808 protein-coding genes, 30 tRNA genes, 9 rRNA genes, 2 other RNA genes, 6 pseudogenes, 2 CRISPR repeat arrays, 2 riboswitches and 2 other annotated features (1 of these 861 only partly in view) are annotated in these 917,789 nt (G+C 59.4%); of the genes and pseudogenes, 301 read left to right on the forward strand and 554 right to left on the reverse strand.

Features of this window, described 5'->3' with window-relative positions; genetic code table 11:
• Positions 1-1,118 carry the 3' portion of a murein transglycosylase D gene (gene mltD, locus ACMGF7_RS03645; protein WP_004930188.1) on the forward strand. It extends 265 nt beyond the left edge of the window, so the window shows 1,118 of its 1,383 coding nt (coding positions 266-1,383); its start codon lies beyond the left edge, outside the window; its stop codon occupies positions 1,116-1,118.
• 52 nt (positions 1,119-1,170) lie between these two features.
• On the opposite strand, the gene ACMGF7_RS03650 is transcribed toward mltD, so the two are convergent.
• Both ACMGF7_RS03650 and ACMGF7_RS03655 read right to left on the reverse strand, forming a co-directional pair.
• Complete coding sequence (locus ACMGF7_RS03650; protein WP_025160092.1) at positions 1,171-1,965, reverse strand: endonuclease/exonuclease/phosphatase family protein; 795 nt, start codon at positions 1,963-1,965, stop codon at positions 1,171-1,173.
• 241 nt (positions 1,966-2,206) lie between these two features.
• A complete protein-coding gene (locus ACMGF7_RS03655) occupies positions 2,207-3,382 on the reverse strand; it encodes an MFS transporter (RefSeq protein WP_049241338.1) in 1,176 nt (391 codons plus the stop codon).
• Between the two features lie 105 nt (positions 3,383-3,487).
• Between ACMGF7_RS03655 and yafC the strand changes: the two genes are divergently transcribed.
• On the forward strand, positions 3,488-4,375 hold the full coding sequence (yafC, locus tag ACMGF7_RS03660; RefSeq protein ID WP_049241337.1) for a DNA-binding transcriptional regulator YafC: 888 nt from the start codon (positions 3,488-3,490) through the stop codon (positions 4,373-4,375).
• 48 nt (positions 4,376-4,423) lie between these two features.
• Here yafC and dkgB read toward each other — a convergent pair whose 3' ends face one another.
• From dkgB to rluD, 9 genes are all read right to left on the reverse strand, one after another.
• Positions 4,424-5,227 carry a 2,5-didehydrogluconate reductase DkgB gene (gene dkgB, locus ACMGF7_RS03665; protein ID WP_420286356.1) on the reverse strand — a complete coding sequence of 268 codons (804 nt, stop codon included), beginning with the start codon at positions 5,225-5,227 and terminating at the stop codon, positions 4,424-4,426.
• Positions 5,228-5,441: 214 nt separating this feature from the next.
• Positions 5,442-5,518 (reverse strand) — tRNA-Asp (locus tag ACMGF7_RS03670).
• Between the two features lie 94 nt (positions 5,519-5,612).
• A 5S ribosomal RNA gene (rrf, locus tag ACMGF7_RS03675) occupies positions 5,613-5,728 on the reverse strand.
• Positions 5,729-5,826: 98 nt separating this feature from the next.
• Positions 5,827-8,733 (reverse strand): 23S ribosomal RNA (locus ACMGF7_RS03680).
• 239 nt (positions 8,734-8,972) lie between these two features.
• Positions 8,973-9,048: transfer RNA gene (locus tag ACMGF7_RS03685), tRNA-Glu, on the reverse strand.
• Positions 9,049-9,135: 87 nt separating this feature from the next.
• Positions 9,136-10,677, reverse strand: a 16S ribosomal RNA gene (locus ACMGF7_RS03690).
• The 16S, 23S and 5S rRNA genes sit together here with 2 tRNA genes alongside, the layout of an rRNA operon.
• A gap of 511 nt (positions 10,678-11,188) precedes the next feature.
• Complete coding sequence (clpB, locus tag ACMGF7_RS03695; RefSeq protein WP_004932446.1) at positions 11,189-13,762, reverse strand: ATP-dependent chaperone ClpB; 2,574 nt, start codon at positions 13,760-13,762, stop codon at positions 11,189-11,191.
• Positions 13,763-13,892: 130 nt separating this feature from the next.
• Positions 13,893-14,624, reverse strand: a complete 732-nt coding sequence (yfiH, locus tag ACMGF7_RS03700; protein WP_103085963.1) for a purine nucleoside phosphorylase YfiH — start codon at positions 14,622-14,624, stop codon at positions 13,893-13,895.
• Complete coding sequence (rluD, locus tag ACMGF7_RS03705) at positions 14,624-15,601, reverse strand: 23S rRNA pseudouridine(1911/1915/1917) synthase RluD (protein WP_420286357.1); 978 nt, start codon at positions 15,599-15,601, stop codon at positions 14,624-14,626. Before rluD ends, yfiH begins: the two co-directional genes overlap by 1 nt.
• Positions 15,602-15,732: 131 nt before the next feature.
• Between rluD and bamD the strand changes: the two genes are divergently transcribed.
• The 4 genes from bamD to pheA all read left to right on the forward strand — a co-directional run bounded on the left by bamD (position 15,733) and on the right by pheA (position 18,567).
• On the forward strand, positions 15,733-16,464 hold the full coding sequence (gene bamD, locus ACMGF7_RS03710) for an outer membrane protein assembly factor BamD (protein ID WP_004932456.1): 732 nt from the start codon (positions 15,733-15,735) through the stop codon (positions 16,462-16,464).
• A 312-nt stretch (positions 16,465-16,776) separates the two neighbouring features.
• Complete coding sequence (raiA, locus tag ACMGF7_RS03715; RefSeq protein ID WP_004932457.1) at positions 16,777-17,118, forward strand: ribosome-associated translation inhibitor RaiA; 342 nt, start codon at positions 16,777-16,779, stop codon at positions 17,116-17,118.
• 122 nt (positions 17,119-17,240) lie between these two features.
• Positions 17,241-17,367: a sequence feature (Phe leader region), on the forward strand.
• Complete coding sequence (locus ACMGF7_RS03720; protein ID WP_101428074.1) at positions 17,242-17,289, forward strand: hypothetical protein; 48 nt, start codon at positions 17,242-17,244, stop codon at positions 17,287-17,289. Its footprint overlaps the feature before it by 48 nt.
• Before the next feature lie 42 nt (positions 17,368-17,409).
• On the forward strand, positions 17,410-18,567 hold the full coding sequence (gene pheA / locus ACMGF7_RS03725; protein ID WP_049187931.1) for a bifunctional chorismate mutase/prephenate dehydratase: 1,158 nt from the start codon (positions 17,410-17,412) through the stop codon (positions 18,565-18,567).
• Between the two features lie 54 nt (positions 18,568-18,621).
• Here pheA and tyrA read toward each other — a convergent pair whose 3' ends face one another.
• Positions 18,622-19,743: a bifunctional chorismate mutase/prephenate dehydrogenase gene (tyrA, locus tag ACMGF7_RS03730; protein ID WP_004932463.1), complete on the reverse strand. Its 1,122-nt coding sequence runs from the start codon at positions 19,741-19,743 to the stop codon at positions 18,622-18,624.
• 3 nt (positions 19,744-19,746) lie between these two features.
• On the reverse strand, positions 19,747-20,823 hold the full coding sequence (locus ACMGF7_RS03735; RefSeq protein ID WP_004932466.1) for a 3-deoxy-7-phosphoheptulonate synthase: 1,077 nt from the start codon (positions 20,821-20,823) through the stop codon (positions 19,747-19,749).
• Positions 20,824-21,318: 495 nt separating this feature from the next.
• Here ACMGF7_RS03735 and ACMGF7_RS03740 point away from each other — a divergent pair, with 495 nt between their 5' ends.
• The 4 genes from ACMGF7_RS03740 to ACMGF7_RS03755 all read left to right on the forward strand — a co-directional run bounded on the left by ACMGF7_RS03740 (position 21,319) and on the right by ACMGF7_RS03755 (position 23,339).
• Complete coding sequence (locus ACMGF7_RS03740) at positions 21,319-22,083, forward strand: DUF481 domain-containing protein (protein ID WP_004932469.1); 765 nt, start codon at positions 21,319-21,321, stop codon at positions 22,081-22,083.
• A gap of 244 nt (positions 22,084-22,327) precedes the next feature.
• Positions 22,328-22,549, forward strand: coding sequence for an HP1 family phage holin (locus ACMGF7_RS03745; RefSeq protein ID WP_004932472.1), 222 nt, complete (start codon positions 22,328-22,330; stop codon positions 22,547-22,549).
• Complete coding sequence (locus tag ACMGF7_RS03750; RefSeq protein ID WP_197800183.1) at positions 22,533-23,045, forward strand: lysozyme; 513 nt, start codon at positions 22,533-22,535, stop codon at positions 23,043-23,045. Before ACMGF7_RS03745 ends, ACMGF7_RS03750 begins: the two co-directional genes overlap by 17 nt.
• Before the next feature lie 66 nt (positions 23,046-23,111).
• Positions 23,112-23,339, forward strand: a complete 228-nt coding sequence (locus ACMGF7_RS03755; protein ID WP_021505301.1) for an ogr/Delta-like zinc finger family protein — start codon at positions 23,112-23,114, stop codon at positions 23,337-23,339.
• Positions 23,340-23,483: 144 nt separating this feature from the next.
• Here ACMGF7_RS03755 and rplS read toward each other — a convergent pair whose 3' ends face one another.
• The 5 genes from rplS to ffh all read right to left on the reverse strand — a co-directional run bounded on the left by rplS (position 23,484) and on the right by ffh (position 27,100).
• Entirely contained in the window at positions 23,484-23,840 is a 357-nt protein-coding gene (gene rplS / locus ACMGF7_RS03760) for a 50S ribosomal protein L19 (RefSeq protein WP_015376707.1), read from the reverse strand.
• 48 nt (positions 23,841-23,888) lie between these two features.
• A complete protein-coding gene (gene trmD / locus ACMGF7_RS03765) occupies positions 23,889-24,656 on the reverse strand; it encodes a tRNA (guanosine(37)-N1)-methyltransferase TrmD (RefSeq protein ID WP_004932485.1) in 768 nt (255 codons plus the stop codon).
• A 52-nt stretch (positions 24,657-24,708) separates the two neighbouring features.
• Positions 24,709-25,257, reverse strand: a complete 549-nt coding sequence (gene rimM / locus ACMGF7_RS03770) for a ribosome maturation factor RimM (protein ID WP_015376706.1) — start codon at positions 25,255-25,257, stop codon at positions 24,709-24,711.
• 18 nt (positions 25,258-25,275) lie between these two features.
• Positions 25,276-25,524 carry a 30S ribosomal protein S16 gene (rpsP, locus tag ACMGF7_RS03775; protein ID WP_004932501.1) on the reverse strand — a complete coding sequence of 83 codons (249 nt, stop codon included), beginning with the start codon at positions 25,522-25,524 and terminating at the stop codon, positions 25,276-25,278.
• A gap of 214 nt (positions 25,525-25,738) precedes the next feature.
• Positions 25,739-27,100: a signal recognition particle protein gene (ffh, locus tag ACMGF7_RS03780; RefSeq protein WP_004932504.1), complete on the reverse strand. Its 1,362-nt coding sequence runs from the start codon at positions 27,098-27,100 to the stop codon at positions 25,739-25,741.
• Positions 27,101-27,269: 169 nt separating this feature from the next.
• Between ffh and ACMGF7_RS03785 the strand changes: the two genes are divergently transcribed.
• Both ACMGF7_RS03785 and ACMGF7_RS03790 read left to right on the forward strand, forming a co-directional pair.
• Positions 27,270-28,061: a cytochrome C assembly family protein gene (locus ACMGF7_RS03785; RefSeq protein WP_004932506.1), complete on the forward strand. Its 792-nt coding sequence runs from the start codon at positions 27,270-27,272 to the stop codon at positions 28,059-28,061.
• Positions 28,062-28,103: 42 nt separating this feature from the next.
• A complete protein-coding gene (locus ACMGF7_RS03790) occupies positions 28,104-29,393 on the forward strand; it encodes an HlyC/CorC family transporter (RefSeq protein ID WP_053091190.1) in 1,290 nt (429 codons plus the stop codon).
• Between the two features lie 66 nt (positions 29,394-29,459).
• Here ACMGF7_RS03790 and luxS read toward each other — a convergent pair whose 3' ends face one another.
• The 11 genes from luxS to alaS form a co-directional block, all read right to left on the reverse strand.
• On the reverse strand, positions 29,460-29,975 hold the full coding sequence (gene luxS / locus ACMGF7_RS03795) for an S-ribosylhomocysteine lyase (protein ID WP_004932513.1): 516 nt from the start codon (positions 29,973-29,975) through the stop codon (positions 29,460-29,462).
• Between the two features lie 166 nt (positions 29,976-30,141).
• Entirely contained in the window at positions 30,142-31,704 is a 1,563-nt protein-coding gene (gshA, locus tag ACMGF7_RS03800) for a glutamate--cysteine ligase (protein WP_049240037.1), read from the reverse strand.
• Between the two features lie 82 nt (positions 31,705-31,786).
• Entirely contained in the window at positions 31,787-32,215 is a 429-nt protein-coding gene (locus tag ACMGF7_RS03805; RefSeq protein ID WP_164095557.1) for a YqaA family protein, read from the reverse strand.
• Complete coding sequence (gene yqaB, locus ACMGF7_RS03810) at positions 32,212-32,778, reverse strand: fructose-1-phosphate/6-phosphogluconate phosphatase (protein WP_164095556.1); 567 nt, start codon at positions 32,776-32,778, stop codon at positions 32,212-32,214. The genes ACMGF7_RS03805 and yqaB overlap by 4 nt, the downstream gene beginning before the upstream one ends.
• A gap of 315 nt (positions 32,779-33,093) precedes the next feature.
• Positions 33,094-33,170: transfer RNA gene (locus tag ACMGF7_RS03815), tRNA-Arg, on the reverse strand.
• 75 nt (positions 33,171-33,245) lie between these two features.
• Positions 33,246-33,322, reverse strand: a tRNA-Arg gene (locus tag ACMGF7_RS03820).
• A 189-nt stretch (positions 33,323-33,511) separates the two neighbouring features.
• Positions 33,512-33,588: transfer RNA gene (locus ACMGF7_RS03825), tRNA-Arg, on the reverse strand.
• A 61-nt stretch (positions 33,589-33,649) separates the two neighbouring features.
• Positions 33,650-33,726: transfer RNA gene (locus ACMGF7_RS03830), tRNA-Arg, on the reverse strand.
• A 3-nt stretch (positions 33,727-33,729) separates the two neighbouring features.
• Positions 33,730-33,822, reverse strand: a tRNA-Ser gene (locus ACMGF7_RS03835).
• Between the two features lie 310 nt (positions 33,823-34,132).
• A complete protein-coding gene (gene csrA / locus ACMGF7_RS03840; RefSeq protein ID WP_004091602.1) occupies positions 34,133-34,318 on the reverse strand; it encodes a carbon storage regulator CsrA in 186 nt (61 codons plus the stop codon).
• Positions 34,319-34,570: 252 nt separating this feature from the next.
• Positions 34,571-37,198: an alanine--tRNA ligase gene (gene alaS / locus ACMGF7_RS03845; RefSeq protein ID WP_049242670.1), complete on the reverse strand. Its 2,628-nt coding sequence runs from the start codon at positions 37,196-37,198 to the stop codon at positions 34,571-34,573.
• Here alaS and ACMGF7_RS03850 point away from each other — a divergent pair.
• Positions 37,148-37,291 (forward strand): hypothetical protein, encoded by a 144-nt coding sequence (locus ACMGF7_RS03850; RefSeq protein WP_162180460.1) that lies wholly within the window; start codon positions 37,148-37,150, stop codon positions 37,289-37,291. The two genes, alaS and ACMGF7_RS03850, sit on opposite strands and share 51 nt — an antisense overlap.
• Positions 37,292-37,331: 40 nt before the next feature.
• On the opposite strand, the gene recX is transcribed toward ACMGF7_RS03850, so the two are convergent.
• The 3 genes from recX to pncC form a co-directional block, all read right to left on the reverse strand.
• Positions 37,332-37,847, reverse strand: coding sequence for a recombination regulator RecX (recX, locus tag ACMGF7_RS03855; protein WP_197763734.1), 516 nt, complete (start codon positions 37,845-37,847; stop codon positions 37,332-37,334).
• 60 nt (positions 37,848-37,907) lie between these two features.
• Positions 37,908-38,972, reverse strand: coding sequence for a recombinase RecA (gene recA, locus ACMGF7_RS03860; RefSeq protein ID WP_004932541.1), 1,065 nt, complete (start codon positions 38,970-38,972; stop codon positions 37,908-37,910).
• 111 nt (positions 38,973-39,083) lie between these two features.
• Positions 39,084-39,572 carry a nicotinamide-nucleotide amidase gene (gene pncC, locus ACMGF7_RS03865; protein WP_015376700.1) on the reverse strand — a complete coding sequence of 163 codons (489 nt, stop codon included), beginning with the start codon at positions 39,570-39,572 and terminating at the stop codon, positions 39,084-39,086.
• 243 nt (positions 39,573-39,815) lie between these two features.
• Between pncC and ACMGF7_RS03870 the strand changes: the two genes are divergently transcribed.
• Positions 39,816-41,195 (forward strand): MFS transporter, encoded by a 1,380-nt coding sequence (locus tag ACMGF7_RS03870; RefSeq protein WP_420286358.1) that lies wholly within the window; start codon positions 39,816-39,818, stop codon positions 41,193-41,195.
• A 9-nt stretch (positions 41,196-41,204) separates the two neighbouring features.
• Here ACMGF7_RS03870 and chbG read toward each other — a convergent pair whose 3' ends face one another.
• The 6 genes from chbG to ACMGF7_RS03900 all read right to left on the reverse strand — a co-directional run bounded on the left by chbG (position 41,205) and on the right by ACMGF7_RS03900 (position 47,410).
• A complete protein-coding gene (gene chbG / locus ACMGF7_RS03875) occupies positions 41,205-41,966 on the reverse strand; it encodes a chitin disaccharide deacetylase (protein WP_004932547.1) in 762 nt (253 codons plus the stop codon).
• A 148-nt stretch (positions 41,967-42,114) separates the two neighbouring features.
• A complete protein-coding gene (gene chbR, locus ACMGF7_RS03880) occupies positions 42,115-42,963 on the reverse strand; it encodes a transcriptional regulator ChbR (protein ID WP_420286359.1) in 849 nt (282 codons plus the stop codon).
• 15 nt (positions 42,964-42,978) lie between these two features.
• A complete protein-coding gene (locus tag ACMGF7_RS03885; RefSeq protein WP_197763732.1) occupies positions 42,979-44,364 on the reverse strand; it encodes a glycoside hydrolase family 1 protein in 1,386 nt (461 codons plus the stop codon).
• A 43-nt stretch (positions 44,365-44,407) separates the two neighbouring features.
• Positions 44,408-45,769: a PTS N,N'-diacetylchitobiose transporter subunit IIC gene (gene chbC, locus ACMGF7_RS03890; protein ID WP_016929034.1), complete on the reverse strand. Its 1,362-nt coding sequence runs from the start codon at positions 45,767-45,769 to the stop codon at positions 44,408-44,410.
• Positions 45,770-45,781: 12 nt separating this feature from the next.
• Complete coding sequence (locus tag ACMGF7_RS03895) at positions 45,782-46,099, reverse strand: PTS sugar transporter subunit IIB (RefSeq protein ID WP_197800193.1); 318 nt, start codon at positions 46,097-46,099, stop codon at positions 45,782-45,784.
• Positions 46,100-46,516: 417 nt separating this feature from the next.
• Positions 46,517-47,410, reverse strand: coding sequence for a LysR family transcriptional regulator (locus ACMGF7_RS03900; protein ID WP_049242665.1), 894 nt, complete (start codon positions 47,408-47,410; stop codon positions 46,517-46,519).
• A 106-nt stretch (positions 47,411-47,516) separates the two neighbouring features.
• On the opposite strand from ACMGF7_RS03900, the gene ACMGF7_RS03905 reads away from it, so the two are divergent.
• The 4 genes from ACMGF7_RS03905 (at position 47,517) to ACMGF7_RS03920 (ending at position 51,135) form a co-directional block, all read left to right on the forward strand.
• Positions 47,517-48,317, forward strand: coding sequence for an SDR family NAD(P)-dependent oxidoreductase (locus tag ACMGF7_RS03905; RefSeq protein WP_049242664.1), 801 nt, complete (start codon positions 47,517-47,519; stop codon positions 48,315-48,317).
• Between the two features lie 12 nt (positions 48,318-48,329).
• Positions 48,330-49,301 carry an aldo/keto reductase gene (locus ACMGF7_RS03910; RefSeq protein ID WP_021505310.1) on the forward strand — a complete coding sequence of 324 codons (972 nt, stop codon included), beginning with the start codon at positions 48,330-48,332 and terminating at the stop codon, positions 49,299-49,301.
• Between the two features lie 30 nt (positions 49,302-49,331).
• Positions 49,332-50,324 (forward strand): hypothetical protein, encoded by a 993-nt coding sequence (locus ACMGF7_RS03915; protein WP_226883042.1) that lies wholly within the window; start codon positions 49,332-49,334, stop codon positions 50,322-50,324.
• Positions 50,325-50,517: 193 nt separating this feature from the next.
• Positions 50,518-51,135 (forward strand): Fic/DOC family protein, encoded by a 618-nt coding sequence (locus tag ACMGF7_RS03920; protein WP_164095553.1) that lies wholly within the window; start codon positions 50,518-50,520, stop codon positions 51,133-51,135.
• Here the strand turns inward: ACMGF7_RS03920 and ACMGF7_RS03925 are convergent.
• Positions 51,132-51,299: a hypothetical protein gene (locus ACMGF7_RS03925; protein WP_162882342.1), complete on the reverse strand. Its 168-nt coding sequence runs from the start codon at positions 51,297-51,299 to the stop codon at positions 51,132-51,134. The two genes, ACMGF7_RS03920 and ACMGF7_RS03925, sit on opposite strands and share 4 nt — an antisense overlap.
• A 396-nt stretch (positions 51,300-51,695) precedes the next feature.
• Here ACMGF7_RS03925 and mutS point away from each other — a divergent pair, with 396 nt between their 5' ends.
• On the forward strand, positions 51,696-54,251 hold the full coding sequence (gene mutS, locus ACMGF7_RS03930; protein ID WP_164095552.1) for a DNA mismatch repair protein MutS: 2,556 nt from the start codon (positions 51,696-51,698) through the stop codon (positions 54,249-54,251).
• A 79-nt stretch (positions 54,252-54,330) separates the two neighbouring features.
• On the opposite strand, the gene rpoS is transcribed toward mutS, so the two are convergent.
• The 8 genes from rpoS to ftsB form a co-directional block, all read right to left on the reverse strand.
• A complete protein-coding gene (gene rpoS / locus ACMGF7_RS03935) occupies positions 54,331-55,329 on the reverse strand; it encodes an RNA polymerase sigma factor RpoS (RefSeq protein WP_004932578.1) in 999 nt (332 codons plus the stop codon).
• 54 nt (positions 55,330-55,383) lie between these two features.
• Positions 55,384-56,382 carry a murein hydrolase activator NlpD gene (nlpD, locus tag ACMGF7_RS03940; protein ID WP_015376692.1) on the reverse strand — a complete coding sequence of 333 codons (999 nt, stop codon included), beginning with the start codon at positions 56,380-56,382 and terminating at the stop codon, positions 55,384-55,386.
• 325 nt (positions 56,383-56,707) lie between these two features.
• Positions 56,708-57,334 carry a protein-L-isoaspartate(D-aspartate) O-methyltransferase gene (locus ACMGF7_RS03945; RefSeq protein ID WP_044029655.1) on the reverse strand — a complete coding sequence of 209 codons (627 nt, stop codon included), beginning with the start codon at positions 57,332-57,334 and terminating at the stop codon, positions 56,708-56,710.
• Complete coding sequence (gene surE, locus ACMGF7_RS03950; protein ID WP_033631815.1) at positions 57,328-58,089, reverse strand: 5'/3'-nucleotidase SurE; 762 nt, start codon at positions 58,087-58,089, stop codon at positions 57,328-57,330. The genes ACMGF7_RS03945 and surE overlap by 7 nt, the downstream gene beginning before the upstream one ends.
• Positions 58,070-59,116: a tRNA pseudouridine(13) synthase TruD gene (gene truD / locus ACMGF7_RS03955; protein WP_049242663.1), complete on the reverse strand. Its 1,047-nt coding sequence runs from the start codon at positions 59,114-59,116 to the stop codon at positions 58,070-58,072. Before truD ends, surE begins: the two co-directional genes overlap by 20 nt.
• 4 nt (positions 59,117-59,120) lie before the next feature.
• Positions 59,121-59,594 (reverse strand): 2-C-methyl-D-erythritol 2,4-cyclodiphosphate synthase, encoded by a 474-nt coding sequence (ispF, locus tag ACMGF7_RS03960; RefSeq protein WP_004932594.1) that lies wholly within the window; start codon positions 59,592-59,594, stop codon positions 59,121-59,123.
• Between the two features lie 10 nt (positions 59,595-59,604).
• A complete protein-coding gene (gene ispD, locus ACMGF7_RS03965; RefSeq protein ID WP_197763731.1) occupies positions 59,605-60,312 on the reverse strand; it encodes a 2-C-methyl-D-erythritol 4-phosphate cytidylyltransferase in 708 nt (235 codons plus the stop codon).
• A 3-nt stretch (positions 60,313-60,315) separates the two neighbouring features.
• Positions 60,316-60,636 (reverse strand): cell division protein FtsB, encoded by a 321-nt coding sequence (gene ftsB / locus ACMGF7_RS03970; RefSeq protein WP_021505314.1) that lies wholly within the window; start codon positions 60,634-60,636, stop codon positions 60,316-60,318.
• Between the two features lie 403 nt (positions 60,637-61,039).
• Here ftsB and ACMGF7_RS03975 point away from each other — a divergent pair, with 403 nt between their 5' ends.
• The 3 genes from ACMGF7_RS03975 (at position 61,040) to ACMGF7_RS03985 (ending at position 63,350) form a co-directional block, all read left to right on the forward strand.
• Complete coding sequence (locus ACMGF7_RS03975) at positions 61,040-61,810, forward strand: basic amino acid ABC transporter substrate-binding protein (protein ID WP_015376687.1); 771 nt, start codon at positions 61,040-61,042, stop codon at positions 61,808-61,810.
• A 114-nt stretch (positions 61,811-61,924) separates the two neighbouring features.
• A complete protein-coding gene (locus ACMGF7_RS03980; protein WP_042706788.1) occupies positions 61,925-62,644 on the forward strand; it encodes an amino acid ABC transporter permease in 720 nt (239 codons plus the stop codon).
• A complete protein-coding gene (locus ACMGF7_RS03985) occupies positions 62,628-63,350 on the forward strand; it encodes an amino acid ABC transporter ATP-binding protein (protein WP_004932608.1) in 723 nt (240 codons plus the stop codon). Before ACMGF7_RS03980 ends, ACMGF7_RS03985 begins: the two co-directional genes overlap by 17 nt.
• A gap of 52 nt (positions 63,351-63,402) precedes the next feature.
• On the opposite strand, the gene ACMGF7_RS03990 is transcribed toward ACMGF7_RS03985, so the two are convergent.
• The 5 genes from ACMGF7_RS03990 to cysG all read right to left on the reverse strand — a co-directional run bounded on the left by ACMGF7_RS03990 (position 63,403) and on the right by cysG (position 68,242).
• Positions 63,403-63,729: a DUF3561 family protein gene (locus ACMGF7_RS03990; RefSeq protein WP_016929047.1), complete on the reverse strand. Its 327-nt coding sequence runs from the start codon at positions 63,727-63,729 to the stop codon at positions 63,403-63,405.
• An 84-nt stretch (positions 63,730-63,813) separates the two neighbouring features.
• The gene (gene cysC / locus ACMGF7_RS03995; protein WP_080356245.1) at positions 63,814-64,503 is read right to left on the reverse strand and encodes an adenylyl-sulfate kinase; all 690 of its coding nucleotides are present in this window, start codon (positions 64,501-64,503) and stop codon (positions 63,814-63,816) included.
• Entirely contained in the window at positions 64,442-65,869 is a 1,428-nt protein-coding gene (gene cysN / locus ACMGF7_RS04000) for a sulfate adenylyltransferase subunit CysN (protein WP_049242652.1), read from the reverse strand. Before cysN ends, cysC begins: the two co-directional genes overlap by 62 nt.
• An 11-nt stretch (positions 65,870-65,880) precedes the next feature.
• On the reverse strand, positions 65,881-66,789 hold the full coding sequence (gene cysD, locus ACMGF7_RS04005; protein WP_004932620.1) for a sulfate adenylyltransferase subunit CysD: 909 nt from the start codon (positions 66,787-66,789) through the stop codon (positions 65,881-65,883).
• 22 nt (positions 66,790-66,811) lie between these two features.
• On the reverse strand, positions 66,812-68,242 hold the full coding sequence (gene cysG / locus ACMGF7_RS04010) for a siroheme synthase CysG (RefSeq protein ID WP_049242649.1): 1,431 nt from the start codon (positions 68,240-68,242) through the stop codon (positions 66,812-66,814).
• A 261-nt stretch (positions 68,243-68,503) separates the two neighbouring features.
• On the opposite strand from cysG, the gene ACMGF7_RS04015 reads away from it, so the two are divergent.
• Complete coding sequence (locus ACMGF7_RS04015) at positions 68,504-69,574, forward strand: aminopeptidase (RefSeq protein WP_273874902.1); 1,071 nt, start codon at positions 68,504-68,506, stop codon at positions 69,572-69,574.
• A 55-nt stretch (positions 69,575-69,629) separates the two neighbouring features.
• Here the strand turns inward: ACMGF7_RS04015 and ACMGF7_RS04020 are convergent, their stop codons facing one another.
• From ACMGF7_RS04020 to cysJ, 3 genes are all read right to left on the reverse strand, one after another.
• On the reverse strand, positions 69,630-70,364 hold the full coding sequence (locus tag ACMGF7_RS04020; protein ID WP_015376681.1) for a phosphoadenylyl-sulfate reductase: 735 nt from the start codon (positions 70,362-70,364) through the stop codon (positions 69,630-69,632).
• A gap of 61 nt (positions 70,365-70,425) precedes the next feature.
• Positions 70,426-72,141, reverse strand: a complete 1,716-nt coding sequence (cysI, locus tag ACMGF7_RS04025; protein WP_049242648.1) for an assimilatory sulfite reductase (NADPH) hemoprotein subunit — start codon at positions 72,139-72,141, stop codon at positions 70,426-70,428.
• On the reverse strand, positions 72,141-73,943 hold the full coding sequence (cysJ, locus tag ACMGF7_RS04030; RefSeq protein ID WP_325994546.1) for an NADPH-dependent assimilatory sulfite reductase flavoprotein subunit: 1,803 nt from the start codon (positions 73,941-73,943) through the stop codon (positions 72,141-72,143). Before cysJ ends, cysI begins: the two co-directional genes overlap by 1 nt.
• A gap of 436 nt (positions 73,944-74,379) precedes the next feature.
• Between cysJ and queD the strand changes: the two genes are divergently transcribed.
• Complete coding sequence (gene queD / locus ACMGF7_RS04035) at positions 74,380-74,739, forward strand: 6-carboxytetrahydropterin synthase QueD (protein WP_004932638.1); 360 nt, start codon at positions 74,380-74,382, stop codon at positions 74,737-74,739.
• 30 nt (positions 74,740-74,769) lie between these two features.
• On the opposite strand, the gene queE is transcribed toward queD, so the two are convergent.
• On the reverse strand, positions 74,770-75,441 hold the full coding sequence (queE, locus tag ACMGF7_RS04040) for a 7-carboxy-7-deazaguanine synthase QueE (RefSeq protein WP_004932641.1): 672 nt from the start codon (positions 75,439-75,441) through the stop codon (positions 74,770-74,772).
• Positions 75,442-75,768: 327 nt separating this feature from the next.
• Here queE and ACMGF7_RS04045 point away from each other — a divergent pair, with 327 nt between their 5' ends.
• The 4 genes from ACMGF7_RS04045 (at position 75,769) to ACMGF7_RS04060 (ending at position 82,205) form a co-directional block, all read left to right on the forward strand.
• Entirely contained in the window at positions 75,769-77,109 is a 1,341-nt protein-coding gene (locus ACMGF7_RS04045) for an MFS transporter (RefSeq protein WP_049242642.1), read from the forward strand.
• A 375-nt stretch (positions 77,110-77,484) separates the two neighbouring features.
• Positions 77,485-79,176: a urocanate hydratase gene (hutU, locus tag ACMGF7_RS04050; RefSeq protein ID WP_015376677.1), complete on the forward strand. Its 1,692-nt coding sequence runs from the start codon at positions 77,485-77,487 to the stop codon at positions 79,174-79,176.
• On the forward strand, positions 79,173-80,708 hold the full coding sequence (gene hutH / locus ACMGF7_RS04055; protein ID WP_015376676.1) for a histidine ammonia-lyase: 1,536 nt from the start codon (positions 79,173-79,175) through the stop codon (positions 80,706-80,708). The genes hutU and hutH overlap by 4 nt, the downstream gene beginning before the upstream one ends.
• A gap of 102 nt (positions 80,709-80,810) precedes the next feature.
• Positions 80,811-82,205, forward strand: a complete 1,395-nt coding sequence (locus ACMGF7_RS04060) for an amino acid permease (RefSeq protein WP_085337443.1) — start codon at positions 80,811-80,813, stop codon at positions 82,203-82,205.
• A gap of 36 nt (positions 82,206-82,241) precedes the next feature.
• Here ACMGF7_RS04060 and ACMGF7_RS04065 read toward each other — a convergent pair whose 3' ends face one another.
• From ACMGF7_RS04065 to rlmD, 9 genes are all read right to left on the reverse strand, one after another.
• Positions 82,242-83,438 (reverse strand): methionine gamma-lyase, encoded by a 1,197-nt coding sequence (locus tag ACMGF7_RS04065; RefSeq protein ID WP_031300382.1) that lies wholly within the window; start codon positions 83,436-83,438, stop codon positions 82,242-82,244.
• A 30-nt stretch (positions 83,439-83,468) separates the two neighbouring features.
• The gene (locus ACMGF7_RS04070; protein ID WP_080286892.1) at positions 83,469-83,873 is read right to left on the reverse strand and encodes a hypothetical protein; all 405 of its coding nucleotides are present in this window, start codon (positions 83,871-83,873) and stop codon (positions 83,469-83,471) included.
• Positions 83,870-85,060: an NAD(P)/FAD-dependent oxidoreductase gene (locus ACMGF7_RS04075; RefSeq protein WP_164095549.1), complete on the reverse strand. Its 1,191-nt coding sequence runs from the start codon at positions 85,058-85,060 to the stop codon at positions 83,870-83,872. Before ACMGF7_RS04075 ends, ACMGF7_RS04070 begins: the two co-directional genes overlap by 4 nt.
• Before the next feature lie 297 nt (positions 85,061-85,357).
• Complete coding sequence (gene eno, locus ACMGF7_RS04080; protein WP_004932670.1) at positions 85,358-86,653, reverse strand: phosphopyruvate hydratase; 1,296 nt, start codon at positions 86,651-86,653, stop codon at positions 85,358-85,360.
• 81 nt (positions 86,654-86,734) lie between these two features.
• Positions 86,735-88,372 carry a glutamine hydrolyzing CTP synthase gene (gene pyrG, locus ACMGF7_RS04085; protein WP_004932674.1) on the reverse strand — a complete coding sequence of 546 codons (1,638 nt, stop codon included), beginning with the start codon at positions 88,370-88,372 and terminating at the stop codon, positions 86,735-86,737.
• Between the two features lie 393 nt (positions 88,373-88,765).
• Entirely contained in the window at positions 88,766-89,629 is an 864-nt protein-coding gene (locus ACMGF7_RS04090) for a hypothetical protein (RefSeq protein ID WP_049242067.1), read from the reverse strand.
• A 71-nt stretch (positions 89,630-89,700) separates the two neighbouring features.
• Positions 89,701-90,495: a nucleoside triphosphate pyrophosphohydrolase gene (gene mazG, locus ACMGF7_RS04095; protein ID WP_015376670.1), complete on the reverse strand. Its 795-nt coding sequence runs from the start codon at positions 90,493-90,495 to the stop codon at positions 89,701-89,703.
• A 102-nt stretch (positions 90,496-90,597) separates the two neighbouring features.
• Positions 90,598-92,829 carry a GTP diphosphokinase gene (gene relA / locus ACMGF7_RS04100; protein WP_197763728.1) on the reverse strand — a complete coding sequence of 744 codons (2,232 nt, stop codon included), beginning with the start codon at positions 92,827-92,829 and terminating at the stop codon, positions 90,598-90,600.
• Positions 92,830-92,838: 9 nt separating this feature from the next.
• Complete coding sequence (rlmD, locus tag ACMGF7_RS04105) at positions 92,839-94,188, reverse strand: 23S rRNA (uracil(1939)-C(5))-methyltransferase RlmD (protein ID WP_044029673.1); 1,350 nt, start codon at positions 94,186-94,188, stop codon at positions 92,839-92,841.
• 66 nt (positions 94,189-94,254) lie between these two features.
• Between rlmD and barA the strand changes: the two genes are divergently transcribed.
• The gene (barA, locus tag ACMGF7_RS04110; protein WP_015376668.1) at positions 94,255-96,981 is read left to right on the forward strand and encodes a two-component sensor histidine kinase BarA; all 2,727 of its coding nucleotides are present in this window, start codon (positions 94,255-94,257) and stop codon (positions 96,979-96,981) included.
• A 68-nt stretch (positions 96,982-97,049) separates the two neighbouring features.
• Here barA and degP read toward each other — a convergent pair whose 3' ends face one another.
• Complete coding sequence (degP, locus tag ACMGF7_RS04115; protein WP_015376667.1) at positions 97,050-98,489, reverse strand: serine endoprotease DegP; 1,440 nt, start codon at positions 98,487-98,489, stop codon at positions 97,050-97,052.
• 181 nt (positions 98,490-98,670) lie between these two features.
• Complete coding sequence (dgt, locus tag ACMGF7_RS04120) at positions 98,671-100,188, reverse strand: dGTPase (protein ID WP_044029676.1); 1,518 nt, start codon at positions 100,186-100,188, stop codon at positions 98,671-98,673.
• A gap of 129 nt (positions 100,189-100,317) precedes the next feature.
• Here dgt and mtnN point away from each other — a divergent pair, with 129 nt between their 5' ends.
• Genes mtnN through ACMGF7_RS04135 form a run of 3 tightly spaced genes read left to right on the forward strand, consistent with a single transcriptional unit; the run spans position 100,318 to position 102,441 of the window.
• Positions 100,318-101,019: a 5'-methylthioadenosine/S-adenosylhomocysteine nucleosidase gene (gene mtnN / locus ACMGF7_RS04125; protein WP_015376665.1), complete on the forward strand. Its 702-nt coding sequence runs from the start codon at positions 100,318-100,320 to the stop codon at positions 101,017-101,019.
• A gap of 22 nt (positions 101,020-101,041) precedes the next feature.
• Positions 101,042-101,827, forward strand: coding sequence for a vitamin B12 ABC transporter substrate-binding protein BtuF (gene btuF / locus ACMGF7_RS04130; protein WP_004932705.1), 786 nt, complete (start codon positions 101,042-101,044; stop codon positions 101,825-101,827).
• Positions 101,827-102,441 (forward strand): TRIC cation channel family protein, encoded by a 615-nt coding sequence (locus ACMGF7_RS04135; protein ID WP_015376663.1) that lies wholly within the window; start codon positions 101,827-101,829, stop codon positions 102,439-102,441. The genes btuF and ACMGF7_RS04135 overlap by 1 nt, the downstream gene beginning before the upstream one ends.
• Before the next feature lie 130 nt (positions 102,442-102,571).
• Here ACMGF7_RS04135 and erpA read toward each other — a convergent pair whose 3' ends face one another.
• A complete protein-coding gene (gene erpA / locus ACMGF7_RS04140) occupies positions 102,572-102,916 on the reverse strand; it encodes an iron-sulfur cluster insertion protein ErpA (protein WP_004932708.1) in 345 nt (114 codons plus the stop codon).
• 89 nt (positions 102,917-103,005) lie between these two features.
• The gene (clcA, locus tag ACMGF7_RS04145; RefSeq protein ID WP_033631797.1) at positions 103,006-104,445 is read right to left on the reverse strand and encodes a H(+)/Cl(-) exchange transporter ClcA; all 1,440 of its coding nucleotides are present in this window, start codon (positions 104,443-104,445) and stop codon (positions 103,006-103,008) included.
• A 174-nt stretch (positions 104,446-104,619) separates the two neighbouring features.
• Between clcA and hemL the strand changes: the two genes are divergently transcribed.
• Complete coding sequence (hemL, locus tag ACMGF7_RS04150) at positions 104,620-105,909, forward strand: glutamate-1-semialdehyde 2,1-aminomutase (RefSeq protein ID WP_049242056.1); 1,290 nt, start codon at positions 104,620-104,622, stop codon at positions 105,907-105,909.
• Between the two features lie 60 nt (positions 105,910-105,969).
• Here hemL and ampE read toward each other — a convergent pair whose 3' ends face one another.
• Positions 105,970-106,824 (reverse strand): beta-lactamase regulator AmpE, encoded by an 855-nt coding sequence (ampE, locus tag ACMGF7_RS04155; RefSeq protein ID WP_004932714.1) that lies wholly within the window; start codon positions 106,822-106,824, stop codon positions 105,970-105,972.
• Complete coding sequence (gene ampD / locus ACMGF7_RS04160) at positions 106,824-107,420, reverse strand: 1,6-anhydro-N-acetylmuramyl-L-alanine amidase AmpD (RefSeq protein WP_049242053.1); 597 nt, start codon at positions 107,418-107,420, stop codon at positions 106,824-106,826. The genes ampE and ampD overlap by 1 nt, the downstream gene beginning before the upstream one ends.
• Positions 107,421-107,504: 84 nt before the next feature.
• Here ampD and nadC point away from each other — a divergent pair, with 84 nt between their 5' ends.
• The 4 genes from nadC (at position 107,505) to hofC (ending at position 111,666) form a co-directional block, all read left to right on the forward strand.
• Positions 107,505-108,395, forward strand: a complete 891-nt coding sequence (gene nadC / locus ACMGF7_RS04165; RefSeq protein ID WP_004932717.1) for a carboxylating nicotinate-nucleotide diphosphorylase — start codon at positions 107,505-107,507, stop codon at positions 108,393-108,395.
• Between the two features lie 189 nt (positions 108,396-108,584).
• Positions 108,585-109,022 (forward strand): prepilin peptidase-dependent pilin, encoded by a 438-nt coding sequence (gene ppdD, locus ACMGF7_RS04170; protein ID WP_049242050.1) that lies wholly within the window; start codon positions 108,585-108,587, stop codon positions 109,020-109,022.
• Positions 109,023-109,027: 5 nt separating this feature from the next.
• A complete protein-coding gene (gspE, locus tag ACMGF7_RS04175) occupies positions 109,028-110,470 on the forward strand; it encodes a type II secretion system protein GspE (RefSeq protein ID WP_273874895.1) in 1,443 nt (480 codons plus the stop codon).
• Positions 110,467-111,666, forward strand: a complete 1,200-nt coding sequence (gene hofC, locus ACMGF7_RS04180; protein WP_420286360.1) for a protein transport protein HofC — start codon at positions 110,467-110,469, stop codon at positions 111,664-111,666. The genes gspE and hofC overlap by 4 nt, the downstream gene beginning before the upstream one ends.
• Before the next feature lie 52 nt (positions 111,667-111,718).
• On the opposite strand, the gene ACMGF7_RS04185 is transcribed toward hofC, so the two are convergent.
• Positions 111,719-112,762, reverse strand: a complete 1,044-nt coding sequence (locus ACMGF7_RS04185) for a GMP reductase (RefSeq protein ID WP_004932727.1) — start codon at positions 112,760-112,762, stop codon at positions 111,719-111,721.
• A 362-nt stretch (positions 112,763-113,124) separates the two neighbouring features.
• Here ACMGF7_RS04185 and coaE point away from each other — a divergent pair, with 362 nt between their 5' ends.
• From coaE to yacG, 3 genes are read left to right on the forward strand one after another with little or no spacing between them, the layout of a single operon-like run.
• Complete coding sequence (coaE, locus tag ACMGF7_RS04190) at positions 113,125-113,739, forward strand: dephospho-CoA kinase (RefSeq protein WP_004932729.1); 615 nt, start codon at positions 113,125-113,127, stop codon at positions 113,737-113,739.
• Between the two features lie 5 nt (positions 113,740-113,744).
• A complete protein-coding gene (gene zapD / locus ACMGF7_RS04195) occupies positions 113,745-114,497 on the forward strand; it encodes a cell division protein ZapD (protein ID WP_420286361.1) in 753 nt (250 codons plus the stop codon).
• Positions 114,498-114,548: 51 nt separating this feature from the next.
• Positions 114,549-114,740, forward strand: coding sequence for a DNA gyrase inhibitor YacG (yacG, locus tag ACMGF7_RS04200; protein ID WP_004932737.1), 192 nt, complete (start codon positions 114,549-114,551; stop codon positions 114,738-114,740).
• A gap of 39 nt (positions 114,741-114,779) precedes the next feature.
• On the opposite strand, the gene mutT is transcribed toward yacG, so the two are convergent.
• From mutT to secM, 3 genes are all read right to left on the reverse strand, one after another.
• Positions 114,780-115,184 (reverse strand): 8-oxo-dGTP diphosphatase MutT, encoded by a 405-nt coding sequence (gene mutT, locus ACMGF7_RS04205; protein ID WP_033631788.1) that lies wholly within the window; start codon positions 115,182-115,184, stop codon positions 114,780-114,782.
• Between the two features lie 80 nt (positions 115,185-115,264).
• Positions 115,265-117,973, reverse strand: coding sequence for a preprotein translocase subunit SecA (gene secA, locus ACMGF7_RS04210; RefSeq protein WP_049242045.1), 2,709 nt, complete (start codon positions 117,971-117,973; stop codon positions 115,265-115,267).
• Positions 117,974-118,055: 82 nt separating this feature from the next.
• On the reverse strand, positions 118,056-118,586 hold the full coding sequence (secM, locus tag ACMGF7_RS04215) for a secA translation cis-regulator SecM (RefSeq protein WP_420286362.1): 531 nt from the start codon (positions 118,584-118,586) through the stop codon (positions 118,056-118,058).
• 26 nt (positions 118,587-118,612) lie between these two features.
• On the opposite strand from secM, the gene ACMGF7_RS04220 reads away from it, so the two are divergent.
• Positions 118,613-119,128 carry a DUF721 domain-containing protein gene (locus ACMGF7_RS04220; protein WP_004932751.1) on the forward strand — a complete coding sequence of 172 codons (516 nt, stop codon included), beginning with the start codon at positions 118,613-118,615 and terminating at the stop codon, positions 119,126-119,128.
• A 104-nt stretch (positions 119,129-119,232) separates the two neighbouring features.
• On the opposite strand, the gene lpxC is transcribed toward ACMGF7_RS04220, so the two are convergent.
• From lpxC to mraZ, 16 genes are all read right to left on the reverse strand, one after another.
• Entirely contained in the window at positions 119,233-120,150 is a 918-nt protein-coding gene (gene lpxC, locus ACMGF7_RS04225; RefSeq protein ID WP_004932754.1) for a UDP-3-O-acyl-N-acetylglucosamine deacetylase, read from the reverse strand.
• Between the two features lie 103 nt (positions 120,151-120,253).
• Positions 120,254-121,408: a cell division protein FtsZ gene (gene ftsZ, locus ACMGF7_RS04230; RefSeq protein ID WP_004932757.1), complete on the reverse strand. Its 1,155-nt coding sequence runs from the start codon at positions 121,406-121,408 to the stop codon at positions 120,254-120,256.
• A 74-nt stretch (positions 121,409-121,482) separates the two neighbouring features.
• Positions 121,483-122,739 (reverse strand): cell division protein FtsA, encoded by a 1,257-nt coding sequence (gene ftsA / locus ACMGF7_RS04235; RefSeq protein WP_004932758.1) that lies wholly within the window; start codon positions 122,737-122,739, stop codon positions 121,483-121,485.
• Complete coding sequence (ftsQ, locus tag ACMGF7_RS04240; RefSeq protein ID WP_420286363.1) at positions 122,736-123,587, reverse strand: cell division protein FtsQ; 852 nt, start codon at positions 123,585-123,587, stop codon at positions 122,736-122,738. Before ftsQ ends, ftsA begins: the two co-directional genes overlap by 4 nt.
• Before the next feature lies 1 nt (position 123,588).
• On the reverse strand, positions 123,589-124,509 hold the full coding sequence (locus ACMGF7_RS04245) for a D-alanine--D-alanine ligase (protein WP_197800203.1): 921 nt from the start codon (positions 124,507-124,509) through the stop codon (positions 123,589-123,591).
• Positions 124,502-125,977, reverse strand: coding sequence for a UDP-N-acetylmuramate--L-alanine ligase (gene murC, locus ACMGF7_RS04250; protein ID WP_028127852.1), 1,476 nt, complete (start codon positions 125,975-125,977; stop codon positions 124,502-124,504). The genes ACMGF7_RS04245 and murC overlap by 8 nt, the downstream gene beginning before the upstream one ends.
• A gap of 83 nt (positions 125,978-126,060) precedes the next feature.
• A complete protein-coding gene (gene murG / locus ACMGF7_RS04255) occupies positions 126,061-127,125 on the reverse strand; it encodes an undecaprenyldiphospho-muramoylpentapeptide beta-N-acetylglucosaminyltransferase (RefSeq protein WP_004932773.1) in 1,065 nt (354 codons plus the stop codon).
• Between the two features lie 3 nt (positions 127,126-127,128).
• A complete protein-coding gene (ftsW, locus tag ACMGF7_RS04260; RefSeq protein WP_004932776.1) occupies positions 127,129-128,331 on the reverse strand; it encodes a cell division protein FtsW in 1,203 nt (400 codons plus the stop codon).
• Entirely contained in the window at positions 128,328-129,647 is a 1,320-nt protein-coding gene (murD, locus tag ACMGF7_RS04265) for a UDP-N-acetylmuramoyl-L-alanine--D-glutamate ligase (RefSeq protein ID WP_033651671.1), read from the reverse strand. Before murD ends, ftsW begins: the two co-directional genes overlap by 4 nt.
• 2 nt (positions 129,648-129,649) lie before the next feature.
• The gene (gene mraY, locus ACMGF7_RS04270) at positions 129,650-130,732 is read right to left on the reverse strand and encodes a phospho-N-acetylmuramoyl-pentapeptide-transferase (protein WP_004932782.1); all 1,083 of its coding nucleotides are present in this window, start codon (positions 130,730-130,732) and stop codon (positions 129,650-129,652) included.
• Positions 130,726-132,087 (reverse strand): UDP-N-acetylmuramoyl-tripeptide--D-alanyl-D-alanine ligase, encoded by a 1,362-nt coding sequence (murF, locus tag ACMGF7_RS04275; protein ID WP_049242038.1) that lies wholly within the window; start codon positions 132,085-132,087, stop codon positions 130,726-130,728. Before murF ends, mraY begins: the two co-directional genes overlap by 7 nt.
• Positions 132,084-133,571, reverse strand: a complete 1,488-nt coding sequence (gene murE / locus ACMGF7_RS04280) for a UDP-N-acetylmuramoyl-L-alanyl-D-glutamate--2,6-diaminopimelate ligase (RefSeq protein WP_015376646.1) — start codon at positions 133,569-133,571, stop codon at positions 132,084-132,086. The genes murF and murE overlap by 4 nt, the downstream gene beginning before the upstream one ends.
• Positions 133,558-135,321, reverse strand: coding sequence for a peptidoglycan glycosyltransferase FtsI (locus ACMGF7_RS04285; protein WP_004932790.1), 1,764 nt, complete (start codon positions 135,319-135,321; stop codon positions 133,558-133,560). The genes murE and ACMGF7_RS04285 overlap by 14 nt, the downstream gene beginning before the upstream one ends.
• 42 nt (positions 135,322-135,363) lie before the next feature.
• Positions 135,364-135,684, reverse strand: coding sequence for a cell division protein FtsL (ftsL, locus tag ACMGF7_RS04290; protein WP_015376645.1), 321 nt, complete (start codon positions 135,682-135,684; stop codon positions 135,364-135,366).
• The gene (gene rsmH, locus ACMGF7_RS04295) at positions 135,681-136,622 is read right to left on the reverse strand and encodes a 16S rRNA (cytosine(1402)-N(4))-methyltransferase RsmH (protein WP_004932794.1); all 942 of its coding nucleotides are present in this window, start codon (positions 136,620-136,622) and stop codon (positions 135,681-135,683) included. Before rsmH ends, ftsL begins: the two co-directional genes overlap by 4 nt.
• Positions 136,623-136,624: 2 nt before the next feature.
• Complete coding sequence (gene mraZ, locus ACMGF7_RS04300; RefSeq protein WP_031300396.1) at positions 136,625-137,083, reverse strand: division/cell wall cluster transcriptional repressor MraZ; 459 nt, start codon at positions 137,081-137,083, stop codon at positions 136,625-136,627.
• Between the two features lie 862 nt (positions 137,084-137,945).
• Here mraZ and ACMGF7_RS04305 point away from each other — a divergent pair.
• On the forward strand, positions 137,946-138,386 hold the full coding sequence (locus ACMGF7_RS04305) for an L-alanine exporter AlaE (RefSeq protein WP_004932798.1): 441 nt from the start codon (positions 137,946-137,948) through the stop codon (positions 138,384-138,386).
• A 37-nt stretch (positions 138,387-138,423) separates the two neighbouring features.
• Here the strand turns inward: ACMGF7_RS04305 and cra are convergent, their stop codons facing one another.
• The 5 genes from cra to leuO all read right to left on the reverse strand — a co-directional run bounded on the left by cra (position 138,424) and on the right by leuO (position 145,396).
• Positions 138,424-139,428, reverse strand: a complete 1,005-nt coding sequence (gene cra / locus ACMGF7_RS04310; RefSeq protein ID WP_004932801.1) for a catabolite repressor/activator — start codon at positions 139,426-139,428, stop codon at positions 138,424-138,426.
• Positions 139,429-139,645: 217 nt separating this feature from the next.
• Positions 139,646-140,137 (reverse strand): acetolactate synthase small subunit, encoded by a 492-nt coding sequence (gene ilvN / locus ACMGF7_RS04315; RefSeq protein ID WP_004932806.1) that lies wholly within the window; start codon positions 140,135-140,137, stop codon positions 139,646-139,648.
• A gap of 2 nt (positions 140,138-140,139) precedes the next feature.
• Entirely contained in the window at positions 140,140-141,858 is a 1,719-nt protein-coding gene (gene ilvI, locus ACMGF7_RS04320; protein ID WP_033641254.1) for an acetolactate synthase 3 large subunit, read from the reverse strand.
• A gap of 316 nt (positions 141,859-142,174) precedes the next feature.
• Positions 142,175-143,983 (reverse strand): AMP-dependent synthetase/ligase, encoded by a 1,809-nt coding sequence (locus tag ACMGF7_RS04325; RefSeq protein ID WP_049242032.1) that lies wholly within the window; start codon positions 143,981-143,983, stop codon positions 142,175-142,177.
• Between the two features lie 465 nt (positions 143,984-144,448).
• Positions 144,449-145,396: a transcriptional regulator LeuO gene (leuO, locus tag ACMGF7_RS04330; protein ID WP_164095546.1), complete on the reverse strand. Its 948-nt coding sequence runs from the start codon at positions 145,394-145,396 to the stop codon at positions 144,449-144,451.
• Positions 145,397-146,270: 874 nt separating this feature from the next.
• Between leuO and leuA the strand changes: the two genes are divergently transcribed.
• From leuA to leuD, 4 genes are read left to right on the forward strand one after another with little or no spacing between them, the layout of a single operon-like run.
• A complete protein-coding gene (leuA, locus tag ACMGF7_RS04335; RefSeq protein WP_004932820.1) occupies positions 146,271-147,845 on the forward strand; it encodes a 2-isopropylmalate synthase in 1,575 nt (524 codons plus the stop codon).
• Positions 147,846-147,847: 2 nt separating this feature from the next.
• Positions 147,848-148,939: a 3-isopropylmalate dehydrogenase gene (leuB, locus tag ACMGF7_RS04340; protein WP_004932823.1), complete on the forward strand. Its 1,092-nt coding sequence runs from the start codon at positions 147,848-147,850 to the stop codon at positions 148,937-148,939.
• Position 148,940: 1 nt separating this feature from the next.
• The gene (leuC, locus tag ACMGF7_RS04345; RefSeq protein WP_015376640.1) at positions 148,941-150,341 is read left to right on the forward strand and encodes a 3-isopropylmalate dehydratase large subunit; all 1,401 of its coding nucleotides are present in this window, start codon (positions 148,941-148,943) and stop codon (positions 150,339-150,341) included.
• 9 nt (positions 150,342-150,350) lie between these two features.
• On the forward strand, positions 150,351-150,953 hold the full coding sequence (gene leuD, locus ACMGF7_RS04350; RefSeq protein WP_004932829.1) for a 3-isopropylmalate dehydratase small subunit: 603 nt from the start codon (positions 150,351-150,353) through the stop codon (positions 150,951-150,953).
• Positions 150,954-150,990: 37 nt separating this feature from the next.
• Here the strand turns inward: leuD and ACMGF7_RS04355 are convergent, their stop codons facing one another.
• The 3 genes from ACMGF7_RS04355 to sgrT all read right to left on the reverse strand — a co-directional run bounded on the left by ACMGF7_RS04355 (position 150,991) and on the right by sgrT (position 154,132).
• Positions 150,991-152,463 carry a DASS family sodium-coupled anion symporter gene (locus ACMGF7_RS04355; protein WP_004932832.1) on the reverse strand — a complete coding sequence of 491 codons (1,473 nt, stop codon included), beginning with the start codon at positions 152,461-152,463 and terminating at the stop codon, positions 150,991-150,993.
• 144 nt (positions 152,464-152,607) lie between these two features.
• Complete coding sequence (locus tag ACMGF7_RS04360; protein WP_306377128.1) at positions 152,608-153,804, reverse strand: sugar efflux transporter; 1,197 nt, start codon at positions 153,802-153,804, stop codon at positions 152,608-152,610.
• Positions 153,805-153,958: 154 nt separating this feature from the next.
• Positions 153,959-154,132 (reverse strand): glucose uptake inhibitor SgrT, encoded by a 174-nt coding sequence (gene sgrT / locus ACMGF7_RS04365; protein WP_004932838.1) that lies wholly within the window; start codon positions 154,130-154,132, stop codon positions 153,959-153,961.
• Between the two features lie 90 nt (positions 154,133-154,222).
• Here sgrT and sgrR point away from each other — a divergent pair, with 90 nt between their 5' ends.
• The 7 genes from sgrR to ilvN (ACMGF7_RS04400) all read left to right on the forward strand — a co-directional run bounded on the left by sgrR (position 154,223) and on the right by ilvN (ACMGF7_RS04400) (position 161,663).
• On the forward strand, positions 154,223-155,884 hold the full coding sequence (gene sgrR, locus ACMGF7_RS04370; RefSeq protein ID WP_049242022.1) for an HTH-type transcriptional regulator SgrR: 1,662 nt from the start codon (positions 154,223-154,225) through the stop codon (positions 155,882-155,884).
• 37 nt (positions 155,885-155,921) lie between these two features.
• Positions 155,922-156,040, forward strand: a riboswitch (TPP riboswitch).
• A gap of 57 nt (positions 156,041-156,097) precedes the next feature.
• Positions 156,098-157,084: a thiamine ABC transporter substrate binding subunit gene (gene thiB / locus ACMGF7_RS04375; protein ID WP_015376636.1), complete on the forward strand. Its 987-nt coding sequence runs from the start codon at positions 156,098-156,100 to the stop codon at positions 157,082-157,084.
• Positions 157,060-158,667: a thiamine/thiamine pyrophosphate ABC transporter permease ThiP gene (thiP, locus tag ACMGF7_RS04380; protein ID WP_325994558.1), complete on the forward strand. Its 1,608-nt coding sequence runs from the start codon at positions 157,060-157,062 to the stop codon at positions 158,665-158,667. Before thiB ends, thiP begins: the two co-directional genes overlap by 25 nt.
• Positions 158,654-159,358: a thiamine ABC transporter ATP-binding protein ThiQ gene (thiQ, locus tag ACMGF7_RS04385; protein ID WP_049242016.1), complete on the forward strand. Its 705-nt coding sequence runs from the start codon at positions 158,654-158,656 to the stop codon at positions 159,356-159,358. Before thiP ends, thiQ begins: the two co-directional genes overlap by 14 nt.
• Positions 159,359-159,446: 88 nt before the next feature.
• Complete coding sequence (ivbL, locus tag ACMGF7_RS04390) at positions 159,447-159,560, forward strand: ilvB operon leader peptide IvbL (protein WP_154747116.1); 114 nt, start codon at positions 159,447-159,449, stop codon at positions 159,558-159,560.
• A gap of 111 nt (positions 159,561-159,671) precedes the next feature.
• Complete coding sequence (gene ilvB, locus ACMGF7_RS04395; protein ID WP_164095544.1) at positions 159,672-161,366, forward strand: acetolactate synthase large subunit; 1,695 nt, start codon at positions 159,672-159,674, stop codon at positions 161,364-161,366.
• A gap of 3 nt (positions 161,367-161,369) precedes the next feature.
• Positions 161,370-161,663, forward strand: coding sequence for an acetolactate synthase small subunit (gene ilvN / locus ACMGF7_RS04400; RefSeq protein ID WP_016929110.1), 294 nt, complete (start codon positions 161,370-161,372; stop codon positions 161,661-161,663).
• A 28-nt stretch (positions 161,664-161,691) separates the two neighbouring features.
• Here the strand turns inward: ilvN (ACMGF7_RS04400) and ACMGF7_RS04405 are convergent, their stop codons facing one another.
• Positions 161,692-162,462 (reverse strand): DedA family protein, encoded by a 771-nt coding sequence (locus tag ACMGF7_RS04405; protein WP_004932860.1) that lies wholly within the window; start codon positions 162,460-162,462, stop codon positions 161,692-161,694.
• 214 nt (positions 162,463-162,676) lie between these two features.
• Here ACMGF7_RS04405 and ACMGF7_RS04410 point away from each other — a divergent pair, with 214 nt between their 5' ends.
• The 3 genes from ACMGF7_RS04410 (at position 162,677) to rluA (ending at position 168,905) form a co-directional block, all read left to right on the forward strand.
• The gene (locus tag ACMGF7_RS04410; protein ID WP_420286364.1) at positions 162,677-165,043 is read left to right on the forward strand and encodes a DNA polymerase II; all 2,367 of its coding nucleotides are present in this window, start codon (positions 162,677-162,679) and stop codon (positions 165,041-165,043) included.
• A 247-nt stretch (positions 165,044-165,290) separates the two neighbouring features.
• On the forward strand, positions 165,291-168,197 hold the full coding sequence (gene rapA, locus ACMGF7_RS04415; protein ID WP_015376629.1) for an RNA polymerase-associated protein RapA: 2,907 nt from the start codon (positions 165,291-165,293) through the stop codon (positions 168,195-168,197).
• 57 nt (positions 168,198-168,254) lie between these two features.
• Positions 168,255-168,905: a bifunctional tRNA pseudouridine(32) synthase/23S rRNA pseudouridine(746) synthase RluA gene (gene rluA / locus ACMGF7_RS04420; protein ID WP_004932866.1), complete on the forward strand. Its 651-nt coding sequence runs from the start codon at positions 168,255-168,257 to the stop codon at positions 168,903-168,905.
• Between the two features lie 143 nt (positions 168,906-169,048).
• Here the strand turns inward: rluA and djlA are convergent, their stop codons facing one another.
• Positions 169,049-169,870 carry a co-chaperone DjlA gene (gene djlA / locus ACMGF7_RS04425; protein WP_015376627.1) on the reverse strand — a complete coding sequence of 274 codons (822 nt, stop codon included), beginning with the start codon at positions 169,868-169,870 and terminating at the stop codon, positions 169,049-169,051.
• A 228-nt stretch (positions 169,871-170,098) separates the two neighbouring features.
• Between djlA and lptD the strand changes: the two genes are divergently transcribed.
• The 6 genes from lptD to apaH all read left to right on the forward strand — a co-directional run bounded on the left by lptD (position 170,099) and on the right by apaH (position 176,860).
• Entirely contained in the window at positions 170,099-172,459 is a 2,361-nt protein-coding gene (gene lptD / locus ACMGF7_RS04430) for an LPS assembly protein LptD (protein ID WP_049242007.1), read from the forward strand.
• A gap of 65 nt (positions 172,460-172,524) precedes the next feature.
• A complete protein-coding gene (gene surA, locus ACMGF7_RS04435; protein ID WP_004932876.1) occupies positions 172,525-173,826 on the forward strand; it encodes a peptidylprolyl isomerase SurA in 1,302 nt (433 codons plus the stop codon).
• The gene (gene pdxA, locus ACMGF7_RS04440) at positions 173,813-174,805 is read left to right on the forward strand and encodes a 4-hydroxythreonine-4-phosphate dehydrogenase PdxA (RefSeq protein ID WP_049242078.1); all 993 of its coding nucleotides are present in this window, start codon (positions 173,813-173,815) and stop codon (positions 174,803-174,805) included. Before surA ends, pdxA begins: the two co-directional genes overlap by 14 nt.
• Positions 174,798-175,616 (forward strand): 16S rRNA (adenine(1518)-N(6)/adenine(1519)-N(6))-dimethyltransferase RsmA, encoded by an 819-nt coding sequence (gene rsmA, locus ACMGF7_RS04445; protein WP_420286365.1) that lies wholly within the window; start codon positions 174,798-174,800, stop codon positions 175,614-175,616. Before pdxA ends, rsmA begins: the two co-directional genes overlap by 8 nt.
• 12 nt (positions 175,617-175,628) lie before the next feature.
• Entirely contained in the window at positions 175,629-176,006 is a 378-nt protein-coding gene (gene apaG, locus ACMGF7_RS04450; RefSeq protein WP_015376624.1) for a Co2+/Mg2+ efflux protein ApaG, read from the forward strand.
• 2 nt (positions 176,007-176,008) lie between these two features.
• On the forward strand, positions 176,009-176,860 hold the full coding sequence (gene apaH, locus ACMGF7_RS04455; RefSeq protein ID WP_420286366.1) for a bis(5'-nucleosyl)-tetraphosphatase (symmetrical) ApaH: 852 nt from the start codon (positions 176,009-176,011) through the stop codon (positions 176,858-176,860).
• A 48-nt stretch (positions 176,861-176,908) separates the two neighbouring features.
• Here the strand turns inward: apaH and ACMGF7_RS04460 are convergent, their stop codons facing one another.
• From ACMGF7_RS04460 to ACMGF7_RS04475, 4 genes are all read right to left on the reverse strand, one after another.
• Complete coding sequence (locus tag ACMGF7_RS04460) at positions 176,909-178,798, reverse strand: PhoX family protein (protein WP_197763723.1); 1,890 nt, start codon at positions 178,796-178,798, stop codon at positions 176,909-176,911.
• A gap of 180 nt (positions 178,799-178,978) precedes the next feature.
• Complete coding sequence (gene folA / locus ACMGF7_RS04465; RefSeq protein ID WP_033631766.1) at positions 178,979-179,461, reverse strand: type 3 dihydrofolate reductase; 483 nt, start codon at positions 179,459-179,461, stop codon at positions 178,979-178,981.
• Positions 179,462-179,604: 143 nt separating this feature from the next.
• Positions 179,605-180,069, reverse strand: a complete 465-nt coding sequence (locus ACMGF7_RS04470; RefSeq protein ID WP_015376621.1) for a threonine/serine exporter — start codon at positions 180,067-180,069, stop codon at positions 179,605-179,607.
• Positions 180,066-180,866 (reverse strand): threonine/serine ThrE exporter family protein, encoded by an 801-nt coding sequence (locus ACMGF7_RS04475; protein WP_015376620.1) that lies wholly within the window; start codon positions 180,864-180,866, stop codon positions 180,066-180,068. Before ACMGF7_RS04475 ends, ACMGF7_RS04470 begins: the two co-directional genes overlap by 4 nt.
• A gap of 128 nt (positions 180,867-180,994) precedes the next feature.
• Here ACMGF7_RS04475 and ACMGF7_RS04480 point away from each other — a divergent pair, with 128 nt between their 5' ends.
• Positions 180,995-181,609: a LysE family translocator gene (locus ACMGF7_RS04480; protein ID WP_015376619.1), complete on the forward strand. Its 615-nt coding sequence runs from the start codon at positions 180,995-180,997 to the stop codon at positions 181,607-181,609.
• A gap of 34 nt (positions 181,610-181,643) precedes the next feature.
• Here the strand turns inward: ACMGF7_RS04480 and kefC are convergent, their stop codons facing one another.
• The 8 genes from kefC to pvcA all read right to left on the reverse strand — a co-directional run bounded on the left by kefC (position 181,644) and on the right by pvcA (position 193,376).
• A complete protein-coding gene (kefC, locus tag ACMGF7_RS04485) occupies positions 181,644-183,497 on the reverse strand; it encodes a glutathione-regulated potassium-efflux system protein KefC (protein WP_021505358.1) in 1,854 nt (617 codons plus the stop codon).
• Entirely contained in the window at positions 183,490-184,047 is a 558-nt protein-coding gene (gene kefF, locus ACMGF7_RS04490; RefSeq protein WP_004932911.1) for a glutathione-regulated potassium-efflux system oxidoreductase KefF, read from the reverse strand. The genes kefC and kefF overlap by 8 nt, the downstream gene beginning before the upstream one ends.
• A 171-nt stretch (positions 184,048-184,218) precedes the next feature.
• Complete coding sequence (carB, locus tag ACMGF7_RS04495; protein WP_049241998.1) at positions 184,219-187,443, reverse strand: carbamoyl-phosphate synthase large subunit; 3,225 nt, start codon at positions 187,441-187,443, stop codon at positions 184,219-184,221.
• Positions 187,444-187,459: 16 nt separating this feature from the next.
• Complete coding sequence (gene carA, locus ACMGF7_RS04500) at positions 187,460-188,608, reverse strand: glutamine-hydrolyzing carbamoyl-phosphate synthase small subunit (protein WP_004932920.1); 1,149 nt, start codon at positions 188,606-188,608, stop codon at positions 187,460-187,462.
• Positions 188,609-189,077: 469 nt separating this feature from the next.
• A complete protein-coding gene (dapB, locus tag ACMGF7_RS04505; RefSeq protein ID WP_406888324.1) occupies positions 189,078-189,899 on the reverse strand; it encodes a 4-hydroxy-tetrahydrodipicolinate reductase in 822 nt (273 codons plus the stop codon).
• A 263-nt stretch (positions 189,900-190,162) separates the two neighbouring features.
• Positions 190,163-191,422 (reverse strand): glycosyltransferase, encoded by a 1,260-nt coding sequence (locus ACMGF7_RS04510; RefSeq protein ID WP_273874931.1) that lies wholly within the window; start codon positions 191,420-191,422, stop codon positions 190,163-190,165.
• Positions 191,423-191,447: 25 nt separating this feature from the next.
• A complete protein-coding gene (locus tag ACMGF7_RS04515; protein WP_164095539.1) occupies positions 191,448-192,311 on the reverse strand; it encodes a TauD/TfdA dioxygenase family protein in 864 nt (287 codons plus the stop codon).
• 96 nt (positions 192,312-192,407) lie between these two features.
• Complete coding sequence (gene pvcA / locus ACMGF7_RS04520) at positions 192,408-193,376, reverse strand: L-tyrosine isonitrile synthase (protein WP_004932937.1); 969 nt, start codon at positions 193,374-193,376, stop codon at positions 192,408-192,410.
• A gap of 212 nt (positions 193,377-193,588) precedes the next feature.
• On the opposite strand from pvcA, the gene ACMGF7_RS04525 reads away from it, so the two are divergent.
• Positions 193,589-194,494 carry a LysR family transcriptional regulator gene (locus ACMGF7_RS04525; protein WP_021505363.1) on the forward strand — a complete coding sequence of 302 codons (906 nt, stop codon included), beginning with the start codon at positions 193,589-193,591 and terminating at the stop codon, positions 194,492-194,494.
• Between the two features lie 273 nt (positions 194,495-194,767).
• Here ACMGF7_RS04525 and ispH read toward each other — a convergent pair whose 3' ends face one another.
• The 5 genes from ispH to ribF form a co-directional block, all read right to left on the reverse strand.
• Positions 194,768-195,721, reverse strand: coding sequence for a 4-hydroxy-3-methylbut-2-enyl diphosphate reductase (ispH, locus tag ACMGF7_RS04530; protein WP_004932946.1), 954 nt, complete (start codon positions 195,719-195,721; stop codon positions 194,768-194,770).
• Positions 195,702-196,172 (reverse strand): FKBP-type peptidyl-prolyl cis-trans isomerase, encoded by a 471-nt coding sequence (gene fkpB, locus ACMGF7_RS04535; protein WP_004932949.1) that lies wholly within the window; start codon positions 196,170-196,172, stop codon positions 195,702-195,704. Before fkpB ends, ispH begins: the two co-directional genes overlap by 20 nt.
• Before the next feature lies 1 nt (position 196,173).
• Positions 196,174-196,683: a signal peptidase II gene (gene lspA, locus ACMGF7_RS04540; protein ID WP_004932951.1), complete on the reverse strand. Its 510-nt coding sequence runs from the start codon at positions 196,681-196,683 to the stop codon at positions 196,174-196,176.
• 13 nt (positions 196,684-196,696) lie between these two features.
• A complete protein-coding gene (ileS, locus tag ACMGF7_RS04545) occupies positions 196,697-199,513 on the reverse strand; it encodes an isoleucine--tRNA ligase (RefSeq protein ID WP_048326107.1) in 2,817 nt (938 codons plus the stop codon).
• A gap of 156 nt (positions 199,514-199,669) precedes the next feature.
• The gene (gene ribF, locus ACMGF7_RS04550) at positions 199,670-200,608 is read right to left on the reverse strand and encodes a bifunctional riboflavin kinase/FAD synthetase (RefSeq protein WP_015376612.1); all 939 of its coding nucleotides are present in this window, start codon (positions 200,606-200,608) and stop codon (positions 199,670-199,672) included.
• Positions 200,609-200,998: 390 nt separating this feature from the next.
• On the opposite strand from ribF, the gene rpsT reads away from it, so the two are divergent.
• Positions 200,999-201,262, forward strand: a complete 264-nt coding sequence (gene rpsT / locus ACMGF7_RS04555; protein WP_004932960.1) for a 30S ribosomal protein S20 — start codon at positions 200,999-201,001, stop codon at positions 201,260-201,262.
• A 71-nt stretch (positions 201,263-201,333) separates the two neighbouring features.
• Here the strand turns inward: rpsT and nhaR are convergent, their stop codons facing one another.
• The 4 genes from nhaR to dnaK all read right to left on the reverse strand — a co-directional run bounded on the left by nhaR (position 201,334) and on the right by dnaK (position 206,973).
• A complete protein-coding gene (gene nhaR, locus ACMGF7_RS04560; protein WP_004932962.1) occupies positions 201,334-202,233 on the reverse strand; it encodes a transcriptional activator NhaR in 900 nt (299 codons plus the stop codon).
• Between the two features lie 192 nt (positions 202,234-202,425).
• A complete protein-coding gene (nhaA, locus tag ACMGF7_RS04565) occupies positions 202,426-203,592 on the reverse strand; it encodes a Na+/H+ antiporter NhaA (protein WP_049241980.1) in 1,167 nt (388 codons plus the stop codon).
• Between the two features lie 236 nt (positions 203,593-203,828).
• A complete protein-coding gene (gene dnaJ / locus ACMGF7_RS04570) occupies positions 203,829-204,953 on the reverse strand; it encodes a molecular chaperone DnaJ (RefSeq protein ID WP_004932969.1) in 1,125 nt (374 codons plus the stop codon).
• A gap of 106 nt (positions 204,954-205,059) precedes the next feature.
• Complete coding sequence (gene dnaK / locus ACMGF7_RS04575; protein WP_004932972.1) at positions 205,060-206,973, reverse strand: molecular chaperone DnaK; 1,914 nt, start codon at positions 206,971-206,973, stop codon at positions 205,060-205,062.
• 324 nt (positions 206,974-207,297) lie between these two features.
• Here dnaK and satP point away from each other — a divergent pair, with 324 nt between their 5' ends.
• Positions 207,298-207,897, forward strand: coding sequence for an acetate uptake transporter (gene satP, locus ACMGF7_RS04580; RefSeq protein ID WP_015376609.1), 600 nt, complete (start codon positions 207,298-207,300; stop codon positions 207,895-207,897).
• Positions 207,898-207,941: 44 nt separating this feature from the next.
• Here the strand turns inward: satP and ACMGF7_RS04585 are convergent, their stop codons facing one another.
• The 3 genes from ACMGF7_RS04585 to tal all read right to left on the reverse strand — a co-directional run bounded on the left by ACMGF7_RS04585 (position 207,942) and on the right by tal (position 211,065).
• Positions 207,942-209,249 (reverse strand): MFS transporter, encoded by a 1,308-nt coding sequence (locus ACMGF7_RS04585; RefSeq protein WP_164095536.1) that lies wholly within the window; start codon positions 209,247-209,249, stop codon positions 207,942-207,944.
• A gap of 124 nt (positions 209,250-209,373) precedes the next feature.
• Positions 209,374-209,961 (reverse strand): molybdopterin adenylyltransferase, encoded by a 588-nt coding sequence (mog, locus tag ACMGF7_RS04590; RefSeq protein WP_015376607.1) that lies wholly within the window; start codon positions 209,959-209,961, stop codon positions 209,374-209,376.
• Between the two features lie 150 nt (positions 209,962-210,111).
• Positions 210,112-211,065 (reverse strand): transaldolase, encoded by a 954-nt coding sequence (gene tal / locus ACMGF7_RS04595; RefSeq protein WP_004932982.1) that lies wholly within the window; start codon positions 211,063-211,065, stop codon positions 210,112-210,114.
• Between the two features lie 383 nt (positions 211,066-211,448).
• On the opposite strand from tal, the gene ACMGF7_RS04600 reads away from it, so the two are divergent.
• Both ACMGF7_RS04600 and yaaA read left to right on the forward strand, forming a co-directional pair.
• On the forward strand, positions 211,449-212,885 hold the full coding sequence (locus tag ACMGF7_RS04600) for an alanine/glycine:cation symporter family protein (protein WP_021505370.1): 1,437 nt from the start codon (positions 211,449-211,451) through the stop codon (positions 212,883-212,885).
• Between the two features lie 105 nt (positions 212,886-212,990).
• Positions 212,991-213,767: a peroxide stress protein YaaA gene (gene yaaA, locus ACMGF7_RS04605; RefSeq protein WP_049187968.1), complete on the forward strand. Its 777-nt coding sequence runs from the start codon at positions 212,991-212,993 to the stop codon at positions 213,765-213,767.
• A gap of 46 nt (positions 213,768-213,813) precedes the next feature.
• Here the strand turns inward: yaaA and thrC are convergent, their stop codons facing one another.
• The 5 genes from thrC to ACMGF7_RS04630 all read right to left on the reverse strand — a co-directional run bounded on the left by thrC (position 213,814) and on the right by ACMGF7_RS04630 (position 219,545).
• Positions 213,814-215,103 (reverse strand): threonine synthase, encoded by a 1,290-nt coding sequence (gene thrC / locus ACMGF7_RS04610; RefSeq protein ID WP_049241975.1) that lies wholly within the window; start codon positions 215,101-215,103, stop codon positions 213,814-213,816.
• A 3-nt stretch (positions 215,104-215,106) separates the two neighbouring features.
• Positions 215,107-216,036, reverse strand: coding sequence for a homoserine kinase (gene thrB, locus ACMGF7_RS04615; RefSeq protein ID WP_004932993.1), 930 nt, complete (start codon positions 216,034-216,036; stop codon positions 215,107-215,109).
• Between the two features lies 1 nt (position 216,037).
• A complete protein-coding gene (gene thrA, locus ACMGF7_RS04620; protein WP_049241972.1) occupies positions 216,038-218,497 on the reverse strand; it encodes a bifunctional aspartate kinase/homoserine dehydrogenase I in 2,460 nt (819 codons plus the stop codon).
• Positions 218,498-218,521: 24 nt separating this feature from the next.
• Positions 218,522-218,639 (reverse strand) — a sequence feature (Thr leader region).
• A complete protein-coding gene (gene thrL / locus ACMGF7_RS04625; protein WP_071525951.1) occupies positions 218,578-218,664 on the reverse strand; it encodes a thr operon leader peptide in 87 nt (28 codons plus the stop codon). It overlaps the preceding feature by 62 nt.
• A gap of 194 nt (positions 218,665-218,858) precedes the next feature.
• Positions 218,859-219,545 (reverse strand): tRNA/rRNA methyltransferase, encoded by a 687-nt coding sequence (locus ACMGF7_RS04630; RefSeq protein ID WP_049241970.1) that lies wholly within the window; start codon positions 219,543-219,545, stop codon positions 218,859-218,861.
• Between the two features lie 629 nt (positions 219,546-220,174).
• Between ACMGF7_RS04630 and arcA the strand changes: the two genes are divergently transcribed.
• Positions 220,175-220,891 carry a two-component system response regulator ArcA gene (gene arcA / locus ACMGF7_RS04635; protein ID WP_004933003.1) on the forward strand — a complete coding sequence of 239 codons (717 nt, stop codon included), beginning with the start codon at positions 220,175-220,177 and terminating at the stop codon, positions 220,889-220,891.
• 51 nt (positions 220,892-220,942) lie between these two features.
• Here arcA and creA read toward each other — a convergent pair whose 3' ends face one another.
• A complete protein-coding gene (creA, locus tag ACMGF7_RS04640) occupies positions 220,943-221,422 on the reverse strand; it encodes a protein CreA (protein WP_004933005.1) in 480 nt (159 codons plus the stop codon).
• 342 nt (positions 221,423-221,764) lie between these two features.
• Here creA and robA point away from each other — a divergent pair, with 342 nt between their 5' ends.
• On the forward strand, positions 221,765-222,634 hold the full coding sequence (robA, locus tag ACMGF7_RS04645) for an MDR efflux pump AcrAB transcriptional activator RobA (protein ID WP_015376605.1): 870 nt from the start codon (positions 221,765-221,767) through the stop codon (positions 222,632-222,634).
• Here the strand turns inward: robA and gpmB are convergent.
• Positions 222,631-223,278 (reverse strand): 2,3-diphosphoglycerate-dependent phosphoglycerate mutase GpmB, encoded by a 648-nt coding sequence (gpmB, locus tag ACMGF7_RS04650; protein ID WP_273874877.1) that lies wholly within the window; start codon positions 223,276-223,278, stop codon positions 222,631-222,633. The genes robA and gpmB overlap by 4 nt on opposite strands.
• A gap of 101 nt (positions 223,279-223,379) precedes the next feature.
• Here gpmB and yjjX point away from each other — a divergent pair, with 101 nt between their 5' ends.
• Entirely contained in the window at positions 223,380-223,898 is a 519-nt protein-coding gene (yjjX, locus tag ACMGF7_RS04655; RefSeq protein ID WP_004933015.1) for an inosine/xanthosine triphosphatase, read from the forward strand.
• Between the two features lie 11 nt (positions 223,899-223,909).
• Here the strand turns inward: yjjX and trpR are convergent, their stop codons facing one another.
• Both trpR and sltY read right to left on the reverse strand, forming a co-directional pair.
• Complete coding sequence (gene trpR, locus ACMGF7_RS04660) at positions 223,910-224,239, reverse strand: trp operon repressor (RefSeq protein WP_016929152.1); 330 nt, start codon at positions 224,237-224,239, stop codon at positions 223,910-223,912.
• Between the two features lie 54 nt (positions 224,240-224,293).
• The gene (gene sltY, locus ACMGF7_RS04665) at positions 224,294-226,222 is read right to left on the reverse strand and encodes a murein transglycosylase (RefSeq protein ID WP_049241965.1); all 1,929 of its coding nucleotides are present in this window, start codon (positions 226,220-226,222) and stop codon (positions 224,294-224,296) included.
• A gap of 633 nt (positions 226,223-226,855) precedes the next feature.
• On the opposite strand from sltY, the gene ACMGF7_RS04670 reads away from it, so the two are divergent.
• The 4 genes from ACMGF7_RS04670 to ettA all read left to right on the forward strand — a co-directional run bounded on the left by ACMGF7_RS04670 (position 226,856) and on the right by ettA (position 231,057).
• Complete coding sequence (locus ACMGF7_RS04670; protein WP_049241963.1) at positions 226,856-227,467, forward strand: YfiR family protein; 612 nt, start codon at positions 226,856-226,858, stop codon at positions 227,465-227,467.
• The gene (locus ACMGF7_RS04675) at positions 227,464-228,711 is read left to right on the forward strand and encodes a diguanylate cyclase domain-containing protein (RefSeq protein WP_049241962.1); all 1,248 of its coding nucleotides are present in this window, start codon (positions 227,464-227,466) and stop codon (positions 228,709-228,711) included. Before ACMGF7_RS04670 ends, ACMGF7_RS04675 begins: the two co-directional genes overlap by 4 nt.
• Positions 228,712-228,749: 38 nt before the next feature.
• Positions 228,750-229,247 carry an OmpA family protein gene (locus tag ACMGF7_RS04680; protein WP_049241960.1) on the forward strand — a complete coding sequence of 166 codons (498 nt, stop codon included), beginning with the start codon at positions 228,750-228,752 and terminating at the stop codon, positions 229,245-229,247.
• 142 nt (positions 229,248-229,389) lie between these two features.
• Positions 229,390-231,057 (forward strand): energy-dependent translational throttle protein EttA, encoded by a 1,668-nt coding sequence (gene ettA / locus ACMGF7_RS04685; RefSeq protein WP_273874875.1) that lies wholly within the window; start codon positions 229,390-229,392, stop codon positions 231,055-231,057.
• 40 nt (positions 231,058-231,097) lie between these two features.
• Here ettA and ACMGF7_RS04690 read toward each other — a convergent pair whose 3' ends face one another.
• Both ACMGF7_RS04690 and ACMGF7_RS04695 read right to left on the reverse strand, forming a co-directional pair.
• Positions 231,098-232,003, reverse strand: a complete 906-nt coding sequence (locus tag ACMGF7_RS04690; protein ID WP_164095532.1) for an AraC family transcriptional regulator — start codon at positions 232,001-232,003, stop codon at positions 231,098-231,100.
• 107 nt (positions 232,004-232,110) lie between these two features.
• On the reverse strand, positions 232,111-233,022 hold the full coding sequence (locus ACMGF7_RS04695; protein WP_015376599.1) for a LysR family transcriptional regulator: 912 nt from the start codon (positions 233,020-233,022) through the stop codon (positions 232,111-232,113).
• Positions 233,023-233,119: 97 nt separating this feature from the next.
• On the opposite strand from ACMGF7_RS04695, the gene ACMGF7_RS04700 reads away from it, so the two are divergent.
• Complete coding sequence (locus ACMGF7_RS04700; protein ID WP_049241954.1) at positions 233,120-234,121, forward strand: zinc-binding alcohol dehydrogenase family protein; 1,002 nt, start codon at positions 233,120-233,122, stop codon at positions 234,119-234,121.
• Positions 234,122-234,152: 31 nt separating this feature from the next.
• On the opposite strand, the gene ACMGF7_RS04705 is transcribed toward ACMGF7_RS04700, so the two are convergent.
• The 4 genes from ACMGF7_RS04705 to serB all read right to left on the reverse strand — a co-directional run bounded on the left by ACMGF7_RS04705 (position 234,153) and on the right by serB (position 239,435).
• On the reverse strand, positions 234,153-235,586 hold the full coding sequence (locus ACMGF7_RS04705; RefSeq protein ID WP_273874874.1) for a glycosyltransferase family 39 protein: 1,434 nt from the start codon (positions 235,584-235,586) through the stop codon (positions 234,153-234,155).
• Positions 235,587-235,719: 133 nt separating this feature from the next.
• Positions 235,720-236,994 carry a multifunctional transcriptional regulator/nicotinamide-nucleotide adenylyltransferase/ribosylnicotinamide kinase NadR gene (nadR, locus tag ACMGF7_RS04710; protein WP_015376596.1) on the reverse strand — a complete coding sequence of 425 codons (1,275 nt, stop codon included), beginning with the start codon at positions 236,992-236,994 and terminating at the stop codon, positions 235,720-235,722.
• Positions 236,995-237,052: 58 nt separating this feature from the next.
• Positions 237,053-238,438, reverse strand: a complete 1,386-nt coding sequence (gene radA, locus ACMGF7_RS04715) for a DNA repair protein RadA (protein ID WP_015376595.1) — start codon at positions 238,436-238,438, stop codon at positions 237,053-237,055.
• Between the two features lie 19 nt (positions 238,439-238,457).
• Entirely contained in the window at positions 238,458-239,435 is a 978-nt protein-coding gene (gene serB / locus ACMGF7_RS04720; protein ID WP_004933052.1) for a phosphoserine phosphatase, read from the reverse strand.
• 110 nt (positions 239,436-239,545) lie between these two features.
• On the opposite strand from serB, the gene ACMGF7_RS04725 reads away from it, so the two are divergent.
• Positions 239,546-240,229, forward strand: a complete 684-nt coding sequence (locus ACMGF7_RS04725) for a YtjB family periplasmic protein (RefSeq protein ID WP_049241950.1) — start codon at positions 239,546-239,548, stop codon at positions 240,227-240,229.
• A gap of 1 nt (position 240,230) precedes the next feature.
• Here ACMGF7_RS04725 and yjjJ read toward each other — a convergent pair whose 3' ends face one another.
• The 16 genes from yjjJ to ACMGF7_RS04805 all read right to left on the reverse strand — a co-directional run bounded on the left by yjjJ (position 240,231) and on the right by ACMGF7_RS04805 (position 255,741).
• A complete protein-coding gene (gene yjjJ / locus ACMGF7_RS04730) occupies positions 240,231-241,574 on the reverse strand; it encodes a type II toxin-antitoxin system HipA family toxin YjjJ (RefSeq protein WP_420286367.1) in 1,344 nt (447 codons plus the stop codon).
• 138 nt (positions 241,575-241,712) lie between these two features.
• A complete protein-coding gene (deoD, locus tag ACMGF7_RS04735; RefSeq protein ID WP_004933059.1) occupies positions 241,713-242,444 on the reverse strand; it encodes a purine-nucleoside phosphorylase in 732 nt (243 codons plus the stop codon).
• A gap of 96 nt (positions 242,445-242,540) precedes the next feature.
• Complete coding sequence (gene deoB / locus ACMGF7_RS04740) at positions 242,541-243,764, reverse strand: phosphopentomutase (RefSeq protein WP_004933063.1); 1,224 nt, start codon at positions 243,762-243,764, stop codon at positions 242,541-242,543.
• A 70-nt stretch (positions 243,765-243,834) separates the two neighbouring features.
• A complete protein-coding gene (deoA, locus tag ACMGF7_RS04745) occupies positions 243,835-245,157 on the reverse strand; it encodes a thymidine phosphorylase (RefSeq protein WP_004933068.1) in 1,323 nt (440 codons plus the stop codon).
• A gap of 66 nt (positions 245,158-245,223) precedes the next feature.
• Positions 245,224-246,003 carry a deoxyribose-phosphate aldolase gene (gene deoC, locus ACMGF7_RS04750; protein WP_004933072.1) on the reverse strand — a complete coding sequence of 260 codons (780 nt, stop codon included), beginning with the start codon at positions 246,001-246,003 and terminating at the stop codon, positions 245,224-245,226.
• A gap of 370 nt (positions 246,004-246,373) precedes the next feature.
• Positions 246,374-247,651, reverse strand: a complete 1,278-nt coding sequence (locus ACMGF7_RS04755; RefSeq protein WP_004933076.1) for a NupC/NupG family nucleoside CNT transporter — start codon at positions 247,649-247,651, stop codon at positions 246,374-246,376.
• A gap of 183 nt (positions 247,652-247,834) precedes the next feature.
• Positions 247,835-248,617 (reverse strand): TatD family hydrolase, encoded by a 783-nt coding sequence (locus tag ACMGF7_RS04760; RefSeq protein ID WP_049241943.1) that lies wholly within the window; start codon positions 248,615-248,617, stop codon positions 247,835-247,837.
• Positions 248,614-249,732, reverse strand: coding sequence for a patatin-like phospholipase family protein (locus tag ACMGF7_RS04765; RefSeq protein WP_033631741.1), 1,119 nt, complete (start codon positions 249,730-249,732; stop codon positions 248,614-248,616). The genes ACMGF7_RS04760 and ACMGF7_RS04765 overlap by 4 nt, the downstream gene beginning before the upstream one ends.
• Positions 249,733-249,742: 10 nt before the next feature.
• Complete coding sequence (locus ACMGF7_RS04770; RefSeq protein WP_004933086.1) at positions 249,743-249,928, reverse strand: CsbD family protein; 186 nt, start codon at positions 249,926-249,928, stop codon at positions 249,743-249,745.
• A gap of 68 nt (positions 249,929-249,996) precedes the next feature.
• Positions 249,997-250,158 carry a DUF1328 domain-containing protein gene (locus tag ACMGF7_RS04775; RefSeq protein ID WP_004933089.1) on the reverse strand — a complete coding sequence of 54 codons (162 nt, stop codon included), beginning with the start codon at positions 250,156-250,158 and terminating at the stop codon, positions 249,997-249,999.
• 161 nt (positions 250,159-250,319) lie between these two features.
• Complete coding sequence (gene osmY / locus ACMGF7_RS04780) at positions 250,320-250,934, reverse strand: molecular chaperone OsmY (RefSeq protein ID WP_004933091.1); 615 nt, start codon at positions 250,932-250,934, stop codon at positions 250,320-250,322.
• Between the two features lie 515 nt (positions 250,935-251,449).
• Positions 251,450-253,039 (reverse strand): peptide chain release factor 3, encoded by a 1,590-nt coding sequence (gene prfC / locus ACMGF7_RS04785; protein ID WP_004933094.1) that lies wholly within the window; start codon positions 253,037-253,039, stop codon positions 251,450-251,452.
• 146 nt (positions 253,040-253,185) lie between these two features.
• Entirely contained in the window at positions 253,186-254,451 is a 1,266-nt protein-coding gene (locus tag ACMGF7_RS04790; protein WP_015376588.1) for a type II toxin-antitoxin system HipA family toxin, read from the reverse strand.
• 3 nt (positions 254,452-254,454) lie between these two features.
• Positions 254,455-254,760: a helix-turn-helix domain-containing protein gene (locus ACMGF7_RS04795; protein WP_019454983.1), complete on the reverse strand. Its 306-nt coding sequence runs from the start codon at positions 254,758-254,760 to the stop codon at positions 254,455-254,457.
• A gap of 155 nt (positions 254,761-254,915) precedes the next feature.
• Positions 254,916-255,359: a ribosomal protein S18-alanine N-acetyltransferase gene (gene rimI, locus ACMGF7_RS04800; protein WP_019454982.1), complete on the reverse strand. Its 444-nt coding sequence runs from the start codon at positions 255,357-255,359 to the stop codon at positions 254,916-254,918.
• Positions 255,304-255,741, reverse strand: coding sequence for a DNA polymerase III subunit psi (locus ACMGF7_RS04805; protein WP_021505387.1), 438 nt, complete (start codon positions 255,739-255,741; stop codon positions 255,304-255,306). Before ACMGF7_RS04805 ends, rimI begins: the two co-directional genes overlap by 56 nt.
• A gap of 146 nt (positions 255,742-255,887) precedes the next feature.
• Here ACMGF7_RS04805 and rsmC point away from each other — a divergent pair, with 146 nt between their 5' ends.
• Positions 255,888-256,928 carry a 16S rRNA (guanine(1207)-N(2))-methyltransferase RsmC gene (gene rsmC, locus ACMGF7_RS04810; protein WP_031300418.1) on the forward strand — a complete coding sequence of 347 codons (1,041 nt, stop codon included), beginning with the start codon at positions 255,888-255,890 and terminating at the stop codon, positions 256,926-256,928.
• A 50-nt stretch (positions 256,929-256,978) separates the two neighbouring features.
• Here the strand turns inward: rsmC and ACMGF7_RS04815 are convergent, their stop codons facing one another.
• The gene (locus ACMGF7_RS04815) at positions 256,979-257,971 is read right to left on the reverse strand and encodes an aldo/keto reductase (RefSeq protein WP_164095527.1); all 993 of its coding nucleotides are present in this window, start codon (positions 257,969-257,971) and stop codon (positions 256,979-256,981) included.
• 118 nt (positions 257,972-258,089) lie between these two features.
• Here ACMGF7_RS04815 and ACMGF7_RS04820 point away from each other — a divergent pair, with 118 nt between their 5' ends.
• The 4 genes from ACMGF7_RS04820 (at position 258,090) to ACMGF7_RS04835 (ending at position 259,445) form a co-directional block, all read left to right on the forward strand.
• Positions 258,090-259,034, forward strand: coding sequence for a LysR family transcriptional regulator (locus tag ACMGF7_RS04820; protein ID WP_273890206.1), 945 nt, complete (start codon positions 258,090-258,092; stop codon positions 259,032-259,034).
• 72 nt (positions 259,035-259,106) lie between these two features.
• Positions 259,107-259,193 (forward strand) — tRNA-Leu (locus ACMGF7_RS04825).
• Positions 259,194-259,229: 36 nt separating this feature from the next.
• A tRNA-Leu gene (locus ACMGF7_RS04830) sits at positions 259,230-259,316 on the forward strand.
• Between the two features lie 42 nt (positions 259,317-259,358).
• Positions 259,359-259,445: transfer RNA gene (locus tag ACMGF7_RS04835), tRNA-Leu, on the forward strand.
• 89 nt (positions 259,446-259,534) lie between these two features.
• Here ACMGF7_RS04835 and ACMGF7_RS04840 read toward each other — a convergent pair.
• Positions 259,535-259,819 carry a DUF1435 domain-containing protein gene (locus ACMGF7_RS04840; RefSeq protein ID WP_004933115.1) on the reverse strand — a complete coding sequence of 95 codons (285 nt, stop codon included), beginning with the start codon at positions 259,817-259,819 and terminating at the stop codon, positions 259,535-259,537.
• Positions 259,820-260,077: 258 nt separating this feature from the next.
• On the opposite strand from ACMGF7_RS04840, the gene ACMGF7_RS04845 reads away from it, so the two are divergent.
• Positions 260,078-261,157: a GGDEF domain-containing protein gene (locus tag ACMGF7_RS04845; RefSeq protein ID WP_033645665.1), complete on the forward strand. Its 1,080-nt coding sequence runs from the start codon at positions 260,078-260,080 to the stop codon at positions 261,155-261,157.
• 37 nt (positions 261,158-261,194) lie between these two features.
• Here the strand turns inward: ACMGF7_RS04845 and ACMGF7_RS04850 are convergent, their stop codons facing one another.
• Entirely contained in the window at positions 261,195-261,791 is a 597-nt protein-coding gene (locus ACMGF7_RS04850) for a TetR/AcrR family transcriptional regulator (protein ID WP_049239767.1), read from the reverse strand.
• Between the two features lie 137 nt (positions 261,792-261,928).
• Here ACMGF7_RS04850 and ACMGF7_RS04855 point away from each other — a divergent pair, with 137 nt between their 5' ends.
• A complete protein-coding gene (locus ACMGF7_RS04855) occupies positions 261,929-263,125 on the forward strand; it encodes an MFS transporter (protein WP_164095925.1) in 1,197 nt (398 codons plus the stop codon).
• Positions 263,126-263,135: 10 nt separating this feature from the next.
• Here the strand turns inward: ACMGF7_RS04855 and ACMGF7_RS04860 are convergent, their stop codons facing one another.
• Entirely contained in the window at positions 263,136-264,047 is a 912-nt protein-coding gene (locus ACMGF7_RS04860) for a LysR family transcriptional regulator (protein ID WP_164095949.1), read from the reverse strand.
• Between the two features lie 108 nt (positions 264,048-264,155).
• On the opposite strand from ACMGF7_RS04860, the gene ACMGF7_RS04865 reads away from it, so the two are divergent.
• Complete coding sequence (locus ACMGF7_RS04865; protein WP_049239764.1) at positions 264,156-265,358, forward strand: MFS transporter; 1,203 nt, start codon at positions 264,156-264,158, stop codon at positions 265,356-265,358.
• A gap of 1 nt (position 265,359) precedes the next feature.
• On the opposite strand, the gene fucP is transcribed toward ACMGF7_RS04865, so the two are convergent.
• From fucP to ACMGF7_RS04900, 7 genes are read right to left on the reverse strand one after another with little or no spacing between them, the layout of a single operon-like run.
• Complete coding sequence (gene fucP / locus ACMGF7_RS04870; RefSeq protein WP_164095926.1) at positions 265,360-266,589, reverse strand: L-fucose:H+ symporter permease; 1,230 nt, start codon at positions 266,587-266,589, stop codon at positions 265,360-265,362.
• Between the two features lie 40 nt (positions 266,590-266,629).
• Positions 266,630-266,989: an L-rhamnose mutarotase gene (locus ACMGF7_RS04875; RefSeq protein WP_075684791.1), complete on the reverse strand. Its 360-nt coding sequence runs from the start codon at positions 266,987-266,989 to the stop codon at positions 266,630-266,632.
• Entirely contained in the window at positions 266,986-267,762 is a 777-nt protein-coding gene (locus ACMGF7_RS04880) for an SDR family oxidoreductase (protein ID WP_075684790.1), read from the reverse strand. The genes ACMGF7_RS04875 and ACMGF7_RS04880 overlap by 4 nt, the downstream gene beginning before the upstream one ends.
• A complete protein-coding gene (locus ACMGF7_RS04885; protein WP_164095928.1) occupies positions 267,740-268,603 on the reverse strand; it encodes an amidohydrolase family protein in 864 nt (287 codons plus the stop codon). The genes ACMGF7_RS04880 and ACMGF7_RS04885 overlap by 23 nt, the downstream gene beginning before the upstream one ends.
• Positions 268,604-268,617: 14 nt before the next feature.
• Complete coding sequence (locus tag ACMGF7_RS04890; protein WP_044029743.1) at positions 268,618-269,895, reverse strand: L-fuconate dehydratase; 1,278 nt, start codon at positions 269,893-269,895, stop codon at positions 268,618-268,620.
• Between the two features lie 14 nt (positions 269,896-269,909).
• Positions 269,910-270,755 (reverse strand): fumarylacetoacetate hydrolase family protein, encoded by an 846-nt coding sequence (locus tag ACMGF7_RS04895; protein WP_049239759.1) that lies wholly within the window; start codon positions 270,753-270,755, stop codon positions 269,910-269,912.
• A gap of 25 nt (positions 270,756-270,780) precedes the next feature.
• On the reverse strand, positions 270,781-271,521 hold the full coding sequence (locus ACMGF7_RS04900) for an SDR family oxidoreductase (RefSeq protein WP_004933147.1): 741 nt from the start codon (positions 271,519-271,521) through the stop codon (positions 270,781-270,783).
• A 235-nt stretch (positions 271,522-271,756) separates the two neighbouring features.
• On the opposite strand from ACMGF7_RS04900, the gene ACMGF7_RS04905 reads away from it, so the two are divergent.
• Positions 271,757-272,515 carry a FadR/GntR family transcriptional regulator gene (locus tag ACMGF7_RS04905; RefSeq protein ID WP_176063704.1) on the forward strand — a complete coding sequence of 253 codons (759 nt, stop codon included), beginning with the start codon at positions 271,757-271,759 and terminating at the stop codon, positions 272,513-272,515.
• A gap of 126 nt (positions 272,516-272,641) precedes the next feature.
• Positions 272,642-273,784: a D-alanyl-D-alanine-carboxypeptidase/endopeptidase AmpH gene (ampH, locus tag ACMGF7_RS04910; RefSeq protein ID WP_306377102.1), complete on the forward strand. Its 1,143-nt coding sequence runs from the start codon at positions 272,642-272,644 to the stop codon at positions 273,782-273,784.
• A gap of 33 nt (positions 273,785-273,817) precedes the next feature.
• Here ampH and hpaC read toward each other — a convergent pair whose 3' ends face one another.
• From hpaC to ACMGF7_RS04965, 11 genes are all read right to left on the reverse strand, one after another.
• Positions 273,818-274,333, reverse strand: coding sequence for a 4-hydroxyphenylacetate 3-monooxygenase, reductase component (hpaC, locus tag ACMGF7_RS04915; RefSeq protein WP_004933156.1), 516 nt, complete (start codon positions 274,331-274,333; stop codon positions 273,818-273,820).
• Between the two features lie 16 nt (positions 274,334-274,349).
• A complete protein-coding gene (gene hpaB / locus ACMGF7_RS04920; RefSeq protein WP_004933158.1) occupies positions 274,350-275,912 on the reverse strand; it encodes a 4-hydroxyphenylacetate 3-monooxygenase, oxygenase component in 1,563 nt (520 codons plus the stop codon).
• 178 nt (positions 275,913-276,090) lie between these two features.
• Positions 276,091-276,987, reverse strand: a complete 897-nt coding sequence (gene hpaA / locus ACMGF7_RS04925) for a 4-hydroxyphenylacetate catabolism regulatory protein HpaA (protein WP_004933161.1) — start codon at positions 276,985-276,987, stop codon at positions 276,091-276,093.
• Positions 276,988-277,021: 34 nt separating this feature from the next.
• On the reverse strand, positions 277,022-278,392 hold the full coding sequence (hpaX, locus tag ACMGF7_RS04930; RefSeq protein WP_197806460.1) for a 4-hydroxyphenylacetate permease: 1,371 nt from the start codon (positions 278,390-278,392) through the stop codon (positions 277,022-277,024).
• 3 nt (positions 278,393-278,395) lie between these two features.
• On the reverse strand, positions 278,396-279,190 hold the full coding sequence (hpaI, locus tag ACMGF7_RS04935; RefSeq protein ID WP_033631724.1) for a 4-hydroxy-2-oxoheptanedioate aldolase: 795 nt from the start codon (positions 279,188-279,190) through the stop codon (positions 278,396-278,398).
• Positions 279,191-279,266: 76 nt separating this feature from the next.
• Complete coding sequence (gene hpaH / locus ACMGF7_RS04940) at positions 279,267-280,070, reverse strand: 2-oxo-hept-4-ene-1,7-dioate hydratase (RefSeq protein ID WP_015376538.1); 804 nt, start codon at positions 280,068-280,070, stop codon at positions 279,267-279,269.
• Positions 280,071-280,084: 14 nt separating this feature from the next.
• Positions 280,085-280,471, reverse strand: a complete 387-nt coding sequence (locus ACMGF7_RS04945; RefSeq protein WP_004933172.1) for a 5-carboxymethyl-2-hydroxymuconate Delta-isomerase — start codon at positions 280,469-280,471, stop codon at positions 280,085-280,087.
• A gap of 50 nt (positions 280,472-280,521) precedes the next feature.
• The gene (hpaD, locus tag ACMGF7_RS04950) at positions 280,522-281,595 is read right to left on the reverse strand and encodes a 3,4-dihydroxyphenylacetate 2,3-dioxygenase (protein ID WP_004933173.1); all 1,074 of its coding nucleotides are present in this window, start codon (positions 281,593-281,595) and stop codon (positions 280,522-280,524) included.
• A gap of 37 nt (positions 281,596-281,632) precedes the next feature.
• Positions 281,633-283,087: a 5-carboxymethyl-2-hydroxymuconate semialdehyde dehydrogenase gene (gene hpaE, locus ACMGF7_RS04955; RefSeq protein WP_033631722.1), complete on the reverse strand. Its 1,455-nt coding sequence runs from the start codon at positions 283,085-283,087 to the stop codon at positions 281,633-281,635.
• Positions 283,084-283,848 (reverse strand): fumarylacetoacetate hydrolase family protein, encoded by a 765-nt coding sequence (locus tag ACMGF7_RS04960; protein WP_004933177.1) that lies wholly within the window; start codon positions 283,846-283,848, stop codon positions 283,084-283,086. Before ACMGF7_RS04960 ends, hpaE begins: the two co-directional genes overlap by 4 nt.
• On the reverse strand, positions 283,845-284,477 hold the full coding sequence (locus ACMGF7_RS04965; RefSeq protein WP_044029749.1) for a fumarylacetoacetate hydrolase family protein: 633 nt from the start codon (positions 284,475-284,477) through the stop codon (positions 283,845-283,847). The genes ACMGF7_RS04960 and ACMGF7_RS04965 overlap by 4 nt, the downstream gene beginning before the upstream one ends.
• A 326-nt stretch (positions 284,478-284,803) precedes the next feature.
• Between ACMGF7_RS04965 and hpaR the strand changes: the two genes are divergently transcribed.
• Positions 284,804-285,256, forward strand: a complete 453-nt coding sequence (hpaR, locus tag ACMGF7_RS04970) for a homoprotocatechuate degradation operon regulator HpaR (protein WP_004933183.1) — start codon at positions 284,804-284,806, stop codon at positions 285,254-285,256.
• Positions 285,257-285,360: 104 nt separating this feature from the next.
• Here hpaR and ACMGF7_RS04975 read toward each other — a convergent pair whose 3' ends face one another.
• From ACMGF7_RS04975 to ACMGF7_RS05005, 7 genes are all read right to left on the reverse strand, one after another.
• Positions 285,361-286,152, reverse strand: coding sequence for an SDR family oxidoreductase (locus ACMGF7_RS04975; protein ID WP_049239756.1), 792 nt, complete (start codon positions 286,150-286,152; stop codon positions 285,361-285,363).
• Between the two features lie 4 nt (positions 286,153-286,156).
• Positions 286,157-286,954, reverse strand: coding sequence for a molybdenum cofactor biosynthesis F family protein (locus ACMGF7_RS04980; protein ID WP_164095930.1), 798 nt, complete (start codon positions 286,952-286,954; stop codon positions 286,157-286,159).
• Positions 286,955-286,965: 11 nt separating this feature from the next.
• On the reverse strand, positions 286,966-287,748 hold the full coding sequence (locus tag ACMGF7_RS04985; RefSeq protein WP_015376525.1) for an SDR family NAD(P)-dependent oxidoreductase: 783 nt from the start codon (positions 287,746-287,748) through the stop codon (positions 286,966-286,968).
• Positions 287,741-288,331: a DUF3156 family protein gene (locus ACMGF7_RS04990; protein WP_019454949.1), complete on the reverse strand. Its 591-nt coding sequence runs from the start codon at positions 288,329-288,331 to the stop codon at positions 287,741-287,743. Before ACMGF7_RS04990 ends, ACMGF7_RS04985 begins: the two co-directional genes overlap by 8 nt.
• Positions 288,306-289,799: an APC family permease gene (locus ACMGF7_RS04995; RefSeq protein ID WP_004933191.1), complete on the reverse strand. Its 1,494-nt coding sequence runs from the start codon at positions 289,797-289,799 to the stop codon at positions 288,306-288,308. Before ACMGF7_RS04995 ends, ACMGF7_RS04990 begins: the two co-directional genes overlap by 26 nt.
• A gap of 129 nt (positions 289,800-289,928) precedes the next feature.
• Positions 289,929-291,113 carry an anaerobic sulfatase maturase gene (locus ACMGF7_RS05000; RefSeq protein WP_049239753.1) on the reverse strand — a complete coding sequence of 395 codons (1,185 nt, stop codon included), beginning with the start codon at positions 291,111-291,113 and terminating at the stop codon, positions 289,929-289,931.
• The gene (locus ACMGF7_RS05005) at positions 291,110-292,822 is read right to left on the reverse strand and encodes an arylsulfatase (RefSeq protein ID WP_406888376.1); all 1,713 of its coding nucleotides are present in this window, start codon (positions 292,820-292,822) and stop codon (positions 291,110-291,112) included. The genes ACMGF7_RS05000 and ACMGF7_RS05005 overlap by 4 nt, the downstream gene beginning before the upstream one ends.
• A 483-nt stretch (positions 292,823-293,305) precedes the next feature.
• On the opposite strand from ACMGF7_RS05005, the gene ACMGF7_RS05010 reads away from it, so the two are divergent.
• The 4 genes from ACMGF7_RS05010 (at position 293,306) to ACMGF7_RS05025 (ending at position 297,290) form a co-directional block, all read left to right on the forward strand.
• Positions 293,306-293,953 carry a helix-turn-helix transcriptional regulator gene (locus ACMGF7_RS05010; protein ID WP_049239751.1) on the forward strand — a complete coding sequence of 216 codons (648 nt, stop codon included), beginning with the start codon at positions 293,306-293,308 and terminating at the stop codon, positions 293,951-293,953.
• A 139-nt stretch (positions 293,954-294,092) separates the two neighbouring features.
• Positions 294,093-295,280: an MFS transporter gene (locus tag ACMGF7_RS05015; RefSeq protein ID WP_015376520.1), complete on the forward strand. Its 1,188-nt coding sequence runs from the start codon at positions 294,093-294,095 to the stop codon at positions 295,278-295,280.
• A complete protein-coding gene (locus tag ACMGF7_RS05020; protein WP_049239750.1) occupies positions 295,277-296,389 on the forward strand; it encodes a class II histone deacetylase in 1,113 nt (370 codons plus the stop codon). Before ACMGF7_RS05015 ends, ACMGF7_RS05020 begins: the two co-directional genes overlap by 4 nt.
• Positions 296,390-296,483: 94 nt before the next feature.
• Positions 296,484-297,290 carry an alpha/beta hydrolase gene (locus tag ACMGF7_RS05025; protein ID WP_049239749.1) on the forward strand — a complete coding sequence of 269 codons (807 nt, stop codon included), beginning with the start codon at positions 296,484-296,486 and terminating at the stop codon, positions 297,288-297,290.
• A 46-nt stretch (positions 297,291-297,336) separates the two neighbouring features.
• On the opposite strand, the gene ACMGF7_RS05030 is transcribed toward ACMGF7_RS05025, so the two are convergent.
• The 3 genes from ACMGF7_RS05030 to ACMGF7_RS05040 form a co-directional block, all read right to left on the reverse strand.
• A complete protein-coding gene (locus tag ACMGF7_RS05030) occupies positions 297,337-297,702 on the reverse strand; it encodes a cupin domain-containing protein (RefSeq protein ID WP_015376517.1) in 366 nt (121 codons plus the stop codon).
• Positions 297,703-297,720: 18 nt separating this feature from the next.
• Positions 297,721-299,022, reverse strand: a complete 1,302-nt coding sequence (locus ACMGF7_RS05035; RefSeq protein ID WP_046898054.1) for an NAD(P)/FAD-dependent oxidoreductase — start codon at positions 299,020-299,022, stop codon at positions 297,721-297,723.
• A 101-nt stretch (positions 299,023-299,123) separates the two neighbouring features.
• Positions 299,124-299,882, reverse strand: coding sequence for a helix-turn-helix transcriptional regulator (locus ACMGF7_RS05040; RefSeq protein ID WP_049239747.1), 759 nt, complete (start codon positions 299,880-299,882; stop codon positions 299,124-299,126).
• Positions 299,883-300,111: 229 nt separating this feature from the next.
• Here ACMGF7_RS05040 and ACMGF7_RS05045 point away from each other — a divergent pair, with 229 nt between their 5' ends.
• Complete coding sequence (locus ACMGF7_RS05045) at positions 300,112-301,239, forward strand: iron-containing alcohol dehydrogenase (RefSeq protein WP_420286368.1); 1,128 nt, start codon at positions 300,112-300,114, stop codon at positions 301,237-301,239.
• Between the two features lie 134 nt (positions 301,240-301,373).
• Here ACMGF7_RS05045 and ACMGF7_RS05050 read toward each other — a convergent pair whose 3' ends face one another.
• Positions 301,374-302,303 (reverse strand): LysR family transcriptional regulator, encoded by a 930-nt coding sequence (locus tag ACMGF7_RS05050; RefSeq protein WP_021505270.1) that lies wholly within the window; start codon positions 302,301-302,303, stop codon positions 301,374-301,376.
• A gap of 135 nt (positions 302,304-302,438) precedes the next feature.
• Between ACMGF7_RS05050 and ACMGF7_RS05055 the strand changes: the two genes are divergently transcribed.
• The 4 genes from ACMGF7_RS05055 (at position 302,439) to ACMGF7_RS05070 (ending at position 307,912) form a co-directional block, all read left to right on the forward strand.
• Complete coding sequence (locus tag ACMGF7_RS05055; protein ID WP_049239745.1) at positions 302,439-303,779, forward strand: aspartate aminotransferase family protein; 1,341 nt, start codon at positions 302,439-302,441, stop codon at positions 303,777-303,779.
• A 10-nt stretch (positions 303,780-303,789) separates the two neighbouring features.
• Positions 303,790-305,298, forward strand: a complete 1,509-nt coding sequence (locus ACMGF7_RS05060; protein ID WP_164095934.1) for a CoA-acylating methylmalonate-semialdehyde dehydrogenase — start codon at positions 303,790-303,792, stop codon at positions 305,296-305,298.
• A 125-nt stretch (positions 305,299-305,423) separates the two neighbouring features.
• Entirely contained in the window at positions 305,424-306,800 is a 1,377-nt protein-coding gene (locus ACMGF7_RS05065) for an APC family permease (protein ID WP_015376511.1), read from the forward strand.
• Between the two features lie 2 nt (positions 306,801-306,802).
• Entirely contained in the window at positions 306,803-307,912 is a 1,110-nt protein-coding gene (locus ACMGF7_RS05070; protein ID WP_197800278.1) for a P1 family peptidase, read from the forward strand.
• Between the two features lie 36 nt (positions 307,913-307,948).
• On the opposite strand, the gene ACMGF7_RS05075 is transcribed toward ACMGF7_RS05070, so the two are convergent.
• Genes ACMGF7_RS05075 through ACMGF7_RS05095 form a run of 5 tightly spaced genes read right to left on the reverse strand, consistent with a single transcriptional unit; the run spans position 307,949 to position 313,333 of the window.
• On the reverse strand, positions 307,949-309,199 hold the full coding sequence (locus ACMGF7_RS05075; protein ID WP_273890202.1) for a phospholipase D-like domain-containing protein: 1,251 nt from the start codon (positions 309,197-309,199) through the stop codon (positions 307,949-307,951).
• A complete protein-coding gene (locus ACMGF7_RS05080; protein ID WP_019454931.1) occupies positions 309,192-309,842 on the reverse strand; it encodes a MotA/TolQ/ExbB proton channel family protein in 651 nt (216 codons plus the stop codon). The genes ACMGF7_RS05075 and ACMGF7_RS05080 overlap by 8 nt, the downstream gene beginning before the upstream one ends.
• 46 nt (positions 309,843-309,888) lie before the next feature.
• Positions 309,889-312,132 (reverse strand): TonB-dependent receptor family protein, encoded by a 2,244-nt coding sequence (locus ACMGF7_RS05085; protein ID WP_273874847.1) that lies wholly within the window; start codon positions 312,130-312,132, stop codon positions 309,889-309,891.
• A gap of 39 nt (positions 312,133-312,171) precedes the next feature.
• Entirely contained in the window at positions 312,172-312,924 is a 753-nt protein-coding gene (locus ACMGF7_RS05090; RefSeq protein ID WP_049239740.1) for an energy transducer TonB family protein, read from the reverse strand.
• Position 312,925: 1 nt separating this feature from the next.
• Positions 312,926-313,333 (reverse strand): ExbD/TolR family protein, encoded by a 408-nt coding sequence (locus tag ACMGF7_RS05095; protein WP_004933244.1) that lies wholly within the window; start codon positions 313,331-313,333, stop codon positions 312,926-312,928.
• A gap of 491 nt (positions 313,334-313,824) precedes the next feature.
• Between ACMGF7_RS05095 and ACMGF7_RS05100 the strand changes: the two genes are divergently transcribed.
• Positions 313,825-314,127, forward strand: a complete 303-nt coding sequence (locus ACMGF7_RS05100) for a hypothetical protein (protein WP_004933246.1) — start codon at positions 313,825-313,827, stop codon at positions 314,125-314,127.
• Between the two features lie 45 nt (positions 314,128-314,172).
• Here the strand turns inward: ACMGF7_RS05100 and idi are convergent, their stop codons facing one another.
• From idi to ACMGF7_RS05120, 4 genes are read right to left on the reverse strand one after another with little or no spacing between them, the layout of a single operon-like run.
• Entirely contained in the window at positions 314,173-314,772 is a 600-nt protein-coding gene (gene idi / locus ACMGF7_RS05105) for an isopentenyl-diphosphate Delta-isomerase (RefSeq protein ID WP_151254762.1), read from the reverse strand.
• 42 nt (positions 314,773-314,814) lie between these two features.
• Positions 314,815-315,042 carry a non-oxidative hydroxyarylic acid decarboxylases subunit D gene (locus ACMGF7_RS05110; protein ID WP_099981760.1) on the reverse strand — a complete coding sequence of 76 codons (228 nt, stop codon included), beginning with the start codon at positions 315,040-315,042 and terminating at the stop codon, positions 314,815-314,817.
• Between the two features lie 9 nt (positions 315,043-315,051).
• Entirely contained in the window at positions 315,052-316,479 is a 1,428-nt protein-coding gene (locus ACMGF7_RS05115; protein WP_015376505.1) for a non-oxidative hydroxyarylic acid decarboxylases subunit C, read from the reverse strand.
• 2 nt (positions 316,480-316,481) lie between these two features.
• Positions 316,482-317,081 (reverse strand): non-oxidative hydroxyarylic acid decarboxylases subunit B, encoded by a 600-nt coding sequence (locus tag ACMGF7_RS05120; RefSeq protein ID WP_004933254.1) that lies wholly within the window; start codon positions 317,079-317,081, stop codon positions 316,482-316,484.
• Between the two features lie 181 nt (positions 317,082-317,262).
• On the opposite strand from ACMGF7_RS05120, the gene ACMGF7_RS05125 reads away from it, so the two are divergent.
• Complete coding sequence (locus ACMGF7_RS05125) at positions 317,263-317,679, forward strand: MarR family winged helix-turn-helix transcriptional regulator (RefSeq protein ID WP_004933256.1); 417 nt, start codon at positions 317,263-317,265, stop codon at positions 317,677-317,679.
• Between the two features lie 91 nt (positions 317,680-317,770).
• Here the strand turns inward: ACMGF7_RS05125 and ACMGF7_RS05130 are convergent.
• The 3 genes and pseudogenes from ACMGF7_RS05130 to ACMGF7_RS05140 all read right to left on the reverse strand — a co-directional run.
• Positions 317,771-318,688: pseudogene (locus tag ACMGF7_RS05130) on the reverse strand (L,D-transpeptidase family protein); the annotation flags it as partial.
• Positions 318,689-318,920: 232 nt separating this feature from the next.
• Positions 318,921-319,796, reverse strand: coding sequence for a helix-turn-helix domain-containing protein (locus tag ACMGF7_RS05135; protein WP_015376503.1), 876 nt, complete (start codon positions 319,794-319,796; stop codon positions 318,921-318,923).
• Between the two features lie 10 nt (positions 319,797-319,806).
• Positions 319,807-320,184: a hypothetical protein gene (locus tag ACMGF7_RS05140; RefSeq protein WP_049239737.1), complete on the reverse strand. Its 378-nt coding sequence runs from the start codon at positions 320,182-320,184 to the stop codon at positions 319,807-319,809.
• A 120-nt stretch (positions 320,185-320,304) separates the two neighbouring features.
• Between ACMGF7_RS05140 and ACMGF7_RS05145 the strand changes: the two genes are divergently transcribed.
• Positions 320,305-321,126, forward strand: a complete 822-nt coding sequence (locus tag ACMGF7_RS05145; protein ID WP_021504183.1) for an AraC family transcriptional regulator — start codon at positions 320,305-320,307, stop codon at positions 321,124-321,126.
• A gap of 38 nt (positions 321,127-321,164) precedes the next feature.
• Here ACMGF7_RS05145 and ACMGF7_RS05150 read toward each other — a convergent pair whose 3' ends face one another.
• The 7 genes from ACMGF7_RS05150 to ACMGF7_RS05180 form a co-directional block, all read right to left on the reverse strand.
• The gene (locus ACMGF7_RS05150; protein ID WP_004933268.1) at positions 321,165-322,301 is read right to left on the reverse strand and encodes a porin; all 1,137 of its coding nucleotides are present in this window, start codon (positions 322,299-322,301) and stop codon (positions 321,165-321,167) included.
• 369 nt (positions 322,302-322,670) lie between these two features.
• On the reverse strand, positions 322,671-323,441 hold the full coding sequence (locus ACMGF7_RS05155) for a 3-hydroxybutyrate dehydrogenase (RefSeq protein ID WP_049239736.1): 771 nt from the start codon (positions 323,439-323,441) through the stop codon (positions 322,671-322,673).
• A 12-nt stretch (positions 323,442-323,453) separates the two neighbouring features.
• On the reverse strand, positions 323,454-324,845 hold the full coding sequence (locus ACMGF7_RS05160; RefSeq protein WP_049239735.1) for a GntP family permease: 1,392 nt from the start codon (positions 324,843-324,845) through the stop codon (positions 323,454-323,456).
• Between the two features lie 45 nt (positions 324,846-324,890).
• Positions 324,891-325,814 carry a 3-hydroxyacyl-CoA dehydrogenase family protein gene (locus ACMGF7_RS05165; protein WP_420286369.1) on the reverse strand — a complete coding sequence of 308 codons (924 nt, stop codon included), beginning with the start codon at positions 325,812-325,814 and terminating at the stop codon, positions 324,891-324,893.
• Positions 325,815-325,832: 18 nt separating this feature from the next.
• Positions 325,833-327,017, reverse strand: coding sequence for an acetyl-CoA C-acetyltransferase (locus tag ACMGF7_RS05170; protein WP_164095941.1), 1,185 nt, complete (start codon positions 327,015-327,017; stop codon positions 325,833-325,835).
• A 14-nt stretch (positions 327,018-327,031) separates the two neighbouring features.
• The gene (locus tag ACMGF7_RS05175; RefSeq protein WP_015376496.1) at positions 327,032-327,685 is read right to left on the reverse strand and encodes a CoA transferase subunit B; all 654 of its coding nucleotides are present in this window, start codon (positions 327,683-327,685) and stop codon (positions 327,032-327,034) included.
• A gap of 11 nt (positions 327,686-327,696) precedes the next feature.
• Positions 327,697-328,395, reverse strand: coding sequence for a CoA transferase subunit A (locus tag ACMGF7_RS05180; protein WP_004933280.1), 699 nt, complete (start codon positions 328,393-328,395; stop codon positions 327,697-327,699).
• Between the two features lie 168 nt (positions 328,396-328,563).
• Between ACMGF7_RS05180 and ACMGF7_RS05185 the strand changes: the two genes are divergently transcribed.
• From ACMGF7_RS05185 to ACMGF7_RS05195, 3 genes are all read left to right on the forward strand, one after another.
• Positions 328,564-329,463 (forward strand): LysR family transcriptional regulator, encoded by a 900-nt coding sequence (locus ACMGF7_RS05185; protein WP_049239731.1) that lies wholly within the window; start codon positions 328,564-328,566, stop codon positions 329,461-329,463.
• Between the two features lie 108 nt (positions 329,464-329,571).
• Positions 329,572-330,576, forward strand: coding sequence for a hypothetical protein (locus ACMGF7_RS05190; protein WP_044029785.1), 1,005 nt, complete (start codon positions 329,572-329,574; stop codon positions 330,574-330,576).
• Positions 330,573-330,971 carry a hypothetical protein gene (locus ACMGF7_RS05195; protein ID WP_420286370.1) on the forward strand — a complete coding sequence of 133 codons (399 nt, stop codon included), beginning with the start codon at positions 330,573-330,575 and terminating at the stop codon, positions 330,969-330,971. Before ACMGF7_RS05190 ends, ACMGF7_RS05195 begins: the two co-directional genes overlap by 4 nt.
• A 424-nt stretch (positions 330,972-331,395) precedes the next feature.
• On the opposite strand, the gene ACMGF7_RS05200 is transcribed toward ACMGF7_RS05195, so the two are convergent.
• The gene (locus ACMGF7_RS05200; protein ID WP_049239729.1) at positions 331,396-331,695 is read right to left on the reverse strand and encodes a hypothetical protein; all 300 of its coding nucleotides are present in this window, start codon (positions 331,693-331,695) and stop codon (positions 331,396-331,398) included.
• A gap of 236 nt (positions 331,696-331,931) precedes the next feature.
• Between ACMGF7_RS05200 and ACMGF7_RS05205 the strand changes: the two genes are divergently transcribed.
• From ACMGF7_RS05205 to ACMGF7_RS05215, 3 genes are read left to right on the forward strand one after another with little or no spacing between them, the layout of a single operon-like run.
• Positions 331,932-333,302 carry a glutamine synthetase family protein gene (locus tag ACMGF7_RS05205; RefSeq protein WP_033641727.1) on the forward strand — a complete coding sequence of 457 codons (1,371 nt, stop codon included), beginning with the start codon at positions 331,932-331,934 and terminating at the stop codon, positions 333,300-333,302.
• 32 nt (positions 333,303-333,334) lie between these two features.
• Entirely contained in the window at positions 333,335-333,745 is a 411-nt protein-coding gene (locus ACMGF7_RS05210; RefSeq protein WP_049239727.1) for a GNAT family N-acetyltransferase, read from the forward strand.
• Between the two features lie 13 nt (positions 333,746-333,758).
• The gene (locus tag ACMGF7_RS05215) at positions 333,759-334,448 is read left to right on the forward strand and encodes a trehalose-6-phosphate synthase (RefSeq protein ID WP_016929237.1); all 690 of its coding nucleotides are present in this window, start codon (positions 333,759-333,761) and stop codon (positions 334,446-334,448) included.
• 2 nt (positions 334,449-334,450) lie between these two features.
• Here the strand turns inward: ACMGF7_RS05215 and sfnG are convergent, their stop codons facing one another.
• On the reverse strand, positions 334,451-335,545 hold the full coding sequence (sfnG, locus tag ACMGF7_RS05220) for a dimethylsulfone monooxygenase SfnG (RefSeq protein WP_049239726.1): 1,095 nt from the start codon (positions 335,543-335,545) through the stop codon (positions 334,451-334,453).
• 436 nt (positions 335,546-335,981) lie between these two features.
• Here sfnG and ACMGF7_RS05225 point away from each other — a divergent pair, with 436 nt between their 5' ends.
• The 4 genes from ACMGF7_RS05225 to ACMGF7_RS05240 all read left to right on the forward strand — a co-directional run bounded on the left by ACMGF7_RS05225 (position 335,982) and on the right by ACMGF7_RS05240 (position 340,047).
• On the forward strand, positions 335,982-338,162 hold the full coding sequence (locus ACMGF7_RS05225; RefSeq protein WP_420286371.1) for a carbon starvation CstA family protein: 2,181 nt from the start codon (positions 335,982-335,984) through the stop codon (positions 338,160-338,162).
• Positions 338,163-338,380: 218 nt separating this feature from the next.
• Positions 338,381-338,584, forward strand: coding sequence for a YbdD/YjiX family protein (locus ACMGF7_RS05230; RefSeq protein ID WP_004953088.1), 204 nt, complete (start codon positions 338,381-338,383; stop codon positions 338,582-338,584).
• 21 nt (positions 338,585-338,605) lie between these two features.
• A complete protein-coding gene (gene yjiA / locus ACMGF7_RS05235; protein WP_420286372.1) occupies positions 338,606-339,568 on the forward strand; it encodes a GTPase in 963 nt (320 codons plus the stop codon).
• Between the two features lie 56 nt (positions 339,569-339,624).
• Positions 339,625-340,047, forward strand: coding sequence for a hypothetical protein (locus tag ACMGF7_RS05240; RefSeq protein ID WP_049243104.1), 423 nt, complete (start codon positions 339,625-339,627; stop codon positions 340,045-340,047).
• A gap of 23 nt (positions 340,048-340,070) precedes the next feature.
• Here the strand turns inward: ACMGF7_RS05240 and ACMGF7_RS05245 are convergent, their stop codons facing one another.
• Entirely contained in the window at positions 340,071-341,093 is a 1,023-nt protein-coding gene (locus ACMGF7_RS05245) for a LacI family DNA-binding transcriptional regulator (protein WP_420286373.1), read from the reverse strand.
• 284 nt (positions 341,094-341,377) lie between these two features.
• Between ACMGF7_RS05245 and ascF the strand changes: the two genes are divergently transcribed.
• Entirely contained in the window at positions 341,378-342,820 is a 1,443-nt protein-coding gene (gene ascF / locus ACMGF7_RS05250; protein WP_420286374.1) for a PTS cellobiose/arbutin/salicin transporter subunit IIBC, read from the forward strand.
• A 16-nt stretch (positions 342,821-342,836) separates the two neighbouring features.
• Entirely contained in the window at positions 342,837-344,267 is a 1,431-nt protein-coding gene (locus ACMGF7_RS05255) for a 6-phospho-beta-glucosidase (protein ID WP_420286375.1), read from the forward strand.
• An 81-nt stretch (positions 344,268-344,348) separates the two neighbouring features.
• On the opposite strand, the gene ACMGF7_RS05260 is transcribed toward ACMGF7_RS05255, so the two are convergent.
• Both ACMGF7_RS05260 and ACMGF7_RS05265 read right to left on the reverse strand, forming a co-directional pair.
• Complete coding sequence (locus ACMGF7_RS05260; protein WP_420286376.1) at positions 344,349-344,708, reverse strand: putative T6SS immunity periplasmic lipoprotein; 360 nt, start codon at positions 344,706-344,708, stop codon at positions 344,349-344,351.
• Positions 344,709-344,720: 12 nt separating this feature from the next.
• Entirely contained in the window at positions 344,721-345,146 is a 426-nt protein-coding gene (locus ACMGF7_RS05265) for a putative T6SS immunity periplasmic lipoprotein (RefSeq protein WP_420286751.1), read from the reverse strand.
• Between the two features lie 406 nt (positions 345,147-345,552).
• On the opposite strand from ACMGF7_RS05265, the gene ACMGF7_RS05270 reads away from it, so the two are divergent.
• The 5 genes from ACMGF7_RS05270 (at position 345,553) to ACMGF7_RS05290 (ending at position 351,441) form a co-directional block, all read left to right on the forward strand.
• Entirely contained in the window at positions 345,553-345,870 is a 318-nt protein-coding gene (locus ACMGF7_RS05270; protein ID WP_075686841.1) for a hypothetical protein, read from the forward strand.
• Positions 345,871-346,178: 308 nt separating this feature from the next.
• A complete protein-coding gene (locus ACMGF7_RS05275) occupies positions 346,179-348,323 on the forward strand; it encodes an ATP-binding protein (RefSeq protein WP_243810813.1) in 2,145 nt (714 codons plus the stop codon).
• Between the two features lie 2 nt (positions 348,324-348,325).
• Positions 348,326-349,657 carry a hypothetical protein gene (locus ACMGF7_RS05280; protein ID WP_273890197.1) on the forward strand — a complete coding sequence of 444 codons (1,332 nt, stop codon included), beginning with the start codon at positions 348,326-348,328 and terminating at the stop codon, positions 349,655-349,657.
• 54 nt (positions 349,658-349,711) lie between these two features.
• Positions 349,712-350,968: a DNA cytosine methyltransferase gene (locus ACMGF7_RS05285; RefSeq protein ID WP_075686784.1), complete on the forward strand. Its 1,257-nt coding sequence runs from the start codon at positions 349,712-349,714 to the stop codon at positions 350,966-350,968.
• Entirely contained in the window at positions 350,968-351,441 is a 474-nt protein-coding gene (locus tag ACMGF7_RS05290) for a very short patch repair endonuclease (RefSeq protein WP_075686786.1), read from the forward strand. Before ACMGF7_RS05285 ends, ACMGF7_RS05290 begins: the two co-directional genes overlap by 1 nt.
• A 694-nt stretch (positions 351,442-352,135) precedes the next feature.
• Here the strand turns inward: ACMGF7_RS05290 and ACMGF7_RS05295 are convergent.
• From ACMGF7_RS05295 to ACMGF7_RS05325, 7 genes are all read right to left on the reverse strand, one after another.
• Positions 352,136-352,606: a lipoprotein gene (locus ACMGF7_RS05295; protein ID WP_420286377.1), complete on the reverse strand. Its 471-nt coding sequence runs from the start codon at positions 352,604-352,606 to the stop codon at positions 352,136-352,138.
• A 95-nt stretch (positions 352,607-352,701) separates the two neighbouring features.
• Entirely contained in the window at positions 352,702-353,082 is a 381-nt protein-coding gene (locus ACMGF7_RS05300; protein ID WP_273890487.1) for a putative T6SS immunity periplasmic lipoprotein, read from the reverse strand.
• Entirely contained in the window at positions 353,079-353,603 is a 525-nt protein-coding gene (locus ACMGF7_RS05305) for a type IV secretion protein Rhs (RefSeq protein ID WP_075686820.1), read from the reverse strand. Before ACMGF7_RS05305 ends, ACMGF7_RS05300 begins: the two co-directional genes overlap by 4 nt.
• A gap of 338 nt (positions 353,604-353,941) precedes the next feature.
• Positions 353,942-355,660, reverse strand: a complete 1,719-nt coding sequence (locus tag ACMGF7_RS05310; RefSeq protein ID WP_420286378.1) for an ATP-binding protein — start codon at positions 355,658-355,660, stop codon at positions 353,942-353,944.
• A gap of 2 nt (positions 355,661-355,662) precedes the next feature.
• Complete coding sequence (locus tag ACMGF7_RS05315) at positions 355,663-356,955, reverse strand: SIR2 family protein (protein WP_420286379.1); 1,293 nt, start codon at positions 356,953-356,955, stop codon at positions 355,663-355,665.
• 554 nt (positions 356,956-357,509) lie between these two features.
• Positions 357,510-357,764: an ogr/Delta-like zinc finger family protein gene (locus ACMGF7_RS05320; RefSeq protein WP_072269777.1), complete on the reverse strand. Its 255-nt coding sequence runs from the start codon at positions 357,762-357,764 to the stop codon at positions 357,510-357,512.
• On the reverse strand, positions 357,761-358,486 hold the full coding sequence (locus ACMGF7_RS05325; RefSeq protein ID WP_420286380.1) for an NAD-dependent aldehyde dehydrogenase: 726 nt from the start codon (positions 358,484-358,486) through the stop codon (positions 357,761-357,763). The genes ACMGF7_RS05320 and ACMGF7_RS05325 overlap by 4 nt, the downstream gene beginning before the upstream one ends.
• Before the next feature lie 545 nt (positions 358,487-359,031).
• Here ACMGF7_RS05325 and ACMGF7_RS05330 point away from each other — a divergent pair.
• From ACMGF7_RS05330 to ACMGF7_RS05355, 6 genes are read left to right on the forward strand one after another with little or no spacing between them, the layout of a single operon-like run.
• Positions 359,032-359,292: a helix-turn-helix transcriptional regulator gene (locus tag ACMGF7_RS05330; protein WP_060428555.1), complete on the forward strand. Its 261-nt coding sequence runs from the start codon at positions 359,032-359,034 to the stop codon at positions 359,290-359,292.
• The gene (locus ACMGF7_RS05335; RefSeq protein ID WP_060428553.1) at positions 359,289-359,534 is read left to right on the forward strand and encodes a hypothetical protein; all 246 of its coding nucleotides are present in this window, start codon (positions 359,289-359,291) and stop codon (positions 359,532-359,534) included. The genes ACMGF7_RS05330 and ACMGF7_RS05335 overlap by 4 nt, the downstream gene beginning before the upstream one ends.
• A 5-nt stretch (positions 359,535-359,539) precedes the next feature.
• Complete coding sequence (locus ACMGF7_RS05340; RefSeq protein ID WP_420286381.1) at positions 359,540-360,085, forward strand: host cell division inhibitor Icd-like protein; 546 nt, start codon at positions 359,540-359,542, stop codon at positions 360,083-360,085.
• Positions 360,082-360,345, forward strand: coding sequence for a hypothetical protein (locus tag ACMGF7_RS05345; RefSeq protein ID WP_037432034.1), 264 nt, complete (start codon positions 360,082-360,084; stop codon positions 360,343-360,345). The genes ACMGF7_RS05340 and ACMGF7_RS05345 overlap by 4 nt, the downstream gene beginning before the upstream one ends.
• Positions 360,342-360,680 carry a DUF5375 family protein gene (locus tag ACMGF7_RS05350; protein WP_207978036.1) on the forward strand — a complete coding sequence of 113 codons (339 nt, stop codon included), beginning with the start codon at positions 360,342-360,344 and terminating at the stop codon, positions 360,678-360,680. Before ACMGF7_RS05345 ends, ACMGF7_RS05350 begins: the two co-directional genes overlap by 4 nt.
• A 12-nt stretch (positions 360,681-360,692) precedes the next feature.
• A complete protein-coding gene (locus ACMGF7_RS05355) occupies positions 360,693-363,026 on the forward strand; it encodes a primase-helicase zinc-binding domain-containing protein (RefSeq protein ID WP_420286382.1) in 2,334 nt (777 codons plus the stop codon).
• A gap of 390 nt (positions 363,027-363,416) precedes the next feature.
• Here the strand turns inward: ACMGF7_RS05355 and ACMGF7_RS05360 are convergent, their stop codons facing one another.
• The 5 genes from ACMGF7_RS05360 to lptF all read right to left on the reverse strand — a co-directional run bounded on the left by ACMGF7_RS05360 (position 363,417) and on the right by lptF (position 369,034).
• Positions 363,417-364,682, reverse strand: a complete 1,266-nt coding sequence (locus tag ACMGF7_RS05360; RefSeq protein ID WP_241168118.1) for a tyrosine-type recombinase/integrase — start codon at positions 364,680-364,682, stop codon at positions 363,417-363,419.
• A 165-nt stretch (positions 364,683-364,847) separates the two neighbouring features.
• Positions 364,848-364,932, reverse strand: a tRNA-Leu gene (locus tag ACMGF7_RS05365).
• Between the two features lie 1,086 nt (positions 364,933-366,018).
• A complete protein-coding gene (locus tag ACMGF7_RS05370; protein WP_273890343.1) occupies positions 366,019-366,735 on the reverse strand; it encodes a LuxR family transcriptional regulator in 717 nt (238 codons plus the stop codon).
• Between the two features lie 134 nt (positions 366,736-366,869).
• On the reverse strand, positions 366,870-367,940 hold the full coding sequence (gene lptG, locus ACMGF7_RS05375; protein WP_004933350.1) for an LPS export ABC transporter permease LptG: 1,071 nt from the start codon (positions 367,938-367,940) through the stop codon (positions 366,870-366,872).
• Complete coding sequence (gene lptF / locus ACMGF7_RS05380) at positions 367,940-369,034, reverse strand: LPS export ABC transporter permease LptF (protein WP_004933351.1); 1,095 nt, start codon at positions 369,032-369,034, stop codon at positions 367,940-367,942. The genes lptG and lptF overlap by 1 nt, the downstream gene beginning before the upstream one ends.
• Before the next feature lie 282 nt (positions 369,035-369,316).
• Between lptF and pepA the strand changes: the two genes are divergently transcribed.
• From pepA to ACMGF7_RS05405, 5 genes are all read left to right on the forward strand, one after another.
• Complete coding sequence (gene pepA / locus ACMGF7_RS05385) at positions 369,317-370,828, forward strand: leucyl aminopeptidase (protein WP_004933352.1); 1,512 nt, start codon at positions 369,317-369,319, stop codon at positions 370,826-370,828.
• 231 nt (positions 370,829-371,059) lie between these two features.
• Entirely contained in the window at positions 371,060-371,509 is a 450-nt protein-coding gene (locus ACMGF7_RS05390; RefSeq protein WP_004933353.1) for a DNA polymerase III subunit chi, read from the forward strand.
• A gap of 12 nt (positions 371,510-371,521) precedes the next feature.
• Complete coding sequence (locus tag ACMGF7_RS05395) at positions 371,522-374,398, forward strand: valine--tRNA ligase (protein WP_049243089.1); 2,877 nt, start codon at positions 371,522-371,524, stop codon at positions 374,396-374,398.
• Between the two features lie 199 nt (positions 374,399-374,597).
• Complete coding sequence (locus ACMGF7_RS05400; protein ID WP_016929277.1) at positions 374,598-375,101, forward strand: GNAT family N-acetyltransferase; 504 nt, start codon at positions 374,598-374,600, stop codon at positions 375,099-375,101.
• A gap of 225 nt (positions 375,102-375,326) precedes the next feature.
• Positions 375,327-376,934: a GMC family oxidoreductase gene (locus tag ACMGF7_RS05405; protein WP_193158604.1), complete on the forward strand. Its 1,608-nt coding sequence runs from the start codon at positions 375,327-375,329 to the stop codon at positions 376,932-376,934.
• A 15-nt stretch (positions 376,935-376,949) separates the two neighbouring features.
• Here ACMGF7_RS05405 and miaE read toward each other — a convergent pair whose 3' ends face one another.
• Positions 376,950-377,714 carry a tRNA isopentenyl-2-thiomethyl-A-37 hydroxylase MiaE gene (miaE, locus tag ACMGF7_RS05410; RefSeq protein ID WP_160125703.1) on the reverse strand — a complete coding sequence of 255 codons (765 nt, stop codon included), beginning with the start codon at positions 377,712-377,714 and terminating at the stop codon, positions 376,950-376,952.
• 177 nt (positions 377,715-377,891) lie between these two features.
• Complete coding sequence (gene rraB, locus ACMGF7_RS05415) at positions 377,892-378,317, reverse strand: ribonuclease E inhibitor RraB (RefSeq protein ID WP_004933365.1); 426 nt, start codon at positions 378,315-378,317, stop codon at positions 377,892-377,894.
• A gap of 162 nt (positions 378,318-378,479) precedes the next feature.
• On the opposite strand from rraB, the gene argF reads away from it, so the two are divergent.
• The 9 genes from argF to ACMGF7_RS05460 all read left to right on the forward strand — a co-directional run bounded on the left by argF (position 378,480) and on the right by ACMGF7_RS05460 (position 387,672).
• The gene (gene argF, locus ACMGF7_RS05420) at positions 378,480-379,499 is read left to right on the forward strand and encodes an ornithine carbamoyltransferase (protein WP_021504215.1); all 1,020 of its coding nucleotides are present in this window, start codon (positions 378,480-378,482) and stop codon (positions 379,497-379,499) included.
• Between the two features lie 196 nt (positions 379,500-379,695).
• Positions 379,696-381,264, forward strand: coding sequence for an ABC transporter substrate-binding protein (locus tag ACMGF7_RS05425; RefSeq protein ID WP_273874815.1), 1,569 nt, complete (start codon positions 379,696-379,698; stop codon positions 381,262-381,264).
• A gap of 298 nt (positions 381,265-381,562) precedes the next feature.
• Positions 381,563-382,498 carry an aspartate carbamoyltransferase gene (gene pyrB / locus ACMGF7_RS05430; protein WP_019453297.1) on the forward strand — a complete coding sequence of 312 codons (936 nt, stop codon included), beginning with the start codon at positions 381,563-381,565 and terminating at the stop codon, positions 382,496-382,498.
• Between the two features lie 12 nt (positions 382,499-382,510).
• A complete protein-coding gene (gene pyrI / locus ACMGF7_RS05435; RefSeq protein WP_004933377.1) occupies positions 382,511-382,975 on the forward strand; it encodes an aspartate carbamoyltransferase regulatory subunit in 465 nt (154 codons plus the stop codon).
• A 98-nt stretch (positions 382,976-383,073) separates the two neighbouring features.
• Complete coding sequence (ridA, locus tag ACMGF7_RS05440; RefSeq protein WP_004933379.1) at positions 383,074-383,460, forward strand: 2-iminobutanoate/2-iminopropanoate deaminase; 387 nt, start codon at positions 383,074-383,076, stop codon at positions 383,458-383,460.
• Positions 383,461-383,720: 260 nt separating this feature from the next.
• On the forward strand, positions 383,721-385,157 hold the full coding sequence (locus tag ACMGF7_RS05445) for a circularly permuted type 2 ATP-grasp protein (protein ID WP_049187800.1): 1,437 nt from the start codon (positions 383,721-383,723) through the stop codon (positions 385,155-385,157).
• Positions 385,151-386,077, forward strand: a complete 927-nt coding sequence (locus tag ACMGF7_RS05450) for an alpha-E domain-containing protein (protein WP_004933382.1) — start codon at positions 385,151-385,153, stop codon at positions 386,075-386,077. The genes ACMGF7_RS05445 and ACMGF7_RS05450 overlap by 7 nt, the downstream gene beginning before the upstream one ends.
• Positions 386,074-386,868 carry a transglutaminase family protein gene (locus tag ACMGF7_RS05455; RefSeq protein WP_004933384.1) on the forward strand — a complete coding sequence of 265 codons (795 nt, stop codon included), beginning with the start codon at positions 386,074-386,076 and terminating at the stop codon, positions 386,866-386,868. The genes ACMGF7_RS05450 and ACMGF7_RS05455 overlap by 4 nt, the downstream gene beginning before the upstream one ends.
• Before the next feature lie 75 nt (positions 386,869-386,943).
• On the forward strand, positions 386,944-387,672 hold the full coding sequence (locus ACMGF7_RS05460; protein WP_015376453.1) for a proteasome-type protease: 729 nt from the start codon (positions 386,944-386,946) through the stop codon (positions 387,670-387,672).
• Between the two features lie 29 nt (positions 387,673-387,701).
• Here the strand turns inward: ACMGF7_RS05460 and ACMGF7_RS05465 are convergent, their stop codons facing one another.
• Positions 387,702-390,092, reverse strand: a complete 2,391-nt coding sequence (locus ACMGF7_RS05465) for a beta-N-acetylhexosaminidase (RefSeq protein ID WP_273874813.1) — start codon at positions 390,090-390,092, stop codon at positions 387,702-387,704.
• Positions 390,093-390,359: 267 nt separating this feature from the next.
• A complete protein-coding gene (gene mgtA / locus ACMGF7_RS05470) occupies positions 390,360-393,068 on the reverse strand; it encodes a magnesium-translocating P-type ATPase (protein ID WP_197763699.1) in 2,709 nt (902 codons plus the stop codon).
• 424 nt (positions 393,069-393,492) lie between these two features.
• Here mgtA and treR point away from each other — a divergent pair, with 424 nt between their 5' ends.
• From treR to treC, 3 genes are all read left to right on the forward strand, one after another.
• A complete protein-coding gene (treR, locus tag ACMGF7_RS05475) occupies positions 393,493-394,440 on the forward strand; it encodes a trehalose operon repressor TreR (RefSeq protein ID WP_015376450.1) in 948 nt (315 codons plus the stop codon).
• 140 nt (positions 394,441-394,580) lie between these two features.
• Positions 394,581-395,996, forward strand: coding sequence for a PTS trehalose transporter subunit IIBC (gene treB / locus ACMGF7_RS05480; RefSeq protein ID WP_019453304.1), 1,416 nt, complete (start codon positions 394,581-394,583; stop codon positions 395,994-395,996).
• Between the two features lie 197 nt (positions 395,997-396,193).
• Entirely contained in the window at positions 396,194-397,858 is a 1,665-nt protein-coding gene (treC, locus tag ACMGF7_RS05485) for an alpha,alpha-phosphotrehalase (RefSeq protein ID WP_197763698.1), read from the forward strand.
• Between the two features lie 28 nt (positions 397,859-397,886).
• On the opposite strand, the gene ACMGF7_RS05490 is transcribed toward treC, so the two are convergent.
• Positions 397,887-398,411 (reverse strand): NAD(P)H-dependent oxidoreductase, encoded by a 525-nt coding sequence (locus tag ACMGF7_RS05490; protein ID WP_164095772.1) that lies wholly within the window; start codon positions 398,409-398,411, stop codon positions 397,887-397,889.
• Between the two features lie 105 nt (positions 398,412-398,516).
• On the opposite strand from ACMGF7_RS05490, the gene ACMGF7_RS05495 reads away from it, so the two are divergent.
• The 3 genes from ACMGF7_RS05495 to nrdG all read left to right on the forward strand — a co-directional run bounded on the left by ACMGF7_RS05495 (position 398,517) and on the right by nrdG (position 402,447).
• Positions 398,517-399,431 carry a LysR family transcriptional regulator gene (locus ACMGF7_RS05495; RefSeq protein ID WP_420286383.1) on the forward strand — a complete coding sequence of 305 codons (915 nt, stop codon included), beginning with the start codon at positions 398,517-398,519 and terminating at the stop codon, positions 399,429-399,431.
• A 244-nt stretch (positions 399,432-399,675) separates the two neighbouring features.
• Positions 399,676-401,814, forward strand: coding sequence for an anaerobic ribonucleoside-triphosphate reductase (nrdD, locus tag ACMGF7_RS05500; RefSeq protein ID WP_075685165.1), 2,139 nt, complete (start codon positions 399,676-399,678; stop codon positions 401,812-401,814).
• Between the two features lie 168 nt (positions 401,815-401,982).
• On the forward strand, positions 401,983-402,447 hold the full coding sequence (gene nrdG / locus ACMGF7_RS05505) for an anaerobic ribonucleoside-triphosphate reductase-activating protein (protein WP_075685167.1): 465 nt from the start codon (positions 401,983-401,985) through the stop codon (positions 402,445-402,447).
• Positions 402,448-402,630: 183 nt separating this feature from the next.
• Here nrdG and ACMGF7_RS05510 read toward each other — a convergent pair whose 3' ends face one another.
• The 4 genes from ACMGF7_RS05510 to ACMGF7_RS05525 all read right to left on the reverse strand — a co-directional run bounded on the left by ACMGF7_RS05510 (position 402,631) and on the right by ACMGF7_RS05525 (position 409,930).
• A complete protein-coding gene (locus ACMGF7_RS05510) occupies positions 402,631-404,241 on the reverse strand; it encodes an LA2681 family HEPN domain-containing protein (RefSeq protein WP_021504225.1) in 1,611 nt (536 codons plus the stop codon).
• A gap of 12 nt (positions 404,242-404,253) precedes the next feature.
• Positions 404,254-406,368, reverse strand: a complete 2,115-nt coding sequence (locus ACMGF7_RS05515; RefSeq protein ID WP_420286385.1) for a hypothetical protein — start codon at positions 406,366-406,368, stop codon at positions 404,254-404,256.
• Between the two features lie 41 nt (positions 406,369-406,409).
• Positions 406,410-408,323 (reverse strand): NACHT domain-containing protein, encoded by a 1,914-nt coding sequence (locus ACMGF7_RS05520; protein WP_420286386.1) that lies wholly within the window; start codon positions 408,321-408,323, stop codon positions 406,410-406,412.
• Between the two features lie 548 nt (positions 408,324-408,871).
• Positions 408,872-409,930 carry a permease gene (locus ACMGF7_RS05525; protein WP_420286387.1) on the reverse strand — a complete coding sequence of 353 codons (1,059 nt, stop codon included), beginning with the start codon at positions 409,928-409,930 and terminating at the stop codon, positions 408,872-408,874.
• Between the two features lie 227 nt (positions 409,931-410,157).
• On the opposite strand from ACMGF7_RS05525, the gene phnF reads away from it, so the two are divergent.
• The 11 genes from phnF to phnP are packed head-to-tail and all read left to right on the forward strand — an operon-like array spanning position 410,158 to position 418,461.
• Entirely contained in the window at positions 410,158-410,886 is a 729-nt protein-coding gene (phnF, locus tag ACMGF7_RS05530; RefSeq protein ID WP_015376439.1) for a phosphonate metabolism transcriptional regulator PhnF, read from the forward strand.
• Complete coding sequence (gene phnG / locus ACMGF7_RS05535; protein WP_406889379.1) at positions 410,887-411,330, forward strand: phosphonate C-P lyase system protein PhnG; 444 nt, start codon at positions 410,887-410,889, stop codon at positions 411,328-411,330.
• A 3-nt stretch (positions 411,331-411,333) separates the two neighbouring features.
• Positions 411,334-411,915, forward strand: coding sequence for a phosphonate C-P lyase system protein PhnH (gene phnH, locus ACMGF7_RS05540; protein ID WP_197798747.1), 582 nt, complete (start codon positions 411,334-411,336; stop codon positions 411,913-411,915).
• Positions 411,915-413,000 carry a carbon-phosphorus lyase complex subunit PhnI gene (locus ACMGF7_RS05545; protein WP_197763692.1) on the forward strand — a complete coding sequence of 362 codons (1,086 nt, stop codon included), beginning with the start codon at positions 411,915-411,917 and terminating at the stop codon, positions 412,998-413,000. Before phnH ends, ACMGF7_RS05545 begins: the two co-directional genes overlap by 1 nt.
• Complete coding sequence (locus tag ACMGF7_RS05550; RefSeq protein ID WP_004933420.1) at positions 412,993-413,853, forward strand: alpha-D-ribose 1-methylphosphonate 5-phosphate C-P-lyase PhnJ; 861 nt, start codon at positions 412,993-412,995, stop codon at positions 413,851-413,853. Before ACMGF7_RS05545 ends, ACMGF7_RS05550 begins: the two co-directional genes overlap by 8 nt.
• Positions 413,853-414,641, forward strand: coding sequence for a phosphonate C-P lyase system protein PhnK (gene phnK / locus ACMGF7_RS05555; RefSeq protein WP_197763691.1), 789 nt, complete (start codon positions 413,853-413,855; stop codon positions 414,639-414,641). Before ACMGF7_RS05550 ends, phnK begins: the two co-directional genes overlap by 1 nt.
• A gap of 16 nt (positions 414,642-414,657) precedes the next feature.
• Positions 414,658-415,362 (forward strand): phosphonate C-P lyase system protein PhnL, encoded by a 705-nt coding sequence (gene phnL / locus ACMGF7_RS05560; protein WP_019453319.1) that lies wholly within the window; start codon positions 414,658-414,660, stop codon positions 415,360-415,362.
• Positions 415,362-416,498, forward strand: coding sequence for an alpha-D-ribose 1-methylphosphonate 5-triphosphate diphosphatase (gene phnM / locus ACMGF7_RS05565; protein ID WP_004933428.1), 1,137 nt, complete (start codon positions 415,362-415,364; stop codon positions 416,496-416,498). The genes phnL and phnM overlap by 1 nt, the downstream gene beginning before the upstream one ends.
• Entirely contained in the window at positions 416,498-417,067 is a 570-nt protein-coding gene (gene phnN, locus ACMGF7_RS05570; protein WP_033631639.1) for a ribose 1,5-bisphosphokinase, read from the forward strand. Before phnM ends, phnN begins: the two co-directional genes overlap by 1 nt.
• Positions 417,064-417,666, forward strand: a complete 603-nt coding sequence (locus ACMGF7_RS05575) for a DapH/DapD/GlmU-related protein (protein WP_015376431.1) — start codon at positions 417,064-417,066, stop codon at positions 417,664-417,666. The genes phnN and ACMGF7_RS05575 overlap by 4 nt, the downstream gene beginning before the upstream one ends.
• Positions 417,667-417,678: 12 nt before the next feature.
• A complete protein-coding gene (gene phnP, locus ACMGF7_RS05580; protein WP_164095761.1) occupies positions 417,679-418,461 on the forward strand; it encodes a phosphonate metabolism protein PhnP in 783 nt (260 codons plus the stop codon).
• Here phnP and ACMGF7_RS05585 read toward each other — a convergent pair.
• Both ACMGF7_RS05585 and ACMGF7_RS05590 read right to left on the reverse strand, forming a co-directional pair.
• A complete protein-coding gene (locus ACMGF7_RS05585; RefSeq protein ID WP_164095760.1) occupies positions 418,418-419,050 on the reverse strand; it encodes an NAD(P)H-binding protein in 633 nt (210 codons plus the stop codon). The genes phnP and ACMGF7_RS05585 overlap by 44 nt on opposite strands.
• 30 nt (positions 419,051-419,080) lie before the next feature.
• Complete coding sequence (locus tag ACMGF7_RS05590; protein ID WP_015376428.1) at positions 419,081-419,521, reverse strand: YhbP family protein; 441 nt, start codon at positions 419,519-419,521, stop codon at positions 419,081-419,083.
• A gap of 435 nt (positions 419,522-419,956) precedes the next feature.
• Here ACMGF7_RS05590 and speFL point away from each other — a divergent pair, with 435 nt between their 5' ends.
• From speFL to ACMGF7_RS05610, 4 genes are all read left to right on the forward strand, one after another.
• Positions 419,957-420,061 carry a leader peptide SpeFL gene (gene speFL, locus ACMGF7_RS05595; RefSeq protein WP_004933443.1) on the forward strand — a complete coding sequence of 35 codons (105 nt, stop codon included), beginning with the start codon at positions 419,957-419,959 and terminating at the stop codon, positions 420,059-420,061.
• Positions 420,062-420,334: 273 nt separating this feature from the next.
• Positions 420,335-422,497, forward strand: coding sequence for an ornithine decarboxylase SpeF (gene speF, locus ACMGF7_RS05600; protein WP_420286389.1), 2,163 nt, complete (start codon positions 420,335-420,337; stop codon positions 422,495-422,497).
• A gap of 62 nt (positions 422,498-422,559) precedes the next feature.
• A complete protein-coding gene (gene potE, locus ACMGF7_RS05605) occupies positions 422,560-423,876 on the forward strand; it encodes a putrescine-ornithine antiporter (RefSeq protein ID WP_325994715.1) in 1,317 nt (438 codons plus the stop codon).
• Positions 423,877-423,962: 86 nt separating this feature from the next.
• The gene (locus ACMGF7_RS05610) at positions 423,963-424,256 is read left to right on the forward strand and encodes a GIY-YIG nuclease family protein (RefSeq protein ID WP_325994716.1); all 294 of its coding nucleotides are present in this window, start codon (positions 423,963-423,965) and stop codon (positions 424,254-424,256) included.
• 87 nt (positions 424,257-424,343) lie between these two features.
• A CRISPR array of direct repeats spans positions 424,344-427,974; the repeat unit is 28 nt; unit sequence TTTCTAAGCTGCCTATACGGCAGTGAAC.
• Positions 427,975-428,104: 130 nt separating this feature from the next.
• Here the strand turns inward: ACMGF7_RS05610 and cas6f are convergent.
• The 8 genes from cas6f to ubiT form a co-directional block, all read right to left on the reverse strand.
• Positions 428,105-428,659 (reverse strand): type I-F CRISPR-associated endoribonuclease Cas6/Csy4, encoded by a 555-nt coding sequence (cas6f, locus tag ACMGF7_RS05615; RefSeq protein ID WP_325994717.1) that lies wholly within the window; start codon positions 428,657-428,659, stop codon positions 428,105-428,107.
• A gap of 9 nt (positions 428,660-428,668) precedes the next feature.
• A complete protein-coding gene (gene csy3 / locus ACMGF7_RS05620; protein WP_277496103.1) occupies positions 428,669-429,661 on the reverse strand; it encodes a type I-F CRISPR-associated protein Csy3 in 993 nt (330 codons plus the stop codon).
• Positions 429,662-429,673: 12 nt separating this feature from the next.
• Positions 429,674-430,639: a type I-F CRISPR-associated protein Csy2 gene (gene csy2 / locus ACMGF7_RS05625; protein WP_277496104.1), complete on the reverse strand. Its 966-nt coding sequence runs from the start codon at positions 430,637-430,639 to the stop codon at positions 429,674-429,676.
• Positions 430,636-431,973 carry a type I-F CRISPR-associated protein Csy1 gene (csy1, locus tag ACMGF7_RS05630; RefSeq protein ID WP_277496106.1) on the reverse strand — a complete coding sequence of 446 codons (1,338 nt, stop codon included), beginning with the start codon at positions 431,971-431,973 and terminating at the stop codon, positions 430,636-430,638. The genes csy2 and csy1 overlap by 4 nt, the downstream gene beginning before the upstream one ends.
• Positions 431,974-432,346: 373 nt before the next feature.
• Positions 432,347-435,622 (reverse strand): type I-F CRISPR-associated helicase Cas3f, encoded by a 3,276-nt coding sequence (cas3f, locus tag ACMGF7_RS05635; RefSeq protein ID WP_325994719.1) that lies wholly within the window; start codon positions 435,620-435,622, stop codon positions 432,347-432,349.
• Positions 435,619-436,599 carry a type I-F CRISPR-associated endonuclease Cas1f gene (cas1f, locus tag ACMGF7_RS05640; protein WP_164123605.1) on the reverse strand — a complete coding sequence of 327 codons (981 nt, stop codon included), beginning with the start codon at positions 436,597-436,599 and terminating at the stop codon, positions 435,619-435,621. The genes cas3f and cas1f overlap by 4 nt, the downstream gene beginning before the upstream one ends.
• Positions 436,600-436,799: 200 nt before the next feature.
• Positions 436,800-437,654: a CRISPR direct-repeat array (repeat unit 28 nt; unit sequence TTTCTAAGCTGCCTGTACGGCAGTGCAC).
• A 344-nt stretch (positions 437,655-437,998) separates the two neighbouring features.
• Positions 437,999-438,502, reverse strand: a complete 504-nt coding sequence (locus tag ACMGF7_RS05645; RefSeq protein ID WP_021504238.1) for a GNAT family N-acetyltransferase — start codon at positions 438,500-438,502, stop codon at positions 437,999-438,001.
• Positions 438,496-439,017 (reverse strand): ubiquinone anaerobic biosynthesis accessory factor UbiT, encoded by a 522-nt coding sequence (gene ubiT / locus ACMGF7_RS05650; RefSeq protein WP_049187007.1) that lies wholly within the window; start codon positions 439,015-439,017, stop codon positions 438,496-438,498. The genes ACMGF7_RS05645 and ubiT overlap by 7 nt, the downstream gene beginning before the upstream one ends.
• Before the next feature lie 258 nt (positions 439,018-439,275).
• On the opposite strand from ubiT, the gene ubiU reads away from it, so the two are divergent.
• Positions 439,276-440,271, forward strand: a complete 996-nt coding sequence (gene ubiU / locus ACMGF7_RS05655; protein WP_015376422.1) for a ubiquinone anaerobic biosynthesis protein UbiU — start codon at positions 439,276-439,278, stop codon at positions 440,269-440,271.
• Between the two features lie 11 nt (positions 440,272-440,282).
• Positions 440,283-441,161: a U32 family peptidase gene (locus ACMGF7_RS05660; protein WP_049243044.1), complete on the forward strand. Its 879-nt coding sequence runs from the start codon at positions 440,283-440,285 to the stop codon at positions 441,159-441,161.
• Positions 441,162-441,468: 307 nt separating this feature from the next.
• Here ACMGF7_RS05660 and ACMGF7_RS05665 read toward each other — a convergent pair whose 3' ends face one another.
• The 4 genes from ACMGF7_RS05665 to ACMGF7_RS05680 form a co-directional block, all read right to left on the reverse strand.
• Complete coding sequence (locus ACMGF7_RS05665) at positions 441,469-441,888, reverse strand: hypothetical protein (protein WP_134954209.1); 420 nt, start codon at positions 441,886-441,888, stop codon at positions 441,469-441,471.
• A gap of 109 nt (positions 441,889-441,997) precedes the next feature.
• Positions 441,998-443,137, reverse strand: coding sequence for an ABC transporter permease (locus ACMGF7_RS05670; protein ID WP_049243041.1), 1,140 nt, complete (start codon positions 443,135-443,137; stop codon positions 441,998-442,000).
• Positions 443,134-444,288 carry an ABC transporter permease gene (locus tag ACMGF7_RS05675; protein WP_015376418.1) on the reverse strand — a complete coding sequence of 385 codons (1,155 nt, stop codon included), beginning with the start codon at positions 444,286-444,288 and terminating at the stop codon, positions 443,134-443,136. Before ACMGF7_RS05675 ends, ACMGF7_RS05670 begins: the two co-directional genes overlap by 4 nt.
• Positions 444,270-445,241, reverse strand: a complete 972-nt coding sequence (locus ACMGF7_RS05680; RefSeq protein WP_004933479.1) for an HlyD family secretion protein — start codon at positions 445,239-445,241, stop codon at positions 444,270-444,272. The genes ACMGF7_RS05675 and ACMGF7_RS05680 overlap by 19 nt, the downstream gene beginning before the upstream one ends.
• Positions 445,242-445,472: 231 nt before the next feature.
• On the opposite strand from ACMGF7_RS05680, the gene ACMGF7_RS05685 reads away from it, so the two are divergent.
• The gene (locus ACMGF7_RS05685; RefSeq protein ID WP_015376417.1) at positions 445,473-446,486 is read left to right on the forward strand and encodes a luciferase-like monooxygenase; all 1,014 of its coding nucleotides are present in this window, start codon (positions 445,473-445,475) and stop codon (positions 446,484-446,486) included.
• 37 nt (positions 446,487-446,523) lie between these two features.
• On the opposite strand, the gene yedF is transcribed toward ACMGF7_RS05685, so the two are convergent.
• From yedF to rlmE, 19 genes are all read right to left on the reverse strand, one after another.
• The gene (yedF, locus tag ACMGF7_RS05690) at positions 446,524-446,763 is read right to left on the reverse strand and encodes a sulfurtransferase-like selenium metabolism protein YedF (protein ID WP_004933486.1); all 240 of its coding nucleotides are present in this window, start codon (positions 446,761-446,763) and stop codon (positions 446,524-446,526) included.
• Complete coding sequence (gene yedE, locus ACMGF7_RS05695) at positions 446,760-447,974, reverse strand: selenium metabolism membrane protein YedE/FdhT (protein ID WP_004933488.1); 1,215 nt, start codon at positions 447,972-447,974, stop codon at positions 446,760-446,762. The genes yedF and yedE overlap by 4 nt, the downstream gene beginning before the upstream one ends.
• A 146-nt stretch (positions 447,975-448,120) precedes the next feature.
• Positions 448,121-450,043, reverse strand: a complete 1,923-nt coding sequence (locus ACMGF7_RS05700; protein WP_004933492.1) for a DEAD/DEAH family ATP-dependent RNA helicase — start codon at positions 450,041-450,043, stop codon at positions 448,121-448,123.
• A complete protein-coding gene (yrbN, locus tag ACMGF7_RS05705) occupies positions 450,033-450,113 on the reverse strand; it encodes a protein YrbN (RefSeq protein WP_099032700.1) in 81 nt (26 codons plus the stop codon). The genes ACMGF7_RS05700 and yrbN overlap by 11 nt, the downstream gene beginning before the upstream one ends.
• A 116-nt stretch (positions 450,114-450,229) precedes the next feature.
• Positions 450,230-451,114, reverse strand: coding sequence for a lipoprotein NlpI (gene nlpI, locus ACMGF7_RS05710; RefSeq protein WP_004933495.1), 885 nt, complete (start codon positions 451,112-451,114; stop codon positions 450,230-450,232).
• Positions 451,115-451,242: 128 nt separating this feature from the next.
• On the reverse strand, positions 451,243-453,360 hold the full coding sequence (gene pnp, locus ACMGF7_RS05715; protein ID WP_197800540.1) for a polyribonucleotide nucleotidyltransferase: 2,118 nt from the start codon (positions 453,358-453,360) through the stop codon (positions 451,243-451,245).
• A 256-nt stretch (positions 453,361-453,616) separates the two neighbouring features.
• Positions 453,617-453,886, reverse strand: coding sequence for a 30S ribosomal protein S15 (gene rpsO / locus ACMGF7_RS05720; protein WP_004933502.1), 270 nt, complete (start codon positions 453,884-453,886; stop codon positions 453,617-453,619).
• Positions 453,887-454,010: 124 nt separating this feature from the next.
• On the reverse strand, positions 454,011-454,955 hold the full coding sequence (truB, locus tag ACMGF7_RS05725) for a tRNA pseudouridine(55) synthase TruB (protein ID WP_197798753.1): 945 nt from the start codon (positions 454,953-454,955) through the stop codon (positions 454,011-454,013).
• Positions 454,955-455,365, reverse strand: coding sequence for a 30S ribosome-binding factor RbfA (rbfA, locus tag ACMGF7_RS05730; protein ID WP_004933508.1), 411 nt, complete (start codon positions 455,363-455,365; stop codon positions 454,955-454,957). The genes truB and rbfA overlap by 1 nt, the downstream gene beginning before the upstream one ends.
• Before the next feature lie 70 nt (positions 455,366-455,435).
• Complete coding sequence (gene infB, locus ACMGF7_RS05735; RefSeq protein ID WP_004933511.1) at positions 455,436-458,123, reverse strand: translation initiation factor IF-2; 2,688 nt, start codon at positions 458,121-458,123, stop codon at positions 455,436-455,438.
• A gap of 23 nt (positions 458,124-458,146) precedes the next feature.
• Positions 458,147-459,655 carry a transcription termination factor NusA gene (gene nusA / locus ACMGF7_RS05740; protein ID WP_004933514.1) on the reverse strand — a complete coding sequence of 503 codons (1,509 nt, stop codon included), beginning with the start codon at positions 459,653-459,655 and terminating at the stop codon, positions 458,147-458,149.
• A gap of 21 nt (positions 459,656-459,676) precedes the next feature.
• Positions 459,677-460,129, reverse strand: a complete 453-nt coding sequence (gene rimP, locus ACMGF7_RS05745; protein ID WP_028127574.1) for a ribosome maturation factor RimP — start codon at positions 460,127-460,129, stop codon at positions 459,677-459,679.
• Between the two features lie 217 nt (positions 460,130-460,346).
• Positions 460,347-460,423 (reverse strand) — tRNA-Met (locus ACMGF7_RS05750).
• 60 nt (positions 460,424-460,483) lie between these two features.
• Positions 460,484-460,570, reverse strand: a tRNA-Leu gene (locus ACMGF7_RS05755).
• Positions 460,571-460,639: 69 nt separating this feature from the next.
• On the reverse strand, positions 460,640-460,975 hold the full coding sequence (gene secG, locus ACMGF7_RS05760; protein ID WP_004933519.1) for a preprotein translocase subunit SecG: 336 nt from the start codon (positions 460,973-460,975) through the stop codon (positions 460,640-460,642).
• A 220-nt stretch (positions 460,976-461,195) separates the two neighbouring features.
• Positions 461,196-462,533 carry a phosphoglucosamine mutase gene (gene glmM / locus ACMGF7_RS05765; RefSeq protein ID WP_021504256.1) on the reverse strand — a complete coding sequence of 446 codons (1,338 nt, stop codon included), beginning with the start codon at positions 462,531-462,533 and terminating at the stop codon, positions 461,196-461,198.
• A gap of 4 nt (positions 462,534-462,537) precedes the next feature.
• Positions 462,538-463,374: a dihydropteroate synthase gene (gene folP, locus ACMGF7_RS05770; RefSeq protein WP_049243033.1), complete on the reverse strand. Its 837-nt coding sequence runs from the start codon at positions 463,372-463,374 to the stop codon at positions 462,538-462,540.
• A 91-nt stretch (positions 463,375-463,465) separates the two neighbouring features.
• Positions 463,466-465,397, reverse strand: coding sequence for an ATP-dependent zinc metalloprotease FtsH (gene ftsH / locus ACMGF7_RS05775; protein ID WP_004933529.1), 1,932 nt, complete (start codon positions 465,395-465,397; stop codon positions 463,466-463,468).
• Positions 465,398-465,453: 56 nt separating this feature from the next.
• On the reverse strand, positions 465,454-466,083 hold the full coding sequence (gene rlmE, locus ACMGF7_RS05780) for a 23S rRNA (uridine(2552)-2'-O)-methyltransferase RlmE (RefSeq protein WP_004933533.1): 630 nt from the start codon (positions 466,081-466,083) through the stop codon (positions 465,454-465,456).
• 143 nt (positions 466,084-466,226) lie between these two features.
• Here rlmE and yhbY point away from each other — a divergent pair, with 143 nt between their 5' ends.
• Entirely contained in the window at positions 466,227-466,520 is a 294-nt protein-coding gene (yhbY, locus tag ACMGF7_RS05785) for a ribosome assembly RNA-binding protein YhbY (protein ID WP_004933536.1), read from the forward strand.
• A gap of 112 nt (positions 466,521-466,632) precedes the next feature.
• Here the strand turns inward: yhbY and greA are convergent, their stop codons facing one another.
• On the reverse strand, positions 466,633-467,109 hold the full coding sequence (gene greA, locus ACMGF7_RS05790) for a transcription elongation factor GreA (protein ID WP_004933539.1): 477 nt from the start codon (positions 467,107-467,109) through the stop codon (positions 466,633-466,635).
• A gap of 256 nt (positions 467,110-467,365) precedes the next feature.
• On the opposite strand from greA, the gene dacB reads away from it, so the two are divergent.
• From dacB to pmrB, 3 genes are read left to right on the forward strand one after another with little or no spacing between them, the layout of a single operon-like run.
• Positions 467,366-468,799: a serine-type D-Ala-D-Ala carboxypeptidase gene (gene dacB, locus ACMGF7_RS05795; protein WP_049243030.1), complete on the forward strand. Its 1,434-nt coding sequence runs from the start codon at positions 467,366-467,368 to the stop codon at positions 468,797-468,799.
• A gap of 8 nt (positions 468,800-468,807) precedes the next feature.
• A complete protein-coding gene (gene pmrA / locus ACMGF7_RS05800) occupies positions 468,808-469,470 on the forward strand; it encodes a two-component system response regulator PmrA (RefSeq protein WP_033631626.1) in 663 nt (220 codons plus the stop codon).
• Positions 469,467-470,528, forward strand: a complete 1,062-nt coding sequence (pmrB, locus tag ACMGF7_RS05805; RefSeq protein WP_021504259.1) for a two-component system sensor histidine kinase PmrB — start codon at positions 469,467-469,469, stop codon at positions 470,526-470,528. The genes pmrA and pmrB overlap by 4 nt, the downstream gene beginning before the upstream one ends.
• 36 nt (positions 470,529-470,564) lie before the next feature.
• On the opposite strand, the gene cgtA is transcribed toward pmrB, so the two are convergent.
• From cgtA to rplU, 4 genes are all read right to left on the reverse strand, one after another.
• Complete coding sequence (gene cgtA / locus ACMGF7_RS05810) at positions 470,565-471,737, reverse strand: Obg family GTPase CgtA (protein WP_004933553.1); 1,173 nt, start codon at positions 471,735-471,737, stop codon at positions 470,565-470,567.
• A 16-nt stretch (positions 471,738-471,753) separates the two neighbouring features.
• Complete coding sequence (locus ACMGF7_RS05815; protein ID WP_021504260.1) at positions 471,754-472,725, reverse strand: DMT family transporter; 972 nt, start codon at positions 472,723-472,725, stop codon at positions 471,754-471,756.
• A 105-nt stretch (positions 472,726-472,830) separates the two neighbouring features.
• The gene (gene rpmA / locus ACMGF7_RS05820; protein ID WP_004933559.1) at positions 472,831-473,088 is read right to left on the reverse strand and encodes a 50S ribosomal protein L27; all 258 of its coding nucleotides are present in this window, start codon (positions 473,086-473,088) and stop codon (positions 472,831-472,833) included.
• Positions 473,089-473,105: 17 nt separating this feature from the next.
• Complete coding sequence (gene rplU, locus ACMGF7_RS05825) at positions 473,106-473,417, reverse strand: 50S ribosomal protein L21 (protein ID WP_004933561.1); 312 nt, start codon at positions 473,415-473,417, stop codon at positions 473,106-473,108.
• A 270-nt stretch (positions 473,418-473,687) separates the two neighbouring features.
• Between rplU and ispB the strand changes: the two genes are divergently transcribed.
• Entirely contained in the window at positions 473,688-474,659 is a 972-nt protein-coding gene (ispB, locus tag ACMGF7_RS05830) for an octaprenyl diphosphate synthase (protein WP_016929331.1), read from the forward strand.
• Between the two features lie 50 nt (positions 474,660-474,709).
• Here the strand turns inward: ispB and ACMGF7_RS05835 are convergent, their stop codons facing one another.
• Positions 474,710-475,066, reverse strand: a complete 357-nt coding sequence (locus ACMGF7_RS05835; RefSeq protein WP_049243026.1) for a DNA-binding protein — start codon at positions 475,064-475,066, stop codon at positions 474,710-474,712.
• 191 nt (positions 475,067-475,257) lie between these two features.
• Between ACMGF7_RS05835 and ACMGF7_RS05840 the strand changes: the two genes are divergently transcribed.
• A complete protein-coding gene (locus ACMGF7_RS05840) occupies positions 475,258-475,518 on the forward strand; it encodes a helix-turn-helix domain-containing protein (protein ID WP_004933567.1) in 261 nt (86 codons plus the stop codon).
• Positions 475,519-475,584: 66 nt separating this feature from the next.
• Here ACMGF7_RS05840 and mdh read toward each other — a convergent pair whose 3' ends face one another.
• Entirely contained in the window at positions 475,585-476,523 is a 939-nt protein-coding gene (mdh, locus tag ACMGF7_RS05845) for a malate dehydrogenase (protein WP_004933569.1), read from the reverse strand.
• Positions 476,524-476,987: 464 nt separating this feature from the next.
• Here mdh and argR point away from each other — a divergent pair, with 464 nt between their 5' ends.
• From argR to yhcN (ACMGF7_RS05860), 3 genes are all read left to right on the forward strand, one after another.
• Entirely contained in the window at positions 476,988-477,458 is a 471-nt protein-coding gene (gene argR, locus ACMGF7_RS05850) for a transcriptional regulator ArgR (protein WP_048796299.1), read from the forward strand.
• A 403-nt stretch (positions 477,459-477,861) separates the two neighbouring features.
• Positions 477,862-478,125, forward strand: a complete 264-nt coding sequence (gene yhcN, locus ACMGF7_RS05855; RefSeq protein WP_004933574.1) for a peroxide/acid stress response protein YhcN — start codon at positions 477,862-477,864, stop codon at positions 478,123-478,125.
• Positions 478,126-478,245: 120 nt separating this feature from the next.
• The gene (yhcN, locus tag ACMGF7_RS05860) at positions 478,246-478,509 is read left to right on the forward strand and encodes a peroxide/acid stress response protein YhcN (protein WP_004933578.1); all 264 of its coding nucleotides are present in this window, start codon (positions 478,246-478,248) and stop codon (positions 478,507-478,509) included.
• A gap of 197 nt (positions 478,510-478,706) precedes the next feature.
• Here the strand turns inward: yhcN (ACMGF7_RS05860) and mpl are convergent, their stop codons facing one another.
• Complete coding sequence (gene mpl, locus ACMGF7_RS05865; protein ID WP_004933582.1) at positions 478,707-480,086, reverse strand: UDP-N-acetylmuramate:L-alanyl-gamma-D-glutamyl-meso-diaminopimelate ligase; 1,380 nt, start codon at positions 480,084-480,086, stop codon at positions 478,707-478,709.
• A gap of 169 nt (positions 480,087-480,255) precedes the next feature.
• Here mpl and fbp point away from each other — a divergent pair, with 169 nt between their 5' ends.
• Complete coding sequence (gene fbp, locus ACMGF7_RS05870) at positions 480,256-481,260, forward strand: class 1 fructose-bisphosphatase (RefSeq protein WP_004933587.1); 1,005 nt, start codon at positions 480,256-480,258, stop codon at positions 481,258-481,260.
• Between the two features lie 45 nt (positions 481,261-481,305).
• On the opposite strand, the gene ACMGF7_RS05875 is transcribed toward fbp, so the two are convergent.
• Positions 481,306-482,859: a methyl-accepting chemotaxis protein gene (locus ACMGF7_RS05875; RefSeq protein ID WP_049243025.1), complete on the reverse strand. Its 1,554-nt coding sequence runs from the start codon at positions 482,857-482,859 to the stop codon at positions 481,306-481,308.
• Between the two features lie 260 nt (positions 482,860-483,119).
• On the opposite strand from ACMGF7_RS05875, the gene ppa reads away from it, so the two are divergent.
• Entirely contained in the window at positions 483,120-483,650 is a 531-nt protein-coding gene (gene ppa / locus ACMGF7_RS05880) for an inorganic diphosphatase (protein WP_004933594.1), read from the forward strand.
• 52 nt (positions 483,651-483,702) lie between these two features.
• On the opposite strand, the gene ACMGF7_RS05885 is transcribed toward ppa, so the two are convergent.
• Genes ACMGF7_RS05885 through tamA form a run of 3 tightly spaced genes read right to left on the reverse strand, consistent with a single transcriptional unit; the run spans position 483,703 to position 489,586 of the window.
• Complete coding sequence (locus ACMGF7_RS05885; RefSeq protein ID WP_004933596.1) at positions 483,703-484,050, reverse strand: gamma-glutamylcyclotransferase family protein; 348 nt, start codon at positions 484,048-484,050, stop codon at positions 483,703-483,705.
• A 2-nt stretch (positions 484,051-484,052) separates the two neighbouring features.
• Complete coding sequence (gene tamB / locus ACMGF7_RS05890) at positions 484,053-487,871, reverse strand: autotransporter assembly complex protein TamB (RefSeq protein WP_420286391.1); 3,819 nt, start codon at positions 487,869-487,871, stop codon at positions 484,053-484,055.
• Positions 487,868-489,586, reverse strand: coding sequence for an autotransporter assembly complex protein TamA (tamA, locus tag ACMGF7_RS05895; protein ID WP_170310347.1), 1,719 nt, complete (start codon positions 489,584-489,586; stop codon positions 487,868-487,870). Before tamA ends, tamB begins: the two co-directional genes overlap by 4 nt.
• Before the next feature lie 304 nt (positions 489,587-489,890).
• Between tamA and msrA the strand changes: the two genes are divergently transcribed.
• On the forward strand, positions 489,891-490,532 hold the full coding sequence (gene msrA, locus ACMGF7_RS05900) for a peptide-methionine (S)-S-oxide reductase MsrA (protein ID WP_048325839.1): 642 nt from the start codon (positions 489,891-489,893) through the stop codon (positions 490,530-490,532).
• 180 nt (positions 490,533-490,712) lie between these two features.
• On the forward strand, positions 490,713-492,044 hold the full coding sequence (locus ACMGF7_RS05905) for a hemolysin family protein (RefSeq protein ID WP_004933603.1): 1,332 nt from the start codon (positions 490,713-490,715) through the stop codon (positions 492,042-492,044).
• Between the two features lie 69 nt (positions 492,045-492,113).
• On the opposite strand, the gene ACMGF7_RS05910 is transcribed toward ACMGF7_RS05905, so the two are convergent.
• Complete coding sequence (locus ACMGF7_RS05910) at positions 492,114-492,320, reverse strand: DUF1107 domain-containing protein (protein WP_004933604.1); 207 nt, start codon at positions 492,318-492,320, stop codon at positions 492,114-492,116.
• 330 nt (positions 492,321-492,650) lie between these two features.
• On the opposite strand from ACMGF7_RS05910, the gene ACMGF7_RS05915 reads away from it, so the two are divergent.
• Positions 492,651-493,208: a YtfJ family protein gene (locus ACMGF7_RS05915; RefSeq protein ID WP_049243018.1), complete on the forward strand. Its 558-nt coding sequence runs from the start codon at positions 492,651-492,653 to the stop codon at positions 493,206-493,208.
• 1 nt (position 493,209) lies between these two features.
• Here the strand turns inward: ACMGF7_RS05915 and cysQ are convergent, their stop codons facing one another.
• The gene (gene cysQ / locus ACMGF7_RS05920; RefSeq protein ID WP_420286752.1) at positions 493,210-493,950 is read right to left on the reverse strand and encodes a 3'(2'),5'-bisphosphate nucleotidase CysQ; all 741 of its coding nucleotides are present in this window, start codon (positions 493,948-493,950) and stop codon (positions 493,210-493,212) included.
• Between the two features lie 255 nt (positions 493,951-494,205).
• On the opposite strand from cysQ, the gene ACMGF7_RS05925 reads away from it, so the two are divergent.
• On the forward strand, positions 494,206-496,158 hold the full coding sequence (locus tag ACMGF7_RS05925; RefSeq protein ID WP_420286392.1) for a bifunctional 2',3'-cyclic-nucleotide 2'-phosphodiesterase/3'-nucleotidase: 1,953 nt from the start codon (positions 494,206-494,208) through the stop codon (positions 496,156-496,158).
• Between the two features lie 98 nt (positions 496,159-496,256).
• On the opposite strand, the gene fklB is transcribed toward ACMGF7_RS05925, so the two are convergent.
• The gene (fklB, locus tag ACMGF7_RS05930; protein WP_004933618.1) at positions 496,257-496,877 is read right to left on the reverse strand and encodes an FKBP-type peptidyl-prolyl cis-trans isomerase; all 621 of its coding nucleotides are present in this window, start codon (positions 496,875-496,877) and stop codon (positions 496,257-496,259) included.
• A 267-nt stretch (positions 496,878-497,144) separates the two neighbouring features.
• Between fklB and ACMGF7_RS05935 the strand changes: the two genes are divergently transcribed.
• Positions 497,145-497,819, forward strand: coding sequence for an OapA family protein (locus ACMGF7_RS05935; protein ID WP_420286393.1), 675 nt, complete (start codon positions 497,145-497,147; stop codon positions 497,817-497,819).
• 3 nt (positions 497,820-497,822) lie between these two features.
• Here the strand turns inward: ACMGF7_RS05935 and ACMGF7_RS05940 are convergent, their stop codons facing one another.
• The 5 genes from ACMGF7_RS05940 to rpsF all read right to left on the reverse strand — a co-directional run bounded on the left by ACMGF7_RS05940 (position 497,823) and on the right by rpsF (position 499,735).
• Positions 497,823-498,176: a DUF488 domain-containing protein gene (locus tag ACMGF7_RS05940; protein ID WP_015376398.1), complete on the reverse strand. Its 354-nt coding sequence runs from the start codon at positions 498,174-498,176 to the stop codon at positions 497,823-497,825.
• Between the two features lie 110 nt (positions 498,177-498,286).
• Positions 498,287-498,739 (reverse strand): 50S ribosomal protein L9, encoded by a 453-nt coding sequence (gene rplI / locus ACMGF7_RS05945; protein ID WP_004933629.1) that lies wholly within the window; start codon positions 498,737-498,739, stop codon positions 498,287-498,289.
• Positions 498,740-498,778: 39 nt separating this feature from the next.
• Complete coding sequence (gene rpsR / locus ACMGF7_RS05950) at positions 498,779-499,006, reverse strand: 30S ribosomal protein S18 (RefSeq protein ID WP_000135199.1); 228 nt, start codon at positions 499,004-499,006, stop codon at positions 498,779-498,781.
• Between the two features lie 4 nt (positions 499,007-499,010).
• Positions 499,011-499,328 (reverse strand): primosomal replication protein N, encoded by a 318-nt coding sequence (gene priB / locus ACMGF7_RS05955; RefSeq protein ID WP_049233092.1) that lies wholly within the window; start codon positions 499,326-499,328, stop codon positions 499,011-499,013.
• A gap of 8 nt (positions 499,329-499,336) precedes the next feature.
• On the reverse strand, positions 499,337-499,735 hold the full coding sequence (gene rpsF / locus ACMGF7_RS05960; RefSeq protein WP_004933634.1) for a 30S ribosomal protein S6: 399 nt from the start codon (positions 499,733-499,735) through the stop codon (positions 499,337-499,339).
• Between the two features lie 453 nt (positions 499,736-500,188).
• On the opposite strand from rpsF, the gene ACMGF7_RS05965 reads away from it, so the two are divergent.
• A complete protein-coding gene (locus tag ACMGF7_RS05965; RefSeq protein WP_004933636.1) occupies positions 500,189-500,455 on the forward strand; it encodes a DUF1471 domain-containing protein in 267 nt (88 codons plus the stop codon).
• Positions 500,456-500,554: 99 nt separating this feature from the next.
• On the opposite strand, the gene ACMGF7_RS05970 is transcribed toward ACMGF7_RS05965, so the two are convergent.
• Both ACMGF7_RS05970 and yjfP read right to left on the reverse strand, forming a co-directional pair.
• The gene (locus ACMGF7_RS05970) at positions 500,555-500,914 is read right to left on the reverse strand and encodes a hypothetical protein (protein WP_033645683.1); all 360 of its coding nucleotides are present in this window, start codon (positions 500,912-500,914) and stop codon (positions 500,555-500,557) included.
• A 122-nt stretch (positions 500,915-501,036) separates the two neighbouring features.
• Positions 501,037-501,789, reverse strand: a complete 753-nt coding sequence (yjfP, locus tag ACMGF7_RS05975; protein ID WP_049243008.1) for an esterase — start codon at positions 501,787-501,789, stop codon at positions 501,037-501,039.
• 127 nt (positions 501,790-501,916) lie between these two features.
• Between yjfP and bsmA the strand changes: the two genes are divergently transcribed.
• A complete protein-coding gene (gene bsmA, locus ACMGF7_RS05980) occupies positions 501,917-502,225 on the forward strand; it encodes a biofilm peroxide resistance protein BsmA (RefSeq protein ID WP_004933642.1) in 309 nt (102 codons plus the stop codon).
• Between the two features lie 122 nt (positions 502,226-502,347).
• Positions 502,348-502,623, forward strand: coding sequence for a DUF1471 domain-containing protein (locus ACMGF7_RS05985; protein WP_033633541.1), 276 nt, complete (start codon positions 502,348-502,350; stop codon positions 502,621-502,623).
• Here the strand turns inward: ACMGF7_RS05985 and ACMGF7_RS05990 are convergent.
• The 16 genes from ACMGF7_RS05990 to nnr all read right to left on the reverse strand — a co-directional run bounded on the left by ACMGF7_RS05990 (position 502,620) and on the right by nnr (position 521,245).
• Positions 502,620-503,018, reverse strand: a complete 399-nt coding sequence (locus tag ACMGF7_RS05990) for a DUF350 domain-containing protein (protein WP_016929354.1) — start codon at positions 503,016-503,018, stop codon at positions 502,620-502,622. The two genes, ACMGF7_RS05985 and ACMGF7_RS05990, sit on opposite strands and share 4 nt — an antisense overlap.
• A gap of 66 nt (positions 503,019-503,084) precedes the next feature.
• Positions 503,085-504,713, reverse strand: coding sequence for an isovaleryl-CoA dehydrogenase (locus ACMGF7_RS05995; RefSeq protein WP_049243007.1), 1,629 nt, complete (start codon positions 504,711-504,713; stop codon positions 503,085-503,087).
• A 116-nt stretch (positions 504,714-504,829) separates the two neighbouring features.
• A complete protein-coding gene (gene rlmB / locus ACMGF7_RS06000) occupies positions 504,830-505,561 on the reverse strand; it encodes a 23S rRNA (guanosine(2251)-2'-O)-methyltransferase RlmB (RefSeq protein ID WP_004933653.1) in 732 nt (243 codons plus the stop codon).
• A 61-nt stretch (positions 505,562-505,622) separates the two neighbouring features.
• The gene (gene rnr, locus ACMGF7_RS06005) at positions 505,623-508,097 is read right to left on the reverse strand and encodes a ribonuclease R (protein WP_015376392.1); all 2,475 of its coding nucleotides are present in this window, start codon (positions 508,095-508,097) and stop codon (positions 505,623-505,625) included.
• A 59-nt stretch (positions 508,098-508,156) separates the two neighbouring features.
• Positions 508,157-508,582 (reverse strand): nitric oxide-sensing transcriptional repressor NsrR, encoded by a 426-nt coding sequence (gene nsrR / locus ACMGF7_RS06010; RefSeq protein ID WP_015376391.1) that lies wholly within the window; start codon positions 508,580-508,582, stop codon positions 508,157-508,159.
• A gap of 233 nt (positions 508,583-508,815) precedes the next feature.
• Positions 508,816-510,114 carry an adenylosuccinate synthase gene (locus ACMGF7_RS06015; protein ID WP_004933663.1) on the reverse strand — a complete coding sequence of 433 codons (1,299 nt, stop codon included), beginning with the start codon at positions 510,112-510,114 and terminating at the stop codon, positions 508,816-508,818.
• 98 nt (positions 510,115-510,212) lie between these two features.
• Positions 510,213-510,413, reverse strand: coding sequence for a DUF2065 domain-containing protein (locus tag ACMGF7_RS06020; protein ID WP_004933666.1), 201 nt, complete (start codon positions 510,411-510,413; stop codon positions 510,213-510,215).
• Positions 510,414-510,476: 63 nt separating this feature from the next.
• On the reverse strand, positions 510,477-511,481 hold the full coding sequence (hflC, locus tag ACMGF7_RS06025; protein WP_004933669.1) for a protease modulator HflC: 1,005 nt from the start codon (positions 511,479-511,481) through the stop codon (positions 510,477-510,479).
• A gap of 3 nt (positions 511,482-511,484) precedes the next feature.
• Positions 511,485-512,735 (reverse strand): FtsH protease activity modulator HflK, encoded by a 1,251-nt coding sequence (gene hflK, locus ACMGF7_RS06030; RefSeq protein ID WP_049243003.1) that lies wholly within the window; start codon positions 512,733-512,735, stop codon positions 511,485-511,487.
• Between the two features lie 68 nt (positions 512,736-512,803).
• On the reverse strand, positions 512,804-514,084 hold the full coding sequence (hflX, locus tag ACMGF7_RS06035; protein ID WP_004933675.1) for a ribosome rescue GTPase HflX: 1,281 nt from the start codon (positions 514,082-514,084) through the stop codon (positions 512,804-512,806).
• A gap of 98 nt (positions 514,085-514,182) precedes the next feature.
• Positions 514,183-514,491 (reverse strand): RNA chaperone Hfq, encoded by a 309-nt coding sequence (hfq, locus tag ACMGF7_RS06040; RefSeq protein ID WP_004933678.1) that lies wholly within the window; start codon positions 514,489-514,491, stop codon positions 514,183-514,185.
• Between the two features lie 114 nt (positions 514,492-514,605).
• Positions 514,606-515,547, reverse strand: coding sequence for a tRNA (adenosine(37)-N6)-dimethylallyltransferase MiaA (gene miaA / locus ACMGF7_RS06045; RefSeq protein ID WP_049243000.1), 942 nt, complete (start codon positions 515,545-515,547; stop codon positions 514,606-514,608).
• Positions 515,540-517,423 (reverse strand): DNA mismatch repair endonuclease MutL, encoded by a 1,884-nt coding sequence (mutL, locus tag ACMGF7_RS06050; RefSeq protein ID WP_420286394.1) that lies wholly within the window; start codon positions 517,421-517,423, stop codon positions 515,540-515,542. The genes miaA and mutL overlap by 8 nt, the downstream gene beginning before the upstream one ends.
• Before the next feature lie 22 nt (positions 517,424-517,445).
• A complete protein-coding gene (amiB, locus tag ACMGF7_RS06055; RefSeq protein WP_172575085.1) occupies positions 517,446-519,242 on the reverse strand; it encodes an N-acetylmuramoyl-L-alanine amidase AmiB in 1,797 nt (598 codons plus the stop codon).
• A 7-nt stretch (positions 519,243-519,249) separates the two neighbouring features.
• On the reverse strand, positions 519,250-519,720 hold the full coding sequence (tsaE, locus tag ACMGF7_RS06060) for a tRNA (adenosine(37)-N6)-threonylcarbamoyltransferase complex ATPase subunit type 1 TsaE (protein WP_273890324.1): 471 nt from the start codon (positions 519,718-519,720) through the stop codon (positions 519,250-519,252).
• A 10-nt stretch (positions 519,721-519,730) separates the two neighbouring features.
• Positions 519,731-521,245, reverse strand: a complete 1,515-nt coding sequence (gene nnr / locus ACMGF7_RS06065) for a bifunctional ADP-dependent NAD(P)H-hydrate dehydratase/NAD(P)H-hydrate epimerase (protein WP_197843166.1) — start codon at positions 521,243-521,245, stop codon at positions 519,731-519,733.
• On the opposite strand from nnr, the gene queG reads away from it, so the two are divergent.
• Positions 521,244-522,383, forward strand: a complete 1,140-nt coding sequence (gene queG / locus ACMGF7_RS06070) for a tRNA epoxyqueuosine(34) reductase QueG (protein WP_049242993.1) — start codon at positions 521,244-521,246, stop codon at positions 522,381-522,383. The genes nnr and queG overlap by 2 nt on opposite strands.
• Before the next feature lie 311 nt (positions 522,384-522,694).
• On the opposite strand, the gene ACMGF7_RS06075 is transcribed toward queG, so the two are convergent.
• From ACMGF7_RS06075 to orn, 4 genes are all read right to left on the reverse strand, one after another.
• Positions 522,695-522,770 (reverse strand) — tRNA-Gly (locus tag ACMGF7_RS06075).
• Between the two features lie 54 nt (positions 522,771-522,824).
• Positions 522,825-522,900, reverse strand: a tRNA-Gly gene (locus tag ACMGF7_RS06080).
• A 66-nt stretch (positions 522,901-522,966) separates the two neighbouring features.
• Positions 522,967-523,042, reverse strand: a tRNA-Gly gene (locus tag ACMGF7_RS06085).
• 192 nt (positions 523,043-523,234) lie between these two features.
• Positions 523,235-523,780, reverse strand: coding sequence for an oligoribonuclease (gene orn / locus ACMGF7_RS06090; RefSeq protein ID WP_004929689.1), 546 nt, complete (start codon positions 523,778-523,780; stop codon positions 523,235-523,237).
• Positions 523,781-524,024: 244 nt separating this feature from the next.
• On the opposite strand from orn, the gene rsgA reads away from it, so the two are divergent.
• The 3 genes from rsgA to mscM all read left to right on the forward strand — a co-directional run bounded on the left by rsgA (position 524,025) and on the right by mscM (position 529,405).
• Positions 524,025-525,074 carry a small ribosomal subunit biogenesis GTPase RsgA gene (gene rsgA, locus ACMGF7_RS06095; protein WP_049242696.1) on the forward strand — a complete coding sequence of 350 codons (1,050 nt, stop codon included), beginning with the start codon at positions 524,025-524,027 and terminating at the stop codon, positions 525,072-525,074.
• Between the two features lie 76 nt (positions 525,075-525,150).
• Positions 525,151-526,044 (forward strand): archaetidylserine decarboxylase, encoded by an 894-nt coding sequence (gene asd / locus ACMGF7_RS06100; protein WP_049188083.1) that lies wholly within the window; start codon positions 525,151-525,153, stop codon positions 526,042-526,044.
• A 13-nt stretch (positions 526,045-526,057) separates the two neighbouring features.
• A complete protein-coding gene (mscM, locus tag ACMGF7_RS06105; RefSeq protein WP_049242695.1) occupies positions 526,058-529,405 on the forward strand; it encodes a miniconductance mechanosensitive channel MscM in 3,348 nt (1,115 codons plus the stop codon).
• 68 nt (positions 529,406-529,473) lie between these two features.
• Here the strand turns inward: mscM and epmA are convergent, their stop codons facing one another.
• Positions 529,474-530,451: an elongation factor P--(R)-beta-lysine ligase gene (epmA, locus tag ACMGF7_RS06110; protein ID WP_004929681.1), complete on the reverse strand. Its 978-nt coding sequence runs from the start codon at positions 530,449-530,451 to the stop codon at positions 529,474-529,476.
• A 385-nt stretch (positions 530,452-530,836) separates the two neighbouring features.
• Between epmA and frdA the strand changes: the two genes are divergently transcribed.
• The 5 genes from frdA (at position 530,837) to blc (ending at position 534,758) form a co-directional block, all read left to right on the forward strand.
• On the forward strand, positions 530,837-532,633 hold the full coding sequence (frdA, locus tag ACMGF7_RS06115) for a fumarate reductase (quinol) flavoprotein subunit (RefSeq protein ID WP_004929679.1): 1,797 nt from the start codon (positions 530,837-530,839) through the stop codon (positions 532,631-532,633).
• Positions 532,626-533,360 (forward strand): succinate dehydrogenase/fumarate reductase iron-sulfur subunit, encoded by a 735-nt coding sequence (locus ACMGF7_RS06120; RefSeq protein WP_004929676.1) that lies wholly within the window; start codon positions 532,626-532,628, stop codon positions 533,358-533,360. The genes frdA and ACMGF7_RS06120 overlap by 8 nt, the downstream gene beginning before the upstream one ends.
• Before the next feature lie 15 nt (positions 533,361-533,375).
• Positions 533,376-533,768 carry a fumarate reductase subunit FrdC gene (gene frdC, locus ACMGF7_RS06125; RefSeq protein ID WP_049242689.1) on the forward strand — a complete coding sequence of 131 codons (393 nt, stop codon included), beginning with the start codon at positions 533,376-533,378 and terminating at the stop codon, positions 533,766-533,768.
• 12 nt (positions 533,769-533,780) lie between these two features.
• Positions 533,781-534,140 (forward strand): fumarate reductase subunit FrdD, encoded by a 360-nt coding sequence (gene frdD / locus ACMGF7_RS06130; protein ID WP_004929672.1) that lies wholly within the window; start codon positions 533,781-533,783, stop codon positions 534,138-534,140.
• Positions 534,141-534,224: 84 nt separating this feature from the next.
• On the forward strand, positions 534,225-534,758 hold the full coding sequence (gene blc / locus ACMGF7_RS06135; RefSeq protein WP_049242684.1) for an outer membrane lipoprotein Blc: 534 nt from the start codon (positions 534,225-534,227) through the stop codon (positions 534,756-534,758).
• Here blc and sugE read toward each other — a convergent pair.
• The 4 genes from sugE to efp all read right to left on the reverse strand — a co-directional run bounded on the left by sugE (position 534,752) and on the right by efp (position 536,282).
• Complete coding sequence (gene sugE, locus ACMGF7_RS06140) at positions 534,752-535,069, reverse strand: quaternary ammonium compound efflux SMR transporter SugE (protein ID WP_004929669.1); 318 nt, start codon at positions 535,067-535,069, stop codon at positions 534,752-534,754. The two genes, blc and sugE, sit on opposite strands and share 7 nt — an antisense overlap.
• Before the next feature lie 192 nt (positions 535,070-535,261).
• Positions 535,262-535,393, reverse strand: a complete 132-nt coding sequence (locus tag ACMGF7_RS06145) for an entericidin A/B family lipoprotein (RefSeq protein WP_004929668.1) — start codon at positions 535,391-535,393, stop codon at positions 535,262-535,264.
• 120 nt (positions 535,394-535,513) lie between these two features.
• Entirely contained in the window at positions 535,514-535,645 is a 132-nt protein-coding gene (locus ACMGF7_RS06150; protein ID WP_004929667.1) for an entericidin A/B family lipoprotein, read from the reverse strand.
• Between the two features lie 70 nt (positions 535,646-535,715).
• On the reverse strand, positions 535,716-536,282 hold the full coding sequence (gene efp / locus ACMGF7_RS06155; protein ID WP_004929666.1) for an elongation factor P: 567 nt from the start codon (positions 536,280-536,282) through the stop codon (positions 535,716-535,718).
• A gap of 42 nt (positions 536,283-536,324) precedes the next feature.
• Between efp and epmB the strand changes: the two genes are divergently transcribed.
• Positions 536,325-537,353 (forward strand): EF-P beta-lysylation protein EpmB, encoded by a 1,029-nt coding sequence (gene epmB, locus ACMGF7_RS06160; RefSeq protein WP_164095951.1) that lies wholly within the window; start codon positions 536,325-536,327, stop codon positions 537,351-537,353.
• Positions 537,354-537,440: 87 nt separating this feature from the next.
• On the opposite strand, the gene ACMGF7_RS06165 is transcribed toward epmB, so the two are convergent.
• The 5 genes from ACMGF7_RS06165 to ACMGF7_RS06185 all read right to left on the reverse strand — a co-directional run bounded on the left by ACMGF7_RS06165 (position 537,441) and on the right by ACMGF7_RS06185 (position 542,596).
• Complete coding sequence (locus ACMGF7_RS06165; RefSeq protein ID WP_025305007.1) at positions 537,441-537,785, reverse strand: DUF4156 domain-containing protein; 345 nt, start codon at positions 537,783-537,785, stop codon at positions 537,441-537,443.
• A gap of 303 nt (positions 537,786-538,088) precedes the next feature.
• Complete coding sequence (locus ACMGF7_RS06170) at positions 538,089-539,708, reverse strand: methyl-accepting chemotaxis protein (protein ID WP_273890323.1); 1,620 nt, start codon at positions 539,706-539,708, stop codon at positions 538,089-538,091.
• A 225-nt stretch (positions 539,709-539,933) separates the two neighbouring features.
• Positions 539,934-541,580, reverse strand: a complete 1,647-nt coding sequence (gene groL / locus ACMGF7_RS06175; protein ID WP_004929662.1) for a chaperonin GroEL — start codon at positions 541,578-541,580, stop codon at positions 539,934-539,936.
• A gap of 44 nt (positions 541,581-541,624) precedes the next feature.
• The gene (locus tag ACMGF7_RS06180; RefSeq protein WP_004929661.1) at positions 541,625-541,918 is read right to left on the reverse strand and encodes a co-chaperone GroES; all 294 of its coding nucleotides are present in this window, start codon (positions 541,916-541,918) and stop codon (positions 541,625-541,627) included.
• A 189-nt stretch (positions 541,919-542,107) separates the two neighbouring features.
• Positions 542,108-542,596 (reverse strand): FxsA family protein, encoded by a 489-nt coding sequence (locus tag ACMGF7_RS06185; RefSeq protein WP_004929660.1) that lies wholly within the window; start codon positions 542,594-542,596, stop codon positions 542,108-542,110.
• A gap of 67 nt (positions 542,597-542,663) precedes the next feature.
• On the opposite strand from ACMGF7_RS06185, the gene ACMGF7_RS06190 reads away from it, so the two are divergent.
• The 8 genes and pseudogenes from ACMGF7_RS06190 to ACMGF7_RS06225 form a co-directional block, all read left to right on the forward strand.
• Positions 542,664-542,912, forward strand: a complete 249-nt coding sequence (locus ACMGF7_RS06190) for a hypothetical protein (RefSeq protein WP_197763682.1) — start codon at positions 542,664-542,666, stop codon at positions 542,910-542,912.
• A 51-nt stretch (positions 542,913-542,963) separates the two neighbouring features.
• Positions 542,964-544,400 (forward strand): aspartate ammonia-lyase, encoded by a 1,437-nt coding sequence (gene aspA / locus ACMGF7_RS06195; protein WP_004929659.1) that lies wholly within the window; start codon positions 542,964-542,966, stop codon positions 544,398-544,400.
• 125 nt (positions 544,401-544,525) lie between these two features.
• The gene (locus tag ACMGF7_RS06200; RefSeq protein WP_076740826.1) at positions 544,526-545,827 is read left to right on the forward strand and encodes an anaerobic C4-dicarboxylate transporter; all 1,302 of its coding nucleotides are present in this window, start codon (positions 544,526-544,528) and stop codon (positions 545,825-545,827) included.
• Between the two features lie 109 nt (positions 545,828-545,936).
• Positions 545,937-546,260 (forward strand): divalent cation tolerance protein CutA, encoded by a 324-nt coding sequence (gene cutA, locus ACMGF7_RS06205; protein ID WP_015376376.1) that lies wholly within the window; start codon positions 545,937-545,939, stop codon positions 546,258-546,260.
• On the forward strand, positions 546,236-547,954 hold the full coding sequence (locus ACMGF7_RS06210) for a protein-disulfide reductase DsbD (protein ID WP_049242679.1): 1,719 nt from the start codon (positions 546,236-546,238) through the stop codon (positions 547,952-547,954). The genes cutA and ACMGF7_RS06210 overlap by 25 nt, the downstream gene beginning before the upstream one ends.
• Positions 547,955-547,993: 39 nt before the next feature.
• Positions 547,994-548,569: a division control transcriptional repressor DicD gene (dicD, locus tag ACMGF7_RS06215; RefSeq protein WP_015376374.1), complete on the forward strand. Its 576-nt coding sequence runs from the start codon at positions 547,994-547,996 to the stop codon at positions 548,567-548,569.
• A 160-nt stretch (positions 548,570-548,729) separates the two neighbouring features.
• Positions 548,730-548,805: transfer RNA gene (locus ACMGF7_RS06220), tRNA-Phe, on the forward strand.
• Between the two features lie 105 nt (positions 548,806-548,910).
• Positions 548,911-549,045: pseudogene (locus tag ACMGF7_RS06225) on the forward strand (IS3 family transposase); the annotation flags it as partial.
• Between the two features lie 164 nt (positions 549,046-549,209).
• Here ACMGF7_RS06225 and ACMGF7_RS06230 read toward each other — a convergent pair.
• Positions 549,210-550,076 carry an alpha/beta hydrolase fold domain-containing protein gene (locus ACMGF7_RS06230; protein WP_420286395.1) on the reverse strand — a complete coding sequence of 289 codons (867 nt, stop codon included), beginning with the start codon at positions 550,074-550,076 and terminating at the stop codon, positions 549,210-549,212.
• Between the two features lie 96 nt (positions 550,077-550,172).
• Positions 550,173-551,642 carry an aldehyde dehydrogenase family protein gene (locus ACMGF7_RS06235; protein ID WP_049240018.1) on the reverse strand — a complete coding sequence of 490 codons (1,470 nt, stop codon included), beginning with the start codon at positions 551,640-551,642 and terminating at the stop codon, positions 550,173-550,175.
• Between the two features lie 137 nt (positions 551,643-551,779).
• On the opposite strand from ACMGF7_RS06235, the gene ACMGF7_RS06240 reads away from it, so the two are divergent.
• A complete protein-coding gene (locus ACMGF7_RS06240; protein WP_075201874.1) occupies positions 551,780-552,805 on the forward strand; it encodes an AraC family transcriptional regulator in 1,026 nt (341 codons plus the stop codon).
• A 614-nt stretch (positions 552,806-553,419) separates the two neighbouring features.
• Here the strand turns inward: ACMGF7_RS06240 and ACMGF7_RS06245 are convergent.
• The 5 genes from ACMGF7_RS06245 to ACMGF7_RS06265 form a co-directional block, all read right to left on the reverse strand.
• A complete protein-coding gene (locus ACMGF7_RS06245; protein ID WP_239504357.1) occupies positions 553,420-553,842 on the reverse strand; it encodes a hypothetical protein in 423 nt (140 codons plus the stop codon).
• A 119-nt stretch (positions 553,843-553,961) separates the two neighbouring features.
• Complete coding sequence (locus ACMGF7_RS06250) at positions 553,962-554,468, reverse strand: YbaK/prolyl-tRNA synthetase associated domain-containing protein (RefSeq protein ID WP_063919671.1); 507 nt, start codon at positions 554,466-554,468, stop codon at positions 553,962-553,964.
• Between the two features lie 26 nt (positions 554,469-554,494).
• Positions 554,495-555,466: a threo-3-hydroxy-L-aspartate ammonia-lyase gene (locus tag ACMGF7_RS06255; protein ID WP_164095954.1), complete on the reverse strand. Its 972-nt coding sequence runs from the start codon at positions 555,464-555,466 to the stop codon at positions 554,495-554,497.
• A 21-nt stretch (positions 555,467-555,487) separates the two neighbouring features.
• Entirely contained in the window at positions 555,488-555,877 is a 390-nt protein-coding gene (locus tag ACMGF7_RS06260) for a RidA family protein (RefSeq protein ID WP_019453413.1), read from the reverse strand.
• Positions 555,878-555,931: 54 nt separating this feature from the next.
• Positions 555,932-557,206 carry a cation:dicarboxylate symporter family transporter gene (locus ACMGF7_RS06265; protein WP_164095955.1) on the reverse strand — a complete coding sequence of 425 codons (1,275 nt, stop codon included), beginning with the start codon at positions 557,204-557,206 and terminating at the stop codon, positions 555,932-555,934.
• Between the two features lie 310 nt (positions 557,207-557,516).
• On the opposite strand from ACMGF7_RS06265, the gene ACMGF7_RS06270 reads away from it, so the two are divergent.
• On the forward strand, positions 557,517-558,143 hold the full coding sequence (locus tag ACMGF7_RS06270; protein ID WP_049240023.1) for a helix-turn-helix transcriptional regulator: 627 nt from the start codon (positions 557,517-557,519) through the stop codon (positions 558,141-558,143).
• Positions 558,144-558,241: 98 nt separating this feature from the next.
• Here the strand turns inward: ACMGF7_RS06270 and ACMGF7_RS06275 are convergent, their stop codons facing one another.
• From ACMGF7_RS06275 to fes, 9 genes are all read right to left on the reverse strand, one after another.
• Complete coding sequence (locus ACMGF7_RS06275; RefSeq protein ID WP_049240024.1) at positions 558,242-558,859, reverse strand: DUF2238 domain-containing protein; 618 nt, start codon at positions 558,857-558,859, stop codon at positions 558,242-558,244.
• Between the two features lie 117 nt (positions 558,860-558,976).
• Entirely contained in the window at positions 558,977-559,996 is a 1,020-nt protein-coding gene (locus tag ACMGF7_RS06280) for a YncE family protein (RefSeq protein ID WP_370531156.1), read from the reverse strand.
• A 106-nt stretch (positions 559,997-560,102) separates the two neighbouring features.
• Complete coding sequence (locus tag ACMGF7_RS06285; protein WP_021505033.1) at positions 560,103-560,963, reverse strand: isochorismatase; 861 nt, start codon at positions 560,961-560,963, stop codon at positions 560,103-560,105.
• A 3-nt stretch (positions 560,964-560,966) separates the two neighbouring features.
• The gene (locus ACMGF7_RS06290) at positions 560,967-562,595 is read right to left on the reverse strand and encodes a (2,3-dihydroxybenzoyl)adenylate synthase (RefSeq protein WP_164095956.1); all 1,629 of its coding nucleotides are present in this window, start codon (positions 562,593-562,595) and stop codon (positions 560,967-560,969) included.
• Between the two features lie 7 nt (positions 562,596-562,602).
• On the reverse strand, positions 562,603-563,808 hold the full coding sequence (locus ACMGF7_RS06295) for an isochorismate synthase (protein WP_164095957.1): 1,206 nt from the start codon (positions 563,806-563,808) through the stop codon (positions 562,603-562,605).
• Positions 563,809-564,020: 212 nt separating this feature from the next.
• A complete protein-coding gene (entS, locus tag ACMGF7_RS06300) occupies positions 564,021-565,277 on the reverse strand; it encodes an enterobactin transporter EntS (protein ID WP_049186372.1) in 1,257 nt (418 codons plus the stop codon).
• Positions 565,278-565,452: 175 nt separating this feature from the next.
• Complete coding sequence (locus ACMGF7_RS06305) at positions 565,453-569,397, reverse strand: enterobactin synthase subunit F (RefSeq protein ID WP_273875558.1); 3,945 nt, start codon at positions 569,395-569,397, stop codon at positions 565,453-565,455.
• A gap of 32 nt (positions 569,398-569,429) precedes the next feature.
• Positions 569,430-569,636, reverse strand: coding sequence for an MbtH family protein (locus ACMGF7_RS06310; protein ID WP_004930023.1), 207 nt, complete (start codon positions 569,634-569,636; stop codon positions 569,430-569,432).
• The gene (fes, locus tag ACMGF7_RS06315; protein WP_074469401.1) at positions 569,611-570,984 is read right to left on the reverse strand and encodes an enterochelin esterase; all 1,374 of its coding nucleotides are present in this window, start codon (positions 570,982-570,984) and stop codon (positions 569,611-569,613) included. The genes ACMGF7_RS06310 and fes overlap by 26 nt, the downstream gene beginning before the upstream one ends.
• 284 nt (positions 570,985-571,268) lie before the next feature.
• On the opposite strand from fes, the gene ACMGF7_RS06320 reads away from it, so the two are divergent.
• On the forward strand, positions 571,269-573,551 hold the full coding sequence (locus ACMGF7_RS06320; RefSeq protein ID WP_164095959.1) for a TonB-dependent siderophore receptor: 2,283 nt from the start codon (positions 571,269-571,271) through the stop codon (positions 573,549-573,551).
• A 221-nt stretch (positions 573,552-573,772) separates the two neighbouring features.
• Here the strand turns inward: ACMGF7_RS06320 and ACMGF7_RS06325 are convergent, their stop codons facing one another.
• From ACMGF7_RS06325 to ACMGF7_RS06335, 3 genes are all read right to left on the reverse strand, one after another.
• Positions 573,773-575,005: a YncE family protein gene (locus ACMGF7_RS06325; RefSeq protein ID WP_048325759.1), complete on the reverse strand. Its 1,233-nt coding sequence runs from the start codon at positions 575,003-575,005 to the stop codon at positions 573,773-573,775.
• 47 nt (positions 575,006-575,052) lie between these two features.
• Positions 575,053-577,962: a condensation domain-containing protein gene (locus ACMGF7_RS06330; RefSeq protein ID WP_420286397.1), complete on the reverse strand. Its 2,910-nt coding sequence runs from the start codon at positions 577,960-577,962 to the stop codon at positions 575,053-575,055.
• 78 nt (positions 577,963-578,040) lie between these two features.
• Complete coding sequence (locus tag ACMGF7_RS06335; RefSeq protein WP_420286398.1) at positions 578,041-580,134, reverse strand: TonB-dependent receptor; 2,094 nt, start codon at positions 580,132-580,134, stop codon at positions 578,041-578,043.
• Positions 580,135-580,668: 534 nt separating this feature from the next.
• On the opposite strand from ACMGF7_RS06335, the gene ACMGF7_RS06340 reads away from it, so the two are divergent.
• Both ACMGF7_RS06340 and ACMGF7_RS06345 read left to right on the forward strand, forming a co-directional pair.
• A complete protein-coding gene (locus tag ACMGF7_RS06340) occupies positions 580,669-582,279 on the forward strand; it encodes a condensation domain-containing protein (protein WP_197763678.1) in 1,611 nt (536 codons plus the stop codon).
• 64 nt (positions 582,280-582,343) lie between these two features.
• Entirely contained in the window at positions 582,344-585,439 is a 3,096-nt protein-coding gene (locus tag ACMGF7_RS06345) for an amino acid adenylation domain-containing protein (RefSeq protein WP_197843171.1), read from the forward strand.
• Positions 585,440-585,482: 43 nt separating this feature from the next.
• Here the strand turns inward: ACMGF7_RS06345 and ACMGF7_RS06350 are convergent, their stop codons facing one another.
• Positions 585,483-586,826: a condensation domain-containing protein gene (locus tag ACMGF7_RS06350; RefSeq protein WP_420286399.1), complete on the reverse strand. Its 1,344-nt coding sequence runs from the start codon at positions 586,824-586,826 to the stop codon at positions 585,483-585,485.
• A 273-nt stretch (positions 586,827-587,099) separates the two neighbouring features.
• On the reverse strand, positions 587,100-588,416 hold the full coding sequence (gltP, locus tag ACMGF7_RS06355; RefSeq protein WP_015376334.1) for a glutamate/aspartate:proton symporter GltP: 1,317 nt from the start codon (positions 588,414-588,416) through the stop codon (positions 587,100-587,102).
• 901 nt (positions 588,417-589,317) lie between these two features.
• On the opposite strand from gltP, the gene acs reads away from it, so the two are divergent.
• From acs to actP, 3 genes are all read left to right on the forward strand, one after another.
• Positions 589,318-591,276, forward strand: a complete 1,959-nt coding sequence (gene acs, locus ACMGF7_RS06360; RefSeq protein ID WP_004930044.1) for an acetate--CoA ligase — start codon at positions 589,318-589,320, stop codon at positions 591,274-591,276.
• Positions 591,277-591,367: 91 nt separating this feature from the next.
• Positions 591,368-591,679: a DUF485 domain-containing protein gene (locus ACMGF7_RS06365; protein ID WP_004930047.1), complete on the forward strand. Its 312-nt coding sequence runs from the start codon at positions 591,368-591,370 to the stop codon at positions 591,677-591,679.
• Complete coding sequence (actP, locus tag ACMGF7_RS06370; protein WP_049240033.1) at positions 591,676-593,328, forward strand: cation/acetate symporter ActP; 1,653 nt, start codon at positions 591,676-591,678, stop codon at positions 593,326-593,328. Before ACMGF7_RS06365 ends, actP begins: the two co-directional genes overlap by 4 nt.
• A 371-nt stretch (positions 593,329-593,699) precedes the next feature.
• Here the strand turns inward: actP and rrf (ACMGF7_RS06375) are convergent.
• From rrf (ACMGF7_RS06375) to ACMGF7_RS06395, 5 genes are all read right to left on the reverse strand, one after another.
• A 5S ribosomal RNA gene (rrf, locus tag ACMGF7_RS06375) occupies positions 593,700-593,815 on the reverse strand.
• A 98-nt stretch (positions 593,816-593,913) separates the two neighbouring features.
• A 23S ribosomal RNA gene (locus ACMGF7_RS06380) occupies positions 593,914-596,820 on the reverse strand.
• Between the two features lie 207 nt (positions 596,821-597,027).
• Positions 597,028-597,103, reverse strand: a tRNA-Ala gene (locus ACMGF7_RS06385).
• 39 nt (positions 597,104-597,142) lie between these two features.
• A tRNA-Ile gene (locus ACMGF7_RS06390) sits at positions 597,143-597,219 on the reverse strand.
• A gap of 74 nt (positions 597,220-597,293) precedes the next feature.
• Positions 597,294-598,835, reverse strand: a 16S ribosomal RNA gene (locus tag ACMGF7_RS06395).
• 636 nt (positions 598,836-599,471) lie between these two features.
• Here ACMGF7_RS06395 and purH point away from each other — a divergent pair.
• Positions 599,472-601,061 carry a bifunctional phosphoribosylaminoimidazolecarboxamide formyltransferase/IMP cyclohydrolase gene (purH, locus tag ACMGF7_RS06400; protein WP_033631541.1) on the forward strand — a complete coding sequence of 530 codons (1,590 nt, stop codon included), beginning with the start codon at positions 599,472-599,474 and terminating at the stop codon, positions 601,059-601,061.
• A gap of 48 nt (positions 601,062-601,109) precedes the next feature.
• Entirely contained in the window at positions 601,110-602,393 is a 1,284-nt protein-coding gene (gene purD, locus ACMGF7_RS06405; RefSeq protein WP_015376331.1) for a phosphoribosylamine--glycine ligase, read from the forward strand.
• 49 nt (positions 602,394-602,442) lie between these two features.
• Here purD and ACMGF7_RS06410 read toward each other — a convergent pair whose 3' ends face one another.
• The 6 genes from ACMGF7_RS06410 to nudC all read right to left on the reverse strand — a co-directional run bounded on the left by ACMGF7_RS06410 (position 602,443) and on the right by nudC (position 606,818).
• Entirely contained in the window at positions 602,443-603,114 is a 672-nt protein-coding gene (locus tag ACMGF7_RS06410; RefSeq protein ID WP_079007583.1) for a DUF1481 domain-containing protein, read from the reverse strand.
• 36 nt (positions 603,115-603,150) lie between these two features.
• A complete protein-coding gene (gene hupA, locus ACMGF7_RS06415; protein ID WP_004929874.1) occupies positions 603,151-603,423 on the reverse strand; it encodes a nucleoid-associated protein HU-alpha in 273 nt (90 codons plus the stop codon).
• A 189-nt stretch (positions 603,424-603,612) separates the two neighbouring features.
• Positions 603,613-604,203: a YjaG family protein gene (locus ACMGF7_RS06420; RefSeq protein ID WP_015376329.1), complete on the reverse strand. Its 591-nt coding sequence runs from the start codon at positions 604,201-604,203 to the stop codon at positions 603,613-603,615.
• Positions 604,204-604,251: 48 nt separating this feature from the next.
• Positions 604,252-604,938, reverse strand: coding sequence for a deoxyribonuclease V (nfi, locus tag ACMGF7_RS06425; protein ID WP_033631538.1), 687 nt, complete (start codon positions 604,936-604,938; stop codon positions 604,252-604,254).
• A 9-nt stretch (positions 604,939-604,947) separates the two neighbouring features.
• On the reverse strand, positions 604,948-606,012 hold the full coding sequence (gene hemE / locus ACMGF7_RS06430; protein ID WP_049241902.1) for a uroporphyrinogen decarboxylase: 1,065 nt from the start codon (positions 606,010-606,012) through the stop codon (positions 604,948-604,950).
• Between the two features lie 38 nt (positions 606,013-606,050).
• Positions 606,051-606,818: an NAD(+) diphosphatase gene (nudC, locus tag ACMGF7_RS06435; RefSeq protein ID WP_197800794.1), complete on the reverse strand. Its 768-nt coding sequence runs from the start codon at positions 606,816-606,818 to the stop codon at positions 606,051-606,053.
• A 101-nt stretch (positions 606,819-606,919) separates the two neighbouring features.
• Here nudC and ACMGF7_RS06440 point away from each other — a divergent pair, with 101 nt between their 5' ends.
• The 9 genes from ACMGF7_RS06440 (at position 606,920) to ACMGF7_RS06480 (ending at position 615,076) form a co-directional block, all read left to right on the forward strand.
• Positions 606,920-607,423, forward strand: coding sequence for an Rsd/AlgQ family anti-sigma factor (locus ACMGF7_RS06440; RefSeq protein ID WP_019456431.1), 504 nt, complete (start codon positions 606,920-606,922; stop codon positions 607,421-607,423).
• A 39-nt stretch (positions 607,424-607,462) separates the two neighbouring features.
• A riboswitch (TPP riboswitch) is annotated at positions 607,463-607,587 on the forward strand.
• A gap of 114 nt (positions 607,588-607,701) precedes the next feature.
• Entirely contained in the window at positions 607,702-609,645 is a 1,944-nt protein-coding gene (thiC, locus tag ACMGF7_RS06445; protein WP_197800795.1) for a phosphomethylpyrimidine synthase ThiC, read from the forward strand.
• Positions 609,638-610,288: a thiamine phosphate synthase gene (gene thiE, locus ACMGF7_RS06450; RefSeq protein WP_049241905.1), complete on the forward strand. Its 651-nt coding sequence runs from the start codon at positions 609,638-609,640 to the stop codon at positions 610,286-610,288. Before thiC ends, thiE begins: the two co-directional genes overlap by 8 nt.
• Positions 610,281-611,030 carry a HesA/MoeB/ThiF family protein gene (locus ACMGF7_RS06455; RefSeq protein WP_197800796.1) on the forward strand — a complete coding sequence of 250 codons (750 nt, stop codon included), beginning with the start codon at positions 610,281-610,283 and terminating at the stop codon, positions 611,028-611,030. Before thiE ends, ACMGF7_RS06455 begins: the two co-directional genes overlap by 8 nt.
• Positions 611,027-611,227: a sulfur carrier protein ThiS gene (gene thiS, locus ACMGF7_RS06460; protein WP_004929884.1), complete on the forward strand. Its 201-nt coding sequence runs from the start codon at positions 611,027-611,029 to the stop codon at positions 611,225-611,227. The genes ACMGF7_RS06455 and thiS overlap by 4 nt, the downstream gene beginning before the upstream one ends.
• A 1-nt stretch (position 611,228) precedes the next feature.
• Positions 611,229-612,008, forward strand: coding sequence for a thiazole synthase (locus ACMGF7_RS06465; RefSeq protein WP_015376322.1), 780 nt, complete (start codon positions 611,229-611,231; stop codon positions 612,006-612,008).
• Positions 612,008-613,141, forward strand: coding sequence for a 2-iminoacetate synthase ThiH (thiH, locus tag ACMGF7_RS06470; RefSeq protein WP_118892549.1), 1,134 nt, complete (start codon positions 612,008-612,010; stop codon positions 613,139-613,141). The genes ACMGF7_RS06465 and thiH overlap by 1 nt, the downstream gene beginning before the upstream one ends.
• 322 nt (positions 613,142-613,463) lie before the next feature.
• Entirely contained in the window at positions 613,464-613,934 is a 471-nt protein-coding gene (locus ACMGF7_RS06475) for a thioesterase family protein (RefSeq protein ID WP_197764067.1), read from the forward strand.
• 362 nt (positions 613,935-614,296) lie between these two features.
• Entirely contained in the window at positions 614,297-615,076 is a 780-nt protein-coding gene (locus tag ACMGF7_RS06480) for a helix-turn-helix domain-containing protein (RefSeq protein WP_197800797.1), read from the forward strand.
• On the opposite strand, the gene ACMGF7_RS06485 is transcribed toward ACMGF7_RS06480, so the two are convergent.
• The 17 genes from ACMGF7_RS06485 to ACMGF7_RS06565 all read right to left on the reverse strand — a co-directional run bounded on the left by ACMGF7_RS06485 (position 615,062) and on the right by ACMGF7_RS06565 (position 631,709).
• On the reverse strand, positions 615,062-616,336 hold the full coding sequence (locus tag ACMGF7_RS06485; protein WP_049241911.1) for a sensor histidine kinase: 1,275 nt from the start codon (positions 616,334-616,336) through the stop codon (positions 615,062-615,064). The two genes, ACMGF7_RS06480 and ACMGF7_RS06485, sit on opposite strands and share 15 nt — an antisense overlap.
• Before the next feature lies 1 nt (position 616,337).
• Entirely contained in the window at positions 616,338-616,802 is a 465-nt protein-coding gene (locus ACMGF7_RS06490) for an oxidoreductase (protein WP_164096021.1), read from the reverse strand.
• Positions 616,802-617,248 (reverse strand): GNAT family N-acetyltransferase, encoded by a 447-nt coding sequence (locus tag ACMGF7_RS06495; RefSeq protein WP_016929429.1) that lies wholly within the window; start codon positions 617,246-617,248, stop codon positions 616,802-616,804. Before ACMGF7_RS06495 ends, ACMGF7_RS06490 begins: the two co-directional genes overlap by 1 nt.
• Positions 617,249-617,414: 166 nt before the next feature.
• On the reverse strand, positions 617,415-621,638 hold the full coding sequence (gene rpoC, locus ACMGF7_RS06500) for a DNA-directed RNA polymerase subunit beta' (protein WP_004929899.1): 4,224 nt from the start codon (positions 621,636-621,638) through the stop codon (positions 617,415-617,417).
• Positions 621,639-621,756: 118 nt separating this feature from the next.
• Positions 621,757-625,785, reverse strand: coding sequence for a DNA-directed RNA polymerase subunit beta (gene rpoB, locus ACMGF7_RS06505; RefSeq protein ID WP_004929900.1), 4,029 nt, complete (start codon positions 625,783-625,785; stop codon positions 621,757-621,759).
• A 332-nt stretch (positions 625,786-626,117) separates the two neighbouring features.
• Positions 626,118-626,483, reverse strand: coding sequence for a 50S ribosomal protein L7/L12 (rplL, locus tag ACMGF7_RS06510; protein ID WP_004929903.1), 366 nt, complete (start codon positions 626,481-626,483; stop codon positions 626,118-626,120).
• A gap of 63 nt (positions 626,484-626,546) precedes the next feature.
• Positions 626,547-627,044, reverse strand: a complete 498-nt coding sequence (gene rplJ / locus ACMGF7_RS06515) for a 50S ribosomal protein L10 (protein ID WP_004929905.1) — start codon at positions 627,042-627,044, stop codon at positions 626,547-626,549.
• A gap of 337 nt (positions 627,045-627,381) precedes the next feature.
• Positions 627,382-628,086, reverse strand: a complete 705-nt coding sequence (gene rplA, locus ACMGF7_RS06520) for a 50S ribosomal protein L1 (protein ID WP_004929908.1) — start codon at positions 628,084-628,086, stop codon at positions 627,382-627,384.
• A 3-nt stretch (positions 628,087-628,089) separates the two neighbouring features.
• Positions 628,090-628,518, reverse strand: coding sequence for a 50S ribosomal protein L11 (gene rplK, locus ACMGF7_RS06525; RefSeq protein WP_004929911.1), 429 nt, complete (start codon positions 628,516-628,518; stop codon positions 628,090-628,092).
• Positions 628,519-628,683: 165 nt separating this feature from the next.
• Entirely contained in the window at positions 628,684-629,229 is a 546-nt protein-coding gene (gene nusG / locus ACMGF7_RS06530) for a transcription termination/antitermination protein NusG (RefSeq protein WP_004929914.1), read from the reverse strand.
• Between the two features lies 1 nt (position 629,230).
• Complete coding sequence (secE, locus tag ACMGF7_RS06535) at positions 629,231-629,614, reverse strand: preprotein translocase subunit SecE (protein WP_004929916.1); 384 nt, start codon at positions 629,612-629,614, stop codon at positions 629,231-629,233.
• A gap of 260 nt (positions 629,615-629,874) precedes the next feature.
• A complete protein-coding gene (gene tuf / locus ACMGF7_RS06540) occupies positions 629,875-631,059 on the reverse strand; it encodes an elongation factor Tu (protein WP_015376315.1) in 1,185 nt (394 codons plus the stop codon).
• 109 nt (positions 631,060-631,168) lie between these two features.
• Positions 631,169-631,244 (reverse strand) — tRNA-Thr (locus tag ACMGF7_RS06545).
• A 6-nt stretch (positions 631,245-631,250) separates the two neighbouring features.
• Positions 631,251-631,325, reverse strand: a tRNA-Gly gene (locus ACMGF7_RS06550).
• Positions 631,326-631,361: 36 nt separating this feature from the next.
• Positions 631,362-631,477: non-coding RNA, RtT sRNA (locus ACMGF7_RS06555), on the reverse strand.
• Positions 631,478-631,523: 46 nt separating this feature from the next.
• Positions 631,524-631,608 (reverse strand) — tRNA-Tyr (locus ACMGF7_RS06560).
• 25 nt (positions 631,609-631,633) lie between these two features.
• A tRNA-Thr gene (locus tag ACMGF7_RS06565) sits at positions 631,634-631,709 on the reverse strand.
• Between the two features lie 396 nt (positions 631,710-632,105).
• Here ACMGF7_RS06565 and ACMGF7_RS06570 point away from each other — a divergent pair.
• Together ACMGF7_RS06570 and coaA are read left to right on the forward strand one after the other, a co-directional pair.
• Positions 632,106-632,654, forward strand: coding sequence for a GNAT family N-acetyltransferase (locus ACMGF7_RS06570; protein ID WP_004929422.1), 549 nt, complete (start codon positions 632,106-632,108; stop codon positions 632,652-632,654).
• Positions 632,655-632,873: 219 nt separating this feature from the next.
• Positions 632,874-633,824, forward strand: coding sequence for a type I pantothenate kinase (gene coaA / locus ACMGF7_RS06575; protein WP_025304936.1), 951 nt, complete (start codon positions 632,874-632,876; stop codon positions 633,822-633,824).
• A gap of 48 nt (positions 633,825-633,872) precedes the next feature.
• Here the strand turns inward: coaA and birA are convergent, their stop codons facing one another.
• The 11 genes from birA to ACMGF7_RS06630 form a co-directional block, all read right to left on the reverse strand.
• The gene (birA, locus tag ACMGF7_RS06580; protein WP_004929427.1) at positions 633,873-634,835 is read right to left on the reverse strand and encodes a bifunctional biotin--[acetyl-CoA-carboxylase] ligase/biotin operon repressor BirA; all 963 of its coding nucleotides are present in this window, start codon (positions 634,833-634,835) and stop codon (positions 633,873-633,875) included.
• Positions 634,832-635,869, reverse strand: coding sequence for a UDP-N-acetylmuramate dehydrogenase (murB, locus tag ACMGF7_RS06585; RefSeq protein ID WP_021505410.1), 1,038 nt, complete (start codon positions 635,867-635,869; stop codon positions 634,832-634,834). Before murB ends, birA begins: the two co-directional genes overlap by 4 nt.
• 378 nt (positions 635,870-636,247) lie before the next feature.
• Positions 636,248-636,363, reverse strand: a 5S ribosomal RNA gene (gene rrf, locus ACMGF7_RS06590).
• Between the two features lie 98 nt (positions 636,364-636,461).
• A 23S ribosomal RNA gene (locus ACMGF7_RS06595) occupies positions 636,462-639,368 on the reverse strand.
• A 239-nt stretch (positions 639,369-639,607) separates the two neighbouring features.
• Positions 639,608-639,683 (reverse strand) — tRNA-Glu (locus ACMGF7_RS06600).
• Between the two features lie 87 nt (positions 639,684-639,770).
• Positions 639,771-641,312 (reverse strand): 16S ribosomal RNA (locus ACMGF7_RS06605).
• 391 nt (positions 641,313-641,703) lie between these two features.
• The gene (gene hemG, locus ACMGF7_RS06610; protein WP_031300082.1) at positions 641,704-642,237 is read right to left on the reverse strand and encodes a menaquinone-dependent protoporphyrinogen IX dehydrogenase; all 534 of its coding nucleotides are present in this window, start codon (positions 642,235-642,237) and stop codon (positions 641,704-641,706) included.
• A gap of 21 nt (positions 642,238-642,258) precedes the next feature.
• Positions 642,259-643,710: a Trk system potassium transporter TrkH gene (gene trkH, locus ACMGF7_RS06615; protein WP_004934492.1), complete on the reverse strand. Its 1,452-nt coding sequence runs from the start codon at positions 643,708-643,710 to the stop codon at positions 642,259-642,261.
• 35 nt (positions 643,711-643,745) lie between these two features.
• Positions 643,746-644,360: an IMPACT family protein gene (locus ACMGF7_RS06620; RefSeq protein WP_004934489.1), complete on the reverse strand. Its 615-nt coding sequence runs from the start codon at positions 644,358-644,360 to the stop codon at positions 643,746-643,748.
• The gene (gene pepQ / locus ACMGF7_RS06625; protein ID WP_004934485.1) at positions 644,360-645,691 is read right to left on the reverse strand and encodes a Xaa-Pro dipeptidase; all 1,332 of its coding nucleotides are present in this window, start codon (positions 645,689-645,691) and stop codon (positions 644,360-644,362) included. Before pepQ ends, ACMGF7_RS06620 begins: the two co-directional genes overlap by 1 nt.
• A 112-nt stretch (positions 645,692-645,803) precedes the next feature.
• The gene (locus ACMGF7_RS06630; protein WP_197763973.1) at positions 645,804-647,000 is read right to left on the reverse strand and encodes an MFS transporter; all 1,197 of its coding nucleotides are present in this window, start codon (positions 646,998-647,000) and stop codon (positions 645,804-645,806) included.
• Between the two features lie 233 nt (positions 647,001-647,233).
• Between ACMGF7_RS06630 and fadB the strand changes: the two genes are divergently transcribed.
• A complete protein-coding gene (gene fadB / locus ACMGF7_RS06635; protein ID WP_033631522.1) occupies positions 647,234-649,423 on the forward strand; it encodes a fatty acid oxidation complex subunit alpha FadB in 2,190 nt (729 codons plus the stop codon).
• 10 nt (positions 649,424-649,433) lie between these two features.
• Positions 649,434-650,597, forward strand: coding sequence for an acetyl-CoA C-acyltransferase FadA (gene fadA / locus ACMGF7_RS06640; protein ID WP_049241621.1), 1,164 nt, complete (start codon positions 649,434-649,436; stop codon positions 650,595-650,597).
• Positions 650,598-650,769: 172 nt separating this feature from the next.
• Here fadA and fre read toward each other — a convergent pair whose 3' ends face one another.
• The 3 genes from fre to pepE form a co-directional block, all read right to left on the reverse strand.
• Positions 650,770-651,471: an NAD(P)H-flavin reductase gene (fre, locus tag ACMGF7_RS06645; RefSeq protein WP_004934474.1), complete on the reverse strand. Its 702-nt coding sequence runs from the start codon at positions 651,469-651,471 to the stop codon at positions 650,770-650,772.
• 50 nt (positions 651,472-651,521) lie between these two features.
• Entirely contained in the window at positions 651,522-653,042 is a 1,521-nt protein-coding gene (gene ubiD / locus ACMGF7_RS06650) for a 4-hydroxy-3-polyprenylbenzoate decarboxylase (protein ID WP_015376309.1), read from the reverse strand.
• Positions 653,043-653,104: 62 nt separating this feature from the next.
• Positions 653,105-653,830, reverse strand: a complete 726-nt coding sequence (gene pepE, locus ACMGF7_RS06655; protein WP_420286400.1) for a dipeptidase PepE — start codon at positions 653,828-653,830, stop codon at positions 653,105-653,107.
• Between the two features lie 244 nt (positions 653,831-654,074).
• Here pepE and rfaH point away from each other — a divergent pair, with 244 nt between their 5' ends.
• A complete protein-coding gene (gene rfaH, locus ACMGF7_RS06660; RefSeq protein WP_004934466.1) occupies positions 654,075-654,563 on the forward strand; it encodes a transcription/translation regulatory transformer protein RfaH in 489 nt (162 codons plus the stop codon).
• Positions 654,564-654,608: 45 nt separating this feature from the next.
• Here the strand turns inward: rfaH and hemB are convergent, their stop codons facing one another.
• The 12 genes from hemB to udp form a co-directional block, all read right to left on the reverse strand.
• Positions 654,609-655,631, reverse strand: a complete 1,023-nt coding sequence (hemB, locus tag ACMGF7_RS06665) for a porphobilinogen synthase (RefSeq protein ID WP_004934463.1) — start codon at positions 655,629-655,631, stop codon at positions 654,609-654,611.
• A gap of 14 nt (positions 655,632-655,645) precedes the next feature.
• Complete coding sequence (tatD, locus tag ACMGF7_RS06670) at positions 655,646-656,428, reverse strand: 3'-5' ssDNA/RNA exonuclease TatD (RefSeq protein WP_197799050.1); 783 nt, start codon at positions 656,426-656,428, stop codon at positions 655,646-655,648.
• Between the two features lie 53 nt (positions 656,429-656,481).
• The gene (gene tatC, locus ACMGF7_RS06675) at positions 656,482-657,252 is read right to left on the reverse strand and encodes a Sec-independent protein translocase subunit TatC (RefSeq protein ID WP_004934456.1); all 771 of its coding nucleotides are present in this window, start codon (positions 657,250-657,252) and stop codon (positions 656,482-656,484) included.
• Between the two features lie 3 nt (positions 657,253-657,255).
• Positions 657,256-657,825 (reverse strand): Sec-independent protein translocase protein TatB, encoded by a 570-nt coding sequence (gene tatB, locus ACMGF7_RS06680; protein WP_049241616.1) that lies wholly within the window; start codon positions 657,823-657,825, stop codon positions 657,256-657,258.
• Positions 657,826-657,828: 3 nt separating this feature from the next.
• Positions 657,829-658,092, reverse strand: a complete 264-nt coding sequence (tatA, locus tag ACMGF7_RS06685; protein ID WP_004934452.1) for a Sec-independent protein translocase subunit TatA — start codon at positions 658,090-658,092, stop codon at positions 657,829-657,831.
• An 80-nt stretch (positions 658,093-658,172) separates the two neighbouring features.
• Positions 658,173-659,804 (reverse strand): ubiquinone biosynthesis regulatory protein kinase UbiB, encoded by a 1,632-nt coding sequence (ubiB, locus tag ACMGF7_RS06690; RefSeq protein ID WP_004934451.1) that lies wholly within the window; start codon positions 659,802-659,804, stop codon positions 658,173-658,175.
• A complete protein-coding gene (gene ubiJ / locus ACMGF7_RS06695) occupies positions 659,801-660,409 on the reverse strand; it encodes a ubiquinone biosynthesis protein UbiJ (protein WP_015376304.1) in 609 nt (202 codons plus the stop codon). Before ubiJ ends, ubiB begins: the two co-directional genes overlap by 4 nt.
• A gap of 13 nt (positions 660,410-660,422) precedes the next feature.
• Complete coding sequence (gene ubiE, locus ACMGF7_RS06700; RefSeq protein WP_004934443.1) at positions 660,423-661,178, reverse strand: bifunctional demethylmenaquinone methyltransferase/2-methoxy-6-polyprenyl-1,4-benzoquinol methylase UbiE; 756 nt, start codon at positions 661,176-661,178, stop codon at positions 660,423-660,425.
• A gap of 78 nt (positions 661,179-661,256) precedes the next feature.
• Positions 661,257-662,804: a DNA recombination protein RmuC gene (gene rmuC / locus ACMGF7_RS06705; RefSeq protein ID WP_049241614.1), complete on the reverse strand. Its 1,548-nt coding sequence runs from the start codon at positions 662,802-662,804 to the stop codon at positions 661,257-661,259.
• A gap of 140 nt (positions 662,805-662,944) precedes the next feature.
• A complete protein-coding gene (locus tag ACMGF7_RS06710; protein WP_004934438.1) occupies positions 662,945-663,475 on the reverse strand; it encodes a DedA family protein in 531 nt (176 codons plus the stop codon).
• A 79-nt stretch (positions 663,476-663,554) separates the two neighbouring features.
• Positions 663,555-664,337 carry a tyrosine-protein phosphatase gene (locus ACMGF7_RS06715; protein ID WP_004934435.1) on the reverse strand — a complete coding sequence of 261 codons (783 nt, stop codon included), beginning with the start codon at positions 664,335-664,337 and terminating at the stop codon, positions 663,555-663,557.
• A gap of 129 nt (positions 664,338-664,466) precedes the next feature.
• Positions 664,467-665,228: a uridine phosphorylase gene (gene udp / locus ACMGF7_RS06720; protein WP_004934432.1), complete on the reverse strand. Its 762-nt coding sequence runs from the start codon at positions 665,226-665,228 to the stop codon at positions 664,467-664,469.
• A 487-nt stretch (positions 665,229-665,715) separates the two neighbouring features.
• On the opposite strand from udp, the gene ACMGF7_RS06725 reads away from it, so the two are divergent.
• Entirely contained in the window at positions 665,716-666,543 is an 828-nt protein-coding gene (locus ACMGF7_RS06725) for a dienelactone hydrolase family protein (RefSeq protein WP_004934429.1), read from the forward strand.
• Between the two features lie 86 nt (positions 666,544-666,629).
• Here the strand turns inward: ACMGF7_RS06725 and metE are convergent, their stop codons facing one another.
• Entirely contained in the window at positions 666,630-668,918 is a 2,289-nt protein-coding gene (gene metE, locus ACMGF7_RS06730) for a 5-methyltetrahydropteroyltriglutamate--homocysteine S-methyltransferase (protein ID WP_164095918.1), read from the reverse strand.
• A gap of 90 nt (positions 668,919-669,008) precedes the next feature.
• Here metE and metR point away from each other — a divergent pair, with 90 nt between their 5' ends.
• Entirely contained in the window at positions 669,009-669,953 is a 945-nt protein-coding gene (metR, locus tag ACMGF7_RS06735; RefSeq protein WP_015376299.1) for an HTH-type transcriptional regulator MetR, read from the forward strand.
• 16 nt (positions 669,954-669,969) lie between these two features.
• Here the strand turns inward: metR and ACMGF7_RS06740 are convergent, their stop codons facing one another.
• Positions 669,970-670,830, reverse strand: coding sequence for a carboxylate/amino acid/amine transporter (locus ACMGF7_RS06740; protein ID WP_004934420.1), 861 nt, complete (start codon positions 670,828-670,830; stop codon positions 669,970-669,972).
• Between the two features lie 151 nt (positions 670,831-670,981).
• Between ACMGF7_RS06740 and ACMGF7_RS06745 the strand changes: the two genes are divergently transcribed.
• Positions 670,982-671,311 carry a hypothetical protein gene (locus ACMGF7_RS06745; protein WP_016929457.1) on the forward strand — a complete coding sequence of 110 codons (330 nt, stop codon included), beginning with the start codon at positions 670,982-670,984 and terminating at the stop codon, positions 671,309-671,311.
• Here the strand turns inward: ACMGF7_RS06745 and ACMGF7_RS06750 are convergent.
• The 12 genes from ACMGF7_RS06750 to ACMGF7_RS06805 all read right to left on the reverse strand — a co-directional run bounded on the left by ACMGF7_RS06750 (position 671,292) and on the right by ACMGF7_RS06805 (position 683,578).
• A complete protein-coding gene (locus ACMGF7_RS06750; RefSeq protein WP_197763968.1) occupies positions 671,292-672,248 on the reverse strand; it encodes an AEC family transporter in 957 nt (318 codons plus the stop codon). The two genes, ACMGF7_RS06745 and ACMGF7_RS06750, sit on opposite strands and share 20 nt — an antisense overlap.
• 60 nt (positions 672,249-672,308) lie before the next feature.
• Entirely contained in the window at positions 672,309-673,046 is a 738-nt protein-coding gene (gene ugpQ, locus ACMGF7_RS06755; protein ID WP_004934408.1) for a glycerophosphodiester phosphodiesterase, read from the reverse strand.
• Positions 673,046-674,116, reverse strand: coding sequence for a sn-glycerol-3-phosphate import ATP-binding protein UgpC (locus tag ACMGF7_RS06760; protein WP_015376294.1), 1,071 nt, complete (start codon positions 674,114-674,116; stop codon positions 673,046-673,048). Before ACMGF7_RS06760 ends, ugpQ begins: the two co-directional genes overlap by 1 nt.
• A gap of 5 nt (positions 674,117-674,121) precedes the next feature.
• Positions 674,122-674,967 carry a sn-glycerol-3-phosphate ABC transporter permease UgpE gene (gene ugpE, locus ACMGF7_RS06765; RefSeq protein ID WP_004934403.1) on the reverse strand — a complete coding sequence of 282 codons (846 nt, stop codon included), beginning with the start codon at positions 674,965-674,967 and terminating at the stop codon, positions 674,122-674,124.
• The gene (ugpA, locus tag ACMGF7_RS06770; protein WP_015376293.1) at positions 674,964-675,851 is read right to left on the reverse strand and encodes a sn-glycerol-3-phosphate ABC transporter permease UgpA; all 888 of its coding nucleotides are present in this window, start codon (positions 675,849-675,851) and stop codon (positions 674,964-674,966) included. The genes ugpE and ugpA overlap by 4 nt, the downstream gene beginning before the upstream one ends.
• A gap of 78 nt (positions 675,852-675,929) precedes the next feature.
• Positions 675,930-677,249 (reverse strand): sn-glycerol-3-phosphate ABC transporter substrate-binding protein UgpB, encoded by a 1,320-nt coding sequence (ugpB, locus tag ACMGF7_RS06775; RefSeq protein WP_004934396.1) that lies wholly within the window; start codon positions 677,247-677,249, stop codon positions 675,930-675,932.
• Positions 677,250-677,436: 187 nt separating this feature from the next.
• The gene (locus ACMGF7_RS06780) at positions 677,437-678,624 is read right to left on the reverse strand and encodes a PLP-dependent aminotransferase family protein (protein WP_004934394.1); all 1,188 of its coding nucleotides are present in this window, start codon (positions 678,622-678,624) and stop codon (positions 677,437-677,439) included.
• Positions 678,625-678,668: 44 nt separating this feature from the next.
• Positions 678,669-679,370: a high-affinity branched-chain amino acid ABC transporter ATP-binding protein LivF gene (livF, locus tag ACMGF7_RS06785; RefSeq protein WP_004934391.1), complete on the reverse strand. Its 702-nt coding sequence runs from the start codon at positions 679,368-679,370 to the stop codon at positions 678,669-678,671.
• A gap of 1 nt (position 679,371) precedes the next feature.
• Positions 679,372-680,142, reverse strand: a complete 771-nt coding sequence (livG, locus tag ACMGF7_RS06790; protein ID WP_015376291.1) for a high-affinity branched-chain amino acid ABC transporter ATP-binding protein LivG — start codon at positions 680,140-680,142, stop codon at positions 679,372-679,374.
• Entirely contained in the window at positions 680,139-681,422 is a 1,284-nt protein-coding gene (locus ACMGF7_RS06795) for a high-affinity branched-chain amino acid ABC transporter permease LivM (protein WP_049241602.1), read from the reverse strand. Before ACMGF7_RS06795 ends, livG begins: the two co-directional genes overlap by 4 nt.
• Positions 681,419-682,345 (reverse strand): high-affinity branched-chain amino acid ABC transporter permease LivH, encoded by a 927-nt coding sequence (gene livH, locus ACMGF7_RS06800; protein WP_015376290.1) that lies wholly within the window; start codon positions 682,343-682,345, stop codon positions 681,419-681,421. The genes ACMGF7_RS06795 and livH overlap by 4 nt, the downstream gene beginning before the upstream one ends.
• A 117-nt stretch (positions 682,346-682,462) precedes the next feature.
• A complete protein-coding gene (locus ACMGF7_RS06805) occupies positions 682,463-683,578 on the reverse strand; it encodes a branched-chain amino acid ABC transporter substrate-binding protein (RefSeq protein WP_004934358.1) in 1,116 nt (371 codons plus the stop codon).
• Positions 683,579-683,983: 405 nt separating this feature from the next.
• Between ACMGF7_RS06805 and panM the strand changes: the two genes are divergently transcribed.
• From panM to ACMGF7_RS06820, 3 genes are read left to right on the forward strand one after another with little or no spacing between them, the layout of a single operon-like run.
• Entirely contained in the window at positions 683,984-684,376 is a 393-nt protein-coding gene (gene panM, locus ACMGF7_RS06810) for an aspartate 1-decarboxylase autocleavage activator PanM (protein ID WP_015376288.1), read from the forward strand.
• Positions 684,373-685,590 carry a DUF3142 domain-containing protein gene (locus tag ACMGF7_RS06815; RefSeq protein ID WP_044030272.1) on the forward strand — a complete coding sequence of 406 codons (1,218 nt, stop codon included), beginning with the start codon at positions 684,373-684,375 and terminating at the stop codon, positions 685,588-685,590. Before panM ends, ACMGF7_RS06815 begins: the two co-directional genes overlap by 4 nt.
• A gap of 43 nt (positions 685,591-685,633) precedes the next feature.
• Positions 685,634-687,652, forward strand: coding sequence for a hypothetical protein (locus tag ACMGF7_RS06820; protein WP_197763975.1), 2,019 nt, complete (start codon positions 685,634-685,636; stop codon positions 687,650-687,652).
• Between the two features lie 64 nt (positions 687,653-687,716).
• On the opposite strand, the gene rpoH is transcribed toward ACMGF7_RS06820, so the two are convergent.
• The 4 genes from rpoH to ftsY all read right to left on the reverse strand — a co-directional run bounded on the left by rpoH (position 687,717) and on the right by ftsY (position 692,179).
• On the reverse strand, positions 687,717-688,574 hold the full coding sequence (rpoH, locus tag ACMGF7_RS06825) for an RNA polymerase sigma factor RpoH (RefSeq protein WP_004934345.1): 858 nt from the start codon (positions 688,572-688,574) through the stop codon (positions 687,717-687,719).
• A gap of 317 nt (positions 688,575-688,891) precedes the next feature.
• Positions 688,892-689,845, reverse strand: a complete 954-nt coding sequence (gene ftsX, locus ACMGF7_RS06830) for a permease-like cell division protein FtsX (protein WP_004934340.1) — start codon at positions 689,843-689,845, stop codon at positions 688,892-688,894.
• Positions 689,835-690,506, reverse strand: coding sequence for a cell division ATP-binding protein FtsE (gene ftsE / locus ACMGF7_RS06835; protein ID WP_004934337.1), 672 nt, complete (start codon positions 690,504-690,506; stop codon positions 689,835-689,837). The genes ftsX and ftsE overlap by 11 nt, the downstream gene beginning before the upstream one ends.
• Positions 690,507-690,511: 5 nt before the next feature.
• Complete coding sequence (gene ftsY, locus ACMGF7_RS06840; protein WP_420286401.1) at positions 690,512-692,179, reverse strand: signal recognition particle-docking protein FtsY; 1,668 nt, start codon at positions 692,177-692,179, stop codon at positions 690,512-690,514.
• A gap of 242 nt (positions 692,180-692,421) precedes the next feature.
• On the opposite strand from ftsY, the gene rsmD reads away from it, so the two are divergent.
• Both rsmD and ACMGF7_RS06850 read left to right on the forward strand, forming a co-directional pair.
• Positions 692,422-693,042, forward strand: coding sequence for a 16S rRNA (guanine(966)-N(2))-methyltransferase (gene rsmD / locus ACMGF7_RS06845; protein ID WP_273890225.1), 621 nt, complete (start codon positions 692,422-692,424; stop codon positions 693,040-693,042).
• Positions 693,032-693,304 carry a DUF1145 family protein gene (locus ACMGF7_RS06850; protein ID WP_004934327.1) on the forward strand — a complete coding sequence of 91 codons (273 nt, stop codon included), beginning with the start codon at positions 693,032-693,034 and terminating at the stop codon, positions 693,302-693,304. The genes rsmD and ACMGF7_RS06850 overlap by 11 nt, the downstream gene beginning before the upstream one ends.
• A gap of 3 nt (positions 693,305-693,307) precedes the next feature.
• On the opposite strand, the gene ACMGF7_RS06855 is transcribed toward ACMGF7_RS06850, so the two are convergent.
• Positions 693,308-693,664: a DUF2500 domain-containing protein gene (locus ACMGF7_RS06855; RefSeq protein WP_015376283.1), complete on the reverse strand. Its 357-nt coding sequence runs from the start codon at positions 693,662-693,664 to the stop codon at positions 693,308-693,310.
• 160 nt (positions 693,665-693,824) lie between these two features.
• Here ACMGF7_RS06855 and ACMGF7_RS06860 point away from each other — a divergent pair, with 160 nt between their 5' ends.
• On the forward strand, positions 693,825-694,451 hold the full coding sequence (locus ACMGF7_RS06860; protein ID WP_015376282.1) for a lysoplasmalogenase: 627 nt from the start codon (positions 693,825-693,827) through the stop codon (positions 694,449-694,451).
• A 40-nt stretch (positions 694,452-694,491) separates the two neighbouring features.
• Here the strand turns inward: ACMGF7_RS06860 and ACMGF7_RS06865 are convergent, their stop codons facing one another.
• Positions 694,492-694,869, reverse strand: coding sequence for an AprI/Inh family metalloprotease inhibitor (locus ACMGF7_RS06865; protein WP_004934320.1), 378 nt, complete (start codon positions 694,867-694,869; stop codon positions 694,492-694,494).
• A gap of 55 nt (positions 694,870-694,924) precedes the next feature.
• A complete protein-coding gene (locus ACMGF7_RS06870) occupies positions 694,925-696,388 on the reverse strand; it encodes a serralysin family metalloprotease (protein ID WP_021504810.1) in 1,464 nt (487 codons plus the stop codon).
• Positions 696,389-697,072: 684 nt separating this feature from the next.
• Between ACMGF7_RS06870 and ACMGF7_RS06875 the strand changes: the two genes are divergently transcribed.
• On the forward strand, positions 697,073-699,391 hold the full coding sequence (locus ACMGF7_RS06875) for a zinc/cadmium/mercury/lead-transporting ATPase (protein ID WP_420286402.1): 2,319 nt from the start codon (positions 697,073-697,075) through the stop codon (positions 699,389-699,391).
• Positions 699,392-699,471: 80 nt separating this feature from the next.
• On the opposite strand, the gene tusA is transcribed toward ACMGF7_RS06875, so the two are convergent.
• Positions 699,472-699,717, reverse strand: coding sequence for a sulfurtransferase TusA (tusA, locus tag ACMGF7_RS06880; RefSeq protein WP_004934314.1), 246 nt, complete (start codon positions 699,715-699,717; stop codon positions 699,472-699,474).
• A 220-nt stretch (positions 699,718-699,937) separates the two neighbouring features.
• On the opposite strand from tusA, the gene ACMGF7_RS06885 reads away from it, so the two are divergent.
• From ACMGF7_RS06885 to ACMGF7_RS06895, 3 genes are all read left to right on the forward strand, one after another.
• Positions 699,938-700,597: a 7-cyano-7-deazaguanine/7-aminomethyl-7-deazaguanine transporter gene (locus tag ACMGF7_RS06885; RefSeq protein WP_197800703.1), complete on the forward strand. Its 660-nt coding sequence runs from the start codon at positions 699,938-699,940 to the stop codon at positions 700,595-700,597.
• Between the two features lie 41 nt (positions 700,598-700,638).
• A complete protein-coding gene (locus ACMGF7_RS06890; RefSeq protein ID WP_420286403.1) occupies positions 700,639-701,073 on the forward strand; it encodes a GNAT family N-acetyltransferase in 435 nt (144 codons plus the stop codon).
• 80 nt (positions 701,074-701,153) lie between these two features.
• Positions 701,154-701,717 carry a DcrB family lipoprotein gene (locus tag ACMGF7_RS06895; protein ID WP_015376277.1) on the forward strand — a complete coding sequence of 188 codons (564 nt, stop codon included), beginning with the start codon at positions 701,154-701,156 and terminating at the stop codon, positions 701,715-701,717.
• Positions 701,718-701,751: 34 nt separating this feature from the next.
• On the opposite strand, the gene glpC is transcribed toward ACMGF7_RS06895, so the two are convergent.
• Genes glpC through glpA form a run of 3 tightly spaced genes read right to left on the reverse strand, consistent with a single transcriptional unit; the run spans position 701,752 to position 705,855 of the window.
• Positions 701,752-702,951 (reverse strand): anaerobic glycerol-3-phosphate dehydrogenase subunit GlpC, encoded by a 1,200-nt coding sequence (glpC, locus tag ACMGF7_RS06900; protein WP_015376276.1) that lies wholly within the window; start codon positions 702,949-702,951, stop codon positions 701,752-701,754.
• Positions 702,948-704,216, reverse strand: a complete 1,269-nt coding sequence (gene glpB, locus ACMGF7_RS06905) for a glycerol-3-phosphate dehydrogenase subunit GlpB (RefSeq protein ID WP_342135057.1) — start codon at positions 704,214-704,216, stop codon at positions 702,948-702,950. The genes glpC and glpB overlap by 4 nt, the downstream gene beginning before the upstream one ends.
• Positions 704,206-705,855 carry an anaerobic glycerol-3-phosphate dehydrogenase subunit A gene (gene glpA, locus ACMGF7_RS06910; protein WP_021504814.1) on the reverse strand — a complete coding sequence of 550 codons (1,650 nt, stop codon included), beginning with the start codon at positions 705,853-705,855 and terminating at the stop codon, positions 704,206-704,208. The genes glpB and glpA overlap by 11 nt, the downstream gene beginning before the upstream one ends.
• Positions 705,856-706,219: 364 nt before the next feature.
• Here glpA and glpT point away from each other — a divergent pair, with 364 nt between their 5' ends.
• Positions 706,220-707,572: a glycerol-3-phosphate transporter gene (gene glpT, locus ACMGF7_RS06915; protein ID WP_049241587.1), complete on the forward strand. Its 1,353-nt coding sequence runs from the start codon at positions 706,220-706,222 to the stop codon at positions 707,570-707,572.
• An 82-nt stretch (positions 707,573-707,654) separates the two neighbouring features.
• A complete protein-coding gene (gene glpQ / locus ACMGF7_RS06920) occupies positions 707,655-708,734 on the forward strand; it encodes a glycerophosphodiester phosphodiesterase (RefSeq protein WP_004934292.1) in 1,080 nt (359 codons plus the stop codon).
• Between the two features lie 43 nt (positions 708,735-708,777).
• Here glpQ and yigL read toward each other — a convergent pair whose 3' ends face one another.
• Together yigL and pldB are read right to left on the reverse strand one after the other, a co-directional pair.
• Positions 708,778-709,575: a sugar/pyridoxal phosphate phosphatase YigL gene (yigL, locus tag ACMGF7_RS06925; RefSeq protein ID WP_004934290.1), complete on the reverse strand. Its 798-nt coding sequence runs from the start codon at positions 709,573-709,575 to the stop codon at positions 708,778-708,780.
• A gap of 4 nt (positions 709,576-709,579) precedes the next feature.
• Positions 709,580-710,623, reverse strand: coding sequence for a lysophospholipase L2 (pldB, locus tag ACMGF7_RS06930; protein ID WP_164095909.1), 1,044 nt, complete (start codon positions 710,621-710,623; stop codon positions 709,580-709,582).
• Between the two features lie 147 nt (positions 710,624-710,770).
• On the opposite strand from pldB, the gene rhtB reads away from it, so the two are divergent.
• Positions 710,771-711,391 carry a homoserine/homoserine lactone efflux protein gene (rhtB, locus tag ACMGF7_RS06935; RefSeq protein ID WP_004934282.1) on the forward strand — a complete coding sequence of 207 codons (621 nt, stop codon included), beginning with the start codon at positions 710,771-710,773 and terminating at the stop codon, positions 711,389-711,391.
• A 48-nt stretch (positions 711,392-711,439) separates the two neighbouring features.
• On the opposite strand, the gene rhtC is transcribed toward rhtB, so the two are convergent.
• The 3 genes from rhtC to pldA are packed head-to-tail and all read right to left on the reverse strand — an operon-like array spanning position 711,440 to position 714,827.
• Positions 711,440-712,060: a threonine export protein RhtC gene (rhtC, locus tag ACMGF7_RS06940; RefSeq protein ID WP_420286404.1), complete on the reverse strand. Its 621-nt coding sequence runs from the start codon at positions 712,058-712,060 to the stop codon at positions 711,440-711,442.
• A gap of 12 nt (positions 712,061-712,072) precedes the next feature.
• Positions 712,073-713,905 (reverse strand): ATP-dependent DNA helicase RecQ, encoded by a 1,833-nt coding sequence (recQ, locus tag ACMGF7_RS06945; RefSeq protein WP_028127631.1) that lies wholly within the window; start codon positions 713,903-713,905, stop codon positions 712,073-712,075.
• A 43-nt stretch (positions 713,906-713,948) separates the two neighbouring features.
• Positions 713,949-714,827, reverse strand: a complete 879-nt coding sequence (pldA, locus tag ACMGF7_RS06950) for a phospholipase A (RefSeq protein WP_004934270.1) — start codon at positions 714,825-714,827, stop codon at positions 713,949-713,951.
• Between the two features lie 203 nt (positions 714,828-715,030).
• Between pldA and ACMGF7_RS06955 the strand changes: the two genes are divergently transcribed.
• Entirely contained in the window at positions 715,031-715,501 is a 471-nt protein-coding gene (locus ACMGF7_RS06955; RefSeq protein ID WP_004934267.1) for a thioesterase family protein, read from the forward strand.
• Positions 715,502-715,567: 66 nt separating this feature from the next.
• A complete protein-coding gene (gene rarD, locus ACMGF7_RS06960; RefSeq protein ID WP_004934265.1) occupies positions 715,568-716,455 on the forward strand; it encodes an EamA family transporter RarD in 888 nt (295 codons plus the stop codon).
• A 16-nt stretch (positions 716,456-716,471) separates the two neighbouring features.
• Here rarD and corA read toward each other — a convergent pair whose 3' ends face one another.
• Positions 716,472-717,422 (reverse strand): magnesium/cobalt transporter CorA, encoded by a 951-nt coding sequence (gene corA, locus ACMGF7_RS06965; protein WP_004934262.1) that lies wholly within the window; start codon positions 717,420-717,422, stop codon positions 716,472-716,474.
• Positions 717,423-717,867: 445 nt separating this feature from the next.
• Here corA and ACMGF7_RS06970 point away from each other — a divergent pair, with 445 nt between their 5' ends.
• Positions 717,868-718,341, forward strand: a complete 474-nt coding sequence (locus ACMGF7_RS06970; RefSeq protein ID WP_085337579.1) for a WbuC family cupin fold metalloprotein — start codon at positions 717,868-717,870, stop codon at positions 718,339-718,341.
• 43 nt (positions 718,342-718,384) lie between these two features.
• On the opposite strand, the gene uvrD is transcribed toward ACMGF7_RS06970, so the two are convergent.
• The 6 genes from uvrD to lptM all read right to left on the reverse strand — a co-directional run bounded on the left by uvrD (position 718,385) and on the right by lptM (position 724,062).
• On the reverse strand, positions 718,385-720,547 hold the full coding sequence (gene uvrD, locus ACMGF7_RS06975; RefSeq protein WP_197800702.1) for a DNA helicase II: 2,163 nt from the start codon (positions 720,545-720,547) through the stop codon (positions 718,385-718,387).
• Between the two features lie 78 nt (positions 720,548-720,625).
• The gene (gene yigB / locus ACMGF7_RS06980; RefSeq protein WP_015376267.1) at positions 720,626-721,342 is read right to left on the reverse strand and encodes a 5-amino-6-(5-phospho-D-ribitylamino)uracil phosphatase YigB; all 717 of its coding nucleotides are present in this window, start codon (positions 721,340-721,342) and stop codon (positions 720,626-720,628) included.
• Positions 721,342-722,253: a tyrosine recombinase XerC gene (gene xerC, locus ACMGF7_RS06985; protein WP_033654013.1), complete on the reverse strand. Its 912-nt coding sequence runs from the start codon at positions 722,251-722,253 to the stop codon at positions 721,342-721,344. Before xerC ends, yigB begins: the two co-directional genes overlap by 1 nt.
• Positions 722,250-722,963 (reverse strand): DUF484 domain-containing protein, encoded by a 714-nt coding sequence (locus tag ACMGF7_RS06990; RefSeq protein ID WP_004934247.1) that lies wholly within the window; start codon positions 722,961-722,963, stop codon positions 722,250-722,252. The genes xerC and ACMGF7_RS06990 overlap by 4 nt, the downstream gene beginning before the upstream one ends.
• Entirely contained in the window at positions 722,960-723,784 is an 825-nt protein-coding gene (gene dapF / locus ACMGF7_RS06995) for a diaminopimelate epimerase (protein WP_004934244.1), read from the reverse strand. The genes ACMGF7_RS06990 and dapF overlap by 4 nt, the downstream gene beginning before the upstream one ends.
• 71 nt (positions 723,785-723,855) lie before the next feature.
• Positions 723,856-724,062: an LPS translocon maturation chaperone LptM gene (gene lptM / locus ACMGF7_RS07000; protein ID WP_004934241.1), complete on the reverse strand. Its 207-nt coding sequence runs from the start codon at positions 724,060-724,062 to the stop codon at positions 723,856-723,858.
• Positions 724,063-724,140: 78 nt separating this feature from the next.
• Between lptM and cyaY the strand changes: the two genes are divergently transcribed.
• A complete protein-coding gene (gene cyaY, locus ACMGF7_RS07005) occupies positions 724,141-724,461 on the forward strand; it encodes an iron donor protein CyaY (protein WP_004934237.1) in 321 nt (106 codons plus the stop codon).
• 36 nt (positions 724,462-724,497) lie between these two features.
• Here cyaY and ACMGF7_RS07010 read toward each other — a convergent pair whose 3' ends face one another.
• The gene (locus ACMGF7_RS07010) at positions 724,498-727,050 is read right to left on the reverse strand and encodes a class I adenylate cyclase (protein WP_004934235.1); all 2,553 of its coding nucleotides are present in this window, start codon (positions 727,048-727,050) and stop codon (positions 724,498-724,500) included.
• 316 nt (positions 727,051-727,366) lie between these two features.
• Between ACMGF7_RS07010 and hemC the strand changes: the two genes are divergently transcribed.
• The 4 genes from hemC to hemY are packed head-to-tail and all read left to right on the forward strand — an operon-like array spanning position 727,367 to position 731,392.
• Positions 727,367-728,308 (forward strand): hydroxymethylbilane synthase, encoded by a 942-nt coding sequence (hemC, locus tag ACMGF7_RS07015; protein ID WP_004934233.1) that lies wholly within the window; start codon positions 727,367-727,369, stop codon positions 728,306-728,308.
• The gene (hemD, locus tag ACMGF7_RS07020; protein WP_049241578.1) at positions 728,305-729,045 is read left to right on the forward strand and encodes a uroporphyrinogen-III synthase; all 741 of its coding nucleotides are present in this window, start codon (positions 728,305-728,307) and stop codon (positions 729,043-729,045) included. Before hemC ends, hemD begins: the two co-directional genes overlap by 4 nt.
• 22 nt (positions 729,046-729,067) lie before the next feature.
• Positions 729,068-730,192, forward strand: a complete 1,125-nt coding sequence (hemX, locus tag ACMGF7_RS07025; protein ID WP_420286405.1) for a uroporphyrinogen-III C-methyltransferase — start codon at positions 729,068-729,070, stop codon at positions 730,190-730,192.
• Positions 730,193-730,195: 3 nt separating this feature from the next.
• On the forward strand, positions 730,196-731,392 hold the full coding sequence (hemY, locus tag ACMGF7_RS07030; RefSeq protein ID WP_004934228.1) for a protoheme IX biogenesis protein HemY: 1,197 nt from the start codon (positions 730,196-730,198) through the stop codon (positions 731,390-731,392).
• Between the two features lie 428 nt (positions 731,393-731,820).
• Here hemY and ACMGF7_RS07035 read toward each other — a convergent pair whose 3' ends face one another.
• The 19 genes and pseudogenes from ACMGF7_RS07035 to trxA form a co-directional block, all read right to left on the reverse strand.
• On the reverse strand, positions 731,821-732,057 hold the full coding sequence (locus ACMGF7_RS07035; RefSeq protein WP_164095907.1) for a hypothetical protein: 237 nt from the start codon (positions 732,055-732,057) through the stop codon (positions 731,821-731,823).
• A gap of 55 nt (positions 732,058-732,112) precedes the next feature.
• Positions 732,113-732,189 (reverse strand) — tRNA-Pro (locus ACMGF7_RS07040).
• Positions 732,190-732,263: 74 nt separating this feature from the next.
• Positions 732,264-732,350: transfer RNA gene (locus ACMGF7_RS07045), tRNA-Leu, on the reverse strand.
• Positions 732,351-732,391: 41 nt separating this feature from the next.
• A tRNA-His gene (locus ACMGF7_RS07050) sits at positions 732,392-732,467 on the reverse strand.
• A 63-nt stretch (positions 732,468-732,530) separates the two neighbouring features.
• Positions 732,531-732,607 (reverse strand) — tRNA-Arg (locus ACMGF7_RS07055).
• 135 nt (positions 732,608-732,742) lie between these two features.
• The gene (gene thrP / locus ACMGF7_RS07060; protein ID WP_004934226.1) at positions 732,743-734,146 is read right to left on the reverse strand and encodes a bifunctional threonine/serine APC transporter ThrP; all 1,404 of its coding nucleotides are present in this window, start codon (positions 734,144-734,146) and stop codon (positions 732,743-732,745) included.
• A 365-nt stretch (positions 734,147-734,511) separates the two neighbouring features.
• Positions 734,512-735,252: a lipopolysaccharide N-acetylmannosaminouronosyltransferase gene (gene wecG, locus ACMGF7_RS07065; RefSeq protein WP_004934224.1), complete on the reverse strand. Its 741-nt coding sequence runs from the start codon at positions 735,250-735,252 to the stop codon at positions 734,512-734,514.
• Between the two features lie 14 nt (positions 735,253-735,266).
• A complete protein-coding gene (gene wzyE, locus ACMGF7_RS07070) occupies positions 735,267-736,634 on the reverse strand; it encodes an ECA oligosaccharide polymerase (RefSeq protein WP_049242620.1) in 1,368 nt (455 codons plus the stop codon).
• Positions 736,631-737,716 (reverse strand): TDP-N-acetylfucosamine:lipid II N-acetylfucosaminyltransferase, encoded by a 1,086-nt coding sequence (locus ACMGF7_RS07075; protein WP_049242618.1) that lies wholly within the window; start codon positions 737,714-737,716, stop codon positions 736,631-736,633. Before ACMGF7_RS07075 ends, wzyE begins: the two co-directional genes overlap by 4 nt.
• Positions 737,713-738,963: a lipid III flippase WzxE gene (gene wzxE / locus ACMGF7_RS07080; RefSeq protein WP_049242614.1), complete on the reverse strand. Its 1,251-nt coding sequence runs from the start codon at positions 738,961-738,963 to the stop codon at positions 737,713-737,715. Before wzxE ends, ACMGF7_RS07075 begins: the two co-directional genes overlap by 4 nt.
• A 1-nt stretch (position 738,964) precedes the next feature.
• Positions 738,965-740,095 carry a dTDP-4-amino-4,6-dideoxygalactose transaminase gene (rffA, locus tag ACMGF7_RS07085; RefSeq protein ID WP_049242612.1) on the reverse strand — a complete coding sequence of 377 codons (1,131 nt, stop codon included), beginning with the start codon at positions 740,093-740,095 and terminating at the stop codon, positions 738,965-738,967.
• The gene (gene rffC / locus ACMGF7_RS07090) at positions 740,082-740,813 is read right to left on the reverse strand and encodes a dTDP-4-amino-4,6-dideoxy-D-galactose acyltransferase (protein ID WP_049242630.1); all 732 of its coding nucleotides are present in this window, start codon (positions 740,811-740,813) and stop codon (positions 740,082-740,084) included. Before rffC ends, rffA begins: the two co-directional genes overlap by 14 nt.
• A pseudogene (locus ACMGF7_RS07095) lies at positions 740,791-740,925 on the reverse strand (glucose-1-phosphate thymidylyltransferase); the annotation flags it as partial. The pseudogene ACMGF7_RS07095 and the gene rffC, both read right to left, overlap by 23 nt.
• Before the next feature lie 14 nt (positions 740,926-740,939).
• On the reverse strand, positions 740,940-742,202 hold the full coding sequence (gene wecC / locus ACMGF7_RS07100; RefSeq protein ID WP_273875206.1) for a UDP-N-acetyl-D-mannosamine dehydrogenase: 1,263 nt from the start codon (positions 742,200-742,202) through the stop codon (positions 740,940-740,942).
• On the reverse strand, positions 742,199-743,329 hold the full coding sequence (gene wecB / locus ACMGF7_RS07105; protein WP_049242607.1) for a non-hydrolyzing UDP-N-acetylglucosamine 2-epimerase: 1,131 nt from the start codon (positions 743,327-743,329) through the stop codon (positions 742,199-742,201). The genes wecC and wecB overlap by 4 nt, the downstream gene beginning before the upstream one ends.
• 86 nt (positions 743,330-743,415) lie before the next feature.
• Complete coding sequence (gene wzzE / locus ACMGF7_RS07110) at positions 743,416-744,471, reverse strand: ECA polysaccharide chain length modulation protein (protein WP_049242605.1); 1,056 nt, start codon at positions 744,469-744,471, stop codon at positions 743,416-743,418.
• A 20-nt stretch (positions 744,472-744,491) separates the two neighbouring features.
• On the reverse strand, positions 744,492-745,589 hold the full coding sequence (gene wecA / locus ACMGF7_RS07115; protein ID WP_049242628.1) for a UDP-N-acetylglucosamine--undecaprenyl-phosphate N-acetylglucosaminephosphotransferase: 1,098 nt from the start codon (positions 745,587-745,589) through the stop codon (positions 744,492-744,494).
• A gap of 303 nt (positions 745,590-745,892) precedes the next feature.
• Entirely contained in the window at positions 745,893-747,152 is a 1,260-nt protein-coding gene (gene rho, locus ACMGF7_RS07120; protein WP_004934188.1) for a transcription termination factor Rho, read from the reverse strand.
• 400 nt (positions 747,153-747,552) lie between these two features.
• The gene (gene trxA, locus ACMGF7_RS07125) at positions 747,553-747,879 is read right to left on the reverse strand and encodes a thioredoxin TrxA (RefSeq protein ID WP_004934187.1); all 327 of its coding nucleotides are present in this window, start codon (positions 747,877-747,879) and stop codon (positions 747,553-747,555) included.
• A 131-nt stretch (positions 747,880-748,010) separates the two neighbouring features.
• On the opposite strand from trxA, the gene rhlB reads away from it, so the two are divergent.
• Positions 748,011-749,297 carry an ATP-dependent RNA helicase RhlB gene (gene rhlB / locus ACMGF7_RS07130; RefSeq protein WP_015376249.1) on the forward strand — a complete coding sequence of 429 codons (1,287 nt, stop codon included), beginning with the start codon at positions 748,011-748,013 and terminating at the stop codon, positions 749,295-749,297.
• Positions 749,298-749,302: 5 nt separating this feature from the next.
• Complete coding sequence (gene ppx / locus ACMGF7_RS07135; protein ID WP_049242602.1) at positions 749,303-750,799, forward strand: exopolyphosphatase; 1,497 nt, start codon at positions 749,303-749,305, stop codon at positions 750,797-750,799.
• Positions 750,800-750,831: 32 nt separating this feature from the next.
• Here ppx and rep read toward each other — a convergent pair whose 3' ends face one another.
• Positions 750,832-752,856, reverse strand: coding sequence for a DNA helicase Rep (gene rep, locus ACMGF7_RS07140; protein ID WP_164096007.1), 2,025 nt, complete (start codon positions 752,854-752,856; stop codon positions 750,832-750,834).
• 109 nt (positions 752,857-752,965) lie between these two features.
• Here rep and ppiC point away from each other — a divergent pair, with 109 nt between their 5' ends.
• Positions 752,966-753,247 (forward strand): peptidylprolyl isomerase PpiC, encoded by a 282-nt coding sequence (gene ppiC, locus ACMGF7_RS07145; protein ID WP_004934175.1) that lies wholly within the window; start codon positions 752,966-752,968, stop codon positions 753,245-753,247.
• A gap of 24 nt (positions 753,248-753,271) precedes the next feature.
• Here the strand turns inward: ppiC and ACMGF7_RS07150 are convergent, their stop codons facing one another.
• The 9 genes from ACMGF7_RS07150 to ACMGF7_RS07190 form a co-directional block, all read right to left on the reverse strand.
• Positions 753,272-754,774 (reverse strand): M16 family metallopeptidase, encoded by a 1,503-nt coding sequence (locus ACMGF7_RS07150; RefSeq protein ID WP_015376247.1) that lies wholly within the window; start codon positions 754,772-754,774, stop codon positions 753,272-753,274.
• A 260-nt stretch (positions 754,775-755,034) separates the two neighbouring features.
• Entirely contained in the window at positions 755,035-756,321 is a 1,287-nt protein-coding gene (locus ACMGF7_RS07155) for a dicarboxylate/amino acid:cation symporter (RefSeq protein ID WP_016929514.1), read from the reverse strand.
• Between the two features lie 273 nt (positions 756,322-756,594).
• The gene (hmsP, locus tag ACMGF7_RS07160; RefSeq protein WP_204348668.1) at positions 756,595-758,601 is read right to left on the reverse strand and encodes a biofilm formation regulator HmsP; all 2,007 of its coding nucleotides are present in this window, start codon (positions 758,599-758,601) and stop codon (positions 756,595-756,597) included.
• A 371-nt stretch (positions 758,602-758,972) separates the two neighbouring features.
• On the reverse strand, positions 758,973-759,962 hold the full coding sequence (gene dppF / locus ACMGF7_RS07165; protein ID WP_015376237.1) for a dipeptide ABC transporter ATP-binding subunit DppF: 990 nt from the start codon (positions 759,960-759,962) through the stop codon (positions 758,973-758,975).
• Positions 759,959-760,939 carry a dipeptide ABC transporter ATP-binding protein gene (dppD, locus tag ACMGF7_RS07170; protein WP_004934132.1) on the reverse strand — a complete coding sequence of 327 codons (981 nt, stop codon included), beginning with the start codon at positions 760,937-760,939 and terminating at the stop codon, positions 759,959-759,961. The genes dppF and dppD overlap by 4 nt, the downstream gene beginning before the upstream one ends.
• Before the next feature lie 15 nt (positions 760,940-760,954).
• The gene (gene dppC, locus ACMGF7_RS07175) at positions 760,955-761,857 is read right to left on the reverse strand and encodes a dipeptide ABC transporter permease DppC (RefSeq protein ID WP_004934130.1); all 903 of its coding nucleotides are present in this window, start codon (positions 761,855-761,857) and stop codon (positions 760,955-760,957) included.
• Between the two features lie 11 nt (positions 761,858-761,868).
• The gene (gene dppB / locus ACMGF7_RS07180; protein WP_004934128.1) at positions 761,869-762,888 is read right to left on the reverse strand and encodes a dipeptide ABC transporter permease DppB; all 1,020 of its coding nucleotides are present in this window, start codon (positions 762,886-762,888) and stop codon (positions 761,869-761,871) included.
• Positions 762,889-763,058: 170 nt separating this feature from the next.
• Positions 763,059-764,666, reverse strand: a complete 1,608-nt coding sequence (gene dppA / locus ACMGF7_RS07185) for a dipeptide ABC transporter periplasmic-binding protein DppA (RefSeq protein ID WP_004934126.1) — start codon at positions 764,664-764,666, stop codon at positions 763,059-763,061.
• Positions 764,667-765,267: 601 nt separating this feature from the next.
• Positions 765,268-766,959 carry a glycosyl hydrolase family 18 protein gene (locus ACMGF7_RS07190; RefSeq protein WP_197800700.1) on the reverse strand — a complete coding sequence of 564 codons (1,692 nt, stop codon included), beginning with the start codon at positions 766,957-766,959 and terminating at the stop codon, positions 765,268-765,270.
• A 397-nt stretch (positions 766,960-767,356) separates the two neighbouring features.
• Here ACMGF7_RS07190 and ACMGF7_RS07195 point away from each other — a divergent pair, with 397 nt between their 5' ends.
• A complete protein-coding gene (locus tag ACMGF7_RS07195) occupies positions 767,357-767,644 on the forward strand; it encodes a toxin-antitoxin system TumE family protein (protein WP_420286406.1) in 288 nt (95 codons plus the stop codon).
• Positions 767,644-767,991 (forward strand): hypothetical protein, encoded by a 348-nt coding sequence (locus tag ACMGF7_RS07200; protein WP_015376233.1) that lies wholly within the window; start codon positions 767,644-767,646, stop codon positions 767,989-767,991. Before ACMGF7_RS07195 ends, ACMGF7_RS07200 begins: the two co-directional genes overlap by 1 nt.
• Positions 767,992-768,039: 48 nt before the next feature.
• On the opposite strand, the gene ACMGF7_RS07205 is transcribed toward ACMGF7_RS07200, so the two are convergent.
• From ACMGF7_RS07205 to ACMGF7_RS07240, 8 genes are all read right to left on the reverse strand, one after another.
• Positions 768,040-768,168, reverse strand: a non-coding RNA gene (locus tag ACMGF7_RS07205) — RtT sRNA.
• Between the two features lie 35 nt (positions 768,169-768,203).
• Positions 768,204-768,280: transfer RNA gene (locus tag ACMGF7_RS07210), tRNA-Pro, on the reverse strand.
• Positions 768,281-768,400: 120 nt separating this feature from the next.
• Positions 768,401-769,732 carry an MFS transporter gene (locus tag ACMGF7_RS07215; RefSeq protein ID WP_004934121.1) on the reverse strand — a complete coding sequence of 444 codons (1,332 nt, stop codon included), beginning with the start codon at positions 769,730-769,732 and terminating at the stop codon, positions 768,401-768,403.
• 96 nt (positions 769,733-769,828) lie between these two features.
• The gene (gene uhpB, locus ACMGF7_RS07220) at positions 769,829-771,373 is read right to left on the reverse strand and encodes a signal transduction histidine-protein kinase/phosphatase UhpB (RefSeq protein WP_021504114.1); all 1,545 of its coding nucleotides are present in this window, start codon (positions 771,371-771,373) and stop codon (positions 769,829-769,831) included.
• A complete protein-coding gene (uhpA, locus tag ACMGF7_RS07225; protein WP_004934117.1) occupies positions 771,370-771,960 on the reverse strand; it encodes a transcriptional regulator UhpA in 591 nt (196 codons plus the stop codon). Before uhpA ends, uhpB begins: the two co-directional genes overlap by 4 nt.
• 123 nt (positions 771,961-772,083) lie before the next feature.
• Positions 772,084-773,778: a kdo(2)-lipid A phosphoethanolamine 7''-transferase gene (gene eptB / locus ACMGF7_RS07230; RefSeq protein WP_033631458.1), complete on the reverse strand. Its 1,695-nt coding sequence runs from the start codon at positions 773,776-773,778 to the stop codon at positions 772,084-772,086.
• Between the two features lie 225 nt (positions 773,779-774,003).
• The gene (locus tag ACMGF7_RS07235; RefSeq protein ID WP_004934114.1) at positions 774,004-774,429 is read right to left on the reverse strand and encodes an organic hydroperoxide resistance protein; all 426 of its coding nucleotides are present in this window, start codon (positions 774,427-774,429) and stop codon (positions 774,004-774,006) included.
• A gap of 160 nt (positions 774,430-774,589) precedes the next feature.
• Positions 774,590-775,054 (reverse strand): MarR family winged helix-turn-helix transcriptional regulator, encoded by a 465-nt coding sequence (locus tag ACMGF7_RS07240; RefSeq protein WP_004934111.1) that lies wholly within the window; start codon positions 775,052-775,054, stop codon positions 774,590-774,592.
• A gap of 97 nt (positions 775,055-775,151) precedes the next feature.
• Here ACMGF7_RS07240 and ACMGF7_RS07245 point away from each other — a divergent pair, with 97 nt between their 5' ends.
• Positions 775,152-775,751 (forward strand): HD domain-containing protein, encoded by a 600-nt coding sequence (locus ACMGF7_RS07245; RefSeq protein ID WP_015376230.1) that lies wholly within the window; start codon positions 775,152-775,154, stop codon positions 775,749-775,751.
• Here ACMGF7_RS07245 and ACMGF7_RS07250 read toward each other — a convergent pair whose 3' ends face one another.
• From ACMGF7_RS07250 to bglF, 3 genes are all read right to left on the reverse strand, one after another.
• The gene (locus ACMGF7_RS07250) at positions 775,752-777,122 is read right to left on the reverse strand and encodes a carbohydrate porin (RefSeq protein WP_369803993.1); all 1,371 of its coding nucleotides are present in this window, start codon (positions 777,120-777,122) and stop codon (positions 775,752-775,754) included.
• A 151-nt stretch (positions 777,123-777,273) separates the two neighbouring features.
• A complete protein-coding gene (locus tag ACMGF7_RS07255) occupies positions 777,274-778,677 on the reverse strand; it encodes a glycoside hydrolase family 1 protein (RefSeq protein ID WP_004934102.1) in 1,404 nt (467 codons plus the stop codon).
• A 14-nt stretch (positions 778,678-778,691) separates the two neighbouring features.
• Positions 778,692-780,557: a PTS beta-glucoside transporter subunit IIABC gene (gene bglF, locus ACMGF7_RS07260; RefSeq protein WP_103086105.1), complete on the reverse strand. Its 1,866-nt coding sequence runs from the start codon at positions 780,555-780,557 to the stop codon at positions 778,692-778,694.
• Between the two features lie 660 nt (positions 780,558-781,217).
• Here bglF and ACMGF7_RS07265 point away from each other — a divergent pair.
• The gene (locus tag ACMGF7_RS07265; protein ID WP_015376227.1) at positions 781,218-781,967 is read left to right on the forward strand and encodes an NAD-dependent epimerase/dehydratase family protein; all 750 of its coding nucleotides are present in this window, start codon (positions 781,218-781,220) and stop codon (positions 781,965-781,967) included.
• A 33-nt stretch (positions 781,968-782,000) separates the two neighbouring features.
• Here the strand turns inward: ACMGF7_RS07265 and ACMGF7_RS07270 are convergent, their stop codons facing one another.
• A complete protein-coding gene (locus ACMGF7_RS07270; RefSeq protein WP_004934092.1) occupies positions 782,001-783,167 on the reverse strand; it encodes an MFS transporter in 1,167 nt (388 codons plus the stop codon).
• A 364-nt stretch (positions 783,168-783,531) separates the two neighbouring features.
• Between ACMGF7_RS07270 and ACMGF7_RS07275 the strand changes: the two genes are divergently transcribed.
• On the forward strand, positions 783,532-784,632 hold the full coding sequence (locus ACMGF7_RS07275; protein WP_004934091.1) for an alkene reductase: 1,101 nt from the start codon (positions 783,532-783,534) through the stop codon (positions 784,630-784,632).
• 20 nt (positions 784,633-784,652) lie between these two features.
• On the opposite strand, the gene ACMGF7_RS07280 is transcribed toward ACMGF7_RS07275, so the two are convergent.
• The 7 genes from ACMGF7_RS07280 to ACMGF7_RS07310 form a co-directional block, all read right to left on the reverse strand.
• Positions 784,653-785,015 (reverse strand): hypothetical protein, encoded by a 363-nt coding sequence (locus ACMGF7_RS07280; RefSeq protein WP_226988573.1) that lies wholly within the window; start codon positions 785,013-785,015, stop codon positions 784,653-784,655.
• Positions 785,016-785,025: 10 nt separating this feature from the next.
• Positions 785,026-785,538 carry a DUF962 domain-containing protein gene (locus ACMGF7_RS07285; RefSeq protein ID WP_164096026.1) on the reverse strand — a complete coding sequence of 171 codons (513 nt, stop codon included), beginning with the start codon at positions 785,536-785,538 and terminating at the stop codon, positions 785,026-785,028.
• Positions 785,539-785,609: 71 nt separating this feature from the next.
• Positions 785,610-786,053: a universal stress protein gene (locus ACMGF7_RS07290; RefSeq protein WP_049242580.1), complete on the reverse strand. Its 444-nt coding sequence runs from the start codon at positions 786,051-786,053 to the stop codon at positions 785,610-785,612.
• Between the two features lie 21 nt (positions 786,054-786,074).
• Positions 786,075-786,848 carry a siderophore-interacting protein gene (locus tag ACMGF7_RS07295; RefSeq protein ID WP_015376223.1) on the reverse strand — a complete coding sequence of 258 codons (774 nt, stop codon included), beginning with the start codon at positions 786,846-786,848 and terminating at the stop codon, positions 786,075-786,077.
• Entirely contained in the window at positions 786,829-788,274 is a 1,446-nt protein-coding gene (locus ACMGF7_RS07300) for an efflux transporter outer membrane subunit (RefSeq protein WP_004934078.1), read from the reverse strand. Before ACMGF7_RS07300 ends, ACMGF7_RS07295 begins: the two co-directional genes overlap by 20 nt.
• Positions 788,271-789,314 carry an HlyD family secretion protein gene (locus ACMGF7_RS07305; protein ID WP_004934076.1) on the reverse strand — a complete coding sequence of 348 codons (1,044 nt, stop codon included), beginning with the start codon at positions 789,312-789,314 and terminating at the stop codon, positions 788,271-788,273. Before ACMGF7_RS07305 ends, ACMGF7_RS07300 begins: the two co-directional genes overlap by 4 nt.
• Positions 789,315-789,355: 41 nt before the next feature.
• Entirely contained in the window at positions 789,356-790,891 is a 1,536-nt protein-coding gene (locus tag ACMGF7_RS07310; protein WP_420286407.1) for an MFS transporter, read from the reverse strand.
• A 140-nt stretch (positions 790,892-791,031) separates the two neighbouring features.
• On the opposite strand from ACMGF7_RS07310, the gene ACMGF7_RS07315 reads away from it, so the two are divergent.
• Positions 791,032-791,934: a LysR family transcriptional regulator gene (locus tag ACMGF7_RS07315; RefSeq protein WP_019452606.1), complete on the forward strand. Its 903-nt coding sequence runs from the start codon at positions 791,032-791,034 to the stop codon at positions 791,932-791,934.
• Between the two features lie 228 nt (positions 791,935-792,162).
• Positions 792,163-792,522, forward strand: a complete 360-nt coding sequence (locus ACMGF7_RS07320; RefSeq protein WP_164096029.1) for a TonB family protein — start codon at positions 792,163-792,165, stop codon at positions 792,520-792,522.
• Between the two features lie 812 nt (positions 792,523-793,334).
• Here ACMGF7_RS07320 and ACMGF7_RS07325 read toward each other — a convergent pair.
• From ACMGF7_RS07325 to ACMGF7_RS07390, 14 genes and pseudogenes are all read right to left on the reverse strand, one after another.
• Positions 793,335-793,607, reverse strand: a complete 273-nt coding sequence (locus ACMGF7_RS07325) for a colicin immunity domain-containing protein (protein ID WP_072270057.1) — start codon at positions 793,605-793,607, stop codon at positions 793,335-793,337.
• Complete coding sequence (locus ACMGF7_RS07330) at positions 793,604-795,319, reverse strand: S-type pyocin domain-containing protein (RefSeq protein ID WP_342121162.1); 1,716 nt, start codon at positions 795,317-795,319, stop codon at positions 793,604-793,606. The genes ACMGF7_RS07325 and ACMGF7_RS07330 overlap by 4 nt, the downstream gene beginning before the upstream one ends.
• A gap of 862 nt (positions 795,320-796,181) precedes the next feature.
• A pseudogene (locus ACMGF7_RS07335) lies at positions 796,182-796,484 on the reverse strand (hydroxyacid dehydrogenase); the annotation flags it as partial.
• A gap of 574 nt (positions 796,485-797,058) precedes the next feature.
• Positions 797,059-798,170, reverse strand: a protein-coding gene (locus ACMGF7_RS07340) for an IS3 family transposase (RefSeq protein ID WP_176326444.1) whose coding sequence is annotated in 2 segments (ribosomal slippage) — positions 797,059-797,909 and positions 797,909-798,170 — 1,113 coding nt in all. Because the reading frame shifts where the segments join, the coding sequence is not laid out codon by codon here.
• Positions 798,171-798,261: 91 nt separating this feature from the next.
• Positions 798,262-799,347: pseudogene (locus ACMGF7_RS07345) on the reverse strand (DDE-type integrase/transposase/recombinase).
• A 1,053-nt stretch (positions 799,348-800,400) separates the two neighbouring features.
• Positions 800,401-801,348, reverse strand: coding sequence for a reverse transcriptase domain-containing protein (locus tag ACMGF7_RS07350; RefSeq protein ID WP_255201735.1), 948 nt, complete (start codon positions 801,346-801,348; stop codon positions 800,401-800,403).
• A gap of 7 nt (positions 801,349-801,355) precedes the next feature.
• Positions 801,356-801,889 (reverse strand): fimbrial protein, encoded by a 534-nt coding sequence (locus ACMGF7_RS07355; protein WP_176326446.1) that lies wholly within the window; start codon positions 801,887-801,889, stop codon positions 801,356-801,358.
• Positions 801,886-802,371 (reverse strand): fimbrial protein, encoded by a 486-nt coding sequence (locus tag ACMGF7_RS07360; RefSeq protein ID WP_176326447.1) that lies wholly within the window; start codon positions 802,369-802,371, stop codon positions 801,886-801,888. The genes ACMGF7_RS07355 and ACMGF7_RS07360 overlap by 4 nt, the downstream gene beginning before the upstream one ends.
• Entirely contained in the window at positions 802,368-802,883 is a 516-nt protein-coding gene (locus ACMGF7_RS07365; RefSeq protein WP_255201736.1) for a fimbrial protein, read from the reverse strand. The genes ACMGF7_RS07360 and ACMGF7_RS07365 overlap by 4 nt, the downstream gene beginning before the upstream one ends.
• A 10-nt stretch (positions 802,884-802,893) precedes the next feature.
• Entirely contained in the window at positions 802,894-803,544 is a 651-nt protein-coding gene (locus ACMGF7_RS07370; protein ID WP_411292231.1) for a fimbrial protein, read from the reverse strand.
• Between the two features lie 27 nt (positions 803,545-803,571).
• The gene (locus ACMGF7_RS07375; protein ID WP_276529439.1) at positions 803,572-804,315 is read right to left on the reverse strand and encodes a fimbria/pilus periplasmic chaperone; all 744 of its coding nucleotides are present in this window, start codon (positions 804,313-804,315) and stop codon (positions 803,572-803,574) included.
• A 106-nt stretch (positions 804,316-804,421) separates the two neighbouring features.
• On the reverse strand, positions 804,422-806,953 hold the full coding sequence (locus tag ACMGF7_RS07380) for an outer membrane usher protein (RefSeq protein ID WP_217904332.1): 2,532 nt from the start codon (positions 806,951-806,953) through the stop codon (positions 804,422-804,424).
• A 137-nt stretch (positions 806,954-807,090) separates the two neighbouring features.
• Positions 807,091-807,624: a fimbrial protein gene (locus ACMGF7_RS07385; protein ID WP_147827628.1), complete on the reverse strand. Its 534-nt coding sequence runs from the start codon at positions 807,622-807,624 to the stop codon at positions 807,091-807,093.
• An 85-nt stretch (positions 807,625-807,709) separates the two neighbouring features.
• The gene (locus tag ACMGF7_RS07390; protein ID WP_164096045.1) at positions 807,710-808,237 is read right to left on the reverse strand and encodes a fimbrial protein; all 528 of its coding nucleotides are present in this window, start codon (positions 808,235-808,237) and stop codon (positions 807,710-807,712) included.
• A gap of 438 nt (positions 808,238-808,675) precedes the next feature.
• Between ACMGF7_RS07390 and ACMGF7_RS07395 the strand changes: the two genes are divergently transcribed.
• From ACMGF7_RS07395 to ACMGF7_RS07440, 10 genes are all read left to right on the forward strand, one after another.
• Positions 808,676-809,473, forward strand: a complete 798-nt coding sequence (locus ACMGF7_RS07395; RefSeq protein ID WP_147827629.1) for a winged helix-turn-helix domain-containing protein — start codon at positions 808,676-808,678, stop codon at positions 809,471-809,473.
• A gap of 6 nt (positions 809,474-809,479) precedes the next feature.
• Complete coding sequence (locus ACMGF7_RS07400) at positions 809,480-809,965, forward strand: hypothetical protein (protein ID WP_147827630.1); 486 nt, start codon at positions 809,480-809,482, stop codon at positions 809,963-809,965.
• A gap of 330 nt (positions 809,966-810,295) precedes the next feature.
• Positions 810,296-810,931 (forward strand): helix-turn-helix transcriptional regulator, encoded by a 636-nt coding sequence (locus ACMGF7_RS07405; protein WP_176326449.1) that lies wholly within the window; start codon positions 810,296-810,298, stop codon positions 810,929-810,931.
• A gap of 2 nt (positions 810,932-810,933) precedes the next feature.
• Entirely contained in the window at positions 810,934-811,326 is a 393-nt protein-coding gene (locus ACMGF7_RS07410) for a hypothetical protein (protein WP_147827632.1), read from the forward strand.
• Positions 811,323-812,705 (forward strand): FKBP-type peptidyl-prolyl cis-trans isomerase N-terminal domain-containing protein, encoded by a 1,383-nt coding sequence (locus tag ACMGF7_RS07415; protein WP_255201737.1) that lies wholly within the window; start codon positions 811,323-811,325, stop codon positions 812,703-812,705. The genes ACMGF7_RS07410 and ACMGF7_RS07415 overlap by 4 nt, the downstream gene beginning before the upstream one ends.
• A gap of 465 nt (positions 812,706-813,170) precedes the next feature.
• Positions 813,171-813,455, forward strand: coding sequence for a DUF3892 domain-containing protein (locus ACMGF7_RS07420; protein ID WP_176326450.1), 285 nt, complete (start codon positions 813,171-813,173; stop codon positions 813,453-813,455).
• Positions 813,456-813,587: 132 nt separating this feature from the next.
• On the forward strand, positions 813,588-814,811 hold the full coding sequence (locus tag ACMGF7_RS07425; protein WP_289528288.1) for a nucleotidyltransferase: 1,224 nt from the start codon (positions 813,588-813,590) through the stop codon (positions 814,809-814,811).
• Position 814,812: 1 nt separating this feature from the next.
• On the forward strand, positions 814,813-815,292 hold the full coding sequence (locus tag ACMGF7_RS07430) for a hypothetical protein (RefSeq protein ID WP_289528286.1): 480 nt from the start codon (positions 814,813-814,815) through the stop codon (positions 815,290-815,292).
• The gene (locus tag ACMGF7_RS07435) at positions 815,282-815,836 is read left to right on the forward strand and encodes a 3'-5' exonuclease (RefSeq protein ID WP_289528284.1); all 555 of its coding nucleotides are present in this window, start codon (positions 815,282-815,284) and stop codon (positions 815,834-815,836) included. The genes ACMGF7_RS07430 and ACMGF7_RS07435 overlap by 11 nt, the downstream gene beginning before the upstream one ends.
• A 1-nt stretch (position 815,837) precedes the next feature.
• On the forward strand, positions 815,838-816,944 hold the full coding sequence (locus tag ACMGF7_RS07440; RefSeq protein ID WP_289528283.1) for an SAVED domain-containing protein: 1,107 nt from the start codon (positions 815,838-815,840) through the stop codon (positions 816,942-816,944).
• Between the two features lie 218 nt (positions 816,945-817,162).
• Here ACMGF7_RS07440 and ACMGF7_RS07445 read toward each other — a convergent pair whose 3' ends face one another.
• The 10 genes from ACMGF7_RS07445 to ACMGF7_RS07490 form a co-directional block, all read right to left on the reverse strand.
• Positions 817,163-819,496 (reverse strand): primase-helicase zinc-binding domain-containing protein, encoded by a 2,334-nt coding sequence (locus ACMGF7_RS07445; RefSeq protein WP_420286408.1) that lies wholly within the window; start codon positions 819,494-819,496, stop codon positions 817,163-817,165.
• Positions 819,497-819,506: 10 nt separating this feature from the next.
• The gene (locus ACMGF7_RS07450; protein WP_289528280.1) at positions 819,507-819,842 is read right to left on the reverse strand and encodes a DUF5375 family protein; all 336 of its coding nucleotides are present in this window, start codon (positions 819,840-819,842) and stop codon (positions 819,507-819,509) included.
• Entirely contained in the window at positions 819,839-820,102 is a 264-nt protein-coding gene (locus ACMGF7_RS07455; protein WP_043146645.1) for a hypothetical protein, read from the reverse strand. The genes ACMGF7_RS07450 and ACMGF7_RS07455 overlap by 4 nt, the downstream gene beginning before the upstream one ends.
• Entirely contained in the window at positions 820,099-820,644 is a 546-nt protein-coding gene (locus ACMGF7_RS07460) for a host cell division inhibitor Icd-like protein (protein WP_289528277.1), read from the reverse strand. The genes ACMGF7_RS07455 and ACMGF7_RS07460 overlap by 4 nt, the downstream gene beginning before the upstream one ends.
• Complete coding sequence (locus ACMGF7_RS07465) at positions 820,631-820,843, reverse strand: hypothetical protein (protein ID WP_289528333.1); 213 nt, start codon at positions 820,841-820,843, stop codon at positions 820,631-820,633. Before ACMGF7_RS07465 ends, ACMGF7_RS07460 begins: the two co-directional genes overlap by 14 nt.
• Positions 820,843-821,106 (reverse strand): helix-turn-helix transcriptional regulator, encoded by a 264-nt coding sequence (locus ACMGF7_RS07470; protein WP_289528275.1) that lies wholly within the window; start codon positions 821,104-821,106, stop codon positions 820,843-820,845. Before ACMGF7_RS07470 ends, ACMGF7_RS07465 begins: the two co-directional genes overlap by 1 nt.
• Before the next feature lie 808 nt (positions 821,107-821,914).
• The gene (locus ACMGF7_RS07475) at positions 821,915-823,090 is read right to left on the reverse strand and encodes a tyrosine-type recombinase/integrase (protein ID WP_176326458.1); all 1,176 of its coding nucleotides are present in this window, start codon (positions 823,088-823,090) and stop codon (positions 821,915-821,917) included.
• A gap of 162 nt (positions 823,091-823,252) precedes the next feature.
• A tRNA-Sec gene (locus ACMGF7_RS07480) sits at positions 823,253-823,347 on the reverse strand.
• A gap of 98 nt (positions 823,348-823,445) precedes the next feature.
• Positions 823,446-824,789, reverse strand: a complete 1,344-nt coding sequence (locus tag ACMGF7_RS07485; protein WP_049299606.1) for an esterase-like activity of phytase family protein — start codon at positions 824,787-824,789, stop codon at positions 823,446-823,448.
• A gap of 75 nt (positions 824,790-824,864) precedes the next feature.
• Positions 824,865-826,064, reverse strand: coding sequence for a cyanate transporter (locus ACMGF7_RS07490; RefSeq protein ID WP_031299770.1), 1,200 nt, complete (start codon positions 826,062-826,064; stop codon positions 824,865-824,867).
• A gap of 126 nt (positions 826,065-826,190) precedes the next feature.
• Here ACMGF7_RS07490 and ACMGF7_RS07495 point away from each other — a divergent pair, with 126 nt between their 5' ends.
• On the forward strand, positions 826,191-827,045 hold the full coding sequence (locus ACMGF7_RS07495) for a LysR family transcriptional regulator (RefSeq protein WP_049240351.1): 855 nt from the start codon (positions 826,191-826,193) through the stop codon (positions 827,043-827,045).
• 6 nt (positions 827,046-827,051) lie between these two features.
• Here ACMGF7_RS07495 and ACMGF7_RS07500 read toward each other — a convergent pair whose 3' ends face one another.
• Together ACMGF7_RS07500 and ACMGF7_RS07505 are read right to left on the reverse strand one after the other, a co-directional pair.
• A complete protein-coding gene (locus ACMGF7_RS07500; protein ID WP_164095877.1) occupies positions 827,052-827,492 on the reverse strand; it encodes a DNA-binding protein in 441 nt (146 codons plus the stop codon).
• Complete coding sequence (locus tag ACMGF7_RS07505) at positions 827,443-828,063, reverse strand: nucleotidyltransferase domain-containing protein (protein WP_164095878.1); 621 nt, start codon at positions 828,061-828,063, stop codon at positions 827,443-827,445. Before ACMGF7_RS07505 ends, ACMGF7_RS07500 begins: the two co-directional genes overlap by 50 nt.
• A 207-nt stretch (positions 828,064-828,270) precedes the next feature.
• Between ACMGF7_RS07505 and ACMGF7_RS07510 the strand changes: the two genes are divergently transcribed.
• From ACMGF7_RS07510 to ACMGF7_RS07520, 3 genes are all read left to right on the forward strand, one after another.
• A complete protein-coding gene (locus ACMGF7_RS07510; RefSeq protein WP_197800714.1) occupies positions 828,271-829,659 on the forward strand; it encodes an amidohydrolase family protein in 1,389 nt (462 codons plus the stop codon).
• Positions 829,660-829,759: 100 nt separating this feature from the next.
• The gene (locus ACMGF7_RS07515) at positions 829,760-830,311 is read left to right on the forward strand and encodes an isochorismatase family protein (protein ID WP_004934049.1); all 552 of its coding nucleotides are present in this window, start codon (positions 829,760-829,762) and stop codon (positions 830,309-830,311) included.
• A 2-nt stretch (positions 830,312-830,313) separates the two neighbouring features.
• On the forward strand, positions 830,314-831,237 hold the full coding sequence (locus ACMGF7_RS07520; protein ID WP_164095880.1) for a GlxA family transcriptional regulator: 924 nt from the start codon (positions 830,314-830,316) through the stop codon (positions 831,235-831,237).
• Here ACMGF7_RS07520 and ACMGF7_RS07525 read toward each other — a convergent pair.
• Positions 831,232-832,224: an acyltransferase gene (locus ACMGF7_RS07525; protein WP_197800715.1), complete on the reverse strand. Its 993-nt coding sequence runs from the start codon at positions 832,222-832,224 to the stop codon at positions 831,232-831,234. The genes ACMGF7_RS07520 and ACMGF7_RS07525 overlap by 6 nt on opposite strands.
• A gap of 217 nt (positions 832,225-832,441) precedes the next feature.
• Here ACMGF7_RS07525 and ACMGF7_RS07530 point away from each other — a divergent pair, with 217 nt between their 5' ends.
• On the forward strand, positions 832,442-833,689 hold the full coding sequence (locus ACMGF7_RS07530; RefSeq protein ID WP_197763951.1) for an MFS transporter: 1,248 nt from the start codon (positions 832,442-832,444) through the stop codon (positions 833,687-833,689).
• 53 nt (positions 833,690-833,742) lie between these two features.
• On the opposite strand, the gene ACMGF7_RS07535 is transcribed toward ACMGF7_RS07530, so the two are convergent.
• A complete protein-coding gene (locus tag ACMGF7_RS07535; protein ID WP_049240358.1) occupies positions 833,743-834,369 on the reverse strand; it encodes a LysE family translocator in 627 nt (208 codons plus the stop codon).
• Positions 834,370-834,490: 121 nt separating this feature from the next.
• Between ACMGF7_RS07535 and ACMGF7_RS07540 the strand changes: the two genes are divergently transcribed.
• A complete protein-coding gene (locus ACMGF7_RS07540; protein ID WP_049240359.1) occupies positions 834,491-835,402 on the forward strand; it encodes a LysR family transcriptional regulator in 912 nt (303 codons plus the stop codon).
• On the opposite strand, the gene selB is transcribed toward ACMGF7_RS07540, so the two are convergent.
• From selB to fdnG, 8 genes are all read right to left on the reverse strand, one after another.
• Positions 835,392-837,248 (reverse strand): selenocysteine-specific translation elongation factor, encoded by a 1,857-nt coding sequence (gene selB / locus ACMGF7_RS07545; RefSeq protein ID WP_420286409.1) that lies wholly within the window; start codon positions 837,246-837,248, stop codon positions 835,392-835,394. The two genes, ACMGF7_RS07540 and selB, sit on opposite strands and share 11 nt — an antisense overlap.
• Entirely contained in the window at positions 837,245-838,639 is a 1,395-nt protein-coding gene (selA, locus tag ACMGF7_RS07550) for an L-seryl-tRNA(Sec) selenium transferase (protein ID WP_164095883.1), read from the reverse strand. The genes selB and selA overlap by 4 nt, the downstream gene beginning before the upstream one ends.
• Positions 838,640-838,708: 69 nt before the next feature.
• Entirely contained in the window at positions 838,709-839,314 is a 606-nt protein-coding gene (locus ACMGF7_RS07555; protein WP_197800716.1) for a glutathione S-transferase, read from the reverse strand.
• A gap of 35 nt (positions 839,315-839,349) precedes the next feature.
• Positions 839,350-840,000, reverse strand: a complete 651-nt coding sequence (locus tag ACMGF7_RS07560; protein WP_033636562.1) for a DcrB-related protein — start codon at positions 839,998-840,000, stop codon at positions 839,350-839,352.
• A 114-nt stretch (positions 840,001-840,114) separates the two neighbouring features.
• Positions 840,115-841,044, reverse strand: a complete 930-nt coding sequence (gene fdhE, locus ACMGF7_RS07565; RefSeq protein ID WP_004934019.1) for a formate dehydrogenase accessory protein FdhE — start codon at positions 841,042-841,044, stop codon at positions 840,115-840,117.
• Positions 841,044-841,679, reverse strand: coding sequence for a formate dehydrogenase cytochrome b556 subunit (gene fdoI, locus ACMGF7_RS07570; RefSeq protein ID WP_004934017.1), 636 nt, complete (start codon positions 841,677-841,679; stop codon positions 841,044-841,046). Before fdoI ends, fdhE begins: the two co-directional genes overlap by 1 nt.
• Entirely contained in the window at positions 841,676-842,578 is a 903-nt protein-coding gene (fdxH, locus tag ACMGF7_RS07575; RefSeq protein ID WP_004934014.1) for a formate dehydrogenase subunit beta, read from the reverse strand. Before fdxH ends, fdoI begins: the two co-directional genes overlap by 4 nt.
• 12 nt (positions 842,579-842,590) lie before the next feature.
• Positions 842,591-845,638, reverse strand: a complete 3,048-nt coding sequence (fdnG, locus tag ACMGF7_RS07580) for a formate dehydrogenase-N subunit alpha (RefSeq protein ID WP_103086119.1) — start codon at positions 845,636-845,638, stop codon at positions 842,591-842,593.
• A 416-nt stretch (positions 845,639-846,054) separates the two neighbouring features.
• On the opposite strand from fdnG, the gene sodA reads away from it, so the two are divergent.
• The gene (gene sodA, locus ACMGF7_RS07585; protein WP_004934003.1) at positions 846,055-846,675 is read left to right on the forward strand and encodes a superoxide dismutase [Mn]; all 621 of its coding nucleotides are present in this window, start codon (positions 846,055-846,057) and stop codon (positions 846,673-846,675) included.
• A gap of 125 nt (positions 846,676-846,800) precedes the next feature.
• Positions 846,801-848,729, forward strand: a complete 1,929-nt coding sequence (locus ACMGF7_RS07590; RefSeq protein WP_164095884.1) for a methyl-accepting chemotaxis protein — start codon at positions 846,801-846,803, stop codon at positions 848,727-848,729.
• Positions 848,730-848,761: 32 nt separating this feature from the next.
• Here ACMGF7_RS07590 and ACMGF7_RS07595 read toward each other — a convergent pair whose 3' ends face one another.
• Positions 848,762-849,376, reverse strand: a complete 615-nt coding sequence (locus ACMGF7_RS07595; protein ID WP_015376170.1) for a histidine phosphatase family protein — start codon at positions 849,374-849,376, stop codon at positions 848,762-848,764.
• Positions 849,377-849,507: 131 nt separating this feature from the next.
• Here ACMGF7_RS07595 and yiiM point away from each other — a divergent pair, with 131 nt between their 5' ends.
• Both yiiM and ACMGF7_RS07605 read left to right on the forward strand, forming a co-directional pair.
• Positions 849,508-850,179, forward strand: a complete 672-nt coding sequence (yiiM, locus tag ACMGF7_RS07600) for a 6-hydroxyaminopurine reductase (protein WP_420286410.1) — start codon at positions 849,508-849,510, stop codon at positions 850,177-850,179.
• A 103-nt stretch (positions 850,180-850,282) separates the two neighbouring features.
• Positions 850,283-851,062, forward strand: coding sequence for a class I SAM-dependent methyltransferase (locus ACMGF7_RS07605; RefSeq protein ID WP_049240367.1), 780 nt, complete (start codon positions 850,283-850,285; stop codon positions 851,060-851,062).
• Positions 851,063-851,072: 10 nt separating this feature from the next.
• Here ACMGF7_RS07605 and ACMGF7_RS07610 read toward each other — a convergent pair whose 3' ends face one another.
• Positions 851,073-851,435: a YibL family ribosome-associated protein gene (locus tag ACMGF7_RS07610; protein WP_004933989.1), complete on the reverse strand. Its 363-nt coding sequence runs from the start codon at positions 851,433-851,435 to the stop codon at positions 851,073-851,075.
• Between the two features lie 73 nt (positions 851,436-851,508).
• Entirely contained in the window at positions 851,509-852,975 is a 1,467-nt protein-coding gene (locus ACMGF7_RS07615; RefSeq protein WP_420286411.1) for a PLP-dependent aminotransferase family protein, read from the reverse strand.
• Between the two features lie 142 nt (positions 852,976-853,117).
• Between ACMGF7_RS07615 and ACMGF7_RS07620 the strand changes: the two genes are divergently transcribed.
• Entirely contained in the window at positions 853,118-853,726 is a 609-nt protein-coding gene (locus tag ACMGF7_RS07620) for a LysE family translocator (protein ID WP_049240368.1), read from the forward strand.
• On the opposite strand, the gene ACMGF7_RS07625 is transcribed toward ACMGF7_RS07620, so the two are convergent.
• The 7 genes from ACMGF7_RS07625 to ACMGF7_RS07655 all read right to left on the reverse strand — a co-directional run bounded on the left by ACMGF7_RS07625 (position 853,723) and on the right by ACMGF7_RS07655 (position 864,818).
• Positions 853,723-854,274: an MltR family transcriptional regulator gene (locus tag ACMGF7_RS07625; RefSeq protein ID WP_016929575.1), complete on the reverse strand. Its 552-nt coding sequence runs from the start codon at positions 854,272-854,274 to the stop codon at positions 853,723-853,725. The genes ACMGF7_RS07620 and ACMGF7_RS07625 overlap by 4 nt on opposite strands.
• A 94-nt stretch (positions 854,275-854,368) precedes the next feature.
• Positions 854,369-855,514 (reverse strand): mannitol-1-phosphate 5-dehydrogenase, encoded by a 1,146-nt coding sequence (locus tag ACMGF7_RS07630; protein WP_197763947.1) that lies wholly within the window; start codon positions 855,512-855,514, stop codon positions 854,369-854,371.
• A 58-nt stretch (positions 855,515-855,572) separates the two neighbouring features.
• Positions 855,573-857,486, reverse strand: coding sequence for a PTS mannitol transporter subunit IICBA (locus tag ACMGF7_RS07635; protein WP_044030181.1), 1,914 nt, complete (start codon positions 857,484-857,486; stop codon positions 855,573-855,575).
• A 541-nt stretch (positions 857,487-858,027) separates the two neighbouring features.
• The gene (locus ACMGF7_RS07640) at positions 858,028-858,747 is read right to left on the reverse strand and encodes a DUF3053 domain-containing protein (protein WP_049240371.1); all 720 of its coding nucleotides are present in this window, start codon (positions 858,745-858,747) and stop codon (positions 858,028-858,030) included.
• A 343-nt stretch (positions 858,748-859,090) separates the two neighbouring features.
• The gene (gene glyS, locus ACMGF7_RS07645; protein ID WP_004933969.1) at positions 859,091-861,160 is read right to left on the reverse strand and encodes a glycine--tRNA ligase subunit beta; all 2,070 of its coding nucleotides are present in this window, start codon (positions 861,158-861,160) and stop codon (positions 859,091-859,093) included.
• A 9-nt stretch (positions 861,161-861,169) separates the two neighbouring features.
• Complete coding sequence (gene glyQ, locus ACMGF7_RS07650; protein ID WP_004933966.1) at positions 861,170-862,087, reverse strand: glycine--tRNA ligase subunit alpha; 918 nt, start codon at positions 862,085-862,087, stop codon at positions 861,170-861,172.
• A 742-nt stretch (positions 862,088-862,829) separates the two neighbouring features.
• Positions 862,830-864,818, reverse strand: coding sequence for an autotransporter outer membrane beta-barrel domain-containing protein (locus tag ACMGF7_RS07655; RefSeq protein WP_420286412.1), 1,989 nt, complete (start codon positions 864,816-864,818; stop codon positions 862,830-862,832).
• Positions 864,819-865,014: 196 nt separating this feature from the next.
• Between ACMGF7_RS07655 and ACMGF7_RS07660 the strand changes: the two genes are divergently transcribed.
• The 8 genes from ACMGF7_RS07660 to ghrB all read left to right on the forward strand — a co-directional run bounded on the left by ACMGF7_RS07660 (position 865,015) and on the right by ghrB (position 872,440).
• On the forward strand, positions 865,015-865,581 hold the full coding sequence (locus ACMGF7_RS07660; RefSeq protein ID WP_004933960.1) for a DNA-3-methyladenine glycosylase I: 567 nt from the start codon (positions 865,015-865,017) through the stop codon (positions 865,579-865,581).
• Positions 865,578-866,030 carry an N-acetyltransferase gene (locus tag ACMGF7_RS07665; RefSeq protein ID WP_015376160.1) on the forward strand — a complete coding sequence of 151 codons (453 nt, stop codon included), beginning with the start codon at positions 865,578-865,580 and terminating at the stop codon, positions 866,028-866,030. The genes ACMGF7_RS07660 and ACMGF7_RS07665 overlap by 4 nt, the downstream gene beginning before the upstream one ends.
• Before the next feature lie 247 nt (positions 866,031-866,277).
• Positions 866,278-866,940: an OmpA family lipoprotein gene (locus ACMGF7_RS07670; RefSeq protein ID WP_033631402.1), complete on the forward strand. Its 663-nt coding sequence runs from the start codon at positions 866,278-866,280 to the stop codon at positions 866,938-866,940.
• Between the two features lie 124 nt (positions 866,941-867,064).
• Positions 867,065-868,099: a LacI family DNA-binding transcriptional regulator gene (locus tag ACMGF7_RS07675; protein WP_004933951.1), complete on the forward strand. Its 1,035-nt coding sequence runs from the start codon at positions 867,065-867,067 to the stop codon at positions 868,097-868,099.
• A 165-nt stretch (positions 868,100-868,264) separates the two neighbouring features.
• Complete coding sequence (locus tag ACMGF7_RS07680) at positions 868,265-869,017, forward strand: sugar phosphate isomerase/epimerase family protein (protein WP_049240377.1); 753 nt, start codon at positions 868,265-868,267, stop codon at positions 869,015-869,017.
• 7 nt (positions 869,018-869,024) lie between these two features.
• Positions 869,025-869,990 (forward strand): sugar kinase, encoded by a 966-nt coding sequence (locus ACMGF7_RS07685; RefSeq protein WP_033645233.1) that lies wholly within the window; start codon positions 869,025-869,027, stop codon positions 869,988-869,990.
• Positions 869,991-870,120: 130 nt separating this feature from the next.
• Positions 870,121-871,389 carry an MFS transporter gene (locus tag ACMGF7_RS07690; RefSeq protein ID WP_049187072.1) on the forward strand — a complete coding sequence of 423 codons (1,269 nt, stop codon included), beginning with the start codon at positions 870,121-870,123 and terminating at the stop codon, positions 871,387-871,389.
• Positions 871,390-871,462: 73 nt separating this feature from the next.
• Entirely contained in the window at positions 871,463-872,440 is a 978-nt protein-coding gene (gene ghrB / locus ACMGF7_RS07695; RefSeq protein ID WP_033631399.1) for a glyoxylate/hydroxypyruvate reductase GhrB, read from the forward strand.
• A 1-nt stretch (position 872,441) separates the two neighbouring features.
• Here ghrB and ACMGF7_RS07700 read toward each other — a convergent pair whose 3' ends face one another.
• Positions 872,442-872,594: a hypothetical protein gene (locus tag ACMGF7_RS07700; protein ID WP_162837994.1), complete on the reverse strand. Its 153-nt coding sequence runs from the start codon at positions 872,592-872,594 to the stop codon at positions 872,442-872,444.
• A gap of 195 nt (positions 872,595-872,789) precedes the next feature.
• On the opposite strand from ACMGF7_RS07700, the gene ACMGF7_RS07705 reads away from it, so the two are divergent.
• Positions 872,790-874,853, forward strand: a complete 2,064-nt coding sequence (locus ACMGF7_RS07705; protein WP_197799079.1) for an alpha-amylase — start codon at positions 872,790-872,792, stop codon at positions 874,851-874,853.
• A gap of 135 nt (positions 874,854-874,988) precedes the next feature.
• Positions 874,989-876,242 carry a valine--pyruvate transaminase gene (locus ACMGF7_RS07710; RefSeq protein WP_015376153.1) on the forward strand — a complete coding sequence of 418 codons (1,254 nt, stop codon included), beginning with the start codon at positions 874,989-874,991 and terminating at the stop codon, positions 876,240-876,242.
• Positions 876,243-876,281: 39 nt separating this feature from the next.
• On the opposite strand, the gene ACMGF7_RS07715 is transcribed toward ACMGF7_RS07710, so the two are convergent.
• The 3 genes from ACMGF7_RS07715 to ibpA all read right to left on the reverse strand — a co-directional run bounded on the left by ACMGF7_RS07715 (position 876,282) and on the right by ibpA (position 879,056).
• Positions 876,282-877,940, reverse strand: a complete 1,659-nt coding sequence (locus ACMGF7_RS07715) for a putative transporter (RefSeq protein ID WP_015376152.1) — start codon at positions 877,938-877,940, stop codon at positions 876,282-876,284.
• Positions 877,941-878,106: 166 nt separating this feature from the next.
• Positions 878,107-878,535: a small heat shock chaperone IbpB gene (ibpB, locus tag ACMGF7_RS07720; RefSeq protein ID WP_004933922.1), complete on the reverse strand. Its 429-nt coding sequence runs from the start codon at positions 878,533-878,535 to the stop codon at positions 878,107-878,109.
• A 107-nt stretch (positions 878,536-878,642) separates the two neighbouring features.
• Positions 878,643-879,056 (reverse strand): small heat shock chaperone IbpA, encoded by a 414-nt coding sequence (gene ibpA / locus ACMGF7_RS07725; RefSeq protein ID WP_004933919.1) that lies wholly within the window; start codon positions 879,054-879,056, stop codon positions 878,643-878,645.
• Positions 879,057-879,365: 309 nt separating this feature from the next.
• On the opposite strand from ibpA, the gene ACMGF7_RS07730 reads away from it, so the two are divergent.
• Positions 879,366-879,713, forward strand: coding sequence for a YceK/YidQ family lipoprotein (locus ACMGF7_RS07730; protein WP_004933911.1), 348 nt, complete (start codon positions 879,366-879,368; stop codon positions 879,711-879,713).
• Between the two features lie 30 nt (positions 879,714-879,743).
• Here ACMGF7_RS07730 and ACMGF7_RS07735 read toward each other — a convergent pair whose 3' ends face one another.
• Positions 879,744-881,024 carry a DUF3748 domain-containing protein gene (locus ACMGF7_RS07735; protein ID WP_197800720.1) on the reverse strand — a complete coding sequence of 427 codons (1,281 nt, stop codon included), beginning with the start codon at positions 881,022-881,024 and terminating at the stop codon, positions 879,744-879,746.
• Positions 881,025-881,062: 38 nt separating this feature from the next.
• The gene (locus tag ACMGF7_RS07740) at positions 881,063-881,476 is read right to left on the reverse strand and encodes a hypothetical protein (protein ID WP_139339710.1); all 414 of its coding nucleotides are present in this window, start codon (positions 881,474-881,476) and stop codon (positions 881,063-881,065) included.
• Between the two features lie 39 nt (positions 881,477-881,515).
• Here ACMGF7_RS07740 and ACMGF7_RS07745 point away from each other — a divergent pair, with 39 nt between their 5' ends.
• Together ACMGF7_RS07745 and ACMGF7_RS07750 are read left to right on the forward strand one after the other, a co-directional pair.
• Entirely contained in the window at positions 881,516-882,484 is a 969-nt protein-coding gene (locus ACMGF7_RS07745) for a threonine/serine dehydratase (RefSeq protein WP_075684588.1), read from the forward strand.
• A pseudogene (locus tag ACMGF7_RS07750) lies at positions 882,471-883,412 on the forward strand (ornithine cyclodeaminase family protein). The gene ACMGF7_RS07745 and the pseudogene ACMGF7_RS07750 overlap by 14 nt, the downstream one beginning before the upstream one ends.
• A gap of 25 nt (positions 883,413-883,437) precedes the next feature.
• Here ACMGF7_RS07750 and yidA read toward each other — a convergent pair.
• The 5 genes from yidA to dnaA form a co-directional block, all read right to left on the reverse strand.
• Entirely contained in the window at positions 883,438-884,253 is an 816-nt protein-coding gene (gene yidA, locus ACMGF7_RS07755; RefSeq protein ID WP_021504165.1) for a sugar-phosphatase, read from the reverse strand.
• Between the two features lie 124 nt (positions 884,254-884,377).
• Positions 884,378-886,792 carry a DNA topoisomerase (ATP-hydrolyzing) subunit B gene (gyrB, locus tag ACMGF7_RS07760; protein ID WP_004933898.1) on the reverse strand — a complete coding sequence of 805 codons (2,415 nt, stop codon included), beginning with the start codon at positions 886,790-886,792 and terminating at the stop codon, positions 884,378-884,380.
• Between the two features lie 18 nt (positions 886,793-886,810).
• A complete protein-coding gene (gene recF / locus ACMGF7_RS07765; protein WP_004933895.1) occupies positions 886,811-887,896 on the reverse strand; it encodes a DNA replication/repair protein RecF in 1,086 nt (361 codons plus the stop codon).
• Between the two features lie 45 nt (positions 887,897-887,941).
• Entirely contained in the window at positions 887,942-889,042 is a 1,101-nt protein-coding gene (gene dnaN, locus ACMGF7_RS07770) for a DNA polymerase III subunit beta (RefSeq protein WP_004933892.1), read from the reverse strand.
• A 4-nt stretch (positions 889,043-889,046) separates the two neighbouring features.
• On the reverse strand, positions 889,047-890,441 hold the full coding sequence (gene dnaA / locus ACMGF7_RS07775; protein ID WP_004933889.1) for a chromosomal replication initiator protein DnaA: 1,395 nt from the start codon (positions 890,439-890,441) through the stop codon (positions 889,047-889,049).
• Positions 890,442-891,123: 682 nt separating this feature from the next.
• Between dnaA and rpmH the strand changes: the two genes are divergently transcribed.
• The 9 genes from rpmH to ACMGF7_RS07820 all read left to right on the forward strand — a co-directional run bounded on the left by rpmH (position 891,124) and on the right by ACMGF7_RS07820 (position 898,626).
• Positions 891,124-891,264, forward strand: coding sequence for a 50S ribosomal protein L34 (gene rpmH, locus ACMGF7_RS07780; protein WP_000831330.1), 141 nt, complete (start codon positions 891,124-891,126; stop codon positions 891,262-891,264).
• Between the two features lie 17 nt (positions 891,265-891,281).
• A complete protein-coding gene (gene rnpA / locus ACMGF7_RS07785) occupies positions 891,282-891,641 on the forward strand; it encodes a ribonuclease P protein component (RefSeq protein ID WP_004933883.1) in 360 nt (119 codons plus the stop codon).
• Positions 891,605-891,862 carry a membrane protein insertion efficiency factor YidD gene (gene yidD, locus ACMGF7_RS07790; protein ID WP_004933881.1) on the forward strand — a complete coding sequence of 86 codons (258 nt, stop codon included), beginning with the start codon at positions 891,605-891,607 and terminating at the stop codon, positions 891,860-891,862. Before rnpA ends, yidD begins: the two co-directional genes overlap by 37 nt.
• A gap of 2 nt (positions 891,863-891,864) precedes the next feature.
• A complete protein-coding gene (gene yidC, locus ACMGF7_RS07795) occupies positions 891,865-893,502 on the forward strand; it encodes a membrane protein insertase YidC (protein ID WP_004933876.1) in 1,638 nt (545 codons plus the stop codon).
• Between the two features lie 96 nt (positions 893,503-893,598).
• Positions 893,599-894,963: a tRNA uridine-5-carboxymethylaminomethyl(34) synthesis GTPase MnmE gene (gene mnmE / locus ACMGF7_RS07800; protein ID WP_033649555.1), complete on the forward strand. Its 1,365-nt coding sequence runs from the start codon at positions 893,599-893,601 to the stop codon at positions 894,961-894,963.
• A 146-nt stretch (positions 894,964-895,109) separates the two neighbouring features.
• Positions 895,110-895,910, forward strand: a complete 801-nt coding sequence (locus tag ACMGF7_RS07805) for an MBL fold metallo-hydrolase (RefSeq protein ID WP_049240390.1) — start codon at positions 895,110-895,112, stop codon at positions 895,908-895,910.
• 133 nt (positions 895,911-896,043) lie between these two features.
• Positions 896,044-896,769, forward strand: a complete 726-nt coding sequence (locus ACMGF7_RS07810) for a 4'-phosphopantetheinyl transferase family protein (RefSeq protein ID WP_004933861.1) — start codon at positions 896,044-896,046, stop codon at positions 896,767-896,769.
• Between the two features lie 161 nt (positions 896,770-896,930).
• Positions 896,931-897,497, forward strand: coding sequence for an NADPH-dependent FMN reductase (locus ACMGF7_RS07815; RefSeq protein WP_004933859.1), 567 nt, complete (start codon positions 896,931-896,933; stop codon positions 897,495-897,497).
• 76 nt (positions 897,498-897,573) lie between these two features.
• Positions 897,574-898,626: a hypothetical protein gene (locus ACMGF7_RS07820; RefSeq protein ID WP_049240391.1), complete on the forward strand. Its 1,053-nt coding sequence runs from the start codon at positions 897,574-897,576 to the stop codon at positions 898,624-898,626.
• 35 nt (positions 898,627-898,661) lie between these two features.
• Here ACMGF7_RS07820 and ACMGF7_RS07825 read toward each other — a convergent pair whose 3' ends face one another.
• Positions 898,662-899,999: an NCS2 family permease gene (locus ACMGF7_RS07825; RefSeq protein WP_004933851.1), complete on the reverse strand. Its 1,338-nt coding sequence runs from the start codon at positions 899,997-899,999 to the stop codon at positions 898,662-898,664.
• Positions 900,000-900,232: 233 nt separating this feature from the next.
• Here ACMGF7_RS07825 and ACMGF7_RS07830 point away from each other — a divergent pair, with 233 nt between their 5' ends.
• Together ACMGF7_RS07830 and yieH are read left to right on the forward strand one after the other, a co-directional pair.
• On the forward strand, positions 900,233-900,637 hold the full coding sequence (locus ACMGF7_RS07830; RefSeq protein ID WP_420286413.1) for an NUDIX hydrolase: 405 nt from the start codon (positions 900,233-900,235) through the stop codon (positions 900,635-900,637).
• A 45-nt stretch (positions 900,638-900,682) separates the two neighbouring features.
• Complete coding sequence (yieH, locus tag ACMGF7_RS07835) at positions 900,683-901,351, forward strand: 6-phosphogluconate phosphatase (protein WP_004933845.1); 669 nt, start codon at positions 900,683-900,685, stop codon at positions 901,349-901,351.
• Here yieH and ACMGF7_RS07840 read toward each other — a convergent pair.
• The 16 genes from ACMGF7_RS07840 to atpF form a co-directional block, all read right to left on the reverse strand.
• A complete protein-coding gene (locus ACMGF7_RS07840) occupies positions 901,348-902,088 on the reverse strand; it encodes an amino acid ABC transporter permease (RefSeq protein WP_015376138.1) in 741 nt (246 codons plus the stop codon). The two genes, yieH and ACMGF7_RS07840, sit on opposite strands and share 4 nt — an antisense overlap.
• A gap of 1 nt (position 902,089) precedes the next feature.
• Entirely contained in the window at positions 902,090-902,803 is a 714-nt protein-coding gene (locus ACMGF7_RS07845) for an amino acid ABC transporter permease (protein WP_015376137.1), read from the reverse strand.
• 81 nt (positions 902,804-902,884) lie between these two features.
• On the reverse strand, positions 902,885-903,724 hold the full coding sequence (locus tag ACMGF7_RS07850; protein WP_019455482.1) for an ABC transporter substrate-binding protein: 840 nt from the start codon (positions 903,722-903,724) through the stop codon (positions 902,885-902,887).
• Between the two features lie 168 nt (positions 903,725-903,892).
• Positions 903,893-904,627 (reverse strand): phosphate signaling complex protein PhoU, encoded by a 735-nt coding sequence (phoU, locus tag ACMGF7_RS07855; protein WP_004933833.1) that lies wholly within the window; start codon positions 904,625-904,627, stop codon positions 903,893-903,895.
• Positions 904,628-904,638: 11 nt separating this feature from the next.
• On the reverse strand, positions 904,639-905,409 hold the full coding sequence (gene pstB / locus ACMGF7_RS07860) for a phosphate ABC transporter ATP-binding protein PstB (RefSeq protein WP_016929614.1): 771 nt from the start codon (positions 905,407-905,409) through the stop codon (positions 904,639-904,641).
• Positions 905,410-905,463: 54 nt separating this feature from the next.
• Positions 905,464-906,354, reverse strand: a complete 891-nt coding sequence (gene pstA / locus ACMGF7_RS07865) for a phosphate ABC transporter permease PstA (RefSeq protein WP_004933824.1) — start codon at positions 906,352-906,354, stop codon at positions 905,464-905,466.
• Between the two features lies 1 nt (position 906,355).
• Positions 906,356-907,312, reverse strand: coding sequence for a phosphate ABC transporter permease PstC (gene pstC / locus ACMGF7_RS07870; protein ID WP_004933822.1), 957 nt, complete (start codon positions 907,310-907,312; stop codon positions 906,356-906,358).
• Positions 907,313-907,403: 91 nt separating this feature from the next.
• Positions 907,404-908,444 carry a phosphate ABC transporter substrate-binding protein PstS gene (gene pstS, locus ACMGF7_RS07875; RefSeq protein WP_004933819.1) on the reverse strand — a complete coding sequence of 347 codons (1,041 nt, stop codon included), beginning with the start codon at positions 908,442-908,444 and terminating at the stop codon, positions 907,404-907,406.
• A 335-nt stretch (positions 908,445-908,779) separates the two neighbouring features.
• Entirely contained in the window at positions 908,780-910,609 is a 1,830-nt protein-coding gene (gene glmS / locus ACMGF7_RS07880) for a glutamine--fructose-6-phosphate transaminase (isomerizing) (RefSeq protein WP_049240395.1), read from the reverse strand.
• Positions 910,610-910,759: 150 nt separating this feature from the next.
• A complete protein-coding gene (glmU, locus tag ACMGF7_RS07885) occupies positions 910,760-912,133 on the reverse strand; it encodes a bifunctional UDP-N-acetylglucosamine diphosphorylase/glucosamine-1-phosphate N-acetyltransferase GlmU (protein WP_033631386.1) in 1,374 nt (457 codons plus the stop codon).
• A gap of 289 nt (positions 912,134-912,422) precedes the next feature.
• Positions 912,423-912,842 carry a F0F1 ATP synthase subunit epsilon gene (locus tag ACMGF7_RS07890; RefSeq protein WP_004933814.1) on the reverse strand — a complete coding sequence of 140 codons (420 nt, stop codon included), beginning with the start codon at positions 912,840-912,842 and terminating at the stop codon, positions 912,423-912,425.
• Between the two features lie 20 nt (positions 912,843-912,862).
• Complete coding sequence (gene atpD / locus ACMGF7_RS07895) at positions 912,863-914,245, reverse strand: F0F1 ATP synthase subunit beta (RefSeq protein WP_033631385.1); 1,383 nt, start codon at positions 914,243-914,245, stop codon at positions 912,863-912,865.
• A 32-nt stretch (positions 914,246-914,277) separates the two neighbouring features.
• Positions 914,278-915,141, reverse strand: coding sequence for a F0F1 ATP synthase subunit gamma (gene atpG, locus ACMGF7_RS07900; RefSeq protein WP_004933811.1), 864 nt, complete (start codon positions 915,139-915,141; stop codon positions 914,278-914,280).
• A gap of 59 nt (positions 915,142-915,200) precedes the next feature.
• Positions 915,201-916,742: a F0F1 ATP synthase subunit alpha gene (atpA, locus tag ACMGF7_RS07905; RefSeq protein ID WP_004933808.1), complete on the reverse strand. Its 1,542-nt coding sequence runs from the start codon at positions 916,740-916,742 to the stop codon at positions 915,201-915,203.
• A 12-nt stretch (positions 916,743-916,754) separates the two neighbouring features.
• Positions 916,755-917,288, reverse strand: a complete 534-nt coding sequence (gene atpH, locus ACMGF7_RS07910) for a F0F1 ATP synthase subunit delta (RefSeq protein ID WP_015376133.1) — start codon at positions 917,286-917,288, stop codon at positions 916,755-916,757.
• 14 nt (positions 917,289-917,302) lie between these two features.
• A complete protein-coding gene (atpF, locus tag ACMGF7_RS07915) occupies positions 917,303-917,773 on the reverse strand; it encodes a F0F1 ATP synthase subunit B (protein WP_004933804.1) in 471 nt (156 codons plus the stop codon).
• Positions 917,774-917,789: the final 16 nt, after the last annotated feature.

Below are 917,789 nucleotides of genomic sequence, written 5' to 3' on the forward strand. Positions count from 1 at the left end.
AGAAAAGAAAGTACTTAAAAAGTAAGAGCTATCTCCACGATGTAACATTACGGGCAGAGCCGTACATGTACTGGATAGTCGGGCAGATTAAGAAACGTAATATGCCGATGGAACTGGTACTGCTACCCATAGTGGAGAGCGCTTTTGACCCACACGCCACGTCAAGTGCCAACGCCGCAGGGCTATGGCAAATCGTGCCGCAAACGGGTCGCAATTATGGTTTGAAAAACAATCAGTGGTATGACGGCCGACGCGATGTCGTCGCCTCGACAACCGCTGCGCTTAACATGATGCAGCGCTTGAACCGCATGTTTAACGGCGACTGGTTACTGACCGTAGCCGCCTATAACAGTGGTGAAGGCCGCGTGATGCAAGCGGTGAAGGCAAACAAACGCCAGGGTAAGCCAACCAATTTCTGGGCATTGTCGCTTCCGCGTGAAACGTCAATCTATGTCCCGAAAATGCTGGCGCTGAGCGACATCATCAAGAACAGCAAGAAGTACGGCGTTAAACTCCCGAAAACGGATGAAACCCGTGCGCTTGCGCGTATCGATGTCGGACAGCAGATCCAGCTGACTCAGGCGGCTGAGATGGCAGGGCTTTCAGTCACCAAGATGAAAGCGTATAACCCAGGCTACAAAAAAGGTGTTACGGCACCCAACGGGCCCCATTACATCATGGTTCCCAAAGGACATGCCGAGCAACTGAAAGACTCGCTGGCCGATGGCCAGATCGCCGTGACTCAGCCAACGACGCAGTTGGCGAAGAACAGCGGTTTGACCGGTGGCAGTTCGTATAAAGTGCGCTCCGGCGACACCTTATCGGGCATTGCCAAGCGGCTGAACGTTAAGACCAGCGATTTGCAGAGTTGGAACAACTTACGCGCCAAGAGCGCCATAAAAGTTGGGCAAACCCTGCAAGTGGCCAGCAATACTGGCAGTAACAGCAGTATCACCTACCAGGTTCGTAAAGGTGATTCGCTCGCCAGTATCGCACGTCGTCACGGCGTCGATATTAACGACGTGATGCGTTGGAATTCAACGCTCGCCAAAGGCAACCTGCAGCCAGGTCTGAAGCTGACCCTGTTTGTCGGCAACAAGTTAACGCCGGATACTTAAATGTTCGGCACAAAAAAAGCACCCTTCGGGGTGCTTTTTTATTAGCTGCGATTCACCATACCGGCGAGTCTTTCTCCGGATGAAACTCCACCAACAGCGGGTTGTGATCCGACGCGCTGGTCACCAGCACCGACGCCTCCACCACCCCCAGATTGCGGTAAAATACGAAATCCAGTGGACGCCCGAAGGCCTTGCGGCGATGGTCGTCGGTGAAACTCACCTCGCGCAGCGCCATCTCTCCGGCAAAGTCATACAGCGCATTGATGCGCTTGCGGCTCCAGGCGTTGAAATCCCCCGCCATAATCACCGGCCCCCGGTGACTGGCGATCTGTTCGCCTATCGGCCCCAACTGCTTGCTGTAGACGTCGACGCCCAGGCTAAAGTTCACCGCATGGATGTTCACCACCATCAACAGCTCGCCGTTGTACAGCGGATAAACGGTGATCAGGGCCGACTTGGACAGCCGCAGCAGCGGCTCTCGCTCGCGCAGCGGGCAACAGTAAACAGGATGAGCGGCCGCCAGCGTCATCACGCCGGAAGGGTGCTGCGGTAGCACAAAGGCCGGCACCTGATCGGCCGCCAGATAGTTGGCGGTAGCGTAGCTCACCAACTCTGGCGTGGTTTGCGCCTCTTGCAACAATACCAGCTGCGCGTCTTTGCCATGGTTTTTCAGCACCGAAAGCCAGTCGGCTCGCTGCTGTTTGAAAATATTCCACACCATAACGCGCAAGGCGCCGGTCGTCGGCAGCGCCGCCCCTGGCGGCAACGGCTGGTTAACGGCGCCAGGAAAGATTCGCTCAACTGGCTGACCTGCAACATACCTCATTGCATAAGTTCGTTTCGGCACGCGATTCGCCTATTACCCATTAACATGAAAACTGGCGATGAACACTCGCCAACGATGAATTGATTATACGCCTACCCTGCATAGAGGGCATGGCTTTTGCGGGCATCACCTTTTCAGTTATAGGGGCCGCCTGCAGCGATTTCAATCTTCTGACGGTATAGCTGTGTAAAGGTGAGGGGTAATAGGTGAAAAATGCGAAAAGGCCCGCAAAACGCGGGCCAGGCAGCAAGGGTTTTACGAATTAAGCCGTTTGCAGCTGAGACTTTTTATCCAGGCGGCCACTGAGGCTAACCAGCAACAATGCAACCACCACGATCAGCGCGCCAATCCAGGGGGTCTGCGCCAGCCCCAGTGAGGCAACAGTCTGGCCGCCTATCACCGAGCCGAGCGCAATGCCGATGTTGAACGCCGCGATGTTGAGACCGGACGCCACATCCACCGCATTTGGCGTGTATTGCGCGGCTTTCTGCACCACATACACCTGCAGCCCCGGCACGTTGCCGAAAGCGAACACACCCATCACAATCACCGTCAGCAAAGCGGCAATACTGTGACTGGCGGTAAACTGGAACAGCAGCAGCAAAACGGCCAGCGCGGCAAAGATAAAGCTCAACGCACGCACGGCCCCATGACGATCGGCCAGCTTGCCTCCCCAGATGTTACCCACCGCCACCGCGACGCCATAAGCCAACAGTATCCAGCTCACGGTCGGAGCAGAGAAGCCGGCCAATTCCTGCATCATCGGCGCAAGGAAGGTGAAAGTCGTGAAGACCCCGCCGTATCCCAATGCGGTAATCGCGTAAATCAGCAGCAGACGAGGATGAGTCAGCACTTTCAGCTGTTCCCGCACGCCGGCGCTGCCCTGGTTCTTGATATTGCTCGGCACCAAAATAATGCTGGCCAGCGTGGCGACAGCGCCAATCAGAGAAACGGCCAGGAAGGTCTCACGCCAGCCAAACTGCTGGCCGATGAACGTCCCCAGCGGTACGCCGGTCACCAGCGCCACCGTCAGGCCACCAAACATGATGGCGATGGCGGAGGCCGCCTTCTCTTTCGCCACCAGGCTAGTGGCGATAGTGGAACCGATAGAGAAGAACACGCCGTGCGCCAGGCCGGTCAACAACCGAGCCACTACCAGCGATTCATAACTGGGTGACTGCCAGGCTAGCAGGTTGCCGAGAGTGAACAGCACCATCAGGCCAACCAGCAGCAGTTTGCGCGGTATACGGCTGGTCAGGGCCGTCAGCACCGGCGCGCCAATGGCTACGCCGAGGGCATAGATAGTCACCAGCAACCCAGCGGACGGTACAGTCACTCCCAACTGCTCCGCGATAGTCGGAATCAACCCGACAATCACGAACTCGGTCGTGCCGATAGCAAAAGCGCTGATGGTTAAGGCAAGTAATGCGAGTGGCATTTTTTACTCCGAAATAGCATTCAAGTTGATGACGGCTATTATCGGCCTATGCTTAAATGATAAAAATGCTCAAAATTTCAAATTAACTTTGCCATTGGAGCAAAAATGAAAGCAAACTCAGACGAGCTGATCACCTTTGTCACCGTCGTGGAAAGCGGCAGTTTCAGCCGGGCGGCTGAACGCCTGGAACAAGCGAATTCCGTGGTTAGCCGAACGGTGAAAAAACTGGAAAGCAAACTGGGCGTTACGCTGCTCAACCGCACCACGCGCCAAATCAGCCTGACTCAGGAAGGAGAGAATTACTTTCGCCAGGTGCAGAAGGTACTGAACGATATGGCCGCGGCAGAAAATGCGCTGATGGAAAGCCGTCAACGCCCGCAAGGCCTGCTGCGCGTCGACGCGGCAACGCCGGTGGTGCTGCACATGCTGACGCCTTTAGTGGCGGAGTTCCGCGAACGTTATCCTGAAATGTCGTTATCGCTGGTGTCTTCGGAAAACTTTATCAATTTGATCGAGCGAAAAGTGGATATTGCGATCCGCGTAGGAGAGCTGACCGATTCCACGCTGAAAGCGCGCAAACTGATGACCAGCTACCGGCATGTGCTCGCCTCCCCCGCCTATCTGGCGCAGCACGGCACGCCGCTAACGGTAGAAGATCTTGCACATCACTGCTGCATCGGCTTCAACGACCTGCCCAGTTTGAACCGCTGGCCACTGGCTTGTTCAGATGGCAGCCAGTTGGAAATCACCCCCGGCTTGACCACTAATAGTGGAGAAACCCAGCGCCATCTCTGTCTGCATGGCAACGGTATCGCCTGCCTGTCGGACTTTATGAGCGACGAAGATATCAAACGTGGAGATTTGGTTCCGATTCTGGTGGATGCGACACTGCCGGTCGCCATGCCGATCAACGCGGTTTATTACAGCGACAGCGCCGTTAGCAACCGTCTGCGCAGCTTTATTGATTTTGTGAGTGAATACCTGAAACGATAAAAAAAGGCGCCCTGATGGACGCCTTATACTGACCACTGCGAGGAAAGATTAATCCCAGTTTGGCGCCAGGCCTTCCGGGCTAACCAGACGGCCGTTGCACTCCAGTGCGGCGATCTGCGCCATATCTTCGTCGGTCAGCGTCAGTTGCTGTGCCAACAGGTTGCTCGCCAGGTTTTCACGTTTGGTCGAGGAAGGAATAACTGCATAACCCAGCTTCAATGCCCAAGCCAGGACAACCTGTGCTGGAGTTGCATTGTGACGAGCGGCGATGCTTTTAATCGTTTCATCCTGCAGCGCTTTGCCATAGGCCAACGTCATGTAAGAGGTGATGGCGATGCCGTGCTGCTGCGCGAATTCTACCACCTTGCGGTTCTGCAAGAACGGTGACAGCTCGATTTGGTTGGTGGCGATTTCATCGGCGCCAGTCGCGTCAATCGCTTGCTGCATCAAGTCGATGGTGAAGTTAGATACGCCAATTTGGCGAGTCAGCCCCAGCTTTTTCGCTTCCAGCAACTCAGCCATAAATTCGGCAACTGGCACTTCGTCGTTGGGTGACGGCCAGTGGATCAGCGTCAGATCAACGTAGGAGGTTTGCAGTTTTTTCAAGCTTTCTTGCAGGCTTGGGATCAGTGTGCCTTTCGCCAGATTCGCGATCCAAATCTTGGTGGTGATGAACAGGTCTTCACGTTTCACGCCGCTGGCAGCGATAGCCTGGCCAACAGCCGCTTCGTTTTCATAGATCTGCGCGGTGTCGATAGTGCGATAGCCCAGCTCAAGTGCAGTGCTGACAGAATCGATAACAACCTGATCCTGAAGGCGGAAAGTACCTAAACCAAATGCAGGGATGCTCATAATGTTTTCTCTCATTAACAGGTAGATGTGGTATGAGGAAGATTATGGCAACTTTTTTATTGATCAAAAACGCCTGGTTCGGCATAAGACTTTTGATCTGAAGGCAATAATATGGAGAAAGGCGAGGCGGTAAAGAGGAACAATTCCAGTCTGAAAAGCGCAAAATGCAGATATGAAAAAGCCCTGAGTCGAAACCCAGGGCTTATCAATTAAGTGGCGGAACGGACGGGGCTCGAACCCGCGACCCCCTGCGTGACAGGCAGGTATTCTAACCAACTGAACTACCGCTCCACCGATTCTTTTACGTTGTATCTTTCGATACCGGCAATATCGCGCTCTGCGACTTGCGCATTACCAGTCGTCACACTGATAACGTTTATTTGATGCCTGGCAGTGTCCTACTCTCGCATGGGGAGACCCCACACTACCATCGGCGCTACGGCGTTTCACTTCTGAGTTCGGCATGGGGTCAGGTGGGACCACCGCGCTATTGCCGCCAGGCAAATTCGTTTCATTCCAACCGCTTCACTCTCGTGTCGCCATCAGAACCAATCTCGGAACTTCGCTGAAAATCTCTCTAAAAACACCTTCGGTGTTGTAAGGTTAAGCCTCACGGATCATTAGTACTGGTTAGCTCAATGCATCGCTGCACTTACACACCCAGCCTATCAACGTCTTAGTCTTAAACGTTCCTTCAGGGGCCTTGAAGGCCCAGGGAAGACTCATCTTGAGGCAAGTTTCGCGCTTAGATGCTTTCAGCGCTTATCTTTTCCGCACTTAGCTACCGGGCAATGCCATTGGCATGACAACCCGAACACCAGTGGTGCGTTCACTCCGGTCCTCTCGTACTAGGAGCAACCCCTCTCAATCTTCCAACGCCCACGGCAGATAGGGACCGAACTGTCTCACGACGTTCTAAACCCAGCTCGCGTACCACTTTAAATGGCGAACAGCCATACCCTTGGGACCTACTTCAGCCCCAGGATGTGATGAGCCGACATCGAGGTGCCAAACACCGCCGTCGATATGAACTCTTGGGCGGTATCAGCCTGTTATCCCCGGAGTACCTTTTATCCGTTGAGCGATGGCCCTTCCATTCAGAACCACCGGATCACTAAGACCTACTTTCGTACCTGCTCGAGCCGTCACTCTCGCAGTCAAGCTAGCTTATGCCTTTGCACTAACCTCACGATGTCCGACCGTGATTAGCTAACCTTCGTGCTCCTCCGTTACTCTTTGGGAGGAGACCGCCCCAGTCAAACTACCCACCAGACACTGTCCTCACCCCGGATCACGGGGCCGAGTTAGAACATCAAACATTAAAGGGTGGTATTTCAAGGATGGCTCCACGCAGACTGGCGTCCACGCTTCAAAGCCTCCCACCTATCCTACACATCAAGGCTCAATGTTCAGTGTCAAGCTATAGTAAAGGTTCACGGGGTCTTTCCGTCTTGCCGCGGGTACACTGCATCTTCACAGCGAGTTCAATTTCACTGAGTCTCGGGTGGAGACAGCCTGGCCATCATTACGCCATTCGTGCAGGTCGGAACTTACCCGACAAGGAATTTCGCTACCTTAGGACCGTTATAGTTACGGCCGCCGTTTACTGGGGCTTCGATCAAGAGCTTCGCCTTGCGGCTGACCCCATCAATTAACCTTCCAGCACCGGGCAGGCGTCACACCGTATACGTCCACTTTCGTGTTTGCACAGTGCTGTGTTTTTATTAAACAGTTGCAGCCAGCTGGTATCTTCGACTGGCTTCAGCTCCATCCGCAAGGGACTTCACCTACATGCCAGCGTGCCTTCTCCCGAAGTTACGGCACCATTTTGCCTAGTTCCTTCACCCGAGTTCTCTCAAGCGCCTTGGTATTCTCTACCTGACCACCTGTGTCGGTTTGGGGTACGATTTAATGTTACCTGGAGCTTAGAGGATTTTCCTGGAAGCAGGGCATCAACTACTTCTGCACCGTAGTGCATCGTCATCACGCCTCAGGGTTGATATGCAACCGGATTTACCAGGTCACACCCCCTACACGCTTAAACCGGGACAACCGTCGCCCGGCCAGCCTAGCCTTCTCCGTCCCCCCTTCGCAGTAACACCAAGTACAGGAATATTAACCTGTTTCCCATCGACTACGCTTTTCAGCCTCGCCTTAGGGGTCGACTCACCCTGCCCCGATTAACGTTGGACAGGAACCCTTGGTCTTCCGGCGAGCGGGCTTTTCACCCGCTTTATCGTTACTTATGTCAGCATTCGCACTTCTGATACCTCCAGCAACCCTCACAGGCCACCTTCAACGGCTTACAGAACGCTCCCCTACCCAACAACGCTAAGCGTCGCTGCCGCAGCTTCGGTGCATGGTTTAGCCCCGTTACATCTTCCGCGCAGGCCGACTCGACCAGTGAGCTATTACGCTTTCTTTAAATGATGGCTGCTTCTAAGCCAACATCCTGGCTGTCTATGCCTTCCCACATCGTTTCCCACTTAACCATGACTTTGGGACCTTAGCTGGCGGTCTGGGTTGTTTCCCTCTTCACGACGGACGTTAGCACCCGCCGTGTGTCTCCCGTGATAACATTCTTCGGTATTCGGAGTTTGCATCGGTTTGGTAAGCCGGGATGGCCCCCTAGCCGAAACAGTGCTCTACCCCCGAAGATGAGTTCACGAGGCGCTACCTAAATAGCTTTCGGGGAGAACCAGCTATCTCCCGGTTTGATTGGCCTTTCACCCCCAGCCACAAGTCATCCGCTAATTTTTCAACATTAGTCGGTTCGGTCCTCCAGTTAGTGTTACCCAACCTTCAACCTGCCCATGGCTAGATCACCGGGTTTCGGGTCTATACCTTGCAACTAATCGCCCAGTTAAGACTCGGTTTCCCTACGGCTCCCCTATACGGTTAACCTTGCTACAAAATATAAGTCGCTGACCCATTATACAAAAGGTACGCAGTCACACCACGAAGGTGCTCCCACTGCTTGTACGTACACGGTTTCAGGTTCTATTTCACTCCCCTCGCCGGGGTTCTTTTCGCCTTTCCCTCACGGTACTGGTTCACTATCGGTCAGTCAGGAGTATTTAGCCTTGGAGGATGGTCCCCCCATATTCAGACAGGATGTCACGTGTCCCGCCCTACTCATCGAACTCACGACCTGTGCATTTTAGTGTACGGGGCTATCACCCTTTACTGCGCGACTTTCCAGACGCTTCCACTAACACACAAGCCGATTCAGGTTCTGGGCTCCTCCCCGTTCGCTCGCCGCTACTGGGGGAATCTCGGTTGATTTCTTTTCCTCGGGGTACTTAGATGTTTCAGTTCCCCCGGTTCGCCTCATGCCACTATGTATTCATGACATGATAGTGTGTCGAAACACACTGGGTTTCCCCATTCGGGTATCGCCGGTTATAACGGTTCATATCACCTTACCGACGCTTTTCGCAGATTAGCACGCCCTTCATCGCCTCTGACTGCCTAGGCATCCACCGTGTACGCTTAGTCACTTAACCTCACAACCCGAAGATGTTTCCATCGTTCGCGCTGCAAACATTTGAGAGACTCTATGACAGGTTACTCTTTATCCCAATACTTCTACGGAGGGATAAATTTCAGCCGTCATGTTTCAATTTTCAGCTTGTTCCAGATTGTTAAAGAGCAATATCTTAAACATGACTCGGAAGTCATCTTTAAGATATGGTGTATCGTCAGATACTGAAGACCGCCGCTTTCACCGGGTGGGTCGGAAGCTTGGCGTCCCCTAGGGGATTCGAACCCCTGTTACCGCCGTGAAAGGGCGGTGTCCTAGGCCTCTAGACGAAGGGGACACGACACCGTACTTTTATGACGCTTTTGCTCGTTACTTTCTATCAGACAATCTGTGTGAGCACGCCACTCGAAGCAATATCTTTAGGTAAGGAGGTGATCCAACCGCAGGTTCCCCTACGGTTACCTTGTTACGACTTCACCCCAGTCATGAATCACAAAGTGGTAAGCGCCCTCCCGAAGGTTAAGCTACCTACTTCTTTTGCAACCCACTCCCATGGTGTGACGGGCGGTGTGTACAAGGCCCGGGAACGTATTCACCGTAGCATTCTGATCTACGATTACTAGCGATTCCGACTTCATGGAGTCGAGTTGCAGACTCCAATCCGGACTACGACGTACTTTATGAGGTCCGCTTGCTCTCGCGAGGTCGCTTCTCTTTGTATACGCCATTGTAGCACGTGTGTAGCCCTACTCGTAAGGGCCATGATGACTTGACGTCATCCCCACCTTCCTCCAGTTTATCACTGGCAGTCTCCTTTGAGTTCCCGGCCGAACCGCTGGCAACAAAGGATAAGGGTTGCGCTCGTTGCGGGACTTAACCCAACATTTCACAACACGAGCTGACGACAGCCATGCAGCACCTGTCTCAGAGTTCCCGAAGGCACCAATCCATCTCTGGAAAGTTCTCTGGATGTCAAGAGTAGGTAAGGTTCTTCGCGTTGCATCGAATTAAACCACATGCTCCACCGCTTGTGCGGGCCCCCGTCAATTCATTTGAGTTTTAACCTTGCGGCCGTACTCCCCAGGCGGTCGATTTAACGCGTTAGCTCCGGAAGCCACGCCTCAAGGGCACAACCTCCAAATCGACATCGTTTACAGCGTGGACTACCAGGGTATCTAATCCTGTTTGCTCCCCACGCTTTCGCACCTGAGCGTCAGTCTTCGTCCAGGGGGCCGCCTTCGCCACCGGTATTCCTCCAGATCTCTACGCATTTCACCGCTACACCTGGAATTCTACCCCCCTCTACGAGACTCTAGCTTGCCAGTTTCAAATGCAGTTCCCAGGTTGAGCCCGGGGATTTCACATCTGACTTAACAAACCGCCTGCGTGCGCTTTACGCCCAGTAATTCCGATTAACGCTTGCACCCTCCGTATTACCGCGGCTGCTGGCACGGAGTTAGCCGGTGCTTCTTCTGCGAGTAACGTCAATTGATGAACGTATTAAGTTCACCACCTTCCTCCTCGCTGAAAGTGCTTTACAACCCGAAGGCCTTCTTCACACACGCGGCATGGCTGCATCAGGCTTGCGCCCATTGTGCAATATTCCCCACTGCTGCCTCCCGTAGGAGTCTGGACCGTGTCTCAGTTCCAGTGTGGCTGGTCATCCTCTCAGACCAGCTAGGGATCGTCGCCTAGGTGAGCCATTACCCCACCTACTAGCTAATCCCATCTGGGCACATCTGATGGCAAGAGGCCCGAAGGTCCCCCTCTTTGGTCTTGCGACGTTATGCGGTATTAGCTACCGTTTCCAGTAGTTATCCCCCTCCATCAGGCAGTTTCCCAGACATTACTCACCCGTCCGCCGCTCGTCACCCGGGGAGCAAGCTCCCCTGTGCTACCGCTCGACTTGCATGTGTTAAGCCTGCCGCCAGCGTTCAATCTGAGCCATGATCAAACTCTTCAATTAAAAGCTTGATTTGCTTCCACTCGAGAAGCGATGCTCAAAGATTTACTGCATGAATTTTACTTCAGTTAGTCACTCTTCAAGACTTGATATTTTTTTGCATCCGAAGATGCTGGATATCGTCTTGTGGAGTGCCCACACAGATTGTCTGATAAATTGTTAAAGAGCAGTGCCGAGAAACTCATCGGCGCGGGCTGCGTATACTACGCTTTTCGCCCGGAGAGTCAAGCGTTTATTTCGCTTTCTTCTCGCTGACCCGGCGGCTTGTCAGTCGTTGTTCCCGGTCAGTGGAGGCGCATTATAGGGAGTTCTCGGCAGGCCGCAACCCCTAATTGCAAAAAACTTTTCAAGCGTTCAAATAATCACCAGAAATGCCTTTTTAGGATGTTTATTAGTCAAAAAACACCGGTTTTAGCGCAGTAATAGCGGCAAACCCTGCAAACAGGAGCAAACGAAGATAAAGAAAAGGGAGCGGTCACCCGCTCCCTTTCATCTTTAATAGGCTTAATTGCCGTTATTGGCGTGCAACGATATGGTCGTTTTCCACATCCAGCGTCACCAGCTTGCCGGGGATCAGCTTGCCGGACAGGATTTGCTGCGCCAACGGGTTCTCGATCTCCTGCTGAATAGCGCGTTTCAACGGACGCGCACCATACACAGGGTCGTAACCGGTTTTGCTCAACAACGCCAGAGCAGGCTCGGTCATGGTTACTTCGTAACCGCGCTCTTCCAAACGCTTGTACAGACGCGACAGCTGAATCTTGGCGATCGCAGCAATGTGTTTCTCGCCCAGCGGATGGAACACCACCACTTCATCGATACGGTTGATGAATTCCGGACGGAAGTGGTGACTCACCATCTCCATCACCGACTCTTTCATCTGCGCGTAGTTCATCTGACCGAAATGCTCCTGGATCAGATCCGAACCCAGGTTGGACGTCATGATCACCACGGTATTGCGGAAATCGACGGTACGGCCCTGGCCATCGGTCAGGCGGCCGTCATCCAACACCTGCAGCAGGATGTTAAACACGTCTGGGTGCGCTTTCTCGACTTCATCCAGCAGGATCACCGAATAAGGCCGGCGACGCACGGCTTCCGTCAGGTAGCCGCCCTCTTCATAACCGACATAGCCCGGAGGCGCGCCGACCAGACGAGAGACGGAGTGTTTCTCCATAAACTCGGACATATCGATACGCACCATGGCGTCGTCGCTGTCGAACAGGAACGAAGCCAGCGCCTTGCAAAGCTCGGTTTTCCCCACCCCGGTCGGGCCAAGGAACAGGAACGAACCGATCGGCCGGTTAGGATCGGACAACCCGGCGCGGCTGCGGCGGATAGCATTAGAGACCGCGCTGACCGCTTCGTCCTGGCCGATCACCCGCGAATGCAGCTCTTGCTCCAGGCGCAGCAGCTTGTCGCGCTCGCCTTCCAGCATTCTGGCCACCGGGATCCCGGTCGCGCGCGCCAGCACTTCGGCAATCTCCGCATCGGTTACCCGGTTGCGCAACAGCTTCATGCTCTTGCCTTCGGCCTGCGTGGCAGCGGCGAGCTGTTTCTCCAGCTCAGGGATCTTGCCGTATTGCAGTTCCGACATCCGCCCCAAATCGCCGACGCGGCGCGCCTGCTCCAGGGTGATTTTGGCCTGCTCAAGTTCCGCCTTGATGTTCTGAGTACCGGAGAGTGACGCTTTTTCCGCTTTCCACTCTTCTTCCAGCTCCGAATATTCGCGTTCTTTCTGCCCCAGCTCATCGCTGAGCATTTCCAGGCGTTTCTTACTGGCGTCGTCCGACTCTTTATTCAGCGCCTGCTGTTCCAGCTTCAACTGAATGATGCGGCGCTCAAGCCTGTCGAGCGATTCAGGCTTGGAGTCCATCTGCATGCGAATGCTGGACGCCGCTTCGTCGATAAGGTCAATAGCCTTGTCCGGCAATTGACGATCGGCGATATAACGGTGCGAAAGCGTTGCCGCCGCCACGATGGCCGGATCGGTGATCTGCACGTGGTGGTGCAGTTCGTAACGCTCTTTCAGGCCGCGCAGAATAGCGATAGTGTCTTCCACACTCGGCTCCGCCACATACACTTTCTGGAAACGACGTTCGAGGGCCGCATCCTTCTCTATATATTGACGATACTCATCCAGCGTGGTGGCACCGACGCAGTGCAGCTCGCCGCGCGCCAGCGCCGGCTTGAGCATGTTGCCCGCATCCATTGCGCCATCCGCCTTACCGGCGCCGACCATGGTGTGCAGTTCGTCGATAAACAGGATCACGCTGCCTTCCTGCTTGGCCAGATCGTTGAGCACGCCTTTCAGACGCTCTTCAAACTCGCCGCGATATTTGGCGCCGGCGATCAAAGCGCCCATATCGAGGGACAATACGCGCTTGTGCTTCAACCCTTCCGGCACTTCGCCGTTGATGATGCGCTGCGCCAGGCCTTCGACGATGGCAGTTTTACCCACGCCAGGTTCGCCGATAAGTACCGGGTTGTTTTTGGTGCGGCGTTGCAGCACCTGAATGGTGCGGCGGATCTCTTCGTCACGGCCAATCACCGGGTCAAGTTTGCCCTGCTCGGCACGTTCGGTCAGATCGATGGTGTATTTCTTCAATGCTTGCCGTTGGTCTTCGGCGCCTTGATCTTCCACGCTGTCACCGCCTCTCATTTGTTCAATGGCTTTGCTGATTTTGTCGGCCGTTGCGCCGGCCGCTTTCAACAAGTCGGTCAACGAGCCGCGGTCTTCCAGCACCGCAAGCACAAACAGCTCGGAAGAAATGAATTTGTCCGCGCGCTTCTGCGCCAGCTTGTCGCACAGGTTCAGGACGCGCACCAGCTCGTGGGACGGTTGAACGTCGCCACCGGTGCCTTCTACCTGCGGTAAACGGGACAGCGCCTGTTCGATTTCGGTGCGCACGCGCCCGGCATCGATACCTGCGGAAGTTAATAGTGGACGAACCGTGCCCCCTTCTTGATTGAGCAGGGCGCTCATCAGATGTAGCGGTTCAATAAACTGGTTGTCGTGCCCAAGGGCTAGTGACTGGGCATCGGCGAGGGCAAGCTGGAATTTGTTGGTAAGACGATCCAGACGCATAACACCTCCAAGATGGGTCGAAATTGCTACTGGAGATTAAATGAGGTCATCCCTCAAATTTTCAAGGTTATCTCGACGCTAAATTTTCGGTACAACGCCATGCGTCGTTGGATCGTCCTAATTCAATAGGTTATATCAGCCAGATTAAACTTGCCAGACGTCCGGTTATTCCGTCGCGCCGATAGGAGAAAAAATGACTCGTTTCGTTAACCGTACAGCGGTCGCCGCCATAGATGGCCTGCACGCCCGCTCGCAACAAACGTTGGCGAGCCAGCAAATAGATATTAGCCAAAAACTTATCGCCGTGCGGGGTAAACGCCGCCGCGGCTTCGGCGTCTTCCGCCATGAAAGCGGCGCGCACCTCCGGCCCGACCTCAAACTGCTGTGGGCCGATCGCCGGCCCCAACCAGGCACTAATTTGGCACGGTGCAGCGCTGAACGCCGCCACGGTTTGCTCCAGCACGCCGTGGCACAATCCGCGCCAGCCAGCGTGGGCGGCAGCTACTTCGTCACCGTGCTGCGAGCAGAACAACACCGGCAGACAATCCGCCGTCATCACGGCACACACCTGCCCCGGCACGTTGCTGTACACCGCATCCGCCCGCAGATCGGCGGGCGCTTTCCCTGTCAACGTCACCACGCGAGTGCCGTGCACCTGCTCGAGCCACACCGGCATCTGCGGCAAACCGGCGGCGGTAACCAAACGTTCCCGATTGCGTGTCACCGCTTGCGCCTCATCACCGACGTGGGTGCCGAGGTTCAGCGAGTCATAAGGCGGCAGGCTAACGCCGCCGCCACGCGTGGTGCTGCAGGCCTTAATGCCGGTAGGCAACGGCCAGTCAGGCAGAATGAGCGAGCTCATTACCAGTCCATCTGATCTTTGAATTCTTCGGTGTCCGCCTTCAGCGCATTGATCAGATCGACCATGTCCTGCGGCAGCGGCGCATGCCACTCCATCTGGATGCCGCTGATCGGATGATACAAACGCAGCATGGTGGCGTGCAGCGCCTGGCGGTCAAAACCGCGCAGCGTGTTGATGAAGGCTTCCGAAGCGCCCTTTGGTGGACGCGGACGGCCGCCGTACAGCGGATCGCCCACCAGCGGATGGCTGATGTAAGCCATGTGCACGCGGATCTGGTGAGTACGGCCGGTTTCCAGGCGCAGGCGCAGGCGGGTGTGTGCGCGGAAGTGTTCCATGATGCGGTAGTGCGTTACCGCCGGTTTACCCATCGGGTGCACCGCCATATGGGTACGCTTGGTGGAATGACGCGCGATAGGCTCTTCTACCGTGCCGCCGGCGGTCATGGTGCCGATCGCCACCGCTTCGTATTCACGGGTGATCTCACGCGCCTGCAGCGCTTCCACCAGCCGGGTTTGCACCGGCACGGTTTTCGCCACCACCATCAGGCCGGTGGTGTCTTTGTCCAGACGGTGCACGATGCCGGCACGCGGCACGTCGGCAATTTCCGGGTAGTGATGCAGCAGCGCATTGAGCACCGTGCCGTCCGGGTTACCGGCGCCAGGGTGCACCACCAAATCGCGCGGTTTGTTGATCACCAGGATGTCGCTGTCTTCATAGACGATATCCAGCGCGATGTCCTGTGGCTCCCAACGCGCCTCTTCTTCAATCTGTGCATCGATGGCGACGGTCTCTCCGCCCAGCACCTTCTCTTTCGGTTTGTTTGACGTTTTGCCATTGACCTTCACCCGATCGCCCAGGATCCACTCTTTTATGCGAGATCGTGAATAATCAGGGAACAATTCGGCCAAAGCCTGATCTAAACGTTGTCCGAGTTGAGATTCGGCCACCGTTGCGGTGAGTTGTACTTGTTGTGCCATATGCAGCTTCTTCGTTAACGTTGGGTTTTCACGGCGATGCCGTTTAATATAATGTGCTATTGTACCTGGTCTTTGTCGGGAGCTTAACGGACAGTCTCCCGGAATAACACCCTGAGGATAATCAAAACGTCATGACGCGTATGAAATATCTGGTGGCGGCAGCCACGTTGAGCCTGGCGCTGGCAGGTTGCTCCACATCCAAGGATGCGGTTCCCGACAACCCACCTTCGGAAATCTATGCTACCGCGCAGCAAAAACTGCAGGACGGTAACTTCAAGGGCGCGATTACGCAACTCGAAGCGTTAGATAACCGCTATCCTTTCGGGCCGTATTCCCAGCAGGTCCAGCTGGATTTGATTTACGCCTACTATAAGGCCGCCGACTTGCCGATGGCTCAGGCATCCATCGATCGCTTCATGCGTCTGAACCCGACGCACCCGAACATCGATTACGTGATGTACATGCGCGGCCTGACCGACATGGCGCTCGATGACAGCGCGCTGCAGGGCTTCTTCGGGGTTGACCGTTCGGACCGCGATCCTCAGCACGCTCGCGCTGCGTTCCGCGACTTCAGCCAGTTGATTCAGCAATACCCGAACAGCCAATACGCGACCGACGCCAACAAGCGTTTGGTGTATCTGAAAGACCGTTTGGCCAAGTATGAGCTTTCGGTGGCGGAATACTACACTAAACGCGGTGCTTACGTCGCGGTCGTTAATCGCGCCGAGCAGATGTTGCGTGAATTCCCGGATACCAAAGCGACGCACGACGTGTTGCCGCTGATGGAAAATGCCTACAAGCAGCTGCAGCTGAACGGCCAGGCTGACAAAGTGGCCAAAGTGATCGCCGCCAACCCGCAATAAGCGCGCGTCGGCAACGGCAGAAAAACCAAACGGCAGCCGAGGCTGCCGTTTTCATTGGCGTCGACCTGGTTTTCACTGGAAAAATACACAAGTAAAAACACGGTGTTAGCTAGTACTCCTCACCGGTCAACTCATCGATAATGCGCCATCCGGCGGCAACTCTCAAGCATTAGATAGCCAATTCAAATGCTGAATCACAGATTGAACTAACTTTGCAAAAAGTGACAAAAAATCGTGATTTACATCACGCATTTAAACAAAAAGCGGGGTATGCTGGATTCACCAAGACGGAAAGACAGAGAGGTAAGTTATATGACATTGAACATTACCAGCAAACAAATGGATATCACTCCCGCAATCCGCAATCACGTCGAAGACCGTCTCACCAAACTGGAAAAATGGCAGACTCAGCTGATTAACCCGCATATCGTCTTATCCAAAGAACCGCAGGGGTTTGTCGCCGATGCTACCATTACCACGCCTAACGGCCCGCTGGTCGCCAGCGCCAAACATGATGACATGTATACCGCCGTTAATGAGCTGATCGCCAAGCTGGAGCGCCAGCTGAACAAAGTGCAGCACAAAGGCGAAGCGCGCCGCTGCAACGCCAGCGTGAAAGACATCGTGCCGGAAGTCACGCAAGAGCAGGAATAACCGTCCGACAGCGATTGCCGCATCAAACGCGCCCGAGGGCGCGTTTTTTGTCGGGTATTTTTGTTGACGGGCTAAAGGCCAGCGGTTACTTTAAAACCTATTCACATTAACCTTAGGTAGCCCATGCCACGCACACCGTTTTTCTTCGCATTCTTTTTTACCTTCCCCTGACTGGGAGGCGTTTCGTCGTGTGAGAAAGAATGCGAAGACGAACAACAAGGCCTCCTGGAGACAGGGGGCTTTTTTTATGGCTGTTTTACAACGAATAAGAACTGAAGGCGGAAGCTGATTATGACTGACAACCCGTTATTGGTGCTGCGCGAGCGCATCAGCGCACTGGACTTGAAACTGTTGGCCCTGCTGGCGGAACGCCGTGAGCTGGCGATCGAAGTCGGCAAGACCAAGCTGCACTCTCACCGCCCGATCCGCGACAAAGAGCGCGAACGCGATCTGCTGGATGCGCTGATCGCCGCCGCCAAACCTTACGACCTGGACGGCTTCTACGTCACCCGTCTGTTTCAACTGATTATCGAAGATTCCGTCCTGACCCAACAGGCGCTGCTGCAGCACCAGCTCAACCCCGTCAGCCAACACTCCGCCCGCATCGCCTTTCTCGGTCCTAAAGGCTCTTATTCGCATCTGGCGGCACGCCAATACGCCGCCCGTCATTTTGATCAGCTGATCGAATGCGGCTGCCAGAAGTTTCAGGATATCTTCGCCCAGGTGGAAACCGGCCAGGCGGACTACGCAATTTTGCCGATCGAGAACACCAGTTCCGGTTCGATTAACGAGGTGTACGATCTGCTGCAACACACCAGCCTGTCGATCGTCGGCGAACTAACCAACCCGATCGATCATTGCGTTCTGGTGGCCGGCGACAGCGACCTGGGCCAGATTGAAACCGTCTACAGCCACCCGCAGCCGTTCCAACAGTGCAGCCAGTTCCTTAACCGCTTCCCGCACTGGAAAATCGAGTACACCGAAAGCACCGCCGCGGCGATGGAGAAAGTCGCCAAGCTGAATTCGCCGAAGGTGGCGGCGCTGGGCAGTGAGGCCGGCGGCGCGTTGTACGGGCTGCAGGTGCTGGAACACAACCTCGCCAACCAGCAGCAGAACATCACTCGCTTCATCGTCCTGGCGCGCAAAGCGATCGACGTATCTGAACAGGTGCCGGCCAAAACCACACTGATCATGGCGACCGGCCAACAATCCGGCGCGCTGGTCGAAGCGCTGCTGGTTCTGCGCGACAACGGCATCATCATGACCAAACTGGAATCACGCCCGATCAACGGCAATCCGTGGGAAGAGATGTTTTATATCGATGTGCAGGCCAACCTGCGCGCCGACGCGATGCAAAAAGCGCTGCGCGATCTGGCGCCAATCACCCGCTCGCTGAAGGTACTGGGCTGCTACCCGAGCGATACCGTGGTGCCGGTCAACCCATCCTGAAACCATAAAAAAAGGTTCGGCCAAGCCGAACCTTTTACGTTTACCGCCCGCGTTTTACTGCCGGCTGTCGTTAGCCTGCCGCAACAGCGTGCGGCTCTCCACCAGGAAGCGTTGGGCGTAATCGCCGAACCAGTGCTCCACCTTGCGGAAACTGTCGATAAACGCCTGTTTGTCGCCATGCTCCAACAGCGTTATCGCCTCGCCGAAGCGCTGGTAGTAACGTTTAATCAGCGCCACGTTTTCCTCCGACGACATGATGATATCGGCGTAAAGCTGCGGATCCTGCGCAAACAGGCGGCCAACCATCGCCAGCTCCAGCCGGTAGATCGGCGAGGAGAGCGCCAGCAACTGCTCCAGTTGCACGTTCTCTTCCGCCAGATGCAACCCGTAGGCGAAGGTGGCGAAGTGCCGCAGCGCCTGAATAAACGCCATGTTCTGATCGTGTTCGACCGCGCTGATGCGATGCAGCCGCGCGCCCCACACCTGCAGCTGTTCAAGCAACCATTGGTAAGCCTCCGGCTGGCGGCCGTCGCAGTAAACCACCACCTGCTTCGCCACGCTGCCCACGTCCGGGCCGAACATCGGGTGCAACCCTACCACTGGGCCGCTGTGCGCCGCCAACATCGCATGCAGCGGGCGGTTCTTCACCGACGCCAAATCCACCAGAATACAGTCGGCAGGCAGCGTCGGCAGGCGGCTTATCACCTGCTCGGTCACGTGGATCGGCACGCTGACGATCACCATGCCGGCGTCTGCCAGCAGCTGTTCCGCCTGCGGCCAATCTTCCTGATCCAGTACCCTGACCTGATAACCCGACAGCGTCAGCAAGCGGTTGAACAGCCTTCCCATCTGGCCGTTGCCGCCGATGATGACGATCGGCCGCAGCTGCGGACACAAAGTTTTAAAGCCTTTATCGTTCTCGCTGACGTAGGATTCGCGCATCACGCGGCGCAAAACGTCCTCGATCAAATCCGGCGGCACGCCGAGGTTTTCCGCCTCCTGGCGACGCGAGGCCAGCATCGCGGCTTCGCGCTCCGGTACGTAAACCGGCAGGCCATGACGGCTTTTGACTTCGCCCACTTCCGCTACCAGATGCAGGCGTTTCGCCAGCAGACCCAGCAGCGCTTTATCCACCTCATCGATTTGATCGCGCAGCGCGGTCAGTTCGGCCACCATAACTTACTTTTCTCCCGTGCGGGCCGCCAGCGCAGCGCCGAGTTCCTGATGCATATGACGCAGCAGGGTTTCCGTGCTCTCCCAGTTGATGCAGGCGTCGGTGACGGACACACCGTAACGCATGTCTGCACGCGGCTGTTCGGAAGACTGATTGCCCTCATGCAGATGGCTCTCCAGCATAATGCCGGTGATTGAGCGGTTACCCGCTTTGATCTGCTCTACCACGGACTCGGCCACCGCCGGCTGACGGCGATAGTCTTTATTCGAGTTGCCATGGCTGCAATCTATCATCAAGGACGGATGGAGTCCCGCCTCGAGCATCTGTTTTTCACAGGCCGCGACGTGCTCAGCGCTGTAGTTCGGGGTTTTGCCGCCGCGCAGGATCACGTGTCCGTCCGGGTTGCCCTGCGTCTGCAGCAGGCAAACCTGGCCTGCCTGGTTGATGCCGACGAAGCGGTGCGGCATAGCCGCGGCGCGCATGGCGTTGATGGCGGTGCCCAGACTGCCATCGGTGCCGTTTTTGAACCCGACCGGCATCGACAGGCCGGAGGCCATTTCGCGGTGGGTCTGAGATTCGGTGGTACGCGCGCCGATCGCCGACCAGCTGAACAAATCCCCCAGGTACTGCGGGCTGTTCGGATCCAACGCTTCGGTAGCCAACGGCAAGCCCATGCCCACCAGATCCAGCAACAGGCGACGCGCGATATGCAAGCCTGCTTCAACGTCAAACGAACCGTCCATGTACGGATCGTTGATCAAACCTTTCCAGCCGACAGTGGTTCTGGGTTTTTCAAAGTAGACGCGCATAACGATATACAGCTGATCGCTCAAGTCAGCCGCCAGGGTTTTCAAACGACGGGCATAGTCCAGCGCCGCGTCCGGATCGTGGATCGAACAAGGCCCGCACACCACCAACAGGCGATGATCGCGCCCCTGCAAAATGTTGGCGATAGTGTTGCGCGCAGTGGCGATCTCATTTTCGTCGTCGGCGCTGAGCGGGAACTGGTTCTTCAGCTCCTCCGGCGTGATGAGAACCTGTTCTGCACTGATGTGTACGTTATTGAGCGCGTCTTTTTGCATGATGCTATTCCTGTCGTTTGGCGTTATGCGTTGAAATGGAACATTGAGCGTTTCAGGGCTCTACCCTATCACGATATGTAAAGTTTTCAATCCATTTCCCGTAAATAAAAAATTACCGTAATCACCCTGATTAAATCACCTTTGAAAAAGGCTTGTAAAAACCATTTAAAATACAACAAATACATAGCATTAACGAATAACAAACCCCGTCATTCCACATTAGCCACCCGGTCTAAGAAAAATGAACATTCGTAAATAAATTTGTACACTTAGTTTTACAGCGAAAATACGCCGCCGATCTCGGCACCGACGCCAGTGCGAAGCAGGATCAGCACGAAATGCCGCCAAAAGCGATGATTTTAAGTAGAAGAAAAGTGAATAAATGAGGGATAAAAATTAAAAACTTAAGCTAATGGCGGCTATTTTTGTCGCCGAAATGAACCGATATAATGTGACCGTCATCAACAATAACTCCCCTTAACAACTGGATCCAAGATGCTCTCTTCTCGCGCTCGTCGCGCTTTTCCGCTGTATATTTGCTGTTTAACGACTTTCACCAGTGTTTCAGCCCTTGCCGACAATACGCTTTTCACCGCGATGGACGATCCGGCCACCGCCAAGAAACCGTTCGAAGGCAACGTGCAGGCGGGCTACAACGCCCAGTCAGGCAACTCGCAGAGCTCCACCCTGTTGGCCAACACCAACATGACCTGGTTCAACAGCGACGCGGCGTACAGCCTGTGGGGGGCGGCCAACAACACCACCTCCTCCAACGTGCGCTCGTCCGAAAAATACCAGGCCGGTGGCCGTACGCGCTATAACCTGACCGATCGCAACTACCTGTTCGGTCAGGCCAGCTGGCTGAGTGACCGTTTCAACGGTTACGATTCACGCTCCACGCTGACCGGCGGCTACGGCCGTCAACTCCTTAACGGGCCGCTCAGTGACCTGCGGGTGGAATTCGGTCCCGGCGTGCGCCATGACGAATACCATGGCGGCGGCCGCTCGACCAAGGGGCTGGCCTATGGTGCGGCCAACTATTCCTATCAGTTGACCGACAACACCAAGTTCATTCAGGGCGTTTCCGCGCTGGCGAACGAAGAAACCACGCTGAACTCGGAAAGCGCGTTGAACGTGGCGATCAACGATCGCTTCTCATTGCGCGTGGCTTACACCGTGACCTACAACAGCAAACCGCCGGCCTCAGCGCCGAAGAACACAGATACCACCACCTCGGTCACGCTGGTCTACGGCCTGTAATCTCCCCCATTATTTCTCGAAGCCCATCATCGATGGGCTTTTTTTATGCCGCCCCCTCCCTCTTTTGCACAATCTGCTAAAAATATTCACCTCACCCATTGACGACTTTAGCAAATAGCTTAATACTGTATGCATATACAGTAATTATCATACAGGCCAGGAGCATGATGGATATCGATAGCAAGCTGTCTCGCATTGATGCCTCCGGCTCCCGAGATTCTGTAAACGAAGCGAGCATAATGCTATGGAGAAAATAACCTCATTCATCACCTACGCCATGGCGCTGTTTCTCGCCTGGCTCGGCAAGCTGTCTCCGCAGGACATTGCCTTTTTAGTCGGTGCGGCGGTAGGCATCGGCACGTTTCTGGTGAACTGGTACTACCGACGTAAAAGCCTGCAGATCTTGAAGGCCATTGAGCGCAATGCGACATCGCGGAGGAAAATTTACGATGAGTGCAACCGTTAAGCGCTGCAGCGTCGCCGCCGTTTTGACCATCGCCGTGCTGTTGCCGTCATTTGGCGAGCTGCAAACCTCAGAAGCCGGCCTCAGGCTGATAGCCGATCTCGAAGGTTGCCGCCTGTCGCCTTACCAGTGCAGCGCCGGGGTGTGGACGCAGGGCATTGGGCACACCGCTGGCGTCATCCCTGGTAAAGCGATCGATGAACACAAAGCCGCGATGGATTTGGTCGACGATGTTCGCCGCACCGAGCGCGGCATGGCCGCCTGCCTGCCGGATACGCTCTCGCAACAAACCTATGATGCGGCGATCGCCTTCGCCTTCAATGTGGGCGTCAGCGCAGCCTGCCACTCTACGCTGGTCGCGCTGCTGCAACAGCGCCAGTGGCGGCAGGCCTGCGATCAGCTGCCACGCTGGGTTTACGTAAACGGAAAGAAAAACAAAGGGCTGGAACAGCGACGCGCCATGGAACGCGCACTGTGCTTGCAGGGCATTGCCTCATGATGACGAGTTCGCTCGCCAAAGGATGATGCCACACCAATTTCACTTAATTTGTTCAAGGGGGTTCTTATGATGCACTGTCCACTATGCGGTCACGTGGCCCACACTCGCTCCAGCCGCTATCTGAGCGAGTCGACCAAAGAGCGTTACCATCAATGCCGCAACATCAATTGCAGCTGCACGTTCGCCACGCACGAATCCGTCGCGCGGGTGATCGTCAAACCTGGCGATGACATTATCCCGGCTCAGCCTCACCCGCCGGAGAGTCAGCAGAAACACAGCGCCGCAGCGCTGTAATGCAAAAAGCCTGCTTATGCAGGCTTTATTATGTTGGCGGTGCGCAGACGAAATCTCGCAAATGCAACATGTCGAGGTTTTAAGATAAAAAAAGGGGTTGGCATAATGCCAACCCCTGATAACTATTAACTTTTGGATGCAGCGTTAGTTAACGCGGTTCAGACGCTCTTTGATACGAGCAGCCTTACCAGTACGCTCACGCAGGTAGTACAGTTTAGCTTTACGAACGGCGCCACGACGTTTAACAGTAATGCTGTCGATTACTGGGGAGTGAGTCTGGAATACGCGCTCAACACCTTCGCCGTTGGAAATCTTACGAACAGTGAATGCAGAGTGCAGACCGCGGTTACGGATAGCGATAACCACGCCCTCGAATGCCTGCAGACGTTTTTTGCTACCTTCAACGACCCATACCTTCACTTCCACGGAATCACCCGGACGGAATGCAGGTACGTCTTGTTTCATCTGCTCTTGTTCAAGTTGCTTAATAATGTTGCTCATAATATGTCTCTTACCCTAGGTAAACTGATATATCGGTCCCGTCTGATGTCAGACGTTTCCTTCATAGTCCTGTTGCCTGGCCTGATGTTCCCGTTGGAACTCAGCCAGCAACACCGCTTGCTCGTCAGTCAGAGCTAGGCTTTCTAGAAGTTCAGGTCTTCTAAGCCAGGTTCGGCCCAGCGACTGCTTTAAGCGCCAGCGACGTATCTCGGCATGGTTGCCCGACAGCAGAACCGGCGGTACTTCCATTCCTTCCAACACCTCGGGGCGGGTATAGTGCGGGCAGTCCAGCAATCCGTCGGCGAAGGAGTCTTCCTCCGCTGAGGCCTGATGGCCCAGCACACCCGGTATGAAACGGGCGACTGAATCAATCAGGGTCATCGCCGGCAGTTCCCCGCCGCTGAGAACGTAATCGCCGATTGACCATTCTTCGTCAATTTCGGTTTGGATTACGCGCTCGTCTATCCCTTCGTAACGGCCGCACACCAGAATCATCTTCTGATTGGCCGCCAGTTCGCACACGCCGGTTTGATCCAGCTTGCGCCCCTGAGGTGACAGATAAATCACCTTTGCTCCCTCGCCTGCCGCTGCTTTCGCCGCATGAATGGCTTCCCGTAAAGGTTGCACCATCATCAGCATTCCCGGGCCGCCGCCGTAAGGGCGATCGTCCACGGTGCGATGCCGGTCGTAGGTGAAGTCGCGAGGACTCCAACACTGCACGCTCAGCAGGCCATTTTTTACTGCCCGGCCAGTCACCCCGTAATCGGTGATAGCGCGGAACATCTCAGGAAACAGGCTTACAATACCGATGAACACAAGCCAATCCCCTTACCGTTATTCCACTTGCTTCGACCGTTTGATCCGGGGGTCAAAAACCAGGATCCCAATCTGCCTCAATCACGCGAGCAGTGAGATCGACTTTCTTGATAACCTGCCCATGAAGAAACGGAATCAACCGCTCCTTCATGCCGAACGCATCTTTCAGGTTCGCTTTCACAACCATCACATCGTTCGAGCCGGTTTCCATCATATCGATGACTTTACCCAGCTCGTAGCCGGCGGAGGTGACTACCTGGCAGCCCATCAGGTCTTTCCAGTAGTAATCATCACCCTCCAACGGAGGAAGTTGATCGGAATCCACCATAATCTCGCGATTAGTCAGCAGATTCGCCGCGTCCCGATCGTCAATGCCTTTGACTTTGATGATCAGATCCTGACTGTGGCGCTTCCAGTCTTCCAACTCGATATGCTGCCACTGACCCGCCTGCTGGATAAACCACGGCTGATAGTCAAAAATGCTTTCGGCGTTCTCGGTGGATGAAAACACTCTGAGCCAACCACGAATGCCGTAAGCGGAACCCATTTTACCGAGTACAATCGGCTGCTTAGGCGCTACCGGTTTGAGTTGCTTGCTCATTGCCACCACCGCGACAGATTAAGCTGCTTTCTTAGCGTCTTTGATCAGCGCGTGAACGCGATCAGAAACGGTTGCACCCAGACCAACCCAGTGCTCGATGCGGTCCAGGTCCAGACGCAGTGCTTCAGCCTGACCGGAAGCGATCGGGTTGAAGAAGCCTACGCGCTCGATGAAACGACCATCACGAGCGTTGCGGCTGTCGGTCACTACTACTTGATAGAACGGACGCTTTTTAGCGCCGCCACGTGCCAAACGAATTGTTACCATAACATCCTCTTTAGTTAATAAAACAGCCGGGCCCCATTGAGGGACGGGGCCCGGTTGCAATATAAAAAGCCCGAAAATTTTACTCATTTTGGCGCAAAAAGCAATCTAAAGCGTCGATCGCAGGGGACAACTTTTGCAGCCTGTCAAATTTCGGACGGTTTTCACCGCGAACGGCGAATGCTGAAAGCGCCCGCACTCGGCGTGCGGAAGCCCGTCAGCGGCCAGGGAAGCCCGGCGGCATCATACCTTTCATGCCGCGCATCATCTTCGCCATACCGCCTTTTTTCATCTTCTTCATCATACGCTGCATTTCGTCGAACTGCTTCAGCAAGCGGTTGACGTCCTGCACCTGCATGCCGGCCCCCATCGCGATGCGGCGCTTGCGCGAGCCCTTGATGATTTCCGGTTTGGCACGCTCTTTCAGCGTCATCGAGTTGATGATCGCCTCCATGCGCACCAGCACTTTGTCGTCCATCTGCGACTTGACGTTGTCCGGCAGCTGGCCGGCGCCCGGCAGCTTGCTCAGCATATTGGCCATGCCGCCCATGTTGCGCATCTGCTTGAGCTGCTCCAGGAAGTCGGTCAGATCGAAACCGTCGCCCTTCTTCAGCTTGTTGGCCAGCTTCTCCGCCTGCTCGCGGTCGACCTTGCTTTCGATATCTTCGATCAGCGACAGCACGTCGCCCATGCCCAGGATGCGCGATGCCACGCGATCCGGGTAAAACGGCTCCAGCGCTTCGGTCTTCTCGCCGACGCCAAGGAACTTGATCGGCTTGCCGGTGATATGGCGGATGGACAACGCGGCACCGCCGCGCGCATCGCCGTCGACCTTGGTCAGCACCACGCCGGTCAGCGGCAGCGCTTCGTTAAACGCCTTGGCGGTATTGGCGGCGTCCTGGCCGGTCATGGCGTCGACCACGAACAGGGTCTCCACCGGCTTGATCGCCGCGTGCACCTGTTTGATCTCGTCCATCATCGCTTCGTCAACGTGCAAGCGGCCGGCGGTATCGACAATAAGGACATCGTAGAACTTCAGCTTGGCCTGTTGCAGCGCGCGATTGACGATGTCGATCGGTTTTTCTTTGACGTCAGACGGGAAGAAGTCGATGCCGACGCCTTCCGCCAAGGTTTCCAGCTGTTTGATCGCCGCCGGGCGATAAACGTCCGCGGAAACCACCAACACTTTCTTCTTCTGTTTTTCTTTCAGGAACTTGCCGAGCTTACCGACGCTGGTGGTTTTACCGGCGCCCTGCAGGCCCGCCATCAGCACCACCGCCGGCGGCTGGGCCGCCAGATTCAGCTCGGTGTTGACTTCGCCCATCGCGGCGATCAGCTCGCCCTTGACGATCTTGACGAACTCCTGCCCCGGCGTCAGGCTTTTGTTGACTTCATGGCCAACCGCGCTCTCTTTGACGCGGTTGATGAAGTCGCGCACCACCGGCAGCGCAACGTCCGCCTCCAGCAATGCCATGCGCACTTCACGCAGGGTTTCCTTGATATTCTCTTCGGTCAGCCGCCCGCGGCCGCTGATATTGCGCAACGTGCGCGACAATCGATCGGTTAAATTTTCAAACATCGTCTCATGCTCAACGTGTAATGACAGGCCGCTCCGGCGACACAATTGCGCCGATGATAACACGAAGCGCGCAGGATCTCTGCCTCAGCGTTGGAGATAGGTTGGAGTGAAACGCGCGCAACGCTATACTGACACTCCAATTAACCACGCCGAAGCAAAATTAAACGTTATGCCAGTTTTCTCCATTGTGGCTTTGATGGCCTACCTGCTCAGCCTTGGACTGATCATTCCCAGCTTGTTGCGGAAGAACAGCGCATACCGTCGGCTCGCCCTCGTCTCGGCGGTGGTGGCGTTGATTTGCCACGCCATCGCGCTGCAGCAGCGCATCTTTGACGTCAGCGCCGGGCAGAATCTCAGCCTGCTGAACATTGGTTCTATCGTCAGCCTGATCATCTGTTCGGTGATGACCTTCGTCGCTTCACGCGATCGCGGCTGGTTCCTGCTGCCAATCGTCTACAGCTTCGCGATGATCAATCTGGCCTTCGCCAGCTTCATGCCCGGCGAGTTCATCACTCACCTGGAAGCCAGCCCGGAATTGATGGTGCATATCGGCCTGGCGCTGTTCTCTTACGCCACCCTTATCATCGCCGCGCTCTACGCCTTACAGCTCGCCTGGCTCGACTACCTGTTGAAAAACAAAAAGCTGACCTTCAGCGCCGACATGCCGCCGCTGATGAGCATCGAGCGCAAGATGTTCCATATCACCCAGATCGGCGTGGTGCTGCTGACGCTCACCCTGTGCACCGGCCTGCTGTACATGGATAATCTGTTCAGCAAAGAGAACGTGCATAAAGCCGTGTTGTCGATCATGGCCTGGTTCGTGTATATCGTGTTGCTGTGGGGCCATTACCATGAAGGCTGGCGCGGCCGCCGCGTCGTCTGGTTCAGCTTCGCCGGCGCCTTCCTGCTGACGCTCGCCTACTTCGGCAGCCGTCTGATTCAACAGGTGATGGTGCGCTGAGCCAGCCCGGTTCAACTTTCCCTCTCTATAAGGAATACTGCATTGGAGCATGTGTCGACGGGGACCCTCATCATTATCCTGGTGATCATGATCGTGGTCTCCGCTTACTTCTCCGCCTCCGAAACCGGCATGATGACGCTCAACCGTTATCGCCTGCGTCACCTGTCCAAACAGGGTAACCGTTCGGCGCGCCGGGTGGAGAAGCTGCTGCAAAAACCGGATCGGCTGATCGGCCTGGTGCTGATCGGCAACAACCTGGTCAACATCCTCGCCTCGGCGCTGGCGACCATCGTCGGCATGCGGCTGTATGGCGATCTCGGCGTGGCGATTGCGACCGGCGTGCTGACCTTCGCCGTGCTGCTGTTCGCTGAAGTGCTGCCGAAAACCTTCGCCGCGCTCTATCCGGAACGCATCGCCTTCCCCAGCAGCGTCCTGCTGGCCCCGTTGCAAAAGGTGATGTTCCCGCTGGTCTGGTTGCTCAACGGCATCACCAGCCTGACCTTGCGCCTGTTCGGCATTCGCACCAACGTGCGCATCAGCGACGCCGTCAGCAAGGATGAGCTGCGCACCATCGTGCGTGAATCCCAGTCGCAGATCTCCCGTCGCAATCAGGACATGCTGATCTCGGTGCTGGACCTGGAAAAGGTGACGGTCAACGACATCATGGTGCCGCGCACCGAGATCGTCGGCATCGACGTCAACGACGACTGGAAGTCGATCATGCGCCAGCTGACCCACTCGCCGCACGGCCGCATCGTGCTGTATCGCAGCTCGCTGGACGACGCGATCGGCATGCTGCGCGTGCGCGAAGCCTATCGCCTGATGACCGAGAAAAAAGAGTTCAACAAAGAGAACCTGCTGCGCGCCGCCGATGAGATCTACTTCGTACCGGAAGGCACGCCGCTCAACGTGCAGCTGGTGAAGTTCCAGCGCAATAAAGAGAAGGTCGGCATCGTGGTCGACGAGTACGGCGACATTCAGGGCCTGGTTACGGTGGAAGACATCCTCGAGGAGATCGTCGGCGACTTCACCACCTCGATGTCGCCGACGCTGGCGGAAGAAGTCACGCCGCAGAGCGACGGCTCGGTCTTGATCGACGGTACCGCCAACGTGCGGGAGCTGAACAAGGCCTTTAACTGGACTTTACCCGCCAATGAAGCTCGCACCGTCAACGGCATGCTGCTGGAAGAACTGGAAGAGATACCCGAAATCGGCACCCGGGTGCGTATCGGCCATTACGATATCGACATTCTCGACGTGCAGGGCAATATGATCAAACAGGTGCGGGTCACGCCGATCACCTCGCTGCAGTCGAGCGTCGGCCATCATTAACCCTCCGCCAGAACGTAAAAAAGACGCGAAATCGCGTCTTTTTTTATCTCTGCGGGCCACGCACGACTAGATATGCAGTTCCTGCAGCTTCTCTTTCGGCAGCGCCAGTTCGTCGTTGTGGTTCACCACCACGCCGTTATCCAGAATGTGCTTGGCGATTTCCTGCGCTTCTTCCAGCGAGTGCATGTGGTAGGTACCACACTGGTACTCGTTCAGCTCAGGGATCTTGCGCTGGTCGGTCACTTTCAGCACGTCTGCCATCGCCGCTTTCCAGGCATCGGCAACGCGCTGCTCTTCCGGCACGCCGATCAGGCTCATGTAGAAACCGGTGCGACAGCCCATTGGGGAGATGTCGATAATCTCCACGCCTTGGCCGTTCAGGTGGTCGCGCATAAAGCCGGCGAACAGGTGTTCCAGCGTGTGAATGCCGCGTTCGGGCATCACTTCCAGGTTCGGGCGGCAAAAGCGCAGATCAAATACCGTGATGGTATCGCCATGAGGCGTTTTCATGGTTTTTGCAACGCGGACAGCCGGAGCTGCCATACGGGTATGATCGACGGTAAAGCTATCCAGCAATGGCATTTCGCTACCTCCTCGTAAAAGAGCATTTATTTCGAAACTTTTTTTCCTAACCGGGAAACCTTTTCCAACCCTGCGAGTCTGAGTATGTGAAAGACGCGCATTTGTTATCATCATCCCTGTCATCAGAGATGCATATTTGGCCACATTGATGTGGCCTTTTTCTTTTTCAGCTTCCGCCGTTTTGCTTCAGGAACGCTTCAAAGCTTAGCGTATCATTGGCTTCTATGTCGCGTTGACGCTGCCAAGAGGCTTCCCGCTCTTTATCCAGCTCGGCTTCGTTCAGGATTTCCAACGGTTCTTCCAGCAATGTCTGGCGATACTGCTCCGCCAGCTGCAGACCAACGCGTCCGGTGCCTTCCGCCTTCATCGCCTTCAGAATGCGCGCGGAGAAGGTCAGTTCCGGATCGTCGAACGCGGCGACCAGCTCATCGCACACCTGCTGGTATTGACGATTACCGGCTTCGCCGTCCAACACTTCCGCGACCCGACGCAGATCGGCGAACAGCGCCTTGCCCACTTTTTCCAACGGTTCATGGCTGGCGCCACAGCCGATGCCGATGGTCTGGCCCGGCTTGCGCCCTTCCAGAATCACCCGGTTCCAGTTCTTGCGCGTGCACAGCAGTTCATCGCTGCTCATCTCCGGCGCATCGGCCAGCGCGCACCACACTAGGAACAGATCCAGGAAACGCGCCTGCACCGCATCCACGCCGATCGGCGAGAACGGGTTGATATCCAACGAACGCACTTCGATGTATTCGATACCGCCGCGCAGCAGCGCGTCTGACGGCGTCTCGCCGCTTTTGGTCACGCGCTTCGGCCGGATCGGCGCATACAGCTCGTTCTCGATTTGCAGCACGTTGCTGTTCAACTGCAGGTAGCGATCACCCTCTTTCACGCCCAGCTTGGCGAACTCTTCGGAAGGCGTAACGATCGCCCGCTTCAAACCGGCCACATAGCTGTGCAGATCGTTGAAGGTAATGCCCAGATTACTCTGCGATTTGTTGGTGTAACCCAGGTCGCTCAAACGCAACGAGGTGGCGTATGGCAGGTAGCACATGCCCTGTTCGGTACGCTCGAACGGCAGATTGGTCTCGCGCCCTTTGAGGAACGAAGAACAGATCGCCGGCGATGCGCCGAACAGATACGGGATCACCCAACCGAAACGGTAGTAGTTGCGGATCAGGCGGAAATAGCCCGCCGAGATCTGCTCTTTACCGCTTTCTGCGTCCTGCACGCCGGCCCAGGCCTGCCAAAACTCCAGCGGCAGCGAGAAGTTGTAGTGCACGCCGGAAATGGTCTGCATCAGCGCGCCATAGCGATTCTTCAGCCCTTCGCGGTACAGCGTCTTCATGCGGCCGATGTTCGACGAACCGAACTGCGCCAGCTCAATATCCTGTTCGGCTTCGATAAAGCACGGCATGCTGAGCGGCCACATGCGTTCATCGCCAATATTGCGCGCCACGTAGCGATGAATATCGCGCAAGAACGTCAGCAGGTGATCGATATTGTCATCAACCGGCGTAATGAACTCTAACAGCGCCTCGGCGAAATCCGTGGTGATCCAGTGATGCGTCAATGCCGCCCCCAGCTTTTCCGGATGCCCGGTAGTCGCCAAGGTGCCGTTCGGCGTGACTCGCAGCGTTTCACGCTCGATGCCGCGACGAATGCCTTTTAATGCCTGAGGATGGGCTTCCAACCAAGAAAGCGCCTGTGATACGTCCGGGATCAAATTGACCTCCCGCTTCTAAAAACAATAACTCGTAAGCATACTGAATCCGCACCCGAGAGAATATTGAGTTATATTCACTTGGTTACTGCCACCAGGCGATGCCCTGTACCGTTATCATAGTCAAAACGATGTAACGCAGCGCCTTTCCGATACACAGAAACAGCGCGACAGAGCCCCAGGGCATGCGCAGCCAACCTGCCAACACGCACAACAAATCGCCCACCACCGGCACCCAACTGAGCAACAGCGCAGCCGGGCCGAAGCGTTGCAGCCACCCGAGCGCCGTTGCCAGCCCCCGCTGTGGTTTCAACGCCGGTAACAGGCGCCCGATAATGACATTGGTCAAGCCGCCCAGCGTGTTGCCCAGGGTCGCAGCCAGCACCAGCAACTCCGGCGAGACGCGACTCTGGGTCAGCAAAGCGACCAGAACGATTTCTGAATTTCCCGGCAGCAGCGTCGCACTGAGGAGGCTGCTGCCAAATAACGATATTACGGCTAGCGTACTACTCACAGCGTGCGAACGTCTACCACGTCCATACCGGCGCTTTTTGCCGCCTGAATGCCGAACTCGGCGTCTTCAAACACCAAGCACTTTTCCGGCGGCACGCCGATAAGTTCGGCGCAACGCAGGAAGGTGTCCGGCTCCGGTTTATGGCGCTGTACGTCGTCCGCACCGACGATCGCGTCGAAGCAGTTGAATAGGCCGAGATGACGCAGCAGCATTTCCGCCATGCGGTGCTCGCTGCCGGTACCGACCGCCATCGGACGGCGACCGTGATAGGATTTTACCACCTCGATCAGCGGCAACGGGCGCACGCTGTCCAACAGCATCGCCTCCACCGCGCGGGTTTTCTCCGCGGCCAAGTGATGGGGATCGAGATCGGCCTGGTGGCTGGCGATAATCGCCTGAGCGATGCGCCAGGTTGGTGAACCGCTCAGCGCCACCATAGCCGCTTCATCAAACGTCATGCCATAACGCGACAGCACTTCACTCCACGCTTTGCGGTGCGTTGGCTCGGTGTCCAGAATCGTGCCGTCCATGTCGAAAATAAGACCCTGATAGCGGTCGTACATCGTTACTCCATGATCGTTGAGGAAAGAAAACTACTTTAGCGTAAAGCCGTTGGGTTGTCGCTGACTGCGTCATAGCGGAATGTGCTGTGATCGATCGGGTACAAAGCAGGAAAGGGGTGAAGAGAGAATGGCTAAATGCTGAAAAGCGAAAAACCCGCCAGGGCGGGTTTCTCTTAGATGGTGCATCCGGGAGGATGATTCGGCGCCAACGCCTCACCCTGCGGGCCGTTGCTAAAGCAACGTTATCCTCCCCAAGGACACTTTCTTTTTACCACCCGCATGACGATTTCTCTTCGCGATACGGGAGGTTAAACATGGTGCATCCGGGAGGATTCGAACCTCCGACCGCTCGGTTCGTAGCCGAGTACTCTATCCAGCTGAGCTACGGATGCATGACTGTTTTTGCCGCTTGTCTGTTTCACGAATAACAGAAAAGCAAAAACCCGCTAAGGCGGGCTTCTCTTAGATGGTGCATCCGGGAGGATTCGAACCTCCGACCGCTCGGTTCGTAGCCGAGTACTCTATCCAGCTGAGCTACGGATGCATTACTATTTTTACCGCGCGCCGGCTTTGCTAATAAAGCCAGGCTTTAAGAATGGTGTATCCGGGAGGATGATTCGGCGCTAGCGCCTTACCCTGCGGGCCGTTGCTGAAGCAACGTTATCCTCCCTGGGAACACTTTTTTCCTCTCACCCGCATGAAAATTTTTCTTCGCGACGAATGAGATTAAGAATGGTGCATCCGGGAGGATTCGAACCTCCGACCGCTCGGTTCGTAGCCGAGTACTCTATCCAGCTGAGCTACGGATGCACAGGAATTCTTTTTTGATACCGTATGGTACGTTGTTACTACCCCACCATACTGCAAAATATGGTGCATCCGGGAGGATTCGAACCTCCGACCGCTCGGTTCGTAGCCGAGTACTCTATCCAGCTGAGCTACGGATGCAAATGGCGGTGAGGCGGGGATTCGAACCCCGGATGCAGCTTTTGACCGCATACTCCCTTAGCAGGGGAGCGCCTTCAGCCTCTCGGCCACCTCACCATACGCTTCTTTCGAATTGTGCCTAACTTGCTTTGGAGAAGCTCATCGGCACTGCGTGGCGCACATATTACTTTCTCCGACTTTTAAGTCAAACAATTTTTCCCAACTCATGCGCGTTTGCACAATTCACACCCAACATGGGCGATTTCACGGCAAAAAGGGCGTTTTATCAACAGGCAACCGCAACGTCTGCAGCAATAAAGCAGGAAACTCACCGGGAAAATAATCACGAAAAAGAGAGGGGAGAACGAAAGAAGTGGGTAAAACGATGCAGTAGCGTCTCGTCTGGCAACGAGACGCTGCTTCGGAATCAGTAAGTCGTCTGCTGAGACTTCTCTGCCTGAATGCGCTGATAGATTTCTTCACGGTGAACTGAAACCTCTTTGGGGGCGTTCACACCAATACGCACCTGGTTGCCTTTTACCCCTAGCACAGTGACCGTAACCTCATCGCCAATCATGAGGGTTTCACCAACTCGACGAGTCAGAATTAACATTCTTTGCTCCTTGAAAGATTAAAAGAGTCGGGTCTCTCAGTTTCCCCGTCATTATCCATCATATGTGGTGAAAACGTAAGCCGCGCAATCCACAATAAGTGTAAGCAGACTTGGTCCCACCTCAGATAATGGTAAGTTTAGCCGACCAGAAAAACTTTGTTCCCGCAATTGTAACTAAATTGTGTTAGCACAGTATGAAAACGCCATAATCAACAAAGTATTATGGCGTTTGTCCGTGCTATTTATTTATGTTCACAGCTTTGAGGCCACCCAGGCTTCTACGCTGTTTAACGCCGCTGGCAGAGCGTTGATATCCGTCCCCCCCGCCATCGCCATATCCGGGCGACCACCGCCCTTGCCGCCGACCTGCTGCGCCACGTTGCCGATCAACTCGCCGGCTTTCACGCGGTCAGTCAGATCCTTGGTCACGCCCGCGACCAGGCTGACTTTGTCATCAGCCGTCGTCGCCAACACGATAATGGCCGAACCCAATTGATTTTTCAGGTCATCCACCATGGTGCGCAGCATCTTGGCTTCGACATTGTCCAACTGGCTGACCAACAGCTTCACGCCGTTAACCACTTTCGCCTGGCTGGACAGCGACGCGCTTTCCTGCGCCGCCTGCTGATCTTTCAGTTGCTGCAGTTCTTTTTCCAGCACGCGCGTGCGATCGAGCACCGAGCGCACTTTATCGGTCAGGTTGTTGCTGTCGCCCTTCACCAACTGCGCAACGTCTTGCAACAAATCGCTTTGCTGATGCAGCGTAGCGATAGCGCCAGCGCCGGTCACCGCTTCAATACGGCGGATGCCCGCCGCGGTGCCCGATTCGCTCAGAATGCGGAACAGGCCGATATCGCCGGTGCGGCTGGCGTGGGTGCCGCCGCACAGCTCGGTGGAGAAGTCGCCCATGGTCAGCACGCGCACGTTGTCGTCGTACTTCTCACCGAACAGCGCCATTGCGCCCTTCTCTTTGGCGTCTTCCAACGCCATCAGCTCGGTCTGCACCGGCAGGTTACGACGCACCTGCTGGTTCACCAGATCTTCCACCGCGCGGATTTGTTCCGGCTTCATCGCTTCGAAGTGCGAGAAGTCGAAACGCAGGTATTTGTCGTTAACCAGCGAGCCTTTCTGCGCAACGTGATCGCCCAGCGTTTGGCGCAGCGCGGCGTGCAGCAGGTGAGTCGCGGAGTGGTTCAGGCGGATGCTGTTGCGGCGCTCGGCGTCGATCTGCGCATCCACGCGATCGTTCAGCTTCAGCGAGCCCTGCGCCAGTTTGCCTTGGTGGCCGATAGCCTGACCGTATTTCTGGGTGTCATTGACCACAAACTCGGCGCCGGCGGCTTTCAGCACGCCTTTATCGCCGACCTGGCCGCCGGATTCACCGTAGAACGGCGTCTCGTCCAGCACCACCACCGCCTCTTCGCCGGCGTTGATCTGCTCGACCGGCTGGCCGTCACGGAACAGCGCGATCACCGTCGCCTGCTGCTCGTCGTGATCGTAGCCACTGAACTGGCTGCTGCCATCCACGCGGATCAGGCTGTTGTAGTCGGCGCCGAAGCCGCTGGACTCACGCGCGCGGCGGCGCTGCGCTTCCATCGCTTCTTCAAAGCCCGCTTCGTCGACTTTCAGACCGCGCTCGCGGCAGACGTCAGCGGTCAGATCGACCGGGAAACCGTAGGTATCGTACAGACGGAAAGCGGTTTCGCCGTCCAGAGTATCGCCCTGCAGCTTGGCCAGCTCTTCGTCCAACAACGCCAGACCACGCTCCAGCGTGCGGGCAAACTGCTCCTCTTCGGTTTTCAGCACCTGCTCCACCAGCGATTGCTGGCGTTTCAGCTCGTCGGCCGCCGGGCCCATCACTTCGATCAGTGGCGCTACCAGCTTGTAGAAGAAGGTATCTTTCGCGCCCAGCATGTTGCCATGACGGATCGCGCGGCGAATGATACGACGCAGCACGTAGCCGCGGTTTTCGTTAGACGGGATCACGCCGTCAGACACCAGGAAGGCGCAGGAACGAATGTGGTCGGCGATAACGCGCAGGGATTTGTTATCCAGATCGGTCGCGCCGGTCACTTTCGCTACGGCGGCGATCAGGGTACGGAACAGGTCGATCTCATAGTTGGAGTTCACATGCTGCAACACCGCCGCGATGCGCTCCAGACCCATGCCGGTATCCACCGAAGGTTTCGGCAGCGGCAGCATGGTGCCGTCGGACTGACGGTTGAACTGCATGAAAACGATGTTCCAGATCTCGATGTAGCGGTCGCCGTCTTCTTCCGGGCTGCCCGGAGGGCCGCCCCAGATGTGATCGCCGTGATCGTAGAAAATCTCGGTGCACGGGCCGCATGGGCCGGTATCACCCATCTGCCAGAAGTTATCTGAAGCGAAAGGCGCGCCCTTGTTATCGCCGATGCGGATAATGCGCTCGGCCGGTACGCCGATTTGCTTCTGCCAGATGTCGAATGCTTCGTCATCGGTTTCATACACGGTGACCCACAGTCTCTCTTTCGGCAGGTTGAACCAGTTTTCACCGGTCAGCAGTTCCCACGCGTAGCTGATCGCGTCGTGCTTGAAGTAATCGCCGAAGCTGAAGTTGCCCAGCATTTCAAAGAAGGTGTGGTGACGAGCGGTATAACCGACGTTTTCCAGGTCGTTATGCTTGCCGCCTGCGCGCACGCAGCGCTGCGAGGTGGTGGCGCGGGAATAGGCGCGTTTGTCGAGCCCCAGGAAAACATCCTTAAATTGGTTCATGCCGGCATTGGTAAACAGCAATGTCGGATCATTGTTAGGCACCAGGGAGCTGCTTGCTACAACCTGATGACCCTTACTATGAAAGAAATCGAGAAACGCTTGACGGATCTCAGCGGTGCTCTTGCTCATAATTTTCCTGGAAAGGCTAGAATAACGACACGTGAGCCGGTGGCGCGTCATCCCGACGATGACAACCAGCTCACGAACAAAAAGTGGGGATAAGATAAATTTTCTTCAGAGGGAAGTAAAACCCCGTGTGCGCTCATTGCGCAAAATCACGGTAAATTGACTGAATTTCTTCCTGGAAGAAGCCGCGATAGAGCAGATAACGCTGCACTTTGGCTTTCTCTTTCCAGTCGGTTGGCAACGCATCGCCAAATTTTCGCTGCGCCACCTGTTTCGCCTGTTCGCACCAGTCGATATCGCATTCCGCCAACGCGTCCTGCACCAGCGCTTTATCCACGCCCTTTTGCATCAGTTCGCTGCGGATGCGCTGTGCGCCATAACCCTTGCGGCTGCGGCTACCGATGTAGCTGTGTGCGAAACGCTTATCATCCAGCCAGTTGTGCTGGTAACAGTAGGCGATAACCTGATCGATCAGCGCAGGATCCACCGGCTCTTCAGCTACCGGCGGCGGCGATGTCGGCACATGCGGCCCCTTACCGCCAAACCGGGCTTTCGCCACAAACGGCTGCGCCGCAAGTTTGCGGCGCAGTTCAGCTTCACTATGATCGCGTTGCGACAGCAGGCGCATGGCGCGGCTTAGCAAGTCATTCATCATTCAAGCCTGAATTCAGAGGATATGCGCCACATAAACGGCGGCGCACATCTTCAGCGATTAGAACTGCTCGCTGGTTTCCGCTTCGTCATCTTCGAAGTCGTCACCGGAGGCAGCCACCAGCTCACCGCCGCTGTGCAGCAGCAGGTCACGCAGCTTCTTGTCCAGCTCGGCGGCGATAGCCGGGTTTTCTTTCAGGAAGTTACAGGCGTTCGCCTTGCCCTGACCGATCTTCTCGCCGTTATAGCTGTACCAGGCGCCGGCTTTTTCGATCATCTTGTGCTTCACGCCCAGATCGACCAGTTCGCCGCGGCTGTTGATGCCTTCGCCGTACATGATTTGGAACTCAGCCTGTTTGAACGGTGCAGCGATTTTGTTCTTCACCACTTTCACGCGGGTTTCGCTGCCCACCACTTCGTCGCCTTCTTTGATGGCGCCGATGCGGCGGATATCCAGACGCACCGAAGCATAGAACTTCAGGGCGTTACCGCCGGTCGTGGTTTCCGGGTTGCCGAACATCACACCAATTTTCATACGGATCTGGTTGATGAAGATCAGCAGGGTATTGGCGTTTTTCAGGTTGCCGGCCAGTTTACGCATCGCCTGGCTCATCATGCGCGCCGCCAGGCCCATGTGCGAATCGCCGATTTCACCTTCGATTTCCGCCTTCGGCGTCAGCGCCGCCACGGAGTCGACGATGATGACATCAACCGCGCCGGAGCGGGTCAGCGCATCACAGATTTCCAGCGCCTGCTCGCCGGTATCCGGCTGGGAGCACAGCAGGTTGTCGATATCGACGCCCAGCTTTTTCGCATAGATAGGATCCAGCGCGTGTTCGGCGTCGATGAACGCACAGGTTTTGCCTTCGCGCTGCGCAGCGGCGATCACCTGCAGCGTCAAAGTGGTTTTACCGGACGATTCCGGGCCGTAGATTTCTACGATGCGGCCCATCGGCAGGCCGCCGGCGCCCAGGGCGATATCGAGTGACAGTGAGCCGGTGGAGATCGTTTCCACGTCCATGGAGCGGTCTTCACCCAGGCGCATGATGGAGCCTTTGCCGAACTGTTTCTCAATCTGGCCCAGTGCCGCAGCTAACGCCTTTTGCTTGTTCTCATCAATAGCCATTTTTGCTCCTTCGTTTCGCAATGCCGGTGTTACCCCACACTGCCACTGAATGTATGTTGTGCAGGAAATGTCACTAATTATACTGTATGGTCATACAGTATCAAGCCTAATTTACAAAAATTCGTCGATGGCGGTTTGCAGCGCGAAAATCGTCGCCTGCAGCCGCACCGCATCGCGATCGCCCTCGAATTGCATCTTGCGCGACAGCCCCCGGCCATCGCTGCTGGCAAAGCCGAACCACACGGTGCCGACCGGCTTTTCCACGCTGCCGCCGTCCGGGCCGGCGATGCCGCTCACCGACAGCGCCAGATCGGCCTGCGCCGCCCGCAGCGCCCCTATCGCCATCTCGCGCACCACCTCTTCGCTGACCGCGCCGTGCGCCATCAACGTCGCTTCGCTCACCCCCAGCAGATCATGTTTCGCCGCATTGCTGTAGGTGACGAAACCGCGATCGAAATAGGCGGAGCTGCCGGCGATATCGGTAATGGCCTTGGCGATGCCGCCGCCGGTGCAGGATTCCGCGCAGGTGATCCAGCGGCCCTGAGCCTTCAGTTTTTCCCCCGCCAGCACGCTGAGCCGGCGCAGTTGGTTTTCACTCATAACCCCTCCCTCGCGAATTCAGGTATATGCGCCCGATAGTAGCATTTATCAAGGCGACACGGCGGCCGGCGCGCAGAAATGCGCAGCGCCTCGCAGGAGGTGCGGTTTTAAGCGCCCGGCCAAGCTGCTAGTATCAAAAGAAGCGCCCCATCGAGCGGCGGCGCACCAGCACAAGGAACATCACGGAGGCGGCGCGCTGCGGCGCCGGCCTCAGGGCGCACCAGAAGAGATTAGGATGATAGCGTGAAAAAAACGTTGGGCGTATTCTTGCCGTTGTACACCACCACCCTGTTGCTGCTGTTGGGCTCGGGCCTGCTCACCACCTATGTCTCGCTGCGGCTGACCTCCATCCACGTCAGCAGCGCGCTGATCGGCGCCATCATCGCCGCCAACTACATCGGGTTGGTGATCGGCGGCAAGGTCGGCCACTTTCTCATCGCCCGCGTCGGGCATATCCGCGCCTACGTGGCCTGCGCCGGCATCATCACCGCTGCGGTGCTGGGGCACGGTCTGACGGCGTTCATTCCCGCCTGGGTCGCGCTGCGTCTGGTGATCGGGTTGTGCATGATGTGCCAGTATATGGTGCTGGAAAGCTGGCTGAACGACCAGGCGGAATCCAACCAGCGCGGCATGGTGTTCGGCTTCTATATGGCGGCGACCTATCTCGGCATGTCGCTGGGCCAGATAGTGCTGATGCTGCAAAGCAACCTGGGCATCACCACGCTGCTGGTGATCGCGCTGTGCTTCGCGCTTTGTCTGGTGCCCATCGCTCTCACCACCCGCACCAATGCGCGCCACATGTCGCCGGCCCCGATGGAGCTGCGTTACTTTGTCGGCGCCATTCCCAAGGTGCTGGCTACCACGCTGGTGATCGGCATGGTGGTGGGCTCGTTTTACGGCCTGGCGCCGGTCTACGCCAGCCTGCAATCCTTAACCACTCAGCAAACCGGCCTGTTCATGGCGCTGGCCATCTTCGCCGGGCTGGTGGCGCAGTTCCCGCTCAGTTGGCTGTCGGATCGCTATAATCGCCCGTTGCTGATGCGCCTCAACGCCATTTTTCTGATCGTGGCGACGCTGCCGCTGGCGCTGCTGCCGCACATCGATTTCCCGCTGCTGCTGGCGGTCGGGTTCGTCGTCAGCATGTTGCAATTTACGCTCTACCCGTTGGCGGTGGCGCTGGCCAACGATCTGATCGAGCCGGAACGCCGCGTCTCGCTGGCCGCCTGTCTGCTGATGGCGTTCGGCGTCGGCGCCAGCATCGGGCCATTGGCGGTCGGCGCGCTGATCGAGCCGCTGGGCGGCAATATCCTGTACGCCTTTTTCGCCCTGTGCGGCGTGCTGCTGGCGGCCCTCAGCCGCACGGCGAAAGCGGAGGAACCGCAGTTGGCGCAGGACGCGCCGGTGCCGCACATTCCGCTGCCGGACAGCCTCACCAGCTCGCCGCTGTCGCCGGCGCTCAATCCGACCTTCGGTGAACAGATCATTCACGACACCATGCCGCCGCCGGAAGCGGCGCCCGAGGTCGACGATCCGCAGCCCGAAGCACAAGAGGCGGAGCCTTTGCCTCAGGGCGCCGATCCGGAAGAGGACACCGGCCTGAAAAAGGCGCACGCCATGCTGTAAACGGCGACGTTACAAATCCTGAAAGGAGCCCAACAGAAAACCGCGTTCGGCGATCGCCGCTTTCAGCGTCGGCGCGGTCAACACATCCAGCTCGACGAGGCGCGGATGGCAGTATTGGCTCTGCAGAATGGTCGCGTCGAGGAACGCCGGGTGGCACATCATTTCCAATGATTCTGCGCCCTGCTCGTCGGCGCGCGCCAACCTTTGCAGGAACAACGTTTCGGAAATCGTCTCACCGTAGAATCCCGCGTCGAAAGCGTCAGTGCTATAGGGGGCATGCAGCGTAATGCCACGCCGTTTCGCCTCTTCGCGATCGAGACGCAGCGGCAGACCCTGCGCTTGCGCGAACGCCTCCACCAGCGGATAAATTTGCGGCTGCATATGCACATGGTGGTGACTGTCGATATGCGTCGGCGGCCGGCCGAACAGCGTCACGAAGCGCGCGAACTGGCGCTGCAGCTCCTCGTGAATTTCGTCCAGCTGCAGCTCGCCGGCCTCGGCGCGGCGCCACAGCCATTTGCCCAGTTCGCCATGTTCGTTGACCAGCGAAGGCATGGCGCCCAGCGGCTTGCCATGGGTCAAAACGAAATGCAGCCCAATCGGCAACCCCGGATATTGCCGGCTGAGCGCCGCCGCGTGCTGCGCGCCGCCGCCGTTCACCATCGCCGTGGTGGAGGAAACGACGCCATGCTGATACGCCTCGATGACGCCATAGTTCTGCCCTTTGCTCAGGCCGAAATCATCGGCATTCACGATCAGTAGTTTTTCCATAGAGGCTCCCGCGGGATGGATTTTTGGCAAGGGAAGGCCGACCGCTCGGCGCGGCATTCCCCCTCGTTAAGGTAAAAATCAAATGATTAACCGACCGGCGCCCTGAAGCTCATCGGCATATCGGCGTTGATACTGATCGGGAGAGGCCCTAAAGAGGGCCGTAACACTTTTTTCGGTAGTTGCCTGGGGTCACGTCGGTGAGCCGCTTGAAGTTTTTAATGAACAAGCTGACGTCGCCATAGCCGGAGTCGAAGGCGATGTCAGAGACCGAATAGTTGGTGACCTCCAGCTGCGTCTTGGCGAAGTTGATGCGGATCTCATTGATCACCTGCATCGGCGTCTTCTGGTAGTAGCGCCGCATCGCCCGGGTCAGGTACTCCTGGGTTTTCCCCGACAGCGCCACCATGTTCGCCAACGCCTTTTCGCCGAACATCGCCTTGTCATGCATGCCGGCCAGGGTGTTCTTCAGCCACTGCGGGATATCATCGCCGCCGTCGTTTTCTTCTTTATGGTGACGAATGCGGCTGATCACATAGAAGGTCAGCGTTTCGAGAAACTCGGCGAAGTCATCCTCGCGAAACTGCGGCGAACTCACCACCGATTCGATATAGGCCAAAAACTCGCTTCTCAGGCTGTAGGCCTGCGAGGCGACGAAACAACGCGGCAGCTGTTGCAAGTAATGTTCTTCAAAGAACACTTTGCTGACCGCCACGTTGAAGATTTTCGTCGCGCCGAACTCGTAAAAGCTCTGGTGGTAGGAACCGATAGGGATAAAGACGAAATCCCCGCGTTCCAGCAGCACCCGCTTGCCGTTGATCTCCTGATAGCATTTGCCGCTCAGCACGATGGTGAACTCGTAATAGTCGTGCTGATGCAGCCCGGTGGCGCTTTCCACCTTGTTGTAGATGAACAGGTGAAAGTCTTTGCAGTTAAAGAAATCCTGCTCGCGAATCAGCTTCACGTCGTTGGCACTCAGCGAAATTCGGTTATCGGACACAGCGCCGGCCTCCCGTTAGTCAAATCCGTTGCGTCTGGCCGCCTCGGCAAACCAGTAACCGCTTTTTTTGATGGTGCGCCGCTGATCCGCCCGATCCAGCCGCACCAGCCCATAACGATTCTTGTAGGCATTCAGCCAGGACCAGCAATCGATAAAGGTCCACAGATGATAACCCTTGCACTGCGAGCCTTCCGCCAGCGCGCGGTGCAGCCACTTCAGGTGCTCGCGAATAAAGTCGATGCGGTAATCGTCCTCCACCCGCCCATCGGCGCCGATAAACACTTCTTCGCCCTCGACGCCCATGCCGTTTTCCGAAATATAACAAGGCAGATTGCCGTAGTTTTCTTTCAGATCCATCAGGATGTCGTACAGCCCCTTCTCGTAGATCTCCCAACCGCGATGCGGATTGATTTTGCGGCCTGGCATTGCATAGTAACTGAACAAATCCTCCGGCGATGCGATCGGCCCCTCGGCGCGCCGTCCCTCTTTCGCCTGCACCCTGCGCGGCTGGTAATAGTTGACGCCAAGGATATCCACCACGCCGCCTTCGATCAGCTGCGCGTCCTGCGGTTCGCAGTAGGGCATCAGCCCATGCCGCTCCAGCAGGTGCAACAATGCGGCCGGGTAACGCCCTTTGGCGACCGGATCGAGGAAACTGCGATTGAGCAGTAGATCGGCGTCGTGTGCCGCCTGCCGATCCTCCGGCGCGTCGGAGCGCGGATAGGTTGGGCTCAGATTCAGAATGATGCCGATGCTCCCCGGCAGCCTCCGCGCTCTGAAACGCTGCACCGCCATGGCGTGCGCCAGTACGCTGTGATACGCCACGGTGACCGCCCGTTTGAAGTCCACTACGCAAGGGTAGTGCAGGTCATTCAGGTAACCGGCTTCCACCGGCACGATCGGCTCGTTGAAGGTGAACCAGTGGGTGACCCGATCGCCAAACAGGCCGAAACAGGTATCGGCGTAACGCGCATAGGCTTCGACCACCGCCCGGCTTTCCCAACCGCCGCGCTGTTGCATGCACAGCGGCATATCGAAGTGATAGAGATTGATAAACGGGGTGATGCCCTGCGCCAGCAGCTCGTCGATCATCGCGTTATAGAACGCCACCGCCTGCGGGTTCACTTCACCGTCGCCGTCCGGGATCAGCCGCGACCACGAGATCGACGTTCTAAAGGTATTGTGGCCCAGCGTTTTGAGCAGCCCGATATCGGTGCGGAAATGGTCGTAAAAGGTCGAGGCTTCGGTCGGGCCCACCCGCTCGTGAAAGCGCTCGGGCGCGATCTCGTACCAATAGTCGAAGATGTTGCGGCTCTTGCCGTCCCGCGCGGCCGCCCCTTCAGACTGTGGCGCGGAGGTGGCGCTGCCCCACCAGAACCCGTCGGCAAATTGATATTCCATACTCGCGTCCCTCGCGGGGCGGCCACACCGCCCCGTTCCACAGTTAGAATTTCAGCGCCTTGGCGATGTCTTCTTCGCTTTCCGTCGCCGCGTCGATCTGGCTCTGCGCCTTGTTGGAGATCGCCACGAACGGCAGATAGATCACGGTGGCGACCGCCAGGTTGAACAGGCTCAGCAACATGGCCATGATGCTGCCGTTGGTGTTGAAGAACGCCCCCAGGCCGACCGGCATGGTCCAGGGCGCGATGTTGGTGATCGGCGGGATCAGTCCGGAGTAGTAGGCCAGGGAGGTGATAATGGTCAGCACCGGCTGCACCAGGATGAACGGAATGAACATCACCGGATTCATGATCACCGGCAGGCCGAACAGTATCGGTTCGTTGATCTGGAAGATGCCGGATGGCGTCGCCAGTTTGGCGACCTGGCGGTAATCTTCGCGGCGCGAGGCGATGAAGATGGCGATGATCAAGCCCAGCGTCGAGCCGGTGCCGCCGAGGTAGATGTAGGAGTCGACGAACGGTTTCGCCCACATGTGGAACTCTTTTCCGGCGGCCACCGCCGCTTCGACCGAACCGTATTTGTTGTACAGCTCCACGTTTTCCAGCGCGAACGGCGTCATGATGCCGCTGTCCAGGGCCGCCAGCGCCATGGAGCCGTGCACCCCAAAGAACCACAGCAGCGAGGAGAACAGCACGTACACCCAGCCCACCACGCTGCCCATCTTGGCCAGCGGCGCCGAAATGCCGTCCATGATGATCTGGTGGAAGTTGGTGCCCCAGTGCGCCAGCGCGAACGCCACCAGCCCCATGATGGAGAGGATGATGAAACCGGGGATCAGCGCCGAGAAGGAACGCGACACCGAAGCCGGCACGCTGTCCGGCAGGCTAATCACCCAGTTGCGCCGCACGATGAAGGCAAACATCTCGGCCACCGCCAGCCCAATCACCATACCGGAAATGATGTTGGCGCCGCCCAACCAGTTGGCTCCCACCGCATAGGCCTCGCCGACATTGAACGGTGTGACGGTCATAAAGGCCGCCACCGCCAGCAGCGCCGAAGCGAGCGGATCGACCTTTCGCTCTTCCGCCAACGCCATGCTGATAAAGAACGGCGTCATCAGGGACATGATCCCCAGCGTGCCGTTGTAAACGCTGCCGCCGATGCTCTTCAGACTATTTAGCGTCTCGATGGTAGAGGCATCCAATCTTACGCCCAGCGAATAGAAGAACGATCCTTCGCCGAAGCTCAGGAACACGTTGTTGATCAACACGAACATCGCCCCGGTCAAGGTCAGCGGCATCAGGCGGATAAAGCCATTCTTGATGGCGTTGACGTGGGGCTGCTTACCGATTTTTACGGCGAAAGGCAGGATAACCTTCTCGAGCGAGGCAATGAGGGTATTCACGGCGGCCTCCTGTTATTGATTGGCTTTCTTGATGGCGGCCACCGCGGCCTTCAGCACGCCCAGCCCATCGACCTTGCCGTACAGCAGCGGATCGATGACTTCCACAGGTTTGTTGGGCAGCTGTTTTTGCACTTCCGGCAAGGTGTAGGCGATCTGCGGCCCCAGCAGGATCAGATCCGCCTCAACGCCTTTCTCCGCAACCAGCGCTTCCGGATAGGCGGCGATGATCACCGGCACTTCATATTTCTCGGCCTGCGCCTTCATTTTTGATACCAACAGGGAAGTGGACATACCGGCAGAACAAAACAGATAGATTTTTTTCTTTTCCATACCAAGCACCTCAGATAATCAAAAAAACCCCGTGTTATTTGTATGCCAGATGCAATCACGATTGCTTCACGCACATTCCTTATGAAAATTTCCGTCACGTTGCCCTGGTTACGGACAGTATACGGAGCATGAAAAACGGATCGGTAAGCCAGGAGGAGACATAACCGTCTCTCATTGACCTGACGGATTGACCCCCTTCACATTTCGCACAAAAAAATAGTGTGACCGGGCTCTCAAATAACCGATATAGACTCGGAATATTCGCAATAAATATTCAAATGACAATTATAAACAGCAAGTTACAAACTCACCGAGAATTTAAGGGTTTATTTGCGCCTGAACAAACGAAAAGGGAATAAAAATAGTTCAAGCTTGATTCACCTACGGCCATCCGAACGCGATAGCCGGTGAAGAGGATTAGGTGGGCAGACGCAGCAACTCGATCACCGTGCTCAGCGCCACGGAATGATTCCTGCGGTTGGGGTAATAGAGGTAAAAACCGGTAAACGGCGCGCACCAGTCGTTCAACACCCGCCGCAGCCGCCCGCTCGCCAGGTGTTCTTCTACCTCTTGTTCGATGGCGAAAGCGATGCCGACATGCGCCAGCGCCGCCTGCACCATCATCCTGCCGTCATCGAGTATCAACGGGCTGTTAACCGCCACGGAAAACCGCTGCTGGCCCTGCTGAAATGCCCATTTGTAGCGCTCGCCCGAAGAGGCCTTGCGCCAACCGATGCAGCGGTGCTGCAGCAAATCCTGCGGATGCATCGGTTCGCCGTGCCGTTGAAAATAGTCCGGCGTGGCGACGATGGCGAAACGCAGATCCGGCGTCAGACGCACCGCGCGCATATCGTTGTGCAGATCCTCGCCGAGCCTAATACCGGCGTCAAAGCCCTGTTCGACAATGTTGGCAAACCCCTCGTCCGCCACCACTTCCAGCGTAATGCCGGGGTACTCGCAGGCCAACCGCTCCAGATGCGGCACGATGGCAAGATCGATGGCCGAACGCGGCGCGTTGATGCGCACCAGGCCGCGCGGCCCTTCGCGAAACACATTCAGGCTCTCCAGCGCGGCGTCGATATCGGTAAAAGCGGGCACCAGCTGTGCCAGCAGATGCTCACCGGCCTCCGTCGGCGAGACGTTGCGGGTGGTGCGGTTTAGCAGACGAATGCCCACCTGCGCTTCCAATTCGCGCAGGGTGTGGGTCAGCGTCGGCGGCGTCACGCCCAATCGGGCGGCGGCGCGGCGGAAGCTGCGTTCACTGGCGATAGCCACGAAGGCCGCCAGGCCGGACAGTTCAGGTTTTTTCATGCTATTGATATAAATTATCTAATAGTGAGATGAATTTTTAGCGGATAGTTATCCGTCATCTAACAACATAGCATTGCGATCGACCCCATTACCAGGTATCGATACGATGATTAATGCTACAGCTCCAACTCATGAAACGCCGCGCCGTCTGGCGGGCAAAGTCGTACTGGTGAGCGGCGGCGGCACCGGCATCGGCCGCGCCGCCGCGCTGGCCTATGCCCGCGAAGGCGCCAAAGTCGCGCTGGCCGGCCGACGCGCGGCGGAAATCGAAGCCACGGCGCGCGACATCGCGCTGGCCGGCGGCGACGCCCTGCCCATCGTGGCCGACGTCTCTCAGGAAAACGATATCCGCCAACTGATCGCCACGGTGACCGCCCATTACGGCCGGCTCGACGTCGCCTTCAACAACGCCGGCATCATCGGCAACTTCGCCCCCATCGCCGAACAGAGCAGCGAGGATTTTGACCGGGTGATCGCCATTAACCTCAGAGGCGTCTGGCTGGCGATGAAATATGAGATTGAAACCTTCCTGGCTCAGCGCTCGGGCGGCGTGATCATCAACACCTCCTCCTGGCTGACCCACGGCGCGCTGGCCGGCTCATCCAGCTACTCCGCCAGCAAGGGCGCGCTCGATGCGATGATCCGCGCGGTGGCGCTCGAGTACAGCGGCCAGGGCATCCGCGTCAACAACATCAACCCCGGCATCATCGACACGCCGATGGCACGCGGCAGCGTGGCTGACAGCGCGGCCTTCGCGCCCTTTATCGCCCATACGCCCGCCGGCCGCCTGGGTGAATCGGAAGACATCGGCGATGTGGCGCTGTGGCTGGCGACGGACGAAGCTCGCTTCATCACCGGCCAAAGCCTGCTGGTGGACGGCGGTTACACCATCGCCGGCATGCGTTGAGGAGACGAGGCCATGAACTACGTTCGGCTTGGCGACAGCGGCCTGAAGGTGTCCCGCCTCTGCCTGGGTTGCATGACCTACGGCGATCCGGCCTGGCGGCCCTGGGTGCTGAAGGAAGATGAAGCGCGCCCCTTTATCCGCGAGGCGCTGGAGGCGGGTATCAATTTTTTCGATACCGCCAACATTTACTCCGGCGGAGAAAGCGAGCGCATTCTCGGCCGCGCGCTGAGGGCGTTCGCCCGCCGTGAAGACGTGGTGATCGCCACCAAGGCCTACTTTCCAATGGACGCGCAGCCGAACAGCCGGGGGCTATCACGCAAGCACCTGCTGCACAGCGTCGACGCCTCCTTGCAGCGGCTGGGAACGGATTACCTCGATCTGTTCGTGCTGCACCGCTTCGACACCGAAACGCCGATCGAAGAAACCGCCGACACCCTCGATGGCCTGGTGCGGGCGGGCAAGATCCGCTATCTCGGCGCCTCCTCGCTGCACGCCTGGCGCCTGATGAAAATGCTGGCCTTTCAACGTCAGCACCGCCTGGCGCCATTTATTTCGCTGCAAAGCCAATACAACCTGGTGACGCGTGAAGATGAGGAGGAGTTGATCCCGCTGTGCCTGGAGGAAGGTCTTGGTCTGACGCCCTGGTCGCCGCTGGCCCGCGGCGTGCTGGCCGGCTCCGGCAGCGGCGGCACGCTGCGCGCCGCCACCGACGAACAGGCGCCCCGTTGGTACGGCGGCAGAAACGAGGTAGAACGCACCGTCGCGGCGGTCGCGGAGGTGGCGGCCGCGCGCGGCATTCCACCAGCGCAAATCGCGCTGGCCTGGCTGTTGGCCAAACCCGGCGTGGCGTCGCCGCTGGTGGGCATGTCCAAGCCGCATCATCTGCAGGATGCGCTGGCAGCGCTCGACCTCAGGCTATCACCGGAAGACGTGGCCGCGCTGGAGGCGCCAATGGCGCATGCTGTCCGCCCTGAGCGCTGGTAGCCCCTTTTCCGTCATTCCAAGAGAGAAGATATGTCATATGCGCTTACCGCGCGAGCGGTGTTGCTCGCCCTCGCTGCCGCATTCACCCTTAGTGCTCCGGTGCAGGCTGCCGTCAGCGCAGACTGCGCCGCAAACAGCATGACGCTGCCGCCTGGCGCGCTTTACCCCAACGGCATCGCCCGTGCGACGGATGGTACGCTGTATGTCGGCTTTGTCACCAGCGGCAACGTGCTGCGCAAGCGGCCGGGTCAAGCGTGGGAAACCTTTTTCCCCGGCGCTGACACGGTGTTCGCCTCAAACGCGCTGCGGCTGGACGAAAAACGCGGGCTGCTGTGGGGCAATTCGCCGGACTTTCTCTCCGGCGGCAAAACGCGCGCCAACCGCATTTACGCGCTGAACGTCGCGGATGGCACGCTCGACCGCAGCCTGGCGTTGCCGACGGGAGAAATGGGTAACGATATCGTACTCGGCGCAGACGGTACGGTGTATGTGACGGAAACCCGCGGCGGCGGCATCCTGCGCCTGCGACCGGGCGAGACGGCATTCCGTACGCTGTTTCAGGATCCGCAGTTAGCGGCCCCCAGCGGGCTGGGCGCCGCCGGCATCGTGCTGCTCGACGATCGGCTGATGGCTGTCGCCAATTTCGGCACCGGTAAGCTCTACACCCTCAGTTATAACGCTCCAAAGCCGCAGCTGACGGAAATGCAGCTGCCGCGCCTCATCGAAAACCCGGACGGAATGGGATTAGCGCCGGACGGCGCGCTGATCGTGCTGGAAAACGGGATCCAGAGCGGCCAAGGGCGGATCCTGCGGATCCCGTCACCCAAGGCGGCAGGCATGCACCAGCTTGAGGTCTTGCGCGAAGGCATGGAATCGCCGGTCAACCTGACTATCGCTCCGCAAGGCTGCGCCTTCGTCAGCGAATCGCGCATCCGCCACCGCCTGCTGCCCGGCCATGAAACCGAAGTGCCCGACAGTTTCCGCCTCTATCAACTGCCCTTGCCTCTCACCGCCGCGCAATAAACTCTGCGCCGCCTCTTCGGGCGGCGTTTGCGTTGTATCGTTAACATCCAATAAATTGAAACTATTTACTTCGATGCCATTAATCAGACTAATGATTAATCCTAACTTAACAACCTGATTTTAATTAAATTGTTCCGCCGCGTATCGCTGATTATACTTGCCTTATCTCCCGCCTCATTTATCGAGCGTAAGCATGAGCCGATACCATGTTTCCAGCAGCGAAGGCCAATATGAGAAAGAATCCGGCGAGCAAGTTCTAGCCAACAAGCTGGGTATTGCCGATAGCAATGAACTCGACGATGCCGAATTGGTATTGCTGGAACAGCTCTACCATTCCATTTTCGAACAGCATTTTCCATTAGGGAAAATCACCGTCGAGATGATCAAGGGCTGGCATCGCCGCTGGTTAGGCAATATCTATGCATGGGCTGGACAAGCAAGAACTGTCAATATCAGCAAAGGGGGCTTTATGTTTGCCCCTTCGACGCGATTGCCCAAACTACTGGACGATTTCGAGGTGGAATACCTGGCCCGTTACACACCTTGCTTAGCCATGAGCGAAGAACAGCTGATAGAGGCGATTGCGATAATCCATGTTGAACTGATACTCATACACCCCTTCAGAGAAGGGAATGGCCGTTTGTCACGGTTGTTGGCCGATGTGATGGCGGTTCAGGGCGGGCATAAACCGTTGGATTATCAAAGCTGGGAGCAAAACAGAGCCCAGTATATCTCAGCGATTCACTCAGGTATGAACATGAACTACGAACCGATGAAACACTGGGTCAGTCAAGCACTAAGAAGATATTAGGCAAGGCGTAAATGAGCAAATTTTTTACGCGCTTCTTCTAAAGAAGCTTCAACTCTGGCTGAGGGTTGACCTGTTTCAACCGCCGTTGATGTCGCCACGGAACGCGCAATGTCCGTACGGGACGGCTTGGCATAACCCACCTGCACTTTTTTGCTGTTACTCATGACAACCTCTGTTCGCAAATTTGTTGAAGACATTATATCAAGGAATGTACAGGACTTCATTCCCTTGCCTCTCACTCCCGAGCCATAGCCTCACCACCACTCCGGGCGGCGACACTTGCGTTGTTGCCCGCAGGCGAACGACAATCTCGCTTCGTTGCAAACCGGCCTTGCGCAGCGCTTCCCATTTTTACCTGTGACAGCCGATTGCCCGCTGGGCTAGTATAAGCGTCTGTGCAAACCTCGGGTTTGAGCGCGCCGTTTGGCGTATTGATAATTTGATTTGCGCCGCCCGCCAAGCGCTGAATGGGGTGGCGCCTGCTGAAACAATGTGATAGCGAATGACGACAATGAAAATCACAGTTCCCTTTACATTCAATGGATTGGAAAAATAATCGCATGAATAGCACCGATAAACTCGATTCGCACACGCCGATGATGCAGCAGTACCTGCGCCTCAAGGCCCAGCATCCTGAAATCCTGCTGTTCTACCGCATGGGCGACTTCTACGAGCTATTTTACGACGACGCCAAGCGCGCTTCCCAACTGCTGGATATCTCGCTGACCAAACGCGGCGCCTCGGCGGGCGAACCGATCCCGATGGCCGGCGTGCCGCACCACGCGGTGGAGAACTACCTGGCCAAGCTGGTGCAGCTCGGCGAGTCCGTCGCCATCTGCGAGCAGATCGGCGATCCGGCCACCAGCAAAGGGCCGGTCGAACGCAAAGTGGTGCGTATCGTCACCCCCGGCACCATCACCGACGAAGCGCTGCTGCAAGAACGCCAGGACAACCTGCTGGCGGCGATCTGGCAGGATGCGCGCGGCTTCGGCTACGCCACGCTGGACATCAGCTCCGGCCGCTTCCGCGTCGCCGAGCCGCAGGATCTGGAAACCATGGCCGCCGAGCTGCAGCGCACCAATCCGGCCGAGCTGCTCTATCCGGAAAACTTCGAACACATGGCGCTGATCGAACAGCGCCACGGCCTGCGCCGCCGCCCGCTGTGGGAATTCGAGCTTGAGACCGCACGCCAACAGCTCAACCTGCAGTTCGGCACCCGCGACTTGACCGGCTTCGGCGTCGAGCAGGCGCACCAGGCGCTGCGCGCCGCCGGCTGTCTGCTGCAGTACGTCAAAGATACCCAACGCACTTCGCTGCCGCACATTCGCGGCATCACCATGGAACGCCAGCAGGACGGCATCATCATGGATGCCGCCACCCGCCGCAACCTGGAGCTGACGCAGAGCCTGTCCGGCGGCAGCGACAACACGCTGGCGGCGATCCTCGACCGTACGGTCACGCCGATGGGCAGCCGCATGCTGAAACGCTGGCTGCACATGCCGACCCGCGACATCAAGGTGCTGACCGCCCGCCAGCAGGCGATCGGCGCATTACAGGAACTGTTCGCGGATCTGCAGCCTTCGCTGCGTCAGGTAGGCGATCAGGAACGTATTTTGGCGCGTTTGGCGCTGCGCACCGCCCGGCCGCGCGATCTGGCGCGCATGCGCCATGCTTTCCAGCAACTGCCGGACATCCGCGCGCTGCTGCAGGATGTGAAAACGCCGCACGTGCAGCAGCTGCTGTCGCAGGTGGGCCAGTTTGACGAACTGCGCGAGCTGCTGGAACGCGCGGTCATTGAATCACCGCCGGTGCTGGTGCGCGACGGCGGCGTGATCGCCCCCGGTTACAACAGCGAACTGGACGAGTGGCGGGCACTGGCCGACGGCGCCAGCGACTACCTCGATCGGCTGGAGATCCGCGAGCGTGAAAAGCTGGGTCTGGATACGCTCAAGGTCGGCTTCAACGGCGTACACGGCTATTACATTCAGGTCAGCCGCGGTCAAAGCCACCTGGTGCCGATCCACTATGTACGCCGTCAGACGCTGAAAAACGCCGAGCGCTACATCATCCCGGAACTGAAAGAGTACGAAGACAAAGTGCTCACCTCCAAGGGTAAGGCGCTGGCGATCGAGAAAAGCCTGTACGACGAGCTGTTCGATCTGCTGCTGCCGCACCTGGCGGAACTGCAACAAAGCGCCGCCGCGCTGGCCGAGCTGGACGTGCTGGCCAACCTGGCCGAGCGCGCCGATACCCTGAACTACGCTTGCCCGACCATGAGCGAGCAGCCGGGGATCCGCATTACCGAAGGCCGCCATCCGGTGGTGGAGCAGGTGCTGAGCGAGCCGTTTATCTCCAACCCGCTCACCCTGTCGCCGCAGCGCCGCATGCTGATCATAACCGGTCCGAACATGGGCGGTAAAAGCACCTATATGCGGCAAACGGCGCTGATCGTGCTGATGGCGCACATCGGCAGCTACGTGCCGGCCACCAAGGCCACCATCGGCCCGGTGGATCGCATCTTCACCCGCGTCGGCGCGGCGGACGATCTGGCTTCCGGCCGCTCCACCTTCATGGTGGAGATGACCGAAACCGCCAACATTCTGCACAACGCCACCGAGCACAGCCTGGTGTTGATGGATGAAATCGGCCGCGGCACCTCCACCTACGACGGCCTGTCGCTGGCCTGGGCCTGCGCCGAGAACCTGGCCAACCGCATCAAGGCGATGACGCTGTTCGCCACCCACTACTTCGAGCTAACGACCCTGCCTGAGAAGATGGAAGGCGTGGTCAACGTGCATCTGGATGCGCTTGAACACGGCGACACCATCGCCTTCATGCACAGCGTGCAAGACGGTGCCGCCAGCAAAAGCTATGGCCTGGCGGTCGCCGCACTGGCCGGCGTGCCGCGCGACGTCATCAAACGCGCCCGTCAGAAACTGCGCGAGCTGGAATCCATCTCCAGCCACACCGCGTCGGGCAGCGTCGATGCCACCCAGATGACGCTGCTGCAGGAAGAGACCTCGCCGGCGGTAGAAGCCCTGGAGGCGCTTGATCCAGACTCCCTGTCGCCTCGACAGGCGCTGGAATGGATCTACCGGCTGAAAAATATGGTGTAATCTGGCGCCAAACGCGGGCATAAAAAAACGGTGAGCATCATGCTCACCGTTTTTATTTGATGCGGTTCAACAACCGGCGTTATTCGCGGAACAGCGCCTCAATGCTCAGGCCCTGCATCTGCAAAATCTCACGCAGACGGCGCAGACCTTCTACCTGAATCTGACGGACGCGCTCGCGCGTCAAGCCAATCTCCCGGCCTACGTCTTCCAGCGTCGCCGCTTCATAGCCCAGCAGGCCGAAACGACGCGCCAACACTTCACGCTGTTTGGCGTTCAGTTCGAACAGCCATTTGACGATGCTTTGCTTCATATCGTCATCTTGCGTGGTGTCTTCAGGCCCGTTGTCCTTCTCGTCGGCCAGAATGTCCAGCAGCGCTTTCTCCGAATCCCCGCCCAGCGGCGTATCCACCGAGGTGATGCGCTCATTCAGGCGCAGCATGCGGCTGACGTCATCCACCGGCTTGTCGAGTTGCTCGGCAATTTCTTCAGCGCTCGGTTCATGATCCAGCTTGTGGGAAAGCTCGCGCGCGGTGCGCAGATAGACATTCAGTTCTTTGACGATATGGATAGGCAAACGAATGGTACGGGTTTGGTTCATGATCGCCCGTTCAATCGTCTGACGGATCCACCAGGTTGCATAAGTGGAGAAGCGGAAGCCGCGTTCCGGGTCGAATTTTTCCACTGCGCGAATCAGACCGAGGTTACCCTCTTCGATCAGATCCAGCAGCGCCAGACCGCGGTTGCTGTAGCGGCGGGCGATTTTCACCACCAGCCGCAGGTTGCTTTCAATCATGCGGCGGCGGGACGGCACGTCACCGCGCAGAGCACGCCGCGCAAAATAGACTTCTTCCTCTGCGGTCAGCAGAGGTGAATAACCGATCTCACCCAGATAGAGCTGCGTCGCATCCAATACGCGTTGCGTAACGCCTTGAGACAACAGCTCTTCTTCCGCTAAATCGTTCTCGCTGGTCTCTTCTTCTACCAGCGCTTTTTCATCAAACGACTCGGCCTCAGCTCCATTCTCGTCGAAATCCGCATCATCATGTAACTCGTTAACTTTCAGCGTATTTTGGCTCATATGCTGCTCCTACCCGTGATACCGCGAGCAGAATCTCAGCGTATTCTGCCCAATCTATCGCTGCGGAAGATAACGCAGCGGGTTTACGGATTTCCCCTTGTAACGAATTTCAAAATGCAAACGTACTGAACTGGTACCGGTGCTACCCATGGTGGCTATTTTTTGACCCGCCTTCACTTCTTGTTGTTCCCGGACCAGCATTGTGTCGTTATGAGCGTAGGCGCTCAGGTAATCATCATTATGTTTGATGATGATTAGATTACCGTAACCCCGTAAAGCGTTGCCTGCATACACTACGCGGCCATCGGCGGTAGCGAAGATAGGCTGCCCACGGGAACCGGCGATATCGACACCCTTATTCCCACCTTCTGATGAGGAAAAGTTATCAATAACCTTACCGTCAGTCGGCCATCTCCAGGTACTGACCGGAGCGCTGTTGCTGACGGTGCTGCTCACAGGTGGAGCGGCTTCCGGCGCGGTAACAGGCGCAGTCGCGGTCCCAACCGCTGCGGCACCTGCTGCAGGTAACATCTTACCTACATTCTGTTTACCCGAGTTTTCAGAATACGCGTTAGTTGATTGAGAATCAACCGTTGCCGTCTGGATCTGGGAGCTGGAAGGTGGCTTCGGAACACCGCCTTTGGTCGCATCTGTCGTCGCCAACATGCCGCCGCCGCCGTTGGCAGAACCATTACCAAGCTGAATGGTTTGGCCAACATTCAGGCTGTATGGCTCGGGAATATTGTTGCGCTGCGCCAGGTCGCGGAAATCATTGCCGGTGATCCAGGCGATATAAAACAGCGTGTCGCCGCGCTTGACCGTATAAGTTTCGCCGCCGCTGTAGCTCCCTTTAGGGATGGCGTTATAACTGCGGTTATAGACAATGCGGCCCTCTGGGCTGGCCTGCTGCACTCCGCCATTATTATTGCCGGATGGAGCGGCACCGCCGCCCCCCACGCTGCTGATAGGAGCCGACGTCGAGGCCGTATTCGTACAACCCGCCAACCACAAACTTACCATCGTACACACCGCTACCCGGCGTAACGTAATCATTGGGCTTCCCGTGCTCATGCTTCCCCCATGACAGCAATATCAGTGATATATCCAAAATACCCTTTACATCGTAGCCGAGCTTTTGCCACTTCCCAGTTTCTGCGATGTAAAGGCGCCGCCGGCCGATCCCTGAACGCCAGGTCATCTCGCGCCGGAGCATCAAAACGCGCGCCAATGCTAACCACATTGGCGTTGCCGCACCATAAGACAACTACGTAGAAAGGCCAATTCTAGTGAAAATTAGCCTGATTGGAACGAGAAAACCTTATCCGGCCATGATGAAAGTGCAACAGATTTTGCAGACGGTCGAAAATTCAGACAATCGCTAGGCCAATTCGCCTTTCACCAACGGCACAAAGCGCACCGCCTCTACCGCATCGACAACGAAATCGTTGCCATGACGCTGAATGCGTTTGAGGGTTTGGGCCTGCTCGCCCACCGGCAACACCAAAATGCCGCCGTCGTCCAGCTGCTCCACCAGTGCCTGCGGGATCTCCGGCGGCGCGGCAGTGACGATGATCGCATCGAACGGGCCGCGCGACGCCCAACCCAGCCAGCCGTCGCCATGGCGGGTGGAAACATTGTGAAGATCGAGCTGTTTCAGGCGGCGCTTGGCCTGCCACTGCAGCCCCTTGATGCGTTCGACGGAACAAACGTGTTGCACCAGATGCGCCAGGATAGCGGTTTGATAACCGGAACCGGTACCGATCTCCAGCACCCTTGAGGTAGGTTTCAGATTCAGCAGCTCGGTCATCCGCGCCACCATATAAGGCTGGGAAATGGTCTGACCGGAACCGATCGGCAATGCGGTATTTTCGTAGGCCTTATGATCCAGCGCTTCATCGACAAAACGCTCGCGCGGCACCGCTTCGATCGCCCGCAGCAGCTTTTCGTCTCGGATCCCCTGCTGCCGCAGCTGCGTCAGCAATGTTTGCATGCGCTTATTCACCATTCCCCGCTAACCTCTGCCTTGGTTAACCATGTTTTCACGACTTCTTGCGCCGCGTAGGCGGTTAAATCCACCTGCAGCGGCGTTATCGCCACATAGCCTTGTTCCACCGCCGCAAAGTCGGTATCCGGCCCGGCATCAAATTTATCACCAGGCGGCCCGATCCAGTAGATATTTTGTCCGCGCGGATCCTGCTGGCAGAAGACCTTGTCGGCGGGATGGCGGCTGCCGCAGCGGGTAACGCGCAGGCCTTTGATCTCAGCCAGCGGCAGATCCGGCACGTTAATATTCAGAATTTTTCCGGTACGTAGCGGTTCGCGCTGCAGCGCGCGCAGGATGCGGCAGGTAATGGCGGCTGCGGTCGCGTAGTGCCGGTGGCCGTTCAGCGACACCGCCAAGGCAGGCAACCCCAAGTGCCGGCCCTCCATCGCCGCCGCGACGGTGCCGGAATAGATAACGTCGTCGCCCAAATTCGGCCCGGCGTTAATGCCGGATACCACGATATCGGGCGCCGGGCGCATCAACGCGTTGACGCCAAGGTAAACGCAGTCGGTCGGCGTCCCTTGCAACACCGCAATATCCCCGTTGGCCAGCGTCTGCGTGCGCAACGGCGACTCCAGCGTTAAAGCATTGGAAGAGCCGCTGCGGTTACGATCCGGCGCCACGACCTGCACTTCGGCGAATTCCCGCAGCGCCGCCGCCAGCACCTGAATGCCCGGGGCGCTGACGCCGTCATCGTTACTCAGCAATATCCGCATCACTGTTATCCTGCTGCATGATCTCGCGAACCACGCTGGTAGCAAAGCTGCCCGCCGGCAGCCAGAAGCGCAGTTCCACGGTAACGTCATCCCACCAGTTCCACTGCAAATTTTGCGGCTGCAACAGCAGGGCCCGGCGAGCGGGTTCGATACGCTCGCGCTTTAAAAGCGTAAGCAATTCCGGTTGTTCCGCCAAGCATTGTTGTTCAAAAGCCAAGGCTTGGCCGGCGGTGCCTGGCTCACCGTCGCCCGGCAAGGGAGCCGTGATCGCCAGCTCGCCGGCATCCAGCCGTTGCTGCAACGTCTCCAGCTCATCGGCTTTGGCGACGAACCAGCTGCCGCGCCCACTCAGCTGCAGGGCATCCCCTTCCAGCACGGTGCGCTGCAGCCCGTCAGCCAAGCGTTGGCTCGCGATCAGATTGAACAGCGCGCTGCGGCTGGCGGACAGGTAGAAGCTGCGCTTACTGCGCTCTTTGACACGAATTTCGTCGTTCGCCCAGCGGCGCGCCATCACCAGGTTGTTGCCGCCGCGGCCGAAACGCTGGCTGCCGAAGTAGTTTGGCACGCCCTGCGCGGCGATGGCCTGCAGGCGACGTTCCACGTCCAGCCGATCGGAAATCTGGCGCAGCACCAACGTAAAGTGGTTGCCCTTCAGGTTGCCGATGCGCATTTTACGCAGGTGGCGGGCGAACGAGAGCACCTCGCAGCCTTCCAGCGTAAACCGGGAGAAATCCGGCGTGTCTTTGCCCGGCATATGCAGGCAGAACCACTGTTCGGTCACCGCGTGGCGATCCTTCAAACCGGCATAGCTGACGGAACGGGCGTGAATACCGGCGAAGCGCGCCAGATAGTCGGCCACGAACTGGGTATTGCAGCCGTTTTTACGGATATTCACCAGCACGTGCTCACCTTCACCGTCCGGCGCAAAGCCCAGATCTTCGACCACCACGAAATCTTCCGGATTGGCTTTCAACACCCCGGAACTCTGCGGCCGGCCATGCAGCCAGGTCAGATTCGCCATATCCATGCGGTTATTCCTTGATCAGCAAGGCGACCGCTTCGCACGCGATGCCCTCGCCGCGCCCGGTGAAACCGAGCTGCTCGGTGGTGGTGGCCTTCACGTTGACGTCATCCATATGGCACTGCAGGTCTTCCGCCAGGAAGACGCGCATCTGCGGGATGTGCGGCGCCATTTTCGGCGCCTGAGCGATGATGGTGATATCGAGGTTACCGAGGCGGTAACCTTTGGCGCGGATGCGTTTCCAGGCTTCGCGCAGCAGCTCGCGGCTGTCGGCGCCTTTGAAGGCCGGATCGGTATCGGGGAACAGTTTGCCGATATCGCCCAGCGCCGCCGCCCCCAGCAGGGCGTCGGTGGCGGCATGCAGCGCGACGTCACCGTCGGAGTGGGCCAGCAAGCCTTTGTCGTAAGGGATGCGAACACCACCGATCACCAACGGGCCTTCGCCGCCGAATTTATGTACATCAAAACCGTGACCGATACGCATGATGCGCTCCTTAATTGTCTAACTGGGTCAAATAGAACGCCGCCAGCGCCAAATCCTCCGGCCGCGTTACTTTAATGTTGTCCGCCCGGCCGGCGATCAGCTGCGGATGATAGCCGCAATGTTCCAGCGCCGAGGCTTCGTCGGTGACGTTCGCGCCTTCATCCAGCGCGCGCTGCAGGCACTGCTTGAGCAGCGGCAGCGGAAACAGCTGCGGCGTCAGCGCATGCCACAGATCCTGCCGTTCAACGGTGTGGGCGATGGTGTCGCGGCCGGGTTCAGCGCGCTTCATGGTGTCGCGCACCGGCGCGGCGAGAATGCCGCCCACCTTGCTGTGTGAGGTGATCGCCAACAGGCGCTCGAGATCGTCGGCGTGCAGGCAGGGGCGCGCGGCGTCGTGCACCAGCACCCAGTCCGCATCACCCGCCAGCTTCAACCCGGCCATCACCGAATCGGCGCGCTGTTTGCCGCCCTCGGTGACGATTACCCGCGGATCCTGAGCGATGGGCAGCCGTTCGAACTGACGATCTTCGGGGCCGATCGCCACGATCACCCGTTCAATGCGCGGGTGGCGCAACAGGGCGTGGATGGCGTGTTCGACGATGCTGTGCCGGCCGATGGTTAAATATTGCTTCGGGCATTCCGCCTGCATGCGGCTGCCGATACCGGCAGCGGGCAGGACGGCAATCACCGAGGGAAAGGTGCCTGCGGAGTGATTCATGCGTTATTTTTGTGCGTTATTTTGCGAGGAAGACGCCGCGTTGCGTCTGGATTGGTCAGGAACCAGACGATAGAAAGTCTCACCGGGCTTGATCATGCCCAGCTCATTACGTGCTCGCTCTTCGATCGCTTCCTGACCGCCGTTCAAATCATCGATTTCGGCAAACAGCTGATCGTTACGCGCTTTCAACTTGGCGTTGCTACCCTGTTGGACCGCAACGTCTTCATTGACTCGCACGTAATCGTGAATACCATTTTTGCCCAGCCACAGTGAATACTGTAACCAACCGAGCAATGCCAGCAATAGCAGCGTAAGTTTTCCCATCTCCGCCCCCTGAAAAACCGACCAATCATCCCACAACTTCTCGTTGGACTCCACACTGAGAGCGGCATTTCAACGCCAAATTCAGAATACGGATGAAGGGTTCCCGTGTTTATCGCCTAATTCCGCTGCGAAAGCGGCAAAAAACGCCCCTTTGGCTCGGCGCACGCGCCGCGTTTTCCAATGAGACACACTCTATCCTACCTCCATTATGCAGCAAGAATCACTGCATCACCGCTTCCTGACACATCGCTTACGCCACAGCAAAGCAAAAAGTGAATATTTAACACCATAGAGAGAATAATCGTCATGCAGCGGTTGCACTTTCATTCATTGAAGCTTATTTTTATGCACTCATAGTGCATAAATAACTCCAATATATAACCATTCATTATCGGGGATCGCGATGTTAAAACGTTTAGTTCTGATCGGCGCCTGCCTGGCCGCCACCTTCTCCATCGCTGCGTTGGCGGCTGAACCCACCTACGTCGTCGGCTCCGGCGGTACCTATCGGCCATTCGAATTTGAAAACAGCCAAAAGCAGCTGGAAGGTTTCGACATCGACATCATCAAGGCGGTAGCCAAGGCCGAAGGCTTCCAAATCAAACTGATCAATACGCCATGGGAAGGGATCTTCGCCACACTGAACTCCGGCGATCGCGATATCATCATTTCCGGCATCACCATCACCGATAAGCGCAAGCAGATGGTTGATTTCTCTGCGCCTTACTTCCCGGCTGAGCAGGCTATCGTGGTGCCGCAAGACTCGACGGTGGACTCCATCGCCGCGCTGAAAGCGCTGAAGGTCGGCGTGGTGAACTCCAGCACCGGCGACATCGTGGTGTCCGACGCGCTGGGTAAAAACAGTACCGCCATCAAGCGCTTCGACAATACCCCGCTGATGCTGCAGGAGCTGTATGAAGACGGCATCGGCGCGGCGGTCGGCGACGTCGGCGTGGCCAAGTTCTATATCAAGACCCACCCTGAGAAAGCCTTCAAGCTGGTGCCCGACGCCAAGTTCGAGCGCCAGTATTTCGGCATCGCCGTCGCCAAAGGCAACGATGAGCTGCGCAACAAGATCAACGCCGGCCTGAAGAAAATCGTCGCCGACGGCACCTACGCCAAGATCTACCAAACCTGGTTCGACAGCAACGTACCGACGCTGCCGGCGGAATAATCCCCAGTAGCCGGCGCCCGCAAGGGCGTCGGCGCACCACCGTTTCAGCCTACCAAGAAGGAATACCCCTTGAACTTCCGCTGGGAGATCATCCAGGAATACGCGCCGCTGTTTATGGAAGGCGCCTGGATGACCATCAAATGCACCATTATCTGCGTGCTGCTGGGCACCACCTGGGGCTTGATCCTCGGGCTGGGCCGTTTGGCGCAGGCGCCGCACGGCATCTGGAAACCCATCCTGCATTACGGCGTTCAGTGGCCGGTACGCATCTACATCAGCGCCTTTCGCGGCACGCCACTGTTCGTGCAGATCATGGTGGTGCACTTCGCGCTGGTGCCGCTGTTCATCAACCCGCGTGACGGTCTGCTGGTCACCAGCGGTCTGATGAGCGTCGATTTCGCTCGCGCGCTGCGCGCCGACTACGGCGCCTTTCTCTCCTGCGTGGTGGCGATCACGCTCAACGCCGGTGCCTATGTGTCGGAAATCTTCCGCGCCGGGATCCAGTCTATCGACCGCGGCCAGATGGAAGCCTCACGCTCGCTGGGCATGAGCTATGGCAAGACCATGCGCCAGGTGATCCTGCCGCAGGCCTTCCGCCGCATGCTGCCGCCGCTGGGCAACAACGCCATCGCCATCGTCAAGGATTCGTCGCTGGCCTCCGCCATCGGCCTGGCGGATCTGGCCTATGCCGCCCGTACCGTCTCCGGCGCCTACGCCACCTACTGGGAGCCCTATCTGACCATTTCGCTGGTCTATTGGGTCATCACCTTCCTGCTCTCGCTGCTGGTGCAGCATATGGAAAAGAGGTTCGGTAAAAGTGATTCGCGTACATAACCTGCAAAAACAGTTCGGCGAAAGCCACGTGCTGCGCGGCATTTCCTGCCGGATCGCCGCCAACGAAGTGGTGTGCGTCATCGGCCCTTCCGGCTCGGGAAAAAGCACCTTCCTGCGCTGCATCAATGCGCTGGAGACGCTCTCCGGCGGCGAGATCGAGGTCAACGGTTTCGCCGTCCACGATCAGAAAACCGACCTGAACAAAATGCGGGAAAGCGTGGGCATGGTGTTCCAGCGTTTCAATCTGTTCCCGCACATGACGGTGTTGGAAAACATTATCATGGCGCCGGTGAGCGTGAAGAAACAGCCGCGCGCCGAAGCCATCGCGCAAGCAGAACAGCTGCTGCTCAAGGTCGGCCTGCTCGACAAGATCGACGCCTACCCCAACAGCCTGTCCGGCGGCCAGCAGCAGCGGGTAGCGATCGCCCGCGCGCTGGCGATGGAGCCGAAGATCATGTTGTTCGATGAACCGACCTCCGCGCTCGATCCTGAGCTGGTGGGCGAAGTGTTGGCGGTGATGAAATCACTGGCCCACGAGGGCATGACCATGGTGGTGGTGACGCATGAGATGGGCTTTGCCCGCGAGGTGGCCGACCGGGTGCTGTTTATCGATCAGGGGATCATTCAGGAGGAGGGTGCGCCACAGCAGATCTTCAGCCAGCCGGCCAATCCGCGCACGCAGGCGTTTCTGAGCAAAGTTTTGTAACCTTCGACACGGCTTTGCAATCCTTCGGGCGCCGGCATCGGCGCCCGCTCTCTCACCACCCGGTCAGGAAGCTGAACACCAGCCAGAACAGGCACAGCACAACGGCGCCGGTCAGCAACAGCGTCAGGATCAGACGGCCGCGCAGCAGCATGCTGAGGGTGATGCCGATCAGCACCGACAGCGGCATCAGCGCCAGGAAGAACGGCCAGGTATAGAGCAGGAAAAACAGCGTGTTGGAACCGTAAACCAGAAACGGCAACGCGAACGCCAGCCAGTAGAAAACAAAGCCGCTGACGCCGCCCAGGAAAGAATAAGAAGGCTCCTCTCTCTCCTGTTTTGACTGCTTGGAGTCGATCAAGATAGGCGTGACATTTTGCATAGTGATCCCTGGTTATTCGGCTCGCTCTGCGGCGGCTTAGAGTAAAAAGCGCATGGCGAAAAACGCCACACGCTTTTTTTGAATTCAGGGTTTGATAATAGCCTGACCACGTAACACGTCTAACAATTGCGCAATCAAATTTGTTACCAATTGTTGGCCGTCGAGGTGGATTTCCGGCTGCTGCGGCGCCTCATAAACCGCGTCGATACCGGTGAAATTGCGCAGCTCGCCGGCGCGCGCTTTTTTATACAACCCTTTCGGATCGCGCGCCTCGCAGATCGCCAACGGCGTGTCGACGAACACCTCGATAAAGCGATCGTCGCCGAGCATCTCGCGCACCATTTGCCGCTCGGCGCGGTGCGGCGAAATGAACGCGGTCAGCACCACCAGCCCGGCGTCCACCATCAGCTTGGCCACTTCCCCCACCCGGCGAATGTTCTCGCGCCGATCCTCGTCGGAGAAGCCGAGATCGCGGCACAGGCCGTGGCGCACGTTATCGCCGTCCAGCAGATAGGTGCTGACGCCAAGCCCATGCAGCGCCTGCTCCAGCGCGCCGGCGACGGTGGATTTTCCCGAGCCGGACAGCCCGGTAAACCACAGCACCGCGCCGCGGTGGCCGTTGCGCGCTTCGCGATCCGCACGCGTCACCGCATGCGGATGCCAAACCACGTTCTCATCGTCCGGCCCGGTCGCCCTCAGTTCAGCGGCCATCTTATCGGCCACCGAGCAGATCGCGTGCGCCCCAGTGCGGGAAGTGCTTGCGCACCAGCGCATTCAGCTCCAGCTCGAAGGCGCTGAATTCGCCGCGCGCCGCCGGGGCATCCTGCAGCGTTTCACGCACCAGACCGGCGCCAACCGTCACGTTGCTCATGCGATCGATGAAGATCAGCCCGCCGGTGTCGTGATTGCTCTGATAGCTGTCCAGCACCAGCGGTTCGTCGAAGGTCAGCTCCACCAACCCGATGCCGTTGAGCGGCAATGTGTCGGCTGGGTGTTGCGCCAGCGTGTTGATCTCCACCTGATGGCGGATGCTCTCCACGCGGGCGCGGGTCTTTTTGCCGGCGATCTTGATGTCGTAGCTCTGGCCCGGCACCAGCGGCTGCTCGGCCATCCATACCACGTCCACCCGCGCGCTCTGCGCCGCCTGCAGGCTTTCGCCGGCGTCGACCAGCAAATCGCCGCGGCTGATGTCCACTTCATCTTTCAGCACCAGCGTAATCGCCTCGCCCGGCACCGCTTCTTGCAGATCGCCGTCGAAGGTCACGATACGCGCCACGCTGGACTCCACGCCGGAAGGCAGCACTTTGATGCGTTGCCCCACCCGCACTACGCCGGCGGACAGCGTGCCGGCATAGCCGCGGAAATCGAGGTTCGGGCGGTTGACGTACTGCACCGGGAAGCGCAGCGGCTGGTTTTCTCGCTCGCTGATCACGTCAACGCTCTCCAGCACTTCCAGCAGCGTCGGGCCGCTGTACCACGGCATATGGGCGCTTTCGCTCGCCACGTTGTCGCCGTCCAGCGCCGACAGCGGCACGAACTTGATGTCCAGATCGCCAGGCAGCTGCTGGGCGAAGGTCAGGTAATCCTGTTTGAACTGCTCGAACACCGCTTCCTGATAGTCCACCAGATCCATTTTGTTTACCGCAACCACCAGATGACGAATGCCCAGCAGGGTCGCGATAAAGCTGTGGCGGCGAGTCTGATCCAACACCCCTTTGCGCGCGTCGATCAACAGGATCGCCAGATCGCAGGTCGAGGCGCCGGTGGCCATGTTGCGGGTGTACTGCTCGTGTCCCGGGGTATCGGCGATGATAAATTTACGTTTTTCGGTCGAGAAATAGCGATAGGCCACGTCGATGGTGATGCCCTGCTCGCGCTCGGCCTGCAGGCCGTCCACCAGCAGCGCCAGATCGAGCTTTTCGCCCTGGGTGCCGATGCGTTTGCTGTCGCTGTGCAGCGTCGACAGCTGATCCTCGTAGATCTGGCGGGTATCGTGCAGCAGGCGGCCAATCAGGGTGCTTTTGCCGTCGTCGACGCTGCCGCAGGTCAGAAAGCGCAGCAGGCTCTTGTGCTGCTGCGCGTGCAGATAGGACTCGACGCCGCCCTGGTCAGCGATTTGTTGTGCAATTGCGTTGTTCATCCGGCGGCTCCTTAGAAATACCCTTGACGCTTTTTCAGCTCCATCGAGCCGGACTGATCGCGATCGATCATCCGCCCCTGGCGTTCGCTGGTGGTGGAGACCAGCATCTCTTCGATGATCTCCGGCAGGGTTTGCGCCTGCGAATCCACCGCGCCGGTCAGCGGCCAGCACCCCAGAGTGCGGAAACGCACCATGCGCTGGCTGATCACTTCACCCGGCTGCAGATCGATGCGATCGTCGTCCACCATCATCAGCATGCCGTCGCGCTCCACCACCGGGCGCGGTTTCGCCAGGTACAGTGGCACGATGTCGATCTTTTCCAGGAAGATGTACTGCCAGATATCCAGCTCGGTCCAGTTCGACAGCGGGAAGACGCGGATGCTCTCCCCTTTGTTAATCTGGCCGTTGTAATTGTGCCACAGCTCCGGCCGCTGATTTTTCGGATCCCAGCGGTGGAAGCGATCGCGGAACGAGTAGATGCGCTCTTTGGCGCGCGATTTCTCCTCATCGCGCCGCGCACCGCCGAAGGCGGCGTCAAAACCGTACTTGTTCAACGCCTGTTTCAGGCCCTCGGTCTTCATGATGTCGGTATGCTTGGCGCTGCCGTGCACGAACGGGTTGATGCCCATCGCCACCCCTTCCGGGTTTTTATGCACCAGCAGCTCGAAGCCGTACTCCTTCGCGGTGCGATCGCGGAATTCGTACATTTCACGGAACTTCCAGCCGGTATCGACGTGCAGCAGCGGGAACGGCAGCGTGCCGGGGAAGAACGCCTTGCGCGCCAAATGCAGCATCACGGAAGAGTCCTTGCCGATGGAATACAGCATCACCGGGTTGGCGAATTCAGCGGCGACTTCACGGATGATATGGATACTCTCCGCCTCCAATTGCCGCAAATGAGTGAGTCGTTTTTCGTCCATAACAGGTCCTTAAAAGCCTTGCCTATGCCAAATTCACGACGGCCGGGCGCGCGGCCCCTTCCGTCTGCGATTGATGCCCGAACCAGGCGATTTGGTGGTGCAGTTCCACCACCTCGCCGATCACCAACAGCGCCGGCAACGGCGCCCGTTGGGCCAGGTGTTCCAATTGATCCAGCGTGCCGATCTGCACCTGCTGATCGGCGCGCGTGCCGCGGCTGATCACCGCCACCGGCGTCGCAGCGTCGCGGCCGTGGGCGATCAGGCGTTGGCTGATGTCCGCCGCCTTCATGGTGCCCATGTAGATAGCCAGCGTTTGCCGCGTCCGGGCCAGATCGGCCCAGTCCAGGCCATCGCCGTCCGGGCGGCAGTGGCCAGTGATAAAGGTCACGCTCTGCGCGTGATCGCGATGCGTCAGCGGAATGCCGGCGTAGGCGGTCGCCCCCGCGGCGGCCGTGACGCCCGGCACCACCTGGAACGGAATGCCGGCGGCGGCGGCCACCTGCAGCTCTTCGCCGCCGCGGCCAAAGATGAACGGATCGCCGCCCTTGAGGCGCACCACCCGTTTGCCCTGCTGCGCCAGCTCCACCAGCAGCCGGTTGGTCTCTTCCTGGATCACCGAGTGCGCGCCGGCGCGCTTGCCCACGCAGATGCGCTCGGCGTCGCGCCGCACCAGATCGAGGATCTCGCCGCTGACCAGATGGTCATACAGCACCACGTCCGCCTGCTGCATCACCTGCAGCCCGCGCAGGGTCAACAACCCCACGTCGCCCGGCCCGGCGCCCACCAGGGCGATCTCGCCCTGTGCGCCTTCATCGCCTGCGGCGAAGCGGTGTAAATCCTGCTCCAGCTGCCGTTCCGCCTGCGCCGTCTGGCCGTTGGCCACCAGCGTGGCGAAACGGCCGCCGAAGGTTTTCTCCCAGAAACGGCGACGTTCGCCGATCGAAGCCAACCGCTGTTTGACCTGGCCGCGCCAGCGGCCCGCGACCTGCGCCATCTGCCCCAAACTGGCGGGCAATAACGCCTCCAGCTTTTCGCGCAGCAGTCGCGCCAGCACCGGCGCCTGGCCGCTGGACGACACCGCCACCACCAGCGGCGAGCGATCGATGATCGACGGGAAGATGAACGAGCAGCGCGGCTGATCGTCCACCACGTTGGCCAGCACCCGGCGTTTATCCGCCTCGGCGAACACTGCGGCGTTCAGCGCGTTGTCGTCCGTGGCGGCGATCGCCAGAAACACGTCGTCCAACTGCTGCGGATCAAAGGTTTTCCCCAGCCAGAGCACCCGCCCTTGCTGACGTTGTTGTTCCAGTTCCGGTGAGAGCGACTGCGCAACTATCCGTATTTCAGCCCCGACGCGCTGAAGCAGGGAGACTTTGCGCGCCGCCACGTCACCACCGCCAACGACCAGCACCGGGCGTTGTTTCAGGTCGGCGAATATTGGTAGATAGTCCACAACAGCCTTTTCATATAACAGAAAGATAGTGTGACTATACGGGCTGAGATTTAGCCTCTGAAATGACGAAAAGGAATGATTAGTTCCTTTATGGAATATAGGCCGCAACGCAGGAGGCAAACGGTAATACTCACGGCGGCGGTTTGCGCGTTCGCGCGAAAATTAAGAGACAGGGAAATTGTGTAATGCCGTCCGGCGTCTCATACTGGGTGCCGAAGAAAAATGATCGGCAGCGCCGATAGCAAAGAAGGATTTTTCGGTATGTTTTCCCGTTTTTACCTGAAGACCAGCCTGCTGGCCCTCGCACTCGGCGGCGTCTTCAGCGTTTGTGCCGCACAGCCCGTAAAAGACGCGCCAATGGGCCGTTTCGCCGCCGAACAGACCCGCCACATCGCCACTTACTTCCCCGGCCGCATGGCGGGCAGCCCGGCCGAATTGCTCACCGCCGACTATCTCAAGCAGCAATTCAGCAAGATGGGTTACCAAAGCGACATTCGCAGCGTCAATACGCGCTATCTCTACACCAGCAAAGACGGCAAGAAGAACTGGAACAACGTCACCGCCAGCTCGGTGATCGCCGCCCGCAACGGCGACAGCCCAAAACAGATCGTGGTCGTCGCCCACTTCGACACCTATACGCCGCAGAGCGACGAGGATCTGGATAACAACCTCGGCGGCTTGACGCTGCAGGGCGTCGACGACAACGCCTCCGGCATCGGTGTGATGCTGGAACTGGCGGAACGCCTGAAGAACATCCCCACCGCCTACGGCCTGCGCTTCGTCGCCACCAGCGCCGAAGAGATCGGTTCACTGGGGGCGCAGAACTACCTGCAACGCATGAGCGCGGAAGAGAAAAGCAACACCGTGCTGGTGATCAACCTCGACAGCCTGATCACCGGCGATCGTCTGTATTTCAACGCCGGGCGCAACACGCCGCCGCAAATGGCGAAGCGTTCCCGCGATCGCGCGCTGGATATCGCCCACCGCTATGGCATCGCCGCCGCCACCAATCCGGGCAGCGCACAGCACCCGCAGGGCACCGGCTGCTGCTCCGATCAAGAGGTGTTCGACGCCGCGGGCATCCCGGCGCTGTCGGTGGAGGCCACCAACTGGTCGCTGGGCGACAAAGATGGCTACCAGCAGCGCGCCGTCAGCCCGCACTTCCCGCAGGGCATCACCTGGCACCGTCCGCAGTATGACAATCTGCAGTATCTGGATCGCTACCTGCCGGGGCGGATCGACAAACGCAGCCGCGACAGCGTGCAGATCCTGCTGCCGCTGATCAAAGAGCTGGCGCAGGCGCACCCGCCGAAAGCACAGAAGAAAAAGTAGCCCGCAAAAAAACAGGGCCCAGCATTGCTGAGCCCTGTCATGTCAATCACGCCGTTTAGCCTTCGTGCAGGCCACACTCGCGCTTCAGGCCGAAGAAACGCGTCTCTTCCTCGCTCATGCCCGGCTCCCACTTCTGGGTGGTGTGTGTATCACCTACCGACAGGTAGCCCTGCTCCCACAGCGGGTGATAACTCAGCCCATGTTCGGTCAGATACTGGTAAATCTTGCGGTTGTCCCAGTCGATGATCGGCAGGATCTTGAACACCCCACGCTGCACCGCCAGGACCGGCAGATTGGCGCGGCTGCCGGACTGCTCGCGCCGCAGGCCGGCGAACCAGCTCTGCGCGCCCAGCGTCTCCAGCGCGCGGTTCATCGGCTCGACCTTGTTGATCTGGTTGTATTTTTCAATCCCTTCCACGCCCTGCTCCCACAGCTTGCCATAGCGAGCCTCTTGCCAGGCGGGAGACTGCTCCGCGCGGAACACCTGCAGATTCAGCTTCAGCTGGTCGGCCAGTTGATCGATAAAGCGATAGGTTTCCGGGAACAGATAACCGGTGTCGGTCAGGATCACCGGGATATCCGGGCGGATACGCGTCACCAGGTGCAGGCATACCGCCGCCTGAATGCCGAAACTGGACGAGAGTACGAACTCGCCGGGCAGGTGCTCCAGCGCCCATTCAACGCGCTGTTCGGCGCTGAGGGTCTCCAGTTGGCCGTTGACCACCGCCAATGCCAGCGCCTGCCCGGATTTGGGCAACGCGTTCAGCGCCGCCAGATCGAATTCAGCCATGTTGTCTCTCCTGATACTTGAAATTATCTGTGCGGCCCCTCTGCCCAGGGGCCGCCCGGCCTCACTCCCAGAAATCTCGCGCCGGATCCAGCACCGGTTTGACGACGCCCGCGCGAACGGTGAAGTCGCCGAAACCTTCGCCAGCGTTGCGCTCCTTCGCCCAGCGCCCCACCAGCAGGTCGATCTCGCTCAGGATCTCATCTTCGTTGATGTTCTCGCGGTACATGCGCGGAATGCGCGTGCCTTCGCGGTTGCCGCCCAAATGCAGGTTATAGCGGCCGACCGCCTTGCCCACCAGCCCCAGCTCCGCCAGCAGCGCGCGGCCACAGCCGTTCGGGCAGCCGGTGATGCGCAGCACGATATGCTCGTCGCCCACCCCATGCTGATGCATAATCCCTTCCACCTTGGTGACAAACTGCGGCAGGAAACGCTCGGCCTCCGCCATCGCCAGCGGGCAGGTCGGGAACGACACGCAGGCCATCGAGTTTTTGCGTTGCTCGCTGATCTGGTCGTCGATCAGGCCATGATCGCGCGCCAGGGCTTCGATCTTCGCCTTTTCGCTTTCCGGCACGCCGGCGATGATCACGTTTTGGTTCGCCGTCAGACGGAAGTCGCCTTTATGGATCTTGGCGATCTCCGCCATGCCGGTCTTCAGCGGGCGCCCCGGATAGTCCAGCAGGCGGCCGTTCTCGATAAACAGCGTCAGGTGCCACTGATCGTCGATGCCCTTCACCCAACCGATGCGATCGCCGCGGCCGGTGAATTCATACGGCCGGATCGGCGCGAAGGTGATGCCGGCGCGCTTTTCCACTTCGGCGCGGAAAACGTCCACCCCAACGCGCTCCAGCGTGTATTTGGTTTTGGCGTTCTTGCGGTCGGTACGGTTGCCCCAGTCGCGCTGCGTGGTCACCACCGCTTCCGCCACCGCCAGCGTATGCTCGAGCGGAATGTAGCCGAACTCGCTGGCCTGGCGCGCGTAGGTTTTCTTGTTGCCGTGCTCAATGGACAGCCCGCCGCCCACCAGCAGGTTGAAGCCCACCAGCTTGCCGTTTTCGGCGATCGCCACAAAGTTCATGTCGTTGGCGTGCAGATCGACGTCGTTCTGCGGCGGGATCACCACCGTGGTTTTAAATTTACGCGGCAGGTAGGTCGGCCCCAGAATCGGCTCTTCGTCGGTGGTGGCCACCTTCTCCTGATCCAGCCACACCTCTGCGTAGGCGCGGGTGCGCGGCAGCAGGTGTTCGGAGATCTTCTTCGCCCACTCGTAGGCTTCCTGATGCAGCTCGGACTCCACCGGATTGGAGGTGCACAGCACGTTGCGGTTCACGTCGTTGGCGGTCGCCAGCGCGTCCAGCCCCAGGCGGTTCAGCAGCTGGTGCACCGGTTTGACGTTGCCTTTCAGAATGCCGTGAAACTGGAACGTTTGGCGGTTAGTGATGCGAATGCTGCCGTACAGCGTGCTCTCCTGGGCGAACTTGTCGATGCCCAGCCACTGCTGCGGGCTGATGATGCCGCCCGGCAGGCGACAGCGCAGCATCATGGCGTGGCGCGGCTCCAGCTTCTGCTCGGCGCGTTCGGCGCGAATGTCGCGGTCATCCTGCTGGTACATGCCGTGAAAACGGATCAGCAGGAAGTTGTCGCCGTTGAAGCCGCCGGTCAGGCCGTCGTTCAAATCTTCGGCGATGGTGCCGCGCAGGAAGTTGCTCTCCTTCTTCATGCGCTCCGCATCGGCCAGTTTGCCTTCGACTACCAAAGGCCCGGGGTGTTTATCACTCATCAGTAAACATCTCGCTGATAACGGCGCTCAAGGCGCAGCTCACTTAAAAATTCATCCGCCTGCTCGGTATCCATGCCACCGTGCTCGGCCACCAGTTCCAGTAATGTGTTTTCCACGTCTTTTGCCATGCGATTGGCATCGCCGCAGACGTAAATGTGCGCGCCTTCCTGAATCCAGCGCCACACTTCCGCGCCCTGTTCGCGCAGTTTGTCTTGTACGTATATTTTATGTTGTTGGTCTCGGGACCAGGCCAGATCGATGCGTGTCAGCAGGCCGTCTTTCACGTAGCGCTGCCATTCGACCTGGTACAGGAAATCTTCGGTAAAGTGCGGGTTGCCGAAGAACAGCCAGTTTTTGCCGCCGGCGCCGTCGGCGTCGCGCTGCTGCATAAAGGCGCGGAACGGCGCGATGCCGGTGCCCGGGCCGATCATGATCACCGGCGTTTCCGGGTTGGCCGGCAGACGGAAGTTGTCGTTGTGCTCGATAAACACCCGCACGTCGCCGTCCTCCTCCAGGCGATCCGCCAGGAAGCCGGAGGCGCCGCCGCTGCGGGCGCGTCCGTCGATGTCGTAACGCACCACGCCCACGGTGATGTGCACTTCGTTCTCATTTTCCGCCTGTGAAGAGGCGATGGAGTACAGGCGCGGCGTCAGCGGACGCAGCAGCCCGACCAGCTGTTCGGCGCTCAGATCCGCCGGCGCCTGGCGCACCATGTCGACGATCGGCGTGTTGTGCGCGTACTGCTGCAGCGCGGCTTTATCCGCCAGCAGACCGATCAGCGTTTCGTCGCGCGACAGCGCGGCGTATTTATCGACGATCGGCGTGGTGTTCTGCGTCAGCTCGAAATGGCTGCGCAGCGCCTGCGCCAGCGGCAGGGTTTGCCCTTCCACCTCGACCGGCTCGTCGCCTTTCAGCCACAACAGCTGCACCAGTTCGTCCACCAGCGCCGGATCGTTGTCGAACCATACGCCGAGCGCATCGCCCGGCTGATAGCGCAGGCCGGAGTCGCCCAGATCGATCTCGATATGGCGCACGTCTTTATCCGACGCGCGGCCGGTAATTTTCTGCTTGACCGCCAGTTGGGCGGTGAGCGGCTGTTCCTTGCTGTACGGGCTGCTGTCGATCAGATCGACCGCGCCGCTGGCCAACACGCCCGGCGCGGCGCTTGCCGCCGGCGCGCGCGCCTTCAGCACCGATACCACCTGTTTGCGCCAGGCGGCGGCCAGTTCCTGATACTCCACGTCGGCATCCACACGCTCCACCAGGCGCTCGGCGCCCAGCTCGGCCAGCTTGCCGTCGAAATCCTTGCCAGACTGGCAGAAATTCTCATAAGAGGTGTCGCCCAGCCCGAACACCGCAAAAGCGGTATCATTCAGCTTCGGCGCCTTTTTTGAGAACAGGAATTTATGCAGCGCCACCGCTTCTTCCGCCGGCTCGCCTTCCCCTTGCGTGGAGGCGACGATCACCAGCAGGCGCTCTTGAGCTATCTGCTTGAACTTGTAGTCGCCAGCGCTGATCAGCGTGGCGCTCAGATTGGCGGCCAGCAGATCGTCGCGCAGCTGCTCCGCCAAGCGGCGCGCATTGCCGGTCTGCGAAGCGGAAATGATGGTGATGCCGGCGGCAGCCGCAGGGGCAACAGGCGCAATGGCCACGGCTCCGGGCTGTTGATTGACCATGCCCCAAAAATAACCGGACAGCCACGCCAGCTGCGTCGGCGAATAGTCGCCGATCGTCGCCTGCAGGCGCGCCAGCTGTTCGGGCGTCAGCGGGAACAAAGATGTTGGAGGAGCCTGAGTCGTCATTGCTGTACTTATTTCCTATACTTAGCGCCTTTCCTGCCAGGCGCGCGCCAGTGTCAGTCGCTGTCTCTTCGCTGCGTCGGGTGTGCGGAAAAGATCAGGAGAGTTTGTAAGGTTACCGAGCAGAATAGCAACGATTAAATAAGGGATAGCAATAAATCATAACCAAAATGACTAAGCTGTTTTTCTGGTAAGGGATAACGCTTAAACCGTTAAACAAAGTTTTTTATCCAGATGAAATTAAAGCGCTTTTTTTCATCGTTTTTTCACCGTTCAACATTTCGGCTCATAACCCCAGCCGATAGGTGCCGCAAACACCAAACAAAAAAAGTGTTAAACGGGCGCGTTGGCCGTGGCGGTAGACCATAACGGTATAAATGGCAAGCAGACGCGCTTTCCGGTACTATGCGGCGGTTTTTGAGTCAATGAGGCCGTAATAATGGCAACCACGCTGTTTAAAGATTTTCAGTTTGAAGCCGCACACCGCTTGCCGCACGTGCCGGAGGGCCATAAATGCGGCCGTCTGCATGGGCATTCGTTTATGGTGCGTCTGGAAGTGACCGGTGAAGTGGATCCCCACACCGGTTGGGTGATGGATTTCGCCGAGCTCAAGGCTGTGTTTTCCCCGATCTGGGAACGGCTGGATCACCATTATCTGAACGATATTCCAGGATTGGAAAATCCCACCAGCGAAGTGCTCGCCGCCTGGATTTGGCAGCAGCTCAAGCCCCAGCTGCCGGAATTGACGGCGGTGATGGTGAAAGAGACCTGTACGGCGGGATGCGTATATAAAGGTTAAAAGAAAGGGCGCCGCAATGGCGCCCTGATTTTAGGCGATGTTCAAATACTTGTGGGTCTGCATCGACAGCCGCCAATTGCGCGCGATACAGGTTTCAATACACAGACGGGTCGCCTCTTCTTTCTGGCTGATCGGCTGCAGTGCGATAATGCGCGCCTTGTCATCCTGCAACGTCGCCAGCAGCGCATCCAGCGCCTCGATGTCGCGCTCGCGCGCCACCGGATGCTTCACCTCGTCGGCGCGCCGCAGCGCCTGATCCAACACCTTCATGCCGCCGCGCATGTTCACCTTGGGCGAAACCGTCACCCAGGTGTTGGCGGAACAGCGAATTTCGTGGGTGCCACTGGTTTCAATCTGGCAACGGTAGCCGTGCTGTTCGAACAGCTCGGTCAGCGGCGCCAGATCGTAGATGCAGGGTTCGCCGCCGGTGATCACCACATGACGCGCGGTGTAGCCTTGCTGACGCATCACCGCCAGCAGCTGCTCGGCGCTGGCATTGCCCCAGGCGTCGCTCTCTTCTGTTTTGACCAGGATCCGTTGCAGGTCGACTTCCCGATGGGCTTCCTTTTCCCAGGTATGTTTGGTGTCGCACCAGCTGCACCCTACCGGGCAGCCCTGCAGGCGGATGAAAATGGCCGGAACGCCGGTGAAAAAGCCTTCGCCCTGCAAGGTTTGGAACATCTCGTTGATCGGGTACTGCATCGGTTTCTCAATCTGGAAAAGTAAAAAGCGATTATCGCAGATTCCGGCCCGGCGACCAAACGGCCAAAATTGTATTAAATTTTATCCTCCGCGCCGCCGTCAGCATATCTCACCGCCAAGGGCGTTCATTTAATTTGTTAACCGGTCTTTGGCCTTTCATCGGTGGTGCAACCTGCTCCACAGAAAACAACACGCAGTTAACAAATAAGATAATTATATTTGACATAAAGCGCCGACGCGCAGATGTATATACAAGCAAACACAAGCCGAGCGCCAGTTTCGGCCACGTTCCATCCATCACGACTACATCTGCGTTTAGAGGGTGCCATGACTCATTCCACCAGCGAGTTAAACATTCAACAGGCCATCGACGACAGCAAGTTTTCGCTGTTTCACTGGACACTGATCATTCTCGGATTTCTGATCCTCGCCATCGACGGTTTCGATACCGCCGCCATGGGCTATATCGCCCCCTCGGTCGCCAAAGACTGGGGCATCGTGAAGCAGGATCTTGGACCGGTGCTGAGCGCCGCGCTGTTGGGGCTGTCGCTCGGCGCGCTGATAGCCGGGCCAATCTCCGACCGCATCGGCCGCAAGCGCGTGCTGGTGTTTTCCTGCCTGTTCTTCGGCCTGTCGAGCCTGGCCACCGCCTACGCCGGCTCGCTCAATAGCCTGACGCTGTGGCGTTTCCTCACCGGCCTCGGGCTGGGAGCGGCGATGCCCAACGCTATCACGCTGATCTCCGAATACGCGCCGCAGCGCTGCCGTTCGCTGGCGATCAATACCATGTATTGCGGCTTTCCGCTGGGCGCGGCCGGCGGCGGCGCCATTTCATCGTGGCTGATCCCGAGCTACGGCTGGCACAGCGTGCTGTTGCTCGGCGCCATTGCGCCGCTGGCGTTGACGGTGTTGCTGATCCTGCTGCTGCCGGAATCGGTCAAATATATGGTCAACCGCGGGCAGGATGTGGCGAAGATCAAACGCATTGCGCAACGCTTCGTCAGCCAGAGCCTCGACGGCGTGACGCGTTTTTACCTGTATGAAGAGAAGCTGACGCAGGCCAAGACCAGCGTCGGGCTGCTGTTCAGTCGCCCTTACCTGCTCGGCACGCTGATGCTGTGGGTGACCTACTTCATGGGGCTGGTGATCTACTACGTGTTGCTGAGCTGGATGCCGATCCTGATGCAGGGCTTGGGCTATCAGCTGGAGCAATCGGCGATGCTCACCTCGCTGTTCACCTTCGGCGGCACGCTCGGCATCCTGGTGGCCGGCTGGCTGATGGACCGCTGGAATGCGCACAAAGTGGTCTCGAGCGGCTTTGTCGTCACCGCCCTGCTGATCGTGGCGATGGCCACCGAAGACAAGCAGATCGTGCTGCTGGGCGCCTTCATCTTCCTGATGGGCGTCACCATGAACGGCGCGCAGTCCGGGCTGCAAACGCTGGCGGCCACCTTCTACCCGACCCACAGCCGCGCCACCGGCATCGCCTGGATGCAGGGCATCGGCCGCTTCGGCGGCGTCGCCGGCACCATGATGGGCGCCCAACTGCTGGCGATGCAGTGGGAAGTGCAGAGCATCCTGATGTTCCTGTGCGTACCGGCTCTGATCGCCGCCATCGCCACGGTGTGCAAGATGAGCCGCAAGCCGATGCTGCAACCGGCTGCCTGAGCCTGGCAAGCCCGCCCACGGCGGGCTTTCTTCCCGCGGTGATAGGGCTTGTTTATCCTCCGCCGCCAACTGTAATCAGTCTGTAAAAATATTGTGACTAGCCGCCCAAAAATGAGTCAATTTTAATTCATTTTTGCCGAACAGCTCACTTTTCTCCGGCTTTCCGTATCTGAGACCGGCGATAAAAAATCGCATATCAACCTGATATAAAAAGAAAATAACTTTTTCTTATGCCACTTTTCAGCGGCAACTGGTCAGTGTTGCATATGCTTGTACATACAAGTATATGTTAATAAGCCCTACGCATTGTTATGCCGTGGTACTCATCCCCACCGCGGCATGGAATCTGCACCGATACTGTTTGAGGAAAATGCTGTGACTACAAATAACAAAGTTCGCAATGTCGATGTACGCGCGCCACGCGGCACACAATTAAACGCAAAAAGCTGGCTGACCGAAGCGCCGTTACGCATGCTGATGAACAACCTCGATCCTGAAGTTGCGGAGAACCCACACGAGCTGGTGGTGTACGGCGGCATCGGCCGCGCCGCGCGCGACTGGGATTGCTACGACAAGATCGTCGAAACCCTGAAAACGCTGGAAGAAGACGAAACCCTGCTGGTGCAGTCCGGCAAGCCGGTCGGCGTATTCAAAACCCACAGCAACGCGCCGCGCGTGCTGATCGCCAACTCCAACCTGGTGCCGCACTGGGCGACCTGGGAACACTTCAACGAGCTGGACGCCAAAGGCCTGGCGATGTACGGCCAGATGACCGCCGGCAGCTGGATCTACATCGGCAGCCAGGGCATCGTTCAGGGCACCTACGAAACCTTCGTCGAAGCGGGCCGCCAGCACTACGACGGCAGTCTGCAGGGGCGCTGGGTGCTGACCGCCGGTCTGGGCGGCATGGGCGGCGCGCAGCCGCTGGCCGCCACGCTGGCGGGCGCCTGCTCGCTGAACATCGAATGTCAGCAGAGCCGCATCGATTTCCGTCTGAAAACCCGCTACGTCGATGAGCAGGCCAAAGATCTGGATGACGCGCTGGCCCGCATCAAAAAATACACCGCCGAAGGCAAAGCCATCTCCATCGCCCTGTGCGGCAACGCGGCGGAAATCCTGCCGGAGTTGGTGCGCCGCGGCGTGCGCCCGGACATGGTCACCGATCAGACCAGCGCCCACGACCCGCTGAACGGCTATCTGCCGAAGGGCTGGAGCTGGGAAGAGTATCGCCAGCGCGCCCAGACCGAGCCGGCCAAGGTGGTCGCCGCCGCCAAGCAGTCGATGGCCGATCACGTCAAAGCCATGCTGGCGTTCCAGCAGATGGGCGTGCCGACCTTCGACTACGGCAACAACATTCGCCAGATGGCGAAAGAAACCGGCGTCGACAACGCCTTCGACTTCCCGGGCTTCGTGCCGGCCTACATCCGTCCGCTGTTCTGCCGCGGCATCGGGCCGTTCCGCTGGGCGGCGCTGTCCGGCGATCCGCAGGACATCTACAAAACCGACGCCATGGTGAAAGAGCTGATCCCGGATGACGAACACCTGCACCGCTGGCTGGACATGGCGCGCGAGCGCATCAGCTTCCAGGGCCTGCCGGCGCGCATCTGCTGGGTTGGCCTCGGCCAGCGCGCCAAGCTGGGCCTGGCGTTCAACGAGATGGTGCGCCGCGGTGAACTGTCCGCCCCGATCGTCATCGGCCGCGACCACCTGGATTCCGGCTCCGTTTCCAGCCCGAACCGTGAAACCGAAGCGATGAAAGACGGCTCAGATGCGGTCTCCGACTGGCCGCTGTTGAACGCCCTGCTGAACACCGCCAGCGGCGCCACCTGGGTTTCCCTGCACCACGGCGGTGGCGTCGGCATGGGCTTCTCCCAACACTCCGGCATGGTGATCGTCTGCGACGGCACCGACGAAGCCGCCGAGCGCATCGCCCGCGTGCTGCACAATGACCCGGCTACCGGGGTCATGCGTCACGCCGACGCCGGTTACGATATCGCTATCGACTGCGCCCGCGAGCAAGGCCTGAATCTGCCAATGGTTGCCGCGACCCAAGGAGAAAAAGCATGAAAGCGCTGACTATTCGCCCGGGCAAACTGACGCTGGCCCAGCTACGCGACGTCTATCAGCATCCGGTGACGCTGACGCTGGACGACAACGCCTACGGCCCTATCCAACAGAGCGTAGCCTGCGTGGAACGCATCGTTGAAGAAAACCGCACCACTTACGGCATCAACACCGGATTTGGCCTGCTGGCTTCGACGCGCATCGCCCGCGACGATTTGGAAAATCTGCAGCGCTCGATCGTGCTGTCACACGCCGCCGGCGTGGGCGAGCCGACCGACGACAATCTGGTGCGCCTGATCATGGTGCTGAAGATCAACAGCCTGTCGCGCGGCTTCTCCGGCATTCGCCTGGAAGTTATCCAGGCGCTGATCGCGCTGGTCAACGCCGAAGTCTATCCGCATATTCCGCTGAAAGGCTCCGTCGGCGCCTCCGGCGACCTGGCGCCGCTGGCGCACATGAGCCTGGTGCTGCTGGGCGAAGGTAAGGCACGCCATCAGGGCCAATGGCTGCCGGCGACCGAAGCGCTGGCCAAAGCCGGCCTGAAACCGCTGACGCTGGCGGCGAAAGAGGGCCTGGCATTGCTGAACGGCACCCAGGTCTCCGCCGCCTTCGCGCTGCGCGGCCTGTTCGATGCCGAAGATCTGTTCGCGGCCGCCACCGTGGCGGGCAGCCTGACGGTGGAAGCGGCGCTGGGCTCTCGCAGCCCGTTCGATGCGCGTATCCACGAGGTGCGCGGCCAGCGCGGCCAGATCGACGCCGCCCTCGCCTATCGCCACCTGCTCGGCGCGCGCAGCGAAGTCTCCGACTCGCACCGCAACTGTGAAAAAGTGCAGGATCCTTACTCCCTGCGCTGCCAGCCACAGGTGATGGGCGCCTGCCTGACGCAGATCCGCCAGGCCGCCGAGGTGCTGGAGATCGAAGCCAACGCCGTCTCCGATAACCCGCTGGTGTTCGCCGAACAGGGCGACGTGCTGTCCGGCGGCAACTTCCACGCCGAACCGGTAGCGATGGCCGCCGATAACCTGGCGCTGGCATTCGCCGAAATCGGTTCGCTGTCCGAACGCCGCATCTCGCTGATGATGGACAAACACATGTCGCAGCTGCCACCGTTCCTGGTGGAGAACGGCGGCGTGAACTCCGGCTTCATGATCGCTCAGGTCACCGCCGCAGCGCTGGCCAGCGAAAACAAAGCGCTGGCGCATCCATCAAGCGTCGACAGCATTCCGACCTCCGCCAACCAGGAGGACCACGTTTCCATGGCGCCGGCCGCCGGCCGCCGCCTGTGGAACATGGCGGACAACGTGCGCGGTATTCTGGCGGTCGAGTGGCTGGCCGCCTGTCAGGGCCTGGATTTCCGCAACGGCCTGAAGACCTCGGAAGGTCTGGAGCAGGCGCGCCGTCTGCTGCGCGAGCATGTCAGTTTCTACGACAAGGATCGTTTCTTCGCCCCCGACATTGAAGCCGCCAGCCAACTCTTGGCGGCCGGTCACCTGACATCGCTGCTGCCTGCGGCGCTGCTGCCTAGCCAGGCATAATCATCACATACTGAATCACGCAGTTTGTTCTGCCCCGCCGGGTGCGTTCCACCCGGCGCGGGCAGCGCGTGCCTGTTCGGCAAACACTTAACGGGAAGCAACATGCGTAACGAAACAACACAACTCAGACGCGGACTAAACGCGCGGCATATCCGTTTCATGGCTCTCGGCTCGGCGATCGGCACCGGCCTGTTCTACGGCTCCGCCGGCGCCATTCAGCTGGCCGGCCCGGCGGTGCTACTGGCCTACCTGGTGGGCGGCGCGGCGGTATTCATGGTGATGCGCGCGCTGGGCGAAATGGCGGTGCACCAGCCGGTTTCCGGCTCGTTCGGCCACTACGCCAGCCACTATCTCGGCCCGCTGGCCGGGTTCCTTACCGGCTGGACCTACACCTTTGAAATGGTGATCGTCGCCCTGGCGGACGTCACTGCCTTCGGCATCTATATGGGGCTGTGGTTCCCGGACGTCGCCCAGTGGGTTTGGGTGCTCAGCATCATCCTGTTTATCGGCGCGCTCAACCTGTGCAGCGTCAAGGTTTTCGGCGAGCTGGAGTTCTGGCTGTCGCTGGTCAAGGTCGCCGCCATCGTGGCGATGATCGTCGGCGGCGCGGCGGTAATGCTGTTCGGTTTCGGGCAAGCCCAGCACGCCACCGGCATCAGCAACCTGTGGCAGCACGGCGGCTTTATGCCTAACGGCATCGGCGGCGTGGTCGCGTCATTAGCGGTAGTGATGTTCGCCTTCGGCGGCATCGAGATCATCGGCATCACCGCCAGCGAGGCGAAAGACCCCGCCAAAGTGCTGCCGAAGGCGATCAACGCCGTGCCGGTGCGCATCCTGCTGTTTTACGTGCTGACGCTGACGGTGCTGATGGCGATCTATCCGTGGAACAGCATCGGCCAGAACGGCAGCCCGTTCGTTGAGATCTTCAGCAACCTCGGCATCAGCTCCGCCGCCAACGTGCTGAACGTGGTAGTGATCACCGCCGCCATTTCGGCCATCAACAGCGATATCTTCGGCGCCGGCCGCATGATGTACGGCATGGCGCAGGACGGCCAGGCGCCGCGCAGCTTCACCAAGCTGACCGCCAGCGGCGTGCCGTGGATGACGGTGCTGGTGATGTCGGTCGCCCTGCTGCTGGCGGTGGTGCTCAACTACCTGATCCCGGAGAAGGTCTTCATGATCATCGCCTCGATCGCCACCTTCGCCACCGTCTGGGTGTGGCTGATGATCCTGCTGTCACAGATCGTCATGCGCCGCACGCTGTCGCCGGAAGAAACGCGTCAGTTGAGCTTCCCGGTGCCGTGGTGGCCGGTCGCGCCGGCATTGGCGACCGCCTTTATGGCGTTCGTCATCGGCCTGCTCGGCTACTTCGAAGAGAGCCGCATCGCGCTGTACGTCGGGCTGGTGTGGATCGCGTTCCTCACCGTGGCTTACTGGCTGTGGGTGCGCAAGAAAGGCGGCGGTTCGCCGGTGACCGCAGCAACGCAACAGATGTAACGCTCGCTTCTGCTAAAACCCGCTGCGGCGGGTTTTTTATTGCGCCTGCGCCAACGCCTGCAGGATATCCGCCTGCAGATCGTCAAACGCCTCCAACCCGGCGGACAGCCGCACCAGCCCCTCGCTGATGTGGTGCCGTTTCCGCTCTTCCGGTGTGTAGGCCGAGTGCGTCATGCTGGCCGGGTGCTGCGCCAGGCTTTCGCAATCGCCCAGGCTGACCGCGCGCAAGATGAGCTGCAGCGCGTTGAGGAAACGAATGCCCGCACGCAAGCCACCCCGCAGCTCAAACGCCAGCATGCCGCCGGGGCGCGCCATTTGCCGCTGCGCCAACGCATGCTGCGGGAAGTTCGCCAGGCCGGGGTAATATACCCGCTCGACCGCCGGATGCTCCGCCAACATCTCCGCCAGGCGCTGCGCATTATCGCAATGACGATCCATGCGCAGCGGCAGGGTTTTCATCCCACGCAGCACCAGCGCGGCATCCTGCGCCGACAGTACCGCCCCATTCATGTCCTTTAGCCCCTCCAGACGGATCGCCTCGGCCAACGCCTGACGCGTCACCGCGATCCCGGCCAGGAGATCCCCATGCCCGCCGAGGTACTTGGTCGCCGAGTGCACCACGATATCGGCGCCTAGCGCCAAAGGCCGCTGCAGATAGGGCGTACAGTAGGTGTTGTCCACCAGCAACAGCGCCTGATGCCGATGGGCGATCTCCGCCACGGCGGCGATATCGATCAAACGCATATTGGGATTGGCCGGCGTTTCGCAATACACCAGGCGGGTACGCGGTCCAATGGCCGCCGCCAACCGCTCCGGCCGGGTCAGATCAACGTGGGTTATCTTGACGCCAAAGCGCGCCAGACCATGATGAAAGTAGCTGAAGGTGCAACCATAGACGGTTTCGTCGACAATCAGCTCATCACCCGGTCTGAGCAGCGTCCAACAACACGCGGTGATAGCCCCCATACCGGAAGCGAACGCCACCGCAGCTTCCCCTTCCTCCAGGTTGGCGATGCGTTGCTCGAGCAGGTTTAACGTCGGGTTGGCGATACGCGAATAAAAGTACCCCGGCTCGGTGCCGGCAAAGCAGGCGCCGCCGTATTCCGCCGTGGGAAAAGCAAACGTAGAGCTCATAAACACCGGCGGAGACAGTGCCCCCTGATACCGTTGAGGATCGTAGCCGTAATGAATAGCCCGGGTGGCAAAGTCGTGGCCAACTGCTGTAGCGGACATAACACAACTCCTTACCTGAGTGGGTGAAGCTTAATTCGACGATTCATCTGGCAGGGCTGACGGCAACGCACTGTCTCGCGTGCGCTGGCCGATGATTTGTAAAGTACGCAGCAGCAACGTTAACCCCAGCAGGGTATCCGGCTGCTTCAGCAAGGCGTACAGCGCGCGAAAACTGGCCGGTGGTGGATTCAACTGCAGCTCGCTGTGCGCCATCTGCAGCGCCGTTCCGCCTTCCCAGCCGAGGGTCACCAAACCTTCAAAGACGCCGGCTAATTTCTCCACCAGCGCGTTGTCGGCAATATCCACCACGTCCGACAACAGCGACAACAGATCGACCACGTTATCCAACCGGCCACCCGCCAGCAGCGGCTGCAGTTTCTCGAGCAACGCCGCCAATGATTGCAGGTCAGCCGCATGCACCGTGCTTTCCGTCATATCAGCCCCCTTACCGTGGCCCAGTAAAGGCCGCGGTTAAACCCATTGCGCAGCATGCCGCCCACCTTGGTGGCGGGCGTCGGCAGCACGTCGTGACGGTAGTCGTACACCAGCGGCATGCCGGCATTCAGCCCCATTTGCGCGACCGCCTGCACCTTGCCGTCATAATGGCTCACGGTTTGGCCCAGCCGCATTTCCGCCACGATGTTGTCGGCAATGACCGGCGCCTGATTATGGCAAGAGCCGCCGGCCTTGCTGACCGGCAAATCCACGGTATCGCCTATGACATACACGCCCTGCTGGCCGTAGACCTGCAGCGTTTGATGATCGGTCGGCAGCCAGCCTTCACCGTTTTGACTCTCGCTCAACCCTGTATTGCGCACCGCTTCGACTGCGCGAATCGGCGGCGTTGCCATCAGAATGTCGAACGACTGCTCTTCCCCCTCAGCGGAATAGGCGATGTTACGTTGGGCGTCTACCCGGCTGAGGGTAAACCCACGCTGGTGGAGAATGTCACGTGCGGCAAAAATGGCGGGCAACGCTTCGCCGGTCGGGCGCTGTAAAAACAGGCAGTTACGCAGCAGTTGAGAAATGGTTGGGTAGGTATAAACGATCTCCACCGCCTTGCGCACGCCGCGCCGCCGCAGGTAGTCGTCCAGCATCAGGGTGGTTTCGATCGGGGCGATGCCGCACTGGTGGGGCACGTTGGGCGTTTCAGGGAAGGACACGGTGATGAAAATGCGGCCTTTCTCGATCGTCGCCAGCTTATGCGCCAACTGCCGCGCGGCCTGATACTGGTAGAAATGATCGCCCGCCTGCGCCAACCCTTCGATGCGCTCTGGCCAGGGTACGCAGCCGGTGGCGAAAACCAGAAAATCATAGGAATAAAATTTACCGCTTTGTGTCGCTATACTTCGCTGTTTTAAATCGAAAGATTCCGCTTTATCAATAATAAACTGTATTTCAGGCCGCAATAAACTCCGCTGTGAGCGCGTAAGCTCCTGCTTGAAAAAAGAATTGAATGCCACATACATAAACGCCGGTTTGTAATAATGCAGCGGTGAATCCGATATCATTAATAACTCGACTTTATTATTAATAATTTCCCGGTGTAATTTTGCAGCCAATAAATTGGCCAGGATGGTGCCGCCGGTTCCACCGCCGACAATGATGATTCGTTGTCGCATCAAGCCCTCGCTCAACCGGCCAGCAAGCCGGCAGTATTAAGGTATGGTGATGTTCAAGGTCTACGGCAGAACGGCGAAAATAAACTGCCTTATTGGCAGTCTAGTAACGAATAGTTATAAAGCAAACAAAATGGGAATATAAAATAATCGCGTTTACTATCTTTAATGAAATTATCGGGTTAAACAAAACCACGCTTTCAATAAAAAACTTATTATTAAAATGACAATCATCACGAATTTAAAACATAAAAAAACCCGCCGCGGCGGGTTTTTATTTAGCAACCGAATCGGTCGAACTTACTGGCCTTTAACTTCTTTCAGGCCGTTGAACGGCGCACGGTCACCCAGCGCTTCTTCGATACGGATCAGTTGGTTGTACTTGGCAACGCGGTCAGAACGGCTCATGGAACCGGTTTTGATCTGACCAGCCGCAGTCCCTACCGCCAGGTCAGCGATGGTCGCGTCTTCGGTTTCACCGGAACGGTGAGAGATCACCGCAGTGTAACCGGCGTCTTTCGCCATCTTGATAGCTGCCAGGGTTTCGGTCAGAGAACCGATCTGGTTGAACTTGATCAGGATGGAGTTAGCGATGCCTTTCTCGATGCCTTCTTTCAGGATCTTGGTGTTGGTCACGAACAGATCGTCGCCAACCAGCTGGATTTTGTCGCCCAGTACTTTGGTCTGGTAAGCGAAGCCCGCCCAGTCGGATTCATCCAGGCCGTCTTCGATAGACACGATTGGGTACTGTTTGGTCAGCTCTTCCAGGAAGTGAGTGAACTCTTCGGAAGTGAAGGCTTTGTTGCCTTCGCCGGCCAGCACGTATTTACCGTCTTTGTAGAATTCGGAAGCCGCGCAGTCCATCGCCAGAGTGACGTCTTTGCCCAGCTCGTAGCCCGCCGCTTTTACCGCTTCAGCGATAACCGCCAGCGCTTCGGCGTTGGAACCCAGGTTTGGCGCATAGCCGCCTTCGTCGCCCACGGCGGTGTTCATGCCTTTGGCTTTCAGAACTTTCGCCAGGTGGTGGAACACTTCAGAACCGATGCGCACCGCTTCTTTCAGGGTCTTCGCGCCAACCGGCTGAATCATGAATTCCTGAATGTCGACGTTGTTGTCAGCGTGCTCGCCGCCGTTGATGATGTTCATCATCGGCAGTGGCATGGAGAATTTGCCTGGGGTGCCGTTCAGTTCAGCGATGTGCTCGTACAGCGGCATGCCTTTAGAAGCTGCGGCCGCTTTCGCTGCTGCCAGGGAAACCGCCAGAATGGCGTTGGCGCCGAAGTTGGATTTGTTCTCGGTGCCGTCCAGCTCGATCATGATCTTGTCGATGTTCGCCTGGTCTTTGGCATCTTTACCCAGTACTGCCTGAGCAATCGGACCGTTTACTGCAGCAACGGCTTTCAGTACGCCTTTACCCAGGAAACGAGACTTGTCACCGTCACGCAGTTCCAGCGCTTCGCGGGAACCGGTAGAAGCACCTGACGGCGCAGCAGCCAGGCCGACGAAACCGCCTTCCAGATGAACTTCGGCTTCAACAGTCGGGTTACCGCGGGAGTCGATGATTTCACGACCGATGACTTTAACGATTTTGGACATTAGGTTTTCCTCAGTACAAGTTAAACTAAAACTCCAGACAAACAGCGCGCGGTTCTCACCGCGCGCCGCCTACCAAATATGTTATTTCACCTGGCGCTTCTGATGCTCGCCAGCGGCTTTCACGAAGCCGGCGAACAGCGGATGCCCATCACGCGGCGTAGACGTAAATTCCGGGTGGAACTGGCAGGCTACAAACCACGGGTGATTCGGCAGTTCAATGATCTCGACCAGCTTGTTGTCGGCGGAACGACCGGCGACACGCAGCCCTGCGGCTTCGATCTGCTTCAACAGCATGTTGTTAACTTCGTAACGGTGACGGTGACGCTCGACAATGGTCGGTTCGCCGTACAGCTGGCGCACCAGGCTGTTGTCGCTCAGGTTGCACTGTTGGCCACCTACGCGCATCGTGCCGCCCAAATCGCTTTCTTCGCTGCGCACTTCGACGTTGCCGTCTTCATCGCGCCATTCGGTGATCAACGCCACCACCGGGTACTTACAGTCTGGCATAAACTCGGTGGAGTTGGCGTTCTCCATGCCGGCCACGTTGCGAGCGAACTCCATCAACGCCACCTGCATGCCCAGGCAAATGCCCAGGTAAGGAATGTTGTTCTCGCGCGCATAGCGCGCGGTCATCACTTTGCCTTCCACGCCGCGGTAACCGAAGCCGCCCGGGATCAGGATCGCATCCAGCCCTTTCAGCACTTCCACGCCGCGGGTTTCCACGTCCTGCGAGTCGATCAGCTTGATGTTCACGGTCAGACGGTTTTTCAGCCCGCCGTGCTTCAGCGCTTCGATCACCGACTTGTAAGCGTCCGGCAGCTCAACGTATTTGCCGACCATACCGATGGTCACTTCGCCGCCCGGATTGGCTTCTTCGTAGATCACCTGTTCCCATTCGGCCAGGTTGGCTTCCGGCGCGTTCAGGCTGAATCGTTTACAAATATAATCGTCCAGCCCCTGAGATTTCAATAGGCCTGGGATTTTATAAATAGAATCAACGTCTTTCAGAGAGATAACCGCTTTTTCCGGCACGTTGCAGAAAAGCGCGATTTTAGCGCGTTCGTTAGCAGGAACCGCGCGATCGGAACGGCAAATCAGCACATCAGGCTGAATACCGATGGAAAGCAGCTCTTTTACGGAATGCTGGGTCGGCTTGGTTTTCACTTCGCCCGCCGCCGCCATGTACGGCACCAGCGTCAGGTGCATGTACAGCGTGTGCTCGCGGCCCACTTCCACCGCCATCTGACGGATGGCTTCGAGGAACGGCAGCGATTCGATATCGCCGACGGTGCCGCCGATTTCCACCAGCACCACATCGTGGCCTTCGCCGCCTTCGATGATGCGCTCTTTGATCGCGTTGGTGATGTGCGGAATGACCTGCACGGTCGCGCCCAGATAGTCGCCGCGGCGTTCTTTACGCAGCACGTCGGAGTAGATGCGGCCGGTGGTGAAGTTGTTGCGACGCGACATTTTGGTGCGAATGAAGCGCTCGTAGTGACCCAAATCCAGATCGGTTTCTGCGCCGTCTTCGGTGACGAAAACTTCCCCATGCTGAATCGGGCTCATGGTGCCCGGATCCACGTTGATGTACGGGTCCAGTTTCATGATGGTAACGTTGAGGCCACGGGCTTCAAGAATAGCCGCCAGAGAGGCTGCGGCAATGCCTTTACCCAGAGAGGATACGACCCCGCCGGTCACAAAAATATAATTAGTTGTCATGCTGAACCTGAGAGTTTAGGTTTAAAGACGATGGAAGAACCAGGACGGGAAAGTAGTATACCCGAACCTCTCCTGACCTACAAACGATCGTTTTGCTGTCCATCATCTCGGCCGCCCTCCCGTGTTCATCAGGGTTTACTCCGCCGGCGCGCCCAAAACCCTCCAGGAAATACAAAGAGTTAGCGGAGAAAATTTCTTTTTACCGCCCCTCAGGAGCGATAAAACGCCTTAGATTTCAGTTTGTTGGCCTTTTGCTGCCGACGGCAGCCATGCGCCTGTGACCTGACTGCAAGCTTAACCGTTTCAGCTTTCGTGAACATTGTCGTCGATCAACATTGTAGCGGCGGTTCAGCTTCCCTAAACCCAATTAGCCTGGGATCGAGGAGCATCGGATTAACGACTGATGTAGAGCATGCGTTCAGGCATATCAACAATCACACGATGCCCCCGCATAAAGCCCATCCCCAGCAGACCATCAAAACCCAGCGCCTCAGACGTTGGGCCCTCGGTAATGATGGCCAAATCGTTGTGATGCCGGCCCCGGCGATCGGTCAAGGTGAATCTGGTCACTCGGCAATCCAGGTTCTCAGCCTCAGGCTCAATGGAGCGACAGCCGGAAAACAAGAGGCCAGCCGGCAAGCCTGCGGCAAACAAAAGAGAATGGCTGGCGCCGGTATCAACAATCAGGCGCAACGGTTTATTGCCAACGAAGGCCGTCACGCTCAGCCCCTCATCGGTCTGTTCGAATGGATATGAAGCCCATATTGCAATGTCTGAAGGCAGATGAGTCAACATTTGCAAGCGGTCGTTTTCGAAGTCCATCAGCACCTTTCGATCGCGGAACAACCCAAGCCCCATCACTTCACTTACCGGCACCTCGTTTCCCAGGCTGAGTCCCCAGGGCTTAAAACTCACCGCTTCGACGTCGTTAAACGGGATATTGCCAATAAACAGCCGACTAATCCGCCAGGCAGACACCTGATTTTCACCGCCAGAGAGATCTCTCAGCCGCCGAGGCGCCAGCTGCACCGCCTTCAGACTCGGTTGCGCGACCAGACGCTCCAGATCGTGTTGATAAAGGTGTATCCCTTCTGCGCTGCCGGTATCCAGCATGAGCGTGTGTAACCGGTTATCGATCTGCACATCGACTAATGGCAGCCTGCGCTCATCATACCGCAGCCGCCCAACATCAGCAGGAGGAGACGCCGTGCTGAAACCGGGGAAAAAACAGGCTAAAAGCATTAGCCTCTTGATCATGACGCCACCTTCCCTTGTCTGCGTGGAACGTCCTTCATGTTCACCCCGGCGCCATGAACGCCGGAAGCGCATCAGATTTCAGATTTCTTCACCTGCTGCCAGGCGTCTTCCATCTGCTCCAGCGTGGCGTCTTCAAGCCGCAGCCCGCGTTGCTGGACGATCGCTTCCACCTGGCGGAAGCGGCGCTCGAACTTGCGGTTCGCCGCCTGCAGCGCGTTCTCCGCCTTGTGCCCCAGATGGCGCGACAGGTTCACCGTGGCGAACAGCAGATCGCCGATCTCCTCTTCCAGCTTGCTCTCATCGACCACCGCCTGGCGGGCTTCGTGCATCACTTCATCGATCTCTTCGTACACTTTGTCCAGCACCGGCCCCAGAGTGTTCCAGTCGAAGCCGACCGAGGCGCAGCGTTTTTGAATTTTGTGCGCCTTCATCAGCGCCGGCAACGCCTGCGGAATGTCGTCCAGCACCGAGTGCAGCGCTTTTTCGGCGCGCTCGCCGGCCTTGAGCTGCTCCCAGCGCGCGGCCACGGCTTCGCTGTCCCCACCCTCGGCGTCACCGAAAATGTGCGGGTGACGGCGCTCCAGCTTATCGCTGATGGCGGTGCACACCTCATCGAAATCGAACAGCCCCTGTTCCTGCCCCATCTGGGCGTAGAACACCACCTGGAACAGCAAATCGCCCAGTTCGTCGCGCAGATCGGCGTAGTCCTGCCGCTCGATGGCGTCCAGCACTTCGTAAGTCTCTTCCAGCGTGTAGGGCGCGATGGTGGCGAAAGTTTGCTTGCGGTCCCACGAGCAACCGACCTGGGGATCGCGCAGCGTTTTCATGATGTTCAGCAGGCGCTGCAGCGGAGTGGATTGGGTCATAAAAAATCTCTGAGAAAGAATGGGGGCGCATGGGAGCGCCCACCGAATGCATGGTTCTCGGGCCGTATCGATGGCGCATACGGCCCGAAAGGCGATGTGAGCTTAGTTGCCGTGCAGACGCTTGGCGTCTATCACGTCCGGCAGCTGATTCAGCTTCGCCAGCACCCGGCTCAGCACCTGCTGGTTGTAGATTTCGATATCCATGTCGATGGTGGCCAACTGTTTCTTGGTGTCGCTGCGGCTGGCAACCCCCAGCACGTTGACCTTTTCGTTGGCCAAAATGGTGGTAATGTCGCGCAGCAACCCGCTGCGATCGTTGGCCATCACGCGCACCACCAGCGAATAACCGCTGGAGTAGCTTTCACCCCATACCGCATCGACGATGCGCTCCGGCGCGTGCGATTGCAAATCGACCAGCTGATCGCAGTCCGCACGGTGGATCGAGATACCGCGCCCCTGGGTGATAAAACCGACAATGTCGTCGCCCGGGATCGGCTGGCAGCAGCGGGCAATGTGGTGCATCAGGTTGCCCACGCCCTCCACCACCACTCGGCCGTTGTCCTTGTTGCGGGCCGGCGGCGGCGCTTTCTGCTGCACCAGCTGGCGCAGCGCCTCGCGATCCTGCTCTTCGGCGCTCGGCTTGTTGAACTTGCCCTGCAGGTAATTCACCATCTGGTTCAGGCGAATGTCCCCGCCGCCGATCGCCGCCAATACCTCGTCCAGCGAGTTCATGTTGTAGCGCGGGATCAGCAGCTTTTCGGCCTCTTTCAGGCTGATGCCGAGGTGTTCCAGTTCGTTGTCCAGCATCTGGCGGCCGGCGAGAATGTTCTTGTCGCGATCCTGCTTGCGGAACCAGTTGTGGATCTTCGAGCGCCCGCGGCTGGTGGTGACATACCCCAGGTTTGGGTTCAGCCAGTCGCGGCTCGGGTTCGGCTGTTTCTGGGTGATGATCTCAATCTGATCGCCCATCTTCAGCTGATAGGTAAACGGCACGATGCGGCCGCCGATCTTGGCGCCGATACAGCGGTGACCGACGTCGCTGTGAATGTGGTAGGCGAAATCGAGCGGCGTGGAGCCGGCCGGCAGATCCACCACGTCGCCTTTCGGGGTAAATACATAGACCCGATCGTCGAACACCTGGCTGCGCACTTCGTCGAGCATCTCGCCGGAGTCCGCCATTTCTTCCTGCCAGGCGATCAGCTTGCGCAGCCAGGCGATGCGTTCTTCGTAGCCGGAGCGCACGGTCACGCCTGCGCCCTCTTTGTACTTCCAGTGCGCGGCCACGCCCAGTTCGGCGTCTTCGTGCATTTGGCGCGTGCGGATCTGAATCTCTACGGTTTTGCCGCGCGGCCCCAGCACCACGGTGTGGATCGACTGGTAGCCGTTCGGTTTCGGGTTAGCGACGTAGTCGTCGAACTCATCCGGCAAATGGCGGAAGTGGGTATGCACGATGCCCAACGCCGCGTAGCAATCCTGCAGGCGCTCCGCCACGATGCGCACCGCACGCACGTCGAACAGTTCGTCGAACGCCAGGTGTTTTTTCTGCATCTTGCGCCAGATGCTGTAGATGTGTTTCGGCCGGCCGTAGATCTCCACCCGAATGCCTTCGTTGGCCATCTCGGCGCGCAGCCCGGCGACGAAATCGTCGATGAACTGTTCGCGATCGATGCGGCGCTCATGCAACAGCTTGGCGATGCGCTTATATTCTTCCGGATGCAGGTAGCGGAAGCAGAAATCCTCCAGCTCCCACTTCAGTTGGCCGATGCCGAGCCGGTTGGCCAGCGGGGCGTAGATGTTGGAACACTCTTTCGCCGCCAGCACGCGTTCGTCTTCCGGCGCGTCTTTCACCTCACGCAGGTGGGCGATGCGCTCCGCCAGCTTGATGACCACGCAGCGGAAATCCTCCACCATCGCCAACAGCATGCGGCGCACGTTGTCGACCTGTTCGGAGGCCATCGAGTCGTTTTGGGTGGCTTTCAGTTGGCGAATGGCGTCCATGTCACGCACGCCGTGCACCAGCGCGACGATGCCCTTGCCGAACGCTTCGGTCAGGGTCTCTTCCTGCACGATGCCGGCGTCCACCAGCGGGAACAGCAGCGCGGCGCGCATGCTGTCATTGTCCATGCTCAGCGTCGAGAGAATTTCCACCATCTCCAGGCCGCGCCACAGCAGCAACGAGGCGTCAGGATGGTTGTGGGTCTGCTGCTCACAATAACGCCAGGTTGCGGCCAATCGCTCACATGACTGCGGGTTAGGTAGCCCCAAGCCGGCGATCCACTCATCAAGAGCGAACTCACCCGCCGTATTCAGATGTGCACTTCTTACCGCAACCATAACTTCTCCCTACTTTGCAGCGACCTCTGGCGCACGCTCGTTGATAAACAGCGCCATTGATTCAAGATGCCCCGTGTGCGGAAACATATCCAACATCCGCACGCGCGCAAGACGATAACCGGCGTTCAACAGCACGTTGCTGTCGCGAGCCAGCGTGGTGGGGTTACAGGAAACATACACCACCCGCGCCGGCGCCAGTTTTACAATGTGTGACATCACCCCAGCCGCACCAGCGCGGGCGGGATCCAGCATCACCTTATCAAACCCTTGTGCTGCCCAAGGTTGCCGCGCAACGTTGTCCTCCAGATTCTCATGGAAGAACGACGCATTATTCAGCTTATTCTTATGTGCATTATATTGCCCATTCGCTACCAGCGTGGCAACACCTTCGATGCCCACCACCGCGGCGGCGCGGCGCGCCAGCGGCAGGGTGAAATTACCCATGCCGCAGAACAGGTCCAGCACCCGATCATTGGGTTGAATGTCGAGCCATTCAAGGGCCTGCGCCACCATTTGTTGGTTTACGACGTCATTGACCTGAATAAAGTCGCGCGGACTGAAGTCTAAGCGTAGCCCGTCAACCTGATAATACGGCGTTTCACCGCACAGTTTTTCCACCCGTTCGCTGTCCGGCGCCAGATAAACGGCGACCTTTTCCCGCTCGCCAAACGCCAACAGCGCCTGCCGATCCGCCTCTTTCAGCGCGTCGAGATGACGCAGCACCAGCAGCGGGCCGTTATCCGCCAGCACCAGCTCCACATGCCCCAGCCGCCGCACCGCCTGCAGCCCGCTCAGGCAGGCGCGCACCGGCGCCAGCAGCTGCTCCAGCTCCGGCCGCAGCACCGGGCAGTGCTCCACCGCCACCAGCTCGCTGGAGGCCGCCTGCCGAAAGCCCATCATCAGGCGCTGCAGCTTCGGCTGCCATGCCAGGCTCAGGCGGGCGCGGCGGCGATAGCCGTATTCCGGGCCGGCGATCACCGGTTCCTGTTGCGGGGTTACTCCGGTTTCGCGGGCGATCATGCGCACCAGCGCCGCCGCCTTGCTCTGCTGTTGCAGCGCCTCATCCGCATGTTGCTGCTGGCAGCCGCCGCACACGCCGAAATGCGGGCAGCGTGGTTCTACCCGCTGCGGGCTGCGGCTCAGCAGGCGTTTGAGCTTGCCTTTGGCGAACTGACGCTTGTCTTCGGTCAGTTGGATTTCCGCCTGCTCGCCCGGCAATACGCCCGGCACGAACACCGCTTTGCCGTCGTGGCGCGCCACGCCCTGGCCGAAAGGATCGAGATCGCTCACCGTCACGGTGAAGATTTGTGAGCTCTGCCGGGTCGTCACGCGGCGTTTGGGAGAGTAGAATTGCGCCATATTTGTCGATTGTGTGCTGGTTCATTAAGCTAGTGTCAGCTGTCAATTCTCCCACATTGGAATCCCATGACCAAATACAGCCTGCGTGCGCGCATGATGATCCTGATTCTGGCACCGACCTTGCTGATTGGTTTGCTGCTCAGCACCTTTTTCGTGGTGCACCGCTATAACGAGCTGCAGGAACAACTGGTCGACGCCGGCGCCAGCATCATCGAGCCGCTGGCGGTGGCCAGCGAGTACGGCATGACGTTCCGCAGCCGCGAATCGGTCAGGCAGTTGGTCAGCCTGTTGCACCGCCGCCATTCGGACATCGTGCGTTCGATCACCGTGTTCGATGCGCAGAACAATTTGTTCGTCACCTCCAATTATCATCACAACTTCGCTCAGCTGCAGCTGCCGAAAGGCGTGCCGTTGCCCACCGATCTGATGCTCACCCGACGCGGCGATTCGCTGATCCTGCGCACGCCGATCCTGTCGGAAAGCCAGTATCCGGATGAAACCGCCGACGGCGGCAGCCATCCCGACAACAACCTGGGCTATGTGGCGATCGAGCTGGATCTGCAGTCAGTGCGGCTGCAGCAATATAAAGAGGTCTTTGTCTCTACCCTGCTGTTGCTGCTGTGCATGTGTATCGCCATCCTGTTCGCTTACCGGCTGATGCGCGACGTGACCGGCCCGATCCGCAATATGGTGAACACCGTCGACCGCATCCGCCGCGGCCAGCTCGACAGCCGCGTGGAAGGCTACATGCTCGGCGAGCTGCACATGCTGAAAAACGGCATCAACTCGATGGCGATGTCGCTTACCGCCTATCACGAAGAGATGCAGCAGAACATCGATCAGGCCACGTCAGACCTGCGCGAAACGCTGGAGCAGATGGAGATCCAGAACGTCGAACTGGATCTGGCGAAAAAACGTGCGCAGGAGGCGGCGCGCATCAAGTCCGAATTTCTGGCCAACATGTCGCATGAGCTGCGTACTCCGCTCAACGGCGTGATCGGCTTCACCCGCCAGATGCTGAAAACCGATCTGAGCGCAACCCAGACCGACTATTTGCAGACCATCGAGCGCTCGGCCAACAACCTGCTGACCATCATCAACGACGTGCTGGACTTCTCCAAGCTGGAGGCCGGCAAGCTGGTGCTGGAGCATATTCCGTTCGCCCTGCGTGAAACGCTGGACGAAGTGGTGGTGCTGCTGGCGCCCAGCGCCCACGACAAGGGCCTGGAGCTGACGCTGGATGTGCACAACGACGTGCCGGAGCAGGTGATCGGCGACTCGCTGCGCCTGCAGCAGATCATCACCAACCTGCTGGGCAACGCCATCAAATTCACCGAAACCGGCAATATCGACATTCGCGTCGAGCTGCGCAAACAGCTGGATCGCCGGGTGGAAGTGGAAGTGCAGATCCACGATACCGGCATCGGCATCTCCGAACGCCAGCAGTCGCAGCTGTTCCAGGCATTCCGCCAGGCGGACGCCAGCATCTCCCGCCGCCACGGCGGCACCGGGCTGGGGCTGGTGATCACGCAAAAGCTGGTGAAAGAGATGGGGGGCGATATCTGCTTCCACAGCCAGTTGAACCGCGGCTCGACCTTCTGGTTCCATATCACGCTGGATCTGAATGAGGGCATGCTGTCGCTGGCGCCGAGTCTGCCGGATCTGAACGGCAAAACGCTGGCCTATATCGAGTCCAACCCGACGGCGGCGCAGGCGACGCTCAACATGCTCAGCGTCACGCAGCTGGTGATCACCCACTCGCCGACGCTGGGCCAGTTGCCGCCAAGCCACTATGACTTCCTGCTGGCCGGCGTGCCGATCCCGTTCCGCGACAACATGGCGCAGCATCAGGACAAATTGCTGGCCTCGCTGAAGCTGGCCGATAGGGTCATTCTGGCGCTGCCGTGCCAGGCGCAGATCGATGCCGAGCTGCTTAAACAACAAGGCGCGCTCGGCTGCCTGATCAAGCCGATCACCAGCACGCGTCTGTTCCCTCTGCTGAGAATGGAGACGCCTGATCGGCTCGCCGCCCCGCCTGAGCGTAAACGTCTGCCGCTGACGGTGATGGCGGTCGACGACAACCCGGCCAACCTGAAGCTGATCGGCACGCTGCTGGGCGAACAGGTGGAAAAAACGCTGCTGTGCGAGAGCGGTGAGGAAGCGCTGGCGCTGGCGCGCAACAACGTGCTGGATCTGATCCTGATGGACATTCAAATGCCGAAGATGGACGGCATTCACGCCAGCGAACTGATCCGCCAGTTGCCGCACCACAACTCCACGCCGATCGTCGCCGTCACCGCCCATGCAGCCAGCGGCGAGCGCGAGCACCTGCTGCAGGCCGGGATGGACGACTACCTGGCCAAGCCGATCGACGAGAAAATGCTGACCCGCGTGCTGTCGCGCTATCACAGTGGCGAAATGGAAAACGCCGTCGCCGACGACGCGCCGCTGTCGCTCGACTGGCCGCTAGCGCTGCGTCAGGCGGCCAATAAGCCGGATCTGGCGCGCGATCTGCTGCAAATGCTGCTCGATTTCCTGCCACAGGTGCGCGAACGGGTGCAGGCGCTGCTCGAAGGGCAACACGACGACGAGATCCTCGACCTGGTCCATAAGCTGCACGGCAGCTGCAGCTACAGCGGCGTGCCGCGCCTCAAGCAGCTGTGTTTCTACCTCGAGCGGCAGCTGCGCCAGGGCATCACCAACGACGAACTGGAGCCGGAGTGGCTGGAGCTGTTGGATGAGATTGAACTGGTGATCCACGCGGCGCGCGTGCATCTGGCGCAACCGGCCTGAATCCTCAGGCCATAATGCAAAAAGGCACGCCATAGCGTGCCTTTGTTGCTTTTAGCGCCTGACGTTTATCATTGCGCCAGCAGGTACAGCTGGCTATCGCCGCGCTGAATATTCAACGCCAGCACCGACGGCTTGCTGTCGAGGATTTTACGCAGCTCGCCCAGGTTCTGGATCGGCTGTTGGTTCACGCCCAGGATCACGTCGCCCTTTTTCAGGCCGATGCGCGCGGCGGCGCTGCCGGCTTTCACGCTGTCGACCTTGACGCCTTTCTGGTTGCCGACCTGGGCATTGCTCAGCTCGGCGCCTTCAATGCCGGTGTAGATATTGCCAGAGGCCACCTGGGTCTGCGCACTTTGCTCCAGCGTGACGTCAATGGTCACCGGTTTGCCGTCGCGGATAATGCCCAGCGACATTTTGCTGCCGACCGGCAGCGTGCCGATCTCCGCCCGGAATGAGGCGAAGCTGGAGATGGCCTTGCCGTTCATGGTGACGATCACGTCGCCGGCTTTGATGCCCGCCTTCGCGGCGGAAGACTTCGGCACCACCTGGCTGACGAAAGCGCCGCGCTGCGCGTCGACCTTCATCGCCTTGGCCAGCTCAGAGTTAAGCTCGGTGCCCATGATGCCGAGCTCGCCGCGTTTCACCTGGCCATACTCGACCATTTGCGCCGTCAGATTTTTCACCATGTTGCTCGGAATGGCGAAGCCGATGCCGATGTTGCCGCCGTCCGGCGCCAGGATCGCGGTGTTGATGCCGATCAGCTCGCCGTTCAGGTTAACCAGCGCGCCGCCGGAGTTGCCGCGGTTGATCGCCGCATCGGTCTGGATAAAGTTTTCGTAGTTTTCGATGTTCAGGCCGCTGCGCCCCAGGGCGGACACGATGCCTGAGGTGGCGGTTTCGCCCAGCCCGTACGGGTTGCCGATCGCCACGGTGTAATCGCCGACGCGCAGCTGATCGGAGTCCGCCATCTTGATCGCCGTCAGGTTCTTGAAGTCTTTCAGCTGGATCAGGGCGATGTCGGAACGCGGATCCTTGCCGATCACCTTGGCGTCGAAACGGCGGCCGTCGCTCAGCTGCACCTGGATCTTGTTGGCGTTATCCACCACGTGGTTATTGGTCACCACATAGCCCTTGGCGGCATCGATGACCACCCCGGCGCCCAGCGCCTGGAATTTCTGCTGCGTGCCCTGCGGCTGGCCATCCGGCCCAGGCTGTTCACCGCCCTGACACATCGGCGAGCCCTGGAACGGCGAACCGTCCTGGCAGAACGGCGAATCTTCACCGAAGAACTGTTGGAACTGCTGCGGCATGCGCGGCGTATTGACCGTGGTGCTGCCCTCAACGTTAATGCTCACCACGGAAGGCATTACCTTTTCCAGCATCGGCGCCAGGCTCGGCAACTGCTGGGTGCTGGAAGAGGCGGTTTCAGCGGCGCTGGCCGTCACCGGGCCCATCGCCATGCCGATGCTGAATGCCAATGCGCTCAGAACTAATGCGGTTTTTTTCATCTGTGTGTCTCTTATAAAGTCGTTCAAAAAAGAATGGCCGTCTTGCGTGCTTATTCAGAGTTAATTAATAGCCTGAAGTTCCGGCACAGATGATTGGCAATAGTAAACAAATATTGTCCGTCTTTACAAAAATCAAGACAGCCAACCGGTTGGAATTGCTGATAATTATTCCTCAGCTTAATTATTCCGCCGCCATTAATCGACGATATTCATCATAGGCATAAAGGTCGGTCATTCCGCTGATATAGTCCTGCAATAAACGCGCGCGGAAATAATATTCCCGAATGGCTTGCTGCTCCGGCGATAAATGCTGCAGCCCTTCTACCGCCTCCGCATACGCCAGCCGATGCTTGGTGGACAGCTTGTGGAACAGGCGCGTTTCGATCGGGTAAGCGCGGTGGCTGTCCTCACGCACCAGCAGGCTGAAGTCCGCCAGCGACATCGCCAACAGCGGGCTGTAAATGTCCAGCAGGCCGCTGATCACCCGGTAGCCTTGCAGCTCGAGCTGTTCGACCTCCGGGTGGTTGAACACATGCTTGAACGCCACATTTTTAAATATTTTCAGCAGCCGGTAGGCCGGGCTGGAATCCTCCAGCAGCGCCTGATTGAAGCTGCCCTGATAAACCGCGTCCAGATTGTCGATAAAGCGCTGCGCCGCGTGCGGCACCAGCCGCGCCACGGTAAACACCCGCAGATACATGAAGAACTGATCTTCCGCGCTGCGCCGCGCGCCGCCGCGATCGATCTTGCGAAACGCGCTGGCGACGGTCTTGTCGAACAAATCACCCGGCGCCACCTCGCCCCACTCCTGAATCAGGTGCTGATACAGCTGCTCGACGGTGAAAATGCTCTTCTCCACCGCGTCTTCCAGATCGGCCACGCAGTAAGAGATATCGTCGGCGGCCTCCATAATGTAGGTCAGCGGGAAACGATCGAACTCGCCCATATGCAGCTCACGCCGCAGCCGATCGACGAAGGCCTCTTCCGCCAGATAGTAGCCGGGCTTTTTCATCAGATAACTGTGGCTGGCGGGGATGTCGCTCGCCCAGTAGGCCGGGCGGGTGTATTTCAGAATGCAGCCGACCTGCGCGTAGGTCAGGTTGAGCTTGAGCAGGCTGTACACCATGCGGATCGCCTGGGCGTTGCCCTCGAAGTGGCTGAGATCCTGACGGATCCGGCTGCGCAGCCGGTTCAGATCGCTCTCCCCTTCATGCAGGCGCAGCGTCGCCACCTGGCAGCGATCGTGGCTGCCCGGCTCGCTGCCGCAGCTGGCGGGATCGAGCCGCTGGGCAAACCAGTCATTGATCGCCGATTCGCCGAAGTGACCGAACGGCGGATTGCCGATGTCGTGCATCAGGCAGGCCATTTCCACGATGCTTTCAAACGGATCGAGCAGCCGAGTCAGGCCGAGTTCGTCGATCTTCCCCGCCTGTTTGAAGCGGTTGAGGATCTCTTTGGCGATATGGCGCCCGACCTGCTGCACCTCCATCGAGTGCGTCAGGCGGCTGCGCACCGCCGCGTTGCGCTCCAGCGGAAATACCTGAGTTTTTTGCTGCAGACGGCGAATGGCCGCCGAGTTGACGATGCGCCCGCGATCGCTCTCGAACTGCCGCACGATGTCGTACTCTTCCTCGGCCTCGATCGGTTTGCTGAAAGGCCGTTGGAAGCTGATTTTTTGCTTGAAGTCGATCCCGGACATCTGTTTCTCCGCCGTTGCGCCCTGCCCCCGTGATAACAATTCCCGGCGGCGGATGCAACGCATTATCTCTCTTACACAGCCATGATAGACTATGCCGCAATTCTCACGGCCAATCAGCGAGTGTTATTTATGAAAGTAGGCATCATCGGCGCAATGGAGCAGGAAGTCACCCTGCTGCGCGATCAAATCGAAAACCGTCAAACCATCCAGCGCGCGGGCTGCGAAATCTACACCGGCCAGATCGGCGGCGTTGACGTGGCCCTGCTGAAATCCGGCATCGGCAAAGTCTCTGCGGCCATGGGCACCACCCTGTTGCTGGAGCACTGCAGCCCGGACGTAGTGATCAATACCGGCTCCGCCGGCGGCCTGGCCAGCACGCTGCGCGTGGGCGATATCGTGGTGTCGGAAGAAGTGCGCTACCACGACGCCGACGTCACCGCCTTCGGCTACGAGCCGGGCCAAATGGCCGGCTGCCCGGCGGCGTTCGTCGCCGACGACGCGCTGATCGCGCTGGCGGAAAGCTGCATCAAACAGCTGGATCTGCACGCGGTGCGCGGCCTGATCTGCAGCGGTGACGCCTTCATCAACGGCGCCGAACCGCTGGCGCGCATCCGCGCCACCTTCCCGAGCGTCGCCGCCGTGGAAATGGAAGCCGCGGCGATCGCCCACGTCTGCCATCTGTTCGGCACGCCGTTCGTGGTGGTGCGCGCCATTTCCGACGTCGCCGACAGCGAATCGCACATGAGCTTTGACGAGTTCCTGGTGGTAGCGGCCAAGCAGTCCACGCTGATGGTCAACGCCATGCTGCAAACCCTGGCCAAGCGCGGTTGATGTGAGACTGCGCTTCACCTCGATGTTCTGCCTGTTGGCGCTCTGGCTGGCTCTGCCGGCCGGCGCCGCGCAGCGGGTGATCAGCCTGGCGCCCAACGCCACCGAACTCGCCTATGCCGCCGGCATGGGCGATGTGCTGGTGGCGGCGAGCGCCTATTCCGATTACCCGCCGCAGGCCGCCAGGCTGGAGCAGGTGGCCTCCTGGCAGGGCATCAATCTGGAGCGGGTGCTGGCGCTCAAGCCGGATCTGATCCTCGCCTGGCGCGGCGGCAATCCGCAACGCGCGTTGGATCAGCTCGCCGCGTTCGGCATCCCGATCTTCTATGCGGACGCCGACAATCTCGAAGGGATCGCCGGCTTGCTGGACAAGCTGGCGCGCTACAGCCCGCACCCGGACCAGGCGCATCAGGCCGCAGAAGGCCTTCGCCGCCAGTTCGCCGCTCTCAAGCAACAGTACGCCACTAACGTGCCACGCCGCGTGTTGCTGCAGTTCGGCACCCAGCCGCTGTTCACCAGCTCCGGCGCCACGCTGCAAAGCCAGGTGCTGGCGCTGTGCGGCGGGCAGAACGTCTTCGCCGACAGCCGCACCCCTTGGCCGCAGATCAGCCGCGAGCAGGTACTGGCGCGTCAGCCGCAGGCCATCGTCATCACCGGCGGCGCGAAAGAGGCCGCCAATGTGAAAGCCTTCTGGGCGCCGCAGCTGCAGGTGCCGGTGATCGCGCTGAACGAAGACTGGTTCAATCGCGGCGGGCCGCGCCTGCTGTTGGCGGCGCAGCAGCTGTGCCGCCAGTTGGCGGAGATCCGCTGATGCTGGTGTTCTGGCTGGATATTCTCGGCACGGCGGTGTTCGCCGTCTCCGGCGTGCTGCTGGCCGGCAAGCTGCGCATGGATCCGTTCGGCGTGCTGGTATTGGGCGTGGTCACCGCGGTCGGCGGCGGCACCATCCGCGACATGGCGCTGGCCAACGGCCCGGTATTCTGGGTCAAGGATCCCACCGATCTGGTGGTGGCGATGATCACCTGCGTCTTGACGCTGCTGCTGGTGCGCCAGCCGCGCCGCCTGCCGAAGTGGGTGCTGCCGGTGCTGGACGCCGTCGGGCTGGCGGTGTTCGTCGGCATCGGCGTCAACAAGGCCTTCGCGGCCGGCACCGGCCCGCTGGTGGCGATCTGCATGGGGGTGATCACCGGCGTCGGCGGCGGCATTATCCGCGACGTGCTGGCGCGCGAGATCCCGATGATCCTGCGCACCGAAATTTACGCCACCGCCTGCATCATCGGCGGCATCGTGCACGCCACGGCGTTTTACACCTTCAATATGCCGCTGCAACAGGCCATGATGCTGGGCATGCTCATTACCCTGGCCATTCGGCTGGCGGCCATTCGTTGGCATCTCAAGCTGCCCGCCTTTATTCTCGAACGCTGAGCCGCCGCACATCACTCACGGCCGGCTGGCCGGCGCAGGAGAACGGCACGGCAGTGATCCTCGTGGAAGGGTAGGCATAAAAAAACCCGCCGGCCGTAAGGCGAGCGGGTTGATATTCTGGCAGGCAAACTCAGATGCTGAACGACGAACCGCAACCGCAGGTGGTTTTGGCATTCGGGTTGGTCACCACAAAGCGCGATCCTTCCAGCCCTTCGGTGTAGTCCACCGAACCGCCGACCAGGTACTGCAGGCTCATCGGATCGACCACCAGCGCCACGCCCTGCTTCTCGATGGTCATATCGCCATCGTTGACCTTGTCGTCAAAAGTGAAGCCGTACTGGAATCCGCTGCAGCCGCCGCCGGTAATATAAACCCGCAACTTCAGGTTCGGGTTTTCTTCGTCAGCAATCAGGAACTTAACCTTGTTTGCTGCTGCCTCGGTAAATTGCAGGGGCAGTGCCGTTTGATCACTCATACTCTTTACTCCCAACATTGTTCAGCATCAGATCGCGACTATGGCTGCCTGATTAATATTAACGATTATCCGATACCTGAGTGTTGCGTTCAAGTATTCACCGCATTTGTTGTATTTTCCTTACTTGTTTTCTGCGCCGCCTCCCGCGCCAGCTGCGCCTCCTGCTTTTGCAGCGTGCGGGCCAGGATCGACGAATACAGCGGCTTGCCGCCGAGCAGCTGCGCCACCACCGTGGCGCCGAGGCAGGTGATGATCATCGGTAAAATAAGTTGGTAGTTGTCGGTCATTTCCAGCACCAGCACGATGCCGGTCAGCGGGGCGCGCACCGTGGCGGCGAACAGCGCCCCCATGCCGGCGATGGCGAAGGTGCCCGCCTCGATGCCGTACTGCGGGAACAGATGCGCCCCCGCCAGCCCGAAGGCGGTGCCGAACAGCGTGCCCAACGCCAGCATCGGCGCGAAGATGCCGCCCGGCGCGCCGGAACCGAAGCACAGCAGCGTGGTGAAGATGCGGGTGATAAAGATAAACATCAACATGCCGACGCTGTAGTTGCCCGCCGCGGCGATCGGGATCAGCCCAAAGCCGCCGCCCGCTGCCTCCGGCTGGATCAGCCCCAGAATGCCGCACACGCCGCCGAGCAGCCCGCCCATCAGCAAGACATTGCGCATTCTGCCGCCGTGCAGGCGCGCGAACATGTCCTGGGTGCGGAAGATCAGCGCGTTGAAACCCACGCCCACCGCGCCGAAGATTGCCCCCAACACCAGATAGAGCCACAGGGTATTGATGGGCGCCGAAGAAAGTTTGTCGACCGCGATCACCGCCCCCTGGCCGTTAAACAGCTGGAACACCACGCTCGACATGATAACGCCGATAAACACCGCTTTAATCGAGATCAGGTTGTAGCGGAACTGCGGCCGCATCTCTTCGATGATGAACAAGATGCCGGCCAGCGGCGCGTTGAACGCGGCGGACAACCCGGCGGCGGCCCCGGTCGCCAGCAATGTATGACGCGCCTCGGCGCCGCGAATGCGCAGCACGTCCAATACCATACGCCCGACGTTGCCGCCCATCTGCACCGTGGGCCCTTCGCGCCCCAGCACCATGCCCGCCCCCAGCGTGCCCATGCCACCGATGAATTTCACCGGGATCACGCGCCACCAGCGTACCGGCCGCAGCTCTTCCAGCGCGCCTTCGATTTCCGGAATACCCGAGCCGCCCGCCTCAGGCGCAAAGCGCCGCACCAGGTAATAGCCCAGCGCCGCCAGCGCGGCGGACAGGATAAACGCCAGCGGCCACACCAGAAGCCAGGAGTCGGCGACCTGCGCCAGCGAAGCCAGCCGCTGCTGCTGCACCCACTCCACCGCTTTATCGAAGGCCACGCCGAGCAAACCGGCCAGCGCCCCCACCAGCGCGGCCATCACCAGGATCGCCACCGGGGTTTTATCGCGGCGAATAAACTGACGCACCGCATCGCTGCGGCTAAGACGCGGGCTCAACGTCCCGACGGGCTGTGATTGTGATTCTGTCATCGCGAGTGATTCGTCAGGTAATTTGTAATACAAATAGGCAGAGCGATAATTCTACCCCAACCTGGCGGCGGACGCTGCCGTTAATGGTATCTGACTGTGATCGTTTCATAACGCGGCGCTCTCCTCTAGAATAGCGCGGTCAAATCATTCAAAAGAGAATCCAGGAGCCGATTTATGAGCCTACACAGCAAGTCCGAAAGTCTGTACGCCCAGGCGCAACAGTTGATCCCCGGCGGGGTAAACTCTCCGGTGCGTGCATTCACCGGCGTGGGCGGTGTGCCGCTGTTTATCGAGCGGGCAGACGGGGCTTACCTGTTCGATGCCGACGGCAAGGCCTATATCGACTATGTCGGTTCCTGGGGGCCGATGGTGCTGGGGCATAACCACCCGGCGATCCGCGACGCGGTAATCGAAGCGGCGCAGCGCGGCCTGAGCTTCGGCGCGCCGACCGAGATGGAAGTCAAAATGGCGCAGCTGGTCACTGAGCTGGTGCCGACGATGGATATGGTGCGCATGGTGAACTCGGGCACCGAAGCCACCATGAGCGCCATCCGCCTGGCGCGCGGCTACACCAACCGCGATAAAATCATCAAGTTCGAAGGCTGCTATCACGGCCACGCCGACTGCCTGCTGGTGAAAGCCGGCTCCGGCGCGCTGACCCTCGGCCAGCCGAACTCACCGGGCGTGCCGGCCGACTTCGCCAAGCACACTCTGACCTGCACCTATAACGATCTGGATTCGGTGCGCGCCGCCTTCGAACAGTACCCGTCCGAAATCGCCTGTATCATCGTCGAGCCGGTCGCCGGCAACATGAACTGCGTGCCGCCGCTGCCGGAATTCCTGCCGGGCCTGCGCGCCCTGTGCGACAAGTACGGCGCGCTCTTGATCATCGACGAAGTGATGACCGGCTTCCGCGTCGCGCTGGCCGGCGCGCAATCCTATTACGGCGTCGAGCCTGATCTGACCTGCCTCGGCAAAATCATCGGCGGCGGCATGCCGGTGGGCGCCTTCGGCGGCCGTCGCGAGGTGATGGAGGCGCTGGCGCCGACCGGCCCGGTCTACCAGGCCGGCACCCTGTCCGGCAACCCGATCGCCATGGCGGCGGGCTACGCTTGTTTGACCGAAGTCTCACAAGTCGGCGTGCACCAGACGCTGACCGAACTGACCGAGATGCTGGCCGCTGGCCTGCTGCACGCGGCGCAGGAGGAGAATATTCCGCTGGTGGTCAACAACGTCGGCGGCATGTTCGGCCTGTTCTTCACCGACGCGCCGGCGGTCACCTGCTACCAGGACGTGATGCAGTGCGACGTGGAACGCTTCAAGCGCTTCTTCCACCTGATGCTGGAAGAAGGGGTGTATCTGGCGCCGTCCGCCTTCGAAGCGGGCTTCATGTCCGTGGCGCACAGCAAGGAAGACATTCAACGCACCATCGACGCCGCGCGTCGCTGCTTCGCCAAGCTGTAATCCCGGCCGAATGGCCAAAAAAACGGGCGCCGAGGCGCCCGTTTTGTTTTTCGCAGCTGCTTAAAGCAGCGTGCCGTAAATGGTCAACAGCGCCACCACCACCACGATGATCATCGTCACCTTGCGAGCCAGCGTCACCGCCGCCCGCGGCGTTTGCACCGGATCCATATGCGGATCGCGCGCCAGCGAGAATTGCGCCAGCCGCGTCAGCACCTGATACGACGACGAATGCCGATCCCCCAGCGAGGCGAACCAGGCCGGCAGCGCGCGTTCACCGTGGCCAAACAGCGCGTAGGCCACTCCAGCCAAACGCACCGGGATCCAGTCCAGCCAGTTCAGCAGGTGATCGATGCCCGATTGCGAACGCTCCAGCGGCGTATTGTGGCGCGCCAGCCAGGTTTGATAGGCGCGCAGAAAGGCATACCCCGCCAGCGCGATCGGCCCGTACGGCCCAAAGACCACAAACCAGAACAGCGGCGCCAGGTAATAACGGAAGTTAATCCACAGCAGCGCGTTTTGCAGCTCGCGCAGGCGCAGCTCTTCGCTGCAGTCCACCGGCAAGCCGTGGATCAACGCCAGCTCTTCCGCCATCTGATCGCTGGCGTGGATATCCCCCTGTCGCGCCGCTTTCAGGTAGGCGCGGTAGTGTTTGCGCTTGATGCCGGCGCCGACGCACAGCAGATCGATGACGATCCACAGCAGCAGCGTCACCACGCCGAAGAACAGCCCGTGCGACAACCACAGAACGCCCCAGACGATCACCATCCAGGCGGCGGTCATCGCCAGCGTCTGCGCCAGCGAAACCCGATGCAGCCGCTGAAATACCACTTCGAGGCGATGATCCAGCTGCCAGTGTTCTCCCAGCTTGAACAGGCGCTCCCAGGCCAAAACCAGCAACAGCGTAAACAGCGTCATTAGCGATTCCTCTCCCTTTTTCTTGTCTCAAGCATAGCGTCGGCGGGCGCGCCGCGTTGTTCCAGAGATGCCAGATAGCGATCCCAATCGAACGCCGGCCCGGGATCGGTCTTGCGGCCGGGGGCGATATCGCAATGCCCGGCGATATTGGACGCCAGCGGCGGATAATGTTCGGCCAGCAGCACGGTGACCGCCTGCAGCGTGCGATATTGCGCTTCGGTGTAGGGTAACTGGTCAGTCCCTTCCAGCTCGATGCCGATGGAGAAATCGTTGCACCGATCGCGCCCCTGATACAGGGAAACGCCCGCGTGCCAGGCGCGCTGGTCGAAGGGCACATACTGCACTATCGCCCCGTCGCGGCGAATCAGGCAATGCGCCGACACCCGCAGCTGATGGATATCGGCGAAATAAGGGTGCTGCGCAGGGTCGAGCGTGCCGGTGAACAGTTGGTCGATATAGGGGCCGCCGAACTCGCCGGGCGGCAAGCTGATGTTGTGGATGACCAGCAGCGAGGGCGGCTCGTCATCCGGGCGCCGATCGCAGTGCGGCGAGAGCACTCGCGTCGCCCCGACAATCCAGCCATTTTCCAACTGCATCAGACACCTCTCTGCGGTGGTACTTATTCCTGCAACAGAGTAGCATGTTCCCCTACGATCTAACCGTCCATTTCGGAGTTTTCCATGCCGACACGCCGCTACAGTGCCGACAGTCGCCGCACCGAGCTTCTTGAACGAATTGAAAGTGATATTCCCTATGCCGTCGCCCAGGCGCTGCGCGAAGACCTGGGGGGTGAAGTCGACGCCGGGCGCGATATTACCGCGCAATTGTTACCGGCAGACAAACAGGCCGAAGCCACCGTCATCACCCGCGAAGCCGGCGTGTTCTGTGGTCGCCGCTGGCTGAACGAAGTCTTTATTCAGTTGGGCAATCAGGTGCAGGTGGAGTGGCTGGTGGCGGACGGCGACCGTCTGACGCCGAACCAACCGCTCTGCCGGCTGCGCGGCCCGGCGCGGGTGATGCTGACCGGCGAGCGCACCGCGCTGAACTTCGTGCAGACGCTTTCCGGCGTGGCGACCGAGGTCAGCCGCTATGTGGCCCTGCTGGAAGGCACCCGGACTCGCCTGCTCGATACCCGCAAGACCTTACCCGGCCTGCGCACCGCGCTGAAATACGCCGTGCTGTGCGGGGGCGGCAGCAACCACCGGCTGGGGCTGTCCGATGCCTTCCTGATCAAGGAAAACCACATTATCGCCTCCGGCTCGATCAAGAACGCGGTGGAAAAAGCCTTCTGGCTGCACGCCGACGTGCCGGTGGAAGTGGAAGTCGAGTCGCTCGATGAACTGCAGCAGGCGCTGGATGCCGGCGCCGATATCATCATGCTGGACAACTTCAGCGTAGAGATGATGCGTCAGGCGGTCGCCCAAACCCAGGGCCGCGCCCAGCTGGAAGTGTCCGGCAATGTCACCCGCGAGACGCTGCGCACCTTCGCCGAAACCGGCGTGGATTACATTTCGGTCGGCGCGCTGACCAAGCATGTGACCGCGCTCGATCTGTCGATGCGCTTCAAATGATCCCCTCGCCCCCGGCCGCTGCCGGGGGCGTTACCGTAAAATTGCGAACCCCCTCTCACCGTTTTTTTCACCGCTGCAAACCACATCATTACTGATGGAAGCGCGCCGAGAAACGCGTAACCGCCCCTCGCCGTGCCCCCGAGCAAGCCGCTACCGTTGTCTTCCACACCCCAATGGAGGAAACAACGCATGGAAACACAACGCGGCTTTACCCTGATAGAACTGATGGTGGTGATCGCCATCATCGCCATCCTCAGCGCCATCGGCATTCCCGCCTACCAGCGCTACATCCAGAAAGCAGCGATGACCGACATGCTGCAAACCATGGCGCCGTATAAAATGGCGGTCGAGCTGTGCGTACTGGACGAAGGCGCGCCCGCCGGCTGCGAGGCCGGCAGCAAAGGCATTCCCACCGGCGGCACGTCGCGCTATGTCAGCGGGGTGAAAGTCGTCAAAGGCGTGATCACGCTGACCGGCAGCCAAACGCTACAGGGCCTGGCGGTGGCATTAACCCCCAAGTCGAACGCCGATGGGCTGACCCGCTGGACCCGGCTGTGTAGCAGCGAAAACGCGACGCTGGTTGAGGTGTGCCAGGAAGTCTTCCGCTTCGACAACGCGGCGGAGTAATGGCGATGAACGCGCAAATCAGCGAAGAGGTTCACGCCCTGTGCCGGCGCTATCAGGCGCTGGCGCTGAGCGAAGACCCGACCACCCTGACGGTCGCGCTCAGCGAAGAAGCGCCGCAGGGGCTGCTGGCGGCGCTGCGTTTCGCCACCGGCAAGCGCATACATTTGGAACAATGGCCGGCGGCCAGGCTGGAGATGGCGCTGAACCAGCACCACGAGCCGCTCCCGGCGCCGTTGACGGCCGAAGAGGACACGACCGACATCGCCTATCCCGACGACGGCGATGCGCCGGTGGTACAGTTCATCAACCAGACGCTGCGCCTGGCCATTCAGCGCCGCGCCTCGGACATTCACTTTGAGCCCTTTCGGCAGCATTTTCGCATTCGCCTGCGCATCGACGGCGTGCTGCAAACCCTTGCCTCACCGCCGCCGCAGCTGGCTGCGCGCCTCCTCGCCCGGCTGAAGATCCTCGGCCAACTGGATATCGCCGAGCGCCGTCAACCTCAGGACGGGCAGCTCAGCCTGACGCTGGACAGCGCGCGCTATGCCATGCGCATCGCCACCCTGCCGACGTTGCACGGCGAAAAGGTGGTGCTGCGCGTTCAGCAGGGCGAGCAGCAAGAGCTGCCGCTGGATCAACTGGGCATGAGCCGGACGGATCTGGCGCGCTACGCGGCAGCGTTGGCCTGCCCGCAAGGTTTGATCCTGGTGACCGGCCCGACCGGCAGCGGCAAGACGGTAACGCTGTACAGCGGGCTGCGCCAGCTGAATGATGCGCAAAGCAACCTGTGCAGCGTCGAGGATCCGGTCGAGATCCCGCTGTTCGGCGTCAATCAGACCCAGATCAACGCCAAAACCGAGCTGAACTTCACCCGAGTGCTGCGTGCCCTGCTGCGCCAGGATCCGGACGTCATCATGATCGGCGAGATCCGCGATGCGGAAACCGCCGAGATCGCGGTCAAGGCCGCGCAAACCGGCCACCTGGTGCTGTCGACGCTGCATACCAACTCCACGGCTGAAACCCTGACGCGGCTGATGCACATGGGTATCCCCGGCTACCTGCTCGCCGGCTGCCTGAAGCTGGTCGTCGCCCAGCGGCTGGTGCGCAGGCTGTGTCGCCACTGCCGCTACCCGCAAAGCCAGCCGGCGCATTTTCCCACCGCGCTCTGGCCGGAACCGCTGACCGCCTGGCGCGCCGACGGCTGCGAGCACTGCTTCGGCGGCTATTATGGGCGCATCGGCGTGTATGAACTGTTGGCCATTACGCCGGAAATTCAGGCGGCATTGCTGGCGAACGCCGCACCCAGTCTGCTGGCGGATATCGCCCGCGAACAGGGGCAGCTTTCGCTGCTGCAGGCGGGTCTGGCGCTGGCCGCCGAAGGCACGACCTCGCTGGAAGAACTGTACCGCGTGATCGACGTCGTCCAGCCCGGCGTAACCACGCCATGAAAGCGCGCCGGTTGTTTCTGTGGCAGGCTTTCGACGCTCACGGCACCTTACGCCGCGGCGAACTGATGAGCGAGGAAAAACGGCAGGTGAGCCGGCTGCTGATCGAACAAGGCCTGCAACCTTGGCGGATCGGGCACGGTAAACGCGTCACGCCCGGCCAATGGCGCGGAGAACCCTTAATCCACTTCACCCGCCAGCTCGCTACCCTGTTGCAGGCCGGGCTGCCGCTGGTCAATACGCTGCAGCTTCTGGCGGCAGAGCCCCCTTCGGCAGCCTGGCGCTGCCTGCTGCGCCAGCTGGCCGACCAGGTGCGCGAAGGGCAGCCGCTCTCCGAAAGCCTTGCCGCACAACCAAGCGTTTTTCCACTGATCTATCGCCAACTGATCGCCATCGGCGAACTGACCGGCAACCTCGATCGCTGCTGCCTGCAGCTGGCGCAACAACAGGAGGCCCAGTTGCTGCTGCGCCGCAAGGTGACCAAAGCGCTGCGTTATCCCCTCTTCATCTGCGCGGTGGCGCTGCTGGTCAGCGTGCTGATGCTGGTGATGGTGCTGCCGGAATTTGCCAAGGTTTATCAGTCGTTCGATGCGCAGCTGCCCTGGTTTACCCAAGGATTATTGGGGTTGTCCGCGCTGCTGATCGCCGTAGGCCCCTATTTGGCGCTGCTGCTCGGCGCGTTGCTGTTCGGCTACTGCCGCTGGCTGCATCCGCGCCCTCCGTGGCGCCAACGCGAACAGGCCGCCTTGCTGCGCCTGCCGCTGATTGCCCGGCTGGTGAGCGGCGGCGCGCTGAGCCAAACATTTCGTATCCTGACCATGACCCAACGCGCGGGGCTGACGCTGGTGGAAGGTTTGAACGCGGCGGCGCTGGCGGCGGATCATCCGCTGTACCGGCAGGCGCTGGAGCAGGTGCAACGGCAGATCGCCGAAGGCGAAGCGTTTCATCAGGCCCTGGGTTTGCAACCGCTGTTTCCGCCACTGTGCCGGCAGCTGGTGCGGGTGGGCGAGGAGTCCGGTTCGCTGGACGCCTTGCTGGATAAGTTGGCGCAGTGGTATGAACGGCAGACGCACGAGCTGGCCGATACGCTGACGCAAACGCTGGAGCCGCTGTTGATGCTGGTAGTGGGCGGGATTGTCGGCGCTTTGGTGATCGCCATGTATCTGCCTATCTTTCAACTGGGCAGCGTGCTGGGATAAAGAAGAGGATAGCGGGCGCCGCGGTGCGCGGCGCCCGAATGCAAGCTGCGGCTTATTTGCTGCCGAAGACGCGGTTTTCCTGCTCCGCCACGCGGATAAAGGTGGTGCGCTTGGTCAGCTCTTTCAGGCGCTCGGCGCCGACGTAGGTGCAGGCGGAACGCAAGCCGCCGAGGATATCGCGCACGGTGAACTCCACCTCGCCGCGCAGCGGCAGCTTGACGGTTTTGCCTTCGGCCGCGCGATACTCTGCTACGCCGCCGACGTGGCGCTTCATCGCCGACTCAGAGCTCATGCCGTAGAACAGCATGAACTTCTCGCCGTTCTCTTCCACCACGGTGCCTTCGCACTCGTCGTGGCCGGCCAGCATGCCGCCCAGCATCACGAAGTCCGCGCCGCCGCCGAAGGCTTTGGCGACATCGCCCGGCACCGAGCAGCCGCCGTCGCTGACGATTTGGCCGCCCAGCCCATGGGCCGCGTCGGCGCATTCGATCACCGCCGACAGCTGCGGATAGCCCACGCCGGTCTTCACGCGGGTGGTGCATACCGACCCCGGGCCGATGCCGACTTTAACGATGTCGGCGCCGGAGAGGATCAACTCTTCCACCATCTCGCCGGTTACCACGTTGCCGGCGCAGATGACGTGATTCGGGCAGGCTTCGCGCGCTTTCTGCAGGAAGGCGACGAAGTGTTCGGAGTAGCCGTTGGCCACGTCGATACAGATGAATTTCAGCGCCGAAGACAGGGCCAGGATCTGCTGCATTTTGGCGAAGTCGGCTTCGGAGGTGCCGGTGGACACCATCACGTGGCGCAGCACCGATTCCGGCATGCGCTGCACGAAGTCAGCCCATTGCTCGACGCTGTAATGTTTGTGTACGGCGGTGAGAACGTCGAAAGAAGCCAGGGCCTCGGCCATGCGGAAGGTGCCCACCGTGTCCATGTTGGCGGCGATAATCGGCACGCCGGACCAGCTGCAACCTGAATGCTTGAAGGTAAACTGACGTTCCAGTTCAACCTCGGAGCGGCTTTTCAGCGTGGAACGCTTAGGGCGGATCAACACGTCTTTAAAGCCCAACTTCAAATCTTCTTCAATACGCATGACTTATGATTTCCTGGTTAATGGCGACGGATCGCAAGGAGGATATTCGAACCTCTACCCGACGGCTTTCCAGTGGCGCAAAAAGACGGCGGCGAGATTAATGCCAGTTCCAGTGACGTTATAATACGCGCTAATAATCGCCGAACAAGACTGCGAATTCGCCTTTATTTACGCTACAATCCGACAAATTTACCTGCATAATCGCAGTGTGATTGCCCGCTCATTTTTGCCGTGCCGCTGCGTTTTTTCTCGCCACCCAATCGGTGCCGATGCGCAAGCGCCGCCTGCCGACTTGCACTTCTGCGCGATCGCTTTATGATTCGACTATTATTTTTTTATGAACATCGGATGCACCTAACACCATGGCCTACATTGTTGCGTTGACCGGGGGCATAGGCAGCGGCAAGACGACCGTCGCGAACGCCTTTGCGCGCCACGGCGCAACCCTTGTCGATGCCGACGTGATCGCCCGTCAGGTCGTCGAGCCGGGCACCCCTGCCTTGGCCGCGATCGCCGAACGATTTGGTAATGAAATGTTGCTGCCGGACGGTGCGTTGGATCGCGCTGCGCTGCGTCAGCGCATCTTCAGCCATCCCGATGACAAAACCTGGCTGAACCAGCTGCTGCACCCGCTGATACACCGAGAAACCCAGCGCCAACTGGCGCAGGCCACCAGCCCGTACGCGCTGTGGGTGGTGCCGCTGCTGGTGGAAAACCGCCTGCAGGATCGCGCCGATCGGGTGCTGGTGATCGACGTCGACGCCGAAACCCAGCTGGCTCGCACCATCGCGCGCGACGGCGTAAGCCGTGAGCAAGCGCAGAGCATTCTCGCCGCCCAGGCCACGCGCCAGCAGCGCCTCGCCGTGGCGGATGACATTATTGACAACAGCGGCGCCGCTCAGGGGATAGAGCCACAGGTCGCCGCTCTGCATCGTCGCTACCTTGAACTGGCGGCAACAGCGCCCCAACAGGATTAAACTGCATGAGTGATGTTTCCCCAACCGTTCTCTTTGAACACCCGCTGAACGAGAAGATACGCACCTGGCTGCGCATCGAATTCCTGCTGCAACAGCTGCACGGCCAACGCGCCCTGAGTGAAACCGCCATCGCCCTCACCTTCTTTCGCACCGTCTCCGACTTGCTGGACGTGCTGGAGCGCGGCGAAGTGCGCACCGAACTGCTCAAAGAGCTGGAGCGCCAGCAGCAGAAACTGTTGGCCTGGGCCGATGTGCCGGGCGTGGATATGGCGCTGATCGACCAGCTGCGCGGCCAGCTGAAGTCGCGCTCATCGGCGCTGATGGCGGCGCCGCGCCTCGGCCAGGCGCTGCGCGAAGATCGGCTGATCGGCCTGGTGCGTCAGCGGCTGAACATTCCTGGCGGTTGCTGCAGCTTCGATCTGCCGACCCTGCACATGTGGATGCACGCGCCGCAGCAAGATCGCGATGCCGACGTCGCCGCCTGGCTGCAGTCGCTGGATCCGCTGAACCAGGCGCTGATCATGGTGTTGGATCTGATCCGCCAATCCGGGCCGTTCCGCAATCAAATCAGCCTGAACGGTTTTTTCCAGGACAACGCCGAAGGGGCGGATCTGCTGCGCCTGCGCCTCCATCTGGCGCCGCAGCTTTATCCGCAGATTTCCGGCCATAAGACGCGTTATGCTATTCGTTTCCTGCCGCTGGACAGCGAACATGGCGCGGTGCCTGAACGCCTGACGTTCGAACTGGCCTGTTGTTGAACTTATGAAAGAAAGCCTTCTCAGTATTGTCAGAAGGCGTAAGGAACCGTTATGACGACCGTAGTAAAATGCCCAACCTGTGGCACCGGCGTGGTTTGGGGTGAAGTCAGTCCATTCCGGCCGTTTTGCAGCAAACGCTGCCAGCTGATCGATCTCGGCGAGTGGGCCGATGAAGAGAAGCGCATTCCGAGCAACAGCGATCTGTCGGAAAGCGAAGACTGGAGCGAAATGGACGATCGCTGATCGCCCGCTGTTGGCCTGGCGGACGCCAGGCCAAACTGGTTATTGCGCGGCGTTCGCCTGTGCCACCAGCAGCTGAATAATGCCGACGTTGGCTTCCGGGAACTCGTCTTCACGCAGGTCCGCCTGTTTTACCCAGCGCATCGGTTGCCCCTCACGGCCGAACGGCTCACCCGCCCAGGCTTCTACCAGATAAAAATTCAGCGTCACGATGCGATCGCTGAAGCGGTGCTCCACCACCTCCAGCAGTTCGGCGCGTTCGGCTTCGATACCGGTCTCTTCCCGCAGCTCGCGGCTCAACGCCTGTTCCGGCGTTTCACCCTGTTCGATCTTACCGCCGGGAAACTCCCAGAATCCGGCCATGTGCGCATCGGCGGCGCGGCGGGTAATAAAGATCTCCTGTTGAGCATTGCGGATAATGCCCACGGCGATATTCAGATGTTTCATCTCACCCTCCTGATGGGTGCCAAAAAACAGGGGCTCAGCAAGCTGAACCCCTGGGTGTTATCGGTTAACTGCGGCCGGCATTACTGCAGGCGGCCGTGGCACTGCTTGTATTTCTTGCCGGAACCGCATGGGCAAGGATCGTTGCGCCCCACTTTACGCTCGGCAGTCGCCGGCGCGTTCGGATCTTCAGTCACCAGCGCGTTCTCGTCGTGGTGGCTCAGCTGTTGCTGCTGCGCCAGACGCTCGGCCTCTTCACGGCGCTGCTGTTCCAGCGCTTCCACCTCTTCCGGCATCCGCACCTGTACCTTGCTCAGCACGCTGATCACTTCATATTTCAGCGATTCCAGCATAGTGGCGAACATGTTGAAGGATTCACGCTTGTACTCCTGCTTCGGATCCTTCTGCGCGTAACCGCGCAGGTGGATACCCTGGCGCAGGTAGTCCATCGCCGCCAGATGCTCTTTCCACAGGGAATCCAGCGTCTGCAGCATCACGCCCTTCTCGAAGTTGCGCATCATCTCGCTGCCGACCACTTCTTCCTTACGCTGATACTGCTCTTTGGCGTTCTCCAGAATGCGTTCGCGCAGCGTCTCTTCGTGCAGCTCCGGCTCTTTGTCCAGCCACTGGGCGATCGGCATCTCCAGATCGAAGTCGTTCTTCAGGCGCTCTTCCAGCCCCTGAATGTCCCACTCTTCTTCCAGCGACTGCGGCGTGATGTAGTTGTCGATGGTGCTCTTGAACACGTCCTCGCGGATGCTGGCGATGGTTTCGCTCACGTCGGACACGTCCAGCAATTCGTTGCGTTGGCTGTAGATGGCGCGGCGCTGATCGTTGGCGACGTCATCGTACTCCAGCAGCTGCTTACGGATGTCGAAGTTGCGGCTCTCTACCTTACGCTGGGCATTGGCGATCGCCTTGGTCACCCACGGGTGCTCAATCGCTTCGCCTTCTTTCATGCCCAGTTTACGCATCATGCCGGACACGCGATCCGAGGCGAAGATACGCATCAGGGCATCTTCCATCGACAGATAGAAGCGGGATGAACCGGCGTCGCCCTGACGACCGGAACGGCCGCGCAGCTGGTTATCGATACGGCGCGATTCATGGCGCTCGGTGCCGATGATATGCAGGCCGCCCGCCGCCAGCACCGCGTCGTGGCGCTCTTTCCAGGCGGCTTTGATGGCTTCGATCTGCTCTTCGGTCGGCGCTTCCAGCAGCGCCACTTCGGCCTGCCAGCTGCCGCCCAGCACGATATCAGTACCACGACCCGCCATGTTGGTGGCGATGGTTACCGCACCGCTCTGGCCGGCCTGGGCGACGATGTCCGCTTCCATGGCGTGGAATTTGGCGTTCAGCACCTTGTGGTCGATGCCCGCTTTGGTCAGCTCACGGGACACCACTTCGGATTTCTCGATCGAGATGGTACCCACCAGCACCGGTTGGCCTTTGGCGGTACGCTCGCGGATGTCCTCGATGATGGCGTCGATCTTCTCTTTCTCGGTCATGTACACCAGATCCGGCATGTCCTTACGGATCATCGGACGGTTGGTTGGCACCACGATGGTGTCCAGCTTGTAGATCGAGCTGAATTCGAAGGCTTCGGTATCGGCGGTACCGGTCATCCCGGCCAGCTTCTCGTACAGACGGAAGTAGTTCTGGAAGGTGATCGAAGCCAGCGTCTGGTTCTCGTTCTGGATCTCCACGCCTTCTTTGGCTTCCACCGCCTGGTGCAGGCCATCGGACCAACGGCGGCCCTGCATGGTGCGGCCGGTGTGCTCATCGACGATGATCACTTCGCCGTCTTTCACGATGTAGTCAACGTCGCGGGTGAACAGCACGTGGGCGCGCAGCGCGGCGGTAACGTGGTGCATCAGCATGATGTTGGTCGGCGAGTACAGCGATTCGCCTTCATCCATGATGCCGGCTTCCACCAGCATCTCTTCGATCAGGATCAGGCCGCGTTCGGTCAGGTGGACCTGGCGCGCCTTCTCATCCACCGAGAAGTGCCCTTCACCCTTGAAGGTGTCGGAGTCTTCTTTTTCCTGGCGGATCAGTTTAGGGATCAGCTTGTTGACCTTGATGTACATCTCGGAGCTGTCTTCGGCCGGGCCGGAGATGATCAGCGGCGTACGCGCTTCATCGATCAGGATGGAGTCCACCTCATCCACCAGCGCATAGTGCAGTTTGCGCTGCACGCGCTCTTCCGGGCTGAACGCCATGTTGTCGCGCAGGTAGTCGAAGCCGTATTCGTTGTTGGTGCCGTAGGTGATGTCGGCGGCGTAAGCTTCACGCTTGGCCGGCGCCGGCATGCCCGGCAGGTTGATGCCGATGCTCAGGCCGAGGAACTCGAACAGCGGGCGGTTGTTTTCGGCGTCACGCTGCGCCAGATAGTCGTTGACGGTCACCACGTGCACGCCGCGGCCGCTCAGGGCGTTCAGGTAGGCCGGCAGCGTCGCGGTCAGGGTTTTACCTTCACCGGTACGCATCTCGGCGATGCAGCGGTCGTTCAGCACCATGCCGCCCAGCAGCTGCACGTCGAAGTGACGCATGCCGAACACGCGCTTGCTCGCCTCACGCACCACGGCGAAGGCTTCCGGGATCAGGCTTTCCAGCGACTCGCCTTTTTCCAGGCGTGCGCGGAACTCGTTGGTTTTCGCTTTCAGCTCGTCATCGGACAGTTTTTCCATGTCCGGTTCCATGCGGTTGATCTGCTCAACCACTTTGCGCATGCGGCGCAGGGTACGATCGTTACGGCTGCCAAAAACTTTGGTTAATAATTTCACTAACATGATGTTTGATATCTCTGTCATGACGGCCGAATGCGGCAGTCAACTTGCTATTATTTATGGTTTTGATGCCCTAAGGGCGGAGTCAGACGAGAACGACGGGCCCTGCGCGAATGCCTTGCACCTGAGCCACCCACAGGCCGGTCTGGTGCCGCGCCAGCGTTGGCAGCACCTCAAGGTGGGTGTGGCGAATGATGGTCGGCGGCTTCGGCTCATGCGTCAGCAGCGCATTGAGGGTAGACAGCAGCGCCAGTTGCGCTACCTGCAAAGGCGGTTCCGCTTCGGCTTCGCTCTCCTGTACCCGCGCATAAACCGCCTGCGGCGCCAACGCGAAAGAGAGGTGACGAATGACGGTGCGCAGTGCATGCTGCTGCCAATAATCTACGCTGAAGGTAGGGCGGCGGTGCGCGTCCTGCAGCAGGGCCAGGCTGGTGAAGGTGCCGTTGGCCGAATTTTGCCGGTTAAGGCTGGACGACGTATTCGGCAGTGCGGCCTGATCGTGAGCGCCGGACAAATTGGAAGACGCGCCAAGCGTGGCCGCAACCATCCCTAACAGGAGATGGGGCCAGAAATAACGTCTGCCAAATTGTCGCCAACGATTTAGAATACCGATCACGAGTTTATAATCCGCCGGAGCCCATTATGCGCGATAGCCGTCCACAATTATTAGATGTCCTGTTCGACGACGCGTCTGCCGGCAGCAAAGGGCCGCTGCATAACGTCCAGCAACGCGCGGTGGCGCTGCTCAAGCTTAACCGTGCAGTGAAGGGCCTGTTGCCCGCTCCCCTGCATCCCTGGTGCCGCGTCGCGAATTTCCGACAGGGTATTTTAGTGCTCGAAACGGCAAATGCCAGTTGGATGATGCGCTTGCGCTACGAACAACCCGCTTTGCTGTCTGCACTACGAGCGCAAATTCTACCATCATTGTCGTCGATCGACATCAGGATTAATCCGGCCTTGATGGCGAAAGGCAGCAACCAGGTGCAAAACGCCGAGAAAGCGCCGGAAAAACCCGTGCCGATGCGGCATTTGAGTCTGGAAAGTGCGGAAGAGCTGAGAGGATTGGCGAGCCGTAGCCCGGAGAAACTGCGCAAGATATTGGAACGGCTGGCTGCATTGGCCGGAGAGGGTACCAACACAACCAGTCGTGATAAGTAATCAGCGACACAACTGCAAAACATCAGACGGCATCACGAGCCTGAATTCTCAGGCTCTCAGAGGATGCGCCTGCCGTTATTCGCAGCAGGCGAGGAATTCAGACCTTACGCCAATACGGTAGACGGTGCCTTGAATGCCAACGGCATTTCGGCTTCGTCCTGGAAGGTCACGTATTCCCACGCTTCCTGCTTGGCCAGTACGGCCTGCAGCAGTTTGTTGTTCAGCGCGTGCCCAGACTTGAACGCGGTGAACGCGCCAATGATGTTGTGGCCGCACATGAACAGGTCGCCGATGGCGTCCAGCATTTTGTGACGTACGAACTCGTCTTCGAAACGCAGACCGTCTTCGTTCAGCACGCGGTAGTCATCTACCACGATGGCGCAATCGAAGCTGCCGCCCAGGGCCAAGCCGCGGGACTGCAGATATTCGATATCGCGCATGAACCCGAAGGTGCGCGCGCGGCTGATTTGACGCACGAACGACTCAGCCGAGAAATCAAGACGGTAGCGCTGAGAGCTGGCGTCAATAGCCGGGTGGTTGAAGTCGATGGTGAAGTCCAGGCGGAACCCGTTATGCGGGGACAGCTCGGCCCACTTGTCGCCATCTTCAACACGCACGGTCTCTTTCAGACGCAGGAATTTCTTCGCCGAGTTCAGTTCTTCGATGCCGGCATCCAGCAGCAAGAACACGAACGGACTGGCGCTGCCGTCCATGATTGGGATTTCAGCGGCGTCGACTTCGATGACGATATTGTCGATGCCCAGCCCAGCCAGCGCGGCGTTGAGGTGCTCAACGGTCGAAATACGCACGTCATGCTCATTCACCAGGCAAGTACAGAGCATGGTATCACGCACGGATTTTGCATCAGCCGGAAAATCAACCGGTGGATTCAAGTCAGTGCGACGATAGATGACCCCGGTATTAGCCGGCGCTGGGCGCATTGTCAGCGTGACTTTCTTGCCGGTATGCAAACCGACGCCAGTCGCCTGAACAATACGTTTTAATGTCCTTTGTTTGATCATCGTTTTATCTCGCAATGTTATCCATCCTACCAGCCAAGCATACAGCATGGCCGGCGGGACAGTTTAGCACAAAGAGCGGAGATTCCAAATTCTCAGGATATTCTTAGTCTGCCTGTTTACGCAGGAAGGCTGGAATATCAAGATAGTCGGGCTCTTTATTCGGCTGCGCAGCTTGGTCGTTGACCACCTTGGCGGCAGGTTTCACTTCCTGCGGCAGAGGCGACATGCCGTGCTGCTGATAACGGTGATCCATCACTGGCTGGCTGGCCTGCTTATTGGTCACCAGAGTGATTTCAGGACGCTTGTCCATACCGATACCGGTTGCAACCACGGTAACGCGCAGTTCGTCGTTCATTTCCGGATCCAGCGAGGTACCGATAACCACGGTAGCGTTGTCGGAAGCGAATGCACGGATGGTGTTACCCACAGTTTCGAACTCATCCAGACGCAGATCGAAGCCAGCGGTAATGTTGACCAGCACGCCGCGCGCGCCGGACAGGTCGATGTCTTCCAGCAGCGGGCTGGAGATCGCCATTTCGGCCGCTTCTTCGGCGCGGTCTTCACCGCAAGCCACGCCGGAACCCATCATCGCGTAGCCCATTTCGGACATCACGGTGCGCACGTCGGCGAAGTCGACGTTCATCAGGCCCGGACGGGTGATCAGCTCGGCGATACCCTGCACCGCGCCTTTCAGCACGTCGTTGGCCGCGCCGAACGCGTCCAGCAGAGAGATGCCGCGCCCCAGAACTTTCAACAGCTTGTCGTTCGGGATGGTGATCAGCGAGTCCACGTGTTTGGACAGTTCAGCGATACCCTGCTCCGCGAATGCCATGCGCTTCTTGCCTTCGAAGTTGAAAGGCTTGGTCACCACGGCCACGGTCAGAATACCCAAATCTTTAGCCACTTCAGCCACCACTGGCGCCGCACCGGTACCGGTACCGCCGCCCATGCCGGCTGCGATGAAGACCATGTCTGCGCCGTCCAGCGCTGCGCGCAGGGCTTCGCGGTCTTCTTCCGCTGAATTGCGACCCACCTCAGGGTTCGCGCCCGCACCCAGACCTTTGGTAATACCGCTACCAATCTGGATGGTTTGGCCAACCGCCGTTTTGCGGAGCGCCTGGGCGTCCGTGTTCACAGCGAAGAATTCAACACCTTCGATGCGCTCGCGCACCATGTGTTCAACGGCGTTGCCACCGCCGCCGCCGACGCCGATGACTTTAATCACCGCGTCATTGGTTAGTTCCATTGGTTCAAACATAGTTTCTCTCCGTTTTGTGCCTGTCGCTGCGAGATCATAAAAAGATTACTCAGCATGATCTCTTTGTTGAAACATTAAAACTCTTTTCTCAGCCAGCTATTGATGCGTTTAAACCAATTGCCCACCGAGGCGCGTTTTTCTACTTCTGTCTCACCGCTCAGGTGAGACTCTTTTCCATAGTGCAGCAGACCTACCGCCGTCGAGTAGTAAGGCTCCTGCGCATAATCCGTCAGCCCCGTGATGTTCAAGGGTTGGCCGATGCGTACCTGAGTGTGGAACACCCGTTGCGCACAGGCTGCCAGGCCATCAATCTGGGCGGCGCCACCGGTCAGCACGATACCTGCCGCCAGATGATGCTTCACCCCTTGCTGACGCAGTTGCTCCTGCAATTGCAAAATTTCATCGTTAACCAGATTCAACAGTTCGGTGTAGCGTGGCTCAATGACTTCAGCCAGCGTCTGTCTTTGCAGACTGCGCGGAGGACGTCCCCCGACGCTAGGCACCTCTACATTCTCATCCTTGCTAACAATCGACCCAAGCGCACAACCGTGTCGAACTTTGATCGCTTCCGCGTCGGTCGGCGGCGTGCCGAAGGCGTAGGCGATATCGCTGGTGACCACGTTCCCGGCATAAGGGATCACTTTGGTGTGGCGCAGCGCACCGCCGGTATACACCGCCATATCCATGGTGCCGCCGCCGATATCCACCACGCAAACGCCGAGTTCGCGTTCATCTTCGGTCAGCACCGCGTAGCTCGCGGCCAGACCGGCGAAAATAAGTTGGTCAACTTTCAGGCCGCAACGTTCCACGGCCTTGACGATGTTCTTCGCCATATCGTTATGGCAGGTAATCAGATGCACCTTGGCCTGCATGCGCACGCCGGACAGCCCAACCGGGTTTTTGATGCCTTCCTGATAATCGATGGCATATTCCTGAGGGATCACGTGCAGGATACGGTGTTCGTCGCGCACGCGCACCGATTTGGCGGTGTGCACCACATTCTCCACGTCGTCCTGCGTCACTTCCTCTTCCGAGATCGGCACCATGCCGATTTCGTTCTGACAGCTGATGTGTTTGCCCGACAGCGCCAGGTACACCGAAGAGATCTGGCAGTCCGCCATCAGCTCGGCCTGATCGATGGCGCGCTGTACGCACTTCACCACCGATTCCAGGTCGTTTACGCCACCCTTATCCATACCGCGAGACGGGCAGCTGCCCACCCCGATAATGTTGACCATGCCATCGGGCAGAACTTCCCCTACCAACGCGGAGACTTTTGCAGTACCGATCTCCAGTCCAACTACCAGTTTTCTGTCCGTCGACTTGATCATTGTTGTTTTGCCTGTGCCTGATTCTGTTGCTGATTACTGTTTTGCTGACCGCCAAGCGCCTGCGGATCGACCAACACCGGAACCCACCCTACCGAAGCGCCGGACTCGTAGCGCAGATCGACATAGCTGACACGCTTGCTCTCCGCCTGGCCCTGCTGCTGCAATACCGGGTAAAGCTCGATAAACCGCTGCAAACGCCCGTTGCGGTCATCGCGCCCCAGCTCAAGCCGGACATCGTTGTCCAGCGCCAGCTGCCAGGAATGGCGCGCGGTCATCGCCGCCATTTTCAGCGTATATTTGCTGGCCGCCAACGTGGCGCTCATCGCCCGATAGCCTTCCAGCACATCCTGCTCGCTCCCTTCCGGCCCGTAGAGCAGCGGCAACTTCTGCTTGCCCGCCCGCTCCGCCGGTACGCTGAACGCTTTGCCCTCGGCGTCCACCATGTGCAAATCGTTCCAGCGCGCCACCGGGACGTACTCCACCAGATGGATCTTCAGCTCATCCGGCCATTGTTTGCGCACGCTGGCCTGCTTGATCCACGGCAGACGTTCGATCTGCTGCTGGATGACGTCCACATCCTGCGTCATAAAGGTGCCGGGTGCGCCCAGCGCCAGGATCGCCTGACGAATATCATCGTTGGTGGTGTAATGGCGTTCGCCGGTCACCACCAGCCTTGAGAGCGGCAGGCGGCTGGCGTCTTTCATCCAGCCAAGCACCGCCCAACCGCTCCACACGACCGTTCCCAACACCATCAGCAGGAAAATCATTCCCGCCAACTGGGTTCCATTGCTGCGGCGCGGGCCGTTATCCACCTCGCGATCGCGCGCATTCAGGGCAGCTTGCGACATATCAGTCGGCCAACTCCAAAATTCTCGCCACCAACTGCGAGAAGCTTAATCCAAACTGGCGCGCCGCCATCGGCACCAGGCTATGACTAGTCATGCCCGGAGAGGTGTTCACCTCAAGCAGATAGAAGCGGCCATCGCTGTCTTGCATCACGTCGACGCGGCCCCAGCCGCTGCAGTCCAGACCGCGGTAGGCGCGCAGCGCCAACGCCGCCATCTCGGCTTCCTGCTCGGCGCTCAAACCGCTCGGGCAGAAGTACTGCGTGTTGTCCGAAATGTACTTGGCCTGGTAGTCGTAAAACACGCCGGCCGGCTGGATGCGGATTGACGGCAGAACCTGGTCGCCCAGCATCGCCACGGTGTATTCCGGGCCGCTCAACCACTTCTCCACCAGCACATCGTCGTCATGGCGGAAGGCTTCTTCCAGCGCCGCTGCCAACGCCGCGCTTTCGGTGACCTTGCTCATACCGACGCTGGAGCCTTCACGGCTCGGCTTGACGATCAGCGGCAAACCGAGATCCGCCACGCGCGCCAGCAGCGCCGCTTTTTCGGCGCCGAGGTACAGCTGGCGATTCAGCGCCACGTAAGGCGCTACCGGCAAGCCCATCGACTGCCACACCATCTTGGTGCGCCATTTGTCCATGGTCAGCGCCGAGGCCATCACGCCACTGCCGGTATAAGGCAGTTCGAGGAACTCCAGCAGCCCTTGCAGGGTGCCGTCCTCGCCGCCGCGCCCGTGCAGCGCGATAAATACTTTGGTGAATCCCTGCTCTTTCAACTGGGTCACCGGGAAATCGCGGGTGTCGACGCCGTGCGCATCGATACCGGCTTCGCGCAACCCGGCCAGCACCGCGGCGCCGGACTGCAGGGAAACTTCGCGTTCGGCGGAGGTGCCGCCCAGCAGAACTGCAACTTTATCAGCCATGGTGCTCCTCCTCTTTCTTCGGCGGCTGCAGCTTCAGCTCGGCCAGTTTACGGGCGATTTTGCCCACGTTGCCGGCGCCCTGCACCAGCACCAAGTCTTCATCCTGCAGCAGCTGCGCCAGGGTTTCCGGCACGCTATCGGCATCGGAAACCAGGATCGGATCCAGCTTGCCGCGGCTGCGGATGGTGCGGCACAGCGAACGGCTGTCCGCGCCCGGGATCGGCGCTTCGCCGGCGGCGTACACGTCGAGCATCAGCAGCACATCCACCTGCGACAGCACGTTGGCGAAATCGTCGTACAGATCGCGGGTGCGCGTATAACGGTGCGGCTGGAAGATCATCACCAAACGCTTGTCCGGCCAGCCGGCGCGCGCCGCTTTCAGCGTGGCGTCCACCTCGGTCGGATGGTGGCCGTAATCGTCCACCAGCATCGCGCTGCCCGCTTTGCCGTTGACCGGTTCCAGCGGGAACTCGCCGAGGAAATCGAAGCGGCGCCCGGTGCCCTGGAAGCCCGCCAGCGCGCGCAGGATATCTTCGTCGTCGATGCCTTCTTCGGTCGCTACCGCCACCGCCGCCGCTGCGTTCAACGCATTGTGGCGGCCCGGCGCGTTCAGCGTTACCGTCAGCAACGGCTTGTCCTGGCGGCTCAGGGTAAAGTGCCCCTGCGGCCCAATCTGCCGGTAGTCTTCGATGCGCACGTCGGCATCTTCACTGAAGCCGTAGGTGGTGATATGGCGCCCCACGCGCGGCAGCAGCTCGCGCACTACCGGATCGTCGATGCACATCACCGCACGGCCGTAGAACGGCAGGTTGTGCAAGAAATTGATAAACGTCTGTTTCAGGTTCTCAAAGTCGCCCTGGTAGGTGTCCATGTGGTCGGCTTCAATGTTGGTGACCACGGCCACCATCGGCTGCAGATGCAGGAACGACGCATCGCTCTCATCCGCTTCCGCGATCAGATAACGGCTGGATCCCAGTCGTGCGTGGGTGCCCGCCGCCTTCACCAGCCCGCCGTTGACGAAGGTCGGGTCCAGGCGGGCTTCGGCATAAATGCTCGAGACCATCGCCGTGGTGGTGGTTTTGCCGTGCGTGCCGGCAATAGCGATGCCGTGACGAAAACGCATCAGCTCCGCCAGCATTTCAGCGCGGCGGATCACCGGGATGCGCGCTTCACGAGCGGCGACGATCTCCGGGTTGTCGGCGGAGATGGCGGTAGAGACCACCACCACGCTCGCATCCAGCACGTTTTCCGGGCGGTGATTGAAATAAATCGTCGCTCCGAGCGCGCTCAACTGTTGGGTCACCGGATTCGGCGCCAGGTCGGAGCCGCTGATCTGATACCCTTCGTTTGCCAACACTTCGGCGATACCACCCATGCCGGCGCCACCGATGCCGACAAAGTGAATGTGCCGGACGCGACGCATCTCGGGCACGATAGTACGTAGTTTCGCCAGTTGTTGTGTATTCATCACTCTCTCTAATCCGGACCCGGTATCCCGGCCCTACATCACATTGCTTTATTCAGGTTCGGCGCACCGAACCCCTGCACTCGTTACTTGGCGAGCCGCACCAGCTCCGCCGCCACGCGCTCGGTGGCGTCCGGAATGGCGACCGCGCGCGCTTTCTCGGCCATGGCCAGCAGCGTCTTGCGATCCCAGCTCGCCAGCAGTTCGGCCACCACATCGGCGTTAAACTGCGGCTGTTCGATAATCTTCGCCGCGCCGGCTTCTTCCAGCGGACGCGCATTCCAGTACTGCTGACGGTCCTTGTGCATGAACGGCACGAAGATCGCCGGCAGCCCCGCCGCCGCGATTTCGCTGACGGTCAACGCGCCGGAGCGGCAGACCACCACGTCGGCCCAGGCGTAGGCGGCGGCCATGTCGTCGATGAACTCGGTCACCTTGTGCTGCGTCTGCCCTACCCTCTCGTAGTCGCGCAGCACCGTTTCCAGCGCGCCCTTGCCCACCTGATGCCAGAGCGTAATTCTATCGCCCAAACGCGCCGCGACTTCAGGAACTGTCTGATTCAGCACGCGCGCGCCCTGACTTCCGCCAATCACCAACACGCGGATCGGGCCTTCGCGCCCTTGCAACCGCTCCGCCGGCAGTGGCAGCGCCAACACGTCGGTACGCACCGGGTTGCCCACCACCTCGGCGTTCGGGAACGCGCCGGGGAAGGCCTGCATCACTTTGGCGGCGATGCGCGCCAGCCAGCGGTTGGTCAAACCGGCGATGCCGTTCTGCTCGTGCAGCACCACCGGGATGCCGCACTGCCAGGCCGCCAGGCCGCCGGGGCCGGAAACGTAACCCCCCATCCCCAGCACCACATCCGGCTGATAACTGCGCATGATGGCTTTCGCCTGCCGCACCGCCTGCCAGATGCGCAATGGCGCGGTCAGCTGGGCCTTCAGGCCCTTGCCGCGCAGGCCGGAGATGCGGATAAAATCAATCTCGATCCCGTGCTTCGGCACCAGATCGGCTTCCATTCGGTCTGCGGTTCCGAGCCAGCGCACCTGCCAGCCCTGCGCCATCAGATGATGCGCGACCGCCAGCCCCGGGAACACGTGCCCGCCGGTACCGCCTGCCATCACCATTAAACGCTTAGGTTTCCCGCTCATCCCTTACCTCTTCACAAACGCCTGAGCCTTGGTCAGGCGCGTTTCATAATCAATTCGCAGCAACAGCACGATCGCCGTCGACATAATCAGCAAGCTCGAGCCGCCGTAACTGATCAGCGGCAGCGTCAGACCTTTGGTCGGCAGCATGCCTGCGGCGGCGCCGACGTTAACCAGCGCCTGGAAGCTGAACCACACGCCGATCGCGCAGGCCAGGAAGCCGGAGAAGCGTTGGTCGATCTCCAGCGCGCGGCGCCCGATGGACATCGCGCGAAAAGCGACGAAGAATACCATTAACAGGGCTAAAACCACACCGATATAGCCCAGTTCTTCACCCAAAATGGAGAAGATGAAGTCGGTGTGCGCTTCCGGCAAATACTCCAGTTTCTGCACCGAGTTGCCGAGCCCCTGCCCCCAGAACTCACCGCGGCCGAATGCCATCAGCGACTGGGTCAGCTGGTAGCCGCTGCCGAACGGGTCGGCCCACGGGTTCCAGAACGAGGTCACGCGGCGCATACGGTACGGTTCCGCGATAATCAGCAGCACCACGGCGAACACGCCGGAGCCGATGATCGCCAGGAACTGCCACATTTTCGCGCCGGCCAGGAACAGCATCGCCAGCGTGGTGATGAACAGCACCACCACGGTGCCGAGATCCGGTTGCGCCAGCAGCAGCACCGCCAGCACCACCATCACGCCCATCGGCTTGCAGAAGCCCCAGAAGTTGCTGCGCACCTCTTCCACCTTGCGCACCAGATAGCTCGCCAGATAGCAGAACAGCGACAGCTTGGACAGCTCCGCCGGCTGAATACGCAGCGGGCCGAGCGCGATCCAGCGCGAGGCCCCGTTCACCGAGCTCCCCACCACCAGGACGATCAGCAGCATCACGATCGACATCAGCAGCATCACGTTGCTGTAGCGCTGCCAAACTTCCATCGGGATGCGCAGCGTCACCAGAGACAAGCCGAACGCCAGGCCGAGGTACAGCGCATCGCGTTTGGCGAACAGGAACGGATCGTCCGCCAGGCGTTGGCCGATCGGCATCGACGCCGAAGTCACCATCACGAAGCCGATGATCGCCAACCCGAAGGTCAGCCACAGCAGGGTGCGGTCGTACAGCACCATGTTGACCGCGTCGTTGTCACGCGCGCCGGTCACCCAGTCTTTCATCCGTTCTGTCAGCCCGAAGTTCGGCAAGCGTAGTTTCATCCGCCAAGCTCCTGCGCCAGGCGGGCGAACTCATCGCCGCGCACTTCAAAATTACGGAACTGATCGAGACTGGCGCAGGCCGGCGACAACAGCACCATATCGCCGGGCTGTACGCGGCCGGCGATGGTGCGCATCGCCTGCTCCATGGTCTCGGTCAGCGTCGCCACTTCCGGCCGCAGCTGCGCCAGCTGGGCGCCGTCGCGGCCAAAGCAATACAGACGCACGTTGTCGCCCTGCAGATAGCGCGCCAGCGGTGAGAAATCGGCGGATTTGCCGTCGCCGCCCAGCAGCAGATGCAGCGTGCCGTCCACCTGCAGGCCGTTCAGCGCCGCTTCGGTGCTGCCGACGTTGGTGGCTTTGGAATCGTTGATCCAACGCACGCCGTTGTTCTCCCAGGCCAGCTGGAAACGGTGCGCCAGGCCGGTAAAGGTGGTCAGCGCCTTCAGGCTGGAGGCACGCGGGATATTGACCGCATCCGCCAACGCCAGCGCCGCCAGGGCGTTGGTGTAATTGTGGCGGCCGGTCAGCTTCATCTCGCGCGTATTCAGCACCTTCTCACCGCGCACCCGCAGCCAGGTTTCGCCCTGCTGACGGTTCAGGTGATAGTCGCCCACGTCCGCCCCGAAGCTGACGCAGCGCTCGTCGGCGCCGCGCACCGGCATGGTCAGCGCATCGTCCGCGTTCACCACGCACACCGCGGCGTTTTCATACACGCGCAGCTTGGCGCCGCGATACTGCTGCAGGCCAAATGGATAACGATCCATATGATCTTCGGTCACGTTCAGGATGGTCGCCGCCGCCGCTCGCAGGCTATGCGTCGTTTCAAGCTGGAAGCTGGACAGTTCCAGCACGTACAGCTGACATTCCTGACGCAACAGGCTCAGCGCCGGCAGGCCGATATTGCCGCCCACGCCTACCGCCCAACCGGCGGCTTTCGCCATTTCGCCCACCAGGGTGGTGACGGTGCTCTTGCCGTTGGAGCCGGTGATCGCCACGATCGGCGCCTGCGCCTCGCGGCAGAACAGTTCGACGTCGCCGACGATTTCCACGCCGGCGTCCGCTGCGGCGCTCAATGCCGGGGTCGCCAACGCGACGCCCGGACTGGCGACGATCAGATCCGCCGCCAGCAGCCAGTCCTGATTCAAATCGCCCAAATGGCGCTCCACGCTTTCAGGCAGTTTGTCCAACCCTGGCGGCGCGATACGGGTATCCATCACGCGCGGCGTTACGCCGCGCGCCATGAAGAAATCGACACAGGACAGGCCGGTGAGGCCCAACCCGATGATGACGACTTTTCTACCCTGATAGTCTGCCATGATTAACGCACCTTCAGCGTTGCCAGGCCAATCAGCACCAGCATCAGCGAAATGATCCAGAAGCGCACGATCACGCGCGGTTCCGGCCAGCCTTTCAATTCATAGTGGTGGTGAATCGGCGCCATGCGGAAAATGCGTTGCCCGCGCAGCTTGAACGACCCCACCTGCAGGATCACCGACAGCGTCTCTACCACGAATACGCCGCCCATGATCACCAACAAGAACTCTTGGCGCAGCAGCACCGCGATAGTGCCCAGCGCGCCGCCCAGCGCCAGCGAACCGACGTCGCCCATAAATACCTGAGCCGGGTAGGTGTTGAACCACAGGAACCCAAGGCCGGCGCCGACGATGGCGGTGCAGACGATCACCAACTCACCGGCATGACGCAGATACGGAATATGCAGGTAGTTGGCGAAGTTCATGTTACCGGTCGCCCAGGCCACCAGCGCGAAACCGGCCGCCACGAATACCGTCGGCATAATCGCCAGGCCGTCCAGGCCGTCGGTCAGGTTGACCGCGTTGCTGGTGCCGACGATGACGAAATAGGCCAGCAGGATGTACAGCAGGCCCAGCTGCGGCATCACGTCCTTAAAGAACGGCACAACCAGCTCGGTGGCTGGCGTGTCTTTTCCTACGGCGTACATGGCGAATGCGACAATCAGCGCAATCACCGACTGCCAGAAATACTTCCAGCGGGCGATCAGCCCTTTGGTGTCCTTACGCACCACCTTGCGGTAGTCGTCGACGAAACCGACGATGCCGTAACCCACCAGCACAAACAGCACGCACCAGACATACGGGTTGGACGGGTAGGCCCACATCAGCACCGAAATGGTGATGGAGGTCAGGATCATGATGCCGCCCATGGTCGGCGTGCCGCGCTTGCTGAAGTGCGACTCGGGGCCGTCGTTGCGCACCACCTGCCCGAAGGACATTTCTTGCAGACGCTTGATCACCCGCGGGCCCATCCACAACGACAGGAACAGCGCGGTCAGCAGGCTGACAATGGCTCGGAACGTCAGATAAGAAAAGACGTTGAAGCCTGAGTAATACTTGACCAAATGCTCGGCCAGCCAAACTAACATGGTGCTTTCTCCTGTAACGCGCGTACTACCTGCTCCATTGCGGCACTACGTGAACCTTTGATTAACACGGTGATGACCGCATGTTCCGACAGTAATTCCGCCACGCGCGCGATCACTGCTGTCTTGTCCTGATAATGTTCGCCGTTGCCGGAAGCTTCGCTCAGCACGCGGCTCAACCCGCCGACGCTGATCACTTTGTCGACCCCGGCCAGACGGGCGGCTTCGCCCACCTGACGGTGGCACTCTTCCGCTTCTGCGCCCAGCTCAGCCATATCGCCGACCACCATCACGCGGTAGCCCGGCATCTCCGCCAGCACCTGCGCCGCCGCGGTCATCGACCCGACGTTGGCGTTGTAGCTGTCGTCCAGCAGCAGCTTACCTTCGGCCAGCGCCACCGGGAACAAACGCCCCGGCACCGCCTGCAATTGTTTTAACCCCTGACGCACCGCTTCCAGGGTGGCGCCTACCGACATCGCCAGCGCCGTGGCCGCCAACGCGTTAGCCACGTTGTGGCGCCCCGGCAGCGGCAGCGCGATCTCGGCGGTGCCGAACGGGCTGTGCAGCGTGAACTGCGTGCCTGCGCCGTTCACCCGCACGTCGTCCGCGAAGAAGTCCACGCCTTCGGCGGCCTGTGGCGAGAAGCGCCAGACGGTTTTGCCGTCCAGCATGCTCTGCCAGTGCGGCCAGTCGTTGTTATCGGCGTTGATGATCGCCACGCCGTCGGCCGGCAGGCCGGTAAAGATTTCACCTTTCGCCTGGGCGACGCCGGCCAGCGAGCCGAAGCCTTCCAGGTGCGCGGCCGCCAGGTTGTTCACCAAAGCGGTCTGCGGACGCGTCAATGCGGTGGTGTAAGCAATTTCGCCAATGTGGTTAGCGCCCAGCTCTATCACGGCAAAATCATGCTGCGGCGCCAGACGCAACAGCGTCAGCGGCACGCCGATGTCGTTATTGAAGTTGCCGGCGGTATACAGCACTTCGCCGCATTCACGCAGAATGGCGGCGGTCATTTCTTTCACCGATGTCTTGCCCGAGGAACCGGTCAGCGCTACCACGCGCGCCGGCACCTGTTGACGCACCCAGGCGCCAAGCTGGCCCAGCGCCAAACGGGTGTCTTGCACCACCAGCTGCGGCGCGTCCACTGATAAGCGCTTACTGACCAGCAGCGCCCCGGCGCCTGCGGCTACGGCATCCGCCGCGAAGTCGTGCGCGTCGAAACGCTCGCCTTTCAGCGCCACAAACAGGCAACCGGCGGTCACCTTGCGGGTGTCTGTCGTCACCTCGACAATTTGGCAATCGGCGCCCACCAGTTCAGCACTCAATACCTCAGCCAGTGTCTGAAGAGAGACAGGGATCATGCCAGCACCCCCAGCAGTCGGGCGACCGTCGTGCGGTCGGAGTAATCCAGGCGGCGGTTGCCCACCAGCTGATAATCTTCGTGGCCTTTGCCCGCCACCAGCACCACATCCTGCTCCTGCGCCTGCATGATGGCGCTGGTCACCGCTTCGGCGCGGCCGTGGATCACCAGCGCCTGCCCGGCGTCCAGCAATCCGGTCAGGATGTCGTTGATAATCGCGCGCGGCTCTTCGGTGCGCGGGTTGTCATCGGTGATCACCACGCGATCGGCGAACTGCTCGGCGATGCCGCCCATCAGCGGACGCTTGCCCTTGTCGCGATCGCCGCCGCAGCCGAACACACACCACAGCTGCCCCTGGCAGTGCAGACGCGCGGCTTCCAGCGCTTTCTCCAGCGCATCCGGCGTGTGGGCGTAATCCACCACTACCGTCGGTTTGCCCGGCGCGTTAAACACTTCCATGCGGCCGCAGACCGGCTGCAGACGGCTGCCGGTTTCCACCAGCGCCTCCAGCGGGTAGCCCAACGACAGCAGCGTCGCCAATGCCAACAGCAGGTTGCTGACGTTGAACGCGCCCATCAGGCGGCTTTCGATCTCGCCGTCGCCCCAGCTGGAGCTGAAACGAACAGTCGCGCCGTTGTCGTGATAGTCGACCGCCGTGGTTTTCAGCCAGCGGCCGTGGCAGCCCGGCTGCAGGTTGTCCTGCATCGTCACCGCTACCGCATCCGGCAATTTGCCGAGCCAGCGCTGACCGACTTCATCGTCGGCGTTGATGATCGCCTGCCCCACGTTGTGGGCGGCGAACAGCGACCATTTGGCCGCTTCGTAATTGGCCATATCACCGTGGTAATCCAGGTGATCGCGGCTCAGGTTGGTGAAGACCGCCGCAGCGAACGGCAGCGCCGCTACCCGGTGTTGCACCAAACCGTGGGAAGAAACTTCCATGGCGGCGAAGGTCGCGCCCTGTTCCGCCAACTCGTTTAATACGTGTTGAACATCCACCGCAGAACCGGTGGTATTCTCGGTCGGACACACCTGGCCCAGCAGGCCGTTGCCGACGGTGCCCATCACCGCGCTGGTTTCGCCCAGCAGTTGGCTCCACTGCGCCAGCAGCTGCGTGGTGGTGGTTTTGCCGTTGGTGCCGGTCACGCCGACCAGGCGCAAGCGCTCGCCCGGCTGATGGTAAAAACGCCCGGCCAGCGCGGAAAGGCGCTGGTTCAGTTGGCTCAGGTAGATCACCGGCACGCCGTGCATCTCAACGATGGCGCCGTCTTCGGCCTGACCGTCAGCCTCGGCGATCACAGCGGCGACGCCCTGCGCGATGGCCTGCGGAATATAGCGGCGCCCATCCGTTTGATGGCCGACCACGGCGACAAACAGATCCCCGGCAGCCGCCACACGGCTGTCTAATGTCATTTCCCGCAGCGCGCGCCCGGGTGCCGTCGGCACCCACGGGGCGAGTAAGTCGCGCAAATTACGATCTGCCACCTGAACCCTCTTTCTTGTTAATCACTAATTCGCTTTTGTCACCGGTGGGCAACGCGTCAGGCTCGACGTTCATGGTGCGCAATACGCCGCCCATGATGGCGCCGAACACCGGCGCGGAGATTGCGCCACCATAGTATTTCCCACCCTGCGGGTCGTTGATGACGACCACCAGGGCAAAACGGGGGTTACTTGCCGGCGCGACGCCGGCGGTATAAGCGATGTATCGGTTGACGTATTTGCCGTCCGGGCCCACTTTTTTCGCGGTACCGGTTTTGATGGCGATACGGTATCCCTTGATGGCGGCTTTTACGCCGCCGCCGCCCGGCAAGGCCACGCTTTCCATCATGTGCACCACGGTGCGCACCAGAGGTTCAGGGAAAACGCGCTCGCCGGCGACCGGAGGGTCAACCTTGGTGATCGACAATGGGCGATACACGCCCAGGCTGCCGATCGTTGCATAGACTCGCGCCAACTGTAACGGAGTTACCATCAGCCCGTAGCCGAAAGAGAAGGTGGCCCTCTCTATGTCAGACCACCGTTGTTTTTTTGGGTATATGCCACTGCTTTCTCCGACCAGCCCCAAATTGGTCGCTTTTCCCAGCCCAAAACGAGAGTAAGTATCTACTAACGCTGAGGACGGCATCGCTAACGCCAGCTTTGAAACACCGACGTTACTCGACTTCTGCAAGATCCCGGTCAATGACAGCTCCGAGTACCGCGCCACGTCTTTGATCTCGTGGCCCTGAATGCGATACGGGATGGTGTTCAGCACGCTGTTTTCTCTCACCACGCCGTTTTGCAGCGCGGTCATCACCACCATTGGCTTCACGGTTGAACCGGGTTCAAAAATATCGGTGATGGCGCGGTTACGCATGGTTTCTTTCGGCGTACCGGCCATGTTGTTCGGGTTGTAAGACGGGCTGTTGGCCATCGCCAGCACTTCGCCGGTGTTCACATCGATCAGCACCGCAGTGCCCGATTCGGCCTTGTTGAACGCCACCGCATTGTTCAGCTCGCGATACACCAGCGCCTGCAGGCGCTCATCGACGCTCAGCACCAGGTTGTGCGCCGCCTGGCTGTCGACGGAGGAGATGTCTTCGATCACCCGGCCGAAGCGGTCCTTGCGCACCGTTCTCTCGCCCGGTTGCCCGGTCAGCCAGCGGTCGAAGCTCTTCTCGACGCCTTCAATGCCTTGTCCGTCGATGTTGGTCACGCCGATGATGTGCGACGTCACCTGCCCCGCCGGATAGTAACGGCGCGACTCCTGCCGCAGGTAGATCCCCGGCAGCTTGAGTTTGTGGATGTAGTCGCCGATCGCCGGGTTAACCTGGCGCGCCAGATAAACGAAGCGCCCTTTCGGGTTGGCGTTGATGCGGTTGGAGAGTTGGTCCAGCGGGATGTTCAGCGCATCGGAAAGCGCTTTCCAGCGGCTGTCCAGCGTGATGCCGCCGCGCTCGTTCAGCTCTTTCGGATCGGCCCACACCGCATTCACCGGCACGCTGACCGCCAACGGACGGCCGGCGCGATCGCTGATCATGCCGCGCGCGGTCGGCACTTCCTGCACGCGCAGCGAACGCATGTCGCCTTCTTTCACCAGACGATCGGGGTTGATGACCTGCAGGTACGCGACGCGCAACATCAGGCCAACCATCGCCAGCAAAATGCAGCCGCACAGCAACGCAAAACGCCAGCTGACAAAGCTGGCCTGATCTTCCTGGCGTCTCAACTTACCGGGGCGCGCTGCTTTCATGCGTTTCCTTTCTACTCCGTGTCATTATTCCGGTTAAACCATTCATTGTTTAACGATGATATTTTCCTGCGATGGATCAACGTGTTGCATCTGCAGTTTTTCTGTCGCGATACGTTCAACCCGGCTGTGATCGCCGAGGGCGTTCTCTTCTAAAATCAGGTTGCGCCACTCGATGTCCAGCGCATCGCGCTCCAGAACCAGCTGTTCGCGCTCGGCGGTCAGCAGGCGGGTGCGGTGCGCGGTAGTCACCACGAAAATCGCGGAGACCAGTGACGCAATCAGTAAAATCAGGGGGATCTTGGCGTTGCGCAGCAGATCGCCGCCAATGACCCCAACCAGACCGTGACGTTCGTTGCCGATCACGCGGGCATCCTCTCAGCAATACGCAGCACCGAGCTGCGCGCACGCGGGTTGTCCGCCACTTCCGCTTCCGACGGCATCATTTTGCCCAGCGCTTTCAGCGTCCGGCCGCCCATGCCGCGCAGCTGCTCTTCGGTCAACGGAATGCCGGCCGGCACCTGGGCGCCGCGGCTATGGTGACGCATAAAGCGTTTGACGATGCGGTCTTCCAGCGAGTGGAAGCTGATGATCGACAAACGGCCCTGCGGGGCCAGCACTTCCAGCGCGCCGTCGAGCGCACGCTCGATCTCTTCCAGCTCGCTGTTGATATAGATGCGGATCGCCTGGAAGCTGCGCGTCGCCGGGTGCTTGTGCTTTTCCCGGAACGGACTGGCATCGGCGATCAGATCCGCCAGCTCTTTGGTCCGCGTCATCGGCTCCACGCGGTTTCTTTCCACGATGGCGCGCGCGATGCGCTTGGCGAAACGCTCCTCGCCAAAGGTTTTCAGCACCCAGGCGATGTCGTCCGCTTCGGCCTTCATCAGCCATTCCGCGGCGGACAGGCCGGTGGACGGATCCATGCGCATGTCCAGCGGGCCGTCGCGCATAAAGGAGAACCCGCGCTCCGCGTCGTCAAGCTGCGGCGAGGAAACGCCCAGATCGAGCAGAACGCCGTCGATCTTGCCCACCAGCTCGCGCTCCCGCACATAGTGCGACAACTCGGAAAATGGGCCGTGTACGATGGTAAAACGAGGATCTTCAATAGATTTGGCGGCTGCAATCGCCTGAGGGTCACGGTCAATCGCCAGCAAGCGCCCTTCCGGCCCCAGCTGGGACAGAATCAGACGAGAATGGCCACCGCGACCAAAAGTACCGTCGATATATATGCCGTTGCTGCGGATGTTGAGGCCATTGACGGCTTCGTCCAGCAGGACGGTGGTGTGTTTATAGTTTTCCAACATGCTTATAGCGACAAGTCCTGTAGCCGCTCAGACAACGGTTCCTGAGCCGACTGTTCAGCGTCAATATCATCCTTGACTTGTTGATACCAGGTCTGTTCATCCCACAGTTCAAACTTGTTGAACTGACCGACCAGCATCACTTCTTTCGTGAGCCCGGCGTGTTGCCGCAGCGTACTGGCTAACAGCAAACGACCGGCACTATCCATCTGACACTCACTGGCATGCCCCAACAGCAGGCGCTGAACGCGGCGCTCGGCGGGATTCATGCTCGACAGACGTGATAATTTTTGTTCAATAATTTCCCATTCGGGCAAAGGATAAAGCAGCAGACAGGGCTGATGGAGGTCAATGGTACAGACCATTTGGCCTTGCGATTCCTCGTTGAGCAATTCCCGATATCGGGTAGGTACGGCGAGCCGCCCTTTGCTGTCGAGGTTGACCATCGTCGCTCCACGGAACATTCCTGAGCTACCCCTTAGTGACCGTTTTCACCACTTTACCCCACAAATTCCCACACAATGGAGTTTACGGAGGGTATGAAAACCTTGTCAAGCCAGAGCGCCAGCGCTTTGGCAATATTTCTCTGGTCATTTTGGGAGCTGACTCGCGAAAGAAACTCTGATTATTCGACGATTAAAAATTAACACCATGATAAACGGAGAGAATTTTCTAAGCGGAAAGAATCTGATTAAAAACCTGACGAACTGGCGATTAATTAACTCATTACTTCCTTCTGCAAGCCATGTCTCATTTTTCAGCTCGGCAATCTCAGGGCTGTAACCGCTGGCGAGCCGCGCCCGCCAAGGCTCGGCGCCAGGCGAACCGATCGAGGAATAAGGCCATAACTCCTTGAGTTAATAACGCTCAATCGTTATTCACCGTAAAACCGGGCGCTATTTTACTTCAATTTGCACCGCCGTGATGAGGCCGCGATAAAAATAAATGGCTCGGATATTACGAGCAGAAGTAATTTCGATTCAAATCAACTTGGTAAGATTATTCCCAAAATACCTGTTTACAATTATGGTTTCATTTTCTTACACCTTTATTTCCACAATTTTTGCCGGAAAAAATCCTCTTCAAAAACGAAAAATCGCAACCTTATGTTTTTAATCGATTTATTTAAAAACGCCGATTTTAATCTCTCCGCTCCATCCTACGCCCCTGTTCTGCGGGACAAAAAGCGAACAAATGTTAAAAATAAAAATATAAACCTAGTTAAAAAACACAATCCAGATTAGTACACTATAAAAAAGGCAAAAAACCAGCCTTAACATCCAACAATTAATGATTTAACAGAATTTTAACCATAAGGGGTGACACATGCTTTCGCCCGCTACTCACTGGCGTAGCGCCGCTGCCGATACGTTCGCACTGGTGGTGTATTGCTTTATCGCCGGCATGGCGATAGAAGTGTTGATCTCAGGCATGAGCTTCCAGCAATCCCTCTCTTCACGCCTGTTGTCGATCCCGGTCAACATCCTGATCGCCTGGCCTTACGGCCGCTATCGCGATCTGTTTATCCGCACGGCGCGCCGCTGCCCGCGCGGCCAGTTCCTGCTGCGCAACCTCGCCGATCTGCTGGCCTACGTCAGCTTCCAGTCGCCGGTTTATGCCGCCATTCTATGGAGCGTAGGCGCCGACGGCCAACAAATGCTGGCGGCGGTAACCAGCAATGCGCTGGTCTCCATGGCGATGGGCGTGGTGTATGGCTATTTCCTGGAATACTGCCGGCGGCTGTTCCGGGTGGCGGACTACGTCTAAACCAGGAGCCCGCCAACGCGGGCCCCTGTCAGGCAAACTACTTGCGGCTCAGGCTGCCGCGGCGGAACAGATTGCGGCGAATGCGCGTCAGCCCCGGCTTGGGTTTACGCGGTTCGTCCAGGCTGGCCAGCACCAGCTCCAGCACGCGCTCGGCCACGTCGCGATGGCGCTGCGCTACCGCCAATACCGGGCACTCCAGGAAATCCAACAGTTCATGATCGCCGAAGGTGGCGATCGCCAGATCGGTCGGCAAGCGGCCGCGTTGCTTCAGCGTCACGTCCATCACGCCCTGCAATAAAGAGAATGACGTGGTAAACAGCGCCTGCGGCATCGGGTGCGTTTTCAGCCATTCGGCAAACAGCGCGCCGGCGGCTTCGCGTTCATAGCTGTTGGCGTACAGGTAATCGACGTGGCGAGGATCCTCTTGCCAGGCCTGACGGAAGCCCTGCTCACGCAGGAAGCTCACCGAAAGCTCCGGCAAGGCGCCCAGATACAGCACCGATTCAGCCGGGAAGGTGCGCAGCTCCTGCGCCAGCGCAAAGGCATCTTCCTGATCGGCGCCCACAACGCTGATGAAATGCTCGCGATCCAGCGCGCGGTCCAGCGCGATGATCGGCAGCGGATCGTTGGCCCAGCGTTGATAGAAAGGATGTTCCGGCGGCAAGGCGGTGGAGACGATAATGGCATCCACCTGACGCTGCAGCAGGTGCTCAATGCAGCGCATTTCGTTATCCGGCTGATCTTCGGAACAGGCGATCAGCAATTGATAACCCCGCTGGCGCGCCTGGCGCTCCAGGTAGTTGGCGATGCGGGTATAGCTGGTATTTTCCAGATCCGGGATCACCAGGCCGATAGAACGGGTGCGCCCGGCGCGCAGCCCCGCCGCGACGGCATTCGGGTGATAGTTATGCTCCCTGACCACGGCCATCACTTTCTCGACGGTTTTATCGCTGACACGATACTGCTTCGCCTTGCCGTTGATGACATAACTGGCCGTCGTGCGCGAAACGCCCGCGAGACGCGCGATTTCATCCAGTTTCACATTAACCCCTTAATGACGCTGAAAATAGAAGTGAAGGCTGTGCTCGGATTAACCATGACATCCCGTACGGTTATTCAATCCAGCCTCTGCGATCTAACAGCAGAAAACACTGCCTAGCAACCGCTTTTGCCGAAAGGTGCCAGCAATCGGGCAAAAAATACCGAAAAACAAAGGGCGCAGCCACGCCGCGCCCCGATTATTCGCCGCCAGACCGCGCTCAGCGCATGATTTTGTCGCCGCGCGACACGCCGACCACGCCGGAACGCGCCACTTCCACGATCTCCGCCACTTCACGCACCGCGCTCAGGAAGGCGTCGAGCTTGTCGCTGGTGCCGGCCAGCTGCACCGTATACAGCGTCGCCGTCACATCAACGATCTGGCCGCGGAAAATGTCGGCGCAGCGCTTCACCTCTTCACGGCCGTAGCCGCTGGCCTGCAGCTTCACCAGCATGATCTCGCGCTCGACGTGGGCGCCCTGCACCAGTTCGCTGACGCGCAGCACGTCCACCAGCTTGTGCAACTGCTTCTCAATCTGCTCCAGCACTTTCTCGTCGCCGACGGTCTGGATAGTCATGCGCGACAGCGTCGGATCATCGGTCGGCGCCACCGTCAGGCTCTCGATGTTGTAACCGCGCTGGGAGAACAACCCCACCACGCGCGACAGGGCGCCGGATTCGTTTTCCAGCAAGACAGATAAAATACGGCGCATGATCAGGTCCTCTCCGTTTTGCTAAGCCACATTTCGTCCATGCTTCCGCCGCGGATCTGCATCGGGTAGACATGTTCGGTTTCATCGACGGTCACGTCGACGAACACCAGCCGCTCTTTTTCCGCCAGCGCCTGCGCCAGCTTGCTTTCCAGCTCATCCGGCGTGCGGATGGCGATGCCGACATGGCCGTAAGCCTCGGCCAGCTTGACGAAGTCCGGCAGCGAATCCATGTAAGACTGCGAATGACGGCCGGAATAAATCATGTCCTGCCACTGCTTGACCATGCCCAGATAGCGGTTGTTGAGGTTCACCACCACCACCGGCAGGTTATATTGCAGCGCGGTGGACAGCTCCTGAATATTCATCTGAATGCTGCCGTCGCCGGTCACGCACACCACGGTTTCCTCCGGCAGCGCCAGCTTGACGCCCAATGCCGCCGGCAGGCCGAAGCCCATGGTGCCAAGGCCGCCGGAGTTGATCCAACGGCGCGGTTTGTCGAACGGATAATAGAGCGCGGCGAACATCTGGTGCTGCCCCACGTCGGAGGTCACATAGGCGTCGCCTTTGGTCAGGCGATGCAGGGTTTCAATCACCGCCTGCGGCTTGATGGTGCCGCTGTTTTTGTCGTAGCCCAGGCAGTCGCGGGCGCGCCACTGCTCGATAGACTGCCACCAATCGCGCAGCGCATCGTGATCCTGCGCCTTGTCATCCTGCGCCAACAGCTCCAGCATCTGCACCAGCACCTGTTTGGCATCGCCGACGATCGGGATATCGGCGTCCACCGTTTTGGAGATCGAGGTCGGATCGATATCGATGTGCAGCACGGTGGCGTCCGGGCAGTATTTGGCCAGATTGTTGGTAGTGCGATCGTCGAAACGCACGCCGACGGCGAAGATCACGTCGGCATGGTGCATGGTTTTATTGGCTTCATAGGTGCCGTGCATGCCGAGCATGCCGACACTCTGGCGATGGGTGCCGGGGAAAGCGCCCAGTCCCATCAGGCTGCTGGTCACCGGCAGGTTCAGCTGCTCCGCCAACGCCAGCAGTTCGGCTTCACAACCGGCGTTGATCGCGCCGCCGCCGACGTACATCACCGGCTTTTTGGCCGCCAGGATGGTTTGCAACGCGCGTTTGATCTGCCCGCGGTGGCCCTGCACCGTCGGGTTGTAGGAACGCATGCTCACGTCCTGCGGATAGGCATAAGGCATCCGCACCGCCGGGCCGACGATGTCTTTCGGCAGATCGATCACCACCGGGCCGGGGCGGCCGCTGGAAGCCAGGTAAAAGGCCTTCTTCAACACCGCCGGGATGTCTTCGGTACGTTTCACCAGGAAACTGTGTTTCACCACCGGCCGAGAAATCCCCACCATATCGCACTCCTGGAAGGCGTCGTAGCCGATCAGCGAGCTGGGCACCTGCCCCGACAGGACGACCATCGGGATCGAGTCCATATAGGCGGTGGCAATGCCGGTAATGGCATTGGTGGCACCGGGGCCGGAGGTCACCAGCACCACGCCCACTTCGCCGGTGGCGCGCGCGTAGCCGTCGGCCATGTGCACCGCCCCTTGCTCGTGGCGCACCAGAATATGATCGATCCCTCCGACCGTATGCAGGGCGTCGTAGATATCGAGCACCGCCCCGCCGGGGTAGCCGAATACATGTTTAACGCCCTGATCGATCAACGATCGGACGACCATCTCGGCTCCTGACAACATCTCCATGGGTTTGCCTCCAGGCTTGCTTATTCTTCTCTGGCGCCGGAACGTAGCGCCTGCTGCGGGGCAATGCCCCAAAGTTTTTATGGGTTGTCGCTATCGAATTAACATAACGTCAGAATTTGGGGCAGGCAAACGGCAAAATGGCTTAACGGTGGCAGGGTTATTGCCAAGCGGCTGGAGATCGCAGCTTTATAAAAACAATGCGCTAGCCTCAGGGTTGTCGGGCTAGGCATTGTTTCGAACAGGAGGGAAATTACAGAACTAAATCAGGTGATGGATATGCCGCTTTTTTCGCCGGGCACATGGCCCGGCGGCGGCGTCAGGCCTGTTCCTGGTACATCGAGTCGATTTCGCGCTGATAGCGCTGCAGGATCACTTTGCGGCGCAGCTTCAGCGTGGGCGTCAGCTCCCCCAACTCCATGGAAAAAGCCGCCGGCAGCAGCGTGAACTTCTTCACCTGCTCGAAACGCGCCAGCTCCTTTTGCATCTCGCGCAGGCGCTTTTCGAACATCGCGAGGATCTCGCCGTTGCGCAGCAGCTCCAGGCGATCCTGGTATTTCAGGTTGACTGACTTCGCGTACTCTTCCAGCGACTCAAAGCACGGCACGATCAGCGCGGAAACGAACTTGCGCGCATCGGCGATGATCGCCACCTGCTCGATAAAGCGGTCCTGCGCCAGCGTGCCTTCCAGCATCTGCGGCGCTATGTATTTGCCGCCGGAGGTTTTCATCAAATCTTTCAGGCGCTCGGTGATGAACAGATTGCCCTCTTCATCGATCGCCCCGGCGTCGCCGGTTTTCAGCCAGCCGTCGGCGGTAAAGGTCGCGGCGGTTTCCAACGGTTTGTTGAAATAGCCGCGCATCACGATCGGCCCGCGCACCTGAATTTCATTTTCTTCACCGATGCGCACCTCGACCTCCGGCAGCGGTTTACCGATAGAGCCGAAGCGGAAATGCCCCTCTTCCCAGCAGGACACGGTCGCACAGGTTTCGGTCATGCCGTAGCCGTACTTGATGTTGACGCCCATCGCCTGGAAAAACAGGATCACATTATCATCCAGCTTGGCGCCCGCCGCCGGCAAGAAACGCACCCGGCCACCGAGAATGCCGCGCAGCTTGCTCAATACCAGCTTGTCGGCCCAGCGGTGAGAGAGTTCGAACAGTTTGCCCAACGGTTTGCCGGCCCGCTCTTGCAGGAACTTGCGCTCCCCGCAGACGATCGCCCAGTGGAACAGCGCACGGCGCAGCCAAGGGGCACGCGCCACTTTTTCATGCACCGCGCTGAAAATCTTCTCGTAGAAACGCGGTACCGCGCACATTAACGTCGGCCGCACCTGCCCCATCGCTTCCCGTACCCAGTCGGTGTTCGGCAGGAAAACATTCTGCGCGCCGGAATGCATGACAAAGAAGCTCCAGGCACGCTCGAACACGTGCGACAGCGGCAGGAAACTGAGCGACACATCCTCTTCGCCGACCGTCAGTCTCTCATCATGCAGGTAGAGCTGCGCCGCCAGGTTGCGGTAGTCCAGCATTACCCCTTTCGGTTCGCCGGTAGTGCCCGAGGTATAGATCAGGGTAAAGAGATCCTGCAGGTCGCACTCTTCAATGCGCTGCCGACGTTGAGCGATAAAAGCCGCCGGATCGGCAGCGCGCTCGAAGGCGCTCAGGTGTTGTGCGATCTCGCAGCCGCGCAGATCGGCGCCCTCGTCGAACACGATGATATGACTCAGCTGTGGGCAGACGCCACGCAGTGCGATGGCGGCATCCAGCTGCGCCTGCTCGCCGACGAACAGGATGCGAATGTCAGCGTCGTTGATGACGAAGGCCGCCTGCGCCGGCGTATTGGTGGAATAGAGCGGTACGCTGACGCCACGCAGGTGCAGGATCGCGAGATCGGTCAACGACCAGGCCACCGTGTTATTGGCGAAGATACCGATACGTTCTTGCACTTCGGCGCCCAGCGCCAGCAGCCCGGCAGCAATGCGATCAATGCGGGCAGCCGCCGCTCCCCAGGTCAGTTGAAACTCGCCGTTGGGCGACCATTGGCGAAATGCTGTGCGATCGGCTCGGTGGGTGATTTGATGCTGTATACGATGGATCAAATGGTATTGCAGCAGATTAGTGATCATAGTGCTCTAAGCCTGAAATGAATCATACAGTTAAGCCTGAACGATGCCTTGCGGCCCTCATCTCAGCTTACACGTGTTTACTTTTTTCCGCGCAGTCTACCTACTCTCGGGCAGGGGGAAAAGCGATTTCAGCGTAGAAGTGTGAGCCAAAACTCAGGCCGGCTTTCGCGCTTTCATGGGTTGGACAAAACGGGAAGGAAAAGGTTTGATGGCGGCCATAAAACGCGGCCCGTTCGGGCCGCCACATCGAGTTAGTTTAAAATTCCAGCTGGAAAGTAAAAATCAGAATATTAATTTATATTAATTGTTTTCGCTAAATGAACAAATTTATCCTGAGAATAAGTTATTCTATCGCCGCAAAACCAAGAAACATCTTAATAAAAACGCAGATAGTTCTTAGTTTTTTTCATGAGAAAAAAACGCTCAATTGAATATTATCTTTATATGGCTCCCATCTTTATCGCTTTACTTTGGGTTACCCGCCTCAATCAGGACAGATTTCATCCACTGGTGGCCTTTATCCCGCTCTGAGGATTCATGCCAGGAGAGGTAGCAGGTGGCTTTATTATCGTTGCCACATAAAGCAACCGCCTTTATTTTCAACGCCTCCGTCTGCTGTCGCACCAACCAGGCGGGCGCAATCGCTACCATTTCCGTTTGCGACACCATATTCAACACGCTGTAAAGATCCGTGCACTGCTGCGTCACGACACGCAGCATCGGCTCGTCTAAATAAAAAGGTTTACTGAACGATCCAAAACTTTCCAGGGAAACCGCAGCATGCTGCTCGGCCAGCATGTGTTCCGGCGTCACCTCCTCGCCTATTCTCGGGTGCGCCTGCGCAACCGCCAGCACTAATTCGTCGTCGAACATCGCCAAGCTGCGAAACTCCGCCGACTCGAAACGGCTGTAGCCGATGACAAACTCCACGTCCTGGTAACGCAGTTGACGTTCAATATTATTGTTAATGTATGACTTTATTTGCAGGTTAAGCTGCGGCGCTATCTGTTTGACGTGATTGATTATCCCGGCGCCCAGACGCAAATCGAGCGGGCTGCACAGCGACAGGGAGAACGCTCGCGTGCTGGTCAGCGGCTCAAACTCAGATCCCGGCAACTCATTCTGCACCAGCTGCAGCGCTTGCCGCACCGGCCCGAACAGCTGCCTGGCCCGCATGGTGGGCTGGATCCCGCGGCCACAGCGCACGAACAGTTCGTCGTTGAACATCACCTTCAGGCGCGCTACCGCGTTGCTCACCGCCGGCTGCGACATCCCTAACGAATTAGCGGCTCGCGTAATATTTTGCATTTGCATCACGGCGTCAAACACCGTCAGTAAATTAAGATCGACGCTGCGCAAATGGATGTCCGCCGGCTCTTTGACCATGGCGATTTCTGAATCATATTCAGCCATATTTCACTCCACTAAATCCTGTGTAAATAATCTAATCCTTATGCTCGACAAACAATGAAACGCCGCATTGTCTTATCTTTGCACGACAAATCCTGCCATTACCGTCATCAATCGATAAAAAACCTCGTGTTATCGACACGATATAAGTCGTATATGGAATACATGTCAGCAGCTTTCCCCGTCAGCGAGAAGAATGCCACCTGGGTAGTACTAATAATTAGGTATCAACAATGATTAATACAATTGAACAACGTCGCCGCACTGTATGAGACAAACTATAAAAACACATCATAAGCAATCAAACCATCTAAAAACACCGCTCACTTTGTGTAAAAACGCATTATTTTGTTATATTATGACTAAAACAATCAATTATTCATATGAGTTCAATTTAAACCATTTGTATTGAAAATGTTATTTTATTGCTCCCCGTGATTAATCCCTCTTGCTTTTTTCATCACAAATCTTAACGCAACGAAATCCAGAAGCAATTAGCGCAGTATATATTCGATTCGTTTATGCTAAGCAGCACGCAAACTGGCCCCATTTTTTTCTCTAAGGCGTCGTTTTTTTGCCGAATGATCCTCTGTTTAGCTAATGGGCTGATGCATTGTCCCCGCATTCAATCAGGTGTTGACATCGCCAGGCCAATCACGTATCAAATTAGGCAGACACCCAATTTAAGAGAAGCTGAACCCTTATGATCCGTACTCACCGTCTACTAGGCCTACTACTCAACGCATCTTGTTTGCGCGGTATGCCTGTGGACGACGTTCGGAGCTGACTCAGCCGATCACCCATAAGAAACCCGCGCTACTGCGCGGGTTTTTTTTTGCCCGCTTAGCGTGAAATCAACACGATAAGGAATGCACCGATGAGCCAACAAGTCATTATTTTCGATACCACGCTGCGTGATGGCGAGCAGGCGCTGCAGGCCAGCCTGAGCGTAAAAGAGAAGATTCAGATTGCGCTGGCGCTGGAAAGAATGGGCGTTGACGTGATGGAAGTCGGCTTCCCGGTCTCTTCGCCGGGCGACTTCGAGTCGGTGCAAACCATCGCGCGCCAGATCAAGAACAGCCGCGTCTGTGGCCTGGCCCGCTGCGTGGACAAAGACATCGACGTGGCCGCCGAAGCGCTGCGCGTCGCCGAAGCGTTCCGCATCCACGTATTCCTGGCCACCTCAACCCTGCACATCGAATCGAAGCTGAAGCGCTCGTTCGACGAAGTGCTGGAGATGGCGGTGCGCTCGGTAAAACGCGCCCGCAACTACACCGACGACGTGGAGTTCTCCTGTGAAGACGCCGGCCGCACGCCGATCGACAACCTGTGTCGCGTGGTTGAAGCCGCCATCAACGCCGGCGCCACCACCATCAATATCCCGGATACCGTCGGCTACACCACCCCGAACCAGTTCGGCGGCATCATCACTACCCTGTATGACCGCGTGCCGAACATCGACAAAGCCATCATCTCCGTGCACTGCCACGACGATTTGGGCATGGCGGTCGGCAACTCCATCGCCGCAGTGCAGGCCGGTGCCCGCCAGGTGGAAGGCACCCTGAACGGCATTGGTGAACGCGCCGGCAACTGTTCGCTGGAAGAAGTGATCATGGCGATTAAAGTGCGCCAGGACATCATGAATGTGCACACCAACATCAACCACCAGGAAATCTTCCGCACCAGCCAGATCGTCAGCCAGCTGTGCAACATGCCGATCCCGGCCAACAAGGCGATCGTCGGCTCCAACGCCTTCGCCCACTCCTCCGGCATTCACCAGGACGGCGTGCTGAAGAACCGCGAAAACTACGAAATCATGACCCCGCAGTCGATCGGCCTGAAGGACGTGCAGTTAAACCTGACCTCCCGCTCCGGCCGCGCGGCGGTGAAACACCGCATGGAAGAGATGGGCTACCAGGAGCAGGATTACAACCTGGATACCCTGTACGCCGCCTTCCTGAAGCTGGCCGACAAAAAGGGCCAGGTGTTCGACTACGATCTGGAGGCCTTGGCCTTCATCAACAAACAACAGGAAGAGCCTGAGCACTTCAGCCTGGGTTACTTCAGCGTACAGTCCGGCAGCAGCATCATGGCCACCGCCTCGGTGAAACTGATCTGCGGCGGCGAAGAGAAAGCCGAAGCCGCCACCGGCAACGGCCCGGTCGATGCGGTTTATCAGGCGATCAATCGCATCACCGACTACCCGATCGAGCTGGTGAAGTACCAGTTGACCGCCAAGGGCCATGGCCGCGACGCGCTGGGCCAGGTGGATATCGTGGTCTCTTACAACGGCCGCCGCTTCCACGGCGTGGGGCTGGCGACCGACATCGTCGAATCCTCCGCCAAGGCGATGGTGCACGTGTTGAACAATATTTGGCGCTCACAGCAGGTAGAAAAAGAAAAGCAGCGCCTGCAGCAAAACAAACATCAAAATAATCAGGAAACGGTGTGAACATGACGAAGACTTATCACATTGCCGTCTTGCCCGGAGACGGCATCGGCCCGGAAGTAATGGCTCAGGCGCGCAAAGTGTTGGACGCGGTGCGTCAACGCTTTGACATTCGCATCACCACCGCCGAGTACGACGTCGGCGGCATCGCCATCGATCGCCACGGCAGCCCGTTGCCGGCGGCGACCGTCGCCGGCTGCGAGCAGGCCGACGCCATCCTGTTCGGCTCGGTAGGCGGCCCGAAATGGGAACATCTGCCGCCGGCCGAGCAGCCGGAACGCGGCGCGCTGTTGCCGCTGCGCAAACACTTCAAATTGTTCAGCAACCTGCGCCCGGCGCGCCTGTATCAAGGGCTGGAGGCGTTCTGCCCGCTGCGCGCCGACATCGCCGCCCGCGGCTTCGACATTCTGTGCGTGCGCGAATTGACCGGCGGCATCTACTTCGGCCAGCCGAAGGGCCGTGAAGGCCAGGGCATGCAGGAGCGCGCCTTCGACACCGAGGTGTACCACCGTTTCGAGATTGAGCGCATCGCGCGCATCGCCTTCGAATCCGCCCGCAAGCGCCGCCACAAGGTGACGTCGATCGACAAGGCCAACGTGCTGCAAAGCTCCATTCTGTGGCGTGAAGTGGTCAATCAGGTCGCCAGGGATTACCCGGACGTGTCGCTGTCGCACATGTATATCGACAACGCCACCATGCAGTTGATCAAGGATCCGTCCCAGTTCGACGTGCTGCTGTGCTCCAATCTGTTCGGCGACATCCTGTCCGACGAGTGCGCGATGATCACCGGTTCGATGGGCATGCTGCCGTCCGCCAGCCTGAATGAGCAAGGCTTCGGCCTGTACGAACCGGCGGGCGGTTCCGCGCCGGATATTGCCGGCAAAGGCATCGCCAACCCGATTGCGCAGATCCTGTCCGCCACTCTGCTGCTGCGTTACAGCCTGGGCGCCGATGAAGCGGCCGACGCCGTGGAGCGCGCCATCAACCAGGCGTTGGAACAGGGCTACCGCACCGCCGATCTGGCCGGTGACGGCAAAGCCGTCAGCACCGATGAAATGGGCGATATCATCGCCCGCTTTGTAGCTCAGGGGGCATAACATGGCCAAGACCTTATACCAGAAGCTGTACGACGCCCACGTGGTGCACGAAGCACCGAACGAAACGCCGTTGCTGTATATCGACCGTCACCTGGTGCACGAAGTCACGTCGCCGCAGGCGTTCGACGGCCTGCGCGCCATGGGCCGCAAGGTGCGCCAACCCGGCAAAACCTTCGCCACCATGGATCACAACGTGTCGACCCAGACCAAAGACATCAACGCCAGCGGCGAAATGGCGCGCATCCAGATGCAGGAGCTGATCAAGAACTGCGCGGAATTCGGCGTTTCGCTGTATGACCTGAACCACCCGTTCCAGGGCATCGTGCACGTGATTGGGCCTGAGCAAGGCATGACGCTGCCGGGCATGACCATCGTCTGCGGCGACTCGCACACCGCCACCCACGGCGCTTTCGGCTCGTTGGCGTTCGGCATCGGCACCTCCGAAGTGGAACACGTGCTGGCGACCCAGACCCTGAAACAGGGCCGCGCCAAAACCATGAAGATTGAGGTCACCGGCGACGCCGCCGAGGGCATTACCGCCAAAGACATCGTGCTGGCGGTGATCGGCAAAACCGGCAGCGCAGGCGGCACCGGCCACGTGGTGGAATTCTGCGGCAAGGCGATCGAAGCGTTGAGCATGGAAGGGCGCATGACCCTGTGCAACATGGCGATCGAGATGGGCGCCAAAGCCGGGTTGGTGGCGCCGGACGACACCACCTTCGCCTACCTGAAGGGGCGTCAGTTCGCGCCAACCGGCGAAAACTGGGAGCAGGCGGTCGCTTACTGGCGCACGCTGAAGTCCGACGCCGACGCCCAGTTCGATACCGTAGTGACGCTGCACGCCGAAGAGATCGCGCCGCAGGTCACCTGGGGCACCAACCCTGGCCAGGTGATCGCCGTCAATCAGGCGATCCCGGCACCGGAATCGTTCAGCGATCCGGTTGAGCGCGCCTCCGCCGAAAAAGCGCTGGCCTACATGGATTTGAAGCCGGGCATCAAATTGACCGAGGTGCCGATCGACAAGGTGTTCATCGGTTCCTGCACCAACTCGCGCATCGAAGATCTGCGCGCGGCGGCGGCGATCGCCAAGGGGCGCAAGGTCGCCAACGGCGTGCAGGCCATCGTGGTGCCGGGCTCCGGCCCGGTGAAGGCCCAGGCGGAAGCCGAAGGGTTGGACAAAATCTTTATTGAAGCCGGCTTCGAATGGCGCTTGCCGGGTTGCTCGATGTGCCTGGCGATGAACAACGACCGTCTGAATCCGGGCGAGCGCTGCGCGTCCACCAGCAACCGTAACTTCGAAGGGCGCCAGGGCCGCGGTGGGCGCACCCACCTGGTCAGCCCGGCAATGGCCGCCGCGGCCGCCGTCGCCGGTCACTTCGCTGACATCCGTGATATTCACTAAGGGGCTAACGTGGCTAAATTTACTCAACATACCGGCTTAGTGGTGCCTTTGGATGCGGCCAACGTCGACACCGACGCCATTATTCCCAAGCAGTTTTTACAGAAGGTGACCCGCACCGGTTTCGGCCAGCACCTGTTCAACGACTGGCGCTTCCTCGACGACGCCGGCCAGCAGCCGAACCCGGCGTTCGTGCTGAACAAACCGCGCTATAAAGGCGCCAGCATCCTGTTGGCGCGCGAAAACTTCGGCTGCGGCTCTTCGCGCGAACACGCCCCCTGGGCGCTGACCGACTACGGGTTCAAAGTGGTGATTGCGCCGAGCTTTGCCGATATCTTCTATGGCAACTCGTTCAACAACCAGCTGTTGCCGGTCACACTGAGCGAGCAGCAGGTGGATGAGCTGTTCAAACTGGTTGACGCCAACGAGGGCACGGAGTTCGTGGTGGATCTGGAGAACCAGACGGTCAACGCCGGTGGCAAAAGCTATCCGTTCGAAATAGACAGCTTCCGCCGCCACTGCATGATCAACGGGCTGGACAGCATCGGCCTGACGCTGCAGCATGAAGCGGACATCTCCCGTTACGAAGCGCAGCAGCCGGCGTTTCTGAATTAATCCCCTTCACCCGCCGCCCGGCGGGTGAATTTTTTCCTCACCAGTAGCCCAGCAGCTTCCACCATGCACCGCCGATCACTATCCAGATCAGCAGGTTAACCACGCTCATCACCCATCCCGCTTTCCACCACTCCCCCAACGTCACATAGCCGGAGCCAAAGATGATCGGCGCGGTGCCGGTACCGTAATGCGTCAGCGACATCATTAGCGAAGAAGAGAACGCCAGGATCAGGCCCAGCAGCGCCGGTGGCGCGCCGAGCGCGATGCCGGCAGCGAAGAAGGCGGCGAACATCGCCGTTACGTGTGCGGTGGTGCTGGCGAAGAAATAGTGAGAATACAGATAAATGAGGGTCAGCAAGATCGTGCCGCCCACCCAGCTCATGCCCATATGGTCGATGCCGTTGCCGACGGTTTGCGACAGCCAGCCGATCAGCCCCAGCTTGCCGAGGAAGCTGGCCATCATCACCAGCGCCGAGAACCACACCACGGTGTCCCAGGCCCCTTTATGCTTCAGCACATCCTCCCAGCTCAGCACGCCGGTGGCCAGCAGCACCGCCAGGCCTATCAGCGCCGCGGTGGTAGGATTGACCGCCAGCGCCGGGCCGAAGATCATCGCCGGAATGCCGGCCCACAGCACCAGCAGCAGCGCAAATACCCCGAGAGTAATTTTCTCCGGCAGCGTCACCGGCCCCAGCGCCTGCAGCTTTTCGCGGGCGAAACGCGGCGCATCCGGCGTACTTTTCACCTCCGGGGGATACAGCAGATAAATCACCAGCGGCATCACGATCAGCGAGCACAGCCCTGGCACCAGGGCGGCGACCGCCCACATCGACCAGGACAGCTCGAAGCTGCCGTGGGTGCCTTTGGCGATCAGGCTAACGATCAGCGGGTTAGGCGCGGTGGCGGTGATAAACATCGCCGAGGTGACCGGGTTGATGTTGTAGTTCACCAGCGACAGGTAGCGGCCAATCTTGCCGGAGGTATTGAGCTCGGGTTTGGAGCCGAAGCTGTCGGCGATCGACTTCATGATCGGGTGAATGATGCCGCCGCCGCGCGCGGTATTGCTCGGCGTCACCGGCGCCAGCGTGGTTTCCGCCAACGTCAATGCGTAGGCGATGCCGAGCGTTTTTTTACCGAACAGCGAGATAAAGTAGTAGCCGATGCGCGCGCCCAGCCCGGTTTTGTTCAGGCTGAGGGAGATCATGATAGAAAAGCCGATCAGCCAGATCAGCTGGTTGGAAAAGCCGCTGAGCGCGTCGTCCAGCGCGGCGCCCGGCTTGCCGGGGTTGGTGACGCCGGTCACCGCCACCAGAGCGATGGCGATCACCGAGACCGCGCCGATCGGCATCGCCTTGCCGATGATGGCGATGATGGTGCCGATAAACAGCGCCAGCAGCTGCCAGGCGTTGGGCGCAACGCCCTCCGGCACGGGAATGAGGAACCAGATAATCAGCGTGGCGCCAAGGGCGCACAGGGAAGGAAGCGGTTTGAGCGGTGTGAGTTTATCCATAACGTTCCCACTGTTCTAAACGACAGGGCGGCATCTCAATAGCGAGACGGGCGTGGGCGCAACGATCGCGCGCCATATGCTTTCAGCTTGAGCGCCCGGCTTAGCCTTCTCAATGACTTGCATCAAGAATGCCGTCGTTTAACCTCACACTTCACGCACTTTGGCGCTCATCCCGAGCGCCGCCAGCGCCAGCAGCGCCGCCATCCAATACACCGAACCATGACCGAAATTCTCCACCAGCGCGCCCTGCAGCACCCCGGCCAGGATCACCCCGGTAGAGATGCTGTTGGTGAACAGCGTGGTGGCGGCGCCCGGCCGGCCCGGCATCAAATCCTGAAAATAGAGCATGCCGATACCGGCGACGATGCCGATAAACACCGCGTTGAGCAGTTGCAGCGCGATCAGGGCCGGCTTGGTCGCCAACACCGTCAGCCCGAGATAAAACAGCACGCCCGCCGTCACCGCCAGCAGCATCATGTTGCGCTTGCCGAAGCGTTTGACGTAATAACCGGCCAGCAGCATTGCCGGGATTTCCAACCCGGCGGCGGTGCCCATCAGCACCCCGGCCAGCCCTTCCGGCAGCCCGAGATCGGCGGTGATATACAGCGGCATATCAATGATATACAAGGTATTGCAGGTCCACATCAGCATCGAAGCGATGAACAGCAGCCGCACGTCGCGATTGCGCCAGGCACTGGCGGGCGCGATCGGCGCAGACATCCCGCCCTGCAGCTCCTTATTCTCCGCCGCACGCGGCACCGAAGGCAGCATAAACCCTACCAGCAGTACGCAAACCGCGAAGGTGGCGGCGGCGATCAGGAACATCACGGTGAACCCATAGTTCAGCGCCAGCGCAAACGACAGCGGCGGGCCGATCACCCACGCCAGCGAAAGCTGGGCGCGCATCACCGAGCTGAACATCACCACCTCACGCGCCTCGCTGTCGGCATATTCCCGCGCCAACGCGAAAATCTGCGGCATGGCGGTGTTGGCAACGGCGGACATCAGCACCCCGGCGGTGATCAGCGTCAGATAGTCGCGGTTAAAGGCGAACAGCAGGCAGTTGCCGACCGCCATCAGGCAGCACAGCAGGATCAACCGGCGCCGATCGCCGCGGGTGTCGGAGCGCTTGGCCAGCAGAAAACTGACCACGATGCCGGCCACGGCGTTGGCGGTGTAAAACAGCCCTACCCACAGCGGCCGCACTTTGACCTCGGTGGTCAGAAACAGACTGAGCGTCGGCGTCAGCAACGCGCCGGCGATGCCGGAGAGAAAAGCGATCAGCAGGAATGCGGCAAAGATGGGGTTAATGCGCAGTGACAACCGGCTCAGGCGTTGCATATCGTCTTCCCTGACCTCAAAGCAGAAGAAAGAACCTTAAGCCACGGCGAGAAAAATGCAAGCGCATCGCCATGACCGCGCATAAAAAAACCAGTGGGTCACCCCACTGGCTGGTGAAACAGCACCATTACTCAGAAACTTGTTGCCGCAGCCCCTACAGGTGCTCGCGATACTGCTTATCGGTCATCTCTTTAATGTCCCATTGCGTCAGGTGCGCCAGCATCGCCAGCCGCGCCTGTTCGGGCACCACGCTCAGCCAGTCGGCTCGCTGGCGGCGCACCGCGCTGAAATAGCGCTGATAGAACTGCCTGGATAAGAAAGCTTTCATGATTACGCCCTCCCCTTTCATTGATGAAAATTATCGGCGTAATATAGGGAAAGAAAAATTGACGAGTTGAAGCGGGAGCGTTCCTCTTTTATGTCCACGTCCAGATTGCAGCAGCAGTTCATCCGCCTGTGGCAGCGCTGCCACGGTGAAACCACCGACACCACGCTGCAGGATCTGGCGGAGGTGCTCAGCTGCTCGCGGCGCCACGTGCGCTCCCTGCTGAGCGCCATGCAGCGGGAAGGCTGGCTCACCTGGCAGGCGGAGTCGGGGCGCGGCAAGCGTTCGCGGCTAACCTTCCACTACACCGGCCTGGCGCTGCAGCAACAGCGGGCCGAGGAGCTGCTGGAACAGGATCGCATCGATCAGCTGGTGCAACTGGTGGGCGACAAAAACGTGGTGCGCCAGATGCTGCTGTCGCAGCTGGGGCGTAGCTTCCGCCAGGGGAAACACATCCTGCGGGTGCTCTACTACCGGCAGTTGTACAACCTGCTGCCCGGCTCGGCGCTGCGGCGTTCGGAAACCCATCTGGCGCGCCAGATCTTCAACGGTCTGACGCGCATAAATGAGGAAAACGGGGAACTGGAGTCCGATCTGTCTCACCATTGGCAGGCGTTGACGCCACTGCACTGGCGATTTTACCTGCGCCCGGCGATCCATTTTCATCACGGCCGCGAGCTGGAGATGGCGGACGTCATTACTTCTCTTTCGCGTCTGACCTCGCAACCGCTGTTCTCGCATATCGAGAGCGTCACCTCGCCGACGCCATTCGTGATTGACGTGCATCTGCGCAGCCCCGACCACTGGCTGCCCTGGCTGCTGGGCAGCGTGCACGCCATGATCCTGCCGCGCGAATGGCGCGAACTGCCGGATTTCGCCCGCCATCCGATCGGCACCGGCCCCTATCGCGTAGTGCGCAATCTCCCCAGCCAGATGAAGATCCACGCCTTCGACGACTATTTCGGCTACCGGGCGCTTATTGATGAGGTCAATATCTGGGTGCTGCCGGAGTTCTCCGAAGAACTGGTGCATTCCGGCGTACAGCTGCAGGGCGATGAAACCGGCAACAACGAACTGGAAAGCCGGCTGGAAGAGGGCTGCTATTTCCTGCTGTTCGACCAGCGCTCCCCGCTGGCCGCCGATCCCGCCATTCGCAGCTGGCTGTGCGAATTGATCAATCCCATTTCGCTGCTGAGCCACGCCGGGCCGCTCTACCAACGCTACTGGTCGCCGGCGTACGGCCTGCTGCCCCGTTGGCACCACAACCGCGCGCTGGCGCAGCAGCCCAAACCGGCGGGGCTGACCGAACTGACGATGACCCACTTCAATGAGCATTCGGAGTTTCACGCCATCCGTCAGGCGATCGAGCCGCTGCTGGCGCAGCACGGCATCCGCCTGATCGTGCAAAGCGTGGATTACGCCACCTGGCACCAGGGCGACGCACGCAGCGATCTGTGGCTTGGCAGCGCCAACTTCTATCTGCCGCTGGAGTTTTCGCTGTTCGCCACGCTGTACGAACTGCCACTGATGCAGCATTGCATGAACGAAGATCTGGCGCAGGACGCGGCGCTGTGGCGCGCCAACCGTCTGCCGCTGGCGGAGTTCTGCCAGCGTCTGGTCAGCAACCACCAGCTGCATCCGCTGTTCCACCACTGGCTGCAGCTGCACGGCCAGCGCAGCATGCGCGGCGTGCGGATGAACACCCTCGGCTGGTTCGACTTCAAGTCCGCCTGGTTTGCCCCGCCGGAGACATAAGCGCCTTTCGCCCAAGTCGGTTAATCTTTACAATAGCGCCGTCTCAACGGGGTGCGGAGAACCGGGCCGCGTAATAAGCCTGATTTTCCGCTGAGAGCACACCCGTCGAACCTGATCCGGTCAATACCGGCGGAGGGATTTGAGCCCAGCGAACCGGCGACGCCGCCTCGCCCCCTCAGATGCCCTTGCCCCCTTATTTTTCAGGAGTGCAACGTGGTCAAAAAATATCTGCCCTGCTTATTGCTGCTGTGCGCCGCGCCGGCGTTCGCCAAGCCGACGCTGACGGTTTACACCTACGATTCCTTCGCCGCCGACTGGGGCCCAGGCCCGGCGGTGAAAAAAGCCTTCGAGGCCGAATGCGACTGTGAACTGAAGTTCGTGGCGCTGGAAGACGGCGTTTCGCTGCTGAACCGCCTGCGCATGGAGGGCAAGAACAGCGCCGCCGATGTGGTGCTGGGGCTGGACAACAACCTGTTGCAGGCGGCGCAGCAAACCGGCCTGTTCGCGCCGAGCGGCGTCGATACCGCCAGGCTGACGGTGCCGGGCGGCTGGCAGGACGCGACCTTCGTGCCTTACGACTACGGGTACTTCGCCTTCGTCTACAACAAAGAAAAACTGAAGAACCCGCCGAAAAGCCTGCAGGAACTGGTCAGCGGCGACCGCAACTGGAAAGTGATCTACGAAGATCCGCGCACCAGCACGCCGGGGCTCGGCCTGCTGCTGTGGATGCAAAAAGTGTATGGCGACAAGGCGCCGGCCGCCTGGCAGCAGTTGGCGAAAAAGACCGTGACCGTCACCAAAGGCTGGAGCGAAGCCTACGGCCTGTTCCTGAAAGGCGAAGGCGATCTGGTGCTCAGCTATACCACCTCTCCCGCCTACCACCTGATCGAAGAAAAAAAAGACCTTTACGCCGCCGCCACGTTCAGCGAAGGCCACTACCTGCAGGTGGAAGTGGCCGGCAAGCTGAAAGCCGCCAAACAGCCTGAACTGGCCGAGCGTTTCATGCGGTTCATGGTGACGCCGGCATTCCAGAACACCATCCCGACCGGCAACTGGATGTACCCGGTGATCAACACCCCGCTGCCCGTCGGTTTTGAGCAGATGAACGTGCCGCAGACCGCGCTGCAATACAGCGCCGAAGAGGTGGCCACACAACGCGGCGGCTGGATCCGGGCATGGCAAACCGCCGTCAGCCGCTGATCCCCCGCTGGCTCTGGCCGGGGCTGCTGGCCGCCGGCCTGATCCTGCTCGTCGCCGCGCTGGCGCTGGGTTCGCTGTGGCGTCACGCGCCGGACAGCGACTGGCGCAGCCTGTGGCAGGACAGCTATCTGTGGCACGTGGTGCGTTTCACCTTCTGGCAGGCGCTGCTGTCGGCGCTGATCTCGGTGCTGCCCGCCATTCTGCTGGCGCGCGCGCTCTATCGCCGCCGTTTCCCCGGCCGGCAGTTGTTGCTGCGGCTGTGCGCCATGACGCTGGTGCTGCCGGTGCTGGTGGCGGTGTTCGGCCTGCTCAGCGTCTATGGGCGCCAGGGCTGGCTGGCGACGCTGTGCGGCTGGCTGGGCGTCGAGTATGGTTTCTCGCCCTACGGTCTGCAGGGCATTCTGCTGGCGCACCTGTTCTTTAACCTGCCGCTGGCCACCCGCCTGTTGCTGCAGGCACTGGAGAACATTCCGGTGGAGCAGCGCCAGTTGGCCGCCCAATTGGGCATGAACGGCTGGCAGCAGTTCCGCTTCGTCGAATGGCCGGCGCTGCGCCGCCAAATCCTGCCGAGCGGCGCACTGATCTTCATGCTGTGCTTCGCCAGCTTCGCCACCGTGCTGTCGCTGGGCGGCGGGCCGCAGGCCACCACCATCGAACTGGCGATCTACCAGGCGCTGAGTTACGACTACGATCTGGGGCGTGCCGCCATGCTGGCGCTGATCCAGCTGGGCTGTTGTCTCGGGCTGGTGTTGATCAGTCAGCGCCTGAGCCAGGCATTGCCGGTGGGGCATACCCACGCCCAGCGCTGGCGCAACCCGGAAGACAGCCTGTGGCGACGCATCGGCGATTTTCTGCTGATCGCCGCCGCGCTGTTGCTGCTGCTGCCGCCTCTGCTGGCGGTGATCGCCGACGGCGCCAACCAGGCCATGGTCAGCGTGCTGCGCCAGCCGGTGCTGTGGCAGGCGCTGTTCACGTCGCTGCGCATCGCCCTCGGCGCAGGGCTGCTGTGCGTGGCGCTCACGATGATGCTGCTGTGGAGCAGCCGTGAGCTAAAACTGCGGCAACAGCTGCGCGGCGGCCAGGCGCTGGAGCTGAGCGGCATGGTGATCCTGGCGATGCCGGGCATCGTGCTGGCCACCGGCTTCTTCCTGCTGCTGAGCGATACAGTGGGGTTGCCGCAGTCGCCCTATGCGCTGGTGATCCTCACCAATGCGCTGATGGCGGTGCCCTACGCGCTAAAGGTATTGGAGAACCCGATGCGCGACCTCGCCGAACGTTACAACCCGCTGTGCCTGTCGCTGGATATCCGCGGCTGGCGACGGCTGCGGCTGATTGAGCTGCACGCCCTGCGCCGCCCGCTGGCACAGGCGCTGGCCTTCGCCTGCGTGCTGTCGATCGGCGACTTCGGCGTGGTCGCCTTGTTTGGCAACGAGCATTTCCGTACCCTGCCTTTTTACCTGTATCAGCAGATTGGCGCCTACCGCAGCAACGACGGGGCGGTGACCGCGCTGCTGTTGCTGTTGCTGTGCTTCCTGTTGTTTACCCTGATTGAACGCTTACCGGGCCGCCATGCTGACGCTTGAAAAACTGACCTACCTGTATGAACACCTGCCGATGCGCTTTGATCTGCGCATCCAGCCGGGCGAGCGCGTCGCGGTGCTCGGCCCCAGCGGCGCCGGTAAAAGCACCTTGCTGAGCCTGATCGCCGGCTTTCTGCCGGCAGCCAACGGCCGGCTGCTGCTGAACGGCGAAGACCACACCGCCTCGCCGCCGGCCAAGCGGCCGGTGTCGATGCTGTTTCAGGAGAACAACCTGTTCGCGCATCTGACGGTGGCGCAGAACATCGGGCTGGGGTTGGATCCCGGACTGCGCTTGACTGAACAGCAGCGCCAACAGCGGGCGCACATCGCCCATCAGGTCGGCCTGGAAGAGCATCTGGAGCGCCTGCCGTCGCAACTTTCCGGTGGCCAGCGTCAGCGCGCCGCGCTGGCGCGCTGTTTGATTCGCCAACGGCCGATCCTGCTGCTCGACGAGCCCTTCTCGGCGCTCGATCCGGCGCTGCGCAACGAGATGTTGCAACTGCTGCAGACGGTATGCGAACAGCGCAACCTGACGCTGCTGATGGTATCGCACAACCTCGACGACGCCGCGCGCATCGCGCCGCGCACGCTGCTGGTGGTCGACGGCCGCATCTACTACGACGGCCCGACGCAGGCCCTGCTGGACGGCAGCGCGCCCGAAGCGCGCGTGCTGGGCATTTCGGGCAAAGCGTGATCTGACGCTCGTTTTTTATGCTGCGCCAATAAACCTGTTGTGCGAATTTTGCGCCTGTGTTTTTATAAAAACCTGACTTTTTTTACTGATGATAAGGTTCCCTGTGATCGCATCCTCGCTGACTTCGACCCTACTAGTTACCGCGCTACCAGCCGCGGTGGTCGTCGTGCGTGTGGTGGTGGTCGTCGGCAATGCGCCGTAGGGTCCGAATCAACGCATCGATTCCCAAACCCCGCCGGCGCAAACCGGGCGGGGTTTCTTGTTTTAGCACCCTGCCCAGCAAAGCTCACCGGCCTTGAGAAAGGACAGGAACATGGCAACTTCGGGCACGCCTCAACCGGGCACCAGCTTCACCGGCGCACAATTGATCGTTCATCTGCTGGAGCGTCAGGGCATCACCACCGTCGCCGGCATTCCCGGCGGCGCCGCGCTGCCGCTGTATGACGCGCTGAGCCAAAGCACCCGCATTCACCACGTGCTGGCGCGCCACGAACAGGGCGCGGGCTTTATGGCGCAAGGCATGGCGCGCGCCAACGGCAAGGCGGCGGTGTGCATCGCCTCCAGCGGGCCGGGCGCCACCAACCTGGTCACCGCCATCGCCGACGCCAAACTCGACTCCATTCCGCTGGTGTGCATCACCGGTCAGGTGCCCTCCTCGATGATCGGCACCGACGCCTTCCAGGAAGTGGACACCTACGGCATTTCCATCCCGATCACCAAGCACAACCATCTGGTGCGCGATATCCGCGAACTGCCGCAGGTGATTGGCGACGCCTTCCGCATCGCCGAGTCCGGCCGCCCCGGCCCGGTCTGGATCGATGTGCCGAAAGATGTGCAAACCGCCACCATCACCCTGGAAGAGCTGCCGCCGATCGCCGTGCCGGACGCCGCTCCGAGCTTCGATCCGGCGCTGGTTTCGCAGGCCGCCGCGATGATCAACCGGGCAAAGCGCCCGATCCTCTATCTGGGCGGCGGCATCATCTGCGCCGACGCTCACCGGCAGGCGCTGGAGCTGGCCGAGCGCGCCGGTTTGCCCACCACCATGACGCTGATGGCGCTGGGCGCGATGCCGGTGGAACACCCGCTGTCACTGGGCATGCTGGGCATGCACGCCGCGCGCAGCACCAACTTCATTCTGCAGGAGGCCGATCTGCTGATCGTGCTGGGCGCGCGCTTCGACGATCGGGCAATCGGCAAAACCGAGCAGTTCTGCCCTAACGCCGCCATCATTCATGTGGATATCGACCGCGCCGAGCTGGGCAAGGTCAAACAGGCCAACGTGGCGATCCATGCCGACGTCGGCCAGGTGCTGCAACAGCTGCTGCCGCAGATCGACACGCAGCCGCGCAGCGAATGGCTGAACACCGTCAACGACCTGAAGCGCGAATTCCCGTTCAACATGCCCAACGCCGACGATCCGCTGAGCCATTACGGCCTGGTGCTGGCCGCCGCGCGCTGCGTGGACGACAGCGCTATTATCACCACCGACGTAGGCCAGCATCAGATGTGGGTGGCGCAAGCCTATCCGCTGAGCCGGCCGCGCCAGTGGCTGACATCGGGCGGCCTGGGCACCATGGGCTTCGGTCTGCCGGCGGCGATCGGCGCGGCGCTGGCGGAGCCCGAGCGCAAAGTGCTGTGCTTCTCCGGCGACGGCAGCCTGATGATGAACATTCAGGAAATGGCCACCGCGGTCGAGCACGATCTGGACGTGAAAATCATTTTGATGAACAACCAGGCGCTGGGGCTGGTGCACCAGCAGCAAACCCTGTTCTACCAACAGCGCATCTTCGCCGCCGCCTATCCGAAGCGCACCGACTTCCTGAAGATCGCCGCCGGATTCGGGTTGGATACCTGCGATCTGAACGCCGCGGAAGATCCGCAGGCGGCGCTGGCCGAGGCGATCCAACGCCCGGGCCCCTGCCTGATCCACGCGCTGATCGATATCAACGAAAAAGTATTCCCGATGGTGCCGCCGGGCGCCGCCAACATCGACATGATTGGAGAATAAGCCATGCTGCAACCACAAGATAAACCCCAGGTGATCCTGGAGCTGGCGGTGCGCAACCATCCCGGCGTGATGTCGCACGTTTGCGGGCTGTTCGCCCGCCGCGCGTTCAACGTCGAAGGCATTTTGTGCCTGCCATTGAAAGACGGCCAGCAAAGCCGCATTTGGCTACTGGTCGCCGACGATCAGCGGCTGGAGCAGATGATAAGCCAGGTGGAAAAGCTGGAGGATGTGCTGCAGGTGAAGCGCCACAGCGAAGACGTGCGGGTATTTGAACAGCTGGAAGCGTTCTTCCAGTAAGGCGAACGGGGGCTTTCGCCCCCTTTTGTCATTGCCCGGACAACACCTGCCACAGCAGGTGGCGATACACCGGCATCAGAGGCTGCTGGCTCAGCGCATAACCGGCCGCCAGCGCCGCCAGCCAACTCAATCCGCAAACCACGCGCAGCCGCAGCGGCGTCAGCCAACGGCTCAGTCGATCGGCGTTGCGCTTGCCCTCACGCCACCAACGCCAGCTCAACCATACCGCCAGCCAGACCAGCAACGCCGCCGCGAGCAGCAGCCACTTGAACATCGCGCTGTCGGCGCCGGCGGGAATATCGATCGCCACGCCCGCCAGAATGCCGGGGAAGAAATAAACCGGCGGCCAGGTCAGGCAACCGATGATGTTCGGTAGCGCGAACTTGTACGGCGGCAGATCGAGCATGCCAGCCACCATCGGCACCAACGGACGCGTCGGGCCGACGAAACGGCCGATCAGAATGGTCGCCATGCTGTGCTGGTGCAAGGCGTGCTCGGTTTTGTCTAGCAGCGCCTTGTTTTTCTTCAGGAAAGACCAACGGTGTAATGGCCCCTTGAACGCGCGGCCGACGAAATAAGAGATCCAGTCGCCGAGCAGGCAACCGACGATGCCCGCCGCCCAGGCGTAGTAAAAGTCCACCTTGCCGCTGCCGATCAACGCGCCGATGCTGGCCATCATCACCGTACCGGGCAGCAGCAGCCCCACCAGCGCCAGCGACTCCAGAAAAGCGACCAGCAGAACGACCATCAGGGTGAAAGCCAGTGACTGGGTGATCAAATCTTGTAAATAGGCTTCCATTACACCTCTGTGGATTATTCGGGCCAAACGGGCGGAGGATTTTCCAGTGCCGCCGCAAACGAGTCAATCGATCAATTGTATGCGTATTTGGCAACGCCGCGCGGCGATGGACAATTACTGTATAAAAACCCATACTATAATTTATCTATATTAGCGCCAAAACCGACATCTCGCTGAATGTCGCGCACGCCGCCCGGCGGAAGACGAAGGGGTTATGACAGCACTGCAACAGGGTTTCCTGCTCACTCGCCACTGGCGCGACACGCCCGCCGGCACCGAGGTCGAATTCTGGCTGGCGACCGACGCCGGCCCGCGTCAGCTGCGCCTGCCGCCGCAAACCTCGGTGGCGTTTATCCCCGCCGAACAAAGGCAGCGCGCGGAACTGCTGCTACGGGAAGAACGGCAAGTCGAACTGAAACCGCTGGCGCTGACGGATTTTCATCACCGGCCGATGCTGGGGCTGTACTGCCGCCAGCACCGTCAGCTCATCAAGCTGGAAAAACTGCTGCGGGAAGGCGGCGTTGCGGTCTACGAGGCCGACATTCGCCCGCCGGAGCGCTACCTGATGGAACGCTTCATCACCGCGCCGGTGTGGTTCAACGGCCAGGGCGACGGCAATGGGCCGTTGCTCAGCGGCCAAATGAAGCCGGCGCCAGAGTACCGCCCAACGCTAAAACTGGTGTCGCTGGATATCGAAACCACCGCCCACGGCGAGCTTTACTCCATCGCGCTGGAAGGCTGCGGCCAGCGGCAGGTCTACATGCTGGGACCGGCCAACGGCGGCGATGAGCCGCTGGATTTCGATCTGGAATACTGCGCCAGCCGCCCTCAACTGCTGGAGCGGCTGAATGCGTGGCTGGAGCGGCACGATCCCGATGCCATCATCGGCTGGAACCTGGTGCAGTTCGATCTGCGGGTGCTGCAGAAGCACGCTGAGCGCTACCAAATCCCGCTGCGGCTGGGGCGCGGCGGCAACCTGCTGGAGTGGCGCGAGCACGGCTTCAAGCAGAATCACTTTTTCGCCGCCGCCGCCGGCCGCCTGATCATCGATGGCATCGAGGCGCTGAAATCCGCCACCTGGAACTTTCCCTCCTTCAGCCTGGAATACGTTTCGCAGGAACTGCTGGGCGAAGGCAAGGCGATCGACAATCCTTATCAACGCATGGCGGAGATCGACCGGCGCTTCGCCGAAGACAAGCCGGCGCTGGCCCGCTACAACCTGAAGGACTGCGAGCTGGTGACGCGCATCTTCGCCAAGGCCGACCTGCTCAACTTCCTGCTGGAGCGCGCTACCGTCACCGGGTTGGCGGCCGACCGCAGCGGCGGATCGGTGGCGGCCTTCAGCCACCTCTATATGCCGCGCATGCATCGCCTGGGCTTTGTTGCCCCCAACCTCGGCGAACAGCCGGAAGAGCACAGCCCCGGCGGCTTCGTGATGGACTCCCAGCCCGGCCTGTACGATTCGGTGTTGGTACTGGACTATAAAAGCCTGTACCCGTCGATCATCCGCACCTTCCTGATCGATCCGGTCGGGTTGGTGGAAGGCATGCGCCACCCAAGCGACGCCGACTCGGTGCCCGGCTTTCGCAACGCCCGCTTCTCGCGCAGTAAACACTGCCTGCCGGCGATCGTCGAGCAGATCTGGCAGGGGCGCGAGGCCGCCAAGCGCCAGCACAACAAGCCCCTGTCGCAGGCGTTGAAGATCATTATGAACGCGCTGTACGGCGTGCTGGGATCGAGCGGCTGCCGCTTCTTCGATCCGCGGCTGGCGTCGTCGATCACCCTGCGCGGCCACGAGATCATGCGCCAAACCCGCGAGCTGATCGAAGCCGAAGGCTATCAGGTGATTTACGGCGACACCGACTCCACCTTCGTGTGGTTGAAACAGCCGCATGACGAGCAGCAGGCGGCGCAGATCGGCCGGGCGCTGGTGCAGCGGGTCAACGCCTGGTGGCAACAGCATCTGCAGCAGCAGTTCGGGCTGGAGAACGCGCTGGAACTGGAGTTCGAAACCCACTATTCCCGCTTCCTGATGCCGACCATTCGCGGCGCCGAACAGGGCAGCAAAAAACGCTACGCCGGCCTGATCGCGCGCGCCGACGGCGAGGAAGAGATGGTGTACAAAGGGCTGGAAACGGTGCGCACCGACTGGACGCCGCTGGCGCAGCAGTTCCAGCAGCAGCTCTATCAGCGTCTCTTCAAACAACAGCCCTACCAGGACTATGTGCGCGATTACGTCGGCAAAACCCTGAACGGCGACTTCGACGATCAACTGGTGTACCGCAAACGGCTGCGCAGAAAGCTCGATGACTATCAGCGCAACGTGCCGCCGCATGCCCGCGCCGCGCGCATCGCCGACGACTACAACCGCCAACAGGGGCGGCCGCTGCAGTATCAGAACGGCGGCTGGATCAGCTACGTGATGACCGTGGCCGGGCCGGAACCGCTGGAAACCCGCCATTCGCCCATCGACTATCAGCATTACCTCGAACGCCAGCTGCAACCGGTGGCAGACGCTATACTCCCTTTCTTGCACGACGATTTCACCACGCTGGTCACCGGGCAAATGGGGCTGTTTTGAGATTGCGCCAGGTTAAGAAAAATCATCGGGTTTTGCAGGTGACGAACGCGCCGCCTTCCATTACCATAGCGCCCTTCCCAAAACTGAACCACGCTTAGCCCTGCCGTCTCGCGACGTCTGCATGGCGTGAACGGCTATTGCCCGCCAAATTTAAAACAAACCGGGATTAGCAGACGTTCAGTACAGGTGCCGCGGCCCTTCCCGCCCGGTAACAAGACTTACTTACAAAGAATCGAGCCGACAATATATGCCTTTTACTCTTGGTCAACGCTGGATCAGCGACACGGAAAGCGAATTAGGATTGGGAACCGTCGTGGCGTTGGATGCGCGCATGATTACCCTGCTTTTCCCCGCCACCGGTGAAAACCGCCTCTATGCCAGAAACGATTCGCCGATCACCCGCGTGATGTTCAACCCGGGCGATACCGTCAGCAGCCACGAGGGCTGGCAGCTGCAGGTGGAAGAGGTGAAAGAGGAAAACGGTCTGTTGACCTATATCGGCACCCGCCTGGACACTCAGGAAAGCGGCGTGGCGATGCGCGAGGTGCTGCTGGACAGTAAGCTGACCTTCAGCAAACCACAGGATCGCCTGTTCGCCGGCCAAATCGACCGCATGGACCGTTTCGCGCTGCGTTTTCGCGCCCGCAAATACCAGAGCGAGCAGTATCGCCTGCCGTTCGCCGGCCTGCGCGGCATGCGCGCCAGCCTGATCCCGCACCAGCTGCACATCGCTCATGAAGTCGGCCAGCGCCATGCGCCGCGCGTTCTGCTGGCGGACGAAGTCGGCCTCGGCAAAACCATCGAAGCCGGCATGATCATCCACCAGCAACTGCTGGCGGGCCGCGCCGAGCGCGTGCTGATTGTGGTGCCGGAAACGCTGCAGCACCAGTGGCTGGTGGAGATGATGCGCCGCTTCAACCTCTACTTCTCGCTGTTCGACGACAGCCGCTACGCCGAAGCCAAGCTCGACAGCAGCAACCCGTTTGAGACCGAACAGTTGGTGATCTGCTCGCTGGACTTCGTGCGCCGCAACAAGCAGCGCCTGGAAGAGCTGGCGGACGCCCAGTGGGATCTGCTGGTGGTCGATGAAGCGCACCACCTGGCCTGGAGCGAAGAGGCGCCAAGCCGCGAATATCAGGTGATCGAACAGCTGGCCGAGCATATCCCCGGCGTGCTGCTGCTGACCGCCACCCCGGAACAGCTCGGTCAACAGAGCCACTTTGCGCGCCTGCGCCTGCTCGACCCGAACCGTTTCCACGACTACGGCGAGTTCGTCGCCGAGCAGCAGAAATACCGTCCGGTGGCCGACGCCGTCACCCTGCTGCTGAGCGGTGAACGCCTGGCCGACGACAAGCTTAACCTGCTGGGCGAGCTGATCGACGAGCAGGACATCGAGCCGCTGCTCAAAGCCGCCAACAGCGAAGGCGACAACGCCGAGCAGGCGCGTCAGGAGCTGGTTTCGATGCTGATGGATCGCCACGGCACCAGCCGCGTGCTGTTCCGCAACACCCGTAACGGCGTGAAGGGCTTCCCGCACCGCAACCTGCACCAGATCAAGCTGCCGCTGCCGACCCAATATCAGACCGCGATCAAAGTGTCCGGCATCATGGGCGCCAAAAAGTCCGTCGAAGCCCGCGCGCGCGACATGCTGTACCCGGAGCAAATCTACCAGGAATTCGAAGGCGAAAACGCCACCTGGTGGAACTTCGACCCGCGCGTCGAGTGGCTGCTGGATTACCTGCTGGCCAACCGCAACGAAAAAGTGCTGGTGATCTGCGCCAAAGCCGACACCGCGCTGCAGCTGGAGCAGGTGCTGCGCGAGCGTGAAGCGATCCGCGCCGCGGTGTTCCACGAAGGGCTGTCGATCATCGAGCGCGACCGCGCCGCCGCCTACTTCGCCTCCGAAGAAGAAGGCGCGCAGGTGCTGCTGTGTTCCGAGATCGGTTCCGAAGGCCGCAACTTCCAGTTCGCCAGCCAGCTGGTGATGTTCGATCTGCCGTTCAACCCGGATCTGCTGGAGCAGCGTATCGGCCGTCTGGACCGTATCGGCCAGATGCACGATATCCAAATCATGGTGCCTTACCTGGAGCACACCGCGCAGGCGGTGCTGGGCCGCTGGTTCCACGAAGGGCTCGACGCCTTCGAACACACCTGCCCGACCGGCCGCACCATCTACGACAGCTGCTACGAGCAGTTGATCGGCTATCTGGCCGCGCCGACCGAGCAGGAAGGCCTGGACGAATTCATCCACGCCTGCCGCCAGCAGCATGACCAGTTGAAAGCGCAGCTGGAACAGGGCCGCGATCGCCTGCTGGAGATGCACTCCAACGGCGGCGACAAAGCCCAGGCGCTGGCCGCCGCCATCGCCGAGCAGGATAACGACGTCAACCTGGTGGGCTTCGCGCTCAACCTGTTCGACATCGTCGGCATCAATCAGGAAGACCGCAGCGACAACCTGATCGTGCTCACGCCGTCCGACCATATGCTGGTGCCGGACTTCCCGGGCCTGCCGCAGGACGGCTGCACCGTCACCTTCGATCGCGATCGGGCGCTGTCGCGCGAAGACGCGCAGTTCGTCAGCTGGGAACACCCGATCATCCGCAACGGTCTGGATCTGATCCTGTCCGGCGACACCGGCAGCTGCGCAGTGTCCCTGTTGAAAAACAAAGCGTTGCCGGTGGGCACCCTGCTGGTTGAGCTGGTGTACGTGGTGGAAGCCCAGGCGCCGAAGCACCTGCAGCTGACCCGCTTCCTGCCGCCGACGCCGATCCGCATGCTGATGGACCGCAAGGGCACCAACCTGGCGGCGCAGGTCGAGTTCGAAAGCTTCAACCGCCAGTTGAACGCGGTCAACCGCCACACTTCCAGCAAGCTGGTCAATGCCGTGCAGCAAGACGTGCACGCCATGCTGCAGCAGGCGGAAAGCCTGGTGGAAGCGCAGGCGCGCACGCTTATCGAACAAGCGAAGCAAGAGGCTGACGACAAGCTGAGCGCCGAGCTGGCGCGTCTGGAAGCGCTGAAGGCGGTCAACCCGAACATCCGCGACGACGAAGTCGAAGCGCTGGAGTTCAACCGCCGTCAGGTGCTGGCCAACCTCAATGAAGCCGGCTGGCGCCTGGACGCCATTCGTCTGGTGGTGGTCACCCACCAGTAACCGGCGCGACATGGGGAGGCCACCGTCTCCCCGGTCGGCCCTTTTCGCGGAGCCAAGATGGAACCCTACAATCCCCCGCAGGACCCGCTGCACATCCTGTATCAGGATGAACACATCATGGTGGTCAACAAGCCCAGCGGCTTGCTGTCGGTGCCCGGCCGCGCGCCGGAAAACAAAGACAGCCTGATGACCCGCATTCAGGCCGATCATCCGGCCGCCGAATCGGTGCACCGGCTGGACATGGCCACCAGCGGGGTGATCGTGGTGGCGCTCAACAAGGCCGCCGAGCGTGAGCTGAAGCGTCAATTCCGCGAACGCGAGCCGAAGAAATCCTATATCGCCCGCGTTTGGGGGCATATGGAACATGACGAAGGACTGGTGGATTTGCCGCTGATCTGCGATTGGCCGAACCGGCCGCTGCAAAAGGTGTGTTTTGACACCGGCAAAGCGGCGCAAACCGAGTATCTGGTGCTGTCGCGAGACGCCGATGGCAGCACGCGCGTGAAGCTGACGCCGATCACCGGCCGCTCGCATCAGCTGCGGGTGCACATGCTGGCGCTGGGGCACCCGATCCTCGGCGACGGTTTCTACGCCCCACCGGAGGCTAAGGCGATGGCGCCACGGCTACAGCTGCATGCACAAGAGTTGCGCATCACCCACCCCGCTTTCCAGACGCCGATGCACTTTCGCGCCGAACCGGATTTCTGAGCTCATCACCCAGGGATACCCTAAATAATTCGAGTTGCAGGAAGGCGGCAACTAAGCGCAGCCCCGGGAGCGTACAAAAAGTACGTGACCGGGGTAAGCGCGGGCAGCCAACACACCTGCAGATCGAAGTATGACGGGTATCGTTATTTAAAACCTTTCTCGCGTTTGATCAGGTCGTACGCCGCCTGGATCTCCTGCGCTTTCTGCTTGGCCATTTCCATCATCTGTGGCGGCAAGCCTTTCGCCACCAGCTTATCCGGATGGTGTTCGCTCATCAGCTTGCGGTAGGCGCGTTTGATGGTGGCGGCATCGTCGCTGCTGCGCACGCCGAGCACCTTGCAGGCATCGTCGAGCGTCGGGCCGCGCTGAGCCTGCTGATAGCCGCCCTGCGAATACCCGCCCTGCTGACCGCCGCCGAACTGACGCCCGCCCTCCATCATGCTGAGGAACTGATCGAACTGCGCGCGCGAAATGCCCAGCTCTTCGGCGATGACATACAGCACCTGACGTTCGTTCGGGTGCAGCGAGCCGTCGGCAAACGCCGCCTGAATCTGAATTTCCAGAAACATCCGAATCAGATCGAAGCGGCCGAAACAGATGCTGCGAAACTGCTGCAGCGTCTCACGCAGCGGGAACTGGCTCTGTTTGCCCTCGCGGAACGCCTGCTGCGCCGCGGTGCGCGCTTCGCCGTGCAGCTGCAGGCGATCCATAAACAGGCTGGCGATCTGGATATCCGCCTCGGTAACGCGTCCCTTGGATTTGGTCAGGTGGCCCATCACCTGAAAAGTGGTGCGGAAAAACAGCGTTTGCCGCGTTTGCTGGTCGGTGAAAAACCCCCGGCTGCGCTTGTTGCTGCGCGCCGTATCGATCATATGACCGATAATCAGCCCCAGAACTACACCCCAGAATCCCGCGCCAGACCAGATGGCGACGATGACGCCGAGCAGTTTTCCCCAATACTGCATATACTCCTCAATTATCATGCCGAAAGCCGTCCGCTCTCCTTCGCTTCAGGAAAGGGCGCAGGCGATTTTTCCTAGAATTTGGATTATCATACCTGTCATTTATCTTTGCGCCTAACGACGACGCAAGTAAACGGCTGGATTTAGCACTAGCGCAACGCAGATGAGTAATATAGTCTCTGACCGTTTGCCGGACACGACGCCTCTGATGACGGAACACCAAAACCGCGTATGAAAAAAAGTTTCCCAACACTGCTGGCCACGATGATTTGGACGGCACTCTACAGTCAGCATGCGCTGGCTGATCTGGCCGAGCAATGCATGCTTGGCGTTCCCGTTTACGACAAGCCTTTGGTCAGCGGCGATCCGAACAGCCAGCCGGTGACCATCAATGCCGATGACTCGCGCGCCGACTACCCGAAAAGCGCCCTGTTCAGCGGCAACGTGCATATCGAGCAGGGCAACAGCACCCTGACCGCCAAAGAAGTTGAGCTGAACCAGACGCAAAACCCTGGCCAGACGGAACCGGTGCGCACCGTCACCGCCACCGGCGACGTGCACTACAGCGACAATCAGATCAAACTGAAAGGCCCTAAGGCCTGGTCGAACCTGAATACCAAAGATACCGACGTCTATGAAGGCGACTACCAGATGGTCGGCCGTCAGGGGCGCGGCGACGCCGACAAGATGAAAATGCGCGGCGCCAACCGTTACACCATTCTGGAAAACGGCACCTTTACCTCCTGTCTGCCGGGCGACGACAGCTGGAGCGTGGTCGGTTCCGAAGTGATCCACGATCGCGAAGAGCAGGTGGCGGAAGTGTGGAATGCCCGCTTCCGCATCGGCGGCGTGCCGGTGTTCTACAGCCCATACCTGCAATTGCCGGTCGGCGACAAGCGCCGTTCCGGTTTCCTGATCCCGAACGCCAAGTACGGCAGCAACAACGGCTTCGAGTTCATGTTGCCGTACTACTGGAACATCGCGCCGAACTACGATGCCACCATCACGCCACACTATATGTCCAAGCGCGGCCTGCAGTGGCAGACCGAGTTCCGCTATCTGGTACAGCCGGGCCTCGGCCTGATGGAGTTCGACTGGCTGCCGGACGATAAGGAATACGGCAAAGATCATGACGACAGCAAACGCTGGCTGTTCTACTGGAACCACAACGGCGTCATGGATCAGGTGTGGCGCTTCAACGTCGATTACACCAAGGTCAGCGATTCCAAGTACTTCACCGATCTGGACTCCAAGTACGGTTCCACTACCGACGGCTACGCCACGCAGAAATTCAGCCTCGGCTACGCCAACGAGAACTGGAACGCCACGCTGAGCTCCAAACAGTTCCAGATTTACGACGATACCGATCGCTCACAGTCGGACTCGTATAAAGTCCAGCCGCAGCTGGATCTGAACTATTACAAGAACGACCTCGGCCCGTTCGATTTCCATATTTACGGCCAGGCTGCCAAGTTCACCAGCGTCAACCCGTACAGCCCGGATGCCACCCGTCTGCATATGGAGCCAACGCTGAGTCTGCCGCTCACCAACGGCTGGGCCAGCCTGAACACCGAAGCCAAAGTGATGGCGACCCACTACCAGCAGGATATTCCTGACGGTTTCGCCGCTAACTACCAGAACCGCAAAGGCGCCGCAGCACCGGATCTTGATGACTCGGTCAACCGCGTATTGCCTCAATTCAAGGTCGACGGCAAGCTGGTGTTCGAGCGGCCGATGATCTGGGCCGAAGGCGCCACCCAGACGCTGGAGCCGCGCGTGCAGTACCTGTACGTGCCGTACCGCGATCAGAGCAACATCTACACCTACGACACCACGCTGCTGCAGACCGACTACTCCGGCCTGTTCCGCGACCGCGCCTACAGCGGCCTGGATCGCATCGCTTCGCAGAACCGCGTCTCTACCGGTTTGACCACCCGCATTTATGATGACGCGCTGGTGGAACGATTTAACGCTTCCGTGGGTCAAATCTACTACTTCAGCCGTTCGCGTACCGGTGACCAGATGACCGGTTACGACAACAACGACGACACCGGCAGCGTGGCCTGGGCCGGCGATACCTATTGGAAAATCGACGATCGTTGGGGCCTGCGTGGTGGCCTTCAGTATGACACCCGCCTGAACAGCGTCTCGCTGGGCAACGGCGTGGTGGAATACCGCCAGGACGCCGAGCGCGTGGTGCAGCTGAACTACCGTTACGCCACGCCGGAATACATCCAGACGGCGTTGAACACCAAAACGGTTCCGGCCTTCCAGGACGGCATCTCGCAGGTGGGCATCACCGGCAGTTGGCCGATCGCCGATCGTTGGGCGGTCGTCGGGGCGTACTACTACGACACCCGCGCCAAACAATCCGCCGATCAACTGGTGGGGCTGAAGTACAACACCTGCTGCTGGGCGGTGACCCTGGGCTATGAGCGCAAGATCACCGACTGGAACAACAGCAACAATACCAGCGTTTACGACAACAGAGTTTCGTTCAACGTCGAACTGCGCGGCCTGAGCAGCGATCATAGTCTCGGCTCCGCAGAAATGCTGCGCTCCGGCATTCTGCCGTATCAGCGCGCATTCTGACGCTTTGCAACACTTTGAAAACGAGAACTTTCACCCGCATTTGCGGATTACATAATGGGAAATGTATGAAGAACTGGAGAACGCTTATTCTCGGATTGGTGGTTTGCGCCAATGCCGCGTTCGCAGCACCCCAAGAAGTGGATAAAGTCGCCGCCGTCGTGGATAACGGCGTGGTACTCGAAAGCGACGTCAACGGTCTGTTGCAGTCAGTCAAGCTCAACGCCCAGCAGGCCGGCCAACAGTTGCCGGACGACAAGACGCTGCGCCATCAGATCATCGAACGGCTGATCATGGATAACATCCAGCTGCAGATGGCCAAGAAAATGGGCATTACCGTGTCCGACGCCGAGCTGGACAAAGCGATCGCCAACATCGCCGCGCAGAACCGCATGAACGTCGATCAGCTGCGCAGCCGCCTGTCGTACGAAGGGTTGAACTACAACACCTACCGTTCGCAGATCCGCAAAGAGATGCTGATTTCCGAAGTGCGTAACAACGAAGTGCGCCGCCGCGTCACCATCCTGCCGCAGGAAGTGGACGCGCTGGCCAAACAGGTGGGCGCGCAGAACGGCAGCGACACCGAAATGAACATCAGCCACATCCTGATCCCGCTGCCGGAAAACCCGTCGCAGCAGCAGGTCGACAAAGCCGAAGAGCTGGCCAAACGCCTGGTGGGTGAGATCAACAGCGGCGCCGACTTCGGCAAGCTGGCGATCACCTACTCCGCCGATTCTCAGGCGCTGAAAGGCGGCAACATGGGCTGGGGCAAGCTGCAAGAGATCCCGACCCTGTTCGCTGAACGTCTGGTGAGCGCCAAGAAAGGCGACGTCGTCGGCCCAATCCGTTCCGGCGTCGGCTTCCACATCCTGAAAGTGAACGATATCCGCGGCGCCAGCCAGTCGGTGTCGGTCACCGAAGTGCACGCCCGTCACATCCTGCTGAAGCCTTCGGTGGTGCTGACTGACGATCAGGCGCGTGCCAAGCTGCAATCCGTTGCGGAAGCCATCAAGAGCGGCCGCGCCAAATTCGCCGACGAAGCCAAACAGCTGTCGCAGGATCCGGGTTCCGCCATGCAGGGCGGCGATCTGGGCTGGGCCTCCCCGGACATCTACGATCCGGCCTTCCGCGATGCGTTGCTGAAGCTGAGCAAAGGTGAAATCAGCGCGCCGGTCCACTCTTCCTTCGGTTGGCACCTGATTCAGCTGCTGGATACCCGTCAGGTGGATAAAACCGACGCCGCGCAGAAAGATCGCGCTTACCGCATGCTGTTCAACCGTAAGTTCGCCGAAGAGGCGCAGACCTGGATGCAGGAACAGCGCGCCCAGGCTTACGTGAAGATCCTCGATGGCAGCGATGCACAGCAATAAACGCGTCGTCATTACCCCCGGCGAACCCGCCGGGGTGGGGCCGGATTTGGTAGCCGCCCTGGCGCAACAGGATTGGCCTGTTGAGCTGGTGGTGTGCGCCGATCCGGCCCTGTTGCTTGAACGCGCCAAGCGTTTGGGCCTGCCGCTGACGCTGCGCGACTATCAACCGCAGCAACCGGCCGAGGCGCAACGCGCAGGCACGCTGACCGTGCTGCCGGTGTCGCTCGCTCAGCCGGTCACCGCCGGTGAACTGAACGTCGGCAACAGCGCCTACGTGGTGGAAACCCTGGCGCGCGCCTGCGACGGCTGCCTGAACGGCGAATTTGCCGCTCTGATCACCGGTCCGGTGAACAAAGGCGTGATCAACGACGCCGGCGTGCCGTTTATCGGCCATACCGAATTCTTTGCCGATCGCAGCCGCTGCGATCGCGTGGTGATGATGCTCGCGACCGAAGAGCTGCGCGTGGCGCTGGCGACCACTCACCTGCCGCTGCTGGCGGTGCCGGGCGCCATCACGCAGCAGAGCCTGTTCGAAGTCATTCGCATTCTCGACCACGATCTGAAAACCAAATTTGGCATCGCTCAGCCGCACATTTACGTCTGCGGTCTGAATCCCCACGCCGGGGAAGGCGGCCATATGGGGCGCGAAGAGATAGACACCATCATCCCGGCGCTCGACGCGCTGCGCGCTGACGGTATCCATCTTGTCGGCCCGCTGCCGGCGGACACCCTGTTCCAGCCCAAATATCTGCAAGATGCCGATGCGGTGCTGGCGATGTATCACGATCAGGGGCTGCCGGTGCTAAAATACCAAGGGTTCGGCCGCGCGGTGAATATCACCCTCGGTTTGCCTTTCATACGCACCTCGGTCGACCACGGTACCGCTCTGGAACTGGCCGGCACCGGCACCGCCGATGTCGGCAGTTTCCAAACGGCCCTGAATCTCGCCATTAAAATGATAATTAATTGTAATGAATAACAGAGTCCACCAAGGGCACTTTGCCCGCAAACGCTTTGGACAAAACTTTTTAACCGATCAGTTTGTCATCGATAGCATTGTCTCCGCCATTCACCCGCAGCCGGGCGAAGCGGTGGTCGAGATCGGCCCCGGCCTCGGCGCCTTGACCGAGCCGGTTGGCGCACGCATGGACCGCATGACGGTGATCGAACTGGACCGCGATCTGGCCACCCGGTTGGAGAACCACCCGTGGCTGAAAGACAAGCTGACCATCCGCCAGCAGGACGCCATGACGGTGAATTTCGCCGAACTGGCCGAGGAAGCTGGCCAACCGCTGCGCGTATTTGGTAACCTGCCGTACAATATTTCGACGCCGCTGATGTTCCACCTTTTCAGCTATACTCAGGCAATCCGCGACATGCACTTTATGTTGCAAAAAGAGGTGGTCAACCGTCTGGTGGCCGGCCCGAACAGCAAGGCCTACGGGCGTTTGACCGTGATGGCGCAGTACTACTGCAACGTCATTCCGGTGCTGGAAGTGCCGCCGACCGCGTTCGCGCCGCCGCCGAAGGTCGATTCCGCCGTGGTGCGCCTGGTCCCGCACACCGAGCTGCCGAACCCGGTGGGCGACGTGCGCATGCTGAGCCGCATCACCACGCAGGCGTTCAACCAGCGGCGGAAAACCATCCGCAACAGCCTGGGCGACCTGTTCACGCCGGAGCAGCTGACGGAGCTGGGCGTCGATCCTTCGCTCAGAGCAGAGAATATTTCTGTGGCGCAGTACTGCAAGCTGGCGAACTGGCTGTCAGCCAATCCGGCGCCGCAGCAATAAGGAGTTGTTGTCATGATTGATTCGCCCCGCGTGTGTATTCAGGTTCAGAGCATCTATGTGGAATCACAGTCGATCCCTGAAGAAGAGCGTTACGTCTTCGCCTATACCATCACCATCCGCAATCTGGGGCGGACCAACGTGCAACTGCTGGGCCGTTACTGGCTGATCACCAACAGCAACGGCCGCCAAACCGAAGTCCAGGGCGAAGGCGTGATCGGCGAACAGCCCGTCATTCCGCCCGGTGGAGAGTTTCAGTACACCAGCGGCGCCATTCTGGAAACGCCGCTGGGCACCATGGAAGGCCATTACGAAATGGTTGACCATCAGGGTCAACCGTTCCGCACCGCTATTCCCGTGTTCCGCTTAGCCATTCCAACGCTGATCCATTAATTATGTCGACATACCTTATCGGCGACGTTCACGGCTGTTTCGATGAACTGAAGTCGCTGCTGGCTCAGGTTGCGTTCGATCCCGAGCGCGATCAACTGTGGCTGACCGGCGATCTGGTGGCGCGCGGCCCCGCCTCGCTGGACGTGCTGCGCTACGTGCGCTCGCTCGGTCCGGCGGTGCGCATGGTGCTGGGCAACCACGATCTGCACCTGCTGGCGGTCTACGCCGGCATCAGCCGCAACAAACCCAAAGATCGCATCACCCCGCTGCTGGAGGCGCCTGACGCCGACGAGCTGATCAACTGGCTGCGCCGCCAACCGGTGCTGCAGGTGGATGATGAGCAAAAGCTGGTGATGGCGCACGCCGGCATCACCCCGCAGTGGGATATCGACACCGCGAAAATGTGCGCGCGCGAAGTGGAAGCGGTATTGAGCAGCGACAGCTATCCGCTGTTCCTCGATGCCATGTACGGCGACATGCCGAACAACTGGGCGCTGGAGTTGAGCGGCCTGGCTCGCCTGCGTTTCAGCACCAATGCGTTCACGCGCATGCGCTACTGCTTCCCCAACGGCCAGCTCGACATGATCTGCAAAGATGCGCCGGGCAGCGCGCCGGCGCCGCTGAAGCCGTGGTTCGAACTGCCGCGCCTGGTGGATCCGGAATACACCATCGTCTTCGGCCACTGGGCCTCGCTCGAAGGCAAGGGCACGCCGGAAGGCGTGATCGGGCTGGATACCGGCTGTTGCTGGGGCGGCGACTTGACGATGCTGCGCTGGGAAGACCGCCGTTACTTTACGCAACCCGCCAATCGCGGCGAGGCGTCTGACCACGCCGGCAGACTGGCCGCATCTTGAAAATACAAAGGCGGCCCCGTGGCCGCCTTTGTTTTCTATATTATCGCCTTACGCCCCAATCACCCCGCCATCTTCACGCGTGATCATCAATACCGATGAACGCGGGCGCGGGCTGTTGTTCGGGAAGTGCGAATCGCCCTCTTCTCCCGGATGCTGCACGTTGACGAACATCGTCTTGTAGTCCGGAGTGAAAGTGATGCCGGTCAGTTCGCAGGACTTCGGCCCCACCATGAAACGGCGGATCTCACCGCTGATCGGATCGCCCACCAGCATCTGGTTGTTGCCCTGCCCGACATAATCGCCCTTGTTGCTGTACTTGCCGTCGGTGAGGATCCACAGGCGGCCGGCGCGATCGAAGCCCAGCCCGTCCGGGCTGTTGAAGGTATTTTCCGCCGTGATGTTCGGCGTGCCGCGGTTGACGCCTTCGGGGTGGGCGATCGGGTTGCCGCACAGCGCATAGATGTCCCAGGCGAAGACGTCGGCGGTGGCGTCGCCGCCTTCATCCCAGCGAATGATCTGGCCATAGATATTGTTAGGCCGCGGGTTGGCGGCGTTCAGCGGCATCCCTTCCTCACCGCGCTTGCTGTTGTTGGTCAGCGTACAGTACGCGCGGCCGTCATGCGGGTTCACCGCGATCCACTCCGGGCGATCCATTTTGGTGGCGCCGACCTGCTGCGCCGCCTTGCGGGCGAAGATCAGCACTTCGGCCTCGTCGCGGAAGCCGTTCTCCGGCGTCAGGCCGTTTTTGCCGAACTCGAGCGCAATCCAGCGCCCTTTGCCCTTCAGCGGCGTGCCGGCTTCATCGCCGTCGAACTGCGCCACGTACAGCGTCCCCTCGTCCAGCAGCGTGCGATTGTTGGCCGGATTGGCGGCGTCGACCACGCCTTTGGAGACGTATTTATAGATATGTTCGCCGCGCTCGTCGTCGCCCATGTACACCACCAGGCGGCCGTCTTTGGCCACGGTCACCGCCGCGTTTTCATGTTTGAAGCGGCCGAGCGCGGTGTGCTTGATGGGCGTCGAGGCCGGATTCAGCGGATCGATCTCGACGATCCAGCCGTGGCGGTTGAATTCGTTGGGGTTCTTCGCCACATCGAAGCGCTCATCATAGTCCGGCCAGTTGCGCTCCGGTTCGCTGGCCTTCAGCGTGTAGCGCTTCTGTTCCGGCGTGGTGCGATAATCGGCCTGACGGGTGCCGAAATAGGTATCGAAGTTTTCCTCGCAGGTCAGATAGGTCCCCCACGGCGTCTTGCCGTTGGCGCAATTGCCAAAGGTGCCCAACACCTTGCGGCCACTCGGATCGGCGGCGGTCTGCAGCAGCGGGTGCCCGGCGGCCGGGCCGCTGAACTGCATTTCGCTGTTGGCGGTGATGCGGCGGTTATAGCGCGATGGACGTTCCACCTCCCAGCGCTGGCCGTCGCCGACCCGCTTGACCGCCACAATGGAGACGCCGTGCGCCGCCTGTGACTTGCGCACCTCTTCCAGGCTGGTGGCTTTGGCGCCGCCGTGGGCGAACAGATACTGTTCGTTGACGTATTCGTTATTGATGGCCATCACGCCGTGATTGTCATCGATAGGGAAGAAGCTCATGCCGTCATTGTTGTCGCCAAACTGCTTCTCCTGATCGGCGGCGCTGTTGTTGCCCTGCGGATCGAAGGCCGGCGCGCCGTCCACCAGCGGCTCGCCCCAGGAGATCAGCACCTCCGCGCGGTAGCCCGGCGCGATGGTCACCTCGTCGGCGGTAGATGCGGCGATGCCCTGAAAGCCCAGCAGCCTGTTCGGCGGCAGATCCTCGGCCAACGCCTCGGCGGAGACCGACCAGATGCCACCGCCGAGAAAGCCGGCCAGGCCGACGGCGCCGGCGCTGCCGAGCAACAGCTTGCGGCGAGAGGGATCGATCAGGCGGTCGGCGTCTAATTGCTCAATTTGCTTGGTCATAACGTGGTTACCTTTTTAGTTATGGCGCCGCGGTCAAGATTCACCAGAGTTGCCGTGGCGCTCGGAGTTGGGCTTCATACTAATCAGGTAATGTGACGGAAAGGTTACGAATGACCGGCGTAAAAAGGCCGGGGGCGCAATTGCTTGCGCCCCCGGGGATAACTGGCTAACGCGCTGAGATCAGCGGCGCTGCAGGATTTCGAAACAGTAGCTGTGCGAGTTCAGATTGTCGGCGTCGTGGAATTCGCTGAATGTGGTTTCCCACTCGTCCGGCTCGTAATCCGGGAAGTGGGTATCGCCGCCGACTTCGGCGTCGATGTGCGTCAGGTACAGACGGTCGGCGCGCGGCAGCAACTGGGTATAGATGCGCCCACCGCCGATCACCATCACTTCTTCCACCTCGCCCGCGGCGGCCAGCGCCTCATCCAGCGAGGTTACCCAGGTCACCCCGGCTTCGTTGCCCGGGCGGCTGCTCAAAACGATATTGTGGCGGCCCGGCAGCGGGCGGCCGATGGACTCGAAGGTCTTGCGGCCCATAATAACCGGCTTATTCAACGTGTTGCGTTTAAACCACGCAAGGTCCGCCGGCAGGTGCCACGGCATGGCGTTTTCCATGCCAATAACGCGATCCGCCGCCAAGGCAGCGATCAGGCTGATAATCATTGTTTAACCCTGTGTAGGCAGCAAAATTGGTGACACTATACGTAAAGGCCTGAGTGCCGTCGATAGGCTAATCAAGCAAGATGAATATATAAGATAGCTCTTATCAGCATATCTAATAACCAACGTTCTTCCGCCGGGAAATTTCACACGCCGGGGCGTTTGCGGTACAGCCACAGGCCCGGTAACGACAGGCCGATCGACAAGGCACCGACGATAAAACTGGCCTTAAGGAAGTTGGTGATCATGGTCTCCATCAGGGCCTCGCTGTAGCCCAGATGCGAGATCTCCACCACAGTTATCATCGCGGTATAGGCGGAAATGCCGGGGAACATCGGGATCACCGCCGCCACGGTGAACACCTTCGGATGCGCCAGCAGCCAGCGCGACCAGTAGATGCCGATGATGCCGATCAGGATCGCCGCCAGCAGCGAGGCCCACTCGATGTTCATGCCGGCATGCATCATCAGCATGCGCGAACCGCGCCCGATAGCCCCGAGCAATGCGCAATAGCGCAGCGCACGCAGCGGCACGTTAAACACCATGGCGAAGCCCAGCGCCGGCACCGCCGCCAACAGCATCTCCTGCAACAAGGCCCACAACAGATTCATGACCACCCCCGCAGATCCCACAGCGACATCGCCATCACTACCCCGATACAGGTCGCCAGCGTCAGCAGGCTGGCCATCGCCCAGCGCGCCAGCCCGGTATTCACATGCCCCTTGAACATGTCGGCCACCGCGTTGATCAGCGGGAAGCCCGGCACCAGCAGCAGCACGCTGGCGGCCATCGCCACGCTCGAGGTGTCTTTAAACGCCGGCAGGCGCAGCAGCAGTCCGGAGATCGACGTCGCGACAAACGCCGTCAGGCAGAAATTGATCAGCGGATTCATCTGGCGGGCGGTGAGGATTTGGCGCACCAACATCGCCGTGCCGCTGGCGATAAAGGTCACCAGGAAGGCGTCGCCGCCACCGCCGTTGAGCATGCTGAAGCACCCGCAGGACAGCCCCACCATCAATACCACCAGCCAGCGCGGGTAGCGCAGCGGCCGGATCCTTTCAAAGCGGCGCGCCACGTCGTGCGCATCCGCCAGGCGATGCTCGGCGAGGATCACGATATGCTGCACTTCGGTCACCACCTGCATATTGATGCCGCGATCGACGTTCTTACGGGTGGTGGTCAGACAGGCACCATGGCTAAGAGTGGTCAATACCACCGCATTGGCGGAGATCGAGCTTTCCACGCTGTCCATGCCCAGCGCCAGTCCCAGGCGAGTTGATAACTGTTCCACCACCGTGCTCTCGGCGCCGTGCTGCAACAGCAGCAACGCGCATTGAATGCACAGTCGGGTGATTTCACGCTGTTGCCGGTGCGGTTCCGGCCTGTCTGTGGCGGTAGTCTGCTGCATGGTGCTCCGTCGCGGGCGGTAGATGAATTATTATCATAGAGCCTAACAATACCTCATTGGGTTGATGCGCATCAGAGGAAGCGGCGTTATTATCGCCAGATTGCTGCCTTTTGCGCGAGACGTCTCCCATGCTTGAAACTTCGTTGTTCGTCGCCGGCATTGCCGCCCTCGGCATGCTCTCCCCCGGCCCGGATTTTTTCCTGGTGATCAAAAACGCCGCCCGCTACCCGCGGCTGGCCGCCATGATGACCGCCTTCGGCGTGATCTGCGGCGTCGCCACCCACATGTCCTACTGCGTCGCCGGGCTGGCGGTGGTGATCACCACCACGCCGTGGCTGTTCAACCTGCTGAAATACGCCGGGGCGGTCTATCTGGTGTGGATCGGCATCCAGGCGCTGCTGTCGCGCGGCGGCGGCAAAATGAACGTCAGCAATCTGCCGCAGCAGCAGGTCAGCCTGAAGAGCGCCTTTGCGCAAGGCTACCTGTGCAACCTGCTGAATCCGAAAGCCACCCTGTTCTTCCTTGCGGTCTTCACCCAGGTGCTGCAGATCGATTCCGGTCTGGGTGACAAGCTGTGGTACGCGGGGATTATTCTCGGCCTGTCGGTCATCTGGTGGCCGCTGCTGGTATTTTTGATCCAGAGCGGGCCGGTGCGCCGCGGGCTGGAAAAGACGCAGAAGATCGTCGACAAATTGCTGGGCGGCATGTTGATCGCCTTAGGCATCAAGGTCGCGCTGAGCTAAGCAAAAAAAGGGCGCCATCACGGCGCCCCTCCCCTTATCCTTTGGCTTCCACCACTTCATCCTCCGGCGCCTTGCCGTCGATACTGCCGCGCCAGCCGGTCTGCTGCACCCGCGCCAGCCGATTCTGATCCTGCTCGATGGCCGCGCTGAGCATCTCCTTGGCCCGCTGCAGGCTGGCGATACGGAATTCAGTATCCTGGTAATTATCCAGCGTATCTTCCAGCATCTTCAGGTTATAGCGACGGAACGTGTCCGCTTTCTCGCGCGCCTCATAGGCGTCCAGCCCCAGCAACTCCAGCGTTTCACGGCCGACGCGCAGCGAGCTTTCGAAGGTTTCGCGCTCCGGTTTTTCCACCCCCAGCTGCCGCAGCTGATACCAGTGATCGACGTCGCGCGCCCGCGCCACCACTTTCAGATGCGGGAAGTGCTGCCTGGCCAGCTCGGTTAACGCCAGGCTGTCCTCCACATCGTCGATGGCGTTGATCAGCACCTTGGCGTGAGCGGCGCCGGCGGCCTCCAGCAGATCGGCGCGCGTGGCGTCGCCGTAGAACACCTTGGTATCGAATTTGCGCAGCGTTTCGATATGGTCCGGATCGTGATCAAGTACCACGGTGTGCACGCCGTTGGCCAACAGTAAACGACCGGCGATCTGGCCGAAACGGCCGAAGCCGGCGATGATCACGCTGGCGTTCTCGTCATCAATGACGTCAGCCGGGCGATCCTCTTTCGGCGCATTTTTCTCCAGCTGCGCGGCGATCACCAACAGCAGCGGGGTGGCCGCCATCGACAGCGCCACCGCCAGCGTCAGCGACTTGGCCCATTCAACCGGCAAGACGCCGGCCAGCTGTGCGGCGCTGAAAATCACGAAGGCGAACTCACTGCCCTGCCCCAGCAGAATGGCGAACAGGCCGCGCTGGCGCTTCGGCACGCCGAGCAGCGGCCCAATCAGCCACAGCAACGCCGCCTTGATCAGCATAAAGCCCAGCAGCAGCGAGGCGATCAGCAACGGATGATGGAACAGCGTGCCGAAGTCGATCGACATGCCGACGCCGATGAAGAACAGCCCCAGCAGCAGTCCCTTGAACGGCTGAATATCGCTCTCCAGCGCGTGGCGGTATTCCGAACTCGCCAACAACACCCCGGCGAGGAACGCCCCCATCGCCATCGACAGTCCGGCCATCTCCAGCAGGATGCCGAAGCCGAACACCAGGAACAGCGCCACGGCGCTGAACACTTCGCGCATGCCCGAACGGGCGACGAAGTGCAGCAGCGGACGGGTGACGTAGCGGCCGAGCAACACCACCATCGTCAACGCGCCCACCACCTTGGCCGCCGACAGCATGAAAGCGCCCAGCGTGGTGGTGGCGCCGCTGCTGGCCAGCAGCGGGATCATCGCCACCAGCGGGATCGCCGCGATATCCTGGAACAGCAGCACCGCAAACGCGCTGCGGCCGATCGGCGACGGCGTCAGATTGCGTTCGCTCATCGCCTGCATGGCAATGGCGGTGGATGAGAGCGCCAGCGTCAGGCCAATCAGCAACGCCACCTTCCAGTTAAGGCCAAGGAAGTAACAGAAGGCGCTCAGCGCCAGGCCGCAGCCCACCATCTGAATGCTGCCGCCGCCGAACACCGAGGCACGCAGCGTCCACAGCCGTTTGGGATCCAGCTCCAGGCCGATGATAAACAGCATCAGCACCACGCCGATCTCGGCGAAGGTCAGGATCGATTCGGCGTCCGACACCAGCTTCAGCCCCCAGGGGCCAATGATGCAGCCGGCGATCAGGTAACCGAGCACCGAACCCAGTCCCAGGCGCACCGCGATCGGCACAAACAGCGCCGCGGAGCCGAGGTAGATCAGCCCTTCGATCATCATGTGGTGATTATCCATGGCTGGCCTCCCGGGTTTCCGCTTCGGCATGTTCCATCAGGTAGTCGACCAGCCGCTGGCGGTAGGCTTCGCCGGCGGCGAGCAGCGCCGGCTCGTTGCAGGTAAAGGTATTGTGCACGGCGAAATAAGGCAGCCAGGTCATGCCGCAATAGATCGCCGTGGCCTGCAGCGGCTGCGCCAGCGCGGCGAAGTTGGGGAAGTCGCCCAGCTCGAAGTGGTGCTCGTCGCCGCCGCTGGTCACCGCCCACAGGCAGTCTTTACCCACCAGCGCATTGCCGTCGTGGCCGTAGGCCCAGCCGTGCTCCAGCACTTTGTCGATCCACAGCTTCAACAACGGCGGGAAGCTGTACCACTGCATCGGATGTTGCAGCACCACCAGGTCGGCGCGCTCCACCGCCCGCTGCTCGGCGTTGATGTCAATATTGAAATCGGGGTACAGCTCATACAGCGAGCGCACCTCCACCTCGGGGAGATCCTTCACCGCCTGCAGCAGGCGGTGATTGGCATGCGAATGCCGGGGATACGGGTGAGCATAAATTATCAGAATCATTGTTATCGTCGTTCCTTCGTTCCTTGCCAATACACCAAGCATATACCAATCACACAGAGTGACAGTTTGCCCACTGATTGATAGCGGAAATTTTTAACGCCAGCCGACAAATTCGCTGAATAAAAAAGGGCGCTGCATCTGCAGCGCCCCTTACGTTGCGTTATCGCGCGGTTACTTGCCGATGCGCGCGTGCATTTCCTGCACCGACGTCACCTGCTCGGTCGGATCCGCTTTCAGCGCCATCGCGGTGGCGAAGCCGCCGTTCAGCGTGGTGTCGTAGTGCACCTTGTACTGCAGGGCGCTGCGGCGAATCAGCTTGGAGTCCTCAATCGCCTGACGGCCTGCCGTGGTGTTGACGATGTAGGTGTACTCGCCGTTCTTGATACGGTCCTGAATGTGCGGACGCCCTTCGTGCACCTTGTTGACCAGGCGTGGGTTGATGCCCGCTTCGCCCAGTACCACCGCGGTGCCGTGGGTGGCGTCCAGCTCGAAGCCCTGCTTCAGCAGGCTGGCGGCCAAATCGACCACGCGGGCTTTATCGCCTTCACGCACCGACAGCAGCGCGCGGCCCTGCTTCTTCATGCCCGAGTTGCTGCCCAGCATCGCTTTGGAGAAGGCTTCCGCGAAGGTGCGGCCCACGCCCATCACTTCCCCGGTAGAGCGCATTTCCGGCCCCAGAATCGGGTCGACGCCCGGGAATTTGTTGAACGGCAGCACCACTTCTTTCACCGAATAGTACGGCGGGATGATCTCTTCGGTCACGCCCTGCTCGACCAGCGTTTTGCCCGCCATCACGCGCGCGGCCACTTTGGCCAGCGGCACGCCGGTGGCTTTGGAGACGAACGGCACGGTGCGCGCGGCGCGCGGGTTGACTTCAATCAGGTAGACTTCGTTGTCTTTCACCGCGAACTGCACGTTCATCAGGCCGCGCACCTGCAGCTCGAACGCCAGTTTTTCCACCTGACGACGCATCACGTCCTGAATTTCCTGGCTCAGGGTGTACGCCGGCAGCGAACACGCGGAGTCGCCGGAGTGCACGCCCGCCTGCTCGATGTGCTCCATGATGCCGCCAATCAGCACGCGTTCGCCGTCGCAGATGGCATCGACGTCCACTTCCACCGCGTCGTCCAGGAAGCGATCCAGCAGCACCGGCGCATCGTTGGACACGCTGACCGCGGTCTGGAAGTAGCGGCGCAGGTCGGTTTCGTCGTAAACGATTTCCATCGCCCGGCCGCCCAGCACGTAGGAAGGACGCACCACCAGCGGATAGCCGATGGCCGCCGCCTTCTCCACCGCCTGTTCGATGGCGGTGACGGTGGCGTTGGCCGGTTGCTTCAGGCCCAGACGGTTGACCGCCTGCTGGAAGCGCTCGCGGTCTTCGGCGCGGTCGATGGCGTCCGGACTGGTGCCGATAACCGGCACGCCTGCGGCTTCCAGCTCGCGCGCCAGCTTCAGCGGAGTCTGGCCGCCATACTGCACGATCACGCCCTTCGGCTTCTCGATGCGCACGATTTCCAGCACGTCTTCCAGCGTTACCGGCTCAAAGTACAGGCGGTCTGAGGTGTCGTAGTCGGTGGAGACGGTTTCCGGGTTACAGTTGACCATGATGGTCTCGTAGCCGTCTTCACGCAGCGCCAGCGAAGCGTGCACGCAGCAGTAGTCAAACTCGATGCCCTGGCCGATACGGTTCGGCCCGCCGCCCAGCACCATCACTTTCGGCCGGTCGTTGGTCGGGTTGGACTCGCACTCTTCTTCATAGGTGGAGTACATGTAGGCGGTGTCGGTGGCGAATTCCGCCGCGCAGGTATCCACGCGCTTGTACACCGGATGCAGGCCGTAACTGTGGCGCAGCTTGCGAATTTCACTCTCGGCGACGCCGGCCAGCTTGGCCAGGCGCGCATCGGCGAAGCCTTTGCGCTTCAGAGTGCGCAGGAACTCTTGGTTCAGGCCGTTGATGCCCGCCTCGGCCACCTGCTCTTCCAGGCGCACCAGCTCTTCAATCTGCACCAGGAACCAGCGGTCGACGTTGGTCAGGTTGAACACGCCGTCGACCGACAGACCGGCGCGGAAGGCGTCGGCGATGTACCAGATGCGGTCGGAACCGGCGTCTTTCAGCTCGCGGCGAATTTTGGTCAGCGCTTCCGGATCGTCCAGGCTCACTTTCGGGTCGAAGCCGGTGGCGCCCACTTCCAGGCCGCGCAGCGCTTTCTGCAGCGATTCCTGCTGGGTGCGGCCGATGGCCATCACTTCACCGACCGACTTCATCTGGGTAGTCAGGCGATCGTTGGCGCCGGCGAACTTCTCGAAGTTGAAGCGCGGGATCTTGGTGACGACGTAGTCGATTGACGGCTCGAACGACGCCGGGGTGCGGCCGCCGGTGATGTCGTTCATCAGCTCATCGAGGGTGTAGCCCACCGCCAGCTTGGCGGCGATCTTGGCGATCGGGAAGCCGGTGGCTTTCGACGCCAGCGCCGAAGAGCGCGATACGCGCGGGTTCATTTCGATGACGATCAGGCGGCCGGTTTTCGGGTTGACCGAGAACTGCACGTTGGAGCCGCCGGTTTCGACGCCGATCTCACGCAGCACCGCCATCGAGGCGTTGCGCATGATTTGGTATTCCTTGTCGGTCAGGGTCTGGGCCGGCGCGACGGTGATCGAGTCGCCGGTGTGGATGCCCATGGCGTCGAAGTTTTCGATGGAGCAGACGATGATGCAGTTGTCGTTCTTATCACGCACCACTTCCATCTCGTACTCTTTCCAACCGATCAGCGATTCATCGATCAGCAACTCGTTGGTCGGCGACAGGTCCAGGCCGCGTTCGCAGATCTCTTCGAACTCTTCGCGGTTGTAGGCGATGCCGCCGCCGGTGCCGCCCATGGTAAAGGAAGGGCGGATGATGCACGGGAAGCCGACGTCAGCGGCCACCGCCAGCGCTTCTTCCATGGTGTGCGCGATGCCGGAACGCGCGGTATCCAGACCGATTTTCTTCATCGCCACGTCGAAACGGCGACGGTCTTCGGCCTTGTCAATCGCATCGGCGGTGGCGCCGATCATGGTAACGCCGAACTCGGCCAGCACGCCCTGACGCTCCAGTTCCAGCGCGCAGTTCAGCGCCGTCTGGCCGCCCATGGTCGGCAGCACCGCATCCGGGCGCTCTTTTTCGATGATCTTGCGCACCACTTCCCAGTGGATCGGCTCGATGTAGGTCGCATCGGCCATTTCCGGGTCGGTCATGATGGTCGCCGGGTTAGAGTTGACCAGAATGACGCGGTAACCCTCTTCGCGCAGCGCTTTACACGCCTGGGCACCCGAGTAGTCGAACTCACACGCCTGGCCGATAACGATCGGGCCAGCGCCGAGGATCAGGATGCTTTTTATGTCTGTACGTTTTGGCATTTTTTACTGCTCCTGATTATTTGGCGTTAGAACGGTAAGTCTCAATCAGTTCGATAAAGTGATCGAACAGCGGCGCGGCGTCGTGCGGGCCTGGGCTGGCTTCCGGGTGGCCCTGGAAGCTGAACGCCGCTTTGTCGGTGCGGTGAATGCCCTGCACCGTGTGGTCGAACAGCGATTTGTGCGTCACGCGCAGGTTCGCCGGCAGATTGTTCTCATCTACCGCAAAGCCGTGGTTCTGCGCGGTGATCATCACCGTGTTGTTGTCCAGATCCTTCACCGGGTGGTTGCCGCCGTGGTGGCCGAGCTTCATCTTCATGGTTTTCGCCCCGCTGGCCAGCGCCAGCAGTTGGTGGCCCAGGCAGATGCCGAACACCGGAATGTCGGTTTCCAGGAACTGTTTGATGGCGGTGATGGCGTAGTCGCACGGCTCCGGATCGCCCGGGCCGTTGGACAGGAAGATGCCGTCCGGATTCATTTTCAGCACCTCGTCGGCCGGGGTCTGCGCCGGCACCACGGTCAGGCGGCAGCCGCGATCCACCAGCATGCGCAGGATGTTGCGCTTGGCGCCGTAGTCGTAAGCCACCACGTGGAACGGCAGTTCCGCGGCGGTTTTGGCTTCGGGCAGGTCGCCTTCAAGCGTCCAACTGCCTTGCTGCCAGCTGTAGGCCTCTTGGGTGGTGACCTCTTTCGCCAGATCCATGCCCTTCAACCCCGGGAAACCTTGCGCCTTGGCCAGGGCCAGCGCGGCGTCCGGCGAATCGGCGGCGATGATGCAGCCGTTCTGGGCGCCCTTCTCGCGCAGCAGGCGGGTCAATTTGCGGGTATCGATATCGGCGATCGCCACGATGTTGTGACGCTTGAGGTAGTCGGACAGGCTTTCTTCGTTGCGGTAGTTGCTGGCGATCAGCGGGAGGTCGCGAATGACGAGGCCTTGGGCGTGTACTGCGGAGGATTCTTCGTCGGAAGCATTGGTGCCGACATTGCCGATATGAGGATAAGTAAGAGTAACGATCTGGCGGGAATAGGAAGGATCAGTGAGGATTTCTTGATAACCGGTCATCGACGTATTGAAGACCACTTCCCCCACTGCCGTTCCCTCTGCCCCGATGGCCCGACCGTGGAATTGGGTTCCGTCTTCCAGAACCAATAGCGCTGACTTTATCAAAACACCCTCCAAGGAATAATCAATCACAATATTTGCATATTAATTCAGATATCGCGATCTAAATCAATGCAAAAACCGTCCGCGAGGCCAATTTTTGGCAAATTGGGCGCATTTTAATGATGAGTGCCTGGCTTGTCTACCCAAACTGCCGTTTTTTGTTTTATTTTTGCAGTTCTCGGCGCTCATGCGGCTTGAGCGGCGATAAAAACACAGAAAACCGGGGCTGGAAAACGGTTGCGGGGAAGAATGACGGAAAATGGCGCCGGAATGGGACAAAAAAGACGCTGAAAAAGCCGAGGGGGGAAAAAAAGGAGATGATTAGCAAAGTAAACACAGACAAATAACAGCTTTGACAATGAAATAAAATCAACATGATATTTATCATGTAAAAAAAAGGACAATAAAATTATTGCCCGATTATCATAGCATTATGATCAATACAACCACATCACGATGGTATGCAAATCAATTATAACTGGTCCAAATTCAACACGTCGCGCATATCAAATAAACCTTTATCCCGGTTATGCAGCCAGGCAGCCGCGCGCACCGCACCGCTGGCAAAAGTCATGCGGCTGGAAGCCTTATGGGTAATTTCCACCCGTTCACCGATGTCGGCGAACATTGCGGTGTGCTCGCCGACGATGTCGCCGGCGCGAATGGTGGCAAAGCCGATGCTTTGGGGATCGCGTTCGCCGGTATGGCCTTCGCGCGCATAGACCGCACAGCTTTTCAGATCGCGCCCCAGCGCGCCGGCGATCGCTTCGCCCATCGCCAACGCCGTGCCCGACGGCGCATCCACTTTGTGGCGGTGGTGCGCCTCGACGATTTCGATATCGGTATAGTCGCCCATCACCTGCGCGGCCTTCTCCAGCAGTTTCAGCACCAGGTTGACGCCGACGCTGAAGTTGGCGGCGAACACGATGCCGATATGCTGCGCCGCAGCGCGGATCGCCTGCTTGCCGGCGTCATCGAAGCCGGTGGTGCCAATCACCATCGCCTTGTGGTGCGCCACGCAAAAATCCAGGTAGTTCCGCGTGCTTTCCGGGCGGGTGAAGTCGATCAAAATGTCGAACTCACTCGCCACTTTCTCCAGGCTGTCGCTTACCTTGACGCCCAGCGCGCCAATGCCCGCCAACTCGCCGGCATCGACGCCGATCAGGCTTGAACCCAGGCGCGACAGCGCCGCGCCCAACACCACGCCTTCCGCCTGCTGCACCGCCTGGATCAACTGACGGCCCATCCGGCCGCCGGCGCCCGCAATCGCAATGCGGATTTGTGAATCACTCATGCTTGCTCTCTTCTTGATTTGACGCCTATCCCATTAGGCTATCGATTCAGGGTAACTGCCCCGCTGCAGCGCCGCCAGAGGATTCATTTCATAATTAGAAAATTATGATATTCCCCCGCTTTCATCAGCGGCGCTGTCGTGAGATTAACATTCAACCGATTTGGCGGCCTGCGACGATTGTACATAATCATGCAGTTTCCATGGCAAAAAAATGCAGAAAAAAGGCGCCGAAAACGGCGCCTTGGGAAAGGATCACAGCGAGGTCAGGCGGTAATAGCGGCCACTTCGTTGGCGATCGCCGTCAGCGCATCGTGGCGGGCATAGTCCTCACGCACCAGCGCCGCGCGCTGGCGATAGATCGGCTGCTGCAGAATGCGCGTCGCCGCCGCCAGGATCTGTTCAGGGCTTGGCGTGCTGGTGTGCAGGCTGATGCCGCACCCGGCGGCCACCACGCGCGCGGCCGCCTCCAGTTTGTCTTCGCCGGTGCCGGCGACGATCAGCGGCACGCCGCTGTTCAGCGCATAGTTGATCGAGCCGTAACCGCCGTTGGTGATCAGCAGCGCCGTCTCCGGCAACCAGCGTTCGAAGGAGATGAACTCCCGCACTCTGGCATTGGCCGGCAGCGCGTCCATCAGTCCTTCGGTCGCCCGCCCGCCGGTGGTGGCCAACACCCGCACCGGCAGATGAGCCAGCGCTTGCAGCGTCGGCACGATCAGCTGATGCAGATCGACATTGGCCAGCGTGCCCTGCGTCACAATCACCAGCGGCCGACGATCGTCCGCCTCCCACAGCGTTTCTTCCGCCGCCGGCTGGCCGCCGCTGCGCAGCGGGCCGACGAAGCGCACGCCGCTCGGCAGATCGTCACGCTCATATTCCAGCGCCGTGGTAGCCAGCTGCAGGAAACGCTCGCAGCCGCCGATCAGCGCGTCGGTGAACGGGCGATCCAGCGCCCGTCCCCCCGCCTGCACCAGCGCCGCATCGAAGCTCTGCTGCACCTCATCAAGCAACACCCGCGTCGCTTCATCCACCAATTGCTCACGGGTCAGAGCCCGCGGCAGCAGCGCCGGCGGGATGCGCGGGCCATAGAAAATAGCATCGCGCGAAGAATACGACAGCGGCGTGACGCCGATCCCGAAGACCGGCGGCCGTTCGGCGGACTGCAGCAGCGGCAGCACGCCGTAGAAGCAGTTCTCCACCATCAGCAGATCGGTCTTCTCGGCGGCGATGGCCGCACGCAGCTGACGATCCAACAGCGGGATCGGCGCGGCGAAGAAATCTTTCAGCGCCAGCGCCATCTGCGCATTGCCCGGCGGCAGCGCGGCGCGCTCGGGGAAATGCTCCTCCAGGTGGCGATAGTCGAAGTCCACCTGCGCGTCGAACGGCGCGAAGCTCGCGCCCACCGCCTCGGCGCGTTCGCGGAACAGCGCGCCGGTCATCACCCGCACCTGATGCCCTTGGGCGATCAGGTGACGAGCGATCGCTAACATCGGGTAGACGTGCCCCGGAGTGGCGACCGCCGCCATCAGTATCCTTGCCATAATGCTCCTTTTAAGCTTCTGCGTTGGCCGGCTTCAGCGCCAGATTGGCGCACACCGGATTGCTTTGAATATGCACGCGCTGCAAATGACGCGCGGAACGGGCGGTAAAGCCCTCGCGGCCGTGCAACAGCGAGAAGTTGTCCGCCACCACCACGTCGCCCTGTTGCCATTGGTGGGCATAATAGTGACGCGGATCGTACAGATGCTGCTGCAGAGTGTGGTGGAACTGTTCCTGCTGTTGTTCCGGCACGCCGTGATATTCCAGCGCATGTTGATTGAGGAATTTTTTCCCCTCCGTCGGCGGTTCATTGTAGCGCATGATCAAGCCCCTGCCGTTCGGGTGCTGCACCACCAGCGGCGAACAGACTTCACCGCCGTAGTGCACCACCTGCTTGATGCGGTAGGTGATCGAGACCGACAGCCACTGATCCAGCAACGCTTCGTCCGCATTGGCCAGCAAGCGCGTGGTGTCGACGAAGGTCGTGCGCCCGCCTTCGTCCGGCGACGGCGCCGCCACGCAGTGGAACAGCTGGAACTCGGGAATAGTCGGCTTATACATGCCATCCCAATGCAGCGGGACGTAGCTGCTGTCGAAAATATGATCCTTGGCGTCCGGATGTTCCTTCACGTCCAGCACCGCGCCAAACGGCCACATCATGATCTCGCCCCACTGTTCGGCGTAGCGCGTCAGAACCTCCCCATCACTGAAACCGGAGTCGAATCCGCGCAGCACCAGCAAGTGATGCTCCTGCGCCAGCGCCCGCAGCGCTGCCACCGGCAGTTCGCCGATCTTTTGCCCCGGATGCTGCGGCGTCAGGATCGCGCCAAACGGGGTATTCGGTTGAATATGGCAATTAAGCGGTTGGTTATTCATCGGTGATTCTCCTTGCATCGAATGTGCTGCTCACACGGCAACGTGCCGTCAAAAACGCGTCCGCCAGGATTTCGGGCGCAAAAGCCTGCAGCGGCCTCAGGCCATCTGCGGTTGTTCGATCAGGTAATGGCTCGGCGTGCCGCGGATCTCCACCAATTCGCCGTCCAGGCTCTGCGCATCTTTACGCTTCATCAGCACGAACTGGCCGTTCACGTTGGCTGCCACGCCATGCCACGGCGTCAGCCAGTCGTCTTTGGTCGGCATCATGTGGATGCCTATCTTCAGGCTGTCGGCCGGCTGCGGGTGAATCGACAGGCGGATCGCCGCCGGGAAATGCTGGGCCAGCAGGTTGCCCCAGGCCCAGCTGCGCTGGATAACGCCGCAGGCGCGCCGTTTGGCGTCTTTTTGCAGCGCGGCGTTGGAACCGCTGTAGCCCGGCAGGAGGCTGTCTTCATACAAGAAGCGCGTGATGGCGCGATACAGCATTAATCCCTGCTCGTCCTGCATCAGCTGGCGCTTGATCGCCTCTTCCGATTCGGCATAGCCGTCCACCAACAGCCGGCGCAGCAGATCGTAGTCATCGGTATGCTCCGCCAGGCCTTTGACATCGCCGAGGTTGAACACGCTCAGGTGGGTTGCGCCTACTTCATGCAGCAGGCTTTCAATCTCACGTTGATAATGGTTGATCGCTTCGTCGCTGACGCGGATCAGATCGCCGAACACGTGGCCGTCGGAACAGATAACGATATGCGCGCCCGGCGGGTAATAGAGTTGAATGCGCTGGCACAGCGAGTTGAGGAAGATCAGCGACAGCCGCTCCGCCATGTCCGGCACCGCGCCTATCACCTTATTGGCGTTGGGTGACTTGGTCGGAAAAGCCGGCAGCACGAATTCGATGCGCTGGTCGTTTTCAATGAATGCCCGAATGCGCGGCAATTGCACCTGAGTGACCTGCCGCTCTTCTTCAGCCAGAGAAGCATCGTCGGCGATGAGGCGACGTCGATATTGCAATAATTCACGTAGGATTTTTAATGCTATTTCTTCTTTTTTCTGTGCGCTATCCACAATGAGCTCCTGTTGCGATGTGGCGCGGGTGTATTATTGGCAAGCGCAATAAGATTTATCAAAAAGAGATAAAACGCATGCAAAATAATAATCAGCCCGTCGTTTATATGCTTCAGGCAATATAGGAAAGATGGTGCTATATTATTAGCCCGTATAAATCACAATCTAGGTTAAGTTGTGCTTAACAAACTATGAGCAATATTTTAAAACGCATGGCCATTTTCTCAAAAGTGGTCGATTGTGGCGCATTCAGCATGGCGGCAAAAGAATTGGGCATGACGACATCGGCCGTCAGCCAGCATATTCGCCAGCTGGAGGAACATCTGGGCATTCAATTACTGTTGCGATCGACGCGCTCATTGAGCCTGACCGAAGCCGGATTGTGCTTTTATGAAGATTGTCTGCTGATGATCCACGCCGCCGAGCGCGGGCAACAGCGGATCGCCGCGCTGCGCGGCGAGCTGGTCGGTGAACTGCGCGTCGCCACCTCGACCGAATTCGCCACCCATTATCTGGTGCCGGCGCTGCAGAGCTTCCTCGACGAGCACCCGCGCATCACGCTGCGGTTGGAAATCCACGATGAGAGAATAGACCTCATCGCGCAACGCATCGATCTGGCGATACGCGGCGGCGCGCTGGCTGACTCCAGCTACGTCTCAACGCGGCTGGCGCGCTGCCGCGAAGTGCTGTGCGCGTCCCCGGCCTACCTGGCACACCACGGGGTGCCGGATTCGCCTCAGGCGCTGACCCATCATCATTGGGTCACCTTTACGCCGCTCGGCAATCCGCAGTTTGTTCGCCTGATCCATCGCGACGGCGGCGAGCACCGCATGCGCATGACCGGGCGACTGTTCACCAACAGCGGCATGGCGATGAAGGAGCTGGCGCTGACCGGCAAAGGCATCATTCGCAATTTCTTCGCCAACGTCGAGCGAGAGTTGCGCAGCGGCGAGCTGATTGAAATATTGCCCGACTGGCGATTACCGGAAATTAATTGCTATGCCATTATGCCGCGACGGGAGATCCAGCCATTAAAAGTCCGGCGATTACTGGAGCATATGAAGCTCTATTTAAAGGAGAAAGGATTAAACGACCTAGAACAGATTCGACAAGAATAAAATAAGAAACATCTGCAAGACTACTATTGTAATTATTGTAATCACGTTGACGACACCAGGCCCTATTTAGATTGCAGCCTAATGATATTCTATTTAATGACTTAATTCAGCCTATATAATTAATGACGCCACCGCTATTTCAAATACTCAGAATAAATTTGACTTTAGTTAGCAGAAAATTTGAATATACTCAGCATTTTATTTTTAATGCCGTTGGCATTCCCCAAAAAAAACGGGAAGCCTAAGCTCCCCGTTGTCATTCACTCACGCACCTCAGTCAATCTGACGGACGTCCACGCGTAGCTCTTTCGGCACTTCGAACACGATGTTCTCTTCACGCCCGCTGATTTCATGCACGTCCAGGCCGCCCAGCGCTTTCAGGCGGGAGATCACCTCCTGCACCAGCACATCCGGTGCCGAGGCGCCGGCGGTAACGCCAATATTGCGCGCTTCGCTCAGCCAGCTTTCCTGAATATCCGCCGCCGAATCGATCAGATAAGCCGGTTTTCCGACGCGCTGCGCCAGTTCCGCCAGACGGTTAGAGTTGGAGGAGTTCTTCGACCCCACCACCAGCACCACGTCCGCATCGCCGGCCAGGTTGCGCACCGCTTCCTGACGGTTGGTGGTGGCGTAGCAAATGTCATCCTTGCGCGGACCGATAATGCTCGGGAAGCGCTGACGCAGCGCGTCTATTACGTCCGAGGTATCATCCACCGACAGCGTGGTCTGCGTCATGAAGCACAGGTTGTTTTCGTCTTTCACCTGCAGCTTCCACACGTCATCCGGCGACTCGACCAGGTACATGCCGCCCTGCGGATTGCTGTACTGGCCCATGGTGCCTTCCACCTCCGGGTGCCCGGCGTGACCGATCAGAATCGCTTCGGTGCCGCGGCGGCTGGCGCGCGCCACTTCCATATGCACCTTGGTCACCAGCGGACAGGTGGCGTCGAACAGCATGGTCAGATCGCGCGCCTTGGCTTCGGCGCGCACCGCCTGAGAAACGCCGTGCGCCGAAAAGATCAGGATAGAGCCGTCCGGCACTTCGGCGATCTCTTCGATAAACACCGCGCCGCGCTCACGCAGGCTGTCGACCACGTAGCGGTTGTGCACCACTTCATGTCGCACGTAGATCGGCGCGCCATACAGCTCCAGCGCGCGTTCCACGATGCTGATCGCACGATCGACCCCGGCGCAGAAGCCGCGCGGGTTAGCCAGCAATATTTGCATGCGTCTCCTCCTGCTGCGGATCGATCTCCAGCACTTCGATGTCGAAGGTCACCGGATGACCCGCCAGCGGATGGTTGAAATCGACGGTGATCGAATCTTCCGCCACCGCGCGCACCACGCCCGGCATTTCACTGCCGTCGATGGCGGTAAACAGCATGATGGTGCCCACGTCCGGCACGCCGGTTTCCGCGAAGTCGCGGCGCGAGAAGAACTGGACCAGATCCGGGTTCTCCGCGCCGAACGCCGCTTCCGGCTGCAGGGTAAAGGCGCACTTGTCGCCCGCGCGCAGGCCGAGCAGTTGCTCTTCCAGCGGCGCCGACAGGCTGCCGTCACCCAGGCGGAACAGCGCCGGTTTGCCGCTGCTGCGGGTGGATTCGGCGGTCGAACCGTCTTCCAGTTTCAGCGTGAAGTGAACCAGCACCGCGCTGTCACTGATAACCTGAGCCGTCATATTACTCACCTTTACTCTTTGCGCCTTTGCTCGCCGGCGACAGGAAACCTTCCAGCACGATCATCGCCGCACCCACGCAGATAAAGCTGTCCGCCAGATTAAAGGTCGGGTAGTGCCAGTCACCGACGTAGAAGTCGATGAAGTCGACCACGAAACCGTGCCACAGGCGATCGAACAGGTTGCCCAACGCCCCGCCGATAATAAAGGCGTAGGCGATGTTGTTCAGCTTCTGCTGCGCGGTGCTGCGGTACATCATCACCAGCAGCACTGCGACGATGGCGATGGCGATGCCGGCAAAGAACCAGCGCTGCCAGCCGCCATGGTCGGCCAGGAAGCTGAACGCGGCGCCGTAGTTGCGCGCGTAAAACAGGTTGAACGACGGGATCAACGGCTGGGACTGGCCCAGCGTAAAGTTAGCGAGGATCCACTGTTTGCTGCCGAAATCCAGCGCCAGCACCGCCACCACAACCCACAGCCAACGCAGGCCGGTCGAACAAATTGGTTTACTCATCAGGCGCAAGTTCTCAGGCAAAGTTACGCTTCTCGCCGTCACCGGCGACGTTGCTCACACAGCGGCCGCAGATGTCTGCATGCTCCGCCACCAGGCCGATATCGGTGGTGTAATGCCAGCAGCGCGGGCACTTCTCACCTGGCGCTGTGCTGAAGGCGATCTTCAGCCCTTTCAGCAGCTCGGAGGCCTGCGCATCGGCCGGCGCATCCGCCAATGGCGCAACGCTTGCCGCAGAGGTCAGCAGCACAAAGCGCAGCTCATCCTGCAGGCTGTTCAGACGCGCCGCCAACTCGCTGTCGGCATACAGCGTCACCGCCGCTTCCAGCGAACCGCCGAGGCGTTTGTCGGCACGCGCCTGCTCCAGCACCTTGTTCACTTCACCGCGCACTTTCAGCAGCTCAGCCCAGAAAGCGTCGTTCATCGGCTCGCCTTCCGCCAGCCCGAACAGACCGTCGTACCACTCTTCGGTGAACACGTACTGCGCGCGTTTGCCCGGCATGAAGCCCCAGATCTCGTCTGCGGTGAACGACATGATCGGCGCCATCCAGCGCACCAGCGCTTCGACGATGTGATACAGCGCGGTCTGGCAGCTGCGGCGAGCGACGCTGTCGCTCTTGGCGGTGTACTGACGATCCTTGATGATATCCAGGTAGAAGGAGCCCATCTCGACCGAGCAGAACTGCATCAGGCGCTGCACCACTTCGTGGAAATCGTAGTTGGCGTAAGCCTGCTCGATATCCTGCTGCGCCGCCAGCGCGCGGCCGACCGCCCAGCGATCCAGCACCACCATGTCTTCAGGCGCCACGCAATCGGTGCTCGGCTCGAACCCGTTCAGGTTGGCCAGCAGGAAGCGCGCGGTGTTGCGGATGCGGCGATAAGCGTCGGCAGAACGCTTGAGGATCTCGTCGGACACCGCGATCTCGCCGGTGTAATCGGTCGACGCCACCCACAGACGCAGAATGTCGCCGCCCAGCTTGTTCATCACGTCCTGCGGGCTGACGGTGTTGCCGATCGACTTGGACATCTTGCGGCCCTGGCCGTCGACGGTGAAGCCGTGGGTCAGCACTTCCTTGTACGGCGCCTTGCCCTTCATCGCGGTGGAAATCATCAGCGAGGACATGAACCAGCCGCGATGCTGGTCGGAGCCTTCCAGATACATGTCGGCGCCGTGACCGTTAAACTCAGGGCGCACGTCAACCACCGAAGCGTGAGTGGAGCCGGAGTCGAACCACACGTCCAGCGTATCCGGCACTTTCACGTAGTCGGCGGCTTCCGCGCCGAGGATGTCGGCCGCGTCCAGATCCCACCAGGCCTGAATGCCGTCCTGCTCGACGCGCTTGGCCACTTCTTCCATCAGCTCAACGCTGCGCGGGTGCAGCTGCTCGGTCTCTTTATGCACGAACAGCGACATCGGCACGCCCCAGGTGCGCTGACGCGAGATACACCAGTCCGGGCGGTTGGCGACCATCATTTCGATGCGCGCCTGGCCCCAATCCGGGATCCACTGCACGCCCTTGATCTCTTCCAGCGACTGCTGACGCAGGCCTTTCTGATCCATGCTGATGAACCACTGCGGCGTGGCGCGGAAGATGATCGGCGTCTTGTGGCGCCAGCAGCACGGATAGCTGTGCAGGAACTTCTCGACGTGCAGCAGCGCGCCTTTCTCACGCAGCAGATCGACGATCAGATCGTTGGCCTTGAAGACGAACTTGCCGTCCAGCAGCGGGTAGGTGCCGGTCAGGTAGCAGCCGTTCGGCCCTACCGGGTTGGCCACTTCCAGGCCGTATTTCTGGCCGATCACGAAGTCGTCCGGGCCGTGGCCTGGCGCGGTATGCACCGCACCGGTACCGGCGTCCAGCGTCACGTGCTCGCCGAGGATCGCCGGCACGTCGAAGTCCATGAACGGGTGTTTGAAGCGCAGCAGCTCCAGATCGGCGCCTTTGCAGCTGCCCAGCACCGTCCACTCGGTGATGCCGGCGCGTTTCATCACGCTTTCCACCAGTTCGGCCGCCAGGATCAGGCACTGGCCGTCAACCTGCACCAGCTGATAGGTGAAGTCCGGGTGCAGCGAGATCGCGCGGTTGGCCGGCAAGGTCCACGGCGTGGTGGTCCAGATAACCAGCGAGATGGCGCCGTTGAAGTGGCTCACGCCGAACTTGGCCGCCACGGCAGCCGCGTCGGCCGCATGGAAGCTCACGTCGATCGACGGCGAAGTCTTGTCGTAGTACTCCACTTCCGCTTCCGCCAGCGACGAGCCGCAGTCGGTGCACCAGTGAACCGGCTTGGCGCCTTTCAGCAGGTGGCCGTTGCTGATGATCTTGCCCAGCGCGCGGATGATGTTGGCTTCGGTTTTGAAGTCCATCGTCAGGTACGGACGATCCCAGTCGCCCAACACGCCCAGACGGATGAAGTCCTTCTTCTGGCCTTCAACCTGCTCGGCCGCGTACTCGCGGCACTTCTGGCGGAACTCGGCCGCCGTCAGCTTCTCGCCCGGCTTGCCGTACAGTTGCTCAACCTTCAGTTCGATCGGCAGGCCGTGGCAGTCCCAACCCGGCACATAAGGCGAGTCGAAGCCGGCCATCCCTTTCGACTTGATGATAATGTCTTTGAGAATCTTGTTAACCGAGTGACCAATGTGAATGCTGCCGTTCGCATACGGAGGGCCGTCATGCAAAATGAAGGTTTTTTTGCCCTTTTTGGCAGTACGAATAATCCCGTACAGATCCTGTTCATACCAACGTTGCAGCATGCCAGGTTCGCGCTTGGCGAGATCGCCGCGCATCGGGAACCCTGTTTCCGGCAAGTTCAGGGTATTCTTGTAGTCACTCATGAGATTCTCGTTTCCGTTTTCGGCTATTTACCCGTCACACTTCAAGCTGCATCTTTGTCGGCCGCCCTTTCTCACCCGAATCACTTGCCTATGCAAGCTCATCGGGGTTCGCGCGGTTGCCGCCGCGATGCAACTCGAATTGTTTAGGGTAAACGATTAAACCAGTGTTTTTAACCCGAAGAACTTCCGGGCCGTCACCACATCATTGGCGATTTGCTGCTTCAGGGCATCGAGCGAAGCAAACCGCTGTTCATTGCGCAATTTTGCGCGGAGCACCACCTCAATATGGCGCCCGTAAAGATCCATTGTGACATCCAGCAAATGCACTTCCAGCTGCTGGCGCACGCCGGCGACGGTCGGGCGCGTGCCGATATTGGCCACGCCCGGCAGCGGCTTCGGCCCCAGGCCGTACACTTCCACCGCATACACTCCTTTCACCGGCGCCACCAGACGCTTGAGCGGCAAATTGGCGGTCGGGAAGCCGATGGTGCGCCCCAGCTCGTCGCCGTGCACCACGCGCCCGGAAATGCTGTACGGGTGGCCCAGCAGGGTCTCCGCCAGCGGCAGATCGTCCTCGCTCAGCGCGGTGCGGATCGCGGTGCTGCTGATGCGTCGCTCGCCTTCGCGGAAGGTCGGGGTGCTGACCACGTCGAAGCCGTACTCTTTTCCGGCCTGCTGCAATAGCGGAAAATCGCCCTGACGCCCGGCGCCAAAGCGAAAATCATCCCCCACCATCAGGAATTTGACGCCCAGTTTTTCCACCAGCAGCTCGGCGACGAACGCCTGCGCGGTGTTGGCGGCGAAACGCGGATCGAACTTGACGCACAGCAGGTAATCGACGCCCGCCTGCGCCAGATAGTTGGCCTTGTCGCGCAGGCGCGTCAAGCGGGCCGGCGCTTTGTCTGCGGCGAACATCTCCAGCGGCTGCGGCTCAAAGATCATGACCATCACCGGCAGCCCGAGGCGTTTCCCCTGTTGCTTCAACTGTTCCAGCAACGCCTGATGGCCGCGATGCACGCCGTCAAAGTTGCCGATGGTGAGCACGCAACCATGGTGGCGCGCCCGGATATTGTGAATGCCGCGAATTAGCTCCATAGCTGGCTCAAAACAGTGGAAATCGGCGGATTATACCTTGTACAGCCGGTAAGGTTAACCCGCGATTGGTGCCTTTATGTAATAGACATACCATACCGGAGATAATCTGTGCGTGAAACGGCTTCGCCACAGTTTATCCGGCGCTGCCGGGGCGATTCTCGACCGCGGCCAACGGCTTGCGCCCGCCGCGGCAAATCATTGGCGAATTTTCTCGCGAAACACTGTATTCCCAAGAGCGAAGCTGGTAAAATCCTGCGCCATCACAACGTAGCGAGTGCCGCCTGTACAAACGGCGCTTATTTGCACAAATCCATTGACAAACGAAGGCTAAAAGGGCATATTCCTCGGCCTTTGAATTGTCCTCAATAGAATATATTTGGGAGTTGGACCTTGGCTAATATCAAATCAGCTAAGAAACGCGCCGTACAGTCTGAGAAACGCCGCAAGCATAACGCAAGCCGTCGCTCAATGGTGCGTACCTTCATCAAGAAGGTAGACGCAGCTATCGCAGCTGGCGACAAAGAAGCAGCACAAAATGCATTCCTGGTAATGCAGCCACTGGTGGATCGTCAGGCAGCTAAAGGCCTGATCCACAAAAACAAAGCAGCGCGTCATAAGTCAAATCTGACTGCACGCATCAACGCAATGCAATAAGCATTTCGTTATCTGCTTGATAAAAAAACCGGCTCAGGCCGGTTTTTTTACGTCCTGCATTCAGTGAACCGCTAGCAGGAAAACAGCGCCGAGAAGTCTTTGTTGCAGACACGCTGCACCGCCGGATGCTGGATCATGCGCTCGGCGAAGATGATGTAATACTCCTCCTGCACGCTGTCGATGCGCCCAATCTCCACCACATTGTCATCGTTGTAGGTATCCTGCGCATACAGCGTCGGCGCCACGAAGATCGCATTGTGGTACATGCCGAAGGCCTTCATCAGCGCCGCATCGTCGAACTCGCCCAGAATTTCCACCTGAATACCCTGCGTATTGAACCAGTTGAGCAGCTTGCGCCCCAACATCGAACGACGGCCGGGGATCAGCAGCTTGCGCTGCTCCAGGCAAGCCGGGAACGGCAGCTCCGGCGCCGGCTGGCGACAGAAAAAGCTGATGCCGCACTCGCCCAGCTTCAGCGAGAACAGCCCTTCCTGCTGGCTGGAGTCCACCGGGCAATCCGACAGGATCATATCCAGTTTGTGCTGGCTGAGCTGCTCCAGCAGCATCTCGTGCGTCGATTCAAAGCAACGCAGGTGGATCTGCTCGTTGTCCACCACCACCGCCGTTTCCAATACCTGGCTGACCAGCCGCTTCGACAGCGCGTCCGCTACGCCGACGTCGAACAACAGGTTGGACTCTTTGCGGTAGTTGACGATATCCAACATTTCCTGGCTGAGCATGAACATCTTGTCGGCATAGCGGAACACCAGCTGCCCCAGCTCCGAAGGCACCAACCCGCGCCCCTGGCGTTTGAACAGCTTGCCGTCCAACCGCTCTTCCAGCGCTTTGATCTGGCCGGTGATGGTCTGCGGCGTCAGAAACAACGCTTCGGCGGCACCGACCACGGAACCGGCCTTGCAGACCTGCCAGAAATAGTAAAGGTGATTAAAGTTGATATGCGACATCCTCACGAGCGGCTCTCCTTAACAACGTTTCGCAGCGGCAAACGGTGTGCCGTGACGAGCGACAAACTTCCTTTCCCTGCTTCAGACAACGTATAGCCCCATTAGTCCCAACGAAGAACGGCCGAAGCTGCACATATTTTATACCGTACAGCTCCGACCAGCCATTTTATTATGTGCCCTTACCGGGCACATTCAGGATTAACGCACGCGCGGCAACGCCAGACGCAGTAATCCATACCCTACCACCGCCGCAGTGGTGGAGCCCAACAGGATCCCCAGGCGGGAATAGGTGCTGAGCGCCGCATCCGCATCGCCGAACGCCAGCGAGGCGATAAAAATCGACATGGTAAAACCAATGCCGCAAAGCACCGAAACGGCAAACACCTGTTTGAAGCCGATACCTTCAGGCAAACGGGCGATGCCCATTTTCACCGCCAGCAGGCTGAAGAGGAAAATCCCCAGCGGCTTGCCGATAAACAGGCCAGCCGCAATCCCGACCGGCAGCAGCGACGTCAACCCATCCAGCGATACGCCCTGCAAAGAGACCCCGGCGTTGGCGAAAGCGAACAGCGGCAGGATCATGAACGCCACCCAAGGGTGCAGCTCATGCTCCAGCGTTTCCGACGGCGATGGCCCCTTTTTGACGTTCAACGGGATCATAAAGCCGACAATCACCCCGGCCAGCGTCGCATGCACCCCGGACTTGAGGATCGCCACCCACAGCACCAGGCCGACCATCATGTACAGCGAGGTCTTGCCCACGCCGCGCCAGTTCATCACCGCCAGCAGCGCCGTCGCCGCCGCCGCCACGCCCAGCGCCACCATCGACACTTCGTGGGTGTAGAACAGCGCGATGATGATGATCACGCCCAGGTCATCGATGATCGCCAGCGCCAACAGGAACACTTTCAGGCTGGTTGGCACGCGGTTGCCCAGCAGCGCCATGACGCCCAGCGCAAAGGCGATGTCGGTCGCGGCCGGGATCGCCCAGCCCTGGCGGGTGACTTCGTCCGCGCCGTTGAACAGCAGGTAAATCAGCGCCGGCGCCAACATGCCGCCCAGCGCGGCGATCGCCGGAAACACCGCTTTGTCGCGCCCGGACAGCGAGCCTTGCATCAGCTCGCGCTTGACCTCGAGCCCCACCACCAGGAAGAAGATGGCCATCAGGCCGTCGTTTATCCACAGCAGCAGCGGTTTAGCGATCTCCAGCGAAGCTACCTTCACCATCACCGGCAGGTTAAGGAATGCCTGATAGATCCCCTGCGCCGGGGTGTTGGCCATGATCAGGGCGACGATCGCCGCCGCGATCAGAATGATACCGCCCGCGGCTTCCTGACGTAAAAATTGACGAATGATGTTGGTCACAGTACGTCTCTCCAAATCTGTGCAGGACATAGCGCCCTGCGAACCACAGTCATGAAGTGAGTATAGAGGGCGTTTTAGTTCGAAAAAATAAGTTTATAAATGCTAAATAACTCGAAAAAACCGATAAAAAGCACGAATAAGTCACATTTACGTTGTGGAATTAGCGGTTCGGCGCGCAAATAAAAACCCCGGGACAGAAGCCCGGGGTTCGCACATAAGCCAACAGAAACAGCAGGTTAGCGAGTCAGATCGTCAAAGAACTTTTTCACCCCGTCGAAGAAGCTCTTCGAGCGCGGGCTGTTCTTGTCGCCGGACGGGCCACCCAGGCTCTCTTCCAGCTCACGCAGCAGCTGCTTTTGCTTGTCGTTCAGATTGACCGGGGTTTCCACCACCACGCGGCACAGCAGGTCGCCCTGGCTGCCGCCACGCACCGATTTCACGCCCTTGCCGCGCATGCGGAACAGCTTGCCGGTTTGGGTCTCCGAAGGCACCTTCAGTTTCACCCGGCCGTCCAGCGTCGGCACTTCAATCTCGCCGCCCAGCGCCGCCATGGCGAAGTTGATCGGCACTTCACAGTACAGGTTGTTGCCTTCACGCTCGAAGATCGGGTGCGCCTTCACCTGCACCTGAACGTACAGATCGCCCGCCGGTGCGCCGTGTTCGCCGGCTTCACCTTCACCCGCCAGGCGAATGCGGTCGCCGGTATCGACGCCGGCCGGAATTTTCACCGACAGCGTCTTGGATTTTTCTACCCGGCCGTGGCCGTGGCACTTGTTGCACGGATCTTTGATGATCTGACCGCGGCCATGGCAGTGCGGACACGCCTGCTGCACGGTGAAGAAGCCCTGACGCATCTGCACCTGGCCCTGGCCGTGACAGGTTGGGCAGGTGACCGGTGAGCTGCCCGGTTTGGCGCCGCTGCCGTGGCAGACGTCGCACTCTTCCAGCGTCGGGATGCGGATCTCTTTGGTGACGCCACGTACCGCTTCCTCGAGGGTCAGCTCCATGTTATAGCGCAGATCGGAACCGCGGCTGGCGCGCTGACGGCGGCCTCCGCCGAAGATGTCGCCAAACACGTCGCCAAAGATATCGCTGAAGTCGGCGCCGCCGCCAAAGCCGCCGCCGCCCATGCCGCCCTGTTCAAAGGCCGCGTGCCCATACTGGTCGTAGGCCGCGCGTTTCTGGTCGTCGGTCAGAACTTCGTAAGCTTCTTTAACTTCTTTAAACTTGGTTTCGGCGTCTTGTTCCTGGTTGCGGTCAGGATGGTATTTCATCGCCAGGCGTTTGTACGCCTTTTTGATCTCACGTTCATCCGCCGTCTTGCTGACGCCGAGAATCTCGTAATAGTCTTTCTTCGCCATTCTTTCGCTTACCCTTAACATGCGTGCACGGGCGCAGAGTTGCCTCGACGCCCGTGCTGGTTTCCGGGAGCGGCACCTCGGCCGCCCCGTGCCCGCTTAAGGGCGATTATTTTTTGTCTTTAACTTCTTCGAACTCGGCGTCAACCACGTCGTCGTCTTTCTGCGCCGCGTTGTCCGCGCCGGCGTCAGCACCCTGCTGAGCCTGCTGCGCCTGAGCCATTTCCAACAGTTTGCCGGAAACCTGCACCAACGCCTGGGTCTTCGCTTCGATCTCGGCTTTATCTTCGCCTTTCACCGCCGCTTCCAGATCCTTCAGCGCCGCTTCAATCGCCGTTTTGTCTTCCGCCGGCAGTTTGTCGCCCGCTTCTTCCAGCTGCTTGCGCGTGCCGTGGATCAGGTGATCCGCCTGGTTACGCGTCTGCACCAGCTCTTCGAACTTGCGGTCCGCTTCAGCGTTCAGCTCGGCGTCGCGCACCATTTTCTGGATTTCGTCTTCGTTCAGGCCAGAAGACGCCTTGATGGTGATCTTCTGCTCACGGCCGGTGTTCTTGTCTTTGGCAGACACGTGCAGGATGCCGTCGGCATCGATATCGAAGGTCACTTCGATCTGCGCCATGCCGCGCGGCGCCGCCTGGATGCCGTCCAGGTTGAACTGGCCCAGAGATTTGTTATCGCTGGCGCGCTTACGCTCACCCTGCAGCACGTGGATGGTTACCGCAGACTGGTTGTCTTCCGCAGTAGAGAACACCTGGCTGTGCTTGGTCGGGATAGTGGTGTTTTTGGTGATCAGCGGCGTCATCACGCTGCCCATGGTTTCGATACCCAGTGACAGCGGGGTAACGTCCAGCAGCAGAACGTCTTTCACATCACCGGCCAACACGCCGCCCTGTACCGCAGCGCCCACGGCAACCGCTTCGTCCGGGTTCACGTCTTTACGCGGCTCTTTGCCGAAGAAGTCTGCGACTTTCTTCTGCACCATTGGCATACGGGTCTGGCCGCCCACCAGGATCACGTCCTGAATGTCGGAAACCGACAGGCCAGCGTCTTTCAGCGCCACTTTCAGCGGCTCGATGGAGCGCGCCACCAGATCTTCAACCAGCGACTCGAGTTTGGCGCGAGTCACTTTGATGTTCATGTGTTTTGGACCGGTCGCGTCTGCAGTGATGTACGGCAGGTTAACGTCGGTCTGCTGAGCGGAAGACAGTTCAATCTTCGCTTTCTCAGCGGCTTCTTTCAGACGCTGCATCGCCAGCGGATCGTTGCGCAGATCGATGCCCTGATCTTTCTTGAACTCTTCCACCAGGTAGTTGATCAAACGGCTGTCGAAGTCTTCGCCACCCAGGTGGGTGTCACCGTTGGTCGCCAGCACTTCGAAGGTTTTTTCGCCGTCAACGTCGTCGATTTCGATGATGGAGATATCGAAAGTACCGCCGCCCAGGTCATAAACCGCGATGGTGCGGTTGCCGACTTCTTTGTCCAGGCCATAGGCCAGGGCCGCCGCGGTCGGTTCGTTGATGATGCGCTTGACTTCCAGACCCGCGATGCGGCCGGCGTCTTTGGTCGCCTGACGCTGGGCGTCGTTGAAGTAAGCCGGTACGGTGATAACCGCTTCAGTTACCGGTTCGCCCAGGTAATCTTCCGCCGTTTTCTTCATTTTTTTCAGCACTTCCGCAGAGATCTGCGGCGGAGCCATTTTCTGGCCTTTCACTTCCAGCCAGGCGTCGCCGTTGTCGGCTTCGACGATTTTGTACGGCATGATCGCTTTGTCGCGCTGCGCTTCTTCATCCTGGAAGCGGCGACCGATCAGGCGCTTGATGGCGAACAGGGTGTTTTCAGGGTTGGTGACTGCCTGACGCTTAGCCGGCTGGCCAACCAGAGTTTCACCGTCCTGGGTATATGCGATAATAGAAGGAGTGGTGCGGTCGCCCTCGGCGTTTTCCAGCACGCGTGCCTTGGCACCATCCATAATTGCTACGCAAGAGTTGGTAGTACCCAGGTCGATACCAATAATTTTGCCCATCTAAACGTCTCCACTAAAAAATTCATAATCAGTCAGGTTGCTAACCTATATGCGGGCGATTTTTTGCTTTTCAACTGCCCGATATCTCAGTGCGACCCGCGGTTAGCAGCTGCGGTTGCAAATAAGATGGGGCCATCCAACCCGGCATCAAGGGGCAAGGCGAAAAAAATTTCTTTTTTTATCGTCATTCAGATCATTGTTTCCGGTTGCGGGGATCATTATGATGCGCGCGCTCTGATGGAAAACTTCGATTTTTTGGCCATTCAGACCATTTATGATTTTAATTCGCTGTTTCCGTTAATTTTCTGTTATCGCAGAGGACTTATGCACACCAACAAGTTGGCGAATCCCGGCCCTCTCGGCCTGATGGGCTTCGGGATGACCACCGTCTTGCTGAACCTGCACAACGCGGGCTTTTTTCCACTGAACTCCGCCATCATCAGCATGGGGATTTTCTTCGGTGGCCTGGCCCAGATCCTGGCCGGTCTGCTGGAGTACAAGAAGGGCAACACCTTCGGCATGACCGCCTTCACCGCCTACGGCAGCTTCTGGCTGAGCCTGGTCGGCCTGCTGCTGCTGCCGCGTCTGGGCCTGGCAGAGGCCACCGAAGCCCACGTGCTGGGCATCTACCTGGCGCTGTGGGGCGTCTTCACCCTGTTCATGTTCTTCGGCACCCTGGGCGCCAACCGCGTGCTGCAGTTCGTGTTCGCCAGCCTGACGCTGCTGTTCGCCCTGCTGGCCGTCGGCAACATCACCGGCAACCACACGCTGCTGACCTTCGCCGGCTATGAAGGGATTATCTGCGGCGCCAGCGCCATTTACCTGGCGATGGCCGAAGTACTCAACGAGCAGTATGGCCGCACCGTGCTGCCGATTGGCGAACCGGCTCCGGCGCGCGTCGCGGCCTCACCGGTCACGGCGTAATCGCCCGCCCCTGATGAAAAAGCCCTGCACTGCAGGGCTTTTTTTTAGCTGTAGGAGTCGGCTCGCCGCTCCCCGGCTTCGCTGTTCAGGTCACGATGCAGGTAGACACCGAGCAGCAGCCCGATGAGCGACAGCGCCAACACATAGTAAGCGGGCGCTAACGGGGTTAATTTCATGATCAGCGTCACAAAAATAGGGGTTAAACCGCCAAAAATAGCGTACGAGACGTTATATGAGAACGAGATACCGGTAAACCGCACTTCCGCCGGGAATGCCCGCACCATCACGTACGGTACGGCCCCCACCACGCCTACGCTGAACCCCACCAGAGCATAACAGGCGAACAGCATTTCCGGGCGCACGCCCACCGTCTGATAGAACAGCCAGCTGCAGCCGGCCAGCAGTACACTGCCGGCCACCAGCGTTTTGCTGGCGCCGAAGCGATCGGCCGACAAACCGGCGACGATGCAGCCGGCGATCAACATGATGGTGGCGATGCTGTTGGCCTGCAGCGTTAAGGCCGGCGCGATGCCGAACTGCTTTTGCAGATAGGTCGGGGTCATCAGGATCACCACCACGATGCCGGCGGAGAGCAGCCAGGTCAGCAGCATCGACACCGCCACTTCCCGTTTGTAGTTGAGCACCACCGATTTCAGCGGCAGCTCCTCGGCCAGCGCTTTACGCGCCTGCATCTCGATAAAGATCGGCGTTTCCTGCAGCCAACGGCGCAGGTACATCGCCACCAGGCCGAACATGCCGCCAAGCAGGAATGGAATGCGCCAGCCGCCGCCGGCTATGCTCTGCGGGCTGAGCGTGGTGTTGATCACCGTCGCCACCACCGAGCCCAGCAGGATGCCCACCGTCAGCCCGGCGGTCAGCGTGCCGCAGGCGAAGCCGATGCGCCGGCGCGGCACGTGTTCGGCGACGAAGACCCAGGCGCCCGGCACCTCACCGCCGATCGCCGCCCCCTGCAGCACGCGCATCAGCAGCAGCAACAGCGGCGCGGCGATGCCGATGCTGGCGTAGGTCGGCAGCAGGCCCATCGCCAGCGTCGGCAACGCCATCAGCAGAATGCTCAGGGTAAACATCTTTTTGCGGCCGACCAGATCGCCGAAGTGCGCCATCACGATGCCGCCCAGCGGGCGGGCCAGATAGCCGGCGGCGAAGATGCCGAAGGTTTGCACCAGCCGCAGCCATTCCGGCATGTCCGCCGGGAAGAACAGATCGCCGACCACGGCGGCGAAGAACACGAAGATGATGAAGTCGTAAAACTCCAGCGCGCCGCCCAACGCGGCCAACGTCAGCGTTTTGTAGTCTTGCCGGTTCAGCCGGCGATTAGTGTCGTGAGGCATAGGGCACCGTCGGTAAAGGCTGTAAAAATAAAAGCCGCAGGCTTTCTGTAAAAGAATCCTTACTATAGCGGCAAATTATTTTCACACCAGACGGGTTGAAGCCGATCTCGCAGATTGCTGAAATTTAGAGGTTTATCTCGCGACGCGCGCTCTTTGGCCGAAATGCTGCTACCACTGCGGCATGCGTTTCGACGTAAGGCCCGTCGAGCAGCTGAATGCAGTAAGGCACGCTGGCGAAGATGCCGTGCACCACCGCATTGCCCTGCTCATCCTTTACCCCTTCCAGCGTTTCCTTGATCGACTTCGGTTGGCCGGGCAGGTTGATGATCAGCGCCTGTTTGCGGATCGCCCCCACCTGGCGAGAAAGAATTGCCGTTGGCACATAGTGTAGGCTGATCTGACGCATTTGCTCGCCGAAGCCGGGCATCACGCGATCGGCGATCGCCAGCGTGGCGTCGGGGGTGACATCACGGCGCGCCGGCCCGGTGCCGCCAGTGGTCAGCACCAGATGGCAGCCCATTTCGTCCACCAGCTCGCACAGCGTCTGTTCAATTTGCGTCTGCTCATCGGGGATCAGCCGGGTTTCCAGCTTGAAGGGCGTCGCCAGCGCGCCGGCCAGCCACTCCTCCAGCGCCGGAATGCCTTTATCCTGGTAAACGCCGCCGGAAGCGCGGTCGGAAACGGAAACCAAACCAATACGTAAAATATCCATGCGTAACCTCTACAGCCTGATGGGGTCCGAACGGGCTCGTCCCCCGTTCTGTTGTCATTGCCGAGAGTATAAGGGCTTCCCCCGCCGGCAGGGGCGTCGGGCATAAAAAAGGTGGCCTGAGCCACCTTTTTACTGCGCGATCTGCGGGAATTACAGCAGGTCGGCGATCATTTTTTCCAGTTTGCCCTGGTCTACGGCGAACTTGCGGATGCCGTCGGTCAGTTTCTCGACCGCCATCGGATCCTGGTTGTGCTGCCAGTAGAACTCAGGTTCGGTCAGTGCGGCAGGACGCGCCTTCACTTCACCGGTATAAGACAGTTTGCGCTCCAGCGCGCCTTCGCTCTCCGCCAGCTCTTTCAGCAGCGCAGGGGCGATGGTCAGGCGGTCGCAGCCGGCCAGCTCGATGATTTCGCCGACGTTGCGGAAGCTGGCGCCCATCACCACGGTGTTGTAACCGTGTTGTTTGTAGTACTGGTAAATTTCGGTCACGGAGATCACGCCCGGATCTTCGTGCGGGGCGAACTCTTTCTTGTCGCCGTTGGCTTTGTACCAGTCGAGGATACGGCCGACGAACGGCGAGATCAGGTAAACGCCGGCTTCGGCACAGGCGCGAGCCTGAGCGAAGGAGAACAGCAGCGTCAGGTTACAGTTGATGCCTTCTTTCTCCAGCTGCTCCGCCGCGCGGATGCCCTGCCAGGTCGAGGCCAGTTTGATCAGAATGCGATCGTTGCTGATGCCGGCTTCGTTGTACAGCTTGATCAGGCGCTTGGCCTTGGCCACGCTGGCAACGGTGTCGTAAGACAGGCGTGCATCCACTTCGGTGGAGATGCGGCCCGGAACCAGTTTGAGGATCTCCAGACCGATGTTGACCGCCAGCTTGTCGGCGGCATCGGCGATTTGCTGCTCGCGATCGCTGCTCTGGCCGCGCGCCCAGGCGATGGCTTCGTCAATCAGTTTGCGGTATTCAGGAATTTGGGCTGCATTGAGGATCAGCGAAGGGTTGGTTGTGGCGTCCTGCGGTTGATACAGCTTCATTGCCGCGATATCACCCGTATCTGCAACCACCGTGGTCAGCTGGCGCAGGGAAGTTAATTTGTCGGTCATGTTGGCATTATCTCATCGTTTGTGCATGAACTTTTGGCATTGTTCAACCATGCCCTACCCTGATAATAACATGCGCCAAGCCCGGTGCAAGGCTGGAAAACCGCGGCGCACAAGCATCTGTTTTATCCTTGGGCGAGCAACCGTTTACGCCGATATCTTTCGCCATTACCGAGCGGATGGAAAGGCAATAACGTGCTATTGTCCGAATAAATTATGTTAAATTCGAAAAAATTGATGCAATTCGTCCGCTAATCTGCGAAAAATCTTAATCGACTGACGCCGGACAGATTCCAGCTAAGCTCTTGTAAAAAATAGGCCAATGTTTTTCACCTGCGGTGGATGCTGCAAGGTGCGCATTAAATTTCGATAAGAGGAGGGATCCATTGACGGACCTGATGAATTTTATAAACAACATTTTGTGGGGGTCGGTGCTGATTTATCTGCTGCTCGGCACCGGCATTTACTTCACGCTGCGCACCCGCTTTATCCAGCTCCGCCACTTCAGCCACATGTTCTCGGTGTTGAAAAACAGCAATAAAAGCGACAGCGCCGGCATCTCCTCTTTCCAGGCGTTGTGCACCACGCTGGCAGCGCGCGTCGGCACCGGCAACCTGACCGGCGTCGCCATCGCCCTGACCGCCGGCGGCCCCGGCGCCATCTTCTGGATGTGGGTGGTGGCGTTTATCGGCATGGCCACCTCATTTGTGGAAAGCTCGCTGGCTCAGCTCTATAAAACCAAAGACGATAACGGCAACTACCGTGGCGGCCCGGCCTATTACATGGAAAAAGGCCTTGGCATGCGCTGGATGGGCGTGCTGTTCTCGATCTTCCTGATCATCGCGTTCGGTCTGGTGTTCAACGCCGTGCAGGCCAACTCCATCGCGCAAGCTTCCGCCGTCGCCTTCCACTTACAGCCGCTGCACGTCGGCATCGGTCTGGTGCTGCTGAGCGGCGTGGTGATCTTCGGCGGCATCCGTTCCATCGCCAAAGTGGCCGAACTGGTGGTGCCGCTGATGGCCGGTGCCTACCTGTTGCTGGCCCTCTGGGTGATTGGCCATAACATCGAACACATGCCGGCGATCCTGGCGCTGATCTTCAAAAGCGCCTTCGGCCTGCAGGAAGCCGCGGCCGGCGCCGTCGGTTACGGCATCTCCCAGGCGATGACCCAGGGCGTACAGCGCGGCCTGTTCTCCAACGAAGCCGGCATGGGTTCGGCGCCCAACGCGGCGGCGTCCGCCTCGCCTTATCCGCCGCATCCCGCTTCGCAGGGCTACGTGCAAATGCTCGGGGTGTTTATCGATACCATCGTCATCTGCAGCGCCACCGCGGCGATCATCCTCTCCTCCGGCATTCTCGATCAGCCGACCGACAGCATCAGCGGCATCGATCTGACCCAGCGCGCGCTGTCGACCGCCGTCGGCAGTTGGGGCACGCCGTTCGTCGCTATCGCCATCTTCTTCTTCGCCTTTACCTCGATCATCGCCAACTACGCCTATGCCGAGAGCAACCTGGTGTTCCTCGAACACAATCATCCGGGCGGCCTGCTGATTTTCCGCTGCGTGGCGCTGGGCATGGTGATGTTCGGCGCGCTGGCGGAGCTGCCGCTGGTGTGGAAAATGGCGGATACCTCCATGGCGCTGATGGCGATCACCAACCTGACGGCGATCCTGCTGCTGTCGCGGGTCGCGCTGAAGCTGGCCGACGACTACCACCGCCAGCGCCGCCTGGGCAAGCTGCCGACCTTCGATGCCAACCGCTACCCGGAGCTGAAATCGCAGCTGGAGCCGGGCGTGTGGGACGACAAGCCGCCGCCGCGCTGAGTATTCCGGGGCGTGTGCGATGCACGCCCCGCCTATTGGACCGATTGCCCCTTTTTTCCGCGCTTTTTGCTACAGTATGCGCACTTGGATAAACAGGATCTGGCCATGCTCGTTATTATTTCCCCTGCAAAAACGCTCGATTACGACAGCCCGCTGGCGACAGAACGCTTCACGCAGCCCGAACTGCTGGACAAGTCTCAGCGGCTTATCAAAATTTGCCGCGCGCTGACGCCGGCGCAAATCGCCAGCCTGATGAGCATCAGCGACAAGCTGGCCGGGCTGAACGCCGCGCGCTTTAGCGAATGGCAGCCGAAATTTACCCCGGACAATGCCCGCCAGGCGCTGCTGGCGTTCAAGGGCGATGTTTATACCGGCCTGCAGGCGCAGGATTTCAACGAAGCCGATTTCGACTTCGCCCAACAGCATTTGCGCATGCTGTCCGGCCTGTATGGCGTGCTGCGGCCGCTCGATCTGATGATGCCGTACCGGCTGGAGATGGGCATCAAGCTGGAAAACCCGAAGGGCAAAGATCTGTACAGTTTCTGGGGCGATCAGATCACCCAAAAGCTCAACGAAGCGCTGGAGCAACAGGGCGACGACGTGGTGGTCAACCTGGCCTCCGACGAGTATTTCAAAGCGGTGAAGCCGGCCAAGCTGCACGGCTCGCTGATCAAACCGGTGTTCCTCGACGAGAAGAACGGCAAGTTCAAGGTCATCAGCTTCTACGCCAAGAAAGCGCGCGGGTTGATGAGCCGCTTTATCATCAAAAACCGCCTGACGCGCAGCGAACAGCTGGTGGACTTCAACCTGGAAGGCTACGCCTTCGACGAAGCCGCCTCGCAGGGCAATGAACTGGTATTCAAACGCCCGGAGCAGGCATAAAAAAAGCCGTCTTGCGACGGCTTTTCGCATTTTAATCTGCCGAACTTCAGGCCGGCAGCGCCATCAGGAACGTGCGCAGCTCGCCGAAACTGGCCGGCAGCGTGTGCGACAACAGCGGCAGATCGGCCCGCAGCGCCAGCGCTTTCGGCAACGGCAGTTCCTGGCCGAGGATGGCTTCCACGCTCTCTTTAAACTTGGCCGGATGCGCAGTGCCGAGGAACAGACCGAACTCCCCTTCCTGCAACTGGTCACGCAGCGCGCGGTAGGCGATGGCCGCGTGCGGTTCGGAGATATAGCCCAGCTCGGCCAGCTCACGCATCGTGTCTTTGGTGGTCTCGTCGCTGACCGCCGCGTGACCCAGCTCTTTCAACTGCCAGACCTTGCGACGGAACAGCTCTTCCACGCGCGGCCAGTTGTTCGGCTGGCTGACATCCATGGCGTTGGACAGCGTCGCGACCGTAGCGTGCGGCTGCCACTGGCCGCTGCTCAGGAAGCGCGGCACGGTGTCGTTGGCGTTGGTGGCGGCGATGAAGCGCTTCACCGGCAGGCCCAGCGATTTGGCCAGCAGCCCGGCGGTCAGATCGCCGAAGTTGCCGCTCGGCACCGAAATCACCAGCTGATTGCGCGCTTCCTGCGGCAGCTGCGCCACCGCTTCGAAGTAGTAGCAAATCTGCGCCAGCAAACGGCTGATGTTAATCGAGTTGGCCGAGTTCAGGTGCAGCGCGTCTTTCAACTCCTGATCGTCGAACGCCTGCTTTACCAGCGCCTGACAGGCGTCGAAGTCGCCGTCGATCGCCACGGTGTGAATATTGCCGCCCAGGGTGCAGAACAGCTTTTCCTGCAGCGGGCTGATTTTGCCCTGCGGGTAGAGGATCACCACCCGTACGTTTTTCAGGCCGTAGAAGGCATGCGCCACGGCGGCGCCGGTGTCGCCGGAGGTGGCGGTCAAAATGGTCACCGGCTGATCGCCGGCCACTTCCGCCAGCATCTGCGCCATAAAGCGGCCGCCGAAGTCTTTGAACGCCAGCGTCGGGCCGTGGAACAGCTCCAGGCAGGAGACGTCTTCCGTCACTTTCGCTACCGGCGCCGGAAACTCAAAGGCGGCCTGCACGCGTTTCTTCAGCGCCGCCTCCGGCACTTCTTCGCCGATAAAGGCCGAAAGAATGCGGCTGCTGCGGGTGACAAAGTCCTGCTCCAGCAGCTGGTCGATCTCGGTCAGTTCGAACGCCGGCAGCTCCAGCGGGAAGAACAGCCCCTGCTGCTTGCCCAGGCCTTGTTTGATCGCCTGCGCGAAGCTGACCTGCTCGTTGTGATCCTTAAGGTTGTACAGTTTCATGCGTTATCCCAATAGTCGAGCGCCTGCGGTATCCAGACGGCAAATATGAACAAAACCTTCGTCGTTTTGCAGATAGTGTTGTTGCAGCCAGGCGGCCATGCGTTGCGCGGTGGCGCCGTCGTTGCAGACGGCGAACAGCGTCGGGCCGGAGCCGGAGATGCCGCAGGCCAGCGCGCCGATCTCCTGCGCCGCCTTGCGCGCTTCGGCGAAGCCCGGCAGCAGCCGGGTGCGGTACGGCTCGGCGATCACGTCCTGCATTAATTTGGCGGCCAGCTGCGGCTGCCGGGTGTGGCAGGCGTGAATAAAGCCGGCCAGATAGCGGCCGTGGCTGATGCAATCCTGACGGCGGTACTGCGCGGGTAAAATGGCGCGCGCTTCGGCGGTGGAGACCTTGATGCCCGGATAGGCCATAACCCACAGCCAATCGTCAAAGCACGGTACTTCCTGGCTGATAATGCCTTCTTCTTCCAGCATCAGCTGCAGGCCGCCCAGATAGCAGGGCGCCACGTTGTCGTAATGCACGCTGCCGGAAATGCGGCCTTCCAGCTCGCCCATCAGGCCGAGCAGCGTCGTCTTATCCAGCGGGCGATCGCAAAATTCGTTCATCGCCATCAGCCCGGCCACCACCGAACAAGCGCTGGAGCCCAGCCCCGATCCGATCGGCATGTTCTTTTCCAGCCGCATCGCCACCGGCACTTCGCGGCCGATCTCCTGGCAGAAACGCTCCCAGCATTGATAAACGATGTTCTCTTTCGGTTCGGCCGGCAGCTTGCTGACGAAGCGCCCGGCGTTTTGCAGACTGAACGTCTCGGCGGCTTCCACGCTGACGCAGTCGCCCAGCAGCGTGCCGTCGATCGGCGAAACCGCCGCGCCCAGCACATCAAAACCGACGCTGACGTTACCGATCGAGGCCGGTGCATACACCTTAACCATATTAAACTCCCAACTTCCATGACAGTGTGCGCAGCAGATCGGCGAACACGCCCGCTGCGGTCACATCGTTACCGGCGCCGTAGCCGCGCAGCACCAGCGGCAGCGGCTGATAATAACGGCTGTAGAAGGCCAGCGCGTTCTCGCCGTTCTTCACTTTATACAACGGATCGTTGCCGTCCACCGCCTCGATGCGCACCTTACAGCGCCCTTCGTCGATCAGGCCGACATAGCGCAGCACCTTGCCTTGCTCGGCGGCATTGGCCACGTTGCGCGCGAACTCTTTATCCAGTTCCGGCAGCCGCGCCAGGAAATGCTCCACGTCGCCCGACGCGTCGAAGGACGGCGGCAGCACCGGCTCGACCTCGATATCGCTCAGCTCCAGCTTGTAACCGGCTTCGCGCGCCAGGATCAGCAGCTTGCGCGCCACGTCCATACCGGACAGATCGTCGCGCGGATCCGGCTCGGTGTAGCCGTTGGCTCTGGCCTGCAGAGTCGCCGCCGACAGCGACAGCCCTTCATCCAGCTTGCCAAAAATAAAGGACAGCGAACCGGACAGGATGCCGGAGAAACGCACCAGCTCATCGCCGGCGTTCAGCAGGTTTTGCAGGTTCTCGATCACCGGCAGACCGGCGCCGACGTTGGTGTCATAGAGGAACTTGCGGTGCGAACCGGCGGCGGCGGCGCGCAGCTGCTGATAATAGTTCATCGACGAGGTGTTGGCCTTTTTGTTCGGCGTTACCACATGGAAGCCGTCCGCCAGGAAGTCCACATACTGATCGGCCACCGTCTGGCTGGAGGTACAGTCGACGATCACCGGGTTCAGCAGGTGATACTCCTTCACCAGCCGGATCAGGCGGCCGAGATTGAACGGCTCCTGCGCGCCGGCCAGCTCGTCCCGCCAGCTGTCCAGCGCGATGCCGTGCACGTTGGTCAGCATCACGCGCGAGTTGGCGATGCCGCACACCCGCAGGTCGATATGTTTTTGCTTCAGCCACGGCTGCTGGCGGTAGATCTGCTCGATCAGCGCCCCGCCGACGCCGCCGACGCCGATGACGAACACTTCGATCACCTGATCGGTGTTGAACAGCATCTGGTGGCTGACGCGCACGCCGGTGGTGGCGGAATCATTGCTGACCACCACCGAGATTGAACGCTCGGAAGAGCCCTGGGCGATGGCGACGATATTGATGTTGGCGCGCGCCAGCGCGGAGAAGAAGCGCGCGGAAATGCCACGCAGGGTGCGCATGCCGTCGCCGACTACCGAGATGATCGCCAGGCGCTCCATGACGTCCAGCGGATCCAGCACGCCATCTTTCAATTCCAGATAGAACTCCTCCTCCAGCGCGCGGCGGGCGCGCTGCAGTTCGCCCTGCGGCACACAGAAGCTGATGCTGTATTCGGAAGAGGATTGGGTGATCAACACCACCGAAATGCCGGCGCGCGACATCACGGCGAACACCCGCGCAGCCATGCCGACCATGCCTTTCATGCCCGGGCCGGAGACGTTGATCATCGCCATATTATTCAGGTTGGTGATACCTTTCACCGGCATATCGGCATCGGTGCTGTCTTTGCCGATCAGCGTGCCGGGAGCCTGCGGGTTGGAGGTGTTTTTTATCAGGCAAGGGATTTGGAATTGGGCAATCGGCGTGATGGTGCGAGGGTGCAGCACTTTGGCGCCGAAATAGGAAAGCTCCATCGCCTCCTGGTACGACATCGATTTCAGCAGCCTGGCGTCCGGCACGGTGCGCGGATCGCAGGTATACACGCCGTCGACATCGGTCCAGATTTCGCAACAGTCGGCACGCAGGCAGGCGGCCAGCACCGCGGCGGAATAGTCGGAGCCGTTGCGGCCCAGCACCACCAGCTCACCCTTGTCGTTACCGGCGGTGAAACCGGCCATCAGCACGATGTGGTCGGCCGGGATCGCCGCGGCGGCGATGCGCAGCGTGGACTCGGCGATATCCACGGTAGACTCCAGGTAGTGGCCCTGCGCCAGCAGTTTCTCCACCGGGTTGATCACCGTGACCGGATAACCCTTGGCGCGGAACACCCCTTCCATGATGGCGATGGAGAGCTTTTCGCCGCGGCAGATGATCGCCGCGTTGACGCTGTCCGGGCACTGCCCCAACAGCGAGACCCCGTGCAACACCTGTTTGAGCTGCGCGAACTCCTGATCGACCACGCCTTTCAAACGATCGTATTCAAAGCCCGGCAGCGCCTGCGCCAGCCCGCTCAGCAGGTCGGCAAAGATCCGCTCGGCGTCGCTGATATTCGGCAGAATGTCCTGGCCCGCCACCGTTTTGTCGATCATTGCCACCAGATGGTTGGTGATCTTTGCGGGGGCGGACAAGACCGTGGCTACCTGTCCCTGACGCGCATTACTCTCCATGATGTCGGCGACGCGCAGAAAACGTTCCGCATTCGCCACCGAGGTTCCGCCAAATTTCAGCACTCGCATGTGTGATCTCTCCGAATTTAAGCCGAAAAAAAAGCCCGCACTGATTAGGTGCGGGCTTTTTTCTGTGTTTCCTGTGCGCGTCAGCCCGCCCCGTTACCTGTGGTATCGGTGGTGGTAATAATTGTGGTTTTCAGGCTGATGTTGCGCATGTTGTCTGTCTGTCTCATGAAATATTCTGTCCCCTCTATTGGTTAAAGCAATCGCTATCCCAAGTCAAACTATTTCTTTTTTTTGCTTATTTTCCGTTCAGCGGCGGTAATGCGCGATGCAACAGGTGAAAAGCAAAACGACAGAACAAAAAAACAACTTAAAGCCGATTTACTAGTGGATCACGCTGGGTAACCGTCTGATGGAGCCGTTATCACTTGGCGAGTTTTTTTTCGATGTCGTGCAGCAGCGTATGCAACATCGCCGTGTCTCGCTGTTGCAACGCCCCGAGGCGCTGATGCAGCCAATCGCGCAATTTTTGGTCATCGCCGACCTCCAACGCGTTCAACAAGGCATCGGCGCGGTGGCGCAGCGCTTTGAGTTGCCCTTCCGACGCCACCTTTTCCTGCGGCGTGCTGACGCCCATCAGGCTCGCCAACTGGTAGCAGTACACCATCACCGCCTGGCCCAGGTTAAGTGACGGGTAATCCGCCTGCATCGGCACGCCGGTCAGCAAGTCCGCCAGCGCCAGCTCTTCGTTGGTCAGGCCGGAATCTTCGCGGCCGAACACCAGCGCGGCCTGGCCGACCCACTGCTTACGCTCGCTCAGCTGTTCCAGCAGCTCAGGCGGCGTGCAGTAGTAGTGAAAGCGCGCGCGGCTGCGGGCGGTGGTGGCGACGGTAAAATCCACGCCCGCCAGCGCCTGTTCCAGCGTGGCGAACGTTTGCACGCCGTCGAGGATCTCACCAGCACCGTGCGCCACCCAGCGCGCCGCCGGCTGCAGGTGCGCTTCGCTGTCGACGATGCGCAACGACGTGAAGCCCATGGTTTTCATCGCGCGCGCCGCCGCGCCGACATTTTCCGGCCGCGCCGGAGCCACTAAAACAATATGAAGCTGCATGACTCTTCCACCGAAGGCGGGCCTGCGTTTTTGACGATGGCGCAGCGCCCGCTTATATTTACAATTACGCAACAATAAACGCGTTAATAGCAACAAACAAGATTAAACGGCTCGTTGAACTAATAAACCCGTCGTAATAGTCATTATTCGCGCTTATGTTTTACTGCTTTTATTTATCAATAAGTTAAAACAATGCGATGATCAATAAGCGAATAATTGTATCCTATCGTGCCGGAGAATGCTGAATCGTTCACAGAATTTGAGGTTCTGTGACTTAAACTGGCATTTCTGTAAGTGTTTTTCACAAATCTGTTAACGTGCTACAATTGAATTTGATATATGTCAACAAAGCGTAGTTTTGTTGGGTGATGAATTCGGCACGCGCTGTTATATTGCTGTTAATGGGGTTAGGATATGCGCCGTTTCGGCACCCAAGGGGTTGTAGGGAACAGCATCCCCACCAGGCTAGCGATCTTGTTGACATGAGATGGAAAGTGCATCAAGAACGAGTTTACGTACTTTAGTCATTTGCTGAGAGGGAACGTGGCGCTATCTCTGCCCTCCTCTAAGAAAACAAAGACTTCTGTACTTCCGATTTTCTATTTTGTTGGCAATTTTAGGTAGCAAATATGCAGACCCCGCACATTCTGATTGTCGAAGACGAGTTAGTCACTCGTAACACCCTGAAGAGCATTTTCGAGGCGGAAGGCTACATTGTTCATGAAGCCAATGATGGTGCAGAGATGCACAATATCCTGTCTGAAAATGATATCAATCTGGTCATCATGGACATCAACCTGCCAGGCAAAAACGGCCTGCTGTTGGCGCGCGAACTGCGTGAACAGGCCAGCGTCGCCTTGATGTTCCTGACCGGTCGCGATAACGAAGTGGACAAAATCCTCGGCCTGGAAATCGGCGCCGACGATTACATCACCAAGCCGTTCAACCCGCGTGAGCTGACCATCCGCGCGCGCAACCTGCTGTCGCGCACCATGAACCTGGGCAGCCTCGGCGAAGAGCGCCGTCTGGTCGAGAGCTACAAGTTCAACGGGTGGGAGCTGGACATCAACAGCCGCTCTTTGATCAGCCCGGCCGGCGAACAGTACAAGCTGCCGCGCAGCGAATTCCGCGCCATGCTGCACTTCTGCGAAAACCCGGGCAAGATCCAGTCGCGCGGCGAACTGCTGAAGAAAATGACCGGCCGCGAGCTGAAGCCGCATGACCGCACCGTGGACGTCACTATCCGTCGCATTCGCAAACACTTCGAATCGACGCCGGATACGCCGGAAATCATCGCCACCATTCACGGCGAAGGCTACCGCTTCTGCGGCGATCTGGAAGAGTAATTCCGGCCTGCCGTCATGAAAACGGGGTTCAGCATGCTGAACCCCGTTTTTTTATTTCGTCTCAGCCCATGGCATGATCGGCACCGCGCTCAACGCGTTCTTCGGCGAACCGTCGATCACCTTGTCGGAGTAGCTCAGGTAAATCAACGAATTGCGCTTGGCGTCATAGAAGCGCACCACCTGCAACTTCTTGAACACCAGCGAGGTGCGTTTCTGGAACACCACATCGCCTTCCGCCTTGCCGTTTTTGATCTTGTCGCTCAGCTCGATAGGCCCCACCTGCTGGCAGGAAATGGCCGCGTCGGCGGTGTCTTCCGCCAGCCCCAGGCCGCCTTTGATGCCGCCGGTTTTGGCGCGGCTGATATAACAAGTTACATTTTTAACATCCGGATCGTCGAACGCTTCCACCACGATTTTGTGGTCCGGCCCCAACAATTTAAACACCGTATCAACGGAGCCCACCTGCTCCGCCTGCGCGCTGCCAACGGTTGCGCAAACCAAACCGAATAAAAATATCCAGCTTTTTTTCATTTACTTAACTCCGGTATAACCTTGCCGCAAAAATAGATTCGGCGGTCGCCATTATTTATGTCTAAGCTCACGGAATCGGTTTTTTACGGGTCCGCACCGTCCGTTTTAGCACAGAGCGTGACAAAAATCTTTGAGAGTCGCGGAGTAAAAAAATTGCTATGATGCGGCGTCGTTATTTCTTTGCGCCCACTACGGTGTACCCCAATCCAACTCTGGCGCGGCATGCGCAGCAGAGGCAAAGAGTGCAACGCATAATGGCTCATGGATCGGTCTGATAGCGCAGCACCAGCGTGACGAATCAACAGTTCGGGTTCCTACCCCCAAGCTTTACGAGGAAGATCTATGGATCAAGCCGGTATCATTCGTGATCTGCTTAGCTGGCTGGAAAGCCATTTGGACCAACCCTTGTCGCTGGATAACGTGGCGGCCAAGGCAGGCTACTCCAAATGGCATCTGCAACGGATGTTCAAAGATATTACCGGTAACGCCATCGGTGCTTACATCCGGGCAAGGAGGCTGTCCAAAGCCGCCGTCGCGCTGCGTTTGACCAGCCGGCCGATTTTGGATATCGCCCTGCAATATCGCTTCGACTCGCAGCAGACCTTCACCCGCGCCTTCAAAAAACAGTTTGCGCAAACGCCGGCGCTGTACCGCCGCGCCGAAGACTGGAATGCATTCGGCATCTGTCCGCCGATCCGTCTGGGGGCCTTCACCTTGCCGCAGCCGGAATTTGTCTCGCTGCCGGACAAGCAGCTGGTCGGCCTGACCCAAAGCTACTCCTGTACGCTGGAACAGATCACCACCGTGCGCACCGAACTGCGCTCACAGTTCTGGCGTCAGTTCCTCGGTGACGTCGAAACCCTGCCGCCGGTGCTGTACGGGCTGCACCACTCGCGACCGAGCCAGGAGAAGGATGACGAACAGGAAGTGCTGTACACCACGGCGCTGGAGCCGGATCAGGTGCCTGACAAGGTACAGGAAGGCCAGCCGCTGGTGTTGCCGGGCGGTGAGTTTGCGATGTTCAGCTACGAAGGGCCCACCGAGGGACTGCAAGACTTTATTCTGACGGTCTACGGCACCTGCCTGCCGGCGCTCCAGCTGACGCGCCGCAAAGGGCACGACATCGAGCGCTTCTATCCGAAAGGCGAGCGCCGTCCGCATCAGGCACCTATCGAGATCAAGTGCGATTACCTGATCCCGATTCGGCGTTAACGCTGCAGTTCGTCCAACGCGGGCATGTCCAAATGCGTGACATCGCCCGCCGTTTCCACGATCCAGCCGGATGCCAGCCACGGGCTCTGCTGGTGATCAACGCGCGACAGTGAGCAATTGCGCAAGCGCAGGCGGCGTTCCGCATAGGCCGGCAGCCCCAGCACCGTACTGATCAAACACCCCAACGCGATACCATGACTGACGAGCAGCGGCTTGCTGCCTTCAGGCAGCATCAGGCAACTCTCCAGCGCGGCGCGCATGCGCTCGCCCAGCTCCTCCATGGATTCGCCTTGAGGGATTCGGCCGTCAGGAGTACCATCGACCATCTGTTTGCGCCACTGCTCTTCCTGCGGCGTCAAACTGTCGATCAGGCGTTCTTCCAGAACCCCCATGTGCAGCTCACGCAAACGCGGATCGCTAATCACTTCGCAGCCACAGGCGTCGGCGATGATCTGCGCCGTGCGGCGCGTGCGCCCCAGATCGCTGGTAATGATGTGCGTAATGCCTTCTTTGCTGACGCGCCTGGCGACCAGACGGGCCTGGTGTTCACCCATGGTGGTTAACGGGCTGTCGGACTGACCCTGGATGCGGCGAGCCGCGTTCCATTCCGTTTCGCCATGGCGAACGAGGTATACCTGTAACATTTTTGTTTTCCGTTATACTGCGTGAAATTTGCATTTATCCCCGGCCCGGTGGCGCTTTTGCCGCTGCCCGGCGTATCGGCCAGAAGGATATCAAACCCGTTATGTACCATGTTGTCGCTGCAACTACCAACCCGGCAAAGATCAAGGCTATTCAACTGGCCTTCGATGACGTCTTTGGCGCAGGCCAATACCGCATTGAATCCGTTGACGTCGCCAGCGGTGTCTCGCTGCAGCCGATAGGCAATCACGAAACCCGCACCGGCTCGCGTCAACGCGTCATGGAAGCGCGCCAGGTCAGGCCCGAGGCCGATTTTTGGGTCGGCGTGGAAGCCGGGATTGAAGAGAATATGACCTTCGCCTGGATGACCATCGAGAACCCGCACATCCGCGGCGAATCCCGCTCGGCGAGCCTGATGCTGCCGGAGGTCATCTTACAAGGTATTCGCGCCGGTCGCGAATTGGGCAGCGAAATGGCGGCGATCACCGGCAATGCCGAGGTGAAGCGCCAGGGCGGCGCCATCGGCGTCTTCACCGACGGCCGGCTGAGCCGCACCAGCGTTTACCACCAGGCGCTGCTGCTGGCGCTGGTGCCGTTCCACAACGCCATCTATCAGCAATAGCGCAGAGCCTGCTAGGGCGCATCGTGCAGCAGCTGCTGCTCAAGCCACTGTTTCAGCGCGGGCGACGCCGCTTTCAGGCTGTTTGAACCGCGGGTGATGGTGGCGATCCCCGCGCCCAGTTCATTTTTCAGCTCGCGTTGGCTCATCTCGCCGCGCATCAATTCCTGAATGATCCGTACCCGGGTGCCCAGCGCGGTGCGTTCGTCCGGCGTCAGCATCAGCTGCAACAGCGGTTGATGCAGTTCTTGCGCAAACGAATTCTGCAGCAGCGCGACGAAGCGCAGCCAATCCTCATTGCCTTGTTCTGAAAGAGCGGGGTCGTTTAACGATAATTGCGTCATGGCAGCCACCATACTATTTAACTAGTACAGCAGCATACCATAGGGCCGTCAAAATCAATAACGTCTCTGCCACTCGGCGTCGGTCAGCACCTTGGCCGGCCGATGCGTCAGGTAGCGGTAAAACGCGTCATAAGCCAGCACGTTCTTGACGTAGCCGCGGGTCTCCGAGAACGGGATGCTTTCGATGAACGCCACCGGATCGATCCGCCCCGCGCTGTTGCCCAGCCAGGTGTTCACCCGCGACGGGCCGGCGTTATAGGCGGCGCTCGACAGGATGCGGTTGCGGCCGAACTGCTGATAGACCGACTCCAGATAGCTGGTGCCGATGGTGATGTTAGTCTGTGGATCGAACAGCTGGCTCGGGCCGACGTAACCGGGAATATTGAACATCTGCACCGTATGCTGCGCGGTGCGCGGCATCACCTGCATCAGGCCGGTAGCGCCAACCGGCGACTGCGCTTTCGGATTCCAGGCGCTCTCCTGACGCGCGATCGCCATCGCGTAGCTGGTGGTGATCCCCTTGTCATCGGTCGCGCGGCGGAACTCCTGCGGCCAGGCGACCGGGAAGCGCTCCTCCAGATGATCCCACAGCTTGCCGACGATGGTCGCCTGCACGCTCAGATCGGCCCATTTTTGCTCAAAGGCGTAGCGCGCCAGCGCTTCTTGTTCCGGCCGGCTGCGGCTGGCGACGTAAGAGCCCCACTCGCTGCGGGCCAGGTTATCCATATTCCAGTACATCAGCTCGCGCACCCGGGCGACCTCCGGCCCGTCGACCAGCGACGTGCGCGGCTTGGCCGCCACCGCCACCATCACCGGATAAGTGGCGTTCAGCTTCTGCGCCGCGACCATCGGATAGAAGCCGCGTTCGGTCATCAGGTTACGCAACATCTCCTCGCCTTCGGCGCGTTTGCCTTCGTCCATCAGTTGACTGGCGCGCCAGTAGCGCCACTCATCCTTGTTGCGCGACTCTTCCGGCAGGCGGGCCAGCCAGGTCGCGACGCCCTGCCGATCGCCATAGCCCAACGCCATGCGTACTCGGCGCTCCAACAGCGAAGGCGAACGGCTGCGCAGAATCACCTGATCGCGCCACTGCGCCTGCTCGTAGGTAGCGTCGCTGCCCATCAGGCGCCAGGCCACCGCCTCTTCCAACCCCAGCCGTTCGTCGTCGCTCATTTTCTGCAGCCGCGCGAGCGTCGGGATCATCGCCCGCGCGTTTTCCACATCCTGCCGCGCCAGGCGTTCAAAGGCGATGCCGGTAGCGGCGCGGGTAAAGTCAGTCGGCCCAACGCTGCGGGCGAAGGCTTCCACGGTGGTCGGATCGTTTTGCAAGCGCACCAGGGCGTTGCCCATGGTCTGATAATCGGCCGGCAGCTGGCTGTAGAGGTTGCTGACCAGCGAGCTGTTGCCCTCTTTCAGCGCCAGCTTCATGCGCGCCAGAATATCCAGCGGGGTCTGCTTGCCTGCGCCGCGCCAGACGCTGAACAGCCGATCGCAGGCGCCCGGCAGCGTTTTGCCGTTCAGCCACAGCTCGTCAGCGCCGCTCCAGGCCGCCTGCTGATCGCCGGTGGCCCATTTGGCGTAGTAATAGTTGCAGCGCGCCGCCACCGGTTTGGGCGGCTGCGGGCTGAAAGCCAACAGGGTGCGCCAGTCTTCGCGACGCGCCAGTTCATTGACGAAGCGCGGCGCCAGTGATTTCGCCGGCGGCAGCGTCGGATTGCGCTTGATGAAGTCGTTCACCTCGGAGAATCCCGCCTGGCTCAAATCCTGAGTCAGCTCGCGGTATTCCAGATAAGGATAAAGCGGGTAATCGCGCAGCGTCGGCATCAACTGCGCCACCACGTCCATCTGATTGCCGTCCCACGCCTGCTTGATCTGCTGGTAGCGCTGACGCTGCGCATCCAGAGAATCCGCCAGCGCCGCGCCAGAAAACGCCGTCAGGCACAGCCCCATCGCCAACAGCCGTCGCTTGTCCACCTTGACCATCCTCGCTCTTTCCTCACAGGTTGTGCCGCAGGAGCCGCCCAGCTCCCCGGTGACCGCCGCGCCACGGCGCCGCGGGACAAAATAAAGCCGGGCGCACGGCCCGGACGCAGATATCTACCATAGACAGCGCGATCGCCCATCCATTCAATACTGTAGAAGAAGAAGTGTATCGCCATGGCGGGAGCCAGGTAAAAAACGTTTACTTAGGCTGACAAATCAGGACGCCCGGCTATTTTCGTCAGCCGGATTTTTATTAGCTGCCATAATAATTATTCCGCAAGGAAGTATCATTGAATTATTAGCCGCTCTATTACAGAACATTCCAAAACCCCGTCTGGCGGTGCGCAGAATGCCTTACTGCCCGCTCAACACGCCAACGCTGTCGAAAAGCGGTGGCAAACCCCGCCTTGCGTTTTTATACTGTCAAAATGATGTAAGAGAATTCTGAGAAATCAGAATACTCAGCACTCAACAAAGGCATCTTATATTACAATCCGCGCCAATTATGGCTTAGATAGTGTTCATTAGACAGTGTGACTGACAGCGTTCAGCAAAACGATTATTCCTTCAAGCGGCTGGATTTTTCCTTGTCAGGCCACGGCCTGCGGGTGGTGGATTAGGCAGGAGTGGCGGGTGAAAATGGCGAATGATGCCTCGATATTGACGAGTTGCGCAACAAGCCCCGCGCCGGGCTTCCTTGTCGCTCGTCTGAATATTGGCCGTCTGCTGCTGTTCATTTTGTCGATATTGCTGGCGCTGCCTGCGCAGGCGCGCGCCGACGATGCGCCCTCTCAACAGCGAGCCCACGCCGTAACCACCGTGGTGGTCGGCATCATCAGCTACGCCCGTTGGCCGCATGAACCCAATCCGATCCGCTTGTGCGTGACCGCATCGACCCGCTATGCCGAGGGCCTGTTCGATCCGATCCTGCTCAGTGCGCCGCGGCCGATCAAAACCGAGCGCGTGCCGCTCGATAGCCCAACGCTGGGGAGCAGTTGCGACGTCATTTATTTAGGAAGCATCACCGCCGCGCAACGTCAAAATTTCATGCAGCGCATTTCCGGCAACGCCATTCTCAGCATCAGCGAGAACGACAGTGAATGCTCCGCCGGCAGCGCATTTTGCCTGCAGTTCGATGGGGATCAGACCAGTTTCAAGGTCAACCTGGACGCTCTGGCGCGCAGCGGCGTGCGCGTTCATCCCAACGTGCTGCAGCTGGCACGCAAACAGGCGCCGCCGCTATGAGGCTGTTGCGTAGAAACCGCTCCGGCAATGCGCGCCCGACGCTGGGCCGAGTGCTGCAGCGAGTGCATCTTGGGCTGGCGTTGATCGCCGTCGGCACCGCCGGCATCTTTTTGACGCTGGTGGCGCTGTTTGCGCTGCGCGCCTATGCCAATCACAACCTGCACCTGATCGCGCGCTCCATCAGCTATACCGTCGAGGCCGCCGTGGTGTTTGAAGACCGCACTGCCGCGCGCGAGGCGCTGATGCTGATCGCCTCCAACGAAGAGGTATCGGACGCGCGGATCCTCGACAACAACGGCAAAATGCTGGCCAACTGGCGCCATCCCACCGATGGACCGCTGCACGGCCTGGAGCAGATCGTCGCACACTGGGCTCTGCCTGAGCCGGTCATTCTGCCTATCATCCACGAAGGCAAGCAGGTCGGCCAGGTCTGGCTGAGCGGCAACGGCGGCAGCCTGCTGCGTTTCCTGTTGCGCGGCATGGTCGGCATGATCGCCTGCCTGGTGCTCAGCACCCTGTGCGCCCTGGTGCTGTCGCGCCGCATGCTGGTCGGCATCGTCTGTTCGCTGGACGACATCGCCAATGTGGCGCATGCGGTGCGCCGCGATCGCACCTTCGGCCTGCGGGTGCCGTCGGCGCCTATCGCCGAGCTGCATGAGCTCAGCAACGATTTCAACGGCTTGCTCGACGAGCTGGAGGCCTGGCAGGCCCATCTGAAGCAGGAGAACGACTCGCTGGCTCACCGGGCTACGCACGACAGTCTGACCGGTTTGCCGAACCGCGCCTTCTTCGAAGGGCGGCTGAGCCGGGCGCTGGGCGATGTCGAATCGCCGGCGAAATTGGCGGTGCTGTTTATCGACGGCGATCGTTTCAAGGAGGTGAACGACAGTTACGGCCATGCCGCAGGCGATGCGGTGCTGACTACCATTGCCGGGCGCATTCGCGCACAACTGCGCGAGACCGATCTGGTCGCGCGTCTGGGAGGGGATGAATTCGCCGTGCTGCTGGCGCCGGTACACAGCACGGAAGATGTCTTGCAGATCGCCGACAATATCATTGATTGCATGACGCAACCGGTCATTTTGCCGAACGACGAGGCGGTCGTGACCTCTCTGAGTATCGGTATTGCGCTGTACCCTGATCACGCGTCGACGCCTCAGGGTCTTTTGCACGAAGCTGACGATGCAATGTATCAAGCAAAGCATCGTTATAACGGAGGCTGGCGGCTGGCTATACATAAATAAGAGCCCCGGCTATAACACTTGAACTAGGGATTTTGACTATGATACAGCAACTGTTTAAAGGTCGTTTTTCACTGCTGACGGCGGTGTTCGTCGCGCTGCTGACGCTCGCCGGCTGCCAGAGCAAACCGCAGGGCCTGACGCCCGAGCAGGTCGCACTGCTGCAATCGCAGGGCTTCAAACTGACCGATAACGGCTGGGAGTTCGGCCTGTCGGATAAAGTGCTGTTCGGCAACAATATCGGCAAGCTGAACCCGGAAAGCACCGAGACGGTGCAGAAGATGGGTCGTGCGCTGCTGAGCGTCGGCATCACCAAGTTCCGCCTGGACGGCCATACCGACAACTACGGTGAAGACAGTTACAACGACCAGCTCTCCCTGCGCCGCGCCGATGCGGTGGCCGATCTGCTGGCCAATGTCGGCATTCCGCGCGCCAATATCGAAACCCGCGGCATGGGCAAACGCGATCCCGTTGCCGATAACCGCACCTCCAGCGGCCGCGCGGAAAACCGCCGCGTCGCGATCGTCGTCACGCCATAAGCCACCAATATGCGCCTTTACCGGCGCATAAACGGTTATACTTAGCGATCGCTGAGCGATGTCTGGGATCCGAGATCGAAACGGGCTACACTCATGCCGCCAGACATCCTATAAATACTGATATAGAGAGGCTTAGAGCAACGTGGCTCAATACGTCTATACCATGCACCGCGTCGGCAAGGTGGTACCGCCGAAGCGTCATATTTTGAAAAACATCTCCCTGAGCTTCTTCCCTGGGGCCAAAATCGGCGTGCTGGGTCTGAACGGCGCCGGTAAGTCTACCCTGCTGCGCATCATGGCCGGCATCGATACCGATATCGAAGGGGAAGCGCGCCCGCAACCGGGCATCAAGATCGGTTACCTGCCGCAGGAGCCGCAGCTTAACCTCGAACACACCGTGCGTGAGTCGGTGGAAGAAGCGCTGGCGGAAGTGGTCGGCGCGCTGAAACGCCTGGACGAAGTGTACGCGCTGTACGCGGAAGAAGGCGCAGACTTCGACAAGCTGGCCGCCGAACAGGGTCGCCTGGAAGAGATCATTCAGGCGCACGACGGTCACAACCTCAACGCCCAGCTGGAACGCGCCGCCGATGCGCTGCGCCTGCCGGACTGGGACGCCAAAATCGCCCACCTGTCCGGTGGTGAACGCCGCCGCGTCGCGCTGTGCCGCCTGCTGCTGGAAAAGCCGGACATGCTGCTGCTGGACGAACCGACCAACCACCTGGACGCCGAGTCCGTGGCCTGGCTGGAACGCTTCCTGCACGATTTCGAAGGCACCGTGGTAGCGATCACCCACGACCGTTACTTCCTGGATAACGTGGCCGGCTGGATCCTCGAACTTGACCGCGGTGAAGGCATTCCATGGGAAGGCAACTACTCCTCCTGGCTGGAGCAGAAAGACGCGCGTCTGGCACAGGAAGCGTCCGCCGAAGCCGCTCGTCGCAAGTCGATCGAGAAAGAGCTGGAGTGGGTGCGTCAGGGCGCCAAAGGCCGTCAGTCCAAAGGCAAGGCCCGCCTGGCCCGCTTTGAAGAGCTGAACAACACCGAATACCAGAAACGTAACGAAACCAACGAACTGTTCATTCCGCCTGGCGCACGCCTGGGCGATAAAGTGGTCGAAGTCAGCAACCTGCGTAAGTCCTATGGCGAGCGCCTGTTGATCGACGACCTGTCATTCTCGGTGCCGAAAGGCGCGATCGTCGGCATCATCGGCCCGAACGGCGCGGGTAAATCCACGCTGTTCCGCATGATGTCCGGCCAGGAGCAGCCTGATTCAGGCAGCATCGTGCTGGGCGACACCGTCAAGCTGGCGTCCGTCGATCAGTTCCGCGACAACATGGACGGTTCGAAAACCGTGTGGGAAGAAGTCTCCGGCGGGCAGGACATCATGCGCATCGGCAACACCGAGATGCCAAGCCGCGCCTATGTCGGCCGCTTCAACTTCAAGGGCGTCGATCAGGGCAAACGCGTGGGCGAGCTGTCCGGCGGTGAGCGTGGCCGTCTGCATCTGGCCAAGCTGCTGCAGGTTGGCGGCAACGTACTGCTGCTCGATGAACCGACCAACGACCTGGATATCGAAACCCTGCGCGCGCTGGAAAATGCCCTGCTGGAATTCCCTGGCTGCGCCATGGTGATCTCGCACGACCGTTGGTTCCTCGACCGTATCGCCACCCACATCCTGGACTACCAGGACGAGGGCAAGGTGGAATTCTTCGAAGGCAACTTCACCGAGTACGAAGAGTACAAGAAGCGTACGCTGGGCGCCGACGCGCTCGAACCGCACCGCATCAAGTACAAAAAGATCGCCAAGTAATACCCAAGGCGCCGCATGCGGCGCCTTTTTTATGCCCGCTTTATGCCCGCGCCCGGCGATAGTCGCGCGGTGAACACGCCATCACGCGTTTGAACGCATGGCTGAACGCGCTATCGGACTCATACCCCAAACGCTGAGCGATGGCAGATACCGGTTCACCGCCGGTACGCAGCGCCCGCGCCGCCAGCAACATGCGCCAGCGCGACACGTACTCAAGCGGCGCCATGCCGGCTTTCTGCTTGAAGCGCAGCGCCAACGTCGAACGGGAAACGCTCGCCGCGTCGGCCAACGCCGCCACCGTCCAGCGCCGGGCGGGATCGGCGTGCACCGCCTGCATCGCAGCACCGATGCGCGGATCGAACAAGGCGGGCAGCCAACCCGACGCCGCACTCTCCTCCCCCATCAGGTAAATCCGCAGCGCCTGGGTCAACATGATTTGCCCCAGATGATGCGTCATCAACGTACTGCCCGGCGAAGGCCTAACCAGCTCATCCGCCAGCCGTTGCAACGCCCATTGCAACACGGCCGCCTCTTCCGTGCCCCCGCGGATCACCATCAGCGCGGGCAGGCTGCCAAACAGCCGTTCCACTTCTTCGCCGAAGCTAAAGCGGCCGCCGATAAACAGGCACGTTTCCCCCTCGCCGCAGCTCGCCATGCCGTTTTTCGCCTGCAGATAGAGCGCGTCGGCGTCGAGCGCCGGCAGTGACAAGTCGCTGCCGACGGTCAGCGGCAGGCTGCGAGTCAGCAATAAACAGTCGCCGGCCGCCAGCCACAGCGGTTCGGCCAGCCCTTCCGCCGCCAGCCAACAGCCGCCGCGCACCACCGCGTTGAACTTCCCGCCTTGCGGAGCGGGAAAATGAACGGCCCAGTCGCCGCCGGCCTTCAGGCCGCCGAAAAACGCATTCTGGCTGTTCAATGGCGCAAGCACTTCCGATAAAGGATCCATATCCCCTCCCCGTAAGGATCTTTCAAGAGCATAACCCGCGCGATGCGCCGGCCGAAGGCTTTGGGACGATGGCGACAGAAATTAGGCGTCTGCGTCATCTGCCAGGCTTACTCCCGCGCCAGCTCGCGCGCATAGTCGTCGAACGCCGGATGCTGCAGCACCACATCGATGAAGCAGGCCAGCGCCGCGGAATTCAGCTTGCGGCTCGGGTAGACCAGATATAGCTCATTCCCTTCTGCGCGCCACGCCGGCAGCACCTCCACCAACAGTTTCTGCGCCACCACCTCGCGGCTGAGAAACGCCGGCAGCAGCGTGATCCCCGCGCCGGCGATGGCGCATTCGCGCGCATACAGCAGGTTGTCGGTGGTGTGCGCCAGCGGCAGCTGCCAACGGTAGTAGTCATCGCCGCAGCGCAGGTTCCAGGCCGTCCAGGCGCGGTGGGCGATGCAGCGATGCTGCTGCAGCTGTTGCGGATGTTCGATCGGCGGGTGCTGAGCCAAATAGGACGGTGCGGCCAACAGATAGCGCGGCGCATACCCGAGACGGCGACCGATCAGCGAAGAGTCCTGCGGCTTGCCGGTGCGCAGCGCGGCGTCGAAACCTTCCTGCACCAGATCCACCATGGCGTCGGACACCGACACCTCCAGCGAAACGTCCGGGTACTGGCGCTGAAAATCCGCTGCCAGCCGCGCCACCAGGGTCGCGCCCAGCCCGGCGGGCGTCGAGATGCGCAGGCGGCCGCTCGGGTTATCGCGCAGCCGCTGCAATGCCAGATCGGCACGTTCGGCAGCAGACATCATGACCTGACAATGTTCCAGATAACGCTCACCGGCGAAGGTCAGGTTCAGCTGGCGCGTGGTGCGATTGAGCAGCCGTAGCCCCAGCGTCTGCTCGAGCTGGCTGATGCGCTGGCTGACGCTGGATTTCGGCAACCCAACGCGCTGCGCGGCGGCGGTAAAACTGCCGCACTCCGCCACCAGCGCGAACAACGCCATGTCCTGCAGTTGTTTGAATTCCATTGTTCACCTTAAACGAACACTCCGTTAGATATTGTCCATCTTATCACCCCACTGTCGCGGGTCTACACTGGGGGCATCATTTGAAAGGAGTACAATCATGTCGATAAAAGCCATTGCCGTAGACCCGCAGAACCCCGCCGATTTCATCGAAATCTCACCGGAGATGCCGGTGCCCGGCCAGTACGATCTGCTGGTGGAAGTGAAAGCGGCGTCGGTCAACCCGGTGGACACCAAAGTGCACGCCGGTCTGCAGAAAAACGGCCTGCAGCAGCCGCGCATTCTCGGCTGGGACGCCAGCGGCGTCGTGGTGGACGTGGGCAACGGCGTCAGCGGCTTCAAGCCCGGCGATGAAGTGTGGTACGCCGGCGACATCACCCGCCCCGGCAGCAACAGCAGTCACCAACTGATCGACTCACGCATCGCCGCGCACAAGCCGCGCAGCCTGAACTGGGCCGAGTCCGCCGCCATGCCGCTCACCGCCCTCACCGCCTGGGAGGCGCTGTTCGAACACCTGAACATTCAGGACGCGCCGGAGCACAAGACGCTGCTGATCATCGGCGGCGCCGGCGGGGTCGGTTCGCTGGCCATTCCGCTGGCCACACTGCGCAGCAAGGTGAAAGTGATCGCCACCGCATCAAGACCGGAATCCGCCGCCTGGTGCCTTGAGCGCGGCGCCGATCTGGTGGTGGACTACCGCGATCTGAAGGGCAACCTGGCGCAGCAGGGCATCGAGCAGGTGGATTACATCCTGTGTCTGAACGATACCGACGGCCACTGGTCGGCGATGGCCGAACTGATCGCGCCGCTCGGCCATATCTGCACCATCGTCGAAAACGCGCAGCCGTTGGATCAAAACGCGCTGAAGCTGAAAAGCGCCGCGCTGCACTGGGAATTCATGTTCACCCGCAGCATGTTCACCACCCCGGACATCGCGCAGCAGGGCAAGATCCTGCAGCAGGTGGCGCAGCTGCTGGACGAGGGCAAGCTGAGCACCACGCTGAGCGAAACCCTGCACGGGCTGTCGGTAGACACGCTGACCGCCGCGCATCAACAGCTGCTCGGCGGCCATATGCAAGGCAAGCTGGTTATCGCTTACTGAGCCTGAATCGCGGCGGCGCAGCGCGCCGCCGTTACTGCGGACGAACGAAGCCGACGCACAGCGTCTGCTCGTCGCTATGCGGATCGGCGCGGAACGTCAGCGTCTGCTGCCAATCGAGGCGCATCTTCGGCCAGTGGGCCAACTCGCCGCCGAAGTCGCTGCGCGCGCAGTCCTCACCCAACCGCCCGAACAGGGCAACGCCGTGCTGCGCAATCTGCGGATAGCTGATGTCGACGTTGTAGATATTCGGCCGCGTATGATTGGACCAACGCGTAATGGTTCGCGGCCGGGAACCGGCGTACACCGTCATCCACTGCGACAGGTATTCGCCGCCGACGTAGCGCAGTTCAACGCCATACCGCTCCTGCCACTGCCGCTCCACCTCGGCGCTGAACGTCTTGATACCCACCATTTTCTGGCCGGCGTTGCGCACGTTGCCCAGCATCACCGCGGCATACCCCAGGTAGACCGCCAGCGCCGCGCACATCAGACCAATGGTCGCCGCGCGCAGCGAACGCACCGGCGGCTGGCGCACGCAACCGACCAACAGCGCAGGCGCCAGCATGAAGAACGGCTGCAGCCATTCGGTCAGCCGGCCGCCGACGTTGAAAGAGAACCAGAAGGTAATGATGCCGAGCGGCAACAGGTAGACCCACAGCAACACCCGCATCGGCAATGCCGATGGCCAGGCCAGCACCGCCCCGCTGCGCCGCAGGATCCCCCACAGCACCAGCGACGGATAGAACACCAGCAGCAGCGACTGCAGCATGTCGAGATTGAGCTGCATCTTGATCTGCGAATCCACCCACTTGAAGGCGGCGAAATCGTGGTTCCACAACCAGAACACGTTCGGCAACACCAGCGCCAACCAGATCGCCACCGCCAGATAGAACTGCGGCTGGCGATAACAGCGGCGGATCTGCGGTACGAACAGCGTCGACAGCGCAGCGAAATAGACGAAGGCGAAGGTCGAGTACTTCGCCATCATCGCCAAACCGGCCGTCAGCGCGAAGGCCGGCCACCAGTTGGCCGAACGCGAAATAGCCAGGTGGAAAAACAGCGCCATCCACGGCCACAGCATCACCAACAGGTAATTGTCGTTGTAGGGAATGATGTCGAAATTGATGATGCCGGACAGGTTGAGCGTCAACAGCGCCATCCAGGCCAGCGAGGTGCTGCCGCTCAGCCGGCGCGCCAACAGCCAGACGCCCAACATGCCGATGGCGATGGCGATGAAGTGCCCGCCATACCAGTACAGGTTCAGCGGCAGCCACGAGAACCCGATCGCCGGCTGCATCGCCGCCCCGACCAGCCACGGGTTTTTCGGTGAGCCCCATTCGCCGTTGAGGCCCCAGTTGAGCGCCTCGACGGCGTCGTAAGGCAGGGTAGGATCGAGATGAACAGTCAGCAGCGTCCAGGCTGCGGCATAGCAGACCAACCAAAGAGCGAGCAAGCGATAAGACATGTCTTCTTCTAAGCGTTATTGTAAAGAAAAGCTTAACGTAGTCGCTGTCGAATGAACCATGTTTAAACAAGCCGTTAAATGTGCGCCCGGGCGGCCGCTTCTGCCGCGCGATCGCACATTACGCTAATTTTGCTCAGCCTGCGGCGTGATGCTGGGCGGGCGCGTTCGCCAACCGGCCGGCGTCCGCCGCCAGCAGCTGTTGCACCAGCTCGACGCAGCGCAGGAAGCGCTCTTCGTAATCGCTGGACTCAACGTGCACATACTCGATATTGTTGGCGCGCAGCATCTCCTCCAGCAGGCGCTGGAACGCCAGCCGATCGGCGGTACTGCCGAGGCTGCGCAGGCCGTCCGCCACCCACGGCGTGTTGTTTTCCAGCAGGATCACCAGATCGAAACGGTATTCGTCGATCAGCGCCTGCACGAAGGGGTGTTCACGCCCCTCGTACTTTTTGCAAAACGCCTGGGTGGTGACGAAATCGGTATCGATAAATGCCACCTTGTTGGCGTACTTGACCGCGAAATCCACGTATTGCGCCTGCCCGAGGGCAATTTTGTCGTAGTCGGAGTACTGCAGCGCCATCTCGTCGCCGCCCAGGTGCGAGAACACGTAATCGCGGCCATATTCCCAGGCGCTGGTGGTGTTGAAGATGTTGGCCAGCTTGTTGACCAGCGTCGATTTGCCGCTCGACTCGCCGCCGAGGATCGCCACGGTGCGCACGAAGAACGGCTTCACCTCGGTCGGGATGTAATCCCAGTAGCGGAACGGATCCTGGCGGATCTGATTGCCGCTGATGTTCATGAACGAACGCTCGGGGTCGACCAGAATGGTTTCGATGCCCAGATGCTCGCGGTAACGCGGCGCATCCTGCGCTTCGCTGGAATAGATAAAGCTCGGCACGATGCCTTTCTGTTCCATAAAGGCCTTCATGCCGTCGCTCCACACGTTCCAGCCGTGCGGGTAGGGCTCGATGCCCTGCTCGTCGAACGAGTGGATATGGATGTTTTTCTGGTACTTGAAGGTCTGCAGCAGCCAGCGCAGGCGATCGCTGACCGTCGGCTGTTGCGACATCGAACTGTTCTCGAACAGTTCGCGGTCGCGCGGCTCGTCGTGGCACAAAATGACGTGCAGCTCATCCACCTGGCTGCAGGCGCGCTGGATCAGGTAGATATGGCCGGTGTGCAGCGGGTAAAATTTACCAAACACCACGCCGACTTTAACCTCTTTACGCGGGAACTCCAGCCCGAGAAAACGGTGCAGCGCTTCGAGCTTTTGCGCGCTCGGGCTTTTGATCTTGTCGTTCAACAGCTGGCTCAGATAGCCCTTGGTCATGCCGCTGGCATCCGCCACCTGCTGCAACGTGCAGCCTTTTTGCTTGATGGACGTCTTCAGGTAATCAAATTGCGGCATGGCCACCTCCGTTTAGTATGCTAAACAAAATAGCATATCTTGCTCGCCGTCGGCGACATTAATAAAACTCTTCCAGCACGTCCAGCGCGTCCGCCAGCTTCTTGACCCCGAACACCTGCATGTTGGCCGGCGGCTTCTTCGGCATATTGCCGTGCGGCACGATGGCGCGCTTGAAGCCGTGCTTGGCTGCTTCGGCGATCCGCTCTTGGCCGCTCGGCACCGGGCGAATTTCCCCCGCCAGCCCCACTTCGCCGAACACCACCAGATCGTTCGGCAGCGGCCGATCGCGCAGGCTCGAGACCAGCGACATCAGCAACGCCAGATCGGCGCTGGTCTCACTGACTTTCACCCCGCCGACCACGTTGACGAACACGTCCTGATCCGACATCTGCAGCCCGCCGTGCCGGTGCAGCACCGCCAGCAGGATCGCCAACCGGTTCTGCTCCAGGCCCACCGCCACGCGGCGCGGGTTGGACATCATCGAGTGATCCACCAGCGCCTGGATCTCCACCAGCAGCGGACGGGTGCCTTCCCACACCACCATCACCGAGCTGCCGGAAGTGACTTCATCGCCGCGGCTGAGGAAGATCGCCGACGGGTTGCTGACTTCGCGCAGCCCCTGTTCGGTCATGGCGAACACCCCCAGCTCGTTGACCGCGCCGAAGCGGTTCTTGTGGCTGCGCAGGGTACGGAAGCGGGAATCGGCGTCGCCGTCCAGCAGCACCGAACAGTCGATACAGTGTTCCAGCACTTTTGGCCCGGCCAGCGAGCCGTCTTTGGTGACGTGGCCGACCATCACGATCGCCACGCCGCGCGTCTTGGCGAAGCGCGTCAGGTAGGCGGCGGTTTCCCGCACCTGCGCCACGCTGCCCGGCGAAGACTGAATGTCCGCCATGTGCATCACCTGAATCGAGTCGATCACCATCAGCTTCGGCTGTTCCTGCTCAGCGATCAGGCAGATCTGCTCGATGCTGGTTTCCGACAGCATGTTCAGGCCGCCGGTCGGCAGCCCCAGACGGTGAGCGCGCATCGCCACCTGCTGCAGCGACTCCTCACCGGTGACGTACAGGGTTTTCATCTGTTCGGACAGTTTGCACAGCACCTGCAGCAACAGGGTGCTCTTGCCGGCGCCGGGGTTACCGCCGATCAGAATGGCGCTGCCGGGCACCACGCCGCCGCCCAGCACGCGGTCGAACTCGAGAAAGCCGGTGGTGAAGCGCGGCAGCGCCTCCAGGCTGATTTCCGACAGCTTCTGCACCTTGCTGACGCCGGCGTCGCCGGCATAGCCGCTGAGGCGATCGTTGCGCGCCGCTGCGGGCGACGCGGCCAAACGCACTTCCGTGATGGTGTTCCAGGCATGACAGGCGCTGCACTGCCCCTGCCAACGCGGATAGTCCGCCCCGCACTCATTGCACACAAATGCCCGTTTTGCCGCTTTTGCCACGTCTTACCTCAATCTTTCGTTATCGCACTTCGTGTTTCAGGCTGCCGGTGAGAATACACAGCACGCCCATCAGATCCGCATGCCGGATCGATACCTGCGCTTTTTCATACACTTTCGGCTTGGCGTGGTAGGCGATGCCCAGCCCCGCCGCCTGCATCATTTTCAAATCGTTGGCGCCGTCGCCGATGGCCACGGTTTGCGCCAGCGGGATCTCCAGCTTCTCCGCCAGCCGCAGCAGCGTGTCGGCTTTGAACTGCGCGTCCACCACCGGCCCCAGCACTTCGCCGGTCAGCTTGCCGTCGCGGATCTCCAGCTCATTGGCCGCCGCCGCCACCAGCCGCAGCCGGTTGCGCAGGTATTCGGCGTAGTAGGTGAAGCCGCCGGAGGCGATCGCCACATGCCAGCCCATCGCCTGCAGCTTGCCCACCAGGCTGGTCAGCCCCGGCATCAACGGCAGCTCGTCGCGCACCTGCTTGAGGATGTTGGCATCGGCCCCTTTCAGCGTGCCGACGCGCTGGCGCAGGCTGGCGGTAAAGTCCAGCTCGCCGCGCATCGCGCGTTCGGTGACTTCCGCCACCTGCTCGCCGACGCCCGCCAATTTGGCGATCTCGTCGATGCATTCGATCTCGATCGCCGTCGAATCCATGTCCATCACCAGCAGCCCCGGCGTGCGCAGGTGCGGGATCTTGCCGAGCGGCGCCACGTCCAGCCCGCTCTCCGCCGCCAACAGCTTGGCGCGCGGCGTCAAGGTGCCCGCCAGGCGCACCACCTGATAGTCGTCCACGCCCCAGGCGGTGACGATCACCATCGCCGCGCCCAGCTTGCGTTGGAATTGGGTAATGCGCGCCTTGTCCAGCTTCCTGCCGTATAACAGCCACCCGGTATTGCCCGCCCGGTAGTCCAGCGGCATCACTTCGTCGCCGCTGAGCGAAAGGGGAAGACCCGGCCATTGAGAGATCTCCGCCGGAAGATCGCAATAGGTCAGACTGTTTGACATCATTGACTCCTGAATGGACAAAAACGCTGCATGATAAAACGACGCATCAAGCTATCCTATCGCCAGCGGTTCTGGCAACATAAAGTGTCCCCGATGCCCAAGGAACCTGCATGGCTCGCGCTAAACTGAAATTTCGCCTGCACCGCACCGCTATTATCCTGATTTGCCTGGCTTTGCTGGTGCTGCTGATGCAGGGCGCCTCTTATTTTAGCCTGAGTCACCAAATGGCGCGATCCGAGCAGGTGGAAGAGCTGGCGCAGACGCTGACCAAACAGGTCGCCTACAGCCTGGCGCCGCTGCTGGACGACGACGGCAACAACCCGCGCATCGACGCCATCCTCAAGCAGCTCACCGATCACAGCCGCATTCTCGACGTCAGCGTGTATCAGTTGGACGGCACGCTGGTCTCCCACGCCGGGGAGCAGATAAGTATACGCGATCGCCTGTCGCTCGACGGCAAACGCGCCGGCAGCTACTTCAACCACCAGTTGGTCGAATCCATTCAGGGCAAAGACGGCCCGATCGGCTTTATCCGCATCACCCTCGACACCCACGTGCTGGCGACCGAATCCAAACAGGTGGACAACACCACCAACCTGCTGCGCCTGATGATCCTGCTGGCGCTGGCGATCGGCATCATTCTGGCGCGCACCCTGCTGCAGCACCGCCGCAGCCGCTGGCAGCAGTCGCCGTACCTGTTGACCGCCAACACGCCACTGGAAGAAGGCAATACGGTGGAAGACGACGAAGAGGATGCGCCGGAGATAAAGCAGGAAGCGCCGAAGAAGAAGTAACTCAGGCCAGGCGCTGAATGCGCTCATGCAGCTTCTGCAGTTGCGCCAGCATTTGCTCGGCAATCGCGCGGAAGGCTTCGCTGATGTCGTCATGTTGCGCCGTGCGCCGCCAGAACTCGAGAGCCAATAGCTCCGCTTGCCGCCAGACGGCGCCGCTCACCTCATTGCTAAAACGGATCTCCACCGCGTCATGGCGCAGATTGCCGCTGCTTGCCGGGGCAAAAGCCATCGGCAGCATATCGTACAAAGGCGCCAACATGACCGGCCGCTGCGTTGGCCGCAAGAACGACAGATTACCCTGGTGCATATCGCTATTGGCGATCAAGCGGCCAAAGGCCCAATACAGGGCAATCCGTTGGCAGGCAGAGCGATCGATCGCGCCTTGCTGCAATAACCGATTAGCCGCCACAACCCAGTTGGCATGGCCGCTGCCGCTAAACTCGGCATCCAGCGCCTCCAGTGACACCATCGCCACCCGCCCTTCTTCGCCGATGCGATCAAAGCGCTCTACCTCTAAAAAGCATTGCCGATCGGCGCCAAACAGGATTTGCGTCGTTGCGGCAGGCAATCCCGCAGCGGCGACCGTCTGCAACGCCAGCGACTCGGCGATCAGCAAATCGCTCCAGCGCTGTGCAATGACATGCGTCGGCGCCAGACTGAACTTAACCAAAACATGCGCGCGATGCCCAGACGTCAGCTCAGCATAGGCGGCAAATTTGGGTTGTTCGCCACCGGCGGAGGAACCCACCAACTCCCCGGCCAACGCCTGGACAGACAATGCGGCGTAACGCTCGGTTTTATCTTCCGTCGCGATAGCGACGGCAGTCTCCCGCATTAACCAACGCTGATAGCTGTCGGCGCCAGGCAGCAAATCGCCGGTCATGTCTTCGCCATAACGGCAGAGCGCCAACAGACGTTGGCCCTCATCCCATCGCCGCACATCCTCCGGCAAATTCAACTCGTGGGCCGCCGCTTTTCCCCAGGCTCGCCCAAGAAAGCCAATCGGCCTCAGGTCATTCAGATACCATGGCAGGCCGTCATAGAGCTGCCACTCTCCGCTGCGCTCATCGCACACCGCACAGTTATCGGCAGGATACAGCGGGCAAAGCGTGGCAAACAGGTGTGCCTTACCCCGTTCATCAACCCGATACAGCGGAAACTGCCTCTCACCGCCGATCCCGCGCCGCAATACATAGCGCGTCGCCTTACCTTTACCGAGGATTAATACGGCGCCCGCCAGTTCGCGGATACGGCGCGATAGCGTCGGCTGGCTGATGCCCAACGCTTCTGTCAGTTGACGAGCCGTGGCCGGCCCATGACGCAAAACTTGTTCAACGGTGAGCATCGGATGAATAGATTGGTGAATAGATTGATAGAGGAAGTAATAGCGTTAAATGGCAGGAAGGTAAAGCGTTAGCAAAAAATCGGCCGTGCGGAGTGAATAGATTGACGGGCGGGCGCCATGACGACGCCCGCCGCGTTATTACGCTTTGTCGCCCAGCAGCACGGATTCCAGCGCGATAACGATCATTTCGTTAAAGGTGGTCTGGCGTTCCGCCGCCGTGGTCGCTTCGTGACGCAAGATGTGGTCGGACACGGTGCAGATGGTCAGCGCCTTACAGCCGAACTCTTCGTACAGCTCCGCCGCCACGCCGTAGATGCCGGCCGCTTCCATTTCCACGCCCAGGATGCCGTACTTCTTCATCACCTGGAACATGTCCGGATCCGGGGTGTAGAACAGATCGGCGGAGAAGATGTTGCCCACGCGCGCCGGGATGCCCTGCGCCGCCGCCGCGTCGACCGCGTTGCGCACCATGTCGAAGTCGGCGATCGCCGCGTAGTCGTTATCCTTGAAGCGCAGACGGTTCACCTTGGAGTCGGTGCACGCGCCCATGCCGATCACCACGTCACGCAGTTTGATATCGTCACGCACCGCGCCGCAGGAACCCACGCGAATGATCTTCTTCACGCCGAATTCGGCGATCAGCTCGCGCGCATAGATGGAGCAGGACGGGATGCCCATGCCGTGGCCCATTACGGAGATGCGGCGGCCTTTGTAGGTGCCGGTGAAGCCCAACATGCCGCGCACGTTGTTCACTTCCACCGCGCCTTCCAGGAAGGTTTCGGCGATGTATTTTGCGCGCAGCGGATCGCCCGGCATCAGTACTACGTCAGCGAAATCACCCATCTCAGCATTAATGTGCGGCGTAGCCATAATTCTCTTCCTTTAAATCGTATTAAATAGCGTTAAACGTATAAGCCGTGGTATGTCAGGCGGCGGCCAACTGCGCCACCGCCTTGAACTCACGAATTAAAACAGGGTTTTACCGTAATCCATCGGCGACAGGCCAAAATAATTGGCGACGGTCTGGCCGATGTCGGCGAAGGTCTCGCGGTGGCCCAGCGAGCCCGGTTTCACTTTCGGGCCGTAGACCAGCACCGGGATGTGCTCACGGGTGTGGTCGGTGCCCGGCCAGGTCGGGTCGCAGCCGTGGTCGGCGGTGAAGATGATGATGTCTTCGTCTTTCACCAGCTTCAGCAGCTCCGGCAGGCGGCGGTCGAACAGCTCCAGCGCGGCGGCGTAGCCCGCCACGTCGCGGCGGTGGCCGTAAGAGGAGTCGAAGTCCACGAAGTTGGTGAACACGATGGTGTTGTCGCCGGCCTTTTCCATTTCAATCAGGGTCGCGTCGAACAGCGCGTCGATGCCGGTCGCTTTCACCTTCTTGGTGATGCCGACGTTGGCATAGATGTCGGCGATTTTACCGATCGACACCACTTCGCCGCCCTTCTCGTCCACCAGCTTTTTCAGCACGGTCGGCGCCGGCGGTTCTACCGCCAGATCGTGGCGGTTGCCGGTGCGCTGGAAGTGGCCCGGCTTGTCGCCGACGAACGGACGCGCGATCACGCGGCCGATGTTGTAACCGCCTTCGGTTAGCTCTTCACGCGCGATTTCGCACAGCTCGTACAGGCGATCCAGGCCGAAGGTTTCTTCATGGCAGGCGATCTGGAACACCGAGTCGGCGGAGGTGTAGAAAATCGGCTTGCCGGTTTTCATGTGCTCTTCACCCAGTTGATCGAGGATCACGGTGCCGGATGAGTGACAGTTGCCCAGGTAGCCCGGCAGGTTGGCGCGCTCCACCAGCTTATCCAGCAGCGCCTGCGGGAAGCTGTTGTGCTCGTCCTTGAAGTAGCCCCAGTCGAACAGTACCGGCACGCCGGCGATTTCCCAGTGGCCCGACGGCGTGTCTTTACCGGAAGAGAGCTCGCTGGCGTATGCGTAAGCGCCGATGATATCGGCATTGCGATCCAGCCCCTGCGGGAAGTTGCCGGTGGACTCTTCCGCCGCTTTGCCGAGCCCCAGGCGGCTCAGGTTAGGCAGCGTCAGCGGGCCCTGGCGGCCCACGTTGGCTTCACCGCGCGCGCAAACCTCGGCGATGTGACCCAGAGTGTCGGAACCCTGGTCGCCAAAACGTTCGGCGTCTTCGCTGGCGCCGATGCCGAAGGAGTCCAATACCATAATAAATGTGCGTTTCATCTGTGCTCTCCTGCGTGTTCTCACGCTTTGGACGGCCGCGAAAAAGCCGCGGCCGTTCCTGATTCTTGGGTTATTCCGTGACGCGCTTATACACCACCGGCGTCGCCTCCGGCGCCTTGTCGCTCAGCGTCATTGCGCTACGCACCGCATCGGCCGCCTGCTGCCAGCTCTCTTCATCGTTGGCGTGGATCATCGCCAGCGGCTGCTGGGCATCCACCTTATCACCCAGGCGCGCCACCTCGGTCAGACCGACGCTGTAATCGATGGCGTCGCTCGCCCGGCGGCGGCCGCCGCCCAGCGAAACCACCGCCATGCCCAGCGCGCGGGTATCCATGGCGCTGATGATGCCCGGATTTTCAGCATACACCGGCTTGCTCAGCGTTGCTGCCGGCAGATAGCTATCATAACGTTCGACGAAGTCTATCGGCCCTTGCTGCGCCGCCACCATGCGGCCAAACACTTCCGCCGCCTTGCCGTTGTCCAGCACCGCCTGCAGTTTGGCGCGCGCATCGGCCTCGTCATTCGCCAGGCCGCCGGACAGCAGCATCTCCACGCACAGCGCCAGCGTCACTTCCAGCAGGCGCGGATTGCGGTATTCGCCGGTCAGGAAGCGCACCGCTTCGCGCACTTCCACCGCATTGCCGGCGCTGGAGGCCAGCACCTGGTTCATGTCGGTCAGCAGCGCGGTGGTCTTGCAGCCCGCGCCGTTGGCCACGCCGACGATCGCCTGCGCCAAATCTTGCGACAGGGCGTAGGTCGGCATAAAGGCGCCGGAACCGACCTTCACGTCCATCACCAGCGCATCCAGCCCTTCCGCCAGTTTCTTGGCCAGAATGGAGGCGGTGATCAGCGGGATAGAATCCACGGTGGCGGTGATGTCGCGGGTGGCGTAAAAACGTTTGTCCGCCGGCGCCAGCGAGCTGGTCTGGCCGATGATCGCCACGCCGACGTCCTGAATAATTTTGCGGAAGGCGTTATCGTCCGGGAAAATATTGAAACCCGGAATGGCTTCCAGCTTGTCCAGCGTGCCGCCGGTATGCCCCAGGCCGCGGCCGGAGATCATCGGCACATAGCCGCCGCAGGCCGCCACCATCGGGCCGAGCATCAGCGAGGTCACGTCGCCCACGCCGCCGGTCGAATGCTTGTCGACGATCGGGCCGTTCAGCGCCAAACTCTTCCAGTCCAGCACGGTGCCGGAATCGCGCATCGCCATGGTGAGCGCCACGCGCTCCGGCATGCTCATGTCATGGAAATAAATGGTCATCGCCAGCGCGGCGATCTGCCCTTCCGACACCACGTTGTCGCGAATGCCGTTGATGAAAAAGCGGATTTCCGCTTCGCTTAACGGCTGGCCGTCGCGTTTCTTACGAATAATTTCTTGAGCCAGGAACAAGGCATCCCCCTGTGTCGCCGAGAGTCGGTGCAGACGGGCGCGCCTGGCGCCCGCCAACGAAATCGATCAGTAGCCGCCGCCGGCGGTCTGGGTCTGGTGGCCCAGCGCGGTCAGCAAGCTGGCCAGCAGGCTGGAAGCGCCAAAGCGGAAATGCCGCGCATCGGCCCACCCCTCGCCCAGAATACGATCGGCAAGTTGCAGATAATGCAGCGCGTCTTCCGCAGTGCGTACGCCGCCGGCCGGCTTGAAGCCCACCGTCTTCGCCACGCCCAGATCGCGGATCACCGACATCATCAGCTCGGCGCTCTCCAGGGTGGCGTTGACCGGCACCTTGCCGGTGGAGGTCTTGATAAAGTCAGCCCCGGCCTTGATGGCGATCTCGGACGCCTTGCGGATCAAATCGGCCTGTTTCAGCTCACCGGTTTCGATGATCACTTTCAGCAGCACGTTAGCCGCCTGGCAAGCCTGCTTGCACTGTTTCACCAGCTCGAAGCCGACCTGTTCGTTGCCGGCGATCAGCGCACGGTATGGGAACACCACGTCCACTTCATCCGCGCCATAGGCGATCGCCGCGCGGGTTTCCGCCAGCGCGATGTCGATATCGTCATTGCCATGCGGGAAGTTGGTCACGGTGGCGATGCGGATGTCCGGCGTGCCTTGCTCGCGCAGCGCCTTACGCGCCACCGGGATAAAACGCGGGTAGATGCAGATGGCCGCCGTGTGGCCGGCCGGGCTGTTGGCCTGACGACAGAGCGCGATCACTTTCTCGTCGGTGTCATCATCATTCAGCGTGGTTAAATCCATCAAGTTCAGCGCACGTTGCGCTGCTGCGGTTAATTCGGTCATAAAACTCTCCAACTGAGTACCTGGGTGTTGGCGAGCGGACTTGGTTCCATGAAGATAGCGCTGGGGAACGGCGTTCCCGCGGCGGCAACTGAGATCCTTCTCACCGCACATGGCCACCCGCCTTGCGGCCGGCCAGTAATAGCTATTTGAACACGAATGCCGGAGGCGATTCGCGCTCATCGTCACACTATATGAAATAGCACTGTAACAGACCGGAATTATATGTGAAGAGCATCACAAAATAACGCGATATCGTTCACAAATTCGCTAAAGAAGCGGCTGAAGATCGCGGGTGCGGCAAACACCCGCGTTGCTTAGAGTATAGGCGGAGTCCCGCGATCGGTCGCGCCGTCGCGGGCTCCGTGATGGCTTACAGCGCCAGGAAGAAGCCGGCGATGGTGGCACTCATCAGGTTGGACAGCGTGCCCGCCGCCACGGCCTTCAGACCGAAGCGCGCGATGTCGTGGCGACGGTTGGGCGCCATGCTGCCCAGACCGCCCAGCAAGATCGCCACCGAGGAGAGGTTGGCGAAGCCGCACAGCGCAAAGGAGATGATCGCCTTGGTGTGCGTCGACAGCACCTGCAGGCCTTCCGCCGCCACTACGTCATCCGGGCGCAGATAGGCGCCGAAGTTCATGTAGGCGACGAATTCATTGACGATGATCTTCTGGCCGATGAACGAACCGGCGGTCATTGCCTCGCTCCACGGCACGCCGATCAGGAAAGCGATCGGCGAGAACACCCAGCCGAGGATCAGTTCAAGCGACAGCTGCGGATAATCGAACCAGCCGCCGATACCGCCGAGAATGCCGTTAAGCAAGGCGATCAGCGCGATAAACGCCAGCAGCATCGCACCGACGTTCAGCGCCAGCTGCATGCCGGAAGCCGCGCCGGAAGCCGCCGCATCGATCACGTTGGCCGGACGATCCTCTTCGGCGATCAGCTTCATCGCATCGTCTTTATCGTGGGTCTGCTCGGTTTCCGGCACCATCAGCTTGGCGAACAGCAGCCCGCCCGGCGCGGCCATGAAGGACGCGGCGATCAGATATTCCAGCGGCACGCCCATCTGCGCGTACCCCGCCAACACCGAACCGGCTACCGAGGCCAGGCCGCCGCACATCACGGCGAACAGTTCTGACTGGCTCATGGTGGCGATATAGGGGCGTACCACCAGCGGCGCTTCGGTCTGGCCAACGAAAATGTTAGCGGTCGCCGACAGCGATTCGGTGCGCGAGGTGCCCAGCAACTTGTGCAGGCCGCCGCCCAACACGCGGATCACCAACTGCATGATGCCGAGGTAGTACAGCACCGCAATCAGCGAGGAGAAGAACACGATCACCGGCAGGACGCGCAGCGCGAATACGAAGCCGCCGCCGCCGAACACCTCGAACATCTTGTCGGACACCAGCCCGCCGAAGATGAACGAAATGCCCTGATTGCCGTAGGCGATAACGTTTGCCACGCCGTTAGACATACTGCCGAGAATGCTGCGGCCCAGCGGCACGTACAGCACCAGCGCGCCGATGCCGACCTGAATGATGAACGCCCACACCACGGTGCGCAATTTGATGGCCCGACGGTTGCTGGAGAGCAGCACCGCAATGGCGATCAGCACCGCCATACCGACCAGACTCATGATGAGTTGCATGCAAAGTTTCCCTGTTGCAAAAAATAAAATACATCCCTGCTCATGAAGAGAGGTCTGCTATTGGAGAGTTTCGGGGGGATTATACTGAGCGAGGTCACCCTCACACCGATTTATGTCACAAATGTATACAACGAGACGCAAATGAAAATCTTATAACGTGACACAAGTCACGTTATAAGCTCGTCAATCCGGCATGGCAAACAGTGACTGGGTATTGCGTTGCAGATGGGCGGCGATCTCGTCGGCCGGTTCCGGCCGCAGCTCGCACAGCGTGTGAAACACCTCGGCGGCGCGCTCGGGGCGATTCGGCTGCCCCTGATAGCCGGCCAGCGGCATGTCCGGCGCATCCGTCTCCAGCAGCAGCGCCTCAAGCGGCAGCTGCGCCATCACGCCGCGCGTTTTCTGCGCCCGCTCATAGGTGATGGTGCCGCCCACGCCGATGTAATAGCCGAGGCGGATAAACGCCTGCGCCTGCGACAGGCTGCCGGCGAAGCCGTGCACCACGCCGCGACGCGGCAGCTGCATGCGCCGCAGCGCCGCGGCCAGCTGATCGTGGGTACGCCGCGAGTGCAGGATCACCGGCAGGTCATGCTGTTTCGCCAGCCTCAGTTGGGCCAGCAGCACGCTTTGCTGGCGCTCGAACTGCGGGTTGTCCATATACAGATCGAGCCCGATCTCCCCCACCGCCACCAGCTTGCGCGGCCGTTCGGCCAACAGCGCCGCCAGCTGTTCCAGCTGCGGCTCATGATGCTGCGCGATATACAGCGGGTGCAGCCCCAGCGCGGCGAACAGCGGCGCGTGATCCTGCGCCAGCCGCAGCACCCGCGTGAAGCGATCGGCGGTGACCGTCGGGACGATGATGCGCTGCACGCCGGCGCTTGCCGCCCGCGTCAGGCTCTCGGCCTCATGTCCGGTAAAGGGCGGGAAATCGAAATGGCAGTGGGTGTCAGTAAAGGCGTAGCTCACAGCGCGCCCCCTTCACCCGGCGGCAGATCGCCCGGCAGAATGAGCTTCGGCGCCGCCACCGCAGCCTCCGGCTGCGCCGTGAGATCGGGTGACATGGCGATGTCGGTCACGATCGGCGAAGGCATTCTGACGTTCTCCGGCTGGATCAGGCGGCGCGACAACGATTTTTGCACCTTGATACCGTCCGGTTCCTGCTGCGCCATCCACTGGCCGACGGTGGCCAGGAAGTAGCGGCCGCAGCGGCGCCCCAGGTGATAATCCTGATTGAGCGCCCCCAGTCGGCTGCCCAGCGCATTGCTGGCCAGCGGCTTAGGCGGGAAGATCTCGAAGATGCGCAGCTTGCCCGGCGGTTTCTCAATAAAGCGCTGGATGCGGTGATAGCTTTGCTCATGATGCTGCAGGATGCGCACCATCTGCTGCAGGCTGCTGTCGCTCAGCCAGTGCTCCATGCGCTTCATCCACTGCGGGGTGTAGTACATTTGCGAAGGCACGGTGCGGATCACCACGATGGTGTCGGCACCGCGGCGGTAGGCCTCTTCCACCGGGATCGCATCGCTGATGCCGCCGTCCTGATAGCTGACGCCGTCCAACTCCACGCCCTGACGGTAAAAGCCGGGAATGGCGCTGGACGCCTTGATGGCCGGCAGCCAGCGTTCGCGCTGCGCCGGCAGATAGGCCGGTTCGAAATCGTCGCTGCGGCAGGCGCACAGCAGGAATTCGCGCCCGTCGATAAAGTGTTGTTCCGCCACATCCATCGCCAGCGGCATCTGCGCCGCCGCCGTATCAACCAACCAATCGAGATCGATCAGATGCCCGCCGCGCACAAAGCGCAGCGGATTGAAGAACTGGGCCGAGGTGGTGTAACGGGTGATCACCCGACGCGCGTAGCCCATCTGCCCGCAGATATAGGCAGACAGATTCTGAGCGCCGGCCGATGTGCCGATCAGCAGATCGAAAGGGTTAAAGCCCGCGCGCTGGAACTCGTCCAGCACGCCGGCGGTGAAAATGCCGCGCTGGCCGCCGCCTTCGCAGACCAACGCCATTTTTCCTGGTCGAAAAGGTTTAGACGCCAGCGGTTCTATATTGCCGAGCGTGATGGGTATTCTGTATCCCAACTTGGCATCCTCAGTGAGACGTTTTCTCCGAGGATACCGCGTCTCGCTCTCTTCCGTAATCCTCTTGCAGCACGCCGACGAGGAAATCATTGCTGCCGGCCAACCAGGCACCATCGCTGCCGGACCATTCGGCCCACGCCTGCCATACCTGACCTTTCAGCTGTTTCCAGCGCCCGACGATGATGTCGCTGTTCATGGCCGGCTCTCCCCGAGGTGAGAAAAGGAATTAAGCTTTGTTACAGTTTGCAGGAAAATGCCGGCCGGCTAAGGGCGCCGACGGCCGGTGAACAGGCTGACCAGGAACAGGATGATGCCGACAACGAACACGACTTTGGCAGCCCAGGCGGCGGTGCCCGCCAGCGAACCGAACCCCAGTGCCGCAGCGATAAGCGCGATGACTAAAAAGATAATGCCCCAACGAAACATAAGCTTCTCCTTACCATTGTGAAAAAATTCGCTGCCGTCTACCGCCCCGACAACGGGACATCGACGGCAAATCAGTTTCTTTTTTTGGTGGTACACGTCGGGCCGCCTTCACGGCCCGACAGATGCGGCTTGTTGTTACTTGTTACGGGCGCCTGGCGGGATTACGGCTTGACCACCAGGTCGTTTTTCACGCTTTTCACGCCGTCGATAGCCTTGGCGATGCTTTCGGCACGCTCGGACTGCGCCTGCGTTTTCACCTCACCGGAAAGCTGCACCACGCCATCGGTGGTTTCCACTTTCACATTGCGCGACGGCACGATGTCATCGGCCAGCAGCTTGGCTTTCAGCTCGCTGGTGGTGGCGGTGTCGCCGGCATACGATTTGATCGACTGGTTGGCTTCATCTTTCACGTGCAGCTTGTCGCTGACGGTTTTGACGCCTTCCACCTTACCGGCAACCGCAACCGCATGCTCCGCCTGCGCCTGGCTGCCGACAAACCCGCTCAGGATCACGGTGCCTTTTTCGGTTTTCACCGAAATGTCAGTGCTTTTGATGGTTTTATCGTCCACCAACGCACTTTTAACTTTAGCCGTTATCGCGCTGTCATCCATGTAACCGTCAACTTTTTTCATGGAGCTATCGATTTTGGCACCGGCACTGTCCGCGGCGTTAGACGCCTTGTTGAGCAGACTGTCTTCGGCCAGCGCAGTGCCGCTCACCAAAGCAGAACCCAAAACAACAGCCATCAGCGAGTGTGCAAATTTGGTCTTTTTCATCGATCTCTTCCTTTTGTTGGGGGCCCCAGCGCCAGAGCGCCGGAACCCTTCAGCCGCCTTCACGCGGCCTCTCGGTAAATACTTCATCATCGCTATACGATTAAGCGTTCACGACAGAAATACTGCAACCGCCGTGCCAACTCCATAAACATCTTAAAAATCAAACAATAAAAGCATTGAGTCGGATTTTTAATCAAAAAACTGTCGCCTATTGACGACAGACCAAGTGACACGAAACGGTAAAACAGTCATCTCATTGATATTTAAGGAAACAGACTGTCTCCTATCGGCAACACATCAGAATAACTCACCAAACAATCAGCGTATTACAGTGATTTACTCTCAAGCAATGTGCGGACATCTCGTTAAAGATAGACCATGCGGTGGAAAACGCAGGCCTAACGAACGCTGCCTGGCGATATCGGTTTGCGGCATAAAAGGTGAGGAAGTTTTATTAATTAGCGGAGTGAGGATGAGGGAGGTTGGCAGGGCGCACCGGGCGCCCTGCCGATTGATCAGTGTTCGCGGGTTTTGCGGAAGGTCACGTCAGGATAGCGTTCCTGCGTCAGGTTGAGGTTCACCATGGTCGGCGCGATGTAGGACAGGTTGTCCCCACCGTCCAGCGCCAGGTTGATCTCGTTCTTGCGCTTGAACTCTTCGAACTTTTTCACGTCGTCGCACTCGACCCAGCGCGCGGTCGACACGTTGACCGACTCATACAGCGCTTCCACGTTGTACTCGCTCTTCAAGCGCGCCACCACCACGTCGAACTGCAGCACACCGACCGCGCCGACGATCAGATCGTTGTTGGCGATCGGGCGGAACACCTGCACCGCGCCCTCTTCGGACAGCTGCACCAGCCCCTTCAGCAGCTGTTTCTGCTTCAGCGGATCGCGCAGGCGAATGCGGCGGAACAGTTCCGGCGCGAAGTTCGGAATGCCGGTGAACTTCATGTCTTCACCCTGGGTGAAGGTATCGCCGATCTGAATGGTGCCGTGGTTGTGCAGACCGATGATGTCGCCCGGATAGGCTTCTTCCACGTGCGAGCGGTCACCGGCCATAAAGGTCAGCGCGTCGGAGATCACCACGTCTTTGCCGGTGCGCACCTGGCGCAGCTTCATGCCCTTCTCATAACGGCCGGACACCACACGCATAAAGGCCACGCGGTCGCGGTGCTTCGGATCCATGTTGGCCTGGATCTTGAACACGAAGCCGGTGAATTTCTCTTCCGCCGCCGTCACTTCGCGGGTGTCGGTTTTGCGCGGCATCGGCGCCGGCGCCCAGGCCACCAGGCCGTCCAGCATATGATCCACGCCGAAGTTGCCGAGTGCGGTACCGAAGAATACCGGCGTCAGCTCGCCGCTCAGGAAAGCTTCCTGATCGAACTCGTGAGAAGCGCCCTGCACCAGCTCCAGCTCATCGCGCAGCTGCGCCGCCAGATCTTCGCCCACCGCCGCATCCAGCTCTGGGTTGTTCAGGCCCTTGACGATGCGCACTTCCTGAATGGTGTGGCCTTTACCGGTCTGGTACAGGTAGGTTTCATCCTTGTACAGGTGGTAAACGCCCTTGAACAGCTTGCCGCAGCCGATCGGCCAGGTGATGGGCGAGCAGGCGATCTTCAGTTCGCGCTCAACTTCATCCATCACTTCCATCGGATCGCGGATGTCGCGGTCCAGTTTGTTCATGAAGGTCAGGATCGGCGTGTCGCGCAGGCGGGTGACTTCCATCAGCTTGCGGGTGCGATCCTCTACGCCCTTGGCGGCGTCGATCACCATCAGACAGCAGTCGACCGCGGTCAGGGTGCGATACGTATCTTCGGAGAAGTCTTCGTGCCCCGGGGTATCCAGCAGGTTGACCAGGCTGTCACGGTACGGGAACTGCATCACCGAGGTGGTGATCGAGATCCCGCGCTGCTTTTCCATTTCCATCCAGTCGGATTTGGCGTGCTGGCTGGAGCCGCGGCCTTTTACCGTACCGGCGGTCTGGATCGCCTGTCCGAACAGCAGCACTTTTTCGGTAATGGTGGTTTTACCGGCATCGGGGTGCGAGATGATGGCGAAAGTTCTTCTTTTGGAGACTTCGCGGGCAAATTCACTAGGAGACATGGTTTTCAGGTTCTACGGTTAGTCCGCCCTGCGACATCATCAGAACGCGCCGATCGCGGCGCCGGGCAAAGCGGTGAATAAAAGATAACAGCCGGGCATTTTCGCCGATTTGCCAACCGGTGACAATCAATGGATCCGATTTCCCGCTAACACAGGCGGAAATCGGGGGACAAGGCGGCCCAATGCCGACGCAATACAGATTTGTGATCGTCCGCCATCGGCAGGTCCGCCAACAATGCCGGCCACAAAGCTCGCGCCTTGTCGATGGCATCCAAGAGATGCACCCGTATTGCGGGCCAGGGAATATCGACTCGATCGGACCAGCGCTCGAAGGTTCGCATTGAGATCCTATCCCAGCGTTTTTCCTTCGCCATATTGAGCGCAACCTCAGACTCACCAGGGATATAAGCCAATGTAGTGACGATGTCATAAGCGGGAGCAAGCCGCACATCGGCCTGGTTTGGATAGATCATGGACCAATTTTTTACGTGAGCATCGCCATTGGCGAGCAGAATATTCGCCAACAGACGGCGCGCCATTTGCTGCGTATCCGCTAAAGATTCACTGCCAAACTCATAGAGATAAGCCGCTATCTGATCGTAATTTTTGCCGCGGTATTTGTCGTGTGGATAGATCTCGAATATCTGGGCAAAATCTTCTGTATGCACTCGCCCACTTTCACTGCGGTCAAAACGACGAATGGCATACGCATAGGGTTCATCCGCCAAGCGAATATCAGGCAAGTGTTCAAGCCGTGTCAGCTCAACCAGCTCAATATCGGGAATATCCACGCCGATGGCTTGCGCCAAACGCATTGCCGTATATTCATTTTCAGGGAGATGACGATGAACGGTTGAAGGCGTTTTAATGATCCAGCTATCAGCGCCCACCTGAGAAGAAATGTTGAAGCGGCCCTCTTTGCGCACAGAGGAAAATTTCATTTGTACCCCTGCCAGAGAAAATTTCTGCGCCGCCACTCCAACATCAATTTGCACGGCTTCCAGCTCTCCGCGCGACGTTAACGCCCAAGCGGGGATATCACTGGCGGCCAGCGGCCGTGCTTCAAGCGCTCCCGGCAAGTTTTCCCCGGCCCAGGCAAGTAAAGGAAACTCCTCATTCACATGGGTTTTCAACGACTGGGCCAACCAACTGCGCAGTGCGCCTTCGGGCAATAAATTGGATAAGACGGGCGGAAGGCGCTGCGATGACTGTAAAACTTGCTCAAGATATCCCGCGTGCGCCTTCTGCCTTAGCGTAAACAGGGGACGAACAGGCTCCGGCAAAGCGAGGTAGTGCGGATCAAACGTCAGGATGTTTCTGCCGCCGCTGTAGTGCGCCAGCACGCCCACCCGCACACCATGCAATATCAAGGCTAACGCCTGCACCGATTCAACCTGTCGCAGCCCTTTCATTCGCTAGTCCTCGAGATCTTTCAGTTTTTCTTCGAAATTCTGTAAGTTACTCACTTCTGGTGCATGACTCACAGTCTGTTGCAGCAAGCACTCCACATCACGGACAGACCTTTTCGGCACGATAACATATTCCAAATCCATCGCCGCCAATATCCGTAGCAGCGTGCTCATCCGCATATCGCTGCCCGATTCAACACGCTGATATTGCTGTTGAGTCATGCCAATCTTCATCAAAAAGTCTTTTTGGCTCCAGCCCAACTCAATGCGTTTTTCTTTCAGCAACGCTGATATTTCTGATAATTTTCTCATCCCCACCTCCAAACAACGCATTGATTGTTTCCTCAACAATAAACAACAAATTAGTTGTCGTCACAGCGAAAAACAACTTGTTTGATGTAAATTAATCAGGAAACAACTTTTCAGTTGTTAAAGGGGAGGAAAACAATCAATAGGATGTTTTTAGATTACGCCAGCGGCAGCGCCATCACGATCGCGTCTTCGCGGCCGTGGGCGCTCGGGTAATAATTGCGGCGCACGGTGACTTCGTTGAAACCGAGATCTTCATACAGCGCGATCGCCGCCTGGTTGGAGGCGCGGACTTCCAGCCACAGCGTAACCACGCCGCGGCTCTCCAGCTGTTCGATCAACGCGTTGAGCAACAGGCGGCCAAAACCCCGGCGCTGCCACTGCGGATGGATGGCGATGTTGAACAGCGTGGCTTCGTCCAGCACGATTTGCGTGATGGCGAATCCCGCCATCTCCCCGTCGGCGCTCAGCTTCAGGTTAAGGTAGCGATCGCCCTGATTGCTGGCGAAGGTGGTTTCCGTCCAGGGAAAGGCGTGGCTGGCTTGCTCAATGGTGAAGGCTGTGGCCAGGTCGGCCGCCGTCAGGGTAGAAATCGTGTTCATGATGACAAATCTGCTGCCAGAGGGCGCGTTTGGCCCCCGCGTCTTGGGAAAGCTCGGCCAGCGCCGGGCTGTGTAGCTGCGCGCCGGCGACCGCGAGCGGTTCCGTCACGCCCAGCCGCCAACTGTTGCATGTGGTCTCTTCAGGCAGCATCGCCGCCTGTTCCGGCGTCAGGCTGTAGGTTTGCGCCGGCGTCAGCCCCAGGCTGCGCAGCACGTCGCAAAACAGCGGATCGTCGGGTGCGGGCAGCGTCTGCGCGACCACCAGCAGGCGCGCCTCGGGCGGCAGACTGACCGCCACTTCGCCCTGCAACACGCCCGGGCGGCGCAATGTCCACTGCGTAATACCCAGTTGTTGTAACAGCCAGTCGCGTTTTGATGCCATGCCGATTCCTACCCGTTGTGGTGCGCCATGCCTGCCATGCGCCGCGCTATGCTAACAAACCCGCGCAGCCCGCGCCAACAAACCCGTCGAACATATCGCCACAAAGCTCTATAATCCCCGGTCTCATTTCCAGGAGCCAATATCTGATGTCTGCATTAACCCCCGCCAGTGAAGTCATGCTGCGCCACAGTGATGAATTTATCGAACGCCGCGTGCTGTTTGCCGGCGACCTGCAGGACAGCCTGCCGGCCCAATTCGAGGCCGCGGACGTGCGCGTCCACACTCAGCATTACCATCACTGGCAGTTACTGAACCGGACGATGGGCGATAACGTGCAGTTCGGTTTGACCGTCGATCCCGCTTTCGTCGCCGACTGCGACACGCTGGTTTACTACTGGCCGAAGAGCAAGCAGGAGGCGCAATTCCAACTGTGCAACCTCCTGGCGCTGTTGCCGGTAGGCGTGGACGTGTTCGTGGTCGGTGAAAACCGCAGCGGCGTGCGCAGCGCCGAGCCAACGCTGGAAGGCCACGTTGCGCTGGTGAAAATCGACAGCGCGCGCCGCTGCGGCCTGTATCACGGCCGCCTGGACGCGCAGACCGAGTTCGACCTGAACGAGTGGTGGGACAGCTATCAGCTGCACGATCTGGAAGTGAAAACGCTGCCGGGCGTGTTCAGCCGCGACGGCCTGGACGTCGGCAGCTCGCTGCTGCTGTCGACGCTGGAAAAACACATGAAAGGCAAGGTGCTGGACATCGGCTGCGGCGCCGGCGTGATGGCCTCGGTGATGGCCAAGCTGTCGCCGAAGGTGAAACTGACCCTCAGCGACGTCAATGCCGCCGCGGTGGAATCCAGCCGCGCAACGCTGGCCGCCAACGGCATCGAAGGCGAAGTGATCGTCAGCAACGTTTACTCCGATATCACCGGCCGTTTCGACATGATCATCTCCAACCCGCCGTTCCACGACGGGCTGCAGACCAGCCTGACCGCCGCGGAAACCCTGATCCGCGGCGCGGTGAAGCACCTGCCGATCGGGGGTCAACTGCGCATCGTCGCCAACGCCTTCCTGCCCTACCCGGACATTCTGGACGCCACCTTCGGCAGCCACGAAGTGCTGGCGCAGAACGGCCGCTTCAAGGTGTACCAGGCGACCGTCGGCCGTCCGCCGCGCGCGCCGAAGAAGAAATAATTCGCCGTTGGCGGAAAACGACAGAGCGCGGCCCGAGGCCGCGCTTTTTTTTAGCCGTTGATATAGGTCATCGACTCCGCGCCGTAGCGATCGCCGGCCGCCGCGCTCAGCGGAAACACCACTTCTATCGCTGCCAGTTCAGTCGCGCTCAGCGTTATCTCCGCCGCGGCGACGTTCTCTTCCAGATAGCGACGGCGTTTGGTGCCGGGGATCGGCACAATGTGTTCGCCCTGCGCCAATACCCAGGCCAGCGCCAACTGAGAAGGCTTGACGCCCTTCTGCGCCGCCAGCTCGCCCACCTTCTCCACCAGCGCCAGGTTGCGGGCGAAGTTTTCCCCCTGGAAACGCGGGTTACTGCGGCGGAAATCGTCCTCGGCCAGATCCTCCGGCCGCCGGATAGCGCCGGTGAGGAAACCGCGCCCTAACGGGCTGTAGGGCACAAAGCCGATGCCCAGGCGCTCACAGGCCGCCAGCACGCCCTGCTCGGCGTCGCGCGTCCACAGCGAATACTCGGTCTGCAGCGCGGTGATCGGATGTACCTTGTGCGCCCGCTCCAGCGTGGCGACCGACGCCTCGCTCAGGCCGATGTGGCGGATCTTGCCTTCGCGGATCAGATCCGCCATCGTGCCGACGACGTCTTCGATCGGCACTTGCGGATCGACCCGGTGCTGATAATAGAGATCGATCTCCTCCACGCCCAAGCGCCGCAGGCTCCCCTCGACGGAGCGCCGGATATACTCGGGCCGGCTGCTGACGCCGCGCGCCGAAGGATCCGCCGGATCGCGCAGGATGCCGAACTTGGTGGCCAGGAACACCTGTTGCCGCTTGCCCCTGATCGCCTCCCCCACCAGCTCTTCGTTGGTGTGCGGCCCGTACATGTCGGCGGTGTCGAGCAGCGTGACGCCCAACTCCAGCGCCCGGTGCAGCGTGGCGATGGCTTCCTGCCGATCGGCGCCGGTGGAATAGAAGTCGCTCATGCCCATGCACCCCAGCCCCAGGGCGGAGACGACGGGACCGTTGGAACCGAGTTTACGTTGTTGCATTGTGCAGCCCTCATGCGGTGAATGGATAACGCAGCAAAGTCTGGTTGTTTACGCGACAAAGATAAATAATGCAGATTGCACATCACTGTTCAAAAATCACCAACAATCCGGAGTGGACATGGATCAGGTTCAAGCCATGCGCATTTTTACCCGCATCGTCGAACTGGGCAGCTTCAGCCGGGCGGCCGAACGCCTGCAGCTGCCGCGCGCCACGGTCAGCAACGCGCTGAAACGGCTGGAACAGCGGCTGGGCGTGCGCCTGCTGATCCGCACCACCCGCCAGGTGCAGGTGACCAGCGAAGGCAGTCTCTATTACCAGCGCTGCGTGCAGCTGCTGGGGGCGCTGGAAGAGGCGGACACGTTGTTCAGCCACCATAAGCTGCAGCCGTCCGGCAAAGTGCGCATCGATATGCCCCATTCGCTGGCGCGCGAGGCGGTGATTCCGGCGCTGGACGACTTCTACCGGCGCTATCCCGACATCACGCTGGCGCTGGGCGCCAACGACACCCACGTCGATCTGTTGCGCGAAGGCGTGGACTGTGTGCTGCGCGCCTGGGAAACCGAAGACGACAGCCTGGTGGCGCGGCGCATCGCCCAGCTGCCGCAGGTCACCTGCGCTTCCCCCGCTTACCTGCAGGCCCACGGCACGCCGCTCGACATCGATAGCCTGGCGCCGCACCGCGCGGTGGGGTATTTTTCCCTGGCCAGCAACCGCGATTACCCGCTGGAATTCTGCCGCGGCGGCAAGCTGGAACTGCGCGAACTGCCCGCCCGGCTCAGCGTCAGCGGCGCCGACGCCTACATCGCCGGCGCGCGCGCCGGCATGGGATTGATTCAGGCGGCGCGCTATTCGCTGGCGCCCTGGCTGAAACAGGGAGAGCTGGTGGAAGTGTTGGCGGACACGCCGCCTCCGCCAATGCCGATTTACATCATGTATCCGCCCGGCCGTTTCCTGGCGCCGCGGGTCAGGGTGTTGATTGATTGGCTGATTTGGCTGTTTGACCAGCAGAAAAGCGGCGATATGGCTGTTTTTCCAGCAAACGCCCGCAAAGCGGGGAAATAACTGTTGACGTGCCCGCCAAAATCTCTAGAATTCGCCTCCGTGGTAACGTTACTCCGGTAATGTTTCTGGTACGCGAAGGTGGCGGAATTGGTAGACGCGCTAGCTTCAGGTGTTAGTGTCCTTACGGACGTGAGGGTTCAAGTCCCTCTCTTCGCACCAAATAACCACATGATTTATATTGCACTCAGCATCGATGCGAAGGTGGCGGAATTGGTAGACGCGCTAGCTTCAGGTGTTAGTGTTCTTACGGACGTGAGGGTTCAAGTCCCTCTCTTCGCACCAAGCTGGCGACGTAATATAAATCAAAGCAACAACATCGACTGTGCGAAGGTGGCGGAATTGGTAGACGCGCTAGCTTCAGGTGTTAGTGTCCTTACGGACGTGAGGGTTCAAGTCCCTCTCTTCGCACCAATTGATGATCTCTCCGGTAGTTCCTTCGAAAGAATCCCAACGCATTGATGATAAACACGCTTAAGCGTGGTTTTGCCGTTTCTGGCGTTTCACCCAAAGCTGAAGTTGAGGCTGACTGCCGCCAGGCCGCCCGCCAGCGCCATGCAGGAAGGCAACAGCAGATAGTGGCGCAGCCGGCTATTGAACAGCATCACCAGCGTGGCCAACATCGCTATCACGATCAGGGTGCGCAACTGCAGCATATCCAGGTTGATCAAGGCCAGCAGCGGCATCAACGCACAAGGTAGCAAAACGCCCCAGGCGCTGGCCAGGCGATCCCCGAGGCACCAACTGACGCCCCACAGCCCGCACGCGGCAATCATGGCAGTGAGCATGACACCCTCCTTAAGTGATAATGATAACCAATATCATATAACACTTTTTTAGCCGCCGCATCATTTTCACTGCGCTGACCAAACTCAGATGACACCAGCAGGAAAAAATGATAATTTGACATAAGAAAATTCCTAGTCCTGTTTGCATGATAATAATCACAACCCTCAACCATGCAATTCAAGTGGATATTCGCGCCAAAGGAATGCTTCTCAACCTTAATTATTCGACAGAACGACTTTGCAAAGAGTGACCTCCGTATGAACGCCCGTTCTTATCAGGAATTACTGAACAGCAAGCAGCGCCTGGCATTATTTCTTTTTCTGATAATGAATGCCGCCTCTTCCGTATTTACATTATTGTTCCCTTTTAGGGATACGCCCGCATTTACCCTACCTTTATTATGTATACCGCTATTTTGTCTGGTAGCGGCGCTATTTTCCCTGCAAACGCCACGTAAATATTTGTGCAAACTCAACCTGTTCGCCAGCGTACTCGGCCTGCTCTGGGCCGCACATATTTACGTTAAAAGTCAATATTGCCTACCGAATAACCAAGATTTTTTATTAATTAGTTTGTTTAGCATCTTTTTTATCAGCGCTATTTCTCTGACGGATAACTTTACCGCCTTTTGTTTACACGCCGTACCTTCCGCAATGATGATCCTGGCTTTAGACGGCATGCATAATACCCTGCGGATATTATTCACCACGCTATTACCTATTATCGCTTTCTCCATTCATCACCTGATGTTGAAACGCAGTGAAATCTTTACCCACGCGCTGGTGGCCAACCTGTATAACGAGCGGGACAAATTCAATAATTTGAGCATGCTCGATCCCCTGACCGGCCTTTATAACCGACGTGGGCTGGAGAATAAGATCACTATGCTGCTGGAACCGCAAACCGGCCACCATTACGTGCTATTGCTGGATATCGACCACTTCAAGGTCTACAACGACAGCTACGGCCACGCCATGGGCGATCGGGCTTTGGTGCAGGTGGCGGTCGCCATCCGCGATGCGGTGCGTTCGCGCGATATCGTGGTGCGTTACGGCGGGGAAGAGTTTTTGGTGCTGCTGACCAACGTGCACGAAGGCTACGCGGCGCAGCTGGCCGAGCGAGTGCGCCAACGCGTGGCGGAACTGAACATCCCGCACGGCGCCAGCCCGCAGCACAGCGGCACGCTGACGCTTAGCGCCGGCATCTCCGCGCTGGAAAAACTGGACATCGAATCGGCGATAGGCGCAGCCGACGCCGCGCTCTATCTGGCGAAACACAGCGGCCGCAACAATATCCAGCTGGCGCAAAACGTCCAGCCCGTCGTCATTCACCCTTAAGCCGCCGCCGAAACGGCGCGGCGGCCGCCAGTAAAACTTAAGCAGAGGTGGAACGCAGCCCGTTCAACAACAGGTTCAAACTGGCCAAGGCCTGCTCCAGCGCCACGTCTTTTTCCGGCTGATGGGCGACCCACAGCGCAGCATCCATCAGGCCGCCATTGATTAAATGCGCCAGCGCTTCCGGTTCGGCGGTAGCGATACGCCGCTGCGCCATCAACGCCTGTAAGGCCCCCGTCATCCAGGTGATGCAACCCAGTTTGCTGGCCTGCAGATAGTCGGCTCCCAGCACCGAGGGCGAATCGCGCAACAGAATGCGCTGCGATTGCGGCTCCGTCATCATGATCAGATAACCGCGGCAACGCCCCGCGAAGGCCTCCCAGTCATCTGGCGTGTTCGCGGTAATGTCGGCCAGGCGCGCATCCATTTCGGCGTCGATTTCCTGCACGACGGCCAAAAACAATCCCTTCTTGTCGCCAAAATGGTGATAGAGCGCACCGCGCGTCATACCGGCTTGCGCAGTAAGCTCATCCATCACCGTCTCGGCATACCCCACGCCGCCGAACTGCTGACGGGCGGCCGCCACCAGCTTACGCCGGGTTTCTTCAATCATTTCTGTGCGCGCTTTACGTGCCATGGATTCACTCCCGTCTCGCCATTGATGACGTTATAATTGACATACGCCATGTATGTCAATTAACGTAACATACGTGGCGTATGTCAATGATGGGCATTGCGCGAATACCGAGCCGCCAACATTCAGGAGCCCTATTCATGGCAAATCCTTATTTCACACTGTTCAGCGCACCGGGCAGCAAGGCGTTTTCCTCTGCCGGGTTGATCGCGCGCCTGCCGATCTCAATGACCGGTATCGGCATCATCACCATGCTTTCGCAGGTACGCGGCTCCTATTGGCTGGCGGGTGCGGTGGCGGCGACATTCGCCTTTTCCATGGCGCTGCTCGCGCCGCAAATCGCACGCGCGGCGGACCGCTACGGCCAAAACCGCGTGCTGCCCTACGCCACCGGGGTCAGCGCACTCGCCCTGTTGCTGCTGCTGATCTGCACCCACTATCGGGCGCCGGACTGGACGCTGTTCGTCTTCGCCGCGCTCGCGGGCGGCATGCCCAGCATCTCCGCGATGGTCAGAGCCCGCTGGAGCGAAATTTATCGCGGCACGCCGCAGCTGCACACGGCGTTTTCATTCGAGTCGGTGTTGGACGAAGTGGCCTTTATCGTCGGCCCGCCGATCGCCGTGGGGCTCAGCGTTGCGCTCTTCCCTGAGGCCGGCCCTCTGGCGGCCGCGCTGCTTCTGGTGGCGGGCGTTTCGGCATTCGCCTGGCAAAAAAGCACTCAGCCCCCGGTTTATCCCCGCAATAACCAGCGGCAGCGCGCCATCCTGGCCATGCCGTCGATGCAGATCCTGGTGCTGGCGCTGATCGCGCTGGGCACCATCGTCGGCACCGTGGACGTCATCAGCGTGGCCTTCGCCGAGCAGCAGGGGCAGCCGGCCGCCGCCAGCATCGTGCTGTCGGTTTACGCAGGCGGCTCCTGCCTCGCCGGGCTGATTTTCGGCGCAATAAAGCTGCCGTCCCCATTGCCTCGGCAGTTCTTATACGCCGCCTTCGCCACCGCACTCACCACGCTGCCGCTGCTGTGGGTGCACAATGTCTTAACGCTGGCGGCGGCGATGTTTGTCGCCGGACTGTTTTTCGCGCCGACCATGATCGTCGCCATGGGGTTGGTTGAACGCCTCGTGCCGCCTTCACGTTTGACGGAAGGATTGACCTGGATGGTGACCGGCCTGGGGGTTGGCGTGGCGCTCGGCGCCGCCTTGGCGGGGCTGGCGATCGATGCGGTGGGGATCAAGGCCGGCTTTGGCGTCACGCTCACGGCCGGCCTGGTCGTACTGCTGGTGGCGGCCGGCGGCTATCGCTTAATGCGGCGAACGCTGGCCGTGCAAGCGGCATGAACCGCTCGCGCTAGGCGCTTTCCCAAATCGCCTTGCCCTGCCAGCGCCGTTCGATCGCCGCCAGAAACAGTTTCACCTTGGGGGAAAGGTGGCGCCGGCTGGGATAGACGGCGCAGATCGGCGGCCCCGGGCGACAATAGCGCTCCAGTATCGGCACCAGCGTGCCGGCCGCAATCTGCTCACCGACCAGAAACGCCCCTACCTGACACAGACCGGCCCCGGCGACGGCCGCATCCCGCAATGCCTCGACGTTGTTGAAACGCATCCGGCCGCGCACCGGCTGTTCGTGCAGTTGACCGTTAACCCGATAGCGCCAGGGCGCCGGCAATCCCTGGTGGCTGAAGACCAGCGTCTCGTGATCGCCCAACGCCTCCGGTTTCGCAGGCGTACCGTGCCGCGCCAGATAGTCCGGCGCCGCGCAGGTGATCAGGCGATGCGGCGCGAGCACCCGCCGCACCAGTCGGCTGTCGTCGCTGCCGCCGACGCGGATCGCCACGTCGATGCCGTCGCGCACCAAATCGCTGTAATCGTCGGAGAAGCTGACGTCGGCGTCCACCTCCGGCCACTGCGCCAAAAACTCCCGCAAAATCGGCAGAATATGCAACCGCCCCAGCGAGACCGGCACATCCAGCCGCAGCCGCCCGCGCGGGGTTTGCCGCCGCGTATTGAGCGCCGTTTCCGCCTCTTCGGCCTGCGACAGGATACGCTGTGCATACTCGTAAAACACCGCGCCGTCTTCGGTCAGGCTGACGCTGCGCGTGGTGCGCTGCAGCAGCCGGGTCGCCAATCGCGCCTCCAATCGGGTCACGCATTTGCCCGCCGCCGAACGGGAGATGCCCAGCCTCTCGGCCGCCAGCGTGAAGCTGCGGGCATCGGCGACGCGAATGAACACCAGCAGGTCGGTCAGGTTATCCAACGGCATAGACGGTAAATTAGCCACGATCTTTCCCCAATGTTGCGCATTCAGGCCAGTTTATCAGCCATTTTGGCGCGGATACACTGGGGTTCTTCATCTGTTGGGAGAGTCATTATGAGTGCCTTACACGCCGACGGCGGCGCAAAAGCGTGGCTGGCGACCTTCACGGTCGGCCTGTCCACCTTTACCGTCGTCACCGCAGAAATGCTGCCCGTCGGGCTGCTGACCCCGATCGTCAATACCCTGAACGCGACGATCGGCCGCGCCGGGCTGCTGATTTCCCTGCCGGCCCTGTTCGCCGCGCTGTTCGCCCCGCTGGTAGTGCTGGGCGCCCGGCGCACGGACCGCCGCAGCCTGTTGGCGGGCTTTCTGCTGCTGCTGATCGCCGCTAACCTGCTGGCCGCCGCCGCCACCTCCCTGGCCCTGCTGTTCGCCGCGCGCATCCTGCTGGGTTTTTGCATCGGCGGTATCTGGGCCATCGCCGGCGGGCTGGCGGAACGCCTGGTGCCGCCGGCCTCAGTCGGATTGGCGCTGTCCGTCATCTTCGGCGGCGTAGCGGCGGCCTCGGTGTTCGGCGTGCCGCTCGGGGTATTCCTCGGTGAAGCGCTGGGCTGGCGCCTGGCGTTTCTGGCGGTCGCCGTTCTGGCGGCGCTGACCCTGCTGCTGCTGGTATGCGTGCTGCCGCCGCTGCCGGTCACGCAGGCGATAAGCTGGAGGTCGTTCACCGCGCAGCGCGCGAATCGCCGGCTGCTGACCGGGCTGCTGCTGACGTTTTTGCTGGTCGCCGGTCACTTTATGGCTTACACCTTTGTCCGTCCGCTGCTGCAGACGGTCTCCGGCATCGAGAGCCGCTGGGTGGGGCCGCTGCTGTTCGCCTACGGCGTCGCCGGCCTCGTCGGGAATTTCATCGCCGGCCAGGCCGCCGCCAAACGGCTGCGCCGCACCCTGGCGCTGATCGCCCTCGGGCTGGCGCTCGCCGCCCTGCTGCTGCCGCTGCTGGGCCACGCGCCGCTGAGCGGCGGCGCCTTCCTCCTGCTGTGGGGCCTTGCCTACGGCGGCGTTTCCGTTTCGTTGATGGCGTGGATGCTCAAGGCGGCGCCCGATGCGGTCGAGGTCGCCTCTTCGCTGTATATCGCGCTGTTTAATCTGGCGATTTCCTGCGGTTCGCTGGCGGGCGGGCTGGTGGTGGACGCCGGAAGCTTGACGATAAACGGCGCGCTGTCCGGCCTGGTGCTGCTGCTGGCGTTGGCGATCCTGATGGGGGCCCGGCGGCAGATGCCGAAAGCGGCGGCGAAGGCCGATTCGCCGCCGGGATGAATCAGGCGCGGCGCTGCCGCAGGCCGTAAACCAGCACCACCGCGAAGCACAGCAGCGGCAGCAGATAAGAGAGCGCGGTGCTGTAACGGTCGGCCAGCGCCCCCATAAAGTACGGCATGATGGCGCCGCCGACGATCGCCATGATCATGAACGAGCTGGCGCGCTTGGTGTGCTTGCCCAGATTTTTCACCCCCAGGGCGAAAATGGTCGGGAACATGATCGACATAAAGAAGAACACCGCGATCAGCGCCACCACCGACACGCCGTCGACGCTCAGCATCACCACGCCGCACAGCGCGATGTTGATCAGCGCATAGGCCGCCAGCAGCGTCGCCGGTTTGACTCGCCCCATCAGCCAGGTGCTGAAGAAGCGCCCGACCATAAAGCAGATCATGGCGATCGACAGCAGGTAAGAGGCGTTCTGGTTAGACACCTCGCGCCAGTGCTCGGTGGCGTAGTTGATGAAGAACGCTCCCACGCCCACCTGCGCCGCCACGTAAAAGAACTGTGTGATAACCCCGCCGACGAAATGCGGATGCTGCCACAATCCCTGCGCTATCACGCCGTGCACCGGTTTTTCCTCTTCGCGGATCGCCGGCAGCCGGGTGCGGCTGAACAACAGCGCGATCAGCAACACCAGCGCGGCGATCGCCACATAGGTCATCTTCACCGCGCTCTGATCGCCGTCGCCGGCGGACTGGCCGGCGGAGAAGAACAGCGTGCCGCCGATCAGCGGGCCGATAAACTGCCCGAGGCCGTTGAACGACTGCGCCAGGTTGAGCCGCCGTTCGGCGCCCTGCGCGTCGCCCAGCACCGTGGCGTAAGGGTTGGCGGCCGTTTCCAGACAGCCCAGGCCGCTGGCGATAACGAACAGCGCAAACAGGAACACGCCGAAGCTGTTGGCCGACGCCGCCGGCACGAACAGCAGCGCCCCCAGCGCGTACAGGCACAGCCCGACCAGAATGCCCGCCTTATAACCCTTGCGATCCATAAAGTACCCGGCGGGCAGCGCCACCAGGAAATAGGCGCCGAAGTAGGCCGCCTGCAGCAGCCCCGACTGCGCCTTGGTGACGTGCAACGTCTCCTGAAAATGTTTGTTTAATACGTCCAGCAGGCCGTAGGACAGCCCCCACATGAAGAACAGGCTGGTGACCAGGATAAAGGCCCAGCGCAGATTGGCGGTCACGGGGACGCCCGGCTGCGCGGAGGCCGCACTTTTTTCAGCAAGCATGGTGATACCCTCGTATCGTCTGGCGATGATGATGTTGGCGTTATTGCTGTTGCAGAGAGAAAATCCGCGCCATTTCCACCCATTTTTCGCCCTGCGGCGTCCAGGGGGTGGCGGCCTGGTAGTGCCACATCAGCGCTTCCCATCGCTGTACTTCGGGGTTGTTCAGGCTGGCGGCGTCAAAACGCGCGGCGTCGAAATCGGCGCTGACCTCCACAATCATGAACAGCCGGGTGCCCAACCGGTAAATCTCCATGTCCAGAATGCCGTGCTCGCGCAAATGCGCGGCGATGCCCGGCCAAATGCGCTGATGATGCTGCTGGTACTCCGCAATCAGCGCCGGTGAGTCAATCAGATCGAGCGCCTGGCAGAAACGGCGCCGCCCTGTCGCCGCGCCGCTCACGTCAGCGCCCGATCGAGATGCAGGTAGCCGCCGTCCACCGACAGCCACTGCCCGGTGGTGTGCGATGACCGCGACGACAGCAGAAACGCCACGGTGTCGGCGATCTCCTGCGGCGTGGTCATGCGTTGCCCGAACGGGATGCGCGCGGTGATTTTCTCCATCTGCCGCTGCGGCTCGGCGAAGGTGTTGAGCCAGCGCTGGTACTGCGGGGTGATCACCTCCGCCGGCACCACCGCGTTCACCCGCACCCCGTCATGGCGCAGCGATACCGCCCATTCGCGCGTCAGTGCCAGCACCGCGCCCTTGGCGGCGGTGTAACCGCTGGTGCCCCCCTGACCGCTGAGCGCGGTCTTGGAGGCGATGTTGACGATGGCACCCCGGCTCTCCCGCAGCGCCGCCTGGCACAGGTGCGCCATCAGGTAGTAGTGCACCAGGTTCTTTTCCAGCGAGCCGACGAACGCCTCGCGCCCCGCCTCCAGCCCGACGCCGTCATTGACCCCGGCGTTATTCACCAGCCCGTCGATGCGGCCGAAGGTCGCCAGCGTATGGCTGACCGCCCGGCGGCAGGCCGCCTCGTCGCACAATTCGGTGAGGATCACCTCGGTGCGCGGCTGCAGCCGCTGCAAATCGGCCAGCAGCGCCGCCTCCGGCGCGGCGTTAGTGACCAGCACCGGGATCGCCCCTTCCTCGGCCAGCACATGAGAAATCGCCGCGCCAATGCCGGAACCGCCGCCGGTAACCAACACCACCTTATCTTGCAGATACAGATCCATAACCAGACTCCGTTAAACCGTAAATTCGCCAGGCGGTGCCGCCCCAAATCGCCGCCTGCTCGGCGGCCCCCAGCGTCGACAGCGCCTGTTCGCACAGTTGCACCACCTGGCGGTAGTCGCCGGCCAACAGGCACACCGGCCAGTCGGAGCCGAACATCAGCCGCTGCGGGCCGAAAGCCTCCAGCGCGGCGTCGAAGAACGGCAGCAGCTCCTCCGCCCGCCACCGCCCGCCCGGCGCCTCGGTGATCAACCCCGACAGCTTGCAGGCCACGTGCGGCAGCGCCGCCAGCGGCCGGATTTGCTGCGCCCAGTGCCGCACGCCGCGCGCGATGTCCGGCTTGCCGAGATGATCCAACACCAGCCAGTGTTCATCGTGGCAGGCGGCGAACGCCGCCGCTGCCGCCAGATGCCGGTGCGTCACCAGGATCTCGTACACATACCCGGCGCGCTGCAGCGTTTGCATGCCGCGTTCCACCTCCGGCCGCGCCAGCCAGGCCGCCGGATCCGCTTCGTCCTGCACCTGATGGCGCACCCCGCGCAGCGCGCGATAAGGCCGCAAAGTTTCCAGACGCTGCGCCAGCTGTGGCGAAGCGATATCCAGCCACCCCACCACGCCGCATACGCCCTCGCTCTGCTCAGCCAGCGCCAGCAAGGCCAGCGTCTCTTCCTCGCTGGGGCGCGCCTGCACCGCCAGCGCGCTGTCGAAACCGTGTTCCTGCAACAGCGGCCGCAGCCGGGGCGGATCGAAATCCTGCCGCAGCACGCGCATCCGCTCGTCGATCCACGGGTAATGCTGCGGGTGGTAGCGCCAGTAGTGCTGGTGAGCGTCGATGCGCGGCATGCGATCCCCCCGCTTCACCCGCGGAACCGATACTGCTCGATCGACGCCGGATGCATCTCGATCGAGTAACCGGGCCGGCTCGGCGGCATGTAGGCCGCGCCGTTGATCACGCAGGGATCGACAAAGTGTTCATGCAAATGATCGACGTACTCGATCACCCGGCCTTCGTGGGTGCCGGCGATGCACAGGAAGTCGATCATCGACAGGTGCTGCACGTATTCGCACAGCCCGACGCCGCCGGCGTGCGGGCAGACCGGCAGTTGGTATTTGGCCGCCATCAGCATCACCGCCAACACTTCGTTGACGCCGCCGAGGCGACAGGCGTCGATCTGCACCACGTCCACCGCGCCGCGCATGATGAACTGCTTGAACATGATACGGTTCTGGCACATCTCGCCGGTAGCCACCTTGACCGGCGCCACCCCTTCGCGGATGCGGCGATGCCCTTCCACGTCGTCCGGGCTGGTCGGCTCTTCGATAAACCAGGGCTTGGCGAACGCCAGATGTTTCACCCACGGAATGGCTTCATCGACTTCCCACACCTGGTTGGCGTCGATCATCAGCCGGCGATCCGGGCCGATCACCTCACGGGCGATGCGCACCCGGCGAATGTCGTCTTCCAGATCGCGCCCAACCTTCAGCTTCAGGTAGGAGAAACCGGCGTCGACCGCTTCCTGGCACAGGCGGCGCAGCTTATCGTCCGGATAACCCAACCACCCTGCCGAAGTGGTGTAGCAGGGATACCCTTCCTGCAGCAGCCGTTCCAGGCGGCGTTCTTTGCCCTCGGCCCGCTGCTTGAGCAGCGCCAGCGCTTCCTGCGGCGTGATGCAGTCGGTGATGTAACGGAAGTCGATGCAGCGCACCAGCTCCTCCGGCGTCATCTCCGCCACCAGCCGCCACACCGGTTTGCCGACCGATTTGGCCCACAGATCCCACACCGCGTTAACCACCGCGCCGGTCGCCAGGTGAATAGCGCCTTTGTCCGGTCCGATCCAGCGCAGCTGGCTGTCGCTGGTGAAGCGCCGCCAGAAGGCGCCCATGTCGGCGGCGATATCCTCCAGCCGCTCGCCGACGATCTGATGTTCCAGCGCGCGGATCGCCGCGCAGCAGATCTCGTTGCCGCGGCCGATGGTGAACGTCAGCCCGTGGCCGCTGAGATCCGCGCGATCGGTCTCCAGGATCACGTAGGCGGCGGAATAGTCGGGATCCGGATTCATGGCGTCGGATCCGTCCAGCCCCAACGAGGTGGGGAAACGAATGTCTTCAACCCGCAGTGCGGTAATGGTGGTCATGGCGGCGCTCCCGGTTAAGCCTGTACGGTTTGCTGGCGCTGTTCGCCCAGCCCTTCGATACCCAGACGCATCGTCTGGCCCGCCCGCAGGTAGATGGGCTGCGGTTTCTGCCCCATGCCGACGCCCGGCGGCGTGCCGGTGGAGATCACGTCGCCCGGCTGCAGGCTCATAAAGCGGCTGAGGTAACTGACGATCTGCGGAATGCGGAAGATCATGGTGCTGGTGTTGCCGTCCTGATAGCGCTTGCCGTCCACCTCCAGCCACAGGTTCAGGCTGTGCGGATCGGCAATTTCGTCGGCGGTCACCAGCCAGGGGCCGATCGGCCCGAAGGTGTCGCAGCCTTTGCCCTTGTCCCAGGTGCCGCCGCGCTCAATTTGATATTCGCGTTCAGAGACGTCGTTGATCACGCAATAACCGGCGACGTGGCGCATCGCGTCCGCTTCGCTGATGTAGCGCCCGCCCAGGCCGATCACCACGCCCAGCTCCACTTCCCAGTCGGTTTTCTGCGAGCCGCGCGGGATCTCCACCCGGTCGTAGGGGCCGACCACCGCGCTGGTCCATTTGTTGAACACCACCGGTTCTTCAGGAATGGCCGCACCGGTCTCCGCCGCGTGATCGGCGTAATTCAGGCCGATGCAGATAAACTTGCCGATGCCCCCGACGCAGGCACCAATGCGCGGCTGCCCCTCGACCAACGGCAACGCGGCGCTGTCCAGCGCGCGCAGTTTGGCGAGCGACGCCGGCAATAACGCGGCGCCGCCCACGTCGGCGATATGCTGCGACAGATCGCGCAGGCGACCTTGCGCATCCAACATGCCGGGGCGCTCTTGCCCGGGTTCCCCGTAACGTAAAAGTTTCATGCGTTCCTCTCTCAAAAATGGCGGCTCAGTTGCTCCAGCCGCCGTCGATGATCTGCACCGTGCCGGTGGTGTACGAACTGGCGTCGGAGGCCAGATACAGCGCCAACTGGGCGATCTCCTCGGTGGTGCCGATGCGCCCGATCGGCTGACGGGCGACGAACGCCTGATACACCTCTTGCTCGCTGCGCCCCTGTTCGCGCGCCTGCTCATTGATGCGCTGGCGCAGCGACGGCGATTCCACCGTGCCGGGGCAAATGGCGTTGCAGCGGATGCCCTGGGTGACGTAATCCGCCGCCACCGAGCGCGTCAGGCCGATCACCGCCGCCTTGCTGGCGCTGTAGGCGAAGCGGTTCGGCACCCCTTTCACGCTCGAGGCCACCGAAGACATGTTGATGATCGAGCCTTTGCCGCGCGCCAACATGCCCGGCAGGAAGGCGCGGATCATGCGGAACATCGCGGTCACGTTGAGATCGAGCGCGAACGCCCACTGATCTTCGCTGCAATCGAGGATCGATCCGCTGTGCACCACGCCGGCGCAGTTGAACAGCACATCGATCGGGCCGATCGCCTCCGCCGCCGCCGCGATGGCGGCCGGATCGGTGACGTTCAGCGCCAGCGCGCGGATCCCGGCGCAGCCCTGCAGGCGCTCGAGGTTGATGTCGCTGGCGATCACTTCGGCGCCGGCGGCGGCGAACAGCCTGGCGGTGGTAAAACCGATCCCTTGCCCGGCGGCGGTGATCAGTACGCGTTTCCCGGTTAAATCCATCTTGACTCCTCGGCCTAAAGGTCTAATGGTCAGGCCACTAAGGGCGATTAAAGGTCAGGCCTCTAACATGACAAAAGACGCTTTACGCGTTATCGTTGGGGGAAGAAGTTAATAAAACAGCCTTGAAACCACATTTCAATTAACCATTTTTTTACACTTGAATAACGATTACTCAAGCGCCTTGTCGCATAATTGTGCGCCAAATCACTGAACGCCGAATCGTCAAAGGTCAAAAATGCCGATTACCCGACTGGAAAACCCAAGGATTTACAGACAGATAGCCGACCAGCTCAAACGTCTTATCGAGAATAACGAATTTCCGCCTGGCAGCCGCCTGCCCTCGGAGCGCGATCTCGCCCAGCAATTGCAGGTCAGCCGCGCATCGGTGCGCGAGGCGCTGATCGCATTGGAAGTGATCGGCCTGGTGGACGTCAAAGTGGGCAATGGGGTGATCGTCCGTTCGCAAACGCCACCGGCGGCGTCGCAGGAACCGGTGATGGCCCAGGCCGGCCGCAACCAGTGGGCGGAGATCGACGACGAACTGAATATCGAGCTGGATTTCAACGCCGAGCTGCCGCCGTTTTCACTGCTGCAAACCCGCCTGCTGATTGAACCGGAGACCGCCGCGCTGGCCGCGCGCCACGCCACCGACGAGGAGCTGGCGGGCATCCGCGCCGCCTATGAGCAGAACTGCCGCGATAACCGCGCCGGCTCCGCTACCCACCCCGGCGATCGGCTGTTCCACATCCGCATCGCCCAGGCCAGCGGCAACCCGGCTTACGCGTTCATCATCGGCCATCTGCTCGGCCACCGCTACGGCAGCATGTTCCGCGTGCTGCAGCGCCACTATACGCCGGACGACATGCCGCACCGCTCCGAGCTGGAACACCGGGCGATCCTGGCGGCGATCGAAGCGCGCGATGTGCGCGGCGCCCGCAAAGCGATGAAGGCGCACCTGGATGAAGTGATCGCCATTTTCGCCCGCGCGCAGTAAGCCGCCGGCGGTTAAAAAATTTTATCGCCACCGCTCTTTTTTCTACATGCAGCGGGGGGGCGGGCGCATTACACTGGGCGATGGATTACGCCCTTTCCCGCTGCATTGTTAAATGGATAACGACCGTTGAAGAACTCTGTCTCCGCTTTATTGCTGGCGCTGGGCCTGTGCGCCGCGCCGCTGGCCGTGCAGGCCGCGCCCCCGCAGCTGGCTTCGCAAATCGTCGACCAGTATGCCGAACATATTTTCTACAACAGCGGCGCCACCGGCATGGCGCTGGTGGTGATCGACGGCAATCAGGTGGTTAACCGCAGCTTCGGCGACACCAAGCCCGGCAACAACCTGCGCCCGCGCCCGGATTCGCTGATCCGCATCGCCTCGATCACCAAGCTGATGACCAGCGAAGTGATGGTGAAAATGGCGGCGGCAGGCCAGGTCAAGCTGACCGACCCGCTGCGCAAGTACGCTCCCAAGGGCGCCTATGTGCCGTCTTACAACGCCGGCCAGCCGATCACGTTATTAAACCTGGCGACCCACACCAGCGCGTTGCCGCGCGAGCAGCCGGGCAAAAAGCCGCCGAAAACGCCGGTATTCACCTGGCCGACCAAGGCTCAGCGCTGGCAATGGCTGGCGCATGCCAACGTCACGGTGCCGCCGGGCGTGCGCGCCGCGTATTCCAACCTGGCGTACGATCTGCTGGCCGACGCGCTCTCGCGCGCCGCGGGCAAGCCTTACAGCACGCTGCTGAAAGAGAAAATCACCGCGCCGCTCGGCATGGTCGACACCACGTTGACGCCGAGCCCCGAACAGTGCTCGCGCCTGATGGTGGCGGCGGCCGGCCCGAGCGCCTGTCGCGACACCACCGCCGCGGCCGGCAGCGGCGGCGTCTACTCCACCCCGCGCGACATGCAGCGCTGGATGCAGCAGTTCCTCTCCTCCAGCGCCAGCGGCCCGCGCAAAGCCACCGCCGCCAGCGAGCAAACCATGTACTTCCAGCGCCACGATCTGGTGTCGCTGAAGGGCATGGACGTGCCGGGACAAGCGGATGCATTGGGATTGGGCTGGGTGTATATGGCGCCGAAGGACGGGCTGCCGGGCATCATTCAGAAGACCGGCGGCGGCGGCGGATTCATTACCTACATGGCGATGATCCCGGCGAAAAACGTCGGGGTGTTCGTGGTGGTGACCCGTTCGGAGCTGAGCAAGTTCACCAACATGAGCGATCCGGTCAACCGCCTGGTGAGCGATCTGGCGGCCAACAAGAGTTGAGATGAGGGGCGCAGCCAACTGCGCCCCCACGCCTCAGGCCGGCACCGCCATCTGGTGGATCACCGAATGGAAGTTGCGCTTGAAGTAGATCAGGCCGTTGCCGGCTTCGCTCAGCGCGATCTGCTTGATCTGCACCAGGTACATCTGGTGAGTGCCGATGCTCTGGATCTGCTCGATCTCCCCTTCCAGGCTGGCCAGGGTATTGCGCAATACAGGCTGCCCCAACGCGCCAAGCTGCCACTCTTCCAGCCTGAAACGATCTTCCATGCTGACGCCGGTCATGCCGGCGAAGTGGCGCGCCATCAGTTCCTGTTCGTGGTTGAGCACGTTGACGCACAGCCTGCGATTTTCCTGAAATACCGGGTTCATCGCGCTGTTGCGGTTGATGCACACCAGCAGCGTCGGCGGCGTATCGGTTACCGAGCACACCGCCGTGGCGGTGATGCCGCAGCGCCCCGCCGGGCCGTCGGTGGTGACGATATTCACCGCCGCCGACAGGCTGGCCATCGCGTCGCGAAAGCGCAGCCGCTGTTCATTTTCCTGAGACATACAACCTCCTCCTGAATTACTTCAGCAGATTATCCAACTGATTAATATCGTCATTGTTCCGCAGGTGCGGCACCTTCCAGCCATGCTGATCGTAATCGGCCAGGCACTTGTCGACCATCTGCATCATGCGATCCATGTTGCCGGATCCCTGCGCGTGGCGCAGGCACTGCAGGCGGATCTCATCCTGGCTGCCGGCGTAGTTGATCTCATACAGCTCGTGACGGCCGCCGAATTCGCTGCCGATCGCATCCCACATCAGCTTGAGGATCTTGATGCGTTCGACGTGATCCATGCCGTCCGATCCGCGCACGTAGCGCGCCAGGTACTTGTCGATCTCCGGATTGTTCATGTCGCGCACGCTGGACGGCAGGTAGATCAGGCCGCTGGTGACGTTCTTCTCGATGATGTGTTTCACCTTGGTGTAGGCCATCGGCGCCATCACGCGGTAGGTCTGCAGCGCGGCGGAATCCGGCAGGTAGGCGCCGTTTTCCCATTGAGTGGCTTCGGCGCACATCGCGTCGCTCAGCGACCAGAACAGGTTGCGCCAGGCCACCACTTCGCCCAGATCGGCCTGCACGCCGCGGAACTCCAGCACGCCGGTGCACGAGAGGCTCTTTTGCAGCAGCGCGGTGATGAAATCCATCTTCACCGCCAGGCGCACGCAGGCCTGCAGCGGGAACAGCCGGGCGAAACCGCCCTGGGTGCTCCAGCGGCGGCAGCGGTCGAAATCGCGGTAGATCAGCACGTTTTCCCACGGGATCAACACATGATCCATGATCAGGATGGCGTCGTTCTCGTCGAAGCGGCTGGTGAGCGGGTAGTCGAACGGCGAACCGGTGGCGCCGGCCACCAGCTCGTAGGAGGCGCGCGAAATCAGCTTCACCCCTTCGGCGTCCATCGGTGCCACGAACATCAGCGCGAAGTCCGGATTATCGCCCATCACCTGCGCCGAACCGAAACCGATGAAGTTGTAGTGGGTCAACGCCGAGTTGGTGGCCACCACTTTGGCGCCGCTGACGATGATGCCGGCGTCGGTTTCTTTCTCCACCTGAATGTAGACGTCCTTCACCTCGTTGACCGGCTTATGGCGGTCGATCGGCGGATTGACGATGGCGTGGTTGAAATAGAGCCCGGTTTCCTGAATGCGTTTGTACCAGTGGCGCGCGTTGTCGGCGAACTGGCCGTAGAACTCCGGATAAGCGCCCAGCGCGCAGCCGAAGGCCGCCTTATAATCCGGCGTGCGCCCCATCCAGCCGTAGCTTTGGCGCGACCAGTCGGCGATGGCGTCACGCTGCTGGCGCATCTCTTCCGGGCTGCGGGCATAGCGGAAGAACTTGTGGGTGTAGCCGCCGTTGCCGGTGTCGGTATTCCAGCACAGGCGATCCTGGCTGGCCGGATCGTGCAGCGCGTCGTACAGCTGGCCGACCGAGGCCGCCGCATTGCGGAACGCCGGGTGGGTGGTGACGTCTTTCACGCGCTCGCCGTAAATGTAAATTTCGCGGCTGTCCTGCAAACTTTTCAGGTATTCGGCGCCGGTGAACGGGCGTTTGCTGTCGGCACGAAAGTCTTCTGGTTTCATCGGGTCTTCCTCGTCATCGGCATTTTTCAGGCCGTGGAGTCGGCCATTTGTTAAAATAATGTTTTCTTTTGGTTGCTTAATTGAAGCTGCCAAAGCCGGTTTCGAGAAGAGACTTTTGCGGCAATCGCCGGTACTTTTCAGGTCAGTTTGCCGCTTTCGCGGCAAACTGTGATCGCGGTTACGAAAGGGCGTGTTGCGCCGCGCGGTAGGTCGAGGGGGAACAGCCTTCCAGCCGATTGAAAAACCGGGCGAAATAGGCAGGATCCTTGAAGCCGAGGCTGTAGGCGGTTTCATGCACCGTGCAGGCGCTGAACAGCAGCATGCGCTTGGCCTCGCGCAGCAATCGATCGAAGATCAGCCGCTTGGGCGGCCGGTTGGCGAAGCGCCGACACAGATCGTTGAGCCGCGATTCGGTCACCCCCAACGCCTGCGCATACTCCGGCACCGGCAGGTGCTCGCGAAAACGCTCGTCCACCATCTTGTTGAAGCGCTGGAACAGCTGCAGTTCGCCACGCACGCCGCTGTTGGCGCTGTCTTCCAGCGCGGTATTGCGCAACAGCAACGTGAACACCGCCTGCGCCAGCAGCGCCAGCGTCTGTTCACGCCCGGCCAGGTTCTGCGCGAACTCGCGGCGGATCAGCGCCCAATAGTGGCTGAGCGCCGTCAGCTCCTGCGGCGCGTCGGCCAGCGACAGGCAGATGCCCGGCATGTCGAGCGCCAGGTTGCTGCCGGGGTACAGGCGCTCCAGCAGCGGCCAAATCAACTCCTGACGCACCGTCAGCACGTGGCCGTCGCTGTCCGGTTCGGTGAAGAACGCATGCGGCACCGACGGCGGCGTGAGGATGAACAGCGGCGCCTGCACCGAATAGTGCTGATCGTCGAGCTGCAGCTCTATCTTGCCGGTCTCCAGAAAATGCACCTGGAAGAAGCAGTCGTGCCAGTGCACCTGCATGTCGCGGCCAAAGAATGCCGCCAGCCCGGCGAAGGTTTCGTAGTGCACCTCGTCGGCGGCGTAGCGCGCGTCATACTCTTTGCAAATATCGATGTTGGCGATAAAACCGGTACTTTTCCGCACCTCATTACCTCCTGCAATCCTGCCTGTCTGCGTATCAAGGCGTCGCTCTCGGGCGCGAATCCTTCATCGGGATGCGCCACACCAGCACGGCGCCGACGATCAACAGCGCCGAGACGAAATACAGCCCGGAGTTGAAGCTGCCGGTCAGATCCTTGAACCAGCCGATCAGCAGTGGGCTGAGCGCCGATCCGATGTTGCCGGTGGCGTTGATCACGGCGATCCCCACCGCTCGCGCTTCCAGGCTGATCGACTGATCCGGCGTGGTCCAGAAGATCGCCATGGCGGTAAAGGAACCGACCGACGCCATCACGATCCCCAGCAGCTGGATCAGGCTGTGATCGGTGGCGGACGCCAGCAGCCAGCCGGCGGCGGCGAACAGGTACGGCAGCGCGGTGTGATGCTTGCGCTCCTGCAGCCGGTCGGATCGTTTGCTCCACCACACCATGCCGGCGATGGTGCAGATCTGCGGGATCGCCGCCAGAATGCCGATCGTCACGTTGCTGCTGCCCTGGTTGAAGCTCTGCAGGATCTGCGGCGTCCAGATATTGATCGCGCTCAGGGTGTTGGTCAGGCAGAAATAGGCCAGCGTATACATCAACACAATCGGCGTGAAAATCTCGCGCCACAGGCTGCGCTGCTGCAGCGCGCGGTGGCTGCTCGGCCCGTTGGGCTGCACCAGCTGCAGCTTGTCGGCCTCCATCATCGCCTTCAGGCTGGCTTTTTCCTCGTCGGTCAGCCACTTGGCCTTAGCCGGCGTGTCGTCGAGGTAGAACCACACCACCACGCCCAGCAGCACCGACGGAATGCCTTCCAGCAGGAACAGCCACTGCCAGCCCTTCAGGTTCATCACCCCGTCCAGCGCCAGAATATAGCCGGAGACCAGCGAGCCGATCGCCATGGTCACCGGCATGGCGATCATGAACAAGGCGTTGGCGCGGGCGCGGTAGAACGCCGGGAACCAGTAGGTGAGGTACACCAGAATGCCCGGCAGAAAGCCGGCCTCGGTGATGCCGACGATCATGCGCAGCACGTACAGGCTGGTGGGTCCGGTGGCGAACATGGTGCAGGTGGAGGCGACGCCCCACAGCACCATGATGGTGGCGATCCAGCGCCGCGCGCCGACCCGGCTCAGCATCATGTTGCTGGGAATGCCGAAGATCACGTAGGTGACATAGAACAACGTCGCCGCCAGCCCGAACATGGTCGAGCTGAGGCCGAGATCTTTGCCCATCGTCAGCCCGGCGAAGCCGATGTTGATGCGGTCGAGGAAAGAGAAAACAAACAGCACGAACAGGAAAATAATCAGGCGCCGAAACAACTTTTTAATCACCGATTGCTCGGCGGCGGTTAACGCTTTATGTTGCTGCGCCGGGTTGGCCGGCGGCAGCGAATCGACGTGGTTCATGGTTCAGTAGACTCCCGATGAAGGCGCTTGCGCCCCGCCCTGTTTGAACTCGTCCGCCAGGGCTTCCGCCGCCCGCGCCAGCAGGGTGGTGTCTACCCCTACCGCGACGAACAGCGCGCCGGCTTCCAGATAGCGCTGCGCCAGCGCCTTGTTGGCCATCAGAATGCCCGGCGCCTTGCCGGCGGCACGGATGCGCGCGATGGCGTCGTCGATGGTGCGCTGTACCTCCGGATGCTGCGGATTGCCGGCGAAGCCCATGTCGGCGCTGAGATCCGCCGGGCCGATGAACACGCCGTCCACCCCTTCCACCTGCAGAATGGCGTCGAGGTTTTTCACCGCCTCGCGGGTTTCAATCTGCACCAGCACGCACATCTGCTCGTCGGCCTGCTGCAGGTAATCGGGCACCCGGTTCCAGCGCGAAGCGCGCGCCAGGGCGCTGCCGACGCCGCGCACGCCGTGCGGCGGATAACGCGTGGCGCGCACCGCGTCGCGCGCCTGTTCGGCGTTCTGAATCATCGGGATCAATAAGGTTTGCGCGCCGACATCCAGCAACTGCTTGATGATCACCGCGTCGTTCCACGGCGGCCGCACCACCGGCTGGCTGGGGTAAGGCGCAACCGCCTGCAGCTGCCCCAGCACCGTCTGCACGTTGTTGGGCGCATGTTCGCCGTCGATCAGCAGCCAGTCGAAACCGGCGCCGGCCAACAGTTCGGCGCTGTAGCTGCTGCACAGCCCGAGCCACAGCCCGATCTGCGGGCGTTTTTCCTGCAGCGCCCGCTTGAAGTGGTTGGTTAACATCGCATTCTCCCTGACAAGCGGGCGCGGCGCTTGGCCCCCACCCGGTTATTGCGGCTCGGTTCGCCGAGCCGGCTTATTAGACGAAGCGGCAGCTGATGCAGCCCATCGGGCCGTAATCGACGTGGAAAGTATCGCCGCGCCGCGCCGGCACCGGCCGGGTGAAGGAACCGCCGAGGATCACCTGCCCCGCTTCCAGCTCCACCTCATACGGCGCCAGCTTGTTGGCCAGCCAGGCCACGCCGTTGGCCGGGTGGTTGAGCACCGCCGCCGCCACGCCGGACTCTTCAATCACGCCGTTGCGGTACAGCAGCGCAGAGATCCAACGCAGATCCAGCGCATCCGGCTTGATCGGCCGCCCGCCCATCACCACCCCGGCGTTGGCGGCGTTGTCGGAGATGGTGTCGAACACCTTGCGCGGCCGCTGCGTCTCGGGATCGACGTTGTGGCTGCGCGCATCGATGATCTCCAGCGCCGGAATGACGTAGTCGGTGGCGTTGTAGACGTCGAACAGCGTGCAGTTCGGCCCGCGCAGCGGCTTGGCCAGCACGAACGCCAGCTCCACTTCCACCCGCGGCACGATAAAGCGATCGATCGGAATGTCGCTGCCGTCGTTGAAGAACATGTCGTCCAGCAGCGCGCCGTAATCCGGCTCGGTGATCTGCGAGCTCACCTGCATGGCGCGCGAGGTCAGGCCGATCTTGTGGCCTTTGAGCGTGCGCCCCTCGGCGATCTTCAGATCCACCCACTGCCGCTGAATGGCATAGGCGTCTTCAATGGTGATCTCGGGATGATCGAGCGACAGCGCGCGGATCTGCTCACGGCTCTTTTCCGCCTGATGCAGACGCTGCACGGCGCGGTTAACCTGCTCTTTATCCAGCATTTACGCCCCCTTCTTCACGCCTTGTTGAACAGCGCGTGGACATTGTTCTGTTTGTAATTCAGCACCGGATCCAGCTCTTCCATGGTGAAAGAGAGCGCCAGGTAACGCTGCGCCATCAGCGCGGCGAAGTGTTCCTTGATCAGCGCAAACAGCATCTCGCCCACCTGCTGACGGCTTTCCAGACTGCGGCCGTGGCCGATCTTCAGCGTCATGTGCACGAAGGCGTAATCCTGCTTGCCGTCGGCCATCTGCCAGGTGTCGAGCCAGATGGCGCGGCTGCGCACGCCGGCCAACGGGAAGATGCCGGTCGCCGCCAGCGCTTCGTTGACCTTGGCGAACAGAGTCGGCAAATCCGCCTCGCGGCGGATGTTGTCGGTACATTCAGCGTAAAAATGGGGCATAGCGTTCTCCAGACGGCGAATATGCGCGGGCCAGGCCCGCGCAACGGCATTTACAGCGTATTGCCAAGTTTGAAACCTTTTTCCGTATCGCCCTCGCGGGTATAGGAAAAACCGTCTGCGCCGATGGTGACGGCCATTTCGCTGGGCGCGCTGCGTTCGATGACCGGCTGCGGCTGCCCATCGAGATCCAGCACCAGCGATCCTTCGGTGTACCAGCTCGGCACCACCGGATTGCCCCACCAGTCGCGGCGCTGGTTGTCATGCACGTCCCAGGTCACGGTCGGGTTGTCCGGATCGCCGGTGTAGTAATCCTGCGTGTAGATTTCCACGCGGTGGCCATCGGGATCGCGCAGGTAGAGATAGAACGCGTTGGAGACGCCGTGACGGCCAGGGCCGCGTTCGATCAAATCGGATTTGCGCAGCGCGCCGAGTTTGTCGCAGATGGCCAAAATGTTGTGTTTTTCATGGGTGGCGAAGGCGATGTGGTGCATGCGCGGCCCGGCGCCGCCGGTCATCGCGGTATCGTGCACCGTCGCCTTACGGCGCATCCAGGCGGCGTAAACCACGCCGTCTTCATCGCGGATGTCTTCCGTTACGCGGAAGCCCAGCCCCTGGATATATTCCACGGCGCGCGGCACGTCTGGGGTGATTTGGTTAAAGTGATCGAGGCGCACCAGCGCGCCCGGCGTATACAGATCGTAACGCCAGGCCAGACGCTCGACGTGCTGCACGTCGTAGAAAAATTCGTACGGGAAACCGAGCGGATCTTCTACCCGCACCGCATCGCCGATGCCTTTGGCGAACCCGTTCACCCGCCGCTCGGTGCGGCAGCCAAGCGCCTTGAAATACGCTTCGGCGCGATCGACGTCTTCCGGCGTGCGCACGCGGAAAGCAAACGCCGCCACGGCGGCCACCGGGCCTTCACGCAGCACCAGGTTATGGTGAATGAACTCCTCCATCGAACGCAGGTAGAGGGTTTTGTCATCTTCGGCGGTCACGACCAGGCCGAGGATATCGACGTAAAATTCGCGTGCGGCTTTAAGGTTCGTGACCTGAATTTCCATGTAGGCACAGCGCACGACGTCGGGAGCAGGGACAGCATTAGTGGTCAGTTTTGTCGTCATTGTTCTCATCTCTCTCGTTATTATTGTGGTCTGAGGCTCAGACGCCCCATTTCGGGATCGGGTGGTCGCCCATGGAAATGCACACGTTCTTCATTTCGGCGAACACTTCGAAGCTGTATTCGCCGCCTTCGCGGCCGGTGCCGGAGGCTTTCACGCCGCCGAACGGTTGGCGCAGATCGCGCACGTTTTGGGTGTTGACGAAAACCATGCCGGCTTCGATGCCGCGGGCCAGGCGCAGAACCTTGCTCACATCCTGCGTCCAGATGTACGACGCCAGGCCGTACTCCACGTCGTTGGCCATGCGCAGGCCGTCTTCTTCCGACTTGAACGGCAGCAGGCAGGCCACCGGCCCGAAGATCTCCTCCTGCGCCACGCGCATCCGGTTATCGACATCCGCCAGCACCGTCGGGCGCAGGAAGTTGCCGTGGCTCAAACCAGCCGGTTTGTCCGGGCCGCCGGCCAACAGGGTCGCCCCTTCCTCCACCCCGAGGCGGATATAGCCGGAGACTTTTTCCCAGTGCTGCGGGCTGATCAGCGCCCCCACCTGGGTGTTGGGATCTTGCGGATCGCCGACGCGCAGACGGTTGGCGCGCTCGGCGAAACGTTTGACGAATTCCGGGTAGATGCTCTCCTGAATGAAGATGCGCGAACCGGCGGTGCAGCGTTCGCCGTTGATCGAGAAGATGGTGAACAGCGCGGCGTCGAGCGCCCGCTCGATGTCGGCGTCTTCAAAGATCAGCACCGGCGACTTGCCGCCGAGCTCCATGGAGAATTTCTTCAGCCCGGCGCTTTCGATGATGCGGCGGCCGGTGGCGGTGCCGCCGGTGAACGAAACCGCGCGCACGTCTTTATGGCGCACCAGCGCGTCGCCGGCGGTGGCGCCGTAGCCCTGCACCACGTTCAGCACCCCGGCCGGAATGCCGGCTTCCAGCGCCAGCTCGCCCAGGCGATCGGCGCTCAGCGGCGACAGTTCGGACATTTTCAGCACCGCCGTGTTGCCCAGCGCCAGGCAAGGCGCGGTTTTCCAGGTGGCGGTCATGAACGGCACGTTCCACGGCGACACCAGCGCGCAGACCCCCACCGGCTGCACCAGCGTGTAGTTGAGCATCTTGTCGTCCACCGGGTAGGTCTTGCCGTTCATCTGCTGGCACACCTCGGCGAAGAATTCGAAGTTGTGCGAGGCGCGCGGGATCAGCACGTTTTTGGTCTGATGGATCGGCAGGCCGGTGTCGGCGGTTTCCATTTCGGCGATCTGCGGCACGTTCTGGTCGATCAGTTCACCCAAACGGCGCATCAGGCGCGCGCGCTCTTTCATCGGCGTGTTAGCCCACTTGGGGAAAGCCTCTTTCGCGGCCGCCACCGCCTGGTCGATCTCCAGCTGGCCGCCGGAGGCCACTTCCGCCAGCACCTCGCCGTTCGCCGGGTTGGTGGTGGTGAAATACTCTTTGCTGGCGACGTTCTTGCCGTTGATCCAGTGGTTGATGGTTTTCATCGTAGGCTCTCCTCGTAATCTTTTTCACTGATAATGTGGTTAACCAAACGGCCGATGCCTTCGATCTCCACCACCACTTCGTCGCCCGGCCGCACGTCGGCCAGCCCTTTCGGCGTGCCGGTGGCGATCATGTCGCCCGGCTGCAGCGTCATGAATTCGCTCAGGTAGGCGATCAGGAACGGAATGTCGAAAATCATGTCGGCGGTACTGCCGCGCTGGCGCAGCTCGCCGTTGACGTAGGTGCTGAGCGCCAGCCGGTGCGGATCGGCGACGTCGTCGCGATCGACGATGTACGGCCCGATCGGCGTCAGGGTATCGCGGCTCTTCACCCGCAGATTCGGCCGGTAGTAGTTTTCCAGGTAGTCGCGGATGGCGTAGTCGTTGCACAGGGTGTAGCCCGCCACATACTCCATGGCGCGCTCGCGGCTGACGTTGCGTGCGGTCTTGCCGATCACCGCCACCAGCTCGGCTTCGTAATGCATGTACTCCACGTCGGCCGGACGCACCGATACCTGACGATGGCCGGTCAGGGTGTTCGGCGCCTTGAGGAACACCAGCGGCTCTTCCGGCGCTTTGAATTCCAGCTCGCTGGCGTGGTCGGCATAGTTCAGCCCCAGGGCGAACACCGTGCCCTGCGCCGGCGGCAGCCATTCCACTTCGCGCTCCTGCAGCACCTCGCCGTTCGGCAACGTGACGCGCAGCTGGTCGTCCACCTGAACGTTGACGATCTGGCCATGATGGCGAATACGGGCATGTTTCATGATGCGGCTCCTGCCTGGGTGACGCGGTTGCTCAGAGTGGGCAGGCCGGCGGCGCGCACCGTCACCTCATCCCCCGGTTTGATCGCCACCCGCTGGTGCGGGGTGCCGATCAGCACCGCATCGCCCGGCTGCAGGGTGATGAAATCGCTGATGGCGGCGATCAGCTCCGGCACCGAGCGCACCAGATCGGCGGTGGACCAGCGATCCTGCTCCACGCCGTTGATCTCGGTGACGATCTCCAGCCGATCGGCATTCTCCAGTTGGCCCATCTCACCCAGCGGGCAGAAGCCGTCGCGGCATTTGGCCTTGATCGCCGGGCGATAGAAGCTGCTCTCCGGCAGGCTGACGTCGTTGGCCAACGCGTAACCGGCCAGATAACGGCTCACCTGCGCCGCCGGCACCTTGCGCGCGGTGTCGCCGATGATCACCGCCAGCGTGCCGCCGCTCTGCACGGTTTCACCGGCCGGAAACGGGATCGCCCCGCCGTTGGCGAGGTGGGTATTGCGCGGTTTGATAAACCACACCGGGGTTTTGGGCGGGGTCTGGTACGGCGGCTGGTGAAACGCCTGATCCCAGGCGTCCAGTTGGCTGCGGTGGTTCAGCGCAACGGAAAATACGGTGCCTTTCATGCGAACTCCTCCAATGGCAAAACATGACAACCGGCATTCATTAATATATTAATGATTACTTTTATACGCTGTGCAGCTTTTACGCAACGCGCTTGGAATGATTTGTGATCGTGATAACAAAATATTCACAAACAACAAACATTGGCGTGATTATTCAACGCATTAATCATTTTTATCGCCATTTTTCGCTGCGCTACGCATTTTTGCTTTATCCCTGCGGGTAACTTTGGCTACTATTAAGTTATTAACAAATCGGGCTTTGCGGGGCGGGCGCCCCCATGACGAGCGCCGTAACAGCGAACACCTTGATAGCTAAGGCCAAACTTATGCATGAATCGTTAACCATCGCCCTGCTGCAGGCGCGTGAAACCGCCATGGGGTTCTTCCGCCCGATCCTGAAAAGCCACAATCTCACCGAGCAGCAGTGGCGCATCATCCGCGTGCTGGCCAACAGCCGCTCGATCGAATTCCACGAACTGGCGGCGGAAACCTGTATCCTGCGCCCCAGCCTGACCGGCATTCTGTCGCGCATGGAGCGCGACAAACTGATCTTCCGCCTCAAGCCGGTCAACGATCAGCGCAAGCTGTACGTGTCGCTGACCCAGCAGGGTCAGGATCTGTATGAAGTGGCGCGCCACCAAGTGGAACAGGGCTACGCCGAGATTGAAGCCGCTTTCTCGCGGCAGAAAATGGACCAGCTGATGACGCTGCTGGACGAGCTGATCACCCTGGGCGACAGCCTGCCCGCCAACGTCACCGCGCATCCCGCCAAGCAGTGATTTAACCCACCGGAATTCTCACATTAATTGGCGTTACAGCCAGGCGGCCAAGGCGTAAATCCCCAGTCGCTTACTCAAGTAAGCGACTGGGGGGCGTGGCTGCGTCAAGCAAGCGGAGCATTCGTTTCCGGCAACAGCGCGCCGCCGTCCACCACCAGCGTCTGGCCGGTGATATAGGCCGCTGCCGGCGAGGCGAGAAACACCATCGCCGCGGCGATGTCTTCCGGTTCACCCAGCCGCCCGAGCGGCACCGCGGCGGCGATCGCCTGATTCACCTGCGCGTCGCCCAGGTTGGCCATCGCCGGCGTGCGGATCATCCCCGGCTCCACGCCGTTGACGCGAATGTTCTCCGCCGCCAGCTCCAGCGCCGCCGCGCGAATAAAGCCGTTTACCCCGGCCTTGGAGGCGGCGTAATGCGCCAGCCCCGGATACGCCACCCGCGGGCCGGTCACCGACGAGGTCACCAGCAGGCTGCCGCCGCCGGCGCGGCGCATCCACGGCAGCGCCGCCTGCGCCAGAAAGAACGGCGCCATCAGATTAACGCTCAGCGTGCGTTGCAGCAGGGCCGCGTCGATGGCGGCGAACGGCGTCAGCGGAAAGTAAGCGGCGTTGTGGATCACCACGTCCAGCCGTTGATGCCGCTCGCCTACCGCCGCCACCAGCTCGGCGATCTGCCCTGGCTCGGCCAGATCGCAAGCCAGTGCCTGCACGCTCAGCCCTTCGTCCCGCAGCATTTGCGCCGCCGCCTGCGCCTGCGGCAGCTGCACGTCCGCGATCGTCACCTCGGCGCCCAGCCGGGCAAAGGCGCTGACGATCGCCAGCCCGATGCCCTGCGCGCCGCCGGTCACCAGCACCGCCTGCCCGGCGAAGGCGTCGGCCGCATAGGTTGCGCTCATCGGCCTATCCTCGCGGGTGGCGCGTGGTGTTGAGCACCTGCGCGTGGGCGCCCACCGCAAAGTTGCTCAGCGCGCTGAAATCGCTGCCCTGATAACCGAGGATCTTGCCGTCGGTGCGCATGCCCTGCAGATCGATCATCACCACGCCCAGCGTCGGAATGATCTTCTCGCGCCAGACAAACAGATAAAGCTGCTCCGCCACCTTCACGTAGTGGCAGCGGTCGACGTCCGCCAGCCCTTTCTCCACCCCGTCCAGACACTGCCAGGCATAGAAGTTGTCGTTCAGGTAGATGTGCTCGTAACGTTCGGTCGGGCTGTAGGTGTACATGTTGCGCATGCCGATCAGCTCATCGGTAAAGCCCGGCGGCGCCACGTCGGCATCATCCAGCGTGCCGAAGCGGAATTCGGCCTCGACCGCGGTCAGCGGCAGCCCCTGTTCCACCCGGCTGAAGGCGTCGAGCCGCGCCTGCGCTTCGTCCGGCAGTTGGCCGTACACCGCGGTGAAGTTGCCCTGATTGCGGTCGCACACCAGCGTAATGCTGGCGTTGGCGCGGGCGGGATCGAGAAAATCGATGAACAGCACACCGGGACGAATGCTGGTCGCGCGATAGGCGACGCCGCGCCGCTCCCCCCACTCCAGCGTCTGCGCGTCGCTGAACCGGCAACGTTGCGTCGCGCCGTCGCTGAAACGCAGCGTCAGCGTGGTGCCCGCCAGGCCGTGCTGGCGTTCCAGCGTATTGCTGTGCGGCGCAAAGCCTTCCGCCAGCGCGCCAACCTGAATGAATACCGCTTCTGAACTCATGGAAATGCTCCTTACAGGGAAGTGAAAGCCAATGTCGGCACATCGACGATGGTGGAGCCGCCGTCGGCCACCAGCGCCGCGCCGGTAATGATTGAAGCCTCGCTGGAACAGAGGAAACGGCAGACGCGGGCGATCTCCTCGGCGCTGGCCGGCCGGCGCAGCGGCACGTCGCGGCAGACCATCTGGTAAGCCTGCTCCAGCGAAATCTGATGGGCGTCCATCAACAGCTGCATCTCTTCGTCCGCCATCGGCGTGGTCACCCAGCCGGGACACACCGCGTTGGCGCGCACGCCCAGCGGGCCATAGTCGCGGGCGATGGAGCGCATCAGCCCGATCAGCGCGTGCTTGGCGGTGACGTAGCCGCAGACCTCCGGCCCGGCGGCCAGCGAGGCGATCGAGGCGACGAACAGCAGGTTGCCGCCGCTCTTGATCAGCTCCGGCAAGCAGGCGCGCGCGCTGGCGAAAGCGCTGTTGAGGTTGCTGTCCATCGCCCCTTGCCACTGCGCGTCGGTCATCTCGGTAATACGCTTGAAGCCCATGCCACCGGCGCTGCCAATCAGGCAGTCGATGCGCCCGGCGTCGCGCAGAATGGCCGGCAGCAACGTGTGGGCCCAGCTCTCGCCGCTGGCGGCGTCACCCACCAGCGCCTGCGCGCCGATCTCATGCGCCAGCGCCGCCAGCGGTTCCGGGCGGCGGCCGATGATGAACACCCGATCGCCCTGCGCCGCCAGCAGACGGGCGCAGGCGGCGCCGACGCCGGTGCCGCCGCCGGTAATCACAACCACTCTATTCATGATTCAGCTTCTCCATCAGTTGGCCGATCATCAGCAGGCTGCTCAACAGCAGCCGCCGCTGTTCGGCGTCCAGCCGCAGATAGCGGCGGCCGGCCGGCAAACGGCTGACCACCTCCGATGCGGCGAAATGCTCGATATCCACCTGCCAGCGCCCGTCTTTGACCGTCAGCCGCACGCGGCGAAAATCCAGCTGCGCCAGCGTCTCGCCGATCTGCGGGTAGCGCAGCAGGCCATCCAGCACCCGCTGCGCGGCCGCATGGCGCTGGCGCAGCAGATAGCGCACGCCGCGCCGCCGCAGCCAGCCGCCGGTCACCACGTCCAGCGTCAGCGGGGGCTGCGCCGCGCACGCGCCCTGTAACCGAAAACGGTGGCTGACGATATGCGCCATAAACAGCCCCTGCACCTGTTCGCTGACCTCGATCTGCGGCCCCTGCGGCAGCGTCAGCCGCAGCAGGCCCGGCGCCAGGCGTTCGCACGCGTAGGGTTCCAGGTTGCGCGCCAGACGATCCAGCGCGGCGCCCGGCCGATAGCCCGATGGCGCTCGCCGCCAGGCGCGATTAAGTGAGGGAAGTAAGCCGATCAAACTGCGCCTCCTCGTTTTCACCCTTGGCGAACGCGTTCTCCAGCACCTGCTCGACCGGCACCGGCTTGAACGGATTCACTTTCTGCACGCACAGCGTCCAGAACAGCGCATAGGCGGCGGTCAGGCCGATCATCCAGCCGAAGGGAATGTAGACGTCGCGCGGGTTCATCCCCGGCGGCGTGATGTAGACGATGGCCAGCACGATGCCGACGCTGGAGACGATCTGCGGCAGCGGGAACCACGGCGATTTATAGGCGCGCGGCAGATCGGGGCGGCGCAGGCGCAGCAGCACCACCGAGCAGGTCACCAGCAGGTAGGCCACGCCCCAGGCGCACACCGCCGCCAGCACCAGTGGAATGATCCTGTCGAGGTTGCCCTGAATGGCGAAGGCATGTACGCAGGGGATCAGGACCGCCACCAGAATGCCGACCACCGGCGTCTTAAAGCGCGGGTGCAGATAGGCGAACATGCGCGGCAGCGCGCCATCCAGCGCCATGCCGTACAGAATGCGCGGCACCGCCGCCATCAGCGTGTTAATGGTCGCCGCGCCCGCCAGCAGCAGGCCGACGCCCAGCCAGTATTTGCCGAACTGGCCCATCACCTGGCCGGCGAAGGCCGGGATGGCCATCGGCGTTTCCAGCAGGCGCGTGCCGCTGGCGGCGTCGATCACCACGTTTTCCACCTGGTGGCTGAGCGCCGCGCCGTACAGCGCCATGCACACCGCCACGCCGCACAGCCCGAGCGCCATGGCGCGCGGTATCACCCGATCGCAGCGTTTGATCTCCGGCGCCATCGGCGTCACCAGCTCGCAGCCGACGAACATGAACATCGCCATACCGATCAGGCTGAATACCGCGAAGGGATCGTTCAGATCGAGCGTGCTGCCGAACCAGCCCTCGAGCGGCACCGCATGCGGCGACAGCAGCCCGACGATGCCGAAAATCACCAGCGTGCTCCACATGGCGAAGGTCAGCACGATCTCCGCCTTGCCGAAGGCCTCGATGCCGAACGCGTTGAGCAGGCCGAACACGACGACCAGCCCGACGCCGACCATCCAGGAGGCGTTATGGCTTTCCATCAGGGTGTTGAGGTGCTCGAAGTTCACCAGCGCCATGATGCCGGAGAGAATGGTCTCGGCGGTGCCGGCGAAGATGTGCACGATCAGGTAGGCCGACAGCGCGCCGGTGATGGCGAAAAAGCGCCCCATGCCGCAGGAGATGTAGTCGTAAACCGAACCGGAGGTCGGCAACAGCGCCGCCGCTTCGGAGAAAGTGGTGAGCTGCGCCTGCATCATGATGAAGGCGATCAGCATCGCCAGCGCGAAGGTGTCGCCGCCGATGCCGAAGCCGCTGGTGACCGTCAGGATCACCGGGCTGGCCATGATCACCCCGACCGAACTGGCCAGGGTGGTGGGAAAGCCGACCTTGCCTCGAGCCAGGTGGGCGTGCAACCGCGACGACAGGTTCATGGTTATTTCCTCTTATAGTTTTGGCCTGATGCATGCAGGTGCTTGCAGGTTTTTCACCGCCAGCGGCGGTCATCTCACTATAGAGAGGAAAGGAAAATGCTGACTATCGTCCTTAAGGACGAGACGCTTTCAACCTGCGGCCGCGCTCACGGCGGCGCGCCACTGCATCGCCCCCTGCGGGCTGCGCGGGTAGGCGCGCAGCGGCGCCAGCAGCGCGGAAAAGAAGGCGTAATAGCCGGCGCACAACCGGTTGTAGCGATCTTCGCCCACATGCGCCGGGCAGCCGCCCTGACAGACGCTTTTCACGCTGCAGCGTTGGCACTCGCGACGCAGGCTTTTGTTCTTGCCGAACGGCATCCCCGCCGCCTTTGCCGCCAGGGTGGCGAGCGGCGTGTGGCGATCGGCATGGCCGAGCAGGTGCTGCGCGTTGATAAGATGATCGCAGGCGTAGAGGCGACCGTCCGGCTCCATCACCAGATTGCCGCCGCAGCGTTCAGCGTGCACGCAGCTGGGGCTGACGTGAGTAAAATACTGCGCGTAGACCTGCTCGATGTTCATCACAAACACCTGGCCGACGTGCCCGCGGCTGCGCCAGCGGCGGTATACCGCCAGCATGAAGCGCCCCCAGTTGGCGGCACTCAGCCCATAGCCGGCGGTGGGCGCATCCCCTTCCAGCATCAGCGGCTGAAACTGCAGATAGCGCGCGCCGATCGCCACCGCATGATCGTAGATCGCCTCGGCGCGATCCGCGACGCCGTCGTGCACCACCATCAGCAGGTTGAAGTCGATCTGATGGCGCTGCAGCAGCGCGATGCCGCGCAGCGCGGCGTCATAGCTGGCGCCGCCGCGCTTGTCCGGCCGATGGGCGTCCTGCACCTCACGATCGCCGTCCAGGCTGACGCCGATGATGAATTGATGCTGCCGGAACAGCCGGCACCAGGCGTCGTTCAGCAGGGTGCCGTTGGTCTGCAGGCTGTTGCTGATCCGCACGCCCGGCGGCGCAAAGCGGCGCTGCAACGCCAGCGCCCGCTTGTAAAAACCGATCCCCGCCAACAGCGGCTCTCCACCCTGCCAGACGAAGTTGATCTCGCGGCTGTAGCGCGGCTGGGCGGCGATGTAGCCGCGGATAAACTCCGCCAGCAGATCGCCGTCCATCTTGCGCGTCCGCTCTTGCTGGCGCTGTGGATAGTAGCAATAGCGGCAGCCCAGGTTGCAGCCGGCGCCGATCGGTTTCACCAGCAGGTGAAAAGGCGCCGCCGCGCGCGGTTCGCTCTCTACCGGGATCTGCTGCGCGCGCAGCTGGGCCAGGTTCATGGCGCCGCCTGCGGCAACGGTTTGTGGGTCCGTGGATCCAGGCCGATGTAGTCGCCGGTGCTGGCGTCGACGCCGAGATAGTCGATCGCTGCACCTTTGGCTTCAATAACCATGCTCTGCTGCGCAAAGCGGCGATACGCCTCGCTCAGCCGTTTGACCCGTTCCGGGTCGGCGGCGGCCAGATCGCGCGTTTCCAGCGGATCGTCATGCAGGTTGAACAGCCCCCACGGCGCCATCTGCGCCGTCGGCCCGGCCTTCACCAACCGCCGCAGCTTCCAGACGCCGTCCACGTAGGCGGCCTGGTTATGCAGCTCCACGCCGTAGGTCGCGCGCGGCACGCCGTCGGCCTCGCCGCTGAAATAGCGCTTGAAGCTGACGCCGACCATCGGCAGCGTCGGTTTGGCCTTCAGCGGTTTGCTGGCGTCGATGCCGGCATAGTCATACAGCGTCGGCGCGATGTCATACACCGCCATCGGCGTGCGATCGATGCCGCCGCGCCCCTTTAGCCGCGGCGCGGAGATGATGAAATCGGTATTGATGCCGCCCTGCGCGCTGGTGGTTTTGTGGTAGTTGGCGTACGGCGCGTTGCTGACGTTGGCCCAGTGCGGCCCGTAAGAGATGAACGATCCCTTGCGGCCGAGGTTGGCGTAGCTGTTGTCGAACTGCCGCCAATACTCCGGCTTCGAGCCGTAGTAGAAGCCGCTGGCGGGGTTGGCGCCGTTGTCGGTGGCGAACACGATCACCGTATTTTGGTCGCGGCCGGTCTGCTTGAGGGTATTCAGCACCGCGCCGACCTGATCGTCCATATAAGCGATCATCGCCGCGTACACCTGCATGGTCTTGGCTTCATATTTTTGCTGTTCCGGCGTCAGCGCGTTCCAGGCCTTATCCAGCGCCAGCGTCGGCATCGGCGTGCGATCGGAAATCAACCCCAGCGCCTTCAGGCGCTGAATGCGCCGCTGATAGGCCTGCTGGTAACCGGCGTCGTATTTGCCGTCGAATTTGGCGATCCAGTCATCCGGCGCCTGCAGCGGATCGTGCGGCGCGGTAAACGCCAGATAGGCGAAGACGGGCTTATTCTGCGGCGTCTCACGGATCCACTGTTCCAGCTGATCGGCATAGGCCTTGCTGGAATAGAAATCTTTGGGCAACGACACGCGTTTGCCGTTCAGGGTGTAAAACGTGTGGAACGCCTCCACGGTACCCAGCGGTTTCGCGTCGTCGAAATGGCTGGTGCCGCCGCCCATAAAGGCGAAGGCGCGCTCAAAGCCGCGATCGGTCGGTTTGGCGCCGTCGACATAGCCCAGGTGCCATTTGCCCGCCATCATGGTGGCGTAACCCGCGTCGCGAAAACGCTCCGGCAGCGTGGTCACGCGGTCGGTCAGGCGCATTTCATACCCCGGCTGCGCGGCGGTGCTCTCATACCACCACATGCCGCCCATGCCGGCCTGCTGATTGGTGTTGCCGGTCATCAACATCGAACGCGCCGGCGCCGACATCGGCGAGGTGTAGTACTGGCTCATGCGCACGCCCCGTTCGGCCAGCGCCTGCAGGTTGGGCGTCGGTATCTCGCCGCCGAACGGGCTGATGTCGGAGTAGCCCATGTCGTCCACCAGAATGATCAGCACATTGGGGCGATCGGCGTCCGCCCCCTGAGCCAGGCCCGATAAGGCGCCGCTCAACGCCACCGCCAACGTTTTTTTCTGCATCGTCCGTCCCCTGTATGGTCATGCGGACTGAACAACCCGACGCCTCAGCCCGAGAAAGGTCATCATTTTTTCGTCTTATACGTTTGGCGCCGCCTGGCGCTATCTTCAATTCGCAGTGTAGGAAGCGGCGGAAAAGCCTGGCTATCGTTCTTAAGAACGAGGGACGGCGGCCGGCAGCGGCGGCTGTAGCACGCGCAGGGCGGCGAAAGCTTCACCCGAGCAAGCATTGAAAAGCGCTGTAAATTCAGCGGGAAAAGCGGTGAATTATTTCATTAACCTATTAATGAAAATCGCGATAAATCCGAATGAAAAAGCCCTGATTAACGCAGTGTCATCTTGTTATTTATGTGTTTTATTGCAATCGGCCTCACGTTGTTAATATGTTTTTATTGTGTTGCCAAATTGCTACAACTATGCTTGTATCGTTCATATATTGACCGCCAACCTTCTCCAGATTGAACGATAAAGGGAGGAACACGAATCATGCACAGCACCGCATCCGATGCCTTTATCAACAGCTGTTTGGCGACCATTACGCACCTGATCCCGGTGTCTGCCGGGGTGTTTTATCTGGTCGATCGCAACCTGCGGCCGGATCACTACATCCTGCACGGCATGCCCGATAAAACGCATCAGCAGTACCTGAACCACTTCCAGCAAATTGACCCGCTGCAGCCGGCCAATTTTCATCGGCAAGACATCACCATGGTCGGCATGAGCCCGGCGGCGATCGCCGGCAACCGCCGCTATTACCACGACTTTATGCTGCCGAACGACATGCGCGACATGACGGAGATTTTTATTCGCCAGCGTAAGCGCATCGTCGCCGGGGTGTCGCTGATCCGCGATACGCCGTTTACCGAAGTGGAGCGCGGCCGCCTGCGCGCGGTGCTGCCGCTGATCGAGCTGGCGACGCGCGATCTGCTGCCCGACAGCGAGGCGCAGCTGCTGACCGCCAAAGAGCAAGAGATCGTCAACATGGTGCGCGAAGGCGCCAGCAATAAGCGCATCGCCCTGAAGCTGGGCATTTCGCTGTCTACGGTGAAAACCCATATGCGCAATATTTTCGCCAAAACCGACGTGGTGAACCGCACCGAACTGGTCGCCGGCGGTTTTCTCGCTCACGGTTAACACCCGATAACGGCCGCCGCTGCCGACGGCCGGAAAATAACGCCAGAACATATTCGCCATTTATGGCGCGGCCTCCCCCTGCCCGCAATCGGGCCGGGCGGGATATTTCATCGTCACTCAACGCTTGGGGAAAAGGTTTATGTCCAGTGATTCGGTTTCCGCGCCCGCCGTCGGCGCGGCGCTCCCCTGCCCGCCGCGGCTGCTGACCGCCATTATCGTCTTCGCCGCCATCGCGCCGGGCATTCTGATGACCGCCCCCGCCGTGGCCGCCCAGCTCGCGACTCAGTGGCAGCTCGGCCCGGCGCAGATCGGCCACCTGTTCTCCACCGAACTCGGCGCCATGAGCCTGGCCACGCTGCCGGCGTGGTGGTGGATCGGGCGCATCAACTGGCGGCGGGTCGCTACGCTGTCGGCGCTGGTGTTTATCGCCGGCAACCTGGCTTCGGCGCTGGTGCAGGATTTCACCCTGCTGCTGCCGCTGCGCTTTATCGCCTCGCTGGCGGGCGGCACCCTGATGATCCTGTGCATCACCTGCGCCGCCGGCACCGCCAATCCCAGCCGGGTGTATGCCTTTTGGGTGCTCGGCCAGCTGGTGCTGGGCGCGGTCGGGCTGCTGGTGCTGCCGCCGCTGTTCGCGCACTTCGGTCTGATGGCGGTCTACCTGATTTTGGCGGCCATCATGCTGTGCTGCCTGCCGCTCATCCCGGCGTTCCCCAACGGTTTTACCGCCGCCCGCGCCGCCCGCAGCGGCCCCGCCGCCTCGCTGGCGCGCAAGCTGTGCGCCGTGCTGGCGGTGCTGACCTTTTACATCAGCCTGAGCGCGGTCTGGACCTTTATCGGCGGCATTGCCGCCGGCGCCGGGCTGTCGCCGGCCCACAGCGGCCAGGTGCTGGCCGTCGCCACCTTGCTCGGCATCGTCGGCGCCGGCGCCGCGGCGCTGATCGGCGCGCGCTTCAGCGGCGGGCGCCTGATCGTGCTGGGGTACGCCCTGCTGCTGGCCAGCGTGGCGCTGCTGACAGGCCAACCCCTGCTGCTGCGCTTCGCCCTGGCGGCCCTGCTGTTCAAATTCACCTGGACCTTCGTGCTGCCATTCATTCTGGCGCGGGTCGCCGGGCTGGATAACGACGGCAAGCTGATGAACGGCATCAACCTGGTGATCGGCGGCGGCATGGCCATCGGCCCGACGCTGGCCGGCTCTTTAATCGAATATTCCGGCGGTTTCAACGCCTTGCTGTTCGGCGCGCTGGGCTGCGCGCTGCTGTCGCTGCTGTTGATTTCGCTGGCTTCACCGCGCGCACCGCGCCGTATAACAGGAGGAGAAAGGTGAAAAGAACAACCGGTTTCTTGTTTGACGAACGCTGTTTCTGGCACAGCACCGGCCTGCACGCCACCACCCTGCCGGTCGGCGGCTGGGTGCAACCGCCTTCCGGCGCCGGCCACGCCGAATCGCCGGAAACCAAGCGGCGCATGAAGAACCTGATGGACGTGTCCGGCCTGTCGCGCCAACTCACCCTGCTGAGCGCCGAACCGGCGACGGAAGAAGACCTGCTGCGCATCCACCCCGCCCACTACCTGCAGCGCTTCAAACAGGTGAGCGACAGCGGCGGCGGCCTGCTGGGGGAGGAGGCGCCGCTGGGGGCGGGCAGCTATGAAATCGCCAAACTCTCCGCAGGGCTGGCCTGCGCGGCGGTGGAGGCGGTGCTGCAGGGCGAGCTGGATAACGCCTATGCGCTGTCGCGCCCGCCGGGCCACCACTGCCTGCCGGATCAATCGATGGGCTTCTGCTTCCTGGCCAATATTCCCATCGCCATCGAGCGCGCCAAGGCCCGCTACGGCCTCGGCAAGGTGGCGGTGCTCGACTGGGACGTGCACCACGGCAACGGCACCCAGCATATCTATTGGCAGCGCGGCGACGTGCTGACGCTGTCGCTGCATCAGGACGGCTGCTTCCCGGCGGGCTATTCCGGCGAACAGGATCGCGGCGAAGGCGCCGGGGCAGGCTGCAATGTCAACGTGCCGATGCTGGCCGGCGCCGGCGACGACGGCTACCTGCACGCGATGCGGCGCATCATTATTCCGTCGCTGGAAAAATTCGAGCCGGAACTGATCATCGTCGCCTGCGGCTACGATGCCAACGCGCTCGATCCGCTGGCGCGCATGCAGCTGCACAGCGACAGCTTCCGCGCCATGACCGCGCTGGTGCAAGACGCCGCCGACCGGCTGTGCGGCGGCAAGCTGGTGATGGTGCATGAAGGCGGCTACGCCGAATCCTACGTGCCGTTCTGCGGGCTGGCGGTGATGGAGCAGCTGAGCGGCGTGCGCACGGAAGTGCAGGATCCGCTGCTAGAGTTCATCCAGCAACAGCAGCCGCGCGACGCCTTCAATCGCTTCCAGCGCGAAGCGCTCGACGAACTGGCGCGCCAGTTCGGCCTGTAATCCCCTCTCTGCGGGCGCCGCATCCGGCGCCCCTGACAAGCTCGCCGCCAGCCGCTACGCTGAAGGGCAACCCTACCACCATGAGAACAATAACATGTCCGAACAAACCGTCAGCTTTATCAAAGGCCGCCACGGCGACATCGCCGTGCACGACTGGGGAAACGACAAGCCGCGCTATCTGGCGCTGCTGGTGCACGGCTACGGCGAGCATCTCGGCCGCTATCAATACGTGGCGCGCACGCTGCAGGCGCAGGGGGCGCGGGTGTTCGGCCCCGACCATCTCGGCCACGGTCTGTCGCAGGGCGAGCGCGTGCTGATCGAGGATTATGACGCCGTGGTCGACGACGTTCAGCGCGTGGTCGAGCATCTTCGCCAACAGTATCCGACGCTGCCGCTGGTGGTGATCGGCCACTCGATGGGCGGCATGATCGCCACCCGTTACGTGCAGCGTTATGGCGAGGAGGTGCGCGCATTGGTGCTGTCCGGCCCGCTGCTCGGCGACAGAACGGCGATTTCCGATCTGGCCGAGTTGCCGACGATCCCCGACGCGCCGCTGGATACCGCCACCCTGGCGCGCGATCCGGCGGTTGGCGCGGCCTATCAGGAAGATCCGCTGGTGTGGCACGGGCCGTTCAAACGCCCCACTCTGCGCGCCATGCAGCGGATCCTCGCCGCCATCAACGCCGGGCCGGGGTTCGGCGCGCTGCCTACGCTATGGATCCACGGCGACGACGATCGGCTGGTGCTGATGAGCGAAACGCAAACCGCGCTCGATCGCCTGCGGGGCGACGATTTCGAACGGATGATCAATGCGGGCGGGCGGCACGAGAGCTTTAACGAAACCAATAAGGATCAGATCCTCAAGCGGGTAACCGACTTTATTGCGCGGGCGTTAGGTTAAGGCGCTCCCCCTCGGCATTCAGCCTGCTGAGGGGGGCATGACGGCGTCAGCCCTCGACGATGGCGAGGTAGTGTTTGACGAAGCGATCCGAGGTGATGTCCCAACGCACCGGGGTGCCTTTCTCGACGAACCAGGAATCGCCGGCCTGATACTGCACCGACTCGCCGGTGCGTTCGTTGGTCAGGGTGGCGCTGCCTTCCCACACCGTGGCGTGCTCGGCGAACGGGTACTCCATCACGAAGCTGCCGCGGGTGCAGCTGAACACGCCGCAGTTCAGGTTGTCGGTCGGTTCGCCGAAGATGCTGGCCACGCCGACGTTTGGCGTGCCGGCGATCACCGTGGCGCCCAGGTTGCTGACGCTGCCGATCTCCAGCAGTTCCGGCAGCGGTTGTTTAAGCAGTAACGGTTTCATGTCATTCTCCTCTGAGGATTAACGGCGGCCTTTCCAGTAGCCGGATGTCTGGTGCCAAACCTTACCGGCGGTGGTCATCACCCGCCGCAGCTTGTCTTTGCCGAAGATGTTGACGTGCGGGATCGAGCTCATCAGATCGTAACGATCGGATCCTTCGCTCATGCCCTCCGCCAGCACCTTGCACACGATGTGGCTCGGCGTCACGCCGAAGCCGGAGTAGCCCTGCACGTAAAACACGTTGTCGCGATCCGGCAGCGTGCCGATCTGCGGGAACAGGTTGGCGCTGCAGCACAGCGGGCCGCCCCAGGCCAGATCGATCTTCACGTCTTTCAGGTACGGGAACACCTTCAGCATCAGGTTGCGGTTCCAGGCCTTGAGATCCGACGGGAAATATTCGATCAGGCGAGTGGCGCTGCCGAACAGCAGCCGGTTTTCGTTGGTTACCCGGTAATAGTCGATCACCGGGCGGATGTCGCTGTAGGCGCCGCGGATCGGGCTGATCTGACGGATCAGATCGTCAGACAGCGGCTCGGTGGCCAGCTGGAAGGCGTAGGTATTGATAGTCTTGCGGTAGATCTGCGGTTCCATGCCGTTGAGGAAGCCGTTGCAGGCCCACAGCATCTTGTTGGCGCGCACCGAGCCCATGGCGGTGCGCACCGTGATGCGCGGCCCGTACTCCACGTTGAGCACGCTGCTGTTTTCGAAGATTTTCACCCCGTAGCCGCTCAGCGCCTTGGCCTCGCCCAGCAGCAGGTTGAGCGAATGCACGTGGCCGCCGCCCATGTGTTTCAGCGCGCAGGTGTAGGCGTCGGAGCCCACCACCTGCTTCACCTCCGCGCCGGTGTAGAGCTCGATCTCTTCGTCCGGCGCCACCGCCCTGAACTCCTTCAGCCAGCCGCGCAGGGTCTTCTCCTGACGCGCGTTGCTGCCGAGATAGCCGTAGCCGAAACAGAAATCGGCGTCGATGTCATATTTCTTGATGCGCTCGCGGATAATGCCGGCGCCGAGGTTGCTGATCTTGAAGATGGTTTCCAGCCCGGCCGGGCCGACGTGGCGTTTGATCTTCTCCAGATCGTGGCCGATGCCGGCCATCACCTGGCCGCCGTTGCGCCCGGTGCCGCCGTAGCCCAGATAGCGGCCTTCGAGGATGGCGATGTTGGTGATGCCCTTCTCCGCCAGCTCCAGCGCGGTGTTGATGCCGGAGAAGCCGCCACCGATGATCACCACGTCGACGTCCAGATCCTCTTCCAGCGTCGGGAAGCGCAGATCGTATTTTTTGGTCGCCGCGTAGTAGGTTAAGGACTCGATTTCGTTGTTCACTGCCGCACTCCCGATTGCCTATGCCATGACATCGGATTATCGGGAGCCGTGGGATTGTCCGCTATGTCCCCTTAGGGACATTCGCTACAAAAAATTAACATTCACGCGCTGCGCCGCTGCGGGGCGGTCAGCAGCAGGCTGAACAGTTCGGCCTGCGAGCCGATGTTCAGCTTGCCGTAGATGTTCTTGCGGTGATTTTTTACCGTGCCGAGGCTGATGAACAGCCGGTCGGCGATCTGCTGCGAACCGCAGCCGGCGAGGATCAGATCGACGATCTCGCGCTCGCGCGGCGTCAACAGATAGCGCGCCTGCGCGCCGTCGTGGTTCTCCGTGTCGGCCTCGGCCGGTGCCGCCACCACTTCGCCGTGCAGCCGCGCCACGCTTTTTACCAGCGTCAGCGCGCTGCGCAGATCCGCCCGCTGCGGGTAACGCACCGCCACCGTGCGGCGCGCCGAGCCGAAAAATACCCCCAGCCCGCGCTCCGGCGTCAATTGCAGCAGCACGCCGGCCTCGTCGTGCCAGCCGGTCTTGCGATAAAAGTTACGGTAATAGTCGCTGTGATAAAACCCGCAGGGCGCCAGCTGGCGCAGCGTCAGCACCTCGCCTTCGCCGCCGTCGTTCAGCGCGCGGTAAAACGGATCCTGCAGGTAGGCGCCCTGTTGGTAGATCTGGTTAACCGCATCGCTGTTTTCCCGCTCGGTTTTGATCAGGCAGCGCGGCGGCCGGCCGCGTTCGAAGGCATAGACGATGGCGTTGTCGAAGGCGAAAAACCCTTCCAGCCAATTCAACAGGCTGGGATAAAAGCGCGGACTGGCCACCGCATCGATCACCGTAGACAAGCGTTCAACCTGAATATCCATACCCGCCTCGCCATTATTAATACATTAACAATCTACCGATTTCGGATGGGGTTGGCCGCACGACGGCCGGTACTGTTAAAAAAAGCATCCGGCGCGCCGAAATGCAAGAACGAGATCGTTTACATGTTAAACAACTCACAGGTTGCCGCAGCGGGGAAAGCGGTGGCCGCTCCGCGCCCGCTGGCTTATGCTGTGGCATCGCGCCCCGCAACGCCGTCAAGGAGACCTCATGTCCGTCAGCCATATCATCGCCAACCGCCAGACCTGGTTCGGCCACGGCAGCATCCAACAGCTGCCGCTGCTGCTGCTGGCCGATCCGCAGCCGACGCTGCTGTTCAGCTGCCGCTCTTTTCTCAACGGCCCGGTGTACGCCGGCCTGCGCGAAGCGCTGACGCCGCTGCTCATCGGCACCGAGATCGTCAGCCACGAGGCGTCGCCGCAGGAAATCGACGCCTGGGTGGCGCGCTGGCGCGGCCAGGCGCGGCGCGTGGTGGCCATCGGCGGCGGCAGCGTGCTGGACGCCGCCAAGGCGTTCTCCGCGCTGGTGGAGCACCCGCTGCCGACGCTGCGCTATATGGAAAAGGTGGGCGACAGCAAAATCAGCGGCGCCACCCTGCCGCTGATCGCCATTCCCACCACCGCCGGCACCGGCAGCGAGGTGACGCAGAACGCGGTGATCACCGATACCCAGGTCAGCAAAGTGAAAGCCTCGCTGCGCCATAATAACTTCGTGCCGCACACCGCCATTCTCGATCCGCAGCTGCTGGCCGGCGCGCCGGACAAGGTGCTGGCCTACTGCGCCATCGACGCCTTCACCCACCTGTTCGAGGCCTATCTGTCGAAAACCGCCGGCGCCATGACGCGCGACATGTCGCTGAACGGCATACGCCACTTCCTCGCCGCCTGGCCGGCGCTCAACCGCAGCGATGCGGCGCGCGAAGCGATTATGCAAGCTTCGTACCTCGGGGGGCTGACGCTGAGCGCCGCCGGGCTGGGGGTCATTCACGGCATCGCCGGCGAGATCGGCGCGCTGCGCGACTACCACCACGGGCAGGTCTGCGGTCGCCTGCTGCTGCCGTTCCTCGCCCTGTTGGAAACCAGCGAACAGCCGCAGCAGCGCGCGCTGATGGCCGAGCTGGCTGCCAGACTGTACCCGCACTGGCAGGGCAGCCCGGAGAGCTACCTGACCGACTTCATCACCCGCCACGCCATCGCGCCGTTCTGGCAGGACGATTTGCCGATTTCTGGCCAGGAATTGGCGGTGGCGCTGGAGAAATCCAACAGCAAGAATTCCTGGATCGACTATGCGCCGGCGCAGCGGCAACGGATGATCGAAGAGGCGTTTCGCGTCGAATGATTATATAATCAGATCAACGCACTAGCAGGAGTAAGGAAATGGGCATCATCGGCTGGATCTTCGCCGGCATCGCGGTCGGCATCCTGGTCGGCGCGCTGATCAGAATCTTCGGCAAGAAGAAAGAGCAGTAAGCGTCACGCTGTTCCGTGGGCCGCCAGCAGGCACTCATGGAACAGCTTCACCACCCGCTGCGGCACCGGCGAGCGGCGCAGCACGCTGGAGTATTCGCAGTGGTAGCGGAACAGCGCCGGTTTGATCGCCCGCATCAGGTTCTGCGCCACAAAAAACGCCGCGTAGTGATCCGGCAGAAAGCCGACGTATTTGCCGGACAGAATTAACGTCGCTATCGACTCCTGCGCAAACCCCGTCGCCTTGCGATGCAAATGTTGCTGCAGGCTCAGTTCCATATTCGGCGAATGATAGCCTAATCCGGCGAAGGCATAATTGTGCAGCAGATCCCAATTTAATGTTTCATGGGGGCCGGAAAATAATTCATGCTGCGCGCCGCAATATAAGAACATCCTCTCACTGAATAACGAATGATAAGATAAACTTTCCGCGCTGCGGTGCATGGGAATAACCCCAACCTGAAATTGCCCGTCAATAACGCCGCGTTCAATGGTATTAATCGGCTCCACATACATTTGCAAAGAAACCTCCGGCGCGCGCTCGCTGAATAACGCGATAGCCCGGCCGATCTGCGCCTGCGGATTGCTGACCGTATGGTCGAATATCGCCACGTGCAGCTGCCCGCCCATGCGCTGGTGCACCTCGTCCACCCCGCGCCGGAACGCCTCGGTGGCCGCCAGCAGGTTGACCGTTTCCTGGTAGATCAACAGCCCCTCGTCGGTGACCGCAAAGCCCTCGCGCCCACGCTGGCACAGCGTCAGGCCCAGCCGCTGCTCCAGATCCTTGATGTGCTTGCTGATGGTCGACAGGCTGATATTCAGCTCCAGTTCGGCGGCGCTCATGCCGCCGCAGTCGACCACGGCCTTGAATACCCGCAGCAAACGCAGATCCATATCCGACAATTGTCCCAGCAACGCGCGCTTTTTTACTTGCATAAAACCTTAAGTAAGTTTCGACATATGATTATTCACAGTAGAGAACAAGCGGTACATAGTCAATTTCGCACAACAATTCGTTAACAACTCATTTTATTTAATTAATCGCACTTATTTTCCTGCCCGGAGGAAAACATGGCCGCTGAAAATTATTCGCTTAATCGTCTCGATGCCGCAGGGTTAGAAGCCCATTGGATGCCTTTTACCGGCAACCGCAATTTTAAAGCGCAGCCGCGCATCATTACTCAGGCCACAGGGGCGTATTACACCAGCCACGACGGCAGAAAGATTTTCGACGGCCTGTCCGGATTGTGGTGCTGCGGATTGGGGCACGGCCGGCAGGAAATCACCGACGCCGCCCAGCGCCAGCTGGCGACGCTGGATTACTCGCCGGCGTTTCAGTTCGGCCACCCGCTGTCGTTCGAGCTGGCCAACAAAATCAAGGCGCTGACGCCGGCGGGGCTGGATTACGTATTCTTCACCGGCTCCGGCTCGGAAGCGGCGGACACCTCGCTGAAAATGGCGCGCGCTTACTGGCGCGCCAAAGGCCAGGCGGGCAAAACCTGCTTTATCGGCCGGGAAAAGGGCTACCACGGCGTTAACTTCGGCGGCATCTCGGTCGGCGGCATCGCCGGCAACCGCAAGACGTTCGGCGCCGGCGCCGAGGCGGACCATCTGCCGCACACCCTGCTGGCCGGCAACGCCTTTTCGCGCGGCATGCCGCAACAGGGGGCGGAGCTGGCGGATGAGCTCAGCCGCATCATCGCGCTGCGCGACGCCTCGACGATCGCCGCGGTGATCGTCGAACCGTTTTCCGGCTCCGCCGGCGTGATCGTGCCGCCGGTCGGCTATCTGCAGCGCCTGCGCGAGATCTGCACCCAGCATGACATTCTGCTGATCTTCGACGAAGTGATCACCGCCTTCGGCCGCTGCGGCGCGATGACCGGCGCTGAGGCGTTCGGCGTCACGCCGGACATCATGAACATCGCCAAACAGGTGACCAACGGCGCGCAACCGATGGGCGCGGTGGTGGTGCGGCCGGAGATCTACCGCACCTTCATGAACGGCGGCGAGCCGGACTACCAGCTCGAATTCCCGCACGGCTACACCTACTCCGCCCATCCGGTCAGCTGCGCGGTCGCGCTGGCGACGCTGGACATCCTGCAGCGTGAACAGATGGTGGAGCGCGTGCAGGCGCTGGCGCCCTATTTCGAGCGCGCGGTGCACAGCCTGCAAGGAGCCAAACACGTCGCCGACATTCGCAATATCGGCCTGGCGGCCGGCATCACGCTGGCGGCGCGGCCCGGCGAACCGGCGCGGCGCCCCTTCGAGGCGGCGATGCGCTGCTGGGAAAGCGGATTTTACGTGCGCTACGGCGGTGACACCCTGCAGTTGGCGCCGCCGTTCATCAGCAGCGAGGCGCAGATCGACGCGTTGATCAACGCCGTCGGCGACGCCCTCAACGCCACCGAATAAGGAGAGAATCATGACCATTACCCATTGGATCAACGGCGAGCCCGCCACCGGCGGCGAACGCAGCCAGCCGGTTTACGACCCGGCCACCGGCCAATCGGCGCAGGAGGTGCAGCTGGCCGACCGCGCCACGGTGGAGCGCGCCATCGCCGCCGCCGAACAGGCCTATCCCGCCTGGCGCGATACCCCGCCGCTGAAACGCGCGCGCATCATGATGAAGCTCAAGGATCTGCTGGAGCAGCACGCCGACGCCGTCTGCCAGTTGATCACCGCCGAGCACGGCAAGGTGCTCAGCGACGCCCTGGGCGAACTGCAGCGCGGCATCGAGAATATCGAATACGCCGGCTATGTGCCGGAACTGCTGAAGGGCGAACACAGCAAAGAGGCCGGCCCAGGCATCGACAGCTGGAGCGAGTTTCAGCCGCTGGGAGTGGTGGCGGGCATCACGCCGTTCAACTTCCCGGCGATGGTGCCGCTGTGGATGTGGCCAATGGCGGTCGCCTGCGGCAACACCTTCGTGCTGAAGCCTTCCGAGCGCGTCCCTTCCGCCGCGCTGTATATCGCGCGGCTGGCGGCGGAAGCCGGGCTGCCGCCGGGGGTGCTCAACGTGGTCAACGGCGATCGCGAAGCGGTGGAGACGCTGCTGCATGACGGACGCGTCAAAGCAATCAGCTTCGTCGGCTCGACGCCGGTGGCGGAGCACATCTATCACACCGGCTGCGCGCAGAACAAACGGGTGCAGGCACTGGGCGGCGCCAAGAACCATGCAGTGGTGCTGCCGGACGCCGATATCCCCGGCGCGGTCGGCGCGCTGATGGGCGCAGCCTTCGGCTCCTGCGGCCAGCGCTGCATGGCCATCCCGCTGGTAGTGGCGGTGGGCGACGGCACCGCCGACGCGCTGATCGCCGAACTGCGGCAACAGATGGCCGCCATGCGCGTCGGCCCCGGCAGCGACAACCGCAACGACATGGGGCCGCTGGTGACCCAACAGCATTATCAGAAGGTGAAAGGCTATATCGATCAGGGCGTGGCCGAAGGCGCCGAGCTGCTGGTGGACGGCCGCGAACTGAGCGTGATCGGCGCCGACGGCCGCCCCAGCCAGGGGTATTTCCTCGGCCCAACGCTGTTCGACCGCGTGACGCCCGGCATGCGCATCTATCAGGAAGAGATCTTCGGCCCGGTGCTTGGCGTGGTGCGCGCGGCGTCGCTGCAAGAGGCGATGGCCTTGATCGACGCCCACGAATACGGCAACGGCACCTGCCTGTTCACCCGCGATGGCGAAGCGGCGCGTTACTTCTCCAGCCGCATTCAGGTCGGCATGGTGGGGATCAACGTGGCGCTGCCGGTGCCGGTGGCCTACCACTCGTTCGGCGGCTGGAAGCGCTCACTGTTTGGCGATCTGCACGCCTACGGCCCGGACGCCGTCAGGTTCTACACCAAACGCAAAACCGTGACCCAGCGCTGGCCGGCCTCCGGCGACGCCCGGCGCGCCAGCTTCAGCTTCCCGTCGGGGCAGGGGTAACACATAAGAACAATAAACTTCCGGGGAGCAACGCTCCCCGGCATTTCGCGCGCTCCATTTGATTCCTGCGTACAGCCTGTGCAGCAAAACAATAATTCACTCACACGTTAATGGAGTCGTTAACCATGCAAGAGTCCGCCCCTGAACACACTTTCAAAGGCAATCTCAGCGTCCTCGACGTGGTGATGATTACCGCGTCCGGCGTGACGCCGGCCAGTTCGATCTTCGTCATCGCGCCGCTGGCGATCGCCAGCGCCGGCAGCGGCGCCTTTCTGTCATTTCTGATCGCCGCCTGCGTCGCCGCCACCATCGCGCTGTGCTATGCCGAGCTCGGCGCCGCGCACCCCAGCGCCGGCGGCGAATACAGCATCATCAAACGCCTGTTCGGCACCCTGTGCGGGTTGCAGACCTATCTGTTTATTCTCAGCGCCGCGCTGTTCGTGCCGGCGGTGCTGGCCACCGGCGCCGTGCCCTATCTGAATACCGCGCTGGGCACCTCATTCGACGCCTCCACCGCCGGCATGATCACCGTGCTGATCGGCGGCGCCTGCGCCATTTTCAACATCAAGGCCAACGCCCTGCTGACCGGCGCCTTTCTGGTGGTGGAAGTGGCGGTGCTGGCGCTGATCGCCTGGCTCGGTTTCAGCCATCCGCATCAAAGCGCAGAGATCCTCACTGCGCCGGTGATGCTGGACGCGCAGGGCAGCCTGGCGCCGGTGTCGCTGCCGCTGATCGTCGCCATGGTCGGGGTCGCTCTGTTCTCCTACAACGGCTACGGCGCAGCGGTGTACATGGCGGAAGACATGCGCGAACAGGGCAAACCGATGGCGGTCGCGATCATGCTGACGCTGGTCATCGTGGTGCTGGTGGAGCTGGTGCCGTTCACCGCCCTGCTGATCGGCTCGCCGTCGCTGGCGGAGATGGCCAAACAGGCCGACCCGGTCGGCTATGTGGTCACCCAGCTCGGCGGCCCGACGCTGGCGCGGGTGGTGAGCGGCGCGATTTATCTGTCGGTGTTCAACGCCATTATCGCCATCGTGGCGCAGTTCAGCCGCATGATGTTCGCCAGCGGGCGCGACGGCTTCTGGCTGCCGGCGTTCAACCGCGCGCTGAAAATCATCCACCCGCGTTTCGGCACCCCCTGGATCGCCACCCTGCTGTTCGGCGTGCCCTCGGCGCTGCTGGCGTTTTGCTCCGATCTCGAATCGCTGACCTCGTTCACCGTGATCCTGCTGCTGCTGGTGTACATCATCATGGCGGTGGCGGCGCTGATCAGCCGCCGTCGCCGCCACTTCCATCACCCGTACCTGATGCCGCTGTGGCCGCTGCCGGTGCTGGCGGCGCTGCTGTGCTGCCTGTACGTGCTGTGGACGATTTTGATCGCCAGCAGCCTGAAAGACTTTATTATCATTGCCGGCATCATCGGCTTCGGGCTGGCGCTGAACCATCTGCGCGGCCGCCAGACGGCGCCCCTCGCCGCCCCCTCAATAGAAGGAGAATAACCATGACGCAGCGCGCTCAGGATCTGGGCATCACCATCGGCCAGGGCACGCCCGGCCCGCTGAACGCCATCACCGACGTGCCCGGCGTGCGCGTCGGCCATGCCAGCCTTCATGCCGATTTGGCGGACGGGCGCAGCGTGCGCACCGGCGTGACGGTGATCGAACCGCGCCCCGGCTCCGCCCGCCACGCCCCCTGCTTTGCCGGCGTGCACGTGCTGAACGGCAACGGCGACGCCACCGGCCTGGAATGGGTGCGCGAAGCGGGGCTGCTGACCAGCCCGATCGCCTTCACCAACACCCACAGCGTGGGGGTAGTGCGCGATGCGCTGATCGCGCTGGAACGCGAAGCGCTGCCCGCGAGCGACAACGCGGTGTACTGGAATATGCCGGTGGTGATGGAAACCTTCGATGGCCTGCTCAACGACATCAACGGCTTTCACGTCAAGGCCGAGCACGTGCGCCAGGCGCAGCAGGCGGCCCGTGGCGGCTTGCCGCAGGAAGGCGCGGTCGGCGGCGGCAGCGGCATGATCTGTCATGAGTTCAAGGGCGGCAGCGGCACCGCATCGCGCCGCTTGCCCGCCGATCAGGGCGGCTGGACGGTGGGCGCCATCGTGCAGGCCAACCACGGCAAGCGCGAGTCGCTGCTGGTGGGCGGTTATCCGGTGGGCCGCCACCTGGGGCATATCCCCTCGCCGTTCACGCCGCAGCTGCCGCATCCCGGCATGGGCTCCATCGTGGTGGCGCTGGCGACCGACGCGCCGCTGTTGCCGCACCAGTGCGCGCGGCTGGCGCAGCGCGCCAGCATCGGCATCGCCCGCACCGGCGGCGGCACCGAGGATTCGAGCGGCGATATCTTTATCGCCTTCGCCACCGGCAACGACGGCCTGCCGCCCGCCGACTACGCCAATAAAGGCGATTTCACCACGCCGCTGCGCATGGTGAACAACGACTACATTTCGGCGCTGTTCGCGGCGGCGGCGGAAGCGGTGGAAGAGGCGATCGTCAATGCGCTGCTGGCGGCCAATAGCGTCAGCGGCAACGGCTACCGGGCGGAAGGATTGAGCGCCGAGCAGCTGGTGACGGCGTTGGAGAAGGCCGGCTGGCGGCGGTAAACAACGCGGGGCGCGGGGGTAGCCACGCCCTGATAATCAGGATTCGCCGCCCGGCTTGGGCGTCGGATAGTCGTAATCCAGCTTCAACGGCTCGGCATAGACGCTGTTCCACAGCTGTTGATACAGCTGGTCCAACCGCCCGCTCATCGTCGCGCTGTGCAACACCAGCTCCAGATTGCGCGAGTTGTCCAGATAGCCGCCGGTCCAGTTGCTGGTGCCCACCCAGGCAATCCCATCGTCGATGGTCATCAGCTTGCTATGGATCACCCGGGCAAACGGAATGAAGCCGCTGCTGGCCGGTGGTATGGTCACCACTTTGATCTGCACGTTCGGCACCAGCGCCAGGCTCTTCAGCCAGGCGATATCCGGCTTTTTGGTGTTCCAGTTGGCCACCATCAGCTCGATCTGCACGCCGCGCGCCGCTGCGCTGCGCAGCGCATTGTCGATCACCGCATAGAAGGGGCGGCTGCGCTCCGGGCCAAACGACAGCGGCGCGTAATCCATTACCTGCACCCGCACCCGCCGTTTGGCGTCGGCCAGCAGACGCGGCAGCTCGGCCTGCGAATCGAGCACGCCCGCCGGATTGTAGGCGCGCGGGCTGGCCACCAGATAGTTGCCCTGCGGGGGCGCGGTCGGCGGCGAATCGGGCAGCGCCGGCACCGGCTTATCCTGCGCCAGCAGCGCCTGCGCCTGCCAGTCCTGTTCGAAGATCGCCTGAATTTGCCCCACCACCTTGGCGTCGCTGATGCGCAGCCCGGTTTCGTGAATATGCTCCAGCGCGCGCCAGTCGAAGTTCTGGCTGCCGACAAACGCCTGTTCGCCGTCCACCAGCAGATACTTGGCGTGCAGGATGCCGCCGCTCAGCTTCTGGTAAGGAATGATGCGCAGCTCCAGATTGGGGATCGCCTTCAGCTGCTCCAGCGTCTCGGCGGTGGAGTTGCGGATACCTTTCTCCTCCAGCAGGAAGCGGATTTTCACCCCACGCTCACCGGCCGCCTTCAGGCGCTGCAGCACGCCGTCCAGCAAGGAGCCGTCCTGATTCGCCACGTAGAACTGCCCCAGATCGATGCGGGTTTTCGCCGCGTCGAACATCTCGCGCCACACCTCGGCGGTGTTGCGCAGGTCGTCGGCCTGCAGCGCGGTTTCCACCGGCGCGGTATACACCAGCTCGTAACCGGGAATCGCAAAACGCGCCGCAGCGCTCTGGCTCAACATCAACAAACAACCGCCCCACAATGCCGTATAAAGGCGGCCGAACGGCCGCCGTGTTGGATGGCCATTAGGCATAGCGCGGCGCCCCGCTGTCAACCCATTGTTCGCCGCTGCCGCTCTCCGGGCGGCTGGCCGGTTGACCGGCGCGGATCAGCAGCACCTTCAGCAGCTCGTTGATGCGCTCCATGCGGCTCTGCAGGAAGTTGTTGGCCACCAGGCACAGCAGCGCGATGGCGATGCCGAGGCCAGTGGCGTACAGCGCGGTGCCCATCCCGGCCGACACCAGGCTCGGCTCGGACACCCCCGAGGCGGCCAGCGCCTTGAAGGTTTCGATGATCCCCATCACCGTGCCGAGCAGCCCCAGCAACGGCGCGGCGGTGACCACAGTTTCCAACAGCCACAGGCCGCGCGCCATCGGCGGCTTGCTCAGCAGGTACTGGGCGTCGATCAGGTCGCCGATCGCCTCGCGATCGCCGGCGCGGTGTTTCTGCGCCAGCACCGGCGCGATCACTGCCATCGGCAGGCTGTTGCGCTGGGTCAATTCGTCCGGCAGATCGGCGGCGCGGCGTACGTCCGGCGTCAGCGCCTGCTCCAGTCGGCGCGCCTGGCGCTGGGTATAGGCGAAGTACAGCGTGCGTTCGATGATGATCACCAGCGCGATCGCCAGCGCGGCGTACATCACGTAGAAAATAATGTCGTGCAACAGATTGGCGTCCATACAGGGCTCCTCTTCCCCGCCGCCCGGCAGGCAGCGGGGCATTCAGTTAAAAGGTGGCTTCCAGCGAGACGCTGAAGGTGCGTTCTTCGCCGACGTTGTAATACGGGGTGCTGGCCTTCACGCCGCCGTAGGGCGCCGCGTTGAAGGTGGTGGTGCGCACCGAGGTCAGGTATTCCTTGTCAAACAGGTTGCTGATGCCAAAACGCAGCGCGGCGCTTTTGACGATTTTCTTGTCCACCGGCAGATGCACCCCCGCCGCCAGATCGAACACCGTGCGCCCGCCGATCTTCTCGTCGTTGGTCAGATCGCCATAGAACGCGCTGACGTACTTGCCGCTGACGCTGCCGTAGTACAGGCCGTCGTCATAACCCAACGTCATGTTCAGCAGGTTTTTCGGCACGTTCGGCACCTCTTTGCCGGAGGTCGGCAGCGGCTGCCCGCCGTTGCTGACGATGTCGTTCTTCTGCTTCGATTGGGTATAGGTATAGGAAGTGTAGTAATTGAAGTTATGCGGCAGTTGGCCGCTCCACTCCAGCTCCAGCCCTTTGTTCTCCACGTTGCCGATGTTCATCATCTCGTAGTCGCCGGCCGCGTTGGTGGTGGAGATCTGGCGATCGCTGTAGCGCATGTAGAACAGCGTGGCGCTCAGCAGCATGTCCTCTTGCTGGAAACGCCAGCCCAGTTCGTGGTTCCAGCTCAGCTCCGGCTTGGTGCTGAGCGAATCGCCGACGTTGTACAGCACGTAGTTGGGCGGCGTGCGCATGTTGCGCGTCAGGTTGTAAAACACCTGGTTTTCCTGGTTCACCTTATAGCTGGCGCTGAAGTTCGGCAGGAATTCGTGATAGGTGGCTTTGCGCTTCTCCGGCACGTTGTACAGGCTGCCGCGGTTGTCCCCTTTACGCTCCACGTACTGATAGGCCAGGCCGCCGACGAAGGTCCAGTCCGGCGTGGCGAACCAGGTGTCCTGCAGCCACACTTTCTGCGCCGGGGTGATGGTGTACTGGTTGCGCCCCTGCACGGTGTTGCCGTTGGCGTCCTTCACCTGATCGGAACCGCCGGGTTTCCCCCAAATCTGTGACGGGTTGCCGTCGCCCTTGATGCTGATGAACGGCTGGGTCTGCAGCTGGCGCGCGCGTTCATACCAGTAACCGATATCCAGACTGTGCTGATCGTTGATGTCCCACTTCAGCTTGGTGGTGATGCCCGGCCGCCAGGTCTGCGTCCACGACGGGCGGTAGTAGGTGTTGGATTTCAGGTTGCTGAGATCGTACTGCCCGGCTCTGTCCGACGTGCTGGACAATACCGACGCCGTCTGGCCGTTGAAGCTGCCGCCGTTGCCCCAGTAGTAATACGGCTGCAGGGTCAGCGACAGGTTGTCGCGCAGCTGCAGTTTCTGGGTGAACGACAGCGTAAAGTTCTCGAACGGGTTGCGTTCAATCTTGTAATACTTGTTCAACTGCCCTTTGCTGTTGTACTCCGGCGAGGTGACATAATCGGTGTCACGGCCGTCGTTTTGGAACTGCGCCTTGCTCAGGGTGTTGTAGTTGGTGTTGTTCTGGCGGTTGTACTTCATCACCAGATTGCTGCTGTTGCCGTTGCCGTCTTCATACAGCGAGTTCATCTCGAACTTGTCGGAGTACAGCCGCCCCTCGCCGCGCCATTTCTTCGCCTCGGTGTGCGAATAGGAGAGCCAGTTGCTGAAGCCGTTGTACTCGCCGGTCTCCAGGCGGGCGAAGGTTTTGCTCAGGCTGTTGCTGCCCAGCGTCTGCTTGACGAAACCGCCGAAGTCTTTCGCCGGGCGGCGCGTCACCAGGCCGATGTTGCCGCCGCTGGAGCCGATGTGCGGGCCGTCCGCTTCGGAGGAGCCCTGGGTGACGAACACCTCCTCCAGGTTTTCCGCGTCGCCCAGCAGGTTCGGGTAGACCGCGTAGTTGCCGGAGTCGTTGATCGGGATGCCGTCCATCGACAGGCCGATCTGATCCGAGTTCATGCCGCGCATGGTGTAGTCCACGCCGCTCAGGCCGCTGGCGTCGTTGCTGTTGACGTTCAGGCCCGGCGTGTATTTCAGTTTATCGATGGCGTTGGCCGCCGACGGCATTTTGTTCATCGCCTCTTTGGTGACGGTGGAGCGCGCCTTGGCGCTGTCATCCTGCACCATCATGCCGCCGCCGAGCGACTGCCCCTTGACGCTGATGGTGCCGACATCGGTGGCGTCGGCCGCCAGCGCGGCACCCGGCAGCATCGCCGACATCACCGCCAGATAGATCCCAGAACGATTAAACGATTTCATTGTGTGCATCCCATAAAAATCAAACGATTAACCCTTGCGCTAAGGCGCCTGATAATTGAACGTCGCGGTAAATCTTTTGGTTGTTTGCCCGGCGAACGCCTCGCTCGGGAACGGCTTTACTGAACTGATGCTTTGCAGGCTGCTCATCGCCGCGCGATTCAGCAGCATGCTGGCGGCCTTGTTGGCGATGCCGGAAGAGAGCACCCGCCCGCTGCGATCGACCTCCAGCCACACCTCGACGTTGCCCTGCGGGCGCTCAAGCGAGGCCTGCCGCCCGCTCGGGTAGCGCTTGCGCTGTTCCAGCTCACGGCGCAAGGCCAGCAGGTAGCCGTTTTCTATCGCCTGCGCGTTCACCTTCGGCGCCGCGGGGGCGGCCGGTGCGGGCTGCGCCGCCGGTTTGCTGACCAGCGCGCGCGGTGCGGCGGGCGCCGGCGTCGGTTTAGGTTTCTCTACCGGTTTGGCTTTCTCTTTCACCGGTTTGGGTTTGGGCTTCGGCTGTGGCTTCGGCACCGGCTTGGCTTCCACGATCGGTTCCGGCGCCGGCACCACCGGTTCGGGGATCGGCTCCGGCTCCGACTCGGGCGGCGGCGGTTCGGGCTGAGGCTCCGGCGGCGTTTCCGGTTGGGGTTCCGGCGCCGGTTCAGGTTCCACCAGCGCCAGTTCAATGGCGGTTTCGTCGTAGCGCGGCTGGATCTTCAGCGCCGCCTGTTGGCTGGCGAACAGCAGGCAACCGGCGACAATCAGCGCCGGCAACCAGCTGAAAAGATGACGTGAGCGATAGAGCAGATACATGTCACAGCTTCCGTGTCGCGATGGAGACGGAGAAGAAGCCGCCCTGGCGCAGGTTGTCCATGACCGCCACCAGCCGCTCGACCGCCACGCCTTTATCGCTGTTGACGATGATGGTGGTGGTCTGGTTGGCCTGCTGCTGTTGCTTCAGCGTGTTGACCAACGCGTCGAGCGCGATCGGCTGGCCATCCAGTTGCAGCTGTTCGTCGGCCCCCAGCGTGATGATCGCTTTCTTCTGCGGTTTCAGCTGTTGCGCGCTGCCGGCGGACGGCAACTGCGTTTTCAGCCCGAGCGCCGGAATGACGTTCAGGCTGATCAAGACGAAAAACACCAATAAAAACATCATCACGTCGATCATCGGGATCAATTCGATGTGCGCTTTGTTCTTTTTCGGTTCGTTCCAGTTACGCATGACACTCCCTCCAAAAGCGAAGCAGCCAATATAGGAGGGGTTTGTTTACCTTTTGTTACGCTTGTGTGATCTTATTTTCACAGCGGAGATTTTTTGCGAGAATTTTTTCAATGGCTGACGACAACAAGGGCTATATAACCCATTAATTAGCGATAGTTTTTATTGGAATAATTGCAATGTGGGCCTAACGCCGTGCGGATGACGAGACAATAAATGTGAAAATAGTGACAAGCTGCGCCAACCGGTGGCGGCTTTGCCTCTCACCTCCCAGCGACATCTGCTATTTTTCCCAAGAAAATTCCCAATCCCCCTCTTTAAAACACTCGCCAAAAATAAATGCGACTATATTTAACCAAATAACATCCTTCATTGAATCGAATATTGCCAATCAAATGGCAGCCGTTATATTTTTAAAGTGAAATAGCGCTACGGCATTATTTTAGAATTTAATTAAACCCACTAAGTCACCCTTTTATTTATAAGGATTGTATATGAAAGTACTTAGTCAATATGAAGAACAGTACGTTAGCGGTGGCGATCTGAACGCGGCCTGGGATGGGCTGTTGGACGGCGCCATGACCGGCGCGCTGATTGCAGGTAAATCCGCAGGCGCAGGCGGCTTTATTGCCGGTGCGGTCGGCCAATTGGTCGGCACCATCATCGGCGGCGTTGCAGGCGGTGTGGGGCTGGGTCTTTATGGCCTGACGCATACGCAGCAGGAAGTGGCCGACTACGCGAAACATTTCCGCGAGACTATCGGCTCCACCTCGACCTCGGTCGGCGGCAGCCTGTAAACATGAATGAATGAATGAATAAATAGTCACCCTTGCGGTGGCTATTTATTTTATTACAGCACCGTCCCTAATGTCGCGCGCTGCGCTCTTTATGGTTATGGCATCCCTGTATTTTTTCAAACCTGATGTTATCGCACCGGTATTCAATTGAGAAACCATCCACGGGCTGAAAGCGAATGGCGTTAATTTTACCGCCGCCATTAAGTTATTGAGATCGATCCACGCATAATCCGCCACTTCATCCGGATTAGCGCAGAGAGCGCCTTTACAATACGCGGCAAATACCGGGCAAACCTCATTCTCCATAATGCCGGACACGTCGGTCGCCTGATAACTGAAGGCGTCGCTCAGCAGCGTTATCTGCTCGACTTCCGTGCCCAATTCAACCTGAGCGCGACGTATAACGGCCTGCGCCAGCGCCTCTTGCGGCAGGGGATGCCCACAAAAAGAATTGGTCCAGCCCCCCGGCCAGGCGGTTTTGCTCAACGCGCGCCGGGTGACCAGCACTGCACCCTCGACAGTAAACAGGTAGCATGAAAAAGCCAGATGCAGCGGCGTATGCCGCGTGTGGACCTGATCTTTGGGCATCGTCCCGCAGGGCTGCCAGGCGGCGTCAAGCAAAACGACGTCTTCATTTCTCATCATTGTTATTTCCATGAAAAGGCGGGCCTTTCCCCGCCTGCGGTTTCATTTCCTCAGAAGAGGGGGAATGGTCGGCACTTCCGGCGCATTATCGATATCCTGCTGAGTCATGCGAAACTCGGGCGGATAATGCTCCCGTTCCGTTCTGCGAGCAGGCTCGGTATTACGCCAGGTATAAAGGCAGTGTTGACACTGGTATACCGTCCACACGCCCTTGACCGGTGAATACGCCATGACGTCTATCTGTTTATCGGCACAACGAGGACAAATCATAGGAACTCCTTAATGACGGTTAGCCAGCATGGCGGTTAATTTATCCACCCACAGGGCGGTTTCGGGTAAATCCTTGACCGGCTGGCTGTAGTGGCCGCGCGTATCCGGAGCCACCGGCGTGGTCGCGTCAATGATGAGTTTGTCCGTGATCCCCGCCGGGCTGGAGCCGGGATCCAACTCCAGCACCGACATATTCGGCAATTGCACCAAATCGCCGGCCGGATTGACCTTGGCGGACAGCGCCCACATAACCTGCGGCAGGTTGAAGGGATCGACATCCTCATCGACCATGATCACCATTTTCACATAGCCCAGCCCATGCGGCGTGGTCATCGCCCGCATCCCCACCGCGCGCGCGAAACCGCCGTAACGCTTTTTAGTGGAAATGATGACGAGCAACCCGTGGGTATACATCGCATTAACCGCCTGCACTTCCGGAAACTCGGCTTTCAACTGCTGATACAGCGGCACACAGGTGGCCGGCCCCATCAGGTAGTCGATTTCTGTCCAGGGCATGCCCAGATACAGGGATTCGAAAATCGGCCGCGAGCGGTAAGAAACCTTATCGATGCGCACCACCGTCATGTTGCGGCCGCCGGAATAGTGCCCCGTAAATTCGCCGAACGGGCCTTCAATCTCGCGCTTGCGGCCTTCAATCACTCCTTCAATGATGACTTCGGAACCCCAGGGCACATCAAAGCCGGTCAAGGGGGCCGTCGCTATCGGGTACGGGCTTTCACGCAGGGCGCCGGCCATTTCATACTCCGACTGATCGTATTTGAGCGGCGTCGCCCCCATCAGCGTAATGATCGGGTCATTGCCCAGCGTAATGGCGATAGGCAGATCCTCGCCGCGTTCTTCTGCTTTATGCAGATGCAGCGCGATGTCGTGCATCGGCACGGGCTGCAGGCCCAGCTTACGCTTGCCCTTCACCTCCATGCGATAAATGCCGACGTTTTGCTTGCCGAAGTGGGTCGGATCTTCAGGATCGCGGGAAACCACGCAGGCCTTATCCAGGTAGAATCCACCGTCGCCGTCGTTTAAGCGAAACAGCGGCAGGATCTCAAACAGATTAATCTCCTCACCGTTGACCTCATTCTCGGCCCAGGGCGGATTATCGCGACGTTCCGCAGAGACGGGGAAATGATCCCAGCGGCGAATATACTCATCGATTTGCTGCTTCACCGGCGTGGCCGGCGGGAGCCCCAGGGCTATGGCGTGATTCTGCCATGACCCGATGGTGTTCATGACCACATGCGCGTGTTCAAAGCCTTTAATGTTCCTGAATGCAATGGCGGGGGCGCCCTCACCCATTCTGCCTGTGGCGTTGGCTGCCGCGGCGATATCCGGTTCCGCCTGAACCTCCTCGGTAATATCGAGTAATTGTCCGGCCTCATCCAGCGCCGCTAAATAACTTCGCAGATCGTCATAAGCCATATTTAACCTTCCTCGGTGTCAGTGGTTTTTTTGCTATTTTCTTTTAGTCCTGCCCAGCGCTTTGCCCGGCGATGATCAAGACCAAATTGATCCAGCACGCGTGCGACAATATGATCGGTAACGTCATCAATATGAGTGGGGTGGTTATAATAAGCGGGCATGGGGGGAACCAATGACACCCCCAATTTCGAGAGCGCGAGCATATTTTCCAAGTGAATAGTGCTCAACGGCGTTTCTCTGGGAACCAACACCAACTTCCGCCCTTCTTTGATAATCACATCCGCCGCTCTGCCAATAAGCCCTTCTGCATAACCGGCTCGAATACCCGCTAACGTTTTCATACTGCAGGGAATAATGATCATGCCGTCCGTATGAAAAGAACCTGAAGAGATCGTGGCGGCCTGATCGGCAGAACCGTGCGTCACGTCGGCCATCGCCATCACGTCATGCACGGTGAAATTTGTTTCGAGTTCAATGGTCGTTTTGGCCCACTTACTCAAGATCAAATGCGTCTCTATGCCCTCCATGTCTTTTAGCGCCTGAAGCAGCGCCGTACCCAGCGGCGCCCCGGTCGCGCCCGTCATCGCGATCACTAATTTCATGCAACACCCCACAAAGTTCGTATGCGAACGATTTATCAAATCTAGTCCTGAGATAGCGATAAAACAAGTGGGCAATATGTAACCGTTCGTAAACGAACAACTTTCCGGGCAGGTATCCCTTATCGGCTTATTTTGTTATATTGATATTATTGTTAGCTTTTTTCCTTTCAGGGAATAATGTATGAACAGAACGCTGGCCAATACTTTTTTCCACCTCATTCGCGAACTGCTTCAGGATCATAGTGCTCAATGGCAAAAATCGCTTCCTGAACTCAGCAAACAACAATATTCCATTCTGGCCACCGTTTCAGAAACGCCGGGCATTGAACAAATCGAATTAATGGAAGCGGCGATCAGCAGTAAAGCCGCGCTGGCCGAATTGCTAGGCCGCATGGAAGGAAAAGGTCTATTAAAACGGGAAGCCGGCGAGCATGATAAGCGCCGCCGATTTATTTACCTGACGCCTGCTGGGCAGGCGCTGTTCGAAGCCAGCCGCCCCATCGCCGACGCGATTGATAATATGTATCTCGAACGAGTCAATAAAGACCAACATGAGTCGGCGCTTTTCGTTTTAAAGACGATGATAGGGAAGCAATAAAGTCACCGCGCCAACAGCGGAAGCTGAAAGCATAAAAAAAGACGCCCGCAGGCGTCTTTTTTATCGCGTTAACTGAAGCTCTGGGCAATCAGTTCACTTTCACCGGCATGCCGGAACGGGCCTTGATCGCCGCGTCCACTTCGCTCTGGTTGACGCCGGCGTCCATCAGCACTTTGCCGACCGGCGCAGAGATGGTCAACGGCACCGGATCCTTGGATTGCAGCTGCTCTTCGTTGGCCGACAGCGGGTTGTGCACTTCCACGTAGCGCGAGCCGTCCGGTTCGACGGTGGCCTTCATCGGTTCGTTGATGAACTGCACGCGGGTGCCGACCGGCACGTTCTGGAACAGGTACTTGATGTCGTCGGCGCGCAGACGCACGCAGCCGTGGCTCACGCGCAGGCCGATGCCGAAGTTGGCGTTGGTGCCGTGAATGGCATACAGACGGCCGACATACAGCGCATACAGCCCCATCGGGTTATCCGGGCCGGCCGGGAACACCGCAGGCAGGATCTCGCCGTCTGCCGCGTATTCGGCGCGCATCTTGGCGGTCGGCGTCCAGGTTGGGCCGTCTTTCTTGCGCTGCACGGTGGTGGTCCAGTTCAGCGGGGTGTCTTTACCCAGCTGGCCGATGCCGATCGGCAGCACCACCACGGTGTTGGAACCTTTCGGGTAGTAGTACAGACGCATTTCGGCGCTGTTGATGATGATGCCTTCACGCGGCGCGTCCGGCAGGATCAGCTGTTGCGGGATGGTCAGGGTGCTGCCGGCCTTCGGCAGGAACGGATCCACGCCCGGGTTGGCCTCCAGCATGTTGCTCAGCCCCATCTGATACTGGGCGGCGAAGCTTTCCAGCGGCAGTTTGCTGTCTTCCGGTACGGTAATTTGGATATTTTCGCCCACCAAACGGCTGTCTTTTGGCGGCAGCGGGTAGACGACGGCGAAGGCAGCCTGGCTGAATGCAACCAGTGCCGTAAACAGGGTTAATAACGCGCGAATGCTCATTTTCATCTTCGTGTTGGTCAAGGCCACTGGCGATTATGGGTATTGGTTTCTACGGCCACTTTGCCCCGTTGAATTTCAGCCGGCAGCCAACGGCGCTGCGGCCTGAAAAACCAGGGGGATTTGACCGGATGCGCATTATATGTGCACATCAATCAAAGTGTGAACCATTACCGATGTAATATCGCAATTTTTTGTAACCTGACGCGCCACGAAGGCGATTTTTTGCGAGAACCGCCGCCTAGCTGGCGGCGGCCAACGCCTCCTCCCGCCGTATCGGAATCAGATATTCACAGCGGATCGCCGCGCCGCCGAGCGGGCAACTGCCCTCCTGCGCCGGGTAGAAACGCTCGATATCCTGCCCTGGCCGGCGAATGGCGTTCATCTGCGGCATGGCGGTGTCATACAGCCGGACAATAAAGTTTTGTAACCCTTCCGCCTGTCCCTGGTAGGTGAAACGGGCATACTCGCCCTGCTCGATAGTCACCCGTTCTCCCGGCGCCCCTTCGTCCGGCAGAGCGGCGGTGTAGGCCATGCGCGGGCTGCCCCGGCGGCGCCGGTCAACTTCCAGACTGGTGAGACCGTATACCACCTCCGGCAGCGCCTGCGGCTGCAGCAACTGCCGCCAGGCGTGGCGGCGCAGCTCGCACTTGGAGGCCGCCAGCTGCCCCAGCGTGCAGTGGCGGCGTTGAGTGTGCCCCACCAGCTGCATCGCGGGCAGCGTCACGATATCGGCCTGCGGCAATGGCGCTTCGGTCAGGCGCAGCGGCGGCTGCAGCCCATAGCTCGACCAATCCTGGCTGCGACGATAGCTGGCCGGCGGCAGACCGAACTGCTTGCGGAAGCAACGGGTGAAGGTCTGCTGCGAATCGAACTGGTAAGTATCGGCGATGCAGGCCACGCTGGTGCCGGTCAGGCGCAGTTCACGCGCAGCGGCGGTCAGCCTTCTGCGGCGCGCGTAGGTGCCGAGAATATGGCCGGTATGCTGCTTGAACATCCGCTGCAAATGCCATTTGGAGTAGCCGGACTTGGCGGCGATGTCGTCCAGCGTCAGCGGCTGATCCAGGCTCTGCTCGATCCAGGCCAGCAGCTGTTCAATCACCTGTTGCTGGTGCATGGTGTTCCCCTTATTTTAACAATAACGTCTGCGCCAATACCCGGCCTGCGGCTTCATCGGCGGCCACCAGTACCGGATAGCCCCAGAATTTGGCGCCGTATTCGGCGAATTCTTCCGCCGCCGCGCGTTTGGCGTCGTCCGGCTCCAGCATGATCATGCCTTTCACCCACCGCTTCAGCGCCTCGCGGTTATCGCGCTTCCACAGCGCCACCTGGGTACGAGCATCGCGGTCATGTTCTTGTTCTTCATCGCCGACGCTGCGGTCGGTGAGCAGAACAAAAGGCTCGGCGCGCGCCAGCAGCGCGCTGAATTCGGCCAGCTCGGCCTGGGTATCGCGCCCGTTTCGGCGCATCCACACCAGCGGAAAGTCGGCGGTATCCAATGACATAATCAGTTTCCTCGCGAAAGGGTTTAGAACTGGCGCTTACTTTATCGGCACCAGCGCTAGACCGCATTGCGCAATCAGGACATAATACTTTTCAATTCCGCCAAATTGAGAACTATTCTCATGAAAGTACAGATCCCCCGCCACTGTCTGGATATCGATCAGGTGCCGCGCCCGCTGTTTGCCCTGCAAGGTTCGACTCTCGAGCAGGATTGGGAAGTCGAGCCGCACCGCCACCGGAAGGCGCAACTGATCTACACCGTGCGCGGCATGATCCGCTGCGAAGTGGAAAACGGGCTGTGGCTGGTGCCGCCGCAGTGCGCGCTGTGGATGCCGGGCAACGTGTTGCACAACGCCCAGGGCGCCGGCTCCACCGAGGCCTACTGCCTGTTCGTCGATCAACATGCCGCCGTCGGCCTGCCGCAAAGCTGCTGCACGCTGTCGGTCTCGCCGCTGCTGCGCGAGCTGCTGCTGCAGGCCAGCACCTTTGAGCCGCTTTACGACGAACAGGGCGCCGAGGGGCGTCTGACGGCGGTATTGCTGGATCAGTTGGCGGCCGCGCCGATCGAGAATCTGCATCTGCCGGTGTCCGACGACGCGCGCATCCGGCAGTTGACCGAAGGCATGCTGAGCAGCCCGGCGGACAAATCCACCCTCGGGCAGTGGGCGCAGCGCATCGGCATGAGCGAACGCTCCCTCAGCCGCACCTTGCAACAGCAGATGGGCATGAGCTTCGGCCACTGGCGGCGCCAGCTGCACGTGATGCTGGCGCTGCAGCGCTTGACGCAGGGCGAGAGCGTACAGACGGTGGCGCTGGATTTGGGCTACGAGAGCGCCAGCGGCTTCGTCACCATGTTCAGAAAGGCGGTGGGCAAACCGCCGGCGCGCTACCTGGCGGAGCGCAACGCCTCTGGAGAAACCCTGGGCGGTGCGATCACCATGTAAAAAAGCCGGCGCAGGCGCCGGCTTGGAACAGGTGAAAATCAGAAGTCGTAGAACACCGTTATCCAGGTGGAATCCGGCTCGTTGTCGCTGCTGTTGGCCAGCGTGCGCTCCACATACACCGACAGACCGTAACCGATGGTGGTGCCCGCGCCAAGATAGACGTGGTTGGCGTGATACGCCTCGTCTCCCTTCAGCCGCAGCGAGTCCGCCGCCACATAAGGCTGGACGGATTTGAGAAACGGCTTGTCGATATTGAAGGTGTAACCGACGAAACCTTCCAGCCCGTAGCCGTCACCGGCGAAGAAGTGCGACAGCGTGCGCTGGCGGGTGCTCGGCACATAATCTTTGTAGTAGCTGGCGGTGCCGACGATATACCAGTTGTTCGGCTGCCAGGTTAACGCGGTGCCGGACAACTGCTGGTGATAATCCTGTTCGTGGTACAGATTGTCTTTGATCTTCGCATCGGTATAACTGTAGGCGGCGCTGAAGGTGAAGTCTTTCGTCACCTTATAATCGAAGCCCAGCCCGCCACCGCCCTTGCGGCGGTAAATCAGGTTATCCGCGGTGTGCAGATCGTCTTCCGGCAATAAGTAGTTGGCGTACAGCGTGACCGGCCCGAAATCATTGGTGTATTTGATGCTGTTTTTCGGTTTATTGCCGCCGTCATAGTCGCCGGAAATACCGATGCCGGTGCCGCCCGCATGGCCATCGTTATCCCAGACGTCGCTTTTGATGCCGACCACCGAATAATAGATGCCGTATTGATGGCCATAGGTCAGGGTGCCGTAACGATCGTCTTTGAAGCCGGCGTACAGCTGGCGCTGATAGTCGCGCTTGCCGTCTTCGTTATAGTGCCCGTCCCAGCTGAGCGCGTGCGCCAGATCGACGCCCCACTCGTAATAGCCGATGATCGAGGTGTCCTGCGTCAGCGCATAATCGCCGCTGAAGCGAAAACGCGTGCCGCCGTCGTGGCCGTTTTTGTCATAGCCCGGCTCCGGGCCGTTATTGAAGATCCACTCGGGGCGAATGCTGCCGCCCACCTTTAAACTGAGCGGCGCCAGCAACACATTGCTCTGCGGGTTTTTATCCAGAATGGTGATCTCGGCCTGCGCGCCGGCGGAAATCGCCGACAGCAAGACGCCGCCAATGAATATTGGCGTTGTATTTTTTCTCATTATTACCCCTGCCCGAAAAAATTATTGTTATAAACGCGGTGGTCTTAAGCCACGCAGAAATAATTAACCGATGTGAACAGCGCACGCAAGATATAAAAATTCACGCCATAACCTGCCATTATTTTAGGTTGGATTTAATTTCAGCAAAAACGTGTTCACCTGTAACACGGAGAAAAACAATGTAATAATCGCAGCACGAAATAAACCAATCCGCACGTTTCACCCAAAATAACTCTTCGTGATTATCTGGGAATAATGATAGCAAATAACAAAAAAATATTATTGCCGCAGGTAAACCGTCACGCGATGGAATTAATTAAAGGCGGGAAATAACGACGGAGCGCATTGCGCGCTCCGGGGAAAATCTCACTACTGCGCCAGCCAGCCGCCGTCCATGTTCCAGGCGGCGCCACGCACCTGCGCCGCCGCATCGCTGCATAGGAACAGCGCCAGCTCACCGAGCTGCTCTGGCGTGACGAACGCTTGCGAAGGCTGCTTCTCCGCCAACAGCTCATCGCGCGCCCGCTGCGGATCGGTACCGGCGGCGATGCGTTTGTCGATCTGCTGCTGCACCAGCGGCGTCAGCACCCAGCCGGGGCAGATGGCGTTGCAGGTGACGGGCGTGCGGGCGGTTTCCAGCGCCAGCGTCTTGGTCAGCCCCACCACGCCGTGCTTGGCCGCCACATAGGCCGACTTGTCTTTCGACGCCACCAGCCCGTGCACCGACGCCACGTTGATGATGCGTCCCCAGTTGCGCTCGCGCATACCCGGCAGCGCCAACCGGCAGGTGTGGAACACCGCCGACAGGTTAATGGCGAGGATGGCGTTCCATTTCTCCACCGGGAACTGATCCAGCGGCGCCACGTGCTGAATGCCGGCGTTGTTCACCAGAATGTCCACGCCGCCGAACTCACGCTCGGCATAGTGCATCATGTCCGCTATCTGGGCCGCATCGCCGAGATCGGCGCCGTGATACCCCGGCGCGGCGCCCAGCCGGGCAACCTGCGCTTTCGCCGCTTCCACATCGCCAAAGCCGTTGAGGATCACGCGCACGCCGGCGGCGGCCAGCACGGACGCTATCCCGAGGCCGATGCCGCTGGTCGAGCCGGTCACCAGCGCGGTCTTGCCTTGTACACTCATGGTATCGCTCCTTTAAACAATGCCGGTCAGGTAGAACACGCCGATCACGAACAGCACCGCGGCGCTCTTGATCAGGGTGATGGCGAAGATGCCGCCATAGGCCTGCCGGTGGCTGAGGCCGGTGATCGCCAGCAGGGTGATCACCGCGCCGTTGTGCGGCAAGGTATCCATGCCGCCGCTGGCCATCGAGGCCACCCGGTGCAGCACTTCCAGCGGGATATGCGCGGCGTGGGCGGCGGCCACGAAGTTATCGGCCATCGCCGCCAGCGCGATGCTCATGCCGCCGGAGGCCGAGCCGGTGATGCCGGCCAGCAGGGTGACGCTGATCGCTTCGTTCAGCAGCGGATTGGGGATCGCCGACAGCGCCTGCGACAGCACCAAAAAGCCCGGCAGCGCGGCGATCACCGCGCCGAAGCCGTATTCGGAAGCGGTGTTCATCGCCGCCAGAATTGCGCCACCGACCGCCGTCTTGCTGCCTTCCGCCAGCCGGCCGCGAATATTGCCAAAGCCGAACGCCACCACCAGTAGAATACCCGACACCAGCGCCGCTTCCACCGCCCAGATGGCGGTGATCTTCGCCACGTCGGTGGTGATGGGCTTGGCCAGCCCCGGCAGCGTCAGATCGTGGCTGGCGCCGTACCACTGCGGGATCCAATGGGTGAAGCCAAGGTTGAATACCCCGACCAGAATCAACGGCAGGATGGCGATCAGCGGATTAGGCAGGTTGATATCGTCCGGGGTTTCCGGTTCGTTCAGCAGCTCGGTGCCGTACCCTTCGCCTTTCAGCTGCGCCTTGCGCCGCTGGCGTTCAAGATACAGCAGGCCGACCGCGATGATGAACAGCGAGCCGATCAGCCCCAGCCAGGGCGCGGCCCAGGCGTTGGTGCCGAAGAAGCTGGTCGGGATGATGTTTTGGATCTGCGGCGTGCCGGGCAAGGCGTCCATGGTGAAGGAGAAGGCGCCGAGCGCCACGGTGGCCGGGATCAGCCGCTTGGGGATGCCGCTCTGGCGGAACAGCTCGGCGGCGAACGGATAAACCGCGAACGCCACCACGAACAACGACACCCCGCCGTAGGTCAGCAGCGCGCACACCAGCACGATCACCGGAATGGCGTGGCGCCGGCCGAGAATGCGGATCGCCGCCGCGACGATCGAACGGGAAAAACCGGACAGTTCGATCAGCTTGCCGAATACCGCCCCCAGCAGGAACACCGGGAAATAAAGCTTCACGAAGCCGACCATCTTCTCCATAAACAACCCGGTGAAGGTCGGCGCCACCGCGCCGGGGTCGGTCAACAGCACCGCGCCCAGCGCGGCGATCGGAGCGAACAAAATCACGCTGTAGCCGCGGTAGGCGGCCAGCATCAGTAATCCCAGTGCTGCCAGGGCAATCAAAACGCTCATCGGACACCTCGCTATCGTTGTTATTGTCAGGTACGGAGTGCGAAATTAAGGTTTCAGCGCAAAGCGCAGCTGATGCGCCCGGCGCCGATGAATGCGTTCCCTGCGCTCTTCATCCCACAGATAAAATCCCCGGCCGCTGCGTTGGCCGCTATCGCCGCGCTGCAGCCGCTGTTCAACCAGCGCCATCATCTCGTCGCCGGTCGCCAGTTCCGGGAACAGGTGGCGGGCGATGTCCGCCACCGTCGCCAGCCCGGTCATGTCGGCGGCTTCGAGCGGGCCGACCATGGCGTAGCGCCGCCCCAGCGAGGCGCGCATCACCTGATCCACCACCTCGGCGCTGGCGATGCCGCTGTGGACGATGTGCAGCGCCTCGCGCAGCACCGCAAACTGCAGCCGGTTGCCGACAAACCCCGGCGCGGCGCGCTCCAGCAGCACCGCCTCAAGATCCATCTCGCCGAGCAGCGCCTGCACCGCCGCCAGATGACGCGGTTCGGTGGCGCTGCCGGGCACGATCTCCACCAGCGGGATCAGGTGCGGCGGGTGCCAGAAATGGGCGATCAGCAGGCGCTGCGGATGGGTCATGCGCGCCGCCAACTCGTCCGGCGGCAGGCCGCTGGTGTTGCTGGCAATCACCGCGTCGTCGGCGATCAACCCCTCCAGCTGCTCATACAGCGCATGCTTCAGCTCGAGCCGTTCCGGGATCGCCTCGATAAGCAGCCGGGCGCGCGCCACCTCGTTCAGATCGCCGGTCACGCGCAGCCGCGCCAGCGCCGCGTCGCGCTCATCGTTATCAAACTGCCCGACGTCGCTCAGCTCGGCCAGAATGCCGCTCGCCACCACCGGCGCTTCCGCCAGGCGCTGCGGATCCGGGTCATACAGCAGCACCTCATGGCCGTGGCGAATAAAGTGGGTGGCGATGCCCACCCCCATCAGCCCGGCGCCCAGTACCGCATAGTCAGATGACTGCATGGTGCCCTCCTCGGTTGTTTACGGGCGCTCTACCGCCAGCGCCACCCCCTGCCCGCCGCCGATGCACAGCATCGCCAGCCCCTTGTTCACCCCGCGGCGCTGCATTTCGAACAGCAGCGACACCAAAATGCGACAGCCGGACGCGCCGATCGGATGCCCCAGCGCGATCGCTCCGCCGTTGACGTTGACCCGTTCCGCCTCCCAGCCCAGTTCTTTACCCACCGCCAGCGCCTGCGCGGCGAAGGCTTCGTTGGCTTCGATCAGATCGACCTCCTCCAACCGCCAACCGGCTTTTTCCAGGCAGCGGCGCGCGGCCGGCGCCGGGCCGATGCCCATGATCGCCGGTTCGACGCCCGACGAGGCGTAACCGGCGATGCGCGCCAGCACCGGCAAACGCAGCGCGGCGGCTTTTTCCGCGCTCATCAGCAGCACCACGGCGGCGCCGTCGTTGAGTGACGAGGCGTTGCCGGCGGTCACCGTGCCCTCTTTGCGAAACGCCGGGCGCAGCCGCGCCAGCGCCTCCAGGCTGGTGTCGCGCGGCTGTTCGTCGCGCTCTACCCGTAGCGCTTCGCCCTTGGGCTGCGGCACCGTCACCGGCGTGATCTCCTGCGCGAAACGCCCGGCCTGCTGCGCCGCCTGCGCCTTCTGCTGCGAGCGCAGCGCGAACCTGTCTTGTTCTTCTCTGCTGATGGCGTATTTCTCCGCCAGGTTCTCGGCGGTGATGCCCATGTGATAGTCGTTGAACGCGTCCCACAGGCCATCGTGGATCACGCTGTCCACCATCTGCGCGTGACCGAGGCGCAGGCCGGCGCGCGCGCCGGCCATCAGGTAAGGCGACTGGCTCATGCTTTCCTGGCCGCCGGCGATCACCGCGTCGGCGTCACCGCTGCGGATCGCCTGCACCGCCAGATGCACCGCCTTCAAACCGGAGCCGCACACCTTGTTGATGGTCAGCGCCGGCGTCGTAACGGGCAGCCCGGCGTTGAGCGCGGTCTGGCGCGCCGGATTCTGCCCGCAGCCGGCGGTCAGCACCTGGCCGAGGATCACTTCATCGATCTGCTGCGGCGCCACGCCGCTTTGCGCCAGCAGCCCCTGCACCGCCGCCGTGCCCAGTTCCACCGCCGTCAGCGGCGCCAGCGCGCCGTGAAAACTGCCGACCGGCGTGCGCGTCGCCGCCACGATCACCACTTCACGTTGTTGCACATTCACCTCCCGTTTCAGAAACGCATTTCCGGCACTTGCTCCGGCACGATCAGCCGGCCGGCGGTTTTGGCGACAATCTCCGCCACGCTGACACCCGGCGCGCGTTCGCGCAGCACAAAGGCGCCGTCTTCAATTTCCAGGTAGGCCAGATCGGTCAATACCTTGCGGATGCAGCGGGCGCCGGTCAGCGGCAGCGTGCAGCGCGGCAGCAGCTTGGACTCGCCGCCCTTTGCGGCGTGGGTCATCACCACGATGATGTTCTCCGCTCCCGCCACCAGATCCATCGCGCCGCCCATGCCCTTGACCATCTTGCCGGGGATCATCCACGAGGCGATGTTGCCCTCGACGTCCACTTCAAACGCCCCCAGCACGGTCAGATCGACATGGCCGCCGCGGATCATGGCGAACGACTGCGCCGAATCGAAGATCGACGCGCCGAGGCGCGCGGTGACCGTCTGCTTGCCGGCGTTGATCATGTCGGCGTCCAGCTGCTGCTCGGTCGGGAACTCGCCCATTCCCAGCAGGCCGTTTTCCGACTGCAGCATCACGTCCATGCCCGCCGGCACGTAGTTGGCCACCAGCGTCGGGATGCCGATGCCCAGGTTGACGTAGTAACCGTCTCTCAGCTCTTGCGCTACGCGCTGCGCCATTTGTTCACGGGTAAGCATGCGAATTCTCCTTATGCCCGCAGGGTGCGTTGTTCGATACGCTTCTCGAAGGTGCCCTGGATCAGCCGATCGACGTAGATGCCGGGGGTATGGATCGCCGCCGGATCCAGTTCGCCCGGCGCCACGATCTCTTCCACTTCCACCACCGTGATGCGCCCGGCGGTCGCCATCAGCGGATTGAAGTTCTGCGCGGTGTGGCGGTAGATAACGTTACCGAAGTGATCGGCCTTCCAGCCTTTAACGATGGCGAAATCGCCGGTGATGGCGGTTTCCATGATGTAAGGGCGGCCGTTGAACTCGCGCACCTCTTTGCCTTCGGCGATCGGCGTGCCGTAACCGGTGGCGGTGAAGAACGCCGGGATACCGGCGCCGCCGGCGCGGATCTTCTCCGCCAGCGTGCCCTGCGGCGTGAGATCCACCTCCAGCTCGCCGCTGAGCGCCTGCTGCTCGAACAGCGCGTTTTCGCCGACGTACGATCCCACCACCTTGCGGATCTGATGGGTTTCCAGCAGCCGCCCGAGGCCGAACCCGTCGACGCCGCAGTTGTTGGAAACCACCGTCAAGCCGCGCACGCCGCGCCGGCGGATCTCTTCGATCAGGTTTTCCGGGATGCCGCACAGGCCGAAGCCGCCCGCCAGCACCGTCATGTTGTCCGTCAGGCCTGCCAGCGCTTCCTGGTAGCTGCCGACGCGTTTGTCGAGCCCTGCCATATCGTTGCCCCTGCATGTTGCGGCGCAGGGCGAAATGCCCTGGCTTGCGTGAGGGCATCTTCAGGTCACAAAAATGATTTGTTAATTTTGTTTTTATGCCGCATTCATTTAGAATTTTTATTAATCAACCGTTAACCGACAATTAACAAAGAGTTAACGCCAGCCAAAATGAAAATGAGCATCAAACAGTTACGCGCGTTTTTAGCGGTAGCTCACACTCTGAACTTCGCCCAGGCCAGCGAGCGGCTGAATATTTCTCAGCCGGCGCTCAGCCTGGCGATTCGTGGGCTGGAAGACGCGCTGGGCGGGCCGCTGCTGCTGCGCACCACCCGCCGGGTGACGCTGACGCCGGAGGGGGAAACCTTCTTCCCGATGGCGCGCCAGCTGCTGGCGGATTGGGACAACGCGGAAGAGGCGATGCGCCAGCGCTTCACCCTGCAGATGGGCAAGGTGGCGATCGCCGCCATGCCGTCGTTCGCCGGCAACCCGCTGCCGCCGATCCTCAAGGCGTTTCGCGATCGTTACGCCGGCATCAACGTGGCGGTGCACGACGTCATCAACGAGCAGGTGTTTGAAATGATCCGCGAAGGCCGGGTGGAGATGGGCATCGCCTTCGAGCCGGAGCCGAGCGACACCCTGCACTTCACCCCGCTGTGCCGCGATCGCTTTATGGCGGTGGTGCCGAAGGATTCGGCGCTGGCGCGCAAGGCGCAGGTGAGCTGGAAAGAGCTGCTGACGCTGGATTTCATCACCCTGCAGCGGCCATCGGCGGTGCGGCTGCTGCTGGAGCAGGCGCTGGCCCGCAGCGGCCGCACGCTGGAGGTGGCGTTTGAAAGCCACCAGTTGGTAACGGTCGGGCGCATGGTGGCCAACGGCCTCGGCGCCAGCGCGGTACCGGCGCTGTGCGAGCAACAGATGGATGAGCTGGGAGCGGTCTGCGTGCCGCTGATCGGCCCGAGCATCGAACGGCGCGTGGGCCTGATCCGCCTGGCGCAGCACCAACTCTCTTCCGCCGCGCAGGCGCTGGCGACGGTGATCGAACGGGAGATGGCGGGAAGTGGCGGGTAAGGTCGCACCGGTATTTTCAGATGATTCTCCGATCGAGAGCGTGAGCCAGAACCTGTTACCACCCTGTAGAAAATGTTAAGTTTCCTAAAAATAAGGAGGCTTTTCGACATGGAACAGAAGTCCAGCAGCATCGCACCGGGCTATTGCATCGCCCAACAAACCGGCCCGCTCGCCTTCCACGCCAACTACCTGTTCGGTGGCAGGCCATCGGAAGCGGCACGTTTTTTTATGCAGCTCAATGCCGATACGCCGCTGGTTCAACCGGGGCAAATGCTGATCGTCGCCGATCCGCGCAATCATAATCAATCTACGCAGATCGCCGCCCTGATGCAGGCCAAGAGCCGCACCAGCAAAGCGGTGAAAGCCGGTGACAGCGATTTCTCCACCTTCTTGCACCGCAATTACGCCGCTATCGCCGCCTTCACCAGCTATGGGGAAACGGTCGTCGGGCTGGCTTCGGATGCCGGAGAACGCTACTTCAGCCAGATCAAAAATATCCTGGTCGAGATTGAAAAAACCTACCAAAATCAGTTCCGCACGAGTGGCGCATTGATTGGCACCCAGTTTCAGGTGGAACGAGCGCGGCTGTTCGGTACATTAAAACCGTTACTGAATCGCCTTACTCGTGCTCAACTCAATATGAAAGAGTATGCGCAAATCAAACACGCGCTGGGGCTCTCCAGTAAATCGCTGGTGCATGAGTGGAGCACCGCCGGCGTCGGTGCCATCAAGGGTTATTCGAACTACGTCGACAGCGCCAGCCGTGCGGCCAAGTTTATGAAAGCCGGCGGCTGGATCGGCATCGGATTGAGTGGGCTGAATACCACCAACGACGTCTACAACGCCTGCACCACCGGCCGCGAACAGGAGTGCGCCAAGATCGCGGTGAAGGGATACAGTCATTTTGCGGCGAGTACTGCGGCAGGGATTTGGGCAGGGAATGCAGGTGCAGGTCTTGCGATTGCAGCTTGTTCAATTGTGTTGGGTGCAGCAACAGCAGGAACAGGTGTGATCGTTTGTGGTATCGCTGGAGCCGCTATAGGAGGCGCCGCAGGATCCACACTGGGTGGCATGGGTTCCGATTATTTGACGACGTTAGTGGTAGGTGAATGATGAAATTTATCGTCATATCGTGTTTGATATTGCTGGTTTTAAGCGCCTTCATCCAGTTCATTGGTTACCGTCGCCATAAAAAAGAGTTTGATGCTTTCTATAAGCGTTACGCCGGCAGCGGACATTTTATTCCGCCCTACGTCGCCTTTGCCGATAGCCTCGGCATGCTTGGAACCTCATTGAAAGCACAGTGGTTTCTTTGGATCCTGAAAAGGAAAAAAATAAAAATAAGGGATCAGGTTTGGCTCGATGCGAAAACCTACGATTTCGTGCAAAAAACCGCCTCTCCTGAGCTACAAAAGTGGCTGGCGATGGATTTTATACTTTTGCTCGTAGAGGCCATGATTACCACCGTGGGCTGTATTTTTATTTATCTCATCAAAATCAACGTATAAAAATGATCAATTATATTGAGCCTTACATAAAAGAGATAAAACTCTTAGTGGTATTACTATTCTTTCTTTTCCTTCTTATCGCTATTATCCAATTTATTTACTATCGACTTCATAAAAAAGAGTTTGATCTCTTTTATCAACACTATGTGGTGAGTAAACACCCTGTTCCACTTTTTGTCGTGATAGCGGACAACCTTAACTTCATCGGTGTTTCACTAAAAGCCCAGTGGTTTCGTTGGATTTTGAACAACCGGAAATTAAAACTGACTCGCAACGTTTGGCTAAGCCCCAAAACCTACGATTTCGTTCGAGCAGCTTCATCACCAAGGTTAAAAAATTGGATCCGTAATGATTTCAGACTATTAATGTTACAAGGAGCACTCTTAATCATCATGTGTCTCCTGAACTATCTCCTGAAGTCGGTCTAATCCTTCTCCACCGCCTGCACCGCCGCCTTCTGCGTGGCGCGCTGATATAAGCACAGCTCCCTGCCCGGCTGGTTTTTCATAAACGGCTGCGGGTAGCGCCCGCCGATAAACAGCGCCGAATAGCCGACGTCGTCACCGTAGTGAATAATCTCCCCTTCCACCCTGGCGTTTTTTAGCCCGCTGGCCTTAAGGCAGGCGGCGCGCATCGCCCGTTCGCTCTCGGCCCACGCCTGTGGGGAAGACGCGGTGGCGTTGAACGTGGCCAGCGCGGCGATAAGCAGCCCTATTCTCTTCATCGTTATCACTCCTTCCACGACCCATCTCGCCAGTATAGACCGTGCCGGCGCGGCCAACCCGCCGCGCTCTTTACGGCATTTTTATTCCGCGCCCCGTTAACGTTACGGCGTTTTTACAGACAGTTTTTGCCGCCACAGATACCCTTTTCACATCGCCGCTATGGCCTCACAAGAGAGTTGTCTCATGCGTTTATCCCTGCCTCTGGCCGTGACCGGTCTTCGTTCTGGAGCGCGCCATGCATTCTAATATTATCGGGTTCAATCCTCTGCTGGCGGAGCTGCCCGCATCGCCGACGCGCACCTTCCGCAAAGAGCTGGAGCACTATCTGCAGCGCTATCCGGATACCGAACAGCTGGATATTTATCTGCACGATCTGAACGGCCAGCTGCGCGGCAAGCGGCTACCGATCGCCGAAGCCTTTGGCCTGGAAAAAGGCTGCTACTTCCCGCTGTCGATCTACGCCCTGGATCTGCACGGCCGAGTGATTGAAGAAAGCGGGCTGGGGCAACGGGCGGGCGAGCCGGACCGGCTGTGCCTGCCGGTGCCCGGCACGCTGCGCCCCTGCGCGCGCGATCCCGAGCGCCATGCCCAGCTGCTGCTGACGATGCAAAACGCCGACGGCGACGCCTGCGAGCTGGAGCCGCGTGTGGTGCTGCAACGGGTGCTGAAGCGCCTGCACGAGCGCAACTGCTTCCCGGTGGTGGCGGCCGAACTGGAGTTCTACCTGCAGGATCCGCAGCGCCCCGCCGAGGCGGAAGCCTGCCCGACGCAGAGCTTCGCGGTGGATGCGCCCGAGCGCCACCATGCGCTGCTGAGCGACATCGAACGGCACGCGCGGCTGCAAAGCCTGCCGCTGACCGGCGTGGTGGCCGAAGCCGCTTCCGGCCAGTACGAGCTGAACCTGCATCACAGCCGGCGCGTGCTGGAAGCCTGCGACCAGATCATGGCGCTGAAACGCCTGACGCGGCAGATTGCCGAGCAGCATCACCAGCACGCCTGCTTTATGGCCAAACCCTGCGCCCACGCCGCCGGCAGCGGGCTGCATTTTCACATCAGCCTGCAGAACGAGCACGGCGAGAACCTGCTGACCGGCGCGCCGGGCGAACTGAGCGACAACATGCAACAGGCGATGGCGGGCATGCTGGCGCTGATGCCGGCGTCGATGGCGATCCTGGCGCCCAACATCAACGCGTTTCGCCGCTTCCGCCCCGGCATGCACGTGCCGCTGCGCGCCTCCTGGGGCCACAACAATCGCACGGTGGCGCTGCGCCTGCCCTGCGCCGACAGCGCCAACCAGCGCATCGAGTACCGCCTGGCCGGCGCCGACGCCAACCCCTATCTGGCGCTGGCGGTGATGCTCGGCGGCCTGCTGCACGGGCTGGAACACCCGCTGCCGCTGCCGCCCGCCGCCAACGGCTGCGAAAGCGACAACGCCGCCCCCTTGCCGCTCGGCCAGCAGGAGGCGCTGGCGCTGTTCCGCCACAGCGATCCGCTGCGCGAACTGCTCGGCCCGGCGTTCTGCACCCTGTGGCACACCTGCAAAAGCGCCGAACTGCGCCGCTTCGAGGAACAGGTCACCGCCGCCGAACTCGGCTGGATGCTGTAACCATCCACTGATTCGTTAACCTAAGGATAATCATGAACATGCAACCGCAATTGGCCCCCGTACAGCCGCTGCTCTGCTGGCGCAAAGGCGTTTTTCATATCAGCACCGATCGGCAGTTATTGGATATCGAGGCGATCCAGCGTTTCCTCAGCCTGCCGGATCGGACGGCGGCGGAGCGCCTGGCGCGCCACGGCCTGTGCTTTGGCCTGTACCGCAAACGCCACCAGCTCGGCTTCGCCCGTATGGTGACCGATTACGCCACCTTCGCCTCGGTGAGCGAACTGTTCGTCAGCGCCGAATACCGCGGCGTCGGGCTGGGAAGCTGGCTGACGCGCTGCTGCCTGGCGCATCCGGCATTGCGCGGCCTGCGCGTCACACTGCCCGTGCTGCAAGCGCCCTGGCGCGCCGACTGCGCGGCGCACGCCCCGCGCGCCCTGCACTGATAAGGAGAATCCGATGTCTCGTTTGGTGCTGATTTCCAACAAACAGTGCGACGGCAAGGATCTGGCCTGCGCCGGCCGGACGTTGGCGGCCGACGCCGAACCGGGGCTGTGGCTCGGCTGGAACGGCGACGTGCAGAATTTCGCGCAGCGCCCGATCAGTTGCCGCCAACGCGCCGGTTACGATCAGGTGACCTTCCCGCTGTCGATCGAGGAGTTTCGCCGCCACTATCAGGGCTACTACCACGACGGCCTGTGGCCGGTGTTCCACAACCAGCCGGAGAAGGCGCACTTCACGCCGGAAAACTACCGCGCTTACCGGCAGCTGAACTGCCGTTTCGCCGATATCGCCTGCGAGCACCTGTGCCCGGGCGACATCGTCTGTATCGACGACTACCAGCTGCTGCCCTGCGCCCAGGCGTTGAAGGAGCAGGGGCTGCTGAATGCCTGCGCGTTCTTCTTCCACCTGCCGTTCCCGTCGGCGGCGCTGCTGCGGCGCATCCCGGAACATCGCCAGCTGATCGCTTCGCTGCTGTTCTACGATCTGATCGGCTTTACCACCACGGACGATCGCAACGCCTTTCTCAGCTGCCTGTCAGGCGAGTTCCCGCTGGAGATGCTGCCCGACGACCAGATCCAGGCCAACGGGCATATTTTCGCCACCGGCATTTTCCCCGCCGGCATCAACGCCAGGCAGGTTTACTGAACTCAGGCCGCCGCCCGCTGGCGCTCCAGTTCGCGCACCAGCGGGATCACCTCGCGGCCGAAGAACGCCACCTCTTCCTGGAAGTGCAGGAACGCCAACAGCATCAGATCCACCCCGGCGTCTTTCAGCGCGATGATGCGCTCGGCGATCTGCTGCGGCGTGCCGATCAGGTTGGTTTTAAAGCCGTCGTTGTACTGCACCAGATCCTCAAACGAGGATTTGGCCCAGTTGCCCTCGCCCTCCGGCGAAGCCGCCCCGGCGTTCTTCACCTCATGGCCGAATCCTTGCACCGCCTCCGGGTTGGCGTGATCGATAATCTCCTGCAGCACCGCCTGCGCTTCCTGCTCGGTATCGCGGGCAATGACGAAGCCGTTCACCCCCACCTTGACCCGGTGCTGGTTGGCCCTGGCCTTGGTCTGCAAATCGTCCACCTGCTGGCGAATGCCCTCCACGCTGTTGCCGTTGGTGAAGTACCAGTCCGAGACTCGCGCCGCCATGTCGCGCGCCGCCCGCGAGCTGCCGCCCTGGAAGATCTCCGGCAGCGGATCCAGCGGCTTGGGCTTCAGCGAGTAGTCGCGATAGCGATAAAAATCGCCGGCGAAGCTGAAGCTGGGCTCGGCCCAGATGCCGCGCAAACAGCGGATAAACTCTTCCGAGCGCAGGTAGCGCTCCTCATGATCCAGCCACGGCTCACCGATGGCCTTGAACTCGCCGCGGAACCAGCCGCTGACGATATTGACCGCGATGCGCGCCTCCGAAAGGTGGCTGATGGTGGCGATCTGCTTGGCCGCCAGCGTGGGGTTCCACGGCCCCGGCAGCAGCGCGGCGATCACCTTCAGCTTCTCGGTGGAATCCAGCAGCGCCTGCGAAAACGACACCGACTCGTGCTGGTTGTCAGCGCCGTAACCGGCGGTGAAACGGATCTGGGTGAGCGCGTAGTCGAAACCGGCGCGCTCGGCAATCTGCGCCAGCTTGCGGTTGTAGCCGATGTCCCAACCGGTGCGCTGCGGGATATTGCTGATCACCAGACCGCCGGAGACGTTCGGCACCCAGTAGGCGAACTGAATAGGCTGCTGCGAGTGGTTTGCTGCTGACATGCTTCTCTCCCTCTGCTCGTTGGCGCCGTGATGCGGCACGCATATAACCATTATTGATTTACAAATATTGAAAACCTTGTTTTGGTTATAAATCCGATAGCAGAATGCGTGCCAACCGCCGTGTTAAGGCATCTGGCTGATAAACCTAGGGTTTAAAGCCGGCGGGTTAAAGCGGGTGCTGCATTGGCAACAGCGGCTGGCGGGCGGCTGTTGGTTATGCAGCAAACCGCTCACCCCGCCAATCCAACCGTTCACCCGGCGGATCTGACCGCTGAGCGAAATACGCCTGTCTTCCCCCCTTACCCCCGGCGATGATGAGCTGTTCCTAAACCCGCCTTACCTCGGGAAAGACGCTACGGCTCACCGCGCCACTCTGACATCTCTTACAAGCGGATGAGTTCATTCATATTTTGCAGACTGGAATTAAGGATACCTCATGAAACGAGAGGGGATTTTAAAGCACATTCCGTGGATGCTGCTGGGGATACTCGGCGCAGCCTGCCTCGGCGTGGTGGCGCTGCGCCGCGGCGAACACATCAGCGCGCTGTGGATCGTCGTCGCTTCGGTGGCGGTGTATCTGGTGGCCTACCGCTACTACAGCCTGCACATCGCCACCAGGGTGATGAAGCTGGACGCCGGCCGCGCCACCCCGGCGGTGGTCAACAACGACGGCCTCAACTACGTGCCAACCAACAAGAACGTGCTGTTCGGCCACCACTTCGCCGCCATCGCCGGCGCCGGGCCGCTGGTGGGGCCGGTGCTGGCCGCGCAGGTCGGCTACCTGCCCGGCACGCTGTGGCTGCTGGGCGGCGTGGTGCTGGCGGGGGCGGTGCAGGACTTTATGGTGCTGTTCATCTCCTCGCGCCGCAACGGCGCCTCGCTCGGTGAGATCATCAAAAAAGAGATGGGGCCGATACCGGGCACCATCGCGCTGTTCGGCTGCTTCCTGATCATGATCATCATCCTGGCGGTGCTGGCGCTGATCGTGGTGAAAGCGTTGGCGGAAAGCCCGTGGGGGGTGTTCACCGTCTGCTCCACCGTGCCGATCGCGCTGTTTATGGGCATCTACATGCGCTACCTGCGCCCCGGCCGCGTGGGTGAAGTGTCAGTCATCGGCATCGTGCTGCTGGTGGCCGCCATCTGGTTCGGCGGCGTGGTGGCGCACGACCCGTACTGGGGCCCGGCGCTGACCTTTAAAGACACCACCATCACCTTCACGCTGATCGGCTACGCCTTTGTCTCCGCCCTGCTGCCGGTGTGGCTGATCCTGGCGCCGCGCGACTACCTGGCCACCTTCCTGAAAATCGGCGTGATCGTCGGGCTGGCGATCGGCATCGTGATCCTCAACCCTGAGCTGAAAATGCCGGCGGTGACCCAGTTCGTCGACGGCACCGGCCCGGTGTGGAAAGGCACCCTGTTCCCATTCCTGTTCATCACCATCGCCTGCGGCGCGGTCTCCGGCTTCCATGCGCTGATCGCCTCCGGCACCACGCCGAAGCTGCTGGCCAATGAGACCGACGCGCGCTTTATCGGCTACGGCGCGATGCTGATGGAGTCCTTCGTCGCCATCATGGCGCTGGTGGCGGCTTCCATCATCGAGCCGGGCCTGTACTTCGCCATGAACACCCCGCCGGCGGCGCTGGGCATCACCATGCCGGATCTGCACCGCCTGGGCACCGAAGACGCGCCAATGATCATGGCTTCGCTGAAGGACGTGACCGTGCACGCGGCGGCGGCGGTCAGCTCCTGGGGCTTCGTCATCAGCCCGGAACAGATCCTGCAGACCGCCACCGACATCGGCGAACCTTCGGTGCTGAACCGCGCCGGCGGCGCGCCAACGCTGGCGGTGGGCATCGCCCACGTGTTCCACCAGATCATTCCGGGCGCCAACATGGGCTTCTGGTATCACTTCGGCATTCTGTTCGAGGCGCTGTTCATCCTGACCGCGCTGGACGCCGGCACCCGCTCCGGCCGCTTTATGCTGCAGGATCTGCTGGGCAACTTCGTGCCGTTCCTGAAGAAAACCGACTCGCTGGTGGCTGGCATCATCGGCACCGCCGGCTGCGTCGGGCTGTGGGGCTACCTGCTGTATCAGGGCGTGGTGGATCCGCTCGGCGGCGTGAAGAGCCTGTGGCCGCTGTTCGGCATCTCCAACCAGATGCTGGCCGCCGTGGCGCTGGTGCTGGGCACCGTGGTGCTGATTAAAATGAAGCGCACCCAATACATCTGGGTGACCGTGCTGCCGGCGGTGTGGCTGCTGATCTGCACCACCTACGCGCTGGGCCTGAAGCTGTTCAGTGACAACCCGCAGCTGGAAGGTTTCTTCTTCCTGGCCGGCGAGTACAAACGCAAAATCGCCGAAGGCGGCGCCGAGCTGAGCGCCCAGCAGATCGCCAACATGAACCACATCGTGGTGAACAACTACACCAACGCCGGGCTGAGCATTCTGTTCCTGCTGGTGGTGTACAGCATCATCTTCTACGGCGTGAAAACCGCGCTGGCGGCGCACAAGAATCCGAAACGCACCGACCAGGAAACGCCTTACGTGCCGGTGCCGCAGGCCGCGCCCGCCGACGGCGTAACTGAGGGGGAGGTCAAAGTTTCGACCCAGCATTGATGTGATTTAACGGATACCCTGCATAATAAACGTTAAGTAGTACCCAAAGCCGCACGGCCTGCGTATCGCAAGATGCCAGCCGTGCGGCGCGATGCAATCGAGATACCCGGGGCGACCCGGAGGTGGGGCATCCCTGCGGGAACCCCATCCCCCGGCTTCCCCTAATATCAGGCTAAAGCAAGCGCTGTAGTGATGCAGGGTAAAGTTGGAGAAGGCTTATGTTCGGAAACCTCGGCCAGGCGGGGAAGTACCTCGGGCAGGCGGCGCGCATGTTGGTGGGCGTGCCTGACTACGATACCTACGTCCAGCACATGAAAGACAACCACCCGGACAAGCCGGTGATGACCTATAAAGAATTTTTCCGCGAGCGCCAGCAAGCGCGCTACGGCGGCGACGGCAAAGGCGGCATGCGCTGCTGTTAACCCGCAGTCACAAGGATCCGTATGAAACCCATTGCAGTCACCATCCTGACCGGCTTTTTGGGCGCCGGCAAAACCACCCTGCTGCGCCACATCCTGAACGCCGAACACGGCTATAAAATTGCGGTCATCGAGAACGAGTTCGGCGAAGTGCCGATCGACGATGCGCTGATCGGCGATCGCGCCAGCCGCATCACCACCCTGAGCAACGGCTGCATCTGCTGCAGCAAGTCCAACGAACTGGCGGACGCGCTGCTGGATCTGCTGGACGGCGTCGACAGCGGCCAGCTGACGTTCGATCGGCTGATCATCGAATGCACCGGCATGGCCGATCCCGGCCCGATTACTCAGACCTTTTTCTCGCACGAGATCCTGTGCGAGCGCTTCCTGCTGGACGGCATCATCACCCTGGTGGACGCGGCGCACGCCGAGCAGCAACTGAGCCAGTTCAGCATCGCCCAGGCGCAGGTGGGCTACGCCGACCGCATCCTGTTGACCAAAACCGACGTGGCGCCGGACTGCGAGGCGCTGATCCAACGGCTGCAGCGGATGAACGCCCGCGCGCCGCTCTACCAGGTGACGCACGGCGACATCGATCTGAGCGTGCTGTTCGACATCGAAGGCTTTACGCTGAACGACAAACTCAACCTGACGCCTGCCACCCCGCTGTTCCACCGCATCCCGCAGCCGCAGAGCGACATCCGCTCAATTGTCGTGACGCTGGAACGCCCGCTGCCGCTGATGCAAATCTCCGAGGTGATGGAAGGCCTGCTGCTGGAATACGCCGACAACCTGCTGCGCTACAAAGGCATTCTGTCCATCGAAGACGAGCCGCGCCGCCTGCTGTTCCAGGGCGTACAGCGGCTGTATAACGCCGACTGGGATCGGGAATGGCTGCCGGAGGAAGAGCGCAAGAGCACCTTGGTATTTATTGGTGTGGATCTGCCGGAGGAGGAGATTCGGGGCAGGATTGGGGGGGTGGGGTAAGATAAACCATTCCCCAGGCCAACACGCCCCATATCCAGCAAACTCAAGGATGAACGATGGCAAACAACGTGATGATAGTAGGATTAAAGGCGCTTAACCTGTGCGCGAGCGCCTATATCGTCATCAAACTGAGCACGGTGTTAGCCATCGGCATCATGTTTCTTATTGTCTCTTACGCCGGCGTGGAGGACGTTGGGCTGTCCAATCTCCTCGCCGGGGCGCTCATCATCCTGCCGCTGTTGGTCGTCGTCGGTGGCACACTTATCGTCTGCGCCGTCGCCGCCTATCTCAACCTAAAGGCGCCCTATCGTAAAAAAGCGCTGTTCTTTAGCCTGCTGTTGGGCAGCATCTCTGCGGTTGGCCTGCTGCTGCCCTACACACGCGAGTTCGCGCTATCCACGGCACTTGCCAGCACCCTGGCATTGGGCAGCGCGCTGGGGATTTTTGCTTTGTCGAAGAGGCGGGTTCAAGCGTTGTAGCGCCTGAAAAAGACGGGTAGCGATTATTCCTTTCCCCAATACGGCCCCGCCGCCACCGACTCGCGCTCGATCAGGCTGGCCGGGAAGCTGGGGCGCTTGCGGAGCTCGCCGCCGTCCAGCATCGACAGCAGGCGGTTGACGGTCTCCTGGATCATCTCGGTGACCGGCATCTTCATGCTCGACAGCGACGGCACGGTATAGGGCGCCAATGGGATGTCGTCGAAGCCGATCACCGATACCGCCTCCGGCACCGCCACGCCGCGCTCCGCCAGCCGCTTCATCGCGCCGATGGCCATTTCGTCGTTGCCGGCGACGATGGCGCTGAACGGCTGCCCGCCGGCCAGCAGCGTATCAACCGCCGCCACGCCGCTTTGCGCGTGCCATTTCCCTTCGACGATCAACGCCTCGTTAACCGCAATGCCCTGCTGCGCCAGCGCGGATTTATAGCCGGAAAGCCGCTCCAGCCCGGTGGGGGAATCGAGCGAGCCGGTGATAAAGGCGATGTCGCGATGCCCGCGCGCGATCAGGTGCGCCACCGCCGCCGCGCCGGCGGCGTGCTGATCGCTGAAGATGCAGTAGCTGTCGTTCCGCCGCAGCCGCCGGTTGATCACCAGAATCGGCTGGCGGTGTTGGGAGACGATCTCGTCCATTTCCGCGATCGACAGAAAACGCGGGTAGATGATCACCCCGTCGCAGCGCAGATCCAGCAAAAACTGAATGGCGGCCCGCTCCTCTTCGGCGGTGTGCTTGCCGTCCGCCAGGATCAGTTGGCGGCCGTTCGCCTCCATGATGCGCGCCGACTGCGCCATCAGTTCGCTGAAATAGTTGCCGCTGTAGAGGGTGTTGGTGACCACCAGGCCGAGGGTTTGGGTGGTGTTGGTCGCCAGGCTGCGCGCCAGCAGGTTGGGCCGATAGCCGGTTTCCGCGATGGCTTTTTCCACCAACGCGCGTTTCTCCTCGCTGACATAGCCGCTGCCGGACAAAACGCGCGACACCGTCGCCTTTGAAACGCCGGCCTTTTTCGCCACCTCGAGTATCGTTGCCATCTGTGCGCCGCCAAAATCCATGGGTTCAGCGCAGTCTACCCAAGACGCCCGGCGTTTGGAACGTTTTCACGCCCCTGCACATCGGTATGCGCTTACCCCTAACGATCCAGATCACGAAAACGCAACGCCAAAAATCGTAGTTCTTGCCAACCACAAAACATCAATACATGATTTTGTGAAACCGGTTTCTTATGGGCGTTTCATACGGATGGAACGACGGATCGCCCAGGCAGTAAATATTCGCCTTTAGGCTATCCGAATTGCTATCTGAGAGACGACACGCCATGCCGAAGAACTACGCAGAGATCTCGCACGCCATCGTGGCCGCCCTGGGCGGCGCGGGCAATATCGAGGCCGTGACCCACTGCATGACCCGCCTGAGATTCGTGGTGAAAGACAAAACGCGGATCGACACACCGGCGCTGAAGGCCATCGACGGCGTGCTGGGCGTGGTGCACAGCGGCGAACAGTGCCAGGTGATCATCGGCAACGAGGTGGCCAAAGCCTATCAGGCGGTACTGGCGCTCGGCATGCCGGGCGCAGCATCCCCCACCGCCCCGGTGAAACGCCAGCTTACCCTGAAGGGCATCGGCGCCGGCATTCTCGACGCGCTGGTGGGCACCATGTCGCCCCTGATCCCCGCCATCATCGGCGGCTCGATGGTGAAGCTGCTGGCGATGATCCTGGATATGGCCGGGGTATTCGAGAAAGGCTCCTCGACCCTCGTCATCCTCAATGTGATCGGCGACGGCGCGTTCTTCTTCCTGCCGGTGATGGTCGCCGCCTCGGCGGCGCTGAAGTTCAAAACCAACATGTCATTGGCGATCGCCATCGCCGGGGTGCTGGTGCATCCCAACTTTATCGATCTGATGGCCAAGGCGGCGCAGGGCCAGGCGGTGGAATTCGCCTTCATCCCGGTGACGGCGGTGAAATACACCTACACGGTGATCCCGGCGCTGGTGATGACCTGGATCCTGTCGCACATCGAACGCGGGGTGGATCGCATCACCCCGGCGGTGACCAAGAACTTCCTCAAGCCGATGCTGATCGTGCTGATCGCCGCGCCGATCGCCATTCTGCTTATCGGGCCGCTCGGCATCTGGATCGGCAGCGGCATCTCTGCGCTGGTGTACACCGTGCACGGCTACCTGGGCTGGCTTTCCGTGGCCATTATGGGGGCGATTTGGCCGCTGCTGGTGATCACCGGCATGCACCGGGTCTTCACCCCGACCATCATCCAGACCATCGCCGAGACCGGCAAAGAGGGCATGGTGATGCCTTCGGAGATCGGCGCCAACCTGTCGCTCGGCGGCGCTTCGCTGGCGGTGGCGCTGAAAACCAAGAACCGCGAGCTGCGCCAGACCGCGCTGGCCGCCGCCGCTTCCGCCATCGTGGCGGGGATTTCCGAACCGGCGCTGTACGGCGTGGCGGTGCGCCTGAAACGGCCGCTGATCGCCAGCCTGATCAGCGGCTTCGTCTGCGGCGCGGTCGCCGGCATCGGCGGGCTGGCCAGCCATTCGATGGCCTCGCCCGGGCTGTTCACCAGCGTGCAGTTCTTCGATCCGGCCAACCCGATGAGCATCGTGTGGGTGGTAGCGGTGATGGCGCTCTCGGTGGTGCTGTCGTTCGCGCTCACGCTGATGCTGGGCTTCGAGGATCTGCCGGAAAACGCCGCCGCGCCCGGCCAAACCGCACCGGCGGCGAACGCCGCCAGCGCAACGCAATGAGACACCAGAGGATTGCATGTCCGATTCAACATTCCCTAAAGGATTTTTATGGGGCGGCGCTTTGGCCGCCAACCAGGCGGAAGGCGGCTATCGCGAGGGCGGCAAAGGGCTGACCACCGTCGATATGCTCCCGCACGGCACCAACCGCATGGCGGTCAAACTCGGGCTGGAGAAGCGCTTTAGCCTGCGCGACGACGAGTTTTATCCCAGCCACGACGCCATCGATTTCTACCACCGCTACCGCGACGACATCGCGCTGATGGCGGAGATGGGCTTTACCGTGTTCCGCACCTCCATCGCCTGGAGCCGGATTTACCCCAACGGCGACGAGCTGACGCCCAACCCCGAAGGCATCGCCTTCTACCGCAGCCTGTTCGAAGAGTGCCGCCAATACGGCATCGAGCCGCTGGTGACCCTGTGCCATTTCGACGTGCCGATGCACCTGGTGACCGAATACGGCTCCTGGCGCAGCCGCAGGATGGTGGAGTTCTTCACCCGCTACGCCCGCACCTGCTTCGAAGCCTTCGACGGGCTGGTGAAATACTGGCTCACCTTCAACGAGATCAACATCCTGCTGCACAGCCCGTTCTCCGGCGCCGGGCTGGTGTTTGAAGCGGACGAAAACCCCGAACAGGTGAAATACCAGGCCGCGCACCACGAACTGGTGGCCAGCGCGCTGGCGACGCGCATCGCCCACGAAGTGAACCCCGCCAATCAGGTAGGCTGCATGCTGGCCGGCGGCAACTTCTACCCGTGGTCCAGCAAGCCGGAAGACGTGTGGGCCGCGCTGGAGAAAGACCGCGAGAACCTGTTCTTTATCGACGTGCAGGCGCGCGGCGCTTACCCCTCCTACGCTGCCCGCGTCTTCCGCGAGAAAGGCGTCAGCATCGTCATGGAACCGGAAGACGCCGACATCCTGAAGCACACCGTCGACTTCGTCTCCTTCAGCTACTACGCCTCGCGCTGCGCCTCCGCCGACATGAACGACCACAACAGCAGCGCCGCCAACGTGGTGAAATCGCTGGCGAACCCGCACCTGCCGCGCAGCGACTGGGGCTGGGGCATCGATCCGCTGGGGCTGCGCATCACCATGAACATGATGTACGACCGCTACCAAAAGCCGCTGTTCCTGGTGGAAAACGGCCTGGGCGCGCACGACGAGTTCAATGCAGCAGGCGAGATTGAGGACGACTACCGCATCAGCTACCTGCGCGAACACATCCGCGCCATGGCCGACGCCATCGCCGACGGCGTGCCGGTGCTGGGTTACACCACCTGGGGCTGCATCGACCTGGTGGCCGCCTCGACCGGCGAAATGAGCAAGCGCTACGGCTTTGTCTACGTCGACCGCGACGACCAGGGCAACGGCACCCTCGCCCGCACCCGCAAGAAATCGTTCTGGTGGTATAAGAAAGTGATCGCCAGCAATGGGGGGGATTTGGGGTAGGTTTGGGCGGTGGGGGTGGGGTTAGCGTGGGGAGCGGAGGGCTTCCAACCTAAGTTGATTGCCTTCCTGCTGCACAACGAATTAGGAGACGAACTCACGCGCAGAGGGGAACTCACCTGCCTGCTGTTTCTTGATGGAGACCAGCTTCGCGGAGAAATGGTATTGCTGCCCCGGCGTAAATACGTAGCCCTCATCAGGGACGCACTGATCGGGGGCTACATCCCGCAGCGGCTCGAAGAATTTGAACGTGCGGTTCTGCGCCTCATCCAATCGGTAGATCGAGATGCCCGCGAGTTTTTCGTCTCCCTGGGGTTGAACGGTGATGCATACTTTGCCCTCACGTAGGCTGGCGGTAGCGGGATAGTCTACAGGGATACGATCGCCTATCGACGGACAGCCTGCGAGCAGGAAGGGAAATGCGAGGGGGAAGATCCGGTTCATTTTGTCTCGGCGCTATCTGCTGCCCTGCGTGATATTTTCAATTTCGTAAGCGCCGTTGAGCTTTTTCACTTTGAAGTGAACAATAAAGGCCCTACCAGAAATATCCTGCAGGTTTCTGCGCTTATCAATCGGCACAAAATTTAGCCTCATGCTGTAGATATGATTTTCCTGAAACGGGTAATCTTCTTGGGTAACGCAAATACCCTTTTTAAGATCCTGATTCGCCACCTCAATCAATTTCTCATCAGCATCACCACTGAGATAAAGCGTATCTGGCCTTTCGTTTTCCTTTGGCGACGGAGAGATGCAAATATCGCCATTCGCTTTAGCATGGGCGGTGATAGGAATGTCCGGTGCATAGCGCTGATCGAGGCGGTCGCCGGTACAGGCGCTTAACAATATCGATCCTGCAATGACCAGCAAGAAATTAGCTTTCATCATATTCCATTATTTATAAATCTTAATGAATAAATATAACCCATGAATGGATTACTGATAATTCAATGCAAAGATGATATGCCGAATTGCGAGGTACATTCCAATCCTAAAAGTAAATAAACTGTAATTCTATACAGATTATTTTTTCCTTTTACTGATAACGCTATAGTTTTTTCGCTGCGGCAAAATCCGCAGCCGGAGTTAGCGTTCCGAATCTGACATACTACCGCTGTATTATGTAATAATGCAGCAGCTTTAGTTCACTCCAAATAATGGTGGCTCAGGCGGGGGCTTCGCAAGAAGCGCCGGTTCGTATGTCCCGGTGACGCTAACCCCGTCTGGGCTACCACCCGAGTTTAGCGTCTCTGGTGATAGTCATTAACTAATGACATACGGAGATGCACCCATGACAAAGGTTCCCACTACAGAATCCGTTGCAAGCACCCTTACCCTCTATCGCCAACTGTTTAACCACCTCGATCTCAGCGTATTTAATCCCTCAGAGCTCTTAGACCTAGCCGCACTCTCTGCCGAACAAGCGGAAGGTCTGTGCCACGGCCTGATGCTGTTCGGCCATTTACTGCAAAAGCACCCACAGCTGGATGCCGAAGGCTGGGAACAGTTGAATCGCTACCTCAACGCTACAGCGCACCTGGTTCCTGCATTGTGTAACCTGTATGGTCGGGCGTTGCGGGAGATGGAAGGTCATGCTGTAGATGAGTAAGCATTAAATCAGAGCATGTTATGGGGATACCATCATGGCTTCCCCCTCTCCCTTGCTTTACTCTAGAGAACTAACTTATATCTCACGGTAAATACCTCTACCAAGAGTTGGACTAGCCAATTTTTCGAGTTAATATCACTTAATAGAGTGGGACCAACCCACCCCCGACTGTCTTGGCTTAGAACAACAAAGCTATCTCTGCACGATTATTGTCATTGTATACATCAGCGACGTTGTCCATAATTTAGTTAAAAAGTCGGAGTGTACTGCGCAGTAACATGAAGTATTCCATCCCAGTTAAAGGATAAATGATGGCAAATAAAACAAAAGAAATAGGTTTCAAAGCAAAAGCTCACCTTCTGAAACTATTAGGTGATGAACTAATTGGCAATGATAAACTTGCTGTGTTTGAGCTTGTAAAAAATGCTTATGATGCAGACGCATCCTCAGTAGAAGTGACACTAGACTTAGACTCATCAGAACCTACTATTACAGTAAAAGATATTGATGGCTGCGGCATGTCACTAAGTGATATAGAGGATAAATGGCTATCAATAGGCACAGATAGCAAAAGAGGGAATAATAAAAAAAGGACTAAAGTATTTAATAGAATGCCTCTCGGTGAAAAAGGTGTCGGAAGATTAGCTGTACATAAATTAGGGGAAAGCTTACAGCTTAATACAAGATCTGAAAATGAAGGCGAGATAGAAATAAAAATAAACTGGCCAACACTAATTGGAGATGCAGAATTCATTGATCAAACAATGGTTAATATTGAGTTATTAGAAAACCCTAAGTTTTTTAAAGAGACTACAGGCACAAGAATAAAAATATATGACCTATATAAAAAAACATGGAATAGAGGCGACATTCGTAGTTTAAAAAAAATGCTAGTCAGCTTAAGCTCTCCATTTGAAGCACACTCCGACTTTACTGTTAACTTTGAAGCAAAAGGAAGAGAAAAGGACTTGGATGGTGTTCTAGACATTCAGGATATTCTTGATGTCAGTTTATGGAAATATACATTTGAAGTAAAAGAAGATGGAGTAATTGACTATGAATATACATTTACCCCTCCATCATCATTTTCCCCACTTAAAAAGTCCCACAAATTAAAAAGTGAGCAATTTTTACTATCAAAAATTAACGAAAAGAAAATTGACACAACAGAGCCTATATATTTAAAAGAGATAGGATTAAATGGTATAGGGCCTATAAAAGGTACTTTTTATACTTTTTCACTATCACAAAATGTCATTGAAGCCAAAAGAGCCGGTGCGCTTCAACAATTGCGTACATACCTAAAAGATAACGGTGGCGTACGAATATTTAGGGACAAGATACGCGTATTTAACTATGGAGAGCCTGGTGAGGATTGGTTGGGTTTAAATGCAGATCGTATTAACAACCCAGGAAAAGGGATTGGCACAAATACAATTATAGGGGCAATCGAGCTTGATCTCGAGAAAAGTTTCGGACTCATAGAAAAAACAAACAGGGAAGGTTTCTCTGAAAATGAGACCTACAAAACCTTCCATTGGATTAGTCAAAATGTTATAGAGAATTTTCTTAGGCTACATCAGAGTGATAGGGAACGAGTTGATGATTTCATTAAATCAGGTCGTACTGCGGATCCAAAATTAAAATTCGATGACAACATAAACAAAATAAAGAAGGTTGTGAAAGATAATAATCTAGACAATAAGATAGGTGGTGCTATTTCTTATATTGAGAAAGAGTACAATCAAATGAGAAATGTAATGACCTCTTCTGGTCTCAGTGGTCTTAACATCTCTGTTATTTTCCATGAGATTGAACGGGAGATTGATTCTCTCCATCGGGCAATAATGAAAGACGACGCAGTATTGGAAGAACTAAGGGAACGTTCATCTAATTTGGTTAGTATTCTTGAGAGCTTCAGCTCACTGTTGAAAAAAAGGAAGTCAGAAAAATTCAGTGCCAGCGAGGTTATTGAAAAAGTACTAGCGCTTTCAATTCATAGATTTAAACATCATAGAGTTTCACTCTCTACACCCGTACTAGTGGACGACAAAGAATCTGACTTTATACTCCATGCACCATTTGGGATTGTACAGGCTACCATAACGAACATTGTTAACAACTCTTTATATTGGACTCAGGCTAAAAGTAAACTAATAGAGAGCGATGAGTATATGCCTGGTGTTGGTATTTTTTGTCTCCCCAATTGGTATGATGAAGGACCTGCGATTACAATCGTAGATAATGGTGATGGATTTAGTATACCACCAGAAAGTGCAGTACAACCTTTTATAGGAAACAGACCTGGTGGAATGGGGTTAGGATTATACTATGCAAAAACAGCGATGGAGTCAATTGGCGGCAGATTGATTATCGACTCAATTGAAAACTTAAAATTACCGAAAGCATTCAATGGCGCAGCAGTTTCTTTGATATTTAAAGGAAATAATTAAACATGTTACCTAGAGCAAAAGTAATTATAGTTGATGACAATGAAGATGAGTTAAAAAAACTCGCCGAAGCATTCCATTATTCAGGAATTCCTTGTCTTCCTTTGCAATACGAATCTCGAGACAGGGTAAAAAGATATGGTATAGAAAAAAGCACAGATATTCGTTGGTTATTTATCGATTTACATTTGGAACCAGACAGTGGTTCTGATACAGCACAGCTTGTGGGGCCAATAAAAGAAGTCATTAGTCATTTAATAAAGGGTGGAATATACTCTTTGGTGTTTTGGTCAAAACATACTGATAAAGTAAATGCAGTAATAGAAAGAATAAAAAGAGATGAGGATTTATCAAATAACATACCTGCGCCTCTCAATTATGCATGTATAGATAAAAATGATTTTATCGATGATGCTATGAGATTGAAAGAAAAACTAAAAGATACATTGCTAGATAACAAGCTTGTTAGTTCAATGTTACGTTGGGAAAATGCAGTAGCCAATGCATCATCCAATATATTGACAAAAGTCCATCAACTCGCAGGAAATAATACACAGTGGGATATGGAAAGCAAAAATGAAAATATAAAGCATATTATAAGCCTCTTAGCCCATGAAGCATCTGGCTATAAAGTAGCAAGAGAAAATGCAAATATCAGTTTAAACAAAGGATTATTTAGCCTGGTCGAAGATGATTACTCTAACCTTACAAAGAAGGATATTTGGTCAGATTTTGAATTTTCCTCAAATGGACAACTGAGGAAAGTGCCATCTGATACCAAGGTAAAATTAAACACATATATCTTAACAGAGGAAATATCGCTTAATAAAAACGGTGATGCATTATATGAAAAGGGTGTTATTAGCTTCTTTGACAGAAAAAATGAAAATATAAAATCACTTTTAGGAAGTGTTGATTTAGATACAATTATTAGAGAGGAGTTTACGGTAGTAACACAAAAGGTAAAATTAAGTGATGTCATATTAGGTGTTATTGAAATAAGCCCTGACTGTGATCATGCCAATAAGAAAATAAAAATGCACCGTTTTATTTTGACAGCACTAGTTCCAACTGAATTATTTACTGATGAATGCTGGGTTGCAATTAACAAAAGTCAGCATGAAGGGGTATTTAAGGAAATACCGGACATCCTATACAAAGATAAAAAATACAAAGTTTTCTTATCCTTTAAGTATATTATATCCATTCCATCGTTAGATGAGAATAAGTCCATGTTCGGCCTTGAAGCATTAAGGTTGAAAGATGATATATTGATAAAAATAAGAACAGAGATGGCACGTTATATTTCAAGACCAGGATATACTGCCATCCACTAGAACATTTCTTTCCCATGTGTTAAAATGTAGAGACATGATATATTAGGATTTTTTATGGATAAGTCTCTACATTTTCTCGATCTTTTTGCTGGAGCAGGTGGTTTGTCTGAGGGATTTATTCGCGCAGGGTTTACGCCAGTAGCACACGTGGAATCAAACAGAGCCGCTTGTTTTACGCTAAGAACCAGAGCTGCGTACCACTGGCTCAAAAAAGAATCGAAACTAGATATTTATGATAGTTATCTGCGAGGGACTATTTCTCGTGAACAATTATATAAAGAAGTGCCATTTGAAATAATCGACTCAGTTATTAACGAAGAGATAAAAAGCGAATCACTTGATGATATCTTCATACAAGTAGACAATTCAATCAAGCAAAAAAGAATAGACATTATTATTGGAGGGCCGCCATGTCAAGCTTATTCATTGGTAGGGCGTTCTCGCTCTAAAAATAAAATGATTGGCGACCAAAGAAATTATCTTTTCACTTACTATGCAAATTTTTTAGAGCGCTACCAGCCAAGTTATTTTGTTTTCGAAAATGTTATAGGTTTGCTTTCGGCTAAAGATGAGAGTGGCAAACTTTATTTTGATATAATGCGAAAGTTATTTCTCTCAGCTGGTTATCAAACAGAATATAAAATACTATCTACTAATGAATATGGAATTCCTCAAGCAAGGAAAAGAGTAATACTTGTAGGAAAAAAAGGAAATGAATTGGGGTTTTATCCTGAACCAGATAAATCCTCCATTAACTTAACTGTAAATGATATTTTTTCAGACTTACCTGAAATATTATCAGGCCATGGTGAACTTATTCAACGAAAACATAAAAAGCCACATTCATTCTTGGTCGAAAATCAGTTATGTGACTCAAATAATTATATTACATGGCATACAGCTCGTCCTCATACTCAGCAAGACTTGGAAATATATAGAATAGCTGTAAAAAAATGGAATGATGGTCATCAAAGGATTGACTATAACTCTCTACCAGCACGTTTAAAAACTCACCGTCAACGCGAATCTTTTTTGGATAGATTCAAGGTCGTAGCCGGGGATTTAAATTACTCCCACACGATAGTGGCACATATTGCTAAAGATGGCCATTACTATATACACCCTGATTTAAATCAGAACCGCTCCTTAACACCGAGAGAAGCGGCTCGTTTGCAAACATTTCCTGATAGTTACTATTTTGAGAGTGTTTCGGGAAAACCAAGCAGAACTGCAGCATATCTACAGATTGGAAATGCGGTGCCTGTATTACTGGCAGAGAAATTAGCTCATAAAATAAAAACGAGTTGGTAATGGATGTTCACTCCAAAAAACAGAGAGCTATAAATATGAGGGCGATCCGCTCTCATGATACCACTCCGGAGAATATTATATCAAACGTTTTATTTTCACTAGAAATAAATTACACTACAAAAAACAACCTTATTTATGGAAAACCTGATTTCTTATGCCCTGATTACAGGGCAGCAATCTTTGTGCATGGCTGTTTTTGGCATCGACATTTATGCTATATGTTCAAATGGCCAAAAACAAGACCTAGTTTTTGGAAAGAGAAGCTGACTAGGAATGCAATAAGGGATAATCATGTCATTAATAATTTGAGCAAAGAGGGCTACAAAATTATGATTATTTGGGAGTGCTCACTAAAAGGACGAATGAAGATTTCCACACCAATTATTAAAGCCTGCATAGAAGAATGGTTGTGTGCTGGGAATTGTAATTGTGAAATATCATCACTGGGTATAAATGAATTACTCAAGAAATAGACTAAAAATAGAAAATTATTAGCAATGTGGCTGTCATATAAATAGAGTCAATTATATAAGCACAAGATCACAGGTTATGAGGAACGGAAAAAAATAGTTAACGCTCAATGGCAGTAAATTTATTCACGCTATTACTATTATTGGTAAAATAATATACTTGGAGCCAGGTAGCGAAAAATCAGGTTTTATAATCATGAAGGTGGTTTCACTATTTCTCATCAGCAAGGCTGGTTTCAGCATAAATTTCCCCTTTATTTTCCGTATAGTGAAACGGATTCGATATGAATTCAGCGGGGTTCTAACCATAACACTATATCCTTTATCAGGAATAAAATTAAACTCCTTGATACTAGTAGCACACTTATTGACTCAAAAAAAATCTGGGCTATAGACATATAATTTTTCGTAAGCATAGCCACCACAGCCTTGTTCCTGATGGTGATGTTCAGCATGGACTTTTTATTATATCACTCTCATTAAATAATACGCAAAATTTCCCGTCTACGATCTTACTTTGTACTTGATACATATTGAACATATCATCTATTGAGCGGCCCGAGATAAAAATAAAAAAGAAAAAATAAATACTCACACATAGTGTCTAACTGTATACAGTTTATATTATTTCCAGAGTAAAAAATAAAATCCATTATCAGTGCGATGATCTATTTCGTTATCAAATTAAAACCTAATTCTATTTCAACACAACTTCTTCACCCCGCTTCCACACGATAAACCTGGCTTCATAGGGATGCAAAGGCGTACTGACAATAACACTGCGTCCTTCTCCAAGGATAAAGTCATACTCACCAATGCCGGGAACACACTTCCCCGGTTCCAATGCAACAGGCGTGTTTTCATATGACTTTTCATAGACATAATTATCATTTCCATATTTCCATATTTCCATATTTCCATATTTCCATATTCCCATATTCCCATATTCCCATATTCCCATATTCCCATATTCCCATATTCCCATATTCCCATATTTCCATATAGCTACTTTCAGAATGGACTCTTCTCTTTCCATGTCATTCTTATCGAAAAAAACGCAGATCTTGCTGCCGACGGCCGTTGCTTTTGCCGGGCGTAAATTGACTTTATTCCCCATAGGACATCCAGAGACAAAAAGAGGAATAAAGAGCAAGAGGGATTTTTTCATAGTGGCAGCCCTGCGCTTGCAGTTACCGGTTGAATTCCTATAGAATTAATAAATTATTCTCATGACAATAATTAGCTAAAACATATCGTTAAACTCTAATCAGGCTTCAGCATAATGCTTTCACCTTTCTTCATCACAACAAAACTGGTTCGATATGAATTCAGCGGTGTTTTTACCAACACGGTGTATCCTACACCAGCGATAAAATTAAACTCACCGATACCCGGAACACACTTGTTGGCCTCCAGCGTTATCGGGCTATAAGCATATGATTTTTCGTATACGTAGTCATCCTCCCCCTGTTTCCAGATGGCAATATTCAGTATAGATTCGTTTTTTACGATATCCCTCTCATTAAAAAAGACGCAGACTTTACCGTCTACGATCTTACTTTGTACTTGATAGAGGTTAAACCTGTCACCCGTTGGGCAACCCGAGATAAAAAGAGGAAGAAGAAGCAATAAATATTTTCTCATAGCGGCAGCCCTGCGCTTCTGATGATGGGTTGAAATTGTGACAATGTCCGTCTGTCCACTATCCCGATGAGTTTCCTGTTTGGCAAGCGGAAGAAGGTATTCTCCCCATATCTCTTGAGAATGAAATAGTCCGCAATTATCGATGCTTGCTGTTCCATGCTGTAGTAGCGCAGCAAAGGTTGATCAAGCCGATATTGATAACTTACCGCCCAACTGAGAAGCCCACGGGTGCGTACCCACATGCCCTTCTGGTGCTGCCAAACGTGTGCCATCTCATGAATAAAAAGATGCTGCGCTTCAGGATCCTGGTTCGCATAATCTCTTTCATAGAGTGATCTGCGAAAGTACAACTCCCCATTCGGGCTCATCGCCGTGTACTGATTCTGTAGCCCAAACGGCAGGTAGCTGTCGCAGTGAACCAATACGGTCTGATAGAAAATGGTGCTGCCAAACACCGAACGCGCCAGATTGACTTCGCCCGGCGTTAACGCCCGCGTGATTCCTTCCTGTTGTGGCTCCATCCTGGAACTCCTTGATCCGAAAGAGTTCAATGAAACGCCATTTTAGCCTTTAAGGTCAATCAGATAGGCCTTAGGAAAGCATCAGGAAGATCCGGTTTTTACGGGGATGAGAAATGCGTCAATACAGAGTGAAAATAGGCAGGTAGTGGTGGCGGGCAGATTCCAGGCACAAAAAAACCACCTTTCGGTGGCTTCTTGTTCGCGCGGTACTTAATGGTGCGAAGGCCGGACTCGAAAAATACATCTAATACATTGAATTTTAAAAATTAAATAAAAACAAATAAATCAAAGACCCCCAATTTGACCCCTTCAATTTTTCGTTATATTCACGCAGCGAATTACTTCTTCCAAATTTTCTGGAAACTAGGAGAGTCAGATTCAGGCGGATATATAGGCCTCCCAATTTGTATGGTCATGGGAATAGGGAAATCTACCCCAACAAGTGCTACTTCCCCCTGTTTCAAGCTAGGTAAAAATGCCGCCGCTGATTTATCAATTTCGCCACAAGCTCTTTCAACGACTTCTCGATCCCTGTCATTGGTTAATCTATGTACTAAAAGCGTGCCTATTTGGCTTAAAACACCCTCAGTAATATCTCTTGGCCGCTGTGTTGTAAGACAAATATTTAGACCGTATTTCCTACCTTCTTTAGCGATCATTTCGAATGCATCTAACTTTATTGAATGATCTTCAGCGCCGACTCTCTTTCCTAAAAAATTATGAGCCTCATCGACAATAACAAGTAGTGGTTTATCCCTAAACGTTTCGGCTCTAGCCAGCATTAGCAACTTTCTTCCTATTACATTAGCTAATATTTCTCTGGCATAAAACTCATAGCTAATATCACTTAAACATATCCGTAAAACTCTTTTATTTCCTTTTAAAAAATCTTCCAATATTACGCCCAAACTGCTTAGAGCATCAGAGCCATGAAAAACTGATTTTAAAGAGTTTGAATAAGTCACAGCCTGAATTCTGGTCAGTAGCGAAGAACAGTAGCCTAGATCCGCCGTTGGGCTTCCCCATGAGTCTTGTTCATCCCAGCAACACTCTTGAATTATTTGATGTGTTAATTTTGTGACATCGAATGGTTGAGATGGATTATCAACCAATTTAGAATTACCCCCTGTATTCATTGCTCTACGATAATCTACCTTCGATCTTTTTACTTTCATCAAAACACCGTTAGTTGCAATTGTTGGATCTAATGCTACTAAACGTAAACTTTTAATTGCCTCCTTTAGTTTCGGGCCTTGCACCTTTCCAGACGGGTCGAACATGGCAATGAAATCTGACTCCATAAAGTCCGTTGGTGGTATTCTGAATTCAGTAGAGTCTTTATGTAAATTCAAAGGTGTTCCGAGATGATAGTGAACAACATGATCGGAATCAAATGATCTATACTCGCTAGTAGCATCTACTATAATTACTTTCGCACCATTATATTGTGAGCATTCCTCTATAATTTTTGATGTAGTCCAGCTTTTGCCACCCCCTGTTGCTCCCAAAACTGCACAATGCCTACCAAACAATTTCTCGGGAGTCACACGGATATAGCTATCAGAACCTCCAGAAACAGCACCTAAATTAATTGTAACCCTGTCAACATCACTGTCACTCACTCCTTTATTTATAAGTTCAGGAATTAATGAGACAAACTCTAAAGGTGCTGAGAAAACGCGATCACCCAATCTGGGATATGATTTTATCCCAGATTCTACTTTTAAATCAGATGTATTAATTGAGCCAAGAAGTTGAATATAACCTATTGCGTCAACTTTATATTTCCCTTGAGAGTCTTCAGATACTTCATTCCTATCCCTTTCTGGTAATTTAACTTCAATCAATCGGCCAAGAATAATTGACTGCTGTCCCTCGATTAATAATATCTCTCCAACCTCACCCTTTCCATAGCGCCCTCCTGACATATAGCTTCCACTTATTTCACCCGCATGAGTAAGATTAATTTTTACGCCCTGAGCAGAAACAGAAGATACTACACCTACCTTTAACTCATTCCGCAAGACACCTACAGTCGAAAAGTCTTGATTGGACATAATTACTCACCTCCAACTTGCTTTATTACTTTTGCAAGCTGATCTGCTGGAGTCAGCGCCCTCAGGTTAGGAATTAAACTAACGAAGTCTTTAAAAGATGCGTTCAAAAAATAAATATCATATCCATCACTTGATAATTTCTTAAGTAAGCCCCAGTATTTACTGGAGCCATTTCCACCACTATTTTCGATATGAGTAGCACATTTGTAATCAGCTATGATTAGCTTCATGCTGGGATTCGATTTTATAGCTGAATATATTGGTTCAGAAAGATGGTCATCATTAAAACCGAAACCAGAAATCACTAAACAGCTGTTTTTCTTCCTCAATGAGTCTAAAAATCTAGATAATAACTCCAAATGCGGCTGGATAAATGCCTGCTGATACTTACCTTTTGCAGGATAAATTAAACATGCTGATGAGGCAGTAGGATTATTATCTTCATATATTTGTCCTTCAACTCTGGTCCAGCTCACAGATCCATGCAGTTTAAATAATTGAAAAACCCCCTCAATAAACTCGTGTTCATTCTCATCCCTTTTTATAACATCATAATTAAAATACTTACCATCAAATCTCCTTTTCCCTGTATACGAAAGTCCATCAACCACCATCATTCCAAGTTCAGAAGCTGAGGATTCAAATGTCATATCGTAGTTGGTAGTAAATACCTTCAATCGAGGATCTCTTACCCTCCTCCTTGCCATTTTCTGTAATAACATTTTGTAAGATGTCAAATCGCTATTCTCTGAGCTAATAAACGATTGACACTTATCTAATATGATAGATTTAACTTCATTTAAAAAACCAGAAACCTCTTCATCCTCATGGAAAGATAAGTATGCATCACATTGCGATAAAAAATGCTCAATATTAGGGTATTCTTTTTCTAAATATCTTACCTTTTCACATACACTAATAGCGACTGGCTTTAAAATAAAGTTCTCACCTGCTGCATCGGGGTCTTCCCACATTGCACTCTTCCACAAATCCCACATACTTGGCCCACCAACTTCTCCCAAGGATGTCCCACTGCCAGCAAAAAAAGAAAGATTAGGAAATTGTAAAGATCGCAACAAGACATCATTAAAGAAACTCCTATTCACCTTAACAACTTCAATGTCTGACTCTTCCATTTCCCTTACAGGCACGGTATTAGGATCAACGCCAGCCAACTCGAGCCCAATATTATTCTTTCGATCCCGCCAAAAAACAAATGAAGCATTATTTAAAGGTATCCACTCGTCACTTCCGGGTTTTAAAAATGCAATATGCCCATCTGGATTAGTCGTCATTCCCATTATTCCTTTTTGTTACTAAATTTAAAATCATACCCTCTTTATTTTATTATACAGAAAATAGGTGGAACTGTAGTGATCAGTTCCACAACAGTAACGTGACCTATCAACCATTTGAAAGCATGATTTTTATCATAAGCTAGCGCATTGGCCACTTTACTACAGTCTGATTGATACATCACCCAAGGTCACGTTCAGTGCCTTCCTACAACACTATACCCCCCTACTAAATTAACTCGTAATAATAAACATCGCAGCGCCATGCTGATGCACTAGGTGAAAAATCGCTAAAACCTCTGCGTGCGCAATACTCCCTCGCCTACGCGCTCTGACTTTATCATGCACATTTCATGCATGACTCAGAGGCCCTGTAAGCCCTTGTGGCGCGGGGTTTCGGCTCTTTTGATAGGCTGGGGATTAATGCAAAATCATGCACCCTATGCATGCACGCGTGGTTTGAGGCAGGCTAGCCAGAAAAAAGGCTGTTTTCGGGCTTAGGGGAACGGTAAAGCCCCCGCAGCAAAATCAGCATTGCAGCGGGGCCTGCTCAATCAATGAAGGGTTTGGTTTCGGCTATAACGGCGGTAACGATTTAATGTCCTTTTTTCCGGCGGTGGTAAATCATCAACGGTCACCGTTTCCGCTTGAATGGGCTGACATAAAATCTTATCGACGCTCTCCACCGTTTTAAATGTGCAGGAACACACGATGTTCTGGCACTGGTAATAGGCTTCTTTCGTCCGCTCCGTGATATAGCGACTGGTACGAGTATAGGACGCATGAGTGCACAGCGGGCAGCGCATCATGATTTGGCCCCTTTCTGCTGCAAGCGTTGACGTTTTTCCTTCAGTTCTGAGATAACCTGCATACGCTTGGCAGGACTTCTTTGCAGTTCCGGCAATGCGCCCGTTTCTTCCGGTATCGTCAGGCCAATCTCATTAAGCACCGGGTGGTCGATATTTTGCTGTGCCATGGCAACGTGAATGCGGCCTTGTAGCGCGCCCAGTACCTGTTGCTCAATCATTCTCATCGGATTGTCCGCATAGACGCCGTAAGCCCGTGAAGCCAGTGCACAAGCCTTGATAACGTCAGAGCTGATAAGCGCCTTGCTCAGCGCATCCACCGCCTGATGCATCGCGTGAGCTGCAAAGGTCGTGAGGGCGTCTTTGTGCGCGCTCACCACCTTCGGGGCTGTACCGCCGCAGCTGAGGTGAAGCTGCATTTTGTCCAGCTCCATCTCCTCAATCAGGCCGTCGAACTCTTTCGCCAGCTCCCGCTTGGAAATCCGACTGTGGTGCTGCGCTTGCAGTTCCGGCGTCATTTCTCCGCGCAGTTTGCGAAACAGGGTGCGCCACTGGCTTTCTGCCTCCTGGCTCTGCACTTCGGTGTCTTTCTTCTGTTGGTGGCAGCGGGCAATGCCTGTCACGACGTCGGTCAACGCCTGATAGTTTTTGTCGTGGGCGGCGCGAGCGTCACGCAGGGCTTGCAGTTTATCGGTGATGTATTTCGGTAAGGTGGTGGTGCTCATGGGGTTATCTCCGGTGTCAGTCAATGTGAGGCTATTCTGCTGACCGCCGTACAACATCGCCATTCATCCCAGTTGGACTGTCCGCAGGACAACAGTCTCGAAAAATGACGATAAAACCATCAAAGCGCTTTTAGTTTTATATAAAACTATTCACAACTGTTCACTCTAATAAAAAACATAGATAAATCAGTTAATAAAGCAGTGAATAGTTTCACTAAAACTCGTCACCCAGTGTTCACTACTGTTCACTTTTCTAAAAAAGACCTTTTCTCTGGCTAGCCGTGGTTAGATTTATTTTTGATGTTCCTGTCTATTTATAAATCGATTATTGATTGCTGAAAGCTATGAATTAAAAGTGAGGAAGGGTGAGGAGCGGTGGGCTAATGCAACTTAGTGCAATTCGTTGTTTTTACGTGCAATTCCTTAGCCCATCACACAACATCCCCTTGTTGCCACCCCGCAAAATATTCTCATAATAGGGCGCTACCAGACGAACCCACACAACGCCGGTGAAATCCCACCGGGTATAAACGAGGTAGCATTCCATGTTTGCAGTTGCCACACAGACCCCTTCCACATTCCCGACCGTCCCGGTCGATTACATGCCCCGTGAGCGTTTCATTCGCCTGCCCGAAGTGCTTTACACCACCGGGCTGTCACGCTCTACCGTCTACGAAATGATGACCCGCAAGCAGTTCCCGGCCCAAGTTTCCCTTGGCGGTAAAACCGTCGCGTGGCTCGAATCAGAAGTCGAAAGCTGGATGGCTGAACGTATCGCCAACCGTCATCAGGGGGCCGCAGCATGATGCGGTTAACCTTTGGTCGCCAGCACTTTACCCTGAGCGACAACGACGCACTGTTTGTGGCAGAAGCCATCCTGTTGCAACGCAAACAGCCGGATATTGTCTTACCGGAGCACCGCAGCGAAAAACACGGCGTTATTCGTCTGGCGAGTCGCCAGGCTGAGCCGCGTCTGTTCAGTGCCGGGCCAGTACCGCTGACCTGCGCCGCCGCTGAGACCCGCAACGACCAGCTTACAGACTGTTGATCACTATGCGATCGATTGAACGTCCGGGGGCGTCTTACGGCTTGCCCCCGCGTCCGGCACTACGCTATAGTTCCTCCGCTGTCGCACAATCGGCAGCCGGGCGTGGAAACCCGTGTAACTCAATGGCGACATCACACGCGCCTAGCGTGTTTTTTTATGTCGCGGCCTTAGCGCGCTCATTTTTTGCACAGTGGTTTTTATGCTACTGTGGCTGTCAAACAATGGTGGCTCAGGCGGGGCTGACTTCGGTCAGGCCGGTATCCATTGAGGCCGGTATTTCCACCCCCGTCTGGGCTACCACCCATAAGCGTGGAAACTTCGGTGGTAGCAATAACCATTACTCAATGGAGGCTGCCACCATGGCTACGACCCTCACCCCGACTCACCCTACATTCTGCTTTCTGTTTGCGGCCATTCGCCGTACAGCCCTGACGGCAACCCCGTGCATGCTGCGCACCGTGGCAGATTCCGAGCACAGCGCCCGCCGCCTGCTGGCGCGCGACTACATTTTGTCATTTGCGGGCCGTCTGCCTGTACAGGGGGTGGCATGAATACGCTGGCCGCCCGTTTCCACAGTGAAACCTTCTATCCTATTCCGCATGCTGATTTCCTGCGTCTTCAGCACGCGCATTCTACCGGCGTGCTGTTCCTCGACATGCTGGATACCCTTGAATCGACCGGTCAGCGCCCGGACGCCGCTCAAAAAGCCGCCTTTGCGTCTGTCATAGCGGTACTCACTGACCAGCTTGGACAGGTCGTCAAAACCTGTGACTCCCACATCATCGCCAGCATGGAGGCTTCCGCCGCATGAACACCCCACAGTCTTGTTTACCCGTTGAAGTCCGTACCGCCGTTTACCGCCGCGCATTGGCCCATGCCTATCTCGAGACGTGCGCGTTTTACCGGGTGAACCCCGGCTACACGCTGGATGAACTGCAAATGGCGATTGCGATGGACATTGAAGGCTACTTTGTCCGCCAGCATGGCGCAGAGGTGGGCATGGACATGGCCTGCACCATGCTCAGTGACATGGTGCAGCCGGATATTCTGGTGGCGCCGCCGCGACTGACGACACTCGGCCAAAAGATGATGGATGAACTGTGCTGTGGCCGGATGGCCGTCACCTGTAACACCACCGTGCACTGAGGGGGCAAAGCAATGACCGTATTAAGCGTTTCTCACACCTCACGTGCAGCGACCGGCCACTGGCCGGTCTTGCTCCCCGCGCTGGGCATTCACATTCAGGCAGGGGGGCGGGCGCAGCCCTGTCCGGTCTGCGGCGGCAAAGACCGCTTTCGCTTTGATAACCTGCAGGGGCGCGGCACATGGTTTTGCAACCAGTGCGGCGGTGGCGATGGCCTGAATTTGGTCGAAAAAGCACTGGCCGTGACCACCAAAGAGGCCGCCGTAAAGGTGGCCGGGGTATTGGGTGAGCCATCAGGCAACACCTTGCCCGAATACAATCCCCAGCAGGAACAGCAGGACAAAGCGCAGGCGCGAAATAACGCGGCGCAGCAGGCCAGACAGCTACTTGCCAGCGCCCGGCAACAGGCCGGGAATAGCTATCTGACCGCCAAGGGCTGGCCGGATAGCGACACCCTGACATTACAGGAGCCGTCGCTGCGCGTGGGCGGTATCACTTATCAGCCCGGCGACTTGCTGCTCCCCCTGACTGACAGCGCCGGGGAGGTGGTTAACGTCCAGTTAATCAATGCCGCAGGCGACAAGCGCACGCTGGCCGGAGGACAGGTGAAAAACACCTGCCATTTCCTGCCGGGGCAGGATAATGCCGTTATCTGGCTGACCGAGGGTTACGCCACCGGCCTGACCGTGCACCACCTGACCGGGGAAAGCGTCTGCGTTGCGCTCAGCGCCAATAACCTGCCCGCGATGGCGCAGCAGTTGCGCACTCAGTATCCTGATGCGCTGTTGTTGCTGGCGGCCGACAATGACGAGAACGGCACCGGGCAGACCCGTGCCGCCGAGGCCGCGCAACTGAGCGGCGGTAAACCGGCGTTGCCGTCAAAAACCGGCGACTGGAACGATATTTACCAGCAACAAGGCAAGCTGGCCGCGCTTGCGCAGTTGACGGCCTTCAGCCAGCCTATGCAACCCAGCCCGTTTGATACGCTTAGCGATGCCGACCTGAAAGCCATGAGCGCCAGTGAAAAGGCCGAATTGCTGGCGGAGCACTATCAGCACCTGCTGGCCGTGCCACCGGTCGGTGAAGACCTGTGCCGCTATGAAAACGGTGCGTGGCAGGTGTTACCATACCGGGTACTCAGCCGCGAAATCGCCGCGTTGTTCCAGAAAATCCGCGCCCCGTTCTCGGCGGCGGGTATCAACAGCATTCTGGACACACTCAGGCTGATGGTACCGCAAATGGGCACGCCGGCACGTCACCTGATTGGCTTTCGTAACGGGGTATTTGATACCACCACCGGGCAATTCAGCGCACACCAGAAAACGCACTGGCTGCGCACCGTCAACAGCGTGGACTACACGCTGCCCAAGGCCGGGGAAAATCTGGCAGACCACGCCCCTCACTTCTGGCGCTGGCTGACACGCGCCGCCGGACAGCAGCCCGACAAGCAGGCGCGTATTCTTGCCGCGCTATTTATGGTGCTGGCGAACCGCTATGACTGGCAACTGTTCCTTGAGGTCACCGGTCCCGGCGGCAGCGGCAAAAGCGTGATGGCCGCGATAGCCAGTCTGCTGGCGGGGAAAGACAACACCACATCAGCCACCATCGATAACCTCGAGTCGGCACGCGAGCGTGCATTGGTGGTTGGCTTTTCGTTGATTATTCTGCCTGACCAAGAAAGGTGGAGCGGTGACGGGGCAGGCATCAAGGCGATCACCGGTGGCGATGCGGTGGCTATCGATCCGAAACACCGTGCCCCTTACGCGGCGCACATTCCGGCGGTGATTCTGGCGGTGAATAACAACCCGATGCAGTTCAGTGACCGCAGCGGCGGTGTGTCTCGTCGCCGGGTGATCCTGCCGTTCCCGGAGGTGATACCGGCCAGCGAGCGTGACCCGCAGTTGCTGGCAAAAATCACCGGCGAGCTGGCGGTGATCGTGCGCCACCTGATGCAGCGTTTTGCCGTGCCCGATGACGCCCGCACATTGCTCGAAGCGCAACAGAACTCCGATGAAGCGCTGGAGATTAAACGCAGTGCCGATCCGCTGGTCGATTTTTGCGGCTACCTGCTGGCAGTCAATGCGCCTGACGGTCTGTATATCGGCAATGCCAACATTACCCCGGCGAACCCGCGTAAATACCTGTATCACGCGTACCTCTCTTACATGGAGGCCCGGGGACACAAGTACCCATTGAATCTGACCGCGTTTGGACGTGCGGTGCCGCAAACCCTGCGTGAGTACGAAATAGCGCTGTTAAAACGCAAGACCAATCAGGGGATGCAGACCAACCTGATATTGAATGAAGACTGTGAAGCCGACTGGCTCCCTAAGTGTGAAATGCGCTGAGCGAATGGCATCACGATCGTTTCTGCCGATCAATAGGCTTTTATTGATCTGCCGAACCCATTGGACGCTGTTGTGTGGGGGCGCTTATAGTCGAGCGGTACAAACCGCATACACCCAACACCGGGGAACCCCGTAGCGGTGACTACTCAGGCCTGCATTGCAGGCCTTTTCGTTGCCTGAAATCGCTCCCTTCTGCTCACCCGCAGTACAATAAGTCCCCGGCTCAGGCCGGTATTTTGCATTTATAGGGCTGACTGTTCACTGTGAGTGACCAGTCAGGGCAAACTCATCACCAACTAATCACAGGTTAATTTGTTGTTTTTAAACAACTAAAACCAAAAGTGAACAGTGTGACCAGTTTTTCTATAAATCTTTTTTTTCTGTCTCAGCTTACCGAGGTTGTTTTGTCATTTTTGCAAACTCATACGGTGTGATGTAACGCTCACTGTTCATATCCAAATAATCAGCCCACCATTGCACCATCAACCGGCGTTCTTCCATATGCTCGGCTTTGTGAATATATGCTGCCCTCACGCCGTTGCGTTCTTGGTGGCTCATCTGGCGTTCAACCGCATCCCTCGACCATAGACCTGATTCGACCAGCGCGCTGCATGCCATAGCCCTAAAACCATGGCCGCATACTTCAGTTTGAGTATCATAACCAATAGAGCGTAGCGCCTTGTTTACCGTATTCTCGCTCATTGGTTTATGTGGATGGTGATCCCCGGGAAAAACTAGATCATTGCCTGCTGAAAGTTCGTGTATTTGTTCAAGCAATTGGATCGCTTGTTTGGATAGTGGCACGAGGTGAATAGTCCGCATCTTTGATCCTCGGTGCGAATGCTTAACCCCCTCGATAGCTTCACGCTCAGCTGGAATTGTCCAAAGTGCCTTTTTAAAATCGATCTCTCCCCAACGAGCAAAACGTAATTCACTGGAACGAATGAAAATACTGAGTGTTAACCTAACCGCTAGTCCGGTCAGCATTCTGCCTTTGTGAGTATCAAGGCGCTGAAGGAATTCAGGGAGACGCTCAAGCGGTAAAGCTGGCCGATGTATGGCCTTACGGGTTGTAATCGCTCCTGCTAAATCTTGGGCAGGATTACGAGGAATAAGCCCACTTTGCACCGCAAAACGCATAATGCCGGTAATTCGCTGCTGCAACCGGGAGGCGACATCCAAACGACCACTTAACTCAACCTCTCTCAGAGGGACTAAGAGGTCTCTGGTTTCAAGGTCAGCAATATTACGCTTTCCAATCACCGGGAAAATATTCCTCTCTAAATCCCGCATCACTCGCAAAGCGTGGCCTTCAGACCAACGCTTATTCATCGCATGCCAGTCACGGGCAACCTTTTCAAAGGTCAAGGTTTCAGCTAATGCCTCGACCTTACCTTGTTCTCTCTGAGCGCTAGGGTTAATCCCATCGGCAAGTAGTGCTCTTGCTTCGTCACGTTTTTCACGTGCTTTCGCCAGTGTCACAATCGGGTAAGCGCCAAAAGCGATCCGGCTCTCTTTGCCTTCATATCGAAATTTGAGGTACCAGCGCTTTGAACCGTTTGGTTTGACTAAAAGATATAAACCGTGGGAGTCAGTGATTTTGTATTCTTTGTCGCGAGGCTTTGCTGTGCGGGCTGCTACGTCTGTTATTGCCATAAATTGGGGGTCAAACCTTTATCGAACCGAGCTGACCCCCATTGTGACCCCCAAAAGATCTGGATGTCAACGGATGTGCTCGGACGGATTCAGACCAAAAAAAAAGCCTTTCGGCTTTAATTTTAGTAACTTACGGACTGTTACGGACGTTCTCGAACATACTAATGGTGCCGAAGGCCGGACTCGAACCGGCACGTATCTCTACGGTTGATTTTGAATCAACTGCGTCTACCGATTTCGCCACTTCGGCACTGAAGTAGTATGCGGAAAACGGGTGAATTATACCTTCCCGCGACCAGCACGCAACACTTATCCGTTGTTCAATGAGTTAAGTGTCGAAAAAACCGCCGCCACGCGCGTTTGCCCGCCCCGTCTTCCCGCTGCGCGCCCTTCCCAACCACGTTGATGATGAGCATGCTACATCCACAGGCTGTTGCAACGAGCATCTGGGGGTGAGGCACACCACGCTCACACGATGCCGTCCGATGCCAGGCTCCAGCGGCGTTGCGCAGAGCAATGATGGCTCCTGTGCCGTACGTCATTCATTCCCACGAGCCAGAACCGCTCACCGCGTTAGCGGGATACATTCAGGAACCCGCCACGCGGAAGGTAGCACCTGCCTTCCCCATCCCCACTGTCTCACTCAGCCCCTATCAAAAATAAAATAATCCCCAGCGGCAATGACAATGCTGCAAATAATTGCATAACAATGTGTCAGCCAATAAAGAATGAGGTTGCGTAACATTCCAGGAACAATATTTTTTCATTACTGAATATCAGGCAGGAAATAAAAAATCGAAACGGGGCTATAAAAAGACAGAGGTTATTCACGTTGGATTGGCTTTATCTGAAATCACCAGAAAATAGCGTACATACATAACAAAATGGCTAGTTTATGCCTAAAAACCAGCTGAGATCGCTTGCCTCTGCGGAGTTAATAGCTTTAAGATGGTGCAAGAAAATTTTCCCTGGTGTTGGCCAATATTGGCAACCTGGCCCTACGCGGTCAGGTTTTTTTTTGTATTTTTTATCAAAACATTACCGGGAAAGTGTATCGCCTTAAGGGGTGGGAAACTAGTTAGACTAAAGTACAGTCCCTTACTAGACCTTTATAAGTTCATGCAGGTTATTATTTCACATCGCAGAGATCGGAGCCGATACGCTATTGCAGCCTTCACGTTAATCGCCACGCGGCCAACTCAATACCGATTTAACACCCGTATTTCCCGAATCGAAAGACGCTGTTCGCCAGCCGATATTTTCTCCATTTAGACGTATCCCGGCTGATGAGTTCTGCGCAGTCGTTGCCTCAGTATTCCACAGGCTAGCTAGCCCATCACTCCACCGGTTTGATCAGCCGCAGCTCCATCCCCAGGCGCACGGCATGTCGGGCATTCGTGACCCCCAGCTTTTTGACGACGTTGGACATATGAAACTTGATGGTGCCGGTCTTGATGCCCAGGATCATCGCCGTTTCCTGGTAGGTTTTACCCACGCTGGCCCAATAGAGGATCTCGTTTTCCCTGTCGGTAAAGCGGGCGTTTCTCTCTAGGGCTGCGGCGTTTTTTGCTGACAGTGGTGACAGCGCCAGATAGGACTCATGGATTGAGGCCAGCAATACCGAAATGTCGCCTTTACGTTCGGTGAGCGCCTGGATGGCTTCCGCTCTTTGCTCAAGGTTGAAGGCAAAGGAAAGCGTGACGAGGTTATCGTTGTAATCGTGCAGCACGAAAGTATAGCCGTGCGTTACGCCAAACTCGCGGGCCTGTTCGAACAGTTCGGGAAAATGCAGCCCTCCGTCCGCCATGATTTGCTCGTCCCAGGCGAAGGGGGTCAGGCGGTTACGGGCGGTAAGCACCACCGGATCAATGTACTGCAATCCCTGCTCTTGATACTTTTTTACCCATTCACTCGGGTAGTTGGTGACGCCAAAGATGCAGGCAATGTCTTTTTTGGATAACACCACATACGCCCACAGGAGATTGCCCAACTCCCCTAGTGCCACTTCCAGGCGCTTGCCGATAATGTTGCTGAGATTATATTCGTCTTCCATTGGCTGCCTGCTCCCTCTCCTGCATTGCTGCTGAAGTGACTATAGCACGACAAAAACCGCAGGCGGGGGCATGCCACCCCAACAAAAAAGGCGCGGCCCCGCGGCCACGCCTTTCTTCACTACCGCTCGCCCCGCTACTTGCGTTTGAGCAGCATATACACGCTGATCAGCAGGAACAGCATGCTCGGCAACAACGCGCCCAGCACCGGCGGCATGCTGTACACCAGGCTCAGCGGGCCGAAAATCTGATCCAGCACGTAGAACAGGAAGCCGAAGCTGATGCCGGTCACCACGCGGATGCCCATCGGCACGCTGCGCAGCGGGCCGAAGATGAACGACAGCGCCATCAGCATCATCACCGCCACCGACAGCGGCGAGAAGATTTTGCTCCACATGTTGAGCTGGTAACGGCTGGCTTCCTGGCCGCTCTGCTTCAGGTACTTCACGTAGTTGTGCAGCCCGCTGATGGAGAGCGAATCCGGATCCAGCGCCACCACGCCCAGCTTGTCCGGGGTCAGGTTGGTTTTCCATTCGCCGGTCAGCGTCTGGGTGCCGGTCACCTGTTTCGGGTTGGTCAGATCCGAGGTGTCCACCTGTGAAAGCTGCCACAGGCCGTTCTCGAAGCTGGCGGTAGCCGCATAGCGCACCGTCTCCAGGCGACGCTGGTCGTTGAAGTGGTAGATGTTCACGCCGGAGAGTTCTTTATCGCCGGAGACGCGCTCGATGTAGATGAAGTCGTTGCCGTCCTTCGCCCACAGCCCGCTCTTGGTGGAGAGCAGCGAACCGCCGTACATCTGCTGGGCGCGGTAGTTGCGCGCCATCTGCTCGCCCTGCGGCGCCACCCACTCGCCGATCGCCATGGTCAGCAGCACCAGCGGAATGGCGGTTTTCATCACCGAGCCGGCGATCTGCAGGCGGGTGAAGCCGGAAGCCTGCATCACCACCAGTTCGCTGCGCGTCGCCAGTTGGCCCAGGCCGAGCAGCGCGCCGAGCAGCGCCGCCATCGGGAAGAAGATCTCGATGTCTTTCGGCACGCTCAGCAGGGTATACATGCCGGCGCTCAGCGCGGTGTATTCGCCCTGGCCGACCTTGCGCAGCTGATCGACGAACTTGATGATGCCGGACAGCGACACCAGCATGAACAGCGTCATGATGATGGTGTTGAAAATCGTTTTACCGATATACCGGTCTAATACGCCAAACATCAGGCCGCTCCTCTCAGGCGTGCGCGCAGCTTACGCATCGGCACGGTATCCCACAGGTTCAGCGCCAGCGCGATCGCGAAGTAAACGCCGTTAACCAGCCACAGCCACAGCATCGGATCCAGCTTGCCCTTGCCGGCGTTGGAGCGCAGCGAGGTCTGCAGCAGGAAGAAGATCAGATACAGCAGGATGGCCGGCAGCATGCTCAGCACGCGGCCCTGGCGCGGGTTCACCACGCTGAGCGGCACCACCAGCAGCGCCATCAGCGCCACCGAGACCACCAGCGTCAGGCGCCAGTGGAACTCGGCGCGTGCGTCCGGATCGTCGGATTCCCACAGCGTCTGCATCGACATCTGTTCGGATTCGGTGTTGTCCGCCGCCACGGTGCGGTGGCCAATCACCGCCTTGTAGTCGGTGAAGTCGGTAATGCGGAAGTCGCGCAGCAGCGCGGTGCCTTCAAAACGCGTGCCCTTGTCGAGCGTCACCACCTGCGAGCCGTCTTTCTGCTGCACGATGTTGCCGTGCTCGGCCACCACCACCGACGGGCGTTGGTTGCCGTTCGGCCGCAGCTGCGCCAGGAACACGTCGTTGAAGGTGCTGCCCTTCACGTTGCCGATAAACAGCACCGCGTTGCCGTCTTGCGAGGGCTTGAACTGCCCTTCCGCCAGCCCGGCGATGCTCGGGTTGGCCTTGGCTTCGTTCACCACCACGTCCTGATAGCGTGAGGCCCAGGGACCGGCCCAAAACACGTTCACCGCCGCGACCGCAGAGGTGAACAGCGCCAGGATCATGGCGGCAATAATCAGGGTGCGTTTGCCCAGCCCGCAGGCGTGCATGACGGTGATTTCGCTCTCGGTATACAACCGCCCAAGCGTCATCAGCAAGCCGAGAAACAGGCTCAAAGGCAGGATGAGCTGCGCCATCTTCGGCACGCCCAGAGCGAGCAGAGAGAGTACTAAGTTTGTCGGGATATTGCCGTCCACCGCGTCGCCCAACACCCTGACCAGGTTCTGACAAAAGAAGATCAGAAGCAGGATGAACAGGATGGCGATTTGGCTCTTGAGCGTTTCCCGTACCAGATATCTTATGATGATCACGCTTATTACGCCTGTGAAAACTTGTCTTTTTGCAGGAAAATCGATAATTTCATCGCTAATCCGCCATTTATTCTCATCATATGGCAACCTTCACAGCTAAAATAGTATTACAACATCAAGCCGTTTGGGTGTCCTATAGGAACTTGCTTATAGTCGCCAAAACAGAGCAATTTACGCCGTTCAGGTTAACATAATCCGTTAACTCAAATGGCGGGAGATCGTTACGGAGTCGATTATTCTAGCCGTAGCGTCCGCCTTTGTCTTTAAGATTCAGGAGAGTGCATGGAGTTCAGTGTAAAAAGCGGTAGCCCGGAAAAACAGCGCAGTGCCTGTATTGTAGTCGGCGTTTTCGAACCGCGCCGCCTGTCCCCTATCGCAGAACAACTCGACAAAATCAGTGATGGTTATATCAGCGCATTGCTGCGCCGTGGCGAACTGGAAGGCAAGGTCGGGCAGACGCTGCTACTGCACCATGTGCCCAACATTCTCTCCGAGCGCATCCTGCTGATCGGCTGCGGCAAAGAGCGCGAGCTCGATGAGCGCCAATACAAGCAGGTGATCCAGAAAACCATCAATACCCTCAACGACACCGGCTCAATGGAAGCGGTCTGCTTCCTGACCGAGCTGCACGTGAAAGGCCGCAACACCTACTGGAAAGTGCGTCAGGCGGTGGAAACCGCCAAAGAGACGCTCTACACCTTCGATCAGCTGAAAAGCAACAAGGTGGAGCCGCGTCGTCCGCTGCGCAAAATGGTGTTCAACGTGCCGACCCGCCGTGAGCTCACCAGCGGCGAGCGCGCGATTCAGCACGGTCTGGCGGTGGCTTCCGGCATCAAGGCGGCCAAAGATCTCGGCAACATGCCGCCGAACATCTGTAACGCCGGCTACCTGGCCTCGCAGGCTCGTCAGCTGGCGGACGCCTTCAGCACCAACATCACCACCCGCGTCATCGGCGAACAGCAGATGAAAGAGCTGGGCATGAACGCCTATCTGGCGGTCGGCGCCGGTTCGCAGAACGAATCATTGATGTCGGTGATGGAATATAAGGGCAACCCAAATCCGGACGCTAAGCCGATCGTGCTGGTAGGCAAAGGGCTGACCTTCGACTCCGGCGGCATCTCGATCAAACCGGCCGACGGCATGGACGAGATGAAATACGACATGTGCGGCGCGGCGACCGTGTACGGCGTGATGCGCGTGGTGGCGGAGCTGAACCTGCCGCTGAATGTGATCGGCGTGCTGGCCGGCTGTGAAAACATGCCGGGCGGCCGGGCGTACCGTCCGGGCGACGTGCTGACCACCATGTCCGGCCAGACCGTCGAGGTGCTCAACACCGACGCCGAAGGCCGCCTGGTGCTGTGCGATACCCTGACCTACGTCGAGCGCTTCGAGCCGGAGCTGGTGATCGACATCGCCACCCTGACCGGCGCCTGCGTGATCGCTTTGGGCCACCACATCACCGGCCTGATGTCGAACCACAACCCGCTGGCGCACGAGCTGCTGGGCGCTTCCGAGCAGGCCGGCGACCGCGCCTGGCGCCTGCCGATGGCCGACGAGTATTACGAGCAGCTGGACTCCAACTTCGCCGACATGGCGAACATCGGTGGCCGCCCAGGCGGCGCCATCACCGCCGCCTGCTTCCTGTCGCGCTTCACCCGCAAGTACACCTGGGCGCACCTGGATATCGCCGGCACCGCCTGGCGCTCCGGTAAAGCCAAGGGCGCGACCGGCCGCCCGGTAGCGCTGCTGTCGCAGTTCTTGCTCAACCGTGCAGGCCTGAACGGCGACGATTAAATACCCTTCATCTTTCAAGCCGCAGCGTTGTTGGCCGCATTCGTTCACCCCAGTCACTGACTTGATGTCAGCTCCTGGGGATGAACGAACTTGCCGCCTAGCTGCAACTTGAAATCTATTGGGTATATAATCCTCTCAGCAGCGAAGGGGTAGAGTTATCTGCTCCGTTCCCAAAAAGGGCGCAACCTACATGTTGTGCCCTGTTTTTTTATCGGCAGCGGTGGATCCTTAATGAAACAGGCGACGTTTTATTTGCTCGACAACGCGGAACCGTCAGGCGCGCTCAGCGCCCATGAGGCCGTGGCCTGCGCCGTTGCCGCCAACGGCTTCCGCGCCGGCAAGCGGGTGCTGATCGCCTGCGAGAGCCAGGAGCAGGCCCAGCGGCTGGACGAAGCGCTGTGGCAGCGCGAGCCGCATGAATTCGTGCCGCACAACCTGGCCGGCGAAGGGCCGCACTACGGCGCGCCGGTGGAACTGTGCTGGCCCGGCAAGCGCGGCAACGCCCCGCGCGATCTGCTGATCGCTCTGCTGCCGCAGTTTGCCGATTTTGCTACCGCTTTCCATGAAGTGGTAGACTTCGTTCCTTACGAAGACACTCTGAAACAGTTGGCGCGCGACCGTTACAAGGCCTATCGCAGCGTCGGCTTCCATTTGACCACGGCTACGCCGCCAACTCACTGAATACGATAAAGAATGGAAAAGACAAACAGTCAGCTCGATACCGCATACGACCCAAAACAGATCGAACAGAAGCTGTACGATCACTGGGAGAATCAGGGTTACTTCAAGCCGAACGGCGATACCAGCCAGGAAAGCTTCTGCATCATGATCCCGCCGCCGAACGTCACCGGCAGCCTGCACATGGGCCACGCGTTCCAGCAGACCATCATGGATACCATGATTCGCTATCAGCGCATGCAGGGTAAAAACACCCTGTGGCAGGCGGGCACCGACCACGCCGGCATCGCCACCCAGATGGTGGTGGAGCGCAAGATCGCCGCAGAAGAAGGCAAAACCCGCCACGACTACGGCCGTGACGCGTTCATCGACAAGATCTGGCAGTGGAAAGCGGAATCCGGCGGCACCATCACCCGCCAGATGCGCCGTCTGGGCAACTCCGTGGACTGGGAGCGCGAGCGCTTCACCATGGACGAAGGCCTGTCGAACGCGGTGCGCGAAGTGTTTGTCCGTCTGCACAAAGAAGATCTGATCTACCGCGGCAAGCGCCTGGTGAACTGGGATCCGAAGCTGCGCACCGCCATCTCCGATCTGGAAGTGGAAAACCGCGAATCCAAAGGTTCCATGTGGCACCTGCGCTACCCGCTGGCCGACGGCGCGAAAACCGCCGAGGGCAAAGACTACCTGGTGGTCGCCACCACCCGTCCGGAAACCGTGCTGGGCGATACAGGCGTGGCGGTCAACCCGGAAGATCCGCGCTATAAAGACCTGATCGGCAAAGAGATCATTCTGCCGCTGGTCGGCCGCCGCATCCGCATCGTCGGCGACGAACACGCCGATATGGAAAAAGGCACCGGCTGCGTGAAGATCACCCCGGCGCACGATTTCAACGACTACGAAGTCGGCAAACGCCACGGCCTGCCGATGATCAACATTCTGACCTTCGACGGCGACATCCGCCAGGAAGCGGAAGTGTTCAACACCCTGGGCGAAGTCTGCACCGACTACTGCAACGAGATCCCGGCCGAGTTCCGCGGCCTGGAGCGCTTCGCGGCGCGTAAAGCGGTGGTTGCCGCCTTCGAAAATCTGGGCCTGCTGGACGAGATTAAACCGCACGATCTGACGGTGCCTTACGGTGACCGCGGCGGCGTGGTGATCGAGCCGATGCTGACCGACCAATGGTACGTGCGCACCGCGCCGCTGGCCAAAGTGGCGGTGGAAGCGGTCGAACAGGGCCAAATCGAGTTCGTGCCGAAGCAGTACGAAAACATGTACTTCAGCTGGATGCGCGACATTCAGGACTGGTGCATCTCGCGTCAGCTGTGGTGGGGCCACCGCATCCCGGCCTGGTACGACGTGAACGGCAAAGTCTACGTGGGCCGCAGCGAAGAAGAAGTGCGCAGCGAGAACAACCTGGGCGCCGACGTGGTGCTGACCCAGGACGAAGACGTGCTGGACACCTGGTTCTCGTCCGGCCTGTGGACCTTCTCCACCCTGGGCTGGCCGGAGCAGACCGACGCGCTGAAAACCTTCCACCCGACCAGCGTGATGGTCAGCGGCTTCGACATCATCTTCTTCTGGATCGCGCGCATGATCATGCTGACCATGCACTTCATCAAGGATGAAAACGGCAAGCCGCAGGTGCCGTTCAAGACCGTCTACATGACCGGTCTTATCCGCGACGACGAAGGCCAGAAGATGTCCAAGTCGAAAGGCAACGTGATCGATCCGCTGGACATGGTCGACGGCATCTCGCTGGAAGATCTGCTGGAAAAACGCACCGGCAACATGATGCAGCCGCAGCTGGCGGAGAAGATCCGCAAGCGCACCGAGAAGCAGTTCCCGAACGGCATCGAGCCGCACGGCACCGACGCCCTGCGCTTCACCCTGGCGGCGCTGGCCTCGACCGGCCGCGACATCAACTGGGACATGAAGCGCCTGGAAGGCTACCGCAACTTCTGTAACAAGCTGTGGAACGCCAGCCGCTTCGTGCTGATGAACACCGAAGCGCACGACTGCGGCTTCAACGGCGGCGAGAAAGTGCTGTCGCTGGCGGATCGCTGGATCCTGGCCGAATTCAACCGCACGGTGAAAGCCTACCGCGAAGCGCTGGATACCTACCGCTTCGATCTGGCGGCCAACATCCTGTACGAATTCACCTGGAACCAGTTCTGCGACTGGTATCTGGAGCTGACCAAGCCGGTGGTGAGCAACGGCAGCGAAGCGGAACAGCGCGGCACCCGCCACACGCTGATCACCGTGCTGGAAGCGCTGCTGCGCCTGGCGCACCCGATCATTCCGTTCATCACCGAAACCATCTGGCAGCGCGTGAAGCCGCTGACCGGCACGACCGCAGATACCATCATGCTGCAGCCGTTCCCGGCCTACGACGCCGCGCTGGAAGACGAGCAGGCGCTGAACGATCTGGAGTGGATCAAGCAAACCATCATCGCCGTGCGCAACATCCGCGCCGAGATGAACATCGCGCCAAGCAAAGCGCTCGACGTGCTGCTGCGCAACTGCAGCGCCGACGCCCAGCGCCGCGTGCAGGAGAACCAGAGCTTTATCGCCCGTCTGGCGCGTCTGGAATCCATCGCGCTGCTGCCGGCCGGTGAGAAAGGCCCGGTCTCCGTCACCAAGCTGGTGGACGGCGCCGAGCTGCTGATCCCGATGGCCGGTTTCATCGACAAGGACGCCGAGATCGCGCGTCTGGCCAAAGAGATGGGCAAGCTGGATGCGGAAATCGCTTCGATCGAAGGCAAGCTGGCGAACGAAGGCTTCGTGGCGCGCGCGCCGGAAGCAGTGGTCGCCAAAGAACGCGATCGTCTGGCGGCCTGCAAAGAAGGCAAAGTGAAGCTGCAGGAACAGCAGGCGACCATCGCCGCGCTGTAATCCACCGGCTCACGCCAACGCCTGAAAACAGCGGGGTCTTCCCCGCTGTTTTTTTATCGCCGTTGCATCCGGGCCGGGTTAGATGTTATTACAAGATATTACTGCTGCAGGGACGCCGCCGGGAAATAATCCCCGGCGCGTTTCGCGCTGCGATAAAAATGAAAAACGAACGTGGTCTCTTTCAATGGCGAGTGTAAACATGACAACAGCAACCCCGGCGCGCCTGCTGGTGCGCCCCATCACGGCGGAAGACAATGCCGCCATTGCTCACGTCATTCGCGAAGTCTCCGCCGAGCACGGCCTGACGGCGGATAAAGGCTATACCGTCTCCGATCCCAACCTGGATGCCCTGTATCAGCTCTATAGCCTGCCGCGCAGTGCTTACTGGGTGATCGAAGTGGACGGCCAGGTCGCCGGCGGCGGCGGCATCGCGCCGCTGCAGGGCGGCGCAGACGATATTTGCGAATTGCAGAAGATGTATTTCCTGCCGGTGTTGCGCGGCAAGGGATTGGCGAAACGCCTGGCGCTGCAGGCGCTGGATTTCGCCCGCCAGCACGGCTTCCGCTGTTGTTACCTCGAGACCACCGCCAGCCTGACGCAGGCCGTTGCGCTGTACGAACATCTGGGCTTCGAACACATCGACCATGCGATGGGCGCCACCGGCCACGTCGATTGTGAAGTCACCATGCTGAAAACGCTGTAATCGCCCCCGCCTCTCCATCAGGGCGTAGCTTGCTGCGCCTTTTTATTAATATCGCAATCAATCAGTAAAACTCGCTATAACGCCGTTTTTCAAGCAGATAAACTGACGTTAAAAACCACGATGTAAATTTAATGTGAAGTTCGTTAATAAATTAACGATCGCAAATTGACCGCCTTTTCCCCCGCGTTACTCTGCCAGTATCCCAATCGCGCACGGAGAGCTGTCATGTCGGAAAATACCTTTGATTACATCATCGTCGGCGCCGGTTCCGCCGGCTGCGTGCTGGCGGCGCAGCTGATCCGCCGCACCCAGGCGCGGGTGCTGCTGCTGGAAGCCGGCGGCGACGACAATAACCTGTTCATCAAGATGCCGGCCGGGGTGGCCAAGATCATCGCCAAAAAGAGCTGGCCTTATGAGACGGAGCCGGAACCGCACGCCAATAACCGCCGCATGCAGATCGCGCAGGGCAAGGTGCTGGGCGGCAGCAGTTCGGTCAACGGCATGATCTACCTGCGCGGCCAGCCGCAGGACTACGACGACTGGGCCGAACGCTACGGCTGCACCGGCTGGAGCTACCGGGAGGTGTTGCCCTACTTCAAACGCGCCGAGGCCAATGAAAGCCTGTCCGACGACTACCACGGCGCCGACGGGCTGCTGCCGGTCAGCGAGAATCGCTACCGCCACCCGCTCAGCATGGCGTTTATCCGCGCCGGCCAGGAGCTGAACCTGCCCTATCGCAACGACTTCAACGGCGACAGCCAGCACGGCGTCGGTTTCTACCAAACCACCACCCACAACGGCGAGCGCGCCAGCACCGCCCGCACCTACCTGAAGGCGGTGCGCGACGAACGGCGGCTGGTGGTGAAACTGAACGCCCTGGCGCACCGGCTGACCTTCGAGGGCAACGTCGCCACCGGCGTGGTCTACAGCCAGAATGGCGGCGCGGAAGTCACCGCCCGCGCCACCAAAGAGGTGATCGTCAGCGCCGGCGCGGTCGGTTCGCCGAAGCTGCTGATGCTGTCCGGCATCGGCCCGCGCGACCACCTGCAGCAGTTGGGCATCGAGGTGCGGGCGGATCTGCCGGTGGGCAAAAACTTCCACGACCATCTGCACATGTCGATCAACGTCAGCACCCGCGAGCCGATCAGCCTGTTCGGCGCCGATCGCGGCCTGCAGGCGCTGAGCCACGGCGCGCAGTGGCTGGCGTTTCGCAGCGGGGTACTCTCGTCCAACGTGCTGGAAGGCGCCGCCTTCACCGACAGCCAGGGCGACGGCCGGCCGGACGTGCAGATCCACTTCCTGCCGCTGCTGGACAGCTGGGACGACGTGCCCGGCGAACCACTGCCCAACATTCACGGTTTCACGCTCAAGGTCGGCTACCTGCAGCCGAAGGCGCGCGGCGAAGTGCTGCTGCGCAGCAGCAACCCGCGCGATCCGGTCAAGCTGCACGCCAACTACCTCGGCCACCCGGACGATCTGGCCGGCAGCGTGCGCGCGGTAAAGTTCGGCCTCGGCTTCCTGCAAACCGCGGCGCTGAAGCCGCTGATCAAAGATCTGCTGATGCCGCAGCCGGAGTGGACGCGCGATGAGGCGCAGCTGGAAGAGTTCGTGCGCAACTTCTGCAAGACGGTGTATCACCCGGTGGGCAGTTGCCGCATGGGGCCGTCGCCGCAGGACGCGGTGACCGATCCGCAGCTGCGGGTGCACGGTTTTGAACAGCTGCGGGTGATCGACTGCTCGGTGATGCCGCAACTCACCAGCGGCAACACCAATGCGCCGACCATCATGCTGGCGGAAAAGGCGGTGGATCTGTTGCTGGGCGCGCCGCAGTAAGGGCGCGCCTCAACCTCAGGCGGCGGCGGGCACGCCGCTGTGGAAGCGCAGCTCGCTGTCCGGCGACAGGATCAGTTCAGCTTCGAGGCGGCCGAAATGCGCCACCCGTTCGCTGATGTCGCCGCCGGCGATCTGCTCGGCCAATGTCAGGTAGTCCTGATAGTGACGCGCTTCGGATCGCAGCAGCGAGACATAAAAGCGGCTCAGCTCGTCGTCCAGGTGCGGCGCCAGTTTGGCGAAGCGTTCGCAGGATCGCGCTTCGATGTAGGCGCCGCAGATCAGTTTGTCGATCAACGTCGCCGGATCGTGGGTACGGATCTCGCGGATCATGCCCTTGGCGTAGCGGCTGGCGGTGATCTTGCGATACGGGATCCCGCGCGCCTGCATGATCTCCAGCACCTGCGAGAAGTGATGCAGCTCTTCCTTGATCAACAGCACCATGCGATCCGCCAGATCCTGGCCGTAGGCCGAGCCGTTTTTCGGCAGGATCTTGCGGGTGAACTGGCCCTGACGGAACAGCGTGTCGGGCGCGCCCTGCGCTTCGTGCAGAAACGCCTCGTAGGGCCGCAGCAGCGCCAACAGCGCGTCGCCGCTCTCTTTGTCCGCCACGTAGCGGCGGATCAGCCACATGCCGGTCTGCGCGGCTTTCAGCTCACACACCAGGTGGTCGGTCAGCAACAGCTGCAGGTTTTCCGGACGGCGCGCGGCGTCGATCCAGGCGTCGGGAGTTTCACAGTGCAGGAAGCTTAAAATCGGGGCTAGCAGAGATTGGTATGTCATGGCGTCATTGCCCTATGTATTTCAAGTTGCAGCCAGGCGGCCAGCTCACTCATCCCCAGGAGCTTACTTAGGTAAGTGACTGGGGTGAGGGAGTGCAGCCAACAACGCTGCAGCTTGAAAGACGACGGGGATATCAGGGGCCGGCGAGAACCGGCCCATGTGAATAAGCGGGGTTAATCAGTGGCGTTTGCCGTCGTCGTCTTCGTCGATGTAGTCGCCGTCTTCGTCATCCTCACCGTCTTCACCGTTCGGATCTTCAAAGTAGGTGCCCCAGCCGTCGTAGTTGACGCCGCAGCGCTCCGCCAGCGCCACCAGCTGCTCGACCTGGGCGTCGATCAGCTCGGCGTTCAGGCCGACTTCGCTGATCACGTCGCAGCACATCACCAGCGAACCGTCTTCCACTTCCAGCTCTTCGGCGTCGGTCACTTCGTAGCCCAGCTTGAAGGCTTCAACGGCTGCTTGCTCCAGAACCTCAAATTTCTCGGCGGACAGATGGTGCTCGATGGTGTAGAGCGCGTCCGGATCGCTGCCGTCTTCCAGCAGCTCTTCGATGATCAGGCGGGTCTCTTCACGTTGTTCTTCCAGCAATTCGCGGTTTGCCATGCCTATATCCTCAAGTCAAATGGCCTTCATTCCTTCTATTTTCACACACCGCCGACATTGCTTCCACGATAAACGTGAAAGATTTCCTCGCTGGGGTTGAAATTGAATATTCATACATATAAAGTGAATTTTAATTCAATTGAGCAATCAGGGAATCGGACTATGAGCACCGGCAATGCGTTCTACCAACGTCACTTTCTGAGGTTAATGGATTTCACCCCCGCCGAACTGCAGGCGCTGCTGAAGCTGGCGGCCGATCTGAAACAGGCCAAGAAGCAGGGGCGGGAACAGCGCCGGCTGCAGGGCAAAAACATTGCGCTCATCTTCGAAAAAGACTCGACCCGCACGCGATGCTCTTTCGAAGTTGCCGCATTCGATCAGGGCGCGCAGGTGACCTATCTCGGCCCGAGCGGCAGCCAGATCGGCCATAAAGAGTCGATGAAAGACACCGCCCGGGTGCTGGGCCGCCTGTACGACGGTATTCAGTATCGCGGTTACGGCCAGGCGCTGGTGGAAACCCTGGCGCAGCACGCCGGCGTGCCGGTGTGGAACGGCCTGACCGACGAGTTCCACCCCACCCAATTGCTGGCGGATCTGCTCACCGTGCAGGAACACCTGCCGGGCAAGGCGCTGAGCGAGGTGAAACTGGCGTACGTCGGCGACGCGCGCAACAACATGGGCAACACGCTGCTGGAAGCCGCCGCGCTGGCGGGCATGGATCTGCGGCTGGTGGCGCCGAAGGCCTGCTGGCCGCAGCCGGAGCTGGTGGCCGAGTGCCAGGCGCTGGCGCAACAAACCGGCGCGAAACTCACCCTGACCGAAGACATCGCCGAAGGGGTGCAAGACGCCGACTTCCTCTACACCGACGTGTGGGTGTCGATGGGCGAACCGAAAGAGACCTGGCAGGAGCGTATTGCGCTGCTGCGGCCGTATCAGGTCAACATGGCGATGCTGAAGCTGACCGGCAACCCAAACGTGAAGTTCCTGCACTGCCTGCCGGCGTTCCACGACGACCAAACCACGCTCGGCAAGCAGATGGCGCAACAGTACGATCTGCACGGCGGCATGGAAGTGACCGACGAAGTGTTCGAGTCGGCGCACAGCGTGGTGTTCGATCAGGCGGAAAATCGGCTGCATACCATCAAGGCGGTGCTGGTCGCCACGCTGAGCGAAACCCTCTGACAATCCACCTCCACCGCCCTGGCGCCCCCGGCCAGGGCGGCTAATATATTCCTGGAATATCAAATAGCGCATTGACCTTTGCCCACCACCGGTAAAGGTTCTACCGTGACAGGCCGACGGCGCCCGCGCCGTAAAAACCAACGATAACAAACCGTTCTCAGCGCCACCTTGTGGCGCCTTCAGGGGATATACACCGATGAAAGCCAAACTCTTGCCGCTGTTCCTGCTCGCCGCCCTGCCCGCCGCCGCGTTAGCCGCCACGCCGCCGAATACGCTGGTGGTGGTGCAATCGCTGGATGACATCGTCAGCCTCGATCCGGCGGAAGCCAACGAACTCTCCAGCATCCAGACGGTGCCCAGCCTGTATCAACGATTGGTGCAGGCGGATCGCGACGATCCGGCCAAGGTGGCGCCGGTGCTGGCGGAAAGCTGGCAAAGCGATGCGGCGGCCAAAACGCTGACGGTGAAACTGCGGCCGCAGGCGGCGTTCGCCTCCGGCAACCCGCTGACCGCCGACGACGTGATCTTCTCCTACAGCCGCGCGGTCAAGATGAACAAATCGCCGGCGTTCATCCTCAACGTGCTCGGTTGGCAGCCGGACAACATCGACGCGCAGCTCAAGAAGATCGACGAACATACCGTGCAGCTGCGCTGGACGGCGGACGTCAGCCCGGCGGTGGCGCTGAATATCCTCTCGACGCCGATCGCCTCGATCGTCGACAGCAAAGCGGCGCTGGCCAACGTCAAAGACGGCGACTTCGGCAACGCCTGGCTGAAGATGCACTCCGCCGGCAGCGGCCCGTTCAAGATGCGCGTCTATCAGCCGCATCAGGCGATCGTGCTGGACGCCAATCCCACCACGCCGGGCGACAAGCCGCAGCTGAAAAACATCATCATTAAAAACGTGCCGGATCCGGCCACCCGCCGCCTGCTGCTCCAGCAGGGCGACGCCGATATAGCCCGCGAACTGGGCGCCGACCAGACCGACACGCTGAAGAACCAGCCGGGCGTCAAGGTGCTGGAGATCCCGTCCGCCGAGCAAAACTACCTGGTATTCAACACCGGCAACGGCGCCAATCCGCTGCTGAGCAACCCGGCCTTCTGGGAGGCGGCGCGCTATCTGGTGGATTATCAGGGCATCACGAAGGATCTGCTGAAGGGCCAATATTTCGTGCATCAGAGCTTCCTGCCGGTCGGGCTGCCGGGCGTGCTGGAGACCAACCCGTTCAGCTACGATCCGGCCAAGGCGAAAGCCATCCTGGCCAAAGCGGGCATCACCCACGCTGCCTTTACGCTGGACGTAGAGAACAAACCGCCGTTCATCACCATCGCGCAGGCGCTGCAGGGCAGCTTCGCCGCCGCCGGCGTGAAGGTCGAGCTGCTGCCGGCCGCGGGCAGCCAGGTTTACTCCCGCGTGCGCGCCAGGCAGCATCAGGCGGCGATCCGCCTGTGGATCCCGGATTACTTCGACGCCCACTCCAACGCCAGCGCCTTCGCCTACAACGACGGCAAGAGCAGCACGGTGGCCGGGCTGAACGGCTGGCAGATCCCGCAGTTGAACCAGCAGACGCTGGCGGCGCTGGCCGAAGCCGATCCGGCCAAGCGCCGCGCGCTGTACACCGCCATGCAACAGGAGCTGCAGCGCAGTTCGCCGTACGTGTTTATCGATCAGGCCAAAACCGAAGTGGTGCTGCGCGACAACGTCAAAGGCTATCAACAAGGGCTGAACGCCGACATGGTCTACTACGATCGCGTCAGCAAATAGCCGACGGGCGGCCATCGCCGGCCAATCGATTGCGGGGCGGCAAAAAACGGCGTTTTAACGCTTGCAGTGGCGAAAAGCGCGAGTATAATGCGCCACAATTTGCCAGGAGAAAGCATGAAAAACGACGTTTGTTTTGTTAGCCGCAATCGACAAAACCGACTGCCTATCGGCGGCCAGCTGCCGTTGTTTCTCCTGTTGCTAAACCGATCGTTTCAAGCCCCTCATTGAGGGGCTTTTTTTTGCCTTGAGAATATCCCAAAGTCCCGCGCCACGGGCACGCGTCGAGGAGGAGTGAAAAATGGCCAACCCGCTGTATCACAAACACATCATCTCTATTAACGATCTCAGCCGCGAGGACCTGGAGCTGGTGCTGCGCACCGCCGCCGGTCTGAAAGCCAACCCGCAGCCGGAACTGTTGAAACACAAGGTGATCGCCAGCTGCTTCTTTGAAGCCTCGACCCGTACCCGCCTGTCGTTCGAAACCTCGATGCACCGCCTCGGCGCCTCGGTGGTCGGTTTCGCCGACGGCAGCAACACCTCGCTCGGCAAGAAAGGCGAAACCCTGGCCGACACCATCTCGGTGATCAGCACCTACGTGGACGCCATCGTGATGCGCCACCCGCAGGAAGGCGCGGCGCGCATGGCCTCGGAGTTCTCCGGCAACGTGCCGGTGCTCAATGCCGGCGACGGCGCCAACCAGCACCCGACCCAAACCCTGCTGGATCTGTTCACCATCCAGGAAACCCAGGGCCGCCTGAGCAACCTCAGCATCGCCATGGTCGGCGACCTGAAGTACGGCCGCACCGTGCACTCGCTCACCCAGGCGCTGGCCAAGTTCGAAGGCAACCGCTTCTACTTCATCGCCCCGGACGCGCTGGCGATGCCGGCCTACATCCTGAAAATGCTGGACGAGAAAGGCATCGAGTACAGCCTGCACGGCAGCATTGAAGAAGTGGTGCCGGAGCTGGATATTCTCTACATGACCCGGGTGCAGAAAGAGCGCCTCGATCCGTCCGAGTACGCCAACGTGAAGGCGCAGTTCGTGCTGCGCGCCGCGGATCTGGCCGGCGCGCGCGCCAACCTCAAGGTGCTGCACCCGCTGCCGCGCATCGACGAGATCGCCACCGACGTGGATAAAACGCCGCACGCTTACTACTTCCAGCAGGCGGGCAACGGCATCTTCGCCCGCCAGGCGTTGCTGGCGCTGGTGCTCAACGCAGATTTGGCTCTTTAAGGGGGAACCGCCATGACTCACGACAACAAACTGCAGGTCGAAGCGATCAAATGCGGCACGGTGATCGACCACATTCCGGCGCAGATCGGTTTCAAACTGCTGACGCTGTTCAAGCTGACCGCCACCGACCAGCGCATCACCATCGGCCTGAACCTGCCTTCCAACGAGCTGGGCCGCAAGGATCTGATCAAGATCGAGAACACCTTCCTGACCGAGCAGCAAGCCAACCAGCTGGCGATGTACGCGCCGAAGGCCACGGTGAACCGCATCGACAACTATGAAGTGGTGCGCAAACTGACCCTTAGCCTGCCGGACCACATCGACGGCGTGCTGACCTGCCCGAATGGCAACTGCATCAGCCGCAGCGAGCCGGTGGCGTCGAGCTTCAGCGTCAAATCGCGCGGCGGCGAAGTGCACCTGAAGTGCCGCTACTGCGAAAAAGAGTTCGAGCACCAGGTGGTGCTGCAGGCCGACTAAGCCCGGTATGGGCGCCGGGAGATGGCGCTGTTATTCTCCCGGTGACGCCCTATAATGGGATTTCTGGATAGAACAATCCTCGTTTATCAGGAGAAAACATGTCACGTAACATCAGCACTGAACTCGCCCCGGCAGCCATTGGTCCTTACGTGCAGGGCGTTGATCTGGGCAGCATGATCATCACTTCCGGCCAGATCCCGGTCGATCCGAAAACCGGCGCCGTCGCCGACGACGTGGCCGCTCAGGCGCGCCAGTCGCTGGAAAACGTCAAGGCGATCGTCGAAGCCGCCGGCCTGATCGTTGCCGACATCGTGAAAACCACCGTGTTCGTGAAAGACCTGAACGACTTCGCCACCGTCAACGCCGCGTACGAAGCCTTCTTCACCGAGCACAGCGCGCCGTTCCCGGCCCGTTCCTGCGTTGAAGTGGCGCGTCTGCCGAAAGACGTGAAGATCGAAATCGAAGCCATCGCCGTGCGTCGTTAATCGACGCGCACGCGAATGACGGTCAGCTTCGGCTGGCCGTTTTTATTTCTGCTCTGCCCCGACAGCCTGCCGTCCCTGCGCCTTCAGCGCTCACCGCCGCCGCCATTTCGCCCTATATTAAGGCGTCGTCACGCCAGATCTGCACCGCAAACGGGCGTTTTTCGCCGCGGCAGCCTCGCTCTGCGCCATTTTCGCCCGTTATCGCCTTGGCACGTTTTATGCTCGATTGATTGACAGCCTGCAATGTCGACGAGGTGACGATGCTGAATATCAATCTTTCCGCTTCACCGTTTTTTGATGAGATGCTTCTGGCTGAGGGAAAACACCGTGGCCACTACGACGCCTACTGGCAATGGCTGCAGCAGGCCGATCACCAGGCCGTGCAACGCAAGCGGGAAGAGGCTGCGCTGCTGTTTCACCGGGTGGGCATCACCTTCAACGTCTACGGCGACGATGACGGCGCCGAGCGGTTGATCCCGTTCGACAGCGTGCCGCGCATTATTCCGGCCGCCGAATGGGCGATGCTCGATCGCGGCATTCGCCAGCGCGTACAGGCGCTCAATGCCTTCCTGCATGACATTTACCACCAGCAGCATATTCTGAAGGCCGGCCTCATTCCGGCGGAGCAGGTGCTGGCCAACGATCAGTATCAACCCTGTATGCAAGGCGTTGATCTGCATCGCGATATCTATGCGCATATCGTCGGCGTGGACATGGTCCGCAACAGCGACGGCCAATACTATGTGCTGGAAGATAACTTGCGCACCCCGTCCGGCGTCTCTTACATGCTGGAAAACCGCAAAATGATGATGCGTCTGTATCCGGAACTGTTCGCCCGGCAACGCATCGCGCCGGTGGAGCGCTACCCGTCGCACCTGCTGCAAACGCTGCGCGAAAGCTCGCCCATCAACGATCCCACCGTGGTGGTGCTGACGCCGGGCCGCTTCAACAGCGCCTATTTTGAGCACAGTTTCCTGGCGCAGCAGATGGGGGTGGAGCTGGTCGAAAGCGCCGATCTGTTCGTCAAGGACGGCGCGGTGTTCATGCGCACCACCGCCGGGCCGTGCAAAGTGGACGTGATCTATCGTCGGGTGGACGACGCCTTCCTCGATCCGCTGGCGTTTCGGCCGGACTCGATGCTCGGCGTACCGGGGCTGCTGTCGGTGTATCGCGCCGGCAATGTGGTGCTGGCCAACGCCATCGGCACCGGCGTGGCCGACGACAAATCGATCTACCCCTACGTGCCGGATATGGTGCGCTTCTACCTGCAAGAGGAACCGATCCTCAACAACGTGCCGACCTGGCAGTGCCGGCATAAAAGCGAACTGTCGTATGTGCTGGCCAACCTCGAACAGATGGTCGTGAAAGAGGTGCACGGCGCCGGCGGCTACGGCATGTTGATCGGCCCCACGGCGAGCAAGGACGAGCTCGCCCGCTTCCGTGCGCTGCTGCTGGCTCGCCCGCAGAATTACATTGCGCAAAACACGCTGGCGCTGTCCACCTGCCCGACCTTCGTCAACGATGGTCTGGCGCCGCGGCATATCGATCTGCGGCCGTTCGCCCTCAGCGGCGCGGAGATCCGCCTGGTGCCCGGCGGCCTGACCCGGGTGGCGTTGGCGGAAGGTTCGCTGGTGGTGAACTCGTCGCAGGGCGGCGGCACCAAGGACACCTGGGTATTGGAGGACGACCTATGCTGAGCCGCACCGCCAGTGAACTCTATTGGATGGCCCGCTATCTGGAGCGGGCGGAAAGCATCGCCCGGGTGCTGGACGTCACCAACAAGCTGTCGATGATGCCGATCCGCGACGGCGGCGATCAGGATCTGCAGGTGCCGCTCAATCTGACCGGCACCGGCCAGCTGTATGCCGCCGCCTACCCGGAATTGACGATGCCGAATCTGGTCAGTTTCTTCGCGCTCGACAACCGCAACCACAGCAGCATCTTCAGCTGCCTGCAAATGGGCTGGAACAACGCCCACGCGGTGCGCGGCAGCCTGTCGTCCGAAGTCTGGGAGTGCATCAACGCCACCTGGATAGAGATGAAACTGATCCGCCGCCAGGGCATCGGCTCGGTGGGCGCCGATGCCTTCTTCGACTGGGTGAAGGAGCGCGCCCATCTGTTTCGCGGCGCCATGTTCGGCACGCTGCTGCGCAGCGACGCCATGCGCTTTATCCGTCTCGGCACCCTGCTGGAGCGGGCCGACGGCACCGCCCGTCTGCTGGAGGTGAAGAACACGCTGATGGACATCGACGGCGACCCGGTGCGCGAATATTACCGTATGGACACGCTGCTGCGGGCGGTGAGCGCGCGCGAAGCCTACCACAGCATCTACAAGCAGCCGTTGAGCCGCGAGACCATCGCCGAACTGATGATTCTGCGCAATGAAATTCCGCGTTCACTGCTGGCCTGCGTCGGCGACATGGTGCAGCAATTGGAACTGATCGGCGGCGGCGCCAACCAACCGCGACGTCTGGCGCACACCCTGCATGCCGAGCTGCGCTTCAGCAGCATGAAGGATCTGAACAAGATCGGCCTGGGCGAGTGGTTGAGCGCCTTTCTCGGCCAGGTGAACGGCATCGCCGAAAGCATCCATCACACTTATCTGGAGGCGCAATGAAACTGAATATTGAACACAACACCCATTATCGCTACGCCCAGCCGGTGCAGCGCAGCACCCAATATCTGCGGCTGACGCCGCAGGATTCGCCGCATCAGCGCATCCTCTCCTGGCAACTGTCGTTGCCGGATGACGCGGTGCGCACCACCGACGCCTTCGGCAACGTACTGCACGTGCTGACGCTCGATGAACCGCATCAGGCCATCACCATTCGGGTGCTCGGGGAAGTGGAAATTGAAGACGGCGTCGAAGATCGGGCGCTCGGGCATCTGTCGCCGCTGGTATTTCTGCGCCATAGCCCGCTGACCCAGCCCGATGACGCCATTCAGGCCTTCGCCCTGCGTTATCATCAACCGCAGGCGGTGCTGAGCGGCCTGGAACATCTGATGGGCGAGCTGCTGCTGAAGATGCCTTACAGCCCAGGCTCCACGCGCGTGACAGACAGCGCCGCCGAGGCGTTCGCCGCCGGCAGCGGCGTGTGTCAGGATCATACGCATGTCTTCCTGAGCTGCTGCCGCAGCCTGAACATCCCGGCGCGCTACGTCAGCGGCTACCTGTACAGCGAAGACTCGACCCATGTCGCCACCCATGCCTGGGCGGAAGTGTGGGTGGAGGAACGCTGGCACAGCTTCGACGTGACCAACAATACGCGCATGCCAAATCAGCACCTTAAGCTGGCGGTCGGCATCGATTATCTGGACGCCTGCCCGGTGCGCGGCATGCGGTTGGGCGGCGGCTGCGAAGACATGAGCGCCATCGCCGCCGTACAAATGATGCCAACCGGCCAGTAGCCGCTTGCCGATGGCAAATGTTTCGGGCACGCTGCGCGTTGGCGGCGTGCCGGTCTTGTTTTGAGGGATTGTAGTATGACCTACTGTGTGGCCATGCGTTTGTCGTCCGGGCTGGTCTTTGCGTCCGATTCGCGCACCAACGCCGGGGTGGATCATATTTCCACCTTCCGCAAACTGCACGTGTTCCAACAGGACGGCGATCGCACGCTGGTGTTGCAAAGCGCCGGCAACCTGGCGACCACCCAGAGCATCATCAGTTTGCTGTTGCACCGCAGCAAGGACGCCGAACGCCCCAACCTGCTCAACGCTCCCAGCCTCTACGACGCCGCCACGCTGGTGGGGGAAACGGTGCGCGAGGTGATCCAGCGCGACAGTGAGGCGCAGCAAAGCGGCAGCACCACCGACTTCAGCTGCAACCTGCTGCTCGGCGGCCAAATTAGCGGGGAAGAGATGCGGCTGTTCCATATCTACCCGCAAGGCAATTTTATCGAAGCCACCCGCGACACGCCCTATTTTCAGATAGGCGAAAGCAAATACGGCAAACCGATCATCGACCGGGTACTGCACTACGACACGCCGCTGGAACAAGCGATGCAATGCGCGCTGATTTCACTGGATTCAACCTTACGCAGCAACCTGTCCGTCGGGCTGCCGCTCGACGTGATGATCTACCCGCGCGACAGCTTCAGCCATGCCCGGCAATACCGCATTACCGAAGATCATCCGTACTTCAGCGCCATCCGCAAGGGCTGGGGCGAAGGGCTGGTCAGCATTTTCACCCAGTTGCCGCCGCTGCAGCTGTAGGGATCCGGGCTCACACGAGCCCGTCCGCCTCATTGCACCTGCAACCCCCGCAGCAACGCCTCCAGCGGGTACACCGCCGCAATCACCACTTCGTCGCGCGTCTGCGCCGCCGCATCCAGCTGGCGCTGCACTTGTTCTGCTTCGGCCCGGCTCAGCGGTTTGCCCTGCTGATGGCGCTCCAGCAGCGTTAAGCCCAATGCGGCCAGGGCATCGACGTCCTGCGCCACCGGCGCCAGCTCCCGCAACGCGCGGTTGCCCGCGATCGCCGTCTGCAGCGCCGCGCCGTTCGCCTGCCAGCGCTGCAACCGTTCGCGCAGCGCCTGCGCCGCCGCCTTATCGCGCTTGTCCTGCAACAAGGCCGCGACCTGGGCATGCATGGCGCGCACCGCCTCACTTTCCGGCGGCAGCGCATCGGCAAAGCGGTTCAGCGGTTCGAACTGGTGATAGTTGCCGGCCTGGAACTTCAGGTGCTGGCGGGTGTAATACTGCGCCGGCTCCACCGCCTCGGCCAGGATCTGCAGCGGCAGGATCTGCACGCTGTTGCTCAGGCGGGTGAATTCGCGCGCCGTTTCCGCGTGCTGCTGCAGGCCGACCGACACCACCGACCAGGCGTCGATCGCCGCCAGCCGCCGGTACATGTTGCTTTCATCGGTGACGTCCTGCGCCGACCACAGCCGCTCCGCCACCGCGAAGGCGCGCGGCCACAGCTTGAGATCGAGCAGCGGCGCGCGCACGTTTTCCGCCCACAGCGCCGCTTCGCCGCCGAGAATGTTGGCCTGCCCCTTCTCGTCCGGCACCACCGGCATCTTGCCCGCCGGCGCCGCCGCCAGCTTGTCGCCGCTGGTGGGGTAACGCACGTTGCCGACCAGCGTATAGCCGCTGAGCTTGTCCTGTTGCAGCGTAAACACCGGCCGTGTGTCGCCCATCCAGGTATCGACGCGGAACGTCACCTGCTGCGGCGTGCGCCAGACGATGTCGTGCACCGCGCGGCGTGACTTGCCGTTGAAATCGATAAAGCCGCGCCAGCCCTGCTTGCCCTCGATCAGCGTGAAGCTGCCTTCCACCGCGCTTCCCTTCAGGCGCGGCATGCTGAAACGCCAGCTTTGCGCCTGCTCGCCGGGCTGCACCGCCGTCTCGACCCCCAGCGGCTGCGGCAGAATTTCATTGCGGTAGTGATAGGCGGTGCTTTGCGGCTGATCGAGATAGAAACCGGTGGAGAGAATGCCCTGATAGCCATCCTGCGCGCTGGCGCCCAGCGAGTCTTGCCCCTGCCAGGATTGAATGACGATCGAGCGCGGCAGCGACGGGTGGTAGATCTCATCCCAGCCGACCATCTGCCGCTGGTGCTTCTCGAGGACTTTTTCCAGCTTCTGGTTGAAGTAGGCCTGCAGCGCATGGGTATCCGCCAGCCCGTTCTGCTGCATAAACGCCTGTATCGACGGCGACGCCCGCCACTGGCTGGCGTCCACTTCGTCGCCGCCGATGTGCAGATAGGGATCGGGGAAGATCTCTGCCAATTCACCGACGATCGTGTCGACAAACTGATAAACCTCGTCGCGGGTCGGGTCTAGCGTCGGCTTATGCACGCCCCACTCGCGCTCCATGCGATACGGCCCCGGCGCGCTCATCAGCTCGGGATAGGCCACCGCGATGCTGGAGGCGTGCCCCGGCATGTCGATCTCCGGCACCACGCGAATGCCGCGCGCCGTGGCGTAAGCCACCACCTGCCGCATTTGCTCACGGGTGTAAAACAGGCCGTCGCTGGCCTGCTGCTGCAATTTGGGGTAATGCTCGGAGGCGAAGCGCCAGCCCTGATCGTCGGTCAGGTGCCAGTGGAATACGTTGAGCTTGGCCGCCGCCATGCCGTCAAGCTGGCGCAGAATGTCCGGCAGCGGCAGGAAATGGCGCGCCGAATCCAACAAGACGCCACGCCACGGGAAGCGCGGCACGTCGCGAATATCCACTAGCGGCAGGAAGGTATTTTGCCCGTCGGTCTGCAGCAGCTGCAGCAGGGTCTCCATGCCGCGCAGCGCGCCGAAGCGGGTGTTGGCGGTCAGCGTGGCGCCCTGCGGCGTGACCGCCAGCCGGTAGCTTTCGTCGCTGCCCGGCAGCGGCTGCGCCGCCACCCGATCCTTGATCACCACCTTGATCGCCGCGCCGTTCGCTTCTTCCCTCGGCGCCAGCGTCCAGCCGGTCTGCAGTTCGATGCGCTGGCGCCAGCGCGGCAGCGCGTCGCCCAAATCATCGCCCTGGAGGCTTAACGACAGCCGGTGATCCAAAATCAGTTTGCCCGCCGGTTGCGTCACTTCCACCTGCTGCGGCCAGGGCATCAGCGGCAAATCACCCGCCGGCTGCGCCAGCGCGCCGCAAGAAAACCATAACGATGAAGCCAGTAGCGTATAACGGAAAGGTCTGTGCATCGGAAATTCCTCAGAGGAAAAAAACAAAATATCCCCAATGAATTTCAAACCACCGCTAGGCGGCAAGCGCCCGCATCCTCAGGCGCTTAGGTCTGCTAAGTAACTGGGGGGCGGGCGTACAGCCAACAACGCGGTGGCTTGAAAGGCGCAGGGGAAAACAGCCAACGCTGTAGATAAAGACTCAGCACAGAGCAGATGTCCAACCGTTGCGGTGAAAAAGCGGACGGGATCACAGTTGCCCCCTCCCGGCCGGAGGGGGCGAACGGGTTATTGCCAGCCGTAGCGGCGCACGAACCAGCCTTTCACGCACTGGGTCAGCACCATGTAACCGGCGAGGATCAGCACTAGCCACGGGAAGTAACCGAGCGGCAGCGCCTGCAGCTGCAGGAAGCCGGCCAGCGGCGAGAACACCAGGCCGATGCCGGTGGCGATCACCGCCAGCGTCATGATGCACAGCGGCCAGGACGGGCGGCTCTGGATAAACGGAATTTTGCGCGTGCGGATCATGTGCACGATCAGCGTTTGCGACAGCAGCCCTTCCACGAACCAGCCGGACTGGAACAGCGTCTGCATTTCCGGCGTATTGGCCTTGAACACCCACCACATCAGGCTGAAGGTCAGCACGTCGAAGATCGAACTGATCGGCCCAAAGAACACCATAAACCGCCCCAAATCGGCGGAGTTCCAGCGCTGTGGCTGGGTGATCTGATCGTCGTCGACGTTATCGAACGGGATGGCGATCTGCGAGATGTCGTACATCAGGTTCTGAATCAACAGGTGCAGCGGCAACATCGGCAGGAACGGCAGGAAGGCGCTGGCGATCAGCACGCTGAACACGTTGCCGAAGTTGGAGCTGGCGGTCATCTTGATGTATTTCAGCATGTTGGCGAAGGTGCGGCGCCCTTCGATCACCCCCTGCTCCAGCACCATCAGGCTTTTTTCCAGCAGGATGATGTCCGCCGCTTCCTTGGCGATATCCACCGCCGAATCGACGGAGATGCCGATGTCGGCCGCGCGCAGCGCCGGTGCATCGTTGATGCCGTCGCCCATAAAGCCCACCACGTGCCCCTGACGGCGCAGCAGTTTGACGATGCGCTCCTTGTGCAGCGGCGTCAGCTTGGCGAACACAGTGGTGCGCGCCGCCACCTGTGCCAGCTGCTCGTCGTCCATCTGCTCGATCTCGCTGCCGCGCAGCAGATGATCGGCCTCCAGCCCGACGTCACGGCACACTTTGGCCGCCACCAGCTCGTTGTCGCCGGTGAGGATCTTCACCGTGACGCCGTTCTGTTTCAGCGCCGCCAGCGCCGGTGCGGTGCTTTCCTTCGGCGGATCGAGGAAAGCGACGTAGCCTTCGAGGATCAGATCCGACTCGTCCGCCACGCCGTATTCATGGGTTTGCGCCGGCAGGATCTTGTTGGCCACCGCCACCACCCGCAGCCCCTGCTGGTTGAGATCGTCGGTGATGCGGCGAATGCGCGCCAGCAACGCCTCGCTGAGCGGGATCACCTCGTCTTCGTGGCGCACGTGGCTGCAAATCGCCAGCATCTCTTCCAGCGCGCCCTTGCACACCAGCTCGTGATAGTCGTTGTCTTTGGCCACCACCACCGACATGCGGCGGCGCACGAAGTCGAACGGGATCTCATCCACCTTGCGGTAGTTTTGCAGCGCCTGCGGCTGCTGATTTTGCTCCGCGCAGCTCAGCACCGCCACGTCGAGCAGGTTTTTCAGCCCGGTCTGGTAGAAGCTGTTCAGCCAGGCGTAGCGCAATACCCGCTCGCTGCCGGCGCCGAACGCATCGGTGTGGCGCTCCAGCACGATCTTGTCCTGGGTCAGGGTGCCGGTCTTGTCGGTGCACAGAATATCCATCGCGCCGAAGTTCTGGATGGCGTCCAGCCGTTTGACGATCACCTTCTGGCGCGACAGCTTCACCGCCCCTTTGGCCAGCGTCGAGGTGACGATCATCGGCAGCATCTCCGGCGTCAGCCCGACCGCCACCGACAGCGCGAACAGCGCCGCTTCCCACCAGTCGCCCTTGGTGTAGCCGTTGATCAGCAGCACGATCGGCGTCATTACCAGCATAAAGCGGATCAGCAGCCAGCTGACCTTGCTGATACCGCTCTGGAAGGCGTTCGGCTGTTCATCCTGGCTGGTGACGCGCTGCGCCAGCTGGCCGAAATAGGTGCTGCCGCCGGTGCCGATCACCATCGCCAGCGCGGTGCCGCTGACCACGTTGGTGCCCATGAAGCACAGATTCTGGCAATCGAGCGGATCGGCCGCCAGCGCTTGCGACGCCGCAGATTTCTCCACCGGCAGCGATTCGCCGGTCAGCGCCGCCTGGCTGATGAACAGATCCTTGGCCGACAGCACGCGCAGATCCGCCGGGATCATGTCGCCGGCCGCCAGCTTGATGATATCGCCCGGCACCAGCTGCGCGATCGGCAGCTCCACATGCTCGCTCCTGCCGGTGAGCGCATCGCTGCGGATGACCGTAGCGGTGTTGCTCACCATCGCTTTCAGCGCATCGGCCGCCCGGTTGGAGCGCGCCTCCTGGATGAAGTTCAGCAGCGTGGAGATCAGCACCATCAGCGCGATCACCAAGGCGCCGGTGAGATCCTCGGTGGCGTAAGAGATCATGCCGAGCGCGGTCAGCAGCAGGTTGAACGGGTTGCGGTAGCAGTGCCAGAGGTGTTGCCACCAGGCCTCTTTCTGCTGATCGTCGATGACGTTCTCGCCGCAGCGTTGGCGCACCTGTTCCGCCTCATGGGCGGTGATACCTTCCGGGTGGCTGTGGAAACGCTCAAACAGCTGCATCGTCTCTGCGGCGGCGCATTCCAGCCGCTGCTGCGCCAGGCCGGCCGGCATATCGCGCGCAGCGCCGCTGACGCTGTCCAGCAGGCTGTCGCGGCGCACCAAACGGCGCGGAAGGCCGCGGGCGAACAGGCCCAGCAGCTGACGGGGGAGTTTTTTCAGTTTCATGATTCGCACCTCGTCGCCCGGTGCCTCACGGCAGCGGGTAAACGGGGATCGTCATCGGCCGGGCGAATGGCGGATGCGCCAAAAAGCCTCTGCCAACGCAGATCCTTATTCTTTTTTTCAGCAGCAGGAGCGAACGACGAAGCGCGCGCTACCGGTTACCGTGATGTTTTTCACCGGTAAAACAGCAGCGCCAGGCGGAGAGGTTTTACCGGAGAACCGAGTGAGTGTCTAAAGCAGTCGGGTCGGGGTCCATATAGGGTATAACCTCCGGTAAAGGGAAAAACAGAGCGGCAGGAGCGGCCGTTCAGCGCAGTGCAACAATCCCGTTTTGCATCAAGATCCGCGTCGGAAAATGAGCTATGCTGACGGGCATTGTTTTACAGGCCATTATGTTACGCCTGTCCACCTCAACGAAAAGTAAACCATGCAAAACCGGCTGACCATCAAGGACATCGCGCGCCTGAGCGGCGTAGGCAAATCCACCGTCTCACGCGTGTTGAACAATGAAGGCAGCGTGAGCCCGCAGACCCGCGAACGGGTGGAAGCGGTGATCCGTCAGCAAGGGTTTACCCCCTCCAAGTCGGCGCGCGCCATGCGCGGCCAAAGCGACAAGGTGGTGGGCATCATCGTTTCCCGTCTCGATTCGCCGTCGGAGAACCAGGCGGTGCGCACCATGCTGCCGCTGCTGTATCAGCAAGGCTTCGATCCGATCGTGATGGAGAGCCAGTTCGAAACCCGCCTGGTGCAGGAGCATCTGCACGTACTGCGCCAGCGCAACGTCGACGGCGTGATCCTGTTCGGCTTCACCGGCCTGACCGCAGCGATGCTCAAACCGTGGCAGGAAAAAATGGTGGTGATGGTGCGCGAATACGACGGCTTCTCGTCCGTCTGCTACGACGACGCCGGCGCGGTGAACCTGTTGATGGATCGTCTGTACCGGCAGGGGCATCGGCATATCGGCTATCTGGGGGTGCAGCTCAGCGACGCCACCACCGGCCAGCGCCGCTACCAGGCCTATCTCGACGCCTGTGAACGCCTCACGCTCACGCCGCGCGCCACGCTGGGCGAGCTGAGTTACCAGAGCGGTTTCCAGCACGCCGCCGAAGTGATCGATGCGCACACCAGCGCGCTGATCTGCGCCTCCGACAGCATCGCCCTCGGCGCGATCAAGTACCTGCAGCAGCAGCCGGCGCGCGCCATCCAGGTGTGCGCCATCGGCAACACCCCGCTGCTCAGCTTCCTGTTCCCCGACACTCTGTCGGTGGAGTTCGGCTACGGCAGCGCCGGCCTGCTGGCCGCGCAGCAGCTGCTGGCGCAGCTCAGCGGCGAACAGGGGATCCGCCGCCTGGTGGTGCCCAGCAAACTTTCCTGACTCCCTGATTATTAGAAGTTGACCATTTTTTGCCATTTTGTGATCCTCGCCCCAAACCGGGAACGTTCCCATTTCATTCAAAAAGCCGAGTGGCTAAGCTTTGATCATTACTCAGTCAACACCTCTGCAGGTATCCCATAATGAGCAAAGTAAAACAGCAGGATATTGATCGCCTGATTGTTTTGGTCGGCGGCCGCGAGAACATCGCCACCGTCAGCCATTGCATTACCCGGCTGCGTTTCGTCCTCAATGACCCCAGCAAGGCCAGCCCCAAAGAAATCGAAGAGCTGCCGATGGTCAAAGGCTGCTTCACCAACGCCGGGCAGTTCCAGGTGGTGATCGGCACCGACGTCGGCGACTACTATCAGGCGCTGATCGCCAGCACCGGCGTCAACGAGGCCGACAAGGAACAAGCCAAGGTAGCCGCCCGCCAGAACATGACCTGGACCGAGCGCACCATCTCCCACTTCGCCGAGATCTTCTTCCCGCTGCTGCCGGCGCTGATCAGCGGCGGTCTGATCCTCGGCTTCCGCAACGTGATCGGCGACATCCCGATGTCCGGCGGCCAAACGCTGGCGCAGATGCACCCGGCGTGGAAAACCGTTTACGACTTCCTGTGGCTGCTGGGCGAAGCGATCTTCATGTTCCTGCCGGTGGCCATCTGTTGGTCGACGGTGAAAAAGATGGGCGGCACGCCGGTGCTCGGCATCGTGCTGGGCGTCACCCTGGTGTCGCCGCAGCTGATGAACTCCTACCTGCTCGGCCAGCAAACGCCGGAAGTGTGGAACTTCGGCTGGTTCGTGATCCAGAAAGTGGGCTATCAGGCGCAGGTGATCCCGTCGATCCTGGCGGGCATGGCGCTGGGCTGGATCGAAACCCGGCTGAAAAAGATCGTCCCCGACTATCTCTATCTGGTGGTGGTGCCGGTGGTCTCGCTGCTGCTGGCGGTGTTCCTGGCCCACGCGCTGATCGGGCCGTTCGGCCGCATGATCGGCGACGGCGTCGCCTGGGCGGTGAAAGCGGTGATGACCGGCAGCTTCGCCCCGGTGGGCGCCGCGCTGTTCGGCTTCCTGTATGCGCCGCTGGTGATCACCGGCGTGCACCAGACCACGCTGGCCATCGACATGCAGATGATCCAGAGCATGGGCGGCACCCCGGTATGGCCGCTGATTGCGCTGTCCAACATCGCGCAGGCCTCGGCGGTGCTCGGCATCATCATCATCAGCCGCAAGGCCAACGAGCGTGAAATCTCGGTGCCGGCGGCGATCTCCGCCTATCTCGGCGTAACCGAACCGGCGATGTACGGCATCAACCTCAAATACCGCTTCCCGATGCTGTGCGCGATGATCGGCTCCGCGATCGCCGGCCTTATCTGCGGGCTGGACGGCGTGATGGCCAACGGCATCGGCGTCGGCGGTCTGCCGGGCATTCTGTCTATCAAGCCGCAGTTCTGGCTGATTTACTCGCTGGCGATTCTGGTGGCGATCGTCATCCCGCTGGTGCTGACCATCATGGTCTACAAACGCAAGGCCGCCCGCGGCGAGCTGCCGGTTTGATTCACGCAAAATACGCAACATGAATGTAGGGGCTGGAAATACCCTATAGCTTTCGAGCTGCAGCTAGGCGGCAAGGGTGCAAATCCCCAGGAGCTTACTCAAGTAAGTGACTGGGGTGCAGCGCCAGCAGCCAACAACGCTGCAGTTTGAAAGATGAAGGGTACGGGCCCGTTGTCACGATTCAAAGGTATTGAACTATGAGCAACCCAACCCCCTGGTGGCAGAACGGCGTCATCTACCAAATTTATCCGAAGAGTTTTCAGGACAGCACCGGCAACGGCTACGGCGATTTGGCCGGGGTGACCCGGCGGCTGGACTATCTGCAGGAACTGGGCGTCGACGCCATCTGGCTGACGCCGGTCTACGTGTCGCCACAGGTGGACAATGGCTATGACGTGGCGGACTACTGCGCCATCGATCCGGCTTACGGCACGATGGCGGACTTCGAGCAGCTGGTCGCCGCCGCCCACCAGCGCGGCATCCGCATCGTGATGGACATGGTGTTCAACCACACCTCGACCGAGCACCCGTGGTTCAAGGCCGCGCAGGATCGCCACAGCCCGTATCGCCAGTTCTACGTCTGGCGCGACGGCGAAGGCGATACGCCGCCGAACAACTGGCGTTCCAAGTTCGGCGGCAACGCCTGGCAGTGGCACGCCGACAGCGGCCAGTACTACCTGCACCTGTTCGCCGCCGAGCAGGCGGATCTCAACTGGGAACACCCGCCGGTGCGCGAAGAGCTGAAGAAAGTGTGCCAGTTCTGGGCGGACAAAGGCGTCGACGGCCTGCGCCTCGACGTGATCAACCTGGTGTCCAAACAGCAGGACTTCCCGTCCGACAGCCAGGGCGACGGCCGCCGCTTCTATACCGACGGCCCGCGCATCCACGAGTTCCTGCAGGAGATGAGCCGCGACGTGTTCCAGCCGCGCGGCCTGATGACGGTGGGCGAGATGTCCTCCACCACGCTCGAGCATTGCCAGCAATACGCGGCGCAGAGCGGCGAAGAGCTGTCGATGACCTTCAACTTCCACCATCTGAAGGTGGACTACGCCGGCGGCGAAAAATGGACGCGGGCGGCGCCGGATTATGTGGAGCTGAAGCAGATCTTCCGCCACTGGCAACAAGGGATGCATAACCGCGCCTGGAACGCGCTGTTCTGGTGCAACCACGATCAGCCGCGCATCGTGTCGCGCTTCGGCGATGAAGGCGCACTGCGGGCGCCGGCCGCCAAAATGCTGGCGATGGTGCTGCACGGCATGCAGGGCACGCCTTATATCTATCAGGGCGAAGAACTCGGCATGACCAACCCCGGCTTCCGCGCCATCGAGCAGTATCGCGACGTGGAAAGCCTGAACATGTACGCCGAACTGCGCGCCCAGGGCCGCAGCGACGCCGAGCTGCTGGCGATCCTGGCCGACAAATCGCGCGACAACGGCCGCACGCCGATGCAGTGGAGCGTCGCGCCGCACGCCGGTTTCACCACCGGCACGCCGTGGATCGGCTGCGCCGAGAACTACCCGCAGATCAACGCCGAAGCGGCGCTGGCCGACCTCGACTCGGTGTTTTACGCCTACCGCCAGCTGATCACCCTGCGCAAGCAGTACCCGCTGCTGACCCACGGCGACTATCAGGATCTGGCGCCGAAGCACCCGGCACTGTGGTGCTATCAGCGCAGCTGGAACGGCCAGCGCCTGCTGGTGGCGGCCAACCTGAGCCGCGAGCCGCAGGCCTGGGCGGCGGCGGGCGTGGAACCTTCCGCCCAGTGGCGCCCGCTGATGAGCAACTACAGCGACTCGGCGGACCAGCCGCAGGCGCTGACGCTGCGGCCGTTCGAAGCGGTGTGGTGGCTGCTCGAAGACTAACCCCGCAGGGCGCGGCGAACGCTGCGCCCTACCATTTCCCCATCAGCGCTACCACCCCGGCGGCCTCTTGCGCCAACTGCTCATCGCTCATGTCGCTCACGCCCTGCACCAGATGCGGCGGCAGATAATCCATGCCGGTCAGGTTGGCCATGGCGTGGAACGGCAGCAGCAGATCCTGCACCGGATAACGGTTGTACCCTTCCGCCGTATAGGCCTGCGCGTTGCCGCCGGTGCTCACCACCAGCTGCAGCGGCTTGCCGTGCAGTTGGGTGCCTTCGCTGCCGTAGGCGAAACCGTAGGTTAATACCGCATCCTGCCATTCGCTGAGGATCGCCGGCGAGCTGTACCAGAAAAACGGGAACAGCATCACCACCGCATCATGGCTCTGCAGCAGTTCCTGCTCGCGCGCCACGTCGATGCGGTAATCCGGATAAGCGCGGATCAGTTCGTGCACGGTGACGTTGGGCAACGGACGCAGCGCCGCGATCAGCGCTTTGTTGATGCGCGACTCGTCGGGAGTGCGGTGGGCGGTTAACACTAAAATGCGCGACATAACGATTCCTCGGTCATAAGAAGATGAGGGCATTTTTCCATTTCCGCCGCTTCGGGTGTAGGCTGTTAAAGGTCACTTCAATTTCAACCAAAAGTATCAACCACTATGTCGCTGCCCTTTGACGTGCACCGCCTGCTGCCGGCCTTCCTCGCCGCCGCGCAGGCGCAAAATTTCTCCGCCGCCGCTCGCCAGCTGGGCGTCACGCCGGCGGCGGTCAGCAAAAACATCCGCGCGCTGGAAGAGAAGCTGGCGCTGCGGCTGTTTCAGCGCAACACCCACAACGTGCTGCTGACCGACGAGGGCAAAGCGCTGCTGGTGCAGGTGGCGCCGCTGTGGCAGGCGTTGGCGGCCACGCTGGAAAGCGCCGGCGGCGAACGGCAGGCGCCTGCCGGCGTGGTACGCGTCACGATGATCCCCGGCTTCGGCCGCCAGATGCTGATGCCGTTGATCCCGCAATTTCTGGCGCGCTATCCGCAGATCGATCTCGATCTGTCGCTGGACGCCCGGGTGGTGAACCTGGTGGGCGAAGGCTTCGACGTCGGCATCGGCAGCCGGGTCGATCCCGACAGCCGGCTGGTGGCCCGCCCGCTCTACCCGATGCACATGGTGCTGGCGGCGTCGCCGGACTATCTGGCACGGTGCGGTGAACCGCAAACGCCGCACGATCTGCTGCGCCACGACTGCCTGCTGCACCGCAACCCGGGCAACGGCCGCCACGTCAAATGGCAGCTGCGCCATCAGGGCGAAACGCTGGCGCTGGATCTGAACGGCCGGCTGGTGGTGAGCCGGCCGGAAATGTTGCTGGATGCGGCGCTGGCCGGGCTGGGCATCGTCAACCTGGCGCGCTGGTACGTCGAGAAACACTTCGAGCAGGGCACGCTGCGGCCGGTGCTGGCGCAATGCTGGCCGCGCCCGGTGCAGCTGTGGCTCTATTACGCCTCGGCGGATCTGCCGCCGCGGGTGCGCGTCTGGGTGGATTTTCTGCTGGAACATTTTCGCGATCGGCCAACGGGCGATTGACGTCTGTTCAGCTTGCGCACGCTCTTCCGTTTTCCTTGTTCTACATCAAAAGAATCGCGCCAATATCTATATATAGTGCATTAATAATTGCGAACACCTATATATAGTAGTTATCCACAAAATCATCCACACACCGCCACAGCCCTTGCGCGCTGCGGCTTTGCCCTGTGGATAAGCGAAATTTGACGGTTGCTCGCCACGCCAGGCGGGTATCAACGCTCCCTCGGGGAACAAGGAGTACAACGTGAAACCAGTAGTGATTAAGCGGGACGGTTGCCAGGTACCTTTTGACGAAGCGCGCATTGCGCAGGCCATCGAGCGCGCCGCGCTGGCGGTGGGCGTGGTCGACGCCGACTACTGCGCCACCGTCGCCCGCGTGGTCGCTCAGCGCATGGAGCAACAGCCGCGCGTCGATATCCACGAGATCCAGCAGGCGGTGGAAAACCAGCTGATGGCCGGCGAATACAAGCAGCTGGCGCGAGCCTATATCGAATACCGCCACGATCGCGACGTGGCGCGCGAGCTGCGCGGCCGCCTGAACCAGGAGATTCGCGGCCTGGTCGAGCAGAGCAACCGCGCGCTGCTGAACGAAAACGCCAATAAGGACAGCAAGGTGATCCCCACCCAGCGCGACCTGCTGGCGGGCATCGTCGCCAAACACTACGCCAAGCAGCACATCCTGCCGCGCGACGTGGTGCTGGCCCATGAACGCGGCGAAATTCACTACCACGATCTCGACTACTCGCCGTTCTTCCCGATGTTCAACTGCATGCTGATCGATCTGAAAGGCATGCTGACCAACGGCTTCAAGATGGGCAACGCCGAAATCGAGCCGCCGAAGTCGATCTCCACCGCCACCGCCGTGACCGCGCAGATCATCGCTCAGGTCGCCAGCCATATCTATGGCGGCACCACCATCAACCGCATCGATGAAATTCTGGCACCGTTCGTCGACGAGAGCTTCCGCAAACACCTGCAGGTGGCGGAAGAATGGCAGATCCCGGACGCCAAAGGCTATGCCATGGCGCGCACCGAGAAAGAGTGTTACGACGCCTTCCAGTCGCTGGAGTACGAGGTCAACACCCTGCACACCGCCAACGGCCAGACGCCGTTCGTCACCTTCGGTTTCGGCCTCGGCACCAGCTGGGAGTCGCGCCTGATCCAGCGCTCGATATTGAAAAACCGCATCGCCGGGCTGGGTAAAAACCGCAAGACCGCCGTGTTCCCCAAACTGGTGTTCGCCATCCGCGACGGCCTCAACCACCAGTACGGCGATCCGAACTACGACATCAAGCAGCTGGCGCTGGAGTGCGCCAGCAAGCGCATGTACCCGGACATCCTCAACTACGATCAGGTGGTGAAGGTCACCGGCTCGTTCAAAACGCCGATGGGCTGCCGCAGCTTCCTCGGCACCTACGAGCAGGACGGCGAACTGGTGCACGACGGTCGCAACAACATCGGCGTCATCAGCCTCAACCTGCCGCGCATCGCGCTGGAGGCGATGGGCGATGAGTCGCGCTTCTGGACGCTGCTGGATCAGCGCCTGCAGCTGGCGAAAAAGGCGCTGATGACGCGCATCGCCCGGCTGGAAGGCATCAAGGCGCGGGTGGCGCCAATCTTGTACATGGAAGGCGCCTGCGGCGTGCGGCTCAAGGCCGATGACAATATCGCCGATATCTTCAAGAATGGCCGCGCTTCAATTTCGCTGGGCTACATCGGCCTGCACGAGACCATCAACGCGCTGTTCGGCGGCGAAAACCACGTGTATGACGACGAAGCGCTGCGCGCCAAAGCGGTGGCGATCGTCGCGCGGCTGCGCGCCGCCGTCGACGCCTGGAAAGACGAGACCGGCTACGGCTTCAGCCTCTACAGTACGCCGAGCGAAAACCTGTGCGATCGCTTCTGCCGGCTGGACACCGCCGATTTCGGCGTGGTGCCGGGCGTCACCGACAAGGGCTATTACACCAACAGCTTCCACCTCGACGTGGAGAAGAAGGTCAATCCCTACGACAAGCTGGACTTCGAAGCGCCCTACCCGCCGTTGGCCAGCGGCGGCTTCATCTGCTACGGCGAATACCCGAACCTGCAACACAACCTGAAGGCGCTGGAAGACGTATGGGACTACAGCTACACCCGGGTGCCTTACTACGGCACCAACACGCCGATCGACGAGTGCTACGAATGCGGCTTCACCGGTGAATTCTCCTGCACCAGCAAAGGCTTCACCTGCCCGAAATGCGGCAACCACGACTCGGCCAAGGTCTCGGTCACCCGCCGGGTGTGCGGCTATCTCGGTAGCCCCGATGCCCGGCCGTTCAACGCCGGCAAGCAGGAAGAGGTAAAACGCCGGGTGAAACACCTCGACAACGGGCAGCTCGGCTGAAAAACGCCGTGCAACCTAGGCAGAAGCCTGTTCATCAGGCGTGATTGTCGCAACCAGTTTGCCTTCGGCCAGCGCGCACCAACCGCAGCGTACACGCAGTACGTGAGGATTGGGAGCACTGCCCGGAGGCAAAATGGCCAGTAAAATAGCCTGATGGGCAGGCCTCACATGAATTATCACCAGTACTACCCGATCGACGTGGTCAACGGCCCCGGCACCCGCTGCACGCTGTTTGTCGCCGGCTGCGTGCACCAGTGCCCCGGTTGCTACAACAAAAGCACCTGGCGGCTCAACTCCGGCCAGCCGTTTACCCCGGCGCTGGAAGACCGCATCATCGCCGATCTGAACGATACGCGCGTGCCGCGCCAGGGGCTGTCGCTCTCCGGCGGCGATCCGCTGCATCCGGCCAACGTGCCGAGCATCTTAAAGCTGGTGAAACGGGTGCGCGCCGAGTGCCCCGGCAAGGATATCTGGCTGTGGACCGGCTACCGGCTGGCGGAGCTGGACACGCAGCAAATGCAGGTGGTGGACAGGATCAACGTGCTGATCGACGGCAAGTTCGTGCAGGATTTGAAAGACCCGGCGCTGATCTGGCGCGGCAGCAGCAACCAGGTGGTGCATAGGTTGCGATGAGTTAACGGTACGTGTGTCGACATGTGTTAATCCAAAGTCGGCATGATACGGCTACGGCACAGAGCTAAACCTGATCTGATAGGCGGCTTTGTGCCAAAAGCGGAAGCTGGAGTGCCAAAGACTCTCTAATAGTGGATGGGTAGTTTTGCAGGGGTGTTTACATAGCGCTTCGCTTGCTGCCTTTTACTTAGGCTCTGACGAATACTTTCTCATATGCAGTTCATTGGTAATATAAGGAACATTCTCTTTTTTTTGTTTCTTACCTTCATGTCTAACCATAAAAGCAAATGAAAATATTGCTGAACGGGTAATCTGAATCAACTGACCGAAATGGTGAATAAACTCATCCTCTTTGATAAAAAGAATATCTTTAATCAATTTATAAGACTGATAAAGATCTTCTGCTTTATCACTTTTATGTACCACCAAAAATTTATGCTCTAGACCATTTCGCCACTCTTTATAAAAAGCCAATTCGCCACCTTTATTTTTATTCAGGTCAGTAGCAATGCTGTACAATGCTAAAAGTCCAGGTGACTTTATATCTTCAAACCGTTGTCTTCTGTTATCAACGTCTAACTGCCAGAAGCTTTGAAAATAGATATTTTTCTGTAACCCACCCTTCTTTGCAGGTGGATAAACTTTGTGAAGTTCACAGATACATAACGCAATCTTATCGAGAATACCAAAGCAGAGACGAAATGCCGTTCTGATCTTCTCAATATCAATTCCTAAGATCTCGTCATTATGTAACTCCAGAAAATGGCATTCTTCTTTGATAGCATCCGTATCCTGAGGATAAAGGTAATCAAAATAGAGATGGCGGGCAAGTGAAAACTCCGATTTAAAGCGGTTTAATGCCATCTCCATTGGAATAATAAAATCACCGGTTACACCAGAAGAAGAGATGACAAGATCATCGGTGGCACTCCCCACGCAGGGGCAATAAAGACCGTGCTCGGACAGCGTCAGATAATTTATTAGGCAGAATTGCCTATATGCACTTAATGCGCCAAACTCCTGTTGCGTGAGCATGTCATCATGCTCGTCCGTTTCGCCGTCTGCTGATACACATTTTTCTATTTTATCGTTCATTTGTGCTATACGACCAAGATAAAATGATTCCCATTGTGGAGGAATTTTTTTGGAAACAGATGCATTAATATAACCTTTTCGTATCTCCTTCAGTTGCTTAATGGAGTATGAAGATGAAACAAGGTTTAGCTCAATGAGCGCGGCAGAACGATTGACCCAAGACTGTGGTATATCTAATCCCTTGCGATTAGTGAGATCATAATATCTCAGTGCCTCACTCAGCCTAAATTGGCTTCTTAGCGAATTGGCCAGATTAACGGACAGTTCCGCCTGAAACTCTTCGCTCTCTTGTGAGGAGAATCTAAAGGCTCGCCAGTAGATGTTTTTTAACGAAACAAGTTCTTCTATTGACTGGAATGTGTGGTCGTGAGGATTATCGACACTTATCTTATTAGACAAGGCATTACCATAATTATAATAAAAATGGCTCTCTCCTTGTACATGTGCTAATGCTTCCTTGTTATCATCCATCAGCTTAAAACCAAGCTCTGCTGCATTTTTATGGTTGCTCATTTGCCCAATATCAACAAGACTGCCAGCCACATTCCCCAGCACAATAAAATAATTTTCACCTTTGACCGTTATTTTCCCCAGTTTTTCCAGGAATACAACGGATTGCTGGTATGCCAGGTCAAAATCACCACAATCAACCAGTCGGTGAATATTGAGACTTTCATCTACAAGTTCTTTTGTAATCATGATCCACTTTCCTTACATAGATGATTTTTGCGTTTCAATAGTCGAATTAGCCTCACCTGATACGTCAATTACTATCGCAGACAGGCGGTTTCGCTTAACCATTGGCACAGCTTCATTAAGAATGTCCTCCATTGTCGTGGCGTTTACTGGGGGTGGTGTGTCTTTCTCCGGGCGAGGGATAGCGTTTGGTCGAGAAGCACCAAACCAGAACACAAGATAGATGCCGTAGCCTGCGGCATCGGGATTGGTAGTATAAAGTTGGTCAAGTTGCTCGTTAAGTGCTCTCCAGACGTCCCGGTGATAATCACGCTTTATCTCAATGGGGATCTTTATTCCTGGAAGTGAAATGATGATATCAGCCCTTTTACTCGAAACCATGTGGCCTTCTGGCTCACAGATTATTTGTAACGGATGGAGTCGTGCTCTAAGCAGCTCCAGGAAAAAATTCCGACAGCTCTCTTCAGGCTTAGGCACTAAAATTTGACCATTGCCATTCTCATTCCAGAACTGTTTATAAATATCGGTATTTTCATAAGTAATTCGGTTAGCGATATCCCGCAAATGATCTAACAATAACTCATAGAGATCCATTACATTCGCTGGGGTCTGATTTTTAAGCGTATTCAACGCTTGCTTCCAGTTAGTGTGTTGAAACTGTGATTCCCGATACCGCACCTTCTGGTTGCTTTGGGCGTGCAAGAGATAATCCCGGTAACTTGTACATTCTGGCAGTAATAATAAACGTTCAAATACTTCACCGGCATCGTATGAGGAAAAAGAAGAAACGTCATCAATCAATCTTTTGATAAAATCAGCATACTCCCAATTGTTTGCTGAGTTAGAGTCGTTTCTTGCAACGCGATCTGCATTAGGAAAATGAGTAGCAGAGACAGTGATGATCGCTTCCAATTGTGTTAGTGATAAACGCTGCTCACTACTGCCACGGCCTCTTTTCGCCTTACCTGATAGTTGACGAAGGAGCGCTATCATTTCCGGCGCGGATTTTGATTCAGATAAAAATAAATCCTGACACTGGTTTGGAACGAATAAATAAGTACATACCAGCCAAATTTGATAACTTGGATTTTTGAGTTTTGAGGGTTGCGCTACCATCAACTCAGATAACTGCAATAACTCTGCATGACTCTCAGGATGCGCTAACAACCACTCCACCAGGTTTTGTAAGTGGAGAACATCATCAGGGTGCTCTTTAGCGAGTCTCATAACTAAAGGAACGGTATAGTCGATTGGAATGCAGGTATCATTTAACAGATAGTTAAGTGCACGGATATGTTGCAACTGATTACTAATGCAGAAATTGATAATGTGGTAATAGGTTTTGATGAAAAATGCTGTTTTGTTAAGTATCACATCCCTTTTCCACGGTAATGAATAATCACTTACAACATTATTGTCTTTGGTGAAAAGTGCTAATATAACATCCAGAGTCAATAGCGTTGTTAATAAACCTTCGTTCCATTGTGTAACATCAGGATGTTTTTTAAATAACTCATCGCTTCCTGCCAGTACTGCATACCACCATCCGTAATACTCCCTCTTCAGCAAAGCACAATTCAACTCGTCAATAGTGGGCAGATCTGAACGATTTAAAATCGCTAAAAGACCGGATATCGCATCAATGACGTTTTCGGCACCTAATATGTCTTCACAGCGCTGCACTGGCGTCAATTTGTCATCAACATAGCTGTATTTCGAATAGTAAATATAGGAAATATGTTTGAGCCACCCCAAATGTTGGCCCGACACAATTTCCTGACGACATAACTCGAAACTGTGCCTATCTTCATAACGCGCCGCGTTTCGTTCTTTCTCATACGCTATTTGTCTAATATTATGTTTTACTCGCCAATCGTCAATCTCGCAGACGATGGAGGTCTCAAACACAGTCGTCAACTTTACATTTAAATGGCAGTACGCGGAAAGAAACTCAAACGCTTCTTGGGATGGCTTGGCACATCGGTAAAGGACCGCAAATGTCAGTCGATAAATACATTCAGTTTTATCTGAACCAGCCTCAGCATGGGATAAATAGTGGATAAAACGAGCCAGCAAAAGCTCATCAGGGACAAGATGAAAGGTGCTTTCAGTAAATTCATGTAAGAACAAGTATCGAGTATCATGGCGTGTAAATGAGAGAATGGCGGCATCTATAATATCTTCATATTGCCAGCTACGATTTTTATCTCATGAACGATAGATTTCTGCAAATCATCATAACTGCGATAGTGGTGATAACGGGAGTAGCTATAGAACGTTTTTAGGCACAACCATATCTGATCCGCACTATAATTACTATCCTTGCTCAGTATGTGCAATAAGCCAGCTTCGAGAAAATGCACAATTTCATATTGATTCTTAGGTGAGGAATCCCAATCTTTACTGTGATCGTTATGGTACTGTTCAAGACACTCAAATATAGCGAGCAGATCAGCTGTCGGTACAATATCATTCAGTCGCCATAATGCGCCTATCGGCAATCGCTCACTGGTTATGTTTAATGTATCAACCAGCAGTTGTGCTATATCCTGCGGTGTAAAGTAATCTTTATAAAGCAACTGAATGATATGGTTACGCAACCGGATGCTATCGTGATTTTTGTCTTTTAACTCCGCAAATAAACGCACCGAAAATTTCTGGCCAGGTACTCCAAAATGGATTAATGCTGTTATTGCTTCTTCTTTTTCCGCATACGAGGAATCCTCTGATTTGACAATATTGATTAAGTCATCACTCAATGCGACTATCGGTGTTGTTACCGATAAGGATTCCAAAACGATCATGCGCAGAGAAAATGACGAATGAGGATCGCGGATTATCTGTCGTAACAGAGTTTCCATTTCTACTGTCGCAAAGCCATTCAGATATGAATTGAGACCGTGATTTCTAAACCAGGGATCACGTTCTGAAAGTTTTGACAGCGCCACAAGTAGATTTTGTTTTTCCGCTATCGGTAATGAAGCTGCATCGCCATAGGTCAGAACGCCATAAGGATCGGCTTCAATGAATACCTGGGCGTATTGCGGTAAAAAGACCGCTAGCCATGCGTGTAAACCTCTCAATTCTGAAGACGGATACCCCTCAAATCCCAGCATACTTCTCAAACGCCCCATGGGTAGCCCTTTGTCAACGATCCCGGCTAACCATTTTGCCGCTAAATACTCAGCAATTGTCCTGTGGCTGTACTCAACAGTTTCAAGCTCATCTCCGGCAGAAAAAACCCGCCTCGATAACGCCGCTCTAATTATTTCATGTGAGAAGAACGAGATGGTTCTGTAACTGGGGTATTCTGGTCGGATATCGTTCGGAAGTAGAGAAACCCCGGAAACATCACTCAATATGCGCAACGCGCAAATTGATCCAGCAGGATACTCTAATTCGTCGCAGGTATAAATTCCTGAAGTTAGCCGCGTATGCTCTTGGCTATGTTCAGTTAAAAGGAACTGTGTCGCAGAGTGGAAAAGTTCAGACCTTGTTCGGGGCCAGTTTCCTTCTTTAACGGCTTCAGCCAGCATTAGCAGATTTTGTGGGTTGTAAAGAAATTCGCTGGCATCATGTTTTTCTGCTTCAGCCAGAAACGCTTCGGGGTGTTCTACACCATTAGCTTGTAGAATTGCAGTTTGCTCTTCTTTTGAGAGTGACTGCAAATGTAAAACAACATAGCCTCCCGTCTGCTCAAAATAGGGTAAAAATGCTGACAAGTCTGATTCGCCTAACCAATCTTGAGAGCGACAAGAAATTCTGACATTTTGTGGCGTTTGGGAAAAAAGCCTACGGACGATGTCATCTACAACGTCACTACTGTTACTGGCACTCCTCTTCTCATCTAATGCATCGATGAACAACGTTTTCTGATTATCAATAGGTACGCCACTTAAGAAGTGACGTACTGTCAGATATTTTGCCTCTTGCAATGCCGCAAACTGTTTGAAGAGGTGCGTTTTTCCAGCACCAGGATCACCAAGCAGTACAATATTCGGAAAGTGAAAATAATCACTAAATACCACAGTTTGGGTATCTTTTTCCTGCAGAGGATAGATTTGCCTGACTTGCCTGGTTAGCATTATATAGGTTCCTGAGTATCTATTTTTGTTCTACCAAATCTGTATGGCAGGTTTTACTCCAAATTTATCATAGACTTTCAGCCGATACAGTAAACCATCTAACCCACCATGGTTGCTATGATGTCACGTTTTGGTTTACATGACAGACTCATAGTGAGCAGAACTGGCTGCTAGGACGTCGAGTGCTGATACCATTCAAACATTGATAGGATCCGGGATGACGCTGGCTCCGTTACATGGACTGCATGTCGCTCAAAACTGACGACCTGTGACCTACTCCCCGTAGAGACCGTCAGCCCAGCCCTAAACCACTCCTAAACATCCCCACCGATAACGTTCCCGGATTTTCGCCTTAAATGTAGCCATTCGTTTTTCTACCTCCGAATGGCTTATATAAACCGCGGTGCCGTTTCTCAAACGTTCAAGGGCGGCATCCACCCTTTCACGCAGCGCTTGATCCAGGAACATCGCCTCTACGTGCATTTCGGGTTTATTCCGCGGTTCCATTTCCATCTCCTCCCTTGAGACAGCATCGGGCCACTCATCAGTTACACCAACCCCATCCCCACCACGCCGGTCAGCACGCCGCACAGCGCCACCAGCGCCGCCGTCAGGCACAGCGCCCGGGCGGAGAAGGCCTTGTTGAGCATCAGCAGCGAAGGCAGGCTGACCGCCGGTAGGGTCATCAGCAGCGCCAGCGCGGGGCCGGCGCCCATGCCCGCCAGCATCATGGTCTGCACGATCGGGATCTCCGCCGCGGTAGGGATAACAAACAGGCAGCCGACGATCGCCAGGCCGATGATCCACAGCAGGCTATTGTCGACGGCGCCGTCGGCGTGCGGGAACAGCCAGACCCGCGCCGCGCCCAGCGCCAGCACCGCCAGCACGTAGATCGGGATGGTCGACCAAAACAGCGCCCACAGCGCTTTGCCCCAGCGGGCGAGGAACGGCTGCTCGTCGTTCTGCGCCATCATCATCACCGGCGGCTGCGGCGCGGCGGGCTGCGGATCGTTGGCGGTCACGCGCTGCACCAGCCAAGCGATGCCCAGCACCATCACCACGCCCGCCACCAGGCGGATGGCGGCGAACGGCCAACCGAGCACAAACCCCATAAACACCAGCGTCGCCGGGTTCAATACCGGGTTGGCGAGCCAAAAGGCCAGCGCGGCACCGCTGGACACCGACTGGCGGCGCATGCCGGCGGCGACCGGCGCGGCGCAGCAGGTGCACATCATGCCCGGCAGCGCGATCAGCGCCCCCAGCACGGTGCCGGAAAAACGCCGGTGGCCGAGCGTGCGCGCCAGCCAATCGCGCGGGATCAGCACCTGCACCAGCGAACCTAACAGCACCCCGAGCAGCGCCGCCTTCCACACCGCGGTGAAGTAGACCAGCGCGTACTGCCAGGCCGCCAGCCAGGGGCTCGCGGCGCCGTCGGCCAGGATCGATTTGCCGATCGAGTGGCTGTCCGCCGCCACGAAGGCCTTGCCGTAGTAAGGCTGCCATTTGACGTAGTAGAGGCCAACGGCCACCACCAGCAGAAACAGGATCGGTTTCCACAGCGGCCAGGCGCGTGGGGCGTGTTCAGGGGCGTTCAGAGGTTGCGGCATGGTAGCGGCCAGAGTCAGTCAACAGTGGCGCCAGCATAGCGCGCCGCCGCCGCTCGTGCACGCCTGGGCTGTCCTAAATAGTTCATCTGTTCGCCACCGAGGCGTAACGCGATTGTCATCTGCGCCCGTCACCATGATGCCAACTTGAAAACCACAGGGTAGACGCCCGATGAAACGCACCGCTTCCGCCTTCATCGCACCGCCATCGGCATGACGAGGTTTTTATTATGATGGAGTTATCTAGACATCCGACCACTTACCCCACCCGCTATCAGCAGATCGCCGCGCAGCTGGAACAGGAGCTGCGCACGCAGTACCGCTGCGGCGACTACCTGCCTTCTGAACAGCAGTTGGCCGAGCGCTATCAGGTCAATCGCCACACCCTGCGCCGCGCGGTGGATCAGCTGGTGGAGCGCGGCTGGCTGCAGCGCCGCCACGGCGTCGGCATTCTGGTGCTGATGCGGCCTTATGACTACCCGCTGCACGCCAACACCCGCTTCAGCCAGAACCTGTTCGAGCAGGGCAGCCACCCCACCAGTGAGCGCTTACTCGCTGTCTTGCGCCCGTGCAATGGGCATGTCGCCAGCGCGCTCTCGCGTGAAGAAGGCGAAATGGTGATCCACCTGCGCACCCTGCGCCGGGTCAACGGCGTGCCGATGAGCGTGATCGACCACTATCTGCCCGATCTGGACTGGTGGCCGGCGCTGCAGCAGTTCCACAGCGGTTCGCTGCACCAGTTTATCGAACAGCACCTGCAGCAGCCGCTGACCCGCCGCCAGACGCGCATCAGCGCGCGCCGCGCGCAGGCCAAAGAGAGCCGGCTGCTGGAGATCGCCACCCACGCGCCGCTGCTGTGCGTGCGCACCCTTAACGTCCGCAGCGGCGGCGAAGACGTGGCGGAATACTCCGTCAGCCTGGCCCGCGCCGACATGATTGAACTGACGATGGAGCACTGAATGCACGCCTTAGAGTCGAGACAACGCTGGATGTCGGTGCTGGCGCACAGCCGGCCCGAGCAGCTGCGCAGCCACTGGCTGGCGCTGAACCTCAGCCCGGGTTACCGCAGCATCCGCGCGCCGGAGATCGGCCTGGCCCAGCTGCAGGGGCGCATGGGCGCCACCGGCCGCCGCTTCGTGCTGGGGGACATGACGGTCACCCGCGCGGTGGTGCAGCTGGACAACGGCGGCTACGGCTACAGCTATATCGCCGGGCGCGACAAGGCGCACGCCGAGCTGTGCGCGCTGGCCGATGCGCTGCTGCAACAGCCGGAACACGGCGAACACCTGCAACAACAGCTGATCGCGCCGCTGGCCGCGCTGCAGCACGAACAGCGCCAGCTGCGCGCCCGGGCGATCGCCGCCAGCCGGGTGGACTTCTTTACGCTGGTGCGAGGGGATTAAGCCATGAGTTTATTGACCGGTTTTGAGCAACCGATAGACCAATCGCAGCACGCTTTCCGTTTGATTCTTAAAGCCTTAAGCGAACCGGGCCATCGGGTGACGCTGCCGGCCGGCCCGGCCTGGGCGCCGCTGAACGCCGCCAGCACCGCCGCGCTGCTGACGCTGGCCGATCAGGAAACGCCGCTGCAGCTGTGTGCGGCGCTTAAAAGTGAGCAAGTGCTAACAAACATTCGTTTTCACAGCGGCGCGCCGCTGGCCGCCACGGCGCAGGAGGTCTGCTTTGCCCTGTTCGATGAGCACGTTCAGGCCGCCGATCTGCAGGCGTTGCCGCACGGCACTGAAATCTCGCCGGAATGCGGCGCTACGGTCATCGTGCAGCTCGGCGAGCTGGAGAACGGCGCCGCGCTGCGCCTGACCGGCCCCGGCATCGAGAGCCAACGCCTGATCGCGCCGCGCCTGCCGCCGACGCTGCTGGATTACCTGGTCAACCGCCCACAGCGCTTCCCGCTGGGGCTGGATATTTTGCTGACCTGCGGCGATCGCCTGCTGGCGATCCCGCGGACCACCCGCGTGGAGGTGTGCTGATGTACGTAGCGGTAAAAGGGGGCGAAAAAGCCATTGAGGCCGCCCATCAGCTGCAGGAACAGCTGCGGCGCGGCGACGAGGCGCTGCCGGCGATCGGCGCGGAACAAATCGAACAGCAGCTGGGGCTGGCGGTGGATCGGGTGATGACCGAAGGCGGCATCTACGATCGCGAGCTGGCGGCGCTGGCCATCAAACAGGCCAGCGGCGATCTGGTGGAGGCGATTTTCCTGCTGCGCGCCTATCGCACCACCCTGCCGCGCCTGGCGGTCAGCGAGCCGCTGGCCAGCGAAAACATGCGGCTGGAGCGGCGCATCTCGGCGGTTTACAAGGACTTGCCCGGCGGGCAGGTGCTGGGGCCGACCTACGACTACACCCACCGGCTGCTGGACTTCGCGCTGCTGGCGGAAGGCGAAGCGCCGCGTGCGCCGCAGGCCGACGAACCGCTGCCGGACAACTGCAGCCACGTGTTCGATCTGTTGTGTCGCCAGCAGCTGGCGCGGGAGGAACAGGACGACGGCAGCGCGCCGGACGACATCACCCGCAACCCGCCGGCCTACCCCTGCTCGCGCTCGGCGCGCCTGCAGCAGCTGGTGCGCGGCGACGAAGGTTTTCTGCTGGCGCTCGGCTACGCCACCCAGCGCGGCTACGGCCGCAACCACCCGTTCGCCGGCGAGATCCGCACCGGCCACGTTTCGGTGGAGATCGTGCCTGAAGAGCTCGGTTTCGCCATCGATATCGGCGAAATCCTGCTGACCGAGTGCGAAATGGTCAACGGCTTCGTCGATCCAAAAGACCACCCGCCGCACTTCACCCGCGGTTACGGGCTGGTGTTCGGCCGCGCCGAACGCAAGGCGATGGCGATGGCGCTGGTAGACCGCGCATTGCAGAGCCCCGACTACGGCGAAGGCGTCGCCGGCCCGGCGCAGGACGAAGAGTTCGTGCTGGCCCACGCCGACAACGTCGAGGCCGCCGGCTTCGTCTCCCATCTCAAGCTGCCGCACTACGTCGACTTCCAGGCCGAACTGGAGCTGCTCAAGCGGCTGCGACAGGAATACAGCGAGCGTCAGGAGGCCCGCGATGAGTGAAGTATTGACCGGCTATAACCTCGGTTATCTGGACGAACAGACCAAGCGCATGATCCGCCGCGCCATCCTGAAGGCGGTGGCGATCCCCGGCTATCAGGTGCCGTTCGGCGGCCGCGAGATGCCGATGCCCTACGGCTGGGGCACCGGCGGCATTCAGCTCACCGCCAGCGTCATCGGCCGCGCCGACGTGCTGAAGGTGATAGACCAAGGGGCCGACGACACCACCAACGCGGTGTCGATCCGCCGCTTCTTCCAGCGCGTCGCCGGGGTGGAAACCACCGAACGCACGCCGGAGGCCACGCTGATCCAGACCCGTCACCGCATTCCGGAAACGGCGCTGCGCGAAGACCAGATCCTGATCTATCAGGTGCCGATCCCGGAGCCGCTGCGCTTTATCGAACCGCGCGAAACCGAGACCCGCAAGATGCACGCGCTGGAGGAGTACGGCGTGATGCAGGTGAAGCTGTATGAAGACATCGCGCGCTACGGCCATATCGCCACCACCTACGCCTACCCGGTGAAGGTCAACGATCGCTACGTGATGGATCCGTCGCCGATCCCGAAATTCGACAACCCGAAAATGCACATGATGCCGGCGCTGCAGCTGTTCGGCGCCGGGCGCGAGAAACGCATCTACGCCCTGCCGCCATTCACCAAGGTGGAGAGCCTGGACTTCGACGACCATCCGTTCAGCGTGCAGCAGTGGGACGAACCCTGCGCGCTGTGCGGCTCGCGCCACAGCTACCTGGACGAGGTGGTGCTCGACGATCGGGGCAACCGCATGTTCGTCTGTTCGGACACCGACTACTGCCGGCAGCAGCTGGCGCAATCTTCGCAAGAGGCGCAGCACTGATGACTTCCACCCCTTTGAGCACCACTCCGCTGCTGTCGGTGAACCAGCTCACCCACCTGTACGCCCCCGGCAAGGGCTTCAGCGACGTGTCGTTCGACATCTACCCCGGTGAAGTGCTGGGCATCGTCGGCGAATCCGGCTCCGGCAAAACCACGCTGCTGAAGTCAATCTCGGCGCGGCTGGCGCCGCAGCGCGGGCAGATCCTTTACCGCCCGCAGGCGGACCAGGAGCACGACCTGTACGCCATGGCGGAGAGCGATCGCCGCCGCCTGCTGCGCACCGACTGGGGCGTGGTGCACCAGCACCCGCTCGACGGGCTGCGGCCGCAGGTCTCCGCCGGCGGCAACATCGGCGAGCGGCTGATGGCCATCGGCCAACGCCACTATGGCGACATTCGCCGCCAGGCCGGCCAGTGGCTGGAAGACGTCGAGATCCCACTGTCGCGCCTCGACGATCTGCCGACCACCTTCTCCGGCGGCATGCAGCAGCGGCTGCAGATCGCCCGCAATCTGGTCACCCACCCCAGGCTGGTGTTTATGGATGAACCGACCGGCGGGCTGGACGTGTCGGTGCAGGCGCGCCTGCTCGATCTGCTGCGCAATCTGGTGGTGGAGATGCAGCTGGCGGCGGTGATCGTCACTCACGATCTCGGCGTGGCGCGGCTGCTGGCCCACCGCCTGCTGGTGATGAAACAGGGCGAAGTGGTGGAGAGCGGCCTGACCGACCGGGTGCTGGACGATCCTCACCACCCCTACACCCAGCTGCTGGTTTCTTCGGTGCTGTCGTAACCCAAGGCGATAACAGATGACTATGCAAATCCGAGTTGAACATCTCAGTAAAACCTTTGTGCTGCATCAGCAGTACGGCACCCGCCTGCCGGTGCTGCACGACGCCAACCTGACGGTCCACGGCGGCGAATGCGTGGTGCTGCACGGCCACTCCGGCAGCGGCAAATCCACCCTGCTGCGCTCGCTGTACGCCAACTACCTGCCGGACAGCGGCCATATCTGGATCAACCACCAGGGCGACTGGCTGGACATGGTCAGCGCCGACGCGCGCCAAATTCTGGCCGTGCGCCGCCATACGCTGGGCTGGGTCAGCCAGTTCCTGCGGGTGATCCCACGCATCAGCGCGCTGGAGGTGGTGATGCAGCCGCTGCTGGAACAGGGCGTCGAGCGCGCCGAGTGCCGCGAACGCGCCGAAGCGCTGCTCGCTGCGCTCAACGTGCCGCAGCGCCTGTGGCCGCTGGCGCCGTCCACCTTCTCCGGCGGCGAGCAGCAGCGGGTGAACATCGCGCGCGGCTTTATCGTCGATTACCCGATCCTGTTGCTGGATGAACCGACCGCCTCGCTCGACAGCCGCAACAGCGCGGCGGTGGTGCAGCTTATCGAACGCGCCAAGGCGCGCGGCGCGGCGATCGTCGGCATTTTTCACGATGAAGGCGTCCGCCGACAGGTCGCCGACCGGCTTTATGACATGCAGGCGCCACAGGCGCTGGAGGCCCTCTGATGATCGTCAATAACGTTAAGCTGGTGCTGGATGACCAGGTGGTGCAAGGCTCGCTGGAGATGCAGGACGGCGTGATCCGCAGCTTCGCCGACGGCCCGAGCCGGCTGCCGCAGGCGCTGGACGGCGACGGCGGCTGGCTGCTGCCGGGGCTGATCGAGCTGCATACCGACAACCTGGACAAGTTCTTCACCCCGCGCCCGAACGTCGACTGGCCGGCCCATTCGGCGATGAGCAGCCACGATGCGCTGATGGTGGCCAACGGTATCACCACGGTGCTGGACGCGGTGGCGATCGGCGACGTGCGCGACGGCGGCCACCGGCTGGAAAACCTGCAGAAGATGATCGACGCGGTGATCCACAGCCAGCGCGCCGGGGTGAACCGCGCCGAGCATCGGCTGCACCTGCGCTGCGAGCTGCCGCACGAGAGCACCCTGCCGCTGTTCGAACAGCTGATGGACAAGCCGGGCGTGTCGCTGGTGTCGCTGATGGACCATTCGCCGGGCCAGCGCCAGTTCGCCTCGCGCGAAAAGTATCGCGAATATTATCAGGGCAAATACCACCTCAACGACCAGCAGATGAGCGAGTACGAGGAGCAGCAGGTCGCCCTGTCCGCCCGCTGGGCCGCGCCGAACCGCGAGGCGATCGCCGCCCACTGCCGCGCGCGCCGCATCTCGCTGGCCAGCCATGACGACGCCACCGCCGCGCACGTGGCCGAATCCTGCGCGCTGGGCAGCGCCATCGCCGAGTTCCCCACCACCGAGGCGGCCGCCCGCGCCTCGCACCAGCAGGGCCTGCAGGTGCTGATGGGCGCGCCAAACATCGTGCGCGGCGGTTCCCACTCCGGCAACGTGGCGGCGCACCACCTGGCGGCGCTGGGGGTGCTGGATATTCTCTCTTCCGATTATTACCCGGCCAGCCTGCTGGACGCGGCGTTTCGCCTCGCAGCGGACGAGCGCAACGCCTACGATCTGCCCCAGGCGGTGCGTATGATCACCCGCAACCCGGCGCGGGCGCTGGATCTGCAGGATCGTGGCACCATCGCCGAAGGATTACGGGCGGATCTGGTGCTGGCACGGCCGCACGGCGAGCACGTTTATGTGCAGAACGTGTGGCGTCAGGGCAGGCAGGTGTTCTGATGGCGCGGCTCATCTATCTGATGGGGCCTTCCGGCGCAGGCAAGGACAGCCTGCTGGCCGCGCTGCGGGCCGACGCCGACCGCGCGCCGCTGGTGGCGCACCGCTACATCACCCGGCCGGCGGACGCCGGCTGCGAGAATCACATCGCGCTGAGCGAACCCGAATTTCTGCGCCGCCGCGCCAAGGGGCTGTTCGCGCTCGACTGGCAGGCCCACCAGCAGCGCTACGCGTTCGGGATCGAAGTGGATCTTTGGCTGCTGCAGGGGATCGACGTGGCGGTCAACGGTTCGCGCGCCCACCTGCCGCAGGCACAGCAGCGCTACGGGGCGCAGCTGCTGCCGGTGTGCCTGCAGGTCAGCGCCGCGATCCTGCGCCGGCGCCTGCAGGATCGCGGGCGGGAAAGCGCCGAACAGATCGAGCAGCGGCTGGCGCGGGCGGCGGAATATCAGCAGAGCCTGCCCGCCGGCTGCCGGGTGCTGCACAACGACGGCCCACTCGACGACACCCTGGCGGCGCTGCTGGCGCTGCTGCCGACCTCTACCCGACAAACTCAGGACGCGACGCCATGAACGACTTCGCCCAGCCGAAAATCGGCGACAACGTGACCCTTAACCGCACCCGGCTCGGCCAGTATGTGCACCTAGCCGACGATGCGATCCTGGAAGAGGTGGAGATGGGGGACTACTCCTACACCGCCGGGCACAACCAGATCTTTTACGCCACTATCGGCAAGTTCGTCTCCATCGCCTCCTATGCGCGCATCAATCCCGGCAACCACCCGACCTACCAGCGCATCGCGCAGCACCACTTCACCTACCGCGCTTCCGAATACGGGCTGGGGGAAGACGACGCGGCGTTCTTCGACTGGCGGCGCGAGCACCACGTCACCGTCGGCCACGACGTGTGGATCGGCCATAACGCCATCCTGATGCCGGGCGTCAGCGTCGGCAACGGCGCGGTGATCGGCAGCGCGGCGGTGGTCACCAAAGACGTGGAGCCCTACAGCATCGTCGCCGGCGTGGCGGCCAAAAAGATCGGCATGCGCTTTGACGACGCGCTGATAGAACGCATCGAACGCAGCCAGTGGTGGCACTGGGATCACGCCACGCTGCAGGCGCGGCTGGCGGATTTTCGCGACATCAACCGCTTTGCGCAGAAATACCTTTAACGGAGGGGAGCGATGCAACTGACCTTTCTCGGCACCGGCGGCGCGCAGCAGGTGCCGGTGTTCGGCTGCGACTGCCCTATCTGCCAACGGGCGCGGCGCGAGCCGGCATTTCGGCGGCGAGCGTGCAGCGCCATGCTCAACTATCAGGGGGAAACGACCTTATTGGATGCGGGATTACCGGCTTTGGAGCGGCGATTTTCGGCGGGGCAAATTCAACGTTTTTTACTGACACATTACCACATGGATCACGTTCAGGGGTTATTTCCTTTGCGTTGGGGGTGCGGAAATTCCATTCCGGTATATGGCCCGCCGGATGAACAGGGCTGCGACGACCTGTTCAAACACCCCGGCATTTTGGCGTTTCAGCCGCCGCTGGCGCCCTTCGCCACCGTCGAACTGGGCGGCATGCGCATCACCCCGCTGCCGCTGCAACACTCCAAACTGACCCACGGCTATCTGATCCAGGCGGCGGGCGCTGCGCTGGCCTACCTGACCGACACCGTCGGCCTGCCGCCGGCCACCGCCGACTATCTGCAGAACGTGGCGCTGGATCTGCTGGTGCTCGACTGCAGCCTGCCGCCTCAGCCGCAGGCGCCGCGCAACCACAACGATCTGACCCGCGCGCAGGAGACGCAGCGGTTGCTGCAGCCCAAACGCACGCTGCTGACGCACATCAGCCATCATCTCGATCTGTGGCTGCTGGACCACGAACTACCCGCCGGGCTGGAGCTGGCGTTCGATCACCTCAGCGTCAGCCTCGGTAGCAGTGCAGCCGGTCCGACTCCAGCACCCTGACCCCTTCGCCCGGCGTGAACGCCTGCTGCAACAGCGTCTGCGCCACGTCTTTGGCGGCGACCGCCCGCCATTTGCCGGGCAGCAGCCTGAACAGCGGCAGCGTGAGGCGCTCCATCAGGCGCGGCGCAGGGCGATCCCCCACCAGCATGGAAGGCCGCACCAGCGTCAGGCGCGGCCAGTATTGTTCGCGCAGCGCCTGCTCCATCTCGCCTTTGGTGCGGTTATACAGGAAGGTGGAATGCGCATTGGCACCCAACGCGCTCACCACCAGACAGTGCTGCGCCCCCAACCGGCGGCCGGTCAGCGCGCTCTCCACCACCAGTTGGTAATCGACGTAGCGGAAGGCATCGGCGCTGCCCGCCGCCCGGCGGGTGGTGCCCAGGCAGCAGAACACCAGATCGACCGGCTGCTGCAGGCCGCTCAGCAGCTCGAACAGCGCATCGCCGACCGGATTGGTCAGCTTGCCGTGCGGCGGCAGCGGCGTGCGCGTCGGTGCCACGATGGCCGTTATCTGCGGATCGCTTTGCAACCGCTGCAGCAACTCGCACCCCACCAGCCCGGTTGCGCCGACTAACAGTGCTCGCGCCATGCGATCTCCCGTTGTAATCAATACGTCGACTTAAAGTATAGACCGCGCCCAGTGCAGCTTCTTGCCGAAGCCGAGGGTGTTGTCGGTCATCTTCACCTCGTGCAGATCCAGCCGCCAAACCGAGGCCTTCATCGCCCTGGCGATCGGGAAGCGCTTGCAGTAACGCGCGCGCGCCGCCTCGGCCTCTTCGCCGCTCAGCAGCACCGCCTCGGCGCGGTACTGCACGCCGCGGATCAGCGCGATGCTTTTCGGCTTCGGCGCGATGGTGCCGACCACCCGGCCGTTGTTCAGCATCAGCCCGCCGTGGCGGGTGTGCGGTTCGGTCATCAGCCACAGCGCCATCGTCGCGGCGTCGAACACGTAAAAACAGTTGGCGCACCACATGTCGAGGCCGTCGCCGGCGCACAACGTCAAGACGTGTTGTTTACCGATAAAATCCGCAATCTGCTGCCGTTGTTCTGGGGTATTCAAGGTTACTCGCCTCCCGGTTCACTCACACTTCATCTTACCCTGCGTTGTTGAAGCGAGTCACAAATAACGATAATCACCAAAAATCCCATGCGAATATAAAATCACAATATCTGTATTTTTACTCATTTCAGCATCAGGCGGGTTTATAACATAAATAACACAATGCGGATTTATTTGATCGTTATGCAGCCGGTTATTTGACCGCTTTTTTTATTCCTTCTCGGGTGGCATCAAAATTAAGCGCTCAAGGCCCGCGAACATTAGCAATTCATTTACATGCCAACCTCTGCGCCTGGATGATACTTATGCAACACATTGCATAACCGGTGAATAGTTATTTATCAAAACCGGCATTTATGTGATTCTCATCACAATTTTTAGTGCATCTTGCGCTAAAATAGCGCCATCTTTTCACTCAGCAAGGTGGATTAGAAAATGGAAAACAATAACCGAAAAATGGCGCACATCAGGCGTACAACCCATATTATGATGATGGCTCATCGCAGCTGCTTTAGCTTCGCATTCTTCAACTACAGATAACCCTCCCCCTCGCTCTTACACCGTTGTTAAGAGTGTCTTTGCGTTTCACTTTATTCTCCGCACTCCGGTGATAATGTCTTTTTCTCGCTAAGCGGGAAGGGCGCGCAATACATTTTTAATTTCGGCCAAGCGCATCCAATATAAATAAAACAGCGAACACAGTTAATGCCTTTCGGCATCACTGGGTTCTCGCACACCTTTATTTTCGTGAAGGCGTTAGCGGCAAATGAAATTATTTGTCGGCGGAATGCCTTTGCCTGAAGAATGAGAAAAATGAAAAAACTAAAAATTGCCGCCAACACCCAAACCCTCGGCTGCTTTGAAACTGAACGCGACATCGTCGATGTGCATCACAGCGATTTCAATGACGTCGCCGCCATCGTGCTGTCGGTAGACGACGTCGCGCAAGGCATGGTGGCGCGCATCGAAGAACACGGCCTGAACATTCCGCTGTTCGTCGCCGTCTGCTGCGAAGAAGAACTGGATAACGCCGTCTTGCCGGCGCTGCATGGCGTGTTTGAGCTGTGCGGCAAGAATACCCAGTTCTACGGCAAACAGCTGGAAGCCGCCGCCGCCAAATATGAGAGCGAGCTGCTGCCGCCGTTCTTCAACACGCTGACGCAGTATGTGGAAATGGGCAACGCCACCTTCGCCTGCCCCGGCCACCAGGGCGGCGAGTTCTTCCGCAAACACCCGGCGGGCCGCCAGTTCTTCGACTTCTACGGCGAAACGATTTTCCGCTCCGACATGTGCAACGCCGACGTCAAACTGGGCGACCTGTTGATCCACGAAGGCGCGCCTTGCGCCGCGCAGCAGCACGCCGCCAAGGTGTTCAACGCCGACAAGACCTACTTCGTGCTCAACGGCACCTCGGCCTCGAACAAGGTGGCGACCAACGCCCTGCTGACGCGCGGCGACCTGGTGCTGTTCGACCGCAACAACCATAAATCCAACCACCACGGCGCGTTGATCCAGGCCGGCGCTACGCCGGTTTACCTGGAAACCGCCCGTAACCCGTTCGGCTTTATCGGCGGCATCGACGCGCACTGCTTCGACGAACGCTACCTGCGCCAGCAGATCCGCGAAGTGGCGCCGGAACGCGCCAACGAGGCTCGCCCGTTCCGCCTGGCGATCATCCAGCTCGGCACCTACGACGGCACCATCTACAACGCCCGCCAGGTGGTCGACAAAATTGGCCACCTGTGCGACTACATCCTGTTCGACTCCGCCTGGGTGGGCTATGAGCAGTTCATTCCGATGATGAAAGACTGCTCGCCACTGCTGCTGGAACTGAACGAAAACGATCCCGGCATCATCGTCACCCAGTCGGTGCACAAACAGCAGGCCGGTTTCTCGCAGACCTCGCAGATCCACAAAAAAGACAAGCACATCAAGGGGCAGAGCCGCTACTGCAACCACAAGCGCTTCAACAACGCCTTTATGCTGCACGCCTCCACCAGCCCGTTCTACCCGCTGTTCGCCGCGCTGGACGTCAACGCCAAGATGCACGAGGGCAAAAGCGGCCAGCGCCTGTGGCAGGAGTGCGTGCGCGTGGGTATCGAAGCGCGCAAAATGCTGCTGGATACCTGCACGCTGATCAAACCGTTCGTGCCGGATCAGATCGACGGCAAGCCGTGGCAGGCCTATGACACCGCGGCGATGGCCAACGATCTGCGCTTCTTCAACTTCGTGCCCGGCGAGAAGTGGCACGCCTTTGAGGGCTATGCCGAGTCGCAGTACTTCGTCGATCCGTGCAAACTGCTGCTCACCACGCCGGGCATCGATACCGCCACCGGCAGCTACAGCGAGTTCGGCATCCCGGCGACCATTCTGGCCAACTACCTGCGTGAAAACGGCATCGTGCCGGAAAAATGCGATCTCAACTCGATCCTGTTCCTGCTGACGCCGGCGGAAGACATCGCCAAGATGCAGCATCTGGTGGCCCTGATCGCCCGCTTCGAGAAGCACATCGAGCAAAACTCATTGCTCAGCGAGGTGCTGCCTGCGGTCTATAAAAACCACCAGCAGCGCTACAAAAACTACACCATCCGCCAGCTGTGCCAGGAAATGCACGACCTTTACGTCAGCTATGACGTTAAAGAACTGCAAAAAGAGATGTTCCGCAAAAGCTATTTCCCACGCGTGGTGATGAACCCGCAGGACGCCAATACCGAGTTCGTGCGCGGCAATGTGGAATTGGTGTCGCTGGCCAAGGCCGAGGGCCGCATCGCCGCCGAAGGCGCCCTGCCTTACCCACCAGGCGTGCTGTGCGTGGTGCCCGGCGAAATTTGGGGCGGCGCCGCGCAGCGTTATTTCCTGGCACTGGAAGAAGGCATCAACTTATTGCCGGGATTCGCGCCGGAATTGCAGGGCGTTTATATCCAACAGGATGAGGACGGCTGGAACCGCGCTTACGGCTACGTCATGAAAAATTAATCACCTTACGGGGCGGTGATTATTCTCGCCGCCCGGATCGCATCCTAAAAGAGAAAATGATCATGAGTAAGTCCAATAATAAAATGGGGGTCGTGCAATTAACGATCCTGACCGCCGTGAATATGATGGGTTCCGGCATAATTATGCTGCCGACCAAGTTGGCCGAAGTGGGCACGATTTCGATCGTTTCCTGGCTGGTGACCGCCGTCGGCTCGATGGCGCTGGCCTACGCCTTCGCCAAATGCGGCATGTTCAGCCGTAAATCCGGCGGCATGGGCGGCTACGCCGAATACGCCTTCGGTAAATCAGGCAACTTTATGGCGAACTACACCTATGGCGTTTCGCTGCTGATCGCCAATATCGCCATCGCCATTTCCGCCGTCGGCTACGGCACCGAGCTGTTTGGCGCTACGCTCAGCCCGCTCGGGATCTGCATCGCCACCATCGGCGTGCTGTGGCTTGCGACCGTCGCCAACTTCGGCGGCGCACGCATCACCGGCAAAATCAGCGGCATCACCGTCTGGGGCGTGATCATCCCAGTGGTGGGCATCTCGGTCATCGGCTGGTACTGGTTCAGCGGCAACGCCTACGTCGCCGCCTGGAACCCGCATCAGGTGCCGACCTTCGAAGCCATCGGCGCCTCGATCTCGATGACCTTGTGGGCATTCCTGGGGCTGGAATCCGCCTGCGCCAACACCGACGTGGTGGAAAATCCGGAGCGCAACGTGCCGATCGCCGTACTGGGCGGCACCCTCAGCGCGGCGGTGATCTATATCGTTTCGACCAACGTGATCGCCGGCATCGTGCCGAACATGGATCTGGCCAACTCCACCGCCCCGTTCGGGCTGGCGTTCTCCCACATGTTCAACCCGACGGTCGGCAAGATCATCATGGCGTTGATGGTGATGTCCTGCGTCGGCTCGCTGCTCGGCTGGCAGTTCACCATCGCTCAGGTGTTCAAATCCTCCGCCGACAGCGGCTTCTTCCCGAAAATCTTCTCCAGGCTGAGCAAGGCCGACGCGCCGGTTAAAGGCATGCTGACCATCGTCGTCATCCAGAGCGGCCTGTCGCTGATGACTATCAGCCCGTCGCTGAACAAGCAGTTCAACGTGCTGGTGAACCTGGCGGTGGTGACCAACATCATCCCGTACATCCTGTCGATGGCGGCGTTGGTCATTATTCAGAAAGTGGCGAAGGTGCCGGACAACAAGGCGCGCATCGCCAATATCATCGCCGGCATCGGCGCGCTGTACAGCTTCTATGCGCTTTACAGCTCCGGTGAGGAAGCGATGATGTGGGGCGCCATCGCCACCTTCCTCGGCTGGACGCTGTACGGCATCGTCTCGCCGCGTTTCGAGCTGGCGGGAAAAAAGGGGTAAAGCGGTAAGGCACCGGCGGCCGGGGATGGGATTGTGATGGCGAACATGCCATCATACGCCGACCCTGGCCACCGAAACGGCGTACGATGACCGACACTACCCCCACTCCCTGGCACCTCTATATGCTGCGTTTACCGAGCGGCATACTGTATACCGGCATCACCACCGACGTGGCGCGCCGTCTGGCGCAGCATCAGGCCGGCAAAGGTGCCAAGGCGCTGCGCGGCAAAGGGGAGCTGACGCTGGCGTTTCACTGCCAGGTGGGGGATCGCTCAACGGCGCTGAAGCTGGAATACCGCGTCAAACAGCTGAGCAAAATACAAAAAGAGCGGCTGGTGAATCACCCGCCACTGTCGTTGGCGTATTTGCTTCCCCGTTAACAGGTGTCGGTAAAGTTTTATCCCTTCTATTCGACCTGCCTGGACGGCAGTGAACTGATGGCAAGACGCTCGCGGCCGGCCGCCGAATTTCTAAGCTGCCTATACGGCAGTGAACGTTTCTGGCGGAACTGAGGCGGAATTGCCATATTTCTAAGCTGCCTATACGGCAGTGAACTATGCAGGGAGTATAGTTTATGCCTTTTAAATTTCTAAGCTGCCTATGCGGCAGTGAACCGATCGCGGCACTGACCACTCAGCAATCCGGTTTTCTAAGCTGCCTATGCGGCAGTGAACGCCAGTCGACGGCGCCGGTTTCATCCTCGATCTTTCTAAGCTGCCTATGCGGCAGTGAACATGTTCAGTTGTTGGTTAATGGATTATCCCTTTTTCTAAGCTGCCTATACGGCAGTGAACTTTTCATTTTCTGGCGTTATCGACATGAGCCATTTCTAAGCTGCCTATACGGCAGTGAACATACGCAAGGCAGGGCGTGAGCAGGCCGCACATTTCTAAGCTGCCTATACGGCAGTGAACTGCGATGCGCCACAAAAGTGATTTTCCTCGATTTTCTAAGCTGCCTATACGGCAGTGAACATGATGCGGTATGGATTTGTATATTCCCCAGATTTCTAAGCTGCCTATACGGCAGTGAACACGGCCGGCTGCGCGGCACGCTGCAGTTCTGTTTTCTAAGCTGCCTATACGGCAGTGAACTCCCGCCCAATCATCATGAAGCATTTCGCACATTTCTAAGCTGCCTATACGGCAGTGAACTAGCAGAACTCCAAATCAGATTAGTGAAGGCCTTTCTAAGCTGCCTATACGGCAGTGAACAAATTGGGGACACCTCTGTTTCTTGGAAATTTTTTCTAAGCTGCCTATACGGCAGTGAACTAATCTGATACGGCGATTTGCCCGGCATGTGATTTCTAAGCTGCCTATACGGCAGTGAACTATGCAGTAATGGTAGCTGGTGATGGGGTTGATTTCTAAGCTGCCTATACGGCAGTGAACCCGTGCTGCATGACAGGACGCATCAAATCGGTTTTCTAAGCTGCCTATACGGCAGTGAACACGCAGTTTTTCCGCTACACCAACGCCGATCATTTCTAAGCTGCCTATACGGCAGTGAACCATGTGATGACCATCACAGAGCAGCTTTCCGATTTCTAAGCTGCCTATACGGCAGTGAACGATCGGCGCCATTTCATAAGTGTGGAGTAATATTTCTAAGCTGCCTATACGGCAGTGAACTTTCAGCGCGAGGCATATACTCCTTATCGATTTTTCTAAGCTGCCTATACGGCAGTGAACACAGCATCGCTGTAGAGGCGGTCGTCTATTTCTTTCTAAGCTGCCTATACGGCAGTGAACAACACCGCAGGAGATTGGACGACATCCCTTGCTTTCTAAGCTGCCTATACGGCAGTGAACTACCTCTGATATCACCTGAGCACGGTTTAATTTTTCTAAGCTGCCTATACGGCAGTGAACCTGCCCGTTAGCCTCAATGATGGGGGCATTCATTTCTAAGCTGCCTATACGGCAGTGAACAATCAGAGAGTAGGCGGGCGCCTGGTTGCCATTTTCTAAGCTGCCTATACGGCAGTGAACACGGTATTTGTGGTAAAAATAAAGCCCCGCATTTTCTAAGCTGCCTATACGGCAGTGAACATGCCGGCGGCTTGCTGTTGAGGACTTACCACTTTCTAAGCTGCCTATACGGCAGTGAACATCACATCATTGGCCACGGACAGGGTGGCATGTTTCTAAGCTGCCTATACGGCAGTGAACAGAATGTCTATTTCATCAGGTACGGCAATACCTTTCTAAGCTGCCTATACGGCAGTGAACATCCCACCAGCTGACGTTGCCGGAGCTGTGCTTTTCTAAGCTGCCTATACGGCAGTGAACTCAATAAGGGCACCATATTACGCCGCGGTGATTTTCTAAGCTGCCTATACGGCAGTGAACCGCAAAGGTGCGCCAGAGCAGGTGATGGATAATTTCTAAGCTGCCTATACGGCAGTGAACGACAGCCCCGCCTCATACCAGCGCCGCTGATAGTTTCTAAGCTGCCTATACGGCAGTGAACATCCGGTTGTAAGTTCCTCCGTCTGCTCCTGTTTTCTAAGCTGCCTATACGGCAGTGAACTAGCGCATTTCCCAGGCCACGGCGCGCGCGTTTTTCTAAGCTGCCTATACGGCAGTGAACTGCGTTCTTGTCTGCGTCGGCAAAGATGATCATTTCTAAGCTGCCTATACGGCAGTGAACACTGCTCAGTCGTTAGTGTCATGCATCCCCCTTTTCTAAGCTGCCTATACGGCAGTGAACCGTTGACCTCGTGCTCGGCGGGTTCTGGCGGATTTCTAAGCTGCCTATACGGCAGTGAACGCTGACGAACAAGATCGGCTGGCCATGCTGTTTTTCTAAGCTGCCTATACGGCAGTGAACCGCTGCAGCGCATCAATGCCGGCGTTCTGGCTTTTCTAAGCTGCCTATACGGCAGTGAACGAATCCCGCGCAACGGAGGCCGATACACTGGATTTCTAAGCTGCCTATACGGCAGTGAACTGGTTTTGAATGCCAATGCGTCAGCGCTGATGTTTCTAAGCTGCCTATACGGCAGTGAACGCCGGCGGCCATTGGAACACTGCTGAAGCATGTTTCTAAGCTGCCTATACGGCAGTGAACGTTGTACAAATAGCCGGGTTCCCTCCCGGCCATTTCTAAGCTGCCTATACGGCAGTGAACCTCCTGCATCCCAGCTAAGGTGTCATGCTTCATTTCTAAGCTGCCTATACGGCAGTGAACGTAGATACAGAGAATCACCACCAGCAACCGGTGTTTCTAAGCTGCCTATACGGCAGTGAACCCGGTATTCGCATCCCGGCCCACTCGCTCCAATTTCTAAGCTGCCTATACGGCAGTGAACGATCAAGGAACTGGTAAGCAAGATGCGGTTCTTTTCTAAGCTGCCTATACGGCAGTGAACCAGAAGTAATGCCAGCAAAGAAAACAAACAGCTTTCTAAGCTGCCTATACGGCAGTGAACATAAATTACCCCTTATTGTTGACTACCAGCTTTTTTCTAAGCTGCCTATACGGCAGTGAACTCTTTTCGGCGGGCTTCGTTGGGCGACATGATTTTCTAAGCTGCCTATACGGCAGTGAACGACGAGAAGCTGATCCGGATAGGGTTGCAGATTTTCTAAGCTGCCTATACGGCAGTGAACAGAGTACCGCCTGAATTCCGCAAGATGCCATCTTTTCTAAGCTGCCTATACGGCAGTGAACGCAGCGGGTTCCCCAAATCGAAGAACCTGACTTTTCTAAGCTGCCTATACGGCAGTGAACTGGTGACGCTCAGCACGAAGCGCTCGCATCTGTTTCTAAGCTGCCTATACGGCAGTGAACAGGTGAAAGACGCTACCACCCGAACATTTGACTTTCTAAGCTGCCTATACGGCAGTGAACAGCAGGCCGACGTAGTTTACAACGACTACAATTTTCTAAGCTGCCTATACGGCAGTGAACATTTAAATCGGACGCAGAATTATCAGCGCGGTTTTCTAAGCTGCCTATACGGCAGTGAACGAAATGGTTGGCATGGTTGGAGAGCGAGTAATTTTCTAAGCTGCCTATACGGCAGTGAACATGGTCTATGCAGGTAACTCCTGCATCAGATATTTCTAAGCTGCCTATACGGCAGTGAACTGAACGAAAAAATCACTAACGATCTGATTATTAAAGAACAACAGGCAAATACCTCGGTTTACCCCTAATTTTTCAGATACCGTTCAGAGGCAACAAAATCAATGTGTTACCTCTGAACGAAAAAAAAGGGTTAAAACCAAGGCACCGTAGCGGACGCGCTCAACCCATAGAAACTAAAAACGCCCGGCGTTGGTTTTTCCTGTAATTGGCCCTGTTTCACGAACAAGCGAAAATGTTGTCCGGTGGAGAGACTTTTCAAGGCAATAAAGGGCAATGAGGTTCGCTGCTCGTTCGCCATCGGTATTCTTTCCCGTGCCTGTTCTTCAGTCAGCCAACCTTTATTGACGGCCCGGCGGCGTATACGCTCTACGCTACTCTTTACCTGAACTCTGCTGACCGTACGAAACGCCGTCTCAGCAGGTACGGCCTGGATGGGCGATAGGTCGGTATAGTCCCGCAGTCCTTTAAGCCAGTCGAATCCCCCCAGCGCCGTCAGCGCATCGTGGCGGCCATGCAACCGCAAAATGGCGCCCGGCGTACGTTGCATCTGCGGAAAGCTGATACCGATATCACCTTTGCCATAGGCAGCCAGCGCCCGATGCAACTTGGCGAACAATGCCGACAACAGAGTGGGTTCGCTGAACTCAGGATCGGGCAATACGCGGACGTCCTGATAATGATCCATGGTATCCCCTTATTCGCCTTTTTCGCCAAATACGCCGCCACGGATCAGCACCGCCATCACGTAGTGCTGCTGTTCAACCGACGGTTTCTCCTCTTTAATCACCCAGCGGTCGAGTAGCGTGTAAAAATCCATCTTTTCCTTTGGCTGACGGCAGGCGATGCCACGGCTGGTCACCGACCCATAAGGTTCTACGGCGATCGCGCCAAGAGAATCCGCCTGAGAATGCCAGGTATCGATAGTGCGTAAAGCGTTACCGACTTTCTGCGAGTGCATCGCGGCAACGCCATCTACCTGATACAGCAACTTACTTTTCTTACTGTTGCTGTCTAATACCAGCTCCTGAGAAGGGAAAATTTCCTGCCCATTCCCCAGGCGTACAAACGCCTCGACATTGAACAAAGCAAAACTTTCGCCCGCCAGGCCGCGCTCAATTTCTGCCGCCAGCTCGCCTAGCGCTCCCTTAGGTTGACTAAACTCGCGCAGGCTGTAGTCATGCGCGTTGAATTCCCAGGTTTTACTGCCGGTCACTCGCACGACGATCTTTTCAGCCCCCACGCGGTTACGCCACAAAAAGCGCCCATTCGCCAGGTTCTCGGCATAACGCGCGGCTAAAGCACCAAAACCATGCTCGGCGATATAGCCCTCGATCACCGCCTGCAGCGCATTTTGATAGTCCTGATCGTTACAGACCGACGGCATCGCCAAATTGCCCAACACGCGCAGCGTGAACGCCACCTTTAGGGTGTCGGCATTTTGCGGCAGCGCCGCAACATCAACCGTTTGCAGGTTTGGCTTCTGAATTTCTGCATCAAGCTTGGCGGGATCGCTGGTAATCGCGTTTTTCAGGCGGTTAGAGATAGTCCCACGCACCGCCTTTTCTTTAATGCCGACAGGCTGCCAGCTATCGGTTCCCCACTCGCCCGCCAACATGATGGCGTCCGAGTTTGCCAATTTGCGTTCAAATGCCAACACCGAAGCGGTTTTAATCGTTGATTTAGCCATTGCAATAATCCTTTAAAAGTCGTCGAGATAAATTGAGTCAGCGGATTCATCATCCTGCGGAATCACTGCAGACGGGGTACGGCAGTAATAGCCGTTATCGGTCGTTTGATAGCGCCAGAACAGCGCGGATAAATCGTGAATACGATGCAGACCACACCATTCACCCACGCCGTAAACGGCTTCAGCGAAGCAGAACGGCGTTGACGCATCGCGCGCATTCAGCACTTCACCCGCCGGGTAGAGAGGAGAAATACGCTGATAACCCGTCATCAGCGGCACTAAATAGCCAGGTTGAGGTTTGCCTACGTATTCCCAATCAGCCTTGTCTCCCACTTCGGGCGTTTTATCCTGATGAGTGGGCACCGCCTGCATTTTCAATGCGGCGAAGTCGAGCCAGGCATCCAACATTTCCGCCTGCGGCCGATATTGTTTTAGCGCCGTGAAATGTTGCTGCAACAGCTCTGAACGGTCCAACAAGGCAAAGCCGGGTAACAACCGGCACACTAAACGCCGCACGTCATCTGGCTGCTGCGGATAGCCGCGCACGCTCACGCCACGCAGCCGCGTAATGCTGCCACCGGCCAGTTTTTGCGTTTGGCATAAGCGGTAAAGGTGTTCTTGCAACTGATCCAAGCCAATATCGCCGTTGGCAATTTCGCCGGTGCATTCAATCACCAGCGAGACCGTCATGTGCATGCGCCCTTCTTCATTAAAGGCGGCGGTTTTAGCCTCTTTAGTCAATGGATTGCGCGTCAACGCGAACTGGTAGTCACGCCCCGATGAATAGGCATGAATTTGGCGCCGATGGCATATCACACCACAACCGCCCAGCATTAAGCCGTGGCTGGCCTGTAACTTGCGCGACAGCGCATGCACATAGCCGAGGAAATGACTGATGGCTGGAAAACCGTAGGTCAACCCCGCCACCGCGTTGGCATTCTCAACCTGAAGATGACGCAATACGATCACATGGCTCATTTGAGATCCTCCGCCAGCGCGTCTTCCAGCTCTCTTAGCCGTTGCCGGAACAGCGGCGCAGTGCGCCACTCTCGGCGCTCCACCATTCCCATATTCATCGATTCACGACTCAACTGACGACTCAGCCAAACGGCGAAGTCATCGGCAATATCAACCTGCCACGCTTCCTTTTCCCGTTCGGCTCTGAACAGCTCGTCGTTCATACTCCGGAAGGGATCGAGCCATAGCTGCTGCGCCGGTTTCAGCTCGCAATTATCGTTACGGCTCCAGCCGCACCATTCCTCACGTTGAATATCTGCTGCAACGTTAAACAGCATGTCGATGATCTGATCGATATAATCTTGGCGACGTCGACGGATCTCTTTGGTGCTTTCCCGCTCCTGTACCCCAAGCAAGAAATGCCTCAGCTGCGCCACGATGCCACGTACCAGATAGCTGAACGGCCCGCGCCGATCAAATATGGATTTACAGCCATAAGGCGGCTTATCCAGGCTTTGCCAGTCCGGCGGCGTACATGGCAGCAGCCACACTCGGCCGCCACGTGCGCTGTTAAGGTAGGAAATATTCTGCGGTTTGGTGCCGCCCATATTCATCACCGCCGTCTGCGGGAAATAGGTCAGCTGCTGCGGGTGCCACTGCCCCGCTCTGCGCGCCTGATTGACCTCTTTGGTTTCGTCGCTGAAACGTACGTGCAGCAAACGATCGTGCAATGCCTGGGCAAGGGAGGAAGAAAACAGCGGGCTCAGCAAATGATAATCGTCCCCCACCGGGAAATAGATCTGCTTGGCCAACTTATGCGAACTGGGTTGTTTGTTCATCAGCGCCTGGCTAAAACCGAGAACCCACTGTTCAAGCTGCTCAGCATTTTCAGCCAGCTCAGCTAACGCCGAACAATCCTGCCGCTGTAAGCAGGCCAGCAGAGAATCGCCTTGATGCTCAGTTTGCAGCAGTTTGGCAACATCCAGCGCGGCGGCATTGCCGACGGCATCCACAGCTGGCTTTGGCAATGTAGCCGTCGACAGGTAACGTTCATCACCTTCCACCTCCCCATACACGCTGCTGCCTTTGGCATCGCTGTGAGTGTATTTGGCGGCATGGGTGACCAGGCTAATTTGCCCGGCACGCGCGGCGGCGTCCGTTAACCAGGCCCGCACCTCATAACGCTGCTCCAGATCGCGCCGTTCCTGCGCCAACTGCTGTTGCAACACACCCTGTTCGGCCTCCGTTGCTGCCGCCAGCTTCTTTTGCGCGTCCTTGTCGAAGGCTTCCAGCTTGGGCTCTCGCCTCCCTTCTATGTAGGTCACGATAAAAGAAGCCAGTCCTTGTTGTGGCATATTGAGCTCCTTGTGCTGTTTAACGGTTCAGGGTTATCACAGAAAAGAAGTTATTGTTCCCCTGAGTGAAATCAACATTATTATGTTGAATATAAACGGGTTTTAATAAAACCATGCACACAATTACCAAACTGCATGCCAGATAAAAATTGTGACCGGTTGGTTGCTTCATTTTTACTCACCCTCATTTCACCATGAGCAAAAAATACACTCCGACAAGAGAAATATCAACACCTATATACAAAGTATAAAATTGGTTGTGAGGTGGCGTTTTTAACACGATTTCACTACACTCTTTTCACTGCCGTTATGGGCAGCTTAGAAATATATGCAAAGCATAAGCATGACACTGCCGCACAGGCAGCCCGCGCCCTCATTTGAGGGCGCGGAACACTCCAAGCGCCGGATGGAAGCGCCACGTATCGGTGTCGTCCTCATCCAGCTTGCGTAAATTGATTTCGCCAAACCTCTCGCTGATCTGCGCAAATTCCATCCCCAGCGTATCCGCCAGCCGGCGGTATAGCTGCGGATAATCGTTATCCATCCAAAGGCTGTTGCCATCCACTAATGCCAGACTCGGGTAGTCAAAATCACCGCTCTGTTTACTGCCGCTGGAGCCTGCGTCGCGATTCACAAACACCATGCTTTCTTCGTCTTCCTCCAGAGACAGGTAATACTGTGTTTCTTTGGCAGACTGACGGAATGGGTAGCGCCGTTGCATCTCAGCATTCCAGCTCAGGGGATAACGCCACCACAGAGCGGCGCTTTCTATGGTTTTCTGCGTACCCAGTAACGTTTCCCACAACCGGCGATGCTCCAGATCGACCAAATTCTCGAACAGGGGCCCCTTACCGGCGCCTTGCCGTTCGCGGATCCGTGGGATAGCGCTGGGGAACTGGTACTGCTGAGGTAACAGCAACGCCTGCAGATCGTGGCTGGCTAACCGGAAATGCCGGGATTCGAACCCCGGCCGGCAATACGCCAGGCCTTCGTTATTTCGCTCGCGCAGCGCTTTAATGTTTTTATTGAGAATTAACAAATTAGGCGTTACCGGCGGCTGCTGTCGGTGCCGCTGAATACGCCCCGCCAATTGGATAAGCGAGCGCATGGAGCTGGGTTCGGCGATTGCCCAATCCAGATCCCAGTCACGCCCAACCTCCGCGACCGGTGAAGCCAGTACGACAAAAAGATGGTTCGATTCATCATCACACGCGACAGCCCGCTTGATCTCCTCTACCTCCCATAATGCTTCCGGTTGGTGGCGCGTCAGCGTGGCATCCAGCCGCCGTTCGATATGCGAACGCATCGCCAAAGGATGCTGACTGTGGTAAACGCAATAATGAATGCGGTAACCGGCCGGTGGAGCGAGTTGCATCAAGCATTGTGCTACCGCCACTAACGGATCGATATTCGCCATGCGAATCAGGCCGATGGAGACTCTCTTACCGCTTGTATGCTGCTGGCAGTGATGCTGATGCAGTTGGATAATGGCAGAGTGCAAACAGGCCGCAACAGCCTCCAACACCACCTCTTTTTGCCGCCCCGCAACCACGACGGGCAACAATTCCGCCTGACGCAAAGGCGTTAGCTGTTCCAGCTTGCCGATACGCTGCGTGACAAAACGGGTGTGCTCATCTAAAAACCTAGGCGCTTTATCGATCTCAGCACTGATAGCGCCATGCTCATCGAACCAGGCGCAGCAAACGTTCAGCGGGGTGCCCGGCTCGGAGCAGGAACGTTGATACTCGCGTCTGCCGGTGCAGTAAGCGTTAAACAGCGCCTGCACCAACGCAGGGGGAAGCGTCGCGGACGAAAGCAACACGCGGGTACCCAGCATTCCTGCCCAGTTAACCAAACGGCAGAGCGCCGGCAAGTCAGCAATATCGAAGTCATCCGGCTCATCCAGCACCAGATCGGCGGTGAGCAGGCGCAACATCGGGGCTATTTGCCGCCCGCCGCGAACGCCCTCCGTCGCCGGGATGAGGTAATCGATAGTGCTGACCAAGACCGGTGCACTGATCAACTTGTGCAGGCGGCTATCCTGGGCCAGCCAGCGACTCAGGCGGCCATCATCCAGCGAACCGTCGTAACGGACATACTGATGTTCGGCAAATAGCGCCTCAGCGGAAACGCTGCCGACATCTGAAACAGGGGTCTTATGCAGTTGCTGAACGGCCGTGGAACCGATCATCACGGCGAGATCGTCGTCTTGTAAATGCAGCCGGTCACGTAACGCATCGCCAGTTTGCAGCGTCAACGTACGCAGGCCAAGCGCAATACTGAAACGGCATCCCTCCTGTTCATCCGCCAATGCATACATGATTCGGGCGTTAGCAAATGTTTTTCCGCAGCCGGTCGACGCCATATTCACGCCAAAAAAGCCTTGTTTAACCGAACGCTGCCGCAGTGCGGCCGCGACGTCGTAGGCCTTGTCCTGCCAGCGATATCTTTCGTGTGCAGAGCGGCGTTTGAAGCCTTTGTGGCGAGTGATGGCGGGCAGCGTTTTGCGTACATGCGGCAGTAAGCGCCCTAAAAGCAACGCGCCTTGCCCTACGCCAATATTATGTTCGTCCAGCTGCTGTTTACGCTGGCCGGTCTGACGATCGGTATTCGCCCATGCCGCATACCCAGGCGCCTGCCAATCGGTTACCGCCGGCCCAGCGGAATAGACGTGATCCGCCAACATCAGCGCCAAGCGCGCCAAATGAACGGCAAACTGTTGATCCAGATTGCCGAATTGAACCAATGAACCAAGTTGTTGAGCGCGCTTGGCCAGCTTTTGCGCTTTCGCGCACCATAAGGCACTTCGCAGCGGTGTGCCTTGCGGGAACTGCCATACCTGAGCGAAATCCTTCGGTTCCCAGTCACTGTGATCCTGATTCGTCGAGTTCCAGCATGCGTTAAGCTGATTTTCCAACCAACTGTCACTGCAAGCAAAGTCTGGGGTATCACGATAACGTTCGGCATCATCTTGCCGGGGATATGCCGGTAATCGATGGTGAGCCACTATCAGCCAGCCAATCACCTGCGCCAAAGGAGGTAAGGTTTTGAACGGGCTGTCAGACATCCCTTGCCTATCGCGATACAAGCGCTGTAATAGAGCCGGTTCATCCTCTGCGGTAATTTCAGCTAACGCGGCCAACCACTGCTTATCTTGCCGCTGACCGACAAAGGCCTGGAACAAACGCAGAGAAATCCATTCGTGGCGATACGGCTGAAACCGTTTCGCCCCTGCTTGTATCAACCCCGCCTGAAACAACGCATTCGCTTTACCAAAGTCATGAAACAGCCCGGCTATCCCCGCCATCAAGGCCATCGCCTCAGCGCTGTGCCAGTGGTTCTCATCCTGGCTTTTCAAAACATCGCGGGCGGTGCTGTTGGTCGGCACGGTTCCCTGAACGTTAAACCTGCGCGGATTGCCTACCACCCATAGCAGGTCCGTCTGATTAGCTCCCCGGATCCAGTGGCAGGCAACCGCAGTATTTCGGCGCGCCGTCTTACGCAATGCGCGCCGTAACGTGTCCAGCCCCTGCAGAGTAATAGCCGTTTGCCAAGTGCGATCACCCTTTCGTTCTGCGAACTGATCAAGAATTTTACGCGTTTGAGTGAGTGCGAACTTATTGCATTGCGAGATTAGCAGAATATTCATGAAGTGCCCGCCCCTAAACGTAAGGCGGTTTCTTGTAAGGTATCGATCATCAGATCCAATGCGTCGGCACGCTGAAAACCATTCAGGCAACGTTGCCTAAAGTCTTGCTCTTCTTCCCCCGCCATCGCCGCGATGAAGGCTTGGGGCAAAATCAATGCATCTTTTATCAAGTCCGCCACGTCGAAAACTAACCCGCCGCGCCGCGTTTTGCCATGCAAGACGGCTAAACCGTGGGGCAAGCCGGTCACCCAGGTTGCCGTTGCCGCCAGCCCATAAGCCAGATAATTACCGTGATCGAGAAAACGGTTAGCCAGATCGCTGCCGCCACCACGCTTGGCGCGAATAAAATCGCCATAGCTGACCGCTTCCGCCGCTAACTTATACAGCGCTTTAGTCATTACGGCTTCTTGCAACATCAATTCATTGTGCGTTGTACTCTCGCTGAGCTTTGACTGATAGCGCTCAACCAACGCCAATAACCGCTCTTCATTCAATACAAAACCGTCTTCGCGCTGCATTCGGGCACCCAGCCAATGTCGTTTAATTTGCTCGATACGCACCTGTTGAAAAATTCGGGCGGCCGCCAGCCTTTTTGCCTCATCGAACCAAAAACTTACCCAGTTCTGAAGGTATTCCGTAGGACGATACTCGCTCTGAGGAGTCAGCCACGAGACGGCGACTTCCACTTCGTTGGCAGCAAATAGGGGTGTCCCTCCGCCGCCACAGAATCCGACTAAAACGCCGGCGCGAGCAAATTCACGCATTGCAGCCTGCGTGACCGAGGTTCCGGTTCCCAACATGATGGCGGTGGTGTTGGCAATGGGGATATTCCAGTACAGGGACTGCTTTCCTTCATCCGTGACATATTCGACGCGGCCGCCATTCACTAGAACGCGACAATATTGCAGGTAATACAAATTTGCTCGTTTCGAGTGCAATATTGTTTTTAACTCAGAGGGGGAGAGGGTATTTTTCATTGTTATATTTCTTATCCATAATGAAATAATTACAATTAAAATAAATAACAAGCAATGCAGATCAATGCCAGCGACACCAACGTTCTACCACGTTTTTCCAGGGAAATCCGTTGCAACCGAGTCAATATTCATCAATCAGAAAAATAAAATCATCCACTTATTGATCACTGCCGGAATCTACCAAATACATATTACTTTTTCCTATATTCTGCCTGTACGGCAGTGCACTCGGTGGAATCGCTGCAAAATTTCTAAGCTGCCTGTACGGCAGTGCACTGTACCGTCCGCCGGTGACACAAACCGGTTACTTTCTAAGTTGCCTGTACGGCAATGCACAGCCCGATCGCCATCGTGCGGAAGCTGAATGGTTTCTAAGCTGCCTGTACGGCAGTGCACTCCGACAGGCGCAGCAGGTGACGCTACTCAGCTTTCTAAGCTGCCTGTACGGCAGTGCACCCGGTGCGGGTCAACTGCAGGTGCTCGGCGTTTTTCTAAGCTGCCTGTACGGCAGTGCACGCCAAAAAGTGGGACGCAGCCAACGCTATCAATTTCTAAGCTGCCTGTACGGCAGTGCACTGAATCTGCTTTGTGATGTGGCTTGCTGGCTTTTCTAAGCTGCCTGTACGGCAGTGCACCCAATTTTCACCCCTCAAGATATCACCGGCGATTTCTAAGCTGCCTGTACGGCAGTGCACCCGATACGGCCCAGCTTGATAGCTGCCTTGATTTTCTAAGCTGCCTGTACGGCAGTGCACGATATGGAACACCGTTCACCCGAATGTTGCCTTTTCTAAGCTGCCTGTACGGCAGTGCACACCATGTCATGCTCTGGGCTGAATCCAGACTTTTTCTAAGCTGCCTGTACGGCAGTGCACGAAGTCGCTGCCGGCTTCGTAGTCCGGCGTTTTTTCTAAGCTGCCTGTACGGCAGTGCACTCGCATCCTTTTTCCCAGACTCGCCTTTTTTATTTCTAAGCTGCCTGTACGGCAGTGCACACCGCCCAGGTAACTGACAGCACTGGCATGCTTTTCTAAGCTGCCTGTACGGCAGTGCACTGTTGAAGATTAGCGCTAATCAGCTGATTGTCTAAAGAAAATCTATCTGTTGTGTCAAAAAACCTTTTTAAAATCACTTAAATACTTATCATAAAAAATCAATAAGTTAAATTGGCCGCTCAAAACAGGGTTCGCAAGTAAGACTGGAGAAAAGAGTCGCTTTCAAATCTATGAAAGAAAATTGGCGGGCACCCAGATTGGTATTATCACCAATCGCATTAGCCCAATAGCCAGTTATATACAGCTGGTGAAACTGGAGTTTTGACTCAAACAGCTGAGCAAAATACAAAAAGAGCGGCTGGTGAATCACCCGCCGCTGTCGTTGGAGGATTTGTTGCCGATCGTTAAAAGCGATTAAACGGCGCCGAAAAAGCCACTTCGCCGCTGACGCCATTCAGAGCGTCTTGCGCCAGCGGATACACCTGGAATGCGCTTTCCGTGTCCGGCCAGCGACAATTCAGGCCATAGGCGGCTGCCGGTTTGAAGCCGAAGCGGCCGTAATAGGCCGGATCGCCCAGCACTACCACCGCGGCGTAGCTGAATTCGTTCAGCGAGTCCAAGCCTTCGTACACCAGCTTTTCAGCCAGCCCCTGACGGCGCAGGCTTTCATCAACCGCCAGCGGCGCCAGCGCCACCCATTGGCGGTCTTCGCCGGCCACGTCTACCGGGCTGAACGCGGCGTACCCCACCACCCCGCCTTCGTCGTCGGTGGCGACCACGCCCAGCGTCAGCAGGCCGTCTTCGCGCAGCTGCTGCACCAAATCAGCTTCGTCGTCGCGGCCAAAGGCGCGGCGCAGCAAGGCATCGATGCCCGCCGCGTCTACCGGGATCTCTACGCGGATCAGCATGATACCGCCACACGGGAAGCCGACGCCGTGCCCTCCTGCAGCCCTGCTTCGACAAAATCAGCCAACTGCAGCAGCCCCATGCGCAGCGGCGCAGGCATGCTTTCCAGCTCGATGGCGTCCATCAAATTTTTCACATACAGGCCCAATTCGGTATCCCCTTCAATCTGCAGCCGACGCTGAAAGAACAGCGTATCCGGATCTTGCTTGCGCGCCGCGATCAGGATCAGATCGTTGGCGTCGCCGCTGAAGCTGACGTCCGCTTCGGCGTGCTGGCTGACCACCAGTTTGTCGTTTTCTACCGTCATAAACCAGTGTAGCGCCAGATCGCGAACTTCGATCTTTAACCAGCGCGATTCGAGAAATTCCAGTTCGCCATCCGCCAACGCCTGGCGGAACTGCCAGCTCAGCACCTGTTGCAGCAGCTGGCGCTGCAGGGCGAACGGCGTGAATTTCAGCGGGATGCGCAGCAGCGACGGCCCCTGGCGCACAAGGCGTGCTCGTAGTTGTTCCAACACGGTCATCCACTCCTTTCAATACGGACTACCGCTATTTTGCCACACTGGCGCGCGGCTTCAGCGGTCTATATCAACAAATAGTGCATTTCACCGCCATGTTTATCAATACGCCATAAGCTGCCCCAAATCAAAACCTGTGCGCACCCCTTCGCCTAAAATGGCCTCCCCGATTCGCGTTTGCCGGCGGAACACCGCCGCCGGCAACCTTTAAAGACAGCGTGCGCCCGGCCGGGCGCACGGCTAAGCCAGGATAAATCTATGGAGCTGCTTTGCCCCGCCGGCAACCTGCCGGCCCTGAAGGCCGCGGTAGATAACGGCGCCGACGCCGTTTACATCGGGCTGAAAGACGATACCAACGCGCGCCACTTCGCCGGCCTCAACTTCACCGAGAAAAAGCTGCAGGAAGCGGTTGATTACGTGCATCGCCACGGCCGCAAATTGCATATCGCCATCAACACCTTCGCCCATCCCGACGGCTACGCCCGCTGGCAGCGCGCGGTGGATATGGCCGCCCAGCTGGGCGCCGACGCGCTGATTCTGGCGGATCTGGCGATGCTGGAATACGCCGCCCAGCGCTACCCGCAGCTGGAGCGCCACGTTTCGGTGCAGGCCTCCGCCACCAACGAAGAGGCGATCCGTTTCTACCAGCGCAACTTCGAGGTGGGCCGGGTGGTGCTGCCGCGCGTGCTGTCGATGCATCAGGTGAAACAGCTGGCGCGCACCAGCCCGGTGCCGCTGGAAGTGTTCGCCTTCGGCAGCCTGTGTATCATGGCCGAGGGGCGCTGCTACCTCTCCTCCTACCTGACCGGCGAGTCGCCGAACACCGTCGGCGCCTGCTCGCCGGCGCGCTTCGTGCGCTGGCAGCAAACCCCGCAGGGCATGGAGTCGCGCCTGAACGACGTGCTGATCGACCGCTACCAGGACCATGAAAACGCCGGTTACCCGACGCTGTGCAAGGGCCGCTATCTGGTGGACGACGTGCGCTACCACGCGCTGGAAGAGCCCACCAGCCTCAATACGCTGGAGCTGCTACCGGAGCTGCTGGCCGCCAACATCGCCTCGGTGAAGATCGAAGGCCGCCAGCGCAGCCCGGCCTACGTCAGCCAGGTGGCGCGCGTCTGGCGCCAGGCGATCGACCGTTGCCAGGCCGATCCGGCCGCCTACCGCGCCGACGCCGCCTGGATGGAGACGCTGGGCGCGATGTCCGAAGGCACCCAGACCACGCTGGGCGCCTATCACCGCAAATGGCAGTAGCAGGAGGAAACATGAAATACGCACTGGGGCCGGTACTCTACTACTGGCCGAAAACCGACATCGCGGCGTTCTATCAACAGGCGGCGGAGAGCAGCGCCGACATCATTTACCTCGGCGAGAGCGTCTGCACCAAACGGCGCGAGATGAAGGTTAGCGATTGGCTGGCGCTGGCGCGCGAGATCGCCCACAGCGGCAAACAGGTGGTGATCTCCACGCTGGCGCTGCTGCAGGCGCCGTCCGAGTTGAATGAGCTGAAACGCTATGTGGAGAACGGCGAGTTCCTATTGGAAGCCAACGATCTGGGCGCGGTGAACATGGCGGCGGAGCGCGGCTTGCCGTTCGTCGCCGGCCATGCGCTGAACTGCTACAACGCCTATACCCTGCGCCTGCTGCGCCGCCAGGGCATGGTGCGTTGGTGCATGCCGGTCGAACTGTCGCGCGACTGGCTGGCCAATCTGCTGACGCAGTGCGACGAGCTGGGCTTCCGCCACGACTTCGAGGTGGAGGTGCTGAGCTACGGCCACCTGCCGTTGGCCTACTCGGCGCGCTGCTTCACCGCCCGCTCGGAGAACCGCGGCAAGGACGAGTGCGAAACCTGCTGCATCAAATATCCGCAGGGCCGCATGATGCGCTCCCAGGAGCAACAGCAGGTGTTCGTGCTCAACGGCATCCAGACCATGAGCGGTTACTGCTACAACCTCGGCAACGAGCTGCCAAGCATGCAGGGGCTGGTGGACATCGTGCGGCTGTCGCCGCAGGGCGCCGAGACGCTGGCGCAGATCGACGCCTTCCGCGCCAACGAGCGCGGCGAGCAGCCGCTAAACTTGATCGACCGCGCCGACTGCAACGGCTACTGGCGCCGCGTGGCGGGGTTGGAGTTGGTGTCTTAACGAGGACAGAGCCGGCAGCGGGCGCTGCCGGCTCTGTTTATTTATCAAGATTAATGCGCTCATCTCCACCGTGGAACCAATGGAATAAACTTACACACATCAGGCAGCAGCTTCTGATACCAAAATAAGTGAAAACCGCGATGGCCGCATCTACCAAATGTTCTCCGTATGAAATAATACTCAGTGAGGAGAACGAGACAAGTAACATACTCAACGTTAGCGCAATCATATTACATAGCGGGTTTAAAAGACGTCTATTAACCATAACCCACCCTCTATTTTTGACACTCTAAAAGCGATTTACTCATCACCAGCGACATTGCCCATTAACGCTATTGGCGTTTTTATTCCCACCCAAGGCACCACCGTTATTCTTATTATTCCCGGCAGGGCTGTTATCTGCGCAAGAGACCGCCCCCATTAAGCCACCGGCAACCGCCATACCTATCATCCCTGGAGGGCCGCCGGAAAAACCGGTAAATGCGCCAATGATAATGCCCATTCCAACCTGATTGGCACAAGAGTTTGACGCACCTCTGCCTGGCCTGTCACGATCGCCGCCGTTATTTCCATCGCCACAACCGCCAATCAATTTCATCTCATCAAAATCAAGCGCTCTTATTGTTGACATATTATTCCATCCTTTAAATAACACGTTATAGATAAAGTTAACGCCAACCATTAATTCCCTAAGCAGATCGACAATTACAACTACCAAAATCAACATAACAAATCAAATTAAAAATAAGAGTAGACGCCCAGCTAAATAAATCACCTTAGACATATCAATAATACGAAATAATAAAGGCGCCGAAAATGGCGCCTTTATTTATCCCCTACGCCCGCCGCTTCCTGAACATCCCGCGCAGCGCCACGCTGTTGCGCAAGAAGCCGACGCCGAAGCCCAGCAGGGTGTAGACCACACCGAGTATCAGCATCATGGCGACGTCGCCCCACACCTCATTCAGCGACAGCCCCATCTGGTTGACGCCGGCGATCGCCTTGGTGCCCCAGGTGGAGGGGATGCTGTACGAGATGGCGCGCACCCAGGCCGGCATCGACTGCAGCGGCCAGATAGTGCCGGACAGGTAGAAGATCGGCGTAGTGATGAACGCCAGCGTCAGGTAGATCATCTCGACGCTGCGCAGACATTCTGTCACCAGCTTGCCCAGCCCCAATACCGCCAGCAGGAACGGGAAGGTCAGCAGCAGCAGTTCGGCGATGTTCGCCGTCTGCCTATAGCCCAATACCCACGGCCACAGCACGAACAGCACGATCGACAGGAACAGCCAGATCGGCAGCAGCGCCGTCAGCCCGCCGAGGTGCGCCGCCAGCGGCGCCTTGCCGCCGGGCATGCTCTTCATGGCGATATTGACGCGGATACAGGCGATCAGCAGCGAGTGCTGCAACAGCATCACCAGCAGGCCGGGGAAGATGATCGCCGCAAAGCTGATGCCGGGGTTGAACACGTCCAGCGTTTGCCCCAGTATCGGCGTCAGCAGTATCTGCGCCTGCCGTTCGCTGAAGCCGCTGCGCAGCAGCAGCCCGTTGTTGTATTGCGTCAGCAGCTGCTGATAGGCCGCCACCACGTCCTGCTGGATCTGGCCGTTGGCCAGGCGGTTGGTGGCGTCGCCGTACATCGGCACCACGATGTTCTGCCCGCTGAGAATTTTCTTCTCCAGATCCACCGGCATGATGATCACCGCAAACAGCTTGCGCCAGCTGAGATCGCGCTGCGCCTGTTCCAGGCTGTCGTAGGTTTCAATCGCGATCTTGGAGGTTGCGTCCAGTTGGCGGATCAGCTGCCGGCTGGCGGTGCTGTGATCCTGATCGATCACGCCCACCGGCAGATCCCACACCGTGCGGTTGGCGTACACCAGGCTCATGATGCACAGCGACAGGATCAGCATCAGCCACACCGGCCGCTCCAGCATGCCGAGCAGCACCTTAACGAAGGTTTGCCAATAAAGCTTCATCCGGCGCTCCCCTCTTTTGCCAGCCGCGCCGGCAGGCGATTGCGCACCAGCAGTGCGGCCACCAGCGGATAGACCGCCAGCAGCGCGCACACGCTGAAGATGGCGCTGGCGTGCACCTGGCGCAGGAACACGTCGAACATCGCATACAGCGCGTGAGTCAGCGGTTCGATGTTGGAAATAATGCGCGCCGGCAGCGGCATCGACAGCTCAGGCACCGCCATGCCGGAGAAGGTCATCGCGATACTGACCAAAATACCGATCAGGCTGTAGGCGGTGATGGTGCTGCCGGTAAAGGTGTACAGCAGCAGGCCGATGCTCTGCGCCGCCATCACATAGAACAGGCCGATCATCAGCATAAACAGCGGGTTGCCGCTGACGCGGGCGTCAAAGATGCCCACCAGCGCCGCGATCTCCACCATCAGCAGGGTGGTGAAACACAGCGTATATGGCGCCAGCTTGCCGAGCAGCGCCAGGCTGAACGGCTTGGCCTGCAGCAGCGACTTGCTGCGCGCCAGCACATAGATCATGCAGGTCACCGCGAACAGCTGCAGCAGGTGGATGGTGGCGGCGAACTGCTGGTAATAGATATAGCTGCCGCTGGCGTTGAACAGGCTGCCGTAGGAGAGCGTCACGTCCGCCAGCGGCGGCAACGTTTTGCCCATCTCGGTGGCGATGATGCTGCGGGTGCTGGCGTTGATTTCGTTCATCAGGCCGCCGAAGTCCTGGGTGGAGTACAGCCCGGCGCCGTAAAACAGCGCGTTGTAGTACATCACCACGCTCGGCTGTTTGCCCGACAGCGCATTGGCCTCAAAGTCCGGTGGGATATACAGCAACGCGTAATCCTGCGCGCTGCGCAGGCGGCTCAGCGACTCCGGCAGCCCGCCGCCGTATGCCTCGACGTGGGCGTGCGACCCGGCGTCCAGCCGCCGCGTCAGCGATTTGGACAGCGGGCTGTGATCGCTGTCCACCACCGAGACCGGCAGATCGAGCAGCGTGCCTTCGGAGAAGTTGCTGCTGATCAGCGCAAACAGGATCAGCGGAAAGATCCAGCTCAGCCAGTGCACCACCGGGCTGCGAAAGGCGACGCGACACTCTTTGTCGAACGCGTGACTGAAGCAGCGCCAGCCGGCCCTTACTCTTTCCATTGCCATAAGGTGCTCATCCCCGGACGCAGGCCGTCCACCGGCTGTGACGGATACAGGCGCACTTCGAAGGTTTTCAGGTCGAAGTCGCCGGTGGCGCGGGTGGCGCGTTTGGTGGCGTAATCCCCCAGCGGCGCGATGTAGCGCACCTCGGTGTCGATCATTTTGTCCTTCAGCGCCGGCACTCGCAGCTTGACCTTGTCGCCTTTGCGCACGTGGGCCAGGATGTCTTCACGCAGGTTAAACACGAAGTAAGCGTCCGGCACCCGGATCAACGTCACCAGCGGGCTGCCGGCGTTCAGCAATTCGCCCACTTCGGCCGGGATCGGCCCCACTTCGCCGTCCACCGGCGCTTTCACCTGCAGATCGTCACTCTGCGCCTGGATCTGCAGCAGGTTCTCTTCCGCCGCCCGCAGCGCCGCCGCATATTGCTGCCGCTGCTCGACGCGGTCGCCATTGATGCCTTCATCCAGGTTGGCCTTGGCGGCCTGCACCTGCTGGAAGGCGGTGTCGCGCGACCGGCGCGAAGCGTCCAGCTCGGACTTCGAGATATAGCCCTTGCCGGCCACGCTCAGGTTACGGTTGTAGTCGTTTTGCGCATTGCGGTACTGCGCCTCGGCCTGCGCCAGGTTGGCGCGCAGGTTGCGGATGCTCTCTTCACGGGTGCCGTGCAGCGACAGCTCGAGCTGCGCTTTGGCCTCGTCGCGCGTCGCCTGCGCGGAACGCAGCTGCGCCATCAGTTCGGGGCTGTCGAGTTGGATGATCAGCTGGCCGCTTTTCACGTCATCGCCGCGTTCGATCAGGCGTTCAACAACCCGGCCTTTCGCCTTGGATGCGACGATCACTTCGGGGGCATCCACTTCACCCTGCAGTAACAGATCCTGATTGTGCGCGCGGAACAGGATCGCCAATGCGATCGCCACCATCATCAGCAACAGGGTAAACAGCGTCTTTTTTTTCATTATATCGGCTCCCGGAACGGTAAGCGGCGGGCGGGGATCATCATTTCCATGTCTCAAATTGCTCCAAAAAACACCATTGCACTCATGAGGATATCACAAGCACATATCTCCTCTTTTATAACTATAAATTGGATTATGCTTTTAACACTAAAAAGCATCTTTTTTCGGCCTTTTAGTATGCAGACTCCTGCAATCGCCCTTTAAGCGATCCACTCTCTGATGGACGATGTCATGACTGAACACACTGCCGTACCGCTTTCGGTACTGGATTTATCGCCAATCCCGCAAGGGGCCAAGGCGCGCGACGCTTTCCACTGTTCGCTGGATCTGGCGCAACACGCCGAACGCTGGGGCTACCAGCGCTACTGGCTGGCCGAGCACCACAACATGACCGGCATCGGCAGCGCCGCCACCTCGGTGCTGCTGGGCTATCTGGCCGCCGGCACCCAGAGCATTCGCCTCGGCTCTGGCGGCGTAATGCTGCCGAACCATGCGCCGCTGGTGATCGCCGAACAGTTCGGCACGCTGGAATCGCTCTACCCCGGCCGCATCGATCTGGGGCTGGGCCGCGCGCCCGGCACCGATCAACGCACCATGATGGCGCTGCGCCGCCACCTGTCCGGCGATGTGGATACCTTCCCGCGCGACGTGCAGGAACTGCAAAACTACTTCTGCGACGCGCAGCCCGGCCAGCCGGTGCAGGCGGTGCCGGGCCAGGGGCTGCATGTGCCGCTCTGGCTGCTCGGCTCCAGCCTCTACAGCGCACAGCTGGCGGCGCAGCTCGGCCTGCCGTTCGCCTTCGCTTCGCACTTCGCTCCGGATATGCTGTTCCAGGCGCTGCAGCTGTACCGCGAGAACTTCAAACCCTCCAAACAGCTGGCGCAGCCGCACGCCATGGTGTGCGTCAACGTGATCGCCGCCGACAGCGACCGCGATGCGCGCTTCTTGTTCAGCTCGATGCAGCAGCAGTTCATCAATCTGCGCCGCGGTTCGCCCGGCCCGCTGCCGCCGCCGGTGGATAACATCCACGCGCTGTGGAGCGCCGGTGAGCAATACGGCGTCGAACAGGCGCTGCGGATGTCGATCGTCGGCGATGAAAAAACGGTGCGTCACGGGCTGCAAACGCTGCTGCGTGAAACCGATGCCGACGAGATCATGGTCAACGGCCAGATCTTCGATCATCAGGCGCGGCTGCGTTCGTTCGAGATCGTCGCCGGCGTGAAAGGCGACATCGTGAAGGGCTAAAAAGCGAAAAGGCGGTGGGAACCCCACCGCCTCGGCGTTAACGCTGGATCAGATAGCGGATGGTCGGCCCGTCCTGCTGGATATCCAGCACCTTGTAGCCGTGGTTGCGCGCATCGAGCGGGATGTTGTTGATCGACTGCGGGCAATCACTGATCACCTCCAGGATCTCCCCCGGCTTCAGCTGCGGCATCGCCTCCAGCGTCGCCACCGCCGGGTACGGACAAGGCTCGCCCAGCATGTCCAGCCGGTAGTCCGGCACTATCGTCGTCTCTTTCATGGCATGCTCCTCAAATTCACCACCTGCGCCTCAGGCCGGGCGCGGAAAAAGCGTTTCTCCCACCACAGCATGGCGGCGAAGGCCAGCGCCAGCAGCAGGTAAGTCACCAGCAGGCCGCCGATCGGGCCGAAGGTATCGAGCAGGTTGATCTTGTCGTAGTCGGTCGCCAGCGCCGGCGCCAGGTCGTCCCAGTAATAGGCCAGCAGCGTAGCGCCGATGATGTTGCCCAGCCCCACCCACCAGTAATGCACCTGCCCTTCCACGGCGCGGTACATCCAACCGGTCTCGCAGCCGCCGGCCAGCACGATGCCGAAGCCGAACAGCAAACCGCCCAGCACCGCATTCGGGCCGGCCCACATGATCTTCGGCGCCACGCCGAGCTGCACATAGCTGAAGATGCCGATGGCGCTCACCGCCATGCCGATGATGATGGCTTTCGCCATGTGGGTGCGACCGGTGATCCACAGATCGCGGAACGCCGAAGTGAAGCAGATCTGCGCGCGCTCGATCAGCAGGCCAAAGCCGATGCCGAACAGCATGGCGATGCCGAGCTTCGGCGCATCGAACAGCGTCCACAGCGACCAGGCCACCGCCAGACCGAAGATCGCCATGCCCAACCGGAAGCGACGGCGCGCCTGCTCAGGCTTCTGCGTCAGCGGCGCGGCGGCCTTCACCTTTTGCAATTTGACCGGAATGCGGAACATCGGCAGCAGCGTGAATTTGGCGCCGAAGTAGGAGCCGGCGGCGGTCGCCAGCGCGAAGAACCAGGCGTGCAACGAGAACTGAGGAATGCCGGTGAAGAACGCCGCCAGGTTGCAGCCCATCGCCAGGCGTGCGCCGAAGCCGGCGATGATGCCGCCCAGCAACGCCTGCACGATGCGAATGCGGTGCTGCGGCTGACGCAGTTTGATGTTGTTGGCCCACAGCGCGGCGGCGATACAGCCGGCGAACATGCCGATGATCATCCGCCCGTCGATGCGCTCCAGCGGCGTGCCCTGCAGGCCGATGACCTTGAAATAGCCCCACTGCTCGGGGTGCAGGCCGAACCACTGCAGCACATGGCCGCCCCAGCGGGTGAACTCGCCGGTCACCGCCCAGAAGGTGCCGGTCATGCCGAAGTAGTAGGTAGAAAGGATCCCGGCGGCGATCACCGCCGGCAGCGGCGCCCAAAAGCGCACCAGGTATTGAGATTTAAACTGCTGCCAACTCATGGCATCTCCCGTGCATATCATCCGTAAGAAAAAACCTTATGAATGATACGCCATTCAGGGGCGTTTGACGGCAACTTTCAGGCATAAAAAAACCAGCCCGCAGGCTGGTTTTTCAGAGCGCTTCACCGCGAACGGCGAATCAGCGATTACGCGTCGCCGAAACGACGACGTGGTGCTGCCGGTGCGCCGTCATCACGGCGTGGCGCCGGCTTGCCGTCGCGGTTGTAGTTACCGCCACGACGCTCGCCGCCGTTGCCGCCTTCACGACGTTCGCCGAAGGAGCGACGCGGGCCGCCTTCGCGACGTTCGCCGTTGAACGGACGACCGTTGCCGCGACGCTCGCCGCCGTTGCCACCGTCACGACGCTCGCGACGTTCGAACGGCTGCGCATCGCCCAGCAGCTGCATGTTCATCGGCTTGTTCAGGATGCGAGTGCGAGTGAAGTGATTCAGGATCTCGCCCGGCATGCCTTTTGGCAGCTCGATGGTGGAGTGGGAAGCGAACAGCTTGATGTTGCCGATGTAACGGCTGCTGATGTCGCCTTCGTTAGCGATAGCGCCAACGATGTGACGCACTTCTACGCCATCGTCACGGCCCACTTCGATGCGGTACAGCTGCATTTCGCCAACGTCACGACGTTCGCGACGCGGACGATCGCCGTCACGGCTGTCACGACGGTCGCCACGGTCACCGCGACGATCGTCACGGTCGTTGAACTCGCGGCGCTGACGTGGCTTGAAGACCGGATCCGGCGGCAGGATCAGCGGACGTTCGCCCTGAGCCATTTTCAGCAGCGCGGCGGCCAGGGTTTCCATATCCAGCTCTTCTTCCGGCTGCAGTTTGGTCAGCAGTGCGCGATACAGGTCCAGATCGCTGCTTTCCAGCTGCTGCTGAACTTTCGCCGCGAACTTGGCCAGACGACGCTCGCCCAGCAGTTCTGCGTTCGGCAGTTCCACTTCAGGGATGGTCAGCTTCATGGTGCGTTCGATGTTGCGCAGCAGGCGGCGTTCGCGGTTTTCCACGAACAGCAGCGCGCGGCCGGCGCGGCCCGCACGACCGGTACGGCCGATACGGTGAACGTAAGACTCGGAGTCCATCGGGATGTCGTAGTTGACAACCAGGCTGATGCGCTCAACGTCCAGGCCACGGGCCGCAACGTCGGTCGCGATCAGGATATCCAGACGACCGTCTTTCAGACGCTCCAGAGTCTGCTCACGCAGCGCCTGGTTCATGTCGCCGTTCAGCGCGGCGCTGCTGTAACCGCTGCGCTCCAGCGCTTCGGCCACTTCCAGGGTCGCGTTCTTGGTACGGACGAAGATGATCGCCGCGTCAAAGTCTTCGGCTTCCAGGAAACGCACCAGCGCTTCGTTTTTACGCATGCCGTAGACCGACCAGTAGCTCTGGCTGATGTCTGGACGGGTGGTCACGCTGGACTGGATGCGCACTTCCTGCGGCTCTTTCATGAAGCGGCGGGTGATGCGACGGATCGCTTCCGGCATGGTAGCAGAGAACAGCGCGGTCTGATGTTCAGCCGGGATCTCAGCCATGATGGTTTCTACGTCTTCGATAAAGCCCATGCGCAGCATTTCGTCGGCTTCATCCAGCACCAGGCCGCTCAGGTTAGAGAGGTTCAGGGTGCCGCGCTTCAGGTGGTCCAGCAGACGGCCTGGGGTACCCACAACGATTTGCGGGCCCTGGCGCAGAGCGCGCAGCTGCACGTCGTAACGCTGGCCGCCGTACAGGGCTACCACGTTGACGCCGTTCATGTGTTTGGAGAAATCGGTCATCGCTTCAGCAACCTGAACCGCCAGTTCGCGGGTCGGTGCCAGCACCAGGATCTGAGGTGCTTTCAGGTCTGCCTGCAGGTTGTGCAGCAGCGGCAGCGAGAACGCTGCAGTTTTACCACTACCGGTCTGCGCCATGCCCAGCACGTCGCGGCCGTTCAACAGGTGAGGAATACACTCAGCCTGGATCGGAGATGGTTTTTCATAGCCCAGATCGTTCAGGGCGGAAATGATTGGAGCAGACAGCCCCAGATCGGCAAAAGAGGTTTCAAACTCAGTCGTCATGTACACGTGCCTCATTAATAATGGCAGCCAGTCTACATAACTCGTCGAGAAAATTTTCAGTCATTTTCATTGAAAAGTGTGAACCGGCTCAAATTAGATTATAAAACGAACAAAAAAGCCCTCGCCCGTTAAGGCGATAACTTTGGTTAAAAACCAATGTCCATCAGGCTGATAGGTGTTCGTCAGCTATTGCTGGTCCGATTCCGATAGGTCGTCTTGCTCTTGGCCCAAAAGCGCCAATTCCAACAATGCATAGCGGTGCTCAACGAAGTTGTGAACGTTGTTAGACACCGTCAGTTTGAACAGCGCCGAAGCGGTGTCCTTGTCCCCCAGACTCAGGTAGTGTTTACCCAAATAGAAGTCAGTTTCACTGAGATGCTCAGCGAGCGAAGTGTTATCCGTTGCATCTGCCTTGAGGCGTTCCATCAGCGTTTTTTCGCTGATCTTGCCCAGGTAGAATTCGACAATATTCCATCCCCATTGCCCTCTGTCCGCTTTGTCATAGCGCTGCTGAAGCGCTACCTCGGCCTTCTTGGGATCGATTTCTCGCTCCACCAGATACAGCCATAACGAACGGAAGGGATCGTTTGGGTCGTCTTGATAAAACGCCTGCAGATCATCCTGCGCCAACGGGAAGCGGCCGCCATAATACAGTGCGATGCCCCGGTTTAAACGCGCGTAATTGTAAGTTGGATCAAGCTCTAGTACAGAATCAAACGCTTCATAGGCAGCATCAAAATTGCCTGCCTGCGTTAAGTAAATGCCCAGGTAGTTGAAAACTTCCGGCATGTCGGGACGTATCGCCAGCGCCTGCGAGAAATCATTGCGCGCTAATGCACGTAACCCGAGGCTATCATACAGCACACCGCGCTCATATAAAAGCTGTGCGCGTTCGTCATCCGTCAGTGCCCGGCTGGCAAGAATTTGTTCCATGCGCGCCAGGATCACTTCCTGCTGCAACGTAGGCTGCAACGGGATTGCCAAAACTTCGTCTTTACGCCAATCATGGTTGCTGCATCCTGCCAGCATGAGTGCTGTCGCAACGTAACACCAGCGCAAGAAAGGCTTCATTTCCCACTCCCGAAGACAAACATTGGATGAACGTCCTGTCCTCCGTTTGCTAAAACGCGGGCATCCTACCCGCGCGATACGAACAGCCCCCAACCCCGTGGCGGGGAGCTGTAAAACTATCTATACAGTTATTCTGCTTCAGGCGCAGGTGAACCTGCTTCCGGCGCCATCGCTTCTTTGATGCTCAGACGCACGCGGCCCTGACGGTCAACTTCCAGTACCTTAACCGGCACTTCCTGACCCATCTGCAGATAGTCGGTCACTTTCTCGACGCGCTTGTCGGCGATCTGAGAAATGTGCACCAGACCTTCTTTACCACCGCCGATAGCGACGAATGCGCCGAAATCAACGATACGGGTCACTTTGCCCTGGTAGATACGGCCCACTTCGATCTCTGCCGTGATCTCTTCGATGCGACGGATAGCGAATTTCGCTTTCTCACCGTCGGTCGCAGCGATTTTAACTGTACCATCATCTTCGATTTCGATGGTAGTGCCAGTCTCTTCGGTCAGCGCGCGGATAACGGAACCGCCCTTACCGATCACGTCTTTGATTTTATCCGGGTTGATGCGGATAGTATGAATGCGTGGTGCGAATTCAGAGATATCGCCGCGCGGAGTGCTGATAGCCTGTTCCATTACGCCCAGGATGTGCAGACGCGCGCCCTTGGCCTGGTTCAGAGCCACCTGCATGATTTCGCGGGTGATGCCTTCGATTTTGATGTCCATCTGCAGCGCGGTGATACCGTCGCGGCTACCGGCCACTTTGAAGTCCATGTCGCCCAGGTGATCTTCGTCACCCAGAATGTCGGACAGAACCACATAGTTGTCGGCTTCTTTCACCAGGCCCATCGCGATGCCCGCAACGGCGGCCTTGATTGGCACACCGGCGTCCATCAGCGCCAGAGACGCGCCGCACACGGAAGCCATGGAAGAAGAACCGTTGGATTCGGTGATTTCAGACACCACGCGAACCGTGTACGGGAAATCTTCCGGTTTAGGCATCATAGCCAATACGCCGCGTTTCGCCAGGCGACCGTGACCGATTTCACGACGCTTAGGAGAACCGACCATGCCGGTTTCGCCTACGGAGTACGGAGGGAAGTTGTAGTGGAACAGGAAGCTGTCGGTCTTCTCGCCCATCAGCTCGTCCAGGTTCTGGGCGTCGCGCGCGGTGCCCAGGGTCGCGGTAACCAGCGCCTGAGTTTCGCCACGGGTGAACAGCGCGGAACCGTGGGTGCGCGGCAGTACGCCGGTGCGCACGTCCAGGCCACGGATCATGTCTTTTTCACGGCCGTCGATACGCGGCTCGCCACGCAGTACGCGGCTGCGCACCACGTTTTTCTCCAGGTTGCCCAGGATGTCCTGGATCTCACCGGCGTCCAGCGTTTCGTCCTGCGCCAGCAGGGTTTCAACCACGCTGTCTTTGATCGCGTCAACCTGAGCGTAACGCTCTTGTTTTTCGGTGATGTGGTAAGCGTCGCCCAGGCGAGCTTCGGCCAGTTCAGCCACGCGCGCGTGCAGCGCTTCGTTGACCGCAGGCGCCTGCCAATCCCACTTCTGTTTGCCGGCTTCGGCAACCAGCGCGTTGATATTTTCGATAACCACTTGCTGCTGGTCGTGGCCGAACACCACGGCGCCCAGCATCTGATCTTCGCTCAGCACGTCCGCTTCGGATTCAACCATCAGCACCGCACCGGCAGTACCGGCAACCACCAGATCCAGACGGCTTTCTTTCAGCTCGTCGGTCGTCGGGTTCAGCACGTACTGGTCGTTGATGTAACCCACGCGCGCGGCGCCGATTGGGCCGTTGAACGGAATACCGGACAGGCTCAGGGCCGCGGAAGCACCGATCATCGCAACGATGTCCGGGTTCACCTGCGGGTTAACGGAAACCACGGTCGCGATCACCTGAACTTCGTTCAGGAAGCTGTCCGGGAACAGTGGACGGATCGGACGGTCGATCAGACGGGAAGTCAGGGTCTCGCCTTCGCTCGGACGGCCTTCGCGACGGAAGAAGCTGCCCGGGATACGGCCGGCGGCGTAGGTACGCTCTTGGTAGTTAACGGTCAGCGGGAAGAAGCTCTGGCCCGGCTTGGCTTTTTTCTGGCCAACGACGGTAACGAATACGGCGGTGTCATCCATGCTCACCATAACGGCGGCGGTGGCCTGACGCGCCATCATACCGGTTTCGATGGTGACGGTATGCTGGCCATACTGGAATTTGCGAATGATCGGTGTCAGCAAAATTATATCCTTGATTAGCGGCGCGCAATCGCATTGACGACTCGACACGCCTGTGACTCGATTTGCCTTCTCACTACATCCTCGCGACTAATGACAATCCTTATCTCAGGCGGGAGATAAAGCCTCTCATTAGCCGCGCGAACCTCTGTAACGGAAGAACCTGTTTGGAAACATCAGTAATACATTAACCTGATTTGCTTATGCTTCCTAGAAGAAAGGGGCCAAAATAGGCCCCTTTCCACTGAAACTTGCTAGATTAGCGACGCAGACCCAGACGCTCGATCAGGCTGGTGTAACGTGCTACATCTTTACGCTTCAGGTAGTCCAGCAGCTTACGACGCTGAGAAACCATACGCAGCAGACCACGACGGCTGTGGTGATCTTTTTTGTGCTCGGAGAAGTGGCCTTGCAGATGGTTGATCTGCGCAGTCAGCAGGGCAACCTGAACTTCGGTAGAACCGCTGTCGTTAGTACCACGACCGAAATCAGCTACGATTTGAGCTTTAGCTTCAACACTTAGAGACATTGTAATACTCCAGATTATAGATAATAAAAACAGGCGCCGATCTCTAATTCAGCAACCCAATGCATAAGCTGCGCCATTCTACTCTTAGCGCAGTGCGATCGCAAGGCGACGCAGTGCCCCGCCGTCAGTCGAAATGTTCGACCACCAGGCGGCGCGGCGCCACGCGACCATCCTCGGCGATGTCGCCAACGCCGATGAATTTCCGCTCTTCACCCTCGGTGATACGCACCATGCCGGAGGCCGGCGCGCCGGCCACCAGCACCGGCTGCCCCTGCTTGACGTAGCCCGCCACCACCGGCAACAAATTCACTTCCGGATAGTTCTCAACCGGGCTGTCCATCGGCATCAGCAGCGGATCGAGCAGCTCGCCGGGGGCGATCGCCTGTTCCTGCGCCTGCGCCAGCAAGGCGTTCAGCTGTTCCAGCGTCACCATGCGCGCGATCGGGTAAGTCGCCACCTGCAGGCGGCGCAGATAGATCACGTGCGCGCCGCAGCCCAGCAGCTCGCCGAGATCGTCGGTGATGGTGCGGATGTAGGTGCCTTTCGAGCAGTGGATCTCCAGCTCCAGCTCATCCCCTTCCCAGCGGATAAACTGCAGCTCGTACACCGTGATGCTGCGCGCTTCGCGCGGCACTTCAATCCCCTGGCGCGCATACTCGTAGAGTTTCTTGCCCTGGTATTTCAGCGCCGAATACATCGACGGCACCTGCTGGATGTCACCGCGGAAGGTGTCCAGCGCCGCGTCGAGCTGCGCCTGGGTAAAGTTCACCGGGCGCTCCTGCACGATCTGACCGTCGGCGTCCGAGGTATCGGTACGCTGCCCCAGCTTGGCGATCACCCGATAACGCTTGTCGGAATCGAGCAGATATTGCGAAAACTTGGTCGCTTCACCCAGGCAGATAGGCAGCATGCCGGTCGCCAACGGATCGAGCGCGCCGGTGTGACCCGCTCGGTTGGCGTTGTACAGGCGCTTTACTTTTTGCAGCGCATCGTTGGACGACAAACCCTGCGGCTTGTCCAGCAACAGCACGCCGTGGATATCACGGCCGCGGCGACGAGGGCGACTCATCAGTCCTCCTTGTCATCGCCTGAGGCGGAACGGCGCTCGGCGTCGTTCTTCACCACGTTGGTCACCAGGTTGGACATGCGCATGCCTTCCACCAGGGAGTTGTCGTAGGCGAAGGTCAGCTCCGGCACCACGCGCAGGCGCATCGCTTTGCCCAGCAGAGTGCGGATGTAACCGGAAGCGTCCTGCAACGCTTTGATGCCGTTGGTGACCAGATCCGGATCGTGGTTCTCGGTCAGCACGTTCAGGAAGGTGACGTAAACCTTGGCGTACGCCAGGTCACGGGACACTTCCACGCCGGAAACGGTCGCCATGCCGACGCGCGGATCTTTCACTTCACGCTGCAGAATGATCGCAATCTCTTTCTGCATCTCTTGCGCCACGCGTTGACCGCGGCTGAATTCTTTTGCCATTTTGGATTCTCCAGACAAATCGGGGGGCACAAAGGCCCCCCGTAAACAGATATAAGCAGATGTGCAATCGTTAAGCGATGGTGCGTTGGATCTCAATGATTTCGAACACTTCGATCATGTCGCCGACGCGCACGTCGTTATAGTTCTTAACGCCGATACCACATTCCATGCCGTTACGGACTTCGTTAACGTCATCTTTGAAGCGGCGCAGGGATTCCAGCTCGCCTTCATAGATAACCACGTTGTCGCGCAGTACGCGGATTGGGTTGTGACGCTTGATGGTCCCTTCGGTAACCATACAGCCGGCGATAGCGCCGAACTTAGGCGATTTGAACACGTCGCGCACTTCGGCCAGGCCGATGATCTGCTGCTTGTATTCCGGCGCCAGCATGCCGCTCATCGCCTGCTTCACTTCGTCGATCAGGTTATAGATCACGGAGTAGTAACGCAGATCCAGGCTTTCCGCTTCGATCACGCGGCGCGCAGAAGCGTCGGCACGCACGTTGAAGCCCAGGATGATGGCGTTGGAAGCCGCCGCCAGCGTCGCGTCGGTTTCGGTGATACCACCTACGCCGGAGCCGACAATCTTCACCTTCACTTCGTCGGTGGAGAGTTTCAGCAGCGAGTCGCTGATCGCTTCGCAAGAACCCTGTACGTCGGATTTCAGTACGATGTTCAGCTCGGACACTTCGCCGTCGGTCATGTTGGCGAACATGTTTTCCAGCTTGGACTTCTGCTGACGCGCCAGTTTGACTTCGCGGAACTTGCCCTGACGATACAGCGCCACTTCACGCGCTTTCTTCTCGTCACGCACCACGGTCGCTTCGTCACCCGCTGCAGGCACGCTGGACAGACCCAGGATTTCCACAGGGATAGACGGACCGGCGGAGGTCACTTCACGACCCAGCTCGTCGCGCATCGCACGCACACGGCCGTATTCGAAGCCGCACAGGACGATATCGCCCTTGTTCAGCGTACCTTCCTGAACCAGCACGGTAGCCACCGGGCCACGGCCTTTATCCAGGAAGGACTCGATCACTACACCGCTCGCCATGCCGCTGCGTACCGCTTTCAGCTCCAGAACTTCGGCCTGCAGCAGGATAGCCTGCAGCAGCTCGTCGATACCGGTACCGGCTTTCGCGGACACGTGGACGAACTGCGCTTCGCCGCCCCACTCTTCCGGCATCACGCCGTACTGGGACAGTTCCTGCTTAACGCGGTCCGGATCGGCTTCCGGCTTGTCGATTTTGTTCACCGCAACCACCAACGGCACCTGCGCCGCTTTCGCGTGCTGGATAGCTTCGATGGTTTGTGGCATCACGCCGTCGTCGGCCGCCACCACCAGAACCACGATGTCAGTCGCCTGAGCACCGCGAGCACGCATCGAGGTAAACGCGGCGTGGCCCGGGGTGTCCAGGAAGGTGATCATGCCGTTCTCGGTTTCTACGTGGTAGGCACCGATGTGCTGGGTAATGCCGCCGGCTTCGCCCGCCGCCACTTTGGTGGAGCGGATGTAGTCCAGCAGAGAGGTTTTACCGTGGTCAACGTGGCCCATGATGGTCACGACCGGCGCGCGCGGCTCGGCCGCAGCGCCCGTATCACGGTCGCTCATCAGCGCTTCTTCCAGCTCGTTTTCACGACGCAGGATAACTTTGTGGCCCATCTCTTCGGCAACCAGCTGTGCGGTTTCCTGGTCGATAACCTGGTTGATGGTGGCCATGGCGCCCAGCTTCATCATCACTTTGATGACCTGAGAACCTTTTACCGCCATCTTGTTGGCCAGCTCGGCCACGGTGATGGTTTCACCGATCACCACGTCGCGGTTAACCACCTGCGCCGGCTTGTTGAAGCCCTGCTGCAGAGCGCTAGGCTTGCGTTTGCCTTTACCACCACGGGTAACGGCGCGCGCTTCTTCGCGATCCGCTTTGGATTCGGACAGCTTGTTGCCTTTCTTCTGCTTGGTGGCTTTGCCGCCGCGGGTGCGGCTGCGACGATCGCCTTCAACTTTGGCGTCGTTTTCATCTTCCGCGGCACGGGCGTGCTGAGAGGTGGTCACGTGATAGTCGGCGCTTTCAACCGCGGCGCTTGCCGCGTCTGCCTGGGCCCACTTCTCGCCGTTCTCTTCGGCCATGCGACGGGCTTCTTCCGCCACGCGCTTGGCTTCCTCTTCAACCTTGCGGCGCACTTCCTCTTCCGCTTTGCGTTTCAGTTCAGCGGCTTCGGCTTCACGGCGTGCTTTTTCCGCCTGAGCTGGCTTGGTCATTTCGTCGGTATGTTGATTGGTCACTTTTTCTTTTTCCGCTGAATTACGCTTAGCAATCTCCGCGGCCTCACGTTTGGCTTGCTCTTCGGCTGCGCGCTTCGCTTCCGCTTCGCGTTTTGCGAGCTCTTCCGCTTCGCGCCGTGCCTGCTCTTCCGCTTCACGCTGTGCCTGCTCTGCCGCTTCAGCCAACTGGGCTTCCTGCGTATCGCGATTTACATAAGTGCGTTTCTTGCGGACCTCAATTTGCACCGATTTACTTTTACCGCCGGTGCTCGGGATATTCAAGGTGCTGCGCGTTTTGCGCTGCAAAGTGAGTTTACCCGGCGCGCTGCCGTGTTCACGGTTCAGGTGCGCCAGCAATGTTTCTTTTTCTTGCTGGGTAACAGAGTCCGACTCGGACTTGTTGATCCCTGCATCAGCAAACTGCTGTACCAGGCGATCAACCGGAGTCTGAATCTCTGCTGCCAGCGATTTTACGGTTACATCTGTCGTCATGCTGTTCCTTCCTGCTACAGTTATTACGCGTTGTCGCCAAACCAACAGATATTGCGCGCAGCCATGATCAGCTCGCCGGCTTGCTCGTCGCTAAGCCCTTCAATATCAGCCAGATCGTCAACACCCTGCTCGGCAAGATCTTCCAGCGTACAAACCCCACGCGCGGCCAGTTTAAAGGCCATGCTGCGCTCAAGACCCGGCAGGTTGAGCAAATCGTCGGCCGGTTTGTTGTCGCCCAGGCTTTCTTCTTGTGCCAGGGCCAGCGTGGTCAATGCAGCTTTGGCGCGTTCGCGCAATGCTTCAACCGTATCTTCATCCAGACCGTCGATTTCCAACAGCTCTTTGATCGGCACGTAGGCCAGCTCTTCCAGCGTGGAGAAGCCTTCTTCAACCAGTACGGTGGCGAAATCTTCGTCGATATCAAGATACTTGGTGAAGGTATCAATAGCGGCATGAGCCTCGGCCTGGTGCTTGGCCTGCAGGTCGTCCGCCGTCATCACGTTCAGTTCCCAACGATCGTCGCCGCGGTGTTGTTTCAGCAGTTGGGAAGCCAAACGCACGTTTTGGCCGTTACGGCCGATCGCCTGTGCCAGGTTGCTGGCTTCAACGGCGATATCCATGGTGCAGTTATCTTCATCTACCACGATCGACGCGACGTCGGCCGGCGCCATGGCGTTGATGACGAATTGCGCTGGATTATCATCCCACAGGATGATGTCGATGCGTTCGCCGCCGAGCTCGCTCGACACGGCCTGAACGCGCGCACCGCGCATACCTACGCAGGCGCCGACCGGGTCGATGCGCTTGTCGTTGGTTTTCACTGCAATTTTCGCACGGGAGCCAGGATCGCGGGCTGCCGCTTTAATTTCAATCACTTCTTCGCCGATTTCCGGCACTTCGATGCGGAACAGTTCTTTCAGCATTTCCGGGCTGGAACGGCTGACGAACAGCTGCGCGCCGCGGGCTTCAGGACGCACGGCGTACAGTACGCCGCGAATGCGGTCGCCCGGACGGAAGTTTTCGCGCGGCAACATGTCTTCACGGCCAATCACCGCTTCGGCGTTGTTGCCCAGATCCAGCGCGATGCTGTCACGGTTCACTTTCTTCACCACGCCGGTGACGATCTCGCCTTCATGTTCACGGAAAGCGTCAACCACCATCGCGCGCTCGGCCTCGCGCACTTTCTGCACGATAACCTGCTTGGCGGTTTGGGTGGTGATGCGGTCGAAGGTCACGGATTCGATTTGATCTTCGACGTAGCCGCCGAGCTCGATGCTCGGATCTTCAAACTGAGCGGCTTCCAGCGTGATTTCACGCGTCGGCTGCGTCACTTCGTCTACGGCGACCCAACGGCGGAAGGTATCGAAATCGCCGGTTCTGCGGTCAATGCTGACGCGCACGTCGATTTCCTGCTCGTATTTTTTCTTGGTTGCGGTGGCTAATGCAGTTTCCAGCGCTTCGAAAATCTTCTCGCGCGGAAGGGATTTTTCATTGGAAACTGCTTCAACAACAGCCAGAATCTCTTTGTTCATCCTAGTTGCCTCTTCCAAACTTTAAAAGTGGGGTACCAGGTTCGCTTTCTGGATGTTGCTCAGCGCGAACACTTCATCTTTCCCTTCCACAGTAACCGTGATCATCTCGCCTTCGACAGACTTGATAATACCCTGCCACTTGCGACGGTTCTGTACCGCCATGCGCAGGACCAGGCTGACTTCTTCACCGAGGAAACGCGTATAGTGCTCTGCGGTGAACATCGGGCGATCAAGGCCAGGAGAGGAGACTTCCAAGTTGTAAGCGACCGTGATTGGATCTTCGACGTCCAATACAGCGCTGACCTGGTGGCTGACATCAGCGCAATCATCAACATTGATGCCGTTGTCACTATCAATATAGATGCGGAGCGTCGATTGGCGCGCACGAATGAATTCGATGCCTACAAGCTCAAAGCCCAACGCTTCTACGGGTGCCGAAAGCATCTCTGTTAACTGTTGCTCTAATGTGGACAAGCCCACCCCCAAGACATAAAAAAAGGGCTAAATAGCCCAGTGATTCTGTTGCCAAATAACAAAAAACCCCGAAAAATCGGGGCTTTATGCAACTGGACCCTGTTTGCCGCTAGGCGGCCTCGGTACAACTTTCGAGCAAGTGTCATTTTCAAATGTTGATCGAGAAAAGCGGGTTTCAATCGAAAAGTGTATTTGAAAATAAACACTTAAAGGAAAGTGGTTGCGGGGGCCGGATTTGAACCGACGACCTTCGGGTTATGAGCCCGACGAGCTACCAGGCTGCTCCACCCCGCGTCCGAAAACGTGGCAAATACTACGCCGATAATCGCAAAATTGCAAGTTATCTCTGGGATTTGGTACCGAGGATGGGACTCGAACCCACAAGCCCGTTAGGGCACTACCACCTCAAGGTAGCGTGTCTACCAATTCCACCACCTCGGTACTGATTCTTACTGCTAACGGCCGTTGTTCTTTCGAGTTCACAACCACCGTTTACAAACTTTTTGCGGCTTACTGCGGGATGTCGCTGCTCGGCTTGGCAGGTGCTGCCGGCGCGGTTGTCTGCTCAGTTTTCACCGGCTGACCGAGGTTTTCCCACTCGCTGCCTTTCTTGCTTTGGTTGCTGCTGAGGTTGCCCAGAATCAGGCTGATGACGAAGAACAGCGTCGCCAATACAGCAGTCATGCGGGTCATAAAGTTACCGGAACCACTCGAACCGAACAACGTGCCTGATGCACCTGCTCCGAAAGAGGCTCCCATATCAGCGCCTTTACCTTGCTGCAACATAATCAGAGCAACCAGCCCGATTGAAATCAGCAGGAAAATTACCAGAAGAGCTTCGTACATAGTAGTACCCGTATCCTTGCGGCCTCACCGCATGCCAAATGCTTCACACTCATCAAGCAGGCGTGTTTATAAACTGCCTACTGAAGCGGGTGTGAATACTAACCAAAGCCGCCAACCCGCGCAAGGGCAATTTGCAGCCGCCGGCGCGTTTGCGGAAAAAAACGCCAACAATCGCCTGTTCGGGCTCAGCGATGCCAAGCCCGGCGGCTAACTGTCTGTTTTAACCTGCGGATTTCACCGCATCGGCGATGCGATGCGCCAGCGCGGTCACCTGCTGCTCGTCCTCACCCTCCACCATCACGCGGATCAGCGGTTCAGTGCCCGATTTGCGCAGCAGCACCCGGCCGCGGCCGGCCAGCTCGGCTTCCACCTGTTCGGTGACCTTACGCACCGCTTCGGACTCCAGCGGATTGTGATCGCCGGCGAAACGCACGTTGACCAGGATCTGCGGCAACAGCTTCATGCCGCTGCACAGGTCATGCAGGCTCATGTGGTTACGCACCATGGCGGTCAGCACCTGCAACCCAGCCACGATGCCGTCGCCGGTGGTGGTTTTGTCCAGCAAGATCACATGGCCGGAGTTTTCCGCACCGATGCGCCAGCCCAGCTCCTGCAGCTTCTCCAGCACGTAACGGTCGCCCACTTTGGCGCGAGCGAACGGAATGCCCAGCTGTTTCAGCGCCAGCTCCAGCCCCATATTGCTCATCAGGGTGCCGACCGCGCCGCCGCGCAGCTGACCCTGGCGCAGGCCTTCGCGGGCGATGATGTACAGGATCTGATCGCCGTCCACCTTATTGCCCAGGTGATCCACCATCATCACGCGGTCGCCGTCGCCGTCGAACGCCAGGCCAACGTGCGCTTTTTCCTGCAGCACGCGCTCCTGCAACTGACGCACATCGGTAGCGCCGCATTTCTCGTTGATGTTCATGCCGTCCGGCTCAACGCCGATGGCGATCACCGTAGCGCCCAGTTCGCGCAGCACGCTCGGCGCGATGTGGTAAGTCGCGCCGTTGGCGCAGTCGACCACGATTTTCAGCCCTTTCAGGCTCAGCTCGCTCGGGAAGGTGCCTTTGCAGAATTCGATATAGCGGCCGGCGGCGTCGATGATGCGGCTGGCTTTACCCAGTTCGGCGGACTCCACGCAAGTCAGCGGTTTTTCCATCTCGGCTTCAATTGCCTCTTCGACGTTGTCCGGCAGCTTGGCGCCGTCGATCGAGAAGAATTTGATGCCGTTGTCGTAGAACGGGTTATGCGAGGCGGAAATGACAATGCCCGCTTCGGCGCGGAAGGTACGCGTCAAATAAGCCACCGCCGGCGTAGGCATCGGCCCGGTGAAGGAGGCGGACAATCCGGCGGCCGCCAGACCGGCTTCCAGCGCGGACTCCAGCATATAGCCGGAGATGCGCGTATCCTTACCGATGATGATCTTGCGGGAACCGTGACGCGCCAGCACTTTACCGGCCGCCCAGCCCAGCTTCAGCACGAAGTCCGGCGTGATGGGGCTGTCCCCGACCTTGCCACGGATGCCGTCGGTGCCAAAATATTTGCGCTCGCTCATGTCTCTACTGTCCCTTAGCTGAAAGTGTTGCCTCGACGACACGCATCGCCTCGACGGTTTCTTTAACGTCATGCACTCTGACAATCTGCGCACCCTGCATCGCCGCGATCACCGCGCAGGCCACGCTGCCGATAACCCGTTGATCCGGCGGCACGTTCAGCAGTTGTCCAATCATCGATTTGCGCGACATGCCGACCAACAGCGGCAAACCAAAACGATGAAACTCCGACAACCGAGCCAGAAGCTGATAGTTGTGCGCCAAATTTTTACCGAAACCGAAGCCGGGGTCGAGCAGCAATTTCTGATTTGTTATCCCCGCCTCGTTACAGCGCCGGATATGGTGTTCGAAAAACGCCTGAACGTCGGCGATCAGATCGTCGTAGTGCGGAGCCTGCTGCATGGTGCGCGGCTGCCCCTGCATGTGCATCAGGCAGACCGGCAGGCCGCTTTCCGCCGCCGCCGCCAGGGCGCCCGGCTCCTGCAGCGAACGGATGTCGTTGATCAGATGGGCGCCGGCCTGCGCCGATTCGCGGATCACACCCGCCTTCGAGGTATCGACCGAGATAAAGACCTCGAAGCGCTGCGCCAGCGCTTCCACCACTGGCACGACCCGCTCAAGCTCCTCCTCTTCGCTCACCTCCGCCGCCCCCGGCCTTGTCGATTCGCCGCCGACGTCGATCATCGTGGCGCCGGCCGAAATCAGCGCATGCGCATGCACCAGCGCCTGGTTCAGGGTGTTGTGGCGGCCGCCGTCGGAAAACGAATCCGGTGTCACGTTGAGGATGCCCATCACCTGAGGATGGGAGAGATTGAGCGTCATGTCGCGCACGGTTAACTGCATGTTGGTCCACCTTACTGTTGCCTGGTTCACTGCCCGCCGGGCAAAAAAAAACCCCGGCGTACCGGGGTTTGATGTTATTACACAGCCGTTGTTACTTGTCGAGCTGTTCGGACATGGTGTTGCCCGGCGTTGGGGTGCGCGGCTCATCTACCGGCGTCGGGGCTTTCGGGGTGCCGCCGTTGTCGGAGCTGTTGCCTTTGTTCGCATCGTCCCAGCCCGCCGGAGGACGCACGTCTTTGCGGTTCATCAGATCGTCGATCTGCGGCGCATCGATGGTTTCATACTTCATTAGCGCATCCTTCATCGAGTGCAGGATGTCCATGTTTTCCATCAGCAGCGAGCGAGCACGCGTGTAGTTGCGTTCGATCAGCGACTTCACTTCCTGGTCGATGATACGCGCGGTTTCATCCGACATGTGCTTCGCCTTGGCCACGGAGCGGCCCAGGAACACTTCACCCTCTTCTTCCGCATACAGCAGCGGCCCCAGCTTCTCGGAGAAGCCCCATTGGGTCACCATGTTGCGGGCGATGGAGGTCGCCACTTTGATGTCGTTCGACGCACCGGTAGAGACTTTTTCCGGCCCGTAGATGATCTCTTCCGCCAGACGGCCGCCGTACAGGGTGGAGATTTGGCTCTCCAGCTTCTGACGGCTAGCGCTGATCGCATCCCCTTCCGGCAGGAAGAAGGTCACGCCAAGCGCACGGCCACGAGGAATGATCGTCACTTTATGTACCGGATCATGTTCAGGAACCAGGCGGCCAATGATGGCGTGACCCGCTTCGTGATACGCGGTCGACTCTTTCTGCGCTTCGGTCATTACCATGGAGCGGCGTTCCGCACCCATCATGATCTTGTCTTTGGCTTTCTCGAACTCCACCATCGACACCACGCGCTTGTTGCCGCGGGCGGCGAACAGCGCCGCTTCGTTGACCAGGTTGGCCAGATCGGCACCGGAGAAGCCCGGCGTACCGCGCGCAATGACGGAGGCGTCGATGTCGGCAGCCAACGGCACGCGGCGCATGTGCACCTTCAGGATCTGCTCACGGCCACGCACATCCGGCAGCCCGACCACGACCTGACGGTCGAAACGACCCGGGCGCAGCAGCGCGGGGTCAAGCACGTCCGGACGGTTGGTGGCCGCGATGACGATGATGCCCTCGTTGCCTTCGAAACCGTCCATCTCAACCAGCATCTGGTTCAGGGTCTGCTCGCGCTCATCGTGACCGCCACCCAGGCCGGCGCCACGCTGGCGGCCGACGGCGTCGATTTCATCGATGAAGATGATGCACGGCGCGGCTTTCTTCGCTTGTTCGAACATGTCACGCACGCGGGATGCGCCCACGCCGACGAACATTTCGACGAAGTCGGAACCGGAAATGGTGAAGAACGGCACCTTCGCTTCGCCGGCGATCGCTTTCGCCAACAGCGTTTTACCGGTCCCCGGCGGGCCAACCATCAGCACGCCTTTCGGGATCTTGCCGCCCAGCTTCTGGAAACGGCTCGGTTCGCGCAGGTATTCCACCAGTTCGCTCACCTCTTCTTTCGCTTCGTCACACCCGGCGACATCGGCGAAAGTGGTCTTGATCTGGTCTTCCGTCAGCATGCGGGCCTTGCTCTTGCCGAAGGACATCGCGCCCTTGCCGCCGCCGCCCTGCATTTGCCGCATAAAGAAGATCCAGACCCCGATCAGTAACAGCATCGGGAACCAGGAGATAAAGATAGAAGCCAGCAGGCTCGGCTCTTCAGGCGGCTCGCCGACAACTTTCACATTCTTCGTTAACAACGTATCCAGCAACTTAGGATCGTTGACAGGGATGTAGGTCGTGTATTTGTTACTGTCTTTCTTGGTAACGTTAATTTCACGTCCGTTGATTCGCGCTTCGCGAACCTGGTCCTGGGTCAGTTCGGACATGAAGGTAGAGTAATCCACCCTACGGCCATTCGACTCGCTGGGCCCAAAGCTCTGGAATACAGACATCAACACTACCGCGATGACTAACCAGAGAATTAGGTTTTTCGCCATGTCACTCAAGGGATTAACCTCATCTTACAACTGTGTTAACAAACAGCGTTAGGGTACTACAGTTTGCGCCCTGTCGCTACAATGTACACTTCGCGCGAACGGGCGCGGGAAGCGTCTGGCTTACGAATCTTAACCTTCGTAAACAGGGAGCGAATTTCCCGTAGGTACTCGTCAAAGCCATCTCCCTGGAACACCTTCACCAGGAAACTTCCGCCTGGTGCGAGGACATCACGACACATATCCAGCGCCAACTCCACCAGATACATCGACCTTGGAATATCGACCGCCGGGGTGCCACTCATATTCGGGGCCATATCGGACATGACCACCTGAACCTTACTCTCGCCTACTCGTTCCAACAGTGCCTTCAGCACCAGTTCATCACGAAAATCGCCCTGAAGGAAATCGACGCCAACGATAGGATCCATTGGCAAAATATCACAGGCGATGATGCGCCCGGTACCGCCGATTTGGGTGACCACATACTGCGACCAGCCGCCCGGTGCGGCGCCCAGGTCAACCACGGTCATGCCCGGTTTGAACAGTTTGTCGCTCTGCTGTATTTCATCAAGTTTAAACCAGGCACGGGAACGCAGTCCCTTTTTCTGCGCCTGCTGTACATATTTATCGCTAAAGTGTTCTTGTAACCAGCGACTGGAGCTAGCCGAACGCTTTTTATTAGCCATCTCGTTTTCCAACTATCATAAAAAGAGTCTTATGTCAGGGTCGCTGCTCACGTAGACTCACACCGGTGAAGACCGATTTGGTGATATACATGAGATGGCGGTAGAATGTACCGTTTTCAATCCCAACTTAAGCAAAAAAGACAATGAATCTGAATAATAAACAAAAACAGCACCTGAAAGGCCTGGCGCATCCGTTAAAACCGGTGGTGATGCTGGGCAATAACGGTCTTACCGAAGGGGTGCTGGCTGAAATTGAACAGGCTCTGGAGCATCATGAGCTGATCAAGGTAAAAATCGCCGCTGAAGATCGCGAAACCAAGACCCTGATCGCCGACGCTATCGTGCGTGAAACGGGCGCCTGCAATGTGCAAGTTATCGGCAGTACGCTTATTCTTTACCGCCCGTCGAAAGAGCGCAAGATCAGTCTACCGCGTTAATAACCATCAGGTTAACGAAAAGGTGCCATGCGCCTGACCAAGATAAAAGGCCGCTTGCGGCCTTTTTCCTATCTTTACAAAACGTTGGCGCATTAATGACCAACGGCCTCGATCAGAGATACTCGACCTTCAGGATCTCGTATTCCACGTCGCCGCCTGGGGTTTTGATTACCACCACATCGTCTTGCTCTTTGCCAATCAGGCCGCGCGCCATCGGCGAGTTTACCGAAATCAGATTTTTCTTGAAATCGGCCTCATCGTCGCCAACGATGCGGTAAGTCACTTCTTCTTCACTGTCCAGATTCATCACCGATACGGTGGCGCCGAAGATCACCCGACCGGTGTTCGGCATCTTGGTGATATCGATCACCTGCGCATTGGACAGTTTGGCTTCGATTTCCTGAATGCGGCCTTCGCAGAAACCCTGCTGTTCGCGGGCGGCATGGTACTCGGCATTTTCTTTCAAGTCGCCGTGTTCACGCGCTTCAGCGATATCCGCAATGATTTTCGGGCGGCGCACGCTTTTCAGATATTCGAGCTCTTCGCGCAGTTTTTCAGCGCCAAACAAGGTCATCGGAATTTGGTTCATCGTATAAATACCTCTAAATCTTTCCTGTTCAAATAACCGTCATCCTGACGTATTCGTATGAAAACACGGTTGGCATACCGCCCCCCGCCTCCAGGCGACAAACAAAAGAAACCTGACTCGGAACGGAGCCCAAGCCAAGATCGGTTTTGCATTTTGATACGCATTTTAGCCTAGAGTTCCTTGAGGGTCATCGTTTACTTTTTCCCTGATTGCACCGTAGTATGACGGCACGTTATCCAGCTGTTATCCCGAGATTATGCGTTTTTCACGAATTGTCAGTGCATTGGCTTGCGCATTTGTTCTGAATGCGAATGCGGCCCCGGTTGAAGAGTACACACAATATCTGCCTGATGGGGCCAACCTTGCCCTGGTCGTTCAGAAGATCGGCGCCAGCGCGCCGACGATCGATTACCACTCTCAGCAGATGGCGCTGCCGGCCAGTACCCAAAAAGTGCTGACGGCGCTGGCTGCGCTATTGCAACTCGGGCCCGATTACCGTTTCACCACCACGCTGGAGAGCCAGGGCGATATCCGCGACGGCGTGCTGCGCGGCAACCTGATTGTCCGCTTCAGCGGCGATCCGACCTTCAAACGCCAGAGCCTGCGCAATATGGTGGCCGTCCTGAAAAAGCAGGGCGTGCGCCAAATCAGCGGCGACGTGCTGGTCGATACCTCGGTCTTCGCCAGCCATGACAAGGCGCCCGGCTGGCCGTGGAACGATCTGACGCAGTGCTTCAGCGCGCCGCCGGCCGCCGCCATTGTCGATCGCAACTGCTTCTCGGTCTCGCTGTACAGCGCGCCGAATCCGGGCGACATGGCGTTTATCCGCGTCGCCTCCTATTATCCGGTCAATATGTTTAGCCAGGTGCGCACCCTGGCGCGCGGCTCCGCAGACGCGCAGTACTGCGAGCTGGACGTGGTGCCGGGCGAGCTGAACCGCTTTACCCTGACCGGCTGTCTGACGCAGCGCAGCGAACCGCTGCCGTTGGCCTTCGCCATCCAGGACGGTGCCAGCTATGCGGGCGCCATCCTGAAAGACGAGCTGAAGCAGGCCGACATCCAGATCGACGGGCATTTGAAACGCCAGACGCGCCCCGGCATCACCGGCACGGTGATCGCGCAAACCCAGTCGGCGCCGCTGCACGATCTGTTGAAAATCATGCTGAAGAAATCGGACAACATGATCGCCGATACCGTCTTCCGCACCATCGGCCACGAACGCTTCGGCGTGCCGGGCACCTGGCGAGCAGGTTCCGATGCGGTACGGCAGGTGCTGCGCCAGAAGGCCGGCATCGATCTGGGCAACACCATCATCGCCGACGGTTCCGGCCTGTCGCGCCACAACCTGCTGGCCCCGGCGACCATGATGCAGGCGCTGCAGTACATCGCGCAGCACGACAACGAGCTGAACTTTATCTCGATGCTGCCGCTGTCCGGCTATGATGGCACCCTGCGCTACCGCGGCGGCCTGCATGAGGCTGGCGTAGACGGCAAGGTGTCGGCCAAGACCGGCGCGCTGCAGGGCGTCTACAACCTGGCGGGCTTCATCACTACCGCCAGCGGCCAGCGCATGGCCTTCGTGCAGTATCTCTCCGGCTACGCCGTGCCGCCGGAAGATCAGAAACAGCGCCGCGCGCCGCTGGTGCGTTTCGAAAGCCGCCTGTATCGGGATATTTACCAAAACAACTGAGGATCGCCATGAAGCTGCTGGTCGTTGAAGATGATGAACTGCTGCAACAAGGGCTGGCGCTGGCGCTGACCGGTGAAGGCTACGTGTGCGACTGCGCCGCCACAGCGGCGGAGGCCGGCAGCCTGCTCATCACCAGCCAATACAGCATGGTGATCCTGGATCTCGGCCTGCCGGACATGGACGGCGCAGCGCTGCTGCGGCAGTGGCGCCGCCAGCAGATCGATCTGCCGGTGCTGATCCTGACCGCCCGCGACGCCCTGGAAGACCGCGTCGATGGGCTGGACGCCGGCGCCGACGACTACCTGGTCAAACCCTTCGCGCTGGTTGAGCTACAGGCGCGCGTGCGCGCTCTCCTGCGGCGCTACCAGGGCCACAGCGACAATCTGATGCAGGTGGATGACCTGCAGTTGAATCTCTCCAGCCAGCAGGTCTATCTGCAACAGCAGCCGGTGGAGGTCACGCCGAAAGAGTTCGCCATTCTGGCGCGCCTGATCATGCGTGCCGGGCAGACGGTCAACCGCGAACTCCTGCAGCAGGATCTCTACACCTGGCAAGATGATTTAGGTTCCAACACCCTGGAAGTGCATATTCACAACCTGCGCCGCAAACTGGGCAAGGATCGCATTCGCACCGTGCGCGGCATCGGCTACCGCCTGGAACCCTCGTCATGATCAGCATGCGCCGCCGCCTGCTGCTGATGCTGGCGCTGATCCTGCTGGTCACGCAACTCATCAGCGCCTTCTGGCTGTGGCACGAAAGCCAGGAGCAGATCAGCTTCCTGGTGGACGAAACCCTCTCCGCCAAAGTGCGTACCGAACGCGTCGATACCGAGATCGCCGAAGCCATCGCATCGCTGTTGGCGCCTTCGCTGATCATGATGATCGTCACCCTGTTGGCGTCATTCTGGGCTATCAGCTGGATCATCCGCCCACTCAACCAACTGCAACAGCGGCTGGAAAAGCGCTCTGCCGATAACCTGACGCCGCTGCCGATCACCAGCGATAGCCAGGAAATGGTGGCCGTCACCAATGCGCTCAATCAGCTGTTCTCACGGTTGGACAACACCATTCAACAGGAACGCCTGTTCACCGCCGACGCCGCCCACGAACTGCGCACGCCGCTGGCCGGCATCCGCCTGCATCTGGAATTGATGGAAAAACAGGGCGTCAAGGGCAGCCAGGCGCTGATCGCCCGCATCGATCAGCTGATGCATACCGTCGAGCAGTTGCTGATGCTGTCGCGCGCCGGGCAAGACTTCGCCAGCGGCCATTATCAGCATTTCGATTGGGTGGCCGATGTGATCCAGCCGCTGCGCGAAGAGCTCGACGAAATGGCCGCCCAACGCGGGCAGACGCTGGGCTGGCAATTGCCGGCTGCTGCCACAGTGAACGGCGATCCGGTGTTGCTGCGGCTTCTGCTGCGCAACCTGGTCGAAAACGCTCACCGTTACGGCCCGGAAGGCGGCGCGATACAGGTGCGGTTAACGCCGCAAGACAATGGCTATCTGCTGCAGGTCATCGACGATGGCCCGGGAATCAAGGAAGAAATGGTCGGGGAGCTGACGCAGGCGTTTCGCCGCATGGATCAACGCTACGGCGGCAGCGGACTGGGCCTGAATATCGTGATCCGCATCGCGCAACTGCACCAGGGGCGTTTGACGCTGGAAAACCGCCGCGATGCGCGCGGCCTGAATGCCCAGTGCTGGCTGCCGGAAAAGGCGCTCAAATAATAAGGGCCCAGCGTTGCTGAGCCCTTTATCACCGAATTACTTCTGGTAAATGATTTCGACGCCTTCGTCGTCGTCTTCGTCCCAGTCGTCATCCCAGTCATCTTCCGCTTCGGCTTCCACTTCCGCGATTTGCTCGCGGTGGTAGTCATCCCACATGAATTCGACTTTTTCCGGTGCGCTTTCTTCGATCGCCATCGCTTTCGGCTGGGTGTTGATGAAGTTCATCACGTCCCAGCACAGCGCGTTGACGCCTTCACGGTTGGCGGCGGAGATCATGTAGTACTTCCCTTCCCAGCCCATGCCTTCCACAATCGCCTTGGCGCGTTCGGCGGCTTCTTCCTCACCAATCACATCAATTTTGTTGAACACCAGCCAGCGCGGCTTCTGCGCCAGATTTTCGCTGTATTGGTTCAACTCGTTGATGATGACTTTGGCGTTTTCCACCGGATCGGATTCGTCGATCGGCGCGATGTCCACCAGGTGCAGCAGCACGCGGCAACGCTCCAGGTGTTTCAGGAAACGAATACCCAGGCCGGCGCCTTCGGAGGCGCCCTCGATCAGCCCCGGAATGTCGGCGACCACAAAGCTCTGCTCGTGATCCATGCGCACCACGCCCAGGCTCGGCACCAGCGTGGTAAACGGATAATCGGCCACCTTCGGCTTGGCGGCGGACACCGCGCGGATGAAGGTCGATTTGCCGGCGTTCGGCAGCCCCAGCATGCCCACATCGGCCAGCAGCAACAGCTCCAGCAACAGGTCACGCGCTTCGCCGGCGGTACCCAGCGTCTTCTGACGCGGCGCGCGGTTGACCGAAGATTTGAAACGGGTGTTGCCCAGACCGTGCCAGCCGCCTTTGGCGACCATCAGTTTCTGCTCGTGGCGGGTCATGTCGCCGAGGATCTCGCCGGTGCCCTGATCCTTCACGCGCGTGCCGACCGGCACCTTGATGATGACGTCTTTACCGCGTTTGCCGGTACAGTCGCGGCTCTGGCCATTCTGGCCGCGTTCGGCGCGGAAAGACTTCTCAAAGCGGTAGTCGATCAGGGTGTTAAGGTTCTCGTCCGCCAGCAGGTAGACGTCGCCGCCGTCGCCGCCGTCACCGCCGTCAGGCCCACCGTTCGGGATATATTTTTCGCGGCGGAAGCTGACGCACCCGTTGCCGCCGTCGCCTGCAACGACCAGAATCGCTGCTTCATCTACAAACTTCATTTACCGTCTCCGTAAATCATTCACCGGGCTGCTTCAAAGGAGCAACCAGGGGGGGGTCTGCCCGTCGCGGCCACCACCGGTGACCAATTGCGGAAAACATGGCGCCCGCCACAACCACAAACGCACCGACATAGCCGACGATGTTCAGCGTCGGCATGGCGAATGCCTGGGGCCAAGCCAGCGCCAATAAATCTGAAAACAGCAGGGTAAACAGCGGGGTCAGCGTAACCAACGCGCTCACCTGCGCCGCCTGCCAGCGCGCCATCGCTTCCGCCAGCGCGCCATAGCCGATCAGCGTGTTGGCGCCGCAAAACAGCAGGCACGCCAATTGCCAGCCGCTAAGCTGGAAAATCACCTCGGGTTTGGCCAGAGGGAACAATGCAATCGCACATAAAGTGTACAACATAACCAGGATCTGCGGCGAAGCCAGCCGGCGCAGCAACACCTTCTGCGCCACGCCATAGCTCACCCAGACCATCGCCGCGCACACGCCCAGCATGACGCCCAGCGTGTAGTCCGTCAGCCGGGTGAAGATCTCTATCAGACTGACGTTGAAAAACAGCATCAGCCCGCAAATCAGCATCAGGGCGCCAATGACCTGGGTGATGCGCATGCGTTCTTTTAAAATCAGCACGCTGGCGAACATCATACCGACTGGCGACAGCTGGCCAATCACCTGCGACGCCGTCGGGCTCAGGTATTGCAGCGAGGAGCTGAAGAACACAAAGTTGCCCAGCAGCCCCGCCGTCGCGATCGCCAACAGCAGCAGCCAACGCGGCTGGCGGAACATCGTCAGCGGCGGCAGCTTGCCGCGCACCGCAAGGATCACGCCCAAACCGATGGCGGCCATGGTAAAGCGATACCAGACAACGGTAAACGGCTCCATCACCACCAACACTTCTTTCATCGCGATCGGCAACGCGCCCCAGCAAACCGCCGTGGTTAACGCCAGAGAAATGCCAACGCCGACCTGCTGCTTCGTATCCATATCACCTTCGCCAACGCTGACGGGCCAACCCTCAGGCAACCCATAAATGTAAAAAGCCCCGCAACGAATTGCGGGGCTTACATCTATTTCGTAAGGCTCGAAAAATTATTCAGCTTCGATGCTGATGAATTTACGATTGCTCGGGCCTTTAACTTCGAATTTGACTTTACCGTCTTTCAAAGCAAACAGAGTGTGGTCTTTGCCGCAACCCACGTTGGTACCAGCGTGGAATTTGGTGCCGCGCTGACGAACGATGATGCTGCCTGCCAGTACTGCTTCGCCGCCAAAGCGTTTTACGCCCAGACGTTTAGCTTCTGAATCGCGACCGTTACGAGTCGAGCCGCCAGCCTTTTTGTGTGCCATTAATCCGCTCTCCTAACTTAAGCGCTGATGCCGGTGATTTTAACGTCAGTGAACCACTGACGGTGGCCCTGCTGCTTACGGTGGTGTTTACGACGACGAAACTTAACGATTTTAATTTTCTCGCCACGACCGTGAGCAACGACTTCAGCTTTGATCTTGCCGCCATCGACGAAAGGAACGCCGATTTTGATATCTTCGCCATTAGCGATCATCAGAATCTGGTCAAACTCAACCGCTTCACCAGTTGCGATGTCCAGCTTTTCCAAGCGAACGGTCTGACCTTCGCTTACTCGGTGTTGTTTACCACCACTTTGGAAAACCGCGTACATATAAAACTCCGCTTTCCGCGTGCCCGACTGTGTTAGTTCAGAGCGCGCTATAAATATTCACAATAGGGCGCGAATTCTACGCAAAAAAGCGGCGCATGACAAGAGCAGAATAAGACCAGAAGGAGAAAAAAGAAGAAAAAAAGCGCAGTTTCTTTCGTGGCGTTTATCTGAACCGTTTTTCAAGTACAATCATAGGGACAGTTACCGCCATGTACCGATGTGAGCAGCGATCTCAACGCGGTGAAGAGAAACACAGCTGAAAAAAACACAATGAACCTAGAGCAAATTACCGAGTTAACCGCGCAAGATATGGCGGCCGTGAACGCAACAATTCTCGAACAGCTGAATTCCGATGTCACGCTCATCAATCAGCTTGGCTATTACATTATCAGCGGTGGCGGTAAGCGCATCCGGCCGATGATCGCCGTCCTGGCGGCGCGGGCGTTGGGCTACGAAGGCAACAAGCACGTCACCGTCGCCGCCCTGATCGAATTCATTCATACCGCCACGTTGTTGCATGACGACGTCGTCGACGAATCGGACATGCGCCGCGGCAAAGCCACCGCCAACGCGGCGTTCGGCAACGCCGCCAGCGTGCTGGTCGGCGACTTTATCTATACCCGCGCCTTTCAGATGATGACCAGCCTGGAATCCCTGCGCGTGCTGGCGCTGATGTCGGAGGCGGTCAACGTCATCGCCGAAGGTGAAGTGCTGCAGTTGATGAACGTGCACGATCCCGACATCAGCGAAGAAAGTTATATGCGGGTGATCTACAGCAAAACCGCCCGTCTGTTTGAAGCGGCGGCGCAATCGTCGGCGATCCTGTCCGGCGCCAGCGCTGAGCAAGAACAGGCGCTGCAAGATTATGGCCGCTACCTCGGCACCGCTTTCCAGCTGATCGACGATCTGCTCGACTACAGCGCCGACGGCAGCACGCTGGGCAAAAACACCGGCGACGATCTGAACGAAGGGAAACCGACCCTGCCGCTGCTGCACGCGATGCACAACGGCGACGACGCCCAGCGTGACATGATCCGCGGCGCGATTGAGCAAGGCAACGGCCGCCACCTGTTGGAGCCGGTGCTGCAGGCGATGCAGCAATGCGGTTCGCTGGAATACACCCGCAAACGCGCCGAGGAAGAAGCCGACAAGGCGATCGCCGCGCTGCAGGTCTTGCCGGCATCAGAGCACCGTACAGCGCTGGAGGGCCTGGCCCATTTGGCGGTACAACGCGATTTTTAAGAAATTTTAATTTCTAAATACATTCATCAGGCCCGCCCACGCGGGCCTGCCTAGGTATTGCTCTCTTCGTCGATACGCGCCAGCAGGCCGCCAATCCCTTCCCGCATCAGGAAAGCCACCATTTTCTCGCGCTCGCTCTCCGTCAAATGGTAGTAATACTCGATCCAGACCGCCAACGGATCCTGGCGTTCTACGTCATATGCCGCCCCGTCTTCTTTCAGCGCCAGCAGGTTACGCACGCCTGGAGGCAGGCTGTCGATATGGTACTCCAACGCTTTTCCCTGCACGCCTTTACGCCTGCGGCTGATCCAGCCTTCGCGTCGGGCCATCAGATTGATTCCCTGTGGTGAGGAAGGTAATCCTGCGATGCCTGTCAGTTCCTTGGCGGCAAACCACTCGTTTTTCATAGCCATCATCTCTGGGCAATAGTGGGCAATAGTGGGCAATGTCGTTTTTTGGAAATTACTTGGGTATTTTTTAGGAAATTTAATGGTATTCTTGTTTCCGAATAAGCGTTTCACGTTGTTCAAACGCTTAACCATGACCCGTTAGTTATACCACTAACGCAACTTTGGCTAATCAGAAAAGGAATGTAAACATGAATTCAAGGAACCCAGATTGGCATCCGGCAGATATCATCGCGGCGCTACGCAAGCAGGGCACCACGCTGGCGGCAGTGTCGCGCAAGGCCGGATTAAGCTCATCGACGCTGGCCAATGCGCTGTCGCGCCCGTGGCCAAAGGGGGAATGGCTGATCGCCGAAGCGATAGGCATCCACCCTTCGGAGATCTGGCCAAGCCGCTATTACGATCCGCACAGCGATTGCCTGCTGGATCGCAAAGCACGCATCAAATCGTGAACGCGGAGCAAAAAAAACCGCCGGAACAGCGTCCGGCGGCGTTTATCGGCTGACTATCGGTGTCGATCAGTTATTGATGAACTTCTCGCCCAGTTCGATATCTTTATGCAGCACGTCCAGCATCTCGTTCAGTGCTTTCTGCTCGAAGGCGCTCAGGGTGCCGATATCTTTGCGTTCTTCAACGCCGTTCTTGCCCAGCACCAGCGGCTGCGCGAAGAAGCGAGCGTATTTGCCGTCGCCTTCAACGTAAGCGCATTCCACAACGCCTTTCTCGCCCTGCAGCGCACGCACCAGAGACAGACCGAAACGGGCGGCCGCCTGGCCCATGGACAGCGTTGCAGACCCGCCGCCGGCTTTGGCTTCCACCACTTCAGTGCCGGCGTTCTGAATACGTTTGGTCAGATCCGCCACTTCCTGATCGGTGAAGCTCACGCCAGGGATCTGCGACAGCAGAGGCAGGATGGTCACGCCAGAGTGGCCGCCGATCACCGGCACGTTCAGTTCTTCAGGCTGCTTGCCTTTCAGCTCGGCCACGAAGGTATTGGAACGGATGATATCCAGCGAAGTCACGCCGAACAGTTTGTTCTTGTCGTAAACGCCGGCTTTTTTCAGCACTTCCGCCGCGATGGCGACCGTGGTGTTAACCGGGTTGGTGATGATGCCGATGCAGGCTTTCGGGCAGGTTTTCGCCACTTGCTCAATCAGGTTACGCACGATGCCGGCGTTAACGTTGAACAGGTCAGAGCGATCCATGCCTGGCTTACGGGCCACGCCGGCGGAAATCAGCACCACGTCCGCACCGTGCAGAGCCGGAGTCGCGTCTTCGCCGCTGAAGCCTTTGATTTTAACTGCGGTTGGGATGTGGCTTAAGTCGACGGCAACGCCTGGGGTAACGGGGGCAATGTCGTAGAGAGAGAGTTCAGAACCTGAAGGAAGCTGGGTTTTGAGTAGAAGGGCGAGGGCCTGGCCGATACCGCCAGCAGCACCGAGAACTGCAACTTTCATCCTATACTCCTTTATTATCTTAAATATATAAAGCGCCGTGAATGTGTTGGTTACGGACCTTAAGTTATTACACCTTTCAAAACAATAAATTAGCCAATTCTTGCCTGCAGGTGTAATAAAACGGCCGCTGTCGCGCCCATTTTAGATTAAATCGCTTACGCATGAAGGGCATAGCGCACACTAATCAAAAATAGTGCGAGGTTATTCACGAGCAAGTTAACCGGCCGTTACATTACACCCTTACGCAACATCAGAACAACATCATTTTAATAACATTTTATTTACCACAGCAGGCCGATTTTCCGTCGTCAAAAGGGCATATTCATCGCGGCCGGATTTTGTTAAAATGCCGCCCTTTCCTCGCCGTCCGGTCATTTTTATTTTCTTTGGGGCGGCCTTTGTTGCATAAAAATTCATCTATATGCATAATCATGACTTCCACTATCAACATTCCACGGTGCAAAATGCGTAATCCCGCAAAACAGGAAGATCTGATCAAGACGTTCAAAGCGTTATTGAAAGAAGAAAAATTCAGTTCTCAAGGCGAGATCGTTTTGGCGCTGCAAGAAGAAGGCTTCGAAAACATTAACCAATCCAAAGTATCGCGCATGCTGACCAAGTTCGGCGCGGTACGTACGCGCAATGCCAAAATGGAAATGGTGTATTGCCTTCCTGCCGAACTCGGCGTGCCGACCACCACCAGCCCATTGAAGAATCTGGTGCTCGACGTCGACCATAACGATGCCGTCGTGGTGATCCACACCAGCCCGGGCGCCGCACAGCTGATCGCCCGCCTGCTCGACTCACTGGGTAAATCCCAGGGTATCCTCGGCACAATTGCCGGCGACGACACGATTTTCGTCACCCCGTCCAACGGCTTTACCGCTCAGAAGCTGCATGAAGCGATCTTGAGCGTGTTCGAACAAGAGCTGTGAAACCTGGCGCTAACAAAGTGCGGCTGTAAACCGCATTTTGTTAGCGCTTCTTTAACCCTCGCGTTACCTTCCCAGCCTTCAACCGCGTTTAACACTGCTTTTTTATCCCGCAACAACACATTTCCATGACATCTCCATGTAACCAGCAGTACCCACTGTGATCTTCCGCACTTTTGGTCAAAATCACTTACCTTATTGAAATTACATAAATTTAACATCAAAAGATCGTTTTATGAGCGTTTTTTATTCCTTACGGTTATAAAAAATAAGGATCATGAGGTTAAAGTTTCACTAGCAACTGTTAGCGAACTATTAATTTTTCGCGTTACTAGCTGTATACTCATTTTCGTGAACTGAATCACAGTTCGTTGGAACTGATAAAAGAATACGATGAGGTGAGATGATGAAAATTAAAGCTACCGTTGCAACCCTGAGCGTTCTGTCCATGCTTTCCTTTGGTGCATTCGCAGCACAATCTGTTGATGCAACCCAGGCCGCAAAACTGCAGCCCGCCGGTGTGATCACCGTGAGCGGCGTCGCCGCTGCGCCTTCCGACATTCGCCAGGCACTGTCCGACAAAGCCGACGCCAAAGGGGCGACCGCTTACCGCGTAATCGAAGCGCGCAACGACGGCAACTTCCACGCGACCGCTGAAATCTACAAATAAGTAACGGCATTACCCGGCAACGGGCAATACATCTCTGGAATCAAACGCTGTCATAACGGCCTTCAAGAATAAAAATCGCTGCCAAGCCCTTCCAGGCTGTTATGACCAAGGATCGCTATCATGAACATGAAAACTACTGTTGCTGCACTCGGTTTGCTGTCCGTCATCTCCTTCGGCGCGTCTGCCGCCCAGTTGGTGACTAACGATCAGACCGCCAATCTGCAATCTATCGGCACCATTACCGTCAGCGGCATCGACGGCGCGCCGACCGACATTCGCCAGGCGTTGTCGGAGAAAGCCGACGCGAAAGGCGCGACCGCCTACCGCGTGATCGAAGCCCGTAACGAAGGCAACTACCACGCCACCGCCGAGATTTACAAATAACAACTCTGGGAACGGCTTTGCAGAGCTGATTACCCTCGTCACTGCCACTGCCGAGTTCTGACGCAAACGCCGATTTCCCAGAGACCCTCTCGTCGTCCTATCCGACGAACCCCGTTGCCCTCGCTCGCGAGGGCTTTTTTATGGGCGTAAAAAAGGCCGCGAATGCGGCCCTTAGGTTGGCTTATGCGGCTAAGCGATCAGTAGGTCACCTTCGGTTCCTGCTTTTTCGCCAGCGCGTCCAGCAAGCGATCGTGAATACCGCCGAAACCGCCGTTGCTCATCACCAGAATGTGGTCGCCCGGCTGTGCGGTTTTCACCACCATGTCCACCAGCGTGTCGAGATCCGCACTCCAATGCGCCGGCTGCACGCAGGCATCCGCCACTTCCGCGACCTGCCACGGAATGTGGTGCGGCTGGAACAGGAACACTTCGTCGGCACGGCCGAGCGAAGGCGCCAGATCGTTTTTGCTGATGCCCATTTTCATGGTGTTGGATCGCGGTTCCAGCACCGCCAGAATGCGCGCCGTACCGCCGACCTTGCCGCGCAGCGCGGCCAGAGTGGCCAGGATCGCCGTCGGGTGGTGCGCGAAATCGTCGTAAACCGTGACGCCGTTGGCTTCGCCACGCAGCTCCAGGCGGCGGCGGGCGTTGATGAAATCGCCCAACGCGCGGCAGGCGTCCGCCGGCTGCACGCCGACGTGGCGAGTCGCGGCGATGGCCATCAGGCCGTTATGCATGTTGTGCTCGCCCACCAGCGCCCACTTCACTTCGCCGACCTGCTCACCGTCGAGGAACACCGCGTAATGGCTGGCGTCCGGCGTCAGCTTCTGCGCACGCCAGGCGCCCTCTTCGCCCACCAGCTCCTGTTCGCTCCAGCAGCCCATCGCCATCACCTGCTTCAGGTGGCTGTCGTTGTCCGGCAGGATGATTTTGCCTTTGCCCGGCACCAGACGCACCAGGTGGTGGAACTGTTTCTGGATGGCTTTCAGATCGTCGAAAATATCGGCGTGGTCGAACTCCAGGTTGTTCATGATCAGCGTGCGCGGGCTGTAGTGCACGAACTTGGAGCGTTTGTCGAAGAACGCGCAGTCATACTCGTCGGCCTCGATCACGAAGAACGGGCTGCCGCCGAGGCGGGCCGATACGTCGAAGTTGCCCGGCACGCCGCCGATGACGAAGCCGGGCTGGTAGCCGCAGGCCTCGAGGATCCAGGTCGCCATGCCGGCGGTGGTGGTTTTGCCGTGGGTGCCGGCGACCGCCAGTACCCAGCGATCGCGCAACACGGCGTCGTGCAGCCACTGCGGGCCGGAAACGTAAGGGATACCGCGCTCCAGCACCGCCTCCACGCACGGGTTGCCGCGCGTCATGGCGTTGCCGATGATCACCAGATCCGGCGCCGGATCCAGCTGGGCGGGATCATAACCCTGAATCAGATCGATCCCCTGGTTCTCCAGCAGCGTGCTCATCGGCGGATAGACGTTGGCGTCCGAACCGGTGACGTCATGCCCCAGTGAGCGCGCCAGCATCGCCAGCCCGCCCATAAAGGTGCCACAGATCCCAAGAATGTGAATGCGCATAGGTTTCTCATGTGAGTGCATCGAATGTCGGCATATTCTAACGCTCAGAATCGTCCAGAAGAAATGGATTTGCCTATGAATGGCGCGCATCTTTGGGCTACACTGCACGCGAAAACGTTGGCGGTTTGTTAACAGGCCGCTATCCATCCGTAGATTCAGGGATTGTGTCATGAAAACGTTAGGCGAATTTATCGTCGAGAAACAGCACGACTTCTCTCACGCCACCGGCGAGCTGACCGCGTTACTTTCTGCAATTAAACTGGGCGCCAAAATCATCCACCGCGACATCAACAAGGCCGGCCTGGTTGATATTCTGGGAACCAGCGGGGTGTCCAACGTACAGGGCGAAGTTCAGATGAAACTGGACCTGTACGCGAACGAAAAACTGAAAGCGGCGTTGAAAGCGCGTGGTGAAGTTGCGGGGATCGCTTCCGAAGAAGAAGATGAAATCGTGATATTCGACGGCGAGCGAGCTGAAAATGCCAAGTATGTCGTATTGATGGATCCGTTGGACGGCTCGTCCAACATCGATGTCAACGTCTCGGTCGGTACGATTTTCTCTATCTATCGTCGCATCACGCCGGTCGGCACGCCGGTGACCGAAGAAGACTTCCTGCAGCCGGGCAGCGCCCAGGTCGCAGCGGGTTACGTGGTTTACGGCTCGTCCACCATGCTGGTGTACACCACCGGTTACGGCGTCCACGCCTTCACATACGATCCGTCTCTGGGCGTGTTCTGTCTCTCTCACGAGAAAGTGCGCTTCCCGGCGAGCGGCAACATGTATTCCATCAACGAAGGCAACTACATCAAGTTCCCTCTCGGCGTGAAGAAATACATCAAGTACTGCCAGGAGCAGGACGAAGCGACGCAGCGCCCTTATACCTCGCGCTACATCGGTTCTCTGGTGGCGGATTTCCACCGCAACCTGCTGAAAGGCGGCATCTACATCTACCCAAGCACCGCCAGCCACCCGCAAGGCAAGCTGCGCCTGCTGTACGAATGCAACCCGATGGCGTTCCTGGCCGAACAGGCCGGCGGCAAGGCCAGCGACGGCAAAAATCGCATTCTGGACATCACGCCGGTGAAACTGCACCAGCGCGCGCCATTCTTCGTCGGCACCAAGTCGATGGTAGAAGACGCAGAACGCTTCATCGCCGAAAACCCGGACGAGTAACGCGTTACTGGCAAGGGTTCGGCGCCGCGCCGAACCCTTATCGCCTTACAGCTTGAACGCCGCCATGCTCTGCGCCAGCAGCTGAGCCTGATCTTCCAGCGAGCGCGTCGCCGCCGCCGACTCTTCCACCAGCGCCGCATTCTGCTGCGCCACCTGATCCATCTGCGCCACCGCCAGATTCACCTGTTCGATACCGCTGCTTTGTTCGCGCGTCGCCGCCGAGATCTCACGCATCAACGCCGTCACCCGACCCACTTCACCGGTGATACCGCTCATGGTCTGCGCCGCCGACTCCACCATCTGCTCGCCTTCCTGCACCCGGTTCTGCGACGCTTCGATCAACCCTTTGATCTCTTTCGCCGACTGGGCGCTACGCTGCGCCAAATTGCGCACTTCGCCGGCCACCACCGCGAAGCCGCGGCCCTGTTCACCGGCGCGCGCCGCTTCCACCGCCGCGTTCAGCGCCAGGATATTGGTCTGGAAGGCGATGCCGTCCATCACGCTGATGATATCGGCGATGCGGCGCGAGCTGTCGGTGATCGCCTGCATCTTGCTCATGACCTGGCTGACCACGTCGCTGCCCTGGTTGGCGATATCGGACACGCTCAGCGCCAGCTGATTGGCTTGCTCGCAGTTCTCGGCGTTCATTTTCACCGTCGAGGTCAGCTGTTCCATGCTGGCGGCAGTCTCTTCCAGCGAAGCGGCCGATTCTTCGGTGCGCTGCGCCAGATGCAGGTTACCGGCCGCCAGCTCGCGTGAACCGGTGTCGATCTGGCTGCTGGCGTCACGCACTTTGCTGACCGAATTGGCCAGCGCCCGCTGCATGCGCTGCATCGCCCGCACCAGGCGGCCCATTTCGGTATCGCCCTCGCCGCGGATCTCATGGGTCAGATCGCCGCCGGCGATGTATTCCAGCTGCGCGATGGACTCATCCAGCGGACGCAAAATGATCACCCGCAACGCAAACCAGGCCAGCACCGCCAGCAGCACGCTGAGCAGGCCCGCCACCACGATCAGCGAGATCTTGGTGCTGGCGTTGCTTTCCGCGTCATACACCTGCTTCTCGCCGAGCTTCATGGCGAAGCTGCGGAAATCGCTGAGATCCTTTTCAAACGCGATGCTCAACGCAGAGATACGGGTCTCCTGAATATGGTAGTACTCATCGATCTTGCCGGCCTTGATGGCGGCGGCCATCGGCTTCACGCCCTGCTCCAGATAGGCGCGATAGCTGTTTTGCAGGCGGTTGGAGAGTTCGCGGCCGCGCTCGGTCACGGTGCCGACGCCGACAAAGCGCGCCATTTCCTTGTTCGACTGCTCGAGGTAGCCGTAGATGCGGCCGACGGTGGCGTCGGCGACATCAGTCTGGCCGATCTCCCGTTGGCGCACCGCCAGCGAGGCGGCGGTTCGGGCGCGCAGCGTCAGGTTGGAGCTGTTGGCCAACGAGCCCAGCTCTTCGCCGAGGATCTGGTTCAAGGTATGGATCGAGCGCGATCCTTCGTTAATCGCGTTGACGCCAATAACGCTGACCATGATCAGCAGCATGGTCATCAGGCTCAGCAGGGCGATCAGCCCAGCCTTCACCGTAATCTTTTTTAGCATGAGTTCTTCCCGGCTTCAGAATAGTGAGATCAGACGTAGTAGGGGTGGCAAAACGCGGAGCCAGCTTTGCTGGCTCATTATTGTTTGTTGAAGTTATCGGCAGCCGCAGGCAAAACTTCATGCCGCGGCGGGATTAATCTGGAAATTCTCCGCGCGCAGAAACACTGGGTTTTCGACGATGAAAAGGGCAGGAAATCGCAAAAGAGTCCGCTATAATAGCCGCCACTCCATTTCTGGTTTGATGATTAAAGGAAACCGACATGAGCTTGAATCTGGTCCCAGCTGGCAAAGACCTGCCGGAAGACATCTACGTAGTAATCGAAATCCCGGCCAACGCCGATCCAATCAAATACGAAATCGACAAAGAAACCGGCGCGCTGTTCGTTGACCGTTTCATGTCCACCGCGATGTTCTACCCGTGCAACTACGGCTACATCAACCACACTCTGTCTCTGGATGGTGATCCGGTTGACGTGCTGGTCCCAACCCCATATCCGCTGCAGCCGGGCTCCGTGATCCGCTGCCGTCCGGTTGGCGTGCTGAAGATGACCGACGAAGCCGGTGAAGACGCCAAGCTGGTTGCGGTACCGCACAGCAAGCTGACCAAAGAGTATGATCACGTGAAAGACGTGAACGACCTGCCGGAACTGCTGAAAGCCCAGATCGCTCACTTCTTCGAGCACTACAAAGATCTGGAAAAAGGCAAATGGGTGAAAGTGGAAGGCTGGGCAGACGCTGCCGCAGCTAAAGCGGAAATCATCGCCTCCTTCGAACGCGCCGCCAAGAAGTAATTTTCGCCGCCGTCCGATGAAAAAACACCGCTCATTGAGCGGTGTTTTTTTATTACTGATCTTCGAGGCGTTTCAGCCAGTCACCGCTGGTAATTCGCGGGTAACCGTCCACGCTGTGTTTATACAGGTAGATCCACGCACTCCCATAAGGCGTCTGAATCAGCTCGCGCTTATAGTCCTTGGTGTTGCTTTTCAGTTCGTCCAGCTCTGCCAGAATCGATGAGTTAATACGATACACTTCGCAATGTATCGTGCCCTCTCCAGGGATCGCCGCCGGGTAATGGCCCAGATTATAAATCTGATAGCCTTCGAGCTCGTGCTCGCCGAGCCATTGGGCGTTGGTCATCCAATGGCTGTTTCCCTGTTTGCGCCGTAAACTGCCGTAGACAATTATTCGCATCGCTAAAACTCAAACTGATAGAGCAAATCTAATGCCTGGTCGAGACCAGACACCGCTTCAAGATACAACTTAGGCATCAGGCGATAACGCAACGTCAGCGTGGCCAGCGAGTCGAAAATACCCACCCCATATTTTACTTGTAAGCCTGGGAGGACATAGCCGCTCACGACAACCTGGGAATTGTCGCCAACCCCTTGAGTGTCCAGAGCCAAATTACTCACGCCGAATGCCTCGCCGATTTTACCCACAAGTTGACCACTTTGTGCAACCCCCATGCCGATTAACATCGACGTCATGGCGTTGCCGTCGGCGCCGGAACTGCTTAAGCCCTGACCGCGCAGCAGATAAGACAGGGCTTCCTGTTGCGATTTGGCCGGATCGGAGAACACTTCCAGCTTCGGCGCATCCGCCAGGCCGGTCACGCGCACGCCGGCGGTCACGTCGTCCTCGGTGGATTCCGGGTTGCGGATCGCCTCGATATTGAGCAGCGGCTGATCCGGCGGGCCGGAGAACATCAGCTGCCCTTTACGCACGATCAAATCCTGACCATAAGCATGGAAGCGACCGGAAGGGATGTCAATCTGGCCATTGAGGCCCAACCCTTTCTTGTCCTGCACCACTTTCAAATCGCCCTTCAGGCGGGCTTTCAGGCCGAAGGCGTCCAGCCGCACGTCGTTGCCGACGTGGATCATCAGGTTGCTGTTGATCGGGATCGAGGCGGTCTTCGGTTGAATCGGCTTCAGCTGATCGTCCAGCATCACCTCGTCGGAAGAGACGCCCACCGCGCTTTCCGGCAGTTCCTGCACCGTGATGCGCGCCCAGGGAATGTCGACCTTGCCGTTGAGCGAGAACAGCTGCGGCGTGGCTTCGAACACCAGATCCGGCGATACGTCGATGCGGATCATCGGCGGCACCGTCACCCGCAGCTTGTCGCCCTTGGCGGCAATGCGCGCACGCCAGGCATTGATGTCACGCCAGTCGGCATCGCCCGCCAGATTCAGCTGGCCGCGCGTGGTGCTGAGCAGCCCTTCCAGCGTCGAGGTCATGCCGTTGAAATTCACCGCCAGCCGCGCGTCGGTCATATCGAACGGCATCCAGTGCCCCTGCACCTTCGCCCGATCCAACGCCAGACGCCCGAACACCAGCGGCTTCTGCGCGCTGCCGCCCAGACGCAGGTTGGCGTTCAGCATGCCCGCCGCGCTTTCGCCCTTCATCAGCGCCGGGTTAATCAGCGCCAACGAAATGTTGGTGATATTGACGTTGCCGCTGATGGTGCGCCGCACCTGCGGATCCGCCACCTGGATATTGCCGTCGAACTGGCCGTTGTTGGTCAGTTTGATCCGCCAGTCGGCCTGCGCGCGGCCGTTGTTCAGGCCGGCGTTGAGGGTCAGCGTATCGAAGGCGATCGGTAGCGCGTTGCCCTGCACCTGCTGCACCACCTTGACGCCGTTGCCGGCCAACGTGACCTTCGCCTCCGGCAGCGCGCCGCCCGGTTTCCAGCTGACGTCGGCCCGGCCGGTGAACACGCCGCTCAGGGCGGTCTCCGGGCCGAGGAACGGCTTGATCATCGCCAGATCGAAGCGGTTGAGCACCACGCTGGCCTGGCCGCTCTGGCCGGCTTCGATGGTCTTCGGCACGCACAGCTCGGCGTTCGGGTTCTGCCAGCAGTGCGGCCCGACGCTGATCTTCTGCGCGGTGTTCAGGTAGTCCAGCGCGATGGCGCGCGTCAGGCGCCACTCCCCCAACGGCGTATCGAAGCGGGTATTGTTCAGATTGCCGCGCCAGCGCTGCTGCTGACGATCGAAGCTGCCCTGCAGCGCCAGCTGGCCGGAGACCGGTTTGCCGTCGATCTTCAACTGCAGCTGATGCTGCTTCTCGCTGCCTTTGGCGTCGAGGGTCAGCAGGCTGACCTCCAGCGCGTCCTGCTTCAGCTGCTCGACGCGTACCGCCAGCTGCCCTTGGATCTGATCCGTGGAGCGCACGTCGCCGTCGATCTTCACGCGGTTGATGCGCAGCGCCTGCCACTGCAAGCCGGAGGCGGTCAAATCCGCCAGCAGCTGAGGCGCCTGCAGATTGCCGCGCAGCTTCAGCAGCCCTTTGGCGGTGCCGCCGAGGCCCGGCAGCGCGCCGTCCAGACGCGGCGCGTCGATGTTGGCGTCCAGGTTCCAGTTCTTCTCGTCCAGCTGTCCTTTGACATTCAGCTGGTTGCGCCCCAGCGTCAGATCGATGCCGGGGATTTTCCACTGCCCGGCGGCGTTGCCGCTCAGCGTGCCGCGCGCCGTGACCTTGTTCTGCTTCACGTTGCCGTCCAGCTGCAGCACCGGCACCTGCAGCTGCCAGCTGCCGCCGTGCAGGCTGCCGCGCGTGGTGATCTTGCCGTCGAGTTTCGCCGGCCATTCCGGCCACTGCTTGGCGGTATTGATGCCGCTCAGCGTCAATTGCGAGTTCCAGCTGATGGCCTTGCTCCAGTCCACCAGCGCAGTGAGATCGGTATTGCCCTGCAGCGCCGCCAGGCGCAGGCGCTCCAGCTTGAACTGCTCGACGTTGCCTTTGCCGTCCAGCGTCAGCACCGCCGGCGGCAGATCCTGGCCTTTCAGATTGGCGCGCGTCGACAGCGCATAGTCGGTCGCCTTGCCGTTAAAGCGCAGGCGGAAATCGTTGACCTGATACTGCGCCTCGCCGCTCAGCGGCCATTTCAGCTGCTTGCTCTGCAGCGTCAGCGCCAGCGGCAGGCCTGCTTCGGCCAGCCGGGTTTGCACATCGAGCTGGGCGCCGACCGGGCCGGACAGGTTCAGCGCCACCTTCAGCTCATCACGCAACCCGCCGCCGATGTTCAGCTTCACCTTCTCGCCCTTCAACGGGTCGATATTCAACGCGCTATTGGCGGTCAGCGCCACCGGCCAGTCGCCAGTCAGGGTCGCCTGCCCCTGCACCGACAGCGTGCCCTGCGGCGACTTCACGTCGAAGTTGTCCAGCTGGATATGCTGATCCTGCGTGCTGGCCTGCAGCAACAGGCTCGTGATCAGCACGTCGGTATCGCCGGTCAAGCGCAGCTGTTCGCCGCTGATCTCTTTCACGGTGATATCCAGCGGCAGGCGGATGTCCGGCAGATCCGGCAACAGCGGTTTGGCGAACAGTTCCTTCAGCGTTTCGCCGAGCGGCTTCTCCTCCGGCTCCGGCGCCGGTTTCGCCGCGTCGGTAACCTGCTCACCGACCTTTTTCGCCACCTCGACCGCCGGTTGCACCGCTTCCGGCAACGGATTTTGCGGCGTTTTCGGCAAGGCGATCAGCAACGAGCCGATCTTGGTTGGCATCAGCGTCAGCGCGCGCTCTTGCCACTGCGCGCCGGTGCGGAACTCGGCCAGAGAAATGGCGGTGTCGTCGACGGTGACCTTGACGTTATTCAGCGCCAGCAGGCGCAGGGTGATCGGATAAGGGGTGCTGAGATTGGTGGTCGGTTCACTGCTCTCCTCCACCGGCGCGGAGGGCGCCATCTCTTTGGTGTTCACCGCCACGTCCACGTCCTGAGCGGTCAAAGCGTTGACGCACAGCGAGCTGCGTTTAAAGCAGGAGAGATCGAGGGAGAGATGGAACTGCCCGGCGTTGACCGTCACGCCCGGCATCTGATACTTCACGCCCTTCAGCGTCAGATCGCGCCAGCCGCCGCTGACGCCGGCGATCTCCAGCCCCGGCACCCAGCGCGCCGCGCCGTTGATGACCATATGCAAACCGGTGGTGGTCCCCACCAGGAAGGCCAGGCCGCCGATCAGCAACAGCAGAATGACCAGAAATCCGAGGCAAATCTTTTTAACCAGGCTCATAGTTCAGGCCCCAAACCGATGTAGAACTGCATCCCGTGGGTGTCCTTGTCCCCCACGGGCGCGGCGATATCCAGCTTCACCGGCCCCACCGGCGACTGCCAGCGCACGCCTACGCCGGCGCCGGTCTTGAAGTTGCTCTGCTTGATATCGTTCACCGCTTCACCGGAATCGACGAACATCGCCCCCCACCATTTGCCGGTCACGTTGTATTGATACTCCAGCGAGCCGGTCAGCATCTTGGAGGCGCCGGTCAGCTTGCCGTCGTCGCCGCGCGGCGAAATGTCTTTGTACTTGTAGCCGCGAATGCTGCGGTCACCGCCGGCGAAGAAGCGCAGATCCGGCGGCACCTTGTCGAAGTCGTTGGTTTCGATCCAGCCCACCTGCCCGCGCGCTACAAAGCGATGCTTGTCGGCCAGGGTGCGGATCCAGACGTTCTGCGCCTGCATCAGCGCGAAGTCCACGCCGGAGCCCCAGGAAGTGTCGGACACGTCGATGGAATAGCGTTGGCTGTCACCCCAGGTCGGCATCAGCCCGCCGCGCGAACGGGTGCGGTTGAAGCTGACGCCAGGGTACAGCAGCATGGTGGTGTTGCTGACGTTGCCTTGGGTAAAGTTATCCCAGCGCCAGGTCAGGTTGATCGCCCGCTGCCAGCCGCTGGAGAGATCCCAGTTGCGCGAGGCCACCACTTTGGAGGTCACGGATTTGGTGTCGTTAAGATCGACGTTCTTGAGCCCGCCCTGCAGCAGGTAATACTGCTCCAGCGGGTTCTTGAGCAGCGGGATCTTGTAAGTCAGATCCAGCTGCTGCTCCGGCGCCGACACGCTGGCGCTGGTTTCCAGACTATGCCCGCGATCGTTGAGCCAGGGCTTTTTCCAGGTGCCTTTCACCCGCGGGCCGACGTCGGTGGAGTAACCGATACCGGTTTCGACGGTGTTGCGCGTACGCGGCGTCACCAGCGCGTCCAACGGCAAAATCTTGTTCTCTTTGGCATCGTTGAAATCAGGGGACACCACCACCGAGTTGAACCAGTTGGTGGCGGACAAACGGCGGTTCAGCTCGGCCAAATCCTCCGAACTGTAGTAATCCCCCTGATGAAAGGGCACCAGATTTTGCAGATAGTCTTCGCGGATTTGCGAACCGGTGAATTTCACCTTGCCGAAGCGGTAACGTTCGCCGCTGTTGAAATCGATATCCCAAAACGCCTTGTGCAGATCTTCGGCCACGCCGAGCTGGCTTTTGGTCATGTCGGCGTCGAAGTAGCCTTTGCGCAGCGCCAGGCCGGTCAGCGAGCCTTTGAAACTGTCATACTTGCCGTGGTTGAGGATCTCACCGATGGTCGGCCGATCCTTCTTTACCAGCGCCAGGTAGTCCTCATCGGTCTTCGCGCCGCCTTCCAGCACGATGTTGGCGCCGGCGATGCGCACCGGTTCGCCCGGATTGACCTTGGCATGCAGCACCGGGCGCGACATCCCCGGCCGATCGTCCAGCGTAAACTCGATGGTCGGCTGGTAATAGCCGAGCGCGCGCAGCCCCTGGCGCACCGCCTCGTCCACCCGTGCGCGGAAGCGGCCGTCGGTGCCGACCTCTTCAGGCGTGATCGACGACAGCCGCACCCGGACGTTTTTTTCCAACTCTCCGCTTAACCCCTCCACCTGCAGCCGCACGTTCGCCGCATAGGCTGCAGGTGCCGCAAGCAACACAGATATCAAGCACATGACCGGGTACTTTGGCACGTGTTCTCCTTATTGATTTTACTGTCCTGTTATGGTGTTCGCTCCGGGGCCAGGGCAGACTCCGCGCTATCATGACGGCAGCCCTCTTCAACCTTCTTCCGGACGCCGCCCGCCGCGCTTTGCCACCGCCGCGCAACAGGCGAATTCTTCACTTTTGGCGCTCAAAATACTGCGTTAAGCTTATACAAAATCCAACTTGCCGCTTATTGTGGGCAAAGACGCGGTGAGATACAACCGAACCGCCGCCATGTAGGGTCAATTCTTACTGTGACAACAGGAGTCAACCGTGGTGCCATTTTTTGATAAATCACAAACCGTCGATAAGGCAAGCGCGCTGCCTGGCCGCACCACGCCAATGCCTGTCGCAACGCTCAACGTCGTCACCGAACACTCGATGACTCAGGTGCCGGCCGGCATGGAGGTGGCGATTTTCGCCATGGGCTGTTTCTGGGGCGTTGAGCGCCTGTTCTGGCAACAGCCGGGCGTCTACAGCACCGCCGCCGGCTACAGCGGCGGCTATACGCCGAACCCGACCTACCGCGAAGTGTGCAGCGGCCAGACCGGCCACGCCGAAGTGGTGCGCGTGGTGTTCGATCCGCAGGTCGTCAGCTACAAACAGCTGCTGCAGCTGTTCTGGGAAAATCACGATCCGGCGCAGGGCATGCGCCAGGGCGGCGACGTCGGCACGCAGTACCGCTCGGCGATTTATACGCTGAGCCCAGAGCAGCAGGCCGAGGCGGAAAGCAGCCTGCAACGCTTCCAGCAGGCGATGGATGCGGCGGGCGATAAGCGCGCCATCACCACCGAGATCGCACCGGCTCTGCCGTTCTATTACGCGGAAGACGATCACCAACAGTACCTGTTCAAAAACCCGGAAGGCTACTGCGGGCTGGGCGGCATCGGCGTTTGCCTGCCGCCGCAGGGCTGATTTGATGCCGGCCGGCGGCACTTTTTTAACCGCTGGCGGCCCCTGTGGGGCAACTGCTATACTATGCGGGCCGCTTCTGCGGCCCGATAGCTTCCCTTCTGGTTGTTATCGCTGCTTTTTTTACTATGTACTACCCTTCCTCAAGAGCGCCGGCATCCCGTCGGCACGTATGGATAGATTATGTTAAACAGTATTTTACTGATTCTTTTTCTGATCGCGGTGAGTGCGTTCTTCTCACTGTCGGAAATCTCTCTGGCCGCCTCGCGCAAGATCAAACTGAAGCTGATGGCTGACGAAGGTAACGTCAACGCCGCCAGAGTGCTCAAGCTGCAAGAAACCCCTGGCATCTTTTTCACCGTGGTGCAGATCGGCCTGAACGCCGTGGCCATCCTCGGCGGTATCGTCGGCGACGCGGCTTTCTCGCCCACTTTCAAGGTGTTGTTCGATCGTTTCCTGTCGCCCGAATTGGCGGAACAGGTCAGCTTCATCTGCTCTTTCGTGCTGGTGACCAGCCTGTTTATCCTGTTCGCCGATTTGACCCCGAAGCGCATCGGTATGATTGCACCAGAGACGGTCGCCGTCCGGATCATCAACCCGATGCGTTTCTCCATCATGATCTTCCGCCCGCTGGTGTGGTTCTTCAACGGCATGGCCAACCTGATCTTCCGTATGTTCAAGCTGCCGATGGTGCGTAAAGACGACATCACCTCCGATGACATCTATGCGGTGGTGGAAGCCGGCGCCCTGGCGGGCGTACTGCGCAAACAGGAGCACGAGCTGATTGAAAACGTGTTCGAACTGGAATCGCGCACCGTGCCGTCTTCGATGACTTCGCGCGAAAGCGTGGTGTACTTCGATCTGCGCGAAAGCGAAGAGAGCATCAAGGAGAAAGTCTCGACTCACCCGCACTCCAAGTTCCTGGTGTGCGACGGCCATATCGATCAGGTGGTCGGCTACGTCGATTCCAAAGACCTGCTGAACCGCGTGCTGGGCAACCAAAGCCTGGTGCTGAGCAGCGGCGTGCAGATCCGCTCGGCGCTGATCGTGCCGGACACGCTGACGCTGTCCGAAGCGCTGGAAAGCTTCAAAACCGCCGGCGAAGACTTCGCGGTGATCCTCAATGAATATGCGTTGGTGGTGGGCATCATCACCCTTAACGACGTGATGACCACGCTGATGGGCGATCTGGTCGGCCAGGGCCAGGAAGAGCAGATCGTGGCGCGCGACGAAAGTTCATGGCTGATTGAAGGCGGCACGCCGATCGACGACGTGATGCGCGTGCTGGACATCGACGAGTTCCCGCAGGCGGGCAACTACGAGACCATCGGCGGCTTTATGATGTATATGCTGCGCAAGATCCCGAAACGCACCGACTTCGTCAAATACGCCGGCTACAAGTTCGAAGTGGTGGATATCGACAGCTACAAGATAGACCAGCTGCTGGTCACCCGGCTGAGCGACAAGCCCGCGGCGGTGCTGCCGAAAGCGCCGGACGACACGCCTGCGGCCTGACGGCGGTAAGACAAAAACATCAGCGGCCCCATCGGGGCCGCATTTTTTTTACCGCTGTCAGCGAGGTGCTCACCCCATCTCGGTCTGCAACAGCAGCACCTGACGGTTCACTTCAGACATCACGCTGAAATGGCGCTTGTCGCGAATCTTCGGCGGCAGGATTTTCCCCTCGTCGAATTCAAATGCGCCCACGTCCTTGATATACAGCCTTCCGCGAAACAGGGTCTTAACGTACTTTGCCACTTTCAAAGGGTTATAACGCTGGAAGATTCTCATTCTTTTACGCTCCTCCCGTTGATCCATGCGCTCAGCGAGCCGCCAAAGGTGGCAGCCTCGAAATTCAGAACGCAACTTGATTGCATGTAGTAGACCCAGTAAAGACCAGAACGTTCACTTCTGCCCGGATATCTACGCTGGATTTACACTTTTTGACAGAATTGTATATGATAATTTATAACGTTTTCAGGATATCCCTTCAAAATCTGATGATTAGCGAACCAAGGGAAAATCTGCGATCCGGTTAACAGGACAGACCTCTTATCACATCCTATGCTTTAGGCTGTCGAAGTGCTGTCGCACAAATTCCCCCCATTACAAGGAGAAAGCATGAAAACAAGTCGCATGCTGATGGTATCCCTGCTGCTCACCCCGCTTTTCGCTTCCGCGCACAACTTCCAGCTCCAGCAGCGCGTGGCGCCGGTCGGCGTCAGCGACAAAGGAGAGCTCAATTACGCTGACGGTAATTTTAGCTACCAGAACTGGAACAGCGCGCAGCTCAGTGGAAAAGTGCGAGTGATACAACATATTGCCGGCCGCAGCTCCGCCAAAGACATGAACGACCCACTGATTGAAGCGATCAAGAAGGCGAAGCTACCACACGATCGTTACCAAACGACGACAATCGTCAACACCGACGATGCCCTGATGGGCACCGCGATGTTCGTGCGCAGCAGTATTGAAGACAGCAAGAAGGAGTTCCCATGGTCGCAGTTTATCGTCGACAGCGACGGCAACGTGCGCAAAGCCTGGGATCTGCAGCCGAAAGGATCCGCCATCGTGGTGCTGGATAAGCAAGGGCGCATCCAGTTCGCCAAAGACGGCGCGCTGACGCCGGAAGAGGTGCAGCAGGTGATGTCCAAGCTGCACCAGCTGTTGGCGAACTAACTCAGAACAGCGACACCCGGAAGCCGGGGTTGAGGAAAGATTCACGCGGGGTATAGAGCAATGGCTTACCCTTCCAATCGTGAATTTGCGCCCCGGCGGCCACCGCCACCGCATGCCCTGCGGCGGTATCCCAAATGTTGGTCGGCCCGAAGCGCGGATAGAGCTGCGCCTTGCCTTCCGCCACCAGACAGAACTTCAGCGAGGAACCGACTGACACGGTCTGGTGCTCGCCCAACTGCTGCAAATAATCTTTCAGTTCGTCATCGATATGCGAGCGGCTCACCACCACCAGCGGCGGATGCGCGTTGCTGACGCCGATCGCCTGCCGCACGCCCTTCTCTTCTTTCCAAGCCTTACCGCGCTCCGCCAGATACAACACGTCGATCGCCGGGGCATACACCACCCCCATCACCGCCTGCCCGTCTTCAATCAGGGCGATATTGACCGTGAACTCGCCATTGCGATGTAAAAACTCTTTGGTGCCGTCCAACGGATCGACCAGCCAGTAGCGCGTCCAGCCGCGGCGCTCTTCCCACGCCGGCGGATCCTCTTCCGACAGCAGCGGCACCTCCGGCGTCAGCGCCGCCAGGCCGCGCTTGATGATATGGTGTGCCGCCAGATCGGCCGCCGTCACCGGTGAATCATCTTTTTTCTGTGCGACATCAAGCGGTTGTTCACCATCGTACACCGCCATGATCGCCGCCCCCGCCTCGCGGGACAGTTGGCAAATTCGCTCTAACATCATGCACCTCAACTCCGCATCTCCGTGGGAAATTTCCCCCTGTCTCTGCTAGCAGACTAGTTTTTTTTACGCCGAATATCCATCTCAACCGCCTAAGCCTCGGGAATTCCTCATTTCTTGTTGGGCACAACTGTGAACTTCCCCGCGTTACCCGCCGCCATTTTCTGCCACACTTCACAGTTTACTGTGGCAAGCAATGTTAATTACATTTCCCTCTGCGATAACACTCGAATAATGGAATGGAGAGAATCCCAAATGATGAAGCATCCACTGACGCTGTCCGCGCTTGCGCTGCTGGTGTGCGCCTCCGCGCAAGCGGCCACCGTCGATCTGCGCGTGCTGGAAACCACCGATCTGCACAGCAACATGATGGACTTCGATTACTACAAGGACACACCGACCGACAAGTTCGGCCTGGTGCGCACCGCCAGCCTGATCCAACAGGCGCGCCAGCAGGCCGCCAACGCGGTGTTGGTGGACAACGGCGACATCATTCAGGGCAGCCCGCTCGGCGACTACATGGCGGCCAAGGGGCTGAAACCGGGCGACGTGCACCCGGTCTATAAGGCGATGAACACGCTGGACTACGTCGTCGGCAACATCGGCAACCATGAGTTCAACTATGGGCTGGACTACCTGAAGAACGCTATCGCGGGCGCCAAATTCCCGTATATCAACGCCAACGTCATCGACGCCAAAACGCAAAAACCGCTGTTCACGCCGTACATCATCGTCGATACGCCGGTGAAAGATCACGACGGCAAGGCGCATACGCTGCGCATCGGCTACATCGGCTTCGTGCCGCCACAGATCCTGGTGTGGGACAAAGCCAACCTGCAGGGCAAAGTGACGGTGGACGACATCACCGCCACCGCCAAGCGCTACGTGCCGCAGATGCGTAAAGAGGGCGCCGATCTGGTGGTGGCGATCCCGCATTCCGGGCTGTCCAGCGAACCTTACAAGGCGATGGCGGAAAACTCGGTCTATTACCTCAGCCAGGTGCCGGGCATCGACGCCATCATGTTCGGCCACGCCCATGCGGTGTTCCCGAGCAAGGACTTTGCCAACATCAAAGGCGCGGATATCGACAAAGGCCTGCTGAACGGCGTGCCGGCGGTGATGCCGGGCCAATGGGGCGATCATCTCGGCATTGTCGACCTGCAGCTCAACAACGATGGCGGCAGCTGGAAAGTGACCGCCGCCAACGCGGAAGCACGGCCGATCTACGACAAAGAGAACAAGAAATCGCTGGCGGCGGAAGACGCCGCGCTGGTGAAAGTGTTGGCGGACGATCACAAGGGCACGCGCGAGTTCGTCAGCCAGCCGATCGGTAAATCCGACGGCAACATGTACAGCTACCTGGCGCTGGTGCAGGACGATCCGACGGTGCAGATCGTCAACAATGCGCAGAAAGCCTACGTCGAACATTACATCCAGGGCGATCCGGACCTGGCCGATCTGCCGGTGCTGTCGGCGGCGGCGCCGTTCAAGGTCGGCGGCCGCAAGAACGATCCCGCCAGCTTCGTCGAAGTGGAAAAAGGCCAGCTCACCTTCCGCAACGCCGCCGATCTCTATCTCTACCCCAATACGCTGGTGGTGGTGAAGGCGAGCGGCAAAGAGGTGAAAGAGTGGCTGGAGTGCTCCGCCGGCCAGTTCAACCAGATCGACGTCAACAGCGCCAAGCCGCAGGGCTTGATCAACTGGGACGGCTTCCGTACCTATAACTTCGACGTGATCGACGGCGTCAACTACCAGATCGACGTCAGTCAGCCGGCGCGCTACGACGGCGAATGCCAACTGATCAACGACAAGGCGGAGCGTATCAAGCAGCTGACCTTCAACGGCAAGCCGATCGATCCGAACGCCACCTTCCTGGTCGCCACCAACAACTACCGCGCCTACGGCGGCAAATTTGCCGGCACCGGCGACCAACATATCGCCTTCGCTTCGCCGGATGAAAACCGCTCGGTGCTGGCGGCCTACATCAGCGCCGAAACCCAGCGGCATGGCGCGGTGCGCCCGCAGGCGGACAACAACTGGCGTTTGGCGAACTTCAGCAGCCAGCAGCCGCTGGATATCCGCTTCGAGACCTCGCCTTCGGACAAAGCGACAAGGTTTATCAAAGAGCACGCCCAATATCCGATGAGCGCCGCAGGCAGCGACAGCATCGGCTTCGCGGTTTATCGCATCGATTTAAGCGGTAAGTAACACGGTTTATGGCCGGCGCGCCCGGCCATTCATCGCCCGTCTGCGCGGCGCATAAAATAAGGGCGCCACGAAGGCGCCCAGAACAATCCTCGGTGGGATTACAGGATTTCCAGCAGCTCGACGTCGAACACCAGCGCGCTGAACGGCGGGATGGACGCGCCTGCGCCACGCTCGCCGTAGGCCAGGTTGTGCGGGATATACAGCTGCCATTTGGAGCCGACCGGCATCAGGGTCAGCGCTTCGATCCAGCCTGGGATCACGCCGCTGACCGGGAATTCTGCCGGCTGGCCGCGTTCAACCGAGCTGTCGAACACGTCGCCGTTGATCAGACGGCCGGTGTAGTGCACACGCACGCGATCCTGACGGGACGGAATTGGGCCGTTGCCCTGCTCCAGTACGGAGAACTGCAGGCCAGACTCGGTCAGCGTCACGTCATCGCGCTTGGCGTTGTCGTCCAGGAATTTCTGGCCTTCAACCGCCATCGCCTGCTGGCGCTCGCGGCGCACCGCGTCCGCACGCTCGTGGATTTCACGCAGCGCACGGTGCACCACGTCTACCGGAACCGCCGGGGCATTCCCTTCCAGCGCGTCACGCAAACCCGCCAGCAAAGCTTCCGGTTGCAAACCTTCCAGCCCGGACTCTTGCAGCTGCTGGCCGACCTGTAAACCAATCCCGTAACTTGCTTGCGCTTCAACGCTGTCAAAAGAAGGGGTTGTCATGGGGTTTTCCTTAAGTCTGTAAAAAGTCGAAAGCGCAGCATAACAGCGCGTCAATGCCGGGTAAAATCTTGTGTGGAGAATGATGACTTTTGTCGTAGAAAAAGAAACAATAACCTTCTGTTAACGCCCGCAGCCGCAAACCCCGGCTCTGCCGCTCAGCCGCCTTTCACTTCAATCAGTTAGCGGACTATACTGAAAGCAGGATATCGGGCAGGCGACGCGTTTGCCGCGCCGCACTGATTATTACGCCGTCGAAGAGAGGTCACCATGGGCAGAATCGCGCCCAGGAGAAGGAAAACCACCCGCATCTACCAGCCGCTGCTGCGCACCTGGCTGAACATCAGCCAGCGCCTGAAACCAGGCGCCGCACCCACGGCTGAAGGCGCGGAACCGCCATCGGAGCCGCCGTCGGCCAACGACAAAATGCAGCGGGTCAAAGCGCTGCTGATTAAAGTCTGGCATCTGCCGGACGGTTTCCATTGGATGGAACCGCTACCCTACTTTCATCGCCGCTGGGTGCTGATCTTCGGCATCATTCTGCTGCTGGCGTTGCTGTGGCCCTACTCGCCCGAAAGACAGCCGTTCCCGGTCTCTCAGCAGGAAACCAGCGTGCCGCTGCAGGCCGAGCTGCAAAACGGTGGTAGCGCCGCCGCGCCTGCCAACGAACCGACGCCGGCAGGCAACTGGCAGCGTTATCAGATCCAGCCCGGCCAGACCCTGGCCCAACTGTTTCGCGACAACAATCTGCCGGTGAATGAAGTGTTCGCCATGGCACAGGTGGAAGGCGGCGACAAGCCGCTGAGCAACATGAAAGCCGGCCAGGAAGTGCGCATCGAACGCGACGCCAACGGTGTGATTAGCGCGCTGTCGGTCACCACGGCAGACAACAGCCAGGCGCTGTTCCGCCGCCAGGCCGACGGCAGCTACCGCCGGGAACGCTAATCTCTACAGCTGCGCCAGCAGAAACTCGCGCAGCACCACGCCCTGATTGTGCTCGGTATCTTTGCTGCCATACAGCAGCGTCAGCGTTTGCCCCTGCCGTAACAGCGCCACCAGCGGCTGCCAGGCGTCGTTGGCCGCCAGCTGTTGGCGATAGCGCGTCTCAAAGGCTTCCCACTGGTCGGTATGCTGATGGAACCACTTGCGCAGCTCGTCATCCGGCGCCACCTGTTTCAACCACTGCACGCCCGTCAACCGCTCTTTGCTGATGCCGCGCGGCCATAGCCGGTCTATCAGATAACAGTGTTCCGGCGCCGGCGCGCTGAAATCGTAAACCCGCTGTAGCGTAATCGTTGCCATCGCACGCTCTCCTTTTCATCCCGTCTTCAAGCGTAGCGCGTTTTGCCGGACGCAGAAAAGCAAAACGCCAGCGCGAGGCTGGCGTTTTAACCGGTTAACAGTAGCGTAAATTACGCTTCTGCAACCACAACTACATTCAGCTGTGCGAACACGTCGCTGTGTACCTGGAAGTGCACTTCGTGCTCGCCAGTGGTACGCAGAACGCCGTTCGGCAGACGAACTTCGCTCTTGGCAACTTCAACGCCTGCCGCAGTCACTGCGTCAGCGATGTCGCGGGTGCCGATAGAGCCGAACAGTTTACCTTCGTCGCCAGATTTGGAAGCGATGGTGACTGAACCCAGTTCGTTGATCTTGGTTGCGCGAGCTTCAGCAGCAGCCAGAACGTCAGCCAGTTTGGCTTCCAGTTCAGCACGGCGTGCTTCGAAGAACTCAACGTTTTTCTTGGTAGCAGGAACAGCTTTGCCCTGTGGTACCAGGAAGTTACGAGCGTAGCCCGCTTTAACGTTAACTTGATCACCCAGGCTGCCCAGGTTTGCTACTTTATCAAGCAGAATAACTTGCATTACCTTATCCTCTCAAAGTCGTTAATGGACAGTGGCCGATTACTGATGACGATCAGTGTACGGCAACAAAGACAGGTAGCGCGCGCGCTTGATAGCACGGGCCAGCTGGCGCTGATATTTTGCACGAGTACCGGTGATACGGCTCGGTACAATTTTACCACTTTCGGTGATGTAGTTTTTCAGCGTAGCGATGTCTTTATAGTCAATCTCTTGAACGCCTTCCGCGGTGAAACGGCAGAACTTGCGACGACGGAAATAACGTGCCATTTGGCTAGTCTCCAGAATCTATCAATTCAATCTGCTCGGCATGCAGAACCAATTTGCTCAGCCCGTTGCGCCCTTGATGGCAGCTTACAAAGCCTTGCACGGTAATCTGACTGCCGACCGTTAATCTTTGAGTTAGTGCTTGTGACTGTTGTCCGCTGACAACCACGGGCATTCGGCACCATGCTTGTCTGCTGAATCCGGCTTCCATCTGCTGCGAACGGTGCTCTAGCACAAATTGGCAGTGCGGTATCCCGGAAGGACTCACTTTTCGAACCGGCGCCTTGCACACAGTGCCCGACAAAACCAGACGATTAGCCGTCACGGCGGCAATTACTCTTCAGAATCCCCAGCATCTGCATCATCTGCGGTTTCGTTAGCGAAGTCTTCGCGGCGATCGCCACGACGTTCGTCTTTCGCTTTAACCATCGGAGATGCTTCGGTTACCGCGTGCTTAACGCGCATAACCATGCTGCGGATAACGGCGTCGTTGAAGCGGAAGTTAGTTTCCAGCTCATCGATCGCTTCCTGCGGCGCTTCAACGTTCAGCAGAACGTAGTGAGCTTTGTGCAGTTTGTTGATCGGATAAGCCAGCTGACGGCGGCCCCAGTCTTCCAGACGGTGAATCTGACCTTGCGCGTTAGTGATGGTAGCACTGTAACGCTCGATCATGCCCGGAACCTGTTCGCTTTGGTCAGGATGGACCATAAAAACGATTTCGTAATGACGCATCGAATTGCTCCTTACGGATTATTCAGCCTCCTGTCAGGGTCAACCGCGGCCCATGGAAGCAAGGAACGTGTTTAGTGTGCGGCTGAAAAATGACGCGTAATCATACTGACGCAGGGCGGGAAACTCAAGGACTGCGTGGGTTTTATTCGCGTTAATGCGAGGCGCTATGGGAAATAGCACGATTTGCTCGTGAGTGAACCTATGTACGCCGATCCATCAGTTTCAAAAATCTTTCAATGAAATCAGCGTTGAGTCACAAATCTATTTCACTTTTTTTGAAGGATGCCTTCAAAACACCCCGCTTTTTAATCGCCGGCAACGGACTAAAATTAACCATATCCGCCGCAGACAGCGCGACGAAAAAGATCCCAGGTTATTCAATGCAGATAAATGACTTTTTGCCGCAGCGACACTCGCTGTCAGGCCGTAACGGCAAAAAGTAAGAGAGGCACTATGAAACGCATTATTCTCGCGACGGCGCTGGCCGCCCTGTTCTCCGCCAATGTGATGGCCGCGACGGAGATCACCTCGCACCAGGCCGATCAACGCCAAAGCGTCGGCTTCGTCACCCTGAACCAGAATGTGGTTTCGCCGGACGACGCCAGCAGCCAGGTCAGTAAAATCGCCGACCAACGCGGCGCAAGCTCTTATCGCATCATCGCCCTGCACGAACCGGGCGACAACAGCACGATGCACGTCAGCGCCGAGCTGTACCGCTAAAGAGACGCGCCACGCCAGGGAAATCCCAGGGCTTCATCAGAAAGCCCGTTCAGTCCGCACCGGAGCGCCGCCCGTTGGGCGCTCCGCTTCCCCCGCCAATCAGAGCTTGAGCAACGCCGGCGCGTTGAGCGCCTTGCCCGGATTGTGCAACTGCAACGCCATCCGCAGATAGTGGGTGCGCATTTGCAGCAGATCGGCACTTTCCGCCAGGGTCGCCCGCTGTTCGAACGAGAGTGCTCCCGGCGCCGCAGTGTGAGTGGCCGCCGCTTTCGGCGCGAAAGAGAACAGTGCCGTCATGTTTTGCACCGTATGCGCGGTAATGCGCGACAGCGGATGCACCTTGCCGTCGGCTGCCTCCAGCATCTCGCTGAAGGCCGCTGAGTTAAGCTCGGCGCGCGCTTTCATCGTTCCCATCAAACTGCGATCGGCGTCGGCCGTCTTGCTGATACCCTTTATCATGCCCTGCTCCTTGCTGCCCCAGAAAGAATTCACGCTGACATTCTCCCCTTCATTCGGCCAAACGATAGCCGAAACAGCAGGCACAGAGCGCTGCAATTCCATGCATCGTGCCCGGCGGCGCATCACAGCTCGCGGCGGAAAAAGTCTGCCGTGGCGGACAGCGCCAACGGCGTGATGCGGTGCTTCACCCCCGGCTCGACGAGCGACGTCAAACGGCCATCCGCGCCTTGCCGCCGCAGTTCGGCCGCCAAACGCAGGCTGTCCGCCGCAGGCACCACGTCGTCCGTCTCGCCGTGCCACAGCAACAACGGCCGCCCGGCTATCGTCTCCAAACGTCCTTCCAGCTCATATTCCGCCAGCACGGCGGTGCGCGCGGCAAACGCCGCCGGCGAGAGCGCCTCGCCCTCTTCGCCCAACGGCGGATACAGCGTTTGCGCCAGTGAACGGTAATAGCCGGAGCCCATCAGACTGGCGGCCGCCCGGATCCACGGGAAGCGCGCGAAGGCGCCAAGCGCGGTCATGCCGCCCATTGAGGCGCCGGCAACGCCGATGCGTCCGTCGGCAATCAGGCCAAGCCGCTCAAAATGTGCCTTGATCTGCGGCAGCTCGTCGATATTGCCGCGCAGGATCTCCCAGAACGCCGCCAGGCGCCGCGTCTCATCGCCGTCGAACCGCTCGCCGTGCCGATCGGCATCCGGCAGCACCGCCCGAAAACCGGCGCGCGCCAGCGCATAGGCGAAGTAGGCGTACACCTCTTTCGACGAGGTATAACCATGGCAGAAGAACACCGTCGGCAGCGGCCGATGATACTGCCCCGCCGGCACCGCATGGATCACCGCAATATCGCCCGCCCGCTCGTCATGAATTTCGATCATCCGTTCATCCTCAACTCACCTGTTGGCATTCATCATGACAAACTTGCGCCAGCCAGCGTTAGCTCAATCTGTTCCAGCTTATATTGCGTTACACTGAAGCCATCGCACCGGCTCTTTCGAGGTTCCCATGACGTTTGTCCGCACACTCATCGCCCTGACGCTGGCCGCACAGCTTTCCGCCTGCGGCATCATGACCACCACGCCGAAACCGCCGCCGCCGCCCACCACGCAGGCGCAGGAGATCGTTCGCGCGCAGACCGCCGAGCTGGTGAAAATCGGCACCGTCACCGCCGTGGTACGCGGCAGCCCGATGGACGTGGAAGCGGAGATCCAGCGCAAGGCCACCGCCGCCGGCGCCCGTTATTATGTGATCATCATGAACAGCGAAACCGTCGTGCCGGGCCAATGGTATTCCCAGGCGATCCTGTATCGCTAAGGCGGGGATTTTTTAAGCAGATTTACACTGGCTTTGCACAGGCTGAAGCAGGGTGTTGCACACTGAGGGACAGCATGCCGCATGTTGCGGGTGCGATTCAGGATCTGACGAAGGGGAACGCCATGAAACGCTCCACCGCACTCACCTCCCTCTTGCTTTCCATGGGGTTGCTCAGCACCGGCGCACAGTCCGCCGAGCTGGCGCCCGCCGATCGCGTGACGCCGCTCAGTGAAATCGCCGAGATCACCTTCAGCGATCTGCCCGGCTCGCCGCAGGAAGCGGAACTGGCCATCGCCCGCACCGCCGGTCAACACGGCGCCAGCTATTACCGCATCCTGCGGATGGAAGAACAGGCGCACCCGCTTGGCTGGCGCGCCTCGGCCATCTTATACCTTTAGTAGCTCATGCACGCCGCATTCAACACGCCGCCGCTAACGGAGACGCCCCCCAGGAAAATCCCGGCGGCCAGATGATTCGCTTCGATCTTTTCGCTGATGCGCGGCATGTAGATCTTCACGGCCGCGAACAGCAGCAGTTGCACCACCAGCGCCACCACGCCCCACAGCAGGTAATCCAGCAGGCTGATCGAGTTGATCGCCGCGCTGGCCAGCGGGATCACATACCCCAGGCAAGCGCCGATAAAGGCAAAGGCGGCGGATTGATTATCGGCCTTGATCAACGCCCATTCGTCATGCGGGGTGATGCGGGTATAGACGAACAGAAACACCAAAATCATGGCGAAACCGCTGAAGAAGTAAGAGGCGAACGCCGCCAACGCGCTGAGAATATCCATGTGCATTTTCCTGTCAGAGTGAGGCTGAATTAAAAAGGTTTTCGCCGCCGCGCGCCACCCTTTTCCCTAACCGCCGATGGCGCGGTTCAGCAGCAGTTCGCACACCTCGGCCGACAGCAGGCTCTCGCCGCGATGATCCAGCGTCAGGTGGCACCAGGCGTCGGCGATCTGCGGACTGGCATGCTGCAGCAGCTGCGCGGCGCAGCACAGGTCGAACAGCTGCTGGGTCAGCAGCCGCCCCATCTCTTCACGCGGTTGCCGGGCGCGCTGCTGCCACTGCCGCCAGGCATGATCGAACAACCGATTCTGGCCGCGCACCGGCTGCAGCTCGAACTGCAACATCTCGAGCGCGCCCGGCAGTTTATGCAGACTGCGCAACACGTCCAGACACATGATGTTGCCGGAGCCCTCCCAGATGCTGTTCACCGGCATTTCACGGTACAGGCGCGGCAGCTCGCTCTCTTCGCAGTAGCCGATGCCGCCCAGCACCTCCATCGCCTCGGCGATGAACGGCATGCCCTGGCGGCAGATGCTGTATTTGGCCGCCGGCGTCAGCAGGCGGCTGTAGATCAGCTCGCCCTCATTGCTGCGGCTTTCCCAGGCGCGGGCCAGCCGGAACAGCAACGCGGTATGCCCTTCCAGCCGCAGCGCCATGCGCGCCAGAACCTGGCGCATCAGCGGTTGTTCGATCAACAGCTTACCAAATGCCTGCCGCTGCAGCGCATGATACAGCGCCACTGACAGCCCGCGACGCATCAGGCCGTGGCTGCCCAGCGAGCAGTCGAAACGGGTCAGGCCACCCATTTTCAGGATATGCCGCACGCCGTCGCCCTCATCGCCCAGCAGCCAGGCCGCGGCGTCCTGAAACTCCACCTCGCTGCTGGCGTTGGAGCGGTTGCCCAGTTTGTCTTTCAGCCGCTCCAGGCGAATGGCGTTGCGGCTGCCGTCCGGCAAAATGCGCGGCAGGAAGAAGCAGGACAGCCCGCCTTCGGCCTGCGCCAGCACCAGGTGCGCATCGCTCTGCGGCACCGAGAAGAACCACTTGTGCCCCACCAGCCGGTAGGCTTCGCCCGGCCCACGCGCGCCGAGCGGCGTGGCGGTGGTGGTATTGCTCAAGACATCGGAGCCGCCCTGCTTCTCCGTCATGCCCATGCCGATCAGCAGACCGCGCTTTTGCCCGCCCGGCAGCAGGTGAGCGTCATAACGATCCGACAGCAACGGCGTCAGCCAGGAGCGAAACTCGGCCGGTAACGCCTGCTGCAGCAGCGGCGTGGCGCCGAAGGTCATGGTCACCGGGCACAGCGTGCCGGCCTCGACCTGCGCATGCAGCATAAAGCGCGCGGCGCGCGCCACGAAGGAACCGATGCGCGCATCCTCCTGCCAGGGCAGGTTGTGCACCCGGTTGGCGATCAGCCCCTGCATCAGGATATGCCAGGCCGGGTGAAAGCGGACGTCGTCCAGTCGCTGGCCGGTGGCGTCGTAGCGCAGCAGCTCCGGCGGGTTGGCGTTGGCCAGCCGCCCCAGCTCCAGCGACTCCTGCGTGCCGAGCTGCTGGCCCAGCGAAGCCAATACCTCGGCGTCCCAACCGCCTTGCTCGCGCTGCAACGCTTCACGCAGCGGCGTATCGGAGAGAAACAGGTTGCTGTTGCCCAGCGGCTTGGGTTGGTTAAAAACGGTGTGCGTAGTCCAGACCATGAGAGTGCTCCCTGAAAAAAGCGTCAGGAGTAAGTATGGTCGGCGCAGGGATTTCTGCCGCAGGCGGGATCACAAGAGGGGGAATTAACGGGGGCACTGCGCCCCCGTCAGGAGAATCAGCCGCGCTGACGCACCGCTTCGAACAGGCAGATGCCGGTGGCGACCGACACGTTCAGCGAAGAGACGGTACCGGCCATCGGGATGCTGATCAGCTCGTCGCAGTGTTCGCGGGTCAGGCGGCGCATGCCTTCGCCTTCCGCGCCCATCACCAGCGCCATCGGGCCGGTCATTTTGCTCTGATACAGCGTATGGTCGGCTTCGCCGGCGGTGCCCACCACCCAGACATTCATTTCCTGCAACAGACGCAGCGTGCGCGCCAGGTTGGTCACGCGGATCAACGGCACGTTTTCGGCGGCGCCGCAGGCCACTTTCTTGGCGGTGGCGTTCAACTGGGCGGAACGGTCACGCGGCACGATCACCGCGTGCACGCCGGCCGCATCGGCGCTGCGCAGGCAGGCACCGAGGTTGTGCGGGTCGGTCACGCCGTCCAGCACCAGCAGGAACGGCGTCTCCACGCTCTCCAGCAGGCCCGGCAGATCGTTCTCCTGATACTGGCGCCCTTCGCGCACCCGGGCGATGATCCCCTGGTGCACCGCGCCTTCAACCTTGTCATCCAGCCATTGGCGGTTCGCCACCTGGATCACGATGCCGGTCGCTTCCAGCTCGGCGATCAGCGGTTGCAGGCGGCGATCTTCGCGGCCTTTCAGGATAAACACTTCCAGGAAGCGTTGCGGGTCGCGCTCTAACAGGGCTTTGACGGCGTGGATGCCGTAAATAATTTCGCTCATGATGCTCTTTTAAATTCGTGCGGCCGGCGATAACCGGCCGATGATAACGATGTGCGGCAGGTTAGGCCTGCTCGGCACCTTTCTTCTTGGCTGCGCGTTTGGCTTTGGTCGCCGCCGCGATTTTCCGCGTTTTGTCGGACGCTTTCTTGGCTTTCTTTTTCGCCTTCTTCACGTTGTCCGCAGGCTTGGCGTCATCCTGCTTGCGGAAGGCGCTGTCCGGCTCGAAGTTGGCCGGCGGTTTGCCGCCGCGGCGCTTGCCGCGCCCTGCGCTACCGTTGTCGCGCAGCGTACGCTGGCCGCCTTTCTTGGCGCGATCGCGCTCGGTTTTGCCTTCACCGCGCGCTTTGCGGGTGCTGGACACCAGCGCGAAGTCGATCTTGCGCTCGTCCATATGCACCGCGTCCACGCGGATCTCCACCGTATCCCCCAGGCGATAGACCGTGCCGGAAGACTCGCCGATCAGGCGCTGGCCGATATTATCGTAGCGATAGTAATCATTATCCAGCGTTGATACGTGCACCAGCCCGTCGATAAACAGATCGTTCAGGCGCACGAAGAAGCCGAAACCGGTCACGCTGGAGATGATGCCGCTGAACACTTCACCGACGTGATCCTGCATGAAGTCGCACTTCAGCCAGTCGGCGACGTTGCGCGTCGCTTCGTCCGCGCGGCGCTCGGTCATCGAACAGTGTTCGCCCAGCTGCAGCATCTCTTCGAATTCGCTGTGCCAGCCGCCGGTCGGCGTCCAGCGCTCTTTCGGCTCGCCGTGTTCCTTGGCCAGCTGATATTTGATCGCGCGGTGCAGCGCCAGATCCGGATAACGGCGGATCGGCGAGGTGAAGTGGCCGTAAGAGGCCAGCGCCAGGCCGAAGTGGCCGCGGTTTTCCGGATCGTAAATCGCCTGCTTCATCGAGCGCAGCAACATGGTTTGCAGCATTTCGTGGTCAGGGCGCTCGGACACTTCATCCATCAGCACCGCATAGTCCTTCGGCTGCGGCTTATTACCGCCGCCCAGCGTCAGCCCCAGCTCGCTCAGCACGCTGCGCAGCGCGGAGATGTGGTCGTCGCTCGGACGATCGTGCACGCGGTACAGCGCCGGCTCGTTGCGTTTCTCGACGAAGCGCGCGGCCGCCACGTTGGCCATGATCATGCACTCTTCGATCAGCTTGTGGGCGTCGTTGCGCACCGTCGGCTCTACGCGCTCGATGCGACGCTCGGCGTTGAAGATGAATTTGGCTTCTTCGGTTTCGAACGCGATGCCGCCGCGCTCGGCGCGCGCCTTATCCAGCACCTTGTACATGGCGTGCAGCTCTTCCAGGTGCTTGACCAGCGGATGGTAATGCTCGCGCAGCTCCTGATCGCCCTGCAGAATGTGCCACACCTTGTTGTAGGTCAGGCGGGCGTGAGAGCTCATTACCGCCTCGTAGAACTTGGCCGTCGACAGGCGCCCCTGGGCGGAGATGGTCATCTCGCACACCATGCACAGGCGATCGACCTGCGGGTTCAGGGAGCACAGCCCGTTGGACAACACTTCCGGCAGCATCGGGATCACCTGCGACGGGAAATAGACCGAGTTGCCGCGGCTACGCGCTTCATCGTCCAGCGCGGTGCGCGGACGCACGTAGTAGCTGACGTCGGCGATCGCCACCCACAGGCGCCAGCCGCCGCCGCGTTTTTTCTCGCAGTACACGGCGTCATCGAAGTCACGCGCATCTTCACCGTCGATGGTGACCAACGGCAGCTTGCGCAGATCGACGCGGCCCTTCTTGGCCGCTTCCGGCACCTGTTCGCTGAGATCGGCCACCTGTTTTTCCACCTGCGGCGGCCAGGTATGCGGGATCTCATGGGTGCGCAGCGCGATGTCCACCGCCATGCTGGTGCCCATCTTGTCGCCGAGGATCTCGACGATCTTGCCGACCGCTTTGGTGCGGCGGGTCGGACGCTGAGTCAGCTCCACCACCACCATAAAGCCCATGCGCGCGCCGCTGACGCTGTCCGCCGGGATCAGAATATCGAAGCTCAGACGGCTGTCGTCCGGCACCACGAAGCCGGTACCGGCGTCCATGAAGAAGCGGCCGACAATCTGGCTGGTTTTCGGCACCAGCACGCGCACGATGCGCGCTTCGCGGCGCCCTTTGCGGTCCGCGCCCAAGGCCTGCGCCAGCACCACGTCACCGTGGATCGCCATTTTCATCTGTTCGGCGGACAGGTACAGATCGTCTTTGCTGCCTTCGACGCGCAGGAAGCCGTAGCCGTCGCGGTGGCCGATCACCGTGCCGCGCAGCAGATCCAAACGTTCCGGCAGCGCGTAGCACTGGCGGCGGGTAAACACTAACTGACCATCGCGCTCCATGGCGCGCAGGCGGCGGCGCAGCGCTTCCAGCTGTTCTTCACCGCTGAGACCCAATTCGTTGCCCAGTTCTTCGCGGCTGGCCGGCGTTTCTCTTTTCGCCAAATGGGCCAGGATATATTCACGGCTGGGGATAGGGGATTCGTATTTTTCTGCTTCTCGTTCCAGGAATGGATCTTGTGACATTGCGGTTCCTCCGTTGTCATCAGCAGGATGACGTTGAGCCTTGTCTTCTCAACGTCGTTTTATTCGACAAGCAATAGCTTGTAGAGCGGCGGATTGTCTTCGACCATGTCGGCCAACGTATGCTTATCCAGCTCTTCAAGGAAATTCTGTACGCCCTGTTGGAGCACCTGCTTCAATCGGCAGGCAGGGGTGATGTGGCAAAACTCGCTGCTGCAGTTAACCAGCGCGAGCGGCTCCAGCGCCCGCACCACGTCGCCGAGGCGAATGCTCTCGGCCGGTTTGCCCAAACGGATGCCGCCATGCTTACCGCGCACCGCCGTGACAAAACCTACCCGGCTCAACTGATTGATGATCTTCACCATATGGTTGCGAGACACGCCATAAACCTCGGTCACTTCCGAGATGCTGGTCATCTTGTCCTGCGGCAACGAGGCCATGTAGATCAACGCCCGCAGGCCATAATCAGTAAAACTTGTTAACTGCACATTTTACCTCTGGGTATCACTTTACCCGTCTGATACGCCGCTTTTCGGCGCTATTCAAAAGATTACTCATTGGATAATAAACCAGCCGGAGAGTTCGTCGCTAATTATTTAGCGAATCCCGCGCCCTAAGGCGGGTTTATGAAAGGATTTTTTGACGTGAAACCGCAATCGGAGGGAGTCAGGATAAAAACAAACCGGGACGCGCCCGGTTTGTTTAATGCCGCAAAGCCTGATTATGCGTCGAACGGGTCGCGCAGGATCATGGTTTCGCTGCGATCCGGGCCGGTAGAGATGATGTCTACCGGTACGCCGGTCACTTCTTCGATGCGCTTGATGTAGTTCAGCGCAGCCTGAGGCAGCTTGCTGTGCTCTTTCACGCCAAAGGTGGTTTCGCTCCAGCCCGGCATGGTTTCGTAGATAGGCTCGATGCCTTCCCAGCCTTCAGCCGCCAGCGGAGTGGTGTCCACTTCGCGGCCGTCCGGCATGCGGTAGCCCACGCAGATCTTCACTTCTTTCAGGCCGTCCAGGACGTCCAGTTTGGTCAGGCAGAAGCCGGACAGGGAGTTGATCTGCACGGCGCGGCGCACCGCTACCGCGTCCAGCCAGCCGGTACGACGACGACGGCCGGTGGTGGCGCCGAACTCGTTACCCTGCTTGCACAGGTACTCGCCGGTTTCATCGAACAGTTCGGTTGGGAACGGACCTGCACCCACGCGAGTGGAGTAGGCTTTCACGATGCCCAGCACGTAGTCCACATAACGCGGGCCGATGCCGGAACCGGTAGCCACGCCGCCTGCGGTGGTGTTGGAAGAGGTGACGTACGGGTAAGTACCGTGGTCGATATCCAGCAGGGTGCCCTGAGCGCCTTCGAACATGATCAGGTCGCCACGCTTGCGCGCGCCGTCCAGCAGTTCGGAAACGTCAACCACCATGGCGGTCAGGATGTCGGCGATAGACAGCACGTAGTCCAGCGTCGCCTGATAATCGACGGCGTCAACTTTGTAGTAGTTGACCAGCTGGAAGTTGTGGTAATCGACGATCTCTTTCAGCTTAACGGCGAAGGTTTCTTTGTTGAACAGGTCGCCGACGCGCAGGCCGCGACGAGCCACTTTATCTTCGTAAGCCGGGCCGATGCCGCGACCGGTGGTGCCGATCGCTTTCGCGCCGCGCGCTTTCTCACGCGCGTTATCCAACGCAACGTGGTAAGGCAGGATCAACGGGCAAGCTTCGGAGAGTAACAGACGTTCGCGTACCGGGATGCCACGCGCTTCGAGTTCACCCATTTCTTTCATCAACGCGTCCGGCGCCAGAACAACACCGTTGCCGATGATGCTGGTGACGTTTTCACGCAGAATACCTGAAGGAATTAAATGAAGAACGGTTTTTTCACCGTTGATTACCAGAGTGTGGCCAGCGTTATGGCCACCTTGGTAGCGCACAACATATTGAGCCCGTTCAGTCAGCAGGTCTACAACCTTGCCTTTACCTTCGTCACCCCATTGGGTGCCCAGTACGACGACGTTCTTACCCATTTTTCAAAATCACCGATTGCTTAAAAATGGATTCTACCACCGTAATTTTCGATTTTCAGCACTTTTAGCATACGATTGCATAAATTTTGGTCTAGACTTTAAAGACCCGTGCGGCCGCTCAACATGTAGTAGATCACGCAGCCCGCAACCACTATTCCACCGCCAAATCGCCGCAGCGTCGCGTCCGGCAACTGCGACATCGCCACAATCATTTTGCGCCAGGCCTGCGGAAACAGCATCGGCCCCAATCCTTCCAGCACCAGAACCAGCCCGAGCGCCAGCCAAATCGTTGAGTTCATGCATCCCCCAAAAACGAGAAAGGGCCCGCGTAAACGGGCCCTCGATCAGATTGCCTCCCACGCTTATTTGCGCAGGGTATCAGGCGACTTCATGTAGCGGAAGAAATCGCTGTCCGGGCTCAGTACCAGCACGTCCTGATTGTCCTTGAAGCTGGCTTCATAGGCACGCAGGCTGCGGATAAAGGCATAGAAGTCCGGATCCTGGCTGAACGCGTTGGCGAACAGCTTGGCTGCTTCAGCATCGCCTTCACCACGGGTGATACGCGCCTGACGCTCGGCTTCCGCCAGGGTACGAGTCACTTCGTAGTCCGCGCTGGCGCGCAGTTTCTCGGCTTCTTCCTGGCCCTGCGAGCGCAGACGACGGGCTACCGCTTCACGCTCGGCGCGCATACGCTGGTAGATGGCGTCGGACACTTCGGCCGGCAGGTTGATCTGCTTGATACGCACGTCGATCACTTCGATGCCCAGCGCCGCCATGCTGTTCGGGTTCACCTGCGGCTGTTTGCCGGTGGTTTCCCGCTCAACGCGCGCCGCCGCAGAGGCGATAGCGTCATCGGCTTCGGTGGTCGCCACTTCTTCGCCGTCGCCCACTGTGCCGGTGTTCAGCGCGTCACGCACGTCAGACATCAGCTTGCCGCGCGAGTCGGTCACGATGTCTTTCACGTCCAGGCGGCCGATTTCGGAACGCAGACGGTCGCTGAACTTGCGTTTCAGCAGCACTTCGGCCTGGGAGACGTCGCCGCCGCCGGTCGCCAGATAGTAACGGCTGAAATCGCTGATACGCCACTTCAGATAGGAGTCGACGATCAGGTCTTTCTTCTCGCTGGTCACGAAGCGATCGGCCTGGTTGTCCATGGTCTGGATGCGCGCATCCAGGTTCTTCACGGTCTCAATGAATGGGATCTTGAGGTGCAGACCCGGCGCATACACCAGCGGCTTGTTTTCGCCATCGCGCAGCACCTTGCCGAAGCGCAGCACGATGCCGCGCTGGCCTTCCTGCACCACGAACAGCGAAGCGTACAGCACCACCAGCACCGCGAGGACAATAACTACAAAAGACTTACGCATTGATTACTCTCTCCCTACGCGAGTGGTGTCGTCACGCTGCGCATTCGCCCGGCGCTGATCCATAACCGATCCGCCGCTGGTGCGCGGAGTGCTGCTGTTGGCAGCCGGCGCAGGATTCGGATTGAGGCGAATCAGGCTGGTATCCTTGTTGCCGCTCTCCGTCGCCGCGCCTTGGCCGCGCAGCATCTGATCCAGCGGCAGCACCATCAGGTTGTTGCCTTTGTCGCTCACCAACACCTTACGGGTATGGCCCAGCACTTTTTCCATGGTTTCGATATACAGACGCTCGCGGGTGATCTGCGGTGCGGACTTGTATTCCGGCAACAGCTTGGCAAAGCGCGCCACCTCACCCTGAGCTTCCAGGACGGTGCGGTCCTTATAAGCCTTGGAGTCTTCCAGCAAACGCTGCGCCTGGCCGTTCGCACGCGGCTGAACTTCGTTGGCGTAAGCTTCCGCTTCACGGATGTATTGCTGCTCGTTCTCACGCGCGGCGATCGCATCGTCGAACGACGCCTTCACCTCTTCCGGCGGACGCGCCGCCTGGAAGTTGACGTCCAGCAGCGTGATGCCCATGTTGTAAGGACGAATGGTCTCTTCCAGCATGCGCTGCGTATCGTTACGCACCACGGTACGGCCTTCGGTCAGGATGCGGTCCATCGAGTATTTGCCGATCACGCCGCGCAGGGCGCTGTCGGTCGCCTGGCTCAGGCTGTCGTCGGCATTGACGACGCTGAACAGGTACGCTTCCGGGTTGGTCACGCGGTACTGCACGTTCATTTCCACGCGCACCACGTTTTCATCGGAGGTCAGCATCACGCCGGACGCCGCCAGCTCGCGCACGGACTCCACGTTCACCGGACGCACGTCGTCGATGAAGGTCGGCTTCCAGTTCAGACCCGGCTGCACCAGATGGCTGAACTTACCGAAACGCGTCACGACGCCGCGCTCGGCTTCCTTGATGGTGTAGAAGCCGCTGGCGGCCCAGATCACCACCACGGCGACCGCCGCGATACCGATAATGCGGCCGCTGAAGCCCGACCCAGAGGTGCCGGTGCCGCCGCTATTGCTGTTGGAGCCTTTGCCCCCGCCGAAACCGCTCAATTTCTTGCTCAGTTTGCGGAAGATATCGTCCAAATCAGGTGGCCCTTGATCACGACCGCCTTTGTTGTTACCGCCAGAGTTGCCGCCATTGTTATTGCTGCTCCCCCACGGGTCGCGGTCCTGTCCGTTATTACCGGGCTGATTCCACGCCATGTTTTAGCTCCATATTCTGTGATTGGGTACTTCAGGCTTTCGCGAAGCATAAATGTAACAGGATATGATCATACGATAAAGTCAATCAGGTCCTGTTCTTGCTTGCAGAGACGACGCCATTCGACGATCGGCATTCGCACCACCACGCCAATGCTGCCATCTTCTTCGTTCCACTCTTTTTCAATCGCCTGAAGCTGGTAAAAACGGCTGCGAAGACGGCCTGCCCGTGGCGGTAAGCGCAATTCGTAATGCGCGATCTCCCCCGATAAGCGCTCCGTCAACGCCTGATACAGCAACGGAATACCCTCTCCGCTGGCGGCGGACAGCCACACCCGGATCGGCAGGTTTTCGTCGTTGCGGTCGATACGCGGCACAAAATCGTCCAGCATATCTATTTTGTTCATCACTAACAGTGTAGGAATTTCATCCGAGTCTATCTCCGCCAGCACGGTGTTCACCGCTTCGATGTTCTCATCGACGCGCGGATCTGCGGCATCGATGACGTGCAGCAGCAGAGATGCCTGGCGCGTTTCCTGCAGCGTCGCCTTGAAGGCGGCCACCAGATCGTGCGGCAGGTGCCGGATGAAGCCTACGGTATCCGCCAACACGGTATCCCCCACGTCCGGCACGTCAATGCGCCGCAACGTAGGATCCAGGGTGGCAAATAGCTGGTCCGCCGCATACACCTCGGCAGACGTTATTCGGTTAAACAGGGTGGATTTGCCGGCGTTGGTGTAGCCCACCAGCGATACGGTCGGCACATCGGCACGGGTCCGCGCGCGTCGGCCTTGTTCACGCTGCTTTTCTACCCGCTCCAGGCGGCGCAGAATCAAGCTGATGCGATCGCGCAACAGGCGACGGTCGGTCTCAAGCTGGGTTTCCCCCGGCCCGCGCAGGCCAATCCCCCCTTTTTGCCGCTCCAGGTGCGTCCAGCCGCGTACCAGACGCGTGGCGATGTGACGCAACTGCGCCAGCTCCACCTGCAGCTTACCTTCATGGGTGCGGGCACGCTGGGCGAAGATGTCTAAAATCAGCCCGGTGCGATCGATCACCCGGCATTCGCACAGGCGCTCGAGGTTTCTTTCCTGCGCCGGGGAAAGGGAATGATCAAACAGGACAACAGACGCGCCGCTGGCTTTCACCGCATCTGCAATTTCTTCGGCCTTTCCTTCGCCGACAAAGTACTTCGGATGCGGGGCTTTGCGGCTACCAGTCACCACTTGCAAAGCTTCGACACCGGCTGAGGAGACCAGCGATTCGAACTCGTTGAGGTCTTCCGTATCTTTGTCTTGCGAGAAATAGATATGAACCAGTACGGCCTGCTCACCGGCTTCATAACGGTCAAACAAGCGTGCAACCTCTCAAACGGACACTCACCGTGAGTTTGGGGGACATAAACAGCCCGCGGCTGCTTATGCTCCCCGTCATGGTTGACTTGCAACGCGCTTTATTCAGCGTCATCGCTTTCCTGCTGCGGCTGTTGCTGCGCAGACGGATTGTTGCCATGGTGATAGTTGCTTGAACCGCCGCTCGGGTTGTTGCTGTGATGCGAAACCGGGCGTGACGGGACAACGGTAGAGATAGCGTGCTTGTACACCATCTGGCTAACCGTGTTCTTCAACAGGATGACAAACTGGTCAAAAGACTCAATCTGGCCTTGCAGCTTAATACCATTCACCAAATAAATAGAAACCGGAACACGTTCACGACGCAATGCGTTCAGGAACGGATCTTGCAAAGATTGCCCCTTAGCCATTCTATCTTTTCCTTATTTGCTTGTTGTTTGTAACTAAGAACCTGTCGGCTCTAAAATAAACGACGTAAAAAATTTGCGCGCTGAATACTCAGCAATTGTACACAATCACCCAACCTATGCACTAACAACCTGTGTCACTGAGTCCAAAGCCTCTCCCGGCTTTTCACTGTCCAACCAATGGACCGACTCCCAACCCCGTAACCAGGTCATTTGGCGTTTAGCCAACTGACGTGTTGCGCAAATACCACGATAAACCATCTCATCGTAACTAATTTCACCAGACAAGTATGACCACATCTGGCGGTAACCGACACAGCGAATGGAGGGCAAGTCCGTATGCAAATCACCCCGTGCGAAAAGTGCACGCGCTTCCGTCTCAAAACCCGCCGCCAACATTTGATGGTACCGCAGCTCGATGCGTTGATGGATCAACTCACGGCTGGTCGGCGCTATCGCAAATTGGTGAACTTGATACGGCAACGATTCACCCGAAATTTGAGTCAGTTCCGTTAAAGTTTTACCCGAAATAAAAAAAACTTCCAGTGCTCTGGACAGTCTCTGCGGATCATTCGGATGAATTCTCAATGCCGCGACCGGATCGATCGCCTGTAACTGACGGTGCAACGCCTCCCAGCCCTGCTCCGCCGCTTGCCGTTCGATGCGCTCGCGCACCGCGGGATCGGCGGACGGCAACGGCGACAATCCTTCCAGCAACGCCTTGAAATACAACATGGTGCCGCCCACCAACAGCGGAATGCGGCCGGCGGCGGTGATGTCGGCCATCTCTTTGAGCGCATCGGCGCGGAACTCCGCGGCCGAGTAAGCTTCGGCGGGATCGCGAATATCGATCAGCCGATGCGGCGCCTGCGCCAATTCTTCGGCGCTCGGCTTGGCGGTGCCGATATCCATGCCGCGATAAATCAGCGCGGAATCGACGCTGATCAGCTCCACCGGCAGGCGTTCACGCAGCGCGATCGCCAGCGCGGTCTTGCCCGAGGCGGTTGGCCCCATGATGAAAATAGCCGGGGGACGTGGTGTCATTTCAGTGTCAGTCATGCTTGAGGGCCGCCAGTGCGGCCTGTAAATCAACGGGTTGTAAAAGTCCGCTCGGTGGCGATTTGACCAGCTGCGGGCAAAGTCGTTCAACGTCGGTCAGCAATTGTATCGCTTGCGAGGTGTTCCACTGTTCATGTTCGCTGCCAAGGCGGCGAGCGAGCCAGGTGGCCAGCACCGCGGGCGACATCTCCTGATGTTCGGCCAGATAGCCTAACAGTTCAGGTATCAGTTTTTGTAAATTTTGTTGGCGTAATGGTAAAGGCACTGCGCGCAGCGTCACACGGCCATGATCCGCCTGCAGATCCAGCCCCATCGCCGCCAACAGCGCCTGATGCCGCGCGATGGCCGCCGCTTCGCTCTTCTCCAACGTCAGCTTGACTGGGATCAGCAGCGGCTGCGGCCGCAGCCCTTCTGCCGGCGGGTTGAGCTGCGCCTGGCGCAGCCAGCGTTCCGCCACCGTCAGATTGAGCAACGCCGGCTGCTGGCACTGTTCAATCAACGCATAACACGGCGGATGGATCATCAACACTCGGCCAAAACTGTGCTGGCTACCCGCCAACGGCGTTTCCGCTGCGGCTTTCGCCGGCGGGAACAGCGGCGGCTTGCTCGGGGTTTCCGGCGCGGCCTCGGCCGGCGGCTCGGCGGCGGGCTGCATCAGTTTACCGTACAGCTCGCCTTCGCGTTTTTGGTAACCGCCCGCCGTTTGCCAACCGGGCTGCGGCGCGCGCTCGCGGGCGACGCCGGGCGATGACGGCGTTTCACGACGCGACGCCGGCAGAGAAAAATGGTTGCCGCCGGCGGCGACGCGGTTTTCCTGCTGCCAGACCGGCGCGGGCGCTTCGTCCGGCGTTTCCGCCAGCGGCAGCGACGGCGTCTGCCCGGCCTGTTGCAGCACGGTGGTCACCGCCTGGTAGATAAAATCGTGCACCAGCCGCGCCTGATGGAAACGCACCTCGTGCTTGGCGGGATGAACGTTGACATCCACCTGGTGCGGATCGACCTCCAGATACAGCACGTAAGCGGGCTGCTGATCGTCCTTCAACTGATCCTGATAGGCCTGACGAATGGCGTGATTGATCAAACGATCGCGCATCATGCGACAGTTGACGTAACAATACTGCATTTCACCCAGTTGGCGTGCCCCGGCCGGATCCGCCACCCAACCGCGGATGCTCAGATCGCCGTGCTGCCAGTCGATGCTCAACGCATGCTGTAAAAACGCCGGGCCGCAGATGCTGCCCAAACGGCGCTCGTGCTGGCTCTCTTCCTTCGCCGCCCGGTATTGGCGGATCAGTTTGCCGTTGTGGCTGAGGTTGATCGCCACATCGAAACGCGCCAGCGCGATGCGCCGCACCACTTCATCGATATGGCCAAATTCGGTTTTCTCGGTGCGCATGAACTTGCGGCGCGCCGGCGTGTTGTAAAACAGATCCAGCACTTCCAGCGTGCTGCCGACCGGGTGTGCAGCGGGTTTGACCGTCACCGCCTGCTCGCGCCCTTCGGCATAGGTTTGCCACGCCTCGCTTTGTTCGGCGGTGCGCGACGTCAAGGTCAAACGGGACACCGAACTGATACTGGCCAGCGCTTCGCCGCGAAAACCGAGGCTGACGATCGCTTCCAGGTCGTCGAGCGTGCTGATTTTACTGGTAGCGTGCCGCGCCAGCGCCAGCGCCAAATCGTCCTTGCCGATGCCGCAGCCGTTATCGCGAATGCGGATCAGCTTGGCACCGCCGCGTTCGATATCGATATCGATGCGCGTCGCACCGGCGTCCAGACTGTTTTCCACCAGCTCTTTGACCACCGACGCGGGGCGTTCAACCACCTCTCCGGCGGCGATCTGGTTGGCGAGCAGTGGCGGTAACACCTGGATAGGCATGCTGACTCCTGTAGCGGTGGCGCTAGGCCTGCGGAATGGTCAGCGTCCGATCCAGCGGCGCGACGTCCGACTTCAGATTATTGACCCGTTTCAGATCGCCGACGCTGACCCCATAACGAGAAGCGATAGAGGACAGCGTGTCCCCACGGGCCACTTTATGTTTAGACGGCTTCTTCGCCGGCGTTTTCGCCTTGGCGACGGCGGTGACGGCGGCGGTTTTCCCCGCCGGCACCTTCAGGCGTTGCCCGACCCACACGCCGTCTTTCTTCAGTTTGTTCAGATCCCGCAGGGCCGCCATGGTGGTGCCGTAGCTGTCGGCGATGCCGGACAGCGTCTCCGCCCGCTTCACCACGTGGATCTGGGTTTTGCCGCTAATGCTGCGGCTCGCGCCGGCCGGGCTGACGATAGGCTCCGGCTGGCGCACGTCTGGTGTTGAGGTGTTAACCGCCGCTGCGACGTCCAGCGGTCGGTTTTCCACCTTTGGGTCGGCTTGCAGCGGATGCGCCAGGAAGTAGCTGCGCAGGCCGTTATGAATGGCCTTGGCAATCTTCTCCTGATACGCGCTACTGCCCAGCAGCCGCTCCTCCGTGCTATTACTGATAAATCCTGTTTCCACCAGCAGCGATGGAATATCCGGCGAACGCAGCACGCCCAGGCTGGCGTGTTCCGGCCGACGTTTATGCAGCGATCCGACGCTCTGCAGCTGCTGCAGCACCTTCACCGCCACATCGTACCCGACGCGCTGCGAGTGGCCGAACTGCAGATCCAGCACCGCCTGGCTCAGATAAGGATCGGCCTGGCTGTTGGCCAGCAAATCGCCGGCGCCGCCGAGCAGCTCAGACTGCTTCTCATGCTGTTCCAGCCAGCCGGCCATTTCACTGTTGGCGCGGCGGTTGGACAGCACCCAGACGGAAGCGCCGCTGGCGCTGCGGTTTGGCGCGGCATCGGCGTGGATGGAGACCAGCACGTTGGCGCCCTGTTTGCGCGCAACGTCGGAACGCCCCATCACCGAGATAAAATAGTCGCCGTTACGCGTCAGCACCGGTTTGAACTGCGGATCGGCGTCCAGCATCGCCTGCAGGCGGCGTGCGATGGCGATGGTGACATTCTTTTCTTTCAACCCGCTCGGGCCAATGGCTCCCGGATCCTGGCCGCCGTGGCCGGCGTCGATCGCCACCACCACCCGATCGCCGGAACCGGCGGAAACGCGGCTGCTGCGCGGCGTGACCTCAGTGGCGGTGCCTGCGACCACAGTCTGTTTTTGGGTAAAGGGATTCGATCCCGTCGGCGCTTTGCGCAGCGGCGGCTCCGGCGCTTCACGCACCGCAACCGGCGCCTGACGCGGCGGTTGACTGACGGCGACCGGCGGAGGCGTTTGCACCGGCGCTTTACGCGCCACGATATTGGCGCCGCCTTCAGCCGAAATGGTGAATACCACGGTATGCACGCCGCCGTTCTGGCGAGTGGAAACGCGGGTTTTGGCGCGCTGGGTCAGATCAAACACCAGGCGCACGCTCTGAGCGTCTTTCGGCGCGCTGGAGCGAATGCTCTTTACCAGGTTTTGCCCGCTAAAGTTGAGCGGCAGGCCGCCGACTTTGCCCTTCTGGTTAACGTCCAGCACCACCCGTTCCGGGCCGTGCAGCGGGAAAAACGCATAGTCCGGCGGGCCATTGAAGCTCACCGACACCGTCGCTTCGCGTTGGGCGTTCGACACTTTGATATCGGACAGCGAGGATGCCGCCAGCGCGTTCAACGCGCCGAGCGGCCCCAGCACGGCGATCAGCATGATGACCGCAAATTTTTTCAACACCTGCGTCATTGCAGCATCATCCCTGTGATCCATGAATGCGGTCTAACAACTGGCTGCCGTATGCGGAAATCGCCTCAATCTTCGCCTCTCGCCCCTCGCCCTGATAGCCGAGGTGCAGCGCCAGGTCCGGCTCCGGCAGCACGCCGGTGCCCTGCAGCGGCCATTCGACCAGGCAGATGGCGTCTTGCGCGAAGTAATCACGAATGCCCATGAATTCAAGCTCTTCCGGATCGGCCAGGCGATACAGATCGAAGTGATACACCGCCAGCGGCTGCAAGGCATAGGGTTCCACCAGCGTGTAGGTCGGGCTTTTGACATTGCCCTGATGCCCCAACGCCTGCAGGAAACCACGGCTGAAGGTGGTTTTACCGGCGCCCAGGTCGCCGTAGAGATAGATGACGCTGGCGCGATCGCAGGCCTTGGCCAAAGTGGTGCCCAAAGCGACAGTCGCTGCCTCGTCCGGCAGAGGTAAAACGAGTTCTTTCATTCGATAAAGTCTATTTTGCCCACTCAGGATTAACGAAATGAAGGATGTCCGGCAGTAAATCGGTCGCCAACATGCCTCTTGTTCCTTGTCTTTCCGCTACGCGATCGCCGGCCGCGCCATGCACGACGCAGCCCGCACAGGCGGCATCATACAGCGGGAGCTTTTGCGCCAGCAAACCGCCGATGATGCCCGACAGCACATCACCCATGCCGCCGGAGGCCATGCCGGCGTTGCCGACGTCGGCGATCGCCATCTGCCCCTGCTCATCGGCGATCAGCGTACCGGCGCCTTTCAGCACCGCCACGCCGCCGTAGCGCGCCGTCAGCTTGCGCACGGCAAGTAAGCGATCACTCTCGATGTCGGCAGTGCTGCAGCTCAACAGCCGCGCCGCCTCTCCAGGATGCGGAGTCATCACGCGATTCTGCCGTTTCTCGGGATTTAATGCCAGCAAGTTCAGCGCATCGGCGTCCCACAAGGCTGGTTTATCGCTGGTTTGCAGCACGCTCAAGGCGTTTTTGCCCCACTCAGCCTGGCCCAGCCCCGGGCCAATCACCAGCACATCCGCCCATTGCATCGCCTGCCGCAGCGTCGCCTCGTCCAGCGCCTGCGCCATCAGCTCCGGCCTGGCCGCCAGCAGCGGCGCAACATGATCAATGTGAGTAAGCACTCGCACTAATCCAGCCCCGCTGCGCAGCGCCGCCTCCGCCGCCATGCGAATGGCGCCACCGAAACCGCTATCGCCGCCCACCAACAGCAGGCGGCCATGCTCGCCCTTATGCGCGCAGGGGCGGCGCGGATGCAGCCAGCGCGGCAACACCTCGGCGGTAAGCCGCTGAATCTGCTCCGGTTGCTTCGCCAACCAACCCGATAAGCCTAGCGCATTCTGATGAAGTTGCCCGACCCAGTCGCGCGCCTGGCCGGTCAGCAGCCCCGGTTTGAGGCCGATGAACGTGACGGTGTGCGCGGCACGCACCACCGCGCCTGGCGCCGCGCCGCTTTCCGCCAGCAGGCCGGACGGGATATCGAGCGCCACCACCGGCGCCGAATGGCGGTTGGCGGCCTCAATCAGCGCATCAAAAGGCGCACGCGGCGTGCTGCCAAGGCCAGTGCCCAGCAAGCCGTCGATAATGAGCGAAACAGACGCCGGCCAGCGGCTGTTCGCCGGCAGAATGTCGCCGCCTGCAGCTTGCCAGGCCTCGCGAGCCGCTGCGGCTTCCGGTGGCAAAGGACGTGCGCCTTCGCAGGCGATCAGCGTCACCTGCACGCCCGCCGCCTTCGCCAGGCGCGCCACCACATAGCCGTCGCCGCCGTTGTTGCCGTGGCCACACAGCACCAGCCAATGGTCGCGGGAGGGGTACGCGTTGCGCGCCAGCGCGTAGGCCGCCTGACCGGCGCGCTGCATCAAATCGTAAAGAGAAATACCGAGCGAGGCCGCCGCCGCGGGTTCCGAGCGACGGATCCAATCCGCAGGCCAGACAGAGTGTGGTAAACTATCAGCGTATGCTTTTTCACTGTGGCCCGTCATGACGCACCCCCTCGATCTTCATCAACTCGCCCAACATATCAAGCAATGGGGGCAATCGCTAGGATTCCAGCAGGTTGGCATCTGCGATACCGATCTGAGCCTTGAAGAGCCGAAGCTGCAGGCCTGGCTCGACAAGCAGTACCACGGCGAGATGGAATGGATGGCGCGCCACGGCATGTTGCGCGCACGCCCTCACGAACTGTTGCCGGGCACGCTGCGAGTGATCAGCGTGCGCATGAACTACCTGCCGGCCAAGGCGGCGTTCGCCAGCACCTTGCAGAATTCGCAACTGGGCTACGTCAGCCGCTACGCGCTGGGGCGTGACTATCACAAGCTGTTGCGCCAGCGCCTGAAAAAACTGGGCGATCAGATCCAGGAATACTGCGGCGAGTTGAATTTCCGCCCCTTTGTCGATTCTGCGCCGGTGATGGAGCGCGCGCTGGCCGCCAAGGCGGGCATCGGCTGGGTTGGTAAACACTCACTAATTCTCAACCGTGAAGCCGGGTCGTGGTTTTTCCTCGGCGAGTTGCTGATCGATTTGCCGCTGCCGGTGGATCAGCCGCAGGAAGAACAGTGCGGCCGCTGCGTCGCCTGCATCACCACTTGCCCGACCGGCGCCATCGTCGCCCCCTATACCGTCGACGCCCGGCGCTGCATCTCCTACCTCACCATCGAGCTGGAAGGCGCGATCCCGGAAGAATTCCGCCCGCTGCTCGGCAACCGCATCTACGGCTGCGACGACTGCCAGCTGATCTGCCCGTGGAATCGCTTTTCGCAGCTCACTGACGAAGACGATTTCAGCCCGCGCGCCGCACTGCATGCGCCGCAGCTGATCGATCTGTTCAACTGGACAGAAGAAAAATTCCTGCGCATCACCGAAGGCTCGGCGATACGCCGCATCGGCCACCTGCGCTGGTTGCGCAATATCGCCGTGGCGCTGGGCAATGCGCCTTATGAGGACGGCGTCGTGCTCGCGCTGCGCACGCGTTTGGGCCAGGACAGCATGCTGGACGAACATATCCACTGGGCGCTGGCGCAACAGCTTGCTCGCCGTGAAGCGCAGGGCATCGAGGTGCAGACGGCACAGAAAAAACGGCTGATACGGGCTGTGGAAAAAGGTTTGCCGAGGGACGCCTGACGGCGTGCGCCGCGCGGCCGCATCACCGGCATCCTTACTCTGTGGATTTGTGCATAAAAATAAAAACACGTTGTCTTTCAACTGCAACAAAAAGAGCAAGTGATCGGCATAACGTTTTGGGATAAATAAATAAGCATATAAATCAAATAGATAAATATTTAATTTGTATGACGTTGATTTTTCAGGCAGGCGAGTTTATGTGCAGAGGCTGTGGATAACTCTGTTCACAACATTTTTACCGGGCGTGTAAAACGGGACAAAAATCCGCGCCGGATAAGGCGTTGGACTTGAGTTTGAAACGAAGAGAAAATTGGAGCGGGAAACGAGACTCGAACTCGCGACCCCGACCTTGGCAAGGTCGTGCTCTACCAACTGAGCTATTCCCGCATAGAGATGCTTTCGGCATCCGGTCACCAAACACTGGCGTGACCTTTGAATTTTTGGAGCGGGAAACGAGGCTCGAACTCGCGACCTCAACCTTGGCAAGGTTGCGCTCTACCAACTGAGCTATTCCCGCGTCGCATAGGTACTGCTTGATACTGCTTTATTTATTCATCATGCCGCATCGCGACATTGTTGAATTTGGAGCGGGAAACGAGACTCGAACTCGCGACCCCGACCTTGGCAAGGTCGTGCTCTACCAACTGAGCTATTCCCGCCCGGCGTATCGATGGTGGAACGTTACGAAATTCTTCATCGGTACGGGGTGCGCATTATACGAGAAATCCTTTTTGCCGCAAGCCCCTGAAAGCAAAAAAACGCGATTTTTGTTTGATTGCCGATTAAAGCGCCAGATTGGCGAATTAAGCGGCTAAAAACGGCGTGTTTTCCCCGCAGGGGCCGCCATCGCCTTAAAGCTGAATGAAATGTTCGCGGTAATAAGCCAGTTCGGCCACCGATTCGCGGATGTCATCCAGCGCCTGATGGGTGCCCTGCTTCTTAAAGCCGCCGAGAATTTCCGGCTTCCAACGGCGTGCCAGTTCCTTCAGCGTGCTGACGTCCAGGTAGCGGTAATGGAAATAGGCTTCCAGCTCCGGCATGTAGCGGAACAGGAAACGGCGATCCTGGCCCACGCTGTTGCCGCAGATCGGCGATTTGCCGGCCGGCACCCATTGCTGCAGGAAGGCGATGGTTTCCAGCTCGGCGGCGCGATCGTCCTGGCGGCTGGCTTTCACCCGCTCCACCAGCCCGCTGCCGGTATGGGTGCGCACGTTCCACTCGTCCATCAAGGCCAGCTGCTCGTCGGATTGGTGCACGGCGATCACCGGCCCTTCCGCCAGGATGTTCAGGTTGGCGTCGGTGACCAGCGTGGCGATCTCGATAATGCGGTCACGCTCGGGATCCAGCCCGGTCATCTCCAAATCGATCCAAATCAGGTTATTTTCGTTTCCTGTCATGATGTTTCCTGCCTAAAAGCCGAGAGAAAAACGCTGTGCGGACGAGACGACGGGCGCCGCCGGTGGCGACGCGCCGCAGCCGGCGGCTAACAACGGTTATTTAATATAAAATAGCGTGTATCATAGTCTTTTTGGTCGCCTTGGGCGACATATACCCTGACGGGTTCAAGGCTGCGCCGGGGGCAACTCCCCGCCGCGGCTGTGCATATACGTAAAGGTATAAAACCGATTCAAGTGAGGCGCAGTGAGTAAGAACAAACTGTCCAAAGGTCAGCAACGCCGCGTGCAGGCGAACCATCAGCGCCGTTTGAAGCGCGCCGATAACAAACCGGAACCGGATGATTCCCAACTGGGCGAGCCGCAGGAAGGCGTCGTCATCAGCCGTTTCGGCATGCACGCCGACGTTGAGGCGCCGGATGGCACTCAGCACCGCTGCAACATCCGCCGCACGCTGCGTTCGCTGGTCACCGGCGATCGCGTGGTGTGGCGCCCCGGCCTGGGCACCCATGAAGGGGTGAAGGGCATCGTGGAAGCGGTGCACGAGCGCACCTCGGTGCTGACGCGCCCGGACTTCTATGACGGCGTGAAGCCGATCGCCGCCAATATCAATCAGATCGTCATCGTGTCGGCGATCCTGCCCGAGCTGTCGCTGAACATCATCGACCGCTATCTGGTGGCCTGCGAAACGCTCGAAGTCGAGCCGCTGATCGTGCTCAACAAAATTGACCTGCTGGACGCCGAAGCGCGCAAGCTGGTCGACGGCATGATGGATATCTATCGCAAGATTGGCTACCGGGTGCTGGAAGTCTCCAGCCAGACGCGGGAAGGCATGACGGAGTTCGAACAGGCGCTGGCCGGGCGCATCAGCATCTTCGCCGGCCAGTCGGGGGTCGGCAAATCCAGCCTGCTGAACGCGCTGCTGCCGCCGTCTGAAGAGCAAATTCTGGTAAATCAGGTTTCCGACGTCTCGGGCCTCGGGCAACATACCACCACCGCCGCGCGGCTGTACCACTTCCAGCACGGCGGCGACGTGATCGACTCCCCCGGAGTGCGCGAGTTTGGCCTGTGGCACCTGGAGCCGGAACAAATTACCCGCGGCTTTGTCGAATTCCGTGATTATTTAGGTGGTTGCAAATTCCGCGACTGCCGCCACGATACCGATCCCGGCTGCGCTATCCGCGCGGCGATGGAGAAAGGCGATATCGCGCAAGAGCGTTTCGACAACTACCACCGCATTCTGGAAAGCATGGCGCAGGTGAAGGTTCGCAAGAACTTCACGGACGCCGCAGACTGACACTGACGGGCGGGCATTGACGACGGCGGAGCCCTCGTTACAATGCGCGCCCTTTACCCTGATTCACGAGGTTAACGTGCTGGATAGCATCAAGATTAAACTGCAATATTGGCTGCCTAAGCTGGCGCTGACCCGCCTGGCGGGCTGGGGCGCCGACAAACGTGCCGGCTGGCTGACCCAACTGGTGGTCAAAACCTTCGCCCGCTACTACCGCGTGGACATGCAGGAAGCGCAAAACCCGGACCTGGCGTCTTACGCCACCTTCAACGACTTCTTCGTGCGCCCGCTGCGCGATGGCGCGCGCCCGATCATCACCGACGCCAACTGGCTGGCGCTGCCCGCCGATGGCGCCATCAGCCAGCTCGGCCCGATCCGCGAGGACCAAATCTTCCAGGCCAAAGGCCACCACTACAGCCTGGAAGCGCTGCTGGCCGGCAACTATCTGTTGGCCGAGCCGTTCCGCAACGGCCTGTTCGCCACCACCTACCTGGCGCCGCGCGACTATCACCGCGTCCACATGCCGTGCGCCGGCGTGCTGCGCGAAATGATCTATGTGCCGGGCGATCTGTTCTCGGTCAACCCGCTCACCGCCGCCAACGTGCCTAACCTGTTCGCACGCAACGAGCGCGTGATCTGCGTCTTCGACACCGACATCGGGCCGATGGTGCAAATCCTGGTCGGCGCCACCATCGTCGGCAGCATTGAAACCGTCTGGGCCGGCACCGTCACGCCGCCGCGCGAAGGCATTATCAAGCGCTGGACCTACCCGGCCGCTGGTGAAGAAGGCGCCATCACATTGGAAAAAGGCGCCGAGATGGGCCGTTTCAAACTCGGCTCCACGGTGATCAACCTGTTTACCGCAGGCAGCGTGCAGTTTGCGCCGCAGCTGCATAACGGCACCGTCACCCGCATGGGTGAAGCCTTCGCCGAAATCCCGGCCGCCGCTGAAACACCACAGACCCCGATCTAAAGGAATCGACGCCGTGCGCCTTTTCATCACGCTTTTGCTCGGTTGCCTGTTGTGGCAACCGGCGCTGGCCGCCCCCGTGCCGACCGAGACCCAGCTCAAACAGGAGCTGAAGCAGGCGGAAAGCAGCAAAAACGCGCCGAATCAGGCGGAAACCACCGAGGCGCTGCAAAGCGCCCTCAACTGGCTGACGGAGCGCAAAGAGTCGCAGACTCGCTCCGAGCAGTATCAGAGGGTGATCGACGATTTCCCGAAGATGACGCAGGAACTGCGCCGTCAGCTGGTGCTGGAAAGCAACAAGATCCTGCCGAACGGCGACGATCTGCCGGCCGCCGAGCTGGAACAGCAGATCCTGCAAACCAGCAGCCTGCTGCTGGAACAGGCGCGCCTGCTGCAGCAAGAGCAGGATCGCACGCGGGAAATCAGCGATTCGCTCGGCCAGTTGCCGCAGCAGCAGACCGACGCTCGCCGTGCGCTGACGGAAGTGCAGCGCCGCCTGCAGGCGCAGCCTGCCAACCCGACCACCCCGTACGCGCAGGCCGCCCTGGCCCTGCTGCAGACCGAAGCGGCGGCGCGCAAAGCCAAAGTGGACGAGCTGGAGCTGGCGCAACTGTCGGCCAACAACCGGCAGGAGCTGGCGCGCATGCGCGCCGAGGTCTATAAAAAGCGCCACGAGAAAATAGACGTGCAGCTGCAGGCGCTGCGCAACAACCTCAATGCCCAGCGCCAACGCGAAGCGGAACTGGCGCTGGAAAGAACCGAGCAGTTGGCCGAGCAGAACGGCGACTTGCCAAGAAGCATCAGCCAACAGTTGCAGATCAACCGCGAACTGTCCGCCGCGCTGAACAGCCAGGCGCAGCGCATGGATCTGATTTCGTCGCAGCAGCGGCAGGCGGCGGCGCAGACGCTGCAGGTGCGCCAGGCGCTGAGCACCATCATCGAACAGGCCCAGTGGCTCGGCTCGTCGTCGGCGCTGGGGGAAACCCTGCGCGCCCAGGTGGCGACGCTGCCGGAAATGCCCAAGCCGCAACAGCTGGACGGCGACATGGCCCAGCTGCGCGTGCAGCGCCTGCAGTTTGAGAATCAGCTGGAAAAGCTGTCGCAGCGCGAATTCAAACGCGACGACGGCAGCGCGCTGACCAGCCAGGAGCAGCGCATCGTCGATGCCCAGCTGCGCACCCAGCGCGAGCTGCTGAACTCGCTGCTGTCCGGTTGCGACACCCAAATCCTCGAGCTGACCAAGCTGAAGGTGGCCAACACCCAACTGATCGAAGCGTTGAACGAAATTCGCGACGCCACCCACCGCTATCTGTTCTGGGTGCCGGACGTCAATCCGATCAACTTCTCTTATCCGCTCAACGTGGCGCACGATCTAACGCGCGTCCTGTCGTTGGACACGTTGTCGCAGCTCGGCGGCGCCTTCATGATGATGGTGACCAGCCGCGAAACGCTGATCCCGATCTTCGGCGCCCTGCTGCTGGTGATTTTCAGCATCAGTTCACGCAAGCACTATCACGCCTTCCTCGAGCGCGCCAGCAGCCGCGTCGGCAAGGTGACGCAGGACGAATTCTTCCTCACGGTGCGCACCGTGTTCTGGTCGATTCTGGTGGCGATGCCGCTGCCGGTGCTGTGGGCCGCGCTCGGTTACGGCCTGCAGAGCGCCTGGAACTACCCGGTGGCGGAAGCGATCGGCAAAGGGGTGACCGCCACGCTGCCGATCCTGTGGATCTGCATGATCTGCGCCGCCTTCGCCCACCCGCAGGGGCTGTTCATCGTGCACTTCCGCTGGCCGGCGAAGCAGGTTTCGCGCGCCATGCGCTACTACAAGATGTCGATCTGGCTGATCGTGCCGCTGATCATGGCGCTGATCACCTTCGATAGCCTGAAAGAACGCGAGTTCGCCAACACGCTGGGACGGCTGTGCTTTATCCTGCTGTGTCTGGCGCTGGCGCTGGTCACCCACAGCCTGAAACGCGCCGGCATTCCGCTGTATCTGGATAAAAACGGCTCCGGCGACAACATGCTCAACAGCGCCTTCTGGGGGCTGCTGCTGTCGGCGCCGCTGCTGGCGGCGCTGGCGTCGACCGTCGGTTACCTCACCACCGCGCAGGCGCTGTTGGCGCGCCTGGAGACCTCGGTGGCGATCTGGTTCCTGTTGCTGGTCATCTACCACATCATCCGCCGCTGGATGCTGATCCAACGGCGGCGCATCGCCTTCGATCGCGCCAAACAGCGCCGCGCCGACATCCTGGCCCAGCGCGCCCGCGGCGAAGACGAAACCTCGCACACCCCGAACAGCACCGAAGGCGCCATCGATCCGGACGATTCGGACTTCGATCTGGACACCATCAGCGCCCAGTCGCTGCGGCTGGTGCGGTCGATCCTGACGCTGATCGCGCTGGTGTCGGTGATCGTGCTGTGGTCCGAGATCCACTCCGCGTTCGCCTTCCTGGAAAACATCTCGCTGTGGGACGTGACTTCGACGGTCAACGGCGTAGAGACCGCCCATCCGATCACCCTCGGCGCGGTGCTGATCGCTATTCTGGTGCTGATCATCACCATGCAGCTGGTGCGCAACCTGCCGGCGCTGCTGGAGCTGGCGGTGCTGCAGCACCTGGATCTGTCGCCGGGCACCGGCTACGCCATCACCACCATCACCAAGTACTTGCTGCTGCTGTTCGGCGCGGTGCTCAGCTTCGCCTGGATCGGCATCGAATGGTCAAAACTGCAGTGGGTGGTTACCGCGCTCAGTCTGGGGTTGGGCTTCGGCATGCAGGAGATCTTCTCCAACTTCATCTCCGGCCTGATCATCCTGTTCGAGAAACCGATCCGCATCGGCGACACCGTGACGATCCGCAACCTGACCGGCACCGTCACCAAGATCAATACCCGCGCCACCACCATTTCGGACTGGGATCGCAAAGAGATCATCGTGCCGAACAAAGCGTTCATCACCGAACAGTTCGTCAACTGGTCGCTGTCGGACACCCTGACCCGTGTGGTGCTGACCGTACCGGCGCCGGGCGAAGCCAACAGCGAGGAGGTGACCAAGATCCTGATGAACGCCGCCGAGCGCTGCTCGCTGGTGCTGGATAATCCGGCGCCGGAGGTTTACCTGGTCGATCTGCAACAGGGCATCCAGATCTTCGAGATGCGTATTTACGCCGCCGAGATGGGCCACCGCATGCCGCTGCGCCACGAGATCCACCAGCTGATCCTGGCGGGCTATCGCGAGCACGGCATCACGCTGCCGTACCCGCCGTTCCAGGTGCGCACCGAGACGCTGTCGCGGTTGACCAACAACGGCCGTACGCCGCCGTCTACGCCGGCGCCGAACACCAAGCGCGACGCCGGAGGGCTGTAAGGGATTCTCGCGATAAAAAAAGGGCCGGCATTTGCCGACCCTTTTTGCTTTTCTCACCGCCTGAAACGTCAGGCGATCCCGACCGGGAAGGCCAACACGTCGCTCAGGCTCTCGGCGCCCAGCGCCAGCATCACCAGACGATCCACGCCCAGCGCTACGCCGGAACACTCCGGCATGCCGTGCTGCAACGCCGCCAACAAGTTGTAGTCGATCGGTTGCTGCGGCAGGCCGCGCTCCGCGCGTTTGCGGTTGTCCTGCTCGAAGCGCTGCTGTTGTTCACGGCCGTCGGTCAGCTCGCGGAAACCGTTCGCCAGCTCGATGCCCTTGAAGTACACCTCGAAACGCTCCGCCACGCGGTGGTCTTCGGTGCTGATCTCCGCCAACGCCGCCTGGCTGGCCGGGAAGTGGTAAACGAACGCCGGTTTTTCACGGCCGATATGCGGTTCCACGCCCACGGTGAACAGCAGCTGCAGCAGCGTATCGCGATCTTCTTCGGTATCGGCGATGTTGCTCAGATCGAGTTTGGCCGCCGCTTCACGCAGCTGCGCCTTCTCCGCCGACAGCGGATCGATGTCCAGATGGCGCAGGAACGCCTGCTGATAAGACAGGGTCTCCGCGCTCTCGCAGTCCAGCACCTGTTGCAGCAAATCGTCCACCTCATTCATCAGGCGGTACATGTCGTAGTGCGGACGGTACCACTCCAGCATGGTGAATTCGGGGTTATGGTGCCGCCCGGCCTCTTCATTGCGGAAGCTGCGCCCCATTTGGTAGATCGGGCCGCTGCCCGCCGCCAGCAGGCGCTTCATGTGATATTCCGGGCTGGTCATCATGTATAGCGTCAGGCCCTCTGCCGCCCCCGGCCCGACGAAACGCGTCTCGAACGGGAACAGGTGAACGTCGGTGACCGTCGCCTGGCTCATGGTGGGCGTCTCAACTTCCAGCACGCCACGATCGGCGAAGAAACGCCGGATCTCAGCCAGAATCGCTGCGCGTTTCAACAAATTGGCGATAGGTGCACTAGGCTGCCAGCTTGCCGTTTCGCTCATGGTAATTAACTCCGAAATCAAACAGGGGATGCAGTCTACTCGCATCCTTGCAGCCAAACAAATTCTTCACGATGCGCAACCGGCCATAACGCCAATTTCCGATAAATAGGCGGCAAAAGCGCGTTAAAAAGGGTAAAGCACGCCGAACGCGCGAAAAGGCAGGCAAGCCTGTTGGGCAAGCGTTAATCGACAAAACAATCGATCACATCAAATTTCGACTACTTAACTTTAGGTATAGTTAATTCCCCATTATTGGTGGGAGATATCTATCCTTAACCTTTAAGCAACATTAATCGGTTCAATTAGTTAGCACCCGAAGAGTTCGCTAAATTTTAAGCATAGATATTTAACTTGCCGTTCTTAACAAGAACATTGGAGGAATGCAGTGCAAACCTTTAACGCCGATCTTGCCATTATTGGGGCCGGGGGCGCTGGTTTACGTGCAGCAATAGCCGCAGCGGAAGCCAATCCCCAACTGAAAATCGCGCTGATCTCGAAGGTCTACCCGATGCGCAGCCACACGGTCGCCGCCGAGGGGGGCTCCGCCGCCGTCACTCAGGATCACGATACCTTCGACTACCACTTCCACGACACCGTCGCCGGCGGCGACTGGCTGTGCGAGCAGGACGTGGTCGATCACTTCGTGCATCAGTGCCCGCGCGAGATGACCCAGCTCGAACAATGGGGCTGCCCGTGGAGCCGCAAACCGGACGGTTCGGTCAACGTGCGGCGTTTCGGCGGCATGAAGATCGAACGCACCTGGTTCGCCGCCGACAAGACCGGCTTCCACATGCTGCACACCCTGTTCCAGACCTCGCTGAAATACCCGCAAATTCAACGCTTCGACGAGCACTTCGTACTGGATATCCTGGTGGATGACGGCCAGGCGCGCGGCCTAGTGGCGCTCAACATGATGGAAGGCACCCGCGTGCAGATCCGCGCCAACGCGGTGGTGATGGCCACCGGCGGCGCCGGGCGCGTTTACCGCTACAACACCAACGGCGGCATCGTCACCGGCGACGGCATGGGCATGGCGTTCCACCACGGCGTACCGCTGCGCGACATGGAGTTCGTGCAGTATCACCCGACCGGCCTGCCCGGTTCCGGCATCCTGATGACCGAGGGCTGCCGCGGCGAAGGCGGCATCCTGGTGAACAAAGACGGCTACCGCTACCTGCAAGACTACGGCATGGGCCCGGAAACCCCGCTGGGCGAGCCGAAGAACAAATACATGGAGCTGGGCCCACGCGACAAAGTGTCCCAGGCCTTCTGGCACGAATGGCGCGCCGGCCGCACCATCGCCACCCCACGCGGCGACGTGGTCTACCTCGATCTGCGCCACCTGGGCGAGAAAAAGCTGCTGGAACGGCTGCCGTTCATCTGTGAACTGGCCAAAGCCTACGTCGGCGTCGATCCGGTGAAGGATCCGATCCCAGTGCGCCCTACCGCGCACTACACCATGGGCGGCATCGAAACCGACCAGAACTGCGAAACCCGCATCAAGGGGCTGTTCGCGGTCGGCGAATGTTCCTCCGTCGGCCTGCACGGCGCCAACCGTCTCGGCTCCAACTCGCTGGCGGAACTGGTGGTATTCGGCCGCGTCGCTGGTGAGCACGCGGCGCGCCGCGCGCTGGAAACCGCGCCAGCCAACGGCGCCGCGCTGGATGCGCAAACCCGCGACGTCGAAACCCGCCTGAGCAACCTGATGAAGCAGGAAGGCAACGAAAACTGGGCGAAGATCCGCGACGAAATGGGGCTGTCGATGGAAGAAGGTTGCGGCATCTACCGCACGCCGGAGCTGATGCAAAAAACCATCGATAAGCTGGCCGAGCTGAAAGAGCGCTTCAAACGCGTCAAAATCACCGACAACTCCAGCGTGTTCAATACCGATCTGCTGTACACCATCGAGCTGGGCTACGGCCTGGACGTCGCCGAATGCATGGCGCACTCCGCATTTAACCGCAAAGAGTCGCGCGGCGCCCACCAGCGCCTGGACGAAGGCTGCACCGAGCGTGACGACGTCAACTTCCTCAAGCATACGCTGGCGTTCCATAACCCGCAGGGCGCGCCGCGTCTCGAATACAGCGACGTGAAAATCACCAAGCTGCCGCCGGCCAAACGCGTCTACGGCGCAGAAGCCGAAGCGCAGGAGAAAAAGAATAAGGAGCAGGCAAATGGCTGAGATGCAAACCCTGAAGATCGACGTCATGCGCTATAACCCGGAAAGTGACGCCGAGCCGCATTTCGTCACTTACGCCGTGCCTTATGATGAACAGACCTCGCTGCTTGATGCTCTGGGCTACATCAAGGATAACCTGGCGCCAGACCTCTCCTACCGCTGGTCGTGCCGCATGGCGATCTGCGGCTCCTGCGGCATGATGGTCAACCGCGTGCCGAAGCTGGCGTGCAAAACCTTCCTGCGCGACTACGTCGGCGGCATGAAGGTCGAAGCGCTGGGCAACTTCCCGATCGAGCGCGATCTGGTGGTGGACATGACCCACTTCATCGAGAGCCTGGAGGCGATCAAACCGTACATCATCGGCAACGATCGCAAACCGGAGGATGGCCCGAACGTGCAGACCCCGGCGCAGATGGCCAAATACCACCAGTTCTCCGGCTGCATCAACTGCGGCCTGTGCTACGCCGCGTGCCCGCAGTTCGGCCTCAACCCCGAGTTTATCGGCCCGGCGGCGATCACGCTGGCGCACCGCTATAACCTGGACAACCGCGACCACGGCAAGAAACAGCGCATGCCGCAGCTCAACGGCCAAAACGGCGTCTGGAGCTGCACCTTCGTCGGCTATTGCTCTGAAGTCTGTCCGAAACACGTCGATCCCGCCGCCGCCATCCAGCAGGGCAAGGTGGAGAGCGCCAAAGACTTCATGATCGCCATGCTGAAGCCGCAATAAGGGAGAAAAATTGCCATGACAACTCAACGTAAGCCCTATGTGCGCACCATGACGCCCACCTGGTGGCAAAAGCTCGGCTTCTACCGTTTCTACATGCTGCGCGAAGGTACCTCAGTGCTGGCGGTGTGGTTCAGCATCGTGCTGCTCTACGGCGTGTTCGCGCTGAAGGGCGGCGCCGAGAGCTGGGCCGGCTTCGTCGGTTTCTTGCAGAATCCGCTGGTGCTGTTGATCAACGTCGTCGCCCTGCTGGCGGCGGCGCTGCACACCAAAACCTGGTTCGATCTGGCGCCGAAGGCCGCCAATATCGTGGTCAACAGCGAGAAAATGGGGCCGGACCCCATCGTGAAAGGGCTGTGGGCCGTCACCATCGTCGTCAGCGTGGTCATCCTGGCCGTGGCCCTGATCTAATCCGGAGGAAACATGATAAATCAAGCACCTAAACGCTCCGACGAGCCGGTTTTCTGGGGATTGTTCGGCGCCGGCGGCATGTGGGGCGCGATCGTCGCGCCGGCCATCGTGCTGCTGGTCGGCATTCTGCTGCCGCTGGGGCTGTTCCCCGGTGAAGCGCTGGGTTACGAGCGCGTGCTGGCGTTCTGCCAGAGCCTGATCGGCCGCCTGTTCCTGCTGCTGATGATCATTCTGCCGCTGTGGTGCGGCCTGCACCGCATCCACCATGCGATGCACGATCTGAAGATCCACGTGCCGGCCGGCAAGTGGGTGTTCTACGGTCTGGCAGCAATCCTCAGCGTGGTCACCGTCATCGGCGTCGTCACGCTGTAAACCGCTCGGGTGGCCAACGCCCGTTGGCCGCCCTTTTCTCATCGGCTACACTGTCTACTCGCCCCCGGTAAACAGGAGTCACCGATGCGTTTATGGTCAAAGCTTAGCGTCATGCTTTCCGCCCTGCTTTCCGTCGCTTGCAGCATCTCCCCGCCTAAAGACATCAAGGTCGTGACCCCTTTCGACAGCCAGCGCTATCTCGGCACCTGGTATGAGATTGCACGTCTGGATCATCGCTTCGAACGCGGTTTACAGCAGGTGACCGCCCACTACAGCCCGCGTGCCGACGGCGGACTGAAAGTCATCAATCGCGGCTTCAATCCGCAGAAACAGCAATGGCAAGAAAGCGAAGGCAAAGCCTACTTTATCGGTTCACCGCAGGTCGCGGCGCTGAAAGTGTCGTTCTTCGGCCCCTTCTATGGCGGCTACAACGTGATTGCCCTGGATCCGGCGTATCGCTACGCGCTGGTTTGCGGCCCAAACCGCGACTATCTATGGATCCTGTCGCGCACGCCGACGCTTGACGCCGCCGTGCGCGACCGTTTATTGCAGACAGCCAAAGGCTACGGTTTCGCCACCGATAAGCTGATCTGGGTGCAGCAGTCCGCCGATCAGTGACTGCTGAACTTCAGCCCGAGTATGCCGACCACGATCAGGCACAGGCTGATGATGCGCGCGATATTGGTCGATTCGCCCAACAGCACCATGCCCATGATCGCCGCGCCCACCGCGCCGATACCGGTCCACACCGCATAAGCGGTGCCGGCGGGCAGCGTTTTCATGGCGTTGGCCAACAGCAACATGCTGACCACCATCGCGGCGATGGTGATGATGCTCGGCGTCAGCCGGGTAAAACCGTGGGTGTATTTCAGACCGATAGCCCAAACCACTTCGAGCAAACCGGCGATAAGCAGAATAATCCAGGCCATGAGACGGCCTCCCTACCACTGGGGTCGTCCCCGATAAAATGACGCGTAAACGGGTCGTCCCGTTTAGCGAGGTGATGCATGACGGGTAACCTCACCCGCACTGCGGCAGGATAGCAGCAGCGTTAACGCTCAGGCAAGGGATAGAAATGTGGCGGCTCTCCGCAGCCGGAATGCCGCCGGGTGGAATGCGGATTATTCCGCGCTGCGCTGAATAGCCTTGCCGCCGGCCTGAATGTCTTCACCCACACCGCGGGTGGTATTGCAGGCGGTCAGCGAGCTCAAAATCATCAAAGAGAAGATCGCGATAATACTTTTCTTCAGCATAAGAAAGTCCTTATTGGTCGTTGATGAAAAAGTACGGCTTTCTAAGCGTAGTCAAAATTGACGGAGGGTGTGGGATCGAGACCGGCTTTGTGGCGCAAATACATCGGGTTAAAGGCGGGTTCAGCTGGCCGTGCGGGAGATGGCGCCGCCGAGATGCTGAACGTCTTCGCCGAAACCGCGAAACGTATTGCAACTGCTGAGGGAGAAAAGGAACAACAGGGAGAGCACGGCCAACAGCGTTTTCTTGAACATGCGGATTTTCTGCCAACGAACGGGGATGGGATAAAACAGAGGAACCGCGGAGGTTCCTCTGTTTTGAAACTTACTTGACGCGAGAGACGTATTCGCCAGAGCGAGTGTCAACCTTGATCACTTCGCCGATCTGGACGAACAACGGCACTTTTACCACGGCGCCGGTGCTCAGGGTCGCCGGCTTGCCGCCAGTCCCTGCGGTATCGCCTTTCAGGCCAGGATCGGTATCGGTGATTTCCGCTTCGATGAAGTTCGGCGGCTGAACGGCGATTGGACGGCCATCCCACAGGGTGATGATGCACTCTGCGTTATCCTGCAGCCATTTGGCCGCGTCGCCGACGGTTTTGCCGTCAACCTGATGCTGTTCGAAAGACTCAGGGTGCATGAAGTGGTAGAACTCACCGTCGCTGTACAGGTAGTTCATGTTGGTGTCCATCACGTCTGCGCCTTCGCAAGAATCGGTAGACTTGAAGGTTTTTTCCACGCGGGTGCCGGTCAGCAGACGGCGCATTTTCACGCGCGCGAACGCCTGGCCTTTGCCCGGCTTAACGAACTCACTGGCTTCGACGGCGTAAGGTTCGCCCTCGAACATGATTTTAAGACCCGGACGGAAATCGTTGCTAGAATAAGTCGCCATGATGGCCCTCTGAATATTTGAACTGGTAGCTTAGCCAAAAAAATGGCACACATTATAACCCAAAGTACGGCACATAGAGAAGATTGGTTGCATCAACTCGCCGATGTTATTACCGATCCCGATGAATTACTGCAGCTTTTGTCACTGAATACGCACCCGGAACTGCCGCAGGGGCGCGATGCCCGTCGGCTGTTTGCCCTGCGCGTGCCGCGCGCCTTCGCTGCGCGCATGCGCCCCGGCGATGCCAACGACCCGCTGCTGCGCCAGGTGCTGACCGCCAGAGAGGAGTTCATCAACGCCCCAGGGTTCACCACCGATCCGCTGGATGAACAGCGCAGCGTGGTGCCGGGCCTGCTGCACAAATACCGCAATCGCGCGTTGCTGCTGGTCAAGGGCGGCTGTGCGGTCAACTGCCGTTACTGCTTCCGCCGCCACTTCCCCTATCAGGATAATCAGGGCAACAAGAACAACTGGCGGCAGGCGCTGGATTATATCCGCCAACACCCGGAACTGGACGAGATCATTTTTTCCGGCGGCGATCCGCTGATGGCCAAAGACAGTGAGCTGGAGTGGCTGATCGGCGAGCTGGAAGCCATCCCGCACCTGAAACGCCTGCGCATTCACACCCGTCTGCCGGTGGTGATCCCGGCGCGCATTACGCCGGCGCTGTGCCGCCTGCTGTCGGCCTCGCGCCTGCAGGTGCTGATGGTCACGCACATCAACCACGCCAACGAAATCGACCGCGAGCTGCAGAGCGCCATGGCCCAGCTGCGCCTCGCCGGCGTCACGCTGCTCAATCAAAGCGTGCTGCTGCGCGACGTCAACGATGACGCCGACACGCTGGCCGCGCTCAGCAACGCGCTGTTCGACGCCGGCATCCTGCCCTACTACATTCACGTGCTGGACAAGGTGCAGGGCGCGGCGCACTTCATGGTCAGCGACGATGAAGCGCGCGTCATCATGCAGGCGCTGCTGAGCAAGGTGTCCGGTTATCTGGTGCCGCGCCTGACGCGTGAAGTGGGCGGCGAACCGAGCAAAACACCGATCGACCTGCGCCTGATGCAGGAGTGATGCGCGCCACATGGCCTGATGGAACGAAAAGAGGAATGCCGTGGCATTCCTCTTTTTTATCTCTGTGCGGCGTTTGGCCTCAGCGCCTTACGGGCACTTGTAAACCTGGCCGACCATTTTGCTGTCCAGCGGCGCGAAGCTGGAGAGCAGGTTCTGGCTTGGGCTGTTGGCGCCGTAAATGACGTTGCCGCCCATCGCCGCTGCCTTGTTGCGCAGATCGTTGGCCGCACCGCGCATGGAGCTGCCTTCACCGCCGTTGCCGGACAGCCAGTTGCTCTGGGTGCCGGTCACTTCCCCCAGCAGCTGGCATTCCGCCGCCGGCTTGCTGTCGGTGAACTTGATCTGCTGACCCGCAGCGGTCAGTTCATGAGTGGTGCTGCAACCCGCCAGCAGCATCGCTGCCGAAAGACCCAGTAAGGCTTTAATCCGCATCTTGTTCCCCATTCGATGTTGAGAATTACGCAAAATCTTCTACCCGTCGCCTTTCAAGCTGTAGCGTTGTTGACTGCACTCGCTCACCCCAGTTACTTACTCAAGTAAGCGCCTGGGGACTCACGAGCTGGCCGCCTAGCTACAACTTGAAATTCATAGGGTATATCAGAAAGCGATGCCATCTCTTAAGCATCCGTTGCCACGCGAGCGGGCCAACGTCTTGAGCGACAGCTGATGACTTACCAGTTTACCAGCTAAATCGCCCCGGGCGGCAAAAATATCATCAAATACAGTGCGGCGGCGTTATCCCCAACCGGCGGCCGCCGTCGGTGCCTCCACTTCGCCCTGGCGCGGTTCCTCCTCCGCCAGTTGGAAAGTCGCCACCGCCTGCGCCAGCAGGGCCGCCTGTTCCTCCACGCCGACGGCGGTGGTCGCCACCTCCTCCACCAGCGCAGCGTTCTGCTGAGTCACCTGATCCATCTGGGTTACCGCAATCCCGACCTGCTCAACGCCCTTGCTTTGCTCTTGCGACGCATAGGAGATGTTATCCATCAGCGACGTCACCTGGTTCACCGAGCCGACGATGGCATTCATCGTCTCGCCCGCCTGCTCCACCAGCCGCACGCCGGCGGCGATATCGCCGGTCACGCCGTCGACCAGGCTGCTGATCTCCTTGGCCGAAGTCGCGCAGCGCTGCGCCAGATTGCGCACCTCGCCGGCCACCACCGCAAAACCCCGCCCCTGTTCACCGGCGCGCGCGGCCTCGACGGCGGCGTTCAGCGCCAGGATATTGGTCTGGAAGGCGATGCCGTCGATCACGCCGGTGATATCCCCCACCTGACGCGCACTGTCGTTGATCGCCCGCATCTTGTCGACCGCGCTGGCCATCAGCGTTTCGCCGTTGCGGGCAATGCCGGCAGTCTGATTGACCATACCGGCGGCCTGATTGGCGTTATCGGCGTTTTGCCGCACCGTGGCGGTAATCTGTTCCATGCTGGCGGCGGTTTCCGTCAGCGCGCTGGCCTGTTCTTCGGTACGGCTGGAGAGATCGGCGTTGCCGACGGCGATCTCGTGCGTACCCTGGTTGATCGACTCCACGCCATCACGCACCTGCTGCACGGTGGCGCTCAGCTCCAGCTGCATCGTTCGCAGGCTGGCGAACAGCATGCCGATCTCATTGTTGTTGCGTACCGCGATCTCGCTGCGCAGATCGCCGCGCCCAACCTTTTGCAAGTGTGCGGCGATCTGACGCAGCGGCAGAATCAGGCGCCGGCGGAAATCACGCTGCACGGCGACCAACAGCAGCAGGATCGCCGCCAGGGTGCCGCTCAGCAGGCGGGCGAACACTTTCTGAGTCTGTTCCGCCTCTTCCACTGCCAGACGGTGGGCGGCCACCGTGGCCCGCATGTAGTCGGCAAACTGGCTGTCCAGCCGCTGGCGCACCTGGCGCTTCTCTGCCGCCATGGCGTGCAGCCGCTCGATCAGCGCCGCCTGTGGCGTGTCGGCCAACAGCGCCAGTTCTTGCTTCAGCACTCTCTGCTGCGCCAGGTAGACCTTTTTCATCGCCTCGCCCAGCTCCGGGTGCGATACCGTCAAACCCGGCGTCTCCCAAAACAGGTTGAACGCGACATCGGCGCCGCGCAGCTCGCCGCGTGCCTCACCAATGCCCTGCTGAATATCGGCTCTGCTGGTCTGCGCCATACGCTCGAACGCCATGTTGTCGATCAGCGTCTGCGTTTGCAGCAGAGCACGCCAACTGCGGTTCAGCGCGGCTTCCTCGTCGGAGAAAGTGCTCATCCTGCCGATGCTGTTGCCGTTTTGCTGCATGAAATAGAAGGCGATGGCGCCGGTTCCCATGGGCATCAAGCCCAACAGCAACAGCATCAACATCAGCCAGGTGGCTATTTTCATATTTTTCAGCATAAGTCGTCTCCGTTGACAGTCACACCGGCGAGGGAAAATTCCCCGCCTGGTAGGGGCTATATCGGTACGAAACGACAACGGTTTAGGGCAAAAACAAAATAATGCAATAATTCATTCAATAAACTAATAACAAGCTAAACAAACATTCTTTTTATTGATTTTTAAGCTAAAAAAAACCCCGGTCATTTGACCGGGGTTCTCAGCACACAAGCGTGTGGGGGATGATTACATCATGCCGCCCATACCGCCCATGCCGCCCATGCCGCCTGCTGCGCCCAGATCCGGTGCGTCAGCCTTCGGCAGGTCGGTGACCATGCATTCGGTGGTGATCATCAGGCCAGCCACGGAAGCCGCGTACTGCAGAGCAGAACGGGTCACTTTGGTTGGATCCAGGATACCCATCGCGATCATGTCGCCGTATTCTTCAGAGTAAGCGTTGTAGCCGTAGCTGCCTTCGCCCGCTTTCACCTGGTTGGCGATAACGGAAGCTTCTTCACCGGCGTTAACCACGATCTGACGCAGAGGGGCTTCCATTGCGCGCAGCGCAACTTTGATACCCACGTTCTGGTCTTCGTTGTCGCCTTTCAGCGCGGCGATTTTGCCTGCAACGCGGATCAGCGCTACGCCGCCGCCGGCAACCACGCCTTCTTCCACTGCGGCGCGGGTCGCGTGCAGGGCGTCTTCAACGCGGGCTTTCTTCTCTTTCATTTCAACTTCAGTGGCTGCGCCAACCTTGATAACGGCAACGCCGCCGGCCAGTTTCGCTACGCGCTCCTGCAGTTTTTCACGATCGTAGTCAGAGGTCGCTTCTTCGATCTGCTGACGAATTTGAGCAACGCGGCCCTGGATGGTCGCTTCGTCGCCCACGCCATCGATGATGATGGTGGTGTCTTTGTTGATCACAACGCGTTTCGCCTGACCCAGGTCTTCCAGGGTGGCTTTTTCCAGCTCCAGACCGATCTCTTCAGAGATAACGGTACCGGCAGTCAGGGTCGCGATGTCCTGCAGCATGGCTTTACGACGGTCGCCGAAGCCAGGCGCCTTAACGGCAGCCACTTTCACGATGCCGCGCATGGTGTTGACCACCAGGGTCGCCAGCGCTTCACCTTCAACGTCTTCAGCGATGATCAGCAGCGGTTTGCCTGCTTTGGCAACGGCTTCCAGCACCGGCAGCATTTCGCGGATGTTGGAGATCTTCTTGTCAGCCAGCAGGATGAACGGGCTTTCCAGCTCAACAGAACCGGTTTCCGGCTTGTTGATGAAGTATGGGGACAGGTAACCGCGGTCGAACTGCATACCTTCAACCACGTCCAGCTCGTCTTGCAGGCCGGTGCCTTCTTCAACGGTGATAACGCCTTCTTTGCCCACTTTCTCCATCGCTTCCGCGATCAGTTTACCCACGGTTTCGTCGGAGTTGGCGGAGATGGTGCCTACCTGAGCGATAGCTTTGGAATCGGAGCAAGGTACGGACAGTTTTTTCAGTTCTTCAACCGCAGCGACAACCGCTTTGTCGATGCCGCGCTTCAGATCCATCGGGTTCATGCCGGCAGCAACCGCTTTCAGGCCTTCGGTGATGATGGATTGAGCCAGTACGGTTGCCGTAGTGGTGCCGTCGCCCGCCGCGTCGTTCGCTTTGGAGGCCACTTCTTTCACCATCTGTGCGCCCATGTTCTCGAACTTGTCTTCCAGCTCGATTTCACGCGCAACGGAAACGCCGTCTTTGGTGATGGTCGGTGCGCCGAAAGATTTATCCAGCACTACGTTGCGGCCTTTCGGGCCCAGGGTCACTTTTACTGCATCAGCGAGAACATTCACGCCGCGGAGCATTTTCACGCGAGCGTCATTGCCGAATTTTACGTCTTTAGCTGCCATTGGTATTTCCCTTCAACTCGTTCAGTTCAGAAGATAAAGCGCAATTACGCTTCAACAATTGCCAGAATGTCGCTTTCGGACATGATCAACACTTCTTCATTGTCGATCTTCTCTGCTTTCACGCCGTAGCCGTCGTTGAAAATCACGATATCGCCAACTTTCACATCCAGCGGTTGGATGTTGCCGTTTTCCAGCACACGCCCTTTACCCACTGCAACCACTTCACCGCGAGTGGATTTACCCGCAGCAGAGCCAGTCAGGACGATGCCGCCAGCAGATTTTGATTCAACTTCTTTGCGCTTGACGATAACGCGGTCATGCAATGGACGAATACTCATTGAACGCTCTCCTGTAAGAAGGTCTCTATCAGATTTAGGGTTGTACACCGGATGGTTGTTATTACCGGCCTCGTGGCATTTGAGATGGGGGCGTTCCAGCCCCCTTCAAGGGGGCTAACGAAAAAAATTTCGCATTTTTGGTTCGGCGAGTGCCGCAGAGATGAAAAACGCGGCCTGGGCCGCGTTTGCTTAACGATCGTGAGGTTTGCGATCCTCGTCCGGGCGGTGTTCCAGCACCGGGCGCTCGTCGTCCTTACGCTGGAATTCGCCGTCAAAGGTGTTGCCGTTGGCGGCGTCGCCGCCCGTCCAACCGCCGGGGCGATACACCGACAGATGCGGCATCAGCTTCAGCGTCAGCGATTTTTGCACCGGCGGCAGCAGCAGCAGCAGGCCGAGGAAGTCGGTGAAGAAGCCCGGAATCAGCAGCAGGAAGCCCGCCAGCACCAGCGAAACGCTTTTCACCATTTCCGCCGCCGGGCTTTCGCCGGCCGCCAGTTTTTGCTGCATCTGCACGAAGGTTTTCATGCCCTGATTGCGCACCAGCGAAATGCCGACGCAGGAGCTGAACACCACCAGCAACAGGGTGACAGCCACGCCGAGCACGGCGGCGACTTTGATAAAGATGGATATTTCTATGTAAGCCAGCAGAAATATCAGCAGTAGCGGTAACCAGCGCACCTGGTTCTCCTATCGGTAGGTAAAGCGCGGCCGCCACGGGGCGACGGCGCGAAAAAAGAGGCCGTAAATGGCCGACACCATTACAATGAGGGCATCCCCCCACCATTTCAACCGAGAGCCGGTTTTTATTGCTAAAGTTCACAAACGTGAAAGAAGTCACAGAACCGGAAAAGGGCATATCCTTAAACACCATAAGGTGATCTGGATTCAGTCATTTCTTATCAACCAGCATATGATCTGGGCAGCAACGGGCGATTTGGTTAATCGTTTCACGCCCCAAGCCTTCGGCAATATTAATTTAGGCTGTGCCCTTTAGCCTTGACCTGACAAATTATTAATTCGGCAGCAACACATAGAGAAGGTTCTCATGTCAAACAACATTCGTATCGAAGAAGACCTGTTAGGAACACGTGAAGTCCCCGCAGACGCTTACTACGGAGTTCACACTCTGCGTGCGATTGAAAACTTCTACATCAGCAACAGCAAAATCAGCGATGTCCCCGAGTTCGTTCGCGGCATGGTGATGGTGAAAAAGGCCGCGGCGATGGCCAACAAAGAACTCAAAACCATTCCGCGCAAAATCGCCGACGTGATCATCCAGGCCTGCGACGAGGTGCTGGATAAAGGCAAGTGCATGGATCAGTTCCCGGTGGACGTATTCCAGGGCGGCGCGGGCACCTCGCTGAACATGAACACCAACGAAGTGCTGGCGAACATTGGCCTGGAGCTGATGGGCCACCAAAAAGGCGAATACCAGTACCTGAATCCGAACGATCACCTCAATAAATGCCAGTCCACCAACGACGCCTACCCGACCGGATTCCGCATCGCGGTGTACGCCTCCAACCAGAAACTGATCGACGCCATCAACCAGCTGCGCGAAGGCTTCGATCGCAAGGCGAAAGAGTTCGAAACCATCCTGAAAATGGGCCGCACCCAGCTGCAGGACGCGGTGCCGATGACCCTCGGCCAGGAATTCCACGCCTTCAGCGTGCTGCTGAACGAAGAGACCCGCAACCTGCACCGCACCGCGGAGCTGCTGCTGGAAGTGAACCTGGGCGCCACCGCCATCGGCACCGCGCTCAACACCCCGGAAGGCTACCAGCCGCTGGCGGTGCAAAAACTGGCGGAAGTCAGCGGCCTGCCTGTAGTACCGGCGGAAGACCTGATCGAAGCCACCTCCGACTGCGGCGCCTACGTGATGGTGCACAGCGCGCTCAAACGCCTGGCGGTGAAACTGTCCAAAATCTGTAACGACCTGCGCCTGCTCTCCTCCGGCCCGCGCGCCGGCCTGAACGAAATCAACCTGCCGGAGCTGCAGGCGGGATCGTCCATCATGCCGGCCAAAGTGAACCCGGTGGTGCCGGAAGTGGTCAATCAGGTGTGTTTCAAGGTGATTGGCAACGACACTTGCGTTACCATGGCGGCCGAAGCGGGCCAGCTGCAGTTGAACGTGATGGAGCCGGTGATCGGCCAGGCGATGTTCGAGTCGATCCACATCCTGACCAACGCCTGCTACAACCTGCTGGAAAAATGCATTAACGGCATCACCGCGAATAAAGAAGTCTGCGAACACTACGTCTTCAACTCGATCGGTATCGTCACCTATCTGAACCCGTTCATCGGCCACCACAACGGTGACATCGTCGGGAAGATCTGCGCCGAAACCGGCAAGAGCGTGCGCGAAGTGGTGCTGGAACGCGGCCTGCTGACCGAAGCCGAGCTGGATGACATCTTCTCCGTGGAGAACCTGATGCACCCGGCCTATAAAGCCAAACGCTATACGGATGAAAATGAACAATAACAGACCTACCCGGTAGCCCTGAAAGGCACGCTAAATCCTCTGGATAGCGTGCCTTTTTACTTTTAGGCGCCCACAAAATTTTAACGTTTGATTTTCAATTTCTCTCATTTTAAGGAGTAAACACTATGCTAGCCTTGGAATTGGTTATCGTTCTGCTGGCCATCTTTTTAGGGGCCAGGTTGGGCGGTATCGGTATCGGGTTCGCGGGGGGGTTGGGCGTTCTGGTCCTGGCGCTGATCGGCGTCAAGCCGGGCAGCATCCCTTTCGACGTGATTTCCATCATCATGGCGGTGATCGCGGCGATCTCCGCGATGCAGGTCGCCGGGGGGATGGACTACCTGGTGCAGCAGACCGAAAAGCTGCTGCGCAAGAACCCCAAACATATCACCATTCTCGCCCCTATCGTCACCTACTTCCTGACCATCTTCGCCGGCACCGGCAACATCTCGCTCTCGGCGCTGCCGGTGATCGCCGAAGTGGCGAAAGAACAGGGCATCAAGCCTTGCCGGCCGCTGTCGACCGCCGTGGTCTCCGCCCAGATCGCCATCACCGCCTCGCCGATTTCCGCCGCGGTGGTGTACATGTCTTCGGTGATGGAAGGCCACGGCGTCAGCTACCTGCACCTGCTGATGGTGGTGATCCCGTCCACCTTCTGCGCCGTGCTGGTGATGTCGCTGCTGGTGACCTGGCTGTTCGACTCCAAGCTGTCTAACGATCCGGTCTACCTGAAACGCCTGGAAGAAGGCCTGATCACCCTGCGCGGCAACAACGCGCTGGCGATCAAACCGCGCGCCAAAACCTCGGTGCTGCTGTTCCTGCTGGGCGTGCTGTGCGTGGTGGCCTACGCCATCATCAACAGCCCGGGCCTGGGCCTGGTGGCCAAGCCGCTGATGAACACCACCAACGCCATTCTGATCATCATGCTGAGCGTCGCCACGCTGACCACCCTGCTGTGCCGCGTCGACACCGACATGGTGCTGAACTCCAGCACCTTCAAGGCCGGCATGAGCGCCTGTATCTGTATCCTCGGCGTCGCCTGGCTGGGCGATACTTTCGTGCAGGCCAACATCGACTGGATCAAAGAGACGGCCGGCAGCGTCATTCAGGCGCACCCGTGGCTGCTGGCGGTGATCTTCTTCTTCTGCTCGGCGCTGCTGTACTCGCAGGCCGCCACCGCCAAGGCGCTGATGCCGATGGCGCTGGCGCTGAACGTGTCGCCGCTGACCGCCGTCGCCTCCTTCGCCGCCGTTTCCGGCCTGTTCATCCTGCCGACCTACCCGACGCTGGTCGCTGCGGTGCAGATGGACGATACCGGCACCACGCGCATCGGCCGCTTCGTGTTCAACCATCCGTTCTTCATTCCCGGCACCATGGGCGTGATCTTCGCGGTGGTATTCGGCTTCCTGCTCGGCAGCGTCATGCTGTAACGCTTCGACCGGGGCTGCGGCCCCGGTTTTCCTTCTGGCGATAAACTCGCCTTCTAGCCAATCCGCCTTCAGGGTATAGTGCCCATTCGAACCGATGAGAGGGCTGAAGATGTCTGATTGCGAAGCTGTCGTCATACTCTGTACCGCACCCGATGAAGCCAGCGCCCAGGAACTGGCGGCGCGGGTCTTGGGCGATAAGCTGGCGGCCTGCGCCACGCTGCTGCCCGGCGCCACCTCGCTCTATTACTGGGAAGGGAAACTGGAACAGGAATACGAGGTGCAGATGCTGTTCAAAAGCGATCGCCGCCGTCAGCAGGCCCTGCTCGACACCCTGAAACAACATCACCCCTACCAGACACCCGAGCTGCTGGTATTGCCGGTGATGGCCGGAGATAAAGACTACCTGTCATGGATCAACGCTTCATTAAACTGATTTTGCTGCTGTGCAGCCTGTTCTTCCTGCCGCAGGCGGCGCAGGCTTCGCTGTTCGCACCGACGGGCGGCAGCCAGTTCGTGCCCGTCGATCGTGCCTTCGCTTTCGATTTCAAACAGCAAGGCAACCAGGTAACGCTGAACTGGCAGATCCGCCCCGGCTATTACCTGTATCGTCAGCAGATCAAACTGGTGCCCCAGCAGGCGACGCTCGGCGCCTTTACCCTGCCGGAAGGATTGAGCCACAAGGACGAGTTCTTCGGCGAAGTCGCCATCTTCAAGCAGCAGCTTAATCTGCAGGTGCCGCTGCAACAGGCGGCGGCCAACGCCAGCCTCAGCGTCACCTATCAGGGCTGCGCCGAGGCCGGCTTCTGCTATCCGCCGGAAACCCGGGTCATCCCGCTGGACGCGGTCAGCGCCGGCGCTGCCGCCCCGCTCCCGGCCGCTGCACCGGCTGAAGCGCCCGCCGCACCGGCCAGCCTGCCGTTTTCGCCGCTGTGGGCGCTGCTGATCGGCATCGGCATCGCCTTCACGCCGTGCGTGCTGCCGATGTACCCGCTGATCTCCGGCATCATCCTCGGCCGCGACCGGCCGCAAAGCAGCGGCCGCATTCTGGCGCTGGCGGTGGTTTACGTGCAGGGCATGGCGCTGACCTATACCCTGCTCGGGTTGGTGGTGGCCGCCGCCGGCCTGCAGTTCCAGGCGGCGCTGCAACATCCTTATGTCTTGATCGGCCTGTCGGTGCTGTTCATCGCCCTGGCGCTGTCGATGTTCGGCCTCTATTCCCTGCAGCTGCCTTCCGCACTGCAAACCCGGCTGGCTAACTGGAGCAACACCCAGCGCGGCGGCTCGCTGACCGGCGTGTTCCTGATGGGCGCTCTGGCCGGGCTGATTTGCTCGCCCTGCACCACCGCGCCGCTCAGCGCCATCCTGCTGTATATCGCCCAGAGCGGCAATCTGTGGGCCGGCGGCGGCACGCTGTACCTGTACGCGCTGGGGATGGGCATTCCGCTGGTGATCGTCACCCTGTTCGGCAACCGCCTGCTGCCGCGCAGCGGCCCATGGATGCAGTACGTGAAAGAGGCCTTCGGCTTCGTCATTCTGGCGCTGCCGGTGTTCCTGCTGGAGCGGGTAATCGGCGATCTGTGGGGCATGCGCCTGTGGAGCCTGCTCGGCCTGGCGTTCTTCGGCTGGGCTTTCGCCCTGAGCCTGAGAAGCGCGCGCGGCTGGGCTCGCGCCCTGCAACTGCTGCTGCTGGCGGCGGCGGTGATCGCCGCACGGCCGCTGCAGGACTGGGCTTTCGGCGCCGACCAGGCGCAGCAGGCCGCTCAGCCGCACCTGGCCTTTACCCGCATCAACAACGTCGCACAGCTCGATCTGGCGCTGCAACAGGCGCGCGGCAAGCCGGTGATGCTGGATCTGTACGCCGACTGGTGCGTAGCCTGTAAAGAGTTCGAGAAATACACCTTCAGCGATGCGGCGGTGCAGGCGAGCCTGGCCAACGCGGTGCTGCTGCAGGCGGATGTGACCGCCAACAGCGCGGAACAGGCGGCGCTGCTGAAGCATCTGCAGGTGCTGGGGCTGCCGACGATCCTGTTCTTCGATCCGGCGGGCCAGGAACTGACGGCGCAGCGGGTCACCGGTTTTATGAAGGCGGAAGCCTTCAACGCGCATTTGCAGAAAGTGATGCGATAACTGACACTGAAGATCGGAAGCGAATGGGAGGAAGCACAAGTGCAACGTGAACACGTCCTTGATACCGCGCTGGGCCTGTTGGAACAACAGGGCCTGGCGACCGCCACATTAGAGATGCTGGCGGAAAAACTCGACGTTCAACCCGGCGATCTCAAACGGTTCTGGCCGGATCGCGAAGCGTTGCTGTACGACTGCCTGCGCTATCATGGCCAGCAGATAGACACCTGGCGCCGCCAGCTGCTGCTGGACGAAAATCTGAGCCCGCAGCAAAAGCTGCTGGCGCGCTATGACGTGCTGGCGGAATACGTGCAGCAAGACCGCTATCCCGGCTGCCTGTTTATCGCCGCCTGCAGCTTCTTCCCGGAAACGGACCACCCGATCCACCAGCTGGCGGAGCAGCAAAAGCTGACCTCGCTGGAGCTGACCCGCGAACTGCTGCGCGACATGGATGCCGACGACGCCGACATGGTGGCGCAGCAAATGGAGCTGATTCAGGAAGGCTGCCTGAGCAAACTGCTGGTAAAACGCCAGCTCCAGGACGTATCGGTCGCCAAACGGCTGGCGGAAGACATCTTGCAGGTGGCGCAGTGCCGCCGCAACGGGGCGTTGAGCTGAACCGGCAGGGTTGGCAGCGCCACCAACCCGAGGCGATAGCCCCAACAGGCGCATTTTTTGCGCCCTTTGCCTGAAAAGCCAGCAACCGGAGGCATTTTCGCGTATTTCACGCATAAAGCCGTTGACGGCTTTCGGCCAATACGGTTTAATGCTGCCCGTTGCCCGGATAGCTCAGTCGGTAGAGCAGGGGATTGAAAATCCCCGTGTCCTTGGTTCGATTCCGAGTCCGGGCACCATATTCAGAAGAACCCGCCTATGGCGGGTTTTTCGCTTTCTGGGGTACGGACTCTCCATCGAACTGCGTTCGATTATTCGGCCAGAGGCCTCACCCTGCGGGCCAGCGCCGTCTGCAGCCGCTGGAGGATGAAAACCACCGGCTCCGTCGTCTGGCGGCAGACCTCAGTCTGGATAAAGAAATGCTCCAGGATGTTATTCGAAAAAACGTTCTGAGGCCCGTCCAGAAGCGAGAAGTACTGACTTACCGACCTGGATGCCTAGCGTATTTGCCAGCGCCATGGTTGTCGTTTGATGATGCAGAGTCGCACGATATACAATTTAAATATATTTACACTATATAAGAATAATAAATAACCTTATCATTAGTGTATATCCAGATAGTTTCCCTCCATCCATGAATAATTTAATCCTCGTTCAAAACATTCAACACGACATTTAAAACCCCTGATTTTGACGACATCAAATCATAATGTGTCGCTTCAGGAATCATGCTGATAATGACATTATCTTTGTGTGTTTTTGCATAGTCTTCTGCATATTTACCCGGAGCTATATTATCCTCCCCTCCATTTATCAAGGTAATCCTGAAATTATTTCTCATTAGTATCGGCGAGGTTGACTCCATTTTTTTGCCTGATATCTTATCGATGCCACCAAATCGAATAATATTTGGGCAGGCTGTTTCTGCAACTTTAAGATCAACAATTGCACCCAGACCAATTGCCTGATTTATTTTTACCTTACTCAAGTAGTTTTTCGAATGAGTTTCCTCTCCGCCGGATGCGGCCCAGCTGGCTAAATGCCCACCAACGGAATGGCCAATTAACGTGATTCCGGACTCAGTTATCTGCTTGTCGTTCAAAACCTCAGTTATCTTAATCAAGGCATTTGAAATATCACTATACGTTGTCGGATATCCTCCGCTCGTATCTGCTTTGGTATACTCCACATTGAAAACGGCGTACCCATTCTTCAAGAAGAAGTCCACAACTTCTCCTGCCTGTTGAAAACCCTCGAATTTCGAGTCCCAGCAACCTCCATGTATCACGGCTATGGCTGGCTTTTTTTTATCTAATCCTTTAGGGACGTAGAAATCAAAAAAATTATTTTCTTTATCGGCACCATAATAGTACCTCTGAGTTGCTATGTTCTTCGGCTTGAATTCCATATAGTCTTTAAGTGTAGCGCCGTATATTGGATTGATAACTTCGGCACTTGTACTGCTTATTGAAAAAAAGGCAAGAATAAATGCTAATTTTATTTTCTTCATGGTCAGTCATCCCATTAAAATTTAAATCAATTTTTTGTTTTTTTAATTATTACCATCAAAAATTAACCTGAAATAACCTGTGTGATTTTCGCACTATTATTCCGCGTACCAGGGTTTGGCTACTCGATTCCTAATGGTAATCGACTTAATGTTTGAATAGAGATCAAGCGTTTCTTGACAATGTTCTATCCCTATCCCGCTCTCTTTGACTCCACCGAAAGGAACGCCGCTGGCAAGGTTGAAGTATTCATTTATCCAAACAGAGCCCACATCAAGTGCATCTGCCGTACGCATCGCTTTTTCAAGGCTAGTGGTATAAACGCCTGCTGCGAGGCCATAAGGCACATCGTTCGCTTCATGCAGCATTGTATCATAATCGTTCCAGCGGATGAGGCTTAGTACAGGACCGAAGATCTCCTCTTGAGCAACACGCATTTTATTCTTAACTTCAAGAATAGTTGGCTGTATAAAATACCCGGGCTCACACCCCTCAACCTGAACACGATCTCCGCCATACAGGACTTTTGCACCTTCAGCTTTTCCAATGCTGATATATTCAAGCACTCGCTTCCCTTGCTTGGCTGATACCAGGCAGCTTAATTGGACAGAATCGTCGCGTGGGTCTCCAATCTTTAAACTTGATGCTTTCCCTATCAGTTTTTTGACGAACGGCTCATAAATTGAGTCATGTATGAATAGCCGAGTGCCTGCAAGGCAAGATTGACCGTTGCAGTACATCGCGGCGAACAATGCATTGTCGACAACGGCATCAATGTCTTCGATATCGGGGAATACAATGTTGGGGCTCTTTCCTCCGAGTTCTAACGAGGCCGGGATCAAACGCTCTGCAGCGGCATGGCCGATAAGGCGTCCGACCTCAGGGCTGCCGGTAAATGCTAACTTCGACACTAAAGGATGGGTCGTAATTGCATTACCGACTTCATCGCCAAAGCCGGGCACGACGTTAATGACACCCGGTGGTAAAATTTCGCCTGCCACAGCAGCAAACTCTAATGTGGAAATTGATGCATTCTCATCTGGCTTGAGAATCACGGTATTCCCAGCTGCAATAGCCGGCGCTACCTTAAGCGCGACCATCAGCGCAGGGACATTCCAGGGAATGATCTGTCCAATAACACCTATGGGTTCGCGTTTAGCGACCATATAACCATCGGGAATGGGTTTTCCGTAGCCTTCGTAGGTTGAAATGGCTGCCGCGAAATATCTATATTGAGCGATCGCTTTCTCATAATCTAGACGAACTTCCGCCAGACGTCGTCCGACATCAGTGGCATCAATCAACGCTAATCGTTGCAGGTTTTTTTCGAGTTCGTCTGCCAAGCGGTTTAATAATCTTGCACGCTCCTCATAAGACGTTTCTTTCCAGGTAAGAAAAGCGTTTCGGGCCGCGATAACTGCGGATTCAACTTCAGATTGTCCACAACGGGCGATCTTCGTCAACACTTCCCCGGTTGCCGGATTGACGGCCTGGAAGGTTATTCCGGAGTATGGAATAAATTCGCCATTTATGTAAGGATTGTATTGTTTTCTGAGTGAGATGTTCATGGAAACTCCTTCACGTTAGAAAAAGGTAACGTAGATAATCAATGAATTGTTTACTTGGCGCTATCTATATAGCGCCACTGATGTCAAGAAAACGCCTTTTTTGATCACAAACTGTTAACGGTTTATAAGGAGTACTTATGAGTAAGTCGTTAGCATCATTCTCAAGGTTAGATATCGCACTGCGAAATACACAGTGCAGCGATAATATTATGCCTGCAGAAGCCTTGCTGTTCGATACCCAAGACCTGGATTATGCTCAAGAGAAAGTGAGTGAGGTTTATTGCCCATATCGTTTCAGTCTTGGTGAAAAAAATGAAGGAAACGCAGGTATGTTTAGCCTGCCGGGAGAGAATATCGTGCTGTCCTGGTTTGCTTATGGGACTGATATTCTAATTGAACCGGAAAACTTTAGTGATTTTATATTGACGTTAACGACACTGTCTGGTGAATCTGTGATTCATAGCACCAATATAGTAAAACCCGGCCATGAAAATTCTACAGTTGTCATTGCCGCAGACGACTCGCCACGTTTTCTATATAGCTCAGATAACGTGCAGTTGGGGGTCCGTATTGACGCTCGCTATATGGATGCACTATGGTTACGTTTCTCAGAGGGAGAAGGCGAGTTTTGCTCTTTCGTTTTGCTCGGGGGAGAATGGAATAAGCGCTGGTTGGCCTCTGTAGAAATGCTTAGACAACTGCTGCTTCCAACAATACCTGCCGCTACAAGAAATATGCTGTTGCCTCGGGCAGAGGAATTATTGGTACTACAGCTTCTTGCTGAACGATGGGCCGGTTTTACGGATAAACATTCACGCGGAACTTCCAAACAAAACCTGCCTGCTTACTTACGGCGATCTGTTGAATATATTAATGAAAATATTGATAGCCCTTTGACCTTATCGGAGATTGCGAGTGCTGCTCAATGCAGCATCCGTACTTTGCAACGGGTTTTTCATAGTTGGCGTCAAATAGGTATAATGCAATATGTTAAGGAAGTCCGCTTGCGGAAAGTGCGTGAGGATTTACTGCAGTCAGAGATAAGCTCAGTGACAGAAGTGGCTACTCGATGGGGTTTTTTCCATTTAAGCCAGTTTGCTGCAGATTACCGTAAACAATACGGTGAACTTCCTTCGGAAACTCGACGCAGGCGGCAGCTTTAAAATAGCAACGGTGGGTTTTACCCCCTCAGATGCGGCAGGTGACATCCTGCCGGAATTGGCCAGCTTTGATTGGTGAACAGTCCCCAAATACATAATGACAGACAGCCACCACAACATAGCATCCGTCCTTAAACCAGGGTGTTTTCATTATGGAGTATGCAGACTGAATCCGATGTCTTAACCGACCACACAAAGGTGATTGGCTTCACCAGCATTGAACGTATCTAAAACCGTCCTAAAGAAAAAGCTGATTCGCGATAAATTCGTACCTTTTATCATGTCACTGTAACCCTGCCTTATTCAAGAAAACCCTGGGGCTATCGGGAGTATCCATATACGGCGGTTTCCGGCGAGACAGGCAGGGACGCCTGTCGTAGCCGGCCGTGATACGAAGCGATAAAGTGAGGGCCGTTGGTGCAGCCAACTATCTGGCAGGGCAAGGAACGTGCCTACGGTTCCTTGCTAGGTCGAGGCGTATGAGTCTTATAAAGCATCTCACTTTTATCGGCAGGAACATCACCAATATCTTCAGAAAAAAACGAACTGACAAGCATGATGCCTATGGCTAGTTTTTCGCTTTCTGGGATACGGACTCTCCATCGAACTGCGTTCGATTATTCGGCCTTCGGTTGACTCGGCGGGATCAGCCCAATCAGCGCCAGTACGCAAGATTTGGCGGCTAATACCAGATTGAGATGCCCGGGGAAAGCGACGTTGATGAACCAAAAGGCCAGGAAGATCGCCAGAGAAACCGGCCAGGCGAGCACGAAGAACCGGGTATCGCATAACCGCTGGGCGCAAAACAGCAGCGTCAGCACGATCGCCAACACGCCGAAAGGAAGATACAGAATCAGCCTCAGGTAAGAGGCGATGACATCAGCGAACGAAACGTTATTGATGACGGAAATCGTCAATTTCTGAAAGAATAATGCGTCGTTGTTATAGAGCTCTAAAAGATTTAACCACGCAAAGCTGAACCCTATCGTTAACGACATCCATACTGCGTATTCTTTGCGGGATAGGGGATTGGTGATCAAACTCAGTCTCTCGTTCAGCCAGCGGTTCCGAACAAAGGATATAGCATAAAAACGCTGAACCGGCGGTAAACGGCAGTTCAGCGTTGTTGTTCAACTCGTCTGAACAGACGCTCTTTTTCTCACTCCGCCATCGTCTCCGTACGCGCGAAATGAATAAACTCAGGCGCCGCAATACGCAGATAATCCTGTGCATTGAGCACCACGGAGCGTTGCAGATCGCCGGCGTTAAACGCAATGTCATCGTAACGCTCAAACAGCTCCGGATCGGCGACCAGCCTGAGCTGCGGGTGGAAGCTGAACGGCGGGATCGCCCCCGGCACGCAGGCCGTCAGGGTCGCGATTTCCGCCGGGCTGACCAACGACGCCTTTTTACCGCCCAACTCGGCCGCCAACCGCTGCAGATCCGCCTGACGGTCCGCTGCCAGCACCGCCAAAATGTAATGCTTGGCTCCGTCGATGCGCGTTTGGCACACCAGTGCCTTGGCGCCCTGCCCCTGTTCGGTGCCGCGCAATGCCGCTACAGCTTCGCAGCGCCCCTCCGCCGGATGTTCTATCACCCGGAATGCGGCCTCTCCGGCGCTCAGCAGCGCCACGACCTGCTCAAATACCGTCTTGTCTGTCACCATGGTTCTCTCTCGTCATCCGCCTGTTTCTATTGACCTGCCAGCAACTCGCCGTAGCGGCGAATGTCGACGTTGCCGCCGCTGATGATCACACCGACGCGTTTTCCCCGCAGCATCGATTTCTGCGCGCAGGCGGCGGCGAACCCCAGGCAGCCGGTTGGCTCCACCACCATTTTCATCCGTTCGGCGAAAAAGCGCATGGCGGTAATCAGCTCATCGTCGGTCACCGTCAGAATGTCGTCAACGTCCCGGCGGATAATAGGGAAAGTATATTGGCCCAGATGCTGCGTCTGCGCGCCATCGGCGAGGGTCTGCGGCGTCTCAATGTGAACGATGCGGCCGGTACGGAATGATTGCTGCCCGTCATTGCCCGCCACAGGCTCTACGCCATAGACTCGGCAACCCGGCGACAGCCGACGCGCGGCGAGTGCAGAGCCGGCCAGCAACCCGCCGCCGCCCAGGCAAACGAACAGCGCGTCCAGTTCGCCAACCTCGTCGAACAGCTCTTTAGCCGCGGTACCCTGCCCGGCGATCACCTGCGGGTGATCGTAAGGCGGGATCAACGTTAATCCCTGTTGCTGCGCCAGATCCCGGCCGATCTGCTCGCGATCTTCATGATAACGGTTGTACTCCACCACTTTGCCGCCATAGCCGCGCGTCGCAGCCACTTTGGCCGCCGGCGCGTCGTGCGGCATAACGATCGTGGCGGGAATGTCGAGCAGCCGGGCAGCCAGCGCGATCGCCTGTGCATGATTGCCGGAAGAAAAGGCCACGACCCCGGCCTTGCGCTGCGCCGGAGAAAACTGCAGCAAAGCATTCATCGCACCGCGAAATTTAAAGGCGCCCATACGCTGCAGGTTCTCGCATTTGAAAAATACGCTGGCGCCGAAATCGTCGTCAACCGTGCGTGAAGTCTGCACCGGCGTGCGGTGAGCATAATCCTTGATGCGCGCGGCAGCGGCGGCCACGTCGTCATAAACGGGTAAAATCAAATCGGTCATAGCGTTACCTGTCAGTAAGGGTTAAAGGGCGGCCAACGCGACAGCTTCCACTTCCACGGCGGCGCCATAATGCAGCTGCGATACGCCGGCTACCGCACGCGCAGGGCGAAACTCGCCGATCCATTCGGCATACAGCGCATTGAAGGTCGGCCACAAATCGATATCCGTCAGATAGACGCGCACCTGAACCAGCTGCGCGCGGCCGACGCCAGCCCCTGCCAGGCAGGCATCCAGATTGTCGAGCACCTGGCGGACTTGCCGCGCGAAAGGTTCGCCGGCAAGACTCTCACCGGAAAAGGCGATCGGCAATTGGCCAGAGATATAGACCGTCCCATTGGCCGTGCAACTGGGTGAGTAATGACCGGCGGGAGGAAAGCCGCCGGATCCGTTGTAAACCACATCATGCTTCATATTTAATCCTTGCACAGGTTCGAAAAGCCCTGCGGCAACCGCGCAGGGCGGCATTCAGACGGGTTTGCGCACGGCAGCTTCAGGCAGCCTCGCCTGAAAACCCACACGCTCTTTCTGCCAGTAAGAAATCGCCATGGTCGCCACGCCGTTGCCGGCCACGTTGGTCAACGTACGCATGGTATCCATCAAGCGATCCACGCCAAGAATCAGCGCCAGCCCCTCCATCGGTATCTCTGGAAACATCAACAGCGAAGCGGACAGCGTGACGAAAGCGCCGCCCGTCACGCCGGCTACGCCTTTCGAGGTCAGTAGAAACACCATCAATAGGCCGGCCTGTTGCGCCAGGCTCAGCTCCAAACCGGCGGCCTGAGCGATAAACAGCGCCGCTAACGTCATGTAGATTGAAGAGCCGTCCAGATTCAAGGAGTAACCGGTCGGCACGACAAAACCGACGGTGGCTTTACTGCAGCCGGCCAATTCAAGTTTTTTCATCAGGCCCGGCAAGGCGGCTTCCGATGAGGTGGTGGTAAAGGCGATGATCAGCTCTTCCCTGATGAGTTTTAAGAAACCGAACAGGCTAAAACGGGTCAACCAGGCCACCACGGAAAACACCACCACAATGAGGAACAGACACCCCAGATAGACCAGCCCCACCAATTTCATCACCGGCATCAGCGCGCCGATGCCGTATTTACCCAGCATGAACGCCGCCGCGCCAAATACGCCAACGGGCGCCAGCTTGAGGATGATATTGACCACTTTGAAGGTGGCTTCGGTAAGCAGATTCACCAAATCAACCACCGGCTTGCCTTTATCGCCCATTGCGTACAGCGCATAGCCAAACAGCAGAGCCACCAACAAGATTTGCAGCATGATGCCGCTGGCCAACGCATCAACCACCGTTTTCGGGATGATGCTCATCACGAAATCCACGCCTTGCAGGGGCTCCGCCGGTTTAAGCGCCGTGGCGGCATCGGCATGCAAGGCCAGCCCTTTGCCCGGCTCAAACAGATTGCCCATCGCCAGGCCGATCAGCAGCGCCAACGTGCTGACCACTTCGAAATAACAGACCGAGATCATGCCCAGGCGGCCAACGCCGGCACCGCGTTTAACCTGCGCAAAACCGGCTACCACGGTGAGAAACACAATCAGGCCGGCCACCATTTTGATCAGTTTGACGAAGGCCGCCGCCAGCGGATTGAGCTGAGCGCCGATTTGCGGCCACAACAGGCCCAGCGCGCCACCGGCCGCCAGCCCTACCACCAACTGAAAGGTCAACGTGTAATAAAAAGGTTTTCGTGCAGAACCGACGACTGAAGTTGCAGACATTATTGTTCTCCATGCCCTTGCGGGCCGTTGAAACTAGCGCTGAAAAACCCCGGTGTGTGCGATACGGCTTTTAACGCACGAACATTGTCATATTTAAAACAAATAATCTAAAATTAGAAAATAAGTCCAATAATGATGTTATATACCTGCGCGACGGCCAAATGCCAATCGGGAAGTGCAGAATTGGGAGCAAGATCATTTTTAGTGCCGCCAGGCGCCAGATGAAAACCGCCGTGCGCCGCACTTGTGGTATGTTCTTCATCTGGCTCGAAATGAGCCAACGCCGCCAAGAAAGTGATCGGAGTGCCCTATGCCTGAAGTGCCGGAAAACCTGTTGTTATCCCAGTTGAATGTGATTGCCGAGGGGCTGAGCGCCACCTTCGCGCCGTTTTGCGAGGTGGTGGTTCACGATCTGCAAAATCCCGAACACGCCATTTTGGCGATCCACAACAACCTGTCCGGACGAGAAGTCGGCCAAGCGGCGACGGAACTTGGCCTGGCTCGCATCGCTTCGGCGGAGTTTCCCAGCGTGATCGCCAACTACGGCAACCAGTTCGCCGATGGCCGCCCGGCGAAAAGCACCTCGATCGGCATCAAGAATGCGCAGGGCGACTACGTCGCCGCACTCTGTTTGAACGTTGATATGACGCTGTTCCGCGGCATGCAAAGCGCGCTGGCGCAGTTCACGCAAACGGCGGCCGGCGCGGTGGCGGAACACCTGGAGCCCAGCGGCGCGGAGGCCATCCGCAACCGTATCGATCGCTTCGCCGCACGCCACGCCACCACGCCGCGCGCGCTGAAAACGCCGGAGAGAAAGCGGTTGATTCAGGAACTGAGGGAGCAAGGCCTGCTCGAGGTGAAAAAGGCGATGGAGATTGTGGCGCAGCACCTCGGCGTTTCCCGCGCTTCGGTGTATCTCTATGCGAAAGAAGAGTGAAAAGGCGACGCCTTCCAGCCCCGCCTGGTTACTTTACGTTTTTTCATAGAAAACCCGCCATACGGCGGGCTATTACGCGATGTGATCATTTGAGTTTTTCAGCCCAAGCGAGCGATTTGCCGCTCCTGCCAACGCCCGAACAGCAACAGGCCGCATATCGCCCCGAGCAGCGCGCAGAACATGTCGGACTGGGTGTCCCACGGGTCGCCCTGGGTGCCGAGAAACTCGTCGGCGCCCTGGCCCAGCGCCAGCGCCGCCCACCATTCGATCAGCTCATACAGGGCACTGATGGCGAGCGCGATGCAGCACACCACGAAGCCCAGCATCTTGCGCCCCTGTACATAACCACCGCGCAGCAGGATCTCGCGCGCCGCCAGCGCCGGCACCAATCCCTGAAAGAAATGCCCCAGTTTGTCGTACGGGTTGCGATCAAGATCCAGCCACTGCTGCACCTCAAACCCCAGTGGCACGCGGGCATAGCTGTACATGCCGCCAAAAATCAGGATCAGCGCGTGGAAGAAAATCAGCGTGTAGAGCAGCGGCGTCAGCGGGTAACGGCGGTGGGTGAGCCACAGCAGCGGCAAAACGATCAAGACCGGCGCCACCTCCATCAGCCAGGTGGTGCGATCGTAAGGGCTGATGCCGCTGTGGATCAGCGCGGCCAGCAGCAGCAGAGTGATAACGGACAACAACAGCGGAGAGCGTGAGACGGGCATAACCAACATTCCTTCGGGTCAATAAGGCAATCCACACGTTATACCGCAGATCGCACGGCGAAAAAAACAGGCGGAGCGTCGCCGCTTCGCCTGTTCGGTGTGCTTACCTGGGTGGGATTATTTCAGCACGACGCGGATCACGTCGTCCGGCGCGGTCGCTTCTTTCTCGCGGCTGGAAGCCTGCTTGACGCTGACATACAGCGTTTGGCCATCAGGCGACAGCGCCAAGCTGTTCGGATGGGTCGGCGTCTTGATGGTGTTCAACACCTTGTAGCTCTTGGCGTCGATCACGCTCACTTCGCCCGCCTGACGGTGGGTGACGTACACTTCATTGCGCGCCGGGTTGAACAGCACCGCCAGCGATTCCGGCACGTCGATCTTGCTCAGGATGTTGCCGTTACGGGTATCCACCACCAGCACCTGTGGCTGCTTGGAATCAGTGATGAAGGCGCGATGGGTGGCGGTATCCAGGCTGATGTTCAGGAAGAAGTGCTCTTTGGACTCATCCAGTTTCTTGCGCGACAGCACCTTGTTGCTCTGGGTATCGATGGTCACCAGTTCGCCGTCGGCGTTGGTGACGTACAGGCGTTTGGCGGCGGCGTCCAGCGCCAGGCCAGTGCCGTACTTGCCGGTGTCGGTCACGGTGGCGCGCAGGGTCAGATCCTTGCCGTCCACCACCCATACTACGCTGGAATCCCCCAGCCCGGTGATATACAGGGTATCGCTGTCGGCATCCGCCACCAGTTCGCGCGGCGCCAGCGGCTTGACGGTTTCGGAGCGCTGGCGCGCGTCCAGCACCAGGCGGCCTTTCACGTCACCGGTCTTGGCGTCGATGGCGGTCACCGAGTTATTGACGGTGTTGCCGAAGAACAGCGTACCGGTCTTGGCGTTGACGGCGGCGCCGAATGGCTTGATGTCGTTATGGATAATTTGGGTCACGTCCAGCGTGGTCGGATCCAGACGGTAAACGATGCCGCCCTTGTCCAGCTTGCGGCTCTGCGAGGTGGCCAGGTAGAGCGCGTTCTCGCTCGGGCTGTAGGCCATTTCATAGGCGCCTTTGCCGACCGGCTTGCGCAGCACTTCCGGCGCGGTTTGCGCCTGCAAGGTGTTGGAGAACAGCAGCGTAGACAGCAGCATCAGCGGAAATGCCGCACGTTTTCCCTTGGTGATCAAAGTATTCATCAAAATCTCCTTATAAAGCCAACAGGGTGGCCGAACGGCCGCCCTCTGCTCGTGATTAAAATCAGGCTTTCTCTTCGGAAAGCAGCGCCCACCAGCTGTCGATGGTCGGGTTGCGCGCCAGCGCGATAAAGTCGATGTCGCCGCGGATCTTGCGCCAGCGGGTCGCCAGCTCCATGATGCGCACCGAATCCAGACCGTAATCGATCAGGTTTTCATCGTTGCCCATGTCTTCGCTGTCTTCATCCAGCAGCGGCAGGATCTGCTGACGCAGCGCGTCGATGCTGGCGATGCCGGCCGCCGGCAGCAGAGACGCGGTGGTCACCACCCGGCCGCAGCGGCCGGCGGTGTAGCGCAGCGCCATCAGGTGTTCGTCGCGCGAGAAGTCCGCCAGGCCGTCGGCCACCATGAACGGCTGGATGTTGCGCATAAAGGCGTCGATGGCGGTGGTCAGGCAGCCGATGTGCGCATACACGCCGCAGATGATCAGCTGATCGCGGCCGGACTCCTGCAGGATCTCCTGCAGCGGCGAGCGATGGAAGGCGCTGTAGCGCCATTTCACCAGCACCGTATCGTCTTCGTCCGGCGCCAGCGCGGCGGTCACCGCCTGCTGCTCAGGGTGCTTGTTCAGGCCCGGCCCCCACATGTCGTTCAACAGCGCGCGATCTTCATCGCTCTGCTGGTTCGGCTGCGCGGTATAGAACACCGGGATGCCCTGCTGCTTGCAGTAGCGGCGCAGGTTGGCGATGTTCTCCACCACCTGTTTAATCAGCGTGCTGTCCTCGCCCCAGAAGTTGAGGAAATACTGCTGCATATCGTGGATCAACAGCGCGGCGCGCTGCGGCTCCACCTGCCAGGTGACTTTATTTTGCGGCAGTTCGTCCGCCGTCGGCAGCGCGTAATCATTAAGTTTTGGAATGGCCATCGATTAATCTCCCTGAGCCTGAGTCTGTAGTTGCGCGTCGAGCTGCTGGCGCAGCCGTTTTTTGTCCACTTTGCCGACCGGGGTCAGCGGCAGGCTGTCCACCTGAATAAAGCGATCCGGCAGTTTGAAGTCCGCCACGCCCTGTTCACGCAGGTGACGGCGCAGCACCACCGGTTTCAGCGGCGCGTTGGCGATGATATAGGCGCAGCTCTTCTCCCCCATCAGCGCGTCCGGCATCGACACCAGCGCGGCGTTGATCACGTCAGGATGACGCAGCAGCAGGTTCTCGATCTCCTCGGCGGCGATCTTCTCCCCACCGCGGTTGATCTGGTCTTTTTGCCGCCCCTGCACGGTGATGTAACCGTCTTCGCTGATGCTGATCAGATCGCCGGAGCAGTAGAAACCGTCGGCGTCGAAAGCATCGGCGTTGTGCGCCGGGCTCTGGTAGTAACCGCGGAAGGTGTAAGGCCCGCGCGTCATCAACCGCCCGACCTCGCCCGCCGGCAACGGATTGCCGTCGTCATCCGCCACCCACACTTCGTCGTCCGGCGACATCGGCCGCCCTTGCGTCGCCAGAATGTGGCGTTCGTCATCGTCCAGCCGGGTGTAGTTCACCAGCCCTTCCGCCATGCCGAACACCTGCTGCAGTTGGCAGCCGATTTCGTTCTGAATGCGCGCCGCCAGCGTTTCGCCCAGCTTGGCGCCGCCCACCTGCAGCAGTTTCAGGCTGGCGAGCTGGGCATTGCCGCCCCACTCTTCGATCGCCTGCAGCCACAGCGTGACCGCCGGCGGCACCAGCGCCGTCACGTTGATTTGGTGCTGTTCGATCAGGCGGAAGCATTGCCCGGCGTCCGGATCGGCGGCGAACACCACCAGCCCGGCACCATAAAACACGCCCAGCACGCCCGGCGAACTCATCGGGTAGTTGTGCGCCACCGGCAGCGCGCACAGATAGCGGGTCTGCGCGTCGAAGCGGCAGATCTCCACGCTGCGGCGAATGCTGTAGTAGTAATCATTGTGGGTGCGCGGGATCAGCTTCGGCGTACCGGTGCTGCCGCCGGAAAGCTGGAAGAACGCCACCTGATCAGCCGCGGAAGGCTGCGCGACGAAACCGTCGCTCGCTTCGTCCAGCCAGGCGGCCAGCGCCAGCTCGCCCTCGGCCTGGCTGCGCAGCGCCACGACGCGCAGCGAAGGATGCGCATCGCGGAAGGCGTTCAGGAATTGATCGTCGGCAAACAGCGCGTGCCGGCGATCGGCGATCAGCAGCGCCGGTTTGATCTGCTCGGCATAGGCGTTCAGCTCACTGCGCTGATGGCTGAACAGCGCGTTGACCGGCGCCACACCAATTTTCAGCAGCGCGAAGAACACGATATAGAACTCCGCCACGTTGCCCAGCTGCACCAGTGCGGTGTCGCCGGATTTCACGCCGCGGCGCAGCAAAGCGGCCGCCAGGCGATCGGAGCGCTGCTGCAGCTCGCGGTAGGTCAGGCTGCCCTGGGCGTCGATGATCGCCGGAGCGTCATTGTTGGCCTGGCGGTCGAGGATCTCGGTCAGCGGCTTGTCAATCCAGTAGCCGCGCTCGCGATAGCGGCTGGCGAACTCCGCCGGCCAGGGGGTAAAGGCAATGCTCATCTTGTCGTTATCCTTGATTTATACCAAAGGCACGCAGAATGGTGCTGAGTTTGGTGCCTGTTTCATGCCATTCAGATTCGGGTGAAGAGTCTTCCACGATGCCGGCGCCGGCGAACAGCCGTACCCGGTTGCCGTCAACGGTGCCGCAGCGGATAGTCACTACCCACTCGCCGTTGCCTTCGTCGTCGCACCAGCCGACGATGCCGCCGAACAGGCCGCGATCGAACGGCTCCAGCTTGCCGATCAGGGCGTGCGCCTCGGCCGTCGGCATGCCGCACAGCGCCGGCGTCGGGTGCAGCAGGCAGGCCAGCGACAGGGCGTTTTCGTCGGGAGACGCCGCCTCGCCGTCGATCGGCGTGGAGAGATGCCACAGCGTGGTGGTGGTCAATAATTCAGGGGTTTGCGGCACGTTCAGGTAGCGGCAGCGGCCGGCCAGCACGTCACGCATGCTTTCGGTGACGATGCGATGCTCGTGGCGATCTTTCGCCGAGGCCATCAGCCGCTCCCCCACTTCGCGATCGCGCTCTGGGTCGGCCTCGCGCCGGGCGGAACCGGCCAGCGGGTTGGAATAGAAACGGCCGCCGTCCTGGCGCAGCAGCAGCTCGGGGCTGGCGCCCAACAGCGCGCCCTGCTCCAGCGGCACATGGAAATGGAAACCGTGCGGGTTTTGGGCAATCACGCGCGCCATCAGCGCATGGCGATCCACCGGCTGACGCGTTTCGATCTCCAGCAGGCGCGACAAGACCACTTTGTCCAACTCACCTGCCTTCATCGCGTCGACGGCGTCGCTGACCATGTTCATGAACGGCTGCTGTGGCGGCAGTTCCGTTACCCCGGCCAGCTCCGGCCCGTCCGCCGCCGGCCTAACGCCGGCCATAAAGGCGGCGCGATCGAACCAGCGGCTCTGCTGCGGAATAAACAGCGCCGAAGGCTGCCGGGTATCGAACGGAATGGCGCCGCACAGCAGCGGCTTTTTGATGCCGGCCTGGCGGGCCTCGGCAAACGCCTGCCGTACGCTGCGCTGGAACTCGCCGTTCAGATCGGCACCGTCTGCGGCCGGCAGGCGAATGCGGCTGAAACAACCGGTGGTGGTCAGACTGCGGAAAGGAGAAGTAAAGAAGAAGCCCGACGCCGGAGAAAAATCAGCGGCAAACCGCTGCTCTTCGCACTCCTGCACTTCCTTTCGATTGATGTCGTTCACGGCAGTATCCATCGCTTCGCCCTCAAGAATTTGAAGTGATAACCAATATAATAATGATTATCATTTGAGTTAATTCCGCGCTAAATTACTCGCCGATATTTGCTATGTCAATAAACGTAAGCACTTCTTTCATTTCGAAATCATGACATAAACGCTGTGGGTTTTACGCATGCCGATGATAAGCATTGCTATTTGATCCCACAGCGTTGTTTTAACGCGTTCGACTACTTTTCTGTGGCGGGCTGCGGCTCCGGTTTGTGCAGCGTAACCTGGCGCAAACCGGTCATGGCGAACAGCAACAGGATGCCGAGCAGCGCCGCGCCGAAGCCGAAACCGCTGGCGCTCATCGCCGGCAGCATAAAGGCGCCCATCGCCCCCAGCAGCAACGCGCCCAGCGCATCGCCCACCACGTTCTGCGCCGTCCACAGGCCATTGATGCGGCCGAGGAAGTTGTCCGGCGTCAGGCTCTGGATCAAGCCGTATTGCAGCAGCGAGTTCAGCGCGCTCAGGTAGCCGAACGCCACCAGGCACAGCAACGCCAGGCTGTACCACGGCATCAGGCCGAACAGGCCGATGGCGGCGAACGCCGCGATCGCCGTCAGCAGCATCACCCAGCCGGGGCGCGCCACATGCGCCACGCGCCCGCTGGTGAACGCGCCGATGGCGGCGCCGAGCGGCACGGCGGCGTACATATAACCGAGGTGGGCAGCGTCGATGTGCCAGCCTTCCGCCATCGCCGGGTACAGCACGCGCACCGCGCTGGCCATGGTCAGCAGCGCGCCGATCAGTGCCACCATGCCGATCACCTTGTTCTGGAACAGGAAGGCGAAACCGCCCGCCAGCGCGCGCAGCGGGTGTTCACGCGGCTGCGGTGGCGGCATCAGCTGCGGCAGGCTCAGCAGCGGCAGCAGCGTCAGCAGGGTGCCGAACGCCGCCAGACCGTAGTTCCAGGCGATGCCCATATGGGCGATCACCAGGCCGCCGATCGCCGGAGAAAGAATCGAGCCGAAGCGCACCGTCAGCATGCTGATGGCCCCCGCCTGCACGATGTTTTCGCGGCCCACCAGCGCCGGCGTGGCCGCCAGCAGCGCCGTCACCCCCACCGCGCCAAAGAAGCCGTCCCACACCGCCAGCAGATAAATGGCCGCCAGCGAAGGCGACGGCAACAGGGCATTGAGACACAGGCCGACAAATCCGACGCCGCAGGTGGAACGCGCAAACAGAATCAGCCGGCGTCGCTCATAGCGATCGGCCAATACGCCCCCCATCAGCAGCCCGGCGAACATGCCGCCGCCGGCCAGCGTCACCGCCAGCCCGACCTGCAGGGTGGAACCGGTCAGCGCCTGGATCTGCACCGGGATGGCGATCGCCATCAGTCCCAGCGCCACAATGGAGATAAAGCGCGCGCAGAACACCGCGCGGAAAGCCCGGTTGGTTTTCAGCAGGCTGAAATCAAGCAGGATGGAGGGTTTGCTACTCATCGGTTGTTCACCACATCTTTAAACGGGGATTCTGCAGTTGCGGGGCGCTATGCTAGCACAGATGGCGAAATCAATAATGATAATAAAAATCATTGATATTCAATTGTGAGCGACCGCAAGAAACGCCGCCAAACGCGGGATAATCCCCGTGCCTGGCGGCGGGATGAGGGCGTCATTACAGCGTGCGCAAGATCCGGTTCAGCAGCGGCCCCAGCACTTTGAACGACGCCGGCGAAACGATATCGACATGCGCGCAGTCCAGCTCGTGCGCCTGCAGCGCATCGACATACTGCGACCAGGTTTGCTGCACGTCCATCCCTTCCTGCAGCGTGCGTTTGGCGACGAACAGCGTCGCCTGGCCGTGGAAACGGGCGGTCCGCGTGTGCGACAACAACCGCACCGAATCGGCGTAGTTGGCTTCGATGTTGTCGAACATCATGGTGCGCGTCTCACCCAGCGCCGGATCGAGCGTGTCCTGCGACACCGCCAGGAACTGCTCGCGCTCGCGCTGCACTTCCTTCAACACGTTGTCGTCCAGCATCACGTCCCAGTTTTGGGTCTCCGGCGGATAGGTATCCAGCAGGCCGAGGAACGCCACCTGCTCGCCGCGCGCCTGCAGCCGGGCGGCGATGCCCTGCGCCAGCGTGCCGCCCAGCGAATAACCGATGAAGTGGTACGGCCCGTGCGGCTGCACCTGCAGCACCGTCTGCAGGTGGGCATCCACCACCTGATCCATGTCTTCGCTCAGCGCCAGCGGGCCATCCGGCCGCGGCGACTGGATGCCGACCAGCGACCAGTGCTGGTCGAGATAGCGCGGCAATGCGCTGAACTGCCAGGAGAAGCCGGATGCCGGGTGCAGGCAGAACAGCGTCGGCCCCTCGGTAACGCGCAGCGGCAATACGCTGTCGAAGCCACTGCGATCGGCCTCTTCCTGCGTGCGATCTTCCGCCAGCAAGGCGGCCAGTTGCTCAACGCGCGACGCCACCATCACCTGGCCGACGGACACCGCCTTGCCCAGATCGCGGCGCAGCTCCGCCGCCAGGCGCATCGCCAGCAGCGAGTGGCCGCCAAGCGCGAAGAAATCGTCGTCGGCGAACACCTGCTCGCGCTGCAGCAAGCGGGCGAATACCGCCGCGATCTCGCTTTCCAACCCGGCCTGCGGCGTCCGCCCCGCCTTGCGCTCACCGCCCTGCGGCTGCGGCAACGCCTTGCGATCCAGCTTGCCGTTGGCGCTCAGCGGCAAATCCTGCATTTCCACCAGCGCCACCGGCACCATGTGCGGCGGCAGGCGGTCGGCCAGCGCCGCGCGCAGGGCTTCCGCATCCCAGCTCGCGCCTGGCTGCATCACCAGATAGCCCACCAGCTGGCGCGCATCGCCGCCGGCGTCCACCGGCGTGCCCTGCAACACCAGCGCGTGCGTCACCGCCTGGCGCACGCCCGGCAGCGACAGCAAGGCGTGATCGATTTCACTCAGCTCAATACGCTGCCCGCGGATCTTCAGCTGATCGTCGCTGCGGCCCAAATATTCCACCGCGCCGTCCGGCAGCCAGCGCGCCACGTCGCCGGTACGGTACATCCGTCCGCCCTCGCCGAACGGGTCGGCGACAAAGCGGCTGGCGGTCAGATCCGGCCGGCCAAGGTAGCCGTGCGCCAGCTGCACGCCGGTCAGATACAGATCGCCCGCCACGCCCGGCGGCACCGGCCGCAGGCGCGCGTCCAGAATGCGCAACCCAGTGTTCCATACCGGCAGGCCGATCGGCACGTTGGCGCCGGTCACCTTCGCCAGCGCGTCGCCGTAGGCCGGATGCCAGGTCACGTCCACCGCCGCTTCGGTCGGGCCGTAGAGGTTGTGCAACGGCACCGCCGTGCGGCTTTGCCACAGGCGGCACAGCTCCGCCGGCAGCGCTTCGCCGCTGCAGAACACCTGGCGCAGCGCGGCGCAGCTCGCCACCGCCGCGTCGTCGTCCAGGGCGGCCACGAAAGCCGCCAGCATCGACGGCACGAAGTGCAGCGTGGTAATGCGATGTTGGGCGATCAGCTGTTGCAGCTGCTGCGGATCGCGATGCGCCTCCGGCGGCGCCATCACCAGCCGGGCGCCGACCATCAGCGGCCAGAAGAATTCCCACACCGAGACGTCGAAACTGCACGGCGTTTTCTGCAGCACCGCGTCGTCCGCCCCCAGCGGATACTGGTGTTGCATCCACAGTAGGCGGTTGACGATCGCCTGATGGCCGACCAGCACGCCTTTCGGGCGCCCGGTGGAGCCGGAGGTAAAGATGATATAGGCCGCATGATCCGGCGTCGGGCCCGCGATCGCCACCCCGGCGGCGTGATCGGCCGCCAGCGGTGCGTCATACAGCAAAATTTCGCCCTTGTCGGCGAAACGCGCCTGCTGCGCCGGGCTGGTGATGACCAGCCGGGGTGCGGCGTCTTCCAGCATCATCGCCAGCCGCTCGTCCGGATAACCGGTGTCCAGCGGCAGGTAGGCGGCGCCCGCTTCCACGATCGCCATCAACGCTAGCGACAGGAACACCGAGCGCGGCAGCGCCACCGCCACGATGTCGCCCGGCCGTACGCCCTGCACAACCAGCTGGCGCGCCAGCGCCGTGACCTGTTCGCGCGTTTCGCGGTAGGTGAAGCTGAAATGCGCATCCGCCAGCGCCGGCGCGTTCGGCGTGCTTTGCGCCTGCTGCGCCAGCAGTTGGCTCAGCGTGGTCGCCGGCACCGGATGCGCCGTGTCGTTGACCCGCGCCAGCAGAGCGCGATCGTCGGCGGTCAGCATGTCGGCTTCGCCGATCGGCAACGTTGCCTGCGCGGCGAACTGCGCCAGCAGCAGCGGCAACCGCTGCAGATGCGCCAGCAGTTCCTGACGGCTGTAACGCTCGGCGTTGGCCAGCAGCTCCACCTTCAGCTGATGGTGTTCGTCGATAAACAGCGCAATCTCCAGATCGCGCACCGGCCCGGAGGCCAGATCGTGGGTAATGCCTTCGATACCGGCGAAGTCCAGCTGGTAATCGAACATTTTGAAGTTGAAGACCGTACCGTACAGCGGTTCGCCGTCGCCGATGCGCCCCAGATCGCGCTGCACCTGTTCGGCGTCGTAGCGCTGATGGCGGCGCACCGTTTTCAGCTCGCGGCTGATGCGGGCGGCGGCCTCATACAGCGTGGCCTGCGGCTCGAGGTGCATCTCCATCGGCAACACGTTGATCACCGGGCCGGCGGCGCACAGGGCGGCCGATCCGGTACGGCGCATGAAGATAAAACCGGCGCTGAAGCTCGGTTGGCCGCTCAGACGCGACACCCACAGCGCCACCAGCGCCACCGCCATATCGGCGGCGTTCAGCTTCTGCTGCGCGCCGCACTGCACCAGTTCGGCGAAGGCCTGCGGATCGCAGCGCTGTTCCAGCCGGTGGATGCGCGGCGTGGGCGTTTGCCCGGCCAGCGGCTGCGGGCAGATCGTGGCCGGCGGCGGCAACTGCCGTGCTTTTTCGCGCCAGAAATCGGCGTCGCGTTGCCAGGCCGGGGCCTGCCGGTAAGCCTGGTATTCCGCCACCACGTCGCTGAACGCCGTGAAAGGCGTCGGTTCCAGCGCGTCGCCGCGGCAAAGATGGGTGTAAATCGCCGCCACGCGGCGCGCGATGGCGGTGAAGCTGAAACCGTCCACCAGCAGATGGTGATAGCGCTGATACCAGAACCAGCGGTCATCCGCCAGACGCATCACCACATGACGATACAGCGGCGCGCCGCTGCCGGCGCGCAGATCGCTCGCCAGATCGATGTCCATCAGCGCGCGCGCGGCGGCTTCAGGATCCGGCGACGTCGTCAGATCGACAAGTTCCGGCGCGTGCACCACCAGCGTGTCATCCAGCCATTGCACCGGCACGCCGTCGCGTTCCGCAAAACGCAGGCGCAGCATGTCCACCTCGCCCAGACCCTGGATGATGGCCTGCAGCAGAGGCTCCACGGCGACAGGGCCGTTGAGTTCGATGGCGTGAGCCACCGCGTAGGCATTGCGATGCGGGGAGATTTGATCGGCGACCCAGATGCCGGGTTGTGCCGCGACCAGCGGCCATTCGCCCGCAAGCGCCGGGCCGCTGAGAGAGTTAGGGGTGTGTGACACTGCTTATTGCTCCCGTGATTACCTGGCGCCGGTCACGCCTCGCGTGCTGCGACCGGCAGAATATCTTGCCAATGCTGTTCCAGCCATTCGGCGCACTCGAGGCGCGCCGCCGGGCCAAAGACGATCGTCCACTCGGACGGAATGGCGCGGAAATCCGGCCACAAACTGTATTGTTGTTGTACGTTGCGCAGCACCAGGCTGCGCTGCTGTTGATCATCGAACGGATTCAGGCTTTCCATCATGTGTTCCTCGTGCCGTCGCCGATGCCGGGTAAGCGGTGGCGAAAGCGGAAGCCCATACCGCCTGCAGCCCATCGGTCAGGCCGCTGCGCCAGCACAGCGCATCGTGCCCGCCTTCCACCACCCGGTAGTGCACCCGATGGCCGGCGTCGCTCAGGCGCGCCGCCATTTCGCCACTGACCCGATGCACCAGTTTTTCCTGCGAACCGGCTTCCATAAAGACCTTCAGCGCGCCGTGGTTGCCCAGGCCGTGGCGTTCGACCTGTTGCATCAGCCAGCAGGCGTCGTCGGGAATGCTCGGCAGCTGCAGCATGTCGCGCCGCGGCCACCAGTAGGAACCGGACTGGGTGATCACCGCGCCGAAGCGCTGCGGCCAGCGCAGCCCGGCATACAGGGAGGCCAGGCCGCCAAAGCTTTGCCCCGCCACCACCGTATCGGCCGGCTTGTCGCTGTGCGGCGCCCAGTCGGCCAGCTGCGGCATCAGTTCTTCCTGCACCGCCAGCCAGAAATCGTCCTTGCAGGTTAATTCTCGCGCCCGGTGCGGCAGATCGATGATGTCGATCAGCACATACACCGCTTCCGGCAACGCCCCCTCGCGGGTCAGTTGCATCAGCGGCGCCCAAACCGGCATCTGCTTCGCCCAGAACTGGCCGTCGAGCAAGATCGCGAGCGGGCGCTCGGCCGGCTTGCTGTCGCCGGTGGTGTAGATCCAGACGTCGCGGCTGTTGCCCAGGCGCTCGCTCTGCCAGGTATGCCGCTGCAAACGCGCCGGCAGCGGCGGCGTGCAGCGCCCGCTGGCGATCTCATATTCGTCGAACGAACGCCATACCGGCTGCGGCGGCGCATCCGGCATGTGCAGACCGGAGACGCTGTGACCGCTGGCGCTTTGCCAGGAGCGATACGGGTTGAGCAGATCGGGGGTAGCGCTGGCGAACACCTGATGCCACCAGTGACGCAGGTTGTGCATGTTGGCGTGCGCATCGTCGCCGCTGAACGCCGGCGGCCGCTCGTCAAAGCAGGGGATAAAGCAGTAGCTTCCGCGCCAGGCGCCGCTCAGTTCGGTCTGCCAATACCACACGTCGGTGCCGGCCAAACGCTGCAGGCTTTGCGGCGGATTCGGCTGATGGTGGTCGGTCAGGCAGTTAATGTTGATCCATACGCGACGGTAGGCGGAGGTCAATTCGCATCCCTGGGGATCGCGCCAGAAAAAGGTGGTGCGCCAGCGGCCGTTACCCGCCGGTTCTACCCATGGCGTACCGCGTCGTGCCACCGTCAACCACCACCCTGGACTGCCCGCATTGCTGCTGGCCAATAATCTGCTGCTTTCTGACTGTAGTTCTGTATTCACAACGCCTACCCATTTTGTAGTTGGCGGCACCGGGAACATCGACTTTTCCCTATCGCCGGCCACCGCCCGAACGCACTGTACGCCAAATACTATTGATAATAATTTGCATTTGCAATAGTGTGTAAGGCTTGGAGATCGTGCTGGTATTGCGCGCAACGGACAGGGATCGGGGATACATCAATGGCATCCCTTGCCGCAGCCGATTTTCTATTTCCGACTACACAAAAACTACAACCGCCCTTCCCCCCATTCGGCGAGGGATGGCAGCAAGGTAGGACACTCAGATGAAAAGCAAGCTATCACGTTATTCTTTAGCCACTCTTATCGGCTTGGGATTGGGCGCGTCCGCGTTCGCCAACGCCGCGCAGCAAACCGACACCACCACCACGGAAGAGAACAGCGGCGCCACGGATAAAAAGCCGCGCGGCGAAGACACCATCGTCGTGACCGCCGCCCGGCAGAACCTGCAGGCGCCGGGGGTGTCCACCATCACCGCCGACGAGATCAAAAAACGCCCGCCGGCGCGCGACATCAGCGAACTGATCCGCACCATGCCCGGGGTTAACCTGACCGGCAACTCCACCAGCGGCCAGCGCGGCAACAATCGCCAGATCGATATCCGCGGCATGGGCCCGGAAAACACCCTGATTCTGATCGACGGCAAACCGGCCTCCAGCCGCAACTCGGTGCGTCAGGGCTGGCGCGGCGAGCGCGACTCCCGTGGCGATACTGCCTGGGTGCCGCCGGAAATGATCGAACGCATCGAAGTGCTGCGCGGCCCGGCCGCGGCGCGCTACGGCAACGGCGCCGCGGGCGGCGTGGTCAACATCATCACCAAGAAAGCCGGCGATGCGCTGCACGGCTCGCTGAACGGCTACTTCAACGTGCCGCAGCACAAGCAGGAGGGCGCCACCAAGCGCACCGATTTCAGCCTGTCCGGCCCGCTGAGCGATTCCCTGAGCTTCCGCCTGTTCGGCGGCTACAGCAAAACGCAGGCCGACGCCTGGGACATTAACGAATCGCATAAATCCGAACGCGTCGGCGCCTACGCCAACAGCGTCCCGGCCGGGCGCGAAGGGGTAGTCGATAAAAACATCGACGCCCTGCTGCACTGGGACTTCGCCCATCTGCAGTCGCTGGAGTTCGAGTACGCCTACGGCCGCCAGGGCAACCTGTACGCCGGCGATACCCAGAACACCAACACCAACGCCCTGGTGCAGAGCAACTACGGCAAAGAGACCAACCGCATCTACCGTGAAACCTTCGGCCTGACCCACCGCGGCGCCTGGGACAACGGGGTGAGCACCAACAACTACGTGCAGTTCGAACGCACCCGCAACACCCGCCTGAACGAGGGCTTGGCCGGCGGCACCGAAGGCATCTTCGACACCAAAAACACCGGTTTCGGCACCACCAAGCTGGACGACTTCCTGGCGCACAGCGAAGTCAGCGTGCCGTTTGAGCTGGGCGTCGCGCAAACCGCCACGCTGGGCACCGAGTGGACCCAGCAGCGGATGAAAGACGGCACCTCCACCAGCCAAACGCTGATGGGCGGCACCATTCCCGGCATGACTACCGGCACGCGCAGCCCTTACGCTTCCGCACATATCTTCTCGCTGTTCGCCGAAGACAACATTGAGCTGACCGACACCACCATGCTGACGCCGGGTCTGCGCTACGATCTGCATTCGGAATCCGGCAACAACTGGAGCCCGGCGCTGAACCTGTCGCAGGAACTGGGTGATTACTTCACGCTGAAGATGGGCATCGCGCGTTCCTATAAAGCCCCGACGCTGTTCCAAACCAACGGCAACTACCTGCTGTACAGCAAAGGCCAGGGATGTGCCGGCAGCGATACCAAAAACGGCTGCTACCTGCTCGGCAACGACGATCTGAAAGCGGAAACCAGCGTTAACAAAGAGATCGGGCTGGAATTCCATAACGAAGGCTGGCTGGCCGGCGTGACCTACTTCCGCAACGATTACCACAACAAGATTGAGGCGGGTAACTCGCGCATCGCCACCAGCAGCACCGGCACGGCGGTCTATCAGTGGGAAAACGTGCCGAAGGCGGTGGTGCAGGGGCTGGAAGGCTCGCTGAACGTGCCGGTCAGCGAGACCGTCACCTGGAGCAACAACGCCACCTACATGATCGAGAACAAGAACAAGACCACCGGCGATTACCTGTCGGTGATCCCGAAGTTCACCGTCAACTCGACCCTCAGCTGGCAGGCCACGCAGGATCTGTCGATGCAGTCCACCCTGACCTGGTACGGCCGGCAGAAGCCGAAGAAGTACAACTATCAGGGTAAACCGGCCACCGGCGGCGAAACCCGCGAGGTCAGCCCTTACGCCGTCGTCGGCGCCAGCGCAACCTATGACCTGACCAAAAACGTCAGCGTCACCGCCGGCATCGACAACCTGTTCGACAAACGCCAGTTCCGCGCCGGCAACGCGCAGAACGTGGGCGATCCGAACACCGGCGCGATCAACATCGCCGGCGCGGGCGCGGCCACCTACAACGAACCGGGCCGTACCTACTACATGAGCATCAACACCCACTTCTGATGACATGACCCAACGACAAAGGGGTGCTCAGCACCCCTTGAGGTAAATGACAAAGCGGATGACGTTGCCGGGCTTTCATTAGGCGACAGATAGAAAACAAGGAAAATCAATTCATTGATTTTCGGCTGATAACCACAAAGGAGGAAAAACCACGCTTTTTCCTCCTTTGTCAGCCACTAGAAAGGGCGCCGCGGCGCCCCTTTTTTTATCTTTCCGTTGCGTTACCTGGTGTGCAGTTGAATGCGCACCACGCTTTCCGGCTTGCCGGCCTTGGTGGAAGCGCCGTCGTTTTTCACCGTCACGAACAGCGCGTCGCCTTTCGGATCCAACGCCAGGCTGTTAGGGTGCGGCGGCAGGTCTACGGTTTGCAGGCGCTTGAGGGTCTTGGCGTCAAACACCGTCAGCGTCCCGGCGCCGTGATCCACGCGCACGCCTTTGCGGTTGGCGACATACAGCCGCTGGCTACGCTCATCGAGCAGCAGGCCGATCGGCACCTCATCCGTCAGCTCGCTGGCCAGCACTTTTCCGCTGTCCGCATCCAGCGCGAATACCCGGTGGCCGCTGCTGCGCTTCACATAGTCGTGCCCCAGATGATGATTGCGGTAGTCGTCGCGATCGATGCCCTGATCGACACCCAGCAGGCGATTGCTCGCCGGGTCATACACCAGGTTCAGCAGCTGATCGGCCTGTACTTCGTGCGTGGCGGTGATCGCCAGCGTGTCGGCGTTCAGGGTGATCACCTGCCCCTGCATGTTGGAGACGAACACCCGGCGGCCCTTCTCATCCAGCGTGATGCCCACCGCGTTGTAGCCGAAGCCCGGGATCACTTTCTCCAGCTTGCCGGCCTTGGTATCGACCACATACAGCACGCTGTCGACGCCGAAGCCCAGACCCGGCAGGAACAGACGGCCGCTTTGCGCGTCATACTTGAGCTCGCGGAGGCGGTACAGGTAGTCCTCGGTGATTTTAAACTTCTTCAGCTCCGCCAACAGGAAATCCAGACGCTTGCCGCTGATGCCCGCCTGCTTGTAAGCCTGCTCCAGCACCGCTTTGTCCAGCAACTTGATGCTGCCCAGCGCGTGGTTGGTGGTGGTGTCCACTACCCCGACTTCGCCGTTGAAGGCCTGCGTCAGGTACAGGCGATTGCCCGCGTCGTTCAGCGCCACGCCGAAGCCTTTCACCTGCAGCGGGATCTCCGCCTTGATCGCCAGGGTGTTGGGATCCAGCCGCAGCACGCGGGAGCGCGCCTCTTCCTTCCAGTCCGGCGCGCTGACGAACAGCGCCTGCTGCGAGGTGCTGTAGGCCATCTCCACCACCGTCGACGACAGCGCCTGGCGCTTGATGTCCTGCGGTTTGATGCCGGCATCGTCCGCCTGCGCGGCGCCGGCGACCACCAGAGAGGCCGCCACCAGCAGCGACAGTAACGCGCGCGGGGTTGCTAGGGTTCCAGACATCCTTTTATCTCCTTGAAAATCATGCTTTCGGTTAGAGTGAAACAACGTCATGCCTGCGGCCCGGGCGGCAGCGCCGCCAGAGCGATATCGCCAGCGATGTGCTGCGCAAACTGGGTAAAGACGTGCTGAACGCCGTCGGCGATCAGATTGGCCTGCTCCCGGCTGTAGTGATCCTGGCGGTAGGTCATCATCACCCGCAGGGATTTCGCCCCCGCCAGATCGTCTTCCATCACCTCAAACTGCAGGCCGAGCAACGATTCGGCTTTCTCCGGCTCCACCTGACGGTAGGCGATCGCGCTGCCGTCCTGCAGCCGGAACTCGCCGTTCAGTTTGATGCGGCTGTGGATCTGGATGAACACTTCAAACATGTGGTTCTTGCGGTCGGCGTCCACGCCGAACAACCCTTCTTCCACCAGATCGATCGGAATATCGGTGTATGGCAGCGAGCCGTTGATGGTGTTTTTCACCTGGCTGACCAAGCCGGCCACCGTCAACCCTTCGTCGAAACGCACGCGGTGCACCACCACGGTGGTGAAGTAGCCGACGGTATCGAAGAACTCGGCGTCGTTACGGCCGGAGGTCGAAGTGCCCACCAGCAGATCCGCCGGGCCGCCAAGCAGGCGCAGCGCCGAGGTGATCCCGGCATACACCACGTTGAACAGCGAAGCGTTATTGCGGCGAGCGAGCTGATACAGGCCTTCCGCCACAGCGGGATCGACCTCGAACTCCAGCCAGCCGCCGTTGACGTCCGCCGGCGCCGGCACTGCCGGGTGGGTAGAGGGTTCTTGCCGGAAGATCGGCTGGCCGACCGGCGCGCCGCGCAGCGCATCGAGCCAGTAGTCCAGATGTTGCTGCTGCACCCCGGAGGCCCGCTGCTGCCGGGCGAAGGTGTGGAACTGCGGCGGTTGCCCGCTCCACTGCGGCGCCTGGCCGACGACGCGATGGCGGTAGGCGATGCCCAGCTCATCCATCATCAGGTTGAGCGACCATTCATCCAGCACCACATGGTGGAACAGCAGCGACAGCAGCTGCTGGCCGTTGTCCGCATCGCGCAGCAGCGTGACGCGCAGCGGCAGCTCGGCGGCCAGATCGAACCGGTGCTGGCCGGCATCGGCCAACAGGGCGGCGGCGTTGCCCGCCGGCGTCTCGTGGGAGAAGCGGAACCACGAGTAGTCCGCGAGTTCAGCAGCCGGCACCACCACCTGCACCACCTCGCCCTGCTGCTCGACAAAGCGTGAACGCAGCACGGTATGGCGAGTCATGACGTCGATAAACGCCTGATGCAGCGCCGTTTCATCCACCGCATCGAAGAAGCGCAGAGAGAACGGCAGGTTGAAAATCTCGTCATGGCCGAAGGCTTCATACACCTTCCACAGCGATTCCTGCGCCAGCGACAGCGGCGCCTGCGCGCGATCATGATCGACAGCGGCGGCCACCGGGGCATTCGGCTGCGCGACGTTCAGGCGTTTGGCGTAGCCCGCCAACCCGCGCACCGTCGGATGGCTGAACAGATCGTTAATGTTGATTTCGATCTGATGCAGGCTCAACAAGCGGCCGATCACCCGGGTGGCGACCAGCGAATGGCCGCCGCGATCGAAGAAGTCTTCATCCAGGGTCATTTCCGGCGCCACCAGCGCCTCACGGAACTCCTGCAAAATCAGCGGTGCAACGCTTTCGTCCGCCTCGCCGTTCGTCGCCGGCGCGGCCATCGCCGGGGAAGCGGCCTCAGCCGCCGGCAAGGCGACGGCAATCCGCTGCCCGGCCAGGAACGCGCTGAACTGCTCCAGCAGGAAAGGCGCCACATGGGGAGACAGGCGCGGATCGGTGACCAGCTCGAGCGTCAGCGCTTCCGCCTCTGGCAAGCCCAACAGCAGCGCCAGTTCAAACGGCGTATGCAGCGGCGGCAGCAACATGCGCTCGGCGTGAACGCCTTCCAGCCGCCACTCTGCGGCCAGATCGTCGCGCCAGGCCACCAGCAGCTGCGCCCGTTGCGGGTCCGGCTGTTCAGCCACGGCCTGCACCAGCAGCCGCTGCCCGACGTCGCTCTCGCCATGCTGCACGGTCAGGCGCATCAGCGGCGGCGCCGTCAGGCCAAGCTCCAGGCCGACGAACTCCGCCGTTTCCGCGGCCGGCACGCACAGCTGCACCGCTTGGCCGCCGGCCTGCGCGGCGACGAACTCGGCAAACCGCGCCGCCACCGCCGCCAGCAAGGCCCGCGGCGTGTCGTTGGCGGGCAACAGCGAGCGATCAATGCGCGTGACCACGCGCGCGCCCACCGGCGGCAACGCTTCAGCACGCGGCGCCGGGCTGCGGTAATCCTGCAGCGAGACCGCCTGGCGCGCCCAGGGCAGTTGCGGCTCCGGGGTTTCCGCCAGCTCGACCGGCTCCGCCGCGAAAGGCAGAGACATCACATCCCCGTTGTAACGGGCGGACAGCATCGCCGGCAGGTGGCGCCAAGGCAGCGTTTCCGCCAGGATGTCATGCAAGACCACGCCCAAAATCACGGCATCACCCGGCGTGAGCAACAGCAAGCCGCGCAGCGGCGCTTCGTTTTCCAGTTCAAACGGCGTTGCCTGCGCCTGCAGCAGGCAACCCATGGCGTGTTGTTCGTCCGCCACCTGACGAAGGCTCACCGGCAACGGTGCCGAGCCGGCGGGGCGTTTAACCAGCCCGTTTTCGTCATCAAAAACGTAACGCACGTCCACGCCCGGCGTCTCCCGCACCAGCGCCTGCAGCGCCGCCGCCAGCCGGGCGATATCCACTTCCCCCGTCAGGCGCCAGGCCAGCGCCCGCTGCCCGCGTGCGTCACCCTGCTGCAGATGGGCGAACCATGCCCGCTCTTCGGCTTCGCTTACCGGCCGCTCGCCGTTGGCCGACGCCGCGCCCAGCGCCTGAAACGCGCTCTCCAGCCGCTGGGCCTCTTCATCGCTCAGAATGCTGTCAAAATCACCGATCACTGCGTTATCTCCTTTGCCCGGCCGTGCCGGGATAGCGCACAAAACGGGGGACATGCGTCCCCCGTCACCGCGATAGCGTTAGAAAGTCAGCTCAACCGCCGCGCCGATCAGGCGGCCGCGCTGGAGCGTCGCCGTGTAGATGTCATTGCTTCGGATCATCTCGCGGCGGTCGGAGTCAAACAGGTTCTTCGCATACAGCGTGGCGCGGCCGTAGTCGAAGGTGTAAGCCAGCTGGGCGTTGGCCGTCCAATAGGAGCCGATGCGCCCGCGCGAGTCGTTGTCGTATTGCGAATAGTAGGAGTCGGTGAACGCCACGTTGCTGCTCAGCTCCCACCCTTTCAGGAACTGATACCTGGCGCCCATGTTGGCGGTGTAAGCCGGCGCGCGCGCCAGCTCATGCCCTTCCACGCCGCTGCCCGAGAACTTTTTGATGTCGGTTTTCAGCAGGCCGAGGTTGCCGAACAGCTCGAAGTCCCAGCGCGGCTGCCAGGTGGCGCCGATTTCCGCCCCGTAGGTTTCCACCTTGTCGGCGTTGCGGATCACGCTGGAGTTCTCACCCAGCGAGTACGGCAGCTGCATGTCTTTGTAATCGTTGTAGAAGATGTTACCCGTCAGCACCACGTTGGCGTCTTTAAGGTGATGACGGGTGTACAGCTCGTAGTTCCAGACATACTCGGAACCGTAGGTGTAGCTGACCACCGGCGTGCCGATCGTGATGCCGCCACCGCCGGCGTTATAGCCGCGTGCGATCTTGGCGCCGTAGGTTTGGGTATCCGTCGGTTTCCAGGCCACGTCCAGCTTCGGCAGGAACACGGTGTAGGTTTCATCAAAATCGATGCGCACCGCCTGGCTGCCGCCGTCGCGGCGACGGTGTTCGCGTTCCAGACGGCTGGCGGCGGTCACGTCCACCTGCGGCGTCAGCGCATAGGTCAGCTCGGCGAACGCCGAATGGGTATCGGTTTTATCCTTGAAGGTCGAGCCGCCGAAAATGTTGACGAACTCATCCTGCGTGCCGTGGAAGTAACGCAGCCCCGCCAGCCCGTGCAGGCGGCTGTCCGCGCCACCGAAGCGCACCACCGGCTCCACGTGAACTTCCTGGCCGTCGATCTCGGCGTATTGGATGTTGTAAGCGGTAGGACGGTTGATGTTGAAATCGGTGTAGATAACGCGGTTTTCAAACGTCAGCGCATCGGAGGCCTCCCAGGCCAGATCCCAGATAGTGCTGTTCATGTTGCTTTTGAACACGGCGCGGCGCGGATCGTGACGCGGATTGGTCGGATGCGGCTGCGGGTTGAGGCTTTCGTTTTGCGGTGCGGTGCTGCCGAAGTGGTTAAAGGTCAGCTTAGTGGTCAGATCGCGCAGGCCGGCCGGATTGAACAACAGCTTGGCGCGGGCGGTGGTGGCTTCCACTTCACGCGGATCGCCCACTGGCGCATAGGCCGGCAGGTCAGCCTCGCTGCGGCGGCGCTGGCGATCGACGCTGACGCGGAACGCCAGCTGATCCTCCACCAGCGGGCCAGACGCCATGGTGGCCAACTGTGACGAGTGCTGGTTGCCGGCTCCGCCCTTGAAGGCGCTTTCCCATTCGAAGGTCGGGTCCTTACTGGCCATGACGATGGCGCCGGCGATGGCGTTGCGCCCCTGGATGTAGCTTTGCGGGCCGAGGAACACTTCGACGCGATCCAGATCCCACAGCGACTGCGGGCCGAACGCCTGTTCGTTATAGGTCAGCGAACGGCCGTCCAACGACAGATTGAGGCGCGGGCGGGTGCCGCTGAGGAAAGCATTGGCCCCGACGTTCGGGCCGGAACCGTCGATACCGCGCACGGTCGGCAGTTCGTTGCCGATGCCCAGATCCACCACGTTGGGGGTCATGCGCAGCAGATCGGGGATCTGCACCGCGTCGGGCATCGAGGCGATGCGGTTGCTGTCGAACACCTGCACGCTGGAGCCGGTGTCGAAAATGGAACGTTTGATCTTCTCACCGGTGACCAGCAGCGTTTCCGCGTCCTGGTAGGTTTCGTTGCTCTTCGTTTCCGCCGCGTTGACGTTACCGATCGCCAGTGAACACACGCCTAAAAATACCGAGGAAAACGCCCCAATGGCTCTTAACCCCGCCTTTTCCCCGTTTCCTACGCTTTCATGCCGTTGAGCCGCAAAATGCTTGCCCATAGATGTCTTCTCCTTTCATCCCAGAGGTGCACAAAATTTGATTTTTTTTTACACAACCTACATCGACACTCACACAGACCATGACGCTGCGGCCTTCCCGGCCTTGCTGTTGCTTATCCCTGCGGCAAACCCATGTCTTTCGCGGCCGAACGGGCGCGGCCCGTCCACGGCCAAGCCGCCGGCGGAGCGGCCGACGGCTTGTATAAAAACGTAAAATAATGTTAAGAATGATAATATTTTGCATTCTCTAATGCAAATCATTATCAATAAAGGTGTGAGAGCGGCCACGATAACCGCCAGAAAACCTTATACTTTCGCAGGTAAAACAAGCGCTGCAATAACAGACAATAATTACAATGCTAAGAATAATATGAATAAATTATTCACACCCAACCCCATGCCTGCCCGTTACAGCTAAAACCCCTTATAGATAGCACCCTCGCGTCAAATGGATCAAATAATAATAATTTTCATTCCTATTAACATTTGGATATATTCTTGCAGTCTCGTTGGCTGAATCAAAATGGATACCCGATGAAAGCTTTGACCACGATGCAGGCCGCCTATTGGGTTGGCCGACAGTCCGCTCCCCCTCTGGGCGGCATGGCCGCCCATCTTTATGCGGAATTCGACGGCGGCGAGCTGAACATCGCCCGGCTGCGCCAGGCCGTCGAGGCGTTGTACCTGCGTCATCCGCTGTTACGCCTGCGCATTACCGACGATGGCAGGCAGACGATCGCACCTCCCGGCTCCCGGCATACTTTGCATCTCGACGACTGGCGACACACCGATGAAGCAACGCTGACAGCCGCGCTCGCCGCCAAACGCCAGGCGAAAAGCACCCAGTTGCTGCCGCTGGAACAGGGCGTTCCCTGCGATATCAGCCTGAGCCTGTTGCCGGAAGGACGCAGCCGCCTGCATGTCGATCTCGACATGATCGCCGGCGATGCCATGAGCTTTCGCCTGTTGATGGAAGATCTGACGGCGTTTTATCACCAGTGTCCGGCGGCCCCAGCCCATGACGCGCCGCCGGCCTACTTCGATCACCTCGAACGACGCGACGCCGACGTGGCGCTGCGCCAACGGCGCGAACGCGGCCAGCGTTGGTGGCGTGAACGCCTGGCGCAGATGCCGCCGGCGCCGCGCCTGCTGCGCACGCCGGACCGCTGCCGCAGCGATCGCCTGGCCATACAGCTGAATGCAGAAGAAAGCCGCGCGCTGGAAAACGTCGCCAAACGGCATCACACCTCCCTCTCGACGCTGTTTCTGGCGCTGTTCGCGCTGGCCGTCGGCCAGGGTTGGAACATGACGCGCTTCCGGCTCAACGTGCCGCTGTTCCACCGCGAGAGCGAACGGGAGGACGCACATCGCCTCATCGGCGATTTCTCTAACCTGGTGCTGCTCGGCGTGGAACTGAACCCGACGGAAAACCTGAACGCCTTCTGCCGGCGCCTGATGACGCAGCTGGCGGAGCTGATCGAGCATGCGGATTACCCCGGCGTCAGCGTGATGCGCGATCTGTCGCGCCTGCACGGCAGCCTGCAGCCTTCGCCGGTGGTGTTTACCGCCGGTTTCGGCATCCGCGGCAAAACGCTGTTTTCCGAACGGGTCACCAACACCTTTGGCCGTCTCGGTTGGGTGATCTCTCAGGGGCCGCAGGTGGCGCTGGATGCGCAGGTCGCCCACGTCGACGACGGCATTCTGATCAACTGGGACGTGCGGCTGGACGCATTCCCCGAGCAGGTGCTGCCGCGCCTGCTGGCCTGTTACCGGGCGCTGCTGCACCTGGCCGCGCGGCAAGCGGGGGCATTCGATCGCCCGCTGTCGCAGCTGCTGGCGCAATGCACGCCCGACGCGCTGGCGCAGCAGGCGCCGGTGCGCCAGGTGCTGCACCGGCTGCTGGCGCGGGTGGCTCCCGAGGCCAGTGTGCGCGACCACGACGATATCCGCCGGTTGGCCTTGCCGGATGCCGGGGTGAACGCGCTGCTGACGGTGCTCAACAAGTATCTGGCGGCGGCGCTGACGGCGCAGGATCTGACGGCGCATCCCTCCCCGGCTGCGCTGGCGGCGTTGATCTGCCAACGGTCGCCCGAGGCAGGAAGGCATGCGAAAACGCTGCTCGCCGCGCTGGCGCCGCAGCACTGAGATCGGTTTCCGGGCGCACGGCGCCCGGCTCGTTTTAATCGGTTAGCGACTATAGGGAAGTACCATGGAGACAGCTTTAACCGCACTGCAGCAGGCCTATCTTCTGGGCCGCAGCGATCGATGGCCGCTCGGCGGCGTGGCGATGCACGACTTTCGCGAATACCGCGCCCGGCAGCTGGACGTACCGCGCCTTGAAGCGCGCCTGACCGAGCTGGTACAGCACTACCCGGCGCTTCGCACCTGCATCGATGTGCAGCGCGGCACGCAGCACGTACGCCCGGAGGTGACGCTGCATCTGGATCGCCACGATCTGCGCGCCCTTGATGGCGAAACGTCGCAGCGCCAGGTCGAACAACTGCGCGAGCGTTACTCCCACCAGCGCCACGATCCGAGCCAACCGCTGTGGCGCATCGCCGTGATCCAACTTGCCGAACAGCAGGATCCGACGGGATCGCCGTACGATACGCTGATCTTTACCAGCTTTGATGCCTTGATCCTCGACGGCCAGGGGATCTCCACCGTGATCGCGCGCCTGTTCGACGATCGCCCTCTGACGTCGACCGCCGCCGCACTGGCGCCCCCCGCCGCATCGGCGGCGCAGCGCCAGGCCGATGCCGCCTACTGGCGTGAAAAGCTGCAAGATGTCACCACCCCGTCGGCACTGCCGTGGCGCGCCCCGCTCGCCAATCTCACCTCATCACGCTATCGCCGCGCCACCCTGACGCTGCCGCGCGATACGGTAAAACAGCTTGGCCGCCTGGGATCGCCGCATGCGCTGCTGCGCAACAGCCTGCTGTCGGCGCTGGTCCTCGATACGCTGGCCCACTGGACCACCGACGGTGAGCTGTGCGTCGGGGTGCCGGTAGCGTTCCCCGCCGCCGATGGTGCCCTGGGCAACGCCTCCAGCTTCGTGGCGGTGCGCTATTCCCGTCACGGTGAAGACTTTATCCAGCGCGCGCAAGCCCTGCAGGACGATGTGCTCGGCGCGCTCGACCACCTGACGTTTTCCGGCGTCGATCTGGCGCGGCAGTTACTCGGCCAAAGCCAGGGCGGCCCGGCGCTGCCGGTGATCCTGACCAACTGTCTGGGTTGGGAAACGCTGCCGGCCGAGGCGCTGGTGCGCTTTCACGACGGCCTGACCCAAACGCCGCAGGTCGCCATCGATATTCGCCTGACGCTGGACAGCGAAAAAAACCTGCAGCTGTGCGTGGACTACGCCGAACAGGCGCTGCACGGCGAGCAGGTAGAAGCCATGCTGGCGGCGTTGCAGCGACGCATCCTGCGCAGTTGCCAACGCGCCGACCTGGCGATCGCGCCGCGAGATTTCATCGATCTGGCGCATTATCGCCACAACGACAGCGAAGCGAATTACGCGCCTTATCCTTATCTGGCGCAGCTGGCCGAGCGGCTGTTTGGCGCACAAAACGGCGGCAACGCGCTGATCTGCGGCGAACAGACGCTGACCTACCGCGAACTGGGCCAGCGGATCGCCACGGCGATCGCCAACCTGCAAAGCCGCGGCGTGCAGCCGGGCAACGTGGTGGCGCTGTATCTGCCGCGCAGCCCAGAACAGATCATCTTCAGCCTCGCCTGCGCCCTGCAGGGGGTGATCTGGGTGCCTATCGATATCAACTCACCACCGGAACGCACCGCCTACCTGCTGGAGAACTGCCGGCCAACGCTGGTGGTGCACGGCGGCGATCTGGAGACGCCGATCGGCGTGACGCCGGCGATCCTGCTGGCGCCGACGGATCGCGCGCCTGCGCTGCCGGATGAACAGACGTTGGTGGAACGCAGCGCCAGCCTGGCCGCAAGCTACTACCTGTATACCTCCGGCACCACCGGCAAGCCCAAATGCGTGGTGCTCAACAACCGCGCCACCGCCAACGTTATCCACCAGACCCAGCAGCGCTGGGCGGTCACCGCCGACGACGTGTTCATTTCCGTCACGCCGCCGCACCATGACATGTCGATGTTCGATCTGTTCGGTTCGCTGTGCGCCGGCGCTACGCTGGTGCTGCCGGCGCCGCATCAGGAAAAAGACGCCATCAGCTGGAACCAGCTGGTGGAAAAACATCGGGTCAGCCTGTGGTGTTCGGTGCCGGCCATTCTGGAGATGCTGCTCACCTGCAAAACGGCCGACAGCCTGCGTTCGCTGCGCCTGGTGGCGCAAGGCGGCGACTACATCAAGCCGGCGACGGTGCAAACCCTGCGAACCCTGCGCCCGGATCTCGCGCTGTTCTCGCTCGGCGGGCCGACCGAAACCACCATCTGGAGCATCTGGCACCCGATCGCCCCGCAGGAGAGCGGCACCGTGCCTTACGGCCGCCCGCTGCCCGCCAACCGTTATTTCATCTGCCATGACGACGGCAGCCACTGCCCGGCCGGCGTGGTCGGCCGCATCCATACCGCCGGGGTGAACCTGGCGTTGGGCTACCTGGAGCAGGGGGAGCTGAAGCAGCACGATTTCATCACCCTCGAAGGGCCGGACGGACAACCGCTGCGCGCTTTCCGCACTGGCGATCAGGGCTACTACCGTGCGGACGGCAACATCATGTTCGCCACCCGAGTGAACGGCTATGTGAAGATCCGCGGCGTGCGCGTCTCGCTGCCGGAAATCGAAGACGTGCTGCGCCGCCATCCGGCGATCCTGGATATGGTAGTGGTGGATTATCCCAGCGGAGAGAACAACGAGGCGGCGCTCGGCGCCCTGTATCTGACCCGCGACGGCAAACCGCTGCCGCTGTCCGAGATCCGCGCCTTCGCCACCGGCTATCTGCCCTGTACCCATATTCCCACGCGCTTTATCCATGCCGAGGCGCTGCCGCTGTCTGCCAACGGTAAAACCGATCGCCATCGCATCCGCGCCGACCTGAGCCACCAGCAAACCGCGCCGGCGTTGAACGCCTGCGCGGCCCCGCCGCCGAACGCGCCGCTGGCGCGCAGCGCAGAGATCCTGACCATTTACTGGCAGGCGATCGGCGTGACCCCACGCCCGGAATGGGGGGAAGAGACGGCGTTTATCGCCATGGGGCTGAAGCTGCCGCATATCAAACAGGTGGCGTCGCGCCTCAATGACGCTTTCGGCACCCGTCTGGTAAGCAGTTCGCTCTTGCCGTGCAAGAACGCGCGCGAAGTGGCGGCGTTGCTGGCCAGCTGAAGCCCTGCCACTCGGGCGGGAGCATCCTCCCGCCCGCACTTTCTCAGGCGGGCAACGCCGTCAGGGCCGCCAGCGGTTGCTCCCAGGCTTCCCGCTGCAGCGCACGCAACAGAAATTCTTGTAGCGCCTCGCCATAGTCCAGCGCATCCTCCGTCGGGAACTGTTCCAGATAAATGTCGATATCCACCTGCAGATCGCGGGCGTCGGTGCGGCCGCGATACGTCAGGTTGAAACCGTCGCCCGAGCCGCCGGCCAATACGCTGCGCGTACCGCTGCAGCCGGTAAAACGGGGCGCATCGAAGGGTTGCACGTTGATGAAAGGGGAAATAAAGAAGCGCGAGTCCGGATCCACGCCGCGATCGGCGGCCAGTTGGCGCAGGCGGTAGCCGGCGTGGCTGCGCAGCTCCCGCAGCTGCTGCGTCAGCGTGGTGAGAAAGCTCCCCAGCGTCTCCGCTTGCGGCGGTGATACCAGCAGCGGCAGCGTGTTGACCGCCAGCGAAGGCACGTTGGTGGCGACCTGCCCGCGGCGATTCATCGCCGGCATCCACATCGGCAGCATATCGCCCTGCCGGGTACCGCGCGGCATCACCTGAAACAGCCAGGCCGCCGACAGCGCCACCAGCAAGTCGGGCCAATTGATGCCGCTGCGCTCCGACTGCTGCGCCAGACGTTGCGCGACTTCTGTCGGCAACCGACGGTTGACGCTCAGGCGTCGCACGCCATACTCCCTGCCGCCCTTGCGCACCGTCGGCAGCGCCTGCGACGGCGGCAGATAGCTCTGCCAAAAGCGCCGATCGCGCTCGCATCGCTCAGAATCAGCGTAGGCCAGCTCGGCCTGTTGAAAGACATTAAAGGCACCCAGGGGCATACCCGCGCTACCCTCACCCAGATAGTGCGCATATAACGCGGCGCAGCGGTGTTCGATCAGGGCCATACCGAAGCCATCAATCAGAATATGGTGCGCACGCACGTACCAGAGGTAGCGCTCCGGCCCCAATTTGAGCAGCCAGGCTGCGGCTAGCGGCTCGCTATGTAGCGCCCGGCGCTGCGCGATATCTTCGCGCATCAGGCTTTGCGCCGCCTGCCAGGGATCGCCGTGCGTTTGCAGATCGATACGTTGCAATGGCGGTGTGCACTGTGGATCGTAACGTAACGACGGGGGAGCGTCGCCATGCCGCTCACCAAAGCGCAAGGCAAACGCCTGCGTCTCGGCGAGAGTGGTGGCGATCGCCCGGCAGAGCGTATCTTCCTCTACCGCGCCACACAGTTCGGTGCAATGTGCGACGGTGGACAGAGTCTGCCCAGGGTGCAAGGTGTGTTCTTCCCAGAAATCAAGCTGCGCTGGCGCCAGCGGCAACCATTCAGAGGCCAAAGCGGTGTCCGACATGTTACCTACCTTTGATAAGCCTGAATAAAGACGCCGAACGGGCGTAACCCCACCGTTCAACGGCTTTGCGTGTCTCCATACATCATCAAATGAAAATGATAATAACATCTATTATCATTTCTATTAATTTGGTAACACTTTAGATTCTGTTAAGCGGGGATGCAAGTCGCGCAGTAGGACAGAGAAAAGAAAGTGGCCGGTTGAAGAGCCATAAAAACAAAACGCCCCGGCACAACTGCCTGGGGCGTTTTCAACGTCGGCGATACTCGGTAATTAGGCCTGGTTGGCCGGCTTCACCTTCTGCGCCAGGAACTCCGTTTCGTAGGCCAGCGCCTTCTTGCGATCAAACTGGTGCTCCCATTTGGCGATCACCAATACCGCCAGCGCGTTACCCACCACATTCAGCGCAGTGCGCGCCATATCCAGGATACGGTCCACGCCGGCGATGAACGCCAGGCCTTCCAACGGAATGCCGACGCTGCCCAGGGTGGCCAGCAGCACCACGAACGAGACGCCCGGCACGCCGGCGATCCCTTTCGAGGTCACCATCAGCGTCAGCACCAGCACGATCTCCTGCCCCAACGACAGCTCGATGCCGTACAACTGGGCAATAAAGATGGCGGCGATGCTCTGGTACAGCGTCGAGCCATCCAGGTTAAAGGAGTAACCCGTCGGCACCACGAAGCTGGTGATCGACTTGGGCGCGCCATAAGCCTCCATCTTTTCGATGATGCGCGGCAGCACCGTTTCCGAACTGGCGGTGGAATAAGCCAGGATCAGTTCGTCTTTCAGGATGCGGATCAGCGTCCAGATGCGCAGGTTGCACAGCCGGGCGACCGCCCCCAGCACCACCAGGGCGAAGAACGCAATGGCGAAGTACACCAGCACCACCAGCTTGGCCAGCGGCAGCAGCGAAGCGAAACCGAAGTTGGCTACCGTGACCGCAATCAGGCCAAACACCCCGATCGGCGCATAGCGCATAATCATGTGGGTGACTTTGAACATGCTCTCGGACACCGCCTTGAACACCTTCAGCAGCGGCTCTTTGGTCTCTTTCGGCAACGACGACAGCCCCAGACCGAACAGCACCGAGAAGAAGATAATCGGCAACATGTCACCCTTGGCCATCGACGAGAAGACGTTCGACGGGATCAGCGACAGAATGGTCGCCACCAGACTGTGCGAACCGCTTTGCACCTGTTCGGTGGTTTTCTCGTACTGCGAAATGTCCACCGTGGTCAGCGTCGACATATCGATGCCGTGGCCGGGTTGGAAAACGTTGGCCAAGGTGAGCCCCACCACGATGGCGACGGTGGTGATCACTTCGAAGTAGATAATGGTTTTCAATCCGATGCGGCCCAGCTTTTTCGCATCCCCCACGCCGGCAATACCGACGATCAGCGTGGAAATAACGATCGGCACCACAATCATCTTGATCAAACGAATAAAGATATCACCCGCCGGGCTGAGAATATTACTCACTAGCCACTCACGAGATTCGGTCTGGTTGTGCAATACCGCGCCAACAATAATACCCAGTACCAACGCGATCAGGATTTGCCAAGCCAGGCTAATTTTTACACTTTTCATACCCAAAAAGTCCTCAAAGACTCTTTGCGCCGTACAAAGTCGCAACACGGCGAAAAGAATACTTAATCATTTATTACAGGCTTATGTTAATTCAGTGGAAGCGTTCACCTGCCCTGGGTGCGACGCAGTATAAATCTGTATCATCCGGGCGGCATGCTCTGCAAGCCTTGATTTGTCAGGCTTGAGCGCTGAATCGAATCACAAAAATTTCGCGTAACTCTTTCAAATGGCATAATTGCTTGTTATTAAAAACATAATTTTTCATATAATGAAGTACATAACCGCGCCGACGACGATTTTTTGAACGCGATTAAAATGCGTTATTTTTCGTCCATTCTGCATATTTAGTCCACGACAAATGTTTATATTTTGTTACTCAAAAGTCAAACAAATGAGAATTGGCCGAGTGACACTTTCGTCCATAAATGCAGCGCCACTTTATATTTCGATTAAAAATCGAACGATACCGCAGGATGAATGCCACAGGGTATTTCCCGAGTTTTCATCAGGAATTAAGCGTTAATAAAACGTTATTTCACGCTGTGCAGTCCATCGTTATATCGTGCTAATGCCAACTTAGAATATTAATAGCGAAAAACAACCCAAAAAGATTTATAGCGAGAAATAATGGCGGCCCTGATCGTATCTATTAATTTCGCGGCAGTTGAGTCCGTTTTGGTTTATTCTTTTTTGTTCTTTATATAAGTGTTTTTGGTTAAAAACGTGGGTTTATGAGGATTTAAGCGCCAAAGAGATAGATACGCCCTGCAAATGCGACAGAACGATTACAAATCAATATCTTTGTTGCGTGATCTGCCGCGCAAAAAAGAAACAAAGAATCGTAGCAAACTATACTTAACCTTCAGTTGACATATCATTAACAACTTCAAGGAGAAAAGCTATGAGCCAACTGCATAAACACGCTATTCCTTCTGCAATTGCAGAACGCGCCCTGATTAATCCGGCACAATACCAACAGTATTATCAACAGTCGGTTCAAGACCCAGAGGCTTTCTGGGGTGAGCATGGCAAAATCCTGGATTGGATCAAACCCTATACCAAAGTTAAAAATACCTCGTTCGATCCGGGCCACGTCAGCATTCGCTGGTTTGAAGACGGCACCTTGAACCTGGCGGCCAACTGCCTGGACCGCCATCTGGCCGAGCGCGGTGACCAAACCGCCATTATCTGGGAAGGCGATGACCCGACCCAATCCAAAAAGGTGACTTACAAACAGCTGCACCACGATGTCTGCCAATTCGCCAACGTGCTGAAACAGCTCGGCGTTAAAAAAGGCGACGTGGTGGCCATCTATATGCCGATGGTGCCGGAAGCGGCGGTCGCCATGCTGGCCTGCGCGCGCATCGGCGCCGTACATTCGGTGATCTTCGGCGGCTTCTCGCCGGAAGCCGTCGCCGGGCGCATTATCGACTCCAACGCCAAACTGGTGATCACCGCCGATGAAGGCCTGCGCGCCGGCCGCGCCGTGCCGCTGAAAAAGAACGTCGACGATGCGCTGAAAAATCCCGGCGTGGTCAGCGTGGCCAACGTGGTGGTATTCAAACGCACCGGTAAACCGGGCTACTGGCAGGAAGGGCGCGATCTGTGGTGGCATGAGCTGACCCAGGGCGTCTCCGCAGACTGCCCGCCGGAAGAAGTGAACGCCGAAGATCCGCTGTTCATCCTGTACACCTCCGGTTCGACCGGCAAGCCGAAAGGCGTGCTGCACACCACCGGCGGCTACCTGGTCTACGCTGCGATGACCTTTAAGTATGTGTTCGACTACCACGACGGCGACATTTACTGGTGCACCGCCGACGTGGGCTGGGTCACCGGCCACAGCTATCTGCTGTACGGCCCGCTGGCCTGCGGTGCCACCACGCTGATGTTCGAAGGCGTGCCTAACTATCCGGGCGTCAATCGCCTGTCGCAGGTGATCGACAAACACCAGGTCAACATTCTGTATACCGCACCGACCGCCATTCGCGCGTTGATGGCCGAAGGCGACAAGGCGATCGAAGGCACCCGACGCGATTCGCTGCGCATCATGGGCTCGGTCGGCGAACCGATCAACCCGGAAGCCTGGGAGTGGTATTACAACAAGATCGGCAACGCGAGATGCCCGATCGTCGACACCTGGTGGCAAACCGAAACCGGCGGCTTCATGATTACCCCGCTGCCGGGCGCCACTGAGCTGAAAGCCGGTTCCGCCACGCGGCCGTTCTTTGGCGTACAGCCGGCGCTGGTCGATAACGTCGGCACGCCGCAGGAAGGCGCCTGCGAAGGCAACCTGGTGATCGTCGATTCCTGGCCGGGCCAGGCGCGCACCCTGTTCGGCGATCATGATCGCTTCGAGCAAACTTACTTCTCGACCTTCAAAGGCATGTACTTCAGCGGTGACGGCGCCCGCCGCGACGAGGACGGTTACTACTGGATCACCGGCCGCGTCGACGACGTGCTGAACGTCTCCGGCCACCGTCTGGGCACCGCCGAGATCGAGTCCGCGCTGGTATCGCACCCGAAAATCGCCGAAGCGGCGGTGGTCGGCATTCCTCACAACATCAAAGGCCAGGCGATCTACGCCTACATCACGCTGAACCACGGCGAAGAACCGACGCCGGAGCTCTATACCGAAGTGCGTAACTGGGTGCGCAAAGAGATAGGGCCGATCGCTACGCCGGATGTGCTGCACTGGACAGACTCGCTGCCCAAAACGCGCTCCGGCAAGATCATGCGGCGCATCCTGCGCAAAATTGCCGCCGGCGACACCAGCAACCTGGGGGATACCTCCACGCTGGCGGATCCGGCCGTAGTCGACAAGCTGTTGGAAGAAAAACAATCAATGAAAGTGCCGTCATAATTTACGCCGCTTCAGGCCGCTCATTCGGATAACGCGCCGTTGAGCGGCCCTGGCGCGGCGTACTCTCTCAATACCGACTGGAGACACTCTGATGAATGACACCATTTATCAAGGGATTGAAGAAAACCCGCGCTTTAAAGAGCTGGTGAGAAAACGCGGCCGGTTCGCCTGGCTGCTTTCGCTGATTACGCTGGCGCTGTACGTCGGCTTTATTTTGTTGATCGCCTTCGATCCACAATGGCTCGGTACGCCGATCGCCGCCGGATCGACCATCACCCGCGGGATCCCGGTCGGCGTCGGGTTGATCGTGATCTCTTTCGTCTTGACCGGGATCTACGTGTTTCGCGCCAACGGCGAGTTCGATCGCCTCACCGCAGAGATCCTGCGCGAGGTGAAACAATGAAGCGCTTATTGTCCGCCGCCGCGCTGCTGTTACTGCCGGGCCTGGCCTGCGCCGACGCCATTGGCGGCGAGGTGCATCGTCAACCGCTGAACATCCAGGCGATCGTGATGTTTATCCTGTTTGTCGGTGCCACGCTCTACATCACCTATTGGGCCTCCAAACGCACCCGTTCCCGTCAGGACTACTACACCGCGGGCGGGCGTATTACCGGCCTGCAAAACGGCCTGGCGATCGCCGGTGACTTCATGTCCGCCGCCTCATTCCTCGGCATCTCCGCATTGGTCTACACCTCGGGCTATGACGGGCTGATCTACTCCATCGGCTTCCTCATCGGCTGGCCGATCATTCTGTTCCTGATCGCGGAACGCCTGCGCAATCTCGGCCGCTATACCTTCGCCGATGTCGCCTCTTACCGTCTGCAGCAGAAACCGATCCGCACCCTCTCGGCCTGCGGCTCGTTGGTAGTGGTGGCGCTATATCTGATCGCGCAGATGGTCGGCGCCGGTAAACTGATCCAGCTGCTGTTCGGGCTCAACTACCACGTGGCGGTGATCCTGGTCGGCATTCTGATGGTGCTGTACGTGCTGTTCGGCGGCATGCTGGCCACCACCTGGGTGCAGATCATCAAAGCGGTGCTGCTGCTGGCCGGCGCCAGCTTTATGGCGCTGATGGTGATGAAGTCGGTCAACTTCGACTTCAATACCCTGTTCGCCGAAGCGGTGAAGGTGCATCCGAAAGGCGTCGCCATCATGAGCCCCGGCGGGCTGGTGTCCGATCCGATTTCCGCGCTGTCGCTTGGCCTGGCGCTGATGTTCGGCACCGCCGGCCTGCCGCACATCCTGATGCGTTTCTTCACCGTGAGTGACGCCAAGGAAGCGCGCAAGAGCGTGTTCTACGCCACCGGCTTTATCGGTTACTTCTATATCCTGACCTTTATCATCGGCTTCGGCGCCATCTTGCTGGTCAGCGCCAATCCGGCGTTCAAAGACGCCACCGGCGCGCTGCTGGGCGGGACCAACATGGCGGCGGTGCACCTGGCCAATGCCGTTGGCGGCAACTTCTTCCTCGGCTTTATCTCGGCGGTGGCGTTCGCCACCATTCTGGCGGTGGTTGCGGGCCTGACGCTGGCCGGCGCCTCGGCCGTGTCCCATGACCTGTACGCCAGCGTGATTAAAAATGGCAAGGCGACCGAGCGCGATGAGCTGAAGGTCTCCAAGATCACTGTCGTGGTATTGGGGCTGGTCGCCATTGCCCTGGGGATTTTGTTCGAGAAGCAGAATATCGCCTTTATGGTCGGGCTAGCGTTCTCCATCGCCGCCAGCTGTAACTTCCCTATCATCATCCTGTCGATGTACTGGTCGCGTTTGACGACCCGCGGCGCGATGATTGGCGGCTGGCTGGGTCTGTTAACAGCGGTGATTCTGATGATCCTCGGCCCGACGATCTGGGTGCAGATCCTCGGCCATGAGAAACCGATTTATCCGTACGAATACCCGGCGCTATTCTCAATGATCGTGGCCTTTGTCGGTACCTGGCTGTTCTCGATCACCGACAGCTCGCTGGCCGGGCAGCAGGAGCGGGAACGCTTCCGGGCCCAGTTTGTCCGTTCGCAAACCGGGCTGGGCATCTCCCAGGGCAGCTCGCATTGATCGAATAATAAGTGAAAAAAGCAAACACACCCTAATCAAAGGCCCTTCGGGGCCTTTTCTCTGGCTCGCTGGCGGAGAATAAGGAGGAGGGGGAAAACCGCGCAGCGTAGCTGCGCTTTTTTACGTTTTACGCACAGCAAAAAGCCCTGAACGTCAGTTCAGGGCTTTCGGCTTTATTTGATGCCTGGCAGTTTATGGCGGGCGTCCTGCCCGCCCCCCTTCGGGCCGTTGCTTCGCAACGTTCAAATCCGCTCCCGGCGGATTTGTCCTACACAATTCGTCTCAGGATGCCCATGCTCGGGCAGAACGCCAGATAACAGACAAAACAAAAAGCCCCATGCTTTCGCATGAGGCTTGTTGTTTTATTTGATGCCTGGCAGTGTCCTACTCTCGCATGGGGAGACCCCACACTACCATCGGCGCTACGGCGTTTCACTTCTGAGTTCGGCATGGGGTCAGGTGGGACCACCGCGCTATTGCCGCCAGGCAAATTCGTTTTATTCCAACCGCTTCACTCTCGTGTCGCCATCAGAACCAATCTCGGAACTTCGCTGAAAATCTCTCTAAAAACACCTTCGGTGTTGTAAGGTTAAGCCTCACGGATCATTAGTACTGGTTAGCTCAATGCATCGCTGCACTTACACACCCAGCCTATCAACGTCTTAGTCTTAAACGTTCCTTCAGGGGCCTTGAAGGCCCAGGGAAGACTCATCTTGAGGCAAGTTTCGCGCTTAGATGCTTTCAGCGCTTATCTTTTCCGCACTTAGCTACCGGGCAATGCCATTGGCATGACAACCCGAACACCAGTGGTGCGTTCACTCCGGTCCTCTCGTACTAGGAGCAACCCCTCTCAATCTTCCAACGCCCACGGCAGATAGGGACCGAACTGTCTCACGACGTTCTAAACCCAGCTCGCGTACCACTTTAAATGGCGAACAGCCATACCCTTGGGACCTACTTCAGCCCCAGGATGTGATGAGCCGACATCGAGGTGCCAAACACCGCCGTCGATATGAACTCTTGGGCGGTATCAGCCTGTTATCCCCGGAGTACCTTTTATCCGTTGAGCGATGGCCCTTCCATTCAGAACCACCGGATCACTAAGACCTACTTTCGTACCTGCTCGAGCCGTCACTCTCGCAGTCAAGCTAGCTTATGCCTTTGCACTAACCTCACGATGTCCGACCGTGATTAGCTAACCTTCGTGCTCCTCCGTTACTCTTTGGGAGGAGACCGCCCCAGTCAAACTACCCACCAGACACTGTCCTCACCCCGGATCACGGGGCCGAGTTAGAACATCAAACATTAAAGGGTGGTATTTCAAGGATGGCTCCACGCAGACTGGCGTCCACGCTTCAAAGCCTCCCACCTATCCTACACATCAAGGCTCAATGTTCAGTGTCAAGCTATAGTAAAGGTTCACGGGGTCTTTCCGTCTTGCCGCGGGTACACTGCATCTTCACAGCGAGTTCAATTTCACTGAGTCTCGGGTGGAGACAGCCTGGCCATCATTACGCCATTCGTGCAGGTCGGAACTTACCCGACAAGGAATTTCGCTACCTTAGGACCGTTATAGTTACGGCCGCCGTTTACTGGGGCTTCGATCAAGAGCTTCGCCTTGCGGCTGACCCCATCAATTAACCTTCCAGCACCGGGCAGGCGTCACACCGTATACGTCCACTTTCGTGTTTGCACAGTGCTGTGTTTTTATTAAACAGTTGCAGCCAGCTGGTATCTTCGACTGGCTTCAGCTCCATCCGCAAGGGACTTCACCTACATGCCAGCGTGCCTTCTCCCGAAGTTACGGCACCATTTTGCCTAGTTCCTTCACCCGAGTTCTCTCAAGCGCCTTGGTATTCTCTACCTGACCACCTGTGTCGGTTTGGGGTACGATTTAATGTTACCTGGAGCTTAGAGGATTTTCCTGGAAGCAGGGCATCAACTACTTCTGCACCGTAGTGCATCGTCATCACGCCTCAGGGTTAGTATGCAACCGGATTTACCAGGTCACACCCCCTACACGCTTAAACCGGGACAACCGTCGCCCGGCTAGCCTAGCCTTCTCCGTCCCCCCTTCGCAGTAACACCAAGTACAGGAATATTAACCTGTTTCCCATCGACTACGCTTTTCAGCCTCGCCTTAGGGGTCGACTCACCCTGCCCCGATTAACGTTGGACAGGAACCCTTGGTCTTCCGGCGAGCGGGCTTTTCACCCGCTTTATCGTTACTTATGTCAGCATTCGCACTTCTGATACCTCCAGCAACCCTCACAGGCCACCTTCAACGGCTTACAGAACGCTCCCCTACCCAACAACGCTAAGCGTCGCTGCCGCAGCTTCGGTGCATGGTTTAGCCCCGTTACATCTTCCGCGCAGGCCGACTCGACCAGTGAGCTATTACGCTTTCTTTAAATGATGGCTGCTTCTAAGCCAACATCCTGGCTGTCTATGCCTTCCCACATCGTTTCCCACTTAACCATGACTTTGGGACCTTAGCTGGCGGTCTGGGTTGTTTCCCTCTTCACGACGGACGTTAGCACCCGCCGTGTGTCTCCCGTGATAACATTCTTCGGTATTCGGAGTTTGCATCGGTTTGGTAAGCCGGGATGGCCCCCTAGCCGAAACAGTGCTCTACCCCCGAAGATGAGTTCACGAGGCGCTACCTAAATAGCTTTCGGGGAGAACCAGCTATCTCCCGGTTTGATTGGCCTTTCACCCCCAGCCACAAGTCATCCGCTAATTTTTCAACATTAGTCGGTTCGGTCCTCCAGTTAGTGTTACCCAACCTTCAACCTGCCCATGGCTAGATCACCGGGTTTCGGGTCTATACCTTGCAACTAGTCGCCCAGTTAAGACTCGGTTTCCCTACGGCTCCCCTATACGGTTAACCTTGCTACAAAATATAAGTCGCTGACCCATTATACAAAAGGTACGCAGTCACACCACGAAGGTGCTCCCACTGCTTGTACGTACACGGTTTCAGGTTCTATTTCACTCCCCTCGCCGGGGTTCTTTTCGCCTTTCCCTCACGGTACTGGTTCACTATCGGTCAGTCAGGAGTATTTAGCCTTGGAGGATGGTCCCCCCATATTCAGACAGGATGTCACGTGTCCCGCCCTACTCATCGAACTCACGACCTGTGCATTTTAGTGTACGGGGCTATCACCCTTTACTGCGCGACTTTCCAGACGCTTCCACTAACACACAAGCCGATTCAGGTTCTGGGCTCCTCCCCGTTCGCTCGCCGCTACTGGGGGAATCTCGGTTGATTTCTTTTCCTCGGGGTACTTAGATGTTTCAGTTCCCCCGGTTCGCCTCATGCCACTATGTATTCATGACATGATAGTGTGTCGAAACACACTGGGTTTCCCCATTCGGGTATCGCCGGTTATAACGGTTCATATCACCTTACCGACGCTTTTCGCAGATTAGCACGCCCTTCATCGCCTCTGACTGCCTAGGCATCCACCGTGTACGCTTAGTCACTTAACCTCACAACCCGAAGATGTTTCCATCGTTCGCGCTGCAAACATTTGAGAGACTCTATGACAGGTTACTCTTTATCCCAGTACTTCTACGGAGGGATAAATTTCAGCCGTCATGTTTCAATTTTCAGCTTGTTCCAGATTGTTAAAGAGCAAAATACTTCGCAGCATACTGTCGCCAATATACTCTGAAGTATTGAAATACCGGACTATATGGTGGAGCTAAGCGGGATCGAACCGCTGACCTCCTGCGTGCAAGGCAGGCGCTCTCCCAGCTGAGCTATAGCCCCATACAGTCACGCGCAGTACCTTTTCCACTTCATGAGAAGTGGTAGGCCTGAGTGGACTTGAACCACCGACCTCACCCTTATCAGGGGTGCGCTCTAACCACCTGAGCTACAAGCCTATAAAGGTATTTCTGCTCGTTACTTTCTATCAGACAATCTGTGTGAGCACGCCACTCGAACTAATATCTTTAGGTAAGGAGGTGATCCAACCGCAGGTTCCCCTACGGTTACCTTGTTACGACTTCACCCCAGTCATGAATCACAAAGTGGTAAGCGCCCTCCCGAAGGTTAAGCTACCTACTTCTTTTGCAACCCACTCCCATGGTGTGACGGGCGGTGTGTACAAGGCCCGGGAACGTATTCACCGTAGCATTCTGATCTACGATTACTAGCGATTCCGACTTCATGGAGTCGAGTTGCAGACTCCAATCCGGACTACGACGTACTTTATGAGGTCCGCTTGCTCTCGCGAGGTCGCTTCTCTTTGTATACGCCATTGTAGCACGTGTGTAGCCCTACTCGTAAGGGCCATGATGACTTGACGTCATCCCCACCTTCCTCCAGTTTATCACTGGCAGTCTCCTTTGAGTTCCCGGCCGAACCGCTGGCAACAAAGGATAAGGGTTGCGCTCGTTGCGGGACTTAACCCAACATTTCACAACACGAGCTGACGACAGCCATGCAGCACCTGTCTCAGAGTTCCCGAAGGCACCAATCCATCTCTGGAAAGTTCTCTGGATGTCAAGAGTAGGTAAGGTTCTTCGCGTTGCATCGAATTAAACCACATGCTCCACCGCTTGTGCGGGCCCCCGTCAATTCATTTGAGTTTTAACCTTGCGGCCGTACTCCCCAGGCGGTCGATTTAACGCGTTAGCTCCGGAAGCCACGCCTCAAGGGCACAACCTCCAAATCGACATCGTTTACAGCGTGGACTACCAGGGTATCTAATCCTGTTTGCTCCCCACGCTTTCGCACCTGAGCGTCAGTCTTCGTCCAGGGGGCCGCCTTCGCCACCGGTATTCCTCCAGATCTCTACGCATTTCACCGCTACACCTGGAATTCTACCCCCCTCTACGAGACTCTAGCTTGCCAGTTTCAAATGCAGTTCCCAGGTTGAGCCCGGGGATTTCACATCTGACTTAACAAACCGCCTGCGTGCGCTTTACGCCCAGTAATTCCGATTAACGCTTGCACCCTCCGTATTACCGCGGCTGCTGGCACGGAGTTAGCCGGTGCTTCTTCTGCGAGTAACGTCAATTGATGAACGTATTAAGTTCACCACCTTCCTCCTCGCTGAAAGTGCTTTACAACCCGAAGGCCTTCTTCACACACGCGGCATGGCTGCATCAGGCTTGCGCCCATTGTGCAATATTCCCCACTGCTGCCTCCCGTAGGAGTCTGGACCGTGTCTCAGTTCCAGTGTGGCTGGTCATCCTCTCAGACCAGCTAGGGATCGTCGCCTAGGTGAGCCATTACCCCACCTACTAGCTAATCCCATCTGGGCACATCTGATGGCAAGAGGCCCGAAGGTCCCCCTCTTTGGTCTTGCGACATTATGCGGTATTAGCTACCGTTTCCAGTAGTTATCCCCCTCCATCAGGCAGTTTCCCAGACATTACTCACCCGTCCGCCGCTCGTCACCCAGGGAGCAAGCTCCCCTGTGCTACCGCTCGACTTGCATGTGTTAAGCCTGCCGCCAGCGTTCAATCTGAGCCATGATCAAACTCTTCAATTAAAAGCTTGATTTGCTTCCACTCGAGAAGCGATGCTCAAAGATTTACTGCATGAATTTTACTTCAGTTAGTCACTCTTCAAGACTTGATATTTTTTTGCACCCGAAGATGCTGGATATCGTCTTGTGGAGTGCCCACACAGATTGTCTGATAAATTGTTAAAGAGCAGTGAGTTAGGCGCTTTCGCTTGCTAACTCGAGGTGGCGTATATTACGCTTTCCTCTTTCAGAGTCAACCCTAATTTTCAGGATTTTTTCTCTGCGACCCCCGGATACTCTGTGAAGTTGTTCACATGTTCCGTGTCGATGGAGGCGCATTATAGGGAGTTCCTCGCAGGCCGCAACAGGTATTTTCAGCAAAAACGATCGTTCGCTGCATTCCACAGCAAAACCCCGCCTTATACCCACTTGCGCACAGTGTTATCCACAGATGCGATTTGTACGGAAAATTTACGAGCGCCACGCAAACGTTTTCGCTACAATTCCCCGCGACGAAACGATCCCCCTTTTAATGGGGGCGTTACCTGAATATATGCCTGACCCTCCCTTTATAAGGCAAAAAACCTTCCTTATAGAGAGAACGAGGTGGACATTCACGTAACGCTCTTTAATTGCGACTCAAAGCCAAGGGATAAAACCATGCAACAACCTCGTCCAATCCGCCGGGCCCTGCTCAGCGTGTCTGACAAAACCGGTATCGTTGAATTCGCCGAAGCGCTTTCCCAGCGCGGCGTTGAACTGCTGTCCACCGGCGGCACCGCCCGTCTGCTGGCAGACGCCGGTCTGCCCGTTACCGAAGTTTCCGACTACACCGGCTTCCCGGAGATGATGGACGGACGAGTTAAGACCCTGCACCCGAAAGTCCACGGCGGCATTCTCGGCCGCCGCGGCCAGGACGACGCTGTCATGAATCAGCATGACATCAAGCCTATCGACATGGTGGTCGTCAATCTGTACCCATTCGCCCAAACCGTGGCGCGCCCGGATTGCTCGCTGGAGGATGCGGTCGAGAATATCGATATCGGCGGCCCGACCATGGTGCGCTCCGCCGCCAAGAACCATAAAGACGTCGCCATCGTGGTGAAGAGCAGCGACTACGCCGCCATCATTACCGAGATGGACAACAACGACGGTTCGCTGCGCTATGCCACCCGCTTCGATCTCGCCATCAAGGCCTTTGAACACACCGCCGCCTACGACAGCATGATCGCCAACTACTTCGGCGCGCTGGTGCCGGCGTACCACGGCGAGACCGAACAGCCGTCCGGCCGCTTCCCGCGCACCCTGAACCTCAACTACATCAAGAAGCAGGATATGCGCTACGGTGAAAACAGCCACCAGCAGGCCGCCTTCTATATAGAGGAAGAAGTAAAGGAAGCTTCTGTCGCGACCGCCGAACAGCTGCAGGGCAAAGCGCTGTCCTATAACAACATCGCCGATACCGACGCCGCGCTGGAATGCGTGAAAGAGTTCGACGAACCGGCCTGCGTGATCGTCAAACACGCCAACCCTTGCGGCGTGGCGATCGGCGACGACATTCTGGCCGCCTACGAGCGCGCTTACCAAACCGATCCGACCTCCGCCTTCGGCGGCATCATCGCCTTTAACCGCGAGCTGGACGCCGCCACCGCGCAGGCGATCATCAGCCGCCAGTTCGTGGAAGTGATCATCGCGCCAAACGTCACCCAGGAAGCGCGCTCCCTGCTGGCCGCCAAACAGAACGTGCGCGTGCTGGCCTGCGGCCAGTGGCAGCAACGCGTGGCGGGGCTGGACTTCAAGCGCGTCAACGGCGGCCTGCTGGTGCAGGATCGCGATCTGGGCATGGTAACCGCCGCCGATCTGCGCGTGGTATCCGAGCGCCAGCCGACCGAACAGGAACTGCGTGACGCGCTGTTCTGTTGGAAAGTGGCCAAGTTCGTGAAATCCAACGCCATCGTTTATGCGCGAGACAACATGACCATCGGCATAGGCGCCGGCCAGATGAGCCGCGTTTACTCCGCCAAGATCGCCGGCATCAAAGCGGGCGACGAAGGGCTGGAAGTGAAAGGCTCCGCCATGGCCTCCGACGCCTTCTTCCCGTTCCGCGACGGCATCGACGCCGCAGCGGCGGTTGGCATCACCTGCGTGATCCAGCCGGGCGGTTCGATCCGCGACGACGAAGTGATCGCCGCCGCCAACGAACACGGCATTGCGATGATCTTCACCGACATGCGTCACTTCCGCCATTAATTCCTTTTGCCGCGTGCGCTCCGGCGCACGCCATTCGTGGAGCTTCTGATGAACATTTTGATTATCGGCAACGGCGGGCGCGAACACGCGCTGGCCTGGAAAGCCGCCCAGTCTCCGCTGGCGGATAAAGTCTATGTTGCGCCGGGCAATGCCGGCACCGCGCTGGAAGCCAATCTGGAAAACGTGGCGATCGCCGCCACCGACATCCCCGCCCTGGTCGCGTTCGCCCAGAGCCATGACATCGGTCTGACCATCGTTGGGCCGGAAGCGCCGCTGGTGATCGGCGTGGTCGATGCCTTCCAGGCCGCCGGTCTGAAAATCTTCGGCCCATCACAGGCCGCCGCGCAGCTCGAAGGCTCCAAAGCCTTCACCAAAGATTTCCTGGCGCGCCACCGCATCCCGACCGCCGAATATGAAAACTTCACCGAGGTGGAGCCGGCGCTGGCCTATGTGCGCCGCAAAGGTGCGCCGATCGTCATCAAGGCCGATGGCCTGGCGGCCGGTAAAGGCGTGATCGTCGCGATGACGCTGCAGGAAGCGGAAGAGGCGGTGCGCGACATGTTGGCCGGCAACGCCTTCGGTGACGCCGGCCATCGCATCGTGGTGGAAGAGTTCCTCGACGGCGAAGAAGCCAGCTTCATCGTGATGGTCGATGGCGAGAACGTGGTGCCGATGGCCACCAGCCAGGACCACAAACGCGTCGGCGACGGCGATACCGGCCCGAACACCGGCGGTATGGGCGCCTACTCCCCGGCGCCGGTCGTGACCGACGAAATCCACCAGCGCGCCATGGATCAGGTGATCTGGCCGACGGTGCGCGGCATGGCGGCGGAAGGCAACACCTACGTCGGCTTCCTGTACGCCGGCCTGATGATCTCCGCCGACGGCCAGCCGAAGGTGATCGAATTCAACTGCCGTTTTGGCGATCCGGAAACTCAGCCGATCATGCTGCGCCTGCGCTCCGATCTGGTGGAACTGTGTCTGGCGGGCGCCGAAGGCCGTCTGAACGAGAAGAGCTCTGATTGGGACGAACGCCCTGCCCTTGGCGTGGTGCTGGCAGCCGGCGGTTATCCGGGTGACTATCGCAACGGCGAGGTTATCCAGGGGCTACCGCAGCAGGAAAGCGCCGACGGTAAGGTCTTCCACGCCGGCACACGCTTGCAGGGCGATGACGTCGTCACCAGCGGCGGCCGCGTGCTGTGCGTGACGGCGCTGGGCGATACCGTGGCGCAGGCGCAGCAACGCGCCTATCAGCTGGCGGAAGGCATCCAGTGGCCGGGCAGCTTCTGCCGCAAAGATATCGGTTATCGCGCGATTGCGCGCGGCAAATAATTTGACCTTTCATGGTCATGACAAGAGGCTCCGCAGCGCGGGGCCTTTTTTATAGCTGGTCTTCTTTCGGTTCCCAGCTGCAGAAGTCGTCGTTCGCCACTAGCAGCAGCTCGCTGCCTTCCGGCGCTTCCAGCCAGGCGACGCTCACCGGCCGGCTGCTGCTGCGGGCGCGTTTTTCGATCCAGGCGATGGAGGCGGCATCCAGCCCCGGTTTCATGCTTTGGCCGTCGCAGGTTTGCACCTCGCCCTGCATCCAACGCCCCTGCAGCAATTTGACCTTGCCGGCGCGCAGCGCATTGCTCACTTCGAGGATACGCCGCGCCTGATATTGGTACAGGGCGATTTCATCGCGGGTCAGCGGTTCGCGGCGTGTCGCCAGCTGGCGCTGCATAAAACTCACCGTGCCATCGTCGGCAAAGCGCAGCTGAATGGAATCTCGATCGCCGTCGGCGTCGTTACGTTTGATTTGGCGCAGCACGTCGCCCTGATAGGTGTACAGCGTGGTAATGGTACCCGGGCCGCGGTAAGGGCTGTAAACGCTGACCAACACTTGCGGACGATGTTGCTCATCGTCTTTACGCCACAGACGTATCACGCCCTGATCGGCCACGAAGCCACTGGCGGTAAAACTGGGGATATCGGAATGGAAACTGCAGGCGCTCAGGCCGACGGCGATGCCAACGGCCATAAGCGCCCGACGAGTAAACAAAAGGGGCGCCATCGCCCCCCTGTTTAATCTTTTCACCGAGGCGCGGTCTTATTTAACGGCGTCTTTCAGTGCTTTGCCAGAAACGAACGCAGGCACGTTGGCTGCTGCGATTTTGATTTCTTTGCCAGTCTGTGGGTTGCGGCCAGTGCGCTCGCTACGATGGTTTACTTTGAAAGTACCGAAGCCAACCAATTGTACTGCATCACCTTCTTTCAGAGACTCAGTAATTGCAGCCAGGGTGGATTCCAGAGCCAGTTTAGCTTGTGCTTTGGAAAGGTCAGCCTTGTCCGCGATTACATCAATCAGTTGAGTCTTGTTCATAAGTTATCCTTACAGTGTGTTTATCGTTTGCAAAGCATCGAGTGCGACGGATATGCCGATTGACAGCACTCTCCTGCATACACGCACCGATAGCCACTTTTTTTACGCCCCCCAAATGTAGACCAGACAGGGTGCGGATGTGAAGCCTTAAGGCACGACAAATCAGGCGTTAAATCACGTTTTGTTGCCTTATTGCGCTAAATTTATCCCGATGTTGCTGACACCGGCCTCTCGCAGGTCGGATCGCAGCCCCTTGATCAGGTCTAAATCGCGCTCTTCACAGGCGTCCAACAGGCGGAAAATTTCCCATTGAATGTCCCATTCTTCCTCTACCGCCGGCAAACTTTCCAACTCTTCGTCGGTCATTTCCTTACCGGCTTGGGTCATTTCCAACATCGCCACGGTGCGAATCGATGTTTCGCTGATGGCGATGGCGTGCTCCAGCGTCTCCCCGCCGAGCCGCGAATGGATCAGTTCCCCTAATGCGATACAGGCATCAATTGCCGGGTAAACGCCGTAAAGATCGTAATCTTCCGCCGACGGAATCGCCTCTTCCAACTTCTCGAGCTGGCTGTCGAAGTTGACCTTGGCATCCTTCACCACCAGCGTTTCCCACACCAAATCCAGAATGCGGCGATAAACCGCCGGATCGCCGAACTCGGTCTGTTTGCAGAACATCTGGTAATTCGGGTACATACGCTCGCACAAACTGGCCATAAAGGTCAAATGTTGCCAGCCCTCGAGCCGTTCCAGACGTAAATGAATCGGGTTACGTAGCATGCTTTACTCTCTTACGCGTTATCTGCGGCGCAGTGTACCCGAAATCGCTCATGGCGACACCTCCGGATGCTGCTGCAACCAGCGCTGAAACGCCGGACGGCGCGAAGCGATGGCGTCGGCCCAACGGGTCGGCTCCGGCAAACGGTAGCCCGCCATGCAGCGCTGCACCCACGCCAGCGCGCTGTCGGCGCCCACGCGGTGACCGGTAGAGATGAACAGCGGGTTGCAACGCGCCTTGCTACGCCATACCCAGCCCAGCTGTTCTCCCTTATCTTCCAACGGCGCCAGCGCGCCGACGGCGGCGTCCAGCGGCGCGAATTTGCCGCACAGGCGCTTCTTGGCCACGCCGATGGTCGGCACATCGACCAGCAGGCCGAAATGGCTGGCGACGCCGAGGCGCCGCGGATGTGAAACGCCGTGCCCATCGACGAAGATCAGCCCCGGTTTTTGCCGCAGCTGCGCCCAGGCGGCCAACAGCGCCGGGTATTCGCGAAACGACAGGAAACCCGGGATATAAGGCATGACGGTAGCGATGCGCGCCACCTGATACTCCACCAGCTCCAGCGACGGATAGCGCAGGATGGCGATGGCGGCGCGCGTCACCGCGCCCTCTTGCTCGAAGCCCACATCGGCGCCGGCGATGAACGCCGGCGGTTCGGCCGGCAGCTCGTCGTAGCGAATGACTTCAGCGGCGCGCCGCAGCTGTTCGGCGCGCAGAGCCGCCATATCGGTCACATCGGATCCTTAACGGTGGTATTTCGCCGACTGCGCGTGCACCGCCTCGACGAAGGCCCCGGCGTGCTCCGGCGGCACATCCTGATGGATGCCGTGGCCCAGGTTGAACACATGACCGTTGCCGTGGCCGAAACCGGCCAGAATGGTCTCCACTTCTTCCGCGATGCGCGCCGGAGAAGCATAAAGCATCGACGGATCCATATTGCCCTGCAGCGCCACTTTGTCGCCTACGCGACGGCGCGCGTCGGCGATATCGGTGGTCCAGTCCAGCCCCAGCGCATCGCAGCCGGTGGCGGCCATCGCCTCCAGCCACTGCCCGCCGCCTTTGGTGAACAGCGTTACCGGCACGCGGCGACCGTCGTTTTCACGCAGCAAGCCATCGACGATCTTGTGCATGTAGTGCAAAGAGAACTCACGGTAATCGCGCCCGGTCAGCACGCCGCCCCAGGTGTCGAACACCATCACCGACTGCGCGCCGGCCTTAATCTGGGCATTGAGGTAAAGGATCACGCTGTCCGCCAGCTTGTCCAGCAACAGGTGCAGCGTGGCCGGCTCGGCATACATCATCTTCTTCAGCTTGGTGAAGGCCTTGCTGCTGCCGCCCTCAACCATATAGGTAGCCAGCGTCCACGGGCTGCCGGAGAAGCCGATCAGCGGCACTTCGCCCTTCAGCTCGCGGCGGATGGTGCGCACCGCGTTCATCACATAGCCCAGCTCCACTTCCGGATCGAACGCCGGCAGTTTGTCGACGTCGGCGCGGCAGGTGACGGGGGAGCTGAAACGCGGGCCTTCGCCGGCTTCAAAGTACAGGCCGAGCCCCATGGCGTCGGGAATGGTGAGAATGTCGGAGAACAGGATGGCGGCGTCCAGCGCGTAGCGGCGCAGCGGCTGCAGCGTAACCTCGCAGGCCAGCTCCGCGTTCTTGCACAGCGACATGAAATCACCGGCCTGGGCGCGAGTCGCCTTATACTCCGGTAAATAACGACCGGCCTGGCGCATCATCCATACGGGGGTCACATCCACCGGCTGACGCAACAGCGCGCGCAGGTAACGATCGTTCTTCAACTCAGTCATTTATGGGGCTCCCTTAATAATCTGCCGGCCATTGTACATTATTCTGCCCGGCACAGCGCCACGGTGTCCTCAATCAAGCGGCGCGCCACGGTGCCGGGCGGCGGCAACAGCGGCAGTTGGTCGTAACGATACCAGCCGGCATTGAGCAACTCCTTGGGATCGTGACGAATCTCACCCTGGTGGTAATCGGCCATAAAGGCCATCATCAGCGAGTGCGGAAACGGCCAGGGTTGTGACGTGACGTAGCGCAGGTTATTGATTTCAATATTGCTCTCTTCCATCACTTCGCGCGCCACCGCTTGCTCCAGCGTTTCGCCCACTTCAACGAAACCGGCCAGCACCGTGTGAATGCCGCCGCGATGGCGCACGTGCTGCGCCAGCAGGATCTGATCGTCGCGCCGAATGGCGACGATCACGCAGGGCGCGATCTGCGGGTAGTAGCGCTCCTTGCAATGGCCGCACAGGCAGGCGCTTTCGGTGCGGCTGAGGTGCATCTCATGGCCGCAGTAGCCGCAATAGCGATGGGAGCGGTAGAAATCCGCCAACTGCACGCCGCGCCCGGCAAGCTGGAACAGACCACGATCCTGATCCAACAGCTGACGCACCGACCCCATCTCCCGCGGCATCGCCTGGCGCACCAGCCAGACCGGCGCGCCCTCCCACTCACCGATGACGCGCGCCATGTGGCCCTGCAGCCCGAGGGCGGCGGCGCTCCCCGACGGCAATTCACCGTTCGGTAACCAAAGTTTGCTTTCATGGCTGACGATCCACCAGCCGTTTTCATTGCCCGTTAATGCAAGTTCCATATCGTTGTTGCACAACCTCAGCTTCACTGGCACTCTACAAATCGGCTTTGTTACATTTTAATAACTTACCGGTTACTTTTGTTACTTACACGGAGTCAAACATGCTCAACCGTTTGGAAAGGCTGACTCAGCGCGTTGGCGGTAGTAATGAATTAGTTGATCAATGGCTTCAGGCCCGCAAGCAGTTGCTGGTCGCCTACTGCACGCTGGTAGGCCTCAAACCGAATAAAGAAAAGCATACGCCGCTGAATGAAAAAGCGCTGGAGAACTTTTGCCATAACCTGGTGGATTACCTCTCCGCAGGGCATTTTCATATCTATGACAGAATTATCAAACAAGTGGAAGGCGCAGCCAGTCCGAAAATGTCGCTGGCGGTGAACATCTACCCCAAGCTGTGGGCCAATACCGAACAGATCATGGCGTTCCACGATCGCTATACCGAAGTGGATATCGATCAGGAGGTTTGTCTGGAATTCCACCAGGCCTTGTCGGATATCGGCGAAACGCTGGCGGCGCGCTTTGCGCTGGAAGATAAGCTGATCCTGCTGGAAGCGGAGGCCGCGCAGCAACCGCTGCCGGACCAGGCGCTGGATCCGGCGCGTTAAAATTTTATAGTTTTTTTTCTTATCCCTCCTATACTGGGGGGCATCTTGTCGGAGTGCCTAGCGCCTGATTTGTTCATCAAATCAGCCAGGCTGAGACCGTTAATTCGGGATCCGCGGAACCTGATCGGGTTAATACCCGCGAAGGGAACAAGAGTAATCTATCGCCACAGACACGGCCTTCCCCTTGCGGGTGCCCTGCCTTATCGGCCACCATCATTACTCCCTCCGAGCTCCAGACAAGCAACTTTCCCAACCCAACACACTGGTAGGAACTTGCTATGTCTAACGTTAATCCACCGCGCGCCCGTAAAGCGCAACGCGAAGCCGCCCAGCAGTTTATCGACACCCTGCAAGGCATGGCTTTCCCAAACTCACGCCGCATCTACCTGCAGGGTTCGCGCCGCGATATCCAGGTGCCGATGCGCGAAATTCAGCTCAGCCCGACCCTGATCGGCGGCAGCAAAGATAGCCCGCAGTATGAACCCAACGAGGCGATCCCGGTGTATGACACCGCCGGCCCGTACGGCGATCCACAGGCCGAGCTCGACGTGCACGCGGGCCTGACCAAGCTGCGCGCCGGCTGGATCGACGCGCGCGGCGATACCGCCACCCTGAGCGGCGCCAGCTCCGGCTTCACCCAACAGCGGCTGGCGGACGAAGGCCTCGATCACCTGCGTTTCGAACACCTGCCGTTGCCGCGCAAAGCGCTGCCGGGCAAGTGCGTCACCCAGTTGCACTACGCCCGCGCCGGCATCGTCACCCCGGAGATGGAGTTCATCGCCATCCGCGAAAACATGGGGCGCGAGCGCATTCGCGGCGAGGTGCTGGGCCACCAGCATCCGGGCCAGGGCTGGGGCGCCAACCTGCCGGACAACATCACGCCGGAGTTCGTGCGCCAGGAAGTGGCCGCCGGCCGCGCTATCATTCCCGCCAACATCAATCACCCTGAGGCGGAGCCGATGATCATCGGCCGCAATTTCCTGGTGAAGGTGAACGCCAATATCGGCAACTCGGCGGTGACGTCGTCGATCGAAGAAGAGGTGGAGAAGCTGGTGTGGTCCACCCGCTGGGGCGCAGACACCGTGATGGATCTCTCCACCGGCCGCTACATTCACGAAACCCGCGAATGGATCCTGCGCAACAGCCCGGTACCCATCGGTACGGTGCCTATTTATCAGGCGCTGGAGAAGGTCAACGGCGTGGCGGAGAACCTCACCTGGGAGATGTTCCGCGATACGCTGCTGGAACAGGCGGAACAAGGGGTCGACTACTTCACCATCCACGCCGGCGTGCTGCTGCGCTACGTGCCGATGACCGCCAAACGCCTGACCGGCATCGTGTCGCGCGGCGGCTCGATCATGGCCAAATGGTGTCTGTCGCACCATCAGGAAAACTTCCTCTATCAGCATTTCCGCGAAATCTGTGAGATCTGCGCCGCCTACGACGTTTCGCTGTCGCTCGGCGACGGCCTGCGCCCCGGCTCAATTCAGGACGCCAACGACGAAGCCCAGTTCGCCGAGCTGCATACGCTGGGCGAGCTGACCAAAATCGCCTGGGAATACGACGTGCAGGTGATGATCGAGGGCCCGGGCCACGTGCCGATGCAGATGATCCGCCGCAACATGACCGAAGAGCTGGAACACTGCCACGAAGCGCCATTCTACACCCTCGGCCCGCTGACCACCGATATCGCCCCGGGCTATGACCATTTCACCTCCGGTATCGGCGCGGCGATGATCGGCTGGTTCGGCTGCGCCATGCTGTGTTACGTCACGCCGAAAGAACACCTCGGCCTGCCGAACAAAGAGGACGTCAAACAGGGCCTGATCACCTACAAGATCGCCGCTCACGCCGCCGATCTGGCCAAAGGCCATCCGGGCGCGCAGATCCGCGATAACGCCATGTCCAAGGCGCGTTTCGAATTCCGCTGGGAAGATCAGTTCAATCTGGCGCTCGATCCGGCCACCGCGCGCGCCTATCACGACGAAACCCTGCCGCAGGAATCCGGCAAGATCGCCCACTTCTGCTCGATGTGCGGACCAAAATTCTGCTCGATGAAGATTTCACAAGAGGTGCGCGACTACGCCGCTGCCCAAGAAGCCGCCAAACCGATCGAGGTGCAGCTGACCGGTATGGAGAAAATGTCCGCCGAGTTCCGCGCCCGCGGCAGCGAGCTGTATCACAGCGCCGGCAATTTGCAGGAGGAGACCAGCAATGACTGATATCACGACCCCCTTCCCGGCGACGCCCTACAAACTGGGGCTCTACCCGGTCGTCGACAGCGTGGAATGGATCGCTCGCCTGCTGGAGGCCGGCGTCACCACCATCCAGTTGCGCATCAAGGACTTGCCTGACGAGCAGGTCGAAGAGGATATCGCTGCCGCCATCGCGTTGGGCCGGCGTTATCAGGCGCGGCTGTTCATCAACGACTACTGGCGGCTGGCGATCAAGCACGGCGCCTACGGCGTGCATCTGGGCCAGGAAGATCTCGATACCACCGATCTGGTTGCCATTCACCGCGCCGGGCTGCGGCTGGGCGTTTCCACCCATGACGACGCCGAACTGGCGCGCGCGCTGGCGGTGAAACCGTCCTACATCGCGTTGGGGCACATCTTCCCCACTCAGACCAAAGACATGCCTTCGGCGCCACAGGGGCTGGCGGAGTTGAAACGCCACATCGCCGGTTTGGCGGATTACCCGACGGTGGCGATCGGCGGGATCAGTATCGATCGCGTGCCGGCGGTGCTGGCGTGCGGCGTCGGCAGCGTGGCGGTGGTCAGCGCCATCACCCAGGCACCGGACTGGCGCGCGGCGACGGCCGAGTTGCTGCGGCTGATCGAAGGCGAGGATCCGAACGATGCTTAACGATCAGGAATTCCTGCGCTACAGCCGCCAGCTGCTGCTGGAGGACGTCGGCCCGGAAGGCCAGGAGAGACTCAAGCGCGCCACGGTGCTGATCGTCGGTTTAGGTGGGCTCGGTTCCCCGGCTTCGCTGTATCTGGCCGCCGCCGGCGTCGGCACGCTGCTGCTGGCCGACGACGACCAGCTGCACGTCACCAACCTGCAGCGGCAAATCCTCTACCGCAGCACCGATACCGCCACCGACAAGGCGGCGCTGGCGCAACGCCACCTGCAGGCGCTGAACCCGTTGGTGGAATCCATCCCGCTGGCGCAGCGGCTGCAAGGGCAAGCGCTGCGCGACGCGGTCGCCCGCGCCGATCTGGTGCTGGACTGCTGCGACAATATGGCGACCCGCCATGAGGTCAATGCCGCCTGCATCGCCGCCGCCAAGCCGCTGATTAGCGGCAGCGCGGTCGGCTTCAGCGGCCAGCTGCTGGTGCTCGAGCCGCCCTATGCGCACGGCTGCTACGCCTGCCTGTACCCGGAGCAGGAAGAGCCGCAGCGCAACTGCCGCACCGCCGGGGTACTCGGCCCGGTGGTGGGCGTGATCGGCACTCTGCAAGCGCTGGAGGCCATCAAGATGCTGGCCGGCATGCCTTCTTCCCTCAGCGGTAAACTGCGGCTGTTCGACGGCAAGCAGCAGAGCTGGAGCACGCTGCAACTGAGCCAGGCCCGTGCCTGCCCGGTATGCGGAGGCGCGGCATGAAGATCCGTTTAAACGACCAACCGCTGGAGCTGGCGCAGCCGCTCAGCGTCGCCGCCCTGCTGGCTCAGCTGGAACGCCACCAGCCGGGTACCGCGCTGGCGATCAACCAAACCATCATCCCGCGCGCCGACTGGGCCGACCATCAGGTGCAGGACGGTGACGACATTTTGCTGTTTCAAGCGATCGCCGGAGGCTGACATGCTGAAAATCGCCGATACCACTTTTACCTCGCGCCTGTTCACCGGCACCGGCAAGTTCGCCACCCCGGCGCTGATGTTGGAGGCGCTGGCGGCCTCCGGCTCACAGCTGGTGACCATGGCCATGAAGCGCGTCGATCTGCGCGGCGGCAACGACGCCATTTTGGCGCCGCTGCAACAGTTGGGCGTCAGGCTGTTGCCCAATACCTCCGGCGCCAAAACGGCCGCCGAAGCGGTATTCGCCGCCCGGCTGGCGCGTGAAGCGCTCGGCACCCACTGGGTGAAGCTGGAGATCCACCCCGATGTGAAATACCTGCTGCCGGATCCGATAGAAACGCTGAAGGCGGCGGAAACGCTGGTGAAAGACGGTTTTGTGGTGCTGCCCTACTGCGGCGCCGATCCGGTGCTGTGCAAACGGCTGGAAGAGGCGGGCTGCGCGGCGGTGATGCCGCTCGGCGCCCCTATCGGTTCCAACCGCGGTCTGCGCACCCGCGACTTCCTCGAGATCATCATCGAACAGGCCAAGGTGCCGGTGGTGGTCGACGCCGGCATCGGCGCGCCGAGCCACGCGCTGGAAGCGATGGAGCTGGGCGCCGACGCGGTGCTGGTGAACACCGCCATCGCCGTGGCGCGCGACCCGGTGCAAATGGCGCGGGCGTTTCGCCTGGCGCTGGAGGCCGGCGAATTGGCGCGCAGCGCCGGATTGGGCGTCAGCCAGCGCGGTGCGGTCGCCTCTAGCCCGCTGACCGCCTTCCTCAGCCAGCCAGAGGAGGCACAGTGATGGCCGACGATTTCAGTAGCCGCTGGCAACAGCTGGATTGGGACGACATTACGCTGCGCATCAACGGCAAAACCGCGCGCGACGTGGAACGCGCGTTGAACGCCGACAAGCTGACGCGCGACGACTTTATGGCGCTGATCTCCCCCGCCGCCGCGCCGTATCTGGAACCGCTGGCGCAGCGCGCGCAGCAGCTGACCCGTCAGCGATTCGGCAACGTCGTCAGCTTCTATGTGCCGCTGTATCTGTCCAACCTGTGCGCCAACGACTGCACCTACTGCGGCTTTTCGATGAGCAACCGCATCAAGCGCAAAACGCTGGATGCGGCGGAGATCGCCCGCGAGTGCGCAGCCATCCAGGCGCTGGGGTTCGAACATCTGTTGCTGGTCACCGGCGAGCATCAGACCAAGGTCGGCATGGACTATTTCCGGCAGCACATCCCGGCGATCCGCCGACACTTCAGCTCACTGATGATGGAAGTGCAGCCGTTGGCGCAGGAGGAATACGCCGAACTGAAAACGCTGGGCCTGGACGGCGTGCTGGTGTACCAGGAAACCTACCATCCGGCCACCTATCTGCAGCATCACCTGCGCGGCCAGAAGCAGGATTTCCATTGGCGCCTGGCCACGCCGGATCGCCTGGGGCGCGCCGGGATCGACAAGATCGGCATCGGTGCGTTGATCGGCCTGTCCAACAGTTGGCGCACCGACTGCTACCTGCTGGCGGAACATCTGTTTTACCTGCAGCAAACCTACTGGCAGAGCCGCTACTCGATCTCGTTCCCGCGCCTGCGCCCCTGCGCCGGCGGCATTGAACCGGCGTCGATCATGAGCGAGCCTCAACTGGTGCAGCTGATCTGCGCCTTCCGGCTGTTCGCGCCGGACGTTGAGCTGTCGCTGTCTACGCGTGAGTCGCCGTACTTCCGCGATCATATGATCCCGGTGGCGATCAACAGCGTCAGCGCCGGATCCAAGACGCAGCCCGGCGGCTATGCCGATGACGTGCCGCCGGAGCTGGAACAGTTCGAACCGCACGACGGCCGCACGCCACAGCAGGTCGCCGAGGCCATCAGCAACGCCGGGCTGCAGCCGGTGTGGAAAGACTGGGACGGTTATCTGGGACGCGGTGCGCAATAAGCGGCAACGTTTACCGCCGCGTGAAGAAAACGCTGGAGCGGCCGCGCAATGCCGAACGGTGGTGCTGGCGCCGACAAACGCGCCGATTATAGTGACGTTGCCGGCCGCCAAACCCGGCGGCGGCCGGGGCCGTCTCCCTCTCGATGGCCCCGCCTTATCCCATCCCGGATCGCGCCGGAGATTCTCTTGCGCGACTCCGGGGCTCCCGCGAGCCCACGCCATCACGCAAAATGGCGTCATGCGTTTTGACAAAACAAACTGGTTCGACCACAGTTAAAATCTGACTGCCTTACCTCTCTGACAATCCTGCGGAATACTGACCATGAACCTCTACCTCCGTTTGATCTGGATCTTGCTCGCTTCACGGTGGAAACCGCGCATGTCGATGGATATGCTGACCAATCAACTGGCGACCCGCGTCTGGCTGAATGACATCGATATCAACTTGCACATGAACAATGGCCGCTATATGACGGTATGCGACCTGAACCGGGTCGATCTGTTTATTCGCACCGGCCTGCTGGCGCTAATGCTCAAACGACGCTGGTCACCGATCGTCAGTCAACATACGATGGACTATAAAAAAGCGCTGCGTCCGTTCCAACGCTATCAGGTCAGCATGACCATTACCCATTGGGACGAACGTTACTTCTATGCAACGCATACGTTCAGCATCGGCGAACGAATCGTCGCGCAGGGCACTTCACAAGCAGTGATTTTGGGGCAGGAAGGCGTGGTTGCGCCCGAGGTGGTGGTAGAAAGCGTACGGCAATATCAGCAGGCCCGAACATGACAGCGAGCCGTTTTCGAAAACAGTGCCGGTCATCTTCAGTACTGCCAATGGCCCTGGTGTCGGTCGCGGATCTTTTTGCCGCCTGCTCCCTGCTTACGGACAAGAGCAGGCGGTTTATTTTGTGAGACTGGCACCCCCCCAGGACGCGAATCACACAGTATGTGCGCTAATTAACCACATAAACAGCTAAATGTGAATGTCTTTTGAGTGTTTTTTTATTTGTCATCGAGTGTGTTTTGAGTTTGCCAAGGAAAATCAAACTGATATCACCGCAATAACCGAGGCTTCATCTATAATCCAGCTCGGGTCCTCACGCAGGTTTTCCAACGCTCGCGGTTAACATCAAAAAAGCCAAGGTTGTCATGAAGAAAACGCCAAATTACATCGATGCAATCAGCGCGTTGCTCACTCTGAAAGGAGTTGGCGACAGAAAACATGCCTCCACGATGGCCAACATACTGAACCTTCAGTACAACAGCGCCAAACAGAAGCTGGATGGCAAAAGGGGCATCACCCTCGATGAAATCAAAAAGGTTTTCCAGTATTTCAACGAGCCGTTTGCCGGCCAAAGGACACATAACGGCGTGTTTATCATGAACAGCATTCACAAGCGCTGTAACATTGAGGTCGACGAGCGCCCGGTCACGCAAGCGGACAACGACGAAACTTACGCCTACAAAAAGGACGATCTTTTCATCATCAACACCAATCGGGAATATGCAGCCGATGCCCCGCTGTATAAAGTCAACAAGATAGACTTTCTGCCGGCCCCGCGCATCGCGATCCTGGATAATGACGGCGATATTCTCGAACTGTTGAAGAAGATCGCCAGCCGCTACGGCATCGAGGCTGAGACCTTTCAGACGGCGGACGCCATGCTGGCCGCGCTGGAGCAGCAGTCCTTTGAGGCGTTTATTTTGGACTGGCTGTTGGACTTCGGCGAGACTTCCGAACGCGTGGTGAAGAAAATTAAAGACGCCCTCGATCCGCACGCCCGCATCATCATTCTGACCGGCCAGCTGAATCACTACGAGAAAAACATCGGCGACATGATCCTGCACTATGACGTGCACCTGGTGGAAAAACCGACCAAGCCGCTGATTATCTCTTCGCTGTTGCTGTCGAACCTATTCTTTAATTAGTTTGACCGGAATGCGGATCAAAAACGATGATCCAACCCCTTCGACGGATTTGACCTTGATGGTGCCTTTCATCGTCGTGACGTAATTTTTGATAATGGTCAGCCCCAGCCCTAATCCCTGCCGCGTTTCCCTTTCCACCCCCTGATTGAACGCCTTATATAACCGATCCAGATTATCGACGTTAAACCCGATGCCGGTGTCTTTCACCCGCAAATACAAGTTGCCGTGACACAGCTTCACATCGAGGGCGATCGCGCCGTGGTGGGTAAACTTATCCGCGTTGCTGAGCAGGTTGGCCAATATTCGGTAGAGCTTGTATTTATCAGAACCAATCAGGCCGGCATAAGACGAACGGTGGATCACGAGGCGATTGCCTCGCCCGGCGCCGATGCCGGTTACGGCATCGTCCACCACCTCATTCAGCCGGAAGGTGGAAATATTGATTTTAACTTCTCCCATCTCAAGCCGAGAATAATCCATCACCTCGCGCGTTTGTTCGGCGATCTTGTTACCGTGATAGGAGATCAGGCGGGCTTCTTTTTTCAACTCTTCCTGCGCCAGCTCGTGTTCCATGATATCCGCGGCAATGACGATGGCCTGGGTCGAACCGGCGATCTCGTGGTAGATGGAAGAGATAAAGATATTCTTGTTCTTGATGATCTCTTTCAACGAGAAGGCGTTTCTCAGCACCAGGAACATCATCAGGAACACTAAAATCAGCGAAAAGAGGGCGAACATCTCGGCTTTACTCGAGTTGTCCTGGATGATGCCTTTCACTTCGGTAAAGTTTTTAATCTGTATCCGATAAATAATTTCCTGGATATCGACCAGCGTACCCTCGATATCATCCATATAAGAGAGAATGTCCGCCTTGTTTTTCAGCCCCACCAGCAAGCCGGCAGAAAGATCGTCCAACGTGCGATACTGCTGCTTCAGCAGCGCAACATTTTTGATGAACTCGTCGTCGTAATAAAAAGAGTCGCTGAAGGTCGAACGGCTCTCCAGGATCTGAATCTTCGAGTAGAAGATTTTCTTTTTGATCTGGAAGGCGTCGTAGTCATTGTTTTCACTGAGCAACAACGCGATTTTGGTCCTTTCAAACGCCAGAAACAGGATCTCAGCCACCGAGTAGTTGTCCAGATTGGGCTCAATCTGCTTATAGCGCTCTTTTACGCCGCCGAAGTTAATGGCAATCAACAAAATCAATAAGGAGAAGATGGCAACCAACGCGATAAGAGTACCGATCAGTTTTTTGCTCATCTTATTTCAGCTCCAACCTTTTCACTTGCCAGACGGTTTTCGCATTCACATCCAGGTTATTCAGCTCGGCATAACCATCGCGCGGATAAATAATGGCGAACGGCCCCAGCTCACCAACGTCGATCGGCTTGCCGCCGCGCTGGTAGGCGACGATCACACGGTATTTAATCATCTCGTCAATCGGCATCGAATAGGAGTAATCATCCCAGGCGAAAGCGCGCACCGACTGGCCTTTCAGGTGGTAGGCTTTCACTAACTCTGCAAGCTCAACGCCGGTGAACGTATCTTCCGGGGTGAAATTGGTCGAGGTTTTAATCGTGTGCTGCGGCATCGCCTCCAGCATCTGCCTGGTTATCTTGATCTTCTCACCATCGAGCGGTTTCAGGTAAAAATAGTCAACGGCCGCATACAGCGGTGCGCTGAACAGCGAAAGCAGCAGTAACGTCATCAATCCTTTGAGTGTCATTATTCACCCTCTTTGCGTTTCACCAGTTCGGCCTGGCCGAACTCATCCTGCCCGACCACGGCCCAGCCGTGATGTTGATAAAAGCCTTCGGCTTTGGAGCCCGGATCGGTGGTTAAGTGGATCGCTTCGGCGCCGCGCTCAAACATCCAGGCGGTGACTCGCGCCAACAAGGCGGAGCCGATCCCCTTCGACTGGTATTCCGGCTTCACGAACAGGCCGCCGATCAGCGGTTCAGGGATGAATAACCCGAAGCCAACGCCGGCATAGTCGTCGCCATGCTTGCAGATCCAGCCGCCGCCCTGGTTGATGTCCTCCAGCGCCTGCCTGCGCTGCAGATACTGGATCTGATGCGGATGCAGCAGGTTTTCTTCAACGGAAAAGCGGATCTCATACAGGTAAGGCAGGTGTTGCGCCGTCAATTTTTCGAAGGTAATGAGGCTGTCCATGTTCGCACTGTCCTTGGTTGTCTGGTAAAAGCGCCGGTCAATTTCTGCTGTAACCATAGTAGCAAAGTTTGCTCTGCCCCGGCATGAGGCGAAAAAAAACCGCCCCCGAGGGAGCGGTTTATCTGGCAATGGGCCCGGCATGCCGGGCCCGCGGCGCGGATGACGATTACTCGTCGTCGCTGCCGCCCAGGCCTGCGTTGAGCAGCTCGGCCAGGTTAGCCGTCGCTTCTTCCGCACTGACTTGTGGAACAACCGGCGCTTCACCCTGAGCACGGCGACGCATGCGATCCTGATGATAAGCGTAACCGGTACCGGCTGGGATCAGACGACCCACGATGACGTTCTCTTTCAGGCCACGCAGTTCGTCGCGCTTGCCGGCTACGGCAGCTTCGGTCAGAACGCGCGTCGTTTCCTGGAACGATGCGGCGGAGATGAAGGACTCGGTCGCCAAGGATGCCTTGGTGATACCCAGCAGATCGCGCGAGAAGGTTGCCGCGATTTTACCTTCAGCTTCCAGCTGACGGTTGGCAATCTTGACGCGAGACACTTCAGCCTGCTCGCCTTCCAGGAACTCGGAGCCACCAGCGCTAACGATGGTGCCTTTACGCAGCATCTGACGAACGATAACTTCGATGTGCTTATCGTTAATCTTAACGCCTTGCAGACGGTAAACTTCCTGCACTTCGTTGGTGATGTAGCGGGTAACCGCATGCACGCCACGCAGACGCAGAATGTCGTGCGGAGACTCTGGGCCGTCGGAAACGACGTCGCCACGTTCCACCACTTCGCCTTCGAACACGTTGAGCTGACGCCATTTCGGAATCATCTCTTCGTAAGCGTCGCTGCCGTCCAGCGGAGAGATCACCAGGCGACGTTTGCCTTTGGTCTCTTTACCGAACGAGATAATCCCGCTGATTTCAGCCAAGATTGCCGGCTCTTTCGGACGACGTGCTTCGAACAGGTCGGCAACGCGCGGCAGACCACCGGTAATATCCTTGGTACCGCCGGATTCCTGAGGAATACGCGCCAGGGTATCACCCGCACCGATCTGAATGCCGTCTTCCAGCTGAACGATCGCTTTGCCCGGCAGGAAGTATTGAGCAGGCATATCAGTACCTGGGATCAATACGTCTTCGCCCTGAGCGTCAACGATTTTCAGTGCCGGACGCAGGTCTTTACCGCTACCGGTACGCTCTGCGCTGTCCAGAACAACCAGAGAAGACAAACCGGTCAGTTCGTCGGTCTGACGAGTAATCGTCTGGCCGTCGACCATGTCGGCGAAGCGAATGAAGCCGCTGACTTCACTGATGACCGGCATGGTGTGCGGATCCCAGTTAGCAACGGTTTCGCCGCCGTTAACTTCTTCACCGTCGCCTTTGCCCATCACGGCGCCGTAAGGCACCTTGTAGCTTTCTTTGGTACGGCCGAATTCGTCGATCAGTTTCAGTTCGGTGTTACGCGAGGTGATCACCAGCTTGCCTGCGGCGTTCATAACGAACTTCGCGTTGCTCAGCTTGATGCTACCCTTGTTTTTCACCTGAATGCTGGATTCAGCAGCCGCACGAGATGCCGCACCACCGATGTGGAACGTACGCATCGTCAGCTGTGTACCCGGCTCACCGATGGACTGTGCCGCGATAACGCCGATGGCTTCGCCTTTGTTGATGATGTGGCCACGTGCCAGGTCGCGACCATAGCAGTTAGCACACACACCGAAGTCGGTTTCACAGCTCACCACGGAACGGACTTTAACGCTGTCGACAGAGTTCTCTTCCAACAGGTCACACGCCTTCTCGTTCAGCAGGGTGTTGCGTGGCACCAGAATGTCCGCCGTTCCCGGCTTGAGGACGTCTTCTGCCGTCACACGGCCCAGAACGCGTTCACGCAGCGGCTCTTTCACGTCGCCACCTTCGATAACCGGGGTCATCAGGATGCCGTCGTGGGTGCCACAGTCGTCTTCGGTCACCACCAGGTCCTGCGCCACGTCAACCAGACGACGGGTCAGATAACCGGAGTTCGCGGTTTTCAGTGCGGTATCCGCCAGACCTTTACGAGCACCGTGGGTGGAGATGAAGTACTGGAGTACGTTCAGACCTTCACGGAAGTTCGCGGTGATTGGCGTTTCGATGATGGAGCCGTCCGGCTTCGCCATCAGACCACGCATACCGGCCAGCTGACGAATCTGAGCGGCGGAACCACGCGCACCGGAGTCGGCCATCATAAAGATGCTGTTGAAGGAAACTTGCTGTTCCACTTCGCCGTCACGGTTAACCACGTCTTCTACCGACAGGTTTTCCATCATCGCTTTCGCAACGCGTTCGTTCGCTGCAGCCCAGATATCGATCACTTTGTTGTAGCGTTCGCCGGCGGTAACCAGACCAGACTGGAACTGCTCCTGGATCTCGGCAACTTCGGTTTCCGCTTCTTCGATGATCTCCGCTTTCTTGGCCGGGATAACCATGTCGTCGATACCTACGGAAGCGCCGGAACGGGCTGCGTAAGCAAAACCGGTGTACATGATCTGGTCAGCAAAGATTACGGTCGGCTTCAGGCCCAGGATGCGGTAACAGGTGTTCAGCATCTTGGAGATCGCTTTCTTGCCCAAAGGCTGGTTAACGATCGCGTACGGCAGACCTTTCGGTACGATCATCCACAGGATGGCGCGGCCGATGGTGGTGTCGATGATGCTGGTCTGAGAGGTCCACTCGCCTTCGGCGTTCTTGACGTCTTCGGTGATACGCACTTTAACGCGCGCATGCAGAGACGCCAGGCCGGCGCGGTAAACGCGCTCAGCTTCTTTGGAACCGTTCAGCACCATGCCTTCGCCCTTGGCGTTAACACAGTCGCGGGTCATGTAGTACAGACCCAGTACAACGTCCTGAGAAGGAACGATGATTGGCTCGCCGTTCGCTGGGGACAGGATGTTGTTGGTAGACATCATCAGCGCACGCGCTTCCAGCTGGGCTTCCAGCGTCAGCGGTACGTGAACGGCCATCTGGTCACCATCGAAGTCGGCGTTATAGGCCGCACAAACCAGCGGGTGCAGCTGGATCGCCTTACCTTCGATCAGAACCGGTTCAAACGCCTGGATCCCCAAACGGTGCAGGGTTGGTGCACGGTTCAGCAGTACCGGGTGTTCGCGGATCACTTCGTCCAGGATATCCCAAACGACGGCTTCTTCACGCTCAACCATTTTCTTGGCGGCTTTGATGGTGGTGGCCAGGCCACGCAGCTCCAACTTGCCGTAGATGAACGGTTTGAACAGCTCCAGCGCCATCTTTTTAGGCAGACCGCACTGATGCAGACGCAGGTATGGACCTACGGTGATTACGGAACGGCCGGAGTAGTCAACGCGTTTACCGAGCAGGTTCTGACGGAAACGACCCTGCTTACCTTTGATCATGTCGGCCAAAGATTTCAGAGGACGTTTGTTGGAACCGGTGATCGCACGACCGCGACGGCCGTTATCCAGCAGGGCGTCTACCGCTTCTTGCAGCATACGCTTCTCGTTGCGCACGATGATGTCAGGCGCAGCCAGATCCAGCAGGCGTTTCAGACGGTTGTTACGGTTGATCACGCGGCGATACAGATCGTTCAGATCCGAGGTCGCGAAACGGCCGCCATCCAGCGGAACCAGTGGGCGCAGATCCGGCGGCAGTACCGGCAGCACGGTCAGGATCATCCACTCCGGCTTGTTACCGGACTGTACGAACGCTTCCAGCAGCTTGATACGCTTGGTCAGCTTCTTGCGCTTGGTTTCGGAGTTGGTTTCGTTCAGCTCTTCACGCAGCTGCTCGCACTCGGCTTCCAGATCCATGTTTTTCAACAGGGCCTGAATGGCTTCCGCACCCATCTTGGCGTCGAATTCGTCACCGAACTCTTCCAGCGCGTCCAGATACTGCTCTTCAGTCAGGATCTGACGGCGCTCGAGGTTGGTCATACCGCCTTCGACCACCACATAGGATTCGAAGTACAGTACGCGTTCGATGTCACGCAGCGGCATATCCAGCAGCAAACCGATGCGGGATGGCAGCGATTTCAGGAACCAGATGTGCGCAGTCGGGGAAGCCAGCTCGATGTGGCCCATGCGCTCACGGCGCACTTTGGTCTGGGTCACTTCAACGCCGCACTTCTCACAGATCACGCCGCGGTGTTTCAAGCGCTTGTACTTACCGCACAGGCACTCGTAATCTTTTACCGGCCCGAAGATACGGGCGCAGAAAAGGCCGTCACGTTCAGGTTTGAACGTACGGTAGTTAATGGTTTCCGGCTTCTTAACTTCACCGAACGACCACGAACGGATCATGTCTGGCGAGGCCAGAGCAATCTTGATCGCATCAAACTCTTCGGTCTTAGTTTGCGCTTTCAGAAACTTCAATAAGTCTTTCACGGATTGGCTCCTGTCGGAGTTAAACCTGTTGGGTACCCACAACCGCAGTAGGTACCCGTGTGACCTGAACAACCACCCTCAGGCTCCCTTAGGCGGGGAGCCTGAGCCGGAATGACGATTACTCGTCTTCCAGTTCGATGTTGATGCCGAGCGAGCGGATTTCTTTCAACAGTACGTTGAAGGATTCCGGCATGCCTGGCTCCATCCGGTGATCGCCATCCACGATGTTTTTGTACATCTTGGTACGGCCGTTAACGTCATCCGACTTAACGGTGAGCATTTCCTGCAGGGTATAAGCCGCGCCGTATGCTTCCAGTGCCCACACTTCCATCTCACCGAAGCGTTGACCACCGAACTGCGCCTTACCACCCAGAGGTTGCTGAGTAACCAAGCTGTAAGAACCGGTTGAACGGGCGTGCATTTTATCGTCAACCAAGTGGTTCAGTTTCAGCATGTACATATAGCCGACAGTAACCTGGCGCTCGAATTGCTCACCGGTACGGCCATCGAACAGCGTGATCTGACCTGAGGTCGGGATTCCGCCCATTTCCAGCAGCTTCTTGATTTCAGTCTCTTTCGCACCGTCAAACACCGGCGTTGCGATCGGCATACCTTTTTTCAGGTTCTCTGCCAGACGCAGCACTTCGTCGTCGCTGAAGGTGTTCAGGTCAACTTTCTGGCAAACGTCGTCGCCCAGATCGTAGGCCTTCTGGATGAACTCACGCAGCTTGGCCACTTCCTGCTGCTGCTTCAGCATCTGGTTGATCTTCTCACCGATGCCTTTCGCAGCCATACCCAGGTGGGTTTCCAGGATCTGACCGATGTTCATACGTGATGGTACGCCCAGCGGGTTCAGTACGATGTCTACCGGCGTGCCGTTTTCATCGTAAGGCATATCTTCGATCGGGTTGATCTTGGAGATAACACCCTTGTTACCGTGGCGGCCTGCCATCTTGTCACCCGGTTGGATCTGACGTTTAACGGCCAGATAAACCTTGACGATTTTCAGCACGCCCGGCGCCAGATCGTCGCCCTGAGTGATCTTACGACGCTTGGCTTCCAGCTTCTTCTCGAAGTCGGATTTCAGTTCGTCGTACTGCTCAGCCAGCTGCTCCAGCTGGTTTTGCTTCTCTTCGTCGGTCAGGCCCAGTTCCAGCCAGCGATCGCGAGGCAACTTGCTCAGCTTGTCGGCTTCGATGCCACCGGCAACCAGCACCGCGTGGATACGCGCAAACAGGCCGGCTTCCAGGATCTGCAGTTCTTCAGTCAGGTCTTTCTTCGCCTGCTTCAGCTGCATCTCTTCGATTTCCAACGCGCGCTTGTCTTTTTCCACGCCATCGCGGGTGAAGACCTGCACGTCGATAACCGTACCGGAAACGCCGTTCGGCACACGCAGAGAAGAGTCTTTAACGTCAGACGCCTTCTCACCGAAGATCGCACGCAGCAGTTTCTCTTCCGGCGTCAGCTGGGTTTCGCCTTTAGGCGTTACCTTACCGACCAGAATGTCGCCACCGGTCACTTCAGCACCGATATACACGATACCGGATTCATCCAGCTTGGAGAGCGCAGCTTCACCCACGTTAGGGATGTCGGCGGTGATCTCTTCAGGCCCCAGCTTGGTGTCGCGAGACACGCACGCCAGTTCCTGGATGTGGATGGTGGTGAAGCGATCTTCCTGCACCACGCGCTCGGAGACCAAGATGGAGTCTTCGAAGTTGTAGCCGTTCCAAGGCATGAACGCTACGCGCATGTTCTGGCCCAGCGCCAGTTCGCCCAGGTCTGTCGATGGGCCATCCGCCAGCACGTCGCCGCGCTCGATTGGCTCACCCAGATTCACACACGGCATCTGGTTGATGCAGGTGTTCTGGTTAGAACGGGTGTACTTGGTCAGGTTGTAAATATCGATACCTGCTTCGCCCGGGTACATCTCGTCTTCGTTAACTTTGATAACGATACGGGAAGCATCCACGTACTGGATCACACCGCCGCGTTTGGCAACGGCGGTTACGCCGGAGTCAACCGCTACAGCGCGTTCCATACCGGTACCGACCAGCGGCTTGTCAGCGCGCAGGGTTGGTACGGCCTGACGTTGCATGTTCGCACCCATCAATGCACGGTTGGCGTCATCGTGTTCCAGGAATGGAATCAGTGAGGCACCAACGGAAACAACCTGTTGGGTGGATACGTCCATGTAGTCAACCTGGTCGCGGCTGAACAGGCTTGATTCGCCTTTGCTGCGGCAGGTGACCAGGTCTTCTACGAAGCGGCCTTCTTCATCCAGGTTGGAGTTCGCCTGGGCGATAACGAAGTTGCCTTCTTCAATAGCAGACAGGTAGTTGATCTCATCGGTCACCACGCCGTCACGCACGCGGCGGTACGGGGTTTCCAGGAAGCCATACTCGTTAGTCTGTGCGTACACGGACAGGGAGTTGATCAGACCGATGTTTGGACCTTCCGGCGTTTCGATTGGGCACACGCGGCCGTAGTGGGTCGGGTGTACGTCTCGAACTTCAAAGCCGGCGCGCTCACGGGTCAGACCGCCCGGGCCCAGTGCAGAGATACGACGCTTGTGCGTGATCTCGGACAGCGGGTTGTTCTGGTCCATGAACTGGGACAGCTGGCTGGAGCCGAAGAACTCTTTCACCGCCGCCGAAATCGGTTTGGCGTTGATCATGTCCTGAGGCATCAGGGTATCCAGATCGCCCAGAGACAGACGCTCTTTCACCGCACGCTCAACACGCACCAGACCTACGCGGAACTGGTTCTCGGCCATTTCGCCGACGGAGCGGATACGACGGTTGCCCAAGTGGTCGATATCGTCCACTTCGCCCTTGCCGTTACGGATATCGATGAGCTTCTTCATCACTTCGATGATGTCGTCTTTGCTCAGGATGCCCGAACCTTCGATCTCGTCGCGCAGCAGAGAACGGTTGAACTTCATACGGCCAACCGCGGACAGATCGTAGCGGTCTTCGGAGAAGAACAGGTTCTCGAACAGGCTTTCGGCAGCTTCGCGCGTTGGCGGCTCACCAGGACGCATCATGCGGTAGATTTCTACCAGCGAGCTCAGACGATCGTTGGTCGGATCGACACGCAGCGTTTCAGAGATATACGCGCCGTGATCCAGATCGTTGGTGAACAGCGTTTCGATGCGCTTGTGGCCGGACTGGCTCAGCTTGGCCAACAGATCCAGCGACAGCTCCATGTTGGCTGCGCAGATCAGTTCGCCGGTATTGGTATCGATATAGTCTTTCGCGACCACTTTGCCCGCGATGTACTCTACCGGTACTTCAATGCTCTGAATGTCGTCTTTTTCCAGCTGACGGATATGACGGGCGGTGATACGACGGCCTTTCTCTACGTAGATCTTGCCGTTGGCTTCGATATCGAACGAAGCGGTCTCACCACGCAGGCGCTCAGGCACCAGCTCCATCTGCAGCTTGTTGTCGCGGATTTCGAAGACGATCTTGTCAAAGAACAGGTCGAGGATCTGTTCAGTGGTGTAGTTCAGCGCGCGCAGAATGATGGTCGCAGGCAGTTTGCGGCGACGGTCAATACGCACGAACAGGTTGTCTTTCGGATCGAACTCGAAGTCCAACCATGAACCGCGGTAAGGGATGATGCGTGCGTTGTACAGCACTTTACCCGAGGAGTGGGTTTTACCCTTATCGCTGTCGAAGAATACGCCAGGACTACGGTGCAACTGAGATACGATAACCCTCTCAGTACCGTTGATCACAAAGGTGCCGTTTTCGGTCATGAGCGGAATTTCGCCCATGTAGACTTCTTGTTCCTTGATGTCTTTGACCGTACCTTCAGGCGCTTCGCGCTCATAGATAACCAGGCGCAGTTTTACGCGCAGCGGTGCAGAGAACGTCACACCACGGATCTGGCACTCTTTGACGTCGAAGACCGGCTCACCAAGACGGTAGCTAACGTATTGCAGCTCCGAATTGCCACTGTAGCTCTGGATAGGGAAAACAGAACGGAATGCGGCTTCAAGGCCGTACTGCCCTTCTGGATCTTGCTCGATAAACTTCTGGAACGAGTCAAGCTGGATAGAAAGGAGATATGGTATGTCCAGCACTTGTGGACGTTTACCAAAATCCTTACGAATACGTTTTTTCTCGGTATAGGAGTAAACCATAGGGTTCCTCAGCTCGCTGATCAGTGACCCAATCTGTCCGTCCGATTAGGGACAGTTCATGCAACACCGTTTTGTCGACCGGAAAGCGGGAACACTTTCCGCAATGTCTCTTGCTATCACGCTTAAACCATTTCATCGCGCCTTCCCCCAGAACTCCTGGTAGTGCAAAGACCGCGGTATATTAAGTCGTCAATAGAAACAAACATTGGGAGGCGAAACCAGCAGCCAAACAGTGTGAAACGCTACTGGCGCCCTACAGCGCAAAAAGGCTGGTGACTAAAAAGTCACCAGCCATCAGCCTAAAAGACTAGGCTGCAACCGGAAAGGTTGGCTTATTTAACTTCAACTTCTGCGCCAGCTTCTTCCAGAGATTTTTTCAGAGCTTCTGCGTCATCTTTGCTCACGCCTTCTTTCAGAGCGGCTGGAGCAGATTCAACCAGGTCTTTAGCTTCTTTCAGACCCAGGCCGGTAGCGCCACGTACTGCTTTGATAACAGCAACTTTGTTAGCGCCTGCAGCTTTCAGGATAACGTCGAATTCAGTTTTCTCTTCAGCAGCTTCAGCTGGGCCAGCAGCTACAGCTACAGCAGCAGCAGCAGAAACGCCGAATTTTTCTTCCATAGCGGAAACCAGTTCAACAACGTCCATTACGGACATAGCGGCAACTGCTTCCAGGATTTGGTCTTTAGTGATAGACATAACAATTGTTCCTAAAATTCAGAAATAGTTTAAATACGTTAGCAAAGGCTAAGAAAGAGGGGCTTACGCCGCTTCTTTCTGATCGCGTACTGCAGCCAGAGTGCGAACCAGTTTGCCGGCAGCGGCTTCTTTCATGGTTGCCATCAGGCGTGCGATCGCTTCTTCGTAAGTTGGCAGCGTCGCCAGGCGGTCGATTTGCGCCGCTGGGATCAGCTCACCTTCAAAGGCCGCAGCTTTAACCTCGAATTTTGCATTCGCTTTCGCGAACTCTTTGAACAGACGAGCAGCAGCGCCCGGGTGTTCGTGAGAGAATGCAATCAAGGTTGGACCGACAAACGTGTCTTTCAGGCATTCGAATGGAGTGCCTTCAACTACGCGACGCATCAGGGTGTTGCGAACAACACGCATGTAAACGCCAGCTTCACGACCTGCTTTACGCAGTTCAGTCATTTTATCTACGGTAACGCCGCGGGAATCCGCAACAACCGCAGACAGCGCGCCTTTGGCTACTTCGCTGACTTCAGCAACAATCGCTTGTTTGTCTTGAAGATTTAATGCCATTAGCTTTTTGCTCCTGGATTAGCCGGGGAAAATCCCCGGAACTCACTTCACTCGGCGCTTTGTAAAACGCCACGCCGAGCGGCTTAACACGGTGAGCAGAATCCAGCAAAGACATTCTTTTATAAAAAAGAAAAATTTTCTTAGGCTCTGTCACCGTCTACGCAGGAAGGATTAAGTATCTCGCGATACACCTGCGGTCTTGGACGGAGGCCTGGATAGGCCAGGCTCCAACCGAAAAATCTTTGTTTTGCCTACGGCATAGCCAATAGCAAAACCTTGGGGCATAAGATTCTAGACAAATCTCAGCCCCAAGTCAAAGCGATAATCGCAAGTGCGATTAGTTCGCTGCGGCAGACAGACCGCTCTGATCGATAGCAACGCCAGCACCCATGGTGGTGGAGAGGCTAACTTTCTTGATGTACATGCCTTTCGCCTGAGAAGGTTTTGCTTTTTTCAGCGCAACCAGCAGGGCTTCCAGGTTTTCTTTCAGTTTGTCTGCGTCGAAATCAACCTTACCGATGGTGGTATGGATGATGCCGTTTTTGTCGTTACGGTAGCGAACCTGACCTGCTTTAGCGTTTTTCACAGCTTCAGCAACGTTCGGAGTAACGGTACCCACTTTCGGGTTTGGCATCAGGCCACGTGGACCCAGGATCTGGCCCAGTTGACCAACAACGCGCATTGCATCCGGGGAAGCAATAACAACGTCGAAGTTCATTTCGCCTTTCTTGATCTGCTCAGCCAGATCGTCCATACCTACCAGCTCTGCGCCTGCAGCTTTCGCAGCTTCAGCGTTAGCGCCTTGGGTAAATACGGCAACGCGAACGGAACGACCGGTGCCGTGTGGCAGAACGGTAGCGCCACGAACGTTTTGGTCAGATTTACGAGCGTCGATGCCGAGGTTAACGGCAACGTCAACGCTTTCTACGAATTTAGCGGTGGCCAGCTCTTTCAGCAGAGCAACAGCTTCAGTGATGTCATACTGTTTAGTAGCATCAACTTTGTCACGGATCACGCGCATGCGCTTGGTCAGCTTAGCCATCTCTTAATCCTCCACTACCAGGCCCATGGAACGAGCGGTACCTTCGATGGAGCGAGTCATCGCTTCAACGTCAGAACCAGTCATGTCCGCAGCTTTGGTTTCTGCGATTTCACGTACCTGAGCACGGGTCACTTTACCTACTTTGTCTTTGTTCGGCTTACCGGAACCAGACTTGATACCAGCCGCTTTTTTCAGCAGAACTGCTGCTGGCGGGGTTTTGGTAACGAAAGTGAAGGAGCGATCAGAATAAACGGTGATAACAACCGGAATCGGCAGACCTTTTTCAATGCTGTCAGTCTTAGCATTGAACGCCTTACAGAATTCCATGATGTTAACGCCCTGCTGACCCAGAGCTGGACCCACTGGTGGGCTCGGGTTAGCCATACCAGCTGCAACTTGCAGCTTAACGTAGGCTTGTACTTTCTTAGCCATTTAAATTTCCTCGGTTTGGGTAGTATCGCCTCGTGAGAGGCTCCCCGTGTTTAACCTCGCCGGACAAACATCAGGCAAGGCATCTAAAAACAAAAGGCGCGAAATTGTAGTTCAATTTCGCGCCTTTGACAAGCGGCAACAGGCCGCTTACTGCTGATTATTCGATCAGCCTTTTTCAACCTGGCTGAAGTCCAGTTCCACCGGCGTTGCACGGCCGAAGATGGAAACGGAAACTTTCAGGCGGCTCTTCTCGTAATCGACTTCTTCGACCACGCCGTTGAAATCGGCAAACGGGCCGTCGTTGACGCGCACCAGCTCGCCCGGCTCGAACAGCGTTTTCGGACGCGGCTTGTCACCGACCTGCTGCAGGCGGTTCATGATCGCATCAACTTCTTTATCGCTGATCGGCGCTGGACGGTCAGACGTACCGCCGATGAACCCCATGACGCGCGGTACGCTGCGCACCAGGTGCCAGCTGGCGTCATTCATCACCATCTGCACCAGCACATAGCCAGGGAAGAACTTACGCTCGCTCTTGCGACGCTGGCCGCCACGGATTTCAACCACTTCTTCCGTAGGCACCATCACTTCGCCGAACAGCTCTTCCATATCGTGCAGTTTGATGTGTTCACGCAGCGATTGCGCTACGCGACCTTCAAAACCGGAAAACGCCTGAACGACGTACCAACGTTTTTTTGGAGCTTCAGACATTTTAGAACCTCAGGCCAGTAATAAACGACACCAGACGGACCAGAATACCATCCAGTCCCCACAGAATCAGTGACATCACGGCGGTTACCGCGGCAACGATCAACGTGGTGTGTAGCGTTTCCTGACGAGTTGGCCAAATCACTTTACGTACTTCGGTACGCGCTTCACGGGCAAACGCAACGGTGGCTTTGCCTTTGGTGGTCATCAGAGCCACTGCACCTGCAACGGCGATGATCAGCACAACTGCCAGCGCGCGCAATGGCAGGCTTAAATCACGGTAGTAATAGTTACCGACAATAGCCACAACCAACAGAACGGCGACGATCAGCCACTTTGCCGCTTCCAGGCCGCGTCCGCTCCCTTGAGCCTCGGTATTCGCACTCATAAACCAACCTGTCACAATGATGATTCATAACAAACAACTTTGCCTCGCATTGCGAGGCAAACCAAACCGATCGGATAGCGCATTAGCGATATCCCGGTGTTTTACGCCATGACGTATTTCAGTCAATACGGTTTAAGAGCCCATCTCACCAATGATTATGACTGCAAAATCGCTGATGAGATAGGTTCTAGTTCACAGCGTAGAAAAAGGGCATCAAATGATGCCCTTTTACCGCGTGTCGCGTCAAACTTTATCAGCGATTAAGCGATAACTTTAGCAACAACACCAGCGCCTACAGTACGGCCGCCTTCACGGATTGCGAAACGCAGACCGTCGTCCATCGCGATTGGGTGAATCAGGGTTACAACCATGTTCACGTTGTCGCCTGGCATTACCATCTCTACGCCTTCTGGCAGTTCGATGGTACCGGTCACGTCAGTAGTACGGAAGTAGAACTGTGGACGGTAGCCTTTGAAGAATGGCGTGTGACGACCACCTTCATCTTTGCTCAGGATGTACACTTCAGATTCGAACTGGGTGTGTGGCTTGATAGAGCCTGGCTTAGCCAGTACCTGACCACGTTCGATTTCTTCACGTTTGATACCACGCAGCAGAACACCTACGTTCTCACCAGCACGGCCTTCGTCCAGCAGTTTGCGGAACATTTCAACGCCAGTACAGGTAGACTTAACGGTGTCTTTGATACCAACGATTTCAACTTCTTCGCCAACTTTGATGATACCGCGCTCAACACGACCGGTAACAACGGTACCACGACCGGAGATGGAGAATACGTCTTCGATTGGCAGCAGGAACGGCTTGTCGATAGCACGCTCTGGCTCTGGGATGTAGCTGTCCAGGGCTTCGGCCAGTTCGATGATTTTCGCTTCCCACTCAGCTTCGCCTTCCAGCGCTTTCAGCGCGGAACCGCGGATTACTGGCAGGTCGTCGCCTGGGAAGTCGTAAGCGGACAGCAGTTCGCGAACTTCCATTTCTACCAGTTCCAGCAGCTCTTCATCATCAACCATGTCGCATTTGTTCATGAATACGATGATGAAAGGAACGCCAACCTGACGGCCCAGCAGGATGTGCTCACGAGTCTGAGGCATTGGGCCGTCAGTCGCAGCTACTACCAGGATCGCGCCGTCCATCTGAGCAGCACCGGTGATCATGTTTTTCACGTAGTCGGCGTGCCCTGGGCAGTCAACGTGCGCGTAGTGACGAGTCGGGGTGTCATACTCAACGTGGGAGGTGTTGATGGTGATACCACGAGCTTTTTCTTCTGGCGCGTTATCGATCTGGTCGAAAGCACGTGCAGAACCGCCGTAGGTTTTAGCCAGTACGGTAGTGATCGCTGCAGTCAGGGTAGTTTTACCGTGGTCAACGTGGCCGATAGTACCGACGTTAACGTGCGGTTTTGTACGTTCAAACTTTTCTTTAGACATCGATTGTCCCTCTAAGACACGGATAAATCGGTGGTATCACCACATCAACCAAGCATTTGCTCGTTGAATCCAGAACAGAAAGAAAATCAGGGGGCGAGAAATTAAGAAGTGGTGCTGATAGGCAGATTCGAACTGCCGACCTCACCCTTACCAAGGGTGCGCTCTACCAACTGAGCTATATCAGCACATCTTGGAGCGGGCAGTGGGAATCGAACCCACATCATCAGCTTGGAAGGCTGAGGTAATAGCCATTATACGATGCCCGCATCCTGGAACTCGGCTACCTGATTTTTCTGTAGAATTTTGGGATGGAGCAGGATTGTTCATCACTCGGCTCGCATCCTTCGGGCCGGCTGCGCCTTGCGCTGCACAGCTCGAACCTTGCCGAAGGCTTTCGCCCTCTCCTCCCGCCATCAACCGTTGCGGTATTTATCGCATCTCAGTTAATCGCCGAAGGCAAGATTTGGTGGTGGGGGAAGGATTCGAACCTTCGAAGTCTGTGACGGCAGATTTACAGTCTGCTCCCTTTGGCCGCTCGGGAACCCCACCAGATTTTAACTACTTGTGACTTGAATGGTGCCGGCTACCGGAATCGAACTGGTGACCTACTGATTACAAGTCAGTTGCTCTACCTACTGAGCTAAGCCGGCATCAAGTGCAGCGCATTCTAGGTAGAGCGGGCGACCTATGCAACAAAAAAATTGCTTTACGCGCACTTTCGCTCATAAATCAGTCAATTTTGCATACTGTCATGCAATTTGCAGCCTGCGGCGTGCAAACATTCATCACTCGCGGCAATCATTCTCTACAATTTTATCCACTTTTTGCAAGCCTTGAGCGCCGCTTTCTCCGTGTCGGGCTTCTCAAAACACTTAACCCGCGATGGTAAACTGTGAGCGGGATCGATGCACCAAAAAGGGGATACCTGCCCCGGACTGCAGCGTGGGCTACACTGATCCCTCGCCCTTTTGCCGTTGCTATGCCTTTCGCCGCTGTGGCTCAGTTATTGCTTCTCTTCATTACCCCCATCCCAGGAGGAATGACCGATGAAAATAGTGCCTATCAACGCCGCTACATTGCCGATTTACCGCGATGAATTGGCCCGCCTGTTGACCGATGCCGTCACGCACGGCGCTTCTGTCGGTTACGACACCTTAATTCCTCACGAAGACGCCGAGAGCTACTTCCACAGTCTGCGACCGGCCCTGGCCAAAGGTGAGCTGCTGCTGTGGATTGCCCGTGACGATCGCGGCGTCGTTGGCACCGTGCAACTCGAGCTTTGCCAGAAGCCGAACGGCCGTAATCGTGCGGAGGTGGTGAAGCTGTTGGTGCATAGCCGTGCTCGCCGCAACGGTGTAGGTCAGGCTCTGATGAAGACGCTGGAGTACGCGGCACTGCAGCAACAACGCGGGCTATTGTATCTGGATACGCAGGCAGGTTCGGCGGCAGAAGCGCTTTATCGCAGCCTGGGTTATCGCTGTTTGGGTGAGCTGCCGGATTATGCAGCGGGTCCCGATGGGCATTACCATCCGACCGTCATTTATTACAAACGTCTGTTCACCGTAAATCAGCCTTCGCGCGCCATCGCCAGTTAGTCTTCAGGCGGTATCCGGCTCTGATGATACCGCCTTGCAACCCCGCTTTATCAACTGCGCGCCGCTTCGCACAATTGACATAAACTGCTGCCTATCGACAACTTTTGCGAAAAAAGTCTACGCCAAAAACGAAGCTGTCTATAATATGCAGCTTGTTTATTCTCTGGAGTTGGCGTCCGGCGCCTTTCCCAACCTGCGTTAACAGGCAGAATTTGGCTTATGATAAAAAGAGATCAATCTTTAGCAACGCCTTACCTACAGTTCGATCGTACCCAATGGGCTGCGTTGCGAGATTCGGTGCCGCTGACGTTGTCGGAAGAAGAGATCGTTAAACTGAAAGGGATTAACGAAGATCTCTCGTTGGAAGAAGTTGCGCAGATTTATCTGCCGCTGTCACGGCTGTTGAACTTCTATATCAGTTCCAACCTGCGTAGGCAGGCGGTGCTCGAGCAATTCCTCGGCACCGACGGGCAAAAGATTCCCTATGTCATCGGCATCGCCGGCAGCGTAGCCGTAGGTAAGAGCACAACCGCACGTCTGTTGCAGGCGTTGTTGAGCCGTTGGCCAGAACACCGCAGCGTTGAGTTGATCACGACCGACGGCTTCTTGCACCCTAATAAGGTGCTGAACGAACGCGGCCTGATGAAGAAAAAAGGCTTCCCGCAGTCTTACGATATGCATAGCCTGGTGAAATTCGTGTCGGAAGTGAAATCCGGCGCCAAACGCGTCACCGCCCCGGTTTATTCCCATTTGATCTATGACGTTGTGCCCGAAGGTAATAAAGTCATCGAGCAACCGGATATTCTGATCCTGGAAGGGCTTAACGTGTTGCAAAGCGGTATGGATTATCCTCACGATCCGCATCGCGTATTCGTTTCCGACTTTGTCGACTTCTCTATATATGTCGATGCGCCGGAGACGCTATTGCAAAGCTGGTATATCAATCGTTTTCTGAAATTCCGTCAGGGCGCATTTTCCAATCCCGATTCTTATTTCCATAATTATTCAAAATTGCCGGAACCGGAGGCGATTAATATCGCCACGCAATTATGGAATGAAATTAACGGATTGAATTTGCAGCAGAATATACTGCCCACCCGTGAACGCGCCAGCCTGATAATGACCAAAAGCGCTAACCACGCCGTTGAAAGCGTGCGTTTAAGAAAGTAAGCCTACCGATCGATTCAGGGGACGTTACTGTCCCCTTGTCTTTTCTCACTATTCCGCGCTGCGCAGCGATATCTCGCCACCGATGAAGGGCTTGATCTCCCCGTCCTGTTCCAGCAGCAGTGCGCCCTGTGAATCGATTCCTCGGGCGATACCCACAATCTGCCGCTCGCCAATCAGCAGCTTGACCGGCCTGTCGATAAAGTTATCCAGGGTACGCCAGCGACCGATAAAGGGCGCGAGTCCGTCTATCTCAAACTGTTTCAATGACTGACGCAGTTCATTAAGCAAGGTTGCAGCCAGTTCATTGCGATCGATCTGAATTCCCGCTTCCTGTAGGTTAATCCATCCCTGAGTAATGGCGCTGGCATTGGTATCACGCATCGCCAGGTTGATGCCGGCGCCGATGACCAGTTGAGCCGCATCGCCGGTTTTTCCCGTCAGTTCGACCAGGATCCCCGCCAATTTACGATCGTTCAGATAAAGATCGTTAGGCCACTTCACGCGCACATCAGCCGCACCGAGACGCTGCAAGACCTCCGCCATCACCATCCCGATCACCAGGCTAAGCCCCATAGCCGCTGCCGGCCCCTGCTCCAGTCGCCAGAACATCGACAGATATAAATTAGCGCCGAATGGCGAGATCCACTGCCGCCCGCGACGCCCTCGTCCAGCCTGTTGGTATTCAGCGACGCAGGCATCACCAGAGTGCAATTCGTCGATGCGGTCCAGCAAGTATTGGTTGGTGGAATCGACCACCGGCAACACGCTTACACGCTTGTCTTCCAGCAGGCTGAGGATTCGCTTGGCTTCCAACAGCTGGATGGCGCCAGGCAGGCTATAGCCTTTTCCGGGCACGGTAAAGACATCCAGTCCCCATTCGCGAATGGTCTGAATATGCTTATTGATCGCCGCGCGACTCATGCCCAGTGACTCACCGAGGTGTTCACCGGAATGGAATTCGCCGTCAGCCAGCAGCGCGATCAGTTTTAACGGAACCTTGGTATCTTTCATGACAGCACCGCCACGGCATTCAGTTCACCGGTCGCGCCAATAAAACGCACCTCAGGTTCCAGCCACACGCCGAATTTATCAGCCACCGTCTTGCGTACGTGGCGCGCCAACGCCACCACATCCTGACTGTGGGCGTTGGCTATGTTCACCAGCACCAGCGCTTGTTGGCGGTGTACCGCAGCGCCACCGATACGATATCCTTTCAGTTCGCATTGATCGATAAGCCATCCGGCGGCCAGCTTCACCTGGCCATCCTGCTGTGGATAATGCGGCATAGCGGGATATTGAGCGATGAGTTCTGCGGCTTTCTCTGCGTTCACCAGCGGATTCTTGAAGAAGCTGCCGGCATTGCCGGTTTCACGCGGATCGGGCAGCTTGCTGCGGCGCATGGCGCATACGGATTCAAATACCTGAAGCGGCGTCACCGTGGCAGGATCCAGCTTGGCCAGATCGCCGTAGCTCAATTTGGGTTGCCACTGTTTGTTGAGACGCAGACCCAGCCCGACAATGACATGTCCGGTCTGGAAACGGTGTTTGAAAATACTTTCCCGGTAGCCAAAACCACACTCGGCAGCCGGAATACGATCGATAGCGCCGGTAGAGAAGTCCAGCAGATCGACATACTCGCAGACGTCTTTCAATTCGACGCCGTAGGCGCCGATGTTCTGGATAGGGGCGGAACCGGCCAATCCAGGAATCAACGCCAGGTTTTCCAGACCGCAGATCCCGGCCTGTAGCGTATATTGCACCAGGTCATGCCAATTTTCACCGGAGCTGACGTGGAGATACCAGGCATCGTTATCTTCCCGAACATCAATACCCTTCAACTGATTGACCATTACTGTGCCAGAAAAATCCTCCAGGAACAGCACGTTGCTACCTTCACCGAGAATCAGCAACGGCTCCTGACGCTTGCGCGTTTGTTGCCACACCTTGAGCATCAGCTCAATTCTATCGGCCATGATCAGGTGCGCTGCGTTGACCGGGAGCGCAAACGTATTGTGGTTTTTTAAAGACGCGCTTTCAGTAGACATAACGTTCAGTACCTATACGGAAATAATCTTCCGCCTAGTCTACTCGATTCGAGGCGTCTGGCTAATATTTGTTTTAATTAACGTGAAATTTATCGACTAATACACTGAAGAATTAAGATTTATCTTTGATATAACCGGATAATTCTCATCAGTCTGTTCATAGATAGATATTTTTATTATTTAAATAATAATCTGGAACTATCAATTATATATTTAGCTGGCTATTTCCCTAGCAAAGAAACATTATGCTTCCTTATAAGGATAAGCTACATATGCCCAAAAAGGCATTTTTCAAAGTAATAGATACTGTCAGGATATTTATTTTACGCACAGCAAAAAGCCCTGAACGTCAGTTCAGGGCTTTCGGCTTTATTTGATGCCTGGCAGTGTCCTACTCTCGCATGGGGAGACCCCACACTACCATCGGCGCTACGGCGTTTCACTTCTGAGTTCGGCATGGGGTCAGGTGGGACCACCGCGCTATTGCCGCCAGGCAAATTCGTTTCATTCCAACCGCTTCACTCTCGTGTCGCCATCAGAACCAATCTCGGAACTTCGCTGAAAATCTCTCTAAAAACACCTTCGGTGTTGTAAGGTTAAGCCTCACGGATCATTAGTACTGGTTAGCTCAATGCATCGCTGCACTTACACACCCAGCCTATCAACGTCTTAGTCTTAAACGTTCCTTCAGGGGCCTTGAAGGCCCAGGGAAGACTCATCTTGAGGCAAGTTTCGCGCTTAGATGCTTTCAGCGCTTATCTTTTCCGCACTTAGCTACCGGGCAATGCCATTGGCATGACAACCCGAACACCAGTGGTGCGTTCACTCCGGTCCTCTCGTACTAGGAGCAACCCCTCTCAATCTTCCAACGCCCACGGCAGATAGGGACCGAACTGTCTCACGACGTTCTAAACCCAGCTCGCGTACCACTTTAAATGGCGAACAGCCATACCCTTGGGACCTACTTCAGCCCCAGGATGTGATGAGCCGACATCGAGGTGCCAAACACCGCCGTCGATATGAACTCTTGGGCGGTATCAGCCTGTTATCCCCGGAGTACCTTTTATCCGTTGAGCGATGGCCCTTCCATTCAGAACCACCGGATCACTAAGACCTACTTTCGTACCTGCTCGAGCCGTCACTCTCGCAGTCAAGCTAGCTTATGCCTTTGCACTAACCTCACGATGTCCGACCGTGATTAGCTAACCTTCGTGCTCCTCCGTTACTCTTTGGGAGGAGACCGCCCCAGTCAAACTACCCACCAGACACTGTCCTCACCCCGGATTACGGGGCCGAGTTAGAACATCAAACATTAAAGGGTGGTATTTCAAGGATGGCTCCACGCAGACTGGCGTCCACGCTTCAAAGCCTCCCACCTATCCTACACATCAAGGCTCAATGTTCAGTGTCAAGCTATAGTAAAGGTTCACGGGGTCTTTCCGTCTTGCCGCGGGTACACTGCATCTTCACAGCGAGTTCAATTTCACTGAGTCTCGGGTGGAGACAGCCTGGCCATCATTACGCCATTCGTGCAGGTCGGAACTTACCCGACAAGGAATTTCGCTACCTTAGGACCGTTATAGTTACGGCCGCCGTTTACTGGGGCTTCGATCAAGAGCTTCGCCTTGCGGCTGACCCCATCAATTAACCTTCCAGCACCGGGCAGGCGTCACACCGTATACGTCCACTTTCGTGTTTGCACAGTGCTGTGTTTTTATTAAACAGTTGCAGCCAGCTGGTATCTTCGACTGGCTTCAGCTCCATCCGCAAGGGACTTCACCTACATGCCAGCGTGCCTTCTCCCGAAGTTACGGCACCATTTTGCCTAGTTCCTTCACCCGAGTTCTCTCAAGCGCCTTGGTATTCTCTACCTGACCACCTGTGTCGGTTTGGGGTACGATTTAATGTTACCTGGAGCTTAGAGGATTTTCCTGGAAGCAGGGCATCAACTACTTCTGCACCGTAGTGCATCGTCATCACGCCTCAGGGTTGATATGCAACCGGATTTACCAGGTCACACCCCCTACACGCTTAAACCGGGACAACCGTCGCCCGGCCAGCCTAGCCTTCTCCGTCCCCCCTTCGCAGTAACACCAAGTACAGGAATATTAACCTGTTTCCCATCGACTACGCTTTTCAGCCTCGCCTTAGGGGTCGACTCACCCTGCCCCGATTAACGTTGGACAGGAACCCTTGGTCTTCCGGCGAGCGGGCTTTTCACCCGCTTTATCGTTACTTATGTCAGCATTCGCACTTCTGATACCTCCAGCAACCCTCACAGGCCACCTTCAACGGCTTACAGAACGCTCCCCTACCCAACAACGCTAAGCGTCGCTGCCGCAGCTTCGGTGCATGGTTTAGCCCCGTTACATCTTCCGCGCAGGCCGACTCGACCAGTGAGCTATTACGCTTTCTTTAAATGATGGCTGCTTCTAAGCCAACATCCTGGCTGTCTATGCCTTCCCACATCGTTTCCCACTTAACCATGACTTTGGGACCTTAGCTGGCGGTCTGGGTTGTTTCCCTCTTCACGACGGACGTTAGCACCCGCCGTGTGTCTCCCGTGATAACATTCTTCGGTATTCGGAGTTTGCATCGGTTTGGTAAGCCGGGATGGCCCCCTAGCCGAAACAGTGCTCTACCCCCGAAGATGAGTTCACGAGGCGCTACCTAAATAGCTTTCGGGGAGAACCAGCTATCTCCCGGTTTGATTGGCCTTTCACCCCCAGCCACAAGTCATCCGCTAATTTTTCAACATTAGTCGGTTCGGTCCTCCAGTTAGTGTTACCCAACCTTCAACCTGCCCATGGCTAGATCACCGGGTTTCGGGTCTATACCTTGCAACTAATCGCCCAGTTAAGACTCGGTTTCCCTACGGCTCCCCTATACGGTTAACCTTGCTACAAAATATAAGTCGCTGACCCATTATACAAAAGGTACGCAGTCACACCACGAAGGTGCTCCCACTGCTTGTACGTACACGGTTTCAGGTTCTATTTCACTCCCCTCGCCGGGGTTCTTTTCGCCTTTCCCTCACGGTACTGGTTCACTATCGGTCAGTCAGGAGTATTTAGCCTTGGAGGATGGTCCCCCCATATTCAGACAGGATGTCACGTGTCCCGCCCTACTCATCGAACTCACGACCTGTGCATTTTAGTGTACGGGGCTATCACCCTTTACTGCGCGACTTTCCAGACGCTTCCACTAACACACAAGCCGATTCAGGTTCTGGGCTCCTCCCCGTTCGCTCGCCGCTACTGGGGGAATCTCGGTTGATTTCTTTTCCTCGGGGTACTTAGATGTTTCAGTTCCCCCGGTTCGCCTCATGCCACTATGTATTCATGACATGATAGTGTGTCGAAACACACTGGGTTTCCCCATTCGGGTATCGCCGGTTATAACGGTTCATATCACCTTACCGACGCTTTTCGCAGATTAGCACGCCCTTCATCGCCTCTGACTGCCTAGGCATCCACCGTGTACGCTTAGTCACTTAACCTCACAACCCGAAGATGTTTCCATCGTTCGCGCTGCAAACATTTGAGAGACTCTATGACAGGTTACTCTTTATCCCAGTACTTCTACGGAGGGATAAATTTCAGCCGTCATGTTTCAATTTTCAGCTTGTTCCAGATTGTTAAAGAGCAATATCTTAAACATGACTCGGAAGTCATCTTTAAGATATGGTGTATCGTCAGATACTGAAGACCGCCGCTTTCACCGGGTGGGTCGGAAGCTTGGCGTCCCCTAGGGGATTCGAACCCCTGTTACCGCCGTGAAAGGGCGGTGTCCTAGGCCTCTAGACGAAGGGGACACGACACCGTACTTTTATGACGCTTTTGCTCGTTACTTTCTATCAGACAATCTGTGTGAGCACGCCACTCGAAGCAATATCTTTAGGTAAGGAGGTGATCCAACCGCAGGTTCCCCTACGGTTACCTTGTTACGACTTCACCCCAGTCATGAATCACAAAGTGGTAAGCGCCCTCCCGAAGGTTAAGCTACCTACTTCTTTTGCAACCCACTCCCATGGTGTGACGGGCGGTGTGTACAAGGCCCGGGAACGTATTCACCGTAGCATTCTGATCTACGATTACTAGCGATTCCGACTTCATGGAGTCGAGTTGCAGACTCCAATCCGGACTACGACGTACTTTATGAGGTCCGCTTGCTCTCGCGAGGTCGCTTCTCTTTGTATACGCCATTGTAGCACGTGTGTAGCCCTACTCGTAAGGGCCATGATGACTTGACGTCATCCCCACCTTCCTCCAGTTTATCACTGGCAGTCTCCTTTGAGTTCCCGGCCGAACCGCTGGCAACAAAGGATAAGGGTTGCGCTCGTTGCGGGACTTAACCCAACATTTCACAACACGAGCTGACGACAGCCATGCAGCACCTGTCTCAGAGTTCCCGAAGGCACCAATCCATCTCTGGAAAGTTCTCTGGATGTCAAGAGTAGGTAAGGTTCTTCGCGTTGCATCGAATTAAACCACATGCTCCACCGCTTGTGCGGGCCCCCGTCAATTCATTTGAGTTTTAACCTTGCGGCCGTACTCCCCAGGCGGTCGATTTAACGCGTTAGCTCCGGAAGCCACGCCTCAAGGGCACAACCTCCAAATCGACATCGTTTACAGCGTGGACTACCAGGGTATCTAATCCTGTTTGCTCCCCACGCTTTCGCACCTGAGCGTCAGTCTTCGTCCAGGGGGCCGCCTTCGCCACCGGTATTCCTCCAGATCTCTACGCATTTCACCGCTACACCTGGAATTCTACCCCCCTCTACGAGACTCTAGCTTGCCAGTTTCAAATGCAGTTCCCAGGTTGAGCCCGGGGATTTCACATCTGACTTAACAAACCGCCTGCGTGCGCTTTACGCCCAGTAATTCCGATTAACGCTTGCACCCTCCGTATTACCGCGGCTGCTGGCACGGAGTTAGCCGGTGCTTCTTCTGCGAGTAACGTCAATTGATGAACGTATTAAGTTCACCACCTTCCTCCTCGCTGAAAGTGCTTTACAACCCGAAGGCCTTCTTCACACACGCGGCATGGCTGCATCAGGCTTGCGCCCATTGTGCAATATTCCCCACTGCTGCCTCCCGTAGGAGTCTGGACCGTGTCTCAGTTCCAGTGTGGCTGGTCATCCTCTCAGACCAGCTAGGGATCGTCGCCTAGGTGAGCCATTACCCCACCTACTAGCTAATCCCATCTGGGCACATCTGATGGCAAGAGGCCCGAAGGTCCCCCTCTTTGGTCTTGCGACATTATGCGGTATTAGCTACCGTTTCCAGTAGTTATCCCCCTCCATCAGGCAGTTTCCCAGACATTACTCACCCGTCCGCCGCTCGTCACCCGGGGAGCAAGCTCCCCTGTGCTACCGCTCGACTTGCATGTGTTAAGCCTGCCGCCAGCGTTCAATCTGAGCCATGATCAAACTCTTCAATTAAAAGCTTGATTTGCTTCCACTCGAGAAGCGATGCTCAAAGATTTACTGCATGAATTTTACTTCAGTTAGTCACTCTTCAAGACTTGATATTTTTTTGCATCCGAAGATGCTGGATATCGTCTTGTGGAGTGCCCACACAGATTGTCTGATAAATTGTTAAAGAGCAGTGCCGAGAAACTCATCGGCGCGGGCTGCGTATACTACGCTTTTCGCCCGGAGAGTCAAGCGTTTATTTCGCTTTCTTCTCGCTGACCCGGCGGCTTGTCAGTCGTTGTTCCCGGTCAGTGGAGGCGCATTATAGGGAGTTCTCGGCAGGCCGCAACCCCTAATTGCAAAAAACTTTTCAAGCGCGGATTTTTTCGGCAAAACGCTGGCCAAACCCGCGTTTTTGTCACTTTTCGTACTGGATCTGGCTAAATTCCTGGGCGAAACGATCGACCTGCTGCCAATCTGTGTACTCCACTTCCTTACTGGTATCCGTTTCACCGCCCGTCATACGCATAATAAATTGAATCATGATGCGGTCGAACCAGCGATAGCGCGGATACCGCAATGCGCCGGCAAACACCGCACACTGTTTTGGCTGCCACGGCGAGGCCAGCAGGAACTTGCGGGTATAAGCGTTGGTTTGCGGCGAGCGCTTTTCCGGTTTACGAGCGGTCAGGTTCACGGCGAAGAAGGCGCTCGGCATCCTATTCAGCTGTTCGGCATGGCGCTTAACGAATTTATCCAGTACCGGATTAAAGTGCCCGTAACGGATAGAAGCACCGATCATCACCTGCTGGTACTGACTAAGGTCGACCTGTTCCGCCTGCAGCAGATCAATCACCTCACAACGCAGCGTGTCCTGCAACTTGCTTGCTATATAAGAAGCGATAGCACGTGTTTGCCCGTCACGGCTCAAATAAAGTATCAATGCCTTCATGGCGTACTCCTTATATCAGGCTCACTCACGCCAAAAAGTTGGCGTGAACAGCACCAGCAATGTAAACACTTCCAGGCGCCCGAACAGCATCGTCACCACCAGGATCCACTTGGCCGCCGCCGGCATCGTGGTGAAGTTATCTGCCACCACGCCCAGGCCGGGGCCAAGGTTATTGAGTGTTGCCGTCACTGCGGCGAACGCGGAAAAATCGTCAACGCCGGTGGCAATGATCGCCAGCATGCTGACGATAAACACCAGCGCATAGGCGGAGAAGAATCCCCACACCGCTTCCAGAATACGTTCCGGCAGTGCGCGATTGCCCAATTTGATGGTATAGACCGCGTTGGGGTGCACCAGCCTTTTCAACTCTCGCGAGCCCTGCAGGTACAGAAGCAGAATACGGATCACCTTCAGGCCGCCTCCGGTCGAGCCAGCGCAGCCGCCGATGAACGCCGAGCACAGCAACAACATCGGCAGGAACAGCGGCCACTTGGCGATGCTGTCGGTCGTAAAACCGGCCGTGGTCGCCATCGATACCACCTGGAAGAACGCCTGATTGAGCGTTTCCATACCGCTCTTATAGACGCCATGTCCCCAGAGCACCAACGTGCATACCACCACCAGCGTCAACTGAACGAAGATGAACATGCGGAATTCAGGATCGCGCCCGTACACCTTCAGACTACGGCCGCTTAGCAAAGCGAAGTGCAGGCCGTAGTTACAGCCGGAAATCAGCAGGAACACGGCGATGATGGTGTTGATAGTCGGACTGGCGTAATAACCGATACTGGCGTCGTGGGTAGAAAACCCGCCAATGGCGATGGTCGAGAAACTGTGGCCGATGGCGTCGAACACCGACATCCCGGCCCCCCAGAGCGCCAGCGCACAGGCGACGGTCAGCAACACATAGATTAGCCACAGGGTTTTGGCGGTTTCGGCGATGCGTGGACGCATCTTGTTATCTTTCAGCGGCCCGGGCATTTCCGCTCGATACAGCTGCATGCCGCCGACGCCAAGTATCGGCAGTATCGCCACCGCCAACACGATGATCCCCATCCCGCCCATCCATTGCAGCATTTGGCGATAGAACAGGATGGCCTTCGGCAACGAGTCCAGCCCCACCAGCGTCGTTGCGCCAGTAGTCGTCAATCCCGAGAAGGATTCAAAGAAGGCGTCGGTCAGCGACAAGTTGGGCCGTTCCGAAAACAGGAACGGCAATGCCCCCACGCTGCCCAGCACGGTCCAGAACAGCACGACAATCAGGAAGCCTTCACGCGGCTTCAGCTCGTGTTTCTGTTTGCGGTTCGGCCACCACAGCATCAGACCGATGGTCAGCGCCACGAAGAAGGTTTGGCTGAACGCGCGCCCCGCCCCATCGCGGTAAATCAATGCCACCAGGCCGGGAATAAACATCGTCCCGGAGAACAGGATGACCAGCAGACCAACGATACGGGTTATGGCGCGAAAATGCATTTCAGCACGATCCTTAGCAATTCAATTGGGAGGAATTATTGCGAAATGGGGGTTAATTGCAAATTACCGCGACTGAGATCACGCAATTTATTCCCAAACAGTTCGACCTCGGTGGCCGGCAACGCCAGATGCAGCACGACGGCGGCGCCGTATTCGCCCTGCAGGATCCGACCTGCGGTTTGCTGCAGCAAGTTCTCCACCAACGCCAACTGCGCATAGTCGCACTGCAAGATATATTCGGCTTCCGGCACCTTTTGTGCCAACGCCAACTGCTTCAACGCCTGTTGAACACCGTTGCCATAGGCTTTCACCAGCCCGCCGGTGCCCAGCTTGACGCCGCCATAGTAACGAACGACCACGGCGGTCACTTCACCGATGCCGCTCCCCATCAGCTGCGCGAGGATCGGTTTGCCGGCGGTGCCCGACGGCTCTCCGTCGTCTGAGAACCCCAGTTGCTGCGAGTCATCGGGGCTGCCGGCGACGAAAGCCCAACAATGGTGTCGCGCCGCCGGATGCTCATCCCGCACCTGCTGAATAAACGCCTTTGCCGCTTCTACCCCGCTGGTCGGCGCCAGCAGGGTGATAAAACGGCTCTTCTTTATTTCTTCGGTAAAGCAGGTGGCTTCCGCCGGTATCGGGTAAGGCCGCATCAGGCCAGGTTCAGATCGCGCGTCATGTTCTCGATGCGCTTTTCGTGGATCACGATGTTGTCTTCGATACGGATGCCGCCATACGGCTTCAGCGCATCGATGCGATCCCAGGCGAAGTGCTGCTTGAATTCACCGCTGCGCCACGGTGCCAACAGAGACTCGATGAAGTACAGACCTGGCTCGATGGTCAACACCATGCCCGGCTGCAACACGCGGGTGCAACGCAGGAATGGATACTTGGACGGCGCCGGCAGATGGGTGCCTTGCTCGTCCTGCATAAAGCCGGCGGCGTCGTGCACCTGAAGGCCCAGCGGATGGCCCAGCCCGTGCGGCAGGAACGGCGTGGTAATACCCGTTTCAACCATCGCCTCTTCGCTGAGGCCGTTCACCAACTTGTGATTCTTGAGCAGCTTGGCGATGCGCTGATGCATTTGCACATGGTAGTCGGTATAGCGCACGCCGGGCTTGATGGTGTCGATCAGCGCCAGCTGTTCACCATTGAGATCTTTCACCAGGTGGGCGAACTCGCTGCCGCTTTGCGCCGCGTAGGTGCGGGTCAGATCGGCGGCATAGCCGTTATATTCCGCGCCGGCGTCGATAAGGAAACTCAGGGGTTCGGCCGGCGGCTGATGATCCAGCTTGGTGTAGTGCAGTACCGAAGCGTGTTCGTTCAGCGCTACGATGTTGTCGTAAGGCACGTCGGTATCGCGGTGGCCTGTCGCCGTCAGGTAGGCCAGGTTGATGTCGAACTCGCTCATACCGGAGAGGAACGCCTCATGCGCCGCACGATGGCCGGTTACCGCCGTCTTCTGCGCTTCGCGCATGCAGGCCAGCTCGTAGCCGGTTTTGATAGAACGGTGGAAATCCAGGTAGTTCAACACCGCTTTCGGGTTGATGTTTTCAGAAGAAATGCCGAGATCGCGTGCGCGCTGTTGCGCATAACCGATATAGCCCACGCGCTCGCGCTGCGGCGGAAGCTGCTGGGCGATGGCGTCGGCGTTGGCCAACGGCATCAATTCAAGGGATTTGGTCCAGAAACTGTCCGGCAGCGGCTCTACGCTGTGCCAGTAGTCGACCGGGGAGTAGAACCACAGCTTCGGTTTATTGACACCGTCGATCCACAACCAGCAGTTCGGCACCGACGTCACCGGCACCCAGGCTTTGAAATGCGCGTTCACTTTGAACGGATAGCTATGGTCGTCCAAAAATACCTTTTGCAGCTCACCGGAGTGAATCAGCAGCGCATCCAACTTGTTGCGCTCCAGCACTTCGCGCGCGCGTTTTTGCAGCTCTGCCAGGTGGTCGTTATACAAAGAAGCCAGCGTTTCCATCACAGTACCCTTATGCCTTAGCACGAAAGAAGTCATCTTAACACAGCGCTCCGGCGCACCAACCTCATCGCGTTGGGCATGCGGAGCAGCTCGCAATTCCCTGCAAATGCCGTTACATCCGCAGCTTAACCATTAACCAGCCGCCCAAACCGAGCAGCGCTATCGCCAGCGCCCACAGGCCATGGTGTTCCAACAACACCGCGCCAGCCGCGGCGACGCCCGCCAGACACTGCTGCAGAAAGCCACACAGCGCCATCGCATAAGCGCCGTACTCTTTGGCATCGCTGACGGCCATCGCCATGCTGTTGGGAAACAGCACCGCCTGGCCAAAAATGGTCAGGCAATACAGCGCGATGAACAGCGCCATACCGGAAAGGCCGGCCAGAATGCCGCTCCACCACAACAGCAGGATCGCCGCCGTCGCCAGAGCCACGATACCGCTGCCGGTTTGCATCAGTTTTTTCCCGCCGACACGCGCCACCGTGCGGTTCACTGTCAGCGCCCCGCTGAAGTAGGCGACGCCGATCACCAGCCCCAGGGCACCGAACGCCGTGACGTTGAGACCAAAACCCTGCTGCATGACGAACGGACTCACCTCCTGCAATGTCACCGTGGTGGCGAAGCCCAATCCGCCGACGCAGGCCGGCCAGAAGAACCCCGGCCGCCGCAGGATGGCAAAGTAGGTTGCCGCCATCGCCGGGCGCACGCCCCCTGCCCGTCCCGCCTCCAGCGGCAGCGTCGCCATCAGCGCCAGAATGATCAAACCGGTGGCGCCCATCAGGACGAAGCCCATCTGCCAGTGCGAATATTGGCTGAGCAGGCCGCCGATAAACTGCCCCCCGCCCAGCGCGGTGATGAAAGCGATGGAGAGCACCGACAGACGGCGCGCCAGCTCATCACCGCTCCAGTTATCCCGCACGATGATACGCGCAATGATCGCCGCACCACCGGCACCCACACCTTGCAGCGCACGCAGCGCCAGTAATTGGGTACCGTTGCTGCACAGCGCCAACAGTCCGCTGCTGCCAATGAAAAGCAGCAGGGAAAGCGTCAGCGGCGCTCGGCGGCCAAAGCGATCGGCGGCCGCGCCCCAGAACAACACCGGCAAGGCAGCGCCGATGACAAAGATCGAAATGGACAGCTCGGTGGCGCGCCGGCTCATCGCCAGCTCGCGCATCACCGTCGGCAGCGAAGGCAGATACACGGTCGTCGCCATCTGCGCCATAAACACCAACAGACACGCCAGCGTCATGGTTCTGGCGGGAATGCTCCATAAGCCGCTGCGTTTGGCACAAGCCGCCTTAGTCATGCCTTACCTCGTCTGAATGATCAATCGCTGCGAGCAAGTGTATGAGGGCCGACAAACTCCAGCAAATGCCGATAGCACATAAAATATAACTCCGTTTTAAATCAAAACACTAACTTGGTGAGATGTGATCAGACCAGCAAATATGCAATCTCTCATTTGCATATTTTTAACATAAAAACCACACTCCTCTTCATCTGGTCATACCAGATCATACGCTGATTCAGGAGATAGACATGCTCTACCAAGGCGAAACATTACAACTGCACTGGCTCGATAACGGCATTGCCGAGCTGGTGTTCAACGCATCAGGCTCGGTCAACAAGCTGGACACCCGCACCGTCGCCAGCCTGGGCGAGGCGCTCACCGTGCTGGAAAACCAGCCTGAGCTCAAGGGGCTGCTGCTGCGCTCCACCAAAGCCGCATTTATCGTCGGCGCCGATATCACCGAATTCCTTTCTCTGTTTGCCGCACCGGCTGAAAAGCTGCACGAGTGGCTGGTATTCGCCAACAACGTCTTTAACCGGCTGGAAGATTTGCCGGTACCGACCATTTCGGCCATTAACGGCTATGCGCTCGGCGGCGGTTGCGAATGCATTCTGGCGACCGATTTCCGCGTCGCCTCGCCGGACGCGCGCATCGGCCTGCCGGAAACCAAATTGGGCATCATGCCGGGCTTCGGCGGTTCCGTCCGTCTGCCACGCCTGCTGGGTAACGACAGCGCGCTGGAAATCATCGCCGCCGGCAAAGACGTCAGCGCCAAAGACGCGTTGAAAGTCGGCCTGGTCGATGCGGTAGTGGCGCCGGAAAAACTGGCCGAAGCGGCGCTCAACATGCTGCAACAGGCGATAGACGGCAAGCTGGACTGGCGCGCCGCGCGTCAACCTAAGCTGGAGCCGCTGAAACTCAGCCCGATTGAAGCGGCGATGAGCTTCACCACCGCCAAAGGCATGGTACTGCAGACCGCCGGTAAACATTACCCGGCGCCGATGACCGCGGTGAAGACCATTGAAGCCGCCGCCAAGCTGGGCCGCGATGAAGCGCTGAAACTGGAAACCGCCAGCTTCGTGCCGTTGGCCCGCTCCAACGAAGCGCGCGCGCTGGTCGGCATCTTCCTTAACGATCAGTTCGTGAAGGGCCAGGCGAAAAAGCTGGCCAAGAATGTGGATGCGCCAAAACAGGCGGCGGTGCTGGGCGCCGGCATCATGGGCGGCGGTATCGCTTACCAATCGGCGCTGAAAGGCGTACCGGTGATCATGAAGGACATCAGCGACAAGTCGCTGACGCTGGGCATGAGCGAAGCGGCCAAGCTGCTCAACAAGCAGCTGGAGCGCGGCAAGCTGGATGGCCTGAAAATGGCGCAGGTGCTGTCGACCATTCAGCCGACGCTGGACTATGCCGGCATCGAGCGCGCGCAGGTGATCGTTGAGGCGGTCGTCGAGAATCCGAAGGTGAAAGCCGCCGTGCTGTCGGAAGTGGAAGGCCTGATCGGTGAAGACACCGTTCTGGCGTCGAACACCTCGACCATTCCGATTAATCACCTGGCAAAATCGCTGAAGCGCCCGCAAAACTTCTGCGGCATGCACTTCTTTAACCCGGTGCACCGCATGCCGCTGGTTGAAATCATCCGCGGCGAACAGACCAGCGATGACACCATCGCCAAAGTGGTGGCCTACGCCAGCCGCATGGGCAAAACGCCGATCGTGGTGAACGATTGCCCGGGCTTCTTCGTCAACCGCGTGCTGTTCCCGTACTTCGCCGGCTTCAGCCTGCTGCTGCGCGACGGCGCCGACTTCCGTCAAATCGATAAAGTGATGGAAAAACAGTTCGGCTGGCCGATGGGCCCGGCCTACCTGCTCGACGTCGTGGGCATCGACACCGCGCACCACGCGCAGGCCGTGATGGCCGCCGGCTTCCCGGATCGCATGAGCAAAGACTACCGCGACGCCATTGACGTGATGTTCGACAACCAGCGCTTCGGTCAGAAAAATCAACTGGGCTTCTACCGCTACAGCCAGGACAGCAAAGGCAAACCGCGCAAGGACAACGATGAGCAGACCGATGCGCTGCTGGCCGAAGTGAGCCAACCGCGCCAGACCATCAGCGACGAAGAAATCATCGCGCGCATGATGATCCCGATGATCAACGAAGTGGTGCGTTGCCTGGAAGAAAAGATCGTCGCCAGCCCGGCCGAAGCCGATATGGCGTTGGTCTACGGCATCGGTTTCCCTCCGTTCCACGGCGGCGCGTTCCGCTACCTGGATACGCTCGGCACCGCCAACTACGTTGAGCTGGCCCAGCGTTACGCACACCTCGGCGCCCTGTACCAGGTGCCGGCCGGTCTGCGCGCCAAGGCCGAACGCAATGAAAGCTACTACCCGGTGGCGACACCGCTGTCCGACGTCGCTACCCGCCAACCGGCATGAGGTCATAAAGATGGAAAACGTAGTTATTGTTGATGCCGTACGCACGCCGATGGGCCGCTCCAAGGGCGGTGCCTTCCGCCAGGTACGCGCCGAAGATCTCTCCGCTCACCTGATGCGTGAAGTGCTGAGCCGCAACCCGGCGCTGGACGCCGCCGAGATTGATGACATTTACTGGGGCTGCGTGCAGCAGACGCTGGAACAAGGCTTCAACATCGCCCGCAACGCCGCGCTGCTGGCCGAGATCCCGCACCGCGTGCCGGCGGTGACCGTCAACCGCCTGTGCGGTTCTTCGATGCAGGCGCTGCACGACGCGGCGCGCGCCATCATGGTGGGCGACGCGCACGTCAGCCTGATTGGCGGCGTGGAACACATGGGCCATGTGCCGATGAATCACGGCGTGGATTTCCATCCGGGCCTGAGCCGCAGCGTGGCCAAAGCCGCCGGGATGATGGGGCTGACCGCCGAAATGCTGGCCAAGATGCACAACATCAGTCGCCAGATGCAGGATGAGTTCGCCGCGCGCTCCCACCAGCGCGCGCATGCGGCGACGCTGGCCGGTTACTTTAAAAACGAGATCATACCGACCAACGGCCACGACGCCGACGGCGTGCTGACCCGTTACGATTTCGATGAAGTCATTCGCCCGGAGACCACCGTCGAAAGCCTGTCGGCCCTGCGCCCGGCGTTCGATCCGGTCAACGGCACCGTCACCGCCGGCAGCTCCTCCGCCCTGTCGGACGGCGCTTCCGCCATGCTGCTGATGAGCGAATCGCGCGCCAAAGCGCTCGGTTTGAAGGCCCGCGCCCGCATCCGCTCGATGGCGGTCGTCGGCTGCGATCCGTCCATCATGGGCTACGGCCCGGTGCCGGCCAGCAAGCTGGCGCTGAAACGTGCCGGTCTGAGCGTGCAGGACATCGATCTGTTCGAGCTGAACGAAGCGTTCGCCGCCCAGTCGCTGCCGTGCATCAAGGATCTGGGGCTGATGGACAGCCTCGACGACAAGATCAACCTGAACGGCGGCGCCATCGCGCTCGGCCACCCGCTGGGGTGTTCAGGCTCCCGCATCTCGACCACCCTGTTGAACAACATGGAACGTCGCGACGCGCAGTTCGGCCTGGCGACCATGTGCATCGGCCTGGGCCAGGGCATCGCCACCGTCTTTGAACGCGTTTAGCTGTGTCTATCTTGGGATGACCGCGTTACCACTTCAAATCGCGGCATCCCGCCAAGTTTAGTTGCCGTTCTTCCCGCCTGTCAGGGGCGGGTTTTTTATGCCTGAAGTTTGCCGACGCCCAAATAAAAACGGGGCGACCCTCGGCCACCCCGTTCACCGCGCATCACATCGGTCAGATAAACGAAAACGCGTCGCCAAACATATGCGCTTCCAGCGCGCCGCGCTCGGCGCAGAAACGCTCGCGGGCGATTTTCGCCATCTCGAAACGCCCGGCGATGTAAATGTCATGCTCCGCCAGCGTGCCGAAATCCTGCAGCACCGCGCTAAGCACGGTGCCGCTGCGGCCACGCCATTCAGCCTCCGGCTGCTCGACCACCGGGATCACCTTCAGATTCGGATGCTGCAACGACAGCGCTTCCAGCTCACTCAAATCGTACAGGTGCTTCAGCTCACGCCCGCCCCAGTAGATTGAAATGTCGCGATCGGGTTGCTGCTCCAGCGCGGTCAACAGGATTGAACGCGCGTAAGAGAAACCGGTGCCGCCGGCGATCAGCACCAGCGGACGGCTGCCCTCTTCCCGCAGCCAGGCGTCGCCATGCGGCACGTCAACGGTGATCGCCTGCTCTTTCAGGATGCGATCCATCACCGCCATGGCGTACAGATTCAGCTCAGAAGCGCCGATATGCAGCTCGATGTAATCTTGCTGCGTCGGGGTTGATGCCAGTGAGAACGGGCGCTTGTCGCGCTCATCCATCACCACCATCAGATATTGCCCTGCCTTGAAAGAAAACGGCTGTTCGGGCACCAGACGTACCCGATAAACCGTATCGGTAATGGCCTCTACCGAGGTCACTTTACAGCTCAATATTGTCATGCGTTCCCTCTGTCGGGTCATCAATGCAAAGCTGAGAACAGGGCCTGACACTATAACGTCGGTTCCCTGTCACTGAAGATTGCGAGCTCATCCCAGATTTCGTCGACGCGCGCACGTACCTTTTCATCCATCTGAATCGGACGGCCCCATTCGCGATCGGTTTCACCCGGCCATTTATTGGTGGCGTCCAGCCCCATCTTCGAACCCAGGCCGGAAACCGGCGAGGCGAAGTCCAGATAGTCGATCGGCGTATTCTCCACCAGAACGGTATCCCTTGCCGGATCCATTCGTGTGGTGATCGCCCAAATCACGTCGTTCCAGTCGCGCGCATTGACGTCATCATCACAGACGATAACAAATTTGGTGTACATAAACTGCCGCAGGAACGACCAGACGCCCATCATCACGCGTTTAGCGTGGCCGGCGTACTGTTTTTTCATGGTCACTACCGCCAGGCGGTACGAGCACCCTTCCGGCGGCAGATAGAAATCGACGATTTCCGGGAACTGCTTTTGCAGGATCGGCACGAACACTTCATTCAGCGCCACGCCCAGGATCGCCGGCTCATCCGGCGGGCGGCCGGTGTAGGTCGAGTGGTAGATCGCGTTGCGGCGCTGGGTGATGTGGGTAACGGTGAACACCGGGAACTGGTCGATTTCATTGTAGTAACCGGTGTGGTCGCCGTAGGGGCCTTCCGGCGCCATTTCACCCGGCTCGATATAGCCTTCAAGCACGATTTCGGCGCTGGCGGGCACTTCCAGATCGTTGGAAAGGCACTTGACCACTTCGGTTTTGTTGCCGCGCAGCAGCCCGGCAAAGGCGTATTCAGACAGGGTATCCGGCACCGGCGTGACCGCACCGAGGATGGTAGCGGGATCGGCGCCCAGCGCCACCGCGACCGGGAAACGCTCGCCCGGGTGCGCCTGGCACCACTCCTGATAATCCAGCGCGCCGCCGCGATGCGACAGCCAGCGCATGATCACTTTGTTCTTGCCCAGCACCTGCTGGCGATAGATGCCGAGGTTTTGCCGTTCCTTATGCGGGCCGCGGGTCACCGTCAGCCCCCAGGTGATCAGCGGCGCAGCGTCTTCCGGCCAGCAGTGCATCACCGGAATACGGCTGAGATCGACATCGTCACCCTGCCATACCTGCTCCTGACAAGGCGCGGATCCCAGCACCTTGGTCGGCATGTTCAGCACCTGCTTGAACTTTGGCATTTTGTCGAACAGATCGCGGAAGCCTTTCGGCGGCTCCGGTTCTTTGAGGAACGCCAGCAGTTTGCCGACTTCGCGCAGCGCGCTGATGTCTTCCTGCCCCATGCCCATCGCCACGCGATTGGCGGTGCCGAACAGGTTACAGAGCACCGGCATGTCATACCCTTTCGGGTTTTCAAACAGCAGTGCAGGACCGCCCGCTCGCAGGGTGCGATCGGCAATCTCCGTCATTTCCAGGTAAGGATCGATCGGCTGGCTGATGCGTTTTAGTTCCCCTCTCTTCTCCAGCAACGAGAGGAAATCGCGTAAGTCACGGTATTTCATGCTGATCATTATAACGGCCAGTGGGGAGGGCATTATAAGCCCTCTTCACGGTTGTTGCTGCAATTTTGTTAACGCCGCCCGCCGCCGGGTGGCCCTCAGCCGCAGTTGAACGGCACCAGCGCAGCCAGCGCGCGCGTATCCTGATATTCACGCGTCTCCTCACCGTGGCGGAACACCTTGAAGCCCTGCCCGTTAGCGCTGAAGTAACGCAGCGCATTGCCTTCAACGTGCAGCAGGCTACCTTCACGCAGCGCCACCACCGACTCGCTTGGATTGACCGCGCAGAACTCCGCCAGGCGCTCGTCACGGGTTTCGCCCATGTGGCCGCTGATATGTGCGTCGATGTAGTGCGGGTTGATCTGCACCGGGAACAGCCCCAGCGCCGGCAGCACCACGCTGCAGCGCACCGGCATGTCATTGGTGGTGCGAATGCTCGGCGTGGCCACGTTGCAACCGGCGCTCCAGCCGACGTAAGGCACTTCACGCTCGCGCACCACGCGCTGGATGGGCACGATCAGGCCTTGTTCGTGCAGCATTTGGTTCAGCAACCAGGTATTGCCGCCGCTGACCAAAATGCACTCCGCCTGCGCGATCGCCGCCGCCGGCGAAGCCGCGTGATGGATGCTGGTGACTTCAATGCCCAGCGTTTGCGCCAGCTCCTGCGCACGCTGGTCGTAGTCGTAACGGATCAGGGCGTAAGGGATAAAGACGGCGGATTTGATGCCGCGACGCGCAATCATCGCCAGCAGTTGGCTTTTGGCGTACCCCAGCAGCTCGGCTTCGCCAGACAGCTTGCCGTTGCTCAACAGAAACAGCTCCATTTCTTTCCCTCTCGGTCAAAACGATGAATAGCGTCACAGCCGGCGGCGCAGCGCCTGCCATACTGTGACGGTAACAAATTTTTAGCCCTCTGTTATACCAGCACCGTATCGATAAGTGTGTGACCCCTCGCTAATAGCCGCAGATTCATAGAGATAGGTGATGTTACACACTGAAACTTGCATCACTATGTATCCGGAATAGCTTTTGATATGCTTACCGGCTGGCAGAAAGGCATGTGAAATTATGGAATCCTGGTATCTACTTTATTGCAAACGCGGTCAGCTGTTGCGGGCGCAGGAACATCTGGAGCGGCAGCAGGTAAACTGCCTCAGCCCGATCATCACGCTGGAAAAGATCGTGCGTGGTAAGCGTATCGCGGTCAGCGAACCCCTGTTTCCCAACTATCTGTTTGTGGAGTTCGATCCGGAGCGCATTCACACCACCACCATCAGCGCCACCCGTGGCGTCAGCCACTTCGTGCGTTTCGGCGCGTTGCCGAGCGTCATCCCGAGCAAGGTGATCGATGAGCTGCGCACGCACGCCAGCGAAACCTATGTCGATCCGGAAACCCCACAGCCAGGGGATACCGTTCTGATCGTCGACGGCGTGTTCGAAGGGCTGCAGGCGATCTACACCGAACCGGACGGCGAGGCGCGTTCCATGTTGTTGCTGAACCTGATCAACAAGCAGGTCAGTCAAAGCATCGACAACCGACAGTTCCAGAAGATGTAATGCAAAAGGCGCCCTCAGGCGCCTTTTTGTTGGCTCATTTTGCGCTTAGCGACGCATCGCATCGTCGTGCAGCCACTGCGCGACACGCTTGGCGAAGTAGGTCAGCACGCCGTCGGCGCCGGCGCGTTTGAAGCACATCAACGATTCCATCACCGCAGGTTGCTCCTGCAGCCAGCCGTTCTGAATCGCCGCCATATGCATGGCGTACTCGCCGGACACCTGATAAGCGAAGGTTGGCACACCGAAGGTATCCTTCACGCGGCGCACGACGTCGAGGTACGGCATGCCCGGTTTCACCATCACCATGTCCGCACCTTCCTGCAGATCCTGCGCAATCTCCTGCAGCGCTTCGTCGCTGTTGGCCGGATCCATCTGATAGGTCTTCTTGTTGCCGCCCTTCAGGTTGCCGCTGGAGCCCAACGCATCGCGGAACGGGCCGTAGTAGCAGGAAGCATACTTGGCGGAGTAGGCCATGATTTGGGTATTCACCAGGCCCTGCAATTCCAGACGATCGCGGATCGCCCCGATGCGGCCGTCCATCATGTCGCTCGGTGCCACGATTTCCGCGCCCGCTTCGGCATGGGACAGCGCCTGACGCACCAGAATGTCTTTGGTCACGTCGTTAATCACATAACCCTGCTCATCGATCACCCCGTCCTGCCCATGCGTGGTGTAGGGATCGAGCGCCACGTCGGTCAGAATGCCCAGTTCAGGCACCGCGTCTTTCAGCGCGCGCACCGTGCGCTGTACCAACCCTTCCGGGTTATAGGCTTCTTCCGCATGCAGCGATTTCAGGCTCGGTTCGATCACCGGGAACAGGGAAATCACCGGCACGCCAAGTTTGGCGATGGTTTCCGCTTCCTTCACCAGCAGATCGATCGTCATGCGCGATACGCCCGGCATCGAGGCCACTTCTTCCTGGCGGTTGCTGCCTTCCATGACAAACACCGGATAAATCAGGTCGTTGACCGTCAGTTGATTCTCGGCCACCAGGCGGCGGCTGAAGTCGTGACGGCGCACGCGGCGCATACGGCGACCAGGGAAGGTGCCCGGAAATGCATAGCTCATAGTTTTCTCCTAGCTCAAACCAGCCGGAATAGCCGGCGGGCGTTCTCATCGGTTTTTTGCCCCAGCCATTGCGGCTCTTCCTGCCGCCAGACGGCGACCTGATGCACGATATGGGGCAGGAAACAGGGTTCGTTGCGGCGAGATGCGGGTTTAGGCTGTAAATCCCGGGGCAACAGATAAGGGGCGTCCGTTTCCAGCAGCAGACGCTCGGCCGGGATCTGCGGCAACAGGGCACGCAATTCCAGGCCGCGCCGCTCGTCGCAGACCCAACCGGTAATCCCGATCGACAGGCCCAACGACAGGCAGCTTGTTAATTCTTCGGCGGTGCCGGTGAAGCAGTGCACCACGGCCGCGGGCAGTTTATCCAACCACGGCGTCAGTAGCTCGGCAAAACGTGCGTGTGCGTCGCGGCAATGAAGAAACACCGGCAGCGCCAACTCCGCCGCCAGCGCCAGCTGCGCGGTGAACGCCGCTTCCTGCTGTACGGGCGTCGAGAAGTTGCGATTAAAATCCAGGCCGCATTCGCCGATCGCCGCCACTTCAGGGCGTGCGGCTAACGCATAAATCTGCTCGGCAGTGTGTTCATCCCAACCGCTGGCGTAATGCGGATGCACACCGGCGGTAGACCAACCGTAGCCCGCATGTTGCTGCGCCAATTCCGCCGCTTCGCGGCTCTCCGGCAGATCGGTGCCGGTAATCAACATCCCGGTAACGCCCGCGGCACGGGCGCGTTCCACCACCGCCTGGCGGTCTTTGGCGAATTGGCTGCTGGTGAGATTAACGCCGATATCAAACATGATTTTTTCCAAAGCAAAAGCCGCCCAATGGGCGGCTTCGCAATCAAGATGGATCAGGGAGCTGGCGGTTCGTCACCCTCGTCTTCTTCTTCCGCCTGCGGACGACGTTTGCCGGTATAGAAGCGGGCGAAGAACACCCCCACTTCAAACAGCAGATACATCGGTATTGCCAACAGGGTTTGCGAGAACACGTCCGGCGGCGTCAACAGCATGCCGACCACAAACGCGCCAACCAACACATACGGCCGTTTCTTCTTCAGATCTTCCGGCGAGGTGACGCCACTCCAGCACAGCAGAATGATGGCGACCGGCACTTCGAAAGCAACGCCGAACGCCATAAACAGCGCCATGACGAAATCGAGGTAGTTTTTGATGTCGGTGGCAATGGTCACCCCCATCGGCGCGGTCTTGGCAAAGAAGCCGAAGGCCAGCGGGAACACGATGAAGTAGGCGAAAGCCATGCCGAGGTAGAACAGCAGGCTGCTGGACACCAGCAGCGGCATCATCAAGCGGCGTTCATGCTTGTACAGCGCCGGCGCGATGAATGCCCACACCTGATACAAAATCATCGGTGCGGAGACGAACACCGAGACGATCATGGTCAATTTGATCGGCGTAAAGAACGGTGACGCCACGTCGGTAGCGATCATGCTCGCCCCGGCCGGCAGCTGCTTGAGCAGCGGCGCAGAGACCAACTGGTAGATGTCGTTGGCGAAAAACACCAGCACCACGAACACCGCCAGCACGCAAATAATCGAGTTAAGCAGCCGCTTGCGCAGCTCTATCAGATGACTGATAAGGGGTTGGGTATCTTCAACAGCCATGTATTAACGATCGCCACTAGGTTGGTGAGACGCTGGGGTTTTATCCGCAACAGGTTCGACAGGTGCCGGCGCGGTTTCCGCCGGCGCCTTAGCCGGTTGCGCCGCCACCGGCGGTGCTGGTGACACGGGCGCGACGGCTTCAGATTCCGCTGCCGGTTTTGGCGCGGCGGCGGGCGCACTGGCGCGGGTTGCCGCTTCCGCCGGCGTCACGCCGTCGTGCAAGGCTTCCGGATCGGTGATCTGCGGGTTATGAATGGTGTTCGCCAGCTCTTCTTTCTCGCCCTGGTAGGTGCGTTTCAATGATTCCGCCGCGTCTTTCAGCTCATCCATCGACGCCTTCAGTTCCGGCGTCAGGTTCTGCAGGCCGGCCTGTTCCGCTTTTTTCAGGCTGTCCTGCAGCTCCTGCAGCTTCAGCTCCTGAGACAGTTCGTGCTGCACCGAGGCCGCCAGCGAGCGCAGCGCGCGGATCCAGCCCGATACCGTTCTGACCGCGACCGGCAAGCGTTCCGGCCCCAGAACAACCAGGCCGATCACCAGCACCAGCAGCAGCTCACTAAACCCAATGTCAAACACGGTTTATACCTGCTCTTTGTTCTTCGACTCTTCCGGTTTCACTTCCGGCTGCTTATCGGTAATAGGCTTGGCCGAGAAGTCAGCGTCATCCAGGCTGCTTTTCTCAGCCGTGTTGGGGGTCGACGGCGTATCGTCGCCGATCGCCTTCTTGAAGCCCTTGATCGAGGCGCCGAGATCGGAGCCCAGCGTGCGCAGTTTTTTGGTACCGAACAACAGCACCACGATCACTGCGATGATCAACAATTGCGTAATACTAATACCGCCCATTTTAATTACCTCTAATTTTAAAGGGTCTTTTAAAGCCAGCCCGCATTATAGAGCCGACTTTACCAGAGTAACGAATTAAATCAGGTGGTTCGCTTCCAGCCAATCACCCAGCATACGATGCCGGCGGCCATCATCCAGGCGGGAAACACCTCGATTTGCCCCAGCAGCAACAGCGTGCCGCTTACCAACAGTGTAGCGCCAACGCCGAACAAATAACGTGACTGCCCCTGACGAACCCGCTGAGCCTGCATCTGGTTGGTCAGCTTATCAACGCTTTGTTGCAACAGTTTATGCTGCTGCAAGCTGTCGTAAAACAGCTCGGGCAGTTCCGGCAGCTTCTCCGCCCAGAACGGCGCTTTCTCTTTCAGCGCACGCACCACGGCGGGAATGCCGACCTGATCGCGCAGCCAGCTCTCGAGGAACGGCTTGGCGGTGGTCCACAGATCCAGCTGCGGATAGAGCTGACGCCCCAGTCCTTCAACATACAGCAAGGTCTTCTGCAATAACACCAGCTGCGGCTGCACTTCCATATTGAAGCGTCGCGCGGTGTTGAACAGGTTCAGCAGCACGTTGCCGAAGGAAATCTCCGCCAGCGGCTTCTCGAAAATCGGCTCGCACACGGTGCGGATGGCGAATTCGAAGTCTTCCACGTTGGTGTCGCGCGGCACCCACCCGGAGTCGACGTGCAGTTCCGCCACCTTGCGGTAATCGCGGTTGAAGAAGGCGATGAAGTTTTCCGCCAGGTAGCGTTTATCATCCTTGTTCAGCGAACCGACGATGCCGCAGTCGATGCCAATGTAGCAAGGATCTTCCGGATGTTCGTAGCTGACGAAAATATTACCGGGATGCATGTCCGCATGGAAGAAGCTGTCGCGGAAGACCTGGGTAAAGAACACCTGGACGCCACGTTCCGCCAACAGTTTCATGTTGGTGCCCTGCTGTTCCAGCGTGGCGATGTCCGAGACCGGAATGCCGTAAATGCGCTCCATCACCAATACGCTTTCGCGGCAGTAGTCGGAATAAACTTCCGGTACGTACAGCATTGGGCTGCCGTCGAAATTGCGGCGCAGCTGAATGGCGTTAGCCGCTTCGCGCAGCAGGTTCAATTCGTCCAGTAGAGTTTTCTCATACTCGCGTACCACTTCGCGCGGGCGCAGACGGCGGCCGTCCGGCAACAGCTTCGGCACCCAGCCTGCCAACCGGTACATCAGACGCACGTCGGCCTTGATGATCGGCCCGATATCCGGCCGGATCACCTTCAGCACCACTTCCTGGCCGGTGGTTTTCAACCGCGCGGTATGCACCTGCGCGATCGAGGCAGAGGCCAGCGGCTGCTGATCGAAGTCATCGAACCAGGTCTCCAGCGGGCCGCCCATCGCCAGCTCGATATGCTTACGCGCCAACGCGCCATCGAAAGGTGCCACCCGATCCTGCAGCAGCGTCAGCTGATCGGCAATGTGCGGCGGAAACAGATCGCGACGGGTCGACATCATTTGGCCGAACTTGATCCAGACCGGCCCCAATTCCTGCAGCGCCAGCCGCAGACGTTCACCCAGCGGTTTATCCTTGTGCCGATTCGGCATCCAGAACAGCAGCCGGCGGCCAAAGCGCAGCGGCAGCGTCAACCGCATTTTAGGGATCAGCTCATCCAGCCCATAGCTGAGAAAAACGCGGACGATAAAATACAAACGGCGCAGTTCGCCTGGGGTCATCGCTTGCCCTCCAACTTGTCCATACGGGCAATCAGCGCTTCCGCGCTGCGGGCGAGTGCGTCAACTTCTTCGTTGAACCACACCACTTCCAGCGGCCCCGGCGCCAGGCGCCACTCTTCTGTCAACGCCTCAGCCATGTCTTGCTGCCGGCGCATAAAGCCGGCTTTCAGCAGCGAGGCGCCTTTTCCCAGCGCCTGTGTAATGCCTTGGGCGGCGATATCGCCGATGTAGGGCGCCAGCCACTCCGCCGGATCCCACTCCGCCAGATCGAGCAGGCCAACCAGCTGTTGCACCACCTGAATATCGCCTTCCACCGTCAATTCGCCGCTGCGCATCAGCACCGGCAACTGCTGGCGATCGCGCAGCTTCAGCAAGGAGGGAATGCGGCTACGCACGGTGCAATCGGCGCTGTCTTCAGACTGCCCCAGCACATCCACGCGCAGTTCGCTGAACACCAGCACCAGCGGCGAAGCCAACTCTTCCAGTTCGATGCGCAGCACCTTGCCCGCCAGGCGTTGGCGGGCGGCTTTCATGCTGCGATCGCGAAACAGCAGGTTGTTCAGCGAGGTTTCCAGCGCGCCGGTCAGCAGAGGGGTAAACAGCATCGGCATCTCCCTCTCAGAACTTGAAGCCGCGATGCAGGGCGACAATCCCACCGGTCAGGTTGAAATAGGTGACGTTTTCAAAACCGGCGTTGCCCATCATGCCCTTCAGGGTTTCCTGATCGGGGTGCATGCGGATCGATTCCGCCAGGTAGCGGTAGCTGTCCGGATCTTTCACCACCAGCTCGCCGATCTTCGGCAGCACGTGGAAAGAGTAGGCGTCATAGGCTTTGCTCAGCGGCGCCAGCAGCGGCTTGGAGAATTCCAGCACCAGCAGACGGCCGCCCGGCTTCAGCACGCGGAACATCGAGCGCAGCGCTTTGTCTTTGTCGGTGACGTTACGCAGGCCAAAGGAGATGGTGATGCAATCGAAGTAATTGTCCGGGAACGGCAGCGCTTCGGCGTTGGCCTGCACGTAATTGATGTTGCCGACGATGCCGCGATCGCGCAGCTTCTCGCGCCCCATCTTGAGCATCGAATCGTTGATGTCCGCCAGCACCACCTGCCCCTGCTCGCCCACCATGCGGGAGAACTTGGCGGCCAGGTCGCCGGTACCGCCGGCCAGATCCAGCACGCGCTGCCCGCGGCGCACGCCGCTGCAGTCAATGGTGAAACGCTTCCAGATACGGTGAATACCGAACGACATCAGGTCGTTCATCACGTCATACTTTGCCGCTACCGAATGGAAAACGTCCGCCACCATGGCCTGTTTTTCGTCTCTAGCGACGGTGCGAAAACCGAAATCGGTGGTTTCCTGCGATTGATCTGCCATTGTCCTGCCTGCTATTCAGTCAATTTTGTGTGGATGAGTGTACCAGAAGCCCGGTGAATACCCCACCTCGCCACGGCCTCAGCCGTGCGAAACGAAGCCCGGTTCCCCGGCGGTATCGTCATCGTCGTTCGTCTGCGGCAGCGCGGCGACATCATCGTCGTTCGCCTCTTCCGCTTCATCGTGTTGCGCGCCGGCTTGCTGCGCCAGCAGCGGGTTTATCGGCCGTTTGACCTCAACCCCCAACGCGCGGAAACCTTCAATTTGGCCGATAAGATTACCACGGCCTTCGCTCAGTTTGTTCATCGCCTGACGATAACTGCCCTGCGCCTTGTCCAGGCTCTGCCCCAGAGCGGACATATCGTCCACGAACAGCCGCATCTTGTCATACAGTTTCGCCGCGCGATCGGCGATGCGCTGGGCGTTCTGGCTCTGATGCTCATAGCGCCACAGGTTGGTGATGGTACGCAGCGCCACCAGCAACGTGGTCGGGCTGACCAGCATGATGTTGTGCTTAAGCGCTTCGCTGATCAGCTCCGGCTCGCGATCGATAGCCAGCAGGAAGGCGGGCTCGACCGGAATGAACATCAGCACATAATCCAGCGAACGCAGCCCCGGCAGCTGCTGATAGTCCTTGCGGCCCAGCATGCGGATGTGGCCGCGCAGCGAGGCGATATGTTCGCTCAGCGCCGCTTCGCGCTCCGCCTCATCCTCGCCGTTGAAATAGCGCTCGTAGGCGATCAGCGACATCTTGGCGTCAATCACCACATCCTTACCCTGCGGCAGGCGCACGATCACATCGGGCTGCATGCGGCTCTGATGATCCACCCGCACGTTGACCTGCGTTTCATACTCATGCCCTTCGCGCAGGCCGGAAGCCTCCAGCACCCGGCTCAGCACCACCTCGCCCCAGTTGCCCTGCGTTTTGTTGTCGCCTTTCAGCGCCTTGGTGAGGTTGATCGCCTCGCGCGCCATCTGCGCGTTCAACTGCTGCAGATTGCGTATCTCGTGCGTCAGCGTATGGCGCTCCCGCGCCTCCTGGCCAAAGCTGTCCTGCACCTGCCGGCGGAAACCGTCCAGCTGTTCGCGCAGCGGCAGCAGTAAACGATCCAAACTTTGCTTATTTTGCTCGTCAACCTTGCGGCCGCTGTGTTCAAAAATGCGGTTGGCGAGATTTTCAAACTGGGTGGTGAGCCGCTGTTCGCTGTTGATAAGCAGGCGCTGCTTCTCCTCCGCCGCCATACGCGTCTCTTCCAGACGGATGGTGACTTCGCGCAGTTCGGCTTCCTGCGCGCTGTTAACCTCGCGCTGGGCGCGCAGCTCCTGATTGAGCAGCTCGCATTCGTTGCGCCAATGGTTGAGCTGTTGCAGCTTCTCATGTCCGGCCGCCAGTTGGCTGTGCAGATTGCGCAGCTCCAGCTCGCTCTGGCGCAACTGCTGCTCGTGGCGCTGCAGCGTTTCCTGTCGCGCCGCCGTTTCCTGCTGCGCCTGCTGCAACGCTTGCTCCAGCAACCGCAGCTCGGTTTCATGTTGCGCATGCGTCTGCTGCACCCGCAGACTGGCGATCAGCCACCCCAACAGCATGCCGATCGCTACGCCGCCAATCCCATAAATCAGACTGGTATCCACCCTGCCTCCTGTTGCACCTTGCCGTTGCGGCGTTTTGCACGCCCATTGCCCGTCACGTTAAGGGGAGGCTGTATGGATGTCCAGCCTGATTTTGCCGGCCGCGCACAATATTGCGCGGCGCTGCGCAATTTAGCGAGAAATCAACCCAGCCACTGGCTGAGCCACTTGATGCCGAACGCCCCCGGCGCCAGAATGCCGAACGCCCAGATCATCGCCGACGTGACGTTGGCCAGTTGGAAATAGCGCTGCGGCATGCCGCAAATGCCGCCCACCAACGGCACCACGGCGCGCAGCGGGCCGAAGAAGCGGCCGATGAAAATGCCCAGCACGCCCCAGCGTTCAAAGAAGGCGTGGCCGCGCGCCAGCAGCTGCGGATTGCGCGACAGCGGCCACATATGGGCCACGCGATCCTGATAGTGATAGCCGATCCAGTAAGAGAGCCAGTCGCCGAAAAACGCCCCGGCGGCGGCGGCGGCCCAAATCGGCCAAAAGGCGATGCCGCTTTCGCCGATCAGCGCGCCCAGCGCCAGCAGGATCACCGTGGCCGGCAGCAGCAGCGACAAAAACGCCAGCGACTCGCCGAACGCCAGGAAGAAGATGATGGGAATGGCCCAGCCTTCGTGCTGACGCACGACGTCGCTGACCCAGTTGATAACGTCATTGAGGCTCAATACGGGGCTCCTGATACGCGATGGTTCGCCGCCTAGGATAAGCTGGGGCGAGTTAAACCCCGGTTAAACACGCGGCGATTTACTCGAGGTAGAACGCCTGCAGCGCTTCGCGCTGGGCCGCGCCCAGACCGTATTCCGCTTCCAGCCAGCGGTCGGTGGAGCCGTATTGTTGGCGGATGCAGCCCAGCGCCGTCATCAGGAACTCCTCGCGCGCGCTGAGCACGTAGGCGAATTGCTCCAGCGCCGCCGCATTCAGCTTGATAGAGAGCTGATCCAGCATCTGCTCGCGGAAAGTGGCCAGCGTGGTTTCAGTCAGCAGATAGTCTTCCAGCACCGTCGCTTCGTCGGCACCCAGCGCGAACAGCACCAGCGCCGAGCCGACCCCGGTGCGATCCTTGCCGACTGCGCAGTGCTGCACGATTGCGCCGCCGCCGGGGTTGCTCAGCAGCTGCGCCAACCGCTGATAGGCTGCATTGCCGAACGGCAGGCGACGATACAGTTCCAGCATGAACGCGCGGGCGTCGAAAGCGGCCAGCGTTTCGTTGGTGAGCTTCTCCAGGTTGGCGTTGACTTCGCTGCTCAGCGGGTTGGCCGGCACGTGATGATAGTCGGCGCCATTCCACAGAATATCCGGTTTGGCCTGCACTTCGTCGGCATCGCGGTAGTCCAGCACCGAACGCACCGGCACGCCGGCGAGAAAGGCGCAGTCGTTTTCCGTCAGCCGCTCGAGGGAACCGGAGCGAAACAGCAGGCCGCGCTTGATGCGGCGCCCGTCGGCCACGCCGTTGCCGCCGAAGTCACGGAAGTTAATGCCGCCGTCGAGCGGCGCAAGCGAAGGATGAAGCAGGATCTGGGCGGTCATAAACGTCCTCGTTGTTATTGTTCTGACAACGCGCGGCGGCCATCGGCGCAGCGCTGAGGAGTATCACCGTAACAGATTAGTCGCGAATGGAAAAACGGGCCGCGGCGGCGGCCCGTTGAGGGAAGGCGATTACAGCAGACGGCGGGCAGCGTCCACCACGATCTGCACCGCTTTGCTTTCGGTGTTTTTCATGGTCTCGGCGTTCGGGATCTCTTGCTGGGTGCGGTTGACGATCACCCCAGCCACCATGCCGGCACGCAGGCCCTGGCTGGCGCACATGGTCAGCAGCGTGGCGGACTCCATTTCATAGTTCATCACGCCCATCGCCTGCCACTCTTCCATCGAGCCTTTAAAACGGCTGACCACGCGGCCGGAGTAGGTGTCGTAACGTTCCTGGCCCGGGTAGAAAGTATCGGAAGAGGCGGTTACGCCAATGTGGGTGGTCGCGCCGCTGGCTTTGGCCGCTTCCACCAGCGCGGTGGTGCAGGCGAAGTCCGCAACCGCCGGGAACTCCATCGGCGCAAAGTGCAGGCTGGCGCCGTCGAGGCGTACCGCCGCCGTAGTCACCAGCACGTCACCGACGTTGATATTGGCCTGAATGGCGCCGGTGGTGCCGATGCGCAGGAAGGTGCGAATGCCCAGCTGCGCCAGCTCTTCCACCGCGATAGAGGTAGACGGGCCGCCAATACCGGTGGAGCAGACGATCACCGCCTTGCCGTCCAGCTCTGCGCGCCAGGTGGTGAATTCACGATGGGAGGCCAGATGCACCGGATTTTCCATCAGCTTGGCAATCTTCTCTACGCGCTGCGGATCGCCCGGCACGATGGCAAGCTGGGCCCCTTGTAAATCGTTCTTGGTGAGGCCGAGATGAAAAACGTCAGACTGAGACATACGAGACTCCTCATGGATCATGTTTATTGGGAGGAACAAAAAAGCACTCTACTGAAAATCGCCGCTTAATTTCGTGACAACGGTCACTATGAAAAGAGAAACAAATTACATGCTACATATTTTTTGTGATTTTTATCACAAAAAAACACTATAACGCATCCAGAACGCAACGCTAAACCTCAGTCTAGCCGACAAACCTTGCAGCTCCCTGCCCGTTGGTTGCCGGCTGAAACTATTTAGCTCATCAATCCGAAATAACTCCATCTTATCGGTTGCTTAGGGGCAAAAAAGCCCTCTAACGCACCTTATGGCACTTACGCGGGCCAAAACGCGTAATAACATGATAAAAAGCGCTTAAAAATGCCGCAAAGCCAGATAATTAGCCGTTTTTTATCGACTTGTCCGAAAGTGCGCCACGCAGCGCCAATAATGGGTAATCTTTCCTATAGTTAATCTCAGCGCTTTTTTCTATTGCACGGAGACCGCAATGAAAACCGAACATGTGATGACATTAGAACAGGCTCAGGGGGGATTCGCCCCGGCCGCCGCGCCGTTGGCCGCCTCCGCGATTATCACCGACGAACAGGGCATTCATGCCGGGCAAACGACCATCCCTTCTCAGGGCGACGCGCTGCCGGCCTACGTCGCCAAACCCGCCGATCAGAGCGGCCCCTTCCCCATCGTGCTGGTGGTGCAGGAAATCTTCGGCGTCCATGAGCACATTCAGGATCTGTGCCGTCGCCTGGCCAAGCAGGGCTATCTGGCGATCGCGCCTGAGCTCTATTTTCGCCAGGGCGATGCCAACGACTACAGCGATATCGGCGAGCTGTTCCAGCAGTTGGTGACCAGGGTGCCGGATCGTCAGGTGCTGTCGGATCTGGATCACGCCGCGCACTGGGCTATCCGCCACGGCGGCGACGCCGGCAAGCTGGCGATCACCGGCTTCTGCTGGGGCGGCCGCATTACCTGGCTGTACGCGGCGCACAACCCGCAGTTGAAGGCCGCGGTCGCCTGGTACGGCAAACTGGTCGGTGAGAAAACGCTGAATTCACCGAAGCATCCGGTCGATGTCGCCACCCACCTGTCGGCGCCGGTACTGGGGCTGTATGGCGGGCAGGACAGCGGCATTCCGCTGGAGACGGTGGAAACCATGCGCCAGGCGATACGCGCCGCCAACGCCGAGGCCGAAATCGTGGTGTACCCCGAGGTCGGGCATGCGTTCAACGCCGATTATCGTCCCAGTTACAACGCCGAAGCGGCGCAAGACGGCTGGCAACGTATGCTGGCGTGGTTCGCCCAGCACGGCGTCAAGTAACCTCCCTCGCATAAAAAAGGGCGCCGAAGCGCCCAATCATCACACCAGTCAATCTGTAAGCGGCGGAGCTCATCCGCCGCACGCCATCACGCCTGCTCGCGCAGGCGCTGCGCCGCCAATACCATGTTGGCCAGCGACTGCCGGGTTTCCGGCCAGCCGCGGGTTTTCAGGCCGCAGTCCGGGTTAACCCACAGGCGTTCCGCCGGGATGTTCTGCGCCGCTTTACGCAGCAGCGCTTCGATCCATTCCACGCTCGGCACGTTCGGCGAGTGGATATCGTAGACGCCCGGCCCGATTTCGTTCGGGTATTCGAACTCTTTGAAGGCTTCCAGCAGATCCATATCGGAACGCGAGGTCTCGATGGTGATCACGTCGGCGTCCAGCGCGGCGATGGAGTCCATGATGTCGTTGAACTCGCAGTAACACATGTGGGTGTGGATCTGGGTGTCATCCTGCGCCACGGCGGCGTTCAGTTTGAAGGCGTCCACCGCCCAGTTCAGGTAGGCGGCCCAGTCGGATTGGCGCAGCGGCAGCCCCTCGCGCAGGGCGGGTTCGTCGATCTGAATGATGCCGATACCGGCTTTTTCCAGATCTTCCACCTCGTCGCGCAGCGCCAGCGCAATCTGCTTGGCAATCACTTCGCGGGTCACGTCTTCACGCGGGAACGACCAGCACAGGATGGTCACCGGCCCGGTCAACATGCCTTTCACCGGCTTGTCGGTCAACGACTGGGCGAATTTGGCCCATTCGACGGTAATGGCTTCCGGGCGGCTGACGTCACCGATGATCACCGGCGGCTTCACGCAGCGGGAGCCGTAGCTCTGCACCCAGCCGTTCTGGGTAAACACGAAGCCGTCGAGGTTCTCGCCGAAATATTCCACCATGTCGTTGCGCTCGGCTTCACCGTGCACCAGCACGTCCAGCCCGAGGCGCTCCTGCTCAACGATCGCCTGTTTGATGTGCTCTCCAATGCTGGTGCGGTAGTTGTTGCCGTCCAAACGGCCCTGTTTGAAATCCAGGCGCAGGCCGCGGATCTCGGTGGTTTGCGGGAACGAACCGATGGTGGTGGTCGGCCAGGCCGGCAGGTTGAAACGTTCGCGCTGCGCCCTGGCGCGCTCGGCGTAAGCGCTGTGGCGCTCGCTGTCCTGCGCAGTGATCGCGGCCAGACGGCGCTCAACCTGCGCATTGTGTACACGGCTCGACTGACGGCGGGCGCGGATCGGTGCGCTGTAGGCGTCCAGTTCGGCTTGCTTCGCCGCGTCAGGCGCGTTCAGCGCCGCAGCCAGCAGCGCCAACTCGGCGCATTTTTGTAGAGCGAAGGCGAACCAGCTTTTCACTTCTTCATCCAGACGGCTTTCCACGCTCAGGTCGATCGGGCTGTGCAGCAGTGAACAGGAGGAGCCAATCCACAACGGGCGGGTGCCCACCAGCGGCTGAAGACGTTCGAACCAGCGGCTCAGATCGGCGCGCCAAACGTTGCGGCCGTTGATCACGCCCAGCGACAGCAGCCAGTCTTGCGGCAATGCGGCGCTCAGCGCGGCGATATCGTCGTGACCGGCGACCAGATCGACGTGCAGCCCCTGCACCGGCAGCGTGCGAACCGTATCGAGGTTGTGGCCGACGCTGTCGAAATACGTGGTCAACAACAGCTTAACCTGCCCCTGCAGCGCGTCGTAAGCTGGTTTAAAGGCGTCCAGCCAGGCCTGCGGCAGCTCCAGCACCAGCGCAGGCTCGTCAATTTGCACCCACTCGACGCCGCGTTTCGCCAGCTCGGCCAGCACCTGCTGGTAAACCGGCAGAATGTCTTTCAGCAGCGACAGGCGATCGAACGGCTCGCCCTTCACTTTACCCAGCCACAGATAGGTCACCGGGCCCAGCAGCACCGGTTTGATGCGGTGACCAAGCGCCAGCGCTTCGTCCACTTCATCCAGCAGTTGGGTCCAGCCCAGCTTGAACTGCTGGCCTTGTTGGAACTCGGGCACCATGTAGTGGTAGTTGGTGTTGAACCATTTGGTCATTTCTGCCGCGGCCGCCGGCTCGCCGGTCGGTGCGCGGCCACGGCCGATGCGGAACAGCGTGTCCAGATCGATCGAGCCATCCGCATTCTGATGGCGCGCCGGCACGTTACCCAGCAGCAGGCTGGTGGTCAACACATGATCGTACCAGGCGAAATCGCCGACCGGCACCAAATCCACCCCGGCCTGCTGTTGCTGTTGCCAATGGCGAGCGCGCAGCTCGCGGCCAACCGCCAACAGCTCTTCCTGCGTTGAGTTGCCAGCCCAGTAGCTTTCCTGAGCTTTTTTCAGCTCACGTCGTAGCCCAACGCGAGGAAAACCCAGTGTGTGATTCAAAATTGCCATCGTCATATTCCCCATTTAGCCGTCCAGATGTTTACACATCCATAATCAGCAGGTACTGTATTAACCACAAGCGCAATTTATTCACTGTCAATGTGAAGGACTCTCATGATCGAACTGAAACATTTACGGACGCTGCAGGCCCTGCGCAGCAGCGGTTCGCTGGCGGGGGCGGCGGCCCAACTTCATCAGACGCAGTCTGCCCTGTCGCACCAGTTCAGCGATCTTGAGCAACGTCTGGGCTTCAAGCTGTTCGTGCGCAAGAGCCAGCCGCTGCGCTTCACCGCCCAGGGCGAGATCTTGCTGCAGCTGGCGGAACAGGTGCTGCCGCAAATCTCACAGGCGCTGCAGGCCTGCCACGAGCCGCACCAGACCACGCTGCGCATCGCCATCGAATGCCACAGCTGCATTCAGTGGCTGACGCCGGCGCTGGACAATTTCCGCCAGCGTTTCCCGCAGGTGGTGATGGACTTCACCTCCGGCGTGACTTTCGATCCGCAGCCGGCCCTGCAACAGGGCGAGCTGGATCTGGTGATGACGTCGGATATTCTGCCGCGCAGCGGCCTGCACTATTCGCCGATGTTCGATTTCGAGGTGCGTCTGGTGCTGGCGCCGGATCATCCGCTGGCCGGCAAGCCGCACATCGAGCCGGCAGACTTGAGCGATGAAACGCTGTTGATTTACCCGGTGCAGCGCCAGCGGCTGGATATCTGGCGGCATTTCCTGCAGCCGGCGGGCGTCAACCCGGCGTTGAAGAACGTCGATAACACGCTGCTGCTGATCCAGATGGTCTCGGCGCGGATGGGGATTGCGGCGCTGCCGCACTGGGTGGTGGAGAGTTTCGAACGGCAGGGGCTGGTGGTGACCAAAACCCTGGGTGACGGTCTGTGGAGCCGCCTGTACGCCGCCGTGCGCGACGGCGAACAGCGCCAGGCGGTGACCGAAGCCTTTATCCGCTCGGCCCGCCAGCACGCCTGCGATCATCTGCCGTTCGTGCGCGACGCGGCACGCCCCGGCGCGACCGGCGCCAAAGCGTTGGCGGCCGGCGTATAAACTGTCGCCCTCCCGTTTAGCCGAGCTGTTTCGGCGCCACCCAGCGGCGGTGCACCCACAGCGAAGCGACGATCACCGCCCCGCCGATGATAAAGCTCGGCCAGTGCGGCTGTTGCTGCCAGATGGCCAGGTTGACCAGCAAGCCGGCCGGCACATGCATGTTGTTCATGATGCCGAGTGTGCCGGCATCCACCTGCGTCGCGCCGTAGTTCCACATGAAATAGCCCAGCCCCGACGCCACCACGCCCAGCCAGATCAGCACGCCCCACTGCAGATTGGTCGTCGGCAGCTGCTGCGGATTGCCCCACAGGAACCAGGCCACCACCGCCACCGCCGCCGCCCCCAGGTAGAACCAGGAAAAAGCGGTGTGTTGCGGCAAGGGGTGCACTTCCATCAGGCGCTTATAGCCGACCATGCCGATGGCGAAGCTGATGTTCGCCGCCTGCACCAACAGCAGCCCCCACCAGAAGTGTTCGCTCAGTTGGTGATAGCGAATGATCGCCGCGCCCAGCACCGCCAGCAGCGCGCTGAACACATAGCCCCAGCGTAAACGTCGGCCGCTCAGTAAGTCGTAGATCAGCGTGATGTACAGCGGCGTCAACACGGTGAACAGCAGGAATTCGGGTACCGTCAGGTAGAGATAGGCGCGGAAGCTGAACAGATACATGATGCCCAGCTGGAAGGCGCCCACCAGCATATACAGCAGGATCACCCTGGGCTTGATATTGCGCCAACGCAGGAACGGCAGGAACACCAGCGCCGCCAGCCCGATGCGCACCAGCGCCGAAAACCCGCTGTCGACCTGACCCGCCAAATACTCGCCGATCAGGCTGAAAGAAAACGCCCACAGAATGGTGGTTATAACCAAAAGCAGCACGATGGGTTCACCCTAAAAAGACCGAAAGGGCGATTGTAACGGAAGATGGGCACCGCGTTGGCGAAAAGGCGGTTTACATTTGAACAAAATACAAACTACCAGCAAAATTTCACCGCTGGGTTAGGCTTAATAAAAAAGCGAGGTAACCATCATGAAAACGTCTCACATCCTGTTCGCTCTGCTGTTGCTGCCCGGCCTGGCTGCAGCGGCCAACGGCGTAACCGATCTGCGTTCACAGCAGCAGCTTCTCAACCAAAACAGCCAACAGGCGCAGCAACAGCGCTTGTTGAACAACCGGCAGATGGATCAACGCCGCCTGCAACAGCAGCGCCAGTTCGACAATCAACGGCAACAGCTGTTGCAAACCACGCCGAACGGCGGCCAGCTGCTGCCTAACGGCAACCAGCCGCGCGATCCGTTCAACCGCACCGCGCCGGCGGTGCCGCAGGCCCCGCTGCCGGCTACGCCCGCACGCCCATAACGGTGAGGATCAGCGGCGTGGTGATCGCCGCCAGCACGGTGGACATCACCAGGCTGGTGGCGGCCGGGCCGGTGAGCGTATTGAACTGGCGCGACATCAGGTAGACATTCACCCCCACCGCCATTGAGCCCAGCAGCACCACCACGCGGGTCTCCATCGGCGGCAGATCCATCATCCAGGCCAGCAGCCAAATCACCAACGGCTGTACCAGCAACTTCAGCACGCAGATGGCGCTGCTCAGTTGCCAGCCTTCGCTGATGCGGTACTCGGCGAGCCCCATGCCAAGCACCACCAGCGACAGCGGCGCCGCCACCTGGCCGAGCATGCTGACCGGCCGATCGACGAAGTCCGGCAGCGGCAGGCCGGTCAGGCTAAACAGCGTGCCGGACAAAATGCCGACGATCAGCGGGTTGGTCAGCACGCTGCGCGCGGTTTTAGCAAAGCCCCCCAGCGTCGGCGAGCCGTTGCGCGCCCATTCGATCGACACCGTGACCAGCGTCCACAGGATCAGGCCGTTGAACACCAGCACCAGCGCCACCGACGGGATCGCCGCCTCCCCCAGCATCACGCTGGCGATCGGTAAACCGAGCATCACGTTATTGGAGAAAATACCACCCAGCGCAAACACCGACCCGGCGACGCCATCCAGCCGGAAAAGGTGCCGGGCGACGAGACGGCCGAGCACGAACACGATCAGGCAACTGCCGAAGAACGCGATCAGCAGCCGGGCGTCGACCGCCGGGCGCTGCGAGAAGTCGCACATCATGCGAAACAGCATGGCGGGCAAGGCGAGGGAAAACACAAAGCGCGTCAGGCCATCGGTGATGCTGGAGGGCCATTTCCCCCAGCGAATCAGCCCATAACCCAACGCGATCAGGACGAACAGCGGTAATGACAGCACCATCTGGTGCCACAGTGACAGGATAAAGCCAGGCATCGCATTCCTTCCGGTGGTGCGGCGGCAAGGCTTGTCGTCGCAGGATTCATCGGCGCCGGATTAGAACTCCGAGCCAATCAAATCTATCCGGTCGGTGCAAATGCAGTCAACGCCCCAGTCGAGCAGCAGGCGCGCGCGATCCGGCTGGTTAACGGTATACACCAGAATGCGCAGACCGGCGTCTTTCAACGCTTTCACCCGCTCGGCAGTCAGCGCCTTGTGGTCGATATGCAGCGAGACGCAGTCCAGACGTTCGGTCAGCTCGCGCCAGTTGTCGTCCCAGTCCTCCAGCAGCAAACCGCGCGGCAAATCCGGCACGGTGCGTTGCGCCGCCGCCAGCGCTTCCACCGAGAAGGAGGAGAGCAGCGGGTCGGTCTGCCCTTGCCACAGCAGCCGCGCCGCCAGCGCCACCACCCGGCCAGTTTCATCGTCGCTGCCGGTGGTCGGTTTGATCTCGATATTGGCCATCAGGCCGTGTTCCCGGCAGCGTTCCGCCACCTCCGACAGCAGCGGCAGCCGCTCGCCCTTGAAGGCCGAGCTGTACCAGTTGCCGGCGTCCAGCTGCACCAGTTTGTCCCACGGCAGCTCACCCGCCACGCCCCAACCGTTGCTGGTGCGATCCAGCGTGTCGTCGTGCAGCAGGAAAATTTGCCCGTCCTGCGCCAGCTTGGCGTCGAACTCGATCATCTTGTGGCCGTGGCGCGCGCCGACGTCGATCGCCGCCAGGGTGTTTTCCGGCGCCAGAGAACCGCCGCCGCGGTGGGCGACAATATGAGGGTAAGGCCAGGGTCTCGTCATCAATCCATCCGTAATCCGCTGTGGGTGTCAAAAAAGTGCAGCGCCTGAGCAGGCAGCTGCAAATATAGCGTACTGCCCGCCGTCGGCAAGGTTTCATGCGACAGCCGCGCTATCACTCCGTGGCCGCCCCACTGGCCGTGCGCCAAATTGTCGGCCCCCAGCAGTTCCAGCGTCTGCAGCTGCAGCGGCACGCCCTGGCCTTGCGCCACCAGTTGAATATGCTCCGGCCGAATGCCCAGCGTCAACGGCCGCCCCGCCCACTGCGGCTTGGCCGCCGGCAACGGCAGCGCCATGCCGTCCGCCAGCAGCAGCTGGCTACCGTCGGCGCTCAGGGTGCCGGGCAGCAAATTCATCGCCGGCGAGCCGATAAAGCCGGCGACGAACAGCGAAGCCGGCCGTTGGTATACTTCGCTCGGCGTGCCGATCTGCTCCGCCACGCCCTTATTCATCACGATCACCCTCTGCGCCAGCGTCATCGCCTCCACCTGATCGTGGGTCACGTACAGGCTGGTGGTTTTCAGGCGTCGGTGCAGCTGTTGCAGCTCCAGGCGCATCTGCACCCGCAGCTTGGCGTCCAGGTTGGACAGCGGCTCATCGAACAGGAACACCGCCGGTTCGCGCACGATGGCGCGCCCCATCGCCACCCGCTGGCGCTGGCCGCCGGAAAGTTCGCGCGGTTTGCGCTTGAGCAGCGGCTCCAGCTCCAGGATGCGCGCCGCTTCCTCCACCCGCTGGCGGATATGCTCCTTGCCGAAACCGCGGATCTTGAGGCCGTAAGCCATGTTGTCGTACACGCTCATGTGCGGATAGAGCGCGTAGTTCTGGAACACCATCGCGATGCCGCGATCCTTGGGCTCCAGATCGGTCACGCGCCGGGTATCGATATAAATATCGCCGCTGGTGGTGCGCTCCAGCCCGGCCACCATCCGCAGCAGCGTGGATTTGCCGCAGCCGGACGGGCCGACCATCACGATGAATTCGCCGTCCGCCACGTCGAGGTCTATCTGTTTGATCACCGGCGTTTTACCGTCGTAAGACTTGGTGACCGCCTGTAGTTTTAATCCTGCCATCGTCGTTATTTCTCGCTATCAACCAGACCGCGCACAAACCAGCGCTGCATCAGAAGCACCACCGCCAGCGGTGGCAATAAAGTCAGAATCATCGCCGCCATCACCTGGTTCCACTGGGTCGGCGCGCCGGAAGTGGAGATCATGCTCTTGATGCCCGCTACCGCGGTGCCCATCGAGGCGTCGCTGGTGATCAGGATCGGCCACAGATATTGGTTCCAGCCGTAGATAAAGGTGATGACGAACAGCGCCGCCAGATTGGTTTTCGACAGCGGCAGCACGATGTCCCAGAAGAAACGCATCGGCCCGGCGCCGTCGATGCGCGCCGCCTCCAGCAGCTCATCCGGCAGCGTCATGAAGAACTGGCGCAGCAGGAAGGTGGCGGTGGCCGAGGCCATCAGCGGCAGCGTCAGGCCGGTGTAACTGTCCAGCAGGTTGAGGTTGGAGATCACCTCCACCGTCGGGAAAATGCGCACCTCCACCGGCAGCATCAGGGTGAGGAAAATCAGCCAGAAGAACAGGCTGCGCAGCGGGAAACGGAAATATACGATGGCGTAAGCCGACAGCACCGACACCGCGATCTTGCCGCAGGTGATCGCCAGCGCCATGATCACGCTGTTCAGCAGCAGCAGCGAGAACGGCACTTTGAGGTTGCCCACGCCGCCCTGCCAGATATTGCGGATGTTCTCCCACAGGTGGCCGCCGGGCACCAGCGTCATCGGCACCTGAAACACCTGTTTGTCGTCCAGCGTGGCGGCGACAAAGGCCACGTACAGCGGGAACAGCACCACCAGCACGCCGATAATCAGCATCACATGGCTGAAGATGTCCAGCCCGCGTCGATTCTCAATCATTGGTAGCGCACCTTACGTTCAACGAAGCGGAACTGGATCACCGTCAGGCCGATCACCAGCAGCATCAGGATCACCGACTGCGCGGCGGAACTGGAGAGATCCAATCCGGCGAAGCCTTCGCGGTAGATCTTGTAGATCAACGTGGTGGTGGACTGCACCGGCCCGCCGCCGGTGGCGGCGTCGATCACCGGGAAGGTATCGAAGAAGGCGTACACCAGATTGACCACCAGCAGGAAGAAGCTCACCGGCGCGATCAGCGGCAGCACCAGATGGAAGAAGCGGCGTACCGGGCCGGCGCCGTCGATGGCCGCCGCCTCCACCAGCGAACGCGGGATCGACTGCAGCGCCGCGAGGAAAAACAGGAAGTTATAGCTTATCTGCTGCCATACCGAGGCCAGCACCACCAGGAACATCGCCTGGCCGCTGTTTTGCGCATGGTTCCAGTTATAGCCCAACCCATTGAGGAAGTGGGTGATCAACCCGAGACCGGGGTTGAACAGAAAGATCCACAGCACCGCCGCCACCGCCGGCGCCACCGCGTAGGGCAGGATCATCAGCGTGCGATAGAGGCGGCTGCCGCGCAGCACGTAGTCCACCAGCGCAGCGAAGAACAGCGAGACCGCCAGCCCGATGCCCGCCACCAGGAAGCTGAAGATCAGCGTGGTGTAGAACGAGTCGAGGTAGTAAGGATCCTGGAACAGCTGCTTAAAGTTATCCAGCCCGACAAACTGGCTGGACAGGCCGAACGGATCGAGACTCTGCACCGAATACCACAGCGCCTCGCCGGCGGGCCATAAAAAGAAGACGGCGGTAATCAGCAGCTGCGGCAGCACCAATGCATAGGGCAACCAGCTGCAGCCGAAACCGGGACGGGAAGATGACATAGCAGTTAAACCATTAATCGGGCACGGAAGGATCGGCGTGAAGACGCGAGCCCGGTCCGCCGGGCCCGCGACGCAGGGTTATTTGGTTGATGCTTCGAAGCGACGCAGCAGTACGTCACCGCGCTGCACGGCGGCGTCCAACGCCTGCTGAGGCGTTTTCTTGCCGGTCCACACGCCTTCCAGCTCCTCATCCACCACGCTGCGGATCTGCGGCATGTTGCCCAGACGCAGGCCCTTGGTGAACGGCAACGGCGGCTTGTTCAGCATCTGGCGAGTGGCGACGTCGGCGCCCGGGTTCTTGTCGTAGAAGCCCTGCTGCTTGGTCAGATCGTAAGCCGCGGTGGTGATCGGCAGATAGCCGGTCTTCTGGTGCCATTCGGCGGCGATTTCCGGCTGCGCCAGGTACTGCAGGAATTCGGCTACGCCCTTGTAGGTGGCGGCGTCTTTGCCGTTCATCACCCACAGGCTGGCCCCGCCAATGATGGCGTTCTGCGGCGCATTTTTCGCGTCAGCGTCGTACGGCATCATGCCGACGCCGTAGTTGAATTTGGCATAGTGCTTGATGTCCGCCAGCGAACCGGATGAGGCGGTGGTGATGGCGCAATCGCCGTTGTAGAACTTCTCGGTGGATTCGTCTTTGCGGCCGAAGTAGGTGAAATCACCCTTCTTGTTCATCGCTTCGAGCAGCGCGATATGCTTGACCTGCAGCGGTTGGTTGAACTCCAGCTTGGCACTGGTGCCGCCGAAACCGTTGTTTTCACTGGCGAACGGCACGCCGTGCCAGGCGCTGAAGTTCTCCAGTTGGATCCAACCCTGCCAGCCGCTGGCGTAACCGCACTTCATGCCGGCTTCGCGCAGCTTGGCGGTATCCGCCGCCAGTTCCTGCCAGGTTTTCGGCGGCTGATCCGGGTTCAGGCCGGCCTTTTTGAAGGCGTCTTTGTTGTAGTACAGCACCGGCGTGGAGCTGTTGAACGGCTGCGACAGCAGATGCCCGCTCTTGTTGTCGGTGTAATAGCCGGCCACCGTCGGCACGAACACCGATTCGTCGAAGTTGATGCCGGCCTCTTTAAACACTTCGTAGACCGGCTTGATGGCTTTGCTGGCCATCATGGTGGCGGTGCCCACTTCGTAAACCTGCAAGATCGCCGGCGCCTTGCCGGAGCGGTAAGCGGCGATACCCGCCGCCAGGCTCTGTTCGTAGTTGCCTTTATAAACCGGCACAATCTTGACGTCGCTGTGCGACTGGTTGAAGCGATCCGCCAGAGAGTCCACTTCTTTACCCAGTTCGCCTTCCATCGAATGCCAGAACGGGATTTCTGTCGCCGCCAGCGCCTGGGCGCTGACCGCCAGGGTCAATGCGACGCACAGCGTGGTTTTGCGAATAGCGTAGGTGAGCATGCCTAACTCCTGAAAAAGCTGGTGTAAAAGCGCGTGAGCGAAAAGAATCAGTTTTTTGTTCGGAAGCTAACATGCCATGCGCGGATGACAGAAAAATAACCGTTAGATGACAGCCACATGACGGCAAGGTGAAGTGAAGATGGCGGTTTGATGTCGGCGGCGGGCATCGGCTCCGCCGCCGCGAGGCTTATAGCGAACGGCGCAGGCGCGCCACCGCTTCTTGCATCTGCTGCTCGGTGGCGGTGGCGAACGACAGGCGGAAGGTCGAACGATCCGGGTTGTCGGAGAAGAAGTATTCCCCCGGCACGAACACCACGCCCTGCTGCAGCGTGGTGTTCAGCCATTCGGTGGCGTTGAACGGCTGGCGGAAACGCGCCCACAGGAACATGCCGCCCTTCGGTTTATCGAAGGTGATGTAGTCGCCCAGCTCCTGCTCCACCAAACCGGCCAGGATCTCGCCCTTCTGTTTGTAGGCGGCGCGGATCTTGTCGATCTGAGCCGGCAGGCGATCCAGGCCGAGATAGCATTCGACGATGCTCTGCGACAGGGCGCTGGCGTGCAGATCCGCCGCCTGTTTGATGATCGCCACTTTATGCAGCAGGAACGGCGGCAGGATCGCCCATCCCAGGCGCAGGCCCGGCGCCAGGATCTTGGAGAAGGTCGAGGTATAGATGATGTGGTCGGTATTGCCCAGCACCCGCTGCGACACCTGATGCAGCGTCGGGTGGCGCTCTTCGGTGAAACGCAGCTCGCCGTACGGATCGTCTTCGATGATCAGGAAGTTATGTTCGGCGGCCAGCTTCACCAGCAGTTCGCGGCGCGCGGCGCTCAGGGTGATGCCGCTCGGGTTGCCGAAGTTCGGCACCACGTACACGCCCTTGATACGCTGGGTTTTCAGCAGCTCGGCCAGCTCTTCCACCACCATGCCGTCGCTGTCGGACGAGACCGACATGATGTTGGCTTCCGCCAGTTCCAGCGTTTGCAGCGCCGCCAGGTAGGTCGGGCGCTCCACCACGAACACGTCGCCCGGGTTGACGATGGCGCGCATCACCAAATCCAGTGCCTGCTGAGAACCGGCGGTGACCATCACCTCTTCCGCGCGCGCGGTGACGCCGCGCTCGGCGCACAGCGCGCAAATGCGCTCACGCAGCAGCGGGCTGCCCTCGGTCAGGCCATACTGGAACGCGCTTTTCGGCTGTTCGGTGATCGCCTGCTGGGTGGCAATGCTCAATCCTTCGAAATCGAACAGCGCATCAGAGGGGATGCCGCCCGCCAGCGAAATGACGTGTTCCATCTTGCTGTGCTTAAGCAATTCACGGATGGCCGAACTTTTTACGTTAACGATGCGCTGCGCGAGTAACCCTTCTGTCTTCATTTCTTCTTCTCGTACCTGATTATTTTAATTCGTAGGGGGGCGGATTAACCGCCCAGATACGCCGACCTCACTGCTTCGTTGGCTAACAATGCAGCCCCCGTATCTTCCAACACCACGCGGCCGTTTTCCAGCACATAACCGCGGTCCGCCAATTTCAGCGCCTGATTGGCGTTTTGCTCCACCAGGAAGATAGTCATGCCCTCTTCCCGCAGCTGCTGAATGATGTCGAAAATCTGCTGGATGATGATCGGCGCCAGCCCAAGCGAAGGTTCGTCGAGCAGCAGCAGCTTCGGCTGGCTCATCAGCGCGCGGCCGATGGCCAACATTTGCTGCTCGCCGCCGGACATGGTGCCGGCGCGCTGGCTTCGGCGCTCCAGCAGGCGCGGGAACAGCGTGAACACCCGTTCGATGCGCTGTTGATACTGCTGGCGATCGGCGAAGAAGCCGCCCATCGCCAGGTTTTCTTCCACCGTCATGCGCGAGAAGACGCGCCGCCCTTCCGGTACGATCGCCACCGCTTCACGCATGATGCGCGAGGTTTGCCACTGGGTGATGTCCTGGCCCTGAAAGACGATGCTGCCTTCGCTGGCGCGCGGTTCGCCGCACAGGGTGCCGAGCAGCGTGGTTTTACCGGCGCCGTTGGCGCCGATTAACGTCACGATTTCGCCCTGACTTATCGTGAGACTGACCTGATGCAGCGCCTGAATTTTGCCGTAATGGGCGGATACCTGATTGAATGACAACATATTATTCTTCGCCCAAATAAGCCCGGATCACGTCCGGGTTGTTGCGGATCTCCGCCGGTGTGCCCTGCGCCAGCGGCGTGCCCTGATTCACCACGTAAATGCGATCGGAAATGCCCATCACCAGCTTCATGTCGTGCTCGATCAGCAGCACCGAGACCTTATGCCGATCGCGCAGCTCGACGATCAGATGATCCAGCTCGTCGGTCTCTTTCGGGTTGAGGCCGGCGGCCGGTTCGTCCAGCATCAGCAGCTCCGGCCGGGTCACCATGCAGCGGGCGATCTCCAGCCGCCGCTGCTGCCCGTAGGCCAGGTTGCCCGCCGAACGGTTGGCCATCGATAGCAGGCCGACGCGCTCCAGCCACTCCGCCGCGCGCGCCAGCGCCTCGGCTTCGGCGCGGCGGAAGGCCGGGGTTTTCAGCAACCCGGCGAACACGCCGCTTTTCAGATGCTGATGCTGCGCCACCAGCAGGTTCTCGATCACCGTCATTTCACGGAACAACCGCACATGCTGGAAGGTGCGCACCACGCCCATACGGGCAATGGCCTGCCCCGCCAGCCCTTCCAGATGGCGATCGCGCAATTTGATGGTGCCGCCGCTCGGACGGTAAAAACCGGTCAGGCAGTTGAATACCGTGGTTTTACCGGCGCCGTTGGGGCCGATCAGCGATACGATTTCGCCTTCATTGAGCGTCAACGCCACATTGTTGACCGCCAGCAACCCGCCGAAACGCATCGACAGGCCTTCCACCTGCAGTAAAGGTTGAACGCTCATGCCTGCTCCCCCTTACCCGCGTGAATATCCGCCGCCTGCAGCTTCAGCTGCGGCCGTTTCATCGGCAACAGCCCCTGCGGCCGCCAAATCATCATCAGCACCATCAGCGCACCCAGCAGCAACATGCTGTATTCATTCAGATCGCGCATCAGCTCGCGCGACACCACCAGCAGGATCGCCGCCAGAATGACCGCGAACTGCGACCCCATGCCCCCCAACACCACGATCGCCAACACGAAGGCCGATTCGACGAAGGTGAAGGATTCCGGGCTGACGAACCCCTGGCGCGCGGCGAACAGCGTGCCGGCAAACCCGGCGAAGGCGGCGCTGATGGTAAAGGCGGTCAGCTTGATGCGCGTCGGGCTGAGGCCCAGCGAGCGGCAGGCGATCTCGTCTTCACGCAGCGCTTCCCAGGCGCGCCCGAGCGGCATGCGCAGCAGGCGGTTGATGACGAACAGCGTCAGCACCACCAGCAGCAGCGCCACCAGGTACAGGAACACGATGCGATCGCTCGGATCGTATTTCAGGCCGAAGAAGTTATGGAAGGTATCCCAACCGCCGTCGCGCACGCTGCGGTTAAATTCCAGGCCGAAAAAGGTCGGTTTCGGGATCTGGCTGATGCCATTCGGCCCGCCGGTGATCTCGGTATTGTTCAGCAGCAGGATGCGCACGATCTCGCCGAAGCCGAGCGTCACGATCGCCAGATAGTCGCCGCGCAGCCGCAGCACCGGGAAACCGAGCAGGAAGCCGAAGGCGGCGGTGACGATACCCGCCAGCGGCAGGCTCTCCCAAAATCCGAAACCGTAATAATGATTCAGCAGCGCGTAGGTGTAGGCGCCGATGGCGTAGAAACCGCCGTAGCCCAGCACCAGCAGACCGGACAAACCCACCACCACGTTGAGGCCGAGGCCCAGCATCACGTAGATCAGCGTCAGGGTGGCGATATCCACCGTGCCGCGCGACACCAGGAACGGCCAGGCGACCGCCGCGACGATGAGCAGAGCCGCCAGCAGCTTTTGCCGCGGCGTGGTGCCGTCGAAGCTCGGCAGCACGAACGCCGGGCCGGAGACCTTTTTCAAGCCCTGCTGCAGCAGCGGGCGCAACAGCTGGAAGAAAAAGACGATGACGCAGCCGATGCCGATCCACATCCAGCGCACTTCCGCCGCGCCGTGCACCACCAGTTTGGTGCCGTCCAGGCTGAGCTGCATGCCCATCAGGAACGAAGCCATCACGAACAGCACCGCCGTGGCGATCAGCGCATTAAGCAGATTGAGTTTCATACTTTCTCAACCTCCGGACGCCCAAGAATGCCGGTCGGCATGATCAGCAGCACCACGATCAGCAACGCGAACGACACCACGTCTTTGTATTCGGTGCTCAAATAAGCGGAGGTCAGCGCTTCCGCCACGCCCAGCACCAGGCCACCGATCATCGCGCCGGGAATGCTGCCGATGCCGCCCAGGACCGCAGCGGTAAAGGCTTTCATACCGGCCATAAAGCCGATGTAAGGGTTGATGACGCCGTAGAACTGGCCGAGCAACACCCCGGCCACCGCCGCCATCACCGCACCGATGACGAAGGTCAGCGAGATCACCCGGTCGGTGTTGATGCCCAGCAGGCTGGCCATCTTCAGATCTTCCGCGCAGGCGCGGCAGGCGCGGCCCATGCGTGAATAGCGGATAAACAGCGTCAGCGCCAGCATCGCCAGGAAGGTCACGAGCCAGATGGTCAGCTGCATGGTGCTGATGGTGGCGGCGAAGCCGTTGCTTTCCCCCAGCACCCACTGGCCGGTCACCAGGCTGGGCAGCGCCAGATCGCGCGAACCCTGCGTCAGGCTGACGTAGTTTTGCAGGAATATCGACATGCCGATGGCCGAGATCAGCGCAATCAGGCGCTTGGAGTTGCGCACCGGTTTGTAGGCTACCCGCTCGATGCTCCAGCCGTAGGCGCTGGCGATGACGATCGAGACCAGGAACGCGGCGCCGATCAGCAACCAGCCGACGTCGATGCCGAGCATCATCAGGGCGGCGATAACGATAAAGGAGACATAGCTGCCGATCATGTACACCTCGCCGTGGGCGAAGTTGATCATGCCGATGATGCCGTAAACCATGGTGTAACCGATGGCGATCAATGCATAGGTGCTGCCCAACGTTAAGCCGTTGAACATCTGCTGCAGAAAATAGAGGAGCTGCTCTGACATACTCTGAACCCTTGGCTGCGAAACCCGCCGACGGAGAACCGGCGGGTAAAGGGAGACGGGGCCGGCAAGCCGACCCGCCGGGCGCAGCGGGCTGCGCCCCACCCTAATCATTATGGCTTATTTGATCGGTGTGGACGTGCCGTTGGCATGCCATTCGAACACGCCGAACTCGAAGCCTTTCAGATCGCCCTTGTCATCCCAGGTCAGCGGCCCCATCACGGTGTCCACCGGCTTGCCGGTTTTCAGATCCTTGACGATGTCCGCCGGCTCCTGGCTGCCGCTGCGCTCCATCCCGGTGGTCAGCGACTGCAGCGCGGCATAGGTGGTCCAGACGAACGGGCCGGTCGGATCCAGCTTCTTGGCCTTCAGCGCATCGACGATCGGCTGGTTGGCGGGCACCTGATCGTAGCGTTTCGGCAGCGTCACCAGCATGCCTTCCGAGGCGGCGCCGGCGATGTTGGACAGCGAGGAGTTGCCCACGCCTTCCGGCCCCATGAAGCGGGTGGTCAACCCGGCCTGTTTGGCCTGACGCAGGATCTGGCCCATTTCCGGGTAGTAACCGCCGAAATACACGAAATCGATATTCTCTTTCTTCAGGCGCGCCACCAGGGTGGAGAAGTCTTTGTCGCCGGCGGTGATGCCTTCGAACATCGCCACTTCGGTACCCTGTTTTTTCAGGCTGTCGCGCACCGAGCGCGCCAGGCCTTCGCCGTATTGCTGCTTATCGTGCACCACGGCGATGCGCTTCGGCTTGATGTCGCTGAGGATGTATTTGGCGGCGGTCGGGCCCTGATCCGAATCCAGACCGGTGGTGCGCAGGATCATCTTGTAGCCGCGAGTGGTCAGATCGGCGTTGGTGGCCGCCGGGGTAATCATGATCACGCCTTCGTCTTCATAGATATCGGACGCCGGCTGGGTGGAAGAGGAACACAGGTGGCCAATCACGTAGCGAATGCCGTCGTTGATCACCTTGTTGGCGACCGCAACCGCCTGTTTCGGATCGCAGGCGTCGTCGTATTCCACGCCGACCAGCTTGTCGCCCTTGATGCCGCCCTTGGCGTTGATGTCGGCAATCGCCTGGCGCGCGCCGGTAAACTCCATGTCGCCATACTGCGCGACCGGGCCGGACATCGCCCCGACGATCGCCACCTTGATGTCTTTCGCCATAGCCGCCTGGCTCATGGCCATCGCAATGCAACCCGCCAGCAGTGCCTTACCTGTTGTTAATTTCATCCGCAAATCCCCATCTGTCGTTGTGAACGTACCTGTTGTGTTTGCCTGCGCCCGATCGTTATTGACCGCTTTTGTTATAAGTAATAATGATTTAGGCGCTTTGCCGGCATTATTTTCTAATAAGACTTTATTTTTCATGCCATTAAACAGGAATTTTCTGCTGCAAATCAACTTCATCAGGCAGAAACAAGCGGTGTAAACAGGATAAAATTCGAATTAAATCTGCGCCGTTTACCTTGAGGCGTAGCGCGTTGTGCTGGTTAACAATCCCTTTACTAACTATTTACTCGGAAAATGCCCCGTGCAAAAAACATATTGCACAGTAATCGTACAGAAAAACTTACACAACGCTCTGCACAAGATCTATTACACTGTCGGCATCATTTAGCTGCGCGGAAATTCTGCATGAAACTGACCATCGAGCGCCTGACCGCGCTGTCCCCGCAAGACCTTATCGATCTCGGTAAAATTTGGCCGCATCAGCAGCCGGAACAGTGGCAGAGCTGGTTGAGCGGCGGCAAGGCGCTGTTCGCCGCCCGCTTCAACGAGCGTCTGCTGGGCGCAGTGAAAATTGCGCTGCAGGATGACCGCGCCGAGCTGCAGGACTTGCTGGTGCGCGAAGTGACGCGCCGCCGCGGCGTCGGTCTTTACCTGGTACAGGATGCGCAGCGTCAGCTGCCGCAGGTCGCTCACTGGCAGCTGTCGACCGCCGGCCTGGCGCCGCGCGAACGCGGGGAAGTCGAGAACTTCATGCGCGCCTGCGGCTTCGCACCGCAGGGCGATCTCTGGCAAAAATGAAACGCCGGTTGGCGGCGCTGGTCTTGATTGCGCTGGGGCTGGCGGCCGCGTTCCTCGGGCGCCAGCAGGCGCTGCGCCTGGCCTCAGACTGGGATCAGCAGGTTTATGTCTGGCAGCGGGTCTGGACGCCGCAGCACGCCGATGCGCTGGCGCACAGCCGCGATCTGTTCGCCGGGCTGCGGGTGCTGGCGCTGCAGGTGCATCCACGCGAGGGCTGGCGGGAAATCCCGGCCGACCTGCGCTTATTGCAACAGGATGGCCGCCCGCTCTGGCTGGTGGCGCGCCTCGACGGCCAACTGCCGCAGCTGGACCAGGAAGCCATTATCCAGCGGCTGCTGGCGCTCGCCCAACGCTGGCAGGCGGCCGGGCTGCCCGTCACCGGCGTCGAGATCGATCATGACGCCGCCACCGCCCGCCTGCCGGACTACCAACGCTTTCTGCAGCGGCTGCGCCAACGCCTGCCCGCCGCTTTGCAACTCGGCATCACCGCCCTGCCCGCCTGGATCGGTTCACCCGGCCTGCCCGGCGTACTGCAACAGGCCGACAGTTCCGTCCTGCAGGTGCATGCGGTGCTCTCGCCGCAGCAGGGGCTGTTTGACGGCTCCTTGGCGCTACGCTGGGTGCGGCAGTACGCCGCCGTCACACCGAAGCCGTTTCGCGTCGCGCTGCCGGCTTATGGCATGGCACTGCTGGGTTTTGATGCGCAGGGCGCGCAGGTGGAGAGCGAATCCTCGCTGCGCGTGGCCGGCAACGGCCGCGAACTGACGGTCGCGCCGCAGCAGATCGCCGATTTTCTGCAAACGCTGGCGCAGCAAACGCCGCCCCGGCTGCGCGGCATTATCTGGTTCCGCTTGCCGCTGGCGGACGATCGGCGCGCCTGGTCGCTCGCCACGCTGCGAGCGGTGATCGAACGGCGGCCGCTGAATGTCGACTGGCAGGTAAAATTTAGGCCTCAGCCACAGCAAAACGGGCTGTATGATCTGATAATTCATAACAACGGGCCGGTGGACGCCCCGCTGCCGCAAGAAGTCATCATCCGCGCCGACGACTGCCTGGCGGCGGACGCGGTCGGCAACTACCGGCTGGAATCCGCACCGCAACGGCAACGCTTTATTCGCATCAGCGGCGATCAGCTGCGCGCCGGGCAATCCCGGCCGCTGGGCTGGCTGCGCTGCCAACAACTGACGCCAGGAGGCACCCTTGTCACACCTTGATACGCGCGCGGCACGGAACACCCGCCGCCTTCTTCCGCTGGCCATGCTGATCGGCGCCGCGCTGGCGCTGCCGCTGAACGGCTATGCCTGCGGCCCGGATTTTCCTAACCGGCTGCTGATCGACCGCAACGGCACCCTGCTGTATATGCCGGAGGGCAATTTCGCCTTCGAAGCCGGCCGGCTGGTGCCGGCGGACAGTCAGTTGCCGCACTGGCAGGCCCCGCCGCCGCCGATGCCGCCGAAACCGATGCCGCAATCGCCGGAAACGATAGCGATCGGCAAAATGCGCGCCGCCAAAACGGTGGAAGAGGCTGACGCCGTCAATACGCAGGGGTTGTCCAACGCTGCGCGTCTCTATCAACTGGGCGCCGTGGCTTTCGCCAGCCACGATCCGCGCGCCGCAGACTATTTCCAGCAGGTGCTGAAGCTATCGGCCGCCGAGCAGGGCGATTGGGGGCTGCGGGCGCAGTATTCGCTGGGGCGGGTACTGATGGCGGACCACGGGACGCCGGTGAACGAATCCGGTGAAGCGGCCCCCGCCGCCGAGCACCCGCCAAAAGCCGCGCTTGAACAGGCGCTGGCTGCATTCCAGCAGGTGATCGATCGGGTGAAAAACGGCGCCGCCGATCCCGATCAGCTGGCGCTGAGCAGCCTTGGGCAGCAGGCGCGCATCCACCTGTGGCTGGGTGAGGTCGCCCCCGCCGCCCACCTGTACGCACAGCAGGCGGCGCAGGGCGATCCGAGCGGCGGGCAGTCGCTGCAGTACGTCTCCAGCTTCCTGGTCAACCCCGACCATTTGGACACGCTGAAACAGATTATCGGCGATCCGTTGATCCAGCAGCTGGTGACCATTGAGCTGTTCGCTCGCAGCGGCAACCTGCAAATGGCGGATACCGACGGCAACGGCCGCTCCGCACAAATCATCAGCCAGATCCTGACGCTGCTGGACGGCTCAGTGAAAAGCGGCTTCGCCGGCAGCGATCGGCTGGCGGCGCTGGCTTACCGTTCGGGGCAGTACCCGATGGCGGCGAGCCTGCTGAAAAGCGCCGGCGACAGCGGCCTGGCGTGGTGGCTGCGCGCCAAAATGGCGCTGCGCGACGGCGATGTGAAAGCCGCCACCGCCGCCTACGCCAAGGCGGCAAGCGCGTTCCCCGCCGACGAAAGCTGGGGCGAGCAACGCAACGCCGACTTCGTTGCGGAAACCATCGTGCCCGAATGCCGGGTGGCCGGCGAACAGGCCATCCTGGCGCTGAACCGCGGCGACTATCTGCAGGCGATGGACCTGCTGTATCGCGGCAAGGCGCTCTATTGGGCCGACGTGGCCGACGTGGCGGAGCGAGTGCTGACCGTCGATGAGTTGAAAGGCTTTGTCGATAAGCACGCCCCGGCGCCGACGACGCCGCTCAAGCCGGTTAACCCGGACGACTACGGCGGCCAGCAGATCACGCCGGAAGTGCAGCTGCGCGAACTGCTGGCGCGGCGGCTGATGCGCGTCGGAAGAGCGCCGGAGGCGCTGGCCTACTTCGATATCCCCAACTACCGGCAGGCGGCGCAGCAGTACGCCGACGAGCTGAAGGCCGCCAAGGACAAATCCGCCGCACCGCTGGCGCGTGCGCAGGCTTACTATCGCGCCGCCAACCTGCTGCGCGCCCAGGGGCTGGAATTTACCGGCTATGAGATGACGCCGGACTACGCCATCTATGGCGCCGGCTATTCCTATCTGGGGGATGCGTTCGATACCCGCGAGCTGAAGCACAAAAGTTGGATCGACAGCGCGGAAGCGGTACGCGCCAAGGCGGCGCTACCGGCGGAAGACAACCGTTTCCTGCACTATCGCTGGCAGGCGGTTGGGCTGGCGCAGCAGGCGGCCGATCTGCTGCCGCCGAAGAGCCAGGCCTATGCCGCCGTGCTGTGTAACGCCGCCAGCTGGGTTATCAAGCGCGACGCCAAAACCGGCCGGGCGCTTTATCAGCGCTACATCAACACCGGCACCCGCTACCCGTGGGCGGCGAAATTCGGCTACGACTGCCCGGCGCCAGACTTTGCCGCCGTGGCGCCATAGCGCCGAATTTCAGGCACTAAAAAGCCCGGCTTGCCGGGCTTTTTTTATCGAATCTCGCATCGACTCAGGCTTCGATCGCCATTTTCAGTTTCTTCATGGCGTTCTTTTCCAGCTGGCGCACGCGTTCGGCGGAAACGCCATACTGATCGGCCAGCTCCTGCAGTGTCGACTTGTTGTCGTCGTCCAGCCAACGGGCGCGGATGATATGCTGGCTGCGCTCGTCCAGACCTTCCAACGCATAGGCCAGTTTGTCTGCGGCGTTGCTTTCCCAGTTATCTTCCTCGATGCCTTCGGCGAAGTCCGAGCTCTTGTCCTGCAGGTACAGCACCGGCGCCATCGACTGGCCGTCGCGGGCCTCGTCGTCCGGAGTCGGATCGAACGTCATGTCCTGCGCCGCCATGCGCGATTCCATCTCGCGCACGTCTTTGCTGGTTACGCCCAGCTCACGGGCCACCAGTTCCACTTCATCCTGGTTGAACCAACCCAAACGCTGCTTGGTTTTGCGCAGGTTAAAGAACAGCTTGCGCTGCGCTTTGGTGGTCGCCACTTTCACGATGCGCCAGTTGCGCAATACGTACTCGTGGATTTCCGCCTTAATCCAATGCACCGCAAAGGAAACCAGACGCACGCCGACTTCAGGGTTGAAGCGGCGAACGGCTTTCATCAGGCCGATATTGCCTTCCTGAATCAGATCCGCCTGCGGCAGACCATAGCCTGAATAGTTGCGGGCAATATGAGCGACAAAGCGCAGGTGAGACAGGATGAGCTGCTTAGCGGCATCCAGATCGCCCTGATAATGCAGCCGTTCAGCCAGCTCCCGCTCTTCCTCTGCCGTCAGCATCGGATAGGCGTTGGCTGCCCGGATATAGGCTTCCAAGCTACCTTGGGGTACTAAGGCTAAAGTTTGCATTTCTTTGGTCATTCAAACCCTCTCTATGAGAATACAAAATCATGCAGGTGATTATTACAGCGGGGAAATGATTGATTCTACGGCAGTTGCTGAAGCAAAAGCGGTTCCACACGCCGGGCACCTTAACATTTGCTGCAATTTTTGACCGTATTCCGCCCCAGAAGTTCACCCTTTTTTGCAAGCATTGTTGCTGACAATACGTGACGAAGGTGCAGGCCGATAGGGAATTTGTGCGCTAAGAAGAGAGGGATGGTGCTGACTTCGCTTGAGGTCACTCTTCTCCCGCAACGCGATCAAAAGCAGCAGGAGAAGAGTATACCAAAAAAATCTTACTGTGGTGTAAATCGGCGTAAATGTTGCACCGTCGCCAGCCAGGCGGCGATCCAGCCGATCATCGCGGAGATGATCAGCAGCAGCAGCGCCTCATCCCAGCCCAGCCCGTGCAGGGTGAAGGTGGTGCCGAATACCTTGGCTACCCCGGCGACCACCGACTCCAGCTGCCACACCAGCGCGCCGGACAGCACCAGCGACAGCAGCGCGCCGGCAAAGCCCAGCATCGCCCCGCCGTTGAGGAACGGCCGCAGGATAAAACCGTCGGTGGCGCCGATCAGCTTCATCACGTTGATGGTGTCGCGGCGGCTGAAGATGCTCAGACGCACGCTGTTGCCGATCACCAGGAACACCGCCACGATCATCAGCACGCCGATGATCGCCGCAATCTGACCCGCCAGCCCGGTCAGCGCCGCCAGGCGGGCAAACCAGCTGTCATCCATACGCACTTCTTCCACGCCCTGCACCGCCGCTACGCGATCGCGCAGGGTGTTGAGGGTATCCGAACTCTGGAAGCTCAGCTTCGGCGTGACGATCGCCACCGCCGGCAGCGGGTTCTCTTCCAGCATGTCCAGCGCGCCGCCAAAGCCCGACCAGTTGCGGAACTCGCCGCGCGCTTCTTCACGCGACAGGTAGTTCACCTTCTCCACGCCGGCTTCCGCCTTGATGGCGTCGAGCACTTTCAGCGCCGCGTCGTCATCGAGCGATTTATCCAGATAGACGGTCAGCTGCGGCGTCGGATACCACTGGCTGGCCGCGGTGCTGACGTTTTTCCACACGATGTAGCACACGCTCGGCAGCGTCAGGGAAATGGCGATCACCATCACCGTCAGCAGCGTCGCCAACGGCTGACGCAGCATGTCTTTGATGGCGTTCATCCAGGCGTAACGCCACTGTTCGCGCCAGCCGCCGCGCAGCGCCTTGCTCTTGGCGGTTTTTGCGTTATTGGCCATGGTGAGCGCCCCCTTGCATGCGGCCCTGGCTCAGCGTCAGGATGCGGTAATTGCGGCGGGCGATAAGCCCGGTGTCGTGCGTCGCCATCAGAACGGTCACGCCGACGCGGTTGAATTCTTCAAACAGGCGCAAAATGCCTTCCGACAGCGCATCGTCCAGGTTACCGGTCGGTTCATCCGCCAGCAGCACCGCCGGCTTGTTCACCACCGCACGGGCGATGCCCACACGCTGCTGCTCACCGCCGGACAGCTGAATCGGGAAGTTTTTCGCTTTATCCAGCAAACCGACCTTGTCCAGCGCGGCGGAAACGCGGCGGCGGATATCTTCGGTGCTGGCGCCGGCGATGATCAGCGGCATCGCCACGTTGTCATACACCGTGCGATCCAGCAGCAGGTGGTGATCCTGGAAGATCATGCCGATCTGCCGGCGCAGGAACGGCACCTCGCGGTTTTTCAAACGGCTGATGTCGTGGCCGCCAAACCAGATGTGGCCGGCGCTGGGCCGTTCGATACCGCAAATCAGTTTCAGCAGGGTACTTTTCCCCGCGCCGGAATGGCCGGTCAGAAACGCCATCTCCGCCGGGCGCAGATGGAAATCAACCCCCTGCAGCGCTTGCCGTCCGCCCAGATAAGCTTTACTGACCTGTTCAAAGCGAATCATCCGTATTAATCCTCTCGGGCAAAAAGTGCCTCAATAAAATCGTCAGCCTTAAACGGCCGCAAATCTTCGATGCCTTCCCCGACGCCGATATAGCGGATCGGGATACCGAACTGATCGGCGATGGCGAAGATCACCCCGCCCTTGGCGGTACCGTCCAGTTTAGTCAGCGTGATGCCGGTTAAGCCCACGGCCTCATTAAATAATTTCGCCTGACTGACGGCATTCTGGCCGGTGCTGGCATCGAGCGTCAGCATAACCTCATGGGGGGCCTGGTCGTCCAGTTTTTTCATGACGCGGACGATCTTCTTCAGCTCTTCCATCAGGTGCGATTTGTTCTGCAGACGGCCGGCGGTATCGGCGATCAACACATCGATGCCGCGCGCCTTGGCGGCCTGCACCGCATCGAAGATCACCGAAGCGGAATCCGCGCCGGTATGCTGCGCCACCACCGGAATGCGGTTGCGTTCGCCCCACACCTGCAGCTGTTCCACCGCCGCGGCGCGGAAGGTGTCCCCCGCCGCCAGCATCACCGACTTGCCTTCCGCCTGGAATTGACGCGCCAGCTTGCCGATGGTGGTGGTTTTACCCACGCCGTTCACGCCGACCATCAGGATGACATACGGGGTTTTTCCGCTGACATCCAGCGGCTGATCGACCTTGGCCAGAATTTCGGACATTTCCTCCTTCAGCTTGCCGTACAGCGCTTCGGCGTCTTTCAGCTGCTTGCGGCTGGCGTGCTGGGTCAGGGAGGTGATGATCTTGCGCGTGGTGTCCACGCCAACGTCGGCGATCAGCAGCTGTTCTTCCAGCTCATCGAACAGGTCGTCGTCGATCTTTTTACCACGGAACAGCCCCATAAAGCCGGAGCCGAGGTTCTGCTTGGTCTTCAGCAGGCTGCGCTTCAGGCGCGCGAAGAAGCCCTCTTTGGTCGGGCGCTCCTGCTCTTGCGCAGCGACCGGCACGACGGGTTCCAGCGACTCTTCTTCCGCTTCCGGCTCTGGCTCAACGGCCGGCTCGGGTTCGACGACCGGCTCGGGTTCGACGACCGGCTCGGGTTCGACGACCGGCTCGGGTTCGACGACCAGCTCAGGTTCGACGACCGGCTCGGGTTCGACGACCGGCTCAGGTTCGACGACCGGTTCGGGTTCGACGACCGGCTCAGGTTCGACGACCGGTTCGGGTTCGACGACCAGCTCAGGCTCAACGACCGGCTCAGGTTCAACGACCGGCTCAGGCTCAACGACCGGCTCGGGTTCAACGACCGGCTCGGGTTCGACGACCGGCTCAGGTTCGATGACCGGCTCGGGTTCGACGACCGGCTCGGGTTCGGTGACAGGTTGCTGCTGCGCCGCCACCTGTTCGGTGACGCTGACGATCTCTTCGGCCAGCGCTTGCGCCGCCGGATGCTCGGCCGCCGCAGGCAGATTTTCCGCGATTTGCTCGCCGGCCTGACCGTTATCCCACTCTCCCGGGGTGTCGACGGAGGCGGCAGGTTCAGATTCCTGGGCGGGGAGCTTGTCATCCAGCTTGGCGGTGACCGGTGCAGCCGGCGTCTCCGCGGCCTGAGGTTCCGCCTGCTCTACCGACGGCTCAGGTTGCTGTTGATCTTCTTCCTTCTCCTTCTGGCCAAACCCCAGCCAGGAGAAAAACCCACGTTTCTTATCTTTTGCCATGTTATGACTCTACTCCGTACCGAAGGCTCGCTTACCCTCCATACCTGAAGGATATATGCTGACAATAATCCGCCGAGTCTATCACTTTCCCTCGCCCAGCAACACGCATCCGGCATGCTTTCCGGCGTGAAATCAGACAACAACGTTTTACCGTTCCCCCCGACGCCCGTCACCGGTAGAATAGGGACAACTTTTCGTTAACCTCGGCGGCCCCGCGCCGCGAAAGAAACCAAACAACGCTTATGACAAGACTCTCGCCACGGGCGGCGGCCAAAAAACCGCCCCAGGCCGCAGCCGGACAGATCCGCATCATCGGCGGCCAATGGCGCGGTCGCAAACTCCCGGTGCCGAACAGCCCGGGGCTGCGCCCCACCACCGATCGGGTACGCGAAACCCTGTTCAACTGGCTGGCGCCGGTGATTCAGGGCGCGCGCTGCCTCGACTGTTTCGCCGGCAGCGGCGCATTGGGGCTGGAAGCGCTGTCGCGCTATGCCGGCTGCGCCACGCTGCTCGAATTCGAACGGCCGGTGGCGCAGCAGCTGGAAAAAAATCTGGCGCTGCTGCAGGGCAAAGGGGTGGTTATCAACACCAACGCGCTGAGCTGGCTGGCGGGCGATGGCCAACCGTTCGACGTGGTGTTCCTCGACCCGCCGTTTCGCAAAGGCCTGCTGGCGGAGACCGCCCTGTTGCTGGAGCAACGCGGCTGGCTGGCCGACGAGGCCTGGATCTATGTAGAAGCCGAGGCGGAAAGCGCCGCGGCGGACGTGCCTGCCAGCTGGCAGCTGCACCGGGAGAAGGTCGCCGGCCAGGTGGCCTATCGCCTTTATATTCGTTCGCAAGAGAAAACCGACCATGTTGATTAATCTGGGCCGCCTGCTGATGCTGTGCGTGTGGGGCTTCCTGCTCTCTAACCTGTTCCATCCGTTTCCCAAGCCGCTGAAGTATTTCATCGACGTGGCGCTGTTCTTTATGGTGGTGATGCACGGCCTGCAGCTGGTGCTGTTGAAATCCACCCAGCCGAAGGATCAGCCGATCAGCTACTGGCAAGAGGCCAAGATCTTTATCTTTGGCGTGTTCGAGCTGCTGGCCTGGCAAAAGAAACAGCCGCCCATCAAGAAGAAGTGACCGCTACGGCTGAGCGGTGAACGAGACGAAGCGCGTGCCCTGCATGTTCAACGTGCCCTGCGCGCCCTTTTCTATCGGGTTGTACTGCCATTGCTTCAGCCGCAGCTGGATATCTTCACCTCCCTGTACCGGGCTGAACACCACCTCGTAATTCATCGGTTCATTGACCAACGGCTCGCGCTGCGGCGCGCGGGTCTTGGTGACCGGCACCGCGCGTTTGTCGCTCACCGTCACCTGCAGACTGCGCATCGGCGCGCGATCGTTTTCCGCCTCCTGCTGCCGCTGCTTGAAGTAGCGTTGCGTGGCCAGCACGGCGATCAGCGCAATCACGGCGACAAAAAATAACGGTGGCTTACTCATCGGTTTCCCATTTCCTTCGCGGCTAAATCAGCGTAAACATAGCATTCTCAAGAAAGCATTGTCGATCGCCGGCAGGCTACCTACACTGAAATGAAGAAGTGACATGGGTGACAGTTTGGAGCCGGTTGTTGCGGCTCCCTCATACATAAGGAAGACATAAATGAGTTGGCCGTTCCTTGCCGTATTCTTTTCCGGTTGGCTGTTCGTCGACGCCTCTTACCGTGGGCCGCGCTGGCAGCGCTGGGTGTTCAAACCCGTCACGCTGCTGCTGCTGTTGCTGTTGGCCTGGCAGGCGCCGGTGCTCAGCGCTGCGGGTTATCTGATCGTACTCGGCCTGCTGGCGACGCTGATCGGCGACGCATTGCTCCTGTTGCCGCGCGAACGGGTGCTGTATGCCATCGGCGCCTTTTTCCTGTCCCACCTGCTGTACACCCTGAGTTTCGCCAGCCAGATGACGTTCAGCCTGTTCTGGCCGCTGCCGCTGGCGCTGCTGGCGATCGGCGCACTGCTGCTGGCCACCGTCTGGACCCGGCTGGAAGAGATGCGCTGGCCGATCGTTACCTACGTGGCGATGACGCTGCTGATGGTCTGGCTGGCGGGCGAACAATATTTCCTGCGCAGCACCGATTTCGGCTTCTCGCTGCTGACCGGCACCTCGCTGCTGCTGCTGGCCAACGTGGTTTGGCTGCTCAACCGCTACCGCTTCACCTTCCGCGCGGCGGACGCCATCGTGGCTTTCTGTTATTTCTCCGGCCACTTCCTGATCGTGCGTTCGCTCTACCTGTAGAGACCTACCGCGGGTTCGGCGCGCCGAACCCGTTTCTTCATCAAGCCAGCGCTTTCAACGTCAGAGCATCATCCGCACCCAGCTGATTGCGGTACAGATCGCCGTCGCGCGAGAAGAACGCCAGCGTGCTGCCATCCGCCCGCAGCAGGGCGATGCCGTCCGGAGCCGGGCGCCAGCCCACGACTTCCGCCGCAAACACGCTCTGCAAACACTGTTGCCGATCCACCAGCTGATAGCCGTTGGTCTCGCTTTGTTCATGCGCCAGAAACTCGATTTGGCATTGCCGTTCGCTGTCGGCCACCTGCCATTGTCCCGCCAGCGACTGCGCGGTCGGCAATGCCAAACTGCCGGCCATCACCGCACTCGTCACCATCATGCCACCCGCCGCCAAAGCGGTGCGCGCTAAAGTACCTTTCATACCGGGCTCCCGCGTCACGCCCGGCCGAGACTGCGCCGGGCGTTCCGTTGCTGTGTTACACGATAAAGTCCGTGGCGACGTCTACCTGGCCGACGATTTTCACCAGGAAGTCCGGCGCCTGATGCCCGCCGATGTTCACCGACAAATCGGTCACGTTGCTGGACGCGTTGTAGCTCAGCAGCGCCTCACCGGCCGTGCCGCTGAAGTGATCGACGAAGTGGATGAAATCACTGCTATTCGCTTCTTTATTGAAGAACGACAGGTCGATCTTGTCGATCCCTTTTTGGAAGTCGCGGATCCAGTCGGAAGCACCCGGTGCGGAATCGCTGGCGGCAGAGAACACAAAGATGTCTTTGCCGGCACCGCCCCACAGTTCATCCGCCCCGCCGCCGCCGAACAGCACGTCGTTACCCGCGCCGCCTTTCAGCACGTTGTTGGCCGCGTTGCCGACGATCACGTCGTTGCCGGAACCGCCAATGGCGTTCTCAATGGTCACACCGGCGGCGATCGAGACGTTGCCCTTCAGGCCGCCCACGTCGGAGAACGATTTCTCATTCAGGTTGATGCGCTGGTTAGCGGTATAACCGGAGAAGTCGAAGGTATCGTTGCCACCCGCATCCCAGGCCGCAAAGATCACTTTCTGCGAATTGCTGGTGGTGCTGAGGAAGTCACGACCGGTATTGGAGTTAAAGCCGTACACGGTGTCGCCGGTGCGGGTCGACAGGTTGGCGCCATACAGATGCTGAATGGCGGCAATGTCATCCAGCAGCGGAGCCGCGGCATAGTGACCGCCGTTGTCGCCACCGGTATTGGTTTCACTCCAGTAGCTCATCAGGCTGAACTGGCGGGTATCTTCCGCATAGGTGACGTCGTTATAGGTCGGGTTGCCCTCACCGGCGTTGTAGTCGCCCGGGTGGCTCAGGCCCAGCGCATGGCCAATCTCATGGGTGAACGTCTGGCGGCCGTAGTCTTCGGTCGCCGGATGCTTCACGTTGGATTGGTTGACGTTGTACCAGGTCTGGCCGCCCAAATCCTGGCCCTGCCAAATGGTGTTCGGCAGGAAGGCGTAGGCCTGGGTACCATAATCATAGTGGCCGGGACGATCCTGGCTGTAATTGCCGAAGGTGATATTGGCCTTTTGACCGGCCGCCACTTCGGTGAAGGTGATATTGGCGACGTCAGCCCAGGACTGCAGCGACAGCTTAGCCTGCTGCTGCTGTTCCGCGCTGAACTTGCTCAGCCCGGTATCGCCGGCGACGTTGGTGGAAGAGAACTTATAGTCCGGGAAGGAGAAGGTTAATTTGACCGGCTGGCCAAATACCTTGTAACCGTTCCAGGTTTGGTTCTCGCGGGTAATAAACAGCCCAGCTTGCTCGTTAGAAAATGAATCCTTGCCATTAATCTGAATCCCGTTACCCCGCTCATGATAATGCAGCAGGTCATCTACAGCATCGTAGCCGGTTGCCGCGGCCGCAAGGCTAGATTCAGTAATTTCAATTGCCTTTTTAGTAGATTGCATTGGTTCGATTCCACTCATTACCTGATTGATATCAATCAGACAGATAGACATAACCTCCCCGTAAGCCACGGTTAATAAACCTTAAGCTTGCTGGAAGGGGCTTATGCGCCGTTACCGGCAGTGTGTTAGGTAGAATTAATGCATATATATCAGCAAATAAGATCACCATTAAAAATGGTAATCGATTCCAATTATAGGCAGGGTCGCAAAACTGCACATAAAATAATCAACCATTTATTATCGCAACGAAAGTTGGTTATGCTGCTTTTTAGGCTTCTTTACAAAGCAAATGAAACTTGATGAGGATAAGTTGGCACCAAACTTCAATAGCAATGCGGCCTGCAGACTCAAGCGAATCATGCTGGCTTTACTCAGGGGAAAAGGTAAATTTCGCTAAAGCGTTATAGATTAATAACTCTTTATTATTAGGTCGGGCGATTTTTTAGTTTCTATAGGAATATTATTTTCTTATTTAAACTAACGGCAGCGAGCCTTTTCGCCCCAATAGGGGATAAGAAAAGCCGATAGATTAAAATCCGCATTATTCATTATTGAATGAATACCCCCCCTTTCTACGCTTGAACGCCGTTAGCAATAATTCTCATCCGGCGCTTGACTCTGGAGTGGACTCCAGGGTGTAGAGTCAGTTGAGCAAACCCGTTTAACAGCCCGCAGGGGGACGTTATGCACAATCAGCAAAACCATAATCATCAGGAACATCACCACGCCGAAGGCGGATGCGGCTGCAACCACAGCCACAGCAAAACTCAGCACGGCTGCAGCAGCGAACCGAAAAACGCCGCCGCACAGGCCGAACACGCCCACCATCATCACGATCATGGCGATAGCGGCTGCTGCATCGCCGCGCCCGACGATCCGGACGAGGAAAGCGACAGGCTGGCCGCCGCTCCCCCTTCCGGCAGCCAACGTTTCAGCTGGAAAGTCACCGGCATGGACTGCCCCAGCTGCGCCAAGAAAATCGAAAATGCCGTCACCGCACTCCCCGGCGTCGACAGCGCGCGCGTGTTGTTCGCCACCGAGAAACTGGTGGTCGACGCGCAGTCCGACCTCAGCCTGCGGATCCAGGATGCGGTCGCCCAGGCCGGCTTTACCCTGCTCGGCGCTCAGACCGCCAAAACCGCCGCGCCCAAAACCTCACGCTTCGGCGAATTCGCGCCGCTGCTGCTGTTAACCACCCTGATGGTCGTCAGTTGGGTGCTGGATCGGGTTAACCCGGAGCTGGGCCGCATCGCCTTTATCGCCACCACGCTGGTCGGGTTGGCACCGGTCGCCGCCAAGGCGCTGCGTTTGATTCGTTCCGGCACGCCGTTTGCCATCGAAACGCTGATGAGCGTGGCGGCCATCGGCGCGCTGTTCATCGGCGCCACCGCCGAAGCGGCGATGGTGCTGCTGCTGTTTATGGTCGGCGAACTGCTGGAATCCTACGCCGCCAACCGCGCACGGCGCGGGGTGAAGGCGCTGATGGAGCTGGTGCCGGAAGATGCGCTGCTGCTGCAAGGCACGGAACGCAAACGCGTGCCGGTCGCCAGCCTGCGCCCCGGCGACGTGATTGAAATCGCGCCCGGTGGGCGCCTGCCGGCCGACGCCGAGCTGCTCAATCCGTTCGCCAGCTTCGATGAAAGCGCCCTGACCGGCGAATCGGTGCCGGTCGAGCGCCAACAGGGGGAGAAAGTGGCCGCCGGCAGCCTGTCCGTCGATCAGGCGGCGCAGATGAAGGTGATATCCGAGCCCGGCAAAAACGCCATCGACCGCATCCTGCAGCTGATTGAAGAGGCCGAAGAGCGCCGCGCGCCGATCGAACGCTTCCTCGATCGCTTCAGCCGCTATTACACCCCGGCCATTATGCTGCTGGCCATCGCGGTGATCCTGGTGCCACCGCTGCTGTTCTCGCAGCCGTGGGATACCTGGATCTATCGCGGCCTGACGCTGCTGCTGATCGGCTGCCCATGTGCGCTGGTGATCTCAACGCCGGCGGCCATCACATCCGGACTGGCGGCCGCCACGCGGCGCGGCGCGCTGATTAAAGGCGGCGCGGCGCTGGAGCAACTGGGCCAGATCCAAACCATCGCCTTCGATAAAACCGGCACCCTGACCGAAGGCAAGCCGACGGTGACCGACGTGCTGCCGATCGGCGCGCTCACCGAACAGCGGCTGCTGCAGCTTGCCGCCGCGGTGGAAGCCGGTTCACATCACCCGCTGGCGCAGGCGATCATCAACCGCGCCGCCGCAAGCGGGGCTGAGTTGCCGCTGGCGCAGGCGCGCCGCGCGCTGGCCGGCGTCGGCGTGGAAGGGATCGTGGACGGCAAGACCGTGCTGATCAGCGCGCCGGGCAAGCTGGCGCCTGGCCTGCTCGCCACCCAATGGCAGAGCCAGGTAGACAAGCTGGAAAACGCCGGCAAAACGGCGGTGGTGGTGCTGGAAGACGGCGCGCCCATCGGCTTGCTGGCGCTGCGCGATACGCTGCGCGGCGACGCCAAGCAGGCGATAGCCGAACTGAACGCGCTGGGCATTCGCGGTGTGATGCTGACCGGCGACAACCCGCGCGCCGCCGCCGCGATCGCCGGCGAGCTGGGCCTCGACTATCGCGCCGGTCTGCTGCCGGAAGATAAGGTCAGCGCAGTCACCGAGCTGAGCGAACTGCGCCCGACGGCGATGATCGGCGACGGCATCAACGACGCCCCGGCGATGAAAGCCTCCAGCATCGGCATCGCCATGGGCAGCGGCACCGACGTGGCGCTGGAAACCGCCGACGCCGCCCTGACCCACAATCGGCTGGTGGGCGTCGCGGAGATGATCCGCATCTCGCGCGCCACCCACGCCAATATCCGGCAAAACATCACCATCGCGCTGGGGTTGAAGGGGGTCTTCCTGATCACCAGCCTGCTGGGGCTGACCGGTTTGTGGCTGGCGGTGCTGGCTGACTCCGGCGCCACCGCACTGGTCACCGCCAACGCGCTGCGGCTGTTGAGAAAGCGCAGCTAAGCTCTGAAACAAACACGGGCGCGGCATACCGCGCCCGTTGTCATTTGGGGGAGGGAACTTTTAACTCGGCCGCGCCGCCGTTAGACACCTTTACGTAACAGATAACGGTATGGCACCTGTTCGGTCTCCTGCGCCACCAGCGTGTGCTCCATAAAGCGGCAGAACCCCGGGATATCGCGGGTGGTGGCCGGATCGTCGGCGATAATCAGCAGCGTTTCGCCGTTGTCCATATGGCGCACGGTTTTACGCACCATCATCACCGGTTCCGGACAGCGCAGCCCCAACGCGTCGAGCGTCTGGTCTGCCTGGGCAAATAAGTCAGTCATGCAATTTTTCTCGTTCAAAAACGATCGGCGAACGCTCGCCGCATCTCATTAGCGCCTAGTTTACGCCGGTAGTTTTTCTGCGCAAGATGCGTTAACGTTTGCGTTAAATTTAACCATTGCATTGGTTGCGCAAACGCGTATCATGCCGCCGCGCAGCGTTTTTTGCTGTTTTGACAAGACACACTGGGTTCCCTCACCCCACTGCTAAAAAGGCTACAACATGTATTCGTTTACCGCACAGCAGCGCTTTACCGCGCTGGTCTGGCTTTCGCTGTTTCATATCGCCATCATTACCTCCAGCAACTACCTGGTGCAGCTGCCGATCACCGTTTTCGGCTTCCATACCACCTGGGGCGCCTTTACTTTCCCGTTTATCTTCCTGGCGACCGATCTGACCGTGCGCATCTTCGGCGCGCCGCTGGCGCGGCGCATCATCCTGGCGGTGATGGTGCCGGCGCTGTTCATCTCTTATGTGATCTCCACCGTCACCTATCAGGGAGAATGGCAGGGCTTTGCGGCGCTGAACAGTTTTAACCTGTTCGTGGCGCGCATCGCCGTCGCCAGCTTTATGGCCTATGTGCTCGGGCAGATCCTCGACGTACACGTCTTCAACCGCCTGCGTCAACGCAGCGCCTGGTGGGTGGCGCCGGCGGCGGCGATGTTCCTCGGCAACATCAGCGATACGCTGGCGTTCTTCTTCATCGCCTTTTATAAGAGCAGCGATCCCTTCATGGCCAACAACTGGGTGGAGATCGCGCTGGTGGATTACAGCTTCAAGGTGATGATCTGCCTGCTGTTCTTCCTGCCGATGTACGGCGTGTTGCTGAACATGCTGCTCAAACGCATCGCGACGCGCAGCGGCGGCCTGCAGCCGGGCTGAGTCGTGCTATTCTGGGCGGCCCTATCCTTTGGAGGCCGCTCATGACCCCAATCGTCCGCACCGCCACGCTTGAAGACATCCACCGCCTTTACCAAAGCATCCCCGAATTCGGCGGCCTGCATAGCCTGGCCGATCTGCAGCGGCGCATCGGCTCCGCCCCCGCCAGCCTGTTGATCGCCGAGATAGCCGGGCAACCGGCCGGTTTCAAACTCGGTTATCAACGGCAGGAAACGGTGTTTTACAGCTGGCTGGGCGGCGTGCTGCCGGCATTTCGTCGCCACGGCGTGGCGCAGGCCTTGTTGGCCGAACAAGAGCGCTGGGCGCGGGCGCAGGGCTATCGCCAACTGACGGTCAAAACCCGTAACCGGTTCCGCGCCATGCTGACGCTGCTGATCGCCCACCACTATCAGATTGTTCAGCTGGAAAAGAAAGGCGAAGTGGCTGATTATCGGCTATTACTGGAAAAAAACTTGTGACAACATCTGCCTTGCATTTCAACCTGGAATAGGTTGCGATACGACAGTGAATCCCTACCGGAAAGGAAGAAGGAAGCCCGATGCGTAAAGTAGCGAAATTGATGGGTATCAGCCTGCTGGCGCTTGGCCTCGCGGCCTGCGACGGCGAAACCAAAGACACCAAGGCGGCAACGGACGGCGCGGCGGCCAGCGCGCCGGCCGGGCAGCAGGTGAGCCTGCTGGACGGTAAACTGGCGTTCACCCTGCCTGTCGGCATGGCGGATCAGAGCGGCAAGCTGGGCAACCAGGCCAACAACATGCATGTTTACGCAGACAGCACCGGCCAGCGCGCGGTGATTGTGATCCTGGGTGACAAGACCGCCGACAGCCTGGAGACCCTGGCCAAGCGCCTGGAGAATACCCAACGCGCGCGTGACGCCAACCTGCAGGTGATCACCAACAAAGCGCTCGACGTCAACGGTGTGCCGCTGCGTCAGCTGGACAGCATCATCACCAGCGGCGGCGAGAAAGCCTATTCTTCCGTCCTGATCGGCTCGCTGAACAACAACATGCTGACCATTCAGGTAACGCTGCCGGCGGACAATCAGCAGCAGGCGCAGACCGAAGCCGAAGGCATCATCTCCACCCTGAAGCTGAAGCAGTAATCCCACAAAGGGCCGGCTTGCCGGCCCTTTCGCTTTATGCCAGCGCCTGCGCCAGCAGGGTGATCGGATGTTCGCAGCGTTTGCTGGTGGACATTTCTATCTGCCATTTGCAGGTCTCGCAGTCGGTCACCACCAGATCCACCCCGCTCTCTTCTATCTGCCGGAACAGCGGTGCGCCGATACCCTGCGACGTGGCGTAGTTCTCCGATTTGAACCCGTAGGTGCCGGCGATGCCGCAGCACTGCGAATCCAGCACCACCAGCTCCAGCCCCGGTATCTGCCGCAGCAGCTCCAGGGTGTAGGCGGTCCAGCCCATCTTCTCCATATGGCAAGGCGTGTGATAAGCCACCCGCAGCGGCGTGCGCTTGAGCGGCAGGCTGCGCCCCTGATTGATCAGACGATAGAGATAGCGCGTCGCCAGCTCCACCCGCTCGCGCACCGCAGTGGTGTCCACGTCCAGCAGATGAGGGTATTCGTCACGCAGGGTGAAGGTGCAGCTCGACGAAGTGGCCACCACCGGAATGCCGCGCTCCAGCACCGTTTCATGCAGCGATTCGGCATTGACCCTGGCCTGCTTTTTGGCCTGCTCGATAAACCCGTTGGCGATCAGCGGCACGCCGCAGCATTTCTCGCGTTTCAGCAGCTGCACGCCGATATCCAGCGCGTTGAACACCCGGACCAAATCCTTGCCCAGCTGCGGGTGGTTATAGTTGACGAAGCAGCCGTGGAAGAACGCCACCTGCTCGGCGTAACGCTGCTGCGCCTGCGCCTGTTGCCGGTACCAGCGGCGGAAGGTGCCGAACGAGTATTTCGGCAGTTCACGACGGTGATCGATCTTCAGCGCCTTGTCCAGCAGCTTGCGCACCGGTTTCAGCCCGGTGGCGGCGTTGACGATCGGCGCGAACGGCGTCGACAGCGATCCCATGATATCGGTGTGGCTGAGGATGGCGTCACGCAGCGTCGGCTTGCTCTGGGCAAAGTCGGCGCGGGCGCGCTGAATGATGTCGCCGATTTTGACATCGGACGGGCAGGCCACTTCACAACGCTTGCAGTTGGTGCAATATTTCAGCGCTTCATCGTACAGCGTCGGGTCTTTCAGCCGCAGCCGCTCGCCGTCCGGCCCCGCCTGTTTCGGCCCCGGGTAGAGCGGGTTCACTTTGGCGACAGGGCAGTAGGTGGTGCAGACGGTACATTTGATGCAGCTTTCAAAGCTGTGATCCTGATGCAGGCTCATGCGTTCTCCTCCGCGGCGATCTGCTGCGCAACGTGCAGCGCACCGATCAATGACACGCCGGCGCCGCAGCCCTGCTGCAGCGGATCGTAGCCGCCGGCGACCGCACCGATGGCATACAGATTGTCGAACGGCATTCCCTGCTTCATCGCCCGCAGCCTGCCGTCGGTACGCACGCCAAACTGCAGATAAGGCTGTGGCGCGAACAGCTCGCGCCGGCTCCAGTCGGCGCGATCGGCGCGGCTGTGCACGTCCAGCCCGAAGATCGGCTCACGCACTTCATCGAAATCCGCCACCAGCCCGTTGCTGAAGAAGCTGCCGCTGGCCAGCACCACCTGCTGCGCCCGCAGCGGAATATCGCCGTGGTTGCGGGTATACAGGCCGGTGACGCAGCCGGCTTCGCTCTCGGCGCGCAGCACGCTGTCGCCCGGCATGAAAACGCCGCCCAGCTGTTGGAAACGCCGCCGCAACGCCTGATGCAAGCGCATGCCGGGCACCGAAGGCGGCAACGTCGGCAGCAGTCGGATCGGCTTGCCGACCGCATCCTGCAACACCGCCAGCGACGCGTCGTCCTCCAGGCCCAGACAGGCCGGCAGGAAGAGCGCCTCGGCCTCGCCCGCCAGCCGCCGCAGCTCTTCGGCCATCGGCGGCAGGCTTTCCATCAAATCCAGCACCCGGGCGATGTTCACCGCGCGGAACTCGCTGGGGTTATTGCGCAATCTGTCCAGCGCCGGCATGTGCAGATAGGCCACATCCGCCTCTACGCCGAGCTCGCGGCTTAAGGCGTCGGCGGCCATCTGCGGTTGGAAGTCGAGGAACCCTTCGATGCCGATCACCGCAATGCGCCGCCAGGGCAGTTGGCCGGTCAGCGGCAGCGTCGGGATCGCCTGCGGGCTGAGCCAGGTGGCGCGGCGCGTGCCGAGCGGCGTGATGCGCAGATGGTTGTTCACCCCCTCGCCCTGCAGATTCAGCCCGCAGCGTTCCAGCAGCCGCTGCGCGGCGGCGGACAGCGCCGCCACCCGGCCGGGGCCAATCAGAGAATACGGATGCTGCGGCGCCTGTTGCGCCAGCTGCGGCAGCGCCGCCAGTGGCATCTCGACCGGCGTGCCGTCCGGCAATCTCGCCAGCAGATCGAGCGAGCCGGAGGAGAAGTAGAGCGCGCTCTGGCCGGAACTGACCACCGCACAGCGTTTGCCCTGTTCGGCCACGGCAATGGCGCAGCTCAGGCCCGCCAGGCCGCCGCCAATCACCACTACGTCAAATCGCATCATCCGCCTCCTGCTCTTTGTCTGCCTGGGCCTCAAGCCCGCATAATCCCTGGTAAACCCAACTGGTAAATTCACTCTCGCGCAGCGCATCGCCCCAGGCGATTGGCCGCACGCCTTTCCAGCGTTCGTTGAGGAACTGCGACAGCTGCGCGATGGATTGCTGCGGCGTGCTGACCTTGAAGCGCGTCAGCAGTCCGGCGGCGCGGCAGGCGCAGAGTTCACCCTGGCAGGTGCCCATGCCGACGCGGGTGCGGCGGCGCAGATCCACCAGGTTATTGACGGTCAGCGAATTGACCGCATAGCGCACTTCCCCGGCGGTCACCGCCTCGCACTCGCACACCAGGCTGGTGTCGAGCCGATCGGCCGCCGGCACCTGGCTGGCGCGATCGCCGTGCCGGTAAATCGCCGAGCCGCGGATGCTGGCGGGCAGAGAAACCACGCTGCGCACCGTTTCCTCCGCCGACTGACGGGATCCGGGCAACGCGTCCTGCGCGGTGGTGCACGGACTATTTACGCCGAGCTTTTCACATACCTTGTCGGTGGCCCACTCCGCCATCAGGCGGTAGGTCATCAGCTTGCCGCCGGTGATGGTGATAAACCCTTCCAGCCCGTCGCGGGCGGCGTGATCGAGCAGCACGATGCCGCGGCTGACATTGCGCCCGCTGGGATCGTCGTCGCTGGCCACCAGCGGCCGCACCCCGGCATAGGCACGCAGAATGCGGGTCTGCGCCAGGGTGGGCGCCAGCAGCGCCCCCTCGCGGATCAGAATGTCCACCTCCTGCGGGGTCACCAGCATGTTGTCAATTTGGTCGTAGTCGATATGGGTCGAGGTGGTGCCGATCAGCGAGATGGTGTCGCCCGGCACCAGGATGTCGGCGTCCGCCGGTTTGCGGCAACGGTTGATCACCATGTTGTTGATGCGGTGACCGAGGATCAGCAGCGCTCCCTTGGCCGGGAACATGCGGATACGCAAATCGGCGTATTCGGCGATCTGCTGGCCCCAGATGCCGGCGGCGTTGACCACCACCGCTGCGTGCAGCTCATAGCGCCGCTGATTCTGATGGTCGTAAACGCGCACGCCCGTCACCCGGTCGCCGCTGCGCAACAATCCGACCACCTGGTGGTAAGTCAGGATCTGCGCGCCGTGTTCGCGCGCATCCAGCATGTTGGCGGCGGTCAGCCGGAAAGGATCGACGGTGCCGTCCGGCACCCGCACCGCGCCAATCAGCGCCGGATTAGCCGCCGGCTCCAGCCGCAGCGCCAGCTGCGGGTCGATCGCTTCGGCGTCGATGTCGGCCTGGCGACAGGCGGCGATAAACTGTTGCTGATACTCCAGCGAGTCCTGCGGCAGGGTGATGAACAGCCCATCGGTGCGCTCGATACAGTGATGCGCGATGCGTTTCAGGATGCGGTTCTCTTCGATGCACTCGCGCGCCGACTCCCCGTCGGTCACCGCATAGCGCGCGCCGCTGTGCAGCAAGCCGTGGTTGCGGCCGGTGGCGCCGGTGGCGATGTCGTGACGCTCCAGCAAAATGCAGCGCAAGCCGCGCCGCGCACAATCGCGGGCAATGCCTGCGCCGGTGGCGCCGCCGCCGATGATGATCACATCCGTTTCGCCGCCGTCAAAATAGCTGCTCATGTCGCTCCCTCAGGATCGGTAATTATGAGCCTATTGAGCCACGGTTATTAGGGTCTTTGTTTGATAAGGAACAAGAACGAACATAAAACGAAATAAAAATGTCCACAAAAAACCATCAATGTGATCATAATCACGATTTTTGGACGTTTTTCTATTTCATAACGTTAACGAATCGCTCAAAATCCGCCGTGGTTTCATGAAAGTGTAACAATTGCGCCATTCGTCACAGCGACACCAGGCGTATTTGTCGACAATGGCGCTCGTTATGGAACACAAAAACACCACATTCGATATCCGCTCAATCATCAAATGAACGTAAAAGGTCATATTGATGTGATAACAGATAAAGCCATCGGAGGCGCTCATGTTGAGTATTTTTAAGCCGGCCGCACACATCGCCCGTGTGCCGAGCGATAAGGTAGACCCGCTCTACCGTAAGCTGCGCTGGCAAATTTTCCTGGGGATCTTCTTCGGTTACGCCGCTTACTATCTGGTGCGTAAGAACTTCACCCTGGCCATGCCTTACCTGATCGAACAAGGCTTCAGCCGCGGCGACCTCGGCTTCGCGCTGTCGGGCATCTCCATCGCCTACGGCTTCTCCAAATTCATCATGGGTTCGGTCTCCGACCGTTCCAACCCGCGAGTGTTCCTGCCTGCCGGCCTGATCCTGGCGGCGGCGGTGATGTTGTTCATGGGCTTCGTGCCGTGGGCCACTTCCAGCATCGCCATCATGTTCGTCCTGCTGTTCCTGTGCGGCTGGTTCCAGGGCATGGGTTGGCCGCCGTGCGGCCGTACCATGGTGCACTGGTGGTCGCAGAAAGAACGCGGCGGCATCGTCTCCATCTGGAACTGCGCCCACAACGTGGGTGGCGGCCTGCCGCCGCTGCTGTTCCTGCTGGGCATGGCCTGGTTCAACGACTGGCACGCGGCGCTGTACATGCCGGCCTTCGGCGCCATCCTGGTGGCCCTGATCGCCTTCGCCCTGATGCGCGACACCCCGCAATCCTGCGGCCTGCCGCCGATTGAAGAGTACAAAAACGACTATCCGGACGACTACAGCGAAAAAGACGAAGAAGAGCTGACCGCCAAGCAGATCTTCATGCAGTACATCCTGCCAAACAAGCTGCTGTGGTACATCGCGGTCGCCAACGTGTTCGTCTACCTGCTGCGTTACGGCATTCTGGACTGGTCGCCGACCTACCTGAAAGAAGTGAAGCACTTCGCGCTGGACAAGTCTTCCTGGGCCTACTTCCTGTATGAATACGCCGGTATCCCGGGCACTCTGCTGTGCGGCTGGATGTCGGACAAAGTGTTCAAAGGCAACCGCGGCGCCACCGGCGTGTTCTTCATGACGCTGGTGACCATCGCCACCGTGGTGTTCTGGATGAACCCGGCCGGCAACCCGACCGTGGACATGATCTGTATGCTGGTCATCGGCTTCCTGATCTACGGCCCGGTGATGCTGATCGGCCTGCACGCGCTGGAGCTGGCGCCGAAGAAAGCCGCCGGCACCGCCGCGGGCTTCACCGGCCTGTTCGGCTACCTGGGCGGCTCGGTCGCGGCCAGCGCCATCGTCGGTTACACCGTGGACTTCTTCGGTTGGGACGGCGGCTTCATGGTGATGATCGGCGGCGGCGTGCTGGCGGTTATCCTGCTGCTGCTGACCATGCTGAACGAAAAGAAACACCACGCGGAAATCGCCGCCAAGCGCGGTTAAGCGTCACACGACTTTTGCATGATTTAAAGGCCGCCCTGCGGCCTTTTTACTACCCTGCCCCCAACAACACGGAGAAAACGGAATGCGGACTCAAGTCAAAGCCCTGCTGACAGGGATCATTCTCGCCACCTCGATGGTCAGCGCCGCGCAGGCGGCGGACAAAGTGGTGATCGCCCACCGCGGCGCCAGCGGCTACCTGCCGGAACACACTCTGCCGGCGAAAGCGATGGCCTACGCGCAGGGCGCCGATTACCTCGAACAAGATCTGGTGATGACCAAGGACAACGAGCTGGTGGTGCTGCACGACCATTACCTCGATCGCGTCACCGACGTCGCCGAACGCTTCCCGGACCGCGCGCGTAAAGACGGCCGTTATTACGCCATCGACTTTACGCTTGCGGAGATCAAATCGCTGAAGTTCACCGAAGGCTTTGAAATCGAAAACGGCAAGAAGGTGCAGGGCTACCCTGGCCGCTTCCCGATGGGCAAATCCGACTTCCGCGTGCACACCTTCCAGGAAGAGATCGAGTTCGTGCAGGGTCTGAACCATTCGACCGGCAAGAACATCGGCATCTACCCTGAAATCAAGGCGCCGTGGTTCCACAAACAGGAAGGCAAAGACATCTCCAGCAAAGTGCTGGCGGTGCTCAAGCAGTACGGCTACACCGGCAAGAACGACAACGTCTACCTGCAGTGCTTCGACGCCAACGAGCTCAAGCGCATCAAGAACGAGCTGGAGCCGAAGCTGGGCATGGATCTGAAGCTGGTACAGCTGATCGCCTATAACGACTGGCAGGAAACCTATGAGCAGAAAGCCGACGGCAAGTGGGTGGAATACGACTACGACTGGATGTTCAAACCGGGCGCGATGAAGAAAATCGCTCAGTATGCCGACGGCATCGGGCCGGACTACCACATGCTGGTGGTGGCGGAAAAATCCAAGCCGGGCCACATCGTGCTGACCGACATGGTGAAAGAAGCGCACGCCAGCAAGCTGGCGGTGCATCCGTTCACCATCCGCGCCGATGCGCTGCCGAAGTACGTGACCGACGTGAACCAGCTGTATGACGTGATTTACAACCAGGCCGGCGTCGACGGCGTGTTCACCGACTTCCCGGACAAGGGCGTGCAGTTCCTGCAGAAGCAGGGCCAGCACAAGTAATGCCAAGGGCGCCGCGAGGCGCCCTTATTATTTAATGGTTATTTCAGAGGAACATCTTGCGCAGGTAGTGCGGCACCGCGTTATCGACGTTGGAGCCGATCACTTCCAGCTCCGGCAGCATGTCCTTCAGGCGCTGATGCGCGTCGCGCATGATGCAGCCCTTGCCGGCCATCGACAACATCTCCAGATCGTTCATGCCGTCGCCGAAGGCGATGCACTCTTGCAGCGTATAGCCGATGATCTTGGCCACTTCTTCCAGCGCATGCCCTTTCGACACGCCGCCCGCCATCACTTCCAGGCAGGTAGGGAACGAGAAGCTGACGTTGACCCGATCGCCCCAGCGCGCGTTGATGGCGTCTTCCACCTGCAGCAACCGCTCGTGATCTTCACAGGTGAAGTAAACCTTGCAGACGCCGTCGGTTTCCAGCAGGCCCGGCTCAAACAGCTGATATTTGAACACCGACTCCTGGAAGAACTCTTCCTGCTCCGGGCTTTCGCGGTTGGTAAACCAATCGTCGTTACGGTAGACGTTGGTGGTGATATCCGGATCGTCGTGCAGCATGCCGTACAGATCGCGGGCGATATCCCCGTCCAGGTTGTGGCTGAAAATCAGTTCGCCGGCGGTGTTGTGCACCCGTGCGCCGTTGGAAGTGATCATAAAGGCGCTGATCTCCAGGCTGTCGCGGATCTGCGCCACGTCGATATGGTGGCGGCCGGTGGCGAACACGAAATGCACGCCGCGCTGAGTCAGCAACTTCAGCGTTTCTTTAGCGTACGGCGACAGGGTATGGTCGGGAGACAGCAGCGTGCCATCTAAATCGGAAGCGACGACGTGATACATAGCGTTATGTTCTAACCTCTGATGGAGTTGTCGGCAGCAGCACGCCGCCTAAGTGTTGAGCAAAGAAGCGCAGAATTGCGTTCAGTGCTTCGGCGCGCAGCGCGTCCCGCTCGAACAGGATCTCATGGCGTGCGCCGTTGATAACCCACGGGAGCCCCCCTTCGCAAGGGCGCCCCGCGTCTGACAGAGCCTGACAAAAAGCCTGGTGCGAACGGTTGTCGACTACCCGTTCTTCACCGGCCTGCAAAAGCAACAGCGGCGTGGCAATCTTCCCGGCCTGCGCGATAATCTGCCGGCCGGCGCGGATGCTCTCCCGCACCCAATGGTAGGTCGGCCCGCCCACCTGCAGCTCGGGGTAATCGGCATAATAACGCAGGCTGCGCCGGTAACGCTCGCGGCTATGGGTCAACACGTTGACCACATAGGGCAGCGGACGCCACTGGCCGGTGCCCACCGCGTAATAGTCGCGGATCGCCGGGCGGGTCTCCGCCCAGTCGAGAATGCGATCGGCCAGCCAACCCGGCATCGGCAGCCGGATGCCGAACATCGGCGCGCAAAACGCCGCCGCGTCGAACGCCTGCGGCCGGCGCTGCAGAAACTGCGCCAGGATCGCGCCGCCCATCGAATGCGCCAGCGCGAAGCGCTGCCGATAACCGTGCGATTCGACCTCGCGCAGCCACAGCTGTTCGAAATCGTCCACGTAGTCGGCGAAGTTTACCACATGACCGCGGTGCGTATCCGCCAGTAAACGCCCGGAACGCCCCTGGCCGCGATGATCGACGATCACCACGTCGTAGCCGCAGTGGAACAGATCGTAGGCCACCTCAGGGTATTTCACGTAGCTTTCGATGCGGCCGGGGCTGACCACCACCACTCGCTGATGCCGCGCAGAACTGAAGCGCACAAAGCGGATCGGCACGCCGTCCACGCCGCTGAATTCGCCTTCTTCGCGCTGCCGCCAGAAATCCAGCAGCGGCCCGGTGGCGAAGGCAGCGAACTGCGTTTCACGCGTTAACCAGTCATCGGAGCTGAGAGTGAACGAGGTCATCGAGAGCGTTTTCCCTGTGGGGCCGGCGGAAAATGTGACCGCTGGCACAAGAAATCATACTAGCGTATTGTGATTCAATTCTGACAAAAACAGCGCCGCCTCGGCGCATTGTGGCACAAAACGACACTTTCAGGGAGCCGAAGCACCATGACCTTGGACTGGTGGTTAACCTATCTGCTGACCACGCTTATCCTGAGCCTTTCCCCCGGCTCAGGCGCCATCAATACCATGAGCACCGGCATCAGCCACGGCTATCGCGGCGCCGCCGCCTCGATAGCCGGGCTGCAGGTCGGGCTGAGCGCGCACATCGTGCTGGTGGGCATCGGTCTCGGCGCGCTGATATCGCAATCGCTGCTGGCGTTCGAACTGTTGAAATGGTTGGGCGCCGCCTACCTGGTGTGGCTCGGCATCCAGCAGTGGCGCGCCGCCGGCGCGCTGGATCTGCATGCGCTGGCGGGCAGCATGCCGCGCCGCCGTCTGTTCCGCCGCGCGGTGCTGGTCAACCTGACCAACCCGAAAAGCATCGTGTTCCTCGCCGCACTGTTCCCGCAGTTCATCTTGCCCAATCAGCCGCAGGCCGAGCAGTATCTGGTGCTCGGCGTCACCACCGTGGTGGTGGATATTCTGGTGATGATCGGTTACGCCACTTTGGCGACGCGCATCGCCGGCTGGCTGAGAACGCCGCGCCAGATGCAGTTGCTCAACCGACTGTTCGGTTCGCTGTTCATTCTGGTGGCGGGGCTGCTGGCGACTGCCCGCAAAGCCTGACAAAAAAGGCCGGGCATCGCTGCTCGGCCTTGGGCATGTCACCGCCGATCAGCGGGTAAAGATCAGGTGTAACCCGAAGCCGGTGAACAGCACGCCCGCCACCCCGTCGATCCACTTGGCCAACCGCTGATAGCAGCGGCGCATCGCCGGCAGCGCAAACACCACCGCCACCAGGCTGAACCAGACGAAGGTCTCGGCGACGATCAGCAAGAACAGCCCCCAGCGCGCTCCGGCGCCAACGCTGTCGCCGACGAACAGCGAGAACACGCTGCCGAAATAGATCACCGCTTTCGGGTTGGACAGATTGGTCAGGAAGCCGCGAATAAAGCTGCGCCCGGCCTTGGGCAACGCCACCTGGGCCTCCGCTGCCGGCTGCGCTTGCTGCGCCCGCGCGGAACGCAGCAGTTGCCACCCCATCCAGCACAGGTACATCCCGCCGCCGACCATGATGATCTGATGCAGCCAGGCCATCTTCTGCAGGATCAGGTGCAGCCCCATCAACGCCACGCCGGCCCACACCACGATGCCGAGCGAAATGCCGACCACGCCCATCATCGCCTCGCGGCGCGAACGGCTGGCGGCGGTTTGCGACACGAAAAAGAAGTCCGGCCCCGGGCTCATCAGCGCAATCAGATGCACCAGCGCCACGGTGAGAAACAGCATTAGCATGATTTATCGCCCTCAGTCTTCGTCATTGTCGAGATGGTCGCGGATCATCGCCATAAAGGGCGCGCCGAAACGCTCCAGTTTGCGCTGGCCGACGCCGTTGACGCTCAGCAGATCGCCGGCCTTGATCGGCATCTGTTCGGCCATTTCCAGCAGCGTGGCGTCGTTGAACACCACGTAGGGAGGAATGTTTTCTTCGTCGGCGATCGACTTGCGCAGTTTGCGCAGCTTGGCGAACAGCTTGCGATCGTAATTGCCGCCGTAGGATTTCTGGTTGGCGCTGCTGCGCGACTTCAGGCTCTGAATGCGCGGCACCGCCAGCTGCAGCGCCACCTCGCCGCGCAACACCGGGCGCGCCGCCTCGGTCAATTGCAGCGCCGAGTGCATGGCGATGTTCTGGGTGATAAAACCCAGGTGGATCAGCTGACGCAGCACGCTGGTCCAGTGTTCGGTGGTCTGATCGCGGCCGATGCCGTACACCGGCAGCTTGTCGTGGCCATATTCGCGGATACGCTGGTTGTTGGAGCCGCGCAGCACTTCCACGATGTACCCGAGGCCAAAGCGCTGGCCGACGCGATACACGCAGGACAGCGCCTTGCGCGCGTCCTCCAGCCCGTCGTAGCGCTTGGGCGGATCGAGGCAGATATCGCAGTTGCCGCAGTTCTCGTGCTTGCCTTCGCCAAAGTAGTTGAGCAGCACCAGGCGGCGGCAGGTTTGCGCCTCGGCGAACGCCCCCATGGCATTCAGCTTGTGGCGCTCGATGTCCAGCTGTTGCCCGGCGGGTTTCTCCTCCAGGCAGCGGCGCAGCCAGGCCATATCGGCCGGATCGTACAGCAGGATGGCTTCGGCCGGCAGGCCGTCGCGCCCGGCGCGGCCGGTCTCCTGATAATAGGATTCGATATTGCGCGGGATGTCGAAATGCACCACGAAACGCACGTTGGGTTTGTTGATGCCCATGCCGAAGGCGACGGTGGCCACCACCACCTGCAGATCGTCACGCTGGAACGCTTCCTGCACCTGGGCGCGGCGCTCGTTGTCCAGCCCGGCGTGGTAGGCGCCGACGCTCAGCCCGCGGCTTTGCAGGCGCGCGGCGGTGTCTTCCACCTTGGCGCGGCTGTTGCAATAGATAATGCCGCTCTTGCCGCGCTGATCCTGCACGAAGCGCCACAGCTGATCGAGCGGTTTGAATTTTTCCACCAGCGTGTAGCGGATGTTCGGCCGGTCGAAGCTGCTGACCTGCACCAGCGGATCCTGCAGCGACAGCAGGCGCACGATATCGCCGCGCGTGGCTTCGTCGGCGGTGGCGGTCAACGCGATCACCGGCATCGCCGGGAAGCGCTGTTTCAGCTGGCCCAGCGCGCGATATTCCGGCCGGAAGTCATGGCCCCACTGCGAGATGCAGTGCGCCTCATCCACCGCCAGCATCGCCGGCGGGCAGTGATCGAGCAGGTTGAGGAAGCTTTCCATCATCAGCCGTTCCGGCGCGATGTACAGCATCTTGATGGTGCCGTTGCGGCAGCCGGCCATGACGTCCAACTGCTCCTCGCGGGTTTGCGTCGAGTTGTAGCAGGCGGCGGAAACGCCGTAGGCCAACAGTTGGTCGACCTGGTCCTTCATCAGCGAGATAAGCGGGGAAACCACCAGGGTCAGGCCGTCCATCACCAGCGCCGGGATTTGGTAGCACAACGACTTGCCGCCGCCGGTCGGCATCACCACCAGGCAATCCTGCCCGCCGATCGCGGCATTGATAATCGTTTGTTGGCCCGGACGGAATTGCTGGTAGCCGAAGGTATCGCGCAATACCTGCTCGGCCAGCAACTCTCTGTTAATCACTGCTGCGGTTGACACACACTTCCCCATTTTTTCATCGGTACACACCCACCGGGTATGATTACATAATATCGTTCAGCATGACACCAACGCCCACCCGTGTCTGCCGGAAGTTGTAGTCGATCAGCGATTCGCCGTAGCCGCTGAACACCTGGGTATAGAATCGCACGTTGCGGGTGATCGGGTAGCTCCAGCCCAGTTCCGCGCCGCCGTAGCCGCTGTTCCAGTTGTAGTGGCTGTCGACGCTGAACACGCTGTCGCCCCAGGCGTAACCGACCTTCAACCGGTAGTATCCCATGTATTTGGTGATGTCCGGGTTGTCGTCGTTGCTCGAGCTCTCCGAGAAGCGGAACCAGGGCTTGAGATCCACCTGCCAATTGCCGTTTTGCGCCATCAGCCGCGCATAGCCGCGATTCCAGCTGCGCGACGTCGGATCCGAGCGGCCGTTAGACTGATGGTTAACGCCGATTTCCACATCGCGCAGCGTCCAGCCGGCAAAGCGGTAATCGGTCGCCCACCCCACGAACAGCTGCGGCTCGTAGTTGGTCTCGCGGAACGGCGAAGACTCGCCGCGGTTGGACAATTGCCACCAGGAGCGCTGAGTATAAGACGCGCCGAGCACCGAGTTGTCGCCGGCAATGCCCCGCCACAGCGGAAATGCCAGGCTAAGCTGGTATTTCACCTCGTCCTTGCGCGCCTTGTCGGCCCAGTTGTACGTCTTGATGGCTTCTTTGTTGATATCGCTGGTGTCGGTGTACAGCAGGTAATTGGGATCGTAAGGATACAGCGTGAATGGATTATCGTGCTCCTGCAGCAGGTTGGCGATAATGCTGCCGCGCACCGCCGGCTTATCGTGAATCTGCTGCTCTTTGGCTTCCTCAGCCAATGCCAGCGCCGGCATCAGCAGCGTGGCGGAAACGATCCCTGACAAAATGCGCATAACCTCTCCTTACTCCAACGAAAAAGGGCAAGCCCGGAAAAAATCAGGCCATTTTACACACAAAGGAGGATTTACCGCAGCGCGGTCCGGTTTTATTGGAATAGTCTGGAAAGCAACAAAGGTTAAGCATAAAATCAACATTCCATTAACCTGGACTGACCAGTTAGCTCCCTTAAAACGCAAAAGAAAAACGGAACCCCGCTATGTCGACCACTGCTCTGACCCTGGAAGCCGCCCGCCGCAAGATCGGCGAAATCTTTGTCTACCACATGCCGTTCAACCGCGAGCTTGGCCTGGAGCTGCGCCGCTTCGACGATGACTACGTCGAGCTGAGCTTCACCAACCAGCGCAAGCTGGTGGGCAACGCCGCGCAGGAAATTCTGCATGGCGGCGTGATCGCCGCGGTGCTCGACGTCGCCGCCGGGCTGGCCTGCGCCGGCGGCGTGCTGACGCGCATGGAACCGCTGATCGAAGAGGAGATCGCCGCCAAACTGTCGCGCATGGGCACCATCGATCTGCGCGTCGACTATCTGCGCCCCGGCCGCGGCGAACACTTCGTCGCCTCCGCCAGCGTGCTGCGCAGCGGCAACAAGGTCGCCGTCGCGCGCGTAGAACTGCATAACCACGACGGCCTGCATATCGCCACCGCTACCGCCACCTATCTGGTCGGCTGATGATTGTGTGCGGTGAGCGACTTCAGTACACTCACCGCATCTTACGTTCCCCACCAGAGTGACGTCATGGACGCAAAGCAAACGCGTCAGGGCATTTTCTTCGCCCTGGCCGCCTATTTTATGTGGGGCATCGCCCCGGCCTATTTCAAACTGATCCAGCAAGTATCCGCGGACGAGATCCTCACCCACCGGATCATCTGGTCGTTTTTCTTCATGCTGGCGCTGATCACGCTGGGCCGCAACTGGCCGAAAGTGCGCGCCGCCTGCCAAAACCGCAAACGGCTGCTGTTGCTGGCGGTCACCGCGCTGTTGATCGGCGGCAACTGGCTGCTGTTCATCTGGGCGGTGAACAATCACCATATGCTGGAAGCCAGCCTGGGCTACTTCATCAACCCGCTGGTTAACGTGCTGTTGGGGATGCTGTTTCTCGGCGAACGTTTCCGCCGCATGCAGTGGGTGGCGGTGGCGCTGGCGTTCACCGGGGTGCTGGTGCAGCTCTGGCAGTTCGGCTCATTGCCGATCATCGGTCTGGGCCTGGCGTTCAGCTTCGCCTTCTACGGCCTGCTGCGCAAGAAAATCGCCATCGACGCGCAGACCGGCATGCTGATTGAAACGCTGTGGCTGCTGCCGGTGGCGGCGGGCTACCTGTTCCTGTTCGCCGACAGCCCCACCAGCCACCTGAGCGCCAACCCGTGGTCGCTGAATCTGCTGCTGGTCGCCGCCGGCATCGTCACCACCGTGCCGCTGCTGTGCTTCACCGCGGCGGCTACCCGGCTGCGCCTGTCGACGCTCGGTTTCTTCCAGTATCTCGGCCCGACGCTGATGTTCCTGCTGGCGGTCACCTTCTACGGCGAGACCGTCGGCCAGGACAAACTGGTGACCTTCGGCTTTATCTGGGCGGCGCTGATCCTGTTCACCCTCGACGCGCTCTATACCCAGCGCAAGCTGCGTTGAGCCCGGCGCCGCCGAGTTACAGCCAGTTCTTGCGCTTGAAGTACAGGTAAGGGGCCAGGCCCGCCAGGATCATCAAGGTGATGGCGCCCGGGTAGCCGAACGACCATTTCAGTTCCGGCATGAATTCAAAGTTCATGCCGTAGCTGGAGGCCACCAGCGTAGGCGGCAGGAACACCACCGACACCACCGAGAAGATCTTGATGATACGGTTCTGTTCGATGTTGATGAAACCCATCGCCGCCTGCATCAGGAAGTTCACCTTCTGGAACAGCGATTCGTTGTGCGGCAGCAGGGATTCGATATCGCGCAGCACTTCACGCGCCTGCTCCAGCTGGCCGGTCGGCAAACGCGCCTTGCGCACCAGGAAGTTGAGCGCGCGCTGGGTATCCATCAGACACAAACGCACCTTCCAGCCGATATCTTCCAGCTCCGCCAGCGTCGACAGCGCGGCGTCGTATTCGTCGCCCTGATGCCCTTCCATGATCACCCGGCTAAGCTGTTCCAGATCGCTGTAGATGTTCTCTATCTCGTCCGCCAGCTGTTCAATCTTGGTTTCGAACAGATCCAGCAGCAGTTCGTAGGCGTTGCCTTCGAGCATGGTCTGGTTGCGGGCGCGCATGCGGTACAGGCGAAACGCCGGCAGTTCACGCTCACGCAGGGTGTACAGGCGACCGTCGCGGATGGTGAAGGCCACCGTGGAGTTGCCGGCGTGATCTTCCGCATCTTCAAAATAGAAGAAGGAGTGGATATGCAGACCGTCTTCGTCTTCGAAGAAACGGGCGGAGGCTTCGATGTCGTCCAGTTCGGGACGCGTCGCCAGGCTTTGTCCCAGCTCATTCTGCACGCGCTCACGCTCGCCCTCTTCCGGCTCGACCAGATCAACCCACAGCGATGACGTGAGATCATCCGAGTCGTCCAGTTCCAGACGGGACAAGCGGCGGTTATCTAATTTAAAAGCGCTCAGCATGTGCCAAAACTCCGTGAAGGTAACGGGTGCGGACAACGCGTTGAAGCACAGAAACAGAGGGGATGCGTATCACCGATTTGTTTCAGACCATGAAGAGATCTGACTCATAGCGACGCTTTGCGGGGTCGCCGACAACCACGAAGGCTATCAGCAAAAACGGAGAGCCTTAGAAGTTATACCTGCGGCGCAGGTCAGTGAGCCAGTATCTACTGGGTGTGTCCAAGGCGTCTGTCCTCAATGATAATAGTGCGCGCATGTTACGCCGAGAAGAAAAAGCCTGTCAACACGTTAGGCGGGATAATTGCGCAACAAATCATCACGATGATCAATGGCAGAAATGGCGCTTAAACCGTACTGAAAAAGTCGCGGCGATCGCTTACCACCTCCCAGAATGTTGCTAAGATGACATCACCCTAATGGTACGACAAGCATGCGGATTTAAACGATGAAACAGATTACCGCCCATGAACTGACCGCGATGAGCGAACAGGCCGCCAGCGTGGCCCGCCTGCGCGCGCACCGCACCTTACACGAAGAGCTGAGCGACCCGGTGCAACGCCTGGCGATCGCCATGGAACCCGGCACCTATATCCGCCCGCACCGCCACCCGCAAACCTGGGAGCTGCTGACGCCGCTGCGCGGCCGTTTCGTCGTGTTACAGTTCAACGATGACGGTGTCGTGACGCAGCGCACCCTGCTCGGCGAAGAAACCAAAGTGCTGGAGATGCCGGCCTTTACCTGGCATGCGGTGCTGTCGGTCGATGCCGGCGGCGTGGTGTTCGAAGTGAAGCGGGGGCCGTATCAGGCGCTGACCGAAGAAGACTGCATGCCGTGGGCGCCGCAGGAAGGCGGCGAAGGCACCGAAGCGGTGATGCGCTGGTACGCCACCGCACAGGTCGGCGACCGCTACCCTCACTGATGGTGAACGATTGCAGGGGCTTGCCCCTGCAACGCCTCTCTCGTTAGACCGTTTCCAAACGCGCGTAGGCCGCCACCAGCCATTTGATGCCCTCGCCCGGGAAGGCGATCTGCAGCCGGCTGTGCTCGCCGCTGCCCTCCAGATTGACGATGGTGCCTTCGCCAAACTTGGGATGGCGCACGCGCTGGCCCAGCTTATAGCCGGTATCGTTCTCGCTGATCGGCGTGCCCATGCGGCGGTGATTGACCGGGCGCGATACGCTGGCGCGCAGGCGCACTTCTTCCACGCACTCCTCCGGCAGTTCGCCGATAAAGCGCGACGGCCGATGGTAAACCTCTTTGCCGTACAGACGGCGCGTTTCGGCATAGGTCAGCGTCAGCTTCTGCATGGCGCGCGTTACGCCCACATAGGCCAGACGGCGCTCCTCCTCCAGACGGCCGCCTTCATCCAGCGACATCTGGCTCGGGAACATGCCCTCTTCCATGCCGACGATAAACACCAGCGGGAACTCCAGCCCCTTGGCCGAGTGCAGAGTCATCAGCTGCACCGCGTCCTGATAGGCGTCGGCCTGGCCTTCGCCCGCTTCCAGCGCCGCATGCGACAGGAACGCCTGCAGCGGCATCAGATCCTGATCTTCGTCCTGATAGCTGAACTGACGCGTCGCCGTCACCAGTTCCTCGAGGTTTTCGATACGCGCCTGCCCCTTCTCGCCCTTCTCCTGTTCATACATGATGAACAGCCCGGAGTCGCGGATCACCCGGTCGGTCTGCACATGCAGCGGCATGTCGGCGGTTTCATGCGCCAGCGATTCCACCAGTTCGATGAAACGCTGCAGCGCCGACGCGGCGCGGCCGGCCAACACCTTGTCCTGCATCAGCTCGCGCGTCGCCTGCCACAGCGTCAGCTGGCGATCGCGCGCCGCCTGGCGCACCACGTCGAGGGTGCGATCGCCGATGCCGCGCGTCGGGGTATTGACCACGCGCTCGAAGGCTGCGTCGTCGTTGCGGTTGGAAATGAGGCGCAGGTAAGCCAGCGCATCCTTGATTTCCTGGCGTTCGAAGAAGCGCTGGCCGCCGTAGATGCGGTACGGCATCGCCGTCTGCAACAGCGCCTCTTCCAGCACCCGCGACTGGGCGTTGCTGCGGTACAGGATGGCGCAATCGTTCAGCGCGCCGCCGTTGTCTTGCCAGGTCTTGATGCGGTTGACCACGAAGCGCGCTTCGTCGAGTTCGTTGAAGGCGCAGTAGAGGGAAATCGGCTCGCCTTCACCGCCTTCGGTCCACAGGTTTTTGCCCATGCGCCCGTCGTTGTTGGCGATCAGGGTGTTGGCCGCTTTCAGGATGTTGCTGGTGGAACGGTAGTTCTGCTCCAGACGGATGGTTTCCGCGCCGGGGAAATCCTTCAGGAAACGCTGGATGTTTTCCACCTGCGCGCCGCGCCAACCGTAGATTGACTGGTCATCGTCGCCGACGATCATCACGCTGCTGTTGCCGCCCGCCAGCAGGCGGATCCAGGCGTACTGGATGCTGTTAGTATCCTGGAATTCGTCCACCAGCACGTTGGTGAAACGCTCGCGGTAGTGATTGAGGATATGCGGCTTGTTCAGCCACAGCTCATGCGCGCGCAGCAGCAGCTCGGCGAAATCCATCAGCCCCGCGCGATCGCAGGCTTCCTGATAGGCCTGGTAGATGCGCAGCCAGGTGGCCTCCACCGGGTTGTTGTAGGTTTCGACGTGCTGCGGGCGCAGGCCCTCGTCTTTCTTGCCGTTGATGTACCACATCGCCTGACGCGGCGGCCACTGCTTCTCGTCGACGTTCAGCGCCTTGATGATGCGCTTGAGCAGCCGCAGCTGGTCGTCGCTGTCGAGGATCTGGAAATCCTGCGGCAGGTTGGCCTCCAGGTGATGGGCGCGCAACAGACGATGCGCCAGGCCGTGGAAGGTGCCGATCCACATGCCGCCCTGGCTGGTGCCGATCAGATGTTCGATTCGGTGACGCATTTCCGCCGCCGCCTTGTTGGTGAAGGTCACCGCCATGATCGAATACGGCGAGCAGTTCTCCACCGACAGCAGCCAGGCGATGCGATGCACCAGCACCCGCGTCTTGCCGCTGCCCGCCCCGGCCAGAACCAACAGGTTGCTGCGCGGCGCCGCCACGGCTTCACGTTGTTTTTCATTCAGGCTGTCGAGCAGATCGGAGACGTCCATAGGCACCACTAATGGTTAAGGGAAAACCCGCCGGTGACGGGTTTTTCACTGGAAATTTATACAGAGTTCTGGCAGGGATTATAACAATGCTGTCAGCGATGCCAACTGCGAAATCTCAATATGCGGCAGCAGGCGGCTGTCGGCGGCCTGCATCAGGCAGCGTTGCCGATCGTTGATCCAACAGGCCTGCAGCCCCGCGCGCAGCGCGCCGGCGACGTCGGTAGTCAGATCGTCGCCCACGTGCAGGATCTGCCCGGGCGCCACGCCCAGCCGTTCGACGGCCAGGTGATACATGTCCTGATACGGCTTGGCGCGCCCGTCCGGCCCGGATCGCAACACGAACTGGAAGTAACCGTCCAGGCCGCACTGCGCCGGATCGGCGTTGCCGTTGGTGATCGCCACCAGCGGGTAGCGCGCGGCCAGCGCCTTCAGCGTGGCGTGGGTCGCTTCCGGCACCTCGATGCGGCTGCGCCACAGCGCGAAGTTTTGCATCGCCGCATCGGCTCCGATCGCGGCTTCGGCGTCGCGCAGCCCCTGCCGGCTCAGCGCCAGATGAATGGCGCGCCAGCGCCACTGAGTGACGTCGTGGTAGATCTCCGGATCCTGCTCGCGCAGCTCCTGGCGCAGGCGGTGGAAATCCGCCGACTGGAAACTGTTCAGGCCGGGATGGTAGCTCTGCAGGAAGGCCACCGACTGCTGCTCGGTTTGCCGGATCACCGGACGGTTGTCATACAGCGTGTCGTCCAGATCGAAAGTCAGCGCCGCCAGCGGGCGCAGCGGGCGATAAAAATGCATCAGGATTTCCCCCGTTTGGCGCGCGGATGCGCGGCATCGTACACGTTCGCCAGATGTTGAAAGTCGAGGTGGGTATAAATTTGCGTGGTGGTCAGGTTGGCGTGGCCGAGCAGCTCCTGCACCGCACGCAGATCGCCGCTCGACTCCAGCATGTGGGTCGCGAAGGAGTGACGCAGTTTGTGCGGGTGAATATGGCTGTTGACGCCCTGTTTCACGCCCCATTCGGCGAAGCGCTTTTGCACGTTGCGCGTCGAGATGCGCCGCCCCTGATTGGACAGGAACATCGCGTCATCTTCCGGCCCGAACAGATCGCGCATCGCCAGCCAGTGTTCCAGCCAGGTGACGGCGGTGCGCCCGATCGGCAGTTTACGCTCTTTGCTGCCTTTCCCCATCACCCACACCTCGCCGGCCGCCATATCGACATGGCGGCAATCCAGCCCCACCAGCTCGGAGAGACGCAGGCCGGCGCCGTACATCACCTCCAGCATGGCGCGATCCCGCACCGCCAGCGGATCGTTGAGATCGATCTCCAGCAGCTGGTTCATTTCATCGACGTCGATGTTTTTCGGCAGATGGCGACCGCTGCGCGGCGTGCGGATGCCTTTGGCCGGGTTGGCGTGCAGCACGCCCTGGCTGACCAGCCAGTCGAGGAAACTGCGCAACGAAGAGAGCCGCAGCGCCAGGCTGGCGGACTGCAGGCCGGCGCGTTTGCTGCGCGCCGCCAGCATGCGCACCCGGGCGGCATCCAGCGCCGTCCAGTCGGTGACGCCGATCTCCTGCGCCAGGCGCATCAGCGCCGCCAGCTGGCGCGAATAGCTGAGCTGCGTCAGCGGGCTGAGTTGCCGTTCTACCTTGAGATAACGCAGAAAAGCGTCCACCGGCTGCTGCAGGCTGGGCGCAATCGGCGTCATGCGCGTTCGATCCAGCGTTCCAGCAGTTCCGGCAGCATGCGCGCCAGTTGATTGAGCATCACCGTGCCCATGCCCTGCTGATAGTGTTGCGTATCGCGGCTGCTGAAGATCACCATGCCCAGCTCGCCGTCGTCGCCAAGCATCGACAGCGCCACCGAACCAATCTGGCCGATCTGTTTGGCCTGCGGCAACAGCAGCAGCAGTTCGGGGCCGTTCAGGCCGCCGAGGTAGTGTTGTTCGCTGCCCAGCCGCTGGATGCGGAACGGCTCGAACGCCGAACGCGTCAGCGCCAGATGGGTGAAATCGGAAGGCGCGCCGATATTCCAGCGCTCGGCGAACAGGCGCACCGTGGCGCCGGCCAAACCGAAGCCGCGCGCCCAGCGCTGCAGCCGGTTGAGCATGTCCTGCAAGCTGTCGGCGGTGGCCAAATCGGCCTGCAGGTGCAGCAACCGGGCGAACAGCCCTTCGTTAGCGCTGGCCTGCTCCATCAGCAGCGTGATCTCTTCTTCCAGCCGTTCGATGTGATTGCGCTGGCGGGCCAGATGCCATTCCACCAACGAAACGGTGCCGCGCACCGGGTGCGGCACGCGCATCTGCTCAACCTGGCGCGCGTTGCGAATAAAGAAATCCGGGTTCTGCAGCAGGTACTGCATCACGGTGTCGTCATCCAGCGCCAGGCCGGCGACGCTCTGTTCTTCTACGCTTTTCATAGATGAATAAATCCGTCATAGACATGGGTTGCCGGACCGGTCATAAACAGCGGGTTGCCCGGCCCTTTCCAGCGAATATGCAGGCTGCCGCCCGGCAGTTCTACATGCACTTCTTCTGACAGCAATTCCTGTTGGATCCCCACAGCCACCGCCGCACAGGCGCCGCTGCCGCAGGCCTGCGTTTCACCGGCGCCGCGCTCATAAACGCGCAGCTTGATGTGATCGCGGCTGACCACCTGCATAAAGCCGATGTTGGCCCGTTCCGGGAAGCGTTCATGCCCTTCCAGCACCGGCCCGAGCAGCTCCACCTTGGCGGTTTTTACGTCGTCCACCTGCAAAACACAATGCGGGTTGCCCATCGACACCACGCCGCACAACACGGTATGTTCCGCCGCGCGCATGATGTAGGTCTTTTCAGCCTTGGCGGCGCGGAACGGCACCGCCTGCGGGTCGAAATTCGGCTCACCCATGTTGACGCACACCAGATCGTCGTCGGTGACGCTGAGCACCATGCGCCCGGTTTGGGTGCTGACGCGGATGTCACGTTTGTTGGTCAGCCCTTTCAGCCGCACGAAACGCGCGAAGCAACGCGCGCCGTTGCCGCACTGCGCCACTTCGCTGCCGTCGGCGTTAAAAATTCGGTAGTGAAAATCCAGTTCGGGATCGTAAGGCGGTTCTACCACCAGCATCTGGTCAAAGCCGACGCCCAGGTGCCGATCGGCCAGCCGGCGGATCAGCTCAGGTGAAAAATAGACATTCTGTGTAACGGCATCGACCACCATAAAGTCGTTGCCCAGACCGTGCATTTTGGAGAACTGCATATCATACTCCGCTATCTGGACGCGCTATCCGTCTTGATTTTACGGCGGCGCTCGCCACCGCAAACAGGGTGTTACTGGTCAACCATCGACGGTTTTTGCTGAGAGCCAGACTGCTCCTGCTGGTTCTTTTGCACCTGATCGCCCGTTTGCACCGGCGGCTTGGCCGGTTTCTGGCTGGCGGGATCGGCAGGCGGGAAGTAAAGCGGGCCTTTCAGACCACAGCCGGCGAGGCCGGTAACCAGAACTGCCATCAGCGCATAGCGTAGTTGTTTTTTCATTTGCATTAATGCCTGTAATTCATGCGTCCAAGGTCTCTATAATCGCAGGTGGATCATGAAAAGCAATAGGAATTGAATATGAACGACAGCGAGTTTCACCAGTTGGCCGACCAGCTGATGCTGAATATTGAAGAGACACTGGACGATTTTGACGGCGATGCGGACATCGATTACGAAACCAATGGCGGCGTGATGACGCTGAGCTTCGAAAACGGCACCAAAATCGTCATCAACCGCCAGGAGCCGCTGCACCAGGTGTGGCTCGCCACCAAGGCCGGCGGTTACCACTTCAACTACCGCGACGGCGTTTGGCTATGCGATCGCAGCGGGCAGCCGTTTTATCAGCTGCTCAGCGAAGCGGCCAGCGCGCAGGCCGGCGAGGAACTACATTTTTCCTGAAGCTAATCAGGGCTCGGCAACCGAGCCCTTGCGGCGTCAATGCAGCTGGAACTGCTGCTTCAGCGGCTGAGCGGCGCCGTCGGCCACCGTCACGCACAGGCTGGACAGCACGTTGCTGCGGAACGGGATCACCTGCGTGCGCCCGTCGAGCTGCACAATCTGATAGAACTGCGGCAGATTGAAGTTGATGAAGCTGGAGCCGTAAGTGAAGCGATCGTGCGACGAGGAGTAGAAGCGGCTAACGTCGCGCACCAGCTCCTCTTTACTGCCCTCGCAGTGGTGATACACCTCGACCCGATTCGACTCATCCAGAATATAGATGTTGAAGCCCTTGTCGTCTGAGGTGTCTTCGAAGAAGAACTGGATGATCCCCTCGCTGGCGAAGCCATCCACCACCGGCGGCAGATGCACCTGATCGGTTTCCACCTTGATAGACAGGCCATGCAGCTTGTTGTTGGAGATGGCGCCGTAAAACTCCACCGCATTCTCCAGCTTTTGCACCGATACGCTCAAGCGCTCGAAGAACAGCCCCCAGGTCTGCCCGGCGACGCGCACCGCCTTGAAGCGGCCGGGTTCCAAACGGGTACTGGACAGGCGCAGCTCGATGCACTCCGACACCAACTGCTGGATACGGGTGCGGATCAGGCCGCGCAGGTGCTGGCTGTAGCAGAACACTTCCACCGATTCCGGCGGCGCGGCGTCCTGATGCATTTTGCCGAGAATGGTTTTCAGCGCTTCCAGCACCGACTGCTCACCGCTGAAATGCAGGGTGCGCACCTCGTTCCAGGAGTTGCGGTACAGCAGATCGATGCTGCCCACCAGACACTGCTGCTGCTGGCCGAAGCTGAACACGTCCAGCTTGCGGAAATCGAAGTGCACCACCTGATTGCGGAAGGCGGCGGTCGGATCGTTTTCCAGATTGACGATGATCGCCAGATGGCGAATCTCGCACGGGCTGTACAGCGCTTTCGGCGTCGGCGCCGGCAGGCGCAGCGGGAAGTGATGGGAAACGTCGGCCACCAGCTCCTGCAGCTTGGCGGTGTCGCACAGGTTGCCGCTCTTGATGTGCAGGCGGGTCTGCGGCGTCAGCAGGCCGTTGAAATAGGCCCAGGCCACCAGCTTGTTCAGGTAGCGGTTATATTCCAGCGGCTGATGGCTGACGATCGAATCCATGGCCGGCGCCTGATTGTACAGGTACCAGCCGGTGCGGTTGGCGCGGCCAACCGGCACGTGAATAAAGGTTAAATCGTTTTCCGACAGGTCCGGTGAAATCTGCGGGTTCACCAGCGTCACCTTGCCGGGCAGCGCTTCGAACGCCGCATACAGTTTGCGGGTCAGCACGCCGATATCCTGCGGGCTGGCGCTGACGCTGAGGTTGTTGCGGCGAGCGAAACGGATCAGGTTGCGGTAGCTCTGCATCATCGCGTCGAGCAGTTCGTTATGCGCTTCGCGCACCCGCTCGATTTTCCAGTTGGCGCGGTTGTCCAGCATCGCCAGACGCTCTTCGCTCCAGCCCCACTCGCTGACCAGCTGGCTGAGGATCTCGCGCCGCCAGCCGACGCAGGCCTTGGCCAGCGACAGCTTTTCACATACTTTCAGGTAAAAACAGCGGCGGGCCAGATCGAGGCGGGTGGTGTCGTTGATGTCGGTCAGGTAGCGGGTCACGCGCTCAAGCATCATGCAGTAGGCGTCGAGCCCGAAGCTGACGATCTCGCCCTGATGCAGCCGGTGTTTGATGTCCGTCGCCAGCAGTTGGGTATTGGGGTATTCCCAGGAATAGGCTTCCAGCAGCAGGGTCTTCAGCACCGCCTTGTAAGGCGAATCGATGCTCTTATACAGTTGCCACAGGCTGGCGCCAAAGTACTCTTCCGCCGACAGCGAACTCAGGCCGCCGAGATCCAGCCACTCGTTCGGCGTCAGCGCGCCCTGCGCGTACAGCGACAGCACGTATTCATCGTAGTGCGCTTCTTCTTCGCCCGGCACCATGTTCCACAGGATGCGTTTGCCGGCCAGGCGCACCGCGGTGCGATAGAATTCGTCGAGCAACAGGATGTGCTGCGTCGAGCCGCAATCTTCGCCGCCCAGGCTGCCGCTTTCATTATGGCGGAAACGGTTTTCATCGATCAGGAAGAAGCTGACTTCCACCCCCATCGAGGCGGCCCACTTCTCAAGCAGGCTGCATTTTTGCTGCAGGCGGGTGCGTTCTTCGTTGTCCAGCCAGGACTGGTGGCAGACCCAGATGTCGAGATCCGAGCTGCAGCTTTGGCCGATAGACGAGGTGCTGCCCATCGAGTAGACGCCGGTGATCGGCAGCTCGCCGCTGGCCGGTTTGTCAAACGGGCTGCCCCATTTGTCTTCTAAATCGTTCAGGTATTCTTGTTGAGTTTCATCAGGCGTGTAGAGGCAAATGCCGTGGGGAACGTTACCGTTCAGGTAACCCGGCATCAGCGGGTGGTGGTGGTGCAGTAAGGTGGGCAGCAGACTGTATACCCGTTGAAACGCGGGCTTCATAGCCGCCAGGGCGCGATCGACGCGTAGCTGATTGATCGCATCCAGTCTCTGCTTCAATGTCTCGATGTAGAGGTACAAGACGTCTCGCCTGATTATCCCGGTGTTTAGAAAAAAACCCGTATTCCATAAGCGCCGTTAGTGTAAGAAGAATATTTGGCGACTTATTGCTGGAAACGTGATCAATTTAACACCTTGCTGATTGACCGTAAAGGAGGTAACGCTTCACAATTATTGTAGCGCTTCCCTAAACGATTTACCCGCAGTGTTAACTGCCCCAAAGCACATCACACGTCCCTTTGATTCCGTTGTCCTTTTTCCGCCTCCGGCTTCTTGCACTGACAGTATTGGCTCTCAGTGGTAGGATGGATGGCGAAATATAAAAACGGTAACAAGCATGTTAGACAAAATTATTCGAATTGCCACCCGACAAAGCCCGCTTGCTCTTTGGCAAGCACATTATGTGCAGCAACGTCTGATGGCCTGCCATCCCGGCCTGCAGGTCGAGTTGGTGCCGATGGTCACCCGCGGCGACGTTATTCTGGATACGCCGTTGGCGAAAGTCGGCGGTAAAGGCCTGTTTGTTAAAGAACTCGAGCTGGCGCTGCTGGAAGGCCGCGCCGACATCGCCGTGCATTCGATGAAAGACGTGCCGGTCGATTTCCCTGCCGGGCTCGGTTTGACCACCATTTGCGAACGCGAAGATCCGCGCGACGCTTTTGTTTCCAATCGTTTCGCCTCGCTCGATCAGCTGCCGCAGGGCAGCGTGGTCGGCACCTCCAGCCTACGCCGCCAGTGCCAGCTGCGTGAACGCCGCCCGGATCTGATCGTGCGCGACCTGCGCGGCAACGTCGGCACTCGCCTGGCCAAGCTGGACAACGGCGACTACGACGCGATTATCCTGGCGGTGGCCGGCCTGAAGCGTTTAGGTCTGGAGCAACGCATCCGCAGCCCGCTGAGCGCCGAAGAGTGTCTGCCGGCGGTCGGCCAGGGTGCGGTCGGCATTGAATGCCGTCTCGACGACAGCGTCACCCGCGCGCTGCTGGCGCCGCTGAACCATGCGGCCACCGAAACCCGCGTACGCGCCGAGCGGGCGATGAATACCCGCCTGGAAGGCGGCTGCCAGGTGCCGATCGGCAGTTATGCCGAACTGGATGGCGACAGCCTGTGGCTGCGCGCCCTGGTCGGCGCGCCGGACGGCAGCCAGATGGTGCGCGGCGAACGCCGCGGCCCGGCCGCCGAAGCCGAACGGATGGGCGTTGAGCTGGCGGAAGAGCTGCTGGCGCGCGGCGCGCGCGAGATCCTGCGCGAGGTTTATCAGGGAAATCCGCCGGCATGACGATCCTGGTAACCCGCCCATCGCCTTCGGGGGAGCTGTTAGTGAGCCGGCTACGCGCACTCGGCCGGGTTGCCTATCATGCACCGCTGATCGACTTCGCCCCCGGCGGCGATCTGCCGAAGCTGCCGCAGGCGTTGCAGCAGCTTAGCGCCGGCGATCTGGTGTTCGTGCTGTCGCAGCATTCGGTGAGTTATGCCGATTCGGTTATCGGCCGCGCCGGGCTGAGCTGGCCCGCTCACCTGGCTTATTACGCCATCGGCCGCACCACCGGGCTGGCGCTGCACCGCATCAGCAGTTTGCCGGTGGAGTACCCGCGCGAACGCGAGATCAGCGAAACGCTGCTGCTGCTGCCGGCGCTGCAAAAGCTGGCGGGCAAACGCGCGCTGATTTTGCGCGGCAACGGCGGCCGCGAACTGTTGGGGTCGACGCTGAGCGAGCGCGGCGCCGACGTCAGCTATTATGAATGCTATCAACGCAGCCCGGTGCACTATGACGGCAGCGAGCAAAGCGCCCACTGGCAGCGCGCCGGTGTGGATACGCTGGTGGTGACCAGCGGTGAAATGTTACAACAGCTCTATACTTTAGTTCCTGATTACTATCGTTCTTCATGGCTGCTGCGTTGCCGCCTGGTAGTAGTGAGCGAACGCCTGGCTACCCTCGCCCGGGACTTGGGCTGGCGTACGATTCGGGTAGCTGACAACGCCGATAATGACGCGCTGATCCGCGCGCTACAATAATCTGACTATGGGATGTGCCACTATGACGGAACAAAATACCCCATCCGCCCCGGTTGAAGAGCCAACCACCGCGGTTGAGAGCTCCCAGCAGCCAGCCGCTGCCAGCCGCAAAGGCAAGAACACCGGCCCGGTGCTCGGCGCGATCGCTATCGTGCTGGTCATCGCCCTCGGCGCGGGCGGCTATTACCACACGCACAAGCAGGTGCAACAGCTGATCGCCGCCAATCAGGCGCTGCAACAGCAGCTTGAAGGCGTAAAGCAGAGCCAACAGCAGGAAAGAAATGCGCTGGAAGGCCTGCTGCAGCAGCAGGGTAAAACCCTGGACGCCGCCGATCGCGAGCAGGCGAATCTGGCGCGCCAACTGAGCGAGCTGCAGGAAAAAGTGGCGACCATCTCCGGCAGCGACGCCAAAACCTGGCTGCTGGCGCAGGCCGATTTCCTGGTGAAAATGGCCGGCCGCAAGCTGTGGAGCGATCAGGATGTGACCAGCGCCGCCGCGCTGCTGAAAAGCGCCGACGCCAGCCTGGCGGATATGAACGATCCGAGCCTGCTCGACGTGCGCCGCGCCATTACCGAAGACATCAGCACGCTTTCCACGCTGACCCAGGTCGATTACGACGGCATCATCCTCAAGGTCAATCAGCTGTCCAATCAGGTGGATAACCTGCGCCTGGCGGACAACGACACCGACGAAGCGCCGATGGATCAAAACAGCAGCGAGCTCTCCGGCTCGATCGGCGAATGGCGGCAGAACCTGGCCAAGAGCTGGCGCAATTTCATGACCGACTTCATCACCATCCGCCGCCGCGACACCAGCGCCGAACCGCTGCTGGCGCCGAACCAGGACATCTACCTGCGCGAGAACATTCGTTCGCGCCTGCTGGTGGCCGCACAGGCCATCCCGCGCCATCAGAACGAGACCTACAAGCAGTCGCTGGAAACCGTCTCTACCTGGGTGCGCGCCTATTTCGACACCACCGACCCGGCGACCAAGGCCTTCCTTGAAGAGCTGGATAACCTGAGCCAACAGTCGATCTCGATGGATGTGCCGGATCAGCTGAAGAGCCAGCCGCTGCTGGAAAAAGTGATGCAGACCCGGGTGCGCAACCTGATGACCCAGTCCCCTGCCGCTCACCAGGAGGGTTAAGCCATGTTACGCGTGCTATTTCTGTTCCTGGTGGTGATCGCCAGCGTGGTGCTCGGGCCGATGTTAGCCGGGCATCAGGGCTATGTGCTGATCCAGACCGATAATTACAATATTGAAACCAGCGTCACCGGCCTGGTGATCATGCTGGTGCTGCTGTTCGTGGTGCTGCTGGCGATCGAATGGATCCTGCGCCGTATCTTCCGTACCGGCGCCCGCACGCGCGGCTGGTTTATCGGCCGCAAGCGCACCCGCGCGCGCCAGCAAACCAAAGCCGCGCTGATCAAACTGGCGGAAGGCGACTACAAGCAGGTTGAAAAGCTGATGACGCGCAACGCCGATCACGCTGAGCAACCGGTGGTGAACTACCTGCTGGCCGCCGAGGCCGCACAACAACGCGGCGATGACTTCCGTACCAACCAATATCTGGAGCGCGCCGCTGAAGCCGCCGATACCGATCAGCTGCCGGTGGATATCACCCGGGTTCGCATCCAGCTGGCGCAGGGCGAGAACCATGCCGCGCGCCACGGCGTCGATCGCCTGCTGAACCAGGCGCCGCGCCATCCGGAAGTGTTGCGCCTGGCGGAACAAGCCTATCTGCGCACCGGCGCCTACGCGTCGCTGCTGGAAGTGCTGCCGTCGATGCGTAAAATCGAGCTGCACAGTGAAGAGCAGCTGCAGGCATTGCAGCAACAGGCTTATATCGGGCTGATGAATCAGGCGATGGCGGACGAAGGCAGCGAAGGCCTGAAGCGCTGGTGGAAAGATCAGAGCCGCAAGACGCGTCACGAAGTGCCGCTGCAAATCGCGATGGTGGAGCACCTGATCGAATGCAACGACCACGAACTGGCGCAGGAGATTGTGCTCGACAGCCTGAAGCGCCAATATGACGAGCGCCTGGTGCTGTTGCTGCCGCGGCTGAAGTCCGGCAACCCCGAGCAGTTGGAAAAAGCGCTGCGTCAGCAGATGAAGCAACACGGCGCGACGCCGCTGCTGAACAGCACGCTGGGGCAACTGCTGATGAAGCACGGCGAGTGGCAGCAAGCGGCCGACGCTTTCCGCGAAGCGTTGAAACAGCGCCCGGATGCTTACGACTACGCCTGGTTGGCCGATACGCTGGAAAAACTGCATCGTTCGGATGAAGCGGCGCAGATGCGACGTGAGGGACTGATGTTGACGCTGAAACAGAACGGCGGCGAATAACGCCCTGCCCAAGTGAGAAAAGCGCGGCTCCGATGCCGCGCTTTTTTTTGCCCAGGGTTTTCTGTGGCGCAAAAAAAACACTTGCCGTATGGCAAGTGTATAAAGAAGCAATCAGGTCTAGGACAACAGGGGCGGTGCCTCACTCAACGTTTTGCCCTGAGCGTGATGACGGGTTAGTCATCGTTCTCGTGGGCGATAGGCACCCTAAATCGGCTCTGCGTCATTCCCAGGGTTTATGAAGCCTAAGGCGAACATAAGAGGTGGAATGAGCATCTACGCTATAGATAATGCATTTGACGTGCCAACTTTTAGATTGAGCCCATTTCCAATAGGAAATTTAATTCAATGCATTGAAATATAAATAATTTATACTTCCTCCCCACCCTTCCTGCCTGATACCTCTCCCTGGCATTCCATGCCAGCGGCCGTTATAAGAATGTCGCTTCAAAACGACGGCTTAAGCCAAATCCATTTTTATCTTTTAAAATCAATAAATTATTTGTCTCAACCTGACGACAGCGCTGGATGGTCATGTCGCTGAAAACCAACATGCTCACAGGCAGGCACAAGATGCCAGCCCTCATGGATGCAAAAAGCCCGCACATTGCTGCGCGGGCCTGCCTTCTCGTCTCGCTTCGCGAGGCTCCTCCTGCGGAGGTACTCATCCTCATAAACTGCAGACGAAAAAAAACCTGCTTTAAAAAGCAGGTTTTTCGAATGTGGTCGGCGAGAGAGGATTCGAACCTCCGACCCACTGGTCCCAAACCAGTTGCGCTACCAAGCTGCGCTACTCGCCGATTTGTGTTGCTCATACTACCCGATTTATCAGACCGTTGTCCATATAAATCTTATATTTATCAGATATTTTGCGTGGTGCGAAGAGAGGGACTTGAACCCTCACGTCCGTAAGAACACTAACACCTGAAGCTAGCGCGTCTACCAATTCCGCCACCTTCGCACTGTCACAAAATACTGCTAAATCTTCACTTCATCAGGAAGTGGGGTGGCTAATGGGACTCGAACCCACGACAACTGGAATCACAATCCAGGGCTCTACCAACTGAGCTATAGCCACCATTACTACTTCTTCTTACTCACGCGGTAATATTACCACCGCAGCTCCTGCGCACAAACTTAATGGCGCGCCCGACAGGATTCGAACCTGAGACCTCTGCCTCCGGAGGGCAGCGCTCTATCCAGCTGAGCTACGGGCGCGTAGCGCCGTTGCGGGAGGGGATACTACGGATTTACGCCAATCCTGTCTAGTGCTTTTTCGCAGAAATGTTGCGTTTGATTACGCTTTGCTCACTCCTGCGCAGGAAAGCGCACTCCGTAGCCCCTTTTCACCGTTTATTGCCGTGTTTCTACCCGATTTTCAGCCGGATGATGTTTCTTATGCATGCCGAAAGCGAAGTAGCACAGGCTGACGCCCGCTAAGAAAATCGCCCCGACCAGCAGGGAAATTCGCGTATCCGGGTTGATTCCCATGCCGACCAGCACGCAAACCAGAAAAGCGATGGTCAGATAGTTCACATACGGGAACATGATCGACTTAAAGCTGTGGTTTTTGATCGCTTCCTTATGGGCGCGGCGGAAATAGAGCTGGCTGATCAGCACCACGAACCACGGCACCATGCCCGGCAACACGCTGGCGCTGTAGACATAGACGAACACCTGCTCCGGATTAGGGATGATGTAGTTCAGCGCGGAGCCCACCAACAGGCAGCCAATGGTGACGGCGATGCAGTTGACCGGCACGCCGCTGGCGGAAAGCTTGGTCAGCGCCGCCGGCAGTTGGCGATTCTTGGCCAGGGCGTACAGCATGCGGCCGCCGCTGTACATGCCGCTGTTGCAGCCGGAAAGCGCGGCGGTCAGTACCACGAAGTTGATGATGCCGGCGGCGGCGACGATGCCGATCTTGGCGAAGGTCAGCACGAACGGGCTGCCGGTGGTGCCGATGCCGTTCCACGGGAAGATGGTCACGATGACGAAGATCGCGCCGACATAGAAGATCAGGATGCGCCACAGGATATTGTTGATCGCGCGTTTCAGTGTCACCTGCGGGTTCTTGGCTTCCCCGGCGGTGATGCCCACCAGCTCAACCCCCTGATAGGACGCCACCACGATGCACAGCGCAAACAGGAAGCCTTTCCAGCCGCCGGCAAAGAAACCGCCGTGCGCCGTCAAATTGGCGAAACCGATAGGTTCACCGCCGTTGCCGAAGCCGAAGAAGATCACCCCCAGCCCCACCAGAATCATCACGATGATAGTGGTGACCTTGATCATGGCGAACCAGAACTCCAGCTCCCCATACAGGCGCACCGCCGCCAGGTTGGCCAGCGCCACCATCGCCACGGCAATCAGCGCCGGCACCCACTGCGGTATTTCCGGGAACCAGAACTGCACATACACCCCGATGGCGGTGATCTCAGAAATGCCGACGGCAATCCACATAAACCAGTAGCCCCAGGCGGTCAGATAACCGAAGTAGGGATTCATGTACTTATGCGCGTAAACGGCAAACGACCCGGCGACCGGCTCAAGGAACAACATTTCTCCCATCGAACGCATAATGAAGAATACGAACAGCCCGGCGATGATGTAAGCCAGCAGCACCGATGGCCCCGCCCACTTCAGCGTACTGGCCGAGCCCATAAACAGGCCGACGCCGATGGTGCCCCCCAGAGCGATAAGCTCGATGTGCCGGGCCTCAAGACCCCGGTGTAGCCCTTGCGGTTTCTCTTTGTGTGCCATAAATCCTCAATAATTTTTCTCGGGTTGTGTTTGCCTGCCGGCCGCTGCCGGTCGTTATTGTCATTATTAAAAGAATAAATCATCCCCTGCCGATCGGACTGGCATCAACGGGTAGTCGGAGCGAAGTTACCGTGAGAAGGACATCGTTCAGCGCTGTCGCATCAGGCTTCAGCGGCCAGGGATAATTTCCGGGCGGTATCGTTTCGCATTTCGCCGCTATAAGCAAACCGCAATTTAAAACTTTATGGAATAAATGCGGCGGCGTTTAGGGCCGAGGGTTATAGATATGCGGGAGAAACGCACAAAAGCAGATTATTGGTACAGCAGTCCGGAGCGGAACAGCACTTTCCACCCCGGATGAGGGGTTACATCTTGCCGCTGTAGTAGTAGCCGACAAACTTCAACAGCTTCAACTGCCGGCCGATGCGGCTGGGTTGGCTGAGCAGGCGGTAGAGCCATTCCAGACCAAGGTTCTGCCACACCTTGGGCGCACGCTTCACATGGCCGGTAAAAACGTCGTAGGTGCCGCCCACGCCCATATACAGCGCCTGCGGATGCACCTTGCGGCAGTCGCGCATCAGGATCTCCTGCTTCGGCGATCCCATCGCCACCGTCACGATAGCGGCGCCGCTGGCGCGAATACGCTCGAACAACGCCTCTCGCTGATCCGGTTTGAAATAGCCGTCCTGGCTGCCCACCAGGTTGACATTCCACTGGCTGCGCAGCTTCTGCTCGGTTTCCGCCAAGACTTCCGGCTTGCCGCCGACCAAGAAGACCGGCGTGCCTTCGCGGCCGGCGCGCTGCATCAACGCTTCCCACAGATCGGCGCCCGCGACGCGCGACACATCCGCCGCCGGGTATTTGCGGCGAATCGAGCGCACCATGCTGATGCCGTCGGCGTACTTGTACTCCGCTTCATCCAGCAACGCATGCAGCGCCGGGTCCTCTTCCGCCTTCAGGATCTTTTCCGCATTCATCGCCACCAGCGTGCCCTGTTTGACCCGGCCGCCGTCGAACAGAAAATCCATACAGTGCGCCATATCGCGAAAGCCCCACAGGCTGAAACCGCGCAGCTCATACTGCGGCACCGAAATCTTTGTTTCCATCGTTCTCATTACCCTTACAAAAGACCGTTGGCCCGAGGCGGAGACGCCAGCGCGCGGGCACGCGTCACTCTGGCCTTGATCAGCCCGGCGGTATCGAACAGCCAATACAGCAACTTCGCCAGCACCAGACAGGCGCCGAAAATAATGCAGAAGAACACCACGCGCGACACGAATGAGTCCACCCCTTCACGCGCCAACACGATCATGTTGAACACCGCGCCGAAGCAGAACCCCTGCAGAATGGCCGCCTTATAGCGGTTCGGCTCTGTTTTGCCCAGCTCATACAGCCAGTCGAACCACTTGATGATCATGCCCACCAGAATCGCGCCGAGCGGGATAAACAGCGCGCCGCCCATCACCACCAGCGAACCGATCAGCGTCGGCGAAATCGCCAGCCCGGAGTGGTTGTTCAGCACTTCCCAGGTGAAATAGTTGGCCGAGTTCAGCACCACGTCCGGCCGGCCCGGCCATAGCCAGGTTGGGATAAAGACGTAGAAATCACGCAAGATCGGCGCCAGGCCCTGGAAATCGATCTTGTCGTAATTTTGCAGCAGCAGCGCCAGGTTTTCCCACGGCGAGAAGGTATCGCGGGTCAGGTAGAGGAAGGTATAAAACGCTTCCGCGCCGCTGACGTCCAGGCTATAGCGCTTCAACGCCAGCCAGAACATGCCGACCACGCCGAATATGCCCGCCGCCGCCAGCATCCACAGCGTGATCCAGCCGCGCACGATGCCGATAAACAGGAACAGCGCGAAAGCGATGATGATATTGGCACGGGTGCCGCCGACGATCACGTAGGTCAGAATACCGAACGCCACCGTCGCCACCAGGAACAAAAACCAGGCGCGCAGATCCTGCCGCAGGAAATAGACCACCAGCATCGCCGGAATGAAGAAGTAGAAGAAACGCTTGAGCGCCACGCCGGACACATCGCTGGAGAAGATCTGGCTGTAGGAATTGAGCTTGAACAGCAGGAAGCCGTTCTGCATGAAGAAGATCCCAACGGTGCCGATCGCCACCAGCGCCAGCAGCACCCAGGTCATATGAGTCTCTACCCGGTTCATGGTGAACAGCGCCGCGCGCGGCTGAGTGCGGCGCTTGCGCAGCCGAGTCTTGTAAGTGACGTAATAGATGGCGTAAAACGCCGTCGCCGACAGCAGGGCGTACAACAGAAACTCCACCGGCACCACCTCGACGTCAAACTGAAACACCAGCAGACAGGTCAACGGGAAGCCGAAATAAAACGTCAGCAAATACAACAACGAGAATAAGACGTTGAAGTTAAAGCGCACGCGCCGAAACTCCTGATAGGTCAGCGTCAGGATAAACGTCAGGCTGACCAGATAGACGACGAATAAGCCGCCGAATTGCGCCAACGTCATGAGTGCTCTCCCGCCGCCAACGCCAAGGCTTGCTGCCAACCGTCGACATAGTTCGGATTGAAGAAGGCGATCGCCTGTTTATCCACCGCCGCCAGCTGACGCTGCGCTTCGCGCACCACCGCCTCGTCCAGCGAATCGCCGTAGAACAGCACCGGCAGGTGCTGTTCCGCCAGATCCTGCCAGAACGGGTTTTGCCGGCTGAGCACAAAAGGCACGCCGAACTGAATCAGCAGGCACAGGGTGCCAATCCCCTGCTGGCGATTGAAAATGAAATAGCCCAGATCGCAGGCGCGTAAAATATTGAGATAGTCCTCAAACGCCACCTGCTGCGTGAGCAGCTGCAGGTTTTTCTCGCCGAACAGCGGCAACCCGGCGACGCGCACTTGCTCGATGTAGGCGTCGTTATTGGCCGGATAGCCCATCGGCAGGATCACGCGCACGTTGGCGCCGAACTGCTGATGAATCGCCTGCAGCGCTTCGATATGCCGATTGCTGCGATCGCCGGAGTTGCCCACCAGAACCGTCATCGGCCCGGCCAGATTTTTCTCGACGTGAACGTCGGTCAGCGCCGGATCCATGCGGGTCGGGAAGTACAGCAGCGAGGCCGGCACCCGCGCATGGCGCTGCTGGTAGTGAATCACGTCGCCGCGAGTAGCAAACACATTCCCCACCCGCCCCTGCGCAATGCGGCGCAGCAGATAGAACAGCCGGAATTTCCAGCTGGTGGCGTCTTCATACAAATCGGCGCCCCAAATATGCCAACTGACCTGACGCGCCTTGATCTTGCCGCTCAGCAACGCCAGCCACAGCCCCGGATTGAACTGGCCGTGCAGGAAGAAGCGCGTCTCGCGATCGGCCTGGGCGCGGGCGATCACCGCCGCCGCCAGGCTCTTCTTGTCCGCGTAGGGCTTTATGTCCAGGGCGGGGAAATCCCCCAGTGCCGCCACATCCTTGGCCGCCACCATAAAATGCCGCGTCTGCTCAACCGGCAGACGCGGCGCCAGCACGTCGTTGAAGAAGCGCAGCACCGTCTGGTTATGATGCGGGATATCGGATCCCAGAACGTGAATCAGTGTGGTCATACTCGTCTACGATAAATAAGAAACACGCAGCTACAGAGCGCGAAATACACGATGTAGGTTGCCATATAGGCCTGAGCAGCTCCCAGCGCGCCATGCAGCGGGATCAGCCAGTGCGAGAACAGCGTCAGCAGCAGAAACTGGCTGACTTCCGTCAGGATATAGAAGCGCAGCGACGCTTTGGCGATCACCAGATAGCCGAACACATAAGCCCCGACTTTCAGCACGTCGCCCACCAGCTGCCAGGCAAACAGATCGCGCATAGCGACGAATTTGTCCGAGAACAGCAGCCAGATGGCGAAATCACGCAGCAACCACACCGTAAAGCTCGCCGCCGCTACCGCCGGCAGCACGAATTTCAGCGAGCGCACGATCTCCCGCGAGATGGCGCCCTTGTCCGTCAACCGCGACAGCGTCGGCAGCAGATAGACGGTAAACGAGGCGGTGATAAACTGCAGATAAGCATCGGAAATGCTGCTGACGCCCTGCCAAATCCCCACTTCATCCCAACCGTAATGCGCGGCCAACAGGTTACGCATCATCACGTAGGCCACCGGCAACGTCACCGAGGTGATCAACGCCATGAGGGTGAATTTGCCGAGGTTGCCGGCCACCCCTTTGTCCCAGCGCGGAGCCAGGTAGCGCAGCGGCAACGTTTTGCGCCGCCACAGCATCAGCCCGGCCGGCACCACCACCAACGCCGGCACCAGCGCCAGCCCCGCCAGCGCGCCTTCATAGCCGCCCAGCTTGAAACACAGGTAATAAGCCACCACGCCGATCAGGCTGCCGCCGATCACCGCCAGCGCATTGCCCATCGCATCGCGATAGCCTTTAAGCACCGCCATGAACAGGTTGGCGTAGGCGATGCCCATCTGAATGAAAGCGACGGCGCGCACCACGCCGACGTACTCGGCATGCCCGAACAGCCCGATGCTGATCGGTTCGGCGGCGAACAGAAACACCAGCGCCAGCAAGGTCGAAAAACCCAGCACGATGCTCGATGCGGTACCGACCGCCAGGCGCAAACGCTGCGGATCCTGATGGTACTCCGCCACGTATTTGGTTATACCGTTAAAAATGCCCGCGCCGGACAGCACGCCCAGCACGGTGATCAACTGGCGAAAGTTACCCGCCTGCCCTACGCCGCTGGGGCCAAACGCCACCGCCAGCAGTTTCACCACCAACAGCCCCACGCCAATTTTGATCAGCGTGGAGCCGGCGGTCCATATCGATGCTTTTGCCAACGACATATCAGGCAAAGAAGCTCAGGATGGTATTGATTACCGTACGCTGATTGACATCAGACATATTGTAGAACAGCGGCAAGCGCACCAGGCGCGCACTTTCCTGCGTGGTGTAACGATCTTCACCGGCAAAGCGGCCAAAGCGTTCACCGGCCGGGCAGTCATGCAGCGGGATATAGTGGAACACCGCCATGATCTCGGCTTCCTTCAGATAACTGATGAAAGCCGTGCGATCGTCAATATCGCGCAGCTTGATATAGAACATGTGCGCATTGTGCACACAATCTGCCGGTAAGCTCGGCAGCTCGATGCGTCCGGCCTTCGCCAACGGCAGGAAACTGTCGTAGTACTTCTGCCACTGTGCCAAACGGCGCTGGTTGATGCGCTCCGCCACTTCCAACTGGCCCCACAGGTAGGCGGCCTGCAGGTCAGACATCAGATAGCTGGAACCGATGTCGCGCCAGGTATATTTATCGACCTGGCCACGGAAGAACTGGCTGCGGTTGGTGCCTTTTTCACGGATGACTTCCGCCCGATCGATCAGGGCCGGATCGTTCACCAGCGTCGCGCCGCCTTCGCCGCCGGCGGTGTAGTTTTTGGTTTCATGGAAGCTGAAGCAGCCGATATGGCCGATGGTGCCCAATGCCTTGCCTTTGTAGGTCGACATCACGCCCTGCGCGGCGTCTTCCACTACGAACAGGTTATATTTCTTCGCCAGCGCCATGATGGTATCCATCTCGCAGGCAACGCCGGCATAGTGCACTGGCACAATCGCGCGGGTTTTATCGGTGATCGCCGCTTCGATTTTGGTTTCGTCGATGTTCATGGTGTCCGGACGCAGGTCGACGAACACCACTTTGGCACCGCGCAGCACAAAGGCGTTGGCGGTGGAAACGAAGGTAAAGCTCGGCATGATCACTTCGTCACCCGGCTGGATATCCAGCAGGATGGCGGCCATTTCCAACGACGCGGTGCAGGAAGGCGTCAACAGCACTTTCGCGCAGCCGAAACGCTGTTCCATCCACTGCTGGCAGCGACGGGTGAAACCGCCGTCGCCGCACAATTTGCCGCTGCCCATGGCAGCCTGCATATATTCCAGTTCAGTGCCAACAACCGGTGGAGCGTTAAATGGAATCATGTCTACCTCTGTATAGCCAGTACGCGGTGCTTTCAATCACGGCACCCTGTCGTTGATAGAGTCGTAATGCGGCGATATTGCCTGTCTGGGTCGCGACCCGCAGGCGCTGCACACCCTGGTGCCGGCAGGCCTCTTTGGCGGCGTTCATCAAGCGCGAACCTGTGCCCTTGCCCATCTCGCCGGGAAACGCCGCCAACAGGCCGATGCGCGCTTCGCTCTCGCCAATGTCGCGCAAGCTGACGAAGCCTTCAGGGCGTCCCTGACTATCCAGCGCTAATAGACACTGGCGGTCGAAAGTGCCTAAGACGGCTTTTTCGATCCACAGGGCATAAAACCGGCCGCTGTCGTCAGGTTGATACCAGGGCGCGCGAAATCGGCTGGCGCTGAAAACTTGCGCCGCTGCGGCGCGCAATGCCGGAATATCGGCCGCGGTCGCCTGACGAATCGCTTGTGTGCCGTGACTCGGCTCATCCGCTCGCCCGACATCGAGGTCCAAAACAAAATCGACTTCGCCCTCAACCAATCGGAATCCCAAATCGGCCAAACCATCCGCCAACGCAACGTGCTGCGCGGGGATCTTGGCCTGCACCAGGGCGTAAGCCGCCACATCGGCCTTGGCAAGCGCCGGAGCCGAGGGCGAGAAACTGAGCTTCGCGCTGTTGAGCGCGAAAAACTCGCTTTCCCACGCTAAAGGCTCAATACTGGCGTGGACGCGCATGCAATAGATCCAGTAAATATTTGCCATATCTGGCTTTGGACAGCGGCTCAACGGCGCATTTCACGCCGTCATCATTCAGACAGTCATTACGCCAAACACACTCTTCCAGGCAAACGAAGATACGTTTCAACGCCAAACTCCTTTGGTATCAACCACCCAGGTTTGCTTGATCTCTTCCGGCCGGATGGCCCTGAACTGCTGGTGATCGACCAACATCACGATCACATCGGCCTGCTGCAACGCCTCAGCAATTGGCGTCAACGTCACATGGCCCGCCAGCGACTTCGGCAACTGTTCGACGTTCGGTTCCACCGCCAGCGTTTCGCCAGCGTGCCATTCGGCGATCAGGTGCGCGACTTCTACCGCCGGGCTTTCACGCAAATCGTCGATATTCGGCTTGAAGGCCAGGCCGAAGCAGGCAATTCTCACCTCGGACGCGCGCTTGTCAGTAACGGCCAGGCAATCGGCCACCGCCGCTTTCACACGGTCGACCACCCACAGCGGTTTGCCGTCGTTCACCAGGCGTGCGGTGTGGATCAAGCGCGCCTGCTGCGGATTCTGTGCCACGATAAACCACGGATCGACGGCGATGCAGTGCCCCCCGACGCCCGGTCCCGGCTGCAGAATATTCACCCGCGGATGGCGGTTTGCCAGGCGGATAAGTTCCCAGACGTTAATCCCCTGCTCGGCGCAAATCAGCGACAGTTCATTGGCAAAGGCGATGTTCACATCGCGGAAGCTGTTTTCCGTCAGCTTGCACATCTCGGCGGTGCGCGAATTGGTGATCACGCATTCGCCCTCGAGGAAAATCTTGTACAGCGCGCTGGCGCGCTCCGAGCACTTCGGCGTCATGCCGCCGATCACGCGGTCATTTTGAATCAGCTCCACCATCACCTGCCCCGGCAACACACGCTCCGGGCAGTAGGCGATATTCACATCCGCCGCTTCACCCGCGTGCTGCGGGAAACTGAGATCGCTGCGCGCCTGCGCCAGCCATTCCGCCATTTGTTCGGTGGCTCCCACCGGCGAGGTGGACTCCAGGATCACCAGATCGCCTTTTTTCAGCACCGGCGCCAGCGATTTCGCCGCCGCTTCGACATAGGCCAGATCCGGCTCGTGATCGCCTTTGAACGGCGTAGGCACCGCGATCAGGAAGGCATCGGCCGCCAGCGGTTTGGTCACCGCCTGCAGGAAACCGCCGTCGACGGCGTCCTTGACCACTTTGTCCAGATCCGGCTCAACGATATGGATCGCGCCGCGGTTAATGGTATCTACCGCATGTTGGTTAACATCTACACCCACCACTTTTTTCTTGCGGGAAGCAAACGCCGCCGCCGTTGGCAAGCCGATATAACCCAGGCCAATAACCGAAATAGTGTCAAAACTCATAGTTTCACCTGATGATTCTTTAAAGCTTCGAGGATACGGCGACAGGCATGTCCGTCACCGTATGGGTTGTGCGCCCGACTCATCGCGTGATATTCGCTTTCGTCCGTCAACAGCCGGGTCACCGCTTCAACAATTTTGGCCACATCGGTGCCGACCAGACGCACCGTGCCCGCATCTATCGCTTCCGGACGTTCGGTGGTGTCGCGCATCACCAGCACCGGTTTGCCTAACGATGGCGCCTCTTCTTGAATGCCGCCGGAATCGGTGAGGATCATATAAGCCTTGGTCATCAGGTAGACAAAAGGCAAATAGTCTTGGGGATCGATCAACATGACATTGTCGATGCCCTTGAGAATGCGATTAACCGGTTCGCTGACGTTCGGATTGAGGTGCACTGGATACACCACCTGCACTTCCGGATGGGTACGGGCAATTTCCGCCAACGCGCTGCAAATTCGTTCAAAACCGCCGCCAAAGCTTTCGCGACGATGGCCGGTGACCAGGATCAATTTCTTGGTGGCGTCTAGGTAGGGGTAGCGCTGCGCCAGATCGGCCTGTAGCGCGGCATGGCTCATCACCCGATCGCGCACCCAGAACAGCGCGTCGATCACCGTGTTGCCGGTCACGAAAATATGCTTATCCAGCAGCGACTCGCGCAGCAGATTTTTGCGCGAGTTTTCGGTCGGCGCGAAATGATACATCGCCAGATGGCCAGTCAGCTTGCGATTAGCCTCTTCAGGCCAGGGAGAGTAAAGATCGCCGGTGCGCAGCCCGGCCTCGACATGCCCGACGGGAATGCGCTGATAGAACGCCGCCAGGCTGGTCGCCAACGTCGTGGTGGTGTCGCCGTGCACCAGCACCACATCCGGTTTGAATTCCTCCAGCACGCCCTTCAATCCCTCCAGGATGCGGCAGGTGATTTCACTCAGCCCCTGGCCGGGTTTCATGATGTTCAGGTCGTAATCCGGCGTAATCTCAAACAACCGCAATACTTGATCCAACATCTCGCGATGCTGTGCCGTTACACAGACTCTTGATTCAAAGGCTTCATCCTGAGCCAGTGCATGTACCAGCGGCGCCATTTTAATGGCTTCAGGCCTGGTGCCGAAAACAGTCAACACTTTCACAGCGAATCTCTTTTGGTCGGTTAATCGCAGGCACCGCCTGCGAATGGGGCGCTTACGCGCCCTTCGTCAGATTATTATATTATTTTTTAACTACGCGTCCGACGCGCCAGGGCAACGCCCGCGCCGACCAGGGCACCCATCGCCCCCCACAGGATCAGCCAGAATGCCCGACGCGGGCTGTCGCGTTTTACCGGCTCTTCCGGCGTACGCAGGTAGCGATAAGTCTGAAACTTCTCATCCAACGTCGGGCCAACGTTCAACGTCGACAACATGGCGCGGTTTTGCTCATAATCCAGATCGTAGGCCGGGCCGGAAGCCTGTAGCCCTTCCAGACGCGCCTGCAGCATCGGCCGCCCCAGCAGGAACAGATCCGAATCCGGCAGTTGTTCGACCGGGGTGTCGGTTTGCGTGCGGCTGAAGCCCTGCGTTTCGGCGATTTTCAGCGCCTGTTGGGTGGTGTTCAATTCACGTTTGTAAACCGATTCCGCCACCGCTTCCTGACGCTTGACCTGCGCTTTCATCGACGTGGTACGGGCGGCCCAGGCCCCCTGGATCTCTTCGTTCAGATGCAGGGCGGCGCGGTGGCTGGCGAAATTCACATATTGGCGCAACAGGCGGTTGGCTTCCGCCGCACTCTCTGCCGTCAGCTTAACGCCGTCGTTCGGCGCTTTTTTGTCGTCGCGCGGTGTGAACTGAATGTTGTTGATCAGCTCGTCGAGCAACGCCGCATCGGCGCGGGCGTCCCCTTCCTGGCGCTGTTTGTAGTAATCGCTCTGCAGCCAGAAATCGCGACGCGTATCGTAAGCCGCCAGTTGCATGATGAATTCATTGTAGGCTTCGTCCGCGATACTCGGCTGCTCGCCGACCGTCGCCGGTAACGTACGTACATCCAGATTGCGCAGGAACTGTTGCTGCGAATAGTAACCGCCCAGTGCATTCACCGTGGGTTTGTCGGTGATCGCGGTGGCGCTCCATTCCTGTTTAACCAAATAAGAAACGCCCAGCGCAACCGCTGCAAACAGCGCCGCAATGCCGATAATCCATAATTTTCCGCGCCATAAGGTGCAGCACAGGCCGCGGATATCGAGTTCGTTATCCATTGTCGGGGTATTCTTGTTGTCAGACGTTGTTTCTGGATTCATCACAGCCCAAAAGCCTCTGGTTAAGATACTTGCTTGTTATCGCTCGAACGCCGCAAACGGCGCTTGATACGCTTGATGTATCTCGCGACGCGCCAGGCTCGCTTAATGCAATAACCATATAGGAAGAAAGCAAGCAAGAATAATGCCAACATCACCCATTCAGGAATGAAAGTCAGCCGTTCTCCGATCACGCCCACTGCCGCCAGCAACGCGGCCGCCAGGGTGATCAGCACGAAAGCCTGCCGCGGCGTAAAGCCTGCGCGCATGATCAGGTGATGAATATGCTGGCGATCGGGAGAGAAAGGGCTCATGCCTTTGCGTAAACGACGATACATGATTGCAATCATGTCCATCAGCGGAATAGCGATGATCCACAGCGCAGTTACCGGGTTGATCGAACGAGTGGCGCCTTGCGAGCTTTGCAGCAGCAGCCAGATGGCGGTGAAACCGATCAACGTGCTGCCCGCATCCCCCATAAACACCTTATAGCGGCGGCCGAGAATGCCGAGGTTAAGCAAAATATAGGGAACAATCGCGGCAATCATCGCAAAGCACCAGAACGCCAGCGCACTATGGCCGCTCAGGTACAGCAGCAGACCCAGCGCGCCGAAGGAAACGCACGACAGGCCACCCAGCAAGCCATCGATGCCGTCAACCATGTTGAAGGCGTTGATCGCCGCCCACACGGCGAACAGCGTCACCAAATACCCGAATGGCCCCAGCAAGACTTCCCAGTCGCCCAGCACATGGCCGAAGCTGCGCAGATACAGGCCGGCGAACACCATCATGGCGACACCGACCAGCGCCTGAACCAACGCGCGGATCTTGACGCTGATATCAAAGCGATCGTCCAAAGCACCGATGAACACTAAAACACCCGCACAAGTGAGGTAAAGTTCACCGTGGGCAATGTGTTGTTCCGATATAAGGAAAGCGAAACATAGACCGGCGTAGACCGCAATGCCGCCAACCAACGGGATCAGCCCCTGATGACGTTTGCGGTAGTTGGGTTTATCAACCAAACCGATGCGCTTTGCTACCTTGCGGGCAACAAAAAGGAAAACTAAGGAAAACAGGAAAACAAATAGGATTTCAGTACTCATAGTGAGTAAGTTCACAATTAACAGATCTCGTAAGAAGATAAGGCAGCTTAACATGGGCGACAGGTTGTGCCATGAGGTCCCGTTGCCTTTCAGTCATTTCCTATGACGCCAGAATTCATTCCCGTTTCGCGCCTGTACTGACCCGGAATACTCCCCGGCTACGGTATGCCGTCAGCAGATTTCACGTACATCACAAACAAGAAAAACTCTCAATAAGTCGCGGAAACAACTTACTTTTCCATTATTGCTACTTATCGTATCCGCCAAAAGCGAAAAACGCCACGACTAGGCGTGGCGTTCAGCGAATTTTTTAACGAATTATGAGCGTTTCATCATATCGAAGAATTCATCGTTGGTTTTAGTCATCGCCAACTTATTGATGAGGAACTCCATCGCGTCAATCTCACCCATCGGGTGAATGATTTTGCGCAGGATCCACATTTTTTGCAGCTCTTCGGAGGTGGTGAGCAGCTCTTCTTTACGGGTACCGGAGCGGTTGTAATCGATCGCCGGGAATACGCGTTTCTCGGCAATTTTACGCGCCAAGTGCAATTCCATGTTGCCGGTACCTTTAAATTCTTCGTAGATCACTTCGTCCATCTTCGAACCGGTATCAACCAGCGCGGTCGCGATGATGGTCAGGCTGCCGCCCTCTTCCACGTTACGCGCCGCACCGAAGAAACGCTTCGGACGATGCAGGGCGTTGGCGTCCACACCACCGGTCAGCACCTTGCCAGAGGCCGGCACCACGGTGTTGTAGGCACGCGCCAGACGGGTGATGGAGTCGAGCAGAATGATCACGTCTTTCTTGTGCTCAACCAGGCGCTTGGCCTTCTCGATCACCATTTCGGCCACTTGCACGTGACGCGAAGCCGGCTCGTCGAAGGTCGATGCGATCACTTCGCCTTTCACCAGGCGCTGCATCTCGGTCACTTCTTCCGGACGTTCGTCGATCAGCAGCACCATCAGCACGCAGTCTGGGTGGTTGTAGGCGATGCTCTGCGCAATATTCTGCAGCAGCATGGTTTTACCGGCTTTCGGCGGTGCCACGATCAGGCCACGCTGGCCGCGGCCAATAGGCGCCGCCAGATCGAGTACGCGCGCCGTCAGGTCTTCGGTCGAGCCGTTGCCGCGCTCCATCCGCAGACGGGAATTGGCGTGCAGCGGCGTCAAGTTCTCGAACAGGATCTTGCTGCGGGCGTTTTCCGGCTTGTCGTAGTTGACTTCGTTGACTTTCAACAGGGCAAAATAGCGCTCGCCTTCTTTTGGCGGACGAATCTTACCGGAAATGGTGTCACCAGTGCGGAGGTTGAAGCGGCGGATTTGGCTAGGGGATACGTAGATGTCGTCGGGACCGGCGAGGTAGGAACTGTCTCCAGAGCGGAGGAAACCGAATCCATCCTGCAATATCTCGAGCACGCCGTCGCCGAAGATATCTTCTCCGCTTTTCGCATGTTGCTTCAGAATGGAGAAGATAATGTCCTGCTTGCGCATACGGGCAAGGTTTTCCAGCCCCATATTTTCGCCGAGAGTAATCAGCTCAGAAACCGGCGTATTCTTTAATTCGGTAAGATTCATAGTGGTGGGTTCTTAAACTCGGGGTATGTCTCGAACTTGTATCGTGAATGGTATGGCAGCGAAATGCGTGCCTGTTTACTGGACGTTCGATCACCGGGCGCAGAGCCGTCGCGGTAAGAAATGGCTTACATCGGGCGCACGCATTGACGGTTGAAGATCGAAGGTACCTTAAAAATGATTTTTGCAAAACCGTTTGATTGCCAAAACACGGGCTGAGTTCAGTTTACTTTCAACGCCAGTGGTTCGACACAGAGTATAGCTTTAGATTCAAACTCTTTAGATTTAAAACTTCGGGCAAGTTCTATATGCAGTGTGGTTAAACTTAACACGCTTCTTGGCAGGCGTCTAGCGGTGAATTGAACATCACCGCCAGGCGCCTGATACTGGGCTTCCCGCCCGATTACAGATTCGCGTTCAGGAAATCTTTGAGCTGACCTTTGGACAACGCGCCAACCTTGGTCGCGGCCACTTCACCGTTCTTGAACAGCAACAGCGTAGGGATGCCACGGATACCGTACTTAGGCGCGGTAGCCGGGTTCTGATCGATATTCAGCTTGGTGATGGTCAGTTTGCCTTCGAACTCTTCGGCAATCTCATCCAGAATCGGAGCAATCATCTTGCACGGCCCACACCATTCAGCCCAGAAATCGACCAGGATCGGCCCTTCCGCTTTCAGCACGTCAGCTTCGAAGCTGCTGTCAGTCAGGTGAATAATTTTATCGCTCATGTTCTACTCCACAGGATTATGTCTACCTTGTTGGTGTAGCATTAACCAACTCAAGGTGATTTTATTGCACCGCGTTTATTTCAACGGATGTGCTTTCGTAAAGCAATAGTTAGCTGATATTCTACCACACTATGAGCAAAACACACTTGACCGAACAGAAGTTTTCCGACTTCGCCCTGCACCCGTTAGTCCTTGAAGCCCTTGAGAAAAAAGGGTTTCACAATTGCACGCCCATCCAGGCGTTAGCATTGCCGCTCACGCTCTCCGGGCGTGACGTTGCAGGTCAGGCGCAAACCGGTACCGGAAAGACGCTGGCGTTTTTGGCGTCTACTTTTCACTATTTGCTGACTCACCCGGCGAAACAGGATCGCCAGACCAATCAGCCGCGCGCCTTGATCATGGCGCCTACGCGTGAACTGGCGGTGCAAATCCACTCCGATGCGGAAGCGCTCTCCCAGAGCACCGGCCTGAAACTGGGCCTGGCCTACGGCGGCGACGGCTACGACAAACAGCTGAAAGTGCTGGAAAGCGGCGTGGACATTCTGATTGGCACCACCGGCCGTTTAATCGATTACACCAAACAGAACTATGTCGATCTCGGCGCGATGCAGGTCGTCGTGCTGGATGAAGCCGATCGCATGTACGATCTTGGCTTTATCAAAGACATCCGTTGGCTGTTCCGCCGCATGCCTGCGGCCGATCAACGCCTGAACATGCTGTTCTCCGCTACCCTGTCCTATCGCGTACGCGAACTGGCCTTCGAGCAGATGAACAACGCCGAATATGTTGAAGTGGAACCGGAACAGAAAACCGGCCACCGCATTAAAGAAGAGCTGTTCTACCCGTCCAACGAAGAAAAAATGCGTCTGCTGCAGACGCTGATCGAAGAAGAGTGGCCGGATCGCGCCATCATCTTCGCCAACACCAAGCACCGCTGCGAAGACATCTGGGGCCATCTGGCCGCCGACGGTCACCGCGTGGGCCTGCTGACCGGTGACGTGGCGCAGAAAAAACGCCTGCGCATCCTCGACGACTTCACCAAAGGCAATCTCGATATTCTGGTCGCCACCGACGTCGCGGCGCGCGGTCTGCATATCCCTTCCGTCACGCACGTCTTCAACTACGATCTGCCTGACGACTGCGAAGACTACGTGCACCGCATCGGCCGTACCGGCCGCGCAGGCGCCAGCGGCCACTCCATCAGCCTGGCGTGTGAAGAGTATGCGCTCAACCTGCCGGCGATCGAGACCTATATCGACCACAGCATTCCGGTGAGCAAGTACAACAGCGATGCGCTGCTGACCGATTTGCCGGCGCCGAAGCGCCTGTCGCGCCCGCGCGGCGGCAACGGCCCACGTCGCAACTCCGCGCCTCGTCGCGGCGGCGCGCCGCGCAACAACCGTAAACGTTCGAGCTGATCGCCATGCTCAGTTCCAGCACGCTTTATGCTGCCATCGATCTCGGCTCCAACAGCTTCCACATGTTGGTAGTGCGCGAGGTGGCCGGCAGCATTCAGACTCTGGCGCGGATCAAGCGCAAAGTGCGCCTGGCGGCCGGGCTGGATCAGAACAATCACCTGTCGCATGAGGCCATGCAACGCGGCTGGCAGTGCCTGCGGCTGTTCTCGGAACGCCTGCAGGACATCCCGCGCGAGCAGATCCGCGTCGTTGCCACCGCCACGCTGCGTCTGGCGTCCAACGCCGATGAGTTCCTGCAGGCAGCCGAGCAAATCCTCGGCTGCCCGGTACAGGTGATCAGCGGCGAAGAAGAGGCACGGCTGATCTATCACGGCGTCGCGCACACCACCGGCGGGCCGGATCGTCGGCTGGTCGTCGACATCGGCGGCGGCAGCACCGAACTGGTCACCGGCACCGGCGCACAGGCAACGCAGCTGTATAGCCTGTCGATGGGCTGCGTCACCTGGCTGGAACGCTACTTCAGCGATCGCAACCTTGGGCAAGAAAACTTCGAGCGCGCCGAACAGGCCGCGCGCGAAATGGTGCGGCCGATCGCAGCGCAATTGCGCCAGCAAGGTTGGCAGATCTGCGTCGGCGCTTCCGGCACCGTGCAAGCGCTGCAGGAGATCATGGTGGCGCAGGGCATGGATGAGCGCATCACCCTGCCCAAACTGCGCCAGCTGAAACAGCGCGCCATTCAGTGCGGCAAGCTGGAAGAGCTGGAGATCGAAGGGTTGACGCTGGAGCGCGCGCTGGTGTTCCCGAGCGGCCTGTCCATCCTGTTGGCCATCTTCCAGGAGCTGGGCATCGAGAGCATGATGCTGGCCGGCGGGGCGCTGCGTGAAGGTCTGGTTTACGGCATGTTGCATCTGCCGGTGGAGCAGGATATTCGCATCCGCACCATCCGCAACCTGCAGCGCCGCTACCTGATCGACACCGAGCAGGCCGAACGCGTCAGCCAGCTCGCCGCCAACTTCTCGCAGCAGGTCGCCAACGAGTGGCAGCTGGATGCGCGATGTCGCGAGCTGTTGCACAGCGCCAGTCTAATTCACGAACTCGGCCTCAGCGTCGATTTCAAGCAGGCGCCGCAACACGCCGCCTACCTGATCCGCCACCTGGACTTACCCGGCTTTACCCCGGCGCAGAAAAAACTGCTGGCCACCCTGCTGCAAAATCAGAGCAACACCCTCGACCTGTCGCTGTTGAACCAGCAAAACGCCCTGCCGCCGCGCACTGCGCAGCGCCTGTGCCGCATTTTGCGCCTGGCGATCATCTTCGCCAGCCGCCGCCGCGACGACACGCTGCCGGCGGTGCGGTTACGCGCCAATCAGGACGATGAACTGACGGTGATCTTGCCGCCGGGCTGGCTGGAACAGCATCCGCTGCGCGCCGAGGCGCTGGAGCAGGAGAGCCACTGGCAGAGCTACGTCCACTGGACGCTGCGGTTGGAAGAACAACGTTGACATGACCAGGGCGCGATGAGCGCCCTTTCTTTTTAATTCCCGCCTTTGGCCTTGGCCAGCTGGGCGCGGATATTGGCCAGATGGCTCTGCCCCTTCTGCATCCGCTCCTGCGGGCTCACCACTTTGCGCTCGGTTTCCCACGCCAAATCGTCCTGCGGCAGCTCCAACAGGAACCGGCTCGGCTCCGGCCGCACCAGCTCGCCGTACTGACGGCGCTCGCGGCACAGGGTGAAGATCAGCTCTTTTTGCGCGCGGGTGATCCCTACATAGGCCAGACGCCGCTCTTCATCGACATTGTCTTCGTCGATGCTGCTCTGGTGCGGCAGCAGCCCCTCCTCCATGCCCACCAGGAACACGTAGGGGAACTCCAGTCCCTTTGAGGCGTGCAGCGTCATCAGCTGCACCTGATCCAGCTCCTCTTCACTTTCGCCGCGTTCCATCATGTCACGCAGGGTGAAGCGCGTCACGACCTGGGTCAGCGTCATCGGCTCGTCCAGATCGTTGCCTTCCAGCATTTCCGTCATCCAACCGAACAGCGTGTTGACGTTTTTCATCCGCATTTCGGCGGCCTTCGGGCTGGTCGAGGTTTCAAACAGCCAGCTCTCATAATCCACGCCGCGGATCAGATCGCGCACCGCCACCACCGGCTCACGTTCCGCCTGCTGGGCGATGCCGCCCAGCCAATGGGTGAAGCGCTGCAGCGATTCCAGCCCGCGTCCGGTCAAGTGCTGGCTCAGCCCCAGATCGAAGCTGGCATGGAACAAACTTTTGTTGCGCTGGTTGGCCCACTCGCCAAGCTTCTGCAGCGTTGCCGGGCCGATCTCGCGCTTGGGGGTATTGACGATGCGCAGAAAGGCGCTGTCGTCTTCCGGGTTGGTCAGCACGCGCAGGTAAGCCAGCAGATCCTTGATCTCGGGGCGCGAGAAGAACGAGGTGCCGCCGGAAATCTTGTACGGGATACGGTTCTGCATCAGCATCTTTTCAAACACCCGCGACTGGTGATTGCCACGGTACAGGATCGCATAGTCGCCGTAATTGGTCTTTTTCACGAAGTGGTGGGCGATAAGCTCCCCTACCACCCGCTCGGCTTCGTGATCCTCATTGTTGGCGGTCACTACCTTCAGCTCTTCGCCATACCCCAGCTCAGAAAACAGCCGCTTTTCAAACACGTGCGGGTTATTGGCGATCAGAATGTTGGCCGCCTTCAAAATGCGCTCGCTGGAACGGTAGTTTTGCTCCAGCTTGATCACCTGCAGCGCCGGGAAATCTTCCTTCAGCAGCACCAGGTTCTGCGGCCGCGCGCCGCGCCAGGAGTAGATCGACTGGTCGTCGTCGCCCACCACGGTAAAGCGCGCGCGGTTACCCACCAGCAGCTTCACCAGCTCGTATTGGCTGGTGTTGGTATCCTGATACTCATCCACCAGCAGATAGCGGATGCGCTGCTGCCAGCGTTCACGCACCTCTTCGTTGCGTTGCAGCAGCAGCGTCGGCAGCAGGATCAAGTCATCGAAGTCCAGCACATTGCACGCCCGCATATGGGCGTGGTACAGACCGTAGCAGTGGGCGAACAACTTGTCGCGTTCCGAGCGCGCCAACTCTGCCGCCCGCTGGGGATCGATCAGGTCGTTTTTCCAGTTGGAGATGGTCGAAATCAGCTGCGCCACCAGCGTTTTGTCGCTTTCCAGCCACTTTTCGGTCAGCTCTTTCAACAGCGCCAGCTGATCCTGATCGTCGAACAGCGAGAAGTTGGACTTCATCCCCAACGCCACGTATTCCCGCTTGATGATCTCCAGCCCCAGGGTATGGAAGGTGGAAATCATCAGTCCGCGCGCCTCTTTGCGCCCCAGGGTTTGCGACACGCGCTCTTTCATCTCGCGTGCGGCCTTGTTGGTAAAGGTCACGGCGGCGATGTGCCGCGCCTGATAGCCGCAGTGGTGGATCAGGTGGGCTATCTTGTTGGTGATAACGCGCGTCTTGCCGGAACCGGCGCCGGCCAACACCAGGCAGGGCCCGGTAACGAATTCGACGGCTTGTTGTTGGCTGGGGTTTAATCGCATGGTGCTGGCTTGCTCAACTGTAAAACGTGGAAGGGAATTGTAGCAGAAAGCGCCGATGAGATTTAGCGGGTATAATCAGCGCAATTTTCGCATCGACAAAGGCAATACCATGGCAAAAACGGCGTGCGCCCTGCACATTCTGGTAGACAATGAAAAGCTGGCCAACGAGCTGCTGGCCAAGCTGAAGCGCGGTGTCAGCTTCGACACGCTGGCACGCAAATATTCGAGCTGCCCGTCAAAACGCAACGGCGGCTCGCTGGGCGAATTCAACAAGGGCGCGATGGTGCCGGCGTTCGATAAAGCGGTGTTCAGCATCCCGCTGCTCAAACCTTACGGCCCGGTCAAAACCCAGTTCGGTTACCACATCATCAAGGTGCTGTACCGTAACTAGGGGGCCTGCGCCCCCTGCTGCGAATTACTGCGCGCCGGCGTCCGTCACCGGCGCAGCCACCGCGGTGTCGGCCGGTTTGGCTTCTTCCGTCACCACCGCCGGCGCCGGCATCATAATGCCATCATAGGTTTCCTGCAGCTGCTTCATGCTCATTTCCGGCTCGCCTTTCGGCTGCATCAGCACCAGGGTCGCCTCCTGAGACAGCTGCAGCTTCAGCGCCTGATTCAGCGTCTCCAGCGTCAGGCTGGACAGGAATTCCTGACGCAGCTTCTGATACAGCTCCGGCGCGATATCCACCACCCCGCTCTGCTGCGAACGCAGGCGCTGGCTCATCAGCACATCGGTGTCGGTGCGGGCGTAGGTGGCGAACAGCTTGCTCAGCTGATCGTTTTTCTGCGCCAGCAGCGCATCGAATTCCTCTTTCGACAGACCGTTATCACGCACGTTGGCCAGCTCGCGGGCGATAAAGCCCAGGCTGCCGTTCAGATTGTTGTTCGGCGTATCCAGATGGATGGCGCACTGCCCCCGCTGGTACTGCACGCGGCAGTCAAAGCCCAGATGCAGGCTCTTCTGGTCGCTTTTTTCCAGCGTCTGCTGAAGATGCCAGAACAGCGCCTCGCGGGCGAGATCGCCACGCCAGTAACGGAGCAGGCTCTGCGAATCGCGAATCGGGTGCCACGGCGAATCCCACATGATCGACAGCGTATCCTGTTTCACCTGCTCGCTGATCAGGCTCACCGGCTGCTGCGGCAGCGGCGTCAGGGTCGGCATCGGGGCCGGGGTTTCACGTTTGCCCTGCAGCGGCGAGAACGCCTTGTTGATCTGCTCGCCCAGGCTGCGGCTGTCGACCTTGCCGACCACGAACAGCGTCATGGCGTCCGGGGTATACCACTGTTGATAGAATTTCTTCAGCTGCTCGAGATTGACCGGCCGTTTCGCCGGCTGCGCCGGATCGTGCGCCAGCAGCGTCGAGCCTTTCAGGCGGTAACGCCACCAGGCATCTTGGGTATTGGGCGGGAAAGTGCCGACCGGATTGATGCTGGAATTCATCACCGCGTGCACCGTATGCTCGTCGATCGCCAGTTTGCCGGTGGTGTCCGCCAGCCAGGCCAGCGCTTCTTTCAGCAGGTCGGGCCGGTTGTTCGGCAGGCTGAGGTTATACATGGTGAAATCATACGAGATGATCGCCGGCGGCAGCGGCCGCTCGTTATCCACGCTCTGTTGCCACAGGGCGCGCAGCTGCGGCGCGGTAAAGCTTTCGCTGCGCGCCAACGCCAGCCGCGGCAGCAGATGGGCGAAACCGGTCTGCTGCGAAGACTCCACCAGAGAGCCGGTATTGACGATCAGCCGCAGTTCCACGCGGTCGCTTGGCCGCTGCGGCGTATCGAGAATCTGCCATGAAAACCCGTTGGCCAGCGCCCCCTGCTGCCAGGCAGGATCGGGTTGTAGTGCTTCAGCCTGCACGCTGCTACTGGCTGCCGCCAGTAGCAGCCCACCAACTATAAGATGAATTCTGGTGCCCTGCATGTGAACCCCTACTTAATGACTATCCAATTTCTTATGCAAATGCGTGTATTCCATTCAATGGAATCATAAAAATACGCCCTGAGTTTCACAGTGGGGCGGAAAGCAGAAAGTGTACCATCGTGTTAGACCGCGCGCCTTTGCGGATGTCACTCATTAGAGTGAAAAATAATAGATTGCGGGGTTTTTAATGCAAAAAATCGTTACGAGGCAGGGGAAGAAGCTCACCGGCCGCGGCTGCGGCCGGTGATTTACCACCGAAATCAGGCGGAAGGCAGCGTTTTGTCCGCGCCGGTGTTTTTGTTGTTCAGGGTGTCTTTCAGCTGTTTCTCATCCAGCTGATTACACCATTTGGCCACGACCACGGTCGCCACGCCATTGCCCACCAGGTTGGTCAGCGCGCGGGCTTCCGACATAAAGCGGTCGATGCCGAGGATCAGCGCCAGGCCGGCCAGCGGCAGGTGGCCTACGGCGGAGATGGTGGCGGCCAACACGATAAAGCCGCTGCCGGTCACGCCCGCCGCCCCTTTGGAGGAGAGCAGCAACACCACCAGCAGGGTAATCTGATGCATGATATCCATGTGGGTGTTGGTCGCCTGAGCGATAAACACCGCAGCCATGGTCAGGTAGATAGAGGTGCCATCCAGGTTGAAGGAGTATCCGGTCGGGATCACCAGACCCACCACCGATTTCTTGCAGCCCAACTTCTCCATTTTATCCAGCATGCGCGGCAGCGCGGATTCGGACGACGAGGTTCCCAGCACGATCAGCAGCTCTTCTTTGATGTAGTTGACGAATTTGAAGATGCTGAAGCCGTTGGCGCGGGCGATGCTGCCCAACACCACCACCACGAACAGGATGCAGGTGATATAGAAGCACACGATCAGCTGGCCGAGTTGCACCAGCGTGCCGACGCCGTATTTACCGATGGTAAACGCCATGGCGCCGAAGGCCCCCAGCGGCGCCAGGCGCATGATCATGTTGATGATGCCGAAAATCACCCGCGAGAAGCTGTCGATCACGTTGTAGATCAGCTGCCCTTTGTCGCCCAGACGATGCAGGGCGAAGCCGAACAGTACCGCGAATAGCAGCACCTGAAGAATGTTGCCGCTGGCGAACGCGCCGATCACGCTGCCGGGGATGATGTCCAGCAGGAACGGAATGATGCCCTGCTGCTGCGCCTGCTCGGCGTAGACTGCCACCGCTTTGGCGTCCAGCGTGCCGGGATCGACGTTCATGCCGGCGCCCGGTTGCACCAGGTTGACGATCACCAGGCCGATAATCAGCGCGATGGTGCTGACGATTTCAAAATACAGCAGCGCGATGGCGCCGGTGCGCCCCACCGCCTTCATGCTTTCCATGCCGGCGATGCCGGTCACCACGGTGCAGAAGATCACCGGCGCGATGATCATCTTGATCAGTTTGACGAAACCATCGCCCAGAGGTTTCATCTCGGCGCCGAGGTCAGGGTAGAAATGGCCAAGCAGGATACCCAGCGTGATCGCCGTCAGCACCTGAAAATAGAGGCTCTTAAAGATCGTTGTTTTCATATGAACATCCTATGGGGGGAAGACACGCACCAGGCAGCAGTCTAAAAATCCAGCCTGTTCATCGCTTGCGCGGAAAATAACACCCACTTAACAACATGGAAATAATTTGTTGCACCCACCGTGTGGGGTTGATGTGAATTTAAGAGCTGAAACGCGTCAGTCAGGGTGCAAAGCTGAAAATTGCGTAAGCCTTTGTTTGCACTAACGCAAAAGAGGTAGATAAAGAATGGCGATTTTCGGACGAGGAAAAGTACCGGAAAGGTATCGCGACGCTCACGGCGCCGCGCGGCAAAACTCGGCTTCGAACGCTTCGCGCGGCAGCGGCCGAGCGAACAGGAATCCTTGCCCACTGCAAATGCCGTGCTGCAGCAGCCAGTCGCGCTGTTCGGCGTTTTCCACGCCTTCGGCCATCACCGGCAACGCCAGCACTTCGGAGATCGAACTGACGATGCGCACCATCGCATCGTCGCCCGGCAGCCCCTGAATGAAACTGCGGTCGATCTTAATCAAATCGATCGGCAGGGATTTCAAGCGGTTGAGGTACTCCAGGCTGGAGTAGCCCATGCCGAAGTCGTCCAGCGCGATCGACAGCCCCAGGTCGTGCAGCTCGCGCAGCAGCGCCAGGGCGCGATCGAGATCGTCGATGCGTACCGTCTCGGTGATCTCCAGCAGCAGCTTGCGCGGATCGATCCGATACTGCGCCAGCAGGTTTTTCAAATGCGGGACGAACGCTTCATCCTGCATCTGAATACCGGAAACGTTAACCGCCAGCGGTAGCGCAATGCCGCGTTGCTGCCAGTCCGCCAGGATACGGCAAGACTCTTCCAGCACCCAGTTGCCGAGAGGCACGATCACGCCCAGCTCTTCCGCGAGCGGGATAACGTCGGCCGGCAGGGTATAGCTGCCGTCATACTGCTGCCAACGCAGCAGCGCTTCGGCGCCGATCACCTCGTTGGACTGCATGTCGATCTGCGGCTGCAGGAACAGCGTGAAATGCCGCTGCTCGATGCCGTGCAGGATCTCGCTCTCCTGCGTCAGCCGCTTCTGCGTGCGTTCCGTCAGGCTGGGTTCGAAGAACAGGATCTGATTTTTTCCTTCGCGGTGCGCGGACATCATCGCCGAGGTGGCGCTGCGCAGCAGCTGTTCCGCGCTCTCCCCCTGATTGAGGTAGTGCGCGATGCCGATGCTGGCGTTGGGCCGCAGCGCCAGACCTTCCAGCGTCAACGGCGCATTGATCTCCGCCATGATGCGCCGCGCCAGCTGCATGGCGTGGAACGGCCGCTCAATGCCCTTGGCCAGAATGGCGAATTCGGTATTGCTCAGCTGTGCCAGCACGCCGTTTTCGTCGATGCAGCCGCGCAGCTTCTTCGCCAGCGCCAGCAGCAGCGCTTCACGCATCGCCGGGCTCATCACGCCAGACGCTTCATGCAGCGTCTCGATGCCGATCACCAGCAGGTTAAAACGCTCAGGGCGCAGACTGGAGGCGATATGCTGTTCCAGCAACGCGTTCAGCAATGCAGGATTCGGCAGTTCGGTCACCGGGTGGCGGGTACTCAGGCGGCTCATATCGGCATGCGCCTTGGCCAGCGTCTGTTGATTGCGGTTGTAATTGCGCACCAGCAGGCCGAGCTCGTCGTCCTGGTGCAGCGCCGGCAGCATCAGCTGGTGATAGGGCGCTTCGTCCTGCGAGATGTTCTCCAGCTCTTTGGCCATCGCGCGCAGCGGATGCACCATCAACCGGTTCATGCACCAGGTGATGGCCACCGACAGGATCAGCGCCAGCAGCAGGTAGGTCGACAGCATGGTCGACAAAATGCTGAGGATAAACTGGTACATGCGGAACGAATCGGCCTGCAGCACCAGATAGGCCAGCGGCTGTTGGTTGGCGGGCACCCGCTCCAGCGAATAGAGCGGCACGGAAATTTGGATAGGCAGCTCAAACAGCCGGGCGATCAGCGTCGGCACCGGCCGCTCCGGCGGGAAATTGGCGTGCAGCGCCTGAAACTCGTTCGGCAACACGATATCCGCCCGGCTGAGAATGCCGACCGGCAACAGCGTGTTCAGCACCCTTTTGGCTTCCGGCACGTCCATGCGCAGCACCGCTTCCGCCAGCGGCTGGCGCACGGAGTGAGCGATATTCTCCAGTTGCTGGGCGTAGTCATCCCTGCGCTGCTGCACAAAGTGGAATAACTGGATCACGATAAAAATGCAGATCGTGACCAGCGCCACACCGGACACTGTCGCCATCTGCTTAATCGTTAACGAACGCCTGACCCGCAAACCTGCTCTCCGTGAAATCGGGCTGAAACAAAAAAGGGGGCTGACTCTCACCCGCCCCCTCGAACCGGGCTGAGTATACTCGATCATCGGCTGTTTTTATCTGGCTATGCCGCAGGCAAAACCAAGAAAATCGCGGGTTTCAGTCTTTTCCTAAAGCGAACAAACGCGACCCGGACACAGGGTAACAAAACTCCCCGGCTCCGACACTCCGAATCTTTCCCCTTCCAGTTCCTTGAAGACTTCACAGGCGGCAAGCCGAGATCATCTTGTCAGCCGCCAGAGAGTAACGCAGAAAGAACGGAACGTGACTCGCTGCAGATCAAAACGCCGGCGTGATGCCGGCGTGAATTTAAGCGATGACGTTCGACGCTTTACGCCCCCGGATGTTCGTCCTGATCGACCGCAAAGCAGGCCACCATCTGCTCACCGTACTGTTTTAGCTGCGGCTGCAGCTGCACGCAGGTGCCGAAAGCGCGGCGGCAGCGGGCATTGAACGCACAGCCCGGCGGCGGATTCATCGGGCTGGGCAGTTCGCCGGTCAGCTTGATGCGCTCGCGGCGCATATCCGGGTTCAACCGTGGCGTCGCCGACAGCAGCGCCTGGGTGTACGGATGGCGCGGGTTGTTGAAGATCGCCTCTTTGCTGCCCTTTTCCACGCAGCGGCCGAGGTACATCACCATCACCTCGTCGGCGATGTGTTCCACCACCGACAGATCGTGCGAGATGAACACATAGGACAGCCCCAGCTCCTGCTGCAGATCCATCATCAGATTCAGCACCTGCGCGCGCACCGACACGTCCAATGCCGACACCGGTTCATCGGCGATCACCACGTCCGGATTCAACATCAGCCCGCGGGCGATAGCGATACGCTGGCGCTGGCCGCCGGAGAACATGTGCGGGTAGCGGTCATAATGCTCGGTCTTCAGGCCGACCTTCGCCATCATCTCCAGCGCTTTTTCCCGCCGTTCGGCGGCGCTGAGCGACGTGTTGATCAACAGCGGCTCCTCGAGGATCTGCCCGACCTTCTTGCGCGGGTTGAGCGATCCGTAAGGATTCTGGAACACGATTTGGATCTTCTGGCGCCGCAGTTTCTCGGCCGAGACGTCCGGCTTCAGCAGATCCTGCCCCTGGTAATACAGCTCGCCGCCGGTCGGCACTTCAATCATCGTCAGCAGGCGGCCGAGCGTTGATTTGCCGCAGCCCGACTCACCGACCACCGCCAGCGTTTTGCCGCGCTCCAGGGTGAAGGACACGCCGTCGAGCGCCTTGACCAGCCGCTCCGGCGCGAACAGGCCCTTTTTCACCGGGTAATGCTTTTTCAGGTCAATCGCCTGCAGTAAAGGTTGATTCTGGCTCATACGGTCGGCCTCCCCGCATCATCCAGCGGTGTGTGACATTTAACCTGACGGCCGGGAATGCTGCGCAGTTCCGGCTCCTCGTTACGGCAGCGCTCGTTGGCGTACGGACAACGCGGGTTGAGCAGGCAACCGGTCGGGCGATCGTATTTGCCCGGCACCACGCCCGGCAGCGAAGCCAGCCGCGCCTTGTCGGCGGCGAACTCCGGCAGCGCGCGCAGCAGCGCCTGGGTGTACGGGTGGCGCGGCGCGCGGAAAATCTCCGCCGCCTTGCCGGATTCCACCACCTGGCCGGCGTACATCACGATGATGTGATGCGCCGCTTCCGCCACCAGCGCCAGATCGTGAGTGATCAGCAGCAGCGCCATGTTTTCGCGCTGTTGCAGATCCAGCAGCAGTTCGATGATCTGCGCCTGGATAGTCACATCGAGCGCGGTCGTCGGCTCGTCGGCGATCAGCAGCTTCGGCCGACAGGCGATGGCCATGGCGATCATCACGCGCTGGCTCATGCCGCCGGAAAGCTGGTGCGGGTATACGTCCAGCCGCGAAGCCGGATCGGGAATGCCCACCTGCGTCAGCAGGTCGATAGCGCGCTGACGGCGGGTGCGGCGGTTGCCGCCCTGATGCACCTTCAGCGCCTCCATGATCTGGTAACCGACGGTATAGCACGGGTTCAGGCTGGTCATCGGATCCTGGAAGATCATCGCCACTTCGGAGCCCACCAGCTGGCGGCGCTCTTTTTCGGAGATCTTGCGCAGATCCTGGCCGTTGAACTCCAGCTTGTCGGCCATCACCTTGCCGGGGAAATCGATCAGGCCCATGATCGCCAGCGAGCTGACGGATTTTCCGGAGCCGGATTCACCGACGATGCCGACCACCTGACCTTGCTCCACGCTGTAACTGATGCGGTCTACCGCGCGGAACGGGGTGCCTTCGTCACCGAAGTGCACCGAAAGCTTGTCTACATTCAATAACGCCATCTCTCTCGTCCTCTGTTACTGCTTGAGTTTGGGGTCGAGAGCGTCACGCAAACCGTCCCCCATCAGGTTAAATGCCAGCACCGTCAGCAGGATCGCCAGGCCGGGGAAGGTCACCACCCACCAGGCGCTTTGCGCGAACTGCAGCACGTCGGAGAGCATGGTGCCCCACTCCGGCGTCGGCGGCTGCGCGCCCATGCCCAGAAAGCCGAGAGCGGCCATGTCCAGAATGGCGTTCGAGAAACCGAGAGAAGCCTGCACGATCAAAGGCGCCAGGCAGTTAGGCAGAATATTGACGAACATCTGGCGCAGCGCGCCGGCGCCCGCCACCCGCGAAGCGGTGACGTAGTCGCGGTTGACCTCCACCAGCACCGCCGCGCGCGTCAGACGCACATAGTGCGGCAGGGCGACGAAGGTCAGCGCCAGCGAGGCGTTGACGATCGACGGCCCGAATACCGCCACCAGCACCAGCGCCAGCAACAGGCTCGGCAGAGCCAGCATGATGTCGACGATGCGCATGATAATCGCGTCCACCACGCCGCCGAAGTAACCGGCCAGCAGGCCGAATATCACGCCCATGATCAGCGACAGCACCACCACCAGACAGCCGACCAACAGCGACAGCCGTGCGCCGTACATCAGGCGCGACAGCACGTCGCGGCCCACGTCGTCGGTGCCGAGGATATATTGCCAGCTGCCGCCTTCTTGCCACACCGGCGGCTTGAGCAGCGCGTCGCGGAACTGGTCCGCCGGCGCATGCGGCGCCAGCACGCCGGCGCCGAGCGCGATCACCAGCATCAGAACGATGTACACCAGGCCGACCACGGCCCCTTTATTGCGCTTGAAATAGTGCCAAAACTCCTGAAACGGGGTCATCGGCTTCGGCGCACCTTTAACTGCAGACTCAGTGATTTGAGACATGAGAGCGCCCCTTATTTCTTGTGGCGAATACGCGGGTTGACCACGCCGTAGAGCACGTCTACCAGCAGGTTAACCAGAATGATCATACAGGCGACCAGCAATACCCCGCCCTGCACCACCGGGTAATCGCGGCGCTGCAGCGCGTCGATCAGCCAGCGGCCCAGCCCCGGCCAGGAGAAGATGGTTTCCGTCAGAATAGCGCCGGCCAGCATGGTGCCAACCTGCAGCCCGATCACCGTCACCACCGGCAGCAGCGCGTTGCGCAGCGCGTGGACGACGATCACTCGCATGCGGCTCACGCCCTTGGCGCGCGCGGTGCGGATATAGTCTTCGCCCAACACTTCCAGCATCGAGGAACGGGTCATGCGCACGATCACCGCCAGCGGGATGGTGCCCAGTACGATGGCCGGCAGGATCATGTGCATCACCGCGTCGACGAAGTCGCCAGGCTCGCCCCAGATCAGGGTGTCTATCAGCATGAAGCCGGTCAGCGGCTGGCTGTCGTCGAGGAATACCGTGTCGCTGATGCGCCCCGACACCGGCGTCAGGTTAAGCTGCACCGACACCAGCATGATCAGCATCATGCCCCACCAGAAAATCGGCATCGAATAGCCGGTCAGCGAGATGCCCACCGCGGTGTGATCGAAGACCGAACCGCGTTTGACCGCCGCCAGCACCCCGACCGGGATGCCCACCAGCACCGCGAACAGCATCGCGCAGAAACCCAGCTCCAGCGTGGCCTGGAAGCGCGGAACGAACTCGCTCCAGACGGAGATGCGGCTTTTGAGTGAGGTGCCCAGATCGCCGTGCAGCACGTTGGACACGTAGGAGAAATATTGTTGATAGAGCGGCTTGTCCAGCCCCATTTCCGCCATCAGCTGCGCGTGGCGCTCGGCGGAGATACCGCGTTCCCCGGCCATGATGGTCACCGGGTCGCCGGGGATCATATGGACGAATGCAAAAGTCAGCAACGTAATGCCGATAAACGTTGGGATAACTAACCCCAAACGTCGGAGTATGAACTGCAACATATCCCGAACTCTCTGTATCAATGCCCGGCAGCTCATCGTCCGCCAGGCTTATTAACGCTCACATGCCTTTGAACGATTCGACGGCCATACGCCGGAGACTGGTCAGCAGAGGCGCAAACCTGTTGCGCCCCTGCAAGTCCATTCGTGCGTCTCCGGTACAGCGGTCGAAATCAGTCTACAGAGACATTCTCGAAGTGATGCTTACCGAGCGGATCCACGACGTAGCCTTTCACTTCCTTACGCACAGGCTCATACACGGTGGAGTGTGCGACAATCAGCGCCGGAGCCTGATCGTGCATCACCACCTGCGCCTGTTTGTACAGTTCGATACGCTTGTCGTGGTTGGATTCGGCGCGCGCCGGTTGAATCAGATCTTCAAACGGCTTGTAGCACCAGCGGGAGTAGTTGGAGCCGTCTTTCGCCGCCGCGCAGCTGAACAGCGTGGCGAAGAAGTTGTCCGGATCCCCGTTGTCGCCGGTCCAGCCCATCATCACCGTCTGGTGCTCGCCCGCTTTGGCGCGCTTGAGGTATTCACCCCACTCATAGGTCACGATTTTGGCTTTCACGCCGATCTTGGCCCAGTCGGCCTGGATCATTTCCGCCATGCGGCGCGCGTTCGGGTTGTAAGGACGCTGTACCGGCATCGCCCACAGATCGATGCTGAAACCGTCGGCCATGCCCGCTTCTTTCAGCAGCTCTTTCGCCTTGGCCGGATCGTAAGCGTAATCCTGCACCGCGTCGTTATAGCCCCACATGGTCGGCGGGATCAGGTTCTTGGCCGCCTGGCCCGCGCCCTGATAGACCGCGTCGATGATCGCCTGCTTGTTGACCGCCATGGTCAACGCCTGACGCACCTTCAGGTTATCCAGCGGCTTTTTCTCGACGTTGAACGACAGATAGCCCACGTTCAGGCCCGGCTGTTCCATCAGGTTGATGGACTTGTCCTGCTTCATGCGGGCGATATCGGCCGGGTTCGGATACGGCATCACCTGGCATTCGTTTTTCTGCAGTTTGGCGTAGCGCACGGAGGCGTCAGGCGTGATGGAAAACACCAGGCGATCGATCTTCGGCTTGGTGCCCCAGAAACCGTCGAACGCCTTGTACAGGATCTTGGAGTCTTTCTGGTATTGCAGCAGCTGGAATGGGCCGGTGCCGATCGGGTTCAGATCGACTTTCTCCGGCGTGCCGGCTTTCATCATCACGTCAGCGTATTCGGCGGACAGAATGGACGCGAAGTCCATGCCCAGGTCAGCCAGGAACGGCGCCTCCGGGCGGTTCAGCACGAAGCGCACGGTGTTGTCGTCCACTTTTTCGATCTTGGCGATCAGCTTCGGCATGTCCATGCCTTCAAAGTATTCGTAACTGCCGCCGGACACTTTGTGATAGGCGTTGTTCGCATCCAACTGGCGTTCAAAGGAGAACACCACGTCGTCGGCGTTGAAATCGCGCGTCGGTTTGAAGTCCTTGCTGCTCTGCCACTTCACGCCTTTGCGCAGGTGGAAGGTGTAGGTTTTGCCGTCTTCGCTGACGTCCCACTTCTCAGCCAGGCCCGGCTGCAGCTCGGTGGTGCCGGTCTTGAATTCGACCAGCCGGTTGTAGATTGGTACCGAGCTGGCGTCATAGGTGGTGCCGGAGGTAAACAGCTGCGGGTTGAACCCTTCCGGGGAACCTTCAGAACAGTAAACCAACGTCTTGGCCTGTACGCTGGCCGCCACGGTCAGCGCGATCAGCCCAATACCGAATTTCAGAATCCCCGATTTACCCAAGGAACGTGTCATCGTTAGTGCTCCATTGTGTGATGTGATGTGTGTAATTGCCGCCAGACCTGTATTTTTTATTGCGTGGCCTGTGCGATCGGCGCCCGAAGGCAGAAGGCGTACGAGAAGAGAATGCCGGATGGAACGCATCGCGGCGGGGACGTCTGAGCGCGTGGAATTCACTCAAACAACTCTCGCTCTTACCCCTGAGGCTATCAAGTTGCCAACTGTTTGGGGTGTCGTCAATATAACCAGTGGGGATTTACGCAGACTGTGAGAAACAGCAAACAAACATAAAAAAAACCTTTTGTTAACAGTTCCAGCATGAAAATTTATGCTAAGCGGCCATTTTTAGCGCATTGGTCTGACCCTCACAAACTTACTGGTTTTTAACTCCGTTAAAAAACGCCAAAACTTTGTTGCTGAATGATGAATATCTGAACGGTTATTTTTGTGATCGCCGTTAAAGACAGGAGGAAATGCTGAAGGATTACCCAAAAGGGTGAGTCCGATGAGCGCGTTTTGCTCGGGGCAGAGCCACAATCTGTGCGGCGTAAAAAAACTTTCGGCGGCGAAAAAGCCGGGGGCGAAAGGATATCCCCCGGCAACGCACTGCAACCGATTATTGAACGCCGGCGCTGTTGCCCAGGCTGGCGTTCATGCTGTTGAGAATATCGCCGTTGTCCGCGTCGATCTCCCAGGAGAACAGGCCGCCCATCTGCTTATCCAGCACGTACTTGCCTTTGGCCTGCACCGAGCGGGCATCGTCGAAGGTGATCAGATCGCCGGTGGAAGGCTTGAACACGTATGGCGCTTCTGCCGTGGCGTCGTAGGTGTACTGCCACTCGCCGCTCATGAACTGGCCGGCGATTTGGCGGTAGTCCACGATGCCGTTCTCCCAGGTGCCTTTAACCGGCCCAGTGGCGGTACCGGTGAACGGAATGTTGTTCTGGTAGCCGTTCACCCCGGTCCAGCCGCGGCCATACATGGCGGTGCCGACCACGATCTTGCCCGGCTTGACGCCCTGCGCCAGCAGCGCATTGACGCCGTTCACCGTGGTGTAAGCGGTGTCCGGCTTCCAGGCCGGCGCATTCAGCGCGGTCTGATGCCCCAGGTTCTTCAGATCGAAGGCGCCATAGAAGTCGTAGCTCATCAGGAAGATGTGATCCATCGAGTTCTGCGCAACGTTGTAAGCCACCTTATCGATCTTGTCCTTGCCGGCGCTGATGGCGGAGGTCAGTTCATATTTGCGGCCGGTTTCCGCCGACAGCTGATCCAGCATCGCCCGCAGCTCCTTCATCAGCAGCACATAGGTTTCCCCGTCCTGCGGGCTGCCCAGGTTCGGGTTGGCGCCTTTGCCGCCCGGGAACTCCCAGTCGATATCCACGCCATCGAAGAACTTCCAGGTCTGCAGGAACTCTTTCACCGAACCGACGAAGCGATCGCGCTTCACCTTATCGCCCATGAAGAAGAACGGGTCGGACAGCGTCCAGCCGCCGATCGACGGCAGAATTTTCAGGTCAGGATGCGCCTGTTTCAGCGCCATCAGCTGGCCGAAGTTGCCCTTGTAGGGGTCATCCCAGGCGGTAACGCCCTTCTGCGCTTTTTGCAGCGCGGCGAACGGATCGTGGATCGAGACTTTGAAGTCCTCGCGGCCCTGGCAGGAGCGCTGCAGCGCCTGGAAGCTGCCTTCGATCTCTTTCAGGCTGTCGTTGATGCCGTTGCCGCCGCAGATCGGGATAAAGCCGTACAGCAGGTGGGTCAGGTTCTGCGCCGGGATCTTGTCGACGGTGAAATTGCGCCCGTAAACGCCCCACTCGACGAAATAAGAACCGACCACTTTGCCGGAGTTCTGTTTATACGGTTTATTCTTTTCCAGCAGCGGCTCTTTCAACGGCGCCAAATGGCTGCCGTCGGTGTCGGCCACCACAATTTCGGTGGCATCGCTGGCGCTGCAGCCGTCGGCATTGCACAATGCCACCTGCATTTGATAACGGCCGCCTTTATTGACTTTAAAATTCGCCGTACCGGAAGAACCGGTTGACGGGCCGCTCCACGCCTCTTTGCCATTTAATAAAACTTTTGCCGTCGTACCGGTGTCGCCATTCCATAAATTCCAGGAGACCGAAACATCGGCGGCATTTTTTACCTTCACCAAACTATTATAAGCGGTAGCCGCCTGGTCAACTTCAACGATGGCGAACTTGGTGTTGCCCCAGGCGATGGTCGGCTTGCCCGGCGCGGCGGCCTGCGCCGCGGAACACAGCGTGCTGCCGATCAACAGCGCCAACAGCGGTTTATTAAATTTGCGCATAACTGATTCCTTTATTCCGAGAGGATAAACATAAAAGAGTTAATCGTCGCGATGCATTGCCGAAGCGAAAAAATTCCGCAATAATCCTCGAAGATTAAAATCAATAAATAGCAACAGCGTCTTTCCACGTGGCGAAATAATCATTCCCACCGCGTACATTCAGACTATAAATAAAAAAGGCGTGAAAACAAGAGCGCTATCAACTGGGTTTTATTCAGCAAGCGTGAATTTATTTTAATATAAATAAAAGAAAGCACGACAAATATGGATAGTGAATTTTTTATTAAGGAAAGATAAATATTTATCAGGATTGCACCACACTCTGCAGTCAGGGTGTTGTCATTATTGACAACACCCTGACTGTGTTGGTACTGTGAACAACACTTAAGGAAAGAGCATGCCTTCGCAGCTAATCTACCAAGACAGGATACCCTTGACGCCTGCCGCATTTGCGCAGCTCGTCATTTGGCGGGTGGTGCCGCCCGTCAAGGCCAGCGACCACAGTTATAAATACCGATTTGCTTATGTAAAAGACGGCATTTGTCGACTGCGCTATGACAATGAAGCAGGTAAAGGCGATCACAAACATATCGATGGAAAAGAAGAGCCGCTTAATTTCACGACCATTGATGCCTTGCTCGACAGTTTCTGGCGCGAGGTTATGCTGCTCACAGAGGAATCATGATGAATACAGTCACCATTCGAGTCGCTTCCGTCGAAGAAATGAAACTCGCACTGAAGGAAGCCGCAACAGGCCAGCAAAGCGCTCAAGGGCATTACATCACATTCCTGGATTGGGAGAGTCTGTGGAAAGCCTTATCACCCAAGAAAATGCATATCTTGCATACCATGACCGGCGCCGGCGAACTTTCCATTCGGGAAGTCGCGCGCCGAGTGAAACGCGATGTGAAAGCGGTGCATACCGATCTGCAGGCGCTGTTAGGCTGCGGCATCGTCGATAAAGGTCAACAAGGCGTGATTTTCCCCTATGACGAAATCCATTTTGACTTCGTAGTAGGCAAAGCCGCCTAAACGACAGACGAAAAAAAACCTGCTTTAAAAAGCAGGTTTTTCGAATGGTCGTCGGCGAGAGAGGATTACGCGCATCGTTGATGCGCGCCCTGCGGGCCGTTGCTAAAGCAACGTTGTCTCGCTTCGCGAGGCTCGAACCTCCTGCGGAGGTACTCATCCTCATAAACTGCAGACGAAAAAAAACCTGCTTTAAAAGCAGGTTTTTCGAATGGTGGTCGGCGAGAGAGGATTCGAACCTCCGACCCACTGGTCCCAAACCAGTTGCGCTACCAAGCTGCGCTACTCGCCGATGCGGGGCGCATCTTACTGCTGGCGGTTATAGGCGTCAATCACTTTTTTTCCCCTGCATTTCAAGTGGTGATAAAAGCGCCATAATACGCTGCGCCGGGGGCTGCGCAGCGTATTTTACTCAGGCGTTGGCCGGTTTCAGCGCCGGCGTCTGCGCGCGCAGGAATGGCAGCAGGAACAGCGCCGACAGGCAGGCGGCGATGGAAATCACCACGAAGAAGCCGTTCCAGTGCCAGATCTCCATCACCCGCGCGATCGGGTAGCCGGACAGCGCCGCGCCCAGGTAGGCGAACAGGCCGACGAAACCGGTCGCGGCGCCCGCCGCATCCTTGTGCGAGCACTCCGCCGCCGCCATGCCGATCAGCATCTGCGGACCGAAGATAAAGAAGCCGATGGCGAAGAAACAGCAGGCCTGCAGCAGGTAAGTCACGCCCGGCATCAGCCACAGCGCGGCTACCGACAGGAAGATACCGATAGCGAAGATCAGGTTCATCGGGCCACGGTTGCCGCGGAACAGCTTGTCGGAACCCCAACCGGCCACCAGCGAACCGATAAAGCCGCCCACTTCAAACAGCGAGATGGCCGAGTTGGCGGTCATCAGCGAATAGCCCTTTTCCTGCGTCAGGTAGAGGTTGCCCCAGTCGTTGATCGCGGTGCGCACGATATACACCAGCACGTAAGAGACCGCCAGCAGCCAGATGTACTTGTTGGTCAGCACGTAGCGCTTGATGATCTCGCGGTTGCTCAGCCCCTGGCCTTCCGATTCCTGCACCAGCTCCATGGCGTCGTTGCGCCATTTGCCGACGCTCGGCAGCCCCAGGGTGGATGGCTTGTCGCGCAGGCGCCAGCACATCAGCAGGCCGAGCACCACGCCGATGATGCCGGGAATGATCATGCCGTAACGCCAGCTGAAGTGCAGCGAGATAAAGCCGACCAGCAGCGGGATCAGCGCGCCGCCGACGTTGTGCGAAGTGTTCCAAATCGCCCACCAGCTGCCGCGCTCGGAGCGCGAATACCAGCTGGTGAGGATTTTGGAGCACGGCGGCCAACCCCAGCCCTGGAAGAAGGCGTTGAGGATCCACAGCGTGCCCAGCATCAGCAGCGACGAGCTGAGGCCGAAGAAGATATTCAGCACCCCGGTCATGATCAGGCCCAGCCCCATAAAGTAACGCGGGTTGGAGCGATCGCTGATCATGCCGGAAATGAATTTCGAACAGCCGTAGGTGATGTAGAACAGCGTGCCGAGGATGCCGACGTCGGACATCGTCAGACCCAGATCGCTCAGCATCGCCGGCATGATGAAGTTGAAGCTTTTGCGCGTGAAGTAAAACGCGGCATAACCGATGTACATGGTGCACATCAGCTGAATGCGCCAGTATTTGTAGCTGGCGTCGATCTGCCGTTGATCGGTGACCTGCGGCGCATCCGGGCGGCTTTTAAGGAAAGACCACATGTGGAACCTCAGAGGATTGAATTAAAGTGCCGCTATGATGCTCCTCGCGCGCGCAGGGGGCTTACGCCGGATTCTCGAGGCGGTTAGGAGTTTTTCCTAGTTTTGCGTTTGCGCCGGTGAAACTGTGGGCAAGATCACACTCAAACAGGCGCCCCGCTCAGCGGTGAACCGCAGGCTGCCGCCGAGGGCGCTGATGCGCTCTTGCATGCCGCGCAGGCCGTACCCCGGCTGATGGTTTTCCGCATCGAAGCCCACGCCGTTGTCGCGGATGGTCAGGGCGATCTGCGGCGCGGCGCCTTTGCGCGGCTGCAGCCGCGCATCCAGCTCCAGGCGACTGGCGCCGGCGTGGCGGCACACATTGGTCACCCCTTCCTGACACACCCGATACAGCGTGATTTTCAGCGTTTCATCCAGCAGCTCGTCGGGCACCTGCCATTGCATGCTGCTCACCAGCGACGCGTCCTGCGGCAGCGACTCCCGCAGCATCGCCGCCACCGCCGCCGACAGCGGCAGGTTGTTCAGCGCCGCCGGCCACAGCTGGGTCAGCACATCGTGCACCCCGTCGTAGACCCGCAGCGCCAGCGCATCGATGGTGTCGGCGCAGCCGATCACCGCCGGTTCCGGCGCCAGACGCTTGACGATGCTGGCCTGAGTGCGGATCACGGTGATGGTCTGCCCCACTTCATCGTGCAGCTCGCGCGCCACCTCGCGCCGGGTTTGCTCCTCCGCCGTCACCAGCGCCCGCGCCAGCTGCCGATTCTCCGCCAGCCGCAGCCGCAGTTGCTGATTCAGTTCGCGCTGGCGCTGAATGCCGGCGCCCAGCAGCAGCCCGGTCAGGCTTTGGGCCAGCAGCGACAGCAACAGATCGCGGTGCGACTCCGGCTGCGGCGGCTCGTTGACCATCAGCGCCACGCCGTTGAGCAGCGTCGCCAACAGCGCGCCCTGCCAGCCATAGCGATAAGACATGAACACGATGGGGATCGCCAGGCAGAACGGCGCGAAACGGCGCAGCTCGGCGGCGTTAACCTGCTGCTGCAGCCAGATGCTGAACGCAAACAGCAACAGATAGCTGGCCAGGTGGCCCAGACGCAGCTCCACCGGCTTGTGGATCAGCCCCGGCTCCAGCGGCACCCAGATTTGGCGCGCCAGATAGTGCCACAACAGCAGGCAGGTTGGCGCGATGGTGAAACCACCGGTCAGGCCGAGCAGCAGCGCGCGGGCGCCTTCGCCGCTCACCAGCTGCCATACCAACGCCTGCAGCAAGGCGGCGATGGCGACCACCGCACCCTGCAACAGCGGCCAGCGCCATTCGCTGTCGCTCTGCTGATGGCGCAACAGCCACGGCGAGGCCAGCAGGCTGAGCAGCACCGTCAACACCAGCACCGCCACCGACGCCCACAGCGCCGGGCCGTAGCCGAACTGATCCGCCAGCAACGCCATCAGCAGCAGGTCAGCCAGCAGGATCCCCGGCCAGAAACGGTACGGGCTCTGCAGCAAAATGCCCATGCGCAGGCCGAACGGAAACAGCAGCAGCGCCTGCCAGGGGGGGGCGATCAGCGCGGTGCCGATGCCCCACAGGCAAAACGCGCTGGCGGCGTAGATGAAAAACAGCGCCAGCTGGGTGATCAGGCGCTGCGTCACAGGTTCAGCATCCGTCTGGCCAGTTCGACGTTGTTGTTGATGCCCAGCTTGGCGAACAGGTTGGCGCGGTGCACATGCACCGTTTTCGGCGACAGCCCCAAGGCGGCGGCGATCTCACGCACCTCCTGGCCCTGCGCCAGCAATAGCGCGATCTCGCGCTCGCGGCGGGTCAACGGATCGACCCTCACCCGCGCCAGCTGCTGCGCGATTTCCGGCATCAGGTAGACGCCGCCGCCGGCGACGGTGCGCACCGCGGTGATCAGATCTTCCGGCTTGCAGCGCTTGGAGAGAAAGCCGCTGGCGCCGCGTTCCAGCGCCATTTCCACCAGCGCCGGGTTATCGTGCATCGACAGCATCACCACGCGGATGCCGGAGGGAATGTCCGCCAGCAGATCCAGCCCGCTGCCGTCCGGCATCGAAATGTCGCAAATGCAGATTTCCGCCTCCAGCCCCGGCAGGCCGGCGCGCGCCTGTGCCGCGCTGCTGAACTCGCCCACCACCTGAATATCGGCCTCCAGCGACAGCAGTTGCACAAAGCCCGAACGCACAATGTCATGATCGTCGATAAACGCCACGCGCAGGGTCATGGAAATCTCCGGTTAGCAGGGGAAGTGCGCAAGTATACCGTATGCGCACACCGGAATAATTGATGAAGAGAATGTATTGGGTGAAATTACCGGGTGCGCAAGGCAGGCACCCGGCGGGAGGGATCACAGGCGGGCAGGCGCCGTTTTATCCTGCGGCAGATGGCACCAGTTGTTTTTATCCACGATGCCGCCATCAGGAGAGGTGTAGCCGAGGCAGCCAAGGATGGTGTCAAACAGCTCGACGTGGCGATGCGTTTTGCCGATGCGCTGCTGCGCCTGCAGCTGCTCAAAAGCGCTGAGGTGCTGCGGGTTTTCGAGGAACTTGTCCGACGCCCACACGATCATCGGCACGCGGAACTGCTCCGGCGGCGCCATTTCGCGCGGCGTGCCATGCAGGTGCGTATTCTCGCCGATCGATTCGCCGTGATCGGCGGCATAGAACACGATCGCTTTCTTGTCGCGCACCTGGTCTATCACATTGGCGATAAAGCTGTCGGTATACAGCACCGTATTGTCGAACGCATTGATCAGCTGCGCCTTGGTGCAGGAATCGTCCACCCCCATGCACTCCGGCTGATAACGCGCATAGCTGCGCGGATAACGCTGCGAGTACAGGTAGTGCGAGCCTTTGGTATGCAGGATCACCAGGTGTTTGCCCTTCGGATAGCGCGCCAGCGACTCCTTCATTTCGTCCACCAGCAGCATATCGTCGACCGCCTTGCCGTCGTTGCGCTTCTCGGACGCGATCATCTCGCGGAACGAATAGTTGTTCACCTCGGTGTTGTTGTAGAACCACACCTCGCTCTGCATGGCGAACAGCTCGGAAGAGAAGCCCAGATCCTTCAGCACCGCGAACACGTTCTGCTCTTTCAGCGTGCGCTGCGGATTGTCTTCGGTGCCGCCTTCACGCACGAACATGCAGCGCAGCGACAGCTTGGTGGCGGTATCGCACGACTCGCCGCGGAACGCCACCAGATTCTTCTCTTTAGACAGCCGCGGCGTGGTATCGCGCTCGTAGCCCAGCATGCCCATGTGATCCCAGCGCGTGGTCTCGCCGATGATGAACACCACGTAGGTGTCGTCGATGTCCGCCGGCGGTACGTAGGTGAAGTGTTTGCCCGGATCGAACATCGTGCTCTGATCCTGGCTTTCGTCATAGCGGGTGTAAGCAAACAGCCCCAACGCCGACAGCCAGTTGGACGGCAGATACGAGTGCGCCACCACGCCGCCGTAGCTTGGCAAATCGACGTTGGAAAGCTTCTCTTGCACGCTCTGCTCGTCGTCCAGCATGCGCAGCGGCAGCCAGACCAGCGCCACCACCGCCAGCAATACCAGCAGCGGCTTGATGCGATGACCAGGGGTTTTCAGCTGTTCTATCAGGGTATAGCGCAGGTTGTTTTTCCAGATCAGCAGCAGCGGCAAGGCGCTGAGCGCCACCATCCACAGCACGAAGTGCAGGCCAACCACCTCTTTCGACAGATCGATATCGGTGGTCATCACCGACACCACGATGCCGTAGCCGATCACCACGTTGAAAAACGTCATGTAGTAGCTGGCGGCAACCGAAATCAACACCAGCAGCGAGGCGACGATGCGATAAAACAGCCGGCCGCCGAGCGATACCAGCCGCATAATGAAGAACGTAAACAGGACGATAGCGATGACTTCCGTCACCGCCGAAATAAGCTTAATTCCCTGAATGCCGTGCGCCAGCGAATCAAAACGGCGATAAAAAACGGACAGGTTTAGAAAGATGCCGATATAGATCGCTAACAATAACGATAAATTCTGCTGTGATAGCGATTTAACTTTGTTCATGTAACGCGGTGGCTCCGGGGACGGTGTAGCGGTTCTGACTCAGTCAGACACTGATTGCGGCTTCTGGTTCAGCCAACCGGCAATAAGCGTTATTTTGCGGGTAATAATCAAGAGAATTCTCACAAAACGGACAAAATTTACCGTTTTTTTGAGCGGTTTTCAGACAGGGCACGCAAGAAAATGGAGGGATAAACCCTCCATTTTTTCCAGATATCGGCAAAAATTTTACTTAACGTTCAGAGTTACATCGATATTTCCACGGGTGGCGTTGGAGTATGGGCACACCACATGCGCCTTTTTCACCAGATCTTCCGCCACGCTGCGCTCGATGCCCGGCAGCGAGATATCCAGCTGCACTTCGATGCCGAAGCCATTCGGGATTTCACCGATGCCGACGGTGCCGTCGATCTTGGCTTCGGCCGGAATTTTGACCTTTTCTTTCGCCGCGACAAACTTCAACGCGCCGAGGAAGCAGGCCGAGTAACCGGCGGCGAACAGCTGTTCGGGGTTGGTGACTTCGCCGCCGGCGCCGCCCATCTCTTTCGGCACGCCCAGTTTCACGTCCAACACGCCGTCGGAGGAGGTCGCACGGCCGTCGCGGCCGCCGGTTGCGGTGGCGTGAGCGCGGTAAACCACTTTCTCAATAGACATCGTTCATTCCTTCTTGCTGGTTGGCGAGATGACTACGGCTTCCACGAGGTAAAGCCGGTCACATATTTATCTTTTGCGATTAAATCGCGCACTACTTATTTTTGACGCTTATTAACCAGTGTAGACCACCCCTGCCGTTCTTGCGTCCGGCGCTGGAGGATCAAATCTGATCGATCAGGCTGCCGCGCAGCTTTTCCAACTGCTGTTTGAGCGAGACGATCTCGTCCAGGCTGCAGTCGGTGGCGCACATCACCGCCTCGGGCACCGATTGAGCCCGCTCACGCAGCGCGCGGCCGGCTTCGGTGAGGGCAATGATCACCTGCCGCTCGTCGGTGGTGGCGCGATAGCGCACCAGCAAACCGGCGGTTTCCAGCCGCTTCAGCAGCGGCGTCAGCGTGGCGGAATCGAGGAACAGCCGCTCGCCGATATCCGATACCGTCACCCGATCGCGCTCCCACAGCACCATCATCACCAGGTATTGCGGGTAGGTGAGTTCGAGCTGATTCAACAGCTTGCGGTAGACTTTGTGCAGCGCCAGGTTGGCGGAGTACAGCGCGAAACAGAGCTGCTGATCGAGCTGCAGCAGGTTCTTCGCGTTGGGTTGTGCGGTATCGGTGCTTTTCATGTTTGTGAATATAGATAGTGCACGATGTAATCGCAAGCTATTTCTTGTGAGGTATGCTACCTTTTTTTCATGCAGAGGATGCTCGGAGGGAAAGGAAATGACGAATACGCTTGCAGAACGCGCGCGTCGCTACGCCACCAAGGCGCATGCGGCCATCGATCAGCGCCGCAAATACACCGACGATCCGTACATCGTCCACCCACAGGCGGTGATGGAGCTGGTGCGCAGCGTGCCGCACACCGAAGAGATGCTGGCGGCCGCCTGGCTGCATGACACGGTGGAAGATACGCCCACCACCCTCGGCGATATCGAAAGCCACTTTGGGCCAAAAGTGGCGGAACTGGTGCGAATGTTGACCAACGTCAGCCGCGCCGAGGACGGCAACCGCTTCGAGCGTAAAAACCGCGATCGGCGCCACAGCGCCGGCGCGTCGCCGCAGGCCAAAACCATCAAGCTGGCGGATCTGATCGACAACACCCGCTCGCTGCTGGACTACGACAGCCACTTCGCCCAAACCTATCTGATCGAGAAACAGCGCCTGCTGGAAGTGCTGACCGAAGGCGACCCGACGCTGTGGCGCCAGGCCAGCCATATCGTCGAACAGGGGCTGCTCAGATTGCAGCAGCCGCCGCACAACGTGCCGGCCAGCTGGTTTGAGCACGCCCGCCGGCGCTACCGCGAGAGCGACGCGGCCTGATCAGAAGGTCACCACCGTTTTCAACGCCGTCACCCAGGCGTCCTGCGTCTCGCTGACGCCCGCGGGGTGATGCCAGTATTGCAGGCCCGGCTGCAGCTGCAGCCACGGCGTGACGTTAACGCGATAATAGAGCTCCGCCGTCACCGAATGGCCCGGCACCGGCCGATAGTTCGGATCGTGATAATCGCTGATGCCGCTCATCTGGTTGAGATAACGCTGATTGTCTTTGTAGCGGTCGCTCAGCTTCACCACCGAGACGCCGAGCCCCAGCCAGTCGTCCGGCCGCGCATCGAACAGCCCGCGATAGCGGATGCCGGTCGAGGTGGACCAGTGCAGGTAGTTGCTGCGCTGATCTCCCAGCCCCAGGCTGTAGAACACGCTCAGACCGCGGTTGACGTCGTCCGCATGGCGCGTCACCTGCTGGTTGAAACCGGTATACAGGAACCAGGTGCGATCGTGGCTGCGATAGCCCTGCGGATCGCTGGCGCCCGGCCCGCCGGACACCCCTTCATAAAGATCGCTCTGGCGCGCGTTGGTGAACAGCACGCCCAGGTTATACACCCCCGGCAGCTGGTTGACGGCGTGGGTTTTCAGCTCCAGCTCCATCGGCAGCAGAAAGCCTTTGCTGCCCTTGGTGGACCAGCTCCAGGCGTGGCTGCGGCTGGGGGCGCTCGGGTTCTGTTCCATCACGCCGCCCTTGAGCGTCAGGCCGTCGGTCAGTTTGTATTGCAGCGTCGTGCCCCAGTAATGCACGTTCCAGTTGTACCAGGTCAACGAGTTGGCGGACTTGCCGCCGCACAGCGTCAGCGTCTGAAAATCGCAGGGGATGATCTGATCGAAATCCTGCACCTTGTTCATCATGCCGATGCGCCACTGCAGCCGGCGATCGAGGAAGGAGCGGCTAAAGGTCAACCAACCCAGCCGGGTAATCGACTGCCCGCCAAAGCTCTCCTGCGACAGATCGGTCAGGCCGACGCGCGGATCCTGCAGGCGATCGCGGGTCAGGTTGTTGTCATGGTTGCGGTTGACGATATTGCCTTCGATCGCCGCGTCCGGAATGCCGGTCAGCGCCTGCAAATCCTGGCTGAAGGTCAGCGAAAACTGGTCGATATACGACGCCTGTTTATCGTGGTTGTAACCGCCACCGGCGTTATACGACAGCTGGCTGAGGTAGCCGAGATTATAGTGGAAGCCGTGATCCTCCAGGATCGGCCTGATCCCCAGCATATCCCCCAACAGCCCGGGCTGCGGCGGCTCAAAGCCGAGCGCCACCCCTTCCCATTTGGCGGTGGGGGCTTCGACGTCCTTGCCGGTTTGCAGCGTTTCCGCCTGCGCCTGGCTACAGAGCAGCGCCAGCGCCGCCAGGGTCATGGAACGAGGTAATAAGCTTTTCATCATTATTATATTTCTCCGCATAACGGCTGACTGCGGGCAACAGCATTCCCTGGGAGAGAATTTCCCATCATGAACAGCAGCGAATAACGTTAGGTTAACGCCCGGCGCTTGCCGCCGGGCTGAAGAGTTAGCGTCGGTCTTTCAGGCTGGCGCCGTTGCTGTGGATCACATCGCGGTACCAGTAGAAACTCTTCTTGCGGCGGCGCTCGAGGCTGCCGTTGCCGGCATCGTCCCTGTCGACGTGAATGAAGCCGTAGCGCTTCGACATTTCGGCCTTCGAAGCGCTGACCAGATCGATCGGTCCCCAGCTGGTGTAGCCCATCACCTCGACGCCGTCGTCGATCGCTTCCGCCACCTGCACCAGATGATCATTGAGGTAGTTGATGCGGTAATCGTCGTTGATGCTGCCGTCGGCCTCGACGCGGTCTTTGGCGCCCAGCCCATTTTCGACGATGAACAGCGGTTTCTGATAGCGGTCGTACAGCACGTTGAGCAGGTAGCGCAGCCCGATCGGGTCGATTTGCCACCCCCACTCCGAACTGGCCAGGTGCGGGTTCGGCACCATATCGAGAATGTTGCCGCGCGCCGTTTCGTACTGCTCCGGGTCGGCGGTAACGCAGCCGCTCATGTAGTAGCTGAACGAGATGAAATCGATGGTTTCACGCAGCGTTCGCCGATCTTCCTCGGTGATCGCCACCTGAATGCCGTTTTCACGGAAGAAGCGCTGCATATAGGCCGGGTAATAGCCGCGCGCCTGCACGTCGCCGAAGAACAGCCAGTCGCGGTTTTGCCGCTGGGTTTCCAGCAGATCTTCCGGCTTGCAGCTCAGCGGATACAGAATGCCGCCCAACAGCATGTTGCCGATTTTGCCCTCCGGCACGATCTCGTGACAGGCCTTCACCGCTTTGGCGCTGGCCACCAGCTGATGGTGGATCGCCTGATAGATGGCGCTCTTGTCGCTCTCCGGCGGCAGACCGACGCCGGTGAAAGGCGCGTGCAGCGACATGTTGATCTCGTTGAAGGTCAGCCAGTGTTTGACCTTGTGCTTGTAACGTTCGAACACCGTGCGCGCGTAGCGCTCGAAGAAGTCGATGGTGCGCCGATCGCCCCAGCCGCCGTAGCGCTTCACCAGGCCGTAAGGCATTTCATAGTGCGACAGCGTGATCAGCGGCTGAATGCCGTACTTCGCCATCTCGTCGAACAGCCGATCGTAAAACGCCAGCCCGGCTTCGTTCGGCGTCTCTTCGTCGCCCTGCGGGAAAATGCGCGTCCAGGCGATCGAGGTGCGCAGGCATTTGAAGCCCATCTCGGCGAACAGCGCGATGTCTTCCGGATAGCGATGATAGAAATCGATCGCCACGTCCTTGATGCCGCTGTCGCCCGCCGCGCGCGGCGTGATGGCGCCGAAGATGCCCTGCGGCTGCAGATCGGAAGTCGACAGCCCCTTGCCGTCGGCCTGATACGCGCCTTCAACCTGGTTCGCCGCTACCGCGCCGCCCCACAGAAAATGTTGCGGAAACTTGCCGTTCATCGCTTGCTCCTCAATTAGCGTAATAAAGTCAGCAGCGGCGCCTGTTCCTGCACCGGAGACAGGCCGCTGGTCAACACGTCCACGTAATCATCGCTGTTGCTGATGATGATCGGCGTGGTGGTGTCATAGCCGGCGGCATGGATCGCCGCCTGGTCGAACTCGATCAGCAGATCGCCCGGGGCGACCCGCTCGCCTTCCCGCACGTGGGCGGTGAAATGCGCCCCGTCCAGCTTCACGGTATCGATGCCGACGTGAATAAGAATCTCCGCGCCGTCGTCCGATTCGATGCCGATGGCGTGTTTCGTTTTGAACAGCGACGCCACGCTGCCGCTCACCGGTGCCACCACGCGCCCCTGCTGCGGCGCGATCGCCACGCCTTTCCCCAGCAGGCCACTGGCGAAAGTCGCGTCGTTCACCTGATCCAGCGGCACGATGTCGCCGGCGATCGGGCTGAGGATCGCCTGTTTGCGGTTGAGCGGCGCGGCGGCTTCAGGCTGTGCGGCGGCCTCTTCCGCCGGCGCGACGCCGAACAGATAGCTGGCCAGCGCGGCGAACACGAACGACAGCAGGGTGCCGCCGATCGCGCCCCATACCGTGGCGTCGATGCCGCCGCCGGGGATGATCTGCGCGAAGGTGAACACGCTCACCAGGCCGAACGAGTAAACCGAAGTATGGAAGTAGCCGATCACCGCGCCGCCCAGCGCGCCGCCGATGCAGCCGAAGATGAATGGGCGTTTGTTCGGCAGCGTGACGCCATACACCGCCGGCTCGGTGATGCCGAAAATGCCGGCGCCGATGGCTGAAGCGGACAGCGCCCGCAGTTTGGCGTCGCGAGTGCGCAGCATCACGCCCAGCGTGGCGCCGACCTGCCCCATCACCGCCGGCAACAGCAGCGGCACCATGGTGTCGCGCCCCAGCACGCTCAGGTTGTTGATCATCAACGGCACCAATCCCCAATGCAGGCCGAAGATCACGCACACCTGCCACATCGCCCCCATAAAGGCGCCGGCGATGATCGGGTTAAAGGCGTAAATGCTCTGATAGCCGTTGGCCAGCAGGTGGCTGAGCCAGGTTGCCGCCGGGCCGATCAGCAGGAAGGTCAACGGCACGGTGATCGCCAGGCACAGCAGCGGCGTGATGAAATTGCGCAGCGCACTGTGGATCACCCGGTTAAACAGCGGCTCCAGGCGGCAGGACACCCAGGCCGCAAAGATGATCGGGATCACCGACGAGCTGTAGTTGATGAAGGTCAGCGGAATGCCGAAGAAATACTCGCGCACCGCGCCCGGCTGCTGCGCCGCTTCGAAGGCCGCCATCATCAGCGGATGCGTCAACGCGCCGCCGATCGCCATGGTGACGAAGGGGTTGCCGCCGAATTTTTTCCCGGCGGTGTAGCCGAGCATGATCGGGAAGAAGTAGAACAGCGCGTCGCTGGCGGCGAACAGCATTTTGAAGGTGCCGCCGCTCTCCAGCAGCCAGCCACAGGCCAGGCTCAGCGCCAGGAAGCCTTTCAGGATCCCCGAAGCGGCCATCACCCCAAGCAGCGGGGTAAAAATGCCGGACACCAGATCGATAAAGCGGCTGAGCAAGTTGTCTTTTTTGCCGCCCGCGTCGTCGCTCGGCGCGCCTTCGGCCAATCCGCCAACGCGGTTAACCGCGTCGAACACCTCCGCCACATGGTTGCCCACCACCACCTGGAACTGGCCGCCGCTCTCCACCACCATGATGACGCCGGGGTTTTTCTTCAGCGCTGCCGCGTTGGCGCGATTGTCGTCGCGCAGCTTGAAACGCAGGCGGGTAGCGCAATGCACCAGGCTTTTCACATTGTCGCGGCCACCGACGCCGGCCAAAATCTCACTGGCTAATGTGTCATATTTCATACAGTTATCCTTAGACTTCGCGTTCTGCCGCTCCCCGCCCCACGCTGGCCTGGCGCTGAGGCAAAATTCGGCGCAAAAAAAAACCTAAACCTCGCGGCCTCTGCCCCATCGGGGAACAGAAACGCGAGGTTTAGGTTTTGCCTGCCGTAGCAGTAACAACCCTAAATCGGTTGAGTTATGACGTTAACACCGCGGATTTTGCCGGGGCAAGCCTTTGCGTCGGCAAATTGCCGAACTGTGATCGGGCGGGCAAAACCGACCTGAGGTATCAAATAAGGCCTGTCGCCCTCTATCGGCTTCAGCACAGCAGTGATATATCGCGCAGGCGGAATAGAGAGGGGGCGGAATATCGCCCGCTTCAGGCAAAAACATAAGATTAACTAACCTAATAATTCACAGTCAGGCGAAAGCAAAGCGCTCGTCCATCCACTGTCAATCCCCGCTTTTTTGGTCGAAATCGGCAATCCATAAGGCAAATAGATCGCCAAACTTGATTGCGCATCGTTAACATTCCACGATATTCACCTGTGCAAAAATCACCATGCGCAATTGATAATGGTGAAAGAAACATCAGAATGACTAATTAAAACGACTGGACAAAAGTCACGCGGGCGATTATTACTGGTCAACGCGTAATCGATTGTAAGGATGACAGCGACCATGACGTTGCGGACTGAGTTGGGACGGATTCTGATCACCGGCGCCGGCGGCCGGGTAGCCACGGCGTTTCGCCAGGCGATGGGCGATCGCTACGCGCTGCGGCTGGCGGAAAGGGATGTCAGCCTGCTGCACGATCTGCAGCCCGGCGACGAAGTCATCAGCTTCAACATCGCCGATCTCGACGCCTGCCGCGCGGCCTGCGCCAATATCGACACCGTGTTGCATCTGGCCGCCGATCCCTCCCCCGATGCCGACTTTTGCGGTTCGTTGATGGACAACAACATTCTCGGCACCTTCAATATTTTCCGCGCGGCGAAAGACGCCGGCTGCCGCCGGGTGGTGTTCGCCAGCAGCGCACAGGCGGTGGAAGGCTATCCGCTCGATTACCAAATCCGCCCGGATGACGCGCCGAAACCGAAAAACCTGTACGGCGCCAGCAAGGCGTTCGGCGAAGGCATCGCCGCCTACTTCGCCCATCAGGAAGGGCTTTCCGCCCTGTCGGTGCGCATCGCCAACTTCACCACCCTCAGCCCGGGCGATCGGCTCAGCGCCCGCGACATGAGCGCGTTTCTCAGCCATCGCGACGCCGCCGATCTGCTGGAGCGCTGCATTCGTGTCGACGGGGTGCAATATGCGGTGGTGCACGGGGTTTCCAATAACCGCTACACGCGTTTATCGCTGGAAGAGACCCGTCGCCTGCTCGGCTACGCCCCGCAGGACGATGCGTTCAGCCTGCTCGGCTTTGAGTGAGCGCGGCGGGGAACCCCGCCGCACGCTGTCGTTTTAACCGTTGGCGTAGGCCACTTTTTCGGCCTGACGGTGGGTGAACAGCACCAGCAGCAGCGCCAATCCGGCAATAATCGCCCCCATCACCGGCACGAAGCTGTATCCCAGCCCGGCGGAGACTACCGCGCCACCGGCGGCGGCGCCCAGCGCATTGCCCAGGTTAAAGGCACCGATATTGACCGAAGACGACAGCCCCGGCGCTTCACTGGCGACACGCATCACGCGCATCTGCAGCGGCGGCACCACGGCAAAGGTCGCTGCGCCCCAAATCACCATGCTGACTGCGGCGCCGATTTCACTGCGCGCCAGGAACGGGATCACCAGCATAATGACCACCAGCAGCAACAGGAAGCCTTTCAGCGTCGCGCTTTCGGAGCGGTCGGCGAACTTGCCGCCGAGGTAGTTGCCGATGGAGAAACCGACGCCGATCAACACCAGCATGGACGTCACGAACAGCGGTGTCGCATCGGTGATGTGCTGCAACACCGGCGAGATATAGGTATAGAGCGTGAACATCGCGCCCGCGCCCAGCACGGTCGTCAGCAAGGCGGACAGCACCTGAGGGCGCACCAATACCGACAACTCGCGTTTCACATCAGGACGCGCGCCGGCGCTGCCTTGCGGCAACGAGAACCACAGCCCCAGCATGGCGATCACGCCCAGCCCGGCCGTCGCCAGGAACGACATGCGCCAGCCGATGGTTTCACCCAGCCAGGTCGCGGCGGGCACCCCGCCGATATTGGCGATGGTCAGGCCCATAAACATGGTCGCCACTGCGCTGGCCTGTTTCTCCTTCGGCACCACGCTGGCGGCCACCACCGATCCGAGGCCAAAGAACGCGCCGTGGTTCAGGCTGGTGATGATGCGCGACAGCATCAGGGTGGTGTAGTCAGGCGCAACCGCCGACAGCACGTTACCCAGAGTAAAGATAGCCATCAGGAAGATCAGCGCGCTTCTGCGTGCCCGGTGAGAAAGCAGCAACGTCATCAGCGGTGCGCCGACCATCACGCCGACGGCGTAGGCGCTGATCAACATGCCGGCCATCGGGATGGAGACGTCCACCCCTTTGGCGATGGTCGGCAGCAACCCCATCGGGGAAAACTCGGTCGTGCCGATGCCGAACGCCCCCACCGCCAGGGCTAATAAGGGAAAGTTAATTTTCATTCAACAACTCCGGTTAACCGCTGCCGAAGCGCGGGAAAGTTAAGATGCCAAAAGTATGACATTGATCACACCAAAGATAAGCAGGCGGGAGGCTAAAAGACTTTTGCGATTTTGTTAAAAATCGTGGGGAAAAACAGCAGCCGACTCTATCTCAACCACGCGCCGACAGGCAATAGCCGCCGTCGCCCGAGCGCACATCGGGTTCATTCCCGCCACCGGCGGCAAGCCGGCGGCCACCGCAACTATTGAAAACAGAGCAAAAGTGTTTTGTTATTGTGCGCGTTTTTAGAATTAAACGACGAAATATAATGGCCTCAGTAAAACATCAATGCCCTACGGCCCCATTCACACAGAGGGAAGCGCCATGCTTTTTGACTCGTATTCTTTAAACGGTTTATCGCTGAACAATCGCATCGTCATGCCGCCCATGACCCGCTCTCGAGCCGGCGCCGGCGACGTCGCCACCGACATGATGGCTGAATATTATGCCCAGCGCGCCAGCGCCGGGCTGATCGTCAGCGAAGGCACGCAGATTAGCCAGCAAGGCCAGGGTTATGCCTGGACGCCCGGCATTTACACCCCGGAACACATCGCCGGTTGGAAAAAAGTCACCGACGCCGTACATCAGGCCGGCGGCAAGATCTTCGCGCAGCTTTGGCACGTCGGCCGCGTGTCGCATACCATTCTACAGCCTGGCCACGCCGCGCCGGTCTCCTCCTCCGCCATCCAGGCCGATGGGGTCAAGGTATTTGTGGATGTCGAAGGCCGCGGACCGGAACATGGCGTGGGTGAAATGGTGCAACACTCCGCACCGCGCGCCTTAACGCGGGAAGAAATTCCGGCGATCGTCAATGACTACGCTCAGGCGGCCCGCAACGCCATCGCCGCCGGTTTCGACGGCGTAGAGCTGCACGGCGCGAATGGCTATCTGATCAATCAGTTTATCGACTCGCGGGAAAACCAGCGCGACGACGAATACGGCGGTTCACTGCAAAATCGCCTGCGTTTCCTGCGGGAAGTGGCTCAGGCGGTAGCGGACGCCATCGGCAAAGAGAAACTGGGCGTGCGCCTGGCGCCGCTGACCACCCTGATGGGCTCGCAGGACGACACCCCGGAAGCCACCTATCTGGCGGCGGCCAGCGTGCTGAACGATATCGGCGCCGCTTACATTCACATCGCCGAAGCGGACTGGGATGACGCCCCGGTGATGCCGGCGGCGTTCAAAGAATCACTGCGCCTGATTTTCCGCGGCACGCTGATTTACTCGGGCAAATACACGCGTGAACGCGCTGAAGAAGCGCTGGCCAAAGGCTGGGCGGATCTGATCGGCTTCGGCCGCCCGTTCATCGCCAACCCGGATCTGCCTCACCGCCTGCAACACGGGCTGGCGCTGAATGCGCCCATTAAAGAGAAATTCTTCGGCGGCAGCCGGGAAGGCTACACCGATTACCCGGCGATCGGGTAACGATCGCCGACAACGCCGGCTCAAGCCGGCGTTATTTTTTTCTGTGCTTCGATCCAGTCAAGAAATTGCATCATTCTGTCGCTAAAATCCGCGTCATTCGCCTCCCCTGCCGCGTGCGCTAACCAATAGTCCATTTCATCGCGCTGCTCTGCATAAAGCGCCAACAGCTGATCGGCATAGTCGGTTAGCGTTATCGGCCAGAACGGGCTCCCCTCGGCGCGCAACATATTGGTGGCGCGGATCAGCTTTCTGGCCGCTTCGCGCTTTAAGCGCCTCTCATCCGATACCGTCCTTGCCTGCAGCAGTTGCTCCCGATAACGCGCCAACGCGGGCCGTAAATCAGCATTGACCGCCAGCGCGATGCTCCGGCGCCAACGCTTCATCAACGCCACCTCATCCCCTCCCGCTGCGCACTTTGCCCGCGCGCAGTTCGATGTTCCGCTGCAGTTCGCGCAGCCCGCCGGCCAGGAAGCAGGCTTCCGCCAGCACGAACAGCGGGCCGATGATAAGGCCCGTCACGTCGTCCATAAACGCCGGTTTTCGCCCCTCCCAAAAGTGCCCGGCAAACTGAAACAGCCAGCCGATGACGAAGCCGCCGATGCCGACGCTCAACCACGCCGCCGTCGACAGCGACGCCACCCAGGCGCCGAACACGAGGCACAGCAGCAGCAACGCCAGCATCATGATGCCAAGGCGCAGGTTCAGCCGCAGGTAATAGAGCGCCGAGACGATAACCGCCGCGCAGGCCGGCGAAAACGGCAGCCCTCCCGCGCCCCACGCCGGCCGGGAGAGCAGCGCCAGCAGGCTGATGACGATCAGGGGGATACCGATAAAATGCGTGGCGATATTGCGCGCATCGCGGTGATAGGCGGCATAAGCGGCAAGGTGATCTTCCAGACTTCGCATGTTGACCTCCGGTATGTGCGGCCTTCGTCGCCGAACGCGCGCAGCCGCATGCGGCTGCCCTTACCCATAGCTTAGCGCGGGATCACCAATACCGGTTGACCGATCTCATCCAGCAGGCCACGCGTGATGGAAGCGTTCAGCCAGCGCCCCAACGAAGACAGGTGGCGGTGCGAGATGATCAACAGATCGCAGTTGAACAGCGCCATCTGTTCCGGGATCACCTCGATGGGCGACCCCGCGGCCAGCAAGCCCTGGGCATTGAAGCCCTGCTGTTTCAGCGCCCGCGTCACCTGCCCGACCTGCTTTTCCGCCAGCGCTTCTTCCCGTTGGGCGGCGGGATACTCCTCGCGCTCATCGCTGTCGAAACGCAGGCCGCTGCGGCTGAGCGTGAAGGCATTGTCCACCACCGTCAGCACAATCACGCCGCCGATGCTGCCTTGCAGGCGCGCCATAAATTCCAGGGCGTTGCCGCTGTGTTCAAAGCAGTCCACCGCCAATAACACTCTCTCAATCATAACCATCCTCACTCGCCCGAGTTAAATCGCGCCCTTGAAATTGGCTTCGCCCTTTTTCCAATAACCTTTGGCAAACAAGGCGGCGCGGGAAATGCCCATTTCGTTGATAAAACGCGCCTTCAGATAGGCGGCGACCTGATGCTCGCAGGCCAGCCACACCTGCCCTTCGCCGGCCGGCAGCTCGCAATGGCTGACGGCCTGCACCAGCGGGCTGTTCATCACGCTGTCGAAATGTCGGGTGCGGATTTGCCAGCTGTTCACCTGCAAAAAGGAGCAATCGACGTCCTGGATCTCCTGCGCATCGCCCACCTCGGCGAACCACAGCACCGGCAACGGGGCGGAGAGCGAGGCGATAATGGTGCGCATGGCGGGCAGCGCGGTCTCATCACCCAGCAACAGCAGCCAGCGAGTTTGCGGCAACAGCCGAAAGCCGCCGGAGCAAGGGCCGGCGAACCCCAGCTTGTCGCCCGGCATCGCGTCGCGCGCCCAGTTCGACGCCGGGCCTTCGCCGTGCAGCACCATGTCGATATCGAAGGTGCGGGCGAGTTTGTCGATGCCGCTCAGGGTGTAGGCCCGCCCGGCCAGCGTGTCGCGCCACGGGAAGAACACCTTGACCCAGCTGGCCGGCTCCTGCGCGCGCGGATCGGCGATAAACTTATCCACATCGTCGCCGCTCAACGTGATGCGCCTGATCCGAGCGGTGACTTGCCGCACGGCGCTCACCCGGGCCTCTCGTTTGCGGCGGGTGTCCCTTTCCAGCATCTCGTCGACAATCTTATTCAGCGTGTTGTGCATCAGCCTTCTCCTGTGGCGCCGCAGACGGGTAGGTGAGTTCCCAGCCGCCGCCCAGCGCTCGATAGATATTCACCACGGCGATCGCCGTCTCCTCCTCTGAAACAATTTGCGCGGACTGCAGATCCAGCAGCGCGCGCTGCGTGCTCAGAACGTGGATAAAATCGCTGGCGCCGTTCAGATAGCTGTCGCGCGCCAGCGCAAACGCGTGCCGGTTGGCGGCCAGCGCCTCGGCCAGGTGCGTCTGGCGGCGCTGTTGGGCGCGATAGCCGGAAAGCGCGTCGTCGATCTCGTGCCAGGCGCGCAGCACCGTTTGCTGGTAGGCGATGGCCATTTCCTGCTGGCGATATTCGCTCAGGCGTACCCGCTGGGTGATTTTCCCTCCGTCGAACAACGGCAGATACAAAACGGGGCCGATGGCGAAGGTATGCGTGGACCAGCTGCCCATATCCGACAAGGCCAATGCCTGGTAGCCCGCGTTGCCGGTCAGCGTGATGCGCGGGTAGTAGTCGGCGGTGGCGACGCCGATCTCGGCGGTCGCCTGATGCAAACGCTCCGCCGCTTCGCGAATATCCGGCCTGCGCAGCGCCAGATCCGACGGCACCCCCATCGGCACCGCGCGCGCCAGCGTCGGCAGCGGCCCCGGCGGCGACAGCATCGCGTTCAGCGCGCCCGGCCGCTCGCCCAACAACAGGCCGATGGCGTTAATCAGCCGTTCTTGCCGGTCGGCCAACGTCGGCAGCAGGGCATCCACCTGCGCCAACTGCACCTGCGCCTGATCGATATCCAGTTCGTTGCCCGCGCCGCTTTGATAGCGGCTTTGCGTCAACTGCAGCGTGCGCAGCGCCGTGGCGCGGTTTTCCTGCGCCACCGCCAGCTGCTGCTGCGTGGCGCGCAGGCGCAGATAGTCGCTCGCCACCTCCGCCGTCACCGACGTCAGCAGCGCGCGCCGATTCTCCTGCGAAGCGGCGAAGCCGGCGCGCGCGCTTTCCGAGGCGCGGCGCAGCTTGCCCCACATGTCCAGCTCCCAGGCGGCGCTGAAGCCGCCGCGCCAGAGGTTGTAATCCGCCTCTCCGCCGTTGCCGGACGGATCCATGCTGCCCACCGAGGTAGCGCGCTGGCGCTGATAGGCGCCATCCAGGCTCAGATCCGGCATCAGCGCCGCCTCCGTCACCCCCAGCAGGGCGCGGCTCTGTTGTAGGCGCGCCGTGGCGAGCTGCAGATCCAGGTTGCCGGCCGCCACGCGCTGCACCAGCTGCGACAGCGGCGCATCGTTGAATATCGACCACCAGGCCACCGGCAATGCCCCGCCGCCGGCCTGCTCACCCCAGCTCTCGGGCAGCGCGCTCTGCGGCCGAGCGTAGTCCGGCCCTACCGCCCGGCAGCCGCTCAGCGCCATCAACAGCAGCGGGATCACGGCTCTGTTCATTGCAGGCCTCCGTCCAGCGTATTGATGCTGACGTCCGCAGACATGCCGACGCGCAGGGCGCTCAACAAGGCGGCATGCTCTTTGTTGATATCAAATACAATTTTCACCGGGATGCGCTGCACGATCTTGGTGAAGTTGCCGGTGGCGTTCTCCGGCGCCACGGCCGCGAAGCTGACGCCGGAAGCCGGCGCGATGCTGTCCACCTGCCCTTTCAGCGTTTGGCCGGGAAAGGTATCGATATGGATGTCTACCGACTGCCCGTGCGCAATGTTTTCCAACTGGGTTTCCTGGTAGTTGGCGATGATGTACAGCTTGTCCTGCGGCACGATGGCCAGCAGCGCATCGCCCGGTTTGACGAACTCCCCGACCCGCAGACTTTTCTTGCCGATCACGCCGCCGATCGGCGCGGTGATGCGGGTGTAAGACAGGTTCAGTTCGGCCATCGCTTTCTTGGCCTGCGCCAGCATCAGCTCGGCATCGCTGTCCGCCAGCTTGGCCTGCAGCACCTGCTCCATGTTTCGCGCCGCTTTGAGCGTCGCCTCCGCCTGCGCCACATTGGCGGAAAGCGTGTGCACCCGCGTTGTCGCCTGCTGCGCCGCCTGCTGCGACCCCGCGCCGCTGCTGGCCATTCTCTGGTAGCGGTTCTGCTCCTGACGCGCAAACGCCAGCTCCGCCTGCGCCGCCTGCCGCTCCGCCAGCGCGGCGGCGATCAGCGCGCTCTGCCGGGTGAGGTTGGCCCTGGCGTCGTCCTGCCGGGCGCGGGCGGATTGCTCCTGCGCCGTCGCCTGCGCAAGGGCAACGTTGAATTCACGCGGATCGATCACCGCCAGCAACTCCCCCTGTTTAACCCACTGGTTGTCCCTGACCAACACCTGCGCAATTTCACCGGCAATCTGCGGAGAAATACGCGAGATATCGGCGCGAATATAGGCGTCGTTGGTATTCTGCTGTGTCTCTTTAATAAAAAACTTATTCATTAATAACCCCAGCGTAATGACGGTAACCGCCAATACGGCGACGGCGACTTTTTTGTTAGCCATAAAAGTGACTCCACTTAATATTTATTTCTGATGATAAAATGTCAGGCGGCGACCGAACGCGGCGGATAAATACGGGTCGGCATAACTAAAATCAGCGCGGTCAGTAATAACGCCAGGCCGGCAACCAACAGATAAAGATCGGCGCTGGCCAGCACGTGGCCCTGCCGGACGGCAAGCTGCGCCAGCTGCTCCGCCGACCCCGATACGCTGCTGTAGGCCGAGCCAAAACCGTCGACGATCGTGCCGGCGTGATAGTCCCCGCGCTGTCGGCTGAGCAGCGCGATGGCGCCGCCGGCCGCGGTGGCGGCGAAGCCCTTCACCGCGTTAAACCAGGCCGCCGCAAACGGCCCGTCGGTCGGCAACAGCCCACCGGTCGCCTGCATCAGCAGGGGGATGATCGCCATCGGTTGCGCGACCGCCTGCAACAGCGCGATAACGCGAAACGTCTCGCCGTTCCATTCCGGCGTCAGCTGGGCGGCCAGCACGCAGGCGGTGGCCATCAACAGCAGGCTGATCGCCAGTACCCAGCGGCAATCCACCCGCGGCGTATTGCAAATAATGGCGACAATCGGCAGCGTAATTAATTGCGGCAACGCCACCCACAGCATTAAGTCGGAAGTTTGTTCCTGACGATAGCCCTGAATCGCGGATAAATATCCCGACGTAATATTGACCAGCGACACCATAATTAACAGCACGCCACCCAGCGTAATTAAGGAGAAAGACAAATTCCTTTTGCTTAATAGCTGCAAATTAAAAAAAGGCAGCGGGTGATACCATTCGTTAATCAGAAATAACGCCAATAATCCGCCGCCGCCCAATAATAAAACGTAGATCAGCGGCGAGTTCAGCCAGTCGAGCCGCTCCCCCTGTGAGATGCCCACCGTCAGTATGCCGAGCGCCATGCCGCCGAGCAGCAGGCCGCGCCAGTTGAACTGCCGCAGGCGCTCCAGCCGCAGAGGATCCTGCGGCAGACCGTAGCCGATACACACAGCGGCAATCGCCATCAGCGGCAGGTTCCAGTAGAAGTACCCACTCCAACCCCAGTGAAAGGCGAAAGCGGCGGCGGTGGCGCCCAGCGTAGCGCTCCAGGCCGAGACCCAGCCGTAGGCGCCCAGCCCCAACACCTTGATCAGCGGCGGCATAAAACGCAGCACCACCGTCATCAGCATCGGCGGCAACGCGCCGCCGGCGAAGCCCTGCAGGCTGCGCACCGCCAGCAACACGCCATACTGTTCTCCCAACCAGGGCGTCAGCAGCCCGCCGGCCAGGTAAATGCCGCACATCGTCAACGCCACCCGGCGCAACGAAAAGGTCGGCCAAAAACAGGGTGTGAACCCGGAACCGATCACAAAGCCGGTAACGTAACAGGTGGTCAGCCAACTGCCGGCATCGAAACTCAGCAGCATGCCGCCCTGTATATCCGCCAGCGCGAACTTGCTGGCGTTTTCCCCCACGCCGCTGGCCATCACCGCCAAAAACACGCCGAACAACCCCAGCCAGGTGCGGCCGTTGATTTCACCGGCGCTGGCGAGCCATCGATTTTTGTGGTGCGGCGTAACAGACACCTCAACCATTCCCCACTCCTGCTGTTTCAGCCTCAATCTTTGTTGTCGTGGGCAGTATCCGGACTTATTTCGATTGTTTAAAATGAAATCATGTAATTAACTAGTTGCACAAAACGCAATCCATCACGCACGCCACGACCGGAGAGGCCATGCCGCAAAAAATTGATTTCAATCTGATCTATGCGCTGAATCTGCTGCTGGAAGAAGGGAGCGTGAGCGGCGCCGCCGAAAAGATGAACCTGAGCGCACCGGCGATGAGCCGCATTCTGGGGCGCATCCGCCGGCAGTTCGACGACCCGATCATGGTCAGGGCCGGCAAGCATCTGGTGCCAACGCCGCGCGCGCTGGAATTGAAACGCCAGCTCGGCGAGATCATCGAACAGGCCGCCGCGCTGATCGCACCGAATGATGCGTTCGAACCCGGCAAGCTGACCAGAACCTTCACCATTCGCGCCAACGACATCTTTATCGGCGCGCTGGCGGGCGGATTGCTTGAGACGCTGCGGGAATCGGCGCCGCTGAGCGGCCTGAAATTCATCGCCGAAAGCGACGGCGAGGATGACGCGCTGCGCAGCGGCAAAGTGGATCTGGTGATCGGTTCCTCACGCGACTGGCACCCGGAAATCAAGACGCAGAGCCTGTTCACCAGCACCTTTCAGGCGCTGGTGCGCCCTGGGCACCCGATCATCGGCCGGGTAACACCCGAAACCCTGACCCATTACCCGCATATCAGCGTCTCCCGCCGCGGGCGCACGCAGGGGCCGATCGACGATGCGCTGCGCGATCTCGGCCTGCAGCGCAACGTCGCTCTGACCCTGCCGGGCTTCCATTCAGCGATGATGCTGACCATGAAATCGGACTTCATCCTGCCGCTGCCGCGCCACGTGCTGCAGGGGGTGAGCAACATCCACCTGCCGTTGGCGGAGATCGAGCTGCCGCTCGAGCTGGAATCGGTGTTTATCGTGCAGGCCTGGCACCCGCGCCTGGATCGCGATCCGGCGCATCGCTGGCTGCGGCAGACCATCAAGCAGTTCTTTTTGCAGAGGGAGTGAGGGGGTTAGGTGTTGGGGAGAGAAGACGCTCGCGGCAGAACCCAAATACGCCTGCCAGATAAGCCGGTAATATGGCATTTTGCCGAAGCCCTGCGCATACTCGGTATATTCGATGAAAGCATTAATTATTCAATTAGTTAAAAAATCAGTATCTTGAGTTCCGCTCTATTAGGAGGAGCTCACGGTCTTACATTGTATTTGCTATCTTTTTAACCAATGGATTATGACATGAGAAAACATACGTTTGTCGCCCTCCTGCTACTGTGTTTGACGCCTGCGCTGGCGCTCGGTGCCGCACCGTCCCCCAAAGCTCTCATTAAAACGGCTCCCGTTTACCCTGAACAGGCCCTGTTGAAAAACACCAATGGCATCGTCAAGGTGAAATATGATATCGAGCACGACGGCACGGTCAGCCATGTGCGTATTATGCAGGCGAAACCCGCCGGGATCTTTGACGAGCCGGTGCTGACTGCCATGAAAAGCTGGCGCTTTGAACGCGGTCAGCCAGTGAAGGATCGTGAATTTACTTTTAATTTCACCACCAAACCGCACAACTCAGTCTATGGCAATGGGGTTCCGTTTCGCTGATCGTACGCTAAATTTTCTCTACCCACACAAGCCGTGCTCTCACAAAAGGAAGGAAGCAAATTACCCCTACCGGACATCACAGGAGTCGCATTTGATAGCCAATTCATTTGAATTTACTCAGTTTTATCAAGTTAGATTTTGAACCATGCCCCCTATTATGCCCCCAAATGATTTTACTTGTGGGGTTTAAGGGTCAGTTTGGATATCGAAAATTATTGTACGTTAAGCTCATATTTTGACCGTTCGATTTTAGCTAATTGAAGGCGTGATAAATCCCCTGTTAGGTTTCAGCCCTCTATCTTGTCGGTATTCCTCACCTTATGACGACAACTTCTTCGGTTTCAAAGGCGCTTGAGGCTTATGAAGAGAAACCAACAATGGCAATGTAACAATTTTTTAATATGCACATTTAATGCTATCTGTTGTCATGTCGGCGAGTTTATTCAGGGGTTTGAGGGCCAATGGAACGCGATTGTACGTTAGCGAAGTAACTATCTGATATATAAAAATAATAGGCATAGAAAAATGCCCTTAAAATGGTGTCTTTTTAATCGAAAATTGGCATTTAACGGACAGCGTTGTCTGCTAATCGATTTTTCAGACGTTCATTTTTAGCTTGCCGCACGTTTTCGTACGGTTGCCCCTCAAACCCCAAGGACATCTGAGGCCGTTAAAAGCGGCGTCAAAGGCAGAAAATATCTTAACGTGAGTTTTCGTTCCACTGAGCGTCAGGCCCCGTCTCCCCCCATCGAATTGCATGCATAAAAAACGCCACCCGTTCGGATGGCGCAAAGAACATATTCAAAGAATTCTCAGATGAATTTAAATTTTCTCAATGTTACTTCAGCTTCTTTTTTCAGCGTTTTTTCATCAATTTCAATTGATGAACGATCAGGATCTGATGTGTACCGCTCAGCCAGATCAAAAATTTCGTATAAACACCCACTAATCTCCTTGCTATCCTTTGCCAGTACCCCTGAATTACCCTCATCTCGCCATAACTTAAAAAAGCGAGATTCAAAATCTTCAGGTGAAACCTTGGATGACACTAAATCTTTCGTCAAATCAATTAATTTAATACTCATTTCAAACTCCCCGTTTTAATGTAAACCTCATATTGCGGTGTTCCCACAGTTAAATGCCACCCAGATATAAAGTCACCATTTTCCTTCAAAATAACGACGTTATTTGTTTTTGGATTAAAGAATACTTTTGATCCTTTTTCATGAAGGTAAGTCCCTTTCTCCACAGTTCCTTTATCCGCCAAATGCGCCTCAATAGCATCCCTGAACTTAGTCAACGTTTCACGATTTTTCTTCGTGTCACTAACCCCAAAATCACTAGCATGTTTGAGGTATTTTCTATCCAATTGTTTACGTGTAAATCGTCCAGAATCAAGCGGATCACTCAGCACCACATACACCGGCTCTACACCTGTTCCGGCCGCGTCCGGACGCCAGTAGATAAAATCCTGTAGTCCGTTGTGGTCTGCGACCGGCGTCGTGGTCACCGTGATGGTGTCCATCGGTTTCACTTCCGTGCCAGTATGGACGGGGGTCACTGGGACCGGAGGCGGTGGTGTGCCGGTATTTGACGGCGCTGAGGGCGGCTGAGCCGGGTTAATCAGGATGGTCCGCGCAGGGACGCCTGCACCGGCAATTGCCGGAACGGTAATACGGTCCAGACCTGTTTTCGGATCACGCACCCCCGTCAGCACCTGCACCGCCGCCGGAATACCGCCGTTACCGGTTTTCAGCAGCTGCAGCGCCAGTTGCCCATTGCTCTTCACCAGACTCCCACGCGCCGGCATATTCACGGTTTTCATCCCGGCCTCTATCGCCTTCGCATCCGCCAGAGCCCGCGCCGGAAACGCAAACAGCGCAGGAACGTCGCGCCCTGGAACTTGATCACTACCCTGACCAGCAGGTTTTGAATGGAACCAAAGAGTCGCCATCGATGCCTTAAGAAGCCCCGGACTGACCGCCGGAACGGACAGTTTGGACAGCGCATTACTGAACCAGTTGGTAATACTGCCTGCCACATTACCGGCAGCTGTCCACACTCCAGCTCCAGCCAACGCTATCTGCGCCGTCCCCGGCGTCTGATTCAGCACCATAGCGCCCGGCGCTTTGAGCGCCTTATTCGCTTCTGCTACCATCGCCGGTGTATACACGGGAGCGGGTTTCACCCCGGCTTTGTCGAACAAAGCCTTACGGGCTTCCTCGGCCTTGCGGGCTTCCTCGGCCTTGCGGGCTTCCTCGGCCTTGCGGGCTTCCTCGGCCTTGCGGGCTTCCTCGGCCTTGCGGGCTTCCTCGGCCTTGCGGGCTTCCTCAGCCTTGCGGGCTTCCTCGGCCTTTCGGGCTTCCTCGGCCTTGCGGGCTTCCTCGGCCTTTCGGGCTTCTGCTTCGGCTTTCGCTCTTGCCTGCGCGTCCAGTTCCCGTTGCAACCCTTCGTTACGTTGCCCGCTGAATACATGGAGAAGTGGCGCAAACCGCTGCATGTATATTCTTTTTGCGTTCGCACCATCGCCTCGACGACAGGCATCCAGCAATTCACGATAATGCTTGTCGTTTTTTATATATGGGCAATTTTTCTTTCCGCAGATAAAACAAATATTATTGGCCAGACATTCTTTGACTTTTTCATCCAACCCAGGGATCGGAATTGCAGTGACTGTCAGGGTCTCCTCTCCATTTTCCCAACTCCAAGATCCGTTTTGCCAATATAATCCAGGTTCAGGTGCCACCCCGTTATTATAATTATACGGATCGTATTTAACTTCCCATTTATGCTCCATAAAATCTCCTTTTTGATATCTGTCATTTTGCACACAAACACTGTGTTTATATATAGTGTTTGATGCTAAACCCTCCTCTCAAACCCGTCAATCAAATGATAATCATTCTCATATGTGCTAAGCGTGACACAAAAAAGCAGCCGCCTGCGACAGCTGTCACACTGACAAATGTGGGTTAATCCCGGCTGCGCGTCCGTTCCCACTCCAGCTTCTGCAACCAGTCATACTCCCGGAGGATATTCTGAAGGGAGAGTAGAGAGCATTAAATTTCAGCTTAAACAATTAATTATCTACTTAACGTACGTTTTCGTTCCATTGGCCCTCAAACCCCATTCACCCCAAACCTCCTCTCTGTTTTGTTTGATATACAGCACAACAACCAGCTGGGTTAATGGCATGTAAACTCCTTTAACTCTCGCTAAAAACAGGATGTGCATACAGTGTTTGTATGCGATTTCAACAGGAGATGAGTTATTAGTGGTGGTGATGGTAAAGACAGCCGCGGTCCTGGCGGTGGGGTGAATGGTGGGCCGACGGAGTTGGGTGGAGGTGTGGATGCATCCGATCACTCTGGCTGGAGCTCGGAGAATAACCCATGGGGAGGTAAGAATAAGGACACTGGCGGGCATACTGGTGGTGGCAACAATGGTGGGGACAGGGATCCCGGGAGCAACGTTAACCTGAGTCTGTTTCCGGAAGCACAAGCGTCTGTCGCGGTGGGGGCACAATTCAATCTTTCGTTGATCGACGGTGCGTGGGGATTCAGTCTGCTGAAATCCCAAACGGTGCAATCGTTTATCACGAAATCAATAGCCAAACAAAGTGAAAACACTCGGTATCCCTACGGTTGGAACACTGTGGCGCGGTAGCCAACAGCGAGTATTAACGGCAGGATAAGATATTGAACTTTATAGTTTTTCCCGTCGCTGGCAGTTGTTCGGTAAAACCGAACAACTGAATTTTCGACCCGTTCACCTTCTGCAAAGATATGCTTTATGTGTTCGCTGATAGTCGCTTTAGCTTTGCCGTACAGTTCGCAGATCATTGTCTGGGATAGCCACAGAGTATCGCTTTCAAAGCGGCATTCAACGCGCACCTTTCCATCACCGCTGGCAAACATGACAAATTCACCTGCCGGGGATTGGGCTAAATGTTTCTCTGTCATGCCGCCTCCGCTTTAATCTAACTTACCGTGCAATAATGTCCTTGTATGTCAGAGAAACCCATCGAAGCTCATTATCCGAATAACGGTTGTTTCCCCAAAAAATTCCTGGAAGCTGATTCGCTCGGATATTATTTCGTTGAATTCAAGAAAGTGTGGAAACAGTAAGGTGGCGGAAGATCACAGGAGGGATAGTTAAAACCCATCACATTGATATAAAAGGCATTTATAAAAGTTAATTTCTGTATTATACAAATCCTTATACCACCATATTTTAAATGGTCAATTTTCAATCGAATCAAACAAACAGGTACTGATCAAAAAAGATTAATGACAAAACAGGTCACAGGGATCACACCTTTCAATTTTTAACAAAAAAATCAATACATTCACCGGTGATTACTTATCAAAAACTCGGCTAAAACCAGTCACTTCAGTGCGTACACTACCACTTCGAACTCCTACAAGAGTGTTACTCTAAATTAAGGATATTCGTGTTCGGCGCTTTACCTAATGGGTTTAACGTAAGTGTCGCATTTGAACCAACAGTCAGGAGTGAACTGTAAGCATCCCGGCTTTAGTTCCATGCACTTTTTGAGATATCCGGTGTTTCAGCCATCAGCCGGTACTCTGCCGGCGTCAGGTTGTTCAGGGATTCATGAGGCCGCTCGTTGTTATATTCCTTCAGCCAGCGCTCTGTAATTTCCCGCGCTTCATTCAGTGTTCTGAACAGATAAAAATCCAGGATTTCTGTTCGGTATGTCCGGTTGAACCGTTCGATAAAAGCATTTTGTGTAGGCTTACCCGGCTTGATAAATTCGAGCTGCACACCATGTTCTTCGGCCCATTGGGCCAGCGCCAGTGAGACCAGTTCGGGCCCGTTGTCCATCCGCATCTTCAGTGGGTAACCACGGTTTGCCACGATCCTGTCCAGCACCCGGACGACTCGCTGAGCAGGGATATTCAGGTCGATTTCTATCGCCAGTGCTTCACGGTTAAAATCATCTACCACGTTGAAGGTCCGGAAGCGCCTGCCGCAGACCAGCGCATCGTGCATAAAATCAATGGACCAGCTCTGGTTCAGCGATCCCGTTGTGGCCAGCGAGGCCGGATTACGCACTGGCAGACGTTGCTTTCCTTTGCGACGAAAATTCAGTTTCAGCAGGCAATAAATCCGGTGAACACGTTTATGGTTCCAGGTGTTGCCCTGTCTGCGCAGTAGTTGGAACAGCTTTTTAAAACCGTATCGTGGATAGCGTTCTGCCAGTTCAGTCAAAGCCCGGATCACCGGTTCATCACGCCGGGTATCGGGCTGATAAAAATACACCGTCCTGCTCAGCGATAATGTCCTGCATGCCTGGCGGATACTCATGGCAAACTGTGCCGCCAGATAACTGACGAGCTCCCGCTTTATCGCTCGCTTTAAAGCTTTTTTTCGATAACGTCTTTCAGGGCCAGACATTCAAGGCTGAGATCAGCAAACATCTGTTTGAGCTGCCGGTTTTCGTCCTCCAGATCCTTCATCTTTTTGATATCAGAAGCTTCCATCCCGCCATACTTTGCTTTCCAGTTGTAATAGGAAGCTTCGGATATTCCCGCTTCGCGGCAAACATCCTTAACGGTACGTCCGGCTTCGACAGACTTCAGAACGGTAATGATCTGGTGCTCGGTGAATCGGGCTTTACGCATGACGATCTCCTCAGGGGACATAATCAGTATGTCGGAAGATCTCTAAAAGTGAATGGTCCGTTTTACCGGGATGCTTACATAATAAGTAGAATCAGGCCATTCGCTGAAGATGCTTCATCGGTGTGTAACCATTCAACGCCATATTGGGTCGTTCGTGATTATAAAAAACCTTGCCACCCGGTGGCTTAGTTTTGTAATTCATCCTGTGATGTAAACAGATGCGGCCCCAGCCAGTCATAACACACAGTCCGTTTGTAACGATCAAAATAAGCATTTCTCCGCGGATTACCCGGCTGAACGAAATCAGTCCTGACTCCTACATAATTATCCATAATATCAAGGTATTACTGGTATATTCTGGACCGGTATCACAGCGGATTGCTTTGGGTTTTCCTTTCCATTCAATGAGTTGTTCCAGTACTCTGACAACCCGAATGGCGGGCTAGAAAAATCGACCTCAATGGTCAGCGCGTCACGGGATAGCCGGAAATGACATTCAGCAGACGGACTGAAAGTCCAGCCGCTCACCGCTCGCGTAGGAAGTCCATCGACCAGTATTCATTGCTGCATTCAGGTACGGCAAGCGGTTAAGGCGTATCCCTTTTCAGCAGTTTTTTGGGGTTTATTCGCATGTTCAGCGATAACTCGCAGTAAATCCGGTACACTGTTTTGTGGTTGAACTTAAAGCTTTTCACGTTACGAGGATACAAAAAACACAGACCAAACCCCCAGTTGTGCTGCCTGTCAGTGATACGAATCATCAAATCGGCAATAACGACATGTTCTTCATTCAACTCAGGTTGGTAGCGATAGCAGCTTTTTCTGTCAGAACCAACAGGCAGGCAAAATGTATGTTGATGCGTCGGCTTCGGACCTCGGTCCAAGTACCAGCTGCTTTCACTGGGAGGGCTGCACCACGTTTTTGCCATGGCCCCCATAATAATTCCCGCTTTAAGCCGCTCTTCGGCATACAACAGTTTGAGACAACGGTTTTCGTGTTCCAGCTCCTCCAGGGCGGGCGATCATGGAGGCATCCATCCCGCCAAACGGTGAACGCCTCCCTTAGAACTGGCATTGTTCATTCCATGCTCGCGGCACAGTTCAGCCACAGGCATTCCGATTCGTCTTGCTTCTGGATGACCGAGTTCTATCTGTCTGTAAAACGTGACTTTTTCATAAACATTCGCCGGTCCAGTCCACGAGACATTCTTCCTATGCACATACCGGTTTTTCGGGGGGACTGTCATCACTTCATTTCACCAGATCTACCGTTACCCACATTCCCAATTCAGAACCCACTAAGCTGTCTAGCTAATCCCACGTGGCAGTCACCACTACCGATCCGTTATACGTCCCTGCAAATCTAACATCTGTGTCCACTACACTTATTACGTCCACAGATCCATGGGGAGCCGCGGTAACCGTCGCGGAATAAACTCCATCTCGATTTAAATAAATACCGGATTCGATTTGTTTATTCTCGGTTCGAAGTACCGCGGGGTTGCGGGGTACATCCAGGACCACAGACGCAGTACCATCACATTCCACCCCAAGAGAAACCTTATTCCGACGATAGACCGTACCAACAGAGGCAGTCTGGTGGACGATTTCACCACGCCCTACGATCGAGCATAAAACGGGTTTGGGCACGGCACGCAGTGTACAATGATCAGGCCATCCAGGGAGGGTGAACCCATGCTTTCTAAAATGAAACCTCCGCATCTCAGGCCATGTAGTTATACCGACGACAGCAGCATATAAACAAAGAGATTCGTTAGCGTCAACATAACTACCAGAATCCCCTGCTTGCCAGTGCGGCACCCTCATACCCGCCTTCATACGTTCGAACACGAGCTCGGCAGTTTCCCGTGGGTCCCCTACACCCCTCCCGGCAATCTGCACCCCCATGCAGTAACTTTTCCCGGATAAATCCGATTCGCCGAAGTCCTTACGATATACTGTAGACCGTCTACCAGCCCCTGGCTTATCCCATACCTTGCCCAGCACCCCGCAGCTCCCCGGTAAGCCGTTAACAGACCCTACTACTGTCGGCCCCCCAGGGTATACGGTCACGTATGGAAGAGGTGGTACCTCATAACCACCTTCTACCACACCCTCACATGTAGCGTCGAACGCCGCGATGGCTGACATCACCACCACGACCCTGATGTCTAGTATTTTTCTCACAGTAGTCCCTGCCTTTGCCAGCTATCGTTTTGAGAGCAATCATTCATCGTCGGAGCATTCCATCTGCCCATATGTTCCAGCGTTTTTCATACGCCTGCACCCGTGCGTCGGATTCTGCCACTGACAGTCCCCGCCCCCGGGCCTGCTCGTAAAGCCGCAGGCGTTGAGTACGGTAATTTTCTAACGCGCGCGGCGCGATGGTGGTGCCCTCAGGGGTAAACCACACGCCCAGCCAGTCAAAACCATGTTCAATTCTCCCCAGTCGAGTTTTGTCGGGGTGGGTTTCAAATCCACCCAAATTAAAAAATCCGTGCAGGCGTTTCACGCAGCGCTTCAGGTGCCAGCGTGTACGGGTAAACAGCAAAAAATCATCCATATAGCGCGAATAAAAGGTTCCTTCCTGCGCGGAAAAATAACTGTCGACATGATGCAATAGACTGGCGCCGATCAGCGGGCTAAGCGCACAACCGCGACAAATGCCGTACCGCGGGGTAAAAATCTCGCCCCCGTCCTCGACGCTGTAATACAAATACTGCTCAATCAGATCGATAAGCACCGGATCATCAATATGCTGCTGCACCAGGCTCAGTACTTGCGCCTTGCGGATATGCCGGTAATAACCGCGGATATCCGTTCGATAAACAAAGGCGTAATCACCGCAGGTGAGTTCACGCCATACATTCTCGACCGACAGTTTACCCCCACCACGCCCTTTGAGGTGAACGCAGCGTTCATGGGTGGGCAGGTCATTTTCCACCCGCAAGCAGACCCATTTCAGCACCAGCGCATCTTGCGCGCTCCATTGCACCCAACTGCGATCGCGATAGCGGTAAAGCTGCATCGGCAGCAAACGGTAATCGCCGTTGCGCACTCGCCGATAAATGGCGGCTCTACGCTCGGCCCAGTGGAAACGCAAATGCCAAATATCCGCATTGGGCGGCGCATGTCGCCGTCGACTCTTCACCCAGCGATAGGCCTCGAGCCAGTCCATATCCGCCTTATTCATATTCCAAGCGGAAGGTGGCAATCGCGCTGAACGGGCCGTGCTCTATGGTGCGGCGAGCGATAGCCTCCGGCTCACCCTGCACATAGGCCAGCACCGTCAGGGTATTATTGCCAGCAACCAGCCGGTATCCCTCACCGGCCTTGTTCAGCGGGAGAGGTTGGCCGCCCTGCGTTTCCATACCGATCGCGATGCCAGACGCCTGGCTGCCCCCCTCAATCGCCAGCAACCCCTTAAGACTCTGGTTTTCCGTTCCGCTGAAGGTCACCTTGACCGTTTTCCCCAGGCTCAAATCGCACTCCCCCAAGCGAATATCGAACGCCTGCCCGTGGGTGCGTTCATTGGCGTACAAGTATTTGTCGATCACCGTGCCAAAATCGAGCCTCACATTTTCGTCCCCTGGCGCGATCACACAGGGCTCTGCCACCAATGCGCCATGCAAACGTACATTGTCGGCCAGTGCGGCACAGCTCAGCGCCAATAGCCCGGCAATCAGCGCCGTATTGAGAAACCGCGGATACCCGTTCATTGGTAAACCGCCTTTAGGGTAGCCGTAGCCTCAAATGGCCCTTCTTTTAGCGTCGCGCCCTGGCGTTTTACCGGCACAGCCTCCAAGTGGGGCAGGTTCGTCAGTTGGATGGGTATCGGCTTATTAAGCTCAAACGGGACACCGTTCTGTTTAATCTGAATGGCCAGATCCTTGACACCAGTCACCACCGCCGCCCGATCGTAATCCGCCGAGACGCCAACGATTTCCAGCGTTATTGCCCAAGCCTGCGCGTTGGGATCACAATTGACCTGGTAGTTCATTGGCTGCAAATAATTCACCCCATCGACCTTTTTTATCCCCACGCGATTGCCGAAATCGACGTCCACCAGTCCGCCGTTATTAATCGTGCAGGCAGGGGGTTCGACCAGGGTGCCGAAAAACGTCATGTTCTCCGCCGCCATTCCCGCTCTGCTCAGTGTGCAGCAGGCGAACAACAAGGCAACACCTGAATAAAGTTTCATCGATATTCCACCATCATCGTCGCACCGGCGGAAAAAACTCCGCCGCTGAGTTTGGCGCCAACCCGTTTTACCGGCACAGCTTCAAGCACGGGTAATGCGGGATAATTGAAGTTCAACCATCTATTAATTGGCAGCCGCTTGCCGCTATTAACGTTGAGCAGCTCGATGCCTAAATCTGTTCTATTGGTCTTTAATACCTCGGAATCAAACGTGGCGCCGTTACCTTCAATACGCATCCGTGCAGCGCCGGCCGCGCCTCCCTGGCACTGCACCGCATAGACGATCGGCATTTTTTTATATTCGCCGTCAACGCGGGTGGTCATCACGTCATTACCGAAATTCACTTCAATCAAGTTGTTGTTGTTGATGTCGCACGGCGGCTCCACTACCGTAATCTTGACGGTTACCGTCGCCGTAGCGGTTTTTGCCAGCACCGGTGCGGTTGCCCACCAGCTCGCAAGCGCCAAGCATGCCATAACCAGCGGCAATCGATATACGCGTTCAGCAGCCATCTCTTTCGCCCTAATCATAGTTAAGCCTGAAGTCGATATGGGCCAAATAAGCACCTGCCCGCAACGGAGCCCGCGTCCGTTCCGGCATCAGGCTATAGGTCAGGCTATCTTGCCCCGCCGCCAGCACCAGCGGCGCCCCACGGCTCCCCAGACGAATGTCCCGTCCCTGTGCATCAAGCATCCGTAACCCGATGCCGGAAGCCCCACGCACCCCGATCAATTGCGGATTATCCGTATCCGCCGGTGCAACGAAGCTAACGGAAACCGCAGGTTGATTCAGGTTCCACAGCAGGTTGCCGCTGCGCTGATCGCGACTGTTTGCCGGGCTGCGTAAACAATCCCGCAAACGCAACTGCACCGCCACCGGCGTACCCTGCGCTCCTACCTGCGCCAACCGGGCGGTACCAGTTTCCCCCAGCCACACATCCTGATAAGCCGAGGCCATTTCCAGGCGACAGGCGCTTTCGGTCAAGGCACCACGCACATGCAACACCCCATTGGCACCGTCAACGTTCCCGTTATCTGCCGCGCTGGCCGCGGGCATCAGCGCCAGCATGCTGCCGATCACCACCGGCACCATCATCACCGCAGCCACTCGGGCCAACAGGTATTGCCGTTCAGGGCAAGACAGGAAGCCGCTCCTCTGTTTTCTCTGTTGCATGTTCAGTTCCCTCTTTACGCCCGCTTATCAGCTTGGCTTGACTGGTTTAGCCTTGCACTCGGCCCCGCTACAGCTGAACTGCAACTGTGGGCGGCCGCCGTAATCATTGACGTAGGTCAGTACCGGCGCATTGCCCAGCGCAGACGCCCCCAGATTCAACGTCTCTTTGCTTTTTGGCGCCACCATCAGCGGTTCAAAGCCCTTAGCCCCCACCGCCCCTGGTTTGCTGCTGGCATCCACAATGGTGACGTAATACGGCGTTGGGTTGTTCACCTGAAATTTGTCGCCAAATTTGGTTAGCGTCAGCTGTTCCTGCCAGGGTGCCGCGCTTTCGGCACTGATTAGCGCTTTTGGCCGATAAAACAGTTTGATCCGCGTTTGCAGTGCCAGTTGCAGTGTGTTGGGTTTTTCGCTCTTTGGCGGGATCTCGCGCAGGTTGAAGTAGAACAGCGTCTCACGATCTTGCGCCAACAGGTTGGCAGCCGGTAAAGCCTGTACCTTCATCTGGCTTTTTGCCCCCGGCTCCAGGCGCTGCAATGGTGGCAGTACCGTCAACGGAGTGGTTATTTTATTGCCCTGGGCGTCTTCCACCCAACCTTGCGCCAGGTAAGGCAGTTGTTTGTTCTCGTTGCTAACGCTCAGGCTGGTCGATTTCTCGCTGCCGTTGAACACCACGCGGGTGCGATCCAGCGCTATCGCCGCCTGAGCCTGCTGCAGGCCCAACACACCGGCTAGCAGACCGCTCATCAGCGGAAAAAAGGATTGTTTCATTAGGTTCATCGTTAATTACTCACTTCTTTAAATTCAATAAAATGGCCAGTGGTAGAAAAGCAGCCCCGGCCTGTCTCTGTGGCTAAATAGGTTTTCGTTTCCGTCGTTATTCCGCCGCCGCCTCCGGCAACAGGCGGCACGGCAACAACAGCTTGGCCACATCGCCTGGCGGTATTTGCGCCGGTAATGTCAGCGCGCACTGCGCCCGCCCATCCCATCGCACGGTCATTTCCTCGTTCGGGTTAATGCCGCTCAGGTACACATTGCCGTCGTCGTTAACGATGCCCACATCCTGCTTTTTGTGGTTTTGCACCGTGGCACCAAACGGCGGCGTGGAGCCGTCCGCTAGGCGGATCACCGCCATCGCTTTCTCACCGGCGATCACTTCAAATCGGCGGTAACCAATCGCCCCTTCGGTCAGGGTGGCCTGCACCACTGATCGTGTCGCTTCGGCATTCTCTGGCAACTTGTTTACATCGATGCTGACCCGATTGCGGTAATAACTACCGACATCCGTCACCACCGCCTTGCCGAAGCGGTTGGTACGCGTCACCACGCCATAACCGCCGATCGGAATATCCGCAACGCCGCCGGTGTCCAGCATCATGCGGGTACCGCCAATCATCCCCGATCTGTGCAGCGCCGCGCCTTTCAGGGTGGCGGTGGCGCCCCCTTCCAGCGACAGGCCAGCGGATGAATAGCGCCCTTCCTGATAGCTGGCGTTGGCGTTAACCTGCGCTATATCGCCCTGATGGGTGTAATAACCGCTCGCCGTTGCGCCGTTGCGGGTGATGCCGCTGCTCAACTGATAGCTGTCGCCGTTGTCCAGCCGATCGTAATACCCCACCTGGTGGGTGTTGTCGTTGCGGTCGAAACTGCCGCTGTAACTGAGCGACCCACTGCCGCCCCACGGCATCGACAGCGAGAGATACATGCCGTCATCGTTGACGCCGTTATACTTATTGCGGTACCCCGTCAGCGACAGACTCAGGTTCCTGAACTGGCCAACATCAAAATTGCGCGACAGCGTCAGGGTGTAACGATCGTTCGCCGTACTGTTCCAGTAAGTCTGATGGTTGTAGTTCAGGTAGGCACTTAACCCAAGATCGCGGAAGTGCTGGCTGAAGCTGATGGTGTACATCTCTTTACTGTTCTGGTTACGCGTGCCGTAGGTACGCGCATCCAGATATTCGCTCATCGACATATAGTTCCGTTCCGAGAAGCGGTAACCGGCGAAGGTGACCTGGCTGTCGTACTCGTCGAAGTTTTTCGAGTAGCTCAGCCGGTAGGAGCCGCCGGTCAGGGTGCCGTCCTCCAGTTGTGGCAAGCGTGCCCGCGACTGAGTCACGTCGAACGACAGTGCGCCGAACATCATCAGATCCCGCCCGATACCGACCGCCAGTGCGTTGTAATCACCGCCCGCTACACCGCCACCGTACAGCGACCAGCCGTTGCTGACTCCCCAGGAAAATTCACCGGTCGCAAACAGCGGGCCGTTGGTACTGTGCTTCCAGTCCGAAGGGCGGCCGCTGGCCACTTTGTAGCGCACCGTCCCCGGTCGGGTCAGATACGGGATGCTGGCGGTATCGATACGGAATTCCTGCACGCTGCCGTCCTGTTCTTCCACCCGCACATCCAACTGCCCCGAAACCGCATCGTTGATGTCCTGAATACGGAACGGACCGGATGCGACCTGGGTTTCATACAGCACCCGCCCCTGCTGGCTGATCACCACCTTGGCGTTGGTGCGCGCCACCCCGGTGACCTCCGGCGCATAGCCGCGCAGGTTCGGCGGCAACATGCTGTCGTCGCTGATCAGGCTGGCACCGGTAAAGCGGAAGCTATCGAAGATGTCGGAATACAGGTAGTTCTCACCAACCGACAGCTTTGCCCCCAAATGCGGTATTGCGCGATAGGCGTAATAACGGCTCCAGTCCCAATTTTGGCGTGTGCCCTCACCGCTGCCGGTTTGATGATCCAGCCGTGTCTGCCAGTCCGCCCGTAACCGCCATGCCCCGAGGTTTGCGCCCAGCGTACCGTTGCCGCTGAGGTTATACCCCTGCTGCCCGCGTTGCTGTTGCCGCTGGGTCTGCGCGTTGAGGTAATAATCCAACAGCAAGCCCGGCACGCCCTCATCCCAACGCGACGGCGGATCCCAGTTATCGGCGGCATATTCCAGGTAGGCCTGCGGCACGCTCAGGGTCAGGCTGGCGGTACCTAAATCGCCGCGCACCGCGGTGCCCGGCAGGCTCTCCAACGATAAGCACTCGCCCTGATGCCACCAGGTCAGCTTTTCTTTCATGTCTGGTTTTAAGCCAAATTGTTCCACCATTGCCGTGCTGATACATGCAGCGCTATCGTTCGCGTCCTGTTCCGCCGGGTAAAAAATAACACTTTGCTCAGGCAACTCCTGCTTATTAACACGCACTAGCATCATGTAATCGCCCGGCATGATATAACCGCCACGCGAGAACTGGCCCAGGTCAATATTATCGCGATCTTTAACATCCAGAACGTCAGTATTGAACTGCACCTCTTCCGCACTGGCGTAATACCCAAACAAACCCAATGCGCAGGCAATATAAATACCCACAGCACGCGGGCGGAAGGGCAATAAAGTCCAGCTCGGCATCATCATGCTTATCAATCCCTTTTATTCTTATTTTTACGCCAAGGCTATCAATGCAAACCCTCTTTATTTCCACGAAAAGGAAATAAGTAAAAGGCACACCCTGTGAATTAAAATTTAATGTTTAACGCATCGCTAGAATCTATTCAGTAATAATCCATTTTAAATTTAATACTCGAAGTGTATTCCCCACTGCGTAATAACTGTTGATTACTGACCAGTCGCAGCGAATAATTTAATTCTCTGTTCCCTTCGGTAATGTCCAGCAACGGCGTTGGGTTGCCTGGCGAAACGATATTGCCTTCGCTGTCGGCAAGTTGTAGCGCAACCCCGCGCGCTTGCCCATCGACACCGAATAATCCATTATCCTCCCGACCATCAAATGTCACCTGAAATCGTTGCCACTTCGGTAAATTTTCATCTATGCGATCCAAAACACAATTAACCAGGCGAATACTGAAGGGTCGGGTAGCACCTTTCCCATCACGCATTATTTGGCTCAACGGCACCGTGGACATATCAATAGTCTGATCTCGGCTGTCGGTATCAATGGCGCAGGCCGTTTCTATTACGGCACCTTGCATGTTAACCCGCCCCCAACCTGCCGCAGCCAGGCTGCTCTCCATAGGTAACAGCATTAACAGGCAAAACGCCGAATAACGCATTTTTAGCCTTTTCATCTCATTATTCTCCTGCACGCCACCCTGACAAGAATGCATGCGGGCCTCTGCCCGCATGCATGATTAATCCAGTCAATAAATCAAATTATTTGTAGTTCAGGATGAAGTTAGCCACGCTCTGGAATTTACCCGGAACGATAGATTTATCATCGCCGCCGTCGCCTTTCAGATAAGCGCTGAAGGCCAGAGTTGCTTCTGTGGCACCCGCGCTGATCAGTTGGCCCGTGGTAGGTTTGCCCAGTTCAATGACATTATTGCTACCATCGGTAATCGCAATGCTGGCGCCTTTGGCATCGCCCGTCATACCCAGCAGGCCATTTTTGCCAGCCGCACCGTCAAAGGTGGTGGTCACGGTTTTAGCGGTGTCCAGGCTGCATTTTTCCAGATGGATTTCAAACGGTTTCGGGTCAGAGTTACCACCATTAAGCAGGGAAACGTTAGACACTGAGCCCAGATCTACAGTCTGATCAATAGACTTAGGGTCAATTGAGCAAGGTGCATCAATAATGGAGCCGGTGAAGGTCACTTTACCGTGTCCTTGATCAGCAGCCTGTGCGCCAGAAATAGTGCCGAATGCCAATACTGCTGCCATCATAATTTTATTCAATTTCATTTCTACTTTATCCTTAATTAAGGTCATTTCCCATTTGTGTGAAGTCGCCATGTATTCAGATTCACACAACCGGCCCATGGAATAGGAAACTTACGCCTCCGTTCTCAAGGCCGTGTTATCACTACCGGCAACTGGAAATCATGATATCGACAAAAAAACACAATAGCTAAATAATCTAATTAATTGCAATTAATTAGATTAAAACTCCAAAATCACAAAAAATTAAAATAAAATTAAGAATATAAAACCAATGATTTGAATTAATTAAAAAATAACACTCCTTTAAATTCAATGTCATTTCAGGTGGTGAATAATTTTTCTAAAGGGTGTTGACTACAAGTGTTAACCTCCCTTAGATTCCCCCTCACTACCCAAGCAAGACTATTCTTATCATTGACTAATTTTATGCTTACGCACCAGAATTAAACAGGTATCCAAATGAAATATATAATAAATCTCACCCTGATTTTCGATCCGGACAGTCAATTGTTGATGCTTAAGAACGATAACTTACTAACGGTAGGGTTATCTAATCCGGCTACACGGTTATTAAGCGAGCTGATAAGGAATAATAAAATTGAATTAACGCGTGAAGCGCTGATCAAGCACGTCTGGGAGGATTATGGGTTTTCTCCGTCCAGCGCCACATTGAGCAACCATATCAGTGAGCTGAGAAAAGCCTTTGAAGCACTTGGGCTAAGCAAAGACATACTGATCACCGTGCCGCGGATAGGCTTTAAAATGGATGCGGAAATCCACCCGGAGACCAAGCCGCCAAAGGAATCGCTATCGGCTGAACAGATGGATCTTCTGCCGCCGATAAGTCAGCAGGCGACAGAGGTAAACATCGTCGCGGGCGATGTGGCCGTAAGTTCGAAAAAACCATCACGCAAAATGAAAATGGCGGCATTGTCTCTCCTTCTTGCCCTGGGCGTCACCGCGGCGGCGACGACGTGGTTAACCCTGAGCAAAAATGAACAACCCGCACTCATCGGGACTCAGGATAAATGTCGGATCTTTACTCTGGGTGAAGGGAAACCTGAGCCCGATCAAGCAGGTCGAGTGAAAAAGATGCTGGCTGATGAAGAGGTCGATTGCACGCAGACCGATCGGGACATTTACTATATGGAAGCGCGCCCTGCCAACAACTTGCTTAAGGTGTCTTTTATGGCCGCTTGCGCCAAAAACAGCGATATGAGCTATACAAACTGTAACAACTTCAAACAGGTTGAGTAGGTTTACATGAAAAAGATTGTGATCGTTTTATCGAGCGTCATCATCGTTGTCTTGAGTGGCGCTTTTGTTTATCGCCACCACGAGAGCTGGAAACCTTTTCGCTGTAACACGCATTTGAGTTCGCACATCGTTTCAAAAGAGGGTAAAACGCTTGAACTTAATCTGGATATCAGCGTCGTCACCGCCCATAAAGGCAGCAGTGAATTGCTCGCGGTGGGCTCCCTCAAAGATCCTGATAATAGTTATGTTATTTCCAGGCGTCTTTTCATGGTCATTAAGCAATCTGATTTTAAAGGCTACTCGAAAACCATGATCACCCGGGAAGAGCACCACCCCATAGATAGCCTACCAGACCACCTCTGGCAACAGTATGTATTGCCAGAAGCACCCGGCATCGCTTTCTATATGGAAACCAAGAGATTAAATGATGAAGCCTATTTTATTAAAGGACTAACCAACCCCCATTTTGTTTGCGTGAAAACACCAGATTAACTTCATAAACAGGCTTAATCACCTGTCATTAATTGATTAAGCCACTTTAGAGCCTCACGCCCCCTGCAGCCCAACTATCTAATACCCCCCCCACACAACCAAATTCACAGAGAAAAAATCTAATAAAAACTAGATTATAAAAAACTATCACCAATCATGACCATTAAACATCGTTAACTTGAACAGAACACTTCTCGTTGGTTAGTCTATGGCTGATTCTGATTAGTCGATAAGTACATACCAAACTAAGTACATACATAACAATGATAATCGGAATCTAAAAATAAATTAATGACCAGGGCAAAAAACGAAAACCAGAGCGCAGAGCACATGACCGGTACGAAAAATGGCACCATAAAGACAACATTGGCCATCCGCATAATCGACGATGATAGCTTTTACACCATAGGGCTCATTAAGGCACTATCCAACCATTTAAAACATAGAAACATTCGTTTTTACACTGGTACCTGTGCGGGAATAGCTGCTGATATTGTCTTTCAGGCCATTCGCTGCGGTACATTAATCTCACCTGGCAATCGACCAGGGGGCCACAGTGCAACACTTTATTTTGCCATCGCGGAAAGAAAAGATGCTCACCTGCAGCATCTCTATCGTGGCCTGGCCAAGTCCAATATCTTATACCGGCATCAATCGGTGAACAGCGTGTTGCAGCTTATTGGGAACACCCTACTTGCCCCGCAACCTTCGCCCGAAAGAACGCGACAAGGCAGCAAAGTTTGCCACCACGAATCACTCACACCGCGTGAGCAAGAAGTTCTGTATCAACTCCAGCAGGGAAAAACACATGCCGGCGTTGCCAGCCTCTTGGGCATTAAGGAGAAGACCATAAGCTCGCACAAACGCGCAGCGATGAAAAAATTGAATTTTAAGCGAACTAACGAACTGTTCCATTGGATGCTACAAGGCGGTTTAACCAGCCATCAACAACGAAAAGGAAATTGAACATGAGCCATTCGTCTCTACCCATCACGGCAGTATTGATGGGCGTACTGTTGGTCAGCGGTTGCCAGTCCACCAAAACGCCTCAGATAAAAACCGCCTCGGCCAGCACGTTGCAGGATGAAAAGGTCAAGCGTGAAACCCAGGATTTAAAGCAGTGCCAACAGAATTTAAACGCACTGGGGACGCTGAAAACGGCGGATTACCCGACTAAAAAACAGGTGTTCGACAACCTGATGTCCGGCGCTTCGCAATATGCCGGTGTGCGCCCCCAGGTCAACGAGCGCACGCAAGAGACCGTTGATGCCCTCTATCGTTATCAGGTGAGCTATCAATGCGCCGAGATTAATCAGGCATTGCTTACCGAACTGGCGAAACGCGGCGGTGCGATAAAATGATCGTCTGGAAACGGCTGACCTACCGTTTTTTGGCCTGCCTGGCTGGGGGGATGCTGCTGCCCGCGGCTTCATCGGCGCCAAGCAAGGGTAATGCCGATATTCCGGCCTTGCTGCAGTTTGCCGAGCAATACAGCGACAAAGGCTACCCGGCAGAAAAAGCCCCTGCCGCGCGGGATCGCCCTCGCACCGAAAAACACCCAACCCCAAGCCCCGAGAAAGGTAAGCCCGACAACAAACCGCCAGTACAGCGCGAATCCTGGCGAATGAAGGATAAGGCTATCGAGCAACAGCGCACGGAAATAGCCCAGCTAAAATTACAGATAACCCGTCTGCGACAAAACGCCGTAACGGCAACGCCGGATTGGGCCGCGCTATCCCAACTGGCGCAAAGCTTGCGCCAGGCGTTGGGGGTGACACCGACAGAGCGTCAGGCAAAAGCCAACCTGGTACAGATACAGCAGCGGTGGGATCAGGATCGGGCGGTATTGCAGCAACAGTTGTCCAAAGCAAAAGCAGAAAACCAGGCCTTATCAGCGGCAGCCAACCAGCAAAAAAATTGGCTGCTGGAAGCAGAAAAGCGCGACGTGGTGCTGCGGGAACAGCAAGCTGAATGGCGGTCACAGCGTCAACTGATGCAAACCGAACTGGATGAAACCGTTAAGAAACTGGCAGATACGCGAGCCGACATGGCTTCTTTGCAAGCGCGAAGCCCCCTTCTGGTGACGGCCGATGCGCTCAAAGGCGCACAACCGCGTGAGGATTACGCCGCAGGCGTTTCACTGGGAGAGGAAATTCTGCAAATGCAGGAAGAACGGCAGCGTTGGGGAGTGAGATCGGAGAAGGGAATGCTCTTGGCTGGCATTGCAGATGCCTTTGCGGGCAAGCGGATGTTGTCGGATGATGAACTCAATAACATCCTGGCCACCGCCGAGGAAAAGGTGGTATCCGCAAGAGAAAAAATCAGCGCAACCCAACGGCAAAAAGGCGCGGCCTATCTAGGGGAGTTCAAGAAAGATAAGCGCGTTCACCGGGCATCGTCCGGGTTCTGGTACCGTATCGACTATGCGGGCGATGCGAAGATCCCCGCTACCGCCTCGGTGGATATGGTGGTAAAAGAAACGCTGGTCGACGGCACCGTGGTGCAAGATATGGAAGCAACTGGCGCCACGCTGTCGCAGCCGGTGGCGGATTTCCCACCGTTGTTTAAAGAGGCCATTTCGCTGCTGCAAAACCACGGTACGATGACCCTGGTGGTTCCTCCTGAACAGGCTTACGGGGAGAAAGGCTACCCACCGAAAGTTCCCCCCAACGCCACCATGATCTACACCTTGCGCATAGCGGAGGTATACCCACCCGCTCAAGCTAAAACACGGCCCTAGCCCTGATATCTCTCGTGAATTTAATAGGGCTATCAGGCTGATGCGCAACCTATCAATGACAGATAAAACCTAGTATTGCGATTAAATTAAATTAAATTAAATTAAATTAAATTAAATTAAATTACAAAAATAAACGCCTTCAGAATCGAGCTGCCATCAATACATTGTTAAAATAAATATTAATTATAAAAATTATTTCCTCAAATTATAAAAATTACATAATAACAAATCAAAAAAACCATCCTATTGATGTTGACTTTAATGAGGACAAAAAACATGATTAACGCCACAGACAATTAGAAGCTTCAGCACCCGTAATAGGCTAGCTATTGAATGCACCACCATTAGCCGGCTATACATTTATGGCAGTGATTTCAACCCAGGTTACGTAGAGGGCTATCCGGCCCATTATTTTTATTTTCCCTTACGCCTATGCGTAAATATGCCCCTAACCGAGGAGTTGTTATGTCGGACCATCAAGTCACCTGTATCAGAAAATCCGATCGCCAAAACGCGCATGAGCGCATTCAGGCTATCGGCGGCGTCAATGCTGATGGCACCCGTTGGTCTCTGTCCCAAGCAGACGCCATTGCCGGTATCGAGGCGGGCACCTGGCGCTTTTGGGTCACCGCGAATGGCCATTCCGTCTGGGTGATTGTCTCAATCAGCGCGGCGGGGAATAAATACCTCAAAACGCAAAATGACGGCGAACACCCCAATAACCTGCTCAGCCTGCCGGAATGCCCCTGACGTCACCCGAGTGTCATGACTGATACGGTGTGTGGGCCTGCTTGCGGCCCATCGCTTCCCCCTTTTTATTATTGGCCGCTGTGGCGTTCTCACGCCCGCAGTACAGCGGCCCCCATAGCATAAGGAAATACTATGTACGGTTCCGCTACCGCCAGAAGCCTGCCGGCAGGAAAAAAGCAGCGTATCGCCGATTTATTATCGCAAATTATTGAAACGCTGGATCTCACCAAAACCCAATACGCCAACATCAAAAGCGCCTATAACGGGGTCGGCACCTTCCTGTCTGAAGGCGACGATCCGCTATTGCAAGATGCCGTTATTTACCCGCAGGGCAGCGTGCGGCTCAACACCACCGTTAAGCCCAAAAATGAAGAGCAATACGATATTGACCTGATTTGTTATCTGCCCCATGCCACCCAGGCGGATTATACCGGCGTAATATCGGCCATTCGCCGGCGACTGGAGTCGCATAACACTTATAAAGATCTATTAAGCGATTTACCCCGTGGATTCCGTATCAACTATGCCGGAGATTATCATCTGGATATCACGCCGGGCCGCGATCACACCGGCGCACAACATCCGGGCCAGCCGCTGTGGGTCGTAGATGCGCAAACCGCCTGGAAGGAGTCCAACCCCAGCGGCTACGCCGAGTGGTTCGATAGCAGCGCCAGCGTGCAGCCCCTCCGCACCATTCTGGTCATGGATTCCGCCAGCCGCGTGGGCACCGAGGCGCTGCTCCCGCTGCCGGACAGCACCGACAAAAAATTGCTTAATCGCATCGTACAAATTCTCAAACGCCACCGTGACGAATGGGCCGTCGAGCAGGATGACCTCCAGCAGCGCTGCCGCCCAATTTCGGTCATCATCACCACGCTGGCTTGCCATGCCTACAACCACATCATTGCGGCCAGGCGCGCCTACGACAACGACCTGGATATTCTGTTAGACGTACTGGAACTGATGCCGGATTTCATCGTGTCGACGCAGGGAGAGTTCCAGGTCAGCAACCCGCACATGCCGGAGGAAAACTTCGCCGAGAAGTGGAACCGCTCAGAGCAGGATGAGGGCCCTCAGCGCAGTGAAACCTTTTACCAGTGGCATGCCGCGGCCCAGGCGACGTTTAACACCATCGCCGCCAGCGTGGGGGAAGATAACCTGTTCCTGAGCCTCGAAGACAGCTTCGGCAAAACGCCGGTCGATGTCGTCAGGCAACGACTGATGGAGCATATGCAGTCGGCCAGAGAACAAGGCAGCCTGCATCTTGATAAGAAAACCGGCGGGCTGATCGCCACCGGCCTCGCCAGTACGGCAGCCCATGCCAGCGTGCCTAAAAACACCTTCTACGGTGAATAACGTGGTTATCAAGCATCACTGCAAACCGCTGCCCCTCGCCCAGCAATATCACGCGTTGAAAGCCGGCAGCCCGTATGAACGGCTGCGCATTATCCATCACGATCGCACCCTGCTATGGGAAGGATGGCTGCAACCCTCGCTGTTCAGCCGCCGCTACAAGGTCGCGATCCGATATAGCCTGCTCACCCCACCGATTTGCGTGGTGACAGAACCGGATCTCTTCGCGTTGGCCGGTACGCGGGCTATTCCGCACCTGTATCCCGCCGATAAGCATATTCCCGGCGCCAGGCTGTGCCTGTTTTTGCCTGGCTCACAGGCCGACGATGGGCTCAGCGAATGGCGTGCCCAGTTAAAAATCAGCGACACGATCATTCCCTGGGCGTCGCTCTGGCTGTTTTATTTTGAACAGTGGCTGCGCACCCGCGACTGGGAAGGCGGCGGCAAGCACCCACGCACCAGCGAGGTTAAAAATGAGCGTTGAACATGAAGGCTTTATCTCGGTCGATATTGAAACTGCCGGGCCCATACCCGGCGTGTGCAGCCTGCTCTCTATTGGCGCCTGCGTCATCGACCGCCCGGCGGAACGCTTTTACATTGAAGTGCAACCACTGAATCTGCATTACGATCCTGAAGCGCTGGCCGTCACCGGTTTCAATCTGCAGACCCAAATAACACGCGGCATCGCTCCGAAAGCGGCCATGCAGCAATTTGCCCACTGGGTAATGTCCGTCACCGACGCCACGAGTAAACCGATTTTCGTCGGTTTCAATGCGGCTTTCGACTGGTCATTCATCAATTACTACTTTCACGTTTATCTCGGCCATAATCCGTTTGGCTTTGCGGCCCTCGATATCAAAGCCCTGTACATGGGCGCCACCGGCAGCCGCTGGCAAGACACCCGCTCCAGCCGTATCGACTCCCAATTTAATCTCAAAAACCACGGCAGCCACAACGCGCTGGATGACGCGCTGTATCAGGCCGAAATGTTTTTGAAGATAAAAGCACACATGATGGAAAAGCACTGACATGGAAACGATAAAATATATTCTGATAAAGCTGGTCGACTGGAAAACGCGCCAGCGGAAAATTCAATACCTCATCATGCTGCTCGGCGCCGGGATCCTGAGTGTGAACAACTCACTGGGGAAGGCGTTAACGCTGGAGAAAGGCGATGCCCGCTTCTCGCTGGCCGTCTCCGAGGGGAATGTCATCACGGACTATTTCGTCAATTTCGTGGCGGCATTGATCATCCTGGGGGGATTTGTCTGGCTGCTGGTCGACGCCTACCGGGAGGCTAAAATCACGGTGCGCAAAAAGGGGGTGGTTATAGAAGGGAGAGCACTGCGGAAAGTCGCGACAACGCCGCTGCATAAAACGGTCTCTCGTCATTTCAAGGGTAAGATAGACGCATTAACCCTCGATATGACGCAGCGGATACGGGATGGTGCAATCAGTCACCCGGAAGAGGCCTTTGACGACAATATCAGCACGCTGGCCAGCAATATCGCCACCCGCATTGACGGTATCGACCATCAGGATTTGACGCTGGTGTATGGCGGGCAATTGCCGGTTCCGTTCACCTTCTTCATTGGCGCCATTCTCGATGACAATGGCCCGGTCTGCGTCTATGACTGGGACCGAGCGCAAGAGGCCTGGCGGCTGATTGACAACAACGCCGCCGACGACGGCGCCGATTTTACCCTGATGGAAAGCCTCATCACCTCAGCGGCCAAAGATGTGGTGCTGGCGGTCTCGGTGTCCTACCAGGCCGACATTGCCGCCATACGGCAAACCTTCCCCGCCTACCCGCTGTCGCATCTCTCGCTGAACGCCACAACGCTCGGTAATCACTGGTCACAGTCCAAACAAACCCGGCTGGCGCTGCAATTTATCGAACAGGTCAAAATGCTGACGGCGTGCGGCGCCGAACGCATCCACGTGATTTTGGCCGCCCCCAGCAGCATTGCGCTCAATTTCGGCCGCCGTTATGACAATCGCAATCTGGCGCAGCTCATTGTTTATCAATACGAGAAAGAACAGCAGCCGGCCTACCCCTGGGGGGTGGTGATGCCGACACAGGGGCAACGGCGAGGCGCGGTGGTTAAGCCTCCCACCGTTCCCTCATCCAACTGACTGTCGGACTGGGGCGAAACGAGGATATAAAAAACCGGCCTGAGCCGGTTTGGGAGCACTTGTCATTATTAGATCGGCCGTAGAACGGTCGGGGTAATGCCCTGGTGTTGCTGCGTATTTTCACTGTCACTATAGGCGGTGCGATGATTGAGCGTCCAATGGGTTCGGCAGATCAATAAAGGGCGATTGATCGGCCCGACCGATCGTCCAGCTCATCGTCACACCGCCCCACACTTCGGCAGCCAGTCCGCTTCGCACTCTTCACTCAATACCACATTGGTCTGCATCCCCAGCCGGGTTTTACGCTTGAGCAGGGTTTTCTCATACTCTCTCAGCGTCTGTGGCACCGCCAAACCAAAGGCCGTCAGGTTCATCACGTGCTGATAGCCCCGTGCCGCCATAAACGACAAGTAGGCGTGATACAGGTAGCGGCGCGGGTTCGGTGGGGTGATGTTGGCATTGCCTATCATCATCCCTTCCGGGGTGCCTAGCACCGTCAGGTAGCCGCAAAAATCAACCAGCGGGTCAGCCTGGCGTTTGATGGTCAGCGCCTCGTCCGAGCTTTGCTGCGCCTGAAGCAAGGTACGGGCCTCGTTCGGGTTGGCAAAACGCTGCATCAGGTGACGCACAATCACCGCCAGCTCCTGGGTGATTTTGTCCAGCAACTGCGGGTCGCGCTCGGCCAGCGGTATCGCGTCCGGGAAGGTGATAATCACCCGCCGACGGGATACCCCACCGCTGCGGTCGCTGAACTGCATCGGGTTGTTGTTCACCGCCAGTATCACCGCCGGGATGTAGGCGGCGTAGGCGTCGCGGTATTTCGGGTCAATGGCGACCGCATCGCCGCCGGTGATGGCCTTGATACCCGCCCCGTCTCCGCTCCACTTTTCCTGGTCAGGCAGGAGTATCAGCGAGTAACCCACCACACTGGCCCGCTCGCGCGCCGACTCCAGGTTGTCGATGGTGGCGGAGGTGGTGTTGTCGGCTCCGGCCAACAGCCGGGCGATGGCCGCCATCACGCTCTTGCCGCTGCCGCCGGGGCCGGTCACTTCGAGGAACAGCTGCCAGTCGTAGCGGTTGGCCAGCACCATAAAGAGTGCCGCGAGGATACGTTCTTGCTTGTCGTAATTGCCCCCGGCGGCCCGCGTCAGCCACTGCCAGAAGTGCGGTGCATGGTCGGCCAGGTTCTCCCCGGCGCGCGGCGGCGTGTAGTCCACGCTGTTGACGGTGCGCAGCCAGTGCTCTTGCCGGTGGGCGCTGAACTGCCCGCTGACGGTATCGAATACCCCGTTACGAAAGCCTATCAACCGGCGGGCCGGGTCGCCCATCTGCGGCACCATCAGCTTGAGGGTGTCCAAAATACTGTTGATACCCGCAGCGGAGAACGGCGCGCGCACCTTCTGGAACAGCGCGGCAATCTCCCGGCTCAGCTGCCGGTGCGGCAGCACCTGCCAGGCGCCGCGCGTATAGCGGCACAGCTCTTCCCCCACCGGCGGCACCGCCAGGGTGTTGCCGTAATGCTCGGCCAGCAGCCCGGCCTTCTCACTGGCGCTCATGGCTTTGAGGTCTGCATCGCTCAGCGTGTCGAACGGGCTCGGCTGCGACGGCTGGCTGAACGCCTGGAGCTGTGCGCGCGTGGCCTCGGCCCCTTCCCGGCCATAAACGTCGTTCCAGTCGCCTTCCGAGGGCGGCAGTGCCGGGATACCGCCGGTGACTGTGGCCGCCTCGGCGGCGCGGGTCTGTCCGGTGCCGCTGCGGTCATTATCAGCCGCCAGCAGCAGCCGCGCATCCGGGTAGTGGCTGCGCAGCTGCTCCGCCACCGCCGTCAGGTTATTGGCGCTGAGCGCCACGCACACCGTTTCGCCGGTCAGGCGATGCACGGTGAGGCCGGTGGCGTAGCCTTCGGTGAGCCAGATAACCGCGTTGTCCGGGCCGCTCAGGGTGTGGCAGGCAGCCTTGACCTGCCCGCCTGCCAGCATGCGCTTGTCACCGTTGGCGTTAATCAGCTGCACGTTGACCACCTCGCCCCCGGTATTGTGCAGCGGCAACAACAGGTCACCGGGGTGGAAGGTGATACCGCCAACGCGCAGCGACTGGCCGTGCAGGGTCAGGGTGTCCACCTCCGGCCAGCCCTTGGCGCTCAGGTAGGCATTGCCGCTTTTGCACTGAGCAGCAGCCACCAGAGCCTGTGCCTGTCGCGCGGCCTTGCGCTGGGTCTCGGCCTTGTCTTGTGGTGAATGACCGGCCTCAGCGGCCGGTGGCAGAGCGTTGGTGTTTTCTCCCATCACGGCGGCCACCTGTTCGGCGGCAGCTTTTGCTGACAGCGACAGGGCTTTTTCCACCAGATTGAGGCCGTCACCGGCTCCGCACTGATTGCAGAACCAGGTGCCGCGCCCGTCCTGGTTATCGAAGCGGAAACGGTCTTTGCCGCCGCAGGTCGGACACGGCTGCAGTTTGCCGTTCGGCTGTAAGGCGATACCGAGAGCCGGGAGTATCACCGGCCAGTGGCCGGTGGCGGTGCGTACGGTCTGGGAAACGAACTGGGCGCTCATGCTCTTCTCCTCAGTGTACGGTGGCGCTCTGCGCTGCCGACAGGCGCTCGCAGCACAGCTCGTCCATCATCTTTTGCCCGAGCGCGGTCAGGCGCGGCGCGGCCACCAGAACATCCGGCTGCACCATGTCGCTCAACATCGTGCATGCCATGTCCATGCCATCCTCTGCGCCGTACTGACGCACAAAGAGCCCTTCCAGACGCAGGGCAATCGTCATCTGCAGTTCGTCCAGCGTGTAACCCAGGCTCACCCGGTAAAAGGCGCAGGTATCCAGATAGGCTTGCGCCACGGCGCGACGGAAAACGGCGGTGCGGACTTCAATCGGTAAACAGGATGCAGTGTTCATGCGGCGGTGGCCTCCATGCGGGCAAGGATTTGGGATTCACAGGTGTTGACGACGTGGCCGAGCTGGTCGGTCAGCAGGGCAATGACCGAGGCAAACGACGCCTGTTGCGTGGCATCGGGGCGCTGCCCGCCGAGGTCGAGGGTGTCCAGCAGGTCGAGGAACAGCACGCCGGTGGCGTGCGCATGCTGGAGACGCAGAAAATCGGCGTGCGGGATAGGGTAATGGGTATCGCGGTAGTAGCGGTCGGCCAGGGTGTTCATGCTGCTGCCTTAACCGGCAGACGACCGGCAAAGGACAACACATAATCACGGGCCAGCAGGCGGCGAGCGTTGTGCTCAGAATCCGCCACGGTACGTACGATGCGCGGTGACGCCGTCAGCGCAGAGCGGCGTACGGCCGCAAACAGGAAGCAGAATGTCGGGAGAGTCGGGGTGAGGGTCGTAGCCATGGTGGCAGCCTCCAATAAGTATTGGTTATTGCTACCACCGAAGTTCCTACACTTATGGGTGGTAGCCCAGACGGGGGTAGGAATACCGGCCTTATTGGAAACCGGCCAGCCCGAAGGCTGCCCCGCCTGAGCCACCATTGATTGACTGCTGCGATAGCATAACATCCACCGCGCAAAAAATGAGCGCACTAAGGCCACGACATAAAAAAACACGCCTGGCGCGTGTTGTGTCGCCAATAAGTAACACGGGTTCCTACGCCCGGCTGCCGATTTTGCGGCAGCGGGAGGACTATAGCGCAAGGCCGGACGTGGGAGCAAGCCGTAAGACGCCCCCGGACGTTCAATCGATCGCATTGTGATCAACCACATTACCAACGCAGAACTGACGCTGTTCGGCTTGCCGGTTCGTCAGACGAATAACATTGTGTTTTTCGCTGCGGTGCTCCGGCAAGACGATGCCAGGCTCTTTACGCTGTAACAGGATAGCTTCCGCGATAAACATTGCGTCATTGTCGCTCAGGGTAAAACTGTGCCGACCGAGGATTAACTGCATCACTTGGCGCTCCCCTGATGACGGTTGGCAATACGTTCGTCCATCCATAGTTCGACCTCAGAGGCCAGCCAGGCAACATTTTTACCGCCGAGGGAGACCTGAGCCGGGAACTGTCGGCGACTCATCATCTCGTACACGGTGGAGCGGGACAGACCGGTGGTGTAAAGCACTTCGGGCAGGCGGATAAAGCGCTCGCGCGGGGTGTAGCCGTTCTGAAGCACCGGCGACGGGGTGGATGGGGTGGGAGTGGAAACGGTCAACATAAAACGCTACCTCTTTGTGTCCGGCCAACGCTGGCCGGGACTGTGTGAACTTCGGTAGCGCCCTATTATGTGAATATTTACCAGGGTGGCAACAAGGCGTTGTTGTGTGGTGGGAGAGCTTTTTAGTTTGTTTTTCAATCAAATGGGCATATAGGTTAATATTGACCTTTATTGGCAAACCTTGGCAAACCCAAAGAAATGAACGAGCCATGAATAGCCGTTTATTAATAGGCAGAAACAGGCGTACAGGCACAACCCCAGGCTAGCCAGAGAAAAGGCCCTTTTTAGCCGAGTGAGCAGTAGTGAACACCGGGTGATGAGTTAAAAATTCACTAACCACCATTTTATCTATTGATTTAGCTATCTTTTTTACTTTTATGAATAGTAGTGAAGAGTTTAGAGAAGAACTAAAATCGCAAAAGTGATTTTGCAGTCAATATCTGAGGCGGCTGCACAACGAAAACGCTGGCGGGAAAAATACAATAGGCTCACACCGGAGGCACAAAAGCTTCATTACGGACCTCGTCCTGATTGGATAATCAGGTCCACTTCCATCACGCTACCTCCTCCCTATCCTTCCCCCGAAAACAGCCTTTTTCCTGGCTAGCGGGTGCCAAATAACGCGTGCATGGATAAGGTGCATGATTTTGCATGTAAGAAAATGCATTTTTTACCCCCTGCCGCACCAGCAGCGACGCGGCCTGCGGCCCCTCATGCACCTGCATGAAAATCGACACATAAAGCGGGCAGGCGAGGCGGGGGTAGCATTGCGCGCCAAGGGGTTTTAACGATTTATTGGCAGCATTTTCTAGCGAGCAAGGCCCGAGATAAAATCGGCGTACCATTGCAGCATCTCACGGCGTTTCTCAAGGTACTGCGCATGGTTGTAGGTACCGCGAATACCGTTCTTGTCCACGTGGGCAAGCTGCATCTCTATCCATGCAGACTCAAACCCCTGTTCATGCAGGATAGTAGACATCGTATGTCTAAAACCATGTCCAGTGGCTCTCCCTTTATATCCCAGCAGCTCAATCACCTGATTCACGCTTTCTTTACTTATAGGCTTTCTACGGTTGTTTCGTCCAATGAAAATGTAAGGATAGTGACCGGTGATCGGTTGAAGCTGTTTAAACAGCTCAATCACCTGAGTAGAGAGCGGCACTATATGGGGGCGGCGCATTTTCATGCGTGCTGCGGGGATCTCCCAGATGGCACGCTCAAGATCGATCTCTTCCCACGTGGCAAAGCGCATTTCTTGCGTGCGCACGCCGGTCAGCATAACGATCTTCGCTGCATTCTTAGTGATGATGCTGCCGGTATATCCTTCCAAATCCTTAACAAAGTAAGGTAGTTCCTCGGCCGAAAGGAATGGATGGTGCTTTTGTTTGGGAACGGCTAGCGCGCTGGCGAGATCTGGGGCTGGGTTATACTCCGCCCTGCCAGTAATAATTGCGTAGCGGAAGACCTCTCCGCAGCGCTGGCGTACCTTACGGGTCTTCTCCAATGCCCCACGCTTCTCAATGCGCCGTAGCACTTCCAGCAACTCTAACGGCTTAATCTCGGCAATGGGGCGTTGACCAACATACGGAAACACATCCTGCTCAAAGGTGCGCATGATTTCTTCCCTGTAGGCTAGAGTCCACCGGTCAGCCTTGTTCGTGTGCCATTCACGGCTAATCGCTTCAAAAGAGTTCTCGACAGAAAGCTTCTGAGCGAGCTTTTGCGCCTTTTTCTCGGCTACAGGGTCAATGCCATTAGCAACCTGCTTGCGAGCCTCTCCGCGCTTTTCTCGCGCCTCAGCCAGCGTTATCAATGGGTAGGTACCAAAGGACATCAGCTTGGCTTTTCCGGCATAGCGATATCGAAAACGCCAACCTTTACTCCCATCCGTATTGATAAGAAGGGACAGGCCTTGGCCGTCGTTGAGGGTGTAGGGTTTTTCCTGCGGTTTGGAACGTCGAATTTGTATGTCAGTTAGAAGCATGTGTATAAGTGGATTCTGTGTATAAAAATGTTATACGCACCATTATACACATTTATCTCGGATTCAGACGGTTATACACGGACTCCAGCGGACAAAGAAACCATATAATCAATTGATTTTATGCATTTTAATGGACTTTTCAGGAGCTACTCGGACAAGCTTTGGCGGAAGATCACAGGAGTCGAACCTGCCCAGGACCGCTGGCGGCCCCAACCGGATTTGAAGTCCGGCCGCCCCACCGGGGACGAGGATCTTCCTTGGAGAAGAGAAGAAGCAAGGCGCTGATTATAGCGCAGTTTGTTCGCTGCGCTAAGCGGGAAATGGCGGCCGCCGGCGATTCGGCGGCCGGGGAGAGCTACTTCAGGAAATCCTTCACGTCCAACAGGATGAACTCGTTGTCATCCGCCATATTGGGCTGGCGGCTGGAGGAGAAAGGGAAGTTGTTGTCGTTGCCGACGATGATGTGGTTGGCGTCCACCACGTCCACGTTCTCGATGGTGAAGAACGGGAAGGTCAGCACGCCGTCGTTCAGCGGCTTGCGCGCCAGCTTGTTCGGATCCTGAATGTTCATCAGGTCGATATAACCCAGTTTCTCGACCGGTTTACCGACGTTGGCGTCCGAGAAAGCGATTTTATACACTCGCTTGAACTTGGCTACCTGGCTGAAGCAGTTGTCGGTCGGCGCACCGGCGGCGCAGGCTTTGTCCGGCGTGCCTTCGCCGTTGTCGCGCTCGATCACCAGCCCGTGGGTGGCGTCGATCATGTTGAAGTCGCCGATGGCGTTCTGGTTGTCTTCCAGCACGTACTGCCAGCTGCGGCCGGTCCAGGCCTGCCGTTTGACGTCGAACTCCAGCACCCGCAGGTAGCGTTTGCCGCCGACGTTCTCGAACTGCTCGCCGTCCCACAACGCCCCTTCCAGCAGCGGGTACAGCTTGCTGCCGTCCGGCGAGGCGGCCATGCCTTCAAAGCCCTTGGAACGCGCCACCTGGAAGTTTTGCTTGCCGTCCGGCGCGCCCGGCAGGGTCAGCGTCGGGTTGTCCGGCGATTTCACTACTTTGCCATCCACCTGGGTGTCGAACACCGCCAGCACTTTGCCGTTCAGGTCGGCCTTGATCAGGTAAGGCCCAAACTCTTCACCGATCCACAAGGCATCGTCGGCAAACTGGAAGCTTTCCGGATCGAAATCGCTGCCGGTCAGATAGCGCTGCTCGGTGCTCTCGTTGATGATGTGGAACGGCACCTTTTTATCCGGATCGTGCAGGAACACTGTCTTCAGCGGCGCAACCGTGCCGTCTTTGAAATCGATCTTGTAGTGGTTGAGGTACAGCATAGCGTCCGGCGAGTTGGCCTTGCTGCCGAAACCGTTGTCGGTCAGCACCCAGTAGGTGCCGTCGGGCATGTGTTTGATGCCGGAGTGGCCCTGCAGCGGCTGGCCGTTGATCGGCAGGCCGATCCCGGTCAGGCGATCGGCGGATTTGCCCGCCACGCTGCCCAGCTCGGTGACGCGTTTGCCGCTGGTGTATTTGCCGCTCTGCTGCAGATCGCTCGGCGCGTCCTTCGGTGTGGCAACGGCGGATTTTACCGGCAGCAGCGCATGCCCGGCCAGCGTCGCCTGCACCGGCTGCGCCTCGGCCCACAGGTTGGCGCTCAGCGCCATGCAGCCGACCAGCAGCGCCAGCCGGGTTTTGGTGTTGTGCATGTCATTGTCCCTTTTCGTTGTTATCGCCCAGAAGTAAAAGCAACGTCACTATAGGGAGCGGCAATGACAGAAATATTATTCGGCGAACGCCCGCCGGTAGCTGTGCGGGTGGAAGCGCCAGGTAATGGCGATCAGCACCACCACCAGCAGCGCATGGATTTGCCAGTCCAGCACGAAGCCGCCGCTGTAGTCGCGCAGCAGGCCGGAGAGGTAGGGCGTGACGCCCGCCAGCAGGAAGCCGACGCCCTGCATAAAGGCCACCAGCCGCCCTGCCGCCGCCGGCTGGTGCAGGTGATCGAGCGCCAGCACCAGGCACAGCGGGAACGCGCCGCCCAGCCCCAGCCCGGAAACCAACACCCACAGCCACGGCAGCGTTTGCGGCAGGTAAATCAGGCCGATAAAGCCGATCAGTTGCATCATCAAGGCCAGCAGCAGCAGCGGCCGCCGGTCATGATTGCGCGCCAGCGCCGGCAGCAGCAGCGCGCCCATCACCTGGCCGAAGGTCATCAGCGCCAGCAGCGAACCGCTGGCCTGCGGCTGCCAGCCGAGCTGCATGTAATACGGCGGCAGCCAGGCGATCAGGCTGGTATAGCCGCCGTTGATCAGGCCGAAATAGGCGCCGAGCAGCCAGGCGCGCCGGTTGCGCAGCAGGCTTGGGCCGCGGTGTTCTCCCGCCGCGCCCAGGCGAGACAGCCCGCGGCTGACCGGCCACCAGGCCAGCAGCGCCACCAGGGCCGGCAACGCCCACCAGGCCAGCGCGCTGTGCCAGTCATGCCCCGCGCTCATCAGCCATGGGGTGATCGCCGCACCCAGCCCGCCGCCGCCCATCAGCGCCGCCGACCACAGCCCGGCCACCAGCGCCATGCTTTTAAGGAAGTGATGCTTGATGATGCCGGGCATCACCGCCTGGATCACCCCGATGCCGAGCCCGCCCAGCACCGCGCTCATCAGCAGTTGCACGCTGCCGGGGGCCAGTTCGCGCCAAAGCGCGCCCAGCCCGATCGCCAGCAGGCTCAACGCCACGGCGCTGCGTTCGCTGAACAGTCGGTTGATGGCGCCGCCCGCCAGCGCCATCAGCCCCATCATCAGCACCGGCAGCGTGGTCAGCAGCGCCGCGCCGCCAAAACTCAGCCCGGTGGCCTGGCGCAACGTCGGCAGTAACGGGCCGATCGAAGTCAACAGCGGCCGCATGTTCAGGCCGATCAACACCAGCGCCAGCAACAAAGGATTGAGCCAGCGACGTGGAGAAGGTGAATTAACAGAATGATTTAACAAGGTATATTCCTGGTACTGCGAAATGAAGAGTGCGGCGTCACAGCGCGATCGCCGCAGCGTTGCGTTACTGTAGGCAACGCCGCTAGTATTGGGAAATTAAATAATAAAATAGCCAACAGTGGGAAAATGAATCGCTACCCGATGTTCAATCCGCAGCTGCTGCTCAGCTTCGTCGCCGTGTGCGACAGCAACAGCTTCACCCGCGCCGCAGAGCGGGTGTTCTTGTCGCAGTCCACCGTCAGCCAGCAGGTGCGCCGGCTGGAAGAGATGCTGGGCAAGCCGCTGTTTGAACGCTCCTCGCATCAGGTGCTGCTGACCGAAGAAGGCGTCAAGTTGTTGAGCTACGCGCGCCGCATCATCGCGCTGAATGAAGAAGCCCACGACGCGCTGACCGGCATCTGGCGCGACGGCGTGCTGCGGATCGGTATGCCGGAAGATTTCGCCGTGCCCACCACCGAGCTGCTGGCGGAATTCAGCCGCGAGCACCCGCACCTGCGGCTGGACGTCGCCAGCGGCCTGAGCGCCGATCTGCACAGCGCCTACGCGCGTGAAGAGCTGGATCTGATCCTGGTGAAGCAGCGCCGCCGGCAACCGCCGCGCGCCGCGCGGCCGGAACCGCTGCTGTGGCTGGACAGCCTGGCCTTCCCGGCCATCGAGCAATCGCCGGTGCCACTGGCGGTGTTTCCGCTCAGCGGCCTGTACCGCGACGAGCTGTGCCAGGCGCTCGACAACCTCGGCAAACGCTGGCGCATCGGCTACAGCAGCGCCAGCCTGGCGGCGTTAACCGCCGCCTCCGCTGCCGGGCTGGGCGTCACCCTGCTGCCGGCCGGCTGCCGTCTGCCCGCGCATCGGGTGCTGGGCGAAGCCGAAGGATTGCCGCCGATAGACAGCTTCGAACTGGCGCTCTACTACCGCGACGGCGCCCCCGCCGCCACGCTGGCGCTGGCCCAGCGGCTGGCGGTGTTTTGCGGGTTGAAGTGAGATCGCTTACGCCACTATCGGCGGGTATTCACGCTGCAGCCAGTCGATAATCCGTACCCACAGCGCTTTGGTCTGCTCAAGGCAAGCCTGTACCGCCGCGTCCGTCACCAAATCGCCGGAGTAATCCGCCACATTGCGCTGTTTTCGCAATGCATCCAGGCAGATCATTGCCTCGCGCGGCAACCCTACGGTGAGCGGCAACGTTTGGATCATGGTCTGGTGATGACCGGGTTTGCTGGTCAGCGTACGGTACCCCTTGGCTTGTAAAGCGGCATTAGCCATTTGCATGATCACCTTATATGCCGTGTCGAAACGGCTCTCATTGCTGAGCTGAGTGATACCCGCATCGCGTCGGTTGCGCGCGGCGGCGGCCAGCAATTTTTTAATCGCCCCTGCGTCAGGCGTTATCACCTCCAGTCCCAGCCCGACCAGATTGTCCAGCGTCATCCTTGTCTCCCGCAATCCAAAGTTGGGGTTTCTGCATAATGTCCTGTATAAACGCGGAGTTCTCGACCAAAGCCGCCCGCCACTCTTCCGGCGAGTACAGTTTGGGGTTAATTTCCCGACCCAGCGTTTCCTGCAGCGGGTAAACCGCCTGAACCACATCCGCAAAAGACAGTTTACCGACGATCAACACATCGATATCACTGGCCGCCGTCGCTTTGCCACTGGCGACGGAACCAAAAATAAAGGCCCGTTCAATAGCTGCGCCAAACTCTGCCAATGTCTGCCTTAAGCGCTCCGCCGGCCCGCAAACCTTGCGGAAAATAGCCGCCAGCTCTGGGAAAATCAGGCAATCAGCGTTGGCCTGATAGCAAATTTGGTTGCCCTGCCGCTGCCTGAGCAAAATGCCCCCCTCAGCCAGCCTGCTCAACTCTTTATGTAAAGTCCCGGCCTGAGTTGCGGTACGCCGCGCAATTTCCCGCACGTGAAACGCTCGCCCGGGCTCAATAAACAGCAGGCTTAGCACTTTTCTACGGTATTCGCTGAACAGCAGTTCGAGCATCGGATCGTGCATCACGCTAACCTCAATGTAGCTTTAATGACTACAAATGTAGCTATTAAAGCTACGAAAGAGCAAACCAGGAAAGCCATTCAACCGATGGGCGCCGGTCATTACCAAATCGAATAGTCACCAGTGGCAAATGTCGCTGCCAACCGGCCGCTTCCTCTCCTAAATTGGGGGATGTTTTCACTCCCTCACCTCTGGATTAAGGAACCGAACGTGGAAAACCCTCAACAACCGGGCCGCAGAGCCTTCCTCAGCCAAACCGGCAAACTCACCACCGCCTGCGCGGTGATCGGCCTGACCGGTGGCGTGGCACAGGCCGCGTCTCCTGGCAGCGAGCAGTGTGCGCCAACGCCGATGACCCTGACCGATCGCCACTACTGCCTGAGCGAGGTGCGGCTGGAAGACGGCTTTGAATACGACGGCGACACGGTGATCGGCACCCGCACCGCGCTGTACACGCTTGAGATCAAAGACGGCAAGATCGCCGCCATTCACGCCGCCAACGCCGCGTTGCCCGCCGGCGTGCCCCGCTATCAGGCACAGGGCCGGCTGCTGCTGCCGGCGTTTCGCGATATGCACATCCACCTGGACAAAACCTTCTACAGCGGCCCGTGGCAGGCGCCGCGCCCGCGCCAGGGCAAAACCATCATGGACATGATCGCGCTGGAGCAGACGCTGATCCCGAAACTGCTGCCCACCTCGCAGCAGCGGGCGGAAAATCTGATCGCCCTGCTGCAGTCCAAAGGCAGCACCGTGGCGCGCAGCCACTGCAATATCGATCCGGTCAGCGGCCTGAAAAGCCTGGAGCACCTGCAGCGCGCGCTGGAAAACCACCGGGCGGACTTCAGCTGTGAAATCGTCGCCTTCCCGCAGCACGGCCTGCTGCACTCCAAAGTCGATGCGCTGATGCGCGAAGCGATGCAGATGGGCGTGCAGTACGTCGGCGGGCTCGATCCGACCAACGTCGACGGCGCGATGGAGAAATCGCTGGACGCCATGTTCCAGATCGCCCTCGATACCGGCAAAGGCGTGGATATCCACCTGCATGAAACCAGCCCGGCCGGGGTCGCCGCCATCAACTACATGATCGCCACCGTGGAGCAAAACCCGGCGCTGCGCGGCAAGGTCACCATCAGCCACGCTTTCGCCCTGACCACGCTGACGCCGGGCGAACTGGCGGAAACCGCCACCCGGCTGGCGGCGCAGCAGATCACCATCGCCTCCACGGTGCCGATCGGCAGCCTGATGATGCCGCTGCCGCAGCTCAGCGAGAAAGGGGTGTTCGTGATGACCGGCACCGACAGCGTGATCGACCACTGGTCGCCGTTCGGCACCGGCGACATCCTGGAAAAGGCCAACCTGTACGCCCAGCTGTACCGCGGATCCGACGAGTATCACCTGTCGCGCGCCATGGCCATCGCCACCGGCGGCGTGCTGCCGCTGGACGATAAGGGCCAGCGCGCCTGGCCGAAAGCCGGCGATGCCGCCGAGTTCGTGCTGGTCAACGCCAGCTGTTCCGCCGAGGCGGTCGCCCGCCTGCCGGCGCGCAGCGCCACCTTCCATCAGGGGCGCCTGGTGGCTGGCCAGGTGAGCAAAGCCTAAGGTCGGTCCGCTGTTGTCATCATGATGGCCGTTTTTGGCCTTCTGCCAGAGTAATGAACGGCGCAATATGGTCGCTACACACACTGGCGGAGGGCCGAAAATGTCACAGAGCGCGTTATTGATCATCGATGTCCAGCAATCATTCCAGCACCGTCCATTCTGGCAGGAGGACGATCTGCCGGCGTTTCAACAGGCGCTGACCCGTCTGATCGCGGGCTGTCAGCAACGCGGCGCGGCGCTGGTCGACGTGCTGCACGTCTCGCCGCAGGGGCCGTTCTCGCTGGCTTCAGGCCACGTGCAGCGCCTGCCGTTCCTCACCCACCAGGCGGATATCACCGTGCATAAGCATGTACACAATGCGCTGACCGAATCCGGCCTCGACGCCTGGCTGCGCGAGCGGGATATCAACCACCTGATCATCTCCGGCATCCGCACCGAACAGTGCTGTGAAACCACCACCCGGGTGGCGTCCGATCTCGGTTATCGGGTGACCTTCGTCACCGAGGCGACGCTGACCTTCCCGATGCGCCATCCCGACGGTGAAGTCTTTACCCCCGCGCAGCTGAAGCGGCATACTGAAACCGTACTGGTCGATCGTTTCGCCCGCATCGCCAGCGTGGATGAGGCGCTGGCGCAACTCGCACAGGAGTAACCATGCCGCAGGCCGTCTATTTTCTGCTGTTGCCCAACGTGCTGTCGCTCGACGTCAGCGGCCCGGCGGAAACCCTGCGCCTCGCCGGGTCGTTCAGCCTGTGTTACCTCAGCCCGGCGCCGCAGGTCGTCTGCTCCATCGGCATGACGCTGAGCGGCCTGCAGCCGTTGCCCGAACGCCTGGAAGACGGCGCCATTCTGGTGCTGCCGGGCGTCGGCGATTCGCAGCGCTATTTCGCCGGTGAAGAGGCCGAGCAGGCCCGCCGCTGGCTGGCGACGCTGCGGCCCGATCTGCAGCAGCAGCGCATCACCCTGGTGTGCATCTGTTCCGGCGCGCTGCTGGCGGCGCAGGCCGGGCTGCTCGACGGCTATCAGTGCACCACCCACCACGACGTCATCGAACGCATCCGCCTGCAGGCGCCGGCGGCGCAGGTGAAAGAGAACCGCATCTTCGTCGAAGACCGCGGCGTCTACACCAGCGCGGGCATCACCACCGGCATCGATTTGGCGCTGCATCTGGTTCACCGTCACTGCGGCTCCGGCCGGGCGCGCGACGTCGCACGCGACATGGTGGTTTATTTCCGCCGCGCCGGCGACGATCCGCAACTGTCGCCCTGGCTGCGTTACCGCAACCACCTGCACCCGGCGGTGCACCGCGCGCAGGACGTGATGGCCGCCGAGCCGGAAGCCGACTGGTCGGTGCCGCAGGTGGCGGAGAAGGCGCACGTCAGCAGCCGCCATCTGGCGCGGCTGTTTCGCAGCCACGTCGGCATCAGCGTACGGGAATATCATGAGCAGCTGCGGTTGGCGGTGGCGCAACAGCGCCTGCAGCAAGGGTATGGGTTGGAGAAGGCCGCGCTGGCGGCCGGTTTTTCTTCCGGGCGGCAGCTGCGCCGCGCCCAGCAGCGCCAGCGCTCGCCGCTATGACACCAGCCGGCGGGTATCCAGCCGCTGCAGGCCGACAGACAGCAGCAGGCTGAGCCCCAGCGCCACGCCGAACACCCAGAAGATATCCAGCAGCGGGTGGCCGGTGAAATCCAGGTGCCGGCTGCGCATCACGTTAACGATAAGGGCGTGAAAACCGTAAATCGCCAGCGAATGGCGGGAAAATACGCTCAGCCAGCCGATCGGCTGCGGCAAACAGTGTTTCACCCACACCAACAGCGCCACCGCCGCCATAAACACCAGCGGGCCGCTGTAGATGTAGTAAGTATCGGCGAAGTTGCCGTTGATGAACAGCTGATGCTTGGTGCCGCGCGCGATCAGCGCCACGCACAGCGCAAATCCTAACGCCGCCAACCAGCCCACGGCGCGCCCGCGCGCCTCCATCATGCCAATCGCCCGCCCGGCCAACGCATACAGCAGGTAGTAGAAGGTATCGCCGTAGATATACAGGTTAACCGGCAGCAGGTGCGCGTTGCCGAAGGCCAGCTTGTCGGTATTCGGGTTGGCGATCGCCGCCAACACCACCAACGCGGCGGCCAGGTAGCGACGCGACACCGGTTTAACGCCGATCAGCGGCGACAGCAGGTAAATCACCGCGATGGCGTAGAAAAACCACAGGTGGTAAAACACCGGCTTTTGCAGGATGCCGCGCAGCGACGGCCAGAAACCGATCTTGGTGAAGGCCGCGATATAGATCAGCGCGATGGCGCTGTAGAACAGAATGCAGCAGATGATGCGGGTGAAATGCCGCCGGCCGGCGCTCTTTTCGCCGAAGAACAGGTAGCCGGAAATCATAAAGAACAGCGGCACCGACACGCGCGACAGCGAGTTCAGCACGTTGGCGATGTCCCAGTTGTGCAACCCTATCGCCGCGCCGTTGGTGATGTAATAGGTGGTGGCGTGGATCATCACCACCATCATGCACGCCATCGCCCGCAGGTTGTCTATCCAGCCGATTTTCTCGCTCAAACGCTCGCCCGATCTTGTGTCATATTGATATGTTAAGAAGAGGTTATCGGGCACGGCGTTCGGCAACAACCCAAAAGCGAAATATCAGAATGCACTTAAACAACACCTTATGATTGCGAAGGTGAACAATTGGCGGCAAAATAGCCGCCACAACTCGCTCAGTTTGCGCTTCCCGCCCTGGCAGTTCCTTTTTCTCTTTTACTATCAGTACAATAATATGAAAACGACATTACCACCTGCGGCACGTTTGGGCCGGCAGGCGCTTTTATTCCCTCTTTGTCTGGTGCTGTTCGAGTTCGCCACCTATATCGGCAACGATATGATTCAGCCGGGCATGCTGGCCGTCGTGGCGGATTTCAACGCCGGCGAAGAGTGGGTGCCCACCTCAATGACCGCCTATCTGGCCGGCGGCATTTTCCTGCAGTGGCTGCTCGGGCCGCTGTCGGATCGTCGCGGCCGTCGCCCGGTGATGCTGGCCGGGGTGGCGTTCTTCACCGTCTCCTGCCTGGCGATCCTGCTGGTCACCACCATCGAGCAGTTTATCGCCATGCGTTTCCTGCAGGGCATCGGCCTGTGCTTTATCGGCGCGGTCGGCTACGCCACCATCCAGGAGTCGTTCGAGGAGGCGGTGTGCATCAAAATCACCGCCCTGATGGCTAACGTGGCGCTGATCGCCCCGCTGCTCGGGCCGCTGGCCGGCGCGGCGTTAATCCACGTAGCGCCGTGGCAGAGCATGTTTGTGCTGTTTGCGGCGCTGGCGGCCATCGCCTTCTACGGCCTGTGGAAAGCGATGCCGGAAACCGCCACGCTGCAGGGCGAGGCGTTTTCCGCCGCCAACCTGTGGCGCGACTACCGCCAGGTGCTGGGCAACCGCCGCTTCCTGTGCGGCGCCCTGGCGATCGGTTTCGCCAGCCTGCCGCTGCTGGCCTGGATCGCCCAGTCGCCGGTGATCCTGATCAGCGGCGAGTCGCTGTCGACGCTGGACTACGGCCTGCTGCAGATCCCGGTGTTCGGCGCGCTGATCCTCGGCAACCTGACGCTGGCACGCCTGACCGGCAAAAACAGCGTGGAGCGCCTGATCAAGCTGGGCGCAGGCCCGATGCTGCTGGGGCTGCTGATCGCCGCGCTGGCGACCCAGTTCTCCAGCCACGCCTACCTGTGGATGACCGCCGGCCTGAGCCTGTACGCCTTCGGCATTGGCCTGGCCAACGCCGGGCTGTACCGCCTGACGCTGTTCTCCAGCAACGTCAGCAAGGGCACAGTGTCGGCCACGATGGGCATGCTGAGCATGATGGTGTTCACCGTCGGCATCGAGCTGGCCAAGGTCGCCTACGTCTGGGGCGGCAGCGGGCTGTTCAACCTGTTCAACCTCATCAGCGGCCTGTGCTGGCTGACGCTGGTGGCGCTGTTCCTCGGCAAACGCCGTAACGGCGACCCCACGCCGCAGCCGAACGGCGCGGCGTAAACGCAACGATAAAACGCCGGTCCGGTTTCCCGACCGGCGTTTTTTATGCGGCTTCAGCCGAGCAACCCCCACAGTGCATACCCCGCTCCCACCACCGCCACCGCCAACAACAGCAACGCAGACAGGACAGAGATCGCCCGCCGCGCGCGCTGCAGCGCCGTTCCCGACAGCAGGGTGATATAGGTCAGCAAAATGGCGAAGTCCGCCAGCACCCACAGCGCGGTCAGCAGCGTCAGGCTGGCGCCGATCGAGGGGGTGACGGCGATGAACTGCGGGAAAAAGGCGACGAAGAAGATAATGTCTTTGGGGTTGGCGATGCCCACCAGAAAACCATTCAGGATCGCCGAGCGTTTTTGCGGCGGCGCAACGGGCTGCGCATCGGGGGCTCGCGCGGATAAATCCTCATACAGCGAGACGATCGCCATACGGCCGATAAACAGGCAACCCAGCAGGCCTATCCACTGCAGCAAGCGCATATCCACGGCGAACAGCCCGGTGATAATCAGCGCGGCGACGCCGATCAGCAACAAGGAGGCTCCGTTGCTGCCCAGCGCGGTCAACAGCGCACGCCGGGCGCCAAAGCGCGCCGCGGTGTTGGCCACCACCATCACCACCGGCCCCGGCGTGGCGATCAGCAACAAAATGGCGGCGAAATACGCCGCCAGCAACGACAGGTTCATCTTTATTTCACTCACATTCAGTCAGTTGGCGTCGCGCCATTATCATGCCGCCGCCCCCGCCTTGAAAAAGGAGTAATCCTGTCGTTTACTGTGAATCAGACTCATTATTAGAGACGCCGCGATGGCCAGTTCCCTTCCGCCGCTTTACGCCCTGCGCGCCTTCGAAAGCGCCGCCCGCACCGGCTCGTTCACGCTGGCCGCCGAGGAGCTGCATCTCACCCCGAGCGCGGTCAGCAAGCACATCAAAACGCTGGAGCAGCACTTCGGCTGCCGGCTGTTCCAGCGCAACGGCCCGCGTATCGAGGTCACGCCGCAGGGGAAAATCTTCGCCGCCGAGCTGCAGCAAGGGTTTGGCCGCATCGAGCAAGCCTGCGAGCTGTTCAGAAGCCACCGCGATCTGCTGCGGCTGAAGGCGCCCTCCACCCTGACCCTGCGCTGGCTGCTGGACTGCCTGAGCCGGTTCCGGCAAACGGCGCAGGCGTTCGAGGTGCAGGCAGCCAGCGTCTGGATGGACATCGACAGCGTGGATTTTTTCAGCGAACCCTACGACTGCGCCATCCTGCTCGGCAACGGCCATTTTGGCGCCAATACCGCCGCCGCCAAGCTGTTCGACGAATGGCTGATCCCGATTTGCGCCCCCGCGCTGCTCGCCGACGGGCAGCGGGATCTCGCCGCCTGCCCGCTGATCCACCCGTCGCCCGATCGGCGCGACTGGCGGCGCTGGCTGCAGAAAAGCGGCATCGCGGCCCCGATCGATCTCATGCGAGGCCAGGTATTTGATTCGCTGGAACAGGGCAACGCGGCGGCCATCGCCGGGCACGGCGTCTCGATCGGCGATCTGGCGCTGAGCCTGCGGACGATTGAGGAGGGATTATTGGTGCTGCCTTGTGACGTCGCCGTGCGCACCGGCGACGGTTACTATCTGGTTTGGCCGGAAGAATCGGCAAAACGGCCGCTGATCGAACGCTTACAGGCATTTCTCGCCGCCCAAACGCCCGACGTCAGCCGGGCCGCCGTCAGGTTTATCGGGTAGGGGACTCGCTACCGAACAGCCCGCCGTCGCGCAGCAGATGCTCGTTGCCCTTGCGGCGGGTAAAGCCGCTGCGATCGAAGAACTCCAGCACCTGGATCGCCAGCTTGCGCCCGACGCCGAGCCGATCGCGGAAATCGGCGGCGTTGGCGCCCCCGCGCTCCGCATCCAGCTCGCGGATCAGCGCCGCGAACTGATCGATGCGTCGGCTGAGGTAGTAGCGATCCACCACCACCGCCGTCACATGCCCCAACTGAGCCGCCTTGCGCAGCAGCGCGCGCACCCGGCTCTCTTCCTCGCCCAATTCGCTCGCCAGATCGCGCACCCACCAGGGTTCGTCGCCGAACAGCGGTTCGATGCGCGCCCACAGCGGCGCCTCTTCGGCGCTGAACGCCAGGCCATGTTCCGGCAGGTGCAGCCAGCCGCGCGTATTGCGCAGCGCGCCGGCCCGCAGCAGCCGATCGATCATCATAAACACCAGCGTTTCCGGCTGCTGAGGCAGGGCCATGCGCCGCAGGCGGGCGCGCCCTAAGCCCAGCTGATCGGCGTGCTGTTGGTGATACTCCGCCAGCACCTGCAGCAGGCGGCTTTCCGCCTGTTGCACCTGATCCTGCGCCAGCGCTCGGTCACCGACGATCAGCAGATCGCGGTTCGCCAGCAGCTCGTTCAGGCCATCGTCCGTCAATTGACGCGCCCAGGCGAACGCTGCCAGTGACAGCGCGCCGTGCGGCAATTCAAGCGCCAGCGCCTGCGCATCGTCCTGCGCCAGCGCCAGGGCCTGCAGCCATGCCAGATAGTCCGGCTGACGCTTGCCGCGCTTGGGCGCATTCAGCCTGAGCACCCGAGCCGCGCCCAGCGTTTGCCGCGCGCCGATATCGCGCAGCACCAGCCGATCGTTCTGCGCCAACCACAGCGGACGATCGAGGATCAGTTCCGCCAGCCCGTCGTTCAGCAACGAAATGCGCCCGGTGATGTGGCTGGCGGCATGGTGCAGATGCAGCGGCTGCCAATGGCGGATCGGCCGATCCGTCTCCAGCGCCACCAGAATGCGTTCCGCCGCTTCGTGCGGACGCTGCGCCAGCAGCCAATCGCCGCGCGCGACCCGCTCTTTATCGACATCGCCGCTGATGTTAAGCGCAATGCGCTGCCCGGCCTGCGCCTGCTCCACGGTCTGATTCTGGGCATGCAGGCCGCGCACCCGCACCGGCGCGTCGGCGCCGGTCAGCCACAGTGTATCCCCCACCTTCACCCGGCCGCCGAGCGCGGTGCCGGTCACCACCAGCCCCGCCCCTTTGACGCTGAACGCGCGGTCTACCGCCAGGCGAAAACGGCGCGTCAGCGCATGTTCAGCGGGCGACAACGCCAGCAAATGCGCGCGCAGCGCCTCGATGCCCTCGCCCGCCGCCGCCGCGGTCACGAACAGCGGCGCATCGGGCCCCCCCTGGCGCGCCAATTCGTCGCGCACCTGGCTGCGCACTTCATCGACACGCGCCGCGTCCACCCGGTCGGCCTTGGTCAGCGCCACCGTCAGCGCCGGGCGCCCGCTCAGGCGCAGGATCGCCAGATGCTCGCGGGTTTGCGCCATCACGCCGTCGTCGCAGGCCACCACCAGCAACGCATGATCGATGCCGCCGACGCCCGCCAGCATGTTGGCGAGGAATTTCTCGTGGCCGGGCACGTCGATAAAGCCCAGCACCCGGCCGTCCGGCTGCGGCCAGTAGGCGTAACCCAGATCGATGGTCATGCCGCGGCGCTTTTCTTCCGGCAGGCGATCCGCGTTGATCCCGGAGATCGCCTGCAGCAGGGTGGTTTTGCCATGATCGACATGGCCGGCGGTGGCGATGATCATGATGCGCTCAGCGCTGCGATCAGCGCCCCTTCCTGTTCCAGGCAGCGCAGATCCAGCCACAGCCGGCCGTCGCCGAGGCGGCCGATCACCGGCTGCGGCAGACAGCGCCAGCGTTCGGCCAGCGCTTCCAGCGTGGCGCCGCGGCCGTCGCGCGGCGTGAAGGTCAGGGCATAGCTGGGCAGGCGATCCACCGGCAGCGAACCGCTGCCGATCTGCGACCAGCACGGTTCGGCGCGCAGGTCGAAATCGGTGGTGAACCGTGGCGTCAGCGCCGTCAGCAGCCGCTCGGCCGTCTGTTGCATCTCCTGCTGCGGGCGGGTCAGCAGCCGCAGCGTCGGCAGCTGCTCAGCCAGTTTTTCCGGCTGCAGATAGAGCCGCAGCGTGGCCTCCAGAGCCGCCAGCGTCAGCTTGCCGACGCGCAGCGCGCGTTTGAGCGGGTGCTGCTGCAAACGCGCGATCAGCGCCTTTTTGCCGACGATGATGCCGGCCTGCGGGCCGCCCAGCAGCTTATCGCCGGAGAACGTCACCAGATCGACGCCGGCGGCCAGCAGCCGCTGCGGCATCGGTTCGGCGGGCAGGCCGTACTGCGCCATATCGATCAGCGAGCCGCTGCCCAGATCGGTGGCGGTCGGCACGCCCTGTTCGGCCCCGAGCTGCGCCAGTTCGGCCTCGTCGACCGCCGCGGTAAAGCCCTGAATGCTGTAGTTGCTGGTGTGCACTTTCATTAACAAGCCAGTCTGCTCGTTGATGGCCTGGCGGTAATCCTTCAGATGAGTGCGGTTGGTGGTGCCGACCTCGACCAATTGACAGCCGGCCTGGCGCATCACGTCGGGAATGCGGAACGCGCCGCCGATTTCCACCAGCTCGCCGCGCGACACCACCACCTCTTTGCCGGGGGCGATCGCCGCCAGCATCAGCAGCACCGCCGCCGCGTTGTTATTGACGATGCAGGCGTCTTCCGCGCCGGTCAGCCGGCACAGCAGACTCGCCACCGCCCGATCGCGATGGCCACGCCCGGCGCCGTCCAGATCGTACTCCAGCGTCACCGCCTCCCCCATCACCGCGTTCACCGCATCCTTCACCGGCTGCGCCAGCAGGGCGCGCCCGAGGTTGGTGTGCAGCACGGTGCCGCTGAGGTTGAACACCGGCAATAACGCCGGGCGTTGCTGCCGGGCCAGCTCGTCCCGCAGCGCCTGCGGCCAGTCGCCGCACCAGGCCGGCAAGCGTTGCCGTTGTTTGATCGCGTCGCGCGCCTGGGCCTGCAGCCGGCGCAGCAGTTCGCCGATCAGCGTCTGGCCATGCTGCGCCACCAGCGGTTCAATCGCGGGTTCACGCAGCAGGCGGTCGATAGCGGGCAGTTGGCTGTAAAGAAGGTGGGATTCAGTGCTCATGGTCGCTCGGTTTTCAGTTTAAACGTATCGGCATAGCAAAACCCCGCCGCGGCGGGGAGAAAGGAAAGCTCAGGGCGGCGCCGTGCGGGCGAAACTTTCGCGGGCGAACAGGCGTTCGGCCAGTTTGACCAGCGCCGGGCGTTCGACGCACCAGTTGGGCAGGATGCGGCGGAAATTGAGGTAGCCCAGCGCGCAGCCGGTGGCGATATCCGCCAGCGTCAGCCGCTCGGCATTGAGCCACGCTTTTTCCCGCGCCAGCGCCTCCAGCGCGTCCAGACCCTGCGTCAGCTTGTCACGCTGGCGCAGCATCCAGCTTTCGTCCTGTTTTTCCGGCGCGCGCCGGCTTTCGCGGAACAGCGTCGCCGCCGCTTCGGTCACGCCGTCCGCCAACGCCGCCACCTGCCGGACGCGCAACGCGGCGGCGCGTTCGGCCGGCAAAAACGCCGGCTCCACCGCCAGCAGCTCGAGGTATTCGGCCACCACCGGCGAGTCGTAAAACACCTCGCCGTCATCGGCGATCAGCACCGGCACCTTGGCGAGCGGGTTCAACTCCTTCACCCGGCTGCCGGGCTCATACGGCGGATCGTTGACGAACTCGAACGCAATCCCCTTCTCCAGCAGCATCACGGAAATCTTGCGCACAAAGGGGCTGGTGTAACTGCCGATAAGCTTCATCCGGTCTCCTCCGCTTCGTCCTGGCTGCGGCGTCCTTACTTCACCGCCAGGGTATCGATAATCCGCTGCACCAGCGCCTGATGCACTTCCGGCGTTTTGGCCGGCGACAGCATTTGCAACGTCACCACCCGCTTGTTGAACACCGTCAACACCAGGGTGGAGACCACCTTTTGCCCGTTGACGGTCTGTTCGGTATCCACCCGGCGAAACTTCTGTTTGCCGACGCTGAAGTTCTCTTCTTTGGTGGTCTGGATATTCTGATAGCGTTCGGCCAGCACCGTGATGGCGCTCTGCGCCAGCTCTTTCAGCATTTTGTCGCTGGTGTTGAGCTTCATGCCGTCCGGCGGGATCACTTCGGACGAGACCGCGCTCTGGCGCGACTTGCCGTCAAGGAAGCGCTGAATGGTGGAGGTGCTGTCGTTGATGATGCCGCTGTTCAGCGTTTGATCGCTAAAGCCCGGCGGCAGCTCGAAGGTGATCTTGCCCTTCTGCAGCGACACGTTCAGCCCCGGCGGCGCGGGCGGGGTTTCTACCGGCGCAGGCGGCGGCGGTGGCGCGGGCTGCGTCACGGTCGGCTTGGTGTCCGGCGGCGGCACCGCCGGTTTGGTGTCGTCTTTGTTGTCGCAGGCCGCCAGTCCAACCGCCAACACGGCGACCGCGGTCAGTTTTGCCAGGGTGTTTAACATCGTGGTTCCTTTCGCTTGGCGCGTTATGGCCTAAACGTAGCAACTCGCCCGGGCGATTGCCAGAAGCCCGTTCTGAAATTGCTCATCCGGCCCCGCGCGAACGGGGCCGGGCGGTTACTCCGCCGGGAACAGGAACGGATTGATGCTGCTGCGGCCGAAGCCTTCTTCTTCCATACGGGCATCCAGCACCAGCGAAGCCAGATCGTCGGCCACCGCTTCGACCTGCGGGTCTTTTTCCTGATAGAGGATCTTCAGGTAAGTGCCGCAGTCGCCGCAGCTCTCCGCCTTCACCGCCGCCTGCTCGCTGTCCAGCGACCAGTAGTTGAGATCGCGAGTCTGCTCGCAGTTGCTGCACTTCACCCGCACCACGTGCCATTCGCTTTCGCACAGGTTGCAGTGCAGGTAGCGCAGGCCGTTGACGGTGCCGATGTGCACCATGCTGGAGACCGGGATGCTGCCGCACACCGGGCAGAACTGGCGCTGCTCGCCGTATTCGGCGCGCGCCTTGCCGGGGATCAGGCTGGCCATCTGCGCCCAATAGAGCGACAGCGCGGCCCAGAGAAACGGCGCCTTCTCGCTGCCTACCTTGCCGAACTCGCGGTTGAGCAAGGCGTCGGCCATCAGCTCCAGCTCGTGCGCCGAGGCCTTCTCCAGGTTGTCCAGCACCGCCAGAATGTGTTCCGGCGCCTGCGGGCGCAGCTCGGCGATCAGCGACGTCAACAGCTTGCGCCAGTGCTCGCTGCGCGGGAACACGCTCAGATCGAGCGGCGGTTTGCCGCTGGCGGCGCCCTGCGCCAACGCTTCGCTAAGATCGAGCGCCAGCGGGTTATCGTGCAGCGCATGCTGCTGCGCCTGCGCCAGCTCGGCGGCGAAGTTCAGGTAGTCACCCAGCGGGTTGTCGACAGCCAGCTGACGCAGACGTTCGGCGCGGCGGCTGTACAGGCTTTTCAGGTTGGCGAAAAGTAACGGCGGGATGTTCTCCGCCGTTGTGGACTTCTCACGCTGTGCCCCTAACTGCTCTTTAGGAACGATGCGGATACTCATCAGGGTTTATCTTCCTGTCGTTTCTCGCGGACCTCACGGTACCAGCGCGGATGATGTTTCTTGGCCCAGGCCGCCGGCACCCAGCCTTCCACCATCGCGGTAATGGTGCCTTTTACCCACAATGCGGCGTAAATGTGCACCATAATCACGATGATAAGGCCGACCGCGGCCAGCGAATGTACCAGCAGCGCGATGCGGATCAGCGGAATGGAGAACGACGGCGCAAAATACGGCCGCCAGATCACCACTCCGCTGGCCAGCAGCAGCACCAGGCTGATAATCGCCGCCCAGAACACGCACTTCTGGCCGAAATTATATCGCCCGGTATCACCCACTTCCTCGTTCATGGCGATTTTGTGGATGTTCTTGGCCCAGACGATATCTTCCCGGTTGATCAGGTTGTGCTTCCAGTAGCGCAGGAACATCAGCAGGAACGCGGCGAACATGATCACCCCGACAAACGGGTGCAGAATGCGCGCCAGCTGCGGCGTCCCGAAGATGTTCATCAGCCAGTTGAAGGAGGGGAAGAAGAACCCCAGCCCGCTGATGGCGGCGAACACGAAGCAGAACGCCACGATCCAGTGGTTGATGCGCTCCGGCGCGCTGTAACGCTGAATGGGCTTTTCCTTTCTCATTTGCGCGTCTCCTCGTCGTGCGACTCGTCGTGCTCGTCCTCATCCTCGACGCGGTTAGGCCCGACGCCGACATAGTGGAACACGCTGGCCGCGAAGGTGGCGGCAAAGCCGATGGCCGCCAGGGGTTTCCACACGCCCTTCCAGAAGGTCACCGCCGGGCTGATGCTCGGGTTGTCCGGCAAACCGTGGTACAGCTGCGGTTTGTCGGCGTGGTGCAACACGTACATCACGTGCGTGCCGCCCACCCCCGCCGGATCGTACAGACCGGCGTTCTGGTAACCGCGGGTGTTCAGCTCGCTGACGCGATCCGCCGCCACCTGCTTCATCGCTTCCTTGGTGCCGAAGTGAATCGCGCCGGTCGGGCAAGTTTTCACGCAGGCCGGTTCCTGGCCGACGTCCACGCGGTCGACGCACAGGGTGCACTTGTACACCCGGTTGTCGTCCTTGTTCATGCGCGGCACGTCGAACGGGCAGCCGGCGATGCAGTAGCCGCAGCCGATGCAGTGCTCGGACTGGAAGTCGACGATGCCGTTGGCGTACTGAATGATCGCGCCTTCCGACGGGCAGGCCTTCAGGCAGCCCGGATCGGCGCAGTGCATGCAGCCGTCCTTGCGGATCAGCCATTCCAGCTTGCCGTTTTCCTCCACCTCGGAGAAGCGCATCACCGTCCACGACTTGGCGGTCAGATCGGCGGGGTTATCGTACACCCCGACGTTGTGCCCCACTTCGTCGCGGATGTCGTTCCATTCGGAACAGGCCACCTGACAGGCCTTGCAGCCGATACAGGTGGTGACATCGATCAGTTTGGCCACTTCTTCCTGGTGGTCACGGGCGCGCGGCGCCGGCGTGAAACCATTGGTGGCGGATTTACGAATGATGTCTTGAGATTGCATGGCCATAATTCGTCTCCGTTACACCTTTTCCACGTTGACCAGGAACGCCTTGAACTCCGGCGTTTGCGTATTGGCGTCGCCGACGAACGGCGTCAGCGTGTTGGCGATAAAGCCTTTCTTCGCCACCCCTTCGTAACCCCAGTGGATCGGGATGCCGATGGTGTCGACTTCCTGGCCGTGCACCTGCAGCGTGCGAATACGCTTGGTCACCACCGCCTTGGCCTTGATGTAGCCACGGTTGGAGCTGACTTTCACGGTATCGCCCTGCTTGATGCCCTTCTTCTCCGCCAGCTTTTCGCCGATTTCCACGAACTGTTCCGGCTGGGCGATGGCGTTCAGCCGCGCGTGCTTGGTCCAGTAGTGGAAGTGCTCGGTCAGACGATAGGTGGTGCCGACGTAAGGGAACTTGTCGGATTTGCCCATCGCCGCCAGATCGTCCTTGAACACGCGCGCCGCCGGGTTGGACACCACGTTCGGGTGCAGCGGGTTGGTGCCGAGCGGCGTTTCGAACGGCTCGTAGTGTTCAGGGAACGGCCCTTCCGCCATCTTGTCGGTGGCGAACAGGCGGCCCATGCCTTCCGGTTGCATGATGAACGGCCCAACGTCGCTGCCCGGCGCGGCGGTGCTGTAGTCCGGGATATCGGCCCCGACCCACTTGGCGCCGTCCCACTCGAGCAGCTGGCGTTTCGGATCCCACGGTTTGCCCTGCGGATCCGCCGAGGCGCGGTTGTACAGAATGCGACGGTTGAGCGGCCATGCCCAGGCCCAGCCCAGCGTGTTGCCGAGGCCGGACGGATCGGCGTTGTCGCGCCGCGCCATCTGGTTGCCGGCCGGCGTCCAGCTGCCGGCGAAGATCCAGCAGCCGCTGGCGGTGGTGCCGTCGTCGCGCAATTGCGCGAACGAGCTGAGCAGTTCGCCTTTTTTCACCAGCACTTTGCCGTCGGCATCCAGCAGATCCGCCAGCGCCTTGCCGTTGTTCTCCTGCGCCACCTCTTCCGGCGCCGGGTTGTCCGGCGTCAGGTAGTCCCAGGTCATGTTCAGCACCTGCTCAGGCACCGCGCCACCGTCGCGCGCATACATCTCGCGCAGGCGGCTGAAGATGCCCGCCAGGATCTCGCCGTCGTTCAGCGCTTCACCCGGGGCGTCCGCGCCTTTCCAGTGCCACTGCAGCCAGCGGCCGGAGTTGACGATCGAGCCGTTCTCTTCGGCGAAGCAGGTGGACGGCAGGCGGAACACTTCGGTCTGGATCTGCGACGGATCCACCTCGTTGAACTCGCCGTGGTTCTGCCAGAAGTTGGAGGTCTCGGTGTTCAACGGATCGATGGTCACCAGGAACTTCAGCTTGGACAGCGAAGCCACCACCTTGTTTTTGTTCGGGAACGACGCCACCGGGTTAAAGCCCTGGCAGAAGTAGCCGTTGACCTTGCCCTGCGCCATCATCTCGAAGTACTGCAGCACGTCGTAGCCTTTGTCCCACTTCGGCAACCAGTCAAAGCCCCAGCTGTTGTCCTTCTGCGCCTTGTCGCCGTAGAAGGTCTTCATCATGCTGACGAAGAATTTCGGGTAGTTGCCCCAGTAGTTCACCTGGCCCGGCAGCAGCGCCTTCGGCGTGTTAGCCTTCAGGTAGGTCTCGAGATCGGTCTGTTTCTCCGACGGCAGCGTCAGGTAGCCCGGCAGGCTCTGCGACAGCAGGCCGAGATCGGTCAGACCCTGGATGTTGGAGTGGCCACGCAGCGCGTTGACGCCGCCGCCCGCCATGCCCATGTTGCCGAGCAGCAGCTGGATCATCGCCATGGTGCGGATGTTCTGTGCGCCGACCGAGTGCTGAGTCCAGCCCAGGGCGTACAGGAACGAAGCGGTCTTATCCGCCACGCAGGTTTCGGCGATGTATTCACACACCTTGAGGAAATCGTCCTTCGGCGTGCCGCAGATGTTGCTCACCACGTCAGGCGTGTAGCGGCTCACGTGCTGCTTCAGCAGGTTCCACACGCAGCGCGGATCCTGCAGCGTGACGTCGCGCTTGGCGAAGCCGTTCTCGTCGAACTGGTAGTTCCAGGTGGTTTTGTCGTACTTGCGGTTTTCCGCGTCGTAGCCGCTGAACAAGCCGTCTTCGAAGGCAAAGTCTTCCCGCACCAGCAGGCTGGCGTTGGTGTAGGCCTCGACGTACTCGCGATTAAACTTGTTGTTGGTCATCAGATACAGCAACACGCCCGACAGGAAAGCGATGTCGGTCCCGGAGCGGATCGGCGTGTAGAAGTCCGCCACCGATGCGGTTCGGGTAAAGCGCGGATCGATCACGATCAGCTTGGCATTGTTGTGTATTTTGGCTTCCATCGCCCAGCGGAACCCCACCGGATGCGCTTCCGCCGCATTACCGCCCATGACGATAATCAAATTCGCGTTCTTGATATCAACCCAGTGGTTGGTCATCGCACCGCGACCAAATGTTGGAGCAAGACTTGCTACCGTTGGTCCGTGTCAGACACGCGCCTGGTTGTCTACGGCAAGCATGCCGAGAGCGCGACTAAATTTTTGCGACAGAAAACCGGTTTCGTTGCTGGCGGCCGAGGCGCACAGCATGCCGGTGGTCAGCCAGCGGTTGACGGTAACGCCCTGGTCGTTGGTTTTGATGAAGTTGGCGTCACGGTCTTCCTTCACCAGCTTGGCGATGCGGGTAAAGGCGTCGTCCCAGCTGATGCGCTGCCATTTGTCCGACCCTGGCGCCCGGTATTCCGGGTACTTGAGGCGGCTTTCGCTGTGGATGAAGTCAACCAGGCCGGCGCCTTTCGGGCAAAGCGCGCCGCGGTTTACCGGGTGATCCGGATCCCCTTCGATATGGAAAATGCTTTCTTTGGCGTTTTTGGCGCCATCACCAAGGCTGTACATCAACAGCCCACAGCCGACGGAACAATACGTACAGGTATTACGGGTCTCGCGGGCGCGCAGCAGTTTGTACTGCCGGGTTTCCGCCAACGCCACTTCGGGGGCAAAGCCCAGCGCGGCCACCGTCGTTCCTGCCATACCGCCAGCGCAGATCTTAAAGAACTGCCTTCTGCTGACCTGCATGGGGGTCTCCTTTACTCTCGATTGTCACATTGTTCAAATGCGCCTGCCCGCTAGCGCGGCAAACGCGAATGTCACTGTTGTTATGCTTGCTACGAACGCCGGCCATATTACCACAGCGTGCTTGTGGTTGTTACACACTCGTGCTCATTCAGTGAACGCATTGGCACATTTCGATACATTTCGGCGTTGGCGCTCCCTACAGTATAGAGAGTAACCAACGCGCCGGGGCGGCGGTTCGACGCGGCCCCCCAGCGCCCTCTTCTATCAGCATGTTAACGCAACGATTTGTTCATTAACCACACAGTTAACAGGGCATTGATAATCATTTTCAATATCATTTAATTAACTATAATGATCCGACTGCTTACGCGGTGCTCGCCCTTTGCGCCGCCCATACACCACTGGAGATGATGATTATGAGTTATTCACTGCCATCCCTGCCGTACGCTTACGACGCACTGGAACCGCATTTCGACAAGCAGACGATGGAAATCCATCACACCAAACACCACCAGACCTACGTCAACAACGCCAACACCGTGCTGGAAGCCTACCCTGAGCTGGCCAAATACAGCGTTGAAGAGCTGATCCAGGATCTGGATAAAGTGCCTGCCGACAAACGCACCTTCATGCGCAACAACGCCGGCGGCCACGCCAACCACAGCTTCTTCTGGAAAAACCTGAAAACCGGCACCACGCTGGGCGGCGATCTGAAAGCGGCCATCGAGCGCGATTTCGGCAGCGTTGAGAAATTCCAGGAAGAGTTCGAGAAAGCCGCAGCCACCCGCTTCGGTTCCGGTTGGGCCTGGCTGGTGCTGAAAGACGGCAAGCTGGCCGTAGTGTCTACCGCCAACCAGGACAGCCCGCTGATGGGCGAAGCCGTCGCCGGCGCTTCCGGTTTCCCAATCATCGGCCTGGACGTGTGGGAACACGCTTACTACCTGAAATATCAGAACAAACGTCCTGACTACATCAAGGCGTTCTGGAACGTGGTCAACTGGGATGAAGCCGCCGCGCGCTTCGCCGCGAAGAAGTAATTCGCCCCTGTTGATGAAGATGCCCGCCGCCGGCGGGTATTTTTTTGCCTGAAACCCGCTAAAGTTTGACCACTTCCTGCCGATGGTTTGTTCAATTGACGTTCGCCCGGAGAAGGAAAAACGCTATGGCGGCATTGCAAGCATTGGCAGGAAAGTTCACTCATCTCACCGTAGGTAAAAAGCTCGGCCTCGGCTTCGCGCTGTTGCTGCTGTTGGCGGTCGTCATCGCCGGCACCGGAGCGCAATATCTGCATATCATTGAATCCCGCGCCGATCGTATCGACTTCAGCAACCGGCTGAACGAGGAGATCAACCAGGCCAAATACAACCGCGCCATGTACGGCCAGACCTACCAGCCGGAGTATCTGCAGAACAACCGCGCCAATATTGAAAACGCCGTCAAACTGATAGAGCAGGGACAGGCGCTGGACTGGGACGCCCAAAGCCGCAAGGATCTGCAGCGTCTGGTGACGCTGATCGGGGAATATCAGCAGCAGCAAAAGGTCTTTGAGCAAGCGGTCTCGGCGAAAGACGCCGTGCGCCAGAGCTGGAACATGTCGGAAGTGCAGGCCAGCCTGAGCCAGGTGGAGCGCCAGCTGACCAACGGCGATCTGCAACTGGCCTTCATCCAACTGAACCAGAAGCTGACCCAGGTGCGCTACGGCGCGCGCGGCCTGCTGCTGAGCCTGAACAAGGAAACCGAAGCGCCGCTGATGGCGGCCATCGACGACGCGCGCGACGCGGCCAACGCCCTGAGCCGCCGGGTCAGCGACGCGCAGCGCCCGCAGCTGCAGCCGCTGCTGGCCGCTTTGGACGATTACAAAAACCGCATTGCGGCCTACCTGCCGGCCTATGAGCACGAGCAGCAAATCAGCCGGCAGCTCGGCGAACGCGCGCAGGCGATCGGCACGCTGGTGAACGCCTTTATGCAGGACGAGCTGGTGCAGACGCGCAACAACATCAACCTGGCGCAGCTGCAGATGGGCGTCACCACCCTGATCGCCATCATCGCCGGGGTGCTTATCGCCTGGCGCATCACGCTGCAGATCACCCGTCCGCTGCAAAGTACGCTGGCGATGGCGGAACGCATCGCCGGCGGCGATCTGCGCCAGGCGCAGACCAGCACCCGCCGCGATGAGTTGGGGCAGTTGCTGAACGCGGTGGCGGCCATGAGCCAAAATCTGCGCACCATGATTGAGAAGATCCAGATGGGGGTCAGCCAGGTCTCCACCGCCTCGGCGGAAATCGCCGCCGGCAACACCGATCTCTCTTCCCGCACCGAGCAGCAGGCGGCGGCGGTCGAGGAAACCGCCGCCAGCATGGAACAGCTGACCGCCACGGTGAAACAGAACGCCGACAACGCCCATCATGCCAATCAGCTGGCCACCGACGCCTCGCAGACCGCGCAACAGGGCGGCAAGCTGGTGGAGAACGTGGTCAGCACCATGCGCGATATTTCCAGCAGTTCGCAGCGTATCGCCGAAATTACTACCCTGATCAACGGCATTGCCTTCCAGACCAACATCCTGGCGCTCAACGCCGCGGTGGAAGCAGCGCGCGCCGGCGAACAGGGCCGCGGCTTCTCGGTGGTCGCCAGCGAAGTGCGCAGCCTGGCGAGCCGCAGCGCCCAGGCGGCGAAGGAGATCGAAGGGCTGATCGCCGAATCGGTCAGCCGGGTGAAAACCGGCACCGAACTGGTGGAAAGCACCGGCAATACCATGGAGCAGATCGTCCGCTCGGTCACCCACGTGCGCGACATCATGGCCGAGATCGCCGCCGCCTCCGATGAACAGACGCGCGGCATCGCCCAGATTGGCCAGGCGATCGTCGAAATGGACCATACCACTCAGCAGAACGCCGCGCTGGTGGAAGAGTCCGCCGCCGCCGCCGATTCGCTGGAAGAGCAGGCCGACATGCTGTTGCAGAGCGTTTCGGTGTTCCGTTTGGCGGAGCAGACCGAACCCGCCGCCGTGAAAGCCGCCGCGCCGAAAGCGCCGGCCGTAAAACCCGCGGCCGCCAACGCCGCAGCGGAAGAGAACTGGACCACCTTCTGACGCCATCAGGCGAGGAATATCCGTTCCTCGCCCTATCTTTGTGGCAACAGGTGGGTCGCAACTCCCCAATTCAACAAATTAAAACCAGAGGCGGTCGCATCAAGCATTGCGTAGCCGCAATTGCGATGACCGTATCTGCGGAGGTCCTCCTGCGGGTCAGCCCCTTTAAGCCACCAAATCAGTGCCTGCAGAGCATGGCCGTGCGTAACCACACCAAGCGTTTGATTTTGTCCATCGACAGCCAGATCGGACAGACAAGCCATCAGGCGCCAGGCAACCTCATAAGCATTCTCCCCTCCCGGAGCCGACGCCTCTGCCTTACCGGCAAAGAGGCACTGCGTCGCTTCAGGATAATCGCGCATGGCCTGCGCATAAGATAATCCTTCCAGTCGGCCAAAATCTTGCTCCTGCAAACGCTTATCCATTTGCACAGTGCAGCCACATCTCTCAGCCAACGTCTCCGCTGTCGTAAAAGCCCGGCCAGCCGGTGAACTGATCAACAAAGTGACCGATAACATTTGCAAGCGAGCGCCAAGCCCAGCGATTTGACGTCGCCCCTCTTCTGTCAGCGGACTGTCACTTCGCCCCTGAATAATCCCCGAGCGGTTCCATTCTGACTCCGCATGCCTCAATACAATGAAACGCATGGTTTTTTCTCGACGATAAAAGCCTAAATATAGACAGGAAAAACACATCCTTCCGTACAGGTAAACGCCGGGTAGTGTACGGGAACAACTCAGGCTATGCTGAGCCCTCGACGCGAGACACGGAGGCGCACATGCATCACCCAGACGTTTACATCGGCAGCATTCAACCCTATGAGGGCGGGCACCCCAGCGCCATCGCCAAGCGCCAGGTGGATGGCGCCATCCGGCTCACGCCGCTCGGCCTGGAGGGTGACGAACAGGCAGAGAAAAGCTATCACGGCGGGCCGGACCGCGCGCTGTGCCACTACCCGCGCGAGCATTACGCCCACTGGCGCGAGCAGTTTCCGGCGCAGGCGGAGCAATTTTGCGCCCCGGCCTTCGGCGAGAATCTCTCCACCGAAGGGCTGACCGAACACAACGTGTTTATGGGCGACATCTTCCGCTGGGGCGAGGCGCTGATCCAGGTCACTCAGCCGCGCTCGCCGTGCTTCAAGCTCAACTATCACTTCGCCATCGAGGATATTTCTCTGCTGATGCAGCAAAGCGGCCGCTGCGGCTGGCTGTATCGGGTTGTGTCGCCGGGCGCGGTCAGCGGCGACCGTCCGCTGGAGCTGGCGGCGCGCAGCAGCGACGTGACGGTCGCCGAAGCCATCGCCATCGCCTGGCATATGCCGTTCGACGCGGAACAGTACCGCCGCCTGTTGGCGGTGGCCGGCCTCTCCGCCAGCTGGAGCAAGACCATGCTCACGCGGCTCGCCGAAGGGCGCCTCGAGGACTTCAATCGCCGCCTGCTCGGCCGTTGAACGCGCGGGCGGAAAAGATGAAAAACGTGCGCCGGATGCCGCGCTAACCCTTTTCTTCCGCCTATACTGTAGCCGCACGTTTTTTCAGCCAGGAGTCAGGTATATGACCACCCCGACCCATTCGATTCATCACGCCGCCGCCGAAGGCTATCAGGCCAATGCCGATCGCTATGTGAAAGGCCGGCCGGATTACCCGCCGGAAATCGCCGTCTGGCTGCGTGACGTCATCGGTCTGCACGCCGGCATGACGGTCATCGATCTCGGCGCCGGCACCGGCAAGTTCACCCCGCGCCTGCTGGAAACCGGCGCGCAGGTGATCGCCGTCGAACCGGTGCCGCAAATGCTGGAAAAACTGTCGGCGGCGCTGCCGCAGGTGAAAACGCTGGCGGGCACCGCCGAGGCGATCCCGCTGCCGGACGAGTCGGTGGATGCGGTGGTCTGCGCCCAGTCCTTCCATTGGTTCGCCACGCCGCAGGCGCTGGCGGAAATCCAGCGCATTCTCAAGCCCGGCGGCAAACTCGGCCTGGTGTGGAACATGCGCGATGCGCGTGTCGGTTGGGTGCGTAAACTGAATCAGATCGTCGATAGCCACGAAGGCGATGCGCCGCGTTTCTATACCGGCGAATGGCGCAAGTTCTTCCCGTTCAAAGGCTTTGAACCGCTGCAGGAGCAGGTGTTTATGCTGGGCCACCGGGGCGCAGTGGAGGACGTGATCTACAACCGCGTGCGTTCAACCAGCTTTATCGCCGCGCTGCCGCAGCCGCAACAGGAGCAGGTTATCGATCAATTGCGCCAACTGGTGGCGGAAGAAGAGGAGCTGCAGGGCCAGGACACGGTCACCGTGCCCTATCAGACCAAGGCGTATTTCACCACCAAGGTCTGACGCCCGGGGTTCAGAACGCTTTCTTGGCGTAGCCGGTGACCGCTTTCAGGCCCATCTCGCGGCCCAGCGCGGTCATCGGGTGCACCACGATCAGCCCGCGCGCGCTTTTCTTCAGCGCGCCCATATCGGCCTGCTCTTTCTTGGTGATCTCGCGGCTGAACGGCAGCTTGCTCAGCTTCTGCGCTTCGGCGCTCAGCTTCTCGCCGCGCACGTTTTTCAGGCGCTCGATCTCCGTCGCCAGCTTCTCTTTCTCTTTGGTGTGCTGTGCGATCAACTCAGGATTGCCCTGTTGGATCACGGTGGCGTCTTTGTGGTTCAAGGCGTCCAGCAGGTCGCTCAGGCGCTTGATCTCTGCCTTTTCTTTCTCTTTCATGGTCTCTGGCCCGTTGTGCCCAAAATGGCACGCTAATCAATGATACCGGCATTGTAGCAAAAGGCGCGCGCCGTTACCCGTTCTGCGCAATGCCGGGCGGCAGGCCGCTCATCTCGCAGGCTTTGGCGCCCAGCCGGGCCAGCGCCTGGGTGTAGCGCGCGTTGAACGGGTAGCAGCAGGAGAGCCGCAGCGCGTTGCGGTAACGCCCGCTGGGCGAATACAGGGTGCCCGGCGTCAAACAAATCTGCTCCTCCAGCAGCTGATGGAACAGCGCCACGCTGTCCACGCCGGGAGGGAATTCGACCCAGAACACGAAGCCGCCCGCCGGCTGCGTGGCCAGCGTGCCGCGCGGGAAATGCCGGGCGATCAGCGCCCGTGCCTCGTCCACCTGAGCGGCATAGCGCTTACGCAGGTTGCGCAAATGGTGATCGTAGCCGCCGCTCTCCAGGAAGGTCGCCAGCGTTTCCGACAGCAGCTGTGACTCGGACATCGACGACACCGCCTTCAGCTTGCGCAACGCCTCATGGAAACGGCCGCCGCAGATCCAACCGACGCGAAAATCCGGCGCCAGCGTTTTGGTAAAGCTGGAGCAAAACAGCACCCAGCCGTCGCGATCGAACGCCTTCACCGCCGGTGACAGCGCGCCGCCGAACTGGATCTCGGCATACAGCCCATCTTCAATCAACGGCACCTGATGATCGTTCATCAGCCGCGCCAGCCGCTTTTTCGCCGCCAGCGGCATGGTGCAACCCAGCGGGTTTTGCACCGTCGGCATGGCGATCACCGCATTCAGCCGCTTCTCGTTCAGCAGCAGCTCCAGCGCGTCCAACGACAGCCCCAGCTGCGGATCGGTAGGGATTTCCAGCGCTTTCAGCCCCAGGCTGGCCAGCAGCGGCAGCAGGTAAAAGTAGGTCGGCGACTCCAGCCCGACGCAGTCGCCCGGTTGGGTGGTGACGCGCAGCGCCAGCTGCAGCGCTTCCATGCAGCCGTGGGTCAGCACCACGTCGCCCGGCTCCAACAGCATGCCGAGCGTCATCGAGCGGCGGGCGATCTGCTGACGCAGCCGCAGGCTGCCGGGCGGCAACGGGTACTGCCCGATCAGATCCGGCTGGCGGCGCAGCTGAGAGGACAGCATGCGCCCCAACTTGCCGCCGGGATAAAAGTCGCTGGTCTGCGGGCAAGCCAACGCAATATTGGTGAAGGCCGGGTTTTGCTGGGCGGCGAACACCGTGTCGATCAGCGCCAGCACGTCGTCCGCCGGCGGTTCGATACGGCCGCTGGGCGCCGAGGCCATCTTCAGCGCCGGCAACGTGCTGCGCACATAAAACCCCGACTGTGGCCGTGCTTCGATCAGCCCGCGATCCTCCAGCGTGCGGTAAGCCGACACCACGGTATTGATGCTGACGCGATGGGTTTGCGCACAGCGCCGCACCGAAGGCAAGCGGTCGCCGGGCCGCAGCGTGCTGCGGCGAATGGCCTCGGCCAGCGTATCCGCCAGCTGCAGGTAACGGGTATCCGGGGTTTCATCGAGCAGGGTCACAGTTTCTCTCCAGGCAATGGGTACAGTTTACATTTCGCACAACTGTAACCATGACAATAGCCGATTTGTGGTTCTGTCACCATCCCATTGCAGCGATTATGCTGATCCTCTCGTTATCACCGTCATTTTCAAGGAACCTGCCATGCTGGACTCCGCCTTTGTCAGCTACGTCACCGTCATGTCGATCACCCCCGGCCCCAACAACCTGCTGCTGGCCTCGTCGGGCGTCAACTTCGGCCTGCGCCGCACCCTGCCGATGCTGTTCGGCATCTGCGTCGGTTGTGCAGTACAGCTGGCGATCATTATCCCGCTGCTGGCGCTGGCGCTGAGCTGGGCCGGCGTCATCCGCTTCCCGCTGGCGGTGATCGGCTGCGCCTACCTGCTGTGGCTATCATGGAAATTGTTCAAGGCAGCCTCGCCGGACGCCAAAGAGCAGGCGCAGCCGATGAGCCTGCTCAACGGCGCGCTGTTTCAGGCGGTCAACCCCAAGGCCTGGCTGATGGTGATCAACGTGGCGATCCTGTTCACCCCGCGCGAAGGCGCCACTTTTGTCCATACTCTGTCGGTCATCGCTGGTTTCGCGCTGCTGAACTTGCCTTGCGTGCTGCTGTGGGCGGTGCTGGGCGATCGGTTGCGCAACGCGCTGCGGGTCACCTGGAAGCTGCGGGTGTTCAACGGCGCGATGTCCGGGCTGATGGCCGCCACCGCGCTGTGGTTGTTGTTCGACGAGTGGCGCGCGGCCTTTGCCTAGCCGCGGCCGAGAGGAGAAAGCCGGGAGGGTTGCTTGGCGCCGATGCCGGCGATCAGATCGGTAATGGACAACACCATGGTGGAGCGCACCATCTGCTGATAGCGCTGGCGCTGCATGGCGATCAGCGCTTCATCCGCCTCGCCCGGCTGCAGGAAAGTCGGCACCGGCGGCAGCGCGGCCACGCAGTGCAGCTCGCCGAACGGCCCGAGGATTTCGTCGTCGACGAAGCGGTATTCCGAACCGTCGTGGTTCAGCTCTTCGCGCATCGCCATCAGCAGTTCGGCGTCTTCATATTCGTGGCGGGAGATCACCCCCAGCCCGTACATCAGCTTCAGGCGCACCGACAGCTCCCCCAGCGGGCCGCTGCCGGACAATAGCGGTTCGACGGCATATTTCACCGCATAGTCGTCCTTGCGGAATACCTGCACCACCAGCACGTTGAGCGCTTCCGCCAGCAGCTCTACCGCCGCGATCAGGAAGCTGCGCACCGTTTTGCCCGCGTTCAGCTTTTCCAGAACCTGGTTTTCAAATGCCTGTGCTTCTTCCATCGTCGCTTTTCGAAAGGCGTGGGGAGGGCCGTCGATGCCGAACTCGGGTTCCAGGAGCGCAGCAAGCTGCGCTCGGGTGTTCATCATCACGATTCTACTTGTGCATGGCGTTATACACAGCAACGGCCTGTTCTACAACCTCGCTTTCCGCCGGCAGGCCGGAAATTTGCGCCAGCGCGGCTTTCGGCCCGAGCGTATTCAGCAGTTCCGCCAGTTCCTGCGCTTGCGGATCCTGTTCGCTGCGGTAGCTCATGGCGGCGGCGATGCCCTGGATCAGGTTGGCATGCGGCAGGCCGTATTCCAGCGTGCCCAGCAGCGGTTTGATCAGGCGATCGCCGGCGCTCAGTTTGCGCAGCGGCTGGCGCCCTACGCGCTCGACGTCGTCGTGCAGATACGGATTTTCAAAGCGGCCGAGGATTTTGTTGATGTAGGCGGCATGCTTGTCGGCGTCGAAGCCGTAACGCTTGATCAGCACCGCGCCGCTCTCTTCCATCGCCCCTTTCACCACGCGGCGGATCGCCGGGTCGAGAATGGCGTCGCGAATGGTTTGCAGCCCGGCCCGTTGGCCGAGGTAGGCGGTGATGGCATGGCCGGTGTTGAGGGTGAACAGCTTGCGCTCGACGAAGGCCATCAGGTTATCGGTCAGCTCCATGCCGGCGATCGCCGGAGGCTGGCCTTTAAACTGCGTCTGATCGACGATCCATTCGCTGAAGGTTTCCACCGTCACTTCCAGCGGATCGCTGCTGTCCGCCGGCGGCACGATGCGGTCGACCGCCGAATCGACGAAGCCGACGTGCTGCTCAACCCATGCCTGCTCGTCCTGCGGCAGCGCGGCAAACACGTGCTGCTTCAGCTGGCTGGTGCCGCGCACCATGTTCTCGCAGGCGATGATGTTCAGCGGCTGCACATTGCCCTGCTGATGGCGCAGCACCAGCCCTTTGGCGATCGTGCCGGCGATTTTGGCGAGAATTTGCGGGCCAACGGCGGTGGTCACCAGATCCGCCTCGGCGATCAGCGCCACCGCGGCTTCGCTGCCGCTGTTGACGGCGCTGACGTTGTTGACGCTCTCTACGCGCTCTTGCTCGCCCACCACGTGCACCTGGTAGCTTTTACGGCTGTTCAGCAGATCCAGCACCGTTTGATTGACGTCGGCGAAGGTCAGCTCAACCCCGGCGTCCGCCAGCAGCTTGCCGATAAAACCGCGGCCGATGTTCCCTGCGCCAAAATGTAATGCTTTCATAACTCTACCTTCTTAATGTCGAAGGGTGCAGCACGCTGCACCCTTTAAAATGATTCTGTTATCCGGCTTTTTTGCCGCCGAGCAGGTCCAGCACTTCCTGGACACTGGTGGTATTCGCCAGCCGCTCGATCACGCTCTCGTCATCCAGCGCGTTGGTCAGGCTGGTGATCACCTGGATATGTTCGTTGTTGCGCGCGGCAATGCCGATCACCAGGCGCGCCACTTCGTCCTCTTCATCGCCGAAGCGCACGCCCTGCGGGTATTGGCAGAACACCACGCCGGTACGCAGCACCCGGTCTTTAGCCTCGATGGTGCCGTGCGGCACGGCGATCGACTCACCCAGGTAGGTGGAGGTGAGCTTTTCGCGTTCCAGCATCGCCGGCACGTATTCCGGCTCAACGTAGCCGCCCTTCACCAGCTGCTCGCCGGCGAAGCGGATCGCCTGCTCTTTGTCGCTGGCCTGCAGGTTGAGGAACACGTTGCTCTCGCTTAGCTTGAACAGCCCCGGTTCGCCGGCCTCTGCAGCCGCGTGCGCGCCGCTCTGCGGGGCCGCTGCGGCAGCGGTGTTCACCGCCAGCAAACGCTCAACCAGATCGCCATACAGCTTGCTGTCGAGGAAGTTGGTCAGCGAAATGTGCTGAGCCTGCGGCGCGTGGCGCATCGCGCGCTCGGTCAGATCGCGGTGCGTGATAACCAGGTCCACATCGTCCGGCAGGCTGTTGATGGCGCTGTTGGTCACCGAGATGTTCTTCAGCCCGGCGTCGGCCACTTTCTTGCGCAGCACCCCGGCTCCCATGGCGCTGGAGCCCATGCCCGCATCGCAGGCGACGATGATTTTGCGCACGGTGCTCAGATCGCCATCGACCGCCGCCGGCGCGGCCGCGCCGCCCTTGGACTGCGATTTCATCTCTTGCACGCGGCGGGTCGCGGCCTCCAGATCGTCATCCTCTTTCACCTTGGAGGTTTTCAACAGGAAAGCGGACACCACGAAGGAGACGGCAAAGGCTGCGCACACCGCCGCAATGTTGGCGAAGTAGGCGCCTTTCGGGGTCATCGCCAGCACCGCCAAAATCGACCCCGGGGAAGCCGGAGAAACCAGGCCACCGTTCAGCATCGTCAAAGTGAAGACGCCGGTCATGCCGCCCAGGATCACCGCCAGCAGCAGACGTGGATTCATAAGCACGTAGGGGAAGTAGATTTCGTGAATACCGCCCAGGAAGTGAATGATCGCCGCACCGCCGGCGGATTGCTTGGCGCTGCCGCGGCCGAAGAACATGTAGGCCATCAGCACGCCCATGCCCGGGCCTGGGTTGGCTTCGATCAGGAAGAACACCGATTTGCCGGCTTCCGTCGCCTGTTGGATGCCCAGCGGCGAGAAGATGCCGTGGTTGATGGCGTTGTTCAGGAACAGGATTTTCGCCGGTTCAACGAAGATGGACGCCAATGGCAGCAGGTTGTTCGTCACCATCACGTGCACGCCCGCCGCCAGCAGCTTGGAAAGCACCTCCACCAGCGGCCCGATGCCCAGGAAGGCCAGGATCGCCAACAGCATGCCGATGATGCCGGCGGAGAAGTTGTTCACCAGCATTTCAAAGCCGCTTTTGATCTTGCCGTCCACCCAGCGGTCGAAGTGCTTGATGGCCCAGCCGCCCAGCGGACCGGCGATCATCGCGCCGAGGAACATCGGCATGTCGGCACCGACGATGACGCCCATGGTGGTGATGGCGCCGACCACGCCGCCGCGATCGCCGCCCACCAGCCGCCCGCCGGTATAACCGATCAGCAGCGGCAGCAGGTAGGTGATCATCGGGCCGACCAGCTTGGCTAAGGTCTCATTCGGCAGCCAGCCGGTTGGAATGAATAGCGCGGTGATAATCCCCCAGGCGATAAAGGCGCCGATGTTGGGCATCACCATGTTGCTCAGGAAGCGGCCAAAGTTTTGCACTTTAACCTTGATGTCTGGTGAAAACATAAAACACACCCCTATTGTTACGCGCTGACAATAGAGCGCGTGATTATTGTTGTGACGATCCAGCCGTGTTGCCGCTGTATGCGAAACGGACTCTATCACGCTGTTTTTGTCATGCGAACTTCACGAATTTTTTGTGATACAAATCACACGCAACACCCCAACAACCCCTCACTTATGGTGATAAAGATCACATTTATGACGTGTAAAAAAAGCACAGTGAGAAAAAAACCGCCCAAAAACCGACAATAAAGTGATTCATGTCACATTTTTAACTTGGTGGTTTGTTTTTAAATTGTGACAAATATCACAATTTATTTTTAGCTGCAGCGCCCGAACGCGACGCTCTGTTTGATCTTCCCTGTGAGCACTCATCCCGCCGGGAACTAGCGAAGTGATGAGTGAAAGAAAACTACATTGCCGAATGAATGGATTAATTGAAGTGTAGTACAGAAGCCTGCGTAATAAACCAGCAAGTTATTGGAAACGCTGAGGGGAAATAAAACAGGCCGGCAATGCCGGCCTGTAGATCGTAGTAGGCGCGTTATTGCGTCACGCTTTGAATGGCTTTCTGCGCATTCACCAGGTTCTGCTGTTTGGCCACCAGATTCGACATCATGGTGTTGTACTGCGCCACCTGCTGCGCGGTGCGGAACTGCACGCCGTTGTTGTTGAAGCTGACCTGATTGCCCTGGCTCTGCAGGAAATCGCCAACCTGCACCAGATCCTGCACAAAGCTGGCGGTGGTCGGGATTGCCGGCATCAGGGCGTTGGCCGGCGCGGTGACGATCTTGTCATAGGCCTGATTGTACACCGCCTTCAGATCGTCGGGCTGCTTCAGCGCCGCGCGGGCGGTATCCGCCTGCGATTTGGCGGACTGGATCTGCTGGCCCAGCAGATTCAATGCTCCGACCGATTGCTGCAGCGCGTCGCGTTTGTTCAGGTAGTCCTGCGCGGTGCGGATCTGGTTAATCTGGTCCAGCGCCGGCGTCAGGCTGGCGCCGACCGATTTGGACAACTGCTGGGAAAAACCGACCAAAATCGCGTAATCGCCGGCATAGTTGCCGAACTTCTGTTTCTGGTCTTCGCTCAGCGTGGGGATGTTCGCCCCGCTGCGCATCACGGTATTCTGTAAGTAATCGATAAATGCTTTGCGCTGTTCCGGCTCTTTATCGCCGCAGGCGGTCAATTGCATGACCACCAACAATGCCAATACCGGTGCCAACCAACGCGCGAAAAATCTGCTCTGGATCCCTACCGCCATGTGACATAACTCCTGTTATAAACCTGCTTTTTCATTGGACTCCGCCCCTTTTTCCGCACTCCGTGCGCCTATAAGAATAGATCAACTGGCGGCGTTCCGATACGCGATTCCGTTTGCGGTGAACATTGTCTCGGCCGGAGGCGGTTGAACATCGTGCGCAAAACGCACTGAGGTTCATTGCCGTCGGCGACCGGACGCTTCAATTTCCCCAAGTCGCCCCCCAAGTCGCCCCCCAAGTCGCCCCCCAAGTCGCCCCCCAAGTCGCCAGGCGACCTTGCCTTCGCACCCAGGAAACGGAAATAAAAAAGGCGCCCGCAGGCGCCTTTTCACAGCACAGAGCCGTTTACTGCAGTACGGAGATATCCGCCACCTGCAGGAACAGTTCACGCAGTTTGCTCAGCAGCGTCAGACGATTCACGCGCACTTCCGCATCGTCCGCCATTACCATCACGTTGTCGAAGAACGCATCCACCGGTTCACGCAGCGCAGCCAGTTCCACCAGCGCTTCCTGGTAATTGCCCGCCGCGAAGTACGGCTGCAGCTTGTCGCGCAGCACCACCAGGTGGGTCGCCAACTGGATCTCCGCCGCGTCCTTCAGCACCGAGGCGCGCACGCTGTCGTTCAGCGTTTCGGTAGATTTGGCCAGGATGTTGGAGACGCGTTTGTTGGCCGCAGCCAACGCCGCCGCTTCGTCCAGCGTGCGGAAGTGGGATACCGCCTTGACGCGCGCGTCAAAGTCGGCCGGCTTGGTCGGACGGCGCGCCAGCACCGCCTGAATGGTATCGACCGCGTGGCCTTCTTCCTGATACCAGGCGCGGAAGCGGCCCAGCATGAATTCCACCACCTCATCGACCACTTTGGCGTTGGTCAGCTTGCTGCCGTACAGGCGCACGGCCTCTTCGGTCAGGGTCTGCAGATCCAGCGGCAGGTTTTTCTCGACGATGATGCGCAGCACGCCCAGCGCGGCGCGGCGCAGCGCGAACGGGTCTTTATCGCCTTTCGGATGCTGCCCGATGCCGAAAATGCCGGCCAGGGTGTCCATCTTGTCGGCGATCGCCAGGGAACAGGCCACCAGCGACTGCGGCAGCGCATCGCCAGCGTAGCGCGGCTGATACTGCTCGTTCAGCGCAACGGCGACGTCTTCCGCCTCACCGTCGTGGCGCGCGTAGTGCATGCCCATCACGCCCTGGGTGTCGGTAAATTCGAACACCATGTTGGTCATCAGGTCGCACTTCGACAGCAGGCCCGCGCGGGTGGCGTGGTTGACGTCGGCGCCGATCTGGCCGGCAACCCAGCCCGCCAGCGCCTGAATGCGATCGGTCTTGTCGCGCAGGGTGCCCAGCTGCTGTTGGAACAGCACGGTTTCCAGGCGCGGCAGGTTGTCTTCCAGACGTTTCTTGCGATCGGTGTTGAAGAAGAACTCGGCGTCAGCCAGGCGCGGACGCACCACTTTCTCGTTACCGGAAATGATCTGCTGCGGATCTTTCGACTCGATATTGGCCACAAAGATAAAGTTCGGCAGCAGTTTGCCCGCGGCGTCATACACCGGGAAATACTTCTGATCGCCCTTCATGGTGTACACCAGCGCTTCCGCCGGCACCGCCAGGAATTTCTCTTCGAATTTGGCGGTCAGCACCACCGGCCATTCCACCAGCGAGGCCACTTCTTCCAGCAGGCTGTCGCTCAGATCGGCTTTGCCGCCAATCTTCTGCGCCGCCAGTTCGGCGTCGCGTTTGATGAGGGCTTTACGCGCTTCGTAGTCGGCGACCACTTTGCCGCGCTCCAGCAGGATCTGCGGGTATTGGTCGGCGTTATCGAGGGTGAACTCGGCTTCGCCCATGAAGCGGTGGCCACGCACGGTGCGCGCAGATTCGATACCCAGCACGGTGCCCGGGATCAGATCGGCGCCCAGCAGCATCGTAACGGTGTGCACCGGACGCACGAACTGCACGTCGGAGTCACCCCAACGCATCAGTTTCGGGATCGGCAGTTTAGCCAGCGCGGTGCTGACCATGCCGGCCAGCAGTTGTTGCGCCGACTGGCCTTTGACGTGGGCGCGGTACATCAACCACTCGCCCTTGTCAGTCACCAGGCGTTCAGCCTGATCGACGGTGATGCCGCAGCCGCGCGCCCAGCCTTCGGCCGCTTTGCTCGGTTTGCCTTCGGCGTCGAACGCCTGGGCGATCGCCGGGCCGCGTTTTTCAATTTCGCGATCGGCCTGCGCCGCGCTCAGGTTGGCCACTTTCAGCGCCAGGCGGCGCGGTGCGGCGAACCAGCTCACTTCACCGTGTTCCAGGCCGGCGTTGTCCAGCTCGGCGGTGAAGTTGGCGGCGAAAGATTCCGCCAGGGAACGAAGAGCCTTCGGCGGCAGCTCTTCCGTGCCGATTTCCACCAGGAAAGTCTGTTGAGTCATGGCTGCCTCTTAGTTCTCGTTCTTCTTGTTGCACATCGGGAAGCCCAGCGCTTCGCGGGAAGCGTAGTAGGCTTCGGCAACGGCTTTGGTCAGCGTGCGGATGCGCAGAATGTAGCGTTGGCGCTCGGTGACCGAAATCGCCTTGCGCGCGTCCAGCAGGTTGAAGGTATGACCCGCCTTCAGGATGCGTTCGTAGGCCGGCAGCGGCAGCGGTTTTTCCAGCGCCAGCAGCGATTGAGCTTCTTTCTCGTACTGCTCGAAGCAGGAGAACAGGAAGTCGACGTCGGCGTATTCGAAGTTGTAGGTGGACTGCTCCACTTCATTCTGATGGAACACGTCGCCGTAGGTGGTGACGCCCAGCGGGCCGTTGCTCCACACCAGATCGTACACGCTGTCCACGCCCTGGATGTACATCGCCAGACGCTCCAGACCGTAGGTGATCTCGCCGGTCACCGGCTTGCACTCCAGGCCGCCGACCTGCTGGAAGTAAGTGAACTGCGTCACTTCCATGCCGTTCAGCCACACTTCCCAACCCAGGCCCCAGGCGCCGAGCGTCGGGTTTTCCCAGTTGTCTTCCACGAAGCGAATGTCGTGGATGGTCGGATCCAGACCCAGCTCTTTCAACGAGCCCAGGTAGAGTTCCTGAATGTTGTCCGGCGATGGCTTAATCACCACCTGGAACTGGTAGTAGTGCTGCAGACGGTTCGGGTTTTCGCCGTAGCGGCCGTCGGTCGGGCGGCGAGATGGCTGCACATAGGCGGCGGCCATCGGCTCCGGCCCCAGTGCGCGCAGGCACGTCATCGGGTGTGAGGTTCCCGCGCCGACTTCCATGTCCAATGGTTGAACGATGGTGCAGCCCTGGCGCGCCCAATAATCCTGCAGTGTCAGGATCAGGCCCTGGAAGGTCTTGGTATCAAACTTTTGCATGTTGAATTCGCACGCGATACAAGTGGATTTAGATGGAATGAGCCAGTATACCCGTTGACCGTAAGATATACAGCCAGAATCCGGCAACAAGTGCGAATCGGGGCGAGAAACGCTGGATTTTCGCGCGCGACGCGCGCAGGACAGGGCGCCGGTTAGCCGGCTAATTTCACCGGCGACGAACGGGGCGAAAATACGGCCCGCCAAAAACATTAGAATAACTTAACAAAAAACGAGACTAATCGTTGCTTAAATCGTCACTTATTCGCCCTCAGCTCCTGTTCTCACCAACCCTATTTACGCAGATTGAAATGCACACATGCTTATATTTGCCACAGGGCAAAGTTACGCCAATGTTATTTTTGTTAATTTTATCAACTAAAAAACTCGCCTCACCGGCAGATAATGTGACTAACCGCCAAATTATTTCTTATATCGTGAAAAATAAGGAGAGATCACGCGATGGGCCGCTGCAGTGACTCGAGGAGAAACAAGTGGATATGTAATACGCCAACAATGAGCCACATAAACCCATTGACAGTTAATCTTTGGTTATACAATAATAAATAAAATTTTCCCTGGTGTTGGCCAAGTGGCTACCTGATCCTTTCATAGGATCAGTTTTTTTTTGTCTTTCCGCCAACCTCATTGCGGCCCGCATAATTCCCCCCAGGCCGCCTTCCGCATAAATCCCTTATCAGACCTTATGGCTTATCCTGCGCCCTTGAGCGCGCCGATGGCCAATTCAAAAACGCGCGCTGACGCCAACGTTATACATAAACTGCTCGCCACTGCTCAGCCCGCCGGTTTGCGAGACGGTGGCGAAGGCCGATACCCTGTCCGTCAACGGCATGTTGGCCCCGAGCGTGACATCTACCCAATTTTTGTCCTGGCCCGCACTGTCGCGGGTGAACGAGGTTTGCGTCGATTTCAGGCCGCCGCCGGCGCGGTAAACGTCGTCGCCGAACTGGTGCTGATAACTCACTTCCGCATAAGGGTTAAACACGCCGAATTGCGTATCCAGCCGCCAACCCAACGCACCGATCTGCGAGTGGTAGGTTTGATCGTTGAAGCGCATGGCGGTGCTGTCATCGCCGTCTTCGCTGTAACCGGAAACGCGGCTGTAATCCCAGGCGAACTGCGCCACCGGCCCGGTGGTCAGGTAAGAGGCGATCGGGAAGTCATAGCCGGCGGTCACGCGCGCCCCCCACTGCCTGCCGGTGGTCGAACCGGTTTCGGTGCGCGTCAGCGGCCCCAGCCGCATGCTGCGGCGGATGTCGTTATAATCCATCGTCGCATAGTGCAGATCGGCGTTGACCCAACCGTGCTCGAATATCGCCAGTGAACTGAAAGCCGAGAGCAGCAGCCCGCGCGCCTTGTAATCAAAGCGGCTGGAAGGATGCTGATCGTCGTTGGAACCGGCGATCAACGCGCCGATCAACCAGCTGTCGGTCAGCTGATAGTCCACGCCGACGGTCAGGTTGTGGGTGGTGGCGTTGCCGTCCCCCGCGGCCCGGTTATCGGCATAGTCGTAGTGCTGGCCGGCGTAACCGCCGAACACGCCCAGCGAACCCTGCGGGTTGTCGCCGTTGCGCAGCTGCTGGAAGCGGCTGTCGAGCGTGACGCGGCTGTCGCGCGCCATCGCCGCCGTCGCCTGATTCAGCGCCACCACCTGCGCCGGGCCATCCAATACCGCCTGGATATAATCCGCAATCAGCAGGTGCGCCTGTGGGCTGGGGTGGAAATGGTCGGAGAACAGATAGGACTGGCCGGCGTCGAAGCCGGGCATGTCGGAACGGCAAACCGCCGAGGAAACGCCCGGCGGGCAAGCCATGCCGGCGGTGTTGGCGAAGCCGAACTGCGCCGGATTGGCGATCGCTTCGGCGAACAGCTTGTTGACGTCCACCCGCACGATATTGCCGCTCCCCTGCGCCAGCAAACGGTCTTCGCTTTGATTATAGAAATCGGTCAGCTGAGCGGCCTGCGCGCTCAGGCCGTCATACGCCGCGATAAGCTGCGCGGCGATCGCCTGCTGCACCTGAGGAATGGCGCTGCCCTGCTTCGCCGCAGCGGCCAACGCTGCGTGGATCGCCTGCGTGCGTGAAGCGTTGTCCGGCGTCGCCACCGAATTAAGCGTGGCATAGGCCGCCTGGATCGCCGCCCCCTGCACCGGTGACAGCGCCTGTTGAATGATCAATTCCATCAGCTGCGGCGTGGAGCCGATGTTCGGCACCGTCGGCACGATCACCGTGCCGGCGCCGGCGTTCAGCAGCGAATGCACCTGCGCGGCCGCCGCGGCGGCGCTGTTATAGGCCACGCCGGGCGCGGTAGCGGCATTCAGCGCCGCCGCCGCCAGATCGTTGCCGCCGATCCAATGAATATACAAACCGTCGCCGTCGGCCTGGCCATTGACCCGGTTCAGGTAACGCTGCACCTGCTCCTGGGTGTTGTCGGCCGGGTTCAGGCCCGGCACCGCCACGGCGCCGCCGGCGGCGTAGTTCTCACCGCCGTTGTCCGAAGCCACCAGCGCCGCGCCGATGCGCTGCGCCAACGCTTCGTCGTACAGCAGGTGCTGGCTGCCGTCATAGGTGAACCGGCCGTTGTTGCCGGTATCGCTCAGGCTGTCGCCAAAGACGTAGAGTTGATCGTACGCCTGAGCCGGAAGGGTCATACAGCAAAGTAACGCCACTGCAAGCGCCGCCGGGCGGGGCATGCACGTTATTTTTAGAGGCATGAATCGACTCCTGAGAGCCTGCAAATGAAGGCCATGTCGTTTTTATCGTTGGTCAGTTTTCCACCGGCCATGTAGTAACTATTGTCGGCTTTTTCGTCACGTCAAGCGGACTGATGACAAAACAATCAGAGACTTGCCAAGTTCGGCGCTTCGAGCGATGATTACTGTTCATAAACACAGCATAAGGACATTCAGGATGGCAGACGAACGTTGCGGTTGGGTGACGGCCGATCCGTTGTATCTCGAGTATCACGACAAGGAATGGGGCGCGCCCACCACCGACGCGCGCGAGCTGTTTGAAATGTTGTGCCTCGAGGGGCAGCAAGCCGGCCTTTCCTGGATCACCGTCCTGAAAAAGCGCGAGAACTACCGCCGCGCTTTCCACGGTTTCGATCCGCAGCGTGTCGCCGCCATGACCGAACAAGACGTGGAAAACCTGCTGCAGGACAGCGGCATCATCCGCCATCGCGGCAAGATAGAAGCCATCATCACCAACGCCAAGGCCTATCTGGCGATGGAGGCGGCCGGGGAGAATTTCGTTACCTTCATTTGGGACTTCGTCGGCGGCCGGCCGCAGCTCAACCGCTGGCAAGCGCTGAACCAGGTGCCGGCCAAAACCGAGCAGTCCGACGCCATGTCCAAGGCGCTGAAAAAGCGCGGCTTCAAGTTTATCGGCTCCACCATCTGTTACGCCTTCATGCAGGCCAGCGGGCTGGTGAACGATCATCTCACGGGGTGCATGTGTTACCCAAAGCCACGGTGATCCGCCCCTGTGGCCCGGAGGATATCGAACGGCTGATGGCGCTGTGGCTGCCCAGCACCATCGCCGCCCATCCGTTCGTCGCGGAAAAATACTGGCGTGAGAGCGCCGCGCTGGTGCGGGAAAACTACCTGCCGCGCGCGCAAAGCTGGGCCTGCTGGCACGAAGGCGAGATCGTCGGCTTTATCAGCGTGCTGGACGAGCAGTTCATCGGCGCGCTGTTTGTCGATCGGGCGTTTCACGGCCGCGGCGTCGCCCAGGCGCTGATGACGCACGTGCAACAGCGCTACCGCCGACTCAGTCTGGAGGTGTACCAACAGAACCTGCGCGCCTGCGCGTTCTACCACAAGCACGGCTTTCAGATAACGCAGCGCCTGTTCAATGATGAAACCCAGGCCTATACGCTGATCATGAACTGGCCGGCAGTCGAAAACTCAACCGGTTACGCTTAAAAAAGGCGCATCCGCACCCCGGATGCGCACAATTAGGAATCCGCTGCATGGCGCCGCCCGGCGTTTTGCCGCATAACTCCCCCAGCACTTACCCGTGCTCATCATTTGTCACGTTTTTCTCCGGAACTGCCGGCGAAAGCGCGCGTCATAGGTAGCGCGGCGATGCGGGCTCCCTGCGTCACCCACTTTTTTGCGTCCCCGTTTTGGGCCGGCGCGTACAGATTCTGATGCCATTAAGGACAAGAACATGAAAAAACGCATTGCAATTATTGCCGGCGCCGTGAGCCTTACGCTCGCGCTGTCGGCCTGTACCACCAACCCTTACACCGGTGAATCCGAAGCCGGCAAATCCGGCATCGGCGCAGGCCTCGGCGCCGCACTGGGCGCCGGCGTCGGCGTGCTGTCCTCCTCCAAGAAAGATCGCGGCAAAGGCGCGCTGATCGGCGCGGCGGCCGGTGCGGCGCTCGGCGGCGGCGCGGGTTATTACATGGATGTGCAGGAAGCCAAACTGCGCGACAAGATGAAAGGCACCGGCGTCAGCGTCACCCGCCAGGGCGACAACATCGTGCTGAACATGCCGAACAACGTGACCTTCGACAGCAGCAGCGCCACGCTGAAACCGGCGGGCGCCAACACCCTGACCGGCGTCGCCATGGTGCTGAAAGAGTATCCGAAAACCGCGGTCAACGTGGTCGGCTACACCGACAGCACCGGTTCCCGTTCGCTCAACATGAACCTGTCGCAACAGCGCGCCGACGGCGTAGCCAGCGCGCTGATCACTCAGGGCGTGGCGGCGAACCGTATCCGCACCACCGGCGCCGGCCCGGACAACCCGATCGCCTCCAACAGCACCGCGGAAGGCAAGGCGCAAAACCGCCGCGTCGAGATCACGCTCAGCCCGCTGCAGTAATCCCGTGCGGGGCGCCACCTGCGCCCCGCCGCCTCCCTGCGATTTTCTCCTTACCCTTCAACATTCCCGCCCGCACATCGGGTATGGTAGTCTCCTTGGCAATTAACCGCGGGAGGGATCGGCTGTGAGCACTGTCAAGGCAACGCGCGCATCGGGACGCGCCACCATCAGCGATGTGGCCAGCATCGCCAAAACCGGCAAGACCAGCGTGTCGCGCTATCTGAATGGTGAACAACACCTGCTTTCCGACGATCTCAAACAGCGCATTGAACAGGCGATCCAGCAGCTCGACTACCGGCCAAGCCAGATGGCGCGCAGCCTGAAGGGCGGCCAGACCCGCCTGATCGGCCTGATCCTCGCCGATATCACCAATCCCTACTCGGTGGACGTGATGCGCGGCATCGAGGCCGCCTGCCGCCAGCACGGCTTTACCCTGCTGGTGTGTAATACCAACAACGAAGTCAATCAGGAACAGCACTACCTGCAGTTGCTCAGCAGTTACCGGGTGGAAGGTATCGTGGTCAACGCGGTCGGCATGCGCGAGGAAGCGTTATCCACGCTGCAACAGTCGATGCTGCCGATGGTGCTGATCGACCGCAAAATCCCCGATTTCGCCTGCGACGTGGTGGGCCTGAACAACCGCGAAGCCGCCACCGTCGCCACCGAACACCTGCTGCAACAAGGTTTCGAAGCGATCCTGTTCCTCAGCGAGCCGCTCGGTACGGTCAATACCCGCCTCGAACGCCTGCACGCTTTCAGGCATACCATGGCGCAGCACCCCGCGCTGTTGGCGGAGCAGGCCGAAACACCGCTCAACGATCGGCAGAAGCTGGAGCAGGTGCTGAGCGATTTCAGCGGCCGCCACCGCGGCATGCGCAAGGCGGTGATCTCCGCCAACGGCGCCCTGACACTGCAGGTGGCGCGCGCCATGCGTCGGCTCGGCATCCAGTGGGGCAACGACATCGGCCTGCTGGGCTTTGACGAACTGGAGTGGGCGGAACTGGCGGGCGTCGGCATCACCACGCTGAAACAGCCCACCTACCAAATGGGGCACGCTGCGCTGGAACGGCTGGTGCAGCGCATTCAGGGCCTGGCCGCCCCCAGCGGCGAGCAGATGTTCTCCGGCGAGCTGATCGTCCGCGGCTCCACCACCCGCTAACCCGCCTTTTCCGGGGCGTTAACCGCCCCGCCCTCACCGGCTGTTTTTTGCTCAGCTTCGTGATTGCGATCATATTTTTACACTCTGCCGCTTTTCGCTGGAACCGGTTCCATTTAACGTACCGGTAACAGCAGCGGCGGCGACAATGCCGCCTCAGGAGTCAAAATGAAAACAGAAATCATCGTGGTCACCGGCGCCTACGGCACCGATACCGTCAAACAACACGGCGGCCAGCGCGCGCTGTTGCCCCTCATCGCCGGCGCTGGCGCCGACGGGGTGGAGATCCGCCGCGAACTGTTCGCCGCCGGCGAGCTGGACAGCCTGCCGGTGCTGGCGCAAGAGATCGATCGCCAGCAGCTGTTCGCCGTCTACTCCGCCCCTGAGGCGCTGTTCACCCCGCAACATACGCTGAACCCCAACCTGCCGGCGCTGCTGGCGGAAGCGCAGGCGCTGAACGCGCGCCAGCTGAAGCTGTCCCTCGGTCATTTCCGCCCCGGCTTCGATTTTACCGAGCTGAAAGTGGCGCTGGAGCAACACCCGGTCAAGCTGGTGGTCGAGAACGACCAAACGCCGGACTGCGGCATTTTGTCGATGCTGAACGCCTTTTTCCACGCCGCGGAAGATAGCCATCTGCCGGTCAGCATGACCTTCGATATGGCCAACTGGCTGTGGGTGGGGCAAGACGCCTTCGCCGCCGCCGAGCGCCTGGCCCGCCACGTCGGTTACGTGCACGTCAAAGCCGCCACCCAAGGCCCGCGCGGCTGGCGCGCCGTCGCGCTGGACGATACCGACGGCAGCTGGCGCGATCTGCTGGCCTGCCTGCCGCACGATGCGCCGCGCGGTATCGAATTCCCGTTGCAGGGCGATGACCTGGAGGCCGTCACCCGTCATTACGTCAATATTTTGCGTGCGGAGTAACCCCATGATGACAACGTTAACGGCAACGACGGCGCAGCAGACGCCCCTGGATGTGGTCACGCTGGGCGAAGCCATGGCGATGTTCGTGGCGGCGCAAACCGGCGACCTGGCGGAGGTGGAAACCTTCACCAAACGCATCGCCGGCGCCGAACTGAACGTGGCGATCGGCCTGGCGCGTCTGGGCATGAACGTCGGCTGGGTCAGCCGCGTCGGCAATGACTCGTTCGGCCGCTTCGCCCTGCAGCAGCTGAAAAAAGAAGGCATCAACTACCGGCAGGTGACGGTCGATGGCCACTATCCGACCGGTTTTCAGGTGAAATCCAAAACCACCGATGGTACCGATCCCAGCGTGGAATATTTCCGCAAGGGCTCGGCGGCCAGCCACCTGTCGATTGCCGATTTTAACCGCGAGTATTTCGGTTCCGCGCGTCACCTGCACCTGAGCGGCGTGGCGGCGGCGCTGTCCGGCGAATCGCTGGCGCTGTGCCACCATGCGGCGCGCGAGATGCGCGCCATGGGCAAAACCATTTCGTTCGACCCCAATCTGCGCCCGGTGCTGTGGCCCAGCCGCGAGGTGATGATCGAGCAGCTGAACCAGCTGGCGTTCGCCGCCGACTGGGTGCTGCCGGGGCTGAAAGAAGGGCAGATCCTCACCGGCCAATCGACGCCGGAAGGCATCGCCGATTTCTATCTGGAACGCGGCGTGCAGGCGGTGATCATCAAAACCGGCCCGGACGGCGCCTGGTTTAAAACCGCCGCCGGCGATAAAGCGGCGGTGGCCGCAGTCAAGGTCGACAACGTGGTGGATACCGTGGGGGCGGGTGATGGCTTTGCCGTCGGCACCCTCAGCGCCCTGCTGGAAGGCAAAACGCTGGTACAGGCGGTGCAGCGCGGCAACAAAATCGGTTCGCTGGCGATCCAGGCCATCGGCGACAGCGAAGGCCTGCCGACCCGCGCGGCGCTGGCCGAATAACAATAAAAAAACGACTTCTCCGCATGACGTCAGCCTCTGGCCCTACAACCGGGACGCGTCGGGAGAGCATCTGCCCCTTCTTCTGGCATGCCGGGCGAAGGGGATGCAACACCACTGAAGGATACTGAACATGAACAAAGCGACTGTCGCGGCCAAACGCTGGTGGTACATCATGCCCATCGTGTTTATCACCTACAGCCTGGCCTATCTCGATCGAGCCAACTTCAGCTTCGCCTCCGCCGCCGGCATCAATGAGGATCTCGGCATCACCAAGGGCATGGCCTCGCTGCTGGGCGCGCTGTTTTTCCTCGGTTATTTCTTCTTCCAAATTCCCGGCGCCATCTACGCCGAACGCCGCAGCGTCAAAAAATTGATCTTCTGGTGCCTGATCCTGTGGGGCGGTTGCGCCTCGCTGACCGGCGTGGTGAGCAATATCCCGATGTTGGCCGCCATCCGCTTTATCCTCGGCGTGGTGGAAGCGGCGGTGATGCCGGCGATGCTGATCTACATCAGCAACTGGTTCACCAAATCGGAGCGGTCACGCGCCAATACCTTCCTGATCCTCGGCAACCCGGTGACGGTGCTGTGGATGTCGGTGGTGTCCGGTTACCTGATCCACGCCTTCGGCTGGCGCGAAATGTTCATCATCGAGGGCATTCCGGCGGTTATCTGGGCGTTCTGCTGGTGGGTGCTGGCGAAAGACAAACCGGCGCAGGCCGGCTGGTTGAGCGCCAATGAGAAACAGGCGCTGCAACAGCAGTTGGACGAAGAACAGAAAGGCATCAAGGCCGTGCGCAACTACGGCGAAGCCTTCCGCTCACGCAACGTGATCCTGCTGTGCGTGCAGTACTTCGCCTGGAGCATCGGCGTGTACGGCTTCGTGCTGTGGCTGCCTTCCATCCTGCGCAGCGGCATGCAGATGGGCATGGTGGAAGCCGGCTGGCTGTCGGCGGTGCCTTACCTGGCGGCAACCATCGCCATGATCGTCGTCTCCTGGGCGTCGGACAAAATGCAAAACCGCAAGCTGTTCGTCTGGCCGCTGCTGCTGATCGGCGCGCTGGCGTTCTTCGGCTCTTACGCCGTCGGCACCAACCACTTCTGGATCTCCTACGGCCTGCTGGTGGTCGCCGGCGCCGCGATGTACGCCCCTTATGGGCCGTTCTTCGCCATCATTCCGGAAATGCTGCCGAAAAACGTCGCCGGGGGCGCCATGGCGCTGATCAACAGCATGGGCGCGCTGGGTTCGTTCTTCGGTTCGTGGTTCGTCGGCTATCTGAATGGCGCCACCGGCAGCCCGGCGGCCTCTTACATGTTTATGGCCATCGCACTGGTGGTGGCGGTGGTGCTGACGCTGATCGTCAAGCCCGCCCGCAACGAGATCCAGCCACAATTGGCTTGATCCGGTTATACTTTTTCTCTGTTAACCCAACCGGGGGGGCGCCATGCCCCCTTTGGCCCAGCTGGAGTTCGTGATGAAGCCTTCTATCGTATTGTACAAAAGCCTGCCCGCCGATCTGCGTGAACGTCTGGAACAGCACTTCACCGTGCACGCCTTCAACGGCCTGCAGCCGGAGAACCGCGACGAACTGCGCCAGGCGCTGCAGCAGGCCGAAGGGATCATCGGTTCCGGCGGTAAAATTGACGAAGCTTTCCTGCAGCAGGCGCCCAAACTGCGCGCGGCCTCGACCGTTTCCGTCGGCTACGACAACTTCGACGTCGAGGCGCTCAACGCCCATAACGTGCTGCTGATGCATACCCCGACGGTGCTGACCGAAACCGTCGCCGACACCATCATGAGCCTGGTGCTGGCGACCGCGCGCCGGGTGGTGGAAGTGGCGGAGCGGGTGAAGGCCGGCGAATGGCGCGGCAGCATCGGGCCGGACTGGTTCGGCGTCGACGTGCACCACAAAACCATCGGCATCCTCGGCATGGGGCGCATCGGCCTGGCGCTGGCGCAGCGCGCGCACTTCGGCTTCGGCATGCCGGTGCTGTACAACGCCCGCCGCACGCACGAAGAGGCGGAGCAACGCTTCAACGCCCGTCGCTGCGATCTGGATACCCTGCTGGCCGAATCGGATTTCGTTTGCATCACGTTGCCGCTGACCGAACAAACTTTCCATCTGATCGGCCGCGATCAGCTGGCGAAAATGAAGAAAAGCGGCATTCTGATCAACGCCGGCCGCGGGCCGGTGGTGGATGAGCAGGCGCTGATCGAAGCGCTGCAAAACGGCGTGATCCACGCCGCCGGGTTGGACGTGTTCGAGAAAGAGCCGCTGCCGGCCAATTCGCCGCTGCTCAGCATGCCGAACGTGGTGGCGTTGCCGCACATCGGCTCCGCCACCCATGAAACCCGCTACGGCATGGCCGCCTGCGCGGTGGATAACTTGATCGCCGCGTTGACCGGCACGGTGAAAGAAAACTGCGTCAATCCGCAGCTGTTGCGGAAATAACTCAGCGCGGCCGGTGGTCTGCGGATAACCGGCCGTGTTGCTCTTCCTGCTGCGGCGCGAACAGCGCCTGCAGCTGATGTTCTTCGGCGAAGCGCTGCAATTCGGCATCCTGAATTGCCCGAACGATCTCTTCTCGCCAGTTTTTGTCCGTCATCGCTAACCTCCTTTGATGTTCATCGTTTAATCTGCCGCAGCGCGCGCGCAAAGCCAAGCCGAATCAATCCGAAAACGCTCCGCCCTTCTCCTCCTCCCCGAAAAACCCTCGCAGGGAGGAGGCCATTTTTCCGCCGTTTGCCACACTGGCGCTACCCAGCGGAAAAAACGCTTCCTGCCACGCGTAAGGAGAGCCATGAAACTGTTACCCCTGCCCTTGATGATACTGCTGTCGCCTTCGGCGCTGGCCGGCTGGACGTTGCCGGGTTTCCCGGCCTTCGACGAAACTGCCGCCGGGCTGTTCGCCAGCCAGGCCGCGCTGCCCAAAGGCCAACTGCCGCTGCGGCTGTATCAGGATAACCGCTGCTGGCAGCCGGCCGAGGCGGTGAAGCTTAACCAAACGCTGTCGCTGCAGCCCTGCGGCGCCCATCCGCCGGTCAGCTGGCGGCAGTTCCGCGCCGGCGATTATCAGGTGCGCATCGACACCCGCAGCGGCACGCCGACGCTGCAGCTCAGCCTGAGCAGCGCGCCGGAAAGCGCCGCCGTTGCCGTGCGCAGCTGCCCGCGCTGGGACGGCAAGCCGGTCACGGTCGACGTCGCCTCCACCTTCGCCGAAGGCGAAACGCTGCGCGATTTCTATTCCGGCCAAACGGCGCAGGTGAGCCAGGGGAAAATCACGCTGCAGCCCGCCGCCGCCAGCGGCGGCCTGTTGCTGCTGGAATCCGCCGCCACGGCGAAACCGGCGGCGTTCAGTTGGCATAACGCCACGGTCTACTTCGTGCTGACCGATCGCTTTGAGAACGGCAATCCGGCCAACGATCACAGCTACGGGCGCCGCAGCGACGGCCTGCAGGAAATAGGCACCTTTCACGGCGGCGATCTGGCCGGCCTGACGCAAAAGCTGGATTATCTGCAGCAGCTCGGCGTCAACGCCTTGTGGATCAGCTCACCGCTGGAGCAGATCCACGGCTGGGTCGGCGGCGGCACCCAAGGCGATTTCCCGCATTACGCCTATCACGGCTATTACGCGCTGGACTGGACGCGCCTCGACGCCAACATGGGCACCGAACAGGAGCTGCGCACGCTGGTCGAGCAGGCCCATCAGCGCGGCATTCGCATTCTGTTCGACGTGGTGGTGAACCATGTCGGCTACGCCACGCTGGCGGATATGCAAACGTTCCACTTCGGCTCGCTGTATCTGCAGGGTGCAGAGGTGGAGAAAACCCTGGGGAAAAGCTGGAACGACTGGCGCCCCGGGCCAGGGCAAAACTGGCACAGCTTCAACGATTACATCAATTTCAGCGACAAGGCGGGCTGGCGCCCATGGTGGGGGAAAAACTGGATCCGCACCGACATCGGCGACTATGACGCGCCGGGCTATGACGACCTGACGATGTCGCTGGCCTTCCTGCCGGACATCAAAACCGAAGCGCCCGGCGCCAGCGGCCTGCCGCTGTTCTATCGCCACAAACCCGACACCGCCGCTCGCGACATGCCCGGCGCCACCACCCGCGATTACCTGACCGTCTGGCTCAGCCAGTGGGTGCGCGATTACGGCATCGACGGTTTTCGCGTCGACACCGCCAAGCACGTGGAAAAACCGACGCTGGCGCTGTTGAAGCGGCGCGCCACGGCGGCATTGGCGGCGTGGAAAGCGGAGCATCCGCAGCAGGCGCTGGATGACGCGCCGTTTTGGATGACCGGCGAGGCCTGGGGCCACGGGGTGATGAAAAGCGACTATTACCAAAACGGCTTCGACGCGATGATCAACTTCGATTTCCAGGACCAGGCGTCGCAGGCGCTGGGCTGCTTTGCCGACATCGATGCCACCTACCGGCAGATGGCCGAGCGGCTGCAGGATTTCAACGTGTTGAGCTACCTCTCTTCACATGACACCCGGCTGTTCTTCGCCAGCGACGCCAAAGGCTCGCAGGTGCGCCAACAGCGGGCGGCGAACCTGCTGTTGCTGGCGCCGGGGGCGGTGCAGATTTACTACGGCGATGAAAGCGGCCGCCCGCTCGGCCCAACCGGTACCGATCCGCTGCAAGGCACCCGCTCCGACATGAACTGGCCTGAGTTGCAGGGGGAAAAAGCCTCGCTGCTGGCCCACTGGCAACGGTTGGGGCAGTTCCGCGCTCGCCACCCGGCGATCGGTGGCGGCGTGCAAATCCCGCAGCCGCACGCCGCCTACTATGCCTTCAGCCGTCGACTCGGCGACGATAAGGTGATGGTGGTATGGGCCGGCGAACGGTCACAATAATCCAGCGTAATATGCTGACAATCGGCTAATGAGCGAAGCTTTTGCCCATTGGTCGATTTTTCGGCCGCATTGCAGAGGAATTTGTCTGGCGGTATGGTGGGGGATTACCTGCTAAAAAACAGTACTGCTGCACCTATGACTTTCTCACTTTTCGGCGAAAAATTTACCCGTTATGCGGGCATTACCCGTTTGATGGACGACCTGAACGAAGGCCTGCGCACCCCCGGTGCCATCATGCTCGGCGGCGGCAACCCGGCGCAGATCCCAGAGATGGAAGCCTACTTCAAACAGCTGTGCCAGGAGATGCTCGACCAGGGCAAACTGACCGAAGCGTTGTGCAACTATGACGGCCCGCAAGGCAAGGACGCGCTGCTGAAAGCGCTGGCCAATTTGCTGCGCGACGAGCTCGGCTGGGAGATTTCGCCACAGAATATTGCACTGACGAACGGCAGCCAAAGCGCATTTTTCTACTTGTTCAACCTGTTCGCCGGCCGCTACGCCGACGGTTCGCGCCGCCGCGTGCTGTTCCCATTGGCGCCGGAATATATCGGCTATGCCGATGCCGGGCTGGACGAAGGGCTGTTCGTCTCCGCCAAACCGAACATCGAGCTGTTGCCGGACGGCCAGTTCAAATATCACGTTGATTTCGAACACCTCACCATCGGCGACGACATCGGCATGATCTGCGTTTCACGGCCGACCAACCCAACCGGCAACGTGATCACCGACGAAGAGCTGATGAAGCTCGACCTGCTGGCGCAGCAGCGCGATATTCCGCTGGTGATCGACAACGCCTACGGCGTGCCGTTCCCCGGCATTATCTTCAGCGACGCCACGCCGCTGTGGAACCCGAACACCATCCTGTGCATGAGCCTGTCCAAACTCGGCCTGCCGGGCTCGCGCTGCGGCATCGTGATCGCCGACGAGAAGGTGATCACCGCGCTGACCAACATGAACGGCATCATCAGCCTGTCGCCGGGCAGCATGGGGCCGGCGATGGCGACGGAAATGATCGCGCGCGGCGATCTGCTGCGCCTGTCGAACGAGGTGATTCGCCCGTTTTACAAACAGCGCGTCGAACACACCATCGAGATTATCCGCCGCTACCTGTCGCCGGAGCGCTGCCTGATCCACAAACCGGAAGGGGCCATCTTCCTCTGGCTGTGGTTCAAGGATCTGCCGATCACCACCGAGGTGCTGTATCAGCGCCTGAAAAAGCGCGGCGTGCTGATGGTGCCGGGCCACTACTTCTTCCCGGGGCTGGAGCACGACTGGCCGCACACCCACCAGTGCATGCGCATGAACTACGTGCCCGACCCGGAGAAAATCGAGCGCGGCGTGGCGATCCTGGCAGAAGAGATCGAGCGTGCGCATCAGGAAGCGAACTAAGCGCAATCCATTGGGGCGCCACCACGGCGCCCTGATGGATTACAGCGTCCAGAACAGCACCGCCAGCAGCTGCGGCGACATGATGCGCAGGAACATCGCCAGCGGATAAACGGTGGCGTAAGACAGCGCCGCGGCACCGCTGGTGGGATGCAGACCGTTGGCGAACGCCAGCGCCGGCGGATCGGTCATCGATCCCGCCAGCATGCCGGACAGCGTCAGGTAGTTCATCTTGCCCACCGTGCGCGCCAGAATACCGACGCTCAGCAGCGGAATCGCGGTGATCAAGGCGCCGTACCCGACCCACGTCAGCCCCTCGCCGTGCAGCAACGTATCGATGAAGTTACCGCCCGATTTCAAACCAACCACCGCCAGAAACAGCACGATGCCCAGTTCGCGCAGCGCCAGGTTGGCGCTCGGCGGCATAAACCAGTACAGCTTGCCGATGCTGCCGATGCGCCCCAGGATCAGCGCCGCCACCAGCGGCCCGCCGGCCAGCCCCAGCCGCAATGCCGCCGGGAAGCCGGGCACGAACAGCGGAATGGAACCGAGCAATACCCCGAGGCCGATACCGATAAAGACCGGCAGCATCTGCACCTGCTGCAGTTTTTGTTGGGCGTTGCCGACAATCGCCGTCACCGCGTCGATGGCCTCCGGCCGGCCGACCAGGTTGAGAATGTCGCCAAACTGCAGCGTCACGTTGCTGCCGGCCACCAGCTCCACGCCGGCGCGGTTGAGGCGTGAAATCACCACGTCATACTTTTGCTTCAGATTCAGATCGCGGATTTTCTTGCCCAGCACCTGCTCGTTGGTCACCACCGCCCTCACCACCTGCAGCGCAGTGCCGCGCGTCGACAGCGAGGCATCCACCTCTTCGCCGATCACCAACCGGGCGTTCTCCAGATCTTCGCGTTTGCCCACCAGGTGCAGGTAGTCGCCAAGCTCCAGCCGCTCGTGCGGCGCCGGCACCATCAACAGCTCCCCGCGCTTGAGGCGCGAACAGACGATCGCTTCACCGTTGAGCAGCGGTACGCTTTTGATCGCCATGCCCTGCAGATTGGGGTTGCGCACCGCCACGTTGATGGCGTGCAGCAACTCGCGCTGATTGCCCAGACTGCTTTCAAACGCCTGAGCCTCACGCTCGATGTTGATGCGGAAAATCAGCCGGATCAGCCACATCACCAGCAGGATGCCGCATATGCCGAACGGATAGGCCATGGCGTAACCCATCCCCATGCCGTCCACCAGCGCCGGATCGGAACCGAGATCGGTCAGGATTTGTTGACCGGCGCCCAGCGCCGGGGTGTTGGTGACCGCACCGGAGAACACGCCGAGGATGATCGGCAGCGGCACGTCGAACAGCTTGTGTACCGCCGCCGCCACGATGCCGCCGGTCAGCACCAGCAGCACCGCGAAGGCGTTGAGCCGCAGACCGGAGACGCGCAGCGAAGAGAAGAAACCGGGGCCGACCTGGATGCCGATGGTGTAGACGAACAGGATCAGGCCAAACTCCTGGATAAAGTGCAGCATGTCCCCATTCAGGCTGATTTGCCCGCTCTGGGCAAAGTGGCCGACCAGGATACCGCCGAACAGCACGCCACCAATGCCCAACCCGACGCCATACAGCTTCCAGTTCCCCATCCACAGCCCAATGACGGCCGCCAACGCCAACATGCTGACGGTCAGGGCGATATCGCTCATAGGTCACATCCTTGCCAAAGTTGAACATGGGATTTGCGGCCAAAGACACACAATTAACAAGGATTATGGCATCGGGCAGACGGGGGGACTGTGGCGTGCGCCACATAACGCAACGGGGGAGATCCGTTTGGATCTCCCCCGCATGATGATGACCGTTTTCAGCCGGTTATTTCGCTTCCAGCTCCGGCGTCGCGCCGATGGCAATGCGCTGAGGCTGCAAGGCTTCCGGCACCTGACGCACCAGATCGATGTGCAACAGGCCATTTTCAAATTTGGCCTCGGACACCTGCAGGTGTTCCGCCAGGGTGAAGGTCAACTGGAACTCTTTGCACACCAGCCCCTGATGCAGGTACTCGACCTGTTTTTCCGGCGGCGTGGGTTTACCGCTGACGGTCAGCCGCGGCCCTTCCACTTCAATATTCAGTTCGCTCTGCCGGAAACCGGCCAGCGCCAGAGAAATGCGGTAGTGATTGTCGTCACTTTTCTCGATGTTATACGGCGGGAACCCCTGGGGTTCCTGGCCGCCCATTGAACTGGCCAATTTATCAAAACCAATCCACTGACGCAGAAGCGGGGATAAATCGTAATTACGCATAGGAACAACTCCTTTCATTAAGCGAGATGTGTTTATTCAGCCCCCTGACGGCAGGCTAATCATGACTTCATATTTACCGGCAGCGTACCTGCCGGCGAAACGGAAATTTATTTAATTTCGATGCGGCGCGGTTTTAATGTTTCCGGCACGATGCGTTGCATGTCGATATACAACAGGCCATTCTCCAGTTTGGCGCCTTTAATTTGAATATGTTCGGCCAGCTGGAATTTACGCTCGAAATTACGCTCGGCGATGCCCTGGTATAAATAGGTTTTTTCTGCCGGTTCATTGTTGTGCGCCCCGCGCACGATCAGCAGATTGTCCTGCGTGGTGATCTCCAGCTCCTGCTCGGCAAACCCGGCTACCGCGATGGCGATCCGATAATGATTTTCATCCACCAGCTCGACATTATAAGGGGGATAACCGCCGTTGCCCTGACTCTGGCCAGCCTCCAGCGCGTTGAACAGGCGATCGAAACCAATGGCGGAACGGTATAGCGGGGAAAGATCAAAATTACGCATAAAACAGCCTCCTAAGGCACTTCAGCGAGGTTGAAATAAATCGCCTTCCACTCTGGACAGGCTAATTAAGCCAGAATTCCCTTACGGCGAATTCTCAATTCGGCTCTGATGATAAAATGGGGGTTGCTTTCATCAATTCAACAGGCGAGGATCAAAAAAAATTTGCACCAATAAGGTAAAAGTTTTTTTTACCACTTACACTAAAGTGAGAGAGCCGCCACAGAGCGGGATTTTGCTTCTTTTAAAGCAGCAACAGGATGTTATAAATCAGCTTAATTTAGGGGCACAGCAACCCTGCAGGATGGATTAATGACGATGATGAAAGCGATAGCGACGGGCTGCATGTTGTTGGCGACCAGCGGTTGCTCCAGCGTGATGAGCCATACCGGCCCGAATCAGGGTTACTATCCCGGCACCCGCGCCAGCGTGGACATGCTGAAGGACGACAACACCAGCTGGGCGATGATGCCGCTGGTGGCGCTGGATCTGCCGTTCTCCGCGGTGATGGATACCGTGCTGCTGCCTTACGACTATCTGCGATCCGGCAACGACGCCACCGCAGACTCGCCAAAAGCGCGTATCCTGCGCAGCGAGCAGCAGAATTTGGCGGCGACCGGCAATCCCGGCCAGGGCGACGACAGCACCGCCACGCACTAATCGCGCACGCAGCGGGTCATCAGGCCCGCCTTACGCCTCAACCACGAAGATCTGGTTGAACCCCGCTATCTCGCGCATAAACGCCACTTTCTTGCCATCCGGCGAGAACACCACGGCATCCCCCGACGGCGGCTGCACGCTGCGCTGCGTCAAACGCTGCAGGCGACCGCTGGCCACCTCGCACAGCATCACGCTGTTGTCGCACACCAGGGCTATCGTCCCGCCCTGCGGGTGCCAGCTGAACGCCGACTGGATGTCATGCTCGCTGCGGCTCACCTGGCGCGGCTCGCCACCGTTAGGCGACACCGTCCACAGCTGCACCACGCCGCCGTCGTCCTTCATCAGAAAAGCTATCTGGCTGCCGTCCGGCGAACTGCGCAGCCAGTGGCGCGGCGCACCAGCCACGCCAGGAAAACGGCGATCCCCGGTAAAGGTTACCCGCCGCTGCCTGACGCCAAGCGGCGGCGCCGGCAGCTCGCTTTCCGTCCCCTGCAGCGGCAGAGCGCCCGCCCGGGCGTAGTCGACGTCGTTCTCCGGCAGATCGACGATAAACACCTCAGACAGCTTCTCTCCGGCGGCGGACAACGTATCGCCTATAAATGCCAGCGCCCAGCGCTGCCGGCTGCCGTCGGCCTTACGGTAGCCTTCGCGGCCGATCCAGCCTTCTTCGTAAGCGCGATTGATCTGATCGCTGCCCGGCCGCGGCTGCGGCACCGTCTCGCTGATCAACACGCAATAGTGGCTGCCGTCGTACTCGCGCGGGTGCTGTTTTGGCGGGTTAACCCCGTGCAGCGGCACGGCCACGCCGACGTTGCGCAGATCGCGCGCCGGATCGCGTTCATGCATCACGTGATCGTTGTAGGTAAAGCTGAGGCGGCTGCCGTCCGGACTGAAAACGTGCACGTGGCTGCCGCCGCGCAGCGCGCCGGGGGTATAGGGCGCGGTGATATCCAGCGCGTCGAGGGTAATGGCCAACTCGCGATCCGGTTCGCTGACGATCACCCCGCGGCGGTGGTGAAAATCATACTGCCAGGCGCTGTCCGGGTGCTCAGGTCCGTGAATAAAGGCATAGCGCGCCGGCGCATCGGGGCTGACCGTGACCACGCCAACGTGAGCGCCGTGCTGGGCGCGATAAATCACCTCCACCACGCCGCTGGCGACATTGACACGCTCGATGCTGAGGCCGGTGAAAGAGGCGCCGCGCGGGCGCACGTCATAAGCCAGCCATTGACTGTCCGGCGTCCAGACGTTGATATTGGTTAACTGATGCCCACGAGGGTCGAAAGTCAGTTGTTTTTCCCGATGGCTCATGGCGGCTCTCCTGCACATGCTGGCACTGAGCCGTCATCTTACCGGATCGCCCGCAGCGTTTCATATGGCCTGTGAGGGTGAGGCGGGAGGATTTTTCGATTCGAAATCACGCAATTATTTTCCAGCGTCTTATCATTTAAGCCGATCGACGGCGTCGGCAGGAAATAAGCGGCCGACCAGGCGATAGAATTCCTGCCGGCGAGACTCAACGGCGCCAATGTAATAGAGGTGGGTGATGCAAACGCTATTTTTTTATTCTCACTTCCCTTATAAGAATAAGGCAGCGGCAGCGCCTTACTTAACGCAAATAAATAAAAAATCGTGCCGCTAAACGACAGGTTTATGATTATTTTCACCGAAAACGGCAATGCTCCCGCCGACCGTTGCCGTTTTCTGATCGGTGTGCCCGAAGGTCGGGCCGCGGGGTTTACAATCAATACAAAAAAGTACAAACTGGATTTTTAAGTCCAAATAAATCTTCTGGAGCCGGTATGAACACCCTCTTCGATGCCATTGTTTCCGCTCATCAGCAACTGCGCCCTCAGGTGCGGGTCACGCCGCTGGAGCGCAGCGTGCTGCTTTCTCAGCAATTGGGTTGCGAGCTGTATCTGAAATGCGACCACCTGCAGCACACCGGTTCCTTTAAATTTCGCGGCGCCAGCAACAAGCTGCGGCTGTTGGATAACGAGCAACGCCGGCGCGGCGTGATCGCCGCCTCAACCGGCAACCACGGCCAGGCTGTCGCCCTGGCGGGGCAACGGATGGGCGTTGGCGTCACGGTTTATGCGCCGGAGACGGCGGCGAGCATCAAGCTCGACACCATCCGGGCGCTGGGCGGCACCGTGGAATTGGTGCCGGGCGACGCGCTGAACGCCGAACTGGCGGGGGAACAGGCCGCACGCGAACAGGGAAAAACCTACATCTCGCCGTATAACGACGAGCAGGTCATTGCCGGCCAGGGCACCTGCGGCATGGAGCTGGTGGAACAACTCGCCGATCTGGACGCGGTGTTCGTGGCGGTCGGCGGCGGTGGCTATATCGCCGGCATCGGCACCGTTCTGCGGCAACTGTCGCCAAACACGCAGCTTATCGCCTGCTGGCCGGAAAACGCCACCAGCCTGTACAGCGCGTTGGAAGCCGGCCATATCTTCCCGGTGGAAGAACAAGAAACCCTGTCCGACGGCACCGCCGGCGGCGTTGAGCCGGGCGCCGTAACCTTCCCGCTGTGCCAGCAGCTGATTGACCGTAAAGTGCTGGTCAGTGAGGCGGAGATCAAACACGCGATGCGCCGGATCGCCGCCAGCGATCGCTGGATTATCGAAGGTGCGGCCGGCGTGGCACTGGCGGCGGCGATCAAACTGGCGCCGGAATACCAGGGGAAAAAGGTGGCGGTGGTGCTGTGCGGTAAAAACATCGTGCTGGAGAAATACCTCAAGGCCATCGCCGATGCGCATCCTTAACCGGCAGCAAATCCTCGCCGCGTTCGACGCCGAGGCCATTACGCCGCTGCTGAAGCAGGGGTTTATCGCCTACTCGCAGCGACGGGTGCAACAGCCGCCGGTACAGCATTTCAAGTTCGATCGGGCCGCCGGCGACTGCTGCATCAAATCCGCCTAGCTGGAAGGCGACGAGCTGTTCGTGGTCAAAGTGTCCGCCGGTTTCTATCGCAACGCCGAGCACGGTCTGGCCAGCAATCAGGGGTTGATGATGGCGTTCTCCGCCCAGACCGGCGAGCCCCGCGCGCTGCTGCAGGATGAGGGGTGGTTGACCGCGCTGCGCACCGCTCTGGCCGGCCGCATCGCCGCCGAGCTATGCGCGCCGCCGCATATTCAGGCGATCGGCATGGTCGGTACCGGGCTGCAGGCACGGCTGCAGCTGCAGTGTCTGAAACCGGTGACCGATTGCCGCGAGGTATGGGTGTGGGGCCGCAACGAACAGGCGCTGGCGGCGTATCGGCGCGATGCCGAAGCCGAGGGATTTCGGGTGTGGGTCACGCAGGATGCGGCGGAGCTGGCGGCGCACTGCCAGCTGATCGTGACCACCACGCCCAGCCGCGAACCGATCTTGCAGGCGGCAGATATCCGGCCCGGCACGCACATTACCGCCGTGGGCGCCGACGCGCCCGGCAAGCAAGAGCTGGCGACCGATCTGGTGGCCAAGGCGGACACGCTGCTGGTCGATGCGCTGACGCAGTGTGCGGACTATGGCGAGATCGCGACGGCTTATCGGCAGAACAAACTGACTTCAACGCCGATCGTCGAAATGGGCACCGCATTGGCGCAGGGCGGGCGGGTACGACGCGAGCCGCAGCACATCACCATCGCCGATCTCACCGGCTTGGCGATTCAGGATCTGCAGATCGCCAAAGGGGTGTTGGCGAAAGTATAAAGGGGCGCCGCAGCGCCCCGTTTTCTCAGGCGTTGAGCACGAACTTCTCGATAGCGCGCGCCACGCCGTCTTCGGTATTGGCGCTGGTGACAAACTGCGCCACCGCTTTCAGCTCGGGAATGGCGTTGCCCATCGCCACACCGACGCCGGCATATTCGATCATCGCCGTATCGTTAGCCTGATCCCCCAGCGTCATGATGTTTTCCCGCGCCACGCCGAGGTGCTCGGCCAGCATTTTCACCCCGGCGCCCTTATCGACGTTTTTATGTAAGATCTCGAGGTAGTAAGGCGCACTTTTCAAGATAGTGTAACGCGCGCGCGTTTCCTCCGGGATGCGCGCGATGGCGCTGTCCAGCAGCGCCGGTTCGTCGATCATCATCACTTTTGGAAAACGCATCTGGCGATCCATCTCTTCCACGCTGCGGTATTTCAGCGGAATGCCGGTCATTTCCGCTTCGTGTATGGTGTACTTGCCGATGTCCTTGTTCGGGGTATACAAGGTATCGAAATCAAACGCCTGGAAGTGAACGCCTAACTCGCGCGCCATCTGCTCGAAGTGCAGATAATCCTCGAAGCCCAGGGTTTCCTGCAGGATGCAGGCGCCGTCGACCGCGCGCAACACCAGCGCGCCGTTATAGGTGATACAGAAATCGCCGGGGCCCTGAATGTCCAACTGGCGCAGATAGTCCTGCACGCCGACATAAGGCCGCCCGGTGGCCAGCACCACGTGCACCCCTTTGCGCCGCGCCGCCGCGATAGCCTGCTTTACCGCCGGCGTGATTTGATGCTGCGGATCCAGCAACGTGCCGTCCATGTCGATCGCAATCAGTTCAATAGCCATTCAACGCTTCTCCCAGTGGTTTTTATTCATGCTAACGCGTTTCAGCCTCGGCTGTCAGCGCCAAAAAAGGCCAAAAAAAATCCGCGCGGGTCGCCCGGCGCGGATTTTCACAGCCATTAACGCATCAGATATCGATGTTCGCCGCTTTCAGGGCGTTTTCTTCGATAAAGGCGCGGCGCGGCTCAACCGCATCGCCCATCAGCGTGGTGAACAGCTGATCGGCAGCGATGGCGTCCTTGACGGTCACGCGCAGCATGCGGCGGCTTTCCGGATCCATGGTGGTTTCCCACAGCTGCTCCGGGTTCATCTCGCCCAGACCTTTATAACGCTGCACCGACAGGCCGCGGCGCGACTCTTTCACCAGCCACTCCAGCGCCTGTTCGAAGCTGTCTACCGGCTGACGGCGTTCGCCGCGCTCGATGAACGCGCCCTCTTCGATCAGCCCGCGCAGCTGCTCGCCCAGCTGGCAGATCTTGCGGTATTCACCGCCGTGGATGAAGTCGAAGTCCAGCTTGTAGTCGGTATCCACGCCGTGGGTGCGGATGCGCAACGCCGGCTCAAACATCTGGCGCTCACGGTTCTCGAAGATCACGAAATCATAGCTGCTGCCGTGCTGCTCTTTGTCGTTCAGCGCCTGCACCAGCGACGCGATCCAGGTCTTCACCTTGGCTTCATCGCTGAGATCGCCTTCGTTCAGCGTCGGCTGATAGATCAGGCTGTTCAGCAGCGCGCGCGGGTAGCGGCGCTCCATGCGGCCGATCAGCTTCTGCACGCCGTAGTGCTCGGCCACCAGTTTTTCCAACTGCTCGCCGCCGAGCGCCGGTGCGCTGGCGTTGGTGTGCAGCGTAGCGCCGTCCATCGCGATGGCGATCTGGTACTGATCCATCGCCTCGTCATCTTTGATGTACTGCTCCTGCTTGCCTTTCTTCACCTTGTACAGCGGCGGCTGTGCGATGAACACGTGGCCACGCTCGATGATTTCCGGCATCTGGCGGTAGAAGAAGGTCAACAGCAGCGTACGGATGTGCGAACCGTCGACGTCGGCATCGGTCATGATGATGATGCTGTGATAACGCAGCTTGTCCGGGCTGTACTCGTCGCGGCCGATGCCGCAACCCAGCGCGGTGATCAGCGTCGCCACTTCCTGCGAAGAGAGCATTTTGTCGAAACGCGCTTTCTCGACGTTGAGGATTTTCCCCTTCAGCGGCAAGATAGCCTGATTCTTGCGGTTGCGCCCCTGCTTGGCAGAGCCGCCCGCGGAGTCCCCTTCCACCAGGTACAGTTCGGACAGCGCCGGATCGCGTTCCTGGCAGTCCGCCAGCTTGCCCGGCAGGCCGGCCAGATCCAGCGCGCCTTTGCGGCGGGTCATCTCACGCGCTTTACGCGCCGCTTCGCGCGCGCGCGCCGCGTCGATGATTTTGCCGACCACGATTTTCGCGTCGCCCGGATTCTCCATCAGGTAATCCACCAGCTTCTCGTTCATCAGCGTTTCAACCGCGGTTTTCACCTCGGAAGAGACCAGCTTGTCCTTGGTCTGAGAGGAGAACTTCGGATCCGGCACCTTCACCGACACCACGGCGATCAGGCCTTCACGCGCGTCATCGCCGGTAGCGCTGACCTTGGCCTTCTTGCTGTAGCCTTCCTTCTCCATGTAGCTGTTCAGCGTACGGGTCATCGCGGTACGGAAACCGACCAGGTGCGTGCCGCCGTCGCGCTGCGGAATGTTGTTGGTGAAGCAGTAGATGTTTTCCTGGAAACCGTCGTTCCACTGCAGCGCCACTTCCACGCCGATGTCGTCTTTCACGGTGGAGAAGTAGAACACGTTCGGGTGGATCGGGGTTTTGTTCTTGTTCAGGTACTCGACAAACGCCTTGATGCCGCCTTCGTAATGGAAGTGGTCTTCACGGTCGGTGCGCTTGTCCTTCAGGCGAATAGACACGCCGGAGTTGAGGAAGGACAGCTCGCGCAGACGCTTGGCCAGAATGTCGTACTCGAATTCGGTCACATTGGTGAAAGTCTGGTGACTCGGCCAGAAGCGCACCATGGTGCCGGTCTGCTCGGTTTCGCCCACCACGTTCAGCGGCGCCTGCGGCTCGCCGTGGCTGTAAGTTTGTTCGTGCACTTTGCCTTCGCGGCGGATCACCAGCTCCAGTTTCTCCGACAGGGCGTTAACCACCGAGACGCCCACGCCGTGCAGGCCGCCGGAAACTTTATAGGAGTTGTCGTCGAATTTACCGCCGGCGTGCAGCACGGTCATGATGACCTCTGCGGCTGAAACCCCTTCTTCCGGGTGAATGCCGGTCGGAATGCCGCGGCCGTCATCCTGCACCGATACCGAGTTGTCGGCATGGATGGTGACCTGAATGTCACTACAGTGGCCCGCGAGCGCTTCGTCGATAGCGTTGTCCACAACCTCGAATACCATGTGGTGCAGACCGGTGCCGTCATCGGTATCGCCGATATACATGCCCGGGCGCTTGCGCACCGCATCCAGCCCTTTTAATACCTTGATACTTGAGGAGTCATAAGAATTCGACATCAACGTTTCTCGCTCATTTTAGTCCTGTGGTTGAACCTCTATTTTACCCTGTTCCACGCGGAACATCTTGCCCTTTTCACCGGCCATGTCGGTCACTTGTTCAGCGCTGACCGCGCTGACAAAAACCTGGGCCTGGGTGGCTTTCAGGCGATCGGCCAGCAACCGGCGACGGCCGGTGTCCAGCTCGGAGGCAAAATCATCAATCAGATACAGGCAACGCCGCCCGCTCTGCCGGGTGAGAAACTCACCCTGCGCCAAGCGCAACGCGCACATCAGCAGCTTAAGCTGACCGCGCGATAACAAATCCTCTACCGGCGTGCCGTCGGCACGAATGCGAAAGTCCGCTTTATGCGGCCCCACCGCGGTATAGGTCAACGCCCTGTCGCGCTCAAACTGGCGCTCCAGCAGCTCGCCGTAGTCGCTCTCTTTGTCCCAGCCGCGCTGGAAGGAGAAGCTCAGGGCAAATTCAGGCAGAAACTGCGCGCAGGTCGCGGTGATATCCGCGGCGATCGCGTCGCTGTATTCCGCCCGCCATTCGCTGATGCGCTCCGCGAGCGGGATCAGTTCCTGATCCCAGGCGCGGATCTGCGCATAGCGACTCACCTGGCGCAGCGCGGCATTGCGCTGCTTCAGTAACCGTTTCAGGTTGCTCCAGGCGGTGAAAAAACCGGGTTCGTTATGAAAACAGCCCCAGTCCAGGAAGGCGCGCCGGAATTTCGGCCCGCCATTCAGCAGGGTAAAACCTTCGGGGGTGATCAGCTGCATGGGCAGCAGCTGCGCCAGCTCGGCCACCTTGTGGCCGTCGCTGCCATCGATGCGTACTTTGCTGTCACCCTGACGGCTCTTGCTCAATCCTACCGACAGCTCGCGCTCCGCGCCTTCGATGCGGCCGTGCAGCACGAACTCCGGTTGGTCGTGGCGAATGACCCGACCGGCCTGCAGGCTGCGAAAGGCGCGGCCATGGCCGAGCGTATACACCGCCTCCAACACGCTGGTCTTGCCGCTGCCGTTGGCGCCGACCAGGAAGTTGAATCCCGGCGCAAGCGCCAAATCCGCCGCCTCGATATTGCGGAAGTCTTTAATCAATAAACGCGTCAGAGCCATGCAATCTCTTTACCGATGACGGTGCTGTAATTCAAGGTAACGAGACTACAACCGCATTGGCATGACAACGTAGGCCGCCGCCTGGCTGGCGCCGTCTTCGATCTGCACGCTGGAGACCGAGTCGGTCAACAGCAGGCGCACGTCTTCACACTTGAGCGCGTTCAACACGTCCAGCACGTAGCTGACGTTGAAGCCGATCTCCATCTCCGCGCCGTCGTAGCTGACGTCGAGGATCTCTTCCGCCTCTTCCTGCTCCGGGTTGTTGGCGGTGATCTTCAGCTGGTTCTGGCTGACGTACAGCCGCACGCCGCGGAATTTCTCGTTCGAGAGAATGGCCGCGCGGGCGAACGCCTGCTTGAGCAGATCGCAGCCGGCTTCCAGCGTTTTGTCCGGATTCTTCGGCAAGACGCGGCGATAGTCCGGGAAACGGCCGTCAACCAGCTTGGACGTGAAGATGAAATCGCCAACGTGGGCGCGGATGTTGTTGCTGCCGATCTGCAGCTGCAGCAGCGAATCGCCGCCGTCCAGCAGACGCACCAGTTCCATCACCCCTTTACGCGGCACGATCACCGAATGCGACGGCAGCTGCTGGCCGATCGGCATCGAGCACACCGCCAGGCGGTGGCCGTCGGTCGCGACGGTGCGCAGCTCTTCGCCTTCGGTTTCAAACAGCATGCCGTTCAGGTAGTAACGCACGTCCTGATGGGCCATCGAGAACTGGGTGGCTTCGATCAGGCGCTTCAGCGTCGCCTGCGGCAAGGTGAACTCCACCTCGCTCTGCCAGTCGTCCAGGTTCGGGAAGTCCGCCGCGGGCAGCGTGGACAGCGAGAAGCGGCTGCGGCCGGACCGCACCAGCATGCGCTCGCTCTCCAGCGTGACGGCAATCTCCGCCCCTTCCGGCAGGCCACGGCAGATATCAAAGAATTTGCGCGCGGGCACAGTCGTCGCGCCCGGCTCGTGCGGCTGGGACAGGGCGACGCGCGCCACCATCTCCATCTCCAGATCGGTGCCGGTCAGCAGCAGGGAGCCTTCCGTCACCTGCAACAGCAGGTTGCCCAGGATCGGCAAGGTCGGGCGGCCGCCCAGCGGGCTGCTCACCTGTTGCAGCGGTTTTAGCAGATGCTCACGTTCAACGATAAATTTCATAGCGCTATGAAGATAATGTTCTGATTAAATTGGAGAAATCTTCTTTGATGTCGTGACTTTCCTCACGCAGCTGCTCGATCTTCCGGCAGGCGTGCAACACCGTGGTATGGTCGCGGCCACCAAACGCATCGCCGATTTCCGGCAGGCTGTGGTTGGTGAGTTCCTTCGCCAGCGCCATCGCCATCTGGCGCGGGCGGGCAACGGATCGCGAACGCCGCTTGGACAGCAAATCCGCGACTTTAATCTTGTAATACTCCGCCACCGTCTTTTGGATATTGTCGATGGTGACCAGCTTTTCCTGCAGCGCCAGCAGATCGCGCAGCGCTTCGCGCACGAAATCGATGGTGATGGCCCGGCCGGTAAAGTTGGCGTTGGCGATCACGCGGTTCAGCGCCCCTTCGAGCTCACGCACGTTGGAACGCAGGCGCTTGGCGATGAAGAACGCCACTTCGCCCGGCAGGCGAATGTCGTTTTCGTCGGCCTTTTTCATCAGGATCGCCACGCGGGTTTCCAGCTCCGGCGGCTCGATCGCCACCGTCAGCCCCCAGCCGAAGCGGGACTTCAGACGATCTTCCACCCCGTTGATCTCTTTAGGGTAGCGATCCGAAGTCAGGATGATCTGCTGATTGCCTTCCAACAGGGCGTTAAAGGTATGGAAGAACTCTTCCTGCGAACGCTCCTTGTTGGCAAAGAATTGGATGTCATCGATCAGCAACGCGTCGACCGAACGGTAGTAGCGCTTAAACTCTTCGATGGCATTGTTCTGCAACGCTTTGACCATGTCCTGCACAAAGCGTTCCGAGTGCATGTAGACCACTTTGGCGTTGGCCTTGCGCGCCATGATGCCGTTGCCCACCGCGTGCAGCAGGTGAGTTTTACCCAGGCCGGTGCCGCCATACAGAAACAAAGGGTTGTAGGCGCCGCCCGGATTGTCCGCCACCTGGCGAGCCGCCGCGCGCGCCAGCTGGTTGGACTTACCCTCGACGAAGTTGTCGAAGGTGTGTTTAGGGTTGACGTTGGAGCGGTAAGAGAGCTCGGGCTGCGCCGCAGCGTTGTCCCAGCTCGGGCGCGAAGGCGCGGCCGTGCGCGCCGCCGGAGCCGCAGGGGCGCTGCTGACGCTGGCGGTCACGGTCTGGCTGATCACCTGCGTGATCGGCTTGCTGCCGACTTCAAAACGCAGCAAAGGCGCATCCGTGCCGCAGAAATCATTCAGCAGACCATTGATGTTGTTTAAGTACTTATCGCGAACCCAATCCAGCACAAAACGGTTAGGCGCGTACAGCGCCAGGGTGTTGTCACTCAGTTCCGCCTGCAATGGGCGAATCCACATACTAAATTCTGTGGCAGGTAACTCATCCTGCAATCGGGCAAGACACTGCTGCCAAAGCGAAAGTGACACGGCGGACTCCACTCGAACAAGATCAATAAAGAAAAGAAACGGGCAACTTTTTTATAACTCATGATTTTTGACACATACCCGGCATCGGCTGTTTGCCTGTGGGGGATGCGAACCGCCTTTCACGGTTTGTGTCCCTCACGATCCCGGCATGAGGGATCGCGATCGGAATGACGGATCATAGCGCAATCCGCGCAAGAGATCCTCCCCTTCCTCACAGATTAGATCCATTTTATCCACAGGCCGCGGCCGGCGGCGATCTTTTCGCCGCCAGCGCCGAATGACCGCGCAGATCCCGGCCGCTGCGCCGCGTTTTTTACATTGTCAACCGGTTATACCCTGTTATCCACGTCGGATCCTGCGATCGCGCGCAAAGGATCTCACGGGGATCCTTGCGATTTCACCCCGAGTCCGTATAATCTTCGCCCTACGTGTGATACCTGGTTCCTTATGGTGCGTCATTAGCCAGACAGGATTCTGCGGTGACCACGGGCCAAGAGCGGATTTTGTTCCGTTATTGGCAGACAACCAGGTAGGCTGGCGCGATGCGAATTGACTCAGGACTGTACAATTATTACAATCCCGCTTCTTTATGTATTGCGATTGAGGCGTCGGTCATCTTCACGCCGAGTAGCCAAACGCGTTTACTGATCAGTAATTATTTTAAGTTTAGGTAGAAATCGCTATGAAACGCACTTTCCAACCGTCCGTATTGAAGCGCAACCGTAGCCACGGTTTCCGTGCTCGTATGGCCACCAAAAATGGTCGTCAAGTTCTGGCCCGCCGTCGTGCGAAAGGCCGTGCTCGTCTGACTGTTTCTAAGTAATAAAGCTAACCCGCTGAGTGGTTAAGCTCGCTTTTCCCAGGGAGTTACGTTTGTTAACTCCCACTCATTTCACTTTCGTCTTCCAGCAGCCACAACGGGCTGGCACGCCGCAAATCACCATCCTCGGCCGCCTGAACCAGCTGGGGCATCCCCGCATCGGTCTTACCGTCGCCAAAAAACACGTCAAACGCGCGCACGAGCGTAATCGGATCAAACGCCTAACCCGCGAAAGCTTCCGCCTGCGTCAGCACGAATTACCGGCGATGGATTTTGTCGTGGTGGCCAAAAAGGGGATAGCGGATTTGGATAACCGCGCGCTGACGGAAGCTTTGGATAAATTATGGCGTCGCCACTGTCGCCAGGCTCCCGCATCCTGATCGGGCTGGTGCGGGCCTATCAGCTCGTCATCAGCCCGCTGCTAGGGCCTCGTTGTCGCTTCCAGCCGACATGCTCTCATTACGCAATTGAGGCATTAAGCAGGTTTGGCATGATAAAAGGCAGTTGGTTAGCATTGAAACGCGTATTAAAATGCCACCCTTTGAACCCAGGTGGCGATGATCCGGTGCCGCCAAAAACCGACGATAACAGAGAACACTAACGATGGATTCGCAACGCAATCTTCTCCTCATCGCTCTGCTGTTCGTGTCTTTCATGATCTGGCAGGCATGGCAAACGGACAACGCTCCGCAGCCGGCCGCACAGACCACGCAACAGACTTCGAACGCAGTAGCCGGTGATGCCGCCAGCCAGGCCGTGCCAGCCAGTGGTCAGGGTAAGCTGATTACCGTGAACACCGACGTGCTGTCACTGACCATCAACACCCGTGGTGGCGATATCGAGCAGGCTAAACTGTTGGCCTACCCGGATACTCTGGGTTCATCGACTCCGTTCCAACTGCTGGAAACCACCCCGTCGTTCGTCTATCAGGCGCAAAGCGGCCTGACCGGTAAAAACGGCCCGGACAACCCGGCCAACGGCGAACGCCCGCTGTACCAAGCGGCGCAAGACAGCTACACCCTGCCGGAAGGCCAGGACGAGCTGCGCATCCCGTTGACCTACACCGGTAAAGACGGCGCGATCTACACCAAGACCTTCGTGCTCAAACGCAACCACTATGCGGTCGGCGTGGATTACAGCATCGACAACAAAGGCGCGACGCCGCTGGAGCTGACCCTGTTCGGCCAGCTGAAGCAGACCACCGAATTGCCTAAGCACCGTGACACCGGCAGCAGCAACTTCGCGCTGCACACCTTCCGCGGCGCGGCGTACTCGTCCAGCGAGGACAAGTACCAGAAATACGCGTTCGACAAAGACGAAAACCTGAGCGTCACCACCAAAGACGGTTGGGTTGCGATGCTGCAGCAGTACTTCGCCACCGCGTGGGTGCCGGCGACCAAGGGTGACAACACCTTCTACACCGCCAAACCGGGTGACAACCTGTCCACCATCGGCTTCAAATCTACACCGGTCGTGGTGCAGCCGGGCGCTCAGCAACAGCTGAACGCGACCCTGTGGGTCGGCCCGGAGCTGCAGGACCAGATGGCTCAGCTGGCGCCACACCTGGATCTGACCGTGGATTACGGTTGGCTCTGGTTCATCTCCCAGCCGCTGTTCAAACTGCTGAAGTTCATCCACGGCTTTATCGGCAACTGGGGCTTCTCCATCATCATCATCACCTTCATCGTGCGCGGCATCATGTACCCGCTGACCAAGGCGCAGTACACCTCGATGGCGAAAATGCGCATGCTGCAGCCGAAGCTGCAGGCGATGCGCGAGCGCATCGGCGATGACAAACAGCGCATGAGCCAAGAGATGATGGCGCTGTACAAGGCGGAGAAAGTGAACCCGCTCGGCGGCTGTCTGCCGCTGATCATTCAGATGCCGATCTTCCTGGCGCTGTACTACATGCTGATGGGTTCAGTCGAACTGCGCCACGCGCCGTTCGCCCTGTGGATCCATGACCTGTCGGCGCAGGACCCGTACTACATCCTGCCAATCCTGATGGGCGTGACGATGTTCTTCATTCAGAAGATGTCGCCGACCACCGTGACTGACCCGATGCAGCAGAAAATCATGACCTTCATGCCGGTGATCTTCACAGTGTTCTTCCTGTGGTTCCCGTCCGGTCTGGTGCTGTACTACATCGTCAGCAACCTGGTGACCATCCTGCAGCAGCAGCTGATTTACCGTGGTCTGGAAAAACGCGGTCTGCACAGCCGCGACAAGAAAAAAAGCTAAGCGTAGTGTAGGGGTTCGGCGCGCCGACCCTTGCAGTCACACCAAAGGCGGTCATTAGACCGCCTTTTTGCATCTTAATCGTCAGAGAGAACCGTTATGAGCACCACCGATACCATCGTAGCCCAAGCCACCCCGCCGGGACGCGGCGGCGTCGGCATTCTGCGCATTTCCGGAAGCAAGGCCAAAGACGTCGCCCAGGCGTTGCTCGGCAAGCTGCCGAAGCCGCGCTACGCTGACTATCTGCCGTTCCGCGACGCCGCCGGCGCCACCCTCGATCAGGGCATCGCGCTGTGGTTTCCGGGGCCAAACTCCTTTACCGGCGAAGACGTGCTGGAGCTGCAGGGCCACGGCGGGCCGGTGATCCTCGATCTGCTGCTCAAGCGCGTGCTGGCGCTGCCCGACGTGCGCATCGCCCGGCCCGGCGAGTTCTCCGAGCGCGCGTTTCTCAACGACAAACTCGATCTGGCGCAGGCCGAAGCGATCGCCGATCTGATCGACGCCAGCTCCGAGCAGGCGGCGCGTTCGGCGATGAACTCGCTGCAGGGCGCATTTTCCACCCGCATCCACCAGCTCGTGGAAGCGCTCACTCACCTGCGAATCTACGTGGAAGCGGCGATCGACTTCCCGGACGAGGAAATCGACTTCCTGTCCGACGGTAAAATCGAGGCGCAGCTCAACGACGTCATGGCGGATCTGGACAGCGTGCGCGGCGAAGCGCGCCAGGGCAGCCTGCTGCGCGAAGGAATGAAGGTGGTGATCGCCGGGCGCCCCAACGCCGGTAAATCCAGCCTGCTCAATGCGTTGGCCGGGCGCGAGGCGGCGATCGTCACCGATATCGCCGGCACCACCCGCGACGTCTTGCGCGAACATATCCATATCGACGGCATGCCGCTGCACATCATCGACACCGCCGGCCTGCGCGACGCCAGCGACGAAGTGGAGCGTATCGGCATCGAACGTGCCTGGAACGAGATCGAACAAGCCGACAGGGTGCTGTTTATGGTGGACGGCACCACCACCGCCGCCACCGAGCCGGCGGAGATCTGGCCGGAGTTTATGGCGCGCCTGCCGGGCACGCTGCCGATCACCGTGGTGCGCAACAAAGCCGACATCACCGGTGAAACGCTGGGCCTGACGGAAGTGAATAACCACTCACTTATTCGCCTGTCGGCCCGCACCGGCGAAGGCGTCGATGTGCTGCGCGATCATCTGAAACAGAGCATGGGCTTCACCAGCAACATGGAAGGCGGCTTCCTGGCGCGCCGTCGCCACCTGCAGGCGCTGGAACTGGCGGCGCAGCATCTGGTGCAGGGCAAAGAACAGTTAGTGAGCGCTTACGCGGGCGAGCTGCTGGCCGAGGAACTGCGCCAGGCGCAGCTGGCCTTGAGCGAAATCACCGGCGAATTCACCTCCGACGACCTGCTGGGCCGCATTTTCTCCAGCTTCTGTATCGGTAAATAACGCGCTGCCAGACGCCTTCACGGCCGGGGCCCCCTGTTCCGGCCGTTTTTCTTTCCCGCTCTCGCTCTGCGCGCTGACTCACAGCGCCGCCGCAACTGCCCGCGATATACTGGACGGTCAGGTGTCTTTCTCAGGAACGAGTCAACATGGCGTTAACCCTCAAGGTATTGCTGGAAAACCGCCGCGCCGCCGGCGCCAACCCGCTATTGCAGGCCAAGGCCGGGTTAAGCCTGCTGATTGAGGACGAGACGACCTCCATACTGTTCGACACCGGCCCCGACGACAGCTTCCTGCGTAATGCGGCGCTGATGGGCGTCGATCTCTCCCGTATCACCGCGACGGTGCTCTCCCACGGCCACTATGACCACTGCGGCGGCGTCGCCTGGCTGCCGGACAACAGCCGCATCATCTGCCACCCGCAGGTCGGCGATGAGCGCTATGCGGCGCTGAAGGTGCTGGGCCACACCCACAAAATCAAAAAGCTCTCTTTGGACATCGACTACTCGCGCCATAACATGCACTACAGCCGCGAGCCGCTGGCGATCGGCGATCGCTTTATGTGGTCAGGTGAAATCGCCGTGCCCGCACCGCGCGCCTACGGGGTGATTACCGGGGAAAACGCGGCGGTGGATTACGTTATCGACGAAGGGGTGCTGATTTACAAATCGGATCGCGGTCTGGTGATCGTGACCGGCTGCGGGCATCGCGGGATTGTGAATATCGTGCGCCACTGCCAGAAAATCACCGGGATCGATCGGATCCACGCCTTGATTGGCGGTTTTCATCTGCGTTGCGCTTCCCCGCGCACGCTCTGGCGCGTCCGCCGTTTTTTACGGCAGCACCAGCCGGAAAAGATCATGGGTTGCCACTGTACCGGCGCGTGGGGCCGGCTATGGCTGCCGGAAGGTATCGCGCCGGCCACCGGCGATAGCTGGATCCTGGAATAACGCCTGCGCCGTTCATCACTGAAATCGGCAACAAATCGGATAAAACGCATAGTGTTTTTTGATGATAAATCCTCAACTTAGTCTTAATCTAACCCCCCTGCGTTCTTAGCGACCCTCTGTCATGGAGCGAACAATGGCGTGTCATTTTGCCCGATGGACCCCGGCCTCCGCTGTCCTGGATACCCAGAGACTCGCCGACGAAGTGATAGCCGCCACCCGCACCTTTTCCGTTAAGCGCCGCACGCGCTACCTGCAAGGGCGCATTCTGCTCGCCGAAATGATGTTCTATCTGTACGGCCTGCCGACGCTTCCCCCTATAGCCACCACGCCCACCGGCCGCCCCTGCTTCGCCGACCATCAGCTGCCCGATTTTAGCCTCGCCTATGCCAGCAACACCGTGGGCGTGCTGCTCAGCGACGAAGGCAAAGTCGGACTGGATATCGAAGTGATGCGGGCGCGCGGCAGCCGGCAAAGCGCGCTGCAGAACGCGCACCAGACGCCGGCGGAAAGCGCCTGGATCGGCGCGCAGGACGATCGGCTGGAGGCGGAGACTCAGCTGTGGAGCATTCGGCAAAGCGTGCTGAAAATTTCCGGCCTCGGCAACAGCGGCCAGTCTACGCTGCGTCTGCATCCCTTCTCCGGCCACCTGCGCTCCAGCGCCACGCCGGACGTTCAGGTGATGAGCGACGCCGACGAATATCTGAGCTGGGCCTGCGCCGGCAGCCCCGGGCTGGATCGCCTGCTGTGCTGGCGCTATGAAGAGCGCGGCGGCCTGCACAAAGACGGGGAAATCTCGCCGCGCAGCCCGGCGGCATCCTCACGCTTCGTTAAACTGACGGGCCTGAAGACGCCAGGTTGACGCGGCGCAAAGCGGATAACGCGATCTTTACCGCACCAGTTACTGGATTAAATTGTAAAGACAGCTAAATGTTGAGCAATCGCCTATTCTCGACCCGCGCTTTAGCCTACTATTCGCCCATGTTGTACGCTGAATCTGCTCATTCGAAAGGGAGAATCACCATGTCAGACCAAGCCCTAAAAATCGTCACTCTACTCGGCAGCCTGCGCAAAGGCTCCTACAACGCCATGGTGGCCCGCGCCCTGCCTGGCCTGGCCCCGCAGGGCGTCACCATTGAAGCGCTGCCCTCCATCCGCGATATCCCGCTGTACGACGCCGACATGCAACAGGGTGAAGGCTTCCCTGCCGCGGTCGAGGCGATCGCCGAGCAGATCCGCCAGGCCGACGGCGTGATCATCGTCACCCCTGAATATAACTATTCCGTGCCCGGCGGGTTGAAGAACGCCATCGACTGGCTGTCTCGCGTACCGAATCAGCCGCTGGCCGGCAAGCCGGTCGCCATTCAAACCAGCTCAATGGGGCCGATCGGCGGCGCGCGCTGCCAATACCATCTGCGCCAGATCCTGGTGTTCCTCGATGCGATGGTAATGAACAAGCCTGAGTTTATGGGAGGCGTGATCCAGAGCAAGGTCGATGAACAGGCCGGTGAACTGAGCGATCAGGGAACGCTGGATTTCCTGACCGGCCAGCTGTCCGCGTTCAGCGATTTTATTCGCCGCGTGGAGTGAAGGTCTCGCGGCGCCCGCTGGGCGCCGCAACAGGACATGACGTCCGTCAATTTATTGAAATTAAAGCCATAGCATCATGTATTTTTTCATTTTAGCGTTATTTTTCGTTTCCATCACCAGTCCCGCCTTCGCCGCAGACATGCGTTATCCCGCCGGTGAAGAGCCGCTGGAGCTGCCGGCGCACAGCGCGCTCAACGCCCAACTGTCGCGTTCCGCGCAAACCCAGGAAGACAAAAAGCTCGGCGCCATGTCGCTGTACCTGACGCTGATGCGCGAAGACGGCCGCAACGTCTGGGCGCCCTACCAGCTGGCGGTGTCGTCGGCGGAGAAAGGGCAAACCGAACTGGCGGAGCGTTACCTGCAGCTGAGCGCCGACCGCGGCCTGTGGTACTACTACAACCTGCTGGAGGACGACGCCTTCAACAGCATCCAACACTCCGCCACTTACCAATCCATTTTGGCCGTCACCAAAGCGCGCTATCTGCAGCATGCCCGTCAGTATGAAGGCAAAGCCAGCTACGCGGTGCCGGACGGCGAAGCGCCGCCCGCAGGCTGGCCAACGGTGATCTTCCTGCATACCTACGGCAAAGCCGCCGCCATCAGCCCCGAGGAGCGGCTGCTGTTCGGCGAAATGGGCGTGGCCTACATCGAGATCAACGGCACGCAGATGCTGTCGGAAAACAGCTTCCGCTGGTCAAATTACAGCGACGAGAGCACCCAAACCGCCCTGCAGCGCACGGTGCAACAGCTGGCCCCGCAGCTAAAGCTGGATCCCCAACGAATTTATCTCAGCGCTCGCGGCCAGGGCGCGCTGCATGCCGCCAACCTGCTCGCGAAATACCCGCAGTATTATGCCGGCGCGCTCCTGATCGCCCCCCACGGCGAGATCAAGCCGGCCCAGCAGTCGCTGGCGGCGAAAAAGAAAATCGTGATGGCGTATTACGATCGGCAGACCTTCAGCGAGCAGGCGCTGGCGTTGCACTTCGCCAATCTGTTCGGGGAGGATAATCAGGTGCAGACGCTGCACTTCGCCCAGGGAGAGGATGCCGCCGGCAGCTGGCAGGCGCGCTTCAGACGGCCGTTGCAGTGGGTGTTGGATCAGGCGCCGGATGCGACGCCGGGCGTCTAGGGATTCAGGGCCGACCGCCGTCGGCCCTTTGGCTGTCAATGGCCGTCGACGAAGACAATCTTAAGCACGAACAGCAGCGCCACCACCACCACGCACGGGCTGATTTCACGCCAGCGGCCGGTGCCCAGCTTCATCACGCAGTAGGAGATAAAGCCGAGCGCGATGCCTTCGGTGATCGAGAAGCTGAACGGCATCATCACCGCGGTGACAAACGCCGGCACCGCTTCGGTCAGATCGTCCCATTTCACCCGCGCCAGGCTGGAGGTCATCAGCACGCCGACGTAGATCAGCGCGCCGGCGGCGGCATACGCCGGCACCATGCCCGCCAGCGGCGACAGGAAGATCACCAGCAGGAACAGCAGGCCGGTGACCACCGCCGTCAAACCGGTGCGGCCGCCGACGGCGACGCCGGATGAGCTTTCGATATAAGCGGTCACGGAAGAGGTGCCCGCCAGCGAACCGGCCACCGAGCTGATGCTGTCAACGTACAGCGCCTGCTTCATGCGTGGGAACTTACCCTGGTTGTCGGTCAGGCCGGCTTTATCGGTGACGCCGATCAGGGTGCCGGAGGAGTCGAACAGGTTCACCAGCATAAACGAGAAGATGACCCCGGCCAGCCCGATGTTCAGCGCGCCGGCCACATCGACCTGGCCCACCACCGAGGTAATGCTCGGCGGCAGCGAGAACAGGCCGCCGTATTTCACGTCGCCCAGCATCCAGCCGATCAGGGTGGTGACCACGATCGACACCAGCACCGCCGCATGGAAGTTACGCGAAGAGAGTACGGCGATGATGAAGAAGCCGAGCGCCCCCAGCAGCACGTTGTGCGAGGTCAGGCTGCCGATGGTCACCAAGGTGTCCGGGTTGGCCACCACGATGCCGGCGTTTTTCAGCCCCATCATGCCGATGAACAGGCCGATGCCGCTGGTGATGCCGACGCGCAGGCTGACCGGAATGTTGGCGATCATCCAGTAGCGAATGCGGAAAATGGTCAGCAGCAGCAGGCCGACCGCGCCCCAGAAGATGGCGCCCATGCCCACCTGCCAGGAGATGCCCATCGCCCCGACCACCACGAAGGCGAAGAAAGCGTTCAGCCCCATCGCCGGCGCCAACGCCACCGGCAGGTTCGCCAGCAGGCCCATAAAGATGCTGCCGAAGGCGGCGATCAAACAGGTGGTGACAAATACCGCCTGGGTATCCATGCCCGCCGCGCCCAAAATTTGCGGGTTAACGAACACGATATACACCATGGTGAGGAAGGTGGTGATACCGGCAATCGTTTCCGTACGCGCCGTCGTGCCATGTTGCTTGAGTTTAAACACGCGCCCAAGCAAGCCTTGCTCAGCGTCAAGGCCAGATACTGGTTTGGTCATTATCAGAATTCCGAAAATGGGAATGGACAGTCGCCGGCTATCCTATAACAAAAAGTGGGGCTTTTGACGCCGGTCACAGGTTTTTTTCGCCGTCTTTACGGCTAAATGCGTCAACGGATTGTATTTACAGACATTCATCCCCCGACCGCCCATTGCGTTGCCGTTTGCCGGCACGGCCGATAAAATGGCCTATCGCCCCCTCTTTCCCTATCCGTTAACAAACAGGAATCCGCATGTCTTCGACCTTTATCGATAAGCTGGCGTTGATCGCGCTGAAAGATGACAAAGTGGCGCTGGTGCGCTCGCACAACAAGACGCTGTTTTATATGCCGGGCGGAAAGCGCGAAGCGGGTGAAACCGACGAACAGTCGCTGTGCCGCGAAATCGACGAAGAGCTGACCGTCGCGCTGCAGCCGAACTCCATCGCATTTTACGGCGAGTTCTCCGGCCCGGCAGACGGCAAGCAGGACGGCACCCTGGTGCGCATTCGCTGCTACCAGGCCGACTTTACCGGGCAGTTGCAGCCGGCCGCCGAAATCGCCGAGCTGAAATGGTGCGACAGCCGCGATCTGCCGCAGTGCTCACACGTCGCCGCGCTGATTTTGCACGATCTCAAGGCGCGTAACCTGATCAAGTGATCGCTGAGTCGCCTCAGCGGCGTTAACCCAAGGAACCTGTCCCGCATGAATCAGATTGACTGCATTTTGTTCGACTGCGACGGCACGCTGGTGGACAGCGAAGTGCTGTGCAGCAAAGCCTATGTGCACATGTTCGCCCGCTACGGCATTCATCTGTCGCTGGAAGAGGTGTTCAAGAAATACAAAGGGGTGAAGCTGTACGAGATCATCGATCGGGTCAACGCCGAGCAGGGCACTGACCTGGCAAAAGAGACGCTGGAGCCGCTGTATCGGCAGGAAGTGGCGCGGCTGTTCGACAGCGAGCTGCAGCAGATTGCCGGCGCCCGCGAGCTGCTGGCGCAGGTGACGGTGCCAGTCTGCACCGTCTCCAACGGGCCGGTCAGCAAGATGCAGCACTCGCTCGGCCTGACCGGCATGCTGCCTTATTTTGATGACCGGTTGTTCAGCGGCTATGACATTCAGCGCTGGAAGCCGGATCCGGCGATCGTGTTTCACGCCGCCGAACAGATGCAGGTGCCGGTGACGCGCTGCATCCTGGTGGACGATTCACCCGCCGGCGCGCAGGCCGGCATCAATGCCGGCATCCCGGTCTTTTATTTCTGCGCCGATCCGCATAACCCGCCGATCGACCACCCGCTGGTGACAACGTTTGACGACCTGGCTCAATTGCCCGCGCTGTGGCGCGAACGCGGCTGGCGGCTGACGGCCGATTAACTGGCCGGCAACGGCGGCTTGTTGCGCCACCAGCGCCAGGAGCGCTTCAGCGCGCGGGTTTGCGCGCCGAAGCGGCGGTTGACCGCGTTGGCCAGCAGATCGAGCGCCAGGCAGAACACGAAATAGACCAGCGCCACGAACAGGAACACTTCCATCGGGTAGACCATGCTGCGGTTGTTGACCTGGGTCGCCAGGAAGGTCAGTTCGCCAACGCCGACGATATAAGCCAACGAGGTGTCTTTGATCAGAGAAATCCACTGGTTGATGAACGACGGCACCATCATGCGCAGCGCCTGCGGCAGCACGATCATGCGCAGCGTCTGCCAGCGGGTCAGCCCCAGAGAAAGCCCGGCCTGCCATTGGCCGGGGCCGATCGCGGCGATGCCGGCTTTCACCGCATGGGCCAGATAGGCCGAGGCGATCAGCGCCAGCGCGCACACGACGGTGGTGATTTCCGGGATCTCTACGCCAAACACCATCGGCAGCAGGAAATAGGTCCAGAAGATCAGCATGATGACCGGAATGGCGCGGAAAAAGCCCAACACCGCCGCCAGCAGCCCGGCGGCGATGCCGCGCGACATCGCCAGCGCCACGCCGAGCAGGGTGCCGAGCACCGCCGAGGCGACCCCGGCCATCAGACTGATCGCCAACGTCAGCGCCGCGCCGCCCAGCGGCCCATCCGGCCAGGTGCCCCACAGCAGGTAGCCCAGGTTGTCGTGAATCACGCTGAAATCCATCTCAATGCCCTCCCAGCGGTTTACGCTGTTGTCGCCACATGCCCCAGCCTTCCAGCAGCGCGATGATGGCGATGTACAGTACCGTCGCCACGCCGAACGCCTGGAAGGTGCGCAGGGTTTCGGTTTCGACCTGACGCGAGGCGTAAGAGAGTTCAGCCACGCCGATCGCCATGGTCAGCGACGAGTTCTTGATCACGTTCATGTATTGCCCCAACAGCGGCGGCAGCGCGATTTTCAGCGCCTGCGGCAGCACCACATAGCGCATCGCCTGCCAGCCGGTCAGCCCCAGCGCCTGAGCGGCATATTTCTGTCCGCCGGCGACGCCGCGAATGCCGGAGCGGATCTCTTCGGCGATAAAGGCGGTGGAGTACAGCGTCAGGCCGAAGAAACCGGCGAGAAACTCGAACGACGGCCACTCAAGCGGGCCGATCTGATGGGCGCTGTTCAGCCACTGCATGGCGGCGGACGGCAAGATCTGCCCGGCGGCGAAGTACCAGAAGAACAGCTGCACCAGCAGCGGCGTATTGCGAAACAGCGAGCTGTAGCCCATCGCCAGCCAGCGCAATGGCCGCAGGCTGCTGTCGCGCATCGCCGCCAGCACGAAGCCCAGCAGCGTGGCCGCCAGGCCCGCGCAGGCGGAAAGCCACAGCGTCAGCAGAAAGCCGTGCCACAGCCAGCTCAGGTATTGCGGCGCCAGCAGCCAGTCCAGATTCATGTTCAATCCTTGTCTTGCAGAATGCATCAGGGGCGCAGCAAGCTGCGCCCCTCCGTGCCTATCTCACCGCAAGCGGTTAAGTCAGGCTTTTGGTTGCTGATCCAAAGGCGCGATTTTGAAATCGCCGCGCGGCTGGGCGGATTGGGTTTCCGGCCCGAACCAGCGATCGTAAATCTTAACCGCTTCACCGTCTTTTTCCAGCTTGATCAGCGTCTCGTTCACCGCGGCGGTCAGGCGATCTTCACCCTTGGGAATGCCGACGCCCTGATACTCTTTGGTCAGGCTGAACGGCGAAATTTCAAACTCCGCCTTTTGCGCCGCCGGCAGGTTGCCGAGCAGGCCGACCAGCTTGGCGTCGTCCTGAGTGATCGCCTGCACGTTGCCGTTACGCAGCGCCACGAACGCCAGCGGGGTATCATCGTAGGAGATCACTTTCGCCGTCGGGAAACGCTCGCGCAGGGTGATTTCCTGCACCGTGCCCTTGTCCGCGCCGATGCGCAGCTTCTTGATGTCTTCCGGGGTTTTCAATACGCCTTTGCGGGCGATGAATTTCTGGCCGGTGGCGAAATACGGCACGCTGAAGTTCACTTCCTTGGCGCGCTCGTCGGTAATGGTGAAGTTGGCGGCAATCAGGTCAACCTTCTTCGACACCAGCAGCGGAATGCGGTTGGCCGGGTTGGTGGCGCGCAGCTCCACTTTCACCCCCAGCGCTTTGCCGATCGCGTCGGCGACATCCACATCGTAGCCCACCAGCTTCTTGCTCTGCGGATCGATGTAACCGAACGGCGGATTGCTGTCGAACACCGCGATGCGCACCACGCCGGCTTGCTTGATATCGTCAAGTTTGTCCGCGTGCGCGGCGCCGGCGGCGAGGCCGGTCAGACTGGCTAACAACGTTAAGGCCAAAGCGCGATGTTTCATAGAGAGCTCCTAAGTGGTTGATGTCCTGCTGGCGGATAAGCTAGCAAGCGCCACATAGGTCAGGAAATAATATAAAAAGCTATATTTATAACCTTTTTATCTTTACGCGCTTAAGATGGAATAAAGGCGCGAGAAACCGCGCCTTGGAAGGATATTACCCGGAAAGGGTTAGTCGTCTTTTTCGTCTTTACCGCCCGGAGACAGCAGCTTTTCCAGGGCGTCGCCGCCCAAATGACGGAAATCCTGTCCTTTGACGAAATAGAAGATAAATTCGCAGATGTTCTGGCAGCGATCGCCGATACGCTCGATAGAACGGGCGCAGAACAGCGCGGTCAGCACGCTCGGAATGGTGCGCGAATCTTCCATCATGTAGGTCATCAGCTGACGCACGATGCCTTCGTATTCCTGGTCGACCTTTTTATCTTCCCGGTAAATACGGATCGCTTCGTCCAGATCCATGCGCGCGAACGCGTCCAGCACGTCGTGCAGCATCTGCACGGTGTGGCGCCCCAGCGACTCCAGGCTGACCAGCAGCGGCTGGTGCTGGTGCGAGAACTTCTCCAGCGCGGTGCGGCAGATCTTGTCCGCCACGTCGCCGATGCGTTCCAGTTCGGAAATGGTTTTGATGATCGCCATCACCAGACGCAGATCGCTGGCGGTCGGCTGGCGCTTGGCGATAATGCGCACGCAGGCTTCGTCGATCGCCACTTCCATCATGTTGACCTTGGCGTCGCCTTCGATCACGCGCTTGGCCAGCTCGCCATCCTGATTGTGCATCGCGGTGATGGCGTCGGTCAGCTGCTGCTCCACCAGCCCGCCCATGGTCAGCACCTGGGTGCGGATATGCTCGAGCTCTGCGTTGAACTGGCCGGAAATGTGTTTGTTTAAATTCAGGTTATCCATGATGCTTCCTATCAACCATAACGGCCAGTGATGTAGTCTTCAGTCTGCTTTTTCTGCGGCGCAGTGAACAGGTTATCAGTATCACTGAACTCGATCAGCTCGCCCAGATACATAAATGCGGTAGAGTCGGAGCAGCGCGCCGCCTGCTGCATGTTGTGCGTCACAATCACCACGGTGTAATCGGCCTTCAGTTCGCTGATCAGCTCTTCAATCTTGCCGGTGGAAATCGGATCCAGCGCCGAGCAAGGCTCATCCAGCAACAGCACTTCCGGACGAATGGCGATGCCGCGGGCAATGCACAGACGCTGCTGCTGGCCGCCGGAGAGGCTGTAGCCGCTCTGGTGCAGCTTGTCCTTGGTTTCGTTCCACAGCGCCGCCTTGGTCAGCGCCCACTGCACGCGCTCGTCCATATCGGCGCGCGACAGCTTTTCAAACAGGCGAACGCCGAAGGCGATATTGTCGTAAATCGACATCGGGAACGGCGTCGGCTTTTGGAACACCATGCCGACCTTGGCGCGCAGCAGCGCGATATCCGAGTTGTCGGTCAGGATGTTCTGGCCGTCCAGCAGGATGCCGCCTTCCGCACGCTGTTCCGGGTACAGCTGGTACATCTTGTTGAAGGTGCGCAGCAGGGTGGATTTGCCGCAGCCGGAGGGGCCGATAAACGCGGTGACCTTGTTCTTGGCGATATCCAGCGTGATGTTCTTCAGCGCATGGAATTTGCCGTAGTAGAAGTTCAGATCGCGTACCTGAATTTTGCTGCTGGAAGCGTCAGTAACCATACTCATCAAGACTTCTCTCTTTTCATCAGCGCCGCCAAAGCGGCGCTCAAAATTTTATGAATGCTTTTTCTTGGCGAAAATCACGCGCGCCAGGATATTCAGTAACAGTACGCACAGGGTGATCAACAGCACCCCGGCCCAGGCCAGCTGCTGCCATTCGGCGAACGGGCTCATGGCGAATTTGAAGATGGTCACCGGCAGGTTGGCGATCGGCTGCATCAGGTCGGTGCTCCAGAACTGGTTCGACAGCGAGGTGAACAGCAGCGGCGCCGTTTCCCCCGCGATACGCGCAATCGCCAGCAGCACGCCGGTGATGATGCCGGACACCGACGCCTTCAGCGTGATAGCGGAAATCATGCGCCATTTCGGCGTACCCAGGGCATAGGCGGCCTCGCGCAGCGTATCCGGCACCAGCTTCAGCATGTTCTCGGTGGTGCGAATGACGATCGGCACCTGCAGCAGCGCCAGCGCCACGATGCCGGCCCAACCGGAGAAGTGTTCCATCTTCGCCACCACGATGGTGTAAACGAACAGGCCCACCACGATCGACGGTGCGGACAGCAGGATGTCGTTGATAAAGCGGATCACTTCCGCCAGCCAGGATTTACGGCCGTATTCCGCCAGATAGATGCCGGCCATGATGCCCAGCGGCGTACCGAAGAGGGTCGCCCACAGGATCAGCAGGCCGCTGCCGGCGATGGCGTTGGCCAGGCCGCCGCCCGCGGTGTTCGGCGGCGGTGTCATTTCGGTGAACAGCGCCAGCGACATGCCGTCGAAGCCTTTGGTGACGGTGGCGATCAGGATCCAGATCAGCCAGAACAGCCCGAACGCCATGGTCGCCATCGACAGGAACAGCGCGAGGCGGTTTTTCTGCCGACGCCAGGCCTGCATTTTGCGGCGGCTTTCCGCCAGAACGACTGCGTTTTGCATATCCATCGTCGCCATGTTAACGCCCCTCATTCTTGGCCAGACGCATGATCATCAGTTTCGACAGCGCCAGCACGATAAAGGTGATAACAAACAGAATCAGGCCCAGCTCCATCAACGCGGCGGTGTGCACGCCGGACTCGGCTTCGGCGAATTCGTTGGCCAGCGCCGAGGTGATGCTGTTGCCCGGCATGTACAGCGAAGCGCTGTCGAGCTGGTAGGTGTTGCCGATGATAAAGGTCACCGCCATGGTTTCCCCCAGCGCGCGGCCCAGGCCCAGCATCACGCCGCCGATGACGCCGTTTTTGGTGAACGGCAGCACGATGCGCCAGATGACTTCCCAGGTGGTGCAGCCGATACCGTAGGCCGACTCTTTCATCATTACCGGGGTCTGTTCGAACACGTCGCGCATCACCGCAGCGATGTAAGGAATGATCATGATAGCCAGGATCACCCCGGCGGCCAGGATGCCGATGCCGAAGGCCGGGCCGGAGAACAGCTCGCCGACGATTGGAATGCCCGACAGTACTTCGCCCACCGGCGTCTGGAAGTATTCGGCGAACAGCGGGGCGAACACGAACAGGCCCCACATGCCGTAGACGATGCTCGGAATGGCCGCCAGCAGCTCAATGGCGATGCCCAGCGGCCGCTTCAGCCAGTTCGGCGCCAGTTCGGTCAGGAACAGCGCGATGCCGAAGCTCACCGGCACGGCGATGATCAACGCGATAAGCGAGGTGACCACGGTGCCGTAGATCGGCACCAGCGCGCCGAACTGCTCCGCCGGCGCGTCCCACTCTTTGGTCCACAGGAACGCAAAGCCGAATTTCTGCATGCTTGGCCAGGAGGCGAAGATCAGCGAAACGATGATGCCACCCAGCAACAATAGGGTAATCAGCGCAGCCAGTCTCACCAGCGCGCTGAAAATGATGTCACCGTTTTTGCCCGGTGCTTTGATGGTCGGCTTGTACTCAGCCATAGATTACTCTCTGTTTGAACCCTGGCAGCCCCAACCGGGATCGGAGCCTGAAGAACTGTGTGGGGCGCGGCGAACCCGCGCCCCTGCGTTGTTAGTACAGCGCTTTACCTGAACTGTCTTTTACGTTGGTTTTCCAGGCCGCACGCACCTGCTCAACCACTTCTGCCGGCAGGGTGGCGTAATCCAGCTCGTTAGCTTGTTTTGCACCGGTTTTGTAGGCCCAGTCGAAGAACTTCAGCACTTCGGCACCCTGAGCAGGGTTTTTCTGCTCTTTGTGCACCAGGATGAAGGTGGTGGAGGTGATTGGCCACACGTTGTCGCCTTTCTGGTCAGTCAGATCCTGAGCGAAGGTTTTGCTCCAATCCGCGCCCTTGGCGGCGTTGCTGAAGCTCTCTTCGGTCGGGCTGACCGGTTTGCCGTCGGCGGACACCAGCTTGGTGTAAGCCAGGTTGTTCTGCTTGGCGTAAGCGTATTCTACGTAGCCGATAGAGCCTGGCAGGCGCTGAACGAAGGCGGCGATGCCGTCGTTGCCTTTGCCGCCCAGACCGGTCGGCCAGTTAACGGTAGAACCGGCGCCAATCTTTTCTTTCCACTGCGCATTGGCCTTGGACAGGTAGCTGGTGAACACGAACGAGGTGCCGGAACCGTCGGCGCGGCGCACTACGGCGATGTTCTGGTCAGGCAGTTTCACGCCTGGGTTCAGCTTGGTGATAGCCGGATCGTTCCACTTTTTGACGTTGCCCAGGTAGATATCGCCCAGGGTTTTGCCGTCCAGCGTCAGTTCGCCGGATTTGATGCCCGGGATATTCACCGCCAGCACCACGCCGCCAATCACGGTCGGGAACTGGAACAGGCCGTCGGCCGCCAGCTTGTCGTCAGACAGCGGGGCGTCGGAGGCGCCAAAGTCAACGGTGTTGGCCACGATTTGCTTTACGCCGCCAGAGGAGCCGATGCCCTGATAGTTAACTTTATTGCCGGTTTCTTTCTGATAAGAATCTGCCCACTTGGCGTAAACCGGAGCGGGGAATGTCGCACCTGCACCGGTCAGGCTGGCAGCAGCGAACGCGGACACGGCGGTCAGGGAGAAGGTCGCTGCCACAATACTGGCGACGGTGGTACGCATCAGTTTCATAATCCCTCCTAATGGGATATTTAAAATCGACTTCGAGTCGTTTTAATCAGAGTAAGTATTGCTGCAGGAGGGAAAATAGGACAGTTTGGTGACAGAAAAATGTACGCAATATGACAGTTATATTACAGCGTATTTGATAGGTGTTTGTTTTTATGTAAATCAGAAGGTTAGCCGTGAAACAGCACATTTCCCAAGCAATAAAAAACCGGCTTGGCGCGGCCTATCCGCTTGAATATGACAACGTTTATCACCGAAACGGCAGCGCTGTCATCTTTAAGGTCACTCATGAAAAAAGCCGGCGCTAAGGCCGGCTTTTGCAGTTTACCTGCGACAGATTACTCTACGGTGACAGACTTCGCCAGGTTGCGCGGCTGGTCAACGTCGGTGCCCTTGATCAGCGCCACGTGGTAAGACAGCAGCTGCAACGGCACGGTGTAGAAGATCGGCGCGACGATTTCCTCGACGTGCGGCAGAGGAATGAGGGTCATGCCTTCGCTGCTGACGAAGCCGGCGTCCTGATCGGCGAACACGTACAGCTGGCCGCCGCGCGCGCGCACTTCTTCAATGTTGGACTTCAGCTTTTCCAGCAATTCGTTGTTTGGCGCCACCACGATCACCGGCATGTCGGCGTCGATCAGCGCCAGCGGGCCGTGTTTCAACTCGCCCGCCGCATAAGCTTCAGCGTGAATATAGGAGATCTCTTTCAGCTTCAGCGCCCCTTCCATGGCGATCGGATACTGATCGCCGCGGCCGAGGAACAGCGCATGGTGCTTGTCGGAGAAGCCTTCCGCCAGCGCTTCGATCTCTTTATCCATCGACAGCATCTGCTCGATACGCGCCGGCAGCGCCTGCAGGCCGTGCACAATCTCCTGCTCCACGCTTTCCGCCATGCCTTTCAGACGGCCCAGGCGCGCCACCAGCATCAACAGCACGGTGAGCTGCGTGGTGAAGGCTTTGGTCGAGGCTACGCCGATTTCCGTACCGGCTTTGGTCATCAACGCCAGATCGGATTCGCGCACCAGCGAAGAGCCGGCAACGTTACAAACGGCCAGCGAACCGAGATAACCCAGCTCTTTGGACAGGCGCAGCGCCGCCAGGGTGTCGGCGGTTTCGCCGGACTGTGACAGAGTGATGATCAGGCTGCCCGGACGCACCGCCGATTTGCGGTAACGGAATTCAGACGCGATCTCGACATCGCACGGCACGCCGGCCAGCGCTTCAAACCAGTAACGCGCCACCATACCGGAGTGGTAAGAAGTCCCACAGGCGATGATCTGCACGTGCTGCACCTTGGCGAGCAACTCGTCGGCGTGCGGCCCCAGCTCACTCAGGTTGATTTGGCCATGGCTGAAACGCCCTTCCAGGGTGTTTTTCAGCGCCAGCGGCTGTTCGTAAATCTCTTTTTGCATGTAGTGGCGGTAAGCGCCCTTGTCGCCGGCGTCATACTGCACCTGGGATTCGATCTCAGGACGCTCGATGGCGTTGCCCTGTTTGTCGAAGATGTTGACGGTGCGGCGAGTCACTTCCACCACGTCGCCCTCTTCCAGGAAGATGAAGCGGCGGGTGACCGGCAGCAGCGCCAGCTGATCGGAAGCGATGAAGTTTTCCCCGACGCCGCGGCCGATAACCAGCGGGCTGCCGGAACGCGCCGCGACCAGCACGCTCGGATCGCGGCTGTCCATCACCACGGTGCCATAAGCGCCGCGCAGCTGCGGGATCACGCGCTGAACCACTTCCAGCAGCGTACCGCCTTGCAGTTGTTCCCAGTGCACCAGGTGCGCAATCACTTCGGTGTCGGTTTCAGAGCTGAAACGGTAACCGCGTTCAATCAGCAGTTCGCGCAGCGGCTCGTGGTTTTCGATGATGCCGTTATGCACCACGGTAATGTAGTCGGAAACATGCGGGTGCGCGTTCGCTTCGGTCGGTTCACCGTGCGTAGCCCAACGGGTGTGAGCGATGCCGGTTCCGCCGTGCAGATCGGTTTGTTCCGCCGCTTCGGCCAGCTTTTGTACCTTGCCAACGCGACGCAGGCGACTAACGTTGCCTTTTTCATCGACCACCGCCAGACCGGCGGAGTCATAACCGCGGTACTCGAGACGACGTAAACCTTCCAACAGGATTTCTGCAATATCACGTTGCGCTACTGCGCCTACAATTCCACACATCAGTTATATTCCTAATGAACGCCCTTCATGGGCGCTTTCGATGCCTTGACCTGATTTTTGCCGGTTTTTACCGTGCGCCCCCGAGCCTGTAGATGGTGGGGGTTATTATGTTTTGTATTGGGCTCTGAACGGAGCCCAACGCAAAACACACTATGACTTCTTCTTCACCGGACGTTGCCAACCCTGAATGTGCACCTGCTTGACGCGGCTCAGCACCAGTTCGTTCTCGGCGATATCGCGCGTCACCGTGGTGCCGGCGGCGATGGTGGATCCTTTGCCGACCGACACCGGCGCCACCAGCTGAGTATCGGAACCGACGAATACGCCGTCGCCGATCAGCGTTTTGTGCTTGTTGGCGCCATCGTAGTTACAGGTGATGGTGCCAGCGCCGATATTCACGTCATCACCGATTTCGGCATCGCCCAGGTAGCTGAGGTGGCCGGCCTTGGAGCCTTTGCCCAGACGCGCCTTTTTCATTTCCACGAAGTTGCCGACGTGGGCCCCTGCCGCCAGCTCCGCGCCTGGGCGCAGGCGGGCGAACGGCCCCACCGTGCAGTCTGCTTCCAGCACGCTGTCTTCCAGCACGCTGTAAGGGCTGATCTCGCAGTTATCGCCAATCACGCAGTTTTTCAGCACGCAGCCGGCGCCGATTTTCACCCGGTCGCCCAGCTTGACGTGACCTTCGATAATCACATTCGCATCAATAGTGATGTCACGGCCGTGAACAAGCTCCCCGCGCAGATCGAAACGCGCCGGATCCAACAACATCACGCCGGCCAACAGCAGCTTTTCAGACTGTTCCGACTGGAATACGCGCTCCAGAGTCGCCAGCTGCAGACGGTTGTTCACGCCTTCCACTTCACTTAAACGCGACGGGTGCACGGCTTCGATTTTCTTGCCGTCGGCATGGGCCAACGCAATGATATCGGTGATGTAAAACTCGCCCTGTGCGTTGTCGTTATTCAACATTCCCAGCCAGCGCTTCAGATCGCGCCCGTTCGCCACCAGGATGCCGGTATTGATCTCGTTGATCTGGCGCTGTGCCTCGCTGGCGTCCTTGTGTTCGACGATGCCCACCACGTTGCCCTGCTCACGCACGATGCGGCCGTAACCGCTCGGATCGTCCAGCTTGACCGTCAGCAGGCCGATGCCGCCCTGCGGCTTGGCCGCCAGCAGGCGTTGCAGCGTATCCACGGAGATTAACGGCACATCGCCGTACAGCATCAGCACGTCTTCATCGTCGGCAAAGTGCGGCGCGGCCTGCTGCATCGCATGGCCGGTACCCAGTTGCTCGGCCTGCAGCACCCAGTTCAGCGCGCCTTCGGTCAACGTGCTTTTCAACAGATCGCCGCCGTGGCCGTATACCAGATGAACCTGTTGCGCGCCCAGTTTCATCGCGGCATCAATGACGTGTTGCACCATCGGCTTGCCGGCCAACGGATGTAGGACCTTGGGAAGATCGGAATACATGCGTGTTCCCTTGCCCGCGGCGAGGATGACCACGCTCATTGCGCTGTTCGACATAAGCAACCTGATAACTCCATTTTGATAGACGAAAGTAAAACCGTTTAGCGACGATATTACTACATATTTCTCTGCACGAACCCGGCGCAGGCCGCGTGGGCCTTGGTCTGCCGCTATCACGGCCAATTCGGCGTCGGGACAAAAAAACTGTCGGCGATCGGCGACGTTTATTTCCCGATATCAGCGGTTATACACCACACCGCCCGCCGGGCTGAAATACTTATTTTAAAGTAAAAAAAAGCGACCCTATAGGCCGCTTTCTTAAAGTTGGGTGCCGGGCACCCAAACATTACATCGCTTTTCTGGTGAGCTCGATAACGCGCAGTTTTGCGATCGCTTTCGCCAGTTCAGCGGATGCCTGAGCATAGTCGACATCGCCATGAGAGCTGCGAATGTGTTCTTCAGCTTTACGCTTAGCTTCCAACGCTCTCGCTTCGTCGAGGTCAGTACCACGGATAGCAGTGTCCGCCAGCACGGTAACCACGCTCGGCTGCACCTCGAGGATGCCGCCGGACAGGTAGATGAACTCTTCTTCACCGTGCTGCTTAACAATACGCACCATGCCAGGCTTGATGGCAGTCAGCAGCGGCGCATGGCCAGGGAAGATCCCCAGTTCACCTTCGCTGCCTGTCACCTGGATCTTCTGCACCAGGCCGGAAAACATCTGTTTTTCCGCGCTGACTACATCCAGATGGTAAGTCATAGCCATATCACCCTCCTCTCAAGGCGTTACAGTTTCTTGGCTTTTTCCACTGCTTCTTCAATGGTGCCAACCATGTAGAACGCCTGCTCCGGCAGGTGGTCATAGTCGCCGTCCATAATGCCTTTGAAACCACGGATGGTGTCTTTCAGCGATACGAACTTGCCCGGAGAACCGGTGAAGACTTCTGCCACGAAGAACGGCTGAGACAGGAAGCGTTGGATCTTACGCGCACGGGATACGACCAGTTTGTCTTCTTCAGACAGCTCGTCCATACCCAGGATCGCGATGATATCTTTCAGTTCCTGGTAGCGTTGCAGAATGGACTGCACGCCACGCGCTACGTCGTAGTGCTCCTGGCCAACAACCAGCGGATCCAGCTGACGGCTGGTGGAATCCAGCGGGTCAACGGCCGGGTAGATACCCAGAGAAGCGATGTTACGGCTCAGTACCACGGTTGCGTCCAAGTGCGCAAAGGTGGTGGCTGGAGACGGGTCAGTCAAGTCATCCGCAGGAACGTAAACGGCCTGTACGGAAGTGATGGAACCGGTCTTGGTCGAGGTGATACGTTCTTGCAGAACGCCCATCTCTTCCGCCAGCGTTGGCTGATAACCTACCGCGGATGGCATACGGCCCAGAAGTGCGGACACTTCGGTACCGGCCAGGGTGTAACGGTAGATGTTGTCAACGAACAGCAGAACGTCACGGCCTTCGTCACGGAATTTCTCCGCCATGGTCAGACCGGTCAGCGCAACGCGCAGACGGTTACCTGGTGGCTCGTTCATCTGGCCATAAACCAGGGATACTTTGTCCAGAACGTTGGAGTCGGTCATTTCGTGGTAGAAGTCGTTACCCTCACGAGTACGCTCGCCCACGCCCGCAAACACGGAATAACCGGAGTGCTCGATCGCGATGTTACGGATCAGCTCCATCATGTTTACGGTTTTACCTACGCCCGCACCGCCGAACAGACCGACTTTACCGCCCTTGGCGAATGGACAAATCAGGTCCATTACCTTGATACCGGTTTCCAGCAGTTCCTGGGAGTTGGACAGCTCTTCGTAGCTTGGCGCCGCGCGGTGAATCGCCCAACGCTCTTCTTCGCCGATGTCGCCTTTCATGTCGATCGGTTGACCCAATACGTTCATGATACGGCCCAGGGTAGCTTTACCCACCGGCACTTCAATCGGGTGGTCCAGGTTGTTCACTTTCAGACCGCGACGCAGACCGTCGGAGGTCCCCATTGCGATACAGCGAACCACGCCACCGCCCAGCTGTTGCTGAACTTCCAACACCAGTTTTTCGGTGCCGTTTTCTACCTCAAGGGCGTCGTACACTTTCGGTACGGCATCCTGAGGGAACTCGACGTCCACCACGGCGCCGATTACCTGGATAATCTTTCCAGTAGCCATCTTGAATCCTCTACGTAATTCGTAAACCTAGCTTAAACCGCGGAGGCTCCCGAAACGATCTCGGTGAGTTCCTGAGTGATGCTGGCCTGACGCGCCTTGTTGTATACCAACTGCAGCTCTTTGATCAGGCTACCGCCGTTATCGGTTGCGGCTTTCATCGCGACCATTCGTGCGGCCTGCTCGCTGGCCAGGTTTTCCACGACGCCCTGATAAACCTGCGACTCCACATAGCGGCGCAGCAAGGTATCAAGCAGCACTTTTGGATCGGGTTCATACAGGTAATCCCAAGGCGTTTTCTTCAGCTCTTCGTCATCGGCTGGCGGTAACGGCAGCAGCTGAAGCACCTGCGGCTCTTGGGACATCGTATTAACAAATTTGTTGCTGACAATGTACAGCTTGTCCAAACGACCTTCGTCGTAAGCCTGCAGCATCACTTTCACCGGCCCGATCAGATCCGACAGGGAAGGTTTGTCCCCCATGCCGGTCACCTGGGCAACCACGTTGCCGCCCACGGAACCAAAGAAAGAGGCCGCTTTAGAGCCAATCAGCGCCAAATCGGTTTCGACGCCTTTTTCGGACCAGGCTTTCATCTCCGCCAGCAGCTTTTTGAACAGGTTGATGTTCAAGCCGCCGCAGAGACCACGGTCAGTAGACACCACCAGATACCCGACGCGCTTAACGTCACGCTCATCCAGGTACGGGTGCTTGTACTCCAGATTCCCTAACGCAAGGTGACCAATCACTTTGCGCATGGTCTCTGCATAAGGACGGCTGGCCGCCATGCGATCCTGCGATTTACGCATTTTGGAGGCGGCGACCATTTCCATCGCTTTAGTGATCTTTTGCGTGTTTTGCACGCTAGCGATCTTACTACGTATCTCTTTTGCGCCGGCCATCTCTGCTTCTCCTCAGTGCCAGACGGCCTGCTGTCTTTCAACAGCAGGACCGTTCGGCGTTACCAGGACTGGGTTTTCTTGAAGGTCTCGAGGATGTCTTTCAACTTGCCCTCGATCTCATCATTGAAGTTGCCAGTTTGGTTGATGTGGTTCAGCAGTTCGGCGTGCTCGCGGTCCGCATAGGCTACCAGCGCGGCTTCGAAGCTCACCACTTTGGCGACTTCGACGTCGTTCAGGTAACCGCGTTCTGCGGCAAACAGCACCAGAGACTGTTGTGCAACCGACATCGGCGCATACTGTTTCTGTTTCAGCAGCTCGGTCACTTTCTGACCGTGGCTCAGCTGTTTGCGGGTCGCGTCGTCCAGATCGGATGCGAACTGGGAGAACGCAGCCAGTTCACGATACTGCGCCAGCGCGGTACGGATACCACCGGACAGTTTCTTCATGATCTTGGTCTGCGCGGCGCCACCAACACGGGATACGGAGATACCCGGGTTAACTGCCGGACGAATACCGGAGTTGAACAGGTTGGATTCCAGGAAGATCTGACCATCGGTAATCGAGATTACGTTGGTCGGAACGAACGCGGAAACGTCACCCGCCTGGGTTTCAATGATCGGCAGAGCGGTCAGTGAACCGGTTTGGCCTTTAACTTCACCTTTGGTGAAAGCTTCAACGTATTCGGCGTTGACGCGCGCTGCGCGCTCCAGCAAGCGGGAGTGCAGGTAGAATACGTCGCCTGGGTAAGCTTCACGACCTGGCGGACGACGAAGCAGCAGGGAAATCTGGCGGTAAGCAACGGCCTGTTTGGACAGGTCATCGTACACGATCAGCGCATCTTCACCGCGGTCACGGAAGTATTCGCCCATTGCGCAACCGGCGTATGGCGCCAGGTATTGCAGTGCAGCGGATTCGGAAGCGGTCGCCACCACCACGATGGTGTTGGCCAGTGCGCCGTGCTCTTCCAGTTTGCGCACCACGTTAGCGATGGTGGACGCTTTCTGGCCGATAGCCACGTAAACGCATTTGATGCCGGAGTCGCGTTGGTTGATGATCGCATCGATCGCCAGCGCGGTTTTACCGGTCTGACGGTCACCGATCACCAGCTCACGCTGGCCACGGCCGATTGGAATCATGGCGTCAACGGATTTGTAGCCAGTCTGAACCGGCTGATCAACGGACTGACGCTCGATAACGCCTGGCGCGATAGCTTCTACCGGAGAGAAACCGTCGTTCTCAATCGGGCCTTTGCCGTCGATTGGCGCGCCCAGGGTGTTAACTACGCGGCCCAGCAGACCACGACCGACTGGAACTTCCAGGATACGGCCGGTGCATTTAACCTTCATGCCTTCGGCCAGATCCGCGTACGGACCCATGACCACGGCACCGACGGAGTCGCGCTCCAGGTTCAATGCGATTGCGTAACGGTTGCCAGGCAGCGCGATCATTTCGCCCTGCATAACTTCGGCCAGGCCGTGTACGCGGATGATCCCGTCACTGACGGAAACGATAGTACCTTCATTGTGAGCTTCGCTCACTACATTGAACTGAGCAATGCGCTGCTTGATCAGTTCGCTGATTTCGGTGGAATTCAGTTGCATGCTCCAGTCCCCTTAAGACTGCAAGACGTCTGTCAGGCGTTCAAGACGACCGCGAACGCTGCCATCAATCACCATATCGCCGGCGCGAACAACGATGCCGGCCAGTACAGACTTGTCAATTTTGCAATTCAGCTTAACTTTGCGTGACAGACGTTTTTCCATCGCAGCGGCGATTTTCGCCTGCTGTTCGTCGTTCAGCGCGCTCGCAGAGAGCACTTCGACTTCGACGGTGGATTCCAGCGAGGCGCGCAGTTCGATGAACTGCTGCAGCACGGCAGGAAGAACCAGTAAACGTCCATTTTCGGCCATTACACGGATAAAGTTCTGGCCATGTTCGTCGAGCCGATCGCCACAAACCGCGATGAACGTCTTGGACAGCGTTTCTGGCGCAACCGCGCCAGACAGCAGTTCAGAAATCTGTTCATTGCGAGTGACTTCAGCCGCAAACGCCAGCATGTCCTGCCAGCGCTCTACGCTTTGGTGCTCAACGGCAAAGTCAAAAGCTGCTTTGGCGTAGGGGCGAGCTACAGTTACAAATTCAGACATCAGCCCCTCCCTCCTTACAGTTCAGCGACCAGTTTATCAACGATGTCGCTGTTAGCAGCTTCATCCACGGAACGTTCGATGATCTTCTCGGCGCCGGCAATTGCCAGCATCGCGACTTGCTTACGCAACTCTTCACGAGCGCGCTTACGTTCGGCTTCGATCTCAGCCTGAGCCTGCGCCACGATTTTGTTACGTTCCTGCTCGGCTTCGGCTTTCGCTTCATCCATGATCTGAGCTTTGCGTTTGTTCGCTTGCTCGATGATCACCTGAGCTTCTGCTTTGGCAGTTTTCAGCTGGTCGGTCGCATTGGCTTGCGCTAAGTCCAGATCTTTTTTGGCACGCTCTGCAGAAGCGAGGCCGTCAGCGATTTCTTTCTGACGCTTCTCGATGGCAGCCATGATCGGCGGCCATACGTACTTCATGCAGAACCAGACAAACAGAACGAACGCGATGGCCTGGCCGAGGATTGTTGCGTTAAGATTCACAGCACAATGCCTCTTT

Source organism: Serratia sp. BNK-17 (assembly GCF_048684935.1).
Lineage (GTDB): Bacteria > Pseudomonadota > Gammaproteobacteria > Enterobacterales > Enterobacteriaceae > Serratia > Serratia nematodiphila.

What these genes read in the sequence shown, in the direction of transcription:
- ACMGF7_RS05645 (WP_021504238.1), bottom strand. Translation starts at nt 438,502, where the DNA reads ATGCTGATCCGCGTAGAGATCCCGGTAGACGCGGCGGGCATCGATGCC.
- ACMGF7_RS04755 (WP_004933076.1), bottom strand. Translation starts at nt 247,651, where the DNA reads ATGCAACTCATCATGAGTCTGGTCGGTATGGCGGTGCTGATCGCCATT.
- ACMGF7_RS05925 (WP_420286392.1), top strand. Translation starts at nt 494,206, where the DNA reads ATGATGAAGCATCCACTGACGCTGTCCGCGCTTGCGCTGCTGGTGTGC.
- barA (WP_015376668.1), top strand. Translation starts at nt 94,255, where the DNA reads ATGACCAAATACAGCCTGCGTGCGCGCATGATGATCCTGATTCTGGCA.
- ACMGF7_RS05885 (WP_004933596.1), bottom strand. Translation starts at nt 484,050, where the DNA reads ATGCGAATAATTGTCTACGGCAGTTTACGGCGCAAACAGGGAAACAGC.
- ACMGF7_RS06620 (WP_004934489.1), bottom strand. Translation starts at nt 644,360, where the DNA reads ATGCGGCCTTACCCGATACCGGCGGAAGCCACCTGCTTTACCGAAGAA.
- dnaK (WP_004932972.1), bottom strand. Translation starts at nt 206,973, where the DNA reads ATGGGCAAAATTATTGGTATCGACCTGGGTACTACCAACTCTTGCGTA.
- hpaD (WP_004933173.1), bottom strand. Translation starts at nt 281,595, where the DNA reads ATGACGACAAAACTGACCACTAATGCTGTCCCTGCTCCCGACGTCGTG.
- ghrB (WP_033631399.1), top strand. Translation starts at nt 871,463, where the DNA reads ATGAAGCCTTCTATCGTATTGTACAAAAGCCTGCCCGCCGATCTGCGT.
- ACMGF7_RS06895 (WP_015376277.1), top strand. Translation starts at nt 701,154, where the DNA reads ATGCGTAAAGTAGCGAAATTGATGGGTATCAGCCTGCTGGCGCTTGGC.
- phnK (WP_197763691.1), top strand. Translation starts at nt 413,853, where the DNA reads ATGACTTCCACCCCTTTGAGCACCACTCCGCTGCTGTCGGTGAACCAG.
- ACMGF7_RS04680 (WP_049241960.1), top strand. Translation starts at nt 228,750, where the DNA reads ATGATACAGCAACTGTTTAAAGGTCGTTTTTCACTGCTGACGGCGGTG.
- ACMGF7_RS05335 (WP_060428553.1), top strand. Translation starts at nt 359,289, where the DNA reads ATGATGCGGTTAACCTTTGGTCGCCAGCACTTTACCCTGAGCGACAAC.
- hpaR (WP_004933183.1), top strand. Translation starts at nt 284,804, where the DNA reads ATGCATGAATCGTTAACCATCGCCCTGCTGCAGGCGCGTGAAACCGCC.
- fadA (WP_049241621.1), top strand. Translation starts at nt 649,434, where the DNA reads ATGGAAAACGTAGTTATTGTTGATGCCGTACGCACGCCGATGGGCCGC.
- ffh (WP_004932504.1), bottom strand. Translation starts at nt 27,100, where the DNA reads ATGTTTGAAAATTTAACCGATCGATTGTCGCGCACGTTGCGCAATATC.
- hemL (WP_049242056.1), top strand. Translation starts at nt 104,620, where the DNA reads ATGAGCCTACACAGCAAGTCCGAAAGTCTGTACGCCCAGGCGCAACAG.
- bglF (WP_103086105.1), bottom strand. Translation starts at nt 780,557, where the DNA reads ATGAAATATGACACATTAGCCAGTGAGATTTTGGCCGGCGTCGGTGGC.
- ACMGF7_RS07370 (WP_411292231.1), bottom strand. Translation starts at nt 803,544, where the DNA reads ATGCAACAGAGAAAACAGAGGAGCGGCTTCCTGTCTTGCCCTGAACGG.
- ACMGF7_RS07400 (WP_147827630.1), top strand. Translation starts at nt 809,480, where the DNA reads ATGAAAAAGATTGTGATCGTTTTATCGAGCGTCATCATCGTTGTCTTG.
- phnF (WP_015376439.1), top strand. Translation starts at nt 410,158, where the DNA reads ATGATGGAGTTATCTAGACATCCGACCACTTACCCCACCCGCTATCAG.
- phnN (WP_033631639.1), top strand. Translation starts at nt 416,498, where the DNA reads ATGGCGCGGCTCATCTATCTGATGGGGCCTTCCGGCGCAGGCAAGGAC.
- nusG (WP_004929914.1), bottom strand. Translation starts at nt 629,229, where the DNA reads ATGTCTGAAGCTCCAAAAAAACGTTGGTACGTCGTTCAGGCGTTTTCC.
- treC (WP_197763698.1), top strand. Translation starts at nt 396,194, where the DNA reads ATGAGCAACCCAACCCCCTGGTGGCAGAACGGCGTCATCTACCAAATT.
- wecG (WP_004934224.1), bottom strand. Translation starts at nt 735,252, where the DNA reads ATGGAAACAAAGATTTCGGTGCCGCAGTATGAGCTGCGCGGTTTCAGC.
- ACMGF7_RS05060 (WP_164095934.1), top strand. Translation starts at nt 303,790, where the DNA reads ATGACCATTACCCATTGGATCAACGGCGAGCCCGCCACCGGCGGCGAA.
- yhcN (WP_004933578.1), top strand. Translation starts at nt 478,246, where the DNA reads ATGAACATGAAAACTACTGTTGCTGCACTCGGTTTGCTGTCCGTCATC.
- ACMGF7_RS07455 (WP_043146645.1), bottom strand. Translation starts at nt 820,102, where the DNA reads ATGAACACCCTGGCCGACCGCTACTACCGCGATACCCATTACCCTATC.
- ACMGF7_RS04845 (WP_033645665.1), top strand. Translation starts at nt 260,078, where the DNA reads ATGAACGCCCGTTCTTATCAGGAATTACTGAACAGCAAGCAGCGCCTG.
- amiB (WP_172575085.1), bottom strand. Translation starts at nt 519,242, where the DNA reads ATGACGCAGGTGTTGAAAAAATTTGCGGTCATCATGCTGATCGCCGTG.
- ACMGF7_RS05000 (WP_049239753.1), bottom strand. Translation starts at nt 291,113, where the DNA reads ATGAACCTGGCCCAGCTGCGCGCGCAGCAGATCCCGGTAGAGAGCGAA.
- ACMGF7_RS05545 (WP_197763692.1), top strand. Translation starts at nt 411,915, where the DNA reads ATGTACGTAGCGGTAAAAGGGGGCGAAAAAGCCATTGAGGCCGCCCAT.
- yidC (WP_004933876.1), top strand. Translation starts at nt 891,865, where the DNA reads ATGGATTCGCAACGCAATCTTCTCCTCATCGCTCTGCTGTTCGTGTCT.
- coaE (WP_004932729.1), top strand. Translation starts at nt 113,125, where the DNA reads ATGGCCTACATTGTTGCGTTGACCGGGGGCATAGGCAGCGGCAAGACG.
- ACMGF7_RS06150 (WP_004929667.1), bottom strand. Translation starts at nt 535,645, where the DNA reads ATGTTCAAGAAAACGCTGTTGGCCGTGCTCTCCCTGTTGTTCCTTTTC.
- dppF (WP_015376237.1), bottom strand. Translation starts at nt 759,962, where the DNA reads ATGAGCCAGAATCAACCTTTACTGCAGGCGATTGACCTGAAAAAGCAT.
- ACMGF7_RS04695 (WP_015376599.1), bottom strand. Translation starts at nt 233,022, where the DNA reads ATGGAATTCAAACAACTGCAGGACATGGCGTTGTTCGCGCTGGTGGCG.
- blc (WP_049242684.1), top strand. Translation starts at nt 534,225, where the DNA reads ATGCGTTTATGGTCAAAGCTTAGCGTCATGCTTTCCGCCCTGCTTTCC.
- ACMGF7_RS06480 (WP_197800797.1), top strand. Translation starts at nt 614,297, where the DNA reads ATGAAGAAAACGCCAAATTACATCGATGCAATCAGCGCGTTGCTCACT.
- ftsA (WP_004932758.1), bottom strand. Translation starts at nt 122,739, where the DNA reads ATGATCAAGTCGACGGACAGAAAACTGGTAGTTGGACTGGAGATCGGT.
- relA (WP_197763728.1), bottom strand. Translation starts at nt 92,829, where the DNA reads ATGGTTGCGGTAAGAAGTGCACATCTGAATACGGCGGGTGAGTTCGCT.
- ACMGF7_RS07635 (WP_044030181.1), bottom strand. Translation starts at nt 857,486, where the DNA reads ATGTTTTCACCAGACATCAAGGTTAAAGTGCAAAACTTTGGCCGCTTC.
- ACMGF7_RS03910 (WP_021505310.1), top strand. Translation starts at nt 48,330, where the DNA reads ATGAACTACGTTCGGCTTGGCGACAGCGGCCTGAAGGTGTCCCGCCTC.
- pstS (WP_004933819.1), bottom strand. Translation starts at nt 908,444, where the DNA reads ATGAAACTGATGCGTACCACCGTCGCCAGTATTGTGGCAGCGACCTTC.
- rsmC (WP_031300418.1), top strand. Translation starts at nt 255,888, where the DNA reads ATGTCTGCATTAACCCCCGCCAGTGAAGTCATGCTGCGCCACAGTGAT.
- wecC (WP_273875206.1), bottom strand. Translation starts at nt 742,202, where the DNA reads ATGAGTTTTGACACTATTTCGGTTATTGGCCTGGGTTATATCGGCTTG.
- ACMGF7_RS04045 (WP_049242642.1), top strand. Translation starts at nt 75,769, where the DNA reads ATGACTCATTCCACCAGCGAGTTAAACATTCAACAGGCCATCGACGAC.
- ACMGF7_RS05370 (WP_273890343.1), bottom strand. Translation starts at nt 366,735, where the DNA reads ATGGAAGACGAATATAATCTCAGCAACATTATCGGCAAGCGCCTGGAA.
- ACMGF7_RS06240 (WP_075201874.1), top strand. Translation starts at nt 551,780, where the DNA reads ATGAGTAAGTCGTTAGCATCATTCTCAAGGTTAGATATCGCACTGCGA.
- ACMGF7_RS06485 (WP_049241911.1), bottom strand. Translation starts at nt 616,336, where the DNA reads ATGAGCAAAAAACTGATCGGTACTCTTATCGCGTTGGTTGCCATCTTC.
- mdh (WP_004933569.1), bottom strand. Translation starts at nt 476,523, where the DNA reads ATGAAAGTTGCAGTTCTCGGTGCTGCTGGCGGTATCGGCCAGGCCCTC.
- yrbN (WP_099032700.1), bottom strand. Translation starts at nt 450,113, where the DNA reads ATGAAAATGACTGAAAATTTTCTCGACGAGTTATGTAGACTGGCTGCC.
- ivbL (WP_154747116.1), top strand. Translation starts at nt 159,447, where the DNA reads ATGATAAGGTTCCCTGTGATCGCATCCTCGCTGACTTCGACCCTACTA.
- ACMGF7_RS06325 (WP_048325759.1), bottom strand. Translation starts at nt 575,005, where the DNA reads ATGTCTGGAACCCTAGCAACCCCGCGCGCGTTACTGTCGCTGCTGGTG.
- tusA (WP_004934314.1), bottom strand. Translation starts at nt 699,717, where the DNA reads ATGACTGACTTATTTGCCCAGGCAGACCAGACGCTCGACGCGTTGGGG.
- ACMGF7_RS07240 (WP_004934111.1), bottom strand. Translation starts at nt 775,054, where the DNA reads ATGAAAAGCACCGATACCGCACAACCCAACGCGAAGAACCTGCTGCAG.
- ilvB (WP_164095544.1), top strand. Translation starts at nt 159,672, where the DNA reads ATGGCAACTTCGGGCACGCCTCAACCGGGCACCAGCTTCACCGGCGCA.
- yedF (WP_004933486.1), bottom strand. Translation starts at nt 446,763, where the DNA reads ATGAAAGAGACGACGATAGTGCCGGACTACCGGCTGGACATGCTGGGC.
- ftsQ (WP_420286363.1), bottom strand. Translation starts at nt 123,587, where the DNA reads ATGTCGCAAGCTGCCCTGAATGCGCGCGATCGCGAGGTGGATAACGGC.
- ACMGF7_RS04090 (WP_049242067.1), bottom strand. Translation starts at nt 89,629, where the DNA reads ATGATCAAGAGGCTAATGCTTTTAGCCTGTTTTTTCCCCGGTTTCAGC.
- tatA (WP_004934452.1), bottom strand. Translation starts at nt 658,092, where the DNA reads ATGGGCGGTATTAGTATTACGCAATTGTTGATCATCGCAGTGATCGTG.
- alaS (WP_049242670.1), bottom strand. Translation starts at nt 37,198, where the DNA reads ATGAGCAAGAGCACCGCTGAGATCCGTCAAGCGTTTCTCGATTTCTTT.
- ACMGF7_RS07825 (WP_004933851.1), bottom strand. Translation starts at nt 899,999, where the DNA reads ATGACCAAACCAGTATCTGGCCTTGACGCTGAGCAAGGCTTGCTTGGG.
- ACMGF7_RS06275 (WP_049240024.1), bottom strand. Translation starts at nt 558,859, where the DNA reads ATGCCCGTCTCACGCTCTCCGCTGTTGTTGTCCGTTATCACTCTGCTG.
- queE (WP_004932641.1), bottom strand. Translation starts at nt 75,441, where the DNA reads ATGCAGTACCCGATCAACGAGATGTTCCAAACCTTGCAGGGCGAAGGC.
- ACMGF7_RS07255 (WP_004934102.1), bottom strand. Translation starts at nt 778,677, where the DNA reads ATGAACGGCAAGTTTCCGCAACATTTTCTGTGGGGCGGCGCGGTAGCG.
- ACMGF7_RS06250 (WP_063919671.1), bottom strand. Translation starts at nt 554,468, where the DNA reads ATGGTGACAGACAAGACGGTATTTGAGCAGGTCGTGGCGCTGCTGAGC.
- ACMGF7_RS07830 (WP_420286413.1), top strand. Translation starts at nt 900,233, where the DNA reads ATGTCTTCGACCTTTATCGATAAGCTGGCGTTGATCGCGCTGAAAGAT.
- ACMGF7_RS05400 (WP_016929277.1), top strand. Translation starts at nt 374,598, where the DNA reads ATGACAACAGCAACCCCGGCGCGCCTGCTGGTGCGCCCCATCACGGCG.
- dgt (WP_044029676.1), bottom strand. Translation starts at nt 100,188, where the DNA reads ATGTCCGGGATCGACTTCAAGCAAAAAATCAGCTTCCAACGGCCTTTC.
- ACMGF7_RS07520 (WP_164095880.1), top strand. Translation starts at nt 830,314, where the DNA reads ATGCCGCAGGCCGTCTATTTTCTGCTGTTGCCCAACGTGCTGTCGCTC.
- ACMGF7_RS06165 (WP_025305007.1), bottom strand. Translation starts at nt 537,785, where the DNA reads ATGCGGATTAAAGCCTTACTGGGTCTTTCGGCAGCGATGCTGCTGGCG.
- raiA (WP_004932457.1), top strand. Translation starts at nt 16,777, where the DNA reads ATGACATTGAACATTACCAGCAAACAAATGGATATCACTCCCGCAATC.
- ACMGF7_RS06455 (WP_197800796.1), top strand. Translation starts at nt 610,281, where the DNA reads ATGCTTAACGATCAGGAATTCCTGCGCTACAGCCGCCAGCTGCTGCTG.
- ACMGF7_RS05340 (WP_420286381.1), top strand. Translation starts at nt 359,540, where the DNA reads ATGCGATCGATTGAACGTCCGGGGGCGTCTTACGGCTTGCCCCCGCGT.
- ftsZ (WP_004932757.1), bottom strand. Translation starts at nt 121,408, where the DNA reads ATGTTTGAACCAATGGAACTAACCAATGACGCGGTGATTAAAGTCATC.
- ACMGF7_RS05240 (WP_049243104.1), top strand. Translation starts at nt 339,625, where the DNA reads ATGGCAAACAACGTGATGATAGTAGGATTAAAGGCGCTTAACCTGTGC.
- phnP (WP_164095761.1), top strand. Translation starts at nt 417,679, where the DNA reads ATGCAACTGACCTTTCTCGGCACCGGCGGCGCGCAGCAGGTGCCGGTG.
- truB (WP_197798753.1), bottom strand. Translation starts at nt 454,955, where the DNA reads ATGAGTCGCCCTCGTCGCCGCGGCCGTGATATCCACGGCGTGCTGTTG.
- xerC (WP_033654013.1), bottom strand. Translation starts at nt 722,253, where the DNA reads ATGACGCCGATTGCGCCCAGCCTGCAGCAGCCGGTGGACGCTTTTCTG.
- epmB (WP_164095951.1), top strand. Translation starts at nt 536,325, where the DNA reads ATGGCACACATTATAACCCAAAGTACGGCACATAGAGAAGATTGGTTG.
- cysJ (WP_325994546.1), bottom strand. Translation starts at nt 73,943, where the DNA reads ATGACGACTCAGGCTCCTCCAACATCTTTGTTCCCGCTGACGCCCGAA.
- tatC (WP_004934456.1), bottom strand. Translation starts at nt 657,252, where the DNA reads ATGGCTGTTGAAGATACCCAACCCCTTATCAGTCATCTGATAGAGCTG.
- ACMGF7_RS03925 (WP_162882342.1), bottom strand. Translation starts at nt 51,299, where the DNA reads ATGAGTAACAGCAAAAAAGTGCAGGTGGGTTATGCCAAGCCGTCCCGT.
- rsmA (WP_420286365.1), top strand. Translation starts at nt 174,798, where the DNA reads ATGAATAACAGAGTCCACCAAGGGCACTTTGCCCGCAAACGCTTTGGA.
- gyrB (WP_004933898.1), bottom strand. Translation starts at nt 886,792, where the DNA reads ATGTCGAATTCTTATGACTCCTCAAGTATCAAGGTATTAAAAGGGCTG.
- ACMGF7_RS07560 (WP_033636562.1), bottom strand. Translation starts at nt 840,000, where the DNA reads ATGTTAAACACCCTGGCAAAACTGACCGCGGTCGCCGTGTTGGCGGTT.
- ACMGF7_RS06180 (WP_004929661.1), bottom strand. Translation starts at nt 541,918, where the DNA reads ATGAGTATTCGTCCATTGCATGACCGCGTTATCGTCAAGCGCAAAGAA.
- hemC (WP_004934233.1), top strand. Translation starts at nt 727,367, where the DNA reads ATGTTAGACAAAATTATTCGAATTGCCACCCGACAAAGCCCGCTTGCT.
- ACMGF7_RS07325 (WP_072270057.1), bottom strand. Translation starts at nt 793,607, where the DNA reads ATGAGTATTAAATTAATTGATTTGACGAAAGATTTAGTGTCATCCAAG.
- frdC (WP_049242689.1), top strand. Translation starts at nt 533,376, where the DNA reads ATGACAACTCAACGTAAGCCCTATGTGCGCACCATGACGCCCACCTGG.
- murG (WP_004932773.1), bottom strand. Translation starts at nt 127,125, where the DNA reads ATGAGCGGGAAACCTAAGCGTTTAATGGTGATGGCAGGCGGTACCGGC.
- mutL (WP_420286394.1), bottom strand. Translation starts at nt 517,423, where the DNA reads ATGCCTATCCAGGTGTTACCGCCACTGCTCGCCAACCAGATCGCCGCC.
- ACMGF7_RS06715 (WP_004934435.1), bottom strand. Translation starts at nt 664,337, where the DNA reads ATGACCGCCCAGATCCTGCTTCATCCTTCGCTTGCGCCGCTCGACGGC.
- sfnG (WP_049239726.1), bottom strand. Translation starts at nt 335,545, where the DNA reads ATGTCAGCAGCAAACCACTCGCAGCAGCCTATTCAGTTCGCCTACTGG.
- hflC (WP_004933669.1), bottom strand. Translation starts at nt 511,481, where the DNA reads ATGCGTAAGTCTTTTGTAGTTATTGTCCTCGCGGTGCTGGTGGTGCTG.
- efp (WP_004929666.1), bottom strand. Translation starts at nt 536,282, where the DNA reads ATGGCGACTTATTCTAGCAACGATTTCCGTCCGGGTCTTAAAATCATG.
- ACMGF7_RS05110 (WP_099981760.1), bottom strand. Translation starts at nt 315,042, where the DNA reads ATGATTTGTCCTCGTTGTGCCGATAAACAGATAGACGTCATGGCGTAT.
- fucP (WP_164095926.1), bottom strand. Translation starts at nt 266,589, where the DNA reads ATGCTTGCTGAAAAAAGTGCGGCCTCCGCGCAGCCGGGCGTCCCCGTG.
- wzxE (WP_049242614.1), bottom strand. Translation starts at nt 738,963, where the DNA reads ATGTCGTTGGCAAAAGCATCGATATGGACCGCCGGCTCCACGCTGATC.
- cas6f (WP_325994717.1), bottom strand. Translation starts at nt 428,659, where the DNA reads ATGGATCATTATCAGGACGTCCGCGTATTGCCCGATCCTGAGTTCAGC.
- entS (WP_049186372.1), bottom strand. Translation starts at nt 565,277, where the DNA reads ATGAGTAGCAAACCCTCCATCCTGCTTGATTTCAGCCTGCTGAAAACC.
- ACMGF7_RS07820 (WP_049240391.1), top strand. Translation starts at nt 897,574, where the DNA reads ATGTATTTTTTCATTTTAGCGTTATTTTTCGTTTCCATCACCAGTCCC.
- ACMGF7_RS04725 (WP_049241950.1), top strand. Translation starts at nt 239,546, where the DNA reads ATGGCTCGCGCTAAACTGAAATTTCGCCTGCACCGCACCGCTATTATC.
- ACMGF7_RS05665 (WP_134954209.1), bottom strand. Translation starts at nt 441,888, where the DNA reads ATGTTGATTTTGGTAGTTGTAATTGTCGATCTGCTTAGGGAATTAATG.
- ACMGF7_RS07555 (WP_197800716.1), bottom strand. Translation starts at nt 839,314, where the DNA reads ATGAAGCTTATCGGCAGTTACACCAGCCCCTTTGTGCGCAAGATTTCC.
- pldB (WP_164095909.1), bottom strand. Translation starts at nt 710,623, where the DNA reads ATGACCTCGTTCACTCTCAGCTCCGATGACTGGTTAACGCGTGAAACG.
- ACMGF7_RS06860 (WP_015376282.1), top strand. Translation starts at nt 693,825, where the DNA reads ATGAGTTGGCCGTTCCTTGCCGTATTCTTTTCCGGTTGGCTGTTCGTC.
- ACMGF7_RS06890 (WP_420286403.1), top strand. Translation starts at nt 700,639, where the DNA reads ATGACCCCAATCGTCCGCACCGCCACGCTTGAAGACATCCACCGCCTT.
- ACMGF7_RS07640 (WP_049240371.1), bottom strand. Translation starts at nt 858,747, where the DNA reads ATGGCGGTAGGGATCCAGAGCAGATTTTTCGCGCGTTGGTTGGCACCG.
- ACMGF7_RS07215 (WP_004934121.1), bottom strand. Translation starts at nt 769,732, where the DNA reads ATGTGGTCTTTCCTTAAAAGCCGCCCGGATGCGCCGCAGGTCACCGAT.
- ppx (WP_049242602.1), top strand. Translation starts at nt 749,303, where the DNA reads ATGCTCAGTTCCAGCACGCTTTATGCTGCCATCGATCTCGGCTCCAAC.
- cas3f (WP_325994719.1), bottom strand. Translation starts at nt 435,622, where the DNA reads ATGAATATTCTGCTAATCTCGCAATGCAATAAGTTCGCACTCACTCAA.
- rarD (WP_004934265.1), top strand. Translation starts at nt 715,568, where the DNA reads ATGGACGCAAAGCAAACGCGTCAGGGCATTTTCTTCGCCCTGGCCGCC.
- ACMGF7_RS04525 (WP_021505363.1), top strand. Translation starts at nt 193,589, where the DNA reads ATGGCCATTTTCTCAAAAGTGGTCGATTGTGGCGCATTCAGCATGGCG.
- ACMGF7_RS04985 (WP_015376525.1), bottom strand. Translation starts at nt 287,748, where the DNA reads ATGAATAGAGTGGTTGTGATTACCGGCGGCGGCACCGGCGTCGGCGCC.
- deoC (WP_004933072.1), bottom strand. Translation starts at nt 246,003, where the DNA reads ATGACCGAATTAACCGCAGCAGCGCAACGTGCGCTGAACTTGATGGAT.
- ubiU (WP_015376422.1), top strand. Translation starts at nt 439,276, where the DNA reads ATGGAGCTGCTTTGCCCCGCCGGCAACCTGCCGGCCCTGAAGGCCGCG.
- pyrB (WP_019453297.1), top strand. Translation starts at nt 381,563, where the DNA reads ATGGCCAACCCGCTGTATCACAAACACATCATCTCTATTAACGATCTC.
- murF (WP_049242038.1), bottom strand. Translation starts at nt 132,087, where the DNA reads ATGATCCCTGTCTCTCTTCAGACACTGGCTGAGGTATTGAGTGCTGAA.
- ACMGF7_RS07305 (WP_004934076.1), bottom strand. Translation starts at nt 789,314, where the DNA reads ATGGCTAACAAAAAAGTCGCCGTCGCCGTATTGGCGGTTACCGTCATT.
- folP (WP_049243033.1), bottom strand. Translation starts at nt 463,374, where the DNA reads ATGCAGTTAACCGTGCGCGACATGACGCTCAATCTCTCCCATCCTCAG.
- rpoB (WP_004929900.1), bottom strand. Translation starts at nt 625,785, where the DNA reads ATGGTTTACTCCTATACCGAGAAAAAACGTATTCGTAAGGATTTTGGT.
- ACMGF7_RS07155 (WP_016929514.1), bottom strand. Translation starts at nt 756,321, where the DNA reads ATGAAAACAACGATCTTTAAGAGCCTCTATTTTCAGGTGCTGACGGCG.
- pyrI (WP_004933377.1), top strand. Translation starts at nt 382,511, where the DNA reads ATGACTCACGACAACAAACTGCAGGTCGAAGCGATCAAATGCGGCACG.
- erpA (WP_004932708.1), bottom strand. Translation starts at nt 102,916, where the DNA reads ATGAGTGATCAAACGGCACTGCCCCTGCAATTTACCGAGGCAGCAGCA.
- ACMGF7_RS04770 (WP_004933086.1), bottom strand. Translation starts at nt 249,928, where the DNA reads ATGAACAGCGACATCATCGTCGGGCGCTGGAAACAGCTGAAAGGTCAG.
- ACMGF7_RS05965 (WP_004933636.1), top strand. Translation starts at nt 500,189, where the DNA reads ATGAAACGCATTATTCTCGCGACGGCGCTGGCCGCCCTGTTCTCCGCC.
- ACMGF7_RS04515 (WP_164095539.1), bottom strand. Translation starts at nt 192,311, where the DNA reads ATGAATAACCAACCGCTTAATTGCCATATTCAACCGAATACCCCGTTT.
- ACMGF7_RS07265 (WP_015376227.1), top strand. Translation starts at nt 781,218, where the DNA reads ATGACGTTGCGGACTGAGTTGGGACGGATTCTGATCACCGGCGCCGGC.
- ACMGF7_RS07355 (WP_176326446.1), bottom strand. Translation starts at nt 801,889, where the DNA reads ATGAACGGGTATCCGCGGTTTCTCAATACGGCGCTGATTGCCGGGCTA.
- greA (WP_004933539.1), bottom strand. Translation starts at nt 467,109, where the DNA reads ATGAACCAAATTCCGATGACCTTGTTTGGCGCTGAAAAACTGCGCGAA.
- ACMGF7_RS05285 (WP_075686784.1), top strand. Translation starts at nt 349,712, where the DNA reads ATGGATAAGTCTCTACATTTTCTCGATCTTTTTGCTGGAGCAGGTGGT.
- ACMGF7_RS06420 (WP_015376329.1), bottom strand. Translation starts at nt 604,203, where the DNA reads ATGCTACGTAACCCGATTCATTTACGTCTGGAACGGCTCGAGGGCTGG.
- ACMGF7_RS07250 (WP_369803993.1), bottom strand. Translation starts at nt 777,122, where the DNA reads ATGACCCTGGCGGCGCTGGCGCTGCTCTGTAGCCAGGCGCAGGCGGAA.
- hfq (WP_004933678.1), bottom strand. Translation starts at nt 514,491, where the DNA reads ATGGCTAAGGGGCAATCTTTGCAAGATCCGTTCCTGAACGCATTGCGT.
- ridA (WP_004933379.1), top strand. Translation starts at nt 383,074, where the DNA reads ATGTCACGTAACATCAGCACTGAACTCGCCCCGGCAGCCATTGGTCCT.
- ispB (WP_016929331.1), top strand. Translation starts at nt 473,688, where the DNA reads ATGAACCTAGAGCAAATTACCGAGTTAACCGCGCAAGATATGGCGGCC.
- corA (WP_004934262.1), bottom strand. Translation starts at nt 717,422, where the DNA reads ATGCTGAGCGCTTTTAAATTAGATAACCGCCGCTTGTCCCGTCTGGAA.
- dppA (WP_004934126.1), bottom strand. Translation starts at nt 764,666, where the DNA reads ATGACACGTTCCTTGGGTAAATCGGGGATTCTGAAATTCGGTATTGGG.
- ACMGF7_RS06805 (WP_004934358.1), bottom strand. Translation starts at nt 683,578, where the DNA reads ATGAAATTAACAACAGGTAAGGCACTGCTGGCGGGTTGCATTGCGATG.
- ACMGF7_RS05275 (WP_243810813.1), top strand. Translation starts at nt 346,179, where the DNA reads ATGATGGCAAATAAAACAAAAGAAATAGGTTTCAAAGCAAAAGCTCAC.
- ispD (WP_197763731.1), bottom strand. Translation starts at nt 60,312, where the DNA reads ATGAATCACTCCGCAGGCACCTTTCCCTCGGTGATTGCCGTCCTGCCC.
- rffA (WP_049242612.1), bottom strand. Translation starts at nt 740,095, where the DNA reads ATGATTCCATTTAACGCTCCACCGGTTGTTGGCACTGAACTGGAATAT.
- ACMGF7_RS05940 (WP_015376398.1), bottom strand. Translation starts at nt 498,176, where the DNA reads ATGGCAACGATTACGCTACAGCGGGTTTACGATTTCAGCGCGCCGGCG.
- pepQ (WP_004934485.1), bottom strand. Translation starts at nt 645,691, where the DNA reads ATGGAAACGCTGGCTTCTTTGTATAACGACCACCTGGCAGAGCTGCAA.
- ACMGF7_RS05325 (WP_420286380.1), bottom strand. Translation starts at nt 358,486, where the DNA reads ATGAGCACCACCACCTTACCGAAATACATCACCGATAAACTGCAAGCC.
- ACMGF7_RS05295 (WP_420286377.1), bottom strand. Translation starts at nt 352,606, where the DNA reads ATGAAAAAATCCCTCTTGCTCTTTATTCCTCTTTTTGTCTCTGGATGT.
- ACMGF7_RS05290 (WP_075686786.1), top strand. Translation starts at nt 350,968, where the DNA reads ATGGATGTTCACTCCAAAAAACAGAGAGCTATAAATATGAGGGCGATC.
- speFL (WP_004933443.1), top strand. Translation starts at nt 419,957, where the DNA reads ATGGAAAACAATAACCGAAAAATGGCGCACATCAGGCGTACAACCCAT.
- ACMGF7_RS06235 (WP_049240018.1), bottom strand. Translation starts at nt 551,642, where the DNA reads ATGAACATCTCACTCAGAAAACAATACAATCCTTACATAAATGGCGAA.
- ACMGF7_RS03975 (WP_015376687.1), top strand. Translation starts at nt 61,040, where the DNA reads ATGTTAAAACGTTTAGTTCTGATCGGCGCCTGCCTGGCCGCCACCTTC.
- cysI (WP_049242648.1), bottom strand. Translation starts at nt 72,141, where the DNA reads ATGAGTGATAAACACCCCGGGCCTTTGGTAGTCGAAGGCAAACTGGCC.
- ACMGF7_RS05100 (WP_004933246.1), top strand. Translation starts at nt 313,825, where the DNA reads ATGAAAGTACTTAGTCAATATGAAGAACAGTACGTTAGCGGTGGCGAT.
- glmM (WP_021504256.1), bottom strand. Translation starts at nt 462,533, where the DNA reads ATGAGCGAGCGCAAATATTTTGGCACCGACGGCATCCGTGGCAAGGTC.
- tyrA (WP_004932463.1), bottom strand. Translation starts at nt 19,743, where the DNA reads ATGGTGGCCGAACTGACCGCGCTGCGCGATCAAATCGATGAGGTGGAT.
- pepE (WP_420286400.1), bottom strand. Translation starts at nt 653,830, where the DNA reads ATGGAGCTGTTTCTGTTGAGCAACGGCAAGCTGTCTGGCGAAGCCGAG.
- ACMGF7_RS05575 (WP_015376431.1), top strand. Translation starts at nt 417,064, where the DNA reads ATGAACGACTTCGCCCAGCCGAAAATCGGCGACAACGTGACCCTTAAC.
- ftsE (WP_004934337.1), bottom strand. Translation starts at nt 690,506, where the DNA reads ATGATTCGCTTTGAACAGGTCAGTAAAGCTTATCTGGGCGGACGGCAA.
- ACMGF7_RS07445 (WP_420286408.1), bottom strand. Translation starts at nt 819,496, where the DNA reads ATGAGCGCCCAGTTCGTTTCCCAGACCGTACGCACCGCCACCGGCCAC.
- ACMGF7_RS07840 (WP_015376138.1), bottom strand. Translation starts at nt 902,088, where the DNA reads ATGGATTTCAGCGTGATTCACGACAACCTGGGCTACCTGCTGTGGGGC.
- ACMGF7_RS05075 (WP_273890202.1), bottom strand. Translation starts at nt 309,199, where the DNA reads ATGCCTAATGGCCATCCAACACGGCGGCCGTTCGGCCGCCTTTATACG.
- fklB (WP_004933618.1), bottom strand. Translation starts at nt 496,877, where the DNA reads ATGACAACCCCTTCTTTTGACAGCGTTGAAGCGCAAGCAAGTTACGGG.
- ACMGF7_RS05260 (WP_420286376.1), bottom strand. Translation starts at nt 344,708, where the DNA reads ATGAACCGGATCTTCCCCCTCGCATTTCCCTTCCTGCTCGCAGGCTGT.
- rsmD (WP_273890225.1), top strand. Translation starts at nt 692,422, where the DNA reads ATGACAAGACTCTCGCCACGGGCGGCGGCCAAAAAACCGCCCCAGGCC.
- ACMGF7_RS06270 (WP_049240023.1), top strand. Translation starts at nt 557,517, where the DNA reads ATGCCTGAAGTGCCGGAAAACCTGTTGTTATCCCAGTTGAATGTGATT.
- ACMGF7_RS07470 (WP_289528275.1), bottom strand. Translation starts at nt 821,106, where the DNA reads ATGTTGACCGTTTCCACTCCCACCCCATCCACCCCGTCGCCGGTGCTT.
- ACMGF7_RS04690 (WP_164095532.1), bottom strand. Translation starts at nt 232,003, where the DNA reads ATGGATCCTTTATCGGAAGTGCTTGCGCCATTGAACAGCCAGAATGCG.
- ACMGF7_RS07745 (WP_075684588.1), top strand. Translation starts at nt 881,516, where the DNA reads ATGAACACCCTCTTCGATGCCATTGTTTCCGCTCATCAGCAACTGCGC.
- ACMGF7_RS06570 (WP_004929422.1), top strand. Translation starts at nt 632,106, where the DNA reads ATGAAAATAGTGCCTATCAACGCCGCTACATTGCCGATTTACCGCGAT.
- livG (WP_015376291.1), bottom strand. Translation starts at nt 680,142, where the DNA reads ATGAGCGTTCAACCTTTACTGCAGGTGGAAGGCCTGTCGATGCGTTTC.
- selA (WP_164095883.1), bottom strand. Translation starts at nt 838,639, where the DNA reads ATGAGCACTGAATCCCACCTTCTTTACAGCCAACTGCCCGCTATCGAC.
- ACMGF7_RS06745 (WP_016929457.1), top strand. Translation starts at nt 670,982, where the DNA reads ATGAAAACGTCTCACATCCTGTTCGCTCTGCTGTTGCTGCCCGGCCTG.
- ACMGF7_RS07195 (WP_420286406.1), top strand. Translation starts at nt 767,357, where the DNA reads ATGCCTTCGCAGCTAATCTACCAAGACAGGATACCCTTGACGCCTGCC.
- cgtA (WP_004933553.1), bottom strand. Translation starts at nt 471,737, where the DNA reads ATGAAGTTTGTAGATGAAGCAGCGATTCTGGTCGTTGCAGGCGACGGC.
- ribF (WP_015376612.1), bottom strand. Translation starts at nt 200,608, where the DNA reads ATGGAGCTAATTCGCGGCATTCACAATATCCGGGCGCGCCACCATGGT.
- ACMGF7_RS05585 (WP_164095760.1), bottom strand. Translation starts at nt 419,050, where the DNA reads ATGGCGCGAGCACTGTTAGTCGGCGCAACCGGGCTGGTGGGGTGCGAG.
- mraY (WP_004932782.1), bottom strand. Translation starts at nt 130,732, where the DNA reads ATGTTAGTTTGGCTGGCCGAGCATTTGGTCAAGTATTACTCAGGCTTC.
- ACMGF7_RS05135 (WP_015376503.1), bottom strand. Translation starts at nt 319,796, where the DNA reads ATGCACCAGCAACAGGTGATTGAACAGCTGCTGGCCTGGATCGAGCAG.
- ACMGF7_RS04850 (WP_049239767.1), bottom strand. Translation starts at nt 261,791, where the DNA reads ATGGCACGTAAAGCGCGCACAGAAATGATTGAAGAAACCCGGCGTAAG.
- ACMGF7_RS05445 (WP_049187800.1), top strand. Translation starts at nt 383,721, where the DNA reads ATGCTGAATATCAATCTTTCCGCTTCACCGTTTTTTGATGAGATGCTT.
- ACMGF7_RS06280 (WP_370531156.1), bottom strand. Translation starts at nt 559,996, where the DNA reads ATGCTGCTGTCTACGCTGCTGTTCTCCAACACCTTGCAGGCGCAAACC.
- sgrR (WP_049242022.1), top strand. Translation starts at nt 154,223, where the DNA reads ATGTCCACGTCCAGATTGCAGCAGCAGTTCATCCGCCTGTGGCAGCGC.
- udp (WP_004934432.1), bottom strand. Translation starts at nt 665,228, where the DNA reads ATGTCTCAGTCTGACGTTTTTCATCTCGGCCTCACCAAGAACGATTTA.
- ACMGF7_RS07535 (WP_049240358.1), bottom strand. Translation starts at nt 834,369, where the DNA reads ATGAACCTGTCGTTGCTGGCGGCGTATTTCGCCGCCATTTTGTTGCTG.
- degP (WP_015376667.1), bottom strand. Translation starts at nt 98,489, where the DNA reads ATGAAAAAAACCGCATTAGTTCTGAGCGCATTGGCATTCAGCATCGGC.
- ACMGF7_RS04220 (WP_004932751.1), top strand. Translation starts at nt 118,613, where the DNA reads ATGCGCGATAGCCGTCCACAATTATTAGATGTCCTGTTCGACGACGCG.
- ampE (WP_004932714.1), bottom strand. Translation starts at nt 106,824, where the DNA reads ATGACGCTGTTTACGCTGTTGCTGGTTTTGGCCTGGGAGCGCCTGTTC.
- lptD (WP_049242007.1), top strand. Translation starts at nt 170,099, where the DNA reads ATGAAAAAAAGTTTCCCAACACTGCTGGCCACGATGATTTGGACGGCA.
- leuC (WP_015376640.1), top strand. Translation starts at nt 148,941, where the DNA reads ATGGCCAAGACCTTATACCAGAAGCTGTACGACGCCCACGTGGTGCAC.
- ACMGF7_RS07730 (WP_004933911.1), top strand. Translation starts at nt 879,366, where the DNA reads ATGACGATGATGAAAGCGATAGCGACGGGCTGCATGTTGTTGGCGACC.
- tamA (WP_170310347.1), bottom strand. Translation starts at nt 489,586, where the DNA reads ATGTGCTTGATATCTGTGTTGCTTGCGGCACCTGCAGCCTATGCGGCG.
- ACMGF7_RS04700 (WP_049241954.1), top strand. Translation starts at nt 233,120, where the DNA reads ATGTCGATAAAAGCCATTGCCGTAGACCCGCAGAACCCCGCCGATTTC.
- ACMGF7_RS05520 (WP_420286386.1), bottom strand. Translation starts at nt 408,323, where the DNA reads ATGCTAACCAGGCAAGTCAGGCAAATCTATCCTCTGCAGGAAAAAGAT.
- ACMGF7_RS06015 (WP_004933663.1), bottom strand. Translation starts at nt 510,114, where the DNA reads ATGGGTAAGAACGTCGTCGTACTGGGCACCCAATGGGGTGACGAAGGT.
- ACMGF7_RS07735 (WP_197800720.1), bottom strand. Translation starts at nt 881,024, where the DNA reads ATGAGCCATCGGGAAAAACAACTGACTTTCGACCCTCGTGGGCATCAG.
- ACMGF7_RS05090 (WP_049239740.1), bottom strand. Translation starts at nt 312,924, where the DNA reads ATGTATCTGCTCTATCGCTCACGTCATCTTTTCAGCTGGTTGCCGGCG.
- frdD (WP_004929672.1), top strand. Translation starts at nt 533,781, where the DNA reads ATGATAAATCAAGCACCTAAACGCTCCGACGAGCCGGTTTTCTGGGGA.
- ACMGF7_RS05490 (WP_164095772.1), bottom strand. Translation starts at nt 398,411, where the DNA reads ATGTCGCGCATTTTAGTGTTAACCGCCCACCGCACTCCCGACGAGTCG.
- ACMGF7_RS05270 (WP_075686841.1), top strand. Translation starts at nt 345,553, where the DNA reads ATGACAAAGGTTCCCACTACAGAATCCGTTGCAAGCACCCTTACCCTC.
- ACMGF7_RS05455 (WP_004933384.1), top strand. Translation starts at nt 386,074, where the DNA reads ATGAAACTGAATATTGAACACAACACCCATTATCGCTACGCCCAGCCG.
- ACMGF7_RS04060 (WP_085337443.1), top strand. Translation starts at nt 80,811, where the DNA reads ATGCGTAACGAAACAACACAACTCAGACGCGGACTAAACGCGCGGCAT.
- rplJ (WP_004929905.1), bottom strand. Translation starts at nt 627,044, where the DNA reads ATGGCATTAAATCTTCAAGACAAACAAGCGATTGTTGCTGAAGTCAGC.
- ACMGF7_RS05120 (WP_004933254.1), bottom strand. Translation starts at nt 317,081, where the DNA reads ATGAAATTAGTGATCGCGATGACGGGCGCGACCGGGGCGCCGCTGGGT.
- ACMGF7_RS04960 (WP_004933177.1), bottom strand. Translation starts at nt 283,848, where the DNA reads ATGAAACATGCCCGTATTCGCCATCATGGCCAGATCGTCAACGTTCAG.
- ACMGF7_RS06350 (WP_420286399.1), bottom strand. Translation starts at nt 586,826, where the DNA reads ATGTCGGACACCGCTTTGGCCTCTGAATGGTTGCCGCTGGCGCCAGCG.
- lspA (WP_004932951.1), bottom strand. Translation starts at nt 196,683, where the DNA reads ATGAGTAAACCAATTTGTTCGACCGGCCTGCGTTGGCTGTGGGTTGTG.
- ACMGF7_RS04065 (WP_031300382.1), bottom strand. Translation starts at nt 83,438, where the DNA reads ATGTCCGCTACAGCAGTTGGCCACGACTTTGCCACCCGGGCTATTCAT.
- ACMGF7_RS06490 (WP_164096021.1), bottom strand. Translation starts at nt 616,802, where the DNA reads ATGACACTCAAAGGATTGATGACGTTACTGCTGCTTTCGCTGTTCAGC.
- ACMGF7_RS05140 (WP_049239737.1), bottom strand. Translation starts at nt 320,184, where the DNA reads ATGTCATTGGATACCGCCGACTTTCCGCTGGTGTGGATGCGCCGAAAC.
- csy3 (WP_277496103.1), bottom strand. Translation starts at nt 429,661, where the DNA reads ATGGCTAAATCAACGATTAAAACCGCTTCGGTGTTGGCATTTGAACGC.
- glmU (WP_033631386.1), bottom strand. Translation starts at nt 912,133, where the DNA reads ATGTCGAACAGCGCAATGAGCGTGGTCATCCTCGCCGCGGGCAAGGGA.
- recA (WP_004932541.1), bottom strand. Translation starts at nt 38,972, where the DNA reads ATGGCTATTGATGAGAACAAGCAAAAGGCGTTAGCTGCGGCACTGGGC.
- ugpE (WP_004934403.1), bottom strand. Translation starts at nt 674,967, where the DNA reads ATGATTGAGAATCGACGCGGGCTGGACATCTTCAGCCATGTGATGCTG.
- wzzE (WP_049242605.1), bottom strand. Translation starts at nt 744,471, where the DNA reads ATGAATCCAGAAACAACGTCTGACAACAAGAATACCCCGACAATGGAT.
- hutH (WP_015376676.1), top strand. Translation starts at nt 79,173, where the DNA reads ATGAAAGCGCTGACTATTCGCCCGGGCAAACTGACGCTGGCCCAGCTA.
- ACMGF7_RS04410 (WP_420286364.1), top strand. Translation starts at nt 162,677, where the DNA reads ATGACAGCACTGCAACAGGGTTTCCTGCTCACTCGCCACTGGCGCGAC.
- ACMGF7_RS04475 (WP_015376620.1), bottom strand. Translation starts at nt 180,866, where the DNA reads ATGCAGCAGACTACCGCCACAGACAGGCCGGAACCGCACCGGCAACAG.
- ACMGF7_RS04890 (WP_044029743.1), bottom strand. Translation starts at nt 269,895, where the DNA reads ATGACCACCATTACCGCACTGCGGGTTGAAGACATTCGTTTCCCCACC.
- ACMGF7_RS07625 (WP_016929575.1), bottom strand. Translation starts at nt 854,274, where the DNA reads ATGGAAGAAGCACAGGCATTTGAAAACCAGGTTCTGGAAAAGCTGAAC.
- ubiB (WP_004934451.1), bottom strand. Translation starts at nt 659,804, where the DNA reads ATGACCCCAGGCGAACTGCGCCGTTTGTATTTTATCGTCCGCGTTTTT.
- ugpA (WP_015376293.1), bottom strand. Translation starts at nt 675,851, where the DNA reads ATGTCATCTTCCCGTCCCGGTTTCGGCTGCAGCTGGTTGCCCTATGCA.
- ubiE (WP_004934443.1), bottom strand. Translation starts at nt 661,178, where the DNA reads ATGGCAGATCAATCGCAGGAAACCACCGATTTCGGTTTTCGCACCGTC.
- ACMGF7_RS07515 (WP_004934049.1), top strand. Translation starts at nt 829,760, where the DNA reads ATGTCACAGAGCGCGTTATTGATCATCGATGTCCAGCAATCATTCCAG.
- ACMGF7_RS04895 (WP_049239759.1), bottom strand. Translation starts at nt 270,755, where the DNA reads ATGAAACTTTTACGTTACGGGGAACCCGGGCAAGAGCGCCCCGGCATG.
- ACMGF7_RS05010 (WP_049239751.1), top strand. Translation starts at nt 293,306, where the DNA reads ATGCACAGCACCGCATCCGATGCCTTTATCAACAGCTGTTTGGCGACC.
- ACMGF7_RS07365 (WP_255201736.1), bottom strand. Translation starts at nt 802,883, where the DNA reads ATGGCTGCTGAACGCGTATATCGATTGCCGCTGGTTATGGCATGCTTG.
- ACMGF7_RS05145 (WP_021504183.1), top strand. Translation starts at nt 320,305, where the DNA reads ATGAAAGTACAGATCCCCCGCCACTGTCTGGATATCGATCAGGTGCCG.
- rplL (WP_004929903.1), bottom strand. Translation starts at nt 626,483, where the DNA reads ATGTCTATCACTAAAGACCAAATCCTGGAAGCAGTTGCCGCTATGTCC.
- rho (WP_004934188.1), bottom strand. Translation starts at nt 747,152, where the DNA reads ATGAATCTTACCGAATTAAAGAATACGCCGGTTTCTGAGCTGATTACT.
- rimI (WP_019454982.1), bottom strand. Translation starts at nt 255,359, where the DNA reads ATGAACACGATTTCTACCCTGACGGCGGCCGACCTGGCCACAGCCTTC.
- ACMGF7_RS05070 (WP_197800278.1), top strand. Translation starts at nt 306,803, where the DNA reads ATGACGCAGCGCGCTCAGGATCTGGGCATCACCATCGGCCAGGGCACG.
- yjfP (WP_049243008.1), bottom strand. Translation starts at nt 501,789, where the DNA reads ATGATCGAAATTCATGACGAGCGGGCGGGCGATATTGCGGTGATCCAT.
- ACMGF7_RS07235 (WP_004934114.1), bottom strand. Translation starts at nt 774,429, where the DNA reads ATGTCTATTGAGAAAGTGGTTTACCGCGCTCACGCCACCGCAACCGGC.
- gpmB (WP_273874877.1), bottom strand. Translation starts at nt 223,278, where the DNA reads ATGTTACAGGTATACCTCGTTCGCCATGGCGAAACGGAATGGAACGCG.
- ACMGF7_RS07420 (WP_176326450.1), top strand. Translation starts at nt 813,171, where the DNA reads ATGTCGGACCATCAAGTCACCTGTATCAGAAAATCCGATCGCCAAAAC.
- ACMGF7_RS04135 (WP_015376663.1), top strand. Translation starts at nt 101,827, where the DNA reads ATGCTGGTGTTCTGGCTGGATATTCTCGGCACGGCGGTGTTCGCCGTC.
- ubiJ (WP_015376304.1), bottom strand. Translation starts at nt 660,409, where the DNA reads ATGCTGTTTACCCCTCTGCTGACCGGCGCGCTGGAAACCTCGCTGAAC.
- lpxC (WP_004932754.1), bottom strand. Translation starts at nt 120,150, where the DNA reads ATGATCAAACAAAGGACATTAAAACGTATTGTTCAGGCGACTGGCGTC.
- ACMGF7_RS07655 (WP_420286412.1), bottom strand. Translation starts at nt 864,818, where the DNA reads ATGCCTCTAAAAATAACGTGCATGCCCCGCCCGGCGGCGCTTGCAGTG.
- ACMGF7_RS05045 (WP_420286368.1), top strand. Translation starts at nt 300,112, where the DNA reads ATGTCCGTCAGCCATATCATCGCCAACCGCCAGACCTGGTTCGGCCAC.
- pstC (WP_004933822.1), bottom strand. Translation starts at nt 907,312, where the DNA reads ATGGCTGAGTACAAGCCGACCATCAAAGCACCGGGCAAAAACGGTGAC.
- ACMGF7_RS05935 (WP_420286393.1), top strand. Translation starts at nt 497,145, where the DNA reads ATGGGCAGAATCGCGCCCAGGAGAAGGAAAACCACCCGCATCTACCAG.
- glyQ (WP_004933966.1), bottom strand. Translation starts at nt 862,087, where the DNA reads ATGCAAAAGTTTGATACCAAGACCTTCCAGGGCCTGATCCTGACACTG.
- livH (WP_015376290.1), bottom strand. Translation starts at nt 682,345, where the DNA reads ATGTCAGAGCAGCTCCTCTATTTTCTGCAGCAGATGTTCAACGGCTTA.
- ACMGF7_RS07805 (WP_049240390.1), top strand. Translation starts at nt 895,110, where the DNA reads ATGGCGTTAACCCTCAAGGTATTGCTGGAAAACCGCCGCGCCGCCGGC.
- leuA (WP_004932820.1), top strand. Translation starts at nt 146,271, where the DNA reads ATGAGCCAACAAGTCATTATTTTCGATACCACGCTGCGTGATGGCGAG.
- fkpB (WP_004932949.1), bottom strand. Translation starts at nt 196,172, where the DNA reads ATGACGGCTCAGGTTATCAGTGACAGCGCGGTGCTGGTTCACTTCACG.
- ACMGF7_RS05155 (WP_049239736.1), bottom strand. Translation starts at nt 323,441, where the DNA reads ATGAGTGTACAAGGCAAGACCGCGCTGGTGACCGGCTCGACCAGCGGC.
- ACMGF7_RS04900 (WP_004933147.1), bottom strand. Translation starts at nt 271,521, where the DNA reads ATGGATTTAACCGGGAAACGCGTACTGATCACCGCCGCCGGGCAAGGG.
- lptG (WP_004933350.1), bottom strand. Translation starts at nt 367,940, where the DNA reads ATGTTTGGCGTATTAGACCGGTATATCGGTAAAACGATTTTCAACACC.
- fdoI (WP_004934017.1), bottom strand. Translation starts at nt 841,679, where the DNA reads ATGAGAAAGGAAAAGCCCATTCAGCGTTACAGCGCGCCGGAGCGCATC.
- rapA (WP_015376629.1), top strand. Translation starts at nt 165,291, where the DNA reads ATGCCTTTTACTCTTGGTCAACGCTGGATCAGCGACACGGAAAGCGAA.
- ACMGF7_RS04975 (WP_049239756.1), bottom strand. Translation starts at nt 286,152, where the DNA reads ATGAGCGCAACCTATGCGGCCGACGCCTTCGCCGGGCAGGCGGTGCTG.
- ACMGF7_RS07150 (WP_015376247.1), bottom strand. Translation starts at nt 754,774, where the DNA reads ATGCAGGGCACCAGAATTCATCTTATAGTTGGTGGGCTGCTACTGGCG.
- yiiM (WP_420286410.1), top strand. Translation starts at nt 849,508, where the DNA reads ATGCATCACCCAGACGTTTACATCGGCAGCATTCAACCCTATGAGGGC.
- ACMGF7_RS05525 (WP_420286387.1), bottom strand. Translation starts at nt 409,930, where the DNA reads ATGCCGCAACCTCTGAACGCCCCTGAACACGCCCCACGCGCCTGGCCG.
- ACMGF7_RS05465 (WP_273874813.1), bottom strand. Translation starts at nt 390,092, where the DNA reads ATGCACAGACCTTTCCGTTATACGCTACTGGCTTCATCGTTATGGTTT.
- ACMGF7_RS05115 (WP_015376505.1), bottom strand. Translation starts at nt 316,479, where the DNA reads ATGGCTTATGACGATCTGCGAAGTTATTTAGCGGCGCTGGATGAGGCC.
- ACMGF7_RS06865 (WP_004934320.1), bottom strand. Translation starts at nt 694,869, where the DNA reads ATGAAAGGTACTTTAGCGCGCACCGCTTTGGCGGCGGGTGGCATGATG.
- ACMGF7_RS06475 (WP_197764067.1), top strand. Translation starts at nt 613,464, where the DNA reads ATGAACCTCTACCTCCGTTTGATCTGGATCTTGCTCGCTTCACGGTGG.
- thrC (WP_049241975.1), bottom strand. Translation starts at nt 215,103, where the DNA reads ATGAAACTGTACAACCTTAAGGATCACAACGAGCAGGTCAGCTTCGCG.
- ACMGF7_RS04245 (WP_197800203.1), bottom strand. Translation starts at nt 124,509, where the DNA reads ATGGCTGATAAAGTTGCAGTTCTGCTGGGCGGCACCTCCGCCGAACGC.
- ACMGF7_RS05175 (WP_015376496.1), bottom strand. Translation starts at nt 327,685, where the DNA reads ATGCTTACCCGTGAACAAATGGCGCAGCGCGTAGCGCAAGAGCTGAGA.
- ACMGF7_RS05225 (WP_420286371.1), top strand. Translation starts at nt 335,982, where the DNA reads ATGAAACGAGAGGGGATTTTAAAGCACATTCCGTGGATGCTGCTGGGG.
- nrdG (WP_075685167.1), top strand. Translation starts at nt 401,983, where the DNA reads ATGAATTATCACCAGTACTACCCGATCGACGTGGTCAACGGCCCCGGC.
- ftsW (WP_004932776.1), bottom strand. Translation starts at nt 128,331, where the DNA reads ATGAAACTACGCTTGCCGAACTTCGGGCTGACAGAACGGATGAAAGAC.
- queG (WP_049242993.1), top strand. Translation starts at nt 521,244, where the DNA reads ATGACGCACCCCCTCGATCTTCATCAACTCGCCCAACATATCAAGCAA.
- ACMGF7_RS04480 (WP_015376619.1), top strand. Translation starts at nt 180,995, where the DNA reads ATGCTTGAAACTTCGTTGTTCGTCGCCGGCATTGCCGCCCTCGGCATG.
- ACMGF7_RS05085 (WP_273874847.1), bottom strand. Translation starts at nt 312,132, where the DNA reads ATGAAATCGTTTAATCGTTCTGGGATCTATCTGGCGGTGATGTCGGCG.
- rraB (WP_004933365.1), bottom strand. Translation starts at nt 378,317, where the DNA reads ATGGCAAACCGCGAATTGCTGGAAGAACAACGTGAAGAGACCCGCCTG.
- ACMGF7_RS05190 (WP_044029785.1), top strand. Translation starts at nt 329,572, where the DNA reads ATGGAACAGAAGTCCAGCAGCATCGCACCGGGCTATTGCATCGCCCAA.
- ACMGF7_RS07815 (WP_004933859.1), top strand. Translation starts at nt 896,931, where the DNA reads ATGTCAGACCAAGCCCTAAAAATCGTCACTCTACTCGGCAGCCTGCGC.
- tal (WP_004932982.1), bottom strand. Translation starts at nt 211,065, where the DNA reads ATGACCGACAAATTAACTTCCCTGCGCCAGCTGACCACGGTGGTTGCA.
- wzyE (WP_049242620.1), bottom strand. Translation starts at nt 736,634, where the DNA reads ATGACGTTGGCGCAATTCGGCGGCTTATTCGTCGTCTATCTGGTCAGC.
- ACMGF7_RS05280 (WP_273890197.1), top strand. Translation starts at nt 348,326, where the DNA reads ATGTTACCTAGAGCAAAAGTAATTATAGTTGATGACAATGAAGATGAG.
- tatD (WP_197799050.1), bottom strand. Translation starts at nt 656,428, where the DNA reads ATGTTTGATATCGGCGTTAATCTCACCAGCAGCCAATTCGCCAAAGAC.
- ACMGF7_RS03785 (WP_004932506.1), top strand. Translation starts at nt 27,270, where the DNA reads ATGCCAGTTTTCTCCATTGTGGCTTTGATGGCCTACCTGCTCAGCCTT.
- rnr (WP_015376392.1), bottom strand. Translation starts at nt 508,097, where the DNA reads ATGTCACAAGATCCATTCCTGGAACGAGAAGCAGAAAAATACGAATCC.
- mpl (WP_004933582.1), bottom strand. Translation starts at nt 480,086, where the DNA reads ATGCGCATTCACATTCTTGGGATCTGTGGCACCTTTATGGGCGGGCTG.
- ftsH (WP_004933529.1), bottom strand. Translation starts at nt 465,397, where the DNA reads ATGGCGAAAAACCTAATTCTCTGGTTAGTCATCGCGGTAGTGTTGATG.
- gltP (WP_015376334.1), bottom strand. Translation starts at nt 588,416, where the DNA reads ATGAAAAGTGTAAAAATTAGCCTGGCTTGGCAAATCCTGATCGCGTTG.
- mgtA (WP_197763699.1), bottom strand. Translation starts at nt 393,068, where the DNA reads ATGAAACTGAAAAAACTCCCCCGTCAGCTGCTGGGCCTGTTCGCCCGC.
- rplU (WP_004933561.1), bottom strand. Translation starts at nt 473,417, where the DNA reads ATGTACGCGGTTTTCCAAAGTGGTGGTAAACAACACCGAGTAAGCGAA.
- hpaB (WP_004933158.1), bottom strand. Translation starts at nt 275,912, where the DNA reads ATGAAACCAGAAGACTTTCGTGCCGACAGCAAACGCCCGTTCACCGGC.
- ACMGF7_RS07450 (WP_289528280.1), bottom strand. Translation starts at nt 819,842, where the DNA reads ATGAACACTGCATCCTGTTTACCGATTGAAGTCCGCACCGCCGTTTTC.
- ftsX (WP_004934340.1), bottom strand. Translation starts at nt 689,845, where the DNA reads ATGGCCAATAACGCAAAAACCGCCAAGAGCAAGGCGCTGCGCGGCGGC.
- ACMGF7_RS05425 (WP_273874815.1), top strand. Translation starts at nt 379,696, where the DNA reads ATGAAAGCCAAACTCTTGCCGCTGTTCCTGCTCGCCGCCCTGCCCGCC.
- ACMGF7_RS04905 (WP_176063704.1), top strand. Translation starts at nt 271,757, where the DNA reads ATGCCGATTACCCGACTGGAAAACCCAAGGATTTACAGACAGATAGCC.
- ACMGF7_RS05905 (WP_004933603.1), top strand. Translation starts at nt 490,713, where the DNA reads ATGTTAAACAGTATTTTACTGATTCTTTTTCTGATCGCGGTGAGTGCG.
- sgrT (WP_004932838.1), bottom strand. Translation starts at nt 154,132, where the DNA reads ATGAAAGCTTTCTTATCCAGGCAGTTCTATCAGCGCTATTTCAGCGCG.
- serB (WP_004933052.1), bottom strand. Translation starts at nt 239,435, where the DNA reads ATGTCAAACAGTCTGACCTATTGCGATCTTCCGGCGGAGATCTCTCAA.
- ftsY (WP_420286401.1), bottom strand. Translation starts at nt 692,179, where the DNA reads ATGGCAAAAGATAAGAAACGTGGGTTTTTCTCCTGGCTGGGGTTTGGC.
- rhtB (WP_004934282.1), top strand. Translation starts at nt 710,771, where the DNA reads ATGACCTTGGACTGGTGGTTAACCTATCTGCTGACCACGCTTATCCTG.
- ACMGF7_RS05215 (WP_016929237.1), top strand. Translation starts at nt 333,759, where the DNA reads ATGTCTCGTTTGGTGCTGATTTCCAACAAACAGTGCGACGGCAAGGAT.
- rbfA (WP_004933508.1), bottom strand. Translation starts at nt 455,365, where the DNA reads ATGGCAAAAGAATTCAGCCGCGGTCAACGCGTGGCGCAAGAGATGCAG.
- sodA (WP_004934003.1), top strand. Translation starts at nt 846,055, where the DNA reads ATGAGTTATTCACTGCCATCCCTGCCGTACGCTTACGACGCACTGGAA.
- ACMGF7_RS04075 (WP_164095549.1), bottom strand. Translation starts at nt 85,060, where the DNA reads ATGCGACAACGAATCATCATTGTCGGCGGTGGAACCGGCGGCACCATC.
- ascF (WP_420286374.1), top strand. Translation starts at nt 341,378, where the DNA reads ATGCCGAAGAACTACGCAGAGATCTCGCACGCCATCGTGGCCGCCCTG.
- ACMGF7_RS04790 (WP_015376588.1), bottom strand. Translation starts at nt 254,451, where the DNA reads ATGAAAGGGCTGCGACAGGTTGAATCGGTGCAGGCGTTAGCCTTGATA.
- rhtC (WP_420286404.1), bottom strand. Translation starts at nt 712,060, where the DNA reads ATGCTAATGCTGTTTCTCACCGTGGCGCTGGTGCATCTGATTGCGCTG.
- ACMGF7_RS05450 (WP_004933382.1), top strand. Translation starts at nt 385,151, where the DNA reads ATGCTGAGCCGCACCGCCAGTGAACTCTATTGGATGGCCCGCTATCTG.
- ACMGF7_RS03735 (WP_004932466.1), bottom strand. Translation starts at nt 20,823, where the DNA reads ATGCAAAAAGACGCGCTCAATAACGTACACATCAGTGCAGAACAGGTT.
- rpsF (WP_004933634.1), bottom strand. Translation starts at nt 499,735, where the DNA reads ATGCGTCATTACGAAATCGTTTTTATGGTCCATCCTGACCAAAGCGAA.
- ACMGF7_RS07190 (WP_197800700.1), bottom strand. Translation starts at nt 766,959, where the DNA reads ATGCGCAAATTTAATAAACCGCTGTTGGCGCTGTTGATCGGCAGCACG.
- leuB (WP_004932823.1), top strand. Translation starts at nt 147,848, where the DNA reads ATGACGAAGACTTATCACATTGCCGTCTTGCCCGGAGACGGCATCGGC.
- yafC (WP_049241337.1), top strand. Translation starts at nt 3,488, where the DNA reads ATGAAAGCAAACTCAGACGAGCTGATCACCTTTGTCACCGTCGTGGAA.
- surE (WP_033631815.1), bottom strand. Translation starts at nt 58,089, where the DNA reads ATGCGGATATTGCTGAGTAACGATGACGGCGTCAGCGCCCCGGGCATT.
- ACMGF7_RS03885 (WP_197763732.1), bottom strand. Translation starts at nt 44,364, where the DNA reads ATGGAATATCAATTTGCCGACGGGTTCTGGTGGGGCAGCGCCACCTCC.
- pncC (WP_015376700.1), bottom strand. Translation starts at nt 39,572, where the DNA reads ATGAGTGAAAACCAACTGCGCCGGCTCAGCGTGCTGGCGGGGGAAAAA.
- ACMGF7_RS06855 (WP_015376283.1), bottom strand. Translation starts at nt 693,664, where the DNA reads ATGAGTAAGCCACCGTTATTTTTTGTCGCCGTGATTGCGCTGATCGCC.
- ACMGF7_RS05080 (WP_019454931.1), bottom strand. Translation starts at nt 309,842, where the DNA reads ATGGACGCCAATCTGTTGCACGACATTATTTTCTACGTGATGTACGCC.
- pyrG (WP_004932674.1), bottom strand. Translation starts at nt 88,372, where the DNA reads ATGACAACTAATTATATTTTTGTGACCGGCGGGGTCGTATCCTCTCTG.
- hemX (WP_420286405.1), top strand. Translation starts at nt 729,068, where the DNA reads ATGACGGAACAAAATACCCCATCCGCCCCGGTTGAAGAGCCAACCACC.
- nadR (WP_015376596.1), bottom strand. Translation starts at nt 236,994, where the DNA reads ATGCCGCAATTTGATTACCTGAAGACGTCCATCAAGCAAAAAGGCTGC.
- ACMGF7_RS07410 (WP_147827632.1), top strand. Translation starts at nt 810,934, where the DNA reads ATGAGCCATTCGTCTCTACCCATCACGGCAGTATTGATGGGCGTACTG.
- ACMGF7_RS07460 (WP_289528277.1), bottom strand. Translation starts at nt 820,644, where the DNA reads ATGCGATCGATTGAACGTCCGGGGGCGTCTTACGGCTTGCTCCCACGT.
- ACMGF7_RS05700 (WP_004933492.1), bottom strand. Translation starts at nt 450,043, where the DNA reads ATGACGACTGAGTTTGAAACCTCTTTTGCCGATCTGGGGCTGTCTGCT.
- ACMGF7_RS03740 (WP_004932469.1), top strand. Translation starts at nt 21,319, where the DNA reads ATGCTCTCTTCTCGCGCTCGTCGCGCTTTTCCGCTGTATATTTGCTGT.
- pldA (WP_004934270.1), bottom strand. Translation starts at nt 714,827, where the DNA reads ATGCGCATTTTGTCAGGGATCGTTTCCGCCACGCTGCTGATGCCGGCG.
- ACMGF7_RS07710 (WP_015376153.1), top strand. Translation starts at nt 874,989, where the DNA reads ATGACTTTCTCACTTTTCGGCGAAAAATTTACCCGTTATGCGGGCATT.
- ACMGF7_RS06190 (WP_197763682.1), top strand. Translation starts at nt 542,664, where the DNA reads ATGGCCGACACCATTACAATGAGGGCATCCCCCCACCATTTCAACCGA.
- ibpB (WP_004933922.1), bottom strand. Translation starts at nt 878,535, where the DNA reads ATGCGTAATTACGATTTATCCCCGCTTCTGCGTCAGTGGATTGGTTTT.
- ACMGF7_RS04880 (WP_075684790.1), bottom strand. Translation starts at nt 267,762, where the DNA reads ATGGATCTGTATCTGCAAGATAAGGTGGTGTTGGTTACCGGCGGCGGT.
- ACMGF7_RS07595 (WP_015376170.1), bottom strand. Translation starts at nt 849,376, where the DNA reads ATGCGTTTCATTGTATTGAGGCATGCGGAGTCAGAATGGAACCGCTCG.
- ACMGF7_RS06290 (WP_164095956.1), bottom strand. Translation starts at nt 562,595, where the DNA reads ATGAGCATTGCCTTTACCCCCTGGCCGGCGGAGTTCGCCAGCCGCTAT.
- ACMGF7_RS05970 (WP_033645683.1), bottom strand. Translation starts at nt 500,914, where the DNA reads ATGATAAAGGGTATCAGCAAGACGGCCGACGCCGATCGCAGTTTGATG.
- ACMGF7_RS04945 (WP_004933172.1), bottom strand. Translation starts at nt 280,471, where the DNA reads ATGCCCCATTTTTACGCTGAATGTACCGACAACATCCGCCGCGAGGCG.
- mraZ (WP_031300396.1), bottom strand. Translation starts at nt 137,083, where the DNA reads ATGTTCCGTGGAGCGACGATGGTCAACCTCGACAGCAAAGGGCGGCTC.
- ACMGF7_RS06440 (WP_019456431.1), top strand. Translation starts at nt 606,920, where the DNA reads ATGCTCAACCGTTTGGAAAGGCTGACTCAGCGCGTTGGCGGTAGTAAT.
- ACMGF7_RS05610 (WP_325994716.1), top strand. Translation starts at nt 423,963, where the DNA reads ATGACCGACACTACCCCCACTCCCTGGCACCTCTATATGCTGCGTTTA.
- satP (WP_015376609.1), top strand. Translation starts at nt 207,298, where the DNA reads ATGCACACCAACAAGTTGGCGAATCCCGGCCCTCTCGGCCTGATGGGC.
- csrA (WP_004091602.1), bottom strand. Translation starts at nt 34,318, where the DNA reads ATGTTAATTCTGACTCGTCGAGTTGGTGAAACCCTCATGATTGGCGAT.
- acs (WP_004930044.1), top strand. Translation starts at nt 589,318, where the DNA reads ATGAGCCAACTGCATAAACACGCTATTCCTTCTGCAATTGCAGAACGC.
- ACMGF7_RS06120 (WP_004929676.1), top strand. Translation starts at nt 532,626, where the DNA reads ATGGCTGAGATGCAAACCCTGAAGATCGACGTCATGCGCTATAACCCG.
- ACMGF7_RS05395 (WP_049243089.1), top strand. Translation starts at nt 371,522, where the DNA reads ATGGAAAAGACAAACAGTCAGCTCGATACCGCATACGACCCAAAACAG.
- ACMGF7_RS05185 (WP_049239731.1), top strand. Translation starts at nt 328,564, where the DNA reads ATGAAAATGAGCATCAAACAGTTACGCGCGTTTTTAGCGGTAGCTCAC.
- miaE (WP_160125703.1), bottom strand. Translation starts at nt 377,714, where the DNA reads ATGACATACCAATCTCTGCTAGCCCCGATTTTAAGCTTCCTGCACTGT.
- thiP (WP_325994558.1), top strand. Translation starts at nt 157,060, where the DNA reads ATGGCAAACCGCCGTCAGCCGCTGATCCCCCGCTGGCTCTGGCCGGGG.
- ilvN (WP_004932806.1), bottom strand. Translation starts at nt 140,137, where the DNA reads ATGCGCCGTATTTTATCTGTCTTGCTGGAAAACGAATCCGGCGCCCTG.
- atpD (WP_033631385.1), bottom strand. Translation starts at nt 914,245, where the DNA reads ATGGCTACTGGAAAGATTATCCAGGTAATCGGCGCCGTGGTGGACGTC.
- ACMGF7_RS07385 (WP_147827628.1), bottom strand. Translation starts at nt 807,624, where the DNA reads ATGAAAAGGCTAAAAATGCGTTATTCGGCGTTTTGCCTGTTAATGCTG.
- treB (WP_019453304.1), top strand. Translation starts at nt 394,581, where the DNA reads ATGAGCAAAGTAAAACAGCAGGATATTGATCGCCTGATTGTTTTGGTC.
- rlmE (WP_004933533.1), bottom strand. Translation starts at nt 466,083, where the DNA reads ATGGCTAATAAAAAGCGTTCGGCTAGCTCCAGTCGCTGGTTACAAGAA.
- atpH (WP_015376133.1), bottom strand. Translation starts at nt 917,288, where the DNA reads ATGTCTGAATTTGTAACTGTAGCTCGCCCCTACGCCAAAGCAGCTTTT.
- ACMGF7_RS07200 (WP_015376233.1), top strand. Translation starts at nt 767,644, where the DNA reads ATGAATACAGTCACCATTCGAGTCGCTTCCGTCGAAGAAATGAAACTC.
- ibpA (WP_004933919.1), bottom strand. Translation starts at nt 879,056, where the DNA reads ATGCGTAATTTTGATCTTTCCCCGCTATACCGTTCCGCCATTGGTTTC.
- hemD (WP_049241578.1), top strand. Translation starts at nt 728,305, where the DNA reads ATGACGATCCTGGTAACCCGCCCATCGCCTTCGGGGGAGCTGTTAGTG.
- rfaH (WP_004934466.1), top strand. Translation starts at nt 654,075, where the DNA reads ATGGAATCCTGGTATCTACTTTATTGCAAACGCGGTCAGCTGTTGCGG.
- purD (WP_015376331.1), top strand. Translation starts at nt 601,110, where the DNA reads ATGAACATTTTGATTATCGGCAACGGCGGGCGCGAACACGCGCTGGCC.
- ACMGF7_RS03745 (WP_004932472.1), top strand. Translation starts at nt 22,328, where the DNA reads ATGGAGAAAATAACCTCATTCATCACCTACGCCATGGCGCTGTTTCTC.
- ACMGF7_RS05910 (WP_004933604.1), bottom strand. Translation starts at nt 492,320, where the DNA reads ATGAGAATCTTCCAGCGTTATAACCCTTTGAAAGTGGCAAAGTACGTT.
- pdxA (WP_049242078.1), top strand. Translation starts at nt 173,813, where the DNA reads ATGCACAGCAATAAACGCGTCGTCATTACCCCCGGCGAACCCGCCGGG.
- tuf (WP_015376315.1), bottom strand. Translation starts at nt 631,059, where the DNA reads ATGTCTAAAGAAAAGTTTGAACGTACAAAACCGCACGTTAACGTCGGT.
- yjiA (WP_420286372.1), top strand. Translation starts at nt 338,606, where the DNA reads ATGAAACCCATTGCAGTCACCATCCTGACCGGCTTTTTGGGCGCCGGC.
- ACMGF7_RS07395 (WP_147827629.1), top strand. Translation starts at nt 808,676, where the DNA reads ATGAAATATATAATAAATCTCACCCTGATTTTCGATCCGGACAGTCAA.
- ACMGF7_RS06630 (WP_197763973.1), bottom strand. Translation starts at nt 647,000, where the DNA reads ATGACTAAGGCGGCTTGTGCCAAACGCAGCGGCTTATGGAGCATTCCC.
- ACMGF7_RS04965 (WP_044029749.1), bottom strand. Translation starts at nt 284,477, where the DNA reads ATGAAAGGCACCGTATTTTCCGTTGCGCTGAACCACCGCAGCCAACTG.
- ACMGF7_RS04325 (WP_049242032.1), bottom strand. Translation starts at nt 143,983, where the DNA reads ATGATCACTAATCTGCTGCAATACCATTTGATCCATCGTATACAGCAT.
- ACMGF7_RS04775 (WP_004933089.1), bottom strand. Translation starts at nt 250,158, where the DNA reads ATGTTTCGTTGGGGCATTATCTTTTTAGTCATCGCGCTTATCGCTGCG.
- ACMGF7_RS05315 (WP_420286379.1), bottom strand. Translation starts at nt 356,955, where the DNA reads ATGACGACTAATCCAGATGGGCATATTGCATTTTTAAAACCCGGAAGT.
- sugE (WP_004929669.1), bottom strand. Translation starts at nt 535,069, where the DNA reads ATGGCCTGGATTATTCTGCTTATCGCCGGTTTGCTCGAAGTGGTTTGG.
- yhbY (WP_004933536.1), top strand. Translation starts at nt 466,227, where the DNA reads ATGAATCTGAATAATAAACAAAAACAGCACCTGAAAGGCCTGGCGCAT.
- dppD (WP_004934132.1), bottom strand. Translation starts at nt 760,939, where the DNA reads ATGGCGTTATTGAATGTAGACAAGCTTTCGGTGCACTTCGGTGACGAA.
- cysD (WP_004932620.1), bottom strand. Translation starts at nt 66,789, where the DNA reads ATGGACGAAAAACGACTCACTCATTTGCGGCAATTGGAGGCGGAGAGT.
- glyS (WP_004933969.1), bottom strand. Translation starts at nt 861,160, where the DNA reads ATGACTCAACAGACTTTCCTGGTGGAAATCGGCACGGAAGAGCTGCCG.
- hpaC (WP_004933156.1), bottom strand. Translation starts at nt 274,333, where the DNA reads ATGTCTCAGGAAAATGAACAGCGGCTGCGCTTTCGCGACGCGATGGCC.
- hpaE (WP_033631722.1), bottom strand. Translation starts at nt 283,087, where the DNA reads ATGAAAACCATCAACCACTGGATCAACGGCAAGAACGTCGCCAGCAAA.
- ACMGF7_RS06170 (WP_273890323.1), bottom strand. Translation starts at nt 539,708, where the DNA reads ATGCTGAAAAATATGAAAATAGCCACCTGGCTGATGTTGATGCTGTTG.
- ACMGF7_RS06020 (WP_004933666.1), bottom strand. Translation starts at nt 510,413, where the DNA reads ATGAACTCAACGATTTGGCTGGCGCTCGGGCTGGTTCTGGTGCTGGAA.
- yaaA (WP_049187968.1), top strand. Translation starts at nt 212,991, where the DNA reads ATGCTCGTTATTATTTCCCCTGCAAAAACGCTCGATTACGACAGCCCG.
- pstB (WP_016929614.1), bottom strand. Translation starts at nt 905,409, where the DNA reads ATGGTTACTGACGCTTCCAGCAGCAAAATTCAGGTACGCGATCTGAAC.
- ACMGF7_RS04815 (WP_164095527.1), bottom strand. Translation starts at nt 257,971, where the DNA reads ATGCAACAACGTAAACTCGGTTCCAACGGTCCCGTCGTCTCCGCCCTG.
- ACMGF7_RS06760 (WP_015376294.1), bottom strand. Translation starts at nt 674,116, where the DNA reads ATGGCAGGATTAAAACTACAGGCGGTCACCAAGTCTTACGACGGTAAA.
- eno (WP_004932670.1), bottom strand. Translation starts at nt 86,653, where the DNA reads ATGTCCAAAATCGTTAAAGTCATCGGTCGTGAAATCATCGACTCCCGC.
- ACMGF7_RS07300 (WP_004934078.1), bottom strand. Translation starts at nt 788,274, where the DNA reads ATGAACAGAGCCGTGATCCCGCTGCTGTTGATGGCGCTGAGCGGCTGC.
- ACMGF7_RS04470 (WP_015376621.1), bottom strand. Translation starts at nt 180,069, where the DNA reads ATGAATCTGTTGTGGGCCTTGTTGCAGGAGATGCTGTTGGCGGCGGTG.
- ACMGF7_RS07530 (WP_197763951.1), top strand. Translation starts at nt 832,442, where the DNA reads ATGAAAACGACATTACCACCTGCGGCACGTTTGGGCCGGCAGGCGCTT.
- glpC (WP_015376276.1), bottom strand. Translation starts at nt 702,951, where the DNA reads ATGAGCCTGCATCAGGATCACAGCTTTGAAAGCTGCATCAAATGTACC.
- prfC (WP_004933094.1), bottom strand. Translation starts at nt 253,039, where the DNA reads ATGTCTCCTAGTGAATTTGCCCGCGAAGTCTCCAAAAGAAGAACTTTC.
- potE (WP_325994715.1), top strand. Translation starts at nt 422,560, where the DNA reads ATGAGTAAGTCCAATAATAAAATGGGGGTCGTGCAATTAACGATCCTG.
- ACMGF7_RS07715 (WP_015376152.1), bottom strand. Translation starts at nt 877,940, where the DNA reads ATGAGCGATATCGCCCTGACCGTCAGCATGTTGGCGTTGGCGGCCGTC.
- secG (WP_004933519.1), bottom strand. Translation starts at nt 460,975, where the DNA reads ATGTACGAAGCTCTTCTGGTAATTTTCCTGCTGATTTCAATCGGGCTG.
- zapD (WP_420286361.1), top strand. Translation starts at nt 113,745, where the DNA reads ATGAGTGATGTTTCCCCAACCGTTCTCTTTGAACACCCGCTGAACGAG.
- fdhE (WP_004934019.1), bottom strand. Translation starts at nt 841,044, where the DNA reads ATGAGTATCCGCATCGTTCCTAAAGAGCAGTTAGGGGCACAGCGTGAG.
- ACMGF7_RS07495 (WP_049240351.1), top strand. Translation starts at nt 826,191, where the DNA reads ATGAATCGCTACCCGATGTTCAATCCGCAGCTGCTGCTCAGCTTCGTC.
- deoB (WP_004933063.1), bottom strand. Translation starts at nt 243,764, where the DNA reads ATGAAACGCACATTTATTATGGTATTGGACTCCTTCGGCATCGGCGCC.
- dnaN (WP_004933892.1), bottom strand. Translation starts at nt 889,042, where the DNA reads ATGAAATTTATCGTTGAACGTGAGCATCTGCTAAAACCGCTGCAACAG.
- ACMGF7_RS07620 (WP_049240368.1), top strand. Translation starts at nt 853,118, where the DNA reads ATGCTGGACTCCGCCTTTGTCAGCTACGTCACCGTCATGTCGATCACC.
- ACMGF7_RS06820 (WP_197763975.1), top strand. Translation starts at nt 685,634, where the DNA reads ATGCTGATCGGCGCCGCGCTGGCGCTGCCGCTGAACGGCTATGCCTGC.
- ACMGF7_RS05065 (WP_015376511.1), top strand. Translation starts at nt 305,424, where the DNA reads ATGCAAGAGTCCGCCCCTGAACACACTTTCAAAGGCAATCTCAGCGTC.
- ACMGF7_RS05180 (WP_004933280.1), bottom strand. Translation starts at nt 328,395, where the DNA reads ATGGCAGGGCTCGACAAACGCGTCGGCAGCTACCAGGAAGCGCTGGCA.
- phnG (WP_406889379.1), top strand. Translation starts at nt 410,887, where the DNA reads ATGCACGCCTTAGAGTCGAGACAACGCTGGATGTCGGTGCTGGCGCAC.
- bamD (WP_004932456.1), top strand. Translation starts at nt 15,733, where the DNA reads ATGACGCGTATGAAATATCTGGTGGCGGCAGCCACGTTGAGCCTGGCG.
- yjjX (WP_004933015.1), top strand. Translation starts at nt 223,380, where the DNA reads ATGTACCATGTTGTCGCTGCAACTACCAACCCGGCAAAGATCAAGGCT.
- ACMGF7_RS06200 (WP_076740826.1), top strand. Translation starts at nt 544,526, where the DNA reads ATGCTAGCCTTGGAATTGGTTATCGTTCTGCTGGCCATCTTTTTAGGG.
- trpR (WP_016929152.1), bottom strand. Translation starts at nt 224,239, where the DNA reads ATGACGCAATTATCGTTAAACGACCCCGCTCTTTCAGAACAAGGCAAT.
- thiS (WP_004929884.1), top strand. Translation starts at nt 611,027, where the DNA reads ATGAAGATCCGTTTAAACGACCAACCGCTGGAGCTGGCGCAGCCGCTC.
- infB (WP_004933511.1), bottom strand. Translation starts at nt 458,123, where the DNA reads ATGACGACAGATGTAACCGTAAAATCGCTGGCAGCAGAGATTCAGACT.
- secE (WP_004929916.1), bottom strand. Translation starts at nt 629,614, where the DNA reads ATGAGTGCGAATACCGAGGCTCAAGGGAGCGGACGCGGCCTGGAAGCG.
- osmY (WP_004933091.1), bottom strand. Translation starts at nt 250,934, where the DNA reads ATGAAAAAGACCAAATTTGCACACTCGCTGATGGCTGTTGTTTTGGGT.
- rplI (WP_004933629.1), bottom strand. Translation starts at nt 498,739, where the DNA reads ATGCAAGTTATTCTGCTTGATAAAGTAGCAAACCTGGGCAGCCTGGGT.
- phnM (WP_004933428.1), top strand. Translation starts at nt 415,362, where the DNA reads ATGATCGTCAATAACGTTAAGCTGGTGCTGGATGACCAGGTGGTGCAA.
- ACMGF7_RS04360 (WP_306377128.1), bottom strand. Translation starts at nt 153,804, where the DNA reads ATGCAACGCCTGAGCCGGTTGTCACTGCGCATTAACCCCATCTTTGCC.
- ACMGF7_RS07315 (WP_019452606.1), top strand. Translation starts at nt 791,032, where the DNA reads ATGCCGCAAAAAATTGATTTCAATCTGATCTATGCGCTGAATCTGCTG.
- nnr (WP_197843166.1), bottom strand. Translation starts at nt 521,245, where the DNA reads ATGACGGGCCACAGTGAAAAAGCATACGCTGATAGTTTACCACACTCT.
- ACMGF7_RS05210 (WP_049239727.1), top strand. Translation starts at nt 333,335, where the DNA reads ATGAACATGCAACCGCAATTGGCCCCCGTACAGCCGCTGCTCTGCTGG.
- ACMGF7_RS06875 (WP_420286402.1), top strand. Translation starts at nt 697,073, where the DNA reads ATGCACAATCAGCAAAACCATAATCATCAGGAACATCACCACGCCGAA.
- ACMGF7_RS05050 (WP_021505270.1), bottom strand. Translation starts at nt 302,303, where the DNA reads ATGCAAGTAAAAAAGCGCGCGTTGCTGGGACAATTGTCGGATATGGAT.
- eptB (WP_033631458.1), bottom strand. Translation starts at nt 773,778, where the DNA reads ATGAACAAAGTTAAATCGCTATCACAGCAGAATTTATCGTTATTGTTA.
- ACMGF7_RS06955 (WP_004934267.1), top strand. Translation starts at nt 715,031, where the DNA reads ATGTCGACCACTGCTCTGACCCTGGAAGCCGCCCGCCGCAAGATCGGC.
- glpB (WP_342135057.1), bottom strand. Translation starts at nt 704,216, where the DNA reads ATGCGATTTGACGTAGTGGTGATTGGCGGCGGCCTGGCGGGCCTGAGC.
- rhlB (WP_015376249.1), top strand. Translation starts at nt 748,011, where the DNA reads ATGAGCAAAACACACTTGACCGAACAGAAGTTTTCCGACTTCGCCCTG.
- ACMGF7_RS03755 (WP_021505301.1), top strand. Translation starts at nt 23,112, where the DNA reads ATGATGCACTGTCCACTATGCGGTCACGTGGCCCACACTCGCTCCAGC.
- ACMGF7_RS05095 (WP_004933244.1), bottom strand. Translation starts at nt 313,333, where the DNA reads ATGCGTAACTGGAACGAACCGAAAAAGAACAAAGCGCACATCGAATTG.
- rep (WP_164096007.1), bottom strand. Translation starts at nt 752,856, where the DNA reads ATGCGATTAAACCCCAGCCAACAACAAGCCGTCGAATTCGTTACCGGG.
- ACMGF7_RS04885 (WP_164095928.1), bottom strand. Translation starts at nt 268,603, where the DNA reads ATGCCGCGCATCGACGCTCACCAGCACTACTGGCGCTACCACCCGCAG.
- nlpI (WP_004933495.1), bottom strand. Translation starts at nt 451,114, where the DNA reads ATGAAGCCTTTCTTGCGCTGGTGTTACGTTGCGACAGCACTCATGCTG.
- pmrB (WP_021504259.1), top strand. Translation starts at nt 469,467, where the DNA reads ATGATCAGCATGCGCCGCCGCCTGCTGCTGATGCTGGCGCTGATCCTG.
- thrB (WP_004932993.1), bottom strand. Translation starts at nt 216,036, where the DNA reads ATGGTTAAGGTGTATGCACCGGCCTCGATCGGTAACGTCAGCGTCGGT.
- ugpQ (WP_004934408.1), bottom strand. Translation starts at nt 673,046, where the DNA reads ATGACGAGACCCTGGCCTTACCCTCATATTGTCGCCCACCGCGGCGGC.
- rlmD (WP_044029673.1), bottom strand. Translation starts at nt 94,188, where the DNA reads ATGGCGCAATTCTACTCTCCCAAACGCCGCGTGACGACCCGGCAGAGC.
- hemY (WP_004934228.1), top strand. Translation starts at nt 730,196, where the DNA reads ATGTTACGCGTGCTATTTCTGTTCCTGGTGGTGATCGCCAGCGTGGTG.
- ACMGF7_RS05255 (WP_420286375.1), top strand. Translation starts at nt 342,837, where the DNA reads ATGTCCGATTCAACATTCCCTAAAGGATTTTTATGGGGCGGCGCTTTG.
- ileS (WP_048326107.1), bottom strand. Translation starts at nt 199,513, where the DNA reads ATGAGTGACTACAAGAATACCCTGAACTTGCCGGAAACAGGGTTCCCG.
- ACMGF7_RS05840 (WP_004933567.1), top strand. Translation starts at nt 475,258, where the DNA reads ATGAATTCAAGGAACCCAGATTGGCATCCGGCAGATATCATCGCGGCG.
- ACMGF7_RS04070 (WP_080286892.1), bottom strand. Translation starts at nt 83,873, where the DNA reads ATGACGGAAAGCACGGTGCATGCGGCTGACCTGCAATCATTGGCGGCG.
- ilvN (WP_016929110.1), top strand. Translation starts at nt 161,370, where the DNA reads ATGCTGCAACCACAAGATAAACCCCAGGTGATCCTGGAGCTGGCGGTG.
- ACMGF7_RS07405 (WP_176326449.1), top strand. Translation starts at nt 810,296, where the DNA reads ATGACCGGTACGAAAAATGGCACCATAAAGACAACATTGGCCATCCGC.
- queD (WP_004932638.1), top strand. Translation starts at nt 74,380, where the DNA reads ATGGCAACCACGCTGTTTAAAGATTTTCAGTTTGAAGCCGCACACCGC.
- ACMGF7_RS05055 (WP_049239745.1), top strand. Translation starts at nt 302,439, where the DNA reads ATGGCCGCTGAAAATTATTCGCTTAATCGTCTCGATGCCGCAGGGTTA.
- yidA (WP_021504165.1), bottom strand. Translation starts at nt 884,253, where the DNA reads ATGGCTATTGAACTGATTGCGATCGACATGGACGGCACGTTGCTGGAT.
- ACMGF7_RS07245 (WP_015376230.1), top strand. Translation starts at nt 775,152, where the DNA reads ATGACGAATACGCTTGCAGAACGCGCGCGTCGCTACGCCACCAAGGCG.
- rpoH (WP_004934345.1), bottom strand. Translation starts at nt 688,574, where the DNA reads ATGACCAAAGAAATGCAAACTTTAGCCTTAGTACCCCAAGGTAGCTTG.
- clcA (WP_033631797.1), bottom strand. Translation starts at nt 104,445, where the DNA reads ATGACAGAATCACAATCACAGCCCGTCGGGACGTTGAGCCCGCGTCTT.
- rpsO (WP_004933502.1), bottom strand. Translation starts at nt 453,886, where the DNA reads ATGTCTCTAAGTGTTGAAGCTAAAGCTCAAATCGTAGCTGATTTCGGT.
- ACMGF7_RS07680 (WP_049240377.1), top strand. Translation starts at nt 868,265, where the DNA reads ATGAAAACAGAAATCATCGTGGTCACCGGCGCCTACGGCACCGATACC.
- thiQ (WP_049242016.1), top strand. Translation starts at nt 158,654, where the DNA reads ATGCTGACGCTTGAAAAACTGACCTACCTGTATGAACACCTGCCGATG.
- luxS (WP_004932513.1), bottom strand. Translation starts at nt 29,975, where the DNA reads ATGCCATTGCTGGATAGCTTTACCGTCGATCATACCCGTATGGCAGCT.
- ACMGF7_RS04840 (WP_004933115.1), bottom strand. Translation starts at nt 259,819, where the DNA reads ATGCTCACTGCCATGATTGCCGCGTGCGGGCTGTGGGGCGTCAGTTGG.
- ACMGF7_RS05660 (WP_049243044.1), top strand. Translation starts at nt 440,283, where the DNA reads ATGAAATACGCACTGGGGCCGGTACTCTACTACTGGCCGAAAACCGAC.
- ACMGF7_RS07270 (WP_004934092.1), bottom strand. Translation starts at nt 783,167, where the DNA reads ATGAAAATTAACTTTCCCTTATTAGCCCTGGCGGTGGGGGCGTTCGGC.
- ACMGF7_RS06145 (WP_004929668.1), bottom strand. Translation starts at nt 535,393, where the DNA reads ATGCTGAAGAAAAGTATTATCGCGATCTTCTCTTTGATGATTTTGAGC.
- ACMGF7_RS03915 (WP_226883042.1), top strand. Translation starts at nt 49,332, where the DNA reads ATGTCATATGCGCTTACCGCGCGAGCGGTGTTGCTCGCCCTCGCTGCC.
- ACMGF7_RS07690 (WP_049187072.1), top strand. Translation starts at nt 870,121, where the DNA reads ATGAACAAAGCGACTGTCGCGGCCAAACGCTGGTGGTACATCATGCCC.
- ACMGF7_RS07590 (WP_164095884.1), top strand. Translation starts at nt 846,801, where the DNA reads ATGGCGGCATTGCAAGCATTGGCAGGAAAGTTCACTCATCTCACCGTA.
- deoD (WP_004933059.1), bottom strand. Translation starts at nt 242,444, where the DNA reads ATGGCTACGCCGCACATTAATGCTGAGATGGGTGATTTCGCTGACGTA.
- ACMGF7_RS05305 (WP_075686820.1), bottom strand. Translation starts at nt 353,603, where the DNA reads ATGGAGCCACAACAGGAAGGAATCACGCGGGCGTTAACGCCGGGCGAA.
- phnL (WP_019453319.1), top strand. Translation starts at nt 414,658, where the DNA reads ATGACTATGCAAATCCGAGTTGAACATCTCAGTAAAACCTTTGTGCTG.
- nusA (WP_004933514.1), bottom strand. Translation starts at nt 459,655, where the DNA reads ATGAACAAAGAGATTCTGGCTGTTGTTGAAGCAGTTTCCAATGAAAAA.
- fdxH (WP_004934014.1), bottom strand. Translation starts at nt 842,578, where the DNA reads ATGGCCATGCAATCTCAAGACATCATTCGTAAATCCGCCACCAATGGT.
- ppdD (WP_049242050.1), top strand. Translation starts at nt 108,585, where the DNA reads ATGGAAACACAACGCGGCTTTACCCTGATAGAACTGATGGTGGTGATC.
- ACMGF7_RS07475 (WP_176326458.1), bottom strand. Translation starts at nt 823,090, where the DNA reads ATGCTTCTAACTGACATACAAATTCGACGTTCCAAACCGCAGGAAAAA.
- rluA (WP_004932866.1), top strand. Translation starts at nt 168,255, where the DNA reads ATGGAACCCTACAATCCCCCGCAGGACCCGCTGCACATCCTGTATCAG.
- ACMGF7_RS04860 (WP_164095949.1), bottom strand. Translation starts at nt 264,047, where the DNA reads ATGCCGTTGGATAACCTGACCGACCTGCTGGTGTTCATTCGCGTCGCC.
- glmS (WP_049240395.1), bottom strand. Translation starts at nt 910,609, where the DNA reads ATGTGTGGAATTGTAGGCGCAGTAGCGCAACGTGATATTGCAGAAATC.
- kefF (WP_004932911.1), bottom strand. Translation starts at nt 184,047, where the DNA reads ATGATTCTGATAATTTATGCTCACCCGTATCCCCGGCATTCGCATGCC.
- ACMGF7_RS05995 (WP_049243007.1), bottom strand. Translation starts at nt 504,713, where the DNA reads ATGGTCTGGACTACGCACACCGTTTTTAACCAACCCAAGCCGCTGGGC.
- ACMGF7_RS06340 (WP_197763678.1), top strand. Translation starts at nt 580,669, where the DNA reads ATGAAAGCTTTGACCACGATGCAGGCCGCCTATTGGGTTGGCCGACAG.
- ACMGF7_RS04855 (WP_164095925.1), top strand. Translation starts at nt 261,929, where the DNA reads ATGGCAAATCCTTATTTCACACTGTTCAGCGCACCGGGCAGCAAGGCG.
- ACMGF7_RS07285 (WP_164096026.1), bottom strand. Translation starts at nt 785,538, where the DNA reads ATGCGAAGTCTGGAAGATCACCTTGCCGCTTATGCCGCCTATCACCGC.
- carB (WP_049241998.1), bottom strand. Translation starts at nt 187,443, where the DNA reads ATGCCAAAACGTACAGACATAAAAAGCATCCTGATCCTCGGCGCTGGC.
- cysC (WP_080356245.1), bottom strand. Translation starts at nt 64,503, where the DNA reads ATGCGCTGGTGCGCAAGCACTTCCCGCACTGGGGCGCACGCGATCTGC.
- ACMGF7_RS07440 (WP_289528283.1), top strand. Translation starts at nt 815,838, where the DNA reads ATGGAAACGATAAAATATATTCTGATAAAGCTGGTCGACTGGAAAACG.
- ACMGF7_RS05350 (WP_207978036.1), top strand. Translation starts at nt 360,342, where the DNA reads ATGAACACCCCACAGTCTTGTTTACCCGTTGAAGTCCGTACCGCCGTT.
- csy1 (WP_277496106.1), bottom strand. Translation starts at nt 431,973, where the DNA reads ATGCCACAACAAGGACTGGCTTCTTTTATCGTGACCTACATAGAAGGG.
- chbG (WP_004932547.1), bottom strand. Translation starts at nt 41,966, where the DNA reads ATGGAAAAACTACTGATCGTGAATGCCGATGATTTCGGCCTGAGCAAA.
- ACMGF7_RS05835 (WP_049243026.1), bottom strand. Translation starts at nt 475,066, where the DNA reads ATGAAAAACGAGTGGTTTGCCGCCAAGGAACTGACAGGCATCGCAGGA.
- ACMGF7_RS07075 (WP_049242618.1), bottom strand. Translation starts at nt 737,716, where the DNA reads ATGACCACACTGATTCACGTTCTGGGATCCGATATCCCGCATCATAAC.
- hpaX (WP_197806460.1), bottom strand. Translation starts at nt 278,392, where the DNA reads ATGAACCACGTCGATTCGCTGCCGCCGGCCAACCCGGCGCAGCAACAT.
- creA (WP_004933005.1), bottom strand. Translation starts at nt 221,422, where the DNA reads ATGAAAAAAAGCTGGATATTTTTATTCGGTTTGGTTTGCGCAACCGTT.
- ACMGF7_RS07850 (WP_019455482.1), bottom strand. Translation starts at nt 903,724, where the DNA reads ATGAAACATCGCGCTTTGGCCTTAACGTTGTTAGCCAGTCTGACCGGC.
- yigB (WP_015376267.1), bottom strand. Translation starts at nt 721,342, where the DNA reads ATGCATTTTTATCGCCCGCTGCGCCCGCTGGCGGCGCTGACTTTCGAT.
- ACMGF7_RS04865 (WP_049239764.1), top strand. Translation starts at nt 264,156, where the DNA reads ATGAGTGCCTTACACGCCGACGGCGGCGCAAAAGCGTGGCTGGCGACC.
- ACMGF7_RS07540 (WP_049240359.1), top strand. Translation starts at nt 834,491, where the DNA reads ATGGCCAGTTCCCTTCCGCCGCTTTACGCCCTGCGCGCCTTCGAAAGC.
- ACMGF7_RS07505 (WP_164095878.1), bottom strand. Translation starts at nt 828,063, where the DNA reads ATGCACGATCCGATGCTCGAACTGCTGTTCAGCGAATACCGTAGAAAA.
- ACMGF7_RS07415 (WP_255201737.1), top strand. Translation starts at nt 811,323, where the DNA reads ATGATCGTCTGGAAACGGCTGACCTACCGTTTTTTGGCCTGCCTGGCT.
- hpaH (WP_015376538.1), bottom strand. Translation starts at nt 280,070, where the DNA reads ATGCTGGATAAAGAGCAGGTTAACCGCGCCGTGCAGCGTCTGCATCAG.
- ACMGF7_RS07375 (WP_276529439.1), bottom strand. Translation starts at nt 804,315, where the DNA reads ATGAAACAATCCTTTTTTCCGCTGATGAGCGGTCTGCTAGCCGGTGTG.
- ACMGF7_RS05005 (WP_406888376.1), bottom strand. Translation starts at nt 292,822, where the DNA reads ATGCAGAAAAAAACGTTGGCGGTGGCGTTGAGCGGCGCCTTATCGGGC.
- rlmB (WP_004933653.1), bottom strand. Translation starts at nt 505,561, where the DNA reads ATGAGCGAAATTATTTACGGCATCCACGCCGTCAAAGCCCTGTTAGAG.
- hemE (WP_049241902.1), bottom strand. Translation starts at nt 606,012, where the DNA reads ATGACTGAGTTGAAGAACGATCGTTACCTGCGCGCGCTGTTGCGTCAG.
- ACMGF7_RS07330 (WP_342121162.1), bottom strand. Translation starts at nt 795,319, where the DNA reads ATGGAGCATAAATGGGAAGTTAAATACGATCCGTATAATTATAATAAC.
- ACMGF7_RS07670 (WP_033631402.1), top strand. Translation starts at nt 866,278, where the DNA reads ATGAAAAAACGCATTGCAATTATTGCCGGCGCCGTGAGCCTTACGCTC.
- ACMGF7_RS04820 (WP_273890206.1), top strand. Translation starts at nt 258,090, where the DNA reads ATGGATCAGGTTCAAGCCATGCGCATTTTTACCCGCATCGTCGAACTG.
- ACMGF7_RS05040 (WP_049239747.1), bottom strand. Translation starts at nt 299,882, where the DNA reads ATGGATATTCAGGTTGAACGCTTGTCTACGGTGATCGATGCGGTGGCC.
- ACMGF7_RS05160 (WP_049239735.1), bottom strand. Translation starts at nt 324,845, where the DNA reads ATGAGCGTTTTGATTGCCCTGGCAGCACTGGGATTACTGATGCTGGCC.
- ACMGF7_RS07390 (WP_164096045.1), bottom strand. Translation starts at nt 808,237, where the DNA reads ATGAAATTGAATAAAATTATGATGGCAGCAGTATTGGCATTCGGCACT.
- ilvI (WP_033641254.1), bottom strand. Translation starts at nt 141,858, where the DNA reads ATGGAGATGTTGTCAGGAGCCGAGATGGTCGTCCGATCGTTGATCGAT.
- ACMGF7_RS06310 (WP_004930023.1), bottom strand. Translation starts at nt 569,636, where the DNA reads ATGGAAAGCCTGAATCCGTTCGATGATCAACAGCAGCGCAGCCTGGTG.
- ACMGF7_RS05200 (WP_049239729.1), bottom strand. Translation starts at nt 331,695, where the DNA reads ATGAAGAGAATAGGGCTGCTTATCGCCGCGCTGGCCACGTTCAACGCC.
- pheA (WP_049187931.1), top strand. Translation starts at nt 17,410, where the DNA reads ATGACTGACAACCCGTTATTGGTGCTGCGCGAGCGCATCAGCGCACTG.
- ACMGF7_RS05265 (WP_420286751.1), bottom strand. Translation starts at nt 345,146, where the DNA reads ATGAAAGCTAATTTCTTGCTGGTCATTGCAGGATCGATATTGTTAAGC.
- nadC (WP_004932717.1), top strand. Translation starts at nt 107,505, where the DNA reads ATGCCGACACGCCGCTACAGTGCCGACAGTCGCCGCACCGAGCTTCTT.
- trxA (WP_004934187.1), bottom strand. Translation starts at nt 747,879, where the DNA reads ATGAGCGATAAAATTATTCACCTGACTGACAGCAGCTTCGAAGCTGAC.
- ACMGF7_RS07320 (WP_164096029.1), top strand. Translation starts at nt 792,163, where the DNA reads ATGAGAAAACATACGTTTGTCGCCCTCCTGCTACTGTGTTTGACGCCT.
- rplK (WP_004929911.1), bottom strand. Translation starts at nt 628,518, where the DNA reads ATGGCTAAGAAAGTACAAGCCTACGTTAAGCTGCAAGTTGCAGCTGGT.
- dnaJ (WP_004932969.1), bottom strand. Translation starts at nt 204,953, where the DNA reads ATGGCGAAGAAAGACTATTACGAGATTCTCGGCGTCAGCAAGACGGCG.
- ACMGF7_RS05320 (WP_072269777.1), bottom strand. Translation starts at nt 357,764, where the DNA reads ATGATGCGCTGCCCGCTGTGCACTCATGCGTCCTATACTCGTACCAGT.
- rsmH (WP_004932794.1), bottom strand. Translation starts at nt 136,622, where the DNA reads ATGTTGGAAAACTATAAACACACCACCGTCCTGCTGGACGAAGCCGTC.
- rplS (WP_015376707.1), bottom strand. Translation starts at nt 23,840, where the DNA reads ATGAGCAACATTATTAAGCAACTTGAACAAGAGCAGATGAAACAAGAC.
- ACMGF7_RS06990 (WP_004934247.1), bottom strand. Translation starts at nt 722,963, where the DNA reads ATGAAAAGCGTAGAAGAACAGAGCGTCGCCGGCCTGGCGCTGGATGAC.
- ACMGF7_RS04705 (WP_273874874.1), bottom strand. Translation starts at nt 235,586, where the DNA reads ATGTCTTATCGCTTGCTCGCTCTTTGGTTGGTCTGCTATGCCGCAGCC.
- gspE (WP_273874895.1), top strand. Translation starts at nt 109,028, where the DNA reads ATGAACGCGCAAATCAGCGAAGAGGTTCACGCCCTGTGCCGGCGCTAT.
- rpoS (WP_004932578.1), bottom strand. Translation starts at nt 55,329, where the DNA reads ATGAGCCAAAATACGCTGAAAGTTAACGAGTTACATGATGATGCGGAT.
- ACMGF7_RS06780 (WP_004934394.1), bottom strand. Translation starts at nt 678,624, where the DNA reads ATGAAGACAGAAGGGTTACTCGCGCAGCGCATCGTTAACGTAAAAAGT.
- mutS (WP_164095552.1), top strand. Translation starts at nt 51,696, where the DNA reads ATGAATAGCACCGATAAACTCGATTCGCACACGCCGATGATGCAGCAG.
- aspA (WP_004929659.1), top strand. Translation starts at nt 542,964, where the DNA reads ATGTCAAACAACATTCGTATCGAAGAAGACCTGTTAGGAACACGTGAA.
- pmrA (WP_033631626.1), top strand. Translation starts at nt 468,808, where the DNA reads ATGAAGCTGCTGGTCGTTGAAGATGATGAACTGCTGCAACAAGGGCTG.
- glpA (WP_021504814.1), bottom strand. Translation starts at nt 705,855, where the DNA reads ATGAGCAGCTATTTTGACGGCGGCGAAACGGATGTGATCATCATCGGC.
- ispH (WP_004932946.1), bottom strand. Translation starts at nt 195,721, where the DNA reads ATGCAAATATTGCTGGCTAACCCGCGCGGCTTCTGCGCCGGGGTCGAT.
- ACMGF7_RS04630 (WP_049241970.1), bottom strand. Translation starts at nt 219,545, where the DNA reads ATGCAGCTTCATATTGTTTTAGTGGCTCCGGCGCGGCCGGAAAATGTC.
- pepA (WP_004933352.1), top strand. Translation starts at nt 369,317, where the DNA reads ATGGAGTTCAGTGTAAAAAGCGGTAGCCCGGAAAAACAGCGCAGTGCC.
- miaA (WP_049243000.1), bottom strand. Translation starts at nt 515,547, where the DNA reads ATGACTGACACTGAAATGACACCACGTCCCCCGGCTATTTTCATCATG.
- btuF (WP_004932705.1), top strand. Translation starts at nt 101,042, where the DNA reads ATGTTCTGCCTGTTGGCGCTCTGGCTGGCTCTGCCGGCCGGCGCCGCG.
- phoU (WP_004933833.1), bottom strand. Translation starts at nt 904,627, where the DNA reads ATGGATAACCTGAATTTAAACAAACACATTTCCGGCCAGTTCAACGCA.
- ACMGF7_RS06725 (WP_004934429.1), top strand. Translation starts at nt 665,716, where the DNA reads ATGAAAACCGAACATGTGATGACATTAGAACAGGCTCAGGGGGGATTC.
- ACMGF7_RS07280 (WP_226988573.1), bottom strand. Translation starts at nt 785,015, where the DNA reads ATGAAGCGTTGGCGCCGGAGCATCGCGCTGGCGGTCAATGCTGATTTA.
- glpQ (WP_004934292.1), top strand. Translation starts at nt 707,655, where the DNA reads ATGCGGACTCAAGTCAAAGCCCTGCTGACAGGGATCATTCTCGCCACC.
- argR (WP_048796299.1), top strand. Translation starts at nt 476,988, where the DNA reads ATGCGTAATCCCGCAAAACAGGAAGATCTGATCAAGACGTTCAAAGCG.
- ACMGF7_RS05205 (WP_033641727.1), top strand. Translation starts at nt 331,932, where the DNA reads ATGCATTCTAATATTATCGGGTTCAATCCTCTGCTGGCGGAGCTGCCC.
- coaA (WP_025304936.1), top strand. Translation starts at nt 632,874, where the DNA reads ATGATAAAAAGAGATCAATCTTTAGCAACGCCTTACCTACAGTTCGAT.
- livF (WP_004934391.1), bottom strand. Translation starts at nt 679,370, where the DNA reads ATGTTGTCATTCAATCAGGTATCCGCCCATTACGGCAAAATTCAGGCG.
- ACMGF7_RS06230 (WP_420286395.1), bottom strand. Translation starts at nt 550,076, where the DNA reads ATGAAGAAAATAAAATTAGCATTTATTCTTGCCTTTTTTTCAATAAGC.
- ACMGF7_RS07435 (WP_289528284.1), top strand. Translation starts at nt 815,282, where the DNA reads ATGAGCGTTGAACATGAAGGCTTTATCTCGGTCGATATTGAAACTGCC.
- apaG (WP_015376624.1), top strand. Translation starts at nt 175,629, where the DNA reads ATGATTGATTCGCCCCGCGTGTGTATTCAGGTTCAGAGCATCTATGTG.
- ACMGF7_RS05230 (WP_004953088.1), top strand. Translation starts at nt 338,381, where the DNA reads ATGTTCGGAAACCTCGGCCAGGCGGGGAAGTACCTCGGGCAGGCGGCG.
- ACMGF7_RS07465 (WP_289528333.1), bottom strand. Translation starts at nt 820,843, where the DNA reads ATGCAGTTAATCCTCGGTCGGCACAGTTTTACCCTGAGCGACAATGAC.
- ACMGF7_RS04995 (WP_004933191.1), bottom strand. Translation starts at nt 289,799, where the DNA reads ATGAACCTGTCGTCGCGGTTGCACGCCCACCTGGCTCGAGGCAAGGTC.
- truD (WP_049242663.1), bottom strand. Translation starts at nt 59,116, where the DNA reads ATGGATATGGCGAATCTGACCTGGCTGCATGGCCGGCCGCAGAGTTCC.
- trkH (WP_004934492.1), bottom strand. Translation starts at nt 643,710, where the DNA reads ATGCATTTTCGCGCCATAACCCGTATCGTTGGTCTGCTGGTCATCCTG.
- ACMGF7_RS07360 (WP_176326447.1), bottom strand. Translation starts at nt 802,371, where the DNA reads ATGAAACTTTATTCAGGTGTTGCCTTGTTGTTCGCCTGCTGCACACTG.
- dapB (WP_406888324.1), bottom strand. Translation starts at nt 189,899, where the DNA reads ATGAGTGATTCACAAATCCGCATTGCGATTGCGGGCGCCGGCGGCCGG.
- thrA (WP_049241972.1), bottom strand. Translation starts at nt 218,497, where the DNA reads ATGCGAGTGCTGAAATTTGGCGGAACCTCGGTGGCGAATGCGGAACGT.
- rffC (WP_049242630.1), bottom strand. Translation starts at nt 740,813, where the DNA reads ATGCGCGTCCACGCCAGTATTGAGCCTTTAGCGTGGGAAAGCGAGTTT.
- ACMGF7_RS06885 (WP_197800703.1), top strand. Translation starts at nt 699,938, where the DNA reads ATGTATTCGTTTACCGCACAGCAGCGCTTTACCGCGCTGGTCTGGCTT.
- ACMGF7_RS04585 (WP_164095536.1), bottom strand. Translation starts at nt 209,249, where the DNA reads ATGCCTCACGACACTAATCGCCGGCTGAACCGGCAAGACTACAAAACG.
- orn (WP_004929689.1), bottom strand. Translation starts at nt 523,780, where the DNA reads ATGACAGGAAACGAAAATAACCTGATTTGGATCGATTTGGAGATGACC.
- fadB (WP_033631522.1), top strand. Translation starts at nt 647,234, where the DNA reads ATGCTCTACCAAGGCGAAACATTACAACTGCACTGGCTCGATAACGGC.
- ACMGF7_RS07700 (WP_162837994.1), bottom strand. Translation starts at nt 872,594, where the DNA reads ATGACGGACAAAAACTGGCGAGAAGAGATCGTTCGGGCAATTCAGGAT.
- ACMGF7_RS05675 (WP_015376418.1), bottom strand. Translation starts at nt 444,288, where the DNA reads ATGGCAATGGAAAGAGTAAGGGCCGGCTGGCGCTGCTTCAGTCACGCG.
- hpaI (WP_033631724.1), bottom strand. Translation starts at nt 279,190, where the DNA reads ATGTTAACCAACCACTTCAAGCGGGCGCTGCAGGAAAAACGCCCGCAG.
- hupA (WP_004929874.1), bottom strand. Translation starts at nt 603,423, where the DNA reads ATGAACAAGACTCAACTGATTGATGTAATCGCGGACAAGGCTGACCTT.
- ACMGF7_RS06265 (WP_164095955.1), bottom strand. Translation starts at nt 557,206, where the DNA reads ATGTCTGCAACTTCAGTCGTCGGTTCTGCACGAAAACCTTTTTATTAC.
- atpG (WP_004933811.1), bottom strand. Translation starts at nt 915,141, where the DNA reads ATGGCCGGCGCAAAAGAGATACGTAGTAAGATCGCTAGCGTGCAAAAC.
- uvrD (WP_197800702.1), bottom strand. Translation starts at nt 720,547, where the DNA reads ATGGACGTCTCCGATCTGCTCGACAGCCTGAATGAAAAACAACGTGAA.
- thiE (WP_049241905.1), top strand. Translation starts at nt 609,638, where the DNA reads ATGACTGATATCACGACCCCCTTCCCGGCGACGCCCTACAAACTGGGG.
- ACMGF7_RS06410 (WP_079007583.1), bottom strand. Translation starts at nt 603,114, where the DNA reads ATGGCGCCCCTTTTGTTTACTCGTCGGGCGCTTATGGCCGTTGGCATC.
- ACMGF7_RS05330 (WP_060428555.1), top strand. Translation starts at nt 359,032, where the DNA reads ATGTTTGCAGTTGCCACACAGACCCCTTCCACATTCCCGACCGTCCCG.
- yhcN (WP_004933574.1), top strand. Translation starts at nt 477,862, where the DNA reads ATGAAAATTAAAGCTACCGTTGCAACCCTGAGCGTTCTGTCCATGCTT.
- tamB (WP_420286391.1), bottom strand. Translation starts at nt 487,871, where the DNA reads ATGAGCCTGGTTAAAAAGATTTGCCTCGGATTTCTGGTCATTCTGCTG.
- fbp (WP_004933587.1), top strand. Translation starts at nt 480,256, where the DNA reads ATGAAAACGTTAGGCGAATTTATCGTCGAGAAACAGCACGACTTCTCT.
- ACMGF7_RS06795 (WP_049241602.1), bottom strand. Translation starts at nt 681,422, where the DNA reads ATGAAACTCAATCTGCTTAATGCGCTGATCGCCACGGCGGTGCTGTTC.
- yacG (WP_004932737.1), top strand. Translation starts at nt 114,549, where the DNA reads ATGACGACCGTAGTAAAATGCCCAACCTGTGGCACCGGCGTGGTTTGG.
- thrL (WP_071525951.1), bottom strand. Translation starts at nt 218,664, where the DNA reads ATGAGACAGACAGACAACATGCGCAACATCAGCCTGAAAACCACAATT.
- ACMGF7_RS06285 (WP_021505033.1), bottom strand. Translation starts at nt 560,963, where the DNA reads ATGGCCATTCCAAAACTTAATGATTACGCGCTGCCGACGGCGGACGAA.
- mnmE (WP_033649555.1), top strand. Translation starts at nt 893,599, where the DNA reads ATGAGCACCACCGATACCATCGTAGCCCAAGCCACCCCGCCGGGACGC.
- glpT (WP_049241587.1), top strand. Translation starts at nt 706,220, where the DNA reads ATGTTGAGTATTTTTAAGCCGGCCGCACACATCGCCCGTGTGCCGAGC.
- thiC (WP_197800795.1), top strand. Translation starts at nt 607,702, where the DNA reads ATGTCTAACGTTAATCCACCGCGCGCCCGTAAAGCGCAACGCGAAGCC.
- lptM (WP_004934241.1), bottom strand. Translation starts at nt 724,062, where the DNA reads ATGAAAAAACAACTACGCTATGCGCTGATGGCAGTTCTGGTTACCGGC.
- ACMGF7_RS07810 (WP_004933861.1), top strand. Translation starts at nt 896,044, where the DNA reads ATGGCGTGTCATTTTGCCCGATGGACCCCGGCCTCCGCTGTCCTGGAT.
- ACMGF7_RS07685 (WP_033645233.1), top strand. Translation starts at nt 869,025, where the DNA reads ATGACAACGTTAACGGCAACGACGGCGCAGCAGACGCCCCTGGATGTG.
- actP (WP_049240033.1), top strand. Translation starts at nt 591,676, where the DNA reads ATGAAGCGCTTATTGTCCGCCGCCGCGCTGCTGTTACTGCCGGGCCTG.
- rluD (WP_420286357.1), bottom strand. Translation starts at nt 15,601, where the DNA reads ATGGCACAACAAGTACAACTCACCGCAACGGTGGCCGAATCTCAACTC.
- ACMGF7_RS05125 (WP_004933256.1), top strand. Translation starts at nt 317,263, where the DNA reads ATGAACAGAACGCTGGCCAATACTTTTTTCCACCTCATTCGCGAACTG.
- ACMGF7_RS03655 (WP_049241338.1), bottom strand. Translation starts at nt 3,382, where the DNA reads ATGCCACTCGCATTACTTGCCTTAACCATCAGCGCTTTTGCTATCGGC.
- epmA (WP_004929681.1), bottom strand. Translation starts at nt 530,451, where the DNA reads ATGAGCGAAACGGCAAGCTGGCAGCCTAGTGCACCTATCGCCAATTTG.
- ACMGF7_RS07275 (WP_004934091.1), top strand. Translation starts at nt 783,532, where the DNA reads ATGCTTTTTGACTCGTATTCTTTAAACGGTTTATCGCTGAACAATCGC.
- ACMGF7_RS07500 (WP_164095877.1), bottom strand. Translation starts at nt 827,492, where the DNA reads ATGACGCTGGACAATCTGGTCGGGCTGGGACTGGAGGTGATAACGCCT.
- ACMGF7_RS05360 (WP_241168118.1), bottom strand. Translation starts at nt 364,682, where the DNA reads ATGGCAATAACAGACGTAGCAGCCCGCACAGCAAAGCCTCGCGACAAA.
- ACMGF7_RS03990 (WP_016929047.1), bottom strand. Translation starts at nt 63,729, where the DNA reads ATGCAAAATGTCACGCCTATCTTGATCGACTCCAAGCAGTCAAAACAG.
- yidD (WP_004933881.1), top strand. Translation starts at nt 891,605, where the DNA reads ATGGCGTCGCCACTGTCGCCAGGCTCCCGCATCCTGATCGGGCTGGTG.
- ACMGF7_RS05245 (WP_420286373.1), bottom strand. Translation starts at nt 341,093, where the DNA reads ATGGCAACGATACTCGAGGTGGCGAAAAAGGCCGGCGTTTCAAAGGCG.
- ACMGF7_RS06465 (WP_015376322.1), top strand. Translation starts at nt 611,229, where the DNA reads ATGCTGAAAATCGCCGATACCACTTTTACCTCGCGCCTGTTCACCGGC.
- ACMGF7_RS05390 (WP_004933353.1), top strand. Translation starts at nt 371,060, where the DNA reads ATGAAACAGGCGACGTTTTATTTGCTCGACAACGCGGAACCGTCAGGC.
- ACMGF7_RS05345 (WP_037432034.1), top strand. Translation starts at nt 360,082, where the DNA reads ATGAATACGCTGGCCGCCCGTTTCCACAGTGAAACCTTCTATCCTATT.
- ACMGF7_RS05875 (WP_049243025.1), bottom strand. Translation starts at nt 482,859, where the DNA reads ATGCTAAAAAAGATTACGGTGAAGGCTGGGCTGATCGCCCTGCTGAGC.
- ACMGF7_RS05985 (WP_033633541.1), top strand. Translation starts at nt 502,348, where the DNA reads ATGAAACGCTCCACCGCACTCACCTCCCTCTTGCTTTCCATGGGGTTG.
- yjjJ (WP_420286367.1), bottom strand. Translation starts at nt 241,574, where the DNA reads ATGCTCACCGTTGAACAAGTTTTGCGTCATGGGCCGGCCACGGCTCGT.
- hofC (WP_420286360.1), top strand. Translation starts at nt 110,467, where the DNA reads ATGAAAGCGCGCCGGTTGTTTCTGTGGCAGGCTTTCGACGCTCACGGC.
- argF (WP_021504215.1), top strand. Translation starts at nt 378,480, where the DNA reads ATGAGCACCGGCAATGCGTTCTACCAACGTCACTTTCTGAGGTTAATG.
- ACMGF7_RS07310 (WP_420286407.1), bottom strand. Translation starts at nt 790,891, where the DNA reads ATGGTTGAGGTGTCTGTTACGCCGCACCACAAAAATCGATGGCTCGCC.
- ACMGF7_RS05510 (WP_021504225.1), bottom strand. Translation starts at nt 404,241, where the DNA reads ATGATTACAAAAGAACTTGTAGATGAAAGTCTCAATATTCACCGACTG.
- ACMGF7_RS05915 (WP_049243018.1), top strand. Translation starts at nt 492,651, where the DNA reads ATGAAAACAAGTCGCATGCTGATGGTATCCCTGCTGCTCACCCCGCTT.
- cysN (WP_049242652.1), bottom strand. Translation starts at nt 65,869, where the DNA reads ATGAACAACGCAATTGCACAACAAATCGCTGACCAGGGCGGCGTCGAG.
- speF (WP_420286389.1), top strand. Translation starts at nt 420,335, where the DNA reads ATGAAAAAACTAAAAATTGCCGCCAACACCCAAACCCTCGGCTGCTTT.
- ACMGF7_RS03945 (WP_044029655.1), bottom strand. Translation starts at nt 57,334, where the DNA reads ATGGTGAATAAGCGCATGCAAACATTGCTGACGCAGCTGCGGCAGCAG.
- csy2 (WP_277496104.1), bottom strand. Translation starts at nt 430,639, where the DNA reads ATGAGCCATGTGATCGTATTGCGTCATCTTCAGGTTGAGAATGCCAAC.
- clpB (WP_004932446.1), bottom strand. Translation starts at nt 13,762, where the DNA reads ATGCGTCTGGATCGTCTTACCAACAAATTCCAGCTTGCCCTCGCCGAT.
- birA (WP_004929427.1), bottom strand. Translation starts at nt 634,835, where the DNA reads ATGAAAGATACCAAGGTTCCGTTAAAACTGATCGCGCTGCTGGCTGAC.
- ACMGF7_RS07845 (WP_015376137.1), bottom strand. Translation starts at nt 902,803, where the DNA reads ATGAATCTGGACTGGCTGCTGGCGCCGCAATACCTGAGCTGGCTGTGG.
- hflK (WP_049243003.1), bottom strand. Translation starts at nt 512,735, where the DNA reads ATGGCGTGGAATCAGCCCGGTAATAACGGACAGGACCGCGACCCGTGG.
- ACMGF7_RS03895 (WP_197800193.1), bottom strand. Translation starts at nt 46,099, where the DNA reads ATGGAAAAGAAAAAAATCTATCTGTTTTGTTCTGCCGGTATGTCCACT.
- ACMGF7_RS04510 (WP_273874931.1), bottom strand. Translation starts at nt 191,422, where the DNA reads ATGGCGGCGGTCGCCACTCCGGGGCACGTCTACCCGATGTTAGCGATC.
- ACMGF7_RS07485 (WP_049299606.1), bottom strand. Translation starts at nt 824,789, where the DNA reads ATGCACAACACCAAAACCCGGCTGGCGCTGCTGGTCGGCTGCATGGCG.
- ACMGF7_RS03980 (WP_042706788.1), top strand. Translation starts at nt 61,925, where the DNA reads ATGGAAGGCGCCTGGATGACCATCAAATGCACCATTATCTGCGTGCTG.
- ACMGF7_RS05495 (WP_420286383.1), top strand. Translation starts at nt 398,517, where the DNA reads ATGTCGCTGCCCTTTGACGTGCACCGCCTGCTGCCGGCCTTCCTCGCC.
- selB (WP_420286409.1), bottom strand. Translation starts at nt 837,248, where the DNA reads ATGATCATCGCCACCGCCGGCCATGTCGATCATGGCAAAACCACCCTG.
- pstA (WP_004933824.1), bottom strand. Translation starts at nt 906,354, where the DNA reads ATGGCGACGATGGATATGCAAAACGCAGTCGTTCTGGCGGAAAGCCGC.
- rimM (WP_015376706.1), bottom strand. Translation starts at nt 25,257, where the DNA reads ATGAGCAAGCAACTCAAACCGGTAGCGCCTAAGCAGCCGATTGTACTC.
- recF (WP_004933895.1), bottom strand. Translation starts at nt 887,896, where the DNA reads ATGGCTCTGACGCGTTTATTGATTAAAGACTTCCGCAATATCGAGGCG.
- ACMGF7_RS06295 (WP_164095957.1), bottom strand. Translation starts at nt 563,808, where the DNA reads ATGGATACTGCCGTGAACGACATCAATCGAAAGGAAGTGCAGGAGTGC.
- ACMGF7_RS04460 (WP_197763723.1), bottom strand. Translation starts at nt 178,798, where the DNA reads ATGACCAAGCAAATTGAGCAATTAGACGCCGACCGCCTGATCGATCCC.
- treR (WP_015376450.1), top strand. Translation starts at nt 393,493, where the DNA reads ATGCAAAACCGGCTGACCATCAAGGACATCGCGCGCCTGAGCGGCGTA.
- cyaY (WP_004934237.1), top strand. Translation starts at nt 724,141, where the DNA reads ATGAACGACAGCGAGTTTCACCAGTTGGCCGACCAGCTGATGCTGAAT.
- mtnN (WP_015376665.1), top strand. Translation starts at nt 100,318, where the DNA reads ATGAAAGTAGGCATCATCGGCGCAATGGAGCAGGAAGTCACCCTGCTG.
- leuO (WP_164095546.1), bottom strand. Translation starts at nt 145,396, where the DNA reads ATGGCTGAATATGATTCAGAAATCGCCATGGTCAAAGAGCCGGCGGAC.
- ppiC (WP_004934175.1), top strand. Translation starts at nt 752,966, where the DNA reads ATGGCAAAAACGGCGTGCGCCCTGCACATTCTGGTAGACAATGAAAAG.
- yqaB (WP_164095556.1), bottom strand. Translation starts at nt 32,778, where the DNA reads ATGTACGACCGCTATCAGGGTCTTATTTTCGACATGGACGGCACGATT.
- rplA (WP_004929908.1), bottom strand. Translation starts at nt 628,086, where the DNA reads ATGGCTAAGCTGACCAAGCGCATGCGCGTGATCCGTGACAAAGTTGAT.
- djlA (WP_015376627.1), bottom strand. Translation starts at nt 169,870, where the DNA reads ATGCAGTATTGGGGAAAACTGCTCGGCGTCATCGTCGCCATCTGGTCT.
- cutA (WP_015376376.1), top strand. Translation starts at nt 545,937, where the DNA reads ATGTCTGATTGCGAAGCTGTCGTCATACTCTGTACCGCACCCGATGAA.
- ACMGF7_RS03905 (WP_049242664.1), top strand. Translation starts at nt 47,517, where the DNA reads ATGATTAATGCTACAGCTCCAACTCATGAAACGCCGCGCCGTCTGGCG.
- dacB (WP_049243030.1), top strand. Translation starts at nt 467,366, where the DNA reads ATGCGTTTTTCACGAATTGTCAGTGCATTGGCTTGCGCATTTGTTCTG.
- cas1f (WP_164123605.1), bottom strand. Translation starts at nt 436,599, where the DNA reads ATGAAAAATACCCTCTCCCCCTCTGAGTTAAAAACAATATTGCACTCG.
- kefC (WP_021505358.1), bottom strand. Translation starts at nt 183,497, where the DNA reads ATGGATAATCACCACATGATGATCGAAGGGCTGATCTACCTCGGCTCC.
- dkgB (WP_420286356.1), bottom strand. Translation starts at nt 5,227, where the DNA reads ATGAGCATCCCTGCATTTGGTTTAGGTACTTTCCGCCTTCAGGATCAG.
- ACMGF7_RS04795 (WP_019454983.1), bottom strand. Translation starts at nt 254,760, where the DNA reads ATGAGAAAATTATCAGAAATATCAGCGTTGCTGAAAGAAAAACGCATT.
- cysQ (WP_420286752.1), bottom strand. Translation starts at nt 493,950, where the DNA reads ATGTTAGAGCGAATTTGCCAACTGTCCCGCGAGGCGGGGGCGGCGATC.
- ACMGF7_RS03750 (WP_197800183.1), top strand. Translation starts at nt 22,533, where the DNA reads ATGAGTGCAACCGTTAAGCGCTGCAGCGTCGCCGCCGTTTTGACCATC.
- ACMGF7_RS05025 (WP_049239749.1), top strand. Translation starts at nt 296,484, where the DNA reads ATGTCCGAACAAACCGTCAGCTTTATCAAAGGCCGCCACGGCGACATC.
- dppB (WP_004934128.1), bottom strand. Translation starts at nt 762,888, where the DNA reads ATGTTGCAGTTCATACTCCGACGTTTGGGGTTAGTTATCCCAACGTTT.
- ACMGF7_RS07705 (WP_197799079.1), top strand. Translation starts at nt 872,790, where the DNA reads ATGAAACTGTTACCCCTGCCCTTGATGATACTGCTGTCGCCTTCGGCG.
- robA (WP_015376605.1), top strand. Translation starts at nt 221,765, where the DNA reads ATGGATCAAGCCGGTATCATTCGTGATCTGCTTAGCTGGCTGGAAAGC.
- ugpB (WP_004934396.1), bottom strand. Translation starts at nt 677,249, where the DNA reads ATGCTCACCTACGCTATTCGCAAAACCACGCTGTGCGTCGCATTGACC.
- ACMGF7_RS05685 (WP_015376417.1), top strand. Translation starts at nt 445,473, where the DNA reads ATGACTGAACACACTGCCGTACCGCTTTCGGTACTGGATTTATCGCCA.
- mazG (WP_015376670.1), bottom strand. Translation starts at nt 90,495, where the DNA reads ATGACCCAATCCACTCCGCTGCAGCGCCTGCTGAACATCATGAAAACG.
- ACMGF7_RS07610 (WP_004933989.1), bottom strand. Translation starts at nt 851,435, where the DNA reads ATGAAAGAGAAAGAAAAGGCAGAGATCAAGCGCCTGAGCGACCTGCTG.
- rpsP (WP_004932501.1), bottom strand. Translation starts at nt 25,524, where the DNA reads ATGGTAACAATTCGTTTGGCACGTGGCGGCGCTAAAAAGCGTCCGTTC.
- tsaE (WP_273890324.1), bottom strand. Translation starts at nt 519,720, where the DNA reads ATGAAAGAACTCGTTTTACCTCTGCCGGACGAGGCAGCGACTGTCGCT.
- ACMGF7_RS06970 (WP_085337579.1), top strand. Translation starts at nt 717,868, where the DNA reads ATGAAACAGATTACCGCCCATGAACTGACCGCGATGAGCGAACAGGCC.
- ACMGF7_RS06260 (WP_019453413.1), bottom strand. Translation starts at nt 555,877, where the DNA reads ATGAAGCATGATGTGGTTTACAACGGATCCGGCGGCTTTCCTCCCGCC.
- metE (WP_164095918.1), bottom strand. Translation starts at nt 668,918, where the DNA reads ATGGGGAATATGACGATGGCAATTTTGAATCACACACTGGGTTTTCCT.
- ACMGF7_RS05815 (WP_021504260.1), bottom strand. Translation starts at nt 472,725, where the DNA reads ATGGATACGAAGCAGCAGGTCGGCGTTGGCATTTCTCTGGCGTTAACC.
- ACMGF7_RS04805 (WP_021505387.1), bottom strand. Translation starts at nt 255,741, where the DNA reads ATGGCATCAAAACGCGACTGGCTGTTACAACAACTGGGTATTACGCAG.
- rpmH (WP_000831330.1), top strand. Translation starts at nt 891,124, where the DNA reads ATGAAACGCACTTTCCAACCGTCCGTATTGAAGCGCAACCGTAGCCAC.
- ACMGF7_RS05550 (WP_004933420.1), top strand. Translation starts at nt 412,993, where the DNA reads ATGAGTGAAGTATTGACCGGCTATAACCTCGGTTATCTGGACGAACAG.
- thrP (WP_004934226.1), bottom strand. Translation starts at nt 734,146, where the DNA reads ATGGCACACAAAGAGAAACCGCAAGGGCTACACCGGGGTCTTGAGGCC.
- ppa (WP_004933594.1), top strand. Translation starts at nt 483,120, where the DNA reads ATGAGCTTGAATCTGGTCCCAGCTGGCAAAGACCTGCCGGAAGACATC.
- ACMGF7_RS05030 (WP_015376517.1), bottom strand. Translation starts at nt 297,702, where the DNA reads ATGAAACCGTTACTGCTTAAACAACCGCTGCCGGAACTGCTGGAGATC.
- yedE (WP_004933488.1), bottom strand. Translation starts at nt 447,974, where the DNA reads ATGAGTTGGCAGCAGTTTAAATCTCAATACCTGGTGCGCTTTTGGGCG.
- groL (WP_004929662.1), bottom strand. Translation starts at nt 541,580, where the DNA reads ATGGCAGCTAAAGACGTAAAATTCGGCAATGACGCTCGCGTGAAAATG.
- surA (WP_004932876.1), top strand. Translation starts at nt 172,525, where the DNA reads ATGAAGAACTGGAGAACGCTTATTCTCGGATTGGTGGTTTGCGCCAAT.
- hemB (WP_004934463.1), bottom strand. Translation starts at nt 655,631, where the DNA reads ATGAGCTATGCATTTCCGGGCACCTTCCCTGGTCGCCGTATGCGCCGC.
- ACMGF7_RS04185 (WP_004932727.1), bottom strand. Translation starts at nt 112,762, where the DNA reads ATGCGTATTGAAGAAGATTTGAAGTTGGGCTTTAAAGACGTGTTGATC.
- ACMGF7_RS05355 (WP_420286382.1), top strand. Translation starts at nt 360,693, where the DNA reads ATGACCGTATTAAGCGTTTCTCACACCTCACGTGCAGCGACCGGCCAC.
- ACMGF7_RS05015 (WP_015376520.1), top strand. Translation starts at nt 294,093, where the DNA reads ATGTCCAGTGATTCGGTTTCCGCGCCCGCCGTCGGCGCGGCGCTCCCC.
- ACMGF7_RS05310 (WP_420286378.1), bottom strand. Translation starts at nt 355,660, where the DNA reads ATGTCCAATCAAGACTTTTCGACTGTAGGTGTCTTGCGGAATGAGTTA.
- ACMGF7_RS07425 (WP_289528288.1), top strand. Translation starts at nt 813,588, where the DNA reads ATGTACGGTTCCGCTACCGCCAGAAGCCTGCCGGCAGGAAAAAAGCAG.
- ACMGF7_RS06255 (WP_164095954.1), bottom strand. Translation starts at nt 555,466, where the DNA reads ATGACCGATTTGATTTTACCCGTTTATGACGACGTGGCCGCCGCTGCC.
- ACMGF7_RS04015 (WP_273874902.1), top strand. Translation starts at nt 68,504, where the DNA reads ATGTTTTCCCGTTTTTACCTGAAGACCAGCCTGCTGGCCCTCGCACTC.
- ACMGF7_RS03900 (WP_049242665.1), bottom strand. Translation starts at nt 47,410, where the DNA reads ATGAAAAAACCTGAACTGTCCGGCCTGGCGGCCTTCGTGGCTATCGCC.
- ACMGF7_RS04020 (WP_015376681.1), bottom strand. Translation starts at nt 70,364, where the DNA reads ATGGCTGAATTCGATCTGGCGGCGCTGAACGCGTTGCCCAAATCCGGG.
- rpsR (WP_000135199.1), bottom strand. Translation starts at nt 499,006, where the DNA reads ATGGCACGTTATTTCCGTCGTCGCAAGTTCTGCCGTTTCACCGCGGAA.
- ACMGF7_RS05990 (WP_016929354.1), bottom strand. Translation starts at nt 503,018, where the DNA reads ATGGATATTCTCAGCGCGTTGGCGGCGTTCGCCTCTTACTTCTTCAGC.
- yieH (WP_004933845.1), top strand. Translation starts at nt 900,683, where the DNA reads ATGAATCAGATTGACTGCATTTTGTTCGACTGCGACGGCACGCTGGTG.
- ACMGF7_RS04675 (WP_049241962.1), top strand. Translation starts at nt 227,464, where the DNA reads ATGAGGCTGTTGCGTAGAAACCGCTCCGGCAATGCGCGCCCGACGCTG.
- ACMGF7_RS07660 (WP_004933960.1), top strand. Translation starts at nt 865,015, where the DNA reads ATGGCAGACGAACGTTGCGGTTGGGTGACGGCCGATCCGTTGTATCTC.
- ACMGF7_RS07380 (WP_217904332.1), bottom strand. Translation starts at nt 806,953, where the DNA reads ATGATGATGCCGAGCTGGACTTTATTGCCCTTCCGCCCGCGTGCTGTG.
- recX (WP_197763734.1), bottom strand. Translation starts at nt 37,847, where the DNA reads ATGAATGACTTGCTAAGCCGCGCCATGCGCCTGCTGTCGCAACGCGAT.
- ACMGF7_RS05460 (WP_015376453.1), top strand. Translation starts at nt 386,944, where the DNA reads ATGACCTACTGTGTGGCCATGCGTTTGTCGTCCGGGCTGGTCTTTGCG.
- ACMGF7_RS05165 (WP_420286369.1), bottom strand. Translation starts at nt 325,814, where the DNA reads ATGCAGTCATCTGACTATGCGGTACTGGGCGCCGGGCTGATGGGGGTG.
- ACMGF7_RS03920 (WP_164095553.1), top strand. Translation starts at nt 50,518, where the DNA reads ATGAGCCGATACCATGTTTCCAGCAGCGAAGGCCAATATGAGAAAGAA.
- ACMGF7_RS07890 (WP_004933814.1), bottom strand. Translation starts at nt 912,842, where the DNA reads ATGGCTATGACTTACCATCTGGATGTAGTCAGCGCGGAAAAACAGATG.
- ACMGF7_RS07035 (WP_164095907.1), bottom strand. Translation starts at nt 732,057, where the DNA reads ATGAGTACCTCCGCAGGAGGAGCCTCGCGAAGCGAGACGAGAAGGCAG.
- nudC (WP_197800794.1), bottom strand. Translation starts at nt 606,818, where the DNA reads ATGGAACTTGCATTAACGGGCAATGAAAACGGCTGGTGGATCGTCAGC.
- ACMGF7_RS05150 (WP_004933268.1), bottom strand. Translation starts at nt 322,301, where the DNA reads ATGAGAAAAAATACAACGCCAATATTCATTGGCGGCGTCTTGCTGTCG.
- ACMGF7_RS06345 (WP_197843171.1), top strand. Translation starts at nt 582,344, where the DNA reads ATGGAGACAGCTTTAACCGCACTGCAGCAGGCCTATCTTCTGGGCCGC.
- panM (WP_015376288.1), top strand. Translation starts at nt 683,984, where the DNA reads ATGAAACTGACCATCGAGCGCCTGACCGCGCTGTCCCCGCAAGACCTT.
- ACMGF7_RS06850 (WP_004934327.1), top strand. Translation starts at nt 693,032, where the DNA reads ATGTTGATTAATCTGGGCCGCCTGCTGATGCTGTGCGTGTGGGGCTTC.
- ACMGF7_RS05195 (WP_420286370.1), top strand. Translation starts at nt 330,573, where the DNA reads ATGATGAAATTTATCGTCATATCGTGTTTGATATTGCTGGTTTTAAGC.
- idi (WP_151254762.1), bottom strand. Translation starts at nt 314,772, where the DNA reads ATGATGAGAAATGAAGACGTCGTTTTGCTTGACGCCGCCTGGCAGCCC.
- thiH (WP_118892549.1), top strand. Translation starts at nt 612,008, where the DNA reads ATGGCCGACGATTTCAGTAGCCGCTGGCAACAGCTGGATTGGGACGAC.
- ACMGF7_RS04285 (WP_004932790.1), bottom strand. Translation starts at nt 135,321, where the DNA reads ATGAAAGCAGCGCGCCCCGGTAAGTTGAGACGCCAGGAAGATCAGGCC.
- ACMGF7_RS03850 (WP_162180460.1), top strand. Translation starts at nt 37,148, where the DNA reads ATGAAAGAAATCGAGAAACGCTTGACGGATCTCAGCGGTGCTCTTGCT.
- yfiH (WP_103085963.1), bottom strand. Translation starts at nt 14,624, where the DNA reads ATGAGCTCGCTCATTCTGCCTGACTGGCCGTTGCCTACCGGCATTAAG.
- ACMGF7_RS07605 (WP_049240367.1), top strand. Translation starts at nt 850,283, where the DNA reads ATGACCACCCCGACCCATTCGATTCATCACGCCGCCGCCGAAGGCTAT.
- yigL (WP_004934290.1), bottom strand. Translation starts at nt 709,575, where the DNA reads ATGTATCACGTCGTCGCTTCCGATTTAGATGGCACGCTGCTGTCTCCC.
- nlpD (WP_015376692.1), bottom strand. Translation starts at nt 56,382, where the DNA reads ATGATTACGTTACGCCGGGTAGCGGTGTGTACGATGGTAAGTTTGTGG.
- ACMGF7_RS04405 (WP_004932860.1), bottom strand. Translation starts at nt 162,462, where the DNA reads ATGGAAGCCTATTTACAAGATTTGATCACCCAGTCACTGGCTTTCACC.
- ACMGF7_RS04305 (WP_004932798.1), top strand. Translation starts at nt 137,946, where the DNA reads ATGCTTTCGCCCGCTACTCACTGGCGTAGCGCCGCTGCCGATACGTTC.
- ACMGF7_RS05300 (WP_273890487.1), bottom strand. Translation starts at nt 353,082, where the DNA reads ATGAGAAAATATTTATTGCTTCTTCTTCCTCTTTTTATCTCGGGTTGC.
- bsmA (WP_004933642.1), top strand. Translation starts at nt 501,917, where the DNA reads ATGACGTTTGTCCGCACACTCATCGCCCTGACGCTGGCCGCACAGCTT.
- ACMGF7_RS04980 (WP_164095930.1), bottom strand. Translation starts at nt 286,954, where the DNA reads ATGAGTTCAGAAGCGGTATTCATTCAGGTTGGCGCGCTGGCGGAAGGC.
- ubiD (WP_015376309.1), bottom strand. Translation starts at nt 653,042, where the DNA reads ATGCCCTCCCCACTGGCCGTTATAATGATCAGCATGAAATACCGTGAC.
- uhpA (WP_004934117.1), bottom strand. Translation starts at nt 771,960, where the DNA reads ATGACCCTGCGCGTGGCGTTTATCGACGATCATGACATTGTGCGTTCG.
- purH (WP_033631541.1), top strand. Translation starts at nt 599,472, where the DNA reads ATGCAACAACCTCGTCCAATCCGCCGGGCCCTGCTCAGCGTGTCTGAC.
- ACMGF7_RS04355 (WP_004932832.1), bottom strand. Translation starts at nt 152,463, where the DNA reads ATGGATAAACTCACACCGCTCAAACCGCTTCCTTCCCTGTGCGCCCTT.
- murD (WP_033651671.1), bottom strand. Translation starts at nt 129,647, where the DNA reads ATGGCAGACTATCAGGGTAGAAAAGTCGTCATCATCGGGTTGGGCCTC.
- arcA (WP_004933003.1), top strand. Translation starts at nt 220,175, where the DNA reads ATGCAGACCCCGCACATTCTGATTGTCGAAGACGAGTTAGTCACTCGT.
- hemG (WP_031300082.1), bottom strand. Translation starts at nt 642,237, where the DNA reads ATGAAGGCATTGATACTTTATTTGAGCCGTGACGGGCAAACACGTGCT.
- mutT (WP_033631788.1), bottom strand. Translation starts at nt 115,184, where the DNA reads ATGAAACATCTGAATATCGCCGTGGGCATTATCCGCAATGCTCAACAG.
- ACMGF7_RS06815 (WP_044030272.1), top strand. Translation starts at nt 684,373, where the DNA reads ATGAAACGCCGGTTGGCGGCGCTGGTCTTGATTGCGCTGGGGCTGGCG.
- ACMGF7_RS06495 (WP_016929429.1), bottom strand. Translation starts at nt 617,248, where the DNA reads ATGGACAGCCTCATTACCTTCGAAAAATTGACGGCGCAACACCTGCCT.
- atpA (WP_004933808.1), bottom strand. Translation starts at nt 916,742, where the DNA reads ATGCAACTGAATTCCACCGAAATCAGCGAACTGATCAAGCAGCGCATT.
- ACMGF7_RS06870 (WP_021504810.1), bottom strand. Translation starts at nt 696,388, where the DNA reads ATGCAATCTACTAAAAAGGCAATTGAAATTACTGAATCTAGCCTTGCG.
- dapF (WP_004934244.1), bottom strand. Translation starts at nt 723,784, where the DNA reads ATGCAGTTCTCCAAAATGCACGGTCTGGGCAACGACTTTATGGTGGTC.
- ACMGF7_RS07350 (WP_255201735.1), bottom strand. Translation starts at nt 801,348, where the DNA reads ATGGACTGGCTCGAGGCCTATCGCTGGGTGAAGAGTCGACGGCGACAT.
- ACMGF7_RS05405 (WP_193158604.1), top strand. Translation starts at nt 375,327, where the DNA reads ATGTCGGAAAATACCTTTGATTACATCATCGTCGGCGCCGGTTCCGCC.
- murC (WP_028127852.1), bottom strand. Translation starts at nt 125,977, where the DNA reads ATGAATACACAACAACTGGCGAAACTACGTACTATCGTGCCCGAGATG.
- ACMGF7_RS05680 (WP_004933479.1), bottom strand. Translation starts at nt 445,241, where the DNA reads ATGAAAAAAAAGACGCTGTTTACCCTGTTGCTGATGATGGTGGCGATC.
- ACMGF7_RS05670 (WP_049243041.1), bottom strand. Translation starts at nt 443,137, where the DNA reads ATGAAGCTTTATTGGCAAACCTTCGTTAAGGTGCTGCTCGGCATGCTG.
- ACMGF7_RS06750 (WP_197763968.1), bottom strand. Translation starts at nt 672,248, where the DNA reads ATGCCTGGCTTTATCCTGTCACTGTGGCACCAGATGGTGCTGTCATTA.
- ACMGF7_RS07630 (WP_197763947.1), bottom strand. Translation starts at nt 855,514, where the DNA reads ATGAAAGCATTACATTTTGGCGCAGGGAACATCGGCCGCGGTTTTATC.
- ACMGF7_RS06335 (WP_420286398.1), bottom strand. Translation starts at nt 580,134, where the DNA reads ATGGGCAAGCATTTTGCGGCTCAACGGCATGAAAGCGTAGGAAACGGG.
- ftsB (WP_021505314.1), bottom strand. Translation starts at nt 60,636, where the DNA reads ATGGGAAAACTTACGCTGCTATTGCTGGCATTGCTCGGTTGGTTACAG.
- murB (WP_021505410.1), bottom strand. Translation starts at nt 635,869, where the DNA reads ATGTCTACTGAAAGCGCGTCTTTAAAAAACCACAATACGTTTGCGCTC.
- dppC (WP_004934130.1), bottom strand. Translation starts at nt 761,857, where the DNA reads ATGTCTCAAATCACTGAGTCTGCAGTTAAAGGTGCGCCGAAGCCGATG.
- rpmA (WP_004933559.1), bottom strand. Translation starts at nt 473,088, where the DNA reads ATGGCACACAAAAAGGCTGGCGGCTCGACTCGTAACGGTCGCGATTCA.
- folA (WP_033631766.1), bottom strand. Translation starts at nt 179,461, where the DNA reads ATGATTATCAGCCTGATCGCTGCCTTGGCGGCGGATCGCGTTATTGGC.
- ACMGF7_RS06320 (WP_164095959.1), top strand. Translation starts at nt 571,269, where the DNA reads ATGAAAAGCAAGCTATCACGTTATTCTTTAGCCACTCTTATCGGCTTG.
- apaH (WP_420286366.1), top strand. Translation starts at nt 176,009, where the DNA reads ATGTCGACATACCTTATCGGCGACGTTCACGGCTGTTTCGATGAACTG.
- ACMGF7_RS07295 (WP_015376223.1), bottom strand. Translation starts at nt 786,848, where the DNA reads ATGCACAACACGCTGAATAAGATTGTCGACGAGATGCTGGAAAGGGAC.
- ACMGF7_RS07290 (WP_049242580.1), bottom strand. Translation starts at nt 786,053, where the DNA reads ATGATTGAGAGAGTGTTATTGGCGGTGGACTGCTTTGAACACAGCGGC.
- fre (WP_004934474.1), bottom strand. Translation starts at nt 651,471, where the DNA reads ATGACAATATTGAGCTGTAAAGTGACCTCGGTAGAGGCCATTACCGAT.
- sltY (WP_049241965.1), bottom strand. Translation starts at nt 226,222, where the DNA reads ATGGTCAAGGTGGACAAGCGACGGCTGTTGGCGATGGGGCTGTGCCTG.
- ACMGF7_RS06365 (WP_004930047.1), top strand. Translation starts at nt 591,368, where the DNA reads ATGAATGACACCATTTATCAAGGGATTGAAGAAAACCCGCGCTTTAAA.
- mog (WP_015376607.1), bottom strand. Translation starts at nt 209,961, where the DNA reads ATGGATATTTTACGTATTGGTTTGGTTTCCGTTTCCGACCGCGCTTCC.
- metR (WP_015376299.1), top strand. Translation starts at nt 669,009, where the DNA reads ATGATCGAACTGAAACATTTACGGACGCTGCAGGCCCTGCGCAGCAGC.
- ACMGF7_RS06210 (WP_049242679.1), top strand. Translation starts at nt 546,236, where the DNA reads ATGGATCAACGCTTCATTAAACTGATTTTGCTGCTGTGCAGCCTGTTC.
- ispF (WP_004932594.1), bottom strand. Translation starts at nt 59,594, where the DNA reads ATGCGTATCGGTCACGGTTTTGATGTACATAAATTCGGCGGCGAAGGC.
- secA (WP_049242045.1), bottom strand. Translation starts at nt 117,973, where the DNA reads ATGTTAGTGAAATTATTAACCAAAGTTTTTGGCAGCCGTAACGATCGT.
- ampD (WP_049242053.1), bottom strand. Translation starts at nt 107,420, where the DNA reads ATGCAGTTGGAAAATGGCTGGATTGTCGGGGCGACGCGAGTGCTCTCG.
- phnH (WP_197798747.1), top strand. Translation starts at nt 411,334, where the DNA reads ATGAGTTTATTGACCGGTTTTGAGCAACCGATAGACCAATCGCAGCAC.